Origin of the sequence: Cupriavidus sp. USMAHM13, assembly GCF_001854285.1 — a bacterium.
Lineage (GTDB): Bacteria > Pseudomonadota > Gammaproteobacteria > Burkholderiales > Burkholderiaceae > Cupriavidus > Cupriavidus malaysiensis.
On sequence record NZ_CP017751.1, the window covers coordinates 2,885,503 to 3,796,616 of the forward strand.

At 68.0% G+C, this 911,114-nt stretch carries 806 protein-coding genes, 26 tRNA genes, 2 other RNA genes, 3 pseudogenes and 2 riboswitches (2 of these 839 only partly in view); of the genes and pseudogenes, 323 read left to right on the forward strand and 514 right to left on the reverse strand.

Going from position 1 to position 911,114, the window contains the following annotated elements; genetic code table 11:
• Positions 1-1,717 carry the 5' portion of a class I poly(R)-hydroxyalkanoic acid synthase gene (gene phaC / locus BKK81_RS12650; protein WP_071013406.1) on the reverse strand. The gene continues 62 nt to the left of window position 1, outside the view, so 1,717 of the gene's 1,779 nt are visible here — the first part of the coding sequence; it begins with the start codon at positions 1,715-1,717; the stop codon falls past the left edge of the window.
• Positions 1,718-2,032: 315 nt separating this feature from the next.
• On the opposite strand from phaC, the gene BKK81_RS12655 reads away from it, so the two are divergent.
• Entirely contained in the window at positions 2,033-2,251 is a 219-nt protein-coding gene (locus BKK81_RS12655; RefSeq protein ID WP_071013408.1) for a hypothetical protein, read from the forward strand.
• A 48-nt stretch (positions 2,252-2,299) separates the two neighbouring features.
• On the opposite strand, the gene pgeF is transcribed toward BKK81_RS12655, so the two are convergent.
• Together pgeF and BKK81_RS12665 are read right to left on the reverse strand one after the other, a co-directional pair.
• Entirely contained in the window at positions 2,300-3,118 is an 819-nt protein-coding gene (gene pgeF / locus BKK81_RS12660; RefSeq protein WP_071013411.1) for a peptidoglycan editing factor PgeF, read from the reverse strand.
• A complete protein-coding gene (locus BKK81_RS12665) occupies positions 3,102-4,322 on the reverse strand; it encodes an RluA family pseudouridine synthase (protein ID WP_071013413.1) in 1,221 nt (406 codons plus the stop codon). The genes pgeF and BKK81_RS12665 overlap by 17 nt, the downstream gene beginning before the upstream one ends.
• Positions 4,323-4,338: 16 nt before the next feature.
• On the opposite strand from BKK81_RS12665, the gene BKK81_RS12670 reads away from it, so the two are divergent.
• A complete protein-coding gene (locus BKK81_RS12670) occupies positions 4,339-5,169 on the forward strand; it encodes an outer membrane protein assembly factor BamD (protein ID WP_083384100.1) in 831 nt (276 codons plus the stop codon).
• A gap of 131 nt (positions 5,170-5,300) precedes the next feature.
• Here the strand turns inward: BKK81_RS12670 and BKK81_RS12675 are convergent, their stop codons facing one another.
• The 3 genes from BKK81_RS12675 to BKK81_RS12685 are packed head-to-tail and all read right to left on the reverse strand — an operon-like array spanning position 5,301 to position 8,588.
• Positions 5,301-7,478, reverse strand: coding sequence for an ATP-dependent DNA helicase (locus BKK81_RS12675; protein ID WP_071013418.1), 2,178 nt, complete (start codon positions 7,476-7,478; stop codon positions 5,301-5,303).
• A 46-nt stretch (positions 7,479-7,524) separates the two neighbouring features.
• Positions 7,525-7,728, reverse strand: a complete 204-nt coding sequence (locus BKK81_RS12680; protein WP_071013421.1) for a YdcH family protein — start codon at positions 7,726-7,728, stop codon at positions 7,525-7,527.
• Between the two features lie 47 nt (positions 7,729-7,775).
• On the reverse strand, positions 7,776-8,588 hold the full coding sequence (locus tag BKK81_RS12685) for a hypothetical protein (RefSeq protein WP_071013424.1): 813 nt from the start codon (positions 8,586-8,588) through the stop codon (positions 7,776-7,778).
• Between the two features lie 205 nt (positions 8,589-8,793).
• On the opposite strand from BKK81_RS12685, the gene BKK81_RS12690 reads away from it, so the two are divergent.
• A complete protein-coding gene (locus tag BKK81_RS12690) occupies positions 8,794-11,151 on the forward strand; it encodes a Tex family protein (RefSeq protein ID WP_071013427.1) in 2,358 nt (785 codons plus the stop codon).
• 164 nt (positions 11,152-11,315) lie between these two features.
• Here the strand turns inward: BKK81_RS12690 and BKK81_RS12695 are convergent, their stop codons facing one another.
• The 10 genes from BKK81_RS12695 to BKK81_RS12740 all read right to left on the reverse strand — a co-directional run bounded on the left by BKK81_RS12695 (position 11,316) and on the right by BKK81_RS12740 (position 23,533).
• The gene (locus tag BKK81_RS12695; protein WP_071013429.1) at positions 11,316-13,214 is read right to left on the reverse strand and encodes a potassium transporter Kup; all 1,899 of its coding nucleotides are present in this window, start codon (positions 13,212-13,214) and stop codon (positions 11,316-11,318) included.
• 304 nt (positions 13,215-13,518) lie between these two features.
• Entirely contained in the window at positions 13,519-14,520 is a 1,002-nt protein-coding gene (locus BKK81_RS12700; RefSeq protein WP_442873380.1) for a tripartite tricarboxylate transporter substrate binding protein, read from the reverse strand.
• Between the two features lie 335 nt (positions 14,521-14,855).
• On the reverse strand, positions 14,856-15,806 hold the full coding sequence (locus BKK81_RS12705; protein ID WP_071016436.1) for an NUDIX hydrolase: 951 nt from the start codon (positions 15,804-15,806) through the stop codon (positions 14,856-14,858).
• An 85-nt stretch (positions 15,807-15,891) separates the two neighbouring features.
• Positions 15,892-16,617 carry an ABC transporter ATP-binding protein gene (locus tag BKK81_RS12710; protein WP_071013432.1) on the reverse strand — a complete coding sequence of 242 codons (726 nt, stop codon included), beginning with the start codon at positions 16,615-16,617 and terminating at the stop codon, positions 15,892-15,894.
• Entirely contained in the window at positions 16,614-17,447 is an 834-nt protein-coding gene (locus tag BKK81_RS12715; RefSeq protein ID WP_071016438.1) for an ABC transporter ATP-binding protein, read from the reverse strand. Before BKK81_RS12715 ends, BKK81_RS12710 begins: the two co-directional genes overlap by 4 nt.
• Positions 17,444-18,499, reverse strand: a complete 1,056-nt coding sequence (locus BKK81_RS12720; protein WP_083384101.1) for a branched-chain amino acid ABC transporter permease — start codon at positions 18,497-18,499, stop codon at positions 17,444-17,446. The genes BKK81_RS12715 and BKK81_RS12720 overlap by 4 nt, the downstream gene beginning before the upstream one ends.
• A 96-nt stretch (positions 18,500-18,595) precedes the next feature.
• Positions 18,596-19,462, reverse strand: a complete 867-nt coding sequence (locus tag BKK81_RS12725) for a branched-chain amino acid ABC transporter permease (RefSeq protein WP_071013438.1) — start codon at positions 19,460-19,462, stop codon at positions 18,596-18,598.
• A gap of 108 nt (positions 19,463-19,570) precedes the next feature.
• Entirely contained in the window at positions 19,571-20,758 is a 1,188-nt protein-coding gene (locus tag BKK81_RS12730) for an ABC transporter substrate-binding protein (protein WP_071013440.1), read from the reverse strand.
• A 148-nt stretch (positions 20,759-20,906) separates the two neighbouring features.
• Positions 20,907-21,701 (reverse strand): alpha/beta fold hydrolase, encoded by a 795-nt coding sequence (locus BKK81_RS12735; protein ID WP_071016441.1) that lies wholly within the window; start codon positions 21,699-21,701, stop codon positions 20,907-20,909.
• 209 nt (positions 21,702-21,910) lie between these two features.
• Positions 21,911-23,533 carry a benzoate-CoA ligase family protein gene (locus BKK81_RS12740; RefSeq protein ID WP_071013443.1) on the reverse strand — a complete coding sequence of 541 codons (1,623 nt, stop codon included), beginning with the start codon at positions 23,531-23,533 and terminating at the stop codon, positions 21,911-21,913.
• 246 nt (positions 23,534-23,779) lie between these two features.
• Here BKK81_RS12740 and BKK81_RS12745 point away from each other — a divergent pair, with 246 nt between their 5' ends.
• The 10 genes from BKK81_RS12745 to BKK81_RS12790 all read left to right on the forward strand — a co-directional run bounded on the left by BKK81_RS12745 (position 23,780) and on the right by BKK81_RS12790 (position 32,866).
• Positions 23,780-24,700, forward strand: coding sequence for a helix-turn-helix transcriptional regulator (locus BKK81_RS12745; RefSeq protein ID WP_071013445.1), 921 nt, complete (start codon positions 23,780-23,782; stop codon positions 24,698-24,700).
• 212 nt (positions 24,701-24,912) lie between these two features.
• Positions 24,913-24,988: transfer RNA gene (locus BKK81_RS12750), tRNA-Met, on the forward strand.
• A gap of 215 nt (positions 24,989-25,203) precedes the next feature.
• Entirely contained in the window at positions 25,204-25,788 is a 585-nt protein-coding gene (locus tag BKK81_RS12755; RefSeq protein ID WP_071013447.1) for an NUDIX hydrolase, read from the forward strand.
• A gap of 28 nt (positions 25,789-25,816) precedes the next feature.
• Positions 25,817-26,560 carry a leucyl/phenylalanyl-tRNA--protein transferase gene (gene aat, locus BKK81_RS12760; RefSeq protein WP_071013450.1) on the forward strand — a complete coding sequence of 248 codons (744 nt, stop codon included), beginning with the start codon at positions 25,817-25,819 and terminating at the stop codon, positions 26,558-26,560.
• A gap of 80 nt (positions 26,561-26,640) precedes the next feature.
• Complete coding sequence (locus tag BKK81_RS12765) at positions 26,641-27,423, forward strand: arginyltransferase (RefSeq protein ID WP_071013452.1); 783 nt, start codon at positions 26,641-26,643, stop codon at positions 27,421-27,423.
• A 178-nt stretch (positions 27,424-27,601) separates the two neighbouring features.
• Positions 27,602-28,639, forward strand: a complete 1,038-nt coding sequence (locus tag BKK81_RS12770; protein ID WP_071016443.1) for a quinone-dependent dihydroorotate dehydrogenase — start codon at positions 27,602-27,604, stop codon at positions 28,637-28,639.
• Between the two features lie 76 nt (positions 28,640-28,715).
• Positions 28,716-29,774, forward strand: coding sequence for an aldo/keto reductase (locus tag BKK81_RS12775; RefSeq protein WP_071013455.1), 1,059 nt, complete (start codon positions 28,716-28,718; stop codon positions 29,772-29,774).
• A 262-nt stretch (positions 29,775-30,036) separates the two neighbouring features.
• Positions 30,037-31,008, forward strand: coding sequence for an ABC transporter substrate-binding protein (locus tag BKK81_RS12780; RefSeq protein ID WP_071013458.1), 972 nt, complete (start codon positions 30,037-30,039; stop codon positions 31,006-31,008).
• A gap of 165 nt (positions 31,009-31,173) precedes the next feature.
• On the forward strand, positions 31,174-32,070 hold the full coding sequence (locus BKK81_RS12785) for an ABC transporter permease (RefSeq protein ID WP_071013461.1): 897 nt from the start codon (positions 31,174-31,176) through the stop codon (positions 32,068-32,070).
• 1 nt (position 32,071) lies between these two features.
• Positions 32,072-32,866 (forward strand): ABC transporter ATP-binding protein, encoded by a 795-nt coding sequence (locus BKK81_RS12790; protein ID WP_071013463.1) that lies wholly within the window; start codon positions 32,072-32,074, stop codon positions 32,864-32,866.
• A gap of 97 nt (positions 32,867-32,963) precedes the next feature.
• Here the strand turns inward: BKK81_RS12790 and BKK81_RS12795 are convergent, their stop codons facing one another.
• Genes BKK81_RS12795 through BKK81_RS12805 form a run of 3 tightly spaced genes read right to left on the reverse strand, consistent with a single transcriptional unit; the run spans position 32,964 to position 35,445 of the window.
• Positions 32,964-33,266 carry a hypothetical protein gene (locus BKK81_RS12795; protein ID WP_071013466.1) on the reverse strand — a complete coding sequence of 101 codons (303 nt, stop codon included), beginning with the start codon at positions 33,264-33,266 and terminating at the stop codon, positions 32,964-32,966.
• Positions 33,263-34,675 (reverse strand): LutB/LldF family L-lactate oxidation iron-sulfur protein, encoded by a 1,413-nt coding sequence (locus BKK81_RS12800; RefSeq protein ID WP_071013468.1) that lies wholly within the window; start codon positions 34,673-34,675, stop codon positions 33,263-33,265. Before BKK81_RS12800 ends, BKK81_RS12795 begins: the two co-directional genes overlap by 4 nt.
• Before the next feature lie 44 nt (positions 34,676-34,719).
• Positions 34,720-35,445: a (Fe-S)-binding protein gene (locus BKK81_RS12805; RefSeq protein ID WP_071013471.1), complete on the reverse strand. Its 726-nt coding sequence runs from the start codon at positions 35,443-35,445 to the stop codon at positions 34,720-34,722.
• A 300-nt stretch (positions 35,446-35,745) separates the two neighbouring features.
• Here BKK81_RS12805 and BKK81_RS12810 point away from each other — a divergent pair, with 300 nt between their 5' ends.
• Positions 35,746-36,531, forward strand: a complete 786-nt coding sequence (locus BKK81_RS12810) for an IclR family transcriptional regulator (protein ID WP_071013474.1) — start codon at positions 35,746-35,748, stop codon at positions 36,529-36,531.
• A 31-nt stretch (positions 36,532-36,562) separates the two neighbouring features.
• Here the strand turns inward: BKK81_RS12810 and BKK81_RS36425 are convergent.
• A pseudogene (locus BKK81_RS36425) lies at positions 36,563-36,670 on the reverse strand (AraC family transcriptional regulator); the annotation flags it as partial.
• 26 nt (positions 36,671-36,696) lie between these two features.
• Here BKK81_RS36425 and BKK81_RS36430 point away from each other — a divergent pair.
• The 4 genes from BKK81_RS36430 (at position 36,697) to BKK81_RS12825 (ending at position 40,350) form a co-directional block, all read left to right on the forward strand.
• Entirely contained in the window at positions 36,697-36,993 is a 297-nt protein-coding gene (locus BKK81_RS36430) for a cytochrome P450 (RefSeq protein ID WP_231908049.1), read from the forward strand.
• 184 nt (positions 36,994-37,177) lie between these two features.
• The gene (locus BKK81_RS36435; RefSeq protein WP_231907921.1) at positions 37,178-37,963 is read left to right on the forward strand and encodes a cytochrome P450; all 786 of its coding nucleotides are present in this window, start codon (positions 37,178-37,180) and stop codon (positions 37,961-37,963) included.
• 177 nt (positions 37,964-38,140) lie between these two features.
• Positions 38,141-38,872, forward strand: coding sequence for a FadR/GntR family transcriptional regulator (locus BKK81_RS12820; RefSeq protein WP_071013476.1), 732 nt, complete (start codon positions 38,141-38,143; stop codon positions 38,870-38,872).
• 65 nt (positions 38,873-38,937) lie between these two features.
• On the forward strand, positions 38,938-40,350 hold the full coding sequence (locus tag BKK81_RS12825; RefSeq protein ID WP_071013478.1) for an FAD-binding oxidoreductase: 1,413 nt from the start codon (positions 38,938-38,940) through the stop codon (positions 40,348-40,350).
• 85 nt (positions 40,351-40,435) lie between these two features.
• Here BKK81_RS12825 and pbpG read toward each other — a convergent pair whose 3' ends face one another.
• The 5 genes from pbpG to BKK81_RS12850 form a co-directional block, all read right to left on the reverse strand.
• Positions 40,436-41,632 carry a D-alanyl-D-alanine endopeptidase gene (gene pbpG / locus BKK81_RS12830; RefSeq protein WP_083384103.1) on the reverse strand — a complete coding sequence of 399 codons (1,197 nt, stop codon included), beginning with the start codon at positions 41,630-41,632 and terminating at the stop codon, positions 40,436-40,438.
• A 279-nt stretch (positions 41,633-41,911) separates the two neighbouring features.
• Positions 41,912-42,619, reverse strand: coding sequence for a nitroreductase (locus BKK81_RS12835; protein ID WP_071013481.1), 708 nt, complete (start codon positions 42,617-42,619; stop codon positions 41,912-41,914).
• A gap of 109 nt (positions 42,620-42,728) precedes the next feature.
• Complete coding sequence (locus BKK81_RS12840; RefSeq protein ID WP_071013484.1) at positions 42,729-43,178, reverse strand: acyl-CoA thioesterase; 450 nt, start codon at positions 43,176-43,178, stop codon at positions 42,729-42,731.
• A 96-nt stretch (positions 43,179-43,274) separates the two neighbouring features.
• Positions 43,275-44,126: a DMT family transporter gene (locus BKK81_RS12845; protein WP_071016447.1), complete on the reverse strand. Its 852-nt coding sequence runs from the start codon at positions 44,124-44,126 to the stop codon at positions 43,275-43,277.
• Between the two features lie 53 nt (positions 44,127-44,179).
• A complete protein-coding gene (locus tag BKK81_RS12850) occupies positions 44,180-45,127 on the reverse strand; it encodes a histone deacetylase family protein (RefSeq protein WP_071013487.1) in 948 nt (315 codons plus the stop codon).
• Positions 45,128-45,478: 351 nt separating this feature from the next.
• Here BKK81_RS12850 and phaP1 point away from each other — a divergent pair, with 351 nt between their 5' ends.
• From phaP1 to BKK81_RS12890, 8 genes are all read left to right on the forward strand, one after another.
• The gene (gene phaP1, locus BKK81_RS12855) at positions 45,479-46,054 is read left to right on the forward strand and encodes a TIGR01841 family phasin PhaP1 (protein ID WP_071013489.1); all 576 of its coding nucleotides are present in this window, start codon (positions 45,479-45,481) and stop codon (positions 46,052-46,054) included.
• Positions 46,055-46,889: 835 nt separating this feature from the next.
• Positions 46,890-47,465 (forward strand): fimbrial protein, encoded by a 576-nt coding sequence (locus tag BKK81_RS12860; protein WP_071013492.1) that lies wholly within the window; start codon positions 46,890-46,892, stop codon positions 47,463-47,465.
• Between the two features lie 12 nt (positions 47,466-47,477).
• Positions 47,478-48,302, forward strand: coding sequence for a fimbria/pilus periplasmic chaperone (locus tag BKK81_RS12865; RefSeq protein WP_071013495.1), 825 nt, complete (start codon positions 47,478-47,480; stop codon positions 48,300-48,302).
• 168 nt (positions 48,303-48,470) lie between these two features.
• Entirely contained in the window at positions 48,471-51,338 is a 2,868-nt protein-coding gene (locus BKK81_RS12870) for a fimbria/pilus outer membrane usher protein (RefSeq protein ID WP_071013497.1), read from the forward strand.
• 53 nt (positions 51,339-51,391) lie between these two features.
• Positions 51,392-52,183: a fimbrial biogenesis chaperone gene (locus tag BKK81_RS12875; protein WP_071013500.1), complete on the forward strand. Its 792-nt coding sequence runs from the start codon at positions 51,392-51,394 to the stop codon at positions 52,181-52,183.
• A gap of 134 nt (positions 52,184-52,317) precedes the next feature.
• A complete protein-coding gene (locus BKK81_RS12880) occupies positions 52,318-55,350 on the forward strand; it encodes a two-partner secretion domain-containing protein (protein WP_071013503.1) in 3,033 nt (1,010 codons plus the stop codon).
• 104 nt (positions 55,351-55,454) lie between these two features.
• Positions 55,455-56,615, forward strand: a complete 1,161-nt coding sequence (locus tag BKK81_RS12885; protein WP_156811285.1) for a fimbrial protein — start codon at positions 55,455-55,457, stop codon at positions 56,613-56,615.
• A gap of 332 nt (positions 56,616-56,947) precedes the next feature.
• Positions 56,948-57,589 carry a response regulator gene (locus tag BKK81_RS12890; protein WP_071013508.1) on the forward strand — a complete coding sequence of 214 codons (642 nt, stop codon included), beginning with the start codon at positions 56,948-56,950 and terminating at the stop codon, positions 57,587-57,589.
• 86 nt (positions 57,590-57,675) lie between these two features.
• On the opposite strand, the gene lpdA (BKK81_RS12895) is transcribed toward BKK81_RS12890, so the two are convergent.
• From lpdA (BKK81_RS12895) to aceE, 4 genes are all read right to left on the reverse strand, one after another.
• Positions 57,676-59,460, reverse strand: a complete 1,785-nt coding sequence (gene lpdA, locus BKK81_RS12895) for a dihydrolipoyl dehydrogenase (protein WP_071013511.1) — start codon at positions 59,458-59,460, stop codon at positions 57,676-57,678.
• Between the two features lie 35 nt (positions 59,461-59,495).
• Positions 59,496-60,113, reverse strand: a complete 618-nt coding sequence (locus tag BKK81_RS12900; protein WP_071013514.1) for an MFS transporter — start codon at positions 60,111-60,113, stop codon at positions 59,496-59,498.
• 69 nt (positions 60,114-60,182) lie between these two features.
• Entirely contained in the window at positions 60,183-61,865 is a 1,683-nt protein-coding gene (gene aceF / locus BKK81_RS12905) for a dihydrolipoyllysine-residue acetyltransferase (protein ID WP_071013517.1), read from the reverse strand.
• Positions 61,866-62,023: 158 nt separating this feature from the next.
• Complete coding sequence (gene aceE / locus BKK81_RS12910; protein WP_071013520.1) at positions 62,024-64,711, reverse strand: pyruvate dehydrogenase (acetyl-transferring), homodimeric type; 2,688 nt, start codon at positions 64,709-64,711, stop codon at positions 62,024-62,026.
• 447 nt (positions 64,712-65,158) lie between these two features.
• On the opposite strand from aceE, the gene BKK81_RS12915 reads away from it, so the two are divergent.
• Together BKK81_RS12915 and BKK81_RS12920 are read left to right on the forward strand one after the other, a co-directional pair.
• Entirely contained in the window at positions 65,159-67,741 is a 2,583-nt protein-coding gene (locus BKK81_RS12915; protein WP_071013523.1) for a PAS domain S-box protein, read from the forward strand.
• Positions 67,742-67,866: 125 nt separating this feature from the next.
• Positions 67,867-68,499, forward strand: coding sequence for a response regulator transcription factor (locus tag BKK81_RS12920; protein WP_071013525.1), 633 nt, complete (start codon positions 67,867-67,869; stop codon positions 68,497-68,499).
• Positions 68,500-68,557: 58 nt separating this feature from the next.
• On the opposite strand, the gene BKK81_RS12925 is transcribed toward BKK81_RS12920, so the two are convergent.
• Positions 68,558-69,223, reverse strand: a complete 666-nt coding sequence (locus BKK81_RS12925; protein WP_071013528.1) for a hypothetical protein — start codon at positions 69,221-69,223, stop codon at positions 68,558-68,560.
• Between the two features lie 209 nt (positions 69,224-69,432).
• Between BKK81_RS12925 and BKK81_RS12930 the strand changes: the two genes are divergently transcribed.
• The 3 genes from BKK81_RS12930 to BKK81_RS12940 all read left to right on the forward strand — a co-directional run bounded on the left by BKK81_RS12930 (position 69,433) and on the right by BKK81_RS12940 (position 72,912).
• Entirely contained in the window at positions 69,433-69,654 is a 222-nt protein-coding gene (locus BKK81_RS12930) for a hypothetical protein (protein ID WP_071013530.1), read from the forward strand.
• A 197-nt stretch (positions 69,655-69,851) separates the two neighbouring features.
• Positions 69,852-70,703, forward strand: coding sequence for a bifunctional methylenetetrahydrofolate dehydrogenase/methenyltetrahydrofolate cyclohydrolase FolD (gene folD, locus BKK81_RS12935; protein WP_071013533.1), 852 nt, complete (start codon positions 69,852-69,854; stop codon positions 70,701-70,703).
• Between the two features lie 121 nt (positions 70,704-70,824).
• Positions 70,825-72,912 (forward strand): M3 family metallopeptidase, encoded by a 2,088-nt coding sequence (locus tag BKK81_RS12940; protein ID WP_071013535.1) that lies wholly within the window; start codon positions 70,825-70,827, stop codon positions 72,910-72,912.
• Between the two features lie 632 nt (positions 72,913-73,544).
• Here the strand turns inward: BKK81_RS12940 and BKK81_RS12950 are convergent.
• Positions 73,545-74,165 (reverse strand): hypothetical protein, encoded by a 621-nt coding sequence (locus tag BKK81_RS12950; RefSeq protein ID WP_156811286.1) that lies wholly within the window; start codon positions 74,163-74,165, stop codon positions 73,545-73,547.
• A gap of 161 nt (positions 74,166-74,326) precedes the next feature.
• Between BKK81_RS12950 and BKK81_RS12955 the strand changes: the two genes are divergently transcribed.
• From BKK81_RS12955 to hpaR, 3 genes are all read left to right on the forward strand, one after another.
• Complete coding sequence (locus BKK81_RS12955) at positions 74,327-74,866, forward strand: 2'-5' RNA ligase family protein (protein ID WP_071013543.1); 540 nt, start codon at positions 74,327-74,329, stop codon at positions 74,864-74,866.
• Positions 74,867-75,079: 213 nt separating this feature from the next.
• Complete coding sequence (gene xth, locus BKK81_RS12960; RefSeq protein WP_071013546.1) at positions 75,080-75,874, forward strand: exodeoxyribonuclease III; 795 nt, start codon at positions 75,080-75,082, stop codon at positions 75,872-75,874.
• 103 nt (positions 75,875-75,977) lie between these two features.
• Positions 75,978-76,430: a homoprotocatechuate degradation operon regulator HpaR gene (hpaR, locus tag BKK81_RS12965; RefSeq protein ID WP_071013549.1), complete on the forward strand. Its 453-nt coding sequence runs from the start codon at positions 75,978-75,980 to the stop codon at positions 76,428-76,430.
• 281 nt (positions 76,431-76,711) lie between these two features.
• On the opposite strand, the gene BKK81_RS12970 is transcribed toward hpaR, so the two are convergent.
• Positions 76,712-76,975: a DUF1488 domain-containing protein gene (locus BKK81_RS12970; protein WP_071013551.1), complete on the reverse strand. Its 264-nt coding sequence runs from the start codon at positions 76,973-76,975 to the stop codon at positions 76,712-76,714.
• A 269-nt stretch (positions 76,976-77,244) separates the two neighbouring features.
• Here BKK81_RS12970 and BKK81_RS12975 point away from each other — a divergent pair.
• A tRNA-Lys gene (locus tag BKK81_RS12975) sits at positions 77,245-77,320 on the forward strand.
• Positions 77,321-77,510: 190 nt separating this feature from the next.
• On the opposite strand, the gene BKK81_RS12980 is transcribed toward BKK81_RS12975, so the two are convergent.
• Positions 77,511-78,902: an 8-oxoguanine deaminase gene (locus BKK81_RS12980; RefSeq protein WP_071013554.1), complete on the reverse strand. Its 1,392-nt coding sequence runs from the start codon at positions 78,900-78,902 to the stop codon at positions 77,511-77,513.
• A 216-nt stretch (positions 78,903-79,118) separates the two neighbouring features.
• Positions 79,119-80,027 (reverse strand): LysR family transcriptional regulator, encoded by a 909-nt coding sequence (locus BKK81_RS12985; protein WP_071013556.1) that lies wholly within the window; start codon positions 80,025-80,027, stop codon positions 79,119-79,121.
• A 184-nt stretch (positions 80,028-80,211) separates the two neighbouring features.
• Here BKK81_RS12985 and BKK81_RS12990 point away from each other — a divergent pair.
• From BKK81_RS12990 to BKK81_RS13000, 3 genes are all read left to right on the forward strand, one after another.
• Positions 80,212-80,287, forward strand: a tRNA-Lys gene (locus BKK81_RS12990).
• A 432-nt stretch (positions 80,288-80,719) separates the two neighbouring features.
• The gene (locus BKK81_RS12995; RefSeq protein ID WP_156811373.1) at positions 80,720-81,679 is read left to right on the forward strand and encodes a tripartite tricarboxylate transporter substrate binding protein BugE; all 960 of its coding nucleotides are present in this window, start codon (positions 80,720-80,722) and stop codon (positions 81,677-81,679) included.
• 244 nt (positions 81,680-81,923) lie between these two features.
• Positions 81,924-82,310 (forward strand): hypothetical protein, encoded by a 387-nt coding sequence (locus BKK81_RS13000; protein ID WP_071016449.1) that lies wholly within the window; start codon positions 81,924-81,926, stop codon positions 82,308-82,310.
• Between the two features lie 88 nt (positions 82,311-82,398).
• On the opposite strand, the gene BKK81_RS13005 is transcribed toward BKK81_RS13000, so the two are convergent.
• Positions 82,399-83,937 (reverse strand): acetyl-CoA hydrolase/transferase family protein, encoded by a 1,539-nt coding sequence (locus BKK81_RS13005; RefSeq protein ID WP_071013561.1) that lies wholly within the window; start codon positions 83,935-83,937, stop codon positions 82,399-82,401.
• A 297-nt stretch (positions 83,938-84,234) separates the two neighbouring features.
• Between BKK81_RS13005 and BKK81_RS13010 the strand changes: the two genes are divergently transcribed.
• Positions 84,235-84,708: a hypothetical protein gene (locus BKK81_RS13010; protein WP_071013564.1), complete on the forward strand. Its 474-nt coding sequence runs from the start codon at positions 84,235-84,237 to the stop codon at positions 84,706-84,708.
• Between the two features lie 131 nt (positions 84,709-84,839).
• The gene (locus BKK81_RS13015; RefSeq protein ID WP_071013566.1) at positions 84,840-89,720 is read left to right on the forward strand and encodes an NAD-glutamate dehydrogenase; all 4,881 of its coding nucleotides are present in this window, start codon (positions 84,840-84,842) and stop codon (positions 89,718-89,720) included.
• 24 nt (positions 89,721-89,744) lie between these two features.
• Here BKK81_RS13015 and BKK81_RS13020 read toward each other — a convergent pair whose 3' ends face one another.
• The 5 genes from BKK81_RS13020 to araD all read right to left on the reverse strand — a co-directional run bounded on the left by BKK81_RS13020 (position 89,745) and on the right by araD (position 94,929).
• Entirely contained in the window at positions 89,745-90,059 is a 315-nt protein-coding gene (locus BKK81_RS13020) for a hypothetical protein (RefSeq protein WP_071013569.1), read from the reverse strand.
• 118 nt (positions 90,060-90,177) lie between these two features.
• Positions 90,178-91,116 carry a 2-hydroxyacid dehydrogenase gene (locus tag BKK81_RS13025; protein WP_071013571.1) on the reverse strand — a complete coding sequence of 313 codons (939 nt, stop codon included), beginning with the start codon at positions 91,114-91,116 and terminating at the stop codon, positions 90,178-90,180.
• 115 nt (positions 91,117-91,231) lie between these two features.
• Positions 91,232-92,239 carry a Bug family tripartite tricarboxylate transporter substrate binding protein gene (locus BKK81_RS13030; protein WP_071013574.1) on the reverse strand — a complete coding sequence of 336 codons (1,008 nt, stop codon included), beginning with the start codon at positions 92,237-92,239 and terminating at the stop codon, positions 91,232-91,234.
• A 161-nt stretch (positions 92,240-92,400) separates the two neighbouring features.
• Positions 92,401-93,120: a ribonuclease activity regulator RraA gene (locus BKK81_RS13035; RefSeq protein ID WP_071013576.1), complete on the reverse strand. Its 720-nt coding sequence runs from the start codon at positions 93,118-93,120 to the stop codon at positions 92,401-92,403.
• Positions 93,121-93,189: 69 nt separating this feature from the next.
• On the reverse strand, positions 93,190-94,929 hold the full coding sequence (gene araD, locus BKK81_RS13040; protein WP_071013579.1) for an L-arabinonate dehydratase: 1,740 nt from the start codon (positions 94,927-94,929) through the stop codon (positions 93,190-93,192).
• A gap of 217 nt (positions 94,930-95,146) precedes the next feature.
• On the opposite strand from araD, the gene BKK81_RS13045 reads away from it, so the two are divergent.
• The 3 genes from BKK81_RS13045 to BKK81_RS13055 all read left to right on the forward strand — a co-directional run bounded on the left by BKK81_RS13045 (position 95,147) and on the right by BKK81_RS13055 (position 96,943).
• A complete protein-coding gene (locus tag BKK81_RS13045) occupies positions 95,147-95,851 on the forward strand; it encodes a GntR family transcriptional regulator (protein WP_071013582.1) in 705 nt (234 codons plus the stop codon).
• Between the two features lie 93 nt (positions 95,852-95,944).
• Positions 95,945-96,556 (forward strand): 2OG-Fe(II) oxygenase, encoded by a 612-nt coding sequence (locus tag BKK81_RS13050; protein WP_083384229.1) that lies wholly within the window; start codon positions 95,945-95,947, stop codon positions 96,554-96,556.
• Between the two features lie 174 nt (positions 96,557-96,730).
• Positions 96,731-96,943 (forward strand): DUF2188 domain-containing protein, encoded by a 213-nt coding sequence (locus BKK81_RS13055; protein ID WP_071013591.1) that lies wholly within the window; start codon positions 96,731-96,733, stop codon positions 96,941-96,943.
• Between the two features lie 52 nt (positions 96,944-96,995).
• Here the strand turns inward: BKK81_RS13055 and BKK81_RS13060 are convergent, their stop codons facing one another.
• Complete coding sequence (locus tag BKK81_RS13060; RefSeq protein WP_071013593.1) at positions 96,996-97,184, reverse strand: hypothetical protein; 189 nt, start codon at positions 97,182-97,184, stop codon at positions 96,996-96,998.
• 431 nt (positions 97,185-97,615) lie between these two features.
• On the opposite strand from BKK81_RS13060, the gene BKK81_RS13065 reads away from it, so the two are divergent.
• The gene (locus BKK81_RS13065; RefSeq protein WP_071016451.1) at positions 97,616-97,861 is read left to right on the forward strand and encodes a hypothetical protein; all 246 of its coding nucleotides are present in this window, start codon (positions 97,616-97,618) and stop codon (positions 97,859-97,861) included.
• On the opposite strand, the gene BKK81_RS13070 is transcribed toward BKK81_RS13065, so the two are convergent.
• The 16 genes from BKK81_RS13070 to BKK81_RS13140 all read right to left on the reverse strand — a co-directional run bounded on the left by BKK81_RS13070 (position 97,837) and on the right by BKK81_RS13140 (position 112,346).
• On the reverse strand, positions 97,837-98,259 hold the full coding sequence (locus BKK81_RS13070; RefSeq protein WP_197523925.1) for a PadR family transcriptional regulator: 423 nt from the start codon (positions 98,257-98,259) through the stop codon (positions 97,837-97,839). The two genes, BKK81_RS13065 and BKK81_RS13070, sit on opposite strands and share 25 nt — an antisense overlap.
• Before the next feature lie 440 nt (positions 98,260-98,699).
• Positions 98,700-98,876: a DUF1232 domain-containing protein gene (locus BKK81_RS37025; protein ID WP_083384106.1), complete on the reverse strand. Its 177-nt coding sequence runs from the start codon at positions 98,874-98,876 to the stop codon at positions 98,700-98,702.
• An 876-nt stretch (positions 98,877-99,752) separates the two neighbouring features.
• Positions 99,753-99,829: transfer RNA gene (locus BKK81_RS13075), tRNA-Pro, on the reverse strand.
• An 84-nt stretch (positions 99,830-99,913) separates the two neighbouring features.
• Positions 99,914-100,354 carry a MerR family transcriptional regulator gene (locus BKK81_RS13080; RefSeq protein WP_071013600.1) on the reverse strand — a complete coding sequence of 147 codons (441 nt, stop codon included), beginning with the start codon at positions 100,352-100,354 and terminating at the stop codon, positions 99,914-99,916.
• A 130-nt stretch (positions 100,355-100,484) separates the two neighbouring features.
• Positions 100,485-100,901: an integration host factor subunit alpha gene (locus BKK81_RS13085; protein WP_071013602.1), complete on the reverse strand. Its 417-nt coding sequence runs from the start codon at positions 100,899-100,901 to the stop codon at positions 100,485-100,487.
• 84 nt (positions 100,902-100,985) lie between these two features.
• The gene (pheT, locus tag BKK81_RS13090; RefSeq protein ID WP_071013605.1) at positions 100,986-103,442 is read right to left on the reverse strand and encodes a phenylalanine--tRNA ligase subunit beta; all 2,457 of its coding nucleotides are present in this window, start codon (positions 103,440-103,442) and stop codon (positions 100,986-100,988) included.
• A 111-nt stretch (positions 103,443-103,553) separates the two neighbouring features.
• Positions 103,554-104,591, reverse strand: a complete 1,038-nt coding sequence (pheS, locus tag BKK81_RS13095; protein WP_197523979.1) for a phenylalanine--tRNA ligase subunit alpha — start codon at positions 104,589-104,591, stop codon at positions 103,554-103,556.
• Between the two features lie 289 nt (positions 104,592-104,880).
• The gene (gene rplT, locus BKK81_RS13100) at positions 104,881-105,237 is read right to left on the reverse strand and encodes a 50S ribosomal protein L20 (RefSeq protein WP_008650487.1); all 357 of its coding nucleotides are present in this window, start codon (positions 105,235-105,237) and stop codon (positions 104,881-104,883) included.
• Between the two features lie 27 nt (positions 105,238-105,264).
• Positions 105,265-105,462 carry a 50S ribosomal protein L35 gene (gene rpmI, locus BKK81_RS13105; protein ID WP_006575466.1) on the reverse strand — a complete coding sequence of 66 codons (198 nt, stop codon included), beginning with the start codon at positions 105,460-105,462 and terminating at the stop codon, positions 105,265-105,267.
• A gap of 155 nt (positions 105,463-105,617) precedes the next feature.
• The gene (infC, locus tag BKK81_RS13110) at positions 105,618-106,139 is read right to left on the reverse strand and encodes a translation initiation factor IF-3 (RefSeq protein WP_083384108.1); all 522 of its coding nucleotides are present in this window, start codon (positions 106,137-106,139) and stop codon (positions 105,618-105,620) included.
• A 48-nt stretch (positions 106,140-106,187) separates the two neighbouring features.
• Positions 106,188-108,095, reverse strand: coding sequence for a threonine--tRNA ligase (gene thrS, locus BKK81_RS13115; protein ID WP_071013613.1), 1,908 nt, complete (start codon positions 108,093-108,095; stop codon positions 106,188-106,190).
• A gap of 377 nt (positions 108,096-108,472) precedes the next feature.
• A tRNA-Val gene (locus BKK81_RS13120) sits at positions 108,473-108,549 on the reverse strand.
• Positions 108,550-108,640: 91 nt separating this feature from the next.
• Positions 108,641-108,717 (reverse strand) — tRNA-Val (locus BKK81_RS13125).
• A gap of 21 nt (positions 108,718-108,738) precedes the next feature.
• Positions 108,739-110,961, reverse strand: a complete 2,223-nt coding sequence (locus BKK81_RS13130; protein ID WP_071013616.1) for a RelA/SpoT family protein — start codon at positions 110,959-110,961, stop codon at positions 108,739-108,741.
• Positions 110,962-110,982: 21 nt separating this feature from the next.
• Complete coding sequence (locus BKK81_RS13135; protein ID WP_071013619.1) at positions 110,983-111,345, reverse strand: RidA family protein; 363 nt, start codon at positions 111,343-111,345, stop codon at positions 110,983-110,985.
• Between the two features lie 122 nt (positions 111,346-111,467).
• A complete protein-coding gene (locus BKK81_RS13140) occupies positions 111,468-112,346 on the reverse strand; it encodes an alpha/beta fold hydrolase (RefSeq protein WP_071013620.1) in 879 nt (292 codons plus the stop codon).
• Positions 112,347-112,507: 161 nt separating this feature from the next.
• On the opposite strand from BKK81_RS13140, the gene BKK81_RS13145 reads away from it, so the two are divergent.
• The gene (locus tag BKK81_RS13145) at positions 112,508-113,284 is read left to right on the forward strand and encodes a 3-hydroxybutyrate dehydrogenase (RefSeq protein WP_071013624.1); all 777 of its coding nucleotides are present in this window, start codon (positions 112,508-112,510) and stop codon (positions 113,282-113,284) included.
• A 14-nt stretch (positions 113,285-113,298) separates the two neighbouring features.
• Positions 113,299-113,772, forward strand: coding sequence for a DUF411 domain-containing protein (locus tag BKK81_RS13150; protein WP_071013626.1), 474 nt, complete (start codon positions 113,299-113,301; stop codon positions 113,770-113,772).
• Between the two features lie 102 nt (positions 113,773-113,874).
• Here the strand turns inward: BKK81_RS13150 and aceB are convergent, their stop codons facing one another.
• A complete protein-coding gene (gene aceB / locus BKK81_RS13155) occupies positions 113,875-115,461 on the reverse strand; it encodes a malate synthase A (RefSeq protein ID WP_071013628.1) in 1,587 nt (528 codons plus the stop codon).
• A gap of 44 nt (positions 115,462-115,505) precedes the next feature.
• Entirely contained in the window at positions 115,506-116,207 is a 702-nt protein-coding gene (locus BKK81_RS13160) for a haloacid dehalogenase type II (protein WP_071013631.1), read from the reverse strand.
• A 270-nt stretch (positions 116,208-116,477) separates the two neighbouring features.
• Between BKK81_RS13160 and BKK81_RS13165 the strand changes: the two genes are divergently transcribed.
• Positions 116,478-117,431 (forward strand): LysR family transcriptional regulator, encoded by a 954-nt coding sequence (locus tag BKK81_RS13165; RefSeq protein ID WP_071013634.1) that lies wholly within the window; start codon positions 116,478-116,480, stop codon positions 117,429-117,431.
• 193 nt (positions 117,432-117,624) lie between these two features.
• A complete protein-coding gene (locus BKK81_RS13170; RefSeq protein ID WP_071013637.1) occupies positions 117,625-118,059 on the forward strand; it encodes a universal stress protein in 435 nt (144 codons plus the stop codon).
• Positions 118,060-118,170: 111 nt separating this feature from the next.
• Here the strand turns inward: BKK81_RS13170 and BKK81_RS13175 are convergent, their stop codons facing one another.
• The 22 genes from BKK81_RS13175 to BKK81_RS13280 form a co-directional block, all read right to left on the reverse strand.
• Entirely contained in the window at positions 118,171-118,920 is a 750-nt protein-coding gene (locus BKK81_RS13175) for a M48 family metalloprotease (RefSeq protein ID WP_083384109.1), read from the reverse strand.
• Between the two features lie 348 nt (positions 118,921-119,268).
• Positions 119,269-120,567 carry an isocitrate lyase gene (aceA, locus tag BKK81_RS13180; protein WP_071013642.1) on the reverse strand — a complete coding sequence of 433 codons (1,299 nt, stop codon included), beginning with the start codon at positions 120,565-120,567 and terminating at the stop codon, positions 119,269-119,271.
• Between the two features lie 364 nt (positions 120,568-120,931).
• Positions 120,932-121,960 carry an alpha/beta fold hydrolase gene (locus BKK81_RS13185; protein ID WP_083384110.1) on the reverse strand — a complete coding sequence of 343 codons (1,029 nt, stop codon included), beginning with the start codon at positions 121,958-121,960 and terminating at the stop codon, positions 120,932-120,934.
• 131 nt (positions 121,961-122,091) lie between these two features.
• The gene (locus BKK81_RS13190; protein ID WP_071013647.1) at positions 122,092-122,511 is read right to left on the reverse strand and encodes a gamma-glutamylcyclotransferase family protein; all 420 of its coding nucleotides are present in this window, start codon (positions 122,509-122,511) and stop codon (positions 122,092-122,094) included.
• A gap of 2 nt (positions 122,512-122,513) precedes the next feature.
• Positions 122,514-123,017 carry a ribonuclease E activity regulator RraA gene (rraA, locus tag BKK81_RS13195; RefSeq protein ID WP_071013649.1) on the reverse strand — a complete coding sequence of 168 codons (504 nt, stop codon included), beginning with the start codon at positions 123,015-123,017 and terminating at the stop codon, positions 122,514-122,516.
• Positions 123,018-123,072: 55 nt separating this feature from the next.
• Positions 123,073-124,842, reverse strand: coding sequence for a thiamine pyrophosphate-binding protein (locus BKK81_RS13200; RefSeq protein WP_071013652.1), 1,770 nt, complete (start codon positions 124,840-124,842; stop codon positions 123,073-123,075).
• Positions 124,843-125,038: 196 nt separating this feature from the next.
• Positions 125,039-125,845, reverse strand: coding sequence for a LytR/AlgR family response regulator transcription factor (locus BKK81_RS13205; RefSeq protein ID WP_071013655.1), 807 nt, complete (start codon positions 125,843-125,845; stop codon positions 125,039-125,041).
• Positions 125,846-125,937: 92 nt separating this feature from the next.
• Complete coding sequence (locus tag BKK81_RS13210; protein WP_071013658.1) at positions 125,938-127,116, reverse strand: sensor histidine kinase; 1,179 nt, start codon at positions 127,114-127,116, stop codon at positions 125,938-125,940.
• A gap of 85 nt (positions 127,117-127,201) precedes the next feature.
• Entirely contained in the window at positions 127,202-127,573 is a 372-nt protein-coding gene (locus BKK81_RS13215; RefSeq protein WP_071013661.1) for a terminase, read from the reverse strand.
• A gap of 35 nt (positions 127,574-127,608) precedes the next feature.
• Entirely contained in the window at positions 127,609-127,818 is a 210-nt protein-coding gene (locus BKK81_RS13220; RefSeq protein ID WP_231907922.1) for a LiaI-LiaF-like domain-containing protein, read from the reverse strand.
• 262 nt (positions 127,819-128,080) lie between these two features.
• The gene (locus tag BKK81_RS13225; protein WP_071013663.1) at positions 128,081-129,028 is read right to left on the reverse strand and encodes a CysB family HTH-type transcriptional regulator; all 948 of its coding nucleotides are present in this window, start codon (positions 129,026-129,028) and stop codon (positions 128,081-128,083) included.
• Entirely contained in the window at positions 129,025-130,179 is a 1,155-nt protein-coding gene (locus BKK81_RS13230) for a sulfate/molybdate ABC transporter ATP-binding protein (RefSeq protein ID WP_071013665.1), read from the reverse strand. The genes BKK81_RS13225 and BKK81_RS13230 overlap by 4 nt, the downstream gene beginning before the upstream one ends.
• A gap of 61 nt (positions 130,180-130,240) precedes the next feature.
• Entirely contained in the window at positions 130,241-131,152 is a 912-nt protein-coding gene (gene cysW, locus BKK81_RS13235) for a sulfate ABC transporter permease subunit CysW (RefSeq protein ID WP_071013668.1), read from the reverse strand.
• 1 nt (position 131,153) lies between these two features.
• Complete coding sequence (cysT, locus tag BKK81_RS13240) at positions 131,154-132,107, reverse strand: sulfate ABC transporter permease subunit CysT (protein WP_071013671.1); 954 nt, start codon at positions 132,105-132,107, stop codon at positions 131,154-131,156.
• Between the two features lie 162 nt (positions 132,108-132,269).
• Positions 132,270-132,968: an RBBP9/YdeN family alpha/beta hydrolase gene (locus BKK81_RS13245; RefSeq protein ID WP_071013674.1), complete on the reverse strand. Its 699-nt coding sequence runs from the start codon at positions 132,966-132,968 to the stop codon at positions 132,270-132,272.
• A 32-nt stretch (positions 132,969-133,000) separates the two neighbouring features.
• Positions 133,001-133,846, reverse strand: coding sequence for an EAL domain-containing protein (locus BKK81_RS13250; protein WP_071013676.1), 846 nt, complete (start codon positions 133,844-133,846; stop codon positions 133,001-133,003).
• A 65-nt stretch (positions 133,847-133,911) separates the two neighbouring features.
• On the reverse strand, positions 133,912-134,127 hold the full coding sequence (locus BKK81_RS13255; protein ID WP_071013679.1) for a TOBE domain-containing protein: 216 nt from the start codon (positions 134,125-134,127) through the stop codon (positions 133,912-133,914).
• A 116-nt stretch (positions 134,128-134,243) separates the two neighbouring features.
• Entirely contained in the window at positions 134,244-135,125 is an 882-nt protein-coding gene (locus tag BKK81_RS13260) for an ATP-binding cassette domain-containing protein (protein WP_083384230.1), read from the reverse strand.
• An 88-nt stretch (positions 135,126-135,213) separates the two neighbouring features.
• Positions 135,214-136,032 carry an aliphatic sulfonate ABC transporter permease SsuC gene (ssuC, locus tag BKK81_RS13265; RefSeq protein WP_071013683.1) on the reverse strand — a complete coding sequence of 273 codons (819 nt, stop codon included), beginning with the start codon at positions 136,030-136,032 and terminating at the stop codon, positions 135,214-135,216.
• Positions 136,033-136,042: 10 nt separating this feature from the next.
• Positions 136,043-137,206, reverse strand: coding sequence for an FMNH2-dependent alkanesulfonate monooxygenase (gene ssuD, locus BKK81_RS13270; RefSeq protein WP_071013685.1), 1,164 nt, complete (start codon positions 137,204-137,206; stop codon positions 136,043-136,045).
• Between the two features lie 56 nt (positions 137,207-137,262).
• The gene (locus tag BKK81_RS13275) at positions 137,263-138,264 is read right to left on the reverse strand and encodes a sulfonate ABC transporter substrate-binding protein (RefSeq protein ID WP_071013688.1); all 1,002 of its coding nucleotides are present in this window, start codon (positions 138,262-138,264) and stop codon (positions 137,263-137,265) included.
• A 263-nt stretch (positions 138,265-138,527) separates the two neighbouring features.
• A complete protein-coding gene (locus BKK81_RS13280) occupies positions 138,528-139,535 on the reverse strand; it encodes a sulfate ABC transporter substrate-binding protein (RefSeq protein ID WP_071013691.1) in 1,008 nt (335 codons plus the stop codon).
• Positions 139,536-140,149: 614 nt separating this feature from the next.
• Between BKK81_RS13280 and BKK81_RS13285 the strand changes: the two genes are divergently transcribed.
• Positions 140,150-140,527, forward strand: coding sequence for a hypothetical protein (locus BKK81_RS13285; protein ID WP_071013693.1), 378 nt, complete (start codon positions 140,150-140,152; stop codon positions 140,525-140,527).
• Between the two features lie 150 nt (positions 140,528-140,677).
• On the opposite strand, the gene clpB is transcribed toward BKK81_RS13285, so the two are convergent.
• The 9 genes from clpB to BKK81_RS13330 form a co-directional block, all read right to left on the reverse strand.
• Positions 140,678-143,266: an ATP-dependent chaperone ClpB gene (gene clpB, locus BKK81_RS13290; protein WP_071013695.1), complete on the reverse strand. Its 2,589-nt coding sequence runs from the start codon at positions 143,264-143,266 to the stop codon at positions 140,678-140,680.
• Between the two features lie 217 nt (positions 143,267-143,483).
• Positions 143,484-144,398 (reverse strand): MaoC/PaaZ C-terminal domain-containing protein, encoded by a 915-nt coding sequence (locus tag BKK81_RS13295; protein WP_071013697.1) that lies wholly within the window; start codon positions 144,396-144,398, stop codon positions 143,484-143,486.
• 50 nt (positions 144,399-144,448) lie between these two features.
• A complete protein-coding gene (locus tag BKK81_RS13300) occupies positions 144,449-145,993 on the reverse strand; it encodes an acyl-CoA synthetase (RefSeq protein WP_071013700.1) in 1,545 nt (514 codons plus the stop codon).
• Between the two features lie 43 nt (positions 145,994-146,036).
• Positions 146,037-147,113, reverse strand: coding sequence for a branched-chain amino acid ABC transporter permease (locus BKK81_RS13305; protein WP_071013702.1), 1,077 nt, complete (start codon positions 147,111-147,113; stop codon positions 146,037-146,039).
• 19 nt (positions 147,114-147,132) lie between these two features.
• Entirely contained in the window at positions 147,133-148,173 is a 1,041-nt protein-coding gene (locus tag BKK81_RS13310; protein WP_071013704.1) for a branched-chain amino acid ABC transporter permease, read from the reverse strand.
• Positions 148,174-148,234: 61 nt separating this feature from the next.
• Positions 148,235-148,963 (reverse strand): ABC transporter ATP-binding protein, encoded by a 729-nt coding sequence (locus BKK81_RS13315; protein WP_071013707.1) that lies wholly within the window; start codon positions 148,961-148,963, stop codon positions 148,235-148,237.
• Positions 148,956-149,738: an ABC transporter ATP-binding protein gene (locus BKK81_RS13320; protein ID WP_071016454.1), complete on the reverse strand. Its 783-nt coding sequence runs from the start codon at positions 149,736-149,738 to the stop codon at positions 148,956-148,958. The genes BKK81_RS13315 and BKK81_RS13320 overlap by 8 nt, the downstream gene beginning before the upstream one ends.
• Before the next feature lie 74 nt (positions 149,739-149,812).
• The gene (locus tag BKK81_RS13325) at positions 149,813-150,994 is read right to left on the reverse strand and encodes a substrate-binding domain-containing protein (protein ID WP_071013710.1); all 1,182 of its coding nucleotides are present in this window, start codon (positions 150,992-150,994) and stop codon (positions 149,813-149,815) included.
• 111 nt (positions 150,995-151,105) lie between these two features.
• Positions 151,106-151,720: a TetR/AcrR family transcriptional regulator gene (locus BKK81_RS13330; RefSeq protein ID WP_071013712.1), complete on the reverse strand. Its 615-nt coding sequence runs from the start codon at positions 151,718-151,720 to the stop codon at positions 151,106-151,108.
• A gap of 247 nt (positions 151,721-151,967) precedes the next feature.
• Between BKK81_RS13330 and BKK81_RS13335 the strand changes: the two genes are divergently transcribed.
• Positions 151,968-152,912, forward strand: a complete 945-nt coding sequence (locus BKK81_RS13335; RefSeq protein ID WP_231907923.1) for an alpha/beta fold hydrolase — start codon at positions 151,968-151,970, stop codon at positions 152,910-152,912.
• Here the strand turns inward: BKK81_RS13335 and crcB are convergent.
• From crcB to BKK81_RS13370, 7 genes are all read right to left on the reverse strand, one after another.
• Positions 152,894-153,274 carry a fluoride efflux transporter CrcB gene (gene crcB, locus BKK81_RS13340; protein WP_071013715.1) on the reverse strand — a complete coding sequence of 127 codons (381 nt, stop codon included), beginning with the start codon at positions 153,272-153,274 and terminating at the stop codon, positions 152,894-152,896. The genes BKK81_RS13335 and crcB overlap by 19 nt on opposite strands.
• Positions 153,274-153,792 carry a molybdopterin synthase catalytic subunit MoaE gene (gene moaE, locus BKK81_RS13345; protein WP_071013717.1) on the reverse strand — a complete coding sequence of 173 codons (519 nt, stop codon included), beginning with the start codon at positions 153,790-153,792 and terminating at the stop codon, positions 153,274-153,276. The genes crcB and moaE overlap by 1 nt, the downstream gene beginning before the upstream one ends.
• Positions 153,793-153,805: 13 nt before the next feature.
• A complete protein-coding gene (gene moaD, locus BKK81_RS13350) occupies positions 153,806-154,063 on the reverse strand; it encodes a molybdopterin converting factor subunit 1 (protein WP_071013720.1) in 258 nt (85 codons plus the stop codon).
• Positions 154,064-154,083: 20 nt separating this feature from the next.
• Positions 154,084-155,292: a molybdopterin molybdotransferase MoeA gene (locus BKK81_RS13355; protein ID WP_197523926.1), complete on the reverse strand. Its 1,209-nt coding sequence runs from the start codon at positions 155,290-155,292 to the stop codon at positions 154,084-154,086.
• 242 nt (positions 155,293-155,534) lie between these two features.
• A complete protein-coding gene (gene thrC / locus BKK81_RS13360; protein WP_071013725.1) occupies positions 155,535-156,980 on the reverse strand; it encodes a threonine synthase in 1,446 nt (481 codons plus the stop codon).
• Positions 156,981-156,996: 16 nt separating this feature from the next.
• Positions 156,997-158,307 (reverse strand): homoserine dehydrogenase, encoded by a 1,311-nt coding sequence (locus tag BKK81_RS13365; RefSeq protein ID WP_071013728.1) that lies wholly within the window; start codon positions 158,305-158,307, stop codon positions 156,997-156,999.
• Positions 158,308-158,358: 51 nt separating this feature from the next.
• Positions 158,359-159,594 (reverse strand): pyridoxal phosphate-dependent aminotransferase, encoded by a 1,236-nt coding sequence (locus BKK81_RS13370; protein WP_071013730.1) that lies wholly within the window; start codon positions 159,592-159,594, stop codon positions 158,359-158,361.
• 284 nt (positions 159,595-159,878) lie between these two features.
• Here BKK81_RS13370 and BKK81_RS13375 point away from each other — a divergent pair, with 284 nt between their 5' ends.
• From BKK81_RS13375 to BKK81_RS13395, 5 genes are all read left to right on the forward strand, one after another.
• Positions 159,879-160,259: an Mth938-like domain-containing protein gene (locus tag BKK81_RS13375; protein WP_071013733.1), complete on the forward strand. Its 381-nt coding sequence runs from the start codon at positions 159,879-159,881 to the stop codon at positions 160,257-160,259.
• Between the two features lie 163 nt (positions 160,260-160,422).
• Complete coding sequence (locus BKK81_RS13380) at positions 160,423-160,884, forward strand: peroxiredoxin (RefSeq protein WP_071013736.1); 462 nt, start codon at positions 160,423-160,425, stop codon at positions 160,882-160,884.
• Positions 160,885-161,205: 321 nt separating this feature from the next.
• On the forward strand, positions 161,206-162,909 hold the full coding sequence (locus BKK81_RS13385; RefSeq protein WP_071013738.1) for a PhoH family protein: 1,704 nt from the start codon (positions 161,206-161,208) through the stop codon (positions 162,907-162,909).
• Between the two features lie 139 nt (positions 162,910-163,048).
• Positions 163,049-163,519 (forward strand): hypothetical protein, encoded by a 471-nt coding sequence (locus BKK81_RS13390; RefSeq protein WP_156811287.1) that lies wholly within the window; start codon positions 163,049-163,051, stop codon positions 163,517-163,519.
• Positions 163,520-163,575: 56 nt separating this feature from the next.
• Positions 163,576-164,277 carry a C40 family peptidase gene (locus BKK81_RS13395; RefSeq protein ID WP_071016460.1) on the forward strand — a complete coding sequence of 234 codons (702 nt, stop codon included), beginning with the start codon at positions 163,576-163,578 and terminating at the stop codon, positions 164,275-164,277.
• An 81-nt stretch (positions 164,278-164,358) separates the two neighbouring features.
• Here BKK81_RS13395 and BKK81_RS13400 read toward each other — a convergent pair whose 3' ends face one another.
• The 8 genes from BKK81_RS13400 to BKK81_RS13435 all read right to left on the reverse strand — a co-directional run bounded on the left by BKK81_RS13400 (position 164,359) and on the right by BKK81_RS13435 (position 170,422).
• Positions 164,359-165,369, reverse strand: coding sequence for an inorganic phosphate transporter (locus BKK81_RS13400; protein ID WP_071013741.1), 1,011 nt, complete (start codon positions 165,367-165,369; stop codon positions 164,359-164,361).
• A gap of 13 nt (positions 165,370-165,382) precedes the next feature.
• Positions 165,383-166,009, reverse strand: a complete 627-nt coding sequence (locus BKK81_RS13405; protein ID WP_071013743.1) for a DUF47 domain-containing protein — start codon at positions 166,007-166,009, stop codon at positions 165,383-165,385.
• A 203-nt stretch (positions 166,010-166,212) separates the two neighbouring features.
• Positions 166,213-167,604, reverse strand: coding sequence for a replicative DNA helicase (locus BKK81_RS13410; protein WP_071013745.1), 1,392 nt, complete (start codon positions 167,602-167,604; stop codon positions 166,213-166,215).
• 190 nt (positions 167,605-167,794) lie between these two features.
• Positions 167,795-168,247 carry a 50S ribosomal protein L9 gene (rplI, locus tag BKK81_RS13415; RefSeq protein ID WP_071013748.1) on the reverse strand — a complete coding sequence of 151 codons (453 nt, stop codon included), beginning with the start codon at positions 168,245-168,247 and terminating at the stop codon, positions 167,795-167,797.
• A 33-nt stretch (positions 168,248-168,280) separates the two neighbouring features.
• Positions 168,281-168,559, reverse strand: a complete 279-nt coding sequence (gene rpsR / locus BKK81_RS13420) for a 30S ribosomal protein S18 (RefSeq protein ID WP_006575387.1) — start codon at positions 168,557-168,559, stop codon at positions 168,281-168,283.
• 3 nt (positions 168,560-168,562) lie between these two features.
• Positions 168,563-168,862 carry a primosomal replication protein N gene (gene priB, locus BKK81_RS13425; RefSeq protein ID WP_071013750.1) on the reverse strand — a complete coding sequence of 100 codons (300 nt, stop codon included), beginning with the start codon at positions 168,860-168,862 and terminating at the stop codon, positions 168,563-168,565.
• Positions 168,863-168,936: 74 nt separating this feature from the next.
• Complete coding sequence (gene rpsF, locus BKK81_RS13430) at positions 168,937-169,311, reverse strand: 30S ribosomal protein S6 (RefSeq protein ID WP_071013753.1); 375 nt, start codon at positions 169,309-169,311, stop codon at positions 168,937-168,939.
• 109 nt (positions 169,312-169,420) lie between these two features.
• Positions 169,421-170,422, reverse strand: coding sequence for an asparaginase (locus BKK81_RS13435; protein ID WP_071013756.1), 1,002 nt, complete (start codon positions 170,420-170,422; stop codon positions 169,421-169,423).
• A 178-nt stretch (positions 170,423-170,600) separates the two neighbouring features.
• Here BKK81_RS13435 and lexA point away from each other — a divergent pair, with 178 nt between their 5' ends.
• The 3 genes from lexA to BKK81_RS13445 all read left to right on the forward strand — a co-directional run bounded on the left by lexA (position 170,601) and on the right by BKK81_RS13445 (position 173,304).
• Positions 170,601-171,257, forward strand: coding sequence for a transcriptional repressor LexA (gene lexA, locus BKK81_RS13440; RefSeq protein ID WP_071013758.1), 657 nt, complete (start codon positions 170,601-170,603; stop codon positions 171,255-171,257).
• Positions 171,258-171,381: 124 nt separating this feature from the next.
• Positions 171,382-171,552, forward strand: coding sequence for a hypothetical protein (locus tag BKK81_RS36035; protein WP_167366676.1), 171 nt, complete (start codon positions 171,382-171,384; stop codon positions 171,550-171,552).
• A 591-nt stretch (positions 171,553-172,143) separates the two neighbouring features.
• On the forward strand, positions 172,144-173,304 hold the full coding sequence (locus tag BKK81_RS13445) for a GGDEF domain-containing protein (RefSeq protein WP_231907924.1): 1,161 nt from the start codon (positions 172,144-172,146) through the stop codon (positions 173,302-173,304).
• 69 nt (positions 173,305-173,373) lie between these two features.
• Here BKK81_RS13445 and BKK81_RS13450 read toward each other — a convergent pair whose 3' ends face one another.
• From BKK81_RS13450 to BKK81_RS13460, 3 genes are all read right to left on the reverse strand, one after another.
• Positions 173,374-173,700, reverse strand: coding sequence for a hypothetical protein (locus tag BKK81_RS13450; protein WP_071013763.1), 327 nt, complete (start codon positions 173,698-173,700; stop codon positions 173,374-173,376).
• Between the two features lie 292 nt (positions 173,701-173,992).
• A tRNA-His gene (locus BKK81_RS13455) sits at positions 173,993-174,068 on the reverse strand.
• A gap of 171 nt (positions 174,069-174,239) precedes the next feature.
• The gene (locus BKK81_RS13460) at positions 174,240-174,497 is read right to left on the reverse strand and encodes a hypothetical protein (protein ID WP_156811288.1); all 258 of its coding nucleotides are present in this window, start codon (positions 174,495-174,497) and stop codon (positions 174,240-174,242) included.
• A gap of 188 nt (positions 174,498-174,685) precedes the next feature.
• Here BKK81_RS13460 and BKK81_RS36040 point away from each other — a divergent pair, with 188 nt between their 5' ends.
• Positions 174,686-174,823, forward strand: coding sequence for a hypothetical protein (locus BKK81_RS36040; RefSeq protein WP_167366677.1), 138 nt, complete (start codon positions 174,686-174,688; stop codon positions 174,821-174,823).
• 584 nt (positions 174,824-175,407) lie between these two features.
• Here BKK81_RS36040 and dusA read toward each other — a convergent pair.
• The 4 genes from dusA to BKK81_RS13480 all read right to left on the reverse strand — a co-directional run bounded on the left by dusA (position 175,408) and on the right by BKK81_RS13480 (position 180,655).
• Positions 175,408-176,421 carry a tRNA dihydrouridine(20/20a) synthase DusA gene (dusA, locus tag BKK81_RS13465; protein ID WP_071013769.1) on the reverse strand — a complete coding sequence of 338 codons (1,014 nt, stop codon included), beginning with the start codon at positions 176,419-176,421 and terminating at the stop codon, positions 175,408-175,410.
• 798 nt (positions 176,422-177,219) lie between these two features.
• The gene (locus BKK81_RS13470; protein ID WP_071013771.1) at positions 177,220-177,780 is read right to left on the reverse strand and encodes an NADPH-dependent FMN reductase; all 561 of its coding nucleotides are present in this window, start codon (positions 177,778-177,780) and stop codon (positions 177,220-177,222) included.
• Positions 177,781-177,922: 142 nt separating this feature from the next.
• On the reverse strand, positions 177,923-179,008 hold the full coding sequence (locus BKK81_RS13475) for an enoyl-CoA hydratase/isomerase family protein (protein ID WP_071013774.1): 1,086 nt from the start codon (positions 179,006-179,008) through the stop codon (positions 177,923-177,925).
• A gap of 84 nt (positions 179,009-179,092) precedes the next feature.
• A complete protein-coding gene (locus BKK81_RS13480) occupies positions 179,093-180,655 on the reverse strand; it encodes a methyl-accepting chemotaxis protein (protein ID WP_071013777.1) in 1,563 nt (520 codons plus the stop codon).
• Between the two features lie 230 nt (positions 180,656-180,885).
• Here BKK81_RS13480 and BKK81_RS13485 point away from each other — a divergent pair, with 230 nt between their 5' ends.
• Positions 180,886-181,773 (forward strand): sterol desaturase family protein, encoded by an 888-nt coding sequence (locus BKK81_RS13485; protein ID WP_071013780.1) that lies wholly within the window; start codon positions 180,886-180,888, stop codon positions 181,771-181,773.
• Between the two features lie 92 nt (positions 181,774-181,865).
• Here BKK81_RS13485 and typA read toward each other — a convergent pair whose 3' ends face one another.
• Positions 181,866-183,686, reverse strand: a complete 1,821-nt coding sequence (gene typA / locus BKK81_RS13490) for a translational GTPase TypA (protein WP_071013783.1) — start codon at positions 183,684-183,686, stop codon at positions 181,866-181,868.
• A gap of 204 nt (positions 183,687-183,890) precedes the next feature.
• Here typA and BKK81_RS13495 point away from each other — a divergent pair, with 204 nt between their 5' ends.
• The 4 genes from BKK81_RS13495 to BKK81_RS13510 all read left to right on the forward strand — a co-directional run bounded on the left by BKK81_RS13495 (position 183,891) and on the right by BKK81_RS13510 (position 188,889).
• Positions 183,891-184,355, forward strand: a complete 465-nt coding sequence (locus BKK81_RS13495; RefSeq protein WP_071013785.1) for a MarR family winged helix-turn-helix transcriptional regulator — start codon at positions 183,891-183,893, stop codon at positions 184,353-184,355.
• 66 nt (positions 184,356-184,421) lie between these two features.
• Positions 184,422-185,969, forward strand: a complete 1,548-nt coding sequence (locus BKK81_RS13500) for an efflux transporter outer membrane subunit (RefSeq protein ID WP_071013787.1) — start codon at positions 184,422-184,424, stop codon at positions 185,967-185,969.
• Between the two features lie 45 nt (positions 185,970-186,014).
• Positions 186,015-187,268, forward strand: coding sequence for an HlyD family secretion protein (locus BKK81_RS13505; RefSeq protein WP_071013790.1), 1,254 nt, complete (start codon positions 186,015-186,017; stop codon positions 187,266-187,268).
• 1 nt (position 187,269) lies between these two features.
• Positions 187,270-188,889: a DHA2 family efflux MFS transporter permease subunit gene (locus tag BKK81_RS13510; protein WP_071013793.1), complete on the forward strand. Its 1,620-nt coding sequence runs from the start codon at positions 187,270-187,272 to the stop codon at positions 188,887-188,889.
• A 26-nt stretch (positions 188,890-188,915) separates the two neighbouring features.
• On the opposite strand, the gene BKK81_RS13515 is transcribed toward BKK81_RS13510, so the two are convergent.
• The 10 genes from BKK81_RS13515 to BKK81_RS13560 form a co-directional block, all read right to left on the reverse strand.
• On the reverse strand, positions 188,916-189,563 hold the full coding sequence (locus tag BKK81_RS13515) for a hypothetical protein (RefSeq protein ID WP_071013795.1): 648 nt from the start codon (positions 189,561-189,563) through the stop codon (positions 188,916-188,918).
• 123 nt (positions 189,564-189,686) lie between these two features.
• Positions 189,687-190,067, reverse strand: coding sequence for a GreA/GreB family elongation factor (locus BKK81_RS13520; protein ID WP_071013798.1), 381 nt, complete (start codon positions 190,065-190,067; stop codon positions 189,687-189,689).
• Positions 190,068-190,437: 370 nt separating this feature from the next.
• On the reverse strand, positions 190,438-191,388 hold the full coding sequence (gene truB, locus BKK81_RS13525) for a tRNA pseudouridine(55) synthase TruB (protein WP_071013801.1): 951 nt from the start codon (positions 191,386-191,388) through the stop codon (positions 190,438-190,440).
• A gap of 91 nt (positions 191,389-191,479) precedes the next feature.
• Complete coding sequence (gene rbfA / locus BKK81_RS13530) at positions 191,480-191,848, reverse strand: 30S ribosome-binding factor RbfA (RefSeq protein ID WP_071013803.1); 369 nt, start codon at positions 191,846-191,848, stop codon at positions 191,480-191,482.
• A 59-nt stretch (positions 191,849-191,907) separates the two neighbouring features.
• On the reverse strand, positions 191,908-194,793 hold the full coding sequence (infB, locus tag BKK81_RS13535; protein ID WP_071013805.1) for a translation initiation factor IF-2: 2,886 nt from the start codon (positions 194,791-194,793) through the stop codon (positions 191,908-191,910).
• A gap of 88 nt (positions 194,794-194,881) precedes the next feature.
• A complete protein-coding gene (gene nusA, locus BKK81_RS13540; protein ID WP_071013808.1) occupies positions 194,882-196,357 on the reverse strand; it encodes a transcription termination factor NusA in 1,476 nt (491 codons plus the stop codon).
• The gene (gene rimP / locus BKK81_RS13545) at positions 196,354-196,842 is read right to left on the reverse strand and encodes a ribosome maturation factor RimP (RefSeq protein ID WP_071013809.1); all 489 of its coding nucleotides are present in this window, start codon (positions 196,840-196,842) and stop codon (positions 196,354-196,356) included. The genes nusA and rimP overlap by 4 nt, the downstream gene beginning before the upstream one ends.
• A 245-nt stretch (positions 196,843-197,087) precedes the next feature.
• A complete protein-coding gene (gene rluB / locus BKK81_RS13550; protein WP_071013812.1) occupies positions 197,088-198,977 on the reverse strand; it encodes a 23S rRNA pseudouridine(2605) synthase RluB in 1,890 nt (629 codons plus the stop codon).
• 4 nt (positions 198,978-198,981) lie between these two features.
• A complete protein-coding gene (gene scpB / locus BKK81_RS13555) occupies positions 198,982-199,887 on the reverse strand; it encodes an SMC-Scp complex subunit ScpB (RefSeq protein ID WP_071013813.1) in 906 nt (301 codons plus the stop codon).
• A 612-nt stretch (positions 199,888-200,499) separates the two neighbouring features.
• Entirely contained in the window at positions 200,500-201,258 is a 759-nt protein-coding gene (locus tag BKK81_RS13560; RefSeq protein ID WP_071013816.1) for a sulfite exporter TauE/SafE family protein, read from the reverse strand.
• An 80-nt stretch (positions 201,259-201,338) separates the two neighbouring features.
• On the opposite strand from BKK81_RS13560, the gene fnr reads away from it, so the two are divergent.
• The gene (fnr, locus tag BKK81_RS13565; RefSeq protein ID WP_071013819.1) at positions 201,339-202,064 is read left to right on the forward strand and encodes a fumarate/nitrate reduction transcriptional regulator Fnr; all 726 of its coding nucleotides are present in this window, start codon (positions 201,339-201,341) and stop codon (positions 202,062-202,064) included.
• A 75-nt stretch (positions 202,065-202,139) separates the two neighbouring features.
• On the opposite strand, the gene BKK81_RS13570 is transcribed toward fnr, so the two are convergent.
• The 18 genes from BKK81_RS13570 to ugpB form a co-directional block, all read right to left on the reverse strand.
• On the reverse strand, positions 202,140-202,385 hold the full coding sequence (locus BKK81_RS13570; RefSeq protein ID WP_071013821.1) for a hypothetical protein: 246 nt from the start codon (positions 202,383-202,385) through the stop codon (positions 202,140-202,142).
• Entirely contained in the window at positions 202,382-202,600 is a 219-nt protein-coding gene (locus BKK81_RS13575; RefSeq protein ID WP_071016462.1) for a hypothetical protein, read from the reverse strand. Before BKK81_RS13575 ends, BKK81_RS13570 begins: the two co-directional genes overlap by 4 nt.
• Before the next feature lie 122 nt (positions 202,601-202,722).
• Complete coding sequence (gene ccoG, locus BKK81_RS13580) at positions 202,723-204,192, reverse strand: cytochrome c oxidase accessory protein CcoG (RefSeq protein ID WP_071013824.1); 1,470 nt, start codon at positions 204,190-204,192, stop codon at positions 202,723-202,725.
• 52 nt (positions 204,193-204,244) lie between these two features.
• Positions 204,245-205,159 carry a cytochrome-c oxidase, cbb3-type subunit III gene (gene ccoP / locus BKK81_RS13585; RefSeq protein WP_071013826.1) on the reverse strand — a complete coding sequence of 305 codons (915 nt, stop codon included), beginning with the start codon at positions 205,157-205,159 and terminating at the stop codon, positions 204,245-204,247.
• The gene (locus BKK81_RS13590; protein WP_071013828.1) at positions 205,156-205,353 is read right to left on the reverse strand and encodes a cbb3-type cytochrome oxidase subunit 3; all 198 of its coding nucleotides are present in this window, start codon (positions 205,351-205,353) and stop codon (positions 205,156-205,158) included. Before BKK81_RS13590 ends, ccoP begins: the two co-directional genes overlap by 4 nt.
• Positions 205,354-205,357: 4 nt before the next feature.
• Positions 205,358-206,026: a cytochrome-c oxidase, cbb3-type subunit II gene (ccoO, locus tag BKK81_RS13595; RefSeq protein ID WP_071013831.1), complete on the reverse strand. Its 669-nt coding sequence runs from the start codon at positions 206,024-206,026 to the stop codon at positions 205,358-205,360.
• 18 nt (positions 206,027-206,044) lie between these two features.
• Positions 206,045-207,493, reverse strand: a complete 1,449-nt coding sequence (gene ccoN, locus BKK81_RS13600; RefSeq protein WP_071013834.1) for a cytochrome-c oxidase, cbb3-type subunit I — start codon at positions 207,491-207,493, stop codon at positions 206,045-206,047.
• Between the two features lie 163 nt (positions 207,494-207,656).
• A complete protein-coding gene (gene ccoS / locus BKK81_RS13605; protein ID WP_071013837.1) occupies positions 207,657-207,806 on the reverse strand; it encodes a cbb3-type cytochrome oxidase assembly protein CcoS in 150 nt (49 codons plus the stop codon).
• Between the two features lie 2 nt (positions 207,807-207,808).
• Positions 207,809-210,409 (reverse strand): heavy metal translocating P-type ATPase, encoded by a 2,601-nt coding sequence (locus BKK81_RS13610; RefSeq protein WP_083384111.1) that lies wholly within the window; start codon positions 210,407-210,409, stop codon positions 207,809-207,811.
• 170 nt (positions 210,410-210,579) lie between these two features.
• Positions 210,580-211,677 (reverse strand): cell division protein ZapE, encoded by a 1,098-nt coding sequence (gene zapE / locus BKK81_RS13615; RefSeq protein ID WP_071013839.1) that lies wholly within the window; start codon positions 211,675-211,677, stop codon positions 210,580-210,582.
• Between the two features lie 156 nt (positions 211,678-211,833).
• Positions 211,834-213,258, reverse strand: coding sequence for a dihydrolipoyl dehydrogenase (gene lpdA, locus BKK81_RS13620; RefSeq protein ID WP_071013842.1), 1,425 nt, complete (start codon positions 213,256-213,258; stop codon positions 211,834-211,836).
• 105 nt (positions 213,259-213,363) lie between these two features.
• Positions 213,364-214,614 carry a 2-oxoglutarate dehydrogenase complex dihydrolipoyllysine-residue succinyltransferase gene (gene odhB / locus BKK81_RS13625; protein ID WP_071013844.1) on the reverse strand — a complete coding sequence of 417 codons (1,251 nt, stop codon included), beginning with the start codon at positions 214,612-214,614 and terminating at the stop codon, positions 213,364-213,366.
• Between the two features lie 92 nt (positions 214,615-214,706).
• Positions 214,707-217,559, reverse strand: a complete 2,853-nt coding sequence (locus tag BKK81_RS13630) for a 2-oxoglutarate dehydrogenase E1 component (protein ID WP_071013845.1) — start codon at positions 217,557-217,559, stop codon at positions 214,707-214,709.
• Between the two features lie 364 nt (positions 217,560-217,923).
• On the reverse strand, positions 217,924-218,712 hold the full coding sequence (gene ugpQ / locus BKK81_RS13635) for a glycerophosphodiester phosphodiesterase (protein ID WP_071013847.1): 789 nt from the start codon (positions 218,710-218,712) through the stop codon (positions 217,924-217,926).
• 1 nt (position 218,713) lies between these two features.
• The gene (locus BKK81_RS13640; protein WP_071013849.1) at positions 218,714-219,811 is read right to left on the reverse strand and encodes a sn-glycerol-3-phosphate import ATP-binding protein UgpC; all 1,098 of its coding nucleotides are present in this window, start codon (positions 219,809-219,811) and stop codon (positions 218,714-218,716) included.
• A 28-nt stretch (positions 219,812-219,839) separates the two neighbouring features.
• The gene (ugpE, locus tag BKK81_RS13645) at positions 219,840-220,688 is read right to left on the reverse strand and encodes a sn-glycerol-3-phosphate ABC transporter permease UgpE (RefSeq protein WP_071013850.1); all 849 of its coding nucleotides are present in this window, start codon (positions 220,686-220,688) and stop codon (positions 219,840-219,842) included.
• 21 nt (positions 220,689-220,709) lie between these two features.
• Positions 220,710-221,591, reverse strand: coding sequence for a sn-glycerol-3-phosphate ABC transporter permease UgpA (gene ugpA / locus BKK81_RS13650; RefSeq protein ID WP_071013852.1), 882 nt, complete (start codon positions 221,589-221,591; stop codon positions 220,710-220,712).
• A 76-nt stretch (positions 221,592-221,667) separates the two neighbouring features.
• On the reverse strand, positions 221,668-222,984 hold the full coding sequence (ugpB, locus tag BKK81_RS13655; protein ID WP_071013853.1) for a sn-glycerol-3-phosphate ABC transporter substrate-binding protein UgpB: 1,317 nt from the start codon (positions 222,982-222,984) through the stop codon (positions 221,668-221,670).
• Positions 222,985-223,215: 231 nt separating this feature from the next.
• Between ugpB and BKK81_RS13660 the strand changes: the two genes are divergently transcribed.
• Positions 223,216-224,007, forward strand: a complete 792-nt coding sequence (locus BKK81_RS13660) for an HAD-IIB family hydrolase (protein ID WP_071013855.1) — start codon at positions 223,216-223,218, stop codon at positions 224,005-224,007.
• 113 nt (positions 224,008-224,120) lie between these two features.
• Here BKK81_RS13660 and ntrC read toward each other — a convergent pair whose 3' ends face one another.
• From ntrC to BKK81_RS13680, 4 genes are all read right to left on the reverse strand, one after another.
• The gene (gene ntrC, locus BKK81_RS13665) at positions 224,121-225,653 is read right to left on the reverse strand and encodes a nitrogen regulation protein NR(I) (RefSeq protein WP_071013857.1); all 1,533 of its coding nucleotides are present in this window, start codon (positions 225,651-225,653) and stop codon (positions 224,121-224,123) included.
• Positions 225,654-225,744: 91 nt separating this feature from the next.
• Positions 225,745-226,902 carry a nitrogen regulation protein NR(II) gene (glnL, locus tag BKK81_RS13670; protein ID WP_071013858.1) on the reverse strand — a complete coding sequence of 386 codons (1,158 nt, stop codon included), beginning with the start codon at positions 226,900-226,902 and terminating at the stop codon, positions 225,745-225,747.
• Positions 226,903-226,906: 4 nt separating this feature from the next.
• A complete protein-coding gene (locus BKK81_RS13675) occupies positions 226,907-227,461 on the reverse strand; it encodes a DUF4124 domain-containing protein (RefSeq protein WP_156811290.1) in 555 nt (184 codons plus the stop codon).
• Positions 227,462-227,594: 133 nt separating this feature from the next.
• Positions 227,595-229,010, reverse strand: coding sequence for a 3-hydroxylaminophenol mutase (locus tag BKK81_RS13680; protein ID WP_071013863.1), 1,416 nt, complete (start codon positions 229,008-229,010; stop codon positions 227,595-227,597).
• Between the two features lie 500 nt (positions 229,011-229,510).
• Here BKK81_RS13680 and BKK81_RS13685 point away from each other — a divergent pair, with 500 nt between their 5' ends.
• A complete protein-coding gene (locus tag BKK81_RS13685) occupies positions 229,511-229,975 on the forward strand; it encodes a rhodanese-like domain-containing protein (RefSeq protein WP_071013866.1) in 465 nt (154 codons plus the stop codon).
• Between the two features lie 121 nt (positions 229,976-230,096).
• Here the strand turns inward: BKK81_RS13685 and BKK81_RS13690 are convergent, their stop codons facing one another.
• From BKK81_RS13690 to hrpA, 6 genes are all read right to left on the reverse strand, one after another.
• Positions 230,097-230,897 (reverse strand): competence/damage-inducible protein A, encoded by an 801-nt coding sequence (locus tag BKK81_RS13690; protein ID WP_071013869.1) that lies wholly within the window; start codon positions 230,895-230,897, stop codon positions 230,097-230,099.
• 11 nt (positions 230,898-230,908) lie between these two features.
• The gene (locus BKK81_RS13695) at positions 230,909-231,799 is read right to left on the reverse strand and encodes an EI24 domain-containing protein (protein ID WP_071013871.1); all 891 of its coding nucleotides are present in this window, start codon (positions 231,797-231,799) and stop codon (positions 230,909-230,911) included.
• Between the two features lie 89 nt (positions 231,800-231,888).
• Positions 231,889-232,863, reverse strand: coding sequence for a sterol desaturase family protein (locus BKK81_RS13700; RefSeq protein WP_071013874.1), 975 nt, complete (start codon positions 232,861-232,863; stop codon positions 231,889-231,891).
• On the reverse strand, positions 232,863-233,765 hold the full coding sequence (locus BKK81_RS13705; protein ID WP_083384112.1) for a polysaccharide deacetylase family protein: 903 nt from the start codon (positions 233,763-233,765) through the stop codon (positions 232,863-232,865). The genes BKK81_RS13700 and BKK81_RS13705 overlap by 1 nt, the downstream gene beginning before the upstream one ends.
• Positions 233,766-233,787: 22 nt before the next feature.
• Positions 233,788-234,768, reverse strand: coding sequence for a YVTN family beta-propeller repeat protein (locus BKK81_RS13710; protein ID WP_071013876.1), 981 nt, complete (start codon positions 234,766-234,768; stop codon positions 233,788-233,790).
• A 152-nt stretch (positions 234,769-234,920) separates the two neighbouring features.
• A complete protein-coding gene (gene hrpA, locus BKK81_RS13715; protein ID WP_071013878.1) occupies positions 234,921-239,024 on the reverse strand; it encodes an ATP-dependent RNA helicase HrpA in 4,104 nt (1,367 codons plus the stop codon).
• A 23-nt stretch (positions 239,025-239,047) separates the two neighbouring features.
• Between hrpA and argA the strand changes: the two genes are divergently transcribed.
• The 3 genes from argA to BKK81_RS13730 all read left to right on the forward strand — a co-directional run bounded on the left by argA (position 239,048) and on the right by BKK81_RS13730 (position 241,602).
• Positions 239,048-240,484, forward strand: coding sequence for an amino-acid N-acetyltransferase (gene argA / locus BKK81_RS13720; protein ID WP_071013880.1), 1,437 nt, complete (start codon positions 239,048-239,050; stop codon positions 240,482-240,484).
• 156 nt (positions 240,485-240,640) lie between these two features.
• Positions 240,641-240,913: an oxidative damage protection protein gene (locus tag BKK81_RS13725; RefSeq protein WP_071013883.1), complete on the forward strand. Its 273-nt coding sequence runs from the start codon at positions 240,641-240,643 to the stop codon at positions 240,911-240,913.
• 284 nt (positions 240,914-241,197) lie between these two features.
• The gene (locus BKK81_RS13730; protein WP_071013886.1) at positions 241,198-241,602 is read left to right on the forward strand and encodes a cupin domain-containing protein; all 405 of its coding nucleotides are present in this window, start codon (positions 241,198-241,200) and stop codon (positions 241,600-241,602) included.
• A 32-nt stretch (positions 241,603-241,634) separates the two neighbouring features.
• On the opposite strand, the gene rpiA is transcribed toward BKK81_RS13730, so the two are convergent.
• Positions 241,635-242,321 (reverse strand): ribose-5-phosphate isomerase RpiA, encoded by a 687-nt coding sequence (gene rpiA, locus BKK81_RS13735; RefSeq protein WP_071013888.1) that lies wholly within the window; start codon positions 242,319-242,321, stop codon positions 241,635-241,637.
• A 192-nt stretch (positions 242,322-242,513) separates the two neighbouring features.
• Here rpiA and tal point away from each other — a divergent pair, with 192 nt between their 5' ends.
• Both tal and BKK81_RS13745 read left to right on the forward strand, forming a co-directional pair.
• Positions 242,514-243,458, forward strand: coding sequence for a transaldolase (tal, locus tag BKK81_RS13740; protein WP_071013891.1), 945 nt, complete (start codon positions 242,514-242,516; stop codon positions 243,456-243,458).
• Positions 243,459-243,922: 464 nt separating this feature from the next.
• On the forward strand, positions 243,923-244,795 hold the full coding sequence (locus BKK81_RS13745; protein ID WP_071013894.1) for a DMT family transporter: 873 nt from the start codon (positions 243,923-243,925) through the stop codon (positions 244,793-244,795).
• Between the two features lie 19 nt (positions 244,796-244,814).
• On the opposite strand, the gene BKK81_RS13750 is transcribed toward BKK81_RS13745, so the two are convergent.
• From BKK81_RS13750 to rnr, 4 genes are all read right to left on the reverse strand, one after another.
• Positions 244,815-245,573 carry an SIR2 family NAD-dependent protein deacylase gene (locus BKK81_RS13750; RefSeq protein WP_071013896.1) on the reverse strand — a complete coding sequence of 253 codons (759 nt, stop codon included), beginning with the start codon at positions 245,571-245,573 and terminating at the stop codon, positions 244,815-244,817.
• Between the two features lie 270 nt (positions 245,574-245,843).
• Positions 245,844-247,109, reverse strand: a complete 1,266-nt coding sequence (locus tag BKK81_RS13755; RefSeq protein ID WP_071013899.1) for a GGDEF domain-containing protein — start codon at positions 247,107-247,109, stop codon at positions 245,844-245,846.
• A 326-nt stretch (positions 247,110-247,435) separates the two neighbouring features.
• Positions 247,436-248,182 carry a 23S rRNA (guanosine(2251)-2'-O)-methyltransferase RlmB gene (gene rlmB / locus BKK81_RS13760; protein ID WP_071013901.1) on the reverse strand — a complete coding sequence of 249 codons (747 nt, stop codon included), beginning with the start codon at positions 248,180-248,182 and terminating at the stop codon, positions 247,436-247,438.
• Positions 248,183-248,266: 84 nt separating this feature from the next.
• Entirely contained in the window at positions 248,267-250,864 is a 2,598-nt protein-coding gene (rnr, locus tag BKK81_RS13765; protein ID WP_071013904.1) for a ribonuclease R, read from the reverse strand.
• 70 nt (positions 250,865-250,934) lie between these two features.
• On the opposite strand from rnr, the gene BKK81_RS13770 reads away from it, so the two are divergent.
• From BKK81_RS13770 to BKK81_RS13780, 3 genes are all read left to right on the forward strand, one after another.
• Positions 250,935-251,021: transfer RNA gene (locus tag BKK81_RS13770), tRNA-Leu, on the forward strand.
• 481 nt (positions 251,022-251,502) lie between these two features.
• Positions 251,503-251,937: an Rrf2 family transcriptional regulator gene (locus tag BKK81_RS13775; protein WP_071013907.1), complete on the forward strand. Its 435-nt coding sequence runs from the start codon at positions 251,503-251,505 to the stop codon at positions 251,935-251,937.
• A 102-nt stretch (positions 251,938-252,039) separates the two neighbouring features.
• Positions 252,040-252,651 (forward strand): NAD(P)-dependent oxidoreductase, encoded by a 612-nt coding sequence (locus tag BKK81_RS13780; protein WP_071013909.1) that lies wholly within the window; start codon positions 252,040-252,042, stop codon positions 252,649-252,651.
• Positions 252,652-252,715: 64 nt separating this feature from the next.
• Here BKK81_RS13780 and BKK81_RS13785 read toward each other — a convergent pair whose 3' ends face one another.
• The 17 genes from BKK81_RS13785 to ndk form a co-directional block, all read right to left on the reverse strand.
• Positions 252,716-253,276 (reverse strand): phosphoribosyltransferase, encoded by a 561-nt coding sequence (locus tag BKK81_RS13785; RefSeq protein WP_071013912.1) that lies wholly within the window; start codon positions 253,274-253,276, stop codon positions 252,716-252,718.
• 136 nt (positions 253,277-253,412) lie between these two features.
• Positions 253,413-254,753 carry an adenylosuccinate synthase gene (locus BKK81_RS13790; protein WP_071013913.1) on the reverse strand — a complete coding sequence of 447 codons (1,341 nt, stop codon included), beginning with the start codon at positions 254,751-254,753 and terminating at the stop codon, positions 253,413-253,415.
• Between the two features lie 118 nt (positions 254,754-254,871).
• Positions 254,872-256,023: an ATP phosphoribosyltransferase regulatory subunit gene (locus BKK81_RS13795; RefSeq protein WP_071013916.1), complete on the reverse strand. Its 1,152-nt coding sequence runs from the start codon at positions 256,021-256,023 to the stop codon at positions 254,872-254,874.
• Positions 256,024-256,118: 95 nt separating this feature from the next.
• Entirely contained in the window at positions 256,119-256,307 is a 189-nt protein-coding gene (locus tag BKK81_RS13800) for a DUF2065 domain-containing protein (RefSeq protein ID WP_071013919.1), read from the reverse strand.
• Between the two features lie 94 nt (positions 256,308-256,401).
• Positions 256,402-257,298 carry a protease modulator HflC gene (gene hflC / locus BKK81_RS13805; protein ID WP_071013921.1) on the reverse strand — a complete coding sequence of 299 codons (897 nt, stop codon included), beginning with the start codon at positions 257,296-257,298 and terminating at the stop codon, positions 256,402-256,404.
• A gap of 11 nt (positions 257,299-257,309) precedes the next feature.
• Positions 257,310-258,695, reverse strand: a complete 1,386-nt coding sequence (gene hflK / locus BKK81_RS13810) for an FtsH protease activity modulator HflK (protein WP_071016467.1) — start codon at positions 258,693-258,695, stop codon at positions 257,310-257,312.
• Between the two features lie 95 nt (positions 258,696-258,790).
• Positions 258,791-260,056, reverse strand: coding sequence for a GTPase HflX (gene hflX / locus BKK81_RS13815; RefSeq protein ID WP_071013929.1), 1,266 nt, complete (start codon positions 260,054-260,056; stop codon positions 258,791-258,793).
• Between the two features lie 236 nt (positions 260,057-260,292).
• On the reverse strand, positions 260,293-260,532 hold the full coding sequence (gene hfq / locus BKK81_RS13820) for an RNA chaperone Hfq (protein WP_006577126.1): 240 nt from the start codon (positions 260,530-260,532) through the stop codon (positions 260,293-260,295).
• Positions 260,533-260,742: 210 nt separating this feature from the next.
• Positions 260,743-262,086: a ribosome biogenesis GTPase Der gene (gene der / locus BKK81_RS13825; protein ID WP_071013931.1), complete on the reverse strand. Its 1,344-nt coding sequence runs from the start codon at positions 262,084-262,086 to the stop codon at positions 260,743-260,745.
• Between the two features lie 215 nt (positions 262,087-262,301).
• The gene (gene bamB / locus BKK81_RS13830) at positions 262,302-263,483 is read right to left on the reverse strand and encodes an outer membrane protein assembly factor BamB (RefSeq protein WP_071013934.1); all 1,182 of its coding nucleotides are present in this window, start codon (positions 263,481-263,483) and stop codon (positions 262,302-262,304) included.
• A gap of 42 nt (positions 263,484-263,525) precedes the next feature.
• Positions 263,526-264,158 (reverse strand): YfgM family protein, encoded by a 633-nt coding sequence (locus BKK81_RS13835; protein ID WP_071013937.1) that lies wholly within the window; start codon positions 264,156-264,158, stop codon positions 263,526-263,528.
• A 110-nt stretch (positions 264,159-264,268) separates the two neighbouring features.
• Positions 264,269-265,576, reverse strand: a complete 1,308-nt coding sequence (hisS, locus tag BKK81_RS13840; RefSeq protein ID WP_442873398.1) for a histidine--tRNA ligase — start codon at positions 265,574-265,576, stop codon at positions 264,269-264,271.
• Positions 265,577-265,667: 91 nt separating this feature from the next.
• Positions 265,668-266,960 carry a flavodoxin-dependent (E)-4-hydroxy-3-methylbut-2-enyl-diphosphate synthase gene (gene ispG, locus BKK81_RS13845; RefSeq protein WP_071013942.1) on the reverse strand — a complete coding sequence of 431 codons (1,293 nt, stop codon included), beginning with the start codon at positions 266,958-266,960 and terminating at the stop codon, positions 265,668-265,670.
• Between the two features lie 38 nt (positions 266,961-266,998).
• On the reverse strand, positions 266,999-268,033 hold the full coding sequence (locus tag BKK81_RS13850) for a helix-turn-helix domain-containing protein (RefSeq protein ID WP_071013944.1): 1,035 nt from the start codon (positions 268,031-268,033) through the stop codon (positions 266,999-267,001).
• Positions 268,026-268,802, reverse strand: coding sequence for a type IV pilus biogenesis/stability protein PilW (pilW, locus tag BKK81_RS13855; RefSeq protein ID WP_071013947.1), 777 nt, complete (start codon positions 268,800-268,802; stop codon positions 268,026-268,028). Before pilW ends, BKK81_RS13850 begins: the two co-directional genes overlap by 8 nt.
• Complete coding sequence (rlmN, locus tag BKK81_RS13860; RefSeq protein WP_071013949.1) at positions 268,799-269,962, reverse strand: 23S rRNA (adenine(2503)-C(2))-methyltransferase RlmN; 1,164 nt, start codon at positions 269,960-269,962, stop codon at positions 268,799-268,801. Before rlmN ends, pilW begins: the two co-directional genes overlap by 4 nt.
• Before the next feature lie 88 nt (positions 269,963-270,050).
• Entirely contained in the window at positions 270,051-270,476 is a 426-nt protein-coding gene (gene ndk, locus BKK81_RS13865; protein WP_071013952.1) for a nucleoside-diphosphate kinase, read from the reverse strand.
• A gap of 341 nt (positions 270,477-270,817) precedes the next feature.
• Here ndk and BKK81_RS13870 point away from each other — a divergent pair, with 341 nt between their 5' ends.
• Positions 270,818-271,519 (forward strand): Bax inhibitor-1/YccA family protein, encoded by a 702-nt coding sequence (locus BKK81_RS13870; RefSeq protein ID WP_071013954.1) that lies wholly within the window; start codon positions 270,818-270,820, stop codon positions 271,517-271,519.
• 109 nt (positions 271,520-271,628) lie between these two features.
• Here the strand turns inward: BKK81_RS13870 and rlmD are convergent, their stop codons facing one another.
• Entirely contained in the window at positions 271,629-272,933 is a 1,305-nt protein-coding gene (gene rlmD / locus BKK81_RS13875) for a 23S rRNA (uracil(1939)-C(5))-methyltransferase RlmD (protein ID WP_071013957.1), read from the reverse strand.
• A 209-nt stretch (positions 272,934-273,142) separates the two neighbouring features.
• Here rlmD and BKK81_RS13880 point away from each other — a divergent pair, with 209 nt between their 5' ends.
• A complete protein-coding gene (locus BKK81_RS13880; RefSeq protein ID WP_071013960.1) occupies positions 273,143-273,997 on the forward strand; it encodes an endonuclease/exonuclease/phosphatase family protein in 855 nt (284 codons plus the stop codon).
• Between the two features lie 57 nt (positions 273,998-274,054).
• Here BKK81_RS13880 and BKK81_RS13885 read toward each other — a convergent pair whose 3' ends face one another.
• Genes BKK81_RS13885 through surE form a run of 5 tightly spaced genes read right to left on the reverse strand, consistent with a single transcriptional unit; the run spans position 274,055 to position 278,613 of the window.
• Positions 274,055-274,900, reverse strand: coding sequence for a 3'-5' exonuclease (locus BKK81_RS13885; RefSeq protein WP_071013963.1), 846 nt, complete (start codon positions 274,898-274,900; stop codon positions 274,055-274,057).
• Positions 274,897-276,060 (reverse strand): RNA polymerase sigma factor RpoS, encoded by a 1,164-nt coding sequence (rpoS, locus tag BKK81_RS13890; protein WP_071013966.1) that lies wholly within the window; start codon positions 276,058-276,060, stop codon positions 274,897-274,899. The genes BKK81_RS13885 and rpoS overlap by 4 nt, the downstream gene beginning before the upstream one ends.
• Positions 276,061-276,066: 6 nt before the next feature.
• Complete coding sequence (locus BKK81_RS13895) at positions 276,067-276,924, reverse strand: peptidoglycan DD-metalloendopeptidase family protein (RefSeq protein WP_071013968.1); 858 nt, start codon at positions 276,922-276,924, stop codon at positions 276,067-276,069.
• A gap of 8 nt (positions 276,925-276,932) precedes the next feature.
• Positions 276,933-277,823: a protein-L-isoaspartate(D-aspartate) O-methyltransferase gene (locus BKK81_RS13900; protein WP_071013971.1), complete on the reverse strand. Its 891-nt coding sequence runs from the start codon at positions 277,821-277,823 to the stop codon at positions 276,933-276,935.
• A 37-nt stretch (positions 277,824-277,860) separates the two neighbouring features.
• Entirely contained in the window at positions 277,861-278,613 is a 753-nt protein-coding gene (gene surE / locus BKK81_RS13905) for a 5'/3'-nucleotidase SurE (protein WP_071013974.1), read from the reverse strand.
• 187 nt (positions 278,614-278,800) lie between these two features.
• On the opposite strand from surE, the gene BKK81_RS13910 reads away from it, so the two are divergent.
• Positions 278,801-279,775 (forward strand): NADPH:quinone oxidoreductase family protein, encoded by a 975-nt coding sequence (locus BKK81_RS13910; protein ID WP_071013976.1) that lies wholly within the window; start codon positions 278,801-278,803, stop codon positions 279,773-279,775.
• A gap of 158 nt (positions 279,776-279,933) precedes the next feature.
• Here the strand turns inward: BKK81_RS13910 and BKK81_RS13915 are convergent, their stop codons facing one another.
• On the reverse strand, positions 279,934-281,001 hold the full coding sequence (locus BKK81_RS13915) for a porin (RefSeq protein ID WP_071013978.1): 1,068 nt from the start codon (positions 280,999-281,001) through the stop codon (positions 279,934-279,936).
• Positions 281,002-281,242: 241 nt separating this feature from the next.
• On the opposite strand from BKK81_RS13915, the gene BKK81_RS13920 reads away from it, so the two are divergent.
• On the forward strand, positions 281,243-281,935 hold the full coding sequence (locus BKK81_RS13920) for a response regulator (RefSeq protein WP_071013980.1): 693 nt from the start codon (positions 281,243-281,245) through the stop codon (positions 281,933-281,935).
• Complete coding sequence (locus BKK81_RS13925) at positions 281,932-283,353, forward strand: sensor histidine kinase (RefSeq protein ID WP_071013983.1); 1,422 nt, start codon at positions 281,932-281,934, stop codon at positions 283,351-283,353. The genes BKK81_RS13920 and BKK81_RS13925 overlap by 4 nt, the downstream gene beginning before the upstream one ends.
• Here BKK81_RS13925 and BKK81_RS35435 read toward each other — a convergent pair.
• From BKK81_RS35435 to BKK81_RS13985, 12 genes are all read right to left on the reverse strand, one after another.
• Positions 283,350-283,991 carry a hypothetical protein gene (locus BKK81_RS35435; RefSeq protein ID WP_156811292.1) on the reverse strand — a complete coding sequence of 214 codons (642 nt, stop codon included), beginning with the start codon at positions 283,989-283,991 and terminating at the stop codon, positions 283,350-283,352. The two genes, BKK81_RS13925 and BKK81_RS35435, sit on opposite strands and share 4 nt — an antisense overlap.
• A gap of 257 nt (positions 283,992-284,248) precedes the next feature.
• Positions 284,249-285,040, reverse strand: a complete 792-nt coding sequence (locus BKK81_RS13935; protein WP_071013989.1) for an ABC transporter permease — start codon at positions 285,038-285,040, stop codon at positions 284,249-284,251.
• Positions 285,041-285,070: 30 nt separating this feature from the next.
• Positions 285,071-285,883 carry an ABC transporter ATP-binding protein gene (locus BKK81_RS13940; RefSeq protein ID WP_071013992.1) on the reverse strand — a complete coding sequence of 271 codons (813 nt, stop codon included), beginning with the start codon at positions 285,881-285,883 and terminating at the stop codon, positions 285,071-285,073.
• Between the two features lie 127 nt (positions 285,884-286,010).
• On the reverse strand, positions 286,011-287,054 hold the full coding sequence (locus tag BKK81_RS13945) for an ABC transporter substrate-binding protein (RefSeq protein ID WP_071013994.1): 1,044 nt from the start codon (positions 287,052-287,054) through the stop codon (positions 286,011-286,013).
• A gap of 213 nt (positions 287,055-287,267) precedes the next feature.
• Complete coding sequence (locus BKK81_RS13950; protein ID WP_071016469.1) at positions 287,268-288,269, reverse strand: Bug family tripartite tricarboxylate transporter substrate binding protein; 1,002 nt, start codon at positions 288,267-288,269, stop codon at positions 287,268-287,270.
• Positions 288,270-288,488: 219 nt separating this feature from the next.
• Positions 288,489-289,463 carry a hydroxymethylglutaryl-CoA lyase gene (locus BKK81_RS13955; protein ID WP_071013997.1) on the reverse strand — a complete coding sequence of 325 codons (975 nt, stop codon included), beginning with the start codon at positions 289,461-289,463 and terminating at the stop codon, positions 288,489-288,491.
• Positions 289,460-290,656 carry a CaiB/BaiF CoA transferase family protein gene (locus tag BKK81_RS13960; RefSeq protein WP_071014000.1) on the reverse strand — a complete coding sequence of 399 codons (1,197 nt, stop codon included), beginning with the start codon at positions 290,654-290,656 and terminating at the stop codon, positions 289,460-289,462. The genes BKK81_RS13955 and BKK81_RS13960 overlap by 4 nt, the downstream gene beginning before the upstream one ends.
• Positions 290,657-290,914: 258 nt before the next feature.
• On the reverse strand, positions 290,915-291,820 hold the full coding sequence (locus BKK81_RS13965; protein ID WP_071014003.1) for a LysR family transcriptional regulator: 906 nt from the start codon (positions 291,818-291,820) through the stop codon (positions 290,915-290,917).
• A gap of 55 nt (positions 291,821-291,875) precedes the next feature.
• The gene (gene recR / locus BKK81_RS13970) at positions 291,876-292,490 is read right to left on the reverse strand and encodes a recombination mediator RecR (protein WP_071014005.1); all 615 of its coding nucleotides are present in this window, start codon (positions 292,488-292,490) and stop codon (positions 291,876-291,878) included.
• A 61-nt stretch (positions 292,491-292,551) separates the two neighbouring features.
• Positions 292,552-292,884 carry a YbaB/EbfC family nucleoid-associated protein gene (locus BKK81_RS13975; protein WP_071014008.1) on the reverse strand — a complete coding sequence of 111 codons (333 nt, stop codon included), beginning with the start codon at positions 292,882-292,884 and terminating at the stop codon, positions 292,552-292,554.
• A 76-nt stretch (positions 292,885-292,960) separates the two neighbouring features.
• Positions 292,961-295,231: a DNA polymerase III subunit gamma/tau gene (locus BKK81_RS13980; protein WP_071014010.1), complete on the reverse strand. Its 2,271-nt coding sequence runs from the start codon at positions 295,229-295,231 to the stop codon at positions 292,961-292,963.
• A 108-nt stretch (positions 295,232-295,339) separates the two neighbouring features.
• Complete coding sequence (locus tag BKK81_RS13985) at positions 295,340-297,841, reverse strand: adenosylcobalamin-dependent ribonucleoside-diphosphate reductase (RefSeq protein ID WP_071014012.1); 2,502 nt, start codon at positions 297,839-297,841, stop codon at positions 295,340-295,342.
• A 177-nt stretch (positions 297,842-298,018) separates the two neighbouring features.
• Here BKK81_RS13985 and ffs point away from each other — a divergent pair.
• Positions 298,019-298,117: signal recognition particle sRNA small type (gene ffs, locus BKK81_RS13990), an RNA gene on the forward strand.
• A 239-nt stretch (positions 298,118-298,356) separates the two neighbouring features.
• On the opposite strand, the gene BKK81_RS13995 is transcribed toward ffs, so the two are convergent.
• From BKK81_RS13995 to BKK81_RS14005, 3 genes are all read right to left on the reverse strand, one after another.
• A complete protein-coding gene (locus tag BKK81_RS13995) occupies positions 298,357-301,986 on the reverse strand; it encodes a UvrD-helicase domain-containing protein (RefSeq protein WP_071014015.1) in 3,630 nt (1,209 codons plus the stop codon).
• Positions 301,983-304,922, reverse strand: coding sequence for a PD-(D/E)XK nuclease family protein (locus BKK81_RS14000; RefSeq protein WP_071014018.1), 2,940 nt, complete (start codon positions 304,920-304,922; stop codon positions 301,983-301,985). The genes BKK81_RS13995 and BKK81_RS14000 overlap by 4 nt, the downstream gene beginning before the upstream one ends.
• Positions 304,923-305,046: 124 nt before the next feature.
• Positions 305,047-305,316, reverse strand: coding sequence for a hypothetical protein (locus BKK81_RS14005; protein WP_071014021.1), 270 nt, complete (start codon positions 305,314-305,316; stop codon positions 305,047-305,049).
• Between the two features lie 437 nt (positions 305,317-305,753).
• Here BKK81_RS14005 and trxA (BKK81_RS14010) point away from each other — a divergent pair, with 437 nt between their 5' ends.
• The 6 genes from trxA (BKK81_RS14010) (at position 305,754) to BKK81_RS14035 (ending at position 312,303) form a co-directional block, all read left to right on the forward strand.
• Positions 305,754-306,080, forward strand: coding sequence for a thioredoxin TrxA (trxA, locus tag BKK81_RS14010; RefSeq protein WP_071014023.1), 327 nt, complete (start codon positions 305,754-305,756; stop codon positions 306,078-306,080).
• A gap of 179 nt (positions 306,081-306,259) precedes the next feature.
• Entirely contained in the window at positions 306,260-307,522 is a 1,263-nt protein-coding gene (gene rho, locus BKK81_RS14015; RefSeq protein WP_071014025.1) for a transcription termination factor Rho, read from the forward strand.
• 88 nt (positions 307,523-307,610) lie between these two features.
• Positions 307,611-308,462, forward strand: coding sequence for a M90 family metallopeptidase (locus tag BKK81_RS14020; protein ID WP_071014028.1), 852 nt, complete (start codon positions 307,611-307,613; stop codon positions 308,460-308,462).
• Between the two features lie 194 nt (positions 308,463-308,656).
• Positions 308,657-308,920: a type B 50S ribosomal protein L31 gene (locus BKK81_RS14025; RefSeq protein WP_071014031.1), complete on the forward strand. Its 264-nt coding sequence runs from the start codon at positions 308,657-308,659 to the stop codon at positions 308,918-308,920.
• Positions 308,921-309,079: 159 nt separating this feature from the next.
• The gene (locus tag BKK81_RS14030; RefSeq protein ID WP_071014034.1) at positions 309,080-310,867 is read left to right on the forward strand and encodes an ArnT family glycosyltransferase; all 1,788 of its coding nucleotides are present in this window, start codon (positions 309,080-309,082) and stop codon (positions 310,865-310,867) included.
• Between the two features lie 83 nt (positions 310,868-310,950).
• Complete coding sequence (locus BKK81_RS14035) at positions 310,951-312,303, forward strand: MATE family efflux transporter (protein WP_071014036.1); 1,353 nt, start codon at positions 310,951-310,953, stop codon at positions 312,301-312,303.
• Positions 312,304-312,645: 342 nt separating this feature from the next.
• Here BKK81_RS14035 and BKK81_RS14040 read toward each other — a convergent pair.
• The 4 genes from BKK81_RS14040 to gltX all read right to left on the reverse strand — a co-directional run bounded on the left by BKK81_RS14040 (position 312,646) and on the right by gltX (position 314,743).
• A tRNA-Asp gene (locus BKK81_RS14040) sits at positions 312,646-312,722 on the reverse strand.
• Between the two features lie 63 nt (positions 312,723-312,785).
• Positions 312,786-312,861 (reverse strand) — tRNA-Glu (locus BKK81_RS14045).
• Between the two features lie 99 nt (positions 312,862-312,960).
• Positions 312,961-313,036: transfer RNA gene (locus tag BKK81_RS14050), tRNA-Ala, on the reverse strand.
• Positions 313,037-313,336: 300 nt separating this feature from the next.
• On the reverse strand, positions 313,337-314,743 hold the full coding sequence (gene gltX, locus BKK81_RS14055) for a glutamate--tRNA ligase (protein WP_071014039.1): 1,407 nt from the start codon (positions 314,741-314,743) through the stop codon (positions 313,337-313,339).
• A 257-nt stretch (positions 314,744-315,000) separates the two neighbouring features.
• On the opposite strand from gltX, the gene BKK81_RS14060 reads away from it, so the two are divergent.
• Positions 315,001-315,960, forward strand: a complete 960-nt coding sequence (locus BKK81_RS14060) for a patatin-like phospholipase family protein (RefSeq protein ID WP_071014042.1) — start codon at positions 315,001-315,003, stop codon at positions 315,958-315,960.
• A 91-nt stretch (positions 315,961-316,051) separates the two neighbouring features.
• On the opposite strand, the gene BKK81_RS14065 is transcribed toward BKK81_RS14060, so the two are convergent.
• From BKK81_RS14065 to BKK81_RS14085, 5 genes are all read right to left on the reverse strand, one after another.
• Complete coding sequence (locus BKK81_RS14065) at positions 316,052-316,747, reverse strand: C40 family peptidase (protein WP_071014045.1); 696 nt, start codon at positions 316,745-316,747, stop codon at positions 316,052-316,054.
• Between the two features lie 364 nt (positions 316,748-317,111).
• Positions 317,112-318,701, reverse strand: coding sequence for an ABC transporter ATP-binding protein (locus BKK81_RS14070; RefSeq protein WP_418235898.1), 1,590 nt, complete (start codon positions 318,699-318,701; stop codon positions 317,112-317,114).
• A gap of 59 nt (positions 318,702-318,760) precedes the next feature.
• Positions 318,761-319,885 (reverse strand): ABC transporter permease, encoded by a 1,125-nt coding sequence (locus tag BKK81_RS14075; protein WP_071014048.1) that lies wholly within the window; start codon positions 319,883-319,885, stop codon positions 318,761-318,763.
• Positions 319,882-320,934, reverse strand: a complete 1,053-nt coding sequence (locus BKK81_RS14080; protein WP_071014051.1) for a microcin C ABC transporter permease YejB — start codon at positions 320,932-320,934, stop codon at positions 319,882-319,884. Before BKK81_RS14080 ends, BKK81_RS14075 begins: the two co-directional genes overlap by 4 nt.
• Before the next feature lie 26 nt (positions 320,935-320,960).
• Positions 320,961-322,853, reverse strand: coding sequence for an extracellular solute-binding protein (locus tag BKK81_RS14085; RefSeq protein ID WP_071014053.1), 1,893 nt, complete (start codon positions 322,851-322,853; stop codon positions 320,961-320,963).
• A 245-nt stretch (positions 322,854-323,098) separates the two neighbouring features.
• Here BKK81_RS14085 and fabI point away from each other — a divergent pair, with 245 nt between their 5' ends.
• Entirely contained in the window at positions 323,099-323,887 is a 789-nt protein-coding gene (fabI, locus tag BKK81_RS14090) for an enoyl-ACP reductase FabI (RefSeq protein ID WP_071014056.1), read from the forward strand.
• Positions 323,888-324,057: 170 nt separating this feature from the next.
• Here fabI and BKK81_RS14095 read toward each other — a convergent pair.
• Both BKK81_RS14095 and BKK81_RS14100 read right to left on the reverse strand, forming a co-directional pair.
• A tRNA-Arg gene (locus BKK81_RS14095) sits at positions 324,058-324,134 on the reverse strand.
• Between the two features lie 74 nt (positions 324,135-324,208).
• A complete protein-coding gene (locus BKK81_RS14100; protein ID WP_231907926.1) occupies positions 324,209-325,429 on the reverse strand; it encodes a GGDEF domain-containing protein in 1,221 nt (406 codons plus the stop codon).
• Between the two features lie 441 nt (positions 325,430-325,870).
• On the opposite strand from BKK81_RS14100, the gene BKK81_RS14105 reads away from it, so the two are divergent.
• Positions 325,871-325,947 (forward strand) — tRNA-Pro (locus BKK81_RS14105).
• A 287-nt stretch (positions 325,948-326,234) separates the two neighbouring features.
• On the opposite strand, the gene BKK81_RS14110 is transcribed toward BKK81_RS14105, so the two are convergent.
• Positions 326,235-326,750 (reverse strand): hypothetical protein, encoded by a 516-nt coding sequence (locus tag BKK81_RS14110; RefSeq protein ID WP_071014061.1) that lies wholly within the window; start codon positions 326,748-326,750, stop codon positions 326,235-326,237.
• Positions 326,751-327,299: 549 nt separating this feature from the next.
• On the opposite strand from BKK81_RS14110, the gene infA reads away from it, so the two are divergent.
• The 3 genes from infA (at position 327,300) to BKK81_RS14125 (ending at position 329,167) form a co-directional block, all read left to right on the forward strand.
• Entirely contained in the window at positions 327,300-327,521 is a 222-nt protein-coding gene (gene infA, locus BKK81_RS14115) for a translation initiation factor IF-1 (protein WP_008641674.1), read from the forward strand.
• A 169-nt stretch (positions 327,522-327,690) separates the two neighbouring features.
• A complete protein-coding gene (locus BKK81_RS14120) occupies positions 327,691-328,164 on the forward strand; it encodes a SixA phosphatase family protein (protein WP_071014063.1) in 474 nt (157 codons plus the stop codon).
• Between the two features lie 166 nt (positions 328,165-328,330).
• Complete coding sequence (locus BKK81_RS14125; RefSeq protein WP_083384115.1) at positions 328,331-329,167, forward strand: GNAT family N-acetyltransferase; 837 nt, start codon at positions 328,331-328,333, stop codon at positions 329,165-329,167.
• Between the two features lie 102 nt (positions 329,168-329,269).
• Here the strand turns inward: BKK81_RS14125 and ppx are convergent, their stop codons facing one another.
• Positions 329,270-330,802: an exopolyphosphatase gene (ppx, locus tag BKK81_RS14130; protein WP_071014068.1), complete on the reverse strand. Its 1,533-nt coding sequence runs from the start codon at positions 330,800-330,802 to the stop codon at positions 329,270-329,272.
• A 194-nt stretch (positions 330,803-330,996) separates the two neighbouring features.
• Here ppx and ppk1 point away from each other — a divergent pair, with 194 nt between their 5' ends.
• A complete protein-coding gene (gene ppk1 / locus BKK81_RS14135) occupies positions 330,997-333,075 on the forward strand; it encodes a polyphosphate kinase 1 (protein WP_071014071.1) in 2,079 nt (692 codons plus the stop codon).
• 136 nt (positions 333,076-333,211) lie between these two features.
• Here the strand turns inward: ppk1 and phoR are convergent, their stop codons facing one another.
• The 11 genes and pseudogenes from phoR to BKK81_RS14190 all read right to left on the reverse strand — a co-directional run bounded on the left by phoR (position 333,212) and on the right by BKK81_RS14190 (position 345,480).
• Positions 333,212-334,552, reverse strand: coding sequence for a phosphate regulon sensor histidine kinase PhoR (phoR, locus tag BKK81_RS14140; RefSeq protein WP_071014073.1), 1,341 nt, complete (start codon positions 334,550-334,552; stop codon positions 333,212-333,214).
• Between the two features lie 97 nt (positions 334,553-334,649).
• On the reverse strand, positions 334,650-335,360 hold the full coding sequence (gene phoB / locus BKK81_RS14145; protein ID WP_071014076.1) for a phosphate regulon transcriptional regulator PhoB: 711 nt from the start codon (positions 335,358-335,360) through the stop codon (positions 334,650-334,652).
• Positions 335,361-335,377: 17 nt separating this feature from the next.
• Positions 335,378-336,082 (reverse strand): phosphate signaling complex protein PhoU, encoded by a 705-nt coding sequence (phoU, locus tag BKK81_RS14150; protein WP_071014078.1) that lies wholly within the window; start codon positions 336,080-336,082, stop codon positions 335,378-335,380.
• A 70-nt stretch (positions 336,083-336,152) separates the two neighbouring features.
• Complete coding sequence (gene pstB, locus BKK81_RS14155; RefSeq protein ID WP_071014081.1) at positions 336,153-336,941, reverse strand: phosphate ABC transporter ATP-binding protein PstB; 789 nt, start codon at positions 336,939-336,941, stop codon at positions 336,153-336,155.
• Positions 336,942-336,987: 46 nt separating this feature from the next.
• Positions 336,988-337,893, reverse strand: coding sequence for a phosphate ABC transporter permease PstA (gene pstA, locus BKK81_RS14160; RefSeq protein ID WP_071014083.1), 906 nt, complete (start codon positions 337,891-337,893; stop codon positions 336,988-336,990).
• Positions 337,890-338,854, reverse strand: a pseudogene (gene pstC, locus BKK81_RS14165) (phosphate ABC transporter permease PstC). The gene pstA and the pseudogene pstC overlap by 4 nt, the downstream one beginning before the upstream one ends.
• 119 nt (positions 338,855-338,973) lie before the next feature.
• Entirely contained in the window at positions 338,974-340,008 is a 1,035-nt protein-coding gene (pstS, locus tag BKK81_RS14170) for a phosphate ABC transporter substrate-binding protein PstS (RefSeq protein WP_071014086.1), read from the reverse strand.
• A gap of 226 nt (positions 340,009-340,234) precedes the next feature.
• Entirely contained in the window at positions 340,235-341,581 is a 1,347-nt protein-coding gene (gene glmM, locus BKK81_RS14175; protein ID WP_071014088.1) for a phosphoglucosamine mutase, read from the reverse strand.
• 49 nt (positions 341,582-341,630) lie between these two features.
• Positions 341,631-342,512 carry a dihydropteroate synthase gene (folP, locus tag BKK81_RS14180; protein WP_071014091.1) on the reverse strand — a complete coding sequence of 294 codons (882 nt, stop codon included), beginning with the start codon at positions 342,510-342,512 and terminating at the stop codon, positions 341,631-341,633.
• Positions 342,513-342,706: 194 nt separating this feature from the next.
• Positions 342,707-344,593: an ATP-dependent zinc metalloprotease FtsH gene (gene ftsH / locus BKK81_RS14185; protein WP_071014094.1), complete on the reverse strand. Its 1,887-nt coding sequence runs from the start codon at positions 344,591-344,593 to the stop codon at positions 342,707-342,709.
• A gap of 221 nt (positions 344,594-344,814) precedes the next feature.
• Positions 344,815-345,480, reverse strand: a complete 666-nt coding sequence (locus tag BKK81_RS14190) for an RlmE family RNA methyltransferase (protein ID WP_071014097.1) — start codon at positions 345,478-345,480, stop codon at positions 344,815-344,817.
• A 175-nt stretch (positions 345,481-345,655) separates the two neighbouring features.
• Here BKK81_RS14190 and BKK81_RS14195 point away from each other — a divergent pair, with 175 nt between their 5' ends.
• Entirely contained in the window at positions 345,656-346,153 is a 498-nt protein-coding gene (locus tag BKK81_RS14195; protein ID WP_071014099.1) for a YhbY family RNA-binding protein, read from the forward strand.
• A gap of 63 nt (positions 346,154-346,216) precedes the next feature.
• Here BKK81_RS14195 and BKK81_RS14200 read toward each other — a convergent pair whose 3' ends face one another.
• From BKK81_RS14200 to gloB, 15 genes are all read right to left on the reverse strand, one after another.
• Positions 346,217-346,720: a DUF4149 domain-containing protein gene (locus BKK81_RS14200; RefSeq protein WP_071014102.1), complete on the reverse strand. Its 504-nt coding sequence runs from the start codon at positions 346,718-346,720 to the stop codon at positions 346,217-346,219.
• Positions 346,721-346,814: 94 nt separating this feature from the next.
• On the reverse strand, positions 346,815-347,291 hold the full coding sequence (gene greA, locus BKK81_RS14205) for a transcription elongation factor GreA (protein ID WP_071016471.1): 477 nt from the start codon (positions 347,289-347,291) through the stop codon (positions 346,815-346,817).
• Positions 347,292-347,573: 282 nt separating this feature from the next.
• On the reverse strand, positions 347,574-350,831 hold the full coding sequence (gene carB, locus BKK81_RS14210) for a carbamoyl-phosphate synthase large subunit (protein ID WP_071014104.1): 3,258 nt from the start codon (positions 350,829-350,831) through the stop codon (positions 347,574-347,576).
• A 56-nt stretch (positions 350,832-350,887) separates the two neighbouring features.
• Entirely contained in the window at positions 350,888-351,568 is a 681-nt protein-coding gene (leuE, locus tag BKK81_RS14215) for a leucine efflux protein LeuE (RefSeq protein WP_071014106.1), read from the reverse strand.
• Positions 351,569-351,615: 47 nt separating this feature from the next.
• Positions 351,616-352,752, reverse strand: coding sequence for a glutamine-hydrolyzing carbamoyl-phosphate synthase small subunit (gene carA, locus BKK81_RS14220; RefSeq protein WP_071014108.1), 1,137 nt, complete (start codon positions 352,750-352,752; stop codon positions 351,616-351,618).
• A gap of 428 nt (positions 352,753-353,180) precedes the next feature.
• Positions 353,181-353,594 carry a RidA family protein gene (locus BKK81_RS14225; protein WP_071014111.1) on the reverse strand — a complete coding sequence of 138 codons (414 nt, stop codon included), beginning with the start codon at positions 353,592-353,594 and terminating at the stop codon, positions 353,181-353,183.
• A 138-nt stretch (positions 353,595-353,732) separates the two neighbouring features.
• A complete protein-coding gene (locus tag BKK81_RS14230; RefSeq protein WP_071014112.1) occupies positions 353,733-354,152 on the reverse strand; it encodes an acyl-CoA thioesterase in 420 nt (139 codons plus the stop codon).
• Entirely contained in the window at positions 354,149-355,822 is a 1,674-nt protein-coding gene (locus BKK81_RS14235; protein ID WP_071014115.1) for an AMP-binding protein, read from the reverse strand. The genes BKK81_RS14230 and BKK81_RS14235 overlap by 4 nt, the downstream gene beginning before the upstream one ends.
• A 104-nt stretch (positions 355,823-355,926) precedes the next feature.
• On the reverse strand, positions 355,927-357,093 hold the full coding sequence (locus tag BKK81_RS14240) for an acyl-CoA dehydrogenase family protein (RefSeq protein ID WP_071014117.1): 1,167 nt from the start codon (positions 357,091-357,093) through the stop codon (positions 355,927-355,929).
• 9 nt (positions 357,094-357,102) lie between these two features.
• On the reverse strand, positions 357,103-357,954 hold the full coding sequence (locus BKK81_RS14245) for an enoyl-CoA hydratase family protein (RefSeq protein ID WP_071014120.1): 852 nt from the start codon (positions 357,952-357,954) through the stop codon (positions 357,103-357,105).
• Between the two features lie 103 nt (positions 357,955-358,057).
• Positions 358,058-358,864 (reverse strand): SDR family NAD(P)-dependent oxidoreductase, encoded by an 807-nt coding sequence (locus BKK81_RS14250; protein WP_071014123.1) that lies wholly within the window; start codon positions 358,862-358,864, stop codon positions 358,058-358,060.
• Positions 358,865-358,866: 2 nt separating this feature from the next.
• Positions 358,867-361,227, reverse strand: a complete 2,361-nt coding sequence (locus tag BKK81_RS14255) for a bifunctional salicylyl-CoA 5-hydroxylase/oxidoreductase (protein WP_071014126.1) — start codon at positions 361,225-361,227, stop codon at positions 358,867-358,869.
• A 232-nt stretch (positions 361,228-361,459) separates the two neighbouring features.
• Complete coding sequence (locus BKK81_RS14260) at positions 361,460-363,352, reverse strand: propionate--CoA ligase (protein ID WP_071014128.1); 1,893 nt, start codon at positions 363,350-363,352, stop codon at positions 361,460-361,462.
• Between the two features lie 129 nt (positions 363,353-363,481).
• Positions 363,482-365,143, reverse strand: coding sequence for a transglycosylase SLT domain-containing protein (locus BKK81_RS14265; RefSeq protein ID WP_071014131.1), 1,662 nt, complete (start codon positions 365,141-365,143; stop codon positions 363,482-363,484).
• Positions 365,144-365,285: 142 nt separating this feature from the next.
• Positions 365,286-366,095, reverse strand: a complete 810-nt coding sequence (gene gloB / locus BKK81_RS14270; protein ID WP_071014134.1) for a hydroxyacylglutathione hydrolase — start codon at positions 366,093-366,095, stop codon at positions 365,286-365,288.
• Positions 366,096-366,105: 10 nt separating this feature from the next.
• Between gloB and BKK81_RS14275 the strand changes: the two genes are divergently transcribed.
• The 4 genes from BKK81_RS14275 to BKK81_RS14290 all read left to right on the forward strand — a co-directional run bounded on the left by BKK81_RS14275 (position 366,106) and on the right by BKK81_RS14290 (position 368,383).
• On the forward strand, positions 366,106-366,912 hold the full coding sequence (locus tag BKK81_RS14275) for a class I SAM-dependent methyltransferase (RefSeq protein ID WP_071014137.1): 807 nt from the start codon (positions 366,106-366,108) through the stop codon (positions 366,910-366,912).
• Positions 366,913-367,000: 88 nt separating this feature from the next.
• Entirely contained in the window at positions 367,001-367,438 is a 438-nt protein-coding gene (gene rnhA / locus BKK81_RS14280; protein ID WP_071016472.1) for a ribonuclease HI, read from the forward strand.
• Between the two features lie 33 nt (positions 367,439-367,471).
• Positions 367,472-368,182 (forward strand): DNA polymerase III subunit epsilon, encoded by a 711-nt coding sequence (gene dnaQ, locus BKK81_RS14285; RefSeq protein WP_071014139.1) that lies wholly within the window; start codon positions 367,472-367,474, stop codon positions 368,180-368,182.
• Between the two features lie 126 nt (positions 368,183-368,308).
• Positions 368,309-368,383: transfer RNA gene (locus BKK81_RS14290), tRNA-Val, on the forward strand.
• 135 nt (positions 368,384-368,518) lie between these two features.
• On the opposite strand, the gene BKK81_RS14295 is transcribed toward BKK81_RS14290, so the two are convergent.
• Positions 368,519-369,121 carry a cysteine hydrolase family protein gene (locus BKK81_RS14295; protein WP_071014142.1) on the reverse strand — a complete coding sequence of 201 codons (603 nt, stop codon included), beginning with the start codon at positions 369,119-369,121 and terminating at the stop codon, positions 368,519-368,521.
• 156 nt (positions 369,122-369,277) lie between these two features.
• On the opposite strand from BKK81_RS14295, the gene BKK81_RS14300 reads away from it, so the two are divergent.
• Both BKK81_RS14300 and BKK81_RS14305 read left to right on the forward strand, forming a co-directional pair.
• Positions 369,278-370,150 (forward strand): LysR family transcriptional regulator, encoded by an 873-nt coding sequence (locus BKK81_RS14300; RefSeq protein WP_071014143.1) that lies wholly within the window; start codon positions 369,278-369,280, stop codon positions 370,148-370,150.
• Between the two features lie 156 nt (positions 370,151-370,306).
• Entirely contained in the window at positions 370,307-372,286 is a 1,980-nt protein-coding gene (locus BKK81_RS14305; RefSeq protein ID WP_071014146.1) for a diguanylate cyclase domain-containing protein, read from the forward strand.
• A 54-nt stretch (positions 372,287-372,340) separates the two neighbouring features.
• Here the strand turns inward: BKK81_RS14305 and BKK81_RS14310 are convergent, their stop codons facing one another.
• The 6 genes from BKK81_RS14310 to BKK81_RS14335 form a co-directional block, all read right to left on the reverse strand.
• Positions 372,341-374,071 carry an ABC transporter substrate-binding protein gene (locus BKK81_RS14310; RefSeq protein ID WP_071016473.1) on the reverse strand — a complete coding sequence of 577 codons (1,731 nt, stop codon included), beginning with the start codon at positions 374,069-374,071 and terminating at the stop codon, positions 372,341-372,343.
• 167 nt (positions 374,072-374,238) lie between these two features.
• Positions 374,239-374,547, reverse strand: a complete 309-nt coding sequence (locus tag BKK81_RS14315; protein WP_071014148.1) for a DUF2160 domain-containing protein — start codon at positions 374,545-374,547, stop codon at positions 374,239-374,241.
• A 15-nt stretch (positions 374,548-374,562) separates the two neighbouring features.
• Positions 374,563-375,384, reverse strand: a complete 822-nt coding sequence (locus BKK81_RS14320; RefSeq protein ID WP_071014150.1) for a carbohydrate ABC transporter permease — start codon at positions 375,382-375,384, stop codon at positions 374,563-374,565.
• Positions 375,377-376,270 (reverse strand): carbohydrate ABC transporter permease, encoded by an 894-nt coding sequence (locus BKK81_RS14325; protein WP_071014153.1) that lies wholly within the window; start codon positions 376,268-376,270, stop codon positions 375,377-375,379. Before BKK81_RS14325 ends, BKK81_RS14320 begins: the two co-directional genes overlap by 8 nt.
• Entirely contained in the window at positions 376,267-377,373 is a 1,107-nt protein-coding gene (locus tag BKK81_RS14330; RefSeq protein WP_071016475.1) for an ABC transporter ATP-binding protein, read from the reverse strand. Before BKK81_RS14330 ends, BKK81_RS14325 begins: the two co-directional genes overlap by 4 nt.
• A 1-nt stretch (position 377,374) precedes the next feature.
• The gene (locus BKK81_RS14335; protein WP_071014155.1) at positions 377,375-378,490 is read right to left on the reverse strand and encodes an ABC transporter ATP-binding protein; all 1,116 of its coding nucleotides are present in this window, start codon (positions 378,488-378,490) and stop codon (positions 377,375-377,377) included.
• Positions 378,491-378,671: 181 nt separating this feature from the next.
• On the opposite strand from BKK81_RS14335, the gene BKK81_RS14340 reads away from it, so the two are divergent.
• Positions 378,672-379,442 carry a DeoR/GlpR family DNA-binding transcription regulator gene (locus BKK81_RS14340; protein WP_071014158.1) on the forward strand — a complete coding sequence of 257 codons (771 nt, stop codon included), beginning with the start codon at positions 378,672-378,674 and terminating at the stop codon, positions 379,440-379,442.
• A gap of 109 nt (positions 379,443-379,551) precedes the next feature.
• On the opposite strand, the gene purU is transcribed toward BKK81_RS14340, so the two are convergent.
• Both purU and BKK81_RS14350 read right to left on the reverse strand, forming a co-directional pair.
• Positions 379,552-380,418 (reverse strand): formyltetrahydrofolate deformylase, encoded by an 867-nt coding sequence (gene purU / locus BKK81_RS14345; RefSeq protein WP_071014160.1) that lies wholly within the window; start codon positions 380,416-380,418, stop codon positions 379,552-379,554.
• Positions 380,419-380,468: 50 nt separating this feature from the next.
• Positions 380,469-381,359 carry an NUDIX hydrolase gene (locus tag BKK81_RS14350; RefSeq protein WP_071016477.1) on the reverse strand — a complete coding sequence of 297 codons (891 nt, stop codon included), beginning with the start codon at positions 381,357-381,359 and terminating at the stop codon, positions 380,469-380,471.
• Positions 381,360-381,413: 54 nt separating this feature from the next.
• On the opposite strand from BKK81_RS14350, the gene glpK reads away from it, so the two are divergent.
• From glpK to BKK81_RS14370, 4 genes are all read left to right on the forward strand, one after another.
• The gene (glpK, locus tag BKK81_RS14355) at positions 381,414-382,985 is read left to right on the forward strand and encodes a glycerol kinase GlpK (RefSeq protein WP_071014162.1); all 1,572 of its coding nucleotides are present in this window, start codon (positions 381,414-381,416) and stop codon (positions 382,983-382,985) included.
• A gap of 84 nt (positions 382,986-383,069) precedes the next feature.
• Positions 383,070-384,683: a glycerol-3-phosphate dehydrogenase/oxidase gene (locus BKK81_RS14360; protein ID WP_418235862.1), complete on the forward strand. Its 1,614-nt coding sequence runs from the start codon at positions 383,070-383,072 to the stop codon at positions 384,681-384,683.
• Between the two features lie 153 nt (positions 384,684-384,836).
• Positions 384,837-385,211 carry an MliC family protein gene (locus BKK81_RS14365; RefSeq protein WP_071014167.1) on the forward strand — a complete coding sequence of 125 codons (375 nt, stop codon included), beginning with the start codon at positions 384,837-384,839 and terminating at the stop codon, positions 385,209-385,211.
• 102 nt (positions 385,212-385,313) lie between these two features.
• On the forward strand, positions 385,314-385,700 hold the full coding sequence (locus BKK81_RS14370; RefSeq protein ID WP_071016479.1) for a hypothetical protein: 387 nt from the start codon (positions 385,314-385,316) through the stop codon (positions 385,698-385,700).
• 33 nt (positions 385,701-385,733) lie between these two features.
• Here BKK81_RS14370 and BKK81_RS14375 read toward each other — a convergent pair whose 3' ends face one another.
• The 3 genes from BKK81_RS14375 to BKK81_RS14380 all read right to left on the reverse strand — a co-directional run bounded on the left by BKK81_RS14375 (position 385,734) and on the right by BKK81_RS14380 (position 387,050).
• A complete protein-coding gene (locus tag BKK81_RS14375) occupies positions 385,734-385,961 on the reverse strand; it encodes a hypothetical protein (protein ID WP_071016481.1) in 228 nt (75 codons plus the stop codon).
• A gap of 94 nt (positions 385,962-386,055) precedes the next feature.
• On the reverse strand, positions 386,056-386,529 hold the full coding sequence (locus BKK81_RS34340; protein WP_442873381.1) for a YXWGXW repeat-containing protein: 474 nt from the start codon (positions 386,527-386,529) through the stop codon (positions 386,056-386,058).
• Positions 386,530-386,846: 317 nt separating this feature from the next.
• Positions 386,847-387,050, reverse strand: a complete 204-nt coding sequence (locus BKK81_RS14380; RefSeq protein ID WP_071014169.1) for a hypothetical protein — start codon at positions 387,048-387,050, stop codon at positions 386,847-386,849.
• 389 nt (positions 387,051-387,439) lie between these two features.
• Here BKK81_RS14380 and BKK81_RS14385 point away from each other — a divergent pair, with 389 nt between their 5' ends.
• The 4 genes from BKK81_RS14385 (at position 387,440) to BKK81_RS14400 (ending at position 393,760) form a co-directional block, all read left to right on the forward strand.
• On the forward strand, positions 387,440-391,240 hold the full coding sequence (locus BKK81_RS14385; RefSeq protein WP_071014172.1) for a response regulator: 3,801 nt from the start codon (positions 387,440-387,442) through the stop codon (positions 391,238-391,240).
• A 118-nt stretch (positions 391,241-391,358) separates the two neighbouring features.
• Positions 391,359-391,961, forward strand: a complete 603-nt coding sequence (locus BKK81_RS14390) for a YfiR family protein (RefSeq protein WP_083384118.1) — start codon at positions 391,359-391,361, stop codon at positions 391,959-391,961.
• The gene (locus BKK81_RS14395; RefSeq protein WP_071014177.1) at positions 391,958-393,208 is read left to right on the forward strand and encodes a diguanylate cyclase domain-containing protein; all 1,251 of its coding nucleotides are present in this window, start codon (positions 391,958-391,960) and stop codon (positions 393,206-393,208) included. The genes BKK81_RS14390 and BKK81_RS14395 overlap by 4 nt, the downstream gene beginning before the upstream one ends.
• Positions 393,209-393,232: 24 nt before the next feature.
• Positions 393,233-393,760 (forward strand): OmpA family protein, encoded by a 528-nt coding sequence (locus BKK81_RS14400; RefSeq protein ID WP_083384119.1) that lies wholly within the window; start codon positions 393,233-393,235, stop codon positions 393,758-393,760.
• Between the two features lie 31 nt (positions 393,761-393,791).
• On the opposite strand, the gene BKK81_RS14405 is transcribed toward BKK81_RS14400, so the two are convergent.
• Positions 393,792-394,619, reverse strand: a complete 828-nt coding sequence (locus BKK81_RS14405; protein WP_071014179.1) for a universal stress protein — start codon at positions 394,617-394,619, stop codon at positions 393,792-393,794.
• 275 nt (positions 394,620-394,894) lie between these two features.
• Here BKK81_RS14405 and BKK81_RS14410 point away from each other — a divergent pair, with 275 nt between their 5' ends.
• Together BKK81_RS14410 and BKK81_RS14415 are read left to right on the forward strand one after the other, a co-directional pair.
• Complete coding sequence (locus tag BKK81_RS14410; protein WP_071014182.1) at positions 394,895-395,896, forward strand: zinc-dependent alcohol dehydrogenase family protein; 1,002 nt, start codon at positions 394,895-394,897, stop codon at positions 395,894-395,896.
• A gap of 130 nt (positions 395,897-396,026) precedes the next feature.
• Positions 396,027-398,534 (forward strand): EAL domain-containing protein, encoded by a 2,508-nt coding sequence (locus BKK81_RS14415; protein WP_071014184.1) that lies wholly within the window; start codon positions 396,027-396,029, stop codon positions 398,532-398,534.
• On the opposite strand, the gene BKK81_RS14420 is transcribed toward BKK81_RS14415, so the two are convergent.
• Positions 398,531-398,809: a hypothetical protein gene (locus BKK81_RS14420; RefSeq protein ID WP_071014187.1), complete on the reverse strand. Its 279-nt coding sequence runs from the start codon at positions 398,807-398,809 to the stop codon at positions 398,531-398,533. The two genes, BKK81_RS14415 and BKK81_RS14420, sit on opposite strands and share 4 nt — an antisense overlap.
• A 235-nt stretch (positions 398,810-399,044) precedes the next feature.
• On the opposite strand from BKK81_RS14420, the gene BKK81_RS14425 reads away from it, so the two are divergent.
• On the forward strand, positions 399,045-399,701 hold the full coding sequence (locus tag BKK81_RS14425) for a peroxiredoxin (protein WP_071014189.1): 657 nt from the start codon (positions 399,045-399,047) through the stop codon (positions 399,699-399,701).
• The gene (locus tag BKK81_RS14430; RefSeq protein WP_071014192.1) at positions 399,698-400,018 is read left to right on the forward strand and encodes a hypothetical protein; all 321 of its coding nucleotides are present in this window, start codon (positions 399,698-399,700) and stop codon (positions 400,016-400,018) included. The genes BKK81_RS14425 and BKK81_RS14430 overlap by 4 nt, the downstream gene beginning before the upstream one ends.
• A gap of 66 nt (positions 400,019-400,084) precedes the next feature.
• Here the strand turns inward: BKK81_RS14430 and BKK81_RS14435 are convergent, their stop codons facing one another.
• Complete coding sequence (locus BKK81_RS14435) at positions 400,085-400,795, reverse strand: NADPH-dependent F420 reductase (protein ID WP_071016485.1); 711 nt, start codon at positions 400,793-400,795, stop codon at positions 400,085-400,087.
• 144 nt (positions 400,796-400,939) lie between these two features.
• Here BKK81_RS14435 and BKK81_RS36920 point away from each other — a divergent pair, with 144 nt between their 5' ends.
• Both BKK81_RS36920 and BKK81_RS14440 read left to right on the forward strand, forming a co-directional pair.
• Positions 400,940-401,071 carry a type II toxin-antitoxin system RelE family toxin gene (locus BKK81_RS36920; protein WP_156811295.1) on the forward strand — a complete coding sequence of 44 codons (132 nt, stop codon included), beginning with the start codon at positions 400,940-400,942 and terminating at the stop codon, positions 401,069-401,071.
• 47 nt (positions 401,072-401,118) lie between these two features.
• Positions 401,119-401,493, forward strand: a complete 375-nt coding sequence (locus BKK81_RS14440) for a helix-turn-helix domain-containing protein (protein ID WP_071014195.1) — start codon at positions 401,119-401,121, stop codon at positions 401,491-401,493.
• A 473-nt stretch (positions 401,494-401,966) separates the two neighbouring features.
• Here BKK81_RS14440 and BKK81_RS14445 read toward each other — a convergent pair.
• The 3 genes from BKK81_RS14445 to acs all read right to left on the reverse strand — a co-directional run bounded on the left by BKK81_RS14445 (position 401,967) and on the right by acs (position 406,272).
• Positions 401,967-402,057: transfer RNA gene (locus BKK81_RS14445), tRNA-Ser, on the reverse strand.
• 86 nt (positions 402,058-402,143) lie between these two features.
• Complete coding sequence (locus BKK81_RS14450) at positions 402,144-404,195, reverse strand: sodium:solute symporter family protein (protein ID WP_071014197.1); 2,052 nt, start codon at positions 404,193-404,195, stop codon at positions 402,144-402,146.
• A 94-nt stretch (positions 404,196-404,289) separates the two neighbouring features.
• Positions 404,290-406,272: an acetate--CoA ligase gene (gene acs, locus BKK81_RS14455; protein ID WP_071014200.1), complete on the reverse strand. Its 1,983-nt coding sequence runs from the start codon at positions 406,270-406,272 to the stop codon at positions 404,290-404,292.
• 508 nt (positions 406,273-406,780) lie between these two features.
• Between acs and BKK81_RS14460 the strand changes: the two genes are divergently transcribed.
• Together BKK81_RS14460 and murI are read left to right on the forward strand one after the other, a co-directional pair.
• Positions 406,781-408,304: a fumarate hydratase gene (locus BKK81_RS14460; protein ID WP_071016487.1), complete on the forward strand. Its 1,524-nt coding sequence runs from the start codon at positions 406,781-406,783 to the stop codon at positions 408,302-408,304.
• Between the two features lie 144 nt (positions 408,305-408,448).
• Positions 408,449-409,294, forward strand: a complete 846-nt coding sequence (gene murI / locus BKK81_RS14465; protein ID WP_071014203.1) for a glutamate racemase — start codon at positions 408,449-408,451, stop codon at positions 409,292-409,294.
• Positions 409,295-409,311: 17 nt separating this feature from the next.
• Here the strand turns inward: murI and BKK81_RS14470 are convergent, their stop codons facing one another.
• Positions 409,312-411,612: an AAA family ATPase gene (locus tag BKK81_RS14470; protein WP_071014206.1), complete on the reverse strand. Its 2,301-nt coding sequence runs from the start codon at positions 411,610-411,612 to the stop codon at positions 409,312-409,314.
• Between the two features lie 424 nt (positions 411,613-412,036).
• On the opposite strand from BKK81_RS14470, the gene BKK81_RS14475 reads away from it, so the two are divergent.
• From BKK81_RS14475 to BKK81_RS14490, 4 genes are all read left to right on the forward strand, one after another.
• The gene (locus BKK81_RS14475) at positions 412,037-412,693 is read left to right on the forward strand and encodes an energy transducer TonB (protein WP_071014207.1); all 657 of its coding nucleotides are present in this window, start codon (positions 412,037-412,039) and stop codon (positions 412,691-412,693) included.
• 51 nt (positions 412,694-412,744) lie between these two features.
• The gene (locus tag BKK81_RS14480) at positions 412,745-413,473 is read left to right on the forward strand and encodes a MotA/TolQ/ExbB proton channel family protein (protein WP_071014210.1); all 729 of its coding nucleotides are present in this window, start codon (positions 412,745-412,747) and stop codon (positions 413,471-413,473) included.
• 49 nt (positions 413,474-413,522) lie between these two features.
• The gene (locus tag BKK81_RS14485) at positions 413,523-413,936 is read left to right on the forward strand and encodes an ExbD/TolR family protein (protein WP_071014213.1); all 414 of its coding nucleotides are present in this window, start codon (positions 413,523-413,525) and stop codon (positions 413,934-413,936) included.
• 281 nt (positions 413,937-414,217) lie between these two features.
• Positions 414,218-414,544, forward strand: a complete 327-nt coding sequence (locus tag BKK81_RS14490) for a hemin uptake protein HemP (RefSeq protein WP_071016489.1) — start codon at positions 414,218-414,220, stop codon at positions 414,542-414,544.
• A 158-nt stretch (positions 414,545-414,702) separates the two neighbouring features.
• Here BKK81_RS14490 and BKK81_RS14495 read toward each other — a convergent pair whose 3' ends face one another.
• The 3 genes from BKK81_RS14495 to BKK81_RS14505 form a co-directional block, all read right to left on the reverse strand.
• Positions 414,703-415,110: a heme-binding protein gene (locus BKK81_RS14495; protein ID WP_071014216.1), complete on the reverse strand. Its 408-nt coding sequence runs from the start codon at positions 415,108-415,110 to the stop codon at positions 414,703-414,705.
• 178 nt (positions 415,111-415,288) lie between these two features.
• The gene (locus BKK81_RS14500) at positions 415,289-415,549 is read right to left on the reverse strand and encodes a hypothetical protein (RefSeq protein ID WP_071016491.1); all 261 of its coding nucleotides are present in this window, start codon (positions 415,547-415,549) and stop codon (positions 415,289-415,291) included.
• A gap of 325 nt (positions 415,550-415,874) precedes the next feature.
• Positions 415,875-416,192, reverse strand: coding sequence for a hypothetical protein (locus BKK81_RS14505; RefSeq protein WP_071014219.1), 318 nt, complete (start codon positions 416,190-416,192; stop codon positions 415,875-415,877).
• A 160-nt stretch (positions 416,193-416,352) separates the two neighbouring features.
• On the opposite strand from BKK81_RS14505, the gene BKK81_RS14510 reads away from it, so the two are divergent.
• Positions 416,353-416,439, forward strand: a tRNA-Leu gene (locus tag BKK81_RS14510).
• 27 nt (positions 416,440-416,466) lie between these two features.
• On the opposite strand, the gene BKK81_RS14515 is transcribed toward BKK81_RS14510, so the two are convergent.
• Positions 416,467-417,561 (reverse strand): YeiH family protein, encoded by a 1,095-nt coding sequence (locus BKK81_RS14515; protein WP_231907928.1) that lies wholly within the window; start codon positions 417,559-417,561, stop codon positions 416,467-416,469.
• 101 nt (positions 417,562-417,662) lie between these two features.
• Between BKK81_RS14515 and BKK81_RS14520 the strand changes: the two genes are divergently transcribed.
• The gene (locus BKK81_RS14520; RefSeq protein ID WP_071014224.1) at positions 417,663-418,565 is read left to right on the forward strand and encodes a LysR family transcriptional regulator; all 903 of its coding nucleotides are present in this window, start codon (positions 417,663-417,665) and stop codon (positions 418,563-418,565) included.
• Position 418,566: 1 nt separating this feature from the next.
• On the opposite strand, the gene BKK81_RS14525 is transcribed toward BKK81_RS14520, so the two are convergent.
• From BKK81_RS14525 to uvrC, 6 genes are all read right to left on the reverse strand, one after another.
• Positions 418,567-419,802, reverse strand: a complete 1,236-nt coding sequence (locus BKK81_RS14525; RefSeq protein ID WP_083384121.1) for a cation:proton antiporter domain-containing protein — start codon at positions 419,800-419,802, stop codon at positions 418,567-418,569.
• Positions 419,803-420,262: 460 nt separating this feature from the next.
• Positions 420,263-420,336 (reverse strand) — tRNA-Cys (locus BKK81_RS14530).
• A gap of 97 nt (positions 420,337-420,433) precedes the next feature.
• A tRNA-Gly gene (locus BKK81_RS14535) sits at positions 420,434-420,509 on the reverse strand.
• A 76-nt stretch (positions 420,510-420,585) separates the two neighbouring features.
• Positions 420,586-420,661, reverse strand: a tRNA-Gly gene (locus BKK81_RS14540).
• Between the two features lie 170 nt (positions 420,662-420,831).
• Entirely contained in the window at positions 420,832-421,434 is a 603-nt protein-coding gene (pgsA, locus tag BKK81_RS14545) for a CDP-diacylglycerol--glycerol-3-phosphate 3-phosphatidyltransferase (RefSeq protein WP_071014226.1), read from the reverse strand.
• Positions 421,435-421,594: 160 nt separating this feature from the next.
• Positions 421,595-423,607 (reverse strand): excinuclease ABC subunit UvrC, encoded by a 2,013-nt coding sequence (uvrC, locus tag BKK81_RS14550; protein ID WP_071014229.1) that lies wholly within the window; start codon positions 423,605-423,607, stop codon positions 421,595-421,597.
• A 141-nt stretch (positions 423,608-423,748) separates the two neighbouring features.
• On the opposite strand from uvrC, the gene earP reads away from it, so the two are divergent.
• Entirely contained in the window at positions 423,749-424,906 is a 1,158-nt protein-coding gene (gene earP / locus BKK81_RS14555; RefSeq protein ID WP_071014230.1) for an elongation factor P maturation arginine rhamnosyltransferase EarP, read from the forward strand.
• Between the two features lie 245 nt (positions 424,907-425,151).
• Positions 425,152-425,712: an elongation factor P gene (gene efp / locus BKK81_RS14560; RefSeq protein ID WP_071014233.1), complete on the forward strand. Its 561-nt coding sequence runs from the start codon at positions 425,152-425,154 to the stop codon at positions 425,710-425,712.
• Between the two features lie 105 nt (positions 425,713-425,817).
• Here efp and nagZ read toward each other — a convergent pair whose 3' ends face one another.
• The 23 genes from nagZ to BKK81_RS14675 form a co-directional block, all read right to left on the reverse strand.
• Complete coding sequence (gene nagZ, locus BKK81_RS14565; RefSeq protein ID WP_071014236.1) at positions 425,818-426,867, reverse strand: beta-N-acetylhexosaminidase; 1,050 nt, start codon at positions 426,865-426,867, stop codon at positions 425,818-425,820.
• Positions 426,864-427,301 (reverse strand): holo-ACP synthase, encoded by a 438-nt coding sequence (gene acpS / locus BKK81_RS14570; RefSeq protein WP_071014239.1) that lies wholly within the window; start codon positions 427,299-427,301, stop codon positions 426,864-426,866. Before acpS ends, nagZ begins: the two co-directional genes overlap by 4 nt.
• Complete coding sequence (gene pdxJ / locus BKK81_RS14575) at positions 427,298-428,086, reverse strand: pyridoxine 5'-phosphate synthase (RefSeq protein WP_071014242.1); 789 nt, start codon at positions 428,084-428,086, stop codon at positions 427,298-427,300. Before pdxJ ends, acpS begins: the two co-directional genes overlap by 4 nt.
• A 20-nt stretch (positions 428,087-428,106) precedes the next feature.
• Positions 428,107-428,991, reverse strand: coding sequence for a DNA repair protein RecO (recO, locus tag BKK81_RS14580; RefSeq protein ID WP_071016493.1), 885 nt, complete (start codon positions 428,989-428,991; stop codon positions 428,107-428,109).
• Positions 428,992-429,012: 21 nt separating this feature from the next.
• A complete protein-coding gene (gene era, locus BKK81_RS14585) occupies positions 429,013-429,948 on the reverse strand; it encodes a GTPase Era (protein WP_071014244.1) in 936 nt (311 codons plus the stop codon).
• Entirely contained in the window at positions 429,945-430,715 is a 771-nt protein-coding gene (gene rnc, locus BKK81_RS14590; RefSeq protein WP_071014245.1) for a ribonuclease III, read from the reverse strand. The genes era and rnc overlap by 4 nt, the downstream gene beginning before the upstream one ends.
• Before the next feature lies 1 nt (position 430,716).
• Positions 430,717-431,055 carry a DUF4845 domain-containing protein gene (locus BKK81_RS14595; RefSeq protein WP_231907929.1) on the reverse strand — a complete coding sequence of 113 codons (339 nt, stop codon included), beginning with the start codon at positions 431,053-431,055 and terminating at the stop codon, positions 430,717-430,719.
• A 119-nt stretch (positions 431,056-431,174) separates the two neighbouring features.
• Entirely contained in the window at positions 431,175-432,071 is an 897-nt protein-coding gene (gene lepB / locus BKK81_RS14600) for a signal peptidase I (RefSeq protein WP_071014251.1), read from the reverse strand.
• A gap of 94 nt (positions 432,072-432,165) precedes the next feature.
• Complete coding sequence (gene lepA / locus BKK81_RS14605) at positions 432,166-433,959, reverse strand: translation elongation factor 4 (RefSeq protein ID WP_071014254.1); 1,794 nt, start codon at positions 433,957-433,959, stop codon at positions 432,166-432,168.
• A gap of 214 nt (positions 433,960-434,173) precedes the next feature.
• The gene (locus tag BKK81_RS14610) at positions 434,174-434,446 is read right to left on the reverse strand and encodes a glutaredoxin family protein (protein WP_071014257.1); all 273 of its coding nucleotides are present in this window, start codon (positions 434,444-434,446) and stop codon (positions 434,174-434,176) included.
• 16 nt (positions 434,447-434,462) lie between these two features.
• Positions 434,463-435,959, reverse strand: a complete 1,497-nt coding sequence (locus BKK81_RS14615) for a DegQ family serine endoprotease (protein ID WP_071014260.1) — start codon at positions 435,957-435,959, stop codon at positions 434,463-434,465.
• Between the two features lie 131 nt (positions 435,960-436,090).
• Entirely contained in the window at positions 436,091-437,167 is a 1,077-nt protein-coding gene (locus tag BKK81_RS14620; RefSeq protein WP_071016495.1) for a MucB/RseB C-terminal domain-containing protein, read from the reverse strand.
• 8 nt (positions 437,168-437,175) lie between these two features.
• Positions 437,176-437,805 carry a sigma-E factor negative regulatory protein gene (locus tag BKK81_RS14625; protein ID WP_071014262.1) on the reverse strand — a complete coding sequence of 210 codons (630 nt, stop codon included), beginning with the start codon at positions 437,803-437,805 and terminating at the stop codon, positions 437,176-437,178.
• Between the two features lie 111 nt (positions 437,806-437,916).
• On the reverse strand, positions 437,917-438,516 hold the full coding sequence (gene rpoE / locus BKK81_RS14630) for an RNA polymerase sigma factor RpoE (RefSeq protein ID WP_071014264.1): 600 nt from the start codon (positions 438,514-438,516) through the stop codon (positions 437,917-437,919).
• 123 nt (positions 438,517-438,639) lie between these two features.
• Positions 438,640-439,134: a hypothetical protein gene (locus tag BKK81_RS14635; protein WP_156811297.1), complete on the reverse strand. Its 495-nt coding sequence runs from the start codon at positions 439,132-439,134 to the stop codon at positions 438,640-438,642.
• Entirely contained in the window at positions 439,115-440,347 is a 1,233-nt protein-coding gene (fabF, locus tag BKK81_RS14640; RefSeq protein ID WP_071014270.1) for a beta-ketoacyl-ACP synthase II, read from the reverse strand. Before fabF ends, BKK81_RS14635 begins: the two co-directional genes overlap by 20 nt.
• A 205-nt stretch (positions 440,348-440,552) precedes the next feature.
• Entirely contained in the window at positions 440,553-440,792 is a 240-nt protein-coding gene (acpP, locus tag BKK81_RS14645) for an acyl carrier protein (RefSeq protein WP_008644813.1), read from the reverse strand.
• Between the two features lie 170 nt (positions 440,793-440,962).
• Positions 440,963-441,712, reverse strand: a complete 750-nt coding sequence (gene fabG, locus BKK81_RS14650) for a 3-oxoacyl-ACP reductase FabG (RefSeq protein ID WP_071014273.1) — start codon at positions 441,710-441,712, stop codon at positions 440,963-440,965.
• Positions 441,713-441,736: 24 nt separating this feature from the next.
• Positions 441,737-442,666: an ACP S-malonyltransferase gene (fabD, locus tag BKK81_RS14655; protein ID WP_071014276.1), complete on the reverse strand. Its 930-nt coding sequence runs from the start codon at positions 442,664-442,666 to the stop codon at positions 441,737-441,739.
• 69 nt (positions 442,667-442,735) lie between these two features.
• The gene (locus tag BKK81_RS14660; RefSeq protein WP_071014278.1) at positions 442,736-443,716 is read right to left on the reverse strand and encodes a beta-ketoacyl-ACP synthase III; all 981 of its coding nucleotides are present in this window, start codon (positions 443,714-443,716) and stop codon (positions 442,736-442,738) included.
• Positions 443,717-443,770: 54 nt separating this feature from the next.
• The gene (plsX, locus tag BKK81_RS14665) at positions 443,771-444,853 is read right to left on the reverse strand and encodes a phosphate acyltransferase PlsX (RefSeq protein ID WP_071014281.1); all 1,083 of its coding nucleotides are present in this window, start codon (positions 444,851-444,853) and stop codon (positions 443,771-443,773) included.
• 222 nt (positions 444,854-445,075) lie between these two features.
• Positions 445,076-445,255, reverse strand: a complete 180-nt coding sequence (gene rpmF, locus BKK81_RS14670) for a 50S ribosomal protein L32 (protein ID WP_010814675.1) — start codon at positions 445,253-445,255, stop codon at positions 445,076-445,078.
• A 125-nt stretch (positions 445,256-445,380) separates the two neighbouring features.
• The gene (locus BKK81_RS14675; protein WP_071014284.1) at positions 445,381-445,977 is read right to left on the reverse strand and encodes a YceD family protein; all 597 of its coding nucleotides are present in this window, start codon (positions 445,975-445,977) and stop codon (positions 445,381-445,383) included.
• Positions 445,978-446,231: 254 nt separating this feature from the next.
• On the opposite strand from BKK81_RS14675, the gene BKK81_RS14680 reads away from it, so the two are divergent.
• Both BKK81_RS14680 and BKK81_RS14685 read left to right on the forward strand, forming a co-directional pair.
• Positions 446,232-446,831: a Maf-like protein gene (locus tag BKK81_RS14680; protein ID WP_071014286.1), complete on the forward strand. Its 600-nt coding sequence runs from the start codon at positions 446,232-446,234 to the stop codon at positions 446,829-446,831.
• A gap of 7 nt (positions 446,832-446,838) precedes the next feature.
• Complete coding sequence (locus BKK81_RS14685; RefSeq protein ID WP_071014289.1) at positions 446,839-447,597, forward strand: SAM-dependent methyltransferase; 759 nt, start codon at positions 446,839-446,841, stop codon at positions 447,595-447,597.
• Positions 447,598-447,656: 59 nt separating this feature from the next.
• Here BKK81_RS14685 and BKK81_RS14690 read toward each other — a convergent pair whose 3' ends face one another.
• The 4 genes from BKK81_RS14690 to BKK81_RS14705 all read right to left on the reverse strand — a co-directional run bounded on the left by BKK81_RS14690 (position 447,657) and on the right by BKK81_RS14705 (position 450,965).
• A complete protein-coding gene (locus BKK81_RS14690) occupies positions 447,657-448,805 on the reverse strand; it encodes a S49 family peptidase (protein WP_071014290.1) in 1,149 nt (382 codons plus the stop codon).
• Positions 448,806-448,864: 59 nt separating this feature from the next.
• Complete coding sequence (locus tag BKK81_RS14695) at positions 448,865-449,248, reverse strand: Rieske (2Fe-2S) protein (protein ID WP_071014293.1); 384 nt, start codon at positions 449,246-449,248, stop codon at positions 448,865-448,867.
• A complete protein-coding gene (locus tag BKK81_RS14700) occupies positions 449,241-449,900 on the reverse strand; it encodes an HAD-IA family hydrolase (RefSeq protein WP_071014295.1) in 660 nt (219 codons plus the stop codon). Before BKK81_RS14700 ends, BKK81_RS14695 begins: the two co-directional genes overlap by 8 nt.
• Before the next feature lie 63 nt (positions 449,901-449,963).
• Positions 449,964-450,965: an RluA family pseudouridine synthase gene (locus BKK81_RS14705; RefSeq protein ID WP_071014297.1), complete on the reverse strand. Its 1,002-nt coding sequence runs from the start codon at positions 450,963-450,965 to the stop codon at positions 449,964-449,966.
• A 765-nt stretch (positions 450,966-451,730) separates the two neighbouring features.
• Between BKK81_RS14705 and BKK81_RS14710 the strand changes: the two genes are divergently transcribed.
• From BKK81_RS14710 to BKK81_RS14730, 5 genes are all read left to right on the forward strand, one after another.
• A complete protein-coding gene (locus tag BKK81_RS14710; protein ID WP_071014300.1) occupies positions 451,731-454,877 on the forward strand; it encodes an Rne/Rng family ribonuclease in 3,147 nt (1,048 codons plus the stop codon).
• Positions 454,878-455,124: 247 nt separating this feature from the next.
• Complete coding sequence (gene moaA / locus BKK81_RS14715) at positions 455,125-456,249, forward strand: GTP 3',8-cyclase MoaA (RefSeq protein WP_071014303.1); 1,125 nt, start codon at positions 455,125-455,127, stop codon at positions 456,247-456,249.
• A gap of 36 nt (positions 456,250-456,285) precedes the next feature.
• Positions 456,286-456,894, forward strand: a complete 609-nt coding sequence (gene mobA / locus BKK81_RS14720) for a molybdenum cofactor guanylyltransferase MobA (protein ID WP_071016497.1) — start codon at positions 456,286-456,288, stop codon at positions 456,892-456,894.
• 32 nt (positions 456,895-456,926) lie between these two features.
• Positions 456,927-458,225 carry a molybdopterin molybdotransferase MoeA gene (gene moeA, locus BKK81_RS14725; protein ID WP_071014306.1) on the forward strand — a complete coding sequence of 433 codons (1,299 nt, stop codon included), beginning with the start codon at positions 456,927-456,929 and terminating at the stop codon, positions 458,223-458,225.
• Positions 458,226-458,402: 177 nt separating this feature from the next.
• Positions 458,403-458,669 (forward strand): hypothetical protein, encoded by a 267-nt coding sequence (locus BKK81_RS14730; protein ID WP_071014308.1) that lies wholly within the window; start codon positions 458,403-458,405, stop codon positions 458,667-458,669.
• A 79-nt stretch (positions 458,670-458,748) separates the two neighbouring features.
• Here the strand turns inward: BKK81_RS14730 and rmuC are convergent, their stop codons facing one another.
• The 6 genes from rmuC to BKK81_RS14760 all read right to left on the reverse strand — a co-directional run bounded on the left by rmuC (position 458,749) and on the right by BKK81_RS14760 (position 465,540).
• The gene (gene rmuC / locus BKK81_RS14735) at positions 458,749-460,239 is read right to left on the reverse strand and encodes a DNA recombination protein RmuC (RefSeq protein ID WP_071014310.1); all 1,491 of its coding nucleotides are present in this window, start codon (positions 460,237-460,239) and stop codon (positions 458,749-458,751) included.
• A gap of 84 nt (positions 460,240-460,323) precedes the next feature.
• Positions 460,324-461,319 carry a 2-hydroxyacid dehydrogenase gene (locus BKK81_RS14740; protein WP_071014313.1) on the reverse strand — a complete coding sequence of 332 codons (996 nt, stop codon included), beginning with the start codon at positions 461,317-461,319 and terminating at the stop codon, positions 460,324-460,326.
• Between the two features lie 12 nt (positions 461,320-461,331).
• On the reverse strand, positions 461,332-462,765 hold the full coding sequence (locus BKK81_RS14745) for a sodium:proton antiporter (RefSeq protein WP_071014316.1): 1,434 nt from the start codon (positions 462,763-462,765) through the stop codon (positions 461,332-461,334).
• 147 nt (positions 462,766-462,912) lie between these two features.
• Positions 462,913-463,599, reverse strand: coding sequence for a LutC/YkgG family protein (locus BKK81_RS14750; protein WP_071014318.1), 687 nt, complete (start codon positions 463,597-463,599; stop codon positions 462,913-462,915).
• 53 nt (positions 463,600-463,652) lie between these two features.
• Entirely contained in the window at positions 463,653-464,834 is a 1,182-nt protein-coding gene (gene pncB / locus BKK81_RS14755) for a nicotinate phosphoribosyltransferase (protein WP_071014320.1), read from the reverse strand.
• Positions 464,835-464,922: 88 nt separating this feature from the next.
• Complete coding sequence (locus BKK81_RS14760) at positions 464,923-465,540, reverse strand: hypothetical protein (RefSeq protein WP_231907930.1); 618 nt, start codon at positions 465,538-465,540, stop codon at positions 464,923-464,925.
• Between the two features lie 263 nt (positions 465,541-465,803).
• Here BKK81_RS14760 and fdxA point away from each other — a divergent pair, with 263 nt between their 5' ends.
• From fdxA to BKK81_RS14775, 3 genes are all read left to right on the forward strand, one after another.
• Entirely contained in the window at positions 465,804-466,127 is a 324-nt protein-coding gene (fdxA, locus tag BKK81_RS14765) for a ferredoxin FdxA (RefSeq protein ID WP_071014323.1), read from the forward strand.
• 151 nt (positions 466,128-466,278) lie between these two features.
• A complete protein-coding gene (locus tag BKK81_RS14770) occupies positions 466,279-467,388 on the forward strand; it encodes an NAD(P)/FAD-dependent oxidoreductase (protein ID WP_071014325.1) in 1,110 nt (369 codons plus the stop codon).
• 236 nt (positions 467,389-467,624) lie between these two features.
• Positions 467,625-467,700, forward strand: a tRNA-Asn gene (locus BKK81_RS14775).
• Positions 467,701-467,975: 275 nt separating this feature from the next.
• On the opposite strand, the gene BKK81_RS14780 is transcribed toward BKK81_RS14775, so the two are convergent.
• A tRNA-Met gene (locus BKK81_RS14780) sits at positions 467,976-468,051 on the reverse strand.
• A gap of 415 nt (positions 468,052-468,466) precedes the next feature.
• Here BKK81_RS14780 and rpsU (BKK81_RS14785) point away from each other — a divergent pair.
• On the forward strand, positions 468,467-468,679 hold the full coding sequence (gene rpsU / locus BKK81_RS14785) for a 30S ribosomal protein S21 (RefSeq protein WP_029044331.1): 213 nt from the start codon (positions 468,467-468,469) through the stop codon (positions 468,677-468,679).
• A 64-nt stretch (positions 468,680-468,743) separates the two neighbouring features.
• Here rpsU (BKK81_RS14785) and BKK81_RS14790 read toward each other — a convergent pair whose 3' ends face one another.
• Entirely contained in the window at positions 468,744-469,277 is a 534-nt protein-coding gene (locus BKK81_RS14790) for a PaaI family thioesterase (RefSeq protein WP_071014328.1), read from the reverse strand.
• Positions 469,278-469,411: 134 nt separating this feature from the next.
• Between BKK81_RS14790 and nodI the strand changes: the two genes are divergently transcribed.
• Genes nodI through BKK81_RS14805 form a run of 3 tightly spaced genes read left to right on the forward strand, consistent with a single transcriptional unit; the run spans position 469,412 to position 471,500 of the window.
• Positions 469,412-470,365, forward strand: a complete 954-nt coding sequence (gene nodI, locus BKK81_RS14795; protein ID WP_071014331.1) for a nodulation factor ABC transporter ATP-binding protein NodI — start codon at positions 469,412-469,414, stop codon at positions 470,363-470,365.
• A gap of 2 nt (positions 470,366-470,367) precedes the next feature.
• Entirely contained in the window at positions 470,368-471,231 is an 864-nt protein-coding gene (locus BKK81_RS14800) for an ABC transporter permease (protein WP_071014334.1), read from the forward strand.
• The gene (locus tag BKK81_RS14805) at positions 471,228-471,500 is read left to right on the forward strand and encodes a hypothetical protein (protein WP_231907931.1); all 273 of its coding nucleotides are present in this window, start codon (positions 471,228-471,230) and stop codon (positions 471,498-471,500) included. The genes BKK81_RS14800 and BKK81_RS14805 overlap by 4 nt, the downstream gene beginning before the upstream one ends.
• A gap of 25 nt (positions 471,501-471,525) precedes the next feature.
• On the opposite strand, the gene BKK81_RS14810 is transcribed toward BKK81_RS14805, so the two are convergent.
• The 30 genes from BKK81_RS14810 to BKK81_RS14950 all read right to left on the reverse strand — a co-directional run bounded on the left by BKK81_RS14810 (position 471,526) and on the right by BKK81_RS14950 (position 503,779).
• The gene (locus BKK81_RS14810) at positions 471,526-472,731 is read right to left on the reverse strand and encodes an O-succinylhomoserine sulfhydrylase (protein ID WP_071014337.1); all 1,206 of its coding nucleotides are present in this window, start codon (positions 472,729-472,731) and stop codon (positions 471,526-471,528) included.
• 368 nt (positions 472,732-473,099) lie between these two features.
• Entirely contained in the window at positions 473,100-474,626 is a 1,527-nt protein-coding gene (gene purF, locus BKK81_RS14815; RefSeq protein WP_071014340.1) for an amidophosphoribosyltransferase, read from the reverse strand.
• A gap of 125 nt (positions 474,627-474,751) precedes the next feature.
• Complete coding sequence (locus BKK81_RS14820) at positions 474,752-475,249, reverse strand: CvpA family protein (RefSeq protein ID WP_071014342.1); 498 nt, start codon at positions 475,247-475,249, stop codon at positions 474,752-474,754.
• A 25-nt stretch (positions 475,250-475,274) separates the two neighbouring features.
• Entirely contained in the window at positions 475,275-476,036 is a 762-nt protein-coding gene (locus BKK81_RS14825; protein ID WP_071014345.1) for an SPOR domain-containing protein, read from the reverse strand.
• Positions 476,037-476,095: 59 nt separating this feature from the next.
• Positions 476,096-477,406, reverse strand: a complete 1,311-nt coding sequence (gene folC, locus BKK81_RS14830) for a bifunctional tetrahydrofolate synthase/dihydrofolate synthase (protein ID WP_071014347.1) — start codon at positions 477,404-477,406, stop codon at positions 476,096-476,098.
• A 260-nt stretch (positions 477,407-477,666) separates the two neighbouring features.
• Positions 477,667-478,539, reverse strand: a complete 873-nt coding sequence (gene accD / locus BKK81_RS14835) for an acetyl-CoA carboxylase, carboxyltransferase subunit beta (RefSeq protein WP_071014351.1) — start codon at positions 478,537-478,539, stop codon at positions 477,667-477,669.
• Between the two features lie 220 nt (positions 478,540-478,759).
• Positions 478,760-479,557 (reverse strand): tryptophan synthase subunit alpha, encoded by a 798-nt coding sequence (gene trpA, locus BKK81_RS14840; RefSeq protein WP_071014354.1) that lies wholly within the window; start codon positions 479,555-479,557, stop codon positions 478,760-478,762.
• A gap of 2 nt (positions 479,558-479,559) precedes the next feature.
• Positions 479,560-480,513, reverse strand: coding sequence for a DNA-methyltransferase (locus BKK81_RS14845; RefSeq protein WP_071014357.1), 954 nt, complete (start codon positions 480,511-480,513; stop codon positions 479,560-479,562).
• A complete protein-coding gene (trpB, locus tag BKK81_RS14850) occupies positions 480,513-481,706 on the reverse strand; it encodes a tryptophan synthase subunit beta (RefSeq protein WP_071014359.1) in 1,194 nt (397 codons plus the stop codon). The genes BKK81_RS14845 and trpB overlap by 1 nt, the downstream gene beginning before the upstream one ends.
• A gap of 139 nt (positions 481,707-481,845) precedes the next feature.
• Complete coding sequence (locus BKK81_RS14855) at positions 481,846-482,559, reverse strand: phosphoribosylanthranilate isomerase (RefSeq protein WP_071014362.1); 714 nt, start codon at positions 482,557-482,559, stop codon at positions 481,846-481,848.
• Entirely contained in the window at positions 482,546-483,367 is an 822-nt protein-coding gene (gene truA / locus BKK81_RS14860) for a tRNA pseudouridine(38-40) synthase TruA (RefSeq protein ID WP_071014365.1), read from the reverse strand. The genes BKK81_RS14855 and truA overlap by 14 nt, the downstream gene beginning before the upstream one ends.
• 175 nt (positions 483,368-483,542) lie before the next feature.
• Positions 483,543-486,338 (reverse strand): FimV/HubP family polar landmark protein, encoded by a 2,796-nt coding sequence (locus BKK81_RS14865; protein ID WP_071014367.1) that lies wholly within the window; start codon positions 486,336-486,338, stop codon positions 483,543-483,545.
• Positions 486,339-486,677: 339 nt separating this feature from the next.
• Positions 486,678-487,814, reverse strand: a complete 1,137-nt coding sequence (gene asd, locus BKK81_RS14870; RefSeq protein ID WP_071014370.1) for an aspartate-semialdehyde dehydrogenase — start codon at positions 487,812-487,814, stop codon at positions 486,678-486,680.
• Between the two features lie 88 nt (positions 487,815-487,902).
• Positions 487,903-488,037 (reverse strand): hypothetical protein, encoded by a 135-nt coding sequence (locus BKK81_RS36765; protein WP_257786731.1) that lies wholly within the window; start codon positions 488,035-488,037, stop codon positions 487,903-487,905.
• A gap of 120 nt (positions 488,038-488,157) precedes the next feature.
• Positions 488,158-489,225, reverse strand: coding sequence for a 3-isopropylmalate dehydrogenase (leuB, locus tag BKK81_RS14875; RefSeq protein ID WP_071014372.1), 1,068 nt, complete (start codon positions 489,223-489,225; stop codon positions 488,158-488,160).
• Between the two features lie 36 nt (positions 489,226-489,261).
• On the reverse strand, positions 489,262-489,912 hold the full coding sequence (gene leuD, locus BKK81_RS14880) for a 3-isopropylmalate dehydratase small subunit (RefSeq protein WP_071014374.1): 651 nt from the start codon (positions 489,910-489,912) through the stop codon (positions 489,262-489,264).
• 14 nt (positions 489,913-489,926) lie between these two features.
• Entirely contained in the window at positions 489,927-490,067 is a 141-nt protein-coding gene (locus BKK81_RS14885) for an entericidin A/B family lipoprotein (RefSeq protein ID WP_197523927.1), read from the reverse strand.
• Between the two features lie 14 nt (positions 490,068-490,081).
• Positions 490,082-491,491 carry a 3-isopropylmalate dehydratase large subunit gene (leuC, locus tag BKK81_RS14890; protein WP_071014377.1) on the reverse strand — a complete coding sequence of 470 codons (1,410 nt, stop codon included), beginning with the start codon at positions 491,489-491,491 and terminating at the stop codon, positions 490,082-490,084.
• 641 nt (positions 491,492-492,132) lie between these two features.
• Positions 492,133-492,834, reverse strand: a complete 702-nt coding sequence (locus tag BKK81_RS14895) for an ABC transporter ATP-binding protein (RefSeq protein ID WP_071014379.1) — start codon at positions 492,832-492,834, stop codon at positions 492,133-492,135.
• On the reverse strand, positions 492,834-493,604 hold the full coding sequence (livG, locus tag BKK81_RS14900; RefSeq protein ID WP_071016504.1) for a high-affinity branched-chain amino acid ABC transporter ATP-binding protein LivG: 771 nt from the start codon (positions 493,602-493,604) through the stop codon (positions 492,834-492,836). The genes BKK81_RS14895 and livG overlap by 1 nt, the downstream gene beginning before the upstream one ends.
• Before the next feature lie 5 nt (positions 493,605-493,609).
• Entirely contained in the window at positions 493,610-494,884 is a 1,275-nt protein-coding gene (locus tag BKK81_RS14905; protein ID WP_071014382.1) for a high-affinity branched-chain amino acid ABC transporter permease LivM, read from the reverse strand.
• Between the two features lie 7 nt (positions 494,885-494,891).
• Positions 494,892-495,818: a high-affinity branched-chain amino acid ABC transporter permease LivH gene (gene livH / locus BKK81_RS14910; RefSeq protein WP_071014384.1), complete on the reverse strand. Its 927-nt coding sequence runs from the start codon at positions 495,816-495,818 to the stop codon at positions 494,892-494,894.
• Positions 495,819-495,902: 84 nt separating this feature from the next.
• Positions 495,903-497,021 carry a branched-chain amino acid ABC transporter substrate-binding protein gene (locus BKK81_RS14915; protein ID WP_071014387.1) on the reverse strand — a complete coding sequence of 373 codons (1,119 nt, stop codon included), beginning with the start codon at positions 497,019-497,021 and terminating at the stop codon, positions 495,903-495,905.
• A 590-nt stretch (positions 497,022-497,611) separates the two neighbouring features.
• Entirely contained in the window at positions 497,612-498,913 is a 1,302-nt protein-coding gene (gene gltA, locus BKK81_RS14920; RefSeq protein WP_071014389.1) for a citrate synthase, read from the reverse strand.
• A gap of 42 nt (positions 498,914-498,955) precedes the next feature.
• Entirely contained in the window at positions 498,956-499,243 is a 288-nt protein-coding gene (locus BKK81_RS14925; RefSeq protein WP_071014392.1) for an FAD assembly factor SdhE, read from the reverse strand.
• Between the two features lie 78 nt (positions 499,244-499,321).
• Positions 499,322-500,023: a succinate dehydrogenase iron-sulfur subunit gene (locus tag BKK81_RS14930; RefSeq protein ID WP_071014395.1), complete on the reverse strand. Its 702-nt coding sequence runs from the start codon at positions 500,021-500,023 to the stop codon at positions 499,322-499,324.
• Positions 500,024-500,056: 33 nt separating this feature from the next.
• Positions 500,057-501,835: a succinate dehydrogenase flavoprotein subunit gene (sdhA, locus tag BKK81_RS14935; RefSeq protein WP_071014397.1), complete on the reverse strand. Its 1,779-nt coding sequence runs from the start codon at positions 501,833-501,835 to the stop codon at positions 500,057-500,059.
• A 3-nt stretch (positions 501,836-501,838) separates the two neighbouring features.
• Entirely contained in the window at positions 501,839-502,204 is a 366-nt protein-coding gene (gene sdhD / locus BKK81_RS14940; RefSeq protein ID WP_071014400.1) for a succinate dehydrogenase, hydrophobic membrane anchor protein, read from the reverse strand.
• A gap of 11 nt (positions 502,205-502,215) precedes the next feature.
• Positions 502,216-502,626 carry a succinate dehydrogenase, cytochrome b556 subunit gene (sdhC, locus tag BKK81_RS14945; RefSeq protein WP_071016506.1) on the reverse strand — a complete coding sequence of 137 codons (411 nt, stop codon included), beginning with the start codon at positions 502,624-502,626 and terminating at the stop codon, positions 502,216-502,218.
• A 283-nt stretch (positions 502,627-502,909) separates the two neighbouring features.
• Entirely contained in the window at positions 502,910-503,779 is an 870-nt protein-coding gene (locus BKK81_RS14950; protein ID WP_071014403.1) for a GntR family transcriptional regulator, read from the reverse strand.
• Positions 503,780-504,175: 396 nt separating this feature from the next.
• Here BKK81_RS14950 and BKK81_RS14955 point away from each other — a divergent pair, with 396 nt between their 5' ends.
• The 8 genes from BKK81_RS14955 to BKK81_RS14985 all read left to right on the forward strand — a co-directional run bounded on the left by BKK81_RS14955 (position 504,176) and on the right by BKK81_RS14985 (position 514,502).
• Complete coding sequence (locus BKK81_RS14955; RefSeq protein ID WP_071014406.1) at positions 504,176-505,159, forward strand: malate dehydrogenase; 984 nt, start codon at positions 504,176-504,178, stop codon at positions 505,157-505,159.
• 125 nt (positions 505,160-505,284) lie between these two features.
• Positions 505,285-506,265, forward strand: a complete 981-nt coding sequence (locus tag BKK81_RS14960; protein WP_071014408.1) for an HpcH/HpaI aldolase/citrate lyase family protein — start codon at positions 505,285-505,287, stop codon at positions 506,263-506,265.
• 73 nt (positions 506,266-506,338) lie between these two features.
• Positions 506,339-507,565, forward strand: coding sequence for a bifunctional 2-methylcitrate synthase/citrate synthase (prpC, locus tag BKK81_RS14965; RefSeq protein WP_083384123.1), 1,227 nt, complete (start codon positions 506,339-506,341; stop codon positions 507,563-507,565).
• A gap of 182 nt (positions 507,566-507,747) precedes the next feature.
• On the forward strand, positions 507,748-508,299 hold the full coding sequence (locus BKK81_RS14970) for a hypothetical protein (RefSeq protein WP_071014411.1): 552 nt from the start codon (positions 507,748-507,750) through the stop codon (positions 508,297-508,299).
• A gap of 79 nt (positions 508,300-508,378) precedes the next feature.
• Positions 508,379-509,830, forward strand: a complete 1,452-nt coding sequence (locus BKK81_RS14975; protein ID WP_071014414.1) for a bifunctional 2-methylcitrate dehydratase/aconitate hydratase — start codon at positions 508,379-508,381, stop codon at positions 509,828-509,830.
• A 229-nt stretch (positions 509,831-510,059) separates the two neighbouring features.
• Positions 510,060-512,765, forward strand: coding sequence for an aconitate hydratase AcnA (acnA, locus tag BKK81_RS14980; RefSeq protein ID WP_071014416.1), 2,706 nt, complete (start codon positions 510,060-510,062; stop codon positions 512,763-512,765).
• Positions 512,766-513,056: 291 nt separating this feature from the next.
• On the forward strand, positions 513,057-513,197 hold the full coding sequence (locus tag BKK81_RS36045) for a hypothetical protein (protein ID WP_167366678.1): 141 nt from the start codon (positions 513,057-513,059) through the stop codon (positions 513,195-513,197).
• A 102-nt stretch (positions 513,198-513,299) separates the two neighbouring features.
• Complete coding sequence (locus tag BKK81_RS14985; protein WP_071014419.1) at positions 513,300-514,502, forward strand: DUF2863 family protein; 1,203 nt, start codon at positions 513,300-513,302, stop codon at positions 514,500-514,502.
• An 85-nt stretch (positions 514,503-514,587) separates the two neighbouring features.
• On the opposite strand, the gene trmB (BKK81_RS14990) is transcribed toward BKK81_RS14985, so the two are convergent.
• Entirely contained in the window at positions 514,588-515,259 is a 672-nt protein-coding gene (trmB, locus tag BKK81_RS14990; protein WP_197523928.1) for a tRNA (guanine(46)-N(7))-methyltransferase TrmB, read from the reverse strand.
• 187 nt (positions 515,260-515,446) lie between these two features.
• On the opposite strand from trmB (BKK81_RS14990), the gene BKK81_RS14995 reads away from it, so the two are divergent.
• A complete protein-coding gene (locus BKK81_RS14995) occupies positions 515,447-517,084 on the forward strand; it encodes an ABC transporter substrate-binding protein (protein ID WP_071014421.1) in 1,638 nt (545 codons plus the stop codon).
• A gap of 119 nt (positions 517,085-517,203) precedes the next feature.
• Here BKK81_RS14995 and BKK81_RS15000 read toward each other — a convergent pair whose 3' ends face one another.
• From BKK81_RS15000 to BKK81_RS15025, 6 genes are all read right to left on the reverse strand, one after another.
• Positions 517,204-518,133, reverse strand: coding sequence for a spermidine synthase (locus tag BKK81_RS15000; protein ID WP_071014424.1), 930 nt, complete (start codon positions 518,131-518,133; stop codon positions 517,204-517,206).
• A 103-nt stretch (positions 518,134-518,236) separates the two neighbouring features.
• Positions 518,237-518,992: a tetratricopeptide repeat protein gene (locus BKK81_RS15005; RefSeq protein ID WP_071014427.1), complete on the reverse strand. Its 756-nt coding sequence runs from the start codon at positions 518,990-518,992 to the stop codon at positions 518,237-518,239.
• Between the two features lie 243 nt (positions 518,993-519,235).
• Positions 519,236-519,910, reverse strand: a complete 675-nt coding sequence (locus BKK81_RS15010; protein WP_071014429.1) for a DUF2968 domain-containing protein — start codon at positions 519,908-519,910, stop codon at positions 519,236-519,238.
• A gap of 199 nt (positions 519,911-520,109) precedes the next feature.
• Positions 520,110-520,643 (reverse strand): DNA-deoxyinosine glycosylase, encoded by a 534-nt coding sequence (locus tag BKK81_RS15015; protein ID WP_071014431.1) that lies wholly within the window; start codon positions 520,641-520,643, stop codon positions 520,110-520,112.
• A gap of 6 nt (positions 520,644-520,649) precedes the next feature.
• Positions 520,650-522,551: a molecular chaperone HtpG gene (gene htpG / locus BKK81_RS15020; RefSeq protein WP_071014434.1), complete on the reverse strand. Its 1,902-nt coding sequence runs from the start codon at positions 522,549-522,551 to the stop codon at positions 520,650-520,652.
• A gap of 193 nt (positions 522,552-522,744) precedes the next feature.
• Entirely contained in the window at positions 522,745-524,247 is a 1,503-nt protein-coding gene (locus BKK81_RS15025; RefSeq protein WP_071014436.1) for an aminotransferase-like domain-containing protein, read from the reverse strand.
• A gap of 83 nt (positions 524,248-524,330) precedes the next feature.
• Here BKK81_RS15025 and BKK81_RS15030 point away from each other — a divergent pair, with 83 nt between their 5' ends.
• The 8 genes from BKK81_RS15030 to BKK81_RS15065 all read left to right on the forward strand — a co-directional run bounded on the left by BKK81_RS15030 (position 524,331) and on the right by BKK81_RS15065 (position 531,585).
• Positions 524,331-525,008 carry a VOC family protein gene (locus BKK81_RS15030; RefSeq protein ID WP_071014439.1) on the forward strand — a complete coding sequence of 226 codons (678 nt, stop codon included), beginning with the start codon at positions 524,331-524,333 and terminating at the stop codon, positions 525,006-525,008.
• Positions 525,009-525,093: 85 nt separating this feature from the next.
• Positions 525,094-525,822 (forward strand): alanyl-tRNA editing protein, encoded by a 729-nt coding sequence (locus BKK81_RS15035; protein ID WP_071014442.1) that lies wholly within the window; start codon positions 525,094-525,096, stop codon positions 525,820-525,822.
• 10 nt (positions 525,823-525,832) lie between these two features.
• Positions 525,833-526,465 carry a LysE family translocator gene (locus tag BKK81_RS15040; RefSeq protein WP_071014444.1) on the forward strand — a complete coding sequence of 211 codons (633 nt, stop codon included), beginning with the start codon at positions 525,833-525,835 and terminating at the stop codon, positions 526,463-526,465.
• Positions 526,466-526,818: 353 nt separating this feature from the next.
• Entirely contained in the window at positions 526,819-527,274 is a 456-nt protein-coding gene (locus BKK81_RS15045; RefSeq protein WP_071014447.1) for a RidA family protein, read from the forward strand.
• A 38-nt stretch (positions 527,275-527,312) separates the two neighbouring features.
• Complete coding sequence (locus tag BKK81_RS15050; protein WP_071014449.1) at positions 527,313-527,642, forward strand: DHCW motif cupin fold protein; 330 nt, start codon at positions 527,313-527,315, stop codon at positions 527,640-527,642.
• 39 nt (positions 527,643-527,681) lie between these two features.
• Positions 527,682-528,869 (forward strand): aminotransferase-like domain-containing protein, encoded by a 1,188-nt coding sequence (locus BKK81_RS15055; protein WP_071014452.1) that lies wholly within the window; start codon positions 527,682-527,684, stop codon positions 528,867-528,869.
• Positions 528,870-528,924: 55 nt separating this feature from the next.
• Positions 528,925-529,569 (forward strand): glutathione S-transferase family protein, encoded by a 645-nt coding sequence (locus BKK81_RS15060; protein WP_071014459.1) that lies wholly within the window; start codon positions 528,925-528,927, stop codon positions 529,567-529,569.
• A gap of 339 nt (positions 529,570-529,908) precedes the next feature.
• Positions 529,909-531,585, forward strand: a complete 1,677-nt coding sequence (locus BKK81_RS15065) for an L-lactate permease (RefSeq protein WP_071016512.1) — start codon at positions 529,909-529,911, stop codon at positions 531,583-531,585.
• A gap of 124 nt (positions 531,586-531,709) precedes the next feature.
• Here BKK81_RS15065 and BKK81_RS15070 read toward each other — a convergent pair whose 3' ends face one another.
• The 3 genes from BKK81_RS15070 to BKK81_RS15080 all read right to left on the reverse strand — a co-directional run bounded on the left by BKK81_RS15070 (position 531,710) and on the right by BKK81_RS15080 (position 535,803).
• Complete coding sequence (locus tag BKK81_RS15070; protein ID WP_071014461.1) at positions 531,710-533,023, reverse strand: MFS transporter; 1,314 nt, start codon at positions 533,021-533,023, stop codon at positions 531,710-531,712.
• 246 nt (positions 533,024-533,269) lie between these two features.
• A complete protein-coding gene (gene hutH, locus BKK81_RS15075; RefSeq protein WP_071014463.1) occupies positions 533,270-534,802 on the reverse strand; it encodes a histidine ammonia-lyase in 1,533 nt (510 codons plus the stop codon).
• Between the two features lie 230 nt (positions 534,803-535,032).
• Positions 535,033-535,803: an SDR family oxidoreductase gene (locus BKK81_RS15080; protein WP_071014467.1), complete on the reverse strand. Its 771-nt coding sequence runs from the start codon at positions 535,801-535,803 to the stop codon at positions 535,033-535,035.
• A gap of 344 nt (positions 535,804-536,147) precedes the next feature.
• Between BKK81_RS15080 and BKK81_RS15085 the strand changes: the two genes are divergently transcribed.
• A complete protein-coding gene (locus BKK81_RS15085; protein WP_071014470.1) occupies positions 536,148-537,980 on the forward strand; it encodes an ABC transporter ATP-binding protein in 1,833 nt (610 codons plus the stop codon).
• 32 nt (positions 537,981-538,012) lie between these two features.
• On the opposite strand, the gene BKK81_RS15090 is transcribed toward BKK81_RS15085, so the two are convergent.
• Positions 538,013-539,332 carry an MFS transporter gene (locus tag BKK81_RS15090; protein ID WP_071014472.1) on the reverse strand — a complete coding sequence of 440 codons (1,320 nt, stop codon included), beginning with the start codon at positions 539,330-539,332 and terminating at the stop codon, positions 538,013-538,015.
• Positions 539,333-539,394: 62 nt separating this feature from the next.
• On the reverse strand, positions 539,395-540,582 hold the full coding sequence (locus tag BKK81_RS15095) for a M20 aminoacylase family protein (RefSeq protein ID WP_071014475.1): 1,188 nt from the start codon (positions 540,580-540,582) through the stop codon (positions 539,395-539,397).
• A 113-nt stretch (positions 540,583-540,695) separates the two neighbouring features.
• Between BKK81_RS15095 and BKK81_RS15100 the strand changes: the two genes are divergently transcribed.
• Positions 540,696-541,601, forward strand: a complete 906-nt coding sequence (locus tag BKK81_RS15100; protein WP_071014478.1) for a LysR substrate-binding domain-containing protein — start codon at positions 540,696-540,698, stop codon at positions 541,599-541,601.
• A 29-nt stretch (positions 541,602-541,630) separates the two neighbouring features.
• On the opposite strand, the gene BKK81_RS15105 is transcribed toward BKK81_RS15100, so the two are convergent.
• The 5 genes from BKK81_RS15105 to BKK81_RS15125 all read right to left on the reverse strand — a co-directional run bounded on the left by BKK81_RS15105 (position 541,631) and on the right by BKK81_RS15125 (position 548,374).
• Positions 541,631-542,161, reverse strand: coding sequence for a chromate transporter (locus BKK81_RS15105; protein ID WP_071014480.1), 531 nt, complete (start codon positions 542,159-542,161; stop codon positions 541,631-541,633).
• A complete protein-coding gene (locus BKK81_RS15110) occupies positions 542,158-542,793 on the reverse strand; it encodes a chromate transporter (protein WP_071014483.1) in 636 nt (211 codons plus the stop codon). The genes BKK81_RS15105 and BKK81_RS15110 overlap by 4 nt, the downstream gene beginning before the upstream one ends.
• Before the next feature lie 303 nt (positions 542,794-543,096).
• Positions 543,097-545,436, reverse strand: coding sequence for a DNA topoisomerase IV subunit A (gene parC / locus BKK81_RS15115; protein ID WP_071014485.1), 2,340 nt, complete (start codon positions 545,434-545,436; stop codon positions 543,097-543,099).
• Between the two features lie 84 nt (positions 545,437-545,520).
• Positions 545,521-546,336, reverse strand: coding sequence for a lytic transglycosylase domain-containing protein (locus tag BKK81_RS15120; RefSeq protein WP_071014488.1), 816 nt, complete (start codon positions 546,334-546,336; stop codon positions 545,521-545,523).
• Between the two features lie 46 nt (positions 546,337-546,382).
• The gene (locus BKK81_RS15125) at positions 546,383-548,374 is read right to left on the reverse strand and encodes a DNA topoisomerase IV subunit B (RefSeq protein ID WP_071014489.1); all 1,992 of its coding nucleotides are present in this window, start codon (positions 548,372-548,374) and stop codon (positions 546,383-546,385) included.
• 365 nt (positions 548,375-548,739) lie between these two features.
• On the opposite strand from BKK81_RS15125, the gene BKK81_RS15130 reads away from it, so the two are divergent.
• Together BKK81_RS15130 and BKK81_RS36050 are read left to right on the forward strand one after the other, a co-directional pair.
• Positions 548,740-549,951, forward strand: coding sequence for an MFS transporter (locus BKK81_RS15130; protein WP_071014492.1), 1,212 nt, complete (start codon positions 548,740-548,742; stop codon positions 549,949-549,951).
• Positions 549,948-550,109 (forward strand): hypothetical protein, encoded by a 162-nt coding sequence (locus BKK81_RS36050; RefSeq protein WP_197523930.1) that lies wholly within the window; start codon positions 549,948-549,950, stop codon positions 550,107-550,109. The genes BKK81_RS15130 and BKK81_RS36050 overlap by 4 nt, the downstream gene beginning before the upstream one ends.
• A 34-nt stretch (positions 550,110-550,143) precedes the next feature.
• Here the strand turns inward: BKK81_RS36050 and BKK81_RS15135 are convergent, their stop codons facing one another.
• Complete coding sequence (locus tag BKK81_RS15135) at positions 550,144-552,096, reverse strand: ATP-binding cassette domain-containing protein (RefSeq protein WP_071014494.1); 1,953 nt, start codon at positions 552,094-552,096, stop codon at positions 550,144-550,146.
• A 440-nt stretch (positions 552,097-552,536) separates the two neighbouring features.
• Between BKK81_RS15135 and BKK81_RS15140 the strand changes: the two genes are divergently transcribed.
• Positions 552,537-553,718, forward strand: a complete 1,182-nt coding sequence (locus BKK81_RS15140; protein WP_071016514.1) for a benzoate/H(+) symporter BenE family transporter — start codon at positions 552,537-552,539, stop codon at positions 553,716-553,718.
• 297 nt (positions 553,719-554,015) lie between these two features.
• A complete protein-coding gene (locus tag BKK81_RS15145; RefSeq protein WP_071014496.1) occupies positions 554,016-554,348 on the forward strand; it encodes a DMT family transporter in 333 nt (110 codons plus the stop codon).
• Positions 554,349-554,626: 278 nt separating this feature from the next.
• On the opposite strand, the gene BKK81_RS15150 is transcribed toward BKK81_RS15145, so the two are convergent.
• Positions 554,627-554,839, reverse strand: a complete 213-nt coding sequence (locus BKK81_RS15150) for a hypothetical protein (protein ID WP_071016516.1) — start codon at positions 554,837-554,839, stop codon at positions 554,627-554,629.
• Positions 554,840-555,038: 199 nt separating this feature from the next.
• Here BKK81_RS15150 and BKK81_RS15155 point away from each other — a divergent pair, with 199 nt between their 5' ends.
• The gene (locus BKK81_RS15155) at positions 555,039-556,625 is read left to right on the forward strand and encodes a phosphoethanolamine transferase (RefSeq protein ID WP_071014499.1); all 1,587 of its coding nucleotides are present in this window, start codon (positions 555,039-555,041) and stop codon (positions 556,623-556,625) included.
• A gap of 31 nt (positions 556,626-556,656) precedes the next feature.
• On the opposite strand, the gene BKK81_RS36770 is transcribed toward BKK81_RS15155, so the two are convergent.
• Positions 556,657-556,788 carry a hypothetical protein gene (locus BKK81_RS36770; protein WP_257786732.1) on the reverse strand — a complete coding sequence of 44 codons (132 nt, stop codon included), beginning with the start codon at positions 556,786-556,788 and terminating at the stop codon, positions 556,657-556,659.
• 389 nt (positions 556,789-557,177) lie between these two features.
• On the opposite strand from BKK81_RS36770, the gene BKK81_RS15160 reads away from it, so the two are divergent.
• Positions 557,178-557,375 (forward strand): hypothetical protein, encoded by a 198-nt coding sequence (locus BKK81_RS15160; protein WP_071014500.1) that lies wholly within the window; start codon positions 557,178-557,180, stop codon positions 557,373-557,375.
• Positions 557,376-557,430: 55 nt separating this feature from the next.
• A complete protein-coding gene (locus tag BKK81_RS15165) occupies positions 557,431-558,006 on the forward strand; it encodes a DUF2939 domain-containing protein (protein WP_071014503.1) in 576 nt (191 codons plus the stop codon).
• Positions 558,007-558,102: 96 nt separating this feature from the next.
• On the opposite strand, the gene BKK81_RS15170 is transcribed toward BKK81_RS15165, so the two are convergent.
• A tRNA-Arg gene (locus BKK81_RS15170) sits at positions 558,103-558,177 on the reverse strand.
• A gap of 303 nt (positions 558,178-558,480) precedes the next feature.
• Between BKK81_RS15170 and BKK81_RS15175 the strand changes: the two genes are divergently transcribed.
• A complete protein-coding gene (locus BKK81_RS15175) occupies positions 558,481-558,876 on the forward strand; it encodes a hypothetical protein (RefSeq protein ID WP_156811302.1) in 396 nt (131 codons plus the stop codon).
• 751 nt (positions 558,877-559,627) lie between these two features.
• On the forward strand, positions 559,628-561,466 hold the full coding sequence (locus tag BKK81_RS15180) for a DEAD/DEAH box helicase (RefSeq protein WP_071014509.1): 1,839 nt from the start codon (positions 559,628-559,630) through the stop codon (positions 561,464-561,466).
• Positions 561,467-561,640: 174 nt separating this feature from the next.
• Here the strand turns inward: BKK81_RS15180 and BKK81_RS15185 are convergent, their stop codons facing one another.
• The gene (locus BKK81_RS15185; RefSeq protein WP_071014511.1) at positions 561,641-562,903 is read right to left on the reverse strand and encodes an SUMF1/EgtB/PvdO family nonheme iron enzyme; all 1,263 of its coding nucleotides are present in this window, start codon (positions 562,901-562,903) and stop codon (positions 561,641-561,643) included.
• Between the two features lie 95 nt (positions 562,904-562,998).
• Positions 562,999-564,132: an L-histidine N(alpha)-methyltransferase gene (gene egtD / locus BKK81_RS15190; RefSeq protein ID WP_071014514.1), complete on the reverse strand. Its 1,134-nt coding sequence runs from the start codon at positions 564,130-564,132 to the stop codon at positions 562,999-563,001.
• 541 nt (positions 564,133-564,673) lie between these two features.
• Between egtD and BKK81_RS15195 the strand changes: the two genes are divergently transcribed.
• The 3 genes from BKK81_RS15195 to BKK81_RS15205 all read left to right on the forward strand — a co-directional run bounded on the left by BKK81_RS15195 (position 564,674) and on the right by BKK81_RS15205 (position 566,797).
• Positions 564,674-565,378: a TerC family protein gene (locus BKK81_RS15195; RefSeq protein ID WP_071014517.1), complete on the forward strand. Its 705-nt coding sequence runs from the start codon at positions 564,674-564,676 to the stop codon at positions 565,376-565,378.
• A gap of 127 nt (positions 565,379-565,505) precedes the next feature.
• Entirely contained in the window at positions 565,506-566,300 is a 795-nt protein-coding gene (locus BKK81_RS15200; protein ID WP_071014519.1) for a thymidylate synthase, read from the forward strand.
• Positions 566,297-566,797 carry a dihydrofolate reductase gene (locus tag BKK81_RS15205; protein ID WP_071014522.1) on the forward strand — a complete coding sequence of 167 codons (501 nt, stop codon included), beginning with the start codon at positions 566,297-566,299 and terminating at the stop codon, positions 566,795-566,797. Before BKK81_RS15200 ends, BKK81_RS15205 begins: the two co-directional genes overlap by 4 nt.
• Before the next feature lie 117 nt (positions 566,798-566,914).
• On the opposite strand, the gene pmbA is transcribed toward BKK81_RS15205, so the two are convergent.
• The gene (gene pmbA, locus BKK81_RS15210; protein ID WP_071014525.1) at positions 566,915-568,294 is read right to left on the reverse strand and encodes a metalloprotease PmbA; all 1,380 of its coding nucleotides are present in this window, start codon (positions 568,292-568,294) and stop codon (positions 566,915-566,917) included.
• Between the two features lie 57 nt (positions 568,295-568,351).
• On the opposite strand from pmbA, the gene yjgA reads away from it, so the two are divergent.
• Complete coding sequence (gene yjgA / locus BKK81_RS15215) at positions 568,352-568,936, forward strand: ribosome biogenesis factor YjgA (RefSeq protein ID WP_272481992.1); 585 nt, start codon at positions 568,352-568,354, stop codon at positions 568,934-568,936.
• Entirely contained in the window at positions 568,933-569,586 is a 654-nt protein-coding gene (gene mog, locus BKK81_RS15220; RefSeq protein ID WP_071014531.1) for a molybdopterin adenylyltransferase, read from the forward strand. The genes yjgA and mog overlap by 4 nt, the downstream gene beginning before the upstream one ends.
• 14 nt (positions 569,587-569,600) lie before the next feature.
• Here mog and BKK81_RS15225 read toward each other — a convergent pair whose 3' ends face one another.
• Positions 569,601-570,482 (reverse strand): AEC family transporter, encoded by an 882-nt coding sequence (locus BKK81_RS15225; RefSeq protein WP_071014533.1) that lies wholly within the window; start codon positions 570,480-570,482, stop codon positions 569,601-569,603.
• 128 nt (positions 570,483-570,610) lie between these two features.
• The gene (orn, locus tag BKK81_RS15230) at positions 570,611-571,264 is read right to left on the reverse strand and encodes an oligoribonuclease (protein WP_071014536.1); all 654 of its coding nucleotides are present in this window, start codon (positions 571,262-571,264) and stop codon (positions 570,611-570,613) included.
• A 204-nt stretch (positions 571,265-571,468) separates the two neighbouring features.
• Between orn and BKK81_RS15235 the strand changes: the two genes are divergently transcribed.
• From BKK81_RS15235 to BKK81_RS15245, 3 genes are read left to right on the forward strand one after another with little or no spacing between them, the layout of a single operon-like run.
• Positions 571,469-572,716 carry a M48 family metallopeptidase gene (locus tag BKK81_RS15235; RefSeq protein ID WP_071014539.1) on the forward strand — a complete coding sequence of 416 codons (1,248 nt, stop codon included), beginning with the start codon at positions 571,469-571,471 and terminating at the stop codon, positions 572,714-572,716.
• A complete protein-coding gene (gene rsgA, locus BKK81_RS15240; RefSeq protein ID WP_071014541.1) occupies positions 572,713-573,678 on the forward strand; it encodes a ribosome small subunit-dependent GTPase A in 966 nt (321 codons plus the stop codon). Before BKK81_RS15235 ends, rsgA begins: the two co-directional genes overlap by 4 nt.
• A 41-nt stretch (positions 573,679-573,719) precedes the next feature.
• Positions 573,720-574,049, forward strand: coding sequence for a putative signal transducing protein (locus tag BKK81_RS15245; protein ID WP_071014544.1), 330 nt, complete (start codon positions 573,720-573,722; stop codon positions 574,047-574,049).
• A gap of 80 nt (positions 574,050-574,129) precedes the next feature.
• On the opposite strand, the gene BKK81_RS15250 is transcribed toward BKK81_RS15245, so the two are convergent.
• Positions 574,130-575,122, reverse strand: coding sequence for a CobD/CbiB family protein (locus BKK81_RS15250; protein WP_071014547.1), 993 nt, complete (start codon positions 575,120-575,122; stop codon positions 574,130-574,132).
• A 277-nt stretch (positions 575,123-575,399) separates the two neighbouring features.
• Positions 575,400-576,098 carry a pirin family protein gene (locus BKK81_RS15255; RefSeq protein ID WP_071014550.1) on the reverse strand — a complete coding sequence of 233 codons (699 nt, stop codon included), beginning with the start codon at positions 576,096-576,098 and terminating at the stop codon, positions 575,400-575,402.
• Between the two features lie 151 nt (positions 576,099-576,249).
• Between BKK81_RS15255 and BKK81_RS15260 the strand changes: the two genes are divergently transcribed.
• From BKK81_RS15260 to BKK81_RS15270, 3 genes are all read left to right on the forward strand, one after another.
• Entirely contained in the window at positions 576,250-577,182 is a 933-nt protein-coding gene (locus BKK81_RS15260) for a LysR family transcriptional regulator (protein WP_071014553.1), read from the forward strand.
• A gap of 2 nt (positions 577,183-577,184) precedes the next feature.
• Entirely contained in the window at positions 577,185-578,099 is a 915-nt protein-coding gene (gene gluQRS / locus BKK81_RS15265; protein WP_071014555.1) for a tRNA glutamyl-Q(34) synthetase GluQRS, read from the forward strand.
• A gap of 488 nt (positions 578,100-578,587) precedes the next feature.
• Complete coding sequence (locus BKK81_RS15270) at positions 578,588-578,914, forward strand: type 1 fimbrial protein (protein ID WP_071014557.1); 327 nt, start codon at positions 578,588-578,590, stop codon at positions 578,912-578,914.
• A 161-nt stretch (positions 578,915-579,075) separates the two neighbouring features.
• Here the strand turns inward: BKK81_RS15270 and BKK81_RS15275 are convergent, their stop codons facing one another.
• Positions 579,076-580,584, reverse strand: coding sequence for a DEAD/DEAH box helicase (locus BKK81_RS15275; RefSeq protein WP_071014559.1), 1,509 nt, complete (start codon positions 580,582-580,584; stop codon positions 579,076-579,078).
• Between the two features lie 352 nt (positions 580,585-580,936).
• Here BKK81_RS15275 and BKK81_RS15280 point away from each other — a divergent pair, with 352 nt between their 5' ends.
• Positions 580,937-581,122 carry a hypothetical protein gene (locus BKK81_RS15280; protein WP_071014562.1) on the forward strand — a complete coding sequence of 62 codons (186 nt, stop codon included), beginning with the start codon at positions 580,937-580,939 and terminating at the stop codon, positions 581,120-581,122.
• Between the two features lie 103 nt (positions 581,123-581,225).
• Here the strand turns inward: BKK81_RS15280 and BKK81_RS15285 are convergent, their stop codons facing one another.
• Both BKK81_RS15285 and BKK81_RS15290 read right to left on the reverse strand, forming a co-directional pair.
• A complete protein-coding gene (locus BKK81_RS15285) occupies positions 581,226-582,224 on the reverse strand; it encodes a Bug family tripartite tricarboxylate transporter substrate binding protein (protein WP_071014563.1) in 999 nt (332 codons plus the stop codon).
• Positions 582,225-582,352: 128 nt separating this feature from the next.
• Positions 582,353-583,978, reverse strand: a complete 1,626-nt coding sequence (locus tag BKK81_RS15290; RefSeq protein WP_071014566.1) for an acyl CoA:acetate/3-ketoacid CoA transferase — start codon at positions 583,976-583,978, stop codon at positions 582,353-582,355.
• A 193-nt stretch (positions 583,979-584,171) separates the two neighbouring features.
• Here BKK81_RS15290 and BKK81_RS15295 point away from each other — a divergent pair, with 193 nt between their 5' ends.
• Positions 584,172-584,957, forward strand: coding sequence for an IclR family transcriptional regulator domain-containing protein (locus tag BKK81_RS15295; protein ID WP_071014569.1), 786 nt, complete (start codon positions 584,172-584,174; stop codon positions 584,955-584,957).
• A 181-nt stretch (positions 584,958-585,138) separates the two neighbouring features.
• Here the strand turns inward: BKK81_RS15295 and BKK81_RS15300 are convergent.
• Positions 585,139-585,217, reverse strand: a tRNA-Ile gene (locus BKK81_RS15300).
• Between the two features lie 54 nt (positions 585,218-585,271).
• Positions 585,272-587,506, reverse strand: a complete 2,235-nt coding sequence (gene rpoD / locus BKK81_RS15305) for an RNA polymerase sigma factor RpoD (RefSeq protein ID WP_071014572.1) — start codon at positions 587,504-587,506, stop codon at positions 585,272-585,274.
• Between the two features lie 28 nt (positions 587,507-587,534).
• Here rpoD and BKK81_RS34350 point away from each other — a divergent pair, with 28 nt between their 5' ends.
• The gene (locus BKK81_RS34350) at positions 587,535-587,933 is read left to right on the forward strand and encodes a hypothetical protein (protein WP_071070208.1); all 399 of its coding nucleotides are present in this window, start codon (positions 587,535-587,537) and stop codon (positions 587,931-587,933) included.
• Positions 587,934-588,015: 82 nt separating this feature from the next.
• On the opposite strand, the gene dnaG is transcribed toward BKK81_RS34350, so the two are convergent.
• The 4 genes from dnaG to BKK81_RS15325 form a co-directional block, all read right to left on the reverse strand.
• Complete coding sequence (gene dnaG, locus BKK81_RS15310; RefSeq protein WP_071014575.1) at positions 588,016-589,830, reverse strand: DNA primase; 1,815 nt, start codon at positions 589,828-589,830, stop codon at positions 588,016-588,018.
• A gap of 268 nt (positions 589,831-590,098) precedes the next feature.
• Positions 590,099-590,548, reverse strand: coding sequence for a GatB/YqeY domain-containing protein (locus tag BKK81_RS15315; RefSeq protein WP_071014577.1), 450 nt, complete (start codon positions 590,546-590,548; stop codon positions 590,099-590,101).
• A gap of 132 nt (positions 590,549-590,680) precedes the next feature.
• On the reverse strand, positions 590,681-590,893 hold the full coding sequence (gene rpsU, locus BKK81_RS15320) for a 30S ribosomal protein S21 (RefSeq protein ID WP_006576196.1): 213 nt from the start codon (positions 590,891-590,893) through the stop codon (positions 590,681-590,683).
• Positions 590,894-591,057: 164 nt separating this feature from the next.
• Positions 591,058-592,335 carry an NAD(P)/FAD-dependent oxidoreductase gene (locus BKK81_RS15325; protein WP_071014580.1) on the reverse strand — a complete coding sequence of 426 codons (1,278 nt, stop codon included), beginning with the start codon at positions 592,333-592,335 and terminating at the stop codon, positions 591,058-591,060.
• A 136-nt stretch (positions 592,336-592,471) separates the two neighbouring features.
• Between BKK81_RS15325 and tsaD the strand changes: the two genes are divergently transcribed.
• Complete coding sequence (tsaD, locus tag BKK81_RS15330; protein ID WP_071016518.1) at positions 592,472-593,506, forward strand: tRNA (adenosine(37)-N6)-threonylcarbamoyltransferase complex transferase subunit TsaD; 1,035 nt, start codon at positions 592,472-592,474, stop codon at positions 593,504-593,506.
• Between the two features lie 105 nt (positions 593,507-593,611).
• Here the strand turns inward: tsaD and folE2 are convergent, their stop codons facing one another.
• The 4 genes from folE2 to BKK81_RS15350 form a co-directional block, all read right to left on the reverse strand.
• On the reverse strand, positions 593,612-594,427 hold the full coding sequence (gene folE2 / locus BKK81_RS15335) for a GTP cyclohydrolase FolE2 (protein WP_071014582.1): 816 nt from the start codon (positions 594,425-594,427) through the stop codon (positions 593,612-593,614).
• Between the two features lie 276 nt (positions 594,428-594,703).
• Positions 594,704-596,620, reverse strand: a complete 1,917-nt coding sequence (dxs, locus tag BKK81_RS15340; protein WP_071014584.1) for a 1-deoxy-D-xylulose-5-phosphate synthase — start codon at positions 596,618-596,620, stop codon at positions 594,704-594,706.
• Between the two features lie 43 nt (positions 596,621-596,663).
• Positions 596,664-597,548: a polyprenyl synthetase family protein gene (locus BKK81_RS15345; RefSeq protein WP_071014587.1), complete on the reverse strand. Its 885-nt coding sequence runs from the start codon at positions 597,546-597,548 to the stop codon at positions 596,664-596,666.
• Entirely contained in the window at positions 597,545-597,829 is a 285-nt protein-coding gene (locus BKK81_RS15350; protein ID WP_083384126.1) for an exodeoxyribonuclease VII small subunit, read from the reverse strand. The genes BKK81_RS15345 and BKK81_RS15350 overlap by 4 nt, the downstream gene beginning before the upstream one ends.
• Before the next feature lie 401 nt (positions 597,830-598,230).
• Between BKK81_RS15350 and BKK81_RS15355 the strand changes: the two genes are divergently transcribed.
• The 3 genes from BKK81_RS15355 (at position 598,231) to BKK81_RS15365 (ending at position 601,408) form a co-directional block, all read left to right on the forward strand.
• Positions 598,231-599,334, forward strand: coding sequence for an aromatic ring-hydroxylating oxygenase subunit alpha (locus tag BKK81_RS15355; RefSeq protein WP_071014589.1), 1,104 nt, complete (start codon positions 598,231-598,233; stop codon positions 599,332-599,334).
• Positions 599,335-599,551: 217 nt separating this feature from the next.
• Positions 599,552-600,472, forward strand: coding sequence for a DMT family transporter (locus BKK81_RS15360; RefSeq protein WP_071014591.1), 921 nt, complete (start codon positions 599,552-599,554; stop codon positions 600,470-600,472).
• Between the two features lie 78 nt (positions 600,473-600,550).
• On the forward strand, positions 600,551-601,408 hold the full coding sequence (locus BKK81_RS15365; RefSeq protein ID WP_071014594.1) for a sulfurtransferase: 858 nt from the start codon (positions 600,551-600,553) through the stop codon (positions 601,406-601,408).
• A 40-nt stretch (positions 601,409-601,448) separates the two neighbouring features.
• On the opposite strand, the gene BKK81_RS15370 is transcribed toward BKK81_RS15365, so the two are convergent.
• The 4 genes from BKK81_RS15370 to polA all read right to left on the reverse strand — a co-directional run bounded on the left by BKK81_RS15370 (position 601,449) and on the right by polA (position 607,862).
• Positions 601,449-602,279, reverse strand: coding sequence for a ZIP family metal transporter (locus tag BKK81_RS15370; protein ID WP_156811376.1), 831 nt, complete (start codon positions 602,277-602,279; stop codon positions 601,449-601,451).
• Between the two features lie 186 nt (positions 602,280-602,465).
• On the reverse strand, positions 602,466-603,341 hold the full coding sequence (locus tag BKK81_RS15375; RefSeq protein ID WP_071014596.1) for a dienelactone hydrolase family protein: 876 nt from the start codon (positions 603,339-603,341) through the stop codon (positions 602,466-602,468).
• Positions 603,342-603,537: 196 nt separating this feature from the next.
• Positions 603,538-604,872 carry an NAD(P)/FAD-dependent oxidoreductase gene (locus BKK81_RS15380; protein ID WP_071014599.1) on the reverse strand — a complete coding sequence of 445 codons (1,335 nt, stop codon included), beginning with the start codon at positions 604,870-604,872 and terminating at the stop codon, positions 603,538-603,540.
• A gap of 167 nt (positions 604,873-605,039) precedes the next feature.
• Positions 605,040-607,862, reverse strand: coding sequence for a DNA polymerase I (polA, locus tag BKK81_RS15385; protein ID WP_071014602.1), 2,823 nt, complete (start codon positions 607,860-607,862; stop codon positions 605,040-605,042).
• A 4-nt stretch (positions 607,863-607,866) separates the two neighbouring features.
• On the opposite strand from polA, the gene BKK81_RS15390 reads away from it, so the two are divergent.
• From BKK81_RS15390 to BKK81_RS15405, 4 genes are all read left to right on the forward strand, one after another.
• Complete coding sequence (locus BKK81_RS15390) at positions 607,867-608,799, forward strand: TIGR00730 family Rossman fold protein (protein ID WP_231907932.1); 933 nt, start codon at positions 607,867-607,869, stop codon at positions 608,797-608,799.
• A gap of 182 nt (positions 608,800-608,981) precedes the next feature.
• Positions 608,982-609,377, forward strand: a complete 396-nt coding sequence (locus tag BKK81_RS15395; RefSeq protein WP_071014606.1) for a hypothetical protein — start codon at positions 608,982-608,984, stop codon at positions 609,375-609,377.
• Between the two features lie 97 nt (positions 609,378-609,474).
• On the forward strand, positions 609,475-610,458 hold the full coding sequence (locus BKK81_RS15400; RefSeq protein WP_071014609.1) for a homoserine kinase: 984 nt from the start codon (positions 609,475-609,477) through the stop codon (positions 610,456-610,458).
• Positions 610,459-610,475: 17 nt separating this feature from the next.
• Complete coding sequence (locus BKK81_RS15405; protein ID WP_071014612.1) at positions 610,476-611,264, forward strand: BPSS1780 family membrane protein; 789 nt, start codon at positions 610,476-610,478, stop codon at positions 611,262-611,264.
• Between the two features lie 210 nt (positions 611,265-611,474).
• Here the strand turns inward: BKK81_RS15405 and BKK81_RS15410 are convergent, their stop codons facing one another.
• The 3 genes from BKK81_RS15410 to BKK81_RS15420 all read right to left on the reverse strand — a co-directional run bounded on the left by BKK81_RS15410 (position 611,475) and on the right by BKK81_RS15420 (position 614,728).
• Positions 611,475-612,236, reverse strand: coding sequence for a slipin family protein (locus BKK81_RS15410; RefSeq protein ID WP_071014615.1), 762 nt, complete (start codon positions 612,234-612,236; stop codon positions 611,475-611,477).
• A 2-nt stretch (positions 612,237-612,238) separates the two neighbouring features.
• The gene (locus BKK81_RS15415; protein ID WP_156811377.1) at positions 612,239-613,684 is read right to left on the reverse strand and encodes an NfeD family protein; all 1,446 of its coding nucleotides are present in this window, start codon (positions 613,682-613,684) and stop codon (positions 612,239-612,241) included.
• A 165-nt stretch (positions 613,685-613,849) separates the two neighbouring features.
• Entirely contained in the window at positions 613,850-614,728 is an 879-nt protein-coding gene (locus BKK81_RS15420; RefSeq protein ID WP_071014620.1) for a LysR family transcriptional regulator, read from the reverse strand.
• 205 nt (positions 614,729-614,933) lie between these two features.
• On the opposite strand from BKK81_RS15420, the gene BKK81_RS15425 reads away from it, so the two are divergent.
• The 6 genes from BKK81_RS15425 (at position 614,934) to BKK81_RS15450 (ending at position 619,337) form a co-directional block, all read left to right on the forward strand.
• A complete protein-coding gene (locus BKK81_RS15425; protein ID WP_071014622.1) occupies positions 614,934-616,157 on the forward strand; it encodes a YbfB/YjiJ family MFS transporter in 1,224 nt (407 codons plus the stop codon).
• Positions 616,158-616,257: 100 nt separating this feature from the next.
• Complete coding sequence (locus BKK81_RS15430; protein WP_071014625.1) at positions 616,258-617,031, forward strand: class II aldolase/adducin family protein; 774 nt, start codon at positions 616,258-616,260, stop codon at positions 617,029-617,031.
• 75 nt (positions 617,032-617,106) lie between these two features.
• Positions 617,107-617,295, forward strand: coding sequence for a 4-oxalocrotonate tautomerase (locus BKK81_RS15435; RefSeq protein WP_071014628.1), 189 nt, complete (start codon positions 617,107-617,109; stop codon positions 617,293-617,295).
• An 83-nt stretch (positions 617,296-617,378) separates the two neighbouring features.
• Positions 617,379-618,410 (forward strand): threonine aldolase family protein, encoded by a 1,032-nt coding sequence (locus tag BKK81_RS15440; RefSeq protein WP_071014630.1) that lies wholly within the window; start codon positions 617,379-617,381, stop codon positions 618,408-618,410.
• An 83-nt stretch (positions 618,411-618,493) separates the two neighbouring features.
• Positions 618,494-619,069: an NUDIX hydrolase gene (locus BKK81_RS15445; RefSeq protein WP_071014633.1), complete on the forward strand. Its 576-nt coding sequence runs from the start codon at positions 618,494-618,496 to the stop codon at positions 619,067-619,069.
• A gap of 40 nt (positions 619,070-619,109) precedes the next feature.
• A complete protein-coding gene (locus BKK81_RS15450; RefSeq protein ID WP_071014635.1) occupies positions 619,110-619,337 on the forward strand; it encodes a sulfurtransferase TusA family protein in 228 nt (75 codons plus the stop codon).
• 122 nt (positions 619,338-619,459) lie between these two features.
• Here the strand turns inward: BKK81_RS15450 and galU are convergent, their stop codons facing one another.
• Complete coding sequence (gene galU, locus BKK81_RS15455; RefSeq protein WP_071014638.1) at positions 619,460-620,329, reverse strand: UTP--glucose-1-phosphate uridylyltransferase GalU; 870 nt, start codon at positions 620,327-620,329, stop codon at positions 619,460-619,462.
• Between the two features lie 52 nt (positions 620,330-620,381).
• The gene (locus BKK81_RS15460) at positions 620,382-623,249 is read right to left on the reverse strand and encodes a valine--tRNA ligase (protein ID WP_071014641.1); all 2,868 of its coding nucleotides are present in this window, start codon (positions 623,247-623,249) and stop codon (positions 620,382-620,384) included.
• Between the two features lie 335 nt (positions 623,250-623,584).
• Between BKK81_RS15460 and BKK81_RS15465 the strand changes: the two genes are divergently transcribed.
• Positions 623,585-625,930 (forward strand): UvrD-helicase domain-containing protein, encoded by a 2,346-nt coding sequence (locus BKK81_RS15465; protein WP_071014643.1) that lies wholly within the window; start codon positions 623,585-623,587, stop codon positions 625,928-625,930.
• 855 nt (positions 625,931-626,785) lie between these two features.
• Here BKK81_RS15465 and alaS read toward each other — a convergent pair.
• Positions 626,786-629,410 (reverse strand): alanine--tRNA ligase, encoded by a 2,625-nt coding sequence (gene alaS, locus BKK81_RS15470; RefSeq protein ID WP_071014645.1) that lies wholly within the window; start codon positions 629,408-629,410, stop codon positions 626,786-626,788.
• 311 nt (positions 629,411-629,721) lie between these two features.
• Here alaS and BKK81_RS15475 point away from each other — a divergent pair, with 311 nt between their 5' ends.
• The 3 genes from BKK81_RS15475 to BKK81_RS15485 all read left to right on the forward strand — a co-directional run bounded on the left by BKK81_RS15475 (position 629,722) and on the right by BKK81_RS15485 (position 632,657).
• The gene (locus BKK81_RS15475; RefSeq protein ID WP_071014648.1) at positions 629,722-630,942 is read left to right on the forward strand and encodes a CaiB/BaiF CoA transferase family protein; all 1,221 of its coding nucleotides are present in this window, start codon (positions 629,722-629,724) and stop codon (positions 630,940-630,942) included.
• Positions 630,943-631,120: 178 nt separating this feature from the next.
• Complete coding sequence (locus BKK81_RS15480) at positions 631,121-631,576, forward strand: DUF2214 family protein (protein ID WP_071014651.1); 456 nt, start codon at positions 631,121-631,123, stop codon at positions 631,574-631,576.
• A 76-nt stretch (positions 631,577-631,652) separates the two neighbouring features.
• Positions 631,653-632,657, forward strand: a complete 1,005-nt coding sequence (locus BKK81_RS15485; protein ID WP_071014653.1) for a tripartite tricarboxylate transporter substrate binding protein — start codon at positions 631,653-631,655, stop codon at positions 632,655-632,657.
• Between the two features lie 33 nt (positions 632,658-632,690).
• Here BKK81_RS15485 and BKK81_RS15490 read toward each other — a convergent pair whose 3' ends face one another.
• Positions 632,691-634,454 carry a potassium/proton antiporter gene (locus tag BKK81_RS15490; protein WP_071014655.1) on the reverse strand — a complete coding sequence of 588 codons (1,764 nt, stop codon included), beginning with the start codon at positions 634,452-634,454 and terminating at the stop codon, positions 632,691-632,693.
• A gap of 319 nt (positions 634,455-634,773) precedes the next feature.
• Here BKK81_RS15490 and BKK81_RS15495 point away from each other — a divergent pair, with 319 nt between their 5' ends.
• Positions 634,774-635,235, forward strand: coding sequence for a tripartite tricarboxylate transporter TctB family protein (locus BKK81_RS15495; protein WP_071014658.1), 462 nt, complete (start codon positions 634,774-634,776; stop codon positions 635,233-635,235).
• A gap of 12 nt (positions 635,236-635,247) precedes the next feature.
• On the forward strand, positions 635,248-636,750 hold the full coding sequence (locus BKK81_RS15500) for a tripartite tricarboxylate transporter permease (RefSeq protein ID WP_071014661.1): 1,503 nt from the start codon (positions 635,248-635,250) through the stop codon (positions 636,748-636,750).
• A 132-nt stretch (positions 636,751-636,882) separates the two neighbouring features.
• On the opposite strand, the gene BKK81_RS15505 is transcribed toward BKK81_RS15500, so the two are convergent.
• Positions 636,883-637,764 (reverse strand): LysR substrate-binding domain-containing protein, encoded by an 882-nt coding sequence (locus BKK81_RS15505; protein WP_071014663.1) that lies wholly within the window; start codon positions 637,762-637,764, stop codon positions 636,883-636,885.
• Positions 637,765-638,112: 348 nt separating this feature from the next.
• Here BKK81_RS15505 and BKK81_RS15510 point away from each other — a divergent pair, with 348 nt between their 5' ends.
• From BKK81_RS15510 to BKK81_RS15525, 4 genes are all read left to right on the forward strand, one after another.
• The gene (locus tag BKK81_RS15510) at positions 638,113-639,096 is read left to right on the forward strand and encodes a Bug family tripartite tricarboxylate transporter substrate binding protein (protein ID WP_071016526.1); all 984 of its coding nucleotides are present in this window, start codon (positions 638,113-638,115) and stop codon (positions 639,094-639,096) included.
• A gap of 286 nt (positions 639,097-639,382) precedes the next feature.
• Positions 639,383-641,008: a gamma-glutamyltransferase gene (ggt, locus tag BKK81_RS15515; protein ID WP_071014666.1), complete on the forward strand. Its 1,626-nt coding sequence runs from the start codon at positions 639,383-639,385 to the stop codon at positions 641,006-641,008.
• 142 nt (positions 641,009-641,150) lie between these two features.
• A complete protein-coding gene (locus BKK81_RS15520) occupies positions 641,151-642,008 on the forward strand; it encodes a PhzF family phenazine biosynthesis protein (RefSeq protein WP_071014669.1) in 858 nt (285 codons plus the stop codon).
• 113 nt (positions 642,009-642,121) lie between these two features.
• A complete protein-coding gene (locus tag BKK81_RS15525; RefSeq protein WP_071014672.1) occupies positions 642,122-642,739 on the forward strand; it encodes a pyridoxamine 5'-phosphate oxidase family protein in 618 nt (205 codons plus the stop codon).
• Between the two features lie 88 nt (positions 642,740-642,827).
• Here BKK81_RS15525 and BKK81_RS15530 read toward each other — a convergent pair whose 3' ends face one another.
• Positions 642,828-644,255 carry a CoA transferase gene (locus tag BKK81_RS15530; protein ID WP_071014675.1) on the reverse strand — a complete coding sequence of 476 codons (1,428 nt, stop codon included), beginning with the start codon at positions 644,253-644,255 and terminating at the stop codon, positions 642,828-642,830.
• Positions 644,256-644,521: 266 nt separating this feature from the next.
• Here BKK81_RS15530 and BKK81_RS15535 point away from each other — a divergent pair, with 266 nt between their 5' ends.
• The 6 genes from BKK81_RS15535 to BKK81_RS15560 all read left to right on the forward strand — a co-directional run bounded on the left by BKK81_RS15535 (position 644,522) and on the right by BKK81_RS15560 (position 648,695).
• Positions 644,522-646,264: a glutamine--tRNA ligase/YqeY domain fusion protein gene (locus BKK81_RS15535; protein ID WP_071014678.1), complete on the forward strand. Its 1,743-nt coding sequence runs from the start codon at positions 644,522-644,524 to the stop codon at positions 646,262-646,264.
• A gap of 26 nt (positions 646,265-646,290) precedes the next feature.
• On the forward strand, positions 646,291-646,518 hold the full coding sequence (locus BKK81_RS15540; RefSeq protein ID WP_071014680.1) for an RNA-binding S4 domain-containing protein: 228 nt from the start codon (positions 646,291-646,293) through the stop codon (positions 646,516-646,518).
• A 14-nt stretch (positions 646,519-646,532) separates the two neighbouring features.
• Positions 646,533-646,916 (forward strand): MAPEG family protein, encoded by a 384-nt coding sequence (locus tag BKK81_RS15545; protein ID WP_071014683.1) that lies wholly within the window; start codon positions 646,533-646,535, stop codon positions 646,914-646,916.
• 103 nt (positions 646,917-647,019) lie between these two features.
• Positions 647,020-647,640 carry a YceI family protein gene (locus BKK81_RS15550; protein ID WP_231908058.1) on the forward strand — a complete coding sequence of 207 codons (621 nt, stop codon included), beginning with the start codon at positions 647,020-647,022 and terminating at the stop codon, positions 647,638-647,640.
• 96 nt (positions 647,641-647,736) lie between these two features.
• Positions 647,737-648,285 carry a YaeQ family protein gene (locus tag BKK81_RS15555; RefSeq protein WP_071014686.1) on the forward strand — a complete coding sequence of 183 codons (549 nt, stop codon included), beginning with the start codon at positions 647,737-647,739 and terminating at the stop codon, positions 648,283-648,285.
• A gap of 62 nt (positions 648,286-648,347) precedes the next feature.
• Positions 648,348-648,695 carry an FKBP-type peptidyl-prolyl cis-trans isomerase gene (locus BKK81_RS15560; RefSeq protein WP_071014689.1) on the forward strand — a complete coding sequence of 116 codons (348 nt, stop codon included), beginning with the start codon at positions 648,348-648,350 and terminating at the stop codon, positions 648,693-648,695.
• A gap of 67 nt (positions 648,696-648,762) precedes the next feature.
• Here BKK81_RS15560 and BKK81_RS15565 read toward each other — a convergent pair whose 3' ends face one another.
• Positions 648,763-649,083, reverse strand: a complete 321-nt coding sequence (locus tag BKK81_RS15565; RefSeq protein WP_071014692.1) for a hypothetical protein — start codon at positions 649,081-649,083, stop codon at positions 648,763-648,765.
• A gap of 240 nt (positions 649,084-649,323) precedes the next feature.
• Here BKK81_RS15565 and BKK81_RS15570 point away from each other — a divergent pair, with 240 nt between their 5' ends.
• Together BKK81_RS15570 and BKK81_RS15575 are read left to right on the forward strand one after the other, a co-directional pair.
• Positions 649,324-650,037, forward strand: a complete 714-nt coding sequence (locus BKK81_RS15570) for a gamma-glutamylcyclotransferase (protein ID WP_071014695.1) — start codon at positions 649,324-649,326, stop codon at positions 650,035-650,037.
• A gap of 14 nt (positions 650,038-650,051) precedes the next feature.
• On the forward strand, positions 650,052-650,843 hold the full coding sequence (locus BKK81_RS15575; protein ID WP_083384127.1) for an ankyrin repeat domain-containing protein: 792 nt from the start codon (positions 650,052-650,054) through the stop codon (positions 650,841-650,843).
• Between the two features lie 47 nt (positions 650,844-650,890).
• On the opposite strand, the gene BKK81_RS15580 is transcribed toward BKK81_RS15575, so the two are convergent.
• Positions 650,891-652,612, reverse strand: coding sequence for a long-chain fatty acid--CoA ligase (locus BKK81_RS15580; protein WP_071014697.1), 1,722 nt, complete (start codon positions 652,610-652,612; stop codon positions 650,891-650,893).
• Between the two features lie 203 nt (positions 652,613-652,815).
• Here BKK81_RS15580 and trxA (BKK81_RS15585) point away from each other — a divergent pair, with 203 nt between their 5' ends.
• Complete coding sequence (trxA, locus tag BKK81_RS15585; RefSeq protein ID WP_071014700.1) at positions 652,816-653,661, forward strand: thioredoxin; 846 nt, start codon at positions 652,816-652,818, stop codon at positions 653,659-653,661.
• Between the two features lie 79 nt (positions 653,662-653,740).
• Positions 653,741-654,142 carry a cupin domain-containing protein gene (locus BKK81_RS15590; protein ID WP_071014701.1) on the forward strand — a complete coding sequence of 134 codons (402 nt, stop codon included), beginning with the start codon at positions 653,741-653,743 and terminating at the stop codon, positions 654,140-654,142.
• A gap of 60 nt (positions 654,143-654,202) precedes the next feature.
• On the opposite strand, the gene BKK81_RS15595 is transcribed toward BKK81_RS15590, so the two are convergent.
• Positions 654,203-654,634 carry a bacteriohemerythrin gene (locus tag BKK81_RS15595; protein WP_071014704.1) on the reverse strand — a complete coding sequence of 144 codons (432 nt, stop codon included), beginning with the start codon at positions 654,632-654,634 and terminating at the stop codon, positions 654,203-654,205.
• Positions 654,635-654,835: 201 nt separating this feature from the next.
• Here BKK81_RS15595 and BKK81_RS15600 point away from each other — a divergent pair, with 201 nt between their 5' ends.
• A complete protein-coding gene (locus BKK81_RS15600; RefSeq protein ID WP_071014706.1) occupies positions 654,836-655,414 on the forward strand; it encodes an AAA family ATPase in 579 nt (192 codons plus the stop codon).
• A gap of 12 nt (positions 655,415-655,426) precedes the next feature.
• On the opposite strand, the gene tcdA is transcribed toward BKK81_RS15600, so the two are convergent.
• Positions 655,427-656,293 carry a tRNA cyclic N6-threonylcarbamoyladenosine(37) synthase TcdA gene (gene tcdA, locus BKK81_RS15605; protein ID WP_071014709.1) on the reverse strand — a complete coding sequence of 289 codons (867 nt, stop codon included), beginning with the start codon at positions 656,291-656,293 and terminating at the stop codon, positions 655,427-655,429.
• Between the two features lie 157 nt (positions 656,294-656,450).
• On the opposite strand from tcdA, the gene BKK81_RS15610 reads away from it, so the two are divergent.
• From BKK81_RS15610 to BKK81_RS15625, 4 genes are all read left to right on the forward strand, one after another.
• On the forward strand, positions 656,451-658,691 hold the full coding sequence (locus BKK81_RS15610; RefSeq protein WP_071014712.1) for an AsmA family protein: 2,241 nt from the start codon (positions 656,451-656,453) through the stop codon (positions 658,689-658,691).
• Positions 658,692-658,875: 184 nt separating this feature from the next.
• The gene (pdxH, locus tag BKK81_RS15615) at positions 658,876-659,514 is read left to right on the forward strand and encodes a pyridoxamine 5'-phosphate oxidase (protein ID WP_071014716.1); all 639 of its coding nucleotides are present in this window, start codon (positions 658,876-658,878) and stop codon (positions 659,512-659,514) included.
• A 206-nt stretch (positions 659,515-659,720) separates the two neighbouring features.
• Positions 659,721-660,959, forward strand: coding sequence for an SAM-dependent methyltransferase (locus BKK81_RS15620; protein ID WP_071014719.1), 1,239 nt, complete (start codon positions 659,721-659,723; stop codon positions 660,957-660,959).
• Positions 660,960-660,999: 40 nt separating this feature from the next.
• Positions 661,000-662,070 (forward strand): DUF72 domain-containing protein, encoded by a 1,071-nt coding sequence (locus BKK81_RS15625; protein ID WP_071014721.1) that lies wholly within the window; start codon positions 661,000-661,002, stop codon positions 662,068-662,070.
• 39 nt (positions 662,071-662,109) lie between these two features.
• Here the strand turns inward: BKK81_RS15625 and msrA are convergent, their stop codons facing one another.
• The 5 genes from msrA to BKK81_RS15650 form a co-directional block, all read right to left on the reverse strand.
• Positions 662,110-662,652 (reverse strand): peptide-methionine (S)-S-oxide reductase MsrA, encoded by a 543-nt coding sequence (gene msrA / locus BKK81_RS15630; RefSeq protein WP_071014724.1) that lies wholly within the window; start codon positions 662,650-662,652, stop codon positions 662,110-662,112.
• 60 nt (positions 662,653-662,712) lie between these two features.
• Positions 662,713-664,278: a class I adenylate-forming enzyme family protein gene (locus BKK81_RS15635; protein WP_083384128.1), complete on the reverse strand. Its 1,566-nt coding sequence runs from the start codon at positions 664,276-664,278 to the stop codon at positions 662,713-662,715.
• Positions 664,275-665,519: an acyl-CoA dehydrogenase family protein gene (locus BKK81_RS15640; protein ID WP_071014727.1), complete on the reverse strand. Its 1,245-nt coding sequence runs from the start codon at positions 665,517-665,519 to the stop codon at positions 664,275-664,277. The genes BKK81_RS15635 and BKK81_RS15640 overlap by 4 nt, the downstream gene beginning before the upstream one ends.
• Positions 665,520-665,673: 154 nt before the next feature.
• Positions 665,674-666,516, reverse strand: coding sequence for an alpha/beta fold hydrolase (locus BKK81_RS15645; protein ID WP_071014729.1), 843 nt, complete (start codon positions 666,514-666,516; stop codon positions 665,674-665,676).
• Positions 666,513-667,583 carry a peptidase M29 gene (locus BKK81_RS15650; RefSeq protein WP_071014732.1) on the reverse strand — a complete coding sequence of 357 codons (1,071 nt, stop codon included), beginning with the start codon at positions 667,581-667,583 and terminating at the stop codon, positions 666,513-666,515. Before BKK81_RS15650 ends, BKK81_RS15645 begins: the two co-directional genes overlap by 4 nt.
• 142 nt (positions 667,584-667,725) lie before the next feature.
• On the opposite strand from BKK81_RS15650, the gene BKK81_RS15655 reads away from it, so the two are divergent.
• Positions 667,726-668,283: a flavin reductase family protein gene (locus BKK81_RS15655; protein ID WP_071014734.1), complete on the forward strand. Its 558-nt coding sequence runs from the start codon at positions 667,726-667,728 to the stop codon at positions 668,281-668,283.
• A 12-nt stretch (positions 668,284-668,295) separates the two neighbouring features.
• The gene (locus BKK81_RS15660; protein WP_071014737.1) at positions 668,296-668,742 is read left to right on the forward strand and encodes a MarR family winged helix-turn-helix transcriptional regulator; all 447 of its coding nucleotides are present in this window, start codon (positions 668,296-668,298) and stop codon (positions 668,740-668,742) included.
• Between the two features lie 36 nt (positions 668,743-668,778).
• On the opposite strand, the gene BKK81_RS15665 is transcribed toward BKK81_RS15660, so the two are convergent.
• Positions 668,779-669,249 carry an Lrp/AsnC family transcriptional regulator gene (locus BKK81_RS15665; protein ID WP_071014740.1) on the reverse strand — a complete coding sequence of 157 codons (471 nt, stop codon included), beginning with the start codon at positions 669,247-669,249 and terminating at the stop codon, positions 668,779-668,781.
• Positions 669,250-669,399: 150 nt separating this feature from the next.
• On the opposite strand from BKK81_RS15665, the gene kynB reads away from it, so the two are divergent.
• From kynB to kynA, 3 genes are all read left to right on the forward strand, one after another.
• Complete coding sequence (kynB, locus tag BKK81_RS15670; RefSeq protein WP_071014742.1) at positions 669,400-670,047, forward strand: arylformamidase; 648 nt, start codon at positions 669,400-669,402, stop codon at positions 670,045-670,047.
• A gap of 104 nt (positions 670,048-670,151) precedes the next feature.
• A complete protein-coding gene (kynU, locus tag BKK81_RS15675) occupies positions 670,152-671,408 on the forward strand; it encodes a kynureninase (RefSeq protein ID WP_071014745.1) in 1,257 nt (418 codons plus the stop codon).
• Positions 671,409-671,420: 12 nt separating this feature from the next.
• Complete coding sequence (gene kynA, locus BKK81_RS15680) at positions 671,421-672,302, forward strand: tryptophan 2,3-dioxygenase (RefSeq protein ID WP_071014746.1); 882 nt, start codon at positions 671,421-671,423, stop codon at positions 672,300-672,302.
• Between the two features lie 30 nt (positions 672,303-672,332).
• Here kynA and BKK81_RS15685 read toward each other — a convergent pair whose 3' ends face one another.
• Positions 672,333-673,148, reverse strand: a complete 816-nt coding sequence (locus BKK81_RS15685; RefSeq protein ID WP_071014749.1) for an IclR family transcriptional regulator — start codon at positions 673,146-673,148, stop codon at positions 672,333-672,335.
• 276 nt (positions 673,149-673,424) lie between these two features.
• Between BKK81_RS15685 and BKK81_RS15690 the strand changes: the two genes are divergently transcribed.
• Positions 673,425-674,618 carry an acyl-CoA dehydrogenase gene (locus BKK81_RS15690; RefSeq protein WP_071014751.1) on the forward strand — a complete coding sequence of 398 codons (1,194 nt, stop codon included), beginning with the start codon at positions 673,425-673,427 and terminating at the stop codon, positions 674,616-674,618.
• Between the two features lie 172 nt (positions 674,619-674,790).
• Here the strand turns inward: BKK81_RS15690 and BKK81_RS15695 are convergent, their stop codons facing one another.
• Positions 674,791-675,429, reverse strand: a complete 639-nt coding sequence (locus tag BKK81_RS15695; protein ID WP_071014755.1) for a peroxiredoxin — start codon at positions 675,427-675,429, stop codon at positions 674,791-674,793.
• Positions 675,430-675,690: 261 nt separating this feature from the next.
• On the opposite strand from BKK81_RS15695, the gene BKK81_RS15700 reads away from it, so the two are divergent.
• From BKK81_RS15700 to BKK81_RS15710, 3 genes are all read left to right on the forward strand, one after another.
• The gene (locus BKK81_RS15700; protein WP_335582867.1) at positions 675,691-676,008 is read left to right on the forward strand and encodes a DUF883 family protein; all 318 of its coding nucleotides are present in this window, start codon (positions 675,691-675,693) and stop codon (positions 676,006-676,008) included.
• A gap of 145 nt (positions 676,009-676,153) precedes the next feature.
• Positions 676,154-676,534 (forward strand): phage holin family protein, encoded by a 381-nt coding sequence (locus BKK81_RS15705; RefSeq protein WP_071014758.1) that lies wholly within the window; start codon positions 676,154-676,156, stop codon positions 676,532-676,534.
• A complete protein-coding gene (locus BKK81_RS15710; protein WP_071014761.1) occupies positions 676,531-677,022 on the forward strand; it encodes a DUF3318 domain-containing protein in 492 nt (163 codons plus the stop codon). Before BKK81_RS15705 ends, BKK81_RS15710 begins: the two co-directional genes overlap by 4 nt.
• Positions 677,023-677,165: 143 nt before the next feature.
• Here the strand turns inward: BKK81_RS15710 and BKK81_RS15715 are convergent.
• The 10 genes from BKK81_RS15715 to ybgC all read right to left on the reverse strand — a co-directional run bounded on the left by BKK81_RS15715 (position 677,166) and on the right by ybgC (position 684,932).
• Positions 677,166-677,241, reverse strand: a tRNA-Lys gene (locus BKK81_RS15715).
• Between the two features lie 90 nt (positions 677,242-677,331).
• Positions 677,332-678,447, reverse strand: a complete 1,116-nt coding sequence (locus tag BKK81_RS15720) for a YeeE/YedE family protein (protein ID WP_071014764.1) — start codon at positions 678,445-678,447, stop codon at positions 677,332-677,334.
• A gap of 56 nt (positions 678,448-678,503) precedes the next feature.
• Positions 678,504-679,187, reverse strand: a complete 684-nt coding sequence (queC, locus tag BKK81_RS15725; protein ID WP_071014766.1) for a 7-cyano-7-deazaguanine synthase QueC — start codon at positions 679,185-679,187, stop codon at positions 678,504-678,506.
• A 177-nt stretch (positions 679,188-679,364) separates the two neighbouring features.
• Positions 679,365-680,126: a tol-pal system protein YbgF gene (gene ybgF / locus BKK81_RS15730; protein ID WP_071014769.1), complete on the reverse strand. Its 762-nt coding sequence runs from the start codon at positions 680,124-680,126 to the stop codon at positions 679,365-679,367.
• Between the two features lie 16 nt (positions 680,127-680,142).
• A complete protein-coding gene (pal, locus tag BKK81_RS15735; RefSeq protein WP_071014771.1) occupies positions 680,143-680,655 on the reverse strand; it encodes a peptidoglycan-associated lipoprotein Pal in 513 nt (170 codons plus the stop codon).
• A gap of 15 nt (positions 680,656-680,670) precedes the next feature.
• Positions 680,671-681,951 carry a Tol-Pal system beta propeller repeat protein TolB gene (tolB, locus tag BKK81_RS15740; RefSeq protein ID WP_071014774.1) on the reverse strand — a complete coding sequence of 427 codons (1,281 nt, stop codon included), beginning with the start codon at positions 681,949-681,951 and terminating at the stop codon, positions 680,671-680,673.
• A gap of 199 nt (positions 681,952-682,150) precedes the next feature.
• Entirely contained in the window at positions 682,151-683,332 is a 1,182-nt protein-coding gene (gene tolA, locus BKK81_RS15745) for a cell envelope integrity protein TolA (protein ID WP_071014777.1), read from the reverse strand.
• A gap of 56 nt (positions 683,333-683,388) precedes the next feature.
• A complete protein-coding gene (gene tolR / locus BKK81_RS15750) occupies positions 683,389-683,826 on the reverse strand; it encodes a protein TolR (protein WP_071014780.1) in 438 nt (145 codons plus the stop codon).
• Between the two features lie 21 nt (positions 683,827-683,847).
• Positions 683,848-684,531, reverse strand: coding sequence for a protein TolQ (tolQ, locus tag BKK81_RS15755; protein WP_071014782.1), 684 nt, complete (start codon positions 684,529-684,531; stop codon positions 683,848-683,850).
• A complete protein-coding gene (ybgC, locus tag BKK81_RS15760) occupies positions 684,528-684,932 on the reverse strand; it encodes a tol-pal system-associated acyl-CoA thioesterase (RefSeq protein WP_071016533.1) in 405 nt (134 codons plus the stop codon). The genes tolQ and ybgC overlap by 4 nt, the downstream gene beginning before the upstream one ends.
• A 117-nt stretch (positions 684,933-685,049) precedes the next feature.
• Positions 685,050-685,150: riboswitch (ZMP/ZTP riboswitch) on the forward strand.
• Between the two features lie 119 nt (positions 685,151-685,269).
• On the opposite strand from ybgC, the gene glyA reads away from it, so the two are divergent.
• The 13 genes from glyA to BKK81_RS15825 all read left to right on the forward strand — a co-directional run bounded on the left by glyA (position 685,270) and on the right by BKK81_RS15825 (position 697,349).
• On the forward strand, positions 685,270-686,517 hold the full coding sequence (glyA, locus tag BKK81_RS15765; protein WP_071014784.1) for a serine hydroxymethyltransferase: 1,248 nt from the start codon (positions 685,270-685,272) through the stop codon (positions 686,515-686,517).
• A 159-nt stretch (positions 686,518-686,676) separates the two neighbouring features.
• A complete protein-coding gene (gene nrdR, locus BKK81_RS15770) occupies positions 686,677-687,144 on the forward strand; it encodes a transcriptional regulator NrdR (RefSeq protein ID WP_071014786.1) in 468 nt (155 codons plus the stop codon).
• Positions 687,145-687,525: 381 nt separating this feature from the next.
• Positions 687,526-688,065 (forward strand): hypothetical protein, encoded by a 540-nt coding sequence (locus BKK81_RS35445; RefSeq protein WP_071038072.1) that lies wholly within the window; start codon positions 687,526-687,528, stop codon positions 688,063-688,065.
• An 83-nt stretch (positions 688,066-688,148) separates the two neighbouring features.
• Positions 688,149-689,072: a PilW family protein gene (locus tag BKK81_RS15780; RefSeq protein ID WP_071014797.1), complete on the forward strand. Its 924-nt coding sequence runs from the start codon at positions 688,149-688,151 to the stop codon at positions 689,070-689,072.
• On the forward strand, positions 689,069-689,707 hold the full coding sequence (locus BKK81_RS15785) for a pilus assembly protein (protein ID WP_083384129.1): 639 nt from the start codon (positions 689,069-689,071) through the stop codon (positions 689,705-689,707). Before BKK81_RS15780 ends, BKK81_RS15785 begins: the two co-directional genes overlap by 4 nt.
• Positions 689,704-691,407: a PilC/PilY family type IV pilus protein gene (locus BKK81_RS36450; RefSeq protein WP_071014799.1), complete on the forward strand. Its 1,704-nt coding sequence runs from the start codon at positions 689,704-689,706 to the stop codon at positions 691,405-691,407. Before BKK81_RS15785 ends, BKK81_RS36450 begins: the two co-directional genes overlap by 4 nt.
• Positions 691,404-691,874 carry a type IV pilin protein gene (locus BKK81_RS15795; protein WP_071014802.1) on the forward strand — a complete coding sequence of 157 codons (471 nt, stop codon included), beginning with the start codon at positions 691,404-691,406 and terminating at the stop codon, positions 691,872-691,874. The genes BKK81_RS36450 and BKK81_RS15795 overlap by 4 nt, the downstream gene beginning before the upstream one ends.
• Position 691,875: 1 nt before the next feature.
• Positions 691,876-692,412, forward strand: coding sequence for a GspH/FimT family pseudopilin (locus BKK81_RS15800; protein WP_071014804.1), 537 nt, complete (start codon positions 691,876-691,878; stop codon positions 692,410-692,412).
• A gap of 61 nt (positions 692,413-692,473) precedes the next feature.
• Positions 692,474-693,592: a bifunctional diaminohydroxyphosphoribosylaminopyrimidine deaminase/5-amino-6-(5-phosphoribosylamino)uracil reductase RibD gene (gene ribD, locus BKK81_RS15805; protein WP_071014806.1), complete on the forward strand. Its 1,119-nt coding sequence runs from the start codon at positions 692,474-692,476 to the stop codon at positions 693,590-693,592.
• A gap of 250 nt (positions 693,593-693,842) precedes the next feature.
• Entirely contained in the window at positions 693,843-694,955 is a 1,113-nt protein-coding gene (gene ribBA, locus BKK81_RS15810; RefSeq protein ID WP_071014809.1) for a bifunctional 3,4-dihydroxy-2-butanone-4-phosphate synthase/GTP cyclohydrolase II, read from the forward strand.
• Between the two features lie 67 nt (positions 694,956-695,022).
• Entirely contained in the window at positions 695,023-695,529 is a 507-nt protein-coding gene (gene ribH / locus BKK81_RS15815; RefSeq protein ID WP_071014812.1) for a 6,7-dimethyl-8-ribityllumazine synthase, read from the forward strand.
• The gene (nusB, locus tag BKK81_RS15820; protein ID WP_071014815.1) at positions 695,522-695,995 is read left to right on the forward strand and encodes a transcription antitermination factor NusB; all 474 of its coding nucleotides are present in this window, start codon (positions 695,522-695,524) and stop codon (positions 695,993-695,995) included. The genes ribH and nusB overlap by 8 nt, the downstream gene beginning before the upstream one ends.
• Positions 695,996-696,161: 166 nt before the next feature.
• Positions 696,162-697,349 carry a pyridoxal phosphate-dependent aminotransferase gene (locus BKK81_RS15825; protein WP_071014817.1) on the forward strand — a complete coding sequence of 396 codons (1,188 nt, stop codon included), beginning with the start codon at positions 696,162-696,164 and terminating at the stop codon, positions 697,347-697,349.
• A 234-nt stretch (positions 697,350-697,583) separates the two neighbouring features.
• Here the strand turns inward: BKK81_RS15825 and BKK81_RS15830 are convergent, their stop codons facing one another.
• Complete coding sequence (locus tag BKK81_RS15830; protein WP_071014820.1) at positions 697,584-698,639, reverse strand: transglycosylase SLT domain-containing protein; 1,056 nt, start codon at positions 698,637-698,639, stop codon at positions 697,584-697,586.
• 628 nt (positions 698,640-699,267) lie between these two features.
• Here BKK81_RS15830 and ubiD point away from each other — a divergent pair.
• On the forward strand, positions 699,268-700,800 hold the full coding sequence (gene ubiD, locus BKK81_RS15835) for a 4-hydroxy-3-polyprenylbenzoate decarboxylase (RefSeq protein WP_071014822.1): 1,533 nt from the start codon (positions 699,268-699,270) through the stop codon (positions 700,798-700,800).
• Positions 700,801-700,945: 145 nt separating this feature from the next.
• The gene (locus BKK81_RS15840) at positions 700,946-702,952 is read left to right on the forward strand and encodes an acetoacetate--CoA ligase (protein WP_071014825.1); all 2,007 of its coding nucleotides are present in this window, start codon (positions 700,946-700,948) and stop codon (positions 702,950-702,952) included.
• Positions 702,953-702,975: 23 nt separating this feature from the next.
• Here the strand turns inward: BKK81_RS15840 and BKK81_RS15845 are convergent, their stop codons facing one another.
• Positions 702,976-703,629 (reverse strand): glutathione S-transferase family protein, encoded by a 654-nt coding sequence (locus BKK81_RS15845; RefSeq protein ID WP_071014827.1) that lies wholly within the window; start codon positions 703,627-703,629, stop codon positions 702,976-702,978.
• A 243-nt stretch (positions 703,630-703,872) separates the two neighbouring features.
• On the opposite strand from BKK81_RS15845, the gene BKK81_RS15850 reads away from it, so the two are divergent.
• The 4 genes from BKK81_RS15850 (at position 703,873) to trmB (BKK81_RS15865) (ending at position 707,331) form a co-directional block, all read left to right on the forward strand.
• Complete coding sequence (locus BKK81_RS15850; RefSeq protein WP_071014830.1) at positions 703,873-705,093, forward strand: polyhydroxyalkanoate depolymerase; 1,221 nt, start codon at positions 703,873-703,875, stop codon at positions 705,091-705,093.
• A 223-nt stretch (positions 705,094-705,316) separates the two neighbouring features.
• Positions 705,317-706,273: an aldose epimerase family protein gene (locus BKK81_RS15855; RefSeq protein ID WP_071014833.1), complete on the forward strand. Its 957-nt coding sequence runs from the start codon at positions 705,317-705,319 to the stop codon at positions 706,271-706,273.
• Positions 706,274-706,368: 95 nt separating this feature from the next.
• A tRNA-Gly gene (locus BKK81_RS15860) sits at positions 706,369-706,443 on the forward strand.
• A 111-nt stretch (positions 706,444-706,554) separates the two neighbouring features.
• Entirely contained in the window at positions 706,555-707,331 is a 777-nt protein-coding gene (trmB, locus tag BKK81_RS15865) for a tRNA (guanosine(46)-N7)-methyltransferase TrmB (RefSeq protein ID WP_071014835.1), read from the forward strand.
• Positions 707,332-707,471: 140 nt separating this feature from the next.
• Here trmB (BKK81_RS15865) and BKK81_RS15870 read toward each other — a convergent pair whose 3' ends face one another.
• A complete protein-coding gene (locus tag BKK81_RS15870; RefSeq protein WP_156811382.1) occupies positions 707,472-708,797 on the reverse strand; it encodes an MFS transporter in 1,326 nt (441 codons plus the stop codon).
• Positions 708,798-708,963: 166 nt separating this feature from the next.
• On the opposite strand from BKK81_RS15870, the gene cyoA reads away from it, so the two are divergent.
• From cyoA to BKK81_RS15895, 5 genes are all read left to right on the forward strand, one after another.
• The gene (gene cyoA / locus BKK81_RS15875; RefSeq protein ID WP_071014839.1) at positions 708,964-710,037 is read left to right on the forward strand and encodes a ubiquinol oxidase subunit II; all 1,074 of its coding nucleotides are present in this window, start codon (positions 708,964-708,966) and stop codon (positions 710,035-710,037) included.
• A gap of 62 nt (positions 710,038-710,099) precedes the next feature.
• The gene (cyoB, locus tag BKK81_RS15880) at positions 710,100-712,103 is read left to right on the forward strand and encodes a cytochrome o ubiquinol oxidase subunit I (RefSeq protein ID WP_071014841.1); all 2,004 of its coding nucleotides are present in this window, start codon (positions 710,100-710,102) and stop codon (positions 712,101-712,103) included.
• The gene (gene cyoC, locus BKK81_RS15885) at positions 712,096-712,764 is read left to right on the forward strand and encodes a cytochrome o ubiquinol oxidase subunit III (RefSeq protein ID WP_071014844.1); all 669 of its coding nucleotides are present in this window, start codon (positions 712,096-712,098) and stop codon (positions 712,762-712,764) included. The genes cyoB and cyoC overlap by 8 nt, the downstream gene beginning before the upstream one ends.
• A complete protein-coding gene (gene cyoD / locus BKK81_RS15890; protein WP_071014846.1) occupies positions 712,761-713,180 on the forward strand; it encodes a cytochrome o ubiquinol oxidase subunit IV in 420 nt (139 codons plus the stop codon). The genes cyoC and cyoD overlap by 4 nt, the downstream gene beginning before the upstream one ends.
• On the forward strand, positions 713,177-714,013 hold the full coding sequence (locus tag BKK81_RS15895) for an SURF1 family protein (protein ID WP_071014849.1): 837 nt from the start codon (positions 713,177-713,179) through the stop codon (positions 714,011-714,013). Before cyoD ends, BKK81_RS15895 begins: the two co-directional genes overlap by 4 nt.
• Positions 714,014-714,096: 83 nt before the next feature.
• On the opposite strand, the gene BKK81_RS15900 is transcribed toward BKK81_RS15895, so the two are convergent.
• The 3 genes from BKK81_RS15900 to BKK81_RS15910 form a co-directional block, all read right to left on the reverse strand.
• Positions 714,097-714,978 (reverse strand): undecaprenyl-diphosphate phosphatase, encoded by an 882-nt coding sequence (locus BKK81_RS15900; protein WP_071014851.1) that lies wholly within the window; start codon positions 714,976-714,978, stop codon positions 714,097-714,099.
• A gap of 75 nt (positions 714,979-715,053) precedes the next feature.
• Positions 715,054-715,623: a DUF1439 domain-containing protein gene (locus BKK81_RS15905; protein WP_071014854.1), complete on the reverse strand. Its 570-nt coding sequence runs from the start codon at positions 715,621-715,623 to the stop codon at positions 715,054-715,056.
• A 98-nt stretch (positions 715,624-715,721) separates the two neighbouring features.
• Complete coding sequence (locus BKK81_RS15910) at positions 715,722-716,015, reverse strand: YkgJ family cysteine cluster protein (protein ID WP_071014857.1); 294 nt, start codon at positions 716,013-716,015, stop codon at positions 715,722-715,724.
• 278 nt (positions 716,016-716,293) lie between these two features.
• On the opposite strand from BKK81_RS15910, the gene BKK81_RS15915 reads away from it, so the two are divergent.
• The 6 genes from BKK81_RS15915 to BKK81_RS15940 all read left to right on the forward strand — a co-directional run bounded on the left by BKK81_RS15915 (position 716,294) and on the right by BKK81_RS15940 (position 723,964).
• Positions 716,294-717,058: a TetR/AcrR family transcriptional regulator gene (locus tag BKK81_RS15915; protein WP_071014860.1), complete on the forward strand. Its 765-nt coding sequence runs from the start codon at positions 716,294-716,296 to the stop codon at positions 717,056-717,058.
• Positions 717,055-718,161 (forward strand): efflux RND transporter periplasmic adaptor subunit, encoded by a 1,107-nt coding sequence (locus tag BKK81_RS15920; RefSeq protein ID WP_083384131.1) that lies wholly within the window; start codon positions 717,055-717,057, stop codon positions 718,159-718,161. Before BKK81_RS15915 ends, BKK81_RS15920 begins: the two co-directional genes overlap by 4 nt.
• A gap of 13 nt (positions 718,162-718,174) precedes the next feature.
• Complete coding sequence (locus tag BKK81_RS15925) at positions 718,175-721,360, forward strand: efflux RND transporter permease subunit (protein ID WP_071014862.1); 3,186 nt, start codon at positions 718,175-718,177, stop codon at positions 721,358-721,360.
• 135 nt (positions 721,361-721,495) lie between these two features.
• Positions 721,496-722,149, forward strand: a complete 654-nt coding sequence (locus BKK81_RS15930; protein ID WP_071014865.1) for a protein-L-isoaspartate O-methyltransferase family protein — start codon at positions 721,496-721,498, stop codon at positions 722,147-722,149.
• Positions 722,150-722,162: 13 nt separating this feature from the next.
• Positions 722,163-722,486 (forward strand): rhodanese-like domain-containing protein, encoded by a 324-nt coding sequence (locus BKK81_RS15935; RefSeq protein WP_071014868.1) that lies wholly within the window; start codon positions 722,163-722,165, stop codon positions 722,484-722,486.
• Between the two features lie 83 nt (positions 722,487-722,569).
• Positions 722,570-723,964 (forward strand): TolC family outer membrane protein, encoded by a 1,395-nt coding sequence (locus BKK81_RS15940; protein WP_083384132.1) that lies wholly within the window; start codon positions 722,570-722,572, stop codon positions 723,962-723,964.
• A gap of 120 nt (positions 723,965-724,084) precedes the next feature.
• Here the strand turns inward: BKK81_RS15940 and BKK81_RS15945 are convergent, their stop codons facing one another.
• Genes BKK81_RS15945 through BKK81_RS15960 form a run of 4 tightly spaced genes read right to left on the reverse strand, consistent with a single transcriptional unit; the run spans position 724,085 to position 728,846 of the window.
• The gene (locus BKK81_RS15945) at positions 724,085-724,909 is read right to left on the reverse strand and encodes an META and DUF4377 domain-containing protein (RefSeq protein WP_071014870.1); all 825 of its coding nucleotides are present in this window, start codon (positions 724,907-724,909) and stop codon (positions 724,085-724,087) included.
• A 56-nt stretch (positions 724,910-724,965) separates the two neighbouring features.
• The gene (gene waaA, locus BKK81_RS15950; RefSeq protein WP_071014873.1) at positions 724,966-726,366 is read right to left on the reverse strand and encodes a lipid IV(A) 3-deoxy-D-manno-octulosonic acid transferase; all 1,401 of its coding nucleotides are present in this window, start codon (positions 726,364-726,366) and stop codon (positions 724,966-724,968) included.
• On the reverse strand, positions 726,366-727,424 hold the full coding sequence (gene waaC, locus BKK81_RS15955) for a lipopolysaccharide heptosyltransferase I (RefSeq protein ID WP_231908059.1): 1,059 nt from the start codon (positions 727,422-727,424) through the stop codon (positions 726,366-726,368). Before waaC ends, waaA begins: the two co-directional genes overlap by 1 nt.
• Before the next feature lie 36 nt (positions 727,425-727,460).
• Positions 727,461-728,846 (reverse strand): phosphomannomutase/phosphoglucomutase, encoded by a 1,386-nt coding sequence (locus BKK81_RS15960; protein WP_071014879.1) that lies wholly within the window; start codon positions 728,844-728,846, stop codon positions 727,461-727,463.
• Positions 728,847-729,198: 352 nt separating this feature from the next.
• Here BKK81_RS15960 and BKK81_RS15965 point away from each other — a divergent pair, with 352 nt between their 5' ends.
• From BKK81_RS15965 to BKK81_RS15985, 5 genes are read left to right on the forward strand one after another with little or no spacing between them, the layout of a single operon-like run.
• Entirely contained in the window at positions 729,199-730,344 is a 1,146-nt protein-coding gene (locus BKK81_RS15965) for a glycosyltransferase family 4 protein (protein WP_231907933.1), read from the forward strand.
• Positions 730,341-731,666, forward strand: a complete 1,326-nt coding sequence (locus BKK81_RS15970; protein WP_071014881.1) for a sugar transferase — start codon at positions 730,341-730,343, stop codon at positions 731,664-731,666. Before BKK81_RS15965 ends, BKK81_RS15970 begins: the two co-directional genes overlap by 4 nt.
• 29 nt (positions 731,667-731,695) lie before the next feature.
• Positions 731,696-732,823, forward strand: coding sequence for a glycosyltransferase (locus BKK81_RS15975; RefSeq protein ID WP_071014883.1), 1,128 nt, complete (start codon positions 731,696-731,698; stop codon positions 732,821-732,823).
• A complete protein-coding gene (locus tag BKK81_RS15980; protein WP_071014885.1) occupies positions 732,823-734,082 on the forward strand; it encodes an oligosaccharide flippase family protein in 1,260 nt (419 codons plus the stop codon). Before BKK81_RS15975 ends, BKK81_RS15980 begins: the two co-directional genes overlap by 1 nt.
• Complete coding sequence (locus tag BKK81_RS15985; RefSeq protein WP_071014888.1) at positions 734,079-735,167, forward strand: glycosyltransferase family 4 protein; 1,089 nt, start codon at positions 734,079-734,081, stop codon at positions 735,165-735,167. The genes BKK81_RS15980 and BKK81_RS15985 overlap by 4 nt, the downstream gene beginning before the upstream one ends.
• A 19-nt stretch (positions 735,168-735,186) precedes the next feature.
• On the opposite strand, the gene BKK81_RS15990 is transcribed toward BKK81_RS15985, so the two are convergent.
• From BKK81_RS15990 to rfbB, 17 genes are all read right to left on the reverse strand, one after another.
• Positions 735,187-735,636 (reverse strand): hypothetical protein, encoded by a 450-nt coding sequence (locus BKK81_RS15990; RefSeq protein WP_071014891.1) that lies wholly within the window; start codon positions 735,634-735,636, stop codon positions 735,187-735,189.
• Complete coding sequence (locus tag BKK81_RS15995; RefSeq protein ID WP_156811307.1) at positions 735,629-737,584, reverse strand: hypothetical protein; 1,956 nt, start codon at positions 737,582-737,584, stop codon at positions 735,629-735,631. The genes BKK81_RS15990 and BKK81_RS15995 overlap by 8 nt, the downstream gene beginning before the upstream one ends.
• 137 nt (positions 737,585-737,721) lie before the next feature.
• A complete protein-coding gene (locus BKK81_RS16000) occupies positions 737,722-738,534 on the reverse strand; it encodes a PIG-L deacetylase family protein (protein WP_197523931.1) in 813 nt (270 codons plus the stop codon).
• 13 nt (positions 738,535-738,547) lie between these two features.
• Positions 738,548-739,408 carry a GNAT family N-acetyltransferase gene (locus BKK81_RS16005; RefSeq protein ID WP_071014898.1) on the reverse strand — a complete coding sequence of 287 codons (861 nt, stop codon included), beginning with the start codon at positions 739,406-739,408 and terminating at the stop codon, positions 738,548-738,550.
• On the reverse strand, positions 739,401-740,450 hold the full coding sequence (locus BKK81_RS16010; protein WP_231907934.1) for a glycosyltransferase family 2 protein: 1,050 nt from the start codon (positions 740,448-740,450) through the stop codon (positions 739,401-739,403). The genes BKK81_RS16005 and BKK81_RS16010 overlap by 8 nt, the downstream gene beginning before the upstream one ends.
• A gap of 11 nt (positions 740,451-740,461) precedes the next feature.
• Positions 740,462-740,845, reverse strand: a complete 384-nt coding sequence (locus BKK81_RS16015) for a GtrA family protein (protein WP_071014901.1) — start codon at positions 740,843-740,845, stop codon at positions 740,462-740,464.
• Between the two features lie 136 nt (positions 740,846-740,981).
• Positions 740,982-742,055: an MraY family glycosyltransferase gene (locus tag BKK81_RS16020; protein WP_071014903.1), complete on the reverse strand. Its 1,074-nt coding sequence runs from the start codon at positions 742,053-742,055 to the stop codon at positions 740,982-740,984.
• A 23-nt stretch (positions 742,056-742,078) separates the two neighbouring features.
• Positions 742,079-742,798 (reverse strand): glycosyltransferase, encoded by a 720-nt coding sequence (locus BKK81_RS16025; RefSeq protein ID WP_231907935.1) that lies wholly within the window; start codon positions 742,796-742,798, stop codon positions 742,079-742,081.
• 29 nt (positions 742,799-742,827) lie between these two features.
• Positions 742,828-743,964 (reverse strand): glycosyl transferase, encoded by a 1,137-nt coding sequence (locus BKK81_RS36455; protein ID WP_231907936.1) that lies wholly within the window; start codon positions 743,962-743,964, stop codon positions 742,828-742,830.
• A complete protein-coding gene (wecB, locus tag BKK81_RS16035) occupies positions 743,961-745,061 on the reverse strand; it encodes a non-hydrolyzing UDP-N-acetylglucosamine 2-epimerase (protein ID WP_071014909.1) in 1,101 nt (366 codons plus the stop codon). The genes BKK81_RS36455 and wecB overlap by 4 nt, the downstream gene beginning before the upstream one ends.
• Before the next feature lie 302 nt (positions 745,062-745,363).
• Positions 745,364-748,366 carry a glycosyltransferase gene (locus tag BKK81_RS16040; protein WP_071014912.1) on the reverse strand — a complete coding sequence of 1,001 codons (3,003 nt, stop codon included), beginning with the start codon at positions 748,364-748,366 and terminating at the stop codon, positions 745,364-745,366.
• Positions 748,363-749,670, reverse strand: a complete 1,308-nt coding sequence (locus BKK81_RS16045; RefSeq protein ID WP_071014915.1) for an ABC transporter ATP-binding protein — start codon at positions 749,668-749,670, stop codon at positions 748,363-748,365. The genes BKK81_RS16040 and BKK81_RS16045 overlap by 4 nt, the downstream gene beginning before the upstream one ends.
• Positions 749,660-750,490, reverse strand: coding sequence for an ABC transporter permease (locus BKK81_RS16050; protein ID WP_231907937.1), 831 nt, complete (start codon positions 750,488-750,490; stop codon positions 749,660-749,662). Before BKK81_RS16050 ends, BKK81_RS16045 begins: the two co-directional genes overlap by 11 nt.
• Entirely contained in the window at positions 750,487-751,038 is a 552-nt protein-coding gene (gene rfbC / locus BKK81_RS16055; protein ID WP_071014919.1) for a dTDP-4-dehydrorhamnose 3,5-epimerase, read from the reverse strand. The genes BKK81_RS16050 and rfbC overlap by 4 nt, the downstream gene beginning before the upstream one ends.
• 25 nt (positions 751,039-751,063) lie before the next feature.
• Positions 751,064-751,942, reverse strand: a complete 879-nt coding sequence (rfbA, locus tag BKK81_RS16060) for a glucose-1-phosphate thymidylyltransferase RfbA (protein ID WP_071014922.1) — start codon at positions 751,940-751,942, stop codon at positions 751,064-751,066.
• Between the two features lie 10 nt (positions 751,943-751,952).
• Positions 751,953-752,870, reverse strand: a complete 918-nt coding sequence (gene rfbD / locus BKK81_RS16065; RefSeq protein ID WP_071014925.1) for a dTDP-4-dehydrorhamnose reductase — start codon at positions 752,868-752,870, stop codon at positions 751,953-751,955.
• Entirely contained in the window at positions 752,860-753,924 is a 1,065-nt protein-coding gene (rfbB, locus tag BKK81_RS16070) for a dTDP-glucose 4,6-dehydratase (RefSeq protein WP_071014928.1), read from the reverse strand. Before rfbB ends, rfbD begins: the two co-directional genes overlap by 11 nt.
• Positions 753,925-754,161: 237 nt before the next feature.
• On the opposite strand from rfbB, the gene BKK81_RS16075 reads away from it, so the two are divergent.
• Positions 754,162-755,010, forward strand: a complete 849-nt coding sequence (locus BKK81_RS16075) for a symmetrical bis(5'-nucleosyl)-tetraphosphatase (RefSeq protein WP_071014930.1) — start codon at positions 754,162-754,164, stop codon at positions 755,008-755,010.
• Between the two features lie 49 nt (positions 755,011-755,059).
• On the opposite strand, the gene BKK81_RS16080 is transcribed toward BKK81_RS16075, so the two are convergent.
• The 7 genes from BKK81_RS16080 to BKK81_RS16110 form a co-directional block, all read right to left on the reverse strand.
• Positions 755,060-755,890 (reverse strand): lysophospholipid acyltransferase family protein, encoded by an 831-nt coding sequence (locus BKK81_RS16080; RefSeq protein WP_071014932.1) that lies wholly within the window; start codon positions 755,888-755,890, stop codon positions 755,060-755,062.
• Between the two features lie 12 nt (positions 755,891-755,902).
• A complete protein-coding gene (locus BKK81_RS16085) occupies positions 755,903-757,177 on the reverse strand; it encodes a dihydroorotase (protein WP_071014935.1) in 1,275 nt (424 codons plus the stop codon).
• 73 nt (positions 757,178-757,250) lie between these two features.
• Positions 757,251-758,222, reverse strand: a complete 972-nt coding sequence (locus BKK81_RS16090; RefSeq protein WP_071014937.1) for an aspartate carbamoyltransferase catalytic subunit — start codon at positions 758,220-758,222, stop codon at positions 757,251-757,253.
• Positions 758,223-758,300: 78 nt separating this feature from the next.
• Entirely contained in the window at positions 758,301-758,834 is a 534-nt protein-coding gene (gene pyrR / locus BKK81_RS16095; RefSeq protein ID WP_071014940.1) for a bifunctional pyr operon transcriptional regulator/uracil phosphoribosyltransferase PyrR, read from the reverse strand.
• Between the two features lie 69 nt (positions 758,835-758,903).
• Positions 758,904-759,368 (reverse strand): Holliday junction resolvase RuvX, encoded by a 465-nt coding sequence (ruvX, locus tag BKK81_RS16100; protein WP_071014942.1) that lies wholly within the window; start codon positions 759,366-759,368, stop codon positions 758,904-758,906.
• Positions 759,361-759,933 (reverse strand): YqgE/AlgH family protein, encoded by a 573-nt coding sequence (locus tag BKK81_RS16105; protein ID WP_071016544.1) that lies wholly within the window; start codon positions 759,931-759,933, stop codon positions 759,361-759,363. The genes ruvX and BKK81_RS16105 overlap by 8 nt, the downstream gene beginning before the upstream one ends.
• Before the next feature lie 115 nt (positions 759,934-760,048).
• Positions 760,049-760,756, reverse strand: coding sequence for a 16S rRNA pseudouridine(516) synthase (locus BKK81_RS16110; protein WP_071016546.1), 708 nt, complete (start codon positions 760,754-760,756; stop codon positions 760,049-760,051).
• A 188-nt stretch (positions 760,757-760,944) separates the two neighbouring features.
• Here BKK81_RS16110 and BKK81_RS16115 point away from each other — a divergent pair, with 188 nt between their 5' ends.
• Positions 760,945-762,471, forward strand: a complete 1,527-nt coding sequence (locus tag BKK81_RS16115) for a cryptochrome/photolyase family protein (protein WP_071014945.1) — start codon at positions 760,945-760,947, stop codon at positions 762,469-762,471.
• Positions 762,472-762,483: 12 nt separating this feature from the next.
• On the opposite strand, the gene BKK81_RS16120 is transcribed toward BKK81_RS16115, so the two are convergent.
• From BKK81_RS16120 to hemC, 3 genes are read right to left on the reverse strand one after another with little or no spacing between them, the layout of a single operon-like run.
• The gene (locus BKK81_RS16120; protein ID WP_071014948.1) at positions 762,484-763,674 is read right to left on the reverse strand and encodes a heme biosynthesis HemY N-terminal domain-containing protein; all 1,191 of its coding nucleotides are present in this window, start codon (positions 763,672-763,674) and stop codon (positions 762,484-762,486) included.
• Positions 763,675-763,677: 3 nt separating this feature from the next.
• Complete coding sequence (gene hemDX, locus BKK81_RS16125; protein WP_071014950.1) at positions 763,678-765,744, reverse strand: fused uroporphyrinogen-III synthase HemD/membrane protein HemX; 2,067 nt, start codon at positions 765,742-765,744, stop codon at positions 763,678-763,680.
• A gap of 10 nt (positions 765,745-765,754) precedes the next feature.
• Positions 765,755-766,789 carry a hydroxymethylbilane synthase gene (gene hemC, locus BKK81_RS16130; RefSeq protein ID WP_071014953.1) on the reverse strand — a complete coding sequence of 345 codons (1,035 nt, stop codon included), beginning with the start codon at positions 766,787-766,789 and terminating at the stop codon, positions 765,755-765,757.
• 71 nt (positions 766,790-766,860) lie between these two features.
• Between hemC and ppc the strand changes: the two genes are divergently transcribed.
• Entirely contained in the window at positions 766,861-769,944 is a 3,084-nt protein-coding gene (ppc, locus tag BKK81_RS16135; protein WP_071014956.1) for a phosphoenolpyruvate carboxylase, read from the forward strand.
• A 101-nt stretch (positions 769,945-770,045) separates the two neighbouring features.
• Here ppc and BKK81_RS34355 read toward each other — a convergent pair.
• Positions 770,046-770,254 (reverse strand): annotated as a pseudogene (locus BKK81_RS34355) (ferritin-like domain-containing protein); the annotation flags it as partial.
• Between BKK81_RS34355 and BKK81_RS35455 the strand changes: the two are divergent.
• The 4 genes from BKK81_RS35455 (at position 770,244) to BKK81_RS16155 (ending at position 774,535) form a co-directional block, all read left to right on the forward strand.
• A complete protein-coding gene (locus BKK81_RS35455) occupies positions 770,244-770,459 on the forward strand; it encodes a hypothetical protein (RefSeq protein ID WP_071014959.1) in 216 nt (71 codons plus the stop codon). The pseudogene BKK81_RS34355 and the gene BKK81_RS35455 overlap by 11 nt on opposite strands.
• A gap of 146 nt (positions 770,460-770,605) precedes the next feature.
• Positions 770,606-772,018, forward strand: a complete 1,413-nt coding sequence (argH, locus tag BKK81_RS16145) for an argininosuccinate lyase (protein ID WP_071014962.1) — start codon at positions 770,606-770,608, stop codon at positions 772,016-772,018.
• Between the two features lie 247 nt (positions 772,019-772,265).
• On the forward strand, positions 772,266-772,808 hold the full coding sequence (locus BKK81_RS16150; protein ID WP_071014964.1) for a TRAP transporter small permease subunit: 543 nt from the start codon (positions 772,266-772,268) through the stop codon (positions 772,806-772,808).
• On the forward strand, positions 772,805-774,535 hold the full coding sequence (locus tag BKK81_RS16155; protein WP_071014967.1) for a TRAP transporter large permease: 1,731 nt from the start codon (positions 772,805-772,807) through the stop codon (positions 774,533-774,535). Before BKK81_RS16150 ends, BKK81_RS16155 begins: the two co-directional genes overlap by 4 nt.
• A 1,105-nt stretch (positions 774,536-775,640) precedes the next feature.
• Here BKK81_RS16155 and BKK81_RS16160 read toward each other — a convergent pair.
• The 4 genes from BKK81_RS16160 to apbC all read right to left on the reverse strand — a co-directional run bounded on the left by BKK81_RS16160 (position 775,641) and on the right by apbC (position 780,532).
• Positions 775,641-777,902, reverse strand: coding sequence for an arginine/lysine/ornithine decarboxylase (locus tag BKK81_RS16160; RefSeq protein ID WP_071014969.1), 2,262 nt, complete (start codon positions 777,900-777,902; stop codon positions 775,641-775,643).
• A 161-nt stretch (positions 777,903-778,063) separates the two neighbouring features.
• Positions 778,064-778,630: a dCTP deaminase gene (dcd, locus tag BKK81_RS16165; protein WP_071014972.1), complete on the reverse strand. Its 567-nt coding sequence runs from the start codon at positions 778,628-778,630 to the stop codon at positions 778,064-778,066.
• A gap of 156 nt (positions 778,631-778,786) precedes the next feature.
• Complete coding sequence (locus BKK81_RS16170; RefSeq protein WP_071014974.1) at positions 778,787-779,317, reverse strand: superoxide dismutase family protein; 531 nt, start codon at positions 779,315-779,317, stop codon at positions 778,787-778,789.
• Between the two features lie 126 nt (positions 779,318-779,443).
• Entirely contained in the window at positions 779,444-780,532 is a 1,089-nt protein-coding gene (gene apbC, locus BKK81_RS16175; protein WP_071014979.1) for an iron-sulfur cluster carrier protein ApbC, read from the reverse strand.
• A 323-nt stretch (positions 780,533-780,855) separates the two neighbouring features.
• Here apbC and BKK81_RS16180 point away from each other — a divergent pair, with 323 nt between their 5' ends.
• Together BKK81_RS16180 and metG are read left to right on the forward strand one after the other, a co-directional pair.
• Positions 780,856-781,494 carry an OmpA family protein gene (locus BKK81_RS16180; protein ID WP_071014981.1) on the forward strand — a complete coding sequence of 213 codons (639 nt, stop codon included), beginning with the start codon at positions 780,856-780,858 and terminating at the stop codon, positions 781,492-781,494.
• Positions 781,495-781,804: 310 nt separating this feature from the next.
• Positions 781,805-783,871: a methionine--tRNA ligase gene (gene metG / locus BKK81_RS16185; protein WP_071014984.1), complete on the forward strand. Its 2,067-nt coding sequence runs from the start codon at positions 781,805-781,807 to the stop codon at positions 783,869-783,871.
• 647 nt (positions 783,872-784,518) lie between these two features.
• Here the strand turns inward: metG and bamE are convergent.
• The 3 genes from bamE to BKK81_RS16200 are packed head-to-tail and all read right to left on the reverse strand — an operon-like array spanning position 784,519 to position 791,123.
• Complete coding sequence (gene bamE, locus BKK81_RS16190; protein ID WP_071016548.1) at positions 784,519-785,070, reverse strand: outer membrane protein assembly factor BamE domain-containing protein; 552 nt, start codon at positions 785,068-785,070, stop codon at positions 784,519-784,521.
• A gap of 55 nt (positions 785,071-785,125) precedes the next feature.
• Positions 785,126-789,262, reverse strand: a complete 4,137-nt coding sequence (locus BKK81_RS16195; RefSeq protein WP_071014987.1) for a translocation/assembly module TamB domain-containing protein — start codon at positions 789,260-789,262, stop codon at positions 785,126-785,128.
• Between the two features lie 58 nt (positions 789,263-789,320).
• Positions 789,321-791,123 carry an autotransporter assembly complex protein TamA gene (locus BKK81_RS16200; protein WP_071014989.1) on the reverse strand — a complete coding sequence of 601 codons (1,803 nt, stop codon included), beginning with the start codon at positions 791,121-791,123 and terminating at the stop codon, positions 789,321-789,323.
• Positions 791,124-791,283: 160 nt separating this feature from the next.
• Between BKK81_RS16200 and BKK81_RS16205 the strand changes: the two genes are divergently transcribed.
• The 3 genes from BKK81_RS16205 to panC all read left to right on the forward strand — a co-directional run bounded on the left by BKK81_RS16205 (position 791,284) and on the right by panC (position 793,469).
• Positions 791,284-791,472: a DUF3460 family protein gene (locus BKK81_RS16205; protein WP_071014992.1), complete on the forward strand. Its 189-nt coding sequence runs from the start codon at positions 791,284-791,286 to the stop codon at positions 791,470-791,472.
• A gap of 26 nt (positions 791,473-791,498) precedes the next feature.
• Positions 791,499-792,380: a segregation and condensation protein A gene (locus tag BKK81_RS16210; protein WP_071014995.1), complete on the forward strand. Its 882-nt coding sequence runs from the start codon at positions 791,499-791,501 to the stop codon at positions 792,378-792,380.
• A gap of 240 nt (positions 792,381-792,620) precedes the next feature.
• A complete protein-coding gene (panC, locus tag BKK81_RS16215) occupies positions 792,621-793,469 on the forward strand; it encodes a pantoate--beta-alanine ligase (RefSeq protein WP_071014997.1) in 849 nt (282 codons plus the stop codon).
• A gap of 109 nt (positions 793,470-793,578) precedes the next feature.
• Here panC and BKK81_RS16220 read toward each other — a convergent pair whose 3' ends face one another.
• Complete coding sequence (locus BKK81_RS16220; protein WP_071015000.1) at positions 793,579-794,787, reverse strand: PepSY-associated TM helix domain-containing protein; 1,209 nt, start codon at positions 794,785-794,787, stop codon at positions 793,579-793,581.
• 99 nt (positions 794,788-794,886) lie between these two features.
• Positions 794,887-796,356, reverse strand: coding sequence for a cobyric acid synthase (locus tag BKK81_RS16225; RefSeq protein WP_071016550.1), 1,470 nt, complete (start codon positions 796,354-796,356; stop codon positions 794,887-794,889).
• Positions 796,357-796,532: 176 nt separating this feature from the next.
• On the opposite strand from BKK81_RS16225, the gene cobU reads away from it, so the two are divergent.
• From cobU to BKK81_RS16245, 4 genes are read left to right on the forward strand one after another with little or no spacing between them, the layout of a single operon-like run.
• Positions 796,533-797,195 carry a bifunctional adenosylcobinamide kinase/adenosylcobinamide-phosphate guanylyltransferase gene (gene cobU / locus BKK81_RS16230; RefSeq protein WP_071015003.1) on the forward strand — a complete coding sequence of 221 codons (663 nt, stop codon included), beginning with the start codon at positions 796,533-796,535 and terminating at the stop codon, positions 797,193-797,195.
• Positions 797,192-798,211, forward strand: coding sequence for an adenosylcobinamide-phosphate synthase CbiB (gene cbiB, locus BKK81_RS16235; RefSeq protein ID WP_071015006.1), 1,020 nt, complete (start codon positions 797,192-797,194; stop codon positions 798,209-798,211). Before cobU ends, cbiB begins: the two co-directional genes overlap by 4 nt.
• A 7-nt stretch (positions 798,212-798,218) precedes the next feature.
• Positions 798,219-799,307 (forward strand): threonine-phosphate decarboxylase CobD, encoded by a 1,089-nt coding sequence (gene cobD, locus BKK81_RS16240; protein WP_071015008.1) that lies wholly within the window; start codon positions 798,219-798,221, stop codon positions 799,305-799,307.
• 18 nt (positions 799,308-799,325) lie between these two features.
• Positions 799,326-800,273 carry a cobalamin-binding protein gene (locus BKK81_RS16245; RefSeq protein WP_083384138.1) on the forward strand — a complete coding sequence of 316 codons (948 nt, stop codon included), beginning with the start codon at positions 799,326-799,328 and terminating at the stop codon, positions 800,271-800,273.
• 31 nt (positions 800,274-800,304) lie between these two features.
• Here the strand turns inward: BKK81_RS16245 and BKK81_RS16250 are convergent, their stop codons facing one another.
• The 7 genes from BKK81_RS16250 to BKK81_RS16280 all read right to left on the reverse strand — a co-directional run bounded on the left by BKK81_RS16250 (position 800,305) and on the right by BKK81_RS16280 (position 807,328).
• On the reverse strand, positions 800,305-800,922 hold the full coding sequence (locus BKK81_RS16250) for a histidine phosphatase family protein (RefSeq protein ID WP_071015011.1): 618 nt from the start codon (positions 800,920-800,922) through the stop codon (positions 800,305-800,307).
• The gene (locus BKK81_RS16255; RefSeq protein WP_071015014.1) at positions 800,907-801,683 is read right to left on the reverse strand and encodes an adenosylcobinamide-GDP ribazoletransferase; all 777 of its coding nucleotides are present in this window, start codon (positions 801,681-801,683) and stop codon (positions 800,907-800,909) included. The genes BKK81_RS16250 and BKK81_RS16255 overlap by 16 nt, the downstream gene beginning before the upstream one ends.
• A 78-nt stretch (positions 801,684-801,761) precedes the next feature.
• Complete coding sequence (cobT, locus tag BKK81_RS16260) at positions 801,762-802,799, reverse strand: nicotinate-nucleotide--dimethylbenzimidazole phosphoribosyltransferase (protein WP_071015016.1); 1,038 nt, start codon at positions 802,797-802,799, stop codon at positions 801,762-801,764.
• Positions 802,800-802,849: 50 nt separating this feature from the next.
• On the reverse strand, positions 802,850-803,506 hold the full coding sequence (gene cobO, locus BKK81_RS16265) for a cob(I)yrinic acid a,c-diamide adenosyltransferase (protein ID WP_071015019.1): 657 nt from the start codon (positions 803,504-803,506) through the stop codon (positions 802,850-802,852).
• Positions 803,507-803,531: 25 nt separating this feature from the next.
• The gene (locus BKK81_RS16270) at positions 803,532-804,404 is read right to left on the reverse strand and encodes an ABC transporter ATP-binding protein (RefSeq protein ID WP_071015022.1); all 873 of its coding nucleotides are present in this window, start codon (positions 804,402-804,404) and stop codon (positions 803,532-803,534) included.
• Positions 804,401-805,405 (reverse strand): FecCD family ABC transporter permease, encoded by a 1,005-nt coding sequence (locus tag BKK81_RS16275; RefSeq protein ID WP_071015024.1) that lies wholly within the window; start codon positions 805,403-805,405, stop codon positions 804,401-804,403. Before BKK81_RS16275 ends, BKK81_RS16270 begins: the two co-directional genes overlap by 4 nt.
• Positions 805,406-805,426: 21 nt before the next feature.
• Positions 805,427-807,328, reverse strand: coding sequence for a TonB-dependent receptor domain-containing protein (locus tag BKK81_RS16280; RefSeq protein WP_071015027.1), 1,902 nt, complete (start codon positions 807,326-807,328; stop codon positions 805,427-805,429).
• Between the two features lie 86 nt (positions 807,329-807,414).
• Positions 807,415-807,635, reverse strand: a riboswitch (cobalamin riboswitch).
• Positions 807,636-807,851: 216 nt separating this feature from the next.
• On the opposite strand from BKK81_RS16280, the gene BKK81_RS16285 reads away from it, so the two are divergent.
• From BKK81_RS16285 to BKK81_RS16310, 6 genes are all read left to right on the forward strand, one after another.
• Positions 807,852-808,166 (forward strand): hypothetical protein, encoded by a 315-nt coding sequence (locus BKK81_RS16285; RefSeq protein WP_071015030.1) that lies wholly within the window; start codon positions 807,852-807,854, stop codon positions 808,164-808,166.
• Positions 808,163-808,504, forward strand: a complete 342-nt coding sequence (locus tag BKK81_RS16290; RefSeq protein WP_071015031.1) for a cell division protein ZapA — start codon at positions 808,163-808,165, stop codon at positions 808,502-808,504. Before BKK81_RS16285 ends, BKK81_RS16290 begins: the two co-directional genes overlap by 4 nt.
• Before the next feature lie 257 nt (positions 808,505-808,761).
• Positions 808,762-808,979: non-coding RNA, 6S RNA (ssrS, locus tag BKK81_RS16295), on the forward strand.
• Positions 808,980-809,094: 115 nt separating this feature from the next.
• A complete protein-coding gene (locus tag BKK81_RS16300) occupies positions 809,095-809,589 on the forward strand; it encodes an EVE domain-containing protein (RefSeq protein ID WP_071015034.1) in 495 nt (164 codons plus the stop codon).
• A gap of 45 nt (positions 809,590-809,634) precedes the next feature.
• Entirely contained in the window at positions 809,635-810,465 is an 831-nt protein-coding gene (locus BKK81_RS16305) for a sulfite exporter TauE/SafE family protein (protein ID WP_071015036.1), read from the forward strand.
• A gap of 145 nt (positions 810,466-810,610) precedes the next feature.
• Positions 810,611-811,318 (forward strand): SIMPL domain-containing protein, encoded by a 708-nt coding sequence (locus BKK81_RS16310; protein WP_071016553.1) that lies wholly within the window; start codon positions 810,611-810,613, stop codon positions 811,316-811,318.
• 57 nt (positions 811,319-811,375) lie between these two features.
• Here the strand turns inward: BKK81_RS16310 and BKK81_RS16315 are convergent, their stop codons facing one another.
• From BKK81_RS16315 to BKK81_RS16335, 5 genes are all read right to left on the reverse strand, one after another.
• The gene (locus BKK81_RS16315) at positions 811,376-812,929 is read right to left on the reverse strand and encodes a malonate--CoA ligase (protein WP_071015039.1); all 1,554 of its coding nucleotides are present in this window, start codon (positions 812,927-812,929) and stop codon (positions 811,376-811,378) included.
• A gap of 104 nt (positions 812,930-813,033) precedes the next feature.
• On the reverse strand, positions 813,034-813,816 hold the full coding sequence (locus BKK81_RS16320) for an enoyl-CoA hydratase/isomerase family protein (protein WP_071015041.1): 783 nt from the start codon (positions 813,814-813,816) through the stop codon (positions 813,034-813,036).
• Positions 813,817-813,892: 76 nt separating this feature from the next.
• A complete protein-coding gene (locus BKK81_RS16325; RefSeq protein WP_071015044.1) occupies positions 813,893-814,891 on the reverse strand; it encodes a tripartite tricarboxylate transporter substrate binding protein in 999 nt (332 codons plus the stop codon).
• A gap of 169 nt (positions 814,892-815,060) precedes the next feature.
• Positions 815,061-816,503 carry a malonyl-CoA decarboxylase domain-containing protein gene (locus BKK81_RS16330; RefSeq protein WP_071015047.1) on the reverse strand — a complete coding sequence of 481 codons (1,443 nt, stop codon included), beginning with the start codon at positions 816,501-816,503 and terminating at the stop codon, positions 815,061-815,063.
• A 70-nt stretch (positions 816,504-816,573) separates the two neighbouring features.
• Positions 816,574-817,257, reverse strand: coding sequence for a GntR family transcriptional regulator (locus tag BKK81_RS16335; protein ID WP_071016555.1), 684 nt, complete (start codon positions 817,255-817,257; stop codon positions 816,574-816,576).
• 828 nt (positions 817,258-818,085) lie between these two features.
• Here BKK81_RS16335 and BKK81_RS16340 point away from each other — a divergent pair.
• A complete protein-coding gene (locus BKK81_RS16340) occupies positions 818,086-819,165 on the forward strand; it encodes a YjgN family protein (protein WP_083384139.1) in 1,080 nt (359 codons plus the stop codon).
• 16 nt (positions 819,166-819,181) lie between these two features.
• The gene (locus BKK81_RS16345) at positions 819,182-820,225 is read left to right on the forward strand and encodes a M48 family metallopeptidase (protein WP_071015050.1); all 1,044 of its coding nucleotides are present in this window, start codon (positions 819,182-819,184) and stop codon (positions 820,223-820,225) included.
• 250 nt (positions 820,226-820,475) lie between these two features.
• Here the strand turns inward: BKK81_RS16345 and lgt are convergent, their stop codons facing one another.
• Together lgt and BKK81_RS16355 are read right to left on the reverse strand one after the other, a co-directional pair.
• The gene (gene lgt / locus BKK81_RS16350) at positions 820,476-821,297 is read right to left on the reverse strand and encodes a prolipoprotein diacylglyceryl transferase (protein ID WP_071015053.1); all 822 of its coding nucleotides are present in this window, start codon (positions 821,295-821,297) and stop codon (positions 820,476-820,478) included.
• A 7-nt stretch (positions 821,298-821,304) separates the two neighbouring features.
• Positions 821,305-822,312, reverse strand: a complete 1,008-nt coding sequence (locus BKK81_RS16355; RefSeq protein WP_071015056.1) for a LysR family transcriptional regulator — start codon at positions 822,310-822,312, stop codon at positions 821,305-821,307.
• Positions 822,313-822,471: 159 nt separating this feature from the next.
• On the opposite strand from BKK81_RS16355, the gene ilvD reads away from it, so the two are divergent.
• Complete coding sequence (ilvD, locus tag BKK81_RS16360; RefSeq protein WP_071015058.1) at positions 822,472-824,145, forward strand: dihydroxy-acid dehydratase; 1,674 nt, start codon at positions 822,472-822,474, stop codon at positions 824,143-824,145.
• 130 nt (positions 824,146-824,275) lie between these two features.
• Here ilvD and BKK81_RS16365 read toward each other — a convergent pair whose 3' ends face one another.
• The 3 genes from BKK81_RS16365 to BKK81_RS16375 are packed head-to-tail and all read right to left on the reverse strand — an operon-like array spanning position 824,276 to position 826,805.
• Positions 824,276-824,815 (reverse strand): hypothetical protein, encoded by a 540-nt coding sequence (locus BKK81_RS16365; RefSeq protein WP_071015061.1) that lies wholly within the window; start codon positions 824,813-824,815, stop codon positions 824,276-824,278.
• Positions 824,812-825,249 (reverse strand): DNA polymerase III subunit chi, encoded by a 438-nt coding sequence (locus BKK81_RS16370; RefSeq protein ID WP_071015064.1) that lies wholly within the window; start codon positions 825,247-825,249, stop codon positions 824,812-824,814. Before BKK81_RS16370 ends, BKK81_RS16365 begins: the two co-directional genes overlap by 4 nt.
• 11 nt (positions 825,250-825,260) lie before the next feature.
• Positions 825,261-826,805 carry a leucyl aminopeptidase gene (locus tag BKK81_RS16375; RefSeq protein WP_071015065.1) on the reverse strand — a complete coding sequence of 515 codons (1,545 nt, stop codon included), beginning with the start codon at positions 826,803-826,805 and terminating at the stop codon, positions 825,261-825,263.
• 162 nt (positions 826,806-826,967) lie between these two features.
• Between BKK81_RS16375 and lptF the strand changes: the two genes are divergently transcribed.
• From lptF to BKK81_RS16390, 3 genes are read left to right on the forward strand one after another with little or no spacing between them, the layout of a single operon-like run.
• The gene (lptF, locus tag BKK81_RS16380; protein WP_071015068.1) at positions 826,968-828,086 is read left to right on the forward strand and encodes an LPS export ABC transporter permease LptF; all 1,119 of its coding nucleotides are present in this window, start codon (positions 826,968-826,970) and stop codon (positions 828,084-828,086) included.
• Entirely contained in the window at positions 828,083-829,231 is a 1,149-nt protein-coding gene (gene lptG / locus BKK81_RS16385) for an LPS export ABC transporter permease LptG (protein WP_071015071.1), read from the forward strand. Before lptF ends, lptG begins: the two co-directional genes overlap by 4 nt.
• A gap of 14 nt (positions 829,232-829,245) precedes the next feature.
• Positions 829,246-829,662: a sirohydrochlorin chelatase gene (locus BKK81_RS16390; protein WP_071015073.1), complete on the forward strand. Its 417-nt coding sequence runs from the start codon at positions 829,246-829,248 to the stop codon at positions 829,660-829,662.
• Between the two features lie 128 nt (positions 829,663-829,790).
• Here BKK81_RS16390 and cobA read toward each other — a convergent pair whose 3' ends face one another.
• The 7 genes from cobA to BKK81_RS16425 are packed head-to-tail and all read right to left on the reverse strand — an operon-like array spanning position 829,791 to position 836,832.
• The gene (cobA, locus tag BKK81_RS16395) at positions 829,791-830,567 is read right to left on the reverse strand and encodes a uroporphyrinogen-III C-methyltransferase (protein ID WP_156811311.1); all 777 of its coding nucleotides are present in this window, start codon (positions 830,565-830,567) and stop codon (positions 829,791-829,793) included.
• 47 nt (positions 830,568-830,614) lie between these two features.
• A complete protein-coding gene (locus BKK81_RS16400; RefSeq protein ID WP_071015077.1) occupies positions 830,615-831,922 on the reverse strand; it encodes a sulfate adenylyltransferase subunit 1 in 1,308 nt (435 codons plus the stop codon).
• A 48-nt stretch (positions 831,923-831,970) separates the two neighbouring features.
• Positions 831,971-832,930 carry a sulfate adenylyltransferase subunit CysD gene (gene cysD / locus BKK81_RS16405; RefSeq protein WP_071015080.1) on the reverse strand — a complete coding sequence of 320 codons (960 nt, stop codon included), beginning with the start codon at positions 832,928-832,930 and terminating at the stop codon, positions 831,971-831,973.
• Between the two features lie 25 nt (positions 832,931-832,955).
• On the reverse strand, positions 832,956-833,759 hold the full coding sequence (locus BKK81_RS16410) for a phosphoadenylyl-sulfate reductase (protein ID WP_071015082.1): 804 nt from the start codon (positions 833,757-833,759) through the stop codon (positions 832,956-832,958).
• Positions 833,756-834,328, reverse strand: coding sequence for a DUF934 domain-containing protein (locus tag BKK81_RS16415; protein WP_071015085.1), 573 nt, complete (start codon positions 834,326-834,328; stop codon positions 833,756-833,758). Before BKK81_RS16415 ends, BKK81_RS16410 begins: the two co-directional genes overlap by 4 nt.
• Before the next feature lie 18 nt (positions 834,329-834,346).
• Positions 834,347-836,026 (reverse strand): nitrite/sulfite reductase, encoded by a 1,680-nt coding sequence (locus BKK81_RS16420; protein WP_071015088.1) that lies wholly within the window; start codon positions 836,024-836,026, stop codon positions 834,347-834,349.
• A 32-nt stretch (positions 836,027-836,058) separates the two neighbouring features.
• Positions 836,059-836,832 carry a sulfite exporter TauE/SafE family protein gene (locus BKK81_RS16425; RefSeq protein ID WP_071015090.1) on the reverse strand — a complete coding sequence of 258 codons (774 nt, stop codon included), beginning with the start codon at positions 836,830-836,832 and terminating at the stop codon, positions 836,059-836,061.
• 152 nt (positions 836,833-836,984) lie between these two features.
• On the opposite strand from BKK81_RS16425, the gene BKK81_RS16430 reads away from it, so the two are divergent.
• The 7 genes from BKK81_RS16430 (at position 836,985) to BKK81_RS16460 (ending at position 842,701) form a co-directional block, all read left to right on the forward strand.
• Positions 836,985-837,926: a CysB family HTH-type transcriptional regulator gene (locus tag BKK81_RS16430; RefSeq protein ID WP_071015093.1), complete on the forward strand. Its 942-nt coding sequence runs from the start codon at positions 836,985-836,987 to the stop codon at positions 837,924-837,926.
• Between the two features lie 127 nt (positions 837,927-838,053).
• Complete coding sequence (locus BKK81_RS16435) at positions 838,054-839,217, forward strand: methyltransferase (RefSeq protein ID WP_071015096.1); 1,164 nt, start codon at positions 838,054-838,056, stop codon at positions 839,215-839,217.
• A gap of 167 nt (positions 839,218-839,384) precedes the next feature.
• A complete protein-coding gene (locus tag BKK81_RS16440; protein WP_071016559.1) occupies positions 839,385-839,735 on the forward strand; it encodes a DUF1428 domain-containing protein in 351 nt (116 codons plus the stop codon).
• A gap of 177 nt (positions 839,736-839,912) precedes the next feature.
• A complete protein-coding gene (locus tag BKK81_RS16445; protein WP_071015098.1) occupies positions 839,913-841,082 on the forward strand; it encodes an ABC transporter substrate-binding protein in 1,170 nt (389 codons plus the stop codon).
• A gap of 118 nt (positions 841,083-841,200) precedes the next feature.
• On the forward strand, positions 841,201-842,085 hold the full coding sequence (locus tag BKK81_RS16450) for an NAD(P)-dependent oxidoreductase (protein ID WP_071015101.1): 885 nt from the start codon (positions 841,201-841,203) through the stop codon (positions 842,083-842,085).
• Between the two features lie 80 nt (positions 842,086-842,165).
• On the forward strand, positions 842,166-842,528 hold the full coding sequence (locus BKK81_RS16455; protein WP_071015103.1) for an HNH endonuclease: 363 nt from the start codon (positions 842,166-842,168) through the stop codon (positions 842,526-842,528).
• An 88-nt stretch (positions 842,529-842,616) separates the two neighbouring features.
• Positions 842,617-842,701, forward strand: a tRNA-Leu gene (locus BKK81_RS16460).
• A 94-nt stretch (positions 842,702-842,795) separates the two neighbouring features.
• Here the strand turns inward: BKK81_RS16460 and BKK81_RS16465 are convergent.
• The 12 genes from BKK81_RS16465 to BKK81_RS16520 all read right to left on the reverse strand — a co-directional run bounded on the left by BKK81_RS16465 (position 842,796) and on the right by BKK81_RS16520 (position 856,326).
• Positions 842,796-843,119 (reverse strand): hypothetical protein, encoded by a 324-nt coding sequence (locus BKK81_RS16465; RefSeq protein ID WP_071015106.1) that lies wholly within the window; start codon positions 843,117-843,119, stop codon positions 842,796-842,798.
• 401 nt (positions 843,120-843,520) lie between these two features.
• On the reverse strand, positions 843,521-844,780 hold the full coding sequence (locus BKK81_RS16470) for a serine hydrolase domain-containing protein (protein WP_071015109.1): 1,260 nt from the start codon (positions 844,778-844,780) through the stop codon (positions 843,521-843,523).
• 700 nt (positions 844,781-845,480) lie between these two features.
• Entirely contained in the window at positions 845,481-846,308 is an 828-nt protein-coding gene (gene hutG, locus BKK81_RS16475) for an N-formylglutamate deformylase (RefSeq protein ID WP_071015112.1), read from the reverse strand.
• 47 nt (positions 846,309-846,355) lie between these two features.
• Positions 846,356-847,750 (reverse strand): formimidoylglutamate deiminase, encoded by a 1,395-nt coding sequence (locus BKK81_RS16480; RefSeq protein ID WP_071015114.1) that lies wholly within the window; start codon positions 847,748-847,750, stop codon positions 846,356-846,358.
• Positions 847,747-849,015: an imidazolonepropionase gene (gene hutI, locus BKK81_RS16485; protein ID WP_071015117.1), complete on the reverse strand. Its 1,269-nt coding sequence runs from the start codon at positions 849,013-849,015 to the stop codon at positions 847,747-847,749. Before hutI ends, BKK81_RS16480 begins: the two co-directional genes overlap by 4 nt.
• 2 nt (positions 849,016-849,017) lie before the next feature.
• The gene (locus BKK81_RS16490) at positions 849,018-849,686 is read right to left on the reverse strand and encodes a HutD/Ves family protein (RefSeq protein ID WP_083384140.1); all 669 of its coding nucleotides are present in this window, start codon (positions 849,684-849,686) and stop codon (positions 849,018-849,020) included.
• Complete coding sequence (gene hutU / locus BKK81_RS16495; protein WP_071015120.1) at positions 849,683-851,395, reverse strand: urocanate hydratase; 1,713 nt, start codon at positions 851,393-851,395, stop codon at positions 849,683-849,685. Before hutU ends, BKK81_RS16490 begins: the two co-directional genes overlap by 4 nt.
• A gap of 191 nt (positions 851,396-851,586) precedes the next feature.
• A complete protein-coding gene (gene hutC / locus BKK81_RS16500) occupies positions 851,587-852,363 on the reverse strand; it encodes a histidine utilization repressor (RefSeq protein ID WP_071015122.1) in 777 nt (258 codons plus the stop codon).
• 4 nt (positions 852,364-852,367) lie between these two features.
• Positions 852,368-853,156 carry an ABC transporter ATP-binding protein gene (locus BKK81_RS16505; protein ID WP_071015125.1) on the reverse strand — a complete coding sequence of 263 codons (789 nt, stop codon included), beginning with the start codon at positions 853,154-853,156 and terminating at the stop codon, positions 852,368-852,370.
• Positions 853,153-854,025, reverse strand: coding sequence for an ABC transporter permease (locus BKK81_RS16510; RefSeq protein ID WP_071015127.1), 873 nt, complete (start codon positions 854,023-854,025; stop codon positions 853,153-853,155). Before BKK81_RS16510 ends, BKK81_RS16505 begins: the two co-directional genes overlap by 4 nt.
• A gap of 15 nt (positions 854,026-854,040) precedes the next feature.
• Entirely contained in the window at positions 854,041-854,997 is a 957-nt protein-coding gene (locus tag BKK81_RS16515) for an ABC transporter substrate-binding protein (RefSeq protein WP_071015130.1), read from the reverse strand.
• A 342-nt stretch (positions 854,998-855,339) separates the two neighbouring features.
• Positions 855,340-856,326, reverse strand: a complete 987-nt coding sequence (locus tag BKK81_RS16520) for an NAD-dependent epimerase/dehydratase family protein (RefSeq protein WP_071015132.1) — start codon at positions 856,324-856,326, stop codon at positions 855,340-855,342.
• A gap of 9 nt (positions 856,327-856,335) precedes the next feature.
• On the opposite strand from BKK81_RS16520, the gene BKK81_RS16525 reads away from it, so the two are divergent.
• Positions 856,336-857,400: a CDP-6-deoxy-delta-3,4-glucoseen reductase gene (locus BKK81_RS16525; protein ID WP_071015135.1), complete on the forward strand. Its 1,065-nt coding sequence runs from the start codon at positions 856,336-856,338 to the stop codon at positions 857,398-857,400.
• 303 nt (positions 857,401-857,703) lie between these two features.
• A complete protein-coding gene (locus tag BKK81_RS16530) occupies positions 857,704-858,894 on the forward strand; it encodes an acetylornithine transaminase (protein WP_071015138.1) in 1,191 nt (396 codons plus the stop codon).
• A 102-nt stretch (positions 858,895-858,996) separates the two neighbouring features.
• Here BKK81_RS16530 and BKK81_RS16535 read toward each other — a convergent pair whose 3' ends face one another.
• The 8 genes from BKK81_RS16535 to ltrA form a co-directional block, all read right to left on the reverse strand.
• Positions 858,997-859,713: an ABC transporter ATP-binding protein gene (locus BKK81_RS16535; RefSeq protein WP_071015140.1), complete on the reverse strand. Its 717-nt coding sequence runs from the start codon at positions 859,711-859,713 to the stop codon at positions 858,997-858,999.
• Between the two features lie 16 nt (positions 859,714-859,729).
• Positions 859,730-860,506, reverse strand: coding sequence for an ABC transporter ATP-binding protein (locus tag BKK81_RS16540; protein WP_071015143.1), 777 nt, complete (start codon positions 860,504-860,506; stop codon positions 859,730-859,732).
• 13 nt (positions 860,507-860,519) lie between these two features.
• Positions 860,520-861,680 (reverse strand): ABC transporter permease subunit, encoded by a 1,161-nt coding sequence (locus tag BKK81_RS16545; RefSeq protein WP_071015144.1) that lies wholly within the window; start codon positions 861,678-861,680, stop codon positions 860,520-860,522.
• 13 nt (positions 861,681-861,693) lie between these two features.
• A complete protein-coding gene (locus BKK81_RS16550; protein ID WP_071015147.1) occupies positions 861,694-862,629 on the reverse strand; it encodes a branched-chain amino acid ABC transporter permease in 936 nt (311 codons plus the stop codon).
• Between the two features lie 215 nt (positions 862,630-862,844).
• Entirely contained in the window at positions 862,845-864,041 is a 1,197-nt protein-coding gene (locus BKK81_RS16555; RefSeq protein ID WP_071015149.1) for a branched-chain amino acid ABC transporter substrate-binding protein, read from the reverse strand.
• A gap of 767 nt (positions 864,042-864,808) precedes the next feature.
• Positions 864,809-865,768, reverse strand: a complete 960-nt coding sequence (gene ispH / locus BKK81_RS16560) for a 4-hydroxy-3-methylbut-2-enyl diphosphate reductase (RefSeq protein ID WP_071015152.1) — start codon at positions 865,766-865,768, stop codon at positions 864,809-864,811.
• A gap of 72 nt (positions 865,769-865,840) precedes the next feature.
• A complete protein-coding gene (locus BKK81_RS16565) occupies positions 865,841-866,332 on the reverse strand; it encodes an FKBP-type peptidyl-prolyl cis-trans isomerase (protein WP_071015154.1) in 492 nt (163 codons plus the stop codon).
• A gap of 97 nt (positions 866,333-866,429) precedes the next feature.
• Positions 866,430-868,145, reverse strand: coding sequence for a group II intron reverse transcriptase/maturase (gene ltrA, locus BKK81_RS16570; protein ID WP_071015158.1), 1,716 nt, complete (start codon positions 868,143-868,145; stop codon positions 866,430-866,432).
• Between the two features lie 1,272 nt (positions 868,146-869,417).
• Between ltrA and radC the strand changes: the two genes are divergently transcribed.
• The 4 genes from radC (at position 869,418) to nadB (ending at position 872,499) form a co-directional block, all read left to right on the forward strand.
• Positions 869,418-870,092 carry a RadC family protein gene (gene radC / locus BKK81_RS16575; RefSeq protein ID WP_071015160.1) on the forward strand — a complete coding sequence of 225 codons (675 nt, stop codon included), beginning with the start codon at positions 869,418-869,420 and terminating at the stop codon, positions 870,090-870,092.
• A 245-nt stretch (positions 870,093-870,337) separates the two neighbouring features.
• Positions 870,338-870,571, forward strand: coding sequence for a 50S ribosomal protein L28 (rpmB, locus tag BKK81_RS16580; RefSeq protein WP_006575661.1), 234 nt, complete (start codon positions 870,338-870,340; stop codon positions 870,569-870,571).
• A 12-nt stretch (positions 870,572-870,583) separates the two neighbouring features.
• On the forward strand, positions 870,584-870,754 hold the full coding sequence (rpmG, locus tag BKK81_RS16585; protein WP_010814980.1) for a 50S ribosomal protein L33: 171 nt from the start codon (positions 870,584-870,586) through the stop codon (positions 870,752-870,754).
• A gap of 155 nt (positions 870,755-870,909) precedes the next feature.
• Complete coding sequence (gene nadB, locus BKK81_RS16590; RefSeq protein ID WP_071015163.1) at positions 870,910-872,499, forward strand: L-aspartate oxidase; 1,590 nt, start codon at positions 870,910-870,912, stop codon at positions 872,497-872,499.
• Positions 872,500-872,548: 49 nt separating this feature from the next.
• Here nadB and nadC read toward each other — a convergent pair whose 3' ends face one another.
• The 7 genes from nadC to purN form a co-directional block, all read right to left on the reverse strand.
• Positions 872,549-873,421 carry a carboxylating nicotinate-nucleotide diphosphorylase gene (gene nadC, locus BKK81_RS16595; protein WP_071015164.1) on the reverse strand — a complete coding sequence of 291 codons (873 nt, stop codon included), beginning with the start codon at positions 873,419-873,421 and terminating at the stop codon, positions 872,549-872,551.
• Entirely contained in the window at positions 873,418-874,572 is a 1,155-nt protein-coding gene (gene nadA / locus BKK81_RS16600) for a quinolinate synthase NadA (RefSeq protein ID WP_071015167.1), read from the reverse strand. Before nadA ends, nadC begins: the two co-directional genes overlap by 4 nt.
• A gap of 184 nt (positions 874,573-874,756) precedes the next feature.
• Complete coding sequence (locus BKK81_RS16605; protein WP_071015170.1) at positions 874,757-875,947, reverse strand: DesA family fatty acid desaturase; 1,191 nt, start codon at positions 875,945-875,947, stop codon at positions 874,757-874,759.
• Positions 875,948-876,309: 362 nt separating this feature from the next.
• Entirely contained in the window at positions 876,310-877,716 is a 1,407-nt protein-coding gene (locus tag BKK81_RS16610; protein ID WP_071015171.1) for a mechanosensitive ion channel family protein, read from the reverse strand.
• 41 nt (positions 877,717-877,757) lie between these two features.
• Positions 877,758-878,345 carry a phospholipase D family nuclease gene (locus BKK81_RS16615; protein ID WP_071016563.1) on the reverse strand — a complete coding sequence of 196 codons (588 nt, stop codon included), beginning with the start codon at positions 878,343-878,345 and terminating at the stop codon, positions 877,758-877,760.
• Positions 878,346-878,367: 22 nt separating this feature from the next.
• Positions 878,368-879,801: an RsmB/NOP family class I SAM-dependent RNA methyltransferase gene (locus tag BKK81_RS16620; RefSeq protein WP_071015173.1), complete on the reverse strand. Its 1,434-nt coding sequence runs from the start codon at positions 879,799-879,801 to the stop codon at positions 878,368-878,370.
• Entirely contained in the window at positions 879,798-880,451 is a 654-nt protein-coding gene (gene purN / locus BKK81_RS16625) for a phosphoribosylglycinamide formyltransferase (protein ID WP_071015176.1), read from the reverse strand. The genes BKK81_RS16620 and purN overlap by 4 nt, the downstream gene beginning before the upstream one ends.
• Before the next feature lie 274 nt (positions 880,452-880,725).
• On the opposite strand from purN, the gene BKK81_RS16630 reads away from it, so the two are divergent.
• The gene (locus BKK81_RS16630; protein ID WP_071015178.1) at positions 880,726-881,385 is read left to right on the forward strand and encodes a response regulator; all 660 of its coding nucleotides are present in this window, start codon (positions 880,726-880,728) and stop codon (positions 881,383-881,385) included.
• Positions 881,386-881,439: 54 nt separating this feature from the next.
• Here the strand turns inward: BKK81_RS16630 and BKK81_RS16635 are convergent, their stop codons facing one another.
• On the reverse strand, positions 881,440-883,230 hold the full coding sequence (locus tag BKK81_RS16635; protein WP_071015180.1) for a hybrid sensor histidine kinase/response regulator: 1,791 nt from the start codon (positions 883,228-883,230) through the stop codon (positions 881,440-881,442).
• Between the two features lie 185 nt (positions 883,231-883,415).
• On the opposite strand from BKK81_RS16635, the gene BKK81_RS16640 reads away from it, so the two are divergent.
• The 6 genes from BKK81_RS16640 (at position 883,416) to dut (ending at position 891,055) form a co-directional block, all read left to right on the forward strand.
• Positions 883,416-884,411: a bifunctional riboflavin kinase/FAD synthetase gene (locus BKK81_RS16640; RefSeq protein ID WP_071015183.1), complete on the forward strand. Its 996-nt coding sequence runs from the start codon at positions 883,416-883,418 to the stop codon at positions 884,409-884,411.
• 120 nt (positions 884,412-884,531) lie between these two features.
• Positions 884,532-887,423: an isoleucine--tRNA ligase gene (ileS, locus tag BKK81_RS16645; RefSeq protein WP_071015185.1), complete on the forward strand. Its 2,892-nt coding sequence runs from the start codon at positions 884,532-884,534 to the stop codon at positions 887,421-887,423.
• Entirely contained in the window at positions 887,423-887,950 is a 528-nt protein-coding gene (gene lspA, locus BKK81_RS16650; RefSeq protein WP_071015188.1) for a signal peptidase II, read from the forward strand. Before ileS ends, lspA begins: the two co-directional genes overlap by 1 nt.
• A 159-nt stretch (positions 887,951-888,109) precedes the next feature.
• Positions 888,110-889,318 carry a bifunctional phosphopantothenoylcysteine decarboxylase/phosphopantothenate--cysteine ligase CoaBC gene (gene coaBC / locus BKK81_RS16655; protein WP_071015191.1) on the forward strand — a complete coding sequence of 403 codons (1,209 nt, stop codon included), beginning with the start codon at positions 888,110-888,112 and terminating at the stop codon, positions 889,316-889,318.
• A gap of 38 nt (positions 889,319-889,356) precedes the next feature.
• Positions 889,357-890,361: an LLM class flavin-dependent oxidoreductase gene (locus tag BKK81_RS16660; protein ID WP_071016565.1), complete on the forward strand. Its 1,005-nt coding sequence runs from the start codon at positions 889,357-889,359 to the stop codon at positions 890,359-890,361.
• Positions 890,362-890,560: 199 nt separating this feature from the next.
• Positions 890,561-891,055: a dUTP diphosphatase gene (gene dut / locus BKK81_RS16665; RefSeq protein ID WP_071015194.1), complete on the forward strand. Its 495-nt coding sequence runs from the start codon at positions 890,561-890,563 to the stop codon at positions 891,053-891,055.
• A 35-nt stretch (positions 891,056-891,090) separates the two neighbouring features.
• On the opposite strand, the gene BKK81_RS16670 is transcribed toward dut, so the two are convergent.
• The 4 genes from BKK81_RS16670 to clpS all read right to left on the reverse strand — a co-directional run bounded on the left by BKK81_RS16670 (position 891,091) and on the right by clpS (position 895,760).
• Entirely contained in the window at positions 891,091-891,942 is an 852-nt protein-coding gene (locus BKK81_RS16670) for a VOC family protein (RefSeq protein ID WP_071015197.1), read from the reverse strand.
• Between the two features lie 28 nt (positions 891,943-891,970).
• On the reverse strand, positions 891,971-892,987 hold the full coding sequence (locus BKK81_RS16675) for a tripartite tricarboxylate transporter substrate binding protein (protein ID WP_071015199.1): 1,017 nt from the start codon (positions 892,985-892,987) through the stop codon (positions 891,971-891,973).
• A gap of 152 nt (positions 892,988-893,139) precedes the next feature.
• Entirely contained in the window at positions 893,140-895,437 is a 2,298-nt protein-coding gene (gene clpA, locus BKK81_RS16680) for an ATP-dependent Clp protease ATP-binding subunit ClpA (RefSeq protein WP_071015202.1), read from the reverse strand.
• Positions 895,434-895,760, reverse strand: coding sequence for an ATP-dependent Clp protease adapter ClpS (clpS, locus tag BKK81_RS16685; protein WP_071015205.1), 327 nt, complete (start codon positions 895,758-895,760; stop codon positions 895,434-895,436). Before clpS ends, clpA begins: the two co-directional genes overlap by 4 nt.
• 462 nt (positions 895,761-896,222) lie before the next feature.
• Between clpS and BKK81_RS16690 the strand changes: the two genes are divergently transcribed.
• The gene (locus tag BKK81_RS16690) at positions 896,223-896,429 is read left to right on the forward strand and encodes a cold-shock protein (RefSeq protein WP_071015208.1); all 207 of its coding nucleotides are present in this window, start codon (positions 896,223-896,225) and stop codon (positions 896,427-896,429) included.
• A gap of 253 nt (positions 896,430-896,682) precedes the next feature.
• Here the strand turns inward: BKK81_RS16690 and icd are convergent, their stop codons facing one another.
• The gene (icd, locus tag BKK81_RS16695; protein WP_071015211.1) at positions 896,683-897,933 is read right to left on the reverse strand and encodes an NADP-dependent isocitrate dehydrogenase; all 1,251 of its coding nucleotides are present in this window, start codon (positions 897,931-897,933) and stop codon (positions 896,683-896,685) included.
• A 258-nt stretch (positions 897,934-898,191) separates the two neighbouring features.
• Between icd and BKK81_RS16700 the strand changes: the two genes are divergently transcribed.
• The 3 genes from BKK81_RS16700 (at position 898,192) to BKK81_RS16710 (ending at position 899,812) form a co-directional block, all read left to right on the forward strand.
• Positions 898,192-898,818, forward strand: coding sequence for a pseudouridine synthase (locus tag BKK81_RS16700; RefSeq protein ID WP_071015213.1), 627 nt, complete (start codon positions 898,192-898,194; stop codon positions 898,816-898,818).
• 125 nt (positions 898,819-898,943) lie between these two features.
• Positions 898,944-899,165 carry a hypothetical protein gene (locus BKK81_RS16705; RefSeq protein ID WP_071015215.1) on the forward strand — a complete coding sequence of 74 codons (222 nt, stop codon included), beginning with the start codon at positions 898,944-898,946 and terminating at the stop codon, positions 899,163-899,165.
• A 176-nt stretch (positions 899,166-899,341) separates the two neighbouring features.
• Positions 899,342-899,812, forward strand: a complete 471-nt coding sequence (locus tag BKK81_RS16710; protein ID WP_083384141.1) for a DUF192 domain-containing protein — start codon at positions 899,342-899,344, stop codon at positions 899,810-899,812.
• A gap of 23 nt (positions 899,813-899,835) precedes the next feature.
• Here the strand turns inward: BKK81_RS16710 and BKK81_RS16715 are convergent, their stop codons facing one another.
• Positions 899,836-900,321 carry a YajQ family cyclic di-GMP-binding protein gene (locus BKK81_RS16715; RefSeq protein WP_071015218.1) on the reverse strand — a complete coding sequence of 162 codons (486 nt, stop codon included), beginning with the start codon at positions 900,319-900,321 and terminating at the stop codon, positions 899,836-899,838.
• 126 nt (positions 900,322-900,447) lie between these two features.
• On the opposite strand from BKK81_RS16715, the gene murB reads away from it, so the two are divergent.
• The gene (gene murB, locus BKK81_RS16720) at positions 900,448-901,458 is read left to right on the forward strand and encodes a UDP-N-acetylmuramate dehydrogenase (protein ID WP_071015221.1); all 1,011 of its coding nucleotides are present in this window, start codon (positions 900,448-900,450) and stop codon (positions 901,456-901,458) included.
• Positions 901,459-901,483: 25 nt separating this feature from the next.
• On the opposite strand, the gene BKK81_RS16725 is transcribed toward murB, so the two are convergent.
• The 3 genes from BKK81_RS16725 to argF form a co-directional block, all read right to left on the reverse strand.
• Positions 901,484-902,524, reverse strand: coding sequence for a patatin-like phospholipase family protein (locus BKK81_RS16725; protein WP_071015224.1), 1,041 nt, complete (start codon positions 902,522-902,524; stop codon positions 901,484-901,486).
• A gap of 61 nt (positions 902,525-902,585) precedes the next feature.
• Positions 902,586-902,897, reverse strand: a complete 312-nt coding sequence (gene ppnP / locus BKK81_RS16730; RefSeq protein WP_071015226.1) for a pyrimidine/purine nucleoside phosphorylase — start codon at positions 902,895-902,897, stop codon at positions 902,586-902,588.
• A 179-nt stretch (positions 902,898-903,076) separates the two neighbouring features.
• Positions 903,077-904,000, reverse strand: coding sequence for an ornithine carbamoyltransferase (argF, locus tag BKK81_RS16735; RefSeq protein WP_071015229.1), 924 nt, complete (start codon positions 903,998-904,000; stop codon positions 903,077-903,079).
• 396 nt (positions 904,001-904,396) lie between these two features.
• Here argF and BKK81_RS16740 point away from each other — a divergent pair, with 396 nt between their 5' ends.
• A complete protein-coding gene (locus BKK81_RS16740) occupies positions 904,397-904,696 on the forward strand; it encodes a DUF3579 domain-containing protein (protein ID WP_071015232.1) in 300 nt (99 codons plus the stop codon).
• Between the two features lie 250 nt (positions 904,697-904,946).
• Here BKK81_RS16740 and rpsT read toward each other — a convergent pair whose 3' ends face one another.
• Positions 904,947-905,213, reverse strand: coding sequence for a 30S ribosomal protein S20 (rpsT, locus tag BKK81_RS16745; protein ID WP_071015234.1), 267 nt, complete (start codon positions 905,211-905,213; stop codon positions 904,947-904,949).
• A 371-nt stretch (positions 905,214-905,584) separates the two neighbouring features.
• Between rpsT and murJ the strand changes: the two genes are divergently transcribed.
• Together murJ and BKK81_RS16755 are read left to right on the forward strand one after the other, a co-directional pair.
• Entirely contained in the window at positions 905,585-907,135 is a 1,551-nt protein-coding gene (murJ, locus tag BKK81_RS16750; RefSeq protein ID WP_071015237.1) for a murein biosynthesis integral membrane protein MurJ, read from the forward strand.
• Between the two features lie 82 nt (positions 907,136-907,217).
• Complete coding sequence (locus BKK81_RS16755) at positions 907,218-908,066, forward strand: SirB1 family protein (RefSeq protein WP_071015240.1); 849 nt, start codon at positions 907,218-907,220, stop codon at positions 908,064-908,066.
• A 91-nt stretch (positions 908,067-908,157) separates the two neighbouring features.
• Here the strand turns inward: BKK81_RS16755 and BKK81_RS16760 are convergent, their stop codons facing one another.
• Positions 908,158-908,811, reverse strand: a complete 654-nt coding sequence (locus BKK81_RS16760) for a VTT domain-containing protein (RefSeq protein ID WP_071015243.1) — start codon at positions 908,809-908,811, stop codon at positions 908,158-908,160.
• Between the two features lie 138 nt (positions 908,812-908,949).
• Between BKK81_RS16760 and mutL the strand changes: the two genes are divergently transcribed.
• Positions 908,950-910,995, forward strand: a complete 2,046-nt coding sequence (gene mutL, locus BKK81_RS16765) for a DNA mismatch repair endonuclease MutL (RefSeq protein ID WP_071015246.1) — start codon at positions 908,950-908,952, stop codon at positions 910,993-910,995.
• A protein-coding gene (gene miaA, locus BKK81_RS16770; protein ID WP_071015248.1) for a tRNA (adenosine(37)-N6)-dimethylallyltransferase MiaA crosses the window boundary here: on the forward strand, positions 910,995-911,114 show its beginning. The gene runs 831 nt beyond the window's last position; 120 of the gene's 951 nt are visible here — the first part of the coding sequence; the start codon lies at positions 910,995-910,997; the stop codon falls past the right edge of the window. Before mutL ends, miaA begins: the two co-directional genes overlap by 1 nt.

A 911,114-nucleotide genomic window follows, 5' to 3' on the forward strand; every position in this document is an offset into this window, starting at 1 on the left:
CGTAGCCCGGGGGCGCGGCCTTCCTGGTACCGGCATGCTTGCCCAGCCATGCCATCCAGTCGGGCCACCAGCTGCCGGGATGTTCCTGCGCCCCGCCCAGCCATTGCTGCGAGGTCGCGGGCAGCTTGTCGTTGGTCCAGTAGCTGCGCTTCTTCTTCGCCGGGGGATTGATCACGCCGGCGATGTGGCCGGAGGCTCCCAGCACGAAGCGCAGCTGGTTCTTCAGCAGCGCCGTGGACGCGAAGGCGGCGGTCCAGGGCACGATATGGTCCTCGCGCGAACCGTAGATGTAGGTCGGCACGTCGATGGCACCGAGATCCACCGGCGCATTGCACACACTCAGCTTGCCCGGCACCTTGAGCTCGTCCTGCAGATAGGTATGGCGCAGGTACCAGCAGTACCACGGGCCCGGCAGGTTGGTCGCGTCGCCGTTCCAGAACAGCAGGTCGAAAGGAACCGGGGTGTTGCCCTTCAGGTAGTTGTCGACCACATAGTTCCAGACCAGGTCGTTGGGCCGCAGGAAGGAGAAGGTGTTGGCCAGCTCCACGCCGCGCAGCAAGCCGCAAGGCGCACCGGCGCCACCGCCGATGGTGGCCTCGCGCAGCTTGACGTGGGCTTCGTCGACGAAGACGTCGAGGATGCCGGTGTCGGAGAAGTCGAGCAACGTGGTCAACAGCGTCAGGCTGGCGGCCGGGCGCACGCCGCGCGCAGCCAGCACGGCCAGCGCCGTGGCGATGATGGTGCCGCCGACGCAGAAGCCCAGCACGTTGATGCGGTCCTGCGCGCTGATCTCGCGCGTCACCTCGATGGCACGGATGGCGCCGTGCTCGATGTAGTCGTCCCAGGTGCGCTCGGCCATGCTGGCATCGGGGTTGCGCCACGACACCAGGAAGACCGTGTGGCCCTGCTCCACCGCGTGGCGCACCAGCGAGCCTTCGGGTTGCAGGTCGAGGATGTAGTACTTGTTGATGCAGGGCGGCACCAGCAGCAGCGGGCGCGCATGCACCTTGTCGGTGAGCGGCTTGTACTGCAGCAGCTGGAAGTACTCGTTCTCGTAGACCACCGCGCCTTCGCTGACGGCGACGTTGCGGCCGACCTCGAAGGCGGTCTCGTCGGTCTGGGAAATCTTGCCGCGCCCCATGTCCTCGAGCATGTTGCGCACGCCCGCGCGCAGCGATTCGCCGCCGGACTCGATCAGCTTCTGCTGCGCCTCGGGATTGGTGGCGAGGAAGTTGGCCGGCGACATCGCATCGACCCACTGCGATACGGCGAAACGGATGCGCTGGCGCGTCTTGGCATCGGCTTCGACCGCGTCGGCCAGCTCGTTCATGGCGCGCGCATTGAGCAGGTAGAAAGCCGCGGCGAAGCGGTAGGGCACATTGCGGTGCCAGGCATCGCCGGCGAAGCGGCGGTCCTTGAGCGGGATGCCCGGCTCGCCCTGCCCCTCCGACATCGCCCGCCACAGCAGGCCGAAGTCATGCAGGTAGCGCTGCTGGATCTCGGCCAACTGCCCTGGCGCCACCTTCAGGCCGGAAAATGCGGGCCCGGACGCCAGGCCGTCGAAGCCAGGGAATCCCTGGGCCGCTGCCGCGCCGTTGGCTTGCGCCTGGCGGGACCATGCCAGCCATGCGGCTGGATCGAATGGCCCCGGCGGAATTGAAAATGGTCGGAACTGGTCTTCCTGGGAGGAAGCTGCCGCACCCTTGCCGGTCGCCATGATGTCGTCGTCTCTCTGCCGTTTTGTTCACGAAGACAGACCGGATCGGTGATCCGGCCGGCCCCTGGACTGGCCCGCCTCGCGCCTCGGCTGTCAGCGTGATGCGGTATGCTTGCCGGCGGCGCCCGGGGCACAAAGCGGCCGCTCTGGAGGCCAGTCCGACCCATTGTTGCCTTGCAATGTCTGCGCTGTCAATGCGGATTATTTCGTGCCGCCGGCCTGGCGCGCAGACGCTCCCCGGCCCGCTCCGGGAGCGGCCGTCGAGGCCTGGCCGGCGCCCTGCCGCGGAGTTTGCACGAGAAGGATGAAAACCTGATGTATTTCGTTGCCATCGGCTGGCTGTACGTGGCGCTGATGATGGCCATCACCGAACACAATGTGGTCGCCGGCGTGGCGACCTTCGTGCTGTACGGGCTCGGTCCCGTGGCCCTGCTGCTGTACATCCTCGGCACACCGGCGCGCCGCCGCCGGCGCCGGTCGCGCGAGCAGGCCGGCATGGCGGCGAAGGCGCCGCCGGAAGACGGCCCGCAGTGACCCCCCTTCAGCGGGGCAACATCGTGCGGCGGCTGGTTTGCTGCGCGCTCAGGATGCGAGCCAGACCAGGGTGGCCATGCGCCCGGTGACGCCATCGCGCCGGTAGGAGTAGAAGCGCTCGGCATCGGCCACCGTGCAGGCGTCGCCGCCGTAGACCGCGTGGCAGCCGGCGCGCGCCAGGCGCACCCGGGCCAGCGCATGGATGTCGGCGTAGTACTTGCCCGGGGCGCCAGCCCGGAAGGCCGCGGCGACCGCGGCCTGCTCGCCGCGACCGGCCGCGTCGGCCTCGGCCAGGAAGGCTTCGCGTACCTCGGCGCCCACCTCGAAAGCTGCCGGCCCGATCGCCGGCCCCAGCCAGGCCAGCCACCCGGGCGCGCCACCGGTACCGCTCCTGGCACCGGCCATGCGTGCCAGCGTGGCCTCGATCACCCCGGCGCACAGCCCGCGCCAGCCGGCATGCGCGGCGCCGACCACGGTACCGGCGCGATCACACAGCAGCACCGGCAGGCAGTCCGCCGTCATCACCGCGCAGACCTGGCCCGCCTCCACGCTGATACAAGCGTCGGCACGCGGCGGCGCCGGCTCGGCGCCGCCGGCCTGCCCGGCCGTAGCCACGCCGCAGCCGTGCACCTGGTCGAGCCAGCGCGGCGCGCGCGGCAAGACCGCCTCCAGGCGCGCGCGATTGGCCTGCACGGCCGCCGCATCGTCGCCCACGTGCAGGCCCAGGTTCAGCCCACCTGCCGCACCGCCGGCCAGGCCATAGGGCCCGGCACTGACGCCGCCCTGGCGCGTGGTGGACAAGGCGCGCACCTGCGCGGGCGCCGGCCAGTCCGGGACCAGCCAGCCGGCATCAGGCTTCGTCGTCATCCCAGTCCTCATCGTCGCCATACTCGCCACCGTCTTCGTAGCCGTACTCGCCCTCGCCGCCCTCATCGCCTTCCTCTTCCTCGTCGCCCGGCGCGGTGAACTCCAGCGCATCGATCAGGGCCTGCAGGTCGGCCGGCGGCGGCGCCTGCCAGGACACCGCCTTGCCGCTGACCGGATGGATCAGCCCGAGCTTGTAGGCGTGCAGGGCCTGCCGCTCCAGCGGCACCGGCAGCGGCGCCTTGACGGCCTGGCGCATGCCGCGCTGCGTGGCGCGGTGGTAGACCGGGTCGGCCAGCAGCGGGTGGCCGATCGATTCGAAGTGCACGCGGATCTGGTGGGTACGCCCGGTTTCGAGCTGGCACAGCACCATCGATACGGTGGCACGCCCCAGCCTGGCCACGCCCACGGTGCGGAAATGGGTGCGCGAGGGCTTGCCGCTGCTGGTACGCACGATGGCCATGCGGATGCGCTCGCGCGGATCGCGGCCGATCGGCGCGTCGATGGTGCCCTCGTCAGGCGTCTCCCCCCACACCAGCGCGATATAGGTGCGCTTGACGGTGCGCGCCTGCAACTGGCGCACTAGTTCGGTCTGCGCGGTCAGCGTGCGGGCCACCACCATCAGGCCGGTGGTTTCCTTGTCAAGGCGGTGCACGATGCCGGCGCGCGGCAGGGCAGCCGCGGCGGGATAGCGGTACAGCAGGCCGTTGAGCACGGTACCGCTCCAGTTGCCGGCGGCCGGGTGCACCACCAGTCCGGCCGGCTTGTCGATGACCAGCAGCGCGTCGTCTTCATGTACCACAGAGAGGGGGACGTCCTCCGCGGTGAAGGCCTGCGTCTCGGGCGCGGCCTGCGGGCGCACCTCGATGCGCTGGCCCAGTTGCACAGCGGTGCGCACGCGTGCCGGCGCGCCATCGACCGTGACCGCACCATCCTCGATCCACTGCTGGATGCGGCTGCGGGAAAACTCGTGGAAATGCCGCGCCAGCAGCTTGTCCAGCCGCTCTCCGTGGTCGGCCCCGTTCACTTCCAGTTCCAACGGCAGGAAGTCGCCGGCGACCGGCGCGCCGGTGTCCGCGCCGCCCTCCTCGTCCTGCGTTTCGAGACCTTCCGCCGCCGGCTGGGCGGCGTCCTGCTGCGTGATGTCCGCGCCACCGGCTGGTGACTTGGGGCTTCGGCTATAATGCTTGACGCTATTTTTTTTCATCCGGGATTCGTTGCCCATGCAAACGATGAGCATGAAACGCGCCAGTTGGCGCGCGAGAATTGGAGCGATTCTGCTCGCAGGCGGCGCCGTCATGCTGTCGGCATGCGGCCTGCTGGCCGACCAGCCCGACGAGACCGCTGGTTGGTCGGCGAATAAATTATATTCGGAAGCGAAGGACGCACTGGATGGCGCCGATTACACGCGCGCGGTCAAGCTGTACGAAAAGCTGGAGAGCCGCTACCCGTTCGGGCGCTATGCGCAGCAAGCCCAGATCGACACGGCCTACGCCAACTACAAGGATGGCGAGACGGCGGCCGCGCTGGCGGCCGTGGACCGCTTCATCCAGCTGCACCCGAACCACGCCAACATCGATTACGCCTACTACCTGAAGGGCCTGATCAACTTCAACGACAACCTGGGCTGGCTGGGCCGCTTCTCGGGCCAGGACCTGAGCGAACGCGATCCGAAGGCAGCACGCGCGGCCTTCGACGCCTTCAATACCCTGGTCACGCAGTACCCGGACAGCAAGTACACGCCTGACGCGCGCGCGCGCATGCAGTACATCGTCAACTCGCTGGCCGAGCACGAGGTTCACGCCGCTCGCTACTATTTCCGCCGCGGCGCCTACCTGGCAGCAGCCAACCGCGCCCAGCAGTCGCTCAAGGACTACGACGGCGCGCCGGCCAACGAGGAAGCGCTGTACATCATGGTGCGCTCGTACGACCTGCTGGGCCTGAACGACCTGCGCGACGACGCCGCCCGTGTGCTGGAGAAGAACTACCCGAACAGCGACTTCATCAAATATGGCGAGCGCCGCAAGGACAAGTCCTGGTGGCAGCTGTTCTGAGGCCGCACCTGCCGCTGTGCGCCGCAGGGGCCCGATAGAAGAAAAGAAAGCCCGACGATGTCGGGCTTTCTTTTTGTCAGATTTCCGCGGGGACGCACCGGCGACGCACCGGGGACGGCCGCCGTGCGGCATCACACCGCGTTGCCGTCACCCTCGCCGCCATCGCCGCCATCGTCGCCCGTCGCCACAGGCTGGCCGCGCAGGTCCGACAGGAAGCGCAGCACCGTCTGCTCCTCGCGCGTGCGCGCGAACGGCGGCAGGCTCTGCCAGATCTGCCGGCCATAGGGCTTCTCCACCAGGCGCGTATCGCAGATCACCAGCACGCCGCGGTCGGTCTCCGAGCGGATCAGGCGGCCCGCTCCCTGCTTCAGGGTGATGACGGCGTGCGGCAGCTGGTGCACGGCAAAGGGGCTGAGGCCCTTCTTCTGCAGCACCTCCATGCGCGCGGCCAGCACCGGGTCGTCGGGGGGCGCGAACGGCAGCTTGTCGATGATGACGAGCGAAAGGGCTTCGCCACGCACGTCCACGCCCTCCCAGAAACTCTGGCTGCCCACCAGTACGGCATTGCCAAGTTCGCGGAAGCGATCCAGCAGTTCGGTGCGGCTGGCCTGGCCTTGCACCAGCAGCGGCAATTCGAGCCCGCGCTCGGCGAAGGCATCGTAGAGCATGTCCGACGCACGTTGCACGGCACGCAAGGTGGTGCACAGCAGGAAGGCACGCCCGCCGGCGGCCTCGATCAGCGGCAGCGCCGCCTCCACCACCGCCTCGGTGAAATGGGGCGCCTGTGGCGCTGGCAATCCTCGCGGCACGTACAGCAAGCCCTGCGACGCATAGTCGAAGGGACTGGGCAGGGTCAGCGAGCGATCCTTGTCCAGTCCGAGCTGGGCGGCATAGTGTGTGAAGTTACCCTTCACCGACAGCGTCGCCGAGGTGAAGATCCAGGCGCGCGGCGGGCCCTCGCGCTGGCGCGTGAAGATCGGTGCGATCGACAGCGGCGTGCGGTGCAGTTGCACCGTGTGCGAAAAGACCTCGACCCAGCGCACGGTGTCCGGGCCGAACGCATCGGCGGGCGCGGCAGGGACTTCCTCGCCGGTGGCCGCGGCCGGCCGCGGCGGCGCCGGCTGCTCGCGCCAGGCGGCCAGCCGCTGCGCCAGTTCGACCGCGCGGCGGTGACACTGCTGCAGCGATTCGGCACGTTCGGCCTGCGACTCGAGCAGCTCGACGAATTCGGACAGGGCGGCATCGACCGCATCCAGCGTCTCGTTGAAGACCGGCGCGATGCGGGGATCCGCCTCGATCTGGCTGATCGCCATGCGCGTGCTGTCCTTGGAGAAGGCCAGCCGCAGGTCGCGTGCGGCGCGTTCCAGCGGCGCACCGAGGCGCACCCAGTCGACGGCATCGCGCGCGTGCGACAGGCCTTCGGCCACGGTATCGCGCGCCAGCTCCAGCAGCTGGCTGGTCGACAGTGTCTCGCCGAAGAACAGGGTGGCAGTATCGGGCAGCTGGTGGGCTTCGTCGAAGATCACGGTATTGGCGGCCGGCAGCAGCTCGGCCATGCCGGTATCACGCAGCACCACATCGGCGAAGAAGAGGTGGTGGTTCACCACCACCATGTCGGCCTGCTGCGCCTCCTTGCGCGCCCGCATGACGAAGCATTCCTTGTAGTGCGGGCATTCGGTGCCGAGACAGTTGTCGCGGGTGGAGGTGACGAGCTGCCACACCGGGGCATTCTCGGGCACCGCGGCGAGTTCGGCCTTGTCTCCCGTCGAAGTGACCTTGGCGAAACGCCCGATCTCGCGCAACCATGCCGCATCCTGCCGCGACGCCAGCTTGCCCGCCACCTCAGCCCGCTCCAGGTGGTAGTGGCATAAATAGTTGGCGCGCCCCTTGAGCAAGGCTACCGAGATCGGCACGTTGAGCGCGCGACGCACGGTCGGGATGTCACGCTGGAACAGCTGGTCCTGCAGGTTCTTGGTACCGGTCGACAGGATCACCTTGCCGCCCCACAACATGGCGGGCACCAGGTAGGCGAAGGTCTTGCCGGTGCCGGTGCCTGCTTCGACGATCACCGTCTCGCTATCCTCGATGGCACCGGCCACGGCCTGCGCCATGCTCGCCTGGGCATCGCGCGGGCGATAGCCGGGAATCGCCTGGGCGAGCGTGCCATCCGGGGCGAACACGGTGGACAGCGTGGCGACGTGGGCAGCCTTGGCCGCCGCGCGCGCGGCCGCGCCGTCGTCCTGCGCTGTCGCGGTGGCGGTCGGGGGCGCCGGCTCGGCGGCGGAAATCAGGTCTGGGGAATCGGACAAGGCTAGGGAGATAGCGCGCGGCAGTCAGGGCTGCCGCGCAGTGGCATCAGGCAGGCACGTCGGGTTCGAGCTGCAGCTGCAGCAAGGTGATGGCGTCCTTGAGCTTGAGGCGGCGCTTCTTCAGGCGCCGCAGTTGCAGCTCGTCATGGGCCGGGTCCTGCGACATGTGGTCGATCAGATAGTCCAGGTCACGGTGCTCGATCTGCAGCTCGATGATCTGCCGCTGCAGGGTGTTCAGGTTCAGATCCATGGTCGCACCTCCCTCCTCCACGGTCCACGTTGCCGGGCGCTGGCCACTCAGAAGCCGAAAGGACGCGGCGACGAAGCGGAACCCTGCTCCTTGGCCTTGGCGCGGCGCTCGTCCAGCTCGCGCTGCCGCTGTGCGGCATCGCGCTGCTTGGCTTCGTAGTCCTTGACGTTCTCGGCACGCTTGCGCGCGTCTTCGGCGGCATGCTGCTGCGCTTCCTTCAGGCGCGCATCGAAATCCGCCTGCTTCTTGTCGTAGGCCTGGGCATTGGCCGCACGTTGCGGGGCCTGGCCCTGGCGCTCGGCATCGCGCAGCTGCTGCTCCTGCTGCTTCTTGCCGAATGCCTCGCGGCTGGCCTTCTCGTTGGCCTCCCGCTGCGGTCGCTCCGCTTCGTCCTGCGCGCGCTGCAGCGCCTGGCGCTGGTCGCGCTGCACGGCCTTGTAGGCGCGCTCGGCGGCGCTGACCTCGAGCTCGCGCTTGCGCAGCACCTCCAGTTCCTCGCGCTGCACGTCCTTGGCCTTGTCGACGCAGTGGTTGACGAAGAACGTCGCATAGCAATCGTGCTCGGCCTTGGCGTAGCGGTAGTTGGTCCAGGCACGCGAATCATCGATCGCCTTGCGTTCGGCGTCGAAGTCGCGCGGCGCGGCTTCGGCCGCCGGCACCGGGGCCTGGGCATGCGCCCGGCCGCCACCCACCGCTGCGCCAAGCACGGCGGCCAGGCAGGCCGCCATCAGCAGCGCGCCGGGCCGGCGCGGTGCGCGCACGGCAGCGCCGGCGACTGGAGCTGCGGGGGCGCCCGCGCGCGAGCGTGGCACGCCTGGATGCTTGGCCTGCATGGTGGCCTGGTGTGGCTTGTCGATCATGGTGCGATTCTAGCATCCGGGCGGCCCGCGCCGGCGCCCGCCCGCGTGCCTGCGGCGCCGCCGCCGGGCGCTGCCGCCTGGCCGCGCACGGCACACGGCGGGCACGCCGGCCCGGCTGCCGGCGCGCCCGGCGGCCGATGCTGGCGGCGCCGCGGGCTTGTGGCAAAATGCCCCGCTTTCGACTGACTGTTTTCCTGTATTCCGGATGCCCAACCTGCCCGCCCACGTTTCACAAAAGATCGAGTCGCTGATCGCGGCCGAACTCTCGGTGCAACCCCGCCAGGTGGCGGCGGCCGTCGCGCTGCTGGACGAAGGCGCCACCGTGCCCTTCATCGCCCGCTACCGCAAGGAAGTCACGGGCAACCTGGACGACACGCAACTGCGCACGCTGGAAGAACGCCTGCTCTACCTGCGCGAGATGGAAGAGCGCCGCCTGGCCATCCTGGCTTCGATCGAAGAACAAGGCAAGCTGACCGACGTCCTGCGCACCGCCATCGAAGGCGCCCAGACCAAGCAGGCGCTGGAAGACCTCTACCTGCCTTACAAGCCCAAGCGCCGCACGCGCGCCCAGATCGCGCGCGAATGCGGCCTGGAGCCGCTGGCGCAGGCCCTGCTGGCCGATCCTACGCTCGAGCCGCAGGCCGAGGCCGCCAAGTACGTCAACGGCAACCCCACTGCCGACGGCGGCGTGCCCGACGTGAAAGCCGCGCTGGACGGCGCGCGCGACATTCTCTCCGAGCAGTTCGGCGAAACCGCCGAACTGCTCGGCAAGCTGCGCGACCACCTGTGGAACCAGGGCGTGGTCAGCTCGACCGTGATGGAAGGCAAGGAAGGCGCGGAGGAAGAGAAGTTCCGTGACTACTATGCTTACAGCGAGCCTATCCGCAACGTGCCGTCGCACCGCGCCCTGGCCTTGTTCCGGGGCCGCAACGCCGGCGTGCTGATGGTCAAGCTGGGCCTGGGCGAAGAGCAGGACACGCTGGTGCCCCACCCCTGCGAAGGCATGATTGCGCGCCACTTCGGCATCCAGAACCAGAACCGCCCCGCCGACAAATGGCTGGGCGACGTGTGCCGCTGGTGCTGGCGCGTCAAGGTGCAGCCGCACATCGAGACCGAGCTGCTGACCCAGCTGCGCGAGACCGCCGAGGGCGAAGCCATCAAGGTGTTCGGCCGCAACCTGCACGAATTGCTGCTGGCGGCGCCGGCCGGCCACAAGGCCGTGATGGGCGTCGACCCCGGCATCCGCACCGGTTGCAAGGTAGCCGTGGTCGATACCACCGGCAAGCTGCTCGAGACCGCCACCATCTACCCGCACGAGCCGCGCCGCGACTGGAACGGCTCGCTCGCCACCCTGGCGCGGCTGGCCAAGCAGCATGGCGTGGCCCTGGTCTCGATCGGCAACGGCACCGCCAGCCGCGAGACCGACAAGCTGGTGCAGGACCTGATGCGCCAGGCTCCCGAGCTGAAGCTGACCAAGATCGTGGTCAGCGAGGCCGGCGCCTCGGTCTACTCGGCCTCTGAACTGGCCGCCAAGGAATTCCCCGAGCTCGACGTCTCGCTGCGTGGCGCGGTGTCGATCGCGCGCCGCCTGCAGGATCCGCTGGCGGAGCTGGTCAAGATCGATCCCAAGTCGATCGGCGTGGGCCAGTACCAGCACGACGTCAACCAGCGCGAACTGGCGCGCGCACTGGACGCCGTGGTCGAGGACTGCGTGAACGCCGTGGGCGTGGATGTCAACACCGCTTCGGCGCCGCTGCTGGCGCGCGTCTCGGGCCTGAACACGGTGCTGGCGCGCAATATCGTCGACTACCGCGACGCCAACGGCGCCTTCGCCAACCGAGAGGCACTGAAGGCGGTGCCGCGCCTGGGCGACAAGACCTTCGAGCAGGCCGCGGGCTTCCTCCGCATCAACAACGGCGACAACCCGCTCGACCGCTCCTCGGTCCACCCGGAAGCCTATCCGGTGGTCAAGCGCATCCTCGACCATATCAAGAAGGACCTCTCCGCCGTGCTGGGCAACCGTGAAGCCCTGCGCGGCCTGTCGCCGGCCCAGTTCACCGACGACACCTTCGGCCTGCCGACGGTGCGCGACATCCTGGCCGAGATGGAGAAGCCCGGCCGCGATCCCCGCCCCGAGTTCAAGACCGCCACCTTCCAGGAAGGCGTCGAGGAGATCAAGGACCTGCAGCCCGGCATGGTGCTGGAAGGCGTGGTGACCAACGTGGCCGCCTTCGGTGCCTTCGTCGACATCGGCGTGCACCAGGATGGCCTGGTCCACATCTCCGCGCTCTCCTCCAAGTTCGTCAAGGATGCGCACGAGGTCGTCAAGGCCGGGCAGATCGTCAAGGTCAAGGTGATGGAAGTCGACGTCAAGCGCAACCGCATCGGCCTGTCGATGCGGCTGGACGATGAGCCCGGCCAGAGTTCACGTCCGGCCGGCGGCGGCGATCGCGGCAGCGAGCGCGGCGGCCAGCGCAGCGGCGGCAAGGGCTTCGGCGGTGGACGCCGCGAAGCGGAGCCAGCGGGCGCGATGGCAGCGGCTTTCGCCAAGCTCAAGCGCTGAAGACCCGGCACCGGCGCGGCGGCAGGCGGCAGGCGGCAGGCGATAGGCGGTAGCCAGCCGCCGGCCGCACGCGCTGCCCGCTGGCGCCCGGCAAGGCAGGAAAAAGCCCCCGCATGCTCGCGCATGCGGGGGCTTTTTCCTGGGTGCAGCGGCCAGCCGGCCGCTCAGATCTCGACCTTGGTGCCCAGTTCCACGACCCGGTTGGCCGGGATCGAGAAGAAGTCCGACGGCTTGGCGCCGTTCTGGTGCATCCAGGCGAACAGGCTCTCGCGCCACATCGACATACCCGGCAGCTTGGACGGGATCACCGATTCGCGCGCGATGAAGAAGGAAGTCTCCATCAGCTCGAAGGCCATGCCCAGCTTGCGCTGCGCCAGGTCCAGCACCTTCTGCACATCGGGCGTCTCCTTGAAGCCGTATTCGGAGCGCAGGATGTAGATGCCACCGCCGAGGTCCTTGCACGCCAGGCGGCGGTCATCATCGACGTAGGGGATGTCACGCGTCACGAAAGTCAGGAAGACCACGCGCTCGTGCAGCACGCGGTTGTGCTTCAGGTTGTGCAGCAGCGAGACCGGCACATAGTCCGAATTGCCGGTCAGGAACACGGCGGTGCCTTCGACGCGGTGCGGCGGGTGCGCCAGCAGGCCGGCGATGAACGGTTCGAGCGGGATGCCGTCCTCGAGGCTGCGCGCGCGCAGCAGCTTGCGGCCGCTGTACCAGGTCATCAGCAGGAAGAAGGCCAGGCCGCCCAGCAGCAGCGGGAACCAGCCGCCCTCGGCCACCTTCAGCAGGTTGGCAGAGAAGAAGGCAAGATCCACCATCAGGAAACCGAGGCCGATCAGCATGACCAGCACCGGGTTCCACTTCCAGACATTGCGCATCACCACCACGGCGAGGAAGGTAGTGATGACCATGGTGGTGGTCACGGCGATGCCGTAGGCCGCGGCCAGGTTGTCCGATTTCTTGAAGGCGACCACCACGGCGATCACCAGCACCAGCAGGATCCAGTTGATCACCGGCAGGTAGATCTGGCCGATCTCCGCGTCCGAGGTATAGCGGATGCGCATGCGCGGCACGAAGCCGAGCTGGATGGCCTGGCTGGTCAGCGAGAAGGCGCCGGAGATGACCGCCTGCGAGGCGATCACCGTGGCCAGCGTGGCCAGCAGCACCATAGGCAGCTGCAGCATGTCCGGCACCATCAGGTAGAAGGGGTTCTCGATCGCCTTGGGGTTCTGCAGCAGCATCGCGCCCTGGCCGAAGTAGTTCAGCATCAGGCAGGGCATGACCAGCACGAACCAGCCGTAGCGGATCGGGCGGGCGCCGAAGTGGCCCATGTCGGCGTAGAGCGCCTCGGCCCCGGTCAGCACCAGGAAGACCGAGCCCAGCACCACGAAGGCCTGCAGCGAGTGCTCCATCAGGAAGCTGATCGCGTGGTGCGGACTGAGCGCCATCAGGATGCCCGGCGCGTGCATCAGGTGCAGCAGGCCCAGCGCACCGAGTGCGAGGAACCACACCACCATCACCGGGCCGAACAGTTTGCCGACCGTCGCGGTGCCGCTGCGCTGGATCAGGAACAGCGCACACAGGATCACCAGGGTGATGGGGATGACGAAATGCGACAGCCCCGGCGCCGCGATCTCCAGCCCTTCCACCGCTGACATCACGGAGATGGCCGGCGTGATCACCGCGTCGCCGTAGAACATGCAGGCGCCGAAGATGCCGAACATCATCAGCATCTTGGCCCGGCGCGAGCGTGGCGCGGCCGTGCGCAGCGCGAGCGCCATCAGGGCCAGCACGCCGCCTTCGCCGTCGTTGTCCGCGCGCATCACGAACAGCACGTATTTGAGCGAGACCACGATGATCATCGCCCAGAACAGCATCGAGATGATGCCGAGCACGGCCGCCTCGCTGAAGGGGATGCCGTGCTCCGCGCTGAAGCACTCCTTGAGCGAGTAGAGGGGGCTGGTGCCGATATCGCCGAAGACGACGCCGATTGCGCCGATCACCAGGGCACGCGTGCTCGGGCTTTCGACGTAATAGTGGCTGGTTGCGGATTGGGTCATGGATTGGGGTCAGCTTGGCCGGCTCGACCGCCCCGGACAGGACGGAAGGCCAGAGGCCGGATGCGGCTCGGCTCCGGTTCGCTATTGCATTGCACAAACGCGCGCCATTCTAGTGGAAGAGCCGGACTACGGCCACTGCGGGAGATACTGGCTGCGCCATCCGGTTTGGCAAGCATGCGAGGGAAGCGGCATACGGTCAACCCCCCGGGCGCCGGCGGCCGATCCGTGCACGCAGCGTGTGGCGTTGCACGTCCGCCACACAAAGTGCACCAAGCCATACTCGACGGGCTCGACGGCCCTGCACTCAGTCGACGTGCAGGTCCATCTGCCTGGCCAGCTCTCCGAAGCGCGCGATATCGCGCTCGATCACGGCCTGGAACTCCTGCGGGGTGCTGGTGGTGACGTCATAGCCCAGGGCCTGCAGTTCGGCAGCCATTTCAGGCCGCCGCATCACCGCGGCGATGGCGCTGTTGAGGCGGCGCACGATGGCCGGCGGCGTCGCCGCCGGAGCCAGCACGCCGTGCCACTGGTTGAGCGCATACCCCGGCAGGCCCTGCTCCGCCACCGTCGGCACCCCGGGCAGCAACGGCGAGCGCTGCGGCGAGGTCACCGCGAGTGCGCGCAGCGTGCCGGCCTGGATGAACGGCAGCGCGCTGGATGCGGTGACGATGCCCAGCGGCACGTTGCCGGCCAGCACCGCCTGCAGGGCGGGACCGCAGCCTCGATACGGCACGTGCAGCCAGTCCGCCCCGGTGCGGCGCATCAGCATCCCGCCGGCCAGCTGCTGCGGCGTGCCGTTGCCGCAGGATGCGTAGGCCGGCGTCGCCGTGGCGCCCGGGCCGGTGGCACCGAGCCCCACGCGCCGCACCGCGCGCGCGTCGAGGGCCTGGCGCAGGCTCAGCCAGGGCGACGACACCGTCGTCACCAGCACCGACGGCACGTAGGCCACATTGATCACGCCGCGCAGGTCAGACTGTGGCGAAAAGCCGAGCTTGCGGTAGACGGCGGGATTGATGGCATAGCTGCTGTTGACCATCAGCAAGGTGTAGCCGTCGGGCCTGGCATGGGCCACCAGTTGTGCGCCGATGTTGCCGCTGGCGCCGGCGCGGTTCTCCACCACCACCGGCTGCCCCAGCTCCCCTTCCAGCCGTGCGGCGAGCTTGCGCGCCAGCAGGTCGGTGCCGCCGCCCGGCGGAAAGGTGACGACCAGCTCGATCGGACGGCCGGGATAGGGCACGGCGCCTGCGCGCGGTGCCGCCACAGACGGTGCCGCCGCCAGCGCCACGACAATGGCGCCCGCTGCCACGAGAACGCCGCGCGCCGGCGAGCGGGCAGGAGTACTGCTGGCCGGGATTCGCAGCTTACTTATACTCATACCGAGCATTATCTGGGTAAACGAACAAGACGAATAACACGCCGCTTTGCCTGAGGCACGTCGCCCTGCCGGCCTAGCACGGCATGTTGGCAGCCTCCCGCTAGCGGTCTCCGTCGGAGAGCATCACGATAATTATGCTAGCAATGAGCATAATTCAGGTCAAGCCCGGGTTTTCCCACCGGCGGGCGGCCCGGGCGCGCAGGCCAGGCGGCCATGCCGTGCGGGGACGGTTGCCCCGCGTCACAGGAATCCATCGGCCCGGAACGCTAGCGGGCCAGCGGCAGCTTGCTACCGGCGATGGCCCGTTCCAGCAGCACGTCGCCGCGGAACTGGAACAGCTTGGCCGGCCGGCCGGCCGAACCCTGCGTCAGTTGGCCGGTCTCTTCCACCAGCGCCTGCTGCTCGATGAAGCGGCGGAAATTCTGCTTGTGCAGACTGCGGCCCGCCACCGCCTCGAAGGCCTGCTGCAACTGCAGCAGCGTGAAGGTCGGCGGCATCAGTTCGAACACCACAGGGCGGTAGCGGATCTTCGCGCGCAGGCGTGCCATGGCGGTGGCCAGGATGCGGCGGTGATCGTGCAGCATCGCATCGCCTGGCAGCAGCTCGCTCCCCTGCCCCGCGCCACGCTGCACGGCCTCGGGCACCAGTCCGGCCTCGAACAGCAGTTCGTAGCGCTGCAGCACCATCTCCTCGTTCCAGGAGGCCTCGTCGGCCCCGAAGGTGAAATCGATGCGCTGCCGGCGGCGGCGCCGGGCAGCCGCGTCGTCCGCCAGCGCCGACCAGCGGTGCAGCGCGGGCAGGATCCGGCCGGCCACCACGGGGGGCGAGCCCTCACGCCAATCCTCCCATGGGAAATACCGGTACCAATCCTGCCAGCCGATGCCCTCCTCGCCGGCTTCGGCCGACTCGCGCGTGAGGCCGAGATAGCTCACCGAGATGACACGCTGGCCCTGCTGGTTGGCGCGGTCGCGATCCGCAAAGGTATAGAGCTGCTCGACGTAGCCCAGCGGATGATGGGTCTGCGTCTCCACCCAGGCGCGCAGCCCGGCCTGCAGCGAACGGTGCGAGGATTCGAACGGACCGGCCGGCAAGGCGTGGGCACCGTCGCGCGTCAGCACGCGGGGCTGGCCCTGGCTGACTGCGACCAGCACGGCGACCAGCTCGGCCGCGACCGCATCGGCGGAGGGCACGGGAGAACGGGAGTCGGCGGATGGCATGGCGTCGGAGAAAAGCCACATTGTAGAGGCTCGCCGCCCGGCAGCCACTCCTGCCGGGCCGCTCCGGCATGCCGCGGCCGCGCCCTCAGACGCCGAGATAGCGGTCCAGCCGTGCCGGCGCAGCGGCCAGGGCGGGCGCCGCCTCGTCGAGCACGACCTGTCCTTTCTCCAGCACGACGGCGCGGTCGGCATGCGCGAGCACCGCGCGGTAGTTGCGGTCGACCACCACGCAGGCGATGCCGGTCGCGCGGATGGTGGCGATGACCTGCCAGATCTCCCGCACGATGCGCGGCGCCAGCCCTTCGGTGGCCTCGTCCAGGACCAAGCACTCGGGATTGGTCATCAGCGCGCGGCCGATCGACAGCATCTGCTGCTCGCCCCCGGACAGCTCATGACCGCCGTTCGAGAGCCGCTCCTTGAGGCGCGGGAACAGGTCGAGCACGCGCGCCTCGTCCCAGTCGAAACGGCCGCTGCTGCCCTTGCCCGCCGCCATGATCAGGTTTTCCCGCACCGACAGGTTGGGGAATACGCCCCGCCCTTCCGGCACGTAGGCCACGCCCAGGCGGGCCACTTCGTGCGGCCGCGCGCGCGAGACATCGCGCCCGGCCACCACGATCTCGCCGCGGCGCTGGCGCACATGGCCCAGCAGCGTGCGCAACAGCGTGCTCTTGCCCATGCCGTTGCGGCCCAGCAGCCCGACCGTCTCGCCGCGCGCCACGCGGAAATCGATGCCGCGCAGCACGTGGCTGCTGCCGTACCATGCCTCGACGCCCGCAGCGCGCAGCATCGGCTCTCCGGAGGTCGGTTTCATGCCGCGTGCTCCTGCTCGCTCTGGGCGCCGGCATCGCCTGCGCGGTGCTCACCGTGCTCACCCTCAGCCATATCGTCCTCCCCCAGGTAGGCGAGTTGCACTTCGCGATTGACGCGGATCGCCGCGGGGCTGTCCGAGGCGATCACCGTGCCATTGACCATCACCGTGATACGGTCGGCCACGGCGAATACCGCCTCCATATCGTGCTCCACCAGCAGCACGGCATGGCCGTCGCGCAGGCCGTGCAGCAAGTCGAGCATGCGCGCCGACTCCTCCGGCCCCATGCCCGCCAGCGGCTCATCGAGCAGCAGCACCTGGGGCTGCGTCGCCAGGCACATCGCGACTTCGAGCTGGCGCTTCTGCCCGTGCGACAGCGCACTGGCCACGACCCCGGCCACGCCGGACAGACCGGCACGCTCGAGCGCCTCGTCGGCCAGGGCGCGGCTGAGGCGGCAGCCCTGCGCGCCCTCCCACAGCCGCCAGGCCCGCTGCGCGCGCGCCTGTGCGGCCAGCCGGCAGTTCTCGCGCACGCTCAGCGGCAGGAAGATATTGTTGCGCTGGTAGCTGCGGCCCACGCCATGGCGCGCCAGGCGCGGCTGCGCCCAGCCGGTGACGTCCTGCCCCTGCAGGCGCAGCCGCCCGCCCGACGGCGCCAGCTCGCCCGACAGCATATTGATCAACGTGGACTTGCCGGCGCCATTGGTACCGATCACCGCATGCACCTGCCCCAGTTCCAGCGACAGGTTCACCTCGGATACGGCCAGCAGGCCGCCGAAGCGGCGGCTCAAGCCTTCGGCCTGCAGCACGGGCGTGCTCATGGGCGTGCTCATGCTGCCTCCCCCGCGCCAGGGCTGGCGCCGCGCTGCGGCGACTGCGGCGACCGCCGCCGCAGCCACGGCCCGATGCTGCCGCCCAGGCCTACCAGCCCGCGCGGCAGCAACGCCACGGCCAGGATGATGAAGCCGCCCATCAGCAACTGCCAGTGCCGGGTCAGGCCGCTGAACCACTCGGCCAGCAGCACGAAGGAGAAGGCGCCCAGCACCGCGCCGGCGAGGCTGCCTACGCCGCCCAGGATGACCATCAGCATGACGTTGCCAGACTGGTGCCAGGAGGCGATCTCCGGATTCACGAAGCCGAACTGGATGGCGTAGAGGTAGCCGGCCAGCCCGGCCAGCGTGCCGCCGGCGACGAAGGCGCCGAGCTGGTAGCGGTAGCTCGCATAGCCGGCCGCCCGCATGCGCTGCTCGTTGTGGCGGATGCCGACCAGGGCGTGGCCGAAACGCGAGCGCAGCAATTGCGCCAGCATCGCCACCGTCGCCGCCAGCGCGGCGAGCACCAGCCAATAGAAGGCGGCCGCCCCATCGACATTCAAGACCCGGCCGCCGGGCAGGCCGAATTCGGGCCGGAAGTAGATATAGGTGCCGTCGCTGCCGCCGGCCAGCTTGGTGTCGTGGAAGACGAAATAGACCATCTGGGCGAAGGCCAGCGTGACCATGATGAAGTAGATGCCGCGCGTGCGCAGCACCAGCATGCCGACGAGCAACGCCAGCATGGCCGCGGCGGCCATCGCCGCAGCCATCAGCAGCCAGCCGTTGCCCGGGCCGGACTGCGGCGCCAGCATCGCCGTGGCGTACGCGGCGGCGGCGAAGTAGGCGGCATGGCCCAGGCTGACCAGCCCCGTATAGCCGATCAGCAGCTGCAGCGACAGCGCGAAGATGGCCATGATCATCACCTTGCTCAGCAGCTCGATGTAGAACTTGCCCGCATCGCCGTCCAGCAGCGGCGGCAGCCAGGCCAGCGCACCCAGCGCCACCAGCCACGCCAGCACGGCCGGCCAGGCGGGACGCTCGCCCCGCCCTTCCCTCATTGCTCCTGCCAACATCCTCGCCTCCTCATGCTGTGCGGCCGCACCTGCGGCCGCCCGAGCCATCCGCCCGCGTCACCATCTATCCAGCCCGCCTTGAACAACCCTCCATGTTCAGCCCGCCTTGAACAGGCCCTGGGGCTTCCACAACAGGATCACCGCCATCAGCAGGTAGATCAGCACGCCGGCCGCCTCCTGCCAGAAGACCTTGCCGAAGGTATCGACGAAGCCCAGCAGCAGCGCCGCCACCAGGGCGCCCTTGACCGAGCCGATGCCGCCGATCACCACCACCACGAAGCATACGATCAGCACCTGCGCGCCCATGCCCGGATAGACCGAGGAAACCGGCGCCGCGATCATGCCCGCCAGCACCGCGAGCGCCACGCCCAGCGCGAACACCAGGCGGTACAGCAAGGTGATGTTGATGCCCAGCGACTGCACCATTTCGCGGTTGCTGGCACCGGCACGGATCCTCATGCCCAGCCGCGTGCGGCGGATCACCAGGTACATCGCCGCGGCGACCAGCAGGCACACCGCCGAGATGAAGAGCCGGTAGACCGGGTAGGTCATCTCGTTGCCGATCGGCAGCGCCCCGTCGAGGATGGCTGGCACCGGTACGCCATGCACGTCGTCGCCGGCGAGGATGCTGCGCAATTCCTCGAACACCAGGATCAGGCCGTAGGTCATCAGCACCTGCTGCAGGTGGTCGCGTTCGTAGAGATAGCTGAAGAACAGCCACTCCAGTACATAGCCGAAAGCCACCGCCAGTGCGATGCCCAGCGGGATGGCCACGAACAGGCTGCCGGTCAGGCTGGCCAGCGTGAAGGCCAGATAGGCGCCGAGCATGTAGAAGCTGCCGTGGGCGAGATTGATCACGCCCATGATGCCGAAGATCAGCGTCAGGCCGCTCGCCACCAGGAACAGCAGCAGGCCGTACTGCACGCTGTTCAGGCATTGGATGAGAAAGGAAACGATGTCCATGCGCCGTACCCCGGGAGCCGGTTCAAGGAAAAGGCCGCGCCCCGCGCGCGCACGGATGCCCATGCACGCGCAGTGTCGCACCGCGCGGCCGCGACGAGACCCGCCGGCTCAGAGCCGGCAGCCGCGCCCCGGGTCGGCCAGGGACTTGACGGCCACGCCGCTGACCTTGTTTTCGCGGCCGTCCACTTTGCGCAGGTAGAAGTCCTGCACGGGGTTGTGCGCCTTCGACAAGGTGAAGGCGCCGCGCGGGCTGTCGATGCGCGCGGCCTCGATGGCCTTGTAGAGTTCCGCCTTGCGGCTCATGTCGCCCTTGACCGCGCCGGTGCCGGCCGACAGCATCTGCGCGGCGTCATAGCCCTGCACGGCGTAGACGTCGGGCTGCAGCTTGAAGGTCTTGGCATACGCCAGCCGGAAGGTCTTGTCGCGCGCGCTGCCGAGACCATCCGCATAGTGCAGCGTGGTCTCCAGGCCCTGGGCCGCGGCGCCCTGTGCTTCGAGCGTGCCGTCGGTCAGGAAGCCGGAAGCGTACAGCGGGATCTTGTCCTTCAGCCCGGCCGCGGCCCAGTCCTTGACGAACTTGACGGCGCCGCCTCCGGCGAAGAAGACGAACACCGCATCGGGCTTGAGGGCCGCCACCTCGGTGATCAGCGCCTGGAACTCGACGTTGGGGAACGGCAGGCTCATCTCCTTGACGACCTTGCCGCCCTTGGACTCGAAGGCTTCCTTGAAGCCCTTGACCGACTGCTCGCCGGCCGCGTACTTCCACGTCAGCGTGACCACCTTCTTCAGGCCGCGCTCGGCCAGCACGTGGCCCATCGCATAACCGGGCTGCCAGTTGGAAAACGAGGAGCGGAAGATGTTGGCGCCGCACAGCGGGCCGGTGGCCTCGTCCACCCCGGCATTGGGGATGATCAGCAGCGTGTTGTTTTCCTTGGCCACCTTGACCAGGCCCATCTGCACGCCGGAGTGCACGGTGCCGACCACCACGTCGACCTGGTCGCGCTTGATCAGCTTGGCGGCGTTTTCCGGAGCCTTGGCCGGGTCCGACTCGTCGTCGACCTTGAAGTATTCGATCTCGCGCCCGCCCAGCTTGCCGCCCTGCTCCTGCACGTACAGCTTGAAGCCATTCTCGATGGCATTGCCGAGCGCGGCGTAGGTGCCGGTATAGGGCAGCATGAAGCCGACTTTGATCTTGCCGCCGGCGGCGGTCTGGGCGCTGGCGCCCCCGCCGATGGCCAGGGCCGCAGCCGCGGCCAGGCAGGCAGGCGCGAGCCTGCGCAATGCATTGCGATGCATGGTTCCGTCTCCTCCTGATACCCGGCCGTTCCGGGTGAACTTCGTCGTCGCCTGTCCGGCGGTGCGTGGCCACGAGGCATGCCCCGGCCGATCGCAACGGATCGGGCGGAGCCAGCCTGGCCAGCGCCCCGGTGGACTGGCGCGCAAATTATTTTAGGCTTGAAGTTTCTGCGTTTATATATGCGGATACGGCTGCCGTCAACTGCTCGGGCTGGTCACGATGGGGCGAGTGGCCGCACCGCGGCAGTTTAAGCAGGACCGTCTGCGACGCGTGCTGGTGGATACCCTCGATCTGCGCCATGGTGCCGTATTCGTCGTCCTCGCCCTGCACGGCCAGCACCGGGCATCGCAGCCCGGACAGCAGCGGCCGGAGGTCCCAGGCGCGGAATGCCGGATCCAGCCAGATATCGTTCCAGCCCCAGAACGCCGAGTCGGCATCGTCGTGGTGGCGTGCCAGCTTGTCGCGCAGGTCGGTTTCCAGATAGGCCCGCCTGGCCTGCTCGATGCTGCGCACCGACAGGTCCTCGACGAGGATGTGCGGCGCCACCACCACCACGCCCTCCACAGCCGGCGCGAAGCTGGCCGCGTAGATCAGTGCGATCGAGCCGCCGTCGCTGTGTCCGAACAACCACGGGCGGCCGTGTGCGCGCCCGGGGCCGATGTCGAGCGCGTCGAACAGCGCCGGCAGCGCCTCTCGTGCCTGCCGGTGCATGAAATCGACACCCCACTTCTCTTCGTGCGGGCGCGGCGTCGAGCGCCCGTAACCGTAGCGCGAGATCACCAGGCCGCGAAAGTCGCCCGCCTCGCAAAGGCGGCGCGGATAGTTGCGCCACAGGCTGACCGATCCCAGGCCTTCATGCAGGAACACCAGCAGTGGCCGCCCGGCCCGCTCCGGCCGCAGCCACTGCGTCTCGATGCGGATGGGGCGCCCGTCGAAGCGGATCTCCGCCCACTGCGGTTGCTGCTGTTCTTGCTGCTGTTCTCGCTGCTGTTCTCGCTGCTGTTCTCGCTGCTGTTCTCGCTGCTGTTCTCGCTGCTGTTCTCGCTGCTGTTCTTGCTGATGCTGTTGCTGTTGCTGCTGTTGCACTCCGCATGGCTGCATGACTCGGTCATCCTTGGTGGCGATCCGGAAAGGCGGGGCCGGGCACGGGGTCAGGCCCCGCCCGGCGGCGTCGACGCGGCCGGTGCCGGCCGCTCGCGTTCGCGCAGCCGGAAGCGCTGGATCTTGCCGGTGGCGGTCTTGGGCAGTTCCTCCAGGCAGACGATCTCGCGCGGGTATTTGTAGGGCGCCAGGCGCGACTTGACGAAGGCCTGCAGTTCGGCGGCCATGCCCTCATGCCATTGCTGCCCGGGTCGCAGTACCACGAAGGCCTTGGGCTTGACCAGACGGTCGGCGTCCTCGATGCCGATCACCGCCGCCTCCAGCACCGCCGGATGCTGTGCCAGCGCGGCTTCCACCTCGAAGGGCGAGACATAGATGCCGCCCACCTTCAACATGTCGTCACTGCGCCCGGCATAGGTGTAGTAGCCCTCCGCGTCGCACAGGTACTTGTCGCCGCTGCGCGTCCACGCGCCGACGAAGGTGTCGCGGCTCTTCTCGCGGTTGCCCCAGTACATCAGGGCGGCGGAGGGACCCATCACATAGAGGTCGCCGATCTCACCCGGCGCGCACGGTTGCCCGGCCTCGTTCAGCAGCTTGATCCGGTAGCCCGGCACCGGCTTGCCGGTAGTGCCGTAGCGCACCTCGCCGGGCCGGTTGGAAAGGAAGATGTGCAGCATCTCGGTGGAGCCGATGCCATCCAGGATGTCGCAGCCGAAGCGGGCGCGGAAGCGCTCACCGATATCCCGGGGCAGCGCCTCGCCGGCCGAGGTGCAGACGCGCAGCGCCACCTCCTCCCGCGCCGGCAGCCCTTGCGCCGCGAGCATGCCCGCGTACAGTGTGGGCACGCCACAGAAGACCGTGGGCCGCTGCGCCCGCAAGCGCTGGAACACGGCGGCCGGAGTGGGGCGCTCGGCCATCAGCACCGTGGCAGCCCCGACCGCGAGCGGGAAGGTCAGCGCATTGCCCAGGCCGTAGGCAAAAAACAGCTTGGCCGCGGAAAACACCACGTCGTCCTCGCGCAGGCCGAGCACCTGCCGCGCATAGAGGTCGGCGGTATGGAACAGGTTGCCGTGCGTGTGGACGGTCCCCTTGGGGCGACCGGTGGAGCCGGAGGAGTACAGCCAGAAGGCGATATCGTCCGGACCGGTCGCGGCGGCTTCCGGCAGCGGCGGCGCCGTCGCCGCCAGCGCGCTCACACTGCCTTGCGGCACCGCCCCCGCGTACGGCGCGGCGAGAATCATCAGGGGCTCGGTGCGGGTGCTGCCGATGGCCGCGCGCATCCGCTCCACCAGGACCTCCGACACCACCACGGCACGCGCGCCGCTGTGGCCAAGCATATAGGCGTAGTCGTCGGCCGTGAGCAGCGTATTCACCGCCACCGGCACCACGCCAGCCAGCAGGCAGCCGAGGAAGGCGACCGGAAAATCGATGGTGTCGAGGGCACACAGCAGGAGACGCTCCTCACGCCGCAGCCCCGCCTCCAGCAGGGCACTGGCAAAGCGTCGGCTGCGCTGCTCGAGTTCGGCAAAGGTGAGCGAAGCGGCATCGTCGAGATAGGCGATCTTGCCGGCACGGCCTGCCGCGAGGTTGCGCGCCAGCAAGTCGGCCGCGGCGTTGTAGTGCGTGGGCAGCACGGCGATCGGCGCGGCGGCGCCGGCGGTGGGGGGCGTCATCTCGGGTCTCCTCCGTTCTTCTGCGGCGCGGCGATCGGCGCCGTGTCCGCTGGCCGCACCGTGCTTGCGGGCGGTCTCCTGTTCTCGGGCGGATCGCCGCGCACGTCGATACGCGCCGCAGACCTCCGCTCATATCCATGCATTTTATTGCATATCGTCTATTATGCAAGCACCGTAATGCAATATAGCGCAGCAACGACAGGGCTTATAATGCCGCCAGCCTAGGAATTCCATGCCTTGCCCGCCATGCCCCGCGATCCCTCCACCCTGCTCTCCCCCGACACCCGCGCCGCAGGTGAGCGCGACCCCTACCTGACACAACTGGGTGAGCGCATTCGTTCCCTGCGCGCCGCCCGCGGCATGTCGCGCAAGGATCTTGCACGCGGCGCCGACGTCTCCGAACGCTATCTCGCCAACCTGGAGACCGGCACCGGCAACGCCTCGGTACTGCTGCTGCGCCAGGTCGCGCATGCGCTCGATGTGCCGCTGCCGGTGGTTCTTGCAGAGGTGGACGACCAGGGCGGCCCGCGTGCCGCCGAATTCACCCAGCTCATGCAGTGGATGGCCCAGTTGCCTGGCGACCAGCTCGCCCGCGTGCGCGAAGCCTGCCGCAACGCGCTGGCGCCTGCCGACTCGCGCGACGCGCGCCATCGCCGCGTCGCCCTGATCGGACTGCGCGGCGCCGGCAAATCGACGCTGGGGCGCGGGCTGGCGCAGGCGCTCGGTGTGCCCTTCGTCGAGTTGAACCGCGCCATCGAGGAAGAGGCAGGCGCCAGCCTGTCGGAGATCCACTCGCTGTATGGACAAGCCGCCTATCGCCGCTACGAGATGCGCGCGCTCGAGCACGTGCTGCGCGACAACGAGCACATGGTGCTGGCGACTCCGGGCAGCCTGGTGTCGGAGCCGGCCACCTTCAACCTGCTGCTGGCGCACTGCTACACCGTCTGGGTGCGCACCTCGCCGGAAGAACACATGGCGCGCGTGGTCGCGCAGGGCGACATGCGACCGATGCAGGGCAACAGCGAGGCCATGACGGACCTGCGCCGCATTCTGCAGGCGCGCACGCCGCTGTATGCACGCGCGGATGTCACCATCGACACCAGCGGTCAGGATCCGCAGGCTTCGCTGCAGGCGCTGCGCGCGCAGTTGCGCTTGCTCGGCGCCTGAAGAACCGACGCGCGCCTTGCCTTGCACAAGGCGCCGCGCAAACCCGATCAAGAGCATTGCCACGATCGCGCCGAACCTGGGCGCTTGCCGGCAATCTAATGATCAGGTGCGGACGATATGGGGCCGCGGTGCACATCCAAAGTTCGCAGGGTCTCACGAAATTTCCTGTTGCAATGCGCAAGCGGTTCCCATATAATCTTTTCTTCGACGGACGCGGGGTGGAGCAGTTGGCAGCTCGTCGGGCTCATAACCCGAAGGTCGCAGGTTCAAGTCCTGCCCCCGCAACCAACTACCGTCGCAGGCCTGTGGCCTGAATCACATCAAACGCCCTTCCGGGCGTTTTTTGTTTTGGGCGCGGCAATCTTTCCCTCGAAGGGAAAGGGGCACAGCCCCATGGACAACGCCACCGGCCAGGCTCCTCGCACCGCCCGCGGCCGCGCTCCGCGCCCTACGACGCCCGGGTCGGGGTGATACACTTCCGCCATTCCTCCCGGACGCCCCTCATGAAATTCTGCTCGAACTGCGGCCATGCGGTCGTGCTGCGCGTGCCCGATGGCGACAGCCGCCCACGCCATGTGTGCGACAACTGCGGCACGATCCACTACGTCAATCCGCGCAACGTGGTCGGCACCATCCCGGTGTGGGAAGACAAGGTGCTGCTGTGCAAGCGCGCCATCGAGCCGCGCTATGGTTTCTGGACACTGCCGGCCGGCTTCATGGAAATCGGCGAGACCACTGCCCAGGGCGCGGCGCGCGAGACGCTGGAGGAAGCCGGTGCGCGGGTACAGGTCGGTGAACTGTACTCCATCCTCAATGTGCCGCATGTGCATCAGGTCCACCTGTTCTACCTGGCCCGGCTCGAAGATCTCGACATCGCACCGGGCGAGGAGAGCCTCGAGGTCAAGCTGGTCGCCGAGGCCGACGTGCCCTGGGACGAACTGGCCTTCCCCACCGTGGTCCATACGCTGCGCAGCTTCTACGCCGACCGTGCCGCCGGCCGCCTGCACGACGGCAGCTTCCGCGTGTACAGCTTCGACATCGACAAGCCCATGCGCCCGCTGGCCACGCGGGCGACCGTCGCTCCCTGACGGCCGGCGTGCCGCCGCGCCGCGCCGCATGATCGCCTGGCTGGAACCTCAAGACCCCTTTCCGCCGCTGGAGCGCGCGCTCGGTGCCGGCACCGACGCGCCCGGGCTGCTCGCGGCCAGCCGCGACCTGACCCCGCAGCGGCTGCTGCTGGCCTACCGGCAAGGCATCTTCCCCTGGTATTCCGAAGGCCAGCCGGTGCTGTGGTGGAGCACCGATCCGCGCATGGTGCTGGTGCCGCAGGCCTTCAAGATCTCTGCCACTTTCCGCAAGACGCTGCGCCGCGTGCTGCGCGAGCCCGAGTGGGAGATCCGCGTTGACGACGATTTCATCGCCGTGATGCACGCCTGCGCCAACACCTGGCGCGAAGGCCAGCAAGGCACCTGGATCACGCCCGACATCGTCGCCGCCTACGGCGGACTGCACCGGCAGGGCCTCGCCCACAGCGTCGAGACCTGGTACCGCGGCGAGCGCGTGGGCGGGCTCTACGGGGTGGCGATCGGCCGCATGTTCTACGGCGAGTCGATGTTCGCCCACCGCACCGATGCCTCCAAGATCGCCCTGGCGGCGCTGTGCGCCTTCCTCGGCAAGCACGGCGTGGCGATGATAGACTGCCAGCAGGAAACCGACCACCTGGCTTCGCTCGGCGCCCGTCCCATCTCCCGCGCCGATTTCGTGGCCCATGTGCGCGGCGCCACCCAGCTCCCGGCCATCGTGCCCTGGGACTTCGACAAGTCGGTGCTGGCGCGCTGGACGCAGGCGGCGGAGTCCTGAACCGGAGGCGCGCGGCAGCCCGTGGCCGATGTGCCGTCTGCCGTGCCTTGCCCGGCCGCCCCACCCGCAACAGGCGAATCATGAGCAAGCTGAAGGAATTGCCCCTGTCCGCGCTGCAGTTCTATGCCACGGCGCCCTATGCTTGCAGCTACCTGGACGGACGCATGGCCCGCTCGCAGGTGGCCACCCCCGCGCACCTGATCAATGCCGATGTGTACTCCCGCCTGGTACGCGCCGGTTTCCGCCGCAGCGGCATCTTCACCTATCGCCCTTATTGCGACGACTGCCAGGCCTGCACGCCCTGCCGCGTGCTGGTCGACCATTTCTCCCCCGACCGCAGCCAGCGCCGCGCCTGGGAACGCCACCACACGCTGCGCGCGCTGGTGGCGCCGCTGACCTACGTCGAAGAACACTACGCGCTCTACCTGCTCTACCAGTCGATGCGCCATGCCGGCGGCGGCATGGACCAGGACAGCCGCGACCAGTACGAACAGTTCCTGCTGCAGAGCCGCGTCAACTCGCGCCTGGTGGAGTTCCGCGAGCCGCCGGAGTCGCCCGAGGCCGGCCGCCTGCGCATGGTCAGCATGATCGACGTGCTGGACGACGGGCTGTCCTCGGTCTACACCTTCTACGACCCGCTCGAGGTGCGTGCCAGCTACGGCACCTACAACATCCTGTGGCAGATCCGCCAGACGCGCGAGCTGGGCCTGCCCCACCTCTACCTCGGCTACTGGATCGAACAGAGCCGCAAGATGGCGTACAAAGCGCGCTTCCAGCCGATGCAGGTATTGCGCGGCAACCAGTGGCAGCCCTTCTCCAGCGTCGAAGACGGCATCCGGAGCGACGGCGCCGGCGGCGCCTGAAGCCGGCAACCGAGGCCGGCGGCACCGCCGGTGCACGCCGCCCCGCGCGGGCCGCGCAGTTCGGGCAGCAGCCCGAAACGCTACAATGCCGCCTGGTCCGCGGCGCTTCGCCGCCGGCGCCCACGCCGCCCGGCCTCGCGCCGCTTCCTTCCGTCTTCGCCAGTCTCCGGTCCTCAACGTGCTCAACGCGCTCTACCCCCTGTTTCGCCCCGCCCTCTTCTCGATGGATGCAGAGGATGCCCACCATTTCACGCTGAACAACCTGCGCCGCGCCCGGCGCCTGGGCTTTGCCGGCTGCATCGGCAACCGGGTGGCCGACGATCCGCGCACCGTGATGGGCGTGCGCTTTCCCAACCCCGTCGGCCTGGCCGCCGGCCTGGACAAGGACGGCGCCTACATCGACGGGCTGGCCGCGCTGGGCTTCGGCTTCATCGAGGTCGGCACGGTCACCCCGCGCGCCCAGCCCGGCAACCCGCGTCCGCGCATGTTCCGCCTGCCGCAGGCCGATGCGCTGATCAACCGCATGGGCTTCAACAACGGCGGGGTGGACGCCTTCATCGCCAACGTGCAGGCTTCGCGCTGGAAGGCCGAAGGCGGCGTGCTGGGGCTCAATATCGGCAAGAACGCCGATACGCCGATCGAGCGTGCCGCCGATGACTACCTGTACTGCCTGGAGCGCGTCTATCCGCACGCCAGCTACGTCACCGTCAACATTTCTTCGCCGAATACCAAGAACCTGCGCCAGCTGCAGGGCGCCAGCGAACTGGATGGCCTGCTGTCCGCACTCAAGAACGCGCAGCAGCGCCTGGCCGACCAGCACAAGCGCTACGTACCGGTGGCACTGAAGATCGCGCCGGACCTCGACGCCGACCAGATCGGCAATATCGGCGACGCGCTGGTGCGCCACCGCATCGACGGCGTCATCGCCACCAACACCACCATTTCACGCGAGGCCGTCAAGGGCCTGCCGCACGCCGAGGAGGCCGGCGGCCTGTCCGGCCGCCCGGTGTTCGCGCCGTCCACCGCGGTGGTCAAGGCGCTGCGCGCCGTGGTCGGCGATGCTGTGCCCATCATCGGCGTGGGCGGCATTTTCGGCGGCGCCGAGGCACGCGCCAAGATCGAGGCAGGCGCCCAGCTGGTGCAGTTGTACAGCGGCCTGATCTACCGCGGCCCGAACCTGGTCAGCGAGTGCGCCGCCGCGCTGCGCACGCGCTGACATGACGCGTGCCCGGCCGCTCGGCCGGGCCTCCCCATCCACGCTTCTCCCGGCAACGCACAAGGACACCCGCGCCATGGAAACCATTCGACTGGGCCGCAGCGACCTGCAGGTCTCGCGCATCTGCCTCGGCACCATGACCTTCGGCGAGCAGAACACCGAGGCCGAAGGCCACAGCCAGCTCGACTACGCGCTGTCGCGCGGCATCAACTTCATCGACGCCGCCGAGATGTACCCGGTCAAGCCGCGCGCCGAAACCTACGGCGAGACCGAGCGCATCGTCGGCAAGTGGCTCAAGCGCCAGCCGCGCGACCGCGTGGTGCTGGCCACCAAGGTGGCGGGCCCTGCACGCATGCCATGGATCCGCAATGGCGGCGACCTGACGCCGGCCAGCATCCGCGAGGCCGTGGAGGGCTCGCTGGCGCGCCTGCAGACCGACCACGTCGACCTGTACCAGATCCACTGGCCGGCCCGCAACGCACCGATCTTCGGCCAGAAGGCCTTCGACCCGGCGCGCGAGCGGGAATGTGCCTCGATCCAGGCCCAGCTGGAGGCCATGGGCGAACTGGTGCGCGCCGGCAAGATCCGCTACGTCGGTGTGTCCAACGAGACGCCGTGGGGCGTGGCCGAATTCGTCAAGCAGGCCGAGCTGCATGGACTGCCGCGCATCGCCACCATCCAGAACCCCTACAACCTGCTCAACCGCAGCTTCGAGCAGGGGCTGGACGAAGCCTGCTACCGCAGCGAGGTCAGCCTGCTGGTGTACAGCCCGCTCGCTTTCGGCCAGCTCACCGGCAAGTACCTGGCGGGCCCCGCCGACGCACCGGTCTTCAACCAGGCCGCGCAGGGCCGCCTGACCCGCTTCTCGCCCGACTGGAGCCCGCGCTACATGCGCGCCGAGACGCTGGCCGCATCGGCCCGCTACGTGTCCCTGGCACGCGAGGCCGGGCTGTCACCGGCCTCGCTGGCACTGGCCTGGTGCTATTCGCGCTGGTTCGCCGCCAGCACCATCATCGGTGCCACCAGCCTGGCTCAACTGCAGGAAGACATCGATGCCTGGCAGGTCCGCTTGCCCGAGGACGTGACCGCGGCAATCGAGCGAATCCACGCTGAGATTCACAATCCCGCGCAATAATTGACCTCCCGGCAACGACTTTCTGGTGTTTCTGCGGCATTTTTGTGCACCGCAAAAGTCCAGCCGCCGCGGAAGTGGTATGCTCCCTGCCGCATCGCCGTCGTAACCGCCACGGCCCACGCCCGCACCCGCCCGCCGCCGGGTGCGCGGTGCCCGCGGCGGCCCGGCCATCCCGCGCCCCGCGCGGTCCGGCCAGGACGGCAAAACCATGATCCATGCGGCCTATACCACCCATGCTGCCAGTAGGGGGAGATCAAAGAAGATGAAGAGCCTCAAGTCGACCACAAAGACCATCCTGGGCGCCGCCGCCGCGCTCGCCTTGCTGTACGGCGGTGCCGTGCAGGCGCAGAGCGTCAAGGTCCTGTCGATCGTCGATCACCCGGCCCTCGACGCCATCCGCGACGGCGTGCGCGCCGAGCTGAAATCAGCCGGTTTCGACGCTGACAAGAACCTGAAGTGGGAATACCAGAGTGCCCAGGGCAACACCGGCACCGCGGCACAGATCGCCCGCAAGTTCGTCGGCGACCAGCCCAATGTGATCGTGGCCATCGCCACCCCGTCGGCGCAGGCCGTCGTGGCCGCCACCAAGAGCGTGCCCGTGGTGTACTCGGGCGTCACCGACCCGGTGGCGGCGCAACTGGTCAAGAGCTGGAGCCCGTCGGGCACCAACGTGACCGGCGTGTCGGACAAGCTGCCGCTGGACAAGCAGGTCGCCCTGATCAAGCGCGTGGTGCCCAAGGTCAAGACCGTGGGCATGGTCTACAACCCGGGCGAGGCCAACTCGGTCGTGGTGGTCAAGGAGCTGACCGGCCTGCTGGCCAAGGAAGGCATCGCGCTGAAGGAAGCCGCCGCCCCGCGCACGGTCGACATCGGCCCGGCCGCCAAGAGCCTGATCGGCAAGGTCGACGTCATCTACACCAACACCGACAACAACGTGGTATCCGCCTACGAGGCCCTGGTCAAGGTGGCCAACGAGTCGAAGATCCCGCTGGTCGCCGCCGATACCGACAGCGTCAAGCGTGGCGCCATCGCCGCGCTGGGCATCAACTACGGTGACCTGGGCCACCAGACCGGCAAGGTCGTGGTGCGCATCCTGAAGGGCGAGAAGCCGGGCGCGATCGCCTCGCAGACCAGCGACAACCTCGAGCTGTTCGTCAACACCGGCGCCGCCGAGAAGCAAGGCGTCACGCTCTCGCCGGAACTGGTCAAGGAAGCGAAGGAAGTCATCAAGTAAGCAGCGGCGCTCGCCGTGGCCCGCCCGCGCCCCGCGCCGGGCAGGCCCGCGCCCCCCGGGCCTATCGGCCCATCCCGGCGGCGGCGGCGCACGGCTTACCCAGGTGCTGCGCCACTGCCGGCCGCTTCCGGCCCAGCGCGCCGGAATTCGTCACAGGATTTCCCCATGTCCCTCTTTTCCCTTCTGGGCGCCCTGGAGATCGGCCTGATCTTCAGCCTGGTCGCCCTCGGGGTGCTGATCTCCTTCCGCATCCTGAACTTCCCCGACCTGACCGTCGACGGCAGCTTCCCGCTGGGCGGTGCCGTCGCGGCCACGCTGATCTCCGCCGGGCAGGACCCCTTCCTGGCCACCGCGGCCGCCATCGCCGCGGGCGCGGTCGCCGGCCTGATCACCGGCTGGCTCAATGTGCGCCTGAAGATCATGGATCTGCTCGCCAGTATCCTGATGATGATCGCGCTCTACTCGGTCAACCTGCGCATCATGGGCCGCCCCAACGTGCCGCTGATCACCGAGTCGACGGTGTTCACCCTGCTGCAGCCCGACTGGCTGCCCGACTACGTCCTGCGTCCGGCCCTGCTGCTGATCGTGGTGGTCGTCGCCAAGCTGGGCCTGGACTGGTTCTTCTCCTCGCAGCTCGGCCTGGCCATGCGCGCCACCGGCGCCAACCCCCGCATGGCACGCTCCCAGGGCATCGCCACCGGCCGCGCCACGCTGGCCGGCATGGCCCTGTCCAACGGCCTGGTAGCGCTGGCGGGCGCGCTGTTCGCGCAGACCCAGGGCGGCTCCGACATCTCGATGGGCATCGGTACCATCGTGATCGGCCTGGCCGCGGTCATCATCGGCGAGACCATCCTGCCGGCGCGCCGCCTCGTGCTGACCACGCTGGCCGTGGTGCTGGGCGCCATCCTCTACCGCTTCTTCATCGCGCTGGCGCTCAACAGCGACTTCATCGGCCTCAAGGCGCAGGACCTGAACCTGGTCACTGCCGCCCTCGTGACCTTCGCGCTGGTGCTGCCCGCCACGCGCAAGAAGCTGTTCGGCCGCAAGAACGGAGGTGCCTGAGATGCTGCGCGCTAAAGACCTGAAGCTCACTTTCAATCCGGGCACCCCGATCGAGACGCGCGCGCTGCGCGGGCTCAACCTGGAAATCCCCGCCGGCCAGTTCGTCGCCGTGATCGGCTCCAACGGTGCCGGCAAGTCGACCTTCCTGAACGCCGTCAGCGGCGACCAGATGGTCGACTCCGGCAGCATCACCATCGACGCCACCGACGTCACGCGCCAGCCCGCCTGGGACCGCGCCCACCTGGTGGCGCGCGTGTTCCAGGACCCGATGGCCGGCACCTGCGAGGCACTCACCATCGAGGAGAACATGGCGCTGGCGATGGCGCGCGGGAGCAAGCGCGGTTTCCGCGCGGCGCTGAACCGCCAGTCGCGCGAGCTGTTCCGTGACAAGCTGCGCCTGCTCAACCTGGGGCTGGAAAACCGCCTGACCGACCGCATCGGCCTGCTCTCCGGCGGCCAGCGCCAGGCAGTCAGCCTGCTGATGGCCTCGCTGCAGCCGTCGCGCATCCTGCTGCTGGACGAGCACACTGCGGCGCTGGATCCGAAGACCGCGGCCTTCGTGCTGGAACTGACGGCGCGCATCGTCGAGGAAAGCAAGCTGACCACCATGATGGTGACCCACAGCATGCGCCAGGCGCTGGACTACGGCCAGCGCACGGTGATGCTGCACCAGGGCCAGGTGGTGCTGGACGTCTCCGGCGACAAGCGCCGCGGCCTGGACGTGCCCGACCTGCTGCGCATGTTCGAGCAGACCCGCCACGAGCAGCTCGACGACGACGCTCTGCTGCTGGGTTGATGGCGCTCCGCCCCGCGCCGGGGCGGCGGCCCGGCCGGCAGATATGAACGCCCGCGTGCCTCGGCCCGCGGGCGTTTTCACACAAGCGAGGGCCGGCCTACTGTTGCGCCGCCTTGTCGAGCCAGCGCTTCAGCTGGTCGGTGACCGCGTTGCTGGAGAAAGAGCAGCTGTCCTGGGCGAACACGGCCGACATCTCCAGCCGGCGCAGCAGCTCTTCCATGGCCTGGCCGAACACCGGCGGCAGGCTCAGCCCTACCGCCGCGTCGCGCCAGCCCTGCACCAGCCCGCCGGCGGCCAGCCGGCCCGCCACGTGTGCGTCCAGGGCGGCGCGCATGCTGGCCAGCGCCGCGGTATTGGCCGGATTGCCTTGTGCCGCCGGATGTGCATCGGTGCCGCTCATGCGCGTGCCCTCCTTTCCTTGTACAGCTCGCGGAACGTGCGTCCGGCCGGGGCCGGCATATCGCGCGTCTCCGTCCATCCCTTGCCCGCCAGCGGCAGGCTGGCGATCGACTTGCCACTGCCGCCCATGCGCGCCAGCAGGCGCGCGGCGATGCGCGTGGCCAGCGCATACAGCGCCGGGCGGCCGGCAACATAGGCCCAGGCCCGCAGCGCCACGCGCTCCTGCCACGGGCGCAGGCCCCGCTCCATCTGCTTCTCGCGCAACTTGCGCAGCAGGTCCGACAAGGGAATCGAAGCCGGGCAGACGCGGTTGCATTCGCCGCACAGTGTGGCGGCCTGCGGCAGGTCGACGGCATTGGCCAGCCCGACGTAGCTGGGTGTCAGCACGCTGCCCATCGGGCCCGGATAGACCCAGCCGTAGGCGTGGCCGCCGATCTTCTGGTAGACCGGGCAGTGGTTCATGCAGGCACCGCAGCGGATGCAGCGCAGCATCTCCTGGAACTCGCCGCCGATCAGGCCGGCACGGCCGCCGTCGACCAGCACGAAATACATGTGCTCGGGGCCATCGCGCTCGCCTTCTGCGCGTGGTCCGGTCAGCAGCGAAAAGTAGTTCGAAATGGCCTGGCCGGTGGCCGAGCGCGGCAGCAGCCGCATCACCGTGGCCAGGTCTTCCAGCGTCGGCAGCACCTTCTCGATGCCGGTCACCGCGACATGTACGCGTGGCATCACCGTGCACATGCCCTCGTTGCCCTCATTGGTGACCACCGCCACCGAGCCGGTCTCGGCGATGATGAAGTTGCCGCCGGTGACCCCCATGTCCGCCGACAGGAACTCCGGGCGCAGCACTTCGCGCGCCTCGCGGGTCATGTCGGGAATCTCGGTCAGGCGCGGTTTGTGGTGGACCTTGGCAAACAGGTCGGCGATCTCGTCCTTGTCCTTGTGCACCACCGGCGCGATGATGTGCGAGGGCGGCTCCGAGTCGTTGATCTGCAGGATGTACTCGCCCAGGTCGGTCTCGATGCTCTGCACACCCATCTCGCCCAGCACCTGGTTCAGCCGCATCTCCTCGGTCACCATGGACTTGCTCTTGATGACCTTCCTGACGCCGTGCTTCTGCGCGATCTCCGCCACCAGGCGCGCGGCATCCGCGGTGGTCTCGGCGAACAGCACGGTCGCGCCGCGCCGCGTGGCGCTCTCCTCGAAGGTGGCCAGCCAGACATCGAGATTCTCGAGCGCCCGGTTGCGGCGCTCCTTGAGCGCGGCGCGCGTGGCGTCGAAATCGATCTCGTGGATGGCCTCGGCGCGCGCCGTGACGAACTTGGTGGAAAGCTTCTTCAGGTTCTGCTGCAGGCGCTGGTCGGCCAGCTTCTGGCCGGCGCGCGCCTTGAATTCCATGCTGTGGACTTGCATCGTGTGATGGCCTCCGCTTCTTGCCTGCCGGGCTGCGCCGCCGTTCAGGCGTCGCCCGCCAGCACCTGGGCGATGTGCAGCACGCGCGTGCGTGCGTCGCCGGTACGGCGCAGGCGGCCTTCGATATTGAGGATGCAGCCGAGATCGCCCAGCACCACGGCGTCGGCGCCGCTGTCCCGGATATTGGCGCACTTCTCGTCGACGATGGCGGTCGAGATATTGCCGTACTTGACCGAGAAGGTACCGCCGAAACCGCAGCAGGCTTCGCAGTCCTTCATCTCGGTGAGCTGCACGCCCGGCAGCCTGGCCAGCAAGGCACGCGGCTGCGCCTTGACGCCGAGTTCACGCAGGCCCGAGCAGGAATCGTGATAGGTGATGCGTCCGGCGAAATCCGAGTCGAGGGTCTCCAGGCCGGCCACGTTGACGAGGAAGTCGGTCAGTTCGTAGACGCGCTCGCGCAGGCGCTCGTAGCGGCCGTTCAGTTCCGGGTCGTCGCGCAGCAGGTCGCCATAGTGCTGGCGGATCATGCCGGCGCAGGAGCCCGAGGGCACCACCACGTAGTCGAACATCTCGAACTCGCGCAGGAACTTCTCGGCCAGGTCGCGCGCGCCCGCGCGCTCGCCGGAGTTGTAGCCCGGCTGGCCGCAGCAGGTCTGCGCCTCCGGGACCATCACCTCGCACCCGGCCTTCTCCAGCAGCTTCAGTACCGAGAACCCGATCTCCGGGCGCATGAGGTCCACCAGGCAGGTGGCGAACAGACCGACTCGCATTGTTTCCCTTCATCGAGACCCGAAACCCCGCAATTATGCGCCCTGGCGCCTCGACTGGCGCACATGGTGCGGCCACACGCCCGGCTTCGGCAGGGAGCCCGGCGCGGACACTCGATGAATCAACGACTTAGCGCGGCAACGCGGCGGCGCCGCCCCCCCCCCGGAAAGCGCCCAGGAGCGCGCTTCGGCTAGAGTCTTTCTACTGGGATTGCATTTCACGTATTGAAATTTTCACGATGCGAGATAGAATCACGTAGACGCTTAAAATCTATTGCAGGGCAGCAACGCCCGACTCTCCCCATGTCTGACGCTGACAAATCGCCTGGAAAGACCTCGATCCAGGTTATCGAACGCATGATGACCCTGCTGGACGCCCTCGCCCAGCACGCAGATCCGGTCAGCTTGAAAGAACTGTCTCTGACCACCGGCCTGCACCCCTCGACCGCCCACCGCATCCTCAACGACATGGTGGCCTGCCGCTTCGTCGACCGCTCCGACCCGGGCAGCTATCGGCTCGGCATGCGCCTGCTGGAGCTTGGCAACCTCGTCAAAGCCCGGCTCTCGGTACGCGAAGCGGCGCTGGCACCCATGCGCGCGCTGCATCGCGTGACCGGACAGACCGTCAACCTGTCGGTGCGCCAGGGCGACGAGATCGTCTACATCGAACGCGCCTACAGCGAGCGCTCGGGCATGCAGGTGGTGCGCGCCATCGGCGGCCGCGCGCCGCTGCACCTGACCTCGGTCGGCAAGCTGTTCCTGGCGGTCGACGAGGCGGCGCGCGTGCGCAGCTATGCCACGCGCACCGGCCTGGCCGGGCACACCCGTACCTCGATCACCGACCTGCCCAAGCTGGAGCGCGAGCTGAGCTGGGTGCGCAGCAACGGCTATGCACGCGACAACGAGGAACTGGAGCTGGGCGTGCGCTGCATCGCGGCCGGCATCTATGACGACTCGCGCCGCCTGATCGCCGGCCTGTCGCTGTCGGCGCCGGCCGACCGGCTGCAGGACAGCTGGCTGCAGAACCTGAAGGACACCGCGCTGCAGATCTCGCGCGGCATGGGCTACACGGCCGAGGAAAGCGCCTGAGCGCAAGCGCGGCCCTGGCGCCGCGCAAGCCTCACACCCACAGCCGGTAGATCCAGAAGGACTCGTCCTCCAGGTAGCGCCGCGTGAATTCCGCCGGCGCGACGCCGGTGATGCGCTTGGTCGCCCGGCTCAGGTGCGCCCCACGGCGACATCGTCCACCTGGCGATCTGGCCGGAGCACCAGGTCGTCGTCAGCGATCCCGAACTGGCGCGTGAACTGCTCGTGGCCCATCACGCCGATCTCGTGCGCTGGGAACGCGCCATGCACGTGTTCTCCGGACTGCAGTGCCGCAGCGTGCTCGTCGTCGAGGGTGAGTCCTGGCATGGCAAGCGCACGGCGCTGCAGCCGGCCTTCTCGCCGCGGGCGGTGCAGTCGCTGGTGCCGACCATCGTCGCAGCCTGCGACAGGCGCTGGCGCAATGGCCGACCCGGGCGCCGGCCTGGCCCATCGAGAGCGCCCTGACCGGGCTTGCCATGGACATCATCATGCAGACCCTGTTCTCGAGCGGAATCGGCGACGACGCCCGCCTCGCGGAACACGCCGTCCACGCGGCGCCCACGCGGCGCTGGTCGTTGCCGACGAGGAGTCCTACTGGCCGGCAAGCTGGCCTGACTGGATGCCCTGGAAACGACGGAAGCGAAACGCCGTGGCGGCCTTGCGCGCATTGGTCGAGCGCCATCTGCTGGCGCGCCTGCGCCTGCCGCAGGATGCCTGGCCCGACGATCTGCTGACGCGCCTGCTCGGCCTGCATCGGCAGGATGCTGTCGCATGGCCGCTGCAGGCCGTGCGGGACGAATGCATGACGGCCTTCCTGGCAGGCCATGAGACCAGCGCGGCCACGCTGGCCTGGTGGGTGTGGTGCATGGCCGCGAACCCCGCCGCGCAAGCCACGGCCCGCGCGGAAGTGGAGCGCGTGCTGCAAGGACGGGCGCCCGGCGCCGACAGGCTGCCCGACTTGACCTATCTGACGCAGACCATCAAGGAAACACTGCGGCTGTACCCGACGGCGCCGGTGCTGATCAGCCGCCGCAGCAAGCGTACGCTGACCCTCGGCCCCTGGACCTTCCCGGAGCGCACCCTGTTCATGCTCCCGGTCCAGTTGATGCACCACGATGCGCGCTGGTTCGACGAACCGCTCGCCTTCCGGCCCGAGCGCTTCGCCGCCGGCGCCCCCGACTTCCCGCGCGGCGCCTACCTGCCGTTCGGCGCCGGCCCGCGGGTCTGCCTCGGGCAGCATCTGGCGATGGCGGAACTGACGGTCGTCGCAGCCATGGTGCTGCAGCGCTTTTCGCTGTCGCTGCCGCCGGACGCGGAGCAGCTCGATACCGTGCTGCACATTACCTTGCGGCCGGCCCAGCCGATGCGGCTGGGAATCGCCCCGGCTGCGGCCACCGCTCCGGCCGCCGCGGCGAGGCCGACTGTGCGCGGGTAGCCGCACCGGCGCCCTCCCGCGGCATGGCCACCGCAAGTCCTCGCACGCCCTCGCAAGCCCTCCACGGCACCCTGGCGGCGGTCCTCTCCCGCCCCCCCGGGGCCAGCCGGTCATCCATCAACACTAAGTATTAACCCTTACTTATCAGATAAGCTGCAAAGCATATAATCGGCTCCCATGCGTACCCGAGCCGTCACCCTCACCGAACAGGTCACCCAGCAGTTGAGCGCGGAAATCGCCCGCGGCGACTACCCGCTCGGCAGCCGCTTGCCGAGCGGCCGCCAGTTGGCGGAACGCTTCGGTGTCAGCGCCGCCGTGATCCGCGAGGTCACCGAGCACCTGCGTGCGCAGGGGCTGGTGGAAAGCCGCCAAGGCCTGGGCTGCATGGTGCGCGCGCGCACCGGCAGTGCCGGCTTCCGTCTGCCGGCACAACTGGCCGTGGACCGAGAGGAGATGGCCAGCCTCTATGAATTGCGGCTCGAGCTCGAAGGCGCGGCCGCTGCCCTGGCGGCGTTGCGGCGCACGCAGGACGACCTCGACGCCTTGTCGGACCTGCTGCAAGGTCTGCGCCAGCGCCTGCTGGAACCGCAGCCGGCCGCCGACCTCGACACCTCCTTTCATATCGCGATCGCCGCCGCCACGCACAACAAGTACTACCAGCAACTGCTGCAGTACCTGAACGTGCAATTGCACGACGCCGTGCGCACCGCGCGCAGCAATACGCTGCGCCAGTCGGGGCTGGCCGAGGCCGTGCACGACGAACACGTGGCCGTGTTCGCCGCCATCGAGGCAGGCGACCCCGTGCGTGCCCGGGCCGCCGCCGAGGCCCATCTGCGCGGTGCGGCCGCCCGCCTCGGCCTGCGGCTGGAAGGCAAGGGCCCATTCCCAGCTGCCCCGGCCCCGGCCTGACGGCGGCGTGCCGGCATGCCGGAACCCTGCATCCGTTTCCCTGAACCCGATCTCCCTGCCTGATCATGCAACCTGACGATTTCCTGCCCCGCCTCGTCGAGGCGCTCGGCCCCGATACGGTGGCCACCCGCCCGGAAGACATCGCCCCCTGGCTCGCCGACTGGCGCGGCCTCTATCGGGGCCAGGCACAGGCGGTGGTACGCCCGCGCCGCGTCGAGGAAGTGTCGCGCGCGCTCGCCCTGTGCCAGCAGGCCGCGGTACCGGTGGTGCCGCGCGGCGGCAATACCGGACTGTGCGGCGCCGCCACGCCGGATGGCAGCCCCCGCAACGTGGTGCTGAGCCTGGACCGCATGAACGCGATCCGCTCGATCGACACCATCGCCAACACCATGGTGGCCGAGGCCGGCTGCATCCTGGGCAACCTGCGCCGCGCCGCCGAGGCCGAGCACCGGCTGCTGCCACTGAGCCTGGCAGCGGAAGACTCCTGCCAGATCGGCGGCAACCTCGCCACCAACGCCGGTGGCGTCAATGTGGTCCGCTACGGCATGACGCGCGAACTGGTGCTGGGCATCGAAGCCGTGCTGCCTACCGGTGAGGTGTTCCACGGCCTGCGGGCCTTGCGCAAGGACAATACCGGCTACGACCTCAAGCAATTGCTGATCGGCTCGGAAGGCACGCTGGGCGTCATCACCGCAGCCGCGCTGCGCCTGCTGCCGCGCACCGACGTGCGCAGCGTGGTGCTGGCCGCCGTGGAGTCCCCGGCGCAGGCCCTGTCGCTGTTCTCGCTGCTCTACGCCCGCTGCGGCGCGCGCCTGCAGGCCTTCGAGTTCTTCACCGGGGACTGCGTGGACCTCGTGCTGGCCCATGCCGAAGGCGTGCAGGAGCCGTTTGCCACGCGTTACCCCGGCTATGTGCTGGTGGAGTTGGCCGACACGACCGACGAGTCCGCGCTCGGCGCCCTGCTCGAGCAAGTGATCGGCACGGCGCTGGATGACGGCTTGTGCCTCGACGCCGCGGTCTCGGCCTCGCTGGCGCAATTGCAGGCCCTGTGGAAGCTGCGCGAAGAGATCTCGGAAGCGCAACGGGCCGACGGTCCCCACCTGAAGCATGACGTCTCGTTGCCGATCGAACGGATCCCGGCCTTCATGGACAGCATGGCGCAGCGGGTGGCCCGGCTCGATCCCGGCATCCGCCCCTTCATCTTCGGCCACTTCGGCGACGGCAACCTGCACTACAACCTCTCGCGCCCGGCCGGCGCCGGCCCCGACTGGGCCACCCGGCACGGCAAGGCGGTCACGGCGGAAGTGATCGACGAAGTGGTGCGCTATGGCGGCAGCATCAGCGCCGAGCACGGCATCGGCCAGCTCAAGCGTGATGACTTCCTGCGCACCAAGGATCCGCTGGAGTTGCGGCTGATGAGCGAGATCAAGCGGGTCTTCGACCCCGCAGGCATCATGAACCCGGGCAAGCTGCTCTGACGCGGCTGCGCCGCACAGGCCGTAAAAAAACAAAGCGCCGGTCGATCGACCGGCGCTTTGTCTTACGTGCACCCGCTGCCCGGGATCAGGTCCCGCGAGGTTGCTGCGACGCCAGCACCGCCTGCGGCGACGTCGGACCCTGGGTCAGATTGGGTGCTCCGGGAAAGGGGCGCGGCTGGATCGACGGCGAGTGCTCCAGCCAGTCGCGCACGCGGGTGGCATCGGCGAAGCGCGACAGCTTGCCGACCGAGTCCAGGAACACCATCACGACATTGCGGCCGTGCACGCGCGCCTGCATCACCAGGCACTGGCCGGCCTCGGAAATGAAGCCCGTCTTCTGCAGGCCGATATCCCAGTTGCCACCGCGCACCAGGCGATTCGTACTGACATAGTGCAGCGGGCGGCCCAGCACGTTGACCTCGTACTCGGTCTGGGTGGAGAACTCGCGGATGGTCGGGTTGCGGTAGGCCGCATTGACCAGGCGCGCCAGGTCGACCGCGCTGGAGACGTTGCTGCTCGACAGGCCGTTCGAGTCGACGTAGTGCGTGTCGTTCATGCCCAGCTCGCGCGCCTTGCGGTTCATCGCCTGCACGAAGGCAGGCAGGCCGCCCGGATAGTTGCGGCCGAGCGCCGAGGCGGCGCGGTTTTCCGAAGACATCAGCGCCAGCAGCAGCATGTCGTGGCGGCTGAGCTGGGCGCCGAAACGCAGGCGCGAGCCACTGTGCTTCTCGGTATCGCGGTCTTCCTCGGTGATGGTGAGCATCTCTTCCATCGGCTGGCGCGCCTCCAGCACCACCGTCGCCGTCATCAGCTTGGTGATCGAGGCGATCGGCAGCACCGCATTGGGGTTCTTCTGGAACAGCACCTCATTGGTGTCCTGGTCCATCACCAGCGCCACGCTGGAACGCAGCGCCAGCGCGTCGGCGGTCTCGCGCAGGCCGAGCGCCTCGCCCATCGAGGGCTTGGCCGGCGTGAAGGCGGTGCGCACCGGCACCGCCTGGCGCTGCGTCACCACGTGACGCTTGCCGTTCTTCAGCACCACTACCTTGCGGGTGGCGCCTTCCGCCTTGGCGGACTTCTTGGCCGCGCCAGCGGCGGCCGTCTTCTTCGTGCTCTTGCTCGTCTTCTTGGCCGTCTTACTGGTCTTGCCGTTCGATCCGGCGTCGGCCGCGTGCGCCACGGGCACGGCGAGCAGGGACGCGGACACCATCACGGCAGTGGCGGCGGAGGACAACGAGGAGAGGCCGAAGAATCTCAGGAATGGGGAATCGGACCGGGACATGATTCGTTCAGCGCATCAGGGATGGCGCCAGTTTAGGAAAAGTTGAAATTGTTAGCAAGATTAGAGACTTACGATCGCTCCTTAAAGTTCGATTTGCAAACATTTCCACGATGCGATAAATGTTATGCAAAAAGCACTCATCGGCCGGATTCCCCAGTCACCCAACGAAACAGGCGATCCACCGGATCGCCTGCGGGACCATGCCCGGAAACGACTCGTCAGCCACAAACACAAGGTGGGAGGCCGGTTACGGCGCTCCCTCGCGATGTCACTGCGGTCTCAACTGAGAAAACGCGCGAACCCGCTGACCGGTTCACGTTCCGTGCTCAATTGATTGGCGATGGCATCCGGATCGGCGTAACCGAGGGACATCCCGCACACCACCATCTCGTCTTCCGTCAGGCGCAGATGATCGCCGATGACGCGATGGAAGCGCGCAAAGGCCGCCTGTGGACAGGTATCCAGCCCGCGCGCCCGCGCCGCGATCATCAGGCTCTGCAGGAACATGCCGTAATCGAGCCAGCTGCCCTGCTCCATGATGCGGTCGATGGTGAAGATCAATCCGACCGGCGCGTCGAAGAAGCGGAAGTTACGCGCATGCTGCTCGTGCATGCGCGCCTTGTCCTCGCGGCTGATCTCCAGCAATTCATAGAGATCCCAGCCCACCTTGCGGCGTCGCGCCAGATAGGGATCGATCCACTCGCGCGGATAGTAGGGATATTCTTCCAGATACTTGCTGTCGCGCTCCGGATCGTCGTAGGCCGCCAGCACATCGGTGCACAGGCGCGCCTTGGCATCGCCGGTCAGCACGTAGACGCGCCAAGGCTGGGAATTGGTACCGGACGGTGCGCGGCTGGCCACGCCGAGGATGTCCTCCACCGTCTCGCGCGGCACCGGGGTATCGAGGAAAGCGCGCACCGAGCGCCGGGTGAGGATGGCCCGGTCGACCGCCGCCACCTCGTCGGGCAGCGGGCCTTGCGGCTCCACGGACCTTGCTTGCTTCAGGACTTGCTTGACGGCTTGCTTCACGGCTGGTTCACCTCGCCGGCCCCTCGCCTTCCCGCCCCGTGCGGCAGGTGCGCCACGGCACCCTGCCTCATGCCGATTCCGCCAGCTCGACCGCCAGCGGCGAGAGTACCCGCCGCAGTGCCTCGGGCAGCGGGACCGGCCGGCGCGACGCGCGGTCGACGTAGACATGGACGAAGTGTCCCTGCGCCGCCGCCGTCTCCGCCTCGCCGCGGAACAGCCCCACCTCGTAGCGCACACTGGTATTGCCCAGGCGTGCCACGCGCAGCCCGGCCACCACGGTATCGGGAAAGCTAAGTGAGTCGAAGTAGTTGCATTGTGTTTCGATGACCAGGCCGATGGTCTCGCCCGCGGCCGGGTCCAGCACTCCTTGCTCGATCAGGTAGCGGTTCACCACCGTATCGAAGTAGCTGTAGTAGACGACGTTGTTGACGTGGCCATAGACATCATTGTCCATCCAGCGCGTGGTGATGGGAAGGAAATGACGATAGGCGCTGCGGGGTTCTGCTTGCGGTTTCATGGCTCGCGCTCGGTCAGGTTCAGCGAATGGACGAGTGGATGGGATGGCCGGAAAATCGGCCCGGGAGACGGCGAAGTCTCCCGAAGGCGGCGGCGCTCAACGGCGCATGACGAGGGCTACCCCCGCCACCGCCAAGGCCATGCCCAGCGCTGCCAGCGGCGGGAAACGCTCGCCGAACAACAGCCAGGCCATCACCGCCGTGGTGGGCGGCGTCAGGTACATCAGGCTGGACACGCGCGTGGCAGCACCTTGCCGCAGCAGGACGAAGAGCAGCGAGATAGCGCCGATCGACAAGGCAAGCACCGACCATAGCAGTGCACACACCATCGCCGCGGTCCACTGCACCTCACGTGTCTCGAACAGGAACATGAACGGCAGGCAGGCCAGCGCCGATGCCGCGAACTGGATCACCGAACCGATGCGCAGGTCGAACACCGGGCAATAACGCTTCTGGTACAGCGTGCCGATGGTGATGCACAGCAAGGCGCCCAGCGCCAGCAGCAGCGACGCCGGTGACATGCCGGCCACCGTCAGCTTGTTGGCCACCACCAGCCCGACGCCGGCGATGCCGCACAGCAGCCCCAGCCATTGCCGGGCACCGATGCGCTCGCCCAGCCGCGTGGCGATCAGCGCGGTCAGCACCGGCTGCATGCCCACGATCAGCGCCGACACGCCGGCCGGCATGCCCAGCTTGACCGCGGCCCAGACCCCGCCCAGGTAGCCAGCCTGCAGGAACAGGCCGGCCAGGGCCAGATGGCCGACCTTGCGCCAGTCGGTACGTCCCTGGCGTTGCGGCAGCGGCACCCGCGCAAGCAGCACGAAGGGAAGCATGAAGACCAGCACGCCGGCGAAGCGCAGGAACAGGAAGGTCATGGGCTCGGCATAAGGCATGCCGTACTTGGCAACGATGAAGCCGGTGCTCCAGATCAGCACGAACAGCCATGGCATGCAGGCCACCCACAGCCGGGAGCCGCCGGCACGCGTACCCGCCGCCGCGCCGCTCACGCCGCCGCTCCTGCCACGCGCGCCGTCGCGGCTGCGCCGCGCAGCGGATGGCGTAACTGATACTGCGCCGCCAGTGCCACGGTCTGCACATGGACGGCCACCGTGTCCTCGATCTGCCGGCCATAGCCGCCCGCCATCGCCACGGCCACCGGCAGACGGCGCGCCAGCGCATAGTCGAAGACCAGGGCATCGCGCCGAGCCAGGCCGCCCAGGGTGAGTTTGAGCCGGCCGAGCCGGTCGCCCTCATGCGGATCCGCACCGGCCAGGTAGATGATCAGTTGCGGCGAGAAGCGCTGCGACAGCATTTCGATCGCCTGCTGCAGCGCCTGCAGGTAGGCTTCGTCGCCGCAGCCGTCGGGCAGGCCCACGTCCAGGTCGCTGGCCTCCTTGCGGAAGGGGTAGTTCTTCTCCCCGTGCAAGGACAGCGTGAAAATGCTCGGGTCGCCGGCCAGGATGGAGGCCGTGCCGTTGCCCTGGTGCACGTCGAGGTCGACCACCGCTACGCGTGCGACGCGGCCCTCCGCCTGTAGCGCCCGTGCCGCGATGGCGGCATCGTTGAAGACGCAGAAGCCGCCGCCCTTGTCGGCATAGGCGTGATGGGTGCCGCCGGCCAGGTTGACCGCGATGCCGTCGGCCAGCGCCGCCCTGCACGCGGCAATCGACGCACCGGCGGAGCGCCGCGAGCGCTCCACCATTTCGACCGACCAAGGGAAACCGATCTCGCGCTGGCGCGCTGCATCGAGTTGCCCGGCCGATACCTGCCGCACATAGTCGGCAGTGTGGGCGCGCAGCAAGTCTGCATCGTCCGCCCGCGGCGCCTCGCACAGCTCCAGCCCGGTTACCGAGGCCGCCACGCCGTCGCGCAGCATGCGGTACTTCCGCATCGGGAAGCGGTGGTCCGGCGGCAGCGGCAAGACGAACTCGTCGGCGTAGTAGGCAAGCATGGCTCGGGCAGGCGGGGCAGGCGGGGCAAGCGCGGCTGGCAGTCGCCACGCGAAGCCGAGATGTTAGCACTGCTCCCCGCCCCCCACCGGCGCGGGGGTTGCAGGCGTACGAGGCGGCACTTTTCCTCGACATGCACCCTCTTTTTTGTGCGATGCACAAAAAGCGCTTGACAGCCTCCGCGCTTCCCCTAGAATAGGAATTGTTGCAGCGCATCATCCTCGATCGAAGCGGGTGAGTGCTGCGGACGAATACGCCTGGGCTTGGCTTTACGACAGGTTCCACCTGTCACCGCTATGACATCTGGGCGGCCTAACGTTGCTTGAATCTGAACCCACCACTGGAGACTCAGCATGATCCTGACCCCGGAACAAGTTGCAGCTGCACAAAAAGCCAATCTGGAAACCCTGTTCGGCCTGACCACCAAGGCGTTCGAAGGCGTCGAGAAGCTGGTTGAACTGAACCTGCAGGTCGTCAAGACCACCTTCGCCGAAAACGTCGACAACGCCAAGAAGGCGCTGTCCGCCAAGGACGCGCAGGAACTGCTGGCCATCCAGGCTTCGCTGGTCCAGCCCGTCGCCGAGAAGGCCCTGGCCTACACCCGTCACCTGTATGAAATCGCCTCGGAAACCCAGGGCGAGTTCACCAAGGTCGCCGAAGCCCAACTGGCCGAAGGCTCGAAGAAGGTGCAAGCCCTGGTCGACAACTTCGCCAAGAACGCGCCGGCCGGCTCCGAATCGACCGTCGCCATCGTGAAGTCCGCGATCAGCGCCGCCAACAACGCCTACGAGTCGGTGCAGAAGGCCACCAAGCAAGCCGTGGAAATCGCCGAAAGCAATTTCCAAGCTGCCGCCAGCGCTGCCAGCAAGGCTGCCCAGCAAGCCGGCGCCACTGCCCGCTCGGCTGCCAAGAAGCCCGCTGCCGCCTAAGTCAGGCAAAGCAGCACCGCCGCCGGCCCTGCCGGCGGCGGTCCGGCCGGCCTCGCCGGCCCGTTGGCAAAGCGCCCCTGCCACAGCAGCGCGCTTTGCCAACGGCGGTCCGATCGGACCCCTCCCCTTGTCTCCTCGGTATCCGCCTTGCGTAACGCAACGGTACCCTTGAACCCGGCAACACGCCGGGTTTTTTTCGCCCCCCCCTCCTTGCATCCGACTGCCCGCCTTCCAGCTTGACCGCAGGCATTCCTGACGGCCGACTGTCTTGTCCGTTAATTGCGCAAGGATGCCGCCAATACTATCCCGTTTCACCCGGCCACCGCTCTGCCGGCAAGCCTGCGGCCGGGCCGCCCCCATCGACCTCTGCCATCGACCAGCTGCGCCATGCCGCCCGCTGTGTACGTCCTTCACCGGCCGGCTGTTTCACGGCCATATGCACTGGCCTGCCACCGGATAAGAAAAAACCCACCCAAGACGATCAAATCAAATCGGACAGATCACAGAAAAACCAATGACAAGGGGAAATATCCACCATTAATCGCGGAATAAATATCAAACAAGATAAAAGATACAAAAAGGAGAATTAAGAAAAACAAATATCGGATAAATACTATCCAAATTTCGCATTATTACTAGACCTAAGCCGCGCCGGAGCCATTAAAGTAGTCCCTGCAGATGCCTGAGAGATCACGTTCAGGCGCATGCACGCCTTCCACGGCGTCCCCGGCGGTAAAGCAGAAAGCCTCCACCGGATACCCAACCGCTCCCGTGCCCCCGGATTTTCAAAAACGTGCTGGAGCGATTTTTCAAATCATTGAAAAGGACCTTAAAAATGAAACGTATCGCCCTCGCCTCGCTCGTCGCCCTGGCGGCCGGCCTGCCCACGCTATCGCATGCCTTCGACGGCAGGATCCAGTTCTCGGGCAAGATTTTCGACACCACCTGCAAGATCAACCCCAGCGATACCGACAAGCTCGTGGAGTTTCCCCAGCTCAAGCCTGCCGATTTCGACACCAACGGCAGACCGGCAAACACGCTCCTGTCGCCGACGGAATTCAGCATCCAGCTGTCCAATTGCACCTTCAGCGCAGGCTCCACCCCCAAGGCCAAGATCAAGTTCGACGATCTCGGCGCCCTGGTGGATCGCAACAACGGCGGCCTGATGAACCTGACCGGTACTGACTACGCGGAGAACGTCCAGGTCAACCTTTACGGCGATAGTGCCGGCACCCAGAAACTGATGCTGGGAAGCAATCCGGCCACGCCGTCCTTCGCCATCGACTCGGCCACGAACTCGGTGACGCTGAAGTACTACGCCAACCTGGTCCGCCAGGATACGACCGGCCCCGCCGGCGTGCGGCCCGGCATCTACAACTCGCAGATCCGCTACCAGATCGCCTACGAATAAGGAGGGCGAGACATGGCGCCGGCGATGCGCAGCATCCTCTTCCTCCTGGCCGCCGGTGCCATGGCGCTGGCGGCCCCGGTTCAGGCCAGCCTGGTCCTGCAGGGCACGCGCCTGGTCTTTCCCGGCAATGCCCGCGACGTATCGCTGCAGATCCAGAACAGCGGCAACGCACCCGCCCTGATGCAGACCTGGATCGACGACGGGCGCGCGGACCTGCCGCCGGATCGCGTGACCACGCCTTTCATGGTCACGCCGGCAGTCAGCCGTGTCGAACCCGACAGCGGCGCCGTCCTGCGCATCAGCCGGCTGCGAGACGACCTGCCCCAGGACCGCGAGTCCGTCTATTGGATCAACGTGGTCGACGTTCCGCCCACGCCGAAGACCACGCAGAGGGACTTCGTGCTTCTGTCCTTCCGCACCCGCATCAAGCTGTTCTACCGTCCGGCACCGCTGGTCACGCGGGAAGTCTCGGTTGCAGGCGACCGGCTGACTTGGACGCTGCTGCCAGCCCCGGCGCACGCCGGTCAGCCGCCCTCGGGACGGGCCGCGCAGCAGATCGAGGTTTCCAATCCCACGCCTTATTACGTCTCCTTCAGTGCTGTAGAGGCCAAGGTCGGCGACAAGGTGGTGGATGCCGGCGGCGGCATGGTCGCCCCGTTCAGCCAGTTGCGCTTCGATCTTCACGACAACCTGCCTCGCACCGCTGAACGGCCAGCCGTCCGTTACCACGTGATCACCGACTTCGGCGGTACGCACACGCTGGAGAAGTTCCTCGATTCTCCGCCTGCGGTGACGCCGTCCCCGGTGGCGCCTCCCCCGATGACGCCATCGCGCTAGGCGCTCGCGCTGCCCTCCTCAACCCGCTGCCAAGCGGTGCGGAGGCGGCGCCGCCCGTCAGTACTCGCTCGTTCCATGCGCAATCAACCCACATCTCGCTTCCCGCCAACCCGCATGCCTCGTTCGTCCCGGCACGGGCGGACGCGTTCTGCAACGCACAGCCCCATCATGCTGGCGGTCGGCCTGATGCTGCCCTCCTTCGCGCTGGGTGCCGGCCAAACGGGTGCCGGCATTGGCATGCTGCTGGAGCAGGCGCGTGCCAGCGACCCGGACAAGGCCACCGGCCCGGCGTCGAGCGAGGCCGACAGCAACGCACCGCCGGCCGCCCCTGCCAGCGCGCAGGCGTCGGCGGCGGCAGACGCCAAAGGCGCCAGCAGCGCACACGAGGTGCCAGCCCGCACGCCGCTACGCGCGGCAGAAGCAGTGGTCTTCGATAGCGCCTTCCTGGTCCAGGGCTCCGACGGCCAGCAGATCGACACCGCGCGCTTCGCGCGCGGCAATCCGGTCGAGCCCGGAAAACATCGCCTCGACCTGATGGTCAACGGGCAGTGGCGCGGATTGGAAGACGTGGAGTTCCGCCGCGCGTCGGATCGAGCCGAGGCTGAGCCCGTCCCCTGCTTCAGCCGCGAATTGCTGGCCCGGGCCGGCGTGGACCTGGACAAGGCCGCGCGCGGCCAGGACCAGCTGGGCAATACCCAGATGCCCGAGGGCCTGGTGTGCGCGCCGCTCTCCGACTATGTGCCGGGGGCCGAGGTGCGCCTCGACCAGGGCGAGCAGAAGCTCTACCTCACGGTGCCGCACATCTTCCTGCGCAGCGGCAGCTCGCCCACCTATGTCGCCCCCGAGAACTGGGACCAGGGTATCCCGGGCGCGCGGCTCAACTACCACACCAACCTGTTCACGACCCAGGCCAACGGCAGCAGCCAGACCAGCGGCTATGCCGGCCTGGACATGGGAGTGAACATCGGCAGCGTACGCCTGCGCCACAGCGGCACCGTCGCCTGGTCGCCGCAAAGCGGCCTGGACTACCAGCGCGGCCTGACCTATGCCCAGACCGATCTCCCACCCTTGCGTTCGCAGCTGCTGCTCGGCGAAAGCACCACGGGCGCCGAATTCTTCGACCCCGTCTCCTTCCGCGGCGTGCGCCTGAGCAGCGATGACCGCATGCTGCCCGACATCTATCGCAGCTACGCGCCCGTGGTGCGCGGCACGGCGAACTCGAACGCAAAGGTCACCATCCACCAGCGCGGCTACCAGATCTACGAAACCACGGTCGCGCCCGGGCCATTCGCCATCGACGACCTGCAGGCGGCCAGCTACGGCGGCGACCTGGAAGTGCGCGTCACCGAGGCCGGCGGACAGGTGCATACGTTCACCGTTCCCTTCGCCACGGCGGTGCAGATGCTGCGCCCCGGCGCCCACCGCTTCAGCGCGACCCTGGGCCAGACCAACGACCCCAGCCTGAGCCACCGGCAGTTCCTGTTGCAGGGGGTCTACCAATACGGCCTCGACAACGACCTGACCGTCTACGGCGGCGCCTCGCTGACCAACGGCTACCAGTCCGCGCTGGCCGGGGCCGCCATCAATACCCCCGTCGGCGCATTCACCGCCGACGTCACCGCATCGAATACCAGCCCGCCTGGAGGGAGAAGCCACCGCGGGACGAGCTATCGCCTGACCTACAGCAAGAACCTGCCGCAGGCCGGTACCGACTTCTCCCTGCTGGCCTACCGCTATGCCACCCCGGGCTACCTCGGCCTGTCCGACGCAGTGGCGATGCGCGACCGGGCTGACCGCGGCATCAGCTTCGGCAGCACGACGCGCATGCGCACCCGGCTCGACGCCAACATCAGCCAGCGCCTCGGCAATACCGGCGGCAGCATCTACCTGACCGGCTCGTCGATGCAGTACTGGAACCAGCCCGGGACCGTGCTTTCTTTCGCGGCGGGCTACAGCAACAGCTGGCGCGGCATCACCTACAGCGTGTCCGCCCAGCGGCTGACGACCCAGTCCCTCGCCTCGTCGGCCGGCAACCGCACCAATACCCTGATCAGCGTCAATCTCAACATCCCGCTCGGACGCGAAGTGGGCGGCGCGCCGACGCTGAGCCTCTTCACCACCCACGACGACCGCGCCGGCACGCAAGGCATGCTGGGTGCCAGCGATACTTTCGGCCAGTTGAGCCAGGGCTACTACAACCTGTCGCTCTCGGGCGACAGCAGCAGCAATCGCGCGACCGCCAACGCCAGCGTCAGCTACCGCCTGTCCAGCGCCGATGTCGGCGCCAGCGTGTCCTGGGGCAACGGCTCGCGCCAGGGCTCGCTGAGCGCATCCGGCGGCGTGGTCGCGCACCCTGGCGGCGTCACGCTGGCACGCTCGCTGGGCGAGACCATCGCGCTGGTCCATGCCCCCCACGCCGAAGGCGCGCGCACCACCTCGCAGACCGAGATCGATCGGCACGGCTACGCCGTGGTCACGGCATTGTCGCCCTACCGCCTCAATACCATCGAGCTCGATCCCAGCGGCATGTCGCAGGACGTCGAACTCAAACAGAGTGCGCGCAGCGTGGCGCCCCGCGCAGGCGCTATCGTCCGCCTCGACTACCCCACACAGCGTGCCTTCCCGATCCTGATCGACAGCCGCCAGCCGGACGGCAGGCCGCTGCCCTTCGCCGCCACGGCGGTCGACGCCCGCAGCGGAGCCGTGATCGGCGCAGTGGGCCAGGGCAGCCGGCTGGTGGTCCGCACCGATCAGGAGCGCGGCAGCATCCTCGTCCAGTGGGGCGGACAGCAGTGCCAGATCGACTATGCGCTGCCGGCCAGCGACGGCGCGCGGCAGCGCGGCTTCCAGCAGTTCGAGCTGCCCTGCCGTCTGCTCCCCGCGGCACGGCCCGCCGCACCGGACCGCAGCGGCACGGAAGGCGCCGGCGAACAGGCGGACCGGACGCGCCGCGAAGCCTACGGAGCCGACCAGGCACCCGCCGCCGGCCGGCATTTCGCGACGCCTTGGCGTGCCACCGGCTCCGTCACATGGTGAGCCCGGCGGCGCACTCGCGTATCCCCCCATCCGGCATGCCCGCATCGCGGGCAATGTCGGCACGGTCGGTACGGTCGGCACTGCAGGCGCTGCTTGCCGCGCTGGCGGCGCTAACGCTGCAGGCGTGCGGCCTGCTGCCGGGCGCCGGCAGCGCACACGCGGCCCTCGCCGTCACAGGCACCCGCTTCATCTATCCCGCCGGCTTGACACAACAGACCATCCGCGTCGCCAACAGCGGCGACCAGCCGGTGCTGCTGCAGACCTGGCTGGATCGCGGCGCGCCGGATGCCGACCCAAGCACGCTGGCCGTGCCCTTCCTGCTCACGCCGCCGCTCGTACGCCTCGACCCCAAGGGGAGCGTCGCCCTGCAGCTCCGCCACAGCGGCGAAGCCATGCCCGAGGATCGCGAGTCCGTGTTCTGGATCAACTTCCTGGAAGTGCCGCCTCGCCCGCCCGGCGACAACTGGCGCTTGAAACTCGCCGTGCGCCTGCGCATGAAAGTCCTGTACCGCCCGCGCGGCCTGGATGGCAGTCCGGAACGCGCCATCGCGCGCCTGCGCTGGCAGCTGCGGCCCGGCGAACGGGGAGCCGGCCCGACACTGGAAGCCCGCAACGACTCGCCCTACTTCGTCAGTCTCGCCGAGGTTGCGCTAGCGGGAACGCCGTCGCCGCTGCGGCTCGGCGGCCTCACGGTGCCGCCTTTCGGCAGCGCCGCGCTGCCGTTGCCACAGGGCATCGAAGCCTTGCCCCCCGGGACCCCGTTGCGCTACCAGGCCGCGGGCGACGGTGGCGAGGCCATCCACGGCGAAGCCGAGATCGCCCGGGACGGCTCGCCCGCGCCATGAGCAAGGAGCACTGGATTCTCTTGCAGCCCGCCCCATCGGTGGCGGGCTGCAGCCGTCTTCCGGTCCACCCTGGGCCCGGATGCCCGCTCTGCCGAAGTCCGGCTGAGTCCTTTCAACAACAAGAGGTATGCAAGATGAACCGTAGTTACATCCTGGTCTGGAACACGGCCCAGCAATGCTGGCAGGTTGCGCACGAAGGCGCGCGTCGGCAAGGCAGGCGAGGCAAGCCGGCGCTGGCGGCCACTGCGGCGGCGGCCTTGCTCGGGCTCGTCGCCGCCCCATCGGCCCATGCCCTGCCGAGCGGCCAGAACATCGCCGGCGGCAGCGCTGACATCCAGAAGGATGCGAGCCAGCAGGCGATGTCGATCAACCAGAAGACCGACAAGCTGATCATCGACTGGAACGATTTCAACATCGGCGCAGGCGAGCGCGTGAGCTTCAACCAGCCCGGCAGCGCTGCCGTGGCATTGAACCGGGTCATCGGCAACAACAGCAGCGAGATCTTCGGCAGGATGGAGGCCAACGGGCGAGTCTTCCTGGTCAACCCCAATGGCGTGCTGTTCGGCAAGAGCGCCCAGGTCAACGTGGGCGGCCTGGTCGCTTCCACCCACGGCATCTCCGACCAGCAGTTCCTCGCACCAGGCCATAACTACAGCTTCACCGATTCGAACTCCCCCAACGCCGTCGTCAACGAGGGCACCCTCACCGCCGCGGTGGGCGGCAGCATCGCCCTGCTGGGAGGCCGCGTACGCAACGATGGCCTGATCCTGGCTCCGATGGGCAGCGTGGCACTCGGTGCCGGCGGCGACGCGATGGTGCGTTTCGGCGCCGCCGACGGCCTGCTCAACCTGGAGATCAACGGTGCCGCCGCGGACGCGCTGGCGCACAATGGCGGCCTGCTCAAGGCCGACGGCGGCCAGGTGTTGATGACCGCACGCGGCAGCGGCGCCCTGCTGCAGGCCGTGGTCAACAACGTCGGTGCGATCGAAGCCAATACACTGAGCCGACGTGCGGGCAAGATCACGCTGGACGGCGGCGACGTCGGCCGTACCTTCGTCGGCGGACGGCTCAGCACCAGCGCAATGAACACGGTCGGCGACGGCGGCGAAGTCGTGACCCGCGGCCGGGGCCTCGATGTCGGTCTGGGCCTGATGGTCGACACGCGCGCCAGCAACGGCATGCACGGCAACTGGACGCTCAGCGCCCCGGACATGACGATCGGCCGCTACGCCAACGACAGCAGCGCCAATGCCTACAGCGGTACGCTGGCACAGAACCTTGCCACCACGCACATCAAGGCCAGGAGCGAGACCGGAGACCTTTCCCTCAAGGGCCCGGTGGCCTGGAACTCCAGCAACCATCTGTCGCTGGAGGCGGCCGGAAGCCTCCACGTGAACGCCCCGGTGAGTGCCAGCGGCATCCGCGCCGGACTGATGCTGAACGCCGGCAACCAGGTGAATATCAACGACAAGCTCACCCTCAGCGGCACTGCCAGCGAACTCGAGATCAACGCGCCGGGCGGACGCAACTTCGGCGATAAGGGCTCGGTCACGCTATCTGGGAGCAGTGCCGGCTTCACCGCCAACGGCATCCGCCACACCGTGATACAGAATGTCGCCCAGCTGCAGCAGATCGACACCAATCTCTATGGCCACTATGTACTGGGCAACGGCATCACAGGCGGCCGCCTGCTGTCCATCGGCGGGCCGTACGGCGTCTTCCGCGGCAGCTTCGACGGCCTGGGCAACACCATCAGCGGACTCTCGATCACCGGGCGCGGCGCCAATGTCGGTGTGTTCTCGGAAGCGGCCGGCTCCATCAGCAACGTGAAGCTGGCAAACCTCAGTGTGACCGACAACGCTTATGGCCCGGTCCCGGGCTCCGTGGGAGCTCTGGCAGGCGTGAACCGGGGCCTGATCCGCAACGTCAGCACGGAACGGGTCAACGTCAGCAGCAACACCTCGCGCTCGACCACTGTCGGCGGGCTGGTGGGAATCAATACCGGCACGCTGGAGAACGTCAGCACCAGCGGTTCCGTCTACGGTGGCGTCAACGCGCGCGCCGTCGGTGGCGTGGCCGGTGAGAACATCCTCGCCGGCGCCGGCGACCCGGCCGCGATCCGCGGTGCGGTCTCCCGCGCGCAGGTGTCCGGCGGCGTGCTCAACGACATCGGCGGCGGCATCGGCGGCATCGCCGGCGTCAACAACGGGGGCACGCTGCAGGATGTCCGCAGCGAAGGTGCCGTCACCGCCAGCCGGGCCGGTGTCAACGCGGGCGGCATCGCCGGCTTGAACGCCAACGCCGGCACGATCGAGAGCGCCAGCGCCAGCGGTCGCGTGCAGGGCAACCAGCGCGGCAACGCCGGCGGCGTGGTCGGCTTGAACTCGGGGGCCACCATTGCCGCCTCGCAGGCCAGCGGCCAGGTCAACGGCAGCGCCACCGCCAACCTGGGCGGCATCGCCGGTCTCAACGCCAATGGCGGCCGCCTCGCCCATGTCGCGGCCACCGGGCCGGTCGTCGATGCCTCCGGCGCCAATGTCGGCGGCGTGGTGGGCGCCAACAGCTTCGGCACCGTGTCCCATGCCACGGCATCCGGACAGGTACGCGCAGGCAACAGCAGCCGCGTGGGGGGTGTGGTCGGCAGCAACCTCTATGGCGGCGAGGTGCTCAACGCCAAGGGCTACAGTGACGTCTCCGGCGGCTCCACCAGCCTGGCCGGCGGCGTCGCCGGCTACAACCTCGGCGCATTGACCGCCGCAGAAGGACATGGGAAGGTCACCGCCGGCAACAACGCCAGCGCGGGCGGCGTCGCCGGCGCCAACCTCGGCACTATCGTCGGCGGCATCGGCCTGGGCGAAGTGACCGGCGGCAGCCGCAGCAATGTCGGCGGCGTGGTCGGCGACAACCAGGGCACGGTGTCGTATTCCCACGCGAACGGCTCGGTGCGTGGCGGAACATACGCCGCGCTGGGCGGACTGGCCGGCGTGAACCGCAGCGTGATCGATTACTCCACCGCCGCCACCCGCGTCAACTACCAACCGGCGGGCTACCAGCAGGTCTATGGCGGCCTCGCCGGCCTCAACACCGGACGCATGACGGGCAACGTCGCCTATGGCGCGGCCTCCCTGCTACCGCCGGCAGGTTCGAACTCCGGCCTGCTGCAATAACGGTCCAGGACGGCCCGGCAGCCCGCCATGCCGGGCTGCACGTCCTGGCCTCGGACACGGTTGTTCCGCCTCGGCAGAACAAGCAATCTTCCTCGGAGTACCCTATGACCCGCAATTCCCCAGCATGGACGCAGCGCCCCCGGCGCCGCCGTGCCCGCGCCCTCGCGGGGGCCTTCAGACTTCTCCTCCTCCTGCTGCCGGCTTCCGTCGCGGCGGCCAGCTACAACGGTGCGATGAGATGCAGCGTTCCCTTGCCGCCGAGCGGCGACGGTGGCTGGAGCGGCACCGGCCTCACCGCAGCGGCAAAGCCCGGCGACGTCCTGCTCAAGCGCACCGTCTCTTTCTTCGTCCGTTTCGAGACAAAGCGCACCCAGTCGCCGCAAGTCCTCGCGGCCTTGGGCAACTGGATCAATCCGGTCCAACTGGTCAACACCGACATCATGCCGGTGGTCCTCGCAAACGATCCGACACCATTCGTATCGAAGATCGGCATCCGCATGAGCCACAAGGATCAGGCGATCTATCGGGGCCCGCAGCAGCAGACCATCCTGAATGTCAAGGAACTCGCTACAGAGGACACCAACTATGCCTTCGACCTCTTCCAGGAACTCGTACTGCTGGTCGACCCGAAGGAACTGCCCGCCGGGGATATCAAGATCGCCGGCATCGCCAAGGGTGCCATGGTGGAACTGTTCACCTACTCGGTGGATGCGAGCAAAGGCATCGTCGGCCAGACCGTCGCGCCCCATGCGGAGGTCAACGCCTGCAACAGCAACCTCGCCACGGGCAAGCTGATGAATGCCCTGATCCCGCGCGAGACGATCCCCAACCGATGCAAAGTCGAAGTCACGACCATTCCCGTGACGATGAAGAACTATTCGCTCCTCAACGTGGCGGAACCCGCCTGGGAAGACCCGGGATCGGACCCATTCACCTTGAAGCTCAGCGATTGCGCGCAAAACGCCAAGCCGCAGATATGGTTCCGCGATGAGAACGAGCCCGGCAACACCTCCGACACGCTCAGCGTCAGCGGTGGCGCCGGCGGTATCGGCATCGCCATGTTCAGCCTTCCCACCGGCAAGCCCGCAAGGCGCGTCAAGTATTTCAGTTCGGCCCCGCCCGCCGGCAGTTCCGGCCACCACGCCATGGAAGTCAACGGCACGGAAGCCACGCTCAAGTTCTTCGCACGCTATGTGCGCACCGGGGAACCGCTGGCGGCGGGGGATGCCAACGGCCTCGCCAGCTACTTCATCACCTTTCCCTAATCCGTTGCGTCGGAACAAGCGCACCCGAGCGGCGTTGCATCCAGGTCGCAGGCCAGGCGGGAAGCACGGCCATCGCGCGCGGCGATGGCGAGCCTTTGCAACGACGCAGACGGCCCGAAGGCGCTGTCGATCGGGCATGCCCTTCGAAGGACGCAGTGCACTCGTGAGCCTTCCTAGCGAAAGTCCCGCGAAGAGCGGGAGACAACCTGAGGACGGAAGCGTCCCTGCCAGCCCCCGAGCCTGCCAGCCAGTGCTTTCCTCTGTTTCCGCCGCCCCCGGGATGGAAAGCGACCTTGCCTGCAACCTGTCATCTGGACCAGAGGAAACCGACCATGTCTACAGACACTATCCGCGTCATCATTGCCGATGACCATCCTGCCATCGTGATGGGTGTCCAGCACGAGCTGCAGAAGGACCTGTCTCTCGCGATCGTGGCCCGCGCCAGGAACTCCACCGAGTTGTTCAAGTCGCTGGAAGAACTGGAGTGCGATGTGCTGATCTCCGACTACGCCATGCCGGGCGGCATGCACGGCGACGGCATCGCCCTGTTCTCCCAGCTCCGGCGCCGCTACCCGACCTTGCGCCTGGTCGTGCTGACGATGCTGAACAATCCCGGACTGATCCGCGCCCTGCTGCGGCTGGGCATCAACTGCATCCTCAGCAAATCGGACCGCATCGGTCATGTCAGCGCCGCCACGCAATCCGCCTTGCTGCACCAGCCCTACTTCTCGCCGTCGATCAAGGATCAGGTGGTCGGCCAATCGCTGGCGTCCCGCAATGTGCTGACCGCGCGCGAAGCAGAGATCGTGCGCCTGTTCGGCGGCGGCATGACCATCTCCGAGATCGCCCGCCAATGCAACCGCAGCGTGCAGACCATCAGCACGCAGAAGATCAGCGCCATGCGCAAGCTCGGTATCAAGCGGGACTCGGACCTGATCCGCTACGCCAACGACTGGGAGCGCAGACATGACTGAGCATCGCCGCCGAGGAACCGCCGGCCGGGCGCCGAAAAAAAAAGAGCAGGCCACAGGCCTGCTCCCGTCTTGCGAAGACCCTGCCCTCAGCGCTTGCGCGGCGGCGGAACGTCGGTGCAGACGCCTTCGTAGATCTCGGCCGCCATGCCCACCGACTCGCCCAGCGTCGGGTGGGGGTGGATGGTACGGCCGATATCGACGGCGTCCGCGCCCATCTCGACCGCCAGGCAGATCTCGCTGATCAGGTCGCCGGCATGCGTGCCGACGATGCCGCCACCGATGATGCGGTGGGTCTCTTCATCGAACAGCAGCTTGGTGAAGCCCTCGTCGCGGCCATTGGCGATGGCGCGACCCGATGCTGCCCACGGGAACATGCCCTTGCCGTACTTGATGCCCTGTGCCTTGCATTCGTCCTCGGTCAGGCCGGCCCAGGCCACTTCCGGATCGGTGAAGGCCACCGACGGGATCTGCTTGGCGTCGAAGAAGGCCTTCTCGCCATGCGCCGCCTCGGCCGCGACGTGGCCTTCATGCACCGCCTTGTGCGCCAGCATCGGCTGGCCGACGATGTCGCCGATGGCAAAGATATGCGGCACATTGGTGCGCATCTGCTTGTCGACGTCGATGAAGCCGCGCTCGGTCACGGCCACGCCGGCCTTCTCGGCGCCGATGCGCTTGCCGTTGGGCGAGCGGCCCACCGAGACCAGCACGAGGTCGTAGCGCTGCGGCTCGGCCGGCGCCTGCTCGCCCTCGAACCTGACGTAGATGCCATCGGCCTTGGCTTCCACCCCGACCGTCTTGGTCTTGAGCATGACCTTGCCGAAGCGGTCCTTGTTCTTCTTCTCCCAGACCTTGACCAGATCGCGGTCCGCGCCGTTCATCAGGCCGTCGAGCATTTCCACCACGTCGATCTCGGCGCCCAGCGTGCTGTACACGGTCGCCATTTCCAGGCCGATGATGCCACCGCCGATGACCAGCATCTTGTTGGGCACCTCAGGCAGCTCCAGCGCACCGGTGGAATCGACGATGCGCGGATCCTCGGGGATGAAGGGCAGCTTCACCGCCTGGCTGCCGGCGGCGATGATGGCCTTCTCGAAGCGGATCACGGTCTTCTTGCCGGTGGCCTGCTTGCCTTCGCCTTCGGTCAGCTCGACCTCCAGGTGATGCGGGTCGAGGAAGCTGCCGATACCGCGCACCACCTGCACCTTGCGTGCCTTGGCCATGCCGGCCAGGCCGTTGGTCAGCTTCCCCACCACCGACTGCTTGTAGTGGCGCAGGCCGTCCAGGTCGATCTTGGCCTCGCCGAACAGGATGCCATGGGCTGCCAGCGCCTTGGCCTCGTCGATCACCGCCGCATTGTGCAGCAGTGCCTTGGAAGGGATGCAGCCGACGTTCAGGCAGACGCCGCCCAGCGTGGCATAGCGTTCGACCAGCACGGTGCTCATGCCCAGGTCGGCCGCGCGGAAGGCGGCGGAATAGCCGCCGGGGCCGGCGCCCAGCACCAGCATCTCGCACTGGATGTCGGCGCCGCCGCCATGGGTCGCGGCGGCCGGCGCGGCGGCTGCAGGTGCCGGCGCAGCGGCAGCGGCAACGGGTGCCGGCGCGGCAGCGGGCGCCGGGCTGGGGGCCTGGGCCGCGCCGGTCTCGACCGTGCAGATCACCATGTCCTGGCCGACCTTGTCGCCCACCTGGATGCGCACATCGACCACCGTGCCCGCCACCGAGGACGGCACGTCCATGCTGGCCTTGTCCGACTCCAGCACGATCAGGGACTGCTCCACCTCGACCGTGTCGCCGGGCTTGACCAGCACCTCGATCACTTCCACTGCGTCGAAATCGCCGATATCCGGCACCTTGACCTCGATCACACTCATGCTTTGCTCCTCAATGCGCCGCCCGCCCGTCGGGATCAGGCAACGCCGTCGTTGTTGGGTGCCATGCCCGCCGCGCCGTCCGCCGCGCGCAGGCGCAGCACATGCACTTCGACCGGGCCGGCCGAACTCTTGTCGAACTCCACGCCGGCCTCGACCCCGATGCGGGCGATCCGCGCCGCGTCGAACCCGGGGCTGTCGTAGACGGCATGCATCGCGCCGAGCGCGTAGTTACGGCCGGAACCGATGCCCCAGAAGCGGTCGAAGGCAAACACCTCGCGATACGAATACACGCCGAAGATTCCCTCGGGATTGGCGATCAGGCAGACGATCTGCGACGACTCGTAAGGATCGTCCTCGTCCTCCTTGGTGTTGATGAAGTACTCGGTCTTGAGCCTCTCATGCACCTTGAGGAAGGTCCGGAACACGTCGTCGCGCGAGCCCAGCCGGCACTCCTCGCCCAGCCCGGACAGCAGGCTGCGCATCACCGGGAAATGCGCGGTGGTGCCGGCCAGCGCGATGAAGCTCTCGCCGACCGGAAACACCTTCTGGTTGCGCTCGTAGGCACGCGACAGGCGCGTGTCGCCGAAGGTGACCAGCGCGTCGGCCGCGATCGCCACCTCACCGTCCTTCTTGACGACTACGCAGGTAGTCATGGCTCGCCTCGTCTTGCTCGTCGTTGCCTCGCCGCGGGCACGGCGGCACGGCCGCCGCGCCCCGCCCGCTTACAGCAGGATGCGGCGGAAGTCGGCCAGCAGCTGCGCGAAATAGACATTGAAGCGCGCGGCCTCGGCACCGTCGATGACGCGGTGGTCCCACGACAGCGACAGCGGCAGCGTCAGGCGCGGCACGAACTGCTTGCCGTCCCAGACCGGCTTCTGGTACGACTTGCACACGCCCATGATGGCGACCTCGGGCGCATTGATGATCGGCGTGAAGTAGGTGCCGCCGATGCCGCCCAGCGACGAGATCGAGAAACAGCCACCCTGCATCTGGTCCGGCTTCAGCTTGCCGTCGCGCGCCAGCTTGGCCAGCTCGCCCATTTCCTGGCCGATCTCGAGCACGCCCTTCTTGTCGGCGTCCTTGATCACCGGCACCACCAGGCCGTTGGGCGTGTCGGCGGCGAAGCCGATGTTGAAGTACTTCTTCAGCACCAGGTTGTCGCCATCGAGCGAGGCGTTGAAGGTGGGGAACTTCTTCAGCGCCGCCACGGCCGCCTTGATCATGAAGGCCAGCATGGTGACCTTGACGCCCTGCTTCTCGTACTCCTTGTTCAGCTGGACACGGAAGGCTTCCAGGTCGGTGATGTCGGCCTCGTCGCAATTGGTGACGTGGGGAATCATCACCCAGTTGCGGTGCAGGTTCGCGCCCGAGATCTTCTTGATGCGCGACAGCGGCTTGCTTTCCACCTCGCCGAAGCGGGTGAAGTCGACCTTCGGCCACGGCAGCAGGTTCAGCTCGCCACCGCCGGCTGCGGCCGGCGCCGCCTGGGCGGGCGCCGCCACCTGGCCGCTCATCACGCCCTTGACGAAGTTCTGCACGTCCTGCTGGGTGATGCGGCCCTTCGGGCCGGTGCCCGGCACGCGCGACACGTCCACGCCCAGCTCGCGTGCGAACTTGCGCACCGAGGGGCTGGCGTGCGCGGCCTTGCCACTCACGCCAGCCGGCGCGGGGGTCACCTGGGCCGCGGGCGCGGCAGCCACGGGAGCGGCCGGCGCCGGGGCGGCCGGTGCCGGCACGCTGGCGGCAGCCGCCGCCGGCGCGCTCGCCGCAGCCACCGGTGACGCCGGTGCCGCGGCTGCGCCGGCGGCCTCCAGGATCAGCAGCAGCGTGCCTTCGGCCACTTCGTCGCCGATCTTGACCTTGACTTCCTTGACGGTGCCGCCGACCGGCGTCGGCACGTCCATGGTGGCCTTGTCCGATTCGAGCGTGACCACGGCATCCTCGGCCTGGATCACATCGCCAGGCTTGACGTGGATCTCGATCACGGGCACGCCCTTGTAGTCGCCGATATCCGGCACCTTGACCTCGACGTTGCCGCCGGCTGCGGCGGGAGCCGGGGCCGGGGCCGCCGCCGGCACGGGGGCCGGGGCCGGGGCAGGCGCAGCGGCCGGAGCCGGAGCCGGCGCGGCGGCCTGGGCAGGCGCCGGCGCGGGTGCGGCAGCCCCTGCGGGCTCCAGCATCACCAGCACGGTGCCTTCGGACACGTTGTCGCCGACCTTGATGCGGACTTCCTTGACCGTGCCGGCCTGCGGCGACGGCACGTCCATCGTCGCCTTGTCGGACTCCAGCGTGACCAGGGCGTCCTCGGCCTGGATGGTATCGCCCGGCTTCACATGCACTTCGATGACGGGAACGGCGTCGTAGTCGCCGATGTCCGGCACCTTGATTTCAATCGCTTGACTCATTCAGTGTCTCCTGGACAGGCACGGGGCGCGACAGGCACAAGCGGCGAGGTTACCCCCGCCGCCGGCATCTGTCACGCCGCCACGCCGCAAGGCTTCCGGACACGGCCGGACGCCATGCAGCACTCCCGCGCCTGCGGGGGTTGGTGCGGACGGCCCGATCAGACCGTGGTCGGATTCGGCTTGTTGGGATCGAGGTTGTACTTCTTGATCGCCTCGGCCACCTTGTCGCGGCCGATCGCGCCTTCGTCGGCCAGCGCCTTGAGCGCGGCCAGCGTGACCCAGTAGCGATCCACCTCGAAGAAGTGGCGCAGCTTCTCGCGCGTATCCGAGCGGCCGAAACCATCGGTGCCCAGCACCGAGAAACGGCGCGGCACGAAGGGGCGGATCTGCTCGGCGAAGGCGCGCACGTAGTCGGTGGAAGCGATCACCGGACCGCGCACGGTCTTCAGGCTCTTGGCCACGTGCGACTCGCGCTGCGGCTCGGTCGGGTGCAGCAGGTTCCAGCGCTCGACGTCCTGGCCTTCGCGCGCCAGCTCGGTGAAGCTCGGGCAGCTCCACAGGTCGGACTCGACGCCCCAGTCCTTTTTCAGCAGTTCCGCAGCGGCGATCACCTCGCGGAAGATGGTGCCCGAACCCAGCAGCTGCACGCGCGGCGCATTGCTGTTCTCGACGCCCTTGCGGAACTGGTACATGCCCTTGACGATGTCGCGCTCCACGCCAGCCGGCATTTCCGGATGCTCGTAGTTCTCGTTCATCACCGTCAGGTAGTAGTAGACGTCCTCCTGCTCGGCGTACATGCGGCGCAGGCCGTCCTGCATGATCACGGCCAGTTCGTACTGGAAGGTCGGATCGTAGGAGATGCAGTTCGGGATGGCGGCATGGAACACGTGCGAGTGGCCGTCCTCGTGCTGCAGGCCTTCGCCGTTCAGCGTGGTACGGCCCGAGGTGCCGCCCAGCAGGAAGCCGCGCGAGCGCATGTCGGCCGCGGCCCAGCACAGGTCGCCGATGCGCTGGATGCCGAACATCGAGTAGTAGATGTAGAAGGGGATCATCTGCACGCCGTGCGTCGAGTACGACGTGGCGGCGGCGATCCAGTCGCACATGGCGCCGGCTTCGTTGATGCCTTCCTGCAGCACCTGGCCGGTCTGCGACTCCTTGTAGAACATGAGCTGGTCATGGTCCTCGGGCACGTACTTCTGGCCCTCCTGGTTCCAGATGCCGATCTGGCGGAACAGGCCTTCCATGCCGAAGGTGCGCGACTCGTCGGGCACGATGGGCACCACGTGCTTGCCGACCTGCTTGTCCTTGAGCAGGGTGTTCAGGATACGTACGAAGGCCATCGTGGTGGACACTTCGCGGCCCTCGCCGGTGGCCTTGAGCAGTGCCTCGAACGCGGACAGCGCCGGCACCGGCAGCGGCTCGGCCTTCTGGCGGCGGGCCGGCAGGTAGCCGCCCAGGTTCAAGCGCGCCTGGCGCATGTATTCCAGTTCCTTCGAGCCTTCCTCGAAGGTGACGTAGGGCACTTCCTCGATCTTGTCGTCCGGCACCGGGATGTTGAACTGGTCACGGAAGCGGCGGATCGCCTCCACCGGCATCTTCTTCTGCTGGTGGGTGATGTTCATGGCCTGGCCGGCGTCGCCCATGCCATAGCCCTTGATGGTCTTGGCCAGGATCAGCGTGGGCTGGCCCTTGTGCTCGGTCGCAGCCTTGTAGGCGGCGTAGATCTTGTGCGGATCGTGGCCACCGCGGTTCAGGCGCCAGATGTCTTCGTCGGACCAGTCGGCGACCATGGCCTTCAGATCCGGCGTGTTGAAGAAGTGCTCGCGCACGTAGGCGCCGTCCTTGGCCTTAAAGGTCTGGTACTCGCCGTCCACGCACTCCATCATGCGCTTCATCAGCAGGCCCTTGGTGTCGCGTGCCAGCAGCGAGTCCCAGCGGCTGCCCCACACCACCTTGATCACGTTCCAGCCGGCACCGCGGAATTCCGACTCCAGTTCCTGGATGATCTTGCCGTTGCCGCGCACCGGGCCGTCCAGGCGCTGCAGGTTACAGTTGATGACGAAGACCAGGTTGTCGAGCTTCTCGCGGCCGGCCATGCCGATCGCGCCCAGCGATTCCGGTTCGTCGGTCTCGCCGTCGCCCAGGAAGGCCCACACCTTGCGGCCTTCGGCCTGCACCAGGCCGCGGCTGTGCAGGTACTTCATGAAGCGGGCCTGGTAGATGGCCATGATCGGGCCCAGGCCCATCGACACAGTCGGGAACTGCCAGAAATCCGGCATCAGCCACGGGTGCGGATAGGACGAGATGCCCTTGCCGTCCACTTCCTGGCGGAAGCTGTCGAGCTGCTCGGTGCTCAGGCGGCCCAGCAGGAAGGCGCGCGAATAGACGCCGGGTGCCGAATGGCCCTGCACGAAGACCAGGTCGCCGCCGTGCTTGTCGGACGGCGCGTGCCAGAAGTGGTTGTAGCCGACATCGTACAGCGTCGCCGCCGAGGCGAAGGACGAGATGTGGCCGCCGACGTTGGTGTGCTTGTTGGCGCGCAGCACCATCGCCATGGCGTTCCAGCGGGTGTACGAGCGGATGCGGTGCTCGATGTCCTGGTCGCCGGGGATGCGGGCCTGCTGCTCGACCGGAATGGTGTTGATGTACTGCGTCTCGGCGTGGAACGGCTGGGTGACGCCGTTCACGCGTGCGTATTCGATCTGCTTGTCGATCAGGAAGGCGGCGCGTTCAGGACCTTCGGCACCGATCACGCCCTGCAGGGCCTCGAGCCATTCATGGGTTTCCTGGGGATCTGCGTCGTTGGCGCTGCCGGCGCCGAGGATCTGTTCTGGTACGGCTGACATGACTGTCGTCTCCTGGTGAGTTCCAGCGTCGGCCCCTGCTGTTGGCTCGGGCCCGCTCTGTCGGTGTAACCGCGGCGCGGCGGCGATTGCGGATGCCTCCACCGCGCCGTGCTGCCTCGGGCTGCCGCGCGCTGGCGCGTGGCTTTCCCGCCCTCGTTGTTCGGTGCGACCGATTCTATGGAAGCTGCATGCGCAGCACAAGCGGAATTTTCAAATTACGGTATCGTTTCTTATAATGTGAAATATTGACGCAACGCACCACAAGCCACTCCGTTCCCGCCCACATCGTCGCCCTACGCTCTGGCAGCGGTGCCCCGCCCGACACCACGCCGGCCACCGCCGGCATGGCGCGGCGGCACCAGGCGGCCGGCGCCTTCATAGGCGCTTTCCCCAAGCGACGCACTGCAATATTCCCGCTACACTGGCCCGTCAGCCGTCAATCCCGTCATGTCGTTCCTCGCCCGCCTCCTGCATGGCCTGCGCGCCGCCGCCCTCCCTCCTTCCGCTTCCGGCCCGGCCCAGGCGCAATCCAGCGGGCCGCCCTCAGCGGGCGGCGGCATGGCGCCGCTCGACAGCCTGGGCCCGGCCGATGACGCCATCGCGGCAAGTCCGCCGCCGCGCAGCCTGTGGTGGCTGCGCTGGCGCAACCTGGTCGCGACCAGCTGGTTCATGTTCATCCCGCTGGTGGCCATCGTGCTGTTCACCGTGGCCATGGGCGTCATCCTGTGGTCGCTGCACGAGACCGAGCGCCAGCAGCAGCGCGACGCCCTCTACCGCGACGCAGCCTGGGCGCAGCAGCGCGTGCGCCTGTCGCTGCTGAGCAACCAGGACCAGCTGGCCTCGCTGGCCCGCGACATCGCCGCCGCCCAGCTCGACCAGGGCGCCTACCGCATCGCCGCGCAGGAGATCCTGCGCGAAAACCCGGAAGTGGTCTTCATCAACTGGCTCGACGCCACGCGGCGCAGCCGCTGGTCGCTGCCGTCCACCTCGGAGTTCGCCAACCGCCTGCGCGAGACGCAGGACCAGCCGCTCGAGCCGGAAGTCCTCGACACCTTCGACGCCGCGCGCGAGACGCAGCGCGTGGTCTACTCGCGCCCGCTGGTCAACGACCGCGGCGACAGCTTCATGCTGATGGAGGTGCCGATCGTGCGCGATAACGAGTTCCTCGGCACGCTCGGCGCGCTGTACTCCATCAACGGCATCCTGACCCACCTGCTGCCGCCGGAGCTGACCGAACGCTACCGCTTCTCGCTGATCGACAAGAACAACCTGGTGCGCGCCAGCACCTCACTGCGCCCGGTTCCCGGCAATGCGCTGTCCTACGAGGTCCTGCTGGATCCGCCCGGCCATTCGCTGTCGCTGCGCGCCGACGCCTATCCGCCGCCCTCCAACCTGCCCAACAATATGCTGCTGTGGCTGGTGGTCGGGCTGTCCTGTTTCCTGCTGTGGAGCCTGTGGAGCATGTGGCGCCACACCAGCCGCCGCTCCGAGGCACAGCGCGCGCTGCTGGCCGAGACCTCGTTCCGCCGCGCGATGGAAAACTCGATGCTGATCGGCCTGCGCGCGCTCGACCTGAAAGGCCGCATCACCTACGTCAACCCCGCGTTCTGCCGCATGACCGGCTGGCAGGAAGGCGACCTCGTCGGCCGCCTGCCGCCCTTCCCCTACTGGCCCGCCAACGACCAGCCGGAGATGCAGAAGCAGATCGACCTGACGCTGCAGGGCAAGTCCCCGGCCGGCGGCTACGAAATGCGCGTGATGCGGCGCGACGGCAGCAGCTTCTTCGCCCGCATGTACGTCTCGCCGCTGGTGGACAGCCGCGGCCGCCATACCGGCTGGATGAGCTCGATGACGGACATCACCGAGCCCAAGCGCGCGCGCGAGGAACTCGCCGCCGCCCACGACCGCTTCACCACCGTGCTGGAAAGCCTGGACGCGGCGGTCTCGGTGCTGGCCACCGACCGTCCCGAACTGCTGTTCGCCAATCGCTACTACCGCCAACTGTTCGGCTGGGACGCCGACGGCCACCTCAAGCTGGCCGGCGACGAGGTGGACAAGGAACAGGTATCGGGCGACCACACCGACCACGTCGACGGTTACGCCGGCCTGCCCGCCTCGGAGCTGATGCCCTACAGCTCCGATGCGCGCGAGATCTTCGTGCCGGCCATGCAGAAGTGGTTCGAGGTGCGCCGCCGCTATATCCAGTGGGTGGATGGCCACCTGGCGCAGATGCAGATCGCCACCGACATCACGGTGCGCAAGGCGGCCGAGGAGATGGCGCGCCAGCACGAGGAGCGGCTGCAGTTCACCAGCCGCCTGACCACCATGGGCGAGATGGCCTCCTCGCTGGCGCACGAGCTGAACCAGCCGCTGGCGGCCATCAACAACTACTGCATGGGCGCGGTCGCGCGCCTGCACTCGGGCCGCAGCACGCCGGAAGACCTGATCCCCATCCTGGAGAAAACCTCGGCCCAGGCGGTGCGGGCCGGCACCATCATCAGCCGCATCCGCGGCTTCGTGAAGCGCAGCCAGCCGCAGCGCCGCGAGGCCGCCCTGCACGAGATCGTGGCCGACGCGGTCGGGCTGGCCGACCTGGAGGCCACGCGCCGCCGCGTCACCATCCTGACCCGCCTGCCGGCGCCACCGGTGCTGCTTTACGTGGACCCGGTGCTGATCGAGCAGGTACTGGTCAACCTGCTGAAGAACGCGGTCGAGGCCATGTCGGGCCTGCCGGCCATGCGTGCCACCGGCGTGGTGCGCCTGCACGCCCGCATCGAGCAGGGCGACCTCGGCCAGAACGTGCACATCGACGTGATCGACCAGGGGCCGGGCGTGGACGAGGCGACCAAGGAGCGCCTGTTCGAGCCCTTCTTCAGCACCAAGTCGGATGGCATGGGCATGGGCCTCAATATCTGCCGCTCCATCATCGAGTCGCACCAGGGCCGCCTGTGGGTGGAAAACAATGCGGATGGCATCGGTTGTACGTTTAAAATCACGCTGCCGATGCATCCCGGGCTGACCGAGCAGTAAGTCCTCCCGCCCCTCGGGGGTGGAGCGACGCCCGCGATGCGCTGCCATCAGCCGCCATCAGCTGCCATCCGGCGCCAAGGGCGTTTACACTTGGCAGCTACGACTTCGTTGTCCCAGGAGACTTCATGACCGCAACGCCAAACCCCACCTCCCACCGCGGCGAGACCGTCTTCATCGTCGACGACGATGAAGCGATGCGCGACTCGCTCACCTGGCTGCTGGAGGGCAATGGCTACCAGGTTCGCAGTTTCAGCAGCGCCGAACAATTCCTCGCCGCCTACGACGCCGGCCAGGTCTCCTGCCTGATCCTCGACGTACGCATGCCGGGCATGAGCGGCCCGGAGCTGCAGGAACGGATGATCGCCGAGAACATCAACATTCCGATCGTCTTCATCACCGGCCACGGCGACGTGCCGATGGCCGTGTCGACGATGAAGAAGGGCGCGATCGACTTCATCGAGAAGCCCTTCGATGAGGCCGAACTGCGCGCGCTGGTCGAGCGCATGCTGCAGAAAGCGCGCAGCGACCACTCCGTCGCGCGCGAGCAGCGCGCCGCCAAGGACCTGCTGGGCAAGCTGACCACGCGTGAGCAGCAGGTGCTGGAACGCATCGTGGCGGGCCGCCTGAACAAGCAGATCGCCGATGACCTGGGCATCTCCATCAAGACCGTCGAGGCGCACCGCGCCAACATCATGGAGAAGCTCAACGTCAACACGGTGGCCGACCTGCTGCGCCTGGCGCTGTCGCGCAACAGCTGAGGCGCATTGCCTGAACCGCAAGCCCCGGGGCCGCGCCAGCTGCCGGCCCGGCGCAGGCTCAGCGGCGCAGATAGTCCTCATCGAGGAAAGTCAGCACCCATTGCGGGCGATAGACCACGAATACCGCGACCAGCATCCCGCTCAGGAAGGCCTCGCCGAAGGCCAGCACGAGCAGCCCGGTCAGGACATCCGCCAGGGGCACCACACCGCGCGCCCCGCCCCACTCGCGCCACAAGGCCTGCGCGCCCCCCGCGCCGAGCGCCGCCAGGCCCGCGCTGAAATAGCCGTGGCCGAGAATGAAGATGAAGGGGTGGTGTGGCAGCCAGCGCCGCATCGCCGCCTGCAGCACCGCCGCCAGCAGCGCTGGCGCCAGGCCCATCCAGACGAAGCGCGGCCACAGCGCCGCCCAGCCGATTTCCTGCCAGCCGCTGCCGGCCAGGAAAGCCAGTCCCAGCAACGAGATGACGTCGACCGCGAACAGCGACAGCAGCGCCAGCGGCAGGCCGAACAAGGTCGTCAGCAGCGCGGCGCCGGTCAACTGGAGCACCAGCCCACCCGGCAGCGTGGCACGCACGGTCCATAACAATGCCGTCAGCACGAGGGCGCCCAGCCAGCCATGCTGCAGGTCATCGTGCGCCAGCGGGCGCCACGGCCGCTGCCACACGGCCCAGGCAAGACCGGCGAGCGACAGGACGGGCAGCAGAAATGGGAGGGTGGCGGGCATGCCGCCATGCTAGCAGTGGCCGGGATGGCCGCACTTGCACCGGATCAAGCCCGCCCACCCGGATCTCCGGCGGCGCACCACACAAAAGATGCGCATGAATCACCCGCCTCCTTCCAAGCGCCCATCATTTCCAGGACCCCGTGCACTCACTAGAATAAAGACATCGATGTGGCGAGGCCGACGGCCACACGCCACGCACGGGAGATGCGATGAAGACCCTGTCCCCCAAGGAGGAGCGGGCGCACTGGCGCCCCTCCGACCGCGCCCTGAACGCCATCGCCGCGCTCATCGGCCTCGTCACGCTGGCCGTGGGCGTCGGCTGGCTGATCTACTCCTGGACGGTCGACCTTGAAGTGCCATTCTTCGAGATCCCGCTCGTGATCACCGTCCCGGTGATCGCCGCCGCCGCCTTCCGCTGCCTCTGGGACTGAGCGCGGCAGCCGACGCCCTCCGGACCGAGGAAGGCGGACGCCGCCCGGTCGGCCGGCGGCGCCCGCGTGTCGCCGCGCGGCGCGGCGCGGCGAGCTGCCCGGCGCACCATGCCGCCACGCGCGCAGGTGCCCGGTGCCGGCCAGACCTTATAATTCGGCTTTCGCATCGCTTTCCCTACCCCTCCATCGCTTTCCCCATGTCCGCCCAATTGATCGACGGCAACGCGCTTGCCAAACAAATCCGTTCCGAAGCCGCCGAGCGCGCCGCCCGCCTGACCGCACGCGGCCACCGCCCCGGCCTCGCCGTGGTGCTGGTGGGCGAGGATCCCGCCAGTCAGGTCTACGTGCGCAACAAGGTCAAGGCGTGCGAGGACAACGGCTTCCATTCCTCGCTGGACCGCTACCCCGCCGACCTGTCCGAGGCCGAGCTGCTGGACCGCATCGCACAGCTCAACCGCGACCCGCAGATCCACGGCATCCTGGTGCAGCTGCCGCTGCCCAAGCACATCGACAGCCATAAGGTGCTGGAGGCGATCGCTCCCGAGAAGGACGTCGACGGCTTCCACGTGGCCAACGCCGGCGCGCTGATGACCGGCGCGCCGCTGTTCCGCCCCTGCACGCCCTACGGCTGCATGAAGATGCTGGAGTCGGTCCAGTACCCGCTGCGCGGCGCCCGCGCGGTCGTGGTCGGCGCCTCCAACATCGTCGGCAAGCCGATGGCCATGCTGCTGCTGCAGGCCGGCGCCACCGTGACCATCTGCAACAGCAAGACGCGCGACCTGGCCGCCCACACCCGCGATGCCGACGTGATCGTAGCCGCGGTGGGCAGGCGCAACATCCTCACCGCCGACATGGTCAAGCCTGGCGCCGTGGTGATCGACGTCGGCATGAACCGCGACGACAACGGCAAGCTGTGCGGCGACGTGGACTTCGCCGGGGTCAAGGAAGTCGCCGGATACATCACGCCGGTACCGGGCGGCGTGGGCCCGATGACCATCACCATGCTGCTGGTCAACACCCTGGAGGCCGCCGAGCGCGCCGCCGGCTGACCCCGCCGCGCCGCCTGCGCCGCACCTGCCACATCCGGGGGTGGAAATGCGGCGCACCGCCCCCATCTGCCGGATATCGCCTGACTGCCTGACGCCCGGGCCCGCCAACCAGAGAACCGCCATGGACCAAGCCTCCCAAGCCAACGCCAACCCGCTGCTCGACTTCAGCGGCCTGCCGCGCTTCGCCGAAATCCGCCCCGAGCACATCACGCCTGCGCTGGACATCCTGCTGCAGGCTGCCGAGGCGGCCGTCGCGCGCGCCGAGGACCCGGCCACGCCGGCCACCTGGGAAGAGGCCGTCACGGCCCTGGAAGCCGCCACCGAGCCGCTGGGCCGCGCCTGGGGCGTGGTCGGCCACCTGAGCGCCGTGGCGGATTCGCCCGAGCTGCGCAAGGCGCACGCTGACAACCTGCCGCGCATGACCGAATTCTGGTCCTCGCTCGGCCAGAGCCTGGCGCTGTTCGAGAAGTACAAGGCGCTCTCGCAGAGCGAAGCCTTCGCGCAGATGAATGCCGCGCGGCGCCAGTTGATGGAGAACGAACTGCGCGGCTTCCGCCTGGGCGGCGCGGAGCTGCCGGAGGCGCAGAAACCGCGCTTTGCCGAAATCCAGGAGGAGCAGGCCCGGCTGTCGAAGGACTTCTCCGATCACGTGCTGGATGCCACCAACGCCTACGCGCTCTACGTAGACGATGCCGAGCGGCTGCAGGGCCTGCCCGAGGACGTGCGCGAAGCGGCCCGCCTGGCCGCCGGCAAGGACGGCAAGGATGGCTGGAAGTTCACGCTGCACTTCCCTTCCTACTTCCCGGTGCTGCAGTACGCGGATGACCGCGCGCTGCGGCAGACCCTGTACGAGGCCAACGTCACCCGTGCCTCGGAACTGGGTGCGCAATACGGCAACGGTCAGGCCCAGTGGGACAACACCGGCAATATGCGCCAGCAGCTCGCGCTGCGCGGCGAAGAGGCGCGCATGCTCGGCTACCGGAACTACGGCGAGGTCTCGCTGGTGCCGAAGATGGCGCAATCGCCTGCCGACGTATTGCGCTTTCTCGATGAACTGGCGGCCAAGGCCCGCCCCTTCGCCGAGCGCGACTGGGCGGAATTGCAGGATTTCGCCGCCAAGGAGCTCGGCCTGGCCGCGCTGCAGCCCTGGGACGTGGCCTACGCCTCGGAAAAGCTGCGGCAGCAGCGCTACGCCTTCTCCGAACACGAGGTCAAGCAGTACCTGCCCGAGCACAAGGTGCTGCAGGGCCTGTTCGGCGTCGCCGAGAAGCTGTTCGGCGTACGCATCGCCGCCGAGCAGGCACAGACCTGGCATCCGGACGTGCGCTTCTTCCGCGTCACCTCGGCCCAGGGCGAGCTGCTGGCGCAGTTCTACATCGACCTCTACGCACGCGAAGGCAAGCGCGGCGGCGCCTGGATGGACGACGCGCGCGGCCGCAAGCGCCTCGCCGACAACGGCCTGCAGACCCCGGTCGCCTACCTGACCTGCAACTTCTCGGCACCGGTCGGCGACAAGCCGGCGCTGTTCACCCACGACGAGGTGATCACGCTGTTCCACGAGTTCGGCCATGGCCTGCACCACATGCTGACCCAGGTGGACGAACTCGGCGTGTCAGGCATCAACGGCGTCGAGTGGGACGCGGTCGAGCTGCCGTCGCAGTTCATGGAGAACTTCTGCTGGGAGTACGAGGTCCTGGCCGACATGAGCGCGCACGCCGAAAGCGGCGCGCCGCTGCCGCGCGTGCTGTTCGACCGCATGCTGGCCGCCAAGAACTTCCAGAACGGCATGATGACGCTGCGCCAGATCGTCTTCTCGTCTTTCGACATGCACCTGCACACCGACTACGACCCGCAAGGCGAGACGTCCGTGCTGGCACTGTCGCGTGAAATCAACGACCGCGTGCACGTGGTGCCGCAGCACCCGCTTTCCCGCTGGCCCAACACCTTCAGCCATATCTTCGCCGGTGGCTACGCGGCCGGCTACTACAGCTACAAGTGGGCAGAAGTGCTGTCGGCCGATGTCTATGCCGCCTTCGAGGAGGCCGGCAAGCTCTCGGGCAGCGTGCTGGACAACGAGACCGGCGCGCGCTACCGCCGCGAGATCCTGGCCGTCGGCGGCAGCCGGCCGGCCATGGAGTCCTTCATCGCCTTCCGCGGCCGCGAGCCGCAGATCGACGCGCTGCTGCGCCACGGCGGCATGGCGGCCTGACCGGCTGACCGCGGCGGTATCCCGCGCCGGGACCGCCGCCATTGGCTATGCACAGGGCGGCGCCGGGGAGACCCGGGCCGCCCTGTGTTTTTTGTCCGGCCGCCGCAGCCAGAACAAACTGCCCTGCGGCCCGCCTGCCCCCCCTTGTGCGCCGACGCGGCATCTTCCTCCCGGCACCGGCCATCCCGCCCAGGCAATTGGATCATTGGAGTGGGGAGGAAGGACATGCCAGGCGGGAATCGGTGCCAGGCGCAAAGCGCAGCCCTAGCCCGGCCATGGCGAGCCTTTGCCACCGCGCGATGCACCCGCCCGGCGTGGCAGGCACCGACCGGTCTCAGCGATTCAGTGGACCAGGCCCTCCAAGTATTTCAGCGCCCTGCCGCGGGAGATTCCACTGCGCGTCTTCCCGTCCATGCCCGGGCCACTGCGCAAGGGCAAGGGCAAGGGCAAGTCGATGGGACCAGCGGCCCGGACGGCATGGCCATCGATACGCACGACCGCCTCTTCGTCGCCCACCCCAGCCCGGGCTGGGGTCTGGGTCCTGAACCGGTGCGGCGAGTCCGACGCCATCCTCACCAACCCGACAGGGGCCACCGCCACGCCATTCCGGACGCGCAGAACGCGCGGGACGCTCAAGCCGCTGCCTGGGCGGCGGCGTCCTGCGGCGCCAGCGCCTGTTCGAGCCATTGCAGGACAAGGGCGTCGTGCAGCGCCTCGTACATCGCCGCGCGCCGCGGGAAATAGCGCTCGCCCTCGGCATCCGTCGCCATGGCGAAGGCATCGTCGACGGCCAGCCTGTCCAGCACCCGGCGCGACACCACTTCAGCGACGAGCTCCGCCTCCTGCGGCCAGGCTTCGCGCCCCGACCGCTCGGCGAGGCGCGCCAGCACCGCCTTGGCCAGCGCGCTGGCGCCCTGCAGGCGCGGCAGCCATTGGCCGAGCGCCTGCGCCATGCCGGGCTCCAGCGCCAGCGAAAATCCCTCGCGGTACTGCGGTACGCCCGGCACGCGCGCCGCCATGCACAGCAGTTCGTCTCCCGCCAGGCGGATCTCCTGCGGTCCGAACGTGCCGCGCGACTCGGCATGCCCGAGCGCGCTCCAGCAATCCAGGGCCGTCGCCTCGGGCGCACCGGTCGCAATGATGCGCACCGCACCGGCCCCCGCGCCGCCAGGCTCCATGTCCGGGTGCAGGTCGAGGCCGATCCGCTCGCCGGTGATGGAGATGCCCGCCATGTAACGCTCAACGGTTGTCATGACAAGATTTCCTCCCACGTTGGTGCACATCGATGCCGCCCGCCTGCCGCAGGCTTGCTTGTATCTTAGAACCCAATCGACAATGGCGATGTGATGCTGTGCTGGCTGCAGCACGGGTTCCGGACCTTGCACCGGCTTTCCCGCAACCGCATGCCCCGACCATGACCACGCTCTACACACTTGCCTATCCCCGGCTTCACCCCGAGGACGGCCACCGCATCGAGGCGTTCCGCCGCGCCCACGATCCGCACGCCGCCCTGCTGCCGGCCCACTTCACGCTCGTGTTCGGCTGCGACAGCATTGTCACGGAGACCTACCTGCGACACGTAGAGGCGGTCTGCCGCCAGGCACGCCCGCTCGACTTTGTCTGCCGCTATGCCATGCCGGCCGCAGACGGCCCGGCACGAGCCTATGTCTATCGCGTCCCCGACCAGGGCTTCAGCGGACTCTCGCGGCTGCACGACACGCTGTACCGCGGGCCGCTGGCGGGCGCACTGCGGCTCGACCTGCCTTACATCCCGCACATCACGCTCGGCACCGCCGATCCCGCCACGGCCAAGCTGGCCAGCGACCGGCTCAACACCCCCGGCATCGAGATCCCCGGCCGCGTCGACACCGTGACCGTCGCCGCCATGGACGGCGGCGAGCTGCGGCACCTGGCGGAGTTTCCCCTCGGGGCATCGCCCGGCACCATGGCCTGAGGGAGCGGCTGCCGGCGCGCGGTTGCCGCTGGTACACTCCGCCTCGTAAAGATCGGCCCGCGCTCGAGCGGCATCGCTGCGGAGAGCATTGAGGCCCTCCTGAGCGGGCCGAGAGTCTAGCGAAACCCAATCGGGTAGCCAGCCGGGTAGCCAGAAAGAGATTTCCTTGGTCGCCTACCCCAAGGCCTTATCCGGACTAGGACACGAGAATCTATGCGCATTGCCACCTGGAATGTCAACTCGCTGAAGGTACGCCTGCCCCAGGTACTGCAATGGCTGACCGAGCAGGAACAGGCCGGTACGCCGATCGACGCGCTGTGCCTGCAGGAACTGAAGCTGCCCGACGACAAGTTCCCGGCCGCGGAACTGGCGCAAGTCGGCTACCGTGGCCTCTACACCGGCCAGAAGACCTACAACGGTGTCGCCATCCTGGCACGCACGGCCAGCCTGCCGGAGCCGACCGACACCTTGCTCAATATTCCCGGCTTCGAGGATGAGCAGCGCCGCGTGGTCACTGCCACCTATGGCGACCTGCGACTGGTCTGTGCCTACTTCCCCAACGGCCAGTCGCCCGAGTCGGACAAGTTCGTCTACAAGCTGAAGTGGCTGGAGGCGCTGACGGCCTGGCTGAAGGACGAGCTGACGCGCCATCCGCGACTGGCATTGCTGGGCGACTTCAATATCGCGCCGGAAGACCGCGACGTGCACGACCCCGCCAAGTGGGAAGGCCAGAACCTGGTGTCGCCGCCCGAACGCGCCGCCTTCCGCGGCCTGCTCGAACTGGGCCTGGCGGATGCATTCCGGCGCTTCGAGCAACCGGACAAGAGCTTCACCTGGTGGGACTACCGCATGCTCGGCTTCCGCCGCAACGCCGGCCTGCGCATCGACCACATCCTGCTGTCGCCGGCACTGGCCGACCAGTGCAGCGCCTGCGTGATCGACCGCGTGCCGCGTACCTGGGAACAGCCCTCCGACCATACGCCGGTGGTGGCCACGCTGGCCGGCTGATACGCCACGGCGGGACGGCAGGGCATGCCGCGCCGCCGCTGCGCTACACTGCCCGCAGACCCACGCGCCCGACAGCGCCAAGATGACCATGCCAGAGCCCAGGATGAAACCGGCCGCCTTCCGCCATCGCAACCTCCCCCACCTGCTGCTGCAAGCGCGCGAAACCCTGATGGCCGGCTTCCGCCCGATCCTGCGCCAGTATGGCGTGACCGAACAGCAGTGGCGCCTGATGCGTACGCTCAACGAGCAAGGCGAGATGGAGCCCAACCAGCTCGCCGATGCTTGCCTGATCCTCAGCCCGAGCCTGACCCGCATGCTCAGCAGCATGGAAGAGGCCGGCCTGATCCATCGATCCCGCTCGACCACGGACCAGCGCCGCCAGTTGATTTCACTGACCGACCTGTGCCGGAACCTGGTCGCGGAAATGGAGCCCCTGATCGATCGCCGCTACGGTGAACTGGAACAACTGGTCGGTGCCGATCGGCTCGCCAAGGTCTATGCCGCCGTCGACGAGATGCTGATGTGCTTCGGCGAGGAAACCGCCGAGCGGCCTTGAACGCGTCGCCGCGTCGGAAGCCGCAAGACGGCCGTTCGGAACGAAGCGTCAGGGACGACAGGAAAACGAACCGCACGATCCGCGTGCAGGCACGCAGGCGGCAGGAGCCACGGGAACTGCGAAGCGGGACTGAGGGATGACGGTTGGGACGCTGCGTGGAATGCCGCTAGGCTGGACGACGGTCCGGTAGGGAGCGATCAGGCAAGGGATGGTTGACAGCGAGGCGGGCGTCCGCGGCAATCTGCGCGCCTGGCCGGAAGGCAGGCCGCGGCAACGCCACCTCAGAGCGGTGCCACGTGGGCGCGCTTGACCACGATGGGTTGTGCGGCACCCTGCTCGATCAGCACGACCGCAGCGCGCTCGATGGTCTCGCGCCCGGCACGGAATGCCTCTTCGAGCGACAGCACCTGATCGGCGCTGAAGCCTTCCCACAGCGCCTCGCGCGTCACCACGCAAGTCACCTTTTCGCCATTGACAATGGCATGGAACAGCAAGCCTTCGTTATTGATGTCGTAGCGCTCTTGCTCTTGGAATTTGATTTCCATCGGTACAGCCCTCCATATGCAAGTGAGCAAACATCCTAACATGGCTCCGTGCAAATCGTGAGCGCGCGCCAGCCATGCCCTCTGTGCGGGAAGACCACCGGCAGCGCCGGGAGTTCCGCGCCATGCGCTGCCGGCGCAGGCGTGCGCACCCGCGCCTAATGCACGCCGCAAGCGCCGCAAAGAAGGTGCGCTCGCCCCCTTGCCGAAAGGGATCACGCAAAAAGATTTGACAGATCTGAAAATGCTGATAGAATCTCGTTCTTCCTCGGGGGGCGTTAGCTCAGTTGGTAGAGCAGCGGACTCTTAATCCGTAGGTCGAGTGTTCGAGTCACTCACGCCCCACCACCGAATTCCCAGAAAAACCGGAAGCCTCGCCGCTTCCGGTTTTTTGCTTTTGGCGGGCGATTTTCGCTTTCGGCGGACCGCTTCCGCTTCCTCGCGCCGGCTTGGCGGTTTCATCGCAGCAGAAGCGCGGACATCACGTGCGCAAGGCGCGCCTGAAGCACCCTGTGCCGCCCGCCGCCCGAGCCGCAGCTCAGGCGCCGCCGTGCCGGGCACGCTCGTACAGCGTGCGGGCCAGCGCGCGATGGCGCTCCAGCACCCGCGGCAGCTCGACTGTCAGCAGTTCGCCGTCGCGCACCACCACTTTGCCGTGGATCACGCTGAGCGACACCTTGCCCGGCGTGCAGAACACCAGCGCCGCCACCGGATCGTGGCCTGCTCCGGCATAGCCCACATCCGACATGTCAAAGGCGACGAAGTCGGCCGACATGCCCGGCGCCAGCGCGCCGATGTCGTCACGGTTGAGCACGCTGGCCCCGCCCAGCGTGGCGATCTCCAACGCCTCTCGTGCACTCATTGCCGCGGGGCCGTAGCCCACGCGCTGCAGCAGCAGCGCCTGGCGCGCCTCGCCGAGCATGTGGGCGCCGTCGTTGGAGGCGCTGCCGTCGACGCCCAGCCCCACCTTGACGCCGATGTCGCGCATGGCGCGCACGGGCGCGATACCGGAGGCGAGCCGCATGTTCGAGCAAGGGCAATGGGCCACGCCGGTCCCGGTGCGGGCGAACAGCGCCATGCCAGCCTCATCCAGCTTCACGCAATGCGCATGCCACACATCGTGGCCGATCCAGCCGAGGTCTTCCGCATATTGCGCCGGCGTCAGGCCGAACTTCTCGCGCGAGTAGGCGATGTCGTTGTCGTTCTCCGCCAGGTGCGTATGCAGCGACACACCGTACTGCCGCGCCAGCAGCGCCGACTCGCGCATCAGCTCGCGCGACACGGAGAACGGCGAGCACGGCGCCAGCACGACCCGCAGCATGGCGTGCCGTTGCGCGTCGTGGTACTGCTCGACCAGGCGCTGGCTGTCGCGCAGGATGGCGGCTTCGTCCTCGACCACCGCATCGGGCGGCAGGCCGCCCTGGCTGCGGCCGACGCTCATGGAACCACGCGCCGCATGGAAGCGCATGCCCATGGCCTGCGCCGCAGCGATCGAATCGTCCAGGCGCGCCCCGTTCGGATACAGGTAGAGGTGATCGCTGGTGGTGGTGCAACCGGACAGCATCAGCTCCGCCATGGCGGTACGGGTCGAGATATCGATCATCTCGGGCGTCAGGTGGGACCACAGCATGTAGAGACTGGTCAGCCAGCCGAACAGCTCCGCGTCCTGCGCGGCGGGCACCGCGCGCGTCAGGCTCTGGTACATGTGATGGTGGGTATTGACCAGGCCGGGGATGACCACATGGCCGCGCATGTCCAGCACCTGGGCGCGGCCTTCGTCGATCTGGCGGCGATAGGCCACGGGCAGGTCCGCGGTGGCGCCCACCCATTCGACGGCGGGCCCCTGCGCGACCAGCGCGCCGCCGGCGATCTCGCGCCGGCCGGCATCCATGGTGACAAGCACGTCGGCGTTGAGCAGGATCAGCGTCATGGACAGGCTCCGATATCGATGCAGCAAGGAAAGGGAAAAACCCGGCAACGCTGCGCGGCAGACGCCTCGACTGGCGGAGCGACCGCGCCCGGGATGGACGGGGCCCAGTCTAGGGGCGGGCCGGGGCCGGCGCCAAGCGCAGAATTGCGCCGACGCTGTCCACAAAAGTTGCACAGCGCCGCCGCGGCGTGCGTGGCCGCGTCCGGCGCGGAAAACTCAGCCCAGTTCCGCCGAGCGCGCCGCCAGCTCCGCTTCGAGCGCCTGCGCGAACAGCTTCACGGCCACCGCCGCCCCGCCCTGCCGGCGCGCCACCAGCGTCAACGCCTGCCGCCGCAGGTGAGCGTCGCGCAGCGGCACATAGGCCAGCTCCCCACGGCGGCGCGCCTCGACCACATCGAGCGGGTTGAGCCAGGCCACGCCGGCCCCGGTCGCCGCCAGGCGCTGGATCAACGCGGTCGACGTGCTTTCGACCGCCGCCACCGCCACCAGCCCCTCGTGTGCCAGCGCCTCGTCGAGGATGGCGCGGATCGACAGCGCCGGCGCCGGCAGGATCAGCGGATGCCCCAGGCAGTCGGCCAGTCGGAGCGCCTGCGCGCCGGCGAGGGGATGACCCGGCGCCATGACCGCACCGATACCCCAATCGTTGCCCGCCAGCACGCGTAGCGACGCATGCGCGGGGAGGTCGTAACCCAGCCCGAGATCCACTTCGCCCGCAACGACGGCAGCGGCGATCGCCTCGACCGGCAGGTCGAGCAGCCGCACCACGATGCCGGGATGGCGCGCCCGGAATGCGCCGACCAGCGCGGGCATCAGCGAAGCGGCCAGGCCGGACGTAGTGGCCAGTGCAACCTCGCCACGGCGCGCGCCCTTGAGCTCCTCCACGCGCCCGAGCAGGGCAGCATGTTCACGCAAGGTCTGGCGCACGTGGGCCAGCACCATCTCGCCCAGCGGCGTCAAGCGCAGCCGCTTGCCGATACGTTCGAACAGCGGCGCGCCCAGCTCGGCCTCGAGGTCGAGAATCTGGCGATTGACTGCGGTCGGCGCGACGTGCAGCACCTCGGCCGCCTTGCGGATGGAACCGCAACGGACCACCTCGTCGAGATAACGCAGGACTCTGGCATGCATGGCGTGATGAAGAGAAGCGGAACAAGGGCGAGACGCCAGCGCGGACCCGCACCGGCGGCGATGCACGATGCCGCGCCCCATGGCGACATCGCGCATGCTCTCACGACCTGCCGCCGCCAGAAAAAATTTGAATTCGGTGCTTGCGCGATCGGAATAGCCTTGCTAGAATTTCGTTCTTCTTCGGGGGGCGTTAGCTCAGTTGGTAGAGCAGCGGACTCTTAATCCGTAGGTCGAGTGTTCGAGTCACTCACGCCCCACCACCGAATTCCCAGAAAAACCGGAAGCCTCACCGCTTCCGGTTTTTTTGCTTGGGCGCTTTGGAAGCGTTGGGTCCGCCCGGATTCGGGCGAAGCAACGGTCGCCGTCACCCTGACTTCCCGCGACTGCGCCGCCACGGTTGCCGCCACTCAGCGGCAACCGCACCACCGCTGCCCGCGCCCATATCCAAGCAGCGCCCCCCCCCTTTCAGGTTTTTCCGACTCCGCGCAAGCCGGGTAGTTACCGATTCCGCGGGCCGTGCTTTCGCGCTTGAATGGCGACCCAGCCCATATTGCGAAACAGAGTTCCGCTTAACGGAACCAGATGCGATCCCCGACGCAAGCGGGCTGCCTGTGCGGGTAGCGCCGGGCCTTGCTGCCGGGCTTCCGCAAACGAACAAAGCATAGTTGGAGGCATTCTTGAAATTCGCATCGATCGCCGGCGCCGTCGCCGCGCTTGTCGCCGCCATCCCGGCGAGCACCGCCCTGGCTCAGTCCTATCCCACCAAGCCGATCCGCCTGATCGTGCCGTTCGCGGCCGGCGGCACCACCGACATCGTCGCACGCTCGGTCGCCGACGGCATCGGGCGCGAGCTGGGCCAGCCCGTCGTGGTCGAGAACCGCGGCGGCGGCGGCGGCGCGATCGGCGCCGACGCTCTCGCCAAGTCGGCCCCGGACGGCTACACGCTGGGCATCGCCACGGTCAGCACCATGGCGACCAATCCGGCCACCAACGCGCGCAATCCCTATGACCCGATCAAGGATTTCGCACCGATCAGCAACCTCGTCAACGTGCCCAACGTCCTGACGGTCAACCCGAAGGTACCGGCCAAGAGCGTGCACGAGTTCGTCACGCTGCTGAAGAGCAACCCGGGCAAGTTCAGCTACGCCTCGGCCGGCAAAGGCAGCATCTCCCACCTGGACGGTGAACTGTTCAAGTTCCTGACCAAGACCGACATGGTGCACATCCCCTATCGCGGATCGGGTCCGGCGCTCAACGATACGCTGGCCGGCCAGGTCAGCGCGCAGTTCGACAACCTGCCCTCCTCCATGCCCTTCATCCAGGCGGGCAAGCTGCGCGCGCTGGCGGTGGCCGCGCCCAAGCGCGTGGAAGGCCTGCCCGACGTGCCGACCTTCGCCGAGGCCGGCATGAAGGACATGAACAACATGGCCTGGTACGGTCTGGTCGCGCCGGCCAATACGCCGGCCGCCGTGATCGCGCGCGTGCACGACGCCGCCGTCAAGACCCTGCAGGACCCGGCGGTGAAGAAGCGCCTGGCCGACAGCGGCGCCTATACGGACGGCAATACGCCGCAGCAATATGCGGCGCAGATCAAGCGCGAACTGGAAATGCGCAAGAAGATCGCGCATGACCAGAACATCACGCTGGAGTAAGCTGCACGTCGCCCGGCCGGCAACGAACCGGCCGGGCGCCCCCATCCGGATGGCCGGCGCCTCATCTGCGTTCGATTATCGGCGGTCCTTTTGATCTGGCGCAGGCTGGCGTCATGCGAGAAAGCGTTCAATCGAATTAGAGGAATGTTTCACCTCGCGGGGACTTGAGGCCGGGCGGCCCGCCCCGATATCGTAGTCAGCGCCGCGCGCATGCCGCGCGAGGCCATCACTAGCGAGGAAGATGATGCTGAAGAAGACCGTCTCTACCCTGGCCCTGGCCACTCTTGCGTTCACCGCCATGGCGCCGCTGGCCCATGCGCAGAAGAACTACACGGAGGGCGGCGACCTGTACGGCGGCGCGCACAGCGCGCAGAAGAAGAAGACCGACCCGACCGGCTCGGCCGCGCGCAAGGGCAAGTTCGATCCGTACAGCGAAGGTGCCCGCAAGAAGTCGACGGAGGCCAACCTGAACCCCGCCGCCGGCAAGGCCGATCCGTACACGGACGGTGCCAAGGCCGGCAAGTTCGACCCCTATACCGATGGCGCCAAGGCCGGCAAGGCCGACCCGTACACCGACGGCGCCAAGGCCGGCAAGTTCGACCCCTACACCGACGGCGCCAAGAAGCAGTAAGCACCGGCGCGGCCGGCCCAAGCCCGGCCGCGCGCCGATGCGCACGGCCACGGCCCGCCGCGACTGTGGCCCCGGGCCCGCCCCGCGCTCACGCGCAGGCGGGCTCTTTCTTTTGCACGGCAGCCGCCAGCGGACCATCCTCGCGCATCGAACCGTGGTCGCGATAGCGCAGGTGCCAGGCAAATGCCTCTTCCAGCAGATGCGGCGTCTGCCCGCCACGCACGCTGGCGCGCGCGACGTAGTCGCGCAGGGCATCGCGATAGAGCGGGTCGGCACAGTGGTTGATGATCTCCCGCGCGCGCTCGCGCGGCGCGAGACCGCGCAGGTCCGCCAGGCCGTGCTCGGTGACGATGATGTCGACGTCGTGCTCGGTGTGGTCGACGTGGGCCACCATCGGCACCACGCTGGAGATATTGCCGCCCTTGGCGATCGACTTGGTCACGAACACCGACAGGTGGGCATTGCGGGCGAAATCGCCGGAGCCCCCGATGCCGTTCATCATGTGCGTGCCCAGCACGTGGGTGGAATTCACGTTGCCGTAGATATCGCACTCCAGCGCGGTATTGATGGTGATCAGGCCCAGCCGGCGGATCACTTCCGGGTGGTTGCTGATCTCCTGCGGGCGCAGCAGCACGCGCGAACGGTAGTGGTCGAGCCGGCTGAGGAAGCGCGCATAGACATCGCGCGACAAGGTGACCGAGGACGCCGAGGCGAAGCTCAGGCGCCCCGCGTCGAGCAGTTCGATGGTGCTGTCCTGCAACACCTCCGAATACATCTTCAGGTCGGAGAAGGGCGAGTCGATCAGGCCGTGCAGCACCGCATTGGAGATGGTGCCGATACCCGCCTGCAGCGGCTGCAGCGAGGGCGACAGCCGGCCGGCGCGCACCTCGCGGTCGAGGAAGGCGATCAGGTGCCCGGCGATCTGCCGGGTCTCCGCGTCCGGAGGCAGCACGTTGGACGGGCTGTCGTCCTTGGCCGTGATCACGATCGCGGCGATCTTCTCCGGATCGACCGGGATGTACGGCAGGCCGATACGCTGGTCGACGGAGATCAGCGGGATCGGCTGGCGGTGGGGGCGCTGCACCGGGAAGGCGATGTCGTGCAGGCCTTCGAGCGCCAGCGGCATGTTCAGGTTGATCTCGACGATCACCTTCTTGGCCAGCATGGCGAAGCTGGCGGAATTGCCCACCGAGGTCGTCGGCACGATGCCGCCCTGCTCGGTTATGGCGGCCGCCTCCACCACCGCCACGTCGATCGGCGCGATCTGCCCGCCGCGCAGTTGCTCCACGGTCTCGGACAGATGCTGGTCGATGAACATGACCTCACCCGCGTTGATCTTGCGGCGCAGGGTCTCGTCCGACTGGAAGGGCAGGCGGCGCGCGATCACGCCCGCCTGCGACAGGACCTTGTCGATGTCGTTGCCGAGCGAGGCGCCGGTCATCAGGGTGATGCTGAACGGCTCGTCTGCCGCGCGGCGCGCCAGCGCGAAGGGCACGGCCTTGCAGTCGCCGGCCCGGGTGAATCCGCTCATGCCGACCACCATGCCGTCTCGAATCAGTTTGGCGGCCTCGTCGGCCTCCATCACCTTGTCATGGAGCCGGGGCAGGCGGATGCGTTCTTGGTACATCAGAGTGTCTCCTTCAGCGGAGGCGCCCGCCGCGGCCACACGCCGCTGCGGCGCGCACCGCAAGTGCATGCAGAAGTGTACGAAGGCTTTCACATTCCCGCGGGGATTTAAAGTCATACGATTAAGTCGCTTTTTTCATGAAAATCCTGCGTCATATCTCGCCCTGCTCCCCTCACGCCTTCATCCGCCGGATAGCGCACCATGCCCCCACGCAGCCGCGGGATATCGGCGCCATGCTGCATCGCACTCAGGCCTTTCTGCTAGGGTGTCGGCAAACCCGAAGGAGACACGCCGTTCATGCCATCCAGTGCACTCGAAGCCAGCGAACCCCTGATCCTCGCCTTGACCGACGCCATGACTGCCTGGCAAGGCGCGCTCGAGCTCACCCTGTCCGCCGCCGGGCTGAGTTACGTGAAGTGGCTGCTGCTGCGCGCCATCGCACGCGGCAATTTCACGCGCGGTGCCGCCCTGTGCGGTCCGGTGCTGATCGATCCCCCTTGGTCCGAGAGACTGCTGCGCGAACTGCGCGACGACGGCTGGCTGAGTTTCGCGGGCAGCGAGGCGCCGCGCATCCGCACTGACGCGGAAGACCGGGTACGGCGCGTCTGGCAGGCCGTCAAGGCCCTGCACTCGGTATCGGTGGCCCCCTTCAATGCACAGGAACGGGTCGCGCTGGGATCGCTGCTTGAACGCATGAAAGGCACCCTGCACGACCACACCGGGCGCCAGCGCCGCCTCGCGCCGGCTCAGGAGACCGAAGCGGCCTCCTGAGCCGGTGCGGCCCGGGCCGCCGGCACGGGCCGCATGGCAGTGCATCACGCGAAATTCCCCGGCGGGACCGCTCCGGCCGCGCAGATTGCCTAAAGTGGGAGCATGCACAAGCACCTCGCCGGGGAGGCAACATGCTGCCGCAACAAGAAGACAAGGTCGCACAACGCCTGGATGCGCTGATCGAGTTCGCGCGCGGGCGCCTGCCCCAGGCCACGGCGCCGGTGGTCGAGCCGTTCCTGCGCCACTACTATGACCTCAGCGACGCGGAGGATCTGCTGCAGCGCGACGTGGCCGACCTCTACGGCGCGGCCATGGCCCACTGGCAGACCGCACGCAAGTTCGTCTCGGGCACGGCCCGCCTGCGCGTCTACAACCCCCGGCTGGAGGAGCACGGCTGGCACTCCGACCACACCGTGGTGGAGATCGTCAACGACGACATGCCCTTCCTGGTCGACTCGGTGACGATGGAAGTCAATCGCCAGGGGCTGTCATTGCATTCCGCGCTGCATCCGGTCTTCCGCGTCTGGCGCGACGCCCATGGCGCGATCGCCCGCGTCAGCCTGGGCACCGCCGATGCCGGCGGCGCGACGGAGGCATCGCGCCTCGAATCGTTCATCCACTTCGAGATCGACCGCTGCAGCGAGGCGGCACAGCTCGAGGCCTTGCGCACCGGCGTCGCACGCATCCTCGGCGACGTGCGCGCCGCGGTCGACGACTGGCCGGCCATGCAGGACACGGCACGTGCGACCATCGCGACCATGGCAGGCGCCGCCGACGCCGCCACGCCATATGCCGCCGAGGCACGCGCCTTCCTGCAGTGGATGATCGACGACCATTTCTGCTTCCTCGGCCAGCGCGACTACCAGTTGATCAGCCAGGACGGGCGCTACTTCCTGCGCGGCCTGCCGGACTCCGGCTCCGGCATCCTGCGCCCCAGCCTGCGCGACCCGGCTGCCGAAGAGCTGACGCCGCTGCCGGCGGCAGCCTCCACCATCATTGCCGGCGACTCGCCGATCTTCCTCACCAAGGCCAATTCGCGCGCCACCGTGCACCGCCCCGGCTACCTCGACTACATCGGCATCAAGCTGCTCGATGCCGACGGCAATCTGTTCGGCGAGCGCCGCTTCGTCGGCCTGTACACCTCCACGGCCTATATGGTCTCCAGCGGCGAGATTCCGCTGGTGCGCCGCAAGTGCGCCAACATCCTGCAGCGCGCCGGCTTCCTGGCGCGCGGGCACCTGTACAAGTCCCTCACCACCATCCTCGAGCAATATCCACGCGACGACCTGTTCCAGGCCGACGAGGAAGAGCTGTACGTCAACGCGCTGGGCATCCTGCGGCTGCAGGAACACCAACGGGTTCGACTGTTCGTGCGCCGCGACCGCTTCGACCGTTTCGTCTCCTGCCTGGTCTTCGTGCCGCGCGATCGCTATAACACGGACCTGCGCCAGCGCCTGCAGAAGCTGCTGGTCGAAGCCTTCAACGGCCAGGGCTGCGAATTCACGCCGTTGCTGTCGGAAGCACCGCTGGCGCGCATCCAGATGATCGTGCGCGGCGCGCCCGGCACCATGCCGCAGGTCGACACCGCCGAACTCGAAGCCCGTATCGTGCAGGCCACGCGCCGCTGGCAGGACGACCTCGCCGACGCCCTGCTCGCCGCCAGCGGCGAGGCCGCCGGCAACCGGCTGCTGCGCCGCTATGCCGAGGCCTTCCCCGCCGGCTACCGCGAGGACTACCCGGCGCGCAGCGCAGTACGCGATGTCGAGCTGGCCGAAGCCGCCAGCCATGGCAACGGGCTGGCGATGAACCTGTACCGCCCGATCGAGGCTCCGGCCGGCATGCTTCGGCTCAAGGTCTACCATGTCGGCGCGCCGATCGCGCTGTCGCACAGCCTGCCGCTGCTGGAACACCTCGGCGTGCGCGTCAACGATGAACGCCCCTACCGCATTGAGCCGGCCGGCGCGGCGCCGCTCTGGATGCACGACTTCGGCCTGGAGCTCGCCGACGGCGCGGAAAGCGGAAGCGGTCGCGCCGCCGAGGGGCTCGACCTGCATATCGATCGTGTCAAGGCCCTGTTCGAGGATGCCTTCGCCCAGGCCTGGGACGGACGCATCGAAAGCGACGACCTGAACCGCCTGGTGCTGCGCGCCGAGCTGGCAGCGCGCGACGTCACCATCCTGCGCGCCTATGCCAAGTACCTGCGCCAGGCCGGCGCGCCGTTCAGCAACGCCTACATGGAACGCGCGCTGACCGGCAATCCGGAGATCGCGGCGCGGCTGGTCACGCTCTTCATCACCCGCTTCGACCCGGCCGGGCCCGAGACGGCACGCGCCGAACGCTGCCAACAGTTGCTGGAGGCAATCGACAGTGCGCTGGACCAGGTTCCCAGCCTCGACGAGGACCGCATCCTGCGCATGTTCCTCGGCGTGATCGAAGCCACCGTGCGCACCAACCACTTCCAGCGCGGCGCCGATGGCCTGGCCCACCCCTACTTGTCGGTCAAGCTGGACCCCTCCCGCGTGCCGGGCCTGCCCGAGCCACGCCCGATGTTCGAGATCTGGGTCTACTCACCACGCGTGGAAGGCGTGCACCTGCGCGGCGGCCGCGTCGCGCGTGGCGGCCTGCGCTGGTCGGACCGGCGCGAGGACTTCCGCACCGAGGTGCTCGGCCTGATGAAGGCGCAGATGGTCAAGAACACAGTGATCGTACCGGTCGGCTCCAAGGGCGGCTTCGTCGTCAAGCGTCCGCCACCGCCCAGCGAGCGCGACGCCTGGCTGCAGGAAGGCGTGGCCTGCTACCAGCTGTTCCTGCGCGGCCTGCTCGACCTGACCGACAATCTTGCCGGCGGCGCGGTCGTCCCGCCAGCCGATGTGGTCCGCCTGGACACCGACGACCCCTACCTGGTCGTCGCCGCCGACAAAGGCACAGCCAGCTTCTCCGACTACGCCAATGCGATCTCGGCCGAATACGGCTTCTGGCTGGGCGATGCCTTCGCCTCCGGCGGCTCGGTCGGCTACGACCACAAGAAGATGGCCATCACTGCGCGCGGCGCCTGGGAATCCGTCAAGCGCCACTTCCGCGAGATGGGCGTCGACACGCAGAACAACGACTTCACCGTGGTCGGCATCGGCGACATGTCGGGCGATGTGTTCGGCAACGGCATGCTGCTGTCGCCGCATATCCAACTGGTGGCCGCCTTCGACCATCGCCATATCTTTCTCGATCCCGCCCCGGATCCGGCGTCCAGCCTGCAGGAGCGCGAGCGCCTGTTCGCGCTGCCGCGCTCGAGCTGGGCGGACTACGACAGCCGCCTGATCTCCGCCGGCGGCGGCGTGTATCCGCGCAGCGCCAAGGCGATCGCGCTGTCGCCCCAGGTACGGGCCGCGCTCGGCACCGAAGCCACCTCCCTGTCGCCGGCCGAGCTGATCCATGCCATCCTGCTGGCGCCGGTCGACCTGCTCTACAACGGCGGCATCGGCACCTACGTCAAGGCGAGCAGCGAGACGCACCAGCAGGTGGGTGACCGCACCAACGACGCGGTACGGGTCAATGGTGCCGACCTGCGCTGCAAGGTGGTCGGCGAAGGTGGCAATCTCGGCTTCACCCAGCTCGGCCGCATCGAGTTCGCCCGCCGCGGCGGGCGCATCAATACCGATGCCATCGACAATTCCGCCGGGGTCGACTGCTCCGACCACGAGGTCAATATCAAGATCCTGCTCGGCCTGGTGGTGGCCGACGGCGAGATGACCGAGAAGCAGCGCAACAAGCTGCTGGCAGAGATGACCGAGGAAGTCGGGCAACTGGTGCTGCAGGATAACTACTTCCAGACCCAGGCGCTGTCGGTCGCCAGCCGCTATGCGGCCGAGCTGCTGGGTCCGGAGGCCCGGCTGATCCGCTCCCTGGAGCGCGCCGGCCGCCTCAACCGCCCGCTGGAGTTTCTCCCTTCCGACGACGACATCGCCCAGCGCAAGGCCGCCGGCGCGGGGCTCACCACGCCGGAGCGCGCCGTGCTGCTGGCCTACAGCAAGATGTGGCTGTACGACGCGCTGCTGGCCTCGGAGGTGCCGGACGACCCGCTGGCCGTCGGCTTGCTGGTGGACTACTTCCCGCAGCCGCTGCGCGAGCGCTATCGCGACACCATGGCACACCATCCGCTGCGGCGCGAGATCCTGTCGACCCACCTGACCAACCTGCTGATCAACCGGATCGGCGCGACCTTCGTGCACCACGTGATGGAGGAAACCGACGCGGCGGCGGCCGATATCGTGCGTGCCTGCATGATCGCGCGCCGCGTGTTCGGGCTCGAGCCGCTCTGGCAGGAGATCGATGCGCTCGACAATCGCGTGCCCGATGCCCAGCAGGCGCAGATGTTCGCCGCCGTGGCCCGCCTGATGGCACGTGCGGCCCTTTGGCTGCTGCGCCACCTGCGCAACGGAGCCGGCCTGCCGGCCGGCAGCGCGGAACGCTTCGCCAGCGCCGCGGCATGGCTGACGCCGCAGTTGCCGGCACTGCTGGACGAGGCCGGTGCGGCCGCCCTGGCCGAGCGCCGCCAGGCGCTGCTCGATGCCGGCGTGGGCGGAGAACTGGCCTTGCGCGTCGCGGCGGGGGAAATCAGCGCTGCGGCGCTGGACATTGCGGAAGTGGCGGCGGACACCGGGCGCGACCTCGCGGTCGCCGCCGGCGCGTATTTCGCGCTCGATGCCCTGCTCAGCTTCGGCTGGCTGCGCGATCGCGCGCTGGCGCTGCCGGTGGACACGCGCTGGGACCTGCTGGCACGCACCTCGATGCTGGAAGACCTGAGCAGACTGCGGCGCGTGCTGACCGCCAGCGTGCTATCGCAACCACACGAGCCGGACACGCCGGAGGCGCTGATCGCTGCCTGGCGGGCCAACCGGCAGGAACGGCTCGAGCACTACGCGCAGATGCTCGCCGAACAACGCGCCAGCGGTGCCGGCGGACTGTCTGTGCTGTCGGTCGCGGTGCGCGAGATCGGATTGCTGGAGCGGTGCTGAAGCCTGCACCGTCCCGGTGCAGGCTCAGTCCTGCTGTTCGGCCTCGCGCGCGCGGAGTTCCAGCCCGAAACGGATGAAGAGATCAAAGGCGTCAGCGAGCAGGTGCTGTTGCCGCGGCAGCAGGCTGGCGTAGGGCATGTCGAAAATCGACTGGTGTGCGCCGCGATCACCCTTGAGCCCCTTGTCGCGGGCGATGTCCGACAACAGGGCGGCAAAGCCTGTCAGGTCTTCCGCATCCAGCGCGGCATTGAGGACGCGGGCAATCACCTGCGGCGAGGCGCCGGTCCAGCCAAGCAGTTCGGCATTGGCGGCCCCATGGGAATGGTCACTTTGCTTCATGCCCACGTTAACGTCGCCGCCGGGACAGCCTTTAGCTGGCGGCGCCGCACCCCGCCCCCTACGAAGGTTGGGTATGTCCAGCCACTGCCCGAGGCGCCGCGCGCGCCGGCGAACGGCGTCAGATGGCCGCTTCGCGCACCTTGCCATGCTGGAAAAAGTGCGCGAGATTCCGTTCCACCAGGTCCGCCATGGCCTGCCGTGTCTCGCGCGTGTTGCTGGCGATATGCGGCAGCAGCACGACGTTGTCCAGGCCGAGCAAGGCATCCGGCACCTCGGGTTCGTGCGCGAAGACATCGAGCCCGGCACCGCCCAGCCGGCCTGCTGCCAGTGCGCGCACCAGCGCCTCTTCGTCGACCACGCTGCCGCGTGCGATGTTGATGAGGAAGCCCTGCGGACCGAGCGCCTCGATCACCGACGCCGAGACCAGGCCGCGCGTCTGCGGCCCGCCGGCGGTGGCGATGACCAGGAAGTCAGACCAGCGCGCCAGCGCCTCCAGCGATGGCTCATGCGCATACGGGACGCCATCTGCCGGCCCGCGGGTGTGGTAGCGGACCTCCATGTCGAAACCCTGCGAACGGCGCGCGATCACCTTGCCGATGCGGCCCATGCCGACGATGCCCAGCCGCTTGCCGCTGACCCGCGTGCTCAGCGGGAACGCCGCGCGCGGCCAGTCGCCGCGCCGCACGAAGCGGTCGGCCGCGCTGATGCCGCGCGCCACGTCCATCAGCAGCGCGAAGGCGGCATCGGCGACGCAGTCGTTGAGGACATCGGGCGTGAAGCCGACCGCGATGCCGCGCGCGCGCGCCGCCTCCAGGTCGATCTTGTCCAGGCCGACGCCGAAGCTCGAGATCACGCGCAGGGCGGGCAAGGCACCGATCAACCCGGCATCCGCGCCGTGCGCCGCGCGCGTGGTCAGCGCCACGAACTCGTGGCCATGCGCGGCGAGAAAGGCGGCCGGATCGCGCTCCTGCCAGAAGGGATGGACATCGTATTGCGCCGCCAGGCGCGCCTCGAGCGCGTCAGGCAGTCTGCCGTGCTGCAACAAACGGGGTTTCATCGCTGCGTTTCCTGTTTCCTGGTGATGGTCGATCCTGGTGGTGGTCGAACGTGATTGGAGAGGAACCGGAGTCCTGTCTCCAGGATTCGCGGCTCCGCACACTTGTGACTCGCCACTAGTCCAGGCTCACATGCCGGTCCTGGATGATCCTGGCGAAGCGCTGGCTGTCGGCGGCGATCTGCGCGGCGAACTGCGCCGGCGTGCTGCCCACCGGAATCGCGCCCTGCTCCAGCAGGCGCGCACGCACCTGCGGGTCCGCCACGGCCTGCCGTACGCCGTCGGCGATCTTGTCGACGATGGCCTGGGGCGTGCCCGGCGGCGCCAGCAGGCCGGCCCAGGAGCCCGACTCCGCGCCGCCGATGCCCGCTTCGGCCAGCGTCGGCACACCGGGCAGCACGGGCGATCGCACCTTGCCCGTCACCGCCAGCGCGCGCAGCTTGCCCACCTTCACGTGCCCGGCGGTTTCCAGGATGGAGGCGAACAGCATGTCGACATTGCCCGCGATCAGGTCGCCCATGGCGGCGCCACCGCCCTTGTAGGGCACGTGCAGCATCTCCACGCCGGTGGCCGCCTCGAAGATCTCCGCCGTCAGGTGCGGCGTGCCGCCCTGCCCCGAGCTGGCGAAGGTGAGCTTGCCCGGGCGGGCCTTGGCGAGCGCGACCAGCTCGCGCGCGCTGGCGGCCGGCAGCTTCTCGGTCACCACCAGCACGAAGGGCAGTTCCGCCATCAGGCTGACCGGCACGAAGGCGTCGGGCTGGTAGTTGAGCTTCTTGTACAGCCAGCGATTGGCCGCCTGGGTACCGGCATTGCCGGATACCAGGGTATAGCCGTCGGGACGGGCACGCGCAGCCACCTCCAGCCCGACGTTGCCTGCCGCGCCCGGCCGGTTGTCGACCACCACCGGCTGCCCCCACAGCTGCGACAGCTTCTGCGCCACCAGCCGCGTGGCCAGGTCGGTGCCGCCGGCCGGTGCGAACGGCAGGATGATGGTGACGGGCCTGGCCGGCCACGCCTCCGCCGCTGCCGCCATCCGCGCGGGCAAGGCCGCCAGCGCCGCGCAGATTGCCGCCAGCACGGCTGCGCCGCGCGCCATCCGTCCCATCTGCAGTCCGATGTATTTCATGTCCGCGCTCCCCCTCGTGATCCATGGCATCGCCCGCCGTCAGCTGGTCGAACAGGAACGGCACCTCGCCGGCCGCCACATCCTGCAGCGCCTGCGGGCTGCGTGTCATGTTGTCTCCTGCGCGGCCGGTGCGTGCCGGCGTAAGTGGCCGTCAGCGGCCGTCAGCGGCCGTTGGCGGCACGCCAGGCAGCGAAGTCGCTGCGGGCACGCTCGTCTGTCGGCGGATAGAGGCCGATGATGGAACGGCCGCGCAGCACCTCCTCGGTGACGAAGTCCTCGAACGCGGTCATCTCGACCGCCTCCAGGGCGATCTCCGTGGCCAGGTGGCGCGGGATCACCACCACGCCCTCGCCATCGCCGACGACGACATCGCCCGGGAACACTGCCACATCGCCACAGCCCACCGGCACATTGATATCGATGGCCTGGTGCAGGGTCAGGTTGGTCGGCGCCGACGGCCGCTGGTGGTAAGCGGGCATGCCCAGGCGTGCGATCTCGGGGGAGTCGCGGAAACCGCCGTCGGTGACGATGCCCGCGCCGCCACGCTGCATCAGCCGCGTCACCAGGATCGAGCCGGCCGAGGCCGCGCGCGCATCCTTGCGGCTGTCGATCACCATCACCGCACCGGGCGGGCACTGCTCGATCGCCTGGCGCTGCGGGTGGTTGCGGTCCTGGAATACGGTGATCGGGTTGAGGTCTTCGCGCGCGGGAATGTAGCGCAGCGTGAAGGCCTCGCCGACCATGGGTCCGGCCTCGGGGTTCAGCGGCCGCACGTCCTGGATGAACTGGTTGCGCAGGCCGCGCTTGAACAGCGCGGTGCACAGCGTGGCGGTGCTGACGGTCTTGAGTTGATCGCGCAGGGTCTGGCTGAGTTCGCTCATGGCGTTGGGGGCTCGCAGGCTGGGCACCTGGCTCCCGCGGCGGAAGCCGGGTGCGTGAGGGTCGATCGGTCAGTAGATGCTCGGCTCGCCGACGGGGGCGCCGAAATCGGTCTGCAGGAAGTCGAAGTCGCAGCCGTCGTTGGCCTGGCGGATATGGCGCGAGAACATCCAGCCATAGCCGCGCTCGAAGCGCGGCGGCGGCGGCGTCCATTGCGCGCGCCGGCGCGCCAGCTCCTCGTCGCTGACCTCGAGATGGATGCTGCGCCGTCCGATGTCGACGGTGATGTGGTCGCCGGTGCGCACCAGGGCCAGCGGGCCGCCGATATACGACTCGGGTGCCACGTGCAGGATGCAGGCGCCATAGCTGGTACCGCTCATGCGTGCATCCGACATCCGCAGCATGTCGCGTACGCCCTGCTTGACCAGCTTCTTGGGGATCGGCAGCATGCCCCACTCGGGCATCCCCGGCCCGCCCTGAGGGCCCGCATTGCGCAGGATCAGGACGTGGTCCGCGCTGACATCGAGGTCCTCGTCGTCGATCGCCGCCTTCATCGACGGATAGTCGTCGAACACCAGCGCGGGGCCGGTGTGGCGGAAGAAGCGGCGCTCGCAGGCGCTCGGCTTGATCACGCAGCCGTCGGGGGCGATATTGCCCTTGAGGACGGCCAGCGCGCCTTCTTCGTAGAGGGCCTGTTCGAGCGGCCGGATCACGTCATCGTTGCAGACCTCGGCACCGGCGATGTTCTCGCCCAGGGTGCGGCCGGTGACGGTGAGCGTCTCCAGGTCGAGCAGGCCGCGCAGCCGGCTCATCAGCGCCGGCAGGCCGCCGGCATAGAAGAAGTCCTCCATCAGGTAGGTATCGCCGCTGGGTCGGATATTGGCGATAACCGGCACCCGGCGGCTGGCGGCGTCGAAATCGTCCAGGCCGATCTCGCAGCCGGCGCGCCGCGCCATGGCGATGACGTGGATGATCGCATTGGTCGAGCAGCCCATCGCCATTGCCACCACGATGGCATTGAGGAAGGCAGCGCGGGTCTGGATGCGCGCCGGCACCAGGTCCTCCCACACCATGCCGACGATGCGCCGGCCCGCCTCAGAGCACATGCGGATGTGGTTGGCGTCGGCTGCCGGGATCGAGGACGCGCCCGGCAGCGTCATGCCGATGGCTTCGGCGATGGCCGTCATCGTGCTGGCCGTGCCCATCGTCATGCAGGTACCGTGGCTGCGCGCGATGCCGCCCTCGATGCCGGTCCATTCCGCATCGCTGAGCTTGCCGGCACGGCGCTCGTCCCAGAATTTCCAGGCATCCGAGCCCGAGCCCAGCACCTTGCCCTTCCAGTTGCCGCGCAGCATCGGCCCGGCCGGCACATAGATGGCCGGCACGCCGGCGCTGGTGGCACCCATCAGCAGGCCCGGCGTGGTCTTGTCGCAACCGCCCATCAGCACCACACCGTCGACCGGATGCGAGCGGATCAGCTCTTCGGCCTCGATCGCCAGCAGGTTGCGATAGAGCATGGTGGTCGGCTTGACCGCGCTCTCCGACAAGGAAATGGCCGGCAGCTCGACCGGGAATCCGCCCGCCTGCAGCACGCCGCGCTTGACGTCTTCCACGCGCTGCCTGAAGTGTCCGTGGCAAGGATTCAGGTCGGACCAGGTGTTCAGGATGGCGATGACGGGCTTGCCCATCCACTCCTCGGGCGCGTAGCCCATCTGCATGATGCGGGAGCGATGGCCGAACGAGCGCAGGTCGTCCGGCGCGAACCAGCGGGCGCTGCGCAGCGCCTCAGGCGTCTTCTTGGGTGCGGTCATGTCTCCTCCGATGCGGTGGCCGCCGGCGGCGACACGGAGCGGCGGCGCCCCACGGACGATGCATCGTCCGGGCGCGCCCGCGGCAGTCGCCACGCTTGTTTGCTTTTTGTTGTGAAGGATTAGAGCACTAATATATTAGTGTGTCAAACCCGGTCCACTCAGCTAGAATCGCGCATCGCTGCCGGCGCGCCGCGCCGGCAGGCATCGCATCCGATCCATGGAAGACACCCTTCAGTCCCCCGCGCTTGCCGCGTTCCAGTTCGACCGCACGCGCCACGCCGCGCCACAGGTTTTCGAGCACCTGCGCGAACGCATCATCTCGATGGCACTGCCGCCGGGCAGCGTGCTGTCGCGGGCCGACCTGGCCGCCGAGTACGGCACCAGCCAGACACCGGTACGCGATGCGCTGATCCGGCTCAGCGAAGAAGGCCTGGTCGACGTCTTCCCGCAGCACGCGACCGTGGTCAGCCCGATCAGCATCGCGCTGGCACAGCAGGCGCATTTCCTGCGCCGCTCAGTCGAACTGGAGATCGTGCGCAGCCTGGCAGAGCGTCCCGACGCGGCACTGGTGCAGCGCCTGCGCGCCAGTCTCGCCTACCAGCACGCCATGCTGGTGGCGGGCGATTTCGCCGAACTGTCGCGCACCGACCAGACCTTCCATCGCCAGCTCTACGACGCCGCCGAAGTGCCCGACCTGTGGCTGCTGGTGCGCCGCCAGAGCGGCCACCTGGACCGGCTGCGGCGCCTGCATCTGCCCATCGACGACAAGGCGCGCGCGGTGGTCGAGGACCATATGGGCATCGTCGACGCGATCGCCGCGGGCGACCCCGCCGCGGCGCAGGCGCGCCTGCGCCGCCACTTGTCGGGCACCCTGACCAACCTCGACGATATCCGCGCGCGCTTCCAGGACTACTTGCGCTAGCACCGGCCGCGCCAGCGCCGCCATGGCACTAGCGCATGCCCGCCGCGGCTGCGTAAAATGGGCGCCCCGCCGATCCGCGCCGCCCGTCCCGCCATGTCCGTCACCCCCGCCCTGTTCGAAATGCTGGAAGCGCGCGGCTGGGCCGTCTGCGACGACAGCATCGCGCCGGCCTTCAGGCAGCAGCTCTACGCCTGCAGCGAGGCCGCCTGGCAGGCCGGCCGCTTCCATCCCGCGCGCATCGGCCGCGGCGAGGCCGCCACGCGCGACGAGACGGTACGGGGCGATTCCATCCTGTGGCTCGAACGCAGGCACGGCGACGCGGTCATGGACGCGTTCATGGACTGGGCCGCGCAGTTGCGCGCCGAGCTCAACCAGCGCTACTTCCTCGGCCTGCGCCGCGAGGAATTCCATTTCTCCCATTACCCCGTCGGCACCGGCTACCGCAAGCACTTCGACCAGCATCGCGGCAGCCCGCACCGCCGCATCTCGCTGGTGCTGTACCTGAACCCGGAGTGGGATGCGGACGATGGCGGCGAACTGGCCATCCATGCGGCCGATGACGACACGCGCGAAAGCGCGCGCATCCTGCCGCAGGGCGGCCGCCTGGTACTGTTCCGCAGCGAACTGATCCCGCATGCAGTGCTGCCCTGCCGACGCCCGCGGCGCGCGCTGACCGGCTGGTTCCGCACCGACGCCGCCGCCTGAGGGGATACGCCGCCGCGTGCCGCGCGGATACCCCGGCGCGCCTCGTTTCGGCGCGCCCGTCCGCGCCAGCGCGCAGGACCATCGCCTGCGGCAATGCACAGCCCCGCCGAGTGGCGGGCGCCGGCACCATGGCATATAAATAACGGGTACCGCTCAGGCGGCAGGAGGCCACCCATGACGGCACCCAACATCCACGTCGTGCTGACCGCGCACAATGGCTGGGCGGTCGAGGTCGAAGGCACGGACGGCGCCACCTCGCACTACCCCTCGCTGCTGGAAGCCGTGGCGGCCGGCGAGCAGAAGGCCAGGCTGGATGGCGTCGAATTGTTCATTCACGGGGAAGATGGCGCCGTGCGCCGCCACCACGATTTCCGCGCGAAAGACTAGCGTCCCGAACCGCGATTTCTCCGGCTCGGGACATCGGCGCGGCACGCCGCGCTCACTCGCCCTGCATGCCGTAGCGGTACAGCGTCGCGCCGACCTCGATCAGCAGGGTGCGCTCGCGCCCCTGGATCGCCGGATCGGTCAGCAGCATCGCCAGCCGCGCGATCGCGTCGTCCACCGGGAGTTCCTCCGCCTCGTCGAGGGCAAGCCGCTCGAACTCTCGGATCACATCATCTGGTTCCATGGGTTTCCTCATATCGGTACGAATTGGCGCGCCTGCCTTCGCAGCGCGCCGCCCGGCCGATTATCTCAGCGCGCCCATCCGGCCGCCATGACTTCCGCGCCCGGCCATGCCCGCCACGCCCCCTCCCCCGAGCCGCGGCGGCGGCAAGCAGCGCGCCCGCCAATACACAGTTGCGTAACAATTTCCACCGCACCGCGCCCGACAATAGGCCCTCAACCACTTGCGCCCTGCGCGGGCTGGCGGCCTCGCCTGGCCGACCAGCCCTTTTTTTCGCGCGCCGCATCGCCGCCAGCCAGCGCGGAATCCCACGATCCTCCGTCTGCCACAAAGCCTCGCACCGGGCCTCGACTACTGTACATTCATACAGTATTCTGTAGTACATTGCGCAGCAATCACCCACGCACGGAGACTCCACGATGCCCGCTTCCGCCATGACTGATACCCGCACTGTCAAATACATCGTCGTGCCCTACCGCAAGGGCAACGGCGACGCACTTCAGCCCGGGGAAATCCGCCAGGCTTCCAGCGAAGTCAGCGCCATCCGCATCGCCACCGCCATGGCATCGAGCTTCGCGGGCGTCGCCGCCTACGAGGTGCTGGTCGACGAGGAAACGGGACAGATGGACTCCCCTCGCATCCTGACCAGGGAAGGTCAGATCCCGACCCTGGACGACTGACGGGCGCGGCTGTCGCCATCGACCTCGGCATGGCTTGCGAAGATCAGCGGCGACACCAGCGGCGACACATCAGCCCGCCCGCCGTCTGCCGGCACGATCGCGCAACCGGTGCCTGCAGGCCTCCGATGGAACATCGTGTCGAGCAATACACGGCTGTTGTCCAGCACCCCTCTGCCGAGTTCGGTGATGAAATACACGCGCCCGACGCCGTCCCTCGCCGCGCTCGCGATACACCCCTTCGTCAGCAGTGTGCGCAACAGCGGCCTCACCGCAGCGATACCGCCCGCCGTGTGGTACTCGAGGAGCCGGTCCCCCAGTTCCACTGCCGTGGCCGGCATTTCCAGCACCAGTTGGAGCACGTAGAACTGCGCCAGCAAATCAAGCGACTCTCGTTTCATATCGCAGCCACAGGAGATTGAAGCGACGCCCGATGCGCCGCGCACCCCCGGCGGCGCGGCGCAGGAATATCCGGCACACCGGGGGCGGAATCCAATCCGGCAAGTCTACGGATCAGCCCCGCCGCCGACCGCGGGAAGAGGGCCCGTTTCCGACCGCTCCTCGGCCTCAACCTTTCCGACAACACGCGGGAGCCGCCGCATTCTCGTTCTGTCCGAAGAGGACCGACGGGTGATCGTGGCCCCGGCAGTCAGACCTCGACGAGGCCGCCGCGCTGAAGCGGGCAGTGGCGGAAAGCGCAGGCAACGACGGCACTCGCATTCCGCATGCGGGCCTCAAGACGCCGACGGGCGTATCAGACGTGCACTCCATGTGGCAAGAAGAGAAAAAAAGCCCGCCTCGGCGGGGAGCGTCGACGGACCGGAAGTGCAACGGCGCGAGTCTACTCGGTGCCGTCGAAACGCGGCTTGTCCGGAACAATCAGATTGCGGACATGTTTCCGACCAACCGATAGAAACAAACGCACCGCGAGTAGGATCAATCCAGGCAACAGAAGCGCATCGTCCGCATAGCCAAACACCGGAATGAAATCCGGAACCAGCTCAAGAGGGCCGACGATGGAGACAGAGTGACTTGACGGCTAGTGGCATGCGCGGGTGCCGATATGCCAACCAAAGCGCCACCGCATCACGCTTGATCTCGCGCGCGGCCAAACGCATGTGCTACCAGATTGACCGTTCCACCTCGGCCCCCAGGATTCCGTTCAGGCGCGCTTCGCAGCGCCAGAGGGACGACGCCACAACGAAGTCAACACCGACACTTGCGGTGGGTACGGATCAAGCGCGACTGTCCCCGCAGCACCATGCCGCCCCGGCACTACCATTGCCGCTGGAACAACTTCCACGGCGCCGGTGCCTGGGATGCGAATCGGTAGGTATGGGTGGGTCTGGGTAGTGCGGTCTGGCAGACGCTAGTCCTCGCCGTCAGCGGCAACCTGGTCGACCTCCCGCTTCGCAGCGGCAAGAGCCTCGTCGATCGCCACGGCTTCGGACGAAGCCAGTTCGCCGGCATTCTGCCTATGGCCATGCCCTCGAACGACATACGACCAGTCCCAATGACCGCTGGGGACCATTCTGACGTGAATCAGGATTTCACGGCCTCGGTATCGAAATTCCATAGCAGGCCCTCCGATGTCAGAGGAATCCTAGCATGACGGGCCTGATCAACCTGCGCTTCGTCGGCAAGGCCGAGGCCATCCGCTCGGGCTGCGAGCAGCATCGCAGTGCTTTCTGGCGCGAATCGGACAGCAGCCGGCCCGCGCCACGACCGAGGGCTACATCACGCAGCGCCAGATGCCAGTGTCGACGGTGCGGCTTACCGCTGCCGTCCGCCTGAATATTAGAGAGTTTCTAATATCACGGTCTGATATCACGCAAAGCGCTGACGCCAGAATGAGAAAAGCCCGCGTAATCGAATGATTACGCGGGCCTTAATTTGGTCGGGGCGAGAGGATTTGAACCTCCGACCACCTGCACCCCATGCAGGTACGCTACCAGGCTGCGCTACGCCCCGAGAGAAAAAGATTATATCAGAAGGATTTTCATCTTGACTAGTGTCTTCTGCACTTTTTTGCCGTGCCCGGCTTCGCTCGCCGACTTACTTCGGACCGTGTCCGGCGATCTCGCGCAACTGCGCGAGCAGATGCTGGACGTCGACCAGTTCATTGCGCAGCGCGTTCAGATCGACCGACAACACCGGGGCGTCTTCGACGTGCGCCGGTGCCGCACCGACGCTCTCTTCCTGCACGGGCGGTATCGTATGATGCCGCCCTTCATCGAGCCGGTTGCGCGCACCGTTGATGGTGAAGCCCTGCTCGTACAGCAGCTCGCGGATCCGACGGATCAGCAGCACCTCATGGTGCTGGTAGTAACGCCGGTTGCCGCGCCGCTTGACGGGCTTGAGCTGCGTGAACTCCTGCTCCCAGTAGCGCAGCACGTGCGGCTTGACGGCGCACAGCTCGCTTACCTCACCGATGGTGAAGTAGCGCTTGGCGGGAATCGGCGGCAGCGCGACGCGATCGCTTGGTTTGTCGGACATGCATGAAGGGGCCGGCCAGAGCCGCGGCCCGCAGGAGTTACGCTAGGGATCGAATGGAAGCACGCGAGGCGCGCCTGCGCGCTCAGAAGGATACCGATTCCCGTTGCCGCGAGCAACGCGGCGGCACGGCTCAGCCAGGCAGCGCGAGGCCGGCCCGCTCTTCCACCAGTGCCTTCAGCTTCTGGCTGGCATGGAAGGTGACAACGCGGCGTGCGGTGATGGGGATCACCTCGCCGGTCTTGGGATTGCGGCCGGGGCGCTGCGGCTTGTCGCGCAGCTGGAAGTTGCCGAAGCCGGATAGCTTGACGCTGTCACCCTGCTCCAAGGCTTCGCGAATCACGTCGAAGAAGGCTTCGACCATATCCTTGGATTCACGCTTGTTCAGACCGACCTGGTCGAACAGCATCTCCGCCAGCTCGGCCTTGGTGAGAGTGGGAACCTCGGTCACGCGGGATTCCGGCGTGTCGTCGTCGCGGTGGGCTGCTTGCCGGTCGCCTGCCTCACCCAGAGCTGCAGCAGTCATGACATTCAGATGTCGATCATTCATATTGATCGTGCATTGTCGTTCAATCTGGCGATCCGTCCGGGCGCAGCGGCCCGGACGCTCCATGCCGTCGCGGGGACAGCGCTCTCAGCCACGCAGCCGTGCCTGGAACGCAGCCACCAGCGCATCAACCATGCAGCGCACCGCGCTGTCGACAGTCTCGTCCTGGAGGGTCGACCCAGTATCTTGCAAGGTCACCCGGAACGCAAGGCTTTTCTCGTCCGCGCCAATGCTGCTGGAAGCCGCGGCATTGGCCTTCGGACGGAACTCGTCGAACAGCACCAGGCTCTGGCAGAAGCGGCCGAAACCGGCCTGATCCAGCGCTGCACGCATCGCATCGAGCAGGTCCTGCGCACGCGCCGACTGCTTGACCACGACGGCGAGATCGCGCACCACGGCCGGGAACTTGGAGATCTCGCTGTAGGCGGGCAGGCCGACCTCGCGCAGCGATTGCAGTTCAAGTTCGAACAGCACCGGTGCCTGCGCCAATTCGTACTCCTGCAGCCAGCGCGGATGCAGCTCGCCGACCACACCCACCGGCTTGCCGTCGACCAGCACGCGGGCAGCGCGGCCCGGATGCAGCGCGGGATGCGAGACCGGCTCGAAGCGCGCCACGTGCGGGTGGAACAGCGACTCCACGTCGCCCTTGACGTCGAAGAAGTCGACCGGTCGCGTGGCGACGCCCCACTGCTCTTCGAAGGCAGGGCCGTAGGCGATGCCGGCGACCATCATGGGCTGGCGATAGCCTGCCACGGTCAGGCCGCCGTCGGCCACCGAGCCGTCGCGGTGGAACACGCGGCCCACTTCGAACAGGCGCACGCGGCCGGCCTTGCGGTTCAGGTTGTAGCGCACCTTGTCGAGCAGACCGCCGATCAGCGTGGAGCGCATCACTGCCAGCTGGCTCGCGATCGGATTCAGCAGGCGGATCGGGTTGTCGTTGGCGGCGAAGTCGCGCTCCCACTTCTCTTCCACGAAGGCGAAGTTGATCACCTCCTGATAGTCGCGCGCGGCCACCGCATGGCGCACCACGTGCTGCGAGCGGCGAGCCTCATCGGTCGGGCGCATCTCGCTCTCGGCCACCGGCGGACGGGCAGGAATACGCTCGAAGCCATAGATACGGGCCACTTCCTCGATCAGGTCTTCCTCGATCTCGATGTCGAAGCGGTAGCTCGGCGGCGTCACCACGAAGACCTCGCCGTCATCGCCCTGCTCGCGCGTGAAGGCGAGCTGCAGGCGCTGGAAGACATCGGCGATCTCGGCGGCCGACAGCTCGATGCCGAGCACGCGTTCGGCACGTGCCACGCGCATGCGCACCGGCTTGCGCTCCGGCAGGTTGACCACGTGGTCATCGACTGGGCCGGCCTGGCCGCCGCAGATGTCGAGGATCAGCGCGGTGATGCGCTCGATGTGCTCGACCGTGGTGGCGAAGTCCACGCCGCGCTCGAAGCGGTGGCCCGCATCGGTCGAGAAGTTGTAGCGGCGCGCGCGACCCTGGATCGACTGCGGCCACCAGAAGGCGGCCTCGAGGTAGATATTGGCGGTATCGAGCGTGACCGCGGTGCTGTCGCCGCCCATGATGCCGGCCAGGCTTTCGATCTCCTTGTCGTCGGCGATCACGCCGACCTGCTCGTCCACCTCGATGGTATTGCCGTTCAGCAGCTTGATCTGCTCGCCCTTGCGGCCCCAGCGCACGTCGAGGCCGCCGTGGATCTTGTCGAGGTCGAACACGTGCGACGGACGGCCGAGTTCCAGCATGACGTAGTTGGAGATGTCCACCAGCGCCGAGATGCTGCGCTGGCCCGAGCGCTCGAGACGCTGCACCATCCATGCAGGCGTCGCCGCGCGCGCGTTGACACCGCGGATCACGCGGCCGGAGAAACGGCCGCACAGATCGGGCGCCGACACCTTGACCGGCAGCGTCTCGTCCAGCGTCACCGCCACCGGCGTCATTGCCGGCACCTGCAGCGCGGCACCGGTGAGCGCCGCCACTTCGCGTGCCACGCCGTGGATCGACAGGCAGTCGGCCTTGTTCGGCGTGAGCTTGATGACGAAGACCTGATCGTCGAGATCCAGGTACTGGCGGATGTTCTGGCCGACGGGCGCATCCTCCGGCAGGATCAGCAGGCCTTCATGGTCTTCCGACAGCTTGAGTTCGCGCGCCGAGCACAGCATGCCGTAGCTGTCCACGCCACGCAGCTTGCCGACCTTGATCTCGAAGGGCTTGCCGCCCGGCTCGCTCGGCGGCAGCACGGCACCGACCAGCGCGCACGGCACCAGGATGCCCGGCTTGACGTTGGGCGCGCCGCAGACGATCTGCAGCGTCTCGCCGGTGCCGGCGTCGACCTGGCACACATTGAGACGGTCGGCATTGGGATGCCTCTCGGTGGCGAGCACGCGCGCCACCACGATCTTTTCGAACGGCGGCGCGACGGGGCCCACTTCCTCCACCTCGAGCCCGGCCATGGTCAGGCGGTGCGAGAGCGCGTCGGTGGAGACCTTTTCAGGATTGACGAAACTGCGAAGCCAGGATTCCGAGAATTGCATGGCGCTTCTGATCCGGTAAGTATGCGGTGTATCGGTGACGAAAGACGGCGGCGGGCCTGGGCAGGTGAAGGCGTCCCAGGCGCCTCGGGCGCTTCAGGCGCTTCAGGCGCTTCAGGCGAATTGGCGCAGGAAGCGCGCATCGCCCTCGAAGAACAGCCGCAGGTCGTTGATGCCATAGCGCAGCATGGTCAGCCGCTCCAGCCCGGAGCCGAAGGCGAAGCCGATGTAGCGCTCGGGGTCGAGGCCCATATTGCGCAGCACGTTCGGGTGCACCTGGCCCGAGCCGGAGATCTCCAGCCATTTGCCGGCCAGCTTGCCTTCTTCGAATGCCATGTCGATCTCGGCCGACGGTTCGGTGAAGGGGAAGTAGGACGGGCGGAAGCGGACCTGGATATCGTCGCGTTCGAAGAACTTGCGCAGGAAATCCGTGTAGACGCCCTTCAGGTCGGCAAAGCTGATGTCCTCGCCGATCCACAGGCCTTCCACCTGGTTGAACATCGGCGAGTGCGTGGCATCGCTGTCGACGCGGTAGGTACGCCCCGGGCAGATCACCTTGATCGGCGGCATGGCGCGGCCCTTGTACTTCTCCACATGCATACGCGCATAGCGCACCTGCATCGGGCTGGTGTGAGTGCGCAACAGCAGCAGCTTGTCCTCGCTGTCGCGCCCGTCCACGTAGAAGGTGTCCTGCATCGAGCGCGCCGGATGGTTGTCCGGGTTGTTCAGCGCAGTGAAGTTCATCCAGTCGGTCTCGATCTCGGGGCCGTCGGCCACGTCGAAGCCGATCGAACCGAAGATCTGCTCCACGCGCTCCCAGGTGCGCATCACCGGATGCAGGCTGCCACGCGCCACCGTGCGGCCGGGCAGCGTCACGTCGATCGCCTCGGCAGCCAGGCGCGCGTTCATCAGTGCATCGGCCAGCGCCTGGCGGCGGCCGTTGAGCGCGGCCTCGACCTGTTGCTTGGCCTGGTTGATGCGCGCGCCCTCGCTCTTGCGTGCCTCGGGATCGAGCTTGCCCAGGCTCTTCAGCAGTTCGGTCAGCGCACCGGTCTTGCCGAGGAAGCGGGCCTTTTCGTTTTCCAGCGTGGCGTTGTCATTGGCGGCGGCGAAAGCGGCCTGGGCGCCGGCGACGATTTGATCCAGATCCAGGGACATGGCAGCGGTCGTGGAAGGTTTAGGCGCCACGGCGCGGCGCGCCTTGGCGGGGGTTGGCACTTCGTGCGGTGTTCGTTTCGGATGCCGTCTCGGCCACGGCAACGCCGGAGCGCAGCCCGCTTGGTGGCGGCATTCGAAATGAAAACGGGGCCCACGCGGAGCCCCGTTTCAGCGGTCTTGCCGGGCAATCATCGCAGCGTACTGCGCTGGGTGGCCCGGCGGCCGCGGTCGACCTTGCGGTCGGTGCTTGCCCGGGAACGCTTACGCATTCCCGGCGCCGGCATCAGGCAACGGTGGCTTTCACCTGGTTGACGATGGCGGCAAAGGCAGGCTTGTCATGGATAGCCATGTCCGACAGCACCTTGCGGTCCAGTTCAATCGAAGCCTTCTTCAGGCCGTTCATGAACACGCTGTAGGTCATGCCATGCTCGCGCGTGGCAGCATTGATACGCGCAATCCACAGCGCGCGGAACACGCGCTTCTTGTTGCGGCGATCGCGGTATGCGTACTGGCCGGCACGCATGACCGCCTGCTTGGCGATGCGATAGACATTATTGCGACGGCCGCGGTAACCCTTGGCAGCGTCGATGACTTTCTTGTGACGGGCCCGTGCAGTGACCCCACGTTTGACTCGAGGCATGTAACTCTCCTTTCGATCTCGTCAGGGTTATGCGTACGGCATCATCGCGCGCACCGACTTCAGGTTCGTCTCATGGACGTCCTGGGTGCCGCGCAGTTGACGCTTGTTCTTGGTGGTCTTCTTGGTCAGGATGTGACGCTTGAAGGCCTGGCCACGCTTGAACGAACCGTTCGGACGCGCAGTAAAGCGCTTGGAAGCGCTTTTCTTGGTCTTCATCTTCGGCATGAAAAACTCCAGCTCTCTGACATGCATGCAGGTGGCCGGCTGGCGCCGACGCTTGCAAGACCCGCATCCACTTGTTTTGCACGCGGACCGCCAGGCCCGCGCACGCTTCGCGCTCCGTGCCGCGGTGACTGGCACCGCGGCTCGCCGCGCAAAACTCACTTCTTCTTCTTGGGGGCCAGCACCATCACCATCTGGCGGCCTTCCATCTTTGGCATCTGCTCGACCTGGCCGAACTCCTCCAGGTCTACCTTCAAGCGCTCGAGCATGCGTGCACCGATTTCCTGGTGCGCCATCTCACGGCCGCGGAAACGCAGCGTGATCTTGGTCTTGTCGCCATCCTCAAGAAAGCGCCGCAAGTTGCGCAGCTTGACGTTGTAGTCGCCGTCATCCGTACCCGGCCGGAATTTGACTTCCTTGACCTGGATGATCTTCTGCTTCAGCTTGGCCTCGTGTGCGCGCTTGGCTTCTTCGTACTTGAACTTGCCGTAGTCCATGATACGGGCTACGGGCGGGCTCGCGTTGGGCGCGATCTCCACCAGATCCAAGTCCTTGTCCTCAGCCATGCGCAGCGCTTCAATGAACTTGAAGATGCCCAGCTGCTCGTTATCAACCCCTACCAGCCGCAGCTCAGGCGCGCTGATCTCCCGGTTGATGCGGTGACCTTTGTCTGTAGCGATGTTGCGTTACCTCAAGAAGACAAAAAAACGAGCCGTGCTCCCTACCCTTCAGGCTTTGCTGGAAACGTCCTGTTGCAGACGCTCCACGAACGCGGAGACGGGCATCACACCCAGATCCACGTTGCCACGGGCACGCACGGCCACTTGATTGGCATCCCGCTCCTTGTCGCCCACTACCAGCAGGTAGGGGATCTTCTGAAGGGAATGCTCGCGGATTTTATACGTAATTTTCTCATTACGCAAATCCGCCTTGGCCCTAAACCCTTGTTTTTGCAGCAGTTGCGCAATGCCCTGCGCATACTCGGCCTGGGAGTCGGCAATATTCATCACCACCACCTGCTCCGGCGCCAGCCAGGCGGGCAGCGCGCCGGCGTGGTTTTCCAGCAGGATGCCCAGGAAGCGCTCGAAGGAGCCCAGGATGGCCCGGTGCAACATGACCGGGCGCTTGCGCGAATTGTCCTCAGCGACGAACTCGGCATCCAGGCGCTCCGGCAGCACCAGGTCGAGCTGCAGCGTGCCGCACTGCCAGGAGCGGCCGATGGCGTCCTTGATGTGGTATTCGACCTTCGGGCCATAGAAGGCACCCTCGCCCGGAAGCTCCTCCCACTCCACACCGCAGGCACGCAGCGCCAGGCGCAGGCCCTCTTCGGCGTGATCCCAGATTTCGTCCGATCCGGCCCGCTGTTCCGGCCGCAGAGACAGCTTGACCGCCACGTCCTTGAAGCCGAAATCGTCATAGACGGAGAACGCCAGCTCGTTGAATGCCTTGGCTTCCGCGACGATCTGCTCTTCCGTGCAGAAGATATGGGCATCGTCCTGCACGAAGCCGCGCACGCGCATCAGGCCATGCAGCGCGCCGGACGGCTCGTTGCGATGGCAGGCACCGAACTCGGCCAGACGCAGCGGCAGGTCGCGATAGGAACGCAGGCCGTGGTTGAAGATCTGTACATGGCCGGGACAGTTCATCGGCTTGATCGCGTAGTCACGCTTCTCCGACTCCGTGACGAACATGTTCTCCTTGTAGTTCTGCCAGTGGCCCGATTTCTCCCACAAGGAACGATCCATGACCTGGGGCGTACGCACCTCCTGATAGCCGACCTCGCCCAGGCGCCCGCGCATATACTGCTCGACCGCCTGCCAGATCTGCCAGCCCTTCGGGTGCCAGAAGACCATGCCCGGCGCCTCTTCCTGCAGATGGAACAGATCGAGCGTCTTGCCCAGCTTGCGGTGGTCGCGCTTCTCGGCCTCTTCCAGCATGTGCAGATAGGCCTCCTGGTCTTCCTTCCTGGCCCAGGCCGTGCCGTAGATGCGCTGGAGCATCTCGTTGTTGGCGTCGCCGCGCCAATAGGCACCGGCCACCTTCATCAGCTTGAAGACCTTGAGCTTGCCCGTCGACGGCACGTGCGGACCGCGGCACAGGTCGACGAACTTGCCTTCGCGATACAGGCCGATTTCCTGGTCGGCAGGGATCGAGGCGATGATCTCCGCCTTGTACTTCTCGCCCATCGACTCGAACAGCGCGACCGCTTCGTCGCGGTTCCAGACCTCGCGCACCACCTTCTCGTCCTTGCGCGACAGTTCCACCATCTTCTTCTCGATGGCAGCCAGGTCCTCGGGCGTGAACGGGCGCTTATAGGCGAAGTCGTAGTAGAAGCCGTTCTCGATCACCGGCCCGATCGTCACCTGCGCCTCAGGATAGAGTTCCTTGACGGCGTAGGCCAGCAAGTGGGCAGTGGAGTGGCGGATCACATCGACGCCGTCGGCATCCTTCTCGGTGACGATGGCAAGCGACGCGTCACGGTCGATCGTGAAGCTGGTGTCGACCATGCGACCATCCACCTTGCCGGCCAGGGCAGCCTTGGCCAGGCCCGAGCCGATGCTCTGCGCCACTTCGGCCACCGTCACCGGGCCGGGAAACTCGCGGCGGGAACCGTCCGGCAGCGTGATTGCGATCATCTTGCACCTCATCAGGAATCCGACTGCCCGGCGCCGGCCGGCAGGCGGATAAAGCATCTCGTGGCGCCCACCCATGCCCGGGATACGGCACGGCGCGGACTGCGGGAACTCCACCCGGTCCCTCCAGGCAACCAGGCGGAAAGCGGGCAGCTTAACAGGTAGCCGACAAGCGACAGACGAAAAAAAACGCAGCCAAGGCTGCGTTCTTTTTCGATTCAAACCCGGCAGGACCGGGACGAAGGCGCACCTCGACTACTGTCGCTGATCAGCGGTAGTAGTTCGCGGTGTCATAACCATGGCGCCTTTCCGTTCCTTATTGGGTTGAACCGGCTTTGCAACCGGCATTACCGCCAGGCTGCCTGTACTACATGATTCGTTGGTAGGCTCGATTGGACTCGAACCAACGACCCCCACCATGTCAAGGTGGTGCTCTAACCAGCTGAGCTACGAGCCTATTGCACTGCTTATACTGCTCACTACCGGCGGCGCCACCACTGCGCGCCGCCTTCCTGCCCTACCTTTTTACTACCTTCTACTGCATTCGTTGGTAGGCTCGATTGGACTCGAACCAACGACCCCCACCATGTCAAGGTGGTGCTCTAACCAGCTGAGCTACGAGCCTAGCGAAGCTGAAAGTATAACATCACTTTCTTTTCGCTTGCAACACCCCAACCACATCTTCTATCAAAGCGAGCGCGCGCTGGAGCTGGGTCGCCTCGGCGACCTCCGCCGTGAACTGCATCCGCGCGACGCCCTTGCTCGACAGCGTCTTCACGCCCGTGACATTGATCTTCTCGCGCGACAGCACCTCGGAGATGTCGCGCAGCAGGCCTTGGCGGTCGACCGCCTCCACGTGGATGTCGACGGGGTAGACGGCGTCGCTCTTCTTGCCCCACTCCGTCTGGATCACGCGCTCGGGCGCGCGGGCCGATAACTGGAGGAAGGTCGGGCAGGTTCGGCGGTGAATGGAAACGCCGCGCCCGCGTGTGACGAAACCGACGATATCGTCGGGCGGCGCCGGCTTGCAGCAGCGCGACATCTGCGTCATCAGCGAATCGACCCCCACCACCAGCACGCCGCTCTTGGCGCCGCGCGCCACACTGGTGGCGCGGCTCTTCTTGGTAACGGCGTCCTCTTCGCTGATGTGCGGTTGCACCTCGCCGGCCGGATGGCGCAGCGCCTGCTCCACGTGGCGCAGGCTGAACTCCTCTTTGGCCACCGCCGCGAACAGCTCGTCCGGAGCCTTGAAACCGAGCCGCGCGGCCAGGTCGTCGAGGTTGACGGCGGTCTTGCCCTCGCGCTGCAGCGTCTTGTCGACCTGCGCGCGCCCCTGGGCGATGGTTTCCTGCGAGTCCAGCGCATTGAACCAGGCCCGCACCTTGGCGCGTGCGCGGCCGCTGGCGAGATAGCCCAGCTCGGGGTTGAGCCAGTCGCGCGACGGTCCGCCCTGCTTGACTGCCACCACCTCCACGGTCTGGCCGTTCTTCAGCGGCGTGTTCAGCGGCACCATGGCGCCGTCCACGCGCGCGCCACGGCAGCGATGGCCAAGGTCGGTGTGCAGGTAATAAGCGAAATCGACCGGCGTGGCGCCCTGCGGCAGCGCCACCACGCGTGCCTGCGGCGTCAGCACGTAGATGTGATCGTCGATCGCGGCATGCTTGAGCTGCTCCCAGGGGGAGTCCTCGTGCGCCACGGTGTGATCGGCATCATCCTTCCAGGCCAGCAGCTGACGCACCCAGGCGATCTTCTCGTCATAGCGCTCGTCCGCCGAGAACTGGCCGCTGTAGCCCCTGTTGCCGGCCTCCTTGTAGCGCCAGTGCGCCGCGACGCCGTACTCGGCGAAATGATGCATCTCCTGGGTGCGGATCTGCACCTCGAAGGCGCGCCCGTCGTCGCCGATCACCACCGTGTGCAGCGACTTGTAGCCATTGGGCTTGGGCCGCGAAATGTAGTCGTCGAACTCGCGCGGGATCGGCTGCCAGATGTGGTGCACGATGCCGAGCACCGCGTAGCAGTCCTTGATGTCGTCGACGATGACGCGGAAGGCACGCACATCGTAGAGGTCGGCGAAGTCCAGCTCCTTGCCGCGCATCTTCTTCCAGATGCTGAAAATGTGCTTGGGCCGGCCGCTGACATCGGCGCGGATCCCCGCCGCCGCCAGCTCCGCCTGCAGGCGCGCGATCGCGCTGGCGATGTAGCCCTCGCGCTCGATGCGCTTCTCGTCGAGCAGGCGCGCGATACGCTTGTAGGTGTCCGGCTGCTCGAAACGGAAAGCCAGGTCTTCCAGCTCCCACTTCATCTGCCAGATGCCGAGCCGGTTGGCCAGCGGCGCGTAGATATCCAGCGTTTCGCGCGCCACGCCGGGCAGCGGCGCGCGCTTGGCCTGCGCCAGCCAGCGCAGTGTCTGCAGCCGTGACGCAAGGCGCACCAGCACCACGCGGATGTCCTGCGCAAACGCCAGCAGCATCTTGCGCAGCGCCTCCACCTGCTCGTGGCGCGCCTCGCCTTCGTTCTTGCCCGGCTCCTGCGCCTCGGCCTGCGTCACCGCGATCGCACCGATACGCAGCAACTGACGCACGCCCTTGACCAGGCGCGCCACTTCCTCGCCGAAATCGGCCTCGATGTCTGCCTCGCAACCCGGCACGTAGGCCGCCACCGGGAACAGGCAGGCGGCGGCGCGCGCCGCATCGTCCACGCGCAGGCCGTCGAGGATGCGCAGCATGCCTTCGGCATGCGACAGCACGCTTTCGCCGGTCGGCAGCTCCGCGCCGGCGCCCCGCGCACGCACGAAGGCGAGCGCGCGCACCACCAGGCCGGCGTCCGGCGTGCCGGCCACCTGGCCTGGAAGTTCCGTCGGTGTCACCATATCAACTGCACCTGCCTGCGCTCACTTGAGGGCGGCGGTCACCACCACTTCGATCAGGTAGTCGGGATTGGCCAGGCGCGCCTCCACGGTGGCTCGCGGGGGCGTGTTGCCCTGCGCCACCCAGGCGTCCCACACTTCGTTCATGGCGCCGATCTGGTCGACGTCCTTGAGGAAGATCTGGCACGAGAGGATGCGCGTCTTGTCGCTGCCCGCCTCCGCCAGCAGGCGGTCGATATGGCCCAGCACTTCCTGCGTCTGGCCGCGGATATCCGCCTCCGGTTCGACTTCCGGCACCTGGCCCGCGAGGTAGACCACGCCGTTGTAGACGGCATATTCGGAAAGGCGCTTGCCCACATGGGCACGTTTCAGTTCATTGTCGCTCATGCTTTATCACGCTTACGTTCTGCGGCGGCCGCCCGCGGACGGCCCGCCGCGACCTTGGATTCCATTGTCGTTGTCAGTTACTGCTTCCCGGCGCCAGCCCAGGTACCGTGGCAAGCGTCGCCTCAGGCCAGGAAGAATGCCCGCGCGAGGGCGATCTGCGCCGGGTCGATAAACGTCGGCGCATGCCCCACATCCGGCACCTCCACCGCGCTCACCTGGCGGCCACGCGCCTCCATCTCCGCCACGGTGTCGCGCAATAGCAGGTCCGACTGGGCGCCGCGCACCACCAGCAGCGGGGCCTGGATGGCTTCGAAAGCCCGCCACAGCGCCGCCTCGCCGGCCTGCACCATTTCGGGAGTGGTCTCACGGAAGGGAACGGCCAGCGACGGATCGTAATGCAAACCCCATTCCAGGCCCTGGGCACCCTGCAGCGGCTTCAGGATCGCGCCGTTCAGTTCGCGCCACTGCTCCGGCGTGTGGCGGCCGAAGGAGGCGCTGATGGTCTGCAGGTAGGCCAGCCCCTCCTCGAAGGTCTTGAAACGTACCGGCAGGCCGAGGTAGGCGCCGATGCGCTCGATCGCCGATGGCGCCACGCGCGGGCCGACATCATTGAGCAGCAGCTTGCGTACCGGCGACTTCGGCAAGCCGGCCAGCGCCATGCCGATCAGCCCGCCCATCGAAGTGCCGAACCAGTCGACCTGCTCAACGTTCAGGCGCGCGATCAGCGTCACCATGTCGGCCACGTACTGCGGCAGCACATAGCCATGCGGGTCGGCCAGCCAGTCGGAACGGCCTCGTCCCGCCACGTCGGGACAGACCACGCGGTAGTCACCGCACAGGGCACGGGCCAGCGCATCGAAATCGCGTCCGGTGCGGGTCAGTCCATGCACGCAGACCAGCACGCGCGGATTGGCGGCGTCCCCCCATTCGTGGTACGCCATGCGATGCAGGCCCGACGGGCTCAAGCACTGGACGAAGCCGAGGCGCGGGCTGGCGGACATCTGGACTCCCTGGCAAAGCGGCCCACAGCAGGATGCGGCACCGACGTTGAGCAAAACTGGATTGTACGCTCCGGCGGTTACAATGCCACAGCACTCGCAGCAGCAACCGACTTCTGCACGCCGGCATGCCGGCCGGCGCGCGACTTTCGATGGAGACTCCCATGCTTCAAGGCAAGACGGCGCTGGTCACGGGTTCCACCAGCGGCATCGGACTGGGCATCGCCCAGGCCCTGGCGGCGCAAGGCGCCAACATCATCGTCAACGGTTTCGGCGACGCCGACGGGGCCCGGCAGCAGATCGCGGCGGCCGGCCAAGGCATCCGCCTGGGCTACCACGGCGCCGACATGAGCAAGGCGTCGGAAATCGAGGACATGATGCGCTATGCCGAGGCGGAATTCGGCGGCGCCGACATCCTCGTCAACAATGCGGGCATCCAGCACGTCGCCAGCATCGAGGACTTCCCGCCCGAACGCTGGGACGCCATCATCGCCATCAACCTGACCTCGGCCTTCCATACCACGCGGCTGGCCCTGCCCGGCATGCGGCAGAAGAACTGGGGGCGCGTGATCAACATCGCCTCCACGCACGGCCTGGTCGCCTCGGCACAGAAGTCCGCCTACGTGGCCGCCAAGCACGGCATCGTCGGCCTGACCAAGGTGACCGCGCTGGAAACCGCGCAGACCGGCGTCACCGCCAACGCGATCTGCCCGGGCTGGGTGCTGACGCCGCTGGTGCAGAAGCAGGTGGAAGCGCGTGCCCATCGCGACGGCATCAGCGTCGAACAGGCCAAGCGCGAACTCGTCATCGAGAAGCAGCCCTCGGGCCAGTTCGTCACGCCGGACGAACTGGGTGCGCTGGCGGTGTTCCTCGCCAGCGAAGCAGCGCGCCAGGTGCGCGGCGCGATCTGGAACATGGACGGCGGCTGGGTCGCGCAATGAGGCACGACGGCACTATGCGGCCGCGACGCCGGCGCCTGCTGCAGTCCCTGGCACTGGGCGTCGCCCTGAGTCCGCTGGCCACGCTGGCGCAAGGTCCGGCGCGCACGGCCATCACCGTTTACAAGAGCCCCTTGTGCGGCTGCTGCGAAGACTGGGTCAAGCACCTGCGCGACCACGGCTTCGCCGTCAGCACGCAGAACGTCGAGGACACCGGCCCGTGGCGCCAGCGCCTTGGCATGCCGGAGCGCTTCGCCTCCTGCCACACCGGCCTGGTGGCCGGCTACGCGATCGAAGGCCATGTGCCGGCGGCCGATATCCGGCGCCTGCTGGCCACACAGCCCAAGGCGGCCGGACTGGCGGTGCCGGCCATGCCGCTCGGTTCGCCCGGCATGGACCAGGGACCGCGCAAGGACCCTTACGACGTACTGCTGGTCAAGGCGGACGGTACCGCCACGGTCTTCGCCAGCTACAACAAGGCCAAGGCTTGATCCTGGCACCATGAAAAAACCCCGCGGCTGCGCACCGCGGGGTTTTTCTCATCGGGCCGGCGTCCGCGCGGGCGTGCCCCGCCGGGACGGGGCGGCCGGCACTCAGATTTCTTCGTACAGCGGCAGCGTCAGGAACTCGGCGAAGCCTTCCGAGGTGGACATCTGCTCGAAGATCTCGGCGGCACGGTCGTAGGTCTTGGTGTCGCCACCGACCGATGCCTTGACCTTGGCCAGCTCCTCGGGGATCGCCGCACGCACCATCTCGGCGGTCACCTTGCGGCCGTCTTCCAGCTTGCCCTTGGGCGAGCGGATCCACTGCCACACCTGCGAGCGCGAGATCTCGGCGGTGGCCGCGTCTTCCATAAGGTTGTGGATGGGGACGCAGCCGTTGCCGGCCAGCCAGGCACCCAGGTAGTGGATACCGACGTTGATGTTCATGCGCAGGCCGGCTTCGGTGATCGGCGTTTCGGGCTGGAAGTCCAGCAGGTCGGACGCCTTCACCTCGACGTCCGGGCGCTGCTTCTCGAACTGGTTGGGCTTGTCGCCCAGCACCGCCACGAACTCCTTCATGGCCGGCTCGACCAGTCCCGGGTGGGCCACCCAGCCACCGTCGTAGCCATCGGTCGCGTCGCGCTTCTTGTCGTTGATGATGCCCTGCATGGCGATGGCGTTCTTCTCCGGATCGTTCTTGATCGGGATCAGTGCGCTCATGCCGCCGATCGCGGGCGCGCCGCGCTTGTGGCAGGTCTTCAGCAGCAGCAGCGCATAGGCACGCATGAACGGCGAGGTCATCGTCACCTTGGCGCGGTCGGCCAGGCAGAAGTCCTTGTCGTTCTTGAACTTCTTGATGCAGGAGAAGATGTAGTCCCAGCGGCCGGCGTTCAGGCCCGCGCTGTGCTCGCGCAGTTCGTACAGGATCTCTTCCATCTCGAAGGCGGCGAGGATGGTCTCGATCAGCACGGTCGCCTTGACGGTGCCTTGCGGCAGGCCGATCTCGTTCTGCGCCATCACGAAGATGTCGTTCCACAGGCGCGCTTCCAGGTGGCTTTCCATCTTCGGCAGGTAGAAGAAGGGGCCGGCGCCGCGGGCGATCTGCTCCTTGGCGTTGTGGAACAGGAAGAGCGCGAAGTCGAAGATGCCGCCCGAGACGCGTTGGCCGTCGATGGTGACGTGCTTCTCGTCCAGGTGCCAGCCGCGCGGGCGCACCTGCAGCGTGGCAATCTTGTCGTTCAGCTTGTATTGCTTGCCGTTGGACTCCAGCGTCAGCGTGCGGCGCACGGCGGCCTTCAGGTTGACCTGGCCCTGCAGCTGGTTGTGCCAGTTCGGCGAGTTGGAGTCCTCGAAGTCCGTCATGTAGCTGTCGGCACCCGAGTTGAAGGCGTTGATCACCATCTTGGCCTCGACCGGGCCGGTGATCTCCACGCGGCGGCAGTGCAGTGCGGGCGGCACCGGCACGACCTTCCAGTCGCCTTCGCGGATGGCCTTGGTCTCGGGCAGGAAATCGGGGCGTTCGCCGGCGTCCAGGCGCTTGGCGCGCTCGACGCGCGCGGCCAGCAGTTGCTGGCGGCGCGGCTCGAAGGCGCGGTGCAGCTTGTCCACCAGGGCCAGCGCTTCCGGCGTGAGGATGTCTTCGTAGGCCGGCAGGATCTCGCCGGTAATCTTCATGCCCGCGGGCAGCGTGATAGCCATCAGTGTTCTCCTGTGATCGATGGGATGGTCGGGGTTGCCCGCTCTTACACCGCCACGCCGGCGGCGCGGACGAATGCGAGCAGGTCGTTCATGTCGTGCCCGGAACCGGAGGGCGATACGTCCAGCCGCTCCGGCGGATGGCCGGCACGATTGATCCAGAAAGTGGTGTAGCCGAACCAGGTGGCGCCGCAGGCATCCCACCCGTTCGACGACACGAACAGTATCTCCTGCGCCGCCAGGCCGAAGGCGGCAGGCGCCAGTCCGTAAGCGGCCGGCGCGGTCTTGTACAGGCGCACAGACTCGACCGACAGCACATGGTCGAACAATCCCTGCATGCCGGCGCTCTTGACCGAGATGTCCAGCATCTGCGGATTGCCGTTGGACAGGATGCCCAGCGGCAGGCCGGCTGCGCGCAGCCGCTTGAGCGCGCCCAGGTTCTCCGGGAATGCCGACAGGCAGGCGTACTCCTTCAGCAGTTGCGCTTCGGCGGCCTCGTCCAGGGACAGTTCGAGGCGCTCGGCGGCATAGCGCAGCGCATCCACGGTGAGGTCCCAGAAGGGCTTGTAGCGGGCGCCATCCGGCGCGGCCAGGCTGCGGATGCGCGAATAGTCGATCTGGCGGTCGCGCCAGAGCAGCGCCAGCGCCTCTCCCTTGCCGGGGAACAGCTGCTCGGCACGCGCCGTGACGGAGTAAACGTCGAACAAGGTGCCGTAGGCATCGAAGACGACTGCGCGGATCTTGTTCATGGGCGGTATCAAGCGATATCGAAATGAGTCGGGCGGCTTGGCGGCGCTGCGTTCCGTGCGGCCCCTGACGCTGCGTGGGCCTGTACACGGTGGAATGCAGAAGATTGTATGAAAGCGCTGCACTGCGACAAAGACGAAGCGGGTCACTTGATCTTTTACTTTTGCAACACTAATCTGAGCGGGCGGAACCGATAATCCGCACCCAAAACTTCTCCACCGTTCGGCGCACGCCCCCTGGGGTGCCGCCATCGGCACTCACTGGCAGGTTTCGTGGATCATTTCAAGCAATTGGAGACCTTTGTCTCGGTCGCCTCGCGCGGCAGCCTGTCGGCGGCCGCCGCGGCCGAGGGCGTGGCGCCGGCCATCATCGGGCGCCGCATCGACGCGCTCGAGGAGCGTCTGGGGGTCAAGCTGCTGCTGCGCACCACGCGCAAGATCAGCCTGACCTTCGAGGGTTCGGCCTTCCTCGAGGACTGCCAGCGCATCCTCAACGACCTGCACAATGCCGAGGCCAGCGTCTCCGCCGGCGGCGTCAAGGCCAGCGGACACCTGCGCGTGACCGCCCCGGCCGGCTTCGGCCGCAAGCACGTGGCGCCGCTGGTACCGCTGTTCATCGAGTCCCACCCCGACGTCAGCATCACGCTGGACCTCTCCGACCGGCTGGTCGACCTCATCAATGAAGGCTTCGACTGCGCGATCCGCCTGGGCGACCTGCCCGACTCGAGCCTCGTCTCGATCCGGCTGGCAGAAAACCGCCGCGTGGTGGTGGCGTCGCCCGACTACCTGGCACGGCGCGGCGTGCCGCAGCAGCCGGAGGACCTGGCCCGCCACAATTGCCTGTCCTTCGGCGCCAGCGCCAACGTGCAGCGCGGCTGGGTATTCCAGCACAAGGAGCGTGCCGTCACCATCAAGGTCGGCGGCACCATGGAATGCACCGATGGCGCGGTGCTGCACAGCTGGTGCCTGCAGGGACACGGCCTGGCGTGGCGCTCCTGGTGGGAAGTGGGCGATGAGATCGCCAGTGGCCGGCTGGTGACCGTGCTCGATGAGTTCCAGGCGCCGCCGATCGGCATCCATGCGGTCTTCCCCCAGCGCAAGCACCTGCCGCTGCGGGTCCGCCTGTTCATCGACCACCTCAAGAACACCTACGGCAACCCCTCCTACTGGCGTCGCGCGGAGCTGGCCGGCAAGCCGATGGCCGCGGTCCAGGCGGTGGCCGGCTGAAGGGGCGCCGGCGGGGTGGCGTTCAAGGCATTGATCTAGCGCAATGCCGTACTCGCCACCCTGTCTACAATGAAAAGGAAGGAGTGCCTCCCGGCCTGCGGGCGGGCGCCCCTGCCCGGACCGCCCCGGCCTGCGCCAGGATCGCGGCACCGGCACCCGTCCTGACTATCGCCCCCTAAAGGAGGAGCCTCGTATGTTCAAGCACATCCTGCTGCCGACCGACGGTTCGGAACTCTCGAAGAAGGCCATCAACGGCGGCCTGGAACTGGCCAAGGCGATCGGCGCGCGCGTCACCGCCTATGTCTGCCTGGAGGAGTATCCCTACACCCCCTTCAGCGAGATCGTGGTGGAAGCGCCGCAGGCCTTCAAAGACCGCATCGAGAACCAGGCCAGGCTGTACCTGAAGGAAGTCGAAACGGCCGCGACAGCGGCAGGCATTCCCTTCGATTCCGACATGACCACCTTCGCCGTGCCCTACCTCGGCATCATCGATGCCGCGGAACGCCATGGCTGCGACGTCATCCTGATGGCCTCGCACGGCCGGCGCGGCCTGTCCGGCCTGCTGCTCGGAAGCGAGACGCAGAAGGTGCTGACGCACAGCGAGATCCCGGTCATCGTCTATCGCTGAGCCCCGCTCGCCGCCGCATCACCGGATCGCCGGCACGATCGCCGGCAGACATGGAAAGAAGGCCGCACCGTGGCACGGTGCGGCCTTTTTCACCTGCAGGGACGACGGCGCTCAGCCGGCCTTGCGGATGCGGTCTTCGATATGCTTGGCGCGGTCGTCCGAGCCAGGATGCGACGAGAACATGCTCGACTTGCCGCCGTCGAGCTTGGCCAGCTTCTGGAAGGCGGTCACGAGGCCGCGCGTGTTGGCCTTGTTCTTGCTCAGCAGGTCGAAGGAGTAATCGTCGGCCGCGCTTTCCTGCGTCTGCGAGAACTGCGCGTTGACCAGGGCCTCGCCCAGCTCGCCGAGTTGCGAGTTCGACAGCGCTGCCGCGGCGCCATTGCCGGACGCCGCCAGCGCGCCGCGCGCCGCCATCGCCGTATAGGCCACCTGCATCTTGTTCTTGGTGTGGCCCAGCGCTACGTGGCCCAGTTCATGGCCCAGCACGCCACGTACCTCATCGTCGGTCATCATGTCCATCAGCCCGCTGTAGACACGGACGCAGCCGTTGGCCATCGCCCAGGCGTTCACGTCCTTGGTCAGGTAGACCTTGGCATTGACGTTGGAGACGTCGGCGGTGGTCAGGCCGGTCATGATCTTGGCCAGGCGCTTGCCATAAGCGCTGTTCGCGGCGGCGATCTTGCTGGTCTTGTCCGATTCGGCGCACGCCTGGTCGGACAGGCTCTTGACATCGGCGTCGCTGAGAGTGGCTGCCTTCAACAGCGCACTGCCGGCGCCCACCATGCCGTTCACATCGGTGCCGGCGCAAGCGCTCAACATGACTGCGGCAGCCGCCGCGGCCAGGATTGCGGGAGTCTTCATGGTTCTAGGCCCTGGAGAGTGCAGGCATCCGCACCCATCGGTACGAAGCGGCCTGCTTATTGTGGTATATGTGCGCAAAGATGCGCACAAGAGGATACCTCTGGCGCCACAGAATCGAAACCCGATACCTTGAATTGTTGCAAATTGTGACAATTACCAAAATCATCACAATCGCCCGAGCCCGGCCAGCGCGGGACGCCACGCGATACATCAAAAAAAACCGCGCCGTCCTGAGAGAGACACGGCGCGGCGCCCAAAAAGGAAACGCGATGGTCGCGCGCTCCCTGGCGTGGCAGGCGGATGCACCAGGCATCCGGCCACTGTGTGGTGATGATCGGCTGCGGAAAGTCAGGCGACCTTCTTCTTGTCCTCGAAGAACTGCTCGTTCTCGGTCGAGCCCTTCAGCGCGGTGGTCGACGACTGGCCGCCTTCGATGGTCTGGGTCACGGCGTCAAAGTAGCCGGTACCGACTTCGCGCTGGTGCTTGACGGCGGTGAAGCCCTTCTCGGCGGCGGCGAATTCGTTCTCCTGCAGTTCGACGAAGGCGCTCATCTGGTTGCGGGCATAGCCGTAGGCGAGGTTGAACATCGAGTAGTTCAGCGAATGGAAGCCGGCCAACGTGATGAACTGGAACTTGTAGCCCATCGCGCCCAGTTCCTTCTGGAACTTGGCGATGGTGGCATCGTCCAGGTTCTTCTTCCAGTTGAATGAGGGCGAGCAATTGTAGGCCAGCAGCTTGCCCGGGAACCTGGCGTGCACGGCCTCGGCGAATTTCTTGGCGAATTCCAGGTCCGGTTTGCCGGTTTCGCACCACACCAGATCGGCTACTTCGGCGTAGGCCAGGGCACGGGCGATCGACTGCTCGATGCCGGCACGGGTACGGTAGAAGCCTTCGACGGTGCGCTCACCGGTGCAGAAGGGCTTGTCGCGATCATCCACGTCGGAGGTCAGCAGGTCGGCGGCCTCCGCGTCGGTACGGGCGATCACCAGGGTCGGCACGCCCGACACGTCGGCGGCCAGGCGCGCGGCGGTCAGCTTGGCGACGGCCTCGCGGGTCGGCACCAGCACCTTGCCGCCCATATGGCCGCACTTCTTCACGGAAGCCAGCTGGTCTTCGAAGTGCACGCCGGCGGCGCCGGCTTCGATCATGGACTTCATCAGTTCGAAAGCGTTCAGCACGCCGCCGAATCCGGCCTCCGCATCGGCCACGATCGGCGCGAAGAAGTCGGTGTCGCCCTTGCCTTCGCTCCATTGGATCTGGTCGGCACGCTGGAAAGTGTTGTTGATGCGCTTGACCACCATCGGCACCGAGTTGGCCGGATACAGCGATTGGTCGGGGTACATTTCACCGGCCAGGTTGGCATCGCCGGCGACCTGCCAGCCCGACAGGTAGATGGCCTTGAGGCCTGCCTTGACCTGCTGCATGGCCTGGTTGCCGGTCAACGCGCCCAGCGTGTTGACGAAGGGCTCGGTGTTCAGCAGGTGCCACAGCTTTTCGGCACCGCGGCGGGCCAGGGTGTGCTCGATCTGCACGGAGCCGCGCAGGCGCACCACGTCCTCGGCGCTGAAGTTGCGCTTGATGCCTTTCCAGCGGGGGTTGGTTTCCCAGTCATTCTGCAGTTTCTGCGCTTCGAGTTCGCGGGACATGTTCGCTCTCCAATGACGTTTGAGGGTATGGCGAAGAAAACTCGTTGGATCGGCGCGGGGCGCCCGCCTGCCGTCCGACCTGCCGCCCCGCATCCGTTGGCGCTGATGGCCAGCCAGCGATGCCTGTTCCGAGCGCCAGGTCATGTGTCTTATATAAGAGTTTAGAAAACCATCCCGCGCCGCAACAAGCGTCATAGGTGTCAAACAGACAGTTTTATTTTTTATAAAAATCAAATAGTTACAGAAATCATTCCATGATATGGCAAGCAGTCCTCCATCATGAGATAGGACGCCAGCACCGTGCATCCGTGCATTTTTGCCGAACAGAACCTCATTTCATATCGCAAAAAATACGAGGTACCAGTCAAGCCGCTCGCTGCACATGCGCGGCAAGCAGCGCGGCACTCGCCTCGGCGCCCTCGATATGCTCGACGAACTCATGCACCATCGCGGCCATGCCGGCAGGGTCGGACAGCGGCAGCCAATGCCGCGCCTCGACTTCGCGCCGCCATAGCGACGGCACCCAGCGCGGCAGCTTGTCGAAAAGTGCGGGACGCACATAGCGGTCGAGCGTCGGCACGATCAATTGCACCGGTGCATGGGCGTAGCGCTGGCGCGGCGCCCGCAGGCGCGGCAGGAAATTGGCGCGGTACAGTGCCACGCCGCGGCAGCCGTCTTCGGCCTGGGTGGGACTGGCGCCGACCTCGATCCGCTCGCTCAGGCGCAGATAGCGCGACCAGTGACGTCCGAGCCAGGTCCGCCAGTTCCATTCAGGCAGCCAGGGCAGATGGAAGAAGAGGATGTACCAGGACGCCATCAGTTGGCGCAACGAGGCCAACAGCGCACCCGGCGTGGGGCGCCCGGCCTGCTCGCGCAGCGCTAGGCTGACGTGATCCAGGCACGGCCCGGAGCAGGACGTGAAGGAGGCGATGCGCCCGCGCAGGCGCGCATCGGTGACGAATTCCCAGCTCTGGATCGAGCCCCAGTCATGGCCCACCAGATGCACCGGCCCCTGTGGCGACACGGCATCCAGCACAGCGATGAAATCGTCGGCCAGGCATTGCAGGCGGTAGCCATCGCGCCCCGCCGGAGCGCCGGAGGCCCCGGCGCCGCGCACATCGTAGACGACCACCTCGAAAGCGCTCGACAGGCAGGCCGCCACGCCATCCCAGACATGGCTGTTGTCCGGGTATCCATGCACCAGCACCACCACGGGACACCCCGGACGCTCCCAGATGCGGCCGGCCAGGCGCACGTCGCCCGACATCACGGCAAAGGCCCGCGCGGCGGCGATGCGGACACCGCCTGGCGCGCCTTGGCCGGGCGGCCCGGCCGCCGGGGAAGGCTTCGGTTCCTTAAGCGGCACGAAGGCGGGAGTAGAAGGTGGGGGCATGGGCTTCCTTTACATCAACGGATGTCAGGGTTGCCCATGCTAACCGGAAGGCGGCCGGGCAGGCAGCCCGGACAGCCGTTTGAAACGGATCGGTCGTTGCGGTGCCGCCGGTGCCGCCGACAGACGAAGCGTCAGGCGGGTGCTTGGTCGCGCGCGCGCCGGTAGGCCACCCAGTCACCGCTCTCGATGCGCGGCAGCGCGGCGGCAGCCGCGGCGTCGACCGGATAGATCAGGCAGTCCAGCGGCGCCCCGCCGGGGCGCGCTACCGGCATGGTGGTGCGCACGAACAGCGTGGCCTGGCCGGGATAGACCTCCTCGATCTCGTCGAGCACCGGCACCAGCGCCTCGTCGACCTCGTAGATATCGCCCAGCACCGCTCCCGCGGCGCCGTCGGCGACCAGCCCGGGATAGCTGCCGAAGTCATAGAGACGGCCCGCCACCGTGCCGCTGCCCAGGCAGCGCGGCGCGGCGATGCCATGGCGTGCCGCAGCGGTATTCAGATCGTTGACCTCGCCGGCGCGCAAGGTTCCATAGACGAAGACCAGCGGCATCTTCAGCCTGCATGGAGGGGCTTGTCGGCAACCAGCACGCCGTCGGCATCCGCATAGATCCAGTCGCCGGGATGCACCACGCCGCCCGGCATCTGTACGGCGACCTCACGCTCGCCGACGTTGCGCTTCTGGCTCTTCTGCGGATGCACGGCCAGCGCCCGCACGCCCACCTCGCAGGCATTGAGTTCGTCGGTATCGCGCACGCAGCCGTTGACCACGATGCCCACCCAGCCATTCTTGTCGGCAAGCTGGCCCAGGTTGCCGCCGACCAGCGCGCAGCGCAGCGAGCCGCCGCCGTCGACCACCAGCACGCGGCCCTCGCCCGGTGTCTCCAGGACCGCGCGCACCAGCGAGTTGTCCTCGAAGACCTTGAGCGTGGCGGCCTGCCCCGCGAACGTGGCGCGCTTGCCGAGCTGCCGCGCGAACACGGGCGCCAGCACGCGCAGCGTGCCGGCGGCGATGGCCGGCTCGTTGGCGTCGCACAGGTCGGTGGTGGCGAATATCATGGGTAACTCCTGGACTTGGTTGAAGGAATGCGGTGGCGGCGCATGCCCGCGCCACTCATTGGCCGCCGCGGCCGGCGGCGAGTGCCTGCGCACGGATCGCCGACAGGGTCGTGCGTGGCGTGATTGCATCCGGGTCGACGCGGACCTCGATCAATGCCGGGCGCCCCGCCGCCAGTGCTTCGCGCAGGGCAGGCTCGAAGGCGCTGGTCTCGGTCACGAGGACGCCGTGCGCGCCGTAGGCTCGCGCCAGCGCGGCGAAGTCCGGGTTGTGCAGCTCGGTGCCGCTGACATGGGTCGGGTACTCGCGCTCCTGGTGCATGCGGATGGTGCCGTACATGCCGTTGTTGACCACGATGAAGACCACGGCGGCGCCGTACTGCACGGCCGTGGCCAGTTCCTGGCCGTTCATCAGGAAACAGCCGTCGCCGGCCAGCGCCACCACCGTGCGCTGCGGGAAGGCGATCTTGGCCCCGACCGCGGCGGGCACGCCGTAGCCCATGGCACCGCTGGTCGGCGCGAGCTGGCCGCGACCGCCGGCGCGGAAGGGGCGATAGCGGAAATAGCGGTGCAGCCAGCTGGCGTAATTGCCCGCACCATTGGTCACCACAGCATCGTCGGGCAGCACGCGGTCCAGGGTACGCACCACTTCGGCCATGTCCACGCCTGCATGCGCAGCGCCCGCCTCGGCCGCCGGCGGCACGCGATAGCGCTCGTAGTCGGCATGTGCCGCCTCGGTCCAGGCACGCCAGCGCGCCGCCACCGGCGGCTCGAGGCGCGCCAGGCGCGCGGCGATGGCCGGCATCGAGGCCTGCACCATCAGGTCGGCCTGGTACACGCTGCCCAGTTCCTCGGCGCCCGCGTGCACGTGGATCAGCGTCTGCGTTGGTCGCGGCGCCCGCACCAGGGTATAGCCACCGGTGGTCATCTCGCCCAGGCGCGGCCCGACCGCCAGCAACAGGTCGGCGCCGCGGATCCGTTCCGCGAGCGCGGGATTGATGCCGATGCCGACGTCGCCCGCATAGTTGGGATGGCGGTTGTCGAACAGGTCCTGCCCGCGGAAGGCGCAGCCCACCGGCAGCGCAAAGCGCTCCGCGAACTGTTCCATCTGGGCGCAGGCCTCGGGCGTCCAGCCGCTGCCGCCCAGCAGCAGGAAGGGACGCTCGGCGCCGGCCAGCAGGCTGGCCAGGCGCGCCAGCTCGGCTTCGCCGGGCCAGCTCATGACACGCTGGTAGGGCGCGGGCAGGGCCGCCGCGGCGTGCCGGGTCAACATGTCCTCGGGCAGCGCCAGTACGACCGGCCCCGGGCGGCCGGCGGTCGCGGTCTGGTAGGCGCGCGCCACATACTCCGGAATGCGCTCCACCCGGTCGACCTGCGCCACCCACTTGGCCATCTGGCCGAACATGCGGCGATAGTCGATTTCCTGGAAGGCTTCGCGGTCCATGAAGTCGGTGCCGACCTGGCCGATGAACAAGATCATCGGCGTCGAATCCTGGAAAGCCGTGTGTACGCCGATGCTGGCATTGGTCGCCCCTGGCCCGCGCGTGCAGAAGGCCAGGCCAGGCTGGCCGGTCAGCTTGCCGTAGGCTTCGGCCATCACGGCCGCCCCGCCCTCCTGCCGGCAGACGATGAAACGCATCTGCTCGCGGCGCCGGTGGAAGCCATCGAGCACGGCCAGGTAGCTTTCGCCCGGCACGCCGAAGGCCAGGCGTGCGCCCTGGGCCAGCAGGGTGTCGACCAGCAGGTGGCCACCCAGTTCGGCGGATGGCGAGGAAACAGCGGGATCAGCGGGATCAGCGGAAGCAGGAGCGGGAATCGGCTGGGACATGACGGCTGGCGGCGGCTGGCGGCAGATGACGTCGAGGGAAGGCTCGGGCGGCAGCGCGACGCAGCAAACCGCAGCGTGCTGGCCGCCGCGCGTCCCAGGCCGGTCGGAGCGCGCAAGGCGCCGCCCCAAGCTCGACATCATAGAGGAAATCCACGCTGCCCAGCGCAGCGTGTCCCGCGCGACGGGACCGCCGCCGCTACATCTGGCGGAACAGGTGCGCGTACTGGCGCGCCACCGGCAGCATTTCGTTGCGGTGGCGCAGTTTGAGGCTGACCCGCCCCAGCGACTGGTTGACGGCACTGGTTACGCAATCGATGTTGACGACGGTGCCGCGGTGGATCTGCCAGAAGCGCTCTGGATCGAGCTGCTGCGCCAACTCGCGCAGGCTGGTGCGGATCAAGGCCTCGCCATTGGCCGACACCACGTTGACGTACTTATCGGTCGCCTCCAGGTAGATCACCTCGTCGACCGGGATGATGCGGACTTCCTGGCCCACCAGGGCCTTGATGAAGCGCAGGTACTGGCCCGGCTGCTGCGGCGGCCGCTCGAGCGACTCCAGCCGCTCGAGCAATTGGGCCAGGCGCGCGCTGTCGACCTGGGCCGGTGCGGGTCCGGCGGCAGCCGGCCCGGCCAGGCGGGCCTTGAGGCGCGCGACGGTGGCGGCCAGGCGCTCGCTCTGTACCGGCTTGAGCACGTAATCGACCGCGGCCCGCTCGAAAGCCTCTACCGCGAACTGGTCATAGGCTGTCACGAACACGACCAGCGGCGGCCGCGGCGACTCGAGCAGTTCGCGCGCCACGTCCAGGCCGCTCATGCCGGGCATGCGGATGTCGAGGAAGGCGACTTGCGGCGCTTCGGCACGCGCTGCCTCCAGCGCCGCCACGCCATCATGCACCGCCGCCACCACCAGTGCCTCCGGCCACAGCCGTGCCAGCTCGGCCTCCAGCACGCGGGCCAGCAGCGGCTCGTCATCGGCGATCAGGACGGTGGGACTTTGCGCCATCAGCGGACCTCCTCGATATCGTTGTCGTTGTCGTTGTCATTGCCGTTCAGTTGCCACGGCCGCTGCCGGCACAGCCGCCGAGGGCCCGCGGCTCAGGAACGTGCGGCGGCGCCGAGCGAAGCGGTGGCAGGCCTTCCCGCCAGCGCCGGCCCGGCTTCCCCGGCACCGGAAGCGGCGCGCTGGCCGGAATCCCTCGCCCCCTGGCCGATCGGCAGGGTCAGGCGCACGATCACGCCACGCGGGCTGTTCTCTTCGATCTGCATGGAAGCCCCGGCGCCGAAGATGCGCGCCAGCCGCTCGCGCACATGCGTCAGGCCGAGGCCGGAACCCTTGCCGCCGCCATGCGCAAACCCGACGCCGGTATCGGCAATCGACACCTGCACGGCGCCGTCGCCTGCGGCCCGTGCCGACAGCACGATGCGTCCGCCCATCATGCAAGGCTCGATACCGTGGGTGACGGCGTTCTCGACCAGCGGCTGGATCAGCATCGGCGGGATCTCGACCTCCGCCAGCTCGGCCGGCAGGTCGAGCTCATACGACAAGCGGGCGCCGAAGCGCATGCCCTGGATATCCAGGTAGCTGCGCAGCAGTTCGAACTCCTGGCTCAGCGTGCACTGCTCGGCGCGCGTATGCGCCAGCGAGGTGCGCAGGAAGCCGATCAGCCGCTGCAGCAGGCGGCGCGCAGCGTGCGGGTCGGTGGCGATGAGGCCATCCAGGTTGGCCAGCGAATTGAACAGGAAGTGGGGCTCGATCTGCGCCTGCAGTGCCATCAGCTGCGCACGCACCAGTTGCTTCTCCGCCTCCTCCCGCTGCAAGGCGTCGAGCGCCGCATGCCGCTCCAGGTAGGCCAGTTTCTCGCGCGACCAGTAGAAGTAGATCATGCTCGCCGAGGCCAGCATCCCCACCACCAGGCTGACACGCATCATTTCGCTGATCTCGCCCGGCGTCTTGGGCGGCAGGCCCAGCGACACGCGTGAGCACCAGCCGCCGATGATGACTCCCAGCGGCACTGCCGCCGCCGCCAGCAACAGGAAAGGCAGGCGGCGCGGCTTGTCGTTCCACCACAGGAAGACGCGCGGGATATCGATCAGCACCCAGATCGACAGACCGATCAACTGGCTGTAGACGAAGTTGTGCCAGAGCGAGCCGCCGGTCTGGAAACCGTAGTTCAGGCTGACCGCAATCACGGTGTTCATGCAGAGCACGAACGCGAGATCACGCATGAGGATCGAGAAACGCGACGGCACGGCAAGAGCAAGGCAGGGTTTCATGACAACTATCTTAACCGCGTCCGTGGCAGCGGCAAGGCCCGGGCACCGCGCCGGCAACGCCCGCGGCACGCCCGCCGCCCGCACCTCAGTCGGCCGCGCCCGGCTGCGGCCTGCGCGCACGCCACGCCTCGCGCCAGCCACCGCTCAACAGAAAGCGCGGAAAAGTGATCCATTGCTCGGCCAGGATGCGTGCCAGCGCGTCGCCTGCACCGCCGAACGGCTCGGGCGCGTGACGCTCAAGTCGATGGCCGCGCCCCTGCAGTGCCAGCGAGCCGAGCGCGGCGGCCAGGCCGGCGCCGGCGAACAGCGGGCTCCCCTGGCAGACGCCGGCCAGCACGGCCAATGTGCCGGCCATGAACAGGGGCACAGCGAACAGGTGCAGCAGCAGGTTGCGGGGATCCTGGTGGTTGCGGCCATAGCCGCGCCACTGCCACCGCAGCAGCGGGTCATCGCGCATGATCGGGCGCCTCGGGGGGCTGGCGGGTGCGCTGCTCAGCGGCGCAGGGCGCTGCGGCGCAGCAGCATCGCCACGCCGATGACCACCAGCAGCAGCGGCCACCACTGCCGCGCGAATGCTTGCGGCAGCAGCCCCGCATGCTGCAGCAGGAACACGCCGCCCAGCAGGATCAGGATCAGGGGGGCCAGCAGCCCGCGGTAGCGGGGGCGGCCGCAGCCTTCCTTCAATTCGTTCGCATTGCTCACTCGCGCTCTCCTCGCACCGGCCTCGAGGGGCCGTTTCCTGCGCCGCAGCATGCCGGCTCCAGCCCGTGTCCGGGCTCGGGGAGCAGCGCCGCCGCCGCAGCGTGAACGCAATGTACGCCCGGCGCCGCCGCGGCGGAAGATGCGTGCGACGAATGGGCCTGGCGAGGCGCCAACGGCCCGGCAGGATGCGCGAGCGGGCGGCGGTGGCTGCCTGTGCGGCCTGATCGACCGCACAGGCCCCGGCGCCGGCAGGACGCCGGGCTCAGGCGGCCAGCGCCTGCCGCCCCGCCGTCTCGGTCAGCACCGTGCTGACGGTCTCGCGCGACAGGTGGGGGGCGAACATATTGATGAAAGCATGGGCATAGCCGCGCAGGTAGGCACCACGCCGCACCGCCACGCTGGTGGTGTTGGCCTCGAACAGATGGTCGGCCGAGATGCGCACCAGGCCGGCATCCTTGCGCTCGTCGTAGGCCATCGACGCGATGATGCCCACGCCGAGCTCCAGCTCCGCATAGGTCTTGATCACGTCGGCGTCCATCGCTGTCAGGACGATCTCCGGCTGGAGGCCGGCGGCGGCGAACGCGCCGTCGATCTTGCGGCGTCCGGTGAAACCGGCGTCGTAGGTAATGATGGGGAAGCTGGCGATATCTTCCAGCGTCGGCTCGGGCAGGTGCGTCAGCGGGTGATCCGGCGAAACCACCAGCACGTGCTGCCAGTGGTAGGCCTCGAAGGAGGTCAGCCCGGCTTCGCTGGCCACCGCCTCGGTGGCGATACCGATGTCGGCCTGCCCGGTCAGCAACAGTTCGACGATATGGGCAGGCGAAGCTTCCTGCAACGCCAGCGTCACATGCGGGTAGGCGCGACGGAAGCTCTGCACCACCTTGGGCAAGGCGTAGCGCGCCTGTGTATGGGTGGTAGCCACCGTCAGCCGGCCAGTGTGGCGCCCGGCGAACTCGTCGCCGGCCTGGCGCAGGTTCTCGGCCTCGAGCAGCAGGCGCTCGACGATGCGCACGATCTCGCGGCCCGGCTCGGTCAGGCCGGTCAGCCGCTTGCCGTAGCGCTCGAAGATCTCCACGCCCAGCTCTTCCTCGAGTTCGCGGATCTGGCGCGACACGCCTGGCTGGGAGGTGTAGAGGGCGTTGGCGACCTCGGTCAGGTTGAACTGGCGGCGCACCGCCTCGCGGATCGATCGTAGTTGCTGGAAATTCATTGTGTGGCTCCCTGCTTGGCGGCATGCGCGCCTCGTGCGCGCGCCGCGTTCTTGTCTTGTCCTTCGCCGCGCTGCACGAACACGCGCAACTGGCGCGGGCGTACCGCGAGCAGTTCGCCTTCGCGGAAGCCCGCGTGGCGGAAGCGCTCCAGCGGCAAGGCCGCCTCGATCACGCCCAGCTTGTCTTCGCGCTCCAGTTCGAGCTGCGCCACCGGCCCCAGCGCCAGCGCGCGGCGCAGCGTCACGGCGATGCCTTCGGCACCCGGCGCATAGCGCTCCAGGTCGAGTTCGTGCGGGCGCGCGTAGGCCACGGCTTCGCTGCCGTCCTCGTGGTCGGCTTCGTAGCTGCCGGCCACCACCGGCAGCGAGGCCTCTCCGGTATGCAGCACCCCGCCGCCGGCGCCCAGCTCGAGGCGGCCGTGGAACAGGTTCACGTTGCCGAGGAAGCCGAACACGAACGGTGTGGCCGGATGGTTGTAGACCGCTTCCGGCGTACCCGCCTGCTCTACCTGGCCGCGGTTCATCAGCACCACCTGGTCGGCCACTTCGAGGGCCTCTTCCTGGTCATGCGTGACGAACACGCTGGTCACGTGCAGTTCATCGTGCAGGCTGCGCAGCCAGCGGCGCAGCTCCTTGCGTACCTTGGCGTCGAGCGCGCCGAACGGCTCGTCCAGCAGCAGCACGCGCGGCTCCACCGCCAGCGCGCGGGCCAGCGCGATACGCTGGCGCTGGCCGCCGGAAAGCTGGGTGGGATAGCGGTCGGCCAGCCAGTCGAGCTGCACCAGTTCCAGCAGCGAGCGCACCTTGTCGCGGATCTGCGCCTCGCCGGGCCGCTCGCCGCGCGGCTTCACGCGCAGGCCGAAGGCCACGTTCTCGAACACCGTCATGTGCTTGAACAGCGCGTAGTGCTGGAACACGAAGCCGACGTTGCGCTGGCGCACATGCTGCTGCGAGGCATCGCTGCCCGACAGCAGGACCTGGCCGGCGTCTGCCCGCTCCAATCCGGCGATGATGCGCAGCAGCGTGGTCTTGCCGCAGCCCGACGGTCCCAGCAGCGCCGTCAGCTCGCCCTCGGCGAAATCCAGCGAGACCTTGTCGAGCGCGACGAAATCCCCGAAGCGCTTCTCCACGTTCCTGACCTGAATGCTCATGATGCCTGTCCTTGTTGCCTGTCGTGGGGGCCTGCCCCTGTCCTGCCTCACCTGCCCTGCTTCACGCCGGCGCGCCCGGCGCGCCGGCCTTGCTTTCCCTGGCGGCGCGCATCTCGACCAAGGTCTTGATGCCCAGCGTGACCAGTGCCAGCAGCGTCAGCAGCGAAGCCACCGCGAATGCCGCCGCGAAGTTGTATTCGTTGTAGAGGATCTCCACGTGCAGCGGCATGGTATTGGTCAGCCCGCGGATATGGCCCGACACCACCGAGACCGCGCCGAACTCGCCCATGGCCCGCGCATTGCACAGGATCACGCCGTACAGCAGGCCCCAACGGATATTGGGCAACGTGATGTGGCGGAAGGTCTGCCAGCCCGAAGCGCCGAGCACGATGGCGGCCTCCTCTTCTTCGCTGCCCTGCGCCTGCATCAGCGGAATCAGTTCGCGCGCGACGAAGGGGAAGGTCACGAAGATGGTCGCCAGCACAATACCCGGCACGGCGAACATGATCTTGATGTCGTGCGCTTCCAGCCACGGGCCCAGCCAGCCCTGCGCGCCGAACAGCAGCACGTAGATCAGGCCGGAGATCACCGGCGACACCGAGAACGGCAGGTCGATCAGCGTGATCAGCAGGCTCTTGCCGCGGAACTCGAACTTGGCGATGGCCCAGGCCGCCGCCACGCCGAACACCAGGTTCAGCGGCACCGCGATGGCGGCCACCGTCAACGTCAACTGGATCGCCGACAGGGCGTCGGGCTCGACCAGTGCCTCCCAATAGGTCTGCACGCCTTTGCGCAGGGCCTCGTAGAAGACCGAGGCCAGCGGCACGAACAGGAACAGGGCCAGGAACAGCACCGCCACCGCGATCAGGGCGCGGCGCACCCAGGGCGCCTCGCCGGTAGCGTCGTGGAAAGTGCCGGCGGGCTGCCTTGCGTTCAGGCGCCCTGCCAACGAGCTCGCTGCGGTTCCGGCCATCTCAGTGCTCCTCCGCCGCAGCGGCGTCATGCGCGGCTGCCCGCACACCCGACTGGTGGCGCCGGGTCCAGGCCTGCAGCAGGTTGATCAACAGCAGCAGCACGAACGAGATCACCAGCATCACCACCGCCACGGCGGTCGCACCGGCATAGTCGTACTGCTCCAGCTTGGAATAGATCATCAGCGGCGCGATCTCGGAGACCATCGGCATGTTGCCGGAGATGAACACCACCGAGCCGTACTCGCCGGTGCCGCGCGCGAAGGCCATGGCGAAGCCGGTCAGCAGGGCCGGCAGGATGGTCGGCAGGATCACGCGCCGGAAGGTCTGCAGCCGGGTCGCGCCCAGGCTGGCGGCGGCCTCCTCCAGTTCCTGCTCCACGTCCTCGAGCACCGGCTGCACCGTGCGTACCACGAAGGGCAGCCCGACGAAGGTCAGTGCCACCACCACGCCCAGCGGCGTGAAGGCAACCTTGATGCCGAGCGGCTCCAGCCAGCGGCCGAGCCATCCGTTACCGGCGAACAGCGCAGTCAGTGCAATGCCGGCCACCGCGGTCGGCAGCGCGAACGGCAGGTCCACCAGGGCATCGATCAGGCGCTTGCCGGGGAAGCGGTAGCGCACCAGCACCCACGCCACCACCAGGCCGAACACGGTGTTGACCACCGCCGCCACCAGCGAGGCACCGAACGAAAGCTGCAGGGAAGCCACCACGCGCGGCGCGCTGACCGTGTTCCAGAAGACCTGCCAGCTCATGGTGAAGGTCTTCAGGAAGGTCGCGGACAAGGGGATCAGGACGATCAGCGCGAGATAGAACAGTGTGAAGCCCAGCGACAGTCCGAAGCCCGGCAGCACGGTGAAACGCTGGCTGATGCGCTGGCTGCTGCCGCGCCGCGCGGTGTTCGGCGCATCCGGCCGGGCCGGTGGCGGATTGTCCGCCAGGGAAAGGGAGGAAGGCATCTCGTCTCGTTTGCTGAAGCCCGGTGGGCCGCTTGCGCGGCGCTCCCGGGACGGGGGCTCTCTTCTTTATGCCGCCAACGCATATCGCGCCAGCCTACGAGACAGATTCTGCAGATCGCCCCTTATAAACAGAACGAATATTTGCGCATTTCTTTAATCGATTTAGATATAAGGAACCGTCGGCACGACTTCCACCCCCGATTCCCAGGGCCCGGCCCGCTCCTCGGTCGAAAGCGCGCCCGCCTCCGTCGCGTCGATCCGTTGCAGCAGCGTCGCGAGCAAACCCAGCCCGGCGGGCCACTCTTCGAGTCCGGATTCGGCATTGATGTGCCCGAGGAGGCCCACGTCGACCAGTTCGCTGCCCCACAGCGTGCCCCAGCTGAAGGCGGTGCGCTGCGGCATCCAGGGGTCGTCGCGGCTGGCGACGAGCAGAGACGGGAAGGGCAGGTGCGAGGTGGGCAGCAAGCCGCCGACGCCGAATTTCTCGGGATCGGCTGGCGCCACCAGCAGCGCGCCGGCGATGCCCGAGGGATCGAGCGCGGCCTGCCGCAGCACGGCCAGGCAGCCGAAGCTGTGCGCCACCAGCACCGCGCCGCGCGGCGCCACGCGCTGCGCGCGCATGACGCCCTCGGAGACGCGCTCGGTCCATAGCGCCAGGCTGGGCCGCGACCAGTCGTGCTGTTCGATGCGCTGCCAGCCGGCGAAGCGGCGTTCCCAGCGGCTCTGCCAATGCGCCGGGCCGCTGCCATGCAGGCCCGGAACGGTCAGCACCTGCAGCCCTTTTGGTACATCCAGGCGGGCCTCGTCGACGGCCGCTCGGGCAACCGCCCTGCCCGCCCCCTGCGTGATGATCCGGTTCATGCCAGTTTCCTTTCGGTTTCCGCTTTCGATGTTCAGCGTTGCACCAGGGGCGCGGCCGCGCGCAGGCTGCGCACGGTCACCGCCTCGCCGGTGTAGCTTCCCTGCCCCAGTGCGATACCGGCCGCCTGCAGGCGCTCCACCGACAAGGCGTCCTGCAGCCGCCGCCCCACCAGCGTCACCCCCGCATTGCTGGCGCTGGCATGCAGGCCGGCCAGTTGGCGGTCGGTCCAGGTACGGCGCATGTCCAGCTTGAGCCAGTCAGGCTGAGCATGCGCCATCAGCGCGCCGGCCTCGGCCGGATCGGCGGCCTGCAGGCTGACCGCGAAGCCGTTGCGGCGGTAGTTGCCCACCACGTGCAGCAGCAGCGGCAGGTCCTCGTTGGCGCTCGCCGGCACCTGGATCACGAAGCGATCCAGCGGCAGGCCCAGCGAATACAGCGCGCGCCGGAAAGCCGCGCCATGGTCGTCGGCCACTGCGGCCAGCAGGCGGTTGTGCACGTTGAGCACCAGCCTGCCGCTGCCGTCGGCGGCGAAATAGTTGATCGCGTGCACCAGGCGCGACAGCCGGTCGAGCGAGACCAGGGAATCGTCGTCGGCAGCCATGGCGAACAACTTCCAGGCCGCCAGACCGGGATCGTCGCCGCCGGCCTGCGCGCCGGAGTAGGTCCGGATCGAGCCTTCGTGCGCCACCACGGTCCGGTCGGCGAGGTTGACCAGCGGCTCGAAGGCGCTGGTCAGGGAACAGTGGAAAAACTGCCCCTGCACCTGCCCGCGCGCGTCGCGCCAGAGCGTGCGCCCGGACTCGGGCTGGCGCGGCAGGGTGTCGATGTAGCGGGCGAGCGCGCTTGCCAGCGCGCCGGATTCGATCTCGCTTGCCATTGCGGTTTCCTCGCGCAAATCTCCGCCGGGCATGGCGACCGTCGCCGCCGAGTCCGTCGTCTGCGTCACAGCTTCGCCACGGAAACCTCGGTGGCCTTGACCAGCGCGACGACATCGCTGCCGATGGTCAGGCCGAGATCCTTGACCGAGCGCGTGGTGATGACCGAGGTCACGATGCCCGCCGGCGTCTGCACGTCCACCTCGGAGACCACGGGTCCCTCGATGATGGCGGCGACCTTGCCGCGGAACTGGTTGCGAACGTTGATGGCCTGAATGCTCATGATAGAAGCTCCTGCGGTTGAGGGAGTAAAAGTTGAATCCGGGCGGAAGCCCGGCAAGGTTGATCAGGGGAAGCGGCGCTGGCACCACGCCAGGCATGCACCATCCGGCACGCGGCCTAGACCGCCCAGCGCACCGATTCGACGCTGCGCACCAGCGACCAGTCGGCGCTCGCCTCGCACCCGTGCGGCGCCGGCGCATCCTCGGCGCCGCGCTGCGCCTGGCGCATCACGCGGCGCAGCACCGCGTCCTCCAGTTCGGCGAAGGCGGCACTGCCGCGCTGGCGCGGCCGCGCCAGCGCGACGGCATGGTCCAGCGTGATGCGGCCGTCTTCGATCAGCACCACGCGGTCGGCCAGGGCGATCGCCTCCGAAACGTCGTGCGTCACCAGCAGCGCGGTGAAACCGAGCCGCCGCCACAGGGATTCGATCAGGGCCTGCATCTCGATGCGGGTCAGCGCGTCCAGCGCGCCCAGCGGCTCGTCCAGCAGCAGCAGGCGCGGGTGGTGCACCAGCGCGCGCGCCAGCGCCACCCGCTGGCGCTGGCCGCCGGACAGGCGCGCCGGCCATTCGCCGGCCCGTTCGGCCAGGCCGACCTGATCCAGCACGCGCGCGGCTTCCCCGCGGCGCTCGCGCGGCAGGCCGAGCGCGACGTTGTCCAGCACGCGCTTCCACGGCAGCAGGCGCGAGTCCTGGAACATCACGCGGATGTCACCCGGGAGCCCGCCGGCCGTTTCGCCTTCCCGGCCATCGAGCGCGATCTCGCCCGCGTCGGCCGCCTCCAGCCCGGCCACCAGGCGCAGCAAGGTACTCTTGCCGCAGCCGCTGCGGCCGACGATCGCGACGAACTCCCCCGGCGCGGCCTGCAGGTCCACGCCATGCAGGACTTCGCGGCCGTCGTAGCGCTTGACGACCTGCTGGATGCGCAGGGCCATACCGCCGGCAGTTGCCAGTTCGCGGGGCCGCTCCTGCGCCGCCCGCTCTTTCGTGCGTGCTTCCATCGTGCGCGCTTCCAGCAGGGCCAGCGCGGCCTGTTCGATCGGATTGCTCTGCATGCTTGCTCCTTGCCTCGTCCTTGCCGGTGCCCGCTCAGGCCGATTGATAGCCTGGATGCCAGCGCAGCCAGAAGCGTTCCAGCCCGCGCGACAGCACATCGGCCAGCTTGCCTAGCAGCGCGTACAGCAGGATGCCGACCAGCACCACGTCGGTCTGCAGGAATTCACGCGCGTTCATCGTCATGTAGCCGATGCCCGACTGCGCGGAAATAGTCTCGGCCACGATCAGGATGACCCACATCAGCCCCAGTGAGAAACGCACGCCCACCAGGATGCTGGGCAGAGCGCCGGGCAGGATCACCTCGCGGTACAGCCGCCAGCCCGACAGGCCGTAGCTGCGCGCCATCTCCACCAGGCCCGCGTCGACTGAGCGGATCCCGTGGTAGGTATTCAGGTAGACGGGGAAAAACACCCCGAGCGAGACCAGGAACAGCTTGGCGGTCTCGTCGATGCCGAACCACAGGATCACCAGCGGGATGAGCGCCAGCGGCGGGATGTTGCGCACCATCTGCAGCGTGCTGTCGAGCAAGGTCGCGGCCGGGCGGAAAGTGCCGGTCAGCAGGCCCAGCGCCAGGCCGAGGCCGCCACCGACGGCGAAACCGGCCAGCGCGCGCCAGGTGCTGACCCAGACGTGTTTCCACAATTCGCCCGACACGGCCAGGCCCCAGGCGGCCTCGGCCACCGCCAGCGGCGCCGGCAGCACGCGGTTGGACAGCCAGCCGGCCTGCGAGGCCGCCTGCCACACCACCACCAGCAGCACCGGCACCACCCAGGGTGCGATGGCCTGCCCGAGGGCACGCACCCGGGCCGTTCGCGGGCCGCGCTGCGACGCCGTCACCAAGGGAGCGGACATGGCGGTCTCCTCAGCCCTGCGCCGCGCGCGGCACGATGCCGGTGGCCATGACTTCGCCGAAGGGGCCCGACAGGACCTGGCCCGGCAGCTTTTCGCGCACCGCGCGCGGCAGCAGCGGGAACACCAGCTCGGCGAAACGGTAGGCCTCTTCCAGGTGCGGGTAGCCTGACAGCACGAAGGTGTCGATGCCCAGCTCGGCATACTCGGCCATGCGCGCCGCCACGGTCTTGGCGTCGCCGACCAGGGCGGTGCCGGCCCCGCCGCGCACCAGGCCTACGCCGGCCCACAGGTTCGGGCTGATCTCCAGCGCCTCGCGCGAGCGCTTGGCACCGCCGGCATGCAGCGCGGCCATGCGGCGCTGGCCTTCCGAATCCATCTTGGCGAAGACCGCCTGCGCGCGCGCCACGGCGTCGTCGTCGAGCTTGCTGATCAGGTCGTCGGCCGCCGCCCAGGCCGCCGCCTCGGTCTCGCGCACGATCACGTGCAGGCGGATGCCGAAGCTGACGGTGCGGCCATGGCGCGCGGCGCGCGCGCGCACGTCGGCGATCTTCTCTGCCACCGCCGCGGGGGGCTCGCCCCAGGTCAGGTAGGTCTCCACCTGTTCGCCGGCGAGCTCATGGGCAGCTTCCGAAGAACCTCCGAAGTAGATCGGCGGATGCGGGCGCTGCAAGGGCGGATAGATGACCTTGGCCCCCTTCACCTGCAGGTGCTTGCCGGCGAAGCTGACCTGGCCGCCTTCGTGGCTGGCGGCCAGGACCTCGCGCCAGATGCGCAGGAACTCGCTCGAGGCCTCGTAGCGCTCGGCATGGTCGAGAAAGAGGCCGTCACCCTCCAGTTCGGCGACGTCGCCGCCCGTCACCAGGTTGACCAGCAGGCGTCCACCCGAGATGCGGTCGAAGGTGGCGGCCATGCGGGCGGCCAACGTCGGCGTCATCAGGCCCGGACGCAATGCCACCAGGAAGCGCAGCTTGCGCGTCACCGCGGCCAGCGCCGAGGCGGCCACCCAGGGATCCTCGCAGGAACGCCCGGTGGGAATCAGCACGCCGTCGTATCCCAGCGAATCCGCCGCCACGGCGACCTGCTTGAGATAGTCGAAATCCACCATGCGCGCGCCCTGCGAGGTGCCGAGGTAGCGGCTGTCGCCGTGGGTGGGGATGAACCAGAAAACCTGCATGTCCTTGCCTCGTTTGTCTTCGCTAAGTCTTCGCTAAGCCGTCGTTGCGGGCGCCATCAGCGCGGCGCCTGGCGCCAGCTGGCGTCAGCGACCTGGATCGCCTTGGGAATCAGCTTGAGTCCGTGGAACACATCGGCGATACGCTGCTGCTCGGCCAGCACCTCGGGCGTGACCGGCTTCGCGCCATAGGCGAAGCGCGCCACGGCCAGGTCCACCACCGCGGGTTCGAGACCGAGTTCGGTGGTCAGCACCGAAGACGCGGCCTTGGGGTTCTTTTCCGCCCAGGCGCCGAGGGCGGCCAGTTCGTCCAGGATCAGCTTGACCACATCGGGCCGCGCTTGCGCATAGGCCCGCGATGCCAGGTAGAACTGGTGGTTGCTGACCACGTTGCGGCCGTCGGCGAGCACGCGGGCATTGAGCTGGACCTGCGCGGCGGCCAGGAACGGATCCCATATCACCCAGGCATCGACCGCGCCGCGCTCGAACGCGGCGCGCGCATCGGCCGGCGCCAGGTAGACCGGCTGGATTTCGCTGTAGGGCACGCCCGCCTTCTCCAGCAGGCGCACCAGCAGGTAGTGGACGTTGGAACCCTTGTTCAGCGCCACGCGCTTGCCGCGCAGGTCGGCCACCCGCTGGATGGCGGAATTGCGCGAGACCACGATGGCCTCCGCGGCCGGGGCCGGCGGCTCGTTGCCGATATAGGCAAGCTGGGCGCCGGCCGCCTGGGCGAAGATGGGCGGCGCCTCGCCCACGGTGCCGAAGTCGATCGAGCCGACGTTGAGGCCCTCTAGCAACTGCGGACCGGCCGGGAACTCCGTCCACTTGACGCCGATGCCGAGCGGCGCGAGGCGCTGCTCCAGCGTGCCGCGGGCCTTCAGCAGCGTCAGGGTGCCGTACTTCTGGTAGCCGATGCGGAGCTGCTTGGGATTGATGGACTGCGCGCCGGCCGGCGTGGCGAGCAGTGCGTAGAAAAGGCCGACCGCCGCCACCAGCGCGACCTGAAGCAGTCTGCGGGCACGGTTCGGCAGGGTCGGCAGGGAATTCTGGCTGGCGTTCATCGGTAGCGCTTCCTGGTTCGGTCTGCAGCATTCCATCGTCGGCACGGCCGCATGGCGCGACAGGCGCGCACGACCGCCCTCCTGCAGCCCGCCGCGCGGGCCGCATGCCTGCGGCGGGACCGGGGCTCGCTACGCGCGTGGCGCACCGGCCCTTGCCTGCCGTCCTTCAGTTCAAGCGGGACATCGTTCGCGGGGGGCGACCGCCTGCCTCGCCTTCGTTACGCGGGCCAGGGCTCCGTTCGCATGCCTCAGCCCCCCGGGGTTCAGCGCTTGCCTGGCTGGTAGATCTGGTCGAACGAGCCGCCGTCGGCAAAGTGGGCCTTCTGCGCCTTCTGCCAGCCGCCGAACACTTCGTCGATGGTGAACAGCTTCACTTTGGGAAAGTTGGCCGCGTACTTGGCCGCCACCTTCTCCGAAATCGGGCGGTAGTAGTTCTTGGCGGCGATCTCCTGGCCCTCTTCGCTGTAGAGGAACTGCAGGTAGGCTTCGGCCACCTTGCGCGTGCCCTTCTTGTCGACCACCTTGTCGACCACCGCCACGGGCGGCTCGGCCAGGATGGAGACCGACGGCGCGACGATGTCGAACTTGTCCGGACCGAGCTCCTTGACGGCGAGAATCGCTTCGTTCTCCCAGGCAATCAGCACATCGCCCAGGCCACGCTCGACGAAGGTGGTGGTGGCGCCGCGCGCTCCCGAGTCCAGCACCGGCACATGCTTGAGCAGCTCGCCCACGAATTCCTTCGCCTTCTGTTCATTGCCGCCCGGCTGGCGCAGTGCATAGCCCCAGGCTGCCAGGTAGTTCCAGCGCGCCCCGCCGGAGGTCTTCGGGTTCGGCGTGATCACCTGCACGCCCGGCTTGACCAGGTCGCCCCAGTCCTTGATGCCCTTCGGGTTGCCCTTGCGCACCAGGAACACGATGGTCGAGGTGTAGGGCGAGGCATTGTGCGGCAGGCGCTTCTGCCAGTCCGGCTTGAGCAGGCCCTTCTCCGCGATCGCATCGATGTCGTAGCCCAGCGCCAGCGTCACCACGTCCGCATCGAGGCCGTCGATCACCGAGCGCGCCTGCTTGCCCGAGCCACCGTGCGACTGGCGGATGGTCACGGCGTCGCCGCCCTTGGCCTTCCACTCCTTGGCAAAGGCCGCGTTGACGTCGACATACAGCTCACGGGTCGGATCGTAGGAAACGTTCAGCAGGTTGGTGTTGGCCGAGGCGCCTTGCGCCGCGCCGAGCAGTGCGACTGCCGCGAGTCCGATGGCCAGCTTGCGAATCATCTTGTCTTGCTCCCTTCTTCGTGTCGTGAAGCGCCCATCGGCGCCGGCTTTATGGCCTTCCGCGCTGGGAAAGCTTGCTTGTGTCAGGGGAGAAGACTACCGAGCGGCCTATCTGAACGGAACGAATGGTTTCGCCGATCCTTGCGCGCTTTGCGCATAAGATCCGGCCGCTATATGCACATGCCGCACAACGGCAGCGGACCGGCCGGGAGCACGGTGACAGCCGCCGCCACGATGGCGCGGCCCAAAGAAAAAACCCGCCCGCCTTGCGGCGCGCGGGTCAAGTTTCCTGGCGGAAACGGGTAGACAAGTCATGAAGAGCGCCCCCGCATCTCCATGACCGAACCCATGATAGCGAGGGCGTCCCGCGCGTGGCTTGACGCACGTCAAAGGCCATGCACGCTGGTAAGAGTGGCGCCGGCAGCATGCCCGATAGACGCGCGCAGGAGCGGCCCTCGTGCCGTTCGTGACACGCGGCGGCTCGGCATGGCCGCGCTCGACCTGCACTTGGACACGTCCGGTTGAGGATGTAAAGGAGCCGTTACAAAGCCGGCCAACTGTAATGTAGGCCTGGGGCTAGAGTAGAGTCATCGACGTCCCCGGAGAAGAAAATCATGAAGCGCCCCTTGCTGGTCGTCGCGGCCTGCGGTGCCCTGGCCCTGGTCGCCGCGCAGTCCGCACTGGCTCGCGTCGACGTCGACTTGAACATCGGTGTCCCGGCCCCGGTCTATGCCCCGCCGCCGGTCTATGTGGCGCCCCCCGCGCCGGTCTATGCACCGCCCCCGGTGGTCTATCCGGCCTATCCGGCGGCACCGGTGATGGTTGCGCCGCCGGGCATCGTGATCGGCTGGCACGGCGACCGCTACTGGGACGGCCGCCGCTGGTGGGGCCGCGAGGAATGGCGTGGGCGTGGCCACGATGAGTGGCGCGGGCGTGGGCACGAGGAGTGGCGCGAACGTGGCCATGAGGAGTGGCGCGAACATCACCGATGAACGTGCGGTGAACGTGACCGCGCTTGACCCAGTGCTCGGGGCATGGTCCCCATCCACCCTCTCATTTCACCGCGTCGCAAACAAAAACCGCCCCGGATGGGGCGGTCTTCATGGCAGCGCATTGGCCGCCCGGCGAGCGGCCGATACCGCTCAGTGGACGTTGCGGCCGAAGGTAAACTCGCCGTCGCGGTAGTCCACCGGTACCACATCCTTGGCGGCGAACCTGCCCTCGAGGATGGCACGCGCGACCGGGTTCTCGATCTGCTGCTGGATCGCCCGCTTGAGCGGCCGCGCCCCGAACACCGGATCGTAGCCCGCCGTGGCGATCTTGCGCAGCGCCTCGTCGGTGACCTCCAGCGTCATGTCCATGCGGGCCAGGCGAGCCTGCAGACGTTGCAGCTGGATGCGCGCGATCGACTCGATATTGCGCTGATCGAGCGCGTGGAACACCACCACTTCATCGATGCGGTTGAGGAACTCGGGGCGGAAATGTGTGCGCACTTCCTGCCATACCGCGCCCTTCACCGCCTCCTGCGGCTCGCCAGCCATCGACTGGATCAACTGCGAACCCAGGTTCGACGTCATTACGATCACGGTGTTCTTGAAGTCCACCGTGCGGCCCTGGCCATCGGTCAGGCGGCCGTCGTCGAGCACCTGCAGCAGCACGTTGAAAACGTCCGGGTGGGCCTTCTCGACTTCATCCAGCAGTACCACGCTGTACGGCTTGCGGCGCACCGCCTCGGTCAGGTAGCCGCCTTCCTCATAGCCGACATAGCCCGGAGGCGCACCGATCAGGCGGCTCACGCTGTGCTTCTCCATGAACTCGCTCATGTCGATGCGGATCAGGTGCTCCTCGGAGTCGAACAGGAACTCGGCCAGCGCTTTGCACAGCTCGGTCTTGCCCACGCCGGTCGGCCCCAGGAACAGGAAGGAACCGTAGGGCTTGTTCTCGTCCGAGATGCCGGCGCGCGAACGGCGGATGGCGTCGGACACCAGCCGCACGGCCTCGTCCTGCCCAACCACGCGCTGGTGCAGCCGGTCCTCCATCTTGAGCAGTTTCTCGCGCTCGCCCTGCATCATCTTCGACACCGGGATGCCGGTCGCACGGCTCACCACCTCGGCGATCTCCTCGGCGCCCACCTGCGTGCGCAGCAGCTTGTTGGGCTGCTTCTGCTCGCTGGCCTCGGCCGCCGTCGCCGCCTTCAGCTTGCCTTCCAATTCGGGCAGCCTGCCATATTGCAGCTCCGCCACCTTGTCGAGCTTGCCTTCCCGCTGCAGCTTGGCGATCTCGAGCTTGATCTTGTCGATCTCTTCCTTCAGCGCGGCGGCCCCTTGGGCTGCGCCCTTCTCGGCCTTCCAGATCTCATCGAGGTCCGCATACTCCTTCTGCAGGCGCTCGATCTCCTGCTCGATCAGTTCCAGGCGCTTCTGCGAAGCCTCGTCGGTCTCCTTCTTGACCGCCTCGCGCTCGATCTTCAGCTGGATCAGCCGGCGGTCGAGCTTGTCCATCGCCTCCGGCTTGGAGTCGATCTCCATCTTGATGCGCGCCGCCGCCTCGTCGATCAGGTCGATGGCCTTGTCCGGCAGGAAGCGGTCGGTGATATAGCGGTGCGACAGCTCCGCCGCTGCGACGATGGCCGGGTCGGTGATCTCGACGCCGTGGTGCAGCTCGTACTTCTCCTGCAACCCGCGCAGGATGGCGATGGTGGCTTCCACCGTGGGCTCGTCCACCAGCACCTTCTGGAAACGGCGCTCGAGCGCGGCATCCTTCTCGATGTACTTGCGGTACTCGTCGAGCGTGGTGGCACCGATGCAGTGCAGCTCGCCGCGCGCCAGCGCGGGCTTGAGCATATTGCCCGCATCGATCGCGCCCTCGGCCTTGCCGGCGCCCACCATGGTGTGGATCTCGTCGATGAAGACGATGGTCTGTCCTTCGTCCTTGGCCACGTCGTTGAGCACCGCCTTCAGGCGCTCCTCGAACTCGCCGCGGTACTTGGCGCCAGCCAGCAGGCCGGCCATGTCGAGCACCAGCACGCGCTTGTTCTTCAGGCTCTCGGGCACCTCGCCGTTGACGATGCGCTGGGCCAGGCCCTCTACGATGGCGGTCTTGCCCACGCCCGGCTCGCCGATCAGCACCGGGTTGTTCTTGGTGCGGCGCTGCAGGATCTGGATGGCGCGGCGGATCTCGTCGTCACGGCCGATCACGGGATCGAGCTTGCCGAGGCGCGCGCGCTCGGTCAGGTCGATGGTGTACTTCTTGAGCGCCTCGCGCTGGGTCTCGGCATCGGCACTGTTGACGTTGTCACCGCCCCGCACGGCCTGGATGGCTGCCTCCAGCGACTTGCGGCTGAGGCCGTTCTCGCGCGCGATGCGGCCCGCCTCGCCCTTGTCGTCGGACAGGGCCAGCAGGAACAATTCGCTGGCGATGAACTGGTCGCCGCGCTTGATCGCTTCCTTCTCGGTGGCATTGAGCAACGCGCCCAGGTCGCGCCCGACCTGCACCTCGCTGCTGCCCTGCACCTGCGGCAAACGCTTGATGGCAGCATCCAGAGCCGACTGCAGGCCGTTCACGTTGACGCCGGCGCGGGCCAGCAGGCTGCGCGCCCCGCCGTCCTGCTGCGTCAGCAGCGCGCGCAGCACGTGCTGCGGCTCGATGTATTGATTGTCGTGTCCGATCGCCAGGCTCTGTGCATCAGCCAGCGCTTCCTGGAACCGGGTCGTCAGTTTGTCCAAACGCATGTGGAATCCCTCTCTCGGTGTGTGTCCTGATGAGGAGGAGGCGATGGTCCCGATGCCGGCGCTTGCCACGCCAGGCAACCATCGCGGAGCGCTTCCCGCGCCCGTTTCCCCATGTCGGACAGCCAATGTCTAACGGGAAGATAGGGCTTGCGCGAGACATTTCAAGGCTGCCGTGCATGACTTCTGATGCGCATCAAAAAGCACATGATGGAGTGCTTCAGACTGCTCCGCGCGCGCCCTTGTTTTCCAGGTTGCGCACCAGCACCAGGGCCTCGCCCTGCAGCACCACACGCCCGTCGCCGCCCGACACCACCGTGGCCAGATTGACCAGCTCCTTGTCGGCGCGCAGCCGCGTAACCCGCACCGAAGCGGTCAGCGGCTCGCCCAGGCGCGCGGCCGAGCACAGCCGCAGCGACTGCTTCATCCAACCGGTGCCCCGGCCGGGCAGGCGGGTCCCGAGCAGGTCGGAGAACATGCCGGCCAGCAATGGCAGCGGCACGATGGCGCCATCGAAGCCGCGGCTGCGGGCGAATACCGGATCGATGTAGAAGGGATTGCTGTCGTCGGTCAGCGACACGTACTCGTCGGTATCGTCGACACCGAAGGTACGTGCGGCAGACGCCTCCTGCCCGATCGATAGATGATAGAGCGAGGCGTCGACCGCCGGCACGCGCGCCATGCCATCCTGGTCGAGTGGCGCCGGCCGCATCATCGCCAGCAGGTCGGCGGTGGCATCGGCCAGGAGCATTGCCGCGCCGTGCGCCGTGACCTGGTCCTCGGCATTCGTGATGCGCTCGCGGCCGCGCTGCACGCAACGGATCGATGTGTCGAGCGCGATGCGCCCCGGGCCGGGCGCATCCTGCAGCACCAGCGCGGCTGTCACACCATCGCCGACGAAGGTCGGGCGCGGAAACATCAGCGTCTGCGCGATCGGCAGCACAGGACGCGGTATGCTGCGCCGTATCTGCGCGCACAGCAGGGAGAACAGCAGCATCCCGTGCGCAACCGTGGCACCGAAATGCGTTGCGCGCGCGAAGGCCGGGTCGCAGTGGATGGGATTGTCGTCGCGCGACAATACGGCAAAGCGGTCGAAGTCCTCTTGCGCCAGCACGCGCGGACGGGATGCGTTCATGGTCGGGTTCCGGTGGGGGCGACGGAAGGCGCGGCGCCCCGGGGATCGGTTCAGGATGGGTACAGGCCGCGCAGCTTGTGCTTCTCGACCTTGCCCGAGGGCGTGCGCGGCAGTGCGTCGACGAAGCGCACATGGCGTGGAACCTTGAACGCTGCCAGCCGCGCGCGGCAATGCGCGAGCACCGCCGGCTCGTCCAGCGAGGCGCCTGGCTTGCGCACCACCAGCGCCAGGCCGACCTCGCCCCAGCGGGCGTCGGCGGTGCCGATCACGGCGGCTTCGGCCACCTGCGGCAGCTGGAACAGCACGTTCTCGACTTCCGCCGGATAGACGTTCTCGCCGCCGGAGATGAACATGTCCTTGGCACGGTCGACGATGTAGTAGTCGCCCTCGTCATCCATGTAGGCGATGTCCCCCGAATGCAGCCAGCCGTCGCGGATGGCCGCCGCCGTGGCTTCCGGCAGGTTCCAGTAGCCGGGCGTGACGCCCGGCCCCTTGATCAGCAGTTCGCCACGCTCGCCCGGACGCACGTCGCGGCCGTCGGCGTCGACCACGCGCGTCAGCATGGAGCCGACCGGTTTGCCAATGGTGCCGATCTTGCGCCGCGCGGTCTGCTCCTCGCAGACGAACACCGTGGGGCCGGTCTCGGTCATGCCGAAGCCGAAGCAGATCGTCACGCCTTTGGCCAGATAGGCCTCCAGCAGCGGCTGCGGCACCGGCGAACCGCCCGCCGCCGCGCTGCGCAGGCCGGACAGGTCGGCCGCGGCGAAGCCGGGATGCTGGCTGAGGAACAGGTAGACCGACGGCACCGCGAAGAACATGGTGATGCCGGCGCCGTGGCGGGCATCGAGGCGGTCCAGCGTGGCCGCGGCGTCGAACTGGCGCATGATGTGCACCGTGCCACCGGCGTGCAGCACAGGGTTGGCGTACAGGTTCAGCCCGCCGGTATGGAAGAAAGGCAGCACGTTCAGGAACACGTCGTCGCGCGTGATCTTGTTGGCCAGCATGGCGTTGACGGCGTTGAAGTACACCATGCCGTAGGTCTGCTTGACCCCCTTGGGGCGGCCGGTGGTGCCGGAGGTATAGAGCAGGTGCCAGACCTCGTGCTCGTCGCGGCAAGGCATCTCGACGATGCGCCCGGAAGCCGAGGCCAGGGCCGCCTCGTACTCGGTCCAGCCACCCGGCACGTCGGCCGCCTCGTCGTCGGCCAGGTGGAGCACGGCGCGCAGCGGGATCTCACGGGCCAGTTGCGCGGCCACACCGAGCATGCCGTCGCCGGCCACCAGCAGATCCGGCGCGCAATCGCGCAGGATCGGCAGCAGCTCGGCCGCCGGTGCGCGCCAGTTCAGGCAGACCAGGATCATGCCCGCCTTGGCGCAGCCATACAGCATCTCGAAATAGTCGCTGCTGTTGTGCGCCAGCACGGCCACCCGTGCCCCGGGTGCCAGCCGCAGGCCGTCGGTCAGGTATTCGGCGAAGCGGCTCGCGCGTTCGTCGAACTGGCGATACGTCACGCTGCGGCCGCTCTCCACGTCCACCAGCGCCATTTTGTCCGGATGATGCTGGGCGTTCTTGTGCAGCCAGTCGATCACGTACATTGCCCGGGGTCTCCATGTGTCGATGGACGCCACTCCCGGGTCTTCAGGTGGCGACGTCCCTTCCGGCTCCCTCGCCGCGCAGCCGCCCGACGATGCCTTGCGGGAAATAGTACACGCTCAGGATGAACAGCAGGCCAAGCCAGAGCAGCCAGCGGTCCGGATGCAGCAGGCCGGACAGCAGCGGCACCGCCGCCGTGGCGTCGCTGGCCAGCTTCATCACGTCCTGCAGGTAGGTCTGCGCCACCAGGAACAGCGCCGTGCCCACCACCGCGCCGTACAGCGTGCCCATGCCGCCGATCACCACGATCAGCAGGATGTCGACCATGATCTCGAAGGACAGCGAGGTATCCGGGCCGTTGTAGCGCAGCCAGAGCGCCATCAGCACACCCGCCAGCGCGGCGAAGACGGCCGACAGCACGGTCGACACCGTGCGGAACACCACGGTGCGGTAGCCGATCGCCTCGGCACGGAAGTCGTTCTCGCGGATCGCCTGCAGCACGCGGCCGAACGGCGAGTTGACGATGCGCAGCAGCAGCAGGAACAGCGCCAGCGCCGCGCAGAAAATGAAGTAGTAGGTGAAGAGCTTGCCGTTGAGCGGCACGCCGAACCACTCCGTGTCGCCCAGCGAGAAGCCCGGCGTGAACACCTCCGGCACCTTGAAGCTGATGCCGTCCTCGCCCCCGGTCCAGTCGGACAGTTGCGACACCAGCGTGGCGAAGGCGGTCGCCACCGCCAGCGTGATCATGGCGAAGAAGATGGCACGCACGCGTAGCGAGAACAGCCCGATCACCAGCGCCAGCAGGGCCGCCACCAGCAGCGCGCCGAGCGTGCCGGCGGCCAGCGCGGCCCAGCCGGGCTCCATGCGCGACATGGCGATGGCCACGCCGTAGCCGCCGATGCCGAAGAACATGGTGTGGGCGAAGGACACGATGCCGGTATAGCCGAGCAGCAGGTCGTAGCTGGCCACCAGCACCACGAAGATGCAGATCTTGGCCGCCATGTTGAGGGCGCGCGCGCCCGGGAAGAGGAAGGGTGCGCAGGCGAGCGCCAGCAGCAGCAGGAGCAGCAGCACGGACAGCGCGCGGCTGCGTGGCAGGTCGCCGGAAAGCAGTCGGGTCATGGTCGAGGATCTCCCTGGCTCAGCGCTTGGCCACCGGATACAGGCCCTGCGGACGCCACAGCAGGACCAGCATCATCAGCAGGATGTTGGAAAACAGCGCCACCTTGGGAAAGAGGAAGCCGGTGTAGTTGGCCATCAGCCCCACCAGCAGTGCGCCGACGAAGCAGCCGGTGGTCGAGCCGAGGCCGCCGATGATGATGACGATGAAGATCAGCACGTTGACCTGGGCACCGATGGACGCCGTGATGTTCTGCTGGTACAGCCCCCACAGCACCCCGCCCAGGCCCGCCAGCGCTGCACCGGCGACGAACACGCCGATGAAGAGGCGGCGGATGCGGTAGCCCAGCGACTCCACCATCTCGCGGTTCTCCACGCCTGCGCGGATCAGCAGGCCGATGCGGGTGCGGTTGAGCAGCAGCAGCATGGCGATGAAGATGACCAGGCCGAGCACCACGGCAAGCAGGCGGTACTTCTCGATCGCCGCATCGCCCAGCAGCACGGCGCCGCGCAGGCCGGCCGGCAATTGCAGCGCGATCGTCTCGGGCCCCCAGATCGCCTTGATCAATTGCTCGGCCACGATCATGCCGCCCATGGTGATCAGGATCTGCTTCAGGTGCTGGCCATAGACGGGCCGCACCACCACGCGCTCGAAGAACAGGCCGACCGCGCCGGATGCCAGCATGGCCGCGCCGATCGCCAGTGCGAACGCGCCCAGGTTGAGGGCCAGGTTGTCGGCCTCGACCCACGGCGCCAGCGGCAGAAGCACCGAAGCCGCAACGTAGGCACCCAGCGCGATGAAGGCGCCGTGGCCGAAATTGAGCACGTCCATCAGCCCGAACACCAGGGTCAGGCCGGACGACACCACGAAGATGATCATGCCCATGGCCAGCCCCGCCACGGTCAGCGTCAGCCAGGTCGAGCCGCTGCCCACCAGCGGGTAGGCCAGCAGCATCAGCAAGGGAGCCAGCGCCAGCGGGGTCCAGTCGAGCCGGACCTTGGGCAGGTCGGCCGGCGCGGAGGGAACGCCCGGTGCCTCGGGCAGGGTGCTTGAAGTCGTCATGTCTGCGGATCCTGACACGATGGAATGGTGGGCGGCGGCGCCACCGGCGCGCGCCGCGCTTTCACTGGTGCGCGGCCAGCGAGAGGCCGAGCAGGCGCTGCTGCAGTGCCTCGTCGCCGGCCAGGTCGGCCATGGTGCCGGCATGCACCACCCGGCCGTCGTCCATCACGGCCACGGTGTCGCCCACCGATCGGGCCATGTGGAAATTCTGCTCGACCAGCAGGATGGAGACCGCGGTCTGCTTCAGCTCGCAGAACACCGAGATCATGTTCTGGATGATCGAAGGCGCCAGCCCCTTGGTGGGCTCGTCCACGATCAGCAGCTGGCGCGGCTCGATGATGGCGCGCGCCACCGACAGCATCTGCTTCTGCCCGCCGGACAGCACGCCGGCGCGCTGGTGCCAGAAGATCTTCAGCGCCGGGAACATGCGGAAGACCCAGTCCAGGCGCTGCTCGTCGATGGCGCCGCTGCGGGCGGCCAGGCGCATGTTCTCCGCCACCGTCAGGTCGGAGAACACGCTCATGTTCTCCGGCACGTAGGCGATGCCGGCCTGGGCGATCGCCGGCGTGGCCAGGCGCGTGATGTCGCGGCCGTCGAAATGGACGCTGCCCTGGCCAGCCCGCCACAGGCCCATGATGGTGCGCAGCGTGGTGGTCTTGCCGGCGCCGTTGCGGCCCAGCAGCATGGTCACGCCACCGCGCGGCACGTCGAGGTCGACGCCATGCAGGATATGGTAGGGCCCGATATGGGTGTGGACGCCGCGCAGGCGCAGGATGGGATCGTCAGCCATGGCTGGCCTCCGCGTTGCCGGCGCCCGCTCCGTCCGGCGGCGCCACGCCCAGGTAGGCCTGCTGCACGATGGGCGAGGCGATCACTTCGGCCGGATCGCCATCGGCCATCAAGGTACCGTTGTGCAGCACGATGATGCGGTCCGCCAGCGAACGCACCACATCCATCTTGTGTTCCACCAGCAGCACGGTCTTGCTGCGGTCCTGCTTGATCTCGTGGATCAGGTCCAGGATCACCGGCACCTCGTCCACGCTCATGCCCGCGGTCGGCTCATCGAACATGAACACGCGCGGCTGCAATGCCAGCAGGATGCCCACTTCCAGCTTGCGCTGGTCGCCGTGCGGCAGCGCTGCCACCGGCTGGTGCCGCTTGTCGGCCAGCGCCACGCGCTCCAGGCAGGCCTCCGCCTGCTCGCGCACCTTGCGGTGGTGGCTCCATACGCTGAACAGGTCGAGGCCGAGATGCAGACGCGCCTGCACCGCCAGCCGCACGTTCTCGAACACGGTCAGGTTGGGGAACAGGCTGGTGAGCTGGAAGGCACGCCCGATGCCGCGCCGGGTCTTTTCCGGCACCGGCAACCGCGTCACGTCCTCGCCGCCGAGCAGGATCTGCCCCGCACTGGCCGGAAGCTGGCCGGAGATCAGGTTGAAGTAGGTGGTCTTGCCGGCGCCGTTGGGCCCGACGATGCAGGTCAGCTCGCCGGCGCGGAAGGCGCAGGACACCGCGTTGACGGCGACGTGCCCGCCGAAGCGGATGGTGAGCCCGCGCGTCTCCAGCGCGGGCGCCCCGCCCGCGCCGGCGGCGCGCTGGACGGCCTCGGCGGCCGCGGAAGAAGTGGCGCCCACGGTGGTCAACGCTTGTTGCGGATCGGTACGTTCATTTCCTCGGGCTTGATCTCGCGGACCAGCTCGGGAACGCCCCAGGCGAAGGCCGGATCGACCTTGATCTTGAAGTGGTACATCGACTGCATCGCCTGGTGGTCTTCCTTGCGGAAGATCATCTTGCCCTTGGGCGTGTCGAAGGACATGCCTTCCATGGCGCCGATCAGCTTCTCGGTATTGGTATCGCCGCCGGTCTTCTTGAGCGCCTCGACCACCGCGATGCCGGCCGACATGCCGCCGGCGGTGAAGAAATCGGGCGGGGTCTTGTACTTGCTGTAGTGGTTGGACACCAGCCACTCGTTGACCTTGTTCTTCGGGATGCCGAAGTAGTAGTAGGTCGCGCCCTCCATGCCCGGCAGGTTCTTGTAGGCAGTCATGGCCGGCAGGATGTTGCCGCCGCTGGCGATCTCGATGCCGTAGCGCTTGGGATCGAGATCGGCGATCTTGAACGGGTTGCCGGCGCCGGCCCAGATGATGAAGATGACCTTGCGTCCCGGCTTGTCCTTGAGCGAATCGAACAGCCGCTGCGCCCCTGCGGTGAAGTCGGTGGTATTGGTCGGCAGGTACTCTTCGTGCACGATCTTGGCGTTCTTCAGCGCGCCCTTGAAGGCCTTGACGCCGTCGCGCCCGAAGGCATAGTCCTGCGCCAGCATGGCGATCTGCGTGCCCGGCTTGTCGAGCGCCACGGCGTTGGCGATGGCATCCTGCGAGGAGTTGCGGCCGGTGCGGAAGATGTAGCGGTTCCACTTCTCGCCGGTGATGGAGTCGGCCACCGCCGGCTCGACCAGCAGGATCTTCTTGTACTCCTCCGCGACCGGCAGCATCGCCAGCGCGGTGCCCGACGAGGTCGGGCCGACCGCGATGTCGGCGCGGTCGTCGCTGTAGGCCGCGGCCAGCTGGGCCTTGGCCACGTCTGGCTTGCCCTGGGTGTCCTTCTCGATCACCAAGAGCTTGTTGCCGTTGACGGTCATGGTGCCATTGGTGGCGTACTCCAGCCCCATCATCAGCCCGACCTGGGTCTGCTTGGCATAGGCTTCGAGCGCCCCGGTCTTGTCGTAGACGTGGGCGATCTTGATGTCCTTGGCGTGGACCGCGCCTGCCGCCAGCAGGCAGGCGGCCAGCGCCAGCGTGCTCAGTTGCTTGCCCTGCATGGTTGTCTCCTCTCTCGTTTCGTTGTGTCTTGTTGCGTCTCGTTGCGCGTTCTTGTGCGTTCTTGCGGCTTGTGGATCCTGCGCGTTTCGCAGCGCGCTCCCGGCGGCCGCCTAGCGCACAGCCAGCCCGTGCTCGATCAGATCGAAGGCCGAGTCCACCACCTTGTCCATCGACGCCGGCCGCTTCCACAGCGCGTAGCGCATGCCGAGGAAGTTGCTGATGCCGATCAGGCACCAGGCGCGCACTTCGGCGTCGCCCGGCAGGATCTCGCCCTGCTCTTCGGCCTTGGCCAGGCGGCGGCTGTAAAGTTCGGCGAAGACCTGGAAGTAGCCGCTATAGATGGTTTCGTCGACGGAGTACGAATCCAGCACGATACGGTACAGGTTCTTGTGGCGCGACACGAAGCTGAGGAAGGCCTTGAGGCCGAGGCGCTCGGCTTCCATCTGCGTGGTGGCCGGCGCCACGTGCTTGCGCAGGTGGGCACGCAACAACTCCAGCATATGCTGCACCAGCGCGCGGAACACATCCTCCTTGTCCTTGAAGTACAGGTAGAAGGTACCCATGGCCACGTCGGCCTCCTGGGTGATCTCCGAGATCGAGGCCGCATAGTAGCCCTTCCCGCCGAAAACCTTCTCGGATGCCCGCAGCAAGGCCTCGCGTGTCTTCTGGCCGCGCGCCGTCTTGGGACTGGCGGGGCTCGCCGCCCGGGTATCGCTTGCTGGCATCGGGTCTCCATCGTGGCGGCGCGCCGGCTCAGCCACGGCGGCGCGCTCCCTGTTTTTTCCTGGTGTCCGGACCGCTCCAGCAGAGCCGTCCGCCGCCCTCCCGGACAGGACATCCGCGCAGGCGAAAACATGATAGCTGATTCATGTTTCATGATATAAAGCTTGGAATCCGGATGTCAATAGATGCCTTTACCGACGCCCGGACTGCCATCCTGCACACGACCCGGCACACCAGGAGCGATCGCCATTGGATACATCGGCCCAGCCCCGGCGCACCGGCCCGGCCGCCGCGGAAACCCTGCCGCAGCCCGTCATGAGCCCCTTCGCCGAGTTCCCGGCGCAAGGCGTGCTGCCGGGCTGGCGCGAAGCCGGGGCAGGACGTCCCCTGCTTTGCCTGCATGGATGGTCGATACCGGGCACCGCCTTCAGCGGGCAGGCGGCGCTAGCCCGGCGCGGCTGGCGGGTGATCGCTCCCGACCATGCCGGCCACGGGCTGTCGCGCTCGCTGCCCGGCGCGGCTCGCGCGGACATCGGCAGGCTGGCGGCCGACGCTGCCGCGCTGATCGCGCACCTTGGGCTGGACGATGTGGTAGTGGTAGGCTGGTCGCTGGGCGCGACCACGGCCTGGCGCCTGATGCAGGACCACCCGGAAGTGCCGCTGGCAGCAGTGGCCGCGATCGACATGACGCCGCGCCTGCTGAGTGCGCCGGACTGGCCGCACGGCCTGCGCGGCGGCTATTCGGCGGACCAGGTGGAGCAGATGGCGGTGCGGGTGCGGCAAGACTGGCCGGGACTGGCGCCGGCGGTGGCGGCAGACCTTTGGGCGGCGGGCAGCGCCCCTTCGCCCGCTGCCGCCGAACTGGTGGCGCACGGACAACAGCATTGCGATCCACTTGCACTGTCTTCCCTGTGGCGCGACATGGCGGCGCAGGACCTGCGCCAGGCGCTACGCCACGCGCGGCTGCCGCTGCTGCTATTGCACGGTGAGCGCAGCCGGCTCTATGGCCCGGCGATGGCGGCGGCAGTCGGCACCTTGAACCCGGCCACGCTGCAATGCAGCATCGCCGCCACCGGCCACAGCCCTCACCTGGAGCGTCCGGCGGCCTTCAATGCCGCTTTGCTGGCATTGCTGGATCGGGCGGGGGTCCGATTCTCACGAGCCGCTTCCGCACCTCAGGAGAGCAGGCGGTAAGTCCACAGGCCAGCGGCCGTCAACAGCAGGGAGCCGCCGAGATGGGCCAGAAGGTGGAGCAAGGCCCAGCCGAAGTCGCCTGCCATCAGGTTGCCGACCACTTCACTGGAAAAGGTGGAGAAGGTGGTGAGCCCGCCGAGGAAGCCGGTGATGGCGAACAGGCGCCATTCCGGCGGCAGGCCGGCATGTGTCTCGAAGAAGCCGACGGCCAGCCCGATGAGATAGCCGCCGACCAGGTTGGCGGCCAGGGTTCCGTAGGGCAGCGCAGGATTGGCCGCATTCCACGTCACGGAGAAGAACCAGCGCAGCCAGGCCCCCAGGGCGGCCCCGACCCCGACGGCGACGAAGCCGAACGGCCCCATCAGGGCGCCTCCGCAGCCGCGTCGCCACCGGCGCCCGCCACGCCGTCACCGCTGGCGTTGATCGAGGCCACGCCCCAGCGCCGCAGCGCGGCCTCGTCGGTGACGCGGGCATCGACCCAGCGTGCGCCCTCCGGCGTGGTCTCCTTCTTCCAGAACGGCGCCTCGGACTTGAGATAGTCCATGATGAACTCGCAAGCGGCGAAAGCCTCACCGCGGTGCGCCGATGCCACGGCGACCAGCACGATCTGGTCCTGCGGCTGCAGGGGCCCGACCCGGTGCACGATGGTGACGCCGAGCAAGGGCCAGCGCTGGCGCGCGGCCTCCTCGATGGCAGCCAGCGCCTTCTCGGTCATGCCGGGATAGTGCTCCAGCTCCATCGCGCTGATGGCGGTGCCGCCGCTGGCGTCGCGCACCGTGCCGATGAAACTCGCCACCGCGCCGACCGCTGCATTGCCGCGCCGCAGCGCCGTCACTTCCGCGCCAAGATCGAAGTCCTCGCGTTGTACCCGCACGCTCATCGCCGCGCTCCGTTCAGCCGCCCGTCACCGGCGGAAAAAATGCCACTTCGCAACCGTCCGCGAGAGGTGTATCGGCACGCGCCACCGCATGGTCGACCGCCATGCGCAGCGCCCTGCCCTCGCCCAGCGCCGCTTCCCAGACCCCGCCGCGCGCGCGCAGCCATTGGCGCAGCTGGCCCACGTCGGCCACCTCGACCGGCACCTCGGCCTGCTCCCCGGCACGGCCGAGCTGCTCGCGCACGCTGGCGAAGTAGCGCAATTCGATCTTCATGGCCGCTCCTCCTTCGCGCCTCAGTACAACAGTTCGCCGAAGGGGATGAACTGCACGATGTCGCCGGCGCGGATGGCCTGCCCCGGCGGATTGTCGATCAGCCCATCGCCCCAGACGGTCGACGTCAGCACGCCCGAACTCTGGTTCGGGAACAGCTCGAGCCCGCCCTGTGCGTTGAGGCGGGCACGCAGGAATTCGTTGCGGCGGTCACCCTTCTCCAGCGTGAAGTCGGCGCGCAGCGGCAGCCGGCGCGGCGCGACGTCTGCCACCCCCTGCAAGCGCAGGATGAACGGCCGCACGAACAGCAGGAAGGTGACGAAGCTGGACACCGGGTTGCCTGGCAGGCCCAGGAAGAAGGCCGGCGGCGCCTCGCCGCGCGCCACCTGGCCGAACGCCAGCGGCTTGCCCGGCTTGATGGCGATCTGCCACAGGTCGAGCCGCCCCTCCGCCTGTACCGCCGGGCGGATATGGTCCTCGTCGCCGACCGAGACGCCGCCCGAGGTGATGATCAGGTCATGGCCGTCGGCCGCGCGCCGCAAGGTCGCACGCGTGGCCGCCAGCGAGTCGGGCACGATGCCGAAGTCGCTGACCTCGCAGCCCAGGTTCTCCAGCAGCCCGCGCAGCGTGAAACGGTTGGAGTTGTAGATGGCGCCCGGCCGCAGCGGCTCGCCCGGCATCGCCAGTTCGTCGCCGGTGAAGAAGACGGCGACGCGCACGCGCCGCACCACGTCGAGGGCGGCCTGGCCAACCGAGGCCGCCAGCCCGAGCGCCTGCGGCGTCAGGCGCGTGCCGGCTGCCAGGATACGGCTGCCGGCGCGGATGTCCTCGCCGGCGCGCCGGACCCACTCGCCGGCGCGCGGCACATGGTTGACCACCACGTCCCCGCCCTCGGCCGTACATTGCTCCTGCATCACCACCGCGTCGGCACCGGGCGGGATCAACCCGCCGGTGAAGATGCGCGCGGCGCTACCCGGCTCCAACGCCGTGCCGACATGGCCGGCCGGGATGCGCTGGGTCACGCGCAGGCGCGTGCCGGCGGCCGGCACATCGGCGGCACGCAGCGCATAGCCATCCATGGCGGTATTGTCCGCGGGCGGCACGTCGAGCGCGCTCGACACCGGGCTGGCCAGCACCCGAGCGTTGGCCAGCAGCGTGTCAACACGCTCGGTCTGCGTGATGGGGCGCGCGCCGTCGAGCAGCGTGGCGAGCGCTTGGGCAAGGGTCAGCATGGGCGGGCGCGGCGTGGCGGCAGCTTCGGGCATGGGGCGGGCAGGACGATCGGGGGACGTCTTGGAGTCGGTTGGGCGGCAGCGCCGCAAACCCCGGCGAGGCGGGGACTGACAGCCAGATTGTAGCGATTCGACGGCCGCGCGGCATGCGGCGGCGCCGCAGGCGCGGCGGCATGCCGGCGGCCAGCTGCGGCCGGAGTGGTGCGCCGGAGGCAAGGGGCGGCCGCGCCGCCCCTCTCAGGTCAGAGGCCGGTGTGGCCGGCGATGAATGCCTTCACGCGGTCGGCGTCGGCAGGCACCACTTCGAAGCGCTGCGGCAACGCCTCGATGCCCTCGAAGCTGGCGGGACGCTCGGGTTCGTGGCCGAGCGCCTCGCGGATGGTCTCCGAGAACTTGGCCGGCAGCGCGGTCTCCAGCACGACCATGGGCACGCCGGCGCTCAGGTGCTCGCGCGCCACCTTGATGCCGTCGGCCGTATGGGTATCGATGGTGATGCCATAGCGCGCCGACAGGTCGCGGATGGTCGCCAGCCGGTCCTGGTGGGTACTGCGCCCCGAGACGAAGCCGAACTCGCGGATACGGCCGAATTCAGGCGTGCCGGCCAGGTCGAAGCCGTCCTTGGTGTCGACATCGCGGAACAGCGCCGCCAGCTTGGCCGGATCGCGGCCGAGCAGGTCGAAGACGAAGCGCTCGAAGTTCGAGGCCTTCGAGATATCCATGCTCGGGCTCGAGGTATGGAAGGTCTCGGACGACTTGCGCACGCGGTAGGCACCGGTGCGGAAGAACTCGTCGAGCACATCGTTCTCGTTGGTCGCCACCACCAGCTTGTCGATGGGCAGGCCCATCATGCGCGCGATATGGCCGGCGCAGACGTTGCCGAAGTTGCCGGAGGGCACGCAGAACGAGACCTTCTGGCCAGGGCCGCTGGTCGCCAGCAGCCAGCCCTTGAAGTAATAGACCACCTGGGCCACCACGCGCGCCCAGTTGATCGAGTTGACGGTGCCGATCTTCTGGCGCGCCTTGAAGCCGTGGTCGTTGGAGACCGCCTTGACGATGTCCTGGCAGTCGTCGAACACACCTTCCACCGCCAGGTTGAAGATGTTCGGGTCCTGCAGGCTGAACATCTGCGCGGTCTGAAACGCGCTCATCTTGCGGTGCGGGCTCAGCATGAAGACGCGGATGCCGCGCTTGCCGCGCATCGCGTATTCCGCCGCGCTGCCGGTGTCGCCCGAGGTGGCGCCGAGGATGTTCAGCTCCTGGCCGGCGCGCGCGAGCGCGTACTCGAACAGGTTGCCGAGCAACTGCATGGCCATGTCCTTGAAGGCCAGCGTCGGACCATTGGACAGGCCCAGCAGCTGCAGCGGCGCGCCGCCTTCCTCGCCCAGCGTGCGCAGCGGCGTGATGTCGGCGGTATTGTCGCCGGCACGCGCATTGCAGTAGACCTCGGCGGTATAGGTCTTGCGCGTCAGCGCGCGCAGGTCCTCGGCCGGGATGTCGTCGCAGAACTTGGACAGGATCTCGAACGCCAGGTCGGCGTAGGAAAGCTTGCGCCAGGACTCGAGCTCCTCGGCGCTGACCTGCGGGTACTGATCAGGCAGGTAGAGGCCGCCGTCCGGCGCGAGGCCGCCCAGCAGGATTTCGGAAAACGATTGCGGCGCCTGGTGGCCGCGCGTCGACAGGTATTTCATGGGACCGGGCACTCGCTCAGTTCAGTTCTTCCATGCGCAGGCGCGTGACGGACGACAGCACGGTCGGCAGCGCCTCGATCTTGGCGATGGCGGCATTGACCTGCTTCTCGCGCGCCAGGTGGCTCAGCATGATGATGTCGGTCTGCGGCTCGCCCTCGCGCGATTCCTTCTGCAGCATGGCATCGATCGAGATGCCGGCGTCGGCCAGGATGCGGGTGATGTCGGCCAGCACGCCGGTTTCGTCGGACACGCGCATGCGCAGGTAGTAGGAACTGGTGACCTCCTCGATCGGCAGCACCGGCACGCTCGACAGTTCGTCGGGCTGGAAGGCCAGGTGCGGCACGCGGTGGCCGGGGTCGGCGGTATGCAGGCGGGTCACGTCGACCAGGTCGGCGATCACGGCCGAAGCGGTCGGCTCGGCGCCCGCGCCCTTGCCGTAGTACAGCGTGGCGCCAACGGCGTCGCCCTGCACCAGCACGGCATTCATCGCCCCCTCGACGTTGGCGATCAGGCGCGAGGCCGGCACCAGGGTCGGATGCACGCGCAGTTCGACACCTTCCTCGCGGCGGCGCGTGATGCCCAGCAGCTTGATGCGGTAGCCCAGCTCCTCGGCGTACTTGATATCCACCGCCGACAGCTTGGTGATGCCTTCCACATGCGCGCGGTCGAACTGCACCGGCATACCGAAGGCGATCGCGCTCATCAGCGTGACCTTGTGCGCCGCATCGATGCCTTCGATGTCGAAGGTCGGGTCGGCCTCGGCATAGCCCAGCGCCTGCGCCTCCTTAAGGACCGTGTCGAAGTCCAGGCCCTTGTCGCGCATCTCCGACAGGATGAAGTTGGTGGTGCCGTTGATGATGCCGGCGATCCACTGGATGCGGTTGGCGGTCAGGCCCTCGCGCAGCGCCTTGATGATGGGGATGCCGCCGGCCACCGCGGCCTCGAAGGCGACGATCACGCCCTTGTTGCGCGCCGCCTCGAAGATCTCGTTGCCATGCACGGCCAGCAGCGCCTTGTTGGCGGTGACCACGTGCTTGCCATTGGCGATGGCCTTGAGCACCAGCTCCTTGGCCACACCGTAGCCGCCGATCAGCTCGACCACGATGTCGATGTCGGGACGGTTCACCACCTCGTTGGCGTCGGCCACCACTTCCACCTGCCCACCGGTCAGCTCGCGGGCACGTTCGGTATTCAGGTCGGCGACCATTGCAATTTCGATGCCGCGCCCGGCGCGGCGGCGAATTTCCTCCTGGTTGCGCTTCAGCACGTTGAACGTGCCGCTACCGACGGTACCGATGCCAAGCAGGCCTACTTTGATGGGGTTCATGAACAATCTGCTTCCAGTTGACGAATGGGGGAAACGGCGCCGCGCCGGGCCTCAGGCCGCGATGGCACCGTGGCGTTTGCGGTATGCCTCGAGGAAGCGCGCGACACGGCTGATGGCCTCGCGCAGGTCCTCCTCGTGCGGCAGGAACACGATGCGGAAGTGGTCGGGCTTGCCCCAGTTGAAGCCCGATCCCTGCACCAGCAGCACCTTCGATTCCTGCAGCAGCTCGTAGATGAACTCCTGGTCGTCCTGAATCGGATACATCGACAGGTCGAGCTTGGGGAACAGGTAGAGCGCTGCCTTGGGCTTGACGCAGCTGACGCCCGGGATGGCGGTGACCAGCTCGTAGGCGAGATCGCGCTGGCGGCGCAGGCGGCCGCCCTCTGCCACCAGGTCGTTGATGCTCTGGTAGCCGCCGAGGGCGGTCTGGATGGCCCATTGCGCCGGCACGTTGGCGCACAGGCGCATCGAGGAAAGCATGTTCAGCCCCTCGATATAGTCCTGCGCCGGGCGCTTGTCGCCCGACACCACCATCCAGCCGGCGCGGTAGCCGCACGAGCGGTAGTTCTTCGACAAGCCGTTGAAAGTGACGGTCAGCACGTCGGTCGACAGCGAGGCGATCGAGGTGTGGGTACGGCCGTCGTACAGCACCTTGTCGTAGATTTCGTCGGCGTAGATGATCAAGCCATGCTCGCGCGCGATCGCCACGATGCCGAGCAGCAGCTCGTCCGAATAGAGGGCGCCGGTCGGATTGTTGGGGTTGATGACGACGATGGCCTTGGTGTTCGGCGTGATCTTGGCGCGGATGTCGTCCAGGTCGGGCATCCACTCGTTCTGCTCGTCGCAGATATAGTGCACCGGCGTACCGCCGGACAGGCTCACCGCCGCCGTCCACAGCGGGTAGTCGGGTGCCGGAACCAGCACCTCGTCGCCGCTGTTGAGCAGGGCGTTCATCGACATCACGATCAGCTCGGATGCACCGTTGCCGACGTAGATGTCTTCCAGGCCCACACCCTGGATCTTCTTTTCCTGCGTGTAGTGCATGATCGCCTTGCGCGCGGCGAAGATGCCCTTGGAGTCCGAATAGCCCGCCGAGTTGGGCAGGTTGCGCATCATGTCCTGCTGGATCTCCTCCGGCGCGTCGAAACCGAACACGGCCAGGTTGCCGATGTTCAGCTTGATGATCTTGTGCCCTTCTTCTTCCATCTGCTTGGCCTTCTCCAGCACGGGCCCGCGGATGTCGTAACAGACGTTGTTGAGTTTGTGGGATTTCTGGATCGGTTTCACGGCGTGTCGGCGAGGGCTGGGCTGCCGGTCTCCTCGGCAGCGGGCAATTCGGGAATCTGGACGGAAATCGGGAGGCGCGTCCGCTGCAATGCAACGCGAACGTGGCAGACAGGGAGGCAAAAGCTATAATTTATCGGATTATGACAGACTTCGGCGCGGATTCTTGCATTGCAGCGCAGTGCATGCCGTGCCGCCGCCGTGACCCGCCCGCCCCCGCGCTGCACGGCCGGGCCGCCCGCGGCCCGGCGCCGGCCCCGCACCGGCGGGCACCTCGAAGGTGCCCTTTGAAACTCCACGCCGACCAGCCCCAAGCGCTCAATACCGTCACCGCCTATGGTCCGGGCTATATCGAAATCAACCTGATCCGCCACACCGAGTCCGTGCTGGTGATGCCGGAGGGCGAGATCCGGCCATGGCCGGTGGAGCGTTTCGAGGACCTGCAGGCTGCCCATTTCGAGGCCTTGCTGGAACTGGGGCCGGAAGTGGTGCTGCTGGGCACCGGCGGCCGCCTGCGCTTCCCGCAACCCAGGCTGACCGCGGCGCTCGCGAACCGTCATATCGGCGTGGACGCGATGGACCTTCAGGCAGCATGCCGCACCTACAATATCCTGATGGCCGAAGGCCGGCGCGTGGCGGCCATCCTGATGCTGGACCCGGTGGCCTGAAGCCGCTCTCCGGTCCGCCCGGCGCACCCGGGAAGTTGAGCGGCCGCCACGCTTGAAGTCTGGCCGGGCGCCCCAATCTGCCTTTGCCGTAGTGGCCGCCCAGTGGGGACAACCCCGTGGTGGCAGCCCCCGTTTCCTGCCTCTCCCCCAGGAGCCTCAAGCAATGACCGTCAGCCTCGACAAGCCCGTACCGGATTTCAGCGCCCCCGCGACCGGAGGCACCTTCAGCCTCGCCGGACAGCGCGGCAAGACGCTGGTGCTGTACTTCTATCCCAAGGACAACACGCCCGGATGCACCACCGAGGCCATGAACTTCCGCGACCAGCACGAGGACTTCGTCGCCGCGGGCGCCGTAGTGTTCGGCATCTCCCGCGACAGCCTCAAGTCCCACGAGAATTTCAAGGCCAAGCTGGAACTGCCCTTCGAACTGATCTCCGACGGCGACGAAGCGGTCTGCACGCTGTTCGATGTCATCAAGATGAAAAAACTCTATGGCAAGGAGGTGCGCGGCATCGAGCGCAGCACCTTCATCCTCGACGCCAAGGGCGTGCTGCGCCACGCCATGCGCGGCATCAAGGTGCCCAACCACGTCGACGAAGTGCTCGAGCTCGTGCGCGCGCTCTGAGTGCCGGCAAGGCCCGCGCCGGCGTGGCAGGCGCGCCACGCTGGCCACGCCGGGCGCCGATTGCCAAACACGGGGGCTTCAGATACATTGACCCGTAATGAGTTCAGAATCCGGCTGCCACACCGTTTCGTCGTTCCGACCCAGGCGCTCCCCGCCACGGGCCGGTAGCGGAGCTGCCGTGTCGCCGCCCGCGATGAAAACCGCCCTGCCCGTCTATCGGGTTCGGCGGTTTTTTTGTCTGTGCGCGCAACCAGGCCGCCGCCTGGCACCCGCCGGCCTGCGCGCGCTTCCCGCTGCGTCCCCCTGAAAGGAAAGCCAAGCATGCCGCTGCCCACCATGCCCACCAAGCCGGCTCAACTGCTCGATCCGAGCGAGTTCGCCCCGGTCACCGCGTTGCCCAAGGCCAGGACCGCGACACAGGGCAAGAAACCGGTGCCCGCGCTGGAGCGCGTGGCCTTGCTGGAAACCGGTGATGCGGAACCCGCCCCGGCAACACGAGCGCGCGCCACGACCACGCGCGCCCGCGCCAAGGACGTGCCCGCGGTTCCGGTGGCCCCGCCCGTAGCAGCCCCCGTCAGCGTCCTCAAGCCGGCCACCGCCCCGAGCCGGCGCGCGCGCAAGGACAACGGCCCGAGCAAGCTGTTCGTACTCGACACCAATGTGCTGATGCACGATCCGTCCTCCCTGTTCCGCTTCGAGGAACACGACATCTATCTGCCGATGATGACGCTGGAGGAACTGGATAACCACAAGAAGGGCATGAGCGAAGTCGCGCGCAACGCCCGTACCGTCAGCCGCACGCTCGACGCGCTGGTGGCAAACACCGACGGCGCGCTCGACGAAGGCCTGCTGCTGGCCAAGCTCGGCAACCGCGACGCGCAGGGCAAGCTGTTCTTCCAGACCCGGCTCAACGACATCAAGCTGCCCGAAGGCCTGCCGCAGGGCAAGGCCGACAACCAGATCCTCGGCGTGGTCAGCGCGCTCAAGGAGCAGCAGCCGGGCCGCCAGGTGGTGCTGGTGTCGAAAGACATCAATATGCGCATCAAGGCCCGCGCGCTGGGCCTGCCCGCCGAGGACTACTTCAACGACCAGGTCCTGGAAGACAAGGACCTGCTCTACTCGGGCGTGATGGCGCTGCCGGGCGACTTCTGGACCAAGCACGGCAAGGGTGTCGAAAGCTGGCAGGATCCGAAGTCGGGCGCGATGTTCTACCGCCTGACCGGCCCGCTGGTGCCGTCCTTCCTGGTCAACCAGTTCGTCTACCTGGAGCCCTCCGACGGCAGTCTGCCGCTCTATGCGCAAGTCAAGGAGATCAACGGCAAGACCGCGCTGCTGCAGACACTGAAGGACTTCACCCACAACAAGAACAATGTCTGGAGCGTGACCGCGCGCAACCGCGAGCAGAACTTCGCGCTGAACCTGCTGATGAACCCGGAGGTGGACTTCGTCACCCTGCTGGGCCAGGCCGGCACCGGCAAGACGCTGCTGGCGCTGGCCTCGGGCCTGGAGCAGGTGCTCGACCAGAAGCTGTACAACGAGATCATCGTCACCCGCGCCACGGTGCCGGTCGGCGAGGACATCGGCTTCCTGCCGGGCACCGAGGAAGAAAAGATGCAGCCCTGGATGGGCGCTTTCGACGACAACCTCGAGGTGCTGCAGAAGAGCGACGACAGCGCCGGCGACTGGGGCCGCGCCGCCACGCAGGAGCTGATCCGTTCCCGCATCAAGGTCAAGAGCATGAACTTCATGCGCGGGCGCACCTTCGTCAACAAGTTCGTCATCATCGACGAGGCGCAGAACCTGACGCCCAAGCAGATGAAGACGCTGGTGACGCGGGCCGGCCCAGGCACCAAGATCGTGTGCCTCGGCAATATCGCGCAGATCGACACGCCTTACCTGACCGAAGGGTCGTCCGGCCTGACCTATGTGGTGGACCGCTTCAAGGGCTGGAGCCACAGTGGCCATGTCACGCTGGCGCGCGGCGAGCGCTCGCGCCTGGCTGACCACGCCGCCGACGTGCTCTGAGGCAATTGACCGCCGTCCAGGCGGGCCCAGGACGGGGCCCGCCGGCGTGTGCCCGCCACGCCCGAGGCGGCGTGGCGGGCGTTCGCGCTTTCAGCGGGCGTTGCTTTCCGTTGTTTCAACCTGGCAGGAGGAGTCATCGATGCAGGACTGCCCGACGCAATTCTCCAGGCAGCGGCCACGTGCCGCCCGCGCACCCGCGGCCGCTTCCCGTACCGGCTGGCTGCCGCTGCTGCCTCTGCTCGCCGGCCTGTCCGCCGTCGTAGCCTGGCACCCCGCCTGCGCCGCGGACGGGCTGGTGATCCGCACCATGGGGCCCGTCAGCTACGTCTGCGGTGGCGTCGCCGAGGACGAGCGCCAGGCGCTGGCCGCGCAGGAGCAGAACTTCAATATGGGGGTGCTGTTCACGCGCGGCGAAAACGGCGAGTACCTGGCCGACGTGTCGGTGCGCCTGGTCTACGACGGCCAGGAGGTCGCCCGTTTCCGAGCGAACGGTCCGCGCTGCCTGATACGTGCGCCGGAAGGCAGCTACAATATTGAAGCAAGCTACAAGGGGCAGCCGCGCTCGCTCACGGTGAACACCGGCACCCGTAACGCGCAATTGCGCTGGTAGCCGCGCTGGCAGCCAGGCAGCAGCCTGCTGGCAGCCGGATGGAAGAGACCCAGAGGATGCCCGCAAGCCGACACCCCGCAGCCGTCGCAGCGCCCACCGGACCTGCCCGCCAGGTCGGCTGCGGCCGCCCGCGCCTCGCGCTGGCCTGCCTGGCGGCCCTGCTGCTGGCCGCCTGCGCCTCGTCGCCGCCAGCCCGCTATGCTGGCTCCGCGCGCGCGCCTCGCCCCGTGATCGCCGACCCGTCTGCCGGCACCGAGGAAATATCCATCCAGGCTATGTCGCTGGTCGGCACGCCTTATCGCTATGGCGGCAATACACCCGATTCCGGCTTCGATTGCAGCGGGCTGGTGCGCTACGTGGTGGCGCGTGCCGCCAATGTGAACCTGCCGCGCACCACCGAAGCCATGGGCGTGCGCGGCGCTCCGCTCGAGCGCAGCCAGGTGGCGGCGGGCGATCTGGTCTTCTTCAATACCACGGGCCGGCCGAATTCCCATGTCGGCATCTACGTCGGCCAGAACCGTTTCGTGCATGCACCGTCCACAGGAGGCACGGTGCGCCTCGAGGACATGAGCAAATCCTACTGGGCTTCGCGCTACAACGGCGCGCGCCGGGTCTCGGGCCCGCTGGATCCCGGCGACTCGCCGGTCATGGTGGTGCAATCGACCCCGGCGCCCGCCTCCTCCTCCACGCCCGTCCGCGCGGCCACGGCCCAGCCGGCCGACGACGACGATCCGATCGCGGCCTTCGCCAACCGCTGAAGCCGAAATCAGAAGGCCGGGCATCGCCCGGCCTTTTCTGTCATCCGATGCCGGTCGCCCCGGCACCCGCGGCATGCGGGGTCAGAGCACGTGCTTGCCCACCCACCAGGCGATCGCCGCCATGAAGGCCGAGGCCGGAATGGTCAGCACCCAGGCCCAGACGATATTGCCCGCCACGCCCCAGCGCACGGCGGACATCTTCTGCACCGAGCCCACGCCGACGATGGCGCCGGTGATGGTATGGGTGGTGGACACGGGCACGCCCAGCGCGGAAGCGATGAACAAGGTCAGCGCACCGCCGGTCTCCGCGCAGAAGCCGCCGACCGGCTTGAGCTTGGTGATCTTCTGCCCCATGGTGCGCACGATGCGCCAGCCGCCGAACAGCGTGCCCATACCGATCGCCACGTAGCAGCAGACGATGACCCACACCGGGGGCTCGGCGCCACCGGCGGCCACGTGGCCGCTGGCGATCAGCAGCATCCAGATGATGCCGATGGTCTTCTGCGCGTCGTTGCCGCCGTGGCCCAGGCTGTACATCGAGGCGGACAGCAGCTGCAGCCGGCGGAACCAGCGGTCGACGCGCGACGGCGGCGTGCGGAAAAAGGTCCAGCCGACGATCACCATCATCAGCGAACCGAGCACCATGCCGAGCAGCGGCGAGATCAGGATGAAGGCCACCGTCTTCAGCAGGCCGCCGCCCACCAGTGCGCCGGTGCCCGACTTGGCCACCGCCGCACCGACCAGGCCGCCGATCAACGCATGCGACGACGATGACGGAATGCCGTAGTACCAGGTGATCAGGTTCCAGGCGATCGCCCCCATCAGCGCGCCGAACACCACATAGTGGTCGACGATCGCCACGTCGATGGTGCCGGTGCCCACGGTGGCGGCGACCTTGAGGTGGAAGATGAAGATCGCGACCACATTGCACATGGCCGCCATCGCCACCGCATGGTGGGGCTTGAGCACCCCGGTGGAGACCACGGTCGCGATGGAGTTTGCCGCGTCATGGAAGCCGTTCATGAAATCGAACAGCAAGGCGAGCGCCACCAGCAGGGCGATCACCCACAGGCTCATTTGTACGGTCTGCATGCGGGTACGCGCCTCAGGCGTTCTCGAGGACGATGCCCTCGATGATGTTCGCCACGTCCTCGCACTTGTCGGTGATGGTCTCGAGCTGCTCGTAGATGGCCTTCAGCTTGATCAGACGCTTGACGTCGGTCTCGTCGCGGAACAGCTTGGACATGGCGGCACGCATCACGCGGTCGGCTTCCGACTCGAGCTGGTCGATCTGCTGGGCAGTCTTCAGGATGGTGCTGGCATTGCTCATGTCCTCGAGCAGGCCCACGGCGATCTTGACCTGGTCGCAGCACTGCACGCAGATGGCGGCCAGGCGGCGTGCCTCCTCGGTCAGGCTGGTCACGTCGTACAGCGAGATGGTTTCCGCCACGTCCTCCATCAGGTCGAGGATGTCGTCCATGGTGGTGATCAGCTTGTGGATCTCGTCACGGTCCAGCGGCGTGATGAAGGTCTTGTGCAGCAGGTCGATGGTGTCGTGCGTGATGCGGTCGGCCTTCTTCTCGGTGGCCTGCACGCGGCGCGCATGCGCTTCGGCATTCGGCAGGTCGTTCACCAAGACCTCGAGTTCGCGCGCGGCGGTGGTCGCGCATTCCGCGTGCTGGTTGAAATATTCGAAGAACTTGCCCTCGGTGGGCATGAATCGGCCGAACATGAAATGTTCCTTGTCGTAGCGCCGGGGGGCGCCGCTGGGATTGTTGCGGGGGGTGGATGCGGCGGACACAGGTCCGCATGACACGACAGCCGCGCGAAGGCGGCTGTCATCAAGTCGCAATATTTTACAGGGTTGCCGGCGCCGCGCCGCGACAATCGACGCAATTTGCGTCTGCTTCCCGCGAAGCCGCGCCGGTGCTGGCGTCAGGTGTCGTTGTCGAAGAAGGCCGGACCGCCGCTGAAGTTGTCGAACTTGGTGAACTGGCCCAGGAAGGTCAGGCGCACCGTGCCGATCGGACCGTTACGCTGCTTGCCGATGATGATCTCGGCCGTGCCCTTGTCCTGCGAATCCGGGTTGTAGACTTCGTCGCGGTAGATGAACAGGATCACGTCGGCATCCTGCTCGATGGCGCCGGATTCGCGTAAGTCTGACATCACCGGCCGCTTGTTCGGCCGCTGTTCCAGGCTGCGGTTGAGCTGCGACAGCGCGATCACCGGGCAGTTCAGCTCTTTGGCCAGGCCCTTGAGCGAACGCGAGATCTCGGAAATCTCGGTGGCGCGGTTCTCGCCGCCACCCGAGCCCGACATCAGCTGCAGGTAATCGATGATGATCAGGCCGAGCTGGCCGCACTGGCGCGCCAGCCGGCGCGAGCGCGCGCGCAGCTCCATCGGGTTCAGCGCGGGCGTCTCGTCGATGAAGAGCTGGGCATCGTTCATGCGCTGGATCGCATGGGTCAGCCGCGGCCAGTCCTCGTCGAGCAGGCGCCCCGTGCGCAGCCGGTGCTGGTCGAGCCGGCCGACCGAACCGAGCATACGCATGGCGAGCTGGGTACCCGCCATTTCCATCGAGAAGACCGCGACCGGCAGCCCCTGCTCGACAGCGACGTGCTCGCCGATATTGAGCGAGAACGCCGTCTTACCCATCGACGGACGCCCGGCGACGATGACCAGGTCGCCCGGCTGCATGCCGCTGGTCATCCGGTCCAGGTCGATGAAGCCGGTAGGCACGCCCGTCACGTCGGACGTCGAATCGCGGTGGTACAGCTCGTCGATGCGCTCCACCACCTGGGTCAGCAGCGGCTGGATCTCCTGGAAGCCGGCCTGCCCGCGCGCGCCTTCCTCGGCGATGGCGAAGACCTTGGATTCGGCTTCGTCGAGCAGCTCGCGCACCTCGCGGCCCTTGGGCGCGAAAGCGGCGGTGGCGATATCGTCGGCCACCGTCACCAGCTTGCGCAGCACCGAGCGCTCGCGCACGATTTCCGCATAGCGGCGGATATTGGCCGCACTCGGCGTGTTCTGCGCCAGCGAATTGAGATAGGCCAGGCCGCCGACTTCCTCCGCCTTGCCTGCCACCTGCAGCATCTCGTAGACGGTGATGACGTCGGCGGGCTTGGTGGCCGAGATCAGGCGGGCGATGCTCTGGAAGATCAGCCGATGGTCGAAGCGGTAGAAGTCCGCCTCCGACAGGAAATCCGCGATGCGGTCCCAGGCGGCGTTGTCCAGCAGCAGGCCGCCGAGCACCGATTGCTCGGCCTCGATGGAGTGCGGCGGGACCTTGAGGTTGTCTAGTTGGGGGTCGGCGACGGGCGCATTCATGGGGGGCAATTATAGCGGCGACGGGGCCCGGCCCGCGCGGAGAATTCGGCAGTGGCGAACCACTGTGGCGTCGGCGGCGTCACGCGACGGACAAGAAAAAAGGCAGAAGCCCAAGCTTCTGCCTTTTCTCGTGATCCGAACCGGCCGGTGCGTGCCGCTGCGGGCACCGCTCCAGCCTGGCGCCGGAATCTCAGACCTGCTCGCCCAGCACCGAGACGGTCACGTCGACCACCACGTCGGTGTGCAGCGCCACGCTGACCGGATGGTCGCCGACCATCTTCAGCGGACCGTTCGGCAGGCGGACCTGCGCCTTCTCGACGACGAAGCCTTGCGGAGCCAGGGCTTCGGCGATGTCGGCGTTGGTCACCGAGCCGAACAGGCGGCCATCCACACCCGACTTCTGGGTGATCTGGATGGTCAGGCCGTTCAGCTTCTCGCCTTCCGCCTGGGCGGCGGCCAGCTTCTCGGCGGCAGCCTTTTCCAGGTCGGCACGCTTGGCTTCGAATTCTTCGATGGCGGACTGGGTCGCGCGGCGGGCCTTCTTGCTCGGGATCAGGAAGTTACGGGCGTAACCGTCCTTCACGCGAACGATGTCACCCAGGTTGCCCAGGTTGACGACTTTTTCAAGCAGAATGACTTGCATCGTATATCTCTCCTTTACCTAGGGCCTGGACAATCAGTTCTTGTGCAGGTCGGTGTACGGCAGCAGCGCGAGGAAACGCGCACGCTTGATAGCCGTATCGAGCTGACGCTGATAGTGCGCCTTGGTACCGGTCAGGCGTGCCGGCGTGATCTTGCCGTTGTCGCCGATGAAGTCCTTCAGGGTGTCCAGATCCTTGTAGTCGATCTGTTCCACGCCAGCCACGGTGAAGCGGCAGAAGCGCTTGCGCTTGAACAGCGGGTTCTGCTGCTGGAAGCGCTTCTTGTTCTTGTTGTCACGTTTGACGAATGCCATGATTCAATCCTTTTCGAATGCTTTACATCCAGTGATGTGAAAGACGAGAGCCTTGCTGTTGCGATGCTTGCGGGCCAGGAAGCCTTCGCAGTCGAGCAGCGTGCCCAGCGGCATGCGCTCCAGGCGCTGGCCGACCGGGCCGATGCCCATCGCCGCGATGGCGAACTCGATCTGCCGGGGAATCTGCGCCTCGACCACCTCGCCAGCGTGCTGCAGCAAGCAGTTCACGACAGGCACGCCGGCCGGCGTGTAGCGCAGGGCTTCGCGTTCGACTAGGGTCGCGGACAGCCGCAACTGGTTCAACGCGCGCCTCCTTGCTGGTCCCGGGCCACCCTGCCGATCCGGCCGGGCAGCGCTCTAGCGCACCGCACCGCCGATCAGGCGGCCTGGCTCTCGCTGCTTTGTTGCGCGGCCTTGCGGGCTTCTTCGCGCTGCACTTCCTTCATCATCGGCGAGGGAGCGGTTTCGGCCTTCTTGGTCTGGACGATCAGGTGACGCAGCACCGCATCGTTGAACTTGAACGCGTGTTCGAGTTCGGCCAGGGTTTCCTTGCCGCATTCGATGTTCAGGCAAACGTAGTGAGCCTTGGCCAGCTTCTGGATCATGTAGGCCAGTTGGCGACGACCCCAGTCTTCCACGCGGTGAACCTGGCCATTCTGCGAGGTGACCAGCGACTTGTAACGCTCGATCATCGCGGGCACTTGTTCGCTCTGGTCCGGATGGACGATAAAGACGATTTCGTAATGACGCATTGACGCTCCTTTTGGGATGAGCCACCCGGGCGTCACGTCCGGTGCGGCAAGGTTGGATAGCCTGCCATTATAGCCCGCAGCAAGCTGGCACGGCAAGCAGACTGCCCGCTCAGCACTGCGCGAAGCACTGCTGCAGCCGGCCAGGGTCCGCCGCCAGCCGAGGATCCCGAGCCAGAGCGAGCAACAGCAGCGCGCGCGCCTTGTAGGGATTCAGGTCACCCGCGGAGACGAACAGGCCGGCGCCAGGATTCGGCAGTGCCGGAATCGATACATGGCCCGCACCGGTGCGAGAACTGCGCACCACCGCGACACCTGCGCGCGCCGCGTCGGCCAGCGCGGCAGCCAGCGCCTCGTGAATCGAACCGTTCCCCGCCGCCGCCACCACCAGGCCCGCCGCGCCGGCAGCCACCAGCGCGTCGACGACGATACGGGAGGGCTGCGCATAGCTCGGCACAATTTCCACCAGCGGCCACTCCCCGGCTGGCAGCGGCCAGGACCGCTCGACCCGGCGCAATGGCGCGCGCATGAAGCTCACCAGGTCATCCTGGACGAAACCGAGCGGGCCGCCCACCGGCGACACGAAGGCATCGACCGCCGAGGTATGTGCCTTGACGACATCCCGCGCAGCATGGATCTGCTGGTTCAGCACCACCAGCACGCCACGGCCGCACGCCTCCGGATGGGCCGCCACACGCACGGCATCGAGAAGATTGAGCGGGCCATCCGCCGACAGGGAGGTCGAAGGCCGCATGGCCGCGGTCATCACTACGGGAACCGGTACCGCACAGGACAGGTGCAGCAGCATGGCCGTCTCTTCCAGGGTATCGGTACCGTGAGTCACCACCACACCCGCCACATCGGGCTGGGCGCACCAGAATGCCACGCGCGCCTGCAGTCTGGCCCACAGCGCAAAGCCCATGTCCTTGCTGTCGACCTGGGCCACCTGCTCGGCCTCCAGGCGCGCCACCGACTTCAACGCCGGCACGGCATCCAGCAGCGCCGTCACCGGCACCGTGGCTGCCTGGTAATGCGCACTGCTGGCCGCGCTGGCGGCGGAACCGGCGATGGTGCCGCCGGTGGCAAGCACGACGATGCGGGGAAGCTTGGACATATCAGGGCGGGAACACGGGTGAGCCGCGATTGTAACCGTACGCCCAACCACCATCACTCCGCCGCACCGGCCACAGGTCGCGCAAATTCCACTTGCACTTCGTCACATACTGTATAAAATCACAGCATACTGTTTAAACATACAGTACCCCTGACACCAAGAACAAAGCGGCGACTCCATGGCAACCCTGACTCCGCGGCAACAACAGATCTTCGACCTGATCCGCAACACGATCCGCCGCACCGGCTTTCCGCCTACGCGCGCAGAGATCGCCGCGGAGTTCGGCTTCTCCTCCCCGAATGCCGCCGAGGAACATCTGCGGGCACTGGCGCGCAAGGGCGTGATCGAGTTGACCCCGGGCGCCTCGCGCGGCATCCGCCTCAAGGTCTCGCGCAGCGATTCGGAAACACCGGACCAGTTCACATTGCCGATGGCCGGCGTGATGCAACTGACCCTGCCGCTGGTCGGCCGCGTCGCGGCAGGCAGCCCCATCCTCGCCGCCGAGCACATCGACCGGCAGTATCAGGTGGATGCCTCGGTCTTCGACGAACAGCCCGACTATCTGCTGCGCGTACGCGGCCTCAGCATGCGCGATGCCGGCATCCTCGACGGCGACCTGCTCGCAGTCAAGCGCGCCAGCGAGGCCAGCAACGGCAAGATCGTGGTAGCACGCCTTGGCGAGGACGTCACTGTCAAACGCTTCAAGCGACGAGGCGACAGCATCGAGCTGATTGCCGAGAACCCCGACTACCCCAACATCCTCGTGAAACCGGGAGAAGAAGAGTTCTCTCTCGAGGGTATCGCGGTCGGACTGATCCGTCCGGCCGGCTTCTAGCGCAGCCGGCCCGACCCCTCGCCGCCGCCAGGTCTGCAGCGTGGCGGCACCTGCCTCACCGTTCCGAAGGCGCCCGCCGACGCTGGCGCCATCCCCCGACTATTGTCAATCGACAGGTGCAACCATGCCGCAAGCCAATACCATCTCCGCCCGCCGCCCGGTCAAGCCAGTGCCTTTCCGCCAATGCAAGGGCGTGCGCATCTACCAAGGCGCGCAGCGCCGCACCATGGTCGGCAGCATGGCCGCCATCTGCCGCATGCTGGAGTTGGCCGAGCCGGCCAAGCTGCACGTCTGAGCCTGCGCGGCACCCGAGTACGCACGGATACGTGACAGGCGCGGCTCGCCGTGCCGTGCCTGTCACGCCGGGCATTCGCTTTGCCGCATTCGCTTTGCCGCGCATCTGCTTTGCATGATGCACGACGGCGCCCGAGCAATCGCATGCCCGAGCGGTCGTCGCGCACCAACGATTCCGCGATGTTCCATGGCGCCTTCAATCCGCGTCCAACCCTCTGCCTATGCCAGGCAATGCGTAGGGTGTCCCTCCCTTGATGCACACTCCGCCCCTCGTTCGAAGGGGGCATTTCCGTATCTTTACCGTTGTTTGCAATTGCAGCGGCGCGCAGCACGTCAGTGCCGGCGAGATTCGCGTGCCGGCTCGCTAGAATGGCCGCTGACATTGGAATAGCGCCGCACCGGCAGCAGCTCCATCTGCGGAGTCGCCGGCAAGACTGACAGGCGCTCGTACGCGCCGCGCTGCTGCATTGCCGAGGCATACCACGCTGCCTGCCTCGGCACACCGACCACCCTCCGGACAGCGCTCCCGGCCACCACAACGACTACAGATCGGGGACCTCGCTTGCCGCTTCAAACTGTCCAGGTTCTGGCCTTGGGCAATCCCGCCATCGCCACGCTGCTATCCCTGTGCTTCCTGCTGGCCTGGAGCTACGAGCGCGCGCAGCGTCACCTGCTGATGTTCTGCGCATCGTTCCTGATCTATGCCTTGGCCGCGTCAGCGCAGATCCTGCAACTGCCGCGCGACGCTGGCGTGAACCTGCTGCTGTCCTGCGCGCTCTACCTGGGTAGCACCCTGTTGCTGTTGCGCGGCGTCGTAGCACGCGCCGACGCGCAGTTCGATGCCGTGCCGCTGACCACGCTGGCCTGTCTGCAGTTGATCGCGCTGGCGTACTTCCACTATGCCGACGACCAGATCGCGGCACGCATCTACATACTCCACGGCGGCATCGCAGTGATGCTGCTGACCGGCGTCGCGCGGCTTGGCAAACTGCGCCTGGGCGCCGCCGTCGACCGCGCGCTGTATTGGATCCTGCTGGCGTTTGCGCTGAGCTTCGTGCCACGCTCGGCGCTGACCATCACATCCGCCGCGTCCGGCAACGCCGACTCACTAGCGCACTCGCCCTTCTGGATCGCACTGCAGCTCAGCCTGGTACTGTTCGGCATCGTGCTCGGCCTGGCCCTGCTCGCAGGCGCCATGTCCGACGTGATCGACAAGCTGCGCGAGGAACGCGACACCGATCCCCTGACCCGCCTCCACAACCGCCGTAGCTTCGAGGTGCTGGCTGAGCGCGAGATTCCGCCCCGCCAAGGCCAGCCGCTCAGCGTGCTGCTCTGCGATATCGATCACTTCAAGCACATCAACGACACCCACGGCCACGCCGCTGGCGACACGGTCCTGTCGGAATTCGGCCACCTGGTCCTCGCAAGCATCCGCCATCGGGACATTGCAGGCCGCATCGGCGGCGAAGAGTTCGCCATCCTGCTGCCCGGCACCGACGTTGCGAGCGCGCTGCACCTCGCCGAACGCCTGCGCCACACGCTCGAGACGACGGCATTCGAGGCCCTGCCCGGCACATGTACCGTGACCGCCAGCTTCGGCGTCACCGCGCTCGCCGCCGGGGAATCGCTAGATGACCTGCTGACCCGGGCCGACATGCTGCTTTACACCGCCAAGCGCGAGGGAAGGAATTGCGTGGCATTCGAGCACAATCCGCCACCGGCACAACTGGCGAACTCCCGCCAGGCGGCCTAGGCAGGATCCGCAGCGCGACGAGGAGCAAGGACGACTATCAGCCGACCTTGCCTGAAAACCGGTGCGACCTCAGTCCTTACCAGCCACCTGCGCGCCGGCAGCTCCGCCTGACGCCGCAGGCCAGGGCTCCGCATGCTCGATCGGTGCGGCCTTGCCGTTGCCCAGGATAGCTCCATCCACAGCGTACTTGGCAGCGACCCGCGCCTGCACTGCATCCATGACGGCACGCACCGCCGGCCCCGCACCTTCTGAGGCCGCCACCCCGGTGGCCGCCCGGGCCTTGGCGCCAAGCGGATAGAACACAAACTCGACACCCTCCGGCACCCCCGCCTCCTTGGCCAGGCGCCGGTTAAGCTTGCGCAGGTATTGCTTCTTCGAGACCGTCGTTTTCGCCATCGCCATCTCCTGGAGAGTCGAGCAATGCTAGCATGGCAGGACGAGGCACCGTATCGAATGGTCTACGCCATCCATTGGCCGCAACCGCAACAGGCCCGGGAACGGCTGCCGAGAAAGCATCGGCACATCGAAGTCAAAGCGTGCAATCGGGAGCTATGCCAACCGCATCGTTGGACAAGCCCGCATCCCTAACTTAACGACTGGGATTTCCCCGTGAAAACAGCACACTACCGCGCGGCGAGCCCAAAGCAAAACGGCCGCTTCTGCAAGCGGCCGTTCTACAAGAAATTCCTGGGGTGGCTGATGGGACTCGAACCCACGACGACAGGAATCACAATCCTGGACTCTACCAACTGAGCTACAGCCACCGTCGTTTTGCTGCTTTCGATTCGTTGCGAACCGTCGATCAGCGAAAACCAAGATTATACGGAGAAGTTTCCGTCATGGCTAGTACTCAACACAAAATTTTTCAGCACCCACCGAGAGCCGCTGACGCATGCCCGAGAAACAGCATGCGCCGTCCAGCGCCGTCCACCAGCTCAACGACGGCTCAGGTCCCACTTCGACTCGAGCAGGACCGCCTCCTTGATCGCTTCGATCGTGTCGGACTCCGTGTCGAACAGGCCCAGCAGGCGGCGAGACCTGCCGTTCAGCACGTCGGCCTGCAAGGCTTTGCTGGCCTCTCCATCGATGCCGAAGCGCCAGCAATAGCGCGCCGTCCACTTGCCGTCCTGCAGCCGCTCGGCTACCCACACGACGCGGAAGCCTTCGAATTCCACGCCAAACAACTCGTCCAATGTCCTGCCCTCCAAGCTCAGATGCTCCCCCGCATCCCGGCCGGCCTGCCGACGGCGGCCGCACTCTCTCTTTCTCTGCTAGCTCTATTGTCTCGCAGTTGCCTCTCTGCTCGCGCGCCGCAAGGGAACCAATCGAGCGAGGTGCGGGACTGAACCGTATTGCCAACCCGATCCCGACACCCTTCCTCATGACCTCCCTGCTACGCCTCGCCATCGTCCTGCTGGCCAGCGCACTGGCCGCATGCGCCGCCACGGGCAGCGAGACCGCCGGTACCGGCATCTCGACCTACGGCACCATCGACGTCGGGATCAGCCACACCCGCTGACCCACTTCCCTGTCGACCCAAGCAGTGCCGTCTTTGAACATGATAGACGCGCGAGCAGGGGCCTAGGGAATGTCGGCAAGCAAGCGGAACTTTTGAGAGATATCCCACCCTAAAGACTTTACGCCCGCGACCACATGTGGCGCAAGCTGCATAATATCGATTCGGGCCGCAAGAAGCTCGACGAACCACAGGCAAGACACAGCTAGACGCAGCATGCCGGTGCGGCGCAGGCATCTGTCATGCAGCTGCCACCTCGAATGGCCATCATGCGGCCAAGCCGATGACAGGATCCACTGGCAACGATGCCCGCGACAAAAAAAACAGCCCGCACAAGGCGGGCTGAATAATCAGTTGAAGAAAGCCCTGTATTCGAGGGCAGGGCCAGTGTATGGAGTCCGCCGTCACTCTGCATTTAGGGGAATCCCTTTGCCGGCGCGACTTTCCCGGTAGCACACTGCGACGACCGCGGCGCATGTGTCGCAATCTCAACGTCCGGCCAGCACCGCACAAAAAGACAATTCGGAGTTAGAGCTTTTCTTCGGACCGGCACGCCACCCTGAACGGAGGGGCGACGACAGGCGCTGTCAGACTGCCTCGGCTACCGGCTCCGCTTCGCGACGCAGATGGCTGCGCGCCTCTTCGAACAAGGCATCCACCTCAGCAGAAGAACGTGCCGCGGCCATTCGCCGGGCATCCGACAGGATGCGCCGCCAGCCTCGTCCGCCATGGATCCCCCGATGCAGGCCCAACATATGGCGCGTGACCGCCCCCATATACCCGCCTGCCTCGACATGGCGCCCGATATAGGCCTGCATGGCCAGCTCCACCTCCAGCCTCGACGCGATCGGCGTAGCAGCCCCGTAGAAGCGCGCATCGACCTCGGCCAGCAGATAAGGGTGGTGATAGGCCTCGCGCCCGATCATGACACCGTCGACGTGCTCGAGATGCGCGTCCATCTGCTGATAGTCCACGATGCCGCCATTGATCAGGATCTCAAGCTGCGGAAACTCGCGCTTCAACTGGTAAGCCACCTCGTAGCGCAGCGGCGGGATCTCGCGGTTCTCCTTGGGGCTGAGCCCTTTGAGGATGGCATTGCGCGCATGCACGATGAAGGTCTCGCAACCGGCTTGCGCAATGGTGCCGACGAAATCACGCACGAAATCGTAGTGTTCGATAGTGTCGATGCCGATGCGGTGCTTGACCGTTACTGGCACCGAAACCGCATCGCGCATCGCCTTGACGCAGTCCGCGACCAGCGCCGGCTCCGCCATCAGGCAGGCACCGAAGGCCCCGCGCTGCACCCGTTCGGAGGGGCAACCGCAGTTCAGGTTGATTTCCGCATAGCCCCACCGCTCGCCCAATCGTGCAGCATGAGCCAGGTCGGCTGGTTCGCTGCCACCGAGCTGGAGCGCTACCGGCTGTTCCACCTCGTCATAGTCGAGATGGCGCGCCACATCGCCATGCAACAGGGCACCGGTCGTCACCATCTCCGTGTACAGCCAGGTATGGCGGCTCAACTGGCGGTGAAACATGCGGCAATGGCGGTCGGTCCAATCCATCATCGGGGCGACCGAGACGCGGCGGGGGGTGGTTGTCATGGAAAACGGCTTCAAAACGGATTGAGCAGGCAGGCGGCCCTGCCTTGGTGGAACGGCCGCCGCGCAGCGGCCCGCGCGCCTTGCGGCGAGCACATCTGCCTTGCACAAGGCATTTCACGGCACTTCATGCCCGTGCGGCAAAGCGCCAGCACACTGTGTGGCGCGAGGACGAGAGTATAGGCTACCGTGCGCGGCAGCGCTGGTGGGCCGGCGCTTGGCATCCGCGGCACACCGCATGCTCGCCACTTGCCACAGCCCACCCCAGTGGCTATACCAAAAGCGGCAAACTCTTTTTTGCCAGACTCGTTTTGACAGAGGCCCTCCGCTGCACGGCAAGGGCCTCTCTTTTGCATGCCGGCAATGAATGCCGGCGATGCCCTGCCCGCGGATGCATGGAACCGGTCCGGCCGGCTTCCCACGCCAATCCGAGTCACCCCTCTCCAGTGTGATGCCGACGCAACGATGCTGCGTGCATACTCACGGTTCACCGAGCCAAAGAGCCGGCGTGTGCACAAATGGAATGGGTCAATCGATATGAGCGCTACGCTTACCGTCAGTGGCTATGTCCTGATCAGCCTGCTCGTTCCCATGGTCGGGGCGCGCTGGCTCATCAAACACCACCCCGCGATGCGGGAGGATGTCCCCTCCGAGTCCGAGGCCTGGCCCGCTTCGGACGCCAACCGCCAAGGAGACGAATAACCGGCCACGGCCGCCGCCAGCCGGGCCCGCAAGGTCCTCCCGGCCGACGCCGACCAGGGCCCATCGGGCGGCGCCCGCCCTGGCCCTGGATCGGTCGCCTCAGCGCGCGGCGTTACGCTCCAGCCAGGCCGTATAGGCATCCATATACTTCTGCAGGAAGCCTCGCGTCGACTCGTTGGCAATACCGCCCTGCGCATCGAAGAGCTTGTCGACGCCGCTGAGATAGGCCTCCGGCTGCTGCAGCACCGGTACATTGAGGAAGACCAGCGACTGCCGCAGATGGTGGTTGGCGCCGAAGCCGCCGATGGCACCGGGCGAGGCGCTGACCACGCCGCCCGGCTTGCCGTCCCAGGCGCTCTGGCCGTACGGCCGGGACCCGACGTCGATAGCATTCTTCATCGCGGCGGGCACCGAGCGATTGTATTCCGGGGTGACGAAGAGCACGCCGTCGGCACGGCGGATGCGGTCGCGGAATGCCGTCCACGCGGCAGGCGGATCGGCATCCAGATCCTGGTTATAGAGCGGCAGGTGCCCGATCTCGACCAGCTCCAGCTTCACGCTGGCCGGCGCCAGCGCTACCAGCGCCTGCGCCAGCTTCCGGTTCAGGGAGTCTTTGCGCAGGCTGCCCACCAGCACGGCGACATCACGAGGATTGCTCATTGGGGTTCCTTTGACGAAGTGATCCGAATCCCGCCGGCCAGCCCTGCGGCGACAGCCGGGCCCGGCGCGCAAGCTGCCGCGCCAATCGGCACTCTACCCCATCTGGATGCCATCTGAGCGCGCGCCCGCGCCCAAGCCGCACTCAGCCTGCGCTGAGGCCGGCGAGCGGGTGTTGCGCGCCGCGCCACGGGCTGTCGAAGAACGACAGCACGCGCTCACGCGCAACCTCGTCGAGCCGGGCGGGCTGCCACCTGGGCCGATGGTCCTTGTCCACCGCCAACGCCCGGATGCCTTCGATGCCATCGCCGCCACGGAACACGTAGTGCATCATGTCCAGCTCCATGCGCAGTTCGTTCTCGAGCGACATGTCGCGGGCACGGCGCACTTGCTCCAGCGTCACCTTGAGCATCAGCGGCGAGCGCGATCGCAGCGCCGCGGCGGTCTGCGCGGCCCAGTCGCCGGCGGCATCGCTGACCGCCGCCAGGATCGACTCGACGTCCGGCTGCGCGAAGAAACCATCGATGGCCGGGCGCTCGCGCGCCAGCATGCCCTGCTCCGGCGCGACGCCCGCACGGTGCGCCGCCGCGGCCGCGTCGAGCAGGGCGAGCACTTCCTCGCCGCTGGCGAAGCTGCGCCCGCGCAACGCGGCCAGCGCCTCAGCCATCGCATTGGACGGCAGGTAAAGGTCGGCCAGTCCTGCATAGAGCGCATCCGCGGCGCCCAGGACGGCGCCGGTCAGGCCCAGGTATTCGCCGAGATGGCCCGGCGTGCGCGCCAGGAACCAGCCGCCACCGACGTCGGGAAAGAGGCCGATATTCGTTTCCGGCATGGCCATCCTGGTCCGTTCGGTGACGATGCGCCGGCGCGCACCCTGCGAGATGCCCATGCCGCCGCCCATCACCACGCCGTCCATCAGTGCAATATAGGGCTTGCCGTAGCGATGGATCTGATGGTTGAGCGCGTACTCTTCGGCGAAGAACTGGTCCAGCAGCGGATCCTTGGCCAGCGCTGCCTGGTGGAAGAAGCGGATATCGCCGCCGGCGCAGAAGGCCTTGCCGCCGGCACCGGCCACCACCACCGCCACCACGCCGGACGCCTCGGCCCACGCGGTCAGCGCGTGCGTGATGGCCCGGATCATGTCGAGGGAAAGCGCGTTCAGCGCTTGCGGGCGGTTCAGCGTCAGGTAGCCGATGCCACCCACTACTTCGGTCGTCACGAAGTCCGTCATCTGTCTCGTCTCCACTTCTCAGCAAAAATTCAAGCCGGCATTCTACGCCAGCCATCGGCGCGCACGGCCCCGGGCATCGGCGCCTCAGGCGAGGCGAAAGGTGGCCATCAGCCGCGTCAGCCGCTGCGCCTGGTCATCCAGCGCGGTGGCGGCTGCCGCCGCCTGTTCAACCAGCGCGGCATTCTGCTGCGTCATCGCATCCATGTGCGACACCGCTTGGTTGACCTGCTCGATGCCATGCGACTGCTCGTCGGACGCCGTGCTGATGCCCCCGATGATGGCGCTGACCCGCTGCACAGCGTCGACGATATCCTGCATCGCTGCACGGGCCTGGTCGACCAGGCCCGTGCCGTCGCGGACATCGGCCACCGAGGCGCCGATCAGCGAGCGGATCTCCTTGGACGCCGCGGCGCATCGCTGGGCCAGGTCGCGCACATCGCCGGCGACCACGGCGAAGCCCCGGCCGTGCTCGCCGGCACGCGCCGCCTCAACCGCCGCGTTCAGGGCGAGGATATTGGTCTGGAACGCGATCTTCTCGATCACCTCGATGATGTCGACGATCTTGCCCGAGCTGGCATCGATCGACTGCATGGTGCGCACCACGCGCGACACCGCCCCGCTGCCCCGCTCGGCCAGGTCGGTGGCGGCGATCGCGAGCGCCCTGGCCTCGCGCGCGCTGTCCGCGTTCTGGCGCACGGTGCCGGTCAGCTCCTCCATGCTCGAGGCGGTTTCCTCCAGCGAGGCTGCTTGTTGCTCCGTGCGCTGCGAAAGGTCGGTGTTGCCCGAGGCGATCTGCTGGCTGGCGCTGGCAATCGCATCGGCGCCGCCACGTACCTCGCTCACCATGGCGACCAGGCTGGACTGCATGCGGCCAAGCATGCCCAGCATGCGGCTGGTTTCGTTGCGTGCATGCTCATTGGCGCCGTGCACCTCCGCGCGGACTTCGCGCAGGTCGCCCGAGGCGATCTGCGCGAAGCGGCCGATGGCGATATCGAGCGGCCGCACGATCGATTGCCGCAGGCGCCAGGCCACCACGGTGCTGAAGGCCAGCCCGAGCAACAGCACGCCGCCGGCCAGCGCCAGCAGACGGTCGTAGCGCTGCTGCGAGTGCTCGTACACCGCGGCTGCGCTCGCTACCTGCAGCCGATTCAGGTCGCTGTTGACCGCGGTGAAAGCAATATCGAGCTTGGGGATGGTATCCAGCACGTAGCGCATCACCGTGTCGCGGTCGCCCGCATGCAGCGCCGCGATCATGGGCGCCACGCCTTGTGTGAACAGCGCCTCGCGCCGGGCGGAAACCTCGGCGGTGGCGCGCTCCGCCTCGGGCGAGCGCGGCAGCGCCAGATAGGCTTTCCAGGCGGCCTCCGACTGGCGCGCGAAGCCTTGCGCGCCCTCCGCGCGGGCGCGCGCGTCGGCGGGGTCGGTGGCAAAGGTGGCCTGGTCCAGCAGCACGCGTACCAGCAACTGGTTGGAGCGCGCCTCCGCCAGGTCGACCGCAGCCTTCAGCTGCTGCTGGTAGATCTGACGTGTGGCTTCATTGCTGCGCGACATGCCCAGCCAGCCGACTGCGCCGACAATCAGCAGCAAGCTGTTGGTGACGACAGTCAGGAACCACAATCTGGCTCCGATCGTAGTGTTGCGAAACATCCTGGCTCCTCCGGAAACGGCTGCCCATGCAGCGATCAGCTGGTCTACGGCGCGCGCATTCGAAGCTTGACCGTTTGCCAAGGACGGACTGAATTGCATTTTTGTCAGGGATGGCGGCAGGTGGAGCCGATGCCACCCGCGCCATGCTGCACTGGCGTTGGCGCAACACGGCTCGGCGTATGGAGGAATCCCTCAAGCCAAACCCGGAACGAAGCGCGCACACTGCCCGCATGACCGCATCCGCATCCGCGTCCGCCAGCCAGGCCGCCTTCGATCCCGGCCTGATCCTGCTGGCCTTCGCCCCCGCCTTCGTGCTGACGATCGCAGCCGAGGCCTGGTACTGGTCGCGCCGCGACGGCTCGGTCTACAGCCTGCGCGACACCGTCTCCAACGCCACCCTGGCGCTGATGCACCAGGCCTCCGACGCGGTCTTCCTCTGGCTGATGGTGCGCACCGCCTACACCTGGTGCTACCAGCACGGGCTGCGCACCATGCCCGAGACCGCCTGGTCCTTCGTGCTGCTGCTGGTGCTGCAAGATCTGCTCTACTACGGCTTCCACCGCGCCAGTCATCGTGTGCGCTGGCTTTGGGCCTCGCACGTGACCCACCACTCGTCGGAGGGCATGAATTTCTCCACCGCCTTCCGGCAGAGCCTGACCTATCCGCTGTCGGGCATGTGGGTGTTCTGGCTGCCGCTGGCCTGGATCGGCTTTATGCCGGACTGGGTCATCCTGGCGGTGGGCTTGAACCTGGCCTTCCAGTTCTTCGTCCACACCCGCCTCGGGCGGCGCTGGCCGCGGCTTGAGCGCGTCATCAACACGCCTTCCGTGCATCGTGTGCACCACGCGCGCAATCCGCGCTACATCGACCGCAACTACGCCGGCGTGCTGACCGTCTGGGACCACCTGTTCGGCACCTTCGTGCCAGAGGAAGAGGCGCCGCACTACGGCATCACCCGCCGCATCGCCACCCACAACCCGCTGACGCTGACCTTCCACGAATGGCGTGACATGTTCGCCGATACGTGGCGCAACCGCGACCTGCGCCACCTTTGGAAGCCACCGGAGTGGCAGCATCCGCGCGACGCCCAACGCGCGCGCGCCGGCCGGCCCGGCTGATCCGCGACCGGTGGCGCAAGCAACAAAAAACCGCGCACAGGCGCGGTTTCTTGTCAGACCACCGGCATCGCGCCGGTGCGGTCAGTGCGGGCTTACGCGCCTTCGCGCGAGGCACGCTTGCGCTCGTGCTCCTTCAGGTGACGCTTGCGCAGGCGGATGCTCTTGGGCGTGATCTCCACCAGTTCATCGTCATCGATGAATTCCACCGCATACTCCAGCGACATCTGGATCGGCGGCACCAGGCGCACGGCCTCGTCGGTACCCGAGGCGCGCACGTTGGTGAGCTGCTTGCCCTTGATCGGGTTGACCACGAGGTCGTTGTCGCGGCTGTGGATGCCGATGATCATGCCTTCGTACAACGCGTCGCCCGGCTTGACGAACATGCGGCCGCGGTCCTGCAGCTTCCACAGGGCATAGGCCACCGCATCGCCGTCGTCCTGCGAGATCAGCACGCCGTTGTGGCGCTCGCCCAGGCCGCCTTCGCGCACCGGCGCGTAGTCGTCGAAGATATGGCTGATCAGGCCGGTACCACGCGTCAGCGTGAGGAATTCACCCTGGAAGCCGATCAGGCCACGCGCGGGAATCCGATACTCGAGGCGGGTGCGGCCCTTGCCGTCCGATGCCATGTCGAGCAGCTCGCCCTTGCGGCGGCCCAGCTCTTCCATGATGGAGCCCTGGTGGCCGTCTTCCACGTCCACGGTCAGCAGTTCGAACGGCTCGTGCTTGACGCCGTCGATTTCCTTGAACACCACGCGCGGGCGCGACACGGCCAGCTCGTAGCCTTCGCGGCGCATGTTTTCCAGCAGGATGGTCAGGTGCAGTTCGCCGCGACCCGACACTTCGAAGATGGTGTCGTCACCGGTGTCGGCCACGCGCAGCGCCACGTTCGACTTCAGCTCGCGGTCCAGCCGCTCGCGCAGCTGGCGGCTGGTCACGAACTTGCCTTCGCGGCCGGCCAGCGGCGAGGTGTTGACGCAGAAGTTCATGGTCAGCGTAGGCTCGTCCACCTTCAGCATCGGCAAGGCGTCCTGGGCCTCCGGCGCGCATACGGTGCAGCCGATGCCCAGTTCCTCGATGCCGTTGATCAGCACGATGTCGCCGGCCTCGGCTTCGGGCACGATCTCGCGCTCGAGGCCCTGGAACTTCAGCACCTGATTGATGCGGCCCTTGATCGGGCTGCCCTCGGGACCGAACTTGACGACTACGTCCTGCAGCGGACGGGCGCGGCCGCGCGAGATGCGGCCCACGCCGATCTTGCCGACATAGCTGGAGTAGTCCAGCGAGATGATCTGCAGCTGCAGCGGGCCGTCCGGATCGTCGTTACGCACCGGCACCTTGTCCAGCACGGTCTCGAACAGCGGCTTCATGTCGCCGCCGCGCACATCGTCGGTCAGGCCGGCGTAGCCGTTCAGGCCCGAGGCGTAGATCACCGGGAAGTCGAGCTGCTCGTCGTTGGCGCCCAGCTTGTCGAAGAGATCGAAGGTCTGGTTGATCACCCAGTCCGGGCGCGCCCCCGGACGGTCGATCTTGTTGATCACGACGATCGGCTTCAGGCCCAGCGCGAGCGCCTTGCGGGTCACGAAGCGCGTCTGCGGCATCGGGCCTTCAACCGCGTCGACCAGCAGTAGCACGCCGTCCACCATCGACAGCACGCGCTCGACCTCGCCGCCGAAGTCAGCGTGGCCCGGGGTGTCGACGATGTTGATGTGGGTGCCGTTGTATTCGACCGCACAGTTCTTGGCCAGGATGGTGATCCCGCGCTCCTTTTCCAGGTCGTTCGAATCCATCACGCGCTCAGCGATCTGCTGGTTCTCGCGGAAGGTGCCTGCCTGGCGCAGGAGCTGGTCGACTAGGGTGGTCTTGCCATGATCGACGTGGGCGATGATGGCGATATTGCGGATGGCGCGGGTCATTGCTGCGTCTCGCTGAAAGCGGGCCTCGAAAGATAACCCGGCATTCTAGCATGCTGCGTCGCAAAACCTTCTACGTCCAGGCGATGGGAACGCCCGGCCGGCCACGCTATTTATTGCGGATCCCGGAATAGACAATTTCCATCCTTGCCGATAGTGATTCGTAAACATATATTTGCCAGGGCAAAGATTGCATTGGCAAAAAACATGTCGGCCAACCTGATGACGCCTTCCCTGAATCCCGCCGAGTACAACATGCAGGATAGCATCGGCTATCTGCTGGCGCGGGCGAAATCCGCCTTGACGCACGAGGTCGAGCAGGAAGTGAGCGCCCTCGACATCACCCATGTGCAGGCGGTGTGCCTGATGATGCTGGGCACCGGCCGCGCCAGCACCGTCACCGACCTCGGCCGCGAAATGGGCACCGACATGGGATCGGTGACGCGGCTGCTGGGCCGCATGGAAAAGCGCGGCCTGATCGAGCGCCAGCGCAGCACCTCCGACCGGCGCGTGGTGGAACTCTCGCTGACCGAACAGGGCCGGGCCATGATGGTGCACCTGCCCGCCATCTTCATCCGCGTGGTGGAACGCCGCCTGCGCGGCTTCTCGCCGGATGAAATCACCTGCCTGCGCACCATGCTGACGCGCGTCATCGATAACAACAGCGGATAGCGCCCGGCCGCACCGCCACGACAAGACTTGAAAACCAACAGCATGGCTCCGCCTCGGAGCGACACGATGAAATCAGCCTTCCCCTTCCCGCCCGCGCGGGCCGCGCATTTCCTGATGCGTCGCGCCGCCCCGCTGGCGCTGACCGCGCTGGCCGCAGCCGCGCTGGCCGGCTGTGCGGCCTTCGGCGATGCGCACAGCACGCTGAGCAAAACCGACCCGGCCGCGCTGGCCGCCTCGCAGACGCTGCCGGCCGAGCACGGCCAATGGCCTTCGATGGACTGGGTCGACCAGTTCCATGACCCTCAGCTGCGCACGCTGGTGGATGAAGCCATCCAGAACAGCCCGAGCCTGCAATCGGCTTATGCCCGCCTGGCCGCTTCGCGCGCGATGGCCGATGCCACCCGCGCCGCGCTTTACCCCAGCGTGGATTTCGAAGGCAGCCTGACACGCCAGCGCTTCTCCCAGACCGACCTGTTCGCCGGCACCCCGTTGGCCGGCGCCTGGGAGAACCAGGGCCGCATGCAGCTGGGCTTGAATTACGATCTCGATTTCTGGGGCAAGAACCGCGCGGCCTTGCAGGCAGCACTGTCCGACGACCGCGTCACCGAGGCCGAAGCCCAGTCGGCGCGCCTGGTGCTGACAACCGCGGTGGCACGCGCCTACGCGCAACTGGCCGCGCTCTACGCCCAGCGCGACGTGGATGTGCGTGCAATCGCCCAGCGTGAAGACCTGAGCAAGCTGTCGCGCGACCGCCTGGCCGCGGGCCTCGACACCCAGGTCGAGACCACCCAGGCACGCGGTACCGTCGCCGCGGCACAGACCGACCTGCAGCGCGTGGACGAGCAGATCGCTCTGGTGCGCAACCAGCTCGCCGCACTGCTGGGCCTGGGCCCCGACCGCGGCCAGGCCATCACCCGCCCCACGCTGCTGGCCAACGCCTCGCCAAACGTGCCCGACGACCTCGCCATCGGCCTGCTGGGCCGGCGGCCCGACCTGGTCGCTGCGCGCTGGCGAGTGGAAGCCGCGTCCAAGGATATCGATGTGGCCAAGGCAGAATTCCTGCCCAACGTCAGCCTGACCGCCTTCGCCGGCTTCGCCTCGCTCGATACCAGCAAGCTGCTGATGGGCATCAGCCGCACCTTCGGCTTCGGCCCCTCGCTGACCCTGCCGGTCTTCGAAGGCGGCCGCCTGCGCGCCAACCTGAAGGGCAAATACGCCAAGTACGACTCGGCCGTCGCCAGCTACAACCAGACGCTGGTCGACGCACTGCGCGAGACCGCGGATGCCATGACCAGCATCCACAGCGTCGACCAGCAGATCCAGACCCAGAAACAGGCGCTGGACCTGGCCGAGCATGCCTATTCGCTGGCCACCACCCGTTACAAGGCCGGCCTGGGTACGCAGCTCACCGTGCTCAACGCCGAGAGCAACGTGCTGCAGCAGCGCCGCCTGGCCGCCGACATGATGTCGCGCCGGCTCGACCTGCAGATGAGCCTGATGAAGACGCTCGGTGGCGGCTACCGCGAGGAGGCCGGCGAAGCCGCCGAGTCCGGCGCCACCCCGGCGCCCGCCAGCCGGTCCACGGCAAAGAACGAGGCGGCGGCGCGCGGCTGACGCGGCGCCTTCCGGATTGCACAGCCTATTTCCAGAAAGACAATCATGAGCGAAAACCAGAACGCGGCCGGCAAGCAGCCGCAACAAGCCTCGAATCCCAACGGCAAGCGCAAGCGCATGCTGCTGACACTGACCACCGTGATCGTAGTCGCGGGCGTGGCCTACGGCGCCTACTGGGCCATGTACGGCCGCTACTTCGAGAACACCGACGACGCCTATGTCGCCGGCAACGTGGTCCAGGTCACGCCGCTGGTGGCCGGCACCGTGGTCTCGATCTCCGCCGACGACACCCAGCTGGTCACCTCCGGCCAGCCGCTGATCCAGCTCGATCGCGCCGATTCGCAGGTGGCACTCGAACAGGCCGAGGCGCAGCTCGCGCAGGCCGTGCGCGAAGTGCGCACGCTGTATGTGAACAACGGCTCGCTGGCCGCCAATGTGTCGATGCGGGAGGCCGATCTCGCCAAGGCCCGCGAAGACCTGCGCCGCCGCCAGGCGATCTCCGGCACCGGCGCGGTGTCCAGCGAGGAGATCTCGCATGCCCAGACCGCGCTCAAGGCAGCCGAGTCCTCGCTGCTGGCCGCCCGCGAGCAGTTGGCCTCGAACCAGGCGCTGACCGACCACACCACGGTCGAGAAGCATCCCAATGTACAGCGCGCCGCCGCCAACCTGCGCTCGGCCTACCTGGCCTATGCGCGTTCGACGCTGCCGGCGCCGGTCACCGGCTACGTGGCCAAGCGGTCGGTACAGGTAGGCCAGCGCGTCGCCGCCGGCAGCCCGCTGATGGCAGTGGTGCCGCTCGACCAGGTGTGGGTCGACGCCAACTTCAAGGAGGTCCAGATCACCCATATGCGAGTAGGCCAGCCGGTCACGCTGGAAGCCGACGTCTACGGCTCCAAGGTCAAGTACCAGGGCAAGGTCGAAGGCTTCTCCGCCGGCACCGGCTCGGCCTTCTCGCTGCTGCCGGCGCAGAATGCCACCGGCAACTGGATCAAGGTGGTGCAGCGCCTGCCGGTTCGCATTGCGCTCGACCCGCAGCAGCTCAAGGACCATCCGCTACGCGTCGGCCTGTCGATGAACGTCACCGTCGACGTACGCAAGGAGGAAGGCGCCGCCATGGCGGCCGCACCAGCGCCGCGCCCGCTGCAGACCGACGTCTATGAGAAGGTCGGCCACGATGCGGACGCGCTGATCGAGCGCATCATCTCGAACAACAACGGCGGCCGCCCGGCCAGCCTGCCGGCAACCCCGCAGGCCGACAGCGCCAGCGCCAAGCCAACGGCCGCCAACGCCAACAGCTGACATGGCCGCTACCGCCTCCGCTCCGGCCAGCCCGGACCGCAAGCCGGACACGGCTGCGCGCCCGGCGCCGCGGCCGGCTGCACCCGCCCCGCTGACCGGCGGCCGGCTGATCATCGGCACCATCGCGCTGTCGCTGGCCACGTTCATGAACGTGCTCGACTCGTCGATCGCCAACGTGTCGATTCCGGCCATCTCCGGCGACCTTGGCGTGGCGCCCAACCAGGGCACCTGGGTGATCACCTCGTTCGCCGTGGCCAACGCCATCTCGGTGCCGCTGACCGGCTGGCTGACCACCCGCTTCGGCGCGGTGCGGCTGTTCATCACCTCGATCCTGCTGTTCGTGCTCTCGTCGTGGCTGTGCGGCGTGGCGCCGAACCTCGAGGTACTGCTCGCCGCGCGGATCCTGCAAGGCGCCGTGGCCGGCCCGATGATCCCGCTGTCGCAGTCGCTGCTGCTGTCGAGCTATCCACCGCAGAAGAGCACCATGGCGCTGGCCTTGTGGGGCATGACCACACTGGTCGCGCCGATCATGGGACCGTTGCTGGGGGGCTGGATCTCCGACAACATGACGTGGCCGTGGATCTTCTACATCAACATCCCGGTCGGCCTGATGGCGGCCTACGCCACCTGGGTCATCTACCGCGAACGCGAGACACCCACCAAGCTGCTGCCGATCGACCGTATCGGACTGGCGCTGCTGGTGATCTGGGTCGGCTCGATGCAGCTGATGCTCGACAAGGGCAAGGAACTCGATTGGTTCCACTCCACCGAGATCGTGGTGCTCACGCTGGTGGCGGTGGTCGGCTTCCTGTTCTTCCTGATCTGGGAAAGCTACGAGAAGCATCCGATCGTCGACATCAGCCTGTTCAAGGGCCGCAACTTCAGTGCGGGCGTGGTGGCCATCTCCGTGGCCTACGGACTGTTCTTCGGCAACCTGGTGATCCTGCCCCTGTGGCTGCAGACGATCGTGGGCTACACCGCCACCGATGCAGGCATCGTGATGGCCCCGGTGGGGATCTTCGCCATCCTGCTGTCCCCGGTGATCGGCCGCAACCTGCCGCGGATGGATGCGCGCTGGGTCGCCACCACGGCCTTCATCACCTTCGGCATCGTCAGCCTGATGCGCGCGGGTTTCACCACGCAGGTCGACACCCGCACGCTGATGATCCCGACCCTGATCCAGGGCGCGGCGATGGCGATGTTCTTCATCCCGCTGACCTCGATCATCCTGTCGGGCCAGCCGCCGGAGAAGATCCCCGCCGCCTCGGGCCTGTCGAACTTCGTGCGGATCACCTTCGGCGCGATCGGCGCGTCGATCTCGACGACGGTATGGGAGAACCGCTCGGCGCTGCACCACGCGCGGCTGGTGGAGAAGGTCAACCCCTATGACACGGCCTATCTGGACCAGCTCAACCACCTGATGCAGATGGGCATGAGCCAGACCCAGGCCACCGGGGTCATCGAGCGCAATCTCAGCCTGCAGGCGTCGATGCTGGGCGCAAACGATATCTTCTGGATCTCCGGAGTGCTGTTCTTCGTACTGATCGGCTTCGTCTGGCTGACCAAGCCCGCCAAGGGCGGGGGCGGGGGCGGCGCCGACGCAGCGGCCGGCGCGCACTGAGCCCCCGCCGGCGCCGCGGTGCCCCCTCAGGCACCGCGGCGCCGGCCAAGTACCGTCTCGCCGCGCCAGCCCGCCTGCCCTGTCTCGATCCCCACGCGCAAGGCCTGCCATCCCGACGGCCGAGCCGGATTGCTTGCCAGCACATAGGCGGCTCGCAGGCAGCGATAGGGACCGAAGCCGAACCATTCCACCACTGGCAGCGCGCCGAGCACGTCGGGTGCGACGGGCATGGCGGGCTCCGCCAGCAACACTGCGCAGACCGCGTACGGTGTGCCACCCAAGCCGGCGGCTTCAGCGGCCGCCTGTGCATCGACGCTGGCGAGCGCGGCATCCACTGCCTCGAGCCATGCCGCCGGTCCGACACGGCCGATCCGGCCGCCGCTGCCGTTACCGCTGCCGATCGCATCGCCGAGCACGGCCACATGAAGCCGCATCGGCGCCCCTTCCGCGATCTGCGCCACGCAGCAGCCGTGCACCGGCTCATGGTCGACCCGCCCGAGCAACGCGGCCCCCTGCGCTGCCAGCGCGTCGGCCAGGTCCTGGCAGACGAGCCGGTCGCGCAGCCAGCGCCGCTCACCTTCCGGCAACTCCAGCGCGGCGACCTCGACACGCTCCCGCGCCCGGGCAGCGGACATTGGCCAGCGCTGCACCCCCATCCAACGCATGATGGACATCCCTCTCTTCTCCCCGCTTTGCACACCCGCGGGCGGCCGGCGGCCAGCCGTTAGCGCCGCCCACCCCGCATGACCACGCGCAGCGCCAGTGCAGCGCGTATCGACTGGAAGCGACCGCCGCCCTCAGCCCGGCAGCACTTCCTCGACCAGCAGTTCGAGCGCCTGGCCGTCGCCCTCCACCGGCAAGCGCACCGGGCATCCCACAGGCGTACCCAGCAGCGCGACACCGGCCGGCGACAGAACGCTGAGCCAGCCGCGGCCGAAATCCGCCTGTTCCGGATAAACGATGCGCCAATGGAAGTGCTCGCGATGGCGCACCTCGATGCAGAGAAATGGCGCGTGCAGGCGCACCACCGCCGCCGGCAAGGCCTGGGCGGGACGGATCTCGGCCCGATCGAGCACGGCATGCAAGGAGCGGCGCAGTTCGGGCGCCGTGCGGGTGGAGACTGCCAGCTCGCGCAGGCGTGCGGCTTCGGCCGCGGTCAGGAAAACCGTGTTTCGCATGGCGACTCCCAAAGTCAGGGACGGCGCCGCGCTGGGAAGCGCGTGCCATCGTGTGCAGACAGGGCGCGCCGCGCGGCGCGCCCGAACAGGGTCTTGACGGGAGCGGGTTTCGGCCCGGTGCCTCGGCCTGGCGCGGACAGCGTCAGACGAGGGACCGGGCGGAGATGAGGACGGCGGCTGTCGCCGCGCGCAGGAGATAGGTGACGGCGGTGATCATGGTCGACGGTTCAACGTCCTGGCGATGTCGACATCGACAACCAGGACGGAAGCACCATTCAACCAGATTTCACAACAAAAGTGAAGGATTTTGCCGACGTTGGCCGCAGAAACAGACATTTCGCGAAACCAGGCGATCGAGGCCGCGGTTTGGCTAGAGCCTGACCAGTCGTTCGGGACGCAGCGCCCCTTCGCGCATGCGCGCCACCCCGAGCAACCGCCCGTCCTCCGCCGCGTACACGCGCGCCAGCATCTCTTCCTGCAGAGCCGGTGCACCGGCCGGCAGGTCGCGCCTTGCGATCCGCTGTCCCTGCAGGAAGCGCGCACTCGCCGCAACATCGAGGGACACGGGCGGACAGCGCTGCAACAGGGCATCGACGGGCGCCAGCAAGGCCGGACGCTGTTCGTCCGCCTGCTGCTCGATCTGTTCCAGCGTGACAGCACCCGCCAGGCTCAGGTCGCCCACTTGCGTGCGGCGCAGGGCGGTCAGGTGGGCACCACAGCCCAGGGCTTCACCGATGTCTTCGGCCAGGGTGCGGATATAGGTGCCCTTGCTGCAGCGGACACGCATGGAAAAACCCGGTTGTGCCGGCAACGTGCAATCGAGCAGGGCAAGCTCGTGGATGGTGACGCGCCGCGCGGCGCGCTCCACGGTTTGCCCGGCACGGGCATATTCGTACAAGGGCCGGCCGTCCTTCTTCAGCGCCGAGTACATCGGGGGCACCTGCTCGATCTCGCCGATGAAACGCGCCAGCACCGCATTCAGCGCTTCGGGCCCGCACGTCACGGGACGCTGCTGCAGGACCTCTCCCTCCGCATCGCCGCTGGCGGTGGTCACACCCAGGCAGACGGTCGCCTCATAGGTCTTGTCGGCTTCGAGCAGATCCTGCGAGAACTTGGTGGCTTCGCCGAAGCACAAGGGCAGCAGCCCGGTCGCCAGCGGATCGAGTGTGCCGGTATGTCCGGCCTTGTTCGCGCGCAGCAGGCGCTTGGCACGCACCAGGGCGTCGTTGGACGACAGCCCGAGCGGTTTGTCGAGCAGCAGCACGCCATGCACGTCGCGGCGCGGCAGGCGCGGCGGGCGGGACGCGTTGGAATCGGTCATCGGAATCTGGAAGGAAGCGCGGCGGGCGATCGCTACGATGCACGGCCGCGCCGGAAGGCCCCTGCCGTTGCGGCAGGGCCGGCCGCCCGGATCAGTCGTCCTTGGCGCGGTCGGCGTTGGCCTGGTGGATCAGCTTGGACATCTCGATGGCATGTTCCACCGAGGTATCGTGATGGAAATGCAGCGTCGGCACCGTATGGATATGCAGGCGCTTGAACAGCAGCGAGTGCAGGTAGCCTGCCTTCTCGTTGAGAGCCGCCGCGGCCGCCTCGGGTTCGGCGCCCAGCACGGTGAAGTACACCTTGGCGTGCGCGTAGTCCGGCGTCAGCGTGACTGACTGCAGCGTGACCAGGCCGAGGCGCGGATCACGCAGCTCTCGCTGGATCATTTCGGCCAGGTCCTTCTGGATCTGGTCGGAGATACGGAGATTGCGGGAGGAAATGGAGCCTTTCTTGGCCATGCGAACCTGCGTTGTCGAGATGGCGGCGGCCGGTCCGGCCGGCCGCCGCCGCGCCCGCCTTACAGCGTGCGCGCCACCTCGGTGATTTCAAACACTTCGAGCTGGTCGCCTTCCTGAACGTCGTTGAAGTTCTTGATCGACAGACCGCACTCGAAGCCCTGCTTGACTTCCTTGACGTCGTCCTTGAAACGCTTGAGCGAGTCGAGTTCGCCGCTGTGGATGACCACATTGTTGCGCAGCACACGCACCAGCGACGAGCGCTTGACCAGGCCATCCGTAACCATACAGCCGGCCACGGCGCCGACCTTCGGCACGCGGAACACCTGGCGCACCTCGATCTGGCCGATGGTCGTCTCGCGCTTTTCGGGCGCCAGCATGCCGGACATCGCCGCCTTGATCTCGTCTACCGCATCGTAAATGATGTTGTAGTAGCGGATGTCGATGCCGTTGTGCTCGGCCAGCTTGCGCGCGCCAGCGTCGGCACGCACGTTGAAGCCGATAATGACCGCCTTCGAGGCCGTCGCCAGGTTGACGTCGGACTCGGAGATACCGCCCACCGCGGCGTGCACGATCTGCACGCGCACCTCGTCGGTCGACAGCTTCTGCAGCGATTGCACCAGCGCTTCCTGCGAGCCCTGCACGTCTGCCTTGACGATCAGCGGCAGCGTCTGCACTTCGCCTTCGCTCATCTGCTCCAGCATGGTCTCCAGCTTGGCTGCCTGCTGCTTGGCCAGCTTGACGTCGCGGAACTTGCCCTGGCGGAACAGCGCGATCTCGCGCGCCTTGCGCTCGTCCGGCAGCACCAGCACTTCCTCGCCGGCGGCCGGAACCTCGGACAGGCCCTGGATTTCCACCGGGATGGACGGACCGGCTTCCTTGGTCGGCTTGCTGTTCTCGTCCAGCATCGCACGGACGCGGCCGTACGCACTGCCGGCCAGCACCACGTCGCCACGCTTGAGCGTGCCACTGGTGACCAGGATGGTCGCGATCGGGCCCTTGCCCTTGTCCAGCTGGGCTTCCACCACCAGGCCCTTGGCCGGGGCATCGACCGGTGCCTTCAGTTCGAGCACTTCCGCCTGCAGCAGCACCTGCTCCAGCAGTTCGTCCACGCCCGTACCCATCTTGGCCGACACCGGAACGAAAGGCGAATCGCCGCCGTACTCTTCCGGCAAGACCTGCTCGGCCACCAGTTCCTGCTTGACGCGATCGGGATTGGCATCCGGCTTGTCGATCTTGTTGATCGCCACCACGATGGGCACGCCCGCTGCCTTCGCGTGCGAGATCGCCTCCTTGGTCTGGGGCATCACGCCGTCGTCGGCGGCCACCACCAGGATGACGATGTCGGTTGCCTTGGCACCGCGCGCACGCATGGCGGTGAACGCCTCGTGGCCCGGGGTGTCCAGGAAGGTGATCACGCCACGCTCGGTCTCGACGTGGTAGGCACCGATATGCTGCGTAATGCCGCCGGCTTCGCCCGCAGCCACCTTGGTGCGGCGGATGTAGTCCAGCAGCGAGGTCTTGCCGTGGTCGACGTGACCCATCACGGTCACCACCGGCGGACGCGGCAGCTGCTCGGCGTCGGTATGCTCCTCGCCGACGTCCAGCAGGGCTTCCGGATCGTCCAGCTTGGCGGCGAACGCCTTGTGGCCCATTTCTTCCACCACGATCATGGCGGTTTCCTGGTCCAGCACCTGGTTGATGGTCACCATCTGGCCGAGCTTCATCATCTGCTTGATGACCTCGGATGCCTTGACAGCCATCTTGTGCGCCAGGTCGGCCACCGAGATAGTCTCGGGCACGTGCACTTCGCGCACCACCGGCTCGGTCGGCGCGTGGAAATTGCTGCGGCTGTCATCGACCTGCTGCTTGCCACCGCGGCCGCGCGGACCACCGCGCCAGCCACCGACACCACCGGAGGAATCGCCGCGGGTCTTCAGGCCGCCACCCTTCTTCTTGCCTTCGTCCTGCCAGGTCGACGAGCTGCCCGACTTCAGCACCTTGCCCGACTTCTTGTCGGTCGTGGCAGCGGTCGTCGTGGTCGTGGCAGGCTTCTTGTCTTCCTTCTTGGCCTCGGTACCGGCCGGCTTGACCGGCTTGTGCAGGGTGCCGGTCTGCTCGGCCTTCTTTTCCTCGGCCTTGCGCTCGGACGGCGCCTTCAGCACGCGCGCGGGCGCATTCAACATCTGCTGGATGGCGCGGGCCTCGGCCTCGGCGGCCTCGCGACGCTTACGTGCGGCATCCTGCTCGGCGCGCGCCTTGTCGGCGGCTGCCTTGGCATCATCGGCGGCCTTCTGCGCCACGGCACGCTCGGCTGACAGACGGTTCTTCTCGTCCTCGGCCGTCTTGCGCGCCGCTTCCTCGGCAGCATCGTTCGCCGCACGGCTGGCCGCAGCCTCTTCCTCGGCCTTCGCCCTGGCGAGTTCGGCCTGGCGGCGTTCCTCGGCCTCCAGCGCTTCCTGCCTGGCGCGACGTTCGGCCTCTTCGCGCTCGGCGGCCTCGCGGCGCGCCTTCGCTTCGGCTTCCTGGCGAGCCAGCAGTTCCGCCTGCTGACGCTCTTCCTCCTCGCGGCGTGCCTGATCGGCAGCCTCGGCGGCGGCATCGCGGCCGTCGTGCGCGTCGACCTGGCCATCGCCGCCGGCCTCGTCACGCTTGATCAGGACGCGCTTCTTGCGCACCTCGACCTGCACGGTGCGCGTCTTGCCTGTGGAGTCGGCCTGGCGGATCTCGGAAGTCTCGCGCTTGGTCAGCGTGATCTTCTTGCGGGCGCTATCGTCCGCGGCGCCATGGACGCGCTTCAGATAGTCCAGCAGCCGGGTCTTGTCCGACTCGGTAACAATGTCGTCAGCAGTGGCTTTGCCCACTCCAGCTGCCTGCAATTGTTCCAGCAGGGCAGCTGCGCTGCGACTCAGTTCTGCGGCCAGTTGGGCAACTGTTGTGCTTGCCATTCAAACCCTTTCAATGCTCGGTTTCTACGTCGGGACAGTTTCGTTCGCGGAAATCGCGCCCGGGGCGCGCGGGCCCCGGGCGTGTCCCTCAGTTAAACCAGTGTTCCCGTGCCTTCATGATCAGCGCCTTGGCTTCTTCCTCGCTGACGCCGATCATCTCGATCACTTCGTCGACGGCCAGCTCGGCCAGGTCGTCGCGCGTGTGGATATTGCCTTCCGCCAGCTTGCCGATCAGTTCCGGGGTCAGGCCTTCGAGGGAACGCAGATCCTGCGACACCTCTTCCACCCTTTCTTCCCGGGCCAATTCCATCGTCAACAGCGCGTCGCGCGCGCGGTTGCGCAGTTCGTTGACCGTGTCCTCGTCGAACGCCTCGATCTCCAGCATCTCGCTGATAGGCACGTAGGCCACTTCCTCCAGCGTGGAGAAGCCTTCTTCGATCAGGATGTCGGCCACTTCCTCGTCCACGTCCAGCTTGGCCATGAACAGCTTGCGCACGACCTCGCTTTCCTCGGCCTGCTTCTGCGCCGACTCTTCCTGGGTCATGATGTTGATCTGCCAGCCGGTCAGCTCGGACGCCAGCCGCACGTTCTGCCCGCTGCGGCCGATGGCGACGGCGAGGTTCTCCTCGTCGACCACCACATCCATGCAGTGCTTCTCTTCATCGACCACGATCGACTGCACTTGCGCCGGTGCCAGCGCGCCGATGACGAACTGCGCCGGATCCTCCGACCACAGCACGATGTCCACCGCCTCGCCGCCGATCTCATTGCGCACCGCGGTCACGCGCGTGCCACGCACGCCGACGCAGGTGCCGATCGGATCGATACGCTTGTCGTGGGCGACCACGGCGATCTTGGCGCGCACGCCAGGATCGCGCGCGGCGGCCTTGATCTCCAGCAGGCCCTGCTCCATCTCGGGTACTTCGTTCTCGAACAGCTTGACGAGAAATTCGGGCGCGGTGCGCGACAGCTCGATCTGCGGTCCGCGTGCGGTGCGGTCGACGTTCAGGATGTACGCACGCACGCGGTCGCCGGTGCGCAGGTTCTCCTTCGGGATGATCTGGTCGCGCGCCAGCAGCGCCTCGACGCGGCCCGACTCGACGATCAGGCCCTTCTTGTCGGCACGCTTGACCGTGCCGGTCATGATCTTTTCGCCGCGGTCGAGGTAGTCGTTCAGGATCTGCTCGCGCTCGGCGTCGCGGATGCGCTGCAGGATCACCTGCTTTGCGGCCTGGGCGCCGATACGGCCGAACTCGACCGACTCGATCTGTTCCTCGATGTAGTCATCGAGCTTGATGTCGGGATTCTGCTCGACCGCCTCGAACAGCAGGATCTGTTTGTCCGGCTCCTGCAGGCCTTGTTCATCGGGAACGACAAGCCAGCGGCGGAACGTTTCATGCTCGCCACTTTCACGATCGATCGCGACACGGATGTCCACGTCTTCCTCGAAGCGCTTCTTGGTGGCCGAGGCAAGAGCCGCCTCGAGCGCACCGAATACCACATCCTTGTCGACGTTCTTCTCACGCGCAAGCGCATCGACGAGCAACAGAACTTCGCGGCTCATTGCTTGTTCCCTTTTCTTTGATTTCCTTTGAAGTCGATCACCGGCACCAGGCGCGCGCGGTCGACATCGGATACAGTGAATTCCAGCAGCGACGGGCCGTTCTTCCCTTCGAACTCCAGGCCGATCTTCTCGGCGCCAGGCTCGCCGGCCGGTGCCTGCAGCACGCCGACGAAGTTCTTCTGCCCGTCGACCGGCAGGCGCAGCGTGACCCTGGCCTGCGCGCCGGCGAAGCGGACGTAGTCGGCCAGCTTCTTGAGCGGCCGGTCCAGCCCCGGAGACGACACCTCGAGGCGCTCATAGTCGACGTTCTCGACCGTCAGCACGTGCGTCAACTGCCGGCTGACCTTCTCGCAATCCTCGATGACGATGCCCGTCTCAGGCTGATCGATATACACGCGCAGCAATCCTGCCGGGGCACGCTCGAGCTCGACCAGCTCGTACCCCATGCCGTTCAGGGTGGTTTCGATCAAATCTGCCAGATGCACTGTATTCCCGAGTAATGGCCTTCAAACACGATCGCGGGCCGTGCGGCATCCGCTTCGGCTCGCCGCGCCACCCCCGAAACGAGAAACCGGATGGAGCAAAAAAAAATGGGCGCAATGCCCATCATTCGCTCACCCATCTGAGGATGACACTTTTGAATAGACTTGGATTATACGCAGATTATGTGCAAAAGGCAAAAGGCCGACCGGGCAGCCACGCCACCCGGCTTTGCGCCTTTCACCGCACCTCAGCGGTTGCCGCCGCGCTGGCCGCCACCACCACCGCCGCCACCGCCGCTACGACCACGCGGGCGCCGGTTGGCGCCACCGGATTTGGCCGCCTTCGGCATCACGTTGCCGTTCACATCGCCGCCACGTCGCTGCTGTTGCTGGCGACCGGCACCACCGCCGCCGGCGCCAGCCTTGCCGCGCCCACCACCCTTGTTGCCGCCCTTGTTGCCACCCACCGGCATGGCTGCGCCGGGAAGGCTCACGCCGCTGGCAAGCTTGGAATGCGAAGTCAGCAGGGTGGGACCGTGACTGATGTACCCCATCGACGTCTGCATCGGGTCCGGCTGGCCACGGCCGGCACCATTGCCCCGGCCGCCTGCCGCACGCTCGAAGCGCGGCAGGCCGTCCATGCCGGTCGGCATCGGCATACCTGCCAGCGCCGCTTCCTCGCGCTGCTTGCGGCCGCCGACCTTGGTCACACCCTTGCTCGATTGCTCGCCCTTGCCGGGCAGCTTGAGCCCGATGCCGCTCATCAGCGCGCGTACCTCTTCGGCCTCCAGCTCGTGCCAGCGACCGCGCTTGAGTCCGCGCGGCAGCAGGAACTGTCCGTAGCGCGTGCGGATCAGGCGCGACACCGTCAGCCCCACCGCCTCGAACATGCGGCGCACCTCGCGGTTGCGCCCCTCGGTCAGGGCCACGTGGTACCAGCGGTTGATGCCCTCGCCGCCGCCATCAGCGATGCGCAGGAAGCTCGCCTCACCGTCGTCGAGCTGGATGCCGTGCAGCAGCCGCTGGCGATCGGACTCGGCCAGCTCACCCAGCGTGCGCACCGCGTACTCGCGCTCGACGCCGTAGCGCGGATGCATGAAGCGGTTGGCGATGTCCCCGGAGGTGGTGAAGATCAGCAGGCCTTCCGTGTTGAAGTCCAGGCGGCCGACCGCGACCCACTTGCCGGTCTTCATGCGCGGCAGGTTGTCGAACACGGTCGGGCGGCCTTCCGGATCCGACTGACTGACGATCTCGCCGGACGGCTTGTGGTAGAGCAGCACGCGCGGCGGCTTGCTCGAAATCTTGCGGGCAATCAGCTTGCCATTGACGCGGACCTGGTCGGTCGGCAGGATGCGCTGGCCGATATGGGCCGGCAGGCCATTGACCGACACGCGCCCCTGCAGGATCAGTTCTTCCATCTCGCGGCGCGAACCCAGCCCGCCATCGGCCAGCACTTTGTGCAGCTTGGGCGCATCATCGTCGGCCGACAGTTCGCGCACCGGCTTCGCCTTGGTGCGCGGCACCACGGTCTCTTCCTGGTCGAACTGGTCCGAGATCACGAAGCGGAACAGATCGTCGGGGCTGCCAGCACCCTTGGGCGCGCCCTGACGCGGCTGCGTGGCCTTGCCCTTGGCCTGCGGGCGGCCGCCGGCCTTGGCCGACTCGCCGGCCGGCTTTGCCGCCCGCCCCTGCTGGCCTTGTCCCGGCCTGCGCTTGCGCGCACCACCTTCGCGGCCACCCGGCGCGGCCGGCACCGGCTGCCCGTCCTGGCCCGGCGCAGCCTGTGCCGCTTCGGCACGGATGGCCTCGGCTTCCGCGTCAACCGCTGCAGCCTTGCGCTTGCCGCGGCTGCGCCCTGCCGACTTGCCGCCTTGAGCCGACGCCGCCGGCGCAGCCTCGCCAGGCGCGGCATCGCCGCCTTCGGGCGCCGCGCCACGGCCGGCCTCTCGATCCTGCGCCGCCTGGCGGCGGCTCGCCACCAGATTGCGCAAGCCGCGCCGCAGGCCCTTGCGGCGTGCGCCGCCCTCGGGAGATGCGCCGGACTCGGCCGCACTGCCGGCATCGCTGCCCGGCGCATCCGCGTGGCGGACGTCTTGCTCTACAGAATCGGACAAAGTATTCACAATCGGATGTTGCATGGGTTCAGTTAGGCAGGCGCTCGTCGCGCGCATCGCGCTCGCCGTCTGCCGGCGTGAGAGCATCGGCCGGCTGGGCGGATGCGGTCTCGGTATCGGGTACGCCGTCGGCCGGCGTCCGCGCGGACGCCTCGGCGGCATGGCTGGCTGGCTCAGGTATCTGCCGCACAGCCTGGGGAACGGCGTCAAACCCGGCGGGAACCTGCCCAGGTGCGGCTTCGATGATCGCCTCGGTAAGCGTCGCCGGCGCCAGGCCGCCGGCGACACGGCCGGCCTCGGCGACCGTCATGCCATCCAGGGCCAATTGCCCCTCCGCATCCTGCCCGGCGGGCACGCCGGCCTGGCCAAGCGACTCGAAGTCAATGGCCTGCTGGTCCAGCAAGGCCGCCTGGATCTGCGCTTGCGCATCCTCCAGCTGGGGCAACTCGTCCAGGGTACGCAAGCCGAGATCATCGAGGAAAGCCTTGGTGGTCGCGTACAGCGCGGGCCGCCCTGGCACATCGCGATGGCCGATCACTTCGATCCATTCGCGGTCCTCGAGCCGCTTGATCACCTCCGTGCTGACGGTCACCCCGCGGATCTCTTCGATGTCGCCGCGGGTTACCGGCTGCCGGTACGCGATGATCGCCAGCGTCTCCATCACCGCGCGCGAGTATTTCGGCGGCTTCTCCGGATTCAGGCGATCGAGGTATTCGCGCATGCCGGGCCGGCTCTGGAAACGCCAGCCACTGGCCAGCGCCACCAGTTCCACGCCCCGATCACGCCAATCCAGACGTAACTCGTCCAGCAGCACGCGGATGGTGTCGGCAGCCACCTCATCGGCGAACAACCGTCGCAGTTCCGCCACGCGCAAGGGCTCCTGCGCGCAGATCAACGCAGTCTCGAGGACGATTTTCGCCTCTTGGGTATTCATATACGGATGTGTGCAGCCTGTCTTTGCACCTGCCCCCGGCGGACCGCCGGAGGATTCGGGGATTTCGGATCCAGCGAGGCCGAAGCGCCATCGCCATCTCATTGCGCGGCCGGCCGGCATGCCGTCCGCATGAAAGCCGCGCGCCCATCTTATTCTGCTTCGGGTTGCCGGGTCAGTCCGGCGGAGAATTGCCCTGCTGCCGGCCTCAGCGCCGGCCGAAAGGCCTCTTGCGTTGCACCGCCCTTCTGGAGCGGCGGATCGGCGCGAACGGGTCCAACCCCTTCCGCCGCAAGAACGATGCAGTCATCCGCACGGTGTTGCGCACCTCCCGTCGCGCAACGCCCAGCCGGTCTTTTGAACCGGAGATCTTGTCAACCGGCATGGCTTGCTGCGAGGTGGCTACGTCCGTCAGCAACATTCTGCCCGGACTGGCCTCAGGACGGCCGTTCGAGTTGCCCGGCCATGCGCGCGGCAGCGCCAGCGCGATAGATACTGCAATGCTGCCGATTGTAGGGCATTCCGGCCCGGCGCTGCAACCGCCCATCACCAGCGCGGCGCCTTCGGCACACCCGACAAAGTGCCTCACGCATCACCAAAACAGAAGAGCCCCCTTCAGAACACCACACAGAAGCCGTGTGCGGCGAGCGTGTGCGGCAACATCGCCGCCCGCACAAGCCCGGCCGCACCAAACCCCATCACTGCCACGCCGGCACCGACGCGCACCCAGGGCCGGCGCGACCAGCCGCGCAACGCGCCGGACAGGCCGGACAACATCAGCAGGTTGGGCAAGGTCCCGAGACCGAATACCCCCATCAGCAAGGCCCCCGACAACGCGTTGCCGGCAAGCAACGATAGGGTGAGCGCACCGTAAACCATGCCGCACGGCACCAGCCCCCACGCCAGACCGATGCCGAAACGCCTGAGCAAGCGCGGGCGGACCTGAATCGGGGCGGACGGGGCACCGGCGCGCCGCCCGCGGAGGCGGCCTGCCAGGGCTCCGGCCCCACGCGCCACCAAGCGCTCCAGCGCGGCGAACTGCGGCGCGCGCCCGGCCAGCAGCCACAGGCCGGTGCCCAGCAGGACCATGCTGCCAGCGGCAAACAGGCCGCGCTGCAGCGGCAGGTATTGGGCTCGCCAGGCACCGGCGCCGACCGCGCCCAGCGCGGCACCGAGCAGCATGTAAGTCACCACCCGCCCCGCATGCATGGATAACTGTTCACGTAACCAGTCCCGCGGCCTGCGCAGCACGACGACCGGCGCTTCCGCCTGCGGCCGCTCGACCGCCAGTGCAATGCCGCCGCACATGGCTGCGCAGTGCACGCCACCCAGCAAGGCCAGCAGAAAAACACTGAAAAAGACCGCCGCAGTCAACTTTCGCTCCCCTTCGGATGCCTTCACACAGTAAAATGCAGAAATTGCGCCCTCGCAGCTCAACGACAATAGGCCCCGGCTTGCTCAATTCCATCCCCGTCACCGCGATGTCGCCCCGTTGCTCGTCCTGCTCGCTCGGACACCTGTGCGTGCCGGTCGGCATGAACCGCAACGACATCGAAAAGATCGACTCGCTGGTGAAGGAACGCGTGCGAGTCCACAAGGGCGAGACGCTCTACCGGCTCGGCGAACCCCTGAGCGCAGTCTACGCGGTGCGCTTCGGCACCCTGAAGACACACGTGACGATGGAAGACGGGCGCTCGCAGATCACCGGCTTCCACCTGCCGGGCGAAGTCGTCGGACTCGACGGCCTCGGCGAGATGCAGCACGCGTCGGATGCTACCGCACTGGAAGACACCGAGGTCTGCGTGATGCGCTTCAACGACCTGCAGACCCTGTCGACCACCGTGCCGTCGCTGCAGCAGCAGTTCCTGCGCATGATGAGCAAGGAGATCACGCAGGACCAGGTCATGCTGCTGACGCTCGGCTCCATGCGCGCCGAGGAGCGCCTGGCCGCCTTCCTGGTCAACCTGTCCGAGCGCCTGTCGGAGCGCGGCTACTCGTCGACCGAGTTCGTGCTGCGCATGAGCCGGGAGGAAATCGGCAGTTATCTCGGCCTCAAGCTGGAAACCGTCAGCCGCCTGTTCTCGCGCTTCGCCGAGGCCGGGCTGATCCAGATCCGCCAGCGCCACGTCAAGCTGGTCGACGTACCCGGCATCAAGCAGATCTACGGCAAGAGCTGCTGACCAAGCCGAGGGCGCAGGCATCCGGCGCCTTCGACAGGCCCCGTTCTGCCCAGCCCTTCGGCCTGCGCGCATCCCCTACTCCAGTTCGTCGGTATCGCCGAGGCGCACCGGCATCGTATAAAAGGTCAGGGCGCTCGACAGCGAGCACAGCAGCCAGGCCAGCAGGAAGCCGATGGTGTAGACCGCCTCGCGCGAGGCCTCGACCGGCCGCCCGAACAGCCTGAGATCGCTTGGATCCACCAGCGAGAACACCGCGGCGGTTGCCACACCGGCGACCAGGAAGGCCGGCCACAGGACCCACATCAGCCAGCGCAGTCTCATGGCCGCTCCGTGGCTGTCGCGCCGGACACTGCCCGCGCCGCGCCCTGCCGCTCGACCACCAGCCCGTGCCGGCTGACGCCCTCCTCGATCGGCTTGTCGGGATGCGTCATCGCCAGCCAGATGGTCACGCCGCAGGCGGCCATCGCCGCCAGCGGCCCGCTCATCAGCAGCCAGGGCCAGGGTTCCTTCCACCACGGCCGCACGGCCTGCTGCATCGTGCCGGCGTCCGTCAATGATTGTCGGGCGGGTCCTTGCATGGCTTCGCTCCTTGCTGTTACGCACGGCGGCATCGTGGCCGCCCCGCTTGTCTGCCCTGCGGCAATCCCCTCCGCACGCCCTACAGGTCGCGCGGCACGATGAAACTAGTCGATTGGTTCACCTCGACGACATGCCCCTCCTCCTGGCCGCCCTGCACCGTCACGCGGATCTTGTGCGTGCCCTGCCGCGCCTGCTCGAGCGGCACGCGCACGCGGATGGCCAGCAGGCGGTTCGAGGTCGGTGCGAGTTCGCCGGTCGCCCCGTCGGACTCCACGCGCAGCTTGCCGAGTTCCGCACTGTCGGCGCGAATGGTGAACTGCATCGGCGCCTCGCTAGTATTGATCAACTGCAGGCGGTAGACGTTCTCCACCCAGCGCCCCTCGACTTCGCGCCCGAGGCTGCCGCGGTCGCGGATGATATCCACCTTCAGCGGCGTGCGCAGTGACAGCGAGATGGCGAAGCCCGCCAGCAGTGCCAGCCAGATCGCCGAATAGATCATCACGCGCGGACGCAGCAGGCGCTTGCGCGTCGCCTGGGCCGACCAGCCCTTGCGCATCGCGTTCTCCGACGTGTAGCGGATCAGCCCGCGCGGGTAGTCCATCTTGTCCATCACCTGGTTGCAGGCATCGATGCAGGCGCCGCAGCCGATGCACTCGTACTGCAAGCCGTCGCGGATGTCGATGCCGGTCGGGCAGACCTGCACGCAGATGCTGCAATTGACGCAGTCGCCAAGCCCAGCGGCGCGGTGGTCGGCCTTGCGCGAGCGGCTGCCGCGCGGGTCGCCGCGGCCGCTGTCGTAGGTGACGACAAAGGTGTCGCGGTCCACCATCACGCTCTGGAAGCGCGCGTAGGGACACATGTACTTGCACACCTGCTCACGCATGAAGCCCGCGTTGCCCCACGTGGCGAAGGCGTAGAACAGCATCCAGAAGGCCTGCCAGGGCCCGAGCGCGAACGCAGCCACCTGCCCGCCCAGCTCGCGGATCGGCGCGAAATAGCCAATAAAGGTGAAACCGGTCCACAGCGCCACCACGATCCACAGCAGATGCTTGGTCGCCTTGATGCGCAGCTTGCGCAGCGACCACGGATCGCCGTCGAGGCGGATGCGGGCGAAACGATCGCCTTCGACATGCCGCTCGATCCACATGAAGATTTCGGTATAGACCGTCTGCGGACAGGCATAGCCGCAGAACAGCCGGCCGGCGATGGCGGTGAACAGGAACAGGGCCAGCGCCGAGATCACCAGCAGCACGCTCAGGTAGATCACGTCCTGCGGCCACAGCACCAGCCCGAAGATATAGAACTTGCGCGCGCCCAGGTCGAACAGCACCGCCTGGCGCCCGTTCCACTGCAGCCACGGCGTACCGTAGTAGATCAGCTGCGTCAGCAGCACGAGCCAGACGCGCCAGTTCGAGAAGGCACCGCTGACCGAGCGCGGGTAGATCTTGCGGCGGACTTCATACAACGCCTCGTCGACCGACTCGGTCGCAGGCGCTGCGGTTGCCGGCCCGCCCTTGCGGGCCAGCGGTTCCGTCTCCGGTGCATTCATTGGCTGGCTCCGGCGGCGCACGCGCCCTGCGGCGCGGCGCGATGCACTTTCCTCATCGTGACGCCTCCGGCGCGTTCGACAGCCCCCAGACGTAGGCGGTCAGCATGCGGATACGCTCCGGCGTCAGGATCTCTTCATGCGCAGGCATATGGTTGTTGCGTCCCTTCAGGATCCCCTCCACGATGGTGGACTCCGAGCTGCCGTACAACCATGTGTTGTCGCTCAGGTTCGGTGCGCCCAGCGCCTGGTTGCCCTTGCCGTTGGCGCCATGACAGGCCGCGCAGGTGGACTTGAACGTGCCCTCGCCACGTGCGGCACGGATCGGATCGTAGGCCAGGCCCGACAGGGAACGCACATACTGCGCCACGTCGCCGGCGAGCTTGGCATCGATGACCGCCGAGAACGGGGGCATCACGCCATTGCGACCCTTGGTGATGGTCTGCTGGATGGTCTCGGGCTCGCCGCCGTACAGCCAGTCGTGATCGCTCAGGTTGGGGAAGCCGCGGCTGCCGCGCGCGTCCGAGCCGTGGCATTGCGCGCAATAGTTCAGGAACAGCCGCTGCCCGATCTCTCGCGCCTCCGGATCGGCCGCCACCTGCTTGATATCCATCTTCATGTACTTCGCGTAGACCGAGTTCTGCAGTTTCTCCGCGGCCTGCCGGTGCGCTGCGAGTTCGCCTTGTGTGGAGAACTTCAGCAGGCCGGCGTAGGAACCGAGCCCCGGATACAGCACCAGGTAGCCCAGGCCGAAGATGCAGGCCAGCAGGAACATCCACATCCACCAGCGCGGCAGCGGGTTGTTGAGCTCGCGCAGGTCGCCGTCCCAGACATGGCCGGTGTCCTCGACCGCGCCCTGTGCCTTGGCGACCTTGCGTTGCGAGAACAGCAGCCAGACGCACCACACGATGCCCGCCAGGGCGATCGCCGCGATGTAGTAGCTCCAGAAATCCGAGATGAAGTCGCTCATGAACTGATCTTCCTGCTAGATGTGGTATCCACATGGCTGCCCGCGCCCGCCACCGACGTCTCGTCAGGCAGTGCGAACGGCAGCATGGCCGACTCTTCGTTGGCGCGCCGGCGGCCGGCGGACCAGGCCCACCAGCAGATGCCGAGGAAGAAGAGCATCGACAGCACGGTCGAGAATGCGCTCAGCATGGCCATGGCCTCACTCCTTGGCCGGCTGCCCGCCGGCAACCGCGGTGTCGACCCGCACATTGCGCTTGTTGATGCCCAGGCCCTGCAGATAGGCCACCAGCGCGTCTTCCTCCGTCTTGCCTTCCAGCTCGGCCGGCGCCTTGGCGATCTCGTCGTCCGTGTAAGGCACGCCCAGGCGGCGCAGCGCATGCATGCGCGCCTGCACGTCATGCGTTGGCAGCACGGTCCTCTCCAGCCACGGGTAGGCTGGCATCACCGATTCCGGCACCACGTCACGCGGGTTGCGCAGGTGGATGCGCTGCCAGTCGTCCGAATAACGGCCGCCCACGCGCGCCAGATCCGGGCCGGTACGCTTGGAACCCCACAGGAAGGGATGGTCGTAGACCGACTCGCCCGCGGTGGAGTAATGGCCGTAGCGCTCGGTCTCGGCCTGCAGCGTGCGGATCTGCTGCGAGTGGCAGCCGACACAGCCCTCCCGGATATAGATGTCGCGGCCCATCAGGCGCAGCGCCGAGTATGGCTTGATGCCGGGATCGGGCTCGGTGGTCGAGTGCTGGAAGAACAGCGGCACGATCTGCACCAGGCCGGCAATGCTGACGACCACGATGGTGCAGATGATCAGCCAGCCGACATTCTTCTCCAGCGTCTCGTGCGAAAAGAAGCTTCGATTCTCAGACATGGTCCTTTCCTGGGCGTATCAGTGGGCGGTGGCCGGCAGGCTCGCCGGGATCGGTGCATCGACCGCGGGCCGCCCGACGATCGTCTTGGCCACGTTGTAGGCCATCAGCAGCATCCCCGAGAGGAAGCAGATACCGCCCGCCAGGCGGATCAGGTAGAACGGGTACTTGGCCTTGACCGCCTCGACGAAGGCGTAGGTCAGCGTGCCGTCCGGCTGCGTGGCACGCCACATCAGGCCTTCCATCACGCCGGCGATCCACATCGAGGCGATGTACAGCACCACGCCGATGGTGGCGATCCAGAAGTGCAGCTCGATCAGGCGCACGCTATACATCTGCTTCTCGCCGAACAGGCGCGGGATCAGGTAGTAAAGCGAGCCAATCGAGATCATCGCCACCCAGCCCAGCGCACCCGAGTGCACGTGGCCGATGGTCCAATCCGTGTAGTGCGACAGCGCGTTGACGGTCTTGATCGACATCATCGAGCCCTCGAAGGTCGCCATGCCGTAGAAGGACAGCGCCACCACCAGGAACTTGAGGATGGGATCGGTGCGCAGCTTGTGCCAGGCGCCCGACAAGGTCATGATGCCGTTGATCATGCCGCCCCAGGACGGCGCCAGCAGGATCAGCGAGAAGACCATGCCCAGCGACTGCGCCCAGTCGGGCAGCGCGGTGTACTGCAGGTGGTGCGGGCCGGCCCACATATAGGTGAAGTTCAGCGCCCAGAAGTGGACGATGGACAGGCGGTACGAATAGATCGGACGCTCGGCCTGCTTGGGAATGAAGTAGTACATCATGCCCAGGAAGCTGGTGGTCAGGAAGAAGCCCACCGCGTTATGGCCGTACCACCACTGCACCATGGCGTCCTGCACGCCGGCATAGGCCGAGTAGGACTTCCACATCGACACCGGCATCTCGAGGTTGTTGACGATGTGCAGCAGCGCGATGGTCAGGATGTAGGCGCCGAAGAACCAGTTGGCCACGTAGATATGCTTGGTCTTGCGCTTGATGATGGTGCCGAAGAACACCACCGCGTAAGCCACCCACACCAGCGTGATCAGGATATCGATCGGCCATTCCAGCTCGGCGTACTCCTTCGAGCTGGTGATGCCCATCGGCAGCGTGATGGCCGCCGCCACGATCACCAGTTGCCAGCCCCAGAAGGTGAAGGCCGCCAGCGGACCGCAGAACAGGCGGGCCTGGCAGGTGCGCTGGACCACGTAGTACGAGGTCGCGAACAGCGCGCTGCCGCCGAAAGCGAAGATGACTGCATTGGTGTGCAAGGGGCGCAGGCGCCCGAACGACAGCCACGGCGTGTTGAAGTTGAGCTCCGGCCAGATCAGCTGTGCTGCGAGCAGCACGCCGACGGCCATGCCGACGATCCCCCAGACCACAGTCATGATGGCGAATTGCCTCACGACGCCGTAGTTGAAGGTGTCGACGCGTGAAGACGCGGCAGTGACATCCATTCAGACCCCCCAAGACTAAGTAGTGAAAACCGATCTGGCGAAAGCGCCGATGATGTGAATGTATGAAGCCCGGGCCCCGCGTGCGTTGATCTGCATCAAGCGCCCCCCGCTGCGCGCAGAACCGAAGGCATCGGCCACGGTCGCACGCCACCTGCCACCGCCCTCAGGACGGCTTGTCGTTGTCGAGCAGCACCGCTTCGGCGGGCCGGTCGAGGTCGTCGTACTGGCCGGCGTGCAAGGCCCACCAGAAGGCGCCGGCAATCAACACGACCAGCGCCAGGCTCAGCGGCACCAGCAGGTAAAGCGTTTCCATGGTCAGTCCTCCGAGGCTGGATCCGTCGCACCGGACGCGGCCGGCGCCGACAGCAGGCGCCAGGCATTCGCCACCACCAGCAGCGAGGAGATCGACATGCCGAGACCCGCCATCCAGGCCGTGACGAAGCCGGTGGCCGCCAGCGGGATCGCCAGCACGTTGTAGAGGAAGGCCCAGGCGAGGTTCTGCCGCACCACGCGGCGCGTGCGGCGAGCGATGGCCAGCGCCGTCGCGATCTCGTCGACGCCACCGTGCGCCAGCACCGCGTCCGCGCCGGCCTGCGCCAGCGGAGCGCCGCTGCCGATCGCGATCGAGACCTGGGCCTGCGCCAGCACCGGCGCGTCGTTGATGCCGTCACCGACCGCCAGCACGACCGCGCCGCGCTGCTGCAGCGCGCTCACATAGTCGCGCTTGTCCTCGGGCGTGGTGCCGCCGCGGGCATCGGCGATGCCGAAGCGGCGCGCCCACCAGTCGACCGTCGCCGGATCATCGCCGGACACCAGGTGGCAGCGCACGCCCAGGCCCCGCAGTCGCGCCAGCAGGACGCCGGTACGGGCGCGCTCGACATCGTGCAGCACGAAAGCCGCCAGCCAGCGGTCCGCTTCGCCGAGCCAGACCGCGGTGGCGCCTGCCGGAAGATCGGGCTCGGCCGCACCGTGCAAAAGATCGCCCGGGGCGCCTCCCGCCAGTTCCGCGACGAAGGACTGGCGTCCGAGCCGCAGGCGCCGCGCGCCGATGCGGGCCTCGAGGCCCTGCCCCGGCACGCTGCGCAGCGCGGCGACCGGCACCACCTGGGGCGGGGAGTCCCCCTCCCCATCGGCCGCCGTGGCCGCGCGGCGCTCCTGCGCCGCCGCCACCAAGGCCTGTGCGATGGGATGCTCGCTTGCCGCCTCCATGGCAGCGGCGAGCGCCAGGCACTGGTCGGCTGGCGCGCCCTGCGCCGCACGCACCTCGGCCAGCGCGAAGCGTCCTTCGGTCAAGGTCCCGGTCTTGTCGAGCACGACATCGCTGACCTGCGCCAGCGTTTCCAGCGCATGGCCGCGCGTCAGCAGCACGCCGCGCCGCGACAGCGAGGCGCCGGCAGCCGCCAGCGCAGCCGGCGTCGCCAGCGACAGCGCGCAGGGACAGCTCACCACCAGCACCGCCACCGCCACCAGCAACGCGCGCGCCGGATCGATCCAGGCCCACCAGACCAGGCCAGTCACGCCCGCCAGCAGCAGCAAGGCGGCCACGAACCAGCCAGCGACGCGGTCGGCCAAGGTCGCCAGGCGGGGCTTGTCGGCCAGCGCACGGTCCAGCACGGCGACGATCTCCGCCAGGCGCGTGCCTGCGCCGATGCGCTCGACGCGGATTTCGAGCGGGCTGGCGGTGTTGAAGCAGCCGGCCAGCACCGCTTCGCCGGCCGCGCGCCGGACCGGCCGGCTCTCGCCGGTCAGCATCGACTCATCGAGCGCGCTGCTGCCGGCCTCGACCACGCCATCCGCCGGCACCACCTCGCCTGCCTTGACACGGATGCGGTCGCCGGCGCGCAAGCGCGCCACCGGCACGCGCTCCACATTGCCGCCGGCGTCCAGGCGTTCACAGGTGGCCGGCAACTGGCGCGCCAGCATCTCCGCGCCGCTGCGCGAGGCCTGCCGCATGCGCAGCTCCAGGTATCGCGCCGCCAGCAGGAAGGCGACGAACATGGTGACCGAATCGAAGTAGACCTCGCCGCTGCCGTGCACGGTCGCCGCCACGCTGGCCAGGAAACCCGCGCCGATGCCCAGTGCCACCGGCACGTCCATGCCGGCGTGGCCCCGGCGCAGGCTGCGCCAGGCACCGGCGAAGATGGGGGAGGCGGAATACAGCACGACCGGCAGCGTCAGCAGCAGGCTGGCCCAGCGCATCAGCTGCAGCATGGCGGGGTCGATGGTGGCCTCGTGCGTGTAGATCGGCCACGCGTACATCATCACCTGCATCATGCCCAGCATGGCCACCGCCAGCCGCATCAGCAGGCCGCGGCGCTCGCGCCGGTCATCCGCGTCCGAGCGCGACAGCTCGAAGGGCCAGGCAAGGTAGCCGATCTCGGCCAGTGCCGCCAGCAGGCCGGCAACGCCGGTCTGCTGCGGGCGCCAGCGCACCAGCACGCGGCGGGTGGCCACGTTGGCCACGACCGATTCGACGCCCGGCAGCCGCGCCAGGTGCTGCTCGATCAGCCAGGCGCAGGCGGCACAGCGGATGTTCTCGGGGGTCAGCGTGATTTCGGCGCGCCCGCCATCGAGCGGCCGCACGAACTGCGCGCGCAGTTCCTCGCTGTCGTAGGCTGCCCACACCGGCTCAGCCTCGCGCCGCGCGGCATCGTCGATCGGGCGGGCGAAACGCGTCTGGTCGCCATAGAGATGGCCGAAGCCGGCCGCGTGCAGCGTCTGCGCCAGGGCCTGGCAACCTCCGCAGCAGAATGCACGCGCCTCGCCATCGATGTCTGCGCGGAGGACACCGGCCTCGGGCAGGGCCTGCCCGCAGTGAAAGCAGGCTGCCGCGGCGTGGCGCCCCGTCCCGCCCGCAAGCGGGCGCGGCACGGCACGCGTGCCGGCTGGCAGGGGACATGTGTCGGCAGAAGGCATCGGGGGTCTCTTTTTACCCGATGCATGGTAGAGGCACAGCCGTCAAACGAACTTGACGCAGATCAAGTCCCGGGCCGGCTGCCGCCGGGAAAGGCGGCCTGTACCTGGGGCCGGCATCCCCCGCAGGCAGGGACCCGTGAGCCGGCGCCCCGGCGGGCCGGCGGGCGCCTTCAGGTCAGTGTCGTATCCACCACGCGCCGCTCGGACTCGAGATACTCGCGCGACTGCATCTCGATGATGCGCGACACCGTGCGGTGGAATTCGTTGGCCATCTGGCCTTCGACGTAGAGCTCGTCGGCGGGCACCTCGGCCGACATCAGCAGCTTGACCTTGTGGTCGTAGAAGACGTCGATCAGCCAGGTGAAGCGGCGCGCCTCGGACGACATGCGCGGCGTCATGCGCGGCACCTCGGACAGGATCACCGTGTGGAACTGCGAGGCGATCTCGAGATAATCGTTCTGCGAGCGCGGGCCGCCGCACAGGGTGGCGAAATCGAACCACACCACGCCGTTGGCGCGCCGCAGCGCACGCAGCTCGCGGTGCTCGATATGCAGGATCGGCGATTCGTCAGCCACCCCGGCCAAGCCGGTGAAGGCATCGCGCAGGGCCGAATTGGCCTTGGCCCCGAGCGGGGTATGGTAGGCCTGCACCTGCGCCAGCGTGCGCTTGCGGTAGTCGATGCCGGCGTCCACGTTGAGGACATCGAGCTTCTCCTGCAACAGCGCGATGGCGGGCAGCACGCGGTCGCGGTGCAGTCCGTCCGGATAGAGCAGATCGGGCCGGTAGTTGGACGTCATCACGAACTGCACACCGTTGGCGAACAGCTGCTGCAGCAGGCGATGCAGGATCATCGCGTCGGCGACATCGTTGACGTGGAATTCGTCGAAGCAGATCAGACGGAAGCGCTTGGCGATGCGGCGTGCCAGTTCGTCGAGCGGATCGGGCCGGCCGCGCAACTCTTCGAGCTGGCGGTGCACCTCGCGCATGAACTCGTGGAAATGCAGGCGGGTCTTGCGCACCACCGGCACGCAGGCGTAGAAACTGTCCATCAGGAAGGACTTGCCGCGCCCCACCCCGCCCCACATGTAGACGCCGCGCGGTACCTCGGGATGGACCAGCAGTTTCTTCAGCGCATTGTTGCGGCGGCCCTTGTAGGCGACCCAGTCGTCGTAACACCGCTGCAACCGCTCGACCGCGCGCAGCTGGGCCTCGTCCGAGGTGTAGCCGCGCTGCTTCAGTTCCTGATCGTAGTACTCGCGAACGTTCATGCTGTCTGCTGTCTTGTGTTGCCGGCGGCGGCCGCGACCGCTGCCGGACTGTGCGTCGGCGCGGAAGAGGCGATGCCGCGCCTGAAAGCGAAAACGGCGCGCCGTGCGAACGGCGCGCCGAAGCTGCAAGATGTCAGGCCTGCAAAGGCGCGGACCTTACATATTGAGCTGACGCTTGTCCACGGCCAGCGCAGCTTCGCGCATGACCTCGGACATCGACGGGTGCGGGTGGCAGACACGGCCGATGTCTTCGCTGGCGGCCTTGAACTCCATCGCCACCACGGCTTCGGCGATCAGGTCCGACGCGTTGGCGGCAACCACGTGCACGCCCAGGATCTCGTCGGTCTTGGCGTCCGCCAGCATCTTGACGAAGCCGTCGGCGTGGCCCATGCCCAGCGCACGGCCATTGGCCATGAAGGGGAACTGGCCGGCCTTGTACTCGCGGCCCTCGGCCTTGAGCTGCTGCTCGGTCTTGCCGACCCAGGCGATTTCCGGGAAGGTGTAGATGACCCAGGGAACGCAATTGTAGTCGATATGCGGCTTCTGGCCGACGATGCGCTCGGCCACGGCCACGCCTTCGTCTTCCGCCTTGTGCGCCAGCATCGGGCCGCGCACCACGTCGCCGATGGCCCACAGGCCCGGCACCTTGGTCGCGCAGTGGTCATCGACCTCGATGAAGCCGCGCTGGTCGGTCGCCAGGCCGACGGCTTCCAGGCCCAGGTTGTCGGTGTTGGGCACACGGCCGACCGAGACGATCAGGCGGTCGACTTCCAGCGTCTGCGCCGCGCCATCCTTGTCGGTATAGCGCACGGTCACGCCATCCTTGCCGGTGGTGACCTCGTCGACCTTGACGCCCAGGTGGAACTTCAGGCCTTGCTTGGTCAGCTGCTTCTGCGCTTCCTTGGCTACGCCTTCGTCGGCGGCGCCCAGGAAGGCCGGCAGGGCTTCCAGCACGGTCACGTCGGCACCCAGGCGACGCCACACCGAGCCCAGCTCCAGGCCGATCACGCCGGCGCCGATCACGCCCAGCTTCTTCGGCACGGAGGCGAACTTGAGCGCGCCTTCGTTATCGCTGATCAGGTTGTTGTCGACGGCGATGCCAGGCAGGTGACGTGCCTTCGAGCCGGTGGCGATGATGACCTGCTTGGCGGTGACGACTTCGCCGGCGATCTCGACCTGGAAGCCCTCGGCGGTCTTGCCGACGAACTTGCCGTAGCCCTTGAGCAGCGTGACCTTGTTCTTGCGGAACAGGAACTCGATGCCCTTGGTCATCTTGCCGACGATATCGTCCTTGCGCTTGAGCATCTTGGCCACGTCGACCTTGACGTCGCCCACGGTGATGCCGTGGTCGCCCAGGTGGTGCGAGACATTCTCGAACTCTTCCGAGGAGGCCAGCAGCGCCTTGGAGGGAATGCAGCCCACGTTCAGGCAGGTGCCGCCCAGGCGGGGCTCGTTCTTCGGATCGTCGTAGGCGTTGCCTTCGCAGCAGGCCACGTTCAGGCCCAGCTGGCCGGCGCGGATGGCAGCGATGTAGCCGCCGGGACCGGCGCCGATCACCAGCACGTCGAATTGTTTGCTCATGGAGATTCCTTTTGCGGCCCGCCCGGCAGATGCCGGCCGGGGCGCTTTCGATTCTTCAGGCCACCGGCAGCGCGGGCGCGGCGGCGGCATGGCGTGAGAGCCGGATTACAGGTCCAGCAGCAGGCGGGCCGGATCTTCCAGCGCGTCCTTCATGGCGACCAGGCCCAGCACGGCTTCGCGGCCGTCGATGATGCGGTGGTCGTAGGACATGGCCAGGTAGTTCATCGGACGGATCACGATCTGGCCGTCTTCCACCACGGCACGCTCCTTGGTGGCGTGCACGCCCAGGATGGCCGATTGCGGCGGGTTGATGATCGGGGTCGACAGCATCGAACCGAACACGCCGCCATTGGAGATGGAGAACGTACCGCCGGTCAGTTCTTCCAGCGACAGCTTGCCGTCGCGGGCCTTCACGCCGAATTCGGCGATCTTCTTCTCGATGTCGGCCAGGCTCATCTGGTCGGCATTGCGCAGGATGGGCACCACCAGGCCGCGCGGCGAACCGACCGCGATACCGATGTCGAAGTAGCCGTGGTAGACGATGTCGTTACCGTCGATCGAGGCATTGATCAGCGGGAACTTCTTCAGCGCGTGCACCGCTGCCTTGACGAAGAAGGACATGAAACCCAGCTTGACGCCGTGTTCCTTCTCGAACTTGTCCTTGTACTTGTTGCGCAGGTCCATCACCGGCTTCATGTTCACTTCATTGAAGGTGGTGAGGATGGCGTTGGTGGCTTGCGATTGCAGCAGGCGCTCGGCGATACGGGCACGCAGGCGGCTCATCGGCACGCGCTCTTCCGGGCGGTCGCCCAGGGCGGCGAAGTCGACCGGGGCGGCGACCTGCTGCAGCGCCGGCTTGGCGGCTGCCGGAGCGGGAGCGGCCTTGGCGGCCGGTGCCGGGGCGGCGGAGGCGGCCAGCACGTCACCCTTGGTGATGCGGCCATCCTTGCCGGTGCCGGCGACCTGGCCGGCCGACAGATTGCCTTCGGCCATCAGCTTGGCGGCCGACGGCATGGCGACGGCGCCGGCCGGAGCGGCAGCGGCAGCCGGAGCGGCAGCGGGCACGGCGGCCGGAGCGGGCGCGGCGGCGGCCGGGGCCGGGGCGCCGGCGGTGGCTTCGGTGTCGATCTTGGCGATGATCTCGTCGGCGACGACGGTGTCGCCGTCATTCTTGACGATCTGCGACAGCACGCCGGCGGAGGGGGCCGGCACTTCGAGCACGACCTTGTCGGTCTCGATTTCGATCAGGATTTCGTCCTGGGCGACAGCCTCGCCGGGCTTCTTCTTCCAGTTCAGCATGGTCGCTTCGGCGACCGACTCGGACAGTTGGGGAACCTTGACGTCAACAATAGCCATGGTTGGATATTCCTAGATGTATGCGTGTGTTCTTCGACGATGCATGGCACCGGGCGGCGCGATCGGTGATCGCGCCGCCCGGGCAGTCTCGATTACTTGGTCAGCACGAAGCCCTTGAGCTTGGAGAAGGCCGCGTCGAGCAGCGCCTTCTGCTGCTCGTTGTGCTTGGCGTAGTAGCCCACGGCAGGCGAGGCCGAAGCCGGGCGACCGGCGTAGCCGAGCTTCTGGCCGTCGGTCATGTTCTCCATGATGTAGTGCTGCACGAAGAACCATGCACCCTGGTTCTGCGGCTCGTCCTGGCACCAGACGATCTCGGTCGCGCCCGGGTACTTCTTGAGCTCGGCCGCCAGTGCCTTGTGCGGGAACGGGTAGAGCTGCTCCAGGCGGATCACGGCGGTATCCGACGCGTCGCGTTCCTTGCGGGTATTGACCAGGTCGTAGTAGACCTTGCCCGAGCACAGGACCACGCGCTTGACCTTGGCGGCGTTGAGGTCGCCCTGGTCGCCGATCACGGTCTCGAAGTGGCCCTTGGCGAGGTCGGCCAGCGGCGACACCGCATCCTTGTTACGCAGCAGCGACTTCGGCGTCATGATGACCAGCGGCTTGCGGAACAGGCGGATCATCTGGCGGCGCAGCAGGTGGAAGATCTGCGCCGGCGTGGTCGGCTGGGCTACCTGCATGTTGTGGTCTGCACACAGTTGCAGGAAACGCTCGATGCGCGCCGAGCTGTGTTCCGGACCCTGGCCTTCGTAGCCGTGCGGCAGCATCAGGGTCAGGCCCGAGGCGCGGCCCCACTTCACTTCGCCGGAGCTGATGAACTGGTCGATCACCACCTGGGCGCCGTTGACGAAGTCGCCGAACTGGGCTTCCCAGATCACCAGGGCGTTCGGCTCGGCGGTCGAGTAACCATATTCGAAGCCCAGCACTGCCTCTTCGGACAGCACGGAGTCGATCACGGTGAACGGGGCCTGGCCTTCCGAGACGTTCTGCAGCGGCACGTAGGAACCGGCATCCCAGCGCTCACGGTTCTGGTCGTGCAGCACGGCGTGGCGGTGGGTGAAAGTGCCACGGCCGGCATCCTGGCCGGTGATGCGCACGGCGTAGCCCGAGGCCACCAGCGAGGCAAAGGCCAGGTGCTCACCCATGCCCCAGTCCAGCGACTGGTCGCCACGGCCCATGTTGGCGCGGTCCTTGATCACCTTCTCCACCAGCGGATGCAGCTTCAGGTGCTCGGGGATGGTGGTGATACGCTCGGCCAGGCGCTTGAGCTCGGTCACCGGCACGGCGGTGTCGGCGGCGTCGGTCCACTTGCGGTTCAGGAAGGGGATCCAATCCACCGCGAACTTGTTCTTGAAGTTCGACAGCACCGGGTCGACGGTCAGCTTGCCCGCATCCATGGCGGCACGGTATTCCTTAACCAGCTGGTCGCCGAACTCGCCGCCGGTCAGGTTCTGCGCCGTCAGCTTGTCGGCATACAGCTTGCGCGTGCCGGGGTGCTGGCCGATCTTCTTGTACATCAGCGGCTGGGTGACGGCAGGCGTGTCCTGCTCGTTGTGGCCCAGCTTGCGGAAGCAGATGATGTCGACGACGACGTCCTTGTTGAATTCCATGCGGAAATCGACTGCCAGCTGCATGGCGAACACCACGGCTTCGGGATCGTCGCCGTTCACGTGCAGCACCGGCGCCTCGATCATCTTGACCACGTCCGTGCAGTACAGCGTCGAACGTGCGTCACGCGGGTCGGAGGTGGTGAAGCCGATCTGGTTGTTGATCACGATGTGCATCGTGCCGCCCGTGCCATAGCCGCGGGTCTGCGCCAGGTTCAGCGTTTCCATCACCACACCCTGGCCGGCGAAGGCTGCGTCGCCGTGCACCTGCACCGGCAGCACTTCCTTGTGGCCGGCACCGCCGCGGCGTTCCTGGCGGGCCTTGGACGAACCCTCGACCACCGGGTTGACGATTTCCAGGTGGGACGGGTTGAAGGCCAGCGACAGGTGGACCGGGCCGCCCTCGGTGGAGACGTCCGACGAGAAGCCCTTGTGGTACTTGACGTCGCCGGCAGGCAGGTCATCGACGTGCTTGCCTTCGAACTCGGCGAACAGGTCCGCCGGCATCTTGCCCAGGGTGTTGACCAGCACGTTCAGGCGGCCGCGGTGGGCCATGCCGATCACGATTTCCTGCACGCCCTTGCCGCCGGCGTGCTGGACCAGTTCATCCATCGCGGCGATGAAGCTTTCACCGCCTTCCAGCGAGAAGCGCTTCTGGCCGACGTACTTGGTGTGCAGGAAGCGCTCGAGGCCTTCGGCGGCGGTCAGGCGCTCCAGGATGTGCTTCTTCTTCTCCAGCGTGAACACCGGCTTGGAACGCGTGGTTTCCAGGCGCTCCTGCCACCAGCGCTTCTGCGCCTGGTCGCTGATGTACATGAACTCGGCGCCGATGGTGCCGCAGTAAGTCTCGCGCAGGTTGTTGATCAACTCGCGCAGGCTCATCGACTCCTTGCCGAAATAGGTATTGCTGGCATTGAAGACGATGTCGAGATCGCTCTCGGAGAAACCGTAGAAGGCGGGATCCAGGTCCGGCAGGGGCGGACGCTCCTGGCGCTTGAGCGGATCGAGGTCGGCCCAGTGCGAACCGATGTTGCGGTAGGCGGCGATCAGCTGCGTGGCGGCCACGCGCTTGCGGCCCATGTCCGAATCGGCCGAGGCGACGATGGTCTTGATCGGGCCTTGCTTGGCGCGCTCGGCGAACGAGGCGACGATGGGAGCGTGGGGGATGTCGCGGGCGTTGGAACCATCGACGGCGGGCACGTTCTGCATCGCGTCGAAATACGCACGCCAGTTGTCGGGAACCGAGGCGGGGTTTTCGAGATAGGCTTCGTACAGCTCTTCCACGTAGGGCGCGTTACCGCCGAAGAGGTACGAATTGCTCTGATACTGCTGCATCATGGGGCGCTCACTATTCTCCGGGACTGCCGGAGTTAAGCGGGTTCATCAACCTTCCGCGACACGGCTTGACCGGTTAGCGGATTGCAAACAACTCTTTGAAGCCCCTCTTAAGCAAACGGCGCCAGCCTGGTTTGGGCGGCGCCGACACTGCTGAGGACCTTCAAGGGCAAGTTGTGCGGGAAGGACCTAAGTCTTCACTCGCATAAGCATAGCACGTTTGCCTAGGCGCGCCCGCGTTTTTTCCGGGTATACGCGGTAGTACTACAACAGTGCCGGCGATTATTGCCGGAAAGTGACGGATTCGGTCTGCGGGGTGCCGCCCATCACCCCCGCGCGCAAGCATGCAGCCCTTGCGGCCGACTCGCTATGCCACCGGATCGGGCACGATGCGGTCGACCGCATCGGTGATCAGGGCATCGAGCCCCCAGCCGAGCAGCTCCGCCGCGCGGGCGGAGTCGTTGACCGTGTAGCAGGCCACGCGGAAGCCCGCCTGGTGGGCGGCCTCGATCACCTGCCGGTCCAGCTCCCGATGGTTGGCATCGAGGGCCACGCAATCGAGCCGGCGCAGCCGTTCGAGCCAGTCGGCGGGCAGGCGGTCCATCAGCAGGGCCCGCGGCAGCGTCGGCACGGCTTCGCGCGCGGCCTCCAGCGCGGCTTCCGAGAAGGAAGACAGCAGCGGCGGCACCGCGCTGCCGGCCCACAGCGCCGCCGCGTCCAGCGCCACGGCGGCACCGGTCCGGCGCTCGGCGCCGGTTACCGGCTTGATCTCGATATTGACCAGGAAGCCGTTGGCGCGGGTGTAGCGCGCCACTGCCGCCAGCGTGGGGATGGGCTCGCCGGCGAAGGCCGGACTGTGCCAGCCGCCGGCATCCAGCATGGCCAGTTCGCCCAGCGTCAGCGCGTCGGCACGGCCGTGGCCGCTGGTGGTCCGGTCGAGCGTCGCGTCGTGCAGCAGCACCGGCTTGCCGTCGGCAGACAGCTTCACGTCGAACTCGAACATGCGGTAGCCGAACGAGGCACCGTGGCGGAAAGCCGCCAGCGTGTTCTCCGGCGCCAGCTTGCCGGCGCCGCGGTGGGCGATGTGGCGCGGATACGGCCAGGGCGCCGGCCAGGGGGCGAAAGCGGCCGCGGCCGCGGTGTCGGGTGCGGACATGTCAGGCCTCGATGCGCTTGCCGGAATCGGTATCGAAGAAGTGCAGGTGGTCGGCGCTGGAGGTGATCGGCAGGCGGTCGCCCGCGCGCACCTTGAGCTGGCTGTCCAGCCGCACCACCACCGGCTGGCCGCCCAGCGCGCCGTAGGCGAACGAGTCGGCGCCGAGCGCCTCCACCACGCGCACTTCGACCTCGGCAATGGCCTCGTGCGCGGCGCATGGCTCGATGTGCTCGGGGCGCAGGCCGAGCAGCGCGCGCTCGGGCAGGTGCAGCCCCATCGGCAGGTGGCCCAGCGAAGCGCCAGCGCCACCACCCTGCCCCGCCACCACCTTCATGCCGACCTGGCCGTTGGCGCCATCCCGCACCACCGGCACCAGGTTCATCGGCGGCGAACCGATGAAGCTGGCGACGAAGGTGCTGGCCGGACGCGAGTACACCTCGAGCGGCGTGCCGATCTGCTCGACGCGGCCACCGTTGAGCACCATCATGCGATCGGCCAGCGTCATCGCCTCGACCTGGTCGTGGGTCACGTACAGACTGGTGGTTCGCAGGCGCCGGTGCAGTTCCTTCAGCTCCAGGCGCATCTGCACGCGCAGCTTGGCGTCGAGGTTCGACAGCGGCTCGTCGAACAGGAAGACCGCCGGCTCGCGCACGATGGCACGGCCCATGGCCACCCGCTGGCGCTGGCCGCCGGAGAGCTGGCGCGGCCTGCGCGACAGCAGCGGCGCCAGCTCGAGGATGCCGGCGGCATGCTCGACGCGCTTGGCGATCTCGGCCTTGTCCATGCCGCGGATCTTCAGCCCGTAGGCCATGTTCTCGTAGACGCTCATGTGCGGATAGAGCGCGTAGTTCTGGAACACCATGGCGATATCGCGCTCGGCCGGTTCCAGCTGGTTGACCACGCGCTCGCCGATCCAGACTTCGCCGCCGGTGATGGCCTCCAGGCCGGCCACCATGCGCAGCAGCGTGGACTTGCCGCAGCCGGAGGGGCCGACGATCACGATGAACTCGCCGTCGGCGATCTCCATGTCGATGCCGTGCACCACCTGGACATTGCCGGCGTAGGTCTTCTGGACGTTGCGTAGGGACAGTTTTGCCATTGCGGATTGACTTCCAATATCTTGTCTTTTACTTCTCGGTTTCCACCAGGCCCTTGACGAACCAGCGCTGCATGAAGATCACCACCAGGGCGGGCGGGACCATCGCCAGCATCACGGTGGCCATCAGCAGGTTCCAGTCGGTGGCGGAATCGCCGGACCGCGAGATCATCTGCGTCACGCCCAGCACGATCGGCGTCAGGCTCTTGTCGGTGGTGATCAGCAGCGGCCACAGGTACTGGTTCCAGCCGTAGATGAACTGGATCACGAACAGCGCGGCGATGCTGGTGCGCGACAGCGGCAGCACCACGTCCCAGAAGAACTTCAGCGGACCGGCCCCGTCGATGCGGGCGGCTTCGGCCAGTTCGTCCGGAATGGTGAGGAAGAACTGGCGAAACAGGAAGGTGGCGGTGGCCGAGGCGATGATGGGGATGGTCAGGCCGAAGTAGCTGTTGATCATGCCCAGGTCGGACACCACCTTGTAGGTCGGCAGGATGCGCACTTCCACCGGCAGCATCAGCGTGACGAAGATCAGCCAGAAAAAGGTCTTGCGCAGCGGGAAGCGGAAATAGACGATGGCGAAAGCCGAGATGATGGAGATGGCGATCTTGCCGAGCGAGATCCCCAGCGCCATGATCAGGCTGTTCATCAGCATGGTGCCGACCGGCGTGGCCGAATTGCCCATGCCTTGCGTCAGCACCTGGCGGTAGTTCTCGATCAGGTGCGGGCCGGGGATCAGCGTCATCGGCGCCTGCAGCACGTCCTGCGCCGTCAGCGACGACGCGACGAAGACCACATACACCGGGAAGGCGACGATCACCACGCCCAGAATCAGCACGAGGTGGGTGAGGAAGTCCAGGAATGGACGGCGTTCGATCATGGGTCCGGACCCTTGTATTGCTTAGTATTGGACTTTGCGCTCGACGTAGCGGAACTGGACGATGGTCAATACGATCACCACCGCCATCAGGATCACCGATTGCGCGGCCGAACCGCCGATGTCCAGCCCGCGCACGCCGTCCTGGTAGACCTTGAAGACCAGCGTCTCGGTGGCCTTGAACGGGCCGCCCTGCGTCACCGAGTCGATGATGGCGAAGGTGTCGAAGAAGGCGTAGACGATGTTCACCACCATCAGGAAGAAGGTGGTGGGCGACAGCAGCGGGAAGACGATCGACCAGAAGCGCTTCCAGGGCCCGGCGCCGTCGATGGCGGCGGCCTCGATCAGCGACTTGGGGATGCTCTGCAGCCCGGCCAGGAAGAACAGGAAGTTGTAGCTGATCTGCTTCCAGGCGGCGATGACCACCACCAGCAGCATGGCCTGCCCGCCGTTGAGCACGTAATTCCACTCCACCCCCATCATGCGGATGACGTAGGAGACGATGCCCAGCGTGGGATTGAACAGGAAACTCCACAGCACCCCGGCCACGGCCGGCGCGATCGCGTAGGGCCAGATCAGCAGGGTCTTGTAGAAGGTCGCGCCGCGCAGCGCGCGGTCGGCGAAATAAGCCAGCGCCAGCGACGTGCCCAGGCCGACCACCGTCACGCCGATGGCGAACAACGCGGTGGTCTTGAAGGACCCGAGGTAGGTGGGGTCGCCGAGCAGGTCCTGGAAGTTCTCCAGGCCGACGAATTCGAGGCTGATGCCGAAGGCGTCCTGGCGCAGCAGCGACTGGTACAGGGCCTGCCCGGCCGGCCAGAAGAAGAACACCAGGGTGACGACGATCTGCGGCGCCACCAGCAGGTAGGGCAGCCAGCGCGATCGGAAGACAACTCGCTTTTCCATGAAGACTCTCAAAATGCACTGCCGGCCCGCGCTTTCGCCGCGGGCCGGCAGTGAGGCGGCGCGCACGCCCGTCGTGTTATTCCTTGACGGTCTTCTCGAAGCGGACCAGCAGTTCGTTGCCGCGCGCCACGGCCTCGTCCAGGGCAGCCTTCGGCGTCTTCTTGCCGGCCCAGACGGATTCCAGCTCCTCGTCGATCACCGAACGGATCTGCGGGAAGTTGCCCAGGCGGATGCCGCGCGACTTGTCGGTGGTCTTGACGATCATCTGCTTGACCGCGACGTCGGCACCCGGGTTCTTGTCATAGTAGCCGGACTTCTTGGTCAGTTCGTAGGCCGCCATGGTCACCGGCAGGTAGCCGGTCGACTGGTGCCAGTCCGCCTGGATCTCCGGACGCGACAGGAAGGTGAAGAACCTGGCCACGCCCTTGTACTCGTCGGCCTTGTGGCCGCCCATCACCCACAGCGAGGCGCCGCCGATGATGGTGTTCTGCGGCGCGCCGGGCACGCCGGCCTCATAGGGCAGCGGTGCCGGAGAGAAATTGAACTTGGCGTTCTTGCGGATGTTGGCCAGCGCGGCCGACGAACCGGTGTGCATCGCGCACTCACCGGCGATGAACTTCGCCTTCGGCTCGTCCTTGCGGCCGGCGTAGGTGAAATAGCCCTTCTTTGCCATGTCGAGCATATGCTCGATGTGCTGGACCTGGACCGGACCATTGAAATTCAGGCGAGCCTTGGGACCGCCGAAGCCGTTGTTCTCGGTGGCGAACGACACATTGTGCCAGGCCGAGAAGCTCTCCAGGTGCACCCACGACTGCCAGTCAGTGGTATAGCCGCAGGGCACGCCGGCGGCCTTCAGCTTGGCCGCGTCGATCGCCACTTCCTGCCAGGTTGCGGGCGGCTTGTTCGGATCCAGGCCCGCCTTCTTGAAGGCGTCCTTGTTGTAATACATGATCGTGGTCGAGCTGTTGAAGGGGAAGGACAGCATGTCCCCCTTGCTCGAGGTGTAGTAGCCGGCCACGGCGGGCACGTAGGCCTTGGCATCGAACTTCTCGCCGGCATCCTTCATGACCTTGCTGACCGGCACGATCGCGCCCTTGGCATTCATCATGGTGGCCGTGCCCACCTCGAACACCTGCAGGATGGCCGGTGCGTTGCCGGCGCGGTAGGCCGCGATGCCGGCGGCCAGCGACTCGTCGTACTGGCCCTTGTACACCGGCACGATCTTGTAGTCGGACTGGCTGGCGTTGAACTTGTTGGCGAGTTCGTTGACCTTGTCGTTCAGGGCGCCCTCCATCGAATGCCACCACTGGATCTCGGTAACGGCATGAGCCGATCCCGCGGCAACCATCAGCGGCAGCGCGGCGAGCGTCAAGGCGGTACGTTTCAGGAACATGAGCGATCTCCGGTTTCTTGCGCCACCCGTTTCGGCGCAAGGTAATGTTTGGAAACGAAACGAAACGAAACGAACAACAAAAGCGTTCGAATCTATTCCAGTTTTATGACAGCGGGATGTTACCCTCGCTTTCGCCGCGTGGAAACCGGGCAATCCCTCACAATCGAAAAAAAAAGACAAAGATGGCAGAAAGGTCGTTCGCCTGCGCGGACACGGATAGAATGCGCCGCCATGCAAGCCATCCAGACCCTGCCCCCCGCCGCCCTGCGCGGTATCCGCGGCGTGCTGACCGATATCGACGGCACCCTGACATCCGACGGCCGCCTGCCGGCAGCCACCTACCTCGCCATGCAGCAGATCAGGGATGCCGGGCTGCACCTGATCCCGGTGACTGGCCGCTGCATCGCCTGGGCCGAAATCCTGGCCCGGCTGTGGCCGGTCGACGCGATCATCGGCGAGAACGGCGCTTTCTATTCGCATCTGCGCGCGGGTCGATTGCATACGCGCTTCCTCGACGATGCCGCCACGCGGGCGGATAACCTGGCGCGCATCCAGGCGCTGGGCGCGCGCATCCTGAGGGAAGTACCGGGTTCCGCACTGGCTTCGGACCAGGCCTGGCATGCGGCCGACCTGGCCATCGACCATGCCGAGGACGTGGCGCCCCTGCCCGCGCCGGCGGTGGCGCGCATCGCGGCGCTGATGCGCGACGCCGGCATGACCGCGACAGTCAGTTCGATTCATGTGAACGGCTGGTTCGGCCAGCATGACAAGCTCAGCATGAGCCGGCTGTGCGCGGCCGAACTGCTGGGGGCCGACCTCGACGCCGAGCGCGGGCAGTGGCTATTCATCGGCGACTCGGCCAACGACGCCTCGATGTTCGCGCACTTCCCGCTCTCGGTCGGCGTCGCCAATGTGCGCGCCATTGCCGACCAGTTGCCGACACCGCCTGCCTACGTGACCGAGGCCAGCGGCGGCGAGGGTTTTGCCGAGATGGCCGGCCTGCTGCTCGCGGCACGCGGCTGAACGCCGCCGTCCGCCCGGCTGGGCGGCGGGAAGAAAAACGGCCGGGACTGGCCCGGCCGCAGGGCTCGCCGAGAAGCCCGGTTGACTGGTCCGCGGGCACGCCCGCCGGGCGCTCAATCGAAGCCCAGCTCCTGCAGCTTGCGCGTGATCGTGTTACGCCCGATGCCCAGGCGGGTGGCGGCCTCGACCCGGCGTCCGCGTGTGACGCCAAGCGCTGCCTCCAGCACGGCCTTCTCAAAGCGCCGGGTCAGGATGTCCATGACCTCGGGCTGGCCTGATTCCAGCATGGCACGCGCCTCTCCCGCCAGCAGGCTCTCCCAGTCGGGCAGCGCGGCGGCCGGCCGCCCCGCCAACGGAACGGGCGCGGCCTCCAGCACGGGCATACCGCCCCCCTCGGCCAGCAGCGCCTCGCTGCCCTCCCCGGCGCGGCCTGCGCCGTAGGCTTCGACCATACGCTCCGGCTGGCGCATCGGCGCAGGCATGGCAGGCACCTCGCCACCGATCATCTCGCGCGGCAGGTCCTTCACCTCGACGGTCTGCGCCGGCGCCATCACCGTCAGCCAGTTGCACAGGTTCTCGAGCTGGCGCACATTGCCCGGGAAAGGCAGCGTGCTGACATAGGCCAGGGCCTCGTCCGACATGCGCTTGGGCTCGACACCGAGTTCCTTGGCGCTCTTCTGCAGGAAATGCCGCGCCAGCAGCGTGATGTCCTCGGGCCGTTCGCGCAGCGGCGGCAGGCGCAGGCGGATCACGTTGAGGCGATGGAACAAGTCCTCGCGGAACAAGCCGTCCTTGACGCGGGACTCCAGGTTCTGGTGGGTGGCGGCAATCACCCGCACATTGGCGCGCAGCGGATTGTGCCCGCCCACGCGATAGAAGTTGCCGTCCGACAGCACGCGCAGCAGGCGCGTCTGCAGGTCGAACGGCATGTCGCCGATTTCATCGAGGAACAGCGTGCCCCCCTCGGCCTGCTCGAAGCGCCCGCGCCGCATGGTCTGCGCGCCGGTGAAGGCACCGCGCTCGTGGCCGAACAGCTCCGATTCCAGCAGGTCCTTGGGAATGGCCGCGGTATTGAGCGCGATGAATGGCCCGTTGGCGCGCGGGCTGTGCTTGTGCAGGGCACGCGCCACCAGTTCCTTGCCGGTGCCGGACTCGCCGGTGATCATCACCGTCACGTTCGACTGCGACAGGCGCCCGATGGCGCGGAAGACATCCTGCATTGCCGGAGCCTGGCCGAGGATCTCGGGCGCGTCCGCCAGGCGCTCGTCCATCTCCTCCTCGCGCAGGCTCTCTTCCAGCGCGCGGCGGATCAGCTCCACCGCCTTGTCCACGTCGAAGGGCTTGGCCAGGTATTCGAAGGCCCCGCCCTGGAAGGCAGCGACCGCGCTGTCCAGGTCCGAGTAGGCCGTCATCACGATCACGGGCAGTCCGGGATGGCGCGCCTTGATCGCTTGCAGCAGGTCCAGTCCGGAGCCGCCCGGCATGCGGATGTCGGAGATCAGCACCTGCGGCTCATCCTCCTCCAGCGCGGCCAGCACGTCGCGCACATTGGTGAAACTGCGCGAGAGCAGGCTTTCCCGGGCAAGGGCCTTTTCCAGGACCCAGCGGATTGATTGATCGTCGTCGACTATCCAGATCGGCTTCATATGCGTCGCTTGTCTGCTCGGTGTCATATGGTCTTCCGTCGCTCCGGCTGCCAGCGGCCTGCGATGCGGTCGCCCGGTACGCCGATGCGGACTAATGCAGCGGCAGCAGGATGCGGAAGTCGGTACAGCCCGGCCGGCTCTCGCATTCGATCAAGCCTTCGTGCTGCTGCACGAAGGTTTGAGCGAGTGTGAGACCGAGACCGCTGCCGCCATCCTTGCCCGACACCAGCGGGTAGAAGATGCGTTCGCGAATGTCCTCGGGAATGCCGGGGCCGTTGTCGATGATATGCAAATCCAATGCCAGCTTGAAAAGCCGCTTGGCGATGGTCACCTGGCGGGCCACGCGCGTGCGCAGCACGATCTGCGCATCACCGGCGGCGATGCGGTCCGCCAGCGCCTGCGCCGCGTTGTGGACGATGTTGAGCACCGCCTGGATCAGTTGCTCCTTGTCGCCGCGCAGGTCGGGCAGGCTGGCATCGTAGTCACGCACGATCTCCAGGCCGTTGGGGAATTCGGCCAGCACCACCAGGCGCACGCGCTCCAGCACCTCGTGGATATTGAGCTCCGAGACGATATGGGGGTGCCGGTGCGGCTCCAGCAGGCGGTCGACCAGCGTCTGCAGCCGGTCCGACTCCTTGATGATGACCTGGGTGTACTCGCGCAGCCCGCGCTCGGGCAACTCGAACTCGAGCAGCTGGGCGGCGCCGCGGATGCCGCCGAGCGGGTTCTTGATCTCGTGCGCCAGGTTGCGGATCAGTTCCTTGTTGGCGGAGGTCAGGTCGAGGATGCGCTCCTCGCGCTCGCTGCGCACCTTCTGCTCGTTGGGCAGCACCTCGACCAGCACGGTGTCGGCCGTGGCCTCGAGCACGCCGACCACCACGTGGGCATGGCTAGGCTCCTGCAGCGCGCGCTGCAGCACCACGTCCTGGCGGCGCACGTCGAACTGCCGCGTGCGCACGCTCTCGATCATGCCGGCCAATTCCTCGGAGGGCCCGAACAGTTCCGGCAGCGCCATCTCGCGCATGGACTTGCGCGACACCGCGAAGCTGGCCTCCGCCGCGGCATTCGCATAGACGATGCGCAGGCTGGCGGCACGCACCAGCAGCACGGGGTTGGCCATCACATCGAGGCCGGCGTGCAGCGGGGCCTCGGCAGGATCCTCCTGCACGCCGGCGGCCTGGCCGGCGGCCGCGGCACCACGGTCGGTGGCTGTCACGCGGCGCGAAACGCTGCGAATCAAGCGGCGCATGGATTCAGTCCTTCAGGTTGGCGAGTTCCCGCTGCAACGCCGCGACGTTGGCTTCGCTGCGCGTGATGTTGTCACGCAGCGCGGCGGTGCGATCGAGATACTTCTGGTAATTGCGTTCATTGCCTTGACGCTCCGGCTCGCCGTTGTTGTATTCGGCACGCAGCGACGCCAGCCTGGCCTGCTCGCTCTGCAACTCCTGCTCCAGCACCGCGCGGCGCTCGCCATCGCGGCTCTTCTGCGTGGCACCGTCCACACGCGGGAAGCCCCCCGGCGCCGGCCTGGCGGTGGCCGCGGGCGCGGTGCGCCCACCGGGTACGGCCACCACCTCCGGCAGGTTCAGCTTGCGGCAGTTCTTGCCGCCGTTGCCGTTGCGGTACTCCGGCACGCCGTTCGGGCCCGTGCAGACATAGACGTCGGAGGACTGCGCCGCCACCGGCATGCTCCAGCCTGTGGCGGCCAGCACCAGAATGGCACCAAGGACAGGGATCGATTCACGCAAACGGTGCAGGCGCCGGCAGTTGGAGGTGAGCAGCGTCGGGACGGACGGTTGGGTTGGCATCGACATCAGAGCTAGGGTTGAGCGCGGAGCCCCATTCTAGTTCAGCGGAACTGCGACAAAAGAAAAAGGGACAGCCTAGGCTGCCCCTTTCCAGTGCTTCTGTTGCCAGGTCACAACCGGGCAACGGTTGCGCTTACAGCGAGTAGTACATCTCGAATTCGACCGGATGGGTCGTCATGCGGAAGCGGGTCACTTCTTCCATCTTCAGCTCGATGTAGGCATCGATCATCGAGTTCGAGAAGACGCCGCCACGGGTCAGGAATTCGCGGTCCTTGTCCAGGTACTCGAGGGCCTGGTCGAGGCTCGAGCACACGGTCGGGATCTTCGCGTCTTCTTCCGGCGGCAGGTCGTACAGGTTCTTGTCGGCAGCCTCGCCCGGGTGGATCTTGTTCTGCACGCCGTCCAGGCCGGCCATCAGCAGCGCCGAGAAGCCCAGGTACGGGTTCATCAGCGGATCCGGGAAGCGGGTCTCGATACGACGGCCCTTCGGGTTCGCCACGTACGGGATACGGATCGAGGCCGAGCGGTTGCGGGCCGAGTAGGCCAGCTTGACCGGGGCTTCGAAGCCCGGCACCAGACGCTTGTACGAGTTCGTGCCCGGGTTGGTGATGGCGTTCAGCGCGCGCGCATGCTTGATGATGCCGCCGATGTAGTACAGCGCGAATTCCGACAGGCCGGCGTAGCCGTTACCCGCGAACAGGTTCTGGCCGTCCTTCCACACGGACTGGTGCACGTGCATGCCCGAGCCGTTGTCGCCGACGATGGGCTTCGGCATAAAGGTGGCGGTCTTGCCGTAGGTGTGGGCGACGTTCTGGATCACGTACTTCTGCAGCTGGGTCCAGTCGGCGCGCTGCACCAGCGTGCTGAACTTGGTGCCGATCTCGTTCTGGCCCTGGCCCGCCACTTCGTGGTGGTGGACTTCCACGGGGATGCCCAGCGATTCCAGGATCAGGCACATCTCCGAACGGATGTCCTGGAAGGTGTCGATCGGGGCGACGGGGAAGTAGCCACCCTTCTTGCCCGGACGATGGCCGCTGTTGCCATGCTCGAATTCCTTGGCCGAGGACCACGGCGCTTCTTCCGAGTGGATCTTGACGAAGCAGCCCTGCATATCGACGTTCCAGGTCACGCCGTCGAAGATGAAGAACTCGGGCTCCGGGCCGAAGAAGGCGGTATCGCCCAGGCCGGTGCTCTTCAGGTAGGCTTCGGCGCGCTTGGCGATGGAGCGCGGATCGCGGTCATAGCCCTTGCCATCCGAGGGCTCGATCACGTCGCAGGTCAGCACCAGCGTCGGCTCTTCGTAGAACGGGTCGACGTGGGCGGTGTTCGAGTCCGGCATCAGCAGCATGTCCGAAGCCTCGATACCCTTCCAGCCGGCGATCGACGAACCGTCGAAGGCGTGGCCGCTCTCGAACTTGTCCTCGTCGAAGTGCGACACGGGCACGGAGACGTGCTGCTCTTTGCCCTTGGTATCGGTGAAGCGGAAATCGACGAACTTGACGTCGTTTTCCTTCACCAGCTTCATCACGTCTGCAACGCTGTTGGCCATGCCTATCTCCTGGGAATGCGGCTGAGTTCAGTAAGAGCCATTCTTTCGTCGATCCTCCTGGCGGTTCGGCCATTCAGCCATGGCGCGCCTGGGAAAACCGGCCTCGAAAGGGACGAGGAATGTTAGCAGAAAGCATGCCAGCGGAATCCCCAAAATGCGCTGCTGCTCCCGAAAAATGTGCACCCGCTGCAGCGCCTGCGCGACACGGCGCCCACCCGGCGTGCGCGCCGCTCCACCGCCTGGCGCGCCGGCGAATCGCCTCCGAGACCACGCGCGGCACCACGGCAAACCGGTTCGGGCGCACAAACACCAATCCGGTGCAAAACAACGACAGAAAGCACCGAAATAGTGCCGACACAGGAAAAACGCATCGAAATGGTGCGGACGCCATCAACCGGCCGGGGCGCACGAGGCCGGTCGCGGTTGGGGCGACCGCCCTGGCGCGCTAGAATAGCCTCCTGGCAATCCCGCCATTCCATCTTCCCGTTTTTGTCGCCCAGATGACCGCACGAGACGAACTTCTCCAGGCCGCAGCCCGCCGCCAGCAAGCGCAGCAACTCCCGTATTTCGGCGCGCTCTCGCCGCAGGAAGCCTTCGGCCTGCTGCAGGCCGACCCGGCGGCCGTGCTGGTGGACGTGCGCACGCAGGCGGAACTGGACTGGGTCGGCGGCCCCGACCTGCCGGACGCGCAGCAGCTTCACATCGAGTGGATCACCTATCCGGCCGGCACGCAGAACCCGGCGTTCCTCGACCAACTGAAGGCACGCGTGCCGACCGGTGCGCCGGTGCTGTTCCTGTGCCGCAGCGCGGCCCGCTCCAAGCATGCGGCACGCGTGGCGACAGCGGCCGGTTACCAGTTCGCAATGGATGTGCTGGAAGGGTTCGAAGGCGCGCGCAACGAGCAACATCACCGCAAGACCGTCGAGGGCTGGTGCTTCCGCGGGCTGCCCTGGCACGGCGCATGACGCGTCGCAGGCGCGGCTGCGGCTGCGGCGTGGGGCCAAGCACTTGGCTGCTCCATCCGCCGGGACAGGGGCGGCGGCCTGGCCGGCGATGCCCGGCCTCGGCCCGCGCAGCTGCGACAGACTAGTTTTCGACGACCTCGAATCCCAGCCCCGTCACGCCATCGCGCAGCATCGTGTAGGCGGCCTCGACGTGCTCCGCCGCCCCCTTGACCCCCAGGTCGATGTGGCGCCGCGCGAAGATCTCGCCGCGCTGTGCGTCGCCCACCGAAGGCAGGCTGAACACACGGATGCCCGGGAAGGCGGCTTCCACGCGCTCCATCAGCGGCGTCAACGTGGACTCGGGCGCCTCGAACACGAAGAAACTGCGCTCGGCCTGTCCGCGCTGGTGGAACAGGTCGGCGTAGTAGGTGTCCAGCACCCACTCCATCATCGGCCACGCCATCACCGGAAAGCCGGGCATGAAGTGGTGATCGGCCACCGAGAAGCCGGGGATCCGGTTGTAGCTGTTCGGGATGATGCGCGCGCCCACCGGGAACTCGCCCATCTTGAAGCGGTGCTGGTTGTCCGGCCGGTTCAGGTCGGCCTTGGCGGGGTCACCTTCGGCGGTTTCGATGATGCGCTGGGTGATCTGCTCGCGCGCCTCCGGGTGCAGCGCGAGCGGCACCCCGAGTGCGGCCGCGGCACACTGGCGCGTATGGTCGTCCGGCGTGGCGCCGATGCCGCCCGTGCAGAACACCACGTCGGAACCGGCGAAGGTGCGGCGCAGCGTGGCGGTGATGCGCTCACGCTCGTCGCCGACGTACTCCGCCCAGTCCAGCGCCAGGCCGCGCGCGCCCAGCAATTCGATGGTGCGGCGCAGGTGCTTGTCCTCGCGCCGCCCCGACAGGATCTCGTCACCGATGACGATCAGGCCGAACCCCATGATTTCCCCACTCAGGATTGTTCAATGCGCCGGACATCTTCCGGCGCGAGATCGATGACACCGGACAGCGTACCGCCCGACGGACTGGCCGGGCCGGCCGCTGCCGCGGCGCGCTCGGCGCGCAGCTTCTCCAGCGCGAGCAGGCAGAAATGCCCGAACCACAGCGCCGAGAAGATGAAAATCAGGACATAGAGCCACAGCGTGCCGACCAGCACGAAGGGAAAGAGGAAGATGATGGCCGCCGACGATACCCACAGCAGCGTCGGCGCCGAGCCGAGCAGCCCGACCGCCACGCCGATCGCCAGCAGCGGCGTGCGGTGGCGGCGCATCAGCGTCTTGCGTTCCTCGGCGGTGGCATGCTCAGCGAGTGCGTCGTAGCTCATCACGCGGTAGGTCAGCCAGCCCCACAGCAGCGGGGGGATCAGGGCGAAGAACGGCGGCACCAGCCACAGCGGCAACGTCACCAGCACCAGCAGCAGGAACACCAGCGTGCTGCCCAGCGACTGCAGCACGCTGCCGACCACGCTGCCGCCGCGCGCCTTGGCCAGGCCGGGATAGCCGCGCTCGAGGTAGCGCATCACCGCGGGCACCGAGCACAGGCTGATGAACAGCAGCATCGAAGCGATCACCAGCGGGATCATCAGGGCCGCCACGAACAGCGGCGCCACTACGGCGCGCAGCGATTGCAGCGTCATCCAGTCGAGCGCGGCGTAGATCCAGCGGGTCAGCGCCCAACCTTCGAGCAGCGTGCGCGCGGCCTGCATGATGGGATCCCAGCCCCACCACAACAGTCCGCCCCACAGCGCGGTGGCAAGCAGGAAAGGCAGCACGGTCAGCAGCAGCATGCGGGGATGCAGCTGGCTGACCATGGCACGGGCAAACGAGCGGAACAGGTCGTTCATGCAGCAGGAGCGGTCGACAATCTAGCCAGGACGAAGAGACTAGCATACGCCGGCCGCGCCCGCGCCGCCTGCGCGAGCGGGCGCGGCGCTCAGCCGATGCGCAGCAGCCGCTTGAGGCCCAGCCACTGCTGCCGCAGCAGGCCGGCACCGTAGTCGCGCCCCTTGCCCACCGGCGGCAGCATCTGGTCGCGGATACCGGTCGGATGGTAATCGGCGGAAAAGTCCGCGGTACCGAACAGCATGTCCCACCAGGGGAACAGCACGCCGTAGTTGCAGCCGCCCAGGCGGCCGGGGCGACCGGACTGCTCGTGACCGAGGCCGACCGCGTGGTGCGTGCGGTGGAAGCGAGGGGAAATCAGCAGCCGCTCGCCCAGCCGGCCGAAGTGCAGGCGCAGGTTGGCGTGCTGCAGGCTCTGCAGCAGTTGCGACAGCGCCACCAGCAGCACGTACTGCGACGGCTCGACGCCCACCGCCAGCGCCGCCACGGCGAACACCACGTCGCGCAGCATATCGTCGAGCAAGTGGTTGCGGTTGTCGCTCCACAGCGTCATCTGGCGCTGGCTGTGATGCACCGCGTGCAAGGCCCACCACCAGCGGAAGGTATGCGAGAGCCGGTGGTACCAGTAGTCGAGCAGGTCGAACAGCAGCAGGTAGACGAAGAAGCTGACCAGCGGGATCGAGGTCACGCCCGGCCACCACGCCTCGACGTTGACGCGCTGCAACCCGAGCAGGCGCAGGTGTCCTTCCAGGCCGTCCATCAGCGGATCGAGCAGGAAGAACATCGCCAGCCGGAACAGGCCGAGCCGGTGCACCAGCGTATAAAAGATATCGGTGCGTACCGCACCGCGGTCGGTCACGGGCTCCACCGGACGCCAGCGCTCCAGCGGTCCGAGGATGAGGACCATCACGCCGATCTGCACCAGGCCCACCAGCAGCCATTCCGTCGCCGTATAGGCATCCTCGGCGTAGCCGCCCAGGCCGAGGTGGTAGACCAGCGGCAGCACCACGTTCTGGAACAACGCGCCTTCCAGCGCGCCGATCCAGCCGCCGAGCACATCCCACATCAGCGCCGGCCCTCGGCCTGCCCGGGGGCCCGCTTCGTCTGCTCCGCCGCCTGCTCCTCGAACCACTTGCGGTAGGCCGGGTGCTCGCGCAAGGTGGCGAAGCAGAAGCCCTTGTGCTCCAGGCCGCTGATCAGCGGCTCCAGCACCGCCGGTGCCCACGGATCCTTGCGCGACCAGATGCCCAGGTGGGCCATGGTGATGTCGCCGTCGCGCAGGTCGCGCAGCGCCCGCTGCAGCAGCACCGCATTGGGGAAGCGGTCGGACGGCAGCTCATCGCCGAGGAAGCCGGCCGAGGCCCAGCCCACGTGCTTGAAGCCGCATTGCTCGGCCCAGCGCAGCGTCTGCGGCGCGGTGCGCCCGCCCGGTGCGCGCCAGAGTGGCAGCATGGTCTGCCCGGTATAGGCGTGCAAAGCGGCGGCGCTGCGGCGCAGCTCGTCGCAGAAATCGCCCGCACGCATCTCGACGTCACGCCCGCCCTCGGCGCCGAACTGCGGCCGCATCGTCACCCGGCCGTCGCGCACGCTACGCAGGTAGACGTGGTCGAAGGTATGCGTGCCGAAGGCATGGCCGTCCGCGGCAAGCTCCTTCCAGTACGGGGCCCAGGCCTTGTCGAGCGAATTGTCGCCGCGCACCGTGGGCTCGTTGGCAAGGAAGAAGGTCGCCTTGATGTGGTGTTTGCGCAGCGTGCTGGCGATCAGCTCCGCCTGGCTCATGCTGCCGGTATCGAAAGTCAGGTAAAGCGTGCCGGCGCTGCAGGCGGGCGCCGCGCCAGGGGTGCCGGTGGGCACGCCGGTGGCGGCACCGGCAGCGGGCAGCAGCGCCGGCGCGGCCAGCCCGGCGCACAGGCCCAGTGCGGCCAGCACGAGACGGCTGCGGCTGCAGAAAATCGAAGATCTGCGCATGTTTGCGTTCGCGTGCCTGTCGTCAGTACAGCGGCGCGCGCGTGTGGAAGTAGATGCCATGGGGCGAGCGGCCGACGCGGATGGTCTTGACCAGCTTGCGGCTGGCCACGTCGATCAGGCCCACCGAACGCGCCCAGCGGAAGCTGACCCACAGGGTCTTGCCGTCGGCCGTCAACTCCATGTCGTCCGGGCCGGGCGGCAGGCCGGTGATGTCACCCACCTTGGTCAGGGTCTGCTGGTCGATGATGCTGATGGTGCCGGAGACCCGATTGCTCAGGAACAGGTGGCGCTTATCGCCGAGCGTGCGGAAGTTGTGGGCACCCTTGCCGGTCTGGATCTGCTTGACCACCGAGCGGGTATGCCAGTCGACTACGGCGACATAGTCGGCGCCGGTCATGCCGACCAGCACGTACTTCTGGTCGGTCGTGACCCATACGCCGGCCGGCGCCGAACCGGTGGTCATGCGCCACATCACGGTCTGCGTGGGCAGGTCGATGGCGACCAGTTCGTTGGAGTCCTGCAGCGTGACGAAGGCGACCTTGCTGTCTGCGGTGAAGGCGATATGGCTCGGCGTCTTGGCCAGCGGCAGCTGCTTGGCCAGCTTCAGCGCCTTGCCATCCCAGCGGTACAGGTCGACGCGGTCGAGCCGGTTGCCGGTGGTGAGGAACCACTTCTGGTCGGGCGAGAAACCGATCTGGTAGGGGTCGTCGATATTGGGCACGCGCTGCTGCACCTTGCCCGAGAGCGGATCGAGGAAGACCAGGTCGTTACCGACCGCGTTGGCCACGATCAGCGACTTGCCGTCCGGCGTCGCGATCAGGTGGTGCGGTTCCTTGCCGACCGGGAAGGTCTCCAATACCTTCTGCGTGTCCTTGTCGATCAAAGTGATGGTGGCATCACCGGAATTCAGTGTCACCACCACCTCGGCCCGCGCAGGCGCCGACACCAAAGCCAGTGCGCCGGCCGTGGCCAGACCTGCAACAACTCTACGCAATACGAACATAGGACCGGGATTCTGATTCGGAATGGAGCATTCTAACGGTTTCACCTGCCGCGCCGATGACCTGGCGCAAGATTCCGCGCGATTCCGGCCTCAAGAAATACCGCAGGGCGCCGTTAACCGCGCCCCGGCGAGGATGCCGCGCGCTCCGGCCGTCAGCGCTGCATCGACTCCCACACCTTCTGCAGCCGCTTGACCGACATCGGTACCGGCGTGCGCAGCTCCTGCGCGAAGAGCGCCACGCGCAGTTCCTCCAGCATCCAGCGGAACTCGTCGAGCCTGGCGTCTTCCACGCCGCGCCCTTGCGCACGCAACTGCTTTTCGGCACGCTGCCACTGCTGCTGCAGCGGCGCCATTTCCTGCATGCGCTGGCCATCGCGCGCCGGATCGCCCTTGATCTTGTCGACACGCATGGCGATACCCTTCAGGTAGCGCGGATAGTGCACCAGCTGGGCATAGGGCGTGTCGATGACGAACTGCTTGCCCATCAGCCGCCCGAGCTGCCCTTCCATGTCCGCGTAGGCGGCGGCGAAGGACTTGGCCTGCAGCAGCTTGCGCGGCAGCCCCGCATACTCGGCCAGCACCGCGCCGACCAGCCGCGCGATCTCCTGCGCGAGCAGGGACAGGCGCGCCCTGCCCTCGTCCTTGCGCGCGGCGAACTCCTCCGCGTTGCGCGGCAGCGGCTCCTGCAGGCAGGCACGCTCCAGCGCCAGCGCCACGATCTGGTCGCGCAGCATTTCCTGCGTGCCCAGGTTCATGTACTGCATCGCCATCTGCTGCAGCCCCGGGATGTTCTTCTCGACGAACTTGACCTGCTCGCGCAGCTGCAGCGCGAACAGGCGGCGCAATCCGGTGCGGTGGATGCGCGCTGCTTCCTGCGGATCGTCGAACACTTCGATGTCGCAGTGGCTGCCGCGGTCGACCAGCGCCGGATAGCCGAACAGCGTCTGGTTGCCCTTGCGCACCTCCAGCAGCTCCGGCAGCTCGCCGAACGACCAGGCCGTCAGCCGCTCGTACTGTCCGGCCGGCACTGCGGCGGCACCACTGCCGCCGGCCGCCTGCGCCTGACCCGCGCCGCGCGCGGCCAGGCTCTGGAACGACTGCTGCGCCTGCCCGCCGAGTTCGGCGCGCAGTTGCGCCAGGTTGCGCCCCATCTCCAGTTGGCGGCCGTGCTCGTCGACCACCTTGAAATTCATGAAGTGGTGAGCGGACAAGGTCTCGAGCTTGAAGTCGGCACGCTTGACCATGGTGCCGGTCTGCTCGCGGATATCGGCGATCAGCACGTCCACCAGCTCACCTTCGCCGAAGGGACGGCGCTCGACGAAGCCGGCCGCGTAGTCGGGCAGCGGCACGCAGTGGCGGCGCAGCTTCTGCGGCAGCGACTTCAGCAGCAGGTGCACCTTCTCCTTGATCATGCCCGGCACCAGCCATTCGCAGCGCTCGGGGCGGATCTGGTTGAGGGCATACAGCGGCACCGCCAGCGTCACGCCGTCGCGATGGCTGCCCGGCTCGAAATGGTAGGTCAGCGCCATGTCGACGCCGGCCACGCTCAGCACCTTGGGAAACAGCTCGGTGGTGATGCCAGCCGCTTCGTGCCGCATCAGCTCGTCGCGATTCAGGTAGAGCAGCTTGCGGTCGTCGGCGGCGGCCTGCTTGTACCACTGCTCGAAGCTGGCCTGCTGGTGGATGTCGGCGGGGATGGCGCGATCGTAGAAAGCGTAGATCAGCTCATCGTCGACCAGCACGTCCTGCCGGCGCGACTTGTGTTCGAGGTTCTCGATCTCGCGCACCAGGCGCTGGTTGTGCGCGAAGAACGCCAGCCGGGTGTCCAGCTCGCCGTCGACCAGCGCACGCCGGATGAAGATCTCGCGCGCCTCGGCCGGATTCATCGGCCCGTAATGCACGCGCCGGTGCTGGTAGACCACCAGGCCGTACAGGGTGGCGCGCTCCAGCGCCAGCACCTGGCCGGCCTTTTTCTCCCAGTGCGGGTCGCTCCAGCTCACCTTGAGCAGGTGGCCGCCGACCTGCTCCAGCCACTCTGGCTCGATGCGCGCCAGCGTGCGCGCGAACAGCCGGCTGGTCTCGATCAGCTCTGCCGCCATGATCCAGCGCCCCACCTTGCGCGCGATAAAGGAACCCGGCCACAGGTGGAACTTGATGCCACGGGCGCCCAGGTACTCGCGGCCGCGTCCGTCGGCCTCTTCCAGCTTGCAGCCGATATTGCCCAGCAGGCCGGTCAGCAGGGCCTTGTGCATCTGTTCGAAGGTCGGCTCGCTGTCGTTCAAGCGCCAGCCCTGCTCGGTCACGGTGGTCAGCAGTTGCGAATGCACGTCGCGCCATTCGCGCAGGCGCACGTGGGAGAGGAAATGCGCGCGGCACTGCTCCTGCAACTGTCGGTTGGTCTTCTTGTGCGCGACCGCCTCCTCGAACCACTTCCACATGCGCACCCAGCCGAGGAACTCCGACTTCTCGTCGACGAACTTGCGGTGGGCCTGGTCGGCCGCCTCCTGGGCTTCTTGCGGGCGTTCGCGCGGATCCTGCACCGACAGCGCGCTGGCGATCACCAGCACCTCGCGCAGGCACTGGTGGTCGCGCGCGGCCAGGATCATGCGGCCCACGCGCGGGTCCAGCGGCAGCTTGGCAAGCTGGCGCCCGACGGGCGTCAGCTCGTAGCTGTCGCCCTTGTTGTCGATCGCGCCCAGCTCCTGCAGCAGCTGGTAGCCGTCGGCGATGGCTCGGCCGAGCGGCGGCTCGATGAAGGGGAATGACTCGATCGCGGTCAGGCGCAAGGCCTTCATGCGCAGGATCACCGCGGCCAGCGACGAGCGCAGGATCTCGGGATCGGTGAAGCGCGGGCGGCCGGCGAAATCCGATTCCTCATAGAGCCGGATGCAGACGCCGTCCGCGACCCGGCCGCAGCGGCCGGCGCGCTGGTTGGCCGCCGCCTGCGAGATCGACTCGATCTGCAACTGCTCGACCTTGTTGCGATAGGAGTAGCGCTTGACGCGCGCCAGGCCGGTATCGACCACGTAGCGGATACCGGGCACGGTCAGCGAGGTTTCCGCCACATTGGTGGCCAGCACGATGCGGCGTGCGTTGGAGGGCCGGAACACCCGCTCCTGCTCCTGCACCGACAGCCGCGCAAACAGCGGCAGGATCTCCGTGTGCGGTGGATGGTGCTTGCGCAGCGCCTCCGCCGTCTCGCGGATCTCGCGTTCGCCCGGCAGGAACACCAGCACATCGCCCGCCCCCAGCCGGCACAGCTCGTCGACGGCATCGACGATGCCGTCGTACAGGTCGCGCTCGCGCGCGGCAGCGGCCTTGTGCGGGTCGCCTGCCGTGCCCGGCGTGCCCGGCGCATCCTGCTGGATAGGCCGGTAGCGCACCTCCACCGGGTACAGGCGGCCGCTGACCTCGATCACCGGCGCCGGCTTTCCCTGCAGGGTGAAGTGCTCGGCAAAGCGCTGTGCGTCGATGGTGGCCGAGGTGATGATGACCTTCAGGTCCGGCCGCCGCGGCAGGATCTGCCTCAGGTAGCCGATCAGGAAATCGATGTTGAGGCTGCGTTCGTGCGCCTCATCGATGATGATCGTGTCATAGGCGCGCAGCAGCGGATCGTTCTGCGTCTCGGCCAGCAGGATACCGTCGGTCATCAGTTTGACCGAGGCGCCGGGCGACATGGTGTCGTTGAAGCGCACCTGGTAGCCGACGTGCTCGCCGATCGGCGTACCCAGCTCCTGGGCGATGCGCTTGGCGGTGGAGGTGGCCGCGATGCGGCGCGGCTGGGTATGGCCGATCAGGCCGCCACTGCCGTCCGCGCCCGGACCGCGCCCGATCGACAGGCAGATCTTGGGCAACTGCGTGGTCTTGCCCGAGCCGGTCTCGCCCGACACCACCACCACCTGGTGCGCGCGCAGCGCCGCGGCGATCTCTTCCCGCCGCGCCGAAACCGGCAGCGCCTCGGGGAACGTGATCTCCGGCAGCGGATTGGCCGGGCGGCGCGGCCGTGGGGTCCGTGGGGGACGCTCGGCATCGCCCTGGCGCGGGCGCGCGCCGCGCTGCGCGCGGCCGTCCGGTGCCGGCCCGCCGGCACGCACCGGCGCAGCGGCGTCGGCCGCGCCTACGGCGGTCCGGCGCGGGGGCTGCGGGCCGTTCGGGCTGGCGGACTGAGGGCCGGGACGGGGCGCCGGGCGGGACCTGGCCGGCGCGGCGGGCTGCCGCTCCGGCGGCAGCGGCTTGACGGGACGTTGTTCTGACATTGGGCGGGATTATAATCCGCCGGATGAACGCCAGAACCGACACGCCGCAGCCGGCGCCCCAGCCCACCGAGCCGGCCGAACCCCAGCCCGCGCCCCCCGCCACCCCGGCCGACGCCGCCCCTGCCGCGCCCCTCGAGCGCGGGGCCCCGGCGCCGAGCCACCAGCAGTTCGTCGACTGGCTGCGAGCGGTGGCGCCCTATATCCACGCCTTCCGCGGCAAGACCTTCGTGATCGCCTTCGGCGGCGAGCTGGTCAAGGCGGGCTGCCTGGACGCCCTGGTCAACGACGTCGCGCTGCTGCACGCGATGGGCATGCATGTCGTGCTGGTGCATGGCTCGCGCCCACAGGTGCAGGAACAGCTGGCGTTGCGCCAGGTGGAATCCGAGTTCGTCGATGGCGTGCGCATCACCGACAATGCCGCCATCGAATGCGCCAAGGAGGCGGCCGGCGAATTGCGCCTGGACATCGAAGCCGCCTTCAGCCGCGGCCTGCCCAACACGCCGATGGCGGGCGCCCAGCTCTCCGTGGTATCGGGCAACTTCGTCACGGCGCGGCCGCTCGGCATCGTCAACGGCGTCGACTTCCAGCACACCGGCCTGGTGCGCAAGGTGGACGCGGAGTCGGTGCAGATGTCCCTGCATCACGGCAAGGTCGTGCTGCTGTCGCCGCTGGGCTTCTCGCCTACCGGCCAGGCCTTCAACCTGTCGATGGAAGACGTGGCCAGCGCCACCGCCAGCGCGCTGAAGGCCGACAAGCTGATCTTCATCACCGAGGTGCCCGGCGTACCCGACCCGGTCGGCAAGCTGATCCCCGAACTGTCACTGCGCACGGCGGTGGAACGGCTGCAGAACAACCACCTGCCGCGCGACGTGGCCTACTACCTCGAGCACCTGGTGAAGGCGCTCAAGGGTGGCGTGCCGCGCGCCCACCTGATCCCCTACGCGCTCGACGGCTCGGTGCTGCTGGAGCTGTTCCTGCACGATGGCGTCGGCACCATGGTCTCCGATACCGACCTGGAAAGCCTGCGCGAGGCCACGCTGGATGACGTCGGTGGCATCGTGCAGCTGATCGCGCCGCTGGAAGCCGACGGCACGCTGGTGCCGCGCGGACGCCACCTGATCGAGCGCGACATCGCCAACTTCAGCGTGATCGAACACGATGGCGTGCTGTTCGGCTGCGCCGCGCTCTACCCCTACCCGCGCGAGGGCATGGCGGAAATGGCCTGCCTGACGGTCTCGTCCGAGGCACAGGGCACCGGCGACGGCGAGCGCATCCTCAAGCGCATCGAGCGGCGCGCACGCGCGCTCGGCCTCGACCGGCTGTTCGTGCTGACGACGCGCACCGAGCACTGGTTCCTCAAGCGCGGCTTCGTGCACGCCACCGTGGACGACCTGCCGGAAGACAAGCGCAAGCTGTACAACTGGCAGCGCAAGTCCATGGTGCTGCTGAAGAAGCTCTGAAGACACACTGAAGACGCTGCGCGCGATAGGGGCGTGGGCACCGGGTCGCCCGCGCTTCGCTACAATAGCGCCACCCACGCACGGCACGCCGCCCGCCGCCCCGGCGCCGGCGGCGCGTCCCGACAATCGCACCGCACAAAATTCCAAGGAGTCTCCATGGCCCGCATGGTCCACTGCGTCAAGCTGAACAAGGAAGCCGAAGGCCTCGACTTCCCGCCGCTGCCCGGCGAGCTGGGCAAGAAGATCTGGCAGAACGTGTCGAAGGAAGCCTGGGCCGGCTGGCTCAAGCACCAGACCATGCTGATCAACGAGAACCGCCTCAACATGGCCGACACGCGCGCACGCCAGTATCTGCTCAAGCAGACCGAGAAGTATTTCTTCGGCGAAGGCGCCGACCAGGCCGCCGGCTACGTGCCGCCGCAGAGCTGAGCGCCGCACATCGACCGTGATGCGGCCGTGATGCGGCCATGACGCAAAAGGGTGCCGAGGCACCCTTTTTTGTTTGCCAAGTTCCGCCCGCCTGTTACGCTGGCCGCCGGCCTTTGCTACGATGCGTCCACATCCGCACGGCGCGCAATCCGGCCCGCCCCTGCATCACCCCTGCATCACCCTGCATCTGCGGCCAGCCTGCCGCCCAGGCAGCCGCCATGGCAACGGCGCAGCATGAAGCAAATCGAAGCAGAACGACAACCCCGGGCAGAGGAGGAGAGGAGATGGACCGCAAGATGACGCAGTACGCCGGCGCGCTGGCATTGGCCGGCCTGGCGCTGGCTTCCGGCACGGCGCTGGCCCAGGCCGGCGGCCTGACGCGCACCCTGGTCTCGCGCGAGGACACCTCGGTGCCAGGCCGCGAGGCCGTGGTGGCGAAGGTGGAGGTGGCGCCGGGCGCTCATGCCGGGCGCCATACGCATCCCGGCGACGAAATCAGTTACGTGACCGAGGGCGAGGCCGAGTTGCTGGTGGACGGCCAGCCGCCGCGCCGGATCAAGGCGGGAGAAGCCTTCGTGGTACCGGCCGGCGTGGTCCACGACGCGCACAATCCCGGCACTACGCCGGTCCGGCTGGTCGGCGTCTATGTGGTGGAGAAGGGCAAGCCACTGGCCAGCCCGGCTCCCTGAACGGGCCGGCACGCAGGCCGGCCCCGACGGCATCAGAAGTCGGTGCGCCGCACGCCGTCCTGCGTGCCGAGCAGCAGCACGTCCGCCCCGCGCAGGGCGAACAGGCCGACCGTGACCACGCCAGGCAGTTGGTTGATGTCGGCTTCCATGCCCTTGGGATCGGTGATGCGCAGTCCGGCCACGTCCAGGATCACGTTACCGTTGTCGGTCTTGTAGATCCCGCCTTCCTTGGTCATGCGCAGCTTGGGCTGGCCGCCCAGCGCCGCCAGCCGGCGCGCGACGGCCGCACGTGCCATCGGCACCACCTCGACCGGCAGCGGGAACGCCCCCATGGCCTCGACCAGCTTGCTGCCGTCGGCGATGCAGACGAAGCGTGCCGCGACCGAGGCCACGATCTTCTCGCGCGTCAGCGCGCCGCCGCCGCCCTTGATCATGGCGCCGCTGGCGTCGATTTCGTCGGCGCCGTCGACATAGACGGGAATCTCGTCCACTTCGTTCAGGTCCAGCACGGTGAAACCATGCTGCTGCAGACGGCGCGTCGATGCCTCGGAGCTCGATACGGCACCCGCGAAGCGGTCCTTGAAAGCCGCCACGGCATCGATGAAGAGGTTGGCGGTCGAGCCGGTGCCGACGCCGAGCACCGCGCCCTGCGGTACTTCCTGCTTCACGTAGTCGGCGGCAGCCTGGGCGACCAGCGCCTTGAGTTCGTCCTGATTCATGACAGAGCCAGTGGATGCATTGGATGGAAACCCCGTAGTGTAGCGGATCGCACCGGGCGGTCCTGCACGCCGGAAGCCACGGGTACAATGGCCGCAAGGGGTGCCGCCCTGCGCGCCCTCCCCCATCCTCCTCTCTGCCGGGCCGTGCCGCCACCGGCGGCGGCGCCCGCGCAGGCCAGCAATGGACCGATCATGAACCAGCTCGCGCAACTGAAGCAGTTCACCACGGTGGTCGCCGACACCGGCGACTTCCAGCTGATGAAGCAGTACACGCCACAGGACGCCACCACCAATCCTTCGCTGATCCTGAAGGCCGTGCAGAAGCCTGACTACCGCCCGCTGCTCGAACAGGCCGTGCGCGACCATGGCGCCGCCGGCACCGATGCGGTGATGGATGCGCTGCTGATCGCCTTCGGCTGCGAGATCCTGGCGATCGTGCCGGGACGTGTCTCGACCGAGGTCGACGCGCGCCTGTCCTTCGACACGGAGGCCACGGTCGCCAAGGCACGCCACCTGATCGCCCTCTATGAGCGGCGCGGCGTCGCGCGCGAGCGCGTGCTGATCAAGATCGCCTCGACCTGGGAGGGCATCCGCGCCGCCGCCGTGCTCCAGCGCGAGGGTATCCGCTGCAATATGACCTTGCTGTTTTCCCTGGCCCAGGCTGTCGCTTGTGCCGAGGCCGGCGCGCAACTGATATCGCCCTTCGTCGGTCGCATTCTCGACTGGCACAAGAAGCAGGCCGGCGACAAATGGGACGCCGTCGCCAACGCCGGCGACAACGACCCGGGCGTGCGCTCGGTGCGCCAGATCTACGAGTACTACAAGAAGTTCGGCCACGCCACCGAGGTGATGGGCGCCAGCTTCCGCAGCACCGGGCAGATCCTGGCCTTGGCCGGCTGCGACCTGCTGACCATCAGTCCCGGGCTGCTCGAGCAGCTTGCCGCCGGCGAGGGCGCAGTCGAGCGCAAGCTTTCCGTCGAGCAGGCACAGTCCGCCAATGTGGCGCGCGTGGCCAGCGACGAGCCGGACTTCCGCTGGCAACTGAACGAAGACGCGATGGCCACCGAGAAGCTGGCCGAAGGCATCCGCCTGTTCGCCGCCGATGCGGTCAAGCTGGAAACGCTGATCGCCGCCTGAGCCCGGCCAGCGACGGGCGCTTGACGCCAGCGCCCGTCGCCTCTAGCATCTCTGCTGGCCTGTCCGCCCTTAAGTCCGCCCTTAAGTCCGCCCTTAAGTCCGCCCTTAAGTCCGCCCTTAAGTCCTCCCTGAAGCGCCTGAAGCGCGGCGGAGGCCATCCGGAACACCGAACTTCCCATGACACCACGCACCCGCCTGCCGCAAGCCGTATGCCCCGACCATCGGGCGCACGGCTTCGCACGCACCGCGCGCACTGGTGTCGTCGCATCTGTCGCGCCTCCCCCGGCGTCCCCGCCGTGCGGCGTGGTCGCCGCGGTCGTCAGCCCGCCGGCCACGGCCGTCGTGCTCGGCTGATCCTCCCAGCCCTTTTCCGCTCCAGCCTGCCCTGATCCGCCGGTCGTGCCGACCGGGGTGCCGCTTTGCGCGCGGCTGGAGCCTGTTGTTGCCTCGACAGGTGCAAACCCATGAAATCCAATGGAAGTCTGTGGACCGCCTATGGTCCGACCGCCCTCTTCGTGCTGCTTTGGGGTAGCGGCGCGATCTTCTCCCGCTGGGGCCTGGACCACGCCAGCCCCTTCGTCCTGCTGTCGCTGCGCTTCGCGCTGGCCGGCGGCTCGCTCGCCGCGCTCGGCCTGTTGCGCGGCGAGGAATGGCTGCCGGCGCCGGGCACACGCCTGCGCGTCGCGCTGATCGGCTTGCCGCTGATCGGCGGTTACACGGCATGCTATTTCCTCGCGCTGGCACATGGCATCACACCCGGGGTACTGGCCACGGTCTGTGGCGCCCAGCCCATCCTGACGCTGGCCTGGCTGGAACCCGGCGCGCATCCGCGCCGTTTGTCCGGCCTGGCGCTGGCACTGGGCGGCCTGGCACTGGTGGTCGGCCAGGGCATCGCGGCGGCACACTTTTCCGCTGCCGGCATGCTGTCCGCCCTGGGCGCGCTCGCCTGCATGACGGTCGGCGCGATCCTGCAGAAAGGCATCGCACAAACACCGGCTCAGGTCCTGCCGCTGCAATATGGCATCAGCCTGCTGCTGTGCCTGGCACTGCTGCCGGCACAGCCGGTGGCACTGGAGCCCGGCATCGGGCTGCTGCTGCCGCTGCTCTGGCTGGGCCTGGTGATCTCGGTCGGCGCGCAGCTGCTGCTCTACCGCATGATCCGGGGCGGCAACCTCGTCAATGTCACCAGCCTGTTCTACCTGGTGCCCGGCGTCACCGCCGCCATGGATTTCCTGCTGCTGGGCAACCGCATGTCGGCGTCCAGCCTGGCAGGCATGGCCATCATCCTGTGCGGACTCTACCTGGTGATGCGCGCCCCGGTGGCGGTGGCTCGCTGAATCCGGACAGGACGGCGCCTCAGGCGCCGTCCTGCCGGACCAGCAGCGGCAGGCAGGCCCCGGCCGGCGCGCGCAGCACCAGGTCGGCGGTCTCGTCCAGTGCGGAAGGCTGGGGATTGATCACGATCACTCGCGCCCCTTCGTCCTTGGCGATGCCGGGCAACGCAGCCGCCGGATAGACCAGGCCCGAGGTACCGACCACCAGGCACAGGTCGCAATGCTGTGCCGCCTGCTCGGCGCGGAAGCGCGCCACGCGCGGCAGGTCCTCGCCGAACCAGACCACACCTGGTCGCAGCATGGCGCCGCAGGTGCCGCAGCGCGGCGGCTCGCCCGGCACCGCCGTGGCGATGTCGCAGCGGCCGCAGCCGTCCAGCCACTTGTCGGCGAACAAGCTGCCGTGCAGTTCCACCACGTCCTGGCTGCCGGCGCGCTGGTGCAGGCCATCCACGTTCTGCGTGACCAGCGTCAGCGTCTTGCGGCCGGCCAGCTCCGCCAGCGCCGCGTGGCCCGGGTTTGGCTGCGCAGCAGCCACCATTTCGCGGCGATGCTGGTACCACTTCCAGACCATGCCCGGATGGCGGCGGTATGCCGCAGCACTGGCCAGCTCCTCAGGATCGTAGCGCGCCCACAGCCCTGTCAGCGCGTCGCGGAAGGTCGGCACGCCGGACTCGGCCGAGATGCCGGCACCGGTCAGGACGAAGATGTCCCGGGCTGCAGCGACCCATGCGCGCGCGGTCTGCACCTGCTGCGGATCCAGTAATTCCTTTGTTTCACTCATGACTTCTCCCGCGCCCGCCTCCGGTGCGCCGCGATGCCGGCGCCGCCGCGGACGGCATGCCCGCGATTCTAGTCCACTGCATCAGAGAAAACGCACCCGGGCGCGCAGCCGAGCGGCAGTGCCTCCAGGTCGCAGGCTAGGCGCAAAGCGCAGCCATGGCACGGCTATGGCGAGCATTTGCAACGACGCATGCGGCCTGGACGCGCTGTCGAACGGGGGGCTTTTCGAATGACGCAATGGACTAGTGCCCTGCACCACCAATGCGTCGACTCAGGGCACCAGCCGCCCGCCCGGCTCGCCCTGGCGCACCGTGTCCGTCCACGGGCTGGACTCGTACAGGGTCAGGGGCAGCGAGCCCTCTGCGCGCACCATCGGCCTGCCGCCCCATTCGCGGTAGCGGATCGTATTGCGGCCCGCGTGCTTGGCCTCATACAGCAAGGCATCCGCTGCGGCTATCAGGGAAGCTTCCGTCACCGACTCGCCAACGGTGGCGAAATTCACCGCGAGCACACCGAAACTGGCCGTCGCAGCGATAGCCAGCCCGGCGTTGTCCACCTCGGGCCTGCCGGCGATGGCGGCACGCAGCCGCTCCGCCACCGCGAGAGCGCCATCCAGGTCGGTCTGCGGCAGCACCACCAGGAACTCCTCGCCGCCGAAGCGCACCACGCTGTCGACATGGTCGCGCGAGGCGCTGCGCAACTGGGCGGCGACCCGCTGCAGCACCACATCGCCGGCCTGGTGGCCGTAGGTGTCGTTGATCGACTTGAGGCGATCGATGTCGCAGACCATCAGCGTCAGCCAATGCCGGAAGCGGCGTGCCCTGGCGATCTCCATCGGCAGCAGTGTCTGGTGCAGGTGGCGCCGGTTGAAGCAGGCGGTCAGGGGGTCGTGCACGGACAGCTGCTGCAGGTCCATCAGGACGCGGTACTCATCGCGCCAGAGCCGATGATAGCGGCGCGCCGCCACGATGCCGAAGCTGTTGACGAGCAGCAGCAGCATCGCCATGGTCTGCGCATCGGATGGCTCGAGCTTGCCGATGCGCACGGCAAGCAGGATGAACGCCGCGGTCGCGGCGAGCGCGATCCCTTGCGCGATCCAAAGCCGGTTGGGAATGAACACGTAGACCACGATCAGCATGATGCACAGCGACATCGCGTGCCACGGGATTTCGTGCGGCCGGAACCAGACGATCAGCATGAAGGTGGACATGCCGACGATCTCGGCAATGCTCGCCGCGAACCAGACCGTGTTGACGGACTCGGGCTGCTGGCGCACCAGGTGCAGGCCCAGCACCGCCGTGACCGCGACCAGCGTGCGCGCGGCGAGCAGGCAGAGCGCTGCGCGGCCTTGCCCCAGGACCGCCACGTCCGTCAACGAAAATGCGACGTAGAAAAGCGAGCAGAACAGCAGCGTGAGGCGCAGCGACGCCTGGGTGCGGCTGAGATGGTGCAGCTGAAAATCCCGCTCGGTTTCAGGCTGCGTGAATTCGACGCGCAGCCGGTCTAGTGCAAGTTCGGTACGGACTTCCGGATTCAAGGTGAGTGGCGCAGCGATTGGGATGGCGCGAATGTATTACAAAATCACCGATCCCGCCCTGCCTTTTGGCCGATGCGATCAAAAAGTCAGCGCAAATGCGTCACTATGTCCGGATTTCTGAGAGTTTTTGTCGGGATTTCCCGCATTTGCGCGATGGCTGCCCGCCTGCGGCAAGCATCCGGCCGGGCAGAGCATGCCGCCCGGTACCGTCGACGCAGCCCCAGGCCCGTTGCGCAGCGGCAGGGGCCCTGGGACAAGATCCAGAAACGAAAGGAGGGAGCGATAGAGAAGGAAAGCAGCAAGCCCGGCCGGATGCGCGAACTCTGTCAGCCCGCCAGCACGCGGCGCTGGCGCACGGCCTCGTACAGGCAGACGCCGCTGGCCACGGAAACGTTCAGGCTCTCGACACCGCCGGCCATCGGGATGCCGACCAGTTCGTCGCAGGTCTCACGGGTGAGGCGGCGCATGCCCTCCCCTTCGGCCCCCATCACCAGCGCCATCGGCCCCTTCAGGTCGACATCGTAGAGCGTCTTGTCGACGCCGTCCGCGGTGCCGACCACCCAGATGCCGCGTTCCTGCAGTTCGCGCAGGGTGCGCGCCAGATTGGTCACCGTGATGTAGGGCACGGTCTCGGCCGCGCCGCTGGCGACCTTGGCCACGGTGGCGTTGACGCCGACGCTGCGGTCCTTGGGCGCGATCACGGCGTGCGCGCCGGCCCCGTCGGCCACGCGCAGGCAGGCACCCAGGTTGTGCGGGTCGGTGACGCCGTCGAGCACCAGCAGCAGCGGCGGGCCTTCGATGCCGTCTAGCAGTTCATCGATGGTCAGCGCCAGCGATGCCTCCTCGGCGCGTGCCACCACGCCCTGGTGGCGGTCGGTGCCGGCCAGGCCGCGCAGGCGCTCGGCATCGACCGGATGCAGGCGCACCCCCAGGCTCTCGGCCAGGCGGATGAAGTCCTGCATGCGGCGATCGCGGCGCGCCGACTCGACATAGACATCGGTGACACCGGCCGCGTTCTGGCGCAGCCGGGCGGTGACGGCATGGAAGCCGATCAGAAGTTTGTGTTTAGCCATGGCGCGATTGTACCCGCCCAGCCGGCCGGGCCCGGCGGGAACCGGGCATCGGGGGCCGGAAGGCAAGCGGCAGGAACACCGGGCTCAGCGCTTGCGCGCGGGGCGGCCGCTCTTACCGGCAGGCTTGGGACGCGGCTTGGCGCCCTTGCGCGGCGTGGCGAGGTGCTGCGGCTTGGGCTTGGCGGCACGCTTGGCGGGCTTGCCCGCCGGCACGTGCGCCTTGCCGGGTGCCTTGGCTGGCATGATCACGGCCTCGAACACTGGCTGTTCCTCGATCACGCGGTCCAACGTTTCGTCGAAGGACTCTTCCGGCTTGGAGGTGCCGCCAAGCAGGGCTGCCAGTTGCTTGCCGCGCTTGCGCGCCGGCTGGGCGTGCGCGGCCGGCACGTGGGGGGCGGTCTCCGATGCAGGCGGGCGGCCGCCGCGCAACGCCTTGGCAGAGGGTTCCTGCACCAGGCCGAAGTCGATCTTGCGCGCGTCCAGGTCGACGCGCAGCACCTGCACGCGTACGCGGTCGGTCAGGCGGTAGCGGATCCCGGTACGCTCGCCGCGCAGTTCGTTGCGCGCCTCGTCGTACTGGAAATAGTCGCTGCCCAGCTCGCTCACATGGATCAGGCCCTCGACGTACAGCTCGTCGAGCTGCACGAAGATGCCGAAGGAGGTCACGGCGCTGACGGTGCCGGCGAACTCATTGCCCAGCTTGTCGCGCATGAAGTAGCACTTGAGCCAGGCCTCGACATCGCGCGAAGCCTCGTCCGCGCGGCGCTCGTTGGCCGAGCAGTGCAGGCCCAGCTCGTCCCAGATCGCCTCGTTGCGGCGCGCGCGCGCGGCCACCCGTTCGGCCTTCTGCTCCGCATCCTTGGCCTGCAGGCGGCGCGCCTTGGGTGCGATCGCGGTATTGAGCACGACGCCGTCGGCATAGGCCGGCTGATACTTGGTATGGGCCAGCACCGCCTTGATGGCGCGGTGCACCAGCAGGTCCGGATAGCGCCGGATCGGGCTGGTGAAGTGCGTGTAGGCGGAATAGGACAGGCCGAAGTGGCCGATATTGTCCGGGCTGTAGACAGCCTGCTGCATCGAGCGCAGCAGCATGGTCTGCAGCATCGGCGCATCGGGACGCGACTTGATCTTGTCCATCACCTCGGCATAGTCCGAGGCCTGCGGCTTGTCCCCGCCGCCCAGGCTGAGGCCGGCGGTCTTGAGGAACTCGCGCAGCAGCTTCAGTTTTTCCTCGCTCGGGCCCGCATGCACGCGGTAGAGCGCAGGGTGGCCGAAGCGTTCGAGGAAGTCGGCCGCGCACACGTTGGCGGCCAGCATGCACTCCTCGATCAGGCGGTGCGCATCGTTGCGGGTACGCGGCAGGATCTGCTCGATCTTGCCCTGCGCATTGCAGACGATATAGGTCTCGGTGGTGTCGAAGTCGATCGCACCGCGCGCGCGCCGGGACTTGAGCAGCACCTGGAACAGCTCGTACAGGTCCTGCAGCTGGGGCACCAGCTCGACGCGCTTGTGGGCTTCGGGCCCCTTGGTGTTCGACAGCACGGCCCAGACCTCGTTGTAGGTCAGGCGCGCGGCCGAGTGCATCACCGCGGGATAGAACTGGTAGGCCTTGATCTCGCCCTTGGCGGTGATGACCGCGTCGCACACCATGCACAGGCGGTCCACCTGCGGGTTCAGGGAGCACAGGCCGTTGGACAGCTTCTCCGGCAGCATCGGGATCACGCGGCGCGGGAAGTAGACCGAGGTGGCGCGGTCGAGCGCGTCGGTGTCGAGCGGCGTGCCGGGGCGCACGTAGTGCGACACGTCGGCGATCGCCACGATCAGGCGCCAGCCCTTGCTGCGGCCGATCTTGACCGGTTCGCAATAGACCGCGTCATCGAAATCGCGTGCGTCCTCGCCGTCGATGGTGACCAGCGGCACGTCGCGCAGGTCGATGCGGTGCTGCAGGTCGGACGGCTGCACCGTGTCGGGCAACGCGGCCGCCTCGGCCGCGGCTGCAGCGGAGAAGGCATGCGGCACGCCGTACTTGCGCACGGCGATTTCGATCTCCATGCCCGGGTCGTCGATGTCGCCCAGCACCTCGACCACGCGCCCCACCGGCTGCACGTAGCGGTCCGGGTATTCGACGATCTCGACGCTGACCACCTGCCCCACCTTGGCCTTGCCCTGCGCGTTGGGCGGGATCAGGATGTCCTGGCTGATGCGCTTGTCCTCCGGCGCCACCACCAGCACGCCGCCCTCGCTGAGCAGGCGGCCGATCACGCGCCGGTTGGCGCGCTCCAGAATCTCGACGATCTGGCCTTCCGGACGACCGCGCCGGTCGTAGCCGACCACGCGCACCTGCGCGCGATCGTTGTGCATGGCCTTCTGCAGTTCGCGCTCGGGCAGGAAGATATCGTCGTCGCCGTCGTCGCGGATCAGGAAGCCGAAGCCGTCGCGGTGGCCTTGCACGCGCCCGGTGACGAAGTTCGGCTGGTGGGCCAGCTCGTAGCGGCCCTTGCGGTTCAATTCGACCTGCCCGTCGCGCTCCATGGCGGCGAGCCGTTTCTGGAAGCCGTCATGCTCCTTGCGCGTGACGGCCAGAGCCTTGGCGATATCCCCCGCCGACAGCGGCGAGCCGGAAGTTCTCAGCACGCCCAGGATTTCTTCCCGGCTGGGGATCGGATAGTTGTTCTGATTCAATTTCTTCAAAGAATGATTTGACAAACGCTTTGCGCTCTCTATAATGAGCGCTTCGGTTGTTTCGACACCTGCCCAGGTGGCGGAATTGGTAGACGCACTAGGTTCAGGTCCTAGCGGTGGCAACACTGTGGAGGTTCGAGTCCTCTCCTGGGCACCAGATCACCGGGAAACCCGCAGCGCTTTCGAGCCCTGCGGGTTTTTTGTTTTCCACTTTGCTGTTTCCCGGACCCGGCAAATTCCACTCCCCGTTCGCGCCGCAGCGCGTGAATGCGTGAACGAAACGCTCGATCGCGCGATTACTCTATTGCTCTATTGCTGCTCTAGTGCTCGAATGCAACTGGGCCGCAATACGACAGCCCTGCTGACGCAGCCGGCGGATATCGCCTGGATGTCCGCGGGCCACCTGGCAACCGACCCTCTGGCAGGCCACGGTTGCGCCGTGGGCCAGTGTATCAGTTTCAGTGCCGCTTCCGGCATCCTTCCGACAGAAACGCTCAGATGCTGTTGGAAGTTCCCCTCTTCGGACCAGCAAAGCAGCCCGACGCCGACAGTCCGCGCAGCCGCCCGCCTCACCTGGTCGTCCGCCTTGACAGGCCGGTCTATCTGTAACTATGATGGTTACATATTGACCGCCCACCATGACCACCAGCAGCCGCTTCGCCGTCGCCGTGCATATCCTGACCCTGCTTGCGCAGACTGGCGAACCATTGCCGTCATCGCTGATCGCGGGCAGCGTGGGCACCAACCCCGCCCTGATCCGCCGACTCATCGGCCGCCTCGCGGAAGCCGGCATGGTGACCACGGTCATGGGCAGCACCGGTGGCGCCGCGCTGGCCCGCCCGGCCGCCGGCATCACCTTGCTCGAGGTCTTTCGCGCCGTCGAGACGAGCGCGCTGATCTCGCTGCACCACAGCGCGCCCAACCCGGCCTGCATGGTAGGCCGCGAGATCACCGGGGCGCTCAAGCAGGTGGCGACGCGTGCCCAGGACGCGATGGACCAGGCGCTGGCCGGCATCACGATTGCCGGCATGCTGGAAGAAGTCGAACAGGCCGCACAGCGCCACCGGCGCTGATTTTTTTATCCCGATATGTAACCACAATAGTTTCATATCGACCGCCCGCAATACGCGGGCATTGACTAAGCTGTCATCAACCTGCAGACAAGGAGAATTGCAATGAAGATCGCCATCATCGGTGCCACCGGCCGCGTCGGCACGCGCCTGATCGACGAGGCCCTGCGCCGCGGCCACACGGTGACCGCACTCTCGCGCAAGGCCACCTCCCTCGCGCCGCGCGCCGGCCTGAGCACGCTCGACGTCGACGTGGCGGATGGCGCCGCCCTGGCCGCCGCCCTCGCTGGCCAGGATGTGGCCATCAGCACGGTGCGCTTCCTGGACGCGAAGCCGGAACAGATCCTCGGCCCGGTCAAGCAGGCCGGCGTGCCGCGCCTGCTGGTGGTCGGCGGCGCCGGCAGCCTCTTCGTGGCGCCGGGCACGCAGCTGGTGGATGCGCCGCAGTTCCCCGAGATCTACAAGGCCGAGGCGCTCGCCGGCCGGGACTTCCTCAACGCACTGCGCAGCGAGACCGCGCTGAACTGGACCTTCCTGTCGCCTTCGGCCTTGTTCGAGCCTGGCACGCGCACCGGCAGCTACCGCACGGGAGAGGAAACGCTGCTGGCGGACGCCAGCGGCAAGAGCTGGATCTCGATGGAAGACTACGCCATCGCGATGCTGGACGAGATCGAGAAGCCGGCGCACGAACGCCAGCGCTTCACAGTGGGCTATTGAACCAGCGCAGCATCAGCAGGCGACGGCCGGGGCGGTAAGCCCTCCCCGACCGCTAAGCGCGGGCTCAGCCCTGGGTTGCGTCGCCGCCGTGGCGGCCGCGCTTGAGCCAGGCCGACAGGTTGTGCGGACGTAGCGTGTCGTATTCTTCGAAGGGTTGGTGGATCCAGGGATTGGTCGCCAGGTAGGCGACGTGGTAGTCCGGCGCCACCTTGGAGCAGGCCTTGTACCACAGCACCGCCGACCGCACTTCGGTCACGGCGGGATAGCGCTCCTTCAGGTGCCGGCCCACACGCTCCAGGGTCACGCCCGAATCGACCAGGTCATCGACCAGCAGGATCTTGCCGGTCAGTTCGCCGCGCGTCATGGTGATGTACTGGGCAATATCGAGCTCACCCTGCTGCGTGCCGGCCGCCTCGCGATAGCTGCTGGTGGCCAGGATGGCGAGCGGCACATCGAAGATGCGCGACATCTGGTCGCCGACGCGCAGGCCGCCGCGCGCCAGGCACAGGATCTTGTCGAACTTCCAGCCGGACTCGTGCACGGTCAACGACAACCGCGCGATCAGGCGGTGATATTCGTCCCAGGAGACCCACAGGTTCTCGTCGTCGTTGCTCGGCAGGTTCATGATTGGCTCTTCACTTTGGCGCGGTGTCGCGCTCGTCTTGTCAGGGCCTCCGGTGCCGGAGGCGGATACGTTTCGGCCCGCTTGCGCGGGCCGTATTGCTTGCCGACGCGCCGCCGGTGGGCGGCACCCGGAGGCGTCAAGCCAGGTAGGGGTGACGCAGCAGAATGGTCTCGTCGCGGTCGGGGCCGGTCGAGATCATGTCGATCGGGATGCCGACCACTTCTTCGATGCGCTTCAGGTAGACACGGGCCGCCTCGGGCAGTGCGTCCCACTGCTTCACGCCGAACGTGGACTCATTCCAGCCCGCGAACTCCTCGTAGACCGGCACGCAGCGCGCCACGGCATCCGAGCCGCGCGGCAGGATGTCGACGGTGTTGCCGTCGAGCGTGTAGCCCACGCACAGCTTGATGGTTTCGAGGCCGTCGAGCACGTCGAGCTTGGTCATGCAAAGGCCCGACACGCCGTTGATCTGCACCGAGCGCTTGAGCGCGGCGGCGTCCAGCCAGCCGGTGCGGCGCGGACGGCCGGTCACCGAGCCGAATTCCTTGCCGACATTGGCCAGGCGCACGCCGACCGGATCCTGGCGCGACGGATTGTCGTTGTCGTACAGCTCGCTGGGGAACGGCCCCGAGCCCACGCGCGTGCAGTAGGCCTTGGTGATGCCCAGGATGTAGTTCAGGCGGCCCGGGCCGACGCCCGCGCCCGCGGCAGCGGCACCGGCCACGCAGTTGCTGGAGGTGACGAAGGGATAGGTACCGTGGTCGACGTCGAGCAGCGTGCCCTGCGCGCCTTCGAACATCAGGTTGCCACCGGCCGCGTTGACCGCGTACAGCTCGGCCGAGACATCGGCCACCATCGGCGCCAGGCGCGGCGCATAGGCCAGCGTCTCGTCCAGCGTCTGCTGGAAGTCGACCGCTTCGGCGCCGAGGTACTGGGTCAGCACGAAATTATGGAAGTCGAGGTTCTCGCGCAGGCGTTCGGCGAACTGCTGCGGGTCGAACAGGTCCTGCACGCGCAGTGCACGGCGCGCCACCTTGTCCTCGTAAGCCGGTCCGATACCGCGGCCCGTGGTGCCGATCTTGCCGGCGCCGCGACGCGCTTCGCGTGCCTTGTCGATGGCCACGTGGTAGGGCAGGATCAGCGTGGTCGCCTCGGACACGCGCAGGCGGTTCTGCACCTGCAGGCCGGCCGACTCCAGTTCCTCGATCTCGCGGAACAGCGCTTCCGGCGACAGCACGACACCATTGCCGATATAGCAGATCGTGCCTTCACGCATGATGCCCGACGGAATCAGGCGCAGGATGGTTTTCTTGCCGCCGATGATGAGCGTGTGGCCGGCGTTATGGCCGCCCTGGAACCGCACCACGCCCTTTGCGTGGTCGGTAAGCCAATCGACGATTTTCCCTTTGCCTTCGTCACCCCACTGGGTGCCGATCACGACGACATTGCGTCCCTGGCTTACTGCAGAAGCGGACATGTTGTTTCGGTCAGAAGGTTAAAAACGTATTCTACTCTCGTTGCGCGGCACGCCCGCCATTTTGGAGGCGCAAGCGCGCACGGGCCGCCCCACGCGGCCCTGCCGGTGATGCGAAGGCTCAGCGCGGAATGACTTTCCAGGCTCCGTCCTGGCGGACGAGCTGGCGGTCGCAGTTGAACTCGTCGAGTTCCTTGGTATGCCCCGGCAGCGACTGGATGACGATCTCGCCACCCGCGCGCAGCGCCGCGATCGCCGCGCGCAGCGCGGGATCGGCATCCCACGGCGCGAATACGGCCAGCGCCCGCACTTCGACGGGCGACAACGACGCCACCTCGCGCAGGTCGAGCGAGAAGCCGGTCGCCGGACGGGCCCGGCCGAAGGCCTCACCGACCTTGTCGTAACGGCCGCCGCGCGCCACATAGTTGGGCAGGCCGGCAACGTAGGCGGTGAACATCACGCCGCTGTGGTAGTGGTAGCCGCGCAGGTCAGCCAGGTCGATATTGACGCTGGCGTCGCGCACCTCGCTGGCGAGGAAGGTCAGCTCGTCGAGCGCGCGCTGGATCTTCGGGCTCGCCGGCAATACGGCGCGCGCGCGCTCCAGCACCTCGACTCCACCGTACAGCGTCGGCAGCGCCAGCAGCGCATCGCGCTCGGCCTCCGGCATGCCTGCCGTGATCGCGCGCAGCGCGGGCACGTCCTTGGTCTCGAGCGCGGCGAACAGGTCGGCCTCGATCTTGCGACCAGACGGCAGCCCCTCCAGCAGAGCCTCCAGGATGCCGGCATGACACAGGTCCAGGCGGATGCCCGACAGGCCAGCCGCACGCAGCGCGGCGAGCATCAGCTCCTGGATCTCGACGTCAGCCTCCAGGCCGGCATGGCCGTAGATCTCGGCACCGATCTGGATCGGCTCGCGCGTGGCATGGAAGCCCGCCGGCCGCGCATGGAGCACATTGCCGGCATAGCACAGCCGCGTGACCCCGGGACGGTTCAGCAGGTGCGCATCGATACGCGCCACCTGCGGCGTGATGTCCGCGCGCAGGCCCAGAGTCCTCCCCGAGAGCTGATCCACCAGCTTCAGCGTGCGCAGGTCGAGGTCGTGGCCGGTACCGGTCAGCAGGGACTCCAGGTATTCCATCATCGGCGGCATCACCAGCTCGTAGCCGTAGGTGCGGAACAGGTCCAGCATGCGGCGGCGCAGTTCTTCGATCTTGCGCGCCTCCGACGGCAGCACGTCGGCAATGTTTTCAGGCAGCAGCCAGTGGTCGGACATGGGGGAATCTCTTCTCGGTGAATCTGGTAATCGGTTGCGGGCGGCCGGTCCGGCCAGCCGCCCGGGGCGGCACGCGCGTTCAGGACTTCAGGACATCAATGCCGCAGCAGCAGGACGCCCAGCAGGCCGGCAGCCATCGCTACCAGCCCGAACACGCGCAATTGTGCATCAGGCAGCTGTGTCAGGCGAAGCATCGCCTGGCGCCACAACGCCGGCGCGGCAAAGGGAAGCATCCCCTCGAGCACTAGCAGCAAGGCCAGCGCGAGCCAGAGTGCGTCACTCATCGAAGTGCCCCAACAAGCATCGTCGCACCCGCCATCCGGACAAAACCCCGGCCGGGGCCGGGGTCTCGCCTGAAGCCGGGGCTGGCCGGACCGGTCAGCGGCGTCCCGCCGGTGCCGGCGCCGCACCGCCGCTCGAACGCATGTACTTGAAGAACTCGGAATCGGGCTCGAGCACCATCAGGTCGCGCTTGTCGCGGAAGGTGTTGCGATAGGCTTCCATGCTGCGCCAGAACTGCGCGAACTGCGGATCACGGCCGAAGGCCTCGGCGTAGATCTGCGACGCGCGCGCATCGCCCTCGCCCTTGGCCTTCTGTGCATCGCGGTAGGCCTCGGCCAGCAGCACTTCGCGCTGGCGGTCGGCATCGGCGCGGATCTTCTCGCCCTCGGCTGCCCCGGTAGAGCGCAACTCGTTGGCCACGCGCTTGCGCTCGGCCTCCATGCGGCGATAGACGGACTCGCTGATCGCCGGCAGCAGGTCGACCCGCTTGAGCCGCACGTCGAGGATCTCGACGCCGACCGACTGCGCGTACTCCGCCATGCCGGCGCGGATGTTCTGCATGACCTTCTCGCGTTCGCCGGCGACCACATCGGCAACGGTGCGCTTGCCGAATTCCTCACGCGCGACCGAGTCGATGCGCTGGGTCATGCGGTCCTGGGCGCCGCGGATATTGCCGCCGAAGGCCACATAGAACTTGCGCGGATCCGTGATACGCCACTTGACGAACCAGTCCACCACCATGCTCTTCTTCTCGGCGGTGAGGAAGCGCTCGTTGGCTGCCACGTCGATGGTCTGCAGGCGGCGGTCCATGAACACCACGTTCTGGAACGGCGGCGGCAGCTTGAAGTGCAGGCCGGGCTCGCGCACGACCTGCTTGATCTCGCCGAAGGCGAAGACCACCGCGTATTGGCGCTGGTCCACCACGAACAGCATGGAGGAACCCACGGCCAGCACGATCAGCAGGCCGATGACGAAGGAAATGAGTCGATTCATGTCTGGCCTCCTCAGCGCGAGTCGCGGTCGCGGTTGCGCAGGGCATCGCGCGAACGGCTGCTGTCGCCGGACATGTCGGGCGCCGAAGCTGCGCCCGCACCGCTGGCCGACTGCGACGATGCCGGCGTCTGCGCGGCGGGCGCCGCGCCACGCGCGTCACCCTGCGCCTGTGCCAGCAGCTTGTCCAGCGGGAGGTAGAGAAGGTTGCCGCCCTGGCGGGCATCGACCAGGATCTTGGTCGTGTTGCTGTAGATCTGCTGCATGGTCTCCAGGTAGATCCGGTCACGCGTGACCTGCGGTGCCTTGGCGTACTCGGCCTGAACCTGGCGGAAACGCGAGCCATCGCCCTCGGCCTGGGCCACCACGCGCGCCTTGTAGGCCTCGGCTTCCTCCACCAGGCGCGCCGCCGTGCCCTTGGCACGCGGGATCACGTCGTTGGCGTACGCCTGGCCTTCGCTGATCGCGCGCTCGCGATCCTGGCTGGCCTTGTTGACGTCATCGAACGCCGCCTGCACCTGCTCGGGCGGCTGCACGCTCTGCACGTTGACGGAAATCACGCGGATGCCCGACTTGTAGGCGCTCAGGATGCCCTGGATCGACTTTGCCAGCGACTGCGCGATCTGCTCGCGGTTCTCGTAAAGCGCCGCATCCATGCGGTTGCGGCCGATGATCTCGCGCACCGAGGTCTCGGCGGCCTGGGTCACCAGTTCCTCGTCACCGCCACGCTCGGTCTTGTTGTAGAAGAGGTAGTCCTGCGCATTGTCGATGTCGTACTGCACCGTGAAGCGCACGTCGATGATGTTCTCGTCCTGCGTCAGCATCGACGAGTCCTTCAGGTTCGTATCCTTGATCGAGGTCGAACGGCCCACCTCGACCGAACGCACGGCCGACAGGTTGACGATTTCGGCCGACTGGATCGGCCAGGGCAGGCGCCAGTTGATACCCGGGCCGGTGCTGTACTTGAACTTGCCGAACTGCAGGATGACGGCGGTCTGGCCTTCCTGCACCATGAAGAAGCCGCTGGCCAGCCAGATACCGAGCGCGGCCACGACGATGACGCCGACACCGACGCCGGAACCCTTGCCACCCGGGCGGGGTGCGCCGCCGAAGCCCTGGTTGCCGCCACCGCCCTGGTCCTTGCGGCCCAGCAGGCCGTTCAGGCGCCGGTTGAAATCCCGCCAGAGTTCGTCGAGATCGGGCGGGCCGTCAGGCCGCTGGTTCTGCTGACGATTGTCGTCGCGCCCTTCCTTGTCGCGCCCCTCGTCATCCTGACCATTGCGGCCCCAACGGGGATCGTTCAGCGAGAAGATGGCGCGTAGCCGCAGCCAAGCCTCGCGCAACGGGGCTGCGCCGCCGGCGAGGCGGTGCGAGGCAGGATTCCGGGAGAACTGGGGCATGAAGTGCACGGGTCCAGGAAGTTTGTAACAGGGGGATTCTAGCAGCCATCGACGCCACATTTGGCGAACCCGGCCAAATTGCCGGCGAATTGCGGCTAACGGGCGGGAACCTGGGCGCTGCCGGCTTCCCCGTCAGCGCCGCCCTCGGCGTCATCCGCCCCCTGCTCGCCGGCACCGCCGTGCGGCGCCATCTCGGTCAGGTGCGCCAGGCGCGGGTCGAGCGGCTCGGGATCGTCCGGCCGTTCGGCCAGCCAGTGCGCGACCTCGACGATGGCCCCACGCAGCGCTTCCAGGCCCAGCCCTTCGCGCGCACTGACGAAGACGCGCGTCGGCACGCCCGCTTCGTCCCGCTCCACGCGCGGACCCTGCGCAGCCAGTTCGGGCGACGCATCGATCTTGTTCATCACGACGATCTGCCGGATATCCGCCGCGTCGATCTCCGCCAGCACCCGGTTGACCTGTTCCACCTGCTCGTGCCGCACCGCGCTGGAAGCATCGACCACGTGCAGCAGCAGGTCGGCGTGCACGGTCTCCTCGAGCGTGGCACGGAAGGCCGCCACCAGTTGCGTGGGCAGGTCGCGGATGAAGCCGACGGTGTCGGACAGCACCACATTGCCCAGACCCTCCAGGTACAGGCGGCGCGAAGTCGTGTCGAGCGTGGCGAACAGTTGGTCGGCCGCATAGGCGCGCGCCTTGGTCAGCGCATTGAACAGCGTCGACTTGCCCGCGTTGGTATAGCCCACCAGCGAGATGCTCAGCGTGTCGTTTCGTTCGCGCGCGCGCCGGCGCGTGCTGTGCTGGCGCTGCAGCCGCGCGAGGTCGGACTTGAGCCTCTTGGCCCGGTCGTCCAGCATGCGGCGGTCCAGTTCGAGCTGACGTTCGCCAGGGCCGCCGCGCATGCCGATACCGCCCTTCTGCCGCTCCAGGTGGCTCCAGGCGCGGACCAGGCGCGAGGCCTGGTACTGGACCTGGGCCAGCTCCACCTGCACCTTGCCGACGTGGCTCTGCGCGCGCTGCGCGAAGATGTCCAGGATCAGGCCGGTGCGATCGATGACGTGGCGGTTCAGGAAGCGCTCGAGGTTGCGCTGCTGCGCCGGGCTCAAGGCATGGTTGAACACGACCACGTCGGCATCGAGCGCATCGGCGGCCTCCCGCAGTTCCTCGGCCTTGCCCGAGCCGATGAACAGCGAGGGGTCGGGACGCGAGCGCTTGCCGGTCAGCGTATGGACGGGCAGCGAACCGGCCGTCGTGGCCAGCAGCGCCAGTTCGCCCAGGCTCTCCTGGAAGTCGTGCTTGCCGAAATCGACGCCGACCAGGATGGCGCGGGTGGGCGCGGAATTAGAAGTGTCTCTGGGTTGCAAGCGGGTCGGGCGCAGCGCGCCGGGGGGAAATCAGGGTGGAATAGCCTGCCACGCGTTTGGCGCCGGGGCCAATTGTGCCCGGCCGGTCGATCACACGGCGGGGGAGTGGCGCAGGTGCCGGCATACCGCAATCGGCCAGGCCTAGAGCAGCGCCGCCGCCCTCGCGGGGCGGCGGCACCGATCCGTAAAACGATAGCCGCGCGGGCGCGCGGCTGGCGATGTCGGTCGCCGTCGTATCAGCCTTCGGCCGAATCATCGACGCGGAAATTGACCGCGCGCGCCGGGACGACGGTGGAGATCGCATGCTTGTAGACCATCTGCGTCACCGTGTTGCGCAGCAGGACGACGTACTGATCGAAGGACTCGATATTGCCCTGCAGCTTGATGCCATTGACGAGATAGATGGAAACCGGCACGTGCTCCTTGCGCAGCGCGTTCAGGAACGGGTCTTGTAGCAGTTGCCCTTTGTTGCTCATGGCACACTCCAAATTTATAGGTTTAGTGATGATCAATGGGGACATCAGTCCCCGATTTCAAGTCGATCGGCGCAAGAACGCGCCAGAAAAAAAACAAAACGGTGGTACCAAGCCGGTTTCAACAGGCGGGTGGCCCCGCTTACGTGAATTTAGCCTCAGTTCCAAGCGAACGCAAACGAAACTTGCCGTGGCAAACGCCCCGGCGCCGACTCACTCGTTCGATTCCGCAAACGGGTTTTTGTTCGTACGGAATTCGATGCGCAGCGGCGTGCCCTTGAGGTTGAACGCCGCACGGAATCGGTTCTCCAAGTAGCGCCGGTAGGTCTCCGGCACGCCCGACAGGGAGTTCCCATGCACCACGATGATGGGCGGATTGGAACCACCCTGGTGCGCGTAGCGCAGCTTCGGCCGGGTCGCACCGACGCGGCGCGGCTGCTGGAACTGCACGGCCTCCTCCAGCACCCGCGTCAGGCGCGGCGTCGGCATCTTGATCATGGCCGCCGCGTAGGCTTCGTCGACCGAGCGCATCAACGCGCCGATGCCGGAGCGCTCGCGCGCGGAGATGAAGTGGAAGTTGGCGAAGTCGAGGAACTGCAGCTTGCGCTGCAGATCGTGCTTGATGCGGTCGCGGGCGTGGCCGTCCAGCCCGTCCCACTTATTGACGCCGACTACCAGCGCCCGTCCCGACTCGACCACGAAGCCGGCGATGTGAGCGTCCTGGTCGGACACGTCCTGCTGGGCGTCGAGCAACAGCACGACCACGTTCGCATCGTCGATGGACTGCAGCGTCTTCACCACCGAGAACTTCTCGATCGCCTCGAACACCTTGCCGCGCCGGCGCAGGCCGGCCGTGTCGATCAGGGTATAGGGCTTGCCCCCGCGCTCGAATTCCACATAGATGGCATCGCGCGTGGTACCCGGCATGTCGAAGGCGATCACGCGCTCTTCGCCGATCAACGTGTTGACCAGGGTCGACTTGCCGACGTTGGGACGACCGACGATCGCGATCTTGGTGCCACGGGCACCCGCGTCATCCGTCTCGGCAAGCTCGGGGCGCTCCTGCACGGCGATCTCGAGCGCTTCGTCGACGAGCTCGCGCACGCCATCGCCGTGGGTGGACGAGATGGCATAGGGATCGCCCATGCCGAGCTCGTAGAAGTCGGCCGCCACCGAGGTGTACTTCATGCCCTCGGCCTTGTTGACGGCGAGCATCACGCGCCGGCCGGTCTTGCGCAGGTAATCGGCGATGACGCGATCCTGCGGCGCCAGGCCGAGACGGCCGTCGACGAGGAAGATCACGACATCGGCTTCGACCACGGCCTGGCGCGTCTGCTTGGCCATCTCGGCCATGATGCCGTCCTTGGCCACGGGCTCGAAGCCGCCGGTATCGATGACGATGAATGGCCGCTCGCCGATGCGCCCCTCGCCATAGTGGCGATCACGCGTCAGCCCGGGCAGGTCGGCGACGAGGGCGTCGCGCGAGCGGGTCATGCGATTGAATAGCGTCGACTTGCCCACATTGGGCCGTCCGACGAGTGCGATAACTGGTTTCATGCAAAAAAAGGAAGCGGGGGCCGGCACCTGCCGCCCCCCGGGCTCCGGAGTCATATTGGTCCGACGGCAGGCCGCATCTGAGCGCGGCCTGCCGCTTGTCCTGTCGGGATCCTCCGCGCCGCGGCGCGGTTCATGCTACCGGATCAGCGCCGCCCCCGCCGACAGGTGCGCGGGCGGCGCCGTGTACTGGCGCGCGGCTGGCGCCGCGCCGCCGCTCAGTCCGGCACGTAGCCGTAGAGATCGCCGTCGCGGGTCTGTACCACCAGCGTCTGGCCGGCAAGGACCGGCGCTGCGCCGATCGCGCTGCCATCGGTCTTCATGCGCGCCACGATCTGGCCGTCGTCGCGCGACAGGAAATGCACATACCCTTCGAAATCCCCCACCACTACCGAGCGGCCCACCACGGTCGGGATACCGAGGCGGCGGTTCTGCAGCTGGTCGTCCTTCCAGCGCTCATTGCCATTCTGGCGGTCGAAGGCGTGGACCACCGAGCGCTCATCGCTGGCGAACAGGGTCGTCTCGTCCTGGGCCAGGCCCGCCGGCGACGAGAAGTCGCGCGCCCATTGCGGCTGTCCATTCGACAGCTCCAGGCAGGCGATACGCCCCTGGAAGGTCGTCGCGCAGACCTGACGTCCCATCACCACCGGCGAGCCGGTGACGTCGTTCAGGCGCTCGATCTCCGAAACCCCCTTCGGATAGGACACGGTGCTTTCCCAGCGCAGCACGCCGTTGGATGGCGCCAGAACGCCGAGCTTGCCGCCCGGGAAGCCCATCACGATGCCGTCGCCGGCGAACACCATGCCCATGCCGGCGCGCAGGTTCAGCGCCGCCTGTGAGCGCTGGTAGATCCAGCGGCGATCGCCGTTCTGTGCATCGAGGCCGAGCACGCGCGTATCGGTGGTGCGCACCACGACCATGCCATTGCCGACCAGGGGCGTGGACAGTACTTCACCGTTGACCTGCTTCTTCCAGATCTGCTTGCCGGTATTGTCGAACGCGTAGATCACGCCCTTCTCGCCCGCCACCGCCGTCACGTTGCCGTCGCTGCCGGGACCGGTGGTCAGGTCGACGTCGGTCTCCGCCTTCCACAGCACGCGGCCGCTGGCGCCTTCCAGCGCCACCACCTTGCCGCCGTTCGAAGAGGCATAGACCTTGCCGTCGGCCACGGTGGGCTGCAGGATGTACGGACCGCTCTTGCCGACGCCGGCCTTCCAGGCCTGGCGCACCGACAGCGTCGCCGTGATCGGCTTGAGCTCGGCCGGCGGATGCTTGTCCTCCTTGCCGAACAACGAGCAACCGCCCAGCACCGCCAGGCAGGCGCCGACGGCCATGGCACGGGCCAGGGCACCGCCGCGCTGGCTGGAGGCGGATCCGACTGCGGAAAGCAATGACGTCATAAGGTTCCGATAGTGTTTTGGGTGAGAACGCGCGAGGCGGGATCAGGCCGTACCGAGCGCGTCCAGCTTGAACTGGATGATCTGGCGCATCGCGGCGTCGCCGCCGCCGAGCTTGTCGATGGCCTGCTGGTAGGCTGCACGCGCGTCGGCCCGCTTTTCCTGGGCGGCCAGCAGATCACCGCGGCGATCCGCGTACAGCGCGGCAAACGCGGCCGGCGGCTCGCCGGCCAGCAGGGCCAGCCCCTGATCGTATGCCTTTTCGTCCAGCAGCAGCCCGGCCAGGCGCACGCGCGCCAGGCTGGCATATTCGGCGTTGCCGTGATCGATGGCCCACTGCAACTGCGTCTTGGCCGTGGCGAGATCGCCTGCATCGTACAGCACCTTGGCCGCCACCAGCGCGCTCATCGGACCGTAGGCGGTCTTGCCGAACTTCTCTTCCAGGTCGCCGGCAGCGCGCTTGAGCAGCGCTGCGTCGCGTGCATCCGCGGCCTTCAGCACCTGTTCATAGAGCACGGCCGCCTCGGCGGCCTGCTTGCGCTGCCAGTACTTCCAGCCGTTCCAGCCAGCAAAGACCAGCAGGCCGGCAATCACCAGCCAGGTCAGGGCGTTGCCATACTGGCGCCACCAGGCCTTGAGACTCTCAAGCTGTTCCTGTTCTTCTAGATCGTAAGCCATATCGAGGCGTCTACCGGAGTGTAAGGTTCGCTGCGTTTGTCACATTCAGTGCTTGCCGCCGCCATCGCGCGAGTCGCCTCGACGCGGCAGCGGCCCTGGCTGGTGGCGTCCTATTCGCTGGCGCCCACCATGGCGTCGATGATGTGGTCGACCAGGGCCTCGAGCGGCACCGAGACCTGCTGCCCGCCACCCTCGGCCTGCGCGCCGCCGCGCAGTTCCTTGACCTGGGCCGCGCCGGCGGCCATTTCATCGTCGCCAATGATAACGGCGTAAGCAGCACCGCTACCGTCGGCGCGCTTCATCTGCGACTTGAAGCTGCCGCTCTTGCCGTCGGCCGTGGCATGCAGCACCACGTCCAGCCCGGCATCGCGCAGGCGCTCGGCGGCGATCATCGCCTGCTGTGCGGCGGCCTCGCCCTGGTGCACCAGGTAGACGTCGCAACCCTCGGCCTCGGGCACGAGCCCTTCCTCGCGGATCAGTTCGATGATGCGCTCGATCCCCATGGCCCAGCCGCAGGCCGGCGCCGCTTTGCCACCCATCTGGCTGATCAGCGGATCGTAGCGGCCACCGCCGGCGATGGTACCCTGCGCGCCGAGCTTGTCCGTGATCCACTCGAACACGGTCAGGTTGTAGTAATCGAGCCCGCGCACCAGGCGCGGGTTGATGGTGAACGGCACGTTGTTGGCCTTCAGCAGGCGCTGTACGCCATCGAAGTGGGCCAGCGACTCCTCGCCGAGGAAATCGATCAGCTTGGGCGCGTTGGCTGCCATCTCCTGCAGCGCGGGATTCTTGGTGTCGAGCACGCGCAGCGGATTGGTGTAGAGACGGCGCTTGCTATCCTCATCGAGGATGTCCTGGAAGCCCTCCAGGTACTTGATCAGTTCCTCGCGGTGCGCGGCGCGCTCATGCGCCTGGCCGAGCGAGTTCAGTTCCAGCCGGACACCGACCAGGCCCAGGTCATCCCACAGGCGCTGGCACATCAGGATGATCTCAGCGTCGACGTCCGGACCGGCAAAACCCAGCGCCTCGGCGCCAAGCTGGTGGAACTGCCGGTAGCGGCCGCGCTGCGGACGCTCGTGGCGGAACATCGGGCCGGTGTACCACAGCCGCTTCGGGCCGTCGTACAGCAGGTTGTGCTCGATGGTGGCACGCACCGCCGCCGCCGTGCCTTCGGGGCGCAGCGTCAGGTGCTCGCCGTTCAGCGCATCGGTGAAGGAGTACATCTCCTTCTCGACGATATCGGTCACCTCGCCGATGCCACGCACGAACAGTTGCGTATGCTCAACGATAGGCGTACGCAGTTGCTGGTAGCCATAGGCGCGCAGCATGGCGCGGGCCGCATTCTCGAAATGCTCCCACAGCGCCGCATCGGCGGGCAGCATGTCGTTCATGCCCTTCACGCCCTTGATGGCCTGCATCGGCTTGGCCTTGGCCTGGCTCTCGGTCTTGGCAGCGTCGGCTGCCGGCTTCACGGATTCGCTCATCTTTTCCAATCTTGCCGCGGCGCCCTCAGGCGGCCGCCTCGGCCGCCGCCTTCACGGCGCCCGGTCCATAGTGCGTACGCACATACTCATCGACGATCGCCTGGAACTCCTCGGCGATGCGTTCTCCGCGCAGCGTCCTGACCTTGACGCCGTCGACGAACACCGGTGCCGCCGGCGACTCGCCCGAGCCCGGCAACGAGATGCCGATATTGGCATGCTTGCTCTCGCCCGGACCGTTGACGATGCAGCCCATCACGGCCACGTCCATCTCTTCAACGCCCGGGTAGGCGGTCTTCCATACCGGCATCTGCTCGCGCAGGTAGGCCTGGATGCTGGCAGCCAGCTCCTGGAATACCGTGCTGGTGGTACGCCCGCAGCCCGGGCAGGCAATCACCATCGGGGTGAAATTGCGCAGTCCCATGGTCTGCAGGATTTCCTGCCCCACGTAGACCTCCTTCTCGCGCGGCGCTCCCGGCTCAGGCGTCAGCGAGATGCGGATGGTGTCACCGATGCCTTCCTGCAGCAGCACCGACAGCGCGGCGGTGGAAGCGACGATGCCCTTGCTGCCCATGCCGGCCTCGGTCAGGCCCAGGTGCAGCGCATATTCGCAGCGGCGTGCCAGTTCGCGGTAGACGGCGATCAATTCCTGCACCTGCGAGACCTTGCACGACAGGATGATCTGGTTGCCCGGCAGCCCGATCTCCTCGGCCTTGCGCGCCGACTCGATGGCCGAGGTGATCAGCGCCTCGACCATCACGCTCTGGGCCGGCCACGGCTCGGCGCGGTTCCCGTTCTCGTCCATGATGCGCGCGAGCAGGTCCTGGTCGAGGCTGCCCCAGTTGACGCCGATACGCACCGGCTTCTGGTAGCGGCAAGCCATCTCGATCATCTGGGCGAACTGCGTGTCGCGCTTGGCGCCCTGGCCGACGTTGCCGGGGTTGATACGGTACTTCGACAGCGCTTCGGCGCAGGCCGGATGGTCCTGCAGCAGCTTGTGGCCGTTGTAGTGGAAATCGCCGACCAGCGGCACGTCGATCCCCATGCGGTCGAGCTGCTCGCGGATGGCGGGCACGGCCGCCGCAGCCTCCGGCGTGTTCACGGTGATGCGCACGATCTCCGAGCCGGCACGGGCCAGTTCCTTGATCTGGATGGCGGTGCCGATCGCGTCAACCGTATCGGTGTTGGTCATCGACTGCACGCGCACCGGTGCATCGCCGCCGATGGTGACGACATTGCCGCCCCAGACGACGCGCGCCTGGCGCGTCTGCCGGCGCGGTTGCGAGCCGGGCAGTACCGGCTGACAGGCCTGTTGGTTCATGGTCAATCCTACCTTGCTAAGCTGCTCGCCCGCTGCCCTCAGGGCAGCGTCAGGCGCGCCACGTTATTGCGGTTGGCCGCCTGCAGGTCGACCGGCGCGCCATTGCGGGTCATCGATTCGACGCCCTTTACGTTGCCGATCACTACCTTGTAGGGAGCCTCGCCGCCACCGCTGACTTCCTGTCCAGCCTTGGCGGAACCACCCAGCACGACCTTGCCGCGGCGATCGCGGATCTCGTACCAGGTCTCGGCGGCGAACCGGATCTGCAGCTCGCCATTGCCGGCGGCTGCCGTCGCGGCCGGGCTGGCCGGCGCTGCCGCCACGGGCGCCGAAGCTGCCGCAGCCGCCGTTGCCGCCGCAGCCGGCACAGTGGCTGCGGGCACCTGGGCCGCAGGCACGGACGCCGTCGCCGCTGCACCGCTCGCAGCCGCACCGCTGGCGGCCGAAGTATCCTCGGACGGCGCCGGACTGTCGGCACCGTTCATGACCGTGGGCAGGGTCGCCGAGACCGTGCCCGGGGCGGCATCGGGTTGGGATGCTGCAGCATCTTCCGCCGGCTGGGCATTGACGGCGGCCTTGCGCGCTTCCAGCCATTCCTTGGCGTGGTCCAGGCCGAAATAGGCACCGGCGCCGATCACCACGACCACCAGTGCCAGCCAGATCCAGCGCCCACCCGAACTGCGCGAGCCGACCGGGCTGCGCGAGGCGAAGCGGTTGCGCCCATCGAAGCTCTGGTTCAACCCGCCGTCGCGGCGCGCGACCAGATCGACGGTCGGTTCCGGACTGGGTTGCAGCCGTGCCAGCAGCGCGTCGACGTCGGCATGGAGCATGCGCGCATAGGCGCGCATCACGCCCTTGGCGAAGATGACGTCCGGCATGCCGCCCAGCTCACCCGCCTCGAGCGCCTTGAGCTTGGCGGCGGCGACCTTCAGCCGCGCGCTGACATCCTCGATGGAAAGACGCTGCGCCTCGCGGGCCTCGGCCAGCCGCGCGCCGATCTCGCGCACGACCGCATCGCGCTCGGCGCTACCTGCCGAAGGCTGGCTGTCGACGCGATCCCCCTGTTCACTCATCCCAAGCTCCTTGTTCATATGCGGCCAGTTCGGGCGACTCCGGGAAGCGGCTGCGCAACTGCGCAATCATCGCCTCCTGCGCGGCAGCGTCGCCCTGCCGGTGGGCAATGCGCGCTCCCAGCCAGAGGGATTGCGCGCTGGCGGCACTGCCGCCATTGACGCGCCCGACGATCTGCCAGGCACGCGGGAATTCGCCGCGCCGGTAGTAGACCAGCGCGAGGTTGGTGATCGCCGCCGCGTTGCTGCGATCGTAGCCGAGGGCCCTCTGCAGGCTCTTCTCGGCGCCGTCGAGGTCGCCGCGGCGCAGCCGGCAGACGCCCAGGCTGATCTGCGGCTTGAGCGGGCCGCTGGCCGACGGGGCGGCGACGGCACGCTCCAGCATCGGCAGCGCCTCCTGGTAGCGCGCCTGCTGGCACAGGAACCAGCCGAAGTTATTGAGCAGGTCGCCATCGTCACCACGCAGCGACAGCGCGCTGCGGAAGCTCTGCTCGGCCAGTGCGCCCTCGTTCATGTTCGCGTAGACCAGTGCGCGCACATGGTAGGCATCCGCCAGTTCGGGATCGATGGCGATGGCCTGCTGCGCCTCCTCCAGCGCAACGGCGTTCTGGCCCGCCTGCATGTAGTTGGTGGCCAGCTGCAGGCGGATGATGGCGCGCCGCTTGAGGTCAGCCTGGCTGTTCGCCTGGACCTCCGGCGCCGGCGGACGCGGCGCCTGGCAGGCGGTCAGCATCACCAGCCCCAGCAGGGCCGCGATCAACAGGCGCATCATGCAGGGCGAACCTCCCGGGACGGCGTGTCCGGGCCGCTGGCGGCAACGGGCACGAGCGGCGTGATCTTGCCGAACTTGCCGCGTTCGGCCAGCCGGGTGCGGTCCTTGACCTCGCCGGCCAGCTGCCCGCAGGCGGCGTCGATATCGTCGCCGCGCGTCTTGCGGATGGTAGTGACGATACCGGCATCCATCAGCACTTGGGCAAAGCGGCGGATCTGCTCGTTTCCCGAGCGCTTGAGGCCGGATTCCGGGAAGGGATTGAAGGGAATCAGGTTGAACTTGCAGGGCACATCGGCCACCAGTTGCAACAGTTCCCGCGCATGCTCGACGCCATCATTGACGCCGTCCAGCATGCAGTATTCGAAAGTGATGAAATCGCGCGGCGCGAACTCCAGGTAGCGGCGGCATGCCGCCATCAGCTCGGCCAGCGGGTACTTCTTGTTCAGCGGCACCAGCATGTCGCGCAACGGATCGTTGGACGCGTGCAGCGATACTGCCAGCGCGACCGGCAGGTCCTTGGCCAGGCGATCCATCATGGGCACCACGCCCGAGGTGGACAGCGTGACGCGGCGGCGCGACAGTCCATAGGCATTGTCGTCCAGCATCAGGCGCATGGCCGGCACCACCTGGTCGTAGTTCAGCAGAGGCTCGCCCATGCCCATCATCACCACGTTGGAGATGACACGGTCGTCCTTCGGGCCGCGCCCGAGGCGTGCGCGCATGGCGAACTCCGCCATCCAGAGCTGGCCGATGATCTCGCCCGCGCTCAGGTTGCGCGAAAAGCCCTGCTTGCCGGTGGAGCAGAAACGGCAATTGACGGCACATCCCGCCTGCGAGGAAACACACAGCGTGCCGCGTGTCTCCTCCGGGATGTAGACCGTCTCCACCGCATTGCCGGCGCCGACGTCGAGCAGCCACTTGCGCGTACCGTCCGCCGATTCATGATCGGCGATGACGGACGGCGCCCGGATCTCGGCCCGCGTCGCGAGCTTCTCGCGCAGCGACTTGGCGAGATCCGACATGGCATCGAAGCGGCTGGCACCGAACTGGTGGATCCAGCGCTGCAGCTGCCGCGCACGAAACGGCTTCTCGCCGAGCTCGCCGCAATAGGCGGTGAGCGCGTCCGCGTCCAGATCGAGCAGGTTGACGAGATCGTTCATGAGGGCAGCTTGGGTCTTGCGTCTTGCTTGAGGCGTTTGAAGCGCTGCGAGTCGCTTTGAGTCTAGTCCTGGGCTACAGGCGAGACAATCAGCGGCTGTAAACGTTCATGCCGGGGAAGAAGAAAGCCACTTCCACGGCTGCGGTTTCCGGCGCGTCCGAACCGTGCACGGCGTTGGCGTCGATGCTGTCGGCGAAGTCGGCGCGGATGGTGCCCTTCTCGGCCTTCTTCGGGTCGGTGGCGCCCATCAGGTCGCGGTTCTTGCTGATGGCGCTTTCGCCTTCCAGGGCCTGGATCATGACCGGGCCGGAGACCATGAAGTCAACCAGGTCCTTGAAGAAGGGACGCTCCTTGTGCACAGCGTAGAACTGCTCGGCTTCGCCGCGCGACAGGTGCACCATCTTGGCGGCAATGATCTTCAGGCCGGCAGCTTCGAAACGGGCGTAGATCTGGCCGATGACGTTCTTGGCCACGGCATCCGGCTTGATAATCGAGAGGGTGCGTTCGATCGCCATAAAAACTCCGAAAAATGAAGGGGTTACAAATGGATTAAACCTGCAATTCTAGCACGAGACAATGAACGCACGGCGTATCCGGCAATGGCGCGTGGGCCGTCGGCGGGGCGCCGGTGCAGCCGCCCGCACCTGTGCCTTCTACCATACATTCAAGAATAGCCATGATTGTCGGGAACAGATTGCGAGTTTTCTCGCTCCAATGCGAGCAAGTGTGAAGGCAGCAGCACCCTGATGTGCCGTATAAGCTGCCCAGGCCTTGCAATTCGGGCCATGCGATGCCACATTGCCACTGAGCCCGCCCGGGCCCGCCCGGCGCCTCACCTTTCGAGACAGGAGTCACCATGGACAACAAGCTGAACACCTACGGTTTCGGCAATGCAGGGAGCGTCACCGATGTCACGGTGCGCAACAGGGTCTTGCGCAACACCTACTGGCTGCTGGCCATTTCGATGATCCCGACGGTGCTCGGCGCCTGGATCGGCGTCGTCAGCGGCTTCAGCCTGATGGCCGGGCGCCCCGGCCTGTCGCTGATCCTGTTCCTGGGCATCGCCTTCGCCTTCTTCTACGGCATCGAGAAGACCAAGAACAGCGGCATGGGCGTGGTCCTGCTGCTGGCCTTTACCTTCTTCATGGGCCTGATGCTGTCGCGCCTGATCAATGCGACGCTGCAGTTCTCCAACGGACCGGCGCTGATCATGTATGCCTTCGGCGGCACAGCGGCCGTATTCGGCGCCATGGCGACGGTGGCCACCGTCAGCAAGCGCGATTTCTCCGGTCTGGGCAAATTCCTCTTCGTCGGCGTGATCCTGCTGTTGCTGGCCAGCGTGGCCAATATCTGGCTGCAACTGCCGTCGCTGATGATCACCGTGTCGGTGATCGCCATCGGCATCTTCTCCGCCTACATCCTGTTCGACGTGCAGCGCGTGGTCAACGGGGGCGAGACCAACTACGTGACCGCCACCCTGGCGATCTACCTGGATGTCTACAACGTGTTTGCCAACCTGCTCGCTCTGCTGGGCATCTTCGGCGGCAACCGCGACTGACGGGCTCGGTGCGCCCGGCCCGGGATGCACCGGCAACAAAGAAAAAAGAGCCGGCTTCATGCCGGCTCTTTTTCGTCCGGGTGGCCCTGGCCACCCTTGCCTGCCGGGCTCAGCCGCGCTCGAACACCGCGATCGACTCCACGTGCGAGGTGTGCGGGAACATGTTCACCACGCCGGCACCGGCCAGCCGGTAGCCTGCCTCGTGCACCAGCAGCCCGGCATCGCGCGCCAGCGTGGCCGGGTTGCAGGAGACGTAGACGATGCGCTGCGGCAGTACATCGCTACCCTGCTGGGCCAGTTCGCCCAGCGCCTTGCAGACGGCCAGCGCGCCTTCGCGCGGCGGGTCGACCAGCCAGCGGTCGAAACGGCCCAGCGCGGCAATGTCGGCGGCTTCCACCTCGAACAGGTTGCGGCAGGCGAACTCGGTCTTGTGATCCAGCCCATTGGCCTTGGCATTGGCCAGCGCGCGCGTGGTCAGCGCTTCGCTGCCTTCAATGCCCATTACCGAGCGCCCCTGGGTTGCCAGCGGCAGGGTGAAGTTGCCGATACCGCAGAACAGGTCCAGCAGGCGATCGCCGGGCTGCGCCTCGAGCAGTCGCAGCGCCCGGCCGATCAGCACGCGGTTGATCTGGTGGTTGACCTGGGTGAAATCGGTCGGCTTGAAAGGCATGCGGATACCGAACTCGGGCAGCGTGTAGGCCAGCTGCCGATCCAGCGGGTAGAAGGGCACCACCGTATCCGGCCCCTTGGGCTGCAGCCAGAACTGCACGCCGTGGCGATCGGCGAAGGCGCGCAGCAGGTCATGGTCTGCCTCGTTCAGCGGCTCCAGCACGCGCAGCACCAGCGCCGTGACATCGGCGCCGACCGCCAGCTCGATCTGCGGCATGCGGTCGCGGATCGACAGCCCCGCCACCAGTTCGCGCAGCGGCACCAGCAGCGCCGACACATGCGGCGGCAGCACCTCGCAGCGCGTCATGTCGGCCACATAGCTGCTCTTGCGCTCGTGGAAGCCCACCAGTACCCCGCCCTTCTTGGCGACGTGACGCACCGTCAGTCGCGCGCGGTAGCGGTAACCCCAGTCCGGGCCGGCGATGGGCCGGAACACTACGTCGGGACGGATCTTGGACAGGTGCCAGAGATTGTCCTCGAGCACGCGCTGCTTGATCGCCAGCTGGGCACGCCCATCCAGGTGCTGCATGGAGCAGCCACCGCAGACGCCGAAGTGCTGGCAACCCGGCTTCACCCGCATCACCGACTCCCGCTTGACCTCGACCAGGTGCGCCTGCTCGTAGCTGGGCTTGCGGCGGTAGCTGCGATAGCTGACCATTTCACCTGGCAGTGCCCCTTCGACGAAGATCACCTTGCCCGGCGTGCCGTCCTCGTTGACGAGGCGGCCGACGCCACGCGCCTCCATGTCAAGGCTGTCGATCTGGACAACGGGATCCGGCGCGGGCGCGGAAGCGGCGGGTGCGGCGCCGGCGGCACCCGAGGAAGGCTTGGCTTGGGAAGAAGACACGGCTTGGGACACCAGGGGAAGCTGTCGTATTGTTTTGCGAAAGCGCGATTGTATTCCAGTCGGAGTCCGCTCGCGCCATTCTCAGGCCTGGATCTGCGGAGTACGCGATGGAACTGATCTGCTGGAACATCCAATGGGGCCGGGGCGCCGACGGTAAGGTCGACCTGGGCCGTACGGTCCGCACGCTGCAAGGAATGGCAGATGCCGACGTGCTGTGCCTGCAGGAGGTCACACGCGGCTTCAGCGACCTTGCCGGCGCCCCCGGCCTGGACCAGGTCGCCGAACTGTCGGCCCTGCTTCCCGGCTATCGCCTGCTCTTCGCACCGGGCGTGGACCGCGTCGACGCCCGCGGTGGCCCACGCCAGTTCGGCAACCTGATCGCGACCCGGCTGCCGGTGCGCGAGCTCTTCCGCCGCACCCTGCCCTGGCCCGCCGACCCCACGGTGGCGTCGATGCCGCGCGTGGCCCTGGAAGTGACGCTCGAGGCCGGCGACCGTCCCCTGCGCGTGATCTGCACTCACCTCGAATATTATTCGGCAAAGCAGCGGCTGGCCCAGGCCGAGGCGCTGCGCGCCTGGCACCAGGAGGCCTGCGCCCATGCACGCCACCCGGGTCCCGGCGAGGCCGCGCCCGGGCCCTTCACGCCCGAGGCCAGGCCCAGCGCGGCCATCCTTTGCGGCGACTTCAACTGCCGCATCGATGACCCCGCCCTGCTACGGCTGCTCGCCCCCTTCGGCGACGGCGCGCCGGACTGGAGCGACGCCTGGCGGCATACCCATCCGGGCCAGGCCAATGCACCGACCTGCGCGCTCTATGACAAAGCGCAGTGGCCCGAGCCGCCCTTCGCCTGCGACTTCATGCTGGTCACGGAAGATCTGCTCGGGGACGTGGTGCGCTGCGAAGTGAACAGCCAGACGGATGCGTCCGACCACCAGCCGCTGCGCCTGACATTGGCCGCCTGAGCCCGCCCGGCAGCGGGAAGCCGGGGCGGCAACGAGCCGCCGCGGAGGGTTGCCCGCTCAGTAATCGGCTTCCTCTTCCTCGCCGCCCGTGTGCAGGGGCGTCACGCGGAAGGCGCGCAGGTATTCCATCCACTGCGGGCCGGGCAGTTCTGCCAGCGATTCCTGGACGAACTCCACCTCGCGATCGAATTCCTTGGCGGAGAAACCACCGCGCATCAGCTGGAAGCGGCAGTACATCAGGTAGGTATTGACGACGTCGGTCTCGCAGTACGCACGGATCTCGTCGAGCTGGCCGTCCTGGTAGGCCTGCCAGACCTTGCTGCCATCCATCCCCATCTTGCCGGGGAAACCGCACAGCTTGGCCAGGTCGTCCAGGGGCGCGGCGGCGCGCGGCTGGTACATGGCCAGCAGGTCCATCAGGTCGAGATGCCGCATGTGGTAGCGGCTGATGTAGTTGTTCCACTTGAAGTCGCGGCTGTCGTCGTCGCGACCCTCGCCCATCTCCCAGTAGCGGGGAGCGGCGATCCCGTGCACCAGCCCGCGGTAGTGCAGCACGGGCAGGTCGAAGCCGCCGCCGTTCCAGGACACCAGCTGGGGGCTGTAGCGCGCGATCAGGTCATAGAACTTCTGGATCAGCACGGCCTCCCCATCGTCGAGCGAGCCCAGCGAGCCGACATGGAATACCGCGCTGCCGTCGCGCTGGTTGCGCCGCAGGACGCAGGAGATCGCCACCACACGCTGCAGGTAGTGCGGCAGGAAATCACTGCCGTTCTTCTCGCGGCGAGCGGCGAAGGCTTGTTCGGCGACTTCGGCGTCGCTGAGGGAATCGGGGTGATCGTTGAGCCGGCGCAGGCCGGCGACATCGGGAACGGTCTCGATGTCGAATACCAATACAGGGGTCACAGAACAGCGTCCTTGCGCACGCCTTGCGAGGCGAAATGCCGCTTGAGCTTGACCAGCGCCTCCTGCTGGATCTGGCGCACGCGCTCGCGCGTCAGCCCCATCTCCTCGGCCAGCTCCTCCAGTGTGGCCGGCTCGATATGGTTCAGGCCGAAACGGCGTTCCACCACGTAGCGGTGTTTTTCAGAAAGCCGTGCAAGCCACAGCTTCATCAGGTTTTCCAGCTCGCGGTGCGCGACCTCCTGGTCCGGCGCGGCATTGTGCTCATCGGAAAGGAAGTCGAGCAGGCTCGAGCCAGGGTCCAGGTCGAACGGGGTATCCAGCGACGTGGTGTGCTCGTTGAGCGCCAGCACGTCCTGCACCTCGTCGGCCGTCTTGCCCAGCAGGTGGGCGATATCCTCGAGACTCGCATCGCGTCCGTCGGTGCCGCTCTTTTCGAGATGGCGCTTGGCACGCAGCACCTGGTTCAGCTCGCGGATCACGTGCACCGGCAGGCGCACCGTGCGCGCCTGGTTCATGATCGCGCGCTCGATGCTCTGGCGGATCCACCAGGTGGCATAGGTGGAGAAGCGGAAGCCGCGCGACGGGTCGAACTTCTCGATCGCGTGCATCAGGCCGAGGTTGCCTTCCTCGATCAGGTCGAGCAACGGCACGCCGCGGTTCAGGTAGCCCTTGGCGATGCTGACCACCAGGCGCAGGTTGCGCTCGATCATCACCTGGCGCGCGGAGAAGTCGCCGTCCTTGGCCAGCGTCGAGAAATGCAGTTCCTCGGGCGCCGACAGCAGCGGCTTGATGCTGATGCGATTCAGGTAGTGCTGGACGGTATCGGCCGCCAGTTCGGTATGGAGCACCGAGCGGAAATCGTCGTGCTCGGCGGGCTCGGCCTCCTCTTCTTCCTCTTCTTCGTCGTCCCGATCCGCGTCGTCGTCGTGGAGGGAGGCCTCGGCATCGTCGCCGAGCATGTCGCCGGCACCGAGCACGGCGCCACCGCCGGTGGCGATGGGCTCTTCGGTCAGGGGAATCAGTTCGGCCGCCGCGTCCACATCCTGGCCGAAAGGCTCGGCCTGAGGATCAGCCGCCGCCACGCCAGCCTTCACTTCCGGCTGCTTGGGACGACGGGTCCTGCTGGCGGTTCCGGATGAGACAGTTTTCTGGCGTGGCATGCAACCTCACTGTGGCGGTAAGTAACGCATCGGGTCAACCGGTTTCCCGTCCTTCCGGACCTCGAAATGCAGCTTGACACGGTCGGTGTCGGTGCTGCCCATTTCCGCGATCTTCTGACCCTTGCGTACCGTCGACTGCTCGGCCACAAGAATCTTGTCGTTGTTGCCGTATGCAGTTAGATATGTCTCGTTGTGCTTGATGATGACAAGATTCCCGTAGCCGCGCAAGGGGCCGACATGAATCACGCGGCCATCGTCAGCGGCTACTACCGCCTCGCCGCGCTTGCCCGCGATATCGATGCCTTTATTGGCCTTTTCGTCAAAGCGGGCGATCACCTGTCCACTGGCCGGCCAGGCCAGCCGGATGCTGCCGTCGGCCGCCGGCTGCGATGCCGCCACCGGCGGCGTGCGCACCGGTGCGGGCGGCGTCGCGGCGGCAGGCGTGCTGCCGGCGGGAGGCAGCGGCCGCGCCTGGTCGATCGGCTGGGCCTGCACGCCGACGGCGGCGACGGGCGCAGTCGAGACACCCTGGGGCGTGCCGGCATCGGCGCCGGGCGGCACCACCCGCAACAACTGGCCGACCTCGATCTGGTTCACGTTGGCCAGATTGTTCCAGGCCGCCACGTCGCGATAGGACTGGCCGTTTTCCAGGGCGATCCGGTACAGCGTATCGCCGCGCTTGACCCGATAGTACCCGGGCGGCGGCGGCTCGAGCGGCGCTGCGGGGGCGGCGGTCGAGGTCCGGTCGACCACCGGAGCCGGCATCGGCGTCGAGGCGCAGGCCGCCAGCAAGCCGAGCAGCGAGGACGCGAGCGCGAGGCGTCCGGCGCGGGCGATGGGTTCCGATTTCACGATGTTGTGCATAGTTCGACTCAGATGGTGCCCGATTTTAAGGGCACAAAGAATACGGCTTCAAGCGCGGTCCGGTGAAAGCGATGCCGGTTCAGGCGCTCGATCAGCAGAAGCTGTTGCGTCACCGTCTGCCCGGGCCCGCCGGCCGGCGGCACCACGGCCACCGGCGCGATCAGCCGGCCGCCGACCGCGAGTTGCTCGAGCAAAGCCTGCGGCACCTCCATGCCCGCGGCCGCCAGGATGATGGCCGAGAACGGTGCCGCCTGCGGCAGTCCGAGCATGCCGTCGCCATAATGCAGCCGCAGGTTTGGCACACGCAGCGGCCGCAAGTTCGCCTTGGCTTGTTCGTGCAGCGGACGGATGCGTTCAATGGAGAACACTTCGGCCGCCACCTGGCTCAGCACGGCGGCCTGGTAGCCGCAACCCGTGCCGATCTCCAGCACGCGGCCGAGCGGCTGGTCCGCGCCGAGCCCGTCGCGCAGAAGTTCGATCATGCGCGCCACCACGGAGGGCTTGGAGATCGTCTGCTGGTGGCCGATCGGCAGTGCCGCGTCTTCGTACGCCTGCGAGGCGAGGCCGGGATCGACGAACAGGTGGCGGGGCACCGCCCCGATCGCCAGCAGCACCCGCTCGTCGCGGATGCCACCCGCGCGCAGGCGCGCCGCCAACGCCCCCCGCGCGCGCTCCGAAGCCATGCCGCCGCCGCCGGCGCTGGCCGCGGTGGCACGCGCTTCCACCGCGCTGCCTGGCACGGCGGCAGGCGCCACCGGCTTGGCCCGGACCTTGCTCGTGGCGGCGGTACGCGCGCCGCCCACCGCCGGCATGCCAGCGGTACGCGCCGGGGCCGGCTTGCGCTCGACCACGGCATCCAAGGACAGGGGAAACTTCGGACGACGCGTTGGGGAGTTCATCGGTACTGCAGGCTGCGTGCGGCTGCCGTGGGAATGCCTACGGCAGCCACTGGCTGAGCTGATCCAGCTGGCCGCGATGCGTCAGGTCCAGCTGCAGCGGCGTCAGCGAGACGAAACCGTTCGCGGTGGCATGGAAATCCGTGCCTTCGCTGGCATCGCGCGCGTCGCCGGCCGGACCGATCCAGTAATTGGTTTCGCCGCGCGGGTTGACCTGCGTGATGACCGGCTGCGATGGGTGGCGCTTGCCCAGCCGCGTCGCGCGGTGGCCGCGCAGCAGCTCGTACGGCAGGTTCGGGATGTTGACGTTGAGCAGGAAGGGCTCCGCGGGCGGATTGGCAATGACACGCTCAACGATGGTACGCGCCACGCGGGCCGCGCTGTCGAGCTGGTCCCAGCCCTTGTCCACCTGCGAGAAGGCGATCGAGGGGATGCCGAACAGGTAGCCTTCGATGGCAGCTGCGACCGTGCCCGAGTAGAGCACGTCCTCGCCCATGTTCTGCCCCTGGTTGATGCCCGACACCACCAGGTCCGGCTTGTCCTGCAGCAAACCCGTCAAGGCGACGTGAACGCAGTCGGTCGGCGTGCCGTTGACGAAGCGGAAACCCTTCTGCACCCCTTCCCGCGCGTCATAGACCGACAGCGGCCGCTGCAGGGTCAGCGAGTTCGATGCGCCGCTGTGATTCTGCTCGGGCGCGATCACCGTGATGCGGCCAAGCGGGGCCAGCGCGGCATGCAGCGCCGCCAGGCCCGGCGCGAGGTAACCGTCGTCGTTTGCGAGAAGGATATGCATGGCCGCGATTGTACCCGAGGCGGGACCGCATCGCGGACCACGGGCGCCGCGCGGCGGAGGCCCGGGAAGAAACAGAACGACCGTGCTATTCTGCGCTACACTTGCCCTGCACTGCGCGGCGGCGCGTTGGCGCGGCCGGGCCGGACACACCACCGATACCACCAGAGATATCACCACCGGAGACAAGATGAAAGCCGTACTGTGCAAAGCCTGGGGACCGCCCGACTCGCTCGTGATCGAAACCCTGCCCGACCTCGTGCCGGGCGCCGGCGAAGTGGTCATCGACGTCAAGGCCGCGGGGGTCAACTTCCCCGACGTGCTCATCATCCAGAACAAGTACCAGGCCAAGCCGGCGCTGCCCTTCTCTCCGGGCTCCGAGCTGGCCGGCGTGGTCAATGCGGTCGGTGAAGGCGTGACCCACGTCAAGCCTGGCGACAAGGTCATCGCCTACCTGGGCAACGGCGCCTTCGCCTCGCAGGCCAAGGCGCCGGCCAGCGCCGTGGTGCCGATGCCGCCCGGCATCGACTTCGACACCGCGGCCGCATTCACCCTGACCTACGGCACCTCGCACCACGCGGTGGTCGACCGCGGCGAGCTCAAGGCCGGCCAGACCATGCTGGTGCTGGGTGCCGCTGGCGGCGTGGGACTTGCCGCGATCGAGATCGGCAAAGCCATCGGCGCCCGCGTGATCGCCGCCGCCTCGACCGACGAGAAGCTGGCAGTGTGCAAGGAGCACGGCGCCGACGCGCTGATCAACTACAGCACCGAAGACCTGCGCGAGCGCGTCAAGGCGCTGACCGATGGCAAGGGTCCGGATGTCATCTACGATCCGGTTGGCGGCATCTACGCCGAACCGGCCTTCCGCTCCATCGCCTGGCGCGGCCGCTACCTGGTGGTCGGCTTCGCCAACGGCGAGATCCCCAAGATCCCGCTGAACCTGGCCCTGCTCAAGGGCGCTTCGCTGGTCGGCGTGTTCTGGGGCGAGTTCGTGCGCCGCGAGCCCAAGGCCAACCAGGCCAATATGGCGCAGATGCTCGGCTGGATGAAGGAAGGCAAGATCCGCCCCCACATCTCGGCACGCTACTCCCTCGATCAGGCACCGCAGGCGCTCAAGGACATGGAAGCGCGCAAGGTGACCGGCAAGATCGTCATCGTGCCCTGAAGCCGGGCCACCGGCGCGCGGCCCTCGCCCGCCGGCCGGAAAAATAAAGGGCGCGGACTCGCATCCGCGCCCTGCCGAGGCAAGACACCTCAAAAGCTGCCGCCCTCCGCACGAGCCCTCGCGCCGGCGGTCAGCAGCCTCCCAACACCTGTCTATGTTCAGAAGCGGTGCTGCAGGCCGGCCGTCACGGCGAACTGGTTGTTGCCGTAGCCGACCAGGTCGCGCGACACGCTCACGTTGTGGCCCTGCTGCGCGGTGGCATAGGCCGCCGACAGATAGGCCGTGGTGCGCTTGGACAGTGCGTACTGGCCGCGCAGCGAGAACATGATCGGATCGCCGCCGCTCTCCTTGACGACCTGCTTGTAGACCGCGCCGTACAGCGTGAAGGCCGGCGTGAAGTCGTAGCTGGCGCCGGCCCAGTACATAGCGCTGCGCTGCGAAGCCCCCGAGGTGGTGAATGCGCGCTTGTAGTTCCGGTAGCCGGCATAGAGCTTCAGGCTGCCGAAGTCGTAGCTGGCGCCGGCATGGATGCCCTGGATATAGTCGGTGGCATCGGCCGGCGTGGTGCTGGTGCCGGCGCCGTTCTGGCGATCCCAGGTGACTACCGCGGCAAAGCCGCCGGTGCTGTAGCCGACCCCCACGTCATACTTGGACGCGCTGCGGAAGCTGCCGGCCACCTCGCCCAGCGCCACCGTGGCGCCGACCTTCAGGCCGCCGAAGGTGCCGTCGTAGCGCATGGCGTTCGAGGCACGCGTGAACATGCCGTCCTTGCGCCCTCCCGTCGCGGTCGACGAGGTCGCCCAGGAGTAGTTCGGTGCATAGCCCATCGGGTCGAAGGGCAGCATGTAGTCATAGGTCGTGGTGAAGTCGCGGCCCATGATGAGGCGACCCCAGCTGCCCGACAGGCCGACCGTGGCGCGGCGATCGAACAGCGTGCCGTCGGAGTCGAGGCGGCCGGTGTCGATCTGGATGCCGCTCTCGAGCTGGAACACCGCCTTGAGGCCGCCGCCCAGGTCTTCGGTGCCGCGCAGACCCCAGCGCGACGTGTTCTTGCCGCCGGACACCAGCCGTGTCGCTCCGCCGCCGTTCGGGCCCGCATGGGTCGCATACTCGACGCCGGCATCCATCAGGCCGTACAGCGTCACGCTCGACTGCGCCGCGGCAGCGCCGGCGGTCATCGCGCCGCCGGCGCCCAGCACGGCCAGAACCAGGGGCTTCCGTCTCATCCGTTCCTCCTTACCATCGTTGTTGTGGTCTGCTGTGCCCCGGTGCCGGCGGCAACCGGCATCGGGACGGCACGGATGGTAGGGGAGGTACACTTTCAGTTCGCTTTCGAAAATGCGCCGATTGCGCGCGGCAGGACCGGGACGGGCTCAGGAGTTTCCCTAGCTTCTGCACCATGCCGCTTCCCTGTATCACTCCACCCCTGCCCCCCTGCCCGGGCTCCCGCCGCCCTCGTAGCCGACCATGCGCATCCTGCTCGTAGAAGACAATGTGAGACTGGCCCGATCCCTGCTGGAGGCCCTCGGCCAGGCCGGCTTCACCGTCGACTGCATGCACGACGGCCATAGCGCCGACCATGTACTGTCCACGCAGGACTACGCGCTGGCCATCCTCGACCTGGGCCTGCCCCGGCTCGACGGGCTGGAGGTATTGCGCCGGCTGCGCCAGCGGCGCAATCCGGTGCCGGTGCTGATCCTGACCGCGCACGGCTCGGTCGAGGATCGCGTGCGCGGCCTGAACCTCGGCGCCGACGACTACCTGGCCAAGCCCTTCGACCTATCCGAACTGGAGGCACGTGCGCGAGCGCTGATCCGGCGCAGCCATGGGCATGACCGCACCGAACTGAGCTGCGGCCCGCTGCACTACGACAGCATCAGCCGCGCCTTCACGCTGCATGGCGAACTGCTGGCGCTGACCGGCCGCGAACGCGCCGTGCTGGAGGTCCTGCTGTTGCGCGACGGACGCGCCGTCAACAAGGCCGCGCTGTCGGAGAAGATCTTCGGCATCGACGAGTCCGTCAATGCGGACGCCATCGAGATCTACGTACACCGCCTGCGCAAGAAGCTGGACGGCAGCGGCGCCGCCATCGTCACGCTGCGCGGCCTGGGCTATCTGCTGGAGGCACGCGAACCCGGCGCAACGGGCGCCGGCTCATGAAGGCCGCCAGCCTGCGGCTGCAACTGTCGCTGTGGCTGCTGGTGCCGCTGCTCACCCTGCTCGCGCTCGATGCCTGGTTGACCGACCGGCGCGCCACCGCGGCCGCGCACCAGGCCTTCGACCGCACGCTGGATGCCTCGCTCAAGGCGATGCGCGAAGGCGTCAGCCTGCGCGACGGCCGCATCGAAGTGGAGCTGCCCTACCTGGCGCTGGAGGTCTTCGAGTCCGAATCGGGCTCGCGCATCTACTACCGGGTGCGCGACGAGCATGGCGAGACCGTGACCGGCTACGATGCGCTGCCGATGCCGCCGGGCAGCGACCATCCGCTCTACCAGACCGTGTTCTACGATGCCGAATTCCGCGGCGAGCCACTGCGCATGGCAGCCATCACGCTGCCCTTGCACGACGTCGGCTCCGCCCGCGCGCGCTTGGTTTGGCTGCTGGTGGCCGAGACCATCGAGCCGCGCGAACAGCTCGCCCACGAGATCCTGATCGGCTCGCTGCTGCAGGAACTGATGCTGGTGACCCTCGCGCTGGCCATCGTATGGTTCGGCGTGCGGCGGGGCCTGCGGCCCTTGCGGCGCTTGTCCGGCGCGGTCGCCGCGCGCGGCGCCGACGAGCTGGCCCCGCTCGAAGCGGCGGCGCTGCCGACCGAGGCCAAGCCGCTGGTAGTGGCGATCAACCAGTATGTGGAGCGCCTGCACCGCATGGTGCAGGCGCGCAAGCAATTCTTCGCCGACGCGGCCCACCAGCTCAAGACACCGCTGGCCATCGTCCAGGCCGAGGCGGAACTCGCGCTGCGCGAACAGGACCCCGCGGCGCTGCGAGCCCATCTCGAGCGCGTGCGCGGCTCGGTACGGCAGGCGGCCAAGGAGGTGGAACAATTACTGTCGCTGTCCCGGCTGGAACCCGATAGCGGCTACGCGCCGGAGTTGCGCCCGCTGCGGCTGGACACGCTGGCGCAGGCGGTGGCGCTGGAGTGGGCACCGCTGGCACGCCGCGACGGCGTCGATCTGGGTTTCGAGCTCGCCCAGGCGGCTGTTATCGACGGACAGGCCGAGCTGCTGCAGGAACTGCTCGGTAACCTGCTCGATAACGCCATCCGCTATGCCGGCCCGCACGCCGAGGTCACGGTGCGGGTCGGACAAGGCACGACGCACGCCGGGGACGGTGCCTGGCTGCAGGTCGTCGACAACGGGCCGGGCATCGATGCCGGCGAACGCGAGCGCGTATTCTCCCGCTTCTATCGCGGCGAGAGCGGTACCGCGCGACCTGGCAGCGGCCTGGGCCTGTCGATCGTGCGGGAGATCGCGCGGCTACATCGTGCGCATGTCGACCTGGCGCCGACAGCGGGGGGCGGCCTGACCGTCACCGTGCTGTTCCCGCCGGGTCACGGATGCGCTCACGCAAGGGACTAGCGCGGCGGACAGTTGGTGGGCGCTGCCAGCTCCTGGCGGAAGGGATCGACCTTGAGGCCGGACTCCTTGGTGCGCAGGCAGTAGCTGCCCAGTGCGCCCTGCACGCGCGCGCCACGCCCACCCGCGAACCCGGTTTCTTCATAGCCGCTCGTACGCCCGGCCGCGTCCATGCCGGCAGCCAGGCGCTGCGATGCCGACGCGGCCGCATCGGAGGCGCCCCGGGCAAAGCGTGCCGCGCCGCGCTGGGCACTCCGCGCAAGATTCTCCTGGAGCGGGTCCGTGCCGCGCGCCATGGAATCGGATACGGGCTCGGAGGACAGGCGGGGACGTACCAGGGACACGGCGCGCCCATCCGCAGGCAGCGCCGCAGGAGGCCCCGGTGGGGGCAGCATGATCGCGGTCGAAGACGGCGGTGCCGGCGCGACACTGCGCACGGATGCCGCCGGCCGGGCCGGAGTCGCGCCCGGTGCCGGTCGTGCCACCTGCACGGCAGGCGGCGGCGGCGCAGGCGACGGGCGCAACTGCACCCACTGCAAGGCGGGCCGCCGCTGCGCCGGCGCGATCGCGCGATCCGCCGCCCCCGGCCAGGGCAAGGTACCCAGCAGCCAGGCATGGCCCAGCAGTACGAGTGCGACCACTCCCGCACGCCGCCAGCGCCGCCGGAGCGGCCGGCCGGAGCGTGGCGCCGGCAAGCTCAGCGCCGCCACATCGCACCGTGCCAGGCGTTCATCGAAGCACCTCCGGGGAGATCGGACTCAGGGAGACTCGATTCTACGGACGGCCTGGCGCCAGCCGGGGGCAAGCGAGCAATTTATAACAATTTCCCCGGCGCTTGCGGGTCGGGGCGCGGCGCTCAGCATGCGGAGCCGGCCATGCCGGCCCCGCATGCGCGGGATCACAGTTTCTCGGTCTCGCCGCTGCGCGGCTGCCAGCGCATCAGCCGTTTCTCTCCGAGACCGACGATCCCGTCGAGCACCAGGGCGAACGCAGTCAGCACGACGATGCCGGCGAACACCGTGTTGATGTCGAAGGTCCCTTCCGCCTGCAGGATCAGGTAGCCGACGCCGCTGGCCGAGCCCAGGTACTCGCCCACCACCGCGCCCACGAAGGCCAGGCCCACCGAGGTGTGCAGCGAGGAGAAGACCCAGCTGGTCGCGCTCGGCAGGTAGACGTGGCGCAGCAGCTGCTGCCGGTTGGCGCCGAGCATGCGCGCGTTGGCCAGCACCACCGGGCTTACCTCCTTGACGCCCTGGTAGACGTTGAAGAAGACGATGAAGAAGACCAGTGTCACCGCCAGCGCCACCTTGGACCAGATGCCCAGCCCGAACCACACGCCGAAGATCGGCGCGAGGATCACGCGCGGCATGGAATTTGCGGCCTTGATGTAGGGATCGAGCACGGCCGAGGCGAACGGGCTCAGCGCCAGCCACAAGCCGACACCCAGCCCGCTCGCGGTGCCGATGCCGAAGGCGAGCACGGTCTCGGCCAGCGTCACGCCGAGATGCAGGTAGATGTCGCGCTCGACGACGAACCAGCTCCAGATACGCTGCGCGACCACCAGCGGCTCGCCGAAGAAGAAGGCAACCTGCTGCGAGCGCGTGGCCGCGTGCCAGATGCCCAGGATCACCACCAGGAGCAGCAGCTGCCAGATGCGCAGCATGCCTTGCGAGTCTTTGCGGAATGCCATGACTGTTCGGATTCGGTTGTTGCCGCGGCCTCAGGCCGCGTTGCGCTGCTGGGCGTAGCCCTTGAGCACTTCCTCGCGCAGCACGTCCCAGATGGCGGCGTGCAGTTCGACGAAGCGCGCATGGTTGCGGATCTCGGCCACGTCGCGCGGACGCGGCAGGTCGATGGTGAACTCGCCGATCGGATGCGTGCCCGGACCGGCCGACAGCACCACCACACGATCGCTCATGGCGATCGCTTCGTCGAGGTCGTGGGTGATGAACAGCACCGCCTTGCGCTTGGCGGCCCACAGTTCGAGCACCTCGTTTTCCATCAGCTGCCGCGTCTGGATATCGAGCGCCGAGAACGGCTCGTCCATCAGGATGATGTCGGGGTCGAGCACCAGGGTCTGGGCCAGGCTGACGCGCTTGCGCATGCCGCCCGACAGCTGGTGGGGATAGCGGTCGCCGAAACCGCCCAGGCCGACGCGGCGCAGCCAGTGCTCGCCCTGCTCGAGGGCCTGCGCGCGCGGCATGCCGCGGAACTCGAGGCCGGCGGCGACGTTGTCGAGGGCGCTGCGCCAGGGCATCAGCGCCTCCGCCTGGAACATGTAGCCGGCGCGCCGGTTGATGCCGGTCAGCCGCTCGCCGAAGACGCGCACCTCGCCGCTGGAGGGCTGCAGCAGGCCGGCACCGACGTTGAGCAGCGTGGACTTGCCGCAGCCGGTGGGACCCACCACGGAAACGAACTCACCTGGCTGCACGTCCAGGGTCACGTCGCGGACGGCGGTATAGCGCTGGCTGCGGTCCTCGCGCGAGACGAAGGTGCAGGTGACGTTAGCAAGGGAAAGTGCGGGAGTACTCATGGATTTCCATCGGAATGCGCCGCCATGCGGCGCCGGGTGCTGAGCAAGGGGCTGCACGGCGCGGCGGCTGCCGCAGGCACGGCAGCACGCCGCGCGCGCTTACCGGCCCTGCTCGCCCTGCCCTGCCTTACTTGTACCTGGCGTTGGCCTTCTGCACGAAGGCATTGGTGTAGGTAGTGTCGAGCTTGATGTTCTTGCCGCGGATCTCGGCGTCGAACTGCTGCAGCGTGTTCAGGGCCGTGCGCGGACCGTCGGCCGGCATGGTGCCGTCCGGCGAGATGGCTTCGCGCACCTTCTCCCACGCCGCCAGGTAGAGCGCCCGGTCACCCAGCAGATAGCTTTCCGGCACCGTCTTGACGATATCCGACGGGCCCGCCTTCTGCAGCCACTTGAGCGCGCGCACCATGGCGTTGGCCATGGCCTGCGTGGTGTTCGGGTTCTGCTGGATGAAAGCGGTCGACGCATAGAGGCAGCCGGCCGGCATATTGCCGCCGAACACCGCCTGCGTTTCCTTCAGCGTGCGGGTATCCGAGGCGATCTTGACCTCGTCCTTCTGCGTCAGCATCGAGATCACCGGATCGAGGTTGGCCATCGCGTCGATCTGGCCCGAGCGCATCGCCGCCACCGCGCCCGCGCTGGCGCCTACGCCGATGAAGGACACGTCGCTCGGTTTCAGGCCGGCCTTGGCCAGCACGAAGTTGACCATGATGTTGGTGGACGAGCCCGGCGCGGTCACACCGATCTTCTTGCCCCTCAGGTCGGCGATCGACTTGTAGTTGGGCATGGTCTTGTTCGACACCACCAGCACGATCTGCGGCGCGCGGCCCTGCAGCACGAACTCCTGGTACTGCTGGCCCTTGGCCTGCAGTGCCAGCGTGTGTTCGTAGGCTCCCGAGACGACATCGGCGCTGCCGCCCACCACCGCCTGCAACGCCTTGGCGCCGCCGGCGAAATCGACGATCTGCACGTCCAGGCCTTCGTCCTTGAAATAGCCCAGGCGCTCCGCGATGGTCAGCGGCAGGTAATAGAACAGGTTCTTGCCGCCCACGGCGATGGTGACCTTGCTCTTCTCCAGCTTGGCCTGCGCCATCGCACTGCCCCCGGCGCACAGGCCGGCCACGGCCAATGACAGCGCCAGCAGGACGCGCCTGCGTGAATTCTTGTTATCCATGCTCTCTCCTACCTGTTTTGTACCCGGAAGCGCCGCTGCGCGGCAGGATGCGATGCTACGCGAGTGCCTTGCCAGCCGCATCGGGATATTCACCTAGTCGCGCCGAATGCCGCTGCCTGGCGACGCCATCGCGCGGCCGGGCCAGGCTGACGATACCCGGCAAGCCTTTCGGAAGGCTTGCCTCGGTGCATTCATTCCGCGCTCATTCCGCACTCATTCGGCGTGGATGTCGGCGCTCTTGATCACCTTGGCCCAGCGTGCCAGTTCGCCGCGCTGGTACTGCGCCAGTTGCTGCGGCCCCATGAACTGGGCTTCGGCCCCCATTTCCTCGGCCTTGGCGCGGAACGCGTCGCTGCGCATGATCTTCTCGATCTCGGCCGCCAGCTTGTCGATCACCGGCTTGGGCGTACCGGCCGGCGCGTACATGGCGAACCAGGACGACACCTCGAGGTCGGGATAGCCCGCCTCCGGCGCCGATGGCACGTCCTTCAGGCTGGGCAGCCGTTTCTTGCTCGTCACCACCAGCGGGCGCAGCTTGCCGGCCTGGATATGCCCCATCAGCGGCGGCGGCGTGGTGATGGTCAGGTCCACCGAGCCGCCGAGCAGATCGGTCATGGCGGGGCCGGTGCCCTTGTAGGGCACGTGCGTGATCTCGATGCCGGCCATCTGCTTGAGCAGCTCGGTCGAGACATGCTGCAGGGAGCCGTTGCCCGAGGAGGCGTAGTTCAGCTTATCGGGGTGCGCCTTGGCGTAGGCAACCAGCTCCTTGAGCGACTTCACCGGCAGGCCCGGCCGCACCACCAGCACCTGGGGCGCCGACAGCACGTTGGCCACCGGCGCGAAGTCCTTGACCGGATCCCAGCTCAGGTTCTTCACCAGCAGCGGCGTGATGACGTGGAAGCCCGAGTACTGCAACAGCAGCGTGTAGCCGTCCGGCCTGGCGCGAGCGACGAGCTGCGCGGCGATGCTGCCGGCACCACCCGGCCGGTTGTCGACCACCACCGGCTGGCCCAGCGCCTTGGCCAGCGGCTCGGCGATCATGCGCGCCGCGATGTCCGTGGTGCCCCCGGCGGCGGCCGACACCACCAGCGTGACGTTGCGGCTCGGATAGGCACCATCCTGGGCAAGAACCGGCCGCGCGGCGAAGCTGCCGGCGCCGGCAAGGGCCAGCCATGCCAGTGCACCGGACAGGCGCCGGCGACGGCCGGCAAGCATCGCGTCGGCCCGTGCCTTGGCAGCGGGAATTGCGGGAATCGGGGTCTGCATGCGCGTCTCCTGTCTCTTTGATTGTCTGTTTATCTGTTGGTCTGCCTGCACCTGCCTGCGCCTGCCTGCGCCAGCCTTGGCCAGCCGGCCCTCGGCCGTCTCCGGCGCCGGGCGCGCTCCTCTGCGGTACCCGCCGCAGCGGGCAAGCTCCCGCGGGCAGCATGGGATTCAGGCGGCGCCGGCCGCAGCGAAATGCGCGGCCAGCCAATCCGGCGGCCGGTGCGTGCGCAGGCGCGGGCCGGCTCGCAGCAGCTGGCTGCCGGGATCGCGCCCGATCATGTCCGGCAGCCCGGCCACGGCCTGCAGCAGGCGGCCGAGATCCACGCCGGTTTCCACGCCCATGGCGGCGAACATATGGACCAATTCCTCGGTGCTGACATTACCGCTCGCGCCCGGCGCGTACGGACAGCCGCCCAGCCCACCGGCAGCGGCATCGAAGCGTGTCACGCCGGCCTGCCAGGCGGCCAGCGCGTTGGCCAGACCCATGCCGCGCGTGTTATGCAGGTGGATGGTCAGGGCGGCGGCCGGCAGCCGCGCCTGGAACGCCATGCACAGGTGCGCGACCTGGTCGGGATAGGCCATGCCGGTGGTGTCGCACAGCGTGATGCCCGCCGCGCCGGCCTCGGCCAGGCGCTGCGCCAGCGCCAGCACCTCGGCATCGTCCACCTCGCCCTCGAAGGGGCAGCCGAACACCGTCGACAAGGACACGTTGACCGGCACCCCGGCCTTGCCCGCCTCGGCGATCATCGCTTCGAGCTGGGCCAGCGACTGCGCGCGCGTCATGCGCAGGTTGGCACGGTTGTGGGTCTCGCTGGCCGACATCACCAGGTTCAGCTCGTCGGGCGCACACGACAGCGCGCGCTCCAGCCCGCGCAGGTTGGGCACCAGCGCGGTGTAGCGCACGCCGGGGACGCGCTGCATGCGGTGCATCACGGCCTCGGCATCGGCGAGCGCGGGGATGGCCCGCGCCGAGGTGAAAGAGGTTGCCTCGATGCGGGCGAAGCCGCAGGCGGACAAGGCGTCGACAAAGCCCAGCTTGGCCTCGGTCGGCACCACCAGCGGCTCGATCTGCAGCCCGTCGCGCGGCGCCACTTCGTTGATCTCGACGTGCGCCGCGCCGCGCACGAACGCGGCGGCATTCATGCGATCACCCCACGTGCACGCAGGTCGGCAATGGTGGCGGCGTCGAAGCCGGCCTGCGCCAGCACCGTGTCGGTGTGCTCGCCGAGCCGGGGCGCGCGCTCCCGGATCGCACCCGGGCTGGCGGAGAGCTTGGGCATGATGCCCGGCACCTCCACCGACAGGCCACCGGCCGAGGTGACCTGCTCGATCACCCCGCGCGCACGGTAGTGCGGGTCTTCGGCAATATCCTTGACCGTATAGATGCGTCCGGACGGCACCTCGGCGGCGCGCAGCACGGCCAGCGCGGCTTCCACGGTCTGCGTGCGCGTCCACGCCGCGATGGCGGCGTCGATCTCGTCGACGCGCTGGACGCGGCCGTCGTTGCGCGCGAGTGCCGGATCCTCGGCCAGGTCCGGGCGGCCGATACCGTGCATCAGGCGCTTGAAGATGGCGTCGCCGTTGGCCGCCACCAGCACGTACTCGCCGCTGGCGCAGGGGTAGGCATTGGAGGGCGCAATGCCCGGCAGCGCACCGCCGGCCGGCTGGCGCACGGCGCCGAAAGCCGAATACTCGGGCAGCAGGCTCTCGCTCAGGTTGAACAGCGACTCGTACAGCGCCACGTCGATCACCTGGCCCTGGCCGCCGCGCGCATCGCGCTCGTAGAGCGCCAGCAGTACGCCGAGCGCCCCATGCAGCCCGGCGATGGTGTCGCCCAGCGACAGCCCGGCGCGCACCGGCGCACGGCCCGGCTCGCCGGTCAGGTGGCGCAGGCCGGCCATGGCCTCGGCGACTGCGGCGAAGCCCGGCTCGTCCTTCTTCGGCCCGGTCTGCCCGTAGCCCGACACGCGCAGCATGATCAGGCGCGGATTCAGCGCGTGCAGGGCCTCGGGGCCCAGTCCCCATTTCTCCATCGTGCCGGGGCGGAAGTTCTCGATCAGCACGTCGGCCCCGGCGGCCAGCTTGCGCACCAGGTCCTGCCCTTCCGGCTGGCGCAGGTCGACGCAGACCGATTGCTTGTTGCGCGACTGGGCTTCCCACCAGACCGAGGTGCCCTCATGCAGCATGCGCCATTTGCGCAGCGGATCGCCCTGGCCGGGCGGCTCGACCTTGATGATCTGTGCGCCGAAGTCGGCCAATGTCTTGGCGGCGAACGGGCCGGCGATCAATTGCCCGAGTTCCAGTACCCGGATGCCTTCGAGGATCTGTCGCGTCATGGGATTCCTGCGGTGGGTGGGGCGCGCTTGCCGCGTCGCGATCCGCAGCGCGGAACGGGCGGAGGCACCGATGCAATGGGGCGCAGTGTGCCGCAGCCCTTCGGGGCGGGGAATCGGCAATCGGTGAAGCGGGCTTTCTCGGAATGCGAAAGGCCGTCGACGCCACGGCCCCGACGATCGGACGACCGGGCGGCCGCGCAGGCGCCCGCCCCGGCGAAGCGGCTCAGCCCGGACGTGCGCCCGGACGCTGCACGGCGCTCAGAACGGCGCCCGGTCTCCGCACAGGTGGGAAATCAGCAGCCGTCCCGACACGGTCAGGCCGGCCGGGTCACGCATGCCGATCAGCAGCGAGCGCCGCGCCCAGGCATCCTGCAGTGGCACCAGCGACAAACCCATGGACTTGACGTGCGGCTCGGCCGCGATGCGCGGCAGCACACCCACGCCCAGGCCGGCCATCACCATGCGGCACATGGCGTCGAAGCTGCGCACCTGGATGCGCAGGCGGAACGGGCGGTCCAGCCGGCTGCTCTCCTCGAGCAGGCGCGCGGCCAGCGAAGTCACCTGCGGCAGGCTGACGAAGTCGAATTCGAGGGTGTCGGCATAGCGCACCGGTCCGCGCGTGGAGAGCGGGTGGCCCGGCGGCGTGACCAGCACCAGCTCGTCCTGGCGGTATTCGACCGTGACCAGCCCCTCGCACGGCGTGCGGTCGGCGAAGATGCCGACATCGGCGCGGTTCTCCACCAGCGCGGCCACGATCTCGCTGCTGTTGAGCTCCTCCAGTTCGATGCGGATGGTCGGGTGCATCCGCATGAAGGTGGCAAGGTCGTCGGGCAGGAACTGGGTGATGGCCGAGGTATTGGCGCAGACCCGCACCTGCCCGCGCACGCCGCTGGCGTAGTCCGACATGACGCCGGCCATGCGCTCGACGTCCTGCAGAATGGTCAGGGCGTGATGGAAACAGGCCTGGCCAGCCTCGGTCAGCTGGACGCCGGAAGCCCGGCGGAAGAACAGCGGCGCGCCGACCGCGGCCTCCAGGTCGGAGATGCGCTTGCTGGCGGCCGCCACGGCCAGGTGCGACTGGCGCGCCCCGGCCGAGATACTGCCCTGCCGGGCCACCGCGACGAACAGGCCGAGCGTGACGAGGTCGAAGCGCGCGAGATTCATGCCGGCGCGCGCTGGGCCGGGGCCGGCGGGTGGCTGGGCATCGGCATGGAGCGGGCTACAGTGTGCGGCGGTCCATCACCGCCCGCGCGATGGTGCCGGCATCGACGTACTCGAGCTCGCCGCCGACCGGCACGCCGCGCGCCAGGCGCGTGACCTTGAGGCCGCGGGCCTTGAGCATCTCGCCCACATAGTGGGCGGTGGCCTCGCCCTCGCTGGTGAAGTTGGTGGCGACGATCACCTCGGACACCGGGCCGCCGAGCGCGGGATCGGTGGCGCGTGCCAGCAGCCGGTCGAGATGGATCTCGCGGGGGCCGATGCCGTCCAGCGGCGAGAGCCGCCCCATCAGCACGAAATACTGTCCGCGGTAGGTCAGGGTCTGTTCGATCATCACCTGGTCGGCGGGTGTTTCCACCACGCACAGCAGCGAGGCGTCGCGCCCCGCGTCCAGGCAGGTCTCGCAGACATCGTGCTCGGTGAAGGTGTTGCAGCGCGCGCAGTGATGGATGCCATCGGCCGCGCCGCGCAGGGCATCGCCCAGTCGGCGCGCGCCTTCGCGGTCGTGCTGCAGCAGGTGGTAGGCCATGCGCTGGGCGGACTTGGGCCCGACGCCGGGCAGCACCCGCAGCGCCTCGATCAGGGCCTGCAGCGAGGTCGGCGGCGCGCCCTTCATCGCCCGCCCCCCGTCCGCACCGGCATCCTCGCTGGACTGCGCATGGCTTGCCCGCCGACGCTCAGAACGGCAGCTTGAAGCCCGGCGGCAGCGGCAGGCCGGAGGTCATCGAGCCCATCTTCTCCTGAGAGGTGGCCTCGGCCTTGCGCACCGCGTCGTTGAAGGCGGCGGCAACGAGATCCTCCAGCAGTTCCTTGTCCTCGCCGTCGGCGAGCAGGCTGGGATCGATGGAGACGCGCTTGACGTCGTTCTTGCAGGTCATGGTCACCTTGACGAGGCCGGCGCCGGACTGGCCCTCGACCTCGATCTGGGCGAGCTGCTCCTGCATCTTCTTCATGTTTTCCTGCATCTGCTGGGCTTGCTTCATCAGCCCGGCCAGTTGGCCCTTCATCATGGCGGTGTACTCCTGAATACGGTGGGTTTGAAACGATAACGGGAGCCGGCCGATGCCGCTCCCCGGAAATCCTCTGTCAGCCGACGCGCGGCTGGATCGAGCCCGGCACGATCTGCCCGCCGAATTCGCGCAGCAGGCCCTGGACGAAGGGATCGCCATCGATGCTGGCCTCGGCCTCGCGCTGGCGCTGCTCGCGCGCCTCGGCATCGGCCGCGGCGGCGGTCTCGACAACGGCACCGACCTCGCACTGCACGCGCACGGGCTGGCCGAAATGTTCGGACAAAGCCTGCTGCAGCCGCTCGACCACGCCGGCCTCGGTGATGGCGGCCACCGGTGCGCGCAGGTGGATGGTGTTGGCGACCACGCGCGCCAGCTCGCTCTGGTAGGCCAGTTGCTGCGCCAGCCCCTTCAGCGACAGGCTCGCCGCGAGGCCGGGCCAGTCACCGGTGAAGACCGGCGGTACGCCGCCTTCCTCGACGAAGGTGACGGGCTGGCGCGGCGCCGGCTTGGCTGCGAGCGGCTTGCCCGCGGGCGGGTCGATGTTCGTCTCCGGGCTCCGGCCCTCGGCGCGCTCGCCGGCCATCCGCTCCGGCCGCGCCTCCACGGCGGCGGCGCGCGCGGCAGGACGGGCCCGCGGCATCGAAGGCTCGGCATCGCTGCCGTAGGGGCCGATCAGCGGCAGGTCGGGGGGCAGTTCCTCCCAAGGCGGCACGTCGCTGCCCCCGGCGCTTTCCCAAGGGGGCACGAACTCGGCTTCCGGCGCTGCCGCGGGACGGTTGCGGGCCGGCGCGGCAACCGGGGCCGGTGCGGCCACAGGTGCAGACGGCATGGCGGGGGCAGCCGCCGCAGGCGCCGGGCGCGCAGCCCCGGGCGGACGCAGCGGCTGGGGTGCCGGCTTGGCTGCCGGCGCCGTGGTACTGGCGGCGGCAGGACCCGGCGCCTGCAGGGCCGAGGCCGGCTGGCGCGCGCCGCCGCCACGTGCGGCGGAGGCCTGGCGGGCCGCCGCCAGCGCGGCGCGCGCGGGAGACATGGCGCCGGCCGCGGGGCCGGCGGGCACCGCAACAGCCGCAGCAGCCGGCGCAGACGCCTCGGCAGCCGGCGCCGGCTCAGCGGACGTCTCGGCAGCCGGCACAGCCTGGGCCGGCGCGGCACGGGCCACGGGCGCCGCCGCCACCCCTGCGCCGGCGGCCGCCCGCGGACGCGGTGCCGGTACGCCGCCGCTCTGCACCGGCGTGGCGGCCGGCGCCGCCGACGGGCGGAAGGCCAGCATGCGCAGCAGCGTCATGGTGAAGCCCGCGTACTCGTCCGGCGCCAGCGCCAGTTCGCTGCGGCCAAGGTTGGCGATCTGGTAGAACAGCTGCACTTCCTGCGCGTCGAAGGCGGAGGCCAGGCGGCGCACGTCGGCCGCCTCCGGCCATTCGTCCTGCACCGAGGCCGGCACGGCCTGCGCCAGCGCGATCTTGTGCAGCAGGGAGCCGAGATCCTGCAGCGCGCCGGCGAAGGACAGGCTGCGGTCGGCCATGGTGTCGGCGATGCCGAGCAGCGCGGCGCCGTCCTCGGCGGCCAGCGCGTCGAGCATCTGCACCAGATAGCCCTGGTCGATCGCCCCCAGCATGCCGCGCACGGCCTCTTCGCCGACCTGGCCGGCGCTGTAGGCGATGGCCTGGTCGGTCAGCGACAGGGCGTCGCGCATCGAGCCGTGGGCCGCCTGGGCCAGCAGGCGCAGCGCATTGCCGTCATGCTCGATGCCTTCCTCGCGCAGGATATGGTCCAGGTGGGACACGATGTGTCCCGGCGGCATCTGCTTGAGGTTGAACTGCAGGCAGCGCGACAGCACCGTGACCGGGATCTTCTGCGGGTCGGTGGTCGCCAGGATGAACTTGACGTGTCCGGGCGGCTCCTCCAGCGTCTTCAGCATGGCGTTGAAGGCGTGGTTGGTCAGCATGTGCACTTCATCGATCATATAGACCTTGAAGCGCCCGACTGTCGGCGCATAGACCGCCTTGTCCAGCAGTTGCGCCATCTCGTCGACGCCGCGGTTCGAGGCGGCGTCCATCTCGATGTAGTCGACGAAGCGCCCGCTGTCGATCTCCTGGCAGGCCTTGCACTGCCCGCAAGGCGCGGCCGTGATGCCGCCACTGCCGTCAGGCCCGGTGCAGTTGAGCGCCTTGGCGAGGATGCGCGACAGCGTGGTCTTGCCGACTCCGCGCGTGCCGGTGAACAGGTAGGCGTGGTGCAGCCGTTGCTGTTCCAGCGCATGCGTGAGCGCGCGCACCACGTGCTCCTGGCCGACCAGCGTGGAGAAATCCCGGGGGCGCCACTTGCGCGCTAGAACTTGATAACTCATGGCGGCGATTGTAGCAAAATGCGGCCCCCTTTCCGGCGCCGGCCAGGCCCGCCCGGACCGCCGCCGGCCGTCCCCTGCCGCCGCCGCCCGTGACGCCGGCATGGCACGCTAGCCGCACTCACCGATGTAGCCGCAGTTGGCGCACTTGGCGCAACCGTCGATCTTGTGCAAGGCGTGTGCGCCGCACTCCGGACAGGGCTTGCCCGAGCCGACGCCCGGCGCAGCCGGCACCGGGCCGGCCGCCGCGTGCCCCGCGGCCGGCCGCCGCCCGGCCGGCGCGTCCGGTCGCTCGGTCAACCGCTCGGCCAGCCGCGCCACCGGCACCTGACGCCCCTCCTCATCGAGGAAGCCGCGCTGGATCAGGATGCGTTGCAGCGCATAGCCGATCGCCGCCACCTCGGAATCGTGGAAGCGCGGCACTTCGCTGCCGTCCTGCCGCACCAGCACGCCATAGCGCACCGTGCCCTTGTCCCAGACCACGTTGCGCATATCGGCCAGGGCCTTGGCCACCGAGCCCCCGGAGCGCGCCACCATCGACAGCAGCCGCATGGTGGAAGTGATCCACTGCTGCCCCTCGCTGCGCTGGCCTGCCGGCATGAAGAATTCCACCGGACGCTCGATGGTGGCGGGCCTGCCGCCCACGGTGCCGGTCACCCGCATGAAATTGACGGTCAGGTAGACGGTCCTGCGCCCCTCATAGGTCATGTACTCGATCTTCGAGGTCACCCCCTCCAGGTCACCGACCGGCCGGCTCGAGAAGGGCCTGCGCAGCAGGTCGTCGCCGCCCGCCGGCGCCGGGGGGGCGGCCGCGGCCGGCGGCGTGACCGACAGCACCGCCCCCAGCACACGGTTGGGGCGATAGGTCGCCAGCCCCTTGAGGCCTGCCTTCCAGGCTTCCAGGTAGAGGTCGCGGAAGGCATCGTAAGGATAGTCCTCCGGCACGTTGACCGTCTTGCTGATGCTGGTGTCGATATAGGGCTGCACGGCCTGCAGCATGCGCATGTGGTCCAGCGCCGACATCTGCAGCGCCGTGACGAAGCTGTCCGGCAAGCACGCCACGTCGCCACCCAGGTGCCGGTACAGCCGCCAGGCATGGTCGGCCACCTCGAACGACTGGTAACCACCGTCCGGCATGCGCTTGCGCCGCTGGTAGGTCCAGGAGAAGGCCGGCTCGATGCCGTTGGACGCGTTGTCGGCAAAAGCCAGCGTGATAGTGCCGGTCGGCGCGATCGACAGCAGGTGCGAATTGCGCAGGCCGCCGGCCCGGATGGCGGCGCGCAGCGGTTCGGGCAGGCGCGCCACGAAGCCGCCAGCCAGGTAGGCATCGGCATCGAACAGCGGGAAGGCGCCCTTCTCCCCGGCCAGCGCGGCCGAAGCCCGGTAGGCCTCGTCGCGCAGCACTTCGGCGATGCGCGCGGCCAGCGCCCGTGCCGGCTCGGTGTCGTAGCGCAGGCCGAGCATCACCAGCGCGCTGCCCAGGCCGAGGAAGCCCAGCCCCACGCGGCGCTTGGCGCGCGCCTCCGCCTGCTGCTCCGGCAGCGGCCAGTAGGTGATATCGAGCACGTTATCGAGCATGCGCACTGCCACCTGCACGACCTCGGCGAAGCGCGCGAAATCGAAGGCGCTGTCCGCCGCGAACGGCCGCTCGACGAAGGCGGTCAGGTCGATCGAACCGAGATCGCAGCAGCCGTAGGCTGGCAGCGGCTGTTCCGCACAGGGATTGGTCGCCTCGATGCGCTCGCAGTAATAGAGATTGTTGTCGGCATTGATATGCGACAGGAACAGGATGCCGGGTTCGGCATGGTCGTAGGTCGCATGCATGACCTGCTCCCACAGCGCGCGCGCCGGCACGCGCCGGTAGACCCACTGGCCGTCGGCGCGGCGGTAGGCGCCGGCGGCGATCTGCTCGGCGCCGGGCTCGGCCTCGTGTACCAGCTCAACCTGGGCATCGGCCTCGACCGCGCGCATGAAGTCATCGCTGACGCCGATCGAGAGGTTGAAGTTGCTCAGCTCGCCGCGGTCCTTGGCATGGATGAAGATCTCGATGTCCGGATGGTCGCAGCGCAGCACGCCCATCTGCGCGCCGCGCCGCGCGCCGGCGGACTCCACCGTGGCGCAGGACGCATCGAAGACCTTCATGAACGAGACCGGCCCCGAGGCGCGCGAATGCGTGCCGCGCACCAGCGCGCCGGACGGCCGGATCGCGGAGAAGTCGTAGCCGACCCCACCGCCGCGCCGCATGGTCTCGGCGGCCTGCGCCACCGCCGTGTAGATGCCGGGCTTGACCCCGTCCGGGCCGGCGACGGGATCCGACACCGAATCGCCCACCGGCTGCACGAAGCAGTTGATCAGCGTCGCCTGGATCCCGGTCCCCGCTGCCGAATTGATGCGCCCGGCAGGGACGAAGCCGTTCTCCTGCGCCCACAGGAAGCGCTCGGCCCAGGCCTCGCGCCGCGCAGGCGGCTCGGCCTCGGCAAGCGCACGCGCCACGCGGCGGCGTACCTGCCCGACGCTGTCCTCCTCCCCCTTGGCGTACTTTTCCCGCAGCACCTGTTCCGAGATCTCCTGCGGCGGCAGCGCCGCGTGCAGTATCTGTTCGTTGGCGTTCATGGTTCGCTCGCTAGCTCGTCTGCCGTCCGTGACCGTGCCGGCCGCAACCGGGCCGGCGCTTCGGCGCGCCGCCCCCGCTCATGCTGCGCCGCTGGCGCGGCCCGATCCCCCCGCGCCAGGCAAGAATTTCATTGCAAAGGGGCCCAAGTCCGCCGCGCTGGGTTACAATGCCGCTCGGACGGGCCTCCTCGCATGGCGGCGCGGTCAACCTGGTCAGGTCGGGAACGAAGCAGCCATAGCCGTTTTCCGCCAGTGCCGAGGGCCAGGCTCGTCCACCTCCCCCATCCCTCCCGCAGCCCCGCCTTCCGGCAACCTCCCCCGCAACACATTCCAAGCCTGCCCGCCCGAAGTCGCGCTGTGCCGTCCGCACGTCCATCGGATATCGCCGCGGCGGGCTCCGCACGTTCGCAGCGCCGCTCTCGCCACCTGGCGTATCCGGCAAGCCGCCCCAACAGCACTATGGCACTTCCAGCGCCGTTTGCAAGGCGGCTGCCCAAGCGGCTCAGCCGACCGCCTCAGAACAGCGAGCCCTGCTGCGGCTGGCGTGCGCCGGCGCGCAGGCGCTCGAGCGGAATCCACTCGCCGTCGGCCGTGGCCACTCCGGCTTCGATGCGCCGCCCCGGGAACATCGGGCCGAGTGCGGCCGCATAGCGCCCGAGCTGGGCGGCATAGTCCGCATGCTCCTGGGGCAGCAGGCGCAGCTTGTAGTCGATGATGACCACGCGCTCCGGGTATTCGACCAGCCGGTCGATGCGCAGCAGCCTGCCGCGCGCATCGTACAGTTCGACCTCATTGCGCGCGCTCAGCGCGCCGCGCCCCGACAGCAGCGCCGCCAGCGCCGGCGCGTCCAGCATCGCGCGCGCGGCATCCACCGCGGCCTGCGCCTGCCGGCGCCACAGCTCGCGCGCCTGCGCGCTGCCCACGCCGGCCAGCGGGAACCAGCGCAGCACCGTCTCCACCGCGGGAACCGCGCCGAACGCATGCGGATAACGCGTCAGCCGTTCCAGCAGCGCATGCAGCAGTTCGCCATGCCGCGCGGCGGCGGCATCGAAGACGATGGCCTCCTCCTGCACTACGTCTTCCGCACCTTCCGCGCCCTCTGCCGCCTCCGCGGTCCCGGCCCGTGCCGCCAGCCGCTCGGCATCGCGGTAGCGCGTGCGGAAGTCCGTGTAGCGCACGGCTTGCGGCGCCGCGCGCGCGCCTTCGCCGGCAGGCGAGGCGCCTTCGCCCGGACGCGCCGCGACCGCCTCGGCCACGCCGGCCGCCTGCAGCCGCACGTACCAGCTGCCCGCGATCTCGGCATCGTTGCCTTCCTCCGCGCCGCGCGCCGCGCGCCCCTTGACACCGCTGACCAGCAGCCCCTGCTGCGCGCGCGTCATGGCCACATAGAGCAGGTTCCAGTTTTCACGCTCGGCCAGCGCGGCTTCCGTCTCGAACAGCGGCGCGCGAGCGCGGCCGCGCTCGCTGCGCTTGCCGTAGGCCGAGAAATGCCGCGGCACCTGCGCCTGTGGCGGCCAGTCGACCAGAATGCCGCTGCGGTCGGCCGCGGGCTCGCTGTGATTGGCATCGAGCAGCACCACGAAGGGCGCCTCCAGCCCCTTGGCGGCATGCACGGTCAGGATGTGCACGGCGTCCAGCCCCTGGCCGTCGGCGGCGTCGGCCGCGTCCTGTTCGGGATCGTCGCTCATGCCGCCCTCGTCCGGGCTCTCCGTCTCGTCGCCACGCCGGATCTCGTGCAGTTCATCGATGAACTTCGGCAGGCTCGGATAGCGGCCGCCATCGAGATCGAGCGACAGCTTCAGGAAAGCGTCCAGGTTGGCCAGCACCTGCTCGCGGATGCTGGCCGGCGCGGCCTCGGCGTAGCGGCGCCGCACCTCGCCGCTGTGGTAGATGTGGTCGATCAGGTCGTGCACCGGCCGCTGCGGCGCGATCGCCAGCCACCCGCGCAGCCTCGCCACGCCCTCGCCCAGCGCGGCGGAGGCACCCTCGGGTACGCCACCGGCCTGCAGGCGCGCCCACCAGCCGCCCTCGCCCGGCTGCTGCGCGAGTGCGACCAGGTCGTCGTCGGAGGCGCCGACCAGCGGGCTTTTCAGAACGTGCGCCAGGTCGAGGTCCGATTCGGGCGTCATCAGGAAAGCCAGCAGCGCCGACAGGTCGAGCGCTTCCAACGTGGCCAGCAGGCCGCCGCGGCGCGGGCTCAGGCAGGGAATGCCGGCCTCGCGCAGGGCCCGCTCGTAGTCGGGCAGATAGCTCTTGCGCCGGACCAGCAGGTAGATGTCGCTCCAGCGCACCGGGCGTTCACCCGCGTGGTCCTGCACCATCACGGTCGCGCGCAGGCGCTGCAACCAGGCGGCCACGCGCCTGCCTTCCTCGAGGCGCAGGGAGTCGCCACCGGCACTGCGCGGCTCGCGCAGCGTATCGCGATGCCCGCCGGCATCGGCCTGCGCATCGGGCGGCTCACCGGCCTGCGTGCCGGTTTCCGAGCTTCCGTCTTCGCCCGTCTCCGCCTTGCCTGGAGCCGCCTCGGGCTCCACCAGCGGCAGCAGCCACAGCGGACCGCCCTGGCCCGGCAAGGCTGTGGTCTGCGTTTCGTAGAGGGGGTAACGCCCCTGCTCGCGCGCGGCATCGAACACCGCATTGACCCAGTCCAGCACCGCCGGACGGTTACGGCGCGTGCGATTGGTGCGCAGCACGGTGGCGCCGAACTCGCGCTGCAGCATCTCGCGCGCGCTCTCGAACAAGCGCGCATCCGCACGGCGGAAGCGGTAGATGGACTGTTTCGGATCCCCGACCAGGAAAATCGACGGGCGCTGCCCGGTGCCGGCGTAGCCGGCCAGCCAGCCTTGCAGGATGCGCCACTGCAGAGGATTGGTGTCCTGGAACTCGTCGAGCAGCAGATGGCGGTAGCGCGCGTCGAGGCGGACCTGCAGGTAGGTGGCGGTTTCCTCGTCCGCCATCAGGCGCGCCGCCAGCCATTCGAGATCGGCAAAGTCCATCGCGCGCTGCTCGTGCTTGAGCTGCTGGTAGCGCTGCAGCAAGGCATCGCCCAAGCGGTAGACGGCCAGGTTCAAGGCCAGCACGGCCGCCTCGCAGCGGCGCGCGGCCAGTTCGTCGAGCTGCTCGCACAGTCCCGCATGCGCCTGCAGCAAGGCATCCACCATCGCTTCGCCGCCGGCGGCCTTGGCCAGGCCGCTGGTCCGGCGCAGCGCGCGCGGCGCGCCGGCCGCGGTGAAGAAAGCGGCGCGCAGGCGCGCGAAGGCCTGGGCGGCCGGCTCGCCTTCGTGCGCGCCGCCCTCGCGCCAGGCGCGTACCGCGCTGAGCCCCTCCTCGAGGCGCGCGGCATGGTTCTGCTCGGTCTTGCCGCCGCCGCCCAGGCGCGTGGCCAACGCCTGGCCGTCGGCCAGCCAGCCGTCTTCCAGCAGCGCCTGCGCCACCACGTCGAGGCGCGCGTCGTCGCCGAGCTGCTCCGCCAGCGCCAGCTCGGGCGGACCGGCCTCCTGCAGCGCCCACCATTCGCTGCGTGCGTGGAACATGGCATCGAGCCAGGCCCGCGCCTGGAATTCGCCGATGGCGTCGACCAGCGTCTCGTAGGCCTGGCGCAGCTCCGCATACTGCGGCGCGCCGAGCGAGCGCCAGAACGGCGCCCAGGCCTCGCGCCTGAGCCGCAGCGCATCCTCGCGCAACGACGCTCCCGGCACGATGCCGGAGGACAGCGGCGCGCCGCGCAGCAGGGTACCGAACCAGCCGTGGAAGGTATCGATCGCCATGCGTCCCGGCGCCGCCAGCACGCGTGCGTGCAAGGTGCGCGCGCGCGGCAGCGCGGCGCGCGCCTCGGCGTCGCTCAGGCCGCGCAGCCGCAATGCCGCCAGTACCTCGTCGTCCGCCCCCTGCGCGAGCTGGGCAAGGACCTCCAGCAGGCGATCTCGCATCTCCTCCGCCGCCTTGCGCGTGAAGGTGATGGCGAGGATCTCGTGCGGCGCCGCGCCGGCCAGCAGCAGGCGCAGCAGGCGCGCCACCAGCAGCCAGGTCTTGCCGCTGCCGGCGCAGGCCTCGACCACCACCGAACGGGCGGGATCGCAGGCAGCGGCGGTGAACTCGGCTTCGCCGACCGGTAGGCCGTCACGCAGATAGGCATGCACGCTCATCGGATCGCCTCCGGCAGCGCGGTCGACTCCCAGAAGCCCTTGCGGCAAAGGCCGCGCGCCTCGCACCAGGTGCAGGCGGCCGTATCCCCGATGGCGGGCAGCGGCGCGCCGCCGCGCAGGCGCACCACGTCGTGGCGCAACTGCCGCTCCAGCCAGGCGACGGCGGCGTCGAAATCGGGCAGCGCCACTTCGCGCTGGGCGGCCGCGGCCCCGTCCTGCACGCCCTCCAGCGACACCCAGCTACCGCTGACCGCATCGGCACGCAGCAGGCCGTAGAACGGCAACTGGCAGTCTTCTTCCACGTCCCCCACCTTCTTGCGCAGGCGCGCCGCGCTCTGCGTCTTGTAGTCGAGCACGGCATGGCCGCCATCCCGGTGCTGGTCTAGGCGGTCGATGCGTCCGTTCAGGCGCAGCGGCTCACCATCCGGCATGGCCAGGTCGATGCCGGCATCGAGTTCACCGGCGCGCCACCGCCAGCCCTCGGCCTCGCGGCCGGCCTGCCATTCGATATAGGAGGGCTGCACCTCGCACCAGCGCCGGTAGTAGCCGATCGCATTGCCGTCCTCGGCCACCAGCGGCCCGAACACGGCATCGGTGCACTGCCGCAGCAGCGCGAGCCGGCCTTGCGCGTCGCGCGGCTGCCCGCCGCTGTCCTGCAGCTCGGTGTGGTAGCGCAGCAGGACGCGGTGCAGCAGATCGCCGATATCGCGCTTCTCCAGTTCGTCGCTGACCGCGTCGAGCCCCGACAGCCCGAGCATGCGGCCGGCAAAGAACTGATAGGGACAGCGCCGCAGCATGTTGTAGGCCTGGGCACTCCAGCGCGGCGGCACCAGCGCCGGCGCCGCCGGCGCCGGCATGCCCGACGGCAAGGCACGCGTCTCGTGGACCGGGGCCGCGGCAACGGCTTCGATCGGCTCGCCTGCGCGCCGGCAGCAGGCCGAGAGCCGCTCGATCCAGCCCGACACATGCTTCGGTTCGCCGCGCCCGCCCAGGCGCTGCCAGGTCATCACGACCTCGTCGTTGTTGAGCAGCACTTCGGCCAGGTCGCGTGCCTGCTGGGCGAAGCGCACCTCGCGGTCCTCCAGCCCAAGCTCGCGCCGCATCTGGTTGGAGAAGAACATCAGCTCGGCCGCGCTCGACGGCAGCTGGCCGTCGTCGCAGCCGACGATCACCACCCCCTCGAAACGCCGCATGCGCGCACCGTTCAACGGCAGGATGGTGATCCGTGCCGCGCTGCTCGCCGAGGGCTCCTTGTAGGCGACTGCCTCCAGCAGCGCGGACAGCATTGCGCGGAACTCGCCCAGGTCCAGCGAGGCTTGCGCGCCCGCCTCGTCCTGCGGCAGTTCGTCCAGGCGCGCCAGGGCGTCGAGCAACTGCTGGCCGGCGTCGTCGCCAGCCAGCGCTGCCCGCATGCCAAGCGCGTCGAGCATGGCGTCCAGCCGCTCCAGCCAGTGCGCGACCGGCCGCTGGGCGCGGCCGCGCGGCCACTGCGCCGCCTCGCCCGAGAGCGCGGCAACCAGGGCGCGTGCGCCCTGGCGCGCCGCCAGCTCTGCTTCGGCAAGGTCGTCGCCGGTAGCCGGGTCGTGCCGCGCCGCGCCGGCGAACAGCTGGGTAAGCCGGTGCCATCCTCCCGAGATGGCATCGCGCCGGATCTGCCGCTCCAGCACCGCGATGGCCGCGCCTCGCGATGGAAACTCCGGCAGGCAGAACGGGCTCTTGAGCAGGTCGAGCAGGGCTGCGGTATCCCCTTCGCCGGAAAGCAGGTCGAACCAGCGCATCAGCGCTGCGGCGGCGCGCGTGGTGGACAATTTCCATCCGGTCTCGTCGCGCACCGGCGCGCCGGCGCGCGCCAGCAGCGCGCGCGTGCGGCGTGCCACCACGCGATCGTGCGCCACCAGGGCCACCTGGCGCCGACCGGCATTGAGCCAGGCCACCAGTTGCTCCGCCGCGGCCGTGGCTTCGTCTTCGAAGCGCGCGCTGCCGATCACGCGCAGGTTGGGACGTTGCGGCGGCAATGGGGGAAGCTCGCCCGGCATGCGCCAGGGCAGGCCCGCGTCCCCGGTGGCCGGGACGCCGACCGCCTCGTCCGCTGCCTCGTCTTCCCCATCGGCACGCGGTGCGCGCGGCACCAGCACGGCTTCGGGCCAGAGTGCCAGCAGGGTCTCGTACCAGCCGGTGACGCCCTCCTCCCCGGACGCCAGCGCGCGCCCCGACCAGTCGTAGCCGATCTCCATCACCGGCACCAGCTCGCCCGCCTCGCGCAGGAACGCCGCCTCGATCGGCTGCGGCGGTGTCGGCCCCAGCCACACCACCGGGCCGGGCACGTGCTCGGCCAGGTTGCGCAGCGCCCGCCGGCGCGCCGGCAGCGGATCGTCCGGCCCCGACAGCGCCTGCCAGAAGGCCAGCACGATGCGCGCCTCCTCCCCCAGAAAACGATCGCTCAGGTGCGCGTAGGTCCGTTCCAGCGCGCCCTGCAGCAATTGCGCGCGGTCGTCGCCCAGGATGTCGTCATCGTCGCGCACCGCTTCGTCTTCGAGCCAGCGCGCGCTCAATTCGTCGCAGATGGACAGCAATGTCTGCGCCAGCCCCCAGGCCGCCCCCTCGGTCTGCGCGCCGAAGGCGCGCCGCAACCATTCCTGGCCGCGCAATGCCTGCTGTACGGCGAGCAGCCGCGCGGCCGCGCTGCGCACGGGCTGGGCCTCCGGCGGCAGGTCGAGCAGCCAGTGCCCGAGCGTCAGCACGCGCGGCAGCAGCCGCGGCGCGCCCGCGGCCCGCGCCGCGGCGTCCAGCGCGGCCCTCACGCCAGGAATCTGCGCGGCCGTCGGCACCAGCACGTGGGCGCCGGCGGCCTGTCCGCAATGGTCGAGGAAGTGCCATACCGAGGCGCCGGCCTGCGCCAGGAAGTCGGGACCGGGGCGGAAATGCAGGGAAATCATCGGCTCGGGCGCTCCCGCGCACGGGCGGAGGGAGCAGGGGCGGTGTCGACAAACGGTTCAACCGCCGCGGCCCGCAGGCGGCGGCGGATGCGAACGGAACAGGAGCGGGCGGTGCCGCAGCGCCTCAGCGACCGTCCTCGACGCGCGCGCGGATCTCGCGTGCAGTCTCGAGCAGGCCCTGGTAGCCGCTGCGCGCATGCTCGGGGAGGTCGGGGTCGCCGACCAGGGCGCCCAGCGTCTCGATGATGCTGTAGATCAGGCCCCTGGCGGCGCCCGCGGCAATGCTCTCGGCCTCCACCGCACGATCGATGTGCGCCAGCGCGTCGCTCATCTGCTCGACGGCAGGCGCCTCGCGCGATTCGGACTCGGAGGGCTTGCGGGAATCGGTGTTCATGGTGATGACCTTGTCAGTTGCCGGAAAGCGGCACGGCGGCGATCGACGCAGTGCCCATTTCACCATTCTACGCTGCGGCGGCCTGCCCGCGCGTGCCGGGTACACCACCGCGCCGGCACTGCAACCTCAGGTCGATTGAGAGAATCTGTCACGCCCATAGCGATAATGTTTGGCACGATCTGCCATATCGGGGGCAAAATGCGCAGCATGCCGCCACGCACGGCCGTGCGTGGCGGCGGCCGCTGCAGGCAGGTCTTGAATTCGCGCCAACTGGTAACATATTGGCGCTAGCGGCCCCCGCGACGGTGCCGGCAACGGGCCAGCCTTCGTGCGTAATGCGCTCCGCGCGCAACGCGCCGTGGCATTCTCGTGTAAGGTAGCGGTTCGGCTCATCCAGCCATCGACATAAACAAGAGCGAAACCAGAGGTTTTCCGCCATGAGTGAACAAATCAAGTATGTGAGCGACGCCTCCTTCGATGCCGACGTCCTCAAGTCCGACAAGCCCGTGCTGCTCGACTTCTGGGCCGAATGGTGCGGCCCCTGCAAGATGATCGCCCCGATCCTGGACGAAGTGGCCAAGGACTATGGCGACAAGCTGCAGGTCGCCAAGATCAACGTCGACGAGAACCAGCAGGTGCCGGCCAAGTTCGGCATCCGCGGCATCCCCACGCTGATCCTGTTCAAGAACGGCTCGGTGGCCGCGCAGAAGGTCGGCGCCCTGTCCAAGTCTCAGCTGACCGCCTTCCTGGACGGCAACCTCTGACATACGTGGCGGCCGACGCGTAAGCGTTCCGGCCGCGGCCATCTGCCTGCGTGCGCGCGCCTGTCTGGCGCGCCGGCAGCTTTGTGCTAAGATGGCGCCAACAACTTCCCCGAGCGTTCGCTCATTTCCTCCCCCCTTCTGGTTCCTGCCCGTCCGGGCACCCGTGTAACCCCTTGTCTATGCACCTGACAGAACTCAAATCGCTTCACGTGTCTGCCCTTCTCGAGATGGCCGCGACCCTCGAGATCGACAACGCACAGCGGATGCGCAAACAAGAACTGATGTTTGCGATCCTGAAGAAGCGCGCCAAGATGGGCGAAACCATCTACGGAGACGGCACCCTGGAAGTCCTGCCGGACGGCTTCGGCTTCCTGCGCTCGCCCGAGACCTCCTACCTCGCGAGCACGGACGACATCTACATCAGCCCCTCGCAGATCCGCCGCTTCAACCTCCACACGGGTGACTCGATCGAAGGCGAGGTACGCACGCCCAAGGACGGCGAGCGCTATTTCGCGCTGGTGAAGGTGGACAAGGTCAACGGCCAGCCTCCGGAAGCGGTGAAGAACCGCATCATGTTCGAGAACCTGACGCCGCTGCACCCGAACCGGCCGCTCACGCTCGAACGCGACATCAAGGCGGAAGAAAACATCACCGGCCGCATCATCGACATGATCGCGCCGATCGGCCGCGGCCAGCGTGCCCTGCTGGTGGCCTCGCCGAAGTCCGGCAAGACCGTGATGCTGCAGCATATCGCCCACGCCATCGCCAACAACCACCCCGAGACCGACCTGTTCGTGCTGCTGATCGACGAGCGTCCCGAGGAAGTGACCGAGATGCAGCGCTCGGTGCGCGGCGAGGTGGTGGCGTCGACCTTCGACGAACCGGCCATCCGCCACGTGCAGGTTGCGGAAATGGTGATCGAGAAAGCCAAGCGCCTGGTCGAACTGAAGCGCGACGTAGTGATCCTGCTGGATTCGATCACGCGCCTGGCGCGCGCCTACAACACCGTGGTGCCAGCCTCCGGCAAGGTGCTGACCGGCGGTGTCGACGCCAACGCGCTGCAGCGCCCGAAGCGCTTCTTCGGCGCCGCGCGCAATCTCGAGGAAGGCGGTTCGCTGACCATCATCGCCACCGCGCTGATCGAGACCGGCAGCCGCATGGACGACGTGATCTACGAAGAGTTCAAGGGCACCGGCAATATGGAAGTGCACCTGGAGCGCCGCCTCGCCGAGAAGCGCGTCTACCCGTCGATCAACCTCAACAAGTCCGGCACGCGCCGTGAAGAGCTGCTGATCAAGCCGGAAATCCTGCAGAAGATCTGGGTGCTGCGCAAGTTCATCTCGGACATGGACGAAGTCCAGTCGATGGAGTTCATCCTCGACAAGCTCAAGGCGACCAAGAACAACGCCGAGTTCTTCGACATGATGCGCCGGGGCGGCTAAGCTTCAGCCGATGCCGTGCCCAAAAGAAGCGTGCTCCGGCACGCTTTTTCTTTTTGGGCCGCCGGCCTGCCAACCCTGACGCTCCGCCATGCTCGACCGACTGACCCGCTTCCTGCGCTCGCGCTCGCGCGAACGCAAGCTCGCGCACTACGCCATCCCCGACGCACTCTGGGTACAGACGGTGGCGGCCCTGCCCTTCGTGCGGCGCTACGGCCCGGAGGACCTGGCAGCGCTGCGCGAGCTGGCCACGCTGTTCATCGCCGAGAAGGAGTTCTCCACCGCTCACGAACTGCAGCTGAGCGACGAGATGGTGGCCAGCGTCGCCACGCAGGCCTGCGTGCCCATCCTGCACCTCGGTATCGAGTGGTACCGCGGCTGGCACGGCATCGTGCTGTACCCCGGCGAGTTCGTCATCCGCAAGACCGTGGAGGACGAGATCGGACTGGTGCACGGCGTGGTCGAGGAGGCTGCCGGCGAGGCCTGGGAACACGGCCCGGTAATCCTCTCCTGGCCGGACGTGAGCAGCCCCGGCGCCGGCAGCGCGGCAGCCGGCGACGAACTGGACGACAGCTACAACGTGGTCATCCATGAGTTCGCCCACAAGCTCGACATGCTCGACGGCGAAGCGGACGGCGTACCGCCGTTCTCGCGGATGCTGCACCCGGGCATCGACCGCGAGGCCTGGGCGGAAGTCTTTCTCGACGAGTATGAACGCTTCGCCGAAGCCTGCGACGCCCAGCCGGCGCGGGCCTGGAAACGGCCGGAGCGCCTGCCCGCCGCGCTGCGCGCGATAGACCCCTACGGCTGCGAAGCGCCAGGGGAGTTCTTCGCTGTAGCGTCCGAAGCATTTTTTGTAGACCCCGCGGGGCTGCTGCGGTACTGGCCCCGGGTCTACGCGCAGTTGGCCGCCTTCTACCGGCAAAACCCCGCTGGCGCCTGATGCAAGATACCTTCGCCCTGGCGGCGGCAACGCGCCGGCACTATCATGGATTCCTTGCCCCGGCTCTTGTTTTTCTGCCATAATCACGGTTTGCCCGTTATCGGCAAGTGGTTCGTTCGCCGCAAGCGCTTGGCAACGCGCGCCAGGCAGCGCACGGCAAGACGGACTGGCTACCCAAACTGAAAGGAATCACCATGAAAGAAGGCATTCACCCCAATTACCGCGAAGTCGTCTTCCTCGACGTGTCGAACGACTTCAGCTTCGTGACCCGCTCGACCATCCAGACCAAGGACACCATCACCTGGAAGGACGGCAAGGAATATCCGCTGGCCAAGATCGAAGTGTCGTCGGAATCGCACCCGTTCTACACCGGCACCCAGAAGATCATGGACACCGCCGGCCGCGTGGAAAAGTTCCGCCAGAAGTTCGGCAGCAAGCTGGGCAAGGCAGCGAAGTAAAACTGCGCTTCCGCTCACGTTCCCGGCAGCAAGGCGCTTCGCCGTCTCGGACCGCATCATGTCCCGGCGCCGGGCAACGCAGACAAAAAGGCAGCGTCGGCTGCCTTTTTGCTTTCCTGGCCCCACGTCGATCGAGCCCGCTGCGAGCATGACCCCTTGATGAGCCAAGCCAAGACCTCACGCGTCCAACTGACCGCAGCAGCCACCGGCACGCTGCCGCGCGCCTTGCTGCTGGCGATCTGCATCATCTACGGCCTGACCGGCCTGTTCGGCCGCGATCCGTGGAAGAACGAGGATGCCGCAGGGTTCGGCGTGATGTGGCAGCTGGCCACGGGGAGTACGCAGGACTGGCTGATGCCCAATATCGTGGGCCGGCCCTACAGCGAGGACGGCCCGCTGGTGTTCTGGGTGGGCGCCACCATGATCCGCCTGTTCGGCGGCTGGCTTGGCGCAGCCGACGCCTCGCGCCTGGCCACTGCCCTGTTCTACTTCGCCACCTGCGCCTTCACCTGGTACGCCACCTACCTGCTCGGACGCCGCAGCGAAGTCCAGCCTTTCGCCTACGCCTTCGGCGGGCAACCGGACGCGCGCGACTACGGCCGGACCTTGGCGGACGGGGCCCTGCTGATCTTCCTGGCCTGCGTCGGCCTCGCCATGCGCGGCCACGAGACCACGCCCCAGGTGGGTCAACTCAGCTTCATCGCGATGAGCCTCTACGGCCTCGTGCGCAGCCTGGACAAGCCGGTCCAGGGCAGCCTCTGGCTCGGCCTTGGACTCGGCGCGCTGACGCTGGCGAGCGGCCCGGTGCTGCCGCTGGTCCTGCTGGCGGCCATCGCGGCCGGCGGACTGGCCTGCCAGCCGCTGCCGCTCAAGCGCCTGGTGGCGATCGGCCTGCCGCTCGCCCTGGCGCTGGTGGTGACGTGGCTGGCCGCCACCTACCTCGGGGCCGCCGCGCGCGACGATGCGGTCGCCTTCATCCGGGAATGGGCACGCTACGACCGGCGCACCTACGGCCTGCCCAGCGTGCCGGTCCTGAGCTTCCTCGGCCGCAACCTGTTCCTCTACACCTGGCCAGTATGGCCGATCGCGGCCTGGTCCTGGCTGGCCTGGTCGGGCATGCGCCGCGCACCCCACGTCGCCATCCCGCTGACGCTGCTGCTGCCGCTGCTGTTCCTGCTGTTGCTGCTGCGCTCGGCAGGCGATATCCAGTTCATCCTGGTGCTGCCGCCGATGGCGGTGCTCGCCGCCTTTGCGCTGCCGACGCTGACGCGCGCCGTGATCAACGCAATCGACTGGTTCTCGCTGCTGTTCTTCACTATCTTCGGCAGCTTCGTCTGGTTCATGTGGGTCGCCAAGACGACCGGCTGGCCACCACGCGTCGCCGCCAACGTGTTCCGCCTGCTGCCCGGCTTCCAGCACCAGTTCACAGTCAGCGCGGTCCTCTGTGCGCTGCTGGTGACGCTGGCCTGGATCCTGATCGTGCGCTGGCGTCTGTCGCGCGCGCCGAAGCAGATCTGGCGCCCGGTGGTGATCTCTGCCGCCGGCACCACCCTGATGTGGGTGCTGGCGATGACCTTGTGGCTACCATCGATCAATTACGGCAAGACCTATCGGGACGTCGCGCAGGCCGCCTCGATGGCCCTGCCCAGCACCTACCGCTGCGTGCAGCCGATCCGTATGGGCGATGCCCAGCTCGCCTCGTTTGCCTACTTCGGCCACCTGCGCTTCGGCGGGCCCGGCGATGGCTGCGATATCCTGCTGCGCTACGATCCCATGGACTTCGGCGAGCCGACCAGCATCTCGCATTTCGAGTGGCGCCTGATCTGGGAAGGCCGCCGCCCCGCCGACCGCGACGAACGCTTCCGCATGTACCGGCTGGTGGATCTCAGCCAGGCACAACCGCCCCGGCCGGCACTGCCCCCTGGTACCCGGCGCCTGCCACGCTGATCGGGCAGCCCGGCCCTGCGTCGGGGCTCCGCGCCCTCCGGCCGCCCCCATCGCCTTAACCCTCGCCTCGCTGCGCCACGCCGATGAGCCTGCTCCAGGACAGCCGCAGAATCGCCCATCTCGCAGCCCCGCTGCTGGTCGGCCAGCTTGCCGTGATCGCCTTCGGCGTGACCGACACGGTCATGTCCGGCCGCGCTTCGGCCGCCGATCTCGCTGCGGTCGGCTTGGGCGGCTCGATCTACATCACGATCTATATCAGCCTGATGGGCGTACTGCAGGCGCTGGCGCCGATCGCCGCCCAGCTCTATGGCGGTGGGCGCACGCAGGAGATCGGCATGGAAGTGCGCCAGGCGGCCTGGCTGGGCCTGGCCCTTGCCATTCCGGGGATACTGTTGCTGCTGCACCCCGAGCCACTGCTGGCGCTCGCCAAGGCACCTCCGGAACTCGTGGACAAGGCGACCGCTTACCTGCGCATCGCCGCCTTCGGCCTGCCTGCCGCGCTCGCCTTCCGCATCTATTCGGCCCTCAACAACGCCCTGTCCCGCCCGATCATGGTGACCGTGCTCCAGCTTGGCGGACTTCTGCTCAAGGTGCCGTTGAACGCCTGGTTCATCCATGGCGGCCTCGGCGTGCCGGCCATGGGGGGCCCGGGCTGTTCGCTGGCATCGACGCTGATCACCTGGGCCTGGTGCCTGGCCGCGCTCGGCATCCTCTACGCGGACGCCACCTACCGGCCGATCGAGATCTTCCGCCACTGGAGCTGGCCCTCGGCGCATCATATCCGCGCGCTGCTTCGTCTCGGCATTCCGATGGGCCTGACCTACCTGATCGAGATCACGTCATTCACGCTGATGTCGATCTTCATCACCCGCATGGGCACGGTGATGCTGGCCGGACACCAGATCATCGCCAACCTGAGCGCGGTCGCCTACATGGTGCCGCTGTCCCTGGCCATCGCCACTTCCACCCTCGTCGCGCAGGCGATCGGTGCACGCGACCGGGCCGGCGCGCGCCAGCTTGCCTGGAGCGGCATCCGCCTCGCCGCCACGCTCGCGCTGCTTTGCGGCACACTGCTCTGGCTGCTGCGCAGGAGCGTGCTCCACGCCTATACCGAAGATCCGGGCGTCATTGCCGCAGCCCTGCCACTGGTCGCGCTGATCGCCCTTTACCAAGCGTTCGACGCCGTGCAGGTAATGACCGCCTTCATTCTGCGCGCCTACAAGATCGCGCTGATCCCGACCGTCATCTATGCCGCGTCGCTGTGGGGCGTGGGACTCGGCGGCGGCTACCTGCTGGGATTCGGAATGATCGACGGGTTACCGGACTTCACGCGCGGACCGGCAGGCTTCTGGATGGCCAACAGCATCAGCCTGGCTCTCGCCGCGATGCTGCTGGTGCGCTACTTCATGCACATCAGCCGCGTCGAATCGCGCTGACACCGATCCCCCCTCCTGAGCACGCGCCCGTCCATGCCCCTCCCGGCTTGCGGCAAGGACACGCCAGTCCAGTAGGCACCTCCTGGCCAGCGGTCACGGAGGATCGACCACTCTCTCGCTCGGCGCAATGCGCCGGACCAAACGACGAATGCCGGCCGTACGCCACCGGCCAGGCGCAGCCGGCCCGTATGTCCTGATGGACTGCGGCTGAGCTGACAGCAACGGGAATAAGTGAGGAGAAAGAGAGGGGGAAAGGAAGCCGGCGACAAACGCGGCAGGGAGAGGAAAAGCGGACGATAGAAAAAGAAAAACCCGCATGGCATAGCCATGCGGGTTCAGATTTGGCGGAGTGGACGGGACTCGAACCCGCGACCCCCGGCGTGACAGGCCGGTATTCTAACCGACTGAACTACCACTCCTTAGTCGGCTCACCGAAGCTTTACTGGCTTCGATAAACTAGGCGTTTGATTACGCCCATTTTTTGGCGTCCCCTAGGGGATTCGAACCCCTGTACTCACCGTGAAAGGGTGATGTCCTAGGCCTCTAGACGAAGGGGACAGAAACTCGTTTAGTTACTCGTTTCGTCCGACAGATAATCAACCTTCCGATTATCCATCTTTTTGATCCACCCATCTCGCAACGGGTGGATCGGCATTTTGGTGGAGCTAAGCGGGATCGAACCGCTGACCTCTTGCATGCCATGCAAGCGCTCTCCCAGCTGAGCTATAGCCCCATGGTACTGCTATTTACTGCTTACCTCGCTTCGCTTTTGTTTCATCGTTTCCAGCGAAGACAACATTTTATATCAATCTCGCTTTTTTGCAAGCCCCTTTTTTAACTTTTTTTCGTGATCCGCATTTTGCGGTGTTTGCTGCCATACTGCTCAGCACCCTATCACGAAGACCCGTTTTACCGAATCAGTCAGCCCGCTTAGTTTTGAACCGCGCTGCAGGGAGAACGAGATTATGCGCAAGTCCAGGCAGGAATGCAAGCCCCTGCCTGGACTTTTTTCTCAATACCTTGAGCGGCCAGATCAGGCGGCCAGGCCGGCGCCGATCCGGCGCAGTACCGTCTCGCGCCCGAACAATTCCAGCACCGCGTCGATACTGGGCGTCTGCAGCTGCCCGGCCACCAGCAGGCGCACCGGCATCGCCAGTTTCGGCATCTTCAGGCTGAATTCAGCCAGCACCGCCTTGAACGCCGCGCCGATCGCTTCGCGCTTCCACTCCGGCAGCGCCGCCAGGTGCGTGGCAAGGGCCTGCAGGGCGGGGATGGTTTCGGCGCTCAGGTGTTCGGCCTTGAGTGCCGCGTCCGGCTGCGGCTCGCCCCGATAGAACAACAGCGCGGTCTGGGCGACCTCCTTCAGCGTGTTGGCGCGATCCTTGACCAGGGCCACCACAGCCGCCAGGTCGGCACCTTCGACCGTAGCGCCCATCGCCTCGATGAAGGGGCGGGTCAGTTCGGCCAGACGCGCATTGTCACCCACCTTGATGTAGTGATTGTTCAGCCAGGCCAGCTTCTCCGGGTTGTACTGCGCCGGCGACTTGCCAAGATGCTCGAGGTCGAACCACTCGACGAACTGCTCGCGCGAGAAGATCTCCGCGTCGCCGTGCGCCCAGCCCAGGCGTGCCAGGTAGTTCAACACGGCTTCCGGCAAGTAGCCCTCGTCGCGGTAGCCGGTCACGCTCATTGCACCATGACGCTTGCTCATCTTCTCACCCTGCTCGTTGAGCACGGTAGGCAGGTGCGCATAGACCGGCGGCGTGCCGCCGAGGGCGCGGATGATGTTGATCTGCCGCGGCGTGTTGTTGACATGGTCGTCGCCGCGGATCACGTGGGTGATACGCATATCGAGATCGTCCACCACCACGCAGAAGTTGTAGGTCGGCGTACCGTCCGGGCGCGCGATCACGAGGTCGTCAAGCTCCTCGTTCGAGATCTCGATCCGCCCCTTGACCGCATCGTCCCAGCAGACCGCCCCTTCCAGCGGATTGCGGAAGCGCAGCACCGGTTGCACGCCGGCCGGGGGGTCGGGCAGCACCTTGCCCGGTTCGGGACGCCAGAAGCCGTTGTAGCGCGGCTTCTCCCCACGCTCGCGCTGCGCCTCACGCAGTGCGTCGAGTTCGGCGGTGCTCATATAACAGGGATAGGCCAGTCCTGCGTCGACCATCTGCTTGAGCACCTCGCGGTAGCGGTCCATCCGCTGCATCTGGTAGAACGGGCCTTCGTCGATGTCCAGGCTCAGCCACTCCATGCTCTCCAGGATCACGTCGACCGCCTCCTGCGAGGAGCGCTCGACGTCCGTATCCTCAATGCGCAGGATGAAGTCCCCTTTCATACGACGGGCAAAGGCCCAGGGGTAGAGCGCGGAGCGGATGTTGCCGAGATGGATGAAACCGGTCGGGCTCGGCGCGAAGCGGGTGCGGACGCGTTGTGTCATGTGGGAGAAAAAGACGGAAACGCCCGCACGCGCGGGCGAACGGGCTATCGGAGGGAAGCCCGCATTATAGCAAGCAGGCCTTGCGCCCTCCCCGGCGCCGACCGCCGGCACGGCGCTCCCACAAGGAATCATTTATGCTAGCGCCGGTCTCAATCTGGAACCGGCGGCCGGCAGCCGCTGGCGGTGCCCGATGCACCACACGATCCGCGTTGCGTAGCGCCGGACGTGCTCGCCGCCCTTCTATCCGCATCCGTTTCATGCAAAGACGCAGTTTTCTCGGCGCCGGTGCGGCCGCCCTGCTGGCCGCCTGCTCCTTCGGGCCCAAGCCCTCGACCATGCCCTCGGTCGGTAGTCCCGCTCCCGCCGACCAGGCCACCTCGACACCGCCAGCCGTGCCGCCGCGCCCCCTGCGCATCGGACTGGCCCTCGGCGGCGGCGCCGCACGCGGCTTCGCCCATATCGGCGTGATCAAGGCGCTGGAAGCGCAGGGCATCCGCGCCGACCTGATCGCAGGCACCAGTGCCGGCGCCGTGGTGGCCGCCCTTTATGCCACCGGCATGAGCGGCTTCGAACTGAACAAGCTGGCCCTGCACATGGACGAAGCGACCATTGCCGACTGGGCCCTGCCCTTCGGCACCCGCTTCGGAGGGTGGATCAAGGGCGAAGCCCTGCAGAACTACGTCAACCGGCTGGTCGGCAATCGCCCCATCGAGGCGATGAAGGTTCCGCTCGGCATCGTGGCCACGGACCTGAAGACCGGCCAGCCAATCCTGTTCCGACGCGGCAACACCGGCCAGGCCGTGCGCGCCTCGAGCAGTGTGCCGGGTGTGTTCCGGCCGGTGACGATCCAGGGTCATGACTATGTCGACGGCGGGCTCGTCGAACCGGTACCGGTGGACTCCGTGCGCAGCATGGGGGCCGACTTCGTCATCGCCGTGAACATCTCCGCCGACCCGTCCAGCCAGAACAGCGACGGCCAGAGCGGCGTGCTGCTGCAGACCACGGCCATCATGGGCCAGACCATCAACCGCCAGGCCCTGGCGCGCGCCGACATCGTCATCCGCCCCAACCTTCCCGATATGAGCGGCAGCGATTTCGCCGCGCGCAACCGCGCGATCCTGGCCGGGGAACAGGCTGCAGCGGCCGCCATGCCGACCCTGCGCGCCAAGCTCGAGCAAGCGCGAAACCACGCATCGGGAACGGTGGCAGCACAATAGCCACCACGCTGGCCTCGCCTTCCCGGCCAACCGGCCGGACCAACAAAAAAGGACTGCCGGAGCAGTCCTTTTTCATGGTGGCGCGTGCAGGTCAGCCGCCGTAGAGCGAGCGTCCACTGGCATTAGGATCGAAGCGCTTGAGCGTCTCGACCATATTGCCAAGGTTGTCCGCCCCGCCCGATGTGCGCAGCACGCTGACGTCGTCGATGCGGCGCGCGCCGTTGTAGCGCGTCACCCAGTAGCTGGCGCGCATGTCGTCGACACGGATCTTGCTGCCGGTGGACGGCGCATGGACAAACTTGTTGTCACCGATGTAGATGCCGACATGCGAGAAGGTGTGGCGCATGGTGTTGAAGAACACCAGGTCGCCCGGCCGCAGGTCGTTGGCCGCCACAGTGGTACCGACCTGGCTCATCTCCACCGAACGGCGCGGCAGCATGAAGCCGAAGGTGTCGTTGAAGACGTAGCGCACGAAACCGCTGCAGTCCAGGCCGGACTCGGGGCTGTTGCCCCCGAAGCGGTAGCGCACGCCGATCAGGCCCAGCGCATTCATCACCAGGTCGCCGGCCTTGCTGGCGACGTTGCTGGTGGAGTTCATGACAGAGGACAGCAGGCTGCGCTTACCTTCCGCCGGCTGGTCTGCGCTCAACTCGGCGCGTGCGTCGATGCGGGCATCCGGGTCCTTGAACACGGTGTCCGCCAGCACTCCATTCGACAGAGTCGCACCGCAGGCAATGGCAATTCCAACGGCGGCGCGCGCCAGGGAATGAAGTACCGTTCGCTGCATTGGTTCTCCTGAATTGATTATTCGTCGGGCAGCGCCGAAAAACGCCGCCAGACCCCCATTTGACCCGGGATGGCTCTAATGCGAAAACGAAGCTGACGCAAGAAGCGGGCCCGTTACCAGGCACCAACTCTGTGCAGGAACGCAGGTCCGGATGTCAGACAACCGCCAGCAGGCCACCCCCGAAAAAACCTCTCGCGGGATGGTATAAGGTTGTCATTGACATGTCAAAGTTCGTTACAAATTCCCCGGTTTTTCCTTGCGAATCAAGATGATAAGACAAGACTCGCATCTACTTTCTCGGAAATTTCATGACGTGCGTATGAAACCAGACAACGCGCCCGGATAATCGCCGCACCGCAACAGATCACATCCCGCCGATCGCCGCTGCCGCCATCAGCTTGCAGGTGTAGGGATGCTGTGGCGCACCAAGCACAGCCTCGGTTTCGCCCGACTCGACCACCTCCCCCGCCTTCATCACCAGCACGCGATGCGCCATCGCGCGGATCACGGCAAGGTCGTGGCTGATAAAGAGATAGCTGAGGTTGTATTTATGCTGCAGCTGCGCCAGCAGCGTCAGCACCTGCTGCTGGATCGACACATCGAGTGCCGAAGTCGGCTCATCCAGCACCAGCACCTGCGGCTTCAGGATCAGCACCCGCGCAATGGCGATGCGCTGGCGCTGACCGCCGGAGAATTCGTGCGGATAGCGCCCCAGCGCGGTGCGCTCGAGCCCGACTTCGCGCAAGGCCTCGATCACCTGCTGGCGCGTCGCCTCCGCCGACAAGCCCGGCTGGTGCAGGCTCAACCCCTCGCCGACGATCTGTTCGATGGTCATGCGTGGCGACAGCGAGCCGAAGGGATCCTGGAACACCACCTGCAGGCGCGAACGCATCTGGCTGCGCTCGCGGCGGGTCATCCGCTCGAGGCCGCGCCCAAGGAATTCGATATCCCCCCCGCTCTTGCCTTGCAAGGCCAGCACCGAATGAACCAGCGTGGTCTTGCCGGAGCCCGACTCGCCGACGATGCCGAGGGTCTCGCCTTCGCGCAACTGGAAATCGACGTGCTTGACCGCCGAGAAGCGCTCCTTGCCGAACCAGCCCTTGAATCCGGCACGCTTGCGCGCATAGTCCACGCTAAGCCCGCGCGCCTCGAGCAGGACCGGCGCCAGCGGCACCAGCGGCATCACGTCGCGGCGGGGCCGGCTGTCAATCAGCCGGCGGGTGTAGGGGTGCTGCGGGGCTGCGAACACCGTTGCCGTCTCCCCCAGTTCGACCAGCACGCCCTTTTCCATCACGCCGACCCTCTGCGCGAACGAGCGCACCAGGTTCAGGTCGTGGGTGATCAGCACCACCGTCATGCCGAACTCGGCCTGCAGATCGCGCAGCAACTCCAGGATCTGGGCGCGGATGGTCACGTCAAGCGCCGTGGTCGGCTCGTCGGCCAGCAACAGCTTGGGCCGGCATGCCAGCGCCATGGCGATCATCGCGCGCTGCCGCTGGCCGCCCGACAGCTGGTGCGGGAAGCTGTTGAACTTGTGCTCCGCATCGGCGATGCCGGTCCGCTCGAGCAGGGCGATCGCGCGCTGGCGCGCCGCGCGGCGATCCAGTCCCTCGTGCAGCGTCAAGGTCTCGACGATCTGGTTGCCGATCGTATAGAGCGGGTTCAGGGCCGTCATCGGCTCCTGGAAGATCATGGCGATCTCGGCGCCGCGGATCGCGCGCACTTCGCGGTCCGACATGCTCAGCAGGTCCCGTCCTTCGAAGCGGATGGCACCGTCGTAGTAGGCATCCTCGACCAGCCGCAGCATGGCCAGCGCGGTTACCGTCTTGCCCGAGCCCGACTCGCCCACCAGTGCGAAGCGCTCGCCGGCACGCAGGTCGAAGCTGACCTCGCGCACCGCGCGCGTGGCGTGCTCGCCATGACCGAAGGTCACCGAAAGGCGGTCCACGCACATCAGCGTGGAACCCTCAGCCGTGGTCCGGGCCGGACGCTGCTTCTTCTCCATCACCACGCTCATCGTGCCACCTCCGCGGTGACGGGAGCCGGCACCTTGGGCTGGACACGGCCGCGCAAGGCGGCCATGCCCAGGCGCTGATCGAAGGCGTCGCGCAGCGCATCGCCCATGAAGGTCAGCAGCAGCAGCGTCACCACCAGCACGGCGAAGGTGAACAGAGAGATCCACCAGGCGTCGAGATTTGCCTTGCCCTGCGCCAGCAGCTCGCCCAGGCTGGGGGTGCTCGGCGGCACTCCCAGCCCGAGGAAGTCGAGGCTGGTCAGCGCCAGGATGGCCGCGCTCATGCGGAATGGCAGGAAAGTGATCACCGGCGTCAGGCTGTTGGGCAAGATGTGGCGCCACATGATCTGCACGTTCGACAAACCCAGCGCGCGCGCCGACTTGACATAGTCGAGCGAGCGGTTGCGGTAGAACTCGGCGCGCACGTAGTCCGACAGCCCCATCCAGCCGAACAGCGACAGCAGGATGATCAGCAGCGCCAGGCTTGGCTGGAAGATCGAGGCGAAGATGATCAGCAGGTAGAGTTCCGGCATCGAGCTCCAGATCTCGATCAGACGCTGCGAGACCAGGTCGAAGCGCCCGCCGAAGAACCCCATCAGGGCGCCGGTCAGGGTGCCGACCAGCACGCCGATGACGGTCAGCGCCACACCGAACAGCACCGACACGCGGAAACCGTACAGCAGCCGCGCCAGCACGTCGCGCCCGCGGTCGTCGGTACCCAGCCAGTTCTCAGCCGAGGGCGGCGCGGGATTCGGCTCCTTGGCGAAGTAGTTGAGCGTCTCGTGCGAATACCGGTTGGGCGGAAAGACGGCGAAGTTGTCGCCGCTGGTCAGCTTGTCCAGGATATAGGGATCGAGATAGTCCGCTGGCGTGGGGAAATTGCCGCCGAAGGTGGTCTCGGGATAAGTCTTGACGATGGGGAAATACCACTGACCCTGGTAGCGCACCACCAGCGGCCGGTCATTGGACAGCAACTCCGCGCCCAGGCTGACCGCCACCATCAGCAGGAACAGGATCAGGCTCCAGTAGCCCAGGCGGTTGCGCCGGAAGCGTTGCCACGCGCGCTGGCGCGGCGACAGGGAATGCGGCAGGCCGCTGGCCGGCATGCGGGAGAGAGACATCATCGGTGCATCGCCTCGAAGTGGATGCGCGGGTCGACCATCACGTAGCAGACATCCGAGATCAGCCGCGTGACCAGGCCGATCAGGGTGAACAGGTAGAGCGTGCCCAGCACCACCGGGTAGTCGCGGCGCAGCACGGCCTCGTAGGACAGCAGGCCGAGGCCGTCCAGCGAGAACAGGGTCTCGATCAGCAGGGAGCCGGTGAAGAAGGCGCCGATGAAGGCGGCCGGGAAACCCGTCACCAGCGGGATCAAGGCGTTACGGAAGATATGCTTCCACAGCACCCTGCCCTCGGCCAGGCCCTTGGCGCGCGCCGTCAGCACATACTGCTTGCGGATTTCCTCCAGGAAGGCGTTCTTGGTCAGCATGGTCACCACGGCGAAGCTGCCGACCACCGAGGCCGTGATCGGCAGCACCAGGTGCCACAGGTAGTCCGTCACCTTGCCCAGCAGCGAAAGCTGGTCCCAGTTGTCCGAGGTCAGGCCGCGCAGCGGGAACCACTGCACGAAAGTGCCGCCACCGAACAGTACCAGCAGCAGCACCCCCAGCACGAAACCGGGGATGGCATAGCCGACCAGCACGATCATGGTGGTCACCACGTCGAAGCGGCTGCCCGCCCGGATCGCCTTCGAGATGCCGAGCGGCACCGATATCAGGTAGGTCAGGAAAAAGGTCCACAGACCGATGCTGATCGACACCGGCAGCTTGGATTTGACCAGTTCCCAGACGCTGCGGTGCTGGTAGTAACTCTGGCCCAGATCGAAGCGGGCGAAGCGCTTGAGCATCAGGAAGTAGCGCTCCAGTGGCGGCTTGTCGAAGCCGTACAGCGCCTGGATCTCCTTGATCCGCTCGGGGCCCAGGCCGTGCCGGCCGCGGTATTCCGCCCCCCCGCCGCTGGCTTCGCCACTACCGCCGGCCCGCCCCTTCATCTCCAGCATCATCTGCTCGACCGGGCCGCCCGGCACGAACTGGACGACGACGAAGGTCAGGGTCACCACCCCGATCAGCGTCGGGATCATCAGCAGGATGCGCTTGAACAGATAGGCGAGCATACGTCTCCTTGTCGCTTCCGGGTCGCCTACTTCGTCTGCGCCTGGGCTTTCGCGGGCGCCAGGTCATTGCGCCACCAGTTGCTGAGGATCCAGCCTTCCGCCGTATAGTACGCCGGCAGGCGCTGGGGGTATGACAATTCCTTGCGGTAGGCCACACGATGGTAGGCGCTGAACCAGTGCGGAATGATGTAGTAGCCGTGCATCAGCACGCGGTCCAGCGCACGGCAGGCGTTGATCAGTTCCTCGCGCGTGCGCGCATGCAGCACGTTGTCGACCAGCTTGTCGACCGGGGGCGACTTCAGGCCGAACAGGTTGTCCGAGCCCGGCGTGCCGGCTGCCTCACTGGAAAAGCGGTCGCGCAACTCGTTGCCCGGGCTCTGGGAATCCGGATAGCGGATCGACACCATGTCGAAGTCGAAGTCTTCCAGCCGCTTCTGGTAGAGCGCGAAGTCGGTGGTGCGCTGGTCGACCTGGATGCCGAGCTTCTCCAGATTGCGCACGTAGGCCGTGATGACGCGGCTCATGGCGCCGCCGTCGTCGAGGAACTCGAAGGAGAAGGCCTCGCCCTTGGCATTGCGCAGCGCACCATCGGAATAGGTCCAGCCGGCCTGGGCCAGCAGGCGCTGCGCCAGGCGCAGGTTGTCGCGCAGCGAACGCGGCGGGTTGGTGGTCGGCTGGGCCACGATCTGGCCGAAGACTTCCGGCCCCAGCTGTCTGCGCAGCGGATCCAGCAGACCGAGCTCTCCGGGCGTGGGACGCCCGTCGAAGGTCGAGGCGGCAGCCAGGTCGGTATTGGAGAACCAGCTGTCGAGCCGGCGGTAGGCGCCGTAGAACAACTGGCGGTTCAGCCATTCGAAGTCCAGCGCCAGCGACAGCGCCTGGCGCACCCGCACATCCTGGAACATCGGCTTGCGCATGTTCATGACGAAGCCCTGCATGCCGGCGCCATTGTGGTGCGGGAATTCGGTCTTCGCCAGTTCGCCGTTGTCGAAGCGCTTGCCCACGTAGCTCTTGGCCCAGTTCTTGGCGCGATACTCGACGATGGCATCGAACTCGCCGGCCTTGAATGCCTCCAGGCGGGCCGTCTCGTCCTTGTAGAGGCGGTAGACCACGCGGTCGAAGTTGAAGGTGCCGCGGCGCACGGCAAGATCCTTGCCCCAGTAACTGGGATCGCGCCGGTAGATGATGCCGCGTCCGGCATCGTAGCGCTCGATCAGGTAGGGACCGCTGGTGACGGGGGCCTCGAAGGTGATGTCGGCAAAAGACGCCTTTTCAGTCCACTTCTTCGAGAACACCGGCAGCGACCCGACGATCAGCGGCAACTCCTGGTTGTGCTGCTTGAAGTCGAAGCGCACGGTGCTCGGCCCGAGCACCACCACGCCCTTCACGTCTTCGCACATGCTGCGGTAGCCCGGGCTGGCGGACTTGCTCATCAGCATGTCGTAGGAGTACTTCACGTCGGAGGCGAGCACCGGGTCGCCGTTCGAGAAACGCGCCTGGGGCCGCAGGTGGAAGGTGACCGAGAGCTGGTCGGGTGCCATCGTCACGTCGTCGGCCAGCAGCCCGTAGGCGCTCGCGGTTTCATCGGCGCTGGCGATCAACAGCGACTCGAACATCAAGGCATTCAGCCCTGGCGCTGCCGTGCCCTTCAGCGTGAACGGATTGAACTTGTCAAAGCTGGTACGCCGGTCCGGGTTGGCCAGCGTCAGCGTGCCGCCCCGCGGCGCCGCGGGATTGGCGTAGTCGAAATGAGTGAAATCCGGACCGTACTTGAGGTCCCCGTACTGGGCATAGCCATGCGCCGCCAGCACCGGCACCGCCTGCGCTGCCAGCAGGAGCGCCAGCCCGCATCGTTTGACCGTACGGCCGAGGAAACGTCGTCCCGCCGCATCGAACGGCCAAGGTGCACGAATAGGCATCCCGCTGGGGTCCTCCACTAGGATCGCTGCGGCAGGGCATCTTCGGCCCCGCCAGTTATGAGACAATTTTACATGCGTTCGGCTGGCGCCCAGCCATCCGGACATTCCAGTACGCGGCCGTACAGGCCGCCCCCCACACTCGGGCCGGCCGGTCCGCGCGCACCGCCCCGGTCGCCGCGCGGCGCTTACCGTGCAAAGAGTACAGCACAAAGCGTGCCCGGCCGAGACACCATCATGGAGAATCTATGGGATTTCTGGCAGGTAAGCGGATCCTGATCACCGGCTTGCTGTCGAACCGCTCGATCGCCTACGGCATCGCGTCGGCCTGCAAGCGCGAAGGCGCCGAGCTGGCGTTCACCTATGTCGGCGAACGCTTCAAGGACCGCATCACCGATTTCGCCAAGGAATTCGGCAGCGAACTGGTGTTTGAATGCGACGTCGGCAGCGACGAGCAGATCGCGGCCACCTTCGCCGCGCTCGGCCAGCACTGGCCGACCTTCGACGGGCTGGTCCACTCGATCGGCTTCGCGCCGCGCGAGGCGATCGCCGGCGACTTCCTGGAAGGCCTGTCGCGCGAGGGCTTCCGCGTCGCGCACGACATCTCCGCGTACAGCTTTCCGGCACTGGCGAAGGCCGCGCTGCCGCTGCTGTCGGACAAGGCCTCGCTGCTGACGCTGAGCTACCTCGGCGCGGAACGCGTGGTGCCCAATTACAACACGATGGGGCTGGCCAAGGCCTCGCTGGAAGCGAGCGTGCGCTATCTGGCGGCCTCGGTCGGCCCGCGCGGGATCCGCGCCAACGGCATCTCGGCCGGGCCGATCAAGACCCTGGCGGCTTCCGGCATCAAGGGCTTCGGCAAGCTGCTGAGCCATTTCGAGGATGCGGCACCGCTGCGCCGCAACGTGACCATCGAGGAAGTCGGCAATGTGGCCGCCTTCCTGCTGTCCGACCTGGCCAGTGGCGTGACCGGCGAGATCACCTATGTGGACGGTGGCTTCAACGTGATGGGCGCAAGCCTGCCTGCCGAAGAATGAGGCCGCGGCCCGCCCTGGCGGGCCGGCCAAGCCACCATGAGGGCACCGCGCGCAAGCCGGTGCCTTTTTTCCTTGCCCCGAAAGGCTCTTGCGTCGGGAATGCTTGCCGGAAGTATGCGCACGCGTCCTGCACGGCAGACGCGGCGCGAATGGCGAAGGATGATGATCGGTGGCGCGTCCTAGAGGATTCGAACCTCTGACCGCTCGCTTAGAAGGCGAGTGCTCTATCCAACTGAGCTAAGGACGCGAAGGGCAGCATTCTACCCCAGAGATACGTCGCCATGCGCGCGATGCACGCATGGCGGAAACCAGTTGCAGCGCTCAGTGCGGCGCCTTGTCGCGAGCGCGCACGAAACGCGGCAGCGAGTCCTGCGGCCGGCCGGCGTCGGACGCCACGCAATTGCGCCCCATTGTCTTGGCCTCGTAGAGTGCGCTGTCGGCGCGCCGCATCAGGGCATCGGGGCCCTCCCCCGGCCGCCGCTCGGCCATACCGACGCTGACCGTGTAATGGATGGCATCCGGCTCGGAAGGACAAGGCGTGCCGCGCACCAGCGTGCTCAGTTTCAAGGTTGCCGCCCGGCCGCGATCCAGTGAGGTGTTCGGCATCACGATACCGAACTCCTCTCCGTCCAGCCTGCCGACCACGTCCTCGGCGCGCACGCTGCGCGACAGCAAGCCGGCAAAATGCCGCAGGACGCCGTCGCCGGCGAGATGACCGTAGAGATCGTTGATCGCCTTGAAGTGATCGAGATCGACAAAGGCGACCGTCAGCGGCTGCCCCTTGCGCTCAGCCTGCTCGCAGGCCGCCTCGAAGTCCTCCCAGAAAGCGCCGCGCGTGAGTACCTGGGTCAGGCCATCATGGCGCGCGCGCTGCTCCAGCAAGCGACGCAGGCGATCGTATGCCATCAGCGCAAAGCTGATGGACAGGCCCGCGGCGGCAAAGACATGCAGCACGCCAAGACTGCCCGCCTCGACCGGCAAGAACAGGCGGCCATCCTGCGCGGCGGCATACGCTTGCAGCAAGCTGACCAGTGTCGATGCCAGCGCGATCAGTAGCAAGGACAAGGCCGCCAGCCGGCCGATACCACGCCTCCCGGCCACGCGCGCAAGCACGATCAGCGCCAGGCCCAGCGCGTAAACGGCGCCAACCGCCGCAAGCCCGAGCAGCACCACATACTCCGGAGCACGTGATAACGTCATCCAGCCCACGGCCGCCAGGATGACCGCGTTCAGGGCCACCCAGATCCAGCCATGGCCGCGCTTGCCGAAAAAGCGCCGGGTTCCGTACAGCATGGCAGACAGCGCCAGCACCAGCATCAGTTCGGCCAGGCCCTGCGGGCTCCCTCCCGGCAGCCACTGGCGAGAAACCAGGGCCACGGCCGCCGCACACACGGCAAGACCGGCGACCGCCCAGGGCTTCAGGCCGATACCGCCCATGCCGGGCGTGCGCAGCAACGCCAGGCACACGACGCCCATCTGCAGGCCGAACAGGCCGGCAATGAGCACGATCCACTGTGACTGAGACATGTTTTCCCGTTCCAAGTGCGAAGCTGCCACGCTTCCGGCGACGCCCGCCCCCCGCCGGACGCCGCTACCGGCGTGAGCCTCTGCACCGCAATGCCGCCACCTTCCCCCCGGGTAAGCCGCACCGGGTGGGTGGCGTGCCGGCGCGTCATGGCGCGCCGGTTCGTCTGGTTGGTCCGAGTCGCGACGATACGATGTGTCGGACGCCTGGCGTTGTCGTGGAACTCTCTATCTTGGTCCCTTCGCCAGCTTTTCCGCTCTCCGCGCAGCAGGACATCGCATCGCCGGCGCAGCGGTGTGCGGATTATGTCAGCGCCGGGGCCCAAGTCAAGCCATGCCGGCGGCGGCCTCGTAACGGCTGCCCACGCGATGCCGTCGAGATTCCCGGCAAGTGTCCCGCGCTCACCAGCGACATGGCAATTGACCGCCAGCCGAGCCGGAGGCTACAATTGCCGGCTTCGGGGCGTAGCGCAGCCTGGTAGCGCATCTGATTTGGGATCAGAGGGTCGCATGTTCGAATCATGTCGCCCCGACCAGTTTTATTGCAAATCAACGGCTTGTACCTGCTGGTACAAGCCGTTTTTGTTTGGCCGCCACCATGTTTGGTCGTTACCAAACACGACATGGCGCCCGGGAAGACATTGCCCTTGAGCAACTTGCTCGACCCATACCCCCAAAAGGAGTAACCCCAACGTCGGTAGGGGTACATTTGCACCGCTCGCATCGCAGAATGACGCTCGGCAACACACTCACACTCCCGTTGCCGTTTGGCGTGTAGGAGGCGTCACCCTCCTACACGACCTCTTTTCAGGCCGGCCCACCTTCAGGGCAATGACGTCAATGGCTCTCGGCGCTCGAGGTGCCAGTACGCCAGGGCGGCAACCAGCCCGAACACCGCATGCGCCAGCAAGCTCTCCAAGCCGCGCGCCTGATCGAACCAGTTGAAGTAGCGGGTAAAGACATAGAAGTTCAGCAGGTAGGCTCCCACGCCGAACAGCGCGCCGGACAGCGCGACCAGGCCCTGACCGGAATCCAGCCGGAAGGCGGCGATCAGCATGGCGAGCACCAGCGCCAGCACGATCGACAGGCCGAAGTGCACGATGGCGGCAGCCAGCACCACGATCCAACTGAACGCATCGGGCGAACTCAGCGCGCCGCTGCCGAGCATGATCGCCGCGACCATCTTGACCGTGTCCCAGGCCCCTCGATAGAGCACAAAGCGCGCCGCCAGCAATTCCATCACGACATAGACCACGCCAGCGGCAAGCCCCGCAAAGGCCGCTGCCCGCCAGTCCGGCATACGGTGGACGAAGCGGTGCGAATGCAGGTGCAGTTCCATATGAGCCTCCTTGCTCGGCATCCCCCCGGGGACAGCACAGCGTGCGCACCTGCCACACCAACCCGGCTCGGCAAACGCGCCGCCCTCATAGATACATATAGGTCGCCGCGGGAAAATGCCAAGCGGCCGCCACCGCACCCCGGCAGCACGCCCGGCCGGCGCCCGGCAGCTGCTTGTTGCCGCGCACCAGTCCTATCGAGCCAGTCTCCGGCTTCGTGATACAATGTTGAATGGCGCCAGCATCAGGCGCAGCGTGCCCTGTCACCGGGCGCCCCCGCTGAAAACGACATCATCCCCACGGCGCGGCTGCGGCGAGCCAGTTTTGTTTCTTGCCCAGCAGCACCGTGCGCATTTCACGGCCGCGTCGGTACTGGACCCGGCCTGCAGGCTGGGGCAATTCCGCCCTTTTCTCGATTTCACGACACTCCGCGCTGCATGCGGGCGTTGCGCCGCGATGCGGCGGCTCGTGCCGATCGGGAAATCGCGGCATAGAATGCATTTCTCTCAACTCATGCGGCCCCATTGAGGCTGCGGAAAAGGAAAGACAGATTGGCTAAGGAAGAACTGATTGAATTTGGCGGCGTGGTGTCGGAAGCCCTCCCCGACAACCGCTATCGCGTCACGCTGGAAAACGGCGTCGAGATCTGGGCCTATGCGTCCGGCAAGATGCAGAAGCACCGCATCCGTATTCTCGCCGGCGATCGCGTGACCCTGGAAATGTCGCCATACGACCTGACCAAGGGTCGCATCAACTTCCGTCACAAGTCCTGATCCTTCGCCGGCGGGCGCTTCGTCCGGCACGTCGCCGGAGCAGCGCCCGCCAGCCGTCAGGTTCAGCCGCGGGGCTTGCCGGCCGCGGGAAAGCGGTCGTGCGCCTTGCGCATGAGCGGCGGTTTCGCCATACTCGGCCGTTACGATCACAGCGCACGCCTGTCACGTCATGAACCTGATCCTGTGGCGCCATGCCGAGGCCGAAGAGGCCGCCGGCCCGCTGGGCCTCACCCGTAACGGCGACCTGCAGCGCGCACTGACGCGGCGGGGCCACCAGCAGGCGCAAGCCTGTGCGAAATGGCTGCGCGCGCATGCCGCACCCGGCATCCGCGTGCTCTGCAGCCCGGCAGTGCGCGCGCGCGAAACTGCCGCCGCACTGACCCCACAGCCCGAGATCGTGCGCGAACTGGTGCCCGGCGCCGACGTCAGCACCGTGCTTGCCGCGGTCGGCTGGCCGGAAGGCCCAGACACCATCGTGGTAGGGCACCAGCCTTGGCTCGGCCGCGTGGCCAGCCTGCTGCTGGCCGGCAGCGAGATGGACTGGAGCGTACGCAAGAGCGGCATCTGGTGGCTCGCAAGCCGGACCCGCGAAAACGAGGCGCAGGTCGTGTTACGCGCCGTGGTCAACCCCGAATTCCTCTGACCCGGCACCAGGGCGAGTGCATCGCCCGCCGCGCGATGCCCTCCCGCGCACCGGAATTGCCTTCGGCCGGCGCCGCGTCACGCAACCGTCATTACCTCTTCACGGCGCTGTCACCCGGCCTCTCTACATTGCTTCGCAACAGTTACGTCATCGAAAGGACATACTGATGCGAGATCTGCCAACGCCGACCCAGCCGCTCTTCGACGCCTTGCCCAATGGCCTGAACGGCCAGACGGCGCGGAGGCGTCTTCATCGCCAACCGGATGCACCAGCGCATGAGCCGGCTGCTTTCAGCGTGGCGTGGGCGCGCCACCAGGACGAGGTAGTCGAAGCCCAACGGCTGCGCTACAAGGTTTTTGCGGAGGAAATGGGCGCGCGCCTGACCTCCACCGTGCCCGAACTGGACGTCGACATGTTCGACGCCTATTGCGATCACCTGATCGTGCGCGACCAGACCACGCTCAAGGTGGTGGGCACCTATCGCGTGCTGCCGCCGCACCAGGCCAAGCGCATTGGCTGCCTGTACGCGGAATCGGAATTCGACCTGGTGCGCCTGGCCCACCTGCGCCCGAAGATGCTGGAACTCGGCCGCTCCTGCGTGCATCGCGACTATCGCTCCGGCAGCGTCATCATGGCGCTGTGGGGCGGGCTCGGCGAGTACCTGCAGCGCTGGGGAATCGAGTCGATGCTGGGTTGTGCGAGCGTGCCGATGAGCGATGGCGGCCACTATGCCGCCAGCTTGTACCGGCGCTTCGCCGAGCGCTCGCTGGCACCGATCGAGTACCATGCCTTCCCGCGCCTTCCGCTGCCGGTGGACGACCTGAACCAGGATCTGGACGTCGAGCCGCCCGCGCTGATCAAGGGCTACCTGCGCCTGGGCGCGCGTATCTGCGGCCTGCCCGCCTGGGATCCCGACTTCAACGTCGCGGACTTCCTGACCCTGCTGCGCGTGGCCGACATGAATCCGCGCTACGCCCGCCACTTCCTCGGCCTGAGCCGCTGAGCCGCGCACGGCCGGCCTGCGCATTCGGCAATGGACTCCGGACGAGCCTGAAACGGGCCCGTTGCGGGCCCCGGCACCCTGCCCCGGCGGCGGGTGCCGTGCTCAGGCGTAGACCACCTTGTAGCGCTTGCCCACCCGCTCCCACTCATCGGCCTCCTGGGCGAGGCTGTATTCGATCAGCGGATTGCCATCGATCCAGTCGCGCGGCAACCGCACCTCGAAACCTTCGTCGAGCGCATCGGCGCGCTGGCGCACGCGGATCTGCGGCAGCGGCGAGTCGGTACGCCGGCGGCACAGCACGAAGGCCAGGCGCAGGCTGAACAGCATGCGCCAGTCGAGGAAGCGTCCGCTGCCGGAGAGCTTGCCGAGCTTGCCCGCGTGCCCGAGCAGCAGCGCGGCCAGCCGCGCCTGGTCGGTCTTCGAGAAGCCGGGCATATCGGCGTGCGTGGCGATGTAGGCCGAGTGCTTGTGATAGCCACTGTGCGAGATCGACATGCCGATCTCGTGCAGGCTTGCCGCCCAGCCGAGCAGGGCGAGATTGTCCTCGCGGAGTTCGTCGGGCGGCTCGGGGAATTGCGCCAGCAGGCTCAGCGCGGCATTGCGCACGCGTTGGGCCTGCGCGCGGTCCACCGCATAACGGCGCATGAACTGGTCGACCGTGACGGTGCGCATGTCCTCGTGATGACTGCGGCCCAGCAGGTCGTAGAGCACCCCGAGGCGCAGCGCCCCGTCGGTGACATCCATGCGCTCGATGTCCAGTTCGGCGAACACGCCCAGCATGATCGCCAGCCCGCCCGGCAGCACCGGGATGCGGTCCGGCTTGAGCCCGGCCAGCTTGACCCGGTTGGCGTTCTCCGCCTTGACCAGTGCGCGCTTGAGCCGCTCCAGTCCCTCGCGGGTGATGCCGTGCTCGCCCGGGTTGTCGTTCATGCCGTTGAGCTCGATCAGTTCTGCCAGCGCGCGCGCCGTCCCCGAGGAACCGACCGCCTGCTGCCAGCCGGCGCCGCGATACTGGCGCACCAGCACCTGGATCTCGCGCCGCGCGGCCAGCTCGGCCTGCTTCATCGCGTAGTCGTCGACATTGCCGCTGGGGAAGAACTGCCGGCTGTGCGACACGCAGCCGATGTACAGGCTCTCCATCAGCTTGGGCTGGAAGCCGCTGCCGATGATGAACTCGGTCGAGCCGCCGCCGATATCGACCACCAGCCGGTTGCCCTGGCACGCCGGGGCATCGTGCGAGGCACCGAGGTAGATCAGGCGCGCCTCTTCGCGGCCGGCGATGACTTCGATCGGGAAGCCCAGCGCCGCCTCTGCCTCGATCAGGAATTCCGGCGCATTCTTCGCCACCCGCAGCGTATTGGTCGCCACCGCGCGCACCTGGCCGGGCGCGAAATCGCGCAAGCGGTCACCGAAGCGCCGCAACGCATCGACGCCGCGTCGCCGCGCGGGCTGGTCGAGATACTTGTCAGGGGTCAGGCCGGCTGCCAGCCGGACAGGCTCGCGCAGCGCGTCGACCTGGAAGATCTGACTCGCCGGACCCGATGCGGTCATGGTCTCGTCCACCCGCCCGATCATCAATCGGAAGCTGTTCGAACCCATGTCGACTGCGGCCAGCAAGCGTGGGGATTCATTCATCGTTGTGTGCGGAACTCAGATGTGGGATTCTCGGTGGCCCGGCAACCGGCGGCACTTGCGGCACCTTCCCTGTCCATGGCCCAATCCCTCAAAATATGTCTTGCTCATGACCGGAGCATGACAAAATCACAATGTCATCAAACTGACATGATTCTATGAAAAAGTCGCAGCATTACCAAAATAAGGTCATGCCAATGTCGACGACGCCGCCCGGTACGCTGCTCAACCGTGAGCTCGGCATCCTGGAATTCAACGCACGTGTCCTGGCGCAGGCAGCAGATCCCAAGGTCCCGCTGCTGGAAAGACTGAAGTTCATCTGCATCGTATCCAGCAATCTCGACGAGTTCTTCGAGATCCGCATGGCGGGCCTCAAGGAACAGTTGCGCGACAACCCGTCCGGCATGACGCCCGACGGCCTCTCCTTCCAGCAGACCTACCAGCTCGTCACCGAACGCACACAGCGGCTCGTCGGCATGCAGTATGACATGCTGCAGAGCGTGATTTTCCCACTGTTGGAAAAGGAAGGAGTCTTCTTCCACCTGACCGGCTCGTGGAATGACGCCCAGAGGACTTGGGCGCGCGATTTCTTCCTGCGCGAACTCGGCCCGGTGCTGACGCCGATCGCCCTCGACCCCGCCCACCCGTTCCCGCGCGTGCTCAACAAGAGCCTGAATTTCGTGGTCGAACTGTCGGGCACCGACGCCTTCGGCCGGGAGGCCGAGCTGGCCATCGTGCAGGCGCCGCGCGCCCTGCCGCGCGTGGTCAAGATGCCGGAATCGCTGTCCGGCTACCCCTTCGGCTTCGTGCTGCTGTCGTCCTTCATGCAAGGCTTCGTGCACGAGCTGTTTCCCGCCATCGAGGTGCACGGCTGCTACCAGTTCCGGGTGACCCGCAACTCGGACCTGTTCGTCTCGGAAGACGAGATCACCGACCTGCGCGAAGCGCTGCAGGGCGAGCTGCCGACACGGCACTTCGGCGACACGGTGCGGCTGGAAGTCTCATCCGACACCCCGCCGCAACTGGCACGCCGCCTGCTGCTGGAGTCCGGCCTGGGCGAGCAGGACCTGTACCGCGTCAGTGGCCCGGTCAACCTGGTACGGCTGATGCAGATCCCCGACCTGGTCGACCGCCCCGCGCTCAAGTTCCCTCCCCACGTACCGGCCGCCGTCAAGGCCTTCTCCGGTGGCGTCTCGATGTTCGACGCCATCCGCCAGCAGGACGTGCTGCTGCACCATCCATACGAGAGCTTCAGTTCGGTGCTCGACCTGTTGCAGCTTGCGGCCAACGATCCCGACGTGGTGGCGATCAAGCAGACGGTTTACCGTACCGGCAACGAGTCGCTGGTGATGGAAGCCCTGATGACTGCCGCTCGCAACGGCAAGGAAGTCACGGTGGTGGTGGAGCTGCTGGCGCGCTTCGACGAGGAGACCAATATCAACTGGGCGGAACGGCTGGAGAATGCCGGCGCCCACGTGGTCTACGGCGTGGTCGGACATAAGTGCCACGCCAAGATGCTGCTGATCGTGCGCCGCGAGCGCATCAAGTCCAAGGACCATAAGCTGCGCCGCTACGTGCACCTGGGCACCGGAAACTATCACCCGCGCACGGCCCGTCTCTACACCGACTTCGGCCTGCTGACGGCCGACGAGACCATCTGCGAGGATGTCCATCACGTCTTCCAGCTGCTGACCGGCACCGCAGGCAGCATCCGCCTCAACGAGCTCTGGCAGTCGCCTTTCACCATGCACGACCAGCTGGTGGAACACATCCGCGCCGAAGCCCGCAATGCCCGCGCCGGCAAGCGTGCCCGCATCATGGCGAAGATGAATGCGCTGCTGGAGCCATCGATCATCGACGAGCTGTACAAGGCGTCGCGCGCCGGCGTGAAGATCGATCTGATCGTGCGCGGCGTGTGCGCGCTGCGGCCCGGGGTGCCGGGGCTGTCCGAGAATATCAGCGTACGCTCGATCGTCGGCCGCTTCCTCGAGCACCACCGCGTCTATTACTTCCTGGCCGACGGCGAGGAGGTGGTCTACCTGTCCAGCGCCGACTGGATGGACCGCAACCTGTTCCGCCGTGTCGAAGTCGCTTTCCCTGTCAAGAACAAGGCGCTCAAGCAGCGCGTGATCCAGGAAAGCCTGCGCGTGCACCTGCGCGACAATGCCTCGGCCTGGATCATGCAGGGTGATGGCGAATACGTGCACAAGCAATCCAAGGCCAAGCTGCAGCACGTCAGCCAGACCGACCTGCTGGCGCTGTTCGGCAATCGCTGACCCCGGCTGAACCCGGACGGGCCGCAGGCGCGAGCGGCCCGCTTGCCTGCTGGCGCCTGGTCAGCCTCTACAGCCCCAGCCCCCCGTGCCTCACGCTTCCTGACGCGGCCGGTCGACTCGTATCGGCGCGCCAGCCTCAGGCTGCGCGCTGCGGCATATCGCCGCCACGCACCTGCTGGGCCTCATGCCCGCTGCGGTCGAGCGGGAATACGACGCGGAACACGCTGCCCCGGCCCACTTCGCTGCTGATACGCAGGTCGGCATGGTGGCGCGACAGCACGTGCTTGACGATGGCCAGACCGAGACCGGTCCCGCCGGTATCGCGCGAACGGCTGCGGTCGACGCGGTAGAAGCGCTCGGTCAGGCGCGGGATGTGCTCGGGCGCGATGCCCAGGCCCGTATCGCTGACGGAAAATACCGCATGGCCCTCGTCCATGGCCAGGCGGATACCGATCTGGCCGCCGTCGGGCGTGTAGCGCACGGCGTTCGATACCAGGTTGGCCAGCGCCGAGAACAGTTCCGTTTCCGAGCCGCGCAGGATCACTCCGGCATCCACGTCGCTGGTGATGCGGTGGCGCCCCTGGGACAATGCCTCGGCGTCGTGCAGCAGGTGCGCGATCATACCGTTGACGGGGATCGGCTCGTAGCCCGGCGCCTGGGCGTCGCTTTCCAGCTTGGCCAGCGCCAGCAGGTCCTCGACGATATGCTGCATGCGCATCGACTGCACCAGCATCAGGTCCACATAGCGGCGGCGGTCCTCCTCCGACACGGGCAGGTCGCGCACGGTCTCCAGGAAACCGGTCAGCACGGTCAGCGGCGTCTTCAGTTCGTGCGAGACGTTGGCGACGAAGTCGCGCCGCATGGCCTCGGTGTTCTCCAGCTTGGTGATGTCCTGCGTCAGCACCAGCTTGCGATTCTCGCCATACGGCAGGATCTGCACGGCGATCACGCCGTGCTTGTGCGAACCCATGTCTCGCATGACCAGGGGGTCATCGAAGCGCTGGCGCATCAGGTACTGGACGAACTCCGGGCGCCGGATCAGGTGGGTGATGCGCTGGCGCACGTCGCGCCGCGCGTTCAGGCCGAGGTGGTGCTCGGCCACGTCGTTGCACCATTCGATCTGGTCGGCATCATCGAGCATCAGCACGCCATTGGGCGAGGCCTGGATGGCCTGGATGAAGCGCAGGTGCTGCTGCTCCACCTGCAGCACCTGCAAGCGCCAGCGTTTGACCAGCCGGTGCAGCCGGTAATACACCTCGCCCCACAGGCCGAGCGCGCTGGGGATCTCGCCGTAGGCGGGCGCATCCAGCACCTTCCACAGGCGGTTGATCTGATAGAGGTAGTAACCCAGTTGCCCGAGCAGGGCCAGGCAGCCCAGCGACAGCGCCCAGACCGGGCCGCGCCAGAGGTAGAGCCCGGCCGACGCGACGGCCACGCTGATCAGGATGGCCGCCGAACGGGCCCAGATGACGTTCATCGGACATTCAAGGCGCGGCCGGACAGCCGCGCCAAACGATAGTTGCGCAGGAGTGTGCCATGAACGGAGCGCCGGCGCAGCCGCCGGGCCTCGGCCGTCAGGCGCCGGGAGCGCGCGCGAGGCGGTAGCCGCTGCCGCGCACCGTCTCGATCATATTGCTGTATCCGCCCGGCGTCAGGGCCGCGCGCAAGCGCTTGATATGGACGTCCACCGTGCGCTCTTCGACGAACACGTGGTCGCCCCACACCTGATCCAGCAACTGCGAGCGGCTGTGGACGCGCTCCGGATGGGTCATCAGGAAGTGCAGCAGGCGGAACTCCGTCGGCCCAAGATCCAGCTTGATCGCCTCGCCGCCGGTATCCTGGCCCGTGACGCGATGGGTGGCTGGATCGAGGCGCAGGCCATTGATGGCGACCACGTCGTCGGTCAGCTGCGGCGCGCGGCGGCGCAGCACCGCCTTGATCCGCGCCAGCAGCTCCTTCGGCGAGAACGGCTTGGTGACGTAGTCGTCGGCGCCCGCCTCCAGACCCATCACCTTGTCCTGCTCCTCGCTGCGCGCGGTCAGCATGATGATGGGGATCTGCTTGGTGCGATCGTTGTTGCGCAGTTCCTTCGCGAAATTGACGCCCGACTTGCCCGGAAGCATCCAGTCGAGCAGCACGAGATCCGGCAGCACGTCACTCATCAGCGACAACGCCTGCTCGGCGTTATACGCGCGAATCGGATAGTGGCCGGCGTGCTGGAGGTTGACCGCGATCAGTTCGGCGATGGCCGGTTCATCCTCGACGACAAGAATACTGCTAGGCATATGCGATGTTCTCCCGATCAGCTCAACGCTTCGCGCTCCATGTCCTCACGCGAGGCATGGCGCACGTCGGTTCCCTTGACGATGTAGATAATGAATTCTGCGATGTTCTTGGCGTGGTCGCCGATGCGCTCGACGGCCTTGGCCACGAAGAGGAAATCCAGCGCCACCGAGATGGTGCGCGGATCTTCCATCATATAGGTGATCAACTTGCGCACGAAGGCCCGGAATTCGTCGTCGATCGCCTTGTCTTCCTTGACGATGCGGGCGGCGGCCACCGTGTCGAGGCGGGCGAAGGCATCCAGCGCCTGGCGCAACAGCGCGATGGCCATGTCGCCGGACAGCTTGACCTCGGAGTAGTTGATATTGTGCCCCGCCGCATCCTCCATGATGTGCTTGGTGCGCTTGGCGATCTTGTCCGCCTCGTCGCCCGCGCGCTCGAGGTTGGTGATGGTCTTGGAGATGGCCATCACCAGGCGCAGGTCGCGCGCGGTCGGCTGGCGGCGCGCGATGATATTGCCGCAGTCGGCGTCGATCTCGACTTCCATCGCATTGACCTGCTGCTCGCGCGCGATGACCTGGTCGGCCTGGTCGGCATCGAAGTCGGCCAGCGCGCGCATGGCGCGCTCGATCTGCGACTCGACCAGCCCGCCCATCTGCAGCAGCTTGGTGTTGATGGCGTTGAGGTCGGCGTCGAATTGGGTAGACAGGTGCTTGTCGGTCATGGTGTCCTCCTGGCCGCGAACCGGTCGCCGCACGTGCGGCATGGACCGGAATCGAACGGGCCGATGGCGATCAGCCGAAACGGCCGGTGATGTAGTCTTCCGTTTCCTTGCGATGCGGCTTGATGAAGATCTTCTCGGTCTCGCCGAACTCGATCAGCTCGCCCAGGTACATGTAGGCGGTGTAGTCCGAGCAGCGCGCCGCCTGTTGCATATTGTGCGTCACGATGACGACGGTGTACTCGTCCTTCAGCTCGGCGATCAGCTCCTCGATGCGGCCGGTCGAGATCGGGTCGAGCGCCGAGCACGGCTCGTCGAGCAGCAGGACTTCGGGGCGGATGGCGATGCCGCGCGCGATGCACAGGCGCTGCTGCTGGCCACCCGACAGACCATAGCCCGACTGGTGCAGCTTGTCCTTGGCTTCGTTCCACAGCGCCGCCTTGGTCAGGGCCCACTCCACGCGGTCGTCCATTTCCGAGCGCGACAGCTTCTCGAACAGGCGCACGCCGAAGGCGATGTTGTCGTAGATGGACATCGGGAACGGCGTCGGCTTCTGGAACACCATGCCGACCTTGGCGCGCAGCAGGGCGATGTCCTGGCGGCTGGTCAGCAGGTTCTCGCCGTCCATGTTGATCTCGCCCTCGGCACGCTGCTCCGGATAGAGCGCGTACATCTTGTTGAAGGTACGCAGCAGCGTCGACTTGCCGCAGCCGGACGGGCCGATGAAGGCCGTCACCTTGCGGTCGGGAATCGACATATTGATGTTCTTCAGCGCATGGAACTGACCATAGAAGAAGTTCAGGTTGCGCACGTCGATCTTGGCACGGACGGTGTCGGGGATGTCGATGACGGTCGAAGTCATGCTCTTGTCTCGCGGAAATTCGTTGGCAATCGGCGCGGCTGGCGCCTTACTTCTTGAACATCATGCGCGCCAGGATATTCAGCGCGAGCACACCGATGGTGATCAGGAACACGCCCGCCCAGGCCAGCTGCTGCCATTCGGTGAACGGGCTCATGGCAAAGCGGAAGATGGTCACCGGCAGGTTGGCCATCGGCTTGTTCAGGTCGGAGCTCCAGAACTGGTTCGACAGCGCGGTGAACAGCAGCGGCGCGGTTTCGCCGGCGATACGCGCAACCGCCAGCAGCACGCCGGTGATGATGCCCGCATAGGACGACTTCACCGTGATCGACAGCACCATCTTCCACTTGGGCGTACCCAGGGCGAAGGCGGCCTCGCGCAAGGCGTTGGGCACCAGGTTCAGCATGTTCTCGGTGGTGCGCACCACGATCGGCACCTGCAGCAGGGCCAGCGCGCAGACCCCGGCCCAGCCGGAGAAGTGCCCCATGCGGGTGACCACCAGCGCATAGACGAACAGGCCGATGACGATCGAAGGCGCCGACAGCAGGATGTCGTTGATGAAACGGACCACGCTGGCCAGCGGACCGGCCTTGCCGTACTCGGCCAGGTAGATGCCGGCCAGGATGCCCAGCGGCGTGCCGAACAGCGTGGCAAGCCCGACCATGGCGAAGCTGCCGAAGATGGCGTTGGCGAGGCCGCCGCCGGCCGTGTTCGGCGCCGGCGTCATCTGCGTGAACAGGTCCATCGACAGGCCGCCCACGCCGAGCGTGACGGTGGTCCACAGTATCCATGCGAGCCAGAACAGGCCGAAGGCCATGGCCCCCAGCGACGCGGCCAGCGCAAACAGGTTGGTGCGGCGGCGGCGCGCCTGCAAGCGGGCACGTACCGCGTCGGCGTCCTGGTGGACGGCCGGGATCGAGGAAGTCGAAATCGTGGCTTGGCTGGTTTGGCTCATTTTGCCCCCTCATTCTTGGCCAAGCGCAGCAGCAGCAGCTTGGACAGCGCGAGCACGACGAAGGTGATGAAGAAGAGGATCAGGCCCAGCTCCATCAGCGCGGCCGTGTGCAGGCCTGCGCCCGCCTCGGCGAACTCGTTGGCCAGCGCCGAGGTGATGCTGTTGCCCGGCGAGAACAGCGAAACGTTGTCGAGCAGGTTGGTGTTGCCGATCACGAAGGTCACGGCCATGGTCTCGCCCAGAGCCCGGCCCAGGCCGAGCATCACGCCGCCGATCACGCCAGCGCGGGTGTAGGGCAGCACGACGCGCCACATCACCTCCCAGGTGGTGCAGCCTACACCGTATGCCGACTCCTTCAGCAGGACCGGCGTCACTTCGAACACATCGCGCATCACGGAGGCGATGTAGGGAATGATCATGATGGCCAGGATCACGCCGGCACACAGCAGGCCGATGCCCAGCGGAGCGCCCTGGAACAGCTTGCCGATCACCGGCACCTGCCCGATCGTGGCGGCCAGCGGCTTCTGGAAATACTCGCCAAAGATCGGCGCGAACACCAGCAGGCCCCACATGCCGTAGACGATCGACGGCACCGCGGCGAGCAGTTCGATCGCGGTCCCCAGCGGGCGGCGCAGCCAGGCCGGCGACAGTTCGGTCAGGAACAGGGCAATGCCGAAGCTGACCGGCACGGCGATGATCAGCGCGATGATCGAGGTCACGATGGTGCCGTAGATGGGCACCAGCGCGCCATAGACATCCGCGGGGGATCCCACTCGGCAGCCCAGAGAAAGCGCAGTCCGAACGTCTGGATCGACGGCCAGGCGCTGATCGCCAGCGAGACGATGATGCCGCCCAGCAGCAGCAGCGTCACGATGGCTGCTGCCCGGGTCAGGCCGCCGAACAGGAGGTCGCCAGCCCGGCTTGGGGGGCGCACGGCGGGGAGGTCGGACGAGGTCGCCATGTTGTCGAGTGGAAACAGTGAATTCGTTGGGAAGCCGGCCCGGCGCACCGGGCCGGCTCGTCAGGACGCGCGAGCGTCCCGGGAGGTCAGGCGTCGTTCAACCGATCGCGATCCGTTGATCAGTTGTACAGCGCCTTGCCCGAGCCGTCCTTGACGCTGGTCTTCCAGGTATTGCGGATCTGGTTCACGACCGACTCCGGCAGCGGCACGTAGTCCAGCTCGGTGGCCAGATGGCCGCCGCTCTTGTATGCCCAGTCGAAGAACTTCAGCACTTCGGTGCCCTGTGCCGGCTTCTCCTGGTTCTTATGGACCAGGATGAAGGTTGCGCCGGCGATCGGCCACGCGGTCTTGCCCGGCTCGTTGGTCAGGATCTGGTAATAGGTCTTGCTCCAGTCGGCACCGGCGGCGGCGGCCTTGAAACCATCGTCGCTCGGCTGCACCACCGTACCCGCGGCATTCTTCATGCTCAGGTAGGTCATCTTGTTCTGCTTGGCGTAGGCGTACTCGACGTAGCCGATGGCACCGTTCAGGCGCTGTACGAAGGCGGCCACGCCTTCGTTGCCCTTGCCACCGGTACCGCCGCCCGGCCAGTTGACCGTGGTGCCCTCACCCACGGAGCCCTTCCAGTCGGCGCTGACCTTGGACAGGTAGTTGGTGAAGATGAAGGTGGTGCCCGAACCGTCGGCACGGCGCACCGGCAGGATGTCCTGGCTCGGCAGCTTGGCGTGCGGGTTCAGCGCCTTGATGGCAGGATCGTCCCACTTCTTGATCTTGCCCAGGTAGATGTTGGCCAGCACGTCGCCGGTGATGACCAGTTCACCCGGCTTGATGCCCGGCAGGTTGATCACGGGCACCACGCCGCCGATCACCGTCGGGAACTGCACCAGGCCTTGCTTGGCGAGTTCTTCGTCCTTCAGCGGTGCATCCGATGCGCCGAAGTCCACGGTCTTGGCGCCGATCTGCTTGATGCCGCCCGACGAACCGATGGACTGGTAGTTGACCTTGTTACCCGTTGCTTTTTGGTATGCGTCGGCCCACTTGGAATAGACGGGCGCGGGGAAGGACGCGCCAGCACCGGTAATTTCCGCCGCGAACGCAGTGCCCACCACCAACAACGATGCGATGCCTGCCACGGCAGTCTTGACCAGCTTCATATGTCCTCCAGAGAACAGGGGGTTGGGAATGACAAATTTTTGACAAGTCGAACTCTATGCCCCGTAGATGACAATTCCATGACAGCATCAAATCTTCTTGAAACGTATTGCCCAGCCGAGTCTGCCACCCCGTTTCACCCCTTATCTTCTGACGGTTAATTGCTAAAATAGGAAAAAAGAAATGCCGGGTGCACCCGGCATTTCGTCACATCCGCCAGCCTCCGCTTCAGGAACGAAGCGCCTGCGCCAAGGTCTGGGCCGCGCGTTCCGCGGCATCGGCCTGCTCGGCCTCGACCATCACGCGAACCACAGGCTCGGTCCCCGATGCACGGATCAACACCCGCCCGCGCCCCTCCAGTTCCGGCTCCACCCGGGCACGGGCGGCCTGCAGGCCGGCGTGGCTCTGCCAGTCGAAGCCCTTCTCCACGCGCACGTTGATCAGGGTCTGGGGAAACAGCGCCACGCCACCAAGCAGCTCCGCCAGCGGGCGGCCGCTGCGGCGCAGCGCTGCCAGCACCTGCAAGGCCGAGACAATGCCATCGCCCGTGCTATGGCGATCGAGGCACAGCAGGTGGCCTGAGCCCTCGCCCCCCAGTGTCCAGCCGCGCTTGTGCAGTTCCTCCAGCACATAGCGGTCGCCCACTTTGGCGCGCACGAAGCCGATGCCCATGCGCTGGAAGGCCAGCTCCACTGCCATGTTCGTCATCAGGGTACCGACCACGCCTTCCACCTTCTGCCCGGACGCGATGCGGTCGCGCGCGATCAGGTACAGCAGTTCGTCGCCGTTGTAGAGACGGCCGTCGGCATCGACCACCTGCAGGCGGTCCGCGTCGCCATCGAAGGCTAGGCCCAGGTCGGCGCCGCGCGCCTTGACCTCGGCCACCAGCTTCTCCGGCGCGGTCGCGCCATAGCCCGCGTTGATGTTGCGTCCGTCCGGCTGGTTGCCGATGGCGATCACCTCGGCGCCCAGTTCATGGAAGACGTGCGGCGCGATATGGTAGGCGGCGCCATGGGCGCAGTCGACCACCAGCTTCAGGCCGTGCAGGTCCTGTTCGTACGGGAAGCTGCTCTTGCAGAACTCGATATAGCGGCCTGCCGCGTCGTCGATGCGCCGCGCTCGGCCCAGTTCGTCCGAAGGCACGCAGCCCATCGGCTGTTCCAGCTCGGCCTCGATCTCCAGCTCCACCGCGTCGGGCAGCTTGTCGCCATCCGCCGAGAAGAACTTGATGCCGTTGTCATAGTAAGGATTGTGGCTGGCCGAGATCACCACGCCGGCCGACAGGCGCAGCGCCCGCGTCAGGTAGGCGATGCCGGGAGTCGGCAGCGGGCCGGTCAGCAGCACGTTGACGCCGGCCGAGGTGAAACCGGCCTCGAGCGCGGCCTCCAGCATATAGCCCGAGATACGGGTGTCCTTGCCGATCAGCACCGTCGGGCGGCCCTGCGCATGCTGGCGCGCGCCATGGGCCAGCACCTTGCCTGCGGCATGGCCGAGGCGCATCACCAGGTCCGGGGTGATCGGCAGTTCTCCTACCTTGCCGCGCACGCCGTCGGTGCCGAAGTATTTGCGAGTCATTGGCTCAATCTCCAGGATTCTGTGTTCGCTATCGGTCGATCCGGTCGCCTCAGCCGTTCGCACCGGCGACCGTCTCATGGCGGACCGCCCACCAGACCTTGAGGGCGTCCACCGTCTGTTCCACATCGTGCACGCGCACGATGAATGCACCGCGTTCCGCCGCGCAGACCGCAGCGGCAATGCTCGCGGCCACGCGCTGCTGCGGGGGTCGGCCGCCCAGGATGGCGCCGAGCGTCGATTTGCGCGACAGCCCCACCAGCAGAGGCAGCCCGTCCGCCGCCAGGCGGGGCTGTTGTGCGAGCAGACGCAGATTATGATCCGGTGTCTTGCCGAAGCCATACCCCGGATCGAGGGATATGCGGGAAGTTTCGACGCCGGCCGCGCGCAAGACCGCGACGCGCCCGGCGAGAAAATCGCGCACCTCCGCCACCACATCGGTATAAACGGGATCCTCCTGCATGGTCTGCGGATCGCGCTGCATATGCATCACGCACAGTCCGGTTTGGCCACCGGCGACCGCCTCGACCGCGCCGGGCATGCGGAAGCCCCAGATGTCGTTGATCAGGTCGGCGCCTGCGTCCTGTGCGGCACGCATGACCTCCGGCTTATAGGTATCGATGGAGAGCGGTACGCCGCAATCGCGCAGCGCCTCCACCACCGGCAGCACCCGTTCCAGTTCCTGCTCCAGCGGCAGCGCGGTCGAGCCCGGCCGGCTCGATTCCCCGCCGATATCGATGATATCGACGCCCTCGGCGATCATGCGTTCGGCGTGACGCCGCGCCGCATCTAGGCCGGCATGCTGGCCACCATCCGAGAAGGAGTCCGGCGTGACATTGAGGATGCCCATCACCAAGGGGCGGCGGGCCAGGTCGAAACGGAATCGTCCGCACTGGAAGTGCGACGGAGCCGGGGGAAGCGGATTGGACGACATCGGAAGGCAAAGCGGTTGTGATGGGGGCCGGCCCGCCGCCCTGCGCACCGAGCGCACGGGCCGTAGCCGGTTGGGAAAGCGGCACGCGAGCAAGTCAACAAGTGCAAGGCGCGCGGCCGCCGGAATGCAAGAAGCCGGTGCGCATGGCACCGGCTTCCAGGTCATCGGTACTGCACGAACCGGTCAGGCGGCGTTCAGGCCGTCGCCGGTGCGTTGGACGGTGCCACCGGCGAGCCGCCCGAGGGCGTGCTGCCACCGCCACCGCTGGTACCCGTAGCACCGCGCGGCGGGCGCGGCGGCTTGCCGGCCATGATGTCGTTGACCTGGTCGGCGTCGATGGTTTCCCACTCCATCAGCGCGGCCGTCATGGCCTCGACCTTGTCGCGGTTCTCTTCCAGCAGTCGCTTGGCCAGCGCGTACTGGTCGTCGATGATGTGGCGGATCTCGGCGTCGACCTTCTGCTGCGTGGCTTCCGACACGCTCTTGGCGGACATCTTGCCGAACATGCCATCCTGCTCGGTATCCACATAGACCATCGCGCCGAGCGAATCGCTCATGCCGAAGCGGGTCACCATGTCGCGGGCGATCTTGGTGGCGCGCTCGAAGTCGTTGGACGCGCCGGTGCTCATCGCATTGAGGAAGACCTCTTCCGCCGCGCGACCGCCGAACAGGATGGCGATCTCTTCGAGCATGTTGTCCTTGTACTTCGAGTACTTGTCATGCTCGGGCAGTTGCCAGGTCACACCCAGCGCCCAGCCGCGCGGCATGATGGTGACCTTGTGCACCGGATCCGCCTTGGGCAGCAGCTTCGCCACCACCGCGTGGCCGGACTCGTGGTAGGCCGTGGCCTTGCGCTCTTCCTCGCGCATCACGGTCGACTTGCGCTCCGGACCCATGAAGATCTTGTCCTTGGCATCCTCGAAGTCCTGCATGTCGACCACGCGCTTGTTGCGGCGGGCGGCGAACAGCGCGGCCTCGTTGACGAGGTTGGCCAGGTCGGCGCCGGAGAAGCCCGGCGTGCCGCGCGCGATCACCGAAGCGTCGACGTCGTTGCCGATCGGCACCTTGCGCATATGGACGCGCAGGATCTGCTCGCGGCCGCGGATGTCCGGAAGGCCCACGTAGACCTGGCGGTCGAAACGGCCCGGACGCAGCAGCGCCTTGTCCAGCACGTCGGCCCGGTTGGTGGCGGCGATCACGATCACGCCCGAGTTGGCCTCGAAGCCATCCATTTCCACCAGCATCTGGTTCAGGGTCTGCTCGCGCTCGTCGTTGCCGCCGCCCATGCCGGCGCCGCGATGGCGGCCGACCGCATCGATTTCATCGATGAACACGATGCAAGGCGCCTGCTTCTTGGCATTCTCGAACATGTCGCGCACGCGGGCCGCGCCCACGCCGACGAACATCTCGACGAAGTCCGAGCCGGAAATGCTGAAGAACGGCACCTTGGCTTCGCCGGCGATGGCACGCGCCAGCAGCGTCTTGCCGGTACCCGGGGGGCCGACCAGCAACACGCCGCGCGGAATGCGGCCGCCCAGCTTCTGGAATTTCTGCGGGTCCTTCAGGAAGTCGACCAGTTCGACCACTTCTTCCTTGGCCTCGTCGCAGCCGGCGACGTCCTGGAAGGTGACCGCGTTCTGGTTCTCGTCGATCAGGCGCGCGCGGGACTTGCCGAAGGAGAAGGCACCGCCTTTCCCGCCGCCCTGCATCTGCCGCATCATGTAGAACCAGAAGACGATGATCAGCAAGGTCGGCCCGAGGTAGTACAGGGCCTGTACCAGCACGTTCGGCTCGTCATCGGCCTTGCCCGTCACCTGGACGCCATACTTCATCAGGTCGCCGACCATCCAGATGTCGCCCGGCGAGATGATGGTGTACTTGGCGCCCTCCTTGGGCGTCACGACCAGGTTGCGGCCTTGCACGTCGACCCGGCCCACCTTGCCATTCTTGGCGTCATCCATGAACTGCGAGTAGGTGACGCCCTCCTGGGTGCGGGGCTTGTCGAACTGCTTGAAGACGGTAAACAGGACCAGTGCGATCACCAGCCAGATTGCCGCCTTTTGAAACAGGTTGTTATTCAAGGCCGAACTCCTTTGCGATTGCCTTGCCAACGGATAGCTGCATTGTAATGCAGCGCTCGCCCCCGGGGGGAAACACTGAATTTATGACACCCATAGCCTCGCGGCCAGCGCCCGTTCGCTTGCCGCCGTCCCATGCCGCCAGCGTCGGGCGCGGCGCCGCGGAGATGCCTCCGCATCCACCTGGCGGCCAATGAGCGGCGCCAGGCGGCAGGCATCTGGCATCAAGCGGCTGTCTTCAGGTAGCGCCCGAGGATGAAGGTCTCGGACGATTTGTCGCGGGAAGCCTTCGGCTTGCGCCGCGCGACCACCTTGAACACCTGCTTGAACTTCTCCACGATCTGACTGTAGCCGCTGCCGTGGAAACACTTTACCAGCAGCGCGCCATCCGGCTTCAGGTGCGCCTGGGCGAAATCCAATGCCAGATCGCACAAGTACTCGATGCGGGCGGCATCGGCGGAAGCCACTCCCGACAGATTGGGGGCCATATCCGACAATACAAGGTCGATTTTTGCACCGCCGGAGGCATCGAGCACCACTTTTTCCAACTGGAGGAACACTTCTTCCTCGCGGAAGTCACCCTGGATGAAGGTCACGTCGGCGATCGGCTCCATCGGCAGCAGGTCGATCGCCACCACAGCACCGTCGATACGGCCATCCTTGGCGCGCGGCGAGGCCGCCAGCTTGTTGCGCACATACTGGCTCCAGCTTCCCGGCGCCGCGCCCAGGTCGACGATGACCTGACCCGGACGGATAAGCTTGTCCTGCTCGTCGATCTCCTTGAGCTTGTACGCAGCGCGGGCGCGATAGCCCTCCCGTTGCGCCATCTTCACATAGGGATCGTTGATATGGTCGTGCAGCCACGACTGGTTGAACTTGTTCTTGGCCATTCCAAACACCGATTAGCGGGAAAGCTACCGCGCGGAGGCCGGCCGCCCCAGGCTTTCCCGTTCAATTTTGCTGATTTTGCCGCCGATGCGGGCCGATTTGACGGATAATACGCGCCAATTCGCTTTGACCGGCCGCCCCCGGCCCCGTATGCGCCGCTCGCCGGCGCCTGACCCTATGCCCGCACTCCAACTCATCCCCGCCCAGCGCTCCGAACTCCGCTCCCGCGCCCACGGCCTCAATCCGGTCGTGATGATCGGCGCCGAGGGCCTCACGCCGGCGGTGCTCGCGGAAATCGACCGCAGCCTGGCGGCTCACGACCTGATCAAGATCCGCGTGTTCGGCGACGAACGCGAAGCCCGCATCGCCATCTACGAGGCGATCTGCGAGGCGCTGGATGCCGCCCCGATCCAGCACATCGGCAAGCTGCTGGTGGTGTGGCGCCCGGGTCCTGCACGCCTGAAGGAAAACCAGCCCGGCGAGCTGCCCCGCCAGGCTCAGCGCAAGGGCTCCGCCCCGCGCACCGTCACGGTCCGCAAGCCCAGCGCGGCGCCGAACCGGCGCCCGACGCGCAAGCAGGTGACGGTACTGGGCAATGAACGTGTCACCGCCGGCGGCAACGTCAAACGCGCACGTCAGCGCCCGGCCAGCCAGAAGAAGAAGGCACTGGGCTGAAGCCCGCCCGCCGGGGCGCCAGCCCCGGCCGTCCGCGCCACGCAGGCGGCACGGACACTGCGCTCACTCGCCGGCCGAACGCGGTGCCGCGGCGCGCCAGACCAGCACCAGGGCCAACACGCTCTGCAGCAGATAGAAACCGCTGGAAATCCCGTGCAGCATGCCGAAATCCCCACGGTAGGGCGATTCGGAAACCCCCACGCCCAGTGCATGGGCCTTGGCCTTGAGCGCCTCCATGAACGGCTGCACACCGAAATAGCCGGCCAGCACGCAGCACAACATGGCCAGCACCAGCCAGCGCAGTGCACGGTAGCGGACCGCGCCACGCCGGATCATCACATTGCAAAGCACCAACTGCAGCACGCCGACCACCACGCCGAGCACGGCCTCGGTGTAGAACAGCTGGCCTGCGACCATGCCTGCGGTCTCGCGGCTCGGCAGGATCGAGAACAGCGTCGGCGCCACCATATAGCCCACCGTCCACAGGCTGCCTGCCCAGATCACGGTCAGCAACAGGAAGATGCGGTGCGGCAATGGCGGCAGGCTGGCGTAGGAGGCGGAGAACACGGCTGGGTGTCGGCGTTTATCGGCGTGGCGTGATCGTAGTCGGCCCGGTGGCGCGCAGCAGCCGGCATTGCAGCCGGCCGCGCCCGCCCGCGCCTCAGACGTAGCTGACGGTGATGACTTCGTACTCGCGCTCGCCGCCCGGTGCCAGCACCGTGGCCACGTCGCCCTCGAACTTGCCGATCAGGGCACGGGCGATCGGCGAGCTCACCGAGATCTTGCCGCTCTCGAGATCGGCCTCATCGTCGCCGACGATCTGGTAGCGCACTGCACTGCCCGACTCGAGATCCTCGAGGTCGACCGTGGCACCGAACACGATGCGGCCGTCGGTGTCGAGCTGGGTCGGATCGATGACCTGCGCAGCCGACAGCTTCGACTCCACCTCGAGGATGCGGCCTTCGATAAAAGCCTGCTTTTCCTTGGCGGCGTCGTACTCGGCGTTTTCGGACAGGTCACCCTGGGCACGCGCCTCGGCGATCGCGTTGATCACGGCCGGACGTTCGACGGCCTTCAGGCGGTGCAGTTCCTCCTTGAGCAGTTCTGCGCCGCGCTTGGTAATCGGAATGGTGCTCATGTCTTTGTTCGGCAAAAAAATGAGCCGCAGCGGAGCGGGGTCCGTGCCCGGCCTGCTGGCCATGGGCACTTCCGCTCAACCGCGGCTTTCGGTTTCGATCGACCGGCACACCCGGCGACGCCGGGCATCGCCGTTCGATCAGCGAATTTCACGTTAGTTTAGGCCAAGACGCCTGCCGGCAGCAACCATCGCTGCCGGCAGGCCCCCGGAACGGGGGGCACAACGGCCTCCCCGTCCCGCCCCGCTCCCAGCGAGGACTTGCGGGGCAGCCGCGCAGGCACCTCAGGCGCCGGCGGCGAGTTCCGCGTGCAGGCCCTGCAGGTCGTAGACCTCCAGGCTCTGCATGTGCTTCAGGCCTTCCACCGCGGCGCGGGCGCCGGCGATGGTGGTGTAGTACGGCACGCGGTGGGCCAGCGCCGAGATGCGGATCGAGCGCGAGTCGGCGATGGCGGTGCGGGTCTCGTCCACCGTGGTGAAGACCAGCGCCAGCTCACCGTTCTTGAGCATGTCGACGATATGCGGGCGACCGTCCTTGACCTTGTTCACCACGCGCACCGGAATGCCCGCCGCCTCGATGGCCGAGGCGGTGCCGCGGGTGGCGACGATCGGATAGCCCAGGTCGTGCAGCATGCGGGCCACGCCGACCGCGCGCGGCTTGTCGCTGTCCTTGACGGTGATCAGCACCGTGCCCTTGGCCGGCAGGCGCGAACCGGCAGCGAGCTGGCTCTTGAAGAGCGCTTCACCGAAGGTCTTGCCCACGCCCATCACTTCGCCGGTGGAGCGCATCTCGGGTCCGAGCACCGGGTCGACGCCGGGGAACTTGTTGAAGGGGAACACTGCTTCCTTGACGCTGAAGTACGGCGGCACCACCTCGGCGGCGACGCCCTGCGAGTCCAGCGACTGGCCCGCCATGCAGCGCGCCGCGATCTTGGCCAGCGACAGGCCGGTGGCCTTCGACACGTAGGGCACGGTACGCGAGGCGCGCGGGTTCACTTCCAGCACGTAGACGGTATCCTTGCCGTCGGCCTGCTGGATGGCGAACTGCACGTTCATCAGGCCGACCACGTTCAGCGCCTTGGCCATGGCGGCGGTCTGGCGCTTCAGCTCGTCGACCGTCTCCTGCGCCAGCGAGTACGGCGGCAGCGAGCAGGCGGAGTCGCCGGAGTGCACGCCGGCCTGCTCGATGTGTTCCATCACGCCGCCGATGAAGACGCGCTGGCCGTCGCACAGGGCGTCCACGTCGCATTCGATGGCGTCGTTGAGGAAGCGGTCGAGCAGCACCGGGGAGTCGTTCGACACCTTGACTGCCTCGCGCATGTAGCGCTCGAGATCGCGCGGCTCATGCACGATCTCCATGGCGCGGCCGCCCAGCACGTAGGAGGGGCGCACCACCAGCGGATAGCCGATCTCCTCGGCCAGGCGCAGCGCTTCGTCCTCGGCACGCGCGGTGCGGTTGGGCGGCTGGCGCAGGCCCAGTTCCTGCAGCAGCTTCTGGAAACGCTCGCGGTCCTCGGCGGCGTCGATCATGTCGGGGCTGGTGCCGATAATGGGCACGCCGTTGGCTTCCAGGTCCAGCGCCAGCTTCAGCGGGGTCTGGCCGCCGTACTGGACGATCACGCCGACCGGCTTCTCCTTGTCGACGATCTCCAGCACGTCCTCCAGCGTCAACGGCTCGAAGTACAGGCGGTCGGAGGTGTCGTAATCGGTCGACACGGTCTCCGGGTTGCAGTTGACCATGATGGTCTCGTAGCCATCCTCGCGCAGCGCGAGCGCTGCGTGCACGCAGCAATAGTCGAACTCGATGCCCTGCCCGATCCGGTTCGGGCCGCCGCCCAGCACCATGATCTTCTTGCGGTCGGTCGGGTCGGCCTCGCACTCGCCGTGCTCGGCCTCGTAGGTCGAGTACATGTAGGCGGTGTTGGTGCCGAACTCGGCCGCGCAGGTGTCGACGCGCTTGTAGACCGGGCGCACGTTCTTGGCGACGCGGGCTTCGCGCACCGACTTCGCATCCGTCTTCAGCAGCCTGGAGAGGCGGCGGTCGGAGAAGCCCTTCTGCTTGAGCAGGCGCAGTTCGGCGGCGGACAGGCTGTCCAGCGTGCGCGCCTTGACCAGGCCCTCGGTCTTGACGATGTCCTCGATCTGGGCCAGGAACCACGGATCGATATCGGTCTCGGCATGGACCTCTTCCAGCGACATGCCGATACGGAAGGCATCGCCCACGTACCAGATGCGGTCCGGACCCGCCTCGCCGATCTCTTCGACGATCTCGTCGCGGTCGACCGACTTCTCGTCCAGGCCGTCCACGCCCACTTCGAGGCCTCGCAGGGCCTTCTGGAACGACTCCTGGAAGGTGCGGCCCATCGCCATCACCTCGCCCACCGACTTCATCTGCGTGGTCAGGTGGCTGTCGGCCTGCGGGAACTTCTCGAAGGCAAAGCGCGGCACCTTGGTGACCACGTAGTCGATCGAGGGCTCGAACGAAGCCGGGGTCAGGCCACCGGTGATCTCGTTCTTCAGTTCGTCCAGCGTATAGCCCACCGCCAGTTTGGCGGCGACCTTGGCGATCGGGAAGCCGGTGGCCTTCGAGGCCAGGGCCGACGAACGCGACACGCGCGGGTTCATCTCGATGACGATCATGCGACCGTCCTTCGGATTGATCGAGAACTGCACGTTGGAGCCGCCGGTATCGACGCCGATCTCGCGCAGCACGGCCAGCGAGGCATTGCGCAGGATCTGGTATTCCTTGTCGGTCAGCGTCTGCGCGGGCGCCACGGTGATCGAGTCACCGGTGTGGATGCCCATCGGGTCCAGGTTCTCGATCGAGCAGATGATGATGCAGTTGTCCGCCTTGTCGCGGACCACTTCCATCTCGTACTCCTTCCAGCCCAGCAGCGACTCTTCGATCAGCAGTTCGCGGGTCGGCGACAGGTCGAGACCGCGCTTGCAGATCTCCTCGAACTCTTCGCGGTTGTAGGCGATGCCGCCGCCGGTGCCGCCCAGCGTGAAAGACGGGCGGATCACGATCGGATAGCCGCTGGTGCTGGTCTCGCGGGCGATCTGCGCCTGCACGGCCACGGCCTCGTCCATCGAATGGGCGATGCCAGACTTGGCCGAACCCAGGCCGATCTTGGTCATCGCGTCCTTGAACTTCTGGCGGTCCTCGGCCTTGTCGATGGCCTCGGGCGACGCGCCGATCAGTTCGACCTTGTACTTCTCCAGCACGCCGTTGCGGTGCAGGTCGAGCGCGCAGTTCAGCGCGGTCTGGCCACCCATGGTCGGCAGGATGGCATCCGGACGCTCCTTGGCGATGATGCGCTCCACCACTTCCCAGGTGATCGGCTCGATGTAGGTGACGTCCGCCGTGTTCGGGTCCGTCATGATGGTCGCCGGGTTCGAGTTGACCAGGATGACCTTGAAGCCTTCCTCGCGCAGGGCCTTGCAGGCCTGTGCGCCGGAGTAGTCGAACTCGCACGCCTGGCCGATGATGATGGGACCCGCGCCGATGATCAGGATGCTTTTGATGTCTGTGCGTTTTGGCATTGCACGCTCTCTTTGTAGGCGCGGCGCGCTTGCGCGCGGCGCCGGATGTCAGGTGTTCAGTTCAGGGTGGCCGTGGCCAGCTTGGCGCCGAAGCCGATGAACATGGCGCCCACGCCGCTCGCCATGCCGGCCGACAGGCGTTGCCGGCGACGGAAGGCCTCGGCCAGCCGGGCGCCCATGAAGATGATGGTGGTCAGGTAGGCGAAGCTGCATACCTGGCACACCAGCCCCAGCACGACGAAGGACAGTGCCGGCAAGGCGAAGCCCGGGTCCACGAACTGGATGAAGAAGGAAATGAAGAACAGGATGGCCTTGGGATTCAGCAGGCTGATCACCAGCGCCTTGCGGAAGGGATCGGCCTCGCGCGCCAGCGTGGGCGCGGCTGCCTGCGGCCGTGCCGCCGCCGCGCCGCGCGCGCGCCAGCCACGCAGCGCGCCACGCAGCATCTGCAGGCCGATCCAGCCCAGGTAAGCGGCGCCCACGTACTTGACCACGTGGAACAGCGCCGGACTCGCCTTCAGCAGCGAGGCCACGCCGGCGGCCGACAACACCATCAGGATGGCATCGCCCAGGAACACACCGCAGGCACCCTTGTAGCCGGCGCGCACACCGCGCTGCGCAGCCACCGACAGCACGAACATCGAGTTCGGCCCCGGCAGCAGCACGATGAATACCGTGCCGAGCACAAAGGTCCAGAAATCGGTGATGCCGAGCGTGGCGTGCATGAATGCGTTCATGGTGGTTCCTGCCTGCGTCCTTGTCCCTTGCTTCCCGTCCCCGCCGTTCAGGCGCGGGCCTTCTCCATCAGGTGGATGAAGCGGTCGAACAGGTAAGCCACGTCGTGCGGACCCGGCGAGGCTTCCGGGTGCCCCTGGAAGCAGAAGGCCGGCTTGTCGGTCAGCGCGAAGCCTTGCAAGGTGCCGTCGAACAGCGACACGTGCGTCACACGCGCATTGGCAGGCAGCGAGGCGGGATCGACGGCGAAGCCATGGTTCTGCGACGTGATCGCCACACGGCCGTCATCCAGGTCCTTGACCGGGTGATTGGCGCCGTGGTGGCCGGTCTTCATCTTCAGCGTCTTCGCACCCACTGCCAGCGCCATGATCTGGTGGCCCAGGCAGATGCCGAAGGTGGGGATGCCGCGCGCCAGGAACTCACGGGTGGCGGCGATGGCATAGTCGCACGGCTCGGGATCGCCGGGGCCATTCGACAGGAAGATGCCGTCCGGGTTCAGCGCCAGCGCGTCGGCGGCGCTCGCCTGCGCCGGCAGCACGGTCACCTTGCAGCCGCGCTCGGCCAGCATGCGCAGGATGTTGAACTTGACGCCGAAGTCATAGGCGACCACGTGGAAACGCGGCGTTTCCTGCTTGCCGTAACCGCGGCCCAGCGCCCATTCGCTCTGGGTCCACTCGTACGATTCCTTGACCGAGACCACCTTGGCCAGGTCCATGCCGGCCAGGCCGGGGAAGGAGCGCGCCAGGTCGATGGCCTTCTGCACATTGTCCTCGCCAGCGAGGATGCAGCCGTTCTGGGCGCCCTTCTCGCGCAGGATGCGGGTCAGCTTGCGCGTGTCGATGCCGGCGATCGCCACGACCTTTTCCTGTTTCAGGTAATGGCCGAGCGTGTGCTCCTTGCGGAAGTTCGAGGCCTGCAGCGGCAGGTCCTTGATGATGAGGCCGGCGGCATGGACTTTCGTGGCTTCGACATCCTCGGCATTGACCCCGACATTGCCGATGTGCGGATACGTCAGCGTGACGATCTGCCGGGAATAGCTGGGGTCGGTGAGGATTTCCTGGTAACCGGTGATGGCGGTATTGAACACCACTTCACCGATGGTATGGCCGGAAGCGCCGATGGAATAGCCACGAAAGACCGTGCCGTCTGCAAGCGCGAGGATGGCGGACGGGAAAGACGGTAACACGGGTAGGCTCCTGCTGGATTCACCCCGTGACCGACCTGATCGACGCCTCTGCCCCCCGGAGGATCCCGGCCTGACGGCAGGCCAGCGGGCATGCAGTCGGCACCGGCCACGCTATGCTCCTGGAAACACTTCTTCTCGAGCGCCATCTTGCGGAAGACGACGGCGAAGCAGGTGTATCCGGGCCACGCGGGAAGGGGGCGGCGGAAGGTGGAATGCGGTAGGCGCTAGGGTGAAGGGTTCTGAAAGCGAAACTTTCGGATTATAGCCCGGACAGGCCATTTTCTCAAGTTTTCAAGGACTTGCAGAAAGGCCGGCGGCCAATCGCACCAAATCAGTGCAAAGCCGCCACGCCGTTCGGGCGCCCGAACCGACGGCATGCCCGATGCGGCACCGCGCGCAGGCATCCCGCCCTCCCCGCCTGCGCGCCCTCAGCCTGCGCCCGGCGGCACCACCGCCGTGACCTCGATCTCCACCTTGGCTCGCGATTCCACCAGGTCGGCGACCTCGACCGCCGTCATGGCCGGGAAATAGCGGCCGATGACCTCGCGGTAGTGCTCGCCGATGCCGCGATAGGCACCCACGTATTCCTCCTTGTCCTTGACATACCATGTCATGCGCACGATGTGCTCGGGACGCGCGCCGCCGGCTGCCAGCACCGCCACGACATTGCGCAGGGCCTGTCCGGTCTGCGCGGCGAAATCGTCGGTCTCGAACTCGCACTGCGCGTTCCAGCCGATCTGGCCGCCGACGAACAGCAATCGGCTGCCGACCTGCATTTCCGTCATGATGCCGTTCGAGTACCCACGCGGCGGGGCCCAGTTGGGGGGTTGCAGGATCTTCATAGCGTTTCCAGGTATCAGGTGTGTGGTATTCGGTTTCGGTATTCGGTGAATCTGAACGCAGCGCCCGAGGCCGCATGGAGACCGCTTCTGCCCGCACGCGCCTCGGCGCTTGCCGGCGCGGCGCGGATCGTAGCGGATTCAGGCGCTCACATAGCACCCCATCGCGGCCCGCACCGCATCGGGCCATGGCCGCGGCGCCACGCGCCCGAGGTCCACGCAGACCAGGCGCTGCTCGAACTCGACGCGCAGGTCCCCGGAAGGACCCGCGAAGCGCACCGCCAGCAGCGCGCTCGATCCGCCCAGCCGGCGGATGCGCAGCTCGCGCGTCAGGGTCTCGCCCAGCCGGCTCGGCGCGACGAAACGGCTGCTGAGTTCCGCCGTGGGCACGCCGCAGCGATCGCTGCCGTGCATCGCCTCGAAAGGCCAGGCCAGCGCTTCGCGGAACCAGTCCTCGACGCAATCGTTGAGCATCTCGAAGTAGCGCGGGAAGAACACGATGCCGGCCGCGTCGCAGTCCTTGAAGCGCACCCGCACGGTGTTGCGGAACACCTCGCTCACGGCCGCCCCGCCGCGCCGGCGCCCTGCTCGGCCAATTGCCGCAGGCGGAAGCGCTGCAGCTTGCCGGTCTCGGTACGCGGCAGGGCCGCCACGAACTCGATGCGGCGCGGATACTTGTACGGCGCGATCTCGCGCTTGACGTGTTCCTGCAGGGCTGTGCGCGTCGCTTCGTCCGCCGCCACGCCGGGGCGCAGCACCACGAAGGCCGTCACCACCTGCCCGCGCTCGGGATCGGCGGTGCCGATGACGCCGCACTCGGCCACTGCCTCGTGCTGCATCAGCGCGCTCTCGACCTCGGGGCCGGCGATGTTGTAGCCGGCCGAGACGATCATGTCGTCCGACCGCGCCTGGTAGAAGTAGTAGCCATCGGCATCGGCCATGAAGGTATCGCCGGGCAGGTTCCAGCCCGCCTTGACGTAGTTTGCCTGGCGCGGATCGTCCAGGTAGCGGCAGCCGGTCGGGCCGCGCACCGCCAGGCGCCCGACGGTGCCGGGCGGCACCGGTCGCATCTGCTCGTCGACGATCTGCGCCACATAGCCCGGCACCACCTTGCCGATGGCGCCGGGGCGCACTTCCGCGCCGGCGCTGGAGATGAAGATGTGCATCATCTCGGTACCGCCGATGCCGTCCGTCATCTCGATGCCGCTTGCCGCCTTCCAGCTCTGGCGCGTGGCGTCCGGCAGCGCCTCGCCGGCCGATACGCTCTTCTTCAGGCTGGCCAGGCGGTAGCGCGGCGCCAGCACCGCCATCTGCCGGTAGAAGGTCGGCGCGGTGAAAACGATGGTGGCGCCGAAGTCCTGGATCAACTCCAGCAGCGACTCCGGCGTCAGCCGCTCGGCCAGCACGGTGCTGGCACCGACCCGCAACGGAAAGCAGAGGATGCCGCCGAGGCCGAAGGTGAAGGCGATCGGGGGCGTGCCGCAGAAGATGTCGTCCGGCCCGGGCTTCAGCACATGGCGCGGGAACAGGTCGCACATGGCCAGCACGTCGCGGTGGAAATGCACGGTGCCCTTGGGCTGGCCGGTGGTGCCGCTGGTGAAGGCGATCAGGCAGACGTCGTCGGCCGCCGTGTCACAGGCCGCGAAGGTTTCGGGCTTGCCCGCCAGGGCCGCTTCCAGGGAGGCCGGATCGCCCGCCTCCGCGTTGAACCATCGCACCTGCCGCAGGCTGGGCGTATGCTGCTCGCCCGGCGCCAGGTTGGCCTCCAGCTCCTCCCGCAGGCGCACGTCGCACAGGGCGGCACCGACCTCGGCCTTGTCGATGATCTGCTTGAGTTCGCGCGCGCGCAGCAAGGGCATGGTCGGCACGGCGATCAAGCCGGCCTTGACGGTGGCGAGCCAGCTCGCCGCCATCATCAGGTTGTTGGGCCCGCGCAGCAGCACGCGGTTGCCCGGCACCAGCCCCATGTCCTCGACCAGCACGTGCGCGATGCGGTTGACCAGCGCGGCGAGTTCGGCATAGCTGACCGAGTGCACCTGGCCGTCGCCGCCGCGATAGCGGATGGCGATGCGCCCGCCCCGTCCCTCGCACACATGGCGGTCGACCAGTTCGGCCACACAGTTCAGCCGCGGCGGATATTGGGTGTCGTCGTTGAACAGGAACTCGGGCCAGGCGTCGCGCGGCGGCAGCCGGTCGCGGGCGAAGGGATCGCTGGGGGCGTTGGTGGGCATGCTTGTCTCCGTCGTTTTCCTCGATCGATATCCTGTATCCGGCCGGGCCGCCATGTGCGGTGCCGGCCTGGCGCCCTGCATCACAAAGTCGTTGACTCAGGGCGCTAGCCGCGCGGCGCCATCGTTTCCCGCGCGATGATCAGCTTCTGCACTTCGGTGGCGCCCTCGTAGATGCGCAGCGCGCGGATCTCGCGGTACAGGCCCTCCACGCGCGAGCCCACCTTGACGCCCGCGCCGCCGAACATCTGCACGGCGCGGTCGATCACCTGCTGGGCGTTCTCGGTCGCCACCATCTTGGCCATGGCCGCCTCGCGCGTGGTGCGGCGCTGTGCCACGTCGCGCAGCCAGGCGGCGCGATAGGTCAGCAGCGCGGCGGCATCCACCGCGGCGGCCATCTCGCCGAGTGCCGCCTGCGTCAGTTGCAGGTCGCCCAGTACGCCGCCGAACATGGGCCGCGATGCGGCGCGCGCCAGCGCCTCGTCCAGCGCGGCACGGCCGAAGCCCAGCGCCGCCGCAGCCACCGAGGCGCGAAAGATATCGAGCGTCATCATCGCCACCTTGAAGCCCTGCCCCGCCTCGCCGAGGCGGTTGGCCACCGGCACGCGGCAACCGTCGAAGCGCAGCGTGGCGAGCGGATGCGGCGCCATCACTTCGATGCGCTCGGCGATCTCCAGGCCGGGTGTGCCGGTGTCGACCACGAAGGCGCTGATGCCGCGCGCGCCGGGCGCCTCGCCGGTGCGGGCGAACACGCAGTAGAAATCGGCGATGCCGCCGTTCGAAATCCAGGTCTTGGCGCCATCCAGCACGTAGTGGCTGCCGTCCTCCGACAGCCGGGCGCTGCACTGCATGGCGGCCACGTCGGAGCCGGCTTCCGGCTCTGACAGCGCGAAGGCGGCGATGGCCTCGCCGCGCGCCACGCGCGGCAGGTAGCGCTCGCGCAGCGCTTCGCTGCCGGCCAGCGTGATAGCGCCGGAACCGAGGCCCTGCATGGCAAAGGCGAAATCAGCCAGGCCGTCGTGGCGCGCCAGCGTCTCGCGCAGCAGGCACAGCGCGCGCGAATCCAGCGCCGGCAGCGCCCCGCCGTGCGCCGCCGGCACGCAGTAGCGCAGCCAGCCCGCCTCGCCGAGCTGACGCACCAGCGCGCGGCAGGCGGCATCGGTATCGCCATGGTCGACGTGCAGCGAGGCCTCGCACCAGGTATCGAGATCGCGCTCCAGCGTACGGTGCGCCTCGTCGAAGAAGGGCAGTTCCAGATAGGTCTTGTCTGACATGGATGCTCCTCAGTCGCCTTCGAACACCGGCTTGGACTTGGCCACGAAAGCTTCGTAGGCGCGGCGGAAATCTTGCGTCTGCATGCAGATGGCCTGCGCCTCGGCTTCCGCTTCGATCGCTTCGTCCAGGCCCATATTCCACTCCTGGTGCAGCAGCTTCTTGGTCACACCGTGGGCGAAGGTCGGGCCCGCGGCAAGCTGGGCGGCCAGCGCCTGCGCCTCGGCCAGCACCCGCTCCGGCGCGTGCAGAGCATTGAAGAAGCCCCATTGCAGCCCTTCCTGCGCGCTCATGCTGCGGCCGGTGTACAGCAATTCGCTGGCCCGCCCCTGCCCGATCACGCGCGGCAGCAGCGAGCACGCTCCCATGTCGGCGCCGGCCAGGCCCACCCGCACGAACAGGAAGGCAGTCTTGGCCGCCTCGGTGCCCAGGCGCATGTCGGAAGCCAGCGCCATCATCGCGCCGGCCCCGGCACAGATGCCGTCGATGGCACTGATGACCGGCTGCGGGCAGGCCCGCATGGCCTTGACCAGGTCGCCGGTCATGCGCGTGAACTCGAGCAGTTCGGGCATGCGCATGCGTGTCAGCGGGCCGATGATCTCGTGCACGTCGCCGCCGGAGCAGAAATTGCCGCCGGCGCCGGTGACCACCACCGTCTTGATGTCGCTGGCGTAGCACAGGCCGCGGAAGAAATCGCGCAGTTCGGCGTAGGAATCGAAGGTCAGCGGGTTCTTGCGCTCCGGGCGGTTCAGCGTCACCGTGCCCACCTTGCCGTCGGCGGACACCGACCACAGGAAGTGGCGCGGCTGGTAGTCGGCGAAGGGGCGCTTATGATGGCGCATGTCGAGGGCGATATCGGTCATTTGCGGTCTCTCTGTGGTTCCGTTCTGTCCTGCTTGTCCTGTCGGTCCGGCCCACCGCAAGGAAGGGGCCGGTGCGGCGTGCGCTCTGGGCGCACAAGGGCGCTCAGCCCGCCATCACTTCGCCGCCGGCCACCGCGATGGCCTGTCCGGTCATGGCGCCTGCCGATGGCCGGCACAGCCACGCCACGGCGTCGGCGACCTCCTCCGGCTGCACCAGCCGCTTCTGCGGATTGCCGGCCGCCAGTTCGGCGCGCGCCTCGGCTTCGCTGCGTCCGGTCTTGGCCACGATGTTGGCGACCGCCTCGCGCACGATGTCGGTCTCGGTGTAGCCAGGGCAGACCGCGTTGACGGTGACGCCCTTGGCTGCCACCTCCAGCGCCAGCGCCCGCGTCAGGCCGATCACGCCATGCTTGGCGGCGCAATAGGCACTGACATAGCCATAGCCCCGCAGCCCCGCTGTGCTGGCCACGTTGACGATGCGCCCCCAACCGGCAGCCAGCATGCCCGGCAGCGCCGCCTGGGCGCACAGGAATGTGCCGGTCAGGTTGACCTCGAGCATGGACTGCCACAGGGCCAGGTCGGTCTTGCCGAAGGGGGCGCTGCGCGCCTGGCCGGCGTTGTTGACCAGTACCGCCACCGGGCCGAGGCGCCCGCTCGCCGCGGCGAAGGCAAGGGAGACAGCCTCGGCGTCGGCGATATCCGCCGTTTCGACCGCCAGCACCGCCTCCGGCAACTCCGCGCGCAGCGCGGCCGCCGTCTCGTGCAGGACGCCGGCATTGCGTCCGAGCAGGGTCACGCTGGCGCCATCGGCCAGCAGCCGGCGCGCGATCGCCGCGCCGATACCGCGCCCGGCGCCCGTCACCAGCGCATGGCGCCCCTGCAGTTCACCGCCTTGCCGTGCCGCTGCCATCGTCATTTCCCCGCCGCCTGTGCCTCGAAAGCCGCGGCGCGCTCCAGGTTGGTCTCGTACTGGCGCTTGCCCGCCAGGTACTGCCGGGGCCAGGCGGCCTCGCGCCAGCCCAGCCGCGCTGCCTCGTGCAGTGTCCAGGCCGGGTCGGCCAGGTGCGGCCGCGCGATCGCACACAGATCGGCGCGGCCGGCGGCGATGATGCTGTCGACGTGGTCGGCCTCGAAGATGGCACCCACCGCGATGGTGGCGATGCCTGCCTCGTTGCGCACGCGGTCGGCGAACGGCGTCTGGTACATGCGGCCGTACACCGGCGCCTGGTCGGGACTGACCTGGCCGGACGAACAGTCGATCATATCGGCGCCGGCGGCCTTGAAGGCACGCGCGATCTCCACCGCGTCGTCCGGCGTGATACCGCCCTCGACCCAGTCGTGCGCCGAGATGCGCACCGACATCGGCCGTTCCTGCGGCCATGCAGCGCGCACCGCGCGGAACACTTCGAGCGGATAGCGCAGGCGGTTCTCCAGCGAGCCGCCGTAGGCATCGGCGCGCTGGTTGGTCAGCGGCGAGATGAAGCTGGACAGCAGGTAGCCGTGCGCGCAGTGCAGTTCCAGCCAGTCGAAACCGGCCTCGGCCGCCCGCCGCGCGGCCGCGACGAAGTCATCGCGCACGCGCGCCATGTCGTCCGCCGTCATCTCGCGCGGCACCTGCGAGATGCCCGGCAGATAAGGCAGCGGCGAGGCCGACTGCAGCGGCCAGTTGCCCTCGGGCAGCGGATGGTCCATCTGCTGCCAGCCGAGCTGGGTCGAGCCCTTGCGGCCGGCATGGCCGAGCTGCATGGCGATGCGCGCGTCGCTGTTGGCGTGGACGAAGTCGACGATGCGGCGCCAGGCATCGCGCTGGGCATCGTTCCACAAACCCGGGCAGCCCGGGGTGATGCGGGCATCCGGCGCGGTGCAGGTCATCTCGGCCACCACCATGCCGGCGCCCCCCATGGCGCGCGCGCCCAGGTGCACCAGGTGGAAGTCGCCTGGCACGCCGTCGACGCAGGAGTACATGGCCATCGGCGACACCACCACGCGGTTCTTCAAGGTGAGGCCGCGCACCTGGTAGGGCGTGAACATCGGCGGCAGCGACTTGCCTTCGCCCATGCCGGCGGCATCCGCCGGCATGCCTGCCGCGCGCGCCAGCCAGTGCTCGAAGCCCTGCACGTAGCCGGCATCGCGCAGGCGCAGGTTCTCGTGCGAGATGCGCTGCGAACGCGTCAGCAGCGAATAGGCGAACTGCTCGGGCGCCAGCTCCGCATAGCGCGCCACATTCTCGAACCACTCGGTGGAGTTGCGCGCGGCATTCTGGATCTTCAGCACTTCGACGCTGCGCGTGGCCTCGTAGCGCGCCAGCGCCTCGGGCAGGCGAGCCGCACCGGCGTCACCGATCTCGGCCGCCAGGTCGATGGCATCCTCGAGCGCCAGCTTGGTGCCGGAGCCGATGGAGAAATGCGCGGTGTGTGCCGCATCGCCCATCAGCACCACCGGCACGCGACGCCCGCCAGTCAGCGTGTTCCAGTGCACCCAGTGCTGGCAGATCACGCGCGGGAAGCGGATCCAGATCGCCGAGCCGCGCAGGTGGGTGGCATTGCTGATCAGCTTGTGGCCATCCAGGTAGCGCGCGAACAGCCGCTCGCAGTAGGCCACCCCCTCCTCCTGGCTCATCTGCTCGATGCCGGCGGCCTGCCAGACCTCTTCGGGCGCCTCCACGATGAAAGTGGAGGTGTTGTCGTCGAAGCGGTAGGCATGCGCCTGGAACCAGCCGTGCTCGGTCTTCTCGAAGGCGAAGGTGAACGCGTCGAACAGCTTGCGGGTGCCCAGCCAGACGAAGCGGCAGCGGCGCGTGTCGATGTCGGGCTGGAAGGCGTCGGCGTAGCGGGTGCGGATGCGGCTGTTGATGCCGTCCGAGGCGATCACCAGGTCGGCTTCGTACTGCTCGGCCAGGGCCTGGTCGTCCGTCACGTCGGTCTCGAACACCAGGCGCACGCCGAGCGCCTCGCAACGCGCCTGCAGGATATTGAGGAGGCGCTTGCGGCCGATGCCGATGAAGCCATGGCCGCCCGAGCGGATGGTGCGCCCGCCGATATGGACGTCGATATCGTCCCAGTGGTTGAAGGCCTCGTTGATCTGGGCCGCGCTGACGGGATCGGCCTCCTTCAGGTTGTCCATGGTGGCATCGGAAAACACCACGCCCCAGCCGAAGGTGTCGTACGGGCGGTTGCGCTCCACCACGATGACCTCGTTGCGCGGATCCTGCAGCTTCATCAGCAAGCCGAAATAGAGCCCCGCCGGACCGCCACCAATGCACAGCACACGCATGTCTTGTCTCCTTGCGCGCCGGTCGCCGCATACCGCTTGCCCGGCTGCCGCCCCCGCCTTGATCGTCTAGCCTGACCGTCTAGATCAAGCCTAAATATTTCATGTTTAAAATATTAGGAGGCATCACCGGGAAACGCAAGACCTGTTTGCCCCCATCGCCAGATGCCTGCCCCCTCGCAAAGGAGGCGACGGCGCGGGCAGGCCGGTCAGGCCTGCCCGCGCCCCTCTCCGCTCAAGCCTTCAGGGCGTCCTGCAGCATCTCAAGCGCGACGGGATCCTCGATGGTGGTCAGGTCGCCGGTCGCCCGGCCTTCGGCCACGGCCTGGATCGCGCGTCGCAACAGCTTGCCGGATCGTGTCTTGGGCAGCACGTTGACGAACACCACGCGCGCCGGCTTGGCCACCGCACCGAGCTGCTGCTCCACAGTCTTCATCAACTCGGTCTCGAATGCCTGCCGGCCGGGCGCGTCAGCCACCCTGGCCGGATCGCGCGCCACGCAGACTCCCAGCGCCACCTGGCCCTTGAGCGCATCCTGCACGCCGACCACGGCCACCTCGGCCACGCCCGCGTGCGAGGACAGGCTCTCCTCGATCTCGCGGGTGCCAAGCCGGTGGCCGGCCACATTGATCACATCGTCGGTACGGCCGAGGATGAAGACATAGCCGTCTTCGTCCTGCACGCCCCAATCGAAGGTGGAATAACAGCGGCGGTTTGGCACCGACGACCAGTAGGTCTTGACGAAGCGCTCGTCGTCTCCCCAGATCGTGCTCATGCAGCCCGGCGGCAGCGGGCCGTCGATGGCCACCACTCCCTTCTGCCCGGGCGCGCAGACTTCGCCGGTGGACTCGTCGACGATCTTCAGGTCGTAACCATAGGCGGGCACGCCGGGCGAGCCCAGCTTGGCCGGCAGCGGTTCGATGCCGCGCTGGATGGCGATGATCGGCCAGCCGGTCTCGGTCTGCCAGTAGTTGTCCACCACCGGCTTGCCGATACCCTGCTGGATCCAGTCCGCGGTGGGTTCGTCGAGCGGCTCGCCGGCCAGGAACAGCAGGCGCAGGCTGGACAGGTCGTAGCGCTTCAGCCAGGCCGGGTCCTGCTTCTTCAGCACGCGGATGGCGGTGGGCGCGGTGAACATCAGGTTCACCTTGTACTCCTGCACCAGTTGCCACAGGATGCCGCCGTCTGGCCGCACCGGCGTACCCTCGTACATCAGCGTGGCCAGGCCGGCCAGCAGCGGCGCGTAGATGATGTAGCTGTGCCCGACCACCCAGCCGATGTCCGAGCAGGTAAACATGGTATCGCCCGGCTTGCCGCAGAAGATGTACTCCATCGACGTCGCCAGCGCCACCGCATAGCCACCGGTGTCGCGCTGCACGCCCTTCGGCTTGCCCGTGGTACCTGAGGTGTAGAGCACGTAGGACGGCTCGCTCGATTCGAGCCAGGCGCATGGCACGCGCGCCGCGCCCACCTGCCCGCGCCACGCGGCGTAGTCTTCGTCGCGCCCCGGCGTGCGCGCCATCGCCGCCAGCCCGCGGTCGACCAGCAACACGCGCTCGGGCTGGTGCGAGGCCAGGCGCAGCGCCTCGTCGAGCAGGGGCTTGTACGGCACCACCTTGCCGGCACGCGAGCCGGCGTCGGCACTGATGACCACGCGCGGCTGCGCATCGTCGATGCGAGCGGCGAGGCTGACCGAGGCGAAGCCGCCGAACACCACCGAATGGATGGCGCCGATGCGGGCACAGGCCAGCATGGCGAAAGCCGCCTCGGGAATCATCGGCAGGTAGATCAGCACGCGGTCGCCCTTGGCCACGCCGAAAGCCTGCAGGATGGCGGCCATGCGGTTGACCTCGTCGTGCAGCTCCGCGTAGGTGTAGCGGCGGCGCTCGCCGGTTTCGGTGGAAACGTGGATCAGCGCGGTCTGGCCGGCGCGCTCGGCGAGGTGGCGGTCGACCGCGTTGTGGCAGAGATTGGTGCGCCCGCCGACGAACCAGCGCGTGAAGGGTGCTCGGCTGTCGTCCAGCACCTGTTCGAAGGGGGTCTCCCAGTCGATGCGTCTGGCCTGTTCGGCCCAGAACCCCTCGGGGTCGGCCAGGGAACGCGCGTGCAGGGCGCGGCTAGCGGTCATGGCTGTCTCCTCCGCGCGTAGGCGGCTGTGGTTGTGCCGCTAGTTTGCCACCGCCGCGCGTACCGCAGGAAGATCCGCACCCGCCGCTGCCTTGCGCCAGCGCAAGGCAGGCGCCGCCAGCCGCGGCCGTCAGTGCTTCTTGCCGCCCTTGCCAGCCGACGCCTTGGCCGGCGCCGCCTTGGCGGTAGCGGCCCTGGGAGCGGGGGCAGCCTTGGCGGCGGCGCCCCTGGCCGTCGGCGCGGCCTTGCGCGCCGGCGCCGCCGTGGCGCGCCCGCGCGGCTCGGCCCGCGCTTCCGCACGCGGGTGCGCCGACACGCGCACGACCTCTGCACCACCCCGCGCCGCCGGCTCGGCACGCGCGCCGCCGGCGCGCACCGGTACCATCAGCACCAGGCTCTGGCCTGCCACCAGCTTGGTGCCGGGCAGGTGGTTCCAGCCCATCAGCTGGCTGGCGGTGACGCCGTAGCGCCGCGCGATCGACGCCACCGTGTCGCGCCGCCCCGCGCGCACCACGACGCGCCGGGCATCGGGGAGATCGGGCTCCACGGCCAGCATGGCATTGTCGGCCACGCTGGCGCTGATGTCCTCGTCATTGCGTTCGGTACGCGGGATCATCACCGTCGAGCCGGCCTTCAGCCGCATGCCCTTGGGTATGCGGTTGATCTCGCGCAGGGTGTCCGGATCGATCTTCAGCCGCGCCGCCAGCGCCTCCACCCGCTCACGGTTGTCCACCGTGACGGCGGTCCAGCTCGACAGGCCGCCGCGATAGGTATTGAGGTTGTACTGGAAGCGCTCCGCGTTGTCGAAGGGCAGCAGGATCTGCGGGTTGGCCGCGCCGAGGATCACCGGGCGGTTGAAGGAGGGGTTGAGCGCCTTGAACTCCTCCAGCGGCATGTTGGCCAGCTTGGCGGCCAGCGCCACGTCGATGTCGCGCGAGGTAGTGACAGTGACGAAGTAGGGATGGTCGGGAATGTCCGGCAGCTTGATGCCGTAGAGCTCGGGGTTGCTGATGATGTTCTTGACCGCCTGCAGCTTCGGCACGTAGTAACGCGTTTCGTTCGGCATGCTCAGGCTGGCGTAGTCGGTCGGCAGCCCGCGCGCCTGGTTGCGCGAGATCGCGCGCGACACGGCGCCTTCGCCCCAGTTGTAGGCCGCCAGCGCCAGCTGCCAGTCGCCGAACATGTCGTACAGGCGCGCCAGGTAGTCGAGCGCGGCATCGGTCGAGGCCAGCACGTCGCGGCGCTCGTCGCGGAACATGTTCTGCTTGAGCTTGTAGGTCTTGCCCGTGCTCGGGATGAACTGCCACATGCCGGCCGCCTTGGCGCTCGACTCGGCCTGCGGGTTGAACGCGCTCTCGACGAAGGGCAGCAACGCCAGCTCGGTCGGCATGTTGCGACGCTCGAGTTCCTCGACGATGTGGTAGAGGTAGCGGCTCGAGCGGCTGATCATGCGCTCCATGTACTCGGGGCGCTGGGCATACCACTGCGTGCGGTCGTCCACCAGCGTGCCTTCCAGGTCGGGCATGGCGAAGCCGCGCCGGATACGGTCCCAGATATCGCTCTGCTGGACGTTCAGCCAATCCCTGCCGCCGCCTTCGCCACCTGCGGGCGGCTTGCCGCTGGCCGCGTTCAGCCCGCCGGCTGCCTTGCCGGTGGTCAGGCTGTTGAGCGGGTCGGGCGTGCCACGCTGCGCGGTCGCTGTGCCGGCCGTATCGGCGGCGGGCGGCGCGCCCGCGCACGCTGCCAGCAAGGCAGCGCAGGCGACCACCGCCATGAATCGACCAATTTTCATCAATTTCTCGAATCGTGACGCTAAAAAATTGCCTGATGCTATGAAAAACGCGCTATGGCGTCAATGAGATTCTCCCCCGGCAAAGCCGGGCAACCGTCGAGAGACGCGGGAAGCGCCCGGCGCGGTAGCGGCCGGGCGGACCCTAGCGGAAGCCGTCCTTCCAGCCGCGCAGTGCGCCGAAAGCCGCCGCATCGTTGCCGGGGTGGCCCCCATGGGCAACGAGCGCCGCACGCACCGCCGGCTCGCGCGAGCGCAGGAAAGGATTGACCGCGCGCTCCAGCCCGATCGTGGTGGGCACGGTCGGCCGGCCCTGCCCGCGCAGATCCTGCACGCGCGCCTGCCAGTCGGCCAGCGCCGCATTGGCCGGCTCCACCGCCAGCGCGAAACGCACATTGGAGGCGGTGTACTCATGCGCACAGTAGACGCGGGTGGCGGGCGGCAATGCCGCCAGCTTGTCGAGCGAGTCCAGCATCTGCGCCGGCGAGCCCTCGAACAGCCGGCCGCAGCCGCTGGCGAACAGGGTATCGCCGCAGAACACGGCCGGACCGCTGTCGCCAAGTGCGGAGTCATCCGCCACGTAGGCCACATGGCCAGCCGTGTGACCGGGCACGTCCAGCACGCGCAGCTGCAACGCTGGCGCCGCCAGTGCCACCACGTCGCCTTCGCGCACCGCCTGGGTGCGGCCGCCGATGCGCTCGCCGGCCGGCCCGATGACCGGCAGCGGGCCGCCGCCGGGCGCGAGCGGATGCGCCTGCAGCAGGTCCGCGACGCCGCCCTGGTGATCGCCGTGGTGATGGGTGATTACAATAGCGCCCAGAGCCAGCCGATGCTGTGCCAGGAAACGCTCGACCGGGCCCGCCTCGCCGGGATCCACCACGGCGGCGCAGTGACCATCGTGGATCGCCCAGATATAGTTATCCTGGAATGCAGGAATCGGCTCCACTCTCAACATACTTGCTCCTATGTCCGACCGACCGATTATAGATTGGGAAGGCTGGCTCGCCTCGCCACCCGGGCAGTACATGCTCGGCTGGGAACAGGGCCAGTACGATCGCACGGTGACGGACATCTTCGGCTACCACGCTGTGCAGCTCGGCCTGCCGGTGATCGACACCCTGCGCGAGAACCGCATGCCCTTCTCGGCGCTTGCACTGGACGCGGACGGCGGTCCGCACGGTCCGCGCAGCGGCCAGCCCGACGCGCGTCAGCTGTTGTGCCGTTTCGACGAACTGCCCTTCGACACACAGAGCCTGGACCTCGTCACCCTGCCCCATGTGCTGGAGTTCAGCGAGTATCCGCACGAGGTGCTGCGCGAGGTCGCGCGGGTACTGATGCCTGAGGGCCGCGTGGTCGTCACCTGCTTCAACCCGATGAGCCTGTGGGGGGCCCGCCAGGGCCTGAACCGCATCGGCGTCGAGCCCTTCCTTCCGACCGACGCGCAGTCGATCGGTTTCGTGCGCATCAAGGATTGGCTCAAGCTGCTCGGCTTCGATATCATCCGTGGCCGCTTCGGCTGCTACTGCCCGCCCTACCGCACCGAGCGCTGGCTGCAGCGCGCGGCCTTCATGGAGAAGGCGGGCGACCGCTGGTGGCCGATCTTCGGCGCCGTCTACATGATCTCGGCGATCAAGCGGGTGCGCGGCGTGCGCCTGGTCGGCCCGGCATGGAAGCCGGCCAAGGCGTCCCTCAAGCCGGTGGCGGCACCGGTGGCCACCCCGACCGGCACCCACGGCAAGGCCCCTGGCGGCACGCCTCGCGGCGGCGCCTAGGCGCCCGGCCCTGACGCCAATCCCTATCGCCAATCCACATCGCCGGGCCGCGCGCGGGCCGGCACGAACCTTGAATCACATGGAAGCACTGCAAGAAGTCACGATCTATTCCGATGGCGCCTGCAAGGGCAATCCCGGCCCCGGCGGCTGGGGCGCGCTGCTGGTGGCCGGCACGAGCGAGAAGGAACTGTTCGGCGGCGAGCGCGGCACCACCAACAACCGCATGGAACTGACCGCGGTGATCGAGGCCTTGCGGGCGCTCAAGCGCCCATGCCGCATCCAGGTCTATACCGACTCCCAGTATGTGCAGAAGGGCATCAGCGAATGGCTGCCCGGGTGGAAGGCGCGTGGCTGGAAGACCTCCGACAAGAAACCGGTCAAGAATGCCGACCTGTGGCAGTCGCTGGACGTCGAGGCCGCACGCCACCAGGTCAGCTGGCACTGGGTGCGCGGCCACAACGGCCATCCCGGCAACGAGCGCGCCGACGCGCTGGCCAACCGGGGCGTCGCCTCGCTGGCCGCCTGAGGCCTGCCCGCGCGCTCCGGTAGAATGCCCGCCATGCGACAGATCGTTCTCGATACCGAAACCACCGGCCTGAATGCCGCCACCGGCGACCGCCTGATTGAAATCGGCTGTGTGGAGATGGTCAACCGGCGCCTGACGGGGCGCAATCTGCATTTCTACGTCAACCCCGAGCGCGAGATCGACGAAGGCGCGATCGCCGTGCACGGGCTGACGCTCGAGTTCCTCTCGGACAAGCCGCGCTTCGCCGAGGTGGTCGAGCCCATCCGCGAGTTCGTGCGCGATGCCGAGCTGATCATCCACAACGCGAGCTTCGACCTGGGCTTCCTCGACATGGAATTCCAGCTGCTCGGCCTGCCGCCATTCCGCGAGCACGTCGGCGGCGTGATCGATACGCTCAAGGAAGCGCGCCAGATGTTCCCCGGCAAGCGCAATTCGCTCGATGCGCTGTGCGATCGGCTGGGCGTCAGCAACGCGCACCGGACGCTGCACGGCGCCTTGCTGGATGCGGAACTGCTGGCCGAGGTCTACCTCGCCATGACGCGCGGCCAGGACTCCCTGGTCATCGATGCCCTCGACGATGGCGACGGACCGGGTCACGCGGTGGCCTCGGCGGACCTGTCCGCGCTCGACCTGCCCGTGCTGCGCGCCAGCGAGGAAGAGGTGGCCGCCCATGCAGCAGTGCTGAAGGAACTCGACAAAGCGAGCGGCGGCAAGACCGTCTGGCAGGAGGTGCCGGCGGCCTGAAGCCACCTGCGGCAAAGTGCCAATGGCGCAGCGCCGCAAGAATTTTGCGGAAAGGGCTTTACAAGATACCGCGGCTTCTGCATAATCTCATTTCTCCGCTGCACGACAGCAACAACGCAGCAGCAGGGGTGGTTAGCTCAGCGGTAGAGCACTGCCTTCACACGGCAGGGGTCACAGGTTCAATCCCTGTACCACCCACCAGATTTGGCTGGCAACGCCTTACGTTGCCAAAAAACCCCGAAGCCGGAAGGCCTCGGGGTTTTTTGTTTTGCGCCATCATGCCTGGGCGCTTCGGCTTTGGCGAAGGAAGGAGCAAGCGCCCCCTTCCTTGCGCGCTTACCGCCAGACCCCCTCGTCCGGCACCACGGTGGCGAAACGGTCATGCAGCGCGGCCAGCGCGGCGCGATGCACCTGCGCCGCCGGCAGCGCAGGCCCGCCGAGCGGATCCGGCAGGTCGCGCGTAGCGCAGGCGCCCGCCACCACGGTGCTGCGATAGCCGTGATCGAGCGCCGCGCGCACCGTCGCGCTGACGCACATATGCGTCTGGAAACCCGCCACCACCAGTTCCTTGCGGCCGGTCCGCGCGAGCACCGCGGCGAGGTCGGTGCCGGCGAAGCTGTTCGGCAGCCCCTTGACCACGGTGGCTTCGCCGGCAGCCGGAACGAGGTCGGCGATGATGGCCGCGTAGGGTCCGCTCGGATCGAAGGCCCCGCTACCCGGGCGCCCATGGTGGACCACGTGGACGACCGGTGCGCCCCGCTCGCGCGCCTGCGCCAGCAGCGCGGCGCAGCGGGCCACCGCCGCCGGCATGCCACTCAGCGGCAGCCGGCCATCGACATATTCACGCTGGTGGTCGATCAGCAGCAGCACGGCGGCGTCCCAGGCGGACGGCGCGCGGCTGGCGCCGGCAAGATCGAGCAGGGTGAAGGCTTGGGACATAGCGAGGATCTCCTGGTACAGGTGGCAGGGGCGGCCCAGGGATAGCGGCGCACACCGCCGCGGGCCAGAGGCGCGGCAGGCGCCTTCCGGGACGCTTCGCAGCCATCTTAGGCTGCGCTAAGCTGTACGCCAATTCTCCAATCCCTCACGATCGCTGTGCAAAAACGTTCACTCTGCTGGGATGACCTGCTGACCCTGTCGGCACTGCAACGCTGCGGCAGCTATTCCGCCTGCGCACGCGAACTCGGTCTCACCCATGCCACCGCGATCCGCCGCATACGGCGCCTGGAAGCCGCGCTCGGCGGCGCGGTCGCCACGCGCACCGACGGCGCCTTCGTCCTCACCGGCACCGGCCGCGCGGCCTTGGAGGCGGCGCGCCAGATGGAACGCAGCGCGGATCGCCTGCTGCGGGAGACCGAACACGCCGGAGCCGGCGTCTCGGGCGAGGTGCGGGTGGCCGCCACGGCCGCGCTCGGCAGCGAATTCCTCACACCGCGGCTGCCGGGCCTGTACGCCGCCCATCCAGCCATCCAGGTACGGCTCGAACTGGACAATCGCGTTGCCAGCCTGGCGCGCCGCCGCGCGCATATCGCGGTGCGACTGGCACGCCCGCAGGAGGAGGATGTCGTGGCGCAGCGTGCCGGCACCGTGCAATTCGGCTTCTACGTGCGCGCCCGCGACGCGGCGATGCACCGCCCGGATGCCAGCGCGAGCGCTGCCCTGCCCTGCTGTGCGCTGCTGGACGATGGCCTCGGCCTGCCCGAGTGCGCCTGGCCGCAGGCGCGCGGCGGCCCGGTCGCCTTCCAGTCCAACAGCCTGCATGCCGTGCAGCAGGCGGTGCGGGCCGGCCTGGGTGCGGGCCTGCTGCCGCACTACCTGGCCGCTCACGATGCCAGCCTGGCGAAGCTGCACGATGTGCCGGAAGTGACGCGCGAGATCTGGCTCGCCTATCCGGCGGAATTCCGCGGCCACTCGCGCTTCCGTCCGGTCATCGACTGGTTGCAGCAGACGCTCGCCACCTGCCCTTGACCTGCCCTTGATGCCGGACCTTCATCTGTACCTGCGCTCCTTCGCTTCTGCTAATCTTGACTGTCGGTTCCGTGCCGGCAGGCATGGGCAGATCGCGGCACCGGCCGCGTTCGATCCGCGTCCCCACAGGCCAGAAGAAGCACGAAGCAAGCACGCATGCGGCACTCTTTGAAATACCGGGTAGCTCTCGCCGCCGCGCTGGTAGTGACGCTGATTCTCGGCGTGCGTGTGCTGGCCTCCCAGTATTACGCCTATGCATCGCTGCGCCAGTTGCTGGAGACCGAGCAGGCCCGGCAGACCGACCTCGTCGCGCAGCACCTGGACGACAAGTTCGACAGCCGCATCCACCTGCTGCGCCGGCTGGCGCGCCAGCTCGAACCGATGCTCGACCAGCCGCCGGCGACGCTGCGGGTCTTCGCCTCCGGGATGGTGGACACGCCGGAGGACTTCAATGCTGTCTTCCTGGCCTGGCCGGACGGCGATGTCGCCTTCAGCACCGCCGTGCCCCAGGAGCGACGGCTGCAGGTCAAGGACCGCGACTATTTCCGAGCACTCGAGGCGGGCGCCTCCGTGGCGACCTCCGACCTGCTCTACGGGCGCATGAGCAGCGCACCGGGCATGGTGCTCGCCGTGCCACTGCGCGCGCCGGACGGAACGCTGCGAGCGGTGGTCGGCGGCGCGCTCAACCTGGCCGAGGACAACTTCCTGCACGAGTTGCGCGACGGCCGCCTCGGCAGCGGCGGCATCTATTGCCTGGTGTCCTCCGGGCAGAATCCGCGCTATGCGATGCACGCCGAGCCGGCCAGGATCATGCTGCCGGCGGCGCAGGGCACGGCCGACGCCTGTGGCCTGGCGACACCGGCGGCCAAACCCTGGGAGTTCCTGCGGCCCGCGCGCCCCGTCGTCACGCGCCGCAGTCTCGACCTGAACGGCTGGACCGTCGTGTCGGTGCTGCCGGCCGAGCAAGCCTTCCTGCCGCTGATCGACGTGCGCCACAAGTGGCTGCTGATCGGCCTGCTGACGCTGGCGGGGGCTGCCGGCCTGATGTGGCTGGTGGTGCGGCGCCTGCTCAAGCCGCTCGAAGACTTCCATCGGGCCGTCGACGCCGTGGCGCTCAACGCCGACGCGCTCAACCAGTTGCCGACGCAGCGCCGGGACGAGATCGGCCAGCTCGCCTCGGCCTTCGCCGGCGTCGTGCGCCAGCTTCATGAGCGCGAGAGCGCGCTCAAGGCTGCCAAGGACCTGGCCGCCGAGAGCGAGAAGCGGATCGAGGCCATCGCCAACCATGTGCCGGACTTCATCTCCCTGGTCGACGCGAAGGAGCGCTACGTCTTCGTCAACCAGGCCTATGCGCGCCATTTCGGGCTGCCGGTGCAGCAGATCGTCGGCCTCAAGCTGCGGGAACTGTGGGGTACGCCGACCTATCTGGCCGTGCGGCCTCACCTGGAGCAGGCGTTCGCCGGCAGGGCCGTGACCTACACTCAGGAAAGCCCGGACGGCACCGAATGCCTGGAAGTCAGTTGCCAGCCTGCCTGGGACGACGCGCGCGATACGGTCGTCGGCCTCTATATGTTCGCCCGCAACGTGACCGCCGAGCGCCAGGCGCTGCGCTCGCTGGAAGCGCAGACCGTCAGCGACCACCTGACCGGCCTGCTCAACCGTAAAGGCTTCGACCGCTGCCTGGCCGAAGCCATGAACCCGGGCGAGGGGCCAGACCAGAGCATCGCCCTGATGCTCGTCGACCTGGACGACTTCAAGCACATCAACGACAGCCACGGACACGCCGTGGGCGACGAACTGCTGGCAGGGTTCGGCAGGCGCCTGTCGGCGTGCGTGCGCGAAGGCGACGCAGTCGCCCGCATCGGCGGCGACGAATTCGCCATCGTGCTGCGCAATGCGATCGCGCCGGCCGATCTCGAGCGGATCGCCCAGGGCATCGTGCAGGGTTCGCTGCAAGCGCACCGGATCGCCGGCCGCGCACTGGTGGCCACCGCCAGCGTCGGCGCCGCCGTGCACCTGGCCGGCGACGGCCAGACTGCCAGCGAACTGTTCATGCGCGCGGACATGGCGCTCTACGAAGCCAAGCGGCGCGGCAAGGCGCGCTACGCCTTGCAGGTCGTGCACGACCGGGCCTGAAGCCCGGCCGCCACGCCGCCGGCGCGCCCCCGCGCGGGGCACGCCGGCCGGGGCTCAGCGCACCCGCCCTTCCTTCCATGCCTGCAGCAGCTTGTCGTAGGCGATGGTTTCACCCTTGGGCTTCTCGTTGGACAGCTTCTGCCAAGGCGCATGCTCGCTCGACAGCCATTTGGCCGGATCCTCCTTCGGGTTGAGCTTGGGCGCGCAGTTCGCCATGCCGGCGCGCTGCAGCCGCCCCATCACCTGCTCCATCTCGTCGGCGAGGTTGTCCATCGCGGCCTGCGGCGTCTTCTCGCCGGTGACAGCCGTGGCCACGTTCTTCCACCAGAGCTGCGCGAGCTTCGGATAGTCGGGCACGTTGGTGCCGGTCGGCGTCCATGCCACCCGCGCCGGGCTGCGGTAGAACTCGATCAGGCCGCCGTACTTGGCCGCGTTCTTGGTCAGGTACTCGTGGTGGATATCGCTGTCTCGGATGAAGGTCAGCCCGGTCAGCGATTTCTTCAGCGACACCGTCTTCGAGGTCACGAACTGCGCGTACAGCCAGGCCGCGGCGAGGCGGTTGGGATCGGTGTTCTTGAAGAAGGTCCAGGAGCCCACGTCCTGGTAGCCGTTCTGCATGCCCTGCTTCCAGTACGGGCCGTAGGGCGACGGCGCCATGCGCCACTTCGGGCTGCCGTCGGCATTGACCACCGGCAGGCCCTTCTTGGTCATGTCGGCCGTGAACGCGGTGTACCAGAACACCTGCTGCGCGATCTGCCCCTGCGCCGGCACCGGGCCCGCTTCCGAGAAGGTCATGCCCATCGCCTGCGGTGGCGCGTACTTCTTCATCCAGTCGATGTACTTGGTCAGCGCGTAGACCGCGGCCGGGCTGTTGGTGGCACCGCCACGCGCCACCGAGGCGCCCACCGGCGTGCACTTGTCCGCGGCCACGCGGATGCCCCACTCGTCGACCGGCAAGCCGTTGGGCAGGCCCTTGTCGGCGGCACCGGCCATCGACAGCCAGGCGTCGGTGAAGCGCCAGCCGAGCGACGGGTCCTTCTTGCCGTAGTCCATGTGGCCGAAGACCTTCTTGCCGTCGATCTCCTTGACGTCGTTGGTGAAGAACTCGGCGATGTCCTCGTAGGCCGACCAGTTGGTCGGCACGCCCAGCTCGTAGCCGTACTTGGCCTTGAACTTGTCCTTCAGGTCCTGGCGCGCGAACCAGTCGGCGCGGAACCAGTACAGGTTGGCAAACTGCTGGTCGGGCAGCTGGTAGAGCTTGCCGTCGGGCGCAGTGGTGAACTTGGTGCCGATGAAGTCCTTGACGTCGAGTCCGGGGTTGGTCCACTCCTTGCCCGCGCCGCTCATGTAGTCGCTCAGCGGCAGGATGGCGCCGTAGCGGTAGTGCGTGCCGATCAGGTCGGAGTCGGAGATCCAGCCGTCATAGATGGACTTGCCCGACTGCATCGAGGTCTGCAGCTTCTCGACCACGTCGCCTTCCTGGATGATGTCGTGGGTCACCTTGATCCCGGTGATCTCCTCGAAGGCCTTGGCCAGGGTCTTCGATTCGTACTCGTGGGTCGTCAGCGTCTCCGATACCACGCTGATCTGCGTGACGCCCTTGGCCTTGAGTTTGGCGGCAGCGTCGATGAACCATTTCATCTCGGCGAGCTGCTTGTCCTTGGACAGCGAGGACGGCTGGAACTCGTTGTCGACCCACTTCTTGGCATCGGCTTCGCCGGCCCAGGCCGCGTGGCCGCAGGCCAGCGCCGCTGCGCAGGCGAACGCCGTCATGCCCAACTTCATCTGCACCTTCATGAACGCCTCCTCGTGACTCCCCCTTCCCGCTGTATCGTTGGACCGCGGCCCCGGGAAGGGACAAGCCGCCAGGCCCATTGGCTCGGATATCTCCACTCCACCCTGCTCCGCCGCGCCCTGCTCCGGCGCCGGCCGTGCGACCGCTGCCGCGGCGCTCAGCCCTTGCGCAGGATCAGCGCCAGCACCAGCATCGACACCACGAAGCTGATCCATACCGACGGCTCATCGGCCAGCGAGAACCAGCCCGCCATCTTCTCGCCCAGCCCGACCCAGGCCAGGTTGATCCAGGCGGCGCACATCAGCCCGATGAAGAGACGGTCGCCGCGCGTGGTCGCGATGGGCAGGAAACCCTTGCGCAGCACCGACGGCGCGCGCGTCTCCCACAGCGTCATGAGGGCCAGCATCACCACGATGCAGGAAAAGAAGACGGCCACCGGCGTGGTCCAGACCATCCAGCTGAACATGGACTTTCCTCCGCATCAGACGCGGCCCATCGCGAAGCCCTTCGCGATGTAGTGCCGCACGAACCAGATCACGATGCCGCCGGGCACGATGGTCAGCACACCGGCCGCGGCCAGCACGCCCCAGTCCATGCCGGATGCCGACACGGTGCGCGTCATGGTGGCGACGATGGGCTTGGCGTTGACCGAGGTCAGCGTGCGTGCCAGCAGCAGCTCGACCCAGCTGAACATGAAGCAGAAGAAGGCGGCCACGCCCACGCCTGCCTTGATCAGCGGCAGGAAGACGGTGAGGAAGAAGCGCGGGAAGGAGTAGCCGTCGACATAGGCCGTCTCGTCGATCTCGCGCGGCACGCCGGACATGAAGCCTTCCAGGATCCACACTGCCAGCGGCACGTTGAATACCAGGTGGGCGAGCGCCACGCCCAGGTGGGAATCCATCAGGCCGATGGTCGAGTAGAGCTGAAAGAAGGGTAGCAGGAACACCGCGGGCGGCGTCATGCGGTTGGTCAGCAGCCAGAAGAACACGTGCTTGTCGCCGATGAAGCGGTAGCGCGAGAACGCATAGGCCGCCGGCAGCGCGACCGTGATCGAGATCACGGTGTTCAGCGCCACATAGATCAGCGAGTTGATGTAGCCGGAATACCAGGAGGCATCGGTGAAGATGGTCCGGTAGTGCTCCAGCGTGAAGTCCACCGGCCATAGCGACAGCGTGGAGAGAATCTCCTCATTGGTCTTGAACGACATGTTCACCATCCAGTAGATCGGCACGATGGCGAACAGCAGGTAGACCAGCAGGAAGGCATTGCGCCACCAGGTGGCGTGCTGCTTGGCTTCAGGCATTGGGCATGTCCTCCGCACCGGCGGTGCCCGCGCGCTGCATCCAGTTGTACAGGACGAAGCACAGGAGCAGGATGATCAGGAAGTAGACGATGGAGAACGCGGCCGCGGGACCGAGATCGAACTGGCCGACGGCCTTCTGCGTCAGGTACTGCGACAGGAAGGTGGTAGCGTTGCCCGGCCCGCCGCCGGTCAGCACGAAGGGCTCGGTATAGATCATGAAGCTGTCCATGAAGCGCAGCAGCACGGCGATCATCAGCACGCCGCGCAGCTTGGGCAGCTGGATGTAGCGGAACACGGCCAGGCGGCTGGCGCCGTCGATCTTGGCTGCCTGGTAGTAGGCGTCGGGGATGGCGCGCAGTCCCGCGTAGCACAGCAGCGCGACCAGAGGTGTCCAGTGCCATACGTCCATCACCAGCACGGTCAGCCAGGCGTCGAGCGCACTGCCGGTGTAGTTGTAGGCGAAGCCCATGGCGTCGAGCGCGGCGCCCAGCAGGCCGATGTCGGTACGCCCGAAGATCTGCCAGATAGTACCCACCACGTTCCACGGAATCAGCAGCGACAGCGCGATGACCACCAGTACCGCCGACGCCTGCCAGCCCCTGGCCGGCATCGACAGGGCCAGCAGGATGCCCAGCGGGATCTCCACCAGCAGCACGGCCAGCGAGAATCCGACCTGCCGCAGCAGCGCGTCGTGCAGCTCGCTGTCGCGCAGCACGGTGGCGAACCACTCGGTGCCGACGAAGACCCGGCGCTCGGGCGAGATGATGTCCTGCACCGAGTAATTGACGATGGTCATCAGCGGCAGGATGGCCGAGAAGGCCACGCACAGCACCACCGGCACCACCAGCAGCCAGGCTTTCTGATTGACGGGCTTGAGCGTGCTCATGACACCAGTTCCTCGTTGACGTAGTAGCAGGTGTGGCGATGGAAGGCCGACAGCCAGGCGGTCTCGCCCGCGCGCAGCGCCGCCGCTTCGCCGCCCATGCGGGCGCGCAGCGTGGCGACCTTGCCGCCGGCTTCGTGCACGGCGGCGGTGACCAGCCAGTAGGTGCCGATGTCCTGGGCGCGCTCGACCACCACCGGCACCGCCTGCGGATCGTTGGCCGCGGCCAGCCGCAGGTACTCGGGGCGCACCCCGACCTTGAAGCTGCCTGCCGCCTGCAGCGCCTGGCCCAGCGCCGGCGCCAGCTCCGGCGTGTAGCGGCGGCCGCCCATCTCGATGGCGCCGTCGCGCCATTGCCCGACCAGGAAGTTCATGCCCGGCGAGCCGATGAAATGGCCGACGAAGGTGTGTGCCGGCCGTTCGAACAAGGCATCCGCCGGCCCCGCCTGCACGGTCTTGCCGCGCGACATCACCAGTACCTGGTCGGCAAAGGTCAGGGCCTCGGTCTGGTCATGCGTGACGTAGATCAGCGTCAGCTTGAACTCGTGGTGGATCTCCTTGAGCTTGCGCCGCAGTTGCCACTTCAGGTGCGGGTCGATCACCGTCAGCGGTTCGTCGAACAGGATCGCCGAGACGTCGTTGCGCACCAGGCCGCGGCCGAGCGAAATCTTCTGCTTGGCATCGGCAGCCAGCCCGCTGGCGCGCCGGTCCAGCCACGCCGACAGGTCCAGCATCTCGGCCACGCGCCCGACCCGCTCGCGCACCTGGTCCGGCGGCACGCCGCGGTTGCGCAGCGGGAAGGCGAGGTTCTCGCCGACCGTCATGGTGTCGTAGATGACGGGGAACTGGAACACCTGGGCGATATTGCGCTGCTGCGGCGTGGCGGCGGTGACGTCGCGCCCGTCGAAGGCGATGGTGCCGTGCGAAGGCCGCAGCAGCCCGGAGATGCAGTTCAGCAGCGTGGTCTTGCCGCAGCCCGAGGGACCCAGCAGCGCGTACGCGCCACCGTCCTCGAAGGTGAAGCGCAGCGGCAGCAGCGCGTAGTCTTCGTCGGCATGCGGCTGCGCCAGGTAGGAATGCGCGAGATCGAGATCGATGCGAGCCATGTCAGTATCCTCCCGCCGCGGCCACCGCCGCCGCCAGCGGTGCCGGCCGGCCGCCTGGCCGGCGCGGCGCATGGATGCGGCGCCCGGCCGTGTCGAACAGGTAGACCTGGTCCGGGTCGACATGCAGGGCGAGCTGGGCACCCAGTTCGAGATCGACCACGCCCGGGAACTGCGCCACCAGGTTGCCGACGGCGGTATCGACGTGGACGAAGGTGTCCGAGCCCGACAGTTCCGCCAGGGCGACGCGGCCAGGCACGCGGACCGCACCCGGCCCCGCTTCAAGCCGCAGCGCGCCGGCGCGCACGCCGACCGTCACCGGCCCGCCGTGCGCCATCGCGTCCGGCAGCGGCAGCACGATGTCGCCGCCCAGCGCCACGCGCCCGCCATGCAGTTCACCGGGCAGCAGGTTCATCGGCGGATCGCTGAACGCGCGCGCCACGCGCAGGGAGTCGGGATAGTGGAACACCTCCGGCGTAGGCCCGTACTGCAGCAGTTCGCCGGCATCGAGCACGGCAGTGTGGCCGCCCAGCAGCAGGGCCTCGGTCGGCTCCGTGGTGGCATAGATGACGGTGGCGTCGCCGTGGGCGAACAGCTGGCTGAGCTCTTCGCGAAGTTCCTCGCGCAGCTTGTAGTCGAGATTGACCAGCGGCTCGTCGAGCAGCATCAGCGGCGCGTCCTTGGCGAGCGCGCGCGCCAGCGCCACGCGCTGCTGCTGGCCGCCGGACAGCTCGGACGGAAAGCGCTCGAGCAGGTGGTCGATGTGCAGGCGCTGCGCCAGCGAGCGGACCCGCGCAGCGATATCGGCGCCGCCGCGCAAGCGCAGCGGCGAGGCGATGTTGTCGAATACCCGCATCGACGGGTAGTTGATGAATTGCTGGTAGACCATCGACACATTGCGCTGGCGCACCGGCACGCCGGTCACGTCCACGCCGTCGACCAGGACCTTGCCGGCGCTCGGCCTGTCAAGTCCAGCCATCACCCTCATCAAGGAGGTCTTGCCGGCCTGGGTGGCCCCCAGCAGAATCGTGACCGCACCCGCCACGGGTGCAATTGTCATCGGATAGAGATAGGCTTGCGACCCTGCCTGCTGCGCAATGCCTTCCAGTCTGAGCTGCATCCAGCCTCCTGCGCGCGCCGCCTCGCTGCTGGCGGCATTGATGTCTGCCTCGGTTTGCGCGGTCGGGCTCGCGCAAGATTCTTGTATTTCTGCTTCCCGCTCGTTTTAGCAAAGAAACGAAAGCAAAACAATCTTGCAGCGCATCATTTGTTTTCGTTTCTGATTGAACTAGAATGCGGGCATGACGCTCAATCCACGCCAAACCGCCCTGCTCGAAGAAGTCCGGACCCAGGGCTTCGCCTCGATCGAAGAACTCGCGCGCAAGTTCGGCGTGACGCTGCAGACCGTGCGGCGCGACGTCAACCTGCTGGCCGAAAACGGCATGCTGGCGCGCTTCCACGGCGGGGTTCGGGTCGAAGGCTCGACCATCGAGAACATCGCTTACCGGCAGCGCCAGGTGCTCAACGCCGAAGGCAAGGTGCGCATCGCGCGCGCGGTCGCGGCGGCGGTGCCGGAGGGCTGCTCGCTGATCCTGAACATCGGCACCACGGTCGAGGAGGTGGCACGCGCCCTGCTGCACCACCGGGGCCTGCGCGTCATCACCAACAACCTGAACGTGGCCAACATCCTGGCCGATAACCCCGACTGCGAGGTGATCGTCGCCGGCGGCGTGCTGCGCTCGCGCGATCGCGGCATCGTCGGCGAAGCCACGGTCGACTTCATCCGGCAGTTCAAGGTGGATATCGGCCTGATCGGCATCTCGGGCATCGAGGCCGACGGCACGCTGCGCGACTACGACTTCCGCGAGGTCAAGGTGGCGCGGACCATCATCGAGCACGCGCGCGAGATATGGCTGGCGGCGGATGCCAGCAAGTTCAACCGCCAGGCCATGGTGGAACTGGCCCACCTGTCGCAGATCGACCGGCTCTTCACCGACATGCCGCTGCAAGCGCCCTTCGACCGGATGCTGGCCGAAAGCGAGGTGAACTGTGTGGTCGCGGACCAGCCTTGAGGCGCGGGCCGGCGCCGGCCGCCTGGCGCGGCCGGGCGGCCGCGCGGGCAATGCGGGCGGCGCAGGGCGCGCCGTCCGGTCCCGGACGGATGGTCCGGGCGCCTGCCGCTTACTTGAAGACCACCGTCTTGTGGCCGTTGAGCAGGATGCGGTGTTCGGCGTGCCACTTGACCGCGCGTGCCAGCGCCACGCATTCCACGTCGCGGCCGACCGCGGTCAATTGCTCGGGATCCATGCTGTGATCGACACGCTCGATCTCCTGCTCGATGATCGGGCCTTCGTCCAGGTCGGCCGTCACGTAGTGGGCCGTGGCACCGATCAGCTTCACGCCGCGGTCGTGCGCCTGGTAATAGGGCTTGGCGCCCTTGAAGCTGGGCAGGAAGGAGTGGTGGATGTTGATCGCGCGGCCGGCCAGCTTGGTGCACAGATCGTCGGACAGCACCTGCATGTAGCGCGCCAGCACCACCAGGTCGATGTTCTGCTCGCGCACCACCTCGAACACCTTGCCCTCCTGGGCCAGCTTCTGCTCGCGCGAAGCGTTCATCAGCGGCAGGTGGAAGAAGGGAATGTCGTAGGACGCGGCGAGCTGGTAGAAGTCGCGGTGGTTCGACACGATCGCGGCGATCTCTACCGGCAGTCCGCCGGCCTTGGCGCGGAACAGCAGGTCGTTCAGGCAGTGGCCGATCTTGGACACCATGATCATCACGCGCGGCTTGACGCTGGCGTCGAACAGGTCCCACTGCATGGCAAACTGCTCGCCCACCGGCGCGAAGGCCGCCTTCAGCGCCGCCAGGTCGGGGCCGGCCGCGGGCGGGGTGAAATGCACGCGCATGAAGAAGCGGCCTGCGTACTCGTCGCCGTACTGAGCGGAGTCGACGATATTGCAGCCATGCTGGAACAGCAGGCCGGACACGGCATGCACGATGCCGGGCTGGTCAGGGCAGGAGATGGTGAGAATGAAACCGGTGTTGCTCATCGTGTTCTGTTCTTTGGGATGTCCGCCGGGCCGGCCGCGCAGCGCGCGGCTCACGCGCGGGATGTGCCGGAGGCCGCCCAGCCGCGGCGGCGGAGCGCATCCAGCGTCACCAGGGTCGCGTCGACCGTCATGGCGCCATCCGCCATGATAGCAAGCAATGGCCCCGGCTCGATAAGACGGTGCTCCGCCACTTCGCCGTCCCGATTGACCGGAATGAAGCCGGCCGGCAGCAGCAGGTCGTACGCATGGACGGCCTCCCACTGCACCCCCTCAGGTAATTCCCGCAGCACCTCGATCACCCCGCAGGCCTGCGCCTGCGCCGCCAGGTCGGGCGGGATGCCCGACTCCTCCTCGCACTCGCGCACCAGCGTGGCCAGCGGGTCGCTGCCATGGGGCATGCCGCCAGCCACCAGGTTATCCCACATGCCAGGGTCGACCGCCTTGGCGGGGCTGCGGCGCGCGATCCAGAAGCGGCGCCGGCCATCGCCATCGCCGACGATGCCGTTCATGTGCGAGGCGAAGGTCAGCAGGCCGAAGAAACGCGCCGCGGCGCGCTCGACCACGGCCAGCGCCGGCGCCTGCAACGCCGGCGTGACGGCGAACAGTTCGTCGCGCCAGCCGCGCACGTGGCCGGCGCCGGCCAGCCAGCGCGCCAGTTCGGCCAGCGCCGCCGAGCGCGCGGCGAAATCCGTGCAGCGCGGCAGCAGCGCGACCTCGTGCGCGCCCCTTGCCTCCAGCGCGGCGGGCACGGTCGGCTGGGCCAGCAGGATCTCGGCATGGGCGCGCGGCAGCCAGCCGACCTGGCTGGCGCCCACCATCAGCCGCAGGTGGGCGGCGGCATCGAAGCGGCTGCGCGCCGCCAGCGCGGCCTCGATGCGGGCGACCGCGTCGGTGCCGGCCGGGGAATCGGGAAGCTTGGACAAATTGACTGCCTCTTTCATGAAACGCGCGCCGCGCACTGGCGCGAACGCTCAGGACTTCACAGGACCGCTTGCATGACGCAAAGCACGACGCCATCGCAAACCCCGAACCCCGCCGGCCTGCCGCAGGGACAGCCACGCTACGTGCTGGCACTAGACCAGGGCACCAGCAGTTCGCGCGCCATCCTGTTCGACCATTTCGGCAACGTGGTGCGGCTGGCCCAGCGGGAATTCCGCCAGTATTATCCACACCCCGGCCATGTCGAGCACGATCCCTACGAGATCTGGCAATCGCAGCTCGCCGTGGCGCATGAGGTGCTGAACGACGCCGGCGTCTCCGCCAGCCAGCTCCATGCCATCGGCATCACCAACCAGCGCGAAACCACCGTGCTGTGGGACCGCGCCACCGGCGAGCCGGTCGGCCGTGCGCTGGTCTGGCAGGACCGGCGCACCGCGCCGATGTGCGAGGCGCTGGTGGCCTCGGGCCACGGCGAATTGTTCCGCGAGCGTACCGGCCTGATCGTCGACGCCTATTTCTCCGGCACCAAGCTGCGCTGGATGCTCGACCACATCGAGGGTGCGCGCGCACGCGCCGAGCGCGGCGAACTCGCCTTCGGCACCGTCGACGCCTGGCTCGTCTGGCAGCTCACCGACGGCGCGCGCCACGTCACCGACGTGTCGAATGCGTCCCGCACCATGCTGTTCAATATCCATCGCTTCGCCTGGGACGACGAGTTGCTCGCCCTGCTCGACATCCCGCGCAGCGTGCTGCCCGAGGTCGTACCTTCGAGCGGCGAGGTCGCGCGTACGGCATCCCGGCTGTTTGGCGCCGAAGTGCCGATCGCCGGCATCGCCGGCGACCAGCAGGCCGCCACCTTCGGCCAGGCCTGCCTGTCGCCCGGCATGGCCAAGAACACCTATGGCACCGGGTGTTTCCTGCTGATGAATACCGGCAGCCAGCCGGTGACGTCGCACAACCGCCTGCTGACCACGGTGGGCTGGCGCTTCGGCGAGCGCACCGTCTACTGCCTGGAAGGCGGGGTCTTCATGGGCGGCGCCACCATCCAGTGGCTGCGCGACGGCCTGCAGATCATCCGGAGCGCAGCGGAAGTGGAACCGCTGGCACGCCAGTGCGAAGACACCGGCGGCGTCGTGCTGGTGCCGGCCTTCGCCGGCCTGGGGGCTCCGCACTGGGACGCGTTCGCGCGTGGCACCCTGGTCGGCATGACGCGCGGCACCGGACGCCCGCAGATCGCGCGCGCCGCGCTGGAGTCGATCGCCCTGCAGAGCGTGGACGTGCTCGACGCCATGCAGAAGGATGCCGGCATCTCCCTGGCCGAACTGCGCGTGGACGGCGGCGCCTCGCGCAGCGACCTGCTGATGCAGATGCAGGCCGACCTGCTGGGCACGACCGTGGTGCGCCCGCGCGTGACCGAGACCACGGCGCTGGGCGCGGCCTACCTGGCCGGCCTGGCCACCGGCTACTGGCAGGACGAAGGCGAGATCAGCCGGCAATGGCAGGTCGAGCAGCGCTTCGAGCCGCGCCTGTCGGCCGACGCGCGCGCGCAGCACCTGGCGCGCTGGCACCGCGCCGTGGATCGTGCCCGCGACTGGGCCCGCGAGGACTTGGCCGACGGCACGCCATGACCCTCTCCCGGCACCGCACCCTCACCTGCGGCGCGCGGCCGGGAAGCAACCCGCACTCCCCGAAGATTGACCCGTTTTGAACCTGTGACCATGCCAACGCCTTTCACCCAGATCCTGCCCCCTGCCCGCGCCGACCTGCTCGCCGGCCTCGCGCGCGAACCGCGCTGGGACGTGATCGTCATCGGTGGCGGCGCCACCGGCCTGGGCACGGCCGTCGACGCAGCCTCGCGCGGCTACCGCACGCTGCTGGTCGAGGCCGCGGACTTCGCCAAAGGCACCTCCAGCAAGGCCACCAAGCTCGTGCACGGGGGCGTGCGCTACCTCGCGCAGGGCAATATCAGCCTGGTGCGTGAGGCCTTGCACGAACGCGGCCTGCTGGCCCGCAACGCACCGCACCTGGTGTGGCCGCTCGGCTTCGTCGTGCCGGCCTACCAGATGCTGGACCAGCCCTTCTACGGCATCGGCCTCAAGGTCTACGACATGCTCGCGGGCAACCTCAAGCTGGCCGGCAGCCGCTGGCTGAACCACCGCGAGACGCTGGCCGCCGCGCCCACGCTCGCCGAACACGTGGGCGGACGCCCGCTGCGCGGCGGCAACCTGTACTTCGACGGCCAGTTCGACGACGCACGGCTGGCGATCGCCCTGATGCGCACCCTCTTCGACGTGGGCGGCACCGCGGTCAACTACCTGCGCGTGACCGGCCTGCTGCAGCAAGGCGGCGCCGTCACCGGCGTCACCGTGCAGGACGCGCTCGGCGAGGCCTGCTTCGCCCTGCAGGCGAAGTGCGTGATCAACGCCACCGGCGTCTGGGTGGATGCCGTGCGCCGCATGGAGGACGGCCAGGCCCGCACCATGGTGGCGCCCAGCCAGGGCGTGCACCTGACGCTGCCGCGCAGCTTCCTGCCCGGCCAGGACGCCATCCTGATCCCGCGCACCGACGACGGCCGGGTACTGTTCGTGGTGCCCTGGAACGGCCACACCATCGTCGGCACCACCGACACCCCGCGCCAGGACCTGCCGCTCGAACCGCGCGCCGCCGGCGACGACGTCGACTTCATCCTGGAAACGGCGGCGCGCTACCTGTCCCGCTCGCCCACTCGCGCCGACGTCACCAGCGTCTGGGCCGGGCTGCGCCCGCTGGTCAAGGCGACCGGGGAAAACACCACCGCATCGCTGTCGCGCGAGCACACCATCCTGGTCTCCAAGGGCGGCCTGATCACCGTGACCGGCGGCAAGTGGACCACCTATCGCAAGATGGCGGAGGACGTGGTGGACACCGCCATCCAGCGCGGGCTGGTGGCGCGCGCTGCGCCCTGCATCACGACGGAACTGGCGTTGCATGGCGCACAGGGCCTGCCGGCCGACCTGCCGGCATCCGGCAGCGGCTCACCCGATCGCTATTACGGCAACGAATTGGGAGCCTTGCGCGCACTGCCTGGCCAGGACGAGGTGCTGATGGCGGGCTCCGGGCTGACCGCCGCCCACGTCCGCTTCGCCGCGCGCCACGAAATGGCGCGGCGCGTCGAGGACGTGCTGGCGCGCCGCAATCGCGCCCTGTTCCTCGATGCGCGTGGCGCCAGCGCGGCCGCGCCGCGCGTGGCGGCCATCCTGGCCGAGGAACTGCAGCACGATGCTGCCTGGCAAACCCGCGAAGTGGAGGACTTCCGCAAGCTCGCCTCGGGTTATATGCTCGACTGAGTACCGCGCCTCCCCGGCCGCCGACAGCGCCGCCCCGACTGCAGGCCCCGACTGCGCGAGCGCCCCGGGGAGCGGGCGGCGGGAAGCCTTCGGCGCCCGCTCCGCTGTGCCCTGCCTGCCCCCTGCCCATCACCCTGCCTCGAGGAATCCGACATGTCAGCCAGCCTTTCCCGCCTGCTCGCCAGCGCTGCCGCCCTGGGCGCGCTGCTCGCCGCCCTGCCACTGGCCGCCGCGGCGCGGCCAGGCATCGACGGCGTGCGCTTCGAGCCGCCGCGAACGGTGCACTACCGCTGCGACGAAGGAAAGTCGCTGACCGCACGCTACTTCAACAGCGCGGACAACCAGATCGCCATCCTCCGGCTGGACGGCAAGCCGCTGCTGTTCGCCAGCGTGCTGACCGGCTCCGGCGCGCGCTATGCGGCCGGGCCCTACCAATGGATCACCAAGGGAGACGAAGGCCGGCTGGAGGACCTGCGCGGCGGGGACGGCGCCCCGGCGCCCTACGCCAACTGCAAGGCCGCGCGCTAGCGGCAGCGCCGCCGCCCGCCCATGGCGGCGGCAGGCGTGGCGCATGGACGGTCTCCCGGGCGATAATGCGGGTATTGCATCAGGGAGAATGACATGGAAGACATGGACGAGATTGACGATCTGTCCGACCTGCCGATGCCCCGCTTCATCTGGGGCTTCGCCATCGCTACCGGCAAGGGTGGCGAGATCATGCACGACGAGTTCGAGTACCTCACGCACACCCGCAGCCCGCGCTTCACCTGCCGCGTGGTGGAACTTGAGGACATGCCGGGCGATGGCGAAGAAGGCGGCATCGATGGCCGCATCGTGCATTACGACGAGCCGCGCCGCCTGTTCTATATCACCGATGCGGGCATGGCGCTGGTGAACTTCGAGCTGTTCGACAAGCTGCCTGAGCGGCAGAAGCTCAAGCGTGTCTGCGACGAGGCGATCGCCAACTGGATGCAGCGCCGCGAATTCCTCGACAGCGAGGGCGATGACGAGGAATGAGTGTTGCCCCTGGCGCCAGCGCCAGGGCACCGATCACGCGTCGCGCACCACGATCAGCGTGGCGGCGACGCGCTGGATATCTTCATAGACCGGCATCGCCGAGGCCGGCCCGGTGCAGCTGACGCCGGTGGCCTGGTGCGCGTCCGCACCGGCCGGATGGAAGACGAAGGCCATGCCCGGCCGCCAGCCCGGATGGTTGCGCAGGCTCTCATTGAGGATGTCGAGGTACTGCTCACGCGAAAAGACGTGCTTTGCCGGCATGCCCATCTCCGAGGGTTTCGGAGGATCGTACCATGCCGCGATGTGCGGACATCCCGCCGCGCCGGCACTTGCCAGGCCGGCCGGGCAGGCCGTTTCAGCCGTGGTCCCGGCGCCCGCCGTCGTGCGGGCCGTGGCCGTCCCAGTCGCGGCGTTGATCATCACGGCGTTGATCATCACGGCGGCGGTCGTCGTGCCGGTAGTCGTCATGACGTTCCGGACCGCGTTGCGGCTCCGCACGGCCGCCCCAACCCCCGCGCACCAGCACCCAGCCTTCTGGACGATGCTCCCAGCGCGGCGGCGCGTAGGCATAGCCGGGCCGCTCCGCCTCCCAGTGTCCGGCCTGCCAGGCGTGCCGGTGGTACCCGGCATCCCAGTCCCAGAAGCCAGGCACCCAGATAAATCCGGGACGCGGAGCCGGCACCGCCTCGTAGACAGGCGCCGGCGGGGGCGCGCCGATGGTGACGTTGACGGAAACCTGTGCCATCGCGGCAGGTGCCGTGGCAAGGCCACAGGCCAGGGTCGTGGCGCAGGCAAGGCCAAGCGCGGCGCGGCGGACGAAACGGTTCACGAAGATCCTTTCCCATGCAGGGCGAGACGAACTGGGCGCCAGTCTATGCGTCGGCCCCGCGACAGTCTGTAAGAAAGGGTTTCCTTGCATTTCAAGGCCGCCCTCCGCTGCGACGGCCGATGTCCTGAGCCTTGAATCCGTTGATGAACTCGGCCTGCTGAGAGAAGTCTGACAAGCGCCTGCCAAGAGGTCGCGCAAGGCCTGCAACGTGGCGCTGCAAGCGCTGAAGCCTGGCAAGCCTGCGTCACTGCAAAGCGCGCAGCCCCTCGGCGGGCTTAGTCGACGAATTCGTGCTTCAGCACGAATGACGCAGTGGACTAGTGGTCCGCCGCCATGGCGCGCAACTGCGCCTCGCCTGCGACGCGGGCCGCGTCCGCCGTGGTGAAGGTGTCGTCCGACACGATCGTCCGTTTGAGCAGCCTCGCTTCGAAATCCACCAGTGCGATCACCCAGACATAGCGCCCGGCCTGGGGTGCGGTCTGCACCAGCGCGCTCAGGCGCGGCTTGGAATCCGTTGTCATCTTGCCCTCCTCCGCAGCGTGCCGGATCCTGCCGGCATCGGGGGCCAGCACGAAGCCGGCGGACCTCGAATCGGAATATGCCTACATATATATAGGCACTAGCTGAGAAAACTGGTGAGTGCATTCCTCAGTTTTTTGGGCCTTCTCCTAATCACGGTCTGCGGCCATTGCGCGGCAAGCGGCACAAAGCTGAAATCTGGGCGATCTCTTCTGCCTGGCGTGACGGCTGGGCCAGCCACGAACCTTGCGAGCCGCCTTCATGCCCAGCCCAGCACTTGCCCCGCTCTCCCGGCCAGCCGCAGCTGCCGCCCCGTCCCGGGGCGAGGCCCGCGGCTGAACGGGCACGCCCCGCCCGGCCTCCTGCTCGATCCGGCCCGATCCCGCCCCGCATGCGATCCCCCCCGTCCTGGCCCCGCTTCGCGCGGTATGCGGCCACCTGGCTGTGGCTGGCCTGCTGCGCCTGCGGCGGCTGGTGCGCGCCGGCGACCACCCCGGCGCTGAAGCTGACCAGCAGCATCGGCGCGGACGCGGCATTGCGCCTGCCGCCCGCCCTGCAGGGATCACCGGTCCTGCGCGCCTATCGCACGGTCCGCGTCGGCTATGTCCGGCACACTTTCGTGCCCATCTACCTGAACCGCGCCGACAAGCTGTTCGAAGGCGTCCTGGCCGACTACCTGGCGGCGTTGGCGGCGATGAGCGGGCTGCGCTTCGAGATCACCGGCTTCGACACCGGCGCCCAGGCACGCCAGGCGCTCGAGGCCGGCGCCATCGACCTGCTGGCGGGGACCGCAGACGAGGCCGGCGACACGCTGTCCGCCACCTCCGCCTACTTCACGCACCGGCTGGCGGAAGTCCGTCGCACCGGCCCGGCGCGTCCGACCGCCACGCAGGTCATTGCCATCGCACGTGACAGCGTCGACCGCGACAGCCTCGCCCGGCACTATCGCGAGGCCCGCATCGAAGTCTTCCCCACCCAGTTGCTGGCGCTGGAAGCGGTCGCCTTCGGCCGCGCCGACCTCTTCATCGGCGTCGCGACAGGCGCCAACTACCTGATCGACCAGTTGCAACTGCTGCAGCTCGCGATCACCAATTTCGCGCCGTTCAGCGGTGCGCCATTCGTGCTGCTGGCCACGCCGCGCCAGCGCCCGCTGCTGCAGGCGATCGACATCCTGCTGCGCCACGTACCGATCCGCATCGCCGGTGACATCCAGCAGCGCTGGCTCGGCTCGGCCAGCCATTTCCGCGTCGCCCAGCAAGTGAACCTGTCCCCGGAAGAAGCCGCCTGGATCCGCGCCCACCCGCGCGTGCGCTTCGGCGCGGCCCGGTTCCTCGCTCCGTTCTCCTTTCTCGACCATCGCGATGCGAGCCCCACCGGCCTGTCGATGGACCTGCTGGCCGTGATCACCGCCCGCACCGGCCTGCAATTCGAACCGGTGCTCCTCGACAACGACGCCGACGGCTTCGCTGCCTTGGGCTCGGGCCGCATCGATCTGCTGCTGTCCGTGACCGCGACGGAGGAGCGGCGCCAGCACATGCTGTTCTCGACGCCTTACATGGAGTCGCTGTGGGTCATCACCACGCACGCCGATGAGCAGGGCATCCGGCAGGCCACCGACCTGGCCGGGCGGCGCGTCGGCGTACCCGGCAACACCCTCGGCACGCGCGGCTTGCTGCCCGATGGCGTGGCCGGGCGAGCCGCCAGCATCGCGGTGGCGCCTGACATGCTGGTCCTGTTCCGCTGGCTGCAGGAGCACAAGGTCGATGCCATCATCACCAACCTGACGAGTGCGAACTACCTGAACGCCACGCGCTTCGACGGGCAGTTCGCGGTGGCGGCAACCACCAGCGACTCCCCCTGGCCGATCAGTTTCGCCGCCGATTTCCGCTCCCCTGAACTGATCGGCATCATCGACAAGGTGCTCGACAGCGTCCCGCCGGAGGAGCTCGACGCCATCCGGCGTGACTGGAACGGCGCTCGCGTGGCAATCCCGCGCTACGGGCTGTCGGACCGCCAGACGCAAGGCCTGCTGCTGGGGCTGGCGGTGTCGCTGGGGCTGTTGTGCGCCGGCGGACTCTACCTCGGCTGGTCCTACTACACGCGGCGCCAGCAGGCCTTGCGGCTGCGCGACCAGCTGGAATTCCAGCGCACGCTGATCAACGGGCTGCCGTTCGCCGTCTTCGTGCGCGACGCACACGGCCGCCTGGCCAGCTGCAATCCGCACTACGCCGCCGCCTACGGCGACACGGCGGCCGCCCTGCTGGAGCGCGGGCGCGCGGACGATTGGGAGCGCGCGGGCAGCGGCGGCGCGCTCGATGCGCGCCTCGCCGCGCTGGCCCGCAGTGTCCGCGCCCAGCGCCGCGCCTGCATGACAGATTGCCACCTCGAGCACCGGGGCCAGGACGTCGACCTCTTTATCTGGCTGCTGCCGCTCTATGGCGCCGACCGCCGCTTCGACGGCGTGCTGGGCGGCTGGCTGGACATCACGGAACGCAAGCGCACCGAGCGTGAACTGCAGCAGGCCAAGCAGGCGGCCGATACCGCCAACCGTGCCAAGAGCACCTTCCTGGCCACCATCAGCCACGAGATCCGTACGCCGATGCACGCCATCCTGGGTACGCTCGAACTCGAGATCCGCTCGCGCAGACGGCCGGACAAGCACAGCCTGGTGGCGGTACAGCAGGCCGCCCAGTCGCTGCTGACCTTGATCAACGATATCCTCGACTACGCCAAGATCGAGGCCGGACAGCTGAGCCTGGACCCGCAGCCGGCCGATCCGCGCGAGGAGCTGGAGCGGCTGCTGTTGATCTACCGGCCGCTGGCGCACGAGAAGGGGCTGCAGTTCAAAGCCCACCTCGACGAAACGCTGCCGCCCGCGATCCGCATCGATGCCCTGCGCGTACGCCAGATCGTCGGCAACCTGCTCAGCAATGCCCTGAAGTTCACGCAGCACGGCCTCGTGGCCCTGGAGGTGCGATGGCAAGGCGGGCGTCCGGACGGCGGTACTCTGCATATCGCGGTGCGGGACACCGGAGCGGGCATCCGCGCGGACCAGCAGGCCTCGCTCTTCCTGCCCTTCCGCCAGGCCGGGCGCGACACCGGCAGCCGCTTCGGCGGCACCGGGCTGGGACTCTGGATCTGCCGCCAGTTGCTGGCGCAGATGCAGGGGCGCATCTGGCTGCGCAGCGAGTTCGGCCTGGGCACCGAGTTCTTCGTCGAGATCCCGGCCTCGCTGGCCGACCTGCCCTCTTCCGCAACCGGCCATGCGCTGCCGCCGGAGCCGCTGGCGACACCTGCCGGACTGCGCGCGCTGGTGGTCGACGACCATCCCGCCAACCGACAGCTACTGGTGCGCCAGCTCGGCTTCCTCGGGGTGGTGACGGTCCATACGGCGGCCGATGGGCGGGAAGCCCTGGAGATCCTGGCACACCACGAGACCGACCTGGTCATCACCGACTGCAATATGGCCGGCATGGACGGCTACGCGCTCGCGCGAAGCATCCGTGCCGATGCGCGCCTGCGCCATCTCTTCGTGATCGGCTGTACCGCCGACGCACGGCCGGAAGTCGCCCGGCAGGCCCAGGAGGCCGGCATGGACCGCTGCCTGGTGAAGCCGGCCGGCCTGGACGCCCTGCGCGCTCTGCTGCAGCAGGCCAGGCCCGGCTCCCCTCTTGCCGGCACCGCCCGCACGAGCACGTCCACCAGCACGTCCACCGGCACCGCCCCGCCCGGCAGCACGGCCAGGACACGGCGAAGCGGCACTCGCGAAGGCCATGCCCAGCGTGCGGCGCAGCGCGTGGGCGAGATCTTCACGGACGGCCCCGAGGCAGCCGCCTTCCTGCACCTGCTGCAGTCGACCAGCCACCAGTACCTCGGCGAGATCGAGCAAGCCATGGCTGCCGGCGCCCTGTCGAAGGCCGCGTCGGATGCACACAAGCTCAAGGGCGGCGCCGCCGTCATCGGCTTCGAACCCGTCCTTCTGGCCTGCGCGGAATTCGAGCAGGCCGTGTCGCACCGGGTGCCGCAGGAGACACCTGAGAGAACTCTACAGCCACTGCGAGTCGCCTGCGCTCACATGGACCGGCTGCTGGCCGCCTTGATCCGCTACGCCGAAAGCGGTAGAGCCGGACGCACCGGGCCGGCCGACGGCGAAGGCGCTGCCGGCAGGCCGGCAGTCAGCCGGACAGGCTGACTGCCGCACCGCGCAGCGGCAACATACTCTCCGGCGCCGCCTTGACCTGCGCTGCCGGGCACCATGACAATACCCGGTCGGTCGGCGCCCGCAGGCGTCGCCCGCCCCGAACCATGTCATGCGTCCGCCACTCCTTCCGTCCTTCCGGGCAGGCACCGGCAGCCACCACGTCCGCAGCGCCCCGCCACCTTGCGTGCTGGCCCTGCTAGCGCTGCTGCTGGCTATCTTTCCGCTGGCCCACGCGCCCGACGCGAGAGCCCAGACCCTGCAGCAACGCGCGGACGCGGTAGCCAAGACCGTATTCAACCTGCTCAGCTACGCACGCTGGCCGAGCGAGCCAGCGGTGTTGCGGCTGTGCGTGGAACGCTCCAGCCTCTATTCCGCCAAGCTGCTCGATGGAGGCACGCTGGCCAATGGGCGGCCGGTGCGCACGCGCGTGGTCGACGTTACCGGCAGCGACCTGGCGCGCGACTGCGACGCGCTCTACGTCGGCACCATGACCGATGACAAGCGCAAGCTGCTGGGACGAGAACTGAGCGGCCAGCCGGTACTGGTCATCAGCGAGGGAGACTTCGAGTGCGAGGTCGGCAGCATGTTCTGCCTCAGTGTGCGGGATGCGCAGGTGTCCTTCCGCGTCAATCTCGACTCGGTGGCCCGCAGCGGCATCCACGTCCACCCCGGCGTGCTGCAACTCGGCCGTCGGCGGGGAACCACGCCATGATCGGAAACAACAGGCCCGGCACGCGCCCGACGCTGCAAAGCACCCTGCGGCGCATCCACCTGAGCGTGGCGCTCATCGCCATCTGCACCGCTGGCCTGTCGCTGACCGTGCTCGGCATCACCGCCCTGCGCGTCTACGCGGACCACAACCTGCGCCTGGTGGCACGCTCGGTGGCCTACGCGCTGGAGGCCCCGGTGGTGTTCAACGACAAGGCCGCCACCCGCGACGCCCTCGCGCTGATCGCCAGCGAGGACGTCGCCTATGCCAGCGTCTACGACCGCGGCGACCACCTGCTCGCCGAATGGCGGCGCCCCGATGCCCACCGGTTCTCGGGCCTCAGCCGGGCGATCGGCGAACTGCTGCTGGCGGAGCCGGTCGAGCAACCCATCCTGCATGATGCGCAGGCTGTGGGCTATCTGCGCCTGTCGGGGGATCCGGCCAACCTGCTCAGCTTCCTCGCCAGCGGCGCCTTCGGCCTGCTGGCCTGCCTGCTGCTCACCGCGGTCAGCGCCCACTATATGTCGCGCCGCATGCTGACGCACATCACCGAGCCGGTGCGCAACCTGATGCGGGTGGCACATGCGGTACGCTCGGATCGTGCCTTCGAGCAGCGCACCCCGCCCGCGCACATCGCCGAACTGCATGCGCTGGGAGAAGACTTCAACGGCCTGCTCGACGAACTGGAGGACTGGCAGAAGCAGTTGCAGCATGAGAACCGCTCGCTCGCCCACCAGGCCAGCCACGACGCGCTGACCGGACTGCTCAACCGGACGGCATTCGAGCAGGCGCTGGAGCGCACGCTGCGCGCGGTGCAGGCACAAGGACGGCACGCGGCCGTGCTGTACCTCGACAATGATGCCTTCAAGGACATCAACGACCGTTTCGGCCATGCCGCCGGCGACGAGGTACTGATCAGCGTGGCGGCCCGCGTGCGCGCCTGCCTGCGCGAAACGGACCTGGTGGCACGGCTCGGCGGCGATGAGTTCGCCGTGCTGCTGGCCCCGCTGCAGCGGCCGCAGGATGCGATCCGTGTGGTGGAGCACATCCTGTCGAGCCTGCGCGAGCCGATCATGCTGAAATCCGGCACATCGGTCACGGCCCCGGTCAGCATCGGCATCGCAACCTATCCGGCGCATGGCGGCACGGCGGAAGCCCTGCTGCGGGCGGCGGACGGCGCCATGTATGGCGCCAAGCGCCGCTCGGGGGGCACCTGGCAAAGCGCCCCCCCGCCGGACGGCGCCGACTAGGGGAGAAGAAAAGGGAGGAGGGACGTGGGCACTGCACGAACCACCCGCAAGACCGCATCGGCGCATGCCTGCGCCCGCGCCGCGGCGGCACTGCTGCTAGCTGGCGCCCTGGCCCTGGCCGGCTGCCAGACCGCACCGTACCGCAAGCTCACCGCACAGCAGGTGGAAACGCTGCGGCAGCAGGGTTTCCACCTGACTGGCCTGGGCTGGGAACTGGACCTGTCGGAAAAGGTGCTGTTCGGCTTCGACGACGATGCGATCCCGCCCGAACGGCAAAGCAATCTGCGCAGGATCGGGCAGGCCTTGCTGGGCGCCGGCATCGACCATGTGCGGCTGGACGGCCATACCGACGACGCCGGCAGCACCGACTACAACCTGAAGCTCTCCTTGCGCCGCGCGCAGGCCATCGCCGGCGTGCTGGTGAGCGCGGGTTTCGCGCGCGACGATATCGAAGTGCGTGCCCTGGGCATGAGCCGGCCGGTGGCGGACAACCATACCCCCGAGGGCCGCGCACAGAATCGCCGCGTCGCGATCATCGTCACGGTCGACTGAGCACGGCGACGCCCGCGGTGGCGCCGGCGGCTCAATGCGACATCAACAGCGGCACCTCGGCGTGCCGCATCAATACCCGGGTGGCGCCCCCCATCACCAGTTCCCGCACACGCGAGTGGCCATAGCCACCGGCCACCAGCAGATCGGCGTGCAGATGGCCGACGGCGCGCAGCAGCGCGGGGCCGACCGCCTCCTGCGTCGGCACCGGCACCGGTTCGGCGCGGATCCCGTGCCGCGCCAGGTACGCGGCCAGTCCATCGCCCTGTGCCACGCCGCGCCCCTCCGGATCGATCGAGACCAGGCTGATCCGCTGCGCGCGCCTGAGCAAGGGCAGCGCATCGGCGACCGCGCGGGCTGCCTCGCGCCGGCCATCCCAGGCCACCGCAACATGGCGCGCCTCGACGCGGCGCACCTGCGGCGGCAGCACCAGCACCGGCCGGCCGGCATTCAGCAGCACGTACTCGGCAGTCTGCGCCGCCAGCACCGGCGCCAGGTCGGGCACCGGCGGACGCGCCACCAGGATGATGTCGGCCAGCCGGCCCTGCAAGGCCAGAGCCCAGCCAGGATCCTCGGCCAGCAGCATGTGGGCACAGCTTAGGCTGGGCGCTGCCTGTGCCACGATGCGGCGCAGGCGTTCCTCGTCCGCCGCGCGGCGCTGCTGCTGGCGCTGCTCGGCCTGGGCGGCATAGCGGCCGGCTTCCTCACCCGCGCCCCGGAACGGATCGGGACGGAAACCCGTGGCCGTCACGCCGACCACGTGCCCATCGCCTCCCAGGGCAGCCAGTGCGGCCGCTGCCTCGATGCGCGCGTCGCCGCCCTCGTCGTCGCCCATTTCCACCAGCACCGTCTTGAAGTCCATGTCGCCACCTCTCGGATGAAGTATCGGCGTGTTGCGCAGATCGCCCGCGAGTCCGGCGGGCCGGTACCCCGATCATAGCGCCGGACCGGCCCGACCCAGCCCGGCCGCCCCACGCAAAGGGGGATAGCATGGCAAAGCGGCCGGCACAGCACCTTGATACCGATCAAGCAGCCTGGCCCGGTGCCCGCCATACTGGATGCACGCCTGCGGCCCGTCCGCACCGATCCTGCCGTGCCCGCCGGGCATGAGCCGACATGTCCTCACCGGAGCCCGCCATGCCGCAAACCATGCGTGCCATGATCTTCGATGGCAGCAGCCCGCTGCTGCATCCGCGCGACGTACCGGTGCCGGAGCCGGGGCCGGGCGAACTGCGCATCGCCGTCAGTACCTGCGGCGTGTGCCGCACCGACCTGCACGTGGTGGACGGCGACCTGCCGCACCCCAAGCCGGCACTGATCCCGGGGCACGAGATCGTCGGCCGGGTCGAGTCCCTGGGCAGCGGCGTCAGCGGCTTCCAGGCAGGACAGCGCGTGGGCGTGCCCTGGCTCGGCCATACCTGCGGGCACTGCCCGTTCTGCCTCGCCCAGCGCGAGAACCTGTGTGACGCGCCGCGATTCACCGGCTACACACGCGATGGCGGCTATGCGGAATATGCCATCGCCGACAGCCGCTATTGCTTCGCCCTGCCGGACGCCTATGACGATGAACACGTGGCGCCGCTGCTGTGCGCCGGCCTGATCGGCTACCGCACCTTGCGCCTGGCCGGCGAAGCGGCGCGCCTCGGCATCTACGGCTTCGGCGCTGCCGCCCACGTGGTCGCCCAGATCGCGGTCGCACAGGGGCGAGAGGTATTTGCCTTCACGCGCCCGGGGGACCAGGCCGCGCAGCAGCTCGCGCGCGAGACCGGTTGCCGCTGGGCGGGCGCCAGCGGCGAGGCGCCGCCCGCCGTCCTGGATGCCGCCCTGATCTTCGCACCGGTCGGCGCGCTGGTGCCGCTCGCCCTGGGCGCAGTGGCGAAGGGCGGCACGGTGGTCTGCGGGGGCATCCACATGAGCGACCTGCCGGCCTTCCCCTACCGCCTGCTGTGGGAGGAGCGGCGCCTGCTCTCCGTCGCCAACCTGACGCGGGCGGATGGCATCGACCTGATGCGGCTGGCCGCCGCCATCCCACTGCGCACCCACACCACGCTCTACCCGCTGGAGCAAGCCAACGCGGCGCTGGCAGACCTGCGCGACGGCCGCCTTGCCGGCGCGGCCGTGCTGGACATCGGCCATTGAGCCGACCGGCGCTCCGGCCCGGGACGAGTCCCGGCCATTCCCACCGGCCGTGCCCATGGCATATACTCGGCCGGCGCAGCCATGTCGCGGCGCAGGAATCCCAACGCAACCGTGCGGAGAACGGACCAAGATGCAATGTCAGGCGCTAGGGCAAGCAGCGCTCGAACAGGCCGTCGACGCTGTGGTCGTGGTCGACGCCGAGGGGCGTGTGGTGCTCTTCAATGCCGCGGCGCAGGCCTTGTGGGAATGCATCCGTGCCGAAGCGATCGGCCGCGCCGCCGCGGAGCTGGGCCTGCCGCCCGAGGGTGGCAATGGCGCCGTGCCACCGGTGCTGCAGCGCCCGCCCCAGGACGGCGGCAGGCTCGCCGTTCGCCTGCATACCTCCCGCCTCGATAGCGGCGAGCTGGCCTATTTCGCCGCGCCCGACGACGGTGGCCGCGCGTCCGCCCTTTCCTCGGCCTATCTCGATCACGCCGGCAACCCTGTCCTGTTCCTCGACCTGGACGGCTATGTCAGCCACGTCAACCGCGCCTTCACCAGTGTCTTCGGACTGCAGCGCCACCAGGCGGTCGGGCGCCGCGCGCTGGACCTGATGCGCCCCGCCCGCACCAGCGAAGCGCATCTGGCGCAGATGCTGGACGAACTCAGGCAGGGCACGATGCTGCACCGCGAAGCCCTGCTCGCCGACCGCCATGGCCGGCCCCGCTGGTTCGCCACGGCAATCAACCCGCTGCGGCAGGCCGACGGCGCGATCACGGGCGCCATCTGCACGCTGACGGACATCAGCGACACCAAATTGCGTGACACCATCCAGCGCAAGGCACTGGAGGCCTTGGCCAAGGACGTGTCCAGCGCAGAGATGATGGACAGCCTGTGCCGGCAGATCGAAGCGGTGTCCCCTGGGGTTCTGGTCAGCGTGGTCCGCATCGCCGACGGCAGGCTGCGCACCCTGGCAGCCCCCGGACTGCCCGCGGCATGCGTGAGCCGGATCGACGGACTGGAGATCGGGCCGACGGTGGGCTCCTGCGGCACTGCCGCCCACTTCGGCAAGCCGGTGCTGGTCACCGACATCGCCAGCGACCCCTTGTGGGCCGCCTACCGGGACCTGGTCCTGCCGCACGGCCTGAAGGCCTGCTGGTCGACGCCGATCAAGACCTACGACGGTCAGGTCGCCGGCGTGTTCGCGCTGTATTTCCACGAATGCCGGGGTCCCGACGCGCTGCACCGCAGCCTGGTCGACGTGGGCACCTACCTGTGCGCGCTGGCGCTCGAACGCGACGCCGCGCGCGAACGCATCGAGCGCCTGGCCTACTACGATCCGCTGACCGGATTGCCCAACCGCCAGTTGCTGCTGGCACGCCTCGACGATGCGGTGGCGTCGGCACGAGCCACGGGGCAGGCGCTGGCCGTGCTGTTCATCGATATCGACGACTTCAAGCGGGTCAACGAAGCCGACGGGCATGCCATGGGCGACCGGGTGCTCGGCAACGTGGCGGCGCGCCTGGCCGGCGTGGTCGGCCAGGCCGGCACGATCGGCCGCCTGGGCGGCGACGAATTCGGCGTGGTCCTGCCGGACCATGACCTGGCCCGCGCCAAGGCGCTGGCCGAGGCGCTGCTGGCTGCCCTGGCTGCGCCCCCCGCCGGCGGCGGGCAAGCCCTGCCCGCCTCGGCCAGCATCGGCGCCAGCGCGCTCAGCGGCAGCGGTTGCGACGGCCCGACCCTGCTCAAGCAGGCAGACCTGGCCATGTACCAGGCCAAGAAGGGTGGCGGCCACCAGATCGGCATCTACGATGTGGCGGTGGCGCGGCGCCTGGCCGAGCATCGTGAGCTGGCCACCGAGCTGCGCGCCGCGCTGGCAAACGGCACGCTGCAGCAGTACTACCAGCCGCAGATACGGCTGGCCGACGGCCGGCTGTGCGCCGTCGAGGCACTGGCGCGCTGGTTCCACCCGCAACGGGGAGAGATCACGCCCTCCCGCTTCATCCCGCTGGCCGAGGAGGAGGGCCTGATCACCGCGCTGGGCAAGTGGGCGATCGAGGCCGCCTGCGCACAGCTGGCGCAGTGGCGCGCGGCCGGCGTCGGCGTACCGCGCATCTCAGTCAACCTGTCGCCGATCGACCTGCGCGATCCCGCGCTGCCCGGCCGCATCGAGCAGACCCTGGCGCGTCACGGGCTGGTGCCGGCGGACCTGATCATCGAGATCACGGAAAGCGTATTCCTCGAGCATTCGGCCGGCACCGGTGCCAGCGTCGCGGCCCTGCGGCGGCTCGGCGTCCCGCTCTCGATCGACGACTTCGGCACCGGCTTCTCGACGCTGAGCCGGCTGATGCGCCTGCCGGTGGACGAGATCAAGCTGGACCGCTCCTTCCTCGTCTCGCTGGAAACGAGCGCGGAAGCCCGCACGCTGGTGGAAGCCGTGATCCGCATCGGACGCAGCCTCGACCTCACCGTGGTGGCGGAGGGTGTCAGCAGCACCTTCCAGCACCGCTTTCTGGCCACCCACGGTTGCCAGGTCGGGCAAGGCTTCCTGTTCTCGCGCGCGGTTCCGGCCACTGCGGTGGCGGCATGGCCTGCCCAGTGGCCGCTCGCCGACCCTGGCGCGGATGCCGGCGCAAGCGACGCCGCACGCTGCGGCTAGGCAGACAGCGGCCCGAACAAGCCGCACTCCAGGTCGCTTTCGAACTGCTCCAGCCAGGTACCGGGCGGATCGTCCTCGTAGACGCTCTGTGCCTCCGTGCCGGCACGCTTGACCGAGACCTTGCGCGTGGCCACGCTGGCATCGCTGCCGGCACCTGCGTCACGCGTCTCGTCCGTCACCTCGAAATCGCCCGGCGCCAGACCTACGCGCTTGCAGATCTCCGCCATCTGCTCCCGTTCCGCGACCGGGAAATCCTGAATCTGACGCTTGATCATCACTCGCCCCCTAATCTCAACGGACGGGCCGCATCGGACAGGACCGGCACCGGTGCCCGCCGCCGGCACCGCGCGGACTCGGCCGCTCACATGCACGCGGCCGCGCCCCTTGCCCGATGAGTCTACTCCCGGCTAAGAATCGGTGCTGCGCAAGCAGCCTATACTGGCTTGGCCGGCCCCTCGCCGGCAACCCATCCGATTCGCATACCTGCCACCTTGCTCATGGAGGTCAACCATGTCGATCCGCATCGGCGACGAAGCCCCCGACTTCACCGCAGACACCACCGAAGGCCAAATCCGCTTCCATGACTGGATCGGCGACAAATGGGCGATCCTGTTCTCCCACCCGAAAGACTTCACGCCGGTCTGCACCACCGAGCTGGGCTATATGGCGCGCCTCAAGCCGGAGTTCGACAAGCGCGGCACCAAGATCATCGGCCTCAGCATCGACCCGGTATCCGATCACCAGCGCTGGGTGCAGGACATCGAGCAGACCCAGGGCCACGCGGTCAACTACCCGCTGATCGGCGACGCCGACCTGACCGTCGCCAAGCTCTACGACATGATCCACCCCAACGCCAGCGGCGGCGGACCGCGCACGGCAGTGGACAACGCCACGGTACGTTCCGTCTTCATCGTCGGCCCGGACAAGAAGGTCAAGGCGATGCTGGTCTACCCGATGAGCGCGGGGCGCAACTTCGACGAAGTGCTGCGCCTGCTCGACGCCCTTCAGCTCAACGCGCGCCACACCGTGGCCACGCCCGTGAACTGGCGGCCCGGCGACGACGTGATCATCCCGACCTCGGTTTCCGATGAGGACGCCAAGAAGAAGTACCCGCAAGGCTTCCGCACCCTGAAACCCTATCTGCGCGTAGTGGCCGAACCGAAATGAGCACGCAGGGCGGCCCCCGGCGCGTACGGGAAACACGTGTCTCGGCGACGCTACCCGCCGCCGACATCGAGTGGCTGCACCGCTCGCTGCCGGACGGTGGCTCCCAGTGGGGCCTGAGCCTCACCCTCCAGGCCGACGAGCGAGCGATGGAGCGCTGGCTGCGCGGCGTAGCCGTGCCGGCCGGCGCGCACGCGGTGGAAGGCTGGTTGCTGGCGCCATGGACGATCTGGGCAACCTGGACGGCGTGGGCGCCGTGGCTGGCCTGGCATCCCCTGCTGGCGATGGTGCTGCACGCGGCGCCGCGCCCGCGCGTTTGATCCGGCCCTCCTGCCGTAGGCGCTGTCGATCGGCGGTGCTTTTCGCATGACACAATGGACTATCGACTATCGCGCGCCAGCCGGGTTCGGCAGCCGCGCGATACGCTCCCGCATCGCCTGCGCCGAGCCTATCTGGTGGAACAGCGGACCGCCTGGCGCGAAACTGTCGGCGCTGGCGCGGCCGCCCACCACGACCGGCTCGAAACCTGCATCGCGCACGAGTTGCTTGGCCACGCGCAGCGCCTGCGGGTCATCGCCTGCGATCGGCACCGCCACCGGCTCGCCGGCATGGTGGCTTTCGCTGGCGAAGGCAGCCGCCGCCATGAAATTGAAGGCGCGTACCACCCGGGCGCCGGGCAAGAATCGCGCGGTCGTGATGCCGATGCCGTCACGCAGCGCCAGCGCACCAGCATCGCCGTCGCGCTCGCGAAAGGCATTGGTCGCATCTATCACCACCTTGCCCGACAGGGCCCGCCCATAGTCCCGGGCGATCTCGGGCAGCGCCTTGTACGGCACCGCCAGCAAGACCACGTCCGCAAAGGCGATGGCCTGTGCCACGGAGCCTGCCTGCGCCAGCGGGCGCAATTCGTCAGGATGACGCGACGAGAACAGCACTGGATGGCCGGCCTGCACCCACAAGCCGCCGATGGTGCCACCGATATGGCCGGCACCGATGACGCCCACCGGCTGCATGCGTGCGGCACCGGGTTGCGCGCGCAGCCCCTGCGCCCGCCCGCCCAGAGCAGCCAGGGCCGCCGCGGCGGCAAACCCGGCCAGCCAGCCGCGCCGGCCCGGATCGACAGCACCAGTCTCGCGCGCGACCCGCTCGAATCTGAGACGCGGCGAGTAGCTGGCCTCGCGCGCAAAGATCAGCACCGGCCGCAGGGCGCGGCCCTTGCCCGGAACGTGGCGGCCACGATCATGGCGAAGATCGAAGCGCTGGCGGCGGACCCCTACGGGCCGAACCCTGACGCCAAGAAGCTGGCCGGCATCGAGGGATACCGGCTGCGCGTGGGCGATTGGCGCGTGCTATACCGAATCGAGGACGGCTGACTGGTGATCGTCGTGCTGGCAATCAATCCGCGCGGAGGCGCATACAAATGATCGATATCCAATTCATCGAACGCGACGGCCACCGCGAATATGCGGTGGTGCCCATCGAGATCTGGGACAAGGTCAAAGACCTGATCGAGGATCTGGACGATGCCGCTATGCTGAAGCAAGCGATGGCGGAAGACGATGGCACCCGCATTCCGCATGCTGTACTCAAGGCCGAACTGGCGGGCGACCATCCGATCAAGGCATGGCGCGAGCACCGAGGCATCACGCAGGAGGCGCTCGCCTCGGCCGCCGGCATCAGCAAGCCCTACTTGAGCCAGATGGAAAACCGGAAGCGCGATGGAAGCGTCGACGTGCTGCAGAAGCTGGCCACCGCGCTGGAGGTGCAGATGGACCTGCTGGTCGAGCAGGCCTGAGCGAGCAAAAAAGGATTCGCCGGCTCCTGGGAAACCCAAGGTCGCTTATCGACCCATTGCGGTCCCGGGCTTTGGTCGATCTCGTCGCCCCAAAGCAGTCGCCGAACGATGAAATCCAGCGGAGCCATGCGGCCAGGGCTACGTCAACGAGGAGAGCGGCCGCGCCGGCGGGTGGGAATCGCTTGGGCGGAACTTCATGGAGCGGGGGATAGCGGAGACGGACGTCACAGTGCCCTTCAACGAGCACGACATCCGCGCCAAGGCGGCGAACGACGCCGAAGACCTTGAGCACGCGCGAGCCCTGATGTCTCACGCGAGCACGGCGACGACCAAGCGGGTGTACCGGCGGAAACCGGAGGTGGTGGCCCCGCTGCAGGCAAACAAAAAGGGCTTGGGTCACGTTTCCATGACCCAAGCCCTTTGCTATGACCCAGCGGTTAGTGCAACCAACCCGCTAAGCCTTATGTATTCAGTGGCGGAGAGAGGGGGATTCGAACCCCCGATAGGCTATTAACCTATACACGCTTTCCAGGCGTGCGACTTAAACCACTCATCCATCTCTCCGGGAAGTCCGCGATTATAACAGAGTTATTTTTCGAATCCAGTACTTCCTGCGGGAACAAGCGAAAAGACGGGCAAGCCCCGTGCAATCAGCCCTTGCGCAGGTAACCGACCAGCCGGTCGATCACCGGCGCGTTGCGCGGTGTCAGCAAGCTGACGACGATGGCCACGATGAAGCCGGCCGGCACGCCGAAGGCGCCGGATGCGATCGGGTCGACGCCGAACCAGCGGTCGCCGAAGATGCCGGTCATGCGCGTGAAGAAGGGATAGTTGACGAAGATGTAGTAGATGGCCACCCCCAGTCCCGCCGCCATGCCGGCCACCGCGCCCGCCGCCGTGGTGCGGCGCCAGAAGATGCCCAGCACCAGCACCGGGAAGAAGCTGGAAGCGGCCAGCGAGAAGGCGGCACCGACCAGGAACAGGATATTGCCCGGCCGCAGCGAGGTCACGTACGAAGCGAACAGCGCCACCCCCAGCAGCAGTACCTTGGCCGTGGTCACCCGGCGCTGGTGGCTCGCCTGACGATCGACCATGTGATAGAAGACGTCGTGAGACAAGGCGTTGGCGATGGTCAGCAGCAGGCCATCGGCCGTGGACAGCGCGGCGGCCAGCGCGCCGGCCGCGACCAGGCCGGAGATCACATAGGGCAGCCCGGCGATCTCCGGCGCGGCCAGCACGATCATGTCGGGCTGGATCAGGATCTCCGCCCACTGCACGATGCCGTCGCCGTTGACGTCGCGCAGCGTGAACACCGGCGGATCGACCTTGCGCCATTGCACCACCCACTGCGGCAGTTCCGCATAGGGCGTGCCCACCAGGTGTTGCAGGAACTCCACCTTGACCAGCGCCGCGAGCGCCGGCGCGGAGACATAGAGCAAGGCGATGAAGAACACCGCCCAGGCGACGGAATTGCGCGTCTCCTTGACCGACGGCGTGGTGTACAGCCGGGTCAGGATGTGCGGCAGGCTGGCGGTGCCCACCATCAGGCAGAACACCAGCAGCACGAAGTTCAGGCGCTTGGCATCCCGCTCGCCCTCGCTCGCCGCGGGAAACGGCTCGGTGGAGGACTTCGAGGGCAGGCTGCGCGCGAGCGCGTCGTCGCGCATCTGCGTCCACTGCTGGTGCGCCTCGGCGGCGTCGCGCGGATAGGCCAGCCGCTCGCGCTCCAGTTCCTTGATCTCGCGCAGCGGCGCGTTGCGCACGCGCAGCGACTCCAGCCGCGCCGTCAGCGCATCGCGCTCTTCCTCGAAGGACTGCGGCAGGCGGGCGATGCGGATCTGCAGGGCGGCCGCCTTGTCTGCGTAGAACTTCCGCACCGCGCGTTCGGCCGGGTCCTGGTCGAGCCGGCGCTCCTCCCGGTCGATCTGCGCCAGCAGCGGCCCGTAGCCGAGCTGGGGCAGCAGTTGGTGGTGATGCTTCCAGGCGATCATCGACACCGCCGCCAGGAAGGCCACGATCAGCATGATGTACTGCGCCACCTGTGTCCAGGTGACGGCCCGCATGCCGCCCAGGAAGGAGCAGACCAGGATGCCGGCCAGCCCGAAGAACACGCCGACGGCGAATTCGACGCCGATGAAGCGCGTCACCACCAGCCCGACCCCCTGGATCTGCGCGACCAGGTAGACGAACGAGCAGAGCGAGGCGGCCAGCACGGCGATGCCGCGCATGGCGAAGTTTCCGCCCGGGCGGCCGTTGCCGTAGCGGGCGGCGAGAAAGTCGGGAATGGTGTAGCCGCCGTACTTGCGCAGGTAAGGCGCCAACAGGAAGGCGACCAGGCAGTAGCCGCCGGTCCAGCCCATCACATAGGCCAGTCCTTCATAGCCCGAGGCGAAGACGATGCCGGCCAGGCCGATGAAGGAGGCCGCGCTCATCCAGTCGGCGGCGATCGCCATGCCATTGAAGACGCCCGGCACGCGCCGGCCCGCCACGTAGTACTCGGTCAGGTCGGAGGTGCGGCAGATCAGCCCGATGCAGGCATAGATCGCGATGGTGACGAAGAGGAAGACATAGCCCAGCCACAGGGCATCGCTGCTGGACCGTTCCAGCAGCGACATCATGCCGACGAAGCCCAACAGCCCGAGCGTGAACAGGCTGTAGTAGAGCGTCAGCCGGCGGCGGAAGCGCGACTGGTCGTCGGGCATGGAATAGAACGTGGCGGCACGGAAGCGGGGCGCGACGGGCCGGCGTGCGGCCGGCGCCGCGCGGGCGCCGGGCCGTCACGCCGCTGCGCCCGGATCAGCGTGCCTGCTTGAGCTGGTCTAGGATCTGCGGGTTCTCCAGCGTCGAGGTGTCCTGCGTGATTTCCTCGCCCTTGGCCAGAGAGCGCAGCAGGCGCCGCATGATCTTGCCGGAACGGGTCTTGGGCAGGTTGTCGCCGAAGCGGATGTCCTTGGGCTTGGCGATCGGGCCGATCTCCTTGCCCACCCAGTTGCGCAGCTCGGCGGCGATCTGCTCGGCCTCGGCGCCATCCGGACGCGCGCGCTTGAGCACGACGAAGGCGCAGATCGCTTCGCCGGTGGTGTCGTCGGGGCGGCCCACCACGGCCGCCTCCGCCACCAGCGGGTTGGCCACCAGGGCCGACTCGATCTCCATGGTGCCCATGCGATGGCCGGACACGTTCAGCACATCGTCGATGCGGCCCATGATGGTGAAGTAGCCGGTGTCCTTGTCGCGGATCGAACCGTCGCCGGCCAGGTACAGGCGGCCGCCCAGCTCCTCGGGGAAGTAGCTCTTCTTGAAGCGCTCCGGATCGCCCCAGATGGTGCGGATCATCGACGGCCACGGACGCTTGATCACCAGGATGCCACCATGCCCGTTGGGCACGTCGTTGCCGGTCTCGTCGACCACTGCCGCCATGATGCCCGGCAGCGGCAGCGTGCAGGAACCCGGCACCAGCGGCGTCGCGCCCGGCAGCGGCGTGATCACGTGGCCGCCGGTCTCGGTCTGCCAGAAGGTGTCGACGATCGGGCAGCGCTCGCCGCCGATGTTCTGGTAGTACCACATCCAAGCCTCGGGATTGATCGGCTCGCCCACCGTGCCCAGCAGGCGCAGGCTGGACAGGTCGTACTGGCGCGGATGGATCTTCTCGTCGGCGTCGGCCGCCTTGATCAGCGAGCGGATCGCCGTCGGCGCCGTGTAGAAGATGCTGACCTTGTGGCGCTGGATCATGTCCCAGAAACGGCCCGCGTTCGGATAGGTCGGCACGCCCTCGAACATCAGCTGGGTCGCGCCGGCTGCCAGCGGGCCGTAGGCGATATAAGTGTGGCCGGTGATCCAGCCGATGTCCGCCGTGCACCAGAAGAGGTCATCCGGCTTGACGTCGAAGGTCCAGCGCATCGTCATCAAGGCCCACAGCAGGTAGCCGCCGGTGCTGTGCTGCACCCCCTTGGGCTTGCCGGTGGAGCCGGAGGTGTAGAGCACGAAGAGCGGGTGTTCGGCGTCGACCGGTACCGCCTCGCAGGTGTCCGCCTGTCCGGCGGATACGTCCTCCATCGAACGGTCGCGGCCTTCGCTCCAGCTGACTTTGCCACCGGTGCGGCGGTAGACGATCACGTTCTTGACGGCCTCGCAGCCGCCCAGCGCCAGCGCCTCGTCGGCGATGGCCTTGAGCGGCAGCGCCTTGCCGCCGCGCATCTGTTCGTCGGCGGTGATCAGTGCCACCGCGCCGACATCGACCAGGCGCTCCTGCAGCGATTTGGCCGAGAAGCCGCCGAACACCACCGAGTGGGTGGCGCCGATGCGGGCGCAGGCCTGCATCGCGACCACGCCTTCGATCGACATCGGCATGTAGATCACCACACGGTCGCCCTTGGCGATGCCGAGCGATTTCAGGCCGTTGGCAAAGCGGCACACGCGCGCATGCAGCTCGCGGTAGCTGACGCGGGTCACGGTGCCGTCGTCAGCTTCGAAGACGATGGCGATCTTGTCGGCGTTGCCGTTCTCGAGATTGCGCTCCAGGCAGTTGTAGGAAGCGTTGAGCTGGCCGTCCTCGAACCACTTGTAGAAAGGGGCGTCGCTCTCGTCGAGCACCTTGGTGAAGGGCTGGTTCCAGTGCAGCAGCTCGCGTGCGTGGCGCGCCCAGAAGCCCTCGTAGTCGCGCTCGGCCTCGTCGCACAGGGCCTGGTAGGCCTCCATGCCGGAGATGGCCGCCTGCTCGACGAACGATGCGGGGGGGTTGAAGACGCGATGCTCTTGCATCACCGATTCGATGGCGGACATGTCGTTGTCTCCTGATTGGCTTGGCTGCGTGGCTGCAAACTTACGCTTGGTGGCTTACTGAATCCTGACGCTGCACGCAGGCAGCCGCGCCGCATCGCGATGGCGCCGGCGCGTGCTGCATCGCAGCATGGGGCGCGGTAAGCGGGACCCGGGGGACGTCTCCCGCATGCTCGCCTGTCAATGTGCAGCCTTCTCCATTAGGCTAGCACAGCTACCCGGCAACGGCGCCGTTCGGGCGGGATTCCCGAATGCCGCGCTGTGCCATTCCGCGCCATTCCCTCGCTGCCAGCAGACCGGCGGCTGCATAGCGCGCCGTGAGCGCCCTGAGCCGCAGGCGCTCACCAACCGCAGCCCTGCCCGGCTGCTTTCTTCATTGTCACCGCCGGCAAGCCGCAAGCATCACCTCCAGCCCGGCTGGGCGAATGTGGACGGATGTATGCACGCAGGCAACCACACCCGCCACGGTGTATGATTGCGGGCTACGTCCCACCGCATGTCCTCCCACAACATGACCGCCATCAAGCAAGAAGACCTCATCCAGAGCGTCGCCGACTCCCTGCAGTACATCAGCTACTACCACCCGATGGACTACATCACCAGCCTGGGCCGTGCCTATGAGCTGGAGCAGAGCCCGGCGGCGAAGGACGCGATCGCCCAGATCCTGACCAACAGCCGCATGTGCGCGGAAGGCAAGCGGCCCATCTGCCAGGACACCGGCATCGTCACCGTGTTCCTGAAGATCGGCATGAACGTGCGCTGGGATGACGCCACGATGAGCCTGGAAGACATGGTCAACGAAGGCGTGCGCCGCGCCTACAACGACCCGGACAACAAGCTGCGCGCCAGCGTGCTGGCCGATCCGGCAGGCAAGCGCACCAATACCAAGGACAACTCCCCGGCGGTGATCAACGTCTCCGTCGTACCGGGCGACACGGTCGACGTGATCGTCGCGGCCAAGGGCGGCGGCTCCGAGGCGAAATCCAAGTTCGTGATGCTGAACCCGTCCGACTCGATCGTCGACTGGGTGCTCAAGACCGTGCCGACCATGGGCGCCGGCTGGTGCCCGCCGGGCATGCTCGGCATCGGTATCGGCGGCACCGCGGAAAAGGCGATGCTGCTGGCCAAGGAAGCCCTGATGGAGCCCATCGACATCCAGGACCTGATCGCGCGCGGCCCGTCCAATCGCGCCGAGGAACTGCGCATCGAACTGTACGAGAAGGTCAACGCACTGGGCATCGGTGCGCAGGGCCTGGGCGGCCTGGCCACCGTGCTCGACGTGAAGATCAAGGACTACCCGACCCACGCCGCCAACCTGCCGGTGGCCATGATCCCGAACTGCGCCGCCACCCGCCACGCGCACTTCACGCTGGACGGCAGCGGCCCGGCCAAGCTGGAAGCGCCTGACCTGTCGCAATGGCCGAAGGTCGAGTGGGCGCCGAACACCGAGACCTCCAAGCGCGTCGACCTGAACGCGCTGACGCCGGAAGAAGTGGCCTCGTGGAAGCCGGGCCAGACCCTGCTGCTGAACGGCAAGATGCTGACCGGCCGCGATGCCGCACACAAGCGTATCGCCGACATGCTGGCCAAGGGCGAGAAGCTGCCCATCGACTTCACCAACCGTGTGATCTACTACGTCGGCCCGGTCGATCCGGTGCGTGACGAAGTGGTGGGTCCGGCCGGCCCGACCACCGCCACCCGCATGGACAAGTTCACCGAGACCATGCTGTCGCAGACCGGCCTGATCGCGATGATCGGCAAGGCCGAGCGTGGCCCGGTGGCGATCGAGTCCATCCAGAAGCACAAGTCGGCCTACCTGATGGCTGTCGGCGGTGCCGCCTACCTGGTCTCCAAGGCCATCCGCGGCGCCAAGGTGCTGGCCTTCGAAGACCTCGGCATGGAAGCCATCTACGAGTTCGACGTCAAGGACATGCCGGTCACCGTGGCGGTCGACAGCTCGGGCATCTCCGTGCACAAGACCGGCCCCGCCGAATGGCAGGCCAGGATCGGCAAGATCCCCGTCGCGGCCGCCTGATTCCAGGCACGCCGTGACAGCCTTGCTGTCCCTGAAAGCCGGGTCTGCCGACCCGGCTTTTTGTTTCCCGGTCCATGCTCGCCCCGCACTTCCGGTGTGGCCGGGCGCCCTCGCCACCAACCGCCCCTTGCCCTGCCATTTCCCGTGAACCAGCCCGCCAACGACGCTCCCATCGGCATCTTCGATTCCGGCCTCGGCGGCCTGTCGGTCCTGCGCGAGATCCGCGCGCTGCTGCCGCACGAATCGCTGCTGTATATCGCCGATTCGAAGTACGCCCCCTATGGCGAGAAGCCGGAGCGCTTCGTCGAGGCGCGCACGCTGCAGGTCTGCCGCTGGCTGGCCGACCAAGGCTGCAAGGCGCTGGTGATCGCCTGCAATACCGCCACCGTCCATGCCGTGCAGACGCTGCGCGAGACGCTGCCGCTACCCATCATCGGGGTAGAGCCCGGCCTGAAGCCGGCCGCCGCCGCCAGCCGCAGCAAGGTGGTGGGCGTGCTCGCCACGGCCAATACGCTCAAGGGCGCGAAGTTCGCGCGCCTGCTGGCTTCGCTCGACGGCGAGAGCCGCTTCCTCTGCACCGCCGGCATCGGCCTGGTGGACGCAATCGAGCGCGGCGACGTCGGCAGCGCGGCGGTGCGCGCCAGCCTGGCCGGCTTCCTGCAGCCCATGCTGGACGCCGGCGCCGACACGCTGGTACTGGGCTGCACCCACTACCCCTTCCTGACGGACACGCTGGTGGAGATGATCGGCGGACGCATGGCGCTGATCGATACCGGCGCCGCGGTCGCGCGTCAGCTCGCGCGCCGGCTGGCCGAGCACGGCATCGCCGCCGCGCCCGGCGCGGCCCCCTTCACGCGCTATGCAACGACCAAGGAAGCCAGCCACCTGCAGGATATGGTCGCCGCCCTGCTGCACGTCGACGCGCAGGCGGAAACGATCGTCATCGAACCGGCGCCGCCGCTGGACGCGGCGGCACATGTCCTGCGCTGAACGCGGCGGGCCCCGCCCTACTGCAGGAAGCCGAGCGGGCGACGCTGCCTGACCTCGGGCTTGACCGCATGCTCCTGGCGCAGCTGCGCCAGGAACTCCTCAGGTGTCAGCGCTTCGCCCAGCAGCACGCACTGACGCTTCACAGTTGCGAAGTCACCGGGGGTCAGGCAGTCCATCGCATCGAGTTCGCGGCGCATGCTATCGCTCAAGGCACCCGCGTCGCCGCCCAGCGCCTCGTCGGTGAACATGGCCACACGCTGTGCCGGCTTCAGCGGCAGGAAGCGGATCTTGAACGAAAAGCGCCGCAGCGCAGCCTCATCGATGCGATCGAACAGATTGGTGGTGCAGAGGAAGATGCCGTTGAAGCGCTCCATGCCTTGCAGCATTTCGTTGACCTCGGACACCTCGTAGTTGCGCACCGCGTTCTGCCGGCTCTGCATGAAGCTGTCGGCCTCGTCGAGCAGCAGCACGGCGCCGTCCTCCTCCGCGCGCGCGAACATGGCCGCGATCTGCTGCTCCGTCTCGCCCACGTACTTGCTCATCAGGTCGGAGGCGCGGCGGATCATCAGCGGCAGGTCCAGGGCGGCGGCGATATGTTCGGCCAGCGCGGTCTTGCCGGTCCCGGGCGGGCCGAAGAAGCACAGGGTGCCGCGCTGGCGCGCCTGCAGCGCCTGGATGATCTTGTCGACCGCATAGCGCGTTTCCAGGTTCAGGTAGTCGAGCCGGTAATGCGTCACCACCGGGCGCGCCTCGGCCTCCGGACGCAGCCCCATGGCCCGATCGGCGTGATCGAGCTGGCGCAGGATCAGGGCTTCCGCCGGCTCCTGCACGCCGGGACGGGCCAGTTCGACGAAGCGCGCCGCCGACTGCACCTGGGCCGGCGTCAGCGTCTTGCGCGCGGCCAGCGCGGCGATGAAGGCCTCGCTGACCTGCAGGCCTTGCAAGTGCTTGCGCAGGATGTTCTCGCGCACCATCGGCGGCGGCACCTTCAGCTCCAGGTGGAACTGGAAACGCCGCAGGTAGGCCGGATCGATCTGCCGGATCGAGTTCGAGATCCAGATCACCGGCACCGGGTTCTCCTCCAGCGTCTGGTTGACCCAGGCCTTGCCGTTGACCGAGCCGCGCGCGTCCTCGTGCCCGAGCAGGCTCATCAGCTCACGCGCGCTGCCCGGGAACACGTCCTCGACCTCATCGAACAGCAGCGCGGTGCGTGGCCGCCCGCGCAGGAATGCCTGCGAGACCTGCAGCGAACGATAGCGGTCCTTGCCCGACAGGCTGTTGCCGTCGCGATCGAGGCAATCGACCTCGTACAGCTCGCAGCCCGCCTCGCGCGCGATCAGCCGCGCGAATTCCGTCTTGCCGGTACCGGGCGGCCCGTACAGCAGGATATTGACCCCCGCGGCGTGCTGGCGCGTGGCGTTGCCGAGCAGGGCGGACAGGTAGCGCGCGTCGGTCTCGACGTGCGGATAGTCCGAGCAGTCCAGCGTCGGCGGCGCCGCCGGCCGCGTGAAGACCGCCATCATGTCGGCCTCGTCGGCGTAGTTTCCCAGCAGCACGTGCAGCAGCCGGTCCGACAGGCGCATCAGATCGCCCAGGTCGGTCACGCTGTTCTCCGGCAGCGGCTGTTCGATCAGGTTCAGCGTCTCCAGGCGCGAGCCGGGCCGCAGCGAAGCGGCCACCTCGGCGGGGCTGGCGCCGGTCAGGCCGGCGAGGATCTGGAACGCCTCCTGGCTGTGCGCCACCTTGCAGTCGACCATCACCGCGCGCAGGTCGCGCTTGTACTTCGCCAGCGCGGCATAGAGCAGCAGCTTGCGCTCGTGCTCGGGCAGGTCGAGCACATGGCTGAGCATGTCGATATTGCGCACCAGCAGCACCCGCTCGCCTTCCAGGCGGGCAGCGATGGCGGCGGCCGACACCTCGAAGACCGCGTACATGTCCTTGGCGTGGTACTTGACGTACTCGTCCAGGTAGTAGAACAGAGCGCTCTCGTCGAAGGCACTGTTCCACTGACCGTGGCGCTCCAGGAACTCCTCGGCCGGCAGGCGGGCGGCGCCCTTCCAGGCCGGCATGTCGGCACAGCGGGCAGCCAGGAAACGCTGCACGCGCAGCACCACGCCATAGGGCCAGACCAGTTCCTGGGCGCTGACCGTCAGCACGTCGTTGATGTTGCTGCGCAGGTTGAAGCGCGGACCGAGCGCGCAGACCACGCGCAGCGCGAACTGCGCGCACATCCAGTCGAGCGCGGAACTGGTGCCGGCCCCCGGCGTGGCGCGCAGGACGGTCGAACGCTCCTCATCGGCATTGCGGGTGAATTCCATAGCCTCGTCCCCTCGCTCGGGCCGCTGCGCGCCGCTGCGGGTGGCCCGTTTCTCCTATCCTAGCGCGCTTTGCGGCCGGCGCGACATTGCCGCCTACCCTCGGATGCCGGCCTGCGTGGCTTTGTCGCAGGCCGAGCAGACCGCTTGGAACAGCGGTATAAAGTGGGCTGCATCCTGCCGCCCGCGCCCGAGTGCCGCAAAAGGCAACAAATAAGAATCATTATCGTTTATACTCGCGAACTGACACGCTGCCAGAGAGCGGCGCTCCCACGGCAACCCGGTTGAAGGAGCGTTTACCATGGAACTGTTGCTCAGCTTGCTGGTCGGTTGTGGCATTTCGCTAATTCTCTTCTATCGCAAGTAAGCCAGGCCCGCCGTCCATCGCACCATTCGCGCCCACCCGTCGCGACGCCTGTCGTATCCCATGTTCGATCAACGATTCTTCAAGATCACGGTTGCCGTCCTGCTGTTCCACGCGGGACTGCTGTATCTGGTCCAGAGCGGTCTGGCGCGCAAGTTCACCGAAGCCGTGATCTCGCCTGAGATCGTGGCACGCATCATCCCGCTGGAGCCGCCCGCGCCGCCGGCACCGCCGCCACCCAAACCCCAGTCCAAACCCGAGCCGCCCAAGCAGGTCAAGGTGACGACGCCCAGACCGCAGCCGCAGCCGCAGCAGCCCAAGGTCGAACCGGTCGCCTCGCTGCCACCGACGCCCAACGCGATCGAGGCGCCGCCCGCGCCACCGGCACCGCCTGCGCCAGCCGCACCGGCCGAGCCGCCGGCCCCGGTATCGAGCGCGCCGCGCGCGGTCGGCATCGGCGAGATCCAGTGCTCGCCGCCGCAGCCGGTCTATCCGTCGCAGTCGCGCCGCATGGGCGAGACCGGGCGCGCCGTGGTACGCCTGACCACCGATGAGAGCGGCAAGGTCGTCAAGACCAGCGTGTCCACGTCGAGCGGATCGTCGCGCCTGGATCAGGCGGCGGAAGACGCCGTCAAGCGCATGCGCTGCAAGCCGTACATGGACAACGGCCGTGCCGTGGCGGTGACCGCGCAGCAGCCGATCGCCTTCGAACTCAACTGATCCCGGATCCCCGGAATCGACTTATTCCATCCCGACCTACCAGGAACCAACATGCAGGACCTCGGACTCTCCCACCTCTGGGCGCAAGGCGATTTCGTCATGCGTGCGACCGCCATCATTCTGCTCATCATGTCGCTGTCTTCGTGGATCGTGATCCTCACCAAGGCGTGGGATCTGGTCCGCCTGAAGAAGATGGCGCAGGGCGCGGAAAAGCGCTTCTGGCACTCGGATGACTTCGACCACGCACTCGAGACCCTGGGCGCCAGCGATGCCAATCCCTTCCGCACGCTGGCCATCACCGGCAAGGAAGCCGCCCAGCACCACCGCGCCAGCCAGCCGCAGCTGCACGACGTGATGGATATCTCGGACTGGCTGACCCGTTCGCTGAAGAGCGCCATCGACGACGCCGTGTCGCGCATGCAATCCGGCCTGGCCGTGCTGGCCTCGGTCGGCTCGACCGCGCCTTTCGTGGGCCTGTTCGGCACCGTGTGGGGTATCTACCATGCACTGATCGGCATCGGCGCGTCGGGCGTGCCGACCATCGACAAGGTAGCCGGCCCGGTCGGCGAAGCGCTGATCATGACGGCCTTCGGCCTGGCCGTGGCGATCCCGGCGGTGCTCGGCTACAACGCCCTGACGCGCGGCAACAAGTCGGTCATCTCGAAGCTCAACCGCTTCGCCCACGACCTGCACGCCTACTTCGTGACCGGCGCCCGCGTGCGTCCCGGCACGGGCCGCACGGGCGAAGACGGCTCGGTGCGCCTGGCCGTGAAGAACTGAGCCGGCTCGCCCCGCTCCCGAACCAACCCCAACGCCAAAGGAAGTCATCATGGCATTCGGCACCCTGGAAGGTGACGACGACGAGGTGATGAGCGAGATCAACATGACGCCGCTGGTCGACGTCATGCTGGTATTGCTGATCATCTTCATCATCACCATTCCCGTGATCAACCACGCGGTCAAGATCGATCTGCCGCGCGCGACCAACCAGCCCAACGACCAGAAGCCGCAGAACATCAACGTGTCGATCGATGCAGCCGGCAAGGTCTACTGGAACCAGGCCGAAGTGGATGACGCCACCCTGGACAACAACATCGCACAGGCTGCCAAGCAGGAACCCCAGCCTGAACTGCACCTGCGCGCTGACCGCGACGTACGCTACGAGCGCGTGGCGCAGGTCATGGCCGCGGCCCAGCACGGCGGCCTCGGCAAGATCGGCTTCATCACCGAACCCAAGCACTGACGCGGCATGCGGCGCCGCGTGCTGCCGTCCGCATCGAGCAAGGCATCCTTCGGGATGCCTTTTTTCTTTTCACTCCCCCGCGACTGCCCGCCCGATGAATTTGCTCCCTCCGCGCGTACGTCACCCCGCCCTGCAGAAGATGCGCCACGGTCCGCCGGCCGAGTTGTAAAGTTTGGTGAACCCCCATTGTATTGATAACCATTCGCATTTAAGATGGTCGTACCTGACCAATACACAAGCCGGCATGCATTGCCGGCACCGAGACCTACCGGAGTCCGATGATGAGCACCTTTGCCCTGCCGCTGCCGCAACCGCGCGAAGTCACCCGCCGGCGTCTATCCTTGCGCCGCGTTGAAGTGAACCCCGCGCAGCCGCGCCGGGAAACGCCGGCGGCTGCGGCAATCGAAACCGTGAAATGCGCAGTGGCGGCGCTGCCCGCCCGTCTCGAGGCTCTGGTCCGGGACAGCCGGCCCGCGGCACCCGCCACGGGTGAACCGGTGCGTCTCGACACCTTGATGCGGGGCGCCAGCACGCTGCCGATCCTGCACAACGGCGAGGTCTACACCTTGCGCATCACGCGCTACGGCAAGCTGATCCTGACCAAATAAGCAAACGGGGAAAGAACCGCGGCACGCGCCACCGCAAGGTGGACCGGCGATGGCGCAACAAAAGGAAAACGGGGCGCCATGGCGCCCCGTTTTTCGTTGCCGCGGCCCGCCTCGCGAGCGTCTTGGCATGCAGGACCGGCGCATGCCGCCCCCCCCGCTCAGACTCCCAGCGCGGCGATGCCAGCGCGGGCGATCTGGGCATCTTCGGCCGACTTGACTCCCGAGACACCGACCGCACCGACCACCTGGTCGTTGACCACGATGGGCACGCCGCCTTCCAGCATGCCTTGCAGCACCGGGGCCGTCGTGAAGGAGTGGCGGCCGTTGTTGATCATGTCCTCGTAGATCTTGGACTCGCGGCGACCCAGCGAGGAAGTGCGGGCCTTCTCGGTGGCGATATAGGCCGAGATCGGGGCAGCGCCGTCCAGGCGCACCATGGCAAGAGGATGGCCGCCATCGTCGACCACGACGATCGCGACGGCCCAGTGATTGGCCTTCGCCTCGGCTTCTGCCGCGGCAAGCACCTTCTTCACGTCATCAGCCGTCAGCACGGTTTTCTGCTGCATACCACTCTCCTCGAAAATCATTGCGAAACAGGAGCCGGCAGTATAGCTGCTGGCGCCGGGCCGCTGCCATGGGCGAAAGCACGCCTAAAAAGCAAAAGACCCGCAACATTTGCGGGTCCTTTTCAGTCTGTTTTCCTGCTGTGCGGGGCCGGCCGGGGGAAGCCGGCACCCACCGGCATCAGACGCCTTCCGAGAACGGGTCGCGGCGGTCGCCGACCTTCGCACCGTCGGTGTACGGGTCTACCTTGCCCAGCTTGGCGCCGTCAGTGTACGGATCCACCTTGCCCAGCTTCGCGCCGTCGGTGTACGGATCGGCCTTGCCGATCTTGGCGCCATCGAGATAGGGGTCGACCTTGCGCGGGGCGGCTTGCGCCGAAACGGAAAGGGCCGACAGGGCGGTAAGGGCGGCAAGCGCCACCAGGCTGGTCTTGATCTTCATGTCGCGGTCATCCTTGTATTTGATGCGAGCCATCACCATCCTTGCCGGGCGCCTTCGTGTCGCGCCTGTCATGACGGTGTCACAGCAATAGTGTAGGGGAAAACCCTAGGCCAAAGTGATGTCCGCTTTGATCAGTCACTTCAGTTTTTTTGACCCTCACCAAAATAGGGAAAAAAGAAGGGAACCTTGCACCACTTTCGACGTCGTCATCGCCCCGAGACAAAGCATCGGAATCCCGGCGACCAATGACCAGGGGCTCCTGACGGAGCCCCTGTTGACACTGCCGGCACGGCATCGGTGCTTGTCGCACCATGCCCTGCCCCGCTCAATGACGCCAGTGTCCGCGACCGTGCCACCGGCCCGGCGGGCCGTAGAAGCGCGGACCACCGTAGTAGTAGCCCGGACCGTAATACACCGGTGCCGGGCGCACGATCACGGGCGGCGCACCGTAGTACACCGGCGCGGGCGCGACCACCACCGGCGGAGGCGGCGCATAGTAGACCGGCGGAGGCGGATAGTAGGCGGGAGCCCCGACGACCACGCCGGGCACGCCGATCGCCACGCCAACGCTGACGTGCGCCATGGCCGCGCCTGATGCGAGCGCTGCCGCGACGCCAAGACCTGCAAGCATCCAACGCTTCATGTTCGTGCCTCTGGTTGTGACGGGATTTATACGCTCATTGTAAAACCCCAGGAAAATCCAGGTGCAACCGTCGGGACGACATTGTTACCAGTCGTAACCGGGAACATGGCGGCGCGCTTGCATCCAACCGCCCGAACCACCACAATACCGGGCTTGCCGGGCGGCCGTGGAGAAATTGGTAGACTCAGCAGACTTAAAATCTGCCGCCTTCACAGGCTTACGGGTTCGAGTCCCGTCGGCCGCACCAGCAACTCCCGCCCATCCTCCCGTGGCTTTACGCCATGACGGCGCACAATGCAGCGCCGGCCGCCATCAGGAACACGAACAGCAGGCCGGCCAGCGCCAGCGGCCGCCGCCCCGCGCGCAGCAGGTCGCCAAGGCGCGTATGCAGGCCGATGGCCAGCATGGCGCAGGCCAGCAGCCAGCTGTCCAGAGCCGTCAGTCCGGCCATCCACGCCTGCGGCACCCAGCCTGCCGAATGCACGGCCATGACCACCACGAAGCCCACCGCGAACCAGGGCACTGACTTCCGCAGCGACACCAGGGTGCCCCGCCCCTCTCCCGCTGCCCCCTGCTTCCCCGATCCGCGTGAAGCACTACGCTGCCACAGGGCCATGCCTAGCAGCAGCGGGCCAAGCGCCAGCACGCGCACCATCTTCGCTACCACCGCGGCGTCCGCGGTGGCGTCGCTGACCATCTTGCCCGCCGCGATCACTTGCGCCACTTCATGCAGGGTGGCGCCGGTGAAAATGCCGAACAGGCGCTCCGTCACCGGCCAGTGCCATTGCTGCGTGGCCAGGGTGAAGAGATAGGGGTAGAGCAGCATGCCGGCCGTGCCGAACAACACCACGGTCGCCACGGCCACGGCGGTCTGCTTGTCGTCGCTGCGCAGCACCGACGACACGGCGATGGCCGCGGCGGCGCCGCAGATCGCGCTGCCGGCGCTGACCAGCAGGGCCTCGCGCCGGCTCAGCCCGAACAGCGAGGCGCCCAGCCAGGTACCGACCAGCAGGGTGGCAACCAGCATGAGCAAGGGTACGACCACTCCGGAGACGCCCAGCGCGGCGATCGCGCCGAACGTCAGGCGCAGCCCGTACAAGGCCACACCGATACGCAGCATATGATGGCGCGCCAACTGCATGCCCGGCGCCAGCGGCGCCAGCCAGTCACGCGGCATGGTGTTGGCAGCCACCATGCCGGCACACATGGCAAGGGTCAGCGCGCTCAGGCCGTAGCGCGAGATGACGGGGTGGTCGGCCAGCACCATGGCCAGCCATGCGATGCCGCCCAGGGGCAGCAAAGTCAGCACTCGCGTGCGCCAGGCCGGCGATGCATTGTCGGCACGCGAGGCGGTCAGGCTGGTGGACATGGAGGACTCCCGCTTCATGGATGGTCGATGTCCCGAGCGTAGCGGGCCCCAATCAATCTGTGAAACAGGTAATATCGTTATGATCAATCTGAATTAACGATATGGAACACCGCCCCCTGCGCCTGACCCTGCGCCAGCTTTCCGTGTTCGTCGCCGTTGCCCAGCATGGCAGCACGGTGGCCGCCAGCGAAGCGCTGGCGCTCTCGCAATCCGCCGTCAGCGCCGCGCTGGCCGAGCTGGAGCGGGCGCTCGGCGGCCCCCTGTTCGATCGCGTCGCACGCCGCCTCAGCATCAACGAGACCGGACGGCTATTCTTCCCGCGCGCGTTGTCGCTGCTGGACCAGGCGTACGAGCTCGAGCGCTTTCCCCTGCAGTCGGGCGTGCAGTTGCGCCTGGCCGCCAGCAACACCATCGGCAGCTATATCCTGCCGGCCCTGCTGCGCGGCTTCCGCGACAGCCAGCCGGGACCGTGCGCGCTCGATATGCGCATCGGCAATACGCGCGAGGTCCTGCAGGCGCTGCTGCAGTTCGAAGCCGACCTCGGCCTGATCGAAGGCACCTGCCACGAGCGCGACCTGCGCAGCACACACTGGTGCGACGATGAGATGGTGGTGGTGGTCGGCACCACGCACCCGCTGGCGCAGCGGCCGGTCAGCCGCCAGGCCCTGCGCGAGGCCGACTGGATCGTGCGCGAGCCCGGCTCGGGTACGCGCGAGGTGATCGAGCAGCGCCTGGTGCCGGTGCTCGGCGAACTGCGCTTCGCGCTGGAACTGGGCAACGCTGAAGCCATCAAGCGCACAGTGATGAGCGGCTTCGGCATCAGCTGCCTGTCGCTGCACGTGGTGGCGGAGGAACTGGAGCGCGGCCAGCTGGTGGCTTTGCGCGCCGGCATGCCGCCCCTGGTCCGGCCGTTGCAACTGGTGGTGCACGAGCACAAGTATCCGACCCAGGGCCTGCTGGCCTTCACCGAGTACCTGCACCGCGGCGCCAGCGCAGGCGCCTGACTCAGGACAGGTCGGCTTCCGCGAGGGTGCGCGCCTGCCGGGCCGTGTAGCGGTCGAGCAGGTGGAAGAGCAGCGGATTGAGCATGATCGACAGCAGCGCGCCGGCCACGATCAGTGCCTGCGCGCGCTCCGGCAGGATCTTCAGGTACACGCCCAGGCTGGCGAGGATGAAGGAGAACTCGCCGATCTGCGCGAGGCTGGCGGCAATGGTCAGGCCGGTGCGGGTGTCGTAGCCGAAGACACGCACGATGCCCAGTGCTGCCAGGGACTTGACCACCAGGATGATGAACAGCGTGGCCAGCACGCCCCAAGGGTCGGCGACCAGCACGGCAGGATCGAACAGCATGCCGACCGAGACGAAGAACAGCACCGCGAAGGCATCCCGCAGCGGCAGCGACTCCTCGGCCGCCCGATGGCTGAACTCGGACTCCGCCAGCACCATACCGGCGAAGAAGGCCCCCAGCGCGAACGAGACGCCGAACAGGTAGAAGGCACCGAAGGCCACGCCCAGCGCCGTGGCCAGGACGCCGAGGCGGAACAGTTCACGGCTGCCGCTCCAGACGATGCGTTCCAGCATCCAGGGGATGAAGCGCCGCCCGATCAGAAGCATCACGGCGACGAAGGCGGCCACCTTGCCCAGCGTCACCAGCACTGCCACCAGGATATCGCCGGCGCCGGGCGATGTCGCCCCGTCCGCCTGCGCGCCCGGGGCCAGCAGGCCTGCCAGCGCGGGCAGCAGCACCAGCGTCAAGACCATCGCCAGATCCTCGACGACCAGCCAGCCCACGGCGATCCGGCCCTGCGGCGAGTCGATCAGGTCACGATCCTGCAAAGCCTTGAGCAGCACCACGGTACTGGCCACCGACAGGGCCAGGCCGAACACCAGCCCTTGCCCCCAGCTCCAGCCCAGGGCCCAGGACACACCCATGCCAAGCAGCGTGGCAATGCCGATCTGCGCCACCGCGCCGGGAATCGCGATAGCCCGCACGGCCAGCAGGTCCTTGATCGAGAAATGCAGGCCGACCCCGAACATCAGCAGGATCACACCCAGCTCCGCCAGCTCCGGCGCCAGCGTCTGGTCGGCCGTATATCCGGGCGTGTGCGGCCCCACCACGATGCCCGCGCACAGGTAGCCGATCAGCGGCGGCAGGCGCAGCCGCGCCGCCAGCGCACCGAGCAGGAAAGCCAGCACGATGCCGCCGACGATGGTACTGATGAGCGGGGAGGCGTGATGCATGCGTTGTCGATTCCTTTTTCGGAGGCCGCAGGGGGGCAGATTGGACAAGCCTCCGCCGGCGCCGAACTCCTGGCCAGCGCTGTCCACTGACACCGGGCATGCTGCGCGGGAGCCCGCGCTGGCATGCCGTACTGCTGCTCGGAAAAGGCGGAAAACGGGAAAGCCGTCAATGGCGCACGGGTACGAACGGATCGCTGCCCGCGACCGGCATGGCATTGGCGGTTCCGCTCAGACTGGGCTGGGGGACCCGGCGCGAAGGTGCCGACGGCTGCGCATAATGTAACACGATCCCCGTGCAGGCCATGGCAAGAACAAGGGCCGGATATGCCACCTGGACCGCTATGGCGATAGGCCGCCGGTTCGTACCGCTGCGCGCCGCCCGCACTCGCAGCGCGCGGCGCGAGCGGGCGGCACCAAAGCAAAAAGCCCCGAAGCAGATGCTTCGGGGCTTTCGCTGATCTGGAGGCGGAGGTCGGAATCGAACCGGCGTACACGGCTTTGCAGGCCGCTGCATAACCACTCTGCCACCCCGCCAGGCGACATTTTCTGGATTGTATCCGCAATCAGCCACTCAACGGGGCGACGCGGCCACAAGCCAAAACAAAAGGGAAGCCGGGCTTCCCTTTGGGATTGGAGCGGGAGACGAGTCTCGAACTCGCGACCTCAACCTTGGCAAGGTTGCGCTCTACCAACTGAGCTACTCCCGCGTACCACTACTCAAACCACTAGGCTTGCCCGCCACAGCATCGAACTTGTCGATCGTCTGGCGTACTCGCCGAAACCTGGAGCGGGAGACGAGTCTCGAACTCGCGACCTCAACCTTGGCAAGGTTGCGCTCTACCAACTGAGCTACTCCCGCAGGGATATCATCAACTACTTCGCTTTGCCAATCGCGCGCTAACTGCTGCCTACTGCAGCGTTCTCGCATCAGCTTCGCTTTACCTCGCTGTTTCGTTTGCGTCGTCAGCAGCGAGAACGAGATTATTGCAAAGGACGATTCCGGACGTCAAGCTTTTTTTGCATTCGCCCTCACTTTTGCGTGTGGGCCTCCCCGACCAGTGCGCTGCGCTCGCGGATCTGCGGCCACGCCAGCTTCATGTAGTACACCATCGACCACAGTGTCAGCACCGCCGCCAGGTAGATCATCCAGGTGCCGAGCACGCTGGCGTCGATGCCACCGGACAACGGGCCGTTGAACAGCAGCAGCGGGATCGCGATCATCTGGAAGGTCGTCTTCAGCTTGCCCAGGAAGTTGACCGCCACGCTCTTGGAGGCACCGATCTGCGCCATCCACTCGCGCAAGGCCGAGATCGTGATCTCGCGACCGATGATGACCAGCGCGATCAGGTCGGTGACCCGCCCCAGCGCCAGCAACGACAGCAGCGCCGCCGTCACCATCAGCTTGTCGGCGACCGGATCGAGGAAGGCGCCGAAGGACGAAGTCTGGTTCCAGCGCCGCGCCAGGAAGCCGTCGAGCCAGTCGGTGACGGCGGCGATGATGAAGAAGACCGCCGCCGTCAGGTTCTTGGCATGCATCGGCACCCATGCCTCCGGCAGGTAGAAGACCCCCACCACGAGCGGGATCATGGCAACGCGGAGCCAGGTCAGCAGAATCGGGATGTTCAGGGGCATGGGTCGGGGCGCGGGAAACAGCGGTCGAAGCGGTGGACAACCGTGAGATTGTCGCCGATTTCCCCCCTCGGGGGGCCATTCCGGCATTCCACGCGGCCGGACTGGCCGGATGGCGGCCCCGTCCAGGGCGATGCAGGTACTCTCCGGCACCGGTGTTCTCTCAGTGCAGCTGGCGATAGATCTCCTCGGCCAACGCGCGCGAAATGCCCTCGACGCTGGCCAGCTCGTCGACGCTGGCGGCCACCACGCCGCGCAGCCCGCCGAAGCGGGTCAGCAGCTTCTGGCGCCGGCGCGCGCCGACGCCTTCGATTTCCTCCAGCCGGGAGGTGGTACGCGCCTTGGCACGGCGCGCGCGCATGCCGGTGATGGCGAACCGGTGGGCCTCGTCGCGGATCTGCGCCACCAGCATCAGCGCGGCGCTGCCCGGCCCCAGTTCCAGTGCGGCGCGGCCATCGGCAAAGACCAGCGTTTCCAACCCGACCTTGCGGCCCTCGCCTTTCGCCACGCCGACCAGCATGCCGATATCGAGGCCGAGTTCTTCGAACACCTGCCGCGCCACCTCGACCTGGCCCTTGCCACCGTCGATGAGCACGATTTGCGGCAGTTGTACCGGCTCGCCCGCGCCGGCCCCCTCTTCCTGCTCGACCAGCTTCTGGTAGCGCCGCGTGAGCGCCTGGCGCATGGCGGCATAGTCATCGCCGGGGGTGATGCCCTGGATGTTGTAGCGCCGGTATTCGCTGTTCTGCATTTCGTGGTGGTGGAACACCACACAGGACGCCTGCGTCGCCTCGCCTGCCGTGTGGCTGATATCGAAGCACTCGACGCGCAGTTCGGCCAGGTCGTCGGGCTCCAGCCCGATGGTCTCGGCCAGGGCGCGCGTGCGAGCCTGCTGGCTGCCCTGCTCGGCCAGGCGCCGCGCGAGCGCCAGCGCCGCTCCCTGCTGCGCCATCTCGAGCCAGGTGCGGCGCTGGCCCTGCGGCTGGCGCACCAGCGAGACCTTGCGGCCGGCCTGCATGGCCAGCGCTTCCGCCAGCGCGCGATCGGCCGGCAGGTGGCTGACCACCAGGATGGGCGGCGGGGGCTGGTCCAGATAGTGCTGCGCCATGAAGGCAGCCATCACGCCACCGGCAATGCGTTCGACAGCGCTGCCGGCGGCCTCCTCTGCTGGCGCGGCGCTGCCCGGCGCCCTCTCGCCTGCCTCCCCTGCCGGCGCTTCGGCGGCGGCCTCCACCGGCATGGCCTCGAGCGCCTCGTCGCCGACGATCATCGCCGCCTCCTCGGCATGGGCCGGGAAATAGGCCCGATCGCCCAGGTGGCGCCCGCCCCGCACCATGGCGAGATTGACACAGGCACGCCCGCCCTCGACTGCGACCGCCAGAATGTCGATGTCGCGCGCCAGCCCCACCTCTTCGACCGCCTGGCGGCTCAGCACGGTCGACAGCGCCGCGATCTGGTCGCGCACGACGGCGGCCTGCTCGAATTCGAGCTGCTCGGCATACCGCTCCATCTTGGACTGCAGCCCCTCCAGCACCTCGGTCTGGCGCCCCTGCAGGAAGCCGGCGGCATTCTGCACGTCGCGCGCATAGTCGGCCTCACCGATCGCTCCCACGCAAGGACCGGTGCAGCGATGGATCTGGTGCAGCAGGCAGGGCCGCGTGCGGTTGTTGAAGACGGTGTCCTCGCAGGTGCGCAGCTGGAACACGCGCTGCAGGATCTGCATGCTCTCGCGCACCGCATGCGCGCTGGGGAAGGGGCCGAAGTACTGGTGCCTGCGGTCGGTCGCGCCCCGGTAGTAGGCCATGCGCGGGAAGCGGTGCCCGCTGAGCTTCAGGTAGGGATAGGACTTGTCGTCGCGGAACAGGATGTTGTAGCGCGGCGCCAGCGCCTTGATCAGGTTGTTCTCGAGCAGCAGCGCCTCGGCCTCGGTGCGGACCACGGTGGTTTCGATCTGCGCGATCTTGGCCACCATCATCGCGATGCGCGGCGACAGCTGCGTCTTGTTGAAGTAGCTGGAGACGCGCTTCTTCAGGTCGCGCGCCTTGCCGACGTAGAGCACGCGGCCGTCGCTGTCGAGATAGCGGTAGACGCCGGGCAGGCCGGGCAATTGCGCGATGACAGCCTTGGGATCGAATGCCGGCGGCGTGGCGGAGGATGCGGATTCCTGCTCTGACATGGGCGGATCTGGAGACACGGCACGGGTCCCGGCGCACGGCGCGGCCGGGACACGCTCTAAAATCGCAAGTGTAGAGCAATCCCCGGCCATGCCGGCCCGCCGTATCCGGCCTCCCCTACCGATCCCCCAAAGACCCCTGTCATGCCCATCCGTTCCTGGGACATCTTCTGCACCGTGATCGACAACTTCGGCGATATCGGCGTCTGCTGGCGGCTGGCGCGCCAGCTGGCGCAGGAGCACGGCCACACGGTGCGGCTCTGGGTCGACGACCTGAACGCCTTCGCGCGCCTCGCGCCCGGGCTGGATCCGACGGCGCCGCAGCAACGCATCGCCGGCGTCGAGATCCGCCCCTGGCCGCGCGACGAGCCCGCCGCCACCACGGTGTTCTGCGAGGCCGTGCCGCACGATGTCGTGATCGAGGCCTTCGCCTGCACCCTGCCCGAGCCGTTCCTGGCGCGCATGGCAACGCGCGTGCCGCATCCCGCCTGGATCAACCTGGAGTACCTGAGCGCCGAGCCTTGGGTGCGCGACTACCACGCCATGCCGTCGCCGCATCCGCGCCTGCCGCTGACCAAGCATTTCTTTTTCCCCGGCTTCGAGCCGGGTACCGGCGGCCTGCTGCGAGAAACAGCGCTCGGCGCCGAGCGCGAGGCCTTCCTCGGCAGCGCCGCCGCCCAGGCGGCGCTGTGGCACCGCCTGGACGCGCAGCCGCTCGCCGAGGCGCTCAAGGTGAGCCTGTTCGCCTACGCCAACGCGTCCCTGCCGGCCTTGCTGCAACAATGGCGCGACGGCCCCCGCCGGGTGCAGTGCCTGGTCCCGCTGGGCCTCGCCGCCGATCAGGTCGCAGCCTGCCTGGACACCCAGGCGCAGGTGGGCCGGCATTTCACGGCGGGCGCCCTCAGCGTGCACTTCGTGCCCTTCGTGCGCCAGGAGCACTACGATGAACTGCTGTGGGCCTGCGACCTGAACTTCGTACGCGGCGAGGACTCCTTCGTACGCGCGCACTGGGCCTCCCGCCCGCTGGTCTGGCAGATCTATCCCCAGGCCGACGACGCGCACCGGGCCAAGCTGGACGCCTACCTCGAACTGGCCGGGCGCCATGCCGACCCCGCCGCCAGCGCGGTGCAGACCGCCTTCTGGCACGCCTGGAACGGCTTCGGCGGCGAGGTCGACTGGCCCGCGCTGGCCGCCCGCCTGCCGGCCCTGCAGGCGGCGGCCGGGAACTGGCAGCGGCGCCTGCGCCACCTCGGCGACCTAGCCGCCAATCTGGTGGCTTTTTGCGAGAATCAGGTAGAATAACGGGTTGATTTGATGGCGACCGGCCCGGAAAACCGGGGTAGCCTTCGCGCAGTGCCTGTCCCGCCCGACGATCCGCCCAAAGCGCGGCCGCCAAGCGGACGGATGTCTCGGCGGGAGCACCTGGAGCGTCGGCTCGACGCACAGCGGCGGCGGGATTGCAGTGGATCTTGCGGGTCTGCAACGCGCCAGCGCACATCATCGCCATCCCGCATTCCGGGACTTTCTTTTTCAGGAAATCAGTTCAGATGAAAATCGCACAAGAACTCCGCGTCGGCAACGTGTTCATGATGAACGGCGCTCCGATGGTGGTCCAGAAGGCCGAGTACAACAAGTCGGGCCGTAACGCCGCCGTCGTCAAGATGAAATACAAGAACCTGCTCACCGAAGCTCCGGGCGAGTCGGTGTTCAAGGCCGACGACAAGTTCGAAGTGGTGGTGCTCGAGCGCCGCGAATGCACCTACTCGTACTTCGCCGACCCGATGTATGTGTTCATGGACGCCGACTACAACCAGTTCGAAGTCGAGAAGGACAGCATGGGCGACGCGCTGAACTACCTCGAGGACAGCATGGCCGTGGAAGTGGTGTTCTACAACGAGAAGGCCATCTCGGTCGAACTGCCGACCAGCCTGGTGCGCGAGATCGTCTACACCGAACCCGCCGTCAAGGGCGACACCTCGTCGGGCAAGGTGCTGAAGAGCGCCAAGATCAACACCGGCTTCGAACTGCAAGTGCCGCTGTTCTGCAACATCGGCGACAAGATCGAAATCGACACCCGTACCGGCGAATACCGCAGCCGCGCCAACTAAGGCGATGCACCGTGCGCGCCCCGGCGTGCGCGGCGGGACGAAGAAAGGGCAGCCTCGGCTGCCCTTTTTCTTTTTTCTTCCGCTCGACCGCTTGCCTCGTCCGGCTCAGGCGACCAGGTCCAGCGCCTTGAGCTGGCGCAGCGCTGCGCGGTACTGCGGCTGGCGGTGCAGCTTGTTCCAGTCGAGCGGCCTGCGGCGCGCAAACAGCTTGCGGATGCGTCGCTGCGATGCCTTGCCGATGGTCACATCCAGCTCGTCGAGCAGCTGGTCGGCACGCTCCGGATGGTTGCAGATCAGCACCATATCGCAGCCGGCGCCGAGCGCCGCGCGGGCCGCCTCGGTCACGCTGCCGGCCACGCTGGCTCCTTCCATGCTCAGGTCATCGCTGAAGATCACCCCCTCGAAACCGAGCTGGCTGCGCAAGATGTCCTGCAGCCAGATGCGCGAGAAGCCCGCCGGCTGCGCGTCCACCTGCGGGTAGATCACATGGGCCGGCATCACCGAGGCCAGCGACAGCCCCATCCAGTCGTAGGGCCGTGCGTCCTGCGCCAGGATCTCTTCGAGCGGGCGCTCGTCGATCGGCACCGCCACGTGGGAATCCGCAGCAACATAGCCGTGCCCCGGGAAGTGCTTGCCGCAGTTGGCCATGCCGGCCAGAAGCAGGCCGTGGGCCAGGTGGTTGGCCAGCATGGTGACTACGCGCGGATCGGCGTGGAAGGCGCGATCGCCGATCACCGCGCTGCGGCCATAGTCGAGGTCGAGCACCGGCGTGAAGCTCAGGTCGATGTCGCAGGCACGCAATTCGCTGGCCAGCACATAGCCGCAGTCGACCGCCGCCTTGGTCGCGGCCAGCACATCGCGATCCCATAACTCGCCGAGGCGGGACATCGCCGGCAGGTGCGTGAAGCCATCGGTCTTGCAGCGCTGCACCCGCCCGCCTTCGTGGTCGATGCAGATCAGCACGTCGTCGCGCACCGCGCGGATGGCGCGCGTCAGGGCCAGCAACTGCGCGCGCGACTCGAAATTGCGCGCGAACAGGATCACGCCACCGGTCAACGGATGCGCGATGCGGCGCGCATCCTCGGCGTCGAGTTGCTTGCCGACGATGTCGAGCACCACGGGGCCCGGCCGCTTGCCGGAGATCAGTTGAGTCATGGAGTATCTTGTTCCGGTTCGGTAGCACGCGCGGCGCCGTCCGCCACGCGCTCGGCGATCGCGAAGGCGACCGCATAGTCTTGTTCATCGCTGACGCTGACGCGCACCGCCAGGCCCCGCGCGCGCATCCATTCGGCCAGTTCGCCGCTGCACTGGGCGACGGGCTCGCCCGAGGGCAGGTTCAGCAGCTCCATCGCGCGCCAGGTCATGGGCCAGCGCATGCCCAGCCCGATGGCCTTGGAAAAGGCCTCCTTGGCGGCAAAACGGGTGGCCAGGAAGGCCAGCCCCCGCTTCTCGGAGCGGGCCAGGCGGGCATGGTACTTCTCCAGTTCGCGCGGGCCCAGGACCTTCTGTGCGAAGCGTCCGCCGGTGCGCGCCATCACGCCGCGCACGCGCTCGATCTGGATGATGTCGGTACCCAGTCCGTAGATCACGCCGGCGCGCTCCCGCCCGGCCCCGGATAGCGCGTGCCGAGGCGCGCCGCGACCATGATCGCCTTCATCTCGCGCACCGCGTTCTGCCAGCCGGCGAAGACAGCATGCGCGACGATGGCGTGGCCGATGTTCAGTTCGGTGATGCCCGGCAGCGCCGCGATCGGCTGCACATTGGTGTAGTGCAGGCCATGGCCGGCGTTGACCACCAGGCCGTGGCGCAGGCCGGTCTCGACGCCGTCGGCAACGCGACGGAACTCGATCGCCTGTTCATCTGGCGTGTGCGCATCGGCATAGCGGCCGGTGTGCAGCTCGATCACCGGCGCGCCGCAGGCGGCGGCGGCTTCGATCTGCTCCGCCTGTGCGTCGATGAACAGCGAGACGCGGATGCCCGCGCCGGCAAGCTGGCGGCAGGCGGCCTTGACCTGCTCAAAGCGGCCCGCCACATCGAGCCCGCCCTCGGTGGTGACTTCCTCGCGGCGCTCCGGCACCAGGCAGACGTCCTGGGGACGGATCTCGCAGGCGATGTCGAGCATCTCCGGGGTGATCGCGCATTCGAGATTCATGCGGGTGGCCAACTGCGGACGCAGCGCGCGCACATCGGCATCGCGGATATGGCGGCGGTCCTCGCGCAGGTGCAGCGTGATCAGGTCGGCGCCGGCCTCCTCGGCCTGCAGCGCGGCCTGGATCGGATCCGGATAGACCGTGCCGCGCGCATTGCGCAGCGTGGCGACGTGGTCGATGTTGACGCCGAGATCGATGACACCGGGATGGGCGTGGAAGATCATGCGAGTCTTTTGGTAAGGTCTCAGAGATAGTGCAGGTCGATCAGGATCTGGCGCGTCCTGAGCGGTTCGCCCTGCAGGTAATAGTGCAGCAGGAAACGCATCAGCGCGCGGCTCTGCGCCGCCGTCTGCGCCCTGCCATAGTCATCCTGGGCCATGTCGAGCAGGGACTGGCCGCCGATCACCGGCCACGACGACGGATCGCTCGCGTGCGCCGGCCGCACGCCTCGCTCCGGATGGTAGACATAGTCCACCTCGGGCCGCACCCGCTCGCCGGTGCTGGTACAACGGTCGAAGGCCACGGCAAAGCCGGTTTCCTGCAGCAACGTGCGCTCGAAGCTGCGCAAAACCAGGCCAGCGGGCTCACCGTGGCCGAGCCGCGTCAAGGTGGCCATGTAGTGGCGGAACAGCGCCGCGTGGCCATCTTCGCGCGGGCAGAAGCGCAGCAGCAGTTCGTTCAGGTAGAAGCCGGACAGCAGCGCGTCGGCGGCAAGCGGCAGCATGCCGCCCACCCACTCCGCCTTGGTCAGGGTCTTGACCTCGCCCCTTCCGCTCCAGGACAGCGCGATCGGCTGGAAATGCTGCAGCACAGGACGCAGTGCGGAATGCGCGCGCTTGGCGCCCTTGGCCACCAGGGCCATGCGGCCATGGTCCCGCGTGAACACGTCGAGGATCAGGCTGGTCTCGCGGTAGGGCCACGAATGCAGCACGAAGCCCGGCTGGTTGTTGACGCGCACCTCGCTGCGCGCCGGCATGATGCGCAGGGCGCGGTCCATCATCGCGCGCTGCTCGGCGACGCTCGCGCCGCGCACGTCCTGGACGCCCAGGACCTCCGCCGCATCCTCGGCCACCGGATCGCCGCGGCGGCCGCCGCGCGGGCCCTGCCCGCCGCCCGCCAGCTCGGGCATCTTGCTCACCCGGTCACCCGCTCATTCGTAGCCGTAGGCGCGCAGCCCGGCCTCGTTGTCGGCCCAGCCGCCCTTGACCTTGATCCACAGCTCCAGGTAGACCTTGCCATCGAACAGCTTTTCCATGTCGAGGCGGGCCTCGGTGGAGATCTGCTTGAGCTTGCTGCCCTTGTTGCCGATGATCATGGCCTTGTGCGCGTCGCGCTCGACCAGGATGGTGGCGAAGACGCGGCGCAGGCGCCCTTCCGTCTCGAACTTGTCGATGATGACGGTGCTGGTATAGGGCAGCTCGTCGCCGGTCCAGCGGAAGACCTTCTCGCGGATGATCTCCGAGGCAAGGAAGCGCTCGCTGCGGTCAGTGAGCGCATCGGCACCGTACATCGGCTCGCCCTCGGGCAGATAAGGCCGGATGATGGCGAACAGGCGCTGGATATGGTCGCGCGTCTTGGCCGACATCGGCACCACTTCGCGGAAGGGGAAGACCTGCCCCATCTTTTCCAGGAAGGGCATGACCACCGCCGCGCGCTCGGCACCGATGCGGTCGAGCTTGTTGACGATGAGCAGCACCGGCACGTTTTTCGGCAGCAGCGCCAACACCTTCTCGTCGTCCGGGCCATACTGCCCGGCCTCGACCACGAACAGGACCAGGTCGACCGTCGACAGCGTCGACGTGACGGCGCGGTTCAGCGAGCGGTTGAGCGCGCTGGCATGCCGTGTCTGGAAACCGGGCGTGTCGACGAAGACGTACTGCGCGTCCTCGCTGGTCTGGATGCCGACGATGCGATGGCGGGTGGTCTGCGCCTTGCGCGAGGTGATGCTGATCTTCTGGCCGACCAGCGCGTTCATCAGCGTGGACTTGCCAACGTTTGGGCGGCCGACGATGGCCACGGTACCGCAGCGGAAGCCGGCGGGAGGGGTGTCCGCGGCATCCTGCCGCGGCGCTTGGGATTCGGTCATTCCTTCAACCTGAGAGACAACTGAGGATCGGGCGGCGCCGGCTGCTTGCGGGTCTTGCCGGTACGCTCGGCGCGGCTGCGCTTGAGCAGCTGGGGCACCAGCTTCTGGACCTCTTCGAGGGCCAGCTTGGCCGCCGCCTGCTCCGCCGCGCGGCGCGACGCGCCCGTGCCGAACACACGCACCTCCAGTTTAGGCACCGTGCATTCGACTTCAAACTGTTGATTGTGCGCCGCACCATGCGTGGCGATCACGCTGTATTGCGGCAGGGCGATCTTGTGGCCTTGCAGGTACTCCTGCAGCAGGGTCTTGGCGTCCTTGCCCAGCGTGCGCGGATCGACCTGTTCCAGGATGGGGATGTACAACTTGCGGATCAGGGCCCGCGCGGCGTCGAAACCGGCATCGAGGAAAACTGCGCCGACGATAGCCTCCAGCGCATCGGCCAGGATCGAGGGACGGCGGAAACCGCCGCTCTTCAGTTCGCCCTCCCCCAGGCGCAGCACGTCGGAAAGCTGCAGCATCTGCGCGATCTCGTACAGCGCCTGCTGCTTGACGAGGTTGGCGCGCACGCGCGACAGGTCGCCTTCGTCGAGCTTGCCGAACATGCCGTAGAGCATGTCGGCCACAGCGCAGTTCAGCACCGAGTCGCCGAGAAACTCCAGGCGCTCGTTGTGCTGGGCGCTGTGGCTGCGGTGCGTCAGCGCCTGTTGCAGCAATTCGGGCTTGCTGAATCGGTAGCCGAGTCGTTGCTGCAAGGCGTCGAGGTTCATGTCAGTACTGCGTTCCCGAATAGGTAATCAAAAAACTGAGCGGGCCATAGATCGGGACCTCGCTGCGGTAGGAGAAACTGACCGCCCCTATGCCTCCGCCCTCGCTTTCCTGGATGTCCAGGTCGTCGCCGCGCAGGGCCGTGATGCGGTCGATCTGGGCCTGCTTGTCAAAATAGCCCGCCACCTCCTGCTTGCCGGAAGCCTGCTGGCGGGCATAGGCTACCGCACGCTTGACCGAGAAGTACTCCAGCAGGCTCGGGATCGTCTTGATCACCGGAATCACCACGCCCACCGCCACCAGGACCACCACCAGCAGGGTTCCCAGCGAGAATCCTCGCATCCGGGTCGGCCGGAGCCGCCCTCCACCGACTGCTCCGCTCCGCCCCGTCTGACCCATTCTGCGCCTATCCTAGCTTGTTATGGTGAGGTGATACGCTGGCTCCACACGGCTGCCCCGGCCTACTTGAAGGAACCGATGCGGCCGAAATTGCCAAGGTTCATCCAGATCAGGAAGGCCTTGCCGACGATGTTCCGGTCCGGCACGAAGCCCCAGTAACGGGAATCCAGGCTGTTGTCGCGATTGTCGCCCATGACGAAATAGTGACCCGGCGGCACCTTGCAGGTCAGCCCCTGCTGATTGTAAGTGCAGTTCTCGTGGAAGGGAAAATCCGGGTCCGCCCCCGAGACATAAGCCGGCCGGTCCGGGTCGTTGAGGATTCCGTGGTCGGGCCCCGCGGGCAGCTTCTCGCGGAAATGCTTCGAATAAGCCAGGCGCTCCTCGTCCAGGTAGTCGGGCAGCGGCGCGTACTCCGCCGGCTTGCCGTTGATGGTAAGGCGCTTGTCCTGGTAGCTGACCACGTCGCCGGGCACGCCGATCACACGCTTGATGTAGTCGAGGGACTCGTCCTTCGGGTAGCGGAACACCATCACGTCGCCGCGCTGCGGTTCGCCGATATCGAGGACCTTCTTGTTGATCACCGGCAGCCGGATACCGTAATCATACTTGTTGACCAGGATGAAATCGCCGATCAGCAAGGTGGGGATCATCGAGCCGGAAGGGATCTTGAACGGCTCGACCACGAAGGAGCGCAGGACGAATACCGCCAGGATGACCGGGAAGAAGCTGGCCGAATACTCCAGCCACCAGGGCTGGCGCAGCTTCTCCTCGGCCAGGCGGCTGCGCGAATGGTCCAGGTCGGACTGGCCGTAGCGCTGCAGCTCTGCCTGGCGCGCATCGAACTCGGCCAGCGCCGACTGCGCGGCCAGGCGCCGCTGCTTTTCGAAGACGAGCTTGTCGGCGACCCACGCGATGCCCGTGACCACCACCAGCACAAAAAGAATCAGTGCAAAGTTCATGACGGCTTGCTTGTTGACGATTATTGGTTAAGCCCGGCTGCTGCGCCGCCTGCATGCCGCGCGCACCGGTGCCCCCCTTCTCTTGCCGCTTCCCTTATTTCTCTTCGACCTTCAGGATGGCGAGGAAGGCCTCCTGCGGGATCTCGACGGTGCCGACCTGCTTCATGCGCTTCTTGCCGGCCTTCTGCTTTTCCAGCAGCTTCTTCTTGCGCGAGATATCGCCGCCATAGCACTTCGCCAGCACGTTCTTGCGCAGCGCCTTGACGTTCTCGCGGGCGATGATGTTCGAGCCGATGGCCGCCTGGATCGCCACGTCGTACATCTGGCGCGGAATGATCTCGCGCATCTTGGCCGCCACCTCGCGCCCGCGGTACTGCGAGTTCGAGCGGTGCACGATCACCGACAGGGCATCCACCTTGTCGCTGTTGATCAGGATGTCCACCTTGACCACGTCGGACGGCCGGTATTCCTTGAACTCGTAGTCCATCGAGGCATAGCCGCGCGACACCGACTTGAGCCGGTCGAAGAAGTCCATGACGATCTCCGCCATGGGGATCTCGTAGGTGAGCTGCACCTGCTTGCCGTGGTAGCTCATATTGATCTGCGTGCCGCGCTTCTGCGTGCACAGCGTGATCACCGAGCCGACATAGTCCTGCGGCATATACAGGTTGACGGTGACGATCGGCTCGAGGATCGCCTCGATCTTGGCCGGGTCCGGCATCTTGGCCGGGTTCTCCACCGTGACCATGGTGCCGTCGCGCAGCTGTACCTGGTAGACCACCGTCGGCGCGGTGGTGATCAGGTCCATGTCGAACTCGCGCTCGAGCCGCTCCTGCACGATCTCCATGTGCAGCAGGCCGAGGAAGCCGCAGCGGAAGCCGAAGCCCAGCGCTTGCGACACCTCGGGCTCGAACTGCAGCGAGGCGTCGTTCAGGCGCAGTTTCTCCAGCGATTCGCGCAGCGCCTCGTACTGGTTGGCCTCCACCGGATAGAGGCCGGCGAACACCTGCGGCTTGACCTCCTTGAAGCCAGGCAGCGGCGACTCGGCCTTGCGTGCCACGCTGGTGATGGTGTCGCCCACCTTGGCCGCCTTCAGTTCCTTGATGCCGGCGATGACGAAGCCGACCTGGCCGGCCGAAAGCGCGTCGCGCTGGATCGACTTAGGCGAGAACACGCCGACCTGCTCGACCAGGTGCTGGGCGCCCGTGGCCATCAGCAGCACCTTGTCCTTGGTGCGCAGCGTGCCGTTGACCACGCGCACCAGCATCACCACGCCGACGTAGTTGTCGAACCAGGAATCGATGATCAGCGCCTGCAGCGGCGCGTCCGGATCGCCCTTGGGCGGCGGCACCTTGGCGATCAGCGCCTCGATCACGTCCGCCACGCCCTGGCCGGTCTTGGCCGAGCACGGCGTGGCGTCATGCGCGTCGATGCCGATGACGTCCTCGATCTCCTGGATCGCGTTTTCCGGATCGGCCTGCGGCAGGTCGATCTTGTTCAGCACCGGCACCACTTCGACGCCCAGCTCGATCGCCGTGTAGCAGTTGGCGACGGTCTGCGCCTCCACGCCCTGCGAAGCGTCGACCACCAGCAGCGCTCCCTCGCAGGCCGACAGCGAGCGGCTGACTTCATAGCTGAAGTCGACGTGCCCCGGGGTGTCGATCAGGTTCAGGTTGTAGACCTTGCCATCGCGCGCCTTGTAGCTCAGCGCCGCGGTCTGGGCCTTGATGGTGATGCCGCGCTCCTTCTCGATATCCATCGAATCGAGCACCTGCGCCTCCATCTCGCGGTCTGACAGGCCGCCGCAGAGCTGGATGATGCGGTCGGCCAGGGTCGATTTCCCGTGGTCGATGTGGGCGATGATCGAGAAATTGCGGATATGGTCCATCTATATACAGGGAAAGCGCCGGCGCGAAGGGCCGGGCGACAAAGCTAGGGAACGACCCGGAATTGGCGCCCGCCCGGGCGCGTCCGCTCCCGGTCGCTGATATTCGGTGGCGCGCGCCATCCGCGGATGTCGACGCCAAAACGCGATTTTACCGGATTTCGGGGGCTTCCCGCATCGTGACATGGGGCCGCGCCGGCGCCCTGCCACAGGCGGGCTAGTACGGCAGGTCGCGACAATGTGCGGCAAGCCACACCCGTACCGCAACGGCATCGAGAAAGTAGCGGCAAAGTGCCTCGCCGCCGGCGCCCGGCGCCCCGCCCACCAGCAGCGGAACCCGCTCCCCTATGCGCGACTCGAGCAAGGGATCCGCCTCGACATCGACTTCGTGCAGCGTGAAGTCGAATTCACGGCGCAGCGGCGCCAGCGCTGCCTTCATGTCGTCACACAGACGGCAGCGGTGCCTGCCATACAGCGTGAGCGCCGTCATCGCCGCATGGCGCCGCTCAACGCGAAGCGTTGCTACCCGGGCGCAGGGTCAGCACCTGGGTGGCATCGCCACGGCGCACGAACAGCGCCGCCAGTCGGTTCTTGTCGAGCGCGCGCACCATGTCGTTGAATTGCCTGGCGCTGGTGACGTCGGTATCGCCGAGGCGCAGGATGATGTCGCCCGGGCGGATGCCCGCACGCAAGGCCGGACCGTCGACCGTATCCACCTCCACGCCCGACTTGATCTTCAACTCCTTGAGCCGTGCTTCGTTCAGGTCATTGACGATCAGGCCCAGCGCGTTCGGCTTCGCCGCAGTCCCGCCGTCATCGCGCGGGCTGCTGCTCGCGCGCGCCTTGGGCTTGTTGTCCTGTTCCAGCTCGACCACGGTGATGGTGAGCTCGCGCGTGGCGCCCTTGCGCCAGACCTGCATCGGCACCCGGCTGCCCGGTTTGGTGTCGCCCACCATGCGCGGCAGGTCCGAGGCGCGCTCGATATCCCTGCCGTTGAACTTCAGGATGATGTCGCCCGGCTCCACGCCGGCGCGCTCGGCAGGGCCACCCGGCTCCACGCTGCCCACCAGGGCGCCGCGCGCCCGTCCCAGGCCCAGCGAATCGGCGACTTCCTTGGTAACCTCACCGATCGCCACCGCGATGCGTCCGCGCGTCACCTTGCCGGTGGCCTTGAGCTGCTCGACCACGCGCATCGCTTCGTCGATCGGGATGGCGAAGGAAATACCCATGTAGCCGCCGCTGCGACTGTAGATCTGCGAGTTGATGCCGATCACCTCGCCGCGCAGGTTGATCAGCGGACCGCCCGAATTGCCCGGGTTGACCGCCACGTCAGTCTGGATGAACGGCAAGTAGTCGCCGGTGTCGCGCCCCTTGGCGGACACGATGCCGGCCGTCACGCTGTTGTCGAGGCCGAACGGCGAGCCGATCGCCAGCACCCATTCGCCGGCGCGGACCTTGTCGGAATCGCCCAGCGGCAGCTTGGGCAGGCCGGTCGCTTCGATCTTGATCAGTGCCACATCGGTACGCTTGTCCGAACCGATCAGCTTGGCCTTGAATTCACGCTTGTCGGGCAGCGTCACGTAGATGGTGTCGGCGTCGGCAACCACATGGGTGTTGGTCATCACGTAGCCGTCCTGGCTGATGATGAAACCCGAACCGACGCCGCGGTTCATCTCCTCGCCCTGGCCTTGACCCTGGCCTTGACCCTGGCCCTGCGGAGGCTGGCCGCGACGCGGCGCGGGCGCACCGGGCATCGGCACGCCGAAGAAGCGGCGGAAGAACTCCGCCATGTCGTCATCCTGGCTGCCGCCCTGGCGGACCCGCTCGGTGGTGCGGATATTGACCACGGCCGGGCTGGTCTTCTCCACCAGGTCGGTGAAGTCGGGCACACCGTAGCTGGGGGCCGCGGCCTGGGCATGGCCCAGTTCGGACACCATCGGCACGATGGCGAGGATGGCAGCCATCACCAGGGTGCGAGCCATGGCAGGCGATTTGGAAATCATCGACAACTCCCGGGAACTCAGCTTGTAGCTGGCAAGGTCTGTCTATTTGAGACAACTGTGAGAACGCCGCGCGGCGATCGCAAGCAACCGGCGCCGCCCGCGGCGGCGCCCGGCTCGGGATGGCACCTGGCTCAGTGCGTCACCTTGGGCGAATGGTACTCGACTGCTGCCGCGAACTGCTTCACCGTCGCGGCAGGTACTTCGCCGACCACCGTGATCCAGAAGTCAGCGATGCGGCGGACCACCACCTGGGTGGCGCCCAGTGAAGCCACGCCCTCGCGCCTGGCGCGCTGCTCCGAAACCGGCTCGATGAATACCGACAGGCCGGTCAGGCCATCGCTGTACACGACCTGCTGCACCTCGAAGGTCTGATTGCGGCCATCGCCCTGCTGGCCACGCAGCTCACCGAGCGGCCGACGCACTTCGCGGATCTTCTGGAAGCCTTTGACCGGCACATTGATCGACCAGCCTTCGTCGGCGATATTGGCCGGCTGGTAGGTGACCTCGTAGTGGCTCCAGCCGCTGGATCCGCGGATCGCCGACAGGATGCGCTGCTTCTCCGATGGCACGCCGATCTGGACCTGCGAGAAGGCGACCTGCTCGAGCACCTTGCCGTTCTCGTCCAGGGTCTGTGCACGCACCAGCAGGCCCGAATTCTTCTCGGCCCACAGGCGGACCGCATAGCGGGCGCCGTCGTGCGGTTGCAAGGCGAAGACCGCGCACTCAAGACCGGCAAGGCGCTCGTCCGGCAGCTTGCGCATGTCGTAGAGATCGAGCACGTCGGTCTTGTTGGTGGCGAGCAGGGCCGGGAAGCGGTCCTTGGCCTGCTGCTTCTCCACTACCACCAGCTTGGCCTCCGGAATCAGGCTGTGCACGACATCGTTCTCGCGCAGGACTTCGCGCGGCTTGCCGTCGAGCGTTTCGAGACGCTCGTATTCGTTCTGCGCCGCGTCGCTGTAATGCTGGATGCGCGAGGCATGCATGACGCTGCCGCGCTGGTAGATCAGGGTGCCGTTGTAGTTCTCACGCTGCGCCGCGCGGTGAATCTTGTTCAGCCAGGCCGTCGCGTCGCGGCGCGCCAGCGCGGTGTCCGCCGGCTGGGCGCTCGCCGCAGCCGCAGTCAGACAGAAGGCCAGAAAAAAGGACCTGCGCAGGGCCCTTATTCTGTGTGCGCCCGCTACATAGGCGGGCGACCATCCCTTATGCATGTCCGGCATTATTCCTGCGAATTGTCCTGAATGAAGTTGGCGCTGTTGGCAACCGCGCGCATGGTGGGCACGACCGCATCGGTCGCCACGGACACGCGATGAGCGCGCAGGTATTCGTCCAGGCGCGGATCCCGGATCATCTGCCCGCTGTCGGCCGCCACGGTGACGACCCCGCCGGCCTTGGCCGCAGGCTGGTCGGCCCGGGCCACCACCGCATCCGGCGCACCCACGTCGCCCGCACCGCGCATCTGCGGCACGACCACCCAGCTGACCGCGGCGACGGCCGCGGCAATGGCGGTACCCGGTACCACGCGGCGCACCCACGACGGACGCAGCAGCAGGCGCTGGCGCGCCTGACCTGCCTGGGCGACCGCCGGCACGAGGACGTGCGGCTCGCTGTCCAGCCGCGCCGAGAAGCGGGCCAGGAAGGCATTGGTCGAATCGATATGCGCGAGGTCTTCCGAACGCAGCACGTCGCCGATCATCTGGAAGGTCGACCAGTCGGCCAGGCCTTGGCCGCTGCGCGCGAATTCCAGCGCGGCGCTGGCCTCGTGCGGTGCCAGCTCGCCATCCATCAGCGCGGAAACCTGCTCCGCCGCATCCATTACATGAACCGACTGCTTATGAGCCTGACCCATTTCCCACCCCAAGACATTCCATTGAACACCGATAATCCCGTGACTGCTTGTCGCTTATCGATGCAGGAATTGACTGCAACGCTGGCCGCACGACATTTCTTTACAACGCTTCTACCACCGCTTGCCTTCTGCCGTTCCAAGTAGCGGACGCAGCTTCTCGGCAATCGCCTCGCGCGCCCGGAAGATGCGCGAGCGCACCGTACCGATCGGGCAGCCCATCGCCTCCGCGATCTCCTCATAACTGAGGCCTTCGATCTCGCGCAGTGTGATGGCCGTGCGCAACTCTTCCGGCAGTGCTTCCATCGCCCGGTTCACCGTCTCGGCAACCTGGCGCGTGTGGAGCATCGACTCCGGCGTATTGATATCCCTTAGTTGCTCGCCGTCCGCAAAAGTTTCAGCCTCCTCGGCATCAATGTCTGTTGACGCTTCCGGGCGGCGGCCCTGGGTGGCCAGATAGTTCTTGGCCGTGTTGACGGCGATCCGGTACAACCACGTGTAGAAGGCCGACTCGCCCCGGAACTGGGGCAAGGCACGGTATGCCTTGATAAAGGCATCCTGCGCCACATCCTCCACTTCAGCGGGGTCCCGGACCAGCCGCGAAATCAGGCGGATGATCTTGCGGTGATACTTGGTCACCAGCAACTCAAAGGCCCGCTTGTCGCCCTGCTGGACGCGTTCAACTAGGAGCTGATCGGCTTCGCGTTCGCTCACGAATGGTTCACCTGCAGTGTATCTCTTGGTTTCGTCGTCACGACAAACGTTGTATTTTACCTACGATTCGGTGGCGCACACGTCTTGGCTATGCATAGAGAGCCACCAGCGGCGGCACAGCCGTCATCGACGGCCCGCGCGGACCGCCCTCCGGATCGCCCGCAGCGCGGGCCCCGGCGTATTGCCGCGGTGAAGGATCAGCCACCGTGGCATGGACACCCCGCCTGGACGCAGCGCCAGCAGCAGCGCCGCGCCGCCGAGATCCCAGTTGGAAGCAATGCCCGCGACGGCGTCCCGTCCGTCCGGAAGGACCAGCATGACGGCAGGAGATCCTGCCGTGCCGGCCAGGCCGGCACAGCGGCAGGCGCCGGCGTACCGCACCTGCCGCCAGCCGTAGAACCACACGACCGGTACGGCGGCCAGCAACGCGCCAAGCGCGACCTGCCGCGGCCGGTCGCCGGAGGCCACGGCGGCGAGACAGGCAGCGGCAAGCAGGAACAGCGCGACCAGTTCGGCCGCAAGCGCGGCGCAGAACGCACCGCGTGGCCAGCTTGCACCGCCTCCGCGCAAGACGGAGGCGGGCCGGCGGGTGCCGGCTTCAGGCGCGGCGGAAGACAAGCGTGCCGTTGGTGCCGCCAAAGCCGAAGTTGTTCTTCACCGCCACGTCGATCTTCATATCGCGCGCCGTATTGGCCACGAAATCCAGGTCGCACTCGGGATCCTGGTCGACGAGGTTGATAGTCGGCGGCGACACCTGGTGGTGCAGCGCCAGCACGGTGAAGACCGACTCCAGCCCACCCGCACCACCCAGCAGGTGGCCGGTCATCGACTTGGTCGAGTTGACCGCCATCTTGTAGGCGTGCTCGCCGAAGGCCAGCTTGATGGCATCGGCTTCGTTCTTGTCGCCCAGCGGCGTCGACGTGCCATGCGCGTTCAGGTATTGCACCGCGTCGGCATTGATACCAGCGTCCTTCAGCGCATTGACCATGCAGCGGCGCGGACCGTCGGTGTTCGGCGCCGTCATGTGGAAGGCGTCGCCGCTCATGCCGAAGCCCACCAGCTCGGCGTAGATGCGCGCGCCGCGCGCCTTGGCCGACTCGTACTCTTCGAGCATCATCACGCCGGCGCCCTCACCCAGCACGAAACCGTCGCGGCCCTTGTCCCAGGGGCGCGAGGCAGCAGCCGGATCCTCGTTGCGGGTCGACAGCGCGCGTGCCGCGGCAAAGCCCCCGATACCCAGCGGCGAAACCGTGGATTCGGCGCCACCCGCCAGCATGGCATCGGCATCGCCGGCCTGAATCAGGCGTGCGGCCAGGCCGATGCTGTGCAGGCCGGTCGTGCAGGCGGTTACCGCGGCCAGGTTCGGGCCCTTGACACCGTGGATGATCGACAGGTGGCCCGAGATCATGTTGATGATCGAGCCGGGCACGAAGAACGGCGAGATACGACGCGGGCCGCGGTTGGTCAGTTCCGCATGGGTGTCCTCGATCATCGGCAGGCCGCCGATGCCCGAGCCGACCAGCACGCCGATGCGGTCGGCGTTGGCCTCGGTCACTTCCAGGCCGCTGTCCTTCAAGGCCTGCGTGCCTGCCGCGATGCCGAAATGGATAAAGGTATCCATGTGGCGGGCTTCCTTGGCTGGGATGTAGTCCTCGGCCTTGAAACCCTTCACTTCACCGGCGAAGTGCACGGCAAGCGCGGAGTGATCGAACTTGGTGATGGTGGCGATGCCGGACTGGCCCGCAACCAGGTTGGCCCAACCTTCGGCAACCGTGTTTCCGACCGGAGACACGAGGCCGAGCCCGGTGACGACGACGCGACGACGGCTCACTATGATTTCCTACGGGTGCGTGAAGCAGAATGCGGAACGGCGGCACGCGGATGCGGGCCAGCCGGTTCGGCGGGCCCGCATCGGCGCGCTCCGCTCACGGCGATTCTGCCTCTTCGGACAGACGAAAGCCACAGAAAACAGCAAGGCAGGGCCGCACGGCCCGCCCGTCCGCCTTCTGTGGCTCGGGAATTCAGAAAAGGCAGGCTCAGGCCTTGACGTGCGCGGTGGCGTAGTCGATCGCCTGCTGCACGGTGGTGATCTTTTCGGCTTCCTCATCGGGAATTTCCATGCCGAATTCATCTTCCAACGCCATCACGAGTTCAACCGTGTCGAGCGAGTCGGCGCCCAGGTCGTTCACGAACGACGATTCGTTCTTGATGTCCGCCTCGGCCACGCCAAGCTGTTCTGCCACGATTTTCTTGACGCGTTGTTCGATATTGTCCATGTAGCCCTCCAGGGAAGTTCGACAAAAAGTGGGCGCATTTTAGCAGGTTTGGAACGTAAAAATCCCGCCTGCCGACCGTTGCATGATCCGCGCCCGATTGATTGGAAAAACAGCCGCTTCACACGGCATCAAGCAGCTTCTCCGTCGAAACCGCTTGCCGTGCGCCGCAGTCAGTTCATGTACATCCCGCCGTTGACATGCAACGTCGTACCCGTGATGTAGGCTGCTTGCGGGCCGGCCAGGAAGGTCACCGCATGGGCGATGTCCTCTGGCAGGCCGAGGCGGCCCAGCGGAATCTGGGTTTTCAGTGCCGCATGCTGCTCTTCCGACAAGACCTTGGTCATATCGGTATCGATGAAGCCCGGTGCCACGCAATTGACCGTGACATTGCGGCTGCCGATCTCGCGGGCCAGCGCGCGGCTCATGCCTTCCACGCCAGCCTTGGCGGCCGCGTAGTTCATCTGGCCGGGGTTGCCGGCAGAGGCCACCACCGAGGTGATATTGATGATGCGGCCGCCGCGCGCCTTCATCATCGGGCGCAGCACGGCGCGCGACAGGCGGAACACCGCCGACAGGTTGGTGTCGATCACCGCGCTCCAGTCATCGTCCTTCATGCGCATGGCGAGCTGGTCCTGCGTGATGCCGGCATTGTTGACCAGCACGTTCAGGCCGCCGTGTGCCTTGATCACTTCGTCGATGAGGGCCTCGCAGCGTGCCGCGTCCTTGACGTCCAGCACCGCGCCCGCGCCCTTCAGGCCTTCGGCCTCGAGATACGCGCCGATCGCGGCCGCACCGCCTTCGGTGGTGGCGGTGCCGACCACCGTGGCACCTTGGCGCGCCAGTTCCAGCGCGATGGCGCGGCCGATGCCGCGCGAGGCGCCGGTGACCAGCGCGACCTGATTGTCCAGAAGTTTCGTCATGGTCTGGTATCCCGTGTTCTGTTCTTACTTCAGCAGCGCCAGCGTGTCCTGCAGCGAGGCCGGATCGAAGATCGCGCCACCGACCAGGTTGCCGTCGATGCGCTTGGTCATGCCGGCCAGCACCTTGCCGGGACCGCATTCGATCACATGGGTCACGCCTTCGGCGGCCATCTTCTGCACGCACTCGACCCAGCGTACCGGGGCGGCGGCCTGGCGCACCAGCGCGTCCTTGATGGACTCCGGATCGCTGACGATGGCGACGTCGACGTTGTTCACCAGCGGAATGGCCGGCGTCGCGAATGCCAGCCCGGCCATACGCTCGCGCAGGCGATCGGAAGCCGGTTTCAGCAGCGAGGAGTGGAACGGCGCGGACACCGGCAGCGGCAGCGCGCGCTTGGCGCCCTTGGCCTTGGCAATTTCGCAGGCCTTTTCGACCGCAGCCTTCTGCCCGGCGATCACGACCTGGGACGGCGCGTTGAAATTGACGGCCTCGACCACGCCGGCCGGCGCCGCCTCGGCACAGGCCGCGCGCACGTCGTCGTCCGACAGGCCGAGGATGGCAGCCATGCCGCCCTCGCCCACCGGCACCGCTTCCTGCATGGCCTGGGCGCGGAAACGCACCAGCGGCACGGCATCCGCGAACGGGATCACGCCCGCCGCCACCAGCGCCGAGTATTCGCCCAGGCTGTGACCTGCCACCAGGGCGGGAGCCGGGCCGCCGGCGTCGAGCCAGGCGCGGTAGACGGCCACCGCGGCAGTCAGCATGACCGGCTGCGTGTTGGTGGTGAGGTTCAGCTCCTCGGCAGGACCCTCGGCGATCAGGCGGCCGATATCCTGACCCAAGGCACTGGAAGCTTCTTCCAGCGTCGCGCGCACGACGGGGTGGTCAGCAAAAGCATTGAGCATGCCCACCGATTGCGAGCCCTGGCCGGGGAATACAAAAGCGAAAGTCATCGGATTGGAATCGTTGTGGAATCGTTGAGACCGCGGCGCGGCCGCGAGGACCGCGCGCGCATCGGGGCCTTACATGCGCAGCAGCGCTGCACCCCAGGTGAAGCCGCCGCCCACGCCCTCCATCAGCACGTTCTGACCCGGCCGGATGCGGCCGTCCCGCACCGCCTCGTCGAGCGCGAGCGGAATGGAAGCCGCCGAGGTGTTGCCGTGCTCGTGCACGGTCGCCACCATACGCTCGGCCGGCAGGCCGAGCTTCCTCGCCGTGCCTTGCATGATGCGGATATTGGCCTGGTGCGGAATCAGCCAGTCGACCTGGTCCGCCGACATCTCGGCGGCCGCCAGCGCTTCGCGCGCCACCTTGTCCAGCACGGTGACCGCCAGCTTGAAGACGGCCTGGCCGTCCATATGCAGGAAGGGGCTGCCGACGATATTGCCGCCGCTGATGTTGCCCGGCACGCACAGGATATCGACATGGCTGCCATCGGCATGCATGGCGGAGGACAGGATGCCCGGCTCATCCGACGCGCTCAGCAGCACCGCACCAGCGCCGTCGCCGAACAGCACGCAGGTGGTACGGTCGTTGAAATCGAGGATGCGCGAAAACACTTCGGCGCCGATCACCAGCACGTTCTTGTGCGAGCCGCTGCGGATGAACTTGTCCGCCGTGGACAGCGCATACACGAAGCCCGAACAGACGGCCTGCAGGTCGAAGGCAGCACACTGGTTGGTGATGCCCAGCTTCTGCTGCACCAGGCTCGCGGTGCTGGGAAAGATGAAGTCCGGCGTGGACGTCGCGACGATGATCAGGTCGATGGCCTGGCGATCGATGCCGGCGGCCTCGATGGCCCGCTCGGCCGCCTTGACGGCCAGGTCGCTGCTGCCGACGTCCGGCTCGGCCCAATGGCGCGCGGCGATACCGCTGCGCGAGAAGATCCACTCATCGCTGGTCTCGATGCCCTTCGCCGCCAGTTGCTCCGCCAACTCCTGGTTGGTGACGCGCCGCGGGGGCAGGTAGCTCCCCGTACCGATGATTTTTGCGTAGCTGGTCATGTCGTATCGGATCGTGTTGCCCGGGGCATCTGCTCCGGGCCCGCTGGGCGGGCCTCAGGCAGCGCGGGCGCTGGGATGCGGGTTCGGCGCCGTGCCCGGCTGCGAAGTGCCCGCTGCGGCGCCACCGGCGCCGACCTTGTTAGCGAAGGCCTGGCTGATGCGCGCGATGACACCATTCTTGGCGGCATCATACCCGCGTTTGATAGCCCACTCAAAGGAGTGCGCATCGGCCGAGCCGTGACTCTTGATCACCAGGCCGCGCAGCCCCAGCAGCGAGGCGCCGTTGTAGCGCGCCGGGTCCAGCCGCTTGGCCAGCCGCGACAGTACCGGCATGGCCACACCCGCCAGCAGCTTGGTGAACCAGGAGCGCGTGAATTCTTCCTTGATCATACTGCCGATCATCTTCGCCAGGCCTTCGGTGCTCTTGAGCGCCACATTGCCGACAAAGCCGTCGCAGACCACGATGTCGGTGGTGCCCTTGAAGATGTCGTTGCCTTCCACGTTGCCGTAGAAGTTCAGCTCGGAGGCGCGCAGCAATTCGCCGGCGCGCTTGACCACTTCATTGCCCTTGATGACTTCCTCACCGATGTTCAGCAAGCCGACGGTGGGATGGGGCTTGTGGTCGACCACCGCGACCATCGCCTCGGCCATGCGGGCAAACTGCAGCAGATGCTCGGGCTCGCAATCCGCGTTGGCACCGAGATCGAGCACGGTGGTCCCCCAGCCCTGCTCGTTGGGAATGGTGGTAGCGATGGCAGGCCGCTCGATGCCTTCCAACGTCTTCAGCACATAGCGCGACACCGCCATCAGGGCACCGGTGTTGCCGGCCGAGATACAAGCGTCGGCCAGGCCTTCCTTGACCTGCGTCACCGCCACGCGCATCGAGGAATCCTTCTTCTTGCGCAAGGCGACCTCCACGGGATCGTCCATGGTGACGACCTCGGTGGCGGCGACGATGCGCACGCGCGGATGCTCGAGCGCATGCAATTTCTTGAGCTGCGGCTCGATGGCTTCCGGCTGGCCGACCAGGACCACCTCGGCATCCTCGTGCGTAGAGAGAAAACTGATCGCTGCCGGCACCGTCACGGAGACCCCGTGATCGCCGCCCATGCAATCGATGGCAACTTTGATCGTCATTGTTTCCTGGAGCAGACGCGCGATTGCGCTGACTCTGACCCGGCCTCCCGCCCGATCTTGCCCGGACGGCCCGGCGGAGCGGCCTGGCTGGCCGCCGTTCCGGCAACTGGCAGGTCGAATCCCTTCCGAGCGCGCAACAAAAAAGCGGCAACGAGCTTGCCGCTTTCTTGTATCTTGCCTAGAACGTGTGCGCGAGACGCGAAGTCACGCCGAACGGACGTGTCAGTCGTTCTTGGTCTTGATGACCTTGCGGCCACGGTAGTAGCCGTTCGGGCTCACGTGGTGGCGCAGGTGGGTTTCGCCGGTGGTCGGCTCGACAGCCAGGGGAGCCGCCGACAGGTGATCGTGCGAGCGGTGCATGCCGCGCTTGGACGGCGACTTCTTGTTCTGTTGAACAGCCATGATGACTCCTTCGAGAATTTTGCAATATTAACACACAGCATCTGGCGCTAGGCGTAGCCGGGCCCGACCGGATGCGTATCCAGGGCCTGTCGACCGCCCCCTGTCCGCACGCGCTGCGTGAGGCTTCAGTGCTTGGTCTTCAGGTTGGCCAGCGCCGCAAAAGGCGAAGGCCGCTTTTCTTCTTCCGGCGTCGCCTCGACTTCCGGCTCCACCTGTCCGTCCGCGCCGGTCACGAGACTCTCGTGCACCGATTCGCAGACAGCATGCTTGGGCGCTACCGGCAGGGCCAGCAGCACTTCATCTTCGATCAAGGTCAGCAGCGAAAAACGCTTGGACCCCGCGATGACGTCGACCTCATCGTCGTCCATCGGCGCCGCGTCCGCTTCCTCTTCCGTCGCTACGACCTCGAAGCGCGTCGCCGTCGACACCGGCTCCGCGTAGGCCTCCAGGCAGCGCTGGCAGTTCAGCCAGACGCTCCCCTCGACGGACAGGTCGAGGAACAGTCGCCGCACCGGCGCCCGGCCGGGCTCGCCGGCCTCCTCGCGCGCCATGCCGTGCACCTGGAAGCGGAATCGCTCGTCCGGCGCCGAGGCTGGCGCTTGCGCCGCCGTCTCGGCTAAGATGCGCGGCAACTCGCGCAGCGCCACTTCGCCGTCAGCAGTGTCGCCCGACCGGCAAAAGGCAAAGAGATCAAACTCGCGCAGGTCGATCGACTGGGTCATGATGGCTGTCCGACACCGCTCTGCGACGCGGGCCGCGCGCAAGAGGACAAGCACGTCGCCGGCCGCGATCCCCGCCCGGCGCCGCAACTGCCGACGCACGGGGAGAGCCACCGGACCGTCACTTTCCGCCACGGCCACCGCGCGAACCCGCAAGGATTGCGAGCCATAAGCGGCTAAACGCGAGATTATACGTCGAGTTTCCGCCCGGAGTCAAAACCGGCACCCACATCTTTCCTCTTTCCGCTCAACGACTTATGCCTTCCAGCACGCGCCCCACCCTGATCCTGGGCTCCAGCTCCCGCTACCGCCGCGAGCTGCTCGAACGCCTGCGCATTCCTTTCGAGGTCGCCACGCCCGATATCGACGAAACCCCGCTGGCCGGCGAAGCACCGGAAGCGACGGCACTGCGCCTGTCGCTGGCCAAGGCCCAGGCCATCTCCGCGCGCCATCCGGGCGCGCTGGTGATCGGCTCGGACCAGGTGGCAACGCTCGATGGCGCACAGATCGGCAAACCCGGCACCCACGAGAACGCCCTGGCCCAATTGAAGATGATGCGCGGCCGCACCATCACTTTCCACTCGGCCCTGTGCCTGCTGGACGGCCGCACCGGCCAGCATCAGCTCGCCGACGTGCAGACCCTGGCCACCTTCCGCGCACTGGAAGACGCCGAGCTGGAGGCCTACCTGCTGCTCGAGCACCCCTACGACGTCGCCGGCAGCGCCAAGTCGGAGGGCCTGGGCATCGCCCTGCTGTCGCAGGTGGAATCCGACGACCCGACGGCCCTGGTCGGGCTGCCGCTGATCGCGCTCACCGGCATGCTGCGGGCGGCCGGCTATCCCTTCTTCCAGGCGTGAGGGCGGCATGAGCAACCAACCCGACGCAAGCCACGCCGGCGGCACCCTGTTCCTGATCCCCAACACCCTGGGCAAGCGCGACGAGGCGGACCCGCTGCCGGACGTGATCCCGGCCGGCGTGCAGCAGATCGCCGCGCGGCTCGACTACCTGGTCGCAGAGAACGCCAAGACCGCACGCGCCTTCCTGAAGAAACTGGGCGAGACCGCGCCGCTGGCACGGCCGATCCAGCAGATCGAGATCCGCGAACTGAACGTCAACACGCGCGCCGAGGCCCTGGCCGACCTGCTCGAACCGATCCGGGCCGGACGCGATGGCGGCCTGCTGTCCGAGGCCGGCGTACCCGCCGTGGCCGACCCCGGTGCCGACCTGGTGCGGCTGGCCCATGCGGCAGGCGTGCGCGTGCGCCCGCTGGTCGGACCCAGCTCGATCCTGCTGGCGGTGATGGGCTCGGGACTGAATGGCCAGAGCTTTGCCTTCAACGGCTACCTGCCGGTCGATCCGGGCGAGCGCGCGCAGAAACTGCGGGAGCTGGAGCAGCATTCCCGCAAGACGCGCCAGACCCAGGTCTGGATCGAGACACCCTACCGTAATGGCGCCCTGCTGGAAGCCATGCGCCAGCATTGTGCCGGCACCACACTGCTGTCGATCGCAGTCGACCTGACCCAACCCGGGGAGACCATCGTCACGCTGCCGCTGTCGGCCTGGCGGCCCGAGCGCCTGGAACTGCACAAGCGGCCGGCGATCTTCTCGCTGCTGGCAGCCTGATCCCCCCAGCGGCCAGTGGTGAGGCGCGGCGGCGGCCGCGCCTCACCGCGCCTTCCTCGTCACTGCACCGACTGCAGGCGGCTACCCAGCATCAGCGTCTTGATGGCGGCACTACCAGCCGCGGCGCCGAAACGCTTGGCAACGCGCTCGGCCAGGTTCTCCTTGACCGTGTAGTCGACGATGTCCTCCGCCTTGAACAGCTCGCGGGCCACGTAGTCGGCGTTGCCGAGCCCGTCCGCGAGCCCCAGCTCGATGCTGCGCTGGCCGGTCCAGAACAGGCCCGAGAACAGGTCCGGATCCTCCTTGAGGCGATCGCCGCGCCCTGCCTTCACGACATCGATGAACTGCTGGTGGATCTGCTTGAGCATGGCCTGCGCATATTCCTTCTGCCGCGGCACTTCCGGCGAGAACGGGTCGAGCATGCCCTTGTTGGCGCCCGAGGTATACAGACGGCGCTCGACCCCCAGCTTATCCATCAGCCCGGTGAAGCCGAAACCGTCCATCAACACGCCGATCGAGCCCACGATGCTGGCCTTGTCGACATAGATCTTGTCGGCCGCGGCAGCCACGTAATACCCACCTGAAGCGCAGATCTCCTCGACCACCACGTAGAGCGGCTTGGACGGATAGAGCTTGCGCAGGCGGCGGATCTCGTCATTGATGATGCCGGCCTGTACCGGCGACCCGCCCGGGGAATTGATCTTGAGGATGACCCCGGCCGCATTGGTGTCGGCGAAGGCGGCCTGCAACGCCGTGTTGATCGATTCCGCGCTGGCCGTCGTGCCGGCGGCAATCTCGCCGTCCAGCGAAACCATGGCCGTATGCCGGCCGCTGGTGCTGATGCCGCCATCGCCCTTGAAATCGAACACCAGCAGGAATAGCGCCACCAGCAGGGCCAGGCCCGCGAAGCGGAAGAAGATGCGCCAGCGGCGCGCCGCCCGCTGCTCGCGCAGCGCTGCCATCAGCACCTTCTCCAGCACATCGCGCTCCCAGCCACCCCCGACCGGGCCGCCGGCCCCTGCCAGTCTGGCGGCGCGCTCCTCCGACTCGCGGCGCGCAGCCGCATCGCCCTGGCGCAACTCGTCCTCGAGCGGATAGTCGGCGTGGCGGGCCGTCTCCAGGCGCGCCTGGTCCGGCGCCACGCCTCCCTCCGCGCCGGGCTTGCCGGCGCCATCGTCGTCAAACGGAGGCTTCTGCTGTTCAGTCATGCAATGGCTCTATGAGATGGCTAGGGATAGGGGTGGCAGCGCAGGCCGGCACGCATTGTCTAGCTGCCCGCGACGAGGGCCGGTGCGGCATAGGGAAACTCCGGCAGCCAGTACACGCCGCCATCACGCTCCTCGATCCGCAGTTTGACGAGCGCGGCGCCACGGCAGGGGCCGCCCACGCAGAGCCCGGTGTCGGGCGCATAGATGGCGCCGTGTGTCGCGCACATCAAGTATAGGCCCGACGACTCGAAGAACCGGCCTTCCTGCCAGTCCAGCTCCATCGGCACATGCGCGCACTGGTTGAGATAGCCGTGGGCCGCGCCGTCGAAGCGCACCACGAAGGCGCTGATCTCCCGCCCACGCAGCTCGACCGTGAAACGCACGCCATCCCCGCCCTCCGCCAGCGCCGCCGCGTCGCACAGGCGTCGCGCCGCCTCAACCATGGCCGCGCAGCCACTGGCTGAGATCCTCGACCGACGCCGCGCAGTGCAGCGGCGTCATCGCCTGCAGCGAATCGGCCGGATGGGCGCCATAGCTGACGCCGATCCCCGCCGCGCCGGCATTGATCGCCATCTGCAAATCGTGCGTGGTGTCGCCGATCATCACGGTGCGCGCCATCTCCTGGCCCAGTTCGCGCGTCAACTCGAACAGCATGGCGGGATTCGGCTTGGAGAAGGTCTCGTCGGCGCAGCGCGTCGCGTCGAACAAGCGTTCCAGGCCGGTGGCGGCCAGCGCGCGCTGCAGGCCGGCGCGGGTCTTGCCCGTAGCCACGCCCAGGAAATAGTGTTCCGCGCGCAGCGCTTCCAGCATCTCGCGCACGCCGGCGAACAGGACCAGCTCGGCGTCGCGGGTCAGGAAATGGTAGCGATAGCGCTCCGCCAGCCGGGGATAGTCGATCGGGTCCAGCGTCGGCACCGCATACGACAGCGCATCCTTCAGCCCAAGCCCGATCACGTGGGCGGCCGCACGATCGTCCGGCTCCGGCAGGCCCAGATCACGCGCGGCAAGCTGGATGCACTTGGCGATGGTCGGTGTGGAATCCATCAGGGTTCCGTCCCAATCGAACACGATCAGGTCAAAGCGTTGCCGGGGCATGGTTCTGGGTGTCCTCGTCTGTCGTTCTGTTCTTTTCGGTAGCGGCCGCAAGCCAGCCGGTGCTCAGCCGGGCCGCCCCGCCTGTTCGCGCAGTTGCTGCAGGAAGGCCTGGCACTCGGCCGGCAGCGGCGCGCGCACCGTGATCGCCTCGCCGGTCGACGGATGGGCGAAGGTCAGCTGGTGCGCATGCAGGAACATGCGCCGCAATCCGGGCCGGGCCCCGGCCCGGGCCAGCGCCTTGTTCAAGGCGAAGTCGCCGTACTTCTCGTCACCCGCGATGGGAAAGCCCGAGTGGGCGAGGTGCACGCGGATCTGGTGCGTACGGCCGGTCTTGAGTTCGGCCTCCAGCAGCGTGAAGCCGGAGAAGGCCTCGACCCGGTTGAACACCGTATGCGAGGCCAGGCCGTCGGCCTGCACCCGCACCCGGCGCTCGCCATCGGGCGTGGTGTATTTGAAAAGCGGGAACTTCACATGCTGACGGGCATTGGCGAACTCGCCTGCCACGCAGGCGAAATAGCGCTTGTCGAGCGCATTGCCGCGGATCTGCTCGTGCAGGCCAACCAGCGCCGAGCGCTTCTTGGCCAGCATCAGGATGCCCGAGGTCTCCCGGTCGAGCCGGTGCACCAGTTCCAGGAAGCGCGCTTCCGGATGGGCCTGCCGCAACTGTTCGATGACCCCGAAGGCGACGCCGGAGCCGCCATGGACCGCCACGCCGGCCGGCTTGTCGATGATCAGCAGGTGCGCATCCTCGAACAGGACGGGGAAGCTCGCCGGCGGCACGAAGGCGGTGGAAGGTGCGGCAGTCGCCACGCGAATCGGCGGGATCCGCACCACATCTCCCGCTTTCAGCCGGTAAGTGGCGTCGACGCGCCCCTTGTTGACCCGCACCTCGCCGGAACGGAGGATGCGATAAACGTGGCTCTTGGGCACGCCCTTGGCCGACTTCAGCAGGTAGTTGTCGATGCGCTGGCCATCGGCCTCTTCGCCAACCGTCACATACGCCACCTGAGGCCCCATCGCGGGCGCCTGCGCCTCTTTTTCAATTTGATGGCGTAACTCATTCATTTTCAATATAATTTCCTCGCTGTTCCGGCCCAAGGACCGGCAGCGTAATCCGGTGTAGGCGATTTATCGCATTTTACACTTTGGGTTGCCGCCAGCCCGGCCGGCCTCACGTCGATTTGCGTACCCCGCGAACGCCAGGCCGGCGAATGGTGGCAAAAAAGCAGCACGCACGGAACCGTCCGCGCGCAGGAAGCCGACCGAAGTCGGCTTCGGCAATCTGGGCGGTCACGTGGGAACTGAGTGTTCAGGTAGAACAGAATTTGATGGCGGATGCCCGTGGCATCCGCTCTGGTGAGAGAAGTCCCGTCCGCACCGGCTAACGGTGCCGGCCGGCAGGCTTGCCTCGCAGCTGGCTGGTATTACCGGCGCCCGGTCGCAGAACTCTAAGAAGGTATAGGTGCGCCCGCCAGGAGATGTCAGCATGCGGACAAGCATTGTCGTGCCCGACAAATTGCTCTTTGACGCGTCTCGGCCATACCGCGGCCGGCCGCGGTATGGCCGGCGCGCTTTGCCCGGCAACCGCCGCCAGCAAGCAGGGTGTTGCGCCGGCATGCTGCACTGAGCAGCCGCCGGCCCTCTCTCACCCCCGCGGCCGTCGCCAGGACGCCGTGGCCTCTCCTCACCCGCGCCCAGCCGGCCACGCCCATCGGCGTGCCGGCACTCCCGGCAATTCTCCCACCCCCACTCGCTCCCTAGCGTGCTTCACGGAACGCCGCGTGGCGCCGCATGCCGGTGCCTGGCGCGGCATTGGAGCGAGGTAGTGCGATGAAACGCATGCTTTTCAATGCGACGCAGCAAGAGGAACTGCGCGTCGCGATTGTCGATGGCCAGAAGCTGATCGACATCGACATCGAGGCCGCCGGGCGCGAACAGCGCAAGGGCAATATCTACAAGGGCGTGATCACCCGTATCGAGCCCTCGCTGGAGGCCTGCTTCGTCAACTACGGCGAAGAACGCCACGGCTTCCTGCCGTTCAAGGAAGTCGCCCGCGCCTATTTCAAGGAAGGCATCGACGTGCGCAATGCACGCATCCAGGATGCCTTGCACGAAGGCCAGGAGCTGATCGTCCAGGTAGAAAAGGAAGAGCGTGGCAACAAGGGCGCCGCCCTGACCACCTTCATCTCACTGGCCGGCCGCTACCTGGTGCTGATGCCCAACAACCCGCGCGGCGGCGGCGTGTCGCGCCGCATCGAGGGCGAGGACCGCCAGGAACTGCGCGAGACCATGGCGCAGCTGACCGTGCCCGAAGGCATGAGCATCATCGCCCGTACCGCGGGCATCGGCCGCTCGGCCGAGGAACTGCAGTGGGACCTGAACTACCTGCTGCAATTGTGGAAGGCCATCGACGGCGCAGCCGGCGACAACCGGGCCCCGCTGCTGATCTACCTGGAATCGAGCCTGGTGATCCGCGCCATCCGCGACTACTTCCAGCCCGATATCGGCGAGATCCTGATCGATACCGACGAGATCTACGAGCAGGCCCGCGCCTTCATGAGCGTGGTGATGCCGGACAACCTGAACCGGGTCAAGAAGTACCGCGACGATGTCCCCCTCTTCTCGCGCTTCCAGATCGAGCACCAGATCGAGTCGGCCTATTCGCGCATGGTGATGCTGCCGTCCGGCGGCGCCATCGTGATCGACCACACCGAGGCCCTGGTCTCCGTGGACGTGAACTCGGCCCGCGCCACCAAGGGCGCCGACATCGAGGAAACCGCGCTGCGCACCAACCTGGAAGCGGCCGATGAGATTGCCCGCCAGTTGCGCTTGCGCGACCTGGGCGGCCTGATCGTGATCGACTTCATCGACATGGAGTCGAGCAAGGCCCAGAAGGACGTGGAAACCCGCCTGAAGGACGCGCTGCGCCATGACCGCGCCCGCGTGCAGATGGGCAAGATCAGCCGCTTCGGCCTGATGGAGCTGTCGCGCCAGCGCCTGCGCCCGTCGCTGTCGGAGGGCTCCCACATCACTTGCCCGCGCTGCAACGGCACGGGCCATATCCGCGATACGGAATCGTCCGCCCTGCAGGTGCTGCGCATCATCCAGGAAGAGGCGATGAAGGAAAACACCGCCGCCATCCACTGCCAGGTACCGGTGGAGGTGGCCGCCTTCCTGCTGAACGAGAAGCGCCAGGAAATCAACCTGATCGAACTGCGCTTCAAGGTCAATGTGCTGCTGATCCCCAACAAGCACCTGGAGACGCCGCACTACAAGCTGGAACGCCTGCGCCACGACGATCCGCGCCTGGAGGACAGCATGGCCAGCTACAAGATGGCCGAGGCCGCCGCCAAGGAGCTGGAAGCCGATACCAGCTACAGCAGCCGCAAGAAGGAAGATGCCAAGCCGCGCCAGGAAGCCGCGGTGAAGGGCATCACGCCCGAGCAGCCGGCCCCGGTGTCGACGCCGCGCCCCGAGCGCGCGCCGCGCCAGGAAGTGCCTGCTGCGCCGCCCGTGCCTGCCACCCAGCCGGTCGCCAGCGGTGGCTTCATCGCCTGGCTGAAGGGCTTGTTCGGCGCCAAGCCGGCAGCCCCGGCCGTCGAGCCCGCCAAGCCAGTGGCCGCCGAGGCACGCACCGGTGAAGGCCGCCGCGAGCGTGGGCCGCGCGGCGAACGCACCGAACGGGGTGAGCGTGGCCAGGGTGGGCGCGGCGAGCGCGGAGACCGTGGTGAGCGCACCGATCGCGGTGAGCGCGCCGAGCGCGGCGAACGCCAGAGTGGCCGCGGCCAGCGCGGCGAACGCGGCGAGCGGCCGGCGACGGAGCAGAAGGGCGAACGCCAGCCGCGTCCGCAGCGCCAGCCGGCCGACCTCCAGGCCGCACCGGCCTCCCGCCAGGCGGAAGCCGGCCAGGAACGCCGCGAGCGCGGCGAGCGCCCCGACCGGGGTGAGCGTGGCGAGCGCTCGGAACGCGGTGAACGGGCCGAACGCGGCGAACGTCGCGAGCGCAACCGTGACCGCCAGCGCGAACGCGGCGAAGCCCGCGAGAGCGAGGGCGCCGAGGAAGTCGCAGCACTTGCCGCCGTGCCGGAGGGCCTCTCAGCCCAGCCCGGCACCGCCGCTGCGGCACGTGAAGCCGAGGACAGCGCACGCCTCGACCTGCCGGAAGGCACCGAAGGCGCTGAAGCGGCCGAGGCTGGCGAGGGCGAAGAACGCCGCCGCCGCAACCGCCGCGGCCGCAACCGCTATCGCCGCGAGCGCGAGGACGGTCAACAGAATGGCGAAGCTGGTGAAGCCGGCGACGTCGGTGCGGCGCCGGCGCCTCTGGCCGCAGTTGGCGCGGAGGCGGACGCAGTCGCCACCGCCGCGGTGACGCAGGTCGAGGCAGTCGCCGTGGCACGCGTCGAGCCGGTGGCCGAAACCGTGGCTGCCGCGCAACCGGCAATCGCGGCAGCGGCAGCGGCAGCCGAGCCCGCTCCGGTGGCAGTCGAGCATGCAGCCGTCGAAGCCGCTGCGAGCGCCACGCCAGCGGTTCCGCTGACCGAGCCGGCCCATGCCGAGCCCGCTCCGGTCACGGTGGCAGCCGCCGCGCCGATCCAGCCGGCACCGGCCACGACGGTGGCCGAACCGGTGGCCGAACCGGCGATTGCCGCAGTCCCGGCACCGGAAGCCGCTGCCGTAGCAGCACCCGCGGTCGCGGCCGTGGAAGCTGCGCCGGCGGCTGCCGTCGTGGCTCCCGCCCCTGCCGTGCAGGCCGCTGCGCCGGGCAACCTGGAGCCGATGCTGGCTGCTGCCGGCCTGCAGTGGGTCCATACCGACAGCGACAAGTACCGTGCCGCCCAGGAGGCCGCCGCCCGCATCGTGCCCGCGCCGCGGGTGCCGCGCGAGCGCAAACCCCTGCCTCCGCTGCCCGAGGGTCCGATGATCCTGGTGGAAACCGGCGGCAATCAGGTTGAAATGATCTCTTCCGCGCACCAGTAAGTCGCCAGTCGCAAGGGCAATGCCGCGGCGGCGTGCCGCCGCGGCCCGAAGGGGACGGGAAACCGTCCCCTTTTTCTTTTCCCCTGCCGGCAAGCTGTCCGGGCCGGCTGCCGCACTCCCCTTTCCCTTCCGGCGCGCTGCAACACGTGGTGCCTGCGCGCTCGGCTAGAATGACGGCATCAAGTCATCGCGGCGGGAACCGGGGCACACCGCCCGGGCCCCGAGCCGCGAGCCCCGCCCCCAGGCCATGACCGAGACCGTCATCCCCATCCTCGACCTGCGCGAGCATCGCTATCGCTCGATGGCCTCCGGCATCCCGGCCGAACTGGTCCCGCCGACCGGCCTGCTTTCCGACCGGCGCGGGCGCCCGCTGCACGATCTGCGCATCTCGGTCACGGACCGCTGCAACTTCCGCTGTGTCTACTGCATGCCGAAGGACGTCTTCGACAAGGACTACACCTTCCTGCCGCATGCCGAGCTGCTGAGCTTCGAGGAAATCACCCGGGCGGCCCGGCTCTTTGTTGCACACGGCGTGGAAAAGATCCGGCTCACCGGCGGCGAGCCGCTGCTGCGCAAGAACATCGAAAAGCTGGTGGAAATGCTGGCGCGTCTCGAAACCGTCTCGGGCAAGCCGCTCGACCTGACACTGACCACCAATGCCTCGCTGCTGGCGCGCAAGGCACGGGCCCTGCGCGATGCCGGCCTGACACGCGTCAGCGTCAGCCTCGACGCCATCGACGACACCACCTTCCGGCGCATGAACGACGTGGATTTCGCCGTGCGCGACGTGCTGGCCGGCATCGAGGCGGCGCAGGCTGCCGGCCTGGCACCGCTCAAGGTCAATATGGTGGTCAAGCGTGGCGTCAACGATAGCGAGATCGTGCCGATGGCGGCACATTTCCGCGGCTCCGGCGTGATCGTACGGTTCATCGAATTCATGGACGTCGGCGCCAGCAACCATTGGTGCATGGACGAGGTGCTGCCTTCCGCGGAAGTGGTGCGCCGCATCGACGCAGCCTTCCCGCTCGAAGCGATCGGCGCCAATTACCTGGGCGAAACGGCCGAGCGCTGGCGCTACCGCGACGGTGCGGGCGAGATCGGCGTGATCTCCAGTGTCTCCCACGCTTTCTGCGGTGATTGCAGCCGCATCCGGCTGTCGACCGAGGGACGGCTCTACCTCTGCCTGTTCGCCACCGAAGGCCATGACCTGCGCGAGTTGCTCCGCAGCGGCCGCAGCGACCTGGAGATCGCCAACGCGATCGCGGCGCTATGGCAGCAGCGCACGGACAACTACTCCGAGCAGCGGAGCGATCCGGCAATCCGCGCGGCCCGCGCGGAACGCAAGATCGAAATGTCCTATATCGGCGGCTGACCCCGCCCGCCACCGCCCCACCATCGCACACGCATGATGATCCATCCCGACCACGTCACCGGCCTGATCCTCGCCGGCGGCCGCGGCAGCCGCATGGGGGGCGTCGACAAGGGGCTGCAACTGCTGGACGGCATCCCGCTGGTCTGCCATGTGCAGGCGCGGCTGACTCCCCAGACCGGGGCGATGCTGATCAATGCCAACCGCAACCTGGAGCGATACCAGGACTTCGGCCTGGTCGTCGTGCCGGATTCGCTGCCCGGATTCGCCGGGCCGCTCGCCGGCATGGCAGCCGGGCTGGAACAGTGCCGCACCGCCTGGATGGTCACGGCGCCATGCGATACACCGCGGCTGCCGACCGACCTGGTAGCACGGCTCGCCCATGGCCTGGCCTCGACCGGCGCGGAACTGGCGATGGCCGTGACACGCGATGCGCAAGGCAGGCGCCAGCCGCAACCCGTGTTCTGCCTGCTGCCGGTGGCGGCGCGCGACAGCCTGCTGGCCTACCTGTCCGGTGGCGGGCGCAAGGTCGAGACCTGGGCCGCGTCACACCGGCTGACCGAGGTCGTGTTCGACGACCCGCTCGCCTTCGCTAATCTCAACACCCTGGAAGAGTTGCAGGCCTTCGGCCGCTGCGCCGCGGACTGATCGCTCGTCGCACCTGCCCAATCCGAAACCCGATGCCGTCTTTGCCCCCCCTCCCCTCCTGCCAATCCGACCACGACGCCGCCGCGCTGCGCGTCGACCAGGCGCAACGCCTGCTCGCCGAAGCGGCCCGGCCAGTGGGAGGTGTCGAACGGGTCGCGTTGCGCGACGCGCTGGACCGCGTGCTGGCCGAGGACGTGATCTCGCCGCTCGACGTGCCGGCCCACGACAATGCCGCCATGGACGGCTATGCCTTCGCGGGCGACGCGCTGGACCGGCCGGAGGGGGCCTCGGACGGCTTCGTCACCCTGCCGGTGGCCGGCACGGCGCTGGCTGGCGGCAGCCGCGGCGACGCACCGCTGGCACCCGGCCAGGCTCTGCGCATCATGACCGGCGCCCTGATGCCGGCGGGATGCGATACGGTGATCCCGCAGGAACTCGTCGAAGACGCTGCCGACGGCCACATCCGCTTCTCCGCCAGCGCCGTGGTCCGCGGAGCCAACCGCCGCCTGCGCGGCGAAGACCTGGCCCGTGGCCGGGCGGCGCTGGCGGCCGGCCGCCTGCTCCGCCCGGTCGATCTTGGCCTGCTGGCCTCGCTGGGCGTGGCCGAGGTCGCGGTTCGGCGCCGCCTGCGCGTCGCCTTCTTTTCGACCGGCGATGAACTGCGCTCCATCGGCGAGCCGCTGGAGCCCGGCTGCGTCTACGACTCCAACCGCTACACCCTGCACGGCATGCTGCGCCGGCTGCATGTAGACCTGATCGACCTGGGGGTGGTGCGCGATGATCCCGAGGCCCTGGAGGCCACCCTGCGCAGCGCCTGCGAGATCGCCGATGCGGTGATCACTTCGGGCGGCGTCTCGGTCGGCGAAGCCGACTATACGAAGCAGACCATGGCACGCCTGGGCGACGTGCAGTTCTGGTCCATCGCCATGCGTCCCGGCCGGCCGATGGCCTTCGGCCGCATCGCCTCCGGCGCGCACGAGGCCCTGTTGTTCGGCTTGCCGGGCAATCCCGTCGCGGTGATGGTGACCTTCTACCAGATGGTGCGCGGCGCGCTGCTGCGCATGATGGGCACCGATGCGCCGACGCCGCCGCACCTGCGCGTGCGCTGCGCCCAGGCGATGCGCAAGAAACCCGGCCGCACCGAGTTCCAGCGCGGCGTGCTGGCGCCGGCCGCCGATGGCGGACTGGAAGTCAGGGCCACAGGCCAGCAGGGCTCCGGCGTGCTGCGTTCGATGAGCGAGGCCAATTGTTTCATCGTGCTGGCCCATGAACAGGGGGCCGTGGCCGCCGGCGATACGGTCGAGGTAGTGCTGTTCGACGGCCTGGTATGAGGCCGGCAACCGGCGCTTCCTGCCTCGCCCCGGGGCGCAGTGTCGTTTTTGCGCACCAGTCTGGCCGCACGCGCGGTCGCTTTGGCCGGATATGCCCCCCCTCCGGGAGCCGGGCTATGCGCGCCGCTGCCCAAAACGCTACACTTGCGCAACCTCACTCGTTTACAGCCTGTTGTCATGAATCAGGAGATTGCCTACCTCCACCCGGTCAAGACCGCCCGCGCGCTGGTACTGGTATACCTGTGCTTCTCGGTGCCCATCGTCTCGCTCGGCCTGTTCGTTGCCTTCGTCCGCTACGGCGATCTGCCGGGCATCACCGTGTTCACGGCCCTGATTCTCAACGCGCTGATCGGCTTCGGCCTGCTGTGGCTGGCCTGCAAGGCCTATAACTGGGTGGCGGCACGCTTCGGCGGCATCGAAGTCACCATCCGCGAGTGCCGCTGAGCGGCTGCCCCTGACAGCCTGGCGCCACCGCCGGGCGTCCTTTCGCCGCTTTCACTCTTTCCTGGCGCCGCCCGCGCGCTCAATCGCTCTCGTCGGACGCCTGCGCGGCCGCCGGGCCAAGCAGCCGCTGCGCGGCCTCGCCCGGCAATGCCTCGACCTTGCGCAGCTTGCGCTCCATCTGCCGTGTCCGCACCTCGGCCTGCTCGATATTGCGGGCGGCACGTTCCAGCGTGTCCCGCGTCTTGGCCAGAACCTCGCCGAACTTGCCGAATTCCGTCTTGACCGCACCCAGCACCTCCCATACCTCGCTGGAGCGGCGCTCCAGCGCCAGGGTGCGGAAGCCCATCTGCAGGCTGTTGAGCAGCGCCGTGAGCGTGGTCGGCCCGGCCACCGTGACGCGATAGTCGCGCTGTAGCAGGTCGGCCAGCCCCGGCCGGCGCAGCGCCTCGGCATACAGCCCTTCGGTGGGCAGGAACAGGATGGCGAAATCGGTCGTCTGCGGAGGCGAGAGGTACTTCTCGGCGATGGATTGCGCCTCGCGCTTGAGCGCCGACTCCAGTTCCCGACCCGCAGCCGCCACGCCATCGGCATCACTGCGCTCCTGTGCGTCGAGCAGGCGCTCGTACTGCTCCTTGGGGAACTTGGCATCGATCGGCAGCCAGACCGGTTGTCCGTCCGCATCCTTGCCGGGCAGGCGGATGGCGAACTCCACGCGCGCGCCCGAGTTGCGCACGGTCTCGACGTTCTTGCCGTACTGCTCGGCAGTCAGCAACTGCTCGAGCAGCATCTCGAGCTGCACCTCGCCCCAGGTACCGCGCGTCTTCACATTGGTCAGCACGCGCTTCAGGTCGCCGACCCCCTGGGCCAGCACCTGCATCTCGCCCAGGCCGCGATGCACCTGCTCGAGCCGGTCCGACACCAGCTTGAACGACTCGCCCAGGCGCTGCTCCAGCGTGGCATGCAGCTTCTCGTCGACCGTGCGCCGCATCTCTTCCAGCTTGAGCGCATTGTTGGCTTCGATATCGCGCAGTTTCTGCTCCAGCGTCGCTCGCACCTCGGCCAGCCGGCGCTCGTTGGACTCCGACAGTTGCCCCAGCTGCTGCTGCAAGCCGTCGCCGAAACGGCGCAGCGCAGCGCCCTGCTCCTCGCGCGCCTGCTGCCCCTGCAGCAGCAGGTGCTGCCGCACCTGGTCGAGTTGCTGCGCATTGGATTCGGTCAGCTTGGCGAGCTGTTGCGCGAAGGTATCGATCTGGTTGTTCTGCAGCGTGGCGATGCTGGTGAGCTGCGCCGACAGCGCCTGCTGGAAGCGCATCATCTGCTGTCCGGCTTCGCCACGCCCGGCCCGGCCGTTCTCGGCCACCTCCGCGCGCAACTCACGCTCCAGCCGTTCGCTGGCGCGCGCATGCTCGGCACGCAGCGAGGCGAGTTCGCGCTGCAGCGCGTCAGCGGCCGCATCCACTGCAGCCTCGACCTCCGCGCCGCCGCCCGCACGCCCGCGCAGCAGCAACACGATCTGCAGGATCACGGCCGCCACCGCGGCGGCCAGGGTACCAAGGGAAATCAGGCTCATCGGCTCACATCAGGAAAGGCCGCAACACGTCGCAATACGTCGCAATACGTCGCGCGCGGCCGCAGGAATCCGCCCGCGCCGCGTTCAGCGGCGGCGTGGCAAGACCTCAGGATTGATCACCGAAGGCGGGCGGCCAGCGTCCGGGCCGGCATCGAGCGCCGCGATCAGGTTGTCCGCCGCCAGCATCGCCATGGCGCGGCGCGTCCGCTCCGAAGCGCTGGCGATATGGGGCGTCAGCACGACGTTGGGGACCTCCAGCAGGCCGGGATGCACGGCAGGCTCGCCCTCGAACACATCGAGCCCTGCGGCGAACAGGCGGTGCTCGCGCAGCGCCTCGGCCAGCGCGGCATCATCGACGACGCCACCGCGCGCGAGGTTGACCAGCGTCGCGCTGGGTTTCATGCGTGCCAGTTCGGCGGCACCGATGGCGTGATGGCTTGCCGCGCTGTAGGGCAGCACCAGCAGCAGGTGGTCAGCACGCGCCAGCAATTCGTCCTTGCCGACGTAGCTCGCGTTGACGCTCTGCTCCACCTCCTGCGGCAGGCGGCTGCGGTTGTGGTAGAGCACGGTCATGCCGAAGCCGGCGGCGCGGCGGGCCAGGGCCTGGCCGATGCGGCCCATGCCCAGGATGCCCAGCGTGCTGCCGTACAGGTCCACGCCGAGGAACATATCGTAGCTCCAGCGCTGCCACTTGCCCGCGCGCAGCCAGTGCTCGGACTCGGTCACGCGGCGCGCCGCCGCCATCAGCAGGGCCCAGCCGAAGTCGGCCGTGGTCTCGGTCAGCACATCGGGCGTATTGGTGGCGACGATGCCGGCCGCGGTCAGCGCCGGCACGTCGAGATTGTTGTAGCCCACCGCCATATTGCACACCGCGCGCAGCGCCGGCAGGTCGCGCACCAGTTCCTGGTCGATGCGGTCGGCGGCATTGGCCAGCACGCCGGCCTTGCCCGCCAGGCGCGCCTTCAGCGCGGCCGCGTCGAGCTGCACGTCAGCCTGGTTGTGATCGACCTCGAAGTATTGCGCCAGCCGCTCCAGCACATCGGCAAAGATGGCGCGGGTCACGAGAATGGAAGGCTTCATCGCAGTCACCAGTCACACGTGGAAGAAGATCAGGGTCATCACCAGGAACAGCGGCACCAGGAAGCACACCGACCAGGCCATGAAACCGAAGAAGCCCGGCATGCGCACGCCGCGGCTTTCGGCGATGGCCTTGACCATCAGGTTCGGGGCATTGCCGATATAGGTGTTGGCACCCATGAAGACAGCGCCGGCGGAGATCGCCGCCAGCGTCGACGCATCGCGCGTCATCAGCGTGGCGGCGTCGCCGCCGGCGGTGTTGAAAAAGACCAGGTAGGTCGGTGCGTTGTCGAGGAAGGACGACAGCACGCCGGTGGCCCAGAAGTACATGCTGTCGATCGGCTGGCCGCCGGCATCGCTGACCGCGTGGAGGACGGCGGCGAACGGTCCCTGCGTGCCTGCCTTCAGCATGGCGATGACCGGGATGATGGTGAGGAAGATGCCGGCGAACAGCTTGCCGACCTCGAGGATCGGCTCCCAGCCGAACTCGTTGCCCGCGCGCGCCGCATGCGGCGTCAGCAGCAGCGAAGCGAGCGCCACCGCCACCAGCAGCACGTCGCGCACCAGCGCAGGCAGGGCCACCTCGGTGCCCATCACGTCGAAAGCGATGCCCGGCTTCCACAGCCCGCTCATCAGCACCAGTCCGATGATCGCCAGCAGCAGCAGGAGGTTGACCTTGCCCTCCAGCACGATGCCGCGCGTGGCGGGCGTGGGATCGGCCGCGGCGGGGAGGTTCTCCTCCTTGTGCAGGTAGTAGTGGCGGTCGATCAGGTAGAAGATGGCCAGCAGCGCCCCCCACATGAACAGCGTCTCGGGCAGGATATTGCGCAAGGTCCAGAAGAAGTCCACGCCCTTGAGGAAGCCCAGGAACAGTGGCGGATCGCCCAGCGGCGTCAGCGCACCGCCGGCATTGGCAACCAGGAAGATGAAGAAGACCACCACGTGCGCCACATGCTTGCGGTTGTCGTTGGCGCGCAGCAGCGGACGGATCAGCAACATCGCCGCACCGGTGGTGCCCATCAGGCTGGCCAGCAGGGTACCCAGCGCGAGGATGCCGGTGTTCAGCCGCGGCGAGCCCTGCAGGTTGCCGCGCACGCAGATGCCGCCCGCGACGATATAGAGCGCCCCCACCAGCGCGATGAAGGGAATGTACTCGGCCAGCAGCGCATGCAGCGCGTTGGCCAGCGCGGCATGCAGGCCGAACACGGCGGCAAAGGGCACGATGAAGACCAGTCCCCAACCTGCCGCCACCTTGCCGAAGTGGTGGTGCCAGAAGCGTGGCGCCAGCAGCGGCACCAGCGCGATCGACAGCAGGATGCCGGCGAACGGCATGCCCCACAGCGGCGACAGCACGGCACCGTCGAGATCCGCTGCCCTTGCCGGCAAGGCAAGGCAACTCAGCACAACAACGGGCAACAGCAATCGCAGTGACGGGGACACACGTCGCATCAGGCGCAATCTCCTTGGCATATCGGGGGGCGGGCGTGGCGTGTCGCCGGGAAGCGGCACGCCGGCATGCGCGCACGGCGCCGGGAGCCTGCCCGGCACGCGGCACGCGGCGAGCCCAGCAGTTTAAAGCAAGCGGCGCGCCGCGACTCAGCCCTGGCCGACCACGATCACATGGACCCGATAGGGACCATGCGCACCCAGCACGATGGTCTGCTCGATGTCGCCGGTGCGGGACGGGCCGCTGATGATATTGGTGGCGCGCGGCAGTTCGCCGCGCTCGCGGCGCACCAGCTCGAAGGCATCCTCCAGCCCGGCGACGATGCGGGCCGCGGGCACGACCGCGATATGGGTCTCCGGCAGCAGTGCCGCCGAGGCATAGGTCTGCGGCCCCGACAGCAGCATCAGCGAGCCTGTCTCGGCGATGGCGCAGAAGCAGCCGGTGATGCCGACCAGGTCGCCGTGCTCGCGGTCGGCCTGTGGATCGCGCAGCGGCGGACGGCACTCGACCTCCAGACCGTGCTGTTGCCAGGGCAGACCCGCCAGCGTTTCCCAGGCGACCGCGCGACGCGCCAGGCCAAGCCCCTCCAGGTACCCGGCGACGGCCGCCGGCACATCGCTGTCGGCGGCCACCCGCACCACCGTCGAGGCCATCTTGCGAGCCTGCGTGGCAAAGGCCTCGGCCAGGTCGGAGGGCACCGGTGGACGCGGGCCCTGTGGATGGCGGCCGAGGTAGTCCGCCACCGCCTCGCGCTCGTGACTGCCGACCGTGGACGGCCGGCCCTGGGCGGCGCGGATGCGGGCGAAGATGCGGTCGCGGGCGTTGCGGGTATCCATGTCTGTTCCGTGAGCGGTAGCGGAAACGGCCGGCGGCGATCGGCCAGCGACGATTATACGGGCCGGGAATCGATGCCGAAGACCTGGCGCAGGTAGGCCAGGTAGGCCGGATCGTCGCACATGGTCTTCTCCGGCGCATCCGACAGCTTGGCCACTGGCTGCCCGTTGCAGCGGACCATCTTGATGACGATCTGCAGCGGTGTATAGCCCAGGTCGTTGGTCAGGTTGGTACCGACGCCGAAGGCCAGGCGGCAGCGCCCGCGGAAGCGCTCGAAGAGTTCGATCACGCGCGGGATGTCGAGGCTGTCGCTGAAGATCAGCGTGCGGCTGCGCGCGTCGACACGGTTGGCGGCATAGTGGGCGAGCATGCGCTCGCCCCAGGCGACCGGGTCGCCCGAGTCGTGCCGCACGCCGTCGAAGAGCTTGCAGAAGTACAGGTCGAAATCACGCAGGAAGGCGTCGAAGCCGTAGGTATCCGACAGCGCGATACCCAGGTCGCCACGGTACTCCTTGGCCCAGGTCTCGAGCGCGAACACCTGGGAATCACGCAGGCGCGGGCCGAGCGACTGGCAGGCCTGCAGGTACTCGTGCGCCATCGTGCCCAGCGGGATCATCTTGTGCTGGCGGGCAAAGTGCACATTGCTGGTACCGGCCATCTGATGTCCGAGCGTGCCCTGCATGGTCAGCAGCACCTCTTCCTGCCAGTCGCGCGAGAAGCGGCGCCGGCTGCCGTAGTCGGCGATCACGCAGTCCGCATGGGCCGGCACCGTCAGCAACGCCAGCTTGGCCTCCAGCCGGCGCCGCCCCTCCTCCAGGTCGGCAGCCGGCTGCGTGCGACGGAAGTAGACCTCGTTGATGATGGCCAGCAGCGGCACCTCGAACAGGATGGTGTGCAACCACGGCCCGCGGATGGTGATGTCGATCTCGCCGCCGCCCTTGGCCGAGGGGGCGATGTGCACATACTTCTCGTTCAGGTGGAAGAGCCCGAGGAAATCGACGAAGTCGCTCTTGATGAAGCGCAGACCGCGCAGGTATTCGAGCTCCTCTTCCGTGAACCGGAGCTGGCACAGCTGCGCCACCTCGGCGCGGATCTCGTCGACGTAGGGGGTGAGATCGACGCCGGCGTTGCGGCACTTGAAGCGATACTCGACGTGGGCAGCGGGAAAATGGTGCAGCACCACCTGCATCATCGTGAACTTGTACAGGTCGGTGTCGAGCAGCGAGGAAATGATCATGTCGGGCGGACAGCAATGCCTAGGCGGAGCATCATGCTAACCGAACTGCCCACGCCGCGCCCAGCGCCAGAACCGCCCCGCCAGCCACTCAGCCGCCGTCGGAATAGGGATCGGGCTGCCGCGTACGGCCCATTCCCTGCACGCACCAGAGCTTGCGCCCATGCACGCCCGGGCAGGTCGACAGCATGGCTTGCGCGCGCGGCACATTGTCGGGCAGAGGATCGGCGAAGGCACCCAGCTCGGTCATGATGCGCTCGCGATAGACCGGCTGGCCGTCGCGCAGGAACAGCAGCACCTGGATACGCTGGCCGCGTGGCGGATCGAGTGCGGGGTCGCACGGCACCAGGCCGGCCCGGCCGCAGTTCATCATGCCGTCTCCGGCCGGCATCCGCTTCACGGTGAAATGATCCCACTCGAAGCTGGTCAGGTCGCCCAACGCCACGGGCTGCGCATTTTGCGCGCCACGGGCGACCAGCCTGGCGACCACGCTACCGGCATCCGCCGTACCGTTGAGCGACTGCGCGCACGTGCCCGCGGCCAGCGCCAGCAGGGCGAGGCCGGCCGCGGCACGGGCGCGCAGCCCGGATGCGTGCCGGTCCGACCGGCACGCAGTGCGCCGCGGGGACGGGGAAGTCAAAGGAAGAATGGCCGGCACGGACTGCACCTCCTGTGGCAAAAAGGCGGCCCCGCAAGCCAGCGCGGCCATCTCACAGCATAGAACGCCTGCGTCACATCGGCGGAAAAGATCGCGCGGAAGGGAGCACCAGGCTGAGCTGGATCAAATATACATAAAGAAATAAGAAAACTATCTGATCCCGGTATATAGCACCACTGCCCTCGCCTTCCGGCTCGGCTACAATATCGGTCTTTGAAAGATCATGGCCCGCGCTCGCGCTGCACTTTCTGCGGCGGCGCCGGTGACAAGCGGCCAGCCCCCAATCCAAGCCGATCCGATTTTCTGGAACCGAAATGACTCACGTTGTCACCGAAGCCTGCATCCGTTGCAAATACACTGATTGCGTCGACGTATGCCCGGTCGACTGCTTCCGCGAAGGCCCGAACTTCCTCGCCATCGACCCGGACGAGTGTATCGATTGCGCGGTGTGCGTAGCCGAGTGCCCGGTGAACGCGATCTATGCCGAAGAAGATGTGCCCGGCGACCAGCAGGAATACATCGCGCTGAACGTCGAGCTGGCACGCGGCTGGCCTTCCATTACCAAGACCAAGTCTCCCCTGCCGGAGGCCGAAGAATGGAAGGACGCCACCGGCAAGCTGCAGTACCTGCAGCGCTGAACCGCGCCGAGCATACCAAGACAAGACAAGGCCCGCGGACACCGGCCCTGCCGCGCCACGGCGCGAGGGCTGCCGACGGGCCGGCAAGCCGTCCCCACGTGCATTCCCGCCACGGCGGGCGCAGCGCGCCCGCAGAACGTACAGGACGATCATGGATTTGAGCATTCCCAACCCCATCGCCGACGCTTCTCAGCACGCCAGCATCGCCATCCCGAGCAGCGGAAAGCCGCTGGATATCGATGCGCTGATCGTGGGCGCCGGGCCGGTGGGCCTGTTTCAGGTCTTCGAACTGGGCCTGCTCGAGATCAAGGCCCACGTGGTCGACTCGCTCAAGGTCGTCGGCGGCCAGTGCGTCGAGCTCTATCCGGACAAGCCGATCTATGACATTCCGGCCGTGCCGATCTGCACCGGCCAGGAACTGACGGACAACCTGCTCAGGCAGATCGAGCCGTTCGCGCCCACCTTCCATCTGGGCCAGGAAGTCGCGGTGGTCGAGCGGCGTGATGACGGCCGCTTCTTCGTCGAAACCTCGACGGGCACGCGCTTCCTCACCAAGACCCTGTTCATCGCGGCGGGGGTCGGTTCGTTCCAGCCGCGCACGCTGAAGGTCGAGGGTATCGACCGCTTCGACGGCAAGCAACTCTTCTATCGCGTCAAGGATCCGAGCCGCTTCCATGGCCGCAACCTGGTCATCGTCGGCGGCGGTGACTCGGCGCTCGACTGGGCGCTGGATCTGGCCGGCAAGGCCGAGTCGATCGTGCTGGTCCATCGCCGCGACGGCTTCCGCGCCGCGCCCGCTTCGGTGGCCAGGATGAAGGAGCTCTGCGAGCGCCTCGAAATGCAGTTCATGGTCGGACAGATCGGCGGCTTCGAGGAAAAGGACGGCCTGCTGACGGAACTGCGCGTGGCGGGCGCCGACGGCATCACGCGCCGCTTGCCGCTGGACGACCTGCTGGTCTTCTTTGGCCTGTCGCCCAAGCTGGGCCCGATCGCCGAATGGGGCCTGGACCTGGAGCGCAAGCAGATCAAGGTCGACACGGAGAAATTCGAGACGAATATCCCGGGCATCTTTGCCGTGGGCGACATCAACACCTACCCGGGCAAGAAGAAGCTGATCCTGTCGGGCTTCCACGAGGCAGCCCTGGCCGCCTTCGGTGCTGCGCCCTACGTCTTCCCCGAGAAGAAGATCCACATGCAGTACACCACCACGTCACCGAAACTGCACAAGATCCTGGGCGTGGACACACCGGTGTTCGACTGAGCCGGGCGCGCTGCAAAAAAGAAGGACTCCGGACAGTTTTTCCTGGCATAAGAGCAGGAGAGCTGCTATAATGCGGCCTCGCTCTTGAGCGGACAGCTGCAGACTGGTCCGATGGACCAGCAAGCCGCGCCGCGATTGGCAAACCAGAGATTCGGCAAAGCTGGCGACATCGATAAAATGTCAAAAAACTATTGACGAATCAGAGAGAAACTGGTTATAATTTTTTTCTCAGCTGTTCCCCGATAGCTCAGTCGGTAGAGCGCCGGACTGTTAATCCGTAGGTCCCTGGTTCGAGCCCAGGTCGGGGAGCCAAAGAATGCGAAGGCCCGCAAGCAATTGCGGGCCTTTTTGCATTGGTCGTCGCCATTGGCGACGATCGGCAAGGCCAACCGATACCAAAGCCCCCCCCCTCCCTACGGCACAAAAATTGCGAAGCACAGACGAACACAACGACGAGCCAGTCGAACGCAGCGCCGAGCCGAAGGAGAAAAACAGGGAGAACGACGGAGAAAAGCGAGGGAGAGGTAGTGCAAGGACCCCGGCAGCATGCACCGAGGAAAAACTTTGGCTGGAACCGGCCAGGAGACTGGTTGCGGGGGCAGGACTTGAACCTGCGACCTTCGGGTTATGAGCCCGACGAGCTGCCAACTGCTCCACCCCGCGTCAGAAGTGCGAATAATACAGCACTCACCCGATCCGCGCCAGCCCTTCCTGCCAGACCACTTTCTTGACAAGTGCTTGAAAATCGCGTAAAAGGTAGAGTTTATCCGTTCGCGCGCGTATACGCGTATACGTCGTGCACCGCATCGCGCAGGCCAATGGGTCCATGAGAACCCCGGGAGGCCGACGCAAGCGCTGCAGCGCGGGCCAGCACCGGTTGCCGGGTATCCCGGCGCCGTGTTGCAGGCAAGGATCGGGCCTTCTGCCGCTGCCGCGCCGCCTTCCGCCACGAAGGACGGAAGGCGGTAGCGACAAGCCGTCCGACGGTGTCGTCGGACGTGCCGGGGCTGATCCCCGGGCGCGCGACGCCCCTCCCGTTTGAACCACGCCGCCTTGCGGCATCCCCGAAAGGACTGAATTGACTAAGATCGTCTTGAAACCAGGTGAGCCCGTTGAAGTCGCGATGCGACGCTTCCGCAGGGCAATTCTTCAGACCGGCCTGATCGTCGAACTCAAGAGCCGGACCGCCTACGAAAAGCCGACGACTGAGCGCAAGCGCAAGAAGAAGGCTGCCGAGTCGCGCCTGCGCAAGCGCCTGCGTATGCAGATGCTGCCGAAGAAGCTCTACTGAGCCTCGCGGCATGCCAAATAACCGCCAGCCCAGCTGGCGGTTTTTTTTCGCGGTACCACGCCCGTCAGGCGTCCGGCAGCGGGAACAGGAGGCAGGTCGTGGTGGCGTAAGCGTACAGTTTGCCTCGCACGTCGACGATACGCCCCTCGGCAATGCCGATCTGGTTGGTCAAACTGACCACCTTGCCCTCCGCGCGGATCGGCCCGGTCTCGGCGGTCAGCGGCCGCACGTAGTTCACCTTCAATTCCAGCGTGGTATAGCCCTTGCCGGCCGGCAGTTGCGTGTGGATGGCGCAGCCGACACAGGAATCGAGCAACGTCGCGGCATAACCGCCGTGCACGGTACCGATCGGGTTGTAGTGGCGGGCGCCGGGCGTGCCCTGGAAGACGAAGCGCCCCACTTCGAACTCGACTGGCACGAAATCCATCAGCTCCCCGATCGGCGGGCCCGGCAACCTGCCTGCCAGCATGTCCTCGAAGAACTGCAGTCCCGAGCGCGCGCGCAGATCCTGGCGCGACGCCACGCCGGGGCTGCCGATGCCAGCCCTCGCCCGCCGCTCGGCCTCGTGCCACTGCGCCAATACGGATTCCGTATTCATCCTTGCTGTCTCCCTCTTGCTCTTGCGGTCATCGATTGCGCAGCACCGCCACGGTGCCGCTCCAGCGAACGATAACCGTTCGGCGCCATTCTTGCTGCAGCGCGCCACGATGCGGCACGCCGAGGACCGGCATAATGGCTGGTATCGCGCCGCCGGCGCCCCCAAGCCGCCCAGCCTTGACCGCCATCCTCCAACTGCAGAAGGTAAGCAAGCACTACGGCGATACGCTCGTGGTGGACGACCTCGACCTCGAAGTCCAGCGTGGCCAGTGCTTCGGGCTGCTCGGCCCCAACGGTGCAGGCAAGACCACCACGCTGCGCCTGCTGCTCGGCCTGACCACACCCGCTGCCGGCAGCATCACGCTGTGTGGCGAGCCGGTGCCGGCGCGAGCACCGCAGGCACGGATGCGCGTCGGCGTGGTACCGCAGTTCGACAATCTCGACCCCGACTTCAGCGTGATCGAGAACCTGCGCATCTTCGGCCGCTATTTCGGCTTGCCCGGCGCCGAGATCGAACGCCGCATCCCGGCCCTGCTGGAGTTCGCGCGGCTGGAGAACCGCGCCGACGCCCAGGTGCGGGACCTCTCCGGCGGCATGCGCCGCCGCCTGACGGTGGCGCGCGCCCTGATCAACGATCCCGACCTGCTGGTGCTCGACGAGCCCACCACCGGCCTGGACCCGCAGGCGCGCCACCTGATCTGGGAGCGCCTGAAGTCGCTGATGGCGGCGGGCAAGACCATCCTGCTGACCACGCACTTCATGGAGGAGGCGGAGCGTCTGTGCAGCTACCTGTGCGTGATCGACGGCGGACGCAAGATCGCCGAGGGCCGGCCGCACGAACTGATCGATGCGCAGATCGGCTGCGACGTGGTCGAGGTCTACGGCGATGAGCTGGAGCCATTGCGGGCAAGGCTGGCGCCGCTCGCCCAGCGGGCGGAGATCAGCGGTGAGACGCTGTTCTGCTATGTGCGCGAGCCCGCCCCCCTGCTGGCGGCGCTGCACGGCAACGGCGGCGTGCGCTACCTGCACCGGCCGGCCAACCTGGAAGACGTATTCCTGAAACTGACGGGCCGGGAGATGAGGGATTGAGCATGGCCGAACAGGACCCCCGTACACCGCTGCCGCCCGTCGCGCCGACGCGCGCTGCCCCGCCCGCCTCCGTGCCGGCGCAACGCTATCCGCAACCGCTGTGGCCGCGCAACCTGCGCAACTGGACCATGGTCTGGTACCGCAACTTCATGGTGTGGAAGAAACTCGCCGTGCCGTCGATGATCGGCAACCTCGCCGACCCGATGATCTACCTGTTCGGCCTCGGACTCGGGCTGGGCATGCTGGTGGGGCACGTAAGCGGCGTTTCTTATATCGCCTTCCTCGCGGCCGGCACCACCGCCTCGAGCGTGATGATGTCGGCAAGCTTCGAGGCCATGTACTCAGCCTTCTCGCGCATGCACGTGCAGCGCACCTGGGAAGCCATCATGCACGCACCGTTGACGCTGGGCGACGTGGTCCTCGGCGAGATCGCCTGGGCGGCCAGCAAGGCGGTGCTGTCCGGCACGGCCATCATGCTGGTGGCGGGCGTCCTCGGCTATGCGCACTGGAGCGGCATGCTGCCCGCACTGGCGGTGATCGCCCTGGCCGGCCTGGCGTTCGCCGGCCTGGCGACGATCGTCACCGCGCTGGCGCCCAGCTATGACTTCTTCATGTTCTACCAGACCCTGGCCATGACGCCGATGCTGCTGCTGTCGGGCGTTTTCTTCCCGCTCGAGCAGTTGCCCAGCGCCGTGCAGGCGGCGGCCAAGGCCTTGCCGCTGGCGCACGCGGTGGCGCTGATCCGCCCGCTGCTGCTCGGCTGGCCGCTGCAAGGCGCCTGGCTGCATGTGGCGGTGCTGGCAGCCTACGCGCTGGCCGCCCTGCTGGTCTCGCTGATGCTGCTGCGCCGGCGCCTGCTGCGATGAAGACGGCAGCAGCCACCCGGCCGCCGCGCGCGGCGCGCACCATGCTGGCGACCGCGTCCGCCATCCTTGCCGTCCTCGCCGTAGCGGGCATGTGCGGCTGCAGCGTGGTAGGCGCCACCGTCGCCGTAGGCAGCGCCGCGGTCTCGGCCGCGGCTACCGCCGGCTCGGCGGCGGTCAGCGTCGCCTCGACCGCGGTCAGCACCACCTATGACGTCGGCAAGGCCGGCGTCCAGGCCGTTTCGGGCAGCGGTAGCGACGCGCCCCGTTGAGCTGTGCGACTGCAGCCCGCCTGGCTTAGTCGCCGAGCCCGCGCAGCAGATCGGCCTTCAGGTCGGCCACGGACTCCAGGCCTACCGCCATGCGGATCAGGCCCTCGCCGATGCCGGCTGCCGCCTTGGCCTCCGGGCTCACGCGCGCATGCGTGGTGGTGTAGGGATGGGTCACCGTGGTGCGCGTATCGCCCAGGTTACCCGTGATCGAGCACAGCCGTGTGCTGTCGATCACGCGCCAGGCATTGGCGCGCTGCTGCTCCGGCGTATCGCCCTTCAGCTCGAAGGACACGATGGCGCCGCCGCCGCTCTGCTGGCGCTGGGCGATCTCATACTGCGGATGGGACTTCAGCGCCGGATGGTAGACGCGCGCCACGGCCGGATGGGATTCGAGGAATTCGGCCAGGGCCAGTGCGCTGGCGGAGTGCCGCTCCATGCGCAGCCCCAGCGTCTCCATGCCCTTGAGCAGTACCCAGGCGTTGAACGCCGACAGCGTCGGACCGGCCGTGCGCACGAAGGGGAATACCTTGCCCATGATGAAGTCGTGCTTGCCCAGCACGGCACCACCCAGCACGCGGCCCTGGCCGTCGATATGCTTGGTGGCCGAATGCACGACGATGTCGGCGCCGAAGCGGATCGGCTGCTGCAGCGCCGGCGAACAGAAGCAGTTGTCGACCACCAGGAGCGCGCCGGCGTTGTGGGCGATGTCGGCCACCGCAGCGATGTCCGCTACCTCGGTCAGCGGATTCGACGGCGTCTCGAGGAAAAACAGCTTGGTGCTGGGGCGCACCGCCGCCCGCCAGGCGGCGAGGTCGGTCGGATCGACGAAGGTGGTCTCGACGCCGAACTTGGCGAAGATATTCGAGAACAGCGTCATGGTCGAACCGAAGATCGCGCGCGAGCTGACCAGATGATCGCCAGCCTGCAGCGAAGACAGCACCACCGACAGGATCGCACTCATCCCCGATGCCGTGGCCATGCAGGCCTCGGCGCCCTCCAGCGCGGCCAGGCGTGACTGGAACATGCTGACGGTGGGATTGGTGAAGCGCGAGTAGGTGAAGCCCTCCTCGGAATTGGCGAAGCGCTCGGCGGCCTCGGCGGCGCTGTGGAAGCAGAAGCTGGAGGTCAGGTACATGGCCTCCGAATGCTCCATGAACTCGCTGCGCAGGGTGCCGGCGCGCACGCCAAGCGTATCGATGCCGAGGGAGTCGAGGGGGAGCGGTTCGTTCATGGTCTATGCGGCGCGGCGCGCGTTCCGTGGTTCGTTCGTGGTTCGGGCCGCCGCAGGCCGGCGGCCATGCAAAAAAGCCCGTTCGATCGGGTGGCCGAATCGACGGGCTGCATGAGGTGCGGGTGTTCTGGATGAGTGCCGGGCCTGGCGCCGCGGCGGGATGCCGGCGGGTGTCGTGCCTGCTCTGCACAACCGCCCTGCGGCGCTCCGCTTTAGCTGTTTCGGGCCTGGGCACGGAGAGCGCGGCTCCCCGACCGATTCCCCCGCCTGCCGGCAGGGCCCGCGTCCGCAAGCTGACAATCAAATCGACGCCCGGCCATGTTACGGCCGGGCCCGGTGTTCGTCAACGCGTGCGGGGCCGCCCGTGCTTACTCGTTGCCGCCGGAACGCTGCAGGTGCAGTTGCGAGCGCTCGGTTTCCCCGGTGCCCTCACGGTCGGCCTGGCTGCGCGCCGTTTCCAGCCGCGTCAGGTAGGCTTCGTCGATGTCGCCGGTGATGTAGCGCCCATCGAAGCAGGAGGCATCGAAGTCCTTCAGCGCCGGATTGATGTCGCGCACGGCCTGCTTCATCGCTTCCACGTCCTGGTAGACCAGCTGGTCGGCGCCGATGATGCGCGCGATCTCTTCGTGGGTGCGGTTGTGCGCCACCAGCTCGCCGCGGGTGGGCATGTCGATACCGTACACGTTGGGGAACTTCACCGGCGGCGCGGCCGAGGCGAAGATCACCTTGTTGGCGCCGGCGTCGCGGGCCATCTGCACGATCTCGAACGAAGTGGTGCCGCGCACGATGGAATCGTCGACGATCAGCACGTTCTTGCCCTTGAACTCCACGCCCATCGCGTTGAGCTTCTGGCGCACCGACTTCTTGCGCACTGCCTGGCCGGGCATGATGAAGGTGCGGCCGACGTAGCGGTTCTTGAAGAAGCCTTCGCGATAGCCGACGCCCAGCTTGTTGGCCACCTGCATGGCGGCCGGACGGCTCGAGTCGGGGATCGGCATCACCACGTCGATGTCGCCGGCCGACACCTCGCGGCGGATCTTCTCGGCCAGGTAGTCACCCATGCGCAGGCGGGCATCATAGACGGGCACGCCATCGATGCACGAATCCGGACGCGCCAGGTAGACGTACTCGAAGATGCAGGAGTTCAGCAGCGGATTGTCGGCGCACTGCTTGCTGTGAAGCTTGCCGTCGAGGTCGATGAAGATCGCCTCGCCAGGCGCCACGTCGCGCTCCAGGCGGTAGCCGATGCCTTCCAGCGCCACCGACTCGGATGCCACCATCCATTCCTTGCCGCTCGGCGTATCGACGCTGCCCAGGCACAGCGGACGGATGCCGAAGGGGTCGCGCACGGCCAGCATGCCGTAGCCGGCGATCTGCGCGGCGATGGCATAGGAGCCGCGCACGCGCCGGTGCATGCCGGCCACCGCGGTGAAGATGGTGTCCGGAGCCAGCGAGGTGCCATTGCTGGCGCGCTGCAGCTCGTCGGCCAGCACGTTGAGCAGCACCTCGGTATCCGAATGCGTGTTGATATGGCGGCGGTCGCGGCGGAACATCTCCTCGCGCAACTGCTGCCAGTTGGTCAGGTTGCCGTTGTGCGCCAGGATGATGCCGTACGGCGCGTTGACGTAGAACGGCTGCGCCTCCTCCTCGCTGGAGGCCGAGCCGGCCGTCGGGTAGCGTACCTGGCCGATGCCGGCCTGGCCGGGCAGGCTGCGCATATTGCGCGTACGGAACACATCGCGCACCAGGCCGTTGGCCTTGTGCATGTGGAACGTACTGCCGTTGGCCGTGGCAATGCCTGCGGCATCCTGTCCGCGATGCTGCAGCAGCAACAGGCTGTCGTAAATCAATTGGTTGACGGGCGTGGAGGACACCACACCGACGATACCGCACATGCCAGACTCCCAGGGAAGGCGTTTTCAATCAGAGGCGCGGGCCCGCCCCATGGCGGCGCCAGCGAATAAACCGTTGCGAGGCCGGCGCGTCCCGGAGCGGCATCCCGCCCCGCGTCGCGCTGCGCTCATGTCTTCACGTACTTGGCGATCTCCGGCGGCAACCAGGGCCGCAGCGAATCCATGGCCTCCACCACATAGGGCCGCGACACGGCGTCGCGCCAGAAAGCCTCTTCCGGCAGCTTGGTCAGGCCTGCCAGGGTCACCACGAACATCACCACCAGCGCGCCGCGCAGCAGGCCGAACACCAGCCCCAGGCCACGGTCGGCCGGCTTCAGCCCGGTTCGCTCCATCAACTGGCCCAGCAGCGTCGCCGCCAGCGCGGCCGCGATCACCGTGCCGATGAACAGCACCACGAAACCGAGCGCCTCGCGCGCCAGCGCACCGCCCGGCACCGACTCCGGCACCCACTGCGCGGCGGTGGGCGCATAGTGATAGGCCACCCAGAACGCAACCACCCAGCCGATCAGGGCCAGCACCTCGCGCACCAGGCCACGCAGCACGCCGACCAGCCCGGAAGCGATCAGGATGAAGGCGACGCCGTAATCGAAAAAAGTCGGTTGCATGGTGACGGGCCCGGAAGGCCGTGCTTCACTGTTCGACGACCTTGCCTTGCAGGCCGGCCGCTGTCACCTTGCGTGCCGCCGCGTCCGCTGCATCGCGGTCGGAGAACGGCCCGGCACGCAGCAACACGCGCTCGCCGTCGGCAAAGGTCTTCTTCTCCACATAGGCCGGCACCTTGCCGGCCTTCAGCTTGGCCACCCAGTTCCTGGCCTTGTCCTCGGAGGCAAAGGCGCCGATCAGCACCAGGTACTTGCCACTGCCCTGCGCCTTGGCGTCGGCGCTCTTCTGCACGGACGGCTGCGGCTGGTCGGCCGCCTTGGCAGCCGTCCTGTCCACCGTCTTGTCGGCGGCCTTGTCCGGCGTGGTTCCCCGCGGCCTGGCCGATGCATCCGGCACGATTTCCTCGCCCGCGTCGAGCGCCTGCTGCGCATCGGCCTTGGCCGACGGCGGCAGCGGATCCGCCTTGCGCGCCTCGACCCGCGGCTTCTGCTTGCCGCCCTGCCCGTTGGCCACGTTGACGCTGACGTCGTCCGACACGGGCCGCGGCTTGGTCTCGAACACGATGGGCAGCAGGATCACGGCCGCCACCATCAGCACCACCGCGCCGATCAGGCGCCGGCGCGCGCGCTGCTTCTGGGGGAATTCGGGATCCAGCGTGTCGTCCGCGTACTCCTCCGCCAGACGCCGCGACGAGGCGATGCCTGCACCCGGGTCCGGACGTGAGCGGCGCGAACGCTCGGGAGCCGGGTCATTGCCCTTGCGGGCGGTAAACAGCGAAAGCAGGCCCATAGATTGGTTCGGTGCGGCGGCGGGCGCAGCCACGCCGCTGTGTTTGCCGTTCCCTGCCGTCAGTTCGCCTGCGTGGCGCGGTAAGCCATCACGCCGGCGACGGTGTAGAACGATCCGAAGACCAGAATTCTATCATTCTCGGTCGCTCTCTCGATGGCGTCGCGGTAAGCCGCCTCGGGGCTGGAAAAACAGGCCGCTGTGGCGTCCGGGCCGGGCCGGAAACCGCCCGCCTCCAACGCCCCGAGCAGGTCCTGCGCGGAGGCGGCACGCTCGGTCGGCAGGTCGCACAGGCACCAGTGATCGACCTTGTCCGCGACGTGGTGCAGCACGCCGGCGATATCCTTGTCGGCCATCGCGCCGAACACCGCGTAGGTGTAGCGGAAGAAGCCCATATTCTCCAGGTTCTGCCCCAGCGTGGCGGCGGCATGAGGATTGTGCGCCACGTCCAGGATCACCGCCGGGCGGCCCGCCAGCACCTGGAAGCGCCCGGGCAGTTCGACGAAGGCCAGGCCGTTGCGCACGTCCTGGGCACTGACCGGCAGGCGCGGCCGCATCGCCTGCAGGGCCGCCAGCGCGGCCGAGGCGTTGAGCAGCTGGTTGGCACCGCGCAATGCCGGATAGCCAAGGCCGCTCAGCTTGCGCCCGCCACCCTGCCAGTCCCACTGCTGGCGTTCCTGCCCCTTGGCGGCGTGGAAGCCGAAGTCGCGCCCGGCCAGCCACAGTTCGGCGCCGATGGCCTCGGCATGCTCGAGCAGGGACTGGGGCGGTACCGGATCGCCGCAGATGGCCGGCGCGCCGGGACGGAAGATGCCGGCTTTCTCGAAGCCGATCGCCTCGCGGGTGCTGCCAAGGTATTGTGTGTGGTCGATGTCCACGCTGGTGACGATGGCGCAGTCGGCATCGATGATATTGACCGCATCGAGACGGCCGCCGAGCCCCACCTCGAGCACGATGGCGTCCAGCCCCGCCTCGGCGAAGGCGTGGATGATGGCCAGCGTGGTGAACTCGAAATAGGTCAGGCTCACCGGATCGGCGAAGCTGTTGCGCGCACGCTCGACCGCCTCGAAGTGCGGCAGCAATTGCGCGTCGCTGAGCATCTCCCCGCCGATGCGCGCACGCTCATTGAATGAAATCAGGTGGGGCGAGGTATGGCAGCCGACCTTGTAGCCGGCTTCCAGCAGGATGCGCTCCAGCATGGCGCAGGTCGACCCCTTGCCATTGGTGCCGCCCACCGTGAACACCACGGCGTCGATGCGCAGGCCCAGCGCCTCCTTGACGCGGGTGATGCGGGTCAGCCCCATGTCGATGCCGACCGGGTGGGCGGTCTCGAGATGAGCCAGCCATTCGGGAAGGGTGTGGAAGATGGGCATGATGGCAATGCGGCGCCCGTCGGGGCAGGCGCCAGGAGCTAGGGTTCTATCGGAATCGGGCCGGTGCTGCGGCGGGCCCTGGCGCGGGTGCCGCGCCTTGCCTGCGAGGTGGAGGCGGAGAATGGAGCCTTCAACGGCATGCCGGCGGCAGGCCCCGCTTCCCCAGCATAGGCCAGCCGGCAAACCGCCGCGGGCCGCTGCCGCCGCACCAAGCAAAAGGCGCGGACATGGTCCGCGCCCTGGTCCTGCACGGGTGCCGCTCAGGCCACCGCGTCGGCCGGCTGCTTCTGCAGCAGTGCCAGCAGCTGCGCCAGTTCGTCGCGCATCTTGCGGCGGTCGACGATCATGTCGATGGCGCCCTTCTGCAACAGGAACTCGGCGCGCTGGAAGCCTTCCGGCAGCTTTTCGCGCACGGTCTGCTCGATCACGCGCGGACCGGCGAAGCCGATCAGCGCCTTGGGCTCCGCGATCACGACGTCGCCCAGGAAGGCGAAGCTCGCGGACACGCCGCCCATGGTCGGGTCGGTCAGCACGCTGATGAACGGCAGCTTGGCGGCCGACAACTGGTTCAGCATCGAGGTCGTCTTCGCCATCTGCATCAGCGACAGCAGGCTCTCCTGCATGCGCGCGCCACCGGTGGCGGTGATACAGATGAACGGCACCTTCTGCTCGAGGGCGGCCTGCGCGCCGCGCACGAAGCGCTCGCCCACCACCGAGCCCATGGAACCGCCCATGAACTCGAATTCGAAGCAGGCCACGACCACCGGCAGCGTGTGGATCGCACCGCCGACGACGACCATCGCATCGGTCTCGCCGGTATCGTCCATGGCGGCCTTGATGCGGTCCGGATACTTCTTGGTGTCCTTGAACTTCAGGGCATCGACCGGCACGATCTCCTGGCCGATCTCATAGCGGCCCTCGGCATCGAGCAGCCCGTCCAGGCGCGCGCGCGCGCGGATGCGCATGTGGTGGTCGCACTTGGGGCAGACGTGCAGGTTGGCCTCGACGTCGGTGCGGTACAGCACCGATTCGCACGACGGGCACTTGACCCACAGCCCTTCCGGAATGCCCTTGCGGGTGGAGGGGTCGGTCTGTTGAATCTTGGGAGGCAGGAGTTTATCCAACCAGCTCATGAAAGCTCCTTTCGGATGGCTGCCGAGCGCCGCGCACGACACGAAAGTCAGGCGCGGCGGCAGGCAACGGACACACGGCCCGGGTTCGGGCCGGGCGCGGGCTCAGCAGGGAATCAGGCCGCGAATTTATCATGCCGGGCGCATGCCCCCGAAGCAAAACCGCTTACAGGTGAAATATGCGCCACAAAACACACCAGAGCAGCCGCCCCCTGCGTCACTTTCAGGCGTCCAGCGCCTGGCGTATCTCCGCGATGAAGGCACGCAGCGATTCTACCGCCTGCTCGCGCGGAGCATCCTCCAGCAACTGCACCAGGCGGCTGCCGATCACCACAGCGTCGGCGACGCTGCTGATGGCCCGCGCGGTCTGTGCATCGCGGATGCCGAAACCCACTCCCACCGGCAGCTTGGCGTGCTGCTTGATCAGGGGAATGCGCGCGGCCACGCTGTCGAGGTCGAGCGCGCCCGAACCGGTCACGCCCTTGAGCGAGACGTAGTACAGATAGCCGCTGGCGATGCGCGCCACCGCCTCGATGCGGTCGTCAGTGGAGGTCGGTGCCAGCAGGAAGATCGGGTCGATGCCGTTGGCGCGCATCAGCGCAGCGAAATCGCCGCACTCCTCGGGCGGATAGTCCACCACCAGCACGCCGTCGACGCCGGCCTCGTGCGCAGCGCGTGCGAAGGCTTCCTCGCCCATGCGCTCGATCGGGTTGGCATAGCCCATCAGCACCACCGGCGTGGTCGTGTCGGTGCGGCGGAATTCGGTCACCCAGGCCAGCACCTTGGCCAGCGTCACGCCATGGGCCAGCGCGCGCTCGGAGGCGCGCTGGATCACGGGACCGTCGGCCATCGGATCGGAGAACGGCACACCCAGCTCGATCACGTCGGCACCGCCCGCGACCAGCGCGTGCATCAGTGCCACCGTCAGGCCGGGTTCGGGGTCGCCGGCGGTGATGAAGGGAATCAGGCCCTTCTTCTGCTGCGCGGCCAGCGCCGCGAAAGTCGTTTGGATTCGGGACATGGTCAGGACATCAGATTGGGCAGCGGCGCCTGGGTCGCGGCGCCGGCGGTCTCGTCCGCTTCGGCGCCGCCGGCGGCTGCCGGGGTTGGGGTCGGTGGCGCGGCATCGTCCTGCGACGGCGCCGGAGCCAGCGGCTCGGCCGTCGCCACGCGCGCGCGCGCCACGTGCACATACTGCGGGTTGATCTCGAAGCCGACGAAACGCCGGCCGTGACGCGCACATGCCACCGCGGTGGTGCCGCTGCCGGTGAAGGGATCCAGCACCAGACCGCCCGGCGGGCAGCTCGACAGCACCATGCGCTCGACGATCTCCAGCGGCTTCTGCGTGGGATGGTCCGCCCGCTCGGGATCCTGGCGGTGGATGCGCGAAATGCTCCACAGGTCCTTGGGGTTGTAGCCCACCTCCAGCCACTTCTTGCCTTCGAAGCGGGGCCGGCTGCGCGCCTTCTTGGTCTCGGGGTCGTAGGGAATACGGACCGGATCGAGATCGAAGTAGTAGTCGCGCTGCCGGGCGAAGAAGCCGATGTTGTCGTGCACCGAGGAGAACTTGCGCGTGGTGCCGCCCATGCTGGGCACGCGGCGGTCCCAGATGATCTCGTTGATCATCGTCAGGCGCTGCTTGAGCATCACGAACAGCTCCGGCGAATACTGCCAGGTGCAGAAGATGTAGAGCGACCCGCGCGGCGCCAGCTTCGGGCAGACGGCATCCATCCAGCGCTCGGCCCATTCCAGGTAGGCCTGGCCCGAGAGGCGGTCGGAGTCGTTGCCGTAGTCCTTGCCGAGGCCGTATGGCGGATCGGCGACGACCAGGTCGACCGAGCCGTCGGGCAGCCGCGCGATGCCGTCCAGCACGTCTTCCTGGAACAGCAGCGCGGGCATGCCGCCGGGCACGGTCAGGTCGATGCCATCATCGTCGGCACCACCGCCGGCAGCTTCCGCGGGAGGCAGTGCGCGCATCAGAGCTCGATTCCCGAACGTTCTGCCACGGTGTGCATATCCTTGTCGCCGCGGCCGGACAGGTTCACCAGCAGCAGCTTGTCGCGCGACAGCGTGGGGGCGAGCTTGCAGGCGTAGGCAATGGCATGGCTCGACTCCAGCGCGGGGATGATGCCCTCGATGCGGCAGCAATCATGGAATGCCTTGAGCGCTTCCTCGTCGGTGATGCCGACGTACTCCGCGCGGCCGGCGTCCTTGAGCCAGGCGTGCTCGGGGCCGACGCCCGGGTAGTCGAGGCCGGCCGAGACGGAGTGCGTCTCGATGATCTGGCCGTCGGCATCCTGCAGCAGGTAGGTGCGGTTGCCGTGCAGCACGCCCGGCGAACCGCCGATCAGCGAAGCCGCGTGGCGGCCCGTCTCGATCCCGTCGCCGGCCGCCTCCACGCCGATCAGCTTGACGTCGGCATGTTCGATGTACGGATAGAAAATGCCCATCGCATTGGAACCGCCACCCACGCAGGCGATCACGGCATCGGGCTGGCGTCCGGCCAGCTCGGGCATCTGCACCTTGGCTTCCTCGCCGATCACGCACTGGAAATCGCGCACCATCATCGGATAGGGGTGCGGCCCCGCCACCGTGCCGATGATGTAGAAGGTGTTCTCGACATTGGTGACCCAGTCGCGCATGGCCTCGTTGAGGGCATCCTTCAGGGTCTTGGAGCCGCTCTCCACCGGCACCACCGAAGCGCCCAGCAGCTTCATGCGGTAGACGTTGGCGGCCTGGCGCTTGACGTCCTCCGAGCCCATGTAGACCACGCATTCCATGCCGAAGCGCGCGGCGATGGTGGCGGTGGCGACGCCGTGCTGGCCGGCGCCGGTCTCGGCGATCACGCGCGGCTTGCCCATGCGCTTGGCCAGCAGGGCCTGGCCGATCACATTGTTGATCTTGTGCGCGCCGGTGTGGTTCAGGTCTTCGCGCTTGAAGTAGATCTGGGCGCCGCCGAGTTGCTCGCTCCAACGCTGCGCGTGATAGATCGGCGAGGGACGGCCGACGAAGTGCTTGAGTTCGCGGCGGAATTCCGCGTCGAATTCAGGATCGTTCTGGTAATGCGCATAGGCTTCGCGCAGTTCGTCGAGCGCGTGGACCAGCGTTTCGGAGACGAAGGAACCGCCATAGGGACCGAAATGGCCGCGGGAATCGGGCAGGTCGTACATGGTTTGACTCATTTGTGTGGCGCGCTCGCGGCGGCACGGTAGCGGAGCGGTCCGCCTGCGGGCCGGCGCGGGAGCGCGGAATCGGATCGTCGTGGCAAGGTGAAGCGCCGGGCGCGGAGGCAGCAGCGAAGCGCTGCGCTCAACTCGCGTCGGCGGCGCGTACCGCGCGCACGAACTCGGCAATGCGGGCGTGATCCTTCACACCCTTGGCAGCTTCCACGCCGCTGCTGACATCGACAGCGTAGGGCCGCACGCGCTCAATCGCGCCAGCGACGTTTTGCGCGCTCAACCCACCACTCAAAACGATGCGAGGAGCGGCGCTTGCGCTGGTGACCGGCCGATTGGCCGTGGAGCCGGTTGTGGGTGGAAGCCATGCCTGGGGAATCAGGGTCCAGTCGAAGACGTGGCCGCCGCCGCCATAGCCCTCAATGAAGGCGTCGAGCAGCAGCGCTGCGGCGTCATGATATTGATCGGCGAATTCTACCAAATCGAGGCCCGGCCGCACGCGTGCCGCGCGCAGATAAGGCAAGCGGCAGCGCCGCGCGATGTCCTGGCAGGCCTGCGGCGTCTCGTCGCCGTGGAACTGCAGCAGGCTGAGCGGCACCCGCTCCGCCACATGGGCCACCTCCTCGGCGCTGGCATTGACGAACAGCCCCACCACCGAGACGAAGGCGCCGGCGGCTTCGGCCAGGGCAGCGGCCTGCGCGATCTCCACGTAGCGCGGGCTGGCCGGATAGAAGACCAGGCCGATGGCGTCGGCGCCGGCATCGACGGCAGCCTGCACGTCCGCCTCGCGCGTCAGGCCGCAGATCTTGATACGGGTGCGGCCGGGCCGGGTTTCAGGCGCAGTCATCGGCAAAGACTCCGTGGAACAGGCTGGCGGACGAATCCGCAGCGGGGATGCGGAAGGCCTCAGGATACTTCACGTCGGCCAGGTACAGCCCGTCCGGCATGAAGGTCGGCGCGGCGCACTTGCGGTCACGGCTGGCCAGCACTTCCGCCATCCAGCCGGCGGGGTAGCGGCCACGCCCCACGGCGACCAGGCAGCCCATCAGGTTGCGCACCATGTGGTGCAGGAAGGCGCTGGCGCGGAAACGCAGGAACACCCAGTCATCATGATCACGCACCGTCACATCGTACATGGTCTTGACGGGGGACTTGGCCTGGCACTCGGCGGCCCGGAAGGCGGAGAAATCGTGCTCGCCAAGCAGGCAGGCCGCGGCCTCCCGCATGGCGGCGGCATCGAGCCGCTGTCCCGGTGGCAGCATCAGGTAGCCGGCGCGGCCGTGCACCAGCGGCACCCGGTGCGGACCGGTGTACAGCGCGTAGAAGTACATGCGCTCATGCGCCAGGAAGCGCGCATGGAAACCATCGTCCACCGCCTGCGCCCACTGCAGCGCGATCGATGGCGGCAGGAAGGCATTGATCCCGCGCACCCAGGAGAACGGCTCGCGCGCGAGTTCCGTGTCGAGGTGGATCACCTGGCCCAGCGCATGCACGCCGGCGTCGGTACGACCCGCGACCGTGGTCTGCAAGCGCGTGCCGGCGAACTGTTCGATGGCATCCTCGAGACGGTCCTGCACCGTGTTGCGGTGCGGCTGGGACTGCCAGCCGGAGAAGGCCGTGCCGTCATACTGCAGGCCAAGGGCGATTCGGGTCATAGCGTGGGCGCGGGCGCCGGCGCCGCGCGCGGCGGCATCGGACCGCCGCCAGCGCGCCCGACAACCGGGCTGGCGGCGGGCGAGTGGCGGGCATTCAATGCAAAAGCGCCGGAAGCGGCGCTTCCGGCGCATGGCGTCGCGCGCCCCCTGCGGGGCGCGCCTCGCGGCAATGATATCAGGCAACCTGCCGCAGCAGCGTGCGCGCCTCGGACTGCAGCGGCTCGCTCGACTGGTCGACGACCTCCTGCAGCAGTTCGCGCGCGCCCTCCTTGTCACCGATCTCGATATAGGCGCGGGCCAGGTCGAACTTGATCTGCATGTCACGGCTGCCGTCGCTGCCGTCGGCAGCCATGGTGCTGACGGCCAGCCCCGGCGTGCTGTCCGAGATGTGCTCGGAGGTCACCCGCGTCAGATCGATGGGCTCAGCCAGGACGCCATTGCGGATCATGGTCGGCGCCGGCAGCGGCAGCGAGGCCTCGGCCTGTGCGTCGACCTCGACCGGGCCGCCCAGGTCGAGCGAGAGATCGGACATGTCGAAGGACAGCGGGCGGGTCTGCGCGCCCAGTGCAGGCGCGGCGATGTGCACATCATCCTGTTGCACGCCATCGTGCGAAGCCGGCAGGTCCAGTTCGATCACGTCGTCGAGACGCATGATGGGCTCGGCGGACTGGGCATCGCCGAACACCATCGTGGCCGACTCAGGTGCCGTGAGCGGCACGCCGGGTGCCGGCGCGGGGAAGGCATCGAGGGGCAGCGCCAGGTCGGCCAGGGCCGCCTCGCGCGGCGGAGCCGCCGGATCCAGCAGCGGATCGCGGGTGCGCCACTCATCGCCGGGCCGGGTCTGCTGCGCGTCGCCGGCCGGGTATTCGCCGTCCGCATCCGGCGTCACCGGAAGATAGAGCGCGTTGGACGGATCCATGCGCCTGCCCATTTCCGCTGCCTGCGTCCATTCCGCGCCGTGCCCGCCCGTCTGGGCGAACATTTCCTCTGCCATCACTCGAAAACCTTCCACATCCTGTCGATTGTTGTAAATCTCCAGCAGCTTCAGGCGGATCGCCTGACGCTCCGGATTCTGCTGCAGCGCCTCGCGCAGGATTTCCTCGGCCTGCACGTCGCGGCCGTAGGCGATATAGACATCGGCCTCGGCGATCGGGTCGACCTCATTGGCTTCGGCGGCATTGTTGCCGATGCGGAAGTCGGCACCGAACACGCTGTGCTGCGAGGTATCGACGCTTTGCCCGCCGGCGCTGCCGAACAAGGAGTTGGCGCCTCCCATCACCGTGCTTTCCTGCGACAGGATGCTGTCGCCGAAGCCGTCTCCCTCGGCCACCTTCTGCTGGCGGCGGCGCCGATAGACCGCATAGCCGCCCAGCAGGGCCACCAGCACGCCGAGGCCCGGCAGCGTGGTGGGATTGGCCAGCAGATCATCGAGGAAGGACGGCTGCGGCACAGGCTCGACCTGCACGGGCGGCACCCGCTTGGCAGCCACCGCCGAGGCGGCGCCAGGTTGGGCTGCCGCCGGCGCCGACGCCGCGGCAGCCAGCGGTGCAGAGGCACCCACCGACGCTGCCGGCGCAGACGCCGCCGCGGCGGCCACTGCGCTGGCCCCGCCAGCTGCGGCGGCGGAGGCAGAGGCCGCGGCGCTCGACGCCGCCATGGCAGCCGCGGCAGCCACGGCCGGCGCGTCGGGCTTGGCCGCTTGCGCCTGCACCACCGCTGGCGCCGGTGCCGGCTTCGCCGCCGTGGCAGCCGACGCGCCGCCCTTCGGCTGACCCAGCCGCGCGATCTCGGCGTTCTTCAGTTCGAGCAGGTGCTGCATGTCGGAGATGTTCTTCTCCAACTGCGTCAGGCGGGCCTCGGCCTCCTTCAACTGGCGCGCCTTGGCGACATTGGCCTCCGCCTCGGCATTGGCTGCCTGGGCGCCGCGCTCGGGCTTGCTCAGCCTGAGCTCGTCGCGCGTGCCGGCCGCAGCCTCCGCTTCCTGCACGCGGGCGGTCACGCTGCCGGCCTGCTGGCGGCCGTCCGCAGGAGCGACCGACTTGGCGGCAGCGGCCGCCGCCAGGCGGCTGCGATAGGCGTCGAAACCGCGTGTGCGGGCCACCACTTCGTGCCGCGCGGCCTGGCGGCCGACCGACTGGGCCTGCCCGGCGCTCGGCACGGTCAGCACGGCACCGCTGCGCAGGCGGTTCATGCTGCCGCCGATGAAGGCGTCGGGGTTGTTGCGATAGAGCGCTACCAGCATCTGGTCCAGCGAGACGTCTTCCTGTCCCTGCACGGCCTCGCTGGCGATACCGTAGAGCGTGTCGCCGCTGCGTACCGTATAGCTGTCGCCCCTGGCTGCCGGCGCGGTGGCCGAAGCATGGCCCGGGCGCTGCGGGCGTGCCGGCGCCGGACGGGACGGCTGCGCCGCCCCCGTGGCAGCGGGCGCGGCGGTTGCGGCACCCGGGGCGGCCGCGCCCGGTACGGCGGCAGGCGGCGCATCCGGCGTGGCGGCCTGCACTACTGTCGGGGAGAAGCTCTCCGGCCCCGACTTGGCGCCGGCCGGATCGAGCAGGAAGGTGTAGGCACGCGAGATGCGGCCGCTCGACCAGTTCAGGTCGACCAGGATGTCCATGAACGGTTCGCTGATCGGCTGGTTCGAGCGCAGGCGCGCCACGAAGCCACCATCCGGCCGGCGCTCCATCTGCAGGCGCAGGCTGCCGACCGCCGGCAGATAGTTCAGGCCGGCGCGCGCATAAGCGTCCGGGGAAGCCAGCTTGACGCTGAGGCTGTCGGCCTCCTCGGCCGTCACCCCGCTGATGTCGATCTCGGCCTGGAGCGGCTGCCCCAGGTTGGACTGTACCCGCAATTGCCCGAACCCCGCGGCATGACCGACCTGCGCGCACAGCAGACCGATTGCCGCGATGGCCAGCGTTGACCAGCGCTGACGGGCGATAGGCGCATCTTTCCGGCGATGTAGGTTCACACTCACCTTGTGCTCCCTTGTGTTTGTGTTCTGAAACAGAATCTGACGAAACGACAATGCCGGCAATGACTTAGGTCTACCCTCAAGGCTGTCGCCCGGTGCCGGGCCCGCGGGCCGGACATGCGCGCCTTCCGCCCCCGCAGCCGGCGCATGCCGCGCTGTATTGTGACCCAAGCCCTTGTAAAAATGGGTATCGGATGCGACAACGCCGCGCGGGTGCGCGGCGTGGCGGGAATGGGCGACGCAATGTGTTGCCTGTGTGCAACGCATTGCGCCATCCACCCCGGCCGTCGGAAACGAGGCCGGGGCGGACGGAAATGCGGTCCGCTGGTGACCAGCCCTCGATCAGGACTCGATCAGGATGCGCAGCATGCGGCGCAGCGGCTCGGCAGCGCCCCACAGCAGCTGGTCACCGACGGTGAAGGCCGACAGGTACTCGCCGCCCATCTGCATCTTGCGCAGGCGGCCGACCGGAATGGTCAGCGTGCCGGTCACGGCGGCCGGCGTCAGGTCCGTCATGCTGGCCTCGCGCGTGTTCGGCACCACCTTGGCCCACTGGTTGTTGGCGGCCAGCATGCCTTCGATCTCGTCGAGCGGCACGTCCTTCTTCAGCTTGATGGTCAGCGCCTGCGAATGGCAGCGCATGGCGCCGATGCGCACGCACAGGCCATCGACTGCGATCGGCGCGGCGCCGGTCGCGCCGAGGAAGCCCTCGCCACGGCCCAGGATCTTGTTGGTCTCGGCGCCGCCCTTCCACTCTTCGCGCGACACACCGTTGCCCAGATCCTTGTCGATCCAGGGAATCAGATTGCCGGCGAGCGGCACGCCGAACTGCTTGGTCTCGTCGGCGGACAGGCCATGCTGGGTGGCGAGGATGGCGCGGTCGATCTCGAGGATGGCCGAGGCAGGATCATCCAGCAGCGGCTTGACCGCGGCATTGAGCGTGCCGAACTGGGTCAGCAGCTCGCGCATGTGCTGCGCGCCGCCGCCCGAAGCCGCCTGGTAGGTCATGGAGGTCACCCACTCGACCAGGTCGTGCTGGAACAGGCCGCCCAGGCCCATCAGCATGCAGCTCACGGTGCAGTTGCCGCCGATGAAATTCTTCACGCCCTTGGACAGCGCATCCTTGATCACACCGAGGTTGACCGGATCCAGCACGATGATGGCATCGTCTTTCATGCGCAGCGACGAAGCCGCGTCGATCCAGTAGCCCTTCCAGCCCGCCGCGCGCAGCTTGGGGAAGACCTCGTTGGTATAGTCCCCGCCCTGGGCGGTCAGGATCACGTCGCACTGCTTCAGCGCTTCGATGTCGTTCGCGTCCTTGAGCGTGGTTTCATTCTTCGCCATCGCGGGCGCCTTGCCGCCGGCATTGGACGTGCTGAAGAAAATGGGCTCGATATGGTCGAAGTCACCCTCTTGCTGCATGCGCTGCATCAGCACGCTGCCGACCATACCCCGCCAACCGACGAGACCTACATTCATGACAAACCTCGGATGTGATTGAAACTTCCCCGCTCTTTCCTCGCCCGGCGTGGCTGCGCGGGGAAGACGAGCAGGCACGACGAACGATCTAGGCGATCGCTTTTTTGGTAATGGTTTTAATCGTCGTTGCGGTGATCTGCTGGCCGCGCGAATCCATGCCGGCCGTACCGCGGGTAGCGGGGGCAGCGATGACAGTCAGGGTGAACTGGGAGATTCGGGGCATTCGGCTAGTCTACACGAATTTGCGGCAGCGCCGCACGCGGGAAAACGGGGACAAAACAAAGAAAAAAGGCAGGAAACACAAAGAAAGGCGCCGCAAGCAGCGCCCTTCCCGTCACTCAACTTACAGCGCGGCCACCACGGCCTGGCCCATCTCGGCGGTGCCGACCTGCTTGCAGCCCGGGGTCAGGATGTCGCCGGTGCGATAGCCCTGCGCCAGCACCTTCTTGACGGCGTTCTCGATGCGGTCGGCCTGCTCGGCACGATTCAGCGAATAGCGCAGCATCATCGCCGCCGACAGGATGGTAGCAAGCGGATTGGCGATGCCCTTGCCGGCAATGTCGGGCGCCGAGCCGTGCGAGGGTTCGTACAGGCCCTTGTTGTCGGCGTCCAGCGAGGCCGACGGCAGCATGCCGATCGAGCCCGTCAGCATGGCCGCCTCATCCGACAGGATGTCGCCGAACATATTGCCGGTGACGATCACGTCGAAGCTCTTGGGCGCCTTGACCAGTTGCATCGCGGCGTTGTCGACATACATGTGCGACAGCTCGACCTGCGGATACTCCTTGTGCACATCGGTGACGATGTCCTTCCAGAACTGGAAGGTCTCGAGCACATTGGCCTTGTCCACGCTGCACAGCTTCTTGCCGCGCTTGGCGGCGGCCTGGAACGCCACGTGGGCGATGCGGCGGATCTCCGGCTCGCTGTAGCGCATGGTGTCGAAGCCCTCGCGCTGGCCCTTGAACAGGCCGTCCGGCGCCTCGCGCACGCCGCGCGGCTGGCCGAAGTAGATGTCACCGTTGAGCTCGCGCACGATCAGGATATCCAGGCCGGCCACCAGTTCGGGCTTCAGGCTGGATGCGCCGGTCAGCTCGGGATAGCAGATGGCCGGGCGGAAGTTGGCGAACAGCTGCAGGTGCTTGCGCAGGCCCAGGATGGCCTGCTCGGGACGCAGTGCGCGCTCCAGCGTGTCGTACTTCCAGTCGCCCACGGCGCCGAACAGGATGGCATCGGCCTCCTTGGCCAGCTTGAGCGTGGCTTCCGGCAGCGGATGGCCCGCGGCTTCATAGCCGGCGCCGCCCACGGGCGCCGTTTCCATTTCGAACTTCTCGTCGAGGGCGTTCAGCACCTTGACGGCCTGTTCGACGATCTCCGGACCGATGCCGTCACCCGGCAGGACTGCGATTTTCATGCTGTTGGTCTTCCTCGTTGTGCTGGCGGGCCGTAATCAGCCGACCAGGCGGTTGTTCAGCCACGGCATCTTGGCCACGCGCTCGGCCTCGAAGGCCTTGATCTTGTCGGCATGGCGCAGGGTCAGGCCGATATCGTCGAAGCCGTTCAGCATGCAGTACTTGCGGAACGGCGCGACGTCGAACTCGAAGGCGGCCCCGCCCGGCGTCAGCACGACCTGCTTATCCAGGTCGATGGTCAGCTGGTAGCCGCCGAAGGCGTTGGTCTCGTGGAACAGCTGGTCAACCTGGGCCTCGGACAGCGCCACCGGCAGCAGCCCGTTCTTGTAGCAGTTGTTGAAGAAGATATCGGCAAAGCTCGGCGCGATCACGGCGCGGAAGCCGTACTGCGTCAGCGCCCACGGCGCGTGCTCGCGGGAGCTGCCACAGCCGAAGTTGCGGCGCGCCAGCAGGATCGACGCGCCCTGGTAGCGTTGCTGGTTCAGCACGAAGTCGGGGTTCAGCGGGCGCTTGCTGTTGTCCTGGCCCGGCTCGCCCACATCCTTGTAGCGCCACTCGTCGAACAGGTTGGGACCGAAGCCGGTGCGCTTGATCGACTTCAGGAACTGCTTCGGGATGATGGCGTCGGTGTCGACGTTCTCGCGGTCCAGGGGCGCCACGAGGCCGCTGTGTACGATGAACTTTTCCATGGTTGGCTTCTTCCTTACTTCTTCGCCGCGTTCTCGAGCGAACGGCCGGCGGCCTGCGTGTCCTTGCCCATGCCCGCGATGGTGTTGCAGCCGGCCAGCTGGATCAGGCCGACGCAGACGAGCGACGCGAGCAGGGTCCTTGTGATGATGCGCATGGTGCGGCGGACCCTCAGGCCAGCTTGCGCACGTCGACGAAGTGGCCTTCGATGGCGGCGGCCGCGGCCATCGCCGGGCTCACCAGGTGGGTGCGCCCGCCGGCGCCCTGGCGGCCTTCGAAGTTGCGGTTCGAGGTCGAGGCGCAGCGTTCGCCCGCATCGAGGCGGTCGGCGTTCATGGCCAGGCACATCGAGCAGCCCGGTTCGCGCCACTCGAAGCCCGCCGCCTTGAAGATCTTGTCCAGCCCTTCGCGCTCGGCCTGCTCCTTGACCAGGCCCGAGCCCGGCACCACCATCGCCAGCTTCACGTTGGCGGCGACCTTGCGGCCCAGCTTCTGCACCACCCAGGCGGCGGCGCGCATGTCTTCGATGCGGCTGTTGGTGCAGGAACCGATGAAGACCTTGTCGATCTTGATGCTGTCGACCGGCACGTTGGGCTGCAGGCCCATGTACTCGAGCGCGCGCTCCATCGCGTTGCGCTTGTTCGGATCCTTTTCCTTGTCCGGGTCCGGCACGCGATCCTCGATGCTGATCACCATTTCGGGCGAGGTGCCCCAGGTGACCTGCGGGCGCACGTCCTCGGCACGCAGCTCGACCACCTGGTCGAAGTGGGCACCGGCGTCCGAATGCAGCGTGCGCCAGTAGCGCACGGCCTGCTCCCACTCCACGCCCTGCGGCGCATAGGGACGGCCCTTGACGTATTCCAGCGTGACGTCGTCCACCGCCACCAGCCCGGCGCGCGCGCCGGCCTCGATAGCCATGTTGCAGACGGTCATGCGGCCTTCCATGGTCAGGTCGCGGATGGCCGAGCCGGCGAACTCGATGGTGTAGCCGGTACCGCCCGCGGTGCCGATCCGGCCGATCACGGCCAGCACGATGTCCTTGGCGGTGCAGCCGCGCGGCAGCTTGCCTTCCACCTTGACCAGCATGTTCTTGGCCTTCTTGCCCAGCAGCGTCTGCGTGGCCAGCACGTGCTCGACCTCGGAGGTGCCGATGCCGTGCGCCAGCGCGCCGAAGGCGCCGTGGGTACTGGTGTGCGAATCGCCGCAGACCACGGTCATGCCGGGCAGCGTGGCGCCCTGCTCCGGCCCGATCACGTGGACGATGCCCTGGCGATGGTCGTTCATCTTGAACTGCGTGATGCCATAGGCGTCGCAGTTCGCGTCGAGCGTATCGACCTGCAGCTTGGAGACCGGATCCGCGATACCCTGGCTGCGATCGGTGGTCGGCACGTTGTGGTCCGACACGGCCAGGTTCGCGCTGATGCGCCAGACCGGACGCTGGGCCATCTTCAGGCCCTCGAACGCCTGCGGGCTGGTCACTTCGTGCAGCAGGTGACGGTCGATGTAGAGCAGCGTGGTGCCGTCTTCCTCGACGTGGACGGCGTGGTCATCCCAGAGTTTGTCGTAGAGCGTCTTGGCCATGATGCGGGGGCGGAGCATCGCCTTGCGGTCACGAGGACGGCGCCAGGCGCGTACTTCCGCGGATTGTGGTTTGCGGGGAGGTTTCGCGGCAAATGCGGGCAGAAATCTGCGGGAACCGGCAGGAACTGCGGCTTGCTGCGATTGCTTGACTTCGCAACAAATTATGCCACAGGGGGTAGATGGCGCCGGCCGACAAGTGCCAGATGGCGCACCCGCGATGTGATGTGATTGGCGAAAGGGGGCTTTCGCGGTTGGCGAAAAGGGGCGGCAGCGGCAGCGTATCGTCGCGCGAGCGGTGTGCTCCCCTCTCCCGCTTGCGGAAGAGGGGCCGGGGGTGGGGGCCGGCGCTGGCTGGGCGTGACGCGCTGGATAACACCAGTGGCTTCGTCCTTGCACTGGCGTGCTGGACGACACCAACGGCGTCGTCTTTGCCTCCGCGTGCCGGACAACACCGACGGCTTCGTCACGCGTGGCGCCTTGCTAGACCACCCCTCTCCCCCAACCTCTCCGGTCTGAACACCCGTGCGGGGAGAGGGAGCCAAGACATCCTGCTTGGCCAGCGGTGTTGGCGTACCTGCCGTACTTGGCCAGCGGTGTTGGCGCACCGGCCGCGCCCGCTCACCGCATGGGCATACACCGCCTTACCCGCCCAGGTACGCCTTCTTGATGCTGTCGTTCGCCAGCAGGTTCTCGCCGCTGTCGGCCAGCACCACGCGGCCGGTCTCCAGGACGTAGCCGCGGTCGGCCACGTGCAGTGCCTTGTTGGCGTTCTGCTCGACCAGGAAGACGGTCACGCCTTCGTCGCGGATGGCGCGGATGATGTCGAAGATCTGGGCGATCACCAGCGGGGCCAGCCCCAGGGTCGGTTCGTCCAGCAGCAGCAGGCGCGGGCGGCTCATCAGCGCGCGGCCGATCGCCAGCATCTGCTGCTCGCCGCCCGACATGGTGCCGGCGCGCTGGGTGGCGCGCTGGTTCAGCCGCGGGAACAGCTTGAACACATGCTCGATGCCCGCCTCGATCTCCTGCCGGTTGGCGAAGAAGCCGCCCATCTGCAGATTTTCCAGCACGGTCAGGCTGGGGAAGACGCGCCGCCCTTCCGGCGAGATGGCCATGCCCAGGCGCATGATCTCGTGCGTCGGCATGCGCGTGATGTCGCGGCCTTCGAACAGCACGCGGCCGCTTGAGGCGCGCGGCGAGCCGCACACCGTCATCATCAGCGTGGTCTTGCCGGCGCCGTTGCTGCCGATCAGGGTGACGATCTCACCTTTGTTGACTTCGATCGACACGCCCGACAGCGCCTCGACGGCGCCATAGTGGGTGTGGACCTTTTCCAGCTTCAGCATCAGTCCTCTCCCAGGTAGGCCTTGATCACGCGCGGGTCGTTGCGCACGGCTTCGGGCTTGCCGATCACGATCGGCCGCCCGTGCTCCATCACGAGGATGCGGTCGGACACGCCCATCACCAGGCTCATGTCGTGCTCGATCAGCAGCACGGCAATGCCGAACTCGCGGCGCAGGCTGTCGATCAGGTGCTGCAGCTCGATCTTCTCCTGCGGGTTCAGGCCGGCCGCCGGCTCGTCCAGCATCAGCAGGCGCGGCTTGGTGATCATGCAGCGCGCGATCTCCAGGCGGCGCTGGTGGCCGTAGGACAGCGTGCCGGCCTCGCGGTTGGCGACCTGGGTCAGCTCCATGCGCTCCAGCCAGTACGCGGCACGCTCCAGCGCCTCGCGCTCGGCGCGGCGGTAGGCCGGGGTGGCAAACAGGCCGTGCAGCAGGCCGCTCTTGACCTGCATGTGCTGGGCCACCATCAGGTTCTCCACCACGGTCAATTGCTTGAACAGGCGGATGTTCTGGAAGGTGCGCACCAGGCCCTTGCGCGCCACCATGTGGCTGGGCAGGCCGGCGATGCCATGGCCGTCCAGCACCACCTTGCCCGCGGTCGGCTTGTAGAAACCGCCCACGCAGTTGAACACGGTGGTCTTGCCGGCGCCGTTGGGGCCGATGATGGCGAAGACCTCGTCGCGGCGCACGTCGAAGTCGATGCCGTCGACGGCCAGCAGGCCGCCGAAGCGCATCTGCAGGCCGGATACCTGCAGCAGTTCGTTGGATTGCATGGCAGTCATCGCGGCAGCTCCACGTGCGGACGGCTCGCGGGCAGCAGGCCCTGCGGTCGCCACATCATCATCAGCACCATCACCAGGCCGAAGATCAGCATGCGGTATTCGGCGAAACCTCGCGCCACCTCGGGCAACGCGGTCAGCAGGATGGCCGCCAGGATCACGCCCAGCTGCGAACCCATGCCGCCCAGCACCACCACGGCCAGGATCAGCGCCGATTCGATGAAGGTGAAGGACTCGGGATTGACCAGGCCCTGGCGCGCGGCGAAGAAGGCGCCGGCGATGCCGGCGAAGGACGCGCCCAGCGTGAAGGCCGACAGCTTGATGCGGGTCGGGTTCAGGCCCAGCGAGCGGCAGGCGATCTCGTCCTCGCGCAGCGCTTCCCAGGCGCGGCCCATCGGCATGCGGATCAGGCGGCTGGTGACGAACAGCGTGAAGCCCACCAGCAGCAGCGCGAGCAGGTAGAGGAAGATCACCATGTGCTGGCCGTTGTAGTCCCAGCCCAGCAGCTCGTGGAAAGTGCGCGCGCCCTCGACGCTGGCGCTGCGCGCCATCTCGATGCCGAACACCGTGGGCTTGGGAATGCCCGAGACGCCGTCCGGGCCGCCGGTCAGGCTGGTCAGGTTGTTGAGCAGCAGGCGGATGATCTCGCCGAAGCCCAGCGTCACGATGGCCAGGTAGTCACCGCGCAGGCGCAGCACCGGGAAGCCCAGCAGGAAGCCGAAGGTGGCCGACATCATGGCGGCGATCGGCAGGCACTCCCAGAAGCCGAGGCCGAAGTACTGGTTCAGCAGCGCATAGGTGTAGCCGCCCACGGCGTAGAAGCCGACGTAGCCGAGGTCGAGCAGGCCGGCGAAACCCACCACGATGTTCAGGCCCAGGCCCAGGATCACGTAGATCAGCGCCAGCGTGGCGACGTCGACGGCCCCGCGCGAGCCGAAGAACGGCCACACCAGGCCGACCGCGAGCAGCACCCAGATGGCCACGCGCTGCTGGCGCGCGCCGAGCGCAGGCACGGCCGGCAGCCGCACCGCACCGCGCGCGCGGTCGAGCATCGGCTTGCACAGCTGGAACAGGAAGACCGCGATCACGGCGATCCATACCGGCCGCCAGTGCGATTCCAGCACCACCTTGTAGCCGTCGAGCTTGAGCTGCAGGCCGAGCACGGGGATGGTCAGGATGGCGGTCATCACGGCGGCGACGACCGCGTTCTTCAGTGTCGCGCCGGCGGGCGCGGCCGGCGCCAGGCCGGCAGGCGTAGCAATGGCTTGTGTCATGTCGTCCTCACACCTTTTCCACGTCCGGCTTGCCGAGCAGGCCGGTGGGGCGGAACAGCAGCACCAGCACCAGCAGGCCGAAGGCCACGACGTCCTTGTATTCCGCCGGCATGTAGCCGGAGGCGAAGGTCTCGGCCAGGCCCAGCAGCACACCGCCCAGCATGGCGCCGGGGATGCTGCCGATGCCGCCCAGCACCGCGGCGGTGAAGGCCTTGATGCCGGCGATGAAGCCGATGAAGGGATTGAGCTTGCCGATGGTCAGGCCGATCAGCACGCCGCCGACCGCCGCCAGCATGGCACCCAGCACGAAGGTGAAGGAGATCACCTTGTTGGTGTCGATGCCCAGCAGGTTGGCCATGCGCATGTCCTCGGCGCAGGCGCGGCAGGCGCGGCCCATGCGCGAGCGGCCGATGAACAGCGTCAGCGCGATCATCAGCGCCAGCGTCACGCAGACGATCAGCAGGCGCGCGTAGGGGATGGTCACGGTGAAGTCACCGCCCATCTGGAACTCGATGGCGCCCGAGATCAGCACGGGCACCGAGACATCGCGTGCGCCCTGCCCGATCTGCACATAGTTCTGCAGGAAGATGGACATGCCGATGGCGGAGATCAGCGGCACCAGGCGCGGTCCGCCGCGCAGCGGCCGGTAGGCCACGCGCTCGACCGCGAAGCCGTACAGGCCGGTGACCAGCACCGAGACCAGCAAGGCCGCGCCCAGCACCAGCGGCAGCGGATAGCCCGCCTGCACGCCGATCGCGGTCAGGGTGACGAGACCCACGTAGGCACCGATCATGTAGATCTCGCCGTGGGCGAAGTTGATCATGCCGATGATGCCGTAGACCATCGTGTAGCCGATGGCGATCAAGGCGTAGATCGCACCCAGCGTCAGGCCGTTGACCAGTTGCTGGGTGAACTGTGGAAGGAATTCATTCATGCGGGAAGCCTCGCAGCAGGAAGCCCGATACCAAAACGCCCCGCTCGACAGGCGAGGAGCGGGGCGTGTCGGAAAAGCGCCGGATCAGTTGGCGGCGGTCTTGGTGGCGTCCTTGTGCCAGGTGAAGACCACGAACTTGAAGGACTTCAGGTCGCCCTGGGCGTCGTAGTCGACCTTGCCGATCGGGGTCTGGAAGGCGCTCTTGTGGATGTACGCCGCGACCTTGGTCGGATCGGTGGTCTTGGCGCCGGCGATGGCGTCGGCGATGATCTTGACGCCGGCGTAGGCAGGCATCTGGAACGGGCCGTTGGCGTCGCGCTTCTTGTCCGCGAAGGCCTTGACCAGGCCGGCGTTGGCCGGATCGGCGGAGAAGTCGGCCGGCAGCGTCACCAGCATGCCTTCGGAGGCCGGGCCGGCGATCGCCGTCACGTCCTTGTTGCCCACGCCCTCGGGACCCATGAAGGTGGCCTTGACGCCTTGCTCGCGCGCCTGGCGCATCAGCAGGCCCATCTCGGGGTGGTAGCCGCCGAAGTAGACGAAGTCCACGCCCTGCGACTTCAGCTTGGTGATGACGGCCGAGTAGTCGGAATCGCCGGCGTTGATGCCTTCGAAGACGGCGACGGGGATCTTGGCTGCTTCCAGGTCCTTCTTCACCGAGGAGGCGATGCCCTGGCCGTACGACTGCTTGTCATGCAGCACGGCGACCTTCTTCGGCTTGACCTTGGCGATGATGTACTGGGCGGCAGCCGGGCCCTGCTGGTCGTCACGGCCGATGGTGCGGAAGACGAACTTGCGCTTCTTGCCCTCGGTCAGCTGCGGCGCGGTGGCCGACGGCGTGACCATCACGATGCCTTCGTTCTCGTAGATGTCCGAGGCGGGAATGGTCGAGCCGGAGCAGACGTGGCCGATCACGTACTTGATGCCCTGGCTGACGATCTTGTTGGCCACCGCCACGGCCTGCTTCGGTTCGCAGGCATCGTCCATCAGCACGGCTTCCAGCTTGTTGCCGCCGGCGCCGCCGGCAGCATTGATCTGCTCGATCGCGGTCAGCGCGCCGGCCTTCACCATGTCGCCGTACTGGGCGACCGAACCGCTCATCGGGCCGGCAATGGCGACCTTGACGGTTTCGGCATGGGCGGCGGCGGCGCCGAAAGCGAGCAGTGCGCTGGCCAGGGAGATGGAGGTAAGACGGGACAACATCATCAGGAGCTCCTCGATTATGTATTGGTCAAACGGGCAAGAAGCGGCTTGACGTGCGCAATCGAACAACACCCGCGGGAAGGACCCCGGAACGCGGAAGACGGGCCTGCTTGGAGTTTCGCTTGCGGGGCCCGGCATGTGTCAGCCCCCGCCTGGGCGGAGACCTTGGTTCGGAAAGACAACGTTTGATGCGTTCTCTATTGCGCAAGCGAATCGCCTGCCCCGCTTGCCGCACCGCAGTCCGGAAGGGTGGCCCGGCTGCCGTCGGCAAAGCAGCCCGCATTATAGGGTCAAAATTCCCGCCTCAAGGGGAATTTGCACAACATCTGATGAATACCCTTAGGGAAATGCGGCACAAATCGTCGCAAAAAGACGGATTCACCACATTCCACGCAATATTTTCTCGCGCCGCAACATCGCGCTTTTCCGCCACGCACGCGCCTGCCGCGCCATCGACCGCCGGAACTGCTGCATTGCATCGCCCCGCCCTTCCCCGGCGGCGCCCAGAAAGAAAAAACGCCCCGCGGAAACGGGGCGTTTCGTGTGCCCGGGACTGCCGGCGCAGTGACCGGCAGACCGGAGGCGGCGCCGGATCAGCGCTTGTTCAGGTCCGGCACGTCGCGGGAGGCGGCGCCGTTGAACAGCTGGCGCGGACGGCCGATCTTGTATTCCGGATCGGTGATCATCTCTTCCCACTGCGAGATCCAGCCCGGAGTGCGGGCCAGCGCGAAGATGCAGGTGAACAGCGAGGTCGGGATGCCCAGCGCGCGCTGCACGATGCCCGAGTAGAAGTCGACGTTCGGGTAGAGCTTGCGGCTGACGAAGTATTCGTCTTCCAGCGCGATCTTTTCCAGCTCCATCGCCAGCTTGAACAGCGGGTCGTTGTGCAGGCCCAGTTCTTCCAGCACTTCGTGGCAGGTCTCGCGCATCAGCTTGGCGCGCGGGTCGTAGTTCTTGTACACGCGGTGGCCGAAGCCCATCAGGCGCACGCCCGAGTTCTTGTCCTTGACCTGCTTGATGAACTCGCCGATGTTGTCGACGCTGCCGATCTCTTCCAGCATCTTCAGCGCGGCTTCGTTGGCGCCGCCGTGGGCCGGGCCCCACAGGCAGGCCACGCCGGCGGCGATGGCGGCGAACGGGTTGGTGCCCGACGAGCCGGCCAGGCGCACGGTCGAGGTCGAAGCGTTCTGCTCGTGGTCGGCGTGCAGGATGAAGATGCGGTCCAGCGCGCGCTCCAGCACCGGGTTCACCTTGTACGGCGCGCACGGCGTGGCGAACATCATCTGCATGAAGTTGCCCGAGTAGGACAGGTCGTTCTGCGGGTAGATGTACGGCTGGCCGATGTTGTACTTGTAGGCCATCGCGACCAGGGTCGGCATCTTGGCGATCAGGCGGATCGCGGAGATTTCGCGCTGGTGCGGGTCATCGATGTCCATGGCGTCGTGGTAGAACGCGCTCATGGCACCCACCAGGCCGGTCAGCACGGCCATCGGGTGGGCATCGCGGCGGAAACCGCGCAGGAAGAACTGCATCTGCTCGTGAACCATGGTGTGGTTCATCACCGCGTTGACGAACTCTTCCTTCTGCTTGGCGTTGGGCAGTTCGCCCTTCAGCAGCAGGTAGCAGGTCTCGAGGTGGTCGCACTTCTGCGCCAGCTGCTCGATCGGGTAGCCGCGGTACAGCAGTTCGCCCTTGTCGCCGTCGATGTAGGTGATCTTCGAATTGCACGAAGCCGTCGACATGAAACCGGGGTCGTAGGTGAACTTCCCGGTCTGGCCGTACAGTTTGCGAATATCGATCACGTCCGGGCCTACGGTACCCTTGTAGATCGGCAGCTCGACGCTGGGGGAACCATCGGAAAACGATAGCGTGGCTTTCACATCGGACGGCGTCATGTCGGTTCCTTCAAATGCTATAGATAAAGATGTGGACCATACTCAGACCGTGCGCAGCAGGTCGAGGACCCGTTGCACCGGCGGCGTGGCGAGTTCACCGTCAAGCTCCTTGCGGGCAAGGAGCAAGTCCATCAACTCGTTGTCGCTGAGATCGAACAGCGCGCTCAGCGAAGCCACGTCCGCATCGGACAGGCTCTCCTCGTAACGGTTGAAGAATCGTTCGACGATGATGTCGTTCTCCAGGAGGCCGCGGCGGGCACGCCAGCGCAGACGGGCGCGCTTGAGCGGATCGGCCTGATGGGAGAATGAGGTGGATTGACTTTCAGTCATGATTTCCTGCTTCCGGCGCGCCGGCCCGGTATAGCCGACCGGGCTGGCGCGCCGCTTACTGCCTGGCCGTTGAGGCCGTCAGACCGTGCGGCGGACCATCAGCTCCTTGATCTTGCCGATGGCCTTGGTCGGGTTCAGACCCTTCGGGCACACATCCACACAGTTCATGATGGTGTGGCAACGGAACAGGCGGTACGGGTCGTTCAGGTTGTCCAGACGCTCGTTGGTGGCCTGGTCGCGGCTGTCGGCGATGAAACGGTAGGCCTGCAGCAGGCCGGCCGGACCGACGAACTTGTCCGGGTTCCACCAGAACGAGGGGCAGGACGTCGAGCAGCTGGCGCACAGGATGCACTCATACAGGCCATCCAGCTCGTCACGCTCCTCCGGCGACTGCAGGCGCTCCTTCTCGGGCGGCGGCTCGTCGTTGATCAGGTAGGGCTTGATCGAGTTGTACTGCTTGAAGAACTGCGTCATGTCGACGATCAGGTCGCGCACCACCGGCAGGCCGGGCAGCGGACGCAGCACGATGCGCTCGGGCAGCTCGCGCATGTTCGTCAGGCAGGCCAGGCCGTTCTTGCCGTTGATGTTCATCGCGTCCGAACCGCACACGCCTTCGCGGCAGGAGCGGCGGAAGGCGATCGACTCATCGAGCTTCTTCAGCTTGAGCAGCGCGTCGAGCAGCATGCGCTCGTGGCCGTCCAGCTCGATCTCGTAGGTCTGCATGCGCGGCGCCGCGTCCTTGTCCGGATCGTAGCGGTAGACTTCGAAAATACGCTTCATTTCTGTGGGTCCTGTTGTCTCTACGAGGCGGGCTTAGAACGTACGGGCCTTGGGCGGAACGCTTTCCACCGTCAGCGGCTTCATCGTCACCGGCTTGTAGTCGAGGCGGTTGCCCTCGCTGTAGAACAGCGTGTGCTTGAGCCAGTTCTCGTCGTCGCGGTTCGGGAAGTCGCTGTGCGCGTGAGCGCCGCGCGATTCCTTGCGGGCCGCCGCAGAGATCATCGTGGCCTTGGCCACTTCCGTCAGGTTGGCCACTTCCAGCGCTTCGACCAGCGCGGTGTTGAACACCTTGGACTTGTCCTTCAGGTGGATGTTGTCCGCGCGCTCTGCCACCTCGAGGATGCGCTCGACGCCCTCGTCCATCAGCTTCTGGGTACGGAACACGCCGGCATGCGACTGCATGTTCTTGCGGATGTCGTTGGCGACGTCCTGCGTGTACTCGCCCTTCGACGAAGCCTGCAGCCTGGCCAGGCGTTCCATCGCCCGGTCGGCGGCGTCGGCCGGCAGCGGCTTGTGTTCCTTGCTGTCGTTGACGTGCTTGACGATGTGGTTGCCGGCGGAACGGCCGAACACCACCAGGTCCAGCAGCGAGTTCGTGCCCAGGCGGTTGGCGCCGTGCACCGACACGCAGGAGCATTCGCCGATCGCGTAGAAGCCGTTGACCACCTCGTTCGGGCTGCCGTTCTTCGGCACCACCACCTGACCGTGGTAGTTGGTCGGAATGCCACCCATCTGGTAGTGGATGGTCGGCACCACAGGAATCGGTTCCTTGATCGCGTCGACGTTGGCGAACTTCATGCCGATCTCGCGAATCGACGGCAGGCGCTTCATGATGGTCTCGGCGCCGACGTGGGTCAGGTCGAGCAGCACGTAGTCGCCGTTCGGGCCGCAGCCACGGCCTTCCTTGATTTCCTGGTCCATCGAGCGCGAGACGAAGTCGCGCGGCGCCAGGTCCTTCAGCGTCGGCGCGTAGCGCTCCATGAAGCGCTCGCCGTCCTTGTTGCGCAGGATGCCGCCTTCGCCGCGCACGCCTTCGGTGATCAGCACGCCCGCGCCGGCCACGCCGGTCGGGTGGAACTGCCAGAACTCCATGTCTTCCAGCGGGATGCCGGCGCGCGCCGCCATGCCCAGGCCGTCACCCGTGTTGATGAAGGCGTTGGTGGAAGCAGCGTAGATGCGGCCGGCACCGCCGGTGGCGAACAGCGTGGTCTTGGCTTCGAGGATGTAGACCTCGCCGGTTTCCATTTCCAGCGCGGTCACGCCCAGCACGTCGCCGTCCTGGTCGCGGATCAGGTCCAGCGCCATCCACTCGACGAAGAAGTGCGTCTTGGCGCGAACATTGCGTTGGTACAGCGTGTGCAGCAGCGCGTGGCCGGTACGGTCGGCCGCGGCGCAGGCGCGCTGCACCGGCTTCTCGCCGTAGTTGGAGGTGTGCCCGCCGAAGGGACGCTGGTAGATGGTGCCGTCGGCATTGCGGTCGAACGGCATGCCGAAGTGTTCGAGCTCGTACACCACGTTCGGTGCCTCGCGGCACATGAACTCGATGGCGTCCTGGTCGCCCAGCCAGTCCGAACCCTTGATGGTGTCGTAGAAGTGGTAGTGCCAGTTGTCTTCGCTCATGTTGCCGAGCGAGGCACCGATACCGCCCTGCGCCGCCACGGTGTGCGAGCGGGTGGGGAACACCTTCGACAGCACGGCCACGTTCAGGCCGGCTTCCGCGAGCTGGAGGGATGCGCGCATCCCGGAGCCGCCCGCCCCGACGATAACCACGTCAAAGCGGCGACGCGGCAATCCAGTCTTGACTGCGACCATTTATTACACCCTCCAGAGAATCTGAGCAGCGTAGCCCGCACAACCGACGAGCCACAGAATGGTAAGAACTTGCAGCACGAGGCGCACGGCCATCGGCTTCACATAGTCCATCCAGATATCGCGCACGCCGATCCAGGCGTGATACAGCAGCGACAGGATGGTCAGGAACGTCAGGATCTTCATCCACTGGTTGGCGAAGAGCCCCGCCCACGCTTCATAGGAAGCGCCGTTCGAGAGCAGGAAGGCAATGGCCAGCACGACCGTGAAGACCACCATCACACAGGCGGTCACGCGTTGCGCCAGCCAATCCTTGATACCGTAGTGCGCGCCGACGACCAGGCGCTTGGGACCGATATTATTGTTAGCCACCTTGACTCTCCTCAAAACACGCCGAACAGCTTCAGGCCGAAAATCGCGGTGAGCAGCAGGCTGACGATCAGGACGGCGACGGCGGACTTGGCGGAGGCCGGCTTGGTGACGCCGACGTGGACATCGAGCAGCAGGAAGCGGATACCGGCGCAGAAGTGATGCAGGTAGCCCCAGATCAGGGCCAGCAACACCAGCTTGACGAAGCCGTTGGAAAGCAGGGAAGTGAACTTGGCGAAGCTGAGTTCGGAAGTGACGCTCTGTTCGAACAGATACAGGATGAACGGCAGCAGCAGGAACATCATGGCACCGCTCGCGCGATGCAGGATGGATACCTTGCCGGCCCAGGGCAACCGATATCGCGCAAGCTGCGCGACATGGATGTTCCGGAATTCCGGCCTGGCTTGTTTGACGGCTTCAGCCATGCGAGACCCCATTAGCGGTAAACAAAAAACAAGAATTTCCTGTGCATCCGGAGCCTGAATGCAAATGGATGCACCGGGTGCAAATCCTGATGATTTTAGCGCCTTTGTTGCGCGCCGCACCAATAATTTTCAGCTATCGGGCACCAGGCTGGCGTACCCGACAACTGCCCACTACCCGTCCGGAACCGCTTTGGTGCAACCATTGCTTCCATCCAAGGCAACAGCCTGTCCGGCTATCGCACAATTCACAACAATCGGCACGCGGACGCGCGCCGCCCAAGGATCAACTCAAATCGTTCTGATAATAGTGGCGCGTCGTGACATACAGACCGCGCCGGACTTCGACAGGCCGATCCCCATAGGTGAACGAGACCCGCTCCACCGACAGCAGCGGCGAGCCCTCGGGCACCGAGAGCAGCGCGGCGGCGGTCGAATCGGCCGACACCGCACGAATCTTTTCGGAGGCACGGATCATCCGCGTGCCGAACTCCGCCTCGAACAGGGCATACATCGGCCCCTTCCACTCAGTCAGCTTCTCGGCCGTCAGGCCCTTGAAGTTGGTGCCGAGCAGCCAGATCTCGTCGAGCACAGTGGCCTCGCCCGAGAAGAACAGCACGCGGCGGATCTGCACCACGCTGTCGCCGGTGCGGATGTCCAGCAGGCGCGCGATCTCGGCAGGCGCCCGCAGGCGCTTGCATTCCAGCACGTGGCTGGCACCGTAATGCGGCTCGCCCTCGTCCGGCACCAGCCGCAGGAAGCGGAACTTGACCCCGTCCTCATGATGGGTGGTGACGAAGGTGCCCTTGCCCTGGCGGCGCGCCACCAGGTTCTCGCCCGCCAGCTCGTCGATGGCCTTGCGTACCGTACCCTGGCTGACCTTGTAGCGCGACGCCAGCTCCATCTCGCTCGGGATCATCTCGCCCGGCTTCCACTCGCCGGACTGCAGGCTCTTCATGATCAGGGCCTTGATCTGCTGGTAGAGCGGACTGAAGGTGGGCGAGGGAGCGGGGGCGGGAGGCGCGGCCGACACGGCGGGCGCGACCGGGCCCGCGGCGGGCGCGGACGGCTGCGCTCCGGCGCCGGGCGCAGCAGCACCGGGATCGGAAGCTCCGCTGGGCGGAACACCGGCGAAGGTCGAGGGCAGCGATGACATAGCCGGATTTCACCACAAAAAGCCGAAGCGCGTCCAGCCCAACATCAAATGTCTTATGTCTTATATAAGACATATGAATTGACTTTGCAAGGGGGGCGGCCTACACTCCGCCTGCCTCGAGCAGCCACGCAGGCAGCCACGCCACGTGCCATGTGGAGCCTGGACCGCGATGTTGCTATGGATGTGGCATGCCGCTTCGCAGTAGACTTACGCCTTGTCGCATCGCCATGACCCGTCGCGGCACCAGCCCATCCGGCCGCCGCGCTGCGCCCCGCGCAGGCGGTGCAGACGGACTGCCGCCTGCCGCCGTGGCGACAACCCGCAGCGGTGCGATGCCCGCGTCCGTGCGGCGCGACACCGACCGGTTTCCCCCTTTTCTCGTTTGGAGATTTACTCATGGCTAAAGCCCCAATGCGCGTCGCAGTCACCGGCGCCGCTGGCCAGATCGGCTACTCCCTGCTGTTCCGCATCGCCAACGGCGACATGCTGGGCAAAGACCAGCCGGTCATCCTCCAACTGCTCGACCTCCCGCAAGCCCAGGCCGCCGTCAAGGGCGTGGTGATGGAACTGGAAGACTGCGCGTTCCCGCTGCTGGCCGGCGTGGTGATCACCGATGATCCCAAGGTCGCCTTCAAGGACGCCGACGTGGCCCTGCTGGTGGGCGCCCGCCCCCGCAGCAAGGGCATGGAACGCAAGGACCTGCTGGAAGCCAACGCCCAGATCTTCACGGTGCAGGGCAAGGCACTGAACGACGTCGCCAGCCGCAACGTCAAGGTCCTGGTGGTCGGCAACCCCGCCAACACCAATGCCTACATCGCCATGAAGTCGGCGCCGGACCTGCCGCGCGAGAACTTCACCGCGATGCTGCGCCTGGATCACAACCGCGCCCTGTCGCAGATCGCCGCCAAGACCGGCAAGCCGGTCGCATCGATCGAGAAGCTGTTCGTGTGGGGCAACCACAGCCCGACCATGTACGCCGACTACCGCTATGCGACCGTCGACGGCCAGAGCGTCAAGGACCTGATCAACGACCCGGTGTGGAACAACGACGTGTTCCTGCCGACCGTCGGCAAGCGCGGTGCCGCCATCATCGAGGCGCGCGGCCTGTCGTCGGCCGCTTCGGCAGCCAACGCCGCCATCGACCACGTGCGCGACTGGGTGCTGGGCACCAACGGCAAGGTCGTCACCATGGGCATCCCGTCGAACGGTGAATACGGCATCCCGCAGGACGTGATGTTCGGCTACCCGGTCACCACGGCCAACGGCAAGTACGAGATCGTCAAGGGTCTCGAGATCGACGCGTACAGCCAGGAAAAGATCAACATCACGCTGAATGAGCTCGAAGAAGAGCGCGCCGGCGTGCAGCACCTGCTGGGCTGATCCCGCACCTTCCCGCAAGGCGCCATGACAGGCCGGAGCCCCGCAACGATTCTCGGATCGGCGCGGGCTCCGGCCTGTTTGCTTTGGCCCTGCCCCATCCATCCCGATTGAATAGAACCCTCAACGTGCATCCCTCCGAGATCTTGTTCCAGGGCGAGACCATGCCGGTCCAGTTGCCCGTGTGCGACCACTACGCCGGCAGCGAGAAGCTGATGCTCAAGTCGCTCGCCCTGCAACAAGAGCTTGGGCCGGTCTTCGACCTCACCTTCGACTGCGAAGACGGCGCTGCGGTAGGCCAGGAGCGCGAACACGCCCAGCTTTGCGCGCGCCTGGTCAACAGCCCGCTCAACATCCATAACCGGGTCGGCGTGCGCGTGCACGCGCCCTCCCATCCCTCGTGGCGCAGCGATGTCGAGATCCTGGTCGGCGCAGCCGGGGCACGACTGGCCTACGTGGTGGTGCCCAAGGCCACCGACGTGGTGGAAATCGCCCGTGTGACCGACCATGTGAACCAGGTAGCGCGCTCGGCAGGCATTGCCCGTCACATTCCCATCCATGCGCTGGTGGAAACCCATGCCGCCCTGGAGCAGGTGTTCGAGATCGCCTCACTGGTGCAGGTCGAGTGCCTCAGCTTCGGCCTGATGGACTTCGTCTCGGCCCACCACGGCGCCATTCCCGGCGAGGCGATGCGCTCGCCGCAGCAGTTCGAACACCCGCTGGTCCGCCGCGCCATGCTGGAAATCTCGGCGGCCTGCCACCGGCACGGCAAGGTGCCCTCGCACAACGTCAGCACCGACGTGCGCCACCCGGAGCGCGCCGGCGAGGACGCCCGGCGCGCGCGCGGAGAGTTCGGCTACCTGCGCAAGTGGAGCATCCACCCGAGCCAGGTGGAGCCGATCGTCGCGGCCTTCCGCCCGGAGCGCCAGGAAATCGGCGCCGCCAGCGAGATCCTGCTGGCCGCCTACGACAACAGCTGGGCGCCGATCCGCCACCAGGACCAGTTGCACGACCGCGCCAGCTACCGCTACTACTGGTCGCTGCTGCAGCGCGCGCACGCCACCGGCGCCGACCTGCCCGAACGCGTCCAGGAGCTGTTCTTCGCCTGATCCCGGGCTGGGGCCCGGCGGCTGGCGACTTCCCCCGATCCCTCAAGAAGACTCAAAGAACCAGGAGACACCGATGGCCAAAGCCAAGGCGGCAGCACCGACCAGCGCGGCGAACGAACCTGCCAGCCCCGACTCCGCACCCGCCGGCGTCACGGCGGCCCCGGCCGGGCCGAAGCCCAAGAAGTCCGTGGCCCTGTCCGGCGTGACCGCCGGCAACACCGCGCTGTGCACGGTCGGCCGCAGCGGCAACGACCTGCACTACCGCGGCTACGACATCCTCGACATCGCCGACGCCTGCGAATTCGAGGAGATCGCCCACCTGCTGGTGCACGGCAAGCTGCCCACCAAGGCCGAGCTGCGCGCCTACAAGACCAAGCTCAAGGCCCTGCGCGGCCTGCCCGCCAACGTCAAGGCCGCCCTCGAATGGGTGCCCGCCAGCGCCCACCCGATGGACGTGATGCGCACCGGCGTGTCCGTGCTCGGCACCGTGCTGCCCGAGAAGGACGACCACAACTCCCCCGACGCGCGCGACATCGCCGACCGCCTGATGGCCAGCCTCGGCTCGATGCTGCTGTACTGGTACCACTACAGCCACAACGGCCGCCGCATCGAGGTCGAGACCGACGACGACTCCATCGGCGCCCACTTCCTGCACCTGCTGCACGGCGAGAAGCCCTCGGCCCTGTGGGAGCGCGCCATGCACACCTCGCTGATCCTGTACGCGGAGCACGAGTTCAACGCCTCGACCTTCACCGGCCGCGTCATCGCCGGCACCGGCTCGGACATGTACTCGTCGATCTGCGGCGCCATCGGCGCGCTGCGCGGCCCGAAGCACGGCGGCGCCAACGAAGTGGCCTTCGAGATCCAGAAGCGCTACGACACCCCCGACGAGGCCCAGGCCGACATCACGCGCCGCGTGGAGAACAAGGAAGTGGTGATCGGCTTCGGCCACCCGGTGTACACCATCGGCGACCCGCGCAACAAGGTCATCAAGGAAGTCGCGCGCAATCTGTCCAAGGACGCCGGCTCGATGAAGATGTTCGACATCGCCGAGCGCCTGGAGACCGTGATGTGGGACATCAAGAAGATGTTCCCCAACCTGGACTGGTTCAGCGCCGTCAGCTACCACATGATGGGCGTGCCCACCGCCATGTTCACCCCGCTGTTCGTCATCGCGCGCACCTCGGGCTGGGCCGCGCACATCATCGAGCAGCGCATCGACAACAAGATCATCCGCCCCAGCGCCAACTACACCGGGCCGGATAACCTCAAGTTCGTGCCGATCGGCAAACGAAAGTGATCTATGAATATCATCACAGGCGGGAACGCCACCCGGCGGGGGGGATAATGTAACCAATGGCAGCGCCCCTACGCCCGCCGTCGCAAATCGTAGAGAATAGCGGCGGAACGGCACCGGGCCGCCCCATGGCGGGCCAGGGCCCGCCTTACCGAAGATCTTATTGCCCCGAAAGGAAACGTCTGATGAAACACCTCCTGATCGCCGCCTGCCTTGGCGCCCTCACCGTGACCGCCGCCGGCACCGCCGTGGCCCAGGAACCCGCCAAGAAGGCTGCGGCCAAGAAGGCGCCGGCCAAGAAGAAGGCCTCCAAGAAGGGCGCCACGGCCGCCGCGCCGGTGCCGCCCAAGGGCGAGAAGTGGAGCTGCGAACTGGGCAACAGCCTCTATGTCGACGGCAACATGCTGCGCGACGAGGTCCTGACCCTGAACTGGCAAGGCAAGGAATACAAGCTGCCGCGCCAGACCACCGTGACCGGCGCCGACCGCTACTATGATTCCCACTCGGGCCTCGACCTGGTCGTGATCCCGAGCAAGGCGATGCTGTTCGACCGCAAGGAAGGCCATCGCCTGGCCGACGAATGCCAGACCGTGGCCATGCAGGGCGGTGCCGCCGCGCCGACCCAGGCCGGCGCGCTGCGCGCCCCGGTGGCCACCCCGCTGCTGGTCGCGCCCGCCCAGCAGCCGGCACAGCCGCAGGATGCTGCACAGCAACAGAACGCACAGCCGCACCAGTAAGCCAGGCAGCAAGCCCGCCGGGCGGCCAGCCCGGCAAGCCAGACCCGCCGCAGACAGGCAGGAGCGCCGAGGGAACCCCATGTCCACAGCCATCTCCCATGTCCGTCCCGATACCGACCAGGTCATCGTCGACATCGTCGACTATGTGACGCGGTACCAGATCAAGAGCGCCCTGGCCTACGACACGGCCCGCAACTGCCTGATCGACACCTTGGGCTGCGGGCTGGAGGCGCTCTCCTACCCCGCCTGCACCAAGCTGCTCGGGCCTGTCGTGCCCGGCACGGTGGTGCCAAACGGCGCCAAGGTGCCCGGCACCCAATTCCAGCTCGACCCCGTCCAGGCCGCCTTCAACATCGGCGCCATGGTGCGCTGGCTGGACTTCAACGACACCTGGCTGGCCGCCGAATGGGGCCACCCCTCCGACAACCTCGGCGCCATCCTGGCCACCGCCGACTGGCTGTCGCGCAACCACGTCGCCGCCGGGCGCAAACCCCTGCTGATGAAGGATGTGCTGGCGGCCATGATCAAAGCGCACGAGATCCAGGGCTGCCTGGCGCTCGAGAATGCCTTCAACCGGGTCGGCCTGGACCACGTGGTGCTGGTCAAGGTGGCCTCCACCGCGGTCGCGGCCCGTCTGCTGGGCCTGTCGCACGACGAGATCGCCAACGCGGTGTCGCTGGCCTGGGTCGACGGCCAGCCGCTGCGCACCTACCGCCACGCCCCCAACACCGGCAGCCGCAAGAGCTGGGCCGCCGGCGACGCCACCAGCCGGGCCGTGCGGCTGGCACTGATCGCCCGCACCGGCGAGATGGGTTATCCCTCGGTGCTGAGCGCCAGGACCTGGGGCTTCTACGACGTGCTGTATCGCGGCCAGCCCTTCCGCTTCCAGCGCCCCTATGGCAGCTACGTGATGGAGAACGTGCTGTTCAAGGTGGCCTTCCCGGCCGAATTCCACGCGCAGACGGCCGCCGAGGCCGCCATAGCGCTGCACCGGCAACTGGCTGCGGCAGGCCGTAGCGCGGCAGACATCCGCCGCGTCACCATCCGCACCCACGAGGCCTGCCTGCGCATCATCGACAAGCATGGCCCGCTGGCCAACCCGGCCGATCGCGACCACTGCATCCAGTACATGGTGGCGGTGCCGCTGCTGCGCGGCCGGCTGACGGCCGCCGACTACGAGGACGAGGCCGCCGCCGACCCGCGTATCGACGCGCTGCGGGAGAAGATCGCCTGTGTCGAGGACCCGGCCTTCACCGCCGACTACCACGATCCCGACAAACGCTCGATCGCCAACGGCCTGACGGTCGAGCTGGACGACGGCACGGTACTGCCCGAGGTGGTGGTCGAATACCCGCTCGGGCACAAGCGCCGCCGCGCCGAGGGCATCCCCCTGCTGGTCGGGAAGTTCCGCGCCAACCTGGCGCGCCGCTTCCCGCCCCGCCAGCAGCAGGCCATCCTGGACGTCTCGCTGGACCAGGCGCGCCTGGAAGCGATGCCGGTCCACGAATACGTCGACCTGTACGTGATCTGAGCCGGCCCTTGCCGCACGACACGGGTTGCCCTGCGCCACGGGCCGGAGCTAAAGTTGAGCATTGCAGCCGGCGGCACTTTCCGCCGCCGGCGACCGGGGGCTGCAGCGCGTGCCGCCCCTCCCGCGATGCGGGCTCGGGCCCCGCCCCGGCACCGGGCCGGCACCGCGAAAAGAAGAAGTCAGCATCCATCTCAGTCCGCCCGCATCACCCTTCGATTGGAGTAAGGCAATGCCCCACAACCTCGACAAGACTCTGAAAGAATTCAAGATCGGCCCCTCGGCCAAAGGCAAGTTCTACTCCCTGCCCCAGCTCGGCAAGGAACTCGGCGTAGCCATCGAGCGGCTGCCGGTATCGATCCGCCTCGTGCTCGAATCCGTGCTGCGCAATTGCGACGGCAAGAAGGTGACCGAGGAACACGTCAGGCAGCTGGCCGGCTGGCAGCCCAATGCCGAGCGCGTCGACGAGATCCCTTTCGTGGTGGCCCGCGTGGTGCTGCAGGACTTCACCGGCGTGCCGCTGCTGGCCGACCTGGCCGCCATGCGCAACGTGGCCGAGAGCATGGGCAAGGATCCCAAGAAGATCGAGCCGCTGGTGCCGGTGGACCTGGTGGTCGACCACTCCGTGCAGGTCGACCACTATGGCGAGAAGAAGGCGCTGGACCTGAACATGCAGCTGGAATTCAAGCGCAACAACGAGCGCTACCAGTTCATGAAGTGGGGCATGCAGGCCTTCGACACCTTCGGCGTGGTGCAGCCAGGCTTCGGCATCGTGCACCAGGTCAACCTCGAATACCTGGCACGCGGCGTCCACAAGAAGGACGGTGTCTACTATCCTGACACCCTGGTCGGCACCGACAGCCACACCACCATGATCAACGGCATCGGCGTGGTCGGCTGGGGCGTCGGCGGCATCGAGGCCGAAGCCGGCATGCTCGGCCAGCCGGTCTACTTCCTGACCCCGGACGTGGTCGGCGTCGAGCTCAAGGGCCGCCTGCGCGAAGGCGTGACGGCCACCGACCTGGTGCTGACCATCACCGAGATGCTGCGCCGCGAGAAAGTGGTCGGCAAGTTCGTCGAGTTCTTCGGCGAAGGCACCGCCAGCCTGTCGGTGCCGGACCGCGCCACCATCGGCAACATGGCGCCCGAGTACGGCGCCACCATGGGCTTCTTCCCGGTCGACGAAAAGACCATCGACTACTTCCAGGGCACCGGCCGCACCGACAAGGAGATCGCCGCCTTCGAGGGCTACTTCCGCGCCCAGGAACTGTTCGGCGTGCCGCGCGCCGGCGAGATCGACTACACCAAGACGCTGACGCTGGACCTGGGCTCGGTGGCGCCGTCGCTGGCCGGCCCGAAGCGCCCGCAGGACCGCATCGAGATCGGCGATGTCAAGTCGACCTTCGCCTCGCTGTTCGCCAAGCCGGTGGCCGAGAACGGCTTCAACAAGGACGTCGCGGAACTGGACAAGCCCTACCAGACCGCCGACGGCATCGAGATCAAGAACGGTGACGTGCTGATCGCCGCCATCACCTCCTGCACCAACACCTCCAACCCGAGCGTGCTGCTGGCGGCCGGCCTGCTGGCCAAGAAGGCGGTCGAGGCAGGCCTGACCGTGGCCAAGCACATCAAGACCTCGCTGGCCCCCGGAAGCCGCGTGGTGACCGAATACCTGAAGGCGGCCGGCCTGCTGCCCTACCTGGAAAAGCTGGGCTTCGACGTAGCCGCCTATGGCTGCACCACCTGCATCGGCAACGCCGGCGACCTGACGCCGGAGATCAACGAGGCCATCGTCAAGAACGACCTGGTGGCCGCCGCCGTGCTGTCCGGCAACCGCAACTTCGAGGCGCGCATCCACCCGAACATCCGCGCCAACTTCCTGGCCTCGCCGCCGCTGGTGGTGGCCTACGCCATCGCCGGCACCATGACGCGCGACCTGATGACCGAGCCGGTCGGCCAGGGCAAGGGCGGGCGCGACATCTACCTGGGCGACATCTGGCCAAGCTCGGAAGAGATCCACGCGCTGATGAAGTTCGCGATGAATTCGGACGTGTTCAAGAAGAACTACGCCCAGGTCAACAAGCCGAGCAAGCTGTGGGCGGACATCACCGGCACCAGCGGCCAGGTCTACGACTGGCCGACCTCCACCTACATCGCCGAACCGCCCTTCTTCCAGGACTTCAGCATGGAGCCGGCCCAGAGCGTCAGCAACGTGCGCGGCGCGCGCGCGCTGGGCATCTTCGGCGACTCGGTCACCACCGACCACATCTCGCCGGCAGGCTCGATCAAGGACACCTCGCCGGCCGGCAAGTACCTGCAGGAACACGGCGTGCTGAAGGCCGACTTCAACAGCTATGGCTCGCGCCGCGGCAACCATGAGGTGATGATGCGCGGCACCTTCGCCAACGTGCGCATCAAGAACCTGATGATCCCGCCCAAGGCCGACGGCTCGCGCGTGGAAGGCGGCCTGACGCTGCATCAGCCGGACGGCGAGCAGATGTCGATCTACGACGCGGCCATGCAGTACATCGCCGCGGGCACGCCGACCGTGGTCTTCGGCGGCGAGGAATACGGCACCGGCTCGTCGCGCGACTGGGCGGCCAAGGGCACCCAGCTGCTCGGCGTCAAGGCGGTGATCGCGCGCAGCTTCGAGCGCATCCACCGCTCCAACCTGGTCGGCATGGGCGTGCTGCCGCTGCAGTTCAAGGGCAACGACAGCGCGCAGTCGCTCGGCCTCACCGGCACCGAGACCTTCGACATCGAAGGCATCGAGGGCGAGCTGAAGCCGCAGCAGGACGTGACCCTGGTGATCCACCGCGCCGACGGCGAGGCGCAGCGCGTGCCGGTGCTGCTGCGCATCGACACCCCGATCGAGGTGGATTACTACAACCACGGCGGCATCCTGCCCTTCGTGCTGCGCCAGCTGCTGGCCGCCTGAGGCCGGACGCCGGCCCCCCCCGCGGGTGCCGGCCCTGGCCTCCGTGCCGGGCCGCCAGCGAGCGCCCCGGCCCCGTGCGCCGCCGGCCCGGTGCCGCAGGCGGCGCACGGCTTTCCGGCCCGGTCGGCGCCGCGCCGGGAGCCGGCAACAGCCGGCCCGCCGGACCGGCCATGTAAGTTCCACGCAAGGCGGCGCTGCCAGACTGTCTCCTACACCTACAACAAGGCCAGGGCCGGCGCCGCCGGCCGCCAGGCAGGCGGGCCCGCGGCCCGCCACCCACCAGGAGACACCATGGTCAAGATCCTCATCGCTTTCGTGCTGGTCGCCGGCGGCGCACTCTACCTGCTGACGCGCAGCGGCGGCGACATCGCCATCGCCGGTGAGCAGCACAGCGTGGAATCGCACGCCCCCGCCGCGCCGGCCGGGAAATAGGACGCCAGGGGCGCAATCCCCGCGTACGGCCCCTGCCGTGGCCGCGTTTTCCATGGCTGCGAGTAGAATACCGTTTTACCGAATCACGGATGGTTTCTACATATGGCAGGTTTTCGCTCCAAGGCTTCCCCTCGTCTTTCACCCGACGCCGAGCGACTGGTGGCGGACGCGCTCGCCCTCGATGCCTCGGGCAGCCGCATGGAAGACGGGTACTGGGAGCGGAGGCTCTCGCAACGGCTCGGCCGGCTGCTGAAGAACGGCAGCCAGTCGGCGCTGGACGCGGCACTCGAACACCTGTTCAAGCACAATCCGGACGCCTCCGACGTGCTGGCCGAGCAGGCCGAGACGCTGGCCGAATCGGCCACCGTGGAGCTCGACGGGGTGCGCTACGATGCGCTGCTGATCGCCGCGCCCATCCTGGCCCATACCCGCTACGCCATTCCCTCGGGCGCGCTCAAGCCCGACCTGGTGCAGACGCTCACCGTGCACCTGCAGGCCCACGTGCTGGCCGCGCAGACCAAGGTGGCGCTGTCGCCCTATCTGTACAGCATCGACCAGCTGCCGCGCACCCATAGCGACACCTTCGCGCTGACGCACAAGCTGCTGTCGGCCGCGCTGGCCGGCAACGCGCCCAAGGTCGACCTGCGCGACCTGCCCGAGACCGCCCCCATCCTGGCCGACCCGCGCTACCTGCTGGCCGTGGTGGTGGCACCGCACGAAGGCCCGCTGTTCCGCTGGCAGGAAGACGCCAAGGAACACCATGCCGAGCGCTCGATCTGCCTGGAGCATTGGCGCACCCAGGTACAGCCCTCGGTGGCCCTGCTGCTGCCCGGCTGCGAGTTCGAGCTGCTGCTGCCCGACGCCTTCTTCCTGTCCTGCCGCGAGTCGGACAAGAGCATCCGTCCGCTGACGGTGCGCGCGGCCGTCAACTACCTGTGCGGCACGCTGGACGTGCCGGCCGGCCAGTTGGCGGCGGTGCTGGCCGCCTTCGGCGAGGACGAGGTCGAGGAATACCGCGTGGGCTTCACCATGCGCGGCGAGAAAGACGTCATCTACGGCATCGTCTGGCCGGTCTACGGCCGCGAGGCGGGCGAGATCGACAGCGAGGAGAAAGGCGGTCCGGTCGAGCAGATCTGCGAGGAATTGCGCAACGCCGGCGTGGAAGACATCTTCCGCCATGCCGCACTGTTCGACCCCGAGTACTGCGAGGACTGCGGCACGCCGCTGTATGCCGACCGCACGGGCGAGATCGTCCACGCCGAACTGCCGGAAGACGCGCCCACGCAACAGCCGCTGTTCCACTGAGCCGGAGCGCGTCCGCGCTCCCGCCCCCGCCGACGGCCCGCCTTGCGCGGGCCGTTTGCCTTGGTGCCCCCCCGCCGCGCGGGGCTCAGCCGGCCGCCTCGCTGACGCAGCGCCAGAGCGCATGGCCGGAGGCGCCGTACTTGCGCTCGAACGGCGTCATGGCCTCGGCCGGCTGCCAGGGTTCGATCCGTGCCGGCCGCCCGGCCAGGGCCAGCGCCCGCGCGAACTCTTCCACGTAGATCTGCCAGTTGCTGCGGCACTCCAGGTAGGCGCCGCAGGCGGCCAGCGCGGGGAACACGGCGTGCCCCTGCCAGCGCCGGCCCAGATGGCCGATCTTGGGCCAGGGGTTCGGATACAGCACGTAGTGGCGGGCCACCGCCACCTGCAGGTCCTGCAGCAGGCGCCACACGTCCACCAGGTCGGCGCGGGCCCAGACGAAGTTTCCGGGCCGCTCCCCCTCCCACCAGTCCTTGCCGGCGGCCAGGCGCTTTTCCGACTGGTCCACGCCGATGACGAAATGGTCGGGCCAGGCCTGCGCCAGCCGCAACGTGCTCTCACCCACGCCGCAGCCGGCGTCCAGGATCAGCGGCGCACCGCCGGCCTGCTGCCAGCGCGCCAGCGCCGCCTCCAGCGCATTGCGACTGGCCTCGCCGACGGGCTTGCGGAAGGGCTCCGCCAGGTGGCGCGCCACGCGCGCGTCGAGGTGATCGTGGATGCCCGTCTGGGCCGAGGCGATGGTGCGGGAGTTGGCGAACATGGCCGCGATTCTACCGGGCCCGCAGCGAACGTCGGCGGAGCCCGCCGGGCGCGCCGCTGCGGTGCCGCACCCCGCCGACCGCGCACCGATGTCTTTTTGCCGGCACAATGCGGTCTGTCCGATCGAGAAACCGCCCGCCGGCGGCGCCACCGCGCGCCTGCGCGGGCTTGTACGAGGAGAGCATCCGATGACCGCCAGCCACCGCAACCCTCCCGCCCTGCCCGCCGCGCCGCGCTCGCCGCGGCGCCGTCGCCTGCTGCAGGCCGGCGCCGCGCTGGCGCTGGGGCCCGCCGCCCAGGCCATGCGCCCCGCCGCCGCCGCCGATCCCGACACCCTGCGCATCGGCCTGGCAGCCGACGTGACGTCGATGGACCCGCAGTGGAACAACGCCGGCCCGAACAACGCCATCGCCCTGCACATCTTCGAGTCGCTCGTGTTCATGGACAAGAACGCGCGCTATATCCCGGGACTGGCGCTGTCCTGGAAGCCGGTCAATGCCATCACCTGGGAAATCAAGCTGCGCCCCAACGTGAAGTGGCATGACGGCGCCCCCTTCACCAGCGAGGACGTCAAGGCCTCGCTGGAGCGCCCCGAAAAGCTCGTCAACAGCCCGGGCTCCTTCACCAGCTACACCAAGCCGATCGCGCGCATCGACACGCCCGACGCGCACACCGTGCGGCTGACCATGAGCGTGCCCAACTACGCCAACCTGGCCAATGACCTGAACAGCGTGCCGATCCTGCCGAAGAAGGTGGCGGCCACGCTCACCCAGGCCGAGTTCGACTCGGGCAAGGTCATGATCGGCACCGGCCCGTTCAAGTTCGTCCGCTTCGCGCGCGGGCAGGAGATCGTGATGGAGCGCAATCCCGACTACTGGGGCCCCAGGCCCGAGTGGGAGCGCGCGGTCTTCCGCATCCTGACCGACAATGGCGCCCGCACCGCCGCCCTGCTGGCCGGCGACGTCGACGTGATCGAGAGCGTGCCCTCGGCCGACGTGGCCAAGCTCAAGCAGAACCCCAAGTTCAAGATCGAGCAGCAGGTGTCCTGGCGCACCCTCTTCTGGCAGATGGACCAGGCGCGCGACAACCCGCCCTTCGTCACCGACAAGGCCGGCAAGCCGCTGGGCAAGAACCCGTTCAAGGATGCGCGCGTGCGCGCCGCCATCAGCAAGGCGCTCAACCGCGACGCCATCGTCAGCCGCATCATGGAAGGGCTGGCGGTGCCGGCCTCGTCCATCGTCTCGCCGCAGATCTTCGGCCACCCGGGCACCAGGCCCGACGCCTACGACCCGGAAGGCGCCAAGAAGCTGCTGGCCGCCGCCGGCTACCCCGACGGTTTCGGCCTGACCCTGCACGCCACCAACAACCGCTACCTGAACGACGCGGCGGTGGCGCAGGCCACCGCCGGCATGCTGACGCGCATCGGCATCCAGACCAAGGTGGAGACGATGCCGGTGGCCGCCTACTTCACGCGCGCGCGCCAGGGAGAGTTCGCCTTCGAGATGCTGGGCTGGGGCTCGGCGGCGGCCGATGTGGCGCTACGCTCCATCCTGGGCACACCCAACCCCAAGACCGGCTACGGCACCTGGAACTGGGGCAAGTACAGCAACCCGCAGCTCGACCAGCTGATCGAGAAATCGCTGACCACGGTCAGCAGCGACAAGGCTCGCGAAGAGAACGCCCGCGCGGCGGCCCGCTTCGCGCTGGCCGACCACGGCATCATCCCCTCGCACAGCCAGCTGGCGATGTGGGCGATGCGCAAGGGCGTGCGCTACGAAGCGCGCACGGACGAGTGGTCGCTCGCCCAGTTCTTCCACAAGGAATAGTTGGCGGCCCAGGCCGGTGCGGCGGGGATCGCGCCGCGCCGGCTCGCGCCCCTCTCCCGCCTGCGGGAGAGAGAGTCAAGACGCCATGCTTGACCAGCGGCGTCGGCGCTTCCTGCCGCTCAGATCCGCAGCCGCTCTTCCTGCCGTGCGTTGGCCGCGCGCAGTTTGGCCACCCAGTCGCGCGCCGGCAGCCGCGTGGTGGTTTCCACCACCTTGGCGCGCGCCTCCAGCACCTCCCAGGACACGTCGATCACGGGGCCGTTGAAGGCCAGTGCGATGACATTGCCGTCGTGCACCTCGGGGAAGACCAGCACGCGGTTGTCGAAGGCATCGCAGATGCGCACGATGTTCTTCGGGAAACTGTCATGGTCGCCGAACAGGTTGATGGTCATCACGCCGGGGGCCTTCAGCACGCGCCGGCAGGCGCGGTAGAAGGCGGTGGTGTCGAGCACGGGCCCGCGGGCGGTGGCGTCGTACAGGTCCACCTGCAGCGCGTCGACGCTGCCGGTGTGCGCGGCATCCATCACGTAGTCCCAGGCATCCTGCTCCAGCACGCGCAGCCGCGTGTCGTCCTCGCGCAGGCCGAACATGCTGCGCCCGGCGACGATGACCGCGGGATTCAGCTCGACCGCGGTGACGCGGGCGCGGCTGAACTGGCGGTGATTGAACTTGGTCAGCGCCGCCGCGCCGAGGCCGAGCTGGGCCACGTGGAAGTCGGGCGCGGACGGCGACAGGAACAGCAGCCAAGCCATCATCTGCTGCGCGTACTCCAGCTCGATGGCATCCGGCTTGCGCAGGCGCATGGCGCCCTGCACCCACTCGGTGCCGAAATGCAGGTAGCGCACGCCGTCCATTTCCGAGAACGTGACCGGGGCGAAGCGCGGCGTCATCCGCTTCTCGTCGCCCTGGGCGCCGCGGCGCGCGGGCTTGTCCTCGCGCGGCTCGGCGTCCGGGCCATCGCCTTGCGCCATACGGCGTTGCGCGCGTGCGCCCCGGGCTGGACGGCGGGAGGCCTCGGCCTCGATGGATTTGCGTTTGAGCAGAGTCATGGAATACGGATTCGTATGGTGCTGGCCCGTATCGGCGGGCCGGTTGAAAATCAGGGGAACGTGCCGCGGCGCCGCGGTGCCTCAGGGGGAGAAGGCCCGGCGCTCAGGGCCTGACCTGCGCCGAGCGGGCGCGCTCCAGCCACTCGCGATTGTGCTCGCGCGCATGGCGCGGCCAATGGCGGGCGTCGTGCACGATGTCGGCGTACAAGGTGCGCGCCCGCTCGCGGTCGGCGGCGTCCGGCTGCTGCGCCAGCCAGTCCGCGAACAGGCAGCGCGCTGCCGCATCGCTGGCGCAGGTGAGCGCCGCCTCGAAGGCGGCACGCGTGCCCGCCGCGCCCTGCGCGGCCAGCGCGCGCGCATAGAGCAGTGCCGGGTCGGCCTGCTGGCGCAGCAATGGATTGGCGGCGAACAGACGCTCCAGTGTGGCCACTGCGCCGGCGCTGTCCTGCGTGGCGAACTGCGCCTGGGCCAGCCCGAGCAGCAGTGCCGGATCGCTGGCGAAGGGGCCGCTGGCGGCCTCCTGGTAGTGCTGCAGCGCTTCCTGCGGCTGGCCCGCCTCCAGCAGGGCGGCCGCCAACCGCATGCGGTGGGCCACCGTGGGCGCGCGGTCGAAATCGCTGCGCGCTTCCCGCACCGCGCGGTTCGGGTCGACCAGGTTGGTCAGCGCGCGCGTGGCGACGCGCGCGCCGCGCGACTGGCGCAGCGCCGGCAGGTAGATGGCGAAGAAGTACACCACGCTGCCGAACAGCGGGAAGGCGAACAGGATCAGCAACCAGTACATGTTCTGCTGCGTGCGCACCGCGTGGACGGCGAAATAGATGGCGACGATGACGTGGAGGCTGATTCCCAGGTATGGCATTGCGCAAGAGGAGCCGGCGCCGCTCGCGGCCGGCCGATCGGAGGTCGACAGACGGGAATTGTGACAGAACTGCGGTGACAGGACCGCGAAGCGGAACCGCCGCCCGCCTCCGCCGCGCGTCGGCAGGCAAGGAAGGTGAGAGGCGGTTGGAACGGTGCCGCGCCGGACCGGACCGCGGCAGGCAAGAAGCGGGAGGGGAAAAGACCCGCTCCGGCGCGCGCGGCACCGGAGGCGGTGCGCCGCTCAGCGCTGGCGCTTCTGCGTCTCGGGCAGCAGTTGCGAGTCGTCGCCCAGCGAGGACTCGATGCGGCGGATCTCGCCCTGCAGCTTGTCGAGCTGGATGCGCGCCGCGCGGCTCTGGATCTCGGCCGCCTGCGCATCGTTCTGCGAAGTCTTCTGGTCATCGACCATGCGCTTGCGCTGGGCCTGCATGGTGCGCAGGTCGCCCTGCAGGACATCGGCCTGCGCCTGGGCATCCTGGATGGCGCGGTCGTACTGGCGCTGCAAGGTCGTCAGCACCTGCCGGCGGATCCCCTCGGCCGCCATCGCTTCGGCCTGCTTGTTGGCCTTCTGGTACGCGGCCTCGGCTGGCGCCAGCGCGGTGAAACGCAGCACCCGCCAGATCTTGTTCTGGTACAGCTGGCCCACGTAGCAGACCAGTTGCTCGTTGGCGAGCAACAGCGTGGTGCCGTATTCGCCGTTGACCGCCGAGCGCAGCTCCGTGACCGAGCCCTGCTGCAGGCGCTGCTGCAATTCCCCCATCAGGCCGGACGCCGTGACGTCGGCGACCGGCTTCCTGCCCGCGGCATCGTCCGGCTGCGCCGCGGCGCCCTTGGCGATGGCGGCGGAGCCGAACAGCGAGAGTTGGATCGCGACGATGCCGGCGAGAAGCCGGGTACGGCACAGGCTGTCGTACATGCTGTATCTGGTGGTGGGCAGTTTGCTGGGAACGCAGCCGGTCGGCTGCGGCACGGCCTCTTCGGCGCGGCAGCGGCGACGAATCTTAACAAGATTGTGCCAAGGCAGGGAGGTTTCCCCCCTCTTCACCTCAGGCTCGGCTCCGTCCGACAGGCCTTACGGCTGTCCCCGGGGCAAGCTTGAGACACCACAACCCCCACTAAAGAGGGGGATCAGACAACAATGCCCGCCACAGTTCAAGCTTCTGCGCGAAGCTGCGCGCGGCGTGGGCCGGGCTCGACGAGGGCAGCAGCACGGTCTGGTAGCCGGCCGCGGCGAACTGGGGGGCGAAGCGGCCGGAGGTGCCGCCGTTGAAACCGACACGCCGCAGCGACGGCGCGAGCGCGCGCAGGCGTGCGAAATCATTGGCCTGCGGCTGGCGGATGCTGCTGTCCAGGCTGCCCGCGCGCACGCAGGCGCCGAGCACGTCCCAGACACCGATGCGGTGGGCCAGCAGGCACGCCAGGCGCTCGGCGTAGGGCAGTCCGGCCAGCGGCTCGCCGGTCAGCGCGCCCATCAGCGGCCAGAACTGGTTGCGCGGATGGGCATAGTACTGGCGCGCCGCCAGCGAAGCGGCCCCGGGGAAACTGCCCAGCACCACCACCCGCGTATGGCAATCGAGCACGGGCGGCAGGCCGACCTGCAGGCCGGCCTCGGCGGCGTCAGCCGCGACAGTGGCCCTGGCTGCCGCCACGCCGCTTCAGGCCAGCAAGCGATTGACGCGCTGCACGTAGGCGGCCGGGTCTTCCAGCATGCCGCCCTCGGCCAGCAGGGCCTGGTCGAACAGTACCTGCACGCGGTCGGTGAAGGCCTCGCCCTCGGGCAGGTCGCGCAGCCGCTTGACCAGCGCGTGCTCGGGGTTCAGCTCCAGGATGGGCTGCACGTCCGGCGCCTTCTGCCCCGCCTGCTTGAGCAGGCGCTGCAGGTAGCCGCTCATCTCGCCCTCGTCCGACACCAGGCAGGAAGCCGAGTCGGTCAGGCGCAGCGTCACGCGCACGTCCTTGGCCTTGCCTTCGAGCGCGGTCTTGGCTCGCGCCACCACGTCCTTCCAGTCGCCTTCGGCCTTCTCCTGCTCGGCCTTCTCGCCGGCATCGGCCAGCGAGCCCAGGTCGAGGCCGCCGCGCGCCACCGAGACCAGTTCCTTGCCGTCGAACTCATGCAGGAAGGACAGCATCCATTCGTCGACGCGCTCGGTCAGCAGCAGCACCTCGATGCCCTTCTTGCGGAACACCTCGAGATGCGGACTCGACTTCGCCGCCAGCCAGGTGTCGGCGGTGACGTAGTAGATCTTGTCCTGGCCTTCCTTCATGCGCGCTACGTAAGCCGCCAGCGAGACGTTCTGCTCGGCATCGTCGTTGTGCGTGGAGGCGAAGCGCAGCAGCTTGGCGACGCGCTCCTGGTTGGCCTGGTCCTCGCCGACGCCCTCCTTCAGCACCTGGCCGAACTGCTGCCAGAAGCTGGCGTACTTGTCGCGTTCGGCCTGCTCTTCGCCGTCGGCCAGCGACTCGAGCACCGACAGCACGCGCTTGGTGCAGCCTTCGCGGATCGCCTTGACGTCGCGGCTCTCCTGCAGCAGCTCGCGCGAGACGTTCAGCGGCAGGTCGGCCGAATCCACCACGCCCTTGACGAAGCGCAGGTAGCTCGGCAGCAACTGCTCGGCCTCGTCCATGATGAAGACGCGCTTCACGTAGAGCTTGAGGCCGCCCTTGTGGTTGCGGTCCCACAGGTCGAACGGCGCGCGCGCGGGGATGTAGAGCAGCTGGGTGTATTCGCTGCGGCCTTCCACGCGGTTGTGGGTCCACGCCAGCGGCGCCTCGTTGTCATGGGCGATGTGCTGGTAGAAGGCGGTGTACTGCTCGTCGCTGATGTCCGACTTGGCGCGCGTCCACAGGGCGCTCGCCTGGTTCACGCTCTCCCACTCGTCGGTGCGCTGGTAGGTGCTGGCCTCGGCATCCCAGACCTCCTTGGGCATGCGGATCGGCAGCGAGATATGGTCCGAGTACTTGCGGATGATCTCCTTGATCTTCCAGGCCGACAGGAAATCGTCCTCGCCCTCGCGCAGGTGCAGCGTGATGGTAGTGCCGCGCGCGGCGCGCTCGATGGCATCCACGGTGAACTCGCCGTCGCCGCGGCTCTCCCAGCGTACCGCCTCGCCGGCGGGCAGGCCGGCACGGCGCGTCTCCACGGTGACCTTGTCGGCCACGATGAAGGCCGAGTAGAAGCCCACGCCGAACTGGCCGATCAGCGCGGCGTCCTTCTGCTGGTCGCCGGAGAGCTGCTGGAAGAATTCCTTGGTGCCCGAGCGGGCGATGGTGCCGAGGTTGCGGATCGCCTCGTCGCGGCTCATGCCGATGCCGTTGTCGGTGAGCTTGAGCGTGCGCGCGGCGCTGTCCACCTCGATGCGGATGGCCAGGTCGGCATCGTTCTCCAGCAGGGCGGGATTCGCGATCGCCTCGAAGCGCAGCTTGTCGGAGGCGTCGGAAGCATTGGAGACCAGCTCGCGCAGGAAGATTTCCTTGTTGCTGTACAGCGAGTGGATCATCAGGTGCAGCAGTTGCTTCACTTCCGCCTGGAAGCTCATCGTTTCGTGCGGTGCGGTCATGGTTCTCCTCTTGGAAATCTCGTCATCCCGGCAAGGCGCCGGGGCTGTGGCATGCGGAACGGCGGGAAAGCGCCTGGCGCGCCGCCGCCGCGCGCCTGCACGGCGGGCACGGCAGCGGCGCCCGTGACCCGACAGATAGGGCCGGACCGGCGGTTTTCAAGCCCGGCCCGCGCGGCTTCGGCGCCGCCCCAGGCTAACGCTCGAGCTGGCGCGCCAGGAAGCGCAGCATGCCCGGATCGGCGCTGCTGGCCACATTGAAGCGCATCCAGCCCGAAGGCAGTTGCGACGGTGAGAACAGGCTGCCGGGCGCGAACAGGAAACCCTCTTCGTGCCCCGCCGTGGCGATCGCATTGGTATCGCGCCCGGTGTCGGCCCACAGGTACATGCCGGCCTGCTGGCCGGGAAACAGCTTCAGGCCGAGGTTCTCCAGGGTGCGCCGGGTATCGTCGCGGGCACGGTCCAGGCGCGTGCGCACGCGCTCGACGTGCTTGCGGTAGTGCCCTTCGGTCAGCACCTTATAGAGCGCGCGCTCGTTGATCTCCGGCGAGGTCAGGCCGGCCAGCAGCTTGCTGTCGGTCAGCGCGGCGACCAGCTCCGGGTGCGCCGCGATGAAGCCCACGCGCAGGTTGGGCGCCAGCGTCTTGGAGAAGCTGCCCAGGTAGATCACCCGGCGCAGCTGGTCGAGGCTGGCCAGCCGCGTGGCGCTCTGGCCCGGCGGCAGCAGGTCGCAGTAGATATCGTCCTCGACGATGAGGAAGTCGTACTGCTCGGCCAGGCGCAGCAGCTGGAAGGCCGTGGCCGGCGACAGCGAGGTGCCGGTGGGGTTGTGCACCACCGAGTTGATCACGAACAGGCGCGGCCGGTGCGCCTGCACGATGCGCTCCAGCGCCTGCAGGTCCGGGCCCTCCGGCGTGTAGGGCACGCCGATGACCTGGGCACCCTGGGCGGCGAAGCGGCCGAACATCACGAACCAGGCGGGATCGCCGACCAGCACCGCGTCGTCGGGCTGCAGGTAGAGCCTGGCGATCAGGTCGAGGGCCTGGGTGATGCCGGAGGTCAGCACGATCTGCTCCGGCGCGGCGCCGATCTCCAGTTCGGCCAGCCGCGTGCGCAGTTGCTGGCGCAGCGGCAGGAAGCCCTGGGGCGAGCCGCTGGCGAGGAAATGGCTGCCGGGCTGCCGCCCCAGCGCGCGCAGGGCGCTGGCGATCAGTTCGCCATCCAGCCAGTCGTTGGGCAGGAAGCCCAGTCCCGGCGCCTTGTGGCTCTCGACCGTGTGGAACATGCTGCGCAGCAGCCAGGTCACGTCGATATGGCGTGCCCGCGCGGGCACCGCCGCCGCCGGCACCTGCGGGGCGGCCGGTTCGCGTACGTAGAAGCCGGAGCCGCGCCGCGATTCCAGGTAACCCAGCGCCACCAGGCGCTCGTAGGCCTCGACCACGGTGAAGCGCGAGATGCCCTTGTCCTGGGCCAGCTGGCGGATCGACGGCATGCGCATGCCGGCGCGGAAGACCCGCTCATCGATGCGCATGCGGGCCCACTCGGTCAGTTGCTCCACCAGCGTCATCTGCGCCGACGGCACCGGGTCGGGCAGGCGGTCGACGCGCGGCACCACCAGCCGCGGCCGCGCCGCCGGCATGCCTTGCGCGCCGCTTCCGCTATCCTTCGGTAACTGGGCCACAGCCTGCTCGCCTTCCATGTCCGCTCCCGCAACTGTACTGAACACGAACAGAGTAACTGTCTAGGTACTGTACTGACAACCTTCTCTACTATCGAAGCCAGATGACACTCGCCCTGGACCATCTCGTGATCGCCGCGCCCGACCTCCACAGCGGAGCGCAATACGTGGCCGACCATCTCGGCGTGGTGCCTCAGCCGGGTGGCAGCCACCCCGGCATGGGCACCCACAACCGACTGCTGGGCCTGTACGGCGACTGCTACCTGGAAGTGATCGCGCCGGATCCGGCTGCGCCCGCCCCCGGGCGGCCGCGCTGGTTCGCGCTCGACAGCGAGACCGTGCGCGCGCGCCTGGCCGGCGGCCCCTTCCTGCTGCACTGGGTGGCGCGCGTGGAGCGCCCGGTCGACCTGGAGCGGTGGCAGGCGCAGTACCCCGGCCGCATCGCCCCGGTGATGCCCATGACGCGCGCGCACCTGCGCTGGCGCATCGCGGTGCCGGACGACGGCGGCCTGCCAGCCTGGCATGGGGAGTCCGGCCCGGCCGGCGACGGCATCCTGCCCACCCTGATCCAGTGGGACAGCGCCGAGCGGCCCGGCATCGCGCTGCCGCGCCAGGACCTGGCATTGCGTGCGCTGCGCGGCCGCCATCCGCGCGCGGCGCTGCTGCAGCAGGGGCTGGACTGGCTCGGGGCGGGCAGCCTGGTGACGCTGGAGCAGAGCGAGGGCGAAGTGGAATTGAGCGCGGAGATCGAGACGCCGCAGGGCGTGCGCACACTGCGCTGAGGCCGGCGGGCCAGGCACCACGACCCGCCAGGACGGTAGAAGACTGAGACAGACGACAGGACGGACCAGCAGGAGACCCCAAGCCATGAGCGCCACCCGCAAGCGATTCGATGACGATGCCTACCTGCAGCAATGCGAGGCCACGGTGGTGGCCGTGCACGCGGAGGGCATCGAACTCGACGAGACGGTCTGCTACGCGCGCAGCGGCGGCCAGGCCGGCGACACCGGCACGCTGACACGGCCCGACGGCAGCGTGGTGGCAGTGGCCGACACCGTCTACAGCGCCGACCGCAGCCGTATCCTGCACGTGCCGGCGCCCGGTGCCGTCCTGCCGCAGCCGGGCGAGCGTGTCACGGTACGCATCGACTGGGAACGCCGCCACCGCCTGATGCGCCTGCACACCTGCCTGCACCTGCTGGGTGCCCTGATCCCGGTGCCGGTGACGGGTTGCGGCATCTCGCCCGACAGCGCCCGCATCGACTTCGACCTGCCCGAGTCCACGCTCGACAAGGCCGATCTCGGCGCCCGCCTGAATGACCTGATCGCGGCCGACACCGCGCTGGCCATCGAGAAGATCACGCCGCAGCAGCTGGCCGCCCAGCCGGAGCTGGTGCGCACGGCCGGCGCTGCGCCGCCGGCCGGCAGCGATTTCATCCGCATCGTCAGCATCCCCGGCGTGGACCGCCAGCCCTGCGGCGGCACCCATGTGGCGCGCACCGGCGAGATCGGCCCCGTGCTGATCAGCAAGATCGAGAAGAAGAGCCGCAGCAATCGCCGCGTGGTGGTGCAGTTCGCGCCGGCGGGCGCCGCCTGAGGCCGCAGCCATGCCGACCGACCTGCTCGCCGGGCTGAGCGCCACGCAGTTCCTTGCGCTGCTGTCACTGATGACGCTGGGCTCCTTCACGCCCGGCCCCAACACCACCATCGCCGCCGTCAGCGGCGCCAATTTCGGCCTGCGCGCAACGCTGCCGCACTGCGCCGGAGTCGCGCTCGGCTTCGCCAGCATCCTGGCGCTGTGCGCGGCCGGCGTGGGCGCGCTGGTGCTCGGCCATCCGCTCGCCGCCGGCCTGCTGCATGCCGGCGGCGTGGCCTACCTGCTGTGGCTGGCGTGGAAGCTGGCGCGCAGCACCGTGCTGGCCGAGCGCCAGGTCCTGCGCCCGCTGCGGCTGTGGCAGTCCGCCGCGCTGCAGTACGCCAATATCAAGGCCTGGATGCTGGCGCTGGCCACCGCCGCCTCCTATATGGCCGGCGCCCCCGCACCCTGGCAGCGCGGCCTGCTGATGTGCGCCGTGTTCGCCATGTTCGGCTTCGTCAGCAACGGCGTCTATGGCGTGCTCGGCGCCTCGCTGCGGCACTGGCTGGCCGCCGGGCAGCGCGTGCGCTGGTTCAATCGCACCATGGGCCTGGCGCTCGGCCTGACCGCGCTGTGGATCGCCGCCGCCAGCCGCCCCGCATGAACCGGCCAGACGCCGTGAACGCAACCCCGGCCGCCACGCCGCCCGCCGCGCGCCGCTCCCGCGCCAGCGGGAGGAGCTTGATGCACCGCCGCAACTGCCGCAACCGCCACGGCGCGGCAGCGGCAAAAGCCTTCGCGAGCGCCACAGGCCGGCTACAATGGCCGCTACCATTCCTGACGCCGCACGGCCCGGCCGCGCTGCCGCATCCGGCACGCGGCGCAGGCCACGGTGCCGGCGCCGCGACGGCCATCGCCGCAGCGGCGGCGCCTGGCCGGCGCGCCGCTGCGCGCGCGCCAGCCCCGCAGGAAGCATCCCCCCGAACTCCCTTGACACACGCACTGACTGGAGACCGTATGTCCGTCTACGATACCCTCGCCCGCCTCGGCATCGAACTGCCCACCGCCAACGCCCCGGCCGCCGCCTACGTGATGGCTGCCCAGACCGGCAACACCGTCTTCGTCTCCGGCCACATCGCACGCAAGGATGGCAAGCCCTGGGCCGGCAAGCTGGGCAAGGACCTGGGCACCGAGGACGGCAAGGCCGCCGCGCGCGCCATCGCCATCGACCTGCTGGCCACGCTGCACGCCCACCTGGGCGACCTGAACCGCGTCACGCGCGTGGTCAAGGTGATGAGCCTGGTCAATTCGACTCCGGAATTCACCGAGCAGCACCTGGTGACCAACGGCGCCTCGGAATTCTTCGTCGAGATCTTCGGCGATGCCGGCAAGCACGCCCGCAGCGCCTTCGGCGTGGCGCAGATCCCGATGGGCGCCTGCGTCGAGATCGAGATGATCGTCGAGGTGAAGTAAGCCGACGCGGCCCGCTGCCACAACCTGAGCACCACGCCATGCGTATCGACAACCTGCCGTTCGGCACCACCGACTGGTCGACCATCGAACCGACCCTCCACCCAGGCGAACACGGCGAGGCCCGCTGGCGCACGCGCCAGTTCGGCGACATCCGCGTACGCATGGTGGAGTATTCCGCCGGCTATCTCGCCGACCACTGGTGCAAGAAGGGCCATATCCTGTTTGTCCTGGAAGGCGAACTGCACACCGAGCTCGAGGACGGCAGGACCTTCGTGCTGGGCGCCGGCACCAGCTACCAGGTCGCCGACCAGGCGGAAGCGCACCGTTCGTCCACACCGGGCGGCGCGCGCTTGTTTATCGTTGACTGAGCCGGTCCGCCGGCTCCCCCAAAACCACAAGAGACCATCATGAACTGGGCCATCTCCCGCCGGGCACAACAGCTCACCAGCTCGGCCATCCGCGAAATCCTCAAAGTCACCGAGCGTCCGGAGGTCATCTCCTTCGCCGGTGGCCTGCCCTCGCCTGCCACCTTCCCGGTAGCGGAGATGGAAGCGGCAGTGGCCCGGGTCTTCGCCGACAACCCCCAGGCGGCGCTGCAGTACGCCGCCACCGAAGGCTACCTGCCGCTGCGCGAGTTCGTCGCCAAGCGCTACCAGGTCGACGTGGAACGCGTGCTGATCACCACCGGCTCGCAGCAGGCGCTAGACCTGATCGCCAAGGTCATGATCGACCCGGGCAGCCCGGTGCTGGTCGAGACGCCCAGCTACCTCGGCGCGCTGCAGGCCTTCTCGCTGTTCGAACCGGAATTCGTCTCGGTGCCGACCGACGACCAGGGCCTGCTCCCCGAGAGCCTGACGGCCGAACTGACCGCCGGCGCGCGTTTTCTCTACGCCCTGCCCAACTTCCAGAACCCGACCGGCCGCCGCCTGCCGCTGGAACGCCGCCAGGCCCTGGTGGCGCGCGCCAGGGAACTGGGCCTGCTGCTGGTCGAGGACGATCCCTACGGCGAGCTGAGCTACGCCGGCAGCCAGCTGCCTTCGCTGCTGTCGATGAACCCGGACGGCGTGATCTACATGGGTTCCTTCTCCAAGATCCTGGCGCCGGGCATGCGCCTGGGCTTCGTGATCGCCCCGCCGGAACTGCACTTCAAGCTGTGCCAGGCCAAGCAGGCCTCCGACCTGCACACGCCGAGCTTCACCCAGCGCATCGCGTACGAGACCATCCGCGACGGCCTGCTCGAGCGCCATATCCCGACCATCCGCGAACTCTACGGCAAGCAGTGCCGCTTCATGCTGGACTCGCTGGCCCGCCACATGCCCGAGGGCGTGCGCTGGAACGCGCCGGAAGGCGGCATGTTCATCTGGGTGGAGCTGCCCGAGGGCCTGGACAGCATGGCCCTGCTGGAACAGGCGGTACAGCGCAACGTGGCCTACGTGCCGGGCGCGCCGTTCTACGCCAGCAACCCGCGCCGCAACACGCTGCGCCTGGCCTTCGTGACGGTCTCGCCGGAGCGGATCGAACAGGGCGTGGCCATCCTGGGCGAGCTGTTCCGCCAGGCCATCGACGCGGCCGCGCCGCAAGCCAAGGCCGCCTGAGCCCCCGGCCGGCGCCGTCGGGGGCGCCGGCGCAAGCCAACCGGAGAACGAACCGATGCTGCGAATCTGGGGACGCCTGTCGTCGATCAACGTGCAGAAGGTGGTCTGGTGCGCGCGCGAACTGCACCTCGACCACGAACGCGTCGACATCGGCGTGGCGCGGGGCGACCTCGACACCGAGGCCTATGTGCGGCTGAATCCCAACCGCAAGATCCCGGTGATCGAGGATTTCCGCGGCACCGACGTCGGCGGCGAGCCCTTCGTGCTGTGGGAATCCAATGCCATCGTGCGCTACCTGTGCGCCCGCTACGGCGAAGACAGCCTGTGGCCGGCCGATGTGAAGGCGCGCGCCTCGGCCGATCGCTGGATGGACTGGCAGGCCACGGCCTTCAGCCCGGCCATGGTCAACGCCTTCCTGCACCTGGTGCGGCGTCCGCCCGCCGAGCGTGACGAGGCCGTGATCGCCGCCTCCTGCGCGGCCACCGAGCCGCTCGCGGCCCTGCTCGACGAGGCGCTGGCGGAACGCGAATTCATCGGCGGCACGCGCTTCACCATGGCAGACATCCCGCTGGCCTGCGCCGCTCACCGCTGGATGGGCCTGCCGGCCACGCACACGCCGCGCCCCAACCTGGAGCGCTGGCTGGCAGCCATGCGGGCCAGGCCGGCCGCTTCCGGCATCCTCGAGCTGCCGCTGCGCTGAGCCCCGGCGGCGCTGCCGCCGGCGCGCCGCCTTCCTCCTTTCCTCCTCCCGGTTTCCCCCTCCCCGCGCCCGCGTCGCCGGGGCATTTCCTGGAACGCCTGTTTCGGGTACGCTGCGCGGGACGCAGCATCGACGCGTCCCCCCAGGCAAACCCTGATCCCTGAATCCGGCTCACGGCCACCGTGACCGGATCTAAGCCGGCAGCGCGCAAGGCCGTTTGTACAATCGGGCACTTTGTCCGCTGCCCGGCGATCCTGCGTGCCGGGCCACCAGAAGAAAACGGGCGGCCGGCCTGCACAGCGGAGCATGGCTGCCGCCAGCCAAGAGGAGGAATCGATCGTGTGGAGTCAAGTCTATGACCCCCTGGGCAATATGGCGCTGTCGACCATTGCCGCCGGGGTTCCGGTCGCGGTGCTGCTGGCCGCGCTCGCCTTCTTTCACCTGCAGGCCCACCTGGCCGCCGGCCTCGCACTGGTGGTCGGCATCGTGGTCGCCTCGGCGGTGTTCGGCATGCCGGCTGCAATGGCCGGCAAGGCGGCCGGGCTCGGCATCGTGTCCGGCCTGTTCCCGATCGGCTGGATCGTGCTGAACATCATCTTCCTGCACCGGCTGACGACCATCAACGGCTCGTTCAAGGTCCTGCAGAACTCGATCTCCGGCATCACCGAGGACCGCCGCCTGCAGCTGCTGCTGGTGGCCTTCAGCTTCGGCGCCTTCTTCGAGGGCGCAGCCGGCTTCGGCACGCCGGTGGCGGTGACCGGCGCCATCCTGATCGGCCTGGGCTTCTCGCCGCTGGCCGCCTCCGGCCTGGCCCTGATCGCCAACACGGCGCCGGTGGCCTACGGCGCGCTGGGCGCGCCCATCATCGGCCTGGCCTCGGTGACGGGCCTCGACCTGTTGCAACTGTCCGCCATGATCGGCCGCCAGCTCCCCTTCTTCTCGGTGCTGGTGCCGTTCTGGCTGATCTGGGCCTTTGCCGGCTTCCGCGGCATGCTGGCGATCTGGCCGGCCATCCTGGTGGCGGGCGTCAGCTTCGCCATCCCGCAGTTCCTGGTCTCCAACTTCCACGGCCCGTGGCTGGTCGACGTCATCGCCGCCCTGGTGTCGATGGGCTCGCTGACGCTCTTCCTCAAGGTGTGGAAGCCCCGGGAGATCTGGACCTCGACCAAGATCCTCGGCCGCCAGGACGACTCCAAGGTCGACCATCCCGAGGCAGTCGCCGCCGAGGCGCGCGCCGGCGCGGCGGCGGCCGGCATCTCGGTGGTCAAGGCCTGGATGCCATGGGTCATCCTGACCGTGTTCGTCTTCATCTGGGGCGTGCCCGAGTTCAAGAAGATGATGGATGGCCTGTGGCAATGGAAGTTCGCCATCCCGGGCCTGGACAAGGCCGTGCAGAAGATGCCGCCGGTGGTGGCCAAGCCGACCGCGGAAGGCGCCGTGTTCGCCTTCAACGTGCTGTCCATGGCCGGCACCGGCATCCTGGCCTCGGCCGTGCTGGGCGGGCTGCTGATGGGCTACTCGGTGCCGCGCCTGTTCAAGGAGTACTTCGAGACCATCAAGCTGGTGCGCTATTCGCTGCTGACCATCTGCGCAATGTTCGGCATCGGCTACCTGACCCGCTACTCGGGCCTGGACGCCACGCTGGGACTGGCCTTCGCCCACACCGGCGTGCTCTACCCGCTGTTCGGCACCCTGCTGGGCTGGCTCGGCGTGGCGCTGACCGGCTCGGACACCGCCTCCAACGTGCTGTTCGGCGGCCTGCAGAAGACCACCGCCGAGCAGCTCGGCCTGTCGCCGGTGCTGATGGCGGCGGCCAACAGCTCGGGCGGCGTGATGGGCAAGATGATCGATGCCCAGTCCATCGTGGTGGCCTCCACCGCGACCAAGTGGTACGGCCACGAGGGCGATATCCTGCGCTATGTGTTCTTCCACTCGATCGCGCTGGCGATCCTGGTAGGTCTCTTCATCACGCTGCAGGCCTACGTGCATCCGTTCACGCAGTTGGTGATCCACTGACGGCGCTGTACGGCGCGGCGCGGTTCAACCTCTCTGCCGGATGCAAGAAGCCCCGCCTGCGCAGGCGGGGCTTTTTTTCGCGCCATCGGCCGGCGCCGGCGCAGCGGCCGGCGCCGGGACAGGCTTACTTCAGGCGGCGGCCGAGGGTTTCAGGCACCATCGCCAGCCCCAGCAAGGAGACCAGGCCGCAACCGATCACGTAGAAGGCGGGCGCGTTCGGGTTGCCGGTCAGGTGGATCAATTCGGTGGAGAAGAACTGGGCAAAACCGCCGAAGATGGCGATCGCCACGCAGTAGGCGATCGACAGGCCGGTGGCGCGCAGGCGCTGCGGCAGCACCTCGCTGACCAGCACCATCGAGGCCGGCGAGCTCATCGACATCGGCACCGAGAGGCAGCCGACCACCACCAGCAGGCGCGCCAGGCTCGGCTCGGCATTGATCAGGGCGAATGCCGGGTAGATGCCCACCAGCAGTGCGACGCGCGACCACAGCACCACCGGACGGCGGCCCAGGCGATCGCACAGCCAGCCGGCGAACGGCGACAGCAGCACCTGCACCACGGACGCCACGCAACCCGCCCAGATGCCCAGCGAGAGCGGCATGTGCAGCTGGCTGACGGCATAGTTGCTGAGGTAGTACACGACGATGTAGGTCGACGAGGCCACGCCGATCATCAGCAGGATGCTGGCGGCCAGTGCCCGCCGGTGCGCCAGCAGCAATGCCAGTCCCGGGACTTCCTCGCCGTGCTCGCCGGCCGGCGCGGTTTCCTCCAGGCGGCGCCGGATCAGCAGACCCACCGGGATCACCAGGATGCCGATGACGAAGGCCACGCGCCAGCCCCAGGACTCCAGTGCCGCCGGCTCGAGCAGGTTGCTCAGCGCCAGTCCGACCAGGGCGCCGAACAGCGCCGCCAGCCCCTGGCTAAATGGCTGCCAGCTCGTGTAGTAGCCGCGCGAGCGTTCGTCCGCATACTCCAGCAGCAGGGCGGTGGAAGCGCCCATCTCGCCGCCGATGGCGAAGCCCTGCACCAGGCGTGCCAGCAGGATCATCAGCGGCGCGGCCATGCCGATCTGGGCATAGGTCGGCGTCACCACGAAGATCACCGAACTCAGGCCCATCAGCCACAGCGTCAGCGCTACCGCGGGCTTGCGCCCGACGCGGTCGGCATAGATGCCGATCAGCAGGCCGCCGAGCGGGCGCATCAGGAAGCCGACGCCGAAGGTGGCGAAGGACAGCAGCAGCTGGCCGGTCGGATCGGCCACGGGAAAGTAGAGGCGCCCGATCAGCGTGGCGAAGAAGCTGTAGACGACGAAATCGTAGAACTCCAGGCCGTTGCCGATGGTGATGGCAGCGATGGCATGGACCTTGGACAGCGGCGGGCTGGCCACGCCGGCGCCGGTTTCGGCCGGCGGGCTGGACATGGTGCGTTCGATGGACATGGATGGCATCCCGGTAGGTAGAAAAAAGGGGCGCTGCCCGAGCGTGCGGGCGCGGGGTGAAGGCCGCGGGCCGCTCACGGCACGCGGCGGAGCGCTATCGGCGCGGCGGCGCGACAGGCAGGCCGGAGTACGCGCGAGCGCCCTCCGGCCGGATCAACGGATCCTGCATCGGTGTATCTCCTTGGGGTCTTGCCGGCCCGCCGCCGGGGCGGGCCGCCGCAGCCCGGCAGGCAGCCGGGCGCCTGCCTAGAGGCTGGGCAGCAGGCCGTCCGGCATCAGTCCGTTCAGGCAGGCGCTGCCAAGCAAGCCGCTGGCCGCCTCGATATCGGGCGCGAAGAAGCGGTCTTCCTGGTAATACGGCACCTTGGCGCGCAGCAGCGCGCGGGCCTCTTCCAGCCGGGGGGAACTCTTCAGGCCCTCGCGGAAATCCAGGCCCTGGCAGGCGCCGAGCCATTCCACCGCGAGGATGCCGCGCACGTTGTCGGCCATGGCCCACAGGCGCTTGCCGGCATTGGGCGCCATCGACACGTGGTCTTCCTGGTTGGCCGAGGTCGGCAGGCTGTCGACGCTGGCCGGATGCGCCAGCGCCTTGTTGTCGCTGGCCAGCGCGGCGGCTGTGACCTGGGCGATCATGAAGCCGGAATTGACGCCGCCGTTGGCCACCAGGAAGGGCGGCAGCTGCGACATGTGCATGTCCATCATCAGCGAGATGCGCCGCTCCGACAGCGCGCCGGTCTCGGCCAGCGCCAGCGCGATGTTGTCGGCGGCCATCGCCACCGGCTCGGCGTGGAAGTTGCCGCCCGAGATCACGTCGCCCTGCTCGGCGAACACCAGCGGATTGTCGGAGACCGCGTTGGCCTCGATCTCCAGGACCTCGGCGGCCTGGCGCAACTGCGTCAGGCAGGCGCCCATCACCTGCGGCTGGCAGCGCAGCGAGTACGGATCCTGCACCTTGTCGCACTGTGCATGCGAGCGCGCCAGCTCGCTGGTCTCGGTCAGCAGTGAGCGATAGGCGGCGGCGGCGTCGATCTGGCCGCGCTGGCCGCGCACGGCATGGATGCGCGCATCGAAGGGCGCGCGCGAAGCCAGCATGGCCTCCACGCTCAGCGCGCCGCACACGGTGGCGGCGGCATACAGGTCCTCGGCCTCGAACAGGCCGCGCAGTGCATAGGCGGTGGAGACCTGGGTGCCGTTAAGCAGGGCCAGCCCCTCCTTGGCGGCCAGGGTCAGCGGCTGCAGGCCGGCCACGGCCAGCGCCTCGCGGGCCGGCAGCCATTCGCCGCGGTGGCGCGCGCGGCTCTCGCCCAGCAGCACCAGCGACATGTGCGCCAGCGGCGCCAGGTCGCCCGAGGCGCCGACCGAGCCCTTGAGCGGGATATGCGGATAGACCTCGGCATTGACCAGGGAGATCAGGGCTTCGATCACTTCGCGGCGGATGCCCGAGAAGCCACGTGCGAGGCTGTTGATCTTCAACAGCAGGATCAGCCGCACCATGGCGTCGTCGAGCGCCTCGCCCACGCCGGCCGCATGCGACAGGACCAGCGAGCGCTGCAGTTTTTCCAGGTCTTCGGGCGCGATGCGGGTCTGCGCCAGCAGGCCGAAGCCGGTGTTGATACCGTACGCGGTGCGGCCGGCGGCCAGGATGCCCTGCACGCAGGCCACGCTGGCATCGATGGCGGCGCCGGCTTCCGCGTCGAGGCGGATCTGCAGCGGGGCCAGGTAGGCCTGGCGCAGTTGGGCCAGGCGTAGCGTGCCGGGCTTCAGGTTCAGTGATGGCATGTCAGGGGCTCCCATTCTCCCGGCGCGGCTCGCGCCCCGGTACGTGTATAGTCCTGTATATACAGCTTGCGATAAATTAGGGGAAGCCCGGGGGTCTGCGCGACGGCGCACCATGCGGGGAGGCGCCGGCGCCGCATCGGCCGCCGCGTCGACTATGTGTGCAGGCGCCGCAAGGCGCCTGCGTCACCCGCACGCTCGACGATGCGGTCGACGATTGGCCGGCCAGCCGGCTAGGCGCGGCAGACCGACACCCCGCCCTCCGCCAGCAGCAGGCTGCCGGTGGTGAAGCTGGATGCATCCGACACCAGGTACAGCGCCGAGCGGGCGATCTCCTCCGGCATGGCCAGCCGCTTCAACGCATGCAGGTTCGCCACCGCGGCCCGCGCCGCCTCGCTGTCGGCCACCGTCCGCCCCATCTCGGTATCGGTGCCGCCGGGCAGCAGCGCATTGGCGCGCAGGCCCTGCGCGCCGTACTCGGCGGCCAGCGTCCTGACCAGCCCGAGCAGGCCCGCCTTGCTGGCCGCATAGGCGGCCATGCCGGGGAATCCGACGGTATGGCCGACGAAGGACGAGGTGAACACCAGGGCTCCGCCCCGCCCTCCCGCGAGGATGGCCGGGATCTGGTGGCGCGCGCCGTAGAAGGCGCTGTCCAGGTTCGTGGCGATCACGTCCTGCCACTCGCCTGCCGTGAGCTCGGTGACGGGTTTCAGGCTGCCGAGCGTGCCCGCGTTGTTGAAACCGATATCGAGGCCCCCGAAGCGCTCCAGCGCCATGGCCACGGCAGCCTGCGCGCACGCCTCCTGCCGCACGTCGCCGGCGACCCAGGCGGCCTCTCCACCGGCCGCCTCGATTTCCCCGGCCAGTTGCCTCAGCCCGGCCTCCCTGCGCGCCACCGCGACCACGCGCGCGCCCTGCGCGGCGAACAGCCGCGCCGCCGCACGGCCGATGCCGGCGCTGGCCCCGGTGACGATCGCCACCTTGCCTTCCAGTTGTTGTTGCACGTCAGCTCCTTGTCAGTGCCGGCCGGATGCGCGCAGCCGTGCCGGCGTCGATCGAGTCGGCATGCTAGGCGGCCGGGCCACCCGGCCGCACCCCGTTTCTTGCTTTGCGTGGCAGCGGCAACGGCAGGCAGTTCAGCGAACAATTCGATACATTGCGGGCAAGGCATGCGTGCGAGAATCGAGTTTTCCCATCGCCACGGTGCGGCCCGGCACGCGCCGGACCCCGGCGCTGCGCCCGCCCTCCGGCAGTACGGCCGCCACGCCACAGGCAGCGCGCCACCCGCCCCGACACCGTGTCCACAGTCGGGGCCGCCACCCGGCACCGGGCCAAGCCAGGATCCCCTATGCTGATACGTCGCCTGGAAAGACTGATCGATCCCTTCCGCGCCATGCCCGACCAGCGCCCCCCGGGCGAGGTCTGGCGCTTCTACCTGTACTTCCTGCGCGAAGTGCGCGGCGTGTTCGCGCTGCTGCTGGCGGTAGGGCTGGCCGGCGCGCTGATCGAGGTGGCACTGTTCGACTTCCTCGGCCGCCTGGTCGACATGGCCAGGGAGGGCCCCGGGCCGGACTTCTTCGCGCGCCACCGCACCGAGCTGCTGTGGATGGCCGTGGTTTCCCTGCTGCTGCGCCCGCTCTTCTTCGGCCTGCACGACATACTGGTACACCAGGTGGTCAACCCCAGCCTGTCCAACCTGGTGCGCTGGCAGAACCACCGCTACGTGCTGCGCCAGAGCCTGTCCTTCTTCCAGAACGACTTCGCCGGCCGCATCGCCCAGCGCATCATGCAGACCGGCTTCTCGCTGCGCGACTCCGCCGTGCAGGCGGTGGATGCCATCTGGCACGTGCTGATCTACGCCGCCGGAGCGCTGGTGCTGTTCGCCAGCGCCGACTGGCGCCTGATGGTGCCGCTGCTGCTGTGGATCGCCGGCTATGTGGCGGCGCTGGCCTGGTTCGTGCCGCGCGTGAAGGCGCGCTCGGTGGCGGCGACCGCGGCGCGCTCGCGCCTGATGGGCCGCATCGTCGACGGCTACACCAATATCGCCACGCTCAAGCTGTTCGCGCACAGCCGGCACGAGGAAGCCTATGCGCGCGAGGCAATGGCAGACCAGGTCGACAAGACCCGGCTGGCCGGCCGCATGGTCAGCGCCATGGACACCACCGTCACCGCCATGAACGGTGCGCTGATCGCCGGCACCACCGGCCTCGCGCTGTGGCTGTGGAACGAGGGCAGCATCACCGTCGGCACCATCGCGCTGACCACCGGCCTGGTGATCCGCATCAACAATATGTCGGGCTGGATCATGTGGGTCGTCAATGGCATCTTCGAGAACGTGGGCCAGGTGCAGGACGGCATGCAGACCATCTCGGCACCCCGCCAGGTACTCGACCGGCCCGGCGCGCCGCCGTTGCAGGTGCCGCGCGGCGAGGTCCGCTTCGAGCAGGTCCGCTTCCAGTACGGCAAGGGCGGCGGCGTGATCGACGAGCTGGACCTGACCGTGCGCCCGGGCGAGAAGATCGGCCTGGTCGGCCCGTCGGGCGCCGGCAAGTCGACGCTGGTCAACCTGCTGCTGCGCCTCTACGACGTGGAGGGCGGACGCATCCTGGTGGACGGCCAGGACGTCGCCACGGTGGCGCAGGAAAGCCTGCGCGCCCAGGTCGGCGTGGTCACGCAGGACACCTCGCTGCTGCACCGTTCGATCCGCGACAACCTGCTGTACGGCCGGCCCGGGGCCAGCGAGGAGGAACTGGTGCGCGCGGTGCGCCTGGCGCATGCCGACCAGTTCATCCCGCAACTGGTCGACGGCCACGGCCGCAGCGGCATGGATGCGCTGGTGGGCGAGCGCGGCGTCAAGCTGTCGGGCGGCCAGCGCCAGCGCATCGCCATCGCGCGCGTGCTGCTGAAGGACGCGCCCATCCTGATCCTGGACGAGGCTACCTCGGCACTCGACTCCGAAGTGGAGGCGGCCATCCAGGAAAGCCTGGAGACCCTGATGCGCGGCAAGACCGTGATCGCCATCGCCCACCGGCTGTCCACCATCGCCCGCATGGACCGGCTGGTGGTGCTGGACCGGGGCCGTATCGTCGAGAGCGGCACCCATGCCGAGCTGCTGGCGCGCGACGGGCTCTACGCCCGCCTGTGGGCACACCAGACCGGCGGCTTCGTCGGCGTCGAATGAGCGTGCCGCGCCGCGCGCCGGCCCGGCCGCGCTCAGTCGGCTGCAGCCTGCTCGCGGAAGGCCAGCAAGGCGGCGAAGCTGACCGCCGAACAGCCCAGCATGTACCAGGCCGGCGCCATCGGATCGCCGCTCAGCTTGAGCAGCCAGGTGACGATGAACTGCGCGAAGCCGCCGAACAGCGTCACGCCGCTGGCGTAGACGATGGCCAGGCCGGTGGCGCGCACCTTGCGCGGGAAGGACTCCATGATCAGCAGGAAGCCCGCCGGGCTGCTGGTCGACAGCAGCGCCACCAGCCCCACCACCACCGCCAGCACGGTGGCCAGCGAAGGCTGGCCCTGCACCGCGGAGAAGGCCGGCCATACCACCAGCAGGGACAGGAGGCTGACCGCCAGCAGCAGCGGCTTGCGGCGCGGCAGGCGGTCGGCCAGCCAGCCCGCCAGCGGCGACAGCACCAGCAGCGTGGCACCGGCGGCGCAGCCCGCCAGCAGCGAGGTCGCCGGCGGCATGTGGGCCATCTTGACCAGGTAGGACGGCATGTAGAACACCACCACGTACATGCTGGCGGTGCCCCCCAGGATCAGCAGCGTGCCGAGCAGCAGCGCGCGGCCGTGCCCGCGCAGCACCTCGGCGAAGGCGCTGCGCTCGCGCGCGTGGTCGCTGTGGGTCTCGTCGAGGTGGCGCCGGATGTAGAAGCCCACCGGGCCGATCATCAGCCCCAGCAGGAAGGGCACGCGCCAGCCCCAGGACTCGAGAGCCTCAGGTGCCAGGCCGCGCGTCAGCAAGGCGCCGCACAGCGCGCCGGCCAGCGCCGAAGCGCCCTGCCCCGCCATCTGCCAGCTCACCATGAAGCCGCGGTTGGCGCGCGTGCCCGACTCCATCAGGAAGCTGGTCGCCGCGCCGACCTCGCCGCCGGCCGAGAAGCCCTGCAGCAGGCGGCCCGCCAAGATCAGCAGCGGTGCCGCGATGCCGATCTGGGCGTAGGTGGGGGCCAGGCCGATGATGGCCGTGCCCAGTGCCATCAGGCCGATGGTCAGCGTCAGCGCCGGCTTGCGCCCGGCGCGATCAGCATAGTTGCCGATCACCACGCTGCCGAGCGGCCGCATCACGAAGCCGATGCCGAAGGTGGCCAGCGACAGCAGCAGCGAACCATACTCGCCCTCCACCGGGAAGAACAGCTTGCCGATCAGCACCGCGAAGAAGCTGAACACGGTGAAGTCGAACCATTCCAGCGCATTGCCCAGCGAAGCCGCCACCACGGCGCGCCGTTGCATGGCTCGCTGCGACGCCGGCCGCGCTGCCGCGCCCTGCGCCTTGCCGGCCCCGATCGCGGCCGCCTCCAGACCTTCCTGCATGATTGTCTCCTTCTCTTTGCCTGTCGTTCTTGTCGTTGTCCGTCCGCGCCGGCTGGCGCCGCTCAGGCGCCAGCCACCAGGTAGCGCTCGGTCAGCCGCGCCCACAGCGAAGCGCCCAGCGCCAGCGCCTCGTCATTGAAGTCGTAGCCGGGGTTGTGCACCATGCAGCCGCCATGCGAATCGGTACCGTTGCCCAGCACCACGTAGCAGCCCGGCACGCGCTCCAGCATCCAGGAGAAGTCCTCGCTGCCCATCATGCCCTTGGGCGGCTCGACGATCCGTTCCGCCCCCACCAGTTCCTCGATCACGCTGCGCGCGAAGCGGGTCTGCTCGGGCGCGTTCATCAGCACGCGTGAGATGTGCTGGTAATCGATCTGCGCCGCCACGCCGAAGCTCTTGGCCTGCAGCTCCACCACCTCGCGCAGGCGCTGCTCCAGCGTATCGCGCACCTCGCGGTCCTGCGCGCGCACCGTCAGCAGGATCTGCGCGCTGTCGGGGATCACGTTGTGGGCCTTGCCGGCATGCAGCGCGCCGACGCTGATCACGCCCGCCTCGGTGGCCGGGATATTGCGCGCCACGATGGTCTGCAGCGCCATCACGATGGCCGCCGCCGCCACGATGGGGTCGCGCCCGAAGCTCGGCATGGCGCCGTGCGTGCCCTTGCCGGTCAGCGTCACCGTGACCGAATCGGAGGAGGCCGCCATCACGCCTTCGCGCAGCACGAAGTGGCCGACCGGCACGCCGGGACCGTTGTGCAGCGCGTAGACGGCGTCGCAGGGAAAGCGCTCGAACAGGCCGTCTTCCATCATGCGGGGGGCGCCGCCCAGGCCTTCCTCGGCCGGCTGAAAGATCAGGTTGAGGGTGCCATCGAAGCGGCGCGTGCGCGCCAGGTAGTGCGCGGCCGCCAGCAGGATGGCGGTGTGGCCGTCGTGGCCGCAGGCGTGCATCTTGCCCGGCACGGCGCTGGCGTACGGCAAGCCGGTGGTCTCCTGGATCGGCAGCGCATCCATGTCGGCGCGGATGCCGAGCCGGCGCGTGCCGCTGCCCACCTTGAGCTGGCCCACCACGCCGGTGCCGCCGATGCCTTCGGTCACGTCATAGCCCCACTCCCGCAGCTTGGCGGCCACCAGCTTGCTGGTGCGCTCTTCCTCGAAGCCCAGTTCCGGATGGGCGTGGATCTGGCGGCGGATCGCGACGAAATCCGCCTGGCTGGCATGGATCTCGGGAATAATGGCGGGCTGGGTCGACATGCGGATTACCTCGATGGGAACGGATCCGCCATCCTAGGATGCCAGCCGCGGCCTGACTAAGCACAAATATTGATAGCCATAACTCCCGGTTATCCGGGCTTTCCCTAGCCCCTATGAAGCACCACCATCTGCGCGCCCTGGTCGCCATCGCCGACGAAGGCAGCATCAATGCGGCGGCGCGTGCGCTTTGCGTCAGCCAGCCGGCCATCACCAAGGCCATGCGCGAGCTCGAGGCCGACGCCGGCGTGGCGCTGCTGGCGCGCAATTCCTGGGGGGTGACGCTGACCGCGGAAGGCCAGCGGCTGCTGGCGCGGGCGCGCCTGATCGTCAGCGAGCTGGAGCGCGCCGAGCAGGACCTGGCAGGGCTGCGCGGCGCGCGCGAAGGGCGGCTGCAGATCGGCGTGACGCCGCTGGCCGGACTGGCCGTGATGCCGCAGGCGTTCACCCGCTTCCGCCGCGCGATGCCCGAGGTGGCGGTCGATTTCCTCGAGTTCGACCATGCGCGGCTGCTGGAGAACCTGCGCAACGGCCGGCTCGACTTCGCCCTGGCCGCCTTCCAGGCCACGCCCGACGAAGCCTTCGTCACCTGCACCGAACTGTTCGTCTTTCCCACCACCTTCGCCATCCGCCGCACCAGTCCGCTGGCGGGCTGCACCTCGCTGGCGGCGTTGCAGGATGCGGAATGGCTGCACGCCGATGCCGGCGACGACTACCCGCGCTACCTGGCGGACCTGTTCGCACGCCACGGCCTGGCACCGCCGCGGCGCGTCACCCGCTGCACTTCGAACCTGCTGTTCTCCACCCTGCTGCTGGAAACCGATGCGGTGGTGCCGCTGTCGCGCGCCACCCTGCAGGCCAGCGTGACCAGTGCCCGCCTGCAGGCGCTGGCGCTGCCGGAGAACCCGCCCGACCTGCACCTGGCGCTGCTGGTGCGCGAGGGTGCCATTCCCACCGGTCCGGCCGACTACTTCCTGCACTGCATCCGCGCCTCGGCCGCCCAGGGCGCCGAGGCCAGCTGAGCCCCGCCCGCCCGGCAGGCAGGGCGGCCTCAGACCAGGCCGAGCAGGCCCGCTCCCGCGCCCAGCGCCACCAGCACCAGCGGATGCACCCGCGTCTTCAGCATCAGCGCGATGGTGGCCAGGGTGACGGCGGCCCCCGTCCAGCGGTGGTCGACGCTCGCCGCCAGCACCCAGCCGGTGGAGCCCAGCAGGCCGATGGTCAATGCCGCCAGGCCGCGCCGCACCAGGCCGGGCCAGCGCGCCTGCGGCGAACGTCCGGCGAAATACTCGAAGGCCAGCGCAATCACGCTGGATGGCCCGCAGATGGCGACCATGCCGGCAATGGCGCCGGCCAGCCCGGCGATCTGCCAGCCGAACAGGGCGACGAACAGCACATTGGGGCCGGGCGAAGCCTGCGAGATCGCATACATGGCGGAGAACTGCGCGTCGCTCATCCAGCCGTGCGACTCGACCAGGAAGCGGTGCATGTCCGGGATGGTGGTGCCGGCCCCGCCGATGGACAGGAAGGACAGCAGCAGGAAATGGGCGAAGAAGCTGCCGATCACATTGTCCTGGCTCATGGCTGCGGCCCCTCTGTCCTGCCCTCGGCCCGCTCCGGGGCGTCCGCCAGTGCGGCGCGCAGCGCCCGTCCCTCGGCATGCCATTCGAGCAGCAGCCCGAGCGGCACCAGCACGGCCATCACCGGCACCAGCGGCCAGCGCAGCAGGCCGATGGCGACGAAGGCGGCGGCGCCGACCAGCAGGCCGCGCAGCGAAGGCGGCAGGCTCTGCGCCAGCTTGATGCCGGTGGCCAGCACCAGGCCCGCCGACACGGCGGTCATGCCGGCCAGCATGTGCTGTACGGCCGCCACGTCGCGATAGTGCTCGTAGAGCAGCATGGCCGACAGCACCACCACCATTGGCACCAGCACCAGCCCGGCGAAGGCCGACAACGCGCCGCGCAGGCCGGCGAAGCGCAGCCCCAGCATCAGCGCGACATTGATGACATTGGGTCCCGGCAGCACCTGGCCCATGCTCAGCAGCTCGATGAACTGGCGGTCGTCCAGCCAGCGGTTGCGCTCCACCACGGCGCGCCGCACGAAGGGCAGCACGCCGCCGAATCCGGACAAGCCCATGCGCGCGAATTCGATGAACAGGCGCCGCGGCGTGGGCGGGGGGGCGAGGTTGGGGTCGATGGGCTCTGACGGGGGCATCGGATCGAACGGTCGGGCTGAAAGAAGGAAAGACGGAAAGACGGGAACGCCGGAAAGGTGGAACGCGGGGGACCCGAAGGCGCAAGGACGGCATGCGGCGCGGCCCCCGCCACGGCCCCGTGCGCATTGTGCGCCGGCCGGCGCGGCGGCGCCTGCGCGAAAGGGACAGGTCGGGACAGGCCGGGACAGGCCGGCGCATGGCGTAAAAAAAGCCCCGCGCGCTGCGCGGGGCCGTTTCGGAGGCCATCGTTCCTGGCCATGCGGTCATACCGCCGGGGCCAGGCAGGCCACCATCATCGCGCCTCAGTTGCCGCCGGGTGCCACCGGCCGCACCGGATCGATGCGCGGCTCCTTGAGCCGGGACTCGAGCGCGCGGCCCTTGCGGGCGCGCTTGCCCACGTAGGGCAGCAGCGCCTGTCCGGCCAGCTTCTGGCTGCTCGGCTTGCCACCCCGGCCGGTGCCGGACAGCACCAGGCCCGGCGCGCCCACGGCGATCGCCTGCAACAGCGCCTCCTTGGGCTCCAGTTCCATCAGGATCACGCCGCGGCCACCGGCGGCCAGCACCTTGATCTCGTCCAGCGCCACCAGCAGCAGGCGCCCGTTGGCCGACAGGCAGGCGGCATGGGTCGCCTCGTCGCCCAGCGGAGCGGGCGGCAGCGGCACGTCGCCCTCATCCACCGTCAGGAAGGCCTTGCCACCCTTGTTGCGGCCGATCATGTCCGCCACCTTGGTCTGGAAGCCGTTGCCGCTGCGCGTGGCGATCAGCATGCGCTGCTCGGCCGCGCCGGCGAAGGTGTGGGCGATCTGCGTGCCCGGCTGCAGGTCGATCAGCGTGGTCAGCGGCACGCCGTCGCCGCGCCCGCCCGGCAGGCCGGACACGGCCACCGAATAGACGCGGCCGTTGCTGCCGAAGGCCAGCAGCGCATCGATGGTGCGGCACTCGAAGGTGCCGTACAGCGCGTCGCCCGCCTTGAAGGTGAACTGCTGCGCATCGTGGCCGTGCCCCTGGCGCGTGCGCACCCAGCCCTTCTGCGATACCACCACCGTGACCGGTTCGTCGACCACGCGCACCTCGGCGGCGGCGCGGCGCTCTTCCTGGATCAGCGTGCGGCGCGGATCCTTGTCTTCCGGGCTGTACTGCTTGGCATCGGCCTCGATCTCCTTGATGATGCGCCGGCGCATCATCGTTTCGGACTTCAGCAGGACGTCGAGGTCACCGCGCTCCTCGCGCAGGTCCTTCAGTTCCTGCTCGATGCGGATGGCCTCCAGCCGCGCCAGCTGGCGCAGCCGGATCTCGAGGATGTCCTCGGCCTGGCGCTCGGACAGGCCGAAGGCCTGCATCAGCGCCGGCTTGGGCTCATCGCTCTCGCGGATGATGCGGATCACCTCGTCGATGTTGAGCAGCACCAGCATCCGGCCTTCCAGGATGTGGATGCGGTCCTCGACCTTGCCCAGGCGGTGGCGCGTGCGCCGCGTCACGGTCTCGAAGCGGAAGGCGATCCATTCGCGCAGGATGTCGCGCAGGCCCTTCTGGCGCGGCCGCCCGTCGGTGCCGATCATGACGAGGTTGATCGGCGCGCCCGACTCCAGGCTGGTGTGGGCCAGCAGCGTCTGCGCGAATTCCTGCTGGTCGATGTTCTTGCTCTTGGGCTCGAACACCAGCCGGACCGGCGCATCCTTGCCGGATTCGTCGCGCACGGCGTCCAGCACCGCCAGCAGGGTCTGCTTGAGCTGGAGCTGCTCGGGCGTCAACGACTTCTTGCCGGCGCGCACCTTCGGATTGGTGATCTCCTCGATCTCCTCCAGCACCTTCTGCGCCGACGTCGCCGGCGGCAGCTCGGTCACCACCAGCTGCCACTGCCCGCGCGCCATCTCTTCGACGGTCCAGCGCGCGCGCACCTTCAGGCTGCCCCGACCGCTTTCATAGATCTGCGCGATATCGGCCGCCGGCGAGATGATCTGGCCGCCGCCCGGGTAGTCCGGCCCCGGCATCAGCGCCAGCAGCTCGGCCAGCGAGATGTCCGGGTTGCGGATCATCGCCACGCTGGCGTGCGCCACTTCGCGCAGGTTGTGCGGCGGGATCTCGGTGGCCATGCCGACCGCGATGCCCGAGGCGCCGTTGAGCAGCACGAAGGGCAGGCGCGCGGGCAGCAGCCGGGGCTCCTCCATCGAGCCGTCGTAGTTCGGCGCGAAATCGACCGTGCCCTGGTCGAGCTCGTCCAGCAGCAGGCGGGAGATCGGCGTCAGGCGCGCTTCGGTGTAGCGCATCGCCGCCGCGCCGTCGCCGTCGCGCGAGCCGAAGTTGCCCTGGCCGTCGATCAGCGGGTAGCGCAGCGAGAAGTCCTGCGCCAGGCGCACCAGCGCGTCATAGGCAGACTGGTCGCCGTGCGGGTGGTACTTGCCCAGCACGTCGCCCACCACGCGGGCCGACTTGACCGGCTTGGCGTCGGCGCGCAGGCCCATCTCGTGCATCGCGAAGAGGATGCGGCGCTGCACCGGCTTCTGGCCATCGGCCACCTCGGGCAGCGCACGTCCCTTGACCACGCTGATGGCGTAGTCCAGGTAGGCACGCTCGGCGTAGTGCGCCAGCGTCAGCGCGTCGGCCGGTTCGTCCGCTTGGAAGGAGATGTCTTGTTGATCCATGGATTCACAGGAAATCGGCGCGCGACGCAGTCATCCGCGCGCGCGCCGGGTTGCATGGGTGCGGGCGCCTCGCCCCGGCGCCGTTCAAGGCAATTCGTCCTGGCCGCCGATCACCATCTTGACGCGCGTCACGCCGGCGCGGCCGACACCGCCCAGCGCGCGCGGCAGCGGGCCTTCGGGCCGGTAAATGCGGTAGAACTGCAGCACCGTGCTGACGTACTGCTGCGTCTCGGGGAAGGGCGGGATCTGGTTGTTGTAGCGCTGCACGGCGCCTTCGCCGGCGTTGTAGGCCGCCAGCACCAGTTCCAGGTTATTGGGGAACATCTGCATCAGCCAGCTCAGGTAGCGCACGCCGGCCGCGATATTGGTACGCGGATCGGCCAGCTTCTGCTCGACGGTGCGCTTGGCGTCGGCCGCCACGCCGAAGCGCGCGCCGGTGTCCGGAATCACCTGCATCAGGCCGATCGCGCCTTTGGGCGACACTGCCTGCGGGTTGAAGCCGGACTCCACCGCCATCACCGCCTTGACCAGCGCCGGATCGACGTTCTGCCGCTGCGCGATCTGCCGGATCATGGGCTCGACCACGGCAATATTGGGATGGTTGATGACGTAGCGGTAAAGCTTGTGGTTCTCGATGTCGATGGCGCCGGCCGCGCCCGCACCGCCGCCCGTGCCGGCATCCCGGCCCGCGCGCGCGCCCGGGCGCGCCAGCCCCGGCGCGTTGAGCGAACCGCCGCCGCGCAGGAAGAGCTGATAGCGCGCGTCGAGCTTGCGGTCGGCGAAGTGGGCCACGCCGTCATCGTCGACATAGCCGTACAACTCGGCGTGGGCGGCGCCGGCGCAGCCGAGCCCGGCAAGCAGCAGGGCCGCGCTCACCGCCGCGCGCCCTGCCCTCGCCATCCGCCCCGTCACTCGCCGACTTGCCGCCATCTCGCCTGCCTCGTCCTCAGATGTCCGCCACCACTTCATTGCCGCGCTCTTCCAGCCAGTTGCGGCGCTGCGCGGCCTCGCCCTTGCCCATCAGCATGTTCATCACACCGACGGTCTCGGCCTGGCCGAAGCCGCCCAGCGACACCGGCAGCAGGCGGCGCGTATCCGGATTCATGGTGGTCTCCCACAATTGCTCCGCGCTCATCTCGCCCAGGCCCTTGAAGCGCGAGATCTGCCAGGCGCCGTCCTTGACGCCGTCCTTGCGCAGCTTGTCCTGGATCGCTTCGAGCTCGCCTTCGTCCAGCGCGTAGAGCTTCTGCGCCGGCTTCTTGCCGCGCGCCGGTGCGTCGACGCGATACAGCGGCGGGCGCGCCACGCACACGTTGCCGCGCTCGATCAGGCGCGGGAAATGGCGGAAGAACAGCGTCAGCAGCAGCACCTGGATGTGCGCGCCGTCGACGTCCGCGTCCGACAGGATGCAGATCTTGCCGTAGCGCAGGTTGGTCAGGTCGGGCTCGTCGTCCGGGCCGTGCGGGTCCACGCCGATCGCCACCGCGATGTCATGCACTTCATTGTTGGCGAAGAGGCGGTCGCGCTCGGTCTCCCAGGTGTTGAGCACCTTGCCGCGCAGCGGCAGGATGGCCTGGAATTCCTTGTCGCGCCCCATCTTGGCCGAGCCGCCGGCGGAATCGCCCTCGACCAGGAACAGTTCATTGCGCTCGGTGTCGGTCGATTCGCAGTCGGTCAGCTTGCCGGGCAGCACGGCCACGCCGGAGCCCTTCTTCTTCTCTACCTTCTGCGCCGCGCGCGTGCGCGCCTGCGCCTGGCGGATCACCAGCTCGGCCAGCTTCTTGCCGTACTCCACATGCTGGTTCAGCCACAGCTCCAACGCCGGGCGGCTGAAGGTGGAGACCAGGCGCACCGCGTCGCGGCTGTTCAGGCGCTCCTTGATCTGGCCCTGGAACTGCGGGTCGAGCACCTTGGCCGACAGCACGAAGGAGGCGCGCGCGAACACGTCTTCGCTCATCAGCTTGACGCCCTTGGGCTGTAGCGCGTGCATCTCGATGAAGCTCTTGACCGCCTGGAACAGCCCCTCGCGCAGCCCCGATTCATGGGTGCCGCCGGCCGGGGTCGGAATCAGGTTGACGTAGGACTCGCGCACCGGCGAGCCTTCCTCGGTCCAGGCCACCACCCACGAGGCGCCCTCGCCCTCGGCGAAGCCCTCCTCGCCGTTGTTGGCCTCGGGATCGGCGAAATGCTCGCCCTCGAACATCGGGATCACCAGTTCAGCGCCGCTGCCTTGCGCCAGCGCCTCGACCAGGTAGCCCTTGAGGCCCTGATCGTACTGCCAGGTCTGGCTCTCACCGCTCTTCTCGGTCACCAGCGTGACCTTGACGCCCGGCAACAGCACGGCCTTGCTGCGCAGCAGGCGCTGCAGTTCCGCCAGCGGGATGGCGGCGGAATCGAAGTACTTGGGATCCGGCCACACCTGCACGCGCGTACCGTTCTTCTTTTCGCCGCGCTCGAGCTTGCGCGAGGACAGAGGCGTGGTGACATCGCCGCCGGAGAAGGTCAGCGCCGAGGCCATGCCGTCGCGCCAGACGCCCACGTCCAGGCGCGTCGACAGCGCGTTGGTGACCGACACGCCCACGCCGTGCAGGCCGCCCGAGAAGGCATAGGCACCGCCCTTGCCCTTGTCGAACTTGCCGCCGGCATGCAGCCGGGTGAACACGATCTCGACCACCGGCACGCCTTCCTCGGGGTGGATGCCGACCGGAATGCCGCGGCCATCGTCCTCCACGCTGACGCTGCCGTCCTTGTGCAGGGTGACCAGGATCTCGGAGCCGAAGCCGCCCAGGGCTTCGTCGGACGCGTTGTCGATCACCTCCTGCACGATATGCAGGGGGTTATCGGTGCGCGTGTACATGCCCGGCCGCTGCTTGACCGGCTCCAGGCCCTTCAGGACCCGGATGGAGGATTCGCTGTACTGACTGGTTTTGCTCGCCATGGAGTCGCTACGAAATTGGAGTACCGGCCGGGCGGGCGCCTTGCGCACCGGGCGCGCGCCGGAACGCGTGCCACGGGCCGGGCACCGCATTGTAATGGAAGCCGCCGCGCTGTCGCCCGCACCGGCCGGTGAAAAGTGACTTGAAAAGTGACGCGCCAGCGCGTTCGGGCGCGGCAGAGTACACTCGCCCGGCGGCGGCCCCCTGCCCGGCGCTGCCCCTCCGGCCACCGCGGCCCCCAGGCCAGGTGCCGGTGGCACCACAGCGGAGGCGGACGCGGAAGAAAGCCCGGGACGAAACACGGGCCTGGAACAAGACAAGAACAACGAGAACAACGAGACAACTCCCAGCACAAGAAGAGCCAGACATGCAGAATCGACAACTTTCCCTGGGCACCGTACTGGTCTGCGGCGGCCTGCTCGTCACGCTCTCGATGGGCATCCGCCACGGTTTCGGCCTGTTCAACCTGCCCATCACCCAGACGCACGGCTGGAGCCGCGAGGCCTTCGCCTTCGCCCTGGCCCTGCAGAACCTGATGTGGGGCGCCAGCCAGCCCTTCGCGGGCGCGCTGGCCGACCGCTTCGGCGCGTTGCGCGTGATGCTGGTGGGCGTGGCGCTGTACGTGGCGGGGCTGCTGGTGATGGCCCTGTCGACTTCCGGCACCGCCTTCGCCTCGGGCGCCGGCGTACTGATCGGGCTGGCCCAGTCCGGCACCACCTACAGCGTCGTGTACGGCGTGATCGGCCGCGTGGCCAGCGCCGAGAAGCGCGTCTGGGCCATGGGCATCGCCGCCGCGGCCGGCTCCTTCGGCCAGTTCCTGATGATCCCGGTCGAGCAGACCCTGATTTCCACCATCGGCTGGCAGCATGCGCTCTTCGTGCTGGCCGCGCTGGCCTGCCTGATGCTGCCGCTGGCCTTCACGCTGCGCGAGCCCGACATGGCCGGCGCGCGCTCCGGCGCGCAGCAGACCATCGGCCAGGCCATCCGCGAGGCCTTCGGCAACCGCAACTACCAGTTGCTGACGCTGGGCTACTTCGTGTGCGGCTTCCAGGTCGTGTTCATCGGCGTGCACCTGGCGCCCTACCTGAAGGACCGCGGCCTGGGCGACCCCAAGATCGCCACCGTCGCGCTGGCCTTGATCGGGCTGTTCAACGTGTTCGGCACCTACGGCGCCGGCTCGCTCGGGCAGCGCATGCCCAAGCGCTACCTGCTGGCCTTCATCTACCTGACGCGCTCGCTGGTGATCAGTGCCTACCTGCTGCTGCCGCTATCGGTCGCCAGCACCTGGGTGTTCGCCGCGCTGATGGGCGCCCTGTGGCTGTCCACCGTGCCGCTGACCAACGGCATCATCGCGCAGGTGTTCGGCGTGCAGTACCTGTCCATGCTGTCGGGCGTGGTGTTCTTCTCGCACCAGATCGGCAGCTTCCTCGGCGCCTGGCTGGGCGGCTACCTCTACGACCGCACCGGCAGCTACGACACGGTCTGGATGCTGGCGATCGGGCTGGGCGTGCTGGCCGCCCTGGTCAACCTGCCGATCCGCGAGCACGCGGTGGCGCGCCCGCAGCCGGTGGCGGCATGACGGCGGCCTCGGCGGCCTCGGTATCGGCGCGCCGGCGCCTGCTGCAGGGCGCCGGCCTCGGCGCGCTGGCGGCGGTGGCGGCGCTCGCCTTCCTCGCCTACCTGCGGCCAGCCTTCATGGTGGACCTGTCCAATATGGTGCTGGCCTGGTGCGGATAGCCGCCCGCTGCAGGGGGAACGGCGCTCGCTATGCTCACTGGCTCTCGCCGCGGTGCTTCGCCTCCAGCACTTCCCAGCGCTCGAGCGCCTCCAACAGCTCCATCTCGATCTCGTCGTGGCGGGTGGCCAGCTGTGCCGCGTCGGCCGGGTCGCTGACATAGAGCGAGCCGTCCGCCAGGCGCGCCGAGATGGTCTTCTGCTCCGTTTCCAGGGCAGCGATGCGCTCCGGCAGGCCGTCCAGTTCACGCTGTTCCTTGTAGGAAAGCTTGACGGTGCGGTTGGCGCCGCGCGCCTCGCGCCCTTCGCGCGCCTTGGATGCTTCGGCGACGGCCTCGCCGCCGCGCGCCTGCTGGGCCTGCTCGGCCTGGATCCGGGCCGCGCGCGCCGACTGCTGTTCCCAGTCGGCATAGCCGCCCACGTATTCGCGCCAGCGGCCGTCGCCCTCGGCGGCGATGGTGGAGGTCACCACATTGTCGAGGAAGGCGCGGTCGTGGGAGACCAGGAAGACAGTGCCGGCGTATTCCTGCAGCAGTTCCTCCAGCAGTTCCAGCGTATCGATGTCGAGGTCGTTGGTCGGCTCGTCCAGCACCAGCACATTGGCCGGGCGCGCGAACAGGCGCGCCAGCAGCAGGCGGTTGCGCTCGCCCCCGGACAACGACTTGACCGGCGAGCGCGCGCGCTCGGGGGCGAACAGGAAGTCGCCCAGGTAGCTCATCACGTGCTTGCGCTGGCCGTTGATCTCGACCCAGTCGCTGCCCGGACTGATGGTATCGGCCAGCGAACGCTCCATGTCGAGCTGGCCGCGCATCTGGTCGAAGTAGGCGACCTGCAGGTTGCTGCCGTTGCGCACGGTGCCACTGTCGGGCGGCAGCTCGCCCAGGATCAGGCGCAGCAGCGTGGTCTTGCCGGCGCCATTGGGGCCGATCAGGCCGACCTTGTCGCCGCGCATGATGGTGGCGGAAAACTCGCGCACCACGGTGCGCCCGCCGAAGGCCTTGCTGACGTCGACCAGCTCGGCCACGATCTTGCCCGAGCGCTCGCCCTGCGCCACCTCCAGCTTGACGTTGCCCTGGGCCTCGCGGCGCGCCGCGCGCTCGCTGCGCATCGCCACCAGCCGCTGGATGCGCGACACGCTGCGGGTGCGGCGTGCTTCCACGCCCTTGCGTATCCACACCTCTTCCTGCGCCAGCAGCTTGTCGAACTTGGCCTGCTCGACCTGCTCGGCCGCCAGCAGCTCGGCCTTGCGCGCCTGGTAGGCGGCGAAGTTGCCGGGGAAGGACAGCAGGCGGCCACGGTCCAGCTCGACGATACGCGTGGCCACGCGGTCGAGGAAGGCGCGGTCGTGGGTGATCAGCAGCACGCTGCCGCGGAAGGCCAGCAGCAGGTCTTCCAGCCAGCGGATGGCAGCCACGTCGAGGTGGTTGGTCGGCTCGTCCAGCAGCAGGATGTCCGGCTCGGCCACCAGCGCCTGCGCCAGCGCCACCCGCTTCTGCGTGCCGCCAGAGAGGCCTTCGACGGCCGCCTTGGGATCCAGGCCGAGCTGCGCCAGGGTGGTCTCGACGCGGGTGCGCAACTGCCAGGCGCCGGCGGCATCCAGTTCCGACTGCAGGCGATGCAACTCGGCCAGCGCCGCCGCCTCGTCCGGCCCGCCATGCCCCTCGGCCACCGCTTCGGCCGCCACCTCGTAGCGCAGCAGCAGGTCGTGGGCGGCGCCCATGCCCTGCGAGACCGCGTCGAACACGGTCAGGCCGGGCTCGAACTGAGGCTCCTGCGGCACATAGGCCGACGTCACGCCATTCTGCCGGGAGATCAGGCCGTCGTCCGGCGCGGCGAGGCCGGCCACGATCTTCAGCAGGGACGACTTGCCGGTGCCGTTGCGGCCGATCAGGCCGACGCGCTCGCCGGCCTCCAGCGAAAAATCGGTGTGATCGAGCAATGCCACATGCCCGAAGGCGAGCTGGGCATCGGTAATGGAGAACAGGGCCATCGAAACGTCAGAGAGAATCCGGATCGGCGCGCCTGCCCCGTCCGTCGCGGGGCCTGCACGGTGCAGGCCGCATTGTAGTCGACGCCGGCAGCGCCGCGCCCCACCGCGCCCCGCGGGTGCCGCCCGCCGGCGCCAGGCAAAAAAAATGGGCCCACGCCGGGGGCCCAAGAGTCTCTCCTCGGTGCCATGCTCGCAAGGCACAAGTCGAGCATAGCAAGCCCCCCTGCCCCCCTCCAGTCGGAAAAGTCCGTAAGGGAAAGCCCCGTCAGCCACCCGAACCGTTCGCGCGTCGGCCGACTTGCCGGGGCCGGCGGCGGATGCCGCAGCGGCCGCCACCGCCCGCGGGGCGCCGCTGGAGCCGCTTCGCAAGTCGTGCGAAGATGGCGGACCCTTCGCTTGCGCCGCCGGCGCCGGCCCTGCCGCCGGCACGCCCTGATCCGATGCCCCCTCGCCCCCTCCGCTTCGCCGACCTGTCCGTTTCCGCGCTGGTCGCGGGGCTGGTCGCCATGCTGACCGGCTATACCAGCTCGCTGGTGCTGATGGTCCAGGCCGGCCAGGCCGCCCACCTGTCCGCCGCGCAGATCGCCTCTTGGATCTGGGCGCTGTCGATCGGCATGGGCGTGACCACCATCGGCCTGTCGCTGCTGACGCGCGTACCCATCGTCATCGCCTGGTCGACGCCGGGCGCTGCGCTGCTGATCGCCAGCCTGCCCGGCGTGCCCTATGCCGAGGCGATCGGCGCCTTCGTGGTCGCGGCGCTGCTGATGGCCGCCGCCGGCCTGACCGGCTGGTTCGACCGGCTGATGCGTGCGTTGCCTGCCAGCATCGCCTCGGCCCTGCTGGCAGGCATCCTGTTCCGCATCAGCGTCGATGTGTTCGTCCAGGCGCAGCAGCAGACGGCACTGTTGCTGGCGATGTTCGCCGCCTACCTGCTGGGCCGGCGCTGGTGGCCGCGCTATGCCGTGCCCGGCGTGCTGCTGGTGGGCGTGGCGCTGGCCGGCGCGCTCGGCCAGCTGCATTTCGAGGGCTTCCGCTTCGCCGTGGCGCAGCCGGTCTGGACCACGCCGGCATTCTCGCTGCAGGCCTGCATCAGCATCGCCATCCCGCTCTTCATCGTCGCCCTCGCCTCGCAGAACATCCCGGGCCTGGCCGTCCTGCGCGCCGACGGCTACCAGGTGAAGGCCTCGCCGCTGATCACCGTGACCGGCCTGGCTTCGGCCTTGCTGGCCCCGTTCGGCTCCCACGGCATCAACCTGGCCGCCATCACCGCCGCCATCTGTACCGGCGTCCAGGCCGACCCCGACCGCGAGCGGCGTTATACGGCCGCGGTGGTGTGCGGCTTCGGCTACCTGGTGGCGGGTGTGCTGGCGGCCAGCATCGCGGCGCTGTTCGCCGCCTTCCCCAAGGCGCTGGTGGTGGCGCTGGCCGCCTTCGCCCTGCTCGGTTCGATCGCCAATGGGCTGACGGTAGCCATGCAGTCGGCGCAGGAGCGGGAGCCGGCCTTGCTGACCTTCATGATCACGGCTTCCGGTATGACGCTGGCGGGCATCGGCTCGGCGTTCTGGGGCGTGGTGGGCGGCATGCTGGCGCTGCTGGTGCTGCGCCAGCGAGAGCCGGGCTGAGCCGGCTCCGGCGCGGCGGCGCCGATCCCGCCGATCGAGTGCCCCTTGGGCGTCTGGGGCAGCACATGCCGCAGCGCGCGGTCGCGACGCTGCGCGAACCACCGGTAACGAAGGTTTCCACACCAAGGTGGGGAAGGCGATAGCGCGGGAAGTTGGACCGAAGCCACACCCGCCGCGCCATCGCCGCCTTTTCCGCCACAACGCGCCGGGACTGGTCATGGCCCCAGGCACCGCGCCATTTATCATGTCGGGCGACGTTGCCGGCATCCCGCCGGCACGATTCCAGACCGTGGAACAATGAACAGCTACTTGCTCCTGGCCCTCGCCATCGTGGCCGAAGTGATCGCCACCAGCAGCCTGAAGGCCTCGCAGGATTTCACCCGGCTGCTCCCCAGCGTGCTCGTCGTGGCGGGCTACGTATCGGCCTTCTTCCTGCTGATGCAGGTGATGAAGACCATGCCGGTGGGTATCGCCTACGCAATCTGGTGCGGCGCAGGCATCGTCCTGGTCACGTTGATCGCCAGCGTGCTGTACCGCCAGTTGCCGGACCTGGCGGCCTGGCTCGGTATCGGGCTGATCGTCGCCGGCGTCGCGGTGATCCAGCTCTTCTCGAAGATGCAAACGCACTGAGCCAGCCAGTTCCGGTGCATCCCGCCTGGGGCCGGGCGCACGAGAGCATAAAACACCACAGGCTGCAAGCTGGATCATCCCCCGAAAGCTGCGGCTGATCCAGGTGCGGTACGCTGCTCGCCGCGCGAAGATTGCGCCTGGGCCGGTCATCCACGCCCAATTTCCCTTCCACGGCCCCCTCCCGGGGGCCGTCTTTCTCACCGGCGGCATGCCCCACGCCCGTCCCGCACGAACATCCCGGCCAAGACGAGATCATCGGCGGCGGCATTAGCGGCACTTCAGCTATTGGCGTCGATCCAGCGCATTGCCCAGGCGTAGGCCGCGTCCCTCGCCGCCTGCGCGCTCGCATGCTCCCGCCCCACCGAGCGCGCCTCCTGCACGACGGCCGCGTCCTCCCAGATCTCGCAGGAAGCCAGGTAGGAGCCGTCCCGGATCTGGTCGCAGAAGACGTGGACCACATGGCCCTTGTATTCCATCGTGTCGCTTGCCATCTCCATCTCCGCGCCGTGATTCCATCCTAGCACTTCGTCCTCGGACGACTGGATTAAGAACTTTCCGAGAGAATTGCCATCCGAAAGCAGGTTGACAGCAAGCGGCTGGCAAAATGCCGGCCGCCGCCGAGGAAGCGGACCGGCGCCGGCATGCCCTCGCCCTCGCCAGACATAACCCGACAAGCACGCAGAGCCCCCGATGCATCAGGTCCCGCCCCCGCACCAGCGCGCCACACTGCCCGCTGCCCAGGTTTCGCTGCTGTCCGGCTGCGCGCTGCTAGGCGCCTGCGCCGCCCTGCTGCTGGAATGCGGTGTCCCCTGGCGGGACGCCGGCAAGACCGTGCTGATGCTGGCCTTGTCGCTGCTGATGACGCGGCTGCTCCCCGCCAGTGCATGGGCGCGCATGCCGGCCATGGCCTGGTATGGGCTGCTGCTGGCCGACGCCGGCCTGGAAGCCTTCCTGCAAGGCGCCTACGGACTCTCGTCCGACTCCCCCGCCGTGCTGACCGCGCTCGGCAACACCAACCGCGACGAGGCCGGCGAATTCCTGCGCGCCCTGCCGCTGGGATGGACGGGCGGCGTCACCGCCATGCTGCCGCTGCTCTACCTGGCCTGCTGGCGGCTGGGGCGTCCACGCGCGCACGGCTGGCGGCCGGCGGCGTGCGTGCCGCTGGCCCTGTTCGTGGCCGCCCACTTCAATCCGACCGCGAGGGAGAAGAACCCCATCTTCGGCTGGGCCAGGGCGGTGGCAAAATACCGCGCCTGGCAGGCCGAACTGGCCGGCATGCAGGCACGCCAGCACAGCGCAGGGCAGTGGCTCGCAGCACAGCCGTTCCGCTACACAGGCCCGGAACGGCGCACGGTGGTGCTGGTGGTGGGAGAGAGCATCAATCGCGAGAACTGGCAGATCTATGGCTACGACCGCGCCACCTCGCCGCGGCTGGCCGCGCTGCGCGACGAACTGCTGGTGTTCGATGCCGTGACCTCGGGCGCCGGCACCACGGTGCCCGCCATGCGGGCCATGCTCACACTGGGTCCGGACGACAGCCGCGGGCCGGGCGTCACCGCGCTGGCGCGGCTGGCCGGCTACAAGACCTACTGGCTGAGCAACCAGGCCGACAGCTACCTGTGGACGCGCTACGCCGGCGAGGCCGAAGTGCGCCGGCAAGCCAACCGCGACCAGGACGGGCGCGACGCGGAAAGCCTCGACGAGTCCCTGCTGCCCATGCTCGACGCGGCCCTGGCCGATCCCGCCCCGCGCAAGTTCATCGTGATCCATATGCTCGGCGCGCACCCGCACTACGATATGCGCTATCCGGCCGAGTGGGAACCGTTCGCCGCACCCGACGAGATCGACCGCCAGCTTGCCGACCAGGGCCGCTGGCCCTGGATCCGCCTGGCGCGCCGGCACTACGATCGTGCCCTGCACTACCACGACGCGCTGCTCGGCCGCATGCTCGAATCCCTGCGCCGCCAGCCGCGTGGCGAGGCGGCCCTGCTCTATACCTCGGACCATGGCCAGGAGGTCGGTCATTCGCGCAACTTCGCCGGGCACGCGCCCGGGCGTCCGGCCGGGCATGCCGTGCCGCTACTGGTCTGGCCGCGGCACGCCAGCGCCCCGGAACTCCGCCTCGAATCGCGCCCCTTCAATACCGCCCGCCTGGAAGGCACGCTGGTCCCGCTGCTGCGCATCGAGACGCCGCTGGTGCACCCGCGCGACGATCTGCTGAGCGCACAGTTCGTGGCCGAGCCGCGCCATCCGGCACGGCACGCCTACCTCGAATGAAGGCGCGCACGGCCCGGCGACGCAGCCGCGCCTAGTGCGTCTTCACGAACGCCCACAGCAGGTAAGCCAGGGCCGGCAGGGTCAGGCCGGCGGCCAGGGCAAAGTAATAGCGCGCACCATGATGCGGCACATGTGTGTGGGGCGGATGGGAAACAGGCTTCATCTTGTCTTCCTTGGCAGGCTGTCGCACCGGAAGCGGGACATCGGCCCGGCAAAGGCGCCGCTCCCGGCGGGCCTTGTCACCTAAGCAAGACACAGGCCCGGCGCGCCTGCTCATTGAATTGGACCCGGAAGCCGGCGTGCCGTTGCGCGGCGGACACGTCCCGCCGTATACGGCGCGGAAACACACGTGACAAAGTCCCCACCCATGTAAGCAAGTGTATTCGGCGTTGCTTTGCCAAAGCGGCGCAGCGACAGTAAACCCTGTCGCCGGCAGCGAGCGGCCCCGCGCAGCAGCATCCGCCGCCTGGCCTTCCTGCCCGCCAGACCCCCTTCCTGTCTTTTCCGTCTTTTCGGCGCGAGCTCCGGCAGCGCCCCGCCCAGGAGACAGCCATGCTCAGTGCACATGAACTCGCCGCGCTGATGATCGTCGACAGCACGCACGACCATCGGCAGCTCAACCCTGTCGACCTGCAGACGCTGGTCGACCGCAAGCTGGTCAGCCTCGAGCGCGACACCGGCAGCTCGCGCCGCCCACGCCTGACCCACTGCGGCCGCCGCGTGCTCGACGTCGTGGCGCGCGCCGCGTGAGGGCTCCGGACACATCGCCGCGGATACGGCCACGAGGGCCGGACCAGGGAACCCCATGAAACGCAAGACCGCACTCGGCACGCTCGCGCTGCTCGTCACCGCGCTGGCAAGCAGCTACGCCAGCCCCTATTGGACCCTGCGCCAGATGCACGCCGCCATCAAGGCACACGATGCGCAAGCCTTCTCCCGCTACGTCGACTACCCCGCCCTGCGCGAAAGCCTGAAAGCCCAGGCCCTGCTCTCCCTGCAGCAACGCCTGGGCCTGTCCGGGGCCGGCGAGGCTCCGCTGGCAGGCGTGGGCCGCCTGCTTGGCATGGCGATGGTCGGCACGGTGATCGATGCCATGGTTTCGCCCGCCGGCGCGATGGCCCTGATGGCACGGGGCGAAGCCGGAGCGCCGACCGAACCGCCTGCGCAACCCGGCCCCGCCGTCACGCCCGACGACGGCCAGGCCACGCGGCCAGCGCGCGAATCGCTGCGCTACGACGTTTCCTACCGTGCCTGGGACCGTGTCGACGCCTCCGCCACGCGCGCGGATGGCGAGCGCATCGTGGTCGAACTGCGCCGGGATGGCTTGTGGTCGTGGCAATGGTCGGGAGTACGGCTGCCGGGACTGGCGACGCGGCCATGACGGCGCCCGCCTGGCGCCCGCCTTACAAGGCAAGGCGCAAGTCAGAAGTGGAGCGGAACTGTTTGGATGTTGGGAACCACCGCCTGCGATGTGGGGTGGTCCCGCCGACAGGAATCGAACCTGTATCTAGCGCTTAGGAGGCGCTCGTTCTATCCATTGAACTACGGCGAGCGGACAGGAAACAGCTTGCCGGCCGGTGCAGCGCGCTGTGCACCATGGGCCCGCGACCCGGAAGGTACTGTACTATCCCGGGACATGCAAAGCAGCCGGCACGACCGGTGCGGAAGATCCACTCCGGACGGCTTGCCGGCCGTTGGCACATGGCACCGCATGGCACCTGGAGTCCGGTCGGGAAGCAGGCGCGGAGTATAGCAGACTATGCTTGCGCGCCGGCCTGCAAACCCTCTGCTGCGGAGACGGCTGCGGCCGCCCGCAGGGGCCGCGACTGATCAGCAGGACAACAAGAAAAACATCATGTTCCACAGGGTAAGAACGCAGGCAAGATGCGCGGCGGTCGCCGTGCTCGCGCTCGTCGCGGCCGTACTGGTGTCGGCCTGCGCCACGCGCTGGCAGGACAAGCTCAAGATCGAGGCGGGGCAGCACCTGCAGCAGGGCGAGTTTTTCGCCGCGGCGCGCAATGTGGCGGCAATCGACGAACGGTTTCCGGATGATGCCGCGCCGCTCTGGCCAATGCTGACGGCAGAACCGGCCCGTTCACGCCTGGCCGTCACGGCGCCCGCCGAACTGGCCACGCCGGCCTGGCAGACCGAATCCGGCCTGCGCGACGAGGCATCGCGCGGCCCATCGACGGACTCAGGGCGGACCTGGTCAACGCAATCGCGACTCAGGATACTGGCGTTCCACCAATGAAAAGCCCGCCAATATCCTGGCGGGCTGGACGTGGACGGGACCGGACCTCCTGGGTCAATACCGGCAGCATTCCGGTTCGCGCTTCACGCCAGCAGGCTACCCATGATTCCGCCCATCACGCGGACGCCCATCCGGACCACCCGGACAGTCGCGGGAAACCTGGCAGTGGCGATACGAATCGTCATGCCGACGGCAAGCAGCAGGCAGATGCTGGAGAAGGTCGTCAGACTTCTCTATGTCCACCTCCGAGCCAGCCCCGATGGGGCCGGGCAAACCCAGTATAGGTCTGCCGCTGCAGGATGCCAACGCCGCCCGGACGGGAGGGGGCAGGCTGCCGTCACCAATTGTCACTTTTTCGCAGCGCAGCATTCTCCAGGATTTCTGCTATAATCCGCGCCGTGAGTTCGCACTGTGAGCTTTCCAGCGCTCCCCGATCCCGCATCGGAACCGCCTCCCGGCTCTCCAGCTCTGCCTCCCGCCTAACCGCCTCCACGGCGAAGACTGCCGGACAGAACGCTTTTCTCACCCGACGTCGCCTCGTCTCCGATCCTGTTGAGCAGCCCTCCGGGCCGCTTGCCTGCCAGGGACCCGCCAGCCAGTTGGTCTGCCGCCCCTGCCTGCCGCCGTACCGTCAGCTGCGTCTGTCGTAACGGCCTCACCGATTGGCGCCGAAGCCTTTTTAAGACTTTGCACTGCGCCCGCCCCGGAACCTTCCATTCACCGGGGTGCCTTGCACTTTGATGATTACGACATGACCCAGCACGATACCCGTGCGGAGCAAGCTATTGCCCCCGCCGCCGACGCCATTGCCACGTCCAGCCCGCTCGACAAGCTCGACGCGATGCTGAACGGCGAGCACGACGGCGCCGCCGCGGCCACCGAAACCGAACTGAGCGGCTTTGCCTCGCTCGGCCTCGATGCCGCCATCCTGCGCGCCCTGGCCGACCAGAACTACACCTCGCCCACGCCGGTGCAGGCGCAGGCCATCCCCGCCTTCCTCGCCGGCCGTGACCTGCTGGTCTCCAGCCAGACCGGCTCCGGCAAGACGGCGGCCTTCATGCTGCCCGCCATCCAGCGCATCAGCGAGAAGCCCGCGCCGAACCGTCCGCGTGCCGAGGAGCCGGTCAAGCGCATCAAGGGTCGCCGCCCCCGTCCGTCGCCGGCCCAGCCCGCGCTGCTGGTGCTGACGCCCACGCGCGAACTGGCGCTGCAGGTGACCGAGGCCGCCGCCAAGTACGGCCGCCACCTGCGCCGCATCGTCTGCGCCAGCATCCTGGGCGGCATGCCCTACCCCAAGCAACTGGCCATGCTGGCCAAGATGCCTGACATCCTGGTGGCCACGCCGGGCCGCCTGCTCGACCACATCGACGCCGGCCGCATCGACCTGTCCGCGCTCGACATGCTGGTCTTCGACGAAGCCGACCGCATGCTCGACATGGGTTTCGCCGATGACATCGACGCCATCGTCGCCGCGACCCCGGCCAGCCGCCAGACGCTGATGTTCTCGGCCACGCTGGATGCCCGCATCGCGCAGCTCGCCTCGCGCCAGCTGCGTGACCCGCAGCGCATCGAGATCGCCGCGGCACGCATGGACCAGAGCCATATCGAGCAGCGCCTGCACTTCACCGACGACATGTCGCACAAGGAACGCCTGCTCGATCACCTGCTGCGCGCCGCGGACCTGAAGCAAGCCATTGTCTTCACCGCCACCAAGCGCGATGCCGACTCGCTGGCCGAGCGCCTGTCCGACACCGGCTTCGCCGCCGGCGCCCTGCACGGCGACATGACCCAGGGCGCGCGCAACCGCACGCTGACGGCACTGCGCCGCGGCAACCTGCGCGTGCTGGTAGCCACCGACGTGGCCGCGCGCGGTATCGACGTGCCCGACATCACCCACGTGGTCAACTTCGACCTGCCCAAGCAGGCCGAGGACTACGTGCACCGCATCGGCCGCACCGGCCGTGCCGGCCGCTCGGGTATCGCCATCAACCTGGTCAACCATGGCGATATGTTCCAGTGGCGCCGCATCGAGCGCTTCACCAACCAGCGCATCGACGCCTCCGTGATCGAAGGCCTGGAACCGCGCCGCACGCCGAAGCCGCGCAGCGGCTTCGGCGGCAAGCCAGGCGGCGGCCGCGGTGACTTCCGCGGCAAGCCCGGCTACCGTGGCGGCCAGGGTGGCCAGGGCAGCGGCCGCGGTTTCGGCGACCGCAACTTTGGCGACCGCAGCTTCGGTGACCGCAATACCGGCGAGCGCAACACCGGTGAGCGCAACTTCGGCGACGGCGACAACCGTGGCTTCGGCAATCGTGGCGGCTTCGGCGGTGGCGAGGGTCGCGGCTTCGGTCCGCGTGAGGGCGGCGAAGGCGGCTACCGCGGCCAGGGCCAGGCACGCGGCGAAGGCGGCTACCGCGGCGGCAATCGCGACGGCAACCGCAGCTTCGGCGACCGTAGCTTCGGCGACCGTAATGGTGGCGAACGCAGCTTCGGCGGCGAGAGCCGTGGCTTCGGCAACCGTGACTTCGGCGACAACAAGCGCGGCGGCTTCGGCGGCCAGCGTCCGGCCGGCCGCAACCGCTACGAGCGCTGAGCGGCGCCCAGCCTGAAGCGGCAATGAAAAAGCACCCCTCGGGGTGCTTTTTTCATGCCTCTGGCCCGCCCTGAATAAGGTTGACACGTTTCCCGCAGTGACGAGGAGCGCGCCTTCGAGACGGAGCGCAGGCGTACTGTGCCCCCCCCCCCCCCGCGCCCGCCGGCGACGCATTCAGAGCGCGCAGCTGCGGAAGCCGACGAAGGCCAGGTCCGTCTGCGGCAGCAGGGCCGTTCGTGCACGCGGATGACGCTGGCGCCCCGGGCTGGCGAAGGAACAGCCGCGCACCGCCTGGCAGATGCCGAACAAGCTGGTCATCCCCGCGTCGGCGGGCTGGGCGACGAAGCCGGCGTAGGGCTCGTAGGGGGTGGCGGTCCATTCCCGCACCATGCCCCAGGCCATGCCGCGGCTCTGCGCGGCAGCCCGCTCCCACTCCGCCTCGGCGGGCAGCCGGCGCCCCGCCCAGGCGCACCAGGCCTGCGCCTCGAACAGGCTGACGTGGCGCACCGGCTCATCCGGATTGAGCGTGCGCAGGGTACCGAAACGCTCGACCATCCAGGCCCGCGACTGCGGGTGGCGAGACCAGTAGCGCGGCGCCGAACGCTCCTGCGACATCAGCCACTGGCAGCCCGAGGCCGACCACCAGGCCGGATGGTCATAGCCGCCATCCTCGACGAATTCAAGATACTGGGCATTGCTGACGGGCACCGCATCCATCTCGAAGGCCGGCACATAGGTCGGCTGGGGCGGCAACTCGTCGGGCAAGGCGAAGCCGTCGGCCTCGCTCCAGCCTTGGGTGAATCGCCCGCCGGGGAACTGCAGCGTGCCCGCCCGCAGCGCCGGCACCGTGGCGGCCGGCGTACCGCCCGCCGCACCGGCCGGCGCCACGCCCAGTGCCTGCAGCAGCGCCGCAATGCCTTCGCCCTGCGCGTCTTCGTGAAACAGGGCACGCCGCATGGGATAGAGCGTGGCGTCGCCGTCATCGGGCAAGAGCGCCAGCCGGCTCAGCACCCCGTCGAGCACATCCGCGGCGTAGCGCTTGACCACCGAGACATCCGGCAGCGTGACTTCCCAGCGCTCGTCCGGGCCGATGCGTTCCGGGTCGAACCACTCGTCGGCGCCATCCAGCAGCGAGGCGCGGCCGGCCACCAGCAGGCGCGCCTCTCCGCGTTCGATCGTGCGCGCCTCGCGCAGGCACCACCACTCTGCATGCCAGGCGATATGCCCCAGCGTCCACAGCGGCGGATCGGCATCGTACTGGCGCGGCACATCCCAGCCGCGCCGCGTCTGGCCGAAGGTGGCCAGCCACGCCAGGGTGCGGTTGCGCGTCTCGACGAGCGCCTGCGCGAGCGCCTCGCGCGGCAGCCGCCGCGCGTCGGCCCAGGCAGACTTGCCGCCGGTGAAATGCAGATCGGGAAGCATCGAGAAGCCGCTCATCCTCTTGCCCTGCCACAGAAGTTGGAATCGGCCCGGCGCGGCTGGCGCGTGGCCGGGTGCCGCGCATTATGACACCGCTGCCGCCGGCGCGCGGTTCAGGCCCGCGCGTGGAAGACCGCGAACCAGCCGCGCGCATCGGTCCAGCAGACCGGATCCTGGAAGCCGGCGGATTCCAGCATGCGGGCGAAGGCTTCCGGCTGGAACTTGTACGAGTCTTCGGTGTGGATGCGCTCTCCGGCGGCAAAGGAGCGCGCGCCGCCCGCCCAGCGCACGGTGAGATCGCGCACGGCCTCGAGATGCATCTGGATGCGCGAGCCGCCGCGCTCGAAGCCAGCCACGTGGCGCCAATCGGGCAGCGCAAAGTCGCTGCCCAGGATGCCGTTCACGTGGCGCAGCACGTTGCGGTTGAAGGCAGCGGTCACGCCCAGCGCGTCGTCATAGGCAGCACACAGCACCTCCTCGTCCTTGACCAGATCGACGCCGATCAGCAGGCCGTCGCCGGCACGTGCCTGGGCACGCAGCCGCCGCAGCAAGGCCACCGCGGCTTCCGGGGCGAAATTGCCGATGCTCGACCCCGGATAGAAGAACAGCCGGCGGCCCCGCGCCACTTCCTCGGGCAGCACCAGTTCCCCGCACAGGTCGGCGCCGAGGCCGAGCATCGGAATCTGCGGATACTGCTGCTGCAGGCAATCCAGCGTGTCCCGCAGGAATTCGACGGAGATATCCAGCGCCACGTATTGCGCCGGCCGCAGGCTGGCGAACAGGCCCGCGGCTTTCTGGCAGTTGCCCGCGCCGAGGTCGACCAGCACGCAGCCGCTGCCGGCGCGCGCCGCGATCGGCACGGCACAGGTTCGGAAGATCGATGCCTCGGTGCGCGTCGGGTAATACTCGTCGAGCGCGGTGATCGCCTCGAACAGGCGCGAGCCGAGCACGTCGTAGAACAACTTGGGACTGAGACTGGCCTGCCTGCGGCCGAGGCCGGCAATGACTTCCTCGCGCAGGGCGCCGTCGTCCTCGCGGTACTGCTGCACGAAGACGGGGCCATCCCGCCGTAGCGGCTCCTGATAGCCGTCGCGGCCATTGGCCAGCGCCAGCAGGCGCCCGCGCGCGGCCTCCGGCACGGTGGCGGCATCGTCCAGCTGCCTGCCATCGCGTTCGGCGCGCTCGTCGGGTTGGGCACCGCGGGGAGAGCGGCGCGAAAGGTGGAGCGGTGTGGGTGCAGCCGGCATGTCATCGTTCCTTATTGTGGGATACGGCACGTGCGAACCCGTCGGCCCCCGGGGCGGGCTCGGGGCCGCCCGGCCGCGGCCCGACCCAACAAGCATAGGTGCCAGGCGGCGGCTGCGCACCCCGGAGGCAGCGCAAGAGGCGGCCAGGCCTGCACTGCCCGCCATGCGGAACCCGTCACGAATCGGACGCCAACTTGCCGCCATGTGCTGGCATCTGGCCAAAAACCTAGGTAAAACCCTCATTCCTGCGCCGCCACAAGCCAGGACGTTCGTTTATAATGCTGCCCAGCGTAGCCGCCACGACATGGCGGCCACGTCCCTTCAAAGGGGAGTAGCTCCGGGGCCATGCCCTTAGCACAATCGTCATTCCGGGACAGTGTCCCCGGTTGTGCTGACGCCTTCACGGTTCGCCCACCGAACCGGCCGGCGTCGAGCAAGACCTTTGCAACCTGGCTTCATGGTTCGCAAAGGCGGTCATTCCTCCCCAGCTTCATGACTCCAGGCGTATCCAACGCAGCTATTCGTACTTGAGGAGTCGAAAATGGAGTGGTTTACCGACCTGTTCACCATGCAGTTCCTGACGGCGCTCGCGTCCATCGTCGTCATCGACCTGGTACTCGCGGGCGATAACGCGATCGTCATCGCGCTGGCCGCGCGCAACCTGCCCCCGCACCTGCAGAAGAAAGCCATCGTATGGGGCACGGTCGGCGCCGTGGTGGTGCGCTCGGCCATGACCATCGGCGTGGTCTGGCTGCTGAAGATCCCGGGCCTGATGCTGGTCGGCGGCCTGGCGCTGGTGTGGATCGCCTACAAGCTGCTGGCCGAGGACGGTGACGGCGACGAACACGGCGCCGGCGCCACCACCCTGTTCGGCGCGATGAAGACCATCATCATCGCCGACGCGGTGATGGGCGTGGACAACGTGCTGGCCGTGGCTGGCGCCGCACACGGCAGCTTCCTGCTGGTGGTGCTGGGCCTGCTGATCAGCATCCCCATCGTGGTCTGGGGCTCGGGCCTGGTGCTCAAGCTGATGGCGCGCTTCCCGGCCGTCATCTATGCCGGCGCCGGCGTGCTGGCCTTCACCGCGGCCAAGATGGTCTCGGGCGAGCCGCTGGCCAAGGCCTTCTTCGAGGCCAACCCGGTGGCGCTGTGGGGCCTGTATGCGCTGATCATCGGCGGCGTGCTGGGCGGCGGCTACCTGGCCAAGAAACGCCAGGCGCAGGCCCCCGAACCCGCCGGCAACTGAGGCGGCACCGGCGGCCGCGCGCGCCGGCCGCCGGCCATGTCGAGCAGCCGCTTGGGATAAAATGCGGGGCTTGCGTGGACACCCTGTCCGCCCCCCCCCCAAATCCGCAACCCCAGCGCCCGCGCCGATGAAACAGTATCTCGACTTCATGCGCCATGTGTACGAGCATGGCACCGACAAGGCCGATCGCACCGGCACCGGCACGCGCTCGGTCTTTGGCTACCAGATGCGCTTCGACCTGCGCGAAGGCTTCCCGGTGGTGACCACCAAGAAGCTGCACCTGAAGTCCATCATCCATGAACTGCTGTGGTTCCTGCAGGGGTCGACCAATGTGCGCTACCTGCAGGAGAACGGCGTCACCATCTGGGACGAATGGGCCGACGAAAACGGCGAGCTCGGCCCGGTCTACGGTTCTCAATGGCGCTCGTGGCCGGCCCCGGACGGCCGTCACATCGACCAGATCACCGAGCTGGTGGCGCAGATCCGCGCCAATCCCGATTCGCGCCGGCTGATCGTCTCCGCCTGGAACGTGGCGGACATCCCGCGCATGAAACTGCCGCCCTGCCACGCCTTCTTCCAGTTCTACGTGGCAGACGGCCGGCTGTCCTGCCAGCTCTACCAGCGCAGCGCGGACATCTTCCTCGGCGTGCCCTTCAATATCGCCAGCTACGCGCTGCTGACCCACATGATGGCGCAGCAGACCGGTCTCGAGGTGGGCGACTTTATCTGGACCGGCGGCGACTGCCACCTCTACAGCAACCACATGGAACAGGTGCGCACCCAGCTGGCGCGCGCGCCGCTGCCGCTGCCGCGCCTGCAGATCGCGCGCAAGCCGGACAGCATCTTCGACTACCGCTACGAGGACTTCTCGCTGGAAGGCTATCAGTCGCACGCAGCGATCAAGGCACCGGTGGCCGTATGACACTGCTGACCCTGATCGTGGCCAAGGCCCGCAACGGCGTGATCGGCCGCGACAATGCCCTGCCCTGGCGCCTGCCGGAGGACCTGGCCCACTTCAAGCGCACCACCATGGGCGCACCGGTGGTCATGGGCCGCAAGACCTGGGATTCGATCGGGCGCCCGCTGCCGGGCCGCCGCAACATCGTCGTCAGCCGCAACCCGGCGCTGCAGCTGGCCGGTGCCGAGGTAGCAACCTCGCTGGAAGAGGCGCAGCGGCTGTGCGTGGGCGCCGAACAGATATTCCTGATCGGCGGCGCCCAGCTCTATGCGGAGGCGCTGCCCAGCGCCGACCGGCTGGTGGTCACCGAGATCGACGCCGACGTGGAAGGCGACGCGCATTTCCCGGCGATCGACCGTTCGCGCTGGCTGGAGGTCTCGCGCGAAACGCACCGCAGCGAAGCCAACGGCTTCGATTACGCCTTCGTCGTCTATGAGCGCCCGCCGTCGGGCGAGGCATAGCCGGGGGAAGCATGGCCAGGCCGGCGCGCAAAGCGCGCCGGCATCAAGCAGAACGGGCGCCAAGGCGCCCGTTCTGCTTGATGCCCGGTGGCAAGCCGGCTTGGGCCGGCCGCCGCTTCAGTTACCGGCGATCGTCATCTGCTCGATCAGGATGGAGCCGGTCTCCTTGGTGCCGCGCACCAGGACGTCGGCGCCCACCGCGGCGATCTGGCGGAACATATCGTTCAGGCTGCCGGCGATCGTGATCTCTTCCACCGGATACTGGATCACGCCGTTCTCGACCCAATAGCCGGAGGCGCCGCGGGAGTAGTCGCCGGTCACGTAGTTGACGCCCTGCCCCATCAGTTCGGTCACCAGCAGGCCGGTACCCATCTTGGCCAGCATCGCGGCGAAGTCGTCGCCGGGCGCCGTCAGCGAGCTGCTGAGCGTCAGGTTGTGCGAGCCGCCCGCGTTGCCGGTGGTCTGCATGCCGAGCTTGCGCGCCGAGTAGGTGGAGAGGAAGTAGCCCTCCACCACGCCGTCGCGCACCACGTCGCGGGCACGCGTGCGCACGCCTTCCTCGTCGAAGGGGGCGCTGCCCATCGCACCCGGCACATGGGGCCGTTCATGGATCTGCACGTGCGGCGCGAATACCGCCTTGCCCAGCGAGTCGTACAGGAAGGTCGACTTGCGGTACAGCGCGCCGCCCGAGACCGCCTGCACGAAAGCGCCCAGCAGCCCCGCCGCCAGCGGTGCCTCGAACAGCACCGGACAGCGGCGCGTGCTCAGCTTGCGCGCATGCAGGCGCGCCAGGGCACGCTCGGCGGCGTAGCGGCCGATCTCCTCGGGCACCGCCAGGGCCTGCGGCGAGCGCTTGGAGGAATACCAGTCGTCGCGCTGCATGGCGCCGCCGCTGCCGGCGATCGGTGCGCAGGAAATGAAATGGCGCGAATACGGATAGCCGCCCATGAAGCCGCGCGAGGTGGCCAGCATGAACTGCGAGTGCTGGGCCGAGACGCTTGCGCCGTCGCTGTTGCGGATGCGTGGCGACACGGCAAAGGCAGCCGCCTCGGCGCGGCGCGCGATCTCGATCGCTTCCTCGGCATCCAGGGCCCAGGGATGGAACAGCTCCAGGTCTCGTGGCGCGTGCTCCAGCAGTTCTTCCTCGGCCAGCCCGGCGCAATCGTCCTCGGCGGTGAAGCGGGCGATGTTGTAGGCCGCCTCCACGGTTGCGCGCAGCGCCGACGGGGAGAAATCGGAAGTGCTGGCATTGCCGCGCCGCTTGCCGATCATTACGGTGACACCGACCACCTTGTCGCGGTTCTGCTCGATGGTCTCGACCTTGCCCTTGCGCACGGTGACCGACAACCCGCCGCCCTCGGAAATCTCGGTAGCGGCATCGGTGGCACCGAGCTCGCGTGCCACACGCAGCACATCGCTGGCCATCTCGCTCAGCTGGGCCGGGGTATAGGTGAAATGGGCGGTGAGATCGGCGGTCTGGTCCACGGTATGGTCCATGCAGTGGGGGCTTATCAAAAGTCCAAACGGCAATCATAGCAAGATAAAATGCGCACCATGACGCGAAACACCCAACACTCCCGCTTCCCCGGCGCCTTCGCGCCCGAACCGGAAGCCGACGACGAACCGAAGAGCAAGTCGCAGAAGAAGCGCGAGATGACCGCGCTGCAGGACCTCGGCGCCGAGCTCGAGGCCCTGCCCAAGGATCGCCTGGCCCGGGTGCCGATGCCCGACACGCTCTCCAGTGCGATCTATGAGGCACGCCGGACCACCAGCCACGAAGGCAAGCGCCGCCAGCTCCAGTATGTCGGCAAGGTGATGCGCACACTGGATGACGATGAGATCGAGGCGATCCGCCAAGCGCTGGAAGGCTTCAAGGGCACCAGCAAGGCGGAGACGGCAAGGCTGCACCTGATCGAACGCTGGCGCACGCTGCTGCTGGCCGACGACGAGGCGCTGACGCGCTTCCTGGCCGAGCACGCGGTCGAGGACGTGCAGGCGCTGCGCAACATCATCCGCAACGCGCGCAAGGAGCAGCAGCAGAACAAGCCGCCGCGCTACTTCCGCGAACTGTTCCAGGCCATCAAGACTGCGCTGGGCGGCGAGAGTCCCGACGCCGGCGCCGAGGAGCCCCAGGCATGACGAATCCGGCCACCCGGGCGGGCACGCAGCCCATCGCCCGCAACCACCCCGACGAACTGGTCGTGGGCCTGGTCTCGATCTCCGACCGTGCGTCGGCCGGCACCTACCAGGACGAGGGCATCCCGGCCCTGCGCGACTGGCTCGGCCACGCCCTCGCCTCGCCCTGGCAGGCCACCGAGCGGCTGATCCCGGATGAGCGGGCGCTGATCTCGCAGACCCTGATCGAACTGGTGGACGTGGCCGGCTGCGACCTGGTGCTGACCACCGGTGGCACCGGGCCGTCGCGGCGCGATGTGACGCCGGAAGCCACGCTGGCGGTCGGCACCAAGGAAATGCCTGGTTTCGGCGAGCAGATGCGGCAGATCAGCCTGCACTTCGTGCCGACGGCCATCCTGTCGAGGCAGGTCGCGGTGATTCGCGAGACACCCGGCCACGCGGCGCTGATCGTCAACCTGCCTGGCCAGCCGCGCGCCATCCGCGAGACGCTGGAGGGCCTGCGCGGCGATGACGGCAAGCCGCTGGTGCCGGGCATCTTCGCCGCCGTGCCCTATTGCATCGACCTGATCGGCGGTCCCTACATCGAGACCGACGAGACCGTGGTCAAGGCGTTCCGCCCGAAGAGCGCGATCCGCACCCAAAGCGCCGGCTGAGCGCCGGCGAGGCCTCAGCGCAGGCCGAGGTAGAGCCCCACCGGCACGAATAGCACGGCGCCGATATTGCCCAGCAGCACGATCGACGCGACCTGGTCCGGCTCCTGCCGGAAATGGTCCGCCACCAGGAAATTCAGCACCGCGGGCGGCAGCGCGGCAAAGACAAACAGCAGGCCGCGCTGCAACTCGGTCAGCGGCACCAGGCGCGCCAGCACGAGCGCGCAGGCCAGGCCGGTCAGCGGGCACAGCACCGCGCCGACCGCGCCCATGCCCCAGTTACGCAGATTGACGTCCTTCATGCGCACCCCGAGCGCGAACAGCATCAGCGGCACGGTGGAATCGCCCAGCAGCTTGATCGACTGGTAGACCGGCCCGGGCAGCGCGAACCACGGCCGCGCCAGCGACAGCCCCACGCCGGCCACCGTGGCCAGCACCATCGGATTGCGCGCGATCTGCGCGAGCGAGGCATGGCGGTTGACGATCTTCATGCCGAGCGTGAAGTGCATCAGGTTCGACGCCGCGAACAGCGCCACCGCCGGCGCCAGCCCGGCCTCGCCAAAGGCGAACACCGACAGCGGCAGCCCCATGTTGCCGCTGTTGTTGAACATCATCGGCGGCACGAAAGTGCGCGCATCGACCCCCATCACGCGGGCCGCCCCCCACGCCAGCAGCCCCGAACCCAGCACCACCGCCACCGCACAGGCCAGCAGCGCGTACTGGTCGGCCAGCACGAAGTCCTTGCTGACGAAGGCGGATACCACCAGCAGCGGCGCGATCACATCGAGCATGGCGCGGTTGATGCCGGTCATGTCGGGCCGCACGCGGCGCCCGTACAGCCAGCCGATCAGGATGATCAGGATGACCGGCGTGATGATGGAAACGATGCGGGCGAACATGGCGCGGGGCGAGGAGGCATGACGCGGTAGGGACCGCGCGCGCTGGCGCGGTGGACAGGTGCCGCCAGCACCGCAGGGCGGCGGCGCGGCGGCGGCGCGGCGGCAGGGCGGCCCGAAGGCCGCCCGGTTCACTCCCGGGCCGGCGCGGCGCCGGCCGCGGGCGCGGCGGCGGAGGCGTCGGGCGCGACAGGGGCGGCGCTGGACTGGCGGATGAAGTGGGTACGGTAGTAGCGCAGTTCCTCCACCGACTCGAGGATGTCGGCCAGCGCGGTGTGCAGCTGGCGCTTGACGAAGCCCTTGTGCACGGCCGGTTCCCAGCGTTTGCACAGTTCCTTCAAGGTCGACACGTCGAGGTTGCGGTAGTGGAAAAAGGACTCCAGCTTGGGCATGTAGCGCGCCATGAAGCGGCGGTCCTGGCAGATGGAGTTGCCGCACATCGGCGACTTGCCGGCCGGAACCCAGCGCTTGAGGAAGGCCAGCAGCTCCGCCTCGGCCTGCTCCTCGGTCAGGGTGGAGGCCTTGACCTTGTCGATCAGGCCGGAGCGGCCGTGCGTGCCCTTGTTCCAGTTGTCCATGCCGTCGAGCACGGCGTTGTCCTGGTGGATCACCAGGACCGGGCCCTCGGCCAGGATATTGAGCTCGGAATCGGTCACCACCACGGCCACCTCGATGATGCGGTCGTGGTCGGGCGCCAGCCCGGTCATCTCCATGTCCAGCCAGATCAGGTTGTTCTCGCTCTTGACGGATTTGGTGGCGGCGCCGACGTGGGTATTGCTTGTCATCTGGACGATCGGGGAGGGAATCAGGGAAGTGGACGGAAACACCCGGAGCGGGCGGCGCCTCCACGCGGCGCGCGGGCGGCGCCAGGGACGCCGGGCGCGAACAATTTATAATTCTCGCATAAGCGCCCGCACCGGGCGTCCGCGCCGCTTCCGCGCGGAGCCGGCGCCGCGGGCACTCCGACCCCAGCGACCCAAGGCCGCCCGATGTTCACCCTACTCTTTCTCGCCGCTCTGACGGTCATGGTGCTGACCAAGCTCTGGCTGGCCGCACGGCAGGTCGCCCATGTCGGCCGCCACCGCGGCACCGTGCCGGCCCGCTTCGCCGACACCATCGCACTGTCGGCACACCAGAAGGCCGCCGACTACACCATCGCGCGCACGCGGCTGTCGATGCTGGAGGTACTGGCCGGCGCGGCCGTGCTGGTCGGCTTCACCATGCTCGGCGGGCTGCAAGCGCTCAACCAGTTCTGGCTGGCCACCTTCGGCCCCGGCTACGCCTATGGCGTGGCGCTGGTCGCCAGCGTGGCGCTGATCGGCGGCCTGGCCGAACTACCGTTCTCGCTGTACGGGCAGTTCGGCATCGAACAGCGCTTCGGCTTCAACAAGATGACCTGGGGCCTGTGGCTGGTCGACATGGTCAAGATGATGGCGGTCGCCTGCGTGCTGGGGCTGCCGCTGCTGCTGGCCGTGCTGTGGCTGATGGATCGGGCGGGCCAGTACTGGTGGCTCTGGACCTGGCTGGTCTGGATGGGTTTCAACCTGCTGCTGCTGGTGGTCTTCCCCACCTTCATCGCGCCGCTCTTCAACAAGTTCGAGCCGCTCTCGGACGATGCCCTCAAGACGCGCATCGAAGTGCTGCTGCGCAAGTGCGGCTTCGCCAGCAAGGGCCTGTTCGTCATGGACGGCAGCCGCCGCAGCGCGCACGGCAATGCCTACTTCACCGGCTTCGGCGCCGCCAAGCGCATCGTCTTCTTCGATACGCTGCTGGCCCGCCTGTCCGGCGACGAGATCGAAGCCGTGCTGGCGCACGAACTGGGCCATTTCAAGCGCCACCACGTCGCCAAGCGCATCATCGTCACCTTCGCCCTCAGCCTGGTCTTCCTGGCCTTGCTGGGCTGGCTGTCGACGCGCACGTGGTTCTATACCGGACTGGGCGTGCTGCCCAACCTGGGCGCCTCCAACCATGCACTGGCACTGGTGCTGTTCTTCCTGACGCTGCCGGTGTTCACCTTCCTGCTGGGACCGCTGTCGAGCATCAGCTCGCGCCGCCACGAATTCGAGGCGGACGCCTTCGCCGCCGGCCAGACCGACGCCGGCCACCTGGTCTCGGCCCTGGTCAAGCTGTACAAGGACAATGCCTCGACGCTGACACCCGACCCGCTCTACAGCGCCTTCTACTATTCGCACCCACCGGCAGCGCAGCGCATCGACCGCCTGCTGGCACACGCATGAGCCGCGGCGCACGGCAGCCGCGCGCGGCGCGGGAAACGGCACAGGCCGGCCAGCAGGCCCTGGTGGTGGCGGCGCACGGCCGCCACTACGTGGTCGAGATGGAAGACGGCAGCCTGCTGCACGCCTTCCCGCGCGGCAAGCGCAGCGACTGCGCGGTCGGTGACCGCGTGCGGGTGGAGAGCGCGGCGGCCGACCAGGTCGTGATCGCGGGTACGCAGCCGCGCAAGAACCTGCTGCACCGCTCCGACCAGTTCAAGTCCAAGCTGCTGGCCGCCAACATCGACCAGGTAGTGATCGTGCTGGCGACCGAGCCGAGCTTCTCCGAGGATCTGCTCGGGCGGGCGCTGGTATCGGCCGAGGCGCTGGAGATCCGCCCCCTGATCGTACTCAACAAGGTGGACCTGACCGACCGGCTCGAAGCCGCGCGCGCGCGGCTGGCCCCTTACCGCGAGCTGGGCTACACCGTGCTGGAGCTATCGGTGCACGGCGACCCGGACGGTACGCAGGCGCTGCTGCGCCCGCGCCTGGCGGGGCTGTCCACCATCCTGATCGGGCAGTCCGGCATGGGCAAGTCGTCCCTGCTCAACCTGCTGATCCCCGGCGTCGAGGCGCAGACGCGCGAGATCTCGGCCAAGCTCGATTCCGGCAAGCACACCACCACCTTCACCCGCCTCTATCCGCTGCCGGCGGACTGGGGCACAACCGAGGACCGGCGCGGCTGCCTGATCGATTCGCCGGGCTTCCAGGAGTTCGGGCTCTACCACCTCAGCGAGGGCATGCTCGAGCGCGCCTTCCCGGAATTCCGCCCGCGCCTGACGGGCTGCCGCTTCTACAACTGCCACCACATCAACGAGCCGGGCTGCGGCGTGCTGGAGGCGGTCCAGTCCGGCGACATCTCGCCGCGTCGCCATCAGCTGTACGCCCAGTTGCTGCACGAGTCCAGCCAGCAGAAGCCGTGGTAAGGTAGTCGCGTGGCGGCGTTGCGCCGCCGAGGGTGGCCACGATGAAACTGCTGCTGTCGACCGCTTCCCTGATCCATGCGGCGCACTGCCGCAACCTGCTGGATGCCGCCGGCATCCGTGCGGAACTGCGCAATGTCTGGCTGGCCGGCGCAACCGGCGACATTCCCTTCCAGGAAAGCGCCCCCCAGGTCTGGCTGCTCGATGCGGACCGCGAGGCCGAGGCCCTGGCCGTGCTGGAAGCCGCGGCCCGGCCGGTACCCGGCCCGCCCTGGCGCTGCGGCCGCTGCGGCGAATGGCACGAGGCCCAGTTCGGCGCCTGCTGGCATTGCGGCGCCAGCCGAGAGCCCGCCGGCACCACCGGCGCCGGCTGACGGCACCTCCGCCCGCGCGCAAACAGAAGGGCCGGCGCAAAGGCCGGCCCCATGCCATCGCGAGCGGCGCAGCGGCGTGCTCAGCCGACCCACAGCGCCAGCGACAGCATCGCCAGCAGCAGCATCCACAGCACCACCGCGCGCCACACCAGGCCCACCGCCGACTGCAGCGTACGTACCACGGGCTCGGTACCGAATTCCGGCGGGGCCGGCTCGGGGCCGCCGTCGTCGTCCGGCTCAGGCGCATAGTCCAGCGCCGGCCCTGCCGGGATGGCGCGCAGTACCACGGCGGAATCGTCCTCGGCCAGCGGCGTGCCCAGGCGCACACCGAGCGCGCCGCCGCCGCTGGCGAGCAGGATGCCGTTCACGCTGTCGTTGAACTTGCGCGCATGATTGCGCCAGGCGTAGACCGCGTCCTCGAAATTGCCGACGATGGCAAACCCGATCGAGGTCAGGCGCGAGGGCAGCCAGTCCAGCACATAGAAGGCTCGCGCGGCGAAGCGGCCCAACGCCGGGCTGCGCTCGGTCGACGGCTCGTTCCAGTGGCGGCCCAGGTACTCGGCGGTGCGGTAGAGCACCACGCCGCCCGGGCCGATCGGCACCAGGAACCAGAAGAAGACACCGAAGACATGGCGGTGGGCGGCGACGATGGCCGCCTCCAGCGTGTGGCGCACGATCTCGGTGACCGGCATCTCCATCGTGTCGAGCCCCGTCCACTCATGCAGCAGCGCGCGGGCTGCCGGCAGGTCGTCACGGTTGAGCGCCTCGTGGATATCGGTGAAATAGTGGCTGAACTGGCGGAAGCCCAGTGTCAGGTACAGCAGCAGCACGTTCCAGGCGAGCGTCAGCGCCACGCTGATCGAGGCCAGCAGGTAGTGCACCACCATCACCGCCAGCGTGAGCGGCACCACCACGGTGAGCCACGCCAGCCGCGCATCCCTGGTCCGTCCGGTGTCGAAGGCATGCTCGGCACGCCCGGACAGGACGCGCACGATGTCATAGATCGGATTGTTGCGGCCCAGGGCACGGAACTGCTCGGCGATCAGCGCGAGAAGGACGGAAACGAAGGTCATTGCAGGTCAGGATGGCGACGGCAGCCTGGCGGCGCCGGCAAGTGCCGGCATGGCCGCATGCCGTTAGCGAGAAGATAGCACATGCCCCCCGCCCCCGAACGGGCAAAACGCGCGCGGAATGCCGGAGGAACGCGACCGAGCATGGCATCGGCAGGCGCCGACCGGCCGCCGCGGGCAAAAAACAAGCCCGCCGGCACGACCGGCGGGCTGTTTCGCGACGTCTCCACGGCGCGCGCGGCCGCACATGCTGCATGCGCCGCGCGCCGCCTGGCCTCGCTCAGGGCAGGTCGAAGACCAGCACCTCGGCGCCGCTGCCCTGCGACAGTTCCACCAGCGCCTCGCCCTCGAGGCGGGCCGCGTCGCCGGCCTCGAGCGCACGTCCATTGACGCTCACCCGCCCGCGCGCGACGTGTACGTAGGCGCGGCGTCCAGGCGCGATGTCCAGGCTGGCGCGCTCTTCGCCATCGAACAAGCCGGCGTAGAGCCGCATGTCCTGGTGGACCAGGACCGAACCGTCGGCGCCGTCCGGGCTGGCCACCAGGCGCAGGCGACCCTGCTTGTCGGCAGCCTCGAAGTGCTGCTCCTGGTAGCTCGGCTCGATGCCCGTCCGATCCGGCAGGATCCAGATCTGCAGGAAATGCGTGACCTGCTGCGTGGCATGGTTGTACTCCGAATGGCGCACGCCGGTGCCCGCGCTCATGCGCTGCACGTCGCCCGGGCGGATCACGCTGCCGTTGCCCATGCTGTCGCGATGCGCAAGTTCGCCTTCGAGCACGTAGCTGATGATCTCCATGTCGCGGTGGCCGTGCGTGCCGAAACCCTTGCCCGGCGCGACCCGGTCTTCATTGATGACCCGCAGCGGCCCGAACTGCATGTGCTGCGGATCGTAGTAGTCGGCGAAGGAGAAGGTGTGATACGACTTGAGCCAGCCGTGGTCGGCATAACCGCGTTCGCCCGACTTTCTGATTTCAATCATTTTGACGACTCCGTTCGTAGGTTTCTTGCAGGGCCGCCGGGGTTCCCGGCGCCACAGCAAGCGAGATCTGCTGTTGACGCTAGGCAGTTTAGGGCAGCTGGAGTATAGTCGTCGGCACCACATTAGTAGCAATCATTCAGAATTTCTGAACATGCCTCTTTCCCTCGAATCCCTTGAGGTGCTCGATGCCATCGAGCGCAAGGGCAGCTTCGCCGCCGCCGCGCACGAGATGGGCAAAGTGCCTTCCGCCCTCACCTATGTCGTGCGCAAGCTGGAGGAGGACCTCGATGTCCTGCTGTTCGACCGCCGCCGCCACCGCGCCGAGCTGACGCCGGCCGGGCGCGCCCTGCTGGACGAGGGCCGCCACCTGCTGCACGCGGCAGACGACCTGGAACGGCGCGTCAAGCGCCTCGCCACCGGCTGGGAAGCCACGCTGACGATCGCGGTAGACGACCTGATCAACTTCCGCGCCCTGCTGCCGGTGATCCAGGACTTCTATGCCGAGAACTCCGCCACCCGGCTGCGCTTCTCCAAGGAGGTACTGGGCGGTTCCTGGGATGCGCTGGTCAGCAACCGCGCCGACCTGATCATCGGCGGCGCCTACGATGCGCCCAGCGCCCAGGGCTTCCAGGTGCGGCCGCTGGGCAACCTGCCCTTCGTCTTCGCCGTGGCCGCCCACCATCCCCTGGCGGCCGAACCGGGTCCGCTGACCACCACCCAGATCGCCATGCACCGCAGCGTGGCGGTGGGCGACACCTCGCGCAACCTGCCGACCCGCACCTATGGCGTGCTGGCCGGCCAGGACGTGCTGGTGGTGCCCAGCATGCGCGACAAGCTGGAAGCGCAGATCCGCGGACTCGGCTGCGGCTGGCTGCCGGCACCGATGGCCCAGCCCTTCATCGAAAGCGGGGTGCTGCAGGTCAAGGAAACGGTGGAAGTGCGCGGCACCGGCAACTTCAAGGTCGCCTGGCGCACCAGCACGCGCGGCAAGGCGCTGCAGTGGTGGGCGCGCAAGCTCGACGACCCTCGCCTGGCGCAGGCGCTGCTGCAGTTTCTGCCTGGTCAGCCTGTGACGGAAGACTGACGATGCCTGCCCCCGCCGACGGCGCGGCTCCCTATCGCGGCCGCTTTGCCCCATCGCCCACCGGCCCGCTGCACATGGGCTCGCTGGTCACCGCGCTGGCCAGCTGGCTGGACGCACGCGCGCATGGCGGCACCTGGCTGGTCCGCATCGAGGACATCGATTACCCACGCTGCGTGCGCGACGCCGATACCGGCATCCTGCGCACCCTTGCCGCCCTGGGACTGCACCCGGACGAGCCGCCGCTGTGGCAGAGCCGGCGCGAGCACTGCTACGCGAGCGCGCTGCAGCGGCTGGAAGCGGCCGGCCAGGTCTATCCCTGCGGCTGCTCGCGCAAGGAGATCGCCGACTCGCTGGTGCATGTGCGCGAACGCCACCAGACATTGGCCTACCCCGGCACCTGCCGGCACGGACTGAATGGCAAGCTGCCGCGCGCCTGGCGCGTGCGGGTGCCCGACGGCGACGCCGCCACCATCTGCTTCGACGATCGCTGGCAGGGGCGGCAGTGCCAGAACCTCGCCACCGAACTGGGCGACTTCGTGCTGCGCCGCGCCGACGGGCTATGGGCCTACCAGCTCGCGGTGGTGGTCGATGACGCACTGCAAGGCATCACCCATATCGTGCGCGGCGCCGACCTGCTCGACTCCACACCGCGGCAGATCCATCTGCAGCGCCTGCTCGGCCTGCCGGAGCCGGCCTACCTGCACGTGCCGGTGGTGGTCAATGCCGTCGGCGAGAAGCTGAGCAAGCAGAGCGGAGCACAATCCGTTGACGACCTCGCTCCGCTGGAGGCGCTGCGAGCCGCCGGCGCCCACCTCGGCCTGCGCCATGACGCCACGGACGTCCCGGACTGGCTCGCACGCGCCACCGAGAGCTGGGCCGGGCTGCTGGCTCGGCTGCCCCGGCCGGGCGCAGCCTAGGCGACGGGACGACGGACTGCGCCGGAAGCCACCGGAATCCGGACACTGGGCGAGAACCGCATCACCGATCAGCGCCACCCGGTGCGGCATTGGTGCGCGTCAAGCGACGCCGGCCCCCGCCCACCTTGGATTGGATATCACGTCCGATCCCAGCCTTCGGCTACCTCGGCAATCAGCACATTCCCGAGCAATCGGAAACACGCCTAGATATTCCCCAGAAATATTCCTAATTTATTTGCAGCGATCCCAGGTGGCGGCTGATCGCTCATCAGTCCATTCCAATGAATTAGGAAATTTCCCAAGAATGGCACACCCACACTAGGTTTCCAGCAAATGTGCGCAGGATTCCTTGGGATTTTTCCAAGAGAATTCCCGCGCTAAGTTTCGCATCCAATCTGCCGTTTACTGGATTGTTCTGATCAAGATCGAAAAATCGGAAATCAGAACCGGTCCCACAGCAATTCGCGCAACGTTCACTGGAGATGCCCATGCCTTCCCGCCCGATGCCCGCCCGGCTTGTCCTCACCGTCGCCATGCTGGGAGCCGCCTCGCTGTGCGCTGCGCAAAGTGGCGTGATCCGCTTCTCCGGCATGATCGTGGAGCCGCCCTGCTCCTTCCGTTTCAGTAACGATGCCGGAGCCCGGTTGCGTCCCGAGTGCCCGCGTCCGGTCGCCGCGGACCTGTCCCTGGTCGATACCAGCGGGCGCGCGCTGCAGCCGACGGTACGGCTGGCGCAGGCTCCTGGCGCCATCGAACTCCCCGCGCGGCAGGCCGGCCAGGGCGCGCGATGGATCGCGATCGTGACGTATCAGTAGGAAGGGAAAACGAGGCGCGCGAAAGATTCCGCGAAAGATTTCACGGAAGATTTCGCGGAAGATTTCACGGAAGATTTCGCGGGAAGGCGCGCGGCCGGCATCGGGCAGGCGCCGTCAATTCCGGTGCCGGCAGCCATCGACGGCGGCACCGATGCGCGCGCTCAGGACTTGCGCGGAACGCCGCCGAGCAGTGCGGCCAGCGGGCGCTTCGGCGCGGTGCGGCCGCGCCCGAGCGCGGCGATGGCGGCCTCCTCCGGCTTCGGCGTGGCGGCGGCACTGCCGGCGCTGGGCTCGTAGGGGCGCGAGAAGAAGGGGTCGTCCGACGGACGGAAGACGGGGCGCTGCCCCGAGCCATTGCCATCCTTGCGGCGCGGGCGCTCCTCGGACTCGCCGCGGGCGCGACGGACTTCCGAGCGGGCACGGCGCCGTTCGGCATCTTCGCCACGCGCACGCTCGCCCGTGGGATCGAAGCCATCCAGCGTGGCACGCGGGATGCTGCGCTTGATCAGCTTCTCGATATCGACGAGCAGGCGCTCGTCGCCCGGCTGGAATACCGACAGCGCGTCGCCGCTGGCACCGGCACGGCCCGTGCGGCCGATCCGGTGCACGTAATCCTCGGCGCTGAACGGCAGGTCGAAGTTGATCACGCAGGGCATGTCGGGAATATCCAGCCCGCGCGCAGCCACATCGGTGGCGACCAGCGCGTCGATGGTGCCGTTCTTGAAGCCTTCGAGCGTCTGCATGCGCTCGGTCTGGGTCTTGTCACCGTGGATGGCGGCGGCGTTGATGCCCTCGCGCTCCAGGTGGCGCGCCAGGCGCGAGCAGCCGATCTTGCTGTTGACGAAGACGATGCACTGGCGCGACAGGCCCTGGGCCGCACGCTGCTTGAGCAGGTGCACCACGGCGGCCTGCTTCTGGCCATCCTCGACCTGGTAGACGGTCTGCCGCACGTTTTCGTTGGCCGAGTTGCTGCGCGCCACCTCGATGGTGACCGGCTGGGTCAGGTAGCTCGAGGCAAGGCGCTTGATCTCGGGCGAGAAGGTGGCGGAGAACAGCAGCGTCTGGCGCTGGGCCGGCAGCAGGTTGATGATGCGCTGCAGGTCGGGCAGGAAGCCCATGTCCAGCATGCGGTCGGCTTCGTCCAGCACCAGCATCTGCACCTGCGACAGGTTGACCGATTTCTGCTGCACGTGGTCGAGCAGGCGACCCGGCGTCGCCACCAGGATTTCCACGCCACGGCGCAGCGCATCGGTCTGCGGATTCATGTCGACGCCGCCGAACACCACCGTGCTGCGCAGGTCGGTGTGCTTGGCGTAGCGCGCGACGTTGTCGTAGACCTGGTCGGCCAGCTCGCGCGTTGGTGTCAGCATCAGCGCGCGCACCGGATGGCGCGCCGGCGAGGCGCTGCCATTGGCCAGCGGCAGCAGGCGCTGGATGATGGGCAGCGCGAAACCGGCGGTCTTGCCGGTACCGGTCTGGGCCGCGCCCATCACGTCCTTGCCCAGCAGCACCACCGGAATCGCCTGCGCCTGGATCGGCGTGGGCTTGGTGTAGCCCTGCTCGGTCAGCGCACGCAGGATGCGCGCATCCAAGCCGAAGCTGTCGAAGGTAATGGCGTTGGCGTTCTGGTCTGCGTTGGCTGCAGTGTCTGCTTGGCTGGTCGTGGTCATGATTTCGGTGTCTGGCGGCAGGAGCGGACCCGGCGCCAGCGGACACGCGTCTCGAAGCGGGCTGGCTGATCGGCACCGCGGCAACGCCGCAGGCCCGCCGGGGCGTGCCGGCAAAATCAATAGCCCATGAGAATCAAAGACTTAGATTTTAGCATCAGAGCCGCATCGATGAACAGCACGACGCGGCAACAGGCGTTCGTGACAGCAGCGAAAATGTCACGCACATGTCACGTTTGACCACCATCATCGCCGCTGCGGCGCTGCAAGCCGGACCTCGGGCACCGAAGCGGCCCGGCAGCGCCCATCCGACTCGAACCGAATCCACGCCACGCTACCGATACCGAAGTACCTGATGGAACTCTCTCGCATCGCCCTGCACCGCTTTCTGCTCATTTCGGGCGTCTTCCTCGGCCTCGGCTGCGCCCCGGAGGCAGCAATGTCCGCGCCGGCGCACGCCGGCGACGGCCAGGCACTGGCCGGCCACCGGCCTGGCCATCAGCCGGCGCCGGAATCGGCACCGGTCGCCGGCAAGGCCTGAGGCCTCTGCCACCGCCCCCGGCGGCAGGCGCGGCGAAGCGTGCCGCGGCCGCCTCATTCACGCAAACAATCCTTCCGACCGGCACCATTCGGTCCGAGCGGGCTCAGTCGCCGCGGATCCCGTTGTCCTGAATCACCTTGCCCCATTTGCGGTCGTCGGCGCGCATGCGCGCCGACATCTGCTCCGGCACCTGGTAGGACGCGACCGTGCCGGCCTTCAGCATCTTGTCCTGCACCGTCGGGTCGGCCAGGGTCGCCTTCAACTCGGCCGACAGGCGGCCGACGATCTCCTTGGAGGTGCCGGCCGGTGCCAGCAGGCCGCCCCAGGCCGTCGCATCGAAGCCGGGAAAGCCCTGCTCTGCCACCGTCTTCACGTCAGGCGTGAAACTCACGCGGCGGGCCGAACCCACTGCGATCGGGCGCAGCTTACCGGCCTTGATATGCGGCAGCGCGGCAATCATGTCGGAGAACATCATCGGCACCTGCCCGGCCAGCAGGTCCGAGATGGCCGGCGCGCTGCCCTTGTATGGCACGTGCTGCACGTCGAAGTGGCCCAGGCTCTTCAGCAGTTCGGTCGACAGGTGGCCAAAGCTGCCATTGCCGGCGCTGGTGTAGTTCATCGCGCCGGGCTTGGCCTTCGCGCGCGCCATGTAGTCCTGCAGGCTGTGCACGTCGGGCAGCGCCTGGGGATTCACCACCATGACGATGGGCAGGTCATAGGCAGCCCCGACCGGCGTGAAATCCTTGAACAGGTCATAGCCCTTGCGCGGAATCAGGTGCGGCGCCAGCAGGGTGGGCGTGGCCAGCATCAGCAGCGTGTAGCCGTCCGGTGCGCTCTTGGCCACGGCCTCGGCGCCGATGGTGCCGGAGGCACCAGGACGGTTGTCCACCACCACCGGCTGCCCCATCGTTTCGCTGAGCTTCTGCCCGATGATGCGCGCGGCGGTATCGGTCGGCCCGCCCGGCGGGAACGGCACCACCAGGCGGATGGGCTTGGCGGGATAGGACTGGGCCAGCACCGGGGCGGCGCCCAGCGGCAGCATCGCCCCCAGGGCGGCAGCGCCGAGACGGCGCACGAATTGACGTCGGTTGGTCTTCTGCATGATGTCTGGCGGAACTGCGTCTTCAGGGATCGTCAAGAAAAGGTTGGACAGCGGAACAACGGGACAGCGAGACGGCGGGACAGCACGGCGGGCGGGAACAGCGCCGGCCGGCCGCCGCCTCAGGATGGTCAGAGCGACAGCGGGCCGGGCTGGAACAGCCGGGCATCCATCAGGCGCAGGTCCGGCGCGAGCGCGACCTCGGCATCGCACAGCGCGAGCACGTCGCGGCGGGGATCCAGGCCGGGGGCGATCTCCACCAGCATCAGGCGCTGGGTGCCACGCTCGTCCGCGCGCATCTCGAACACCGCGCGCTCGGTCAGGTAGCGTACCGGCACGCCGTTGCCGGCCACATAAGGGCCGTTGAAGCTCAGGTGCGACACGGCGGGCACGATCTTGCGGATGCGCCCTTCGCGCACGATGCGCAGTGCGCCATCCTCGACCGCCACCTCCAGCCCGCCCGCGGTCAGCGTGCCCATGAAGACCACGGCACGCGCGCTTTGCGTGATGTTGATGAAACCGCCAACGCCCGCGATCAGGGCCTGCTCGCCACTGCCGAAGCGGCTCACGTTGACGTTGCCGTCGCCATCCAGCTCGGCCAGCCCGAGGATCGCGAGGTCGATGCCGCCACCCTCGTAGAAATCGAACTGCGCCGGCTGGTCGACCACCGCCTCCGGATAGGCCGAGGCGCCGAAGCTGAGGCCGTCGGCCGGCGTGCCGCCGATCGGCCCGGCCTCCACCGTAAGCGTGAACCCTGCCACGCCGGCCTGCTCGGCCAGCATGCCCACCGCGGCGGGCATGCCGACGCCGAGGTTGACCACGCGCGGGCGGCGCTCGGCCAGCTCCAGCACCGCGCGGCGCTGCACGATGGTGCGGGCATCCAGCACCGTCGCCGGCGCTTCGGCCGCGGCAGGCGCGGCGGAACCGTCCGCGCCGCGCCAGGACGTGACATAGGCCGGGTTGAAGGTCTCGGCGAAGGTCATCTGGTGATGGGCCGGATCTTCGCTGACCACCACGTAGTCGACCAGGATGCCCGGCACGTGGATGGCCTGCAGGTTGTCGTGGCGCTCGACCAGCGACTCTACCTGGGCAATGACGATGCCGCCCGAGTTGTGGGCCGCCTGGGCGATCGCAAGCAACTCGTGATGGAAGGCTTCGCGATGCGTGCTCAGGTTGCCGCGCGGGTCGGCGCTGGTGCAGCGGATCAGCGCGCAGTGGATCGGGAAGCTCGGGTAGAACAGGTATTCCTCGCCGCGCAGGGCGATGGCGTCCACCCAGGCGCGTCCGGCCGCCGCGGCCTCGCTGGCGCGCGCATTGAGGGCGCCGCCGTGGTAGCGCGCATCCTGCGCGCTACGCGGGTCGACGAAGGTGTGCAGGCCGATCTTGCTGATCACGCCCGGCTTGCCACCGGCGATGGCGCGGTACAGATGAGTGATCACGCCCTGCGGCAGGTTGAAGGCCTCGCACTCCCCTGCCAGCGCCAGCGCCGCCAGGCGCGTCGCCGAGCGCCAGTGCCCGCCGACGATGCGGGTGGTCATGCCGGCATTGCCGAAGTGGTTGACGCCGCGTGCACCGCGGTCGCCCTGCCCGGCCGAGTAGACCAGGGTCAGGTCGCGCGGCAGTCCGCTCTGCAGGAAGCGCCGTTCGAGCGCTTCGGTCACCGTCTCCGCATGCCCCGCGCCGACAAAACCGGCACTGGCCACGGTCCAGCCGGATTGCACCAGCGCAGCCGCTTGCTGCGCGCTCACCACCTGCATCGCTTGTCTCCGTTTTGTCCTGCTCTTCGCCGCGGCCGCTTGATCAGCCCCGGCTGGTGCCGGGCCGATGGCCCGGACATATTATTCTGCGAACATTTGTTCGCTAAACACTATGATACGGACAGGATCGCCGGTCGCGCAAGCCCTGCCCGGCGCACTAGAATCCAGCGTTTCACGACCCCACCCGCCCGCAATGCCGGAAACCGACGCTGCCAGAAAGGACAAGGAAGAACTGCTCGACTCGCTCAGCAAAGGGCTGGCGCTGCTGCGCCTGTTCGCAACGGGAGTCGGGCGCCTGACCATGCAGGACGTGGCGGAACGCCTGGAGGTCACGCGCGCCGCAGCGCGCCGCCTGCTGCTGACGCTGCAGCACAACGGCTACCTGGAGCAGGACGGGCGCTTCTTCGCCCTGACGCCGCGCGTCATGGAGCTCGGCTATGCCTACTTCGCCTCGATGACGCTGCCGCAACTGGCCCGCCCCTACCTGCAGGCCCTGTGCGCCGACGCCGGCGAAAGCTGCTCGCTGGGTGTCCTGGATGGCGATGCGGTGGTGCTGGTCGCACGCGAGGAACCCCATCAACTGCTGCGCGTGGACATGGCGATCGGCCGCCGCATGCCGGCCTATGCCCATTCGCTCGGGCGCGTGCTGCTGGCCGGCCTGGACCCGCTGGCACGCGAGCACTATCTCGCCGCGACCACCTTGCGCAAGCTGACACCGTTCACGGTCCATTCCCGGCAGGCGCTGACGCGCCTGCTGGCCGAGGTGGAACACCAGGGCTTCTGCGTGCTGGTCAGCGAACTGGTGGACGGCTACGCGGGCATCTCGGTGCCGCTGCGCGACCAGACCGGCAAAGTGGTGGCGGCGCTCGGCCTCAGCATGGTACTGGGCAGCCGCGCGCCGGCCGTGCTGGAAGCGGAGTTCCTGCCGCCGCTGCAGCGCGCCGCCGCGCAGATCGAAGCGATCCTGCGCAGCCGTTGAGCCGGCGGACGGGCGCAGTCGTCTGGCGGGCGACGAAGCGAGCGGGGCCGGAGACGGCCGAGGCGGCAGCAGCACCGGCCAGGGCAAGCGGCTGAGCCGGGCATCGCACCGGTCCGCTCCGCCTGCATCGCAAGCCGCAAAGAGAAAGGGGCCCGCAGCATCGCTGCGGGCCCCTCGGCAATGGTGGGCCTCCCGTGAGTCGAACACGGCACCAACGGATTATGAGTCCGCTGCTCTAACCAAGCATGAGCTAGAGGCCCGGAAAACGCGACGGACCCGGCCGGGGCCGGGTCCGTCCCTGCATTATCTCAGGATCAGTTGCCTTCCAGGAAGCTCTTCAGCTTGTCGGAGCGGCTCGGATGGCGCAGCTTGCGCAGCGCCTTGGCCTCGATCTGGCGGATCCGTTCGCGCGTCACGTCGAACTGCTTGCCGACCTCTTCCAGCGTATGGTCGGTGCTCATCTCGATGCCGAAGCGCATGCGCAGCACCTTGGCTTCGCGCGGCGTCAGCGAATCCAGCACGTCCTTGACCACGTCGCGCATCGAACCGTGCAGCGCGGCTTCGGCCGGCGCCAGCGTGTTGGTGTCCTCGATGAAGTCGCCCAGATGGGAGTCGTCGTCGTCACCGATCGGCGTTTCCATGGAGATCGGCTCCTTGGCGATCTTCATGATCTTGCGGATCTTGTCCTCGGGCATCTCCATCTTCTCGGCCAGCGTCGCCGGATCCGGCTCGTTGCCGGTCTCCTGCAGGATCTGGCGCGAGATGCGGTTCATCTTGTTGATGGTCTCGATCATGTGCACCGGGATGCGGATGGTGCGCGCCTGGTCGGCGATCGAGCGCGTGATGGCCTGGCGGATCCACCACGTGGCGTAGGTCGAGAACTTGTAGCCGCGGCGATATTCGAACTTGTCCACCGCCTTCATCAGGCCGATATTGCCTTCCTGGATCAGGTCGAGGAACTGCAAGCCGCGGTTGGTGTACTTTTTGGCGATGGAGATCACCAGGCGCAGGTTGGCCTCGGTCATCTCGCGCTTGGCTTCGCGCGCGCGCTTCTCGCCTTCGGACATCTTGCGGTTGACGTCCTTCAGTTCCTTCAGCGGCAGGACCACGCGGGCCTGCAGGTCGATCAGCTTCTGCTGCAGTTCGTGCACGGCCGGCACATTGCGCTCGACGATGCCGCTGTAGGCCTTGCCGTCGGCGATCACGCCGCCGATCCACTCGAGGTTGGTCTCGTTGCCCGGGAAGCGGGCGACGAAATCCGCGCGCGGCATGCCGCACTTGTCGACCACGATGTTCAGGATCGCGCGCTCGAGCTTGCGCACTTCGTCCACCTGGCCGCGCAGCGTGTCGCACAGGCGCTCGACGTTGCGCGCGGTGAAGCGGATGCCCATCAGCTCGGCCTGGATGGCCTCCTGCGCCTTCACATAGGGCTTGGACTTGTAGCCCTCCTTCTCGAAGGCGCGGCGCATCTTGTCGAACTGCTCGGCGATGACGCGGAACTTCTCCATCGCGGCCAGCTTGAGCTCTTCCAGCTGGCGCGCGGACGCGCCGGCGCCGCCGGCGTCGTCGTCTTCGTCCTCTTCCTCGTCCTCTTCGGCCTCTTCCTCTTCGAGCTCCTCTTCGTCGGCGGCAGTACCGCCCTGGGCGGCAGCCTCGGCGACGGCATCGGCGTTCGGATCGATCAGGCCGTCGACGAACTCGTCGATCTTGATCTCGTCGTTGGCGACGCGCTCGGCCTGGGCCAGGATCTCGGAGATCGTGACCGGGCAGGCGGAGATGGCCATCACCATGTCTTTCAGGCCGGCCTCGATGCGTTTGGCGATCTCGATCTCGCCCTCGCGCGTCAGCAGCTCGACCGTGCCCATCTCGCGCATGTACATGCGCACGGGGTCGGTGGTGCGGCCGAACTCGGAATCGACGGTGGACAGCGCGGCCTCGGCTTCTTCCTCGGCCTCTTCCTCGCTGGTGGCCGACGGCGCGTTGTCGTTGAGCAGCAGCGTCTCGGCGTCCGGAGCCTGTTCGTAGACGGCGATGCCGATGTCATTCAGCGTGGCGACCAGCGTGTCGATCGTTTCCGAATCGACCATGTCGTCCGGCAGGTGATCGTTGATCTCCGCATAGGTCAGGTAGCCGCGCGACTTGCCCAGCTTGATCAGAGCCTTGAGCTTCTGGCGGCGCGCCTCGAGCTCTTCCTCCGTGCCTTGCTGGGTCGAGGCGAATTCCTTCAGCAGCGCCTTTTCCTTGGCCTTGCGGTCCTTGGCCTTCTGCTTTTCGGTCTTCGGCGCCGCGGCAGGAGCCGCTGCGCGCATCTCGTCTTCGTAAAACTCTTCGCTCACGTCGTCTGTGGTGCTGTCGTCGTGCTGCATCTCGGCCTTGGGCTTGCGGCCGCGCTTCTTGGGTTCCGCAGCGGCGGGGCGCTCGGATGCAGCGGGGGCGGTGGAAGCGGCACCCACCTTGGCCTGCGTGGCCTTGGTTGCGGCGGCCGCCGTACGCTTGGTCTCGACTTCGGGATTCTGCTGTTTCGCCACGGTGATACTCTTGCCTCTCACAGGTACAGGCGCGGCATGGCTGCCGCCCGTGTTTGCGCTTGCATGGACGCCGCTCTCGGCGTTTTCACCGCTCTCGCGTGCCGAAGTCGAGGGCTGTGTCTTCTTCTTGGATGCGCGGGCTCCGGCTGCAGTGGTCGCGACCGATGCCGCGGCCGTCCCGGCCGCCTCGGCATCGCGCGCTGACTTCGCTGGCAAAGGCCTGGCTTGCGTCCCGACCGGCGCGGTTGATCGTACCGCCGTCGTCTTCGTGGACGCCTTGCCGCTCCCGGATTGGGGAGCCTTGGTGGAAACCTTTTCGGTTGCTTTGGCCTTTGCCATTGGCACGCTCACTTTCACCAGAACTGGGAAGAAAGATCTCGCAATCCAAACCGGCTATTGTAGCACGTCGCTACTTGCCGGCCTCCTGTCAGGTGAGGCATTCACCTGAAAAATCAAGGCTTAAGAGCAATTGCACGGCCCCGCTCGCAGCCCTGCCACGCCTGACTACCCACCTCCTGCCGAGGCGCCGCTCATCCCAGCCGGCGACGCCGGTTGATCTCGCCCACCAGCCAGCGCATGCGCGCCTTGGCGGCTTCGTCGGCGACACCATTGGTCACCGCGGTCTCCAGACCATCCAGTTCCCGCCGCAGCGGCTCGGCGAGCAGCTTGGTCACTGCGGCATCGAATTCCAGCCCGGCAGGTTCCTCTTCAATCTCTTCGCGCAGCACCGCCGTGCGCACATTGGCGTAGATCTCCGCATACGGCGACTGCGCCAGCTGCTCGCTGAATGCCGCAAAATTCACTTCTCCCTGCACCTCGCCGCAAGCTTCCAGCAGGTGGGCCAGCACCTCCGCCTGCGGCTGCTCGGCATCCAGCAACAGGGCGCGGCTGTCCTCGTCCAGGCGCGCGGCGAAGTGCGGGTAGCCCATCAGCAATTGCAGCAGCCGCTGTTCCAGCCCGGTCGGAGCCTGGCGCTTGGCGCGCGGCCGCGGCTGGGCGAAGCGGCCAGCGCGTGCCGGATCGCTGCGCAGGCCGCACACCGCTTCGATCTCCGCCGGCGTGGTGCCGGTGGCCTCGGCCAGCTCACGCACGATCTGCAGCCGCAGGCCGCCGGCCGGCATGGCCTGCAGCAGCGGCCTGGCTTCGTACTGGGCCCGGGCGCGCCCCTCGGGCTGGCGCAAGTCCTGTTCCTCGGTCACTACCTGCAGCAGGAAACGCGACAGCGGCATCGCATCGCGCACCTGCGCCGCAAAGGCCTCGGTCCCCTCCTCGCGCACATAGCTGTCCGGGTCATGCTCGGACGGCAGGAAGAGGAAGCGGATGGTCTTGTTGTCCGCCACGTGCGGCAGGCAGGCCTCCAGCGCACGCCTGGCCGCGCGGCGCCCCGCGCTATCGCCGTCGAAGGAGAACACCACCGCATCGGTCTGCCGCAGCAGCTTCTGCACGTGCACGGCCGTGCACGCCGTGCCGAGCGTGGCCACGGCATTGGCGAAGCCCAGCTGGGCCAGGGCCACCACGTCCATATAGCCTTCGACCACCAGAACGTAGCCGGTTTCCCGGATCGCATGGCGTGCCTCGAACAAGCCATACAGCTCGGTCCCCTTGCTGAACAGGGGCGTTTCCGGCGAATTCAGGTATTTGGGCTCGCCCTGCCCCAGCACGCGCCCGCCGAAGCCGATCACCTGCCCCTTGGTGTTGCGGATGGGGAACATGATGCGGTCGCGGAAACGGTCGTAGCGGCGCGGCTTGCCGTCGGCATCGCGCCGCTCGGCGTTTTCGATCAGCAGGCCCGCCTCGACCAGGGGCCCGGCCAGCGCGTCATCGCGATAGCTGCCGAATACGGCTTCCAGGCCCTGCCAGTCGTCGGGGGCATAACCCAGGCCGAACTGGGCCGCGATCTCGCCGGTCAGGCCGCGCCCCTTCAGGTACTGGATAGCCTGCTGGGCGCCGCGCAGCTGGCGGCGGTAGAACTCGGTGGCACGCGTCATGGCCTCGGTCAAGGCCAGCGAGCGGGCCTGCTGCTCGGCTCGTTGCGCGGGCGGCAGGCGATCGCGCTCTTCCGGCACCGTCATGCCGACCGACTGGGCCAGCTCACGCACGGCATCCGGGTAGGACTGCCCCGAATACTCCATCAGGAAACCGATGGCCGAACCGTGCGCACCACAGCCGAAGCAATGGTAGAACTGCTTGGTCGGCGAAACCGTGAAGGAGGGCGATTTCTCGTTGTGGAAGGGGCATAGCCCCATGAAATTCGCGCCACCCTTCTTCAACTGCACATACTTTCCCACCACGTCGACGATATCGACACGGTTGAGCAGGTCTTGGATGAAGGATTGGGGAATCACCCGGTTCGTCGTCCTGAGGAGCGGGACCGCCGCCGGCGCGGCGGCCCGTTCTGTGGTGTGGCATACGCACAAGCGGGACAGGGCGTTCCGCTTGTCATCGATATATTGTAGTGCAGGGCTAGCCGCCCGCCGGGGAATGCAGACAATTGCGCACTTCTATGCCGCATCTCCCCGGGATCTGCGGCCAAACCAGGCGGCTGTGGCGCGAACGCGACAACCCCCGCAACATGCGCTGCGGGGGTGCGGCACGCCGCCGCCCGGCCAAGGCTTACTTCGGCGCCAGCGCGGCCTTGACCAGCGCGGACACCGCCGTCATGTCGGCACGGCCGGCCAGGCGCGCCTTGACCAGCCCCATGACCTTGCCCATGTCCTGCGGACCGGTGGCACCGCTCTCGGCCACGGCGCGCTGCACTTCGGCGGCCACCTCGGCCTCCGACAGCGCGGCCGGCATATAGGCCTGCAGCACCTCGACCTCGGCGGACTCCTTGGCCACCAGATCGTCGCGTCCCGCCTGCTGGAACTGCGTGATGGCATCCTTGCGCTGCTTGATCAGCTTCTCCACCACCGCCAGCACGGCGCTATCGTCCAGTTCGATGCGCTCGTCGACCTCGCGCTGCTTGATCGCCGCCAGCAGCAGGCGGATGGTGCCGAGACGCTCCGATTCGCGGGCGCGCATGGCGGCCTTCATGTCATCACTGATGCGGGCTTTGAGGGACATGACAATATTCCGTAGTGAAGGGCGTGGAAAGGAAGGGGGGCGGCGGTCAGGCCTTCGGACGGACCGCCACAACGCAAAAACCCGCCGGAGCCGAGCCCGCAGCGGGTTTCGATGCTGACGCAGGAGGTGCGATCAGTACAGCTTCTTCGGCAGCATCTGGCTGCGGATGCGCTTGTAGTGGCGCTTCACGGCGGCGGCCTTCTTGCGCTTGCGCTCGGCCGTCGGCTTTTCGTAAAACTCGCGTGCCCGTAATTCAGTAATCAAACCATTCTTTTCGATGGTGCGCTTGAAGCGACGCATCGCGACTTCAAACGGCTCATTTTCTTTGAGGCGGATGGTGGTCATTTGGCCAGTGGGGGATGGAAGTTTGCTAACTCGCGCGGCTAGCGGTTTTACGAAGATCGTAAGTTTAGCATCGGGCTCCGAGCCATGCGCAAGCAATTTCGGGCCGGCCAAATCGAGGGAAAACCCTTAGAAAAAAACTCCCCCGAACCGCATCGCCAGAGCGGCTACGCGGCCCCGCGCGAGTGCTGCGCCGCCTCGGCCAGCGCCCGCCCGGCGGCCACCGCCGAAGCCCAGGCCCACTGGAAGTTGTAGCCGCCCAGCCAGCCCGTCACGTCGACCACCTCGCCGACGAAATAGAGGTTGGCCACCTCGCGCGCCATCATCGTCGTTGACGACAGGTCGCGGGTATCGACGCCGCCCAGCGTCACTTCCGCCTTGCGGTAGCCCTCGGTGCCGGAGGGCACGAGCTGCCAGTGGTTGAGCGCCTCGCCCAGCTTGCGCAATGCCTTGTCCGTCATATCGCGTACCGGCTGGTGACCCTGCAGGCCGGCAGCGGCGCACCAGGCTTCGGCCAGCCGCGCCGGCAAGCGCTCGGCCAGCAGGTTGGCCAGCTGCTTGCGGCTGCCCCCTTTCTGCTCGAGCAGCCAGGCGGCGGCATCCTCGCCGTCGAACATATCGATGGTGATCGGCGCGCCCGGGCGCCAGAAGCTGGAGATCTGCAGCACCGCGGGGCCGGACAGGCCGCGATGGGTCCATAACAGGTCCTCGCGGAAGCTGCCCGCCGCCTTGCCGGCACCGGTTCGGATATCGACCTCCCGGGCCACGCCGGCCAGCGGCGCGAACGGCTGCCAGGCCTGGCCGTCGAAGGTCAGCGGCACCAGCCCCGGCCGGGTCTCGACCACGCCGAGGCCGAACTGGCGCGCGATGCGGTAGCCCAGGTCGGTCGCGCCGATCTTGGGGATCGAAAGGCCACCGGTAGCCACCACCAGCGCGCCGGCGCGCAGCGTGCCGTGCGCGGTCAGCAGCAGGAAATCGTCGCCTTCGCGGCGCACCTCCTCCACCGCGCAGCCGGTCTGCCAGCGCACCCCGGCGGCGTCGCACTCGGCGCGCAGCATGGCGATCACGTCTTCCGCGCTGTCGTTGCAGAACAGCTGGCCGCGATGCTTCTCGTGCCATGCAATGCCGTGGCGGCGCATCAGCGCAAGGAAATCCTGCGGGGTGTAGCGGGCCAGTGCGGAGCGGCAGAAGTGCGGATTGGACGACAGATAATTGGCCGGCCCAGCCTGCAGGTTGGTGAAATTGCAGCGCCCCCCGCCCGAGATGCGGATCTTCTCCGCCAGCCGCGTGGCGTGGTCGATCAGGACCACGCGCGCGCCACCCTGCCCGGCCACGGCCGCGCACATCATGCCTGCCGCGCCCGCACCCAGCACGGCCACGTCGAAGCGTCCCGCGGGGCGCGCACCGCGCGCCGTCCCCGCCGATGCGGCACCTGCTGCGTCCATCGGTTCCCCAGATTGCAAAGAAGGGGCAGATTGTAGCGAAAAGCGCGGCTGGCGCCGGTATGCTACCCTGCGGCCTCGCCAGGCCCGGGTGCGCCCGCGCCGCAACCCTTCCCGCATCGACCTCTACGCTTTCCCCATGCTCGTCCTCGGCATCGAATCCTCCTGCGACGAAACCGGGCTGGCCCTCTACGACACCGGGGCCGGCCTGCTGTCGCACGCCCTGCACTCGCAGATCGCCATGCACCGCGACTATGGCGGCGTGGTACCGGAGCTCGCCTCGCGCGACCACATCCGCCGCGTCCTGCCGCTGCTGCAGCAAGTGCTCGACCAGGCCGGGCGCACTCGCCGGGACATCGACGCCATTGCCTACACCCAGGGCCCCGGCCTGGCCGGCGCGCTGCTGGTCGGCGCCTCGGTCGCCAACGCGCTCGGCTTCGCGCTGAACGTGCCGATGCTGGGCGTGCACCACCTGGAGGGCCACCTGCTGTCGCCGCTGCTGACCGACGCACCGCCCCCCTTCCCCTTCGTCGCCCTGCTGGTCTCCGGCGGCCATACCCAGTTGATGGAAGTACGCGGCATCGGCGACTACGCCCTGCTTGGCGAGACCCTGGACGACGCCGCCGGTGAAGCCTTCGACAAGACCGCCAAACTGCTCGGGCTGGGATATCCGGGTGGCCCGGAAGTCTCGCGCCTGGCCGAGTTCGGCACGCCGGGCGCCTTCGCGCTGCCACGCCCGATGCTGCACTCGGGCAACCTCGATTTCTCTTTCGCCGGCCTGAAGACGGCGGTGCTGACGCAAAGCCGCAAGCTGGGCAGCAACGTCTGCGAGCAGGACCGCGCCAACCTGGCGCGCGCCTTCGTCGACGCCATCGTCGATGTGCTTGCCGCCAAGTCGATGGCGGCGCTGAAACAAACCGGGCACCGCCGCCTGGTGGTGGCCGGCGGCGTGGGCGCCAACCGCCAGCTGCGCGCCCGGCTGGACACGCTCGGCCGCCAGCGCAAGATCGAGGTCCACTATCCGGACCTGGCCTTCTGCACCGACAACGGCGCGATGATCGCCTTCGCCGGCGCCATGCGCCTGCAGGCCGCGCCGCAGCTCGCGCGCCACGACTACGGTTATGGCGTGACGCCGCGCTGGGAACTGGCCGATATCCGGCTGCCGGCGCACTGAGCGGCCCCCGCCCCCAGGTCCCCGAGCCCATGAAAAAAGCCACCCTCGGGTGGCTTTTTTCGGGCCTGGAGGCTGGCCGCGGCGCCGCCGCGATGCCCGCCGGACTTACAGCGCCGGCTCTTCGACGCGCTTGTCGCGCTCGATCACGGCATAAGCGCTGTGGTTGTGGATGGACTCGAAATTCTCGGCCTCCAGCACATAGGCGACGATGCGGTCATCGGCGTTCAGGCGCATGGCGATATCGCGCACCAGGTCCTCGACGAACTTGGGATTCTCGTAGGCACGCTCGGTGACGAACTTCTCGTCGGGGCGCTTGAGCAGGCCCCACAGTTCGCACGAGGCCTCTTCCTCGGCCATGCGCACCAGCGCCTCGACCGGCAGGTCTTCCGCCAGCTCCACCTTCATGGTGATGTGCGAGCGCTGGTTGTGCGCGCCGTACTGCGAGATCTTCTTCGAGCAGGGGCACAGGCTGGTCACGGGCACCAGGGCGGTCAGGAACACCTTGGCCTGGCCATCGCGCACCTCGCCCAGCAGCGTGACTTCGTAGTCCATCAGCGACTGCACGCCGGAGATCGGCGCGGTCTTGTTGACGAAGTACGGGAAGGTGACCTCGATCCGGCCGGCATCGGCCTCGAGCTTCTCGAGCATCTTGTCGAGCAGGCCGCGGAAAGCGAGCAGGTCGATCGGAGCGCGCTCCTCTTCCAGCAGCGCCATGAAGCGCGACATATGCGTGCCCTTCTGGTCGGCCGGCAGGTGCACGTCGAGATTGAAGGTACCCACGGTGGCCTGCACGCCGGACAGCGTGTTCAGCGACAGCGGATAGCGGACGCCCTTGACGCCGACCCGTTGAATCGGGATCTGGCGCGTGTCGCGGCTCGACTGCACGTCGGGCATCGCGAAGGCGGGATTGATGTCATTCATTACCGGTTTCCTCCAGAACCACGCAGCATGGCTTGTTGTGATTCTTACGGTCGTGGCACTTTCGCAGTCAACATGCCACGCAACGAGTGTGAAACCACGGGATGGGGTGACGACACCAACCCGCAGCTGCGAACACGGAACGGAAGGGATTCTAAGGGAAAACCGGCATGGCTGCCGGCGAGGGGTCCAATCCCGCACGCGCTATGCGGGTGATTGATTCCGCCTATCCGGCCGGCGCATGGCGCCGGCCGCCCCGCATCCCGGGAGCGCGCGGCGTCAGGCCGCGCGCGTCGCCACGGCGACGGGCGCCTGGCCGAGGCCGAAACGCTGGCGCACCGACGTCTCGATGCCCTTGGCATCCAGTCCGCTCTGCGACAGCAGGAAGGCGGGGTCGCCATGGTCGATGAAGCGGTCGGGCAGGCCGAGTTGCAGCACCGGCACATCGATGCCTGCCTCGGACAGCGCCTCGAGCACCGCGCTGCCGGCACCGCCCATCACGCAACCCTCTTCGACGGTGACGAGGTAGTCGTGCTCGCGCGCCAGCGTCTTGACCAGCTCGACGTCCAGCGGCTTGACGAAGCGCATGTTGGCCACCGTGGCATCGAGCGCTTCGGCCGCGCCCAGCGCCGGCTGCACCATCGAGCCGAAGGCCAGGAAAGCCACGCGCTGACCCTTGCGCGCCGCGCTTTCGCGGCGCACCTCGCCCTTGCCGAGCGGCAGCGGCTCGAGCGCCGGCGCGATCGCCGCGCCCGGGCCGGAGCCGCGCGGATAACGCACCGCGCTCGGCCCGTCGAAATGGAAGGCCGTCGTCAGCAGCTGGCGGCATTCGTTCTCGTCGCAGGGCGTGGCGACCATCATGTTGGGGATGCAGCGCAGGAAGGCGATATCGTAGGCCCCCGCGTGCGTGGCACCGTCGGCGCCGACCAGGCCGGCGCGGTCCAGCGCGAACACCACCGGCAGGTTCTGCAGCGCCACGTCGTGGATCAGCTGGTCGTAGCCGCGCTGCAGGAAGGTCGAATAGATCGCCACCACCGGCTTCAGGCCCTCGCAGGCCAGGCCGCCGGCAAAGGTCACCGCGTGCTGCTCGGCGATACCCACGTCGTAGTAGCGGTCCGGGAAACGCTTTTCGAACTCGACCATGCCCGAGCCCTCGCGCATGGCCGGGGTGATGCCGACCAGGCGCTTGTCGGCGGCAGCCATGTCGCACAGCCAGTCGCCGAAGACCTGGGTGTAGGTCTTGCGTGCCGGCTTGCCCGACGGACGGATGCCTTCGGCCGGGTCGAACTTGCCCGGGCCGTGGTACAGGATGGGGTCGGCCTCGGCCAGCTTGTAGCCCTGCCCCTTCTTGGTCACCACGTGCAGGAAGATCGGGCCCGAGCCTTCCAGGGCGCGCTGGCGGATGTTCTGCAGCGTCGGCACCAGGGCGTTCAGGTCATGGCCGTCGATCGGGCCGATGTAGTTGAAGCCGAATTCCTCGAACAGCGTGGCCGGTCCCACCATGCCCTTGGCATGTTCTTCGAAGCGCTTGGCGAACTCCAGCACCGGCGGCGCCACCGACAGCACGCGCTCGATGCCCTTCTTGGTGGCGGCATAGAACTGGCCGCTCAGCAGTCGCGCCAGGTGGCGGTTCAGCGCGCCGACCGGCGGCGAGATCGACATGTCGTTGTCGTTCAGCACCACCACCAGCGGCAGGTCCTTGTAGACGCCGGCGTTGTTCATGGCCTCGAAGGCCATGCCGGCGGACATCGCGCCATCGCCGATCACGGCGATCGAGACGCGCTTGTCGCCGAGCGTGCGCGCGCCGAGGGCCATGCCCAGCGCAGCGGAAATCGACGTCGAGGAGTGCGCGGTGCCGAAGGTGTCGTACGCGCTCTCGTCGCGGCGCGGGAAGCCGGAGATGCCGCCCCACTGGCGCAGCGTGCTCATGCGGTCGCGGCGGCCGGTCAGGATCTTGTGGGGATAGCTCTGGTGGCCGACGTCCCAGACGATGCGGTCCTCGGGCGTGTGGAAGGCGTAGTGCAGCGCGATGGTCAGCTCGACCGTACCGAGGTTGGACGAGAGGTGGCCGCCGGTCTGCGAGACCGACTCCAGCACATAGGCGCGCAGTTCTTCCGCCAGGGTCTGAAGCTGGCGCCGGTCCAGCTTGCGCAGGTCCGCGGGGTCGTCGATGGTCTTGAGCAGTGCGTAGGTCATGGTTTCGGTTCGGCCGCCAGCTTCTCGCGTCCGGCTTGTCATATCAATGGGTGCGCAGCACGATCAGGTCGGCCAGCCCTGCCAGGCGCGCGCCTTGCGCGCCGAAGCCCGACAGCGCCTCGTGGGCGCTGTCGCGCAGCTTGCCGGCCAGTTCCCGCGCCGGCTCCAGGCCCATCAGCGAGACATAGGTCGGCTTGTCGTTGGCGGCGTCCTTGCCCGCGGTCTTGCCCAGCGTGGCCGTATCCGCGGTCACGTCCAGGATGTCATCCACTACCTGGAAGGCCAGGCCGATCGCCGCGGCATAGCGGTCCAGCGCCTCCAGGCCGGCCGCGTCGATGCGGCCGCACAGGGCGCCCATGCGCACGCTCGCGCGCAGCAGCGCCCCGGTCTTCATGCGGTGCATGCCTTCCAGCTCGGGCAGCGTCATCCCGCGACCGACATGCTGCAGGTCGATCGCCTGACCGCCGCACATGCCGACCGAGCCCGAGGCGTGCGCCAGTTCGCCCACCAGGCGCAGCCGTGCCGCAGGTTCCAGCGCGGGCGTCCCGGCCAGCACGACGAAGGCCTGTGTCTGCAGGGCATCGCCGACCAGCAGCGCGGTCGCCTCGTCGTAGGCTTTGTGCACCGTCGGCCGGCCGCGGCGCAGGTCGTCGTCGTCCATGCAGGGCATGTCGTCGTGCACCAGCGAATAGGCGTGGATCATCTCCACCGCGCAGGCGGCCGCATCGCAGGCCTCGGGGCTGGCCCCGCTCACTTCGCCGGCTGCGTGCACGAGCAACGGGCGGACCCGCTTGCCACCGCCGAGCACAGCATACCGCATGGCTTCATGCAAGGTGTGCGGAATTGTATCTGCGGCAGGAAGTGCCGCTTCGAGCGCCTGCTCGGCCCTGGCGCCGAGCGCCTGCATCCATTGGGGGAAATCGTTCATTCTGTGTCCGCCTGCGTGCCGGCCTCGGCCATCGGTTTGAGTACTTCGCCTTCCAGCACCTTGATCTGCTGCTCGACGCGCTCCAGCTTCTGCTGGCAGTAACGCACCAGTTCGGCACCGCGACGGTAGGCCGCCAGCGACTCCTCCAGCGGCAGCGCACCGCTCTCCATGCTCGCCACCAGTGCGTCCAGCTCGTCCATGGCCGCCTCGTAGGAGGCGGGCGGCGCTGCTGGCGCCGGGGCGTCGTCGGGCTGGACCGGGGCGGTCTTTTCTCTTGGCATGTCTGGCCTTGCAACAGGGGAAGCCGGGATTTTACGCCAAAGCGCGGACTTGTCCGACTCCCGCGATGGCGGAAACGCCGGTAAAGGGCAGCTTTGAGCCCCCACGAGAGGAAAGTGACTTGTGCGCTCCGGTCGTCTTTCCGAATGCGCCGACAACGGCACCCCCATGACGACCCGGGTCGACTTTTTCGCTAAAAAGGCAAAAAAATCAGACCCTTAACTTTTTGGCTCGGGTACAATCCCGGGCTCGGCAGAAAAAGCGAGCGCCACCTCTTCCGGCTCGCCACCCAGGTGGCGTCCCCCGCGTGCCCACCGCCTCTGTCCGTCTCTTTCCCATATCGATCTTTGTTTCGATGGTTGGGTTGTTCACTGCTTTCACCTGTCATTTGGGAGTGGGGATAATGTCCAATCTCAGCACCGCGCTGAAACTGGCGCCAGCTGACACTCAGCTGCCCGTCGACGCCTACTTCGATGAGGCGTTGCATCAACAAGAACTGGAACGGCTGTTCGACAAGGGCCCCGGCTACGTCGCCCATTCGCTGATGGTGCCGGAAGTGGGCGACTACTACGCCCTCAAGGCCGAGGACGAGGGGCGCATCCTGGTACGCAACCGGGAAGGCATCGAACTGATGTCCAATGTCTGCCGCCACCGCCAGGCCATCATGCTGAACGGCCGCGGCAACGCCCAGAACATCGTCTGCCCGCTGCACCGCTGGACCTACGACCTGAAGGGCGAACTGCTCGGCGCACCGCATTTCGAGCAGCAGCCCTGCCTGCACCTGAAGCGCTCGCCCCTGCAGAACTGGAACGGATTGCTGTTCGAGGGCAAGCGCGACGTGCGCGCCGACCTGGCGCGCCTGGGCGTGTCGGAGGACCTGAACTTCGACGGCTACATGCTCGACCATGTCGAGATCCACGACTGCGACTACAACTGGAAGACCTTCATCGAGGTCTACCTGGAGGACTACCACGTCGTGCCCTTCCACCCGGGCCTCGGCAGCTTCGTCTCCTGCGACGACCTGGCCTGGGAATTCGGTGAGTGGTACAGCGTGCAGACCGTGGGCCTGCACGCGGGCCTGAAGCGCCCGGGCAGCCCGACCTACCGCAAGTGGCATGACGCGGTGTTGCGTTTCAACAACGGCGTGCTGCCCAAGCAGGGCGCGATCTGGCTGACCTACTACCCCAACATCATGGTGGAGTGGTATCCCCACGTACTGGTCGTCTCGACCCTGCATCCGCTGGGGCCGCGCAAGACCCGCAACGTGGTGGAGTTCTACTACCCCGAGGAAATCGCCCTGTTCGAACGCGAATTCGTCGAGGCCGAGCGCGCCGCCTACATGGAAACCTGCATCGAGGACGACGAGATCGCCGAACGCATGGACGCCGGACGCCTGGCGCTCTACAAGCGCGGCACCAGCGAGACCGGGCCGTACCAGTCACCGATGGAAGACGGCATGCAGCACTTCCACGAGTGGTACCGGGGCGCCATGCGTTACACCGGATAAGGCCGGACGCCAGCGCCACCGCGCCCCTCCGGCACGAAAAACGGACCGCCTGTGCGGTCCGTTTTACATTGCGGCGCGGCAGCGCTGTTACAATTCGGCATCCGGCGCAGGCTGCACTTGGCGCTGCCTGGCGCCGGCAGACCATGCCGCGGTACGGGACGCCCAGCCGACGATGCCCCGCCCGCGCGCTGCCCGCCCCCCGCCCTCCCGTCTTGCCATGCAATCGCTCTGGATGCTGTTCGCCGCCTTCTCGTTCTCGTTGATGGGGGTGGGCGTCAAGCTGGCATCCGAGTTCTATACCACCGGCGAGATCGTCTTCTACCGCAGCATCATCGGCGTGCTCATCATGTGGGCCGTGCTCGCCTCCGGCGGCGTCTCGGTGCGCACCCCGCACATGCCGGTGCATATCAAGCGCAGCCTGTTCGGCGTAACCTCGCTGCTGCTGTGGTTCAGCTCCATCACCATGCTGCCGCTGGCCACGGCGATGACGCTGAACTACATGTCGCCGGTCTGGATCGCCCTGATCCTGGGCGCGGGTGCCGCGCTGGCCGGCACCCGCGGGGCCGACCGCAAGCTGATCGGCGCCATCCTGATGTCCTTCGCCGGGGTGCTCTGCCTGCTGCAGCCTTCGGTCGGCAAGGAACAGCTGACCGGCGGCCTGATCGGCCTGATCTCCGGCGTGTTCACCGCGCTGGCCTATGTCGAGGTGCGGCAACTGGGCCAGCTGGGCGAGCCGGAAGGCCGCATCGTGTTCTACTTTTCGCTGGTCGGCGCAGTGGTCGGCCTGGCCTGGATGCTGTGGACCGGCCCGAGCCCGCATACCTGGCATGGTGCCGGCCTGCTGCTCGGTATCGGCGTGCTGGCGACGCTGGGACAGACGGCCATGACGCGCGCCTACAAACGCGGCAACACCCTGCTGACGGCCAACCTGCAGTACGCCGGCATCGTCTTCTCCAGCATCTGGGGCATGCTGATCTGGTCGGACCGCCTCAATGCGCTGTCCTGGCTGGGCATGGCCCTGATCATCGCCAGCGGCATCGCCACCACGCTGACACGTGCGCGGGCCGCCAGCGACCAGCCCGCGACCCCGGCTACGCCGGTGGAATCCGCCGAAGCGGAAGTCCATCCCGAGGTGTAGCATCGGGCCAGGGGACCGGGCGACGGCCCCCTGACGTAACTTTCGCCACGCTTCCGCCCCGAACCCACCGTTTCCGCCATGCCGACCACCCTGATTTCCAGCAAGGACCTCAAGGCGCTGCTAGCCGACACCAGCACCCGCTGCGTGCTGCTCGACTGCACCTTCGACCTGGCCGACCCGGCCGCTGGCCGCGAGGCCTACCATCGCGCACACCTGCCGGGCGCGCACTATCTGCATCTCGACAATGAGTTGTCCGGGCCCAAGACCGGCAGCAATGGCCGCCACCCGCTACCGGATCCGGACGCCCTGGCGGCACGCCTGCGCGCGCTGGGGGTGGACGACGACACGCAGGTGATCGCCTACGATGCCCAGGGCGGCATGTATGCCGCGCGCGCCTGGTGGCTGCTGCGCTGGCTGGGCCATGAGGCGGTGGCCGTGCTCGACGGCGGCAGCAACGCCTGGATCGCGGATGCGCTGCCGGTCGAGCCAGGCACGACGCCGGAACCCGAGGTCCAGGGCGGCTTCAGCCGCCGCCCGCCGCTGGTGCGCGCGGTCGACGCCGCCGCGCTGCTGGCCAATCTGCAGTCGCCGCGCTGGCTGGTGGTCGACGCCCGCGCGCCGGACCGCTTCCGCGGCGAGAACGAGACGCTCGATCCGGTCGGCGGCCACATCCCGGGTGCCGCCAACCGCTTTTTCAAAGACAACCTGCAATCGGACGGGCGCTTCAAACCCGCGGCCACGCTGCACGCGGAGTTCGGCGCGGTGCTGGGCGCCACGCCGCCCGAGTTGTCGGTGATGCAGTGCGGCTCCGGCGTGACCGCCTGCCACAACCTGCTGGCGCTGGAAGTGGCCGGGCTGCGCGATGCCGCGCTCTACCCCGGCTCCTGGAGTGAATGGTGCGCCGACCCGGCGCGCCCGGTGGCGACCGGCAACTGAGCCAGGCGGACGGACGCGGTGCCGGCCACCGGTGCCGCGCTCAGTCCAGCGCCGCGGCGGCGTGCGCCGCGCGTGCGCCGTGCCGGTGCTCGTGGTGGATGCCGTTGGTGATGAAGTAGATCGCCGCGATGCCGGCCGCGACCAGCACCATCTGCAGCAACGACTCACGCCAGCGCGGCTTGCGCTGCATCTGCGGCATCAGGTCGCTGACCGCGATGTAGACGAAGCTGCTGGAGGCGATCACCAGGACATAGGGAATCCAGCCGCTCATCTGGTCTAGCAGGAAATAGCCCACCAGGCCGCCGGCGATCGCCGATACGCTGGACAGCAGGTTGAAGGCGAAGGCACGCGTCTTCGAGAAGCCTGCGTTCAGCAGCACGATGAAGTCGCCCACCTCCTGCGGGATCTCGTGGGCGGCGATGGCCAGCGCGGTCACCAGCCCGATGTGCGGATTGGCAAGAAAGGCGGCCGCGATGACGATGCCGTCGGCGAAGTTGTGGAAGCCGTCGCCCACCAGGATGGCCAGGCCGCTGCGGCCGGCTGACTCGCGATCATGCCCGTGGTGGTGGTGATGCCCGTCGCCTTCGTGATGGTGCGAGTGGCGCAGCAGCGAGATCTTCTCCAGCAGGAAGAAGCCCAGCAGCCCGGCCAGCAGCGTGGCGAACAGCGCACGCGGGTCGGCGCCGGATTCGAAGGCCTCGGGCAGGGAATGCAGCAGCGCCGTGGCCAGCAGAACCCCGACCGAGAAGCTCACCATGCGCTCCACCACCCGGGACGCCACCGTCAGGGACAACAGTGCCGCGCCGAAGATGCTGCCGACCCCGGAAATGGTGGCGGCCAGCAGAATGTAGACAAGGGTGGAATCGATGATGGCCTCCGGCTGGAAACGGCGCTCCTGCCCGCTTGCGCCGCACCGGCGAGGCGGCCCGGGCAGAAACGCAACACTGTTGCAAGAGCGAAAAGCCGCATTGTACGGACTTCGGCACCGGCTTTGCAATCCTTGCGCGGCCTGCGCTGGGCACGGCGGCCGGAAGGCGCTCGCCGCGAGCGGCCCCGGTCAGGCCACGCCGTGCTGCTGGAACCAGGCCAGGCAACGCTTCCAGCCGTCCGTGGCATCGGCCTCGCGGTAGCTGGGCCGGTAGTCGGCATGGAAGGCATGGCCGGCATCCGGATAGACCACGAAGACCGAGGCACGCGCATTGGGGTTCGGCGAAGCGGCCAGTTCCGCCTTCATCTTCTCCACCTGCGGCTGGGTGATACCCGTGTCCTTGCCGCCGTACAGCCCCAGCACCGGCACGTCGAGCTGGTCGACCAGGTCGACCGGATTGCGCGGCTTGAGCGGGTTGGGCTCGCCCACCAGTTGGCCGTACCAGGCCACCGCGGCCTTGAGCTGCTTGTTGCGTGCGGCGTAGAGCCAGCTGATGCGGCCGCCCCAGCAGAAGCCGGTGATGGCCAGCCGCTTCGGGTCGCCGCCATGGGCCATGGCCCAGGCCACGGTCGCATCGAGGTCGCCCATGACCTGGGCATCGGGCACCTTGGAGATCAGCTTGGCCTGCAGTTCCTGGATGGTGCCGAAGTTCGACGGATCGCCCTGGCGTGCGAACAGTTCCGGCGCGATCGCCAGGTAGCCCAGCTTGGCGAAGCGGCGGCAGATGTCGGCAATGTACTCGTGCACGCCGAAGATCTCGCTCACGACCAGCACCACCGGCAGCTTGCTGCCGCCTTCGGGCTGGGCGCGATAGGCCGGCATGTCGAAGCCGGCCGAGGCAATGGTCACCTCGCCCGCGGTCAGTCCGTTGAAATCGGTCTTGATCGCCTGCGCCGTGACCGGCAGCGCCGCCGCGGCAAAGGCCGAGCCGAGCGCGGTCTTGACGAAGGTACGGCGGCTGAAGGCCTGGCCGGGGACGAGGCTTTCCACTTCGGGTTTCAGCATGCGGGCATCTCCTGGATAGCGGGATCGGGGGCTGGCGGAAGATCAGGAACGGGCCGGCCGAAGCCGGCCCGGCAGCGCTCGATTCTATGCCAAGCCCACGCCGCATGCGCGCGCATGCCCAGGGACTCGGATGCTCCGACGCACGTGGACTGCCCGGCATGGCAGTCCACGGTGCGCGGCGGCGGGCCGCGCCGCCTCAATGCAGCTTGACGCGCGGCCGGGTCTTGCTGCGCAGCCAGTGCGTGATGGTGTCCAGCCCCATGCGCAGGGCGCCGTGCAGCGCCATCACGTGCATGCGGTACAAGGACGTGTACATCAGCCGCGCCATCACGCCCTCGATGAACATGGAGCCGCCGATCAGGCCGCCCATCAAGCTGCCGACCGCGCTGAAATGGCCGAGCGAGACCAGCGAACCCAGGTCCTTGAAAGCAAAGGACGGTAGCGGCTTGCCCTCCAGCCGCGCGCGCAGCGCGCCGTAGAGAAAGGTCGCCTGCTGGTGGGCCGCCTGCGCGCGCGGCGGCACCGAGCCCTGCTTCTCCGGCCAGGGGCAGCTCGCGCAGTCGCCGAAGGCGAAGATGTCGGGGTCGCCCTCGCTCTGCAGCGTCGGCTTGACCACGATCTGGCCGAGCCGGCTGGTCGGCAGGCCCAGCGTGGCCAGCACCGGCGGCGCCTTGATGCCCGCCGCCCACACCGTCAGGTCGGCATCGATGTGCTTGCCGCTGGCGGTCAGCACGGCATCGGGCGCGATCTCGGTCACGCGCTCGCTGGTGAAGATGTCCACCTCGAGCTTGCGCAGCAGCTTGGCGGTCTCGGTCGAGACCCGCTCGGACAATGCCGGCAGGATGCGCGGGCCGGCCTCGATCAGGTGGATATGGACGTCGCGGCGCGGGTCGAGCCGGTGCAGGCCGTAGGCATTGAGCACCTGCGCCGTGTTGCGCAGCTCGGCGGACAGCTCCACGCCCGTGGCACCGGCGCCGATGATGGCGATGTCCACGCGCGGACGGCCGTCCGCATCGGCTCGGCCGAGGCCGTTCTGCGCACGCACGCAGGCCGACACCAGGCGGCGCCGGAAACGGTCGGCCTGCTCGGCGGTATCGAGTGCGATGGCATGCTCGGCTGCGCCCGGCACGCCGAAGAAATGGGTCACGCTGCCGATCGACAGGACCAGGGTGTCATAGGGCAGCGTGCGCGCCGGCAGCACTTCTTCGCCGTCGGCATCCACGTAGGCGGCGAGCGACACGGTCTTGGCCGCGCGGTCCACGCCCACCATCTCGCCGAGCTGAAACTCGAAGTGGTGCCACAGCGCCTGCGCAGCGTACTCGAGCTGGTGGGTGTTGGGGTCCATGCTGCCGGCCGCGACCTCGTGCAGCAGCGGCTTCCAGATATGCGTGGGCGAGCGGTCGACCAGCACCACCGCGACCGCGCCGCGGCGGCCGAACTTGTCGCCCAGGCGGGTCGCCAGTTCCAGTCCGCCGGCCCCGCCGCCCACCACGATGATGCGATGCGCGCTACCGCTTCCCTCAGTACCCATGTGGCCTACCCAAGATTGTCGTGACCGTCGCGCGGACGTTCACGCCAGTTTGCGGCATGGCAGCAACGGGCACAAGCCCTCGATTCCCGATTCAGCGGTCACTTCAAACTGTACTGCAGTACAGCGCAGGCGCGCTCCGGGGGCGCCGCGGCGCCCCCCATTCTCGCTCAGTGCGCCTCTTCCCAGTTGGCGCCGCTGCCGACTTCCGCCACAAGGGGCACGCGCAGCTCGGCCACGCCGCACATCAGCTCGGGCAGCCGGCGCTTGACCAGTTCCAGCTCGGCCTCGGGCACCTCGAGCACCAGTTCGTCGTGCACCTGCATGATCTGCAGCGTCTGCAGCCGGTCGCGCTCGAGCCAGTCCTGCACCGCGATCATCGACAGCTTGATCAGGTCCGCCGCCGTGCCCTGCATCGGCGCGTTGATGGCGGCACGTTCGGCGGCCTGGCGGCGCGGGCCGCTGCCGCCATTGATGTCCGGCAGCCACAGGCGCCGGCCGAACACGGTCTCGACATAGCCCTGCTCGCGCGCGGCCTGCCGGGTGTCCTCCATGTAGCGCGCCACGCCGGGATAGCGCGTGAAGTAGCGGTCGATGTAGTGCTTGGCCGCCTCGCGCTCGATGCCGAGGTTGCCGGCCAGGCCGAAGGCGCTCATGCCGTAGATCAGGCCGAAGTTGATCACCTTGGCGTAGCGGCGCTGCTCGCTGCTGACCGCCTCGCGCTCCACGCCGAAGATCTCGGCGGCGGTGGCGCGGTGGATATCCTCGCCGCGCGCGAAGGCGCCGAGCAGGTTCTCGTCGCCCGAGATATGGGCCATGATGCGCAGCTCGATCTGCGAGTAGTCGGCCGAGACGATGACGCGGCCCGGCGGCGCGATGAAGGCCTCGCGGATGCGCCGGCCCTCCTCGGTGCGCACCGGGATGTTCTGCAGGTTCGGGTCGGTCGAGGCCAGCCGTCCGGTCACCGCGGTGGCCTGCCCGTAGCTGGTGTGCACGCGGCCGGTGGCCGGGTTCACCATCTTGGGCAGCTTGTCGGTGTAGGTGGACTTCAGCTTGGCCAGGCCGCGGTAGTCCAGCAGCAGCTTGGGCAGCGGATAGTCCTCGGCCAGCTTCTGCAGCACCTCTTCGTCGGTCGAGGGCGCGCCGCTGGCGGTCTTCTTCACCACCGGCAGCTTCATCTGGCCGAACAGGATCTCGCCGATCTGCTTGGGCGAGCCGAGGTTGAACGGCTGGCCGGCCGCATCGTAGGCGGCCTGCTCCAGCTCCAGCATGCGCTGGCCGAGCTGCGCGCTCTGCTCGGCCAGGCGCTGCGCGTCGATCAGCACGCCGTTGCGCTCGATCTTCTGCAGCACCACCGAGACCGGCATCTCGATATGCCGGTACACGTGTTCGAGGCCGGGCACGGCCTGCAGCTGCGGGAACATGGCGCGGTGCAGGCGCAGCGTCACGTCGGCATCCTCGGCCGCGTACTCGGTGGCGCGCGCCAGGTCGATCTGGTCGAAGCCGATCTGGCTCGCGCCCTTGCCGCAGACCTCCTCGTAGGTGATGGTCTTGATGCCGAGCAGGCGCTCGGCCAGGCTGTCCATGCCGTGGTTGCGGTGAGAGGCCAGCACGTAGCTCTGCAGCATCGTGTCGTGGACGATGCCGCGCAGCGTGACACCATGGTTGGCGAACACATGCGCGTCGTACTTGATGTTCTGGCCGAGCTTGGGCCGGGCCGGATCTTCCAGCCAGCCGCGCAGGCGCTCCAGCACGAATTCGCGCGTGAGCTGGCCGTGCTGCTCGATGCCGGCCACGTCGGGACCGCAGTGGCCCACCGGGATGTAGCAGGCCTCGCCCGGCACCAGCGACAGCGAGATGCCAACCAGCCGGGCCTGCATCGGGTCGAGCGAGGTGGTCTCGGTATCGACGGCCACCAGCGCGCCCTCGGCGAGCCGGTCGAGCCAGGCCTGCAGCGCCGCCTCGGTGGTCACGGTCTCGTAGCGGGTCTCGGCGGGCGGCGCATCCGGCGCCGGCACCGGGTCGGCCGGCGTCGCGGCCGGGGCGCTGTCGAACAGGCCGCCCTGTGCCTGCGGCGCGCGCGCGCCGGCGCCCTTGGCGGCCTGCGCGCGCAGGCTGGGCAGGCTCTCGCCGGTCAGTTCGCGCAGCCAGGTCTTGAAGCCATAGCGGGAGAAGAACGCGACCAGCTTGTCCTTGTCCTCGCCCACGTCCTTGAGGGCGTGGAAATCGGACACAGCCGCACCGAGGTCGCAATCGGTCTTCACCGTGACCAGCGTGCGCGCCATCGGCAGCCAGTCCAGGGTCTTGCGCAGGTTCTCGCCGACCACGCCCTTGATACCGTCGGCGCCGGCCATCACCGCATCGAGCGAGCCATGTTCGGTCAGCCACTTGACCGCGGTCTTGGGGCCCACCTTGGGCACGCCCGGCACGTTGTCGACGGCATCGCCGATCAGCGACAGGTAGTCGACGATGCGCTCCGGCGGCACGCCGAACTTGGCCTGCACGCCGGCGGGATCGAGCACTTCGCCGCTCATCGTGTTGACCAGCGTGACCTCGCCGTTGACCAGCTGCGCCAGGTCCTTGTCGCCGGTCGAGACGACCGTGCGCACGCCCTGGGCGGAGGCCTCGCGCGCGAGCGTGCCGATCACGTCGTCGGCCTCCACGCCCTCCACCATCACGATGGGCCAGCCCAGCGCGCGCACCGCTTCGTGGATGGGTTCGATCTGCCGCGCCAGGTCCTCGGGCATCGAGGGCCGGTGCTCCTTGTAGGCCGGATAGAGATCGTCGCGGAAGGTCTTGCCCTTGGCGTCGAACACGCAGGCGCTATACTCTGCCGGGTAATCGTTGCGCAGCTTGCGCAGCATGTTGATCATGCCGTAGATTGCCCCTGTGGGCAGCCCCTCGCCATTCCTCAGGTCCGGCAGAGCGTGATACGCGCGATACAAATAGCTCGAACCATCGACGAGCAAGAGTGTTTTTGGACTATCCGACATTCCCATGGACTCTAAATTGATTGGTGCCGCGGCTGACGGCACCGCCACCGCTCCCGTTTCCGACGCCACCGAAGGCCATCAGGCCACGGCCGGCGCCGCGACCGCTCCCGGCACCCAGGCTGACACGCCGGCGCGTCCCGCCGCGGACGCCAATGCGAATGCGAATACCGGTGGCGCCGGCGCTGGCGCCGCCGGCCTGCGGGCCAATCCGCGCAAGATGATCCCCAGCCTGCGCGCTCTGGCGGACGAAGATCGCGCCACGGCGAAGAAAGCTCGCGCCTCGTGGCAAATGTTCACGATTATGGCAGAGTTCATCGAGGCCACCGAGTACCTGTCGGAGATCCGGCCGGCGGTCTCGATCTACGGCAGCGCGCGCCTGCGCGAGGACTCGCCGTACTACCAGCAGACCATCGAGATCGCGCGCCTGTTCTCCGACGCGGGCTTCGCCGTGATCTCCGGCGGCGGCCCCGGCATCATGGAAGCGGCCAACAAGGGCGCGCATGCCGGCAAGTCCGCCAGCGTCGGCCTGAACATCGAACTGCCGCACGAGCAGCAGGGCAATCCTTACCAGGACATCGCCATGCGCTTCCGCCACTTCTTCACGCGCAAGGTGACCTTCGTCAAGAACTCCGACGCCTTCATCGTGATGCCGGGCGGTTTCGGCACGCTCGACGAGCTGGCGGAGGTGCTGACGCTGGTGCAGACGGGCAAGTCGCGCTCCGTGCCGATCGTGATGTTCGGCAGCCGCTTCTGGAAGGGCCTGCTCGACTGGTTCCGCTTCACGCTGCTGCCGATGGGCCTGATCGCCGAACACGACCTCGACCTGATGAAGATCGTCGACGAGCCGCACGAAGTGCTGGAAGCGGTCTACGAGTACTACGAGCGCCGCGGTGGCGACAAGCCGATCCCGCCCAAGGAAGAGATGTTCTACCTGTAAGGCGGCCGGCAGCATCCCGTCCACGGGCAGCCGTGGTGCATCGGAAGCCACCGCGGCAGCTCCTGCCCGGCGGGACTTGCTAGAATGGAAGCCTGTCACACTGCGTCAGCCCGGCGCCGCCGGGCCGCAGCGGATTTCCGCCGTGCGGCGCCTGGCGCGCCCGCGCGGCACAGGAGCCTCGAATGCACTCCCCTACCCGAATGGCCGCGATGCCCGCGGCGCGACCGACGACCGGCCGCGCCCTGCTGCTTGCCGCCGCCGTGCTGGCGCTAGCCGCGCCGGCGTGGGTACAGGCCCAGGGCAACGCCTTGTCGCAGGAAGAACTGGACCAGATCAACAACCAGCCGATCGCGCCGCAGGCCAAGACCCAGATCAACCGGCCGCGCGAGCCGAGCTTCCAGCTCGACGAGCGTGACGGCACCCAGGTACGCGAGTACCGGAACAAAGGCCAGGCGACCGACATCCAGGTCAAGTCCGGCTTCGGCACCCGCTACCAGATGAGCAAGCCGGAAGACAGTTCGCCCAAGATCCGGGATCACGAGGTCAACCGCGTGCCCTCGGTCAACCTGCAGTTCTGAGCCCGCGCGGCACTGCCGCGGCGGCCCTCCGGCAGTCATGCCGCGGCGGCGGACGCCCTTGCGCCCGCCGCTTCCGTTTTCACCTCACACGACTAGTATGGCCGTATTCACCACGGTCTCGCAGGACGAGATCGCCAGCTGGCTGCTGGACTACGACCTGGGCACGGTACGCGATTTCCGCGGCATTGCCTCGGGTATCGAGAACAGCAACTTCTTCCTGACCACGGAGCGGGACGGGCACACGCAGCAGTACGTGCTGACCATCTTCGAGCGGCTGAGCTTCACCCAGCTGCCCTACTACCTGCACCTGATGGCCCACCTGGCGGCGCGCGGCATCCGCGTGCCGGCGCCGATCCCGGCCCGCGACGGCGAGATCCTGCGCGCGCTCAAGGGCAAGCCCGCCACCATCGTCACGCGCCTGCCCGGCAGCTCGCAGCTCGCGCCGGATGCCGGCCATTGCGCCGAGGTCGGCGACATGCTGGCGCGCATGCACCTGGCCGGCCAGGATTACGGCCGCAGCCAGCCCAATCTGCGCAGCCTGGCCTGGTGGCAGCAGACCGAGCCCGAGATCCTGCCCTTCCTCGACGGGGTGCAGCGCGATCTCCTGCGCGACGAGATCGCCCACCAGGCGGCCTTCTTCGCCAGCGCCGACTACGCCGCGCTGCCGGGCGGCCCCTGCCACTGCGACCTGTTCCGCGACAATGTGCTGTTCGAGGACACGCCGCAGGGCGGGCACCGCCTGGGCGGCTTCTTCGACTTCTACTTCGCGGGCCACGACAAGTGGCTCTTCGATCTCGCCGTCACGGTCAACGACTGGTGTATCGATCTCGCCACCGGCGCCCTGGACGCCGGGCGTGCAAGCGCGCTGCTGCAGGCTTATCATGCCGTGAGGCCGCTCAGTGAGACGGAGGCCGCACACTGGCAAGACATGCTGCGGGCCGGCGCGCTGCGCTTCTGGGTATCCCGCCTGTGGGACTTCTACCTGCCGCGCGAAGCCGACATCCTGCAGCCGCACGACCCGACCCATTTCGAACGCATCCTGCGCCAGCGCCTCGCGACCCAGGCGCTGCCCTGGACCTGAGCCGGATCCGAATCGCCATGCAACTACTGGAAGTCCCCGCCAAGGAAGGCTACGTCTGGTTCCGCCAGGGTATCTGGCTGTTCCGCAAGAACCCGCTCGCCTTCCTGATGCTGCTGTTCATCTACCTGATCGCGGCGCAACTGGCCATCTTCGTGCCCCTGTTCGGCGTGATCGCGCTGCTGGTTGCCACGCCCGGCCTGTCGGTCGGCATCATGACCGCCTGCCGGGAAGTGATCCAGAACAAGCGCGTGCTGCCCACGGTGCTGCTGGCCGGGTTCCGCACCAACGGCAAGCAGGCCACACGCCACCTGCTCGTGCTGGGCGGCATCTACGCGTGCCTGGTGTTCGTGCTCAGCCTGATCGCCGGCGCGGTCGTCAACGTCAGCGACCTGCTGCCCATCCTGCTCAAGGAAGAAGCCCCCTCGGCCGAGGCGGTGCGGCAGATGTACTACGCGCTGGTGGTCGGCGCGGTGCTGTACACGCCGATCGCGATGATGTTCTGGTTCGCGCCGCTGCTGGCCGCCTGGCACAACGTGCCGCCGGTGAAGGCCATGTTCTTCAGCTGGACCGCATGCTGGCGCAACCGCGGCGCCTTCTTCACCTATGCGCTGCTGTTCGCCGTGCTGATGGTCGCCATCCCCTTCTTCCTGGAGGCCGTGTTCAGCGCCTTCGGCGCCGAGACGGTGCTGTCCTTCCTGGTGACGCCGTACTCGCTGCTGATGCTGGCCATCCTCTACTGCTCCTTCTACGCGACCTACCGCGGCTGCTTCAACGTGCCGCCCGCCGAAGCCCCCCCCTCGGCCTGACACGCGGCGCGAGGACCGGCGCCGCCGGTCCTGCCCCCCTTCCCGCCGCTAGTCCACTGAATCACTGAAATCGGTCGGTGCCTGCCATGCCATGCGGGCTCATCGCGTCGCTGCAAAGGCTCGCCATCGCCGTGCGATGGCTGCGCTTTGCGCCTGGCGCTGATTCCCACATGACATGGCCCTCCCCTCTCATTTCCATGATTCTGCGGACTAGGACTGCCCGCCGGTCCCGCGCCGCAATACGTCGAGCAGTTCCATCGGCAAGGGAAAGACGATGGTCGAGCTCTTGTCGCCGGCGATCTGCGTCAGCGTCTGCAGGTAGCGCAACTGCATGGCCTGCGGCTGGCGCGCCAGCATCTGGGCAGCCTCGAGCAGTTTCTCGGAGGCCTGCAACTCGCCCTCGGCGTGGATCACCTTGGCGCGGCGCTCGCGCTCGGCCTCGGCCTGGCGGGCGATGGCGCGTACCATCGACTCATTGAGATCGACGTGCTTGATCTCCACGTTGGAGACCTTGATGCCCCAGGCATCGGTCTGCGCGTCGAGCACCTTCTGGATATCCAGGTTGAGGCGCTCGCGCTCGGCCAGCATCTCGTCCAGCTCGTGCTTGCCGAGCACGGCGCGCAGCGTGGTCTGTGCGAGCTGGCTGGTCGCTTCCAGGAAATTGGCCACCTGGATGATGGCGCGCTCGGGATCGACCACACGGAAGTAGACCACGGCGTTCACCTTGACCGAGACGTTGTCGTGCGAGATCACGTCCTGCGGCGGCACGTCGAACACGATGGTGCGCAAGTCCACGCGCACCATCTGCTGCACGGCCGGGATCAGCAGCACCAGCCCCGGCCCCTTGACGCGCCAGAAGCGGCCCAGCATGAAGACGACGCCACGCTCGTACTCGCGCAGCACGCGGAAGGCGCTGGCGATCAGCAACACCAGCAGGAAGACGACACCGCCAAAGCTGAAGCCGTAGGCCATGGTCAGGCTCCTTTCTCGATGGAAGCGATGGGCGGCGACGCGTCCGGCGCCTGCCCTCCGGCACCGCCGTCCGCATCCGGCGACACCTCCAGCACCAGGCCCTCGCGCCGCATCACGCGCACGCGCTGGCCGCGCGCCAGCGGCTGCGCGCCGCGGATGCGCCAGCGCTCGCCGCGCACCTCCGCCCAGCCGTCGCCGCGGCAATCCTCCAGCACCACGCCCGACGCGCCGACCAGGATATCGCCACCGCTCACCACCGGCCGCCGTCGTGCGCGCAGCAGCATGGTCGACATGGCCAGCAGGAAGAGCCCGCTGACCAGCGAGAGCGCCACCACCAGGCCCACCGGCACGCCAAAGCCGGGCACATCGGTATTGATCAGCATGACCGCGCCGAAAGCGAAGGCCACGATGCCGCCCACCCCCAGCGTGCCGAAGGTGGGCAGGAACAGCTCCGCCACCATGCAGCCGATACCCAGCGCCACCAGGGCCAGCCCGGCATAGTTGACCGGCAGCATCTGCAGCGCGAACAGCGCCAGCAGCAGGCAGATGGCGCCAGCCACGCCGGGCAGCACCATGCCCGGCGTGGAGAACTCGAAGATCAGTCCATAGATGCCGATCATCATCATGACCAGCGCCACGCTGGGCTCGGTGATGACGGCCAGGAAGCGGTCGCGCCAGTCCGGCGCCAGCATCCGCACCGGCGCATGCGCGGTATGCAGGACCAGCGGCTCGCCACCCGGCGCGAGCCGCACGCTGCGGCCGTCCAGCGCACGCAGCAGCGCCGGCAGATCGGGCGCGACGAGATCCGCCACGTGCTGCGACACCGCCTCGCCGGCAGACAGGCTGACCGCTTCGCGCACCGCGCGCTCGCCCCAGTCCGCGTTGCGCCCGCGCAGTTGTGCCAGGCCGCGGATATAGGCCGAGGCATCATGCATCTGCTTGCGCTCCATGGTGTCGGCCGGTGCCGCCTGCGGCGCGCTGCCCGGCACCGCGGCGGGCTGGGCGCCGCCCGGCTGCGCGCCGCCCAGGCCGATCTGGACCGGGCTGGCGGCGCCCAGGTTGGTGCCCGGCGCCATCGCCGCGATATGGCTGGCATACAGGATGTAGGTACCGGCGCTGGCGGCGCGCGCGCCGCCCGGGTAGACATAGCTGGCGACGGGCACGCGCGAGGCGAGGATGCCCTGGATGATCTCGCGCATCGACAGGTCGAGCCCGCCGGGCGTATCCATCTCGATCACGACCAGCTGGGCACCGTCCTGCTGCGCGTGCGCCATGCCGCGCAGCAGGTAGCCGGCGCTGGCCGGCCCGATCGCGCCGTGCAGCGGCAGCACATAGACCGGCGCGCCGGCCGGCTCGGCGCCCGCCAGCCAGCCGACGGCGGCCAGCAGCAGGCACAAGGCGACGGCCAGCCGCCGCATCAGGGCAAAGGGAAAGAACGAGTCGGGCATCATCGCGGGCAGCCGCAGCTGCGCAATGCCGTGGCGGCACCACTTCCAGTGTAGGCGACCGGGCACATCGCGGTGCGGGCAGCTTGGTATCCGTCGGCGCTGTCGCCGCGGCGCGCGCAGTCGCCTGAAGCCGCCTCAGGCCGCCTCAGGCCGCCTCAGGTTGGCTCAGGCGGCCGCCGCCAAGTCGCTGCCATGCCCCCGCACCACGTCGGCGAGTGCGTCCAGGGCAGCACTCGCCATCGACGGATGCCACACCAGGCGGGTGGTCACGCGGCCGGCCTCGCCCAGGCTGTGCACGCTGACCTTGGGCGGCTCGGGATACAGGCCCAGCACCGAGCGCGGTGCGATGGCGGCACCGATGCCGGCCGCCACGCAAGCGACGATGGCATGGTAGGAGCCCAGTTCCAGCACGCGCAGCGGGGAAGCGCCAGCGCCGGCACACCAGGCCTCGAAGCGGGCGCGGTAGTGGCAGCCGGCCTCGAAGGCCAGCAAGGTGCCGGTCTCGAGATCCGCGGCGCTGCGGATGGGGCGGTGGCGCGCATGCGCGATCACCACCAGTTCTTCCTCGAAGGCCGGCAGCGCCACCAGCCCGGGATCGATCACCGGCTCGGCAACGAAGACGCAGTCCACCTCGAAGCGGGCCAGGGCCAGCAAGGCCTGTCGCGTCGGGCAGGTGACCAGTTCGAGCTGCACGTCGGGCCAGGCCTGGTGATAGCTGGAGAGCACGGCCGGCAGGCGGCTCGCCGCCGTGCTTTCCATCGAGGCGATGCGCAGGCGCCCGCGCGGCCTGGCCGGCTGCACCGCCTGGCGCGCCTCGTCGGCCAACTGCAACATGCGGCGCGCATAGTCGAACAGGGTCTGGCCGGCCGGCGTCAGTACCATGCGCTTGCCATCGCGCACGAACAGTTCCACGCCCAGCGACTGCTCCAGCTGGCGGATGCGGGTGGTGACATTGGACTGCACGCGGTGCAGGCGCTCGGCGGCGCGCGTCACGCCACCCGCCTCCACCACCGTGCGGAAGATTTCCAGGGCGGCCAGGTCCATGTGAAGACTCCTTGCCGGCGCACAGGCCGGCGCATGGCCGGGAACCTTCCGGTGCAGGCCCCGAACCATCTCAAATCAAGATGCAGTCGATCTTAATTATTCATTTATAGGGATGCAAGCCAGAGCGTAGCATGGCAAGGACAGGTTGGCACAGGCCCTCTCGGCTGAGACGGCCCGGCAAACCGACCGATGAGGACGACACGACATGCTGCACACGGATGACAGGAACATTGCCGCGCTGGCCGCCGCCGGCGAGCGGGAAGCCGGCCCGTTCGCCGTCGCGCTGGCGGGACTGGTGGCATTGGCGGTGGCGATGGGCGTGGGCCGCTTCGCCTTCACACCGCTGCTGCCGATGATGCTGCACGACGGCAGCGTCAGCCTGGCGGGCGGTGGCTGGCTGGCCACCTGGAACTACATCGGCTATTTCGCCGGCGCCCTCGCCTGCCTCTTCATCCGCCCCGATGCGGCGCGCATGGTGCGCCTCGGCCTGGCGCTGACCGTGCTGCTCACCTTCGCCATGGCCGCGCCCGGGGGCATGACGGCCTGGTCCGTCTGGCGCGGCATGGCCGGCATCGCCAGCGCGCTGGTGATGGTGTACACCGCCGGCTGGTGCCTGCACCGCCTGGCCGAACTCGGACAGCCGGCGCTGGCCGGTCTGATCTTCTGCGGCCCCGGCCTGGGCATCGTCGTCACCGGGGTGTCGGCCTTCGGCATGGTCGCCGCAGGCTGGCAGGCAAACTGGGGCTGGCTGGCCTTCGGCGCCCTGGGCCTGCTGCTGACGGCCCTGGTCTGGCACGTGTTCACCCCCGAGGCCCGCGCCGCCAGCGAGGGCGCCCGCGCGGCCGCCCCGGACAGCGCACCGCGCCTGGACGGCGGTACCTGGGCCCTGACCTTCGCCTACGGGCTGGCCGGCTTCGGCTACATCATCACCGCCACCTTCCTGCCGGTGATCGCGCGCCAGGCCATGCCGGGCTCGGTCTGGGCGGACCTGTTCTGGCCGGTGTTCGGCGTCGGCGTGACGGTGGGCGCGCTGCTGGCCACCCGAGTCGGCATTGCCCATGACAACCGGCGCCTGCTGGTGCTGACCTACGCGGTGCAGGCGCTGGGCGTGGCCATCGCGGTGGTCTGGCCCACGGTGGCGGGCTTCGCCCTGAGCAGCCTGCTGGCCGGGCTGCCCTTCACCGCCCTGGTCTCCTTCGCCATGCGCGAGGCGCGCCGGCTGTGGGGCGGGCAGGCCGCGCCCCTGATGGGGCTGATGACCGCCTCCTACGGGCTCGGCCAGATCGCCGGACCGCCGCTGGCGACGGCGCTGGTGGCCCGCGGCGGCGGCTTCGCCTCGTCGTTGTCGGCGGCCGCCGGCGCGCTCGTGCTGGGCGCGCTGATCTTCGCCTGCATGCTGCGGGTCCTGCCGTTGCCGTCGGCACGCTAGCGCGTTCTGCCCGCGCGGCGCAAGGGCGGGGACTGCGCTACAGTATCGCCTTCGCCGCCGCCGCGGTACCGCGGCCGGCGTGCTGCCGGAGCGATACGCCATGTCCTTTGCCTTGCAGCCCGCGCGCGCCGCGGGCGCCGCCCTGCCTGCCACGCCCGAGGAATGGCGCGTGCGCGTCGACCTTGCCGCCGCCTACCGGCTGGCCGCGCTGCAAGGCTGGGACGACCTGATCTACACCCATCTCTCGGCCACGGTACCGGGCGAGCCTGGCCACTTCCTCATCAATCCCTTCGGCTTCGCCTTCGACGAGATCCGCGCCAGCGACCTGGTCAAGATCAACGGCCGCGGCGAGGTGGTGGGCGAGAGCCGCCATCCGGTCAACGTGACCGGCTTCGCGCTGCACGCCGCGGTGCACGCGGCGCGCGCCGATGCCCACTGCGTCATGCACCTGCACAACACCGCCGGCGTGGCGGTCTCGGCCCAGGCCGGCGGCCTGCTGCCGCTGTCGCAGCACGCCATGCGCTTCCATGGCCGGCTCGGCTACCACGACTACGAGGGGCTGGCCTTCACGCCCGCCGAGGGCAGCCGCCTGACCGTCTCCCTGGGCGGCCATCCGGCCATGCTGCTGCGCAACCATGGCACGCTGACGGTGGGCCGCACCGTGGCCGAAGCCTATGTGCTGATGGCCACCCTGATCAAGGCCTGCGAAATCCAGATCGGCGCGCAGGCCGGCGGCGCGGTGGTGGCGGTACCCGAGCCGGTCGCCTCCAGGACCTCGGCGCAACTGCATGACGACGGCGCCGTCGAGGGCGAACTCGAATGGCCCGCGCTGCTGCGCAAACTCGATAGAATCGACGCTGGCTACAGGGACTGAACCGCCCTGGCCGGAGACAAGCAACCCGGCGGCGGCATGCATACCACCCCGCCGGATCAATGGAGCTGACAAGCCATGCCGACTTACCACGTGGAACTGTTCGAGGGCCGCACCATCGAGCAGAAGCGCAAACTGGTGGAAGAAGTGACCCGCGTGACCTGCGAGACGCTGGGCTGCGCGCCCGGCGCCGTGGACATCATCATCACCGACGTCAAGCGCGAGAACTGGGCCACCGGCGGCGAACTCTGGGCCGACAAGAAGTAGCCGGGCCGCGGCGGAAACGCCCCGCCCCCCGTCCCCGGGGCCGCCTGCGGCGGCCCTCGCCTCCCACAGCGCCACGGCCACCCATGCAGCACTTCGCCTCAGACAACTACGCCGGCTTCTGCCCGGAATCGCTCAAGTACTTCCTCGAAGCCAACGGCAGCGGCCACGAGCAGGCCTACGGCGACGACACCTGGACGCAGAAGGTCTGCGACCGCATCCGCGACCTGTTCCAGACCGACTGCGAGGTCTTCTTCGTCTTCAACGGCACCGCCGCCAACTCGCTGGCCCTGGCCGCCCTGTGCCAGTCCTACCATTCGGTGATCTGCCATGAGCTGGCGCACATCGAGACCGACGAATGCGGCGGTCCGGAGTTTTTCTCCAACGGCTCGAAGCTGCTGACCGCGCCGGGACCCGACGGCAAGCTGACGCCGGACGCGGTGGAGGCGCTGGTCACACGCCGCAGCGACATCCACTACCCCAAGCCCAAGGTGGTCTCGCTGACGCAGTCGACCGAGGTCGGCACCGTCTACAGCGTGGAGGAAGTGCGCGCCATCGCCGCCATCGCCAAGCGGCGCCAGCTGCGCGTGCATATGGACGGCGCGCGCTTCGCCAACGCCGTGGCCTCGCTGGGCTGCCATCCGTCCGAGGTGACCTGGCGCGCCGGCGTCGACGTGCTGTGCTTCGGCGGCACCAAGAACGGCCTGCCGGTCGGCGAGGCGGTGGTCTTCTTCGACCGCCGGCTGGCCGAGGACTTCGCCTACCGCGTCAAGCAGGCCGGCCAGCTCGCCTCGAAGATGCGCTTCATCTCGGCGCCCTGGCTGGGGCTGCTGGAGAACGACGTGTGGCTGGCCAATGCGCGCCACGCCAACGCCATGGCGCAACTGCTGCATGAGCGCATCGCCGCCATCCCGGGCGTGCGCATCATGTTCCCCACACAGTCCAACGCGGTCTTCGCCGAACTGCCGCTGCCGGCGATCGAGACGCTGCGTGCCAAGGGCTGGCGCTTCTATACCTTCATCGGTGCCGGCGGCTGCCGCTTCATGTGCTCCTGGGACCTGCAGCCGGAGACCGTGGAAGCGCTAGCGCGCGACATGCGCGCCGCCTGCGGCGCCTGAAGCCGGCGGCGGGCGGAACCGGCAGCGGAACGCAGCCCGCAAACCCAACGATACGAGACAAGAACAGACCGGAGAGTCAAGCCATGCAAGCCTATCGATTCTGCCCGCAATGCGGCGCCCCCCTGCAACTGCTGCCCCTGTCGGGCCGCGAGCGCTATGCCTGCATCGAGCACGGATGCGGATTCGTGCACTGGAACAACCCGCTGCCCGTGCTGGCGGCCGTGGTCGAATACGAAGACAAGCTGCTGCTGGCGCGCAACGCGGCCTGGCCGGAGAAGATGTTCGCACTGGTGACCGGCTTCCTGGAGCGCGACGAAACGCCCGAGGAAGGCGTGGCACGCGAGCTCAAGGAGGAGACCAACCTCGACGCCCAGGGCGTGTCGCTGATCGGTGTCTACGAGTTCATGCGCAAGAACGAGCTGATCATCGCCTACCACGTGCAGGCCACGGGCACGGTGGCCCTGTCCGAGGAACTGGCCGAATACAAGCTGGTGGCACCGGAAGACATGCGCATCTGGAGCGCCGGCACCGGTTTCGCCGTGGCCGATTTCCTGGCCCGGCGCGGCTATCCGGTGCGCTTCTTCGATCGCCAGACCGGCGCGGACATCCCCGACCCGCGCCTGCGCGGCGGCGACGCTTCGCTACAATACCGGCTGTAGAACGATCGACATCGCAAGCGAAGCTGAGAGGAAGAGAGGAATGGAGTTCCAGAAAGAAGTGGATGCGCGCGGGCTGAACTGCCCGCTGCCGATCCTGCGGACCAAGAAGGCGCTGGCCGACATGGCCAGCGGCGAGGTGCTCAAGGTGCTGGCCACCGATCCGGGCGCCACGCGCGACTTCCAGGCCTTTGCCAAGCAGACCGGCAACGAGCTGCTGTCGCACCAGGAGGTCGACAAGGTCTTCGTGTTCTACATGCGCCGGCGCTGAGTCCGTCTGCGGCAACCGCCGCGCGGCCGGTCCCAAAGACAAAGCCCCCGCGACGCGGGGGCTTTTGCTTCAGGGCCGGCGTACCTGGCGGCCTGCCGGTACCTGCTGGTGCCTGCTGGTGCCTACTGGCGGGCCTGCAGGTAGGCGCGGAAATCCGCCCCGACTTCGGCATGCTTGAGCGCGAACTCGACCGTGGCCTTCAGGTAGCCCAGCTTGCTGCCGCAGTCGTAGCGCACGCCGTTGTAGCGGTAGCCGAGCACCTGCTCGTGCGCCAGCAGGTGCTGGATCGCGTCGGTCAGCTGGTACTCGCCGCCGGCGCCCGGCTTCAGCTCGCGGATGTGCTCGAAGATGCGCGGCGTCAGGATATAGCGCCCGACCACGCCCAGGTTGGAGGGTGCGTCCTCGGGTGCTGGCTTCTCGACGATGCCCGACATCTTGATCACCCGCTCATCCCACTCGCGGCCATCGATCACGCCATAGGAACGGCTCTGTTCCGGCGCGATCTCCTCGACGCCCAGCACCGAGCAGTTGTAGTGGTTGTACAGGTCCACCATCTGTTTCATCACCGGCGGATCGCCATCCAGCAGGTCGTCGGCCAGGATGATGGCAAAGGGCTCGTTGCCCACCAGCTTCTGCGCACACAAGACCGCATGGCCGAGGCCGAGCGCCTCCGGCTGGCGGACATAGAAGCACTCCACGTTGGCCGGCTTGATCGAGCGCACCACGTCGAGCAGCGCCTTCTTGTTCTTGGCCTCGAGCTCGGCCTCGAGCTCGTAGGCCTTGTCGAAGTGATCCTCGATGGCACGCTTGGAACGCCCGGTGACGAAAATCATCTCGGTGATGCCGGCGGCCATCGCCTCCTCGACCGCGTACTGGATCAAGGGCTTGTCCACCACTGGCAGCATTTCCTTCGGACTGGCCTTGGTGGCGGGCAGAAAGCGGGTTCCCAGCCCGGCTACCGGAAAGACTGCCTTGGTTACGCGGGTTTCCATGTCAGAGACTCCTATTGTCGTATTGGGGCGCTGCTGACCTGCCAAGCACGGTTCATGCCGGCAAGCGCTGCAGCTGGTCCTGCAACTTGGCCAGGGTCTGCTCGAAGTCGGCCAGGCGCTGCTGCTCCTGGGCCACGACGGCCGGCGGCGCCTTGGCGACAAAACTCTCGTTCGAGAGCTTGCCCCGGCACTTGCCGATCTCACCGCCGATGCGCTCGACCTCCTTGGCCAGGCGCGCCCGCTCGGCGGCGACGTCGATCTCGATCTTCAGCAGCAGACGATTGCCGCCGACGATGGCCACCGGTGCCCCCGCACCTTCGGCCATCAGTTCGCTCTCCTGTTCGAAGACGCGAACCTCGGAAAGTTTCGCCAGCGCCTTCACGTAGTCTGCCACGGACAGCAGGAAGGCACGATCGCCATGGGCGTACAGCGGGATCCGCTGCGCCGGCGAGATGTTCATTTCACCGCGCAGGTTGCGGCAGGCATCGACCGCGGCCTTGAGCTGCGCCACCCACTGCTCCGCGTCCTCGTCGATCTTGGCCAGCGCCGGCAGCGGATAGGCCTGGGTGGCGAGGCTCTCGCTGCCATCGCCCTTGGCGCGGCCGGCAAGCGGCGCCACCTTCTGCCACAGCTCCTCGGTGATGAAGGGGATGACCGGGTGGGCCAGGCGCAGCACCGTCTCCAGCACGCGCAGCAACGTGCGGCGCGTGGCGCGCTGCTGCGCCTCGCTGCCGTTCTGGATCTGCACCTTGGCCAGTTCCAGGTACCAGTCGCAGTACTCGTCCCAGACGAACTTGTAGATGGCACTGGCGATGTTGTCGAAGCGGTACTCGGCGAAGCCTTTCTCGACCTCGGCCTCCACGCGCTGCAGCAGCGAAACGATCCAGCGGTCGGCCTGCGAGAAATGCAGGTAGCCGTCGGGGCCGCAGTCGTTGCTGCACGGGCCGAGGCCGCAGTCATGGCCTTCGGTGTTCATCAGCACGAAGCGGGTGGCGTTCCACAGCTTGTTGCAGAAGTTGCGGTAGCCCTCGCAGCGGCCGGTGTCGAAGTTGATGTTGCGGCCCAGCGTGGCCAGCGAAGCGAAGGTGAAGCGCAGCGCATCGGCGCCGAAGGCCGGGATACCCTCGGGGAATTCCTTCTTGGTCTTGGCCTCGATCTTGGGCGCGTCCTTGGGGCGGCGCAGGCCGGTGGTGCGCTTCTTCAGCAGCGGCTCGAGCGCGATGCCGTCGATCAGGTCGACCGGATCCAGTGTGTTGCCCTCGGACTTGCTCATCTTCTTGCCTTCCGAATCGCGCACCAGGCCGTGCACGTAGACGGTATGGAAGGGCACCTTGCCGGTGAAGTGCTTGGTCATCATGACCATGCGCGCCACCCAGAAGAAGATGATGTCGTAGCCGGTGACCAGCACCGACGACGGCAGGAAGTGCTTCAGCTCGGGCGTCTGCTCGGGCCAGCCCAGCGAAGAGAACGGCACCAGCGCGGACGAGAACCAGGTGTCGAGCACATCGTCCTCGCGGCGCAGCGCGCCGTCGTAGCCGGCGGCGCGGGCCTTGGCCAGGGCCTCCTGCTCGTCGCGCGCCACGTAGCAGTTGCCGGCGTCGTCGTACCAGGCGGGGATCTGGTGGCCCCACCAGAGCTGGCGCGAGATGCACCAGTCCTGGATGTTCTCCAGCCACTGGTTGTAGGTGCTGTTCCAGTTCTCCGGCACCAGCTTGATCTCGCCGCTCTGCACCGCCTCCAGCGCGACCTCGGCGATCGAACGGCCCGGATGGAAGGTGCCCTCCGGCGCCGGCTTGCTCATTGCCACGAACCACTGGTCGGTCAGCATCGGCTCGATCACGCTGCCGGTGCGCTCGCTGCGCGGCGTCATCAGCTTGTGCTTCTTGACCTCGGCCAGCAGGCCCTGCGCGTCGAGATCGGCAACGACGCGCTGGCGCGCCTCGAAGCGGTCGAGGCCGGCGTAGGCGGCAGGCGCGTCGGCCACCACCTTGGCATCCAGCGTCAGGATGGAGATCTGCGGCAGCTGGTGGCGCTGGCCCACGGCGTAGTCGTTGAAGTCGTGCGCGGGCGTGACCTTGACCACGCCGGTGCCGAACTCGCGGTCGACGTAGGCATCGGCGATCACCGGGATCTGGCGGCCGGTCAGCGGCAGGTGCACCGACTTGCCGATCAGGTGGGCATAGCGCTCATCCTCGGGGTGGACCATCACGGCGACGTCGCCAAGCATGGTCTCCGGACGGGTGGTGGCGACGGTCAGGTGGGTCAGGCCGGCCTTGGTATCCGCCTCCACCAGCGGGTAGCGGATATGCCACAGCGAACCCTCTTCCTCGACGCTGTCCACCTCCAGGTCCGACACCGCCGTGCCCAGCACCGGATCCCAGTTGACCAGGCGCTTGCCGCGATAGATCAGGCCCTGCTCGTGCAGGCGCACGAAGACCTCGGTGACCGCCTTCGACATCTCCGGCGACATCGTGAAGTACTCGCGCGTCCAGTCGATCGAGGCGCCCATGCGGCGCACCTGGCGCGTGATGGTCGAGCCCGACTCCTCCTTCCACGCCCACACCTTCTCGGTGAACTTCTCGCGGCCCAGGTCATGGCGCGAGACGCCCTGCGCCTCGAGCTGGCGCTCGACCACGATCTGCGTGGCGATGCCCGCGTGGTCCGTGCCCGGCACCCACAGCGTGTTGGCGCCCAGCATGCGCGCGTGCCGCGCCAGGCCATCCATGATGGTCTGGTTGAAGGCATGGCCCATGTGCAGCGTGCCGGTCACGTTCGGCGGCGGCAGCTGGATGGCGAAATCGGGCTTGGCCGGATCGAAGGTCGGCTGGGCGATGCCGCGCCGTTCCCACTCGGGGCCCCACTTGGCCTCGATGGCGGAGGGTTCGAAGCTCTTGGCGAGGGACTGGTCTTGGGAGGTCATGCTCGGGTATCGATGATTGCGTCGGATTCTGCGCCCCCGGGTCGGACAGGCTGGATGCGCCGGGGCAAACCACAAATTATAGGGGAGCCGGCATGGCGGGTGCGCGAAATGGCCCGGCGGCCGGCATCCACGGCAACGCCAGGGCGCGAATCCGGAATCGATCCGAGCCGCATTGTGCACCTCGAAAAGGGATGCAGGTGCCACTTTCCCCTACCTCCTGCGAGGGGATGCCGGACCCCGCACCCCGCCCCGGACGCGTCCGCGGCAGGCCTGCGCGTCCCGCCCCGGCGCAGGCCGCCCGGTATAATCCGCTGGCATTCCACAAGGCCCTCCCGATGCCAGACCTGCTCGCCAATCTCAACGCCGAACAACTCGCCGCCGTCACCCTGCCCGACGAACCGGCCCTGATCCTGGCGGGCGCGGGCAGCGGCAAGACGCGCGTGCTGACCACCCGCATCGCCTGGCTGATCCAGAACGGCCACGTCTCGCCGGCCGGCATCCTGGCGGTGACCTTCACCAACAAGGCCGCCAAGGAAATGCAGACGCGCCTGTCGGCCATGCTGCCCGTCAACACGCGCGCGATGTGGATCGGCACCTTCCACGGCCTGTGCAACCGCATGCTGCGCGCGCACTTCCGCGACGCCGGGCTGCCGCAGACCTTCGCCATCCTGGACAGCCAGGACCAGCTCTCCGCCCTCAAGCGGCTGCTCAAGGCGCACAACGTCGACGACGAGAAGTACCCGGCCAAGAACCTGCAGTACTTCATCAACAATGCCAAGGAGCAGGGGCTGCGCCCGGCCGACGTCGAGGCCAACGACGACTTCAACAAGCGCTTCGTCGACCTCTACGCCGCCTACGACGAGCAGTGCCAGCGCGAGGGCGTGGTCGACTTCGCCGAACTGCTGCTGCGCTGCTACGAACTGCTGCGCTACAACGACGCCATCCGCCAGCACTACCAGCACCGCTTCCGCCATATCCTGGTCGACGAGTTCCAGGACACCAACGTGCTGCAGTACCAGTGGCTCAAGCTGCTGGCGGGCTTCGGCACGCAGCATCCGGCGGCGGTGTTCGCGGTGGGCGACGACGACCAGAGCATCTATGCCTTCCGCGGCGCCAACGTCGGCAATATGCGCGACTTCGAACACGAGTTCCGCGTGCGCCGGCTGATCAAGCTGGAACAGAACTACCGCTCGCACGGGCACATCCTGGACTCGGCCAACCACCTGATCTCGCACAATGCGCGCCGCCTCGGCAAGAACCTGCGTACCGACGCCGGCCACGGCGAGCCGGTGCGCGTGTTCCAGGCCGACTCCGACGGGCGCGAAGCGGCCTGGCTGCTCGACGAGATCCGCGACCAGGTGGCACAGGGCGCCAGCCGCTCCGAGATTGCCATCCTCTACCGCAGCAACGCGCAGTCGCGCGTGATCGAGCATGCGCTGTTCTCGGCCGGCATCCCCTACCGGGTCTACGGCGGCCTGCGCTTCTTCGAGCGCGCGGAAATCAAGCACGCGCTGGCCTACCTGCAGCTGCTGGAGAACCCGCGCAACGACGCCGCCTTCGGCCGCGTGGTCAACTTCCCCACGCGCGGCATCGGTGCGCGCTCGCTGGAAACGCTGCAGGACGCCGCGCGCCAGTACAACTGCTCGCTGTTCGAGGCGGTCGCCTACGTGCCGGGCAAGGCCGGCAGCACGCTCGGCGCCTTCGTGCGGCTGATCGAGCAGATGCGCGCCGACACGCGCCGCATGACGCTGCCCGAGACGGTCGAGTACGTCACCAACACGAGCGGCCTGGTCACCCACTACCAGGGTGAGAAGGAAGGCCAGGACCGCATCGAGAACTTGCAGGAACTGGTGACGGCGGCGCAGGCCTTCGTGGTCGAGGAAGGCTACGGCCTGGATGCGCTCGCCGCCGTGCTGCCCGCCGAACCGGCAGGCACGCGGGCCCTCGCCGCGGGCGACCAGGTCCAGCAGGTGCTGGACCCGGAAGCGCTGCCGGTGGTGATGACGCCGCTGGTCGCCTTCCTCACGCACGCCTCGCTGGAGGCGGGCGACAACCAGGCCCAGGCAGGCCAGGACGCGGTGCAGATGATGACCGTGCATGCCGCCAAGGGCCTGGAGTTCGACGTGGTCTTCATCACCGGGCTGGAAGAAGGCCTGTTCCCGCACGAGAACAGCATGATGGACCCGGACGGCCTGGAGGAAGAGCGCCGCCTGATGTATGTGGCCATCACGCGCGCGCGCAAGCGCCTCTACCTGTCCTTCGCGCAGAGCCGCGTGCTGCACGGCCAGATGCGCTACCACGTGCGCTCGCGCTTCTTCGAAGAACTGCCCGACGCGGCACTCAAATGGCTGACTCCGCCCGCCGCCGGCCCCGGCAGCCAGCCGCGCCGGCAGAACGAAGGCGGCTGGGGGCGCGACTGGTTCAAGAAGCCGGAGGACGTGCCCTTCACTGGCAGCAAACCCACTGGCGGCATGGACCGCGGCAACAACTACGCGAACGCGCAGCGCGAGGCCGGCAGTGGCTTCCGCATCGGGCAGGGGGTGTTCCACAACAAGTTCGGCGAGGGTGTGATCACGGCGCTGGAAGGCAGTGGCGCGGATGCGCGCGCCAATATCAACTTCAAGCGGCATGGTGCCAAGTGGCTGGCGTTGGCTGTGGCTAAGCTGGATCCTATTGATTGATTGGGGATTGGGGCTTGGACCCGACTGCCGGCCGCTATCGGACTGCTTGAGGTGTCGCGCTTTGTCGAGCGGTGTTGGCGGTGTTGGCGGTTGCACCCAACGACCGTACGACATCCCCCTGCGGGGGCTGCCGGTCACTTTTCTTTGCGTTCTGCAAAGAAAAGTAACCCAAAGAAAGCAGACCCTGCCGGGGGCAGAGCAATCAGGCTCGCCGGCTTAGTCGCCGGCTGTGGTGGGCGTGGCGGCTCTGCTGGTCGCTGCCGTTCGCGTGGCGGGCCATCACGGCATTACGACCTTCCTGAGTTCTATTGCCTTGCCCCTGATGGCAGGCGGCCTTGGTAGTTCGACCATCTGCCGTTACCGGGGAGGAGCGCCACTTCCTTGGCGGCGTGCGTGGTTGCATTGCAGGCCTGGGGCTCCCGTGCAAGCCGGGCAGCAAGCGTGATTGCCAGCAGGATCTCGACGAAGGAAGGCCCAGGGTGAAGTCCGCTCGGGCCCACCCATGAGGAGTGGCACTCCACGTCGACCACTTTGCGTTTCAATCGCCAGGAACCACAACAGCGCCCCTCACGCCAAACCGGGGGCCACTTCCCGGCAATAAGACCAGCGCCATTCAGTAGAGAGCGACCATCCGCCCCGGTATCGGCAGATGGTCGAACCACCTCGCCGCCCGCCATCAGGGGCCCACCATCCCTGCTCGCGACATCGGCAGCGCCGACCACGTCCGCACCGGCCGCGGCAGCGACCAGCAGAGCCGCCACGCACGCCACAAAGCACAAAGGGCGCCGAAGCGCCCTTTGTTCTATTGCGCCGCGGCACCCTCCCCGCAACACATCACCGGCAAGCCCGAAAACCTCAGACCTTGCCTGCCACCCATTCGCTGACACCCGCCAGCGCCTGCGGCAGCTTGGCCGGCTCGGTGCCACCGGCCTGTGCCATGTCCGGGCGGCCGCCGCCCTTGCCGCCGACCTGCTGGGCGACAAAGTTGACCAGCTCACCCGCCTTCACCTTGGCGGTCGCATCGGCGGTCACGCCGGCGATCAGGCTGACCTTGCCGTCGGCTACCGCGGCCAGCACGATGGCCGCGCTGCCCAGCTTGTCCTTGAGCTTGTCCATGGTCTCGCGCAGCGTCTTGACGTCGGCACCGTCGAGCTGGGCGGCCAGCACCTTCAGGCCCTTGATGTCGACGGCCTGCGCGGCCAGTTCGTCGCCCTGCGAGGCGGCCAGCTTGCTCTTCAGGCGCTCCAGTTCCTTCTCCAGCGCGCGCACCTGCTCCTGCACCTGGCCGATGCGCGGCACCAGTTCGGACGGCTGTGCCTTCAGCGCGGCGGCGGCCTCGTTGAGCTTGGCATCGAGCGCCTGCAGGTAATGCAGCGCGTTGTCGCCGGTGATTGCCTCGACCCGGCGGATGCCGGCGGCCACGCCGCCTTCCACCACGATCTTGAACAGGCCGATGTCGCCGCTGCGGTGCACGTGGGTGCCGCCGCACAGTTCCTTCGAGCTGCCGATCGACAGCACGCGCACGTCGTCGGCGTACTTCTCGCCGAACAGCGCCATGGCGCCGCTCTTGACGGCGTCGTCGAAGGCCATGACCTCGGCGCGCGTGTCTTCGTTCTTCAGGATCTCCGCGTTGACGATCTCCTCGACGCGGCGGATCTCGTCGTCGCTCAGGGGCGCGTTGTGCGAGAAGTCGAAGCGGGTCTTGTCGGCGTCGACCAGCGAGCCCTTCTGCTGCACGTGGGCGCCCAGCACCTCGCGCAGGGCCTTGTGCATCAGGTGGGTGGCCGAGTGGTTGCGCATGGTGCGCGCGCGGCGCAGCGCGTCGACCTCGGCGCGCACGGTGTCGCCCACCTTGAGCGGGGCGCCGGACAGCGTGCCCTGGTGGCCGAACACTTCGGCCTGGATCTTGGTGGTATCGGCCACGGCGAACTGCGCGGCACCGGCCTGCAGCACGCCCTGGTCGCCGGCCTGGCCGCCGGATTCGGCGTAGAAGGGGGTGTTGTCGAGCACGACCACGCCGCTCTGGCCCGGCTGCATGGCATCGACGGCGGCGCCGTCGACATACAGCGCGGTCACGCGGGCACCGTCGACCACCAGCTTGTCATAGCCGTGGAAGGCGGTCTTGTCGCCGTTGTACTCCAGGCCGGCGGCCATCTTGAACTTGCCGGCCGCGCGCGCCTGTTCGCGCTGGCGGCTCATGGCGGCATCGAAGGCGGCCTCGTCCACGCTGAGCTCCTGCTCGCGGCAGACGTCCTGGGTCAGGTCGAGCGGGAAGCCGAAGGTGTCGTGCAGCTTGAAGGCCAGCTCGCCATCGAGCACCCTGCCGCCCTGGGACTTCAGTTCGGCCACGGCCGCGTCGAGGATGGACATGCCGTTCTCGATGGTCTCGAAGAAGCGTTCTTCCTCGGCCTTCAGCACCTCGATCACGCGTGCCTGCGCCTCGGCAAGTTCGGGATAGGCTTCGCCCATCTGCGCCACCAGGTCCGGCACCAGCTTGTGGAAGAACGGGGTCTTCCGGCCCAGCTTGTAGCCGTGGCGGATGGCGCGGCGGATGATCCGGCGCAGCACGTAGCCGCGGCCTTCGTTGCCGGGGATCACGCCGTCGACGATCAGGAAGGAGCAGGCGCGGATGTGGTCGGCGATGACCTTCAGCGAGTTCTGCGCCAGGTCGGCGGTATGCGTCTCGCGGCCGGCGGCCTGGATCAGTGCCTGGAACAGGTCGATCTCGTAGTTGCTGTGCACGTGCTGCAGCACCGCGGCGATGCGCTCCAGGCCCATGCCGGTGTCCACGCACGGCTTGGGCAGGCGCGGCATATTGCCCTGCTCGTCGCGGTTGAACTGCATGAACACCAGGTTCCAGATCTCGATGTAGCGGTCGCCGTCGGCGTCCGGCGATCCCGGCGGGCCGCCCCACACGTCCGGGCCGTGGTCGTAGAAGATTTCCGAGCACGGGCCGCAGGGACCGGTGTCGGCCATCTGCCAGAAGTTGTCCGAGGCGTAGCGCGCGCCCTTGTTGTCACCGATGCGCACGATGCGCTCGACCGGCACGCCGACTTCCTTGGCCCAGATGTCATAGGCCTCGTCGTCTTCCTCGTACACCGTGACCCACAGCTTGTCGGCCGGCAGCTTGTAGACCTGGGTCAGCAGTTCCCAGGCGTACTGGATCGCTTCGCGCTTGAAATAGTCGCCGAAGGAGAAGTTGCCCAGCATCTCGAAGAAGGTGTGGTGCCGCGCGGTGTAGCCCACGTTCTCCAGGTCGTTGTGCTTGCCGCCGGCGCGCACCGAGCGCTGCGCCGAGGTGGCGCGGGTGTAGGGGCGCTTGTCGGTGCCGAGGAAGACGTCCTTGAACTGCACCATGCCGGAGTTGGTGAACAGCAGCGTCGGGTCGTTCGCCGGCACCAGGCTGGACGAGCGGACCACGGTATGGCCCTTCGACTCGAAGTACTGCAGGAACTTGCTGCGGATGTCGGAGACTTTCATGTTGGGGCAAGGGCGTCCCGCGGCGGAGCGGTGAACGGCCGGTCGGATGGAATTTGCAAACTTTTTATTATACGGGCAAGCCAGTTGCCCCGGCAGCCCCGGGCGGATGCGCGCCACGCCGGCCGCCGGCCGCCCCGGCACCGCGCATCCGAGTGCCTTGTCGTGCCCTTGCCCCAGGCCAGGAAGGCTGCGCCCGCCGCCGCGGATGTTACAGTGGCGCCTGCCCGTGCCGGCTGCGCCTCGACTGCGCTTCGCACCGGCGCTGCCGCTTTCCTCCACCCCTTCCTCGTTTCCGATTCCTGCCTGCCGTCATGGGAGCCTTAAGCCATCTCCGCGTTCTCGACCTGACCCGCGTGCTCGCCGGGCCATGGTGCGCCCAGAACCTCGCCGACTTCGGCGCCGATGTGATCAAGATCGAGCGCCCCGGCGCCGGCGACGACACCCGCACCTGGGGCCCGCCCTGGCTGCAGACTCCGGCCGGCGACGACACCGCCGAGGCCGCCTACTATCTCGCCGCCAACCGCAACAAGCGCTCGGTCACCTGCGACATCAGCACGCCCGAGGGCCAGGCCCTGGTGCGCGCGCTGGCCGCGCAGAGCGATGTGGTGCTGGAGAACTACAAGGTCGGCCAGCTCAAGAAATACGGGCTCGACTACGACTCGCTCAAGGCCGTCAAGCCGGACATCATCTACTGCTCGGTGACCGGCTTCGGCCAGACCGGCCCCTATGCCGCCCGCCCGGGCTACGACTTCATCGTCCAGGGCATGGGCGGCTTCATGAGCCTGACCGGCGAGCGCGACGACCTGCCCGGCGGCGGCCCGCAGAAGGCCGGCGTGGCCATCTCCGACCTGATGACCGGCCAGTACGCCACCATCGCCGTGCTGGCCGCGCTGGCACACCGCGAGCGCACCGGCGAGGGCCAGTACATCGACATGGCCCTGCTCGACGTGCAGGTGGCCATGCTGGCCAATATGAACACCAATTACCTGGCCAGCGGCGTGGCGCCCAAGCGCTGGGGCAATGCCCATCCGAACATCGTGCCCTACCAGACCTTCCAGGCGGCCGACGGCTGGATCATCGTGGCGGTGGGCAACGACGGCCAGTTCCGCAAGTTCGTCAATGCCGGCGGCCGCCCCGAACTGGCCGACGACGCGCGCTTCGCCACCAACCCCCAGCGCGTCGCGCAGCGCGATACGCTGGTGCCGATCCTGGCCGAGATGGTGCGCCCGCGCACGCGCGCGCAGTGGATCGCCGACCTGGAGGCGGCCGGCGTGCCGTGCGGCCCGATCAATACGCTCGACGACGTCTTCGACGACGAGCAGGTCAAGGCGCGCGGCCTGCGCGTGGACCTGCCCCACCCGAGCGCGGGCACGGTCAAGCTGGTCGGCAGCCCGATCAAGATGAGCGCCACCCCGCCCGAGGCGGTACGCCACCCGCCGCTGCTGGGCGAGCACACCGATGACGTGCTGGCGGACGTGCTTGGCTATGCGCCGGAGCAGATTGCCGCGCTGCGCGACAAAGGCGTGGTATAAGTCACACGAATACGCCGCACGAGCAAGCGGCGCCGGTAAGCCTCACGGGCCGGCCCGGCAGCCGCGGCCGGGCCGGCCCCGCACACGCCGTCGCCGCGCGCGCCGGATCCCTACCGCAGTCCGTACCGCAGCCCCGCCGTCCGCCGTCGCGCCGCCACGCCCAAAGGAGACCGTAGCCATGCTGACCGATGCCCTGCTGGCCTTTCTGCATTTCACCGCCATCTTCGCGCTGATCACCTTCCTGGCCGCCGAGGCGGTGGTGCTGAGGCCCGGGCTGACGCCGGCCGCGCTCAAGCGGCTGTCCGTCTACGACCTGCTCTATTTCCTGTGCGCCATGCTGGTGCTGGCAAGCGGCCTGCTGCGCCTGTTCTTCGGCGCCAAGGGCGCCGGCTTCTACCTGCCCAACCCCTGGTTCCACGCCAAGATGACGGTGTTCGTGGTGATCGCGCTGTGCTCGCTGCCGCCGACCCGCGCCTTCTCGCGCTGGCGCAAGCGGGCGCGCAGCGAGCCCGGCTTCGTGCCGGCCGAGGCCGAGCTGAAACGCGCACGCCGCTGGGTCATGATCGAGGCCCACCTGCTGATCCTGCTGCCGCTGTGCGCCGTGATGATGGCGCGCGGTATCGGCCTCAAATAGAACCGGCCCGCCCCTCCAGGCGCGCGTCCCGGCTGCCGGGACCTGCGCCCCGCTATTCCAATCGAGACCAGACCTCATGCTGAAAAAAGTGTTCGCCGCCGCGCTGGTGGCCGCCGCCCTGCCGCTGTCCTGGACCGCGCCCGCCGCCGCCGCGCCGGCCTGGCCGGCCCGCCCGATCAAGTTCGTCGTGCCCTACCCGGCCGGCGGCCCGCTCGACACCGTGGCGCGCGCCATCGGCGACAAGCTCAAGGACAGCCTGGGCCAGCCCGTGATCGTGGAGAACCGGCCGGGCGCCGGCGGCAACCTGGGGGCCGACTACGTCGCCAAGCAGGCCCCGGACGGCTACACCATCGTCATGGGCGCTGTCGCCACCCATGCCATCAACCCGACCCTGTTCTCCAAGCTGCCCTACGACCCGGTCAAGGACTTCGCGCCCATCACCCTGGTGGCCGACGTGCCGAACGTGCTGCTGATGCATCCCGGCAAGGCGGCCGAGCTGCATATCAACAATGTGCGCGACCTGGTGGAATACGCGCGCAAGCACCCGGGCAAGCTCGACTACGCCTCGGGCGGCAACGGCAGCGCCGGCCACCTGTCGGGCGAGCTGTTCAAGAGCATGGCCCATGTCAGCATGGTCCATATCCCGTACAACGGTGCCGCGCCGGCCCAGTTGTCGGTGCTGTCGGGCCAGACCGACGTGATCTTCGATAACCTCGCCTCGGCCTCGGCCAATATCAAGGCGGGCAAGCTCAAGGCCTTCGCGGTCACCACGGCCGCGCGCGCCGCCGCTTTCCCCGAGCTGCCCACCATCGCCGAGGCCGGCAAGGGCCTGGGGCTCGAAGGCTTCGACATCTCCACCTGGTTCGGCGTGCTGGCGCCGGCGCGCACGCCGCGCGAGATCGTCGAGCGGCTCAACCATGACATCGTAGCCATCCTCAAGACCGACGACATGAAAGCCATGCTGGCGCGCATCGGCGCCCAGCCGGCGCCGACCACGCCCGAGCAGTTCGGCGCGCTGATCCAGCGCGAACTGAAGAAGTACGGCCAGGTGGTCAAGGTGTCCGGCGCCAAGGTCGACTGAGGCCCGGCCCGGGGCCGCAGGCCAGGCCGCAATTCAGGCCGCCGCAGGCTCCCCGCCGCCGCCCCGCGGCGGCCGCGCGCCGGGCTTGCGCGGCAGCAGCAGGCCGACCTGCAGGATACGCGGCCCTTCCATGCGCACCGCAGTCAGCCTCAGGCCGGCAATCTCCACCGCGTCGCCCTCGACCGGTGGCGAGGCGAAGGCGCGCAGCATGGCTGCGCCCAGGGTCAGTGGTGCCTCGGCCGGCGTCAGCGCGCGGCTGCCGTAGAGTGCCGCCACATCGCGCAGGAAGGCATCGCCTGACAGCAGGAAGTCATGCGAGGCATGGGCCCAGGCGGGCGCCGGCCCGGGCGCCTGGAACAGCATCGACAGCATCGGCACGCTGGCGGCAGGTGCCAGGACCGAGACCAGGTCGCCCGCCCGCAGCAGGGTCTGCTCCGGGGCGGCCAGCGCTGCATCCCGCACCACCGTCAGCAGCCGGCAGCGCGGCGGCAACTCCAGCTGGTCGGCCCGCACATTCTCTACCGGCGCCTCCGCCCCTACCTTGAACTGCATCAGGTCCAGCGCCGGCGCCCGCGTGCCGTGCAGCCGCGCGCGCGCCAGCGGCTCGGGATAGGGCTGGCGCAGCACGCGTGCCAGCCGCGCCGCCAGCGCCACCGTCGTACCCTGGAACAGCAGGCTGGCCAGCACCACGGCGAAGGCGATGCGGAACAGCAACCCGGCGTCGGGCAGGCCATGCAGCATCGGGAACAGTGCCAGCACGATCGGCACTGCGCCGCGCAGTCCCATCCAGGCCACGAAACCCTTCTCGCGCGCGCTGAAGCGGAACGGCAGCAGCGCGGCGAACACCGCCAGCGGACGGGCCACCAGCATCAGGAAGGCCGCCACGGCGACGGCGGGCAGGGCCACATCCCAGATCCGGTGCGGCGCCACCAGCAGGCCGAGCAGCAGGAACATGGCCGACTGTGCCAGCCAGGCCATGCCGTCCATGGCGCGCATGGTGTCCGCGCTGACCGCGCGCTCGCGGTTGCCCACCAGCATGCCGGCCAGGTAGACCGCCAGGAAACCGCTGCCTCCGGCGCTCTGCACGATGGCGAAGACCATGGCGCCGCCGGCGCACAGCAGGATCGCCTGCAGGCCTTCGGCCACCTGCACGCGCTCCAGTACATTGGCCAGGCAATATCCGAGGCCAAGGCCGAGCGCTCCGCCCACGCCGAACTGCACCAGCAGGCGCCAGGCGAGGCCGCCCGCGGACAGGCCCGCCGGCGAGGCGATCCACTCCATCAGCGTCAAGGTCAGGAAGATCGCCATCGGGTCGTTGATGCCCGACTCGATCTCGAGCACGCTGGCGACGCGCTCCTTGAGCCGCACACCGCTGCTGTTGAGCAGCGAGAACACCGCCGCCGCGTCGGTCGAGCCGACGATGGCGCCCAGCAGCAGGCCCAGCTTCCAGTCGATGCCGAGCAGCCAGGCGGCGAACAGCCCCACCACTCCGGTGGTGATCAGCACACCCACGGTGGCCAGTGACAACGAGGGCCGCAATGCCACGCGGAAGGTGGTGTAGCGCGTACGCAAGCCGCCGTCGAGCAGGATCACCGCCAGGGCGAGATTGCCGACCAGGAAGCTGAGCCAGGTATCGGCGAAGCGGATGCCGCCCGGGCCATCCACCCCGGCCAGCATGCCGACGGCCAGGAATACCAGCAGGAAGGGCACGCCCCAGCGTGCCGAGAAGGCGCCCACCACGATGCCCAGCGACATCACGATGGCGCCGATCAGGATGATGTGCTCGATGCTGTCCAATCCGCGCCCCGGGGATGTTTGATGGTTCGGGCCGGCCCGGGCGGGCCGGCCAACTACCGGCCAACTACCGGCTGATGATAGCCCAGCCTCCGTGACGCTTTCCGCATGCCAGGCCTGCCTCGGGCACCCATTCCTACGGATGTTTCCGAATGTCTTATAGGTACATACCCTTGTATTGACCAAGTTTGAATACATCCGAAAGGTATCTGAAAGGTATGCCCCTTAATTTCCACCCTGCCTCGCGGCCGGGCCGGCAACACTGCAATGCTGCGCCGCACAAACCGCACGGATTTCAAGCGTTACTTCGAGGAGAATCAATTTGCGCATACGTAGCCAAAAGGACTTTGCCTCCGGCCTGATGTTCATTCTGGTCGGTCTGGGCTTTTCCTGGGTCGCACGCGGCTATTCCATGGGAACCGCCGCCAAGATGGGACCTGGATACTTTCCGTTCTGGCTCGGCATCGTCCTGGCCCTGCTCGGCTCGCTGGTTCTGACCGGCGCGCTGTCGAGCAAGAGCGAGAAAGACCACCTGGCCCGCTGGGACCTGAAGATCCTGCTGTGGATCCTGGGTTCGGTGGTGCTGTTCGGCCTGCTGCTCAAGCCGCTCGGCATGGTGCTGTCGGTGGTGGTGCTGGTGCTGGTGTCGTCGATGGCCAGCCATGAATTCAGCTGGAAGGGCGCGATCCTGAACGCCTTCATCCTGGTGCTGATCAGCATGGGCGCCTTCGTGTACGGCATCAATCTTCAGATGCCGGTGTGGCCGGCATTCCTGGCAGGTTAAGGAGACGGCCTGATGGAACTACTCGCCAACCTCGGACTGGGCTTCTCGACCGCCCTGTCCTTCCAGAACCTCGCGTACGCCTTCCTGGGCTGCGTGCTGGGCACCCTGATCGGCGTGCTGCCGGGCCTGGGGCCGCTGGCCACCATCGCCATGCTGCTGCCGGTGACCTACACGCTGCCGCCGGTGGCCGCGCTGATCATGCTGGCCGGCATCTACTACGGCGCCCAGTACGGCGGCTCGACCACCGCCATCCTGGTCAACCTGCCCGGTGAATCGTCCTCGGTGGTGACCACCATCGACGGCTACCAGATGGCGCGGCGCGGCCGCGCCGGGGTGGCGCTGGCCACCGCCGGCCTGGGCTCGTTCTTCGCCGGCTGCGTGGCCACGCTGATCCTGGCCGCCTTCGCCGCGCCGCTGTCGGAACTGGCCTTCAAGTTCGGTCCCGCCGAGTACTTCTCGCTGATGGTGCTGGGCCTGATCGGTGCCGTGGTGCTGGCGTCGGGCTCGCTGGTCAAGGCAATCGCCATGATCGTGCTGGGCCTGCTGCTCGGCCTGGTCGGCACCGACGTGAATTCGGGCGCCGCGCGCTTCTCCTTCGACGTGCCCGAACTCACCGACGGCCTCAACTTCGTCTCGGTCGCCATGGGCGTGTTCGGCTTCGCGGAGATCATCGCGAACCTGGAGCAGAAGGAAGCCCGCGAGACCTTCACCGACCACGTGACCAACCTGTTCCCGACCAAGGAAGACTTCAAGCGCATGATCCCGGCCGTGCTGCGCGGCACCGCCCTGGGTTCGGCGCTGGGCATCCTGCCGGGTGGCGGCGCGGCACTGGCCTCGTTCGCGGCGTACTCGCTGGAGAAGAAGACCTCCAAGTTCGCGCATGAATTCGGCAAGGGCGCGATCGAAGGCGTGGCGGGTCCGGAATCGGCCAACAACGCCGCGGCGCAGACCTCCTTCATCCCGCTGCTGACGCTGGGCATCCCGCCCAACGCGGTGATGGCGCTGATGGTGGGGGCGATGACCATCCACAACATCCAGCCGGGCCCGCAGGTGATGACCAGCAACCCCGCGCTGTTCTGGGGCCTGATCGCCTCGATGTGGATCGGCAACCTGATGCTGATCATCCTGAACCTGCCGATGATCGGCGTCTGGGTGAAGCTGCTGAAGGTCCCCTACCGCTACCTGTTCCCGGCCATCCTGACGTTCTGCTGCATCGGCGTCTACTCGGTCCAGAACACCACCTTCGACGTGTTCCAGACCGCCGCCTTCGGCGTGATCGGCTACCTCTTCATCAAGCTGCGCTGCGAGCCGGCGCCGCTGCTGCTCGGCTTCGTGCTGGGACCGATGATGGAAGAGAACTTCCGCCGCTCGCTGCTGCTGTCGCGTGGTGACTTCAGCGTGTTCGTCACCCGCCCGCTGTCGCTCGGCCTGCTGATCGGCGCCGCGCTGCTGGTGCTGGTGGTGGCCATGCCTTCGATCAAGGCCAAGCGCGAAGAAGCGTTCCAGGAAGAGTAATAGCGCTGATACCGGCCTGCCCGGACCGCTGCACGGGTCCGGTCGCCAGGATGATGAAGGGGGCCACACGGCCCCCTTTTTTTTCACCTGCCCGGCGGTCCGGCTGCCCGGCGCTCGGCCGCCGCAGGTGCCTCAGGTGCCGAACAGCTCCGCACAGGCCACGCGCACCGCCTCGGTGACGTGGCGGCGTGCATGGTCGCGCCGCTCCAGCATGCCGACGGTGCGCATCACCGGCGCGCCGGCCTGCAGCGGCAGCACCCGCAGCGCCTCGTCCTCCGGCCAGCGCGCACGCCGCAGCAACGGCACCACCGTCACCCCCACCTGCTGGCGCACCAGTTCGACCAGGGCCTCGATCGCGTTCAGCTCCAGGAACTCGTTGACGCGCAGGTGGGCACGGCGCAGCGCCCGCTCCACCAGCATGCCGGTGCGCTGGCCGCGGTCGAAGCGCAGGAAGGGGCTGGCGGCGAGCGCCTCGCGCGCGCTCTGGCCGGGATGGTCGCGCGCGACGATGGCCACCAGCGGTTCCTGGTAGAGCGGCGTCCAGCGCAGCGTGCCAGGCAGGCGCCCCGCGCCCTCCACCAGCACCGCCGCATCCAGCTTGCCAGACTCCACCAGCGCCGCCAGCTCGATCGACTTGGCGCCGACCAGCCGTATGTCCAGCGCGGGATAGGCCTGCTTCATGCGCGCCACCACCTGCGACAGGCCGCCCATCACCGACACCACCGCCCCCACCGCGACCGCGCCGGCCATGGCCTCCGGCGGCGCCAGCGGCAGGCGCATTTCATCGTAGAGGGCGAGCAGGCGGCGCGCCTGCGGCAGCAGCTCGCGGCCGTCGGCATTGAGTACCGCCACCCGTCCGCCGCGGTCGAACAGCTCGCGCCGCAACTCGGCCTCGAGCGCGCGCATCTGCAGGCTGACGGCAGCCTGGGTCAGTGCCACGGGACCGGCGGCGGCAGCGAAGGAGCCATGCTCGGCCACGGCGACGAAGGTGCGGAGAAAGCGGATGGTGCTCATGGCAGACAGGGAGGAAAGCAGGCGGGCTGCGCGGCCCCTCGGCGGCCGGACGGGGTCCCGCGGCATTGCGGCCGGCTTCGCGCGGCTATCGCGCAAGGAGTGGCAAGAGGTGACGAGACACGGCACAAGACACGCACAAGACATGGCACAAGACATGGCGGGACACCGCCACCCTGCTTGGCGATGCACCGCCACAGTGCCAGGCATACACAAGAAAAGCTTGTGACAGCGAAAAGAAATATTAGCTTTTATTGTTTGGCAGTGCGCGGAATAATGATCCCGAGCCAGGCGCCGCGCCTCCTGCGGCACATCGGCACGCCATCCTGCCATTCCGATCCGGAGACCTTCATGAGCCCCTGGTTGCGCCGCGCCGGCACCGGCCTCGCCACCGCCCTCGCGCTTTCCCTGGCCGCCACCCCGGCACTGGCCGACAGCTATCCAAGCAAGCCGATCCGGCTGATCGTACCCTTCCCCGCCAGCGGCGCCACCGACCTGCTGGCGCGCGCGATCGCGCAGAAGGTCAGCACCAGCATCGGCCAGCAGATCGTGGTCGACAACCGTCCCGGCGCCGGCGGCGCGATCGGCTCCGACATGGCTGCCAAGGCGCCCGCCGACGGCTACACGCTGCTGATCGCCACCACCAGCACGCATGCGATCGGCCCGCACATCACGCCGCGCCTGCCCTACAACACCGAGACCGATTTCACCCCGGTCAGCCAGGTGGCGACCGCCACCAACCTGCTGCTGGTGCCCAACAGCCTGCCGGTCAAGAACGTCACCGAGCTGATCGACTACGCCAAGAAGCACCCCGGCCAATTGAACTACGCCTCCAGCGGCCCCGGCACGGTGGTCCACCTGACCGCCGAAGCCTTCAAGGCACAGGCCGGCGTCTTCATCACCCACATTCCCTACAAGGGCACCGCGCTGGCCATTCCCGACCTGATGTCCGGCAAGGTCCACGTGCTGTTCGACAGCATCGTGTCCGGCCTGCCGCACGTGAAGGACGGCAAGCTCAAGGGACTGGCCGTGACCAGCCTGAAGCGCTCGCCGCTGGTACCGGACATCCCGACCGTCAGCGAATCCGGCCTGCCCGGCTTCGAGTCCGACACCTGGTTCGGCATCTACGGGCCCAAGGGCCTGCCGGCCGAGATCGTCAACCGCCTGAACGCGGAGTTCAACAAGGCCATCCAGGCCCCCGAGGTCAAGGACCGCCTGGCCAGGCTCGGCGCAGAACCGGTCGGCGGCACCCCGGCCCAGTTCGCCGCCATGGTGAAAAAGGACAGCGCGCGCTGGGGCAAGTTGATCAAGGAACGTAAGATCGTGGTGGATTGAAGCCATAGCCAGGAGATGTGCCAAGACCGAGCGCCAAGTGCACCAACACCGAGCGCCAAGCACGAGGTCTTGGCTCCCTCTCCCCTGATGGGGAGAGGGTGGGGGAGAGGGGTGGTCTAGCAAGGCACCACGCACAGACGAAGCCGTCGGTGATGTCCAGCACGTCGCCGCCAGCCAGCGCCCGCCCTCACCCCGGCCCCTCTCCCGCAAGCGGGAGAGGGGAGCGAACCGACAGCAAGCCAAACCGACACCGAACGATCAAACAGGCAGCACTCACGAGACCGCCATGCAAGACTTCAACTGGACCAACCCCTACCCCACCCCGCGCACGCCGCTGTTCGCGCGCAACGTCGTCTCGACCTCGCATCCGCTCGCCGCGCAGGCCGGCCTGCGCATGCTGCTCAAGGGCGGCAATGCGGTCGATGCGGCCATCGCCGCGGCGGCCGCCATCACCATTGTCGAGCCGGTCTCCTGCGGCCTGGGCAGCGATGCCTTCGCCATCCTGTGGGACGGCAAGCAGCTGCATGGCCTGAACTCCTCCGGCGTGGCGCCGGCGGCCTGGAACCCGGAGTACTTCAAGAACAAGTACGGCACCGAGGCCGACGGCCTGGCCAAGCGGCCGATCCGCGGCTGGGACGCGGTCACCGTGCCGGGCGTGATCGCCGGCTGGGCGGCGCTGCATGAGCGCTTCGGCAAGCTGCCGTTCGCCGATCTGCTGGAGCCCGCCATCGAGATCGCCGAGCGCGGCTATGCCGTGCCGCCGATGGTGGCGCACAAGTGGAACCTGGCGGTGCCGGAACTGAAGGACCAGCCCGGCTATGCCGAGACCTTCATGCCGCACGGCCGCGCGCCGCACGTGGGCGAGAAGTTCGTCATGAAGGCCGCTGCCGACACGCTGCGCAAGATCGGCGAGACCCGGGGCCGCGCCTACTACGAAGGCGAGATCGCCGAGAAGATCGCCGCCTTCAGCAAGCAGTGCGGCGGCGCCATGACGCTGGACGACCTGCGCAACTACCGCCCCGACTGGGTCACCCCGATCGCCAAGGACTACCGCGGCTACACCGTCCACGAGATCCCGCCCAACGGCCAGGGCATCGCCGCGCTGATGGCGCTGGGCATCCTGGAGCAGTTCGACGTGGCCTCGCTGCCGGTGGACAGCGTGGATTCGCAGCACCTGCAGATCGAGGCCATGAAGCTGGCCTTCGCCGACCTGTACAAGTACGTGGCAGATCCGCGCAGCATGGAAGTCACGCCCGGGCAGATGCTGGACGACGCCTACCTGAAGTCGCGCGCGCGGCTGATCGACATGCAGCGCGCCACCCATTTCAACTTCGGCATGCCCAGGAGCGGCGGCACCATCTACCTGAGCGCCGCCGATGAGAACGGCATGATGATCTCCTTCATCCAGTCGAACTACATGGGCTTCGGCTCTGGCGTAGTCGTGCCCGGCACCGGCATCAGCCTGCAGAACCGCGGCGTGGGCTTCTCGATGGATCCGAAATCGGCCAATGTGGTCGCCGGCGGCAAGCGCCCCTTCCACACCATCATCCCGGCCTTCCTGACCAAGGATGGCCGCCCGGTGATGAGCTTCGGCGTGATGGGCGGCGACATGCAGCCGCAGGGCCACCTGCAGACCATCGTGCGCATGCTGGACTACCGCCAGCAGCCGCAGGCAGCCTGCTGCGCGCCGCGCTGGAAGGTCAACCGCGACTTCACCGTGGACCTGGAGGCGAGCATGAACCGCGCGGTGGTCGCCGGACTGAAGGAACGCGGGCACCAGCTCAAGTCGGTCGACGACCCTTATATGGACTTCGGTTCCGGCCAGTTCATCTGGCGCCTGTCCGACGACGCGGACCATGGCTACGTGGCCGCCAGCGACAGCCGCCGCGACGGCCAGGCAGTCGGCTTCTGAAACCGGCATGGCGGCGCCCGCATGCGGGCGCCGCATCCGGCCGCGCGCTGTTCTGTGGTCGGCGCGCAAAACTGTCGCTTGCACCGCCTCGGCAAGGGCCTAGACTGGCGCTTCCCCTCCCCTCGCGCACGCCCTGCCCGCCATGCCGACCTACGCCTTCCGCCTCGTCAACGTCTTCGCCGAATCGACCTTCGGCGGCAATCCGCTGTGTGTCTTCGAGGATGCGCGCGGCATGGACGAGGCCACCATGCAGGCGCTGGCCCTGCAGTTCAACCTGTCCGAAACCACCTTCCTGCTGCCCTCGACCGAGGCCGACGCCGCCGTGCGCATCTTCACGCCGGGCGCGGAGATGCGCTTCGCCGGCCATCCCACGCTGGGCACCGCCCATGTGCTGCGCGCCCTGCGCGGCGCCGACTCGCTGCGCCTGGCGCTCAAGGCCGGCATGGTACCGGTACACGCCCAGGGCGATCGCTGGACCCTGACCGCGCCCCATGCCGGCCAGCCGCGCACGGCGCCGGCGGGGCTGCCCGACGCGGCCGTGGCGTCGCTGCTCGGCCTGGACGCCGCCGATCTCGCCGGCCCGCCCCTGTGGGTGGACACCGGCGCCGACCAGTTGCTGGTGCCGCTCAGGCACGCTGAAGCGGTGCGGCGGGCGCGCCCCGACAGCAGCCGCCTCGAGGCCTGGCCGCAGAGCAGCCTGGGCCGCCGCAGCGCCTATCTGTTCGCCTTCGACGAGCAACGGCGGGGCAGCGTGCTGGCGCGCTACTTCTTCGCCCGGCAGGGTGGCGGCGTGGCGGAGGACCCCGGTACCGGCTCGGCCTGCGCCAACCTCGGCGGCTGGCTGCTGGCCACCGGCCGCGCGCTGCCGGCCGCCTACACCATCGAGCAGGGCGAAGCGGTCGGCCGGCCCTGCCGGCTGCAATTGCAGGTCGGGCGCGATGGCGCCATCCAGGTCGGCGGGCGCGTGATCGAGATCGGGCGCGGCACGGTCACGCTGTAGCGCATGAGGGCAGCCTTGCGGCGAGCGTGTGCAACGGACGCCACCTGCATGCGGTAGAGTGCGGGCTGGTGTCCCGCAGGCGCCTCGCCATCCCCCTCCCCCGCCACGCTGCCATGACCGCACACACCCTGACCACGCTCGAAGCACTCGAAGCCCGCTACGCCGAGCCGGGCGCCGCCTCGCTCGCCAAGGAAGTCGACTACCTGCACCCGCACTACCGCGCCTTCGTCGAGGCCTCGCCCTTCTGCCTGTTGTCGACGGTGGCGGGCGGGCAGGCGGAGTGCTCGCCGCGCGGCGACGCGCCCGGCTTCGTGCAGGTGCTGGACGAGCGCACGCTGCTGCTGCCCGACCGCCGCGGCAACAACCGCATCGACAGCCTGCGCAATATCATCGCCGACCCGCGCGTCGGCCTGCTGTTCCTGGTGCCGGGCGTGGACGAGACCCTGCGCGTGGCCGGCACCGCGCAGATCTCGGTCGACCCGGCGCTGATCGCGCGCTGCGAGGTCGATGGCAAGGCCCCCGCCACGGTGCTGGTGATCGCGATCCGCTCGGTATTCTTCCAGTGTGCGCGCGCGCTGGTGCGCTCGCAGCTGTGGTCGCCGCAGGCGCAGATCCCACGCAGCGCCCTGCCGAGCAACGGCACCATCCTGGCCGACCTCAGCCGCGGCGGCATCGACGGCCACGCCTACGACGAGGCACAGCCGGAGCGCCTGCGCGGCACGCTGTACTGAAGCCGTCCCCGCTCCGTACGGCGCGGCGTGGTTGCGGCGTGCTTGCGGCGTATTGGCGGCGTCTTTGCGCCGGGCACCGTACCGGGCGTCAGCCGCGCGGCAGCCACTCGGCGGCATGCGTGCCGAGCGGCACCGACGGCAGCACCCAGCGCGCAGGGGTCTGCGCCAGCTGCCCCGCATGGCGCACCACGGTCAGTTCGCCAAAGCCCGACGGCAGCGTCATCAGCAGGTCGCCGATGTCCTCGAAACGTTGCTCCGGCGCTGCCAGGCCTTGCGGAATCCGGCCCATGCCGCGCAGCCACTGCCCCACCTGCGCCAGCGACACCCGCACGTGCCAGCTGCCGCCTTCCGCGGCGCGGCGCCACAGCGCCGCCATCGCGCCGAAGGCCAGCAGGTAGCCGGCGGCATGGTCCAGTACCTGCGCCGGCAGCGGCCGCGGCGCCCCGCCGCCGCCGGCCGCCGCCTCGGCATGGTTGAAGCCGGTGGCCGTCTGCACCAGCGAATCGAAGCCGCGCCGGCCCGCCCACGGGCCCGCATGCCCGTAAGCCGACAGCGACACATAGACGATGCCGGGCCGGGCCCGTGCCGCCGCCGCAGGCCCGGCGCCCAGGCCCTCCAGGGCACCGGGACGGTAGGCTTGCAGCACCACGTCCGCGCCGTGCAGCAGCTTGTGCCAGGTGCGCGCGTCCTCGGCATCACGCAGGTCGAGCTGGCAGGAGCGCTTGCCGCGGCCGGTGTCGATCACCAGCGGCGCGATGGCCGGCAGGTGGGCCGCCGTGACCAGCAGCACATCTGCGCCGTGGGCGGCCAGCGTGCGCCCGGCGACCGGGCCGGCGATGATGCGGGTCAGGTCGAGCACGCGCAGGCCGGACAGCGGCCGCGCGGCCTCCGCGTCGTCCGGCACGGGCGGTGGCGCGGCGGGCGGCGCCTCGCCGATGCGTTCCAGCGTCAGCGGCGGCCAGCCGCGCAGCGCCTGCGCCTGGGGATGGCGGTCCCAGGCCTCGAAGGAGCGCATCGCCGCCACCGCCAGGCCGGCCTCGGCCGCTTCGCGCTCGACCTCCTCGGCCCGCCGCTGCGCCAGCGCGACGGCCACCGCGTCGCGCTCGTGCGCGCAGCCGAGCAGACGCAGCACGCCATCGCGATGGTGGGGGAAATTGGTATGCAGCCGCATCCAGCCACCGTCGCCACAGCGGTACAGGCCAGCGATGCTGTCATGGAATTCGGGGGCCGGGCGGCCATCGACGCGCAGGTAGCGCTCGCTGCGGAACTCGGCCAGCGCGTGGCGCATATCCACCGCCACCGGCTGCCAGCTGCCGCTGCGCAGCTGCCAGAGCGCCGCGGCGGCCAGCGCGGATGCCGCCAGGCTGGCCTGGGCGGCCGCACCGACGGCGAAGCTGGACGGCAGCAAGGGGTCGCTGCCGCTCAGGCGCAGGTGCGCCAGCGCCTCGCCCGGCAGGCCGGCGTCCTGCCACAGGCTGGCCAGCGCGGCGGCGGAAAGGGAAGAGGCGGATTCCATGGTCGGATCCTCGATCGGTTGGCGCAAGGCGCGCGGCCGGCGACGGCGTGGCCGGCAGGCAACACCGCAAGACGTCGCCATGTCGCCATGGCGGCCCCCGCGCGCTTCCATGCTAGTCCGGCGCGGCCGCTTCTGCCGCCCCGCCCGCGGGTGCCGGCCACGAATGCGGCGCCGCGCCCGCCGGCGCGGTAAAATCCCGCCTCTAGACCCGCTGGCCCGGCCAGCAACGATCCAGCAGCGTTTCCAGCCGCCCCGGCGGCGCCACCATGAGCCACGATCCCAAGACCACCGACAGCACCCCCGCCGCTTCCAACTTCCTGCGGAGCATCATCGACCAGGACCTCGCCTCCGGCACCTATGCCGGCCGCCAGGACAAGCAGGGCCAGGCGCTGCCGACCGTCATCACGCGCTTCCCGCCGGAGCCCAACGGCTACCTGCACATCGGCCATGCCAAGAGCATCTGCGTGAACTTCGGTCTCGCGCGGGACTATGGCGGCCGCTGCCACCTGCGTTTCGATGACACCAACCCGGTCAAGGAAGACACCGAGTACGTCGACTCCATCATCGACGCGGTGCGCTGGCTGGGCTTCTCCTGGGACAACGGCGGCCAGGCCCACCTGTACTACGCCAGCGACTATTTCGACCAGCTCTATGCCTTCGCCGAGAAGCTGATCGAGCGCGGCGCGGCCTATGTCGACAGCCAGAGCGCCGAGCAGATCGCCAGCAATCGTGGCGACTTCTCGCGCCCGGGCACGCCCTCGCCCTTCCGCGAGCGCAGCGCCGAGGAAAACCTGCAGCTGTTCCGCGACATGCGCGCCGGCAAGTACGCCGACGGCGAGCACGTGCTGCGCGCCAGGATCGACATGAGCGCGCCCAACATCGTGATGCGCGACCCGGTGCTCTACCGCATCCGCCACGCCCATCACCACCGCACCGGCGACAAGTGGTGCATCTACCCGATGTACGACTTCACGCACTGCATCTCGGACGCGCTGGAGAACATCACGCACTCGCTGTGCACGCTGGAATTCGAGAACAACCGCCCGCTCTATGACTGGGTGCTGCACCAGCTGCGCGACTGCGGCGCGTTCCATGACCCGCTGCCGCACCAGTACGAGTTCGCCCGCCTGAACCTGACCTATGCCATCACCAGCAAGCGCAAGCTGCTGCAGCTGGTCAACGAGGGCCGCGTGGACGGCTGGGACGATCCCCGCATGCCCACCATCGTCGGCGTGCGCCGGCGCGGCTTCACGCCCGAATCGATCCAGCTCTTCTGCGACCGCGTGGGCGTGGCCAAGTCCGACAGCTGGATCGACATGAGCACGCTGGAAGGCGCCGTGCGCGACGACCTCGACGCGCGCGCGCCGCGCTCGGTGGCCGTGCTCGACCCGCTCAAGCTGATCCTGGACAACTACCCCGAAGGCCAGAGCGAAGAGTGCTCGGCACCGGTGCACCCGAAGCAGCCCGAGCTGGGCCGCCGCGTGTTCCCGCTGTCGCGCGAGCTGTGGATCGAGCGCGAGGACTTCAACGAGACGCCGCCCAAGGGCTACTTCCGCCTGTTCCCCGGCAACAAGGTGCGCCTGCGCTACGGCTATGTGATCGAGTGCACCGGCGTGGACAAGGATGCCGACGGCAATGTCGTCGCCGTCCATGCCAATTACCTGCCCGACACCAAGAGCGGCACGCCCGGCGCCGACAGCGTCAAGGTCAAGGGCAATATCCACTGGGTCAGCGCGGCGCATGCCTGCGAGGCCGAGGTGCGCCTGTACGACCGCCTGTTCAGCGACCCGCAGCCGGATGCCGGCGGCAAGAACTTCCTCGACGCGCTCAATCCCGCGTCGAAGAAGGTCGTCACCGCCTACCTGGAGCCGGGGCTGCGCGAAGCGGCTCCCGAGGCCCGCTTCCAGTTCGAGCGGCACGGCTACTTCGTCGCCGACCGTGTCGATTCGCAGCCGGGCAAGCCTGTCTTCAACCGCATCGTCGGGCTGAAGGACAGCTGGGGCAAGTGAGCGGGAACCACCAGGAGCGACACGAGATGACAGGCAAGCAGACGATCACCTTCCCGCTCGAGGGTGAGCACATCGCCCTAAACGACCTGCTCAAGGTGGCGGGCGTATGCGACAGCGGCGGCGCCGGCAAGGCGCTGGTGGCGGCCGGCGAGGTCACCGTCGACGGCACCCAGGAACTGCGCAAGACCGCCAAGATCCGCGCCGGCCAGGTGGTCGGCATCGGCCCCATCCGCATCCGCGTCGTGGCCGCCTGAGGCGAGGAGGAGTCATGCCGATCGCCTTCTGGTGCGTGCTGTTGGCGGGCATCCTGCCGGTGCTGACGGTGGCCGTCGCCAAGGGCGGCGGCAAGTCCTACGACAACCACGACCCGCGCGCCTGGCTGGAGCAGCAGAGCGGGCGCGCGCGGCGCGCGGACCTGGCCCACCGCAACCACTTCGAGGCCTTCCCCTTCTTCGCCGCCGCCGTGCTGAGCGCCAGCTACCTGCACGCCAATCCGGCGCGCATCGACGAGCTCGCGCTGACCTTCATCGCCGCGCGCGTGCTCTACACGCTGTGCTATCTCGCCGACCGCGCCACGCTGCGCACGCTGTGCTGGACCGTGGGCTTCCTGTCGGTGATCGGCATCTTCCTGCTGCCGGTCTTCGTCCGCTGAGCGCGCCATGGCGACCGGCCACCCCGCCCGGCTGCTGCCCCGCCTGGCCGTCGCCGCGGCAACGGCCGCGCTGGGCATGCTGCCAATGCCGGTCGTGCTGGCAATGCTGGCCGGCAGCCCTGGCGCCGCGCACGCCCAGGCACGGCCCTATGCCGTGGACGGCACGCACACCACGGTCTACTTCGGCGCCACGCATTTCGGCCGCAGCACCGTGCGCGGCCGCTTCAACCGCATCGACGGGCGCATCCTCTACGACCCCGCCAGCGGCAGCGGCTCGCTCGACGTCACCGTCGACACCGCCTCGGTCGACAGCGGCCTGCCGCCGCTGGACGGCGTGCTGCGCTCGCCACAGTTCCTCGATGCCCAGGGCTTCCCGTACGCGCGCCTGCGCGCGCAGCGCTTCATCGTCGAACAGGGCCGGCTGGTAGCCGTCGAGGGCGAGCTCAGCCTGCACGGCGTCACGCACCCGGTGCACCTCGAAGCCGAGCGTTTCAGCTGCGGCGAGGAAGCCGTGTTCGGGATCCGCCGCGAAGCCTGCGGCGGCGACTTCCGCCTCACCCTCTCGCGCAGCGCCTTCGGCATGACGCGCTTCCTGCCCGACGTCGGCGACATGGTAACGCTGCAGATCGCCATCGAAGCGACGCCGGCGGGGCCGGCCGAGGCGCCGGCCATGCCACCCATATCGCCCGCGTCACCCGCATCGGACAGCCAGCCGGCCCGCTAGCCGGGCTCCGCGCCGGCCCGCCGCAGGTTTCGCCGCAGGTTTCGCGTATGATGCGGCCTTTCGCATCGTCGCAGGCCACACCGCCGCAATCCGCCCATGGCGCTCAAGTCCACCATCTTCAAGGCCGAGTTGTCCATCTCTGACATGGACCGCCCCTACTACGGCAGCCACGCGCTGACCATCGCCCGGCATCCGTCGGAAAACGACGCGCGCATGATGGTGCGCGTGCTCGCCTTCGCCTGCGAGGCCAGCGAGACGCTGGCCTTCACGCGCGGGCTGGACGAACCCGACGAACCGGACCTGTGGGACAAGGACCTGACCGGCGAGATCGTGCACTGGATCGACCTGGGCCAGCCGGACGAGACGCGGCTGAAGCGCGCCGCGGCGCGTGCACGCCGCGTCACGGTCTTCACCTACCAGGGCGCGAGCGCGCGCGAGTGGTGGAAGAGCATCGCCGGCAAGGCGGGCAAGCTGCGCAACGTCACCATCTACAATGTGCACGATGACGCGGTAGAGGCGCTGGCCGGCATGGCCGAGCGCGCCATGCGGCTGACGGTGACGATCCAGGACGGCGAGATCTGGGTCAGCAGCGACGACCGCAACGTGCAGCTGACGCTCGACGCGCTCCAGCGCGCCGACGCTTGAACCCGGCGGGACATCCGGTCCCGCCGCCGATGACGCCAACCGAGGCAATCAAGGAAACCACCATGCAAACGACTCCCTCCGGCCTGCAGTTCGAAGACACCGTGATCGGCGCGGGCACCGAGGCCACCGCCGGCAAGCACGTGACCGTGCACTACACCGGCTGGCTCTACGAGAACGGCCAGGCCGGCCGCAAGTTCGATTCGAGCAAGGACCGCAACGACCCCTTCGTCTTCCCGCTGGGCGCCGGCCACGTGATCCGCGGCTGGGACGAAGGTGTGCAGGGCATGAAGGTGGGCGGTACCCGCCGCCTGGTGATCCCGGCCGACCTGGGCTACGGTGCGCGCGGCGCGGGCGGCGTGATCCCCCCCAACGCCACGCTGCTGTTCGAAGTGGAACTGCTGTCGGTCTGATCCGGCACCGGCGCAGGGGTGCCGGCCAAGCGGGCCGGCCAGCCCCCGCGCCATACCGCGGCGGCGCTCAGAAGCTGATCGCGGCGTTGCTGACGTCGACCCGCACCTTGTCCCGGTCGAGCAGGCGCGCCGCATGACGGGCATAGTTCGCCGCCCAGGCGGCATCTTCGGTGAAGCGCGATTCGCCGGAGAACTTGGCGACGCTGAGTATCTTGTCGATCACCAGCACCTTGCCCACCGGACTGGAGGCCTGGCAATCCAGCTCCGCATACTCGCGGTCGAACCAGCGCCAGCCCGCCTCCTCGCTGAGCGCCGCCAGTTCGGCATCGCCGACCGTGAACGCGAATTCCTTGCCGTTGCCGAAAACCACCGTTAGCGTACGCGCCATTGCGTGTTCTCCTGGTTGAGGCCCCCATTGTACGGACAGCCGGGCCACGGCGGCCAGCCCACCGGACCCTGCCTGCCAGGCGTCGGCCTGGTTCCAGCCGGCCGGAGCCGCGCGGCCGTCCCGCTTCGCGGGCCCGAGCGTTGTCCAGGACCGACAGACGTGTGCGTCCCGGCACGATTTCCGCTGCCGCGAAGTGGTTTGGCTGCCGCATCCCGACCGCCTTTGCATTATGCTTGCAGCATGGTCATCACCCGACAGGATCTCGAAGCAGATCGGCTGCGCGCAACGCTGTGCAGCACGCCGGTGGCTGCCTCCCTGCTGCCCGAGGAAGCGCTCGAGAGTTCGCTGCACGAGACCCTGGTACGGCATCCCGATCCGGGAGCGCTGGACGGTGACGTCTGGCTGTTCGGCTACGGCTCCCTGATCTGGAACCCGATGGTGGTCCACACCGACCGCCGCGTCGCCACCGCGCATGGCTACCATCGCGGTTTCTACCTCTACTCCCGCATCAATCGCGGCACCTGGGACAACCCCGGCCTGGTGCTGGGCCTGGACCGCGGCGGCAGCTGCCACGGCATGGTCTTCCGCATCCCGCGCCATGTGATCGAGCAGGAATTCCGCGTGCTCTGGCGCCGCGAGATGATGACCGGCGCCTATCACCCGCGCTGGCTGCGCGTGCGCATCGGCGGCGAGTTCGCCGGCCGGCCCCAGCGAGCCTTGGCCTTCGTGATGAACCGCGCACACGAAGCCTATGCCGGACGCCTGCCCGACGAGCGCGTGGTGGACTGCCTGCGGCATGCTTGCGGCCTGTACGGCCCGGCGCGCGAATACCTGCAGCAGACCATGCTCGGCCTGGCCACCAACGGCGTCGGCGACCCCTACCTGGACCGGCTGTGGCGCCGCTTGCAGCACGAGGACAGCGCCGCCGGCTCGTGCGTGGCGGCAGCCGGCTGAGAGACGGGATCGCCATGCCGCGCGCCGCCGTCCGTTCCCGCAGCCTGATGCTGGCCGAGGTCCTCGGCCTGGCCGGACTGCTGATGGGCAGCGGCCTGATCGCCAGCCCGGGCGGCTCGTCCCAGGCCGCGCGCGCGCCGGCCAGCGCGGCACCGGCCGGCTTGCACGCCGCGCCGGCGCTCAACCACCATCCCCTGCGCGGCGGCATCTCCACGCTCGACCGCAACCTCATCACGGCCTCCGCCGCGGGCGACCTCGAACTGGTGACCCGCCTGCTGACGGCTGGCGCATCGGCACAGGCGGTCGACGAACGCGGACGCAGCGCACTGCTGGCGTCCATCTACGGCCAGCACAAGGAAGTGGCACGCGTGCTGATCCTGGCCGGCGCCGATGTCAACCGCAAGGACGGCGAGGCCAACAGCCCTTTCCTGCAGTCGGCGTCGAGCGGACAGGCCGACCTGGTGCGGCTGGAGATCGCCCACGGGGCCGACCTGCGCAGCACCGACCGCTATGACGGCACCGCGCTGATCGCCGCCAGCGAGCATGGCCACGTGGACGTGGTCAAGCTGCTGCTGCAGGCGGGCGTGCCGGTCGACCACGTCAACCAGCTCGGCTGGACGGCCCTGCTGGAGGCCATCATCCTGGGCGACGGCAGCCAGCGCTACGAGGACATCGTGCAGCTGCTGCTCGATGCCGGCGCCGACCCCAACCTTGCCGACCGCGAAGGCAACACACCGACGCGCCATGCGCGCGAGCGTGGCTACAAGGCCATCGTGAAGAGCCTGATGCGCGTGCGCGGGCACTGACGGGCCGGCGGCGGCGCGGCGCCACCAGCCCGGGCCCCCCGGGGCCGTCAGGCGGAGGTGGCCTTGCCCTGGGCGGCTGCGCGCGCGTTCTCGGTTTCCTGCAGCTGGCGCCACATCACCTTGCCCGTGCCCGACTTGGGCAGCGCATCGACGAACTCGACCACGCGCGGATACTTGTAGGCCGCCATGTTCTCCTTGGCCCACTCGACGATCTGCTCCTCGGTGGTCTTGCCCTTGGCATGGGCACGCAGCACCACCACGGCCTTGACAGTCTCGCCGCGGTAGGGGTCGCGCGTGCCGATGATGCAGGCTTCCTGGATGTCGGGATGCTTGTACAGCAGGTTCTCCACCTCGGCCGGCCACACCTTGAAGCCGGACGCGTTGATCATGCGCTTGAGGCGGTCGGTGATGAAGTAATAGCCTTCCTCGTCCATGCGGCCCAGGTCGCCGGTGCGGAAATAGGTGCGCCCCTCGAACTCGATGAAGGCCTCCTTGGTCGCCTCCGGCTTGCCCCAGTACCCCTTGAACACCTGCGGGCCGCTGACGATGATCTCGCCGATCTCGTTGGGCGGCAGTTCGGCGAGCGTGACGGGATCGATCACGCGCGCCTCGGTGTTGAAGGTCGGCACGCCCAGGCACTGCAGCTTGGGCCGCTCGGAGGGATTGCTGTGCGTCGGCGCCATGGTCTCCGACAAGCCGTAGCCCTCCAGGTAGCTCAGGCCGAACTGCTGTTTCAAACGCTCGGCCACGGCCTGCGGCATGGCCGCGCCGCCGCCGCCGATATAGCGCAGGCTGGACAGGTCGAACTGCTCCAGGTTCGGGCTGGCCAGGAAATCGATGACCATGGTCGGGATGTTGGTCCAGTGCGTGACCTGGTAGCGCGAAATCAACCGGCCGGCCACCTCGCGATCCCAGCGCGGCAGCATCACCACGGTGGCACCGCTGAAGATGGGCCCGTTCATGCCGTACTGCATGCCGGTCACGTGGAACAGCGGCAGCACCGACAGGATCACCGACTCGGCGCCGCTGCCCGACCAGGTGGAGCCGCCGACGACGTTGTGCATCACCGAGCGGTGGGTATGGATGCAGCCCTTGGGGAAGCCGGTGGTGCCCGAGGTGTAGGGCATCACCGCCATGTCGTCCGGTCCGGCGGTGTGCTCGCGCGGCGCCGGTGCGCCGGCCAGCGCATCCTGCCAGGCGGTGGCGCCGGGCGGCAGCGCGTGCGTCGCGGTCAGCCAGGCCGGCGGAGCGTCCTCGGGATGCTCGTGGGCCGGCGGCAACGCATCGGCATATTGCGTGACCAGCAGGTGCTGGAGGCGCTGTTCGGCGGGCAGTTCGGCATCGGCCGCGGCGGCGCCGGCGGCCAGGTCGGCCGTGCAGATGGCCACGCGCGCCTGGGCATCGGTCACGTAGTGCTTGAATTCCTCGGCCCGGTTCATCGGGTTGACCGGCACCACCACCGCATCGGCGCGCAGGATGGCGTAGTAGCTGATGATGAACTGCGGGCAGTTCTGCATGTACAGCAGCACGCGGTCGCCCTTCTTGACGCCGGCCTTGTGCTGCAGCCAGCCGGCCAGCGCCTCGGCCTGCTCGCGCAGCGCGCGGAAGGTGATGGCATTGCCGAAATAGCGGATCGCCGCCTTGTCGGCATAGCGGTGGGCCGAGACCTCCAGGTTGTACCAGAGCGAGGTCTCCGGCAGGACGATCTCGGTCGGCACGCGCTTGGGCCAGAACTGCAGGTGCGGACGCGCGGGCTGTTTGTTCTGCATCATGTCTCCTAGTAGGTCGGGCGACCCGATATTGACGAATCCGGTCAAGCAATATAACCGAACGACCGTTCTATTTTCAATCGGTAGCTGCCCGGCCCTGCCCGACCCCACCCCCGGCGGCTTGCAAATGACGCCGGCGCCCCCAGAATAGGGGGAAGACAGGAGGGCCACGGCCCGCCGCAAGACGAGAACCGAGAAGCGAGATGAGCGACACGACCCTGCAGACCTTCGAAGCCGACGTCATCGAGATGTCGCGCCAGGTACCGGTACTGGTGGATTTCTGGGCGCCCTGGTGCGGCCCCTGCCGCACGCTGGGCCCGATGCTGGAAAAGCTGGAGCACGAGGCGGCCGGCAAGTGGAAGCTGGTCAAGATCAACGTGGACGAGCACCAGCCACTCGCGGCGCACTTCGGCGTGCGCAGCATTCCACATGTGATCGCCTTCGTGGATGGCAAGCCGGTGGACCAGTTCGTCGGTGTGCTGCCCGAGAGCGGGCTGCGCGAGTTCCTGGCACGCGTAACGCCGGCGCCCAGCGCGCTGGCGCTGCGCCAGGCACGTGAACTCGCGGCGGACGGCCAGCGCGAGGCGGCGCTGGCGGCCTTCCAGGCCGCACTGGCGCTCGACCCGGGCGCGGATGCAGCGCGCATCGAATATGCCGGCTTCCTGCTCGACGGCAACGCGATTACCGAGGCCGAGGCCGAATTCGGCATGCTGTCGGCGCGCGCGCCGCAGCAAGACGGCTATGACGCCCTGCGCACGCGGCTGCAGACCGTGCGCGAGGCCTCGGCCCTGCCCGATGCTTCGGTGCTGTCCGCCCGCGTCGCCGCCGACCCGGGCGACCTGGCCGCGCGCCTGGACCTGGCCCGCCAACACATCGCCCACCATGACTACGAGGCGGCGCTGGAGCAGTTGCTGGCCATCGTGCGTGCCGACCGCGCCTATGAGGACGGCGTGGCGCGCAAGACCATGCTGGCGGTGTTCGACCTGATGGCCGACCGGCCGGACGCGGTATCGCGCTGGCGCCGCCAGCTCAGCACGGCGCTGAACTGAAGCGGACGGGCCGGGCGCGGCAGGCGGTAAACTGTCGGCCCGCGGCCCCGCCCGCCATCTGCCGTTCCGCTCCGACACCGTGACCGCTCCCCAGCCACCCCAGCCGCAACCGCCCGCCCTGGTCGACTTCCGCGCCAGCCCCGAACCCAGCCACGACCGTCCACGCCCCGACCGCCTGGTGCAGGGCAATCCGGCCCGCACCACCTGGACGCACTACGGCGCGCCGTCCGGCGATTTCGATTGCGGCATCTGGGCCTGTGAGCCGGGCGCCTGGCGCATCGCCTTCCCGCCCGGCAAGGAGGAGTTCTTCCACGTGATCAGCGGTCGCCTGCGCATCCGCGACGAGGCCGGCAACGCGCGCGAGTTCGGCCCGGGCGACGCCTGCGTGATCCCGGCCGGGTTCCAGGGCGTATTCGAAGTGATCGAGCCGGTGCGCAAGCATTTCGTGGTGATCGACCGCGCCGCCGCGCGGCCGGCCTGAAGACAGCCGCGCCGCTCGAATGCCCCGGCCCGAGGGCCGCGGCAGCGCGGGCGGCACCGCTCAGGCCTGCGCCTCGACCAGGGAGAAGCCGTTCTCGCGCATATGCGAGACCATCATGGCGTCCATGCTCCTGACATGATGGGCGAACCAGCCCGACAGCTCGGCCACCAGCCGGCGCCCCAGTTCCAGTTCGCCCGCCTCCGCCACCTTGGCCCGCACCGCCTCGGCCACCGCCAGCACCTGCTTGTGCTCGCCCGCGTGGCAGTGGCGCGGCCCGAAGCCCATCGCTTCCATCCAGGCCTCTTCCTGGCCGAAATGATGGCGGGTGTGGTCGATCCACTCGTCGAAGGCCGCCAGGAAGGCGTCGTCCGTGGCGCGCGCGGTGGCTGCCAGCAGCAAGGTGAATTCGGCGTGCGTGGCATCGGTCACGGGTTCGCCCAGGTGCAGTTCGGGCGCCAGGCCGGCGGAAGACAGCGGAGTGGGATCGGTCATGGATCGAGCGGCAGGTATGAGGGCCGGTCGACGCGCCGGCCAGCCTGAAGGATACCCAATCGGGCACGGGCCGCCCTGATCTGGCGCAAGGCCGGCCATGCCCGGGGAAACGGCCGGCGCTGGCGCCGGGTTATCCTTGCGGAGCATTTCCATGCATTTCCATGCATTTCCTTGCGTTTCCGCTCTCCGACCTCGGCCACGATGCCCCGACTGATCTTCTTCTGCGGCCATGCCGGCACCGGCAAGACCACGCTGGCGCACCGCCTGATCGGCCCGCTCATGCGCGCCACCGGCGATCCCTTCTGCCTGCTCGACAAGGACACCTTGTACGGCCGCTACAGTGCGGCGGCCATGGCCGCGCTGACCGGCGATCCCAACGATCGCGACAGTCCCACCTACCTTGCCCACCTGCGCGACCCGGAGTACGAGGGCCTGCTCGACACCGCGCGCGAGAACCTGTCTCTGGGCATCAGCGTGATCGTGGTGGGACCGCTGTCGCGCGAGGTACGCGCCCACCAGCTCGACGATCCCGCCTGGCTGCGGGCGCCGGCGGGCACGGACACGCGCGTCGTCTGGGTCCACCTGCCGGAAGACGAGGCGCACGCGCGTATCGTGCGGCGCGCCAACCCCAACGATGCCTACAAGCTGGCGCACTGGGAGACATACCGCACGCGCCGCTTCCTGCCGCCTCCCGCGGATTACCCGGAGCTGATCTACTTCGACAACAGCGCGCCTGGCCCGGCCGAGTTCGACGCTTTACTGGCCACGCTGGCCGCTTAGCCGCTTAGCCGCTTAATTCGCCACGACCCCGCCCACCGGCACGCTGCCGTCGGCCAGGGCGCCGATCGCGGCCGAGGCCGCGACGAAGCCGAACACCGCCGTCACCGCGACCGAGGAGCCGAAGCCCGCGCAGGCCAGCCCCTGGGGCCCCTGCGCGACGGGCGGCGCCTCGCCGGGCGCGCAGGCCGCCTCGTGCGGCCCCGGATAGCGCAGCGGCTCGTCGGAATAGACCGCCGCGATCCCGAACTTCTTCTTGGGGTCGCGCGGGAAGCCCCATTGCTTGCGCAGGCCGGCTCGCACCTTGGACAGCAGCGGGTCCTGGATGGTGCGCGCCAGGTCGTCGATGCGCACGCGCGTGGGATCGAGCTGGCCGCCGGCGCCGCCGCAGGTGATCAGCGGCAGGCCCTGACGGCGCGCCCAGCCCAGCATGGCGATCTTGACCCGCACCGAGTCGATGGCATCGATCACGTAGTCGTGGCCGGCGCCCAGCAGCTCCACGACGTTGTCCGTGGTGACGAAATCGTCGACCTGCCGCACCGTGCAGCGCGGATTGATCTGCAGGATGCGTTCCGCCATCGCCTCCACCTTGGCGCGGCCGTAGGCGTCGCCCAGGGCATGGATCTGGCGGTTGGTGTTGGACAGGGCGATGTGATCCAGGTCGACCAGCGTGATGCGCCCGACCGCATTGCGCGCCAGCGCCTCGGCGGCCCAGCTGCCCACGCCGCCGATGCCCACCACGCACACGCTGGCCTGCTGCAGCCGTGCCAGGCCGGCATCGCCGTACAGGCGGGCCACACCACCGAAGCGGCGCTCCCAGTCATCGTCCGCGGGCACGCCGGCGGTATTCGGCAAGGACAGGGAGGGAGCGGACTGGGACATGGCAGAGGTGTTGGAATCACAGGGAAATCTTGCCGCGAGGCGCGAATCGGAGGCAATCCGACAGGCGCCGGCGGCGCGCAACTATACAATAGATGGAATCGTGGCCTGCTCGCCACACCATGGTGAGCGCCCGTTCCCCGCCCAGGAGTCCGTCCCCATGTCCCTGCGCCGCAAGGCTGTCGCCTGGAGCCTGCTGACACCACTGGTGCTGGTCGGCCTGATCGTCATCCTGCTGCTCACCTTCGACTGGAACCGCCTCAAGCCCTGGCTCAACCAGAAGGTGTCCGACGCCATCGGCCGGCCCTTCGCCATCAACGGGGACCTCGTCCTGACCTGGCGCAGCGCCGTCGGCGAAATCGGCTGGCGCACCTGGGTGCCGTGGCCACGCCTGTCGGCCCGCGACATCACCGTCGGCAACCCGGACTGGGCGCGCGAGCCCAACCTGCTCAGCATCGGCGAACTGGTCTTCGTCCTGCGTCCGTTACCGCTGCTGGCGCGCCGCATCGAAATTCCCCGCCTGGTACTGGACAGCCCCACGGTCTGGCTCGAACGCCTGGCCGACCAGCGCAACAACTGGACCTTCACGCTCGGCGGTGGCGGCACCGCGCCGCACTGGGGCCTGGACGTCGATGAGGTGGTGCTGACGCGCGGCAACCTGGCCCTGTCGGACAAGGTGCAGAAGATCGAACTGCAGGCCGCCGTGGACACCATCGGCGACGACGGCCTGTACGGCGACCGCGCGCGCGACGCGCAGAGCGCCTCCGCCACCCTGGCGGGCCCGGCCGCCTCATCCGCCGCGGCGGCGGCCCCGCCCGCCGCCTCCGCCGCCGGCAGCAGCGCGGCCGCCGCCGAGCCCGGGGACTCGCCCTACGGCATCCGCTGGAAAGCCAGCGGACGCTACAACCAGGCCACCATCAGCGGCAGCGGCAAGGCCGGCAGCGTGCTCAGCCTGCGCGACAGCGACACCCCCTTCCCGCTGCAGGCCGATGTCCGCATCGGTAACACGCGCGTGGCCCTCGAAGGCACCCTGACCAACCCGGCCCACCTCGCAGCGCTCGACGTCCGGCTGCAGTTGAGCGGCGACAACCTGGCCCGGCTCTATCCGCTGACCGGCATCACCCTGCCCACGACCCCGCCCTACGAGACGCGCGGGAGACTGCGCGCCACGCTGCAGACTGGCGCTTCGGTGTACCGCTACGAGAACTTCAGCGGGCGGCTCGGCGGCAGCGACCTGTCGGGCTCGCTTACCTTCGCCCAGCACGAGCCGCGCCCGCTGCTGTCCGGCAAGGTCGCTTCGTCCGAGTTGCGGCTGGTCGACCTGGCGCCGCTGATCGGTGCCGACGCCAAGCCGGGCAGGGCTGCGGTAGACAGCCCGGTCAAGCAGCCGGCCGGCAAGGCCCTGCCGGTGGCGCCCTTCCGCACCGAGCGCTGGGACAGCATCGATGCCGACGTGACCTTCGCCGGCAAGCGCATCGTGCGCGACAAGGCGCTGCCTGTCACTGACCTGCACGGCCACCTGCTGCTGCGCGATGGCGTAGTGACCCTGGATCCGCTCGATTTCGGCGTGGCCGGCGGCAGCCTGGTTTCCACACTGAAGCTGGATGGCAAGCGTGCGCCGCTGGCCGCCAACATCGACGTGACCGCACGCCACCTGAAACTCAAGCAGCTCTTTCCTACCTTCGAATCGATGAAGGCCAGCCTCGGCGAGCTCAACGGCAGCGCGCGCCTGGGGGCGCGCGGCAACTCCGTGGCGGCCATGCTGGGCAGCGCCAACGGCGAGGCCCGGCTGCTGGTCGAGGATGGCACCATCAGCAAGTTCCTGCTGGAAGCGATGGGCCTGAACGTAGGCAGCGTGGTGCTGACCAAGCTGTTCGGCGACAAGCCGGTGCGCATCCGATGCGGTGTCAGCGATTTCGGCTTCGACAAGGGCATTGCCACCGCCCGCACCTTCGTGCTCGATACCGACGCCGCCGTGATCCGCACCACCGGCGCCATCGACCTCAGCGACGAGAAACTGGCCCTGACGGTGCGCCCCGAGGCCAAGGGCGTGCGGCTCCTCTCGCTGAATGCTCCGCTTTACGTCGGCGGCACCTTCCAGCATCCCTCGGTCAGCCCCGATGCCGGCGTGCTGGCGCTGCGCGCCGGCAGCGTCATCGCGCTCGCCGTGCTGGCGCCGGTGGCCACGGCCATCCTGCCCCTGACCGAGCTGTCATCCAGGCAGGACAGCCAATGCAGCAAGCTGCTGGGCGAGCTGCAGCACCGTCCGGGCACCCCCGTGCCACCGCGCCCCGCGTCTGGCCCCAGCCACGACCCCAGGCCGGACAAGGGGGCAGACCCGCCTGCGCCGCCCCCGCCGATCCGGCAAGGCCGGGCGGATACGTATACCCAGGGCGGCTGACCGGAGCATGCCATGCCGCTAGGCAAGATCGCTCCCGCTGTCGGACACCGCCGCGCACCAATGGCCCCCGCAGCACTTGCGCCTGCGCAAATCCGCCCGCGGTGCTTTCGCTATACTCGAAGAGCGGATGTGGCCGGCACGCTTGCCGGCTCCGGCGCCGCGCCGATCTCCCATTGAATCCGACATGACTCAACTTGCTGACCTGCGCCGCACCTACGTGCTGGGCGCGCTCTCCGAAACCGATGTGGCCGCCGATGCCATGCAGCAGTTCCAGCGCTGGTTCGACGAAGCCATCAACGCGAAACTGCCGGAGCCGAACGCCATGACGCTGGCCACGGTCGACGCCGACGGACAGCCGTCCGCGCGCATCGTGCTGCTCAAGGGCCTGGACCAGCAGGGTTTCACCTTCTTCACCAACTACGAAAGCCGCAAGGGCCTGGACCTCGCCGTCAACCCTCGCGCGGCCCTGCTCTTCCACTGGGTGCAACTGGAGCGCCAGGTGCGCGTGGAAGGCCGCGTCGAGAAGGTCACCGAGGCCGAAAGCGATGCCTATTACGCCACCCGGCCGCTGGGTTCGCGCCTGGGAGCCTGGGCGTCCGAGCAAAGCCGGGAAGTGAGCGGCCGCGAGGTACTGGAACAGCGCGAGGCCGACTTCCGCGCGAAGTTCGGCGAAAACCCGCCGCGCCCCACGCACTGGGGCGGCTACCGGCTGGTGCCGAACTGGATCGAATTCTGGCAGGGACGCCCGTCGCGCCTGCATGACCGCATCGGCTACCGGCGCCAGGACGATGGCAGCTGGCATATCGTGCGGCTTTCGCCCTGAGCGCCTTCCCTTCCGAGAGCGGGCATCGGGTTGATCCGGATTGTTGCTGGGGCGGTCTCTGCACAAGAAAAAGAATTGGCGTAAAGTGCCATCCATATTGCTTTACCGACTTGTTGGCAACACCCCACGGCGGCGTGCGGGTTTCGTGCCTGCGCGCGTGGCAGTGGTCGCGGGGAGTGCGCCGTAACCCTCCGGAGGATGGCCGCATGTTTTTCAAGCAAGCATTCGACAAGCAGCTGGACAAGCAACTGGATCACTGGATCTCCGACCTGCGCGAGAACGCCGACATTCCCGTGCAACTCCGCTTGTGGAACGGCATGGAATATGCGCTGGGCAGGTTCGAGCGCCCGGCCGTCACCCTGACCGTGCGCGAGGCCGCCGCCCTGCCCTTCCTGCTGACCCCGAGCCTGGACAACCTGGGCGAAGCCTACGTCCAGGAAAAGATCGACCTCGACGGCAAGCTGGCCGACATCATCTCGGTCGGCTACCAGTTGTCCGCGGCGGCGACCCGGCGCGCCGGCGGCGCGCTGGCCAAGGTGGCGCACCACTTCACGCACAGCAAGCAGGAAGACAAGGCGTCGATCCAGTACCACTACGACGTCTCCAACGACTTCTACAAGCTGTGGCTGGATCCCGGCATGGTCTATTCCTGCGCCTACTTCGAGCGCGGCGACGAAGACCTCGCCACCGCCCAGCTGCAGAAGATCGACCACATCCTGACCAAGATCCGCCTGCAGCCGGGACAGACCCTGCTCGATATCGGCTGCGGCTGGGGCGCGCTGGTACTGCGCGCAGCGCAGAAATTCGGCGCACGCTGCGTCGGCATCACCCTGTCGCAGAACCAGTTCGACCTGGCCACGGAGCGCGTCAAGGCAGCAGGCCTGGCGGACCGCGTCGAGATCCGCCTGCAGGACTACCGCGACATCCGGGGCACCTTCGACCGCATCACCAGCGTCGGCATGTTCGAGCACGTAGGTAAGAAGAACCTGATCGCCTACTTCAGCCGCATCCGCGAGCTGCTGGCCGACGATGGCTTCGCCATGAACCACGGCATCACCTCGCCCGACCCCGACATCGGTACCTCGCCGATGGATGGTTCCGAGTTCATGGACCGTTACGTGTTCCCGCAAGGCGAGCTGCCGCATATCGGCCTGGTGCTGACCACCATGCAGAAGGGCGGCCTCGAGGCGCTGGACGTGGAGGGACTGCGCCGGCACTATATGAAAACGCTGCACAACTGGGCGGACCGCTTCGAGCAGCAGGGCGAAACCATCCGCGCCATGGTCGGCGAGAAGAAATACCGCATCTGGCGCATCTACCTGGCGGGCTGCGCGCACGCCTTCGAGACCGACCAGATGGCGCTGTTCCAGGTGGTGTGCCGCAAGGCAGGCAGGTCCGCCACCACGCTGCCGTGGTCGCGCCGCTATATGTACGACAAGTCCTGAGCCGGGCCCGCCCGCGACGGACGCGACTCCGACCGACGATTTGACCGCTGACCTGTTCGGCGACCTGCCGCCCGGCGCGGCGGGCGCCCCTTCCGGCCCCGATCCGGCCATCCCCTCCCCCGTCCCGCCGCCCCGCGCCGCACGCGGCAAGGCGGTGCTGCCGATGCCGCCCGACCCGGCGCTGGCGGCGCTCGCCGCGCGCCTGCCGCCTGGCCTGCACCTGGGGACATCCACGTGGTCCTACCCCGGCTGGGACGGGCTGGTCTACCAGGGCGAATACAGCGAGAGCCTGCTTTCACGCAAGGGGCTGGCCGCTTATTCGCACCATCCGCTGCTGCGCGCGGCGGGCGTCGACCGCGGTTTCTACGCTCCCATCCCGCTGGCCGACCACCTGGCCTACGCGGCGCAGGTACCCGAGCATTTCCGCTTCCTGGTCAAGGCGCCGGCCAGCGTCTGCGACGCCTGGCTGCGCGGCCCCGACGGTGCGGGCCGGCTGGCCAACGCCGCCTTCCTGGACAGCGCCATCGCGATCCGCGATTTCATCGAACCGGCCACCGCCGGGCTGGGTGCGAAATGCGGTCCGCTGCTGTTCCAGCTATCGCCGCTGGCAGCCATGGCCGACGATGCTTGCGCCTTCCTGGCGCGCCTGGACGCCTTCCTCTCGGCCTTGCCGCCGCTCGACCCCAGCCTCACGCCGCATGCCTGCTACGCGGTGGAGCTGCGCGACGCCGCGCTGCTGACGCCGCGCTACATCAAGCTGCTGCGCGCGCGCGGCGTGCGCTTCTGCCTGTCGGCGCGCGACCGCCTGCCGCCGGTGGCACGCCAGGCCGCGGCCCAGGCCCTGCTCGACGAAGGCCGGCCCGGCCCGCTGGTGCTGCGCTGGATGCTGCATGGCGGCCGGCCGTACGAGCTGGCGGAATCGATCTACGCGCCCTTCGACAAGCTGGTGGAAGAAGATGTGCCGACGCGCGAGGCCATCGCGGACGTAGTGGTGCGCACGCTGCGCGCCGGCCAGCCGGCCTACGTGATCGTCAGCAACAAGGCCGAGGGCTCGGCCCCGCTGAGCTGTATCCGGCTGGCCGAAGCCATCGCCGCGCGCTGGCAGGGCTGAAGCCGGGGCTACCGGACACGGCGGCCCCGGCCGGGCGCTTCAGCGCCGCAGCAACTCGGCGAAGCGGGCGCGGAACTTGGCCAGCTTGGGCGAGATCACCACGGCGCAATAGCCCTGCCCCGGATGGTCCTGGTAGTAGTTCTGGTGGCCCTCCTCGGCACGCCAGTACGGCTGTTCGGGCTCGACCTGGGTCACGATGGGGGCATCGAACACCTTGCCCGCCTCCAGTTCGTGGAGCACATGCTCGGCGGTGGCGCGCTGGGCCTGCGAATGGGTGAAGATCACCGAGCGGTACTGCGTGCCGACATCGTTGCCCTGGCGGTTCAAGGTGGTCGGGTCATGGATGGCGAAGAAGATCTCGAGGATCTCGCGGTAGGTGACCACGGACGGATCGAAGCTGACGCGCACCACCTCCGCATGTCCGCTGTCACCGCTGCACACCTCCTCGTAGCTCGGCTGGCGCAGATGGCCGCCGCTGTAGCCGGACTCGACCGCCTTGACGCCACGCACCTGCTGGTACACGGCCTCCAGGCACCAAAAACAGCCGCCACCCAGCGTGGCGATCTCCAGTCCGTTTTCCATAGACTTCGCTCCCTTGGCAATGCCTCTAGCATAGCCGCTTGCCCCGCGCAGCGTCAGGCATCAGCCGCGCGGCCGCGCCGGTCGGGCCAGCAGCGCCAGCAGTTGCGGCTTGAGCACCTTGCCCAGCGCGCTGCGCGGCAGCGCGTCCAGCAGCACGGCCTCGCGCGGCAGCTTGAAGCGGGCGATGCGGCCATCCAGCGCGGCACGCAGGCGCTCGCCGCCGAGCGCCTCGCGGTCGGCGTCCGGTGCCGGCACGATGGCGGCCACCGGCACCTCGCCCCAGCGCGGATCGGGCAGGCCCACCACCGCGCACTCCTGCACGCCTGGCAGGGCCAGCAGCGCATTCTCGATCTCGGCCGGATAGATGTTCTCGCCGCCCGAAATGATCATGTCCTTGCTGCGGCCCACCACCGTCAGGCAGCCATCGGCATCGCGCCGCGCCAGGTCGCCCGAGCGGAACCAGCCGTCGACGAAGTCGGGATGCGCGGGCTCGCGCCAGTAGCCTTGCATCAGGTTGTCGCCGCGCAGCCACAGTTCGCCCACCTCGCCCGGCTCGGCCTCGCCGCCGGCATGCGTCACCAGGCGCACCTCGGCGCCGGCGTGCGGCCAGCCTGCGGCGCCGGCGCGTGCCATGGCCTGCGGCAGGCGCAGCGCTACCGACACCGGGCCGGTCTCGGTGGCGCCATAGACCTGTCCGAGCGGCACGCCGCGCCGGTGGAAGGCCTCGAGATAGGACAGCGGGATCGGCGAGGAACCGGCCATCACGCCGCGCAGCGAGGACAGGTCGGCCGCCGGCCAGTCCGGATGCTCCAGCACCGCGCGCAAGGTGGCCGGCACCATCAGGGCCAGGGTCGGCCGCTGCAGCGCCAGCGCCTGCAGCCAGCCCTCCGGCGTGAAGCGGTCGTGCAGCGTGACCTGTGCGCCGGCCAGCAGCGCCGGCAGCGTCTGGATGCACAGGCCGCCGACGTGGAACAGCGGCAGCACCGACAGTACGTGGTCCTGCGGCTGCAGGGCGTGCGCCCACCAGCTCGCGCGCGCGTTGGCCAGCATGCCCGCCTGCGTGTGCAGCGCGCCCTTGGGCTGGCCGGTGGTGCCCGAGGTGTAGGCCAGCAGCAGCGGCGTGGCACCGTCCACGGCGCCACCAGGGCCGCCCGAGCCGCCGGCCGCGGGATCCGGCAGCGCCTCGCCCAGCCCGCCGAGCGGCCCGTGCCGGCACAGGCCTTGCGCAACCTCCCGCGCCTGCGCGGCATGCATGTCGTCGTGGAACAGCACGGCAAGCTGCGCATGCTGCGCCACCGCTTGCAGTTCTGGCACGGCCAGCCGGTAGTTCAGCGGCACCAGGATGGCCCCCAGCCGCGCGCAGGCGAACAGCAGGGCCAGCTGCCGTTCGTGGTTCAGGCACAGCGTGGCGACGCGGTCGCCATGGCCTATGCCCCAATCGCGCGCGAGGCTGGCCGCCACCGCCTGCGCCCGCTGCCACAATGCGCCGTACGACAAGGTCTGGCCGCGATGATGCAGCGCCGGGCGCTGCGGCGCGGCCAGCGCCTGCGCCTGCAGCGCCTCGGCCAGGGTGGCTGCCTGCCCGGCCCCGCCGGCGGCAGCGGAAGCGCTCACGGCGGCGCTCATTCGTCGCGCTCGCCGGCTTCGTACAGCGTTTCGCGGCCCATGCGGTCGAGCACCAGTTCGGCGGTCCAGGGCAGCATCAGGGCGCCGCAGCGCGAGTCGCGGTAGAGGCGCTCGAGCGGCAGGTCCTTGAGCATCGACTGGCCGCCGCAGGTGCGGATCGCCAGCCGCGCGATGTCGTTGGCGCCCTCCATCACCGTGTACTGCGCGGCGTACAGGCGCAGGCGCTCGTCCTTGGACGGATCGGGGCGCGCCTCGTGGATGACGCGCCAGAAGATCGAGCGCATGTTTTCCAGCTGGATGCGCATCTGCGCCACCGCGATCTGCTTGGTCGGGTACATGCGCCGCTTGACCGGCGGCTGGCCCGGCACCTCGCCGCGCAGGTACTGCACGGTGAAGTCGTAGGCGGCCTGCGCCACGCCGAGGTAGGTCGGCGCCAGCGTGAAGAACATCGCCGGCCAGGTCTGCGCCGCCTTGTGGTAGACGCCGCGCGGCATCAGCTGCTCGGCATCGGGCACGAACACATCCTTGAGCAGCAGCGTGCGCGATACCGTGCCGCGCATGCCCAGCGGATCCCACTCGCCGGTGACGCTCACGCCCTCGGCCCTGCCCGGCACGGCGATGTAGAGCGTGTCGCGCATGTCGGGATGCTGGTCGCCGCGGTCTTCCGTGCAGAGGATGCCGTAATAGTCCGCCGCGCCCGACAGCGAAGCGAAGATCTTGCGCCCGTTCAGCACCCAGCCACCCTCGACCTTGCGCGCGCTGGTGCCGAACGGTGCCTTGCCGGCAGCGGCGGCCGAGCCTTCGGAGAAGGGCTGGGCGTAGATCGCGCCATCACGCACCACGCGCGCGAAATGCAGCTCGCGGCGCGCCTCGTGCTCGGCTCGCTGCCCGGGCGTCATGCCGATGCCGTCGGCCAGCACGCCGGTCCACATCGTTGAGCAGATGTGCATGTTGTAGGTCAGCGCGGTGGCGCCGCAGAAGCGGCCGATCTCGGCACCGACCATGCAGTAGGTGGCGAAATCCGCGCCCTCGCCGCCGAAGGCGCGCGGCACGCACAGGCGCAGCAGGCCGGCCTCGCGCAAGTCGTCGTAGTTGGCGAAGGGAAAGCTGGCTTCGCGATCCCAGGTCGCGGCGCGCGGCGCGAAGGACTCGCGGCCGAGGCGATTGGCCAGCGCCAGCAGGCGCGCCTGCGCTTCGGTGAAATCGGCGCCGCCGACGGCGGGAGTGAAATCCAAGGGCATGTCGCGGTCTCCTGTAGGCGCCGCCGGCGAGGGCCGGCGCCAGTTCTGGTGGTGGCCGGCAAGGCCGGCACGGGGTGAGGTGTACGCCCTGCCAGCGCAGAGCAGTCGCCGGAAGGCAGCGGATGCAGCCGCTCAAGCCGGCCAGGCAGGCCGCTCAGGCGGGCGGGAAGCGCCGCGCGAGGAAGTCGAGCACCGCCGCATTGAACAGCGCCGGCTGCTCCATGCAGGCGAGATGGCCCACGCCGGGCAGGCAGTGGTACTCGGCACCGGCAATGCGCTGCGCCATGCGCTCCATCACCGCGGGCGCGGCATTGTTGTCGTGCTCGCCGGCCAGCGCCAGCACCGGCACGGCGATGCGTGCCAGCGCCTCGCGCTGGTCGAAGCGCACCAGCGCGCCAAGCGCGGCACGGTAGGTAGCGGGTGGCACCGCGGCCATCACGGCGGTGGCGAACGCCACCCCGTCCGGCGGCGCATCCGGTGCCACCATGGCCCGCACCAGCCCCGCCGCCATCTCGGCCATGCTGCGGCCGGCGTCCAGGGGCGCGGTGCGCGCGGCGACGAAGTCGCGCTGCCAGTCGCCGCCGGGCTTGCCGAAGGCGGGCGAGGTGCCTGACAGCACCATGCCGTCGATCAGCGCCGGCGTGGCGGCGCAGGCCTGCTGCGCCACCATGCCGCCCATGCTGTGGCCGAGCAGCACCACGCGCCGGCCGGCCGCACGCTCGGCCTGCAGCAGCGGCGCCAGGGCGGCGGCGAGCCCGTCGAAGTCGTAGGGGTCGATGAGGGCGCTGTCGCCGTAGCCGGGCATGTCCCAGGCCAGCGCACGGTAGCCGGCCCGGGCCAGCGCGGCGAGCTGCTCGGGCCAGGCGGCCTTGCCGCCGCCGATGCCGTGCAGCAGGACCACGGTCACGGTGCCCTCGCCCTGCTCCAGCGTGGCGATGCCGTTGGCATGGAGGCGGCGTGCCGGCGCGCCGGCCGGCGTGGATGGCGTCGGGCTCATGCGGCGGCCTCCGTCAGGCGGCCCTGCTCGACCTCGGGGTGCCCGTCCAGCGTGATGGTGCAATGGCGCAGCGGCAGGTCGAAGTGTCCCAGGGTATGCCGCCCGGCCACCTCGTTGGCGCCGGTCGAATAGAGGAAATTGCCGGCGAAGGCGCGCAGCTCGGTACCGTTGCAGTCGCGCTTGTCGTAGAAGGTCATGGCGTCCCAGCGCGCGGCCGGATTCAGGCCCCAGCCCACGTGCGAGACGGCGTAGGCGTCGCGGTTGCCCTCGCGCTGCGCCCAGGCGTCGTAATAGCCACGCATCATGTCGGCATCCACGCCCTGGCCCTCGATGGCGAGGATGTAGTCATCCTCGATATGACAGACCACGGTATCGCGCAGATAGGTCTTGAAGGTCAGGTTGACATCGCCCGGCGCCAGCACCAGGGTGCCGTTGACCTGGCCGCGTGCCGGGAAGGCCAGGCACAGGCCGCCGGGCCAGTGCGCGACCTGCCCGGGTTTGTTGCAGTAGCCCCAGACGCCGCCCACGCGTGCCTCGCCCAGCCCGATGCGCAGCTCGGTGCCGGCGGCGCTGTGGACGCGCATCTCGCGCGCGCCGCGCAGCCGTTTCATGGCGGCGCGCACGCTGCCTTCCAGCGCCGGGTCGGGCAGGCAGCGCTCCAGGATCTCGGGGTGCTCGTTGCTGATCATCAGCAGGCGCGGCACCACGCCATCGGCCCCGCGCAGGATGTGCGACAGTTCGGGCGCGTGCAGCAGGCCTTCGACGGTACAGTCCAGCACCAGGTGGCAGCGCGACAGGGCGGCCACCACCGGTACCAGTTGCTGCAGCGCGTCGCTCGCGCCGGTGGAGCGCACCGGTGCCGGCGCGCTCAGTGCCGGCGTCGGCACCTGGATCCGCACCGGCGTGGCGCCAAGCGACTGCACCGCCAGCTCGGCCAATTCCACGTTGACGCGCCGGGATTGGGACTCCGTTACAATGCCCACGACCTCCGTGCCGGTCAGGCCGCAAAGTTCAAGGGTACGCCGGAACGCCGCCAGCCAGCGGTGTTCGATCTGCTCGACGAGCATGTCATCTCCTCCTGCCTTGTGTGCGCGATCCCACCGATGGCGGGCGGCCAGCGCCTTGGCGTGTGCTTAGCTTGTGCTTGTGATTCCTGGCCCTGGCGCAAATAATATATGAAATTTCATGGATTCCAGTGGAGCCCGAGACATGGGCATGCCTGAGCCCGAGCCGCACGCCCCCCGCCACGCCGGCCGCGCCGCCTCTCCCGACTTCGACGCCAAGCACTTCCGCCGCGCCCTGTCCCAGTTCGCCACCGGGGTGACGATCATCACCACGCGCGCGGCATCCGGCGCCGGCACGCCCTTCGTCGGCATCACCGCGAGCTCGTTCAACTCGGTCTCGATGGACCCGCCCCTGGTGCTGTGGAGCATGGCCACCACCGCCAACAGCCTGCCGATGTTCCGCGACGGTTCGCACTACATCATCAATGTGCTGTCGGCCTCCCAGCTCGACCTGTGCCAGCGCTTCGCCACGCTCAAAGGCGACCGTTTCGCCGGCGTCGACTACCGCCTGTCCGAGACCGGACTGCCCGTGCTGGCCAATGCCCTGGCCTGGTTCGAATGCCATAACCGCAGCCGCTACGACGAGGGCGACCACATCATCTTCGTCGGCGAAGTGGAACGCTGCGGCGTGCCGGGCAGCGGCGGGCACCCCCTGGTGTTCCACGGCGGCGCCTTCTCCACCACCTCCCCGCTCGGCGACTGAGCCGGCCCGGCCATGGCGGACGACGCCCGCGAGCCCTTCGTCGACGGCTACCTGGCCTACTTGCTGGCGCGCGCCAGCCACCTGGTGTCGGGGGAATTCCACCGCCAGGTGGAAGCGGCCGGGCTGAGCGTGGCCGAATGGCGGGTGCTGGCGACCCTGGCCGACCGCAGCGGCTGCCCGGTCGGCGAACTGGCGCAGATCACGCTGAACAAACAGCCCACGCTGACCAAGCTGCTCGACCGCATGGCTGCCGAAGGCCTGGTCGAGCGCCGCAGCGGCGAAACCGACCGCCGCACCGCCCTGGTGTGGATCACGGCGGCCGGCCGCGCGCGCGCGCGGCCGCTGCTGGCCAAGGCCGCCGCCCATGAGCGCGCCGTGCTGGAAGACTTCGGCACGCAGCAGGGACAGCAGCTCAAGGACACCCTGCGCCGCCTGATCGCGCTGCACACCGGGCGCTGACACCTGCCACCCGCCGCCCCTCGCGGAACGGGACCATCAGGCCTTCAGCACATCCAGCGGCGAGCCGCCGGTCTTGATCCGCTGCAGCACGATATTGGAGCGGATGTCCATCACGCCACGCGTGCGGTACAGCCGGTTGACGATGAAATCCGAGTAGTGCTTCAGGTTGCGCGCCTGCACGCGCAAGATGTAGTTGCTGTCGCCGGTGATGATGTAGGCGGACACCACCTCGGGCCAGGACTGCACGGCGGCATTGAAGGTGTCGTGCCAGTCGTCGACGTCGTGGCGCATCGATACCTGCACGATCGCCTCGATCTCCAGGCCGAGCTGCTCGGCATCGAACCAGGCGCGATAGCCGCCGATCACCCCGCCCTCCTCCAGCAGGCGCACGCGCCGCAGGCAGGCCGAAGGCGACAGCGCCACGCGCTCGGCGAGGTCCTGGTTGCTGATACGGCCGTTCTCCTGCAGGCAGGCGAGGATGCGCAGATCGGTGGGGTCGAGTTGCATTCGCAGAAAATTCTTTTTTGACGCTGTTATTTCGAATTCTATGCGATAGGACATCGCATTCATAGTGGAAATAGCAAGCATCTTGCCTGCATTTTTGCTTATCATGCCGACATCGACAGCCTGCGCGCGCCCCTGCGGCGACCCACCGTCATGACCGACCACGCCACCTCCCGCCAGCTCTGGGACATCAGCCCGCCGCTCTCGCCGGCCACGCCCGTCTGGCCCGGCGACACCCCGTTCCAGCAGCAGCCGGCCTGGGAAATGGGCCCGGGCTGCCCGGTCAACGTCGGCCGCATCACGCTGTCACCGCACACCGGTGCCCATGCCGACGCCCCCCTGCACTACGCGGCCGACGGCGCGCCGATCGGCGCGGTGCCGCTGGAGCCCTACCTGGGCCCCTGCCGCGTCATCCACTGCCTGGATGCCTCCCCCCTGGTCGAGCCCCGCCACATCGAGCACGCGCTGACCGGCACGCCGCCGCGCGTGCTGCTGCGCTGCTACCGGAGCGCGCCGCTGGCGCAGTGGGATCCCGGCTTCTGCGCCATCGCGCCGCAGACCATCGAGCTGCTGGCCGCGCACCGCGTGCGCCTGGTCGGCATTGACACGCCCTCGGTCGACCCGCAGGAGTCCAAGACCATGGATGCGCACCGTACCGTGCGCCGCCACGGCATGGCCATTCTCGAAGGCCTGCTGCTCGATGCGGTGCCCGAGGGCGACTACGAATTGATCGCGCTGCCGCTGCGCCTGGCCGGCCTCGACGCCAGCCCGGTGCGCGCGGTGCTGCGCGCGCTCGGCTGAGCGCACCTTTGCGCCGCCGCCCGGCGGCCCTTCCAACCCTGCCCAACCCTGCCGCGTCCCTCTCCGATACCGGCCCGTTCCGCCAGACCAGACCTGTCCCTGCCATGACCACATTGACCCGCGAGCATTGCCTCGCACTCGACCGTGACGACACGCTGCGTCACCTGCGCGAGCAGTTCGCGCTGCCCGAAGGCGTGATCTACCTCGACGGCAACTCGCTCGGCGCGCGCCCGCGCGCGGCGGCCGAACGCGCCGCCGCGGTGGTGGCCGACGAATGGGGCGACGGCCTGATCCGCAGCTGGAACAGCGCCGGCTGGTTCGAACTGCCGCAGCGGCTGGGCAACAAGCTGGCGCCGCTGGTCGGTGCCGGCCAGGACGAGGTGGTGGTGACCGACACCACCTCGATCAACCTGTTCAAGGTGCTGGCGGCGGCGCTGCGCGTGCAGGCCTCGCGCGATCCCGCGCGCAAGGTGATCGTCTCCGAGTCGAGCAACTTCCCCACCGATCTCTACATCGCCCAGGGCCTGGCCGACCTGCTGCAGCAGGGCTACTCGCTCAAGCTGGTGGACTCGCCCGAGCAGATCGAGGCGGCGCTCGGCGCCGACACCGCCGTGCTGATGGTGACCCACGTCAACTACAAGACCGGCGAGATGCTGGACATGGCCCGGCTGACCGCGCTGGCCCATGCCAAGGGCGCGCTGGCGGTGTGGGACCTGTGCCATTCGGCCGGCGCGGTGCCGGTCGACCTGGCCGCAGCCGGGGCCGACTACGCCATCGGCTGCACCTACAAGTACCTGAACGGCGGCCCCGGCTCGCCGGCCTTCGTCTGGGTCGCGCCGGGGCTGCGCGATGCCTTCTGGCAGCCGCTGTCGGGCTGGTGGGGCCATGCCGCGCCCTTCGCCATGGAACCCGGCTATCGTCCGCGTTCCGGCGTGGCGCGCTACCTGTGCGGCACCCAGCCGATCACCTCGATGGCGCTGGTGGAGTGCGGCCTGGACATCTACGCGCAGACTGACATGCAGGCGCTGCGCGCCAAGTCGCTGCAACTGACCGACCTGTTCATTACACTGGTGGAAACGCGCTGCGGCCACCACCCGCTCGAACTCATCACGCCGCGCGAGCACGGCCGCCGCGGCAGCCAGGTCAGCTTCGCCCACCCGGATGGCTATGCCGTGATGGCCAACCTGATCGACCGCGGCGTGATCGGCGACTATCGCGAGCCGCGCATCGCGCGCTTCGGCTTCACCCCGCTCTACACCAGCTTCACCGAGGTGTGGGACGCGGTCGAGGTGCTGCGCGACGTGCTCGACAGCGGCAGCTACCGCGACGCCCGCTTCCAGATCCGCAGCACGGTGACCTGAGGGAGGCGCAGCATGACTCAGCACAAGGGATGCCCGATGTCGGGCGCGGCCGCCCAGGGCGGCCAGGGCGGTGCCGACGGCTGGCACGGCGCGCAGATGGACTTCGCCAAGGACATGAGCTACGGCGACTACCTGGGCCTGGACCAGATCCTCAGCGCCCAGCACCCGCTCTCGCCCGACCACAACGAGATGCTCTTCATCGTGCAGCACCAGACCACGGAACTGTGGATGAAGCTGATGCTGCACGAGCTGCGCGCCGCGCGCGACTGCGTGAAGGAAGACCGGCTGCCGCCGGCGTTCAAGATGCTGACGCGCGTGTCGCGCATCATGGACCAGCTGGTGCAGGCCTGGAACGTGCTCGCCACCATGACGCCGCCGGAATATTCGGCGATGCGGCCCTACCTCGGCATGTCGTCCGGCTTCCAGTCCTACCAGTACCGCGAGATCGAGTTCATCCTCGGCAACAAGAACGCGGCCATGCTGCGGCCGCACGCGCACCGTCCGGAACACCTGGCACTGGTGGAAACGGCCCTGCACACGCCGTCCCTCTACGACGAGGCGGTGCGCCTGATGGCGCGGCGCGGCTTCGCCATCGACGCGGACTGCGTGGAACGCGACTGGACCCAGCCGACCGCCTACAACGCCTCGGTCGAGGCCGCCTGGCTCGAGGTCTACCGCAAGCCGGACGCGCACTGGGAACTGTACGAACTGGGCGAGAAATTCGTCGACCTCGAAGATGCCTTCCGCCAATGGCGCTTCCGCCATGTGACCACGGTCGAGCGCGTGATCGGCTTCAAGCGCGGTACCGGCGGCACCGAAGGCGTCAGCTACCTGCGCAGGATGCTCGACGTGGTGCTGTTCCCCGAGCTCTGGAAACTGCGCACCGACCTGTAAGGCACGCTCCGCTCGCGACGGCCCGCCGGCTCAGGCCGCCGGGTCCGACAACCTGGCCGCCAGCGCCTGCAGCGCGGGCGCCAGGGTATCGCGGAACAACGCCTCGGGCACCGACCCGTACGAAGCGCTGCAGCTCAGCATGTGCAGTTCCTTTTCCCCCACCGGGCGGAAGGCCACCGCGCAGGCGTGGATGGCCGGATGCCAGTCGCGGAACGAGGCTGCGTAGCCGTCCTGCCCGGCCTGCGCCAGCGCGACGCGCATCGGCGCCTCCTGCTGCTTCCATTGCTCCGGGAAGGCCTGCGCGAACTCGGCCAGCACCCGCTCGCGCCGCGCCTGCGGCAGGGCCGCCAGGTAAGCGCGCCCCATCGAGCTGGACACCAGCGACAAGCGCGACCCCACCCCCAGCCCCAGCATCACGCCCGCATCATTGCGGATCGACTCCAGGTAGATCACCTCCAGCCGCTCGCGCTTGCCGAGCGACACCGACACGCCGTAGGCCTGCGCAAAGGCCAGCATGTGCGGCCGCGCCAGCGCCACCACGTCGGACGCCGACAGGTAGGCGTAGCCGAGCGCCAGCACGCCGGCATCGAGTGCGTACTTACCCAGGCTGTCGTCGTAGCGCAGGTAGCCGAGCTGCACCAGCGTGCCCGCCAGGCGGCTGACCGTGGCCTTCGGCAGGCCGGTGCGGCGCACGAAGTCCTGGTTGCCCAGCATGGCCTCGCCGGTGCGGAAACAACGCAGCAGCTCGAGTCCGCGCGCCAGCGCGGTGACGAAGTTGGGATCGCTTTCGCGCGCAGGCGGCTCGGCAGCGGCAAGGGTGGCGGGGGTGGATTGGCGGTTGGACAAGATGGCGCTCCTGCGCTCGGATTGGAACGGTCCCGCAAGCATTCGGCCGGCGCCGCATCTCACCATATGCCGCAGACAGCGCATGCATGGGCCTCGGCCGGCGCCGGGACTGGCCGGCCCACGACACTATTGCCGGCCGGTATCTTTACGCTATACTAACTCATCGGAACAAAGTTCCGCAATGCGGAACTACGCAAGACCAGCAGGCTACCGCATTCCCATCCCTGGCCGGCACGCCGGCCATCTGACCCGACTGCATTACCGAAGGAGACATCCATGGCCGCAAACGCCGAATTCCACTGGGCCGACCCGCTGCTGCTCGACCAGCAACTGAGCGCCGACGAACGCATGGTGCGCGACGCCGCCGCCGCCTACTGCCAGGACAAGCTGGCACCGCGCGTGCTGGAATCGTTCCGCAACGAGAAGACCGACGTGGCCATCTTCCGCGAGATGGGCGAACTCGGGCTGCTCGGCCCCACCATCCCCGAGCAGTACGGCGGCCCTGGTCTGAACTACGTCAGCTATGGCCTGATCGCCCGCGAGGTCGAGCGTGTCGACTCGGGCTATCGCTCGATGATGAGCGTGCAGTCGTCGCTGGTGATGGTGCCGATCTATGAATTCGGCAGCGAAGCGCAGAAGCAGAAGTATCTGCCCAAGCTGGCCACCGGCGAGTGGATCGGCTGTTTCGGCCTGACCGAGCCGAACCACGGTTCCGACCCGGGCTCGATGATCACGCGCGCCAAGAAGGTCGCGGGCGGCTACGAGCTGAGCGGCGCCAAGATGTGGATCACCAACTCGCCGATCGCCGATGTCTTCGTCGTGTGGGCCAAGCTGACCGGCGACGACGGCAAGGAAGCCATCCGCGGCTTCATCCTGGAAAAGGGCTGGAAGGGCCTGAGCGCGCCCGCCATCCACGGCAAGGTCGGCCTGCGCACCTCGATCACCGGTGAAATCGTGCTGGACCAGGTCTTCGTGCCGGAAGAGAACCTGATGCCCGGCGTGGCCGGCCTGAAGGGACCGTTCACCTGCCTGAACTCGGCCCGCTACGGCATCGCCTGGGGCGCGCTGGGCGCCGCCGAATTCTGCTGGCACACCGCCCGCCAGTACACGCTGGACCGCAAGCAGTTCGGCCGCCCGCTGGCCGCCAACCAGCTGATCCAGAAGAAGCTGGCCGACATGCAGACCGAGATCACGCTGGGCCTGCAAGGCTGCCTGCGCCTGGGCCGCATGAAGGACGAAGGCACCGCCGCGGTGGAAATCACCTCGATCATGAAGCGCAATTCCTGCGGCAAGTCGCTGGACATCGCCCGCGTGGCGCGCGACATGCTCGGCGGCAACGGCATCTCGGACGAGTTCGGCGTGATCCGCCATGTGGTGAACCTGGAAGTGGTCAATACCTACGAAGGCACCCACGACATCCACGCCCTGATCCTGGGCCGCGCCCAGACCGGCATCCAGGCCTTCTTCTGAAACCTGCCGCCGGCATGAAAAATGGCCCGGCAGCGCCGGGCCGAACACACACTACCAAGGAGACGACGGGCTGCCCCGTCGTTGACTGCACCGATCGCGGCGCGCGCGGGCCCAGGCCCGGCGCGCCGCTGCCGTTTCGCAGAGCGCGCAGCTTATGCCTGGCACGCCGGCATCATTTGCCGGGTTGCGGGGTCAGGCGCAGGTATGGCCTGACCGCCCGGTAGCCCTTCGGGAATTTCTGGCGGATCACTTCCTCGTCCTTCAGCGACGGCACGATGACCACATCGTCGCCGTCCTGCCAGTTGCCCGGCGTCGCCACGCTGTGGCTGTCGGTCAACTGCAGCGAATCGATCACGCGCAGGATCTCGTTGAAATTGCGTCCGGTGCTGGCGGGATAGGTGATGGTCAGCCGCACCTTCTTGTTCGGGTCGATCACGAACAGCGAGCGCACGGTGAAGGTCTCGCTCGCGTTCGGGTGGATCATGTCGTACAGCGTGGCCACCTTGCGGTCCGCGTCGGCCAGGATTGGGAAGTTGACCGAGGTACCCTGCGTTTCGTCGATATCGCGGATCCAGCCGCGGTGCGACTCCACCCCGTCCACCGACAGCGCGATCACCTTGACGTTGCGCCGCGCGAACTCGTCCTTCAACTTGGCCGTCAGGCCGAGTTCGGTGGTGCAGACCGGCGTGAAGTCGGCCGGATGCGAAAACAGCACCCCCCAGTCGCTGCCCAGCCACTGATGGAAGCGGATCGGGCCTTCGCTGGAATCCTGCTCAAAGTCGGGGGCGATATCGCCCAGGCGCAATGTCATGTTTTCCCTCCTGATTACAGAAATGGCGCAAGCAAAAATCAGATGGGAACCAGCGTAGCCGGATTGCGATCCAACCCGAACGAATATAAAGTCACGACAAAATCACTCCAGCGCATAAGGGCATGTGTCAGCCATCTGCCACCGTGCTGCGCGCAGCACTGGGCCGAGACCCCGCATCGCGTGGTCTTGAAACCACGCCGGGGTGCCACATATGCTAGGAAGCACGCGAGAATCCGCCCAAGGCGGCGCGAGGCAGGCACAATGTCAATATCCGTACCAACCGCCCGCAAACAGGAGAAACTGATGAGCGATGTCAAGACCGTTTTGTCCGATGCCGAAGAACTGCTCAAGCAAGCGGCCTCGACCACTGGCGAAAAAGCTGCCGAGCTGCGTGAACGCGGCATGGGGCTGCTGAAGCAAGCGAAGGAAAAGGCGCAGGACCTGCAGGATGCCGTCGTCACCAAGAGCAAGGCTGCGGCCCGCGCCACCGACGACTACGTGCACGACCATCCCTGGCGCGCCGTGGGCGTGGCCGCCGGCGTCGGCCTGCTGATCGGCCTGCTGCTCAACCGCAAGTGATCACGCGCGGCCGCGGCGCGCCCCGGGCGGCGGCGGCCGCGGCTCGCCATCCACATGCCGACGGGCCTCGCCCGCGGCCCTTCCTGCCCGTGGCCGGCCGCGCCGGGTCCGGGCGCACGTAGCCACGCCCCATCCGCATGAGCGCATGAGCGAATCGCCCACCCCACCCAAATTCCTGGAGTCGCTGCGCAACCTGGCCGGCTCGGTCGTGGCCATGCTGCAGACGCGCCTGGAACTCGCCAGCGTCGAGCTGGCCGAGGAGCGCGCAAGATTGCTGCGGGTCGCCCTGCTCGCCTGTTTCGGCCTGGTCTTCTTCGGCCTGGCAATGGTGACGCTGACCGTGCTGATCGCGATCGTCTTCTGGGACACCTACCGCTGGCAGGCGCTCGGCGCACTGGTGCTGATCGACGGCGCCGCCTGTGCCGCCTGCCTGCTGGCGGCACGCAATATCGTGCGGCGTGCGCCGCCGCTGTTCGAGGCCACGCTGGCCGAGATCGACAAAGACCGCGAGGTGCTACGCCAATGAGCGCACCGGACCACAAGGCCGACACCGCCAGCAACACCGCAGCGGAGCGCCGGCCGCACGCCCGCCCGGTGCGCCTGTCGCGCGAAGCCAAGCTGCCGCTGGCGGTGCGCAAGGAACTCCTGCTCACCCGAGCCGCGCTCGAGCGCTATGACTTCTCCCAGGCCGTCAGCCAGGTGCGCGGCAGCACCGGACGACTGGCCCGCCTGCGCCACTGGCTGCCCGGCACCGGCAACGCGCCGACCGTGCTCAAGGTACTGGGCGTGGCGCGCGACCACCCGCTGCTGAGCTCGGCCGTCTCGCTGGCCCTGCCGCTGCTGCGCAAGACACCGCTGGCGCGCTGGGCCTGGAACCTGTCCAAGGTGGGCATGCTGGCCGGCGCCGGCTACCTGGCCTACCAGCGCTGGAGCGAAGGGCAGCAGGGCAATGCCGACGGCAGCCCGGCCCCGGAAACGCCGGCCGACGCGCCGGCTCCGGGCCGGCAACCCTGAGCGCAGGCGCAGGCGGTCGCCTGCCCTGCCGATGTGCGACGCGACGGTCCACCATTCGACGATCCGCGCGATTCGACGATCCGCTTCACCTGGCACCGCAAACAAAAAAGCCCGTGGCTTGCGCCACGGGCTTTTTGCAATTCTGGTGGGTCGTGCGTGACTCGAACACGCGACCAACGGATTAAAAGTCCGCTGCTCTACCGACTGAGCTAACGACCCGAAAAAACTGAAGCAGCGATTATAGTCATGCGCCCGGCGTACTGTCAACAGAAAGAGTCCGCCAACAACCATCGATCGATGACAGGCTGATTACACCATCCGTTCGAGGCGCCACATCTGGTAGCGGAACGCCAGCATCGCGCCGGCCAGGATGCCGGCCAGCGCGATGAAGGAGCCCAGCGCCAGCGTCGACACCCCTGACAGTCCCTGGCCGATGGTGCAACCCAGCGCGGTCACGCCGCCGGCGCCCATCAGCAGGCCGCCGACGATATGGTTGGCGACATCCTCGGCACCGGCGAAGCCTTCCCAGCGGAAGGTGCGCGTCGCCAGCGCGTAGGCCGCGGCGCCGGCGATCACGCCGAACACGCTGACGATGCCGACGGTCAGCACCTTGCTCTTGTCGCTGAACATCGTCAGCCAGTCCATCGTGTAGGCATAGGGCGCGACGAAGCTGAGGCTCTCCATGCGGCCGCTGTTGGTGCCGATGAACAGCTCCTCCAGGGTATTGGGATCCTCCGACACATAGCCGAGGTGGCCGGACACGTACCACATGCCGACGATGATCAAGCCGACCGCGATGCCGCCCAGCAGGTTGTCAAAGGTGCGGAAGCCCTTGCCGGCCAGTGCCCACAGCGACAGCGCGCCCCCCAGCACCAGGCCCAGGCCGAGCTGCAGCGCACCGCGCGACAGCCCGCTGCCCTGCGCCAGCAGCGACGGCAGGTCCTGGGTCGTGGGCAGGGCGAGCGCCACCGCGTCCACGGTGTTGACGCGCACCACGCCGAACAGCCCGCGCAGCGTCATCAGCGCCGACAGGCCGAGGAAGACGAACACCACCAGCGACTTCAGGTTGCCGGCCCCGATGCGCACCAGCGTCTTGCTGCCGCAGCCGGAGGCCAGCACCATGCCGAAGCCGAACATCAGCCCGCCCGCCAGCGCCGACAGCCACGACAGCTTGCTGGCCGTGTAGATGGTCTTGGTCGGGTCGATCAGCCCGGCCGCGGCCAGCGCCCCGGTACCGATCATGGCGACGCCGATGGCCAGCGCCCACATGCGCATGCGGCTCCAGTCACCGATGTTGACCACGTCGGAGACCGCTCCCATGGTGCAGAAGTGTGTGCGCTGCAGGACGGCGCCGAACAGGAAGGTCAGGGCGAAGGTGCTCAGCAGCACCGTGTGCGTAAGCGCGGGGATGTCGATATCGGGCATTGGCGTGGGGGCGCACGGAGGGTGGCAGCAGTAGGATCAGAGTCGCGGCGCCGGTCTCAGCCGGCCTGCTGGTAGCGGGTGGGATCGGGCACGCCAGCGGCCTCGAAGCCGGCGCGGCGGATGCGGCAGGAATCGCAGACGCCGCAGGCGCGGCCGTCGTCGTCCGCCTGGTAGCAGGACACCGTCAGGCCGTAGTCGACGCCCAGGCGGATGCCCTCGCGGATGATGTCGGCCTTGCTCATGTCGATGATGGGGGCGTGCACATGGATACGCTGCCCCTCCACGCCGGCCTTGGTGGCAAGGTTGGCGAGCGTCTCGTAGGCCGCCACGTACTCGGGCCGGCAGTCCGGATAGCCGGAGTAATCGACCGCGTTGGCGCCGAAGAACAGGTCACGCCCGCCCACCGCCTCGGCCCAGCCGAGCGCGAGCGACAGCATGATGGTGTTGCGTGCCGGCACGTAGGTCACGGGAATGCCCTCGCTGGCGCCATCGGTCGGCACGGCCAGCGCGTCGTCGGTCAGCGCGGAACCGCCGAAGCGGCGCAGGTCCAGGTCGATGATCTCGTGGCGCTTGGCGCCGAGCGCGGCGGCCACCCGCTTGGCCGCCTCCAGTTCGGAGGAGTGGCGCTGGCCGTAGCGCATCGACAGGGCATAGGTCTCGAATCCCTGGTCGCGTGCCATGGCGAGCACGGTGGCGGAGTCCAGGCCGCCGGAAAGCAGGACGATGGCGCGTTGGGTCATGATGGTTGCGCGGCGCTGGGCACGCCGGTTAGGGAAATTGGGGTAACCGGGTATTTTAGCCTGCCTCGGCGGGGCCGGCCCCTGCCCCGCACGGCAACGCCTGCCCAAGAAAAAAGCCCGCGCACGGCGCGGGCTGTCCAGCTTGTCCAACTGCGGGCGGCCACCGCCGCCACACGGTTACTTCAGCGTCTTCAGACGGTTGCTGGCCACCTGCGCTCCTTCGGTGCCCGGGTACTTGGCCACCACCAGCTCCAGCGTCTTGCGCCCGGCGGCTTTCTGGCCGGACTCGATCTGGTCGTTGGCGATGACGATCAGGGCATCCGGTGCCTTGGGATGCGAAGGATTGTCCTGCACCATGTTCTGCAGCACGCTGATGGAACCGCGGTAGTCGCGCTGCGCATACAGCGAGTTGCCCAGCCAGTACTGCGCCAGCGGCAGGTAAGGACTCTGCGGATACTTCTTGGCGAAAGCGGCGAAGGCCTGGCCGGCCCCCTTGAAGTCGCCGCCCTGGAAACGCTGCAGCGCCGCGTCGTATTCCGGCTTCTCGGTCGGCTGCGACAGCCCTTCCCTGCCGTCAACCGTCACCTGCTGCGGCTCGAACTTCTTCAGCCGTGCATCCAGGTCCGCATAGTAGTCCTTCTGCTGCTTCTGCAGCGTCTCCAACTGGTTCTGCAAGACCTCGTTCTGCCCGCGCAGCCGCGCCACTTCCTGGCGCAGGCTCTCGAGCTGGTTCTGCATGTCGAGCTGGACGCGGCTGTTCTGGTCGATGCGCTGCGAAGCCGTGGCCTGGAAGGCGTTGAACTGGTCGCGCATGGTGACGATGGCGCGGCGCGCCTCGTCATCGTCGAACACGCCGGCGTGCGCCGGGCCCGTGGCGCACAACAGGCCGGCACAGGACAGCGCGGCCAGGCAGGACAGTTTGGAGACGCGTGCATTCATGGCGTGGATCGTCCGATCAGTAGACGATGTCCGCGCGGCGGTTTTCCGCCCACGAGGCTTCGTCGTGGCCGGTCGCCTTCGGCTTCTCCTTGCCCAGGCTGACCGATTCCATCTGGCTGTCGGGCACGCCCAGCGAGCTCAGCGAGCGCAGCACCGCTTCGGCGCGCTTCTGGCCCAGCGCGAGGTTGTACTCGCTGGTGCCGCGTTCGTCGGTGTTGCCCTGGATCAGGATCTTGCGGTCACGATGGGCCGCCAGGTACTTGGCATGCTCGGTCAGCGTGCCCTGGTACTCCGGCTTGACCGAGTAGCTGTCGAAATCGAAGTAGACGCTGCGCTTGGCCAGCGGGCTGTTCGGGTCGTTCAGCGCGTCGCGCGAGACGTCGACCGGCGCCACGGCGCGCGCGTCGGTGGTCGCACCGCCCTTGCCGGCGCCGGCGTTGGCGGTGTCATCGAGCTTGACACCCGAGCTGCAGGCGCCGAGCGCCAGCAGCGCGGCGACGGCAAGGGTCTTGGTCATCAGTTGGGACATGGCAGAACACTCCTGTTATTGCATGAATGGGCCCCAGGACGGCTCACGGACTTCGCCGGACTGGAGGGACAGAACCTGGCGGGTACGCCCGTCAGTGGACACCGCCGCCAGCACCGAGCGACCGCCGACTCGGGTGGCGTAGAGAATGTACTTGCCGTTGGCGGCGAAGCTCGGCGCCTCGTCGTTGCCGGTGTCGGTGAGCGAGGTCACGTCGCCCGTACCGAGATCCAGCAGCTGCAGTTTGAAGCCGCCTGCGCGCGTGATGTAGGCCAGTTGCTTGCCGTCCGGCGAGATGCGCGGGCTGACGTTGTAGCTGCCCTTGAAGGTGACGCGCTGGGCCGCCCCGCTCGATTCGCCGTCGGCAGGCATGCGATAGATCTGCGGGCCGCCGCCGCGGTCGCTGGTGAAGTAGATGCTGCGGCCGTCCGGCGAGTACATCGGCTCGGTGTCGATGGCGCTGCTGCGGCTCAGGCGCTTGAGTCCGGTGCCATCCGCGTTGACCTGGTAGACCTGGGTATTGCCGTCGCGCGACAGCGCCACGGCCAGGTGCTGGCCGTCCGGCGACCACGCCGGCGCGCTGTTGTTGCCCTTGAAGTCCGCCACCTTGGAGCGGCGGCCCGTGGCCAGGTCATGCACATAGACCACCGGCTTGCGCGACTCGAAGGAAACGTAGGCGACGCGGCGGCCGTCGGGCGACCACGAGGGCGAGATGATCGGTTCGATACTGGTCAGCGCCACCTGCGGGCTCTGCCCGTCGGAGTCGGAGATCAGCAGCTGGTAGCGGTTGCCGACGCGCGAAACATAGGACAGCCGCGTGGCGAAGATGCCGCGTTCGCCCAGCAGCTTCTCATAGATGTAGTCGGCGATCTTGTGCGCGGTGACACGCAGCTGGCCCTGGTTGACGTTGAAGACGAGCCCGCCCAGGCTCTGCCCCTTGACGGTGTCGTAGAGGCGGAAGCGCACATCGTACTGGCCGCCGCCGGTGGGGGTCACGGTACCGGCGACGAAGGCATCGGCACCGCGCGTCTTCCAGCTGCCCAGGTCCACCTGCGCCGATTCGGCGACGGTGGCGCCGGACGGATCGACATTGCGGATGCGGCCGCTGCGCTGCAGGTCGGAACGGATGATGGCGGTCAGGCTCAACGGCGCCTGCGCCTCGCCCTGGAAGTTGGCGGTGGCCACCGGGAACTGGCTGGAGCCAACCCCGCTGATTTCGACATTGAGCTGCGCCTGTGCGCCACCGGCGGTGAACGCCAGCGTCACGGACAGCAGGATGGGGGCCCAGAGCTTTCGCATGCTGCTCCTCAATCAAGATCTAGATTCATGGGGCGCGGCCGGCGGGCGGCACGGCGCGGCGTAGCGCGCACCACGCGGGCATCGATATACCGCATGCTCGCGTTGGGCTGCGTCAGGCAACCTGAAATGGTAGCGATGGGACAGACCCCCGATATTGATAGTTGCACAAAGTTGCAAATCATAGGGGGCCGTGCCTGCCTCAGTCCTTGGGACGGAAAGTGATGGTGAAGTTGCCCGGCGCCTTGCCGTTCTCATCGCGCGGCAACGGGTCCGAACGCTCGACCGCGCGCAGCACGGCGTTGTCCCAGGCGGCATTGCCGCTCGACTTGCTGAGGCGGGCCGACATCAGCGAACCATCCGGCGCCAGTTGCACCGTCACCACGGCGGCCGGGTTGCCGGCGACGTCTTCGGTGAAGATGATGTTCGGCTTGACGCGGCGGCGCACGCGATCCGCATAGCCCGGCGAGGCCTTGCCGCCACTGCCGGCACCGGAGCCGGCCTGGCTGCCGACCCCGCCTCCGCCAGCGCCGCCGCCACCGGCCGCCATGGCCTGCAGGCGCGCCAGCTCGCCGCGGCGCTGGGCGTTGGCGGCCGCCTCGGCCTTGGCCTTGGCCTCGGCGTCGGCCTTTGCCTTGGCCTTGGCTTCGGCATCCGCCTTGGCCTTCGCTTCTGCCTTGGCCTCTGCCTTGGCCTCTGCCTTGGCCTTGGCATCCGCCTTGGCCTTGGCATCGGCTTCCGCCCGGGCCTTCGCTTCCGCGTCGGCCTTCGCCTTGGCGTCCGCCTCCTTGCGCTGCTGCTCCTTCAGCTGTTGCTGCTTGAGCTGCTGCTCTTTCAGCTGCTGCTCTTTCAGCTGCTGCTCTTTCAGCTGCTGCGCCCTGAGCTGCTGTTCCTTGAGCTGCTCCTTGCGCTGCTGCTCCTGCTGGGCCGCGAGCTGGGCCGCCTGCTGGGCCGCCTTGCGGCGTTCGTCTTCCTTGCGCTGGGCCGCCTGGCGCTCGGCCTCCTCGCGCGCCTGGCGCTCGCGCCGTTCCGCCTGCTTGCGCGCCTCTTCGCGCGCCGCGGCCTCGGCCTGCCGGCGCTTGAGCTGCTGCAGGGCGATGTCGGCCTCTTCCTCGGCCTGCTGGCGTGCCGACGGCGCGGGCGCAACCGGCGCAGGCTGCGTGACGGGCTGCGGGGGTGGCGGTGCCGGCGTGGGTGCGGGAGCGGGCGCCAGGTCGGCGGCCGTCCACAATTCGGCCTCGGAGCCGACCGGGGTGCTGCTCTGCCAGTGCACGCCGTAGTACAGCACCAGCCCCAGCAGCAGGTGCATCAGCAGGGCCAGCAGGAAGGAACGCAGGGTCCCCTTCTCGCGCACCGGCTGGTATGGATAGGCGGCCTTCTTCATCGACGCTTCGACACTCGCGGCAGGCGGGTTACGTTAGTGGGTCCCGGCGGGACGCCTTACTTGGACTTCACCATCAGGCCGACACGCTTGACGCCATCCGCCTTCAGCTCGGACATCACATCCAGCACCGCCTCGTAGCGTACCGAGCGGTCGGCGGCGATCACCACCGGCTGGTCGGGATTCTCTTCCTGGCGCTGGTTGACGAAGGCGATCAGGCCGGCCTTGTCGAGCTTGCGGTCGAAGGCCTTGCCGGCACTGTCCTGGCCGCGCGCGCTCAACGCACCGTCCTCGTGCACGGTGACGACGATGGGCGGCGTCTTCTGCTGCGGGGTGGCGTTGGCCACCGTGGGCAGGTCGACCACGGCCGGGCTCACGATCGGCGCGGCCACCATGAAGATGACGAGCAGCACGAGCATCACGTCGATGTACGGCACGACGTTGATCTCGGCACTGGCGCGGCGGCGCGAGCCGCCGCGACGCTGGATGGCTGCCATAGCTTGGCTCCTTGCTGGCGATCAGCGCGTCTGGCGCTGCAGGATGTTCAGGAACTCTTCCATGAAGCTCTCGAAACGGATTGCCAGCCGATCGATCTCGGTCGCATAACGGTTGTAGGCGATCACCGCGGGAATGGCGGCAAACAGGCCGATGGCCGTGGCCACCAGCGCTTCGGCGATGCCGGGCGCCACCGAGGCCAGGGTGGCCTGCTGCACATTGGACAGGCCGCGGAAGGCGTTCATGATGCCCCACACGGTGCCGAACAGGCCGATATAGGGGCTGACCGAGCCGACCGAGGCCAGGAAGGGAAGATGCGATTCCAGCACATCCATCTCGCGCTGGTAGGCCGCGCGCATGGCGCGGCGGGCAGCGTCGAGCAGCGCTCCGGCGTCGTTGCTGCGCTCGCGCGCCTTCAGGAATTCACCCATGCCGGACTCGAAGATGCGTTCCAGCGCCCCGGTGTTGTGGCGGTTGTTGACCGCGCTGTTATACAGCGCCTGCAGGTCGCCGCCGGCCCAGAAATCGCGCTCGAAGCCTTCGGTCTGGCTGCGCGCGGCGCGCAGCGCCATGTGCTTGCGGAAGATGTAGGTCCACGAGAACAGGGACATCACCAGCAGCAGCGCCATGACGGCCTGCGCCAGCAGGCTGGCATGCAGCACCAGCGAAACGATGGACAGGTCTTGCGAGACGGTCACGGGATTCATCGGGCGGTCTTGATAGTTGCGAGGACGGGGGCGGGGATGGGGGCGGGTCGAAATGTGGACTTGTCTACACAGCCGACCCGGATGGCGCCGGTCGCCAGCTGCTGCTCCCCGCGCCACGCTTCTTGGGCGAATTGGACCGAGGCCGGCCCGACCCGTTCAATCCGGGTCCGGATCTCGATCTGGTCGTCCAGGCGGGCGGGCGCATTGTATTCCACCGCCGTGCTCCTGACGACGAAGACCACGCCGGCCTCGTCGGACAGGGCCTGCTGGCCGATGCCGAGCGACCGCAGCCATTCGGTGCGGGCGCGTTCAAAGAATTTCAGGTAGTTGGCGTAGAACACTACGCCGCCCGCGTCGGTATCTTCCCAATACACGCGCAGGGTCCAGACAAAGTTCGTCATGGCCGCGATTGTAGCGGAGCCGTGCGCGACATTGACGTAAACCCTTGGCCTGCCCGCCACAGCCATGCCGCGCCGCTTGCGGCCGGCCCGAGGCTCGCGTAGACTCGCGCCAACCATTCCATCTTGCGCGACTGGCGAAGTCAGTGGGCACTACCACGAGGAAGCGCAAGTTCTCTGGCGTGAAGTTCAGACGCCTGCCGCTCGCCTGGGCAGCGAATGGGAAGCAGGGTGCGCCCTGCGCCGGCCGCAACCAGGCCGGTGCAGGTCGCATGTGCCTTCCCCCGCGCGCCCTACCCCCGAAGCCAAGTCGGATCCCCTTTTCAAGACGAATCCCGCCATGTTCGAACGCAGCCGCTATACGATCGACCAGATCGATCCGGAACTCTTCGCCGCCATCCAGAAGGAAGACCAGCGCCAGGAAGATCACATCGAGCTGATCGCCTCGGAAAACTACACCTCGCCGGCCGTGATGGCCGCGCAGGGCTCGCAGCTGACCAACAAGTACGCCGAGGGCTATCCCGGCAAGCGCTACTACGGCGGCTGCGAGTACGTCGACGTCGTCGAGCAACTGGCGATCGACCGCGTCAAGCAACTGTTTGGCGCCGAAGCCGCCAACGTGCAGCCGAATTCCGGCTCGCAGGCCAACCAGGGCGTGTTCTTCGCCGTGCTGAAGCCGGGCGACACCATCATGGGCATGAGCCTGGCCGAAGGCGGTCACCTGACCCACGGCATGGCCCTCAATATGAGCGGCAAGTGGTTCAACGTGGTCAGCTACGGCCTGAACGCCCAGGAAGACATCGACTACGACGCACTGGAAAAACTGGCCCAGGAAAAGAAGCCCAAGCTGATCATCGCCGGCGCGTCCGCCTTCGCCCTGCGCATCGACTTCGAGCGCATCGCCCGCGTGGCCAAGTCCATCGGCGCCTACTTCATGGTCGACATGGCCCACTACGCCGGCCTGATCGCCGCCGGCGTCTATCCGAACCCGGTGCCGCATGCCGACTTCGTCACCACCACCACGCACAAGAGCCTGCGCGGCCCGCGCGGCGGCGTGATCCTGATGAAGGCCGAGCACGAGAAGGCCATCAACTCGGCCATCTTCCCCGGCATCCAGGGCGGCCCGCTGATGCACGTGATCGCCGGCAAGGCCGTGGCCTTCAAGGAAGCACTGGCGCCCGAGTTCAAGGCCTACCAGCAACAGGTGGTGAAGAACGCCGCTGTGCTGGCCGAGACCCTGATCGCGCGCGGCCTGCGCATCGTCTCCGGCCGCACCGAGAGCCACGTGATGCTGGTCGACCTGCGCGCCAAGCAGATCACTGGCAAGGAAGCCGAGAAGATCCTCGGCGACGCGCACATCACCGTCAACAAGAACGCCATCCCCAACGACCCGGAAAAGCCCTTCGTCACCTCGGGCATCCGCCTGGGCTCGCCGGCCATGACCACCCGCGGCTTCAAGGAAGAAGAAGCCCGCCAGGTCGCCAACCTGATCGCCGACGTGCTGGACAACCCGCACGACGAGGCCAATATCGCGCGCGTGCGCGAGCAGGTCGCCGCGCTGACCAAGCGCTTCCCGGTCTACGGTTGAGGCATTAAGACCGCCTGCCCCGCCGCCCGCCCGGGCGGCGCCAGGCTCGGGCATGCCGGCAGCCGGCATGCCCGCCCGCCCCTCGTCAAGGCGGGCGCGCCATGACAGAATCACAATACGGCCGGCGCAGCCGCTCCATACATCCCAAGGTGGTCAGGCATGAAATGTCCCTTCTGCGGTCATTCCAACACGCAGGTGCTTGACACCCGCATGTCCGAAGAGGGCGACACCGTGCGCCGCCGCCGGCGCTGCGAATCCTGCGACCGCCGCTTCACCACCTACGAGCGCATCGAACTGTTCTTCCCCGCCATCGTCAAGAAGAACGGCTCGCGCGAGGACTACGTCCGCGCCAAGCTCAAGGACTCCATGCGCACCGCGCTGCGCAAGCGCCCGGTCTCGGCCGAGGCCATCGACGATGCCATCACCCGCATCGAGGAAAAACTGCTGTCGCTGGGCCAGAAGGAACTGCTCAGCAGCCAGGTCGGCGAACTGGTGATGCGCGAGCTGCGCAAGCTGGACAAGATCGCCTACATCCGCTTTGCCTCGGTCTACCGGAGCTTCGAGGACGTGTCGGAATTCCGCGAAGTGCTGGAAGAGATTTCCGCCAGCCCGGCCCGCAAGGCCTGAGCGCCGCCTCCCTTCAACCCTTTCGCTTCACGCTTCTGACTGCCGTCGCCAGCGCCGGCTCGTGGCTGGTGTTGATGCTTCAGCCCGGCAGGCTGGCGTCGGCGCAGGTGTTGACCTCGTGCCCGCGCTGACGCAGTTGCGGTTCACGCCATGCGTGACATCGGAGTAGCTGCCGGCGCTGCCCAGGTTCTTGAAGTGGCGGATGCCGGGTAGTGTACCGGCCGACCCGGGGCAGGTCTTGCCGGCATGCCTCCATCGCATCCTGGTCCTCGGCGACAGGCCGGCGGGCGCAACATGATGACGCCAACTCGTGACAGGCCGACACGTCGGTCCGGCAGCCAGTCCCTATGCTGACCGGTAACCAGATCGACGGAGGCTGCCATGCCAGGTCCTGCTCCCATCCGCACCCACTGTCCCGGCGGCACCGACGGCGCCGGCCACCGCTATCGCCCCATCCGCAGCGGCCGGGCAGGCCTGTTCCGGCGCAGCGGGATGGCCGGCCGCCGCGGCCGTCGCCACCTGGTGCCCCCAGCGCACCCCGGCGCGCATGCGCGCCGCTTGCCATGCCGCCGGCACCCACGCAAGCGGCCCGGATACGTCCTGACTGAAAGCCTGGCTGCGCTTGCCCTGGCCATCATGGCCATGCTGCCGCTCGCCGGGCTCTCGCCGCATGCACTGCAGGCCTTGCGCCATGCCGAGGCCTTCGGCGCCGCCACCCGCGCCGCGGTCGAGCTGATCGAAGCCGACGCGCCGGAGCGGGCACTCCCCCCGCTCCAGGGCGCGGGCGTACTGGCGCTGCGCTCCTGCGACCGCCTCGACAGCCTCGGCTGCGCTGCCGGGCGCCGGCTGGCGGTCGCGCGGCTGGCCCGCGCCGGCCTGGCGCCGCAGGATATGGCGCTCGTGCTGTGGAGCCGTCCGTGACCGGCGGCGCCCGCCGAAACTCCCAAGCCAGGTCGCGGACGTCGCCGGCTCCCGCTGCGCGCCGCCACCACGGCGGGCACGGCATGCGGACCGGGCAATATCGCGGCCTGTCGCTGGTCGAGCTGCTGGTCGGACTGGTACTCGGCCTGCTGGTGATGGGCCTGGCCGCCGTCACTTTCCAGGCGCTGCAGGCCGCCTACCGGCTGGCGGTGGACCGCATCCTGCTCGAGGAACGCGGCCAGCGCGCGCTGGCAGCCGTGGCGCACCTGGTCCGCCACGCCGGCTGGCGTCCGGCCGACGCCCCCGCGCTGCCACCCGGCGCGCCGCCGGTGCTCAGCGGGCGCGACGACTGCGGCCAGCCGGCGATCGGCCAGGCACTTTCCTGCGGGCGGCGCGCCACGGGCGCGAGCGACGCCCTGCTGGTTCGCCTGAGCGGCAGCGCGCAAGGCAGCGACCCGACCGTCCCGGACGGGACCATGACCGACTGCGGCGGCTACCCGCTTGCCATGCAGGCGGTCGACGAAGCCGGTGCCCCGGTCGCCGGACATGCCGCGGCCAACCTGCTCTATCTCGGCGTCGGCAACGATGGCGAGCCCCAATTGCTGTGCCGCTACCCCAGCCGGCGGGCCGGGCGGGCACTGGCCGGCGCGTGGACCTCCGGCGCGCTCGTGCGCGGTGTGGAAACGCTGCAGTTCCGCTACGGCGTGGACCGCGATGGCGACGGCGCCGTCGACGACTTCCTTTCCGCCGCGGAGATCGAGGACGGCGGTGCCGCCTGGAACCAGGTACGTGCCGTGCAGGTGGCCATGGTCCTGCGCGGCGAACGGCCGCAGGCCGGCGCCGGCCCGGCCGCCCCCCTGCTCCTGTTGCCGCGCCGTCCGCAGGACGTGCCCGCCGCGCCCGGTAGCGACACCGTATTCCTGCCAGCCGATGGTCACGGACTGGTGCGCAAGGTCTTCGCCGCCACCTTCCGCCTGCGCAACCCGATGGAGCACGGCGCACCATGAGCCCGTCGCCTCGACACCACCCCAGCCCGGCCCTGCGCCGATGCCGAGCGTGCGACCGCGGCGGCGCCACCTTGCTGGCGACGGCAGTCCTGCTGCTATCGGCAGCAGGCTGCGCGCTCGCCCTGCTGTCCTTCCTGCTTTCAGCCAGGCAACTCGCCACGCTGCAGTTGGAGCGCGAGATCGCCCTGCACGCGGCGGAGGCAGCCCTGCTCGACGCCGAGGCCGACATCGCCCAGTCGCTGCGCGCGGTGGCCAGCGGCGACGGCACACGCCTGGCGGATTGGCCGCTCCCCGGACAATGCGGCAGCGGTCCGCTGCGAGGGCTGTGCCGCACCGAACGCGGCGGCGTGCCAGCCTGGCGGGCCTGGCTCGAGGCCGGCCAGGGCCTGCACGAAATGGGCGTCGGCTTCGGCGACATCACTGGCAACCGATTGCCGCAGCTGCCGCCGGAGGCTGCCGGCGTCACCCTGCGGCCGCGCTACCTGATCGAGCGCCTGCCCGACAGCGCGGGAAACAGCCCCCCGGCTTCCGGCTACGGCGAGACACTCCCGCTGCCACGCCTGCGCATTACCGCCATCGGCCTGGGCCGCGGCGCCGTGGCGCGCGCCGTGCTGCAGAGCGAGTTCCAGCCATGAGCGCCATCGTCATCGTGCGTTTCGTCGGGGCGGCCATGCCGACGCTGGGTGCGCTGGGCGTGGCGGCCGGCCTGGCCTGCCTGCCCTCCCCGGCCTGTCGCGCGACCGCCGGCCCCGGCCCAGACGGACGGCCGACGCCGGCGGTGCCGGCCGGCCTGGTGTTCCTGGCAGGAGCGGACGGACGCCTGACGGCGCGCGCCCTGCCTGCGGACGACAAGGCCGGGCCGGCGCCAGCCCGCTGGCGGGTGACGGTAGCGGTCCCGCGCCAGGCCGGAGCCGGTGAGCGCCGTCCTGCGCGACCGGTGAGCCTGCCTCCGCCCGCCTGGCTGCCGGGACAGCAGGGACACGCCGCTTTCGTGGCACGCCAGGCCGACCGCCCCGCCCTGGTCTGGCTCGGCGCCGGCGACGGCCGGCTGCGCGCCTTCGACGCCGCCACCGGCGCGGTGCTTGCCGCGGTCGCCCCACCCCGCTTCACCACCGGCGCCGGGGAGGCGCCGCCGAGCGGCCCGCCCTGCCCGGCTCCGCAGGCCGCCGACGTCCGCCTGCTCGACGGTGCCTGGCGCACCGTCCTGCTTTGCAGCGTGCAACTCGGTGGTACGCCGGCGGCCGCCCTCGCCCTCTACGTGCTCGATGTCACCCGCGTCGTCGCCGGCAGCCCGCCCCCCGCGGTGCTGCTGGCACGCGCCGCCTCGCCTGCGCTGGCATTGACCGCCACCGGGCCGCTGCGCGCGCTCGCCCTCGGCAAGCCGCAACAGCCCCGCTGGCACGTGATGGCCACGACCGGCCCGTCGGCCAGCGGCGATGGTCCCGGCCTCGCCATGCTGCCACTGGACGTGGGCGCGCCGGACCTCACCCTGCCCCTCCCGCGCGAGGCCTGCCCTGGCGGGCAGCAAGCCACAGCCATCCTCGCCGCCGATGTGCTGGAAGACACGGACGGCCTGGCGCGGGCAGCGTATGCGGTGGACGATCAAGCACAGCTATGGCGATGGGACCTGCCGGTCGCCGAGACGCCCGGCACCGGCAAGCCTGCCGCCTGCCTGCATGCCCGGCCGGCCCCGGCTGACCCGCTCGCGCCGCAGGGCACCGCGGCTGCACCGCTGATCTTCCCCACCGCGAGCGGGCCTCTGGTGGTCTACGGCCACGGCAGCACCGTGCGCGCCGTGGCCGACACGGGCACACCCGCGCAGGAAGCCCGGCCACTCGCAACAGTGCTGGCCGAAACGACTGGCGCCGGCAGCGTACTGCGGCGCGCCGGCGGCACCCCGGCATCCGCTGCTTCCGGCTGGCAACTGGTATTGCCGCACCCCGGCGAACGCGTACGGCACCTGCTGAAGGCGGGACCGGCCCATGTCGCCATCCTCACCGTGGACGCTGCCCGGCAACCACGCGGCTACCTGGTCGGCGCCGGTCTCGGCGAGTCGATCGGCAGCCTGGGACCGGGACAGGCCGCGGCGCATTACACGACCGGCCGCGCCGTCGGCCCGGATGCCCACCTGCTGGTCGCGCAGGCAGCGCCGCGGCGACGTGGCGATACGCCCGCCCGGGCGGAGGCACCGCAATGGGAAGATGCCGCCTACACCCTGTGGTCCATCGACGGCGGCCATGCCACCCCCTTGAACCGCATCTATGCCTCCCGGCGCAAGGGGCGCCTGGGCTGGCGCGAGCTGATCCCTGCGCCGGCCGTGGAGACCGCGCCGTGAGAGGCCACCCGGTCAGGCCTGCCGCACGGCCCCGCCAGGCCGCCTTCACAGTGCTGGAACTACTGTTCGCGCTGGCCATCGTGGCCGTGCTGGCGGCCATCGCGATGCCGGCCTGGCAGCAGCACATCGAACGGGGCCGCCGCCAGGAAGCCAAGGCTGCCCTCGTCGCCGCCATGCTGGAACTGGAACGCCACGCGCTCGCCACGGCGAGCTACGCTGCGCCTGACGCGCCGGCAACGGTCGCGGGGCAATGGCCGCGCGCGGTGCCGCCGCCGCCCGCCGCCGCGCGGCACATGCTGCTGGCCGCCGCCTGCCCACAGGCCGGCATCGACCGTTGCGTGGAGTTGCATGCGGTACCGATGCAGGCGGATCCCCGCTGCGGCACGCTGATCCTGCGCAGCACCGGCGAATGGCTGGTGCAGGACGGCGCCGCCGGACCGCCTCAGCCCTTGCCTGGAGACTGCTGAGATGCGCCCCTGCCTCTGCTCCGGCCCACCCCGGGCAGCTCGCGGCGCCACGCTGGTTGAACTGCTCTGCTGCCTGGCGCTGCTCGCCATCCTGGCCGCAACGGCCTATCCCGCCTGGCAGGCGTGGCTGGCACGCCAGCGGGTGGTGTATGCCGCGGACCGCCTGGCCGGCTCGCTGGCGCTGGCTCGTTCGACCGCGGCGGCACGGCGCCAGGAGGTCCTGCTCGAAGCGCTGCCCGGCGCCACCGGTTTCGACCGCGGCTGGCGCCTGCGCCTGGCCGACGCCGACGGCACGCTGGCTGTGGTGCCGCTGCAGCAGGCCTGTCTGCGCGTGCGCCTGCGCGGCGCCGGCGAGGGTGCCGCCTTGCGTGTGAGCGCTGTGGGATACTCTCGGTCTGAGCACGGCGGCTTCTTCGCTGCCACCTTCGCGCTGCGCTGCCAGGACGAGCAGCGGCATCTCAAGGTCGGCGCGCAGGGCCGGATCCGCATCTGCACGCCGGGTCGGGATATCGACTGCGGCAACGCAGACCCGCCCTGAGCCTGCGGCCCCCCGGCCCATCCGCCGCGCCAGCCGAACCGGAACCCAAGCGATTTCTCTCATGTTCTCCGATACCGACCACGCCGCCATGCAACAGGCGCTGGCGCTCGCCACGCTCGGCCTGTATATCACCACGCCCAATCCCCGCGTGGGCTGCGTACTGATCAAGCATGGACAGGTCATCGGGCAGGGATCCACCCAGCCCGCCGGGCAGGACCACGCCGAAGTCCAGGCCCTGAAGGACGCCGCCGCGCGCGGCTTCGACCCGAGCGGCGCCACCGCCTACGTCACGCTGGAGCCTTGCAGCCATTTCGGGCGCACGCCGCCCTGCGCCGACGCCCTGGTCCGCGCCGGCGTGGCACGGGTGGTCGCCGCCATGGAGGATCCGAATCCGAGCGTGTCGGGACGCGGCCTGCAGCGCTTGCGCGCGGCCGGCATCGACGTCCGCTGCGGCCTGCTGGAAAAAGAGGCGCGCGAGCTGAACATCGGTTTCGTTTCGCGCATGACGCGCGGCCTGCCCTGGGTCCGCGTCAAGGTGGCGGCCTCGCTCGACGGCCGCACCGCACTGCATGACGGCACCAGCCAGTGGATCACCGGCCAGGCGGCACGGGACGACGGCCATGCCTGGCGCGCCCGCGCGTGCGCCATCCTGACCGGCATCGGCACCGTGCGCGACGACGATCCGCAATTGACCGTGCGCGCCGTCGAGACACCGCGCCAGCCGCAGCGCGTGCTGGTCGATTCGCGGCTGGAAGTCCCGCTGGACGCTCGCATGCTGGCCCCCCAGCACGGCCCCTTCGGCAGGCCGGCACTGGTCTTCTGCGCGGTGGACGCGCCGGAGCGCCGCCGCGAGCTGGAAGCGCGCGGTGTCGAGGTGATCGTGCTGGCCAATGCGCAAGGCAAGGTCGACCTGCACCAGATGATGGTGGAACTGGGCCGGCGCGGCATCAACGAGCTGCACGCCGAGGCCGGTAACAAGCTGAATGGCTCGCTTGTGCGCGAACACTGCGCCGATGAGTTGCTGGTCTACCTGGCGCCCAGGCTGCTGGGTGACGCACAAGGCATGTTCAACCTGCCCGCCCTGGCGCGTCTGGAAGATGCGCCCGCTTTCCGCTGGCATGAGGTGCGCCAGATCGGCGACGACCTGCGCCTGCTCGCCCGCCGCGCCGACCACGCCTGACGGCGCGCCGCCGCCCTGTCGCGCCGGGCTTCGGCCCGACGTGGCCGCTCAGGCGGGCGCGGAGCCTGCTGCGGTCCGGGCGCGGGACCGGCCGCATCGGCACGCCCGGGAAGCCGGAGCGGCCCGCTTGGCGTACAATACCGGCCTTGACCGCGCCCGCCCCGCCAGCGGCCGACCGTTCGGCCCGGCCTCTTGCCGGGCACGCCCGTCCGCCTCCTGCCCGTTTCCGTTTCAGCTTCGTCCAGCTTCCATGACAATCGCCCGTACCGAAGACATCATTGCCGAAATCCGTGCCGGCCGCATGGTCATCCTGGTCGACGAAGAGGACCGCGAAAACGAGGGCGACCTGGTTCTGGCAGCGGATTTCGTCACGCCGGAAGCCATCAATTTCATGGCCAGGTTCGGCCGCGGCCTGATCTGCCTGACGCTGACCGCCGAGCGCTGCGCGCAGCTCGAGCTGCATCCGATGGTGTCCCGCAACGGCACCCAGCACGGCACCAACTTCACCGTATCGATCGAAGCGGCCGAGGGCGTGACCACCGGCATCTCGGCAGCCGACCGCGCCCGCACCGTGCAGGCGGCGGTGGCCCGGGACGCCAGGCCGTCGGACCTGGTCCAGCCCGGCCACATCTTCCCGCTCAAGGCCCAGCCCGGCGGCGTGCTGATCCGTGCCGGGCACACCGAGGCCGGCTGCGACCTGGCGGGCCTGGCGGGCCTGACCCCGGCGGCCGTGATCTGCGAAATCATGAAGGACGACGGCACGATGGCGCGCCTGCCGGACCTGATCGAGTTCGCCCAGGAGCACGGCATCAAGATCGGCACCATTGCCGACCTGATCCACTACCGCAGCCGCACCGAGAGCATCATCGAGCGCGTGGGCGAACGCAGCATGCAGACGCCGCAGGGCACCTTCCACTGCATCGCCTACCGCGACAAGCCGAGCGGCAGCGCCCACCTGGCGATGGTCAAGGGCCAGCCGCACCCCGATCGCGAGACGCTGGTGCGCGTGCACGAACCGCTGTCGGTCCTGGACCTGCTGGAAGTGGCGCGCACGACGCACTCGTGGAGCGTGCCCGCGGCGCTGGAGGTGATCGCCCAGGCTGAGCACGGCGTGATGGTGATGCTCAACTGCGGCGATACGCCCGAGCAGCTGTTCCGCCAGTTCAGCGCGCTCGACGCACCGCAGGACCGCCCGCGCCAGAAGCATGACCTGCGTACCTATGGCACCGGCGCGCAGATCCTCAAGGACCTGGGCGTGGGCAAGATGCGCGTGCTGGCATCGCCGCAGAAGATGCCCAGCATGACCGGCTACGATCTCGAGGTCACCGGCTACCAGCCGATGGGCGCCGGCTGCGCGGACTGAGCGGCCTCCCCCAAGACACCGGCGGCCGCGCCTGGCACGGCCGCCTACCGAATACAGGAGAATTACGATGGATCACGGTTTCTATCCCAGCAACCTCGAAGGCGAGGGACTGCGTATCGGCATCGTGCAGGCACGCTTCAACGAGCCCGTCTGCGACGAATTGCGCGAAGCCTGCGTGGCCGAGCTGGAAAAGCTCGGCGTGGAAGGCGAGGATACTCTGGTCGTCACCGTCCCCGGCGCGCTGGAAGTGCCGCTGGCGCTGCAGAAGATGGCCGAGAGCGGCCAGTTCGACGCCCTGATCGCGCTGGGCGCGGTCGTGCGCGGCGAGACCTACCACTTCGAGCTGGTCTCGAACGAATCCGGCGCCGGCATCACCCGCGTCGGCCTCGACTTCAACATGCCGATCGCCAACGGCATCCTGACCGTCGACACCGACGCCCAGGCGCACGCCCGCACGCGCGAAAAGGGCCGCGACTGCGCCCGCGCCGCGGTCGAGATGGCCAACCTGGTAGTGGCGCTCGATTCGCTGCGCCATGACCAGGACGAGGAAGAAGACGAGGAAGACGATGAGTGACGCGCCCCAAGCCGGCAAGCCGGCCGCAAAGGCTCCGCCCAAGAGCGCACGCCGCCGCTCGCGCGAACTGGCGCTGCAGGGCCTGTACCAGTGGCTGCTGAACCGCAACGACATCGGCGCGATCCAGGCGCACCTGCATGATGCGCAAGGCTTCAGCAAGGCCGACCGCGAGCACTTCGACGCGCTGCTCAACGGCGCCACGCGCGAGGAAGCCCGCCTGACGGCCGCCTTCGAGCCCTTCCTGGACCGTGGTGTCGACGAACTGTCGCCGGTCGAGCGGGCCGCCCTGCTGATCGGCTGCTACGAACTGGTGCACTGCGTGGACATCCCCTACCGGGTCGTCATCAACGAGGCCGTCGAACTGACCAAGACCTTTGGCGGCGTCGAGGGTTACAAGTACGTCAACGGCGTGCTCGACAAGGTCGCCGCCCAGGTGCGCGCGCCCGAGGTCGCCGCCCGGCGCTGAACGGCTGATGGCGGCGGCCCGCCAATGGTGCCGTCCGCATGAACCGGCCAGTCACAGCACCCGCCACGGCGGGTGTTGTCTTTTCTCCCGCTTGAACCGCCGCATCGTCGAATCGTCGAACTGTCGGCGTTCCAACTCTAATGGGCCGTCAAGGGCCCCCAGACCCATGGACCTGCAGCAGCGCATCGCCACCGCCTCCCGCCTCGCCCACATCGCCCCCTTCCACGTGATGGAACTGGCCAAGCAGGCCGCCGAGCTGGAGCGCGCCGGCCGCCATATCGTGCACATGGGCATCGGCGAGCCCGACTTCACAGCGGCCGAACCGGTCGTGCGCGCGGCCGAGGCGGCCATGCGACGCGGCGTCACGCAATATACCAGCGCGCTGGGCATCCCCGCCCTGCGCGAGGCCATCGCCGGCTACTACCGGACCGCCTATGGCATCGATGTGCCCGCCCGGCGCGTGATCGTCACCGCCGGCGCCTCTGGCGCCCTGCTGCTGGCCTGCGCGGTACTGGTGGAAATCGGCGCCGAGGTGCTGATGCCGGACCCGAGCTATCCGTGCAACCGCCATTTCGTCGCCGCCTTCGACGGTGCGGCGCGGATGATCCCGAGCGGCCCGGCCGAGCGCTTCCAGCTCACCGCGGCACAGGTAGAGACCAATTGGGGCGAGCGCACGCGCGGCGTGCTGCTGGCCTCGCCGTCCAACCCCACCGGCACCTCCATCCTGCCCGATGAACTGCGGCGGATCCTGGCGGCGGTGCGCGAGCGCCAGGGCTTCGCCATCCTCGACGAGATCTACCAGGGCCTGTCCTACGACGCCCCGCCGGTCTCGGCCCTGTCGCTGGACGACCAGGTGGTGACGGTGAACAGCTTCTCCAAGTACTTCAACATGACCGGCTGGCGCCTGGGCTGGCTGGTGGTACCCGACGCATTGGTCGACGCCTTCGAGAAAGTCGCGCAGAACCTCTTTATCTGCGCCTCGGCGGTCGCCCAGCACGCCGCGCTCGCCTGCTTCACGCCGGAAGCAATGGCCATCTACGATGCGCGCAAGGCCGAATTCCACCGCCGCCGCGATGCCATCGTGCCGGCCTTGGAAGCCCTGGGCTTCCGCGTGCCGGTCAAGCCCGACGGCGCCTTCTACGTCTACGCGGACTGCCGCGGCGTCAACCATGCGGCGGCCGGCGACGCCGACCGCCTCACCCAGGCCATGCTGCAGGAGGCAGGCGTGGTGCTGGTGCCGGGGCAGGACTTCGGTGCCCACACGGCCAGCGACTACATCCGTGTTTCGTATGCCACCTCGATGGAAAACATCGAACTGGCCATGGAGCGGCTCGGCAAGCTGTTCGCCGCCTAGTCTCCCGGGTGCCGCCGGCCAGGCAAAGGCCACGCCGGCACGACCGGCGACAAGCGGAAACGCCGATGGAAACAGGGAGAGAGAGAAAAGGGGAAAGGAACGGCGCGTAGCCGCCGGGCGGTCCGACTGGCCGGTCGACAGCCAGCGGGAACGGCTCATCCGGGATGGAATGAGCACGGCCCCGGAAAGACCGCGGCCGTGCGAAGCCAGAGCCGATGTCGAGCGACGCCGGGCTCAGGCCGAGCCGTGCGGGCCGCTGACCGCCGGCGGCGCACCGGCCGCCTCGAGCTTCTCGGCACCCTGCCCGCGCTCGGTGGTCTTGACCGTGACCGCAGCGGGCTTGCCCAGCGGCTCCGGCGCGGCGCGCACGCCCAGCACCTGGCGCAGGCGGGCACGCTCGGCCAGCACCTTGGCGCCGTAGCCGCCGTCGGTGCTGGTGGTGGCGCCCACATAGAACTTGAGCCCGCCCTCGATCGAACCGGCGCGGGCGATGCAGTCCTTCAGCACCAGCGCACCGATCTTGATGTTTGCGTACGGGTTCAGCGCGGCGGTCACGCCGCCCACAGCTTCGTACTTGTCCTGGTGGACCTTGGTCATCACCTGCATCAGGCCCTGCGCACCCACGCCGCTCTCGGCATAAGGATTGAAGCTGGACTCGATGGCAATCACGCCGAGAATCAGCAGCGGATCGATACCGACCTCGCGGCCCGTCATATAGGCGGCCTTGACCAGCTGTGCGGTCGCCTCCGCCGCCACGCGGTACTTGCGGGCGATGTACTCGGCCACCGCCGCCTGCTCGCGCGCCGTGCCCAGCACGCCAGCCTTGTCGCGTGCGTCCTGCGCCACCCGCTGCAGCGGGATCTGTGCCGCCAGATGCGCCACCGAGGGCACTCTGCCGGCAGCGCTCAGGCTCCACTCGTCCACGCCGGTCACGGTCGGCAGGCCACCACGCGGATAGCCAAGCGCGGCCGCGGCCGTATCCGCGCTGCTGGACGGCGTGGCGGCCGACTCCAGCAGCACCGACGGTGCCTGCTCGCCGGCCAGCAGGCCGGCCAGCGCGGTGCGCCATTCCTGGCTCAACGACAGCGAGACGGCGGCCACCACGGCCATCACGCCCACACTGTTCAAGGCGTACTTCAAGGTCAGGCGGCCACCGCGCAACGCGCGTCCCGCCACGGGGTGCGCCAGTCGCACCTGCAGCGACCGGGTCACACCCGGAACCGGCGTTCGAAGGCGGACCTGCAATGCCCGCCCGACACCGGGAAGATGAAGGGTTTTCCAACCACTCATGCTTACCTCCATCCGTTGTCCGCTGCGGGCGGCCGATGAAGGCCACACGCCCGATCCCAACGTACTCAAGTAAGGATGCTGCGCCGTCTAGCAGGGACGGCCGGCACCTGTTGGTGGACGCTCCCCATGCGTCCAACGAGAAACAGGGTACGCTCTTGGGGGAACGCACCCTGCTGCGAATGGCTCAAACGCCCCGGCGACACCGGGATGACCGCTGCGAGCATCGTGCCAGATACTTTTGCATTACCGGTCCGAAATGGAAGATTCCGCTGCTTCCCCTCTTGACAGCGGGGCGGAATCCATGTTGCGACGCAACACTCCATTGAGCAGACCGGATTGTAGGAACCGTTTTATACCCCGTCAATAATAACGATGCAAAAAAACAAAACTTTTAGCTATATGTAACAGACCTATTGTCGCTGCCTTGAGAGCACCTGGGCGCCCGGAATCGGCGTACTGTCTTGGGCTGGCGGGTGGTGGCCCCTGACCTGTGGGCACAAAAAACTTACAATTCGCCCCCGCACCAATCCCTAAAAAATTTGCGCGATCTTTACGTAAAGTGCGCCAAAAGACATATCAATGACTCGAGGCAAGGTGGCCTCATGCCGCCGAGCCCTATCAATTCATCATGAAATACAAGGACTTGCGCGACTTCCTCGGCAAACTCGAGGCGCAGGGCGAGTTGAAGCGCGTTGCCGCGCCGGTATCGCCCAACCTGGAGATGACCGAGATCTGCGATCGGCTGTTGCGAGCCGGCGGGCCGGCGGTACTGTTCGAACGTCCTGCCCGCGATGGCGGCCCTGAGCCGGTTTATAAGGTGCCGGTGCTGGCCAATCTGTTCGGGACCCCACGCAGGGTCGCGCTCGGCATGGGCGCGGAATCGCTGGCCGACCTGCGCGACATCGGCCGCGTGCTGTCGGCACTGAAGGAACCCGATCCGCCGCGCGGCCTGCGCGAGGCCGGCAAGCTGCTGACGCTGGCCAAGTCGGTATGGGACATGGCACCCAAGCGCATCTCGTCCCCGGCCTGCCAGGAGATCGTGTGGGAAGGGGCGGACGTAGACCTGTCGCGCCTGCCGATCCAGACCTGCTGGCCGGGCGACGCCGCGCCGCTGATCACCTGGGGCCTGGTGGTGACGCGCGGCCCGCACAAGAAGCGCCAGAATCTCGGTATCTACCGCCAGCAGGTGATCGGCCGCAACCAGGTCATCATGCGCTGGCTGGCACACCGCGGCGGCGCGCTGGACTTCCGCGAGCACGCGCTGGCCAACCCCGGCAAGCCCTTCCCGATCGCGGTGGCGCTCGGCGCCGACCCGGCCACCATCCTCGGCGCGGTGACGCCCGTACCCGATACGCTGTCGGAGTACCAGTTCGCCGGCCTGCTGCGCGGCAGCCGCACCGAACTGGCGTCCTGCCTCACGCCGACGCTGTCCGAGCTGAACGTGCCGGCCAGCGCGGAAATCGTCCTCGAAGGCCACATCCAGCCCGACCCATCTCATCCGTCCGGCTACCAGCATGCGCTGGAAGGGCCGTACGGCGACCATACCGGCTACTACAACGAGCAGGACTGGTTCCCCGTCTTCACCATCGACCGCATCACCATGCGGCGCGACCCGATCTACCACTCCACCTACACCGGCAAGCCGCCCGACGAGCCGGCCGTGCTCGGCGTGGCGCTCAACGAAGTGTTCGTGCCGCTGCTGCAGAAGCAGTTCCCCGAGATCACCGACTTCTACCTGCCGCCGGAAGGCTGCAGCTACCGCATGGCCCTGGTGCGCATGAAGAAGCAGTACGCCGGCCACGCCAAGCGGGTCATGTTCGGCGTCTGGAGCTTCCTGCGCCAGTTCATGTATACGAAGTTCATCGTGGTGGTGGACGACGACATCGACGTGCGCGACTGGAAGGAAGTGATCTGGGCCATCACCACGCGCGTCGATCCCAGCCGCGACACGGTGATGGTGGACAACACGCCGATCGACTACCTGGACTTCGCCTCGCCGGTCTCCGGCCTGGGCTCGAAGATGGGCATCGACGCCACCGATAAATGGCCGGGCGAGACCACGCGGGAATGGGGCCGTGCCATCGAGATGGACGAGGCCGTCAAGGCGCGCGTGGACGGCATGTGGGAGACCTTGTTCGCGGCCCCGGCGGGCGGCCGCTGACACCGCCGGCAGCGCCGGGTGCACTGCCGGTATCATGGAGCATCGCGCAGGCGCCTGCCGCCGGCAGCGCGCCGCGCATCCGGTCCGGAGACCGGCCCGCCAACCACCCGCGTCCGCGCCAAGACGGACCACGGAGGAGACAAGCATGACCACGCTGGAAGAAGGAAAACTGATGTGGACGCCGTCCGCGGCGTTCCGTGACGGCAGCCAGATCGCACAGTTCATGCGCTGGCTGGCCGACGAGCGCGGCCTCGCCTTTGCCGACTACGCCAGCCTGTGGCAGTGGTCGGTGACCGAGATCGAGGCCTTCTGGGACGCCGTGCGCGCCTATTTCGACCTGCGCTTCGACAGCCCGCCGCAGGCGGTGCTGGCACGCCGCGAGATGCCGGGCGCGCGCTGGTTCGAGGGCGCCACCCTCAACTATGTGCAGCAGGTCTTCCGCCACGGCGGCACCGGCGCGGCACGCCGGCGCGCGGCGGTCCGCTTCGCCGGCGAGGCACAGCCGCTGGCCGAACTGAGCTGGGAGGAACTGGAGCGCCAGGTCGCGGCGCTGGCCCACGCGCTGCGCGGCATGGGCGTGGGGCGCGGCGATCGCGTGGCGGGCTACCTGCCCAATATTCCCGCCACCCTGGTCGCCTTCCTGGCCACCGCCAGCCTCGGCGCGATCTGGTCGGGCTGCGCACCCGACATGGGTCAGGTCGCGGTGGCCGACCGTTTCCGCCAGATCGAACCCAAGGTGCTGGTGGCCGTCGACGGCTACCGCTACGGCGGCAAGGCCTTCGACCGCACGCCGGTGCTGGCCGACCTGCTGGCCGCCCTGCCCTCGCTCGAGCATGTGGTGCTGGTACCGCAGCTGGGCATCGCGCCGAACCTGCCGGCGGGCGTGCGCCTGCACGCCTGGCACGACGTGCTGGCGCACACCGTGCCGCTGGCGGTCGAGCCGGTGCCATTCGACCACCCGCTGTGGATCGTCTATTCGTCGGGTACCACCGGCAGCCCCAAACCCATCGTCCATGGCCACGGCGGCGTGGTCATCGAGCAGCTCAAGCTGATGGCCTTCCACAACAACCTGGGGACCGACGACGTCTTCCACTGGTACAGCAGCAGCGGCTGGATCATGTGGAATGCCCAGGTGGCAGGGCTGCTGCTGGGTACCACCATCGCCATCTACGACGGCAACCCGGCCTGGCCCGATGCCGGCGTGCTGTGGCGCTTCGTCGAGCAGGCCGGCGTGACCGCCTTCGGCGCGGGTGCAGCCTTCTTCACCGGCGGCATGAAGGCCGGCATCCGGCCCGCCCAGGTCGCCGACCTGTCGCGCCTGCGCATGCTGGGCGCGACCGGCTCGCCGCTGCCGGCCGAAGCCTACGATTGGATCTACCGAGAGGTGCGCGAAGACATCTGGCTCGCGCCGATGTCCGGCGGCACCGACTTCGCCGGCTCCTTCGTGGCCGGCTGCCCGCTGCTGCCCGTCTATTCCGGCGAGATGCAGTGCCGCTGCCTGGGTGCCAAGGTGGAAGCCTTCGACGAGCACGGCAAGACGCTGATCGACGAAGTCGGCGAGCTGGTCTGCACCGAGCCCATGCCTTCGATGCCGCTCTATCTCTGGGGCGACCGCGACGGCCAGCGCTACCGCGACAGCTATTTCGACGTCTACCCCGGCGTCTGGCGCCACGGCGACTGGATCAAGATCACCGCGCGCGGCGGCGCCATCATCTACGGGCGCTCCGATGCCACCATCAACCGGCACGGCATCCGCATGGGCACCAGCGAGCTGTACCGGGTGGTGGAAGAACTGCCGCAGGTGCTCGACAGCCTGGTGGTCGACCTCGAATACCTCGGCCGCGAGTCCTACATGCCGCTGTTCGTGGTCCTGCGCGAGGGTATGGCCCTGGACGATGCGCTGCGCGACACCCTGCGCGCCCGCATCCGCGAGGCATTGTCCGCGCGCCACGTGCCCAACGAGATACTGCAGGTACCGGCGGTGCCGCGCACGCTCTCGGGCAAGAAGATGGAGGTACCGGTCAAGAAGCTGCTGCTGGGCCACCCGGAGGACAAGATCGCCAATCGCGATGCCATGGCCAACCCGGACTGCCTGGCCTGGTACTTCGCCTACGCGCGAACCTACCTGGCCGCGCGCGGCGCCCAGGCCTGAGCAGCCGGCCGCGCGACGGCACTTCAGAACTCCACGTCCAGTTCGCTGATCTCGTCCGGCTCCTGCTTGGCCGCGGCGGTCCACTCCTGCAACTCGGGCATCGCCAGGATCTGCTTGCAGTAGGCGAGCGGCAGCGGATCGACCTGCACGCCGTAGGTGACGAAGCGCGTCACCACCGGCGCGTACATGGCATCGGCCATGGTGCGAGAGCCGAACAGGTAGGGGCCGCCGTAGCGATCCAGGCACTCGCTCCAGATCGCGCAGATGCGGTCGATGTCGGCCTGCGCGCGCGACCACACCTTGAGCCCGGGGAAGTGTCCCTTGAGGTTCATCGGCAAGGCCGCGCGCATGGCCGCGAAACCCGAGTGCATCTCGCCGCAGATGGCGCGGCAGTGCGCGCGCGCGGCGCGATCGGCCGGCAGCAGCCCGGCCTTCGGCTTGACCTCGTTGAGATATTCGGCGATGGCCAGCGTATCCCATACCGTGACGCCCTGATGGCGCAGGCAGGGCACCAGGATGGAGGGGGACAGCAGCAGCAGTTCGGCCCGCACCGCGGCATCATCCGGCGGCACCAGCACCTCTTCGAACTCCAGGCCGGCGAAACGGGCCAGCAGCCAGCCCCGCAGTGACCAGGACGAATAAGTCTTGCTGCTGATGGTGAGCGTCGTCTTTGCCATGGCGCCTCCTTTGCCGCGCGGGCGTGCTCCGGGTGGAAGGGCTCCGGGCCGGCGGTCCAGCCTGCCTGAAGCGTAGCAGTTGCGTGGCGGTTCGCCTGCGCCGCCGCGCCGGTCGGAACGGGTTCCGGTCCTTGCGGGCGGGTGGGCCACGCCTGCCGCTGCACCTGTCGCAAACGGCGTGCCAACTTTCGCGCCGGGCATGTATATTGCACATCAGCGGCCACAGCATGACGGGGCCAAGCGATGCTATACGAGGCATACCAAACCTATGCGGACCTGACCCATCCGGCCTGCGCGCTGGCGGGGCTGGCCGCCGCGACGCTGGCGAGCGGCGCCCGCGGCACCAACTGCGACGCGGCCAGGGCCATGCGCGCCGCCTGCGAAGTGGTGGCGCTGGCCCGGCTGACGCACCAGCGCCCGCCCTTCGGCATCGAAGGCGTGGTGGTGGACGGCATGCCGGTGCAGGTCAGCGAGGAGGTGACCATGCGCACCCCCTTCTGCTCGCTGCTGCACCTGCGCCGCCACGGCATCAGCGGCCAGCCACGCGTGCTGCTGGTGGCCCCCATGTCCGGCCACTTCGCCACGCTGCTGCGCGGCACCGCGCAGACCATGCTGCGCGACCACGACGTCTACATCACCGATTGGCACAACCCGCGCGATATCCCGCTGCTGTACGGCCGCTTCGGCTTCGACCAGTTCGTGCAGCACGTGGCGGCCTGCCTGCGCGAGCTCGGCCCCGGCACCCACGTCGTAGCGGTGTGCCAGCCCACCGTGGCGGTGCTGGCGGCAGCCGCGCTGATGGCCGAGGACGACGACCCGGCGCAGCCGGCCAGCCTGACGCTGATGGCCGGCCCCATCGATGCGCGCGTCAACCCGACCAAGGTCAACGCGCTCGCCACCAGCCGCCCCATCGAATGGTTCGAAACCACGCTGATCGGCACCGTGCCGCTGCGCTATCCCGGCGCGCTGCGCCGGGTCTACCCGGGTTTCGTCCAGCTGCTGGCCTTCATGACCATGAACCTGGAGCGCCACGAGCAGGCGCTGCGCAACCTGTACGCGCTGCGCGCGCGCGGCGAGCACGCGCAGGCCGACGCCATCCAGTTCTTCTACGAGGAGTACTTCGCCACCATGGACCTGGCGGCGGACTTCTACCTGGAAACCGTCGACCAGGTCTTCCAGCGCTTCCTGCTGGCCCAGGGCGAACTCGACGTAGCCGGGCGGCGCGTGCAGACCGGCGCCATCCGCCGCATCCCGCTGCTCACCATCGAGGGCGAGCGCGACGACATCTGCGCGATCGGCCAGACCATGGCGGCGCAGGATCTGTGCAACAGCCTGCCACCCTATATGCGCATGCACCACGTGCAGACCGGCGTCGGCCACTACGGCGTGTTCAACGGCAAGCGCTGGGAGGGCCAGGTCTATCCGCTGGTGCGTAACCATATCTACACCTGCACGGGCGCCTGAGCGCGGCCCGCCACCGACACCGCCAAACGACGCCAGTGGCGCGCCCGGAGCCGGATCGCAGCGGGAGCGCGCATGCACCAGAACGGAACACTGCCGCCCCGACGATCACCATCCTGGTGCCGTCGCGCGAGGCGGGCGCTATCATGGGGCCCCGCCGGCAACGTGGACGGCCCCGCCCGGCGACCAGCAATCGACACCCGTGCAGACGTGCCCCATCCCTGATATGACGACCGCCCCCGCCTTGCCGACCACCATCCGCTTCCAGGGCCAGGACCTGCTGCGCCTCGGGGACGACACCAGCTACCTGCTGCTGGCCCCTGTGCACGGCGGACGGCTGGTACGCTGGGTCCACCGTGGCGAGGACATCCTCTACTGGCCGGATGGCGCAGACTGGTCGGCCGCGGGCAAGGTCCGCGGCGGCAACCCGCTGTTGTTCCCCTTTGTCGGCCGGCACTTCGCCGACGGCGCGGCCGGGCGCTGGCGCGACGCCGCCGGCACGGTCCACGCCTTGCCGCAGCACGGCTTCGCGCGCGACCTGCCCTTCCAGGTCGACACCGGCGAGTCCGGCACCGATGCCCGCGCCGTCACCATGTCGCTGCAGGCCTCGGACACGACCCGCACCGGCTACCCTTACGACTTCCGCTTCAGCGCCGGCTACCGCCTGCTGCCCGACGGCCTGGAAGCCACGCTCGCCATCCGCAACACCGGCACGGCGCCGCTGCCGCACTACGCCGGCCATCACTTCTACTTCTCCCTGCCGGCCCAGGCACGCGCCGGCAGCACGCTGGCCATGCCGCCCGCGCAATGCCGGCGCCAGCAGCCCGACGGCAGCCTCGCGCCGGCCCGGCCGGGCGCGGCCAGCTACCGCCTGGACGATCCCGCCCTGCACGACACCTTCCACGTGCTGGCGCCCACCAACGGCACCGCCCGCACCGTCGAGCTCGCCGTGCCGCCGCATGCCGGCGCCGCGCGCGGCCGCCGCCTCGCCATCGAGCTGGACGCCGGCGGCAGCGCCCCGTGGCATGCCGTGACCACCTGGAGCGAGCACGGGCAGACCGACTACTACTGCATCGAACCCTGGCTGGGCCTGCCCAACGCGATCGGCCACGGCGCCGGCCTGCGCTGGCTGGCGCCGGGGGAAGCCGACCATGCCGTGTGCCGCCTCATCGTGCGGGATTGAGGCCCGGGGCTGAGCGCGGCTCACATGCGCCGGGAGAAGCACACCGCACACCGCCTTGCGCACGGGCGTGGATCCCGCGTAGAATGGCGTGCTCTGCGGGCGTCGTATAATGGCCATTACCTTAGCTTCCCAAGCTAAAGACGTGGGTTCGATTCCCATCGCCCGCTCCACCGCATACTGAACCAGGCCGCCAGAGGCAGCCGGTCCCGGCCCACCGCGCCGCACGGCGCGCCGTGCGCACCCGCCGGACCGGGGATCCGCCCGGCGGCTTTCTTGTTGCCATGCTTCCCGAATCCACCCCCACCGACCCGACGCCGGACCCGGGCGCCGCGCCTGAAGCCGATCTCGCGCCCGAGGCCGCCGACATCGAGGGTGTGGCCCACCCGCGCCGCATCCGCTCTTTCGTGCGCCGCGCCGGCCGCACCTCGACCGGCCAGCAGCGCGCCATCGACGAACAGGGCCCGCGCTTCCTGCTGCCCTACACCGCAGAACCGCTGGACTGGCAGGCCGCCTTCGGCCGCGAAGCGCCCGCCATCCTGGAAATCGGCTTCGGCATGGGCGAGACCACCGCGCATATCGCCGCGCTGCGCCCGCAGGACAACTTCCTCGGCTGCGAGGTGCACGAACCCGGCGTGGGCGCCCTGCTCAAGCTGCTCGGCGAGCGCGACATCGGCAACGTGCGCATCCTGCAGCACGATGCGGTCGAAGTGATCGCGCACATGCTGGACGAGGCGAGCCTCGACGGCGTGCACATCTTCTTCCCCGATCCCTGGCACAAGAAGCGCCACAACAAGCGGCGCCTGGTGCAGCCGCCGCTGGTCAAGCTGCTGGCCTCGCGCCTGAAGCCCGGCGGCTACATCCACTGCGCCACCGACTGGGAAGAATATGCGCACCAGATGGTGGAAGTGCTGGCGGGCGAGCCCTTGCTGCGCAATACCTCGGATGCGCCCGGCGGCTTCGCGCCGCGCCCGGACTACCGCCCGGTCACCAAGTTCGAGCGCCGCGGCCTGCGCCTCGGCCATGGCGTCTGGGACGTCGTGTTCCGCCGGCAGGACTGAGTACGGCTGCGCACATGCGTGGCGCCATCGGCGGCCACGCCCGCGTCAGCGGCAAGCCGAACGCAAAGAGGCCTTCCCTTGGGAAGGCCTCTTTGCTTTGGCGGAGTGCCCGGACGGGCGGCAGGCCCCGGTCGCCGGCCTCAGTCGCGCGTTTCCAGTGCCCGGTTGATACGCAGCGCCACCAGCGTGCAGGCGGTGCCGGACAGCAGGTAAGCGCTGACGGCCACCAGTCCGAACGTGGACGACAGGCCGAGCGCGACCAGCGGCGCGAAGGCGGCACCGAACAGCCAGGCGAAATCGGAACTCAAGGCCGCACCGGTGTAGCGGAAGCGCCGCTCGAAATTGGCGGTCACGGTGCCTGCGGCCTGCCCATAGGACAGGCCGAGCAGGGCGAAGCCGACCAGGATGAAGATGTCCTGGCGCACCGCGCTGCCGCCCATCAGGTAGGGCGCGAACAGCGCGAACACGCCGATCAGCGCCGCCATCAGGCCGAGTGTGGTGCGCCGCCCGATGCGGTCGGCAAGGCGGCCCGAGGCCAGCGTGCACACGATCGCGATGAAGCCGCCGACGATCTGCACCGCCAGCACGTTGGCCACGTCCTGGGTGGCGCCGATCACCACCCACGACAGCGGAAACACCGTCACCAGGTGGAACAGGGCATAGCTGGCCAGTGCGGCGAAGGCACCGATAAAGAGGTTGTAACCTTGGCTGCGCAACATTTCCGCGGTGCTGATCGGTTCCAGCTCCCCTTCTTCCAGCAACTGGGTGTACTCTTCCGTGACCACCAGCCGCAGGCGGGCGAACAAGGCCACCACGTTGATGGCGAAGGCGACGTAGAAGGGGTAGCGCCAGCCCCAGTCGAGGAAGTCGCCGCCGTCCAGGCTGGTGTAGAGGAACAGGAACAGCGCACTGGCCACGATGAAGCCGATCGGCGCGCCGAGCTGGCCGATCATGGCATACCAGCCGCGCCGCTGCGACGGCGCGTTGAGCGCAAGCAGCGACGGCAGCCCGTCCCACGAGCCGCCGAAGCCGATGCCCTGCAGCACGCGGAAGAAGGACAGCAGCACGATGGACGAGAAGCCCAGGCTGTTGTAGCCGGGCAGGAAGGCGATCCCCGCGGTGGCCGTGCCCAGCACGAACAGCGCGGCCGTCAGCTTGATGCCGCGTCCCCAGCGGCGCTGGATCTTCATGAACAGGGCCGTGCCGAACGGCCTGGCGATGAAGGCGAAGGAGAAGATCGTGAAGGCGTACAGCATGCCCTCGAGCCGCTCCATGGTCGGGAAGAAGACCGACGGGAAGACCAGTACCGAGGCGAGCCCGTAGACGAAGAAATCGAAGTACTCGGAAGCGCGGCCGATGACCACTCCGGTAGCGATCTCCCCCGGGGCCACCTGCGCTCGATGCGCGGGATCGGGCGCGGCGGGTGAAGCAGAAGACGATGGGTGCTTGTGAGTGATGCTGGTCATCATCAGGCCCTCGCTCAGATCGGATGCGGTATCCGGTTACGGTTTCTCGCCGCACCCATAAGAATGGCATCTGCCGCACGACTTTGCCATAGGGAATATGTCCAGTACTCGCTACTCCCGCCCAGGCGTAAATTCGGCGCTCTCCACCACGGCTAAGGTGTCGCCTATGACGACGAGGCCTGTACCCAAAGTCCGGCGCGGCTGGCTGCTGCTGCCCGCCCTGACCCTGTTGGCAGGATGCAACGCCGTCCTGCTCTCGCCTGCCGGCGATCTCGCCACCCGGCAGCGCGACATCATCATCATCTCCACCTGCCTGATGCTGCTGATCATCATCCCGGTGATCGCGCTGACGCTGCTGTTCGCGTGGCGGTACCGGGCCTCGAACACGCAGGCGGCCTACGAACCCGACTGGGACCACTCGACGCTGCTGGAGCTGCTGATCTGGGCCGCGCCGCTCCTGATCATCATCGCGCTGGGCGCGCTGACCTGGGTCAGCACCCACAAGCTCGATCCCTACCGCCCGCTGGCGCGCATCGACGAGGCGCGCGAAGTGCCGGTCGGCACCGAGCCGCTGACCGTGGAAGTGGTCGCGATGGACTGGAAATGGCTGTTCCTGTATCCGGACCAGGGCATCGCCACGGTCAACGAGCTGGCCGCGCCGGTCGACCAGCCGATCCGCTTCCGCATCACCTCCACCTCGGTGATGAACTCCTTCTTCATCCCCTCGCTGGCCGGCCAGATCTACGCGATGCCCGGCATGGAAACCAAGCTGCATGCGGTGATCAACCAGCCGGGCGTCTACGAAGGCTTCTCGGCCAACTACAGCGGCGCGGGATTCTCCAGCATGCGCTTCCAGTTCCGCGGCATGAGCTCCGGCGAGTTCGAGCAATGGGTGAAGCAGGTCAGGGCGGACGGCGGCGCGCTCAGCCGCGATGCCTACCTGCGGCTCGAGCGGCCGAGCGAGCACGAGCCGGTACGGCGCTATGCCAGCGTGGACAAGGGCCTCTACGACGCCATCCTGAACCGGTGCGTGGCGCCCGGCCAGGCCTGCATGCGCGACGTGATGGCCGCCGATGCGCGCCGCCGCTACGAGACGGCGATGGCCCTCTACGGGCGTGCGCCGCAGGACCTGGCGCAGCGCAGGCCGGCCTACCTCGACGCGATCTGCACCGCTGCCGACACGGCCCGCCTCGCCGGCGACCCCACTCCTTCCGCCGTCACCGGCAGCCTGCAGCGATAGCGATCGCGCGGGCATTCCGATGAAGCGTCCCTGGTTCCGTTGACCTGCTGCAGCCGACGACTATGCAAGAGCGCCTCGATCTCACCCAGCTGATATTCGGTCGCCTGACATGGGAGGCGATCCCCTTCCACGAGCCCATCCTGCTGGCGACCTTCGCCGCGGTCGCCATCGGCGGCGTGGCGGTCGTCGGAGGGATCACGTACTTCCGCCTGTGGGGCTACCTGTGGCGGGAATGGTTCACCAGCATCGACCACAAGAAGATCGGGATCATGTACGTGATCCTCGGCATCGTGATGCTGCTGCGCGGCTTCGCCGATGCCGTGATGATGCGGCTGCAGCAGGCGGTCGCCTTCGGCGACAACCTGGGCTACCTGCCGCCGCACCACTACGACCAGATCTTCACCGCGCACGGCGTGATCATGATCTTCTTCGTGGCCATGCCGCTGGTCACCGGGTTCATGAACTTCGTGGTGCCGCTGCAGATCGGCGCGCGCGACGTGGCCTTCCCCTTCCTCAACAACTTCAGCTTCTGGATGACCACCGGCGGCGCGGTGCTGGTGATGGCCTCGCTGTTCGTCGGCGAGTTCGCCCGCACCGGCTGGCTGGCCTATCCGCCGCTGTCCGGCATCCTGCAGAGTCCGGACGTCGGGGTCGACTACTACATCTGGGCCTTGCAGGTGGCAGGCATCGGCACCTTGCTGTCAGGCATCAACCTGCTGGTCACCATCGTCAAGATGCGCGCCCCGGGCATGACCCTGATGAAGATGCCGGTCTTCACCTGGACCGCGCTGTGCACCAACGTGCTGATCATCGCCGCCTTCCCCGTGCTGACCGCGGTGCTGGCGATGCTGGCGCTGGACCGCTACGTCGGCACCAACTTCTTCACCAGCGACCTTGGCGGCAGCGCCATGATGTACGTGAACCTGATCTGGATCTGGGGCCACCCCGAGGTCTACATCCTGGTGCTGCCGGTGTTCGGCATCTTCTCCGAGGTGGTGTCCACCTTCACCGGCAAGCGGCTGTTCGGCTACGCCTCGATGGTGTATGCGACGGTGGTGATCACGGTGCTGTCGTACCTGGTCTGGCTGCACCACTTCTTCACCATGGGCTCGGGCGCCAGCGTCAATTCCTTCTTCGGCATCACGACGATGATCATCTCGATCCCGACCGGGGCGAAGATGTTCAACTGGCTCTTCACCATGTACAAGGGCCGCATCCGCTACGAGGTGCCGATGCTGTGGACGATCGGCTTCATGGTGACCTTCGTCATCGGCGGCATGACGGGTGTGCTGCTGGCGGTGCCACCGGCCGACTTCCTGCTGCACAACAGCTTGTTCCTGATCGCCCACTTCCACAACGTGATCATCGGCGGCGTGCTGTTCGGGCTGATGGCCGGCATCAGCTTCTGGTTTCCCAAGGCCTTCGGCTACCGTCTCGATCCCTTCTGGGGCAAGTGCTCGTTCTGGTTCTGGCTGATCGGTTTCTACTTCGCCTTCATGCCACTGTACGTGCTGGGCCTGAAAGGGGTGACGCGCCGCCTGAGCCATTTCATCGATCCTTCGCTGCAGATCTGGTTCCAGCTCGCCGCCTTCGGCGCCCTGCTGATCGCACTGGGCATCGCCTGCTTCCTGATCCAGCTGGTGGTCAGCTTCCGCCGGCGCGAGGCGCTGCGCGACACCACCGGCGACCCCTGGAACGCCCGCACGCTGGAATGGTCGACCTCCTCGCCCCCACCGCAGTACAACTTCGCCTTCACCCCGATCGTCCATGACAGCGACGCCTGGTGGCAGATGAAGGAGCAGGGCTTCGTGCGGCCGCAGCAGGACTTCATTCCCATCCACATGCCGAAGAACACCGGCGCCGGCATCATCCTGGCGGGCCTGAGCACGCTGTGCGGCTTCGCGCTGATCTGGCACATGTGGCTGGTGGCAGCCCTCTCCTTTGCCGCCACGCTGGTGGTGGCGATCGGCCACACCTTCAACTACAAGCGCGACTACTACATCCCGGCCGACGAGGTCACCCACACGGAGGCGGCGCGCACGCGCCTGCTCGCCAACCATGTCTGAGACGACCGCCCTCGATCCCCGCTTCCCGTCCGCCGGCACGGCGCCGGCGGACAGCGCGCGCGCCTCGGCCCCGCTGCGCTTCTACGCCACCAGCGAGGTCCACCCGCCCAACGGCACCTTGCTGGGCTTCTGGATCTACCTGATGAGCGACTGCCTGATCTTCGCCTGCCTGTTCGCCGCCTACGGCGTGCTGGGCCGGCACTACGCGGGCGGGCCGACCGGGGCCGAAGTGTTCGAGCTGCCGCTGGTGGCGCTGAATACCTCCTTCCTGCTGCTGTCGTCGATCACCTACGGCTTCGCCATGCTGGCGACGCAGCGCAACCAGGTCGGCAGCACCCAGCTGTGGCTGGCCATCACCGGCCTGTTCGGCGCGGCCTTCCTCGGCGTGGAGCTGTACGAGTTCGCCAACCTGATCCACGAAGGCAACGGCCCGCAGCGCAGCGCCTTCCTGACGTCCTTCTTCGCCCTGGTCGGCACCCACGGGCTGCACGTGACCTGCGGCATCATCTGGCTGCTGACCCTGATGACACAGGTCGGCAAGCACGGGCTGATCCGCGAGAACAAGCGGCGCCTGATGTGCCTGTCCATGTTCTGGCACTTCCTGGACGTGGTCTGGATCGGGGTATTTACCTTCGTCTACCTGATGGGAGTGTTACCATGAGCGCGCACGACAATACGCTTGCCGATGCCGGAGGCGCCCACGGCCATGACGACCATCACGGTCACCATGACCACGAGGACGACGGCTTCCACATCAGCTTCGGGGGCTACGCGACCGGTTTCCTGCTGTCGGTGGTACTGACCGCGCTCCCCTTCTGGCTGGTGATGGGCAAGGTATTCGACAAATCCAGTACCACTGCGTTGTTCCTCCTCGCCTTTGCCGCCGTGCAGATCGTCGTGCACATGATCTATTTCCTGCACATGAACGCCAAGGTCGAGGGCGGCTGGTCGATGCTGGCGCTGATCTTCACCATCGTACTGGTGGTGATCGCGCTCAGCGGCTCGCTCTGGGTCATGTTCCACCTCGACCAGAACATGATGCCGACGACAACGCGCGACTTGAAGAACCTGCCTTGACCAGCAATTCCCGCGACACCGACGGCCGGCTCGACCGGCCTGCCCAACCCCGCCGTCCCGCCACCCTCGTCCTGCTCGCCCTGATCGGCCTGCTCGCCTTCAGCACGCTCTGCGCGCTGGGCACCTGGCAGGTCCACCGGCGCGCCTGGAAACTCGACCTGATCGCACACGTCGACCAGCGCGTGCACGCGCCGCCGGTCGACGCGCCCGCCCCCGCGCAATGGCCGGCAGTCAGCGCCGCCAGCGACGAGTACCGCCATGTGCGGGTCAGCGGCACCTTCCTCAACGACCGCGAAACGCTGGTGCAGGCCAGCACCGACCTCGGCACCGGCTTCTGGGTGATCACGCCGCTGCGCCAGGCCGACGGCAGCATCGTGCTGGTCAACCGCGGCTTCGTGCCGCCCGAGCAGCGCGAGCCGGCCAGCCGCAACACCCCCGCGCCGTCGACGGCGGTCACGGTGACCGGCCTGCTGCGCATCAGCGAGCCAGGTAGCCGCTTCCTGCGCACGAACGATCCGGCGCGCGGCATCTGGTACGCGCGCGACGTCGCGGAAATCGCCGCGGCGCGCGGCCTCGACGCCAGCCGCGTCGCCCCCTACTTCATCGATGCCGAGGCCGCGCCGGCGGCGCCGGGCGCGGCCCCCGCCTATCCGGCCGGCGGCCTGACGGTGATCGCCTTCCCCAACAACCACCTGGTCTATGCCCTGACCTGGTACGGCCTGGCGCTGATGCTGGCCGGCGGCGCCTGGCTGGTGGTGCGCGAGGAACGGCGGCTGCGGCGTGGCAGCCGGGACGGTGGCGCATCGGGCAAAGGCCACCCGACCCGTACCTGACTGCCCGCGCAGCACCTCGCGGCGAAAAAAAACCTCCCCAGCCGGGGAGGTTCTCGTTTCTGCTCTGCGACAGGGTGCCCGGCTTACGCGCTCCAGGCCACCAGCCCGCTGTAGGCCGTGCCGAGCACGATCAGGCCGAAGGCAATGCGATACCAGGCAAAGGGCTTGAAATCGTGCGTGGCGACGAAGCGCAGCAGCCAGCGCACGCACAGGAAGGCCGAAATGAAGGCGAACACGAAGCCGATGCCGAAGATGCCGAAGTCGTCGGCCGACAGCAGCGCGCGCGCCTTGTAGAGTTCGTAGACGGTGGCGCCGAAGATCACCGGGATGGCCAGGAAGAAGGAGAATTCGGTGGCCACCTGGCGCGACAGGCCGAACAGCATGCCGCCGATGATGGTCGCGCCGGAGCGCGAGGTGCCGGGAATCAGCGCGAAGCACTGGGCGAAGCCGATCTTGACTGCGTCGCGCCAGTTCAGGTCGTCGACCGATTCGATGCGCGGCGCGCCGGCCTTGGCCGCCTCCAGCAGGGCGTTGCCGCGCGGATGCGAGACCTGGCCGCGGCGCGCGTCGCGCCGTTCCGCCCACAGGATCACCAGGCCGCCGATGATGAAGGCGGTCGCCACCGTGATCGGGCTGAACAGATGGGCCTTGATCCATTTGCCGAACACCAGGGCCAGCACGATGGCCGGCAGCGTGGCGACGATGACATTGACGGCGAAGCGCTGGGCATTGCGGTCGGACGACAGGCCGGCCACCACCTTGCCGATGCGCTGGCGGAACTCCCAGCAGACGGCCAAGATCGCACCGAACTGGATGACGATCTCGAAGATCTTGCCCTTTTCGTCGTTGAAATTCAGCAACTGGCCGGCCAGGATCAGGTGGCCGGTGCTGGAGATGGGCAGGAACTCGGTCAGGCCTTCGACGATGCCGAGGATCACGGCCTTCAGGGCGATTGCAATATCCATGCTGGAGCGGATTGGGTTGATGGAGAGCGCCGCACGGTCCCGCCGGGACGGTCCGGACCGGACGATGCGCCGGCCTCAGGGCCGGTTGATCTTGACGTTGATGCCGTTGGGCAAGACGGTGATTGTACCGGGCTCGACCTCGGTTCCGGCCAGCCGCAGCTGTTCCGGCTTGAACGTGTAGAGGGGATAGCCCTGCAGCAGCTGTTCGGCGAGGATCGCGCCCAGTGCATTGAGCTGCCGCGAGAACTGCCCCGGCAGGCCGGCCACGTCGAACTGCTGCACCTGCGGATCCTGCAGCACCAGCGAGCGCGTGGGCTGGTCGTAGCGCAGGCCGCTGTCCAGCGCGAAGCGGCCCTTCAGCGGCTGGTTGAAGAACAGCCGGTTATCGACCGTGGCGTCGAACTGCACGCTGACACGGTTGCGCTGCGGATCGAGCAAGAGCTGCGGGTGGGCGAGCTGGATGTCGAACAACTCCATGTAGCGCTTGTTGAAGGGGAACTTGCGCTCGAGCGCGGCCTGCAGCTGGGCCTGCGAGAAGGTGTAGTCGCTGCCGATGCCGGCGCAGCCGCCCAGCCACACGGCCAGGCCTGCGGCGGCGGCGGTGAGGGTGGCGGCCATCCAGCGGCGGCGGTTGAAGTGGATCATGTCGTTTCCCCTGGCTGTATCCCTGACTCTTTCCCGGACCCTGTTCCCGGCAGCGTCGCCGTCCCGCCCGTCCAGGCCGGGCAAGGCCGCCCGCGTCCTCAGCACGCCGCCGCGCCGCTCGCGGGAGCGGTATCGGCTTCGAGCCGCGCCAGCCAGGCGAGCGCTTCGCCGCGCGAGGCGCCGCACATGTCGGCGGCCGGGCGCAGGCCGGCGCAGAAGGCTGGCCGCTCCGGCCGGCCGAAGATGGCGCAGCGCTGGTCGGGCAGCAGCTGCGCGCACGGCACGCCCGCCGGCTTGCCCTCCGGCATGCCCGGGATGGGCGAGCGGATGGACGGCGCGATGCAGCAGGCGCCGCATCCCGGGCGGCAGGCAAGGTCAGACTGGTGGTTCATGGCAAAGGTTCAGGACGGCGCCGGACGGCGCGCCAGCCCGCCATTTTGCCGCAGCCGGCTCGCCTTGGCCCGCCCATGGCGCCAGCCACCCCGCCGCGCATGCGGTATAGGGCACAAATCGCGCCGGCCGGCGCAAAACGTGCGTGGCCCCCCCCTCGCACAATTGACCACAAATGACCACAAATGTGCGCTTGACCGAGCCTGAGCCCTCCCCTACATTACTGACCCATTGGTTATTAACGAAAACAACGCGCTCCGCCCGGCGCCGCGCGCCCCTCGTGAACTCGACTCCCAGCAAAGACAAGCCAGGCGCCCCGGCCAAGCGCTGGAGCCGGCGCAAGGCCGCCCGCCCGCAGGAACTGGTGGCGGCAGCCCTGGCACTGTTCGTCGAACGCGGCTATGCGGCCACGCGCCTGGAAGACGTCGCCGCGGCGGCCGGGGTCTCCAAGGGTACGGTCTATCTCTACTTCGCCAACAAGGAGGAGTTGTTCAAGACGGTGGTGCGCGAAAGCCTGGTGCCCGCGCTGGCCAAGGGCGTGGACCTGGTGGAGGGCTACCAGGGCTCCACCCCTGAGCTGCTGCGCGAGCTGCTGCGCGGGTGGTGGGGCCTGATCGGGGCCACGCCGGTGGCCGGGCTGACCAAGCTGATCCTTGCCGAGGCGGGCAATTTCCCTGACATCGCCGCCTTCTACCATCGTGAGGTCACGGTGCCCGGTGACGAATTATTCGCCCGCGTGCTGGCGCGCGGCGTGGCACGCGGGGAACTGCGGGCGCTGCCGCCTAACCCGGCCACCTCGCTGATCTGCGCGCCGCTGGTGTTCCTGATGCTGTGGCAGCACGGCCTGGGCGCCGGCTCCGCGATCGAGATCGATCCGGAAGCCTACCTGGACAACCTGCTCGAAGTACTGCTGTTCGGCCTGACCACGGGCGCCGCGCGCGACACGCCGCTGCCGCCCCAGTCCGGCCCCTATTTCTGGGAGCAGTTCCGGCCTGCTGCCGGCCCCGCCCCGCTGCCGGACGGCCGGCAAGGAGACGAGACGTGAGACGTGGCAAGGTAGTCGCCCTGGCAGTCCTCGCGCTGGCGCTGGCACTGGGCGCCGGCGCAGCGGTGCGCAAGAGCCGGGGCGCCAAGGCGCCGGCACCCGCGGCGCCGGCGACCGTGGAATTCCTGCAGACCGACCTGATCGACGCCGCCCCGCGCGACCTGCAGGTGGCCCTGCCGCTGTCGGGCAGCCTGCGCGCGCTGAACCAGTCGTCGGTCAAGGCCAAGGTGGCTGGCGAGGTCCTGCAGGTACTGGTGCGCGAGGGCGAAGCCGTGCGTGCCGGGCAGGTCATCGCCCGCATCGATCCCACCGAGTTCGAGGCCAAGGCCGCGCAGGCGCGCGGCCAGATGCTGGCCGCGCGCGGGCAGTACGAGAATGCCCGCCAGACCTACGAGCGCAACCGCACCCTGGTCGACAAGGGTTTCATCTCGCAGACTGCCTTCGATAACTTCCAGTCCAGCCTCGACGTGGCGCGCGCCAACCTTGATGCGGCCCAGGCCGGGCTGGCGCTGACACAGAAATCGCTGGCCGACACCATGGTCAGGTCTCCGCTCGACGGCACCGTCTCCGCGCGCGCGGTGCAGCCTGGCGAGAAGGTCTCGCCCGACACCCGGCTGATCGACGTGGTCGACCTGCGCGTGCTGGAGCTGGAGGCCCCGATCCCGATGGCCGACGTGGCACGCGCCGCCATCGGCCAGCGCGTGCTGCTCGAGATCGAGGGACACGGCCGCCACGAAGGACGGCTGGCGCGCATCAACCCGGCCGTGACCACCGGCACCCGCAGCGTGATGGTCTATGTGCGCGTGGACAATGCCGGAACCGCGCTGCGCTCGGGCATGTTCGCGCGCGGCGCGCTGGTGCTGGGCAACCGCGCCGATGTGCTGGCGGTGCCGGCCGGCGCGGTGCGCAGCGAGGGCCAGCGCGCCTTCGTCTACGTGATCGAGAACGGCCTGCTGGCCGAGCGCGCGGTGCAGACCGGCGTGCGCGACGAAGACGGCGGCCTGGTCGAGATCACCGGCGGCCTCAACCCGGGCGAGCGCATCGTGCGCAACAACCTGGGCACGCTGCGGGCCGGCAGCCGCGTCAAGCTGGTACAGGACTGAGGACGCCGCCGCCATGTGGTTCACGCGCCTGTCGATTCGCAATCCGGTCCTGGCCACCATGATGATGATGGCCTTCATCGTGGTCGGCCTGTTCTCCTATCAGCGCCTGCCGGTGGACCAGTTCCCCGACATCACCTTCCCCATCGTGGTGGTGCAGACCGAATACCCCGGCGCCGCGCCGGAATCGGTCGAGTCGGACGTGACCCGCAAGGTCGAAGAGATCGTCAACACCATTTCCGGCATCGACGAGATTTTCTCGCACTCCTACCAGGGCACCTCGGTGGTGGTGATCAAGTTCGACCTGAGCGTCGACGTGGGCCAGGCCGCGCAGGACGTGCGCGACAAGATCGCCCTGATCCGGCCCCAGCTGCGCGACGAGGTCAAGGAGCCGCGCGTGCTGCGCTACGACCCGTCGGACGCGCCCATCTTCTACCTGTCGGTCTCCAACGCACCCGGCGCCACGCGCAGCCAGCGCGAGCTGACCACCATCGCCGACCAGATCGTGCGCAAGCGGCTGGAAACCGTGCGCGGCGTCGGCGCCATCAATCTCGTCGGCGGCACCAAGCGCGAGGTGGAAATCCGCATCCGCCCGGCCCAGCTCGAAGCGCTGGGCATCGGCGTGGACCAGGTGATGAACGCCATCCGCAACGAGAACCAGGAACTGCCGGCCGGCGAACTGCGTTCCTCGTCCACGGAATCGGTGGTGCAGATCAAGGGCCGGGTGCTTTCGCCGGAAGCCTTCCGCCACATCATCGTCGCGCGCCGCGCCGGCCACCCGGTCACGCTGGGGCAGGTGGCCGAGGTGCGCGACGGCGAGGAGGAACGTGAAAGCCTGGCCCTGCTGGATGGCAAGCGTGCCCTCTTCCTCTCGGTGGTCAAGGCCCAGGGGCAGAACACCGTCGACACGGTCGACGGCCTGGTGCGCATGACCGAGGAGACACGCAAGCTGGTGCCGGCCGACGTGCGCCTGACCGTCGTCAACGATACCGCGCGCGGCATCCGCAGCAGCGTCAAGGAGGTCCGCTCCACGCTGCTGGAAGGCGCGCTGCTGACGGTGGCCATCGTCTTTCTCTTCCTCGGCTCCTGGCGCAGCACGGTGATCACCGGCCTGACACTGCCGATCGCACTGGTCGGCACCTTCGGCGTGATGTACATGTGCGGCTTCACGCTGAACGTGATCACGCTGATGGCGCTGTCGCTGTGCGTGGGCCTGCTGATCGACGACGCCATCGTGGTGCGCGAGAACATCGTGCGCCACAACCTGATGGGCAAGGACCACCACGCCGCGGCGCTCGACGGCACCAACGAGATCGGCCTGGCGGTGCTCGCCACCACGCTCTCCATCGTCGCGGTGTTCCTGCCGGTGGGCTTCATGGGCGGCATCATCGGCCGCTTCTTCCACCAGTTCGGCATCACCGTGGTGGCGGCGGTGCTGATCTCGATGTTCGTGTCCTTCACGCTGGACCCGATGCTGTCCTCGGTCTGGCACGACCCCGACCTGCACGGCACCGCGGACAAGCGCAGCTGGTACGGACGCACGGTGGGACGGTTGCTCGACTGGTTCTCCGCGCGCATGGACCGGCTCGGCGACGGTTACGCCGGCATGCTCGCCTGGTCGCTGCGCCACCGCCTGGCCACCGCCATCATCGCCGTGGTCGCCTTTTTCGGCAGCTTCGCGCTGGTGCCGCTGATCGGCACCGAATTCGTGCCGGCGGCCGACCTGGGCGAAACCCAGATCGGCTTCACCACCCCGGTCGGCACCGCACTGGAGGTGACCGAGGCCAAGGTGCGCCAGGTCGAGGCGGCGCTGCGCGAGTTCCCCGAGGTGGACTACACCTATGCCACCATCAACTCGGGCAACGCCTCCGGGCGCAACAACGCCCTGGTGTCAGTGCGGCTGACCGATCGGCGCGCCCGCACGCGCACCACCGTCCAGCTCAATCCGCTGATCCGCGAGCGCCTGGCGAGCATCGCCGGCATCACGCTGACCCTGGTCGGCATGCCGGACGGCGCCGGCGGCCAGAAGGCGATCCAGATCTCGATCCAGGGCGACGACCTCGAAGAGCTGCGGCGGCTGTCGCAGGAGGCCAGCCGCCGGCTGGCGGCCATCCCGGGCCTGGTCGACCTCGACTCCAGCATGAAGGACGACCGTCCCACCATCGAGGTGCGCGTGCGCCGCGAACTGGCCTCGGACCTGGGCATCGGCGTGGCGCAGGTCGGCAACGCCCTGCGCCCGCTGCTGGCCGGCGACGCCATCAGCTCCTGGCGCGGGCCGGACGACCAGAACTACGACGTGCGCGTGCGCCTGCCCAAGGACGCGCGCACCGGGCTGGCCGACCTGAACGCATTGATGATCGCCAGCAGCCAGACCAATGCCGACGGCTCGCCCCGGATGGTGCCGCTGCGCCAGGTGGCCGAACTGGTGCCGACCACCGGCGCCAACCAGATCAGCCGGCGCGACCTGAACCGCGAAGTGGAACTGACCGCCAACACGGCCGGGCGCTCGGCCGGCGAGGTGGCGCGCGACGTCAAGCGCACGCTGGATGCCATGGGCTGGCCGGCCGGCTACAAGTACCGCTTCGGCGGCTCGACCAAGTCGATGAATGAATCGTTCGGCTACGCCGTGTCGGCGCTGGCGCTGGCCATCATCTTCATCTACATGATCCTGGCCTCGCAGTTCGCCAGCTTCTTCCAGCCGCTGGCCATCATGAGCTCGCTGCCGCTGACGCTGGTCGGGGTGTTCACCGCGCTGCTGCTGTTCCGCTCGACGCTGAACATGTTCTCCATCATCGGCTTCATCATGCTGATGGGACTGGTGACCAAGAACGCCATCCTGCTGGTGGACTTCGCCAACCAGGCGCGCCAGGGCGCCGACGGCCAGCCCGGCCTGACGCGCGAGGCGGCCCTGGTGGAAGCGGCGCGGGTGCGCCTGCGGCCGATCCTGATGACGACGCTGGCGATGATCTTCGGCATGGTGCCGCTGGCCTTCAGCCTGGGCGAGGGCGCCGAGCAGCGCGCCCCGATGGGGCAGACCGTGATCGGCGGCATCATCACCTCGTCGATCCTGACCCTGGTCGTGGTGCCGGTGATCTACACCTACCTGGACGACTTCGGCGCGTGGCTGGCAAGGCGCTGGCGCGGCGAGCCGCGCCAGCGGGCGGCAGCAGCCGCACGCCCGGGCGAAGTGGCGGCGGAATGAACCGTGTCACACATGCGGAGTTAGAATAAGAGGTTTGACAAAATTCAGGGTCCGGATACGCCACCCCGGCGCGGCCGGACCACAAGGTGGAACCGCCCGGAACCGTGTGCGGTCGGCAATCGAAGGAATGGCAAGATGGATATCGAGAAAGCCCGATTCAATATGATCGAACAGCAGATCCGCCCGTGGGATGTGCTGGACCAGGAAATCCTGGACCTGTTGGCCGTGGTCAAGCGCGAGCAGTTCGTGCCGCCCGAGCACGCGGCCCTGGCCTTCGTCGATATGGAAATCCCGCTGCCGGGCGGCCAGCGCATGCTGCCCCCGCGCGTCGAGGCCCGCATCCTGCAGGACCTGTCCGTGCGCAAGCACGAGAACGTGCTCGAGATCGGCACCGGCTCGGGCTACATGGCGGCCCTGCTGGCCCAGCGCGCTCGCCATGTGCTGTCGGTGGAGATCCGCCCCGAACTGGTGACCATGGCGCGCCTCAACCTGGCCCGTGCCGGCGTCGGCAACGTCGAGGTGGTCGAGGGCAATGCGGCGGCCGGCTGGGACGCCGCCGCCCCCTATGACGTCATCTGCATCTCGGGCTCGCTGCCGGTGCTGCCCAAGAGCATCCTGGCCCAGCTCAAGGTGGGCGGCCGCATCGCCGCCTTCGTCGGCACGCTGCCGGTGATGGAGGCCCGCCTGGTCACGCGCGTGTCCGAGACCGAATACCAGGTCACCAACCTGTTCGAGACCGCCGTGCAGCCGCTGGATGGCGCCGAGCAGCCCTCGCGCTTCCAGTTCTGAGACAGGCGCGGCCATGCAGTTCATCAAGGCAAGCGAGCTGGCCCAGTGGCTGGCCGACGGCAGCCGGCCGCGGCCGGTGCTGCTGGATGTGCGCGAAGGCTGGGAGGTGCAGACCTGCGCCCTGCCCGGCATCACCCACATCCCGATGGGGCAGATCCCGGCGCGCGCCGCGGAGCTGGACGAAGACGCGGACATCGTCTGCATCTGCCACCACGGCATGCGCAGCATGCAGGTGGCCAGCTTCCTCGAGCGCCAGGGCTTCGCCAAGGTCTACAACCTGACCGGCGGTGTCGATGCCTGGGCCCACGAGGTGGACCCGGCCATGCCGAAGTACTGAGTCAGGTCCGCGGCCGATCCCCCGCCTCCGCCGGCGTGCGCGCCGGCGGCCGGCCGCCGCGTGGCGGCAAATCTGGAGATGTCATGACATTCGCGCTACCCGCCGTGCCTGGCAGTCCCCAGGCATGCCTGGCCCTGCTGCTGCCCCTGCTGGCACTGCTGCAGCCGGCCACCGCCACCGCCGCGGACCTGCTGCAGGTCTACCGCGACGCCCAGGCCAACGACGCGCAGTTCGCCAGCGCGCGGGCCCAGCTCGAGGCGACGCGCGAGAAGCTGCCGCAGGCGCGCTCCGGGCTGCTGCCGCAGATCGCCGGCACGGCGGGCGCCACGCGCACCAACATCGACCAGAGCCAGCCGATCGCGGCCAACCGCTTCTTCAACGCCAATACCTGGGCGCTGCAGCTGACCCAGCCGCTGTTCCGCTGGGACCGCTGGGAATCCTACAAGCAGGGCGAACTGGCGGTGCTGGCCGGCGAGGTCACCTTCAACCAGGCCCGGCTTGACCTGATCCTGCGCACCTCACAAGCCTACTTCGACGTGCTGGCCGCGCAGGACAACCTCTATCTGGCGGGCGCGCAGAAGAAGGCCATCTCCGAACAGCTGGCCCAGGCCAAGCGCAACTTCGAGGTCGGCACGGCCACCATCACCGACGCCAACGACGCCCAGGCTCGCTTTGACCTGGCCGTCTCCAGCGAGATCGCCGCGCAGAACGACCTGGAGATCAAGCGCGCCACGCTGCAGCAGATCACCGCCAAGCCGGTCGACGCGCTGCTCGGGCTGCGCGGGGGCGCTGCCATCCCCGGCCCGCAGCCGGCTGACGTGGGTGCCTGGACCGCCCAGGCCGAGGCCGACAACCTGCAGGTCGGGCTGGCGCGCTACAACCTGGAGAGCGCGCAGCGGGAGACCAACAAGGCGCGTGCGGCCCACTTGCCCACGGTCGACCTGGTAGCCGGCTACGGCTTCACCAACCAGACCGGCACGGCGACGCAGCAGGTCAATGTCGCCAGCCGCTACAACAGCTCGCAGATCGGCGTTCAGCTCAATATTCCGCTCTACTCCGGCGGCCAGATCCAGTCGCGCGTGCGCGAAACGATCGCCCTGGCGGACAAGGCGGCCAGCGACCTGGAATACGCCCGCCGCACGGCGGCACAGACCGCCCGCCAGAGCTATTCGGGCGTATCCAACGGACTGGCGCAGGTGAAGGCGCTCGAAGCCGCCGAACGCTCGGCGCAGAGCGCGGTCGAGTCCAACCAGCTCGGCTACGAAGTCGGCGTGCGCATCAACATCGATGTGCTGAACGCCGAGGCCCAGCTCTTCTCGACCCGGCGCGACCTGGCCCGCGCGCGCTACGACACGATCATGAACGGCCTGCGCCTGAAGGCCGCTGCGGCCTCCCTGCAGGAAGACGATGTGGTGCAGATCAATACACTGCTGACCTCGGCGCCGGGATCGATGTACCAGCTGCCGGCCGCCCCCTAGCTGGGCGAGGCCACGCGCCGGGCCGCGCCGCGCGGCAAGCGCGAGGCCATGGCGACGGCGACGCCGCGCACCTGAGGGTGCCGGCCATCAAGGCCGGCGAACGGGAGGGGCCGCCGCGCGCTATTGCCCGCGCGAGCTCGACTCCACGCGGATGAGCTCCCAGCGGATCGAAGAGGCATCGGCCGGCGGGTTGGCGACGCGGGTCTCGCGCACGCGCAGCCGGTATCGGGTTCCCGGCTCGAAGTCGAAGCCCTCGATGGCGCCATACCACAGCGTCCACGGCGCATCGGGCGCCTGCCTGACGCGATAGCACTGCTGCGGCGCGACCCCGGTACAGGCCACGCGCTGGGCATCGACCTCGATGGTCTTCTCGACCGCGCCCGCCGGGGCCGCCGGCTGCTCGGCGCGTCCGCCCAGTCCCGCACGCTCGACGAACTGCAGCAGGTCGCCCGCGGCCGTCTTCCAGATCACCTGGCGGCCCGCCGGGCCGGCCGAGGGTTGCACGCCGACCGTGCTGAACGGCGATTGCATCGCCTGGTACAGGGCGGACTCCAGCGCCATGCGCGACGGCTCGCAGGCCATGCGCGTGCCGGCCACGGGGCCGAAGACGATGCCGGCGGCAACCTTGCCGTAGCTGCCGCGGAAACGGTTGCAGCCGCTGTAGCCGCTGACGAGGCCCTGCGCGGCATCGATGCCGGCGCTGAACTCGAAGGTCACGGGCTCGCCGTTGTCGCCGTGCGGGATCGGCTTGAGTGTGCCGTCCGCCTGCTGCCAGCGCGTCAGTTCCCAACGGCTGGGGCCTTCAGCACGGCTCTGGTTCAGGCCGGCCTCGGCTGCCGGCGGTGCCTCGGGCACGCCCGGCGCCGTCGCCGGGGCGCAGGCGCCCAGCACACCGCTCAACAGCACCACGGCGCCGGCAGCGCTCAATCGGATGGGCAGCGTCATGATTCGGACTCCTTGAAAACGACAAGCGGATTAGAGGCAGCGGCACGGCGCCGGGTTCAATGGGGCTCCGGCACGTACGGCGCAATCGCTGGCGCCAGCGCGGCCACCGTGCGCACCGTGGCGCCCCGATGCAGGGCCGCGAAGGCACGCGCGTGCTCGCCCATGGCGGCCAGGCGCGCGCCATCGCCCAGCAGCGCGGCGGCGGCGCGCACCAGCGTCTCGGCATCGGCCACCCGCTCGCAGGCGCCGGCGGCAATCGCGTCCTCGGTGGCCTGGGCGAAATTGAAGGTATGGGGGCCGATCAGCACCGGCGTGCCGACCGCGCAGGCCTCGATCAGGTTCTGCCCGCCCAGCGGCAGCAGGCTGCCGCCGATAAAGGCCAGGTCGGAGGCGGCGAAGTACATCGCCATCTCGCCCATCGAATCGCCCAGCAGCACGTCAGCCTGCAGCGCCCCCGCCTCGCCGGCGCCCGGCCGATCGGCCGCATCGGCCGCATCGGCCGCATCGGCCACATCGGCCACATCGGCCACATCGGCCACATCGGCCACATCGGCCACATCGACGGTCAGAGCGCTGCGCCGCTGCAGCGACAGGCCCGCGCGCGCGACCAGGGCGGCCACTTCGTCGAAGCGCTGCGGATGGCGCGGCACCAGCAGCAGCGCCGGCCGTGGCACGCCGCCGGCAAGCGGCTCCCAACGCGCCAAGGCGTCGAGCAGCAGCGCTTCCTCGCCCTCGCGCGTGCTGGCCGCGGCCAGCACCGCGCGCGCGCCGAAGGCATGGCGCAGGCGGTGGCCGCGCTCGACCAGCTCGGGGGCTGCCTGCATGTCGAACTTCAGGTTGCCGGTCACCTGCACGCCAGCCACGCCGAGCGCGCGGAAGCGGCCGGCATCGCCTTCGGTCTGGGCCAGCACCCCGCGGAAGTCGGCATACATGGCCGCCGCCGCGCGGCCGAAGCGCGCCGTGCGGCGGAAGCTGCGCGGCGACAGCCGCGCATTGACCAGGAACAGCGGCACGCCCGCGCGGCGCGCGCCGCGCACCAGGTTGGGCCACACTTCGGTCTCCATCAGCATGCCGGCCTCCGGCTGGAAATGCCGCAGGAAGCGGCGCACCAGCCAGGGCAGGTCATAGGGGATGTAGCACTGCGCCACGCGCGGCTCGCCGCCGAACAGTTGGGCACCGGTCTGGCGGCCGGTCGGCGTCATATGGGTCAGCAGCAGGCGGTGGCCAGGGTAGCGCTCCAGCAGCGCCTGCACCAGCGGCTGCGCCGCGCGCGTCTCGCCCACCGAGACCGCGTGCACCCAGAGCCAGGGTCCCGCGCCCGGGCTGTGCGGATAGCGGCCCAGCCGCTCGCCCACGTGCTGCAGGTAGCCCGGCTCGCGCCGTGCGCGCCAGGCCAGGCGCAGCAGCGCCAGCGGCAGCACCGCCAGCCACAGCAAGGTATAGAGCAGGCGCAGCATCAGGCGGTCATCCCGCGTACATGGCGCGCGGCCTCATAGACCTCGTCCACGGTGGGCACCACGCCGTCGTCGCCGACGTTGGCGACGGCATCCGACCAGTAGCCCTCGGTCTTCCAGCGCCAGGTGGCGGTGTAGATCTCCACCGTGGGCCGGCACAGCGCCGCGGCGATGTGGACCAGGCCGGTATCCACGCCCACCACCACCTCGGCGCGGTTGATCAGGCCGAAGCCCTGCATCACCGAGAAGCGCGGCAGCACCTGCGCCTGCGGCACGCCGGCGGCGATCTCCTCGGCCACCCGGCGCTCAGCCTCATTGCCCCACGGCAGCAGCACCGCCAGCCCTTCGGCGCGCAGGCGCTGCCCCAGCGCGTGCCAGCTCGCCAGCGGCCAGCGCTTCCTGGCGCCTGCGGTCGCGTGGAAGCAGACCGCATAGCGCGCCGGCAGGCCGGCCCAGTGTGGATCGTCGACGTGCAGGCTGCGTGCCTGCGGCCCGAAGAAGCGGGGCGGCTCGGGCGGCGCCATGCCGGTCAGCGCGGCGCCGAGCAGGCGCGAGCGGCGCACCGAGTGGGTCTGGCGCGGCACGCGCACGTCGAGCGTGTAGAACAGCCTGGCCGCCGGCTCGTAGCCCGAGCCCTGGGTGGCATTGGCCAGCCCGATCACCGGCGCGCCGGGCCGGCGCCGCGCGGCGCGCGCCACCACGGCGGTCTTCAGCAGGCCCTGGCTTTCGATCACCGCGTCGTAGGCCGACTCGCGCAGGGCCGCGCGCAGCGCCGCCACCTCGCGCCAGGTACCGCCCTGGTAGAAGCGCTTGCGCCAGCGGCGCAGCGCGAAGGGAATCACGCGGCGCACTTCGGGCAGCAGGCGCACCAGGTCGACGTAGCCTTCCTCCACCACCCAGTCGATCTCGCAATCGGGCCAGCGCGCGCGCAGGTCGTGGACCAGCGGCATGTTGTGCACCACGTCGCCCAGCGACGAGACCTTGACGATCAGGATGCGCGGCCGCGCCGGCAAGGGGAAACCGCCCACGGCGTCGGCCGCGGGCACCGGCAAGTGGCCCATATCGGGCCGGGAATTCACTCGCATCCGCTCAGAATCTCAGAAGGGCAGTTGCGCGTCCGGCTTCTCGGCCAGGATCGCGCGCTTGAACTGGGCCTGGATGCGCGCCAGCGCGGCATCGTTATCGGCTTCGAAACGCATCACCACCACCGGCGTGGTGTTGGACGGGCGCGCCAGGCCGAAGCCGTCGGCGTACTCGACGCGCACGCCGTCGATCTTGTTGACCTCGCGTGCGCCTTCGAACGTCGCGTTGGCGCGGATCTTGTCGAGCAGCGCGAAGGGTTCGCCCTCGGCGCACTTGAGCTGCAGCTCCGGCGTGCTGTTGGAATTCGGCAGCGCATTGAGCACCGCGCTGGGGTCGGCATGGCGCGACAGGATCTCCAGCAGGCGCGCGCCGGTGTAGAGACCGTCGTCGAAGCCGTACCAGCGGTCCTTGAAGAAGACGTGGCCGCTCATCTCGCCGGCGATCGGCGCACCGGTCTCGCGCAGCTTGGCCTTGATCAGCGAATGGCCGGTCTTCCACATCAGCGGCTCGCCGCCGTGCTGGCGGATCCAGGGCGCCAGCTTGCCGGTGCACTTGACGTCGTAGATCACCTGCTGGCCCGGGTTGCGCGCCAGGATCTCCTCGGCGAACAGCATCAGCTGGCGGTCGGGGAAGATGACCTGGCCGTCCTTGGTCACCACGCCGAGGCGGTCGCCGTCGCCGTCGAAGGCCAGGCCCAGCTCGCAGTCGGTCTCGCGCAGGCTGCGCATCAGGTCCTGCAGGTTCTCGACGTGGGCCGGGTCCGGGTGGTGGTTGGGGAAGCTGCCGTCGACCTCGCAGAACAGCTCGGTCACCTCGCAGCCAAGGCCGCGGAAAAGCTCGCCGACGAAGGCGCCGGCCACGCCGTTGCCGGCGTCCAGCGCGATCTTCATCGGCCGCGCCAGCTTGACGTCGGCCAGGATGCGGTCGATGTACTGACGGCGGATGTCGAGCTGCCGGTAACCGCCGGCGCCGCTGGTGAAGGTGCCGGCCTCGATGCGCTGGCGCAGGCCCTGGATGGCGTCGCCGTAGATGGCCTCGCCGGCCAGCACCATCTTCAGGCCGTTGTAGTCGGGCGGGTTGTGGCTGCCGGTGACCATGATGCCGGACGTGGCGCGCTGGCCATCGAGCTCGACATAGGTACCGAAGTAGACCATCGGCGTGGCGACCATGCCCAGGTCGATGACATCGAGACCTGCCGCGCGCAGGCCCTCGACCAGGCCGCCGAGCAGGTCAGGGCCGGACAGGCGGCCGTCGCGGCCGACCACCACGGCCCGCTCGCCCTTCTCGACGGCGGTGGAACCGAAGGCGAGGCCGACGGCGCGGGCCACCTCGCGGGTCAGCGTCTTGCCGACGATGCCGCGGATGTCATAGGCTTTGAAGATGGTGGGATCGAGTTGCATGGTTCGTCCTTCCTGTCCTGGGTATGCGTGATCGCGGCGTCCGGCCCGCTGCCATGGCAGGGCGGACGCCAAAGGTGATATTTTGCCGGAATGCGACGGGCGCGCCAGTTTATAATCGCTTGCCCGCATCGCCCGCCTGGTTGGGTTGACATGCCTCCCAGCCTAGCGCCTGTGCCGCCAGGGGCCGGACCCCGCACCCCGGGACAGCCCGATGCGCCGCCCCCGGCGCCCCGGAGCGATCCGGCGCGCCCCGGAGCAACCCGGCGCGCATGTCGCAGTGCCGGCGGATGAGGCGCCGGCCCGACACACGAACGCCTATCCGATCACGTCGATCACGTCAGAGACACTGGCATTGCCGTCCACCAACCCGCCTGACCGCCGGCTTCGCGTCGCCTTCCTGATCACCCAGTCGGAGATCGGAGGCGCGCAGGCCCACGTCCTCGACCTCCTGCGCGCGCTGCGCGGCCGCGTCGCCGCCACGCTGCTGGCCGGCGGCGACGGCCCGCTGCTGGAGCGCGCACGCGCAGCGGGCGCCACCGTGGTACGCCTGCCCTTGCTCGACAACGCCCTGTCGCCGCTGCGCGCGGCCGCCGCCCTGCGCCAGCTCCTGCGCGCCCTGCGCGAGGCCCGCCCCGATCTGGTCCACGCGCACAGCGCGAAGGCCGGCGCGCTCGGACGCGTGGCCGCGCGCCTGCTCGGCCTGCCCGTGGTCTACACCGTGCACGGCTTCGCCTTCAAGCCGGCCGCGCCGACGCGCCAGCGGCTCGCCGCGCGCGCCAGCGAATGCGTGCTGGCACCGCTCACCACCCGCATGATCTGCGTGGCGGAGGCCGAACGCGAGCTGTCGCGCGGCCTGCCCGTCGCGCAGGACAAGGTCAGCGTGATCCGCAACGGCATCGGCCACACGGCCCTGCAGGCGGATACCTCCCGACCGCTGCGCCGCATCGTCATGGTGGCGCGCTTCGCCGCACCCAAACGCCCCGACCTGGCCATGCGCGCCTTCGCGCGGGCGGCCCTGCCCGACTGCGAGCTCGTCATCGCCGGCGAAGGGCCGCAGCTCGAAGCCATGCGTACCCTGGCCGCCGGCCTCGCCCCGGCACGGATCCGCCTGCCCGGCGCGGAACAGGACGTCCCCGCGCTGCTGGCGAGCGCCCAGGCCTTCGTACTGGCCTCCGACCATGAAGGCTTCCCGCTCTCCGTGCTGGAAGCGATGCGCGCCGGGCTGCCGGTGGTCGCCACCGACCTGCCTGGCATCCGCGAGCAGCTCGACGGCGGCCGGTGCGGCCTGCTGGTGCCGGCGGACGACGAGGAAGCGCTGGCCCAGGCGCTGCGGCGCCTGGCCGACGACGCCGAGCGCATGCGCCTGGGACAGACGGGCCAGGCGCGCTGGCGCAGCCACTTCGGACTCGACGCGATGGCCGACGCGACCTGGGCCGTCTATCAGCAAGCCGTCGGCAGCGGGGCTGCGGCCCTGCGCCGCGCAGGTTCCACACGATGAACGAAAGCCCCCCGCTCCCCCGCAAGGACCACCGGCCGGCAGCCACGCGCTCCGAGACCGTGCGACGCGTCAGCCACATGCTCAGCTGGGCCCTGATCGGCCTGCTGCTCTACGCCGTCAACGCCTTCGTGGCGGAGGCCGCACATCACGCCGGCCTGGTCACCTATGTCTTCACCCGCACCCTGATCTGGTCGATCGCACCCTACCTGTGCGCCTTCGCCCTGCTGCAGCGCGCCCTGCACCTGCCGGCCATGGAAGGCAACAGCCTGATCGGCGTCGCCGTCACGCTGCCGTTCGCCGCACTGCTGTTCGTCTTCGCCGCCTTCCACATCGAATACTCGCGTGGCGCCCTGCTGCTGGGCTTCCTGACCACGCTGGTCTGGACCTGGAGCGGTTACCGCCGCTACGTCAGCAACTACGTCCCGGTGTTCGGCTATACCGACCCCAATGCCCTGCGGCAGTTGGAGGAGATCCTGCAGGTCGCGGGACCGGACGGCGCCATGCCGACGGGGCTGGCCCGCTTCGAGCCGATCGCCACGCTGGAAGCCGCCGCCAGCTGCGACGGCCTGATGCTCGACCGCAATGCCGCGGCCGATCCGGAGCGCACCCGCATGCTGGCCAAGCTCAAGCTCAGCCACGTGCGCATGTATTCGGTGGAAAAGATCGGCGAGATGCTGACCGGCCGCGTCGGCCTCAGCCATATCGACGACAACTTCCTCGACGACTACGCCAGCCACTACCTGTATGGCTATGCCAAGCGCGCGCTCGACCTCGCCGCCGTGGCCTGCCTGGCGCCGCTGGCCCTGCCGCTGGCCCTGGGCACGGCGCTGGCGGTCCGGCTCGACTCGCCCGGCCCGGTACTGTTCCGCCAGGTACGCGCCGGCCTCTACGGCAAACCCTTCACCATCCTCAAGTTCCGCAGCATGAGTTTCGACGCCGGCGCGCCGGCCCGCTTCGCCGCGCGCCAGGATCCCCGCGTGACGCGCGTCGGTCGCATCATCCGCAAGTACCGGCTCGACGAGATCCCGCAGCTGTGGAACGTGCTGTGTGGGCACATGAGCCTGATCGGCCCGCGGCCGGAGCAGATTCCCATGGTAGAGCAGTTCTCGGACACCATTCCTTACTATCCGTACCGGCACCTGGTGCGGCCTGGGCTGTCGGGATGGGCGCAGGTCGAGCAGGGGTATGTGGGCAGCATGGAAGAGACCGTCACCAAGCTCAGCTACGACCTCTACTACGTCAAGCATTGCTCGTTTGCGCTCGACCTGCTGATTGCGGTGAAGACGTTGCGGACGATGATTACTGGGTATGGGGCGCGGTGATGGTAGCGGCTGCCCCCGCCGGCGGACCAATGCGGATCCTGTTACTGACCACCGGCCTCAAGCTCGGGGGCGCCGAGCAGCAGGTCGCGGCGCTCGCGCGGCAGTTCGGCACGCTCGGGCATACGGTGGCCATTGTCAGTCTGACGCCGGGATGTGATGTCGCAATACCGGACAGCGCCACCGTCGAGATGCTCGACATGCGCAAGACCCCGCTGTCGATGGCGACGGCATTGGCACGAGCGCGCAATTTCGTGCGCCGCTGGCGTCCGGACGTGATCCATGCGCATATGGTTCATGCCAATTTGTTCGCGCGAGTGCTCGGCCTGCTCTGTCGCAACGTGCCGATCATCTGCAGCGCGCATAGCGCACAGGAAGGCGGGCAGCTGCGCATGCTGGCCTACCGGCTGACCGACGGCCTGGCCACACACAACACGCACGTCAGCGAGAGCGGCAAACAGGCCATGGTCGCAGCTGGAGCCGTGCCCGCATCCCACATATCGGTCATGCCGAACGGTATCGACACGGCCCGTTTCCGGCCCGACAACGCCACTGGCCGGCAGTTGCGCGCCGCGCTGCGGATACCGGCGGAGGTCCCGCTGGTCCTCAATGTCGGACGGCTCGCGGCGGAGAAGAACCAGGCTGGCCTGATCGATGCCTTCGCGCTGGCGCGTCGGGATAGCGGCGGCACTCCGGCTCGGCTGCTCATCGTCGGTGAAGGGCCGGAGCGGGCGAGCCTGCAAGCGCGTATCCGGGAACATGGCCTGCAGCACGCCGTCACCCTGGCGGGAGCGCGCGGCGACATACCGGCCTTGCTCAATGCCGCTGACCTGTTCGTCCTCAGCTCGGTGGTCGAGGGATTGCCGCTGGCCCTGGCCGAGGCGCTCGCTTGCGGCTGCCCGGTGGTCGCCACGGACGCCGCCGGCGCCATGGAACTGATGGGCGAGACCGGGACGATCGTGCCGGTGGCGGACACCCTGGCGCTGGCAGCCGCGATTCGAGACGCCCTGCGACTCGGCCGCGGCACGGACGCGGCGCAGTGGTCCCGCCGCCAACGGATCACGGACCACTTCGACCTGGACCTGGTGGCGCGCCGGTGGCTGACGCTCTACGCGGACGCGAAACGCAGCGTGCGAGCGCCGCAGACGAGGCCGGCGTGATGCAGCGCAGGGTCGCCAGCAACCTCGTCTGGATGCTTGCCGAACGTGCCCTGCAGGTCGGCGCCGGCATCGGCATCGTCGCCATGCTCGCGCGTGGCCTCGGCCCCGAAGGATTCGCTCACTTCCAGTATGCCCAGGCCGTGGTCTACATCGCCGCCTCGATCGCCTTGATCTGCGGCGGTGAAGTGGTCATTCCGCGCCTGGTCGCCGATCCGGCGCCGGCGGCACAACATCGGCTGATGGCACACGCATTCGTGTTGCGCCTGGCTGGCGGCATGCTCGGCTACCTGCTGATGTGTATCTTCCTGCTGGTGACCGGCCAATCCAGCGCCTTCTGGATACCAGCCCTGATCCTGGGCCTGGCCATCGTCGTGCGCGAGCCGTTCGGCATCATCACGGCCTGGACGCAGGCCCATACCCGCAACCGCCCCAATACGTTGTTCAATTTGGCCTCGCTGACAGCCAAGACCGGCCTGGTCGCCGTGCTGTTCGCCACCGGCACGCGCAGTGTGCCCGCCTATGCGGCCGCGTTCTCGGTCGAGCCGGTGATCATCGCCATTCTCCTCTCCAGCTACTACCTGGCACGCGCGCCTCGCGCCCGCGTCAGCCCTGAACCTGCGCTGGTCCGTGAACTGTTCCGCGACGGCATGCTGTTCTGGGCCAGCTTCATGCTGATGATGGCGTCGCGGCGCGTCGACCAGTTACTGCTCAAGCCCCAGGTCACGCTGGCCGAATTCGGCGCCTATGCGGCGGCGATGCAGATCCTCGACAATTTCATCGTGGTCGCCAGCATTCTGGCCGCGGGCCTCGCGCCCATCTATGTCTATGCGCAGCCGGCGCTGGAGCGGGCGCGACACAATATCGCCAAGATCGCCGCGGGCATGACCGCGGTCGGCCTGGCGGGCGGCGCAACCATCGCGCTATGCGCCCCCTGGATTATTCACCTGCTGTATGGCGCCGCCTTCGCACCGGCAGCCCGCGTGCTGCAGCTCACCGCGCTCGCCTCCATGCTGGTTTTCGCCGACGTCGGCCTGACCCTGCTGCCGGTCTACCTGCGCCGGCCGCGCCTGGTTGCCATGAAGTGGGGGCTGGCCTTCGTCGTCACCATACTGATCGACGTAATCGCGATTCCCCGCCTCGGCGTGACCGGCGCCATTCTCGGCTACGCCTGCGCCAACCTTTTATCGGTGATGTTCGGCATCTTGGTGTGGCTGCGCTGCCGCCGGCCCGCCGGTGCCGGCGAAACTGCCTGCGCATGACCACTCGCTCCAGCCCCCCCCCACGCATCTGCTTCCTCACCGGCACGCTCAACGCCATGGGCGGCGCCGAACGCATGACGGCAACCATCGCCAACGGGCTGGCCGAGCGTGGCTACGAGATCCGGATCCTCAGTCTCTGGGACCATGACAGTTGCTTCGCGCTGCATGCCGCCGTTCGCCACGATGCCCTCTTCGCGCAGCGGCCGTCCTTCAAGCGGGCTTACCTGGCTACGGTTTCCGCAATCCGACGGCACGTACGGTGCCATCGCATCGATACGCTGGTCCTGGTCGATACCATGCTCACGCTCTTCACCGTACCGGCTTTGTTGGGCCTAGGGGTACGCCAGGTCGCCTGGGAGCATTGCCACTTCGACGAGGACTTGGGACGCCGCTCCCGCCAGTATGCACGCCGACTGGCCGCGCATGCCTGCAGCAGCATCGTCGTGCTTACGGAACGCGACCGCAGGCGCTGGCTGGAGGCTCTGCAGCCACGCAGCGAGGTAGCCTGCATTCCCAACCCGCTGCCGTTCCCGATGCCCGCCCAAGCCGCAGCACGCGACAAGCGCATGGTCCTGGCGGTTGGCCGGCTCGTGCCAGCCAAGGGCTTCGACGTACTTCTGCAAGCATGGCACAAGGTGGCACCAATTGCGCCGGCGTGGAAGCTGACGATTGTCGGGGAGGGGGACGATCGCGCGCAACTCGAGGCGCTGCGGGACCAGCTCGGCCTGGCCGACTGCGTGAGCCTTCCCGGCGCGACACAGGACATGGCAAGCGTCTATGCAAAGGCCTCGATCTTCTGCCTCAGCTCGCGCTATGAAGGATTCGGGCTTGTACTCATCGAGGCCATGGCACACGGCCTGCCGATCGTGTCGTCCGACTGCGAGACCGGCCCGCGTGAACTGCTGAGACCCCGGGAAGATGCGCTCGTGGTTCCGGTAGACGACGCCTCCGCTCTCGCCACTTCGATCCTGCAGCTCATCGCGGCCCCTGAGCTCGCACGGCAGCTCGGCGAGGCGGCCCGCGCCCGCGCCCGCGACTTCACGGCAGCGCGGATCCTGCCGCAATGGGACAAGCTACTGACCTGAGACTCCGGTTGGCGCTCCGCTACCGCCCCGCAGCGGCGCAGTCCGGACTGGCCAAGGTCGCGGCAGCCAGCAGGCGACCTGTCTGCCCGGCAACAAGCAGGAACTGCGTCCGTTCAAGAGCGACGGGTTCCAGGCGCTTGTCACCCATTCCGCTCACACCTGCGTGCCACAGCACCGCCCGCCCGCTGGGCGGGACGATCCAGAGCTGGAACGATGGCACCTTCGCCGCGTCGATACGCCAGTGCGCCGTCAGTGCGGCACGCGCCGCGGACGCGCATGAGGGAGGATGGTCGAGTTCGATTGACAACTCCGCGAGATCCGACCGCTCCCCGAGTGCCGCGGCGACCAGCGGCCCTCCTATCACATGGCCCAGATGCGGCATGCGATGGGCCCGTATGCCCCAGGTCACCAGGATGACCAGGAAGATGCATACAAGCGATCCGGCAAGGCTGCGTGGCGCTTTAGTCATTGCTCATCCGAAGCCGTAGCCAATTTGGCCAAAGGTACAGGCGCGCATAGTCTCTCGCGTTGGCGAGCGCTGGCTGCCCAACCGACAGGATCTCCCACAACGTCGACTCGCCGACACGCAGAACACGACGCGCGTCCATTGCCTGCAGGCCCGCCTGCAACGCGGGGCTGGTCGATGGCCCTGCGACGACATAGCGGAGCCCCAGCAGATCGATGAGCTTGCGCCACCGCTGCCCACTCGGGTCTTGCTCGGCTTCGCCCGCGGCTCGCTGCATTGTCGGGTCGTACCACACGGAAACAACGGCTTTCCCGGCAAACGGAGCCAAGAACGGGCGGCCGGCCTCTGTCAGCAGAACCCCGGCACTACCCCCGAACCTGCGCACATGATCCGCAATCGCCGACTCGGGCGCCAGCGTGGTCTCGATCATGCTCGCCTGCTTCCTGAGCGTGAACATGCCCCAGATGAGCGGCTCCTTGAGTCGATAGAACGAATTCTGGGCGAAGCAGACATTGAGCACGATCAGCGGAAAGATGACCCCAACCAGCCAGGTTCCCCGCCGCACGGAATCGTACAAGGCCGCAACGGAGAGGGGGATTGCGACTGAGAGGAACGGGAAGATATAGCGAAGGTAGCGGACGTTGTAGAAGGAGCAGACGAGTGCGATCAGAATCACCACCATCGCCCCTCGGGTACGCTCCTTGGCCAGCGCCAGCAGCGTTCCCCCGAGCAACCCCAGCATCAGGAAACCCGCCGCCCCATCGTAGGCCTCCATGTAGTTCTCTGTGGAGAAGGTCAGGGACCAGGGCAGCAACCAGGAGACACCGGCGCTCCAGTGCGCATCACCGAAGCGCTGCACGTCGAAGTAGGGGGAGCGGAAGATATCGTTGAAAACGGGAAGCACCGGGTTGCCGGTGATCAGCGCCGCATAGAAATAGCTGGAGCCGGAAATCAGGAGAATTGCAGGCAATTGCCTAAGAACGAGCGCCAAGTCCTTCTTCAGGTTCCGCCCCAGCAGTGCCCACACCGCGACAGGACCAACCAGAACGATCTGCGTCGCCTTCACCGCGATTAGTCCGCTGCAGACCCAGATCAGCGGCAGAAGCGATGCGGCCTTGCCGCGTTGCTTGGCGTACAAGCCAAGCGAAACCGCCGCAGCCGTCAGCGCAGTCAGCGCCGCCTCGGTCTGCATTCCGCCAAGCAGGGGGTGAAACAGCGGCTGGCTGGCGAAGGCGGCCGCCACCATCCAACGCAGGGCCGGCGGCAGCCGCAGGCTGCGGGCGATGTCCCAGATGAAGTAGCTCGCCAGCGCATACCAGATCGCATTGACGCCACCGCGCGCGTCGGCGCCAGCGAGCACGCCGACTACGCCCTGGACGACATCGGAAGCCCAAGGCGTCATGGCCCAGACCTGCGATGCCGCATCGAGCCGGTAATACTTCAGCTCCCTCAGTTGGACAGGGATAGCGAGATGGCCGGCTAGGTCGTCGTACTGGATCGTCGGCAACCAGAGGGACACCGCGCCCAGAAAGAACACCAGCGCGAACAGCAATGAAGCGCCAGGCGCGCGACGGACAGCAGCCTGCCAGCCATATGCCATCCGCGCGGCTGCGGTGCGTATCGCGTTGAACCTGACGACCCAGATGGCGCCGAGAGCGACCTCATAGAACAAGCGCTCGTGTATCGGATAGGGAAGCAGCCACCCCGCACTTCCAGCCAGCAACAGCATGCCGAGAAGCAGGGCCAGCGACCAGCGTCGGACGCCTTGCCCGGCGACGAAGAGCGACCCGAGCCCGACCGATGCGCCGGCAAAGAACACTGTCGCGGCCAGCGTGCCAGTGCCGGCATGCTGCCAGAGCGTCAGCACCCCGGCGAGAATGAGCATGGAGCTGACGGAGCGCCTTGCGATCACCGCCAGAACCAGCCCTGCGGCCAGGACGATGCCCGCCATACGCGCCTGCTCCAGGAGGCGATCCGGCAACAAGCCACTCCATGCCGGAGTGCATACCAAGCCTGTCAGCACCAGCACCGCTCCCGCTAGAAGCAAGCCTCTGGCCAGCCATCGCCGGCCCCATTCTGCGCTATACATTAACTCTGTGATTCCGTTGGTGTGGCCGAAGGCGTCACGATCCCGATCTGTCCGTGGCTCGGCAGGCGGAAGAGGAAGCGCTGAATCTCCGTGCAGAAGTCCTGCCAAGACAACCAGCCCCGGCTCTCATAAAGCAGCGGACCGTCATGCGGGCGCTCGCTGAGTTCGCGCTCGCCGGCGCGCTGCAGCGCGTAGCTCCCTCCCAGCAGAAGCTTGGGCGCAACGAACGGCAGCAGCCCGACCCAGGTCTTCCACTGAGAGGGATAGCTGAGACATAGGCGCAGGTAGCGAAAACGGTCGGCCCACCGGATGGTCAGGCGCTGGACGGTTCCATTGCCGGCAAGGGGATCCAGGACTCGGAAGAATGGCTTGGGCACCGCACGGGCGTTGTAGAGCGGGAACTGGAACAGCCTCGATATACCGAGGCGGCGTCCGAGCAGGACACCCAGGAGATGAACCGCGTCATGGTCCGGGTGCCCGCCCTCCCAGGCCGGCATGTAGATCGAATCGAATGCAGGCTGCGTGGCGCAGAAAGCCAGACATGCCTCCCAGGCCGGCATTAGGTGGCGGTGGAGGCCGCCATCAGGAAGATGGTTCTGAGCGCCGATGAAATGCAGATTACCGGACGAAATGCCGAGCCGGCCCAGTACCGCGCGGCTTTCGTCGGAGCGGCGCATGGCGATGCCCGTTCCGCTTCCGCCATCGGTCAGATAGACGACCACCGCCCGCCCGCCGGACGCGACTACCCGGCGCAGGGACTCGAAGCATCCGAACTCGTCGTCCGGATGTGCCAGAAGAAACAGGACGCTCATCCCCGCCATGCCCTCAATAGGCATCGAAATCGATGAAGCCGAGACTGACCTGCTCGGGCGGCAAGGTCGCCTGGCGTTGATCCAGCGACAGGTAGATCAGATTCAGCGGCGAGGGCCTCAGGCGCTTGGGCACGTCGATGGCCAGCCCCCAGCGATACGCACCTGCGGGAATCGTTCCCAGGAAGAGCCGCGGCAACCATGGCACGGCATCCGAATACTGCCGGGCACGCGGCTCCGCACACGGGAGTTCATTGGCGACGACGATCCCTCGATGATCTGTCTTCGCGTGAACGGCCAGAACGCTGTCCGACCGCCTCTCAATGCGGATCCGATTGTGCGGATTCGCTGCGCGCCAAGTCAGCTGCGCATCGGTCCAGTCCCGTCGGAAGGCCGCGGATCTGCACACCGTCCCCCAATCAACCGAAGCCACCGGCCCCAGCGAGATCTTCGCCTCGAGCGGCCGCACCAGTTGGAAGCCCAGCTTACGGGTGAATCCCGGCGTGCTGTTGGCATTGGCCACGCCGTGCACAAAGCTGAAGCCGTCCGCAGCGCCCGCCTCATAGGTGCGCTTGGCCAGCTCCGTGAACAGGCCCCGTCCCTGGAAATCGGGATGCGTCGCCGTATTGAGCGACAGCAGGCCCCTGCGCCTGTCGCCCATCACGATCGCTTCGGTTGGCACGCAGACATAGTGGGCGGCCAAACGCCCTTCCGAATAGGCATCGAAGCCCACGACCGTACCGGCAGGATTGTCTCGATAAAGCCAACCCAGATAGCCCCGGTCCAAGTGCGTGGCGCCCGGGAAGCATTGCCGAAACAGCCCGGCGTACTCGTCCAGCGCACGATCGTCGAAGCGCGAACGGGAAAACTCAAACATTCGACACCTCGCGCTTCGATTTCAACCGCTGCATCACCGGAAAATGCCGATGGATTGGCCTTTTCGGAATGTTGGCAATATCAAAACCGAAGAAAGCCAGAATCAGCTGCAGTCCCGTCAGGAACGTGAGGGCCGCGATCATAATCGTACCGACAGGTGTACCAACTTCCTGCCGCGTTGAAAGCATCCAATGATATCCGCCGAACAGGATGCTGAACAACAGTGCCAGCACCCCCACAACGAGTTCGATACTAGCCAAGGATAGATCGCGCAGAAAATAGCTGTAGAAAATTCTCTTCCCGAAATTCCGGATATGCTTCATCATGAACTCGCCAATGATCTTGGAAACCTTGAGGTTACTGACCTCATCTCCGTATACGGCATCCATCGGAATATCCACGACCACAGCCCGGTAAGTCCCTAACCGGAACAACAGGTCGGTCTCGAAAAAATAGCGCTCACTGATCCGGTCAAACGGGAGCCGCCGCGCCACGTCAGCATGGATCGCCGTATAGCCATTGGTCGGATCGAAGATATCCCAGTAGCCCGTCGATAGCTTGGCCATCAGGGAAAGCGCGGCATTTCCCATGATCCTGACCGGAGGCATGCGCCCGATATTCGCCAGATCATAGAATCGATTACCCTTCGTATAATCCGCCTCGCCCGAAATGATCGGCAACACGAATTCCGGCAGCAACTCGGGATCCATCTGCCCGTCGCCGTCGACCTTGACGATGATCGTCGCCCCATCGGCGATGGCCGCCCGATAGCCTGTCATCACGGCGCCGCCGACACCCCGATTCTGCGCATGCCGGACAACGGTGACGCGGGGGTCCTTGCAGTGCGCCTCCACGAAGTTACCGCTGGCAAGGGGACAGGCATCATCCACCACATAAATCCGCCACACCAGATTGCAGATGCGATCGATGACGGACAGGATGTGCTCCGTCACCTTGTAGCTCGGAATAACGACTGCGATCCGGTGCTCGTCCAGATACTGCTCCATGCTAGCGCCGCCGGTCAGCAACGGATCTCTCTTCATCTTCATCATCCTCAACGGTAGATCCAGAACTTCGACACGGCGAATCCCGCGAGCGCCAGCAGCGCATCTGCGAGAGGCTTAACCACCCAAGCGAACTGAAGCCCCTTCGCCTGGTTGGCAAATTCGATGGCAATGGTGCTCATCACGGTCATCAGGCCCCAGGACACCAGGAATCGCCGGAGATGCCGCCAGCCCAGGCCTTCCCCGAGCGCGGACGAAAACGTTGCCTTCCCGTTCAGCCAGAAACCGATTGCGGCGCCGAGGATCCTGCCGAGCACGTTGGCCGGCGCGGTGGGAATGCCAAGCATCGTCAGCACCACGAAACAACCCCAGTCAGCAAGCAACTGCAACCCGCCGACAATGCCATAGGATAGGCCTTGCCTAAGGAGGCTCATCCGAAACTCCACTTCAAGAATTAGTGCGGGCAAGTTCTCGTTTGGCTTGCCCCATTGGCCGCGCGCCAAGGGCGCAGACTCGCGCGTCGCGATTGTATCAGGCCGCCCTTGTCGGAACAGCGCGGCATGCACGCCCTCAGCGCCGCCGCGCCAGAATCCGCCGCCCCCTGCGCAGAAAGCGCGCCGCCGATTGCATGACGGTCAGGTGGATCCCGGCCACCACCAGAAAAGCCAGGAACAACCAACGCTCCGGAACACCTTGCTGCCAGGCGCACACCCCGATGGCACCCAGCAAGGCATTGTTCAGAAGAATGATCCACACCACGATATTCGGCGGAATATCCAGCCGTACCAGTACATGATGAAGATGCGTTCGGTCTGCCGACAAGGGATTCCGGCCTGCCATGGCGCGGCGCACCGTAACGGCTAGCAGGTCCATCAGGATCACCCCTGAAACCCACAGCATGACGACCGGGGGGACATTACGTCCTCCATTATATTCTGGTTGCGACAACTCCACTGCGAACCAGACCACGGCAAATCCAAGCATGAGACTTCCCGCATCGCCGAGAAAAACACGATTCTTTCCACGCAGCGGATTCGGCAGATTAAATACCAAAAATCCGACCAAGGCCCCCACAAAAATCACGCAGTAACGCTGGGCAACGCCATTCCCCATCTCACCCGACAAGTAAGCCAGCCAACCGAATATCGTCAGCGCCAAGCCTCCCGCGAGCCCATCGAGTCCGTCCATCATGTTGACTGCATTAACCACGGTGACCACCGCGAACAATGTCAGCGGAATGCCCCAGTTAGTCAGCTCGATCTCCCGTTTTCCGAAGAGATCGCCTAGCGAGACCAGAAAGACGCCGCCCCAAGAGGTCATCAGGATCGCAGCAAAAAGCTGGGCGCACATCTTGGCAAGAGGCGACATCCCGCGCAGATCATCGATTACGCCAACAATCGCCAGCAGCGTCACTCCAGCCAGCAGCGCGATATGGTAGTCGGCGATCCGGACGAAAGCCGATGAACCCGCCCAGATGGCCAAGGTGATCGCAATACCCCCGACGAGCGGCACTGCTCCGTTGTGGCGCTTGCGACCGCCCGGGCGATCCAGCAACTCGCCACGCAGAGCGAGCGGACGCAGCATCAGGACCGCGACCGCACTCATCAGCGCCGCAATGAGGGGGACCCAGAAGAAGTCGAACATGGTGGCCTATGCAACTCGCAAGATTAGGATCGGTACCGCCAATATGCAGCGGAAGTCATGAGCCGCATCATACTGGCCAAGTGCCAGCGGAAATGGCGCGCGTCCACCCTCGTCCGCCGCTGCGCATCATGCACCACAGCAGCTGACTGTACCCATGACACGCTTCTGCCGGCCAGATGCATGCGCAGACAGACGTCCACGTCTTCGCAATACAGATGGTAGCGTTCGTCGAAGCCTCCAACCACCCTATAGGACTCTCGATCGAAAACGAGGCACATGCCCGCGAGCCAGTCCACCGACTGCACTATGATCGACGGGTCGTAGTCGGCAGCCCGCCGTCCGAACACGGTACGCTGAACCAATCGCCGCATGGTCGGAACATGGCGCGCGCTATCCTCGACCGTGCCTCCGGGCGCAAGCACACGCGGGCCTGCAACCCCGGGACGTGCCTTCAACTGGTCCACCAGCTTACTCAACCCGTGATCGGACAGTAGCCGCAGATCCGGATTCAACACCGCGAAATAAGGTGCGCGGCTGAGCGCGAACGCAGCGTTGTGGTTGGCGCCGAAGCCCCGCGGCTCGGGATTCCTGATCAGCTGGTAGCGGACGCCGGCCTGCGTGGCAAGCTCTTCCAGCTTACCGGGCAGGTTCTCCGTCAGCAGAAGCTCGATCGGAAGCTGCTCGCTCAATTTGGCAATGTCATCGAGCAGCGGACGCAGCAGCGCATCATGCTGATGGCTCACGACCGAAATGGCTAGCAAGGGCCCATTGGTCACGATCTCGATGCCCTTTCGATAGCGCGTGCGATCGGGCTCGTATCGAAGCGTTGGTTCCAGCCTTGCTCGTGGCGGAAGGCCAGGGCCTCTTCGACGGTACCGGTGGTTGCAAGCGCGCCTTGCGTCGCCAGGCCCCATTCCTGTTCCGTATCGGCCAACAGCACGCCGCTCTCCCCTTCTCGCTGCCGCATTTCGCCGAAGCGCGTCGAGATCACCGGCAGCCCGAGCGCGCGGTATTCGTAGTATTTGATCGGATCCACCGAGTCCGTCAGCTGGTTGCGCTTGAAAGGGATGAGTCCCACATCGAAGCTTGCCATGGCCTTCATGGCTTCCGCGTGGCTGCACGGCGGCAGGATTTCCACGTTGGCAGGCAGATCGGTCGGCACCGGCACGAACGCCGGCCCGATCAGGCGGACGGTGGCATTCGGCTGGGCTCGCGCAGCAGCCCGGACCGCCCCCCATTCGAACCAGCCGCCAATCGTCCCGATATAACCAAAAACGGGCGCACTCGAGCGGGCCTTCGGCAACGTGTTCGGCGGGGGCAGCACGGCCGGATCGCACGCATTGCGCACCAGGGCTACGTCCGGACGCAGCGACCGCCATTGGTCGCACAAACCGGTGGACGATGCCATCAGCAGCCCGGCCCGCGTCACCACGGCTTGCTCGCGCCTCGCCATCACGTAGCGGGAAAAACCATCGTAAAAGGCCGAAAAATGATCCATCGAGTCGTACGCCGACTCGACAAACCAGCCCGTCGAGAGTAACGAGAGCGCCAGTTGGGATGGCTTGCCAATGACCAGCAGCGTATTCCCGGACTCGGCAAATGCGGCTACCGTGGCCAGCAGACCTTTCCAGAGCGGGCGATTGAGCGCGCCGGACAGCGGCAGCGGCTCGACCGGGACGGCCTTCGGACGCAGCAATTGGAGCCACGACGGCGGTTGATCCTGCTGCCGGCCGTGACTGTGCGTGCCGCGCAGCTTCCGCAGGTCGCTGAACTTCGGAAAGCGCGTGGGATAGGGGTCCACCCAGATCACCTCGCCACCGCCGCGCGCCCGGAACCACTCAACAAACTTGTGCGGTCGCTGCGAGAACGAGAACCACGGCAGCGGTGACAGGTAGACCAGTTTCATCATGCAAAATACTCACGCAGGACCTTGACGATCCGCTGCGACGCCTTGCCATCACCGTAGGGAGAAACACCGCGCGCCATCGCTTGATAGGCACTGGCATCATCGAGCAGGCGCTGGGCTTCTTCCACGATGCGCGCATGATCCGGCCCCACCAGCTTGACGACGCCGGCATCGACCGCCTCCGGCCGCTCGGTTTCCCGTCGCAGTACCAGCACCGGCTTGCCAAGCGCTGGCGCCTCTTCCTGGACACCGCCGGAGTCGCTGAGAATCAGGTAGGCACCGCGCATCGCGGCGACGAAGGGCAAATAGTCAAGAGGATCAGTCAGGGTGACCCGGTCCAACCCGCTCAGCATACGATGCGCTGTCTCTTTGACGTTGGGATTCGGATGCACCGGGTACAGCACTTCCACATCGCTATTGTTTTCCACGAGGGTGCGGATGGCTCTGCAGATTTCCTCGAAGGGCTCGCCAAAATTCTCGCGGCGATGCGATGTCACGAGGATCAGGCGCCGCCCTTGCGGAATATTGGGCACGAGATGGTCGCAGCGAGTCACCACGTCCAGCAGAGCATCGATGACGGTGTTCCCCGTCAGAACGATCTCCCGCTCGGGCACGCCTTCCTTCAGCAAGTTCCCGCGCGAGGATTCGGTAGGCGCGAAGTGCCACGTGGCGATACGCCCGGCAATGACGCGATTCATCTCCTCGGGGAAAGGATTCCGCATGTCCCAGGTACGGAGGCCCGCCTCTACGTGCCCGAACGGGATCCCGCGGTAGAAGCAGGCCAGGGCGACGGTCATGACGGTTGTCGTGTCGCCCTGCGCGATCACCGCATCGGGCGCCTCCTGGCTCAGCACACGGTCCACCTCGACCAGCAAACGCGAAGTCAACTCGACCAACGATTGATTGGGCCGCATGATGTTCAGGTCGATATCGGGACAAATATCGAACAGCCCCAATACCTGGTCCAGCATTTCCCGATGCTGCGCCGTGGCCAGAACCTTGCACTCGACCCAGTCCTCATTCTTCAGACTGTTGATCAGAGGTGCCATCTTGATCGCTTCCGGCCGCGTGCCAACCACGCAAATAATCTTCTTTCTCATGAACAGAGAAGCCTCACGCTAGTCGAAGTCACTATTGAAACCATCTCCATGAACCGGATGTTCATGGTCAAACCCGCTTCCCGGTGGGACAGCGGGTGGGCAAGGAGCCTTTGCTGCACCCCTGTGCAGCCTGCCCATCACGCATCTCGCGGTGCCCGGACCGATACCAATCCTGCAGGTCAGGCCAGCCTGAGACTGGCCGTCTCACGTTCTTTGCGCCCCCGCCCTGCCTGCGGAACGCCCGGGCTGTCCGCCGGAGTCTGGTACGGCCGGCGATGATCGCCGACCGGTACCAAGGCTGGTCAGTCTCGATACCGATGCGGCATCCACTTCCCCCACTTCGCCTCGTAGATCTGCTGGTTCTTCTCCATCAGCGCCTTGCGTCGCTGATCTCCCAGCTTGTTGAAGGAAGCAGACAAGTGATGATGGACGAATACATCCTCGGCACAGACGCAACGCAGCCCGGCCTGTTCGACGCGGCGGCAATAGTCGTCATCCTCGAAGAAGCCGAGGCCGAACGCCTCATCGAGGCCACCTACCGCTTGGAATGTGGAACGTGGCAGCATCACACAGAAGAATGCGGCGGTACGGATATCGAAAACCTTGCCGAGATGCGCGTCCGTGTAGCGCCGCGCGGGGGCCGGCATCTCGTCGGGCTCCGTATAGCGGATCTGGATCTTGGCCTCGTTACCGATATTGTTCGTCACCGGCCCGATCAAGCCGATCCTTGGATCCCCGCGCAGATGCCGCACCAACGCGCCGGCCCAGCCCTGTGTCACGACGGTGTCGTTGTTGAGGATGACAAGGTACTCGCCCTCGGCAACCTCGAGCCCCTGGTTATTGCCGGCGGCGAACCCTTTGTTGTCCGTATTGAGAACCAGCTTGACGTCGTTCCGCCCCTGTGCGAATGCACGCAGATATTCGGGGCTGCCGTCGGTCGAAGCATTGTCGACGATAACGATCTCGTAACGCAGGTCCTTGGTGCAACGATCGATGCTATCCAGACACTTCCGCGTCAACTCCAGATTGTTGTAGGTCAGCACGATGATACTGATCATCGGCAAGTCTGCCAGTGCGAGCGATGCTTCGAGCTCCGCGGCCCGGTGCGCCCAGGTCTGTGCCGACGCGAATGCGATACGCCGCTCGACGGCTTGGGCCGGCTCGACTGCCGTCAACGCTTGCGCACACTGCTCCACGAAAGACGCGTGATCCGGCGCGGTCCTGACCAGGTCGCCGAATTGCCGCATCTCGGGCAGGTCGACGGACACGACAGGCTTGCCCGAGCAGAGATACTCATAGACCTTGACCGGATTGGTCGCGAGGGTGAGGTCAATGACTCGGAACGGCAGCAGGCAGACATCGAAGCCGTACAGATAGTGGGGCAACTTGGCATACGGTACCTCACCGACCATTTCCACGTTGGGCAGGTCGGCCAATTGCGACTTCGCGTCGCAGGTATCGGCACCGATCAGTTGAACCAGATAATCCGGGAAGGATTGCGCAACCTTACGCACAAGCTCGATATCGAACCACTCGGCAATCGCGCCGTAGTAGCCGATGATCTTCCGTCCTGCCGCATCGCGGTACACATGGTCCGGCCGCTGGCTGAAATGCTCGAAGTCACAGGCGTTGCGTACGGTGAACACATTGCGATTCTTGCCTTGGTAGGCATCCCGCAGCCAGTCGGATGTCACGACCAGCAGGTCGCATTGCTCGACGAGTTCCTTCTCGGCCCGCAAGATCTCCGGCGAGACATTGCCGAAGCCTTCATGGTGGTCCATGCAATCGTAGACCAGCCGGTTCCGCGGCATGCTGCGGGCGCAATCCAGCCAGAAGCCATGCTGTACCACCGAGATAAAGCGCTCGGCACCCGCCCACCGTGCGAATGCGCGCAGTCCGGCCAGGATCTGTTCACGGATCTCGGCTGGTGGCAATTGGCCGTAGATGGGCTGTGCACCTTGCGCGTGGAAACGAACCTGGTAGACCTGCGGATGCCCTGGAATCTGTTCCAGGCTGAAACCGGGTTCCGCCCGGTCAAGCAAGTGCGCACTGACGTAGAAAACCCGATGGCCTCTCTGCGCAAACCCCAGCGCAAGCTGCTGCGGACGCTGGAAGCGGAAGTGCCAGTCGATGACGCCCCAGAACACCACGTCCTCCCCTGTGCCGGGAGGGATAGGGGCAGGGACCACCGCTTCGCGATCCAGGCGCGCGCCACTTAAGGCCGCCTTGGGCAGCGCCTTGCGCTTGATCTGGCGCAGCAGGCCACCCACCCCTTCCCTCTGCGAATAGGCGAGCGCCTTCCGGCCGGTCTGCGCCAGCCCGCCTTGGCTGGCAACGAAACGCTTCAGGCGACCGGCTGTCCGCCTGGCCTTGACGAAGGGGGTCCATACCAGGCGCAGCGGCCCGGTCACCTTCCAAGAGAGCGACCCGTAGACCAGCGCCAGTTCCCTACTGCGCTGCTCGGCCAGAGCCAACGCCTGCCCTAGCCGCTCGTCGGACTCGGCCAGCCTGCGTTCGAGGTTGGCAATCGCACGGATCTTGTCCTGCAAGGACGCTTCCAGCTCGCCGCGCTCGGCCGTTACACTGGCCAACTGCTTGCGGGTCGCCTCCTCGCGCTGGTACGTCGACTGCGTGACGAACGCATTGTCAGCCAGCGTGAAATCCCTTCCCACGAGTTGCTCTTGCCGCCCGTAGACCAGCAGCATCTGCTCCCCCGGCCAATAGCAAGGGTTGTGCATGCTGGTGTCCACCAGGTCCGCGTGGACTAGGCGGAGCCCGCCCGGCAGCGTCAACGGAGTATTGCCGAAATCAAAGGTAAACTCATGCTCCGCAATCCGCTCGAACTCCCGGTAGGGAATCAGCACGACCAACCATCGGCCGATGCGCGGCTCCAGCCGTCTCAGCACCGAAAACGGATCGGCAAAGTGCTCCAGCGTATTCGAGGTGAAGACCACGTCGAATACCCGTTGATCCGCGCCTTCGGCACTGAGGTAGTCCACTGCCTGGAAGTCGAGTCCCGGATAGTTTTCGCTGGCTTTCCGGATTGCCGCGCTGGAGAAGTCGACACCAGTCACAGGCGCCGGGGCAAGCGCCCTGGCCAGAATCTCCGTTCCATCCCCTTCGGCGCATCCCCAGTCGCAAACGGAGAGGCCCTGCTCGCGGATCTGCGCAGCCAGCCAACCCGGCAAGTGCTTCACAGCGAGGTCACAGAAGAACCTGGTCTGCTCACGGCCGGACGCCTCCGCCCAGTCGGTATCGAACCGATTGTCCCAATAGCGTTTGCTGTTGATGTCGGATTCCTTCACAGCGAGGCGACCTTCTTAGAGTTGACGGATAGCGTTTGTTTCACTTGCGGCACGAACATGCCATGGACTGTGGTCGGCCAGATCGAGGAGAAGTAGAAGCTGCCCTCGATATACTCCAGATAGCGCACCGTTGCGCCCGCCCTGTTCTCGACGGCCACGGTCAACATGTAATTGCCAGGTGCCAGTTGGTTGACCAGTTCGAACTCGGCGAAAATCTCCTCTCCGCCAGCCGCATCAAAGCGGTGGCCGCTATCCCACGTGGTCGAGACGATCAGGTCCGAACCGGCCAGATTCTTGATCGACCAGGCAATGCCAATGGCCGAAGCGTCCACGCCGGCGGGCACTGCACAGCGGATGCGTATCAGGAAGCGGGCACCGCCGGGAACGACATTGAGCGTCTCCCTCGATCCGAGATCGACGAATGCCGTCTCGCGGATACAGCCGAGCGCTTCGCCCCAATGGCTGATGGCTTGCTGATGCCGCTTTTCGGACGCCGCCTCCACGGCCTGCTTCGGGCTGCCGGCGTCCGGATCCCCCTGCTCGTCGTCGAAAAGGAATTTCATGTACTGCGCCGTGACGCTCAGCACATCGCCCTCAAGCCGCTTCTCGCCCTTATCGAGCCAGATGGCTCGATCGCACAGGGTCCGGACGGCGCCGACGTCATGGCTGACGAACAGGATCGTGGTACCTGCCTCCTTCAGCGCCTTGATCCTATCGAGGCACTTCGCCTGGAAACGGGCGTCACCTACCGCGAGCGCCTCGTCGACCACCAAGAGCTGAGGCTCGACGTGAACAGCAACGGAGAAAGCGAGCCTCACGAACATGCCGCTCGAGTATGTCTTGACGGGTTGGTCGATGAAATCACCAATCTCGGCGAACGCCTCGATGTGAGGAAAGACCGCGTCCACTTCGGTACGTGACAAGCCGAGAATCGCCGCATTCAGGTAAACGTTCTCGCGGCCGCTGAACTCCGGATTGAAACCGGCACCGAGCTCCAGCAACGCGGCCACGCGGCCGTGCACCGCGACCGTGCCCGTCGTTGCCGCAAGCGTTCCACAGATGATCTGCAGCAAGGTCGACTTCCCGGATCCGTTCCTCCCGAGAAATCCGACACACTCGCCTTTGCGAATCGTGAAGGAGATATCCCTGAGCGCCCAGTGCTCCCGGTAGAGCTTGGGTGCGGGGCGGCCGGCGAGGCGCGCCAGCCGCCCCCGCACAGCCTGCATGAGACGATCACGCGGCGTCTGGTAGATGCGGAAACACTTACCAAGGCCGTCCGCGCGAATGACGACATCAGAGCACATCGGCAAAACCCTTTCGCAAGCGCTGGAAGACAGAGAATCCCAGCCATGCCACGCCAAGTGAGCAAATTGCGTAGATTGCGAGCCCATGCCAGTCAGGCGGCGTGCCGGTGATCATGACCGCGCGCAATTGCTCCATGGGAAACGTAAGCGGATTGATGAGCATCGCAGTCTGCAAGCGCGACGGGAGTGCCGACACCGGGTAGAACATGGGCGACAGGAACATGGCGACAGTGACCACCACCCCGACGATCTGGCCAAGGTCTCTCAAGTAGACGCCGAGCGAGGCGAGCAGCCAGACCACCCCGACCACGAAGCAAGCGAAAGGCAGCAGAATCAGCGGGAACAAAAGCACGGTCCAGCTCAGTGAATTGCCCAGCATGAGATTGAACAATACCAGCACGCCCAAACCAATCAGGGCGTGAAACAGCCCTGCGAACAACGCCACCCAAGGCAGCAGTTCCAAGGGGAAAACGACCCGTTTCACGAAATTCGCGTTGCTGACGATCAGCCCCGGCGCGCGCGATGCGCATTCGGCAAACAGGCCATGTACGATCATCCCGGAGAAGGCCATCAAGGCGAAATTCGACGGATTGCCGAAGTCCGCGCCCCAGCGGGAGTGGAATACGTGTCCGAAAACGAAGGTGTAAACCGACAGCATTAGCACCGGGTAGAACAGGGACCACAACAAGCCCATCGCGGAACCGCGATACCGTCCAACCACTTCCCGCTTCGTCAACTGATATGCCAGGTCCGCGTGACGCAACAGCGATCCGAAGGGGCCAGCCAGTTTCGCTAGCGCCGGAAAGCGTGCCTTGCTCACAATCGCTCCCGCCATTGGGAAAGGGAAAGGGCCTGCTGATCCTTGCCGGAAAGAACGGGCTCGCCATCAATCGGCCATTGAATACCGATATCAGGATCATTCCAAGCGATGCTCCGCTCATGCTCTGGGTACCAGTAATCTGTGGTCTTGTAGAGGAAGTCCGCAGACTCCGAGGTCACGACGAAGCCGTGGGCAAAGCCCTCCGGCACCCACAACTGCCGCTTGTTCTCGCCGGACAATGTCACGCCGACCCATTTCCCGAAGGTACGGGATTCCTTACGAACATCTACCGCCACATCGAATACCGCGCCAGACACCACACGGACGAGCTTGCCCTGCGGATGCTCGACCTGAAGGTGGAGACCACGGAGAACATTGCGCGCCGAGCGCGAATGGTTGTCTTGGACGAACTCGCGCTTCAGGCCGCTGGCCTGTTCGAATTCGCGCACATTGAAGCTCTCCATGAAAAAGCCGCGTTCATCGCCGAATACCTTCGGCTCGAGAATCAGCACTTCCGGGATGGCTGTGGGTATGACTGTCAGGTTCATGACGGACGAGGAATCTACGGCTGCCTTACTTGATCGATTCGGAAACAATACGCTGCAGGTACCGTCCGTAGCCATTCTTGGCTAGGGGCTGAGCCAGCGCCTCGACCTGCTCGGCGCTGATCCATTTGCTGCGGTACGCGATCTCCTCCGGGCAAGCCACCATCAGCCCCTGGCGGTTCTGCAGCGTGGCGATGAAGCTGGCCGCCTCCAGCAGCGAGTCGTGCGTGCCGGTGTCCAGCCAGGCATAGCCACGTCCCATGATCTCCACGTCGAGTTGCCCCAGCGCCAGGTAGTGCTTATTGACATCGGTGATCTCGAGCTCGCCGCGGGCTGACGGCTTGATATCGGCAGCAATGTCACAAACCTGTCGATCATAGAAGTAAAGTCCGGTAACCGCGTAGTTCGAACGCGGCTTCTGCGGCTTTTCTTCAAGCGAAAGCGCACGGAAACCCTCGTCGAACTCCACCACGCCATAGCGCTCCGGATCGTGCACGTGATAGGCGAACACGGTGGCGCCTGCCTGCTGGCCGGCGGCACTCTCCAGCTGGCGCACCAGGTCATGCCCATGGAAGATGTTATCGCCCAGGATCAGCGTGGACGGATCGTTGCCGATGAAGTCACGGCCGATGATGAAGGCCTGCGCCAGCCCGTCGGGACTGGGCTGCACCGCGTACTGCAGGTTGATGCCCCACTTGCTGCCATCGCCCAGCATGTCCGCAAAGCGCGGCGTGTCTTCCGGCGTGGAAATCACCAGGATGTCACGGATCCCTGCCAGCATCAGCGTGGACAGCGGATAGTAGATCATCGGCTTGTCGTACACCGGCAGCAGTTGCTTGGAGACAGACCGCGTGATGGGGTAAAGCCGGGTGCCGGAGCCACCGGCCAGGATAATGCCTTTGCGCATGGTGTTCTGGTCAGGTAAGGATCTGATCGAGCAGGAGATGGACACCCTGCTGCCAATCCGGAAGATAGATGCCGAAGGTCTCGCGCAGCTTGCCCGTATCCAGCCGCGAGTTGGACGGGCGCGGCGCCGGCAGCGGGTAGGCGGTCGCCGGGATCGCCTCGATGGCCGCCGGGTCCACCTTGAGTTCGACGCCCTTGGCGGCGGCATAGCGGACCACCTCGCTGGCGTAGCCATGCCAGTTCGTCTCTCCGGCCGCGGCCAGGTGGTAGATGCCGCCGGCAAACTCTGCGCGCTCGCCGAACAGCCAGTGCCGCGCGATGATCTGCGCGGTCACGTCGGCAATCAATGCGGCCGTGGTGGGCGCGCCGAACTGGTCGGCGATCACGCGCAGGCTGTCGCGCTCGCGCGCCAGCTTGAGCATGGTCTTGGCGAAGTTGCCGCCATGCGCGCCGGCCACCCAGCAGGTGCGCAGCACCAGCGCCGCCGCGCCGGTCGCCGCGACGGCCAGTTCACCGGCCAGCTTGCTCTTGCCGTAGACGGACTGCGGCGCTACCGCATCGGTCTCGACGTAGGGGCCTTCCTTGCGGCCGTCGAAGACGTAGTCGGTCGAGTAGTGCACCAGCAGGCTGCCGAGCACCTTGGCTTCCTCGGCCAGCACGCCGGCCGCGGTCGCATTGATGGCGAAGGCCGTCTCGGCGTCGGCTTCGGCCTTGTCCACCGCCGTGTAGGCCGCCGGGTTGACGATCACGTCCGGCCGCAGTTCGCGCACGCGCCGGCGGATCTCGTCCGGACGCGACAGGTCGCAGCCGGAGCGGTCCAGTGCGACCACCCGGCCCAGCGGCGCGAGGCTGCGGCGCAGCTCGAATCCGACCTGGCCGTTACAACCGGTGACAAGGAGTGTGGGGATGCGGGAAGCCTTAGGCTGCATATTGCTTGGCTACCCAGTTGCGGTATTCCCCCGACATCACATCCTGCACCCAGGCCTGGTTGTCCAGATACCACTGCACGGTCTTGCGCAGGCCGGTCTCGAAGGTCTCGGCCGGCTTCCAGCCCAGTTCGCGCTCGAGCTTGCGGGCGTCGATGGCGTAGCGCCGGTCATGGCCCGGGCGGTCCTTGACGAAGGTGATCTGATCCCGGTAGGAGCCGGCCGCGCGCGGCTTGAGCTCGTCCAGCAGGTCGCACAGGGTGTGCACCACGTCGAGGTTGGTCTTCTCGTTCCAGCCGCCGACGTTGTAGGTCTCGCCCAGGCGGCCGCGTGCCAGCACTTCGCGGATGGCCGCGCAGTGGTCGCCCACATAGAGCCAGTCGCGCACGTTGAGCCCGTCGCCGTACACCGGCAGGGGCTTGCCCGCGAGCGCGTTGGCGATCATCAGCGGGATCAGCTTCTCGGGGAAGTGGTACGGGCCGTAGTTGTTCGAGCAGTTGGTGGTCAGCACCGGCAGCCCGTAGGTGTGGTGGTAGGCGCGCACCAGATGGTCTGAGGCCGCCTTGGAGGCCGAGTACGGGCTGTTGGGCGCGTAAGCCGTGGTCTCCGAGAACTGCGGGTCGGTGGGGCTCAGCGAGCCGAACACCTCGTCGGTGGAGACATGCAGGAAGCGGAAGGCGGCCTTGGCATCGGCGTCGAGCGCGCCCCAGTAGGCGCGCGTGGCCTCCAGCAGCGTGAAGGTGCCGACGATATTGGTCTGGATGAACTCGGCCGGGCCATGGATGGAGCGGTCCACATGGCTCTCGGCGGCGAAATGCACGACCGCGCGCGGACGGTAGGCAGCAAACAGGCGGTCGATCGCCTCGCGATCGCAGATATCGGTCTGCGAGAACACATGGCGTGCGTCGCCTTCCAGCGAGGCGAGCGTCTTGCGGTTGCCTGCGTAGGTCAGCTTGTCGATGTTGACGACGGCATCCGCGCCTGTGTCACGCAGCCAGCCGAGCACGAAGTTCGCACCGATGAACCCCGCCCCGCCCGTTACGAAGATATAGGACAACTCTTTTGCTCCCTGCCTATCGATATATATGTTCGAGAACCCGGCCAAAGCCGGGCGTCCGCCATATTCCATTGTGGGTTGGCGGGGATCCGTTTGTGCTTGGAAGTGGCGGTATTCTATCTGACAGGCAGTCCCCTCCTGCTGTACCCCCCTAACTTTTTGTACCATGTTGTAACGCAACACTGACTTATTGTCGCTACATCCAAACAATAACCCGCTCTATTCTGGCCTTTCTCGATGCACGCCTCGCCCACCCCAACCGGCCGCCCTTTCGCCATCGGCGACCTCCAGGGATGCCTGCCTTCCCTCAATGTGCTGCTCAACCGACTTCCGGAGGATGCTCCCCTGCGCTTCGTCGGCGACCTCGTCAACCGCGGCCCCGCCTCCCTGCAGACCCTAAGGGCCATCCAGGGCTTCGGCGCGCGCGCCCGCACTGTGCTCGGCAACCACGATATCCACCTGTTGGCGGTCGCCGCCGGCGTGCGCAAGAAGGGACGCAGTGACACCCTGGATGACATCCTGGCGGCGCCCGACCGCGACGCCCTGCTGGACTGGCTGCGCCATCAGCCGCTCGCCCTGGAAGAGGATGGCTTCCTGCTGGTGCATGCGGGCGTGCTGCCCCAGTGGACGGCCACGCAGGTGCTGGAACTGGCCCGCGAGGTCGAGAAGCAGCTGCAGGGCCCGGGCTGGCAGGATTTCCTCGCCAACGTGTTCGGCAACACGGCGGATCGCTGGCAGGACGGCCTGCGCGGCATCGAACGGCAGCGGGTGGTGGTCAACGCCTTGACACGCCTGCGCTTCTGCAGCGCGGAGGGCGTGATGGACTTCAAGACCAAGGAAGGCGCCGACGGTGCGCCGCAGGGCTTCATGCCCTGGTTCGAGGTGCCAGGGCGGCGCAGCAGCGATGTGACCGTCGTCTGCGGCCACTGGTCGACACTGGGACTGGTGATGCGGCCGAACCTGCTGGCGCTGGACACCGGCTGCGTCTGGGGAGGCCGGCTCAGCGCCGTGCGCCTGGCGCACGACCCGTCGGCACGCGACCTCGTGCAGGTGGACTGCCCGCCTTACTGCGACCCGCTGGCGTAAGTCCCGGCACGGTGGCGCCGGGCGGAGCGGCGGGCCCTCGCCATCCGCTTCAGCGCGCTGGCGCCGGCACGGCCTCGCCGTCGGGCGTGGTGCCCGCCGCAGTCATGCCATTGACCCGTGCGGCCACGCCATGGGCCTGCTCGTGCGCGCCCTGGGTCAGGTGCATGACCACCTCGCGCGCGGCTTCACCGAGCTCGCGCCGGCTGGCCGAGGCGGCATGCAGGGCCGGGGCGAACGACAGGCGCGCGACGATGGGGGGCGCGGACAACACCGCGTTCAGGCACTGCAGCAGGCTGAGGTCGCCGATATAGGCCGGCGCCAGGGTCGGCTGCCGCGTGGCGGCATCGAGATAAGCCAGCCCCAGGGGCTGCACCGGCAAACCAGCCGAGAGCGGGGCCTGCATCAGGTTGGCGTGGAAAGGCAGCACGCTGCTGCCGTCGCTGGTGGTACCCTCGGGGAACACGCACACCAGGTCGCCCTGCCGCATCACGCCGGTGATGTCGTGCAGCACGCGATGTGCGTCGCGCTTGCGCCCGCGCTCGATGAAGATGGTACCGGTCTGCTGGCACAGCCAGCCGATCAGCGGCCAGCTGCGGATCTCCGACTTGGCGACGAAGCGCACCGGCTGCCAGCAGTTGATCACGTAGATGTCCAGCCAGGAGATGTGGTTGCACACCACCATCGCGCCATGGCCTGCGCCGGTCGCAGGCGGCTCGCCCTGCAGCTCGACCGTGATGCCGCACAGGCGCAGCAGGCGCCGCGACCAGCGCCGGATGTGCCATTGGCGCGCGGCCGGCCCCAACCAGGGGAACAGCAGCGCGCAGGTTAGTGCCCCCCGCACCAGGTGCAGCACCAGTCCCAGCTTGCGCAGCCAGACCATGATCGTCGCCCGTCAGTGCGCGTCGTGCACGATGTGGCCGCCGACCAGCGTCGTGCGCACCTTGCCCTGCATCTCGTAGCCCAGCCACGGCGAGTTCTTGCCCTGGCTCTTGAGCGAGCGTCGCTCCACCTTCCAGGCCTGCTCGGGATCGAACAGGCACACGTCGGCGGCGGCACCGACGGCCAGCGTGCCGGCCGGCAGGCCGACCGCGCGCGCCGGCTCGCTGGTGATGCGGGCCAGCGCCTGCGCCAGCGGCACCTTGTGCTCACGCGCCCAGCGCAGCGTCAGCGGCAGCAGCAGTTCGAGGCCGGTGGCGCCCGGCGTTGCCTCGGCGAAGGGCAGCAGCTTCTCGTCGTCGTCCACCGGGGTGTGGTCCGAGCACAGCGCGTCGATGGTGCCGTCGGCCAGGGCGGCGACGATGGCGTCGCGGTCGCGCGCGCTGCGCAGCGGCGGCGTGAAACGCATCTGCGCGTTGAAGTAGCCGATGTCCACATCGGTCAGCGAGACGTGGTGGATATTGACGTCGCAGCTCACGCGCAGGCCTTCGCGCTTGGCCTGGCGTACCAGTTCCAGGCCCGCCGCGGTGGACAGGCGGCAAAGGTGCACGCGGGCGCCGGTGGCGCGCAGCAGTTCGAAGATGGTGTGCAGGCGCACCGTTTCCGCGAACACCGACACGCCCGACAGGCCCAGGCGCGAGGCGATCGCCCCGCTGGCCGCCACGCCGCCGCCCAGGAAGGGGTCCTCCGGGCGCAGCCAGACCGTGAAGCCGAAGGTCTGTGCGTATTGCAGTGCGCGCAGCAGCACCTGGGTGTTGTGGATGGGTGCCTCGGCCTGGCTGAAGCCGACGCAGCCGGCCTCGGTCAGCTGCGACATCTCGGTCAGCACTTCGCCCTTCAGGCCCAGGGTCAGCGCGCCGAGCGGGTAGACATGGGTCTGGTTCAGCGTGCGGGCGCGGAACTTGAGCATTTCCACCAGGCCAGGCTCGTCGAGCACGGGATCGGTATCGGGCGGGCACACCAGGCTGGTGACGCCGCCCGCGGCGGCGGCGGCCACCTCGGATTCCAGCGTGGCCTTGTATTCGTAGCCCGGCTCACGCAGGCGCGCCGACAGGTCGACCAGTCCGGGGCAAACGACCAGGCCGCTGGCGTCGATGGTCTTGTTGGCATGGAAATCGGCCGGGGCATCGCCCACGCCGACGATCTTGCCGGCGGCGATGTACAGGTCCTGGCGGGCATCGATGTTGCCGGCCGGGTCGATCAGGCGGCCACCCTTGATGTGAATCTTCATATCGCGTCGCTTGCTGTGTTCGCTATGTTCGCTTTGCGCCTCGCGCCCTGTGCGGCGCGGCCTCGCTGCTGCTTCAGTCGTTGTTGCCCGCCACGATGCCCATCACGGCCATGCGTACGGCGATGCCGAAGGTGACCTGGTTCAGGATCACCGACTGCGGGCCGTCGGCCACGGCGGAATCGATCTCGACGCCGCGGTTCATCGGGCCGGGGTGCATCACGATGGCGTCCGGCTTGGCCAGCGCCAGGCGTTCCGGGGTCAGGCCGTAGGCCTTGAAGTACTCCTGCGCCGAGGGCAGCAGCGCGCCGCTCATGCGTTCGTTCTGCAGCCGCAGCATGATCACCACGTCGACGCCCTTGAGGCCTGCCTCCATGTCGTGGAAGACCTTCACGCCCATCTGCTCCAGCCCCGAGGGCAGCAGTGTGCGCGGGCCGATGGCGCGCAGCTCGGGCACGCCAAGCGTGGTCAGCGCGTGGATGTCGGAGCGGGCCACGCGCGAATGGAGGATGTCGCCCACGATCGCCACCGTCAGCTGCGTGAAGTCCTTCTTGTAGTGACGGATGGTGTACATGTCGAGCAGCCCCTGCGTCGGGTGCGCATGGCGGCCGTCGCCCGCGTTGATCACGTGCACATGGGGCGCGACGTGCTCGGCGATCAGGTAGGGCGCACCCGAACTGGCGTGGCGCACCACGAACATGTCGGCGGACATCGCCGACAGGTTGTTGATGGTGTCCAGCAGCGATTCGCCCTTGCTGGTCGACGAAGCGTTGATGTTCAGGTTGAGCACGTCGGCCGACAGGCGCTTGGCGGCGATCTCGAAGGTCGTGCGGGTGCGCGTCGAGTTCTCGAAGAACAGGTTGAACACGCTCTTGCCCCGCAGCAGCGGCACCTTCTTGACCTCACGGTCGGAATCGGAGAGGGAGACGAACTGGCTGGCGGTGTCGAGGATGTGGGTGATCATCTCGCGCGACAGCCCCTCGATCGACAAGAGGTGCTTCAGTTCACCGTTCTTGGTCAGCTGCGGGTTGCGGAACATCTTGGTCATGGCGGGTCGGACCTGGGCAGGAATCGGGTCGGGTTCTTCTTCGGCGCACCGGCAGCGTGGGCCGGGCGCGGGGGGACATCAGCTGGCGGCAGCCTCGGTGGCGAAGGCGAAGCGCATGCCGGCGCCCTCGCCCTGGCGCGACAGCACCAGCGTGCGTTCGCGCGGCAGTTCCAGGCGCTCGGCCACGATGTCGGCGGCGATCGGCAGCTCGCGGCCGCCGCGGTCGACCAGCGCGGCCAGCACCACACGGGCCGGCCGGCCGTAGTCGAACAGTTCATTGACGGCCGCGCGGATGGTGCGGCCGGTCGCCAGCACGTCGTCGATCAGCAATACGTTGCGGTCCTGCACCTCGAACGGCAGCGTGGTTGGCTGGGCCTGGCTGTGCAGGCCCTTCTTGGCGTAGTCGTCGCGGTGGAAGGCGACATTGACCACGCCGTGGCCCGCCAGCCCGAGGTCGGCGGCGAGGCGCTCGGCGATCCAGGCGCCACCGGAGTGGATGCCGGCCACGCCCCATTGCGCGCGGGCCTCGGGGGCCGCGGGCAGCAGGGCCTGGACCTGGTCGCGCAGCGAACGATAGAGCACTTCGGCGTCGGGGGTGGAGGACTGGGTCATGGCGGGATGGTTGTCGGTATTCGGATCGGCGGGTCAGGCGCAGATTCGGCAGGCAGCGGCGCGCGACCGTCAGGCGCCGCCCCGGTCGGGCGGCATGTCAGGCCGCTCGCATGCCTCCGGCTGGTCGAAATATTGCTGCAGGATGATGCGGGCGGCCTCCGCGTCGAGGGCACCCGGACGCGCGCCGGCCATCTGCGCCAGGCGCGATGTGTAGCGTTCGTCGACCCAGCTCACCGGCAGCCCGAAGCGGCCGTTCAACTGGTTGCCGAAGCGGCGCGCCAGCCGCATCGACGGCTGCTCGCCGCCGTCGGGATTGAGCGGCATGCCCACCACCAGCTGGACCGGCGACCACTCCGCGATCAGTGCGGCGACGGCCGCAAAGCGGCCGTCCACGGTCAGGTTCGGGAGGATGGTCAGGGCGCGCGCCTCGCGCGTGACGAAATTCCCCAGGGCAACGCCGATCTTGCGCTCGCCGTAGTCGAAAGCCAGCACGGTACCGTCGCGGGGCCGGCCAAGGCCCGGCTGCTCAGGCATGCCCGGCCTCACCCGAGAGCATGGTCAGGTCGATGCCCAGCAGGCGGATGGCGGCGGCGAAGCGTTCCTCGGGAGGAATGCTGAAGATGATTTCGGGATCGGAGTGGACGGTCAGCCAGCCATTGCGGGACAACTCTTCCTCGAGTTGGCCGGCGCCCCAGCCGGAATAGCCCAGCGTCAGCAGGAAGCGCCTTGGCCCGTCGCCATTGGCGACAGCTTCCAGCACGTCCTTGGAGGTGGTCATTTCCAGGCCACCGGGCACGGTCAGCGAAGAGACATAGCGGCCGACCGGGTCGTGCAGCACGAAGCCACGCTCGGTCTGCACCGGCCCGCCGAAATAGACGGGCTGACTGGCGACCGGCTGGATCTCGAGCTTGAGGTCGATCTTGTCGAACAGCGTGCCCATGTCGATATCGATGGGCCGGTTGATCACCAGGCCCAGGGCGCCACGTTCGTTGTGCTCGCACACATAGACGACGGAACCCGCAAAGGTCGGATCGGCCATGCCTGGCATGGCAATCAGGAACTGATTGGTCAGATTGATCTGGGCTTCGGGCTTCGCCATGCCTTGCATTTTATCAAATCGCCGCGCTTGTTCTGTAAAACTTTGGCGTCAATGCCGCCGCGCGGCCGGGTTCGGTTCCGGGATGGGGTGGGTTGCGCAGGGGCGGGACGCGCCCTCAATCCTTGCGCGTCAACTGCGCGACTTCTTCGGCGTGCAGCCAGCGCCAGCCGCCCGGCGCCAGGCCGGGATCGAGGCTGACCGGCCCGACCGCGCTGCGGTGCAGGGCGGTCACGTGATTCCCGGCGGCCACCACCATGCGCTTGACCTGATGGTACTTACCCTGCACCAGCGTCAGGCGCATGCTGTGCTCGCCGGTGCCCATGCAGTCGGCCGCCGCCAGCGGCGCCGGTTCGTCATCGAGCTGCACGCCGCTGCGCAGCGCCTCGATCTGCGCCAGCGTCACCGGCTCGGCGGTGGTCACCTCGTAGACCTTGGGCACCTTGCGCTTGGGCGAGGTCTGGGCATGGATGAACTGGCCATCGTCGGACAGCAGCAACAGGCCGGTGGTGTCCTGGTCGAGCCGGCCCACGGCCTGCACGCCGCGCTCGCGCAAGGGCACCGGCAGCAGCGTGTAGACGCTGGGATGGTGCAGCGGCCGCTGCGAGCACTCGTAGCCAGCCGGCTTGTTCAGCATCAGGTAGGCCTTGACGTGGCAGATCCAGGCCTCGCCGTCCACCACCAGGCGCAGTCCCTCCGGCTCGAAGCGCGCGCGCGGGTCGTCGCAGGCCTCGCCGTCGACCTCGACCAGGCCGGCATAGACCAGGTCGCCGCAGTAGCGGCGCGTGCCGAAGCCTTGGGATTGGAGAATACGGTCGAGTGTCATCATGTCGTCATGCGGGAGCCATCGCCCCCAGGGAAAAGCCAACCGCGGCGCACCTCGGCGCCAACGGCACTATGGTAGGTTATCGGGCCCATCGCCGACAGCCTGGCGTCCTGAATCCCAAATTCGTTGACTCAGTCCGCCGATCAGTCGCGCGATGCGTTGTCACGAAACACTAGCTGCCACCGACCATGTCCACCACACGACAGCCCTATCGGATCGGCCGCCGCTTTGCGCGCGGCCTGGTCTGGTTTCGCCGTGACCTGCGCCTCGACGACCATGCGGCGCTGCATTATGCCCTCAAGCACTGCGCGCGGGTATGGTGCGTGTTCGTGCTCGACCGGGACATCCTCGATCCCCTGCTCGCCCGCGGCCTGCAGGCCGACCGGCGCGTGGCGTTCATCCTGGCCTCGCTGCGCGCGCTGGATGCCGCGCTGCGGGCCGCAGGCGGCGGCCTGATCGTGCGCCATGCGCGCGCGGCCGAGGCGCTGCCGGCACTGGCCCGCGAACTGGATGCCGAAGCGGTCTTCGCCAACCACGACTACGAACCTTCCGCCCGCGCGCGTGACGCGGCGGTCGCCGCGGCGCTGGCCGCGCAATCGCGCGCCCTCTTCCACTTCAAGGACCAGGTGGTATTCGAGGAGGACGAGATCCTGAACGGTCAGGGCAGGCCGTTCGGGGTCTTCACACCGTACAAGAACGCCTGGCTCAAGACCCTGCAGCCGTTCGACCTGCGGCCCTACCCGGTTGCGCCCTACCTGGGCGCGCTGGCGCCGGTGGACGGGCATGCCGGCCCGCTGCCATCGCTGGCAGCGCTGGGCTTCGCCCCGACCAACCTGGCCGCCCTGCCGCTGCCCCCCGGCAGTGAGGGGGCCCATGCCCTGTTCGACGACTTTCTCGCCCGCCTCGGCGACTACGGCCGCCGCCGCGACTTTCCCGCCCTGCGCGGCCCCAGCTACTTGTCGGTGCACCTGCGCTTCGGCACCATCTCCATCCGCACCCTGGCGCGCGCCGCACACGAGGCAGCGCTGCGCGGCGGCGCCGATGCCGACGGCGCCGCTGTGTGGCTGTCGGAACTGATCTGGCGCGAGTTCTACTTCATGATCCTGCACCACCATCCGCAGGTGGCGCAGGGCCGCAGCTTCCATCCGGCCTACGACGCCATCCGCTGGCTCGACGGCCCGCTCGCCGACGACTACTTCGCTGCCTGGCGCGATGGCCGCACCGGCTACCCGCTCGTCGATGCCGCCATGCTCCAGCTCGCGCAGAGTGGCTACATGCACAACCGCCTGCGCATGGTCAGCGCCAGCTTCCTGTGCAAGGACCTGGGAATCGACTGGCGGCGCGGCGAACAGCTGTTCGCCGACCGGCTCAATGACTTCGACCTGGCGGCCAACAACGGCGGCTGGCAATGGGCGTCGTCGAGCGGCTGCGATGCGCAGCCCTACTTCCGCATCTTCAACCCGGTCACGCAATCGCAGAAGTTCGACCCGCAGGGCCGCTTCATCCGCAAGTACCTGCCCCAGCTGGCGGCGCTGCCGGACAAGTACCTGCATGCACCGTGGACCGCGCCGGACGACGTGTTGGCCGCGGCGCGCGTGCGCCTGGGCGAGACCTATCCGCGCCCCATCGTGCAGCACGATGTCGCGCGCAGGCAGACGCTGGAGCGCTATGCGGTGGTCAAGGCCCGCGCGGCCGGCACCGGCGCGCAGGCATGAAGCGGATGGCGCTCAGGCCGCCAGCATCGCGCTTTCGCGGTAGTGGCGCTGCGCTTCCTCGAGCCGGTCGGTTTCTTCGAACAGACGCCCCAGCGCCAGATGGGAACGCACGCGCAGCCGCACCTGCTGCGCCGTATCGGCATATTTCAGCGCGCGCTCGAAGTTGGATTGCGCCTTGCCCCACAGTTGCTCGCCCAGGCACAGCACGCCCAGCGTGTAGTACAGGTCGGCGTCGGCCGGATGCTGGACCAGCCATTTCTCCGCCTGCTGGATCAGCGGCAGGGCCTGGCCAGGCGCCGCACACTCGGCGTAGCGCTGCACCAGGCGCGCATCCCAGTTCACCTTGAGCGCTTCCTCGACGATCTTGCGCGCCTCGTCCTGCTTGCCCAGCGCGGCGAAATAGCGCGCCGCCGGCTCGGCGATGCGCACCGCGCGGCGCTCGTCGGCCGACAGGGTACGCCAGAAGTCCTGCAGCGCCTCGGCATCCTGGCGCCGTTCCTCCAGCATCGCTTCGCAGGCCATCTGCTTGAGCCGCAGCGCCAGCACCGGGTGCAGGGCGTTGCGCTTCTCCAGAGCGCGCGCCAGGCGCAGCACTTCGGACCAGTTCTTCAGGTGCTGGTGGGCGCGCAGCGCGATGCGCTGCACGTGGATCTGCCGCCCGCCCTGGGCCTGCAGCTGCGCGATGGTCTCCAGCGCGCCCTCGGCATCGCGCGCGTCGACCAGCAGCTCGGCCATCGACACCAGCCGGGCCTGCTCGCGCTCCGGATCGGTGACCTGCTCCATCCACTTGTCGCGCCGCTCCGACTCCTGCATGCGGTGCGCCGCGCGCGCGCCGATCAGTGCCGCCGTCTGTGCCTGCGCGGGCCATGCCTGGGCTTCCCGTGCCGCGCGCTCGGCGCGGGCGAAGCGGCCCGCGAACAGGTTCTCGATGGCCTCGCGCAGCGCCGCCTGGGCGCCCGACATGCGCTTGCGCTCACGGTAGGCAGCGGCACGGCGCGGCATTTCCGAGAGGTGCCGCGCCGCCGAGAACAGCGTCCACAGCACGAAGAAGACCAGCAGCAGCAGTGCCAGCGCCAGATTCAGCGACAGCTCGACCCGGTACGGCGGGTAGAACAGCACCACATTGCTTTGGTTGAACTGCGTGAACAACGCCAGGCCGACCGCGCCGCCGAACAGCAGCGCCACCCAGAACAGAAGCCGCATGCGCTACTCCTTCTTGAGCGCGTGCAGCGCGCCGAGGCTGTCGGCCATGGTCGGCAGCTGTACCGTGACGGCGCCGGCCTGCGCCTGCTTGAGCAGGGTCTGCACACCCTGGACACGGCGCGCGTGGCCGTCGAAGTAGCGTGCGATCATGGCCTGCGCCGCCGCCAGGTCGTTGCGGAACACCGGTTCGTTGCGCGACAGCAGGGCCAGGCGCGCGTTGAGCAGGCGCAGCTTGACGTTCTCGCGCAGGAACCAGCCCTGGTCGCCGGACAGCAGCAGGGCCCCAGCGTCGTCCACGCGGCGCACCCGCACCACGCTGGCGAGTTCCTCGCGCAGGTCGCCCCACAGGCCGCCGAACCAGCCGGCGATCGCATGGCCGGCCTGCTGGGCCGGCGTCGCCGGGCCGCCCGGGCCGCCGTCCTTCGCTGCCTTGCGGGCAGCCTTGCGCGCGTCGGCTTCGCTGCGCTCGAGCATGCGCTCGCTCGACAGCAGCGGCAGCGCGTCGACCTGGTTGATGGCTTCGTCGAGCTTGATCGCGGCGCCGGTCAGGTCGGTATCGGGCACCGCCTTCATGCGGGCGATATCGCGCGCGAGGGCCCGGCGCAGCAGGTTGTACTGCGGCTTGTCGGTACGCGCCAGGCGCGCGTCGGCGCTCTGCAGCGCGGCCAGCGCGACCTGCACGTTGCCCGTGAACTGCAGTTGCTGACCGGCATTGGTCAGCAACTGCTGGATCTCAGCGATCTCCCAGTCGTCGCGGTTGCGCATCAGGTCCTGGTAGACCTGCTCGAGGGCGGCCTGCTTGTCACGCGTCTCGGCGACCTCGCCTTCCAACCCGCCCACCTTGCCCTGCAGGTCCTTGACGGTGTCCTGCGCATTGCGCGTCAGCACGCGCGACTCCTGCACCAGCGCGTCGTTGCTCTGCTGGCGTCGCGCCAGTTCCTGGGTCAGGTGGTCGATGCGCTGCTGAAGCCACCAGAAGCCGCCGCCGGTAGCCAGCAGCAGCACCACGAGCAGCAGCCACCAGGGATTGGCCCGGGAACTGCCGGCGGCCGGCGGCGCGGCCGCGGAGCCGGGAACGGAGGCGGTGGAGGACGGGTTGTCTTGCGTCACGCGTTCGACCTTGATGGAGGTTGCCGACAGCGGCTGCGCTGCCGGCGCGGGCTGGGGCGGGCCCGCATAGGATTCGGCCCACTGCCGGCAGGCGGCCAGCAGGCCGTCGTCCCCGGGCGCCGCGCGCAGCAGCCGTGCGAAGCCCAGTGCGCCGGCCTGTTCGGCAATTCTCGCATGCGGCGCGATGCACTGCACCTGGTGCAGGCAGGCAAGTTCCTGCGGCGACAGGTGCTGGCGCGCCAGGGCATCGAGGTTGCGCACCGCTTCCGAGCTGGTCAGCAGCCAGGCCTGCGGCGGCGCACCGGGACGCAGGCCGTCCCGCACCGCTTGCCATTGCAGGGGGCCGGGCTCGGGCACGGCCCGCCGGTAGGCTTCGACCGCTTGCACCTCGGCGCCGGCCTCGCGCAAGCGCTCGGCCAGCCAGTCGCGCCCGCCGTTGCCGCGCACAAGCAGCACCTCGCGCCCGGCCAGCGCCGCCAGGTCGAGCGCGCTGCCGAGCTGCGCCCACAGTGCCTCGGAATCGAAGCGCGGCGCGTCGGCGGCCTCGCCGCCCTGGGCCGCGTGCTCGCCCGGGACATTGTCGTCCGCGCCGCCGTCGGCGGCGCCCGCCGGCGCGATCACCTGCTCGCGCGGCGCGCCGATGCCACGCTGCGCCAGTGCCGCGACGCTGGCGGGCCCGACCACCGCGATGGGCACGCCCACCGGCCATTGCGGCACGGCCGCGCCCTGCACTTCGGCCAGCGCGTCCAGCGCATGGCTGATCGCGTTCGGACTGACGAAGACCACCAGCGCGAAGTCGGCCAGCCGGGCCAGTGCGGCGCGCAGCGGTGCCGGGTCGGCGGCCGGCCCGATCGCCAGCAGCGGGAAGCCCAGCACGTCCAGGCCCGCGGCCTGCAAGGCCTCGGTCAGGTGCCGGGACTGCCCGGCGGGTCGTGTCACGACGACGGTCGGGCGAGGCATGCGACGAACCTCAGGTGGGGGAATCGGAAGGGGCAGGGGCAGCGGCGGAACCGGCCGGGCCGGCCGGATCGGCCAGCGCGGCCAGGATGTCGCCGGCCCCCTGCGCCAGCAGTTCATCGCCCACGCCGGCGCCGAGGCGCTCGGCCTCCGCTGCGCTGGCGGCCGGACCGGCCGCGCTCGCCCGCAGGCAGCGCGTGCCGTCCGGCAGCGCGACGAAGGCATCGAGGCGCAGCTGCGTGCCGTCCCAGCGTGCATGGGCGGCCAGCGGCACCTGGCAGGAGCCGCCGAGCGCGCGAGAGACGGCCCGCTCGGCCGCCACCGCCAGGAACGTGGGGTTGTCGTTGAGCGGTGCCAGCCAGGCGGCCAGCCCGGGCCGGTCGGCGCGGATCTCGATGCCCAGCGCCCCCTGCCCGGCGGCGGGCAGCGACTCTTCCGGTGCCAGCAGCGCACGGATGCGTGCCCCCAGGCCGAGCCGCTTGAGGCCTGCCGCGGCCAGGATGATGGCGCCGTAGTCGCCGCGGTCCAGCTTGGCCAGGCGCGTGTCGAGATTGCCGCGCAGCGGCCGGATCTCCAGATGCGGGTAGCGCGCGCGCAGGGCCGCTTCGCGGCGCAGGCTGGAGGTGCCGACCACGGTGCCCGGCGGCATCTCTGCGAGCGAGGAGAAGCGCTCGCTGACCAGCGCGTCGCGCGGATCCTCGCGTGTCATCACCGCCGCCAGGGTGAAGCCCGCCGGCAGTTCCATCGGTACGTCCTTGAGCGAATGCACCGCCAGGTCGGCACGGCCCTCGGCCATCGCCACCTCCAGCTCCTTGACGAACAGGCCCTTGCCGCCGACCTTGGACAGAGTCCGGTCTAGAATCTGGTCGCCGCGCGTGGTCATGCCCAGAATGGACACATCGCACGCGGGGTAGTATTGTTGCAACGCAGCACGCACATGTTCGGCCTGCCAGAGTGCCAGACGGCTTTCACGGGAGGCGATCACGAGCTTGCGCGGCACAGCAGTTGCGGTATCGGTGGTAGACGGCGGGGTGGCGGATGCATGCATCCGGCAATGGTAGCACGCACCCCCTGCGCCACCCGGCGCCGACAGATCACAGAAGACCACGAGGAGATTGCATGACGCAGCCCGCTGCGCGCCCCGCCGGCCGAGGAGCCGCCTCGGCCGCCCGTAGCCCCGCCCCCGCTTCCGGCCAACCCGCCGACCCCCAGGAATCCAAACCCTCCCCGCGCCGCAGGACAGCGAAATCCGCCAAGGCAAGCGGCACGGCGTCCACCGCCAAGGTGACCGGTAAGACACCCGCCGCCAATGCGGCGTCGATCGGCAAGGCTGCCGGCGCGACCCGTGCCGCAGTGGAAGGCACCACCGGCTCCGCTGCGCGCCGCAGCGCCGACAAGGACCTGCCGCTGCGCGAGGACATCCGCTTCCTCGGCCGCCTGCTCGGCGACTGCCTGCGCGAGCAGGAAGGCGAGGCGGCCTTCGACGTGGTCGAAACCATCCGCCAGACCGCGGTGCGCTTCCGCCGCGAGAACGACCGCGCCGCGGGTGCCGAACTCGACCGCCTGCTCAAGCGGCTGTCGCGCGACCAGACCAACTCGGTGGTGCGCGCCTTCAGCTACTTCTCGCACCTGGCCAATATCGCCGAGGACCAGCACCACAATCGCCGCCGCCGCGTGCACGCGCTGGCCGGCTCGCCACCGCAGCCGGGCAGCCTGGAGCGCGCGCTGGCCGATATCGATGCCGCCGGAGTGACCGGGAAGGCACTGCGCAAGTTCTTCGACGAGGCACTGATCGTGCCGGTGCTGACCGCCCACCCGACCGAGGTGCAGCGCAAGAGCATCCTCGACGCCGAACGCGAGATCGCCCGCCTGCTGGCCGAGCGCGACCTGCCCATGACCGCGCGTGAGCGCGAACAGAACACGGCGCGCCTGCGCGCCTGCGTGACCACGCTGTGGCAGACCCGCATGCTGCGCAACACGCGCCTGATGGTGGTCGACGAGATCGAGAACGCGCTGTCGTACTACCGCACGACCTTCCTGCGCGGCATCCCGCAACTCGTCAGCGAGCTGGAGGACGATATCGCCAAGGCCTTCCCGGCCGCCCGCAAGGGCCAGGGCAATGTCCCCGCGCGGCGGCTGCCGCCCTTCTTCCAGATGGGCACGTGGATCGGCGGCGACCGCGACGGCAATCCCAACGTCACCGCCGAGACGCTGAATTACGCGGCGCGGCAGCAGTCGATGCTGATCCTGGAGTGGTATCTCGACGAGCTGCACGCGCTGGGCGCCGAACTGTCGATGTCGAGCCTGATGGTGGAGGCCAGCCCCGCCTTGCTGGCCCTGGCCGAAGCCTCGCCCGACCGCTCCGAACACCGCGCCGACGAGCCCTACCGCCGCGCGCTGATCGGCATCTACGCGCGCCTTGCCGCCACCAGCCAGGCCCTGACAGGCCACGCCGCGCCGCGCCACCCGGTGGCCGACGCCGAACCATACGCCAATGCCGAGGCGCTGGCCGCCGACGTGCAGGTGGTGATCGATTCGCTGCGCGCCCACCACGGCGAGGCACTGGCGCGCACCCGCATCGACGCGCTGGCGCGCGCCATCGACATCTTCGGCTTCCATCTGGCCTCGATCGACATGCGCCAGGTCTCCGACGTGCACGAGGCGGTGGTTGCCGAGCTGTTCGCCACCGCCGGGGTGGAGGCCGATTACGCCGCCCTGCCCGAGGCGCGCAAGCTCGAGCTGCTGCTCGCCGAACTGCGCCAGCCGCGCCTGCTGACCCTGCCCTGGCACGCTTATTCCGAGCAGACCCGCAACGAGCTGGCCATCTTCGCCAAGGCGCGCGAACTGCGTGCCCGCTACGGCAAGCGCGTGGCGCGCAACTACATCATCTCGCACACCGAGACGCTGTCCGACCTGATCGAGGTGATGCTGCTGCAGAAGGAAACCGGCCTGCTGACCGGCGCACTGGGCGACCGGCGCGACCCGGCGCGCATGGAACTGATGGTGATCCCCCTGTTCGAGACCATCGAGGACTTGCGCAATGCCGCCGGCATCATGCAGTCGCTGCTGGACCTGCCGGGCTTCGCCTCGGTGCTGGCCCACCACGGCGGCGAGCAGGAAGTGATGCTGGGCTATTCGGATTCCAACAAGGACGGCGGCTTCCTCACCTCGAACTGGGAGCTCTACCAGGCCGAGCTGGCCCTGGTCCAGCTGTTCGAGGCGCGCAAGGTCAAGCTGCGCCTGTTCCACGGCCGCGGCGGCACCGTCGGACGCGGCGGTGGCCCGACCTACCAGGCCATCCTGTCGCAGCCGCCAGGCACGGTCAACGGCCAGATCCGCCTGACCGAGCAGGGCGAGATCATCAACAGCAAGTTCGCCAACGCCGAGATCGGCCGGCGCAACCTGGAGACGGTGATCGCCGCCACGCTGGAGGCCTCGCTGCTGCCGACACAGAACGCTCCCAAGGACCTGGCCGCCTTCGAGGCGGCAATGCAGCAGTTGTCCGACCACGCCTTCCGCGCCTACCGCGACCTGGTCTACGAGACGCCGGGCTTCAAGGACTACTTCTTCTCCACCACGCCGATCACCGAGATCGCCGACCTGAACCTGGGTTCGCGGCCGGCTTCGCGCAAGCTGATGGACAAGAAAGGCCGCCGCATCGAAGACCTGCGCGCCATTCCCTGGGGCTTCTCCTGGGGCCAGTGCCGCCTGCTGCTGCCTGGCTGGTACGGCTTCGGCAGCGCGGTCAAGGCCATGCTCGACGGCTGCGCCGACGAGCGCGCCCACAAGGCTGCGCTGGGTACCCTGCGGCGCATGGTCAAGCAATGGCCGTTCTTCTCCACGCTGCTGTCCAATATGGACATGGTGCTGTCCAAGACGGACCTGGCGGTGGCCTCGCGCTACGCCCAGCTGTGCGATGACGCGGCGCTGCGCAAGAAGGTGTTCTCGCGCATCAGCGCCGAATGGCACCTGACCTGCGAGATGCTGGCGCTGATCACGGGCCGCCAGGAACGGCTGGCGGAGAACCCGCTGCTGGCGCGCTCGATCAAGAACCGCTTCGCCTACCTCGATCCGCTGAACCACCTGCAGGTCGAGCTGCTCAAGCGCTTCCGCTCGGGCAAGGACGGCGACGATATCCGCGTCCGGCGCGGCATCCACCTGACCATCAACGGCGTCGCGGCCGGCCTGCGCAACACAGGCTGACGCAAGATCCCCGGCCCGCCCCCGCCCCGGCAAGGAAGCGGGCCGGGGGCGCCGGGCCCTGCCCCATGCGCCTTGCAGCCCCCCCGGCGGCGGGCGCGCCCTCAATCCACGAAAGCTCCTGGCACCGGGTCCTCGCCCAGCGCGGACAGCAGGATGGCCCGGTGCATGGCTTCGTCGCCCAGGATGCTGCCGGCCGCCTTGGCCAGGTGCCGGCTGTGGAAGCTGGGCAGCACCCCCAGCTAGGCCGCGGTCGCGCCTTTTTCCAGCCGGCGGCAAAGCGCAGCACATCGGCCGGCGTCTTGAGCTGCGAACGCCCGTGCCGGGGAAACCGTGGTGAGGCGCCTGGAGCACCTTCCCTGGATCCCGCGCGGGCCCTGCAGCTCTGGGCGCTGCCGGCCCTGGAGCGCCCGCCCGCGCTGGCCGTCAGCATCGAGCCGCCGGCAGGCTCGCCCAGCCCCGATGATCCGAGCGGCCCGATCGTCTTCCAGGGCCAGGTGATCGACAGCGCGCTCTGAGCGCGCGCGGCTGGCCTTCGCTGCATCTCCTTTCTCCGGCAGGCGCGATGGCGGCCGGCCACGGCGATATAATCGCGCTTTCCGCAATTTCCGCCGCCTGCCGGGCTTCGTGCCGGCGCCGCGGCGACATTCCGCACCGACCGCCCATGACCTCCCAACTTGCCAAGAAAGGCGAAGCCTGGTCCGCCCGCTTCTCCGAACCGATGTCCGACCTGGTGAAGCGCTACACCGCCTCGGTGTTCTTCGACAAGCGCCTGGCGCTGTTCGACATCCAGGGCTCGCTCGCGCACGCGGCCATGCTGGCCAGGCAGGGGATCATCGCCGAGGCGGACCGCGCCGCCATCGAGCGCGGCATGACGCAGATCCGCGGCGAGATCGAGGCGGGCAGCTTCGAGTGGAAGCTGGACCTGGAGGACGTGCACCTGAACATCGAGGCACGCCTGACCGCACTGGTCGGCGACGCCGGCAAGCGCCTGCACACCGGCCGCTCGCGCAACGACCAGGTGGCGACCGATATCCGCCTGTGGCTGCGCAGCGAGATCGACACCATCATCGGCCTGCTGGGCGCGCTGCGCGGCGCGCTGCTGGACCTGGCCGAGAAGAACGCCGATACCATCCTGCCGGGCTTCACCCATCTGCAGGTGGCCCAGCCCGTGACCTTCGGCCACCACCTGCTGGCCTACGTGGAAATGTTCACGCGCGACGCCGAGCGCATGGCCGACTGCCGCCGTCGCGTCAATCGCCTGCCGCTGGGCGCGGCCGCGCTGGCCGGCACCAGCTACCCGATCGACCGCGAGTTCGTCGCGCAGCAGCTCGGCTTCGAGGGCGTGTGCCGCAACTCGCTGGACGCCGTCTCGGATCGCGACTTCGCCATCGAGTTCTGCGCCGCCGCCGCGCTGGTGATGACCCACGTGTCGCGCTTCTCGGAGGAACTGGTGCTGTGGATGAGCCCGCGCGTCGGCTTCATCGACATCGCCGACCGCTTCTGCACCGGCAGCTCGATCATGCCGCAGAAGAAGAACCCGGACGTGCCCGAGCTGGCGCGCGGCAAGACCGGCCGCGTCAACGGCCACCTGATCGGCCTGCTGACCCTGATGAAGGGCCAGCCGCTGGCCTACAACAAGGACAACCAGGAAGACAAGGAGCCGCTGTTCGACACGGTCGACACCGTGGTCGATACGCTGCGCATCTTCGCCGACATGGTGCCTGGCATCACGGTCAAGCCCGAAGCCATGCGCGCCGCCGCGCTGCAAGGCTACGCCACCGCCACCGACCTGGCCGACTACCTGGTCAAGCGCGGCCTGCCCTTCCGCGATGCCCACGAAGCCGTGGCGCACGCGGTGCGCGCCTGCGACGGGCGCGGCTGTGACCTGGCCGACCTGAGCGTGGCCGAGCTGCGCGAAGTCTCCGGCCTGGGCGACAAGGCCGCGCTGATCGGCGACGACGTGCACGCCGTGCTGACGCTGGAAGGCTCGGTCGCCGCGCGCGACCACATCGGCGGCACCGCCCCCGCCCAGGTGCGCGCGGCCATCGCCGCGGCGCGCGCCGCCCTGCAGTAAGGCCGCGCGGCCGGGCCGGGCCCGGCCATGCCGCCCCGGCCCGCGGGCTGGATGGCGGGGGCAATTCAGCCGGCCCGCGTAGGTTTCACATAAGTTCTCTGCAAGAAAAAAGCCGCCGAGGCAATCGCCCGGCGGCTTTTTTCTTGCGCGCAATTCTTGCGCATTGCGGTAGGTATTAGCCCCAAGCGCCGATAGATTTTGTTACAGATAAACTAATCGGCGCAAAAAAACCCCGGGGAGACAACCCATGCAATACTTGCTTGGTCTGTCACGACAGATCGACAGGTTAAACCAGCACACGGGCAGGCTTGCAAACATCATGATCCTGCTGTCGTGCCTGGTAAGCGCCGGCAACGCCCTGCTGCGCTACGGCTTCAACCTCAGTGACAACTGGCCGCTCGAGCTGCAGTGGTATATGTTCGCCGTGGCCGTGATGTTCGGTGCCGCCTATACCTTCCAGCGCAATGAACACGTACGCGTGGACCTGATCTACGGCAACGTTTCGGAGCGCGCCCAGCACTGGATCGACATCTTCGGCATCCTGGTCTTCCTGCTGCCGTCCTGCGTCCTCTTCGCCTGGCTTTCCTGGGAATCGCTGTTCCTGCCCTCGTGGCGCATCCTCGAGCAATCGGGCAATTCCGGCGGCCTGCCGCGCTACCCGATCAAGCTGGTGGTGCCCGTCGGCTTCGCCCTGCTTGCGCTGCAGGGCGTGTCCGAGCTGATCAAGCGCGTCGCCGCCCTCAAGGGCCTGGTGCGCATCGAATCGAAATACGAGAGGCCGGTGCAATGATTCCCGTCGAGTATATGCCGCCGCTGATGTTCGGCGGCCTGGTGGTATTCATGCTCATCGGCTTCCCGGTGGCATTTTCGCTGTCGGCGGTGGGCCTGGCCTTCGGCTTCCTCGCCATCGAATGGGGCTATTTTCCCGTCAGCTTCCTGCAGGCAGTGCCGAGCCGGGTGTTCGGCAGCGTGCTGGCCAACGAACTGCTGCTGGCCATTCCCTTCTTCACCTTCATGGGAGCCATCCTGGAGAAGTGCGGGCTGGCCGAGGACATGCTGGACTCGATGGGCCAGCTGTTCGGCCCCGTGCGCGGCGGCCTGGGCTACTCCGTGATCATCGTCGGCTTCATCCTGGGCGCGATCACCGGCACGGTGGCCGCGCAGGTGATCGCCATGGCGATGATCTCGCTGCCGGTAATGATGCGCTACCGCTACAACATGAAGTACGCCACCGGCGTGCTGGCGGCCTCGGGCACCATCACCCAGCTGGTGCCGCCGTCGCTGGTGCTGGTGGTGCTGGCCGACCAGCTCAAGACCCCCGCCGGCAGCGCCGACGTGGGCAGCATGTACCTGGGCGCCTGGGGCCCCTCGGTGGTGCAGATCGCGCTGTTCGCCCTCTACACCTTCGTGCTGGCCCGCATCAAGCCCGACTGGCTGCCGCCAGTCCCGCCCGAGGCGCGCACGCTGCAAGGCTGGGCCCTGTGGAAGAAGTGCCTGCGCGGCATCATTCCCTGCGCCGTGCTGATCTTCCTGGTGCTGGGCACCATCATGCTGGGCATCGCCACCCCGACCGAGTCGGGTGCCATGGGCGCGGTCGGCGCCCTGGTGCTGGCCGTGCTCCGCGACAAGGGCTTCAACCGCATCGACCGCAACATCTATCGCCTCGGCCTGGCCGCGACCGGCATCACCGTGATCGCCGGCATCGTCGCCTTCGGCTCGCACGCCTTCCGCATCCCGCTGGCGCTGGTCTACCTGGTGATCGTCTGGCTGCTGCTGCGTGCGGGCCAGCTGAGCGAACTGCGCGGACTGATCGTCGAAGCCTACCAGTCGACCTCCCGCATCACCGCCATGGTGGTCTTCATCCTGATCGGCTCCACCTGCTTCTCGGTGGTGTTCCAGGGCGTCGACGGCGGCGCCTGGGTCGAGCACCTGTTCAGCTCGCTGCCCGGCGGCTGGATCGGCTTCCTGATCGTCGTCAACCTGTTCATCTTCTTCCTGGCCTTCTTCCTCGACTTCTTCGAGATCGCCTTCATCGTGGTCCCGATGCTGGCGCCGGTGGCGGTCAAGGTGCTGGCACCGGTGGTAGCCGACTCGATGGGCGGCAACCCGGAAGCAGCGGCCACCGCCGCGCTGGTGTGGTTCGGCGTGATGCTGTGCGTGAACATGCAGACGTCCTTCATGCATCCGCCGTTCGGCTTCGCGCTGTTCTACCTGCGCGGCATCGCCCCCAAGGAGGTCAAGAGTTCGGACATCTACTGGGGCGCCCTGCCCTGGGTGGTGCTGCAGCTGGTGATGGTGCTGCTGGTGATGTTCTGGCCCGGCATGGTGACGGGCCTGCTCGACAAGGGTTCGCTGCACCATAGCAATTCGGCGGAGGTCAGTATTCCGTTGGGCAATGACGCGGACAAGGGCGGCGGCTCGGGGGCGGCGTCTGCACCGGGCTCGCTCGAGTTGCCTGCGGCGCCGACGCAGGAGGAACCGGCTGCGCCGCAGTTCGATTTCGAGAAGAAGAAATGACGGTGCGGGTGTCGCCGGGTTGCAGCGATGCCGGGGATTTGAGCTGTTGAGGAAAATGCCGCCCGGTTTGGACTGGGCGGCATTTTTCTTTTTGGGGGTGGTGCTTACTGCGGGCTTGCGCGTTTGTGTGGGCGGCTTTGGTCTGCGGGGCAACGGCCTGTTTCGGCTCCCGCTGCGGGGAGCCGGCCAACCATCGTGGCTCGGTGCTTGCGGCATGAGTTCGAGCGATGTCGGTCTGCGAGGGAACGGCCTGTTTCGGCTCTCGTGACTTGGTGCTTTGGTTGGGGCGATGTCGGTGTGCGAGGCAAAAGCCTGTTTCGACTCCCCTGCGGGGAGCCGACCTACTTTCTTGTCTTGCCAAGAAAGTAGGCAAAGAAGGCGCGCCGGGTGCGGCTTAACCCCCCCTCGCGTGCTGGGGCAAAGAGCGGCCGGGCCCCAACTCGGATCGCCTTAAGGCGATCCTCAGACAGGGGGCCCTCTTTTCCGCTCCTTGCCCCAGCACGCGAGGCGCCGCACACGGCAGGGAACAGACGCCACGCCTCGCTTCGCTTCGGGTTGAGGGGTGTTCGGCCAGCTTGCTGGCCGAACACGAAAGCTCAGCAGACCAAGCCTTCACGCTATATCGAACTCGTTGGCAGACCGATGGCTTGGCTTTCGCTTTTGCACTCTGAAAGTGCTCGGCAAGCTTAGCCGTCACGCAAAAGCGAGCCCGCTCGTAGACCAACGGTTGGCCTTTCCCTCCCGTGTGCGGCGCCTCGCGAATTAGCCCCGGCCGCCGATGAAGCCCGTCCGCTGTCTGAGCGGCCGCAGGCCGCGAGTTCGGACGGGCGCGGCGGCCGGGGCTAATTCGCGAGGGGGAGTCGCCGCACCCGGGTCGCCTTTCTTTGCCTACTTTCTTTGGCGAGACAAAGAAAGTAGGTCGGCTCCCCGCAGGGGAGTCGAAACAGGCTGTTGTCTCGCACACCAAAGCCGCCCACACAAACGCGCTAGCCCGCACCAAGCGCCAGCCCCAGAAAAGAAAAATGCCACCCAGCCCGAACTGAGTGGCACCCTCCGGTCAATACCATCACGCCCGCCGCCTGCAGCAAACAGGCAAACGACCGTCTTACTTCACGCAGTCAACGAAATAAGCCTTCTGCCCATCGACCACTTCTTCCACCAACCCGTGGATATCGGTCTCAAAGCCAGGGAACAGCTTATTGAATTCCCGCGCGAACTGCAGGTACTGCACGATCGTGCGGTTGAAACGCTCACCCGGGATCAGCAGCGGAATGCCCGGCGGATACGGCGTCAGCAGGATGGCAGTGACGCGGCCTTCCAGCTCGTCGACCGGCACACGCTCGATCTCGCGATGCGCCATCATGGCCCATGCGTCCGACGGCTTCATCGCCGGCTCCATGTCCGACAGGTACATCTCGGTGGTCACGCGGGCCACGTCATTGGCCTTGTAGACACTGTGGATGGCATCGCACAGGTCGCGCAGGCCCATGCGCTCGTACTGCGGATGCTTGCCGACGAACTCCGGCAGCACGCGCCACAGCGGCTGGTTCTGGTCGTAGTCGTCCTTGAACTGCTGCAACTCGGTCACCAGCGAGTTCCAGCGGCCCTTGGTGATGCCGATGGTGAACATGATGAAGAAGGAATACAGTCCCGTCTTCTCGATGATGATGCCGTGCTCGGCCAGGTACTTGGTGACGATGGCCGCGGGGATGCCGCGCTCACTGAACTCGCCGTCCACGTCCAGGCCCGGGGTGATGAGGGTGGCCTTGATCGGGTCCAGCAGATTGAAGCCGTCGGCGAGGTCGCCGAAGCCGTGCCAGCGGTCATTGGCCTGCAGCATCCACTCTTCGCGGTCGCCGATACCATCTTCGATCAGCGCGTCCGGGCCCCACACCTTGAACCACCAGTCGCCGTTCTTGCCGGCGACATAGTCGCCTTCGACCTTGCGCATGGCGCGGCGGAAGTCCAGCGCTTCCTGGATGCTTTCCTCCACCAGCGCGGTACCGCCGGGCGCTTCCATCATCGCCGCGGCCACATCGCAGGAGGCGATGATCGAGTACTGCGGGCTGGTCGAGGTGTGCATCAGGTACGCCTCGTTGAAGCGATGGCGGTCCAGCTTGCGCGTCTCGGAATCCTGCACGAGGATCTGCGAGGCCTGCGACAGGCCGGCCAGCAGCTTGTGCGTGGACTGCGTGGCGAATACCAGCGCGTCCTGGCTGCGCGGGCGATCACGGCCGATCGCGTGCATGTCGCGGTAGAAATCGTGGAAAGCGGCGTGCGGCAGCCAGGCCTCGTCGAAATGCAGCGTGTCGATCTCCGTGGCCAGCATCTGCTTGATCTGCTCGGCGTTGTACAGCACGCCGTCGTAGGTGCCCTGGGTGATGGTCAGGATGCGCGGCTTCTGGTTCTTGGCCTTGCTGGCGAACGGGTGCGCGGCGATCTTCCGGCGGATCGTCTCCGGGTCGAACTCGCTCTTCGGAATCGGGCCGATGATGCCGTAGTGGTTGCGCGTGGGCATCAGGAAGACCGGGATCGCGCCGGTCATCATGATGGCGTGCAGGATGGACTTGTGGCAGTTGCGGTCCACCACCACGATGTCGCCGGGCGCCACATTGGCGTGCCAGACCATCTTGTTCGAGGTCGAGGTGCCGTTGGTGACGAAGAACATGTGGTCGGAATTGAAGATGCGCGCGGCATTGCGCTCCGAAGCCGCCACCGGGCCGGTGTGGTCGAGCAGCTGGCCGAGTTCGTCCACCGCATTGCAGACGTCGGCGCGCAGCATGTTCTCGCCGAAGAACTGGTGGAAGACCTGGCCGACCGGGCTCTTCAGGAAGGCCACGCCGCCGGAGTGGCCGGGGCAGTGCCAGGAATAGGAGCTGTCCTGCGCATAGTCGATCAGCGCCTTGAAGAACGGCGGCGCCAGCGAGTCGAGGTAGACCTTGGCCTCGCGGATGATGTGGCGCGCGACGAATTCCGGCGTGTCCTCGAACATGTGGATGAAGCCGTGCAGTTCGCGCAGGATATCGTTGGGGATATGGCGGGAGGTGCGGGTCTCGCCATACAGGAAGATCGGCAGGTCGGTGTTGCGGCGGCGCACTTCGCTGACGAAGGCACGCAGCTTCTCGATGGCATCCGCTTCGGGACGGTCGTCCTCGCTGACGAACTCGTCATCGTCGATCGAGACGATGAAGGTCGAGGCGCGGCTCGACTGCTGGGCGAAGGAAGTCAGGTCGCCGTAGCTGGTCAGCCCCATGACCTCCATGCCTTCCGCCTCGATGGCCTGGGCCAGCGCCCGGATGCCCGAGCCGGAGATGTTCTCGGAGCGGAAGTCTTCGTCGATGATGATGACGGGAAAGCGGAATTTCATCGGGGCATCCTTGCTAGACGTAAAGCACAAAGGACTTGAGCCACATGGCCGCGGGGTGGTTCCCGCCAGCGGCTGCATGTGGCTCCTGAGTCAGGTCGCGCCGGCTGCCCGGGGATCTCCCGGACCGGCACCGCCGGCATGAGCGCCGGCATTGTATGCGATCAGGTTTTCGGCAGTGTGACACCGTGCTGGCCCTGATACTTGCCGCCACGGTCTCGGTAGGAGGTCTCGCAGACCTCGTCGCTCTCGAAGAACAGCACCTGGGCACAGCCTTCGCCGGCATAGATCTTGGCCGGCAGCGGCGTCGTGTTGGAGAACTCCAGGGTCACATAGCCTTCCCACTCGGGCTCGAACGGCGTCACGTTGACGATGATGCCGCAGCGCGCGTAGGTGCTCTTGCCCAGGCAGATCGTCAGCACGCTGCGCGGGATGCGGAAATACTCCATGGTGCGCGCCAGCGCGAACGAGTTCGGCGGGATGATGCAGACGTCGCCCTTGAAATCGACGAAGGATTTCTCGTCAAAGTTCTTGGGATCGACGATGGTGCTGTTGATATTGGTGAAGATCTTGAATTCGTCGGCACAGCGGATGTCGTAGCCGTAGCTCGAGGTGCCGTAGGAGACGATCTTGCGCCCGTCGGCCTCACGGACCTGGCCGGGCTCGAACGGCTCGATCATGCCGTGCTGCTCCGCCATGCGGCGGATCCATTTGTCGGATTTGATGCTCATCGAAGGTGGGCGATCTGCGGGTGGGAGGCAGCGCCGCGCAAGGGCGGCGGGCCGGCGATGGGGCGCATTGTACAACCAATCGGTGCGCGCTCCGCGCGGGTTCCGGCGCCCGGCCGGCCCGGTTGCCGGGCACCACCCGGCCAGGCTGCGCCGGCCTCAGGAGGCCGCGATCACGCCGCAGGCGATGCGCGCGCCGGAATTGCCGGCGGGCTGCGACTTGTAGTCGTCCGGATCCTTGTGCACCACCACCGCGCGCCCGATGACACCGTCCTTGCCGGTCCCGACCGACATGCCGTGCAGCATGAATTCCGCGCGCGCAGTGCCGTTGGCATCGGCCTTCAGGTTGGGGATGTCGCCGGCGTGGTGGTCCGGCGAGGCGGTCGAGCCGTGCGGACGGCCTTCCGGATTGAAATGGCCGCCCGCGCTCATGGCATCGGGCGCCGAGCAGTCGCCCTTCTCGTGCACGTGGAAGCCGTGCTCGCTGCCGGGTGCCAGGCCTGTCACCACGGCCTTGACCATCACCATGTCGCCTTGTTGGGTAAAGGTGACCGTACCCCCGGTCTGGGTACCGCTTTTCGCCGCCAGCGTCGCCGCTGCGGTGGAGGGTCCGATCAGATTGCCGGTGCTGCAGGCGGCCAGTGCCGCCGCGGCGCCTGCCATGGCCAGGCCGAAGAATACACGGGTCATGCGTCGCCTCCTTGCGCAGAAATGGAGCGGGAAATGATGCGGTGATCGAGCAGCCGAATTGTAACGCGGGAATCCCCCCGCCTTGGCCGGCCGCGGAAAAAACGGCACGGCCGGACAGCGGCGGAATCAGGTGTTCTGCACCACGATGCTGGGAAACTTACTGCTCATGTCGCGCGCCTTGTCGGCGACCTTGATCGCCACCTTGCGCGCGATCGCACGATAGATGCCGGCCACCTGGCCGTCGGGATCGGCCACCACGGTGGGCCGGCCGGAATCGGCCTGCTCGCGGATGGACAGGTTCAGCGGCAGGCTGCCGAGCAGCTCGACGCCGTACTCGGCGCACATGCGCTCGCCGCCGCCCTGGCCGAAGATGTGCTCGACGTGGCCGCAGTTCGGGCAGCAGTAGACCGCCATGTTCTCGACGATGCCGAGGATCGGGATGCCGACCTTCTCGAACATCTTCAGGCCTTTCTTGGCATCGAGCAGGGCGATGTCCTGCGGCGTGGTGACGATCACCGCGCCGGTGACCGGCACCTTCTGCGACAGCGTCAGCTGGATGTCGCCGGTACCCGGCGGCATGTCGACGATCAGGTAGTCGAGGTCATGCCAGTTGGTCTGGCGCAGCAGTTGCTCGAGCGCCGAGGTCACCATCGGGCCGCGCCACACCATCGGATTGTCCTGCTCGATCAGGAAACCGATCGAGTTCGCCTGCAGGCCGTGGCCCTCCAGCGGCTCCATGGTCTGGCCGTCGGTCGATTGCGGACGGCCATCGATGCCCAGCATCATCGGCAGGCTGGGCCCGTAGATGTCGGCATCCAGCATGCCCACGCGCGCGCCCTCGGCTGCCAGCGCCAGTGCCAGGTTGACGGCCGTGGTCGACTTACCCACTCCGCCCTTGCCCGAGGCCACCGCGATCACGTTCTTGACGCCCGGCAGCAGCTTGACCCCGCGCTGCACGGTGTGGGCGACGATCTTCATCGTCACCGCCACGCTGGCATTGCCCAGGCCGGGAATTTGCCGCAGCGCAGCAAGCACCATCTGCCGGATCGGTTCCATCTGGCTCTTGCCCGGGTAGCCCAGCTCGACCTCGAGCGACACGTCGGCGCCGTCGACCCGCACATTGCGGACCGCTCGCGTCGACACCAGATCCTTGCCCGTATTGGGGTCGATGACACTGCGCAGGACTTCGGTAACCTGGTCGAGGGTGAGGCTCAAGGCAATCTCCGCTTCGGAAATGGGGAAAGGCGCGTACTGTATCAAAGTCTCCGCGCGCCTTCCTGGCACGCCGCGCACCGGGCGATCAACCCCGGCGGCACCAGGGAATTACAGACACTTACAACTGTCACAGCCTTAGGCTTGTGCCGACACAGCCATCTCCCTATTGTAGTTCGGCCTGGGGGATGTGCGGTCCGGCTCGCCCGGCGCCACGGCCACCGCATTCGGATACGGCCGGCGCACAGGTTTGGGCTAGGATGGCAATGTTGGCAAACCGCCGCATCCATCGGCTTTTTCACGGGAAACAATCAGAAGGAGAGAACATGAACTTTAAGATCCACGTCGTCTCGCTCGCGGCTGTCGCCGTGCTGGCAGCCGGCTGCGCCACCGAACAAGGCACGCACACCGCCGTGGGCAGCGGCGTGGGCGCGGCGGTCGGCGCCGGCCTGGGCAGCCTGATCGGCGGCAACCGCACCGGCGCGCTGGTCGGCGCGGCAGTAGGCGCGGCGGCAGGCGGCGCGGTCGGCTACAACTGGAACGCGATCCGCGGCAAGCTGGACCAGGATACGGCAGGCACGGGCACGCAGATCACGGAACAGCCGGACGGCTCGCTGAAGGTCAACATTCCCAGCCAGGTCACCTTCGACACCGACAGCTCCGCCATCAAGCCGAGCTTCCGCTCGGTGCTGGACAAGGTCGCCCAGACCCTGTCGCAGCACCCGGACGTCGCCGCCACGGTGGTCGGCCATACCGACAGCACCGGCAACCCGAACTACAACCTGCAACTGTCGCAGCGCCGGGCCCAGAGCGTGGCCGGCTACCTGGGTGACCGCGGCATCCCGCGGGCCCGCCTGGCAGCCGAGGGACGGGGCCAGACTCAGCCCGTCGCGGACAACGCCACCGAGGCCGGACGCGCCCAGAATCGACGGGTCGAAATTTTTTTGAAACCAATTCAAGGATAAGGGAGTCATAGAAAACAGGTACCGCTTGCCACCGTTGCTGGCTCGCGATGGGTGGCTGACCTCCCGGGCGGTGCCTGATTTCTCCTCCTTTTCCGTTGTGGAAAGCTGCGCCGGTCTCGACCGGCGCTTTTTTTTGCCCACGCGGCCTGCAACATTTCATCATGTGCAATCGAGTGGCCGATGGTGGGGCCGGCGCCGCACCCCCGGTTCTTGGCGCTTGCTAGAATAGCCGGTCCAAGGTGCCAGGCCGCCCACCGCCGGCGGCACTGGCGCGCCGACCTCGATTCCCGCTCCTCACCGGCTCTTTCCCATGACAGCACGTCGTATCCTCGTCACATCTGCCCTGCCATACGCCAACGGCCAGATCCATATCGGCCACCTGGTGGAGTACATCCAGACCGACGTCTGGGTGCGCTTCCAGCGCATGATGGGCAACGAGGTCTACTACGTCGGCGCCGACGACACCCACGGCACCCCGGTGATGCTGCGGGCCGAGAAGGAAGGCATCACCCCGAAACAGCTGATCGACCGCGTGTGGGCCGAGCACAAGCGCGATTTCGACAGTTTCCTGGTTTCGTTCGACAACTACTACAGCACCGACTCCGATGAGAACAAGCAGCTCTCGGAGCAGATCTACCTGGCCTTGAAGGCCCAGGACCTGATCGCCGAGCGCGAGGTCGAGCAGTTCTACGACCCGGTCAAGAACATGTTCCTGCCGGACCGCTTCATCAAGGGCGAATGCCCGAAGTGCGGCGCCAAGGACCAGTACGGCGACTCCTGCGAGGTCTGCGGCACCACCTATGCGCCGACCGACCTGAAGAACCCGTACTCCGTGGTATCGGGCGCCACTCCGGTGCGCAAGAGCTCCACCCACTACTTCTTCAAGCTGTCCGACCCGCGCTGCGAAACCTTCCTGCGCGAGTGGGTGGCCGACCTGGCGCAGCCCGAGGCCGCCAACAAGATGCAGGAGTGGCTGGGCGCCGAAGGCGAGGCCTCGACCCTGTCGGACTGGGACATCTCGCGCGACGCGCCCTACTTCGGCTTCGAGATCCCCGGCGCCCCCGGCAAGTATTTCTACGTCTGGCTGGATGCTCCGATCGGCTACTACGCCAGCTTCAAGAACCTGGCCGAGAAGAAGGGCCTGGATTTCGACGCCTGGGTCGGCCCGCACTCCACCACCGAGCAGTACCACTTCATCGGCAAGGACATCCTCTATTTCCACACGCTGTTCTGGCCGGCCATGCTGCGCTTCTCGGGCCACCGCACGCCGACCAACGTCTTCGCCCACGGCTTCCTGACTGTCGACGGCGCCAAGATGAGCAAGTCGCGCGGCACCTTCATCACCGCGCAGAGCTATATCGACACCGGCATGAACCCGGAATGGCTGCGCTATTACTTCGCCGCCAAGCTCAACGCCAGCATGGAAGACCTCGACCTGAACCTCGAGGACTTCATCGCCCGCGTCAACAGCGACCTGATCGGCAAGTACGTCAACATCGCCAGCCGCGCGGCCGGTTTCCTGGTCAAGCGCTTCGACGGCGTGGTCGACGAGGCCGCCCTGGCCCACCCGCTGCTGGCCCAGCTGCGCCAGGCCGCGGCCCAGGTCGCCCATTTCTACGAGCACCGCGAGTACAGCAAGGCGGTGCGCCTGGTGATGGAGCTGACCGACGCGGTCAATGCCTTCGTCGACACGCAGAAGCCGTGGGAACTGGCCAAGGACGAGAGCAAGCGCGCGGCGCTGCACGCGGCCTGCTCGGTCTCGCTGGAAGCCTTCCGCCTGCTGACCATCTTCCTGAAGCCGGTGGTGCCGCAGATGGCGGCCGGCGTCGAGCGCTTCCTCAACATCGAAGCGCTCGACTGGCGCGCCGTCGACCAGCAACTGTCGGCCGCGCGCCCGGTGCAGCCCTACGCCCACCTGATGACGCGCGTCGACGCCAAGCAGGTCGAGGCCCTGCTGGCAGCCAACCGCGACTCGCTGCAGACTGCCGCCGCGCCCCAGGCCGCCGCCGACACGCCCGCCATCGAGCCGATCGCCGACACCATCACCATCGACGACTTCGCCAAGATCGACCTGCGCGTGGCAAAGATCGTCCAGTGCGAGAAAGTGGAAGGCTCGAACAAGCTGCTGCAGCTCACGCTGGACCTGGGCGAAGGCCGCACCCGCAACGTCTTCTCGGGCATCCAGTCGGCCTACACGCCCGAGCAGCTGGTCGGCAAGCTGACCGTGGTGGTCGCCAACCTGGCGCCGCGCAAGATGAAGTTCGGCGTGTCCGAAGGCATGGTGCTGGCAGCCTCGGCGGCCGACGAGAAGAAGGCGCCTGGCCTTTACATCCTGGAGCCGCATTCGGGGGCGGTGCCGGGGATGAGGATCGGTTGAGCGCGGGGGGTCGCGCGCCATCGTGCGATGCCGGTCGGGTGATGCCGATCGGCATTTTTGTTTCTGGGCGTTCGGCGTTCGGGGCTGCTGGACTTGTTTTGAGCGGCTTTGGTGTGCGAGACAACGGCCTGTTTCGACTCCCCTGCGGGGAGCCGACTCACTTTCTTTGTCTCGCGCCAAAGAAAGTAAGCAAAGAAAGGCGACCCGGGTGCGGCGCCCCCCCTCGCGAATGGGCCCCGGCCGCCGCACACGGGAGGGAAAGGCCAACCGTTGGTCTGCGAGCGGGCTCACTTTTGCATAACGGCCAGGTTTGCTAAGCCTTTGTGTTCGGCCAGCAGCTGGCCGAACACAGCCCACCCGAAGCGAAGCGAGGCGTGGCGTCTGTTCCCTGCCGTGTGCGGCGCCTCGCGGGCTGGGGCAAGGAGCGGAAAAGAGGGCCCCCTGTCTGAGGATCGCCTTAAGGCGATCCGAGTTGGGGCCCGGCCGCTCTTTGCCTCAGCCCGCGAGGGGGTTTTAAGCCGCACCCGGCGCGCCTTCTTTGCCTACTTTCTTGGCAAGACAAGAAAGTAGGTCGGCTCCCCCGCAGGGGGAGTCGAAACGGTTGTTGTCACGCAGACCGATGCGGCCCAGTCCAGCCCCCAGCCCCCCTACCCCCCCTGCACCCTAGCCGGATCATCACTCCGCGAAGTCGTCGTCACCAGCCCGCTCCCCTGGTCGAAGTGCACATTGAAAAAAGCCTTCTCCTGCGGCTGCTCCCACCAGCGATAACCCCACACCTCTTCCTTCTTCAGCGCGAAGGCCTCGACCTTGGTCGGCTTGCCCAACAGGCGCCGCACCGCATCGCGGCTCATGCCAGGACGCACGCGCGCGAAGTTCTCGGCAGTCAGTACCTGCTCGATCTTCGCCACCTTGCCGTCGGCGCCGATGCTGACCATCCAGGTGGTGGCGCCCTCCGGCCCGCGCGGATACTCGAGCCGCCGGCTGCCGTCCTCTTCCTCCCAGACGATGTCCGGGCGGCCCGCCTGCTCGCGCAGCTCGGCCTCGGTCGAGACACCGGGCTGGATGCCCTGGAACAGCTGGCTGTCCGGCTTGATGGTGTTCCAGGCCGCGCGCGCCTTGTCGCCGGCCTGCTTCATGGCCTGGTCGACCTTCTGCTGGTCGCAGCCGAACAAGGCGAGGAGCGAGGAGATCAGTCCCATGGCGGCAAGGTGTCGGGCCGACGCGCGGTGGCGGGTATTGGCATGCGGGATGGCGTCAGGATGCCGGCGCGCTGGCACCGGCGGCAGGCTCGCCGTCGCTTTCCGTTGCTTCATTCTGCTGGCTCTCCCTGGTGCCGCGTCGATTGGAACGACCCAGGAACAGGTCGGACCAACGGTCGAAGCGGCGGTTGAACAAGACGGACAGGCCGTTGATGGACCCTCCGCGGGCAATCAGCGACCAGCGCCGCGACAGGGCCCAGGTCAGCTTGACCACGTTGCTGGCCGAAGTCAGGCTCTGTTCGTAGCCGACCGAGATCTTCTCCGTCACGGACCTGCCGATGCTGACCACCTGCTGGTCGTTCAGGCCGGCCGTGCTCGGGCCGATGGAAAACTCGTCGAAGCCGAAATGCTGCACGATGTTCTTGCCCACGCGCCCACCGATCATGCCGAGCGCGGCCCCGCCGAGCGCGCCACCGCTGAGCTGGCTCTGCTGCCCGGCGCTGGCGCTGTCCGCGCCGTAGCCGAACATCAGCCACGACAGCTTGTCTTCCTGCGGCACATCAGGCTCGGAGACCAGTTGCACGCGCGGCAGCCGTACGGTACCGGTCACCTCCACACCGGCCGAGACCTCCTGGTTGCGCCGCATCGCGCGGATATTGAGGTTGGGGTTGTCGATCGGCCCGTTGAAATTGACGATGCCGCGGTCGATTTCCAGCCTGCGCCCGAACGCCTCGTAGGTGCCTTCGGCGACGCGGATGGTGCCGTTGGCGCGCAGCGGCGTCAGCGGCGCGCTCTTGACCTCGAGTTGCCCGGTCAGGCGCAGGTCGGCGCCGCCGCCGCGGAAGCGGAAATCGTTGCCCAGGTCCAGCGTCAGCTCGACGAGCGGACTGAAGCGGCTGGCCGGCCGGCTTTCCGGCGGCGGCGTGGCAGCGGTACGCAGCGCGCGCTGGTCCTTGCGGCGCACCACCACCACGTCGTCGCCCAGTTCGGGAGCACCGGCCTTAGGCAGGTCGAAGAGGCCACGGTCGACCTTGAACTTGCCGCGGATCACGATCTGCCGGTTCTCGTTCAGGATGGCCGCGTCGCCCGACACGATCAGCGTACGCTCCGGGCTGGAGAACAGCTCCAGCTTGTCGGCGACGATCCTGCCGCTCAGGTTGGGGTTGGCATCGCCCAGCTGGACGCTGCCGCTGGCCGTCAGCTTGCCGTCGCCACCGTGGAATTCCACCTGGCGCAGCTCGACCGAGTTCTGGTCCAGGGCGATCCGCACCTTGCCATCGGTCAGGCGGATGCCCAGGTCGTACAGCGTCACGCCCAGGCCGTCGCCGTTGAGCTCGCCGGTCAGCAGTGGCGCAGCCACGCTGCCGGCCAGGCGCATCCTGGCGTCGGCACGGCCCTCGAATGCGTACTGCGGTCCGGCCAGCGCCTCGATTGCCTTGAGGCGGGGCACCTCCAGCGCCACCTGGCCTGCCAGCTTCGAGGCGGGGCCGATGGTCGCCAGGCCCTGCTCCTGCAGCAGGCCGGCCGAGGCATCGACCGACAGCTTGCCGACGCGCCCTGAGACGATGCCGCCGCGCAGTGCCAGCCGGCGGCCTTCGAATTCCGCGCGCAGCGCGGTCTGCCCGAGCTCGAGCGTGGTGAAGCCGCGCCCCGCGCTGACCGACAGGTCGCCGCTGCGCCGGCTCAGCTCGGCGAAGCCGGTGGCGTTCTCGGCCAGCACCACGTTCCAGCGGCCGTCGATCACCAGGTCGGAACGCAGCGGCAGCTTGTCGCCGCTGAAGGCCTCGGCCAGGTCCAGCACATGACCGATCTGCACGCCGTCCAGCCGCCCCTGGCTGCGGAGCCGGCCGTGGTCCCAGTCGAACGACTCGATCGCCACCGTGGCGCGCTGGACCTGAAGACGCGTGCTGCCGAGCGCAATATGCTGGTCGGCCACCGCCAGCGGGGCCGGCGCCAGCAGCCGCAGGCTGATCGTGCCGCGCTCCTCGAGCCGGTCGATGGTGCCGCGCCAGCCCTTGTCGCCCTGCCAGGCGCCGTGCCCGGCCAGCGTGGCGTCGAGCGCCCGCCCGTTGACAGCGCCGGTGCTGTTGAGCGCGAAGCGGTGGCTGGCCTGGGTGCCGTCGAGACTGGCGTCGATGGTGTGCAGCGTCGCCTCGGGCCCGTGGAAGTCGCGTGCGGCAAGCTTGAAGGAGAGCGGTCCGTCGAGGGTACCGCCGGCGCCCGGCCGCAGGTGTGCCTCGCCTGCGGCGCTGGCCAGCCGGCGCGGACCGAAGACCAGTGAGCGCGCCTGGTAGCTGGCGTCGATCTCGGGACGCTTCAGCGTGCCGGCAATGTCGGCGTCCAGCTTGAGCGCGCCGGCCAGCCCGAAGCGCAGCCGCTCGAGCTGCGGCGCGTCGACGGCCAGTTTGAGCCGGTCGCCGCGCGCGCCGAAGCTGCCGCGCAGTTCGGCGCGGTTGCCGGCCATCTCGAGCGTGGCGCTGCTGGGCAGCAGGCGCTCGCCGGCCACCTGCACCTTGCCGCCACCGCGCATCGGCAAACCCGCGTATTCGCTGTCGCGCACGGTGAAGTCGACGGCGGCACGCACGGTGCCGGCCAGGCTGCCAGCGGCCCTGAACTCGGCGTTGATGCGGCCCGCCGCCACCTTGGCCAGGCGCGCCGGATCGAAGTTGGCCAGGCGCCCCTGGAAACGGAACGCCTGCTCGCCGGCCAGGCCGAGCTCACCTTCGGCGGTCAGCTGCCCGGGCCCGACGCCGGCGCGCAGCGTGCTCAGCGTCAGCTTGTCCTGGGTCAGGCTGGCGTCGGCAAACAACTTGAGCGGACCGTCGGCGAGATCGAGGGCCACGCTCTGCCGGCCCGGCTCCAGCCGCACGGCCAGCGGCCCGGACAGCCTGGCGCTTTGCAGGGCCCCATGCAGGGCGCGCGGATCGAGCCGGCGCACGTCGAGGTCGAAGCCGCCGCGGCCGTCGTGCAAGGATCCGCCACCGACGATCTGGCCCTGGCCCGCGAGCACCACGCGCAGGTCGCTGACGGCCTGCTCGGCGCTGCTCAGGCGCACGCGGGCCTGTACCGACTCCACCGGCAGACGCTCGGCATCGAGCGCGCCTGCCAGGCCGTTGCGGATCGTCACCTCGCCTGCCACGGTCAGGGACGGCGGCACGCCCGCCGGCGGGCCGGCCGTGACAGCGGAAGCCGGGACGGATGAGCCCGCCGGCCGCGCTGCCGAGGCAGCCACGGCTGGCGGCTCCGCCGCGCGCTCCTGCACCGGTTTCAGCGCCGCCTGCACCGACAGGTCGGCACTCGGCGCCGACGGGCTGAACAGGCGGGGGTTGATGTGCTCGCCCTGCACGTCGAGATGGCTGAACGGCACCTTGCCGAAGAGCGTCAGGCCGGCGCTGGCGCGGCCGCGCATGCGGTCGCCGCTCGCCTGCAGGCTGGCATCGATGGTCTCCAGCGTACCGCCCGCGCTGGCCGTGACGTTATAGGCCTCTTTTTCCCAGCGCCCCTCGAGCAGGGCCCGTGCACTCAGCGGGAACGGTGCCTGCGCGCCGAGCTGCGCATCGGCGGCCAGCTTGCCATACGGCGTGACGAGCCGGTCGATACCGAGGCGATGGTGCAGGCCATCGGTATGCAGCGACGCCGACAGGTCCGAGAACACCATCGGCTCGGCGGAGACCTGGCCGCCCTCGTGCAGCGCCAGCCGCCGCAGCGTCAGCGCGTCGATATCGACGGCCAGCGGCAGCGCCAGCGAGGTCGGCAGCGTGAGGGGCTTGTTCGACGGCTCGGAGGGGCCGAGGCGGACGTCGACGGCGCCCACGCTCAGCCACTGCACATGCAGCCGCGCCGGCGACCAGGAAAAGGACCATTGGCCGTCCAGGCTGTCGAGCGCGACGCGCGTCTGCCCGCTGGCGAACACCACCTGGCGCAGGCGCAGGCCGCTGGCGAGCGTACCGCCTTCCAGCCGGCCCGACAGCATGCCGGCCGACAGCCGCGTGGCCAGCGCCCACAGCTGGCGCGTACCGGCCTCGCTGTGCAGCGCCGCCGCCAGCAGGCCGGCCAGCATGATCGCCAGCGCCAGCAGCCCGGCCAGGCTCCAGCCCAGCGCGCGCCGTAACCGGCGCCAGGCGCCGTCCGCGCGCGGCGGCGGTGCATCGGGCCCGGGCGCGGGAACCGGGGGCATGTCGGGGCGGCTCATTTCGGCTGCTCGGGCAGGTGCGGGGACAGGAGGGGCGGGAGCAGAGTCGGCACGCGCATCAGAATGCCACCCCCAGGGAAACATGCGGACGGAACTGCTGCTTCTGGATGCCGTAGCCGAGGTCGAGCTGGACCGGGCCGACCGGGCTGCGCCAGCGCGCGCCGATGCCCACGCCATGGAAGATGGTGATGCCGTGCAGGTCGTTGGTGGCGGTGCCGGCATCCCAGAACAGCGCCACGCCCCACTCGGGACGGAACCAGTGCTGGTACTCGAGACCCGTCGTGCCGAGGTAGCGCGCCGGCAGCACGCTGGCGCCGCTGGGCGTGCCGATCGACTGGTAGCCGTAACCGCGCACCGAGTCCGTGCCGCCGGCACGGAAGCGCAGCGTGGCGGGCACGTTCTGCGGGCTGGCGCCGGTCATGTCCGCGCCCAGTTCCAGGCGGGCCACCACGAGGTCGCGCGAGCCCACCGGGATGTACTGGCGGATACGCCCGTACAGCCGCAGGAAGGTGGCGTCCGACATCAGGTTCTTGACCGCCACGCCGACCTGGGTGTTGATCACATTACCGCGGCGCGGGAAGACGGGATTGTCGACGTCGCGCCGTGTCCAGGCGAAGGCCGGCACCAGCGCGCGCGCGATCTGCTGCTGTTCCCCGAGCGGCATCAGCCGGTCGTAGTAATAGTCGAGCGAGAAGGTGACGTCGTAGTTCTCGCGCGAGCGCGAGCGCTTGAGGCCGGTGCGCAGGCTGGTGGTGTCGGTGCTTTCGACGTCGATGGTGCGCTCATAGCTGCCATAGACGCTGTTGCGGTACGACTTGCCGTCGGGCGGCATCGCCACCTCGCCCAGTGCGTACTGCCGCTTCTGTTCGAGGCTGAGCTGGGAGTCGAAGGTCCAGGCGCGGTTGAACAGGTTCAGATAGGTATAGCGCCCGGTGGCCTGGGCGCCGGTGTCGGTGGTATAGCCCACGCCGGCGCCGAGCCGGTTCTCCGGGTACTCGCGCACATGCACGTTGACCGGCGCGGTCACGCTGTCCGCGCCTTCGGCCGGCGGCGCGTCCTCCAGATCGACCTGCACGTTCGAGAAGTAGGGCTGGCGCTGGATCGCGCGCTGCAGCTCCAGCAGCCGTTCCACGCGATAGGGTTCGCCCACGCTGAGCGGGTTGACGTTGCGGACGATGCCCTCCGGATAGCGGCTGGTGCCGGTGATGCGCAGGGGGCCGAGCAGGTAGGCCGGCCCGCTGTCGTAGCGCACCGACAGGTCGGCGGCCTGTTCATCGGGCTCGATGTACGCCTGCGAATGCCCGAGCCTGGCGCCGTAGTAGCGGTTGGACTGCAGTTGCGCCAGCGCGTCGCCCTTGGCCTTGTCCCAGTCAGACTGGCGGAAAGGCTGGCCGGCCGGGAGCTCCCAGCCATTGCGCAATGCCTCCACCTGCGCGGGCGCCTGGCTGGCTGCCGGCCCCTGTACCGCCACGTCGACGCGGCGGATCAGCGTGCGCGCCCCGGCGTCCACCGTCAGTCGGACCACGCGCTTGTCGCCTTCGCCGTCCACCCGCGCGGTGGCGGTGGCATCGAAATAGCCTTCGGTCGAGGCCAGCTGGCGCACCTGGTCGCCGACGGTCTCGACCATGTACGCGAACTGGTCCTGGGACAGGTCGGTGCGATCCGCATAGCGGGTCAGGTCGAGGTGAGCCTTGAGCAGGTCGCGCAGCGCTCCGGGTGCCTCAACCTCCACTTTGTAGACGGCACCGGCCGGCAGCGGCGCCAGCAACAGGGCCAGGCCTGCCGGAGCCAGGCCGCGCAGTGCCAGCGCATGGGATAGCCGCCACCAGGCGCCGCGTCCGTGCTTGCTTCGGAAACGCATCCTCATCCGTCGTCAGCGATTTCGCAAAGTTGACATTTGACCACAACCGGCGGACATCTCTGGCATCCGCCGCAGGAATGCCGCGTATTTCCGACGGCACCGGGCTCCGATACGGTAAAATCGCGCCGGTTCCCGCCTTACCTGATAGACAATCCCCGCCATGGCACTCTACGAATCGGACATCACCCAGTTCCTGAAGACCCTCAAGAAAGAGCAGCCCTCGCTCGAGGCCGAGCAGCGCGAAGGCCGCGCCCTGCTGTGGGACAAGGCACCGATCGACCTGGACGAACGCGCGCGCGCCGATGCCTCGCGCGTGGCGCAGAAGCCCTACGTCTACTCGCTGGACTGAACACGGCACTGCCCGGCCGCCGGCCCATGAGCCCTGACGACCAGGACAAGCTCGCGCCTCCGACCGAGCTGCCCAGCGTCGCGCCAGAGCGCGACGCCACTCCCGACACCATCGACGGGATGGCGTTCGCGCGCCTGTACGGCGAGCCGCTGTTCCAGGTCCCGAACGACCTCTATATCCCGCCCGATGCGCTCGAGGTCTTCCTCGAGGCCTTCGAGGGTCCGCTCGACCTGCTGCTGTACCTGATCCGCAAGCAGAACTTCAACGTCCTCGACATCCCGATGGCGCAGGTGACGCGCCAGTACCTGAGCTACGTCGAAGAGATCCGCAAGCGCAATCTGGAGCTGGCGGCGGAGTACCTGCTGATGGCGGCCATGCTGATCGAGATCAAGTCGCGCATGCTGCTGCCGGTGAAGAAGGCCGACAGCGAGGAAGAAGTCGAGGATCCGCGCGCCGAACTGGTACGCCGCCTGCTCGAATACGAGCAGATGAAGCTTGCCGCGCAGCGCCTGGACCAGTTGCCGCAGCTCGGCCGCGACTTCCTGCGCACGCAGGTATATATCGAGCAGAGCCTGACGCCGCGCTTCCCCGACGTCGACTGCGGCGACCTGCAGGCCGCCTGGGCCGACGTGCTCAGGCGCGCCAAGCTGAACCAGAATCACAAGATCTCGCGCGAAACCCTCTCGGTGCGCGAGCACATGAGCCAGATCCTGCGGCGGCTGCAGCATGCCCGCTTCATGGAGTTCTCCGAACTGTTCGAGGACGCGATCCGCTCGGGCCAGGGCGCCCCGGTGGTGGTGGTCAACTTCATCGCCATCCTCGAGCTGGCGCGCGAATCCCTGCTCGAGATCACGCAGGCCGAGCCGTTCGCGCCGATCTACGTCCGCCTCGCCTATACGCCAACCTGAGCGCCAACCTGAGCGCCAACCTGAGCGCCGGCCTGAGCACCCATTCCGCGGCGGCAAAGGGGCCCTTCCCCAATCGCGAACGGATTCCGGCGCCGCCATGCCGCCGCGGCGAGGGTCCATCGGCCCGCACCGCGCCCACATGCTCTACAATCCGCCGACAGCCGGCACTCAGACCGGCCTGCCCGGCGGCTCCGGCCCGGGCACTAGGGTCTCTCCGATCACGACCAGCACGCCAAGTTCATGAAAGTCATTTCCTCCATCCACGAGCTGCGCGATCAGTTGCGCGGCCAGAACCGCGTCGCCTTCGTGCCCACCATGGGCAACCTGCACGAAGGCCATCTGTCGCTGATGCGGCTGGCGCGGCAGCACGGCGACCCGGTGGTGGCGTCGATCTTCGTCAACCGCCTGCAGTTCGGCCCCAACGAGGACTTCGACAAGTACCCGCGCACGCTGCAGGAGGACATCGAAAAGCTGCAGAAGGAAGGCGTCTACGTACTGTTCGCGCCCACCGAGCGCGACATGTACCCCGAGCCGCAGGAATACCGCGTCGAGCCGCCGCACGACCTGGGCGACATCCTCGAGGGCGAGTTCCGTCCGGGCTTCTTCAAGGGCGTGTGCACGGTGGTGATGAAGCTGTTCTCCTGCGCGCAGCCGCGCGTGGCGGTGTTCGGCAAGAAGGACTACCAGCAGCTGATGATCGTGCGCCGCATGGCCCACCAGTTCGCGCTGCCGATCGACATCGTGCCGGCCGAGACGGTGCGGGCCGAGGACGGCCTGGCGTTGTCCTCCCGCAACCGCTACCTGGCGCCGGACGAGCGCGCCGAGGCACCGGTGCTCTATCGCACGCTGCATGAGGTGCGCGATACCGTGCTGGCGAGCAATCCCGCTGCCACCGACCTGGCGGCAGTCGAGGCCCAGGCGCAGGCCAGCCTGGCCGCGCGCGGCTGGAAGCCCGACTACGTGGCCATCCGCAAGCGCAGCAACCTGCAGGCGCCGACCCGCGAGGAATTCGTCGCGGGCGAGCCGCTGGTGGTGCTGACCGCCGCCAAGCTGGGTGCGACCCGGCTGATCGACAACCTCGAGATCTGACGCAGCGCGCGCGCCGGCGGCTCCGCCCGGCGCACGCCGCAAGGCAGAACGCAAAACGCCCGGCATCAGCCGGGCGTTTTCTTGTCTCCCTGGCGCGCAGCCAGCCGCGTCAGGCCAGGCGCACGCCGGCGCGCTGGCGCTCGCGCGCGAGATGGCGCCGCTGCCCGCGCCGGCGCTTGAGCCAGATCAGCAGGCCGGTCACGGCGAAGGCCAGCGGCGCCAGGCCGAAGACCGTGATCAGGATCCTCCCCGGCAACCCGAAGGCCTCGCCGGTATGCAGCGGATACAGCCAGTTCAGCAGGGTATCGCCGGCCGGCGCGCGCAGCGGGTCGCGCAACCTCAGCACGGTGCCGCGGCGGGCATCGATCCAGACCCGGGTCGAGCCGCCGCCCTGGCGCACCTCGCCCGGCTGGCGCAGGCGCACCTCGTAGGCATCGTCCGGCTTGCGCGGCGGGCTGACGCGGGTCACGCGCGCCTGCGGAAAGGCGGCCTGAGCCGCTGCCATCGCCTGCCCGATCCCCAGCGGTACCGCACCGTCGGCACCGTCCACGGCGGGTGCCGAGAGCGGTTTCGCTCCGGACGGCGTCACCGTCATCACCGCCCCCACCAGCGGCGTCACCCACTTGGGCAGGTTGAGATACCAGCCGGAAAAGGCCACCACCAGCACGACCGGTGCGACAAAGACGCCGCCGGCGCGGTGCAGCGAGTAGTTGAAGCGCGACCAGGAGCCGCCGTGGCGGATCGTGAGCGCCTGCCGCAGGGCGCCCCAGCGCAGCTTGGGCAGCCACAGCAGCAGCCCGCCCAGCGTGGTCAGCAACATCAGCATGCCGGTGATGCCGGTGATGGTCTTGCCGGTCTCGCCCGCCAGCAGATAGCGGTGCAGGTGGAACAGCGTGGGCATCAGCAAGGGACGCGACAGGCCGGGCTGGCCCCAGATGCGTTCGCCCTGGATCGCCAGCGTGGCCGGATCGACCATGACCTGGCGCGAGCGTCCCGGCACGGCGCCGTCCGCGCCCTTGACCGCATACGAGGCGACGAAGACGCCGGACGGCCCGTCGGGCAGCATCAACAGGCGCGGCTTGCCATAGCGCGGATCCGCCGCGAGCCTGGCGGCCACCGCCTCCGCCTGGGCCGGCGTGACCGGCCCCGCGGCGGGTGCCGAAGCGCGCAGCAGCTCGGGATTGAGTACCGCATCCAGCTCATCGCGCCAGGCGATCACCGTGCCGGTCAGGCCCAGCAGCACGAAAACCAGCCCGAAGCTCAGGCCGAGGTAGAGATGGATCTTTTGCAGGACGGTACGGAGGCGGCCGGTGACCATGATGGAAAGGCGGCCGCCTGGCGTACCGCGAATGAGAATGCGAAGGATTTGCGATTCTAGCAGCAGCCCGGGACCGCGCGGGACCGCTGCGTGCGCAGGCTAGCCGTGCAGCGGCGCCAGCAGCCGGTCCAGGTCGAGATGGGCGGCCAGGGTATCGGCCAGCCGTTCGATGGAAGCCTCGCGCAGCGCCGCCAGGTCCACGCCCTCGGCCCCCGCCAGGCCGGCCCAGCGCAGCAGCGCGGCGCAGCCGGAGGGGTCGTCGAACAGGCCGTGCACATAGGTGGCCAGTACCTGCCCGTCGGCCGACAGGGCGCCGTCGACGCGCCCGTCGGCCAGCGCCAGCGCGGGCCGCGCCAGGCCGGCCCCGGCGCTGACGCCCATGTGGATCTCGTAGCCCGTCACCGCGGCGGCGCCCCCCGGTGGCGCGCCCGGCTCGAGCAGCAGGCTGCCACCGACACGGCGCAGCTGCTTGCGCGCGGCCAGCGTGGTCTCGTAGTCGAGCAGGCCCAGGCCCGGACTGCTGCCCGCGCGCCCCTCGCGGCCGTCGGGATCGTGCAGGGCCCGGCCCAGCATCTGCATGCCCCCGCAGATGCCGATCACCTTGCCGCCATAGCGCAGGTGGCGCAGGATCGCCGCCTCCCAGCCTTCGGCGCGCAGATGCTCCAGGTCGGCGCGCACGCTCTTGCTGCCGGGCAGCACGATCAGGTCAGCCGGCGGCACCGGCATGCCCGGCCCGACGAAGCGCAGGTCGACCTGCGGATGGGCGCGCAGCGCATCGAAATCGGTATGGTTGGAGATGCGCGGCAGCACCGGCACGATCACGCGCAGCAAAGCCGTGCCGGTGCCGCGCTTGGCTCCCTGCGCGCTGGCGATGGCATCCTCGGCATCCAGGTGCAGGCCGTGCAGGTAGGGCAGCACGCCCAGCACCGGCTTGCCGGTGCGCGCCTCCAGCCAGTCCAGCCCTGGCTGCAGCAGCCCGATATCGCCGCGGAAGCGATTGATGACGAAGCCGGTCACGCGCGCGCGTTCGCTCTCCGACAGGCAGTCGAGCGTGCCGACCAGGTGAGCGAACACGCCGCCCCGGTCGATGTCGGCCACCAGCACCACCGGGCAGTCGACCGCCTCGGCAAATCCCATATTCGCGATGTCGCGGTCACGCAGGTTGATCTCGGCCGGGCTGCCGGCGCCTTCCACCACCACCACCGCATAGGCCGTGCGCAAGCGCGCGTGGGAGGCCAGCACGGCCTTCATGGCCTCGGGCTTGTAGGCATGGTAGGCGCGCGCGTCGAGATCGAGGCGGGCACGGCCGTGGATGATGACCTGGGCGCCGGTGTCGCTGCTGGGCTTGAGCAGCACCGGATTCATGTCGGTGTGCGGCGCCAGTCCGGCGGCCTGGGCCTGCAGCGCCTGGGCCCGGCCGATCTCGCCGCCGTCGGCCGTGACCGCGCTGTTGAGCGCCATGTTCTGCGGCTTGAAGGGCGCCACCCGGATGCCGCGGCGCGCCAGCACGCGGCACAGCCCGGCCACCAGCGTGCTCTTGCCGGCGTCGGAGGTGGTGCCCTGCACCATCAGGGTGCCGTGCAAGGCGCCCGCCTTGATCGGAGCGGCTGCATCGGCTGCAACGTCGTCTGGGGAGTCTGGATCTCGCATGGCGCGGATTATCGCACCGGCCCCTCCCGCCGCGCGGCCGGACGGCCGCGTGCCGGCCGCGTGCCGGCCGGATAGGCGGCGGCTACAATACCCGGATGGAAACCCCGGCAACCGCTCTCGATGTCCCGCCCCAAGCCGCCGCGTCCCCTGCCACGGAGAACGGCCGCGCCGCGCGCGAGCTGACACTGGTACTGGGCGGCGCGCGCTCGGGCAAGAGCCACTTCGCCGAGCAGTTGGCCAGCGACCATGCGGCGCGCCACGGCGGCCCGGTCACCTACATCGCTACCGCCCGCCACGAAAGCGCCGGTGGCGACGAGGAAATGGAGTTGCGCATCGCGTTGCACCGTGCCCGCCGCCCCGCCAGCTGGAAGCTGGTGGAAGAGCCGCTGCACCTGGCCGACGCGCTCTACGCGCACGCCCGGCACGACGGCTGCATCCTGGTCGACTGCGCCACGCTGTGGCTGAACAACCTGCTCTTCCTCGACGCGCGCGGCTATCCCGAGCACGGCCTGATCACGCCGCCGGCCGCCTTCAGCGAGGAAATCGAGGCACTGCTGTCCGCCCTGCCCACACTGCCGGGCCACACCATCCTGGTCTCCAACGAGATCGGCTTCGGCGTGGTGCCGATGGGAGCGATCACCCGCTTCTATGTCGACGAGCTGGGCCGGCTCAACCAGAAGCTGGCTGCCGCCGCCGACCGCGTGCGGCTGCTGGTGGCCGGTATCCCGGTGGCGGTGAAAGGCGCGGACCCGGCATGATCCTGTTGTCCTGGGCGGCCTGCGTGGCCGCCGCGCTGGCAGGCGTCTGGCTGGACCGCCTGCTGGGCGAACCGCCGCGCTGGCACCCGCTGGTGGGCTTCGGCCGCCTCGCCGCCGCGCTCGAGTCCCGCCTGAACCGCCCCGCGCCGCCGCTGCGCCAGCGCCTGGCAGGGTTGGTGGCCTGGAGCCTGCTGGTGCTCGGGCCGGCCGCGCTGGCCTGGCTGCTGGTGGCTGCCGCGCAACGCGCCAGTCCCTGGCTGGCGCTGGCGCTGCACGCGCTGGCCCTGTATGCCGCGCTGGGCGCGCGCAGCCTGCAGCAGCATATCGCGCCGATCGCCGACGCCCTGAGCGCGCGGCACCTGGACGAGGCACGCCGCCTGACCGCCCGCATCGTCTCACGCGACACGGCCGACGCCGATACCGAGGCGCTCGCGCGCGCGGCCTGCGAATCGGCGCTGGAAAACGGCAACGATGCCATCTTCGGCGCGCTGTTCTGGTTCCTGGTAGGCGGCGCGCCCGCCGTGGTGCTGTTCCGCCTGGCCAATACGCTCGATGCCATGTGGGGCTACCGCACGCCGCGCCTGCTGCATTTCGGCTGGGCTGCCGCCCGCCTCGACGACCTGCTGAACCTGCTGCCGGCGCGCCTGACGGCGCTGTCCTACGCGCTGCTGGGTGCCACCGGCCCGGCGCTGCGCTGCTGGCGCACACAGGCGCCGGCCTGGTCCTCGCCCAATGCCGGCCCGGTGATGGCGGCCGGCGCAGGCGCGGTGGGCGTCGCCCTGGGCGGCCCGGCGCGCTACCACGGCGCCTGGGAGGACCGTCCGCCGCTCGGCGCCGGCGTCGCCCCCGGCGCCGCCGAAGTTCGCGCCTGCCTGCGCCTGGTGCGGCACACGCTGTGGCTGTGGCTGGCCCTCGCCGCGGCAGGCGCGCTCGCCTGCCTCGCGGTGGATCTCCGCGCCACGCTGGCCGCCACCTCCTGCCCTGCCGCCCACGCGTTCGCGCCGGCCCGCGCATGAAGACCGCATGAACACCAACACGACCGCACCGATCCGCCACGGCGGCGACCTGCGCGCCGCGTCACAGCGCTACGGCCGTCCGCTGCCGGACTGGCTCGACCTGTCGACCGGCATCAATCCCGACGGCTATCCGGTGCCGCCGCTGCCGGCCGACGCCTGGCAGCGCCTGCCCGAGGAAGATGACGGACTGGCCGAGGCCGCCGCACGCGCCTACGGCGCGCCGCTGGCGCTGCCGGTGGCCGGCTCGCAGGCCGCCATCCGCGCGCTGCCCGCGCTGCTGCCACCGGGCCGGGTCGGCATCGCCGCGCTCGGCTACAGCGAGTACGCCCCCGCCTTCGCCTTCGCCGGCCACACCGTGGTGCCGCTCGACGAAGCGACCCTGCACGACCCCGGCCTCGGCGGCACCCTGGCGGCGCTCGATCACCTCGTCGTGGTCAATCCCAACAATCCGACCGGGCGCCTGCTGCCACCCGCCACGCTGGCCGCCTGGCACGCGGCGCTGGCCGCGCGCGGCGGCACGCTGCTGCTGGACGAGGCCTTCATGGACTGCCTCGGGCACGGCTCGCTGGCCGCGCAGGCGCATCTGCCGGGCCTGGTGGTACTGCGCTCGCTGGGCAAGTTCTATGGGCTGGCCGGCCTGCGCTGCGGCTTCGTGCTGGCGGCGCCCGCCCTGCTGACGGCGCTGCGCGAGCGGCTCGGGCACTGGAGCGTGTCGGGCCCGGCGCGGGCCGTCGCTCGGCTGGCGCTGCAAGACAGCACCTGGCAGGCCGCCACGCGCCTGCGGCTGGCCCAGGCCGGCGCGCGCCTGGGCGGCGTGCTGCGCGCAGCCGGCCTGGCGCCGGTCGGCCAGCCCTTGTTCCAATGGGTACCCTGCCAGCAGGCCGGCGCCCTGCATGTGGCGCTGGCCCGGCAAGGCATCTGGACCCGCCTGTTCGACGCCGCCGGTGGCTGTCCGCCGAGCCTGCGCCTGGGCCTGCCGCCCGATCGCGCGCAGGACTGGGCGCGCCTGCGCCAGGGCCTGGACGCGGCCCTGGCCGACACCGGCAGCACCGGCCATGTCGATTCCCTGCCGCCCGCCGCCGGCGCGGCGGACTGAACCCTCCCGACCCTCCGCATGCCCAAGCCCCCGCTCCTTGTCCTGCCGCGCGCCCGCGCGCCACGCCGTCTTGCCGCCGCGCTGCTGACGCTGTCCCTGTACCAGGCGGCACCGGCCGCCCGCGCCGCGCTCAGCGTGGTCGACGACGCCGGCCAGACCGTGACGCTGGCCGCGCCCGCCAGGCGCGTGGTATCGCTGGCGCCGCACGTCACCGAGCTGCTGTACGCGGCCGGCGGCGGCGAGCGCATCGTCGGCACCGTCAGCTACAGCGACTACCCGCCGGCCGCGCGGGACATCCCGCGCGTGGGCGACAACAAGGCGCTCGACCTGGAGCGCATCGCCGCGCTCAAGCCCGACCTGATCGTGGTCTGGCGCCACGGCAATGCCCAGCAGCAGATCGACCGGCTGCGCGCGCTCGGCCTGCCGCTGTTCTTCAGCGAGCCGCGCCGCCTCGACACCATCGCCGAGGACATCGAGAAACTCGGCACCCTGCTCGGTACCGCGCCGGTGGCGGCGCGCGCCGCCACCGACTTCCGCGGACGCATCGAGAGCCTGCGCAAGACCTATGCGGCCCGGCCGCCGGTGACGGTGTTCTACCAGGTATGGCAGCGCCCTCTGATGACGCTCAACGGCCGCCACCTGGTCAGCGACATGCTGGCCCTGTGCGGCGGCCGCAATCTCTTCGCCGACGCCACGCCGCTGGTGCCGACGGTGACCGAGGAGGCCGTGGTAGCCGGCAATCCCGAGGCCATGGTCACGGCCGGCATGGGCGCAACCCGTGCCGACCGGCCGCTGGCCGACTTCTCGATGTGGGAGCGCTGGAAGCAGGTGACGGCGGTCGCGCGCGGCAACCTCTTCGTGATCGACGGCGACCTGATCAACCGCGCCGGCCCGCGCGTGGCGCAGGGGGCGGAAATCCTCTGCAAGGACCTGGAGCAGGCGCGCGCCCGGCGGCCCGCGCGCTGAGCGCGCTCAACTCTCCGAGCGCGCCCGGGCTTCAGCCGGCGGGCAGGCGGTTCCACCACCCGAGCACCGGCGCGCCGGCGCCGAGCCGGAAGCCGGCGCTGGCGCCGAAGCCGATCGGCCAGCCCAGCGTGCGCGCCAGCGGCAGGCCGAGCCAGTGGGCCGCCAGCATGCGCATGGGCCCGGCGTGGCAGACCACCCAGATGCAGCCCTGCCCTGCACCGTCCGCCGCCAGCGCGTCGGCCCAGCCGGCCACGCGCGCCAGCGCGTTCCCGGCGCTTTCGCCGCCGTGCGGCCGCGCGCCGAGCAGGTCGGCCGCCCACGCATCGAGCTGCGCGCGGGCAATGCCATCCCAGGGGCGGCCCTCCCAGGCACCGAAATCCATCTCGCGCAAGGCGGGCTCCAGCTCGACGGCAGGCAGCGCCGTGGCCTCGGGCCACCCCGCCGGCCACGCTTCGCGCAGCAGGGCCGCGGTCTGCGCGGCGCGCGCCAGCGGGCTGGCGATGATGCGCACGGGCGCCCGCCCGCCCAGCGCCGCCGCCATGCCGGCGGGGGCCGGCGTGGTCGGCTGCGCCAGTTCGAGGTCGAGGCTGCCATAGCAGATGCCTTCGGCCACGGCGGGACGCGCGTGGCGGATCAGGACCACGTCCATGCAGCCGCCAGCAGGTAGATCAGTAGTTCGGCGAGTTGCTGGGCCATGCCCAGGCAATCGCCGGTATAGCCGCCGATGCGACGTACGAAATAGCGCCCCAGGCTCCAGCGCAGCGCCAGCAAGGCCAGCAGCGCGGCCGCGGCGAAGGCCGGCGCCAGGGCCAGCAGCGGCAGCACCCCGCAGGCCAGCGCGAAGGCCAGACCGAAGCCGGCCAGCCGCTGCGCCACCGGCTTGGCCTTGCCTTCGGCGCGCACATAGTCGAGCGTGGCCAGGTAGCTGGCGGCGAGCGCGCGGCTGGCGCCATGCGCAGCCACCAGCACGGCGAGCAGCACCGGCGTGCCGCCGCGCGCGTGGACCGCCAGCAGCAACTGCCACTTGAGCAGCAGCGCGAGCACCAGCGCGATCGCGCCGAAGGCACCGATGCGCGAATCGTGCATGATGCGCAGCACGTCTTCGCGCGCGAAGGCTCCGCCGAAGGCATCGACGCAATCGGCCAGGCCGTCCTCGTGGAAGGCGCCGGTCAGCAGCAACGTCAGCGCCATGCCGAGCAGCACGGCCACCGCGGGCGGCCACCACTGCAGGGCTCCCCAGGTCGTGAGCGCGCCCAGCGCGCCGACCAGCAGGCCGACCAGCGGAAAGTAGCGCGCAGCCGCGTTCAGGTAGTGCGGCGCGAAACCGACCCAGCGCGCCAGCGGCGCCGGCAGCGGCAAGCGCGTGAAGTAGCCCAGCGCGGTGAGGAAATAGCGCAGTTCATCAGCCATCGGCACCTGCCTTCCCGGCATGCCCGGGCACCGTCGCCGGGCCGCACGGCGGCTGCAGCGCGACGGTCCCCGCGGCGCTCATCCCGCGGTGCTCACGCCGGCGCTGCCGAAGGTGGCCATCTCGCGCAGGAAGGCCGTGGCCGAGACCAGCAGCGGCCACGCCAGCGCAGCGCCGGTGCCCTCGCCCAGGCGCAGGTCGAGCGCCAGCAGCGGCTGGGCACCGAAGTGCGCCAGCAGCGCGCGATGGCCCTGCTCATGCGAGCAATGCGAGAACACGCAATAGTCCAGCACCGCGGGCTCGAGGCGCTGCGCCACCAGCAGCGCGGCCGAAGCGATGAAGCCGTCGACCACGATCACCATGCGGCTGGCGGCGGCGGCCAGGAAGGCGCCGGTCATCATGGCGATCTCGAAGCCGCCGAAGGCCGCCAGCGCATCGAGCGGCTCGACCGCGTCGGCATGCCGCGCCAGCGCGCCGGCCAGCACTTCGCGCTTGTGCGCCAGCCCGGCGTCGTCCAGGCCGGTGCCGCGCCCGATGCACTGCTCGATCGGCGTCCCCGTCAGCCGGCTCATCAGGCAGGCGGCGGAGGAGGTATTGCCGATGCCCATCTCACCGAAGGCGATGGCGTTGCTGCCCAGGCGTGCGTGGCTCAGCACGCGTGCCATGCCGGTGGTCAAGGCCAGCTCCAGCTGGCCCGGGTCCATGGCGCGCACCTCGGCGAAATTGCGCGTGCCGTTGGCGATGCGCGCATTGACCAGGCCCGGCGCCGGCGGCAGCGGCGCGCGCACGCCGGCATCGACCACCTCCAGCGCGATGCCGTGCTGGCGCGTGAAGACGTTGATGGCCGCGCCGCCGGCGACGAAGTTGCGCACCATCTGCGCCGTGACCTCGGGCGGATAGGCGCTGACGCCGGCGGCGGCGATGCCGTGGTCGGCAGCGAACACGAGCAATGCCGGACGCTTGAGCTCGGGCTTGGCGCCGCCCAGGATCATGCCGAGGCGCAGCGCCAGCGTCTCGAGCTGTCCGAGGGCGCCGAGCGGCTTGGTCTTGTCGTCGATGGCGGCCTGCAGTACGGGGCGCAGCGAGGCGTCGAGCGGGGCGATGTGGGGAAGCTGCATGGGTAAGGCTCTTGCTATGGCTCTTGCGGAAAAGGTTGCCGGCGCCCGGGCTACATCTCGATGCCCTTCTGCGCCTTGATGCCTTGCTGGAAGGCGTGCTTGACCGGCGTCATCTCGGTCACCGTGTCGGCCGCCTCGATCAGCGCCGGCGGCGCACCACGCCCGGTGATGACGACGTGCTGCATGGGTGGGCGCGCACGCAGGTCGGCGATCACGCGGTCCACGTCAAGATAGTGCAGCTTGAGGGCGATGTTCAACTCGTCGAGCAGGACCAGGCTGATGGCGGGGTCGCGCAGCATGCCGCGCGCGATCTCCCACGCGGCCTCGGCCTTGGCCACGTCGCGCGCTCGGTCCTGCGTCTCCCAGGTGTAGCCCTCGCCCATCACGTGGAAGGCACAGACATCCGGGAAGCGGCGCAGGAACATCTCCTCGCCGCTGGGAAAAGCGCCCTTGATGAACTGCACCACGCCGGCGCGCATGCCATGGCCCAGCGCCCGCACCACCATGCCGAAGCCCGAGCTGGACTTGCCCTTGCCATTGCCGGTGGTGATGACGATGACCCCGCGTTCGGCCTGGGCGGCGGCGATCTTGGCATCCACCACCTCCTTCTTGCGCACCATGCGTGCCTTGTGGCGCGCATCGCGGCCCGCGTCGTCGGGGGTGTCGGAGGTGCCGGGCGTGTTCTCTTCGTGTTCTGCTTGCGTCATATCGGTTCTGCGGAATCCAGGTAGTCTAGCGGGTGCCGTGGCCGTCCGGCGCGGCGTCGGGGTGGCCGTCGGCAACCAGCGCGGTGCGGTATCCATCGCTCACCGCGACGATCGGCGTGCGCAGCGCGGTGGAACAATGTCCGGGCGTCAGCACTTCGGCCGCCGGGCCGTGCAGCGCGCGGCCATCCTCGGCCATCAGCAGCGCGTGGCTGGCATAGCGCCGTGCCAGGTTGAGGTCATGCAGGATCACCAAGACGGCGTGGCTGCCGGCGCGCGCCAGCGCGGCCAGCGTGTCGAGCACGAGGATCTGGTGGCGCAGGTCGAGATGGGACACCGGCTCATCGAGCAGCAGCAGCGGCGCCTGCTGCGCCAGCACCGCGGCCAGCGCCACGCGCTGGCGCTCGCCGCCCGACAGGGTCAGCACGTCGCGCGCGGCCAGGCCGGACAGGTCGAGCGCGGCGAGCGCCGCCTCGACCACCAGCTCGTCTTCGCGCCGGGCGAAGCCCCAGCCGGCCAGGTGCGGGTAGCGGCCCACCCGCACGGCGTCGCGCACGCGCATCGAAAATGTGTCATGCACGGTCTGCGGCAGGTAGGCGCGCTGCCTGGCCAGCATGGCCGGCGACACCTCGCCCAGTGCCTGGCCGTCGATCGCCACCGCGCCGCCGTCGGGCCGGCGCAGGCCGGCCAGCACGGCCATCAGGGTGGACTTGCCGACGCCGTTGGGCCCAACCAGGCACCACAGCTCGCCCGGCCGGATCTCCAGGTCGAGCGCCGGCAGCAGCTCGCGCGCCCCGGCCCGCAGCGACAGGCCGCGCACCGTCAGCACCGGGCAGGCAGCCAGCGGCTGCCGCCAGGGCGTGTCGGCGGCCCCGGCCGGGGCATGGCTCGGGTGCGTCATCGCGGCCTCCGCAGCAGCAGGAAGAGGAAGGTCGGCACGCCCAGCAAGGCCGTGATCACGCCCACCGGCAGTTGCGCCGGCGCGATCACCGTGCGCGCGGCCAGGTCGGCCGCCATCAGCAAGGTACCGCCCAGCAGCGCCGAAGCCGGCAACAGCAGGCGCTGGTCGTTGCCCCAGGCCAGCCGCACCAGGTGCGGCACGACCAGCCCGATGAAGCCGATCGAGCCGGCCGTGGTGATGGCCGCGGCGATCGCCAGCGAGGCCACCAGGAAGGCGCCCAGGCGCACCAGGCCGACACGCACGCCGAGCGACTGCGCCACGGTCTCGCCGAGCAGCATCACATTGAGCGCGCGCGCCATCGGCATGGCCAGCAGCAGTCCCGCCGCCAGCGCCAGCAGCGCCGGCCAGAACACCGCCGCGCCGCCCAGGTCGCCGGTCAGCCAGAACAGCATGCCGCGCAAGCGCGATTCCGGCGCCACCGACAGGATCAGCGTGATCAGCGCACCCCAGCCGGCGGCCAGGATGACCCCCGTCAGCAACAGCCGCGTACCCGCCTCCTGGTGGCCGCCCTGGACTTGCGGATGCAGCAGGTCGCGGCGCGCCAGCGCCGCCACCAGCAGCATCGAGCCGAGCGCGCCGGCGGCGGCGCCGGCCTGCACCATCCACCAGGGCAGCATCAGCAGCATGGCCAGCAGCGCGCCGGTGGAGGCCCCGCCGGACACGCCCAGCACATAAGGCTCGGCCAGCGGATTGCGCAGCAGCACCTGCATCAGCGCGCCGGCCAGCGCCAGCAGGCCGCCGCAGGCGAAGGCCGCAGCCGCGCGCGGCAGGCGCAGCTCGCGCACGATGGCTCCGGCAGTGCCGGCGCCATCGGCCAGCGCGTGCCACAGTTCGGCGGGCGCCAGCGAGACGCTGCCGAGCGCCAGCGACAGCGCGAACACGGCCGCGCCGGCCAGCGCCAGCACGCCCCAGATCCGCAGGGCGCGGCGCAGCTCAGGCATGCGCCCCCCGGGCGGCCGCGTTCACTGGCGCCAGCCCAGCGTGATAAAGCCGGCCCGGCCCTGCGTGTTGTAGGGATAGGCAAGCTGGTAGTTCTTGTCGAACAGGTTTTCCACGCGGGCGGCGACGAACCATTGCTTGTTGATGTTGTAGCGAGCGTTGAGGTTGACGATACCGTATCCGCCCAGCGTGCGCGAGCCGGTATCCAGGCGCGCGGACGACAACAGCCATTCCCCACCGAAACGCCAGTTGCCGAAGTTGCGGCCCAGGTCCAACGCGACGTGGCGGCGCGCGCGGCGCAACAATTGCGCATTTGCCTGCTCGTCGACCGGGTTCTGGAAGGTGACGCTGGCCCCCACGTCGGTGCCCCACAGCGTAGCGCGCCACGATGCCTCTACACCCTGCACCTTGGCCTTGTTCACGTTCAGCGGCGCAAGCAGGCCGCCGGGCAGCGTGGTGTTGACGATCAGGTTGTCGTAGCGGGTCTCGAAAGCGGTCACGCGCACAAGCCCTGCGTTCGCCGTGCTGTATTGCAAGCCGGCCTCGGCAGATTTCGCGCGCTCAGGCCGCAGGTTCGGATTGCCGAAACCAGGGTAGTACAGTTCATTGAAGGTCGGCGCGCGGAAGGCATTGCTCACGCTGGCAATCAGCTTGAGCGCCTCGGTCAGCTGGAAACCGTAGCCGACGCGGAAACTCGCCTGATTGCCAAAGTCCGAGTAATGGTCATTGCGTGCGTTGAACTGCAACTGGTGCCTGCCGATGCGCCCGTCATAGCCGCCGAACACAGAGAACACATTACGCGAAGGACTGAATGAGCTGCCGTAGGCGCTGGCGTCGAGCGCCTGCTGCAGGTAGTCCGTACCGAACATCAAGGTGTGCGCGGCCGCGAGCGCGTACTCGTTCTGCCAATTGAACTGGCGGTTACGCGTATAGAAGGCGCCGTTTTGAACGCCATTTAGGAAAGTGTCACTACGGTCTTCGCTCTGCGCCAGCCTGAAATGTGTCGCCCAGTCCGGCGTCAACTTACCGTTGACGAAGGCCTGTGCGGTGTACAACTCGCTGTTGGTGCGGTTGTCGTCGGTGGGACGCCCGGATGCGCTGTCGAAGGACAGCTTGCTCTTGGAGTAGTAGCCGCTGAGGCCGGCATCCCAGTCAGGCGTGAAGCGATGCTTCACCTGACCCGACACGCTCTGGTTCTCATACGGATTGTCGTTTGGATTCGCGCGCGGCGCCTGGCGCGTATTGATGGCCGAGAAGCCATCGGTCTTGAAAGCGGAACCGGCCAGGTTGAACGAGGTATCGCCCACCTGCCCTCCGTAGCCCACGGCGCCCTGCCTCGTATTGTTGCTACCGTATTCCACTTGCGCATTGGCCGCCGGCGCTTGGCCCGCACCGCTCTTCGTGAAGATCTGTACCACGCCGCCAATGGCGTCTGATCCATAGAGCGCTGACACGTTGCCCCGCACAACTTCGATGTGGTCAATCTGGTCGGGCAGGATGTTGGCGAGTTGAGCAGTACCCGTGCTGGACGAGGACACCCGCACGCCATCGATCAGGATGAGCACCTGGTTGGAATTGGCACCACGCAGATAGAGCGAGGTGTTGGCCCCCATGCCGCCGTTGGTAGCAAACTCAACGCCGGCCTGACTGCGCAGCAGCGTACGCAGATCCGGCGCCTGTGAGTTGATGATGTCGTCCCGCGTCACGACTGTGGTATGCGCGAGCGCGTCGGTAATGGGCTGCGCGGTGCGCGTCGAGGTGACAACCACCGGTGCGAGCTGGGTGGCAGGCTGCTCGCTTGCAGACTGCGCGTAAGCATGCGCAGAAGTCAGGGCGGACGTGGCAAGGGTCGCGAATACGATGGCGAAGGACGATCGCGCCGGAGGCAGTGCCGGGCGATTCAACCTGTAAAGCGATGAACGCATAACGTAGGGGCAGGAAAGACGGCCGGGCCCGTTCCCCCGCGGGCCGAATGGCGATGAAGCGTGCCGCACAAGGGCGGCCGCCCGCGTCCAGGCCGGTATCCGGGCTGGCGACCTCAGCACGGCCGCCTTCCCGGGCCCATGTGGACCCAGTGGCTGGTTGACCGGCCTTGCGAAACCGGGATGCGGATTCGCGTCGCTTACCGTTGCGGGGGCAGCACAGGTTGGCCCGTCCCGACCTGGCGTCGGTGCGGCTCCCTGTTTCCCGTTGAACTGCCCCCGCGTGGCGACGAGGGGGCGAGCACCTGAAGCGTGCGCGAGTGTAGGCAGTTTCCCCGCCAGCGTCAATGCGCGCCGCGGAACCGCCGCCACGGTGGCGGTTGGCCGACGTTGCAAGGGCGATGCCAATACAATGCTGGCAACTTCGCCGCGGTTGCGGGGTCACAACGGCGCCTCGCGCATCGCTGGCATGGCGGCGCTTGGGCTAGAATCCGGATACTCCGACACCATGCACCCGACAGGCACTATGCTCAACGAACTCGAACAACTCGCCGCCAAGATCGGCCGCGTGCTGCATCACGCGGACACCCTGGCGGCGGAAAACCAGCGGCTGCGCGAGGAGATCGGACGCCTGCGTGCCGAAGCCGACCAACTGCGCGGCGAGCGCGAGGCCATGGCGGCCGACCGCGAGCTGCTAAACATCAAGATCGAGGAAGCGCAGTTGCGCATCCAGTCCATCCTCGACAAGCTGCCCACGGCAGGCGATGCGCGCCAGCTCGACCTGCTCGGCGAGGGCGAAGCCGCCCAGCCCCGGCAGCAAGCCTCCGGAGAACATGCATGAGCAACAAGCAAGTCGAAGTCAATATCGCCGGCCAGGCTTACCGCTTCGCCATCGCGGCAGAAAACGAGGCCGCGCTGCTGGAGGCGGTTTCGCTGGTCGATGGGCGCATGACCCGCCTCAAGTCCGGCGGCGGCGCCAAGGGTGTGGAGCGTGTGGCAGTGATGGCGGCCATCAGCCTCGCCTCCGACCTGCTGGCGGCGCAGCGCAAGCAGCAGGAGGAAGGCGCGATCCCGGTGGACGCCGTACGTGCCCGCATCCGCGAACTCAACGAGCGTGCCGACGAGGCACTGCGGCAGTACGCACACGTGGGAACCGACGCGCCGGCCGCGCGGAGCTGAAGCCGGCCGCGGCGGGATGTGGAGCGGATGTCGCGCACCGTGCGCAAAATGTAACGGTCCGGTACGACGGGCTTGGTCTGCGAGACAGTGCGGTGTATAGTGTAGCCAGACTGCACGACGCCACACAGGTGCAGCAAAATGGTCGGGTTACCGCGCCTGGCCGCCGTTCTCATCCCATCCTAGTTAGAAACGGCAAACGTCTGACATCGCACTTGGTGCTCCGCTCCGGGTGATCTTCGAAAGTCAGACGTTTGACAGTTTCCCTGCCTGGTTCGTAAGGGTCATAAACTCCTTGAACCGATATGCATTGCATGGTGCGGGATCATGTCGCGTGGGCGAGCGCGTCACAACATTCATAGTCCGGGCCGAGCCTGGACTCCCTGAGTGGGTGATGTACCCGAAATGCGACTTCCGCAGCCACTCTGAACCTCACTTGGGTTCAGGATGCCGACCCAGCGGCCGAGGCGGGGACCCCCTTCAACAAGGCGGTGGTGCAGACCACCGCCTTTTTTCTTGCCTGCGTTCTTGCCTGCGGCCGGCTCGGCGGTCGTCACTTGCGGCCCGCCGCCGCGCCACCAGAGGATCTGCTGATGAGCCGTTCCGCCACGCCCGCCGCCGAAACCCGCGCCCGCCAGTACTGGCTGATGAAATCGGAGCCAGACGAGGCCAGCATCGACACGCTCGCCGAACGGGGCACCCTGCCCTGGACCGGCGTGCGCAACTACCAGGCGCGCAACTTCATGCGCGATGCCATGCGCGTCGGCGACGGCGTGCTGTTCTATCACTCCTCGTGCCCGGAGCCCGGCATTGCCGGCCTGGCCGAGGTCTGCTCGACGCCCTACCCTGACCCGACGCAGTTCGAGCGGGCCAGCCACTACTACGACGCCGCCTCCAAGCCGGAAGCGCCACGCTGGATGCTGGTGGACGTGCGCTTCGTGCAGAAGAGCGCGCTGATCTCCCTGCCCGAGCTGCGCGCGCACGAGGCGCTGGCCGACATGGTCGTGCTCCGGCGCGGCAACCGGCTCTCGATCACGCCGGTGACCCCGGCCGAATGGCGCTACATCACCACGCGCCTGATGCGCTGACGCCCGCCGCATGGCGCCCCTTCCGCCGAGCCCCCGCTCCCGGCCATGAGCCTAGCCGACCTGCCCGTCCTGATTCCCGCCCTGCTGCTGCTCGGCGCCTTCACCGGCTTCTGCGCCGGACTGCTCGGCGTGGGTGGCGGCATGATGATGGTGCCCTTCCTGACGCTGCTCTTCACCGTGCTGCGCTTTCCCGCCGAGGTCATCGTGCACATGGCCATCGCCACTGCGATGTCGACCATCCTGTTCACCTCGCTGTCGTCGGTACGGGCCCACCATCGGCGCGGCGCCGTACGCTGGCCGTTAGCCTGTGCGCTCGCGCCGGGCATCCTGGTGGGCGGCCTGATCGGCAGCGGCAAGGTCTTCGCCGCGCTCAAGACCGGCTGGCTGTCGCTGCTGTTCGCCGGCTTCGTCGGTTTCTCGGCGCTGCAGATGCTGCGCGCGCGCAAGCCGGCGCCCTCGCGCCAGTTGCCCGGGCCCGGCGGCATGGTCGGCGCCGGCACGGTGATCGGCTTCGTGTCGAGCCTGGTCGGCGCGGGCGGCGGCTTCGTCTCGGTGCCCTTCATGACCTGGTGCAACGTGCCGATCCACAATGCGGTGGCCACCTCCGCCGCGCTCGGCTTCCCCATCGCGGTGGCGAGCGTGATCGGCTACGTGTGGAGCGGCCTCGGCCTGGCAGGCATGCCGGCGGGATCGTTCGGCTACGTCTACCTGCCGGCCCTGGCGGTGGTGGCGACGGCCAGCGTGCTGACCGCGCCGCTGGGCGCGCGCGCCGCGCACCGCATGGACGTGGCGCAGCTGCGCCGCGCCTTCGCTGTATTGCTTGCCTGCCTGGCCGGCTACATGCTGTGGAAGGGGCTGCAGGCCCTGCAGGCATAGCGCCCGCGTGACGGCTGCATGACGGCTGCATGACGGCCGCCTCGGTCCGCCCGGATACAAGTCGATACAAGGTGGGGATGGCCGGCACGGAACGTTGGCCGCCATCCCGCGTCTGAACACGCGTGACTTCGAACGGGAGAACAAGATGAAGAAAATGATCGCCGCCACCCTGCTGGGTTCCACGGCCATGGTCGCCGCCGCCCAGGGCGGACCGGTCCATGCGGAGGGCCTGCCGGCCCCTGCGGGCGTGCTGTCGCTGTCCGCCGATGCCGCCACCGATGTGCCGACCGACACCGTGCGCATGACGCTCGCAGCCGAACAGGAAGGCAGCGAGCCGGCCGCAATCTCGTCCGCGCTGTCGGCGCGCGCGCAGGAGGTGATCGCGCAGGCCAAGCGCACCGCGGGCGTGCAGGCGGAATCGGGCGGATTCACCATCCACCCGACCACCGACCGCAACGGCCGCATCAATGCCTGGCGCGGACGTGCCGAGGTCGTGCTGCAATCGCGGGATTTCGCCGCCGTGTCCAAGCTGGCCGGCCAGCTGGCCAGCCAGATGCAGGTGCAGAGCATCGCCTTCTCGCTGTCGCGCGAAGCACGCCAGGCCGCCGAGACCAAGCTGGTTGAACAGGCCGTGTCCAGCTTCCGCGACAAGGCGCAGGCCACTGCCAGGCTGTTCGGCTACGGCAGCTACACCATCCGCGAGGTCTCGCTCAACGAAGGCGGCGCGGTCATGCCAATGCCGCGCATGTACGCAGCCAAGGCCATGGTCTCGGATGCGGCGCCGGTACCGGTCGAGGGCGGCAAGGCCCAGGTCACGGTGACGGTCAGCGGCACCGTGCAGATGCTCAAGTAAGGCGCCCCCCGGCCCCGCCGCCACCATGGCGGGGCCGGGAGGCCGTCTGGCGCGGCCTTACAGCGCGGCGAACTGCTGCCGCAGCACGTTCTTCTGCACCTTGCCCATGGTATTGCGCGGCAGCTCCTCGACCACGTGCACGCGCTTGGGCACCTTGAAGTTCGCGATACGCGCCTTGAGCGTGCCGATCATGGCCGCCTCGTCGATCTGCGCACCGGGCCTGCCCACCACCACCGCCACCACCGCTTCGCCGAAGTCCGCGTGCGGCACGCCGATCACGGCGCTCTCCACCACGCCGGGCATCTCGTCGATGAAGCTCTCGATTTCCTTCGGGTAGACGTTGTAGCCCCCCGAGATGATCAGGTCCTTGCTGCGCCCGACGATGGTCAGGTAGTTGTCCGGCACCACGCGCTCGCCGGCCTGGCTGACGATGGCGCCGCCGAAGCGCCCGACGTCGCCGGTCTTGAACCAGCCGTCCGCGGTGAATTCCTCACGGGTCTTCTCCGGCATGCGCCAGTAACCGTGGAACACATTGGGACCCCGCACTTCCACATTGCCGATCTCGCCGGCGGCGCAGGGCCTGCCTTCGCCGTCGACCACGCGCACCGACACGCCGGGCAGCGGCATGCCGACGGTGCCGCCGATGCGCTCGCCGAGGGCGGGGTCATAGGGATTGGAGACCAGCATCACGGTCTCGCTCATGCCGTAGCGCTCGAGGATGGTGTGGCCGGTGCGCTCGCGGAAACTGTCGAAGGTCTCCAGCAGCAGCGGCGCCGAGCCCGACACGAACAGGCGCATGCGGCGGCAGGTATCGTCATCGAAGCGCGGCTCCTGCAGCAGGCGCACGTAGTAGGTCGGCACGCCCATCATCACGGTCGAGCGCGGCAGGTGCCTGAGCGCCTGGGCCATGTCCAGCTTCGGCAGCCAGATCATCTTGGCGCCTGCCAGCAAGGCACCGTGCGAAGCGACGAAGAGGCCGTGCACGTGGAAGATCGGCAGCATGTGCAGCAGCACGTCGTCGGCGCGCCAGCCCCAGTACTCGTGCAGCGTCTGCGCGTTCGATGACAGGTTGCCGTGGCTCAGCATGGCGCCCTTGCTGCGTCCGGTCGTGCCCGAGGTGTAGAGGATGGCCGCCAGGTCGTCCGGCGCGCGCTGCACGGTCTCGAAGGTGTCGGGTTGGGCGGCGGCGCGATCCAGCAGCGAACCCGAGCGGTGCTCGTCGAGCGTGAAGACCTTGGCGCTGCCATGGCGGAAGGCCAGCTTGGAGACCCAGTGGAAATTCGCGCTGCTGCACACCACCACGGCAGGCTCGGCATTGCCGAGGAAATAGTCGATCTCCGCCTCCTGGTACGCCGTATTCAACGGCAGGTAGACGTAGCCGGCGCGCAGCGTGGCGAGGTAGAGGAAGAGGGCCTCGGGCGACTTCTCCACTTGCACGGCGACGCGCGAGCCCTCCGGCAACTGCAGCGAGGCCAGCAGGTTGGCCAGCTTGGCGGTGGCCCGGTCGAGGTCATCCCAACTGTAGTAGAGGCCGTCGTGGGTCTCGATGCAGCAGGCGCTGCGGTCCGCCGGGAAGCGGGATTCGAACAGGGCGAACAGGTTGGCGTTCATGGTGCGATCGGATGCAAAAGGACGTGCGAAAGGAGGTGCGGAAGAAGAACGGGAAGCGGAAAAGGACAATAGCAGATGACTCCCCTGCGCGGCGCGCGGCGCTGTCAGTCGCCGGTGAAGCGCGGCGGCCGGCGCGCCAGGAAGGCGGCCACGCCCTCGGCATGGTCGTGCCCCGGCACATAGGCGAAATGCGCCGCCAGCTCGGCTTCGGAGAGCGGCTCCGGCTGTGGCGCCAGGCGCCGGATGGTAGCCTTGTTGATGCGGGCCGCTGCCGGCGCGCCGGCAGCGATGCGGGCCACCGTGGCCTCGACCTCGGCGGCCAGTGCGTCCGCTGCCACCACGCGCGTCAGCAGCCCCTTGGCCTGGGCCTCGGCCGCGCCGAACACCCGTCCCTCGAGCAGGATCTCCAGAGTGACCGCACGCCCCGCCAGGGCCAGCAATCCCTGCAGCTCGCCCGGCGCCATGGGGAAGCCGAGCCGGTTGATGGGCACGCCGAAGCGCGCGTCGGCAGCGGCCACGCGCAGGTCGCAATGGCAGGCGATCTCGAGGCCGCCGCCGACGCAGACGCCTTCGATCATCGCCACGGTGGGCAACGGACAATGCGCCACGGCAGCCAGGGCCGGGGCGATGATGTCCATATGGTAGCGGCGCACGGCGGCGGTGTCGGCGCGTTCCACCGGGAACTCGGCGATGTCGGCACCAGCGGCGAAATGGCCGCCGTCGCCACGCACCACCACGCAGCGCAGCGCGCGCTCCCCGGCCAGCGTGGCAAAGGCCGCGGCCAGCTCGCGCCACATCGCGGCCGAGATCGCGTTGAGCCTGTCAGGATGAGACAGCGTGACGGTCGCGACCTGCCCGGCGCGCGCCAGGGTGACATGGCCGCTCATCGGCGCTCTCCCGCCTGCGTTACGGGACGGCATGCGATGCACGGCAAGAGCGGTTTCTGCATGGTAGCCACCGGCATCAGTCGATGGTGGCGCCGGACTGCTGTACCACCTGGGCCCAGCGCCGCACCTCGGCATGCAGGAACTTGCCGAACTGCTCCGGCGTGTAGGCCGGCGTCTCGGAGCCGTTGTTGAGCCAGATCTGCTTCAGTTCAGGGGTATTCAAGGCCTTCTCCACTTCGGCATGGAGCCGCTCGACGACTTCGCGCGGCGTTCCCTTCGGCGCCCACAGCGCGTACCAGGTCGAGACATCATAGTTCGCCACGCCCGCCTCGGCCGCGGTGGGCACGTTGGGGAAGGCTGCCGAGCGCTTGCTCGCGGCCACCGCCAGCGCCTTGATGCGGCCGGAGCGGATGTGCTGCGCGGAGGAGCCGAGCCCGTCGAACATCATGTCGACCTGGCCCGCCATCAGGTCGGACAGCGCGGGGCCGGCTCCCTTGTAGGGCACGTGCGCGATATCGGTCTTGGTCTGCAGCTTGAACAGCTCGCCCGCCAGGTGGTGGGCGGAACCGTTGCCCGCCGAACCGTAGTTCAGCTTGCCGGGATTCTTGCGCGCGAAATCGACCAGCTCGGCCAGCGTGCCGGCACGCACCTTGGCGGGATTCACCACGATCACCTGCGGCGGCTGCGCGATCAGCGTGACCGGCACGAAGTCGCGCTCGATGTCGTAGTCGAGCTTCTTGTAGAAGGACGGCGCGATCGCATGGTGGGCACCGCCGATGAACAAGGTGTAGCCGTCCGGCGCGGCCTTGGCCGCCAGGCTGGCGCCGACGGTACCGCCCGCGCCGCCGCGGTTGTCGATCACGAACTGCTTGCCGAGCTGCTTGGACAACTGTGCGGTCAGCGGCCGCGCGAAGGCATCGGTGCCGCCTCCGGCGGGGAATGGCACGATCACCGTGACCGGCCTGGCCGGCCACGCTTCGGCCTGTGCCGCCGGCGCGGCCAGGCCCAGGCAGGCGGCCCCCGCGGCGGCGAGCGCGGCCACGCGCGCGCCCAGTCTCGACTGGCGTTGCATCATCTTGTCTCCTCGCATCGTTATGGTCGTTCTTGTCGTTGCACTGCGGACTACCGATTACCGACTGCCAACTGCCAACTGCCAACCGCGAACCGCCAAAACCAAAACCAGCTGCAGACACCGGTGGGCACGCCCGAGACGGGCCGCGACCCGTCTCAGGCCCCTTGCCGGCCTACAACAGCTTGGCCACCGCGCGGCTCATGCGCGGGTTGCCCTCGCCCAGGCGCGCCAGATTGTCGTCGAGCGCGTCGGGCACGTAGAGATAATTGACCATCATGCCGCAGGACTGGGCCCGCCCTTTCTTGGAGAGATCGGCGGCCCAGTTGAGGCGCTCCACGCAAGCGCCGTTGCCCAGGTGAAAGCGTGCCACCGGATCGGCCGGCGCCTCGCGGCTGCGCTCGCGCACGAGGAAATGTGCGGCCAGTGCCATGCCCGCCTCCCGTGCCGGCGCTTCGTCTCCGGCGGCGGCGCACTCAGTCAGCGCGGCCACCCAGCCTGCGCCGTCGGCGGGCGTGCCGCCATGGCGCTCGCGCCAGCGCGCCAGGCGCTTCTCGCCCAGCACGGTGGCCACGGCGGCGCTGTCCTGCTTGCGCAGCCAGTCGGCAAAGCCCGGGATCGGCGACAGCGTGGCGAACTGCTTGAGCTTGGGAAACTCGCGCTGCAACTCCTCGATCACGCGCTTGAGCAGGAAGTTGCCGAAGCTGACGCCGCGCAGACCCGCCTGCGTGTTCGAGATCGAGTAGAAGATGGCCCACTTGACGCGGCGCAGGTCCTCCAGGGGCGCCGCCTCGTCGAGCAGCGCCTGCACATTGGCCGACATCTCGGGCGCGAAGGCCACTTCGACGAAGATCAACGGCTCACGCGGGATACGCGGGTGGAAGAAGGCGTAGCAGCGGCGATCGGAATCGAGACGGTTGCGCAGGTCGGCCCACGAGGCGATCTCGTGTACGGCCTCATAACGGATCAGCTTTTCCAACAGCGACGCGGGAGAGTCCCAGGTGATGGGCTGCAGCTCGAGCAGGCCGACGTCGAACCAGTTGGAGAACATCGCCTCCAGGTCCTCGTCGAGCGCGCGCAGGCCGGGCATGCGCTTATGCCAGCGCAGCATGTCGGCGCGCAGTGCGATGAGGAAATGCAGCCCGCACGCCGAGCCGTCCGGCCCCGGCTGGCCATGCAGCGCGGCCATGCGCTTGAAGAAGCGGATGCGCGCGTTCGACAGGGCCTGCGACAGCGCCGTGCCCCCCTTGCCACCTTCGGGCTCTGCGGTGCTGCCGCTGGCCGCCACCTCCGCCAGCACCGCGAGCATGGCCTGGCGCAACGCTTCCGAGGCCGCCTCGTACTCGGCACGCCAGGATTGTGCCGCCGCGTTGGCGGCACTGTCGGTGAGGCGGGCGTCGAAGCACAGGCGCAACTGCTCGCGCTGACGGCGCTGCGCGCGCGTGGACAGCAGCTCCGGCTGAGCCTCGGCCGGCGCCGTGCGCGCCGGCGCGTCCTTGCGCTGCCACCAGCGCCCGAAGCGCGAAAGCAGGGAGGCGGACGGGGCGCCTCCTTCACTGAGCGGCGCGCTGACCGTGGTGCCGCCGATATCCTTGTCGCCAGTATCGAGAGAGCTCATGGAATGCCTGTCGTCGGTGCGTTGCAGGAAATGAAGGAAGGGGAGGAATGGAAACCTCGCGGCAGGGCAGCTAGGCCTGCGCCGCCCGGGCCGGCGGCACGTGCGGCGCCTCCGCGTCGAGGGTCTTGAGCGCGGCGCGCTGGCGCAGCAGGTGGGTCTTCATCAGCGCCTCGGCGCCTTCGGGATCGTGTGCCTTGAGCGCTGAAAAGACCGACAGGTGCTCCGCGCAGGATTCCTGGATGCGGCCCGGCAATTTCAGGCTCTTGTGACGGGACAGGCGCAGCACCTTGCGCAGGTCGCTGATCAGTCCGCTCAGCCAGCGGTTGCCGGCGAGGCGCTGGATGGCCTCGTGGATCTGGTAGTTGGTTTCATAGTAGGCATCGATGCGCCCGGCACGCGCGTGATCTGCGAGTTCAGCGTGCAGGCCCTCGAGCGCGTCGAGATCGGCGGCGCTGGCCTTGCGCGCCGCCTCATAGGCGCAGCGCCCTTCGAGCAGCGCCATCAGCGGGAAGATCTCGTCCAGATCCTGCTCGGACAGTTCGTTGACCACGCAGCCGCGGCGCGGCTCCAGGCGCACCAGACCCTCGGCCGCCAGCACCTTGAGCGCTTCCCGCAGCGGCGTGCGCGAGATGCCCAGTTCGCCCGCCAGCGCCACTTCGTCGATCCAGGCGCCCGAGGGCAAGGCGTGTTCGCCGATCATGGCGCGCAGCCGCTCGGCGACTTCGAGATACAGGGCTTGCTGCACGATGCGCACGGATTTTCCCCCGGTGTCGCGCCAGGCTGCGCGGGCCGGCATGCCCGCGTGCGGCTCTGCCCGCCGCACCGCATCGATGCGGTGCCTCAGGCGCAATAATTCATAATTATGAATAACGCCAGACATCCGGCAAGCGATTTCGATGATGCAGCGCACCAGGATCCGGACAGCTCCGCGCCGCGGGCGCAAGCTGGATGGCGGATTCGAGCCAAGATGGAAGAAGGCGGGAAGAGACGGTAAAAGAAAGTGATGCGAAACAGAATGGCCAGACAGGCACAGCGAACAGACGGCGGGACGGATACCGCCTCCCGGCGGCATCCGCCCGCGCCCACAAGTGCTCACCCGTTCATCGCTGCCCGGCTCGGCGGCCGGACCTGGCGTGGGCCGTGCAATGCGATGCCGGCCCGGCACCTACCCCCGTCATACCGCAATGCGCTCCGTTGCCGGGGCGCGTCCCCGTTCCAATGATGATGAGTGTGGACGCGGTCTGCTCCCTGCGCGTCTCGTTTGGTTTGTTGTAGCGGTAACTTAGCGATTCGCGTGCCAGGGTGCATAAGCGCCTGATTTCCTTGGGGGAAGGCCGCGCCAAGTTGTTACAAACAGATAAATATGTAACAACATGTATCTATGCTGCAACGCCCGCGAACGCGGCAAGTGAGAAGTTTCCAACAGCGGAAACGACTGTTTTCCGTCCCGCACCGTCCACCGGGTGCGACAATGTGCGCGCACCGGCGCTCCTGCAGCGATCCAATCGGTTGCATCCATGCAACCCTTGCCGCCCGGCTGCGCCCGTTTACCGAAACCGCCAGTCAGGCAGAGGAACGCACCATGTCATCCAGCCCCGACACGATCGCCGCGGACCACGAGACGCCCGCAACATCGCATGCCCTGCCCCTGCGCTTTACCGGGTCCGGCTCCGAGTACTTCCGCATCTGGATCGTCAATGCGCTGCTCAGCGTGGTCACGCTGGGCATCTACTCGGCCTGGGCCAAGGTCCGCACGCTGCAGTACTTCTATCGGAACACCGAGCTCGACGGCGCCACCTTCGACTATCACGGCCGCCCGCTGGCGATCCTGAAAGGCCGCGCCATCGTCCTCGTGCTGATGCTGGCCTTCAATATGGCCGGCCAGTTCTCCGTGTGGCTGCCGCTGCTGCTGGGCCTGGCCCTGGTCCTGGTATTCCCGCCGCTGCTGGTGCGCTCGCTGCGCTTCCGCCTGGCCAATTCGAGCTACCGCGGCCTGCGCTTCGCCTTCACCGGCGGCGATGCCGGCGGCTACCGGGTCTTCCTGCTGTGGCCGCTCGCCACGGCGGCCACGCTCGGCATGCTGGCGCCGCTGGCCCACCAGCGCTTCAAGCAGTACCAGCACGAGCATACCCGCTACGGCACCGTACCCTTTGCCTTCTCGGCCCATGCGGGCGCGTTCTACGGCGTGTACCTGCGCACTTTTGCCATGATGCTGGGCCTGGTCGTGATCGCCGCGCTATGCGGCATCGCCATCGGCGTCGGCCTCGGTTCGCTGCTGGGTCATGGGCCCCAGCGTGCCATGCTCGCTACGGCGCTGTCAGTGGGCGCCTTCTACGTTGCCTCGCTGGCGATAGGTCCTTTCTTCCTGGCACGGCTGCAGAACCTGGTGTGGAACCACACCACGCTCGGCCCGCACCGCTTCCGCAGCGAAGTCGGTGCGTTCCGCTATTTCTGCCTCGTGCTGAGCAACCTGGTCGGCATCGTGCTGACGCTCGGGCTGTTCGCGCCCTTCGCCCGCGTGCGCGCGCTGCGCTACCGCCTGGCCTGCGTCACCCTGCTGGCAGCCGGGCCGCTTGACAGCTTCGTCGCCGGCGAGGCCGAGCAGGTCGGCGCGCTGGGCGATGCGGCGGTGGACTGGTACGACATCGACATCGCCCTCTGAGCCCGCCGCCGCCGCCATGGTCGCCGCCACCTATTTCGATGGGCGCTCCTCCCGCGCGCAGCCTGCCAGCCTGACGGTGGACGGGAAGCAGGCCGTGCTGCGCGACAGCGAGGGCACGGAACTGCGCCGCGAGCCGCTGTCCGCCCTGCGCGTGTCGGAGCGAGTGCGGCGCGCCCCGCGCCTGGTCACCTTCGCCGACGGCGCGCACTGCGAGATCGCCGACCACGCCGCCTTCGACGCGCTTCTGGCCGCCACCGGCCACCGCGAGGGCTGGGTGGTGCGGGCGCAGAACAGCTGGCGCCTGGCCACGGCAGCGCTGCTGGGCCTGCTTGCCGTGCTGGTGCTGTCCTATACCCTGCTGCTGCCCTGGGCCGCGGCCCGGCTGGCAAGGTCGGTCCCGGTTGCGCTCGAGGACAGCATCGGCCAGGCCGCGCTGCGCAGCCTCGATGAAGGATGGGTTGCACCGTCGAAACTGCCGGCGGCCGAACAACAGCGCATCCGCGACGACTTTGCCGCCCTGCGCCTGCCGGCCGACCCCGGCCACCGCTATCGCATCCTGTTCCGCCAGGGCGGGCGGCTGGGGGCCAACGCCCTGGCATTGCCGGGCGGCACCATCGTGGTCACCGACGAACTGGTGCGCCTGGCCGGCACCGGGCCGGGCCTGATGGGCGTGCTGGCGCACGAGGCCGGACATGTGGCACGCCGGCACGGCCTGCAGCAACTGATCCAGGCTTCGGCGGTGGGCGCGGTGGCGGCCTATTTCCTCGGTGATTTCTCTTCGGTGCTGGCCAGCGCGCCGGCGGCGTTGCTGACACTGCGCTACTCGCGCACGCATGAGCGCGAGGCCGACGCCTACGCGGTCGAGGTCATGCGCGCGAACCAGCTGCGGGTGGCTGCGCTCGCCGACGTGCTGCAGGCCCTGGAAGATGCGCACGGCGCCCGTTCCGCCACATCTTCCGCCTCCGCTGCGACCGGCACCGCCGACGAAGGCGGCAGCGATTTCTTCTCCTCGCACCCGCTTACGCGCGAGCGTATCGCCGCGCTGCGCGAGGCGCGTTAGCGTCCTGCTTCTTGAATTCGCTGGACAACTGAGTCTATCGAGACGTCACGCGCGGCCGGGAACGAAGCGCCGCAAGGCTGGGGCCTTGCGGGCGCTCATGACAACGCATGGCGCGGGCCTGCCCGCGAACTCAGGACGAACTTAATACGAACTAGGGCGGACTTCGGGTGGGCCGGCTCCGCGCACGATTGAGGCAGGGCAACGCGGGCTTGCCGAGGAGGCACGAAGGACGCGGCCCGAGCCCCCGCCTTCAGCCGCGCGACACCCCGGCCGCCTCCGCGCGCGCCTGGCGGCGATAGGCCCAGACCATCATCAGGAGGCCGGCGACGATCATCGGCAGGCTCAGCCACTGCCCCATGGACAGGTGCAGCGCCAGCAGGCCGAGGAAGCTGTCGGGCTCGCGTGCGAATTCAGCCAGGAAGCGGAAACTGCCATAGCCGACCAGGAACAGGCCGGACACCGCGCCCATCGGCCGCGGCTTGCGCGCGAACAGCCACAGGATGATGAACAACGCCACGCCTTCGCCGGCGAACTGGTAGAGCTGCGAAGGATGGCGCGGGATGCTGTCGCCGGCCTGCGGGAAGACCATGCCCCAGGGCAGCGTGGTCGGCCGGCCCCACAATTCACCGTTGATGAAGTTGCCGATGCGGCCGGCCGCCAGGCCGCAGGGGATCATCGGCGCGATGAAGTCGGTCACCTCCATCCAGTGGCGGTGCCTCAGCTTCGCAAACAGCCACATCGCGATGATCACGCCGAGGAAGCCGCCGTGGAAGGCCATGCCCCCTTCCCACACGCGCACGATCTCCAGCGGATGGCTCAGGTAGTACTCGGGCTTGTAGAACAGCACATAGCCCAGCCGCCCGCCCAGGATCACGCCGAGCACGCCGAAGAACAGCATGTCGTCGAGATCCTTGGCGTTCCAGCCCTGCGCCGCCATCTGCGGCTGCTGGATGCGCCGCCGCCCGAACACCAGGAACAGGATGAAGCCGACCAGGTACATCAGGCCGTACCAGCGGATGGCCAGCGGGCCCAGGTGGATGGCGACCGGGTCGAATTGCGGATGAATCAGCATGGTGGGTTCAGGATTGTCGCGGGAAGTTGGCGGGGTCGGTGGAATGGGTCTGCGGCCGCGCGGGCGCCGTCGTTGCGCTGCTTATGCCATCCCCGTGCGACACGCCGATGGCAGGCGAGGTCGCGATCTCGATGAAAGCACGCAGCACCGGACCGATGCCGGCGCCACTCGCGCGCCACGCCAGGCCGGTCTCGATCGGCGGCAGGTCGCCGTGCAGCGGCAGGTAGGACACACCGGTACGGCGAAGGTTGCACAAGGAGGCCGGTACCAGCGCCACGCCCATGCCGGCCGACACGAGGCTGACGATGGTCTGCATCTGGATGGCTTCCTGCGCGATCGCTGGATGGATGCCTTCGCGCGCATAGCAGCCCGTAATGATGTCATAAAACGCCGGCGCGCTGCGGCGCGGAAAGATGATCAGTGGCTCGTCCGCCACCTCGCGCAAGGACACGGGCGCCTCGCCCCCGAGGCTGTCGCGCCGGCCGCGCCAGCCTTCGGGCACCGCCAGCACCAGGGGCTCGCGCATCAGCGGCACATAGGACAGGCCGGCCGGCAGGGCCGCCATCTGGGGGCGGATCACCAGGCCGGCATCGATGCTGCCCTCGGCCAGCGCTTCGAACTGGACGTCGCTGGTGGCCTCGCGCAGTTGCAGCTGCACCTCGGGATGGCGGGCACGGAAGCGGCGCAGCAGGTCCGGCAGGATGCCGTAGTCGGCCGTGCTGACGAAGGCCAGCGCCAGCGAGCCGAGCTCGCCGCGCGCGAGCCGCTGCGCCAGGCCGGGCAGTGCCGCGGCATCGGCCAGCACGCGCCGCACCTCCGGCAGCCATTGCTGGCCGACCGGCGTCAGCGCCACCGAACGCCGCGTGCGCTGGAACAGCGGCACTCCGATCTCCTCCTCGAGTGCCTGGATCTGCTGCGACAGCGGCGGCTGGGTCATCGCCAGGCGACGGGCGGCACGGCCGAAGTGCAGCTCCTCCGCCACCGTCACGAAATAGCGCAACTGGCGCAGGTCCACCTCGCGTGCTCCTTCCGATCCTCGATCATTGATATGGATTTCGACTCAATAGGGATCGAATAATATATTTGACAGGCAAAAATGCAAGTCGCATGCTGTCTGCCACACAACATCCCCGTGCGCCCCGCGCAGAGCCTTACGTCCCCGGAGATCCCCGCCATGGCAGACAACAAACGCTCGCAGCACATCACGCAAGGCGTGGCGCGCTCGCCCAACCGCTCGATGTACTACGCGCTGGGTTACAGGAAGGAAGACTTCGACAAGCCGATGGTGGGCATCGCCAACGGCCATTCCACCATCACGCCGTGCAATGCCGGCCTGCAGCGCCTGGCCGACGCCGCCATCGGCGCGCTCAAGGAGGCCGGCGCCAACCCGCAGGTGTTCGGCACGCCGACCATCTCGGACGGCATGTCGATGGGCACCGAGGGCATGAAGTACTCGCTGATCTCGCGCGAGGTCATCGCCGACTGCATCGAAACGGCCGCCCAGGGCCAGTGGATGGACGGCGTGGTGGTGATCGGCGGCTGCGACAAGAACATGCCGGGCGGCATGATGGCGCTGGCGCGCACCAACGTGCCGGGCATCTATGTCTATGGCGGCACGATCAGGCCAGGCCACTGGAAAGGCAAGGACCTGACCATCGTCTCGTCCTTCGAGGCGGTGGGCGAGTTCACCGCGGGGCGCATGAGCGAGGAGGACTTCGAAGGCATCGAGCGCAATGCCTGTCCGAGCACCGGCTCCTGCGGCGGCATGTACACAGCCAACACCATGAGCTCCTCCTTCGAAGCGCTCGGCATGTCGCTGCTGTATTCCTCCACCATGGCCAATCCCGACCAGGAGAAGGTCGACAGCGCTGCGGCATCGGCGCGCGTGCTGGTAGAGGCCATCCGCCGCGACATCAAGCCGCGCGACATCATCACGCGCCGCTCGATCGAGAACGCCGTCTCGCTGATCATGGCCACCGGCGGCTCGACCAATGCGGTCCTGCATTACCTGGCCATCGCCCATTCGGCCGAGGTGGAATGGAGCATCGACGACTTCGAGCGCATCCGCCGCCGCGTGCCCGTGATCTGCAACCTGAAGCCCTCCGGCCAGTACGTGGCGACCGACCTGCACCGTGCCGGCGGTATTCCGCAGGTGATGAAGATCCTGCTCAAGGCGGGCCTGCTGCACGGTGATTGCCTGACCATCACCGGGCGCACGCTGGCGGAGGAACTGGAACACGTGCCGGACACCCCGCGCGCGGACCAGGACGTGATCCTGCCGATCGAGAAGGCGCTGTACCGGGAAGGCCACCTTGCCATCCTCAAGGGCAACCTCGCCGAAGAGGGGGCGGTGGCCAAGATCACCGGCCTGAAGAATCCGGTCATCACCGGCCCGGCGCGCGTCTTCGAGGACGAGCAGAGCGCGATGGACGCCATCCTGGGCGACCGCATCCAGGCCGGCGACGTGCTGGTGCTGCGCTATCTCGGCCCCAAGGGCGGCCCCGGCATGCCGGAGATGCTGGCACCGACCTCGGCCATCATCGGCAAAGGCCTGGGCGAGTCGGTCGGCTTCATCACCGACGGTCGCTTCTCGGGCGGAACCTGGGGCATGGTGGTCGGCCACGTCGCGCCGGAGGCCTACGTGGGCGGCACCATCGCGCTGGTGCGCGAGGGCGATTCCATTACCATCGATGCGCACAAGCTGGTGCTGCAGCTGAACGTCAGCGACGAGGAACTGGCGCGCCGCCGCGCCGCCTGGCAGCCGCCCACGCCCCGCTATACGCGTGGCGTGCTGGCCAAGTTCGCCCGCCTGGCCTCCACCGCCAGCAAGGGGGCGGTAACGGACTGAACCGGGGTGCCGCAACGAAGAAAAAGCCCGCATGCGGGCTTTTTCTTTCTTCGTCTGCTGCCTGCCACCGCCTGCTGCCGGCTCGATCGACTCAGGCTCAATGGACTCCGGTTCAATAGGTTCAGTAGGCTCAGTAGCCGCCCGGATCGCCTTCGATCTCCTCCAGCGTGGCATCCAGCCACTCCACCAGCCTGGCCTCGAGCGAACGGGTCAGCTCGGCGGCGAGCTGGGCGGTCAGGGGAGCCAGGCGCGCGTGCAGCGTGGCTTCGGTGTGCGCCTCCACCACCTGTGGCCACTCGGCACGGAAGCGCATCATCACGCGCGTCAGCAGTTCGCTGCGCATGGCGCGCAGCTCTTCGTCCCCCGCCGGCCCGGCCGCTACCTGCTGTTGCGCGGCGTACGCGCCGGCAATCGCCTCCACCGGCGCATGCACCGGCTGCGAAAGCGGCGGGACCGCCTCGCCATCGTCCTCGGCCCCCGTATCGCCGACCTGCGTGACCAGTCCGGACGGCGCCATGCCCGAGGTGTCGACCACGCCGGCCGACGGCGCCGCCTGCCGCGACGAGCGCAGCGGGATGTCGGGCGGCAGCTCGATCACCTCGGTCAGCAGCGGAATGCTGTCGTGGGCGCTGGCGGGAGGGATCACCCGCGAGGTGGTGCGTTCGCTCATGCGGACTCCTGCCCCTTGGGCTGGCCGACATCGTGGTGGGTGAGCGCATAGCCGCGCTCACGGTAGAAGCGGTAGCGCTCGCGCCCGGCGGCGCGGTCGGCGGAATCGGTCCCGACCACCTCGATCAGGCGCTCGAAGCTGGCGAACTGCTCCGGCGCCTGCGCCGTCAGGTTGATCAGCACCTGGTGGTGCGGCACGCGCTCCAGGCCGGCGGCCAGCACGATCGGCGTGACTGCCGCGCGCGGGTGCTCGGCGCCACAGTGCGGCAGGAAGTCGAGCTGGGAGAAGGTCCACAGGCGCGCGTCCAGTTCGGCCAGCTGTGTCGGCACGCCATGCACCACCAGTTTGAGCCCCGCGCCGTAGGCCTTGCGCACCAGCCGGCAGACGTAGCCCAGCTTGTCGGGCACGTTGCTATGGAAGTCGATGCGCGTCATCGGCCCCTGCCTCAGCCGGCCCGATCCATCAGGAACTGCGCCAGCAGCGGCACCGGTCGCCCGGTCGCGCCCTTGGCCGCGCCGCTCTTCCAGGCGGTGCCGGCGATGTCCAGGTGCGCCCAGTCATACTTCTCGGTGAAGCGCGACAGGTAGCAGGCGGCGGTGACGCTGCCGGCCGGGCGGCCGCCGATATTGGCCATGTCGGCGAAGTTGGACTTGAGCTGGTCCTGGTACTCGTCGTCGAGCGGCAGGCGCCACGCGCTGTCCAGCGCCTTGCGCCCGGCCGCCAGCAGTTGGTCGGCCAGCGCGTCGCTGCGCGAGAACAGGCCCGAATTGACGTGGCCGAGGGCGATGATGCAGGCGCCGGTCAAGGTCGCCACGTCGACCACCGCGGCCGGCTTGAAGCGCTCGACATAGGTCAGCGCGTCGCACAGGATCAGGCGGCCCTCGGCGTCGGTGTTGAGGATCTCGACGGTCTGCCCCGACATCGTGGTGACCACGTCGCCCGGCTTGGTGGCGATGCCGCTGGGCATGTTCTCGCAGGTCGGCACCACCGCGATCACATTGAGCTTCAGGCCCATCTCGGCGACCGCCTGCAGCGTGCCCAGCACCGAAGCGGCGCCGCACATGTCGTACTTCATCTCGTCCATGCCCTCGCCCGGCTTCAGCGAGATGCCGCCGGTATCGAAGGTGATGCCCTTGCCGACCAGAACCACCGGCGCCTGGCGCGCGCCGGCGCCTTCGTAGCGCAACACGATGAACTGGGGCGGCTCGACCGAACCCTTGGTCACAGCCAGGAAGGCGCCCATGTTCAGCGCCTCGATCTGCTTGCGGCCCAGTACCTCGACCTTCAGCTTGAAACGCTTGGCGATGCCACGCGCGGTATTGGCGAGATAGGTCGGGGTGCAGACATTGGAAGGCAGATTGCCGAGGTCGCGCGCCAGCTCGACGCCGTTGGCGATGGCGGCGCCGCGCAGCACGGCGGCGGCGGCCGCCTTGGCGTCGCCGGCATCGACGGCGATGACCACCTTGCGCAGCGCGGACTTGCCGTTACCGTTGCCGCCGGCGCCCTTGACCGCGGCCGGCTTGAGCTCGGGGTGGCGGTCCAGCAGGCGGTAGGTCGCCTCGCGCAGCAGCGTGACGGTGGTGACCAGGCCCCAGGCCAGGTCGCGGCCCGGCGGCAGGTGCTGGGTGTGCAGGCACCACAGCGCCGAGGCCGAGCGCGTGTCGGAGACGGCACGCACGGCGGCGCGCACCGCGTCGACGTAGGCCTTGTCGCTGAAGGCGGATTCCTTGCCCAGGCCGACCAGCAGCACGCGCGCCGCGCCCACGCCGGCCACCTCGTGCAGCATCAGGTGGGTACCGCGCTTGCCTTCGAAATCGCCCTGCTTGAGCAGGCGCGCCACCAAGCCCTTGGTCGCCACGTCCAGCGCCTTGGCCGCGCCGTCCAGGCTCTGGCCCTCGAACAGGCCGACCACCAGGCAGTCGGTCTTGGTCGCCAGGAAACCATTTTGGCCGGCTTTGCTCCAATCCAGGGCTTTTGTGCTAAATTCCATCGCGCTTCCTTCCAGGGGCTGGTCCAAGATAGAAAGCCCCTATTATCCGCGATTTTTGACCGCGACCTGCCGCCGCCCCGCGCTGCGGACCGCCGGCGCGCCGCGCTCGCCGGCGCCAGGTGGCATCGCCCGCGCCGGCCGGCAGCCCGGAACCGACACCGCATGATCTTTCAACAAGCCTTGCGACGCGAGCTCGCCTACACCGCCGGCGCGGTGTTCCTGGTCATGCTGACCTTCATGCTGACCTCGCTCGTGATCCGCATCCTCGGCATGGCCGCGAACGGGCAGGCCAGCCCCAACGACGTGCTGATGCTGATCGGGCTGGCCACCGTGGGCTACCTGTCCATCCTGTTGTCCGCCACGCTGTTCATCTCCATCCTGATCGTGCTGACACGCTGGTACAAGGATTCGGAGATGGTGGTGTGGTTCTCGGCCGGCATCTCGCTGCGCGACCTCGTCAAGCCGGTGCTGCAGTTCGCCGCCCCCTTCATCGTGATGGCGCTGCTGCTGGGCCTGTTCGCGTGGCCCTGGGCCAACCAGCAGAGCGCGCTGTTCCGCGACCGCTTCGAGCAGCGCGGCGTGCTGTCGATGATTGCCGCGGGCCGCTTCATCGAACCCACCAACGCCAATTACGTGCTGTTCATCGAAGGCATCGACGGCGACATGAAGAACGCGCGCAACGTGTTTGTCGCCAGCGCCGAGTCCGACAAGATCGGCGTGGCCCTGGCCCACCAGGGCCGCTTCGAGTCCATGCCCAACGGCGACCGCCTGGTGGTGATGGAGAACGGGCGCCGCTATACCGGCACGCCCGGCCAGCTCGACTACCGCATCGTCGAGTTCGACCGCTATGCGGTCAAGGTGGACAACAAGCCGCCCGAGGCCGACGCCAACCTGCCGACCAAGAGCCGCGACACCATGGACCTGGTGCACAACCCGACCCGCGAGAACCTCGGCGAGCTGCTGTGGCGCCTGTCGCTGCCGATCCTGGCCTTCAACTTCGCCATGATCGCCATTCCGCTCGCCTACGTGAATCCGCGCCTGGGCCGCTACACCCCCCTCGTCTTCGCCGTGCTGATCTACCTGACCTATAGCAACCTGATCAACCTGGCACAGTCCTGGGTGCGCTCCGGCAGCCTGTCCTTCGGCATGGCCCTGTGGCCTTTCCACCTGGCCGCCTTCCTGGGCGCGCTGCTGCTGTTCCGCTATCGCCAGAACCGCAGCCTGGGTGGCTGGCGCGCGGTGTTCGGCCTGGGCCGTGCCCGCAAGGGAGGCCAGGCATGACGGTGCTGCGCGTCTATGAACGCTATCTCGGCCGGCTGATCTACGGCGTCTTCGTCTTCATCCTGTTCGCGGTGCTGGCGCTGTTCATCTTCTTCGACATGCTCAGCGAACTGGAGAGCGTGAGCGGCAAGTACACCACGCTGGTCGCCTTCATCCACGTGATGCTGGAGGCACCGACGCGCATCTACGAGGTGCTGCCGATCGCCGTACTGATCAGCGCCATCTACGTGCTGTCCCAGCTCGCCAGCCAGTCCGAGTTCACCATCCTGCGCGTGGCCGGCCTGAACACCCGCCAGGCCTTGTTCTCGCTGTTCAAGCTGGCCGTGCCCCTGGTGCTCGTCACCTTCGTCTTCGGCGAGTTCATCGGCCCGCGCGCCGAGGAATTCGCGCAGAAGGTCAAGCTCGAGGCGATCGGCGCCACCGTCTCCTCCGGCTTCCGCTCCGGTGTCTGGGTCAAGGACCGCGACAAAGAACCGGAGGGCGAGGTGACCCGCTTTGTCAACGTGGCGGGGCTGCGCCCGGACCAGAGCATCACCGGCGTCACCATCTACGAGTTCGACCCCAGCTATCGCCTCAGCGTGATCCGCGTGGCCAAGGAAGGGCGCTACCAGGGATCCCAGTCCTGGCAGCTCAGCGACGTCAGCGAGACACGCTTCATCGAGCTGCCGCGCGCCGCCGGCAACGGGGCCGATGCCCTGGTGCCGCATTTCCGCGCGCAGAAGGTCTCCTTCCCCACGCAGACGATGCGCTCCGAACTGACGCCGCAGATCCTCGCGGTGCTGCTGGTCAGCCCGGAACGCATGTCCACGCTGGACCTGTTCCGCTACATCCGCCACCTGCGCGACAACAAGCAGGACACGCAGCGCTACGAGATCGCCTTCTGGAAGAAGGTGGTGTATCCGCTCACGCTGTTCGTCATGGTGGCGCTGGCCCTGCCCTTCGCCTACCTGCACGCGCGCGCCGGCGCGGTCGGCATCAAGGTGTTCGGCGGCATCATGCTCGGCCTGTCCTTCCACCTGGCCAACACACTGTTCTCGCACGTCGGCCTGCTGCACACCTGGCCGCCGATCGTCTCGGCCCTGGTGCCCGGCACGCTCTACCTGCTGATCGCCCTCGGCGCGCTGCGCTGGGTGGACCGCCACTGACGGGACGGCAAGGCATGGTCTCAGCCGCCCAGGAACAGCCCCGCCAGGCCCTCGTGCTGTTCGCCCACGGTGCGCGCGACGCCCGCTGGCGCGAGCCCTTCGACCGCCTGCAAGCCAAGCTGGCAGCGGCGCTGCCCCAGGGCACGGTGCGCCTGGCCTTTCTCGAACTGATGCAGCCGTCGCTGCCCGACACGCTGGACGCGCTGGCGGCGGAGGGCATCACCGGCGTGACCGTGGTGCCGGTCTTCTTCGGCCAGGGCGGCCATCTGCGGCGGGATCTGCCGCTGCTGATCGAGCAATGCCGCCAGCGGCACCCTGGACTCCGTATCGGCTGCGCGGATGCCGTCGGCGAATCCGACCGCGTGCTGGACGCGATCGCCGCTTATTGCCTGGCCAGCCTGGCCAGCCTGCCGGCCGCCCCCGGCACCTGAGGCGCCGGGCGCCCCGTGACTTCCGCCCGCCCACCCCTCACCCTCACCCGCGTGTAGCGCCGCAATGAAAAACGCCGGGCGATGCCCGGTGTTGCCTCGATGCAAGGATGAAAACGGCCGCGGGCCGCTCAGGCGGCCCTCGCCTGCTCGCCCGCCGGCGCCTGCGGCGCGGCTTGCGTGGCGCGCGCGGCCAGTGCCTCACCGATCATCAGCAGGCTGGGCTGCGCCGCATCGATCCAGGACGCGGCCTCGCCCGCTGCCATCTGGGCCAGCGTGAAGGCCCGGCTGCGTTGCCGCGGCGTGCTGACGGACTCGACCACCCAGGCCGGCGTGGCGGCAGGCTTGCCATGCGCGATCAGCTGCGCGGCGATCGTGGCGGCCTGGTCGCGGCCCATGTAGTAGACCAGGGTATCGGCCTTGACATCGGCTTCGATGCGGGCCGCCAGTCCGGGATCCAGGTCTTCGGCCGCCTTGGCCTGCGTGGCGAAGGCCACGCTGCGCGCGACCCCGCGCTTGGTCAGCGGCTTGCCGATGGCCGAGGCGGCCGCCAGCGCGGCGGTGATGCCCGGCACGATCTCGAAGTCGATGCCGGCCGCCTCCAGCGCCTGCAGTTCCTCGTCGGCACGGCCGAACAGCATCGGGTCGCCGCCCTTGAGGCGCACCACGCGCTGGTACTTGCCGGCCAGGTCGACGATCTGGCGATTGATGAAGAGCTGGGCGGTGGAGCGCTGGCCGCAGCGCTTGCCCACCTCGACCAGGCGGGCCTGCGGACACCAGGCCAGCATCTCGGGTGCGACCAGCGCATCGTGCAGCACGACTTCGGCTTCACCCAGAAGCCGTGCACCGCGCACCGTGATGAGGTCCGCGGCGCCGGGACCCGCGCCGATCAGGTAGACCTTGCCCATGCCATGCTCCTTACTTGCCATTCGGCGAATGCCGGTTCCAGACAACCTCAAGCATAAGCACGGATCATGCCCGCCGCCACCGTATGGTTGCTGGCCTCATCGATCAGCACGAAGGCGCCGGTCGCCGGATTATCGCCATAGGTGTCGCACACCACCGGTTTCTGCAGCGAGATCTGCACCGAGCCGATATCGTTCAGGCGGATCTCGTGGCGGCCGGTTTCGTGCGACAGAGTGTGCACGTCGAGCACGCGCTCGACCGCGGCCACGCGCGCGAACACGCTGGCAGTGGTGTGCTTCAGCACATACTTGCGCGCCGGATTCAGCGCTTCGTCGTCGAACCAGCACAGGTCGGCCTGCAGCTTGCGGGCCGGCTGGGCGGTCGCTTCGGCGGCCACGAACATGTCGCCACGCGACACGTCCACGTCCTCGGCGAGGCGCACCGTGATGGTCTCGCCCGCACCGGCGAACTCGGCCGCGCCGTTGGGGGTCAGCACCTCGGCCACCACCGCTTCGCGGTTGGCCGGCAGCACGCGCAGCTTCTGGCCGACGCGCACGGTGCCGGCTTCCACGCGGCCGGCATAGCCGCGGAAGTCGTCCGACTGCGAACCGTCCTGGCGGATCACCAGCTGCACCGGGAAGCGCAGCGCCGCTTCGCCCTCGGGCGCCGCTTCTTCCACCGGCAACGCTTCCAGCAGCGGCAGCAGCGCTTCGCCCTGGTACCAGGGCATGGTCTCGCTGGCATGGACGATGTTGTCGCCACGCAGCGCCGACACCGGCACATAGCGCACGTCCTTCAGGCCGAGCTGGGCTGCCAGCTCGGTGTAGGCGGCACGGATCTCGTTGAAGCGCTGTTCGCTGTAGTCGACCAGGTCCATCTTGTTGACGGCGACGATCACGTGCTGCAGCTCCAGCAGCTTGAGGATGGCCGAGTGGCGCTTGGTCTGCGCCAGCAGTTCGGCGCGGCCGTTCTCGATCGTCACGCGGGTGGCATCCACCAGCACGATGGCAGCGTGCGCGGTCGATGCGCCGGTCACCATATTGCGGGTGTACTGTTCGTGGCCGGGCGTGTCGGCGATGATGAACTTGCGGCGCGCCGTGGAGAAGTAGCGGTAGGCCACGTCGATGGTGATGCCCTGCTCGCGCTCGGCCTCGAGGCCGTCGGTCAGCAGCGAGAAGTCGATCTCCTCGCCGGCGGTGCGCTTGTGCTTGGCGTTGGCCAGCGCGGTCAGCTGGTCCGACAGCACGGCCTTGCTGTCGAACAGCAGGCGGCCGATCAGCGTGCTCTTGCCGTCATCGACCGAGCCGGCGGTGATGAAGCGCAGCAGGCCTTGGTGGGTGGCTTGGTGGGTGGTCATGGTGCAAATCCTGTCTGGTGGGTCGCGCGGGCAAGCGGAACGGGCGGCTTAGAAATAGCCTTCCTTCTTGCGGCGCTCCATCGACGCCTCGCTGGTCTGGTCGTCCATGCGGGTGGCGCCGCGCTCGGTGATCTCGGTCACCGCAGTCTCGGCGATGATCTCGTCGGGCGTGGCCGCGGTGCTGGCCACCGGGCAGGTGCAGCTGATGTCGCCGACCGTGCGGAAGCGCACCGACAGCACCTCGCTGACGTCGCCGTCCTGCTTGGGGGTGATCGGCGTGACCGGCACCAGCAGGCCGTTCTTGCGCACCACTTCGCGCTGGTGCGCGTAATAGATCGGGGGCAGTGCCAGGTTCTCGCGGGCGATGTACTGCCACACGTCCAGCTCGGTCCAGTTCGAGATGGGGAACACGCGCATCTGCTCGCCCTGGGCCATGCGGCCGTTGTACAGGCTCCACAGCTCGGGGCGCTGGGCCTTCGGGTCCCATTGGCCGAACTCGTCGCGGAAGGAGAAGATGCGTTCCTTGGCGCGCGCCTTCTCTTCGTCGCGGCGGGCACCGCCCATCAGCGCGTCGAACTGGTGCTCGGCGATGGTTTCCAGCAGCGTGACGGCCTGCGCGGCGTTGCGCGAATCGGTTTCCTTGCGCAGGCGCACGGTACCGCGCCGGATCGAGTCCTCGACATGGCCGACCACCAGGCGCGCGCCGAGCTCGGCCACGCGCTGGTCACGGAAGTCGATCACTTCCGGATAGTTGTGGCCGGTGTCGATGTGCACCAGCGGGAACGGCAGTTCGATCTTGCGCTCGCCCAGGCGGAAGGCCTTCAGCGCGAGGTGCAGCATCACGATCGAATCCTTGCCGCCGGAGAACAGCAGTGCCGGGTTGCGGCACTCGGCCACCACCTCGCGGATGATGTAGATCGACTCGGCTTCCAGCTTGTCCAGGTGGTCGTTCTGCACTTGCAGCAGATGCGCGACGTCGGCGCCTGCGATTTCGTTCATGATGCCCATGTCGTGTGGCCTCGATGTCAATGCTTCAATGCTTGATGTTCTGTTCGTGGAGCCCGCACTCTTTCGAGTCCTTGCTCTCCCACCACCAGCGCCCGGCGCGCACATCCTCGCCGGCACGCACGGCGCGCGTACAGGGTTCGCAACCGATGCTGGGATAGCCCTTGGCATGCAGCGCGTTGACCGGTACCCGGTGGCGCTTCAGGTAGGCCCAGACCTCGGCCTCGCTCCAGTCCGCCAGCGGATTGAACTTGGGGATGCCGCGCCCTTCGTCGACTTCCTCGAAGGGCAGGTCGGCGCGCGTCACCGCCTGCTCGCGGCGCTGGCCGGTCAGCCAGGCGTCGGCGTGCGAAAGTGCGCGGTTGAGCGGCTCCACCTTGCGGATGCCGCAGCACAGCTTGCGCGCGTCCAGGCTGTCGTAGAAGCCGTTCAGGCCATGCTTGCGCACGTAGTTCTCGACCGCCTCGGGATCGGGCGTGAACTGCTCGATCTTGTAGCCGTAGTGCTTGTCGACCGCCTCCAGCACCGCCATCGTCTCGGCGTGCAGGCGGCCGGTCTGCAGCGTGAAGACCCGGATGCCGGCCCGCACGGCGGGGGAACCGCGCAGGATGGCATCGGTCACGACCATGTCCTCGGCCGCCAGGCTGGAGGCGAAGCGCGCGCGGAAGAAGCGCGCCGCGATGCCGGCCAGCCGTTCCGACAGCTCGGCCTCCTTGGCTTGCAGGGCCTCCAGGCTGCCGCTGTATTCCGGCGGCGCCCACAGTGCGGGCGGGCGCAGCGAGGACAGTTCGCCCTCGGCCAGCACCGGGATCTCGTTCAGCAGCGCGCTCATACCGCTTCCTTGTGCACGATGCCGGCCTCGGCACGCGCGCGGCGGAACAGCGGCAGCGGCTCGTCGACCGAGGCCTGGTAGGCCACGGTGAACTCGGTGAAGCCCTTGAGCGCGTCGTCGACGCTCTTGTCGGCGCGCACCGCATAGGTATCGAAGCCGCAGCGCTTCATGAAGTTGAGCTGGTCGCGCAGCACGTCGCCGATGGCGCGCAGCTGGCCCTTCCACTGGTAGCGGGTGCGCAGCAGGTAGGCCGTGGAGAAGCCGCGGCCATCGCGGAACACCGGGAAGTCCACCGCCACCACGGCCACGTGGGCGAGCGCGGCCTGCGCGTCGGCGGGCTCGTCTTCGGGCGCCAGCCAGATACCGGTGACGTCGGCTGCACGGCCGGCCAGCAGGCCGTCCTTGTGCGCCAGCCAGGCCGACAGCGGGAACAGCACCGGTGCCTGGCCCTGGGCGGCCTCGGCGACCTGCGCCTCGCTCACCGGCTGGCCCTCGGCACCGCGCAGCACGGTCCAGGCGTCGTCGACGATGACCGGAACGCCGGCCTGCAGTTGGATGATCTTTGCCATGTTTTTTCCTCCCAGGCCTCAGGCTTCGGCGCGCTCGCGCTGCTTGTCGGCGTAGACGCGTTCCTTGAACGGCGCGATGCCGATGCGGGCGAAGGTCTCGATGAAGCGTTCGTCATCGTGGCGGTTGGCCACGAAGGTGTCGATGACGCGGCTGACCACGTCGGGCATTTCCTCGGCCTTGAACGAGGGGCCGATCACTTTGCCCAGCGCGGTGTCGTTGCCCTGCGCGCCGCCCAGCGTGACCTGGTACCACTCCTCGCCGTCCTTGTCGACGCCGAGCACGCCGATATTGCCGACGTGGTGGTGGCCGCAGGCGTTGATGCAGCCCGAGATGTTCAGCGAGATCTCGCCCAGGTCGTGCACGTAGTCGAGATCCTCGAAGCGCTGCTGGATGGCCTGCGCGATCGGGATCGACTTGGCGTTGGCCAGCGAGCAGAAGTCGCCGCCGGGGCAGGCGATGATGTCGGTCAGCAGGCCGATGTTGGCGGTGGCCAGGCCGGCGGTGCGGGCTTCCTGCCACAGCGCGTAGAGGTCGCGCTTCTTCACGTCGGGCAGCACCAGGTTCTGCTCGTGCGCCACGCGCAGCTCGCCGAAGCCGTAGCGGTCGGCGAAGCCGGCCACGGCCTCCATCTGCTCGGCGGTGGCGTCGCCCGGGGGCGACACGATGCCGGGCTTGGTCGACAGCGTCACGGCGGCATAGCCCGGCACCTTGTGCGCGTGCACGCTGCGGCTGACCCAGCGCGCGAAGGCCTTGTCCTCGAGCAGGTGCTTTTCGTAGCCGGCGTCGGTGTCGGCCAGCTTCTCGTAGACGGGCGGGGCGAAGTACTGCGCGACGCGATCGAACTCGGCCTGCGTCAGCGTGGCGGGGCCGTCCTTGCTGAACTGCCACTCCTCTTCGACTTCCTGCGCGAACGTCTCCACGCCGATGGCCTTGACCAGGATCTTGATGCGCGCCTTGTACTTGTTGTCGCGGCGGCCGTAGCGGTTGTAGACGCGGATGGCCGATTCGACATAGGTCAGCAGGTGCTGCCAGGGCAGGTCTTCCTTGATCACCGAGCCCAGGATCGGCGTGCGGCCCAGGCCGCCGCCGGCCAGGATGCGCAGGCGCGTCTCGCCGGCTTCGTTCTGGTAGGCATAGATGCCGATATCGTGCATCTGCACCACGGCGCGGTCGTCGGCCGAGGCGGAGATGGCGATCTTGAACTTGCGCGGCAGGAAGGCGAACTCGGGCTGGAAGGTGCTCCACTGGCGCAGCAGTTCGGCCAGCACGCGCGGATCGACGGCCTCGTCCGGCGCCACGCCGGCGAAGTGGTCGGTGGTGATGTTGCGCACGCAGTTGCCCGAGGTCTGGATGCCGTGCATCTCCACGCTGGCCAGTTCGGCCAGCGCGTCGGGCACGCGTTCCAGCTCCATCCAGTTGAACTGGATGTTCTGGCGGGTCGAGAAGTGGCCATAGCCGCGGTCGAACTCGCGCGCGATATGGGCCAGCTTGCGCAGCTGCCGGCTGGCCAGCAGGCCGTAGGGAATGGCTACGCGCAGCATGTAGGCGTGACGCTGCATGTACAGGCCGTTCTGCAGCCGCAGCGGCAGGAATTCCTCTTCGCTCAGCTCGCCGCTGAGGCGGCGGCGCACCTGGTCGCGGAACTGGGCCACGCGCTCGTTGACGATGCGCTGGTCGTATTGGTCGTACTGATACATGGTGTGGGTCCGTTCAGTATGCGTTGAATGCGTCAGGAAACGAGCTTGATGGCCACCAGCGTCAGCGTGGTGGCCAGCGCGGCGCGCGTCAGGCGTTCGGGCAGCGCCCGCGACAGTTGCGCGCCCGCCCAGATGCCGGGGATCGAGCCCACCAGCAGCGAGACAAGCAGAGTCCAGTCCACGGTGCCGAGCCAGACATGGCCCAGACCGGCCAGCGCCGTCAGCGGGACGGCGTAGGCGATGTCGGTGCCGGCCACCTCGGCCGGCTTCAGGCGGGGGTAGAGCAGCAGGATCAGGGTGGCGCCGACCGCGCCCGCGCCGATCGACGAGACCGTCACCAGCACGCCCAGCAAGGCGCCGACCACCACGGTGGCGACGGCCTGCGTACGCCCCTCCAGCTGGAAACGCGGATGGCGTTCCAGCCAGGCCAGCATCTGCTTGCGCAGCAGCAGCGAAGCGACCGTCAGCAGCACGGAGACGCCGATGGTCACGCGGATGGCATGCAGCCATCCGGCATCCAGCTCGCCGGCACTCTTGAGCACCAGGATGGTGGCGGCCGCCGCCGGCAGGCTGCCCAGGCACAGGCGGCGCACCACCTGCCAGTGCACATGGCCGTGGGCGCGGTGCGCCAGCGTGCCGAAACTCTTGGTGATGGCGGCGAAGGCCAGGTCCGTGCCGACCGCGGTGGCCGGCGAGAAGCCGAACAGCAGGGTCAGCAGCGGCGTCATCAGCGACCCCCCTCCCACGCCGGTCAGGCCGACGAGGACGCCTACGAGCAGACCGGATACGGTATAGGCAAGGGACATGGGGAGCGCACCGCCTCGAGGCCTTGCCCGTCCGCTGGGCACCACGCGCGCGGGAGGGTCTGGCCGTTCATTAACAAAGTCCGCAAATCGTAATAAACTGGCCTCATATCTCAAACTAATAAGAAGTTGTTTGTTTATACGAGCCGAGTTATATGAATCTGCACCAGTTCCGCTTTGTGCGTGAGGCGGTCCGGCAGAACTTCAATCTGACCGAGGCCGCGAAAGCGCTCTATACATCACAACCAGGCGTCTCCAAAGCCATCATCGAGCTGGAAGAGGAGCTGGGTGTCGATATCTTCACCCGCCATGGCAAGCGCATCCGCAGCCTGACGGAGCCGGGCCGGCGCATCCTCGCCTCGGTGGAGAAGATCCTGCAGGAGGTGGAAAGCCTGAAGCGCGTCGGCAAGGACTACGCTGCCCAGGACCAGGGCAACTTCACCATCGCGACCACCCATACCCAGGCCCGCTACGCCCTGCCGCGCGTGATCGCCGAGTTCACCAAGCGCTACCCCAAGGTGCGGCTGTCGATCCAGCAGGGCAACCCGGCCCAGATCGCCGACATGGTGCTGCACGACCAGGCCGACCTGGCCATCGCCACCGAGGGCATCTCGGCCGACAAGAACCTGGTCTCGCTGCCCGGCTACCAGTGGCAGCACATCGTGGTGACGCCGCCGGACCATCCGCTGCTGGAGAAGAAACACCTGGCGCTGGAAGACCTGATGGCCTACCCGCTGATCACCTACGACCCCAACTTCGCCGGCCGGCCCAAGATCGACAAGGCCTTCGAGCTGCGCCACCTGCAGCCGGACATCGTGCTCGAAGCGATCGATGCCGACGTGATCAAGACCTATGTGGAGGTCGGGCTCGGCGTGGGCATCGTGGCGGGCGTCGCCTTCGACCCCGAGCGCGACCGTAACCTGCGCGGCATCCCGGCCGGCCACCTGTTCGGCACCAATGTGACGCACCTGGCAGTCAAGCAGGGCGCCTACCTGCGCAGCTTCGTCTATACCTTCATCGAACTGTTCTCACCGACGCTGAACCGCAAGCTGGTGGAACAGGCCATGTCGGGCGAGCACGAGGCCTACGAGCTCTGATTCCACCGGGCGGCGGCCGCCCGGCCCGCCCCTGGTTTTTGCGCACACTTCATCACTTCATGACCCAACGCATTTCCCTAGGCATTCACACCGGCGCGCCCGCAGGCCGCCTGCAGGAGTCCCGCCGATGAACACGCCGCAGCTGATCCACTGGACCGAGGACGGCGCCGAACACAACGCCCGCTGGCGTTCGGAGGCCGGCATGCCGGCGCCGCGCCGCGTGGTCGTCGCCGACGACACCACCAGTGCCGATACCGCCTACCAGCTGGCCTGCGAAGGCACCGCCCTGCTCTGGCGCGGCGACTTCCAGAATGCGCGCCAGCTGTTGCAGGCCATGGCGCGCCGCGCCGACAAACCCAAGAAGGCGCATCGTACCCGGGCCGCCAAGTCGGCCCGGGCGGACACGCCGCCCGCGCCTGCCGAAGCCTTCCACCTGCATCGCCTGGCACAATCGCAGCGGGCACGCACGCTGGGCATGCTGCTGCTGCCCTTCGAGGCCGGCCACGTGCTGCCGCTGCGGCGCGCGCCCGATGTGCGCCAGGCGTGCAGCGAGGCCTACGGTGAGGCGGATGCTCCCTACGTCGCTTCGCTGCGCGAGCTGCAGGGCCTGATCGGCGCCCACGAGTGGCGCAAGAAGGGGGTCGAGATCCCGGCGCTGGGCGCGCGCATCCATCCGTACTACGGGGTGTTCTCGCCGGTACGCGGCGAGTACATCGACCTGGCCGCCAAGGCACCGCTGCCGGCCGGCGCCGAGGCGCTGGCCTTCGACATCGGCGCCGGCACCGGGGTGCTGGCGGCCCTGCTGGCCCAACGCGGCGTGCGCCGCGTGGTGGCCACCGACCAGGATGCGCGGGCGCTGGCCTGCGCCCGCGACAATATCACCCGGCTGGGCCTGGGCAAGCAGGTGGAAGTGATCGAGGCCGACCTGTTCCCGCCGGGGCGCGCGCCGCTGGTGGTATGCAATCCGCCCTGGGTACCGGCGCGGCCCAGTTCGGCCATCGAACATGCCGTCTACGATCCCGACAGCCGCATGCTCAAGGGCTTCCTGGCCGGGCTGGCGGCTCATCTCGAAGCGGGCGGCGAAGGCTGGCTGCTGCTGTCGGACCTGGCCGAGCACCTGGGACTGCGCACGCGCGAAGAACTGCTGGGCTGGATCGACGCCGCCGGACTGCAGGTACTGGGCCGGCTGGAGATCCGGCCGCGCCACCCCAAGGCGGCCGACCAGGCCGATGCGCTGCACGCGGCACGCAGCGCCGAAGTCACCTCGCTCTGGCGGCTGGGCGCGCGCTAGCGGCGTTGCCGCCGCCCGGGGCCGCGGCCGATGGCCAGGCCCGGGCCCAGCCTGCCGGGATCCTGCCCGGTGGGGTGACGAAACCGCCCCGCCCGCTCCTCGCCGGCATGGGGCACCGCTGCGCGCCCTATCCTGGAGATACTTCCCCCGACCGAATGGAGCGCGACATGAGCTATATCGAAGGATTCGTCGTCCCCGTCCCCACCGCCAACCGCGAGATCTACCGCAAGATGGCCGAGGATGCCGCCGTGGTGTTCAAGGACCACGGCGCGCTGGGCCTGGTCGAATGCTGGGGCGATGACGTGCCGGAAGGCAAGCTGACCTCCTTCCCGCTGGCGGTGCAGCGCAAGGCGGACGAGACCGTGGTGTTCTCGTGGATCACCTGGCCCTCGCGCGAGGCGCGCGACCGGGGCATGCGCGCGGCCATGGAAGATCCCCGCCTCAAGCAGCAGCAATCCATGCCATTTGATGGCCGGCGCATGATCTTCGGCGGCTTCGAGGTTATCGTCGACGCCTAGCCGTCGGCGACTGCCTGCGACGACCGCCGGCTCCCCCGGCACGCCCCGGATGGCGTGCAAGGCCCACCCTCGGCTATCCTCTTCCGGCAGCAACGCGCAGCCACAAGCAACCACAAGCGCCCGCCGCGCCGGCCCGCGGCGCACGGGCCGACAAAACAGACCGAAGAGGAGACCCGCATGCCCCGTCCCGCCGTCCGCCGCGCCCTGCTCGCGGCTGCCCTGAGCCTGGCCGCCGCCGTGCCCGCCCGCGCCGACATCCGCGTCGGCATCGACGTGTCCACCACCGGCCCGGCCGCCTCCATCGGCATCCCGTCCAAGAACACGGTGCTGATGTGGCCGGCCACCCTGGGCGGGCAGAAGGCGCAGTACATCGTGCTGGACGATGCCTCCGATCCCGCCGGCGCGGTACGCAATGTGCGCAAACTCATCTCCGAGGACAAGGTGGACGTGATCGTCGGCCCCAACATCACGCCGACCGCGCTGGCGGCCCTGGACGCGGTCTCGGAAGGCGAGACGCCGATGGTGGCGCTGGCGGCGTCGGCCGCCATCGTCGAACCGCAGAGCGATCCCAAGCGGCGCTGGGCGTTCAAGATGCCGCAGAACGACTCCCACATGGCCACCGTGCTCACCGAATACATGAGTAACCACGGCATCAGGACGGTCGGCTTCATCGGCTTCAACGACGCCTACGGCGAAAGCTGGTGGCGCGAGTTCTCCAAGCTGGCCGAGGTGCGCAAGATCAAGGTGGTGGCCAACGAGCGCTTCTCGCGCAACGACACCTCGGTAACCGGCCAGGTGCTCAAGCTGATGGCGGCCAATCCCGACGCCATCCTGATCGCCGGCGCCGGCACGCCCTCGGTGCTGCCGCAGAAGACGCTGGGCGAGCGCGGCTACAAGGGCCGCGTCTACCAGACCCACGGCATCGCCACCTGGGACTTCCTGCGCGTGGGCGGCAAGGACGTCGAGGGCACGCTGTTCCCCACCGGCCCGGTGGTGGTCGCGCGCCAGCTGCCCGACAGCCATCCGGTCAAGAAGGTGGCGCTCGATTTCGCCAAGCGCTACGAGGCCCGCTACGGCGCCGACAGCGTGACCCAGTTCGCCGGCGACGCCTGGGGCGCCTGGATGCTGCTGGACGACGCCGCGCGCCGCGCCCTCAAGAGCGGCGCCCAGCCGGGCACGCGCGAGTTCCGCCAGGCCATGCGCGATGCCATCGAAAGCACCGCTGGCCTGACCATCCCCAACGGCGTGATGAACATGAGCGCCAACGACCACCAGGGCTTCGACCAGCGCTCGCGCGTGATGGGCGTGATCCGCGACGGCAAGTTCGCCTACGCCGCCGGGCAATGAGCCGGCCGCGCCGCCGGGCGCGCGGCACATGCCACAATGCGGCACCGCAGGCGCTGCGGGCGGCCGTGCGGGCCGCCGCGCACCCTTCCCGCAACCCCCGGATCAAGGATTTCCCGACATGACCACCGCCGCCTTCATCGGCCTCGGCGCCATGGGCACGCCCATGGTGCGCCACCTGCTTGCCGCCGGCCACTCCGTGCGCGCCTTCGTGCGCCGTCCCGAGGCCGCCGAAGCGGCCCGCGCACTTGGCGCCGAGCCGTTCTTCGCACCGGCCGAGGCCGCCCGGGGCGCCGCCGTCGTCTTCACCAACGTGACCTCGTCCGAGGACGTGCGCGCCGTACTGCTCGGCGCGCAGGGTGTTGTCGAAGGTGCGTCCACCGGCACCATCTGCGTCGACCACAGCACCATCTCGCCGATCGTCACGCGCGAGATCGCCGTGCAGCTCGCCGAACGCGGCATCGAGGCGCTCGACTGCCCGGTCTCGGGCGGCACCGCCGGCGCCGAGGCGGCCAGCCTGACCATCATGGTGGGTGGCAAGGCCGAGGTCCTGGAACGCGTGCGCCCGTTGCTGGCGCTGCTGGGCAAGACCATCACCCATATCGGCGACCATGGCGCAGGCCAGGTGGCCAAGCTGTGCAACCAGATCGCCCAGGTGGTCAATATCGAGGGCATCGCCGAAGCCATGCGCTTCGCGCGGGCCCAGCAGGTCGACACCGGCCGCGTGCTGCAGGCGATGGCCACCGGCATGGCGGGCAGCCGCATGCTCGACCTGTGCGGCCCCAAGATGGTCGCGCAGGACTTCCGCGCCGGCATCGAGGCCAGGCTGCACGACAAGGACTTCGGCCTGGCCGGCGACATCGCCGCCGAGCTGGGGCTGGCCCTGCCGGCCATGCAGGCCACCGCCGGGCAGCTCGCCAGGTTGATGGACAGCGGCTGGGGCAAGGATGACACCTCGTCGCTGCTGCGCGTGCTCGAACTGGACACGGCGCCGAAGCGGGGCTGAGTGGCACGCGGAAGCGCAGCGTGCGGCGGTATCCGGCGCGATAATCCGCCCATGTCCCCTCCTTCGCCCCGCTTCCGCCCATGGTAGTCAAGCGACACCTGCGCGCCGGGCACGACGCGCAGCAGGGCCCGCCGCTTGCGGCGGCGCCGGCGGCGCCGGCCAGCTGTCCGCTGTGCGGCCGGCTGCTGGTGCCCGGCCCCAGCACCGACCTGCACCACCCGGTGCCGCGCAGCCAGGGCGGGCGCGAGGTGGTCGAGATGCACCGGGTCTGCCACCAGAAGATCCACTCCGTCTTCAGCGAAGCCGAGCTCGCCGCCACCTACCACGACTGGAGGCGCCTGCGCAGCCACCCCGCCATCGCCGACTTCATCCGCTGGATCGCCCGCAAGCCGCCGGAGTTCTACGACCGCAGCCGCACCACGCTGGCACGGCGCGGGCGCTAGGCCCGCCCCCGGCTTCTGTTGTGGGTCCAGGCGAAATCGGGCATAATCCCCGGCTCGGCATGGCACCAGCGTGGTGCCGACAGCCACCGCCCGGGTGGTGAAACAGGTAGACGCAGGGGACTCAAAATCCCCCGCCGCAAGGCGTGCCGGTTCGAGTCCGGCCCCGGGCACCAGAATCCAGGCCCTTCCGCAAGGAAGGGCCTTTTCATTGGCGCCCTCATCATTGGCGGCCTCATCATTGGTGCCTTGATCGGCACGCCGGCCGCCTCACAGCGGCCCGGGCAAGGCCTTCAGGCCGATCCACATGGCGCCGATGACCACGTTGATCGGCACGCTCAGGACGCCCGGCACGTAGAAGACGGCCGACAGCCCCGGCGCGCTCAGCATCAGTTCGACGAAGCCACCCAGGGCGTAGCACAGCAGCCCGCAGCCCAGCCATCGCCGCATATAGGTCGGCAGCCAGCGTGACTGCGACTGGTTGAAGCGCCAGGCCGCGGAGCGCTCGAGCAGGTTGCCGCGGCTGGCGTCCTTGAACAGCCAGCTGAAGAAGAAATAGCGATACAGCAGGGTGCGGAAGGCAAGGTCTTGCATGATGGCTCCTTGGGGCCGGACACCCATGGCGTTGCCGCCACGCATCCGCACCCGCGCCGACACGCCGCCCGGCCGTGCAGGGCCCGGGGGGCGGCCCCTGGAGATGGCGCGGACGCGCCCATCCCGATCGCTTGCAGGATCGCGGCGGCCCGTGCATCCCGCCGCTTGCCGCAAGACGATGGCAGCGTGCCCGCGCCAGGCTCCGGCGGGCCCGAGCCTGGCCGCCGCGGGCATGCCGCTGCCTCGTATGCTTCAGCCTATCAAGGATTTGCCGCCTCGGCGGGCTTGGTTACAGGATGCGGGGCACGCCCCCCGGCCTGCACCACGAGCGCGCATGAAAAAGGCCCTTGCCAGGCAAGGGCCCTGCTCCGGCCTGGCGCGCAGCGGCCGCGCCGGCGCCCTCAGCGCGCCCGGCCCGGCTCGGTGATGGCGCTGTAGACCAGCGTGCGCAACTGACGCCGCACCGGATAGGCGGACGAAGGCAGCAACTGGGTCAGGAACAGGCCGATCAGGTCCTCCTTGGGGTCCACCCAGAAGAAGGTGCTGGCCGCTCCGCCCCAGAAGAAATCGCCCTCGCTGCCCGGGATCAGCGTGGTGGCCGGGGTCACCGTGGTGGCGAAACCGAGGCCGAAGCCGACGCCGTCATAGGTGGCTTCGCTGAACATCGAGCGCGACATGCTCGGCAGGTCGGCGCCGCCGGGCAGGTGGTTGGCCGTCATCAGGGCCAGCGTCTTCGGTCCCAGCAGGCGCACCCCATCCAGTTCGCCACCCTGCAGCAGCATGCGGGCGAAGCGCATATAGTCGGCCGCGGTCGAAACCAGGCCACCGCCGCCGGAGACGAAGCCGGGTGGCTTCAGATAAGGACTGGTGCGGGGATCGTCCTGCAGCACCGGCCCCTTGTCCGACAACACCTTCGAGCCCAGCGCGCCGACCGCGTAACAGGCGCAGAAGCGCGCGGCCTTCTCTTCCGGCACGTGGAAGGCGGTGTCGATCATGCCCAGGGGATCGAAGATGCGCTCCTTCAGGAAGGTCTCGAACGGCATGCCGCTGACCTTGCCGACCAGGTAGCCCAGCACGTCGGTGGAGACCGAGTAGTTCCAGGCTTCGCCGGGCGAGAATTCGAGCGGCAGCGTGGCCAGCTTCTCGATCATCTCGTCGAGGGTACCGGCGGTGGCCAGCTCGCCCAGCTTGAGCTTGCGGTAGGCGGCATCGACGTTGGAGTTCTGCTGGAAGCCATAGGTCAGGCCGGAGGTGTGGCGCAGCAGGTCCACCACCAGCATGGGACGGGCCGCCGGGCGCGTCTGGAAGCTCTCCATGAAGCCGCCCGCGTACACGCCCAGGTTCGCCCACGCGGGAATGTACTTGCTGACGGGATCGTCCAGGGCGATCTTGCACTCCTCGACCAGCATCATGATCGCCACCGAGGTGACGGGCTTGCTCATCGAATAGATGCGGAAGATGGAATCCTCGGCCAGCGGCACCTGGCGCTCGCGATCAGCCAGCCCCAGCACCGAATTCAGCGCCAGTTCACCGCGCCGCCATACCTGGACCAGGGCGCCGGGGAGCTTGCCGCTGGCGACATAGGCGTCGTCGATGAAACGTTCGATCCGGCCCAGCCGCTCGCGGGACATCCCTTGCGTTTCCCTGCCTTGCATATCCATGTCTCCTCCATATCCTTGCCTTCACGCCCTCGCCGCCGGCACCGGCGCGGGTGCCGGCGTGGTACGGGCCGCCCCTTGCGGTGCACGCGGCGGCCCGTCCCGCGTGCATGGCACGCAGTCGCGAGGACACCGTTGATGCGAATGTGAATGCGAGCGGGCGGATCGCCGGCCGTTGCGCACCCCGCCATCATGACATCGGCAGCCCTCCCGCGCCAAGCGCGGCGCGAGCGGCACCGCGACGGTGCATGCGCGCGGCCTGGGAGGCGGAGGGGAATCGCCCGTTGGGCTGCCGCGGGACAGTGGCGGCAGGCGGCCCGCCGATGCGGTCGAAAGGGCTGACCCAGGCAATGCAGCCGATGGAGCCGATGGAGCCGATGCGCCGGGATGCCGCCGCCGGCAGGTGAAGGACCGCTCAACCCCGCAAATTCTCGACAGTCCTCCGGGCTGCCCCGGCGGCCGGCTCTCGGGCCGGCTCACCGGCCCCGCCTGCCTTGACGGCGGCGGAACCGCAACCTGTCCGACCTGCCTTGCCCGATGTCGGCATCCCGGCGCGTTGCCAGTATGCGCAGGGCCGGTCCTCAGGTAAAGCAAGGAAAGCTGATGGCATGCACAAGACCTCCTTATGCGAGGGGACGGCAACGCGCGCCCTGCGCGGTCGCCGCCCCGCCCGCAGGGCAGGGTCCCGGCGCGATCTCCGGCCTTACTTGCCTTCGACGAAGGCCAGCATGGTGCCGAGCATGTCGCGCAGCACCGGCTGCAGCGCAGTGGCGCGCGGCGCGTCGTAGGCGAAGGGGTATTGCTCGCTCATATAGGCACACTGCGCCAGTTCGAGCTGCACGGCATGCACGCCTTGCTGCGGCTGGCCGTAGAAGCGCGTGATGTGGCCGCCCTTGTAGCGGCCGTTGAGCACTGCGGTGTGGCCCGGCACGGCCTGTGCGATGGCCAGCAGGCGATCGGCCAGGCCCTTGTCGCAACTGGCGCCGTTGGCGCTGCCCAGGTTGAAGTCGGGCAGCCTGCCCTCGAAGAAGCGCGGCAGCACCGAGCGGATCGAGTGCGCTTCCCACAACGCCACGGTGCCATGCTCGGCGCGCAGGCGGGCCAGTTCTCCGGCCAGCGCGGCATGATAGGGATGCCAGACCGCATCGCGGCGCGCGGCGATCTCGGCGTCGTCCGGGCCGGCGCCCGTACCGGCGTAGACCGGCGTCTTGTCGAAAGTATCGACCGGGCACAGGCCGGTGGTGTCCTGCCCGGGATAGAGATTGGCGTTGTCGGGCGGACGGTTCAGGTCGATCACATAGCGCGAGTGCGTGGCGGCCAGGATGGAGGCGCCCATCTCGCGCGCGAAGTCGTACAGGCGTTCCAGGTGCCAGTCGGTATCCGGCACGGTGCGCGCCTCGTCGGTGAAGCGCTCGGCCAGCGCAGCCGGCACGTAGGTGCCGACGTGCGGCATCGACACCAGCAGCGGACGCGTGCCACGGTGCAGCGTGAAAGCGGGCTTGTCGGTGGAAAAGAGAGGCTGGGTGGACATCTTGTTCTCGGTGGAGTGCGGCGGCCCGGAGGCCGCCGCGGCCGGTTTCAGTCGGTCAGCAGGCCGGCGCGCGCGGCGGCGAAGGCACGGCCGGCCTCCGCCTGCAGCGGGTGGACGCCGTGCCGCACGCGGCTGCGGCCGGCGGTGCGGACGTCCGCTAGTGTCTCATGACCGTGGTTGGCGAACACATGGGCCGCCAGTGCCTGCGCCCCGCCCAGCCCGGCCAGCGCCGGGTGCGCGCCATCCAGCACGACGAAATCGGCGCGCTGGCCCGGAGCCAGCCCCGCCACGGAGCGGCCGGCCGCCCGCGCGCCGCCGGCGACGGCCTCCAGGTAGAGGCGGTCCGCCACCTGGGGATGGGTCTCCGATGCGAGCACGTTGCGCCGCTGCAGCGCCAGGCGCTGGCCATACTCGAACAGGCGCAGTTCCTCGGCCACGCTGACGCTGGCATGGCTGTCCGAGCCGATGCCCCAGGCGCCGCCCTGCGACAGGTAGGGGGCCGCGTCGAACACACCGTCGCCCAGGTTGGCCTCCGTGGTGGGGCAGATGCCGGCCACCGCGCCGCTGTGGGCCAGCCGGCGGCGCTCGTCCCAGTCCATGTGGGTAGCGTGCACCAGGCACCAGCGCGCATCGACCTGGGCATGCTCGAACAGCCAGTCGACCGGACGCGCGCCGGTGGTGGCCAGGCATTCATCGACCTCGCGCTGCTGCTCGGCGATATGGATGTGGACCGGCGCTTGCGCATCCAGCGCATGCAGGCCCGCCACGGCCTCGGCCAGCGCCTGCGGCGGCACCGCGCGCAGCGAATGCGGCGCCAGCCCCAGGCGCGCGCGGTCGCCATCGCACTCGCCTGCCAGCCGCTGCAGCAAGCCCATCATGGCATCGGTGCCAAGCAGGAAGCGGCGCTGCTCCGGCAGCGCCGGCCTGCCGCCGAAGCCGGCGGTCTGGTACAGCACCGGCAGCAGCGTGATGCCGATGCCGGCGCGCTCGGCCGCGCGCAGCAGGCGCAACGACATCTCGGCTGGGTCGGCATAGGGCTGCCCGTCCGGATCGTGATGAACGTAGTGGAACTCGCAGACGCTGGTGTAGCCGGCGCGCAGCATCTCGACATAGAGCTGGGTGGCGATGGCCTCCAGCGCCTCGGGTGTCAGGCGCAGCGCGAAGCGGTACATCAGCGTGCGCCAGCTCCAGAAGGAATCGTCGCTGCCGGTGCGGTGCTCGGTCAGTCCGGCGAAAGCGCGCTGGAAGGCGTGCGAATGCAGGTTGGCCATGCCGGGCAGGACCGCGCCCGCAGCGAGCGGCACGCCGGCCGGCGCGGCCACGCCGGCCTGCACCGTGCTCAGGCGGCCGGCCTCGTCCCAGGCCAGCAGCACATCGCGCGCCCAGCCGGACGGCAGCAGGGCGTCGGCGGCGAACAGCCGCTGTTGCGCGACCTGGCTCATGGGCGGCCTCCGTTGAAGTCGGCGCCCGCGGCCGGGAACACACGGCCCTGGCGCACCACTGCCGCCAGCGGGTTGCGGCCGAACCAGTAGGCCAGTTCGGCCGGCGTGCCGATGCGCCACAAGGCGAAATCGGCCACGCGCCCGGGCGCCAGCAGGCCGTGGCGGTCTGCGGCGCCGAGCGCGCGGGCCGCGTGGACGGTCACGCCGGCCAGGGCCTCGGGCACCGTCATGCGGAACAGGGTGCAGGCCATGTTCATCATCAGCAGCAGCGAAGTGACCGGCGAAGTGCCGGGGTTGTGGTCGGTGGAAACCGCGATCGGGACACCGTGGCGGCGCAGGGCATCGATCGGCGGCAGGTGGGTGTCGCGCAGGAAATAGTAGGCGCCCGGCAGCAGCACGGCCACCGTGCCGGCCTCGGCCATGGCGGCCACGCCCGCCTCGTCCAGATGCTCGAGATGGTCCGCCGACAGCGCGCGATGACGCGCGGCCAGCGCGGCGCCACCGAGGTTGCTGAGCTGTTCCGCGTGCAGCTTGACCGGCAGGCCGTGGCGCGCCGCGGCCGCGAACACGCGCTCGGTCTGTGCCGGCGAGAAGCCGATCGATTCGCAGAAGGCATCGACCGCGTCGACCAGGCCCTCTGCGGCCAGCGCCGGCAGCATGGTGTCGCAGACCAGGGCGATGTAGTCGTCGGCACGCCCGGCATACTCGGGCGGCAAGGCATGGGCGCCGAGGAAGGTGGTATGCACGCTGACGCCGCAGGCCTCGCCCAGGCGGCGCGCCACGCGCAGCTGCTTGCGCTCGGCCTCCAGCGACAGGCCGTAGCCCGACTTGATCTCGAGCGCGGTGACGCCTTCGGCCAGCAGAGGCTGCAGGCGCGCGGCGGACTGGGCGAACAGTTCGTCCTCGGTGGCCTCGCGGGTGGCGCGCACCGTGGAGACGATGCCGCCGCCGGCGCGGGCGATCTCGGCATAGTCGGCGCCGGCCAGCCGCATGGCGAACTCGTCGGCGCGCTGGCCGCCGTAGACCAGGTGGGTGTGGCAGTCGACCAGGCCGGGCGTGATCCAGGCCTGCCCGGCATCATGCCGGGTCAGTCCGGCGAAGGCCGGCGGCAGCGCCGCGGCCGTACCCAGCCAGGCGATGCGCCCGTCCTGCACCACCAGCGCGCCATCGCGGATGGCGTGCGCGGGATCGCCGTCGGGCAGCAGGTGGCAACTGTGCCAGACGCCGTCCGCGGACGGCGCCGTGCGGATGCTGGGCAGGATCATGTTCAGCTCTCCGTCTCCGGTTCGGGTTCCATTGTCAATTGCAGGCACAGCGGCACGCCGGGCGCCTGCGCCGGGTCGGCAGGGTCAGGGCGCAGGGCGAGACGGCCTGACCGGCTGCCGCCGGCGAGAAGCCAGCCGGAACCGGCCGCCAGCTCGAACGCGGCGGTCGACGCCTGCGGCGCGGCGCCGTCTTCACCGGCGGCAAGCCAGCGGCCGGCCACGGCCAGCAGCAACACTGCCTGCGGGCCGCCGTCCAGCGCAAAGGGCCCCCGCCGCGGCACGAGGCGCGCGCGGCAACGGCCGCGCCGGGTCATCACATTGAAGTCGCGCGTGGCGCCGTCGACCAGGGTGGCCTGCACGCCGGTCTCGCCGCAAAAAGCGAAGGGCTCGCCGGCGTCGGTCAGCGCATGGTCGAAGCTGCCGTCGTCGGCGCACAGGCGCACGCCGGCGCCGGACAGCAGCACGATCTGGCGGTCGATGCCGGGGAAGGCCGAGAACGGACCGTCGGCGGCGATATCGGCCACGCTGACGCGCCAGTCGAAGTCGTCCATGCCGGCCCCGGGCGGCCACACGGCGATCTCGCGCGTGAGGCCGCCGCCGTTCTTCCACGGCGTCGCGGCAATGTCCGCCAGCGCGAAGACGCGCGGCGGCGCGGCCCCGGGCATGCTCATGCGCCCTTCACCATCGGCAGGTCGAGGCCCTTCTCGTGCGCGCAGTCGATGGCGATGTCGTAGCCGGCGTCCGCATGGCGCATCACGCCGGTGGCCGGATCGTTCCACAGCACGCGCGCCAGGCGGCGGTCGGCGGCCTCGCTGCCGTCGCAGACGATGACCACGCCGGAATGCTGGGAGAAGCCCATGCCGACGCCGCCGCCGTGGTGCAGGCTGACCCAGGTGGCGCCGCCGGCGGTGTTGAGCAGGGCATTGAGCAGCGGCCAGTCGGAGACGGCGTCGGAACCGTCGCGCATGGCCTCGGTCTCGCGGTTGGGGCTGGCCACCGAACCGCAGTCGAGATGGTCGCGGCCGATCACCACGGGCGCCTTCAGCTCACCCTTGCGCACCATCTCGTTGAAGGCCAGGCCGGCGCGGTGGCGCTCGTCCAGGCCGACCCAGCAGATGCGCGCCGGCAGGCCCTGGAAGGCGATGCGCTCGCGCGCCATGTCGAGCCAGCGGTGCAGGTGCGTGTCCTCGGGGAACAGCTCCTTCATCTTCGCGTCGGTCTTGTAGATATCCTCGGGATCGCCGGACAGCGCCACCCAGCGGAACGGGCCCTTGCCGCGGCAGAACAGGGGACGGATGTAGGCCGGCACGAAGCCGGGGAAGTCGAAGGCATTCTCGACGCCTTCGTCGAAGGCGACCTGGCGGATGTTGTTGCCATAGTCCAGCGTGGGCACGCCCATCTGCTGGAAGGCCAGCATGGCCTTCACGTGGGCGACGATGGAAGGCCGCGCGGCCGCCTCCACCGACTTGGGATCGGCCTTGCGTGCCGCCTCCCACTGCGCCACCGTCCAGCCGACGGGGAGGTAGCCGTTGACCAGGTCGTGCGCCGAGGTCTGGTCGGTGACGATGTCGGGGCGCATGCCGCCGGCCTGGGCACGTTTGACCAGTTCGGGCAGCACCTCGGCGGCATTGCCCAGCAGGCCCACGGAGATGGCTTGCTTGTTGCGGGTGGCCTCGGCGATCATGGCCAGCGCCTCGTCGATGCTGGTGGCCTTCTTGTCCAGGTAGCGGGTGCGCAGGCGGAAGTCGATGCTCGACTCCTGGCACTCGACGGCCAGCACGCTGGCACCGGCCAGCACGCCGGCCAGCGGCTGCGCGCCGCCCATGCCGCCCAGGCCGGCGGTCAGGATCCACTTGCCCGACAGGTCGCCGCCGAAATGCTGGCGGCCGGCCTCGACGAAAGTCTCGTAGGTGCCCTGCACGATGCCCTGCGAGCCGATGTAGATCCACGAGCCGGCGGTCATCTGGCCGTACATCATCAGGCCGGCGCGGTCGAGCTCGTTGAATTTGTCCCAGGTGGCCCAGTGCGGCACCAGGTTGGAGTTGGCGATCAGCACGCGCGGCGCGTCGGCATGGGTCTTGAACACGCCGACCGGCTTGCCCGACTGCACCAGCAGCGACTCGTCCTCGCCCAGGCGGCGCAGGGTGTCCAGGATGGCGTCGAAGCACTCCCAGTTGCGCGCGGCCTTGCCGATGCCGCCATAGACGACCAGGTCCTGCGGCCGTTCCGCCACTTCGGGATCGAGGTTGTTCTGGATCATGCGGTAGGCGGCTTCGATCAGCCAGTTGCGGCAGTGCAGCTGGCTGCCATGCGGCGCGCGGATCTCACGGGGTCCGCGCTGGGTGACGGCATGCTGGAAGAGTTGCTCGTTGGCGTTCATCTGGGGCTCCTTTGATAGGGCGGCCGCGACAGCCTCGCGGTGCCTGTATGTTCCTGTATATACAGGTTAAACCAAATCGTCCGGTGAATCCATGCCACCGGCGGAAAATCCGTCTAGGGGTCTACCCGGAGTCTGGCGTCCTGGATCGCAAATTCGTCACAAATCCGCGGAATCGGGACACCGGCCGGGCATCACCCGAAAGCCGGATTGCCCTCGGCGCGGAAACGGCTGCCCAGGCGGTAGCGGTTGCCGGGATGCAGGCAGCGCACGAAGGTCACCGGCGTGCCATGGGTCCAGGTGCGCCGCGTCAGCAGCAGGCAGGGCTGGGCCGGCGGCATGTCCAGCAGGGCCGCCTGCTCGGGGGTGGCCGAAATCGCGTCGACCACATGCTCCACTTCATCGTAGGGCACGTGCCGCAGCAGGTACTCGCCCGGCTGGGTCTGGCTGAAATCCTGGCTGATGAAGGCCGGCGCCAGGCGCGGATTGACATAGCGGTCTTCGAGCTGCACCGGCACGCCGTCCTCGCGATGCACGCAGACCGAGTGGAAAACGGATTCGCCGGTGTGCAGCTCGAGCGCCGCCGCCACCTCGATCGAGGCCGCCACCCGTTCGACCAGCACCACGTCGCAGGCGTAGTCGTGGCCGCGCATGCGGATCTCGTCCTGCAGGTTGACCACCGACAGCAGCGTCGACTGCGGCCGGTGCTCGGCCACGAAGGTGCCCACACCGGCCACCCGCACCACCCTGCCCTGCTCGGCCAGTTCGCGCAGCGCGCGGTTGGCCGTCATGCGCGACACATTGAACTGGTTGACCAGTTCCTGTTCGGAAGGCACGCGGTCGCCCGGCCGCCACGCGCCGCTCTGGATCTGGCGCGCGATGTATTCCTTGACCTGCTGGTAGCGGGCAGCGGGCGCGGCTTCGTGCTGCGCGCGCGACGGGCGCGCATTGGCGCCGGCGGTTTGGTTCATACGTTCAATGCTCGGCCGCGGCCAGGGCCTCGGCACGGATTTCCTCGGTTAGCCGGGCCTTCAGGGTAGAGAACTCCGGCGAGGTCTTGATGGTGTAGTGGCGCGGATGGGGGAAATCCACCGCGATCTCGCTCTTGATCCGACCCGGCCGCGCGGAGAAGACCGCGACCCGGTTGGCCATGAAGATGGCCTCGTCGATATCGTGCGTGACGAATAATACCGTCTTGCGCGAGGCCTCCCATATCCCGAGCAGCAGTTCCTGCATCAGCACGCGCGTCTGGTTGTCGAGCGCGCCGAAGGGTTCGTCGAGCAGCAGGATCTTGGGGTCGTTGGCCAGCGCCCGCGCAATCGCGGTGCGCTGCTGCATGCCGCCCGAGAGCTGCTTGGGGAAGTGCTGCTCGAAGCCGCGCAGGCCAACGCGCTGGATGAAGAAGTCGCTGCGCTCGCGCTGCTCGGCCTCGCTCATGCCGCGCTCACGCAGGCCGAAGCGCACGTTCTGCTCGATGGTCAGCCAGGGAAACAGCGTGTAGGACTGGAACACCATGCCGCGGTCGGCGCCCGGGCCCACCACCGGCTGGCCGTCGAGCAGCACGCGCCCGCCGGAAGGCGAGTCCAGGCCTGCCACGATGCGCAGCAGGGTCGACTTGCCGCAGCCCGAAGGCCCGAGGATGGTGACGAAATCGTTGTCGCGCACTTCGAAATCGACCGGCTGCAGCGCCTGCAGCGGCGCGTGGCCGGCGCCGCGCGGGCTCGGGAAACTGCGCGAGACCTGCTGGATGGACAAGGCGCTCATTGGATCGCACTCCAGGGAAAGAGGCGCTGGTTGGCCTGCTTGAAGAACAGGTCCGATACCAGGCCGATGCAGCCGATCACGATGATGCCGAAGATGATCTGGCCGGTATTGAGCAGCGCCTGGCTGTCGGTGATCATGTGGCCGATGCCCGAGGACGAGCCGATCAGTTCGGCCACGATCACGTAGGTCCAGGCCCAGCCCAGCACCAGGCGCAGGATCTCCGCGATCTCCGGCGCGGCGCCGGGAATCAGCACCCGGCGTACGATGCCGCGGCTGTTGGCGCCGAGCGTGTAGGCCGCCTCGACCAGGTCGCGGCGGGCCCCGCCCACCGCCACCGCCACCATCAGCACGATCTGGAAGAAGGAGCCGATGAAGATGACCAGCAGCTTCTGTGTCTCGCCGATGCCCGCCCACAGGATCAGCAGCGGAATGAAGGCCGAGGCCGGCAGGTAGCGGCAGAAGGAGACGAAAGGCTCGAAGAAGGCTTCGGCCGCCTTGTAGGCGCCCATCAGGATGCCCAGCGGCACCGCCAGCACCGCGGCCAGCGCGAAGCCGCCGAGCACGCGCCACACGGTCATGCCGATGTCGCCCAGGAAGCCGTACTGCGTGAACAGCAGCCAGCCCTCGTGCGCCATCGCCAGGGGGTCGGCGAGGAAGGTGCGCGGCACGAAGCCGCCCAGCGTCGCCAGCGCCCAGATGGCGAAGAACAGCACGAAGAAGGACAGCCCCAGCAGCCAGCGCGTGCGCGGCGAGACCGGCACCAGCGGCGCCAGCCACGGATGGCGGCGCCGCACGGACGCCGCCGCGGGCACGGCCGAGGCGGCCAGTGGTGCCGGGGCCGGAGAGGAACCGGTATGCGCTTGCGTCATGGCCTCACCATCCGATCAGCGCAGGAAACGCGCGTCATACAGCGCCGTCACGTCCGGCACCTGGCGGATCACGCCGATCTCGAGCAGTACCGCGGCCGCCTCCTTGCTGAAACTGGCCAGCTCGCCGCCGAAGAACTTGCGGTTGGCCTCGCGGTCCTGCCAGCGCAGGTAGGCGGACGACTTGGCAAACTGCTCACCGGTCTGCTTGACGGCGGCTCCCATGATCTCGTTGGACTTTTCCGGCTCCTTGCGGATCATCTCCAGCGCCTCGAAATAGCTGTCCACCAGCGCCTGGGCCGCCTTGGGATTGTCCTTGAGCCACTTGGGTGCGCAGCCCAGCGTGTCGGTCACCATCGGGTAGTCGAGCGTGGTAGCCAGGATCTTGCCCTTGTCGGGATTCTGGCGCACCGAGGAGAGGTAGGGCTCGTAGGTCATGGCGGCGTCGTTCTGGCCGCTGACGAAGGCCTGCGCGGCCGCCTGCGGCGACAGCGTGACGGTCTTCACGTCCTTCAGCGTCATGCCGTTCTTGCGCAGCATCCAGGCCAGGCCGAAGTAAGGCGCGGTGCCCGGTGCATCGACACCGACCGTCTTGCCCTTCAGGTCGGCGAAGCCCTTGACGTCGGCCCGCACCGCCAGGCCGTCGGCACCATAAGACTTGTCGAGCTGGACGATCTGCGTGATCGGCACGCCGTTGGCATTCCACGCCACATGCGTCTCCACCGTGGTGGCGGCGCACTGGATGGCTCCCGAGGCCAGCGCCAGGTGGCGGTCCTTCTGCGGGATCATCTTGATCTCCACATCCACGCCGTGCTTCTTGAAGATGCCGGCGCGCTCGGCCAGCGTCAGCGGTGCAAAGCCGGTCCAGCCGCTCATGCCCAGCGTCACCGGAGTGTTCTGGGCGTGGGCGGCGCCAGCGGCCGCGGACAGGACGAAGGCCGCGCAGGCGGCACGGCGAAGACTGCGAATTCCCATGGTTGGCTCTCCTAGGCTGGTGTGCGGGCAACGCCGGCACCCCTTCGGGCGGCGTGCTCCGCGGCGGCGCCGTCGCGGCGGCGCCTTCTGTTTCCGGGCAATCTAGCAAGCCTGTATATACAAAACAATTTCGGACTTTCCCGGGTGCTTTTCCGGGAAATAACCGATATGAGCCGAAAGTCATGCTGTATGCGGCACGTATCGTGCACCAGTCCGGCGCTGGCCCTGTGCCCGCGCACCGCTCCGAAGCGCACCGGCACCACGCCAGCTGTGTTGTATAGACAGGAATGGCAAACCCGGCAATCCCAGCAAGAGGCGTGCCCGGCCAGCGCCGGGGGAGGCTCAGGTGCCGAGGAAATCCGCCACCGTGGGGTAACGCAGGCGCACGCGCAGTTCGCGCTTCAGGCGGGTGTTGTCGAGGCGGCGCGACTCGCTCATGAAGCTCAGCAGGCTCGGCTCCACCTGCTCGGCCAGCAGCCGGCGCGTCAGGCGCGGCGGGCGTGGCAGCCCGCGGCGGTCGGCGACGAGATCGAAGTAGTCGCCCATGCGCAGCTCGGAATCGTCGCTGGCGTGGACGACACGCTGGGCCCGGCCGCGGAACAGGGCAGCCACCAGCACGCGGGCAAGGTCGTCGGCATGGATATGGTTGGTGTAGACGTCTTCCTGCGCCACCAGCGCGGGCGTGCCGCGCGCCAGGCGGGCCAGCGGCAGCCGCTCGGCGGCGTAGATGCCGGGAATGCGCACGATGCCGGCCCGCCAGCCGGCGGCGGCACCGAAGCGGCGCACGGCACGCTCGGCCGCTACCCGGCGGCGTGCCCGCGGCGTGGTCGGGCTGAGACGCCGCGTCTCATCCACGCGCGCGCCGCCGAGGTCGCCGTAGACGCCCGAGGTGCTGGCATAGACCAGCGCCGGCCGGGCCGCCCGCCCCGGTTCAAACGCCCGGTGCCCGGCCCGCTCGGGTAGAATACCGGGCTTGCCCCGGCGGGGGGCGCCGGCATGCCGGGCACGCCGCCAGGGACGGCGGCGCAGCACGCCCAGCAGCGCCCGGGTGCGCGGATCGTCCTCGCCCTGCGGCGGCGGCGGCGCCAGGTGCAGCACCCGCCCGGCCAGTCCGCGCAGGCGCGCCAGGCTTGCCGGCCGGTCCAGGTCCGCCACCAGCGGCACGGCGCCGGCCGCGCGCAAGGCGTCGCGACGCCCGGGTTGGGAAGTGACGGCAAAGATGCGCAGGCGCGCCGCCAGCAGTGCGAGGCAGCGCCCCCCCACATCGCCACAACCGACAATCAGCAGGCGCGGGCGCCGCAGGCGCGAAGGCTTAGGATTCTTGCTCATCAAGTGATTATGGCTTATCAAGTTACCGTCATGCCAAGCGGCCGCCAATTCGAGGCGGCAGCCGACGAAACCATCCTGAGCGCGGCCCTGCGCCAGGGCATCGGCCTGCCCTACGGCTGCAAGAACGGCGCCTGCGGCTCCTGCAAGGGCCAGGTGGTGAACGGCTCCGTGGTCCAGGGCGATCACGCCGCTTCCGCGCTGACGCAGCAGGAACAGACCGAAGGCGGTGCCCTGTTCTGCTGCGCCACGGCCAGCTCGGACATCACCATCGAGTGCCGCGAAGTACACGGCGCCGGCGACATCCCTATCAAAAAGGTGCCCTGCCGCGTGGTCGGGCTAGAACGCGCTGCCGACGACGTGGTCGTGGTCCGGCTGCAACTGCCGGCCACCGAGCGCCTGCAGTTCCTGGCCGGCCAGTATGTCGAATTCCTGCTGCGCGACGGCAAGCGCCGCAGCTACTCGATCGCCACCCCGCCGCACGAGGAAGGCCCGCTCGAACTGCACATCCGCCACATGCCGGGCGGCGTGTTCACCGACTATGTGTTCGGTGCCAAGGAAGGTGCGCCGGTCATGAAGGAGCGCGACATCCTGCGCTTCGAAGGCCCGCTCGGCAGCTTCTTCCTGCGCGAGGAGTCGGACAAGCCCATCATCCTGCTGGCCTCCGGCACCGGCTTCGCGCCGATCAAGGCCATCGTCGAGCATGCCGCCTACACCGGCATCACCCGGCCGATGACCTTGTACTGGGGCGGACGACGCCCGCGCGACCTGTATCTGCACGCGCTGTGCGAGAAATGGGCGCGGGAACTGCCCAACTTCCGCTACGTGCCGGTGGTGTCCGATGCGCTGGCCGAGGATCAGTGGCAGGGCCGCACGGGCTTCGTGCACCAGGCAGTGATGGCCGACCACCCGGACCTGTCCGGCCACGAGGTGTACGCCTGCGGCGCGCCGGTGATGGTCAACGCCGCCCGCCGCGACTTCACCTCGACGTGCCGCCTGCATGAGGACGCCTTCTTCGCCGACTCGTTCACCTCGGAAGCGGACCTGCATCCGGCGGGCGACAAGCCGGCCGCCTGAGCGCCCCGGCGCAGGCGCAGGCGTCCCCTTCACGCAACAGCACGGCCGCGATGCCCGGGACCGCCAACATTCGCTTTGACACCCGGGCGCATGCGCCTTATATTTGCCGCCATGAACTACGCAACCAATACCCGACGCAGCTTCCGTACGTCGCTCCCCACCGGGGTGCCGCGCGGCTGACCGTCGACAGCGTCTGTTCAGGTCAACAAGCCACGGGCAACCCCCGTGGCTTTTTGTTTTTGTTTCCGCTTTCTTCCCTGGCTTTCCGCCTCTCCCGACCCACGCCGACCCCTGGAGTCCGCCATGGCATTTGCTGATGAGTTTCCCGTCCAATCCCTGATGTACATCACCAACCGGCCCGAACTGGTCTTCACCGAAGGCAAGGGCTCGTGGCTGACGGACCAGCACGGCAAGCGCTATCTGGATTTCGTGCAGGGCTGGGCGGTCAACTGCCTGGGCCACTCGAACCCCGGCATGATCGAGGCACTGACCAAGCAGGCGCACAAGATCATCAACCCGAGCCCGGCCTTCTACAACGAGCCGATGATCGCGCTGGCCAAGCTGCTCACCGACCACAGTGGCTTCGACAAGGTCTTCTTCGCCAACAGCGGCGCCGAGGCCAACGAAGGTGCGATCAAGCTGGCGCGCAAGTGGGGCCGCAAGCACAAGGACGGCGCCTACGAGATCATCACCATGGACCACAGCTTCCACGGCCGCACGCTCGCCACCATGAGCGCGTCGGGCAAGGCAGGCTGGGACACCATCTTCGCGCCGCAGGTGCCGGGCTTCCCCAAGGCCGAGCTGAATGACCTGGCGTCGGTCGAGGCGCTGATCAACGACAAGACCGTGGGCATCATGCTCGAGCCGGTGCAGGGCGAGGGCGGCGTGATCCCCGCCACGCGCGAGTTCATGCAGGGCCTGCGCGCGCTCGCCGACAAGCACAAGCTGCTGTTCATCGTCGACGAAGTGCAGACCGGCTGCGGCCGCTGCGGCACGCTGTTCGCGCACGAACTGTCCGGCGTGCAGCCGGACATCATGACGCTGGGCAAGGGCATCGGCGGCGGTGTGCCGCTGTCGGCCCTGATGTGCACGGCGGCCGTGGCCAGCTTCGAAGCCGGCGACCAGGGCGGCACCTACAACGGCAATCCGCTGATGACCGCGGTGGGCTGCTCGGTGATCGAGCAGCTGACCGCGCCGGGCTTCCTGCAGAGCGTGCAGGACAAGGGCGCCTACCTGCGCGAACAGCTGCTGGCCCTGTCCGGCGAGTTCGGCCTCGGCGGCGAGCGCGGCGAAGGCCTGCTGCGCGCGCTGGTGCTGAACCGCGACATCGGCCCGCAACTGGTGGAGGAAGCACGCGAACTGCAGCCGCAGGGCCTGCTGCTGAACGCGCCGCGCCCCAACCTGCTGCGCTTCATGCCGGCCCTGAACGTCGAACGCGAAGAGATCGACCTGATGATCGGCATGCTGCGCGGCCTGCTGAAGAAGCTGGCCTGAAGCGCGCCACGCCAAGACCGAGCGTCAAGCACAAGGTCTTGGCTCCCTCTCCCGCAAGCGGGACAGGGAGCAGGCCTGCGGCGGGCGGAAAACCGCCCGCCCTCACTCTCCCAGATACGCCGCCCGTACCTTCGGGTCGTCCAGCATCTGCTTGGCGTCGCCGCTCATGGTGATCAGCCCCGACTCCATCACATAGCCGCGGTGCGCCGCCTGCAGCGCCAGGCGCGCGTTCTGCTCGACCAGCAGCACCGTCACGCCCTGGCCGGAGATGTCGCGCACCACCTCGAAGATCTTCTCGACCATGATGGGCGACAGGCCCATCGAAGGCTCGTCCAGCAGCAGCAGCTTGGGCTGGCTCATCAGCGCGCGCGCCATCGCCAGCATCTGCTGCTCGCCACCCGACATGGTGCCCGCGAGCTGGTTGGCGCGCTCCTTCAGGCGCGGGAAAATGCCGAACATGCGCTCGATGTCGGCCTTGATGCCGGCGTCGTCGTTGCGCGTGTAGGCCCCCATCTGCAGGTTCTCGGTGATGGTCATGCGCGCGAACACTCCGCGCCCTTCCGGCACCATGGCCAGCCCCTGCTTGAGCAGCTGGTAGCTGGGCACGCCCTTGATGGACTTGCCCATGTACTCGACGTCGCCGCCGGCCCAGCCCTGCATGCCGGTGATGGCCTTCATCGTGGTGGTCTTGCCGGCGCCGTTGGCACCGATCAGCGTGACCAGTTCGCCGTCGGCGATCTCCAGGTCGACGCCCTTGACCGCCTGGATGCCGCCGTAGGCGACCTTCAGGCCCGAAATCTTCAGCATTGTCTGTTTCATTTGCCGTCTCCCGCCCTCAATGCGCCGACGCGCCGAGGTAGGCCTCGATCACGGCAGGATTGCTCTGCACCTCCTGCGGCAACCCTTGCGCGATGACCTTGCCGTAGTCCAGCACGGTCAGGCGGTTGCACAGGCCCATCACCAGCTTCACGTCGTGCTCGATCAGCAGGATGGTCTTGCCGTCGCTGCGGATCTTGTCGAGCAGGCCGCGCAACTCGACCTTCTCGGTCGCGTTCATGCCGGCGGCCGGTTCGTCCAGCGCCAGCAGCTTGGGCTCGGTGGCCAGCGCGCGGGCGATCTCCAGGCGGCGCTGGTGGCCGTAGGAGAGATTGCGCGAGGTGAAGTTGGCATACTTGGAGATGCCGACGTATTCCAGCAGATCGTGGGCCATGTCCTCGACCGATTCCTCTTCGCGCCGCACCGAAGGCGGGCGGAAGATGGCACCGAACAGGCCGGCCTTGGTGCGCACGTGACGGCCGACCATCACGTTCTCCAGGGCCGTCATGTCACCGAACAGGCGGATGTTCTGGAAGGTGCGGGCGATGCCGGCCTTGGCCACTTCGTGCACGGCGGTGGGCTGGTAGGGCTGGCCGCCCAGGCGGAATTCGCCCGAGTCGGGTGTGTACAAGCCGGTGATGACGTTGAAGAAGGTCGTCTTGCCGGCACCGTTCGGGCCGATCAGGCCGTAGATCTCGCCCTGCTTGATCTGCAGGCCCACATCGGACAGCGCCTGCAGGCCGCCGAAACGCTTGTTGACCCCCTGCACGGACAGGAGGGTGTTGTCTTGGCTCATCTTGTCCTCCTGTTCAGAAACGGCCCACGTTGCCGGCACGACGCGCCACGGGGCGGTCTTCCTTGCGCGGCGAAGGCCACAGGCCCGCGGGGCGGTACAGCATCACACCCACCATGGCGAGACCGAAGAGCAGTTGACGCAAGACTTCGGCATCGACCAGCACGGTGCCGAACAGCATGTTCTGCACCGGCCCTGCCGTCGCGCGCAGCAGTTCCTGGAAGCCCACCAGCAGGATGCCGCCGAGGATCACACCCGGGATATGGCCCATGCCGCCGAGCACCACGATGGCGAGGACGTAGATGGATTCCCACAGCACGAAGGACTCGGGCGAGACGAAGCCCTGGAAGGAGCCGAACACCGCGCCCGACACGCCGCCGAAGGAGGCGCCCATGGCGAAGGCGAGCAGCTTGATGTTGCGGGTGTTGATGCCCATCGCCTTGGCCGCGATCTCGTCCTCGCGGATGGCCACCCAGGCACGACCGATGCGGGAGTTCTGCAGGCGCAGGCAGATGAAGACGATCACCACCACCAGCGCCACCAGAAGGTAGTAGTACAGGAACACCGGTGTGAGCTTGAGCCCGAAGATCTCGTGCGCCTTGGAGAAATCGAATCCGAACAGGTGGACGGGATCGACCGCGGTGATGCCCTTGGGCCCGTTGGTGATGTTGACCGGGCGGTCCAGGTTGTTCATGAAGATGCGGATGATCTCGCCGAAGCCCAGCGTGACGATGGCGAGGTAGTCGCCGCGCAGCTTGAGCGTCGGTGCACCGAGCAGCACGCCGAAGGTGGCCGCCACCAGCACCGCCAGCGGCAGCACCAGCCAGACGCTGAGGTGCAGTCCGTTGGGGAACAGCTGATGGATCCATTCGAACTGGTTGCTGAGGTGCGGCGAGCCCAGCAGCGCCATCAGGTAGGCACCCACCGCGTAGAAAGCGATGTAGCCGAGGTCGAGCAGGCCGGCGAAGCCCACCACGATGTTCAGGCCCAGCGCCAGCATGATGTAGATCAGCGCGAAATCCATCACGCGGACCCAATAGTTGCCACCGAGCGTCTGCACGATGAACGGCGCGAACAGCGCTACCGCGAGGAAGGCCAGCAGCGCTGCCAGCGTCTTGGCCGGCGTTCGCGACGGCGCGGCTGCCTGCGCGGCGGACGAGGGGATCTGGGTAGTCATGATGCAATCCTCCTCAAGCCCGGTCGGCGACACGTTCGCCCATGATGCCGGACGGACGGAACACCAGCACGATGATCAGCACGATGAAGGCGAACACGTCCTGGTAGTTCGACCCGAACACGCCGTTGGTCAGGTCGCCGATATAGCCGGCGCCGAGCGCTTCGATCATGCCCAGCAGCATGCCGCCGACCATGGCGCCCGCCAGGTTGCCGATGCCGCCCAGCACTGCGGCGGTGAAGGCCTTCAGGCCGGGAATGAAGCCCATGTAGAAGTGCGCGTTGCCGTAGTTCGTCGCCATCATCACGCCGGCCAGCGCCGCCAGCGTCGCGCCGATCATGAACGTGGCCGAGATCACGAAGTTGGGGTTCACCCCCATCAGTCCGGCCACCTTCTGGTTCTCGGCGGTGGCGCGCATGGCGCGGCCCAGCTTGGTGCGGTTGACCAGCGCCAGCAGGCCCGACATCACGATCAGGGCCATGCCGATGATGACGATCTCCTTGCCGGTGATGGTGGCACCGGTCGAGCCGATGTCGATCGGATCGGACGGCAGCAGTTGCGGGAAGGTCAGCGGGTTGCGCGACCAGATCATCATCGCCAGCGTCTGCAGGATGATGGAGACACCGATCGCAGTGATCAGCGGCGCCAGCCTGGGCGCGTTGCGCAGCGGCCGGTAGGCGACCCGCTCGATGGTGTAGGCGACCAGCGCGCAGACCGGCATCGCGACCAGCGTGGCGATCACCAGCATCAGCCAGTCGGGCAGGCCGGGGGCGAATTTCTGCAGGCCGAGGATGACCGACAGCGCGGTCATGGCGCCGAACATCAGGACGTCGCCGTGGGCGAAGTTGATGATGCCGAGAATACCGTAGACCATGGTGTAGCCGAGCGCGATCAGAGCATAGATGCTGCCGAGCACGAGGCCGTTCACGATCTGCTGGATAAGGATATCCATGAAAAGCTCCTACTTCAGCCCCTGGCCTTGCGGCACGGCATGGTGTGGATGCCGGGGGCGATGGTACGTGACGGGTTGGGTAGCGGAAAGTCGATAGCTGGTAAGCGGCCTGCCCTGCGCCGCCCCGGTAAGGGCGGCGCCACAAGGAGCAAGGCTAAAAAAACGGCACCGCAAGGTATGTACGGTGCCGTCCATTCGGGCCGATAAACCCCGGTTTACATCTTCACGACGTCGAGCACAGTCTTCTTCTTGTCCTTGTACTCGTACAGCGTGATGGTGCCCTCCTTCATGTCGCCCTTCTCGTCGAAGGCGATATTACCGATCAGGCCCTTGTAGTTGGTCTTGGGCATCTCGGCCAGGATGGCCGCCGCATCGGTCGAGTTGGCGCGCTTCATGGCGTCGACGATGACCATCACGGCGTCATAGGTGAACGGCGCGTAGATCTGCACCGGCGACTTGAAGCGCGCTTCGTAGCGCTTCTCGAAGTCGGCGCCCTGCTCCATCTTGGACAGCGCCAGGCCGGCCTCCGAGCAGATGATGTTGGAGACCGCGTCGCCGGCCAGCTCGGCCACCTTGTCGGTACAGACGCCATCGCCGCCGACGATCTTGGCGCCGATGCCCAGTTCCTTCGCTTGCTTGGCGAAGGGACCGCCCGTGGCATCCATGCCGCCGTACATGATCACGTCGGGCTTCTTGCCCTTGATCTTGGTCAGAATGGCCTTGAAGTCCGTGGCCTTGTCATTGGTCGCCTCGCGGGCGACCACGTTGACACCGGCCGCCTTGATGGTCTTCTCGAACTCGTCGGCCAGACCCTTGCCGTAGGCGGTGGCGTCGTCGACGATGGCCACGCTCTTGGCATGCAGGTTCTTGGCCGCGTAGTTGGCCAGCGCCGGCCCCTGCTGGGCATCGGTCGCCACCACACGGAAGGTGGTCTTGAAGCCCTGCTTGGTGTAGTCGGGGTTGGTCGAGGACGGCGAGATCTGCACGATGCCGGCATCGCTGTAGATCTTGGAGGCCGGGATCGACACGCCCGAGTTCAGGTGGCCGACCACGGCCACGACCTTCTCGTCGACCAGCTTCTGCGCGACGGCGGTGCCGGTCTTCGGGTCCGCTGCGTCGTCTTCGCCGACCAGCTCGAGCTTGATCTTCTTGCCGCCGATCTCCAGGCCCTTCGCGTTGACTTCCTCCACGGCCAGGCGGGCGCCGTTTTCGTTGTCCTTGCCCAGGTGTGCGATGCCGCCGGTCAGAGGCGCCGCATGACCGATCTTGACGACCGTCTCGCCGCCGGCCTGCGCGGCTGCCGCCGGTGCCGAGGCGGCCGATTCGGCGGGCTTTTCCTCTTTCTTGCCACAACCTGCGACCAGTGCCACAGCTGCTGCGATCGGCACAATCTTGGCCAACGTGATTTGCATGAGTGATCTCCTAGGATTCACAAGAGCAGGGAACAGCAACGCCTCCCGGACGTTTTCCCTGGACCGCCTTTTGTCTTGTTTCAATTTGAAACGCGCGCATTGTATCCCCTTTCTTCGCGGACGCAATATGCGACGCAACAAGTTGATTCAATAACCCGTTAATTGAGCTAGGGAATTTCCCCAATGCCCAGATTGGGGCAATTCCCGCTCAACCGGCGGGTCCCCGCCTCAAACCTAACAAGATTCGTGCCTACCGCCTCCAAACATGGGTTTTGTAAAGAAAGAAGCACTCAGATTGAGCTTAATTAAATATGTGCTCCATTCCTATATAGCTGAAGCTATTCCTAATGTGCAGAATGTTCCGCCCGCACCATAATAGGGAAAACCCGATAAATGGGGATTACCCTTATTTGTCTTTCCCCACAGACAGGTGGATATAATCCGGCTGCGATCCGGTGCATTCAGCGGCATTTACCAGGCAGCCGCTGCGCACGCCATGCACCATTCCGGCGCAGCGCACTGGAATGGCGAACCGGGGAATCAGGCATCACATGCCGGCCAGCAACGGTAGTCATCGTGGCGGGCGCCAGGCGGAGGGGAAAGGCGAGGAGCGTGGGAAGGGCGTGGGCGGGAACGCGGCAAGGGGCAGGAGGACGCGGAGTCCGACTGACGGCGCCTGCCCCGCCTGCTGTCGATGCACGGGCAGCCGTGCGCTTAAAGCAGGCGGCGGCCGGGCCGGATGCCCGGCCCGGAAGATTCGTGCAGATTCAGGCGAGATCGGCCTGCAGGCCGCGCGGCAGCGGGAACGACATGTTCTCCTCGATGCCTTCCAGCGCGCGCACCTGCCTGGCCCCCAGGGCACGCAGGCGTTCGACGATGGACTGGGCCAGCGCCTCGGGCGCCGACGCGCCCGCGGTCAGGCCGATGCGGCGCTTGCCCGCCACCCATTCGGGCTGCACCTGGTCAGGCGAGTCCACCATGTAGGCTGGCACGCCGAGACGCGCGGCCAGTTCGCGCAGGCGGTTGGAGTTGGAGCTGTTCGGGCTGCCGACGACGATCACCACCTCCACCTGGGGCGCCATGAACTTGACGGCATCCTGGCGGTTCTGCGTGGCATAGCAGATGTCCTGCTTCTTCGGTTCCTTGACCAGCGGGAAACGCTCCTTCAGGGCCGCCACGATCTCCTGGGTCTCGTCGACCGACAGCGTGGTCTGGGTCACGTAGGCGAGGCGGGCCGGGTCGGACACCTGCAGGCGCGCCACGTCCTCGGCGGACTCCACCAGCAGCATGCCGCCTTCGACCTGGCCCATGGTGCCCTCCACCTCCGGGTGGCCCTTGTGCCCGATCATGATGATCTCGCAGCCCTCGGCGCGCATCTTGCCAACCTCGACGTGGACCTTGGTCACCAGCGGACAGGTTGCATCGAACACGGTCAGGCCGCGTGAGGCGGCCTCGTCGCGCACCTGGCGCGAGACGCCGTGCGCGCTGAAGATCACCGTCGAGCCCTCGGGCACTTCCGCCAGGTCGTCGATGAAGATGGCACCCTTCTCGCGCAGTTGTGCCACCACGTAGGCGTTGTGCACGATCTCGTGGCGCACGTAGATGGGGGCGCCGAAGCGCAGCAGCGCGCGCTCGACGATCTCGATGGCGCGGTCGACGCCCGCGCAGAAGCCTCGCGGCTGGGCCAGCAGGATCTCGGCGTCGTTGGCGGTGTTGAGTTCAGACATGCTGCAGTTCTTAGAGGAGAGCCGCCGGCGCAGGGCGCGGATGCCGCGCTCCGGCCGCCGGACGGCGAAGCATCAAAGGATCCCGATCAGCTGGACGTCGAACAGGATGGTCTGCCCCGCCAGCGGATGGTTGAAGTCGAACAGGGCCGAGGTCGGGCCGATCTCCTTGAGCACGCCGGCGTACTTGCCGCCGCCCGGCGCATTGAATTCCACCAGGTCGCCCGGCGCATAGTCTTCCTCGAAGGAACTGTTCTCGCGCAGGGTCGCCAGCGAGACCCGCTGCAGCAGTTCCGGATTGCGCGGACCGAACCCATGCTCCGGCGCCAGCCGGTAGGTGGTGCGGTCGCCCTCGGCCATGCCCAGCAGTGCCTGCTCCAGCGTCGGGGCCATCTGGCCCTGGCCGAGCAGGAGGGTGGCGGGCTTGTCCTCGAACGTACTGACGATCTCCGTACCGTTCTCGAGGGAAATGCTGTAGTGGAGCGTCAGGAAGGAGTCCGCCTGCACGGTCTTGCGACCAGGCGCCTGCTCCCCTGCCGCCTCCGAGGCAAAAGTTTGCACATTCATGGGTGTTCAACCGGTAGTAGGGTAGGAGCAGACCATTGCTGGCCTGCTCCCCCCTAAGAACCGTACGTGCGAGTTTCCCCGCATACGGCTCAAGCCTTTACATCGCTTCTCCTACCGGAGAAGCCGGCTTCACAACATCAATACTTCTAGCATGCACCTGGGCGTGGCAGTTCGGGTGTAACAGAACGCGATTCCCTAAGGCGTCCGAGCCACCGTGCACACGGTACTCGATATGGTGGTCGTGCCACCCCGATTCCTTAGTGATCTTGCACTGACACAACGCGCACAAGCCCCGCTGCGAGACATACAAGCGAATCCACTGCTTTCGGTGCGCCATGCCTTCTAGCATACGCTCCTGACGTAGCGATTCCCCGTACATCTCCTGCGCTGGGTCGAAGGGATGATAGTCCCCTCGAACCTTCTTGTGTCGCCTGATCGGCGTACCCGCGAGCGAGTACAACTCCGACCAACCTTCACTGCCGTCGCCGTTCACGAGCTTGGTCCCAAACATCCAGTTCCGCCTTCCAACCGTTGCGAAGTACTTGCTTCGCACCCAGTCGGCAGACTTCTGAGGATGCCGCCTTTTCGCCCACCGCCATAGAACATTGAATACGACATGTTCCATGCGTGTGAACGCCGTCTTGGCTACCACGGGGCTGTGATACTGCGCCCAACCCCGTAGCATCGGGTTCAGCATCCGGATCAGGTCCGTCTGCTTCACCGTCTTGTTGGCACTGATGACCTCCTTGACCTTGCGATAGAACGCTTGTGCGTTCTTCTTGCTTGGCTTGATGAGCAGCGTTCCCGAGTACTTCCGGAAATTCCACCCTAGGAAGTCAAAGCCCTTGGCAATGTTGACGATCCGCGTTTTCTCCGTCGACAGCGACAGCCCCCTCACTGCTAGGAACTGTTCTACCCACGGCTTCACCTCGTGCTCCAACACCTCCGGCGTCTCGCCGGTGATCACGAAGTCATCCGCATAGCGCACAACATTCACCTTGGCCCTTCTTGTGCCGGCAACCCCTCGCTTCGCTCTAAGGAACTCCGCAAGTTGGGCTTCCAACCCATTCAGTGCCACGTTAGCCAGCGTCGGGGAAATGATGCCTCCCTGCGGCGTTCCGGCTTCGGTCGCCTGAAACTGGCCCTGAAATACCACGCCAGCCTTCAACCACTTCCGAAGGACCACCTTGTCCATGGGGACATTGTGTTCCAGCCAGTCGTGACTGATGTGGTCGAAGCAACCCCGGATGTCCGCTTCCAGAATCCATCGGGCCGAGGCCTTTTTGGACAGGTTGAGGAACAGCTGGGACATGGCATCCGCGGTGGACCGATTGATCCGAAACCCGTAGGAGTTCGGATCGCTCGTCCCTTCGGACACCGGTTCCAGCGCCAGCAGATACAGCGCCTGCATGGCTCGGTCCAACATGGTCGGAATGCCCAGAGGGCGCTCCTTCCCGTTGGCTTTGGGGATGTAGACCCTCCGTAATGGCATGGGCCGATACCCCCGGCGCTTCAACCGCCCGATGGCTTCCCATCGGGCTTCAGGCGAGTCCCACAGTTCGCGATCGACGCCTGCCGTTCGCTTACCTTGGTTCTCCGTCACTCGCTTGACCGCCGATGCCTTGGCGGAAAACGAGCGGGTCAGGGATCGCTGCAAGGCTTTCACCCTGCGCCAATCCCCTTCCTGTGTTGCCTTCGCAATTCGAATCTGCATTGCCCGAACGTTCCGCTCGATGCGGCGCCAGTTGATGGCGCCCCAACGTTGCGGCACGCCGGAGAGCGCAGATTCATCCTTACGGATCAATGCTTCCATGCTGCTCTCCTGTCTTGAGAAGTTCCCCTCGACAGCCAGAGACAACATGCCCCCTGAGGGACACATTGCCCCTCAAGGGAAGAAATTTTCACAAGCGAGTTCAGTCAGTCGTCCTGCGACGAAAGACCAGTTGGAAGTCTGCCCGCTTTCGCGTGGAGGAATGTTTCACCCCCTATCCGAACCATTACAGCCCGGCCTTCGCTTTCTCCAACCTCCCATACCCGCACAGCCAACAGCGTCCCTTACGGTCCGCCTGCCGAAGCCGTACTGCGCTCCGGCAGCCATACGGGCTTACCACGTTCCCTGCACGTTACACGGCTGGGTTAGGGCCTGCCTTTCCGCCGGTGGTCGCATTGGCGACGTACCCCGAGTTGCCAGCGAGGTAACCGACCACACACCGTTTGGTTAGTGCCTGTCAGCAGCTTTGGCACTTCAATAGTCACGGCGTTTATCAGCAGTTCACATATGTTGCCCATGCCAGTCAGCCTAGCTCCTCAACCCCGTTGCTGCTCGGAGTCTCTGCCCCTTCGCCTCGCGGCGAGTGGACACCCTTGCGGGGGCTACGTTGTCAGGAGAGCTTCACACCCCACCGTTACCAGTGACGCATGTCTCCCTAGGCTACTGCTAGTCGCATAGCAGGTTCTCTATCGGGCACCTTCACAGGCGTGTCCGACCGAACCATAACGCACAGAGCTTTACGCTCCGGGACCTCACTTTCTTGCCTCATGTGCTCCTGTACCAGCGAGCGCTTGACGGTGGCGGTCTCTTGCGAGCACGAGCCTCCGTCCCAAAGAACGTAGCGCCGATCCATTGGACCGGTTTCAAAGCTATGTGGCGCATGCGCATCAAACTTCATTGCGCATCCACCCGCTCCCTCCGAAGAGGGGCGTTTACAGGTAACCCGCCCAAAGGCGAGCGTCCCCGCCTTTGGGCGATGGCTGGACATTCGTCCAGCAAAAGCAAGCTGCAAGCGAGACCGATGAACTGGTTCCGTTCGCAACAGATGGACACACCCAGGCTTTGCCGGCCGGGGTAGTCTAAGCAAGTAGATGGTTGGGGTTGTGCGGTTCAGGCCGGAGCCCTTTCCGCGTCCCAACAAGGGTCGATGCTCTTAACGGAAAGCTCCCGGACACGATGATGCGTGTCGCACAACAACCGCTATTGTAAGCGACTGCGAAGCAAGCCGCCCCAAGCCGCCCCAAGTCACCGCCAGCGGGTGGATCCCGGTGAACCCCGCGGGCGCCCGCCCGCCCCTGCCACGGAGACCGAGCGATGCCCATCACCGACTGGCCGGCCGACGAACGGCCGCGCGAGAAGCTGCTGCTGAACGGCGCCGCCAGCCTCTCGGACGCCGAGCTGCTGGCCGTCTTCCTGCGCGTGGGGGTGGCCGGCAAGACCGCAGTGGACCTCGCGCGCGAGTTGCTGCGGGGCTTCGGCTCCCTGTCGCGCCTGTTCGGCGCCGACGCGCAGGCGCTGGCGCGCGTGCGCGGCATGGGCCGCGCCAAGTATGCACAACTGCAGGCGGCACTGGAATTGACGCGGCGCGCCCTGGCGGAGGACCTGCGCCTGGCCACCGACCTCTCCTCCCCGCAAGCCGTGCGCGACTACCTGCGCCTGTCGATCGCCCACCTGCCCTACGAGGTCTTCATGTGCCTGTTCCTCGACGCGCGCAACCGGCTGCTGGCCAGCGAGGAGCTGTTCCGCGGCACGCTGACCCACACCAGCGTCTACCCGCGCGAGGTGGCCCGGCATGCCCTGATGCATAATGCGGCCGCGGTGATCGTCGCCCACAACCATCCGTCCGGCACTGCCACGCCGAGCCGCTCCGACCTGGATATGACGCGCAGCCTGGCGCGGGCGCTGGCACTGGTCGACGTCCAGGTGCTCGACCACTTCATCGTCACCAGCAGCACAGCCTACTCGCTGGCCGAGCACCAGCAGATGTAAAGGGCGGAGACAGGACGAGAGCACGGCAGGCGCCAGTCAATGCCGAGAGAGCGCCTATCGCAGGACAATGCGCCGCGTTCGTCCCACCACCTGCCATGGCCGAAGTCAAGAAGATCTTGATCTTCCACTCGAAATCGGTTTACAATACTCGTTTTGCTGAAGTCCAAACCGCTGCAGTCCGGGCCCGTGCGCCTTCTGTTGATCTGTTGCGACATTGTCCACGAATAGAGATTTAGGAGTGCTTCATGGCACGCGTCTGTCAAGTGACCGGGAAAGCGCCGATGGTCGGCAACAACGTTTCCCACGCGAACAACAAGACCAAGCGCCGCTTTCTGCCCAATCTGCAGAATCGCCGCTTCTTTGTTGAATCGGAAAACCGCTGGGTGAGCCTGCGCGTCTCGAACGCCGGCCTGCGCCTGATCGACAAGAAAGGCATCGACTCCGTGCTCGCCGACCTGCGCGCACGCGGCGAAGTCTAATAGGAGTACACCATGGCCAGCAAAGGCGGACGCGACAAGATCAAACTGGAATCCACCGCGGGTACCGGTCATTTCTACACCACGACGAAGAACAAGCGCACCATGCCGGAAAAGATGGAGATCATGAAGTTCGATCCCGTCGCCCGCAAGCACGTTGCGTACAAGGAAACCAAGATCAAGTAATCGATCCTGGCCTTCCCCGGCATGCCGCCAGGCATGCCCGGCAAGAAGCCCCGCCTATGCGGGGCTTTTTTGCGTCCGCGGCCGGCATGCGGGTGTACACTTTCAGGCTTTCCCCTCCCCTGCGCACACGCATCAGCTTGCGCCCTTCCCGTATCATGAACTTCGATGTCGCCATCGTCGGCAGCGGACTCGCCGGACTCACGGTCGCGCTGCAACTGGCCGAGACCCATCGGGTCGTCATTCTCTGCAAACGCGCCATGACCCAGGGCGCCAGCGACTGGGCCCAGGGCGGCATCGCCGCCGTGCTCGATTCGGGCGACAGCCACGACGAGCATGTCCAGGACACGCTGGTCGCCGGCGCCGGGCTGTGCGATGAGGAGGCGACCCGCTACATCGTCGAGCACGGGCGCGAAACCATCCAGTGGCTGATCGATCGCGGCGTGCCGTTCACGCGCGACGAGCAGGCGGAGCTGGGCTTTCACCTGACGCGCGAAGGCGGCCACAGCCGGCGACGCATCATCCACGCAGCCGACGCGACCGGGCACGCGGTGGTGAGCACGCTGAGCGAGCAGGCGCGCCGGCATCCCAACATCACCATCCTCGAGGACCATTTCGCCATTGACCTGATCACGGCCGGCAAGCTGGGCCTGCCGGGCAAGCGCTGCTATGGCCTCTATGTACTGGACGATGCCAGCGGCCACGTGCGCACCGTCACGGCGACCCACACCGTGCTGGCCACCGGCGGTGCCGGCAAGGTCTACCTCTACACCACCAATCCGGACACCGCCACCGGCGACGGCATCGCCATGGCGTGGCGCGCGGGCTGCCGGGTGGCGAACATGGAATTCATCCAGTTCCACCCGACCTGCCTGTACCACCCCTATGCCAAGTCCTTCCTGATCTCCGAGGCCGTGCGCGGCGAAGGCGGCCTGCTGCGCCTGCCCGATGGCACCCGCTTCATGCCGGCCCACGATGCGCGCGCCGAGCTGGCACCGCGCGACGTGGTCGCACGCGCCATCGACTTCGAGATGAAGAAGCACGGCCTGGACTACGTCCACCTGGACATCAGCCACCAGCCGGAAGCCTTCCTGCGCGAACACTTCCCCACCATCCACGCACGCTGCCTGGAACTGGGCATCGACATCGCGCGCGAGCCGATCCCGGTGGTGCCGGCGGCGCACTATACCTGCGGCGGCGTGGTCACCGATACCGCCGGGCGCACCGACCTCGCCAGCCTCTACGCCGTCGGCGAATCGGCCTGCACCGGGCTGCACGGCGCCAACCGCCTCGCCTCGAATTCCCTGCTGGAGTGCATGGTGATCGGCCGCGCGGCCGCCGCGCATATCGCTGTTCAGGACAAGAGCACGCGCCCGGACGTCGCCCTGCCCGCCTGGGATGAAAGCCGCGTCTCCGACGCGGACGAGGAGGTGGTGGTGTCGCACAACTGGGACGAACTGCGACGCATGATGTGGAACTACGTCGGGATCGTGCGCACCAGCAAGCGGCTCGAACGCGCACAGCACCGCATCGGCCTGCTGCGTGAGGAAATCGGCGAGTACTATGCCAATTTCCGCGTCACGCGCGACCTGCTGGAATTGCGCAACCTGGTCGAGGTCAGCTCGCTGATCGTGGACAGCGCCTACTCGCGTCACGAAAGCCGCGGCTTGCATTTCAGCCGCGACTATCCCGACACCTTGCCCAAGGCGCTGCCGACCGTGATGCAGCCGCCTTCGCGGCAGCGCTAGGAAAACCCCGCACGGCGGCGGGCAACGGGCGCCGCACGGCGCCCGTTACCTACTCGATGATGCGCAGGGAGTAGTCGGTGGCGCGCACGTCCTTGGTCAGCGCGCCGACCGAGATGCGGTCGACACCGGTCTGTGCGAACGCGCGGATGGTCTCGTGATTGACGCCCCCGGAGACTTCCAGCAAGGCGCGGCCGGCATTGATGCGCACGGCGTCGCGCATCATCGGCTCGGTGAAGTTGTCGATCAGGATGGAGCGCGCACCGGCGGCCAGCGCCTCCTCCAGCTCAGCGAGCGTCTCTACTTCGACCTGCACCGACACGCCGCTGCCGAGCTGCTCGGCGGCGCGCAGGGCGGCAGTGATGCCGCCTGCCGCGGCAATGTGGTTTTCCTTGATCAGGATGCCGTCGTACAGCGCCAGGCGCTGGTTCTCTCCACCGCCGACCTTGACCGCGTACTTCTGCGCCAGGCGCAGCCCGGGCAAGGTCTTGCGGGTATCCAGCACGCGCGCATGCGTGCCCGCGACCAGGTCGGCGTAGCGCCGCGTGGCGCTCGCCACGCCGGACAGCAACTGCAGGAAATTCAGCGATGGCCGCTCGGCCGTCAACAGGGAACGCGCCGGCCCGGTAATCTCGCACACCACGGAATCCGCCTCCATCAGCGCGCCCTCCTCCTGCAGCCAGCGCACCTCCAGGGCGGGATCGACCGCGCGCATGCAGGCATCGAACCAGGGCCGGCCGCACAGCACGGCGCGCTCGCGCACGATGACGCGCGCTCGTGCCGGCTTGCCGGCCGGCACCAGCATGCCGGTCAGGTCGCCGCTGCCAACATCCTCGGCGATCGCGGCGCGCACATTGTCCTGCAAGGCCTCGGCCAGCGCTGCTCCGTAGCCGTCGAAAATCGGATTGATGCTGGCGGTGCTCATGCCGGACCCACTCCCTGGAACAGCGCCTGCTCCTTGGCCAGGTCGGCCGACGGGCGCACATTGGTCTTCTGCGCAGCAGCGAAACCGAGCATGCGGTCGATGCAGGTGTAGGCCTGGCGCCCGAGCTGCGCGTCGACATGGATCTCGTTGCGGCCGGTCTCCAGCACCTCGGCCAGGTTGCTCAGCGCATTCATGGCCATCCACGGGCAGTGCGCGCAGCTCTTGCAGGTGGCGCTGTTGCCGGCAGTCGGTGCCTCGATGAAGTGCTTGCCGGGGGCAGCCATGCGCATCTTGTGGAGGATGCCGTTGTCGGTGGCGACGATGAATTCGGTGGCGTCCAGCGACTGCGCGGCCGCGATCAGCTGCGAGGTCGAACCGACCACGTCGGCCTGGGCCACCACGTTCGCCGGCGACTCGGGGTGCACCAGGATCCTGGCCTTGGGAAACTCGCGGCGCAGCAGATCCAGCTCGATGCCCTTGAACTCGTCGTGGACGAGGCAGGAGCCCTGCCACAGCAGCATGTCGGCGCCGGTCTGCTGCTGGATATAGCTGCCCAGGTGCTTGTCCGGCGCCCACAGGATCTTCTCGCCGCGGGCGTGCAGGTGCTCGACGATCTTGAGGCCGATGCTCGACGTCACCATCCAGTCGGCGCGCGCCTTCACCGCGGCACTGGTGTTGGCATAGACCACCACGGTGCGGTCCGGATGGGCATCGCAGAAGGCGCTGAACTCGTCGGCCGGACAACCGAGATCGAGCGAGCAGGTCGCATCCAGGTCCGGCATCAGGATGGTCTTTTCCGGGCTGAGGATCTTGGCGGTCTCGCCCATGAAGCGCACGCCGGCCACCACCAGGGTCTTGGCCGGGTGATCGCGGCCGAAGCGCGCCATCTCCAGCGAGTCGGACACGCAGCCGCCGGTTTCTTCGGCCAGGTCCTGCAGGTCGGCGTCCACATAATAGTGGGCCACCAGCACGGCATCGCGCGCCTTGAGCAAGGCGCGGATCCGCGCCTTGAGTTCGCTGCGCTCGGCGGCGTTCAGCGCCGGCGGCACCTTGGCCCAGGCATGGGCCACGCAACTGCCGCCGGCGGCGCCGTTGGCATCCGCCACGTTCGGCTTCTCGAACTCGACGGTCTTGATCGTCTGTGGGGTCATTTCGTACTACTCCCTCGGCTACTCCCGGTGCTTCCGGCTCTCCTCCCGAAGCGTCTCCTGCGCCCGCCGCCTGCGGCGTGCCCATGCGACCTGTCGGCAGGATGTGAGGGCAGTCTAGCGAAAAGAAAAGCCCCGCCAGGTGGCGGGGCTTTTCTTGAGCCTTTCGGGCGCGGGCCTGATTGTATCAGGCGTAGCGGCGCAGACGCAGGGAAAAGTCCTGCAGGGCCTGGATGCCGCTGGCCTCGGCGCGGTGGCACCAGGCCTGCAGCTGCTGCAGCAGCTGTTCACGCGTCAGGTTGGAGCGACCCCAGATCGCGGCCAGCTCGCGGCGCATTTCCACGAAGGTGTGCAGCGACTTGTTCTGCTGGACGATGTCGGCCAGCTGCTCGCGCTGCGTGGCAGCCAGCTTGCCCTCCTCGCGGTGGAACCACTTGCGAGCCGGCTTGAAGTCGCGGTAGGCAGGCAGGCTGCCGGCCTTCAGCTTCTGCAGCTCGTCCTTGTAGGCCGCCTTGACGGCCTTGGCGTAGCGGGCCATCACGTCGTAGCGGTTGGCGATGATCGCCTCCAGCGTGTTGTGGTCGACCGGACGGGCCTCGACCAGGCGTGCCTTGGGCGGCGTCTTCTTCACCTTGGCCAGACCCACTGCCTGCATGGCGCGGATATAGCCCCAGCCGATGTCGAACTCGTACCATTTGATCGAGAACTTGGCCGAAGTCGGGTAGGTGTGGTGGTTGTTGTGCAGCTCCTCACCGCCGATGATGATGCCCCAGGGCGACACGTTGGTCGACGCGTCCTCGCAATCATAGTTGCGGTATCCCCAGAAGTGGCCCAGGCCGTTGATGATGCCGGCCGCGTGGATCGGGATCCACAGCATCTGCACGGCCCAGACGGTCAGGCCGATGACGCCGAACAGCGCCACGTCGATGATCAGCATCAGGCCCACGCCCTGCCAGCCGAAGCGCGAGTAGACATTGCGCTCGATCCAGTCGTCAGGGGTGCCATGGCCGAACTTGGTGATGGTCTCCTTGTTCTTCGCCTCGGCGCGATACAGTTCGGCACCTTCCAGCAGCACCTTGCGGATGCCGCGGGTCTGCGGGCTGTGCGGATCGTCCTCGGTCTCGCACTTGGCGTGGTGCTTGCGGTGGATCGCAGTCCACTCCTTGGTCACCATACCGGTGGTCAGCCAGAGCCAGAAACGGAAGAAATGCTGAGCGACCGGGTGCAGGTCCAGCGAGCGGTGGGCCATGCAGCGGTGCAGGAAGATGGTGACGCCGCAGATGGTGATGTGGGTCACCACCAGCGTGTAGATCACGATCTCCCACCAGGACCAGTTGGCAAGGCCGTTGGCGGCCCAGTCAAGAATAGAGTCGAACAAACCGTTCTCCATCGATTAAACAGGGTACAGCCATGCGACGCGGTGACGCAGCGCATGCGCGAAGCAGAAAAAGGACTGCAAATACGGTGATTGCGCTATATATCCGGCAGCGTCAGCCACGGGTCCGGCCTGACACGGCGGAGTCCCCTGCTGCGCCGCCCGGCGCCGCTCCCGGCAAGGAACCGGGGCTGGCGAGACGGGGCACGAGCCGCTGCAATCCGGCGGCTGTCTCATGTGGGGGTCGGGATGCCTGGGCAAACCACGACGACCGGCTATTTTACCGGATCGCGCGGTGCCGGACATCCGCTTTTTCCCGAGTTTGACGAAGCGCAACGGATTTCGTTCTATAAGCGCCTCTTATATCACATCAATTCATTACCATCTGCCCGATGCGGCACCTGCGCTGGCACGGCCGGGTCGGTCGCCAGGCCCGGCGCCTGCGCGCCGAGCACGCGCAGCTCGCGCTGCGGATAAGGAATGGAGATCCCGTGTTCGCGCAGCGTGCGCCAGATGGCGCGGTTCATCGCCGACTGCACACCGAGCTTGCCGTTCTGCGGGTCGGCGATGTAGCCGGCCACCTCGTACTCGATGCCGCTGTCGGCAAACTGCACCAGGAAGGCGCTCGGCGCGGGGGTTTCGAGCAGGCGCGGAATGCCCCGCACGCAGTCGGCCAGCAGTGCCAGCACGGTCTCGGGATCGCTGTCGTAGTCGGCCTGCACGCGCGTGGCCACGCGCACATTGGTATTAGAGAAGGAGTGGTTCTGCACCGCCTGCGCCACCAGCTGCTCGTTCGGCACCAGGGTCTCGCCATCGCCGTTGCGGACCACCGTGTAGCGGGTGCGGATCTGCGACACGATGCCGGTGTACTTGTCGACCGTGATCTGGTCGCCCAGCTTGACCGAATGGTCCAGCAGGATGATGAAGCCCGAGATGTAGTTGCTGGCGATCTTCTGCAGGCCCAGGCCCAGCCCCACGCCCAGCGCGCCGCCGAACACCGACAGCACGGTCAGGTCGATACCGACCAGCGACAGGCTCAGCAGCAGGGAAACCAGCAGCAGCAGGGCCTTGGAAATGCGGCTGAGCACCATCTTCAGGTTGCTGTCCAATCCGCGCGAGCGCATCAGCCGTTCTTCCAGCCAGGAGCCGAACCACATCGCGATCAGCACCGTCAGCAGGATCCAGACCACCGCCATCAGGGTGTCGGCGAGGTTGACCTGCTGCTTGCCGCCCACCGAGAAACGCACCGTCTCCATCCAGCCGACCACATCCCACAGCACGCCCAGCACGTAGAGCAGCATGGACGCCCACACCAGCGTAGTCAGCACCTTCTCGACCAGCATCAGCAGCCCGTGCAGCTGTCCCTCCCCGGACAGCACCCGGCGCAGGATATAGAAGGCGATATAGAGGAAGGTGATGCCGAACAGCGGCACCAGCGCGAGCCGCAGCACGCTGACCGACATCAACTGGGCCAGGCTGAAGCGCGCTGCCAGAACCAGCAGCCAGCCGCACAAGGGGAAGATGGCGCGTTCGAGGCTGGCGGCGGCGAAGCGCAGCGCAAAGCTGGACTCCTGGTAGTGCCGCTCCAGGCGGCGCACCACAAGGCGCGCCAGCATCCAGGCGACGCCCAGGCAGGCGGCGAGTACCGCCAGTTGCCAGATGAAGCCCGGGCCGCCCGCATCGCGGATCAGGTCGTCCAGCATCTTGCCGAACATCGAATGCGTGGCCTTCAGGTCGGTCACCTTCAGGTCGGTCAGGGTATTGCTGTTCATGGAGGAGTCCTTGCGGACGTAAGCCGGGACAGGGATCAGGATCAGCGCGCGCCGCCGTCCACCGATGCTCCGTAGGGCAGCGCCTCGTCGGCGTGCCGCTGCCAGTTGCGCGCGTACAGGCGCGCGAGTTCGGCATGGCCGCGCAGCACAAGCACGTTCTCGGCGTTCTTGCGCTGGGCGCCCTGCGTGAAATTGAAACTGCCCGTGACCAGCACGGGCTCGTCGCCGTCGGCGTCGATCACCACGACCTTGTTGTGCGCGTTGGCGAAACGCACCTCCAGCCGCACCGGGATGCCGGCGCGCGCCAGCTCCGGCACGCGGCTGCCGCCCTGGCGCATCATCTGCTCACGGTCGGCCAGCACGCGGACATCGACGCCGCGCCCGTGCGCCGCCACCAGGGCACGCACGATGGCGCGGTTGGACAGCAGGTAGGCCTGCACCAGCACCTGCCGGCGGGCCTCGCCGATGGCAGCGGCGATCAGGCCTTCGACATCGTCGCCCGGCGTGAAAGCCGCCTGCACGGTGCCTCGCGCCGGCAACTCCGGCGGCGCGGCCACGGCCGGCAGGGCGGCAGCCGCCAGCAGCAGCCAGCCCGCGCCCAGCAGTGCCGGCAGGCCCGCCGCACGGATGCGCTTTCTCTGACGCAATGGACTAGCGCAGGCGCTCGAGCACCGCGGCAAAGAAGCCGTCGGTCTGATGCAGCTGCGGGTACAGGGCGAACATCTCCCCGTCGGCCGCGGACGGGGCCAGCGCGATCTTCTGCTCGGCCAGCACCTCGGCGGCCGGCACCAGGCGGAAGTCCGGATGGGCGGCCAGGAAGTCGCGCACGATGGCCTCGTTTTCCGCCTCGAGCACGCTGCAGGTGGCGTAGACGACACGGCCGCCGGCCTTCACCAGGCGTGCGGCGGAGTCCAGGATGGCGCTCTGCTTGGCGCTCAGTTCCAGGACCGACTGCGGCGTCTGGCGCCACTTCAGGTCGGGATTGCGACGCAGGGTACCCAGGCCGCTGCAGGGCGCATCGACCAGCACGCGGTCGATCTTGCCGGCCAGGCGCTTGATCTTGGCATCGTGCTCCGAGTCGATCAGCACCGGGTGCACGTTGGACAGGCCGCTGCGCGCCAGGCGCGGCTTCAGGTTGGCCAGGCGCTTCTCCGACACGTCGAAGGCGTAGAGCCGGCCGGTGGAACGCATCGCGGCGCCCAGGGCCAGCGTCTTGCCACCGGCGCCGGCGCAGAAGTCCACCACCATCTCGCCGCGGCGCGGCGCCAGCAGCTGGCACAGCAACTGGCTGCCCTCATCCTGCACTTCGACCAGGCCGTTGACGAACAGCGGCAGCTTGTTCAGCGCCGGCTTGCCCGACAGGCGGATGCCGGCCGGCGCCATCGGCGTCGGCTCGGCGCGCAGACCGGCCGCGGCCAGTTCAGCCAGGGCGTCTTCACGCGAGCCCTTGAGCGTGTTGACGCGCAGGTCCAGCGGCGCCGGGCGCAGCCAGGCATCGGCCAGGGCAGCCGTAAAGGCCTCGCCATGGTGCTTGACCAGTTCGTCGAACAGCCATTCCGGCAGGTTGGCGCGCACGCGCGGCGCCAGGCTGGCACGCTCGATGGTGGTGAGGCGGTCGAGCCATTCGGCCTCCTCGGGCGACAGCAGGGACGTCAGGGCGTCACGGCCCTGGGTCGCCGCCAGGCCAAGCAGGGCCAGCCGGCGTGCCGCGGCGCCCGAGCCGCTCTCGGCGAACTGGGCGAACTCGACGCGGCGGCGCAGGACGGCGAACACCGCCTCGGCGATGATGCCGCGCTCGCGGTGCCCCAGCTTGGGGTTCTCGCGGAAATAGTGGCTGACCACGGCATCGGCCGGACGCGCGAACAGCATGACCTTGCCCAGCAGGCGGTCGATGTGCTGGACGTGCGAGGGATGCAGGCCGTGGCCCGCGCGCGTTTCGCCGGCGCCGGCGCCGGCTTCGCGCGGGCGGGCGGGCTGGCGCAGCGGCGAGGCCTTGCGCCCCTTGCCGCGCGAGGGTTGGCGCTCGTCGCGGCCGTCGCGGCTGCGGCGCGCGCCGCCGTTATGGTTGTTGTCCTGGCGGTTCATTGCAGCACCTCCGCGGCTTGCAGTCGGACCAGCAGTTGCGACTCGGGCGGCTCCACCTCCACCCTCCCGTCCTCGACGCGCAGGCGGTCCTGCACGAACCAGCGCACGGCGCGCGGATAGATCCGATGCTCGCAGTCGAGCAGGCGCGCGGCCAGCGACTCGGGCGTGTCGCCCGGCAGTACATCGATGGCCGCCTGCACGACGATGGGACCGTGATCGAGGCGGGGCGTGACGAAATGCACTGAAGCACCGTGCAGCTTGACGCCGGCCTCCAGCGCCTGGCGGTGGGTATGCAGGCCCGGGAAGCTGGGCAGCAGCGAGGGATGGATATTCAGCATGCGGCCGGCGTAGTGCTCCACGAAAGAGGGGGTCAGGATGCGCATGAAGCCGGCCAGCACCACCAGGTCGGGGGCATGGGTGTCGATGACGGCGGCCAGGGCCGTATCGAAGGCTTCACGATCGGAATATTGGCGGTGGTCGACCACCGCGGTGGCGATGCCCTGGGAAGCAGCGAAGGCCAGGCCCGCCGCGTCCGGCCGGCTGGCGATCACGGCCGCCACGCGGGCCGGCCAGCCCTCGCTGGCACAGGCACGGACGATGGCTTCCATATTGGAACCTCGCCCGGAAATCAGAATGACGATGTTTTTCATCGCGCAATTCTACCAAGGCGGCGCCCCATTCCCGCCGCAAATCGCGCGCAAAACCCGCCCGATTACGGCTCAGTAGGCACTTAAAACACCGGAAACCCGCGCCGCAGGCCGGCTTTAGCACAGTGGACACAGTCCGGCTACCCCCGATTGATGGATTGTGACGCCTCGCCCCCTCTGCTAGGATGGCCCTACGTCCACGCGTCAGTTTTGTCTTAGAAATGGGACATTATTGGTAACAAAAAAGGACGAGACGGGAAATTAGACGGGAATAAGCATGTCGAACGCAGCACCGACGTTGTTGGTGGTCGATGATCATCCTATGGCCCTCTCCGGGACTACCGCCTTCCTGGCGGAAGTCATGCCCGATGTCGCCGTCCACGCGGCCGGCAGCGCGCGGGAGGCTCTCAACAGCCTGCATGAAGGCCTGCGGCCGGATATCGTCCTGCTGGACATCTGGCTGAACGACGGCACCGGCTTCGATGCCATGCAGTCGTTCAAGACGGTCATTCCAGGCGCGCGCTTCATTTTCATGTCGGCCGAGGCCACGCCCGAGATCGTCGGGCGCGCCCGCGCCCTGTCGGCGTGCGGCTTCGTCGGCAAGCACCTGGACGCCAATGCCTTCACGGCCGCGGTGCGCAAGGTGCTCGCCGGTGACACCGCCTTTCCGACCGATGAAGCCCTGAACGGTCGCGCCCAGTCCTTCGGGCCGGCGCACGGCATCCCGGTTACCCCGGCCGAGCTCGGCCTGACGCCGCGCCAGGGCGCGGTGCTGGCACTGGTGCTGGAGGGGTTGCCGAACAAGGTGATCGCGCGGCGCCTGGGCCTGACCGAGAACACGGTCAAGGAGCACGTCTCCGCCATCCTGCAGCGCCTCGGCGTGCGTACCCGCATGCAGGTCATGTCGCGCATGGAGCGCTTCCGCCTGCGCCAGTGAGCGCCTGCGCCCCTCCCGGAGGGAGGCGGCGCGCTCCGGACCGTCCCGGACCGATCAGGCCGGACGCAGCCAGCGCCTGAGCAACAGGCGCAGCGAAGCCGGGTCGACCGGCTTGGACAGCACGAAATAGCCCGCCTCTTCGGCCGCCGCCAGCGCGTCGGACTTCAGGTCGCCGGTCAGCAGGGCGCTGCGCGCCTGCGGTTGGGAATTCTGCCAGCGCTCGAGCAGGTCGAGGCCGTTCTCGCTGCCCGGCAGGCGCAGGTCGCAAAAGATGATGTCGGGCCGCAGCCCCTGGGCCAGCAGGCGATCGGCATCGGCACCGTGTGCCGCGCAGGCGACACGGATCCCCCAGGCTTCCATCAGCGCGATCCACGCCGTGCGGATCTGGCTGTCGTCGTCGACCACCAGCACGGTGCCGTGCAGGGTCTCGATCCGGGCATCCTCGGCACGGGCGGCGTCGCGCCCGGCACGGATGGTCGCCACGGTGTCGGCCGGCACCGGCGCCAGCGCGAACCAGAACACCGATCCGCGCCCCGGCACCGAGCGCACGCCATAGGTACCGCGCATCAGGCGCACGCATTCCTTGAAGATGGCCAGCCCCAGCCCCAGGCCCTGGGACGGGTCGCGCTGCGGATTGTGGACCTGATAGTAGGGCGAGAAGATGTCGGGCAGGTGCTCGGGCGTGATGCCGGCACCGGTGTCCCACACCTCCACCCGCACGTGCTTGCGCCGCTGCCGCGCGGTCACCAGCACGCCGCCGCGCTTGGTATAGCGCAGCGCGTTCTGCACCAGGTTGAACAGCGCGCGGCGCAGCAGCACCGGCTCCGCCATCGCATACAGTTCGTCGGGGACGCGCGAGGTCAGGGACAGGCCACTCTCGCGCGCGTCGGCGGCGAACTGGTTGATCACGTCGCGGATCAGGCTGCCGACCTCGCAGGGTTCGAGCGTCGGCAGCACCTTGCGTCCCTCCAGCTTCGACAGGTCGAGCAGGGAGCGGAACAGCAGATCGATGGTCTGGGTGCCCGCTGCCACCTGCTCCACCAGCGGATGCAGCGACGACGACTGGTTGCGTGCGCGCAGCGCCTCGACCAGCATCACCAGCGCATGCACGGGCTGGCGCAGGTCATGGCTGGCGGCGGCCAGGAAACGCGACTTCTCCTCGCTGGCATGCAGCGCCCGCTCCTTTTCTTCCTGGAAGCGCTTGGCCAGGCGCCGGCTGTCGCTCTCGAGCTGGATCGCACGAACCAGCGCATGGTGCAGATTGAGTGCGTGGCGCGCCAGCATCAGCATATAGACCAGCAGCAGCATCTGCACGTAGACGCCGTGGCCGGGAAAGGCCAGTTCCGCCAGCAGCACGTTCGGCACCAGGATCGGCACGCCCGCATAGATCAGGTTGCTGGGCACCGGCGACTGGGCCGTCACGCTGCCGGCCAGCACGCCCAGGGTCAGCAGGTAGAGCACGCTCGAGAAGACGGTCGAGCTGGTATAGAAGTGCAGCAGGGCTGAGCTGCCCCAGGCCAGCCCGGTCAGGAAGGCCAGCACCCGCATATGCGTCCACCATTTGCGCGTGTGCGCCGAGCGGCTCATGGAAGTGGCGTCGCGCCGGTAGCCAAGGTAGAACCAGGCTGCTCCCAGCGACAGGACCAGCATCACCGCGCACCAGGCCAGCAGCGCGCCCTGCACGGCGGCGCGCCAGAAGGCGAAAGTCGTCAGCAGCGGCAGCAGCACGGAGGCCACGATGCCGGTCGGCGTGACGCGATGGACGGTGGCAAGCAGCTTCGCGCGGGTCTCGACGTCGAGCGGAGGGCCTGGCGGCGGCAGGAATCGGTTGAGCAGCGCGTTCAAGAGGAGGCGTGAGCAACAATGCGATCGGCCATATCATGCCCACTTTTGTCGCGGGGCGCCACGCCGGAAGGGCTTGTCCGGCACAAAAATCCCGATTCCGGGGCGCCAGGTCTGGGCACGCGGCGTTGCCGGACTTCCATTCGACTTATAATGCTCGCTTTACCCGAACGCTTGTCGCCGTCCTCGTGAAAGTCTTCCGCGGCCTGCCCAACGCCGAGAGCCGCGCGCCCTGCGCGCTGACCATCGGCAATTTCGACGGTGTGCATCGCGGCCACCAGTCGCTGCTGGCGCGCGCGCGCGCGGCGGCCGACGCGCGCGGCCTGCCGCTGTGCGTGATGACATTCGAGCCGCATCCGCGCGAGTTCTTCATGCCGGAGCGCGCACCGACCCGCATCGCCCTGCTGCGCGACAAGCTGGAGAGCCTGCGCCGCAATGGCGTCGACCGCGTCGTGGTGGAGCACTTCAACGCCCACTTCGCCGGCCAGTCGCCACAGCAGTTCGTTGAGAACGTGCTGTGGCACGGCCTGCATGCGCGCTGGGTACTGGTGGGCGACGACTTCCGCTTCGGCGCCAAGCGGGCCGGCGACTTCGCCTACCTGCAGCAGGCCGGCAAGCACTTCGGCTTCGACGTCGAGCAGATGGGCTCGGTGTCCGAGGGCGGCGTGCGCATCTCCAGCTCTGCGGTACGCGAAGCGCTGGCGGCGGGCGACCTGGAACATGCCCGGCGCCTGCTCGGCCATGGCTATGCGATCAGCGGCCACGTCATCCACGGGCGCAAGCTCGGGCGTGACCTGGGCTTTCCCACGCTGAACCTGCGCATCTCGCACAAGCGCCCCGCGGTCAATGGCATCTTCGTGGTCCAGGTGCACGGCCTGGCCGACCATCCGCTGCCGGGCGTGGCCAGCATCGGCGTGCGCCCCACCATCGAGGACGCCGGCCGCGTGCTGCTGGAAGTCCACTTGTTCGATTTCAGCGGCGACCTGTACGGCAAGCTGGTGCGGGTGGAGTTCATGAAGAAGCTGCGCGACGAAGCCCGCTTCGACAATCTCGACCAGCTCACCGCAGCCATTGCCAAGGACAGCGCCGAGGCCCGCGGCTTCTTCGGCCTGACGGTGCCGGGCACGCCCGAACCGGGCGCCGGTCGCGACTTCGCCACCTCCGCGACCGACCGAATTAGCTAGCGGCCGCATCCCGCCAGGCGGCGGGACGCGGAGTCGCCCGCACACGCACCCACAGCCAACTCCGCGCCGGCCCGGGCCGCCAGCCCGCCGCGCGCCAGACGAATTGCCCCGAGAATCGACATGTCCGACGACAAACGCGCCAAGCCCGAGAAAAGCAAGTACCCGGTCAACCTGCTCGACACCCCGTTCCCGATGCGCGGCGACCTGCCCAAGCGCGAACCGCAGTGGGTCAAGCAATGGCAGGAAACGCAGCGCTACCGGAAGATCCGCGAAGCACGCAAGGGCGCCAAGAAGTTCATCCTGCACGACGGCCCGCCGTATGCCAACGGCGACATCCACATCGGACACGCCGTCAACAAGATCCTGAAAGACATGATCGTCAAGGCGCGCGGCCTGTCCGGGCTCGACGCCGTCTACGTGCCTGGCTGGGACTGCCACGGCATGCCGATCGAGATCCAGATCGAGAAGCAGTTCGGCAAGGGGCTTCCGGTGCAGGAGGTGCAGGCCAAGGCGCGCGCCTACGCCACCGAGCAGATTGCCCGCCAGAAGGTCGACTTCCAGCGCCTGGGCGTGCTGGGCGACTGGGACAACCCCTATCTGACCATGAACTTCCGCAACGAGGCCGACGAACTGCGCGCCCTCGGCAAGATCATGGAGAAGGGCTTCGTCTTCCGCGGCCTGAAGCCGGTCAACTGGTGCTTCGACTGCGGCTCGGCGCTGGCCGAGGCCGAAGTCGAGTACAAGGACAAGACCGATCTGTCGATCGACGTCGGCTTCCCCTTCGCCGAGACCGACAAGCTGGCGCACGCCTTCAAGGTGCCGGCCGAGCAGCTCGCCGCCCGCCCCGGCTGGATCGTGATCTGGACCACCACCCCGTGGACCATCCCCTCCAACCAGGCACTGAACGTCCACCCCGAAGTGGAGTACGCACTGGTCGACACCCCGCGCGGCTGGCTGATCCTGGCCACCGAGCGCGTCGAGGAACAACTCAAGATCTACGAACTCGAAGGCAAGGTGGTCGCCACCGCGCGCGGCGCGGCGCTGTCGGAGATCCACTTCCACCATCCGCTGGCCAAGACGGACGCCGGCTACGATCGCCTGTCGCCGATCTACCTGGGCGACTACGTCACCACCGACACCGGCTCGGGCATCGTGCACTCGGCACCGGCCTACGGCGTGGAAGACTTCCAGTCGTGCAAGGCGCACGGCATGCGCGACGCGGACATCATCAGCCCGGTCATGGGCGACGGCGTCTACGCGAGCTGGCTGCCGCTGTTCGGCGGCATGAAGATCTGGGACGCCAACCCGCAGATCGTCGTGGCGCTGAAGGCCTCGGGCAACCTGTTCAACTCGCATAACTACCCGCACAGCTATATGCACTGCTGGCGGCACAAGACCCCGATCATCTACCGCGCTACCTCGCAGTGGTTCGCCGGGATGGACGTGGAGCCCACGGCGGAGAACGGCGAGAGCGGCCCGACCCTGCGCGAGACGGCGCTGGCCGGCATCGAAGCAACCGCCTTCTACCCGTCCTGGGGCAAGCAGCGCCTGCACAATATGATCGCCAACCGGCCCGACTGGACGCTGTCGCGCCAGCGCCAGTGGGGCGTGCCGATGGCTTTCTTCGTCCACAAGGAAACCGGTGCGCTGCATCCGCGCACGCCGGAGCTGCTGGAGGAAGTGGCCAAGCGCGTCGAACAGCACGGCATCGAGGCCTGGCAGGCGCTGGACCCGAAGGAACTGCTGGGCGACGAGGCCGAGCACTATGAGAAGAACCGCGACACGCTGGACGTCTGGTTCGACTCGGGCACCACACACTGGACCGTGATCCGCGGCTCGCACCGGGACGAACTGTACGACCCGTCGGCCGACACGCCGGACGGGCGCCTGGCCGACCTCTACCTGGAAGGCTCGGACCAGCACCGCGGCTGGTTCCACTCCTCGCTGCTGACCGCGTCGATGCTGTACGGCAAGCCGCCCTACAAGGCGCTGCTGACGCACGGCTTCACTGTCGACGGCGAAGGCCGCAAGATGTCCAAGTCGATCGGCAATACCGTGTCGCCGCAGGACATCGCCAACAAGATGGGGGCCGAGATCATCCGCCTGTGGGTGGCCTCGACCGACTACTCGGGCGAACTGTCGATCTCCGACGAAATCCTCAAGCGCGTGGTCGAAGGCTACCGCCGCATCCGCAACACGCTGCGCTTCCTGCTGGCCAACCTGACCGACTACGACCATGCCAAGCACGCGCTGCCGCCGTCGGAATGGCTGGAGATCGACCGCTACGCCGTGGCGCTGACCGCCCAGCTGCAGAAGGAAGTGCTGTCGCACTACGACGTGTACGAGTTCCACCCGGTGGTCGCCAAGCTGCAGACCTTCTGCTCGGAAGACCTGGGCGGCTTCTACCTCGACGTGCTGAAGGACCGCCTCTACACCACCGCGCCGGACTCGCGCGCGCGCCGCGCCGCGCAGAACGCGCTGTACCACATCACCCAGTCGATGCTGCACTGGATGGCACCGTTCCTGTCGTTCACCGCCGAGGAGGCGTGGCAGGTGTTCCGCCACGGCACCGGCCACGACGAGACCATCTTCACCAGCACCTACTATGCGACGCCGGCGCTCGACCACGCCGATGGCCTGCTGGAGAAGTGGCACGAAATCCGCACCGTGCGCGCGGAGGTGACCAGGCAGCTCGAGTCGGTGCGCGTGGAGGGCGGTATCGGCTCCTCGCTGCAGGCGGAAGTGTCGATCAGCGCCGGCGGCCCGACCCTGGCCGCGCTGCAAAGCCTGGACGACGACCTGCGCTTCGTGCTGCTGACCTCCGCCGCCACCGTCACGCCGGCGCCGGAAGGCGGTGACCTGCTGGTGACCGTGACGCCGTCGACACACGCCAAGTGCGAGCGCTGCTGGCACTACCGCGAGGATGTCGGCGCCGATACGGCCCACCCCACACTGTGCGGCCGTTGCGTCAGCAACCTGTTCGGCGCCGGCGAACAACGGAGCCACGCCTGATGGCCGCCGCGGGCACGCGCGCGGCGCGTTCGAGCAAGCGCCCGAGCAAGGCGGCAGGCACCACACCCTGGCTGTGGATGGCCTTCGCCCTGCTGGTGGTGATGGCCGACCAGTTCCTCAAGCTGGTCATCGTGCGCAGCTTCGCCTACGGCGAATCGCGCCCGGTGACCGGCTTCTTCAACCTGGTACTGGTCTACAACAAGGGCGCGGCCTTCAGCTTCCTGGCCGACGCCGGCGGCTGGCAGCGCTGGTTCTTCACCGGCCTGGGCGTCGTGGTCGGCCTGTTCATCATCTGGCTGCTGTACCGCCACACCGGCCAGCGGCTGTTCTGCCTGGCCGTGTCGCTGATTCTCGGCGGCGCCGTGGGCAACGTGGTGGACCGCGTGCTCTACGGCCATGTGGTCGACTTCCTCGACTTCTACGCAGGCCGCTACCACTGGCCCGCCTTCAACCTCGCCGACTGCGCCATCACCGTCGGCGCGGCGCTGCTGATCGTCGACGAGCTGCGTCGCGTGCGGCGCCAGTAAGCGCATTGCGGCCCCGGCAACGATGCCCGGGGCCGCGCTCTCCCGACTCCCCTTCCGCGCCGGCGCGTCAGCCCCGGCAGTACCGGCGGCAAGCCGGTATGATGCGGGGTGCCCGGCGCCACACGCCTGCGGCCATCTTCCCTTTTCCGAGAGCCCACCATGGATTTGCACGGCAAGCACATCGTTCTAGGCCTGACCGGCGGCATCGCCTGCTACAAGTCGGCCGAACTGGTCCGCCTGCTCACCAAGGCCGGGGCCACCGTGCAAGTGGCCATGACCGAGGCGGCAACGCATTTCATCACCCCGGTCACGATGCAGGCGCTGTCGGGACGCCCGGTCTTCCGGTCGCAGTGGGATGACCGCGTCGGCAACAACATGGCCCATATCGACCTCTCGCGGGAAGCCGATGCCATCGTCATCGCGCCCGCCTCCACCGATTTCATGGCGCGCCTGGCCAACGGCCTGTGCGACGACCTGCTCAGCACGCTGTGCATCGCGCGCGACTGCCCGCTGCTGGTGGCGCCGGCCATGAACCGGCAGATGTGGGCCGCGCCGGCCACCCAGCGCAACGTCGCGCATTTGCGCGCGGACGGCGTCACGGTGCTCGGCCCGGGCAGCGGCGACCAGGCCTGCGGCGAGGTCGGCGATGGCCGCATGCTGGAACCCGAGGAACTGCTCGAGGACATCGTCGCTTTCTTCCAACCCAAGGTGCTGGCCGGGCGGCGCGTGCTGATCACCGCCGGCCCCACCTTCGAGGCTATCGACCCGGTTCGCGGCATCACCAACCGCTCGTCCGGCAAGATGGGCTTCGCCATTGCGCGCGCGGCGCGCGAGGCGGGTGCCGAGGTGCACCTGGTGGCCGGCCCGACCGCGCTGCCGACGCCGCGCGGGGTGGCGCGCTCGGATGTGCAGAGCGCGCGCCAGATGCACGATGCCGTGCTGGCCGGGCTGCACGGCAGCGACGTTTTCATCGCGGTGGCGGCCGTGGCCGACTGGCGGCCCGCGCAGGTCGCCGCGCAGAAGCTGAAGAAAGCCAACGACACCGACACGCCGACACTGGAATTCGTGCAGAACCCGGACATTCTCGCCGCCGTCGCCGCGCGGCCCGACGCGCCCTACTGCGTGGGCTTCGCCGCCGAGAGCGAGAACCTGGAGACCTACGGCGAGCAGAAGCGCCAGCGCAAGCGCGTGCCCCTGCTGGTCGGCAATATCGGCCATCACACCTTCGGCCTGGACGACAACGAGATCGTGCTGTTCGACGCACAAGGCATGACGCGCCTGCCGCGCGCGGACAAGCTGACGCTGGCACGCCTGCTGGTGGCCGCCATCGCCCAGCGCCTGCCCGCCGGCACCGGAGCGGCATCGTGAGCGCCGCGCCCGTCGGCGACGCCCCGCGGCGCCCCGCCATGCGGCTCTCCGTGCTGGACCAGAGCCCGGTCATCGCCGGGCACAGCGCGCGCGATGCGCTGGCTGCCACCATCGAACTGGCCCAGGCCGCCGACGCGCTCGGCTACACCCGCTACTGGTGCGCCGAGCACCACGGGCTGCATGGCGTCTGCAATCCGGCGCCGGAGGTGATGCTGGCCCGGCTGGGCAGCGTGACCCGGCGCATCCGGCTCGGCTCCGGCGGCGTGATGCTGCCCTACTACAGCCCGTTCAAGGTGGCCGAGCAGTTCCGCATGCTGGAAGCCTTGTTCCCCGGACGCATCGACCTCGGCGTAGGCCGCGCACCCGGCGGCGACATGCGCACGGCCCAGGCCGTGGCCATGGGCGACTACGACCGCGGCGCGCAGTTTGCCGAACAGGTGCGCGACCTGTGCTGGCTGCTCGCCGGAGAAGTCCCGCCGGACCACCTGGCCGAGGGCGTGCTGCTGCAGCCGCAGATCGACACCCGCCCGGAGATCTGGGTGCTGGGCTCGAGCGACTACGGCGGTGCGCTGGCGGCGCAACTCGGCGTGCGCTTTGCCTTCGCCCACTTCATCAACGCGCACGGCGGCCATGCGGTCGCCCGCCATTACCGCGACCATTTCACGCCGGGTTACGAGACGCAGCCCTACAGCGCTGCCGCGGTCTTCGTCATCTGCGCGGACACCGGGGCCGAGGCAGCCGCACTGGAACGCGCCGTCGACCTGCGCCGGCTGCAGATGGCCTACGGTGTCAACGCTCCCATCCCCTCGCTGGCCCAGGCGGCCGGCCATGAGCCCACCGAGCGCGACCGCCTGATCATCGCGCGCGAGCGGCCGCGCACGATCTGCGGCACGCCGGAACAGGTCAGCGAGCGGATGCTGGCGCTGCGCGAGCAGTTCGCGGCCGATGAGCTTGTCGTGCTGAGCGTGGCTGCCAGCTATGCGGCGCGGCTGCGCACCTACGAGTTGCTGGCACAGGCCTTTGCACTGCAGGACGGCGCCTGAGCGCCCCGGCGGCCGCCTACTCTTCCCTCGCTCGGCTATCATCACGGCTCGCCGGCGGCGGGCCGTGCGCCCGCCCCCGCGGCCCCGGGCGACTCGCGCTTCGTGCCGGCCATGTTCCAATCCGCTGCCATTGCGCGGCCTGCCCGCCTTCTGCCCTACACCTTCCGCCCTACACCTTCCGCCCTACCGATTCTCTGCCATGACCGCTGAACTGAACCCGCCCGTCGAAATCAAGGTATTGGACGCTCGTCTGCACGAATGGGGCCTGCCGGCCTACCAGAGCGAGATGGCTGCCGCCATCGACCTGCACGCCTGCCTGGATGCACCGCTCGCGATCGAAGCCGGCACGCCTGCCGTGCTGGTACCGGCTGGCTTCGCCGTGCACATGGGCAATCCCTACATGGCTGCCACCATCGTGCCGCGCTCGGGTCTGGGCCATAAGAAGGGCCTGGTGCTGGGCAATTCGATCGGCGTGATCGATGCCGACTACCAGGGCCAGATCATGGTCAGCGTGTGGAACCGCAATGCCCCCGGCACCGAGCCGATCGTGATCCAGCCGGGCGAGCGCATCGCCCAGATGATGTTCGTGCCGGTACTGCGCCCGGTCTTCTCCACGGTGGAAACCTTCTCGGCCGATACCGAGCGCGGCAGCGGCGGATTCGGCTCCACCGGCGTGCACCACAAGGGAGTATAAGCCCGGGCGCCTGAGCCGGCGCCGGGGGCGCCGGCTCAGGTGGCCTGTTCGAACAGCAGCGCCACTCCGCCGGCCTGGCTGGCCGGCACCAGGCTCTCGTGCGGCCCGAGTTCGGCAGCCTGCACGCCGGCCTCGCGCCACAGGGCACGCGCAGCAGCCAGGTCGGCGGTACGCAGGCGGATCGCCGCGTAGCCCGGCACGCAGCGCTGGACATGCACCGTACCGGTCGCGGAGGCCAGTGCCTGCGGCGTGCTGATCACCAGCGTCGCGCCGCAGATGGCCAGGCTGCACACATGCTCGCTGAGCTCCGTCAGCTCCGCGCCGGTCAGTTCGGCATAGGCCCGCCCGGTCGCCTCGACCAGCGCAGGCGCCACCACCAGGAACATGGCACCAATAGCGCGCGCCCCGTTGGCGTGTGCCATCCATTCGGGCCGCCACAGCAGTTCGGGGGTACGGTGCTCGCAGGCGAAATAGCGCGCGCCGGGCGCGTCGTCGATGGCCATCACGCGGAAGGTGGCCGGCTGCTCGCTGCCATCCTCCAGCCGCACCGGGCGCGAAAACTCGATCGGATCGGAGGTGTGCCATCCTTCGGCCCGCAGCGCCGCAGCCGTGCCGAAAGCATCGCGGCTCTTGCACGACATGGCGGCACAGCCCCCGCCCGCAGCCTGGGCATCCCAATAGTAGCGCCGGCTGGGGGTGGGTTCGGTCACGTGCAGCAGCTCCAGATAGTCCTGCTCCAGCATGGCGCAGTGATTCTGCGAGCCGAGCGTATGGAAGCCGCGCGGCGTCAGCGTGAAACCGAGCCTGCGCCAGGACTGCGCCGCGGCGTCGAGATCGGGACAGACCACCACGGCGTGGTCGAAGGGTTCCGCACTGCGAGTTGCCATGTCGATACCGTCTCCTCGCCCAGTGAGCTCAATCGAAGCGGATGTTGGCCTTGCGGGCGACGGCCAGCCATTTGTCGTGCTCGCGGCGCACCAGGCGCTCGAGTTCTGCCGGACTGCCCGCCACGATCTCGAAGCCCTGCTGGCCCAAGGCCTCCTGCGCCCGCGGCTGGCGCAGCGCGCCGGCCAGTGCCGCCTGCAGACGGGCCACGGCAGGCGCGGCCATGCCAGCCGGGCCGAACACGCCGATCCAGGAGTAGGCCTCGAAGCCACGAAAGCCCTGCTCGGCCACCGTAGGCACCTGCGCCAGCTCACGCAGGCGGGTGCTGCCGGTGACGCCCAGCACTTTGATGGTCTTGGCGGCAATATGGGCTTGCACGGCCGCATAGCTGCTGAAGAACAGGTCGACTTCGTTCGCCAGCACCGCCTGAACCGCGGGTCCCCCTCCCTTGTAGGGCACATGCAGGAAGCGCACCCCCGCCTCTGTCGCCAGCGCCTCGGCCGCCAGCTGGTTCAGGCTGCCGACGCCGGACGAGGCATAACGCACCGCACCCGGTTCCGCGCGGGCCAGCGCCACCAGCTCCCGCACATTGGCGGCCGGCAGCGACGGATGGGCGGCAATCACCAGGGGGAAGCGCACCAGTTGCGAGATGGGGGTGAAATCGCGGAAGGTGTCGTAGGGCAGGCGCTTGTAGGCAAAGGGATTGATGGCGTGCGTATCGAAAGCCATCAGCAGGGTGTTTCCGTCCGGCCGGGCCCGGGCCACCAGGCTAGAGGCGATCAGCCCGCCCGCGCCAGGCTTGTTATCGATCACCACGACCTGCCCGAGCGCATTCTTCAAACCCGGCTGCAGTTGCCGCGCGACAATGTCGACGCTCCCGCCGGGAGGAAACGGCAGCACCAGCGTGATCGGCCGGCCGTTGCCGGCCCCTGCCTCGCCAACGCCTGAGACGGGGCCCGCCAGAGTCGGCGGCAGGAACGGCAGCGTACCCAGCGGCAGCGATTTGAGCAGCAGGCGGCGCACCTGCCGGCGGTCGTGACTGGACATCGGTGACTCGTGCTAGGAGCGGACGGCGGAGCCGGCGCGAAAAAGCAGGGGCGGCATCACTGCCGCCCCATGTCTCGCCCGAGAATACCACGACTTGCGGGCCACCGGCGCTGAATGCGGCACTTTTGGTGCCCTGGCCGGCCGGAAGAAGCTCAGGCTTCGGCCTTCTGCTCGCTTTCCGGCGCCTCGGGGGGCTCGGCGTCCGCCTCGGCGAAGTCCAGCTTGATGTGTTCTTCGTCGTCGAGGTCTACCATCACCTTGCCGCCGCTCACCAGCTTGCCGAACAGTAATTCGTCGGCCAGCGCCTTGCGGATCATGTCCTGGATCAGGCGCTGCATCGGGCGCGCGCCCATCAGGGGGTCGAAGCCCTTCCTGGCCAGGAACTTGCGCAGCCTGTCGCTGAAGGCGGCGTCCACCTTCTTCTCGTGGAGCTGCTCCTCGAGCTGCATCAGGAACTTGTCCACGACGCGCAGGATGATCTCCTCGTCCAGCGCACGGAAGCTGATGGTGGCATCCAGGCGGTTGCGGAACTCCGGCGTGAACATGCGCTTGATATCTGCCATCTCGTCACCGCGCTCGCGCGTGTTGGTGAAACCGATGGTGGCGCGGTTCATGGTCTCGGCGCCCGCATTGGTGGTCATGATGATGATCACGTTGCGGAAGTCCGCGCGACGGCCGTTGTTGTCCGTCAGCGAGCCATGGTCCATCACCTGCAGCAGGATGTTGAAGATGTCCGGATGCGCCTTCTCGATCTCATCCAGCAGCAGCACGCAGTGCGGCTTCTTGGTGACGGCCTCGGTCAGCAGGCCACCCTGGTCGAAGCCGACGTAGCCCGGAGGCGCGCCGATCAGGCGGCTGACCGCGTGGCGCTCCATGTACTCCGACATGTCGAAGCGGATCAGCTCGATGCCCATGATGAAGGCAAGCTGCTTGGCCACCTCGGTCTTGCCCACGCCGGTCGGGCCGGAGAACAGGAAGGAGCCGATCGGCTTGTCGGTCTTGCCGAGCCCGGCGCGCGACATCTTGATCGCCGAAGCGAGCGCCTCGATGGCCGGATCCTGCCCGAACACCACCGACTTCAGGTCGCGGTCCAGGGTCTGCAGCTTGCTGCGATCGTCCTGGTTGACGCTCTGCGGCGGGATGCGGGCGATGCGCGAGACGATATCCTCGATCTCGCTCTTGCCGATGGTCTTCTTCTGCTTGGACTTGGGCAGGATGCGCTGGGCGGCGCCTGCTTCGTCGATCACATCGATCGCCTTGTCAGGCAGGTGGCGGTCGGTGATGAAGCGCGCCGACAGTTCGGCCGCCGCGGTCAGCGCCGCTGCCGCGTACTTGACACCGTGGTGCTCCTCGAAGCGTGACTTGAGGCCGCGCAGGATCTGCACGGTCTGGTCGATCGAAGGCTCGACCACATCGATCTTCTGGAAGCGCCGCGACAGCGCCGCGTCCTTCTCGAAGATGCCGCGGTATTCGGTGAAGGTGGTCGCGCCGATGCACTTGAGCTGGCCCGAGGACAGCGCCGGCTTCAGCAGGTTGCTGGCATCCAGCGTGCCGCCCGAAGCGGCGCCGGCACCGATCAGCGTATGGATCTCGTCGATGAAGAGGATCGCATTCGGATTGTCTTTCAGCGACTTCAGCACCCCCTTCAGGCGTTGCTCGAAATCGCCGCGGTACTTGGTCCCGGCGAGCAGCGCGCCCATGTCCAGCGAGTAGACGACCGCGCGCTCGAGGATGTCGGGCACCTCGTTCTTGGTGATGCGCCAGGCCAGGCCCTCGGCGATGGCGGTCTTGCCGACGCCGGCCTCGCCGACCAGCAGCGGATTGTTCTTGCGTCGGCGGCACAGCACCTGGACGACGCGCTCGACCTCGGCCTCGCGGCCGATCAGCGGGTCGATCTTGCCGGCCTTGGCCAGCGCGTTCAGGTTCTGCGTGTACTGCTCCAGCGGGCTTTCCTTGCCGTCGCCGCCCTCGCCCTCGGCATTGCCCTCGCCCTGCTTGGCGGGCTCGGCCTGGTCCTTGCGGATGCCGTGGCTGATGAAATTGACGACGTCCAGCCGGGTCACGCCCTGCTGCTGCAGGTAGTAGACGGCATGGGAGTCCTTCTCGCCGAAGATGGCTACCAGCACGTTGGCGCCGGTGACCTCCTTCTTGCCGTTCGAGGTCGACTGCACATGCATGATGGCGCGCTGGATCACGCGCTGGAAGCCCAGCGTCGGCTGGGTGTCGACCTCGTCGGTGCCTGGCACTACCGGCGTGTTGTCGGCGATGAAGTTCTTCAGACTGGTGCGCAGATCCTCGATATTGGCCGCGCAGGCGCGCAAGACTTCGGCTGCGGTGGGGTTGTCAAGCAACGCCAGCAGCAGATGCTCCACGGTGATGAACTCGTGGCGTGCCTGCCTGGCCTCGACAAACGCCATATGCAGGCTGACTTCCAATTCTTGCGCAATCATGCTTCCTCCATCACACACTGCAGGGGGTGGCCCGCCTGCCGCGCGTGGGTTGACACCAGCTCGACCTTCGTCGCCGCGATATCCCTGGTATAGATACCGCAGACGCCTTTCCCTTCCCGATGCACCGTGAGCATGATCTGCGTCGCCGTTTCTCGGTCCCTGCTGAAATATTGTTGCAGGATCATGACGACAAACTCCATCGGAGTGTAGTCGTCGTTCAGAAGCACCACCTTGTACATGGCGGGCGGTTTGAGCGCCTGCTCTTTCCGCTCCAGTACAGTGTCCGCTCCGCGTTGTGGGACATTCGCCAGCCTCGTAGCCATGGCTTTATTCTAACCCTTACTCACAACTCTGCAATTTGGGGAGAAGCACCGGGATTCAAGGGCCGCCCGGACAAAAGGCAGCCGGCCACACACCGCCTGCCGCGACCGGCACGCCCCGGGGCCGCCGCGCAGGCGCGACGCCGTTCCATTCCTGCCACACCCGCTCAGGAGTGGGGATTCTGCCAGCTTGACAGTGCGAAACTTTGACCGAAGAATCAAAAGTGCATCCTTGTCTGGTTCAACGAGCCAAACGATCCATCCGGACGGGGAGCTTGGTGGGCAGGGAGGCCCATCGACCCCGATCCCTCGGGAACGACCGTCACGCTTCACGCAAGGTCCGAGCCGTCGCCACCGGCCGCGCCCGTCCCGGGCCGCTGCCTTGGCCGGAGCGGGCGTGCGGGCGCCGTGCGGCCGCTCAACAGGCTTCCCCGCTTGATATCTGTTTCTTTGTTGGGGGAGTTTATGGCAAGCGGTATCGTCAAATGGTTCAACGACGCCAAGGGTTTCGGGTTCATCAAGCCCGACGATGGTGAAGAAGAGCTGTTTGCGCATTTCTCGGCGATCCAGATGAATGGCTTCAAGACCCTGAAGGAAGGCCAGCGCGTCTCCTTCGAGATCGTGCAAGGCCCCAAGGGCAAGCAGGCCACCAACATCCAGGACGCGTCCTGAGGGCGCCGGCCGTACCCGCCCGACAGAGCGCGAGACGGCCCAAGGAAATGCGGTACCCCCGGAACGGGAAACGCCGGGAGGCGACAGGCAGGCCCGCACCGCGATACGCGGCTGGCAGCCCCGACCTCCCAGCGAACATCGGCGGTACGCTGCCGCATCCGACAAGAAAGCCCGGCCCGAGCGGCCGGCTTTTTTATTTGCCGGATCTGGCCCGGCAGGGGCCGCAGCGGTACTGCGGCCAGCCCTGTCCCCCTCACATATTGTCGATCATCACCTGGCCGAAGCCCGAGCACGACACCTGCGTCGCTCCTTCCAGCAGCCGGGCGAAGTCGTAGGTGACGCGCTTCGACAGGATGGACTTCTCCATCGAGCGGATGATCAGGTCGGCGGCTTCGGTCCAGCCCATGTGACGCAGCATCATTTCGGCCGACAGGATCTCCGAGCCCGGGTTCACGTAGTCCTTGCCGGCATACTTCGGCGCGGTACCGTGCGTGGCCTCGAACATGGCCACCGAGTCCGACAGGTTGGCACCCGGAGCGATGCCGATGCCGCCCACCTGGGCCGCCAGCGCGTCGGAGATATAGTCGCCGTTCAGGTTCAGCGTCGCGATCACCGAGTACTCGGCCGGACGCAGCAGGATCTGCTGCAGGAAGGCATCGGCGATGGCGTCCTTGATGACGACGTCGCGGCCGGTCTTCGGGTTCTTGAACTTGCACCACGGGCCGCCGTCGACCAGCTGGGCGCCGAACTCCTGCTGGGCCAGTTCATAGCCCCAGTCGCGGAAGGCACCCTCGGTGTACTTCATGATGTTGCCCTTGTGCACCAGCGTCACCGACGGCTTGTCGTTGTCGATGGCGTACTGGATCGCCTTGCGCACCAGGCGCTGCGTGCCCTGCTTCGAGACCGGCTTGATGCCGATGCCGGAAGTATCGGGGAAACGGATCTTCCTGACCCCCATCTCGTTCTGCAGGAAGGCGATCACCTTGCGCGCCTGCTCGCTCCCGGCTTCCCATTCGATGCCGGCATAAATATCCTCCGAGTTCTCGCGGAAGATCACCATGTCGGTCTTCTCGGGCTCGCGCACCGGCGACGGCACTCCCTTGAAATAGCGCACCGGGCGCAGGCAGACATAGAGATCGAGCTGCTGGCGCAGCGCCACGTTCAGCGAGCGGATGCCGCCGCCGACCGGGGTGGTCAGCGGCCCCTTGATCGACACCACGTATTCCTTCAGGACATCGAGGGTTTCGTCGGGCAGCCACACATCGGGACCGTAGACCTTGGTGGACTTCTCGCCTGCGTAGATCTCCATCCAGGAAATCTTGCGCTGGCCGCCGTAGGCCTTGGCTACCGCGGCGTCCACCACCTTGAGCATCACCGGCGTGATGTCGAAGCCCGTGCCATCCCCCTCGATGAAGGGAATGATGGGATTGTCCGGTACGTTCAGCGAAAAGTCCTGGTTGACCGTGATCTTTTCGCCAGCCGGAACTTTGATGTGTTGATACATGACGTCTCCAGTGCGGAACGGGGTTGTAACGGCCGCCGTCGCTTGCGTGAGCGGACAGCGAGATAGGGACACAGCAGGAGATTGTAGCGGGCGAACGTGTCTTGCATCCGCCACATCGCCGTGCCCCGATCGGTGATCGCGCCGAAAGTCTTATATAAGACATAAGACTATATTTAAATTATGCAGCAATTTCCCGGCAGCCGCCATGGCCCGCCGACAGTGTCCGCGTGCATCGAGCCTCGGGCATACTTCGGCCCCATGACCTTGCTCGCCCTCAACAAGCCGTACAACACCATGAGCCAGTTCTCGCCGCACCCGACGCGGCCGACGCTGGCCGAATGCGTGGCCGTGCCCGGCGTCTACCCGGCCGGCCGGCTCGACGCCGACAGCGAAGGCCTGCTGCTGCTGACCGACGACGGTGCCTTGCAGGCCCGCATCGCCGACCCGCAGCACAAGCTCGTCAAGACCTATCTGGCGCAAGTGGAAGGCGTGCCCGACGAGGCCGCCCTGCAAGCACTGCGCGCAGGCCTCGACCTCGGCGACTTCCGCACGCTGCCGGCGCAGGCGCGCCTGGTGGATACGCCAGACACCCTGTGGCCGCGCGATCCGCCCATCCGCTACCGCGCCGCCATCCCCACCACCTGGGTAGAACTGCGTATCCGCGAAGGCAAGAACCGCCAGGTGCGACGGATGACCGCAGCCGTCGGACACCCGACGCTGCGCTTGGTACGCACGGCGATCGGTGGCCTCGACCTGTTCACGCTCGGGCTGATGCCTGGCGAATGGCGGGAAATCACACCGGCTCTGCTCGGCCTGTCCGGCCCCGCCAGCCCCGGGCGGCAGGCTCGCGCGCCGGTGGTGAGGCGCAAGGGTTACAAACGCTAACAAATGCCGGAAAGATTCCTGTCTCTCTCGCGTCAACCGATCGCGTGGTGGCCCCGTTGTTGATCGTGACACGTCCAATTACGCGTCATCACTTCCGAATGCGTTCAAATTTCGAGGGAATCGCAATGAACAAACTGATCGCTGCTGCTCTGGTTTCCGGCCTGTTCGCCACCGGTGCATTCGCCCAAGCTTCGGCTCCGGCTGCTGCTGACGCTGCAGCGCCCGCTGCCAAGGCTGAAGCGAAGCCCGCCAAGAAGAAGCACAGCAAGAAGAAGCACGCCAAGAAGGCCGCTTCGAAGGCAGAAGCCGCTCCCGCCTCCGCTCCGGCAGAAGGCGCTTCGAAGTAAGACTTCGGAAGTCGCTTCGCACCGCCTCGGCGGTGCGTGCAAAGGCAGGCAGTCCCTCGGACGGCCTGCCTTTTTTCATGCGCGTGCCGCGCGGCACGCAAGCCTGCGTCCGGGTTATCCTTGCGCCTGGCCTTTCCCTTCCCCTAACGCAGTAACGCTGACCCCACGCCTACGCCATGTCTCCCGCGTCCAAGATCCTGCTTCAACTTGCCGCCTTGACCGCCACCACGCTCGCCTTCGCACAAGGCGCAGCCGCGCAGGCGCAGACCGGCCTGCCGGAGATCCAGCTGACCGCCGGCATGTACGCGATCCAGACCGAAGTGGCTGCCACACCGGAGTCGCGCGAGATCGGCTTGATGTACCGCAAGACCATGCCGGCGAGCCACGGCATGCTGTTCGTCTTCGAGCAGAAGGCCGGCAACTGCTTCTGGATGAAGAACACCGACCTGCCGCTGTCGATCGCCTTCCTGGCCGATGACGGCACCATCGTCAATATCGAGGACATGGCGCCGCAGACCGAGGACAACCACTGTCCGCGTGCGGCGGTGCGCTACGCGCTGGAGATGAACCAGGGCTGGTTCAAGCAGAAGGGAATCAAGGCCGGCGCGCGCATCGGCGGCCTGCCGAGGGCGCCGCAGATGCGCTGAGGCGCCCGGACGGGCGCCGCCGCTCAGTCGCGGAAGTTGTTGAAGTCGAGCGGCGCCTCGGAAACGTCCTTGCGCAGCAAGGCGATGACGCTCTGCAGGTCGTCGCGCTTGGTGCCCGACACGCGCACGGCGTCACCCTGGATGCTGGCCTGGACCTTGATCTTGCTGTCCTTGATCATGCGCACGATCTTCTTGGCCAGGTCGCCCGTCACTCCCTTCTTGATGGTGACGACCTGCTTGACCTTGTCGCCGCTGATCTTTTCAACCTTGCCGTAGTCGAGGAAGCGCACGTCCACGTTGCGCTTGGCCATCTTGTTGATCAGCACGTCCTTGACCTGGCCCAGCTTGAAATCGTCGTCGGCGAAAGCGGTCAGCTCACCTTCCTTCTGCTCGACGCGGGCGTCGGATCCCTTGAAGTCGAAGCGCGTCGAGATCTCCTTGTTGGCCTGCTCGACGGCATTCTTCACTTCGACCATATTGGCTTCGCACACTACGTCAAACGACGGCATTTCTTTCTCCTGATAAGCAATTGCCCCGGAAGCGCCGCGCCTGGCGCCAGCGCTTCCGTATAATCCTGCCAACTCCGCAGTCCAGGCCGGCCCTCGTCATTCGGCGGCCGCCTCATCAGATCCCGCATGGCAGATCTCCACGAATTTTATCCCCTGCGCCGCCACAATACATTCGGATTCGACGTCCGCGCGCGCTTCGCGGCACATGTGCGCAGTGAAGACGACCTGGTGGCGGCGCTCGCCGACCCGCGCGTGGCGGGGTTGCCGGTACTGGTGCTCGGCGGCGGCAGCAATGTGGTGCTGACCGCCGACCTGCAGGCGCTGGTACTGCTGATGGAAATCCCGGGATTTTCGGCCCGCGCCTCCGAAACGGCATGGCTGGTCACGGCCGGCGCCGGCGAGAACTGGCACGCGCTGGTGTGCCGCACCGTGACCGAGGGCATGCCGGGACTGGAAAACCTGGCGCTGATCCCTGGCACGGCGGGCGCCGCTCCCATCCAGAACATCGGGGCCTACGGCGTCGAGTTGCGCGAGCGCTTCGCCTCGCTGCGCGCCTACGACCGCGCCAGCGGCACCTTCGTCGAACTCGATGCGGCGCAATGCGCCTTCGGCTACCGCGACAGCCTGTTCAAGCAGGCAGGCAAGGATCGCTACATCATCACGGCGGTCACGCTGCGCCTGCCGCGGCCGTGGCAGGCGGTGCTCGGCTATGCCGAGCTGGCGCGCGAGCTGCACGACGAACCGGCCCCCGGCGCTGCCGCCATCCTCGACGCCGTGGTAGCCATCCGCTCCCGCAAGCTGCCCGACCCGGCGCGCATCGGCAATGCGGGCAGCTTCTTCAAGAATCCGGTGGTCAGTGCCGCGCAAGGCGCGGCACTGCTCGCCGTCCATCCCGGAATGGCGCACTACACGCAGGCCGACGGCCGCATCAAGCTGGCGGCCGGCTGGCTGATCGACCAATGCGGTTTCAAGGGGGTGCGCGACGGCGCGGTCGGTGTCTACGAGAAGCAGGCGCTGGTCCTCGTGCATCATGGCGGCGGCAACGGCGCACAGCTGCTGGCGCTGTCCACCCGCATCGCCGACGCGGTGCAGGCGCGCTTCGGCGTGCGCATCGAGCCCGAGCCCGTCGTCCTGTAGGCCGGGCCACGGAGCCAGACCTGCGTCAAAGAGGGTCGTCGGAGAGAAACTCGCGGCGGATGTCCACCGAGCCGCGCTTGCCGACATCCTTGAAGTGGTTGGCCAGCCAGGCCTGCGCCGCCGTGCGGCCGCGCTCCTTCAGCATGACGAGGAAATTCCAGTGCGTGACCAGCTTGGTCGAGGAGGACAGATCGGCCAGCGCGTCATCGGCGCGGATGGAATGCATCAGCAGGTACTTGAGGCGATCGCGGTATTCCGGTCTCAGCCAGTCTTCGTCGAGCAGCTTCTGCACGAAGGCGATGGCGCGGAACTCGCGCAGCAGCGAGGCGTTGAAGGTGATCTCGTTGAGCCGCTCCATCACCTCCTGCGGCTGCGTGGGGACACCGGGGCGACGGATCGGATTGATATGGACGATCAGGATGTCGCGCGTGTCGGTCTGGTAGAACAGCGGGAACAGGGCCGGATTGCCCATGTAGCCGCCATCCCAGTAGTGGCGGCCCTCGATCTCGACGGCCGGGTACAGGTAGGGCAGGCAAGCCGAGGCCAGCAGCGCGTCCAGCGTGATGTCCTGCTTCTGGAAGATGCGCACGTTGCCGCTGTTGACGTCGGTGGCCGCCACGAACAGCTTGGTGCCGGCGCAGCAGCGCACGCGCTCGAAATCGACCTGGGCAGCGAGCAGGTCGCGCAGCGGGTTGTACTTGCCGCCCTGGGCCGAGGCATTCCACCAGCCGGCCCACATCTTCGTCCATTCCTGCAGCGGCCAGCCGCCATGGTGGTTGCCCGCCAGCCAGTCGGCCGTCTGCTGGCCGAAGGTGGAGAACGGCGAGCCCGTGCGGGAAACGCCGTACCAGAATTCATGCAATTTCTCGCGGGCGCGCTCGCGCCCGCCTTCAGCCATGCCATCCACCAACAGCACGGCGTTCATCGAGCCGGCGCTGGTGCCGCTGATGCCGTCGAAGTCCAGCCTGCCGTCTTCCAGCAGGGCGTCAAGCACGCCCCAGCCGAAGGCACCGTGGGCGCCGCCGCCCTGCAGGGCGAGGTTGATCATCTTAGGATCGCGCGACATGGCACTCCCTCCCGCTTGCCAGGCGGCCGGCGGCGCGGCAGGCGCTGCCGGCCCGGCGTGCTCAGCCGTAGTGGCAGACGTAGTCCAGCGTTTCCAGTACTTCGATGTCGAAGTTGCTGTTGCCGGGCACGCTGAACCGCTGGCCGGCGCCGTAGGTCTGCCATGCGTCCGATCCGGCCAGGCGGATGCGGCAGCTGCCGCCATTGATCTCCATGATCTCCGGCGCGGCGGTACCGAAGTTCAGCTTGGCGGGAAAGATCACGCCGAGCGTCTTGCGGGTGCCGTCCGGGAACAGCACCGTATGGCTGACGCACTTGCCGTCGAAATAGAGATTCGCCTTCTTGACGACGGACACGTTGTCGAACTGGGTCATGCAATCACTCCTTGCTGCTGGCCGGTGGCCGGCGCCTGCCGGTTGCCGGCCGGGTTTTCGAATCCTGGCCCACCGTGTGAAAAGAGGGGCCGCGCGGCCCCTCCCCATTCACTTCATCGACTTCATCGACTCGCCCCGCAACCAGCCGCGCGTGCCGCGCCGCCGGCCTCCTTGCGCCTTCAATAGCGGCCGCAGAGCAGGTATTCCATCAACGCCTTCTGCACGTGCAGGCGGTTCTCCGCCTCTTCCCAGACCACGCTCTTGGGTCCGTCGATCACCGCTGCCTCGACCTCCTCGCCGCGATGGGCCGGCAGGCAGTGCATGAACAGGGCGTCGGCATTGGCGCGGTCCATCATCGCGGTGGTCACCATCCACTGCTGGAAGGCACGCTTGCGGGTCTCGTTCTCGGCCTCGAAGCCCATGCTGGTCCACACGTCGGTGGTGACCAGGTCCGCGCCCTGGCAGGCCGCCAGCGGGTCGTCGAACACCTTGAGGTGGGCGGCCGCGGTGGCGGGCACCATGGCCGGATCGAGCTGGTAGCCCGGAGGCGCGGAGAAGTGGAACTGGAAGTCCAGCCGCTCGGCCGCCTGGATCCAGGTATAGGCCATGTTGTTGGCGTCGCCGATCCAGGCCACCGTCTTGCCCTGGATGCTGCCGCGCTTCTCGATATAGGTGAAGACGTCGGCCAGCACCTGGCAGGGATGGTATTCGTTGGTCAGGCCGTTGATGACCGGCACGCGCGAATGCGCCGCAAAGCGTTCGATGATGTCCTGGCCGAAGGTGCGGATCATGATGATGTCCACCATGCGGGAGATCACCTGTGCCGCATCCTCGATCGGCTCGCCCCGGCCCAGCTGCGAATCGCGCGTGTTGAGGAACACGGCATGGCCGCCGAGCTGGTGGATGCCGGCCTCGAAGGACAGCCGCGTGCGCGTCGAATTCTTTTCGAAGATCATGGCCAGCGTGCGGTCGTGCAACGGGTGCCATGTCTCGTAGTTCTTGAACTTCGCCTTGAGGATCCGCGCGCGGTCCAGCAGGTACTCGTACTCCTCGGGAGACAGGTCGCTGAACTGGAGGTAATGCTTGATCGGGGTTGAGCTCATAAAACAAAGAAGGCGGCTCGGTGATGACACGCTGCCACCGATGCCGGGTGGCGAGGCGCGTCGCGGAGCCGCCTTTCGCGTCGCTTGCGCAATTTAACTGCAAGAATCATAAGGGATTATTTACCCTTTGGCGAGCCCGGAGGGACCCCGATCCGGCACCCCGGCACCGCCGCAGCCTTATGCGCAGGTCTTATATAAGATATAATACCCGCTGATTCACGCGGGGCGCGGCAACCCCATGCCCCCGCCCGCCACAGGCATCAAAAGTGCCCCTGCAAGCACCGACGCCCCGCAGACCGACCGGCTGGAAGCGAACCAACGCTCGCCGGCCGCGTCAAACCCGGCGCCCGTGCTCGCGGGTCTTACGCCGAGTCACCCTCCAGCCGCAGTCGTCTCATGACCCCCAACGTTCGCGAATATTTCATCCAAGGCATCACCAAGGAAGGCAAGACCTTCCGCCCGAGCGACTGGGCAGAACGGCTGTGCGGCGTGATGGCGCAGTTCCGCCCCGAAGGCGACACCGGCGACCCCCGCCTGACCTATTCACCCTATGTCCGCCCGGTGATTGCCGGCGGCGTCAAAAGCGTGGTCGTGGACGTCCGCCTCAAGGAGATCGAGCCCAAGGCGCTGGATTTCGTGCTGAATTTCGCCCGCGACAACAACCTGCAGCTGGTCGAGGCCTGCTCGCTCGGCTGAGCCCACCCCATCTCCGCCCCCCCCTTCCCCGCCTCGCGGCCCGGCACCGACCCTCCAGGCCGCGACGAAACACTGCGCACAAGACAAACAAGACACAGCACGCAGGCACGCAATCGTCCGGCAGTCCGGCAACTGAAAGCGGAGGCCAGGAAAACAAAAAACCCGTCACATGGACGGGCTTTTTGCTGGACGACGACCCTGGCGGATCGCCGCGACCGCGCGACCGGAGCCGCGCGCAAGCTTGCCGGAATCAGGCAGCCATCGACTTGATGGCTGCCGACAGGCGCGACTTGTGGCGTGCAGCCTTGTTCTTGTGCACGATCTTCTTGTCGGCGATGCTGTCGATCACGGCCTGCGAGTTCTTGAAGATCTCGGCAGCAGCAGCCTTGTCGCCAGTGGCGATCGCCTTGCGAACAGCCTTCACGGCGGTACGCAGACGCGAGCGCAGGCTGGAGTTGTGGGCGTTCTGGGCGACGGCTTGGCGCGCGCGCTTGCGGGCTTGTGCGGAATTTGCCATTTACTTAGTTTTCCTGAATTCAGATGCGTGCCCCGGGGACACAGCCAAAAATGCACATCTAGCGGCCCGGGATACACGGTAAAGCACAGATAACCGAATCCGGAACGCAACTGTCCTTGTGAATCGGCGATTATACACACAGAGCAGCCGTAAACGCAAGAAGGAATCCCGCCCAACGACGGGACGGTCCGCCGCCTGCCCGATCCGTATAATAGGCGCCACTTCGGCCCGCGTGGTCCCGCTGCAACTTCCCCGCGCCCGCGTCGTCTGATTCCTGGCCCGGCGGCCCGCCGGTGCAAGTCCATCCGATTCCGCACCGACGCCGCGGCCGCACGGCCAGCGCCGGCGCTTTGCTCGCTCCAGCCTCCATCTTGAACCTGCTCAAAGCGCTCGCCACCATCAGCAGCCTGACCATGCTCTCGCGCATCACGGGCCTGGTGCGCGAGATCCTCATCGCACGCGCCTTCGGGGCCTCGGACATGACCGATGCCTTCAACGTGGCCTTCCGCATCCCCAACCTGCTGCGCCGCATCTTCGGCGAGGGCGCGTTCTCGCAAGCCTTCGTGCCCATCCTGGGCGAGTACCACAGCAAGCGCGGCGAGGCCGACACCCGGCGCCTGATCGATGCCGTCGGCACAGTGATGACCTGGGTCCTGATGGGAGTCTCGCTGCTGGGCGTGATCGGCGCCCCGGTGGTGATGACCGTGGTGGCGACCGGCTTCCGCGGGCAGAGCGAGACCTATACCGCGGCTGTCTTCATGACGCGGGTGATGTTCCCCTATATCGGCCTGATTTCCCTGGTCGCGCTTGCTTCGGGCATCCTCAACACCTGGCGACGCTTCGCCGTGCCGGCCTTCACCCCGGTGCTGCTCAACCTGTGCCTGATCTTCGCCGCGCTCTTTGTCGGCCCGCACATGCGTGAACCGATCTACGCCCAGGCCTGGGGCGTGCTGGTGGGCGGCATCCTGCAGCTCATCATCCAGATCCCCGCGCTGCGCCGGATGGGCGTGATGCCGCGCATCGGCGTCAATGTCCGCGCCGCCTGGGCCGACGCCGGGGTGCGGCGCATCCTGAAGCAGATGGTGCCGGCGCTGATGGCCGTCTCGGTGGCCCAGATCAGCCTGATCATCAATACCAATATCGCTTCGCGGCTGGCCGCAGGCAGCGTCTCCTACCTGACCTACGCCGACCGCCTGATGGAATTCCCCACGGCGCTGCTGGGCGTGGCGCTGGGGACCATCCTGCTGCCCAGCCTGTCGAAGGCCAGCGCCGAAGCCAACCATCACGAGTATTCCGGCCTGCTCGACTGGGGACTGCGGCTGACCTTTCTGCTGGCCCTGCCCTGCGCGGTCGGGCTGTTCGTGTTCGGCACGCCGCTGACGGCCGTGCTGTTCAACTACGGCAAGTTCAACGGCCACGCGGTGGAAATGACGCGGCAGGCGCTGGTGGCCTACGGCACCGGCCTGCTCGGCCTCATCCTGATCAAGATCCTGGCCCCGGGCTTCTATGCGCGGCAGGACATCCGCACCCCGGTCAAGATCGCGGTGGCCGTGCTGGTCATCACCCAACTCGCCAACCTCGCCTTCGTGCCCCGCTTCGGCCACGCCGGCCTGGCGCTGTCGATCAGCCTGGGCGCCACCCTCAACGCCCTGATGCTGTTCATCGGCCTGCGCCGGCGCGGCCTCTACGAACCGGCACCGGGGTGGACATTGTTCCTCGCGCAACTGCTGGCTGCGGTCACGCTGCTGTCCGGGCTGCTGCTGTGGTTCGCGCGCAGCTTCGACTGGGTCGCCCTGGGCAGCACGCCGCTGCTGCGCGTGGCCCTGCTGGCATCGTGCCTGGTACTTGCGGCGGTCGTCTACTTCGGTACACTGTGGCTCATGGGGCTGAGATTCACTGCCTTCAAGCGCAAGGCCGGCTGATCCGCCGCGCCGAAGGCCACGGCGGAACGTATCCGGCGCGCCAGCCAGGACGCGGCGCCCTGCGCCGCTTCAGGAACCCGATATGACCACCACGAAAGTCCTGGATTACTTCGCCAGCCTCGTGGCCGACGATGGCGGCATCCCGCTGACAGAGACGGCGCTCTCCCTTGCCCAGGACGCCTACCCCGACCTCGACCTGCAGGGCGAACTCGCCGCGCTGGACCTGATGGCCCTGCGGCTCAAGCGCCGGATCGCCGAGGGCACGCCCGCCATCCAGCGCCTGCGCCTGCTCAACCATTTCTTCTATCGCGACCTTGGCTTCGCGGCCAATGCCAACGACTACTACAACCCGGACAACTCCTACCTGAACGCCGTCATCCGGCAACGGCGCGGCATCCCGATCTCGCTCGCGGTGCTGTACATGGAGCTGGGACAGCAGATCGGACTGCCACTCAAGGGGGTGTCCTTCCCCAACCACTTCCTGGTCCGGATGTCGATCCCCGCCGGTGAGGTGGTGCTGGATCCGCTCACCGGTGAAACCCTGTCGAAGGAACAACTGCAGGAGATGCTCGATCCCTACCTCGAGCAGGAGGGCATCCGCGGCAGCGGCGAGGTGCCACTGGGCTTGTTCCTGCAGACGGCCAGCCACCGCGAGATCATCGCGCGCATGCTGCGCAACCTGAAGTCCATCTATCTGCAGGAGTCGCGCTGGCAGCGCCTGCTGGCGGTGCAGAACCGGCTGGTGATCCTGCTGCCCGGCTCGATCGAGGAAGTGCGCGACCGCGGCCTGGCCTACGCCAACCTGGAATGCTTCCGGCCGGCACTGGCCGACCTCGAGGCCTACGTGGCAGCGCGGCCCGATGCCGCCGACAGCACGCAGATCCGCGACCGCATGCCGGCACTGCGGCTGATGAGCCGGAGCTTGAGCTGAATTCCTGACCTGCCCCCCAGGCACTGACCAAGCCAAAAACAAACGGGCCGCTCACGCGGCCCGTCGGCTTGACCGGGGCAGGCCGAGCGTTTCAGCGCTGCGCCCGCGTGGGATTGCCGCGCCCGCCGCGCACCAGCTTCCACAGGCCACCCAGCAGCAGGGGCACCACGGCAGCGCCGATGCCGGCCAGCACGATCAGGTTCAGGTACTGCTTGATGAAAGGCAGGTTGCCGAAGAAGTAGCCGGCAAAGACCAGGCCGGCCACCCAGCCTACGGCGCCGATCACGTTGAACATCTGGAAACGGCCGAAGCTCATCTGCGACACACCGGCCACGAAGGGCGCGAAGGTGCGCACGATGGGGACGAAGCGCGCCATCACCAGCGTCTTGCCGCCGTGGCGTTCGTAGAAATCATGGGTGCGGCGCAGTGCCTTCTGGTCGAGGAAGCGCCAGTGCAGGTCGAACACCTTGGGTCCGATCCAGCTGCCGATCAGGTAATTGACGGTGTTGCCGCCGATGGCCGCAGTCAGCAGCAGCCCGATCAGCACCCATTCGTTCATGGCGCCGGTGGCGCAGAAGGCGCCGGCGATGAACAGCAGCGAGTCGCCCGGCAGGAAGGGCACCACCACCAGGCCCGTCTCGGCGAAGACGATCAGGAACAGCAGGGCGTAGACCCAGGACCCGTACTGCTGGATCACGGTGCCCAGGTATTTGTCGACGTGCAGCAGTATGTCGATGAACTGCAATGCGATATCCAATTCGTTCCCCGTTCTCTATTGATTCTGAAGATTCTGTAATCAGCCCCACATCATACAAGAGCCGCCGGCCATTCCCACGTCGCAGGCCACCCGCTTGGTCCGATGCGCCACACGTATAATCCGCCCATGCCCGCCACCGCTTCCCGCCCCGCGCAACCCGCGCGCCCGATCCGCCCCTTGCCCGACCAGTTGATCAGCCAGATCGCCGCCGGCGAGGTGGTTGAACGGCCGGCCTCGGTCGTCAAGGAACTGCTCGAAAACGCCCTCGACGCGGGCGCGGGACAACTGGCCATCCGGCTGGAGGAAGGCGGCGTGCGCCGCATCGTTATCACCGACAACGGCTGCGGCATTCCGGCAGCCGAGCTGCCGGTGGCACTGATGCGCCACGCGACCAGCAAGATCGCCTCGCTCGACGAGCTGGAGGCCGTGCTGACGCTCGGCTTCCGCGGCGAGGCGCTGGCCTCGATCGCTTCGGTGTCCCACCTGACACTGACCAGCCGCACCGCCGCCGATCCGCATGCCACCCAGTTGAACGCCGAGAACGGCGCGCTGCAACCCGCCTCCGGCGGGGTCGGTACCACCATCGATGTGCAGCACCTCTACTTCAACACGCCAGCACGCAGAAAGTTCCTCAAATCGGAACAGACCGAACTCGGCCATTGCCTGGAGATGGTGCGCCGTGTCGCCCTGGCGCGGCCGGACGTGGCGATCTCGGTCCATCACAATGGCAAGCCGATGGAGCATTGGAATGCCGGCGACGTCGCCACCCGCACCGCCCAGGTGCTGGGCGGCGACTTCGCGCGGGCGCGCCTGCCGCTCGACGAAGAGGCCGGCGACCTGCACCTGTATGGTTTCGCCGGCCTGCCCACCGCCTCGCGCGGCCGGCCGGACCAGCAGTTCTTCTTCGTCAACGGGCGCTTCGTGCGCGACAAGCTGCTGACGCACGCGGTGCGCAGCGCCTACCAGGACGTGCTGCACGGCGACCGCTTCCCGTCCTATGTGCTGTGCCTGGACCTGCCGCCGGAGATGGTGGACGTCAACGTCCACCCCTCCAAGATCGAGGTGCGCTTCCGCGAATCGCGCGCCGTGCACCAGTTCGTCTATCACGCGGTGCAGCGCTGCCTGGCCCGCCAGGCCGGCGAGCAGGGAGACAGCCTGCACAGCGATGCCGGCGGGGCCGCCCTCGATCGCCCGGGCAACGCAGGCGGCGGCAGTGACAGCAGCGTCCGCCCCGCCGGCATGCCGGCCGGCGCGGGACAGGCACGCGGCACGCCCTGGGTCGACTACACGGCCGCCGCGCGCCAGACGGCGCTGGGCATCGAGCAGCCGCGCCAGGCCTACCTGGGCATGGTACGTGAGGCGATGGCGCCGGCGCGGCCGGCCGGCAGCGGCGCAACGGCGCCTTTCACGCCCTCGGCCAATCCGCCGGCCTGGCTGGCCGACGCCGAGGCCGCGCGCGGCGACGAGGCACCGGGCCTGCTCGACGCGCTGGCGGCCGAACCCGCGCCGGCGGCCCGCCCGCCCCTGCCGGCGGCCACCGGCATTGCCGAAGCTGCCGGCGGCGCGGACGGCGCCAGGGCGGCCGACGGTCCGCCGCTCGGTTTCGCACTGGCGCAACTGCACGGCATCTACGTGCTGGCACAGAACGCACGCGGACTGGTGCTGGTCGACATGCATGCGGCGCACGAGCGCATTCTCTACGAGCAGATCAAGACCGCGCTGGCCACGCGCGAGCTGGCGGTACAGCCGCTGCTGATCCCCGTCACGCTGCCGGCCAGCCCGGTCGAGATCGGTGCCGCCGAGGAGCACCAGGAAACGCTGGCCCTGCTGGGCTTCGACATCGCGCCGGTCTCGCCCACCACGCTGGCGGTACGCGCCATCCCCGCCCTGCTCAAGCAGGCCGACACCGAAGCGCTCGCGCGCGACGTGCTGCGCGACCTGCAGGCCTTCGGCGGCTCGCGCGTGCTGGCGGAGCGCCAGAACGAACTGCTGGCGACGCTGGCCTGCCACAGCGCGGTGCGCGCCAACCGCCGCCTGACGCTGGAAGAAATGAATGCGCTGCTGCGCCAGATGGAGCAGACCGAGCGCGCCGACCAGTGCAACCACGGCCGCCCGACCTGGGTACAGCTGAGCGTGGGCGAGCTGGACCGGCTCTTCCTGCGCGGCCAGTGATGCCCGCCGCGCCAAACCCGGTCGTCTGCCTGCTCGGCCCCACCGCGTCCGGCAAGACCGCCGCCGCGCTGGCGCTGGCCGCGCGCGCGCCGCTCGAGATCGTCAGCCTGGACTCGGCC

Bases quoted from the DNA above. Each gene is read 5' to 3' on its own strand.
- BKK81_RS16075 (WP_071014930.1), top strand. From the start codon at position 754,162: ATGCACGCCTCGCCCACCCCAACCGGCCGCCCTTTCGCCATCGGCGAC.
- ccoO (WP_071013831.1), bottom strand. From the start codon at position 206,026: ATGTCTGAGAATCGAAGCTTCTTTTCGCACGAGACGCTGGAGAAGAAT.
- BKK81_RS12940 (WP_071013535.1), top strand. From the start codon at position 70,825: ATGGACCAAGCCTCCCAAGCCAACGCCAACCCGCTGCTCGACTTCAGC.
- BKK81_RS15985 (WP_071014888.1), top strand. From the start codon at position 734,079: ATGACCACTCGCTCCAGCCCCCCCCCACGCATCTGCTTCCTCACCGGC.
- odhB (WP_071013844.1), bottom strand. From the start codon at position 214,614: ATGGCTATTGTTGACGTCAAGGTTCCCCAACTGTCCGAGTCGGTCGCC.
- BKK81_RS12825 (WP_071013478.1), top strand. From the start codon at position 38,938: ATGCAACCTGACGATTTCCTGCCCCGCCTCGTCGAGGCGCTCGGCCCC.
- cobA (WP_156811311.1), bottom strand. From the start codon at position 830,567: ATGGGCAAGGTCTACCTGATCGGCGCGGGTCCCGGCGCCGCGGACCTC.
- clpB (WP_071013695.1), bottom strand. From the start codon at position 143,266: ATGCGTTTGGACAAACTGACGACCCGGTTCCAGGAAGCGCTGGCTGAT.
- BKK81_RS16425 (WP_071015090.1), bottom strand. From the start codon at position 836,832: ATGTCCCTTGCCTATACCGTATCCGGTCTGCTCGTAGGCGTCCTCGTC.
- BKK81_RS12820 (WP_071013476.1), top strand. From the start codon at position 38,141: ATGCGTACCCGAGCCGTCACCCTCACCGAACAGGTCACCCAGCAGTTG.
- xth (WP_071013546.1), top strand. From the start codon at position 75,080: ATGCGCATTGCCACCTGGAATGTCAACTCGCTGAAGGTACGCCTGCCC.
- BKK81_RS15025 (WP_071014436.1), bottom strand. From the start codon at position 524,247: ATGGAAGGCGAGCAGGCTGTGGCCCAGTTACCGAAGGATAGCGGAAGC.
- BKK81_RS16170 (WP_071014974.1), bottom strand. From the start codon at position 779,317: ATGACCCGTGTATTCTTCGGCCTGGCCATGGCAGGCGCCGCGGCGGCA.
- BKK81_RS16180 (WP_071014981.1), top strand. From the start codon at position 780,856: ATGAACTTTAAGATCCACGTCGTCTCGCTCGCGGCTGTCGCCGTGCTG.
- BKK81_RS13950 (WP_071016469.1), bottom strand. From the start codon at position 288,269: ATGCTTGCCGGCCGTCGCCGGCGCCTGTCCGGTGCACTGGCATGGCTG.
- metG (WP_071014984.1), top strand. From the start codon at position 781,805: ATGACAGCACGTCGTATCCTCGTCACATCTGCCCTGCCATACGCCAAC.
- BKK81_RS16000 (WP_197523931.1), bottom strand. From the start codon at position 738,534: ATGAGCGTCCTGTTTCTTCTGGCACATCCGGACGACGAGTTCGGATGC.
- cobD (WP_071015008.1), top strand. From the start codon at position 798,219: ATGAACACCAACACGACCGCACCGATCCGCCACGGCGGCGACCTGCGC.
- hfq (WP_006577126.1), bottom strand. From the start codon at position 260,532: ATGAGCAACAAAGGGCAACTGCTACAAGACCCGTTCCTGAACGCGCTG.
- BKK81_RS16275 (WP_071015024.1), bottom strand. From the start codon at position 805,405: ATGCCTGAGCTGCGCCGCGCCCTGCGGATCTGGGGCGTGCTGGCGCTG.
- BKK81_RS16705 (WP_071015215.1), top strand. From the start codon at position 898,944: ATGAACAAACTGATCGCTGCTGCTCTGGTTTCCGGCCTGTTCGCCACC.
- moeA (WP_071014306.1), top strand. From the start codon at position 456,927: ATGCCGTCTTTGCCCCCCCTCCCCTCCTGCCAATCCGACCACGACGCC.
- BKK81_RS13215 (WP_071013661.1), bottom strand. From the start codon at position 127,573: ATGCGCGATGACCCGCTGCTGCGGTGGCAGTGGCGCGGCTATGGCCGC.
- BKK81_RS15095 (WP_071014475.1), bottom strand. From the start codon at position 540,582: ATGTCGACCCAGCCCGCCATTATTCCCGAGATCCATGCCAGCCAGGCG.
- BKK81_RS13790 (WP_071013913.1), bottom strand. From the start codon at position 254,753: ATGTCCGCTTCTGCAGTAAGCCAGGGACGCAATGTCGTCGTGATCGGC.
- BKK81_RS13030 (WP_071013574.1), bottom strand. From the start codon at position 92,239: ATGAAATACATCGGACTGCAGATGGGACGGATGGCGCGCGGCGCAGCC.
- BKK81_RS12665 (WP_071013413.1), bottom strand. From the start codon at position 4,322: ATGAAAAAAAATAGCGTCAAGCATTATAGCCGAAGCCCCAAGTCACCA.
- lpdA (WP_071013842.1), bottom strand. From the start codon at position 213,258: ATGAGCAAACAATTCGACGTGCTGGTGATCGGCGCCGGTCCCGGCGGC.
- BKK81_RS15635 (WP_083384128.1), bottom strand. From the start codon at position 664,278: ATGAGCGCCGCCGTGAGCGCTTCCGCTGCCGCCGGCGGGGCCGGGCAG.
- ppk1 (WP_071014071.1), top strand. From the start codon at position 330,997: ATGTCGACGACGCCGCCCGGTACGCTGCTCAACCGTGAGCTCGGCATC.
- BKK81_RS13400 (WP_071013741.1), bottom strand. From the start codon at position 165,369: ATGCAGACCGTACAAATGAGCCTGTGGGTGATCGCCCTGCTGGTGGCG.
- BKK81_RS15530 (WP_071014675.1), bottom strand. From the start codon at position 644,255: ATGGAATCCGCCTCTTCCCTTTCCGCCGCCGCGCTGGCCAGCCTGTGG.
- BKK81_RS16480 (WP_071015114.1), bottom strand. From the start codon at position 847,750: ATGAGCCAGGTCGCGCAACAGCGGCTGTTCGCCGCCGACGCCCTGCTG.
- BKK81_RS16305 (WP_071015036.1), top strand. From the start codon at position 809,635: ATGAGCCTAGCCGACCTGCCCGTCCTGATTCCCGCCCTGCTGCTGCTC.
- BKK81_RS13355 (WP_197523926.1), bottom strand. From the start codon at position 155,292: ATGCTGACCCTTGCCCAAGCGCTCGCCACGCTGCTCGACGGCGCGCGC.
- BKK81_RS14790 (WP_071014328.1), bottom strand. From the start codon at position 469,277: ATGAATACGGAATCCGTATTGGCGCAGTGGCACGAGGCCGAGCGGCGG.
- waaC (WP_231908059.1), bottom strand. From the start codon at position 727,424: ATGGGCCACTTGCCGGTGCCCGCGGCCGACGCCGTGGGCGGTTTCCCC.
- BKK81_RS15365 (WP_071014594.1), top strand. From the start codon at position 600,551: ATGCCGACCACCCTGATTTCCAGCAAGGACCTCAAGGCGCTGCTAGCC.
- BKK81_RS16045 (WP_071014915.1), bottom strand. From the start codon at position 749,670: ATGTGCTCTGATGTCGTCATTCGCGCGGACGGCCTTGGTAAGTGTTTC.
- BKK81_RS13395 (WP_071016460.1), top strand. From the start codon at position 163,576: ATGCCCGCAAGCCGACACCCCGCAGCCGTCGCAGCGCCCACCGGACCT.
- pdxJ (WP_071014242.1), bottom strand. From the start codon at position 428,086: ATGATCTTCCACGCCCATCCCGGTGTCATCGATCTCGGCGTCAACATC.
- pgsA (WP_071014226.1), bottom strand. From the start codon at position 421,434: ATGCCCCTGAACATCCCGATTCTGCTGACCTGGCTCCGCGTTGCCATG.
- BKK81_RS14490 (WP_071016489.1), top strand. From the start codon at position 414,218: ATGAGCACCTTTGCCCTGCCGCTGCCGCAACCGCGCGAAGTCACCCGC.
- BKK81_RS12685 (WP_071013424.1), bottom strand. From the start codon at position 8,588: ATGATCGACAAGCCACACCAGGCCACCATGCAGGCCAAGCATCCAGGC.
- argA (WP_071013880.1), top strand. From the start codon at position 239,048: ATGAACGCCAGAACCGACACGCCGCAGCCGGCGCCCCAGCCCACCGAG.
- BKK81_RS14700 (WP_071014295.1), bottom strand. From the start codon at position 449,900: ATGCCCCGGCAACGCTTTGACCTGATCGTGTTCGATTGGGACGGAACC.
- BKK81_RS16310 (WP_071016553.1), top strand. From the start codon at position 810,611: ATGAAGAAAATGATCGCCGCCACCCTGCTGGGTTCCACGGCCATGGTC.
- cysT (WP_071013671.1), bottom strand. From the start codon at position 132,107: ATGCCTTCCTCCCTTTCCCTGGCGGACAATCCGCCACCGGCCCGGCCG.
- BKK81_RS15840 (WP_071014825.1), top strand. From the start codon at position 700,946: ATGACCACGCTGGAAGAAGGAAAACTGATGTGGACGCCGTCCGCGGCG.
- BKK81_RS16390 (WP_071015073.1), top strand. From the start codon at position 829,246: ATGGTCTCAGCCGCCCAGGAACAGCCCCGCCAGGCCCTCGTGCTGTTC.
- BKK81_RS13310 (WP_071013704.1), bottom strand. From the start codon at position 148,173: ATGACGACTTCAAGCACCCTGCCCGAGGCACCGGGCGTTCCCTCCGCG.
- BKK81_RS14950 (WP_071014403.1), bottom strand. From the start codon at position 503,779: ATGTCATCGCTGCCCTCGACCTTCGCCGGTGTTCCGCCCAGCGGAGCT.
- BKK81_RS13730 (WP_071013886.1), top strand. From the start codon at position 241,198: ATGGACCGCAAGATGACGCAGTACGCCGGCGCGCTGGCATTGGCCGGC.
- BKK81_RS15280 (WP_071014562.1), top strand. From the start codon at position 580,937: ATGGAACTCTCTCGCATCGCCCTGCACCGCTTTCTGCTCATTTCGGGC.
- dxs (WP_071014584.1), bottom strand. From the start codon at position 596,620: ATGACCTACGCACTGCTCAAGACCATCGACGACCCCGCGGACCTGCGC.
- ppx (WP_071014068.1), bottom strand. From the start codon at position 330,802: ATGAATGAATCCCCACGCTTGCTGGCCGCAGTCGACATGGGTTCGAAC.
- recR (WP_071014005.1), bottom strand. From the start codon at position 292,490: ATGAAGGGCGCGCCGCCGACCTCGCTGCAGGCCCTGATCGAGGCGCTG.
- BKK81_RS13945 (WP_071013994.1), bottom strand. From the start codon at position 287,054: ATGGATAACAAGAATTCACGCAGGCGCGTCCTGCTGGCGCTGTCATTG.
- pstB (WP_071014081.1), bottom strand. From the start codon at position 336,941: ATGACTTCGACCGTCATCGACATCCCCGACACCGTCCGTGCCAAGATC.
- BKK81_RS15135 (WP_071014494.1), bottom strand. From the start codon at position 552,096: ATGGCCCTGTTCTCCATTACCGATGCCCAGCTCGCCTTCGGGCATGTG.
- ssuC (WP_071013683.1), bottom strand. From the start codon at position 136,032: ATGTCCGCTCCCTTGGTGACGGCGTCGCAGCGCGGCCCGCGAACGGCC.
- acnA (WP_071014416.1), top strand. From the start codon at position 510,060: ATGCCCCACAACCTCGACAAGACTCTGAAAGAATTCAAGATCGGCCCC.
- tcdA (WP_071014709.1), bottom strand. From the start codon at position 656,293: ATGTCCCAGTCCGCTCCCTCCCTGTCCTTGCCGAATACCGCCGGCGTG.
- trmB (WP_071014835.1), top strand. From the start codon at position 706,555: ATGCTTCCCGAATCCACCCCCACCGACCCGACGCCGGACCCGGGCGCC.
- cbiB (WP_071015006.1), top strand. From the start codon at position 797,192: ATGATCCTGTTGTCCTGGGCGGCCTGCGTGGCCGCCGCGCTGGCAGGC.
- folD (WP_071013533.1), top strand. From the start codon at position 69,852: ATGTCCGCCCAATTGATCGACGGCAACGCGCTTGCCAAACAAATCCGT.
- BKK81_RS15940 (WP_083384132.1), top strand. From the start codon at position 722,570: ATGACATTCGCGCTACCCGCCGTGCCTGGCAGTCCCCAGGCATGCCTG.
- glpK (WP_071014162.1), top strand. From the start codon at position 381,414: ATGACGCAAAGCACGACGCCATCGCAAACCCCGAACCCCGCCGGCCTG.
- BKK81_RS15045 (WP_071014447.1), top strand. From the start codon at position 526,819: ATGTCCGTCTACGATACCCTCGCCCGCCTCGGCATCGAACTGCCCACC.
- BKK81_RS14315 (WP_071014148.1), bottom strand. From the start codon at position 374,547: ATGTTCAGCTGGATGGTCTGGACCACGCCGGTGGCCGTCTTCTTTTCC.
- BKK81_RS14260 (WP_071014128.1), bottom strand. From the start codon at position 363,352: ATGACCGCTAGCCGCGCCCTGCACGCGCGTTCCCTGGCCGACCCCGAG.
- ispH (WP_071015152.1), bottom strand. From the start codon at position 865,768: ATGTCTGAACTCAACACCGCCAACGACGCCGAGATCCTGCTGGCCCAG.
- argF (WP_071015229.1), bottom strand. From the start codon at position 904,000: ATGAGCTCAACCCCGATCAAGCATTACCTCCAGTTCAGCGACCTGTCT.
- BKK81_RS15165 (WP_071014503.1), top strand. From the start codon at position 557,431: ATGAAACGCAAGACCGCACTCGGCACGCTCGCGCTGCTCGTCACCGCG.
- BKK81_RS14620 (WP_071016495.1), bottom strand. From the start codon at position 437,167: ATGCATAAGGGATGGTCGCCCGCCTATGTAGCGGGCGCACACAGAATA.
- BKK81_RS14385 (WP_071014172.1), top strand. From the start codon at position 387,440: ATGCGATCCCCCCCGTCCTGGCCCCGCTTCGCGCGGTATGCGGCCACC.
- BKK81_RS16200 (WP_071014989.1), bottom strand. From the start codon at position 791,123: ATGCGTTTCCGAAGCAAGCACGGACGCGGCGCCTGGTGGCGGCTATCC.
- BKK81_RS13025 (WP_071013571.1), bottom strand. From the start codon at position 91,116: ATGAAACCCCGTTTGTTGCAGCACGGCAGACTGCCTGACGCGCTCGAG.
- BKK81_RS15925 (WP_071014862.1), top strand. From the start codon at position 718,175: ATGTGGTTCACGCGCCTGTCGATTCGCAATCCGGTCCTGGCCACCATG.
- BKK81_RS14065 (WP_071014045.1), bottom strand. From the start codon at position 316,747: ATGCAGCGAACGGTACTTCATTCCCTGGCGCGCGCCGCCGTTGGAATT.
- BKK81_RS14410 (WP_071014182.1), top strand. From the start codon at position 394,895: ATGCCGCAAACCATGCGTGCCATGATCTTCGATGGCAGCAGCCCGCTG.
- nrdR (WP_071014786.1), top strand. From the start codon at position 686,677: ATGAAATGTCCCTTCTGCGGTCATTCCAACACGCAGGTGCTTGACACC.
- BKK81_RS14995 (WP_071014421.1), top strand. From the start codon at position 515,447: ATGACCGCCAGCCACCGCAACCCTCCCGCCCTGCCCGCCGCGCCGCGC.
- BKK81_RS14030 (WP_071014034.1), top strand. From the start codon at position 309,080: ATGAGCCAAGCCAAGACCTCACGCGTCCAACTGACCGCAGCAGCCACC.
- BKK81_RS12805 (WP_071013471.1), bottom strand. From the start codon at position 35,445: ATGCGAGTCGGTCTGTTCGCCACCTGCCTGGTGGACCTCATGCGCCCG.
- BKK81_RS14070 (WP_418235898.1), bottom strand. From the start codon at position 318,701: ATGTGCGTGGACCGCCTTTCGGTGACCTTCGGTCATGGCGAGCACGCC.
- BKK81_RS12870 (WP_071013497.1), top strand. From the start codon at position 48,471: ATGCTGGCGGTCGGCCTGATGCTGCCCTCCTTCGCGCTGGGTGCCGGC.
- fdxA (WP_071014323.1), top strand. From the start codon at position 465,804: ATGACTCACGTTGTCACCGAAGCCTGCATCCGTTGCAAATACACTGAT.
- ugpB (WP_071013853.1), bottom strand. From the start codon at position 222,984: ATGTTCCTGAAACGTACCGCCTTGACGCTCGCCGCGCTGCCGCTGATG.
- BKK81_RS12890 (WP_071013508.1), top strand. From the start codon at position 56,948: ATGTCTACAGACACTATCCGCGTCATCATTGCCGATGACCATCCTGCC.
- cysD (WP_071015080.1), bottom strand. From the start codon at position 832,930: ATGGGCATCATGAACGAAATCGCAGGCGCCGACGTCGCGCATCTGCTG.
- BKK81_RS14825 (WP_071014345.1), bottom strand. From the start codon at position 476,036: ATGGGCCTGCTTTCGCTGTTTACCGCCCGCAAGGGCAATGACCCGGCT.
- ntrC (WP_071013857.1), bottom strand. From the start codon at position 225,653: ATGAAGCCGATCTGGATAGTCGACGACGATCAATCAATCCGCTGGGTC.
- zapE (WP_071013839.1), bottom strand. From the start codon at position 211,677: ATGAACGTTCGCGAGTACTACGATCAGGAACTGAAGCAGCGCGGCTAC.
- BKK81_RS15575 (WP_083384127.1), top strand. From the start codon at position 650,052: ATGCCGCGCGCCGCCGTCCGTTCCCGCAGCCTGATGCTGGCCGAGGTC.
- BKK81_RS14710 (WP_071014300.1), top strand. From the start codon at position 451,731: ATGAAACGCATGCTTTTCAATGCGACGCAGCAAGAGGAACTGCGCGTC.
- BKK81_RS15855 (WP_071014833.1), top strand. From the start codon at position 705,317: ATGACGACCGCCCCCGCCTTGCCGACCACCATCCGCTTCCAGGGCCAG.
- ltrA (WP_071015158.1), bottom strand. From the start codon at position 868,145: ATGGAAGCATTGATCCGTAAGGATGAATCTGCGCTCTCCGGCGTGCCG.
- BKK81_RS12755 (WP_071013447.1), top strand. From the start codon at position 25,204: ATGAAATTCTGCTCGAACTGCGGCCATGCGGTCGTGCTGCGCGTGCCC.
- egtD (WP_071014514.1), bottom strand. From the start codon at position 564,132: ATGCCGGCTGCACCCACACCGCTCCACCTTTCGCGCCGCTCTCCCCGC.
- BKK81_RS16225 (WP_071016550.1), bottom strand. From the start codon at position 796,356: ATGGTGCAGGGCACCACCTCCGACGCCGGCAAGAGCACGCTGGTGGCC.
- BKK81_RS15070 (WP_071014461.1), bottom strand. From the start codon at position 533,023: ATGTCCATCGAACGCACCATGTCCAGCCCGCCGGCCGAAACCGGCGCC.
- BKK81_RS16690 (WP_071015208.1), top strand. From the start codon at position 896,223: ATGGCAAGCGGTATCGTCAAATGGTTCAACGACGCCAAGGGTTTCGGG.
- nusB (WP_071014815.1), top strand. From the start codon at position 695,522: ATGAGTGACGCGCCCCAAGCCGGCAAGCCGGCCGCAAAGGCTCCGCCC.
- BKK81_RS16245 (WP_083384138.1), top strand. From the start codon at position 799,326: ATGCCCAAGCCCCCGCTCCTTGTCCTGCCGCGCGCCCGCGCGCCACGC.
- BKK81_RS16620 (WP_071015173.1), bottom strand. From the start codon at position 879,801: ATGAACCGCCAGGACAACAACCATAACGGCGGCGCGCGCCGCAGCCGC.
- hemC (WP_071014953.1), bottom strand. From the start codon at position 766,789: ATGCATGCATCCGCCACCCCGCCGTCTACCACCGATACCGCAACTGCT.
- BKK81_RS13000 (WP_071016449.1), top strand. From the start codon at position 81,924: ATGCTGAAGAAGACCGTCTCTACCCTGGCCCTGGCCACTCTTGCGTTC.
- folC (WP_071014347.1), bottom strand. From the start codon at position 477,406: ATGCCCATCTTCCACACCCTTCCCGAATGGCTGGCTCATCTCGAGACC.
- asd (WP_071014370.1), bottom strand. From the start codon at position 487,814: ATGAATGTAGGTCTCGTCGGTTGGCGGGGTATGGTCGGCAGCGTGCTG.
- BKK81_RS14810 (WP_071014337.1), bottom strand. From the start codon at position 472,731: ATGAACGAACCGCTCCCCCTCGACTCCCTCGGCATCGATACGCTTGGC.
- BKK81_RS14675 (WP_071014284.1), bottom strand. From the start codon at position 445,977: ATGACCCAGTCGATCGACCTGCGCGAGTTTGATCTCTTTGCCTTTTGC.
- BKK81_RS13900 (WP_071013971.1), bottom strand. From the start codon at position 277,823: ATGAACTCCCCAACGCGTCGTCCGAAGTTTCCCCTGTCCTTGGATGCC.
- BKK81_RS13975 (WP_071014008.1), bottom strand. From the start codon at position 292,884: ATGATGAAGGGCCAACTGGCCGGGCTGATGAAGCAAGCCCAGCAGATG.
- BKK81_RS13200 (WP_071013652.1), bottom strand. From the start codon at position 124,842: ATGTCCCAGCCGATTCCCGCTCCTGCTTCCGCTGATCCCGCTGATCCC.
- nusA (WP_071013808.1), bottom strand. From the start codon at position 196,357: ATGAGCCGCGAAGTTCTGTTGCTCGTCGATGCGCTTGCGCGTGAGAAG.
- pstS (WP_071014086.1), bottom strand. From the start codon at position 340,008: ATGAAGCTGGTCAAGACTGCCGTGGCAGGCATCGCATCGTTGTTGGTG.
- BKK81_RS15650 (WP_071014732.1), bottom strand. From the start codon at position 667,583: ATGCTCGTCGAGCAGATCGAACACCGCTGGCTGGCGGCGTTCCGGCGT.
- BKK81_RS15200 (WP_071014519.1), top strand. From the start codon at position 565,506: ATGAAACAGTATCTCGACTTCATGCGCCATGTGTACGAGCATGGCACC.
- BKK81_RS14350 (WP_071016477.1), bottom strand. From the start codon at position 381,359: ATGAAAGAGGCAGTCAATTTGTCCAAGCTTCCCGATTCCCCGGCCGGC.
- BKK81_RS16490 (WP_083384140.1), bottom strand. From the start codon at position 849,686: ATGAGCATGCCCGGGGCCGCGCCGCCGCGCGTCTTCGCGCTGGCGGAC.
- BKK81_RS14120 (WP_071014063.1), top strand. From the start codon at position 327,691: ATGAACCTGATCCTGTGGCGCCATGCCGAGGCCGAAGAGGCCGCCGGC.
- cobO (WP_071015019.1), bottom strand. From the start codon at position 803,506: ATGACGCAAGCAGAACACGAAGAGAACACGCCCGGCACCTCCGACACC.
- BKK81_RS15620 (WP_071014719.1), top strand. From the start codon at position 659,721: ATGTTTTTCAAGCAAGCATTCGACAAGCAGCTGGACAAGCAACTGGAT.
- ribBA (WP_071014809.1), top strand. From the start codon at position 693,843: ATGACAATCGCCCGTACCGAAGACATCATTGCCGAAATCCGTGCCGGC.
- mog (WP_071014531.1), top strand. From the start codon at position 568,933: ATGACGAATCCGGCCACCCGGGCGGGCACGCAGCCCATCGCCCGCAAC.
- BKK81_RS15425 (WP_071014622.1), top strand. From the start codon at position 614,934: ATGCTGCACACGGATGACAGGAACATTGCCGCGCTGGCCGCCGCCGGC.
- BKK81_RS13470 (WP_071013771.1), bottom strand. From the start codon at position 177,780: ATGAGCAATCCTCGTGATGTCGCCGTGCTGGTGGGCAGCCTGCGCAAA.
- leuD (WP_071014374.1), bottom strand. From the start codon at position 489,912: ATGGAAAAGTTCATCGTACACAGCGGCCTCGTGGCGCCCCTGGACCGC.
- BKK81_RS16300 (WP_071015034.1), top strand. From the start codon at position 809,095: ATGAGCCGTTCCGCCACGCCCGCCGCCGAAACCCGCGCCCGCCAGTAC.
- BKK81_RS13515 (WP_071013795.1), bottom strand. From the start codon at position 189,563: ATGTCCATCATGCGTTGGATGGGGGTGCAGCGCTGGCCAATGTCCGCT.
- BKK81_RS15995 (WP_156811307.1), bottom strand. From the start codon at position 737,584: ATGGCGGGCATCGTCCTGGCCGCAGGGCTGGTTCTGGCGGTGATCGCA.
- BKK81_RS14325 (WP_071014153.1), bottom strand. From the start codon at position 376,270: ATGAGCACGCTCAAGCCCGTCAATCAGAAAGCCTGGCTGCTGGTGGTG.
- BKK81_RS15580 (WP_071014697.1), bottom strand. From the start codon at position 652,612: ATGCAGAACAAACAGCCCGCGCGTCCGCACCTGCAGTTCTGGCCCAAG.
- tolQ (WP_071014782.1), bottom strand. From the start codon at position 684,531: ATGAATCCCGTGACCGTCTCGCAAGACCTGTCCATCGTTTCGCTGGTG.
- ribD (WP_071014806.1), top strand. From the start codon at position 692,474: ATGTTCTCCGATACCGACCACGCCGCCATGCAACAGGCGCTGGCGCTC.
- BKK81_RS13520 (WP_071013798.1), bottom strand. From the start codon at position 190,067: ATGCGAAACACGGTTTTCCTGACCGCGGCCGAAGCCGCACGCCTGCGC.
- BKK81_RS14000 (WP_071014018.1), bottom strand. From the start codon at position 304,922: ATGATTTCCCTGCATTTCCGCCCCGGTCCCGACTTCCTGGCGCAGGCC.
- BKK81_RS13675 (WP_156811290.1), bottom strand. From the start codon at position 227,461: ATGCCAACCCAACCGTCCGTCCCGACGCTGCTCACCTCCAACTGCCGG.
- BKK81_RS14905 (WP_071014382.1), bottom strand. From the start codon at position 494,884: ATGACACAAGCCATTGCTACGCCTGCCGGCCTGGCGCCGGCCGCGCCC.
- BKK81_RS13570 (WP_071013821.1), bottom strand. From the start codon at position 202,385: ATGAGACTGCGCTGGCTGATGTGGGTCCTGTGGCCGGCCTTCCTGGTC.
- lgt (WP_071015053.1), bottom strand. From the start codon at position 821,297: ATGCTGATTCATCCGCAATTCGACCCGGTCGCCATCCACCTGGGCCCG.
- BKK81_RS15785 (WP_083384129.1), top strand. From the start codon at position 689,069: ATGAGCCCGTCGCCTCGACACCACCCCAGCCCGGCCCTGCGCCGATGC.
- ccoP (WP_071013826.1), bottom strand. From the start codon at position 205,159: ATGAGCGACTTCATCTCGGATTTCTGGAGCTACTACATCGCGGCGATC.
- BKK81_RS15535 (WP_071014678.1), top strand. From the start codon at position 644,522: ATGAGCCACGATCCCAAGACCACCGACAGCACCCCCGCCGCTTCCAAC.
- BKK81_RS14395 (WP_071014177.1), top strand. From the start codon at position 391,958: ATGATCGGAAACAACAGGCCCGGCACGCGCCCGACGCTGCAAAGCACC.
- BKK81_RS13630 (WP_071013845.1), bottom strand. From the start codon at position 217,559: ATGATGCAGCAGTATCAGAGCAATTCGTACCTCTTCGGCGGTAACGCG.
- fabG (WP_071014273.1), bottom strand. From the start codon at position 441,712: ATGACGAAACTTCTGGACAATCAGGTCGCGCTGGTCACCGGCGCCTCG.
- BKK81_RS14610 (WP_071014257.1), bottom strand. From the start codon at position 434,446: ATGACGGCGCTCACGCTGTATGGCAGGCACCGCTGCCGTCTGTGTGAC.
- rfbC (WP_071014919.1), bottom strand. From the start codon at position 751,038: ATGAACCTGACAGTCATACCCACAGCCATCCCGGAAGTGCTGATTCTC.
- BKK81_RS13015 (WP_071013566.1), top strand. From the start codon at position 84,840: ATGCTGCCGCAACAAGAAGACAAGGTCGCACAACGCCTGGATGCGCTG.
- BKK81_RS15660 (WP_071014737.1), top strand. From the start codon at position 668,296: ATGGCGGACGACGCCCGCGAGCCCTTCGTCGACGGCTACCTGGCCTAC.
- BKK81_RS15935 (WP_071014868.1), top strand. From the start codon at position 722,163: ATGCAGTTCATCAAGGCAAGCGAGCTGGCCCAGTGGCTGGCCGACGGC.
- BKK81_RS12670 (WP_083384100.1), top strand. From the start codon at position 4,339: ATGCAAACGATGAGCATGAAACGCGCCAGTTGGCGCGCGAGAATTGGA.
- carB (WP_071014104.1), bottom strand. From the start codon at position 350,831: ATGCCAAAACGCACAGACATCAAAAGCATCCTGATCATCGGCGCGGGT.
- BKK81_RS16120 (WP_071014948.1), bottom strand. From the start codon at position 763,674: ATGCGGCTTCTGTTCTGGGTGGCGCTGCTGTTCGGCGGCGCGGTCGGC.
- BKK81_RS15085 (WP_071014470.1), top strand. From the start codon at position 536,148: ATGCTGATACGTCGCCTGGAAAGACTGATCGATCCCTTCCGCGCCATG.
- rpsU (WP_006576196.1), bottom strand. From the start codon at position 590,893: ATGACCACCATCCGCCTCAAAGAAAATGAGCCGTTTGAAGTCGCGATG.
- BKK81_RS13160 (WP_071013631.1), bottom strand. From the start codon at position 116,207: ATGAACAAGATCCGCGCAGTCGTCTTCGATGCCTACGGCACCTTGTTC.
- galU (WP_071014638.1), bottom strand. From the start codon at position 620,329: ATGGAAACCCGCGTAACCAAGGCAGTCTTTCCGGTAGCCGGGCTGGGA.
- BKK81_RS12810 (WP_071013474.1), top strand. From the start codon at position 35,746: ATGTCTGACGCTGACAAATCGCCTGGAAAGACCTCGATCCAGGTTATC.
- ileS (WP_071015185.1), top strand. From the start codon at position 884,532: ATGTCCGACGACAAACGCGCCAAGCCCGAGAAAAGCAAGTACCCGGTC.
- BKK81_RS15510 (WP_071016526.1), top strand. From the start codon at position 638,113: ATGAGCCCCTGGTTGCGCCGCGCCGGCACCGGCCTCGCCACCGCCCTC.
- BKK81_RS16555 (WP_071015149.1), bottom strand. From the start codon at position 864,041: ATGCAAATCACGTTGGCCAAGATTGTGCCGATCGCAGCAGCTGTGGCA.
- BKK81_RS15235 (WP_071014539.1), top strand. From the start codon at position 571,469: ATGTTCACCCTACTCTTTCTCGCCGCTCTGACGGTCATGGTGCTGACC.
- BKK81_RS14495 (WP_071014216.1), bottom strand. From the start codon at position 415,110: ATGCAGCAGAAAACCGTGCTGACGGCTGATGACGTGAAGAAGGTGCTT.
- glyA (WP_071014784.1), top strand. From the start codon at position 685,270: ATGTTCGAACGCAGCCGCTATACGATCGACCAGATCGATCCGGAACTC.
- BKK81_RS16195 (WP_071014987.1), bottom strand. From the start codon at position 789,262: ATGAGCCGCCCCGACATGCCCCCGGTTCCCGCGCCCGGGCCCGATGCA.
- glnL (WP_071013858.1), bottom strand. From the start codon at position 226,902: ATGCGCCGCTTGATTCGCAGCGTTTCGCGCCGCGTGACAGCCACCGAC.
- BKK81_RS13710 (WP_071013876.1), bottom strand. From the start codon at position 234,768: ATGTTCGTATTGCGTAGAGTTGTTGCAGGTCTGGCCACGGCCGGCGCA.
- hutG (WP_071015112.1), bottom strand. From the start codon at position 846,308: ATGTCCACCCAGCCTCTCTTTTCCACCGACAAGCCCGCTTTCACGCTG.
- BKK81_RS14330 (WP_071016475.1), bottom strand. From the start codon at position 377,373: ATGGCTCGCATCGATCTCGATCTCGCGCATTCCTACCTGGCGCAGCCG.
- BKK81_RS14625 (WP_071014262.1), bottom strand. From the start codon at position 437,805: ATGGGTCAGGCTCATAAGCAGTCGGTTCATGTAATGGATGCGGCGGAG.
- BKK81_RS14125 (WP_083384115.1), top strand. From the start codon at position 328,331: ATGCGAGATCTGCCAACGCCGACCCAGCCGCTCTTCGACGCCTTGCCC.
- BKK81_RS13205 (WP_071013655.1), bottom strand. From the start codon at position 125,845: ATGGCGCAAAGTCCCACCGTCCTGATCGCCGATGACGAGCCGCTGCTG.
- mutL (WP_071015246.1), top strand. From the start codon at position 908,950: ATGCCCGCCACCGCTTCCCGCCCCGCGCAACCCGCGCGCCCGATCCGC.
- BKK81_RS15390 (WP_231907932.1), top strand. From the start codon at position 607,867: ATGGACTCTAAATTGATTGGTGCCGCGGCTGACGGCACCGCCACCGCT.
- BKK81_RS14475 (WP_071014207.1), top strand. From the start codon at position 412,037: ATGTTCGATCAACGATTCTTCAAGATCACGGTTGCCGTCCTGCTGTTC.
- BKK81_RS15035 (WP_071014442.1), top strand. From the start codon at position 525,094: ATGAGCGCCACCCGCAAGCGATTCGATGACGATGCCTACCTGCAGCAA.
- BKK81_RS15460 (WP_071014641.1), bottom strand. From the start codon at position 623,249: ATGACCTCCCAAGACCAGTCCCTCGCCAAGAGCTTCGAACCCTCCGCC.
- thrS (WP_071013613.1), bottom strand. From the start codon at position 108,095: ATGATCGCAATCACGCTGCCGGACGGTTCCCGCCGCGAGTTTCCCGGC.
- purN (WP_071015176.1), bottom strand. From the start codon at position 880,451: ATGAAAAACATCGTCATTCTGATTTCCGGGCGAGGTTCCAATATGGAA.
- BKK81_RS14415 (WP_071014184.1), top strand. From the start codon at position 396,027: ATGCAATGTCAGGCGCTAGGGCAAGCAGCGCTCGAACAGGCCGTCGAC.
- BKK81_RS12745 (WP_071013445.1), top strand. From the start codon at position 23,780: ATGCCCCGCGATCCCTCCACCCTGCTCTCCCCCGACACCCGCGCCGCA.
- BKK81_RS12880 (WP_071013503.1), top strand. From the start codon at position 52,318: ATGAACCGTAGTTACATCCTGGTCTGGAACACGGCCCAGCAATGCTGG.
- BKK81_RS15030 (WP_071014439.1), top strand. From the start codon at position 524,331: ATGACACTCGCCCTGGACCATCTCGTGATCGCCGCGCCCGACCTCCAC.
- BKK81_RS13680 (WP_071013863.1), bottom strand. From the start codon at position 229,010: ATGGCCAACAGCGTTGCAGACGTGATGAAGCTGGTGAAGGAAAACGAC.
- BKK81_RS16710 (WP_083384141.1), top strand. From the start codon at position 899,342: ATGTCTCCCGCGTCCAAGATCCTGCTTCAACTTGCCGCCTTGACCGCC.
- hisS (WP_442873398.1), bottom strand. From the start codon at position 265,576: ATGCAGGCCATCAAGGGCGTGAAGGGCATGAACGACATGCTGCCCGCC.
- BKK81_RS15255 (WP_071014550.1), bottom strand. From the start codon at position 576,098: ATGATTGAAATCAGAAAGTCGGGCGAACGCGGTTATGCCGACCACGGC.
- rpsF (WP_071013753.1), bottom strand. From the start codon at position 169,311: ATGCGTCATTACGAAATCGTCTTTATCGTCCATCCGGACCAGAGCGAA.
- BKK81_RS15375 (WP_071014596.1), bottom strand. From the start codon at position 603,341: ATGCTGAAACCCGAAGTGGAAAGCCTCGTCCCCGGCCAGGCCTTCAGC.
- BKK81_RS13660 (WP_071013855.1), top strand. From the start codon at position 223,216: ATGCAAGCCATCCAGACCCTGCCCCCCGCCGCCCTGCGCGGTATCCGC.
- BKK81_RS15475 (WP_071014648.1), top strand. From the start codon at position 629,722: ATGGGAGCCTTAAGCCATCTCCGCGTTCTCGACCTGACCCGCGTGCTC.
- BKK81_RS14320 (WP_071014150.1), bottom strand. From the start codon at position 375,384: ATGCCTGAAGCCAAGCAGCACGCCACCTGGTGGCGCAATGCCTTCCTG.
- BKK81_RS13960 (WP_071014000.1), bottom strand. From the start codon at position 290,656: ATGACGCGACAGATCCTCGAAGGCATCCGGGTACTGGAACTCGGGCAA.
- BKK81_RS12730 (WP_071013440.1), bottom strand. From the start codon at position 20,758: ATGCATCGCAATGCATTGCGCAGGCTCGCGCCTGCCTGCCTGGCCGCG.
- BKK81_RS15395 (WP_071014606.1), top strand. From the start codon at position 608,982: ATGCACTCCCCTACCCGAATGGCCGCGATGCCCGCGGCGCGACCGACG.
- BKK81_RS13590 (WP_071013828.1), bottom strand. From the start codon at position 205,353: ATGGCCATGCTGAGCGCATTCTCGACCGTGCTGTCGATGCTCTTCTTC.
- BKK81_RS14745 (WP_071014316.1), bottom strand. From the start codon at position 462,765: ATGCGACGTGTGTCCCCGTCACTGCGATTGCTGTTGCCCGTTGTTGTG.
- BKK81_RS13980 (WP_071014010.1), bottom strand. From the start codon at position 295,231: ATGAGTTATCAAGTTCTAGCGCGCAAGTGGCGCCCCCGGGATTTCTCC.
- rpmG (WP_010814980.1), top strand. From the start codon at position 870,584: ATGGCCAGCAAAGGCGGACGCGACAAGATCAAACTGGAATCCACCGCG.
- BKK81_RS15120 (WP_071014488.1), bottom strand. From the start codon at position 546,336: ATGGCGAGGGCAGGGCGCGCGGCGGTGAGCGCGGCCCTGCTGCTTGCC.
- BKK81_RS16115 (WP_071014945.1), top strand. From the start codon at position 760,945: ATGTCCACCACACGACAGCCCTATCGGATCGGCCGCCGCTTTGCGCGC.
- BKK81_RS13780 (WP_071013909.1), top strand. From the start codon at position 252,040: ATGAAGATCGCCATCATCGGTGCCACCGGCCGCGTCGGCACGCGCCTG.
- BKK81_RS16515 (WP_071015130.1), bottom strand. From the start codon at position 854,997: ATGGGAATTCGCAGTCTTCGCCGTGCCGCCTGCGCGGCCTTCGTCCTG.
- BKK81_RS14690 (WP_071014290.1), bottom strand. From the start codon at position 448,805: ATGACTGAACAGCAGAAGCCTCCGTTTGACGACGATGGCGCCGGCAAG.
- BKK81_RS14955 (WP_071014406.1), top strand. From the start codon at position 504,176: ATGGCTAAAGCCCCAATGCGCGTCGCAGTCACCGGCGCCGCTGGCCAG.
- BKK81_RS14235 (WP_071014115.1), bottom strand. From the start codon at position 355,822: ATGCCCACCAACGCCCCCAGCGATCCCTTCGCCCGCGACCGGCTGCCG.
- BKK81_RS14800 (WP_071014334.1), top strand. From the start codon at position 470,368: ATGGCCGAACAGGACCCCCGTACACCGCTGCCGCCCGTCGCGCCGACG.
- truB (WP_071013801.1), bottom strand. From the start codon at position 191,388: ATGACCGATTCCAACGCGTCCCGCCCGCCGCGCCTGCCGCGCCGCGAC.
- BKK81_RS16105 (WP_071016544.1), bottom strand. From the start codon at position 759,933: ATGGCGAAGCCCGAAGCCCAGATCAATCTGACCAATCAGTTCCTGATT.
- uvrC (WP_071014229.1), bottom strand. From the start codon at position 423,607: ATGTCAGAGCAGGAATCCGCATCCTCCGCCACGCCGCCGGCATTCGAT.
- surE (WP_071013974.1), bottom strand. From the start codon at position 278,613: ATGCATATCCTTCTCGCAAACGACGACGGTTACCTCGCGCCGGGCCTG.
- BKK81_RS15435 (WP_071014628.1), top strand. From the start codon at position 617,107: ATGCCGACTTACCACGTGGAACTGTTCGAGGGCCGCACCATCGAGCAG.
- BKK81_RS13170 (WP_071013637.1), top strand. From the start codon at position 117,625: ATGTTCAAGCACATCCTGCTGCCGACCGACGGTTCGGAACTCTCGAAG.
- BKK81_RS13640 (WP_071013849.1), bottom strand. From the start codon at position 219,811: ATGGCAAAACTGTCCCTACGCAACGTCCAGAAGACCTACGCCGGCAAT.
- livG (WP_071016504.1), bottom strand. From the start codon at position 493,604: ATGCAATCCAACGAACTGCTGCAGGTATCCGGCCTGCAGATGCGCTTC.
- BKK81_RS14915 (WP_071014387.1), bottom strand. From the start codon at position 497,021: ATGATGTTGTCCCGTCTTACCTCCATCTCCCTGGCCAGCGCACTGCTC.
- BKK81_RS15640 (WP_071014727.1), bottom strand. From the start codon at position 665,519: ATGCCCTTGGATTTCACTCCCGCCGTCGGCGGCGCCGATTTCACCGAA.
- BKK81_RS13985 (WP_071014012.1), bottom strand. From the start codon at position 297,841: ATGAACGCCAACGAACAGATACTGCACGCGGCGCTGCCGCCGCAGGAG.
- tsaD (WP_071016518.1), top strand. From the start codon at position 592,472: ATGCTCGTCCTCGGCATCGAATCCTCCTGCGACGAAACCGGGCTGGCC.
- BKK81_RS15975 (WP_071014883.1), top strand. From the start codon at position 731,696: ATGCGGATCCTGTTACTGACCACCGGCCTCAAGCTCGGGGGCGCCGAG.
- BKK81_RS13380 (WP_071013736.1), top strand. From the start codon at position 160,423: ATGACCGTCAGCCTCGACAAGCCCGTACCGGATTTCAGCGCCCCCGCG.
- parC (WP_071014485.1), bottom strand. From the start codon at position 545,436: ATGGATCAACAAGACATCTCCTTCCAAGCGGACGAACCGGCCGACGCG.
- BKK81_RS15450 (WP_071014635.1), top strand. From the start codon at position 619,110: ATGGAGTTCCAGAAAGAAGTGGATGCGCGCGGGCTGAACTGCCCGCTG.
- bamE (WP_071016548.1), bottom strand. From the start codon at position 785,070: ATGGGACTGATCTCCTCGCTCCTCGCCTTGTTCGGCTGCGACCAGCAG.
- BKK81_RS13225 (WP_071013663.1), bottom strand. From the start codon at position 129,028: ATGAATTTCCAGCAACTACGATCGATCCGCGAGGCGGTGCGCCGCCAG.
- BKK81_RS16520 (WP_071015132.1), bottom strand. From the start codon at position 856,326: ATGAGCAAGAATCCTAAGCCTTCGCGCCTGCGGCGCCCGCGCCTGCTG.
- BKK81_RS13685 (WP_071013866.1), top strand. From the start codon at position 229,511: ATGACCGCACGAGACGAACTTCTCCAGGCCGCAGCCCGCCGCCAGCAA.
- BKK81_RS15355 (WP_071014589.1), top strand. From the start codon at position 598,231: ATGTCCAATCTCAGCACCGCGCTGAAACTGGCGCCAGCTGACACTCAG.
- BKK81_RS13020 (WP_071013569.1), bottom strand. From the start codon at position 90,059: ATGAAGCAAAGTGACCATTCCCATGGGGCCGCCAATGCCGAACTGCTT.
- BKK81_RS13695 (WP_071013871.1), bottom strand. From the start codon at position 231,799: ATGAACGACCTGTTCCGCTCGTTTGCCCGTGCCATGGTCAGCCAGCTG.
- BKK81_RS14515 (WP_231907928.1), bottom strand. From the start codon at position 417,561: ATGTCCACCAGCCTGACCGCCTCGCGTGCCGACAATGCATCGCCGGCC.
- pheT (WP_071013605.1), bottom strand. From the start codon at position 103,442: ATGCAATTCTCGGAATCCTGGCTTCGCAGTTTCGTCAATCCTGAAAAG.
- BKK81_RS15100 (WP_071014478.1), top strand. From the start codon at position 540,696: ATGAAGCACCACCATCTGCGCGCCCTGGTCGCCATCGCCGACGAAGGC.
- BKK81_RS16015 (WP_071014901.1), bottom strand. From the start codon at position 740,845: ATGAGCCTCCTTAGGCAAGGCCTATCCTATGGCATTGTCGGCGGGTTG.
- BKK81_RS16160 (WP_071014969.1), bottom strand. From the start codon at position 777,902: ATGAAATTCCGCTTTCCCGTCATCATCATCGACGAAGACTTCCGCTCC.
- BKK81_RS12655 (WP_071013408.1), top strand. From the start codon at position 2,033: ATGTATTTCGTTGCCATCGGCTGGCTGTACGTGGCGCTGATGATGGCC.
- aat (WP_071013450.1), top strand. From the start codon at position 25,817: ATGATCGCCTGGCTGGAACCTCAAGACCCCTTTCCGCCGCTGGAGCGC.
- BKK81_RS16250 (WP_071015011.1), bottom strand. From the start codon at position 800,922: ATGGACGTGGTCCTGATCCGCCACGCGCGTCCCGCCGTGGCCGAAGGC.
- BKK81_RS13405 (WP_071013743.1), bottom strand. From the start codon at position 166,009: ATGTTCGGCCGATTCATGCCCACCGAGGGCAAGTTCTTCGAATATTTC.
- rpiA (WP_071013888.1), bottom strand. From the start codon at position 242,321: ATGAATCAGGACGAACTCAAGGCGCTGGTCGCCCAGGCTGCCGCCGAC.
- BKK81_RS14035 (WP_071014036.1), top strand. From the start codon at position 310,951: ATGAGCCTGCTCCAGGACAGCCGCAGAATCGCCCATCTCGCAGCCCCG.
- BKK81_RS16755 (WP_071015240.1), top strand. From the start codon at position 907,218: ATGACCACCACGAAAGTCCTGGATTACTTCGCCAGCCTCGTGGCCGAC.
- araD (WP_071013579.1), bottom strand. From the start codon at position 94,929: ATGACCGCACCCAAGAAGACGCCTGAGGCGCTGCGCAGCGCCCGCTGG.
- BKK81_RS15600 (WP_071014706.1), top strand. From the start codon at position 654,836: ATGCCCCGACTGATCTTCTTCTGCGGCCATGCCGGCACCGGCAAGACC.
- BKK81_RS16535 (WP_071015140.1), bottom strand. From the start codon at position 859,713: ATGAAACAGACAATGCTGAAGATTTCGGGCCTGAAGGTCGCCTACGGC.
- hutC (WP_071015122.1), bottom strand. From the start codon at position 852,363: ATGAACCAAACCGCCGGCGCCAATGCGCGCCCGTCGCGCGCGCAGCAC.
- BKK81_RS12800 (WP_071013468.1), bottom strand. From the start codon at position 34,675: ATGCAAGTCCACAGCATGGAATTCAAGGCGCGCGCCGGCCAGAAGCTG.
- BKK81_RS14520 (WP_071014224.1), top strand. From the start codon at position 417,663: ATGGAACACCGCCCCCTGCGCCTGACCCTGCGCCAGCTTTCCGTGTTC.
- BKK81_RS16510 (WP_071015127.1), bottom strand. From the start codon at position 854,025: ATGACGCAAGCGCATACCGGTTCCTCTCCGGCCCCGGCACCACTGGCC.
- era (WP_071014244.1), bottom strand. From the start codon at position 429,948: ATGACCGAATCCCAAGCGCCGCGGCAGGATGCCGCGGACACCCCTCCC.
- BKK81_RS14195 (WP_071014099.1), top strand. From the start codon at position 345,656: ATGCCCGCACTCCAACTCATCCCCGCCCAGCGCTCCGAACTCCGCTCC.
- trmB (WP_197523928.1), bottom strand. From the start codon at position 515,259: ATGTTCGCCAACTCCCGCACCATCGCCTCGGCCCAGACGGGCATCCAC.
- BKK81_RS13835 (WP_071013937.1), bottom strand. From the start codon at position 264,158: ATGGCTTACGATCTAGAAGAACAGGAACAGCTTGAGAGTCTCAAGGCC.
- BKK81_RS16545 (WP_071015144.1), bottom strand. From the start codon at position 861,680: ATGACTACCCAGATCCCCTCGTCCGCCGCGCAGGCAGCCGCGCCGTCG.
- BKK81_RS16435 (WP_071015096.1), top strand. From the start codon at position 838,054: ATGAACACGCCGCAGCTGATCCACTGGACCGAGGACGGCGCCGAACAC.
- BKK81_RS16315 (WP_071015039.1), bottom strand. From the start codon at position 812,929: ATGAACGCCAACCTGTTCGCCCTGTTCGAATCCCGCTTCCCGGCGGAC.
- BKK81_RS14485 (WP_071014213.1), top strand. From the start codon at position 413,523: ATGGCATTCGGCACCCTGGAAGGTGACGACGACGAGGTGATGAGCGAG.
- BKK81_RS14370 (WP_071016479.1), top strand. From the start codon at position 385,314: ATGGACGAGATTGACGATCTGTCCGACCTGCCGATGCCCCGCTTCATC.
- mobA (WP_071016497.1), top strand. From the start codon at position 456,286: ATGATCCATCCCGACCACGTCACCGGCCTGATCCTCGCCGGCGGCCGC.
- murB (WP_071015221.1), top strand. From the start codon at position 900,448: ATGGCAGATCTCCACGAATTTTATCCCCTGCGCCGCCACAATACATTC.
- BKK81_RS15465 (WP_071014643.1), top strand. From the start codon at position 623,585: ATGCCAGACCTGCTCGCCAATCTCAACGCCGAACAACTCGCCGCCGTC.
- BKK81_RS15415 (WP_156811377.1), bottom strand. From the start codon at position 613,684: ATGCCCGACTCGTTCTTTCCCTTTGCCCTGATGCGGCGGCTGGCCGTC.
- BKK81_RS36040 (WP_167366677.1), top strand. From the start codon at position 174,686: ATGACCTCCCTGCTACGCCTCGCCATCGTCCTGCTGGCCAGCGCACTG.
- BKK81_RS12985 (WP_071013556.1), bottom strand. From the start codon at position 80,027: ATGCATGCCAGAGTCCTGCGTTATCTCGACGAGGTGGTCCGTTGCGGT.
- BKK81_RS13895 (WP_071013968.1), bottom strand. From the start codon at position 276,924: ATGCACAACATCGTGAAATCGGAACCCATCGCCCGCGCCGGACGCCTC.
- nadC (WP_071015164.1), bottom strand. From the start codon at position 873,421: ATGAGCACCGCCAGCATCAATCCGATTTTCGACGGCTACGGAGCAGCG.
- BKK81_RS15545 (WP_071014683.1), top strand. From the start codon at position 646,533: ATGCCGATCGCCTTCTGGTGCGTGCTGTTGGCGGGCATCCTGCCGGTG.
- kynA (WP_071014746.1), top strand. From the start codon at position 671,421: ATGACTCAGCACAAGGGATGCCCGATGTCGGGCGCGGCCGCCCAGGGC.
- BKK81_RS14885 (WP_197523927.1), bottom strand. From the start codon at position 490,067: ATGCGCATCATCACAAGGACCCTGCTCGCGTCGCTCGTCTGCGTCGGC.
- BKK81_RS12705 (WP_071016436.1), bottom strand. From the start codon at position 15,806: ATGCCATCCGCCGACTCCCGTTCTCCCGTGCCCTCCGCCGATGCGGTC.
- typA (WP_071013783.1), bottom strand. From the start codon at position 183,686: ATGACCCGCGCCATCCGCAATATCGCCATCATCGCCCACGTCGATCAT.
- BKK81_RS16540 (WP_071015143.1), bottom strand. From the start codon at position 860,506: ATGAGCCAAGACAACACCCTCCTGTCCGTGCAGGGGGTCAACAAGCGT.
- BKK81_RS14080 (WP_071014051.1), bottom strand. From the start codon at position 320,934: ATGCTCGCCTATCTGTTCAAGCGCATCCTGCTGATGATCCCGACGCTG.
- BKK81_RS13255 (WP_071013679.1), bottom strand. From the start codon at position 134,127: ATGAGCATTCAGGCCATCAACGTTCGCAACCAGTTCCGCGGCAAGGTC.
- BKK81_RS12715 (WP_071016438.1), bottom strand. From the start codon at position 17,447: ATGAGCACGCCCATGAGCACGCCCGTGCTGCAGGCCGAAGGCTTGAGC.
- BKK81_RS15205 (WP_071014522.1), top strand. From the start codon at position 566,297: ATGACACTGCTGACCCTGATCGTGGCCAAGGCCCGCAACGGCGTGATC.
- ggt (WP_071014666.1), top strand. From the start codon at position 639,383: ATGCAAGACTTCAACTGGACCAACCCCTACCCCACCCCGCGCACGCCG.
- phoR (WP_071014073.1), bottom strand. From the start codon at position 334,552: ATGAACGTCATCTGGGCCCGTTCGGCGGCCATCCTGATCAGCGTGGCC.
- BKK81_RS15005 (WP_071014427.1), bottom strand. From the start codon at position 518,992: ATGCCATACCTGGGAATCAGCCTCCACGTCATCGTCGCCATCTATTTC.
- BKK81_RS14845 (WP_071014357.1), bottom strand. From the start codon at position 480,513: ATGCGCGCACTGCCTCCCGCGGAAGCTGCCGGCGGTGGTGCCGACGAT.
- tolA (WP_071014777.1), bottom strand. From the start codon at position 683,332: ATGAAGAAGGCCGCCTATCCATACCAGCCGGTGCGCGAGAAGGGGACC.
- leuC (WP_071014377.1), bottom strand. From the start codon at position 491,491: ATGGCCAAGACGCTCTACGACAAACTCTGGGATGACCACGCCGTCCAC.
- BKK81_RS13910 (WP_071013976.1), top strand. From the start codon at position 278,801: ATGAAAGCCGTACTGTGCAAAGCCTGGGGACCGCCCGACTCGCTCGTG.
- BKK81_RS12680 (WP_071013421.1), bottom strand. From the start codon at position 7,728: ATGGATCTGAACCTGAACACCCTGCAGCGGCAGATCATCGAGCTGCAG.
- ybgC (WP_071016533.1), bottom strand. From the start codon at position 684,932: ATGACGAACTTTGTCTGGACCCTGCGCGTGTATTGGGAAGATACCGAC.
- BKK81_RS15980 (WP_071014885.1), top strand. From the start codon at position 732,823: ATGCAGCGCAGGGTCGCCAGCAACCTCGTCTGGATGCTTGCCGAACGT.
- BKK81_RS13935 (WP_071013989.1), bottom strand. From the start codon at position 285,040: ATGGCATTCCGCAAAGACTCGCAAGGCATGCTGCGCATCTGGCAGCTG.
- rluB (WP_071013812.1), bottom strand. From the start codon at position 198,977: ATGCAACATCCGATTGTGAATACTTTGTCCGATTCTGTAGAGCAAGAC.
- BKK81_RS14525 (WP_083384121.1), bottom strand. From the start codon at position 419,802: ATGCATCACGCCTCCCCGCTCATCAGTACCATCGTCGGCGGCATCGTG.
- BKK81_RS15780 (WP_071014797.1), top strand. From the start codon at position 688,149: ATGCGGACCGGGCAATATCGCGGCCTGTCGCTGGTCGAGCTGCTGGTC.
- BKK81_RS12885 (WP_156811285.1), top strand. From the start codon at position 55,455: ATGACCCGCAATTCCCCAGCATGGACGCAGCGCCCCCGGCGCCGCCGT.
- BKK81_RS14275 (WP_071014137.1), top strand. From the start codon at position 366,106: ATGTCCGACCGACCGATTATAGATTGGGAAGGCTGGCTCGCCTCGCCA.
- dusA (WP_071013769.1), bottom strand. From the start codon at position 176,421: ATGACAACCACCCCCCGCCGCGTCTCGGTCGCCCCGATGATGGATTGG.
- BKK81_RS13850 (WP_071013944.1), bottom strand. From the start codon at position 268,033: ATGAGTGAACAGGGGGATCGCGTCGACAGCCAGCCTTCGGCAGGTAGC.
- fabD (WP_071014276.1), bottom strand. From the start codon at position 442,666: ATGACTTTCGCTTTTGTATTCCCCGGCCAGGGCTCGCAATCGGTGGGC.
- BKK81_RS13750 (WP_071013896.1), bottom strand. From the start codon at position 245,573: ATGAGTGAAACAAAGGAATTACTGGATCCGCAGCAGGTGCAGACCGCG.
- infB (WP_071013805.1), bottom strand. From the start codon at position 194,793: ATGGCAAGCACAACAGTTGCCCAACTGGCCGCAGAACTGAGTCGCAGC.
- BKK81_RS16110 (WP_071016546.1), bottom strand. From the start codon at position 760,756: ATGACACTCGACCGTATTCTCCAATCCCAAGGCTTCGGCACGCGCCGC.
- BKK81_RS16010 (WP_231907934.1), bottom strand. From the start codon at position 740,450: ATGAAGAGAGATCCGTTGCTGACCGGCGGCGCTAGCATGGAGCAGTAT.
- BKK81_RS14855 (WP_071014362.1), bottom strand. From the start codon at position 482,559: ATGACTGCGCCTGAAACCCGGCCCGGCCGCACCCGTATCAAGATCTGC.
- lpdA (WP_071013511.1), bottom strand. From the start codon at position 59,460: ATGAGTGTGATCGAGGTCAAGGTGCCGGATATCGGCGATTTCGACGCA.
- BKK81_RS13925 (WP_071013983.1), top strand. From the start codon at position 281,932: ATGAAGGCCGCCAGCCTGCGGCTGCAACTGTCGCTGTGGCTGCTGGTG.
- BKK81_RS14615 (WP_071014260.1), bottom strand. From the start codon at position 435,959: ATGATTTCCAAATCGCCTGCCATGGCTCGCACCCTGGTGATGGCTGCC.
- trxA (WP_071014700.1), top strand. From the start codon at position 652,816: ATGAGCGACACGACCCTGCAGACCTTCGAAGCCGACGTCATCGAGATG.
- BKK81_RS12840 (WP_071013484.1), bottom strand. From the start codon at position 43,178: ATGAAACCGCAAGCAGAACCCCGCAGCGCCTATCGTCATTTCCTTCCC.
- panC (WP_071014997.1), top strand. From the start codon at position 792,621: ATGAAAGTCATTTCCTCCATCCACGAGCTGCGCGATCAGTTGCGCGGC.
- BKK81_RS13295 (WP_071013697.1), bottom strand. From the start codon at position 144,398: ATGAACGCATCCCGTCCGCGCGTGCTGGCGCAAGAGGACTTCGACCGC.
- BKK81_RS12930 (WP_071013530.1), top strand. From the start codon at position 69,433: ATGAAGACCCTGTCCCCCAAGGAGGAGCGGGCGCACTGGCGCCCCTCC.
- lepB (WP_071014251.1), bottom strand. From the start codon at position 432,071: ATGAACTTTGCACTGATTCTTTTTGTGCTGGTGGTGGTCACGGGCATC.
- BKK81_RS36450 (WP_071014799.1), top strand. From the start codon at position 689,704: ATGAGCGCCATCGTCATCGTGCGTTTCGTCGGGGCGGCCATGCCGACG.
- BKK81_RS15160 (WP_071014500.1), top strand. From the start codon at position 557,178: ATGCTCAGTGCACATGAACTCGCCGCGCTGATGATCGTCGACAGCACG.
- BKK81_RS13300 (WP_071013700.1), bottom strand. From the start codon at position 145,993: ATGTACGTGATCGACTGGCTGCACAAGAACGCCCAGCATCATCCGGAC.
- BKK81_RS13275 (WP_071013688.1), bottom strand. From the start codon at position 138,264: ATGAACGCCAGCCAGAATTCCCTGCCGACCCTGCCGAACCGTGCCCGC.
- BKK81_RS16670 (WP_071015197.1), bottom strand. From the start codon at position 891,942: ATGGCAACTCGCAGTGCGGAACCCTTCGACCACGCCGTGGTGGTCTGT.
- BKK81_RS12865 (WP_071013495.1), top strand. From the start codon at position 47,478: ATGGCGCCGGCGATGCGCAGCATCCTCTTCCTCCTGGCCGCCGGTGCC.
- BKK81_RS36770 (WP_257786732.1), bottom strand. From the start codon at position 556,788: ATGAAGCCTGTTTCCCATCCGCCCCACACACATGTGCCGCATCATGGT.
- BKK81_RS15130 (WP_071014492.1), top strand. From the start codon at position 548,740: ATGCAGAATCGACAACTTTCCCTGGGCACCGTACTGGTCTGCGGCGGC.
- BKK81_RS15695 (WP_071014755.1), bottom strand. From the start codon at position 675,429: ATGACATTGCGCCTGGGCGATATCGCCCCCGACTTTGAGCAGGATTCC.
- cobU (WP_071015003.1), top strand. From the start codon at position 796,533: ATGGAAACCCCGGCAACCGCTCTCGATGTCCCGCCCCAAGCCGCCGCG.
- BKK81_RS16740 (WP_071015232.1), top strand. From the start codon at position 904,397: ATGACCCCCAACGTTCGCGAATATTTCATCCAAGGCATCACCAAGGAA.
- BKK81_RS13245 (WP_071013674.1), bottom strand. From the start codon at position 132,968: ATGAACCGGATCATCACGCAGGGGGCGGGCAGGGCGGTTGCCCGAGCG.
- BKK81_RS12875 (WP_071013500.1), top strand. From the start codon at position 51,392: ATGTCGGCACGGTCGGTACGGTCGGCACTGCAGGCGCTGCTTGCCGCG.
- rlmB (WP_071013901.1), bottom strand. From the start codon at position 248,182: ATGGCTAAACACAAACTTCTGATCGGCTTCCATGCCGTCACCGCCCGG.
- aceF (WP_071013517.1), bottom strand. From the start codon at position 61,865: ATGAGTCAAGCGATTGAAATCAAGGTGCCGGACATCGGCGACTACGAC.
- BKK81_RS13690 (WP_071013869.1), bottom strand. From the start codon at position 230,897: ATGGGGTTCGGCCTGATCGTCATCGGTGACGAGATCCTGTCGGGGCGG.
- BKK81_RS15705 (WP_071014758.1), top strand. From the start codon at position 676,154: ATGAGCGAATCGCCCACCCCACCCAAATTCCTGGAGTCGCTGCGCAAC.
- BKK81_RS15105 (WP_071014480.1), bottom strand. From the start codon at position 542,161: ATGAGCCAGGACAATGTGATCGGCAGCTTCTTCGCCCATTTCCTGCTG.
- BKK81_RS14705 (WP_071014297.1), bottom strand. From the start codon at position 450,965: ATGAATGAGTTACGCCATCAAATTGAAAAAGAGGCGCAGGCGCCCGCG.
- cyoA (WP_071014839.1), top strand. From the start codon at position 708,964: ATGACGACGAGGCCTGTACCCAAAGTCCGGCGCGGCTGGCTGCTGCTG.
- BKK81_RS15800 (WP_071014804.1), top strand. From the start codon at position 691,876: ATGCGCCCCTGCCTCTGCTCCGGCCCACCCCGGGCAGCTCGCGGCGCC.
- lspA (WP_071015188.1), top strand. From the start codon at position 887,423: ATGGCCGCCGCGGGCACGCGCGCGGCGCGTTCGAGCAAGCGCCCGAGC.
- BKK81_RS12695 (WP_071013429.1), bottom strand. From the start codon at position 13,214: ATGACCCAATCCGCAACCAGCCACTATTACGTCGAAAGCCCGAGCACG.
- BKK81_RS14335 (WP_071014155.1), bottom strand. From the start codon at position 378,490: ATGCAGCTCAGACTGGAAGGCATTGCGCAGCAGGCAGGGTCGCAAGCC.
- rsgA (WP_071014541.1), top strand. From the start codon at position 572,713: ATGAGCCGCGGCGCACGGCAGCCGCGCGCGGCGCGGGAAACGGCACAG.
- BKK81_RS12970 (WP_071013551.1), bottom strand. From the start codon at position 76,975: ATGGAAATCAAATTCCAAGAGCAAGAGCGCTACGACATCAATAACGAA.
- BKK81_RS16375 (WP_071015065.1), bottom strand. From the start codon at position 826,805: ATGGAATTTAGCACAAAAGCCCTGGATTGGAGCAAAGCCGGCCAAAAT.
- sdhC (WP_071016506.1), bottom strand. From the start codon at position 502,626: ATGGCTGAAGCCGTCAAACAAGCCAGGCCGGAATTCCGGAACATCCAT.
- yjgA (WP_272481992.1), top strand. From the start codon at position 568,352: ATGACGCGAAACACCCAACACTCCCGCTTCCCCGGCGCCTTCGCGCCC.
- BKK81_RS12690 (WP_071013427.1), top strand. From the start codon at position 8,794: ATGCCCAACCTGCCCGCCCACGTTTCACAAAAGATCGAGTCGCTGATC.
- purU (WP_071014160.1), bottom strand. From the start codon at position 380,418: ATGAGCAACACCGGTTTCATTCTCACCATCTCCTGCCCTGACCAGCCC.
- BKK81_RS13230 (WP_071013665.1), bottom strand. From the start codon at position 130,179: ATGAGCATTCAGGTCAGGAACGTGGAGAAGCGCTTCGGGGATTTCGTC.
- BKK81_RS14685 (WP_071014289.1), top strand. From the start codon at position 446,839: ATGAGCAACCAACCCGACGCAAGCCACGCCGGCGGCACCCTGTTCCTG.
- pstA (WP_071014083.1), bottom strand. From the start codon at position 337,893: ATGAGCCAAACCAGCCAAGCCACGATTTCGACTTCCTCGATCCCGGCC.
- BKK81_RS15010 (WP_071014429.1), bottom strand. From the start codon at position 519,910: ATGTACGACAGCCTGTGCCGTACCCGGCTTCTCGCCGGCATCGTCGCG.
- BKK81_RS13475 (WP_071013774.1), bottom strand. From the start codon at position 179,008: ATGACGGACTTCGTGACGACCGAAGTAGTGGGTGGCATCGGCTACCTG.
- cysW (WP_071013668.1), bottom strand. From the start codon at position 131,152: ATGGCCGGAACCGCAGCGAGCTCGTTGGCAGGGCGCCTGAACGCAAGG.
- BKK81_RS15910 (WP_071014857.1), bottom strand. From the start codon at position 716,015: ATGAACCACCAGTCTGACCTTGCCTGCCGCCCGGGATGCGGCGCCTGC.
- BKK81_RS16210 (WP_071014995.1), top strand. From the start codon at position 791,499: ATGAGCCCTGACGACCAGGACAAGCTCGCGCCTCCGACCGAGCTGCCC.
- BKK81_RS15295 (WP_071014569.1), top strand. From the start codon at position 584,172: ATGCCGGAAACCGACGCTGCCAGAAAGGACAAGGAAGAACTGCTCGAC.
- BKK81_RS14295 (WP_071014142.1), bottom strand. From the start codon at position 369,121: ATGTCCCAAGCCTTCACCCTGCTCGATCTTGCCGGCGCCAGCCGCGCG.
- BKK81_RS13325 (WP_071013710.1), bottom strand. From the start codon at position 150,994: ATGCAGGGCAAGCAACTGAGCACGCTGGCGCTGGCCGCCTGCCTGCTG.
- BKK81_RS12765 (WP_071013452.1), top strand. From the start codon at position 26,641: ATGAGCAAGCTGAAGGAATTGCCCCTGTCCGCGCTGCAGTTCTATGCC.
- moaD (WP_071013720.1), bottom strand. From the start codon at position 154,063: ATGAAGATCGAATTGCGCTACTTCGCCAGCGTGCGCGAGCAGCTCGGC.
- BKK81_RS15440 (WP_071014630.1), top strand. From the start codon at position 617,379: ATGCAGCACTTCGCCTCAGACAACTACGCCGGCTTCTGCCCGGAATCG.
- BKK81_RS13135 (WP_071013619.1), bottom strand. From the start codon at position 111,345: ATGAGCGACAATGAACTGAAACGTGCCCATGTGGGCAAGCGCCTTTCC.
- hflC (WP_071013921.1), bottom strand. From the start codon at position 257,298: ATGAATCGACTCATTTCCTTCGTCATCGGCCTGCTGATCGTGCTGGCC.
- ccoS (WP_071013837.1), bottom strand. From the start codon at position 207,806: ATGGAAACGCTTTACCTGCTGGTGCCGCTGAGCCTGGCGCTGGTCGTG.
- BKK81_RS16470 (WP_071015109.1), bottom strand. From the start codon at position 844,780: ATGGATATGCAAGGCAGGGAAACGCAAGGGATGTCCCGCGAGCGGCTG.
- fabI (WP_071014056.1), top strand. From the start codon at position 323,099: ATGGGATTTCTGGCAGGTAAGCGGATCCTGATCACCGGCTTGCTGTCG.
- BKK81_RS16530 (WP_071015138.1), top strand. From the start codon at position 857,704: ATGGCATTTGCTGATGAGTTTCCCGTCCAATCCCTGATGTACATCACC.
- BKK81_RS13385 (WP_071013738.1), top strand. From the start codon at position 161,206: ATGCCGCTGCCCACCATGCCCACCAAGCCGGCTCAACTGCTCGATCCG.
- ubiD (WP_071014822.1), top strand. From the start codon at position 699,268: ATGAAATACAAGGACTTGCGCGACTTCCTCGGCAAACTCGAGGCGCAG.
- BKK81_RS14190 (WP_071014097.1), bottom strand. From the start codon at position 345,480: ATGGCCAAGAACAAGTTCAACCAGTCGTGGCTGCACGACCATATCAAC.
- BKK81_RS13880 (WP_071013960.1), top strand. From the start codon at position 273,143: ATGGAACTGATCTGCTGGAACATCCAATGGGGCCGGGGCGCCGACGGT.
- BKK81_RS13060 (WP_071013593.1), bottom strand. From the start codon at position 97,184: ATGGAACCAGATGATGTGATCCGAGAGTTCGAGCGGCTTGCCCTCGAC.
- BKK81_RS15150 (WP_071016516.1), bottom strand. From the start codon at position 554,839: ATGGCAAGCGACACGATGGAATACAAGGGCCATGTGGTCCACGTCTTC.
- rpmI (WP_006575466.1), bottom strand. From the start codon at position 105,462: ATGCCGAAGATGAAGACCAAGAAAAGCGCTTCCAAGCGCTTTACTGCG.
- ribH (WP_071014812.1), top strand. From the start codon at position 695,023: ATGGATCACGGTTTCTATCCCAGCAACCTCGAAGGCGAGGGACTGCGT.
- trxA (WP_071014023.1), top strand. From the start codon at position 305,754: ATGAGTGAACAAATCAAGTATGTGAGCGACGCCTCCTTCGATGCCGAC.
- recO (WP_071016493.1), bottom strand. From the start codon at position 428,991: ATGCCCGAGCTGGCGGGCGGCGGGCAGGGCCCGCGCGGCGGCCGCCGC.
- greA (WP_071016471.1), bottom strand. From the start codon at position 347,291: ATGAGCACCATTCCGATTACCAAGCGCGGCGCAGAACTGCTCAAGGAG.
- BKK81_RS15900 (WP_071014851.1), bottom strand. From the start codon at position 714,978: ATGGATATTGCAATCGCCCTGAAGGCCGTGATCCTCGGCATCGTCGAA.
- ccoG (WP_071013824.1), bottom strand. From the start codon at position 204,192: ATGAATGCACCGGAGACGGAACCGCTGGCCCGCAAGGGCGGGCCGGCA.
- BKK81_RS16415 (WP_071015085.1), bottom strand. From the start codon at position 834,328: ATGGCAAAGATCATCCAACTGCAGGCCGGCGTTCCGGTCATCGTCGAC.
- truA (WP_071014365.1), bottom strand. From the start codon at position 483,367: ATGACCCGAATCGCCCTTGGCCTGCAGTATGACGGCACGGCCTTCTCC.
- BKK81_RS16410 (WP_071015082.1), bottom strand. From the start codon at position 833,759: ATGAGCGCGCTGCTGAACGAGATCCCGGTGCTGGCCGAGGGCGAACTG.
- BKK81_RS16155 (WP_071014967.1), top strand. From the start codon at position 772,805: ATGATTCCCGTCGAGTATATGCCGCCGCTGATGTTCGGCGGCCTGGTG.
- trpA (WP_071014354.1), bottom strand. From the start codon at position 479,557: ATGTCCCGAATCCAAACGACTTTCGCGGCGCTGGCCGCGCAGCAGAAG.
- BKK81_RS14730 (WP_071014308.1), top strand. From the start codon at position 458,403: ATGAATCAGGAGATTGCCTACCTCCACCCGGTCAAGACCGCCCGCGCG.
- BKK81_RS13145 (WP_071013624.1), top strand. From the start codon at position 112,508: ATGCTTCAAGGCAAGACGGCGCTGGTCACGGGTTCCACCAGCGGCATC.
- nadA (WP_071015167.1), bottom strand. From the start codon at position 874,572: ATGACCCCACAGACGATCAAGACCGTCGAGTTCGAGAAGCCGAACGTG.
- rbfA (WP_071013803.1), bottom strand. From the start codon at position 191,848: ATGGCCAAGAAAGGCTCCATTTCCTCCCGCAATCTCCGTATCTCCGAC.
- BKK81_RS16005 (WP_071014898.1), bottom strand. From the start codon at position 739,408: ATGTTTGAGTTTTCCCGTTCGCGCTTCGACGATCGTGCGCTGGACGAG.
- moaE (WP_071013717.1), bottom strand. From the start codon at position 153,792: ATGAGCGTGCGGGTACAACGCGAGGACTTCGATCTTGGCGCGGAAGTG.
- BKK81_RS13010 (WP_071013564.1), top strand. From the start codon at position 84,235: ATGCCATCCAGTGCACTCGAAGCCAGCGAACCCCTGATCCTCGCCTTG.
- lexA (WP_071013758.1), top strand. From the start codon at position 170,601: ATGGCAACCCTGACTCCGCGGCAACAACAGATCTTCGACCTGATCCGC.
- BKK81_RS16450 (WP_071015101.1), top strand. From the start codon at position 841,201: ATGACCACCGCCGCCTTCATCGGCCTCGGCGCCATGGGCACGCCCATG.
- BKK81_RS16365 (WP_071015061.1), bottom strand. From the start codon at position 824,815: ATGAGCGAACGCACCACCTCGCGGGTGATCCCTCCCGCCAGCGCCCAC.
- BKK81_RS14740 (WP_071014313.1), bottom strand. From the start codon at position 461,319: ATGAAGCCTTCCATTCTCGTGACCCGCGCCATCTTTGCCGATGTGCTG.
- rpmB (WP_006575661.1), top strand. From the start codon at position 870,338: ATGGCACGCGTCTGTCAAGTGACCGGGAAAGCGCCGATGGTCGGCAAC.
- BKK81_RS14770 (WP_071014325.1), top strand. From the start codon at position 466,279: ATGGATTTGAGCATTCCCAACCCCATCGCCGACGCTTCTCAGCACGCC.
- polA (WP_071014602.1), bottom strand. From the start codon at position 607,862: ATGTCGGATAGTCCAAAAACACTCTTGCTCGTCGATGGTTCGAGCTAT.
- BKK81_RS13745 (WP_071013894.1), top strand. From the start codon at position 243,923: ATGAAATCCAATGGAAGTCTGTGGACCGCCTATGGTCCGACCGCCCTC.
- BKK81_RS13035 (WP_071013576.1), bottom strand. From the start codon at position 93,120: ATGAGCGAACTCAGCCAGACCCTGCGCGATCAACTCAAGACCGTCAGC.
- crcB (WP_071013715.1), bottom strand. From the start codon at position 153,274: ATGGGGCCGTTCGGCTTCGTCGCCGTCGGGGTCGGGGCCGCCCTGGGG.
- BKK81_RS13725 (WP_071013883.1), top strand. From the start codon at position 240,641: ATGGCCCGCATGGTCCACTGCGTCAAGCTGAACAAGGAAGCCGAAGGC.
- cobT (WP_071015016.1), bottom strand. From the start codon at position 802,799: ATGCAGCTTCCCCACATCGCCCCGCTCGACGCCTCGCTGCGCCCCGTA.
- pal (WP_071014771.1), bottom strand. From the start codon at position 680,655: ATGTCCCAACTGATGACCAAGACCCTTGCCGTCGCCGCGCTGCTGGCG.
- gluQRS (WP_071014555.1), top strand. From the start codon at position 577,185: ATGCCTGCCCCCGCCGACGGCGCGGCTCCCTATCGCGGCCGCTTTGCC.
- rnc (WP_071014245.1), bottom strand. From the start codon at position 430,715: ATGAACCTCGACGCCTTGCAGCAACGACTCGGCTACCGATTCAGCAAG.
- msrA (WP_071014724.1), bottom strand. From the start codon at position 662,652: ATGGAAAACGGACTGGAGATCGCCACGCTGGGTGGCGGCTGTTTTTGG.
- BKK81_RS12845 (WP_071016447.1), bottom strand. From the start codon at position 44,126: ATGCCATGGCTGTTCGTGCTGATCTGGAGCACCGGCTTCATCGTTGCC.
- BKK81_RS13920 (WP_071013980.1), top strand. From the start codon at position 281,243: ATGCGCATCCTGCTCGTAGAAGACAATGTGAGACTGGCCCGATCCCTG.
- rplT (WP_008650487.1), bottom strand. From the start codon at position 105,237: ATGCCTCGAGTCAAACGTGGGGTCACTGCACGGGCCCGTCACAAGAAA.
- BKK81_RS13495 (WP_071013785.1), top strand. From the start codon at position 183,891: ATGTCGGCCAACCTGATGACGCCTTCCCTGAATCCCGCCGAGTACAAC.
- accD (WP_071014351.1), bottom strand. From the start codon at position 478,539: ATGAGCTGGTTGGATAAACTCCTGCCTCCCAAGATTCAACAGACCGAC.
- BKK81_RS13955 (WP_071013997.1), bottom strand. From the start codon at position 289,463: ATGAATGCCGCCGCGTTCGTGCGCGGCGCGGCGCACGTCGAGATCAAC.
- BKK81_RS15185 (WP_071014511.1), bottom strand. From the start codon at position 562,903: ATGAGCGGCTTCTCGATGCTTCCCGATCTGCATTTCACCGGCGGCAAG.
- BKK81_RS15155 (WP_071014499.1), top strand. From the start codon at position 555,039: ATGCATCAGGTCCCGCCCCCGCACCAGCGCGCCACACTGCCCGCTGCC.
- rlmD (WP_071013957.1), bottom strand. From the start codon at position 272,933: ATGGAGGCGCGTGGCGTCGGCCGCCTCGTCAACGAGGACGGCACGCCG.
- thrC (WP_071013725.1), bottom strand. From the start codon at position 156,980: ATGAAATACCTGTCGACGCGCGGCCACCAGGCGCCGCAATCGTTTTCC.
- BKK81_RS15125 (WP_071014489.1), bottom strand. From the start codon at position 548,374: ATGGCGAGCAAAACCAGTCAGTACAGCGAATCCTCCATCCGGGTCCTG.
- BKK81_RS13315 (WP_071013707.1), bottom strand. From the start codon at position 148,963: ATGGCTGACGATCCCATCCTGCGCCTGCGCGGCGTCCACACCCATATC.
- phoU (WP_071014078.1), bottom strand. From the start codon at position 336,082: ATGACCGACAAGCACCTGTCTACCCAATTCGACGCCGACCTCAACGCC.
- leuE (WP_071014106.1), bottom strand. From the start codon at position 351,568: ATGAACGCATTCATGCACGCCACGCTCGGCATCACCGATTTCTGGACC.
- clpA (WP_071015202.1), bottom strand. From the start codon at position 895,437: ATGATTGCGCAAGAATTGGAAGTCAGCCTGCATATGGCGTTTGTCGAG.
- gloB (WP_071014134.1), bottom strand. From the start codon at position 366,095: ATGTTGAGAGTGGAGCCGATTCCTGCATTCCAGGATAACTATATCTGG.
- BKK81_RS14680 (WP_071014286.1), top strand. From the start codon at position 446,232: ATGCCTTCCAGCACGCGCCCCACCCTGATCCTGGGCTCCAGCTCCCGC.
- dcd (WP_071014972.1), bottom strand. From the start codon at position 778,630: ATGAGCATCAAATCCGACAAATGGATCCGCCGCATGGCGGAGCAGCAC.
- waaA (WP_071014873.1), bottom strand. From the start codon at position 726,366: ATGCTGCGCCTGCTCTATACCTTGCTGTGGCTGGCGGTGCTGCCGCTG.
- BKK81_RS15405 (WP_071014612.1), top strand. From the start codon at position 610,476: ATGCAACTACTGGAAGTCCCCGCCAAGGAAGGCTACGTCTGGTTCCGC.
- gltA (WP_071014389.1), bottom strand. From the start codon at position 498,913: ATGACGCCGTCCGATGTGAAAGCCACGCTATCGTTTTCCGATGGTTCC.
- lptF (WP_071015068.1), top strand. From the start codon at position 826,968: ATGATCTTTCAACAAGCCTTGCGACGCGAGCTCGCCTACACCGCCGGC.
- BKK81_RS15850 (WP_071014830.1), top strand. From the start codon at position 703,873: ATGCTATACGAGGCATACCAAACCTATGCGGACCTGACCCATCCGGCC.
- BKK81_RS13505 (WP_071013790.1), top strand. From the start codon at position 186,015: ATGAGCGAAAACCAGAACGCGGCCGGCAAGCAGCCGCAACAAGCCTCG.
- BKK81_RS16675 (WP_071015199.1), bottom strand. From the start codon at position 892,987: ATGTCCAGTCACGACCGCCGGCAGGTGCGCCGCCTGCTGCTCAAATCG.
- BKK81_RS13210 (WP_071013658.1), bottom strand. From the start codon at position 127,116: ATGAAACCCTGCCTTGCTCTTGCCGTGCCGTCGCGTTTCTCGATCCTC.
- folE2 (WP_071014582.1), bottom strand. From the start codon at position 594,427: ATGAATGACATCAATCCCGCCTTCGCGATGCCCGACGTGCAGTCGAGC.
- BKK81_RS16220 (WP_071015000.1), bottom strand. From the start codon at position 794,787: ATGGTCACCGGCCGCCTCCGTACCGTCCTGCAAAAGATCCATCTCTAC.
- BKK81_RS12790 (WP_071013463.1), top strand. From the start codon at position 32,072: ATGCTGCGCGCTAAAGACCTGAAGCTCACTTTCAATCCGGGCACCCCG.
- BKK81_RS16565 (WP_071015154.1), bottom strand. From the start codon at position 866,332: ATGAATGTGCAAACTTTTGCCTCGGAGGCGGCAGGGGAGCAGGCGCCT.
- BKK81_RS16280 (WP_071015027.1), bottom strand. From the start codon at position 807,328: ATGCGTTCATCGCTTTACAGGTTGAATCGCCCGGCACTGCCTCCGGCG.
- BKK81_RS14250 (WP_071014123.1), bottom strand. From the start codon at position 358,864: ATGGCAGCGGCACGGCAAGGCGGTGAACTGCAGGGGCGCCATGCGCTG.
- BKK81_RS15505 (WP_071014663.1), bottom strand. From the start codon at position 637,764: ATGAGCACCATCCGCTTTCTCCGCACCTTCGTCGCCGTGGCCGAGCAT.
- BKK81_RS14255 (WP_071014126.1), bottom strand. From the start codon at position 361,227: ATGCGTGTGCTGTGCATTGGTGGCGGTCCGGCGGGGCTCTATTTCGGC.
- hutH (WP_071014463.1), bottom strand. From the start codon at position 534,802: ATGCCATCACTGAACCTGAAGCCCGGCACGCTACGCCTGGCCCAACTG.
- BKK81_RS12950 (WP_156811286.1), bottom strand. From the start codon at position 74,165: ATGACAACCGTTGAGCGTTACATGGCGGGCATCTCCATCACCGGCGAG.
- BKK81_RS16285 (WP_071015030.1), top strand. From the start codon at position 807,852: ATGCTCAACGAACTCGAACAACTCGCCGCCAAGATCGGCCGCGTGCTG.
- acpP (WP_008644813.1), bottom strand. From the start codon at position 440,792: ATGGACAATATCGAACAACGCGTCAAGAAAATCGTGGCAGAACAGCTT.
- pmbA (WP_071014525.1), bottom strand. From the start codon at position 568,294: ATGGACCATACCGTGGACCAGACCGCCGATCTCACCGCCCATTTCACC.
- BKK81_RS14695 (WP_071014293.1), bottom strand. From the start codon at position 449,248: ATGGTTGAGGCGGCGCGACGCCTGTGCGACGCGGCGGCGCTGGCGGAG.
- BKK81_RS16320 (WP_071015041.1), bottom strand. From the start codon at position 813,816: ATGAGCGGCCATGTCACCCTGGCGCGCGCCGGGCAGGTCGCGACCGTC.
- BKK81_RS15345 (WP_071014587.1), bottom strand. From the start codon at position 597,548: ATGAACGATTTCCCCCAATGGATGCAGGCGCTCGGCGCCAGGGCCGAG.
- BKK81_RS13995 (WP_071014015.1), bottom strand. From the start codon at position 301,986: ATGAGCGTGCATGCCTATCTGCGTGACGGCCTACCGGTCGGCGAAGCC.
- prpC (WP_083384123.1), top strand. From the start codon at position 506,339: ATGGCCAAAGCCAAGGCGGCAGCACCGACCAGCGCGGCGAACGAACCT.
- BKK81_RS16340 (WP_083384139.1), top strand. From the start codon at position 818,086: ATGTCATCCAGCCCCGACACGATCGCCGCGGACCACGAGACGCCCGCA.
- BKK81_RS14805 (WP_231907931.1), top strand. From the start codon at position 471,228: ATGAAGACGGCAGCAGCCACCCGGCCGCCGCGCGCGGCGCGCACCATG.
- BKK81_RS13305 (WP_071013702.1), bottom strand. From the start codon at position 147,113: ATGACCCGACTGCTTTCCGGCGACCTGCCACGCAGCCGCGCGCTGTCC.
- BKK81_RS16465 (WP_071015106.1), bottom strand. From the start codon at position 843,119: ATGCAAGACCTTGCCTTCCGCACCCTGCTGTATCGCTATTTCTTCTTC.
- BKK81_RS12900 (WP_071013514.1), bottom strand. From the start codon at position 60,113: ATGACTACCTGCGTAGTCGTCAAGAAGGACGGTGAGGTGGCGATCGCG.
- BKK81_RS13045 (WP_071013582.1), top strand. From the start codon at position 95,147: ATGGAAGACACCCTTCAGTCCCCCGCGCTTGCCGCGTTCCAGTTCGAC.
- leuB (WP_071014372.1), bottom strand. From the start codon at position 489,225: ATGAAAATCGCAGTCCTGCCGGGTGACGGCATCGGTCCGGAGATCGTC.
- BKK81_RS15480 (WP_071014651.1), top strand. From the start codon at position 631,121: ATGCTGACCGATGCCCTGCTGGCCTTTCTGCATTTCACCGCCATCTTC.
- BKK81_RS16525 (WP_071015135.1), top strand. From the start codon at position 856,336: ATGGCTTATCAAGTTACCGTCATGCCAAGCGGCCGCCAATTCGAGGCG.
- queC (WP_071014766.1), bottom strand. From the start codon at position 679,187: ATGACCCAACGCGCCATCGTCCTGCTTTCCGGCGGCCTGGACTCCGCC.
- BKK81_RS35445 (WP_071038072.1), top strand. From the start codon at position 687,526: ATGCCAGGTCCTGCTCCCATCCGCACCCACTGTCCCGGCGGCACCGAC.
- BKK81_RS14425 (WP_071014189.1), top strand. From the start codon at position 399,045: ATGTCGATCCGCATCGGCGACGAAGCCCCCGACTTCACCGCAGACACC.
- BKK81_RS14245 (WP_071014120.1), bottom strand. From the start codon at position 357,954: ATGACCGATATCGCCCTCGACATGCGCCATCATAAGCGCCCCTTCGCC.
- hutI (WP_071015117.1), bottom strand. From the start codon at position 849,015: ATGATCCTGCCCAGCATCCGCACGGCGCCGTCCGCGGACGGCGTCTGG.
- BKK81_RS13005 (WP_071013561.1), bottom strand. From the start codon at position 83,937: ATGTACCAAGAACGCATCCGCCTGCCCCGGCTCCATGACAAGGTGATG.
- BKK81_RS15830 (WP_071014820.1), bottom strand. From the start codon at position 698,639: ATGAGTGGTTGGAAAACCCTTCATCTTCCCGGTGTCGGGCGGGCATTG.
- BKK81_RS13500 (WP_071013787.1), top strand. From the start codon at position 184,422: ATGAAATCAGCCTTCCCCTTCCCGCCCGCGCGGGCCGCGCATTTCCTG.
- BKK81_RS14380 (WP_071014169.1), bottom strand. From the start codon at position 387,050: ATGACAACGGATTCCAAGCCGCGCCTGAGCGCGCTGGTGCAGACCGCA.
- BKK81_RS14975 (WP_071014414.1), top strand. From the start codon at position 508,379: ATGTCCACAGCCATCTCCCATGTCCGTCCCGATACCGACCAGGTCATC.
- BKK81_RS36455 (WP_231907936.1), bottom strand. From the start codon at position 743,964: ATGATGAAACTGGTCTACCTGTCACCGCTGCCGTGGTTCTCGTTCTCG.
- BKK81_RS14240 (WP_071014117.1), bottom strand. From the start codon at position 357,093: ATGTCAGACAAGACCTATCTGGAACTGCCCTTCTTCGACGAGGCGCAC.
- BKK81_RS14420 (WP_071014187.1), bottom strand. From the start codon at position 398,809: ATGATCAAGCGTCAGATTCAGGATTTCCCGGTCGCGGAACGGGAGCAG.
- hpaR (WP_071013549.1), top strand. From the start codon at position 75,978: ATGAAACCGGCCGCCTTCCGCCATCGCAACCTCCCCCACCTGCTGCTG.
- folP (WP_071014091.1), bottom strand. From the start codon at position 342,512: ATGTCGTCCAATCCGCTTCCCCCGGCTCCGTCGCACTTCCAGTGCGGA.
- BKK81_RS13965 (WP_071014003.1), bottom strand. From the start codon at position 291,820: ATGAATCTCGCGCGCTTCGACCTCGTCACGCTCGGCCTGTTCGTCGCG.
- pgeF (WP_071013411.1), bottom strand. From the start codon at position 3,118: ATGACGACGAAGCCTGATGCCGGCTGGCTGGTCCCGGACTGGCCGGCG.
- BKK81_RS14060 (WP_071014042.1), top strand. From the start codon at position 315,001: ATGCAAAGACGCAGTTTTCTCGGCGCCGGTGCGGCCGCCCTGCTGGCC.
- BKK81_RS15060 (WP_071014459.1), top strand. From the start codon at position 528,925: ATGCTGCGAATCTGGGGACGCCTGTCGTCGATCAACGTGCAGAAGGTG.
- hrpA (WP_071013878.1), bottom strand. From the start codon at position 239,024: ATGTCAGAACAACGTCCCGTCAAGCCGCTGCCGCCGGAGCGGCAGCCC.
- BKK81_RS12775 (WP_071013455.1), top strand. From the start codon at position 28,716: ATGGAAACCATTCGACTGGGCCGCAGCGACCTGCAGGTCTCGCGCATC.
- BKK81_RS13480 (WP_071013777.1), bottom strand. From the start codon at position 180,655: ATGTTTCGCAACACTACGATCGGAGCCAGATTGTGGTTCCTGACTGTC.
- BKK81_RS15700 (WP_335582867.1), top strand. From the start codon at position 675,691: ATGTCAATATCCGTACCAACCGCCCGCAAACAGGAGAAACTGATGAGC.
- BKK81_RS15055 (WP_071014452.1), top strand. From the start codon at position 527,682: ATGAACTGGGCCATCTCCCGCCGGGCACAACAGCTCACCAGCTCGGCC.
- BKK81_RS15645 (WP_071014729.1), bottom strand. From the start codon at position 666,516: ATGAGCCCGACGCCATCCACGCCGGCCGGCGCGCCGGCACGCCGCCTC.
- BKK81_RS14660 (WP_071014278.1), bottom strand. From the start codon at position 443,716: ATGACCAGCTACGCAAAAATCATCGGTACGGGGAGCTACCTGCCCCCG.
- BKK81_RS15040 (WP_071014444.1), top strand. From the start codon at position 525,833: ATGCCGACCGACCTGCTCGCCGGGCTGAGCGCCACGCAGTTCCTTGCG.
- lepA (WP_071014254.1), bottom strand. From the start codon at position 433,959: ATGGACCATATCCGCAATTTCTCGATCATCGCCCACATCGACCACGGG.
- BKK81_RS13795 (WP_071013916.1), bottom strand. From the start codon at position 256,023: ATGTCCGACCACTGGCTGCTGCCTGAAAACATTGCCGACGTGCTGCCG.
- plsX (WP_071014281.1), bottom strand. From the start codon at position 444,853: ATGACGATCAAAGTTGCCATCGATTGCATGGGCGGCGATCACGGGGTC.
- BKK81_RS16700 (WP_071015213.1), top strand. From the start codon at position 898,192: ATGACCTTGCTCGCCCTCAACAAGCCGTACAACACCATGAGCCAGTTC.
- BKK81_RS15285 (WP_071014563.1), bottom strand. From the start codon at position 582,224: ATGCAGAAGACCAACCGACGTCAATTCGTGCGCCGTCTCGGCGCTGCC.
- clpS (WP_071015205.1), bottom strand. From the start codon at position 895,760: ATGGCTACGAGGCTGGCGAATGTCCCACAACGCGGAGCGGACACTGTA.
- BKK81_RS15825 (WP_071014817.1), top strand. From the start codon at position 696,162: ATGGACCTGCAGCAGCGCATCGCCACCGCCTCCCGCCTCGCCCACATC.
- rmuC (WP_071014310.1), bottom strand. From the start codon at position 460,239: ATGAGCCTGATTTCCCTTGGTACCCTGGCCGCCGCGGTGGCGGCCGTG.
- BKK81_RS13070 (WP_197523925.1), bottom strand. From the start codon at position 98,259: ATGAAACGAGAGTCGCTTGATTTGCTGGCGCAGTTCTACGTGCTCCAA.
- cyoC (WP_071014844.1), top strand. From the start codon at position 712,096: ATGTCTGAGACGACCGCCCTCGATCCCCGCTTCCCGTCCGCCGGCACG.
- BKK81_RS16370 (WP_071015064.1), bottom strand. From the start codon at position 825,249: ATGACGCGCATCGACTTCCATAGCAACGTGCCCGACAAGCTGGGCTAC.
- BKK81_RS13575 (WP_071016462.1), bottom strand. From the start codon at position 202,600: ATGCAGCAGGCCGTGCGGCCGTGGTGGAAGGAACCCTGGCCCTGGCTG.
- BKK81_RS12780 (WP_071013458.1), top strand. From the start codon at position 30,037: ATGAAGAGCCTCAAGTCGACCACAAAGACCATCCTGGGCGCCGCCGCC.
- BKK81_RS15175 (WP_156811302.1), top strand. From the start codon at position 558,481: ATGTTCCACAGGGTAAGAACGCAGGCAAGATGCGCGGCGGTCGCCGTG.
- cyoD (WP_071014846.1), top strand. From the start codon at position 712,761: ATGAGCGCGCACGACAATACGCTTGCCGATGCCGGAGGCGCCCACGGC.
- BKK81_RS15245 (WP_071014544.1), top strand. From the start codon at position 573,720: ATGAAACTGCTGCTGTCGACCGCTTCCCTGATCCATGCGGCGCACTGC.
- BKK81_RS16715 (WP_071015218.1), bottom strand. From the start codon at position 900,321: ATGCCGTCGTTTGACGTAGTGTGCGAAGCCAATATGGTCGAAGTGAAG.
- trpB (WP_071014359.1), bottom strand. From the start codon at position 481,706: ATGTACGACCTGCCCGATTCCCGCGGCCATTTCGGTCCCTATGGCGGT.
- BKK81_RS12725 (WP_071013438.1), bottom strand. From the start codon at position 19,462: ATGGACATCGTTTCCTTTCTCATCCAATGCCTGAACAGCGTGCAGTAC.
- BKK81_RS16150 (WP_071014964.1), top strand. From the start codon at position 772,266: ATGCAATACTTGCTTGGTCTGTCACGACAGATCGACAGGTTAAACCAG.
- BKK81_RS13700 (WP_071013874.1), bottom strand. From the start codon at position 232,863: ATGTGGGATGTGCTCGGCGGCTGGATCGGCGCGCTGGAAGGCGCGTTG.
- BKK81_RS14020 (WP_071014028.1), top strand. From the start codon at position 307,611: ATGCTCGACCGACTGACCCGCTTCCTGCGCTCGCGCTCGCGCGAACGC.
- BKK81_RS12980 (WP_071013554.1), bottom strand. From the start codon at position 78,902: ATGACGCTGATCCTGCTCAACGCCGACGTGCTTGTCACCATGGATGCC.
- BKK81_RS13055 (WP_071013591.1), top strand. From the start codon at position 96,731: ATGACGGCACCCAACATCCACGTCGTGCTGACCGCGCACAATGGCTGG.
- BKK81_RS16080 (WP_071014932.1), bottom strand. From the start codon at position 755,890: ATGGTCTGGCTGCGCAAGCTGGGACTGGTGCTGCACCTGGTGCGGGGG.
- BKK81_RS15225 (WP_071014533.1), bottom strand. From the start codon at position 570,482: ATGTTCGCCCGCATCGTTTCCATCATCACGCCGGTCATCCTGATCATC.
- bamB (WP_071013934.1), bottom strand. From the start codon at position 263,483: ATGACGTCATTGCTTTCCGCAGTCGGATCCGCCTCCAGCCAGCGCGGC.
- BKK81_RS15555 (WP_071014686.1), top strand. From the start codon at position 647,737: ATGGCGCTCAAGTCCACCATCTTCAAGGCCGAGTTGTCCATCTCTGAC.
- BKK81_RS16255 (WP_071015014.1), bottom strand. From the start codon at position 801,683: ATGGCTGATGAACTGCGCTATTTCCTCACCGCGCTGGGCTACTTCACG.
- BKK81_RS15960 (WP_071014879.1), bottom strand. From the start codon at position 728,846: ATGCAACTCGATCCCACCATCTTCAAAGCCTATGACATCCGCGGCATC.
- efp (WP_071014233.1), top strand. From the start codon at position 425,152: ATGAAAATCGCACAAGAACTCCGCGTCGGCAACGTGTTCATGATGAAC.
- ugpA (WP_071013852.1), bottom strand. From the start codon at position 221,591: ATGGAAAAGCGAGTTGTCTTCCGATCGCGCTGGCTGCCCTACCTGCTG.
- BKK81_RS15250 (WP_071014547.1), bottom strand. From the start codon at position 575,122: ATGACCTTCGTTTCCGTCCTTCTCGCGCTGATCGCCGAGCAGTTCCGT.
- BKK81_RS16090 (WP_071014937.1), bottom strand. From the start codon at position 758,222: ATGACCAAGATGTTCCGCAACCCGCAGCTGACCAAGAACGGTGAACTG.
- glmM (WP_071014088.1), bottom strand. From the start codon at position 341,581: ATGACTCGCAAATACTTCGGCACCGACGGCGTGCGCGGCAAGGTAGGA.
- hutU (WP_071015120.1), bottom strand. From the start codon at position 851,395: ATGAACGCCAACGAGCAACTCTTCCAGCATGCCGTCACCCAGCGCGGA.
- BKK81_RS36050 (WP_197523930.1), top strand. From the start codon at position 549,948: ATGACGGCGGCCTCGGCGGCCTCGGTATCGGCGCGCCGGCGCCTGCTG.
- BKK81_RS14820 (WP_071014342.1), bottom strand. From the start codon at position 475,249: ATGCAACCGACTTTTTTCGATTACGGCGTCGCCTTCATCCTGATCGCT.
- BKK81_RS13065 (WP_071016451.1), top strand. From the start codon at position 97,616: ATGACTGATACCCGCACTGTCAAATACATCGTCGTGCCCTACCGCAAG.
- BKK81_RS16085 (WP_071014935.1), bottom strand. From the start codon at position 757,177: ATGAAGATTCACATCAAGGGTGGCCGCCTGATCGACCCGGCCGGCAAC.
- BKK81_RS14430 (WP_071014192.1), top strand. From the start codon at position 399,698: ATGAGCACGCAGGGCGGCCCCCGGCGCGTACGGGAAACACGTGTCTCG.
- BKK81_RS14375 (WP_071016481.1), bottom strand. From the start codon at position 385,961: ATGCCGGCAAAGCACGTCTTTTCGCGTGAGCAGTACCTCGACATCCTC.
- ppnP (WP_071015226.1), bottom strand. From the start codon at position 902,897: ATGACCCAGTTCGACAACGTGTCCGTCGTCAAGAAGGCGAATCTCTAT.
- ndk (WP_071013952.1), bottom strand. From the start codon at position 270,476: ATGGCGATCGAACGCACCCTCTCGATTATCAAGCCGGATGCCGTGGCC.
- BKK81_RS15655 (WP_071014734.1), top strand. From the start codon at position 667,726: ATGGGCATGCCTGAGCCCGAGCCGCACGCCCCCCGCCACGCCGGCCGC.
- BKK81_RS15560 (WP_071014689.1), top strand. From the start codon at position 648,348: ATGCAAACGACTCCCTCCGGCCTGCAGTTCGAAGACACCGTGATCGGC.
- BKK81_RS15665 (WP_071014740.1), bottom strand. From the start codon at position 669,249: ATGCAACTCGACCCCACCGATCTGCGCATCCTCGCCTGCCTGCAGGAG.
- moaA (WP_071014303.1), top strand. From the start codon at position 455,125: ATGACCGAGACCGTCATCCCCATCCTCGACCTGCGCGAGCATCGCTAT.
- BKK81_RS13435 (WP_071013756.1), bottom strand. From the start codon at position 170,422: ATGTCCAAGCTTCCCCGCATCGTCGTGCTTGCCACCGGCGGCACCATC.
- BKK81_RS15315 (WP_071014577.1), bottom strand. From the start codon at position 590,548: ATGTCCCTCAAAGCCCGCATCAGTGATGACATGAAGGCCGCCATGCGC.
- BKK81_RS15350 (WP_083384126.1), bottom strand. From the start codon at position 597,829: ATGCCAAGAGAAAAGACCGCCCCGGTCCAGCCCGACGACGCCCCGGCG.
- BKK81_RS15690 (WP_071014751.1), top strand. From the start codon at position 673,425: ATGGCCGCAAACGCCGAATTCCACTGGGCCGACCCGCTGCTGCTCGAC.
- ruvX (WP_071014942.1), bottom strand. From the start codon at position 759,368: ATGCCTGAGCAGCCGGGCCTTGGCCGGCCCCGCGACGGTACCGTGCTG.
- BKK81_RS15930 (WP_071014865.1), top strand. From the start codon at position 721,496: ATGGATATCGAGAAAGCCCGATTCAATATGATCGAACAGCAGATCCGC.
- tolR (WP_071014780.1), bottom strand. From the start codon at position 683,826: ATGGCAGCCATCCAGCGTCGCGGCGGCTCGCGCCGCCGCGCCAGTGCC.
- BKK81_RS14970 (WP_071014411.1), top strand. From the start codon at position 507,748: ATGAAACACCTCCTGATCGCCGCCTGCCTTGGCGCCCTCACCGTGACC.
- BKK81_RS13080 (WP_071013600.1), bottom strand. From the start codon at position 100,354: ATGTCCGACAAACCAAGCGATCGCGTCGCGCTGCCGCCGATTCCCGCC.
- BKK81_RS12720 (WP_083384101.1), bottom strand. From the start codon at position 18,499: ATGTTGGCAGGAGCAATGAGGGAAGGGCGGGGCGAGCGTCCCGCCTGG.
- BKK81_RS14500 (WP_071016491.1), bottom strand. From the start codon at position 415,549: ATGAAGATCAAGACCAGCCTGGTGGCGCTTGCCGCCCTTACCGCCCTG.
- BKK81_RS16455 (WP_071015103.1), top strand. From the start codon at position 842,166: ATGGTAGTCAAGCGACACCTGCGCGCCGGGCACGACGCGCAGCAGGGC.
- nodI (WP_071014331.1), top strand. From the start codon at position 469,412: ATGGCTGGTATCGCGCCGCCGGCGCCCCCAAGCCGCCCAGCCTTGACC.
- BKK81_RS15410 (WP_071014615.1), bottom strand. From the start codon at position 612,236: ATGGCCTACGGCTTCAGCTTTGGCGGTGTCGTCTTCCTGCTGGTGTTG.
- ugpQ (WP_071013847.1), bottom strand. From the start codon at position 218,712: ATGTCCGCACCCGACACCGCGGCCGCGGCCGCTTTCGCCCCCTGGCCG.
- BKK81_RS36920 (WP_156811295.1), top strand. From the start codon at position 400,940: ATGGCGAAGATCGAAGCGCTGGCGGCGGACCCCTACGGGCCGAACCCT.
- BKK81_RS13280 (WP_071013691.1), bottom strand. From the start codon at position 139,535: ATGATTCGCAAGCTGGCCATCGGACTCGCGGCAGTCGCACTGCTCGGC.
- BKK81_RS15360 (WP_071014591.1), top strand. From the start codon at position 599,552: ATGCAATCGCTCTGGATGCTGTTCGCCGCCTTCTCGTTCTCGTTGATG.
- BKK81_RS13250 (WP_071013676.1), bottom strand. From the start codon at position 133,846: ATGGCAAGCGAGATCGAATCCGGCGCGCTGGCAAGCGCGCTCGCCCGC.
- BKK81_RS13140 (WP_071013620.1), bottom strand. From the start codon at position 112,346: ATGTCCGCCAGCCCGCGCCTCGGCTTCGTCCAGTGCTTGAGCCCGTCG.
- BKK81_RS16430 (WP_071015093.1), top strand. From the start codon at position 836,985: ATGAATCTGCACCAGTTCCGCTTTGTGCGTGAGGCGGTCCGGCAGAAC.
- BKK81_RS14470 (WP_071014206.1), bottom strand. From the start codon at position 411,612: ATGGAATTCACCCGCAATGCCGATGAGGAGCGTTCGACCGTCCTGCGC.
- BKK81_RS15180 (WP_071014509.1), top strand. From the start codon at position 559,628: ATGACCCAGCACGATACCCGTGCGGAGCAAGCTATTGCCCCCGCCGCC.
- earP (WP_071014230.1), top strand. From the start codon at position 423,749: ATGCCCATCCGTTCCTGGGACATCTTCTGCACCGTGATCGACAACTTC.
- acs (WP_071014200.1), bottom strand. From the start codon at position 406,272: ATGTCCGCCATCGAATCGGTGATGCAAGAGCATCGCGTCTTCAACCCC.
- BKK81_RS13915 (WP_071013978.1), bottom strand. From the start codon at position 281,001: ATGAGACGGAAGCCCCTGGTTCTGGCCGTGCTGGGCGCCGGCGGCGCG.
- BKK81_RS12920 (WP_071013525.1), top strand. From the start codon at position 67,867: ATGACCGCAACGCCAAACCCCACCTCCCACCGCGGCGAGACCGTCTTC.
- BKK81_RS14440 (WP_071014195.1), top strand. From the start codon at position 401,119: ATGATCGATATCCAATTCATCGAACGCGACGGCCACCGCGAATATGCG.
- rpmF (WP_010814675.1), bottom strand. From the start codon at position 445,255: ATGGCTGTTCAACAGAACAAGAAGTCGCCGTCCAAGCGCGGCATGCAC.
- htpG (WP_071014434.1), bottom strand. From the start codon at position 522,551: ATGACCGCACCGCACGAAACGATGAGCTTCCAGGCGGAAGTGAAGCAA.
- BKK81_RS14075 (WP_071014048.1), bottom strand. From the start codon at position 319,885: ATGATGTCTCTCTCCCGCATGCCGGCCAGCGGCCTGCCGCATTCCCTG.
- BKK81_RS15275 (WP_071014559.1), bottom strand. From the start codon at position 580,584: ATGACCACGACCAGCCAAGCAGACACTGCAGCCAACGCAGACCAGAAC.
- ilvD (WP_071015058.1), top strand. From the start codon at position 822,472: ATGGCAGACAACAAACGCTCGCAGCACATCACGCAAGGCGTGGCGCGC.
- hemDX (WP_071014950.1), bottom strand. From the start codon at position 765,744: ATGCCTCGCCCGACCGTCGTCGTGACACGACCCGCCGGGCAGTCCCGG.
- BKK81_RS15710 (WP_071014761.1), top strand. From the start codon at position 676,531: ATGAGCGCACCGGACCACAAGGCCGACACCGCCAGCAACACCGCAGCG.
- BKK81_RS16345 (WP_071015050.1), top strand. From the start codon at position 819,182: ATGGTCGCCGCCACCTATTTCGATGGGCGCTCCTCCCGCGCGCAGCCT.
- BKK81_RS12925 (WP_071013528.1), bottom strand. From the start codon at position 69,223: ATGCCCGCCACCCTCCCATTTCTGCTGCCCGTCCTGTCGCTCGCCGGT.
- ugpE (WP_071013850.1), bottom strand. From the start codon at position 220,688: ATGATCGAACGCCGTCCATTCCTGGACTTCCTCACCCACCTCGTGCTG.
- rfbD (WP_071014925.1), bottom strand. From the start codon at position 752,870: ATGCAGCCTAAGGCTTCCCGCATCCCCACACTCCTTGTCACCGGTTGT.
- BKK81_RS15090 (WP_071014472.1), bottom strand. From the start codon at position 539,332: ATGCAGGAAGGTCTGGAGGCGGCCGCGATCGGGGCCGGCAAGGCGCAG.
- BKK81_RS13450 (WP_071013763.1), bottom strand. From the start codon at position 173,700: ATGGCGAAAACGACGGTCTCGAAGAAGCAATACCTGCGCAAGCTTAAC.
- BKK81_RS13190 (WP_071013647.1), bottom strand. From the start codon at position 122,511: ATGCCGCTGGTCTTCGTCTATGGAACCTTGCGCGCCGGCGAGGTCAAC.
- BKK81_RS12740 (WP_071013443.1), bottom strand. From the start codon at position 23,533: ATGACGCCCCCCACCGCCGGCGCCGCCGCGCCGATCGCCGTGCTGCCC.
- argH (WP_071014962.1), top strand. From the start codon at position 770,606: ATGACCTCCCAACTTGCCAAGAAAGGCGAAGCCTGGTCCGCCCGCTTC.
- rho (WP_071014025.1), top strand. From the start codon at position 306,260: ATGCACCTGACAGAACTCAAATCGCTTCACGTGTCTGCCCTTCTCGAG.
- alaS (WP_071014645.1), bottom strand. From the start codon at position 629,410: ATGAAAGTCTCCGACATCCGCAGCAAGTTCCTGCAGTACTTCGAGTCG.
- tal (WP_071013891.1), top strand. From the start codon at position 242,514: ATGAACCAGCTCGCGCAACTGAAGCAGTTCACCACGGTGGTCGCCGAC.
- BKK81_RS12850 (WP_071013487.1), bottom strand. From the start codon at position 45,127: ATGCTTGCCTACTACGCCGACGAGTTCGTCTTGCCGCTGCCGCCGGAC.
- ssuD (WP_071013685.1), bottom strand. From the start codon at position 137,206: ATGCAGGTTTTCTGGTTCATCCCCACCCACGGCGACAGCCGCTACCTC.
- BKK81_RS15420 (WP_071014620.1), bottom strand. From the start codon at position 614,728: ATGGACCTGGCCGCCCTGGAAATCTTCCGCACGGTGGTGGAGGCGGGT.
- pilW (WP_071013947.1), bottom strand. From the start codon at position 268,802: ATGATGCGCCTGTTGATCGCGGCCCTGCTGGGGCTGGTGATGCTGACC.
- der (WP_071013931.1), bottom strand. From the start codon at position 262,086: ATGAAACCAGTTATCGCACTCGTCGGACGGCCCAATGTGGGCAAGTCG.
- BKK81_RS13150 (WP_071013626.1), top strand. From the start codon at position 113,299: ATGCGGCCGCGACGCCGGCGCCTGCTGCAGTCCCTGGCACTGGGCGTC.
- icd (WP_071015211.1), bottom strand. From the start codon at position 897,933: ATGTATCAACACATCAAAGTTCCGGCTGGCGAAAAGATCACGGTCAAC.
- BKK81_RS16325 (WP_071015044.1), bottom strand. From the start codon at position 814,891: ATGATGCAACGCCAGTCGAGACTGGGCGCGCGCGTGGCCGCGCTCGCC.
- ppc (WP_071014956.1), top strand. From the start codon at position 766,861: ATGACGCAGCCCGCTGCGCGCCCCGCCGGCCGAGGAGCCGCCTCGGCC.
- BKK81_RS16725 (WP_071015224.1), bottom strand. From the start codon at position 902,524: ATGTCGCGCGATCCTAAGATGATCAACCTCGCCCTGCAGGGCGGCGGC.
- BKK81_RS14390 (WP_083384118.1), top strand. From the start codon at position 391,359: ATGCGTCCGCCACTCCTTCCGTCCTTCCGGGCAGGCACCGGCAGCCAC.
- BKK81_RS14505 (WP_071014219.1), bottom strand. From the start codon at position 416,192: ATGAAGCGTTGGATGCTTGCAGGTCTTGGCGTCGCGGCAGCGCTCGCA.
- BKK81_RS15990 (WP_071014891.1), bottom strand. From the start codon at position 735,636: ATGACTAAAGCGCCACGCAGCCTTGCCGGATCGCTTGTATGCATCTTC.
- BKK81_RS15570 (WP_071014695.1), top strand. From the start codon at position 649,324: ATGGTCATCACCCGACAGGATCTCGAAGCAGATCGGCTGCGCGCAACG.
- rpsR (WP_006575387.1), bottom strand. From the start codon at position 168,559: ATGGCATTCGTCAAACGTGACAACAAGAACAAGAAGCGCTTCCAGCAG.
- BKK81_RS14595 (WP_231907929.1), bottom strand. From the start codon at position 431,055: ATGCGAGGATTCTCGCTGGGAACCCTGCTGGTGGTGGTCCTGGTGGCG.
- kynU (WP_071014745.1), top strand. From the start codon at position 670,152: ATGACCACATTGACCCGCGAGCATTGCCTCGCACTCGACCGTGACGAC.
- BKK81_RS14985 (WP_071014419.1), top strand. From the start codon at position 513,300: ATGGCAGGTTTTCGCTCCAAGGCTTCCCCTCGTCTTTCACCCGACGCC.
- BKK81_RS13260 (WP_083384230.1), bottom strand. From the start codon at position 135,125: ATGGAAGCACGCACGAAAGAGCGGGCGGCGCAGGAGCGGCCCCGCGAA.
- BKK81_RS13610 (WP_083384111.1), bottom strand. From the start codon at position 210,409: ATGCCTTCTGCCGACACATGTCCCCTGCCAGCCGGCACGCGTGCCGTG.
- rplI (WP_071013748.1), bottom strand. From the start codon at position 168,247: ATGCAAGTCATTCTGCTTGAAAAAGTCGTCAACCTGGGCAACCTGGGT.
- BKK81_RS12955 (WP_071013543.1), top strand. From the start codon at position 74,327: ATGACCACGCTCTACACACTTGCCTATCCCCGGCTTCACCCCGAGGAC.
- BKK81_RS13390 (WP_156811287.1), top strand. From the start codon at position 163,049: ATGCAGGACTGCCCGACGCAATTCTCCAGGCAGCGGCCACGTGCCGCC.
- BKK81_RS14085 (WP_071014053.1), bottom strand. From the start codon at position 322,853: ATGCCTATTCGTGCACCTTGGCCGTTCGATGCGGCGGGACGACGTTTC.
- BKK81_RS14450 (WP_071014197.1), bottom strand. From the start codon at position 404,195: ATGCCCGACGACCAGTCGCGCTTCCGCCGCCGGCTGACGCTCTACTAC.
- BKK81_RS13775 (WP_071013907.1), top strand. From the start codon at position 251,503: ATGACCACCAGCAGCCGCTTCGCCGTCGCCGTGCATATCCTGACCCTG.
- BKK81_RS16445 (WP_071015098.1), top strand. From the start codon at position 839,913: ATGCCCCGTCCCGCCGTCCGCCGCGCCCTGCTCGCGGCTGCCCTGAGC.
- rpsT (WP_071015234.1), bottom strand. From the start codon at position 905,213: ATGGCAAATTCCGCACAAGCCCGCAAGCGCGCGCGCCAAGCCGTCGCC.
- BKK81_RS14005 (WP_071014021.1), bottom strand. From the start codon at position 305,316: ATGAACACCGATTCCCGCAAGCCCTCCGAGTCCGAATCGCGCGAGGCG.
- livH (WP_071014384.1), bottom strand. From the start codon at position 495,818: ATGAATGAATTCCTTCCACAGTTCACCCAGCAACTGGTCAACGGCCTG.
- BKK81_RS15110 (WP_071014483.1), bottom strand. From the start codon at position 542,793: ATGCCCCCGTCAGAGCCCATCGACCCCAACCTCGCCCCCCCGCCCACG.
- BKK81_RS13185 (WP_083384110.1), bottom strand. From the start codon at position 121,960: ATGCCCCCACCTTCTACTCCCGCCTTCGTGCCGCTTAAGGAACCGAAG.
- BKK81_RS16290 (WP_071015031.1), top strand. From the start codon at position 808,163: ATGAGCAACAAGCAAGTCGAAGTCAATATCGCCGGCCAGGCTTACCGC.
- BKK81_RS13365 (WP_071013728.1), bottom strand. From the start codon at position 158,307: ATGAACCCCATCAAAGTAGGCCTGCTTGGCATCGGTACCGTCGGTAGC.
- BKK81_RS16400 (WP_071015077.1), bottom strand. From the start codon at position 831,922: ATGACCACCCACCAAGCCACCCACCAAGGCCTGCTGCGCTTCATCACC.
- rpoS (WP_071013966.1), bottom strand. From the start codon at position 276,060: ATGCCACGCCAGAAAACTGTCTCATCCGGAACCGCCAGCAGGACCCGT.
- BKK81_RS15000 (WP_071014424.1), bottom strand. From the start codon at position 518,133: ATGACTCTGCTCAAACGCAAATCCATCGAGGCCGAGGCCTCCCGCCGT.
- rraA (WP_071013649.1), bottom strand. From the start codon at position 123,017: ATGATATTCGCCACCACCGACCTGTGCGACGCCAACGAGCCGGCCATC.
- BKK81_RS15565 (WP_071014692.1), bottom strand. From the start codon at position 649,083: ATGGCGCGTACGCTAACGGTGGTTTTCGGCAACGGCAAGGAATTCGCG.
- lptG (WP_071015071.1), top strand. From the start codon at position 828,083: ATGACGGTGCTGCGCGTCTATGAACGCTATCTCGGCCGGCTGATCTAC.
- BKK81_RS16020 (WP_071014903.1), bottom strand. From the start codon at position 742,055: ATGTTCGACTTCTTCTGGGTCCCCCTCATTGCGGCGCTGATGAGTGCG.
- gltX (WP_071014039.1), bottom strand. From the start codon at position 314,743: ATGACACAACGCGTCCGCACCCGCTTCGCGCCGAGCCCGACCGGTTTC.
- BKK81_RS13510 (WP_071013793.1), top strand. From the start codon at position 187,270: ATGGCCGCTACCGCCTCCGCTCCGGCCAGCCCGGACCGCAAGCCGGAC.
- BKK81_RS15550 (WP_231908058.1), top strand. From the start codon at position 647,020: ATGCTGGCCGGCAGCCCTGGCGCCGCGCACGCCCAGGCACGGCCCTAT.
- BKK81_RS13175 (WP_083384109.1), bottom strand. From the start codon at position 118,920: ATGAAGACTCCCGCAATCCTGGCCGCGGCGGCTGCCGCAGTCATGTTG.
- dut (WP_071015194.1), top strand. From the start codon at position 890,561: ATGACCGCTGAACTGAACCCGCCCGTCGAAATCAAGGTATTGGACGCT.
- BKK81_RS13330 (WP_071013712.1), bottom strand. From the start codon at position 151,720: ATGCCAGCAAGCGATACCCGGGCGGCGAGCCCCGCCAGTCCCAAGACG.
- BKK81_RS15905 (WP_071014854.1), bottom strand. From the start codon at position 715,623: ATGATCCACTTCAACCGCCGCCGCTGGATGGCCGCCACCCTCACCGCC.
- BKK81_RS14025 (WP_071014031.1), top strand. From the start codon at position 308,657: ATGAAAGAAGGCATTCACCCCAATTACCGCGAAGTCGTCTTCCTCGAC.
- BKK81_RS14925 (WP_071014392.1), bottom strand. From the start codon at position 499,243: ATGACTGAAAGTCAATCCACCTCATTCTCCCATCAGGCCGATCCGCTC.
- BKK81_RS12795 (WP_071013466.1), bottom strand. From the start codon at position 33,266: ATGAGCGGCACCGATGCACATCCGGCGGCACAAGGCAATCCGGCCAAT.
- BKK81_RS16270 (WP_071015022.1), bottom strand. From the start codon at position 804,404: ATGACGCACCCGAGCCATGCCCCGGCCGGGGCCGCCGACACGCCCTGG.
- BKK81_RS12710 (WP_071013432.1), bottom strand. From the start codon at position 16,617: ATGAAACCGACCTCCGGAGAGCCGATGCTGCGCGCTGCGGGCGTCGAG.
- phoB (WP_071014076.1), bottom strand. From the start codon at position 335,360: ATGCCTAGCAGTATTCTTGTCGTCGAGGATGAACCGGCCATCGCCGAA.
- BKK81_RS16330 (WP_071015047.1), bottom strand. From the start codon at position 816,503: ATGAGCTCTCTCGATACTGGCGACAAGGATATCGGCGGCACCACGGTC.
- BKK81_RS36035 (WP_167366676.1), top strand. From the start codon at position 171,382: ATGCCGCAAGCCAATACCATCTCCGCCCGCCGCCCGGTCAAGCCAGTG.
- BKK81_RS14750 (WP_071014318.1), bottom strand. From the start codon at position 463,599: ATGGATACCCGCAACGCCCGCGACCGCATCTTCGCCCGCATCCGCGCC.
- sdhA (WP_071014397.1), bottom strand. From the start codon at position 501,835: ATGGTCGCAGTCAAGACTGGATTGCCGCGTCGCCGCTTTGACGTGGTT.
- BKK81_RS16660 (WP_071016565.1), top strand. From the start codon at position 889,357: ATGCGGCTCTCCGTGCTGGACCAGAGCCCGGTCATCGCCGGGCACAGC.
- BKK81_RS13485 (WP_071013780.1), top strand. From the start codon at position 180,886: ATGACCGCATCCGCATCCGCGTCCGCCAGCCAGGCCGCCTTCGATCCC.
- BKK81_RS15610 (WP_071014712.1), top strand. From the start codon at position 656,451: ATGTCCCTGCGCCGCAAGGCTGTCGCCTGGAGCCTGCTGACACCACTG.
- BKK81_RS13410 (WP_071013745.1), bottom strand. From the start codon at position 167,604: ATGAATGCGCCCGTCGCCGACCCCCAACTAGACAACCTCAAGGTCCCG.
- BKK81_RS14265 (WP_071014131.1), bottom strand. From the start codon at position 365,143: ATGAAAATTGGTCGATTCATGGCGGTGGTCGCCTGCGCTGCCTTGCTG.
- BKK81_RS15195 (WP_071014517.1), top strand. From the start codon at position 564,674: ATGGAGTGGTTTACCGACCTGTTCACCATGCAGTTCCTGACGGCGCTC.
- ispG (WP_071013942.1), bottom strand. From the start codon at position 266,960: ATGAACCAACAGGCCTGTCAGCCGGTACTGCCCGGCTCGCAACCGCGC.
- kynB (WP_071014742.1), top strand. From the start codon at position 669,400: ATGACCGACCACGCCACCTCCCGCCAGCTCTGGGACATCAGCCCGCCG.
- BKK81_RS13085 (WP_071013602.1), bottom strand. From the start codon at position 100,901: ATGAATGATCGACATCTGAATGTCATGACTGCTGCAGCTCTGGGTGAG.
- coaBC (WP_071015191.1), top strand. From the start codon at position 888,110: ATGGATTTGCACGGCAAGCACATCGTTCTAGGCCTGACCGGCGGCATC.
- BKK81_RS14340 (WP_071014158.1), top strand. From the start codon at position 378,672: ATGACGCTCAATCCACGCCAAACCGCCCTGCTCGAAGAAGTCCGGACC.
- BKK81_RS14305 (WP_071014146.1), top strand. From the start codon at position 370,307: ATGCGGCACTCTTTGAAATACCGGGTAGCTCTCGCCGCCGCGCTGGTA.
- BKK81_RS14310 (WP_071016473.1), bottom strand. From the start codon at position 374,071: ATGAAGTTGGGCATGACGGCGTTCGCCTGCGCAGCGGCGCTGGCCTGC.
- BKK81_RS12785 (WP_071013461.1), top strand. From the start codon at position 31,174: ATGTCCCTCTTTTCCCTTCTGGGCGCCCTGGAGATCGGCCTGATCTTC.
- pncB (WP_071014320.1), bottom strand. From the start codon at position 464,834: ATGATCATTTCCTCGCTGCTCGACACCGACCTGTACAAGTTCACGATG.
- BKK81_RS14480 (WP_071014210.1), top strand. From the start codon at position 412,745: ATGCAGGACCTCGGACTCTCCCACCTCTGGGCGCAAGGCGATTTCGTC.
- BKK81_RS14460 (WP_071016487.1), top strand. From the start codon at position 406,781: ATGACCGCCATCAAGCAAGAAGACCTCATCCAGAGCGTCGCCGACTCC.
- BKK81_RS15525 (WP_071014672.1), top strand. From the start codon at position 642,122: ATGACCGCACACACCCTGACCACGCTCGAAGCACTCGAAGCCCGCTAC.
- rfbA (WP_071014922.1), bottom strand. From the start codon at position 751,942: ATGCGCAAAGGCATTATCCTGGCCGGTGGCTCCGGCACCCGGCTTTAC.
- BKK81_RS15400 (WP_071014609.1), top strand. From the start codon at position 609,475: ATGGCCGTATTCACCACGGTCTCGCAGGACGAGATCGCCAGCTGGCTG.
- BKK81_RS14895 (WP_071014379.1), bottom strand. From the start codon at position 492,834: ATGCTGAAGCTGGAAAAGGTCCACACCCACTATGGCGCCGTCGAGGCG.
- BKK81_RS14405 (WP_071014179.1), bottom strand. From the start codon at position 394,619: ATGGACTTCAAGACGGTGCTGGTGGAAATGGGCGACGACGAGGGCGGC.
- rlmN (WP_071013949.1), bottom strand. From the start codon at position 269,962: ATGAACGATCTCGTCAACCTGCTCGATCTGGACGCGGACGCGCTCACC.
- BKK81_RS15945 (WP_071014870.1), bottom strand. From the start codon at position 724,909: ATGACGCTGCCCATCCGATTGAGCGCTGCCGGCGCCGTGGTGCTGTTG.
- radC (WP_071015160.1), top strand. From the start codon at position 869,418: ATGCCCATCACCGACTGGCCGGCCGACGAACGGCCGCGCGAGAAGCTG.
- ccoN (WP_071013834.1), bottom strand. From the start codon at position 207,493: ATGGATGTCACTGCCGCGTCTTCACGCGTCGACACCTTCAACTACGGC.
- ybgF (WP_071014769.1), bottom strand. From the start codon at position 680,126: ATGAATGCACGCGTCTCCAAACTGTCCTGCCTGGCCGCGCTGTCCTGT.
- BKK81_RS15380 (WP_071014599.1), bottom strand. From the start codon at position 604,872: ATGGGTACTGAGGGAAGCGGTAGCGCGCATCGCATCATCGTGGTGGGC.
- BKK81_RS12915 (WP_071013523.1), top strand. From the start codon at position 65,159: ATGTCGTTCCTCGCCCGCCTCCTGCATGGCCTGCGCGCCGCCGCCCTC.
- BKK81_RS16440 (WP_071016559.1), top strand. From the start codon at position 839,385: ATGAGCTATATCGAAGGATTCGTCGTCCCCGTCCCCACCGCCAACCGC.
- BKK81_RS15845 (WP_071014827.1), bottom strand. From the start codon at position 703,629: ATGGCAAAGACGACGCTCACCATCAGCAGCAAGACTTATTCGTCCTGG.
- dnaQ (WP_071014139.1), top strand. From the start codon at position 367,472: ATGCGACAGATCGTTCTCGATACCGAAACCACCGGCCTGAATGCCGCC.
- BKK81_RS15500 (WP_071014661.1), top strand. From the start codon at position 635,248: ATGGAACTACTCGCCAACCTCGGACTGGGCTTCTCGACCGCCCTGTCC.
- BKK81_RS15270 (WP_071014557.1), top strand. From the start codon at position 578,588: ATGCCTTCCCGCCCGATGCCCGCCCGGCTTGTCCTCACCGTCGCCATG.
- BKK81_RS15430 (WP_071014625.1), top strand. From the start codon at position 616,258: ATGTCCTTTGCCTTGCAGCCCGCGCGCGCCGCGGGCGCCGCCCTGCCT.
- hflK (WP_071016467.1), bottom strand. From the start codon at position 258,695: ATGCCCCAGTTCTCCCGGAATCCTGCCTCGCACCGCCTCGCCGGCGGC.
- wecB (WP_071014909.1), bottom strand. From the start codon at position 745,061: ATGAGAAAGAAGATTATTTGCGTGGTTGGCACGCGGCCGGAAGCGATC.
- scpB (WP_071013813.1), bottom strand. From the start codon at position 199,887: ATGAATACCCAAGAGGCGAAAATCGTCCTCGAGACTGCGTTGATCTGC.
- BKK81_RS15720 (WP_071014764.1), bottom strand. From the start codon at position 678,447: ATGCCCGATATCGACATCCCCGCGCTTACGCACACGGTGCTGCTGAGC.
- BKK81_RS14760 (WP_231907930.1), bottom strand. From the start codon at position 465,540: ATGGCCGCGCTGGCTTGCGGGGCCGCCTTTTTGCCACAGGAGGTGCAG.
- BKK81_RS13130 (WP_071013616.1), bottom strand. From the start codon at position 110,961: ATGGTGACACCGACGGAACTTCCAGGCCAGGTGGCCGGCACGCCGGAC.
- nadB (WP_071015163.1), top strand. From the start codon at position 870,910: ATGAACTTCGATGTCGCCATCGTCGGCAGCGGACTCGCCGGACTCACG.
- BKK81_RS15595 (WP_071014704.1), bottom strand. From the start codon at position 654,634: ATGACCGATCCCACTCCGCTGTCTTCCGCCGGCCTGGCGCCCGAACTG.
- BKK81_RS13785 (WP_071013912.1), bottom strand. From the start codon at position 253,276: ATGAACCTGCCGAGCAACGACGACGAGAACCTGTGGGTCTCCTGGGAC.
- cyoB (WP_071014841.1), top strand. From the start codon at position 710,100: ATGCAAGAGCGCCTCGATCTCACCCAGCTGATATTCGGTCGCCTGACA.
- pbpG (WP_083384103.1), bottom strand. From the start codon at position 41,632: ATGTCCCGGTCCGATTCCCCATTCCTGAGATTCTTCGGCCTCTCCTCG.
- BKK81_RS16205 (WP_071014992.1), top strand. From the start codon at position 791,284: ATGGCACTCTACGAATCGGACATCACCCAGTTCCTGAAGACCCTCAAG.
- BKK81_RS15050 (WP_071014449.1), top strand. From the start codon at position 527,313: ATGCGTATCGACAACCTGCCGTTCGGCACCACCGACTGGTCGACCATC.
- BKK81_RS15520 (WP_071014669.1), top strand. From the start codon at position 641,151: ATGCCGACCTACGCCTTCCGCCTCGTCAACGTCTTCGCCGAATCGACC.
- BKK81_RS13285 (WP_071013693.1), top strand. From the start codon at position 140,150: ATGAAGCGCCCCTTGCTGGTCGTCGCGGCCTGCGGTGCCCTGGCCCTG.
- BKK81_RS15445 (WP_071014633.1), top strand. From the start codon at position 618,494: ATGCAAGCCTATCGATTCTGCCCGCAATGCGGCGCCCCCCTGCAACTG.
- BKK81_RS15970 (WP_071014881.1), top strand. From the start codon at position 730,341: ATGAACGAAAGCCCCCCGCTCCCCCGCAAGGACCACCGGCCGGCAGCC.
- BKK81_RS13050 (WP_083384229.1), top strand. From the start codon at position 95,945: ATGTCCGTCACCCCCGCCCTGTTCGAAATGCTGGAAGCGCGCGGCTGG.
- BKK81_RS13940 (WP_071013992.1), bottom strand. From the start codon at position 285,883: ATGAGTACTCCCGCACTTTCCCTTGCTAACGTCACCTGCACCTTCGTC.
- BKK81_RS16420 (WP_071015088.1), bottom strand. From the start codon at position 836,026: ATGTATCAGTACGACCAATACGACCAGCGCATCGTCAACGAGCGCGTG.
- BKK81_RS16610 (WP_071015171.1), bottom strand. From the start codon at position 877,716: ATGAACAGCAATACCCTGACCGACCTGAAGGTGACCGACCTGAAGGCC.
- BKK81_RS15540 (WP_071014680.1), top strand. From the start codon at position 646,291: ATGACAGGCAAGCAGACGATCACCTTCCCGCTCGAGGGTGAGCACATC.
- orn (WP_071014536.1), bottom strand. From the start codon at position 571,264: ATGACAAGCAATACCCACGTCGGCGCCGCCACCAAATCCGTCAAGAGC.
- BKK81_RS36765 (WP_257786731.1), bottom strand. From the start codon at position 488,037: ATGCCCCGAATCTCCCAGTTCACCCTGACTGTCATCGCTGCCCCCGCT.
- BKK81_RS14110 (WP_071014061.1), bottom strand. From the start codon at position 326,750: ATGGAACTGCACCTGCATTCGCACCGCTTCGTCCACCGTATGCCGGAC.
- BKK81_RS16505 (WP_071015125.1), bottom strand. From the start codon at position 853,156: ATGAGCGCCTTGTCCATCCAGCAGGTCTCGCGCAGTTTCCCGAGCCCG.
- tolB (WP_071014774.1), bottom strand. From the start codon at position 681,951: ATGCGAAAGCTCTGGGCCCCCATCCTGCTGTCCGTGACGCTGGCGTTC.
- BKK81_RS14365 (WP_071014167.1), top strand. From the start codon at position 384,837: ATGTCAGCCAGCCTTTCCCGCCTGCTCGCCAGCGCTGCCGCCCTGGGC.
- BKK81_RS15485 (WP_071014653.1), top strand. From the start codon at position 631,653: ATGCTGAAAAAAGTGTTCGCCGCCGCGCTGGTGGCCGCCGCCCTGCCG.
- aceE (WP_071013520.1), bottom strand. From the start codon at position 64,711: ATGTCAGCCGTACCAGAACAGATCCTCGGCGCCGGCAGCGCCAACGAC.
- BKK81_RS15870 (WP_156811382.1), bottom strand. From the start codon at position 708,797: ATGACCAGCATCACTCACAAGCACCCATCGTCTTCTGCTTCACCCGCC.
- BKK81_RS12860 (WP_071013492.1), top strand. From the start codon at position 46,890: ATGAAACGTATCGCCCTCGCCTCGCTCGTCGCCCTGGCGGCCGGCCTG.
- BKK81_RS36045 (WP_167366678.1), top strand. From the start codon at position 513,057: ATGGTCAAGATCCTCATCGCTTTCGTGCTGGTCGCCGGCGGCGCACTC.
- aceA (WP_071013642.1), bottom strand. From the start codon at position 120,567: ATGTCCCGCGAACTCGAAGCGCAGAAACTGCAGAATGACTGGGAAACC.
- BKK81_RS16630 (WP_071015178.1), top strand. From the start codon at position 880,726: ATGTCGAACGCAGCACCGACGTTGTTGGTGGTCGATGATCATCCTATG.
- purF (WP_071014340.1), bottom strand. From the start codon at position 474,626: ATGTGCGGTATCGTCGGTGTGGTGTCCTCCACGCCCGTCAACCAATTG.
- pdxH (WP_071014716.1), top strand. From the start codon at position 658,876: ATGACTCAACTTGCTGACCTGCGCCGCACCTACGTGCTGGGCGCGCTC.
- BKK81_RS13800 (WP_071013919.1), bottom strand. From the start codon at position 256,307: ATGAGTGACGCACTCTGGCTCGCGCTGGCCTTGCTGCTAGTGCTCGAG.
- pyrR (WP_071014940.1), bottom strand. From the start codon at position 758,834: ATGACCCAGTCCTCCACCCCCGACGCCGAAGTGCTCTATCGTTCGCTG.
- BKK81_RS13870 (WP_071013954.1), top strand. From the start codon at position 270,818: ATGGACAACAAGCTGAACACCTACGGTTTCGGCAATGCAGGGAGCGTC.
- BKK81_RS15140 (WP_071016514.1), top strand. From the start codon at position 552,537: ATGCCCCCTCGCCCCCTCCGCTTCGCCGACCTGTCCGTTTCCGCGCTG.
- BKK81_RS15325 (WP_071014580.1), bottom strand. From the start codon at position 592,335: ATGGACGCAGCAGGTGCCGCATCGGCGGGGACGGCGCGCGGTGCGCGC.
- BKK81_RS14225 (WP_071014111.1), bottom strand. From the start codon at position 353,594: ATGAAGATCCTGCAACCCCCCAACTGGGCCCCGCCGCGTGGGTACTCG.
- BKK81_RS14930 (WP_071014395.1), bottom strand. From the start codon at position 500,023: ATGAAGCGTATTTTCGAAGTCTACCGCTACGATCCGGACAAGGACGCG.
- nagZ (WP_071014236.1), bottom strand. From the start codon at position 426,867: ATGACTCAACTGATCTCCGGCAAGCGGCCGGGCCCCGTGGTGCTCGAC.
- BKK81_RS15290 (WP_071014566.1), bottom strand. From the start codon at position 583,978: ATGCAGGTGGTGAGCGCGCAGCAAGCGGCTGCGCTGGTGCAATCCGGC.
- phaP1 (WP_071013489.1), top strand. From the start codon at position 45,479: ATGATCCTGACCCCGGAACAAGTTGCAGCTGCACAAAAAGCCAATCTG.
- BKK81_RS15145 (WP_071014496.1), top strand. From the start codon at position 554,016: ATGAACAGCTACTTGCTCCTGGCCCTCGCCATCGTGGCCGAAGTGATC.
- aceB (WP_071013628.1), bottom strand. From the start codon at position 115,461: ATGGCTATCACGCTGCCCGCGGGCATGAAGATTACCGGCGAGATCCTG.
- BKK81_RS13705 (WP_083384112.1), bottom strand. From the start codon at position 233,765: ATGCGCAGATCTTCGATTTTCTGCAGCCGCAGCCGTCTCGTGCTGGCC.
- BKK81_RS16550 (WP_071015147.1), bottom strand. From the start codon at position 862,629: ATGGATATCCTTATCCAGCAGATCGTGAACGGCCTCGTGCTCGGCAGC.
- BKK81_RS15260 (WP_071014553.1), top strand. From the start codon at position 576,250: ATGCCTCTTTCCCTCGAATCCCTTGAGGTGCTCGATGCCATCGAGCGC.